General features: G+C 65.9%; 797 protein-coding genes, 13 tRNA genes, 6 rRNA genes, 1 other RNA gene, 5 pseudogenes and 3 riboswitches (2 of these 825 cut by a window edge). Of the genes and pseudogenes, 453 read left to right on the top strand and 369 right to left on the bottom strand.

Annotation, left to right across the window (positions count from 1 at the left end; genetic code table 11):
• The 7 genes from pip to N0B71_RS05895 form a co-directional block, all read left to right on the top strand.
• On the top strand, positions 1-701 hold the 3' portion of the coding sequence (gene pip, locus N0B71_RS05925; protein ID WP_259757809.1) for a prolyl aminopeptidase. Its footprint begins 271 nt before the window's first position; 701 of the gene's 972 nt are visible here — the last part of the coding sequence; the start codon falls outside the window, past its left edge; its stop codon occupies positions 699-701.
• Positions 698-1135 carry a D-aminoacyl-tRNA deacylase gene (gene dtd, locus N0B71_RS05920; RefSeq protein WP_259757808.1) on the top strand — a complete coding sequence of 146 codons (438 nt, stop codon included), beginning with the start codon at positions 698-700 and terminating at the stop codon, positions 1133-1135. The genes pip and dtd overlap by 4 nt, the downstream gene beginning before the upstream one ends.
• A 200-nt stretch (positions 1136-1335) precedes the next feature.
• The gene (locus N0B71_RS05915; protein ID WP_416784898.1) at positions 1336-2904 is read left to right on the top strand and encodes a glucan biosynthesis protein G; all 1569 of its coding nucleotides are present in this window, start codon (positions 1336-1338) and stop codon (positions 2902-2904) included.
• Positions 2897-5470, top strand: coding sequence for a glucans biosynthesis glucosyltransferase MdoH (gene mdoH, locus N0B71_RS05910; RefSeq protein ID WP_259757807.1), 2574 nt, complete (start codon positions 2897-2899; stop codon positions 5468-5470). The genes N0B71_RS05915 and mdoH overlap by 8 nt, the downstream gene beginning before the upstream one ends.
• A gap of 224 nt (positions 5471-5694) precedes the next feature.
• Positions 5695-6492: a transporter substrate-binding domain-containing protein gene (locus N0B71_RS05905; protein ID WP_259757806.1), complete on the top strand. Its 798-nt coding sequence runs from the start codon at positions 5695-5697 to the stop codon at positions 6490-6492.
• A gap of 73 nt (positions 6493-6565) precedes the next feature.
• Positions 6566-7528: an amino acid ABC transporter permease gene (locus N0B71_RS05900; protein WP_259757805.1), complete on the top strand. Its 963-nt coding sequence runs from the start codon at positions 6566-6568 to the stop codon at positions 7526-7528.
• Entirely contained in the window at positions 7521-8255 is a 735-nt protein-coding gene (locus N0B71_RS05895) for an amino acid ABC transporter ATP-binding protein (protein WP_259757804.1), read from the top strand. Before N0B71_RS05900 ends, N0B71_RS05895 begins: the two co-directional genes overlap by 8 nt.
• A 288-nt stretch (positions 8256-8543) precedes the next feature.
• Here the strand turns inward: N0B71_RS05895 and N0B71_RS05890 are convergent, their stop codons facing one another.
• The 6 genes from N0B71_RS05890 to N0B71_RS05865 form a co-directional block, all read right to left on the bottom strand.
• Positions 8544-10577, bottom strand: coding sequence for a DEAD/DEAH box helicase (locus tag N0B71_RS05890; RefSeq protein WP_259757803.1), 2034 nt, complete (start codon positions 10575-10577; stop codon positions 8544-8546).
• A 154-nt stretch (positions 10578-10731) separates the two neighbouring features.
• Positions 10732-11580 (bottom strand): methylenetetrahydrofolate reductase [NAD(P)H], encoded by an 849-nt coding sequence (metF, locus tag N0B71_RS05885; protein ID WP_259757802.1) that lies wholly within the window; start codon positions 11578-11580, stop codon positions 10732-10734.
• 54 nt (positions 11581-11634) lie between these two features.
• Complete coding sequence (locus N0B71_RS05880; protein WP_259757801.1) at positions 11635-12165, bottom strand: HD domain-containing protein; 531 nt, start codon at positions 12163-12165, stop codon at positions 11635-11637.
• A gap of 58 nt (positions 12166-12223) precedes the next feature.
• On the bottom strand, positions 12224-13633 hold the full coding sequence (ahcY, locus tag N0B71_RS05875; RefSeq protein WP_259757800.1) for an adenosylhomocysteinase: 1410 nt from the start codon (positions 13631-13633) through the stop codon (positions 12224-12226).
• Positions 13634-13656: 23 nt separating this feature from the next.
• Positions 13657-13768, bottom strand: a riboswitch (S-adenosyl-L-homocysteine riboswitch).
• A 328-nt stretch (positions 13769-14096) separates the two neighbouring features.
• Positions 14097-15320, bottom strand: a complete 1224-nt coding sequence (locus tag N0B71_RS05870; RefSeq protein ID WP_259757798.1) for a CaiB/BaiF CoA transferase family protein — start codon at positions 15318-15320, stop codon at positions 14097-14099.
• A 134-nt stretch (positions 15321-15454) separates the two neighbouring features.
• On the bottom strand, positions 15455-16636 hold the full coding sequence (locus N0B71_RS05865) for an acyl-CoA dehydrogenase (RefSeq protein ID WP_259757795.1): 1182 nt from the start codon (positions 16634-16636) through the stop codon (positions 15455-15457).
• 223 nt (positions 16637-16859) lie between these two features.
• Here N0B71_RS05865 and N0B71_RS05860 point away from each other — a divergent pair, with 223 nt between their 5' ends.
• The 5 genes from N0B71_RS05860 (at position 16860) to N0B71_RS05840 (ending at position 21176) form a co-directional block, all read left to right on the top strand.
• Positions 16860-17768, top strand: coding sequence for a LysR family transcriptional regulator (locus N0B71_RS05860; protein WP_259757793.1), 909 nt, complete (start codon positions 16860-16862; stop codon positions 17766-17768).
• Positions 17769-17918: 150 nt separating this feature from the next.
• Positions 17919-18326 (top strand): acyl-CoA thioesterase, encoded by a 408-nt coding sequence (locus tag N0B71_RS05855; protein ID WP_311197209.1) that lies wholly within the window; start codon positions 17919-17921, stop codon positions 18324-18326.
• Between the two features lie 193 nt (positions 18327-18519).
• Positions 18520-19527, top strand: a complete 1008-nt coding sequence (locus tag N0B71_RS05850) for an ABC transporter substrate-binding protein (RefSeq protein WP_259757792.1) — start codon at positions 18520-18522, stop codon at positions 19525-19527.
• 66 nt (positions 19528-19593) lie between these two features.
• The gene (locus N0B71_RS05845) at positions 19594-20400 is read left to right on the top strand and encodes an ABC transporter permease (RefSeq protein ID WP_259757791.1); all 807 of its coding nucleotides are present in this window, start codon (positions 19594-19596) and stop codon (positions 20398-20400) included.
• Entirely contained in the window at positions 20400-21176 is a 777-nt protein-coding gene (locus tag N0B71_RS05840; protein ID WP_259757790.1) for an ABC transporter ATP-binding protein, read from the top strand. The genes N0B71_RS05845 and N0B71_RS05840 overlap by 1 nt, the downstream gene beginning before the upstream one ends.
• A 6-nt stretch (positions 21177-21182) precedes the next feature.
• On the opposite strand, the gene N0B71_RS05835 is transcribed toward N0B71_RS05840, so the two are convergent.
• Both N0B71_RS05835 and N0B71_RS05830 read right to left on the bottom strand, forming a co-directional pair.
• A complete protein-coding gene (locus N0B71_RS05835; protein ID WP_259757789.1) occupies positions 21183-22172 on the bottom strand; it encodes a TPM domain-containing protein in 990 nt (329 codons plus the stop codon).
• Positions 22169-22783 carry a LemA family protein gene (locus N0B71_RS05830; protein WP_259757788.1) on the bottom strand — a complete coding sequence of 205 codons (615 nt, stop codon included), beginning with the start codon at positions 22781-22783 and terminating at the stop codon, positions 22169-22171. The genes N0B71_RS05835 and N0B71_RS05830 overlap by 4 nt, the downstream gene beginning before the upstream one ends.
• Before the next feature lie 146 nt (positions 22784-22929).
• Between N0B71_RS05830 and N0B71_RS05825 the strand changes: the two genes are divergently transcribed.
• The 3 genes from N0B71_RS05825 to N0B71_RS05815 all read left to right on the top strand — a co-directional run bounded on the left by N0B71_RS05825 (position 22930) and on the right by N0B71_RS05815 (position 24861).
• On the top strand, positions 22930-23760 hold the full coding sequence (locus N0B71_RS05825) for an EamA family transporter (RefSeq protein ID WP_259757787.1): 831 nt from the start codon (positions 22930-22932) through the stop codon (positions 23758-23760).
• A 100-nt stretch (positions 23761-23860) separates the two neighbouring features.
• Positions 23861-24247: an MAPEG family protein gene (locus tag N0B71_RS05820; protein WP_259757786.1), complete on the top strand. Its 387-nt coding sequence runs from the start codon at positions 23861-23863 to the stop codon at positions 24245-24247.
• Between the two features lie 146 nt (positions 24248-24393).
• Positions 24394-24861: a c-type cytochrome gene (locus N0B71_RS05815; protein WP_259757785.1), complete on the top strand. Its 468-nt coding sequence runs from the start codon at positions 24394-24396 to the stop codon at positions 24859-24861.
• Positions 24862-25038: 177 nt separating this feature from the next.
• On the opposite strand, the gene N0B71_RS05810 is transcribed toward N0B71_RS05815, so the two are convergent.
• Positions 25039-25437 (bottom strand): DUF1090 domain-containing protein, encoded by a 399-nt coding sequence (locus tag N0B71_RS05810; protein ID WP_259757784.1) that lies wholly within the window; start codon positions 25435-25437, stop codon positions 25039-25041.
• Positions 25438-25586: 149 nt separating this feature from the next.
• Here N0B71_RS05810 and N0B71_RS05805 point away from each other — a divergent pair, with 149 nt between their 5' ends.
• Entirely contained in the window at positions 25587-26600 is a 1014-nt protein-coding gene (locus N0B71_RS05805) for an alpha/beta hydrolase family esterase (RefSeq protein WP_259757783.1), read from the top strand.
• Here the strand turns inward: N0B71_RS05805 and N0B71_RS05800 are convergent.
• Complete coding sequence (locus tag N0B71_RS05800) at positions 26597-27343, bottom strand: metallophosphoesterase (protein ID WP_259757781.1); 747 nt, start codon at positions 27341-27343, stop codon at positions 26597-26599. The genes N0B71_RS05805 and N0B71_RS05800 overlap by 4 nt on opposite strands.
• Before the next feature lie 171 nt (positions 27344-27514).
• On the opposite strand from N0B71_RS05800, the gene N0B71_RS05795 reads away from it, so the two are divergent.
• On the top strand, positions 27515-28819 hold the full coding sequence (locus N0B71_RS05795; RefSeq protein WP_259757780.1) for a ferredoxin reductase family protein: 1305 nt from the start codon (positions 27515-27517) through the stop codon (positions 28817-28819).
• 5 nt (positions 28820-28824) lie between these two features.
• Here N0B71_RS05795 and ligB read toward each other — a convergent pair whose 3' ends face one another.
• From ligB to N0B71_RS05780, 3 genes are all read right to left on the bottom strand, one after another.
• Positions 28825-30492, bottom strand: coding sequence for an NAD-dependent DNA ligase LigB (gene ligB / locus N0B71_RS05790; protein WP_259757779.1), 1668 nt, complete (start codon positions 30490-30492; stop codon positions 28825-28827).
• Between the two features lie 257 nt (positions 30493-30749).
• A complete protein-coding gene (gene metK / locus N0B71_RS05785; RefSeq protein WP_259757778.1) occupies positions 30750-31940 on the bottom strand; it encodes a methionine adenosyltransferase in 1191 nt (396 codons plus the stop codon).
• Between the two features lie 18 nt (positions 31941-31958).
• Positions 31959-32960 carry an ArsR/SmtB family transcription factor gene (locus N0B71_RS05780; RefSeq protein ID WP_259757777.1) on the bottom strand — a complete coding sequence of 334 codons (1002 nt, stop codon included), beginning with the start codon at positions 32958-32960 and terminating at the stop codon, positions 31959-31961.
• Between the two features lie 225 nt (positions 32961-33185).
• Between N0B71_RS05780 and tkt the strand changes: the two genes are divergently transcribed.
• From tkt to N0B71_RS05735, 9 genes are all read left to right on the top strand, one after another.
• Positions 33186-35183, top strand: coding sequence for a transketolase (gene tkt, locus N0B71_RS05775; RefSeq protein WP_259757776.1), 1998 nt, complete (start codon positions 33186-33188; stop codon positions 35181-35183).
• Between the two features lie 90 nt (positions 35184-35273).
• Positions 35274-36320, top strand: a complete 1047-nt coding sequence (epd, locus tag N0B71_RS05770; protein ID WP_259757775.1) for an erythrose-4-phosphate dehydrogenase — start codon at positions 35274-35276, stop codon at positions 36318-36320.
• Between the two features lie 28 nt (positions 36321-36348).
• The gene (locus N0B71_RS05765; protein ID WP_259757774.1) at positions 36349-37512 is read left to right on the top strand and encodes a phosphoglycerate kinase; all 1164 of its coding nucleotides are present in this window, start codon (positions 36349-36351) and stop codon (positions 37510-37512) included.
• Positions 37513-37600: 88 nt separating this feature from the next.
• Positions 37601-37795, top strand: coding sequence for a hypothetical protein (locus N0B71_RS05760; protein ID WP_259757772.1), 195 nt, complete (start codon positions 37601-37603; stop codon positions 37793-37795).
• A gap of 141 nt (positions 37796-37936) precedes the next feature.
• Entirely contained in the window at positions 37937-38272 is a 336-nt protein-coding gene (locus N0B71_RS05755) for an MliC family protein (RefSeq protein ID WP_259757771.1), read from the top strand.
• 118 nt (positions 38273-38390) lie between these two features.
• Complete coding sequence (gene fba / locus N0B71_RS05750; protein ID WP_152226796.1) at positions 38391-39455, top strand: class II fructose-bisphosphate aldolase; 1065 nt, start codon at positions 38391-38393, stop codon at positions 39453-39455.
• 86 nt (positions 39456-39541) lie between these two features.
• Positions 39542-39967 (top strand): hypothetical protein, encoded by a 426-nt coding sequence (locus N0B71_RS05745; protein WP_259757769.1) that lies wholly within the window; start codon positions 39542-39544, stop codon positions 39965-39967.
• Positions 39968-40002: 35 nt separating this feature from the next.
• Complete coding sequence (locus N0B71_RS05740; protein WP_259757768.1) at positions 40003-40773, top strand: class I SAM-dependent methyltransferase; 771 nt, start codon at positions 40003-40005, stop codon at positions 40771-40773.
• Positions 40774-40822: 49 nt separating this feature from the next.
• Entirely contained in the window at positions 40823-41317 is a 495-nt protein-coding gene (locus tag N0B71_RS05735; protein WP_259757767.1) for a YgjP-like metallopeptidase domain-containing protein, read from the top strand.
• On the opposite strand, the gene N0B71_RS05730 is transcribed toward N0B71_RS05735, so the two are convergent.
• The gene (locus tag N0B71_RS05730) at positions 41311-41778 is read right to left on the bottom strand and encodes a hypothetical protein (protein ID WP_259757766.1); all 468 of its coding nucleotides are present in this window, start codon (positions 41776-41778) and stop codon (positions 41311-41313) included. The genes N0B71_RS05735 and N0B71_RS05730 overlap by 7 nt on opposite strands.
• Positions 41779-41954: 176 nt before the next feature.
• Positions 41955-44384 carry a penicillin-binding protein 1A gene (locus N0B71_RS05725; RefSeq protein WP_259757765.1) on the bottom strand — a complete coding sequence of 810 codons (2430 nt, stop codon included), beginning with the start codon at positions 44382-44384 and terminating at the stop codon, positions 41955-41957.
• Between the two features lie 186 nt (positions 44385-44570).
• On the opposite strand from N0B71_RS05725, the gene N0B71_RS05720 reads away from it, so the two are divergent.
• The 11 genes from N0B71_RS05720 (at position 44571) to hemE (ending at position 60657) form a co-directional block, all read left to right on the top strand.
• Positions 44571-45635, top strand: coding sequence for a pilus assembly protein PilM (locus tag N0B71_RS05720; RefSeq protein WP_017520515.1), 1065 nt, complete (start codon positions 44571-44573; stop codon positions 45633-45635).
• A complete protein-coding gene (gene pilN / locus N0B71_RS05715) occupies positions 45635-46225 on the top strand; it encodes a type 4a pilus biogenesis protein PilN (RefSeq protein WP_259757764.1) in 591 nt (196 codons plus the stop codon). The genes N0B71_RS05720 and pilN overlap by 1 nt, the downstream gene beginning before the upstream one ends.
• Positions 46222-46884 carry a type 4a pilus biogenesis protein PilO gene (pilO, locus tag N0B71_RS05710; protein WP_259757763.1) on the top strand — a complete coding sequence of 221 codons (663 nt, stop codon included), beginning with the start codon at positions 46222-46224 and terminating at the stop codon, positions 46882-46884. The genes pilN and pilO overlap by 4 nt, the downstream gene beginning before the upstream one ends.
• Complete coding sequence (pilP, locus tag N0B71_RS05705) at positions 46881-47405, top strand: type 4a pilus biogenesis lipoprotein PilP (RefSeq protein ID WP_259757761.1); 525 nt, start codon at positions 46881-46883, stop codon at positions 47403-47405. Before pilO ends, pilP begins: the two co-directional genes overlap by 4 nt.
• A 53-nt stretch (positions 47406-47458) precedes the next feature.
• The gene (gene pilQ, locus N0B71_RS05700; protein WP_259757760.1) at positions 47459-49537 is read left to right on the top strand and encodes a type IV pilus secretin PilQ; all 2079 of its coding nucleotides are present in this window, start codon (positions 47459-47461) and stop codon (positions 49535-49537) included.
• 35 nt (positions 49538-49572) lie between these two features.
• Entirely contained in the window at positions 49573-50064 is a 492-nt protein-coding gene (aroK, locus tag N0B71_RS05695; protein ID WP_442964665.1) for a shikimate kinase AroK, read from the top strand.
• A gap of 49 nt (positions 50065-50113) precedes the next feature.
• The gene (gene aroB, locus N0B71_RS05690; RefSeq protein WP_259757758.1) at positions 50114-51220 is read left to right on the top strand and encodes a 3-dehydroquinate synthase; all 1107 of its coding nucleotides are present in this window, start codon (positions 50114-50116) and stop codon (positions 51218-51220) included.
• Between the two features lie 6 nt (positions 51221-51226).
• A complete protein-coding gene (locus N0B71_RS05685) occupies positions 51227-52927 on the top strand; it encodes an AAA family ATPase (RefSeq protein ID WP_259757757.1) in 1701 nt (566 codons plus the stop codon).
• A 460-nt stretch (positions 52928-53387) separates the two neighbouring features.
• Entirely contained in the window at positions 53388-57833 is a 4446-nt protein-coding gene (gene gltB, locus N0B71_RS05680) for a glutamate synthase large subunit (protein WP_259757756.1), read from the top strand.
• 29 nt (positions 57834-57862) lie between these two features.
• Positions 57863-59296, top strand: a complete 1434-nt coding sequence (locus N0B71_RS05675) for an FAD-dependent oxidoreductase (RefSeq protein ID WP_259757755.1) — start codon at positions 57863-57865, stop codon at positions 59294-59296.
• 296 nt (positions 59297-59592) lie between these two features.
• Complete coding sequence (hemE, locus tag N0B71_RS05670) at positions 59593-60657, top strand: uroporphyrinogen decarboxylase (protein WP_259757753.1); 1065 nt, start codon at positions 59593-59595, stop codon at positions 60655-60657.
• 804 nt (positions 60658-61461) lie between these two features.
• Here the strand turns inward: hemE and gabP are convergent.
• Both gabP and N0B71_RS05660 read right to left on the bottom strand, forming a co-directional pair.
• Positions 61462-62853, bottom strand: a complete 1392-nt coding sequence (gabP, locus tag N0B71_RS05665) for a GABA permease (RefSeq protein ID WP_259757751.1) — start codon at positions 62851-62853, stop codon at positions 61462-61464.
• A gap of 243 nt (positions 62854-63096) precedes the next feature.
• Positions 63097-64440: an MFS transporter gene (locus N0B71_RS05660; protein ID WP_259759482.1), complete on the bottom strand. Its 1344-nt coding sequence runs from the start codon at positions 64438-64440 to the stop codon at positions 63097-63099.
• 404 nt (positions 64441-64844) lie between these two features.
• On the opposite strand from N0B71_RS05660, the gene N0B71_RS05655 reads away from it, so the two are divergent.
• Both N0B71_RS05655 and N0B71_RS05650 read left to right on the top strand, forming a co-directional pair.
• The gene (locus N0B71_RS05655; protein ID WP_259757749.1) at positions 64845-65774 is read left to right on the top strand and encodes a LysR family transcriptional regulator; all 930 of its coding nucleotides are present in this window, start codon (positions 64845-64847) and stop codon (positions 65772-65774) included.
• A gap of 224 nt (positions 65775-65998) precedes the next feature.
• On the top strand, positions 65999-66766 hold the full coding sequence (locus N0B71_RS05650) for a ParA family protein (RefSeq protein WP_259757748.1): 768 nt from the start codon (positions 65999-66001) through the stop codon (positions 66764-66766).
• A 4-nt stretch (positions 66767-66770) separates the two neighbouring features.
• Here the strand turns inward: N0B71_RS05650 and N0B71_RS05645 are convergent, their stop codons facing one another.
• The 10 genes from N0B71_RS05645 to N0B71_RS05600 form a co-directional block, all read right to left on the bottom strand.
• Positions 66771-67580, bottom strand: a complete 810-nt coding sequence (locus tag N0B71_RS05645) for a universal stress protein (RefSeq protein WP_259757747.1) — start codon at positions 67578-67580, stop codon at positions 66771-66773.
• 77 nt (positions 67581-67657) lie between these two features.
• The gene (locus N0B71_RS05640; RefSeq protein ID WP_259757746.1) at positions 67658-68101 is read right to left on the bottom strand and encodes a DUF4442 domain-containing protein; all 444 of its coding nucleotides are present in this window, start codon (positions 68099-68101) and stop codon (positions 67658-67660) included.
• A gap of 84 nt (positions 68102-68185) precedes the next feature.
• Positions 68186-68620, bottom strand: a complete 435-nt coding sequence (gene trxC / locus N0B71_RS05635; protein ID WP_259757745.1) for a thioredoxin TrxC — start codon at positions 68618-68620, stop codon at positions 68186-68188.
• Positions 68621-68814: 194 nt separating this feature from the next.
• Positions 68815-70599, bottom strand: a complete 1785-nt coding sequence (locus N0B71_RS05630) for a methyl-accepting chemotaxis protein (protein ID WP_442964664.1) — start codon at positions 70597-70599, stop codon at positions 68815-68817.
• Positions 70600-71119: 520 nt separating this feature from the next.
• Entirely contained in the window at positions 71120-72397 is a 1278-nt protein-coding gene (locus tag N0B71_RS05625) for a bifunctional O-acetylhomoserine aminocarboxypropyltransferase/cysteine synthase (RefSeq protein WP_259757743.1), read from the bottom strand.
• A gap of 122 nt (positions 72398-72519) precedes the next feature.
• Positions 72520-73980, bottom strand: coding sequence for a protein adenylyltransferase SelO (selO, locus tag N0B71_RS05620; protein ID WP_259757742.1), 1461 nt, complete (start codon positions 73978-73980; stop codon positions 72520-72522).
• A gap of 58 nt (positions 73981-74038) precedes the next feature.
• On the bottom strand, positions 74039-77401 hold the full coding sequence (gene mscK / locus N0B71_RS05615) for a mechanosensitive channel MscK (protein WP_259757741.1): 3363 nt from the start codon (positions 77399-77401) through the stop codon (positions 74039-74041).
• A gap of 84 nt (positions 77402-77485) precedes the next feature.
• Complete coding sequence (locus N0B71_RS05610; RefSeq protein WP_259757740.1) at positions 77486-79228, bottom strand: potassium/proton antiporter; 1743 nt, start codon at positions 79226-79228, stop codon at positions 77486-77488.
• A 100-nt stretch (positions 79229-79328) separates the two neighbouring features.
• A complete protein-coding gene (locus tag N0B71_RS05605; RefSeq protein WP_259757739.1) occupies positions 79329-79961 on the bottom strand; it encodes a hypothetical protein in 633 nt (210 codons plus the stop codon).
• 228 nt (positions 79962-80189) lie between these two features.
• Complete coding sequence (locus N0B71_RS05600; protein WP_259757738.1) at positions 80190-81992, bottom strand: acyl-CoA dehydrogenase; 1803 nt, start codon at positions 81990-81992, stop codon at positions 80190-80192.
• A 178-nt stretch (positions 81993-82170) separates the two neighbouring features.
• On the opposite strand from N0B71_RS05600, the gene N0B71_RS05595 reads away from it, so the two are divergent.
• A complete protein-coding gene (locus tag N0B71_RS05595) occupies positions 82171-83007 on the top strand; it encodes a 23S rRNA (adenine(2030)-N(6))-methyltransferase RlmJ (protein WP_259757737.1) in 837 nt (278 codons plus the stop codon).
• Positions 83008-83235: 228 nt separating this feature from the next.
• Here N0B71_RS05595 and msrA read toward each other — a convergent pair whose 3' ends face one another.
• The 4 genes from msrA to aceE form a co-directional block, all read right to left on the bottom strand.
• The gene (msrA, locus tag N0B71_RS05590) at positions 83236-83883 is read right to left on the bottom strand and encodes a peptide-methionine (S)-S-oxide reductase MsrA (protein WP_259757735.1); all 648 of its coding nucleotides are present in this window, start codon (positions 83881-83883) and stop codon (positions 83236-83238) included.
• 132 nt (positions 83884-84015) lie between these two features.
• The gene (locus N0B71_RS05585; protein ID WP_259757734.1) at positions 84016-86715 is read right to left on the bottom strand and encodes a putative bifunctional diguanylate cyclase/phosphodiesterase; all 2700 of its coding nucleotides are present in this window, start codon (positions 86713-86715) and stop codon (positions 84016-84018) included.
• 320 nt (positions 86716-87035) lie between these two features.
• Positions 87036-88682, bottom strand: a complete 1647-nt coding sequence (aceF, locus tag N0B71_RS05580; RefSeq protein WP_259757733.1) for a dihydrolipoyllysine-residue acetyltransferase — start codon at positions 88680-88682, stop codon at positions 87036-87038.
• An 11-nt stretch (positions 88683-88693) separates the two neighbouring features.
• Complete coding sequence (gene aceE, locus N0B71_RS05575; protein ID WP_259757731.1) at positions 88694-91342, bottom strand: pyruvate dehydrogenase (acetyl-transferring), homodimeric type; 2649 nt, start codon at positions 91340-91342, stop codon at positions 88694-88696.
• 244 nt (positions 91343-91586) lie between these two features.
• Here aceE and glnE point away from each other — a divergent pair, with 244 nt between their 5' ends.
• From glnE to N0B71_RS05505, 14 genes are all read left to right on the top strand, one after another.
• Positions 91587-94532 (top strand): bifunctional [glutamate--ammonia ligase]-adenylyl-L-tyrosine phosphorylase/[glutamate--ammonia-ligase] adenylyltransferase, encoded by a 2946-nt coding sequence (gene glnE / locus N0B71_RS05570; RefSeq protein ID WP_259757729.1) that lies wholly within the window; start codon positions 91587-91589, stop codon positions 94530-94532.
• Positions 94533-94820: 288 nt separating this feature from the next.
• A complete protein-coding gene (gene waaF, locus N0B71_RS05565; protein ID WP_259757728.1) occupies positions 94821-95855 on the top strand; it encodes a lipopolysaccharide heptosyltransferase II in 1035 nt (344 codons plus the stop codon).
• A complete protein-coding gene (gene waaC / locus N0B71_RS05560) occupies positions 95852-96922 on the top strand; it encodes a lipopolysaccharide heptosyltransferase I (RefSeq protein WP_259757727.1) in 1071 nt (356 codons plus the stop codon). Before waaF ends, waaC begins: the two co-directional genes overlap by 4 nt.
• The gene (locus N0B71_RS05555; protein ID WP_259757726.1) at positions 96919-98040 is read left to right on the top strand and encodes a glycosyltransferase family 4 protein; all 1122 of its coding nucleotides are present in this window, start codon (positions 96919-96921) and stop codon (positions 98038-98040) included. Before waaC ends, N0B71_RS05555 begins: the two co-directional genes overlap by 4 nt.
• Before the next feature lie 118 nt (positions 98041-98158).
• Entirely contained in the window at positions 98159-98965 is an 807-nt protein-coding gene (gene rfaP / locus N0B71_RS05550; protein ID WP_259757725.1) for a lipopolysaccharide core heptose(I) kinase RfaP, read from the top strand.
• A complete protein-coding gene (locus N0B71_RS05545) occupies positions 98965-99699 on the top strand; it encodes a lipopolysaccharide kinase InaA family protein (protein WP_259757724.1) in 735 nt (244 codons plus the stop codon). Before rfaP ends, N0B71_RS05545 begins: the two co-directional genes overlap by 1 nt.
• A complete protein-coding gene (locus tag N0B71_RS05540) occupies positions 99696-100451 on the top strand; it encodes a lipopolysaccharide kinase InaA family protein (RefSeq protein ID WP_259757723.1) in 756 nt (251 codons plus the stop codon). The genes N0B71_RS05545 and N0B71_RS05540 overlap by 4 nt, the downstream gene beginning before the upstream one ends.
• Positions 100448-101935: a lipopolysaccharide kinase InaA family protein gene (locus tag N0B71_RS05535; protein ID WP_259757722.1), complete on the top strand. Its 1488-nt coding sequence runs from the start codon at positions 100448-100450 to the stop codon at positions 101933-101935. Before N0B71_RS05540 ends, N0B71_RS05535 begins: the two co-directional genes overlap by 4 nt.
• A 5-nt stretch (positions 101936-101940) precedes the next feature.
• On the top strand, positions 101941-103680 hold the full coding sequence (locus tag N0B71_RS05530) for a carbamoyltransferase family protein (protein ID WP_259757720.1): 1740 nt from the start codon (positions 101941-101943) through the stop codon (positions 103678-103680).
• Positions 103681-103696: 16 nt separating this feature from the next.
• Complete coding sequence (locus N0B71_RS05525) at positions 103697-104665, top strand: glycosyltransferase (RefSeq protein ID WP_259757719.1); 969 nt, start codon at positions 103697-103699, stop codon at positions 104663-104665.
• A gap of 37 nt (positions 104666-104702) precedes the next feature.
• On the top strand, positions 104703-106046 hold the full coding sequence (locus N0B71_RS05520; protein WP_259757718.1) for a UDP-glucose dehydrogenase family protein: 1344 nt from the start codon (positions 104703-104705) through the stop codon (positions 106044-106046).
• Positions 106046-106915 (top strand): hypothetical protein, encoded by an 870-nt coding sequence (locus N0B71_RS05515; protein ID WP_259757716.1) that lies wholly within the window; start codon positions 106046-106048, stop codon positions 106913-106915. Before N0B71_RS05520 ends, N0B71_RS05515 begins: the two co-directional genes overlap by 1 nt.
• A 6-nt stretch (positions 106916-106921) precedes the next feature.
• Entirely contained in the window at positions 106922-107536 is a 615-nt protein-coding gene (locus N0B71_RS05510) for a hypothetical protein (protein WP_259757715.1), read from the top strand.
• Between the two features lie 47 nt (positions 107537-107583).
• Positions 107584-108789 (top strand): O-antigen ligase family protein, encoded by a 1206-nt coding sequence (locus N0B71_RS05505; RefSeq protein ID WP_259757714.1) that lies wholly within the window; start codon positions 107584-107586, stop codon positions 108787-108789.
• 42 nt (positions 108790-108831) lie between these two features.
• On the opposite strand, the gene N0B71_RS05500 is transcribed toward N0B71_RS05505, so the two are convergent.
• Positions 108832-109695, bottom strand: coding sequence for a glycosyltransferase (locus tag N0B71_RS05500; protein ID WP_259757713.1), 864 nt, complete (start codon positions 109693-109695; stop codon positions 108832-108834).
• 46 nt (positions 109696-109741) lie between these two features.
• On the bottom strand, positions 109742-110401 hold the full coding sequence (locus N0B71_RS05495; RefSeq protein WP_259757712.1) for a phosphotransferase: 660 nt from the start codon (positions 110399-110401) through the stop codon (positions 109742-109744).
• Between the two features lie 90 nt (positions 110402-110491).
• On the opposite strand from N0B71_RS05495, the gene msbA reads away from it, so the two are divergent.
• The 6 genes from msbA (at position 110492) to N0B71_RS05465 (ending at position 119131) form a co-directional block, all read left to right on the top strand.
• A complete protein-coding gene (gene msbA, locus N0B71_RS05490; RefSeq protein ID WP_259757711.1) occupies positions 110492-112330 on the top strand; it encodes a lipid A export permease/ATP-binding protein MsbA in 1839 nt (612 codons plus the stop codon).
• 13 nt (positions 112331-112343) lie between these two features.
• Entirely contained in the window at positions 112344-113240 is an 897-nt protein-coding gene (locus N0B71_RS05485; RefSeq protein WP_259757710.1) for an antimicrobial resistance protein Mig-14, read from the top strand.
• Between the two features lie 165 nt (positions 113241-113405).
• The gene (locus N0B71_RS05480) at positions 113406-114818 is read left to right on the top strand and encodes a PIG-L deacetylase family protein (RefSeq protein WP_259757709.1); all 1413 of its coding nucleotides are present in this window, start codon (positions 113406-113408) and stop codon (positions 114816-114818) included.
• Between the two features lie 100 nt (positions 114819-114918).
• Positions 114919-116343 (top strand): bifunctional D-glycero-beta-D-manno-heptose-7-phosphate kinase/D-glycero-beta-D-manno-heptose 1-phosphate adenylyltransferase HldE, encoded by a 1425-nt coding sequence (gene hldE, locus N0B71_RS05475; RefSeq protein ID WP_259757708.1) that lies wholly within the window; start codon positions 114919-114921, stop codon positions 116341-116343.
• A 276-nt stretch (positions 116344-116619) separates the two neighbouring features.
• Positions 116620-117903 (top strand): acyl-CoA dehydrogenase family protein, encoded by a 1284-nt coding sequence (locus tag N0B71_RS05470; protein WP_259757707.1) that lies wholly within the window; start codon positions 116620-116622, stop codon positions 117901-117903.
• A gap of 10 nt (positions 117904-117913) precedes the next feature.
• Positions 117914-119131 (top strand): acyl-CoA dehydrogenase family protein, encoded by a 1218-nt coding sequence (locus N0B71_RS05465; protein WP_259757706.1) that lies wholly within the window; start codon positions 117914-117916, stop codon positions 119129-119131.
• A 137-nt stretch (positions 119132-119268) separates the two neighbouring features.
• Here the strand turns inward: N0B71_RS05465 and N0B71_RS05460 are convergent, their stop codons facing one another.
• From N0B71_RS05460 to N0B71_RS05445, 4 genes are all read right to left on the bottom strand, one after another.
• Positions 119269-120180 carry a metal ABC transporter ATPase gene (locus N0B71_RS05460; RefSeq protein ID WP_259757705.1) on the bottom strand — a complete coding sequence of 304 codons (912 nt, stop codon included), beginning with the start codon at positions 120178-120180 and terminating at the stop codon, positions 119269-119271.
• A 316-nt stretch (positions 120181-120496) separates the two neighbouring features.
• Positions 120497-121300 carry an aldo/keto reductase gene (locus tag N0B71_RS05455; protein WP_259757704.1) on the bottom strand — a complete coding sequence of 268 codons (804 nt, stop codon included), beginning with the start codon at positions 121298-121300 and terminating at the stop codon, positions 120497-120499.
• Entirely contained in the window at positions 121297-122472 is a 1176-nt protein-coding gene (locus N0B71_RS05450; RefSeq protein ID WP_259757702.1) for an NAD(P)/FAD-dependent oxidoreductase, read from the bottom strand. The genes N0B71_RS05455 and N0B71_RS05450 overlap by 4 nt, the downstream gene beginning before the upstream one ends.
• A 156-nt stretch (positions 122473-122628) precedes the next feature.
• On the bottom strand, positions 122629-122961 hold the full coding sequence (locus tag N0B71_RS05445; RefSeq protein WP_259757699.1) for a DMT family transporter: 333 nt from the start codon (positions 122959-122961) through the stop codon (positions 122629-122631).
• Between the two features lie 135 nt (positions 122962-123096).
• Here N0B71_RS05445 and N0B71_RS05440 point away from each other — a divergent pair, with 135 nt between their 5' ends.
• Together N0B71_RS05440 and waaA are read left to right on the top strand one after the other, a co-directional pair.
• Positions 123097-123981, top strand: a complete 885-nt coding sequence (locus N0B71_RS05440; protein ID WP_259757698.1) for a LysR family transcriptional regulator — start codon at positions 123097-123099, stop codon at positions 123979-123981.
• Between the two features lie 233 nt (positions 123982-124214).
• Positions 124215-125486 (top strand): lipid IV(A) 3-deoxy-D-manno-octulosonic acid transferase, encoded by a 1272-nt coding sequence (waaA, locus tag N0B71_RS05435; protein ID WP_259757697.1) that lies wholly within the window; start codon positions 124215-124217, stop codon positions 125484-125486.
• 308 nt (positions 125487-125794) lie between these two features.
• Here waaA and N0B71_RS05430 read toward each other — a convergent pair whose 3' ends face one another.
• The 4 genes from N0B71_RS05430 to N0B71_RS05415 form a co-directional block, all read right to left on the bottom strand.
• The gene (locus N0B71_RS05430) at positions 125795-126388 is read right to left on the bottom strand and encodes a helix-turn-helix domain-containing protein (protein ID WP_259757696.1); all 594 of its coding nucleotides are present in this window, start codon (positions 126386-126388) and stop codon (positions 125795-125797) included.
• Between the two features lie 54 nt (positions 126389-126442).
• Entirely contained in the window at positions 126443-126865 is a 423-nt protein-coding gene (locus tag N0B71_RS05425; RefSeq protein WP_259757695.1) for a DUF6896 domain-containing protein, read from the bottom strand.
• A gap of 99 nt (positions 126866-126964) precedes the next feature.
• Positions 126965-128914, bottom strand: coding sequence for an oxidoreductase (locus N0B71_RS05420; RefSeq protein ID WP_259757694.1), 1950 nt, complete (start codon positions 128912-128914; stop codon positions 126965-126967).
• A gap of 72 nt (positions 128915-128986) precedes the next feature.
• A complete protein-coding gene (locus N0B71_RS05415) occupies positions 128987-129337 on the bottom strand; it encodes an AraC family ligand binding domain-containing protein (protein ID WP_259757692.1) in 351 nt (116 codons plus the stop codon).
• 334 nt (positions 129338-129671) lie between these two features.
• Here N0B71_RS05415 and N0B71_RS05410 point away from each other — a divergent pair, with 334 nt between their 5' ends.
• On the top strand, positions 129672-130745 hold the full coding sequence (locus N0B71_RS05410) for an ABC transporter substrate-binding protein (protein WP_259757690.1): 1074 nt from the start codon (positions 129672-129674) through the stop codon (positions 130743-130745).
• A 57-nt stretch (positions 130746-130802) separates the two neighbouring features.
• On the top strand, positions 130803-131591 hold the full coding sequence (locus N0B71_RS05405; RefSeq protein ID WP_259757688.1) for a class II aldolase/adducin family protein: 789 nt from the start codon (positions 130803-130805) through the stop codon (positions 131589-131591).
• Between the two features lie 737 nt (positions 131592-132328).
• On the opposite strand, the gene N0B71_RS05400 is transcribed toward N0B71_RS05405, so the two are convergent.
• Entirely contained in the window at positions 132329-133783 is a 1455-nt protein-coding gene (locus N0B71_RS05400; protein ID WP_259757687.1) for a TolC family outer membrane protein, read from the bottom strand.
• Positions 133784-133956: 173 nt separating this feature from the next.
• Positions 133957-134064, top strand: a riboswitch (TPP riboswitch).
• Positions 134065-134175: 111 nt separating this feature from the next.
• Between N0B71_RS05400 and thiC the strand changes: the two genes are divergently transcribed.
• A complete protein-coding gene (thiC, locus tag N0B71_RS05395) occupies positions 134176-136056 on the top strand; it encodes a phosphomethylpyrimidine synthase ThiC (protein WP_259757686.1) in 1881 nt (626 codons plus the stop codon).
• A 155-nt stretch (positions 136057-136211) separates the two neighbouring features.
• Positions 136212-137495: a putative hydroxymethylpyrimidine transporter CytX gene (cytX, locus tag N0B71_RS05390; RefSeq protein WP_442964663.1), complete on the top strand. Its 1284-nt coding sequence runs from the start codon at positions 136212-136214 to the stop codon at positions 137493-137495.
• Positions 137496-137646: 151 nt separating this feature from the next.
• On the opposite strand, the gene N0B71_RS05385 is transcribed toward cytX, so the two are convergent.
• Positions 137647-138399 (bottom strand): RsiV family protein, encoded by a 753-nt coding sequence (locus tag N0B71_RS05385; RefSeq protein ID WP_259757684.1) that lies wholly within the window; start codon positions 138397-138399, stop codon positions 137647-137649.
• Between the two features lie 215 nt (positions 138400-138614).
• Here N0B71_RS05385 and N0B71_RS05380 point away from each other — a divergent pair, with 215 nt between their 5' ends.
• The 11 genes from N0B71_RS05380 to N0B71_RS05330 all read left to right on the top strand — a co-directional run bounded on the left by N0B71_RS05380 (position 138615) and on the right by N0B71_RS05330 (position 151019).
• Positions 138615-139232, top strand: coding sequence for an NUDIX domain-containing protein (locus N0B71_RS05380; RefSeq protein WP_259757683.1), 618 nt, complete (start codon positions 138615-138617; stop codon positions 139230-139232).
• Positions 139223-139681, top strand: coding sequence for a DUF1249 domain-containing protein (locus N0B71_RS05375; RefSeq protein ID WP_259757681.1), 459 nt, complete (start codon positions 139223-139225; stop codon positions 139679-139681). Before N0B71_RS05380 ends, N0B71_RS05375 begins: the two co-directional genes overlap by 10 nt.
• Positions 139682-139851: 170 nt before the next feature.
• Positions 139852-140661, top strand: a complete 810-nt coding sequence (cpdA, locus tag N0B71_RS05370) for a 3',5'-cyclic-AMP phosphodiesterase (protein ID WP_259757680.1) — start codon at positions 139852-139854, stop codon at positions 140659-140661.
• Positions 140662-140736: 75 nt separating this feature from the next.
• A complete protein-coding gene (locus tag N0B71_RS05365) occupies positions 140737-141366 on the top strand; it encodes a YqiA/YcfP family alpha/beta fold hydrolase (RefSeq protein WP_259757679.1) in 630 nt (209 codons plus the stop codon).
• A gap of 11 nt (positions 141367-141377) precedes the next feature.
• Positions 141378-143273, top strand: a complete 1896-nt coding sequence (gene parE, locus N0B71_RS05360; protein WP_259757678.1) for a DNA topoisomerase IV subunit B — start codon at positions 141378-141380, stop codon at positions 143271-143273.
• Entirely contained in the window at positions 143273-144313 is a 1041-nt protein-coding gene (locus N0B71_RS05355; RefSeq protein ID WP_259757677.1) for an esterase-like activity of phytase family protein, read from the top strand. Before parE ends, N0B71_RS05355 begins: the two co-directional genes overlap by 1 nt.
• On the top strand, positions 144310-144834 hold the full coding sequence (locus tag N0B71_RS05350) for a retropepsin-like aspartic protease family protein (RefSeq protein ID WP_259757676.1): 525 nt from the start codon (positions 144310-144312) through the stop codon (positions 144832-144834). Before N0B71_RS05355 ends, N0B71_RS05350 begins: the two co-directional genes overlap by 4 nt.
• A gap of 7 nt (positions 144835-144841) precedes the next feature.
• On the top strand, positions 144842-147106 hold the full coding sequence (gene parC, locus N0B71_RS05345) for a DNA topoisomerase IV subunit A (RefSeq protein WP_259757675.1): 2265 nt from the start codon (positions 144842-144844) through the stop codon (positions 147104-147106).
• 150 nt (positions 147107-147256) lie between these two features.
• Positions 147257-147982, top strand: coding sequence for a PqiC family protein (locus tag N0B71_RS05340; protein ID WP_259757674.1), 726 nt, complete (start codon positions 147257-147259; stop codon positions 147980-147982).
• A 245-nt stretch (positions 147983-148227) separates the two neighbouring features.
• Positions 148228-149781 (top strand): ArnT family glycosyltransferase, encoded by a 1554-nt coding sequence (locus N0B71_RS05335; protein ID WP_259759481.1) that lies wholly within the window; start codon positions 148228-148230, stop codon positions 149779-149781.
• Positions 149781-151019 carry a calcineurin gene (locus tag N0B71_RS05330; RefSeq protein WP_259757673.1) on the top strand — a complete coding sequence of 413 codons (1239 nt, stop codon included), beginning with the start codon at positions 149781-149783 and terminating at the stop codon, positions 151017-151019. The genes N0B71_RS05335 and N0B71_RS05330 overlap by 1 nt, the downstream gene beginning before the upstream one ends.
• Before the next feature lie 6 nt (positions 151020-151025).
• Here the strand turns inward: N0B71_RS05330 and N0B71_RS05325 are convergent, their stop codons facing one another.
• Positions 151026-151562: a metal-dependent hydrolase gene (locus N0B71_RS05325; protein WP_259757672.1), complete on the bottom strand. Its 537-nt coding sequence runs from the start codon at positions 151560-151562 to the stop codon at positions 151026-151028.
• A 49-nt stretch (positions 151563-151611) separates the two neighbouring features.
• Positions 151612-153177, bottom strand: coding sequence for an AhpA/YtjB family protein (locus tag N0B71_RS05320; protein WP_259757671.1), 1566 nt, complete (start codon positions 153175-153177; stop codon positions 151612-151614).
• A 224-nt stretch (positions 153178-153401) separates the two neighbouring features.
• Between N0B71_RS05320 and serB the strand changes: the two genes are divergently transcribed.
• A complete protein-coding gene (serB, locus tag N0B71_RS05315) occupies positions 153402-154613 on the top strand; it encodes a phosphoserine phosphatase SerB (protein WP_259757670.1) in 1212 nt (403 codons plus the stop codon).
• Between the two features lie 331 nt (positions 154614-154944).
• On the opposite strand, the gene N0B71_RS05310 is transcribed toward serB, so the two are convergent.
• The 6 genes from N0B71_RS05310 to N0B71_RS05285 all read right to left on the bottom strand — a co-directional run bounded on the left by N0B71_RS05310 (position 154945) and on the right by N0B71_RS05285 (position 163397).
• On the bottom strand, positions 154945-157017 hold the full coding sequence (locus tag N0B71_RS05310) for an EAL domain-containing response regulator (protein ID WP_259757669.1): 2073 nt from the start codon (positions 157015-157017) through the stop codon (positions 154945-154947).
• Positions 157018-157082: 65 nt separating this feature from the next.
• Positions 157083-158891, bottom strand: coding sequence for a molecular chaperone (locus tag N0B71_RS05305; RefSeq protein ID WP_259757667.1), 1809 nt, complete (start codon positions 158889-158891; stop codon positions 157083-157085).
• A 128-nt stretch (positions 158892-159019) separates the two neighbouring features.
• A complete protein-coding gene (locus tag N0B71_RS05300; protein ID WP_259757665.1) occupies positions 159020-159997 on the bottom strand; it encodes an HPP family protein in 978 nt (325 codons plus the stop codon).
• A gap of 74 nt (positions 159998-160071) precedes the next feature.
• Entirely contained in the window at positions 160072-160941 is an 870-nt protein-coding gene (asd, locus tag N0B71_RS05295; protein ID WP_259757664.1) for an archaetidylserine decarboxylase, read from the bottom strand.
• Positions 160942-160944: 3 nt separating this feature from the next.
• A complete protein-coding gene (gene rhdA, locus N0B71_RS05290) occupies positions 160945-161760 on the bottom strand; it encodes a thiosulfate sulfurtransferase (protein WP_259757663.1) in 816 nt (271 codons plus the stop codon).
• A gap of 113 nt (positions 161761-161873) precedes the next feature.
• Entirely contained in the window at positions 161874-163397 is a 1524-nt protein-coding gene (locus N0B71_RS05285; protein ID WP_259757662.1) for an HDOD domain-containing protein, read from the bottom strand.
• A 121-nt stretch (positions 163398-163518) separates the two neighbouring features.
• Between N0B71_RS05285 and motA the strand changes: the two genes are divergently transcribed.
• The gene (gene motA, locus N0B71_RS05280; RefSeq protein WP_259757661.1) at positions 163519-164370 is read left to right on the top strand and encodes a flagellar motor stator protein MotA; all 852 of its coding nucleotides are present in this window, start codon (positions 163519-163521) and stop codon (positions 164368-164370) included.
• 15 nt (positions 164371-164385) lie between these two features.
• Entirely contained in the window at positions 164386-165444 is a 1059-nt protein-coding gene (motB, locus tag N0B71_RS05275) for a flagellar motor protein MotB (protein ID WP_259757660.1), read from the top strand.
• Positions 165445-165607: 163 nt separating this feature from the next.
• Here the strand turns inward: motB and rsgA are convergent, their stop codons facing one another.
• Positions 165608-166639 carry a small ribosomal subunit biogenesis GTPase RsgA gene (gene rsgA / locus N0B71_RS05270; RefSeq protein WP_259757659.1) on the bottom strand — a complete coding sequence of 344 codons (1032 nt, stop codon included), beginning with the start codon at positions 166637-166639 and terminating at the stop codon, positions 165608-165610.
• An 89-nt stretch (positions 166640-166728) separates the two neighbouring features.
• Here rsgA and orn point away from each other — a divergent pair, with 89 nt between their 5' ends.
• Entirely contained in the window at positions 166729-167271 is a 543-nt protein-coding gene (orn, locus tag N0B71_RS05265) for an oligoribonuclease (protein ID WP_259757658.1), read from the top strand.
• A gap of 102 nt (positions 167272-167373) precedes the next feature.
• Here the strand turns inward: orn and queG are convergent, their stop codons facing one another.
• Positions 167374-168435 (bottom strand): tRNA epoxyqueuosine(34) reductase QueG, encoded by a 1062-nt coding sequence (gene queG / locus N0B71_RS05260; protein WP_259757657.1) that lies wholly within the window; start codon positions 168433-168435, stop codon positions 167374-167376.
• A 151-nt stretch (positions 168436-168586) separates the two neighbouring features.
• Here queG and N0B71_RS05255 point away from each other — a divergent pair, with 151 nt between their 5' ends.
• From N0B71_RS05255 to N0B71_RS28225, 14 genes and pseudogenes are all read left to right on the top strand, one after another.
• The gene (locus N0B71_RS05255) at positions 168587-170083 is read left to right on the top strand and encodes an NAD(P)H-hydrate dehydratase (RefSeq protein ID WP_259757656.1); all 1497 of its coding nucleotides are present in this window, start codon (positions 168587-168589) and stop codon (positions 170081-170083) included.
• Positions 170071-170538, top strand: coding sequence for a tRNA (adenosine(37)-N6)-threonylcarbamoyltransferase complex ATPase subunit type 1 TsaE (gene tsaE, locus N0B71_RS05250; protein ID WP_259757655.1), 468 nt, complete (start codon positions 170071-170073; stop codon positions 170536-170538). Before N0B71_RS05255 ends, tsaE begins: the two co-directional genes overlap by 13 nt.
• Positions 170539-170545: 7 nt before the next feature.
• Positions 170546-171976 carry an N-acetylmuramoyl-L-alanine amidase AmiB gene (amiB, locus tag N0B71_RS05245; protein WP_259757654.1) on the top strand — a complete coding sequence of 477 codons (1431 nt, stop codon included), beginning with the start codon at positions 170546-170548 and terminating at the stop codon, positions 171974-171976.
• A complete protein-coding gene (mutL, locus tag N0B71_RS05240) occupies positions 171973-173877 on the top strand; it encodes a DNA mismatch repair endonuclease MutL (protein WP_259757653.1) in 1905 nt (634 codons plus the stop codon). The genes amiB and mutL overlap by 4 nt, the downstream gene beginning before the upstream one ends.
• 78 nt (positions 173878-173955) lie before the next feature.
• A complete protein-coding gene (gene miaA, locus N0B71_RS05235) occupies positions 173956-174918 on the top strand; it encodes a tRNA (adenosine(37)-N6)-dimethylallyltransferase MiaA (RefSeq protein WP_259757652.1) in 963 nt (320 codons plus the stop codon).
• Between the two features lie 106 nt (positions 174919-175024).
• Entirely contained in the window at positions 175025-175273 is a 249-nt protein-coding gene (gene hfq / locus N0B71_RS05230; RefSeq protein WP_017520393.1) for an RNA chaperone Hfq, read from the top strand.
• A 12-nt stretch (positions 175274-175285) separates the two neighbouring features.
• A complete protein-coding gene (gene hflX / locus N0B71_RS05225) occupies positions 175286-176587 on the top strand; it encodes a ribosome rescue GTPase HflX (protein WP_259757651.1) in 1302 nt (433 codons plus the stop codon).
• A 95-nt stretch (positions 176588-176682) separates the two neighbouring features.
• Positions 176683-177855 (top strand): FtsH protease activity modulator HflK, encoded by a 1173-nt coding sequence (gene hflK / locus N0B71_RS05220; protein ID WP_259757650.1) that lies wholly within the window; start codon positions 176683-176685, stop codon positions 177853-177855.
• Positions 177855-178724: a protease modulator HflC gene (gene hflC / locus N0B71_RS05215; protein ID WP_259757649.1), complete on the top strand. Its 870-nt coding sequence runs from the start codon at positions 177855-177857 to the stop codon at positions 178722-178724. The genes hflK and hflC overlap by 1 nt, the downstream gene beginning before the upstream one ends.
• A 340-nt stretch (positions 178725-179064) precedes the next feature.
• On the top strand, positions 179065-179250 hold the full coding sequence (locus tag N0B71_RS05210) for a DUF2065 domain-containing protein (RefSeq protein ID WP_037012084.1): 186 nt from the start codon (positions 179065-179067) through the stop codon (positions 179248-179250).
• A gap of 34 nt (positions 179251-179284) precedes the next feature.
• Positions 179285-180463, top strand: coding sequence for an ATP phosphoribosyltransferase regulatory subunit (locus tag N0B71_RS05205; RefSeq protein WP_259757648.1), 1179 nt, complete (start codon positions 179285-179287; stop codon positions 180461-180463).
• Between the two features lie 66 nt (positions 180464-180529).
• Positions 180530-181825, top strand: coding sequence for an adenylosuccinate synthase (locus N0B71_RS05200; protein ID WP_259757647.1), 1296 nt, complete (start codon positions 180530-180532; stop codon positions 181823-181825).
• A gap of 518 nt (positions 181826-182343) precedes the next feature.
• Positions 182344-183000 (top strand): annotated as a pseudogene (locus N0B71_RS28230) (methyl-accepting chemotaxis protein); the annotation flags it as partial.
• A 21-nt stretch (positions 183001-183021) separates the two neighbouring features.
• A complete protein-coding gene (locus N0B71_RS28225; protein WP_416785438.1) occupies positions 183022-183906 on the top strand; it encodes a methyl-accepting chemotaxis protein in 885 nt (294 codons plus the stop codon).
• 160 nt (positions 183907-184066) lie between these two features.
• Here the strand turns inward: N0B71_RS28225 and N0B71_RS05190 are convergent.
• Positions 184067-184153 (bottom strand) — tRNA-Leu (locus N0B71_RS05190).
• Between the two features lie 146 nt (positions 184154-184299).
• Positions 184300-184386: transfer RNA gene (locus tag N0B71_RS05185), tRNA-Leu, on the bottom strand.
• A gap of 205 nt (positions 184387-184591) precedes the next feature.
• Between N0B71_RS05185 and rnr the strand changes: the two genes are divergently transcribed.
• The 8 genes from rnr (at position 184592) to alr (ending at position 193057) form a co-directional block, all read left to right on the top strand.
• On the top strand, positions 184592-187321 hold the full coding sequence (gene rnr, locus N0B71_RS05180) for a ribonuclease R (RefSeq protein ID WP_259757645.1): 2730 nt from the start codon (positions 184592-184594) through the stop codon (positions 187319-187321).
• Positions 187318-188070, top strand: a complete 753-nt coding sequence (gene rlmB / locus N0B71_RS05175; RefSeq protein WP_205337752.1) for a 23S rRNA (guanosine(2251)-2'-O)-methyltransferase RlmB — start codon at positions 187318-187320, stop codon at positions 188068-188070. Before rnr ends, rlmB begins: the two co-directional genes overlap by 4 nt.
• Before the next feature lie 271 nt (positions 188071-188341).
• Positions 188342-188758: a 30S ribosomal protein S6 gene (gene rpsF / locus N0B71_RS05170; RefSeq protein ID WP_054906367.1), complete on the top strand. Its 417-nt coding sequence runs from the start codon at positions 188342-188344 to the stop codon at positions 188756-188758.
• Between the two features lie 29 nt (positions 188759-188787).
• Complete coding sequence (rpsR, locus tag N0B71_RS05165) at positions 188788-189018, top strand: 30S ribosomal protein S18 (RefSeq protein WP_003095634.1); 231 nt, start codon at positions 188788-188790, stop codon at positions 189016-189018.
• Between the two features lie 34 nt (positions 189019-189052).
• Positions 189053-189922 (top strand): hypothetical protein, encoded by an 870-nt coding sequence (locus tag N0B71_RS05160; protein WP_259757644.1) that lies wholly within the window; start codon positions 189053-189055, stop codon positions 189920-189922.
• A gap of 21 nt (positions 189923-189943) precedes the next feature.
• Positions 189944-190390, top strand: a complete 447-nt coding sequence (rplI, locus tag N0B71_RS05155) for a 50S ribosomal protein L9 (RefSeq protein WP_017518273.1) — start codon at positions 189944-189946, stop codon at positions 190388-190390.
• Between the two features lie 127 nt (positions 190391-190517).
• Positions 190518-191912: a replicative DNA helicase gene (dnaB, locus tag N0B71_RS05150; protein WP_259757643.1), complete on the top strand. Its 1395-nt coding sequence runs from the start codon at positions 190518-190520 to the stop codon at positions 191910-191912.
• 68 nt (positions 191913-191980) lie between these two features.
• A complete protein-coding gene (gene alr, locus N0B71_RS05145; RefSeq protein ID WP_259757642.1) occupies positions 191981-193057 on the top strand; it encodes an alanine racemase in 1077 nt (358 codons plus the stop codon).
• Here alr and N0B71_RS05140 read toward each other — a convergent pair whose 3' ends face one another.
• Entirely contained in the window at positions 193058-194950 is a 1893-nt protein-coding gene (locus N0B71_RS05140; protein ID WP_259757641.1) for a GGDEF domain-containing protein, read from the bottom strand.
• A gap of 216 nt (positions 194951-195166) precedes the next feature.
• On the opposite strand from N0B71_RS05140, the gene N0B71_RS05135 reads away from it, so the two are divergent.
• Complete coding sequence (locus N0B71_RS05135) at positions 195167-197416, top strand: YgiQ family radical SAM protein (RefSeq protein ID WP_259757640.1); 2250 nt, start codon at positions 195167-195169, stop codon at positions 197414-197416.
• Positions 197417-197452: 36 nt separating this feature from the next.
• Here N0B71_RS05135 and N0B71_RS05130 read toward each other — a convergent pair whose 3' ends face one another.
• On the bottom strand, positions 197453-197863 hold the full coding sequence (locus N0B71_RS05130; protein WP_259757639.1) for a bacteriohemerythrin: 411 nt from the start codon (positions 197861-197863) through the stop codon (positions 197453-197455).
• Between the two features lie 179 nt (positions 197864-198042).
• Between N0B71_RS05130 and N0B71_RS05125 the strand changes: the two genes are divergently transcribed.
• From N0B71_RS05125 to N0B71_RS05090, 8 genes are all read left to right on the top strand, one after another.
• Positions 198043-199290, top strand: coding sequence for a parallel beta-helix domain-containing protein (locus N0B71_RS05125; RefSeq protein WP_259757637.1), 1248 nt, complete (start codon positions 198043-198045; stop codon positions 199288-199290).
• Positions 199290-200411, top strand: a complete 1122-nt coding sequence (locus N0B71_RS05120) for an SO2930 family diheme c-type cytochrome (protein ID WP_259759480.1) — start codon at positions 199290-199292, stop codon at positions 200409-200411. Before N0B71_RS05125 ends, N0B71_RS05120 begins: the two co-directional genes overlap by 1 nt.
• Before the next feature lie 109 nt (positions 200412-200520).
• Positions 200521-201372, top strand: coding sequence for a mechanosensitive ion channel family protein (locus N0B71_RS05115; RefSeq protein WP_259757636.1), 852 nt, complete (start codon positions 200521-200523; stop codon positions 201370-201372).
• A 240-nt stretch (positions 201373-201612) separates the two neighbouring features.
• Positions 201613-202086, top strand: coding sequence for a type IV pilus modification protein PilV (gene pilV / locus N0B71_RS05110; RefSeq protein ID WP_259757635.1), 474 nt, complete (start codon positions 201613-201615; stop codon positions 202084-202086).
• 1 nt (position 202087) lies between these two features.
• Positions 202088-203023 (top strand): PilW family protein, encoded by a 936-nt coding sequence (locus N0B71_RS05105; protein ID WP_259757634.1) that lies wholly within the window; start codon positions 202088-202090, stop codon positions 203021-203023.
• A gap of 14 nt (positions 203024-203037) precedes the next feature.
• Positions 203038-203493, top strand: a complete 456-nt coding sequence (locus tag N0B71_RS05100) for a pilus assembly PilX family protein (protein ID WP_259757633.1) — start codon at positions 203038-203040, stop codon at positions 203491-203493.
• Positions 203494-203512: 19 nt separating this feature from the next.
• Positions 203513-206740 carry a pilus assembly protein gene (locus tag N0B71_RS05095; protein ID WP_259757632.1) on the top strand — a complete coding sequence of 1076 codons (3228 nt, stop codon included), beginning with the start codon at positions 203513-203515 and terminating at the stop codon, positions 206738-206740.
• Positions 206737-207126 (top strand): type IV pilin protein, encoded by a 390-nt coding sequence (locus tag N0B71_RS05090; protein ID WP_259757631.1) that lies wholly within the window; start codon positions 206737-206739, stop codon positions 207124-207126. The genes N0B71_RS05095 and N0B71_RS05090 overlap by 4 nt, the downstream gene beginning before the upstream one ends.
• A gap of 4 nt (positions 207127-207130) precedes the next feature.
• On the opposite strand, the gene N0B71_RS05085 is transcribed toward N0B71_RS05090, so the two are convergent.
• The gene (locus N0B71_RS05085) at positions 207131-207718 is read right to left on the bottom strand and encodes a TIGR00730 family Rossman fold protein (RefSeq protein ID WP_259757629.1); all 588 of its coding nucleotides are present in this window, start codon (positions 207716-207718) and stop codon (positions 207131-207133) included.
• A gap of 365 nt (positions 207719-208083) precedes the next feature.
• Between N0B71_RS05085 and azu the strand changes: the two genes are divergently transcribed.
• Positions 208084-208530: an azurin gene (azu, locus tag N0B71_RS05080; RefSeq protein WP_259757627.1), complete on the top strand. Its 447-nt coding sequence runs from the start codon at positions 208084-208086 to the stop codon at positions 208528-208530.
• Positions 208531-208655: 125 nt separating this feature from the next.
• A complete protein-coding gene (trhA, locus tag N0B71_RS05075) occupies positions 208656-209282 on the top strand; it encodes a PAQR family membrane homeostasis protein TrhA (protein ID WP_259757625.1) in 627 nt (208 codons plus the stop codon).
• Positions 209283-209328: 46 nt separating this feature from the next.
• Here trhA and nadE read toward each other — a convergent pair whose 3' ends face one another.
• Genes nadE through N0B71_RS05060 form a run of 3 tightly spaced genes read right to left on the bottom strand, consistent with a single transcriptional unit; the run spans position 209329 to position 212036 of the window.
• On the bottom strand, positions 209329-210156 hold the full coding sequence (gene nadE, locus N0B71_RS05070; RefSeq protein ID WP_259757623.1) for an ammonia-dependent NAD(+) synthetase: 828 nt from the start codon (positions 210154-210156) through the stop codon (positions 209329-209331).
• 33 nt (positions 210157-210189) lie between these two features.
• The gene (pncB, locus tag N0B71_RS05065; protein ID WP_259757621.1) at positions 210190-211386 is read right to left on the bottom strand and encodes a nicotinate phosphoribosyltransferase; all 1197 of its coding nucleotides are present in this window, start codon (positions 211384-211386) and stop codon (positions 210190-210192) included.
• A gap of 2 nt (positions 211387-211388) precedes the next feature.
• Complete coding sequence (locus tag N0B71_RS05060) at positions 211389-212036, bottom strand: nicotinamidase (RefSeq protein WP_259757620.1); 648 nt, start codon at positions 212034-212036, stop codon at positions 211389-211391.
• A 168-nt stretch (positions 212037-212204) separates the two neighbouring features.
• Here N0B71_RS05060 and N0B71_RS05055 point away from each other — a divergent pair, with 168 nt between their 5' ends.
• Entirely contained in the window at positions 212205-212897 is a 693-nt protein-coding gene (locus tag N0B71_RS05055) for an NUDIX hydrolase (RefSeq protein ID WP_259757619.1), read from the top strand.
• 169 nt (positions 212898-213066) lie between these two features.
• Here the strand turns inward: N0B71_RS05055 and N0B71_RS05050 are convergent, their stop codons facing one another.
• On the bottom strand, positions 213067-213960 hold the full coding sequence (locus N0B71_RS05050; RefSeq protein WP_259757617.1) for a LysR family transcriptional regulator: 894 nt from the start codon (positions 213958-213960) through the stop codon (positions 213067-213069).
• A gap of 120 nt (positions 213961-214080) precedes the next feature.
• On the opposite strand from N0B71_RS05050, the gene amaB reads away from it, so the two are divergent.
• The 9 genes from amaB (at position 214081) to N0B71_RS05005 (ending at position 224820) form a co-directional block, all read left to right on the top strand.
• Positions 214081-215571, top strand: coding sequence for an L-piperidine-6-carboxylate dehydrogenase (gene amaB, locus N0B71_RS05045; RefSeq protein WP_311197207.1), 1491 nt, complete (start codon positions 214081-214083; stop codon positions 215569-215571).
• 142 nt (positions 215572-215713) lie between these two features.
• The gene (gene amaA, locus N0B71_RS05040) at positions 215714-216997 is read left to right on the top strand and encodes an L-pipecolate oxidase (protein ID WP_259757615.1); all 1284 of its coding nucleotides are present in this window, start codon (positions 215714-215716) and stop codon (positions 216995-216997) included.
• Between the two features lie 412 nt (positions 216998-217409).
• Entirely contained in the window at positions 217410-218546 is a 1137-nt protein-coding gene (locus tag N0B71_RS05035; protein WP_259757614.1) for a branched-chain amino acid ABC transporter substrate-binding protein, read from the top strand.
• Positions 218547-218678: 132 nt separating this feature from the next.
• Positions 218679-219593: an ABC transporter permease subunit gene (locus N0B71_RS05030; RefSeq protein WP_259757613.1), complete on the top strand. Its 915-nt coding sequence runs from the start codon at positions 218679-218681 to the stop codon at positions 219591-219593.
• A gap of 2 nt (positions 219594-219595) precedes the next feature.
• A complete protein-coding gene (livM, locus tag N0B71_RS05025; RefSeq protein ID WP_416785125.1) occupies positions 219596-220900 on the top strand; it encodes a high-affinity branched-chain amino acid ABC transporter permease LivM in 1305 nt (434 codons plus the stop codon).
• Positions 220897-221772, top strand: coding sequence for an ABC transporter ATP-binding protein (locus N0B71_RS05020; protein ID WP_259757611.1), 876 nt, complete (start codon positions 220897-220899; stop codon positions 221770-221772). Before livM ends, N0B71_RS05020 begins: the two co-directional genes overlap by 4 nt.
• On the top strand, positions 221769-222485 hold the full coding sequence (locus N0B71_RS05015) for an ABC transporter ATP-binding protein (RefSeq protein WP_259757610.1): 717 nt from the start codon (positions 221769-221771) through the stop codon (positions 222483-222485). Before N0B71_RS05020 ends, N0B71_RS05015 begins: the two co-directional genes overlap by 4 nt.
• A gap of 126 nt (positions 222486-222611) precedes the next feature.
• On the top strand, positions 222612-223535 hold the full coding sequence (locus N0B71_RS05010) for an ornithine cyclodeaminase family protein (RefSeq protein WP_259757609.1): 924 nt from the start codon (positions 222612-222614) through the stop codon (positions 223533-223535).
• A gap of 520 nt (positions 223536-224055) precedes the next feature.
• Positions 224056-224820 (top strand): SDR family oxidoreductase, encoded by a 765-nt coding sequence (locus N0B71_RS05005; protein ID WP_259757607.1) that lies wholly within the window; start codon positions 224056-224058, stop codon positions 224818-224820.
• Positions 224821-225266: 446 nt separating this feature from the next.
• Here the strand turns inward: N0B71_RS05005 and N0B71_RS05000 are convergent, their stop codons facing one another.
• The 5 genes from N0B71_RS05000 to N0B71_RS04980 form a co-directional block, all read right to left on the bottom strand.
• The gene (locus N0B71_RS05000) at positions 225267-225839 is read right to left on the bottom strand and encodes a HupE/UreJ family protein (RefSeq protein ID WP_259757606.1); all 573 of its coding nucleotides are present in this window, start codon (positions 225837-225839) and stop codon (positions 225267-225269) included.
• A gap of 58 nt (positions 225840-225897) precedes the next feature.
• The gene (gene ureG, locus N0B71_RS04995) at positions 225898-226512 is read right to left on the bottom strand and encodes an urease accessory protein UreG (protein ID WP_017518232.1); all 615 of its coding nucleotides are present in this window, start codon (positions 226510-226512) and stop codon (positions 225898-225900) included.
• 10 nt (positions 226513-226522) lie between these two features.
• Positions 226523-227200, bottom strand: coding sequence for an urease accessory protein UreF (locus tag N0B71_RS04990; protein WP_259757604.1), 678 nt, complete (start codon positions 227198-227200; stop codon positions 226523-226525).
• A gap of 100 nt (positions 227201-227300) precedes the next feature.
• Positions 227301-227801: an urease accessory protein UreE gene (gene ureE, locus N0B71_RS04985; protein WP_259757603.1), complete on the bottom strand. Its 501-nt coding sequence runs from the start codon at positions 227799-227801 to the stop codon at positions 227301-227303.
• A 509-nt stretch (positions 227802-228310) separates the two neighbouring features.
• The gene (locus N0B71_RS04980) at positions 228311-228946 is read right to left on the bottom strand and encodes a TetR family transcriptional regulator (protein WP_259757601.1); all 636 of its coding nucleotides are present in this window, start codon (positions 228944-228946) and stop codon (positions 228311-228313) included.
• Positions 228947-229101: 155 nt separating this feature from the next.
• Between N0B71_RS04980 and N0B71_RS04975 the strand changes: the two genes are divergently transcribed.
• Together N0B71_RS04975 and N0B71_RS04970 are read left to right on the top strand one after the other, a co-directional pair.
• Positions 229102-230202, top strand: a complete 1101-nt coding sequence (locus tag N0B71_RS04975) for a ferredoxin reductase (RefSeq protein ID WP_259757600.1) — start codon at positions 229102-229104, stop codon at positions 230200-230202.
• A gap of 14 nt (positions 230203-230216) precedes the next feature.
• Positions 230217-231293 carry a fatty acid desaturase family protein gene (locus tag N0B71_RS04970; protein ID WP_259757599.1) on the top strand — a complete coding sequence of 359 codons (1077 nt, stop codon included), beginning with the start codon at positions 230217-230219 and terminating at the stop codon, positions 231291-231293.
• Positions 231294-231300: 7 nt separating this feature from the next.
• On the opposite strand, the gene N0B71_RS04965 is transcribed toward N0B71_RS04970, so the two are convergent.
• Complete coding sequence (locus N0B71_RS04965) at positions 231301-231516, bottom strand: hypothetical protein (protein WP_259757598.1); 216 nt, start codon at positions 231514-231516, stop codon at positions 231301-231303.
• A gap of 111 nt (positions 231517-231627) precedes the next feature.
• On the bottom strand, positions 231628-231870 hold the full coding sequence (locus tag N0B71_RS04960; RefSeq protein WP_259757596.1) for a DUF6868 family protein: 243 nt from the start codon (positions 231868-231870) through the stop codon (positions 231628-231630).
• 215 nt (positions 231871-232085) lie between these two features.
• Between N0B71_RS04960 and N0B71_RS04955 the strand changes: the two genes are divergently transcribed.
• Entirely contained in the window at positions 232086-233396 is a 1311-nt protein-coding gene (locus N0B71_RS04955; protein ID WP_259757595.1) for an MFS transporter, read from the top strand.
• 81 nt (positions 233397-233477) lie between these two features.
• On the opposite strand, the gene N0B71_RS04950 is transcribed toward N0B71_RS04955, so the two are convergent.
• The 3 genes from N0B71_RS04950 to N0B71_RS04940 all read right to left on the bottom strand — a co-directional run bounded on the left by N0B71_RS04950 (position 233478) and on the right by N0B71_RS04940 (position 235830).
• Positions 233478-233972, bottom strand: a complete 495-nt coding sequence (locus tag N0B71_RS04950) for a phage infection protein (RefSeq protein ID WP_259757594.1) — start codon at positions 233970-233972, stop codon at positions 233478-233480.
• Positions 233973-234303: 331 nt separating this feature from the next.
• Entirely contained in the window at positions 234304-234963 is a 660-nt protein-coding gene (locus N0B71_RS28220) for a hypothetical protein (RefSeq protein WP_442964648.1), read from the bottom strand.
• 333 nt (positions 234964-235296) lie between these two features.
• On the bottom strand, positions 235297-235830 hold the full coding sequence (locus tag N0B71_RS04940) for a ferritin-like domain-containing protein (RefSeq protein ID WP_259757593.1): 534 nt from the start codon (positions 235828-235830) through the stop codon (positions 235297-235299).
• A gap of 306 nt (positions 235831-236136) precedes the next feature.
• On the opposite strand from N0B71_RS04940, the gene N0B71_RS04935 reads away from it, so the two are divergent.
• Positions 236137-238227 carry an AsmA family protein gene (locus N0B71_RS04935; protein WP_259757592.1) on the top strand — a complete coding sequence of 697 codons (2091 nt, stop codon included), beginning with the start codon at positions 236137-236139 and terminating at the stop codon, positions 238225-238227.
• Positions 238228-238857: 630 nt separating this feature from the next.
• Here N0B71_RS04935 and N0B71_RS04930 read toward each other — a convergent pair.
• The 4 genes from N0B71_RS04930 to N0B71_RS04915 all read right to left on the bottom strand — a co-directional run bounded on the left by N0B71_RS04930 (position 238858) and on the right by N0B71_RS04915 (position 241442).
• Complete coding sequence (locus N0B71_RS04930; RefSeq protein WP_311197206.1) at positions 238858-239313, bottom strand: GyrI-like domain-containing protein; 456 nt, start codon at positions 239311-239313, stop codon at positions 238858-238860.
• A gap of 141 nt (positions 239314-239454) precedes the next feature.
• Complete coding sequence (osmE, locus tag N0B71_RS04925) at positions 239455-239799, bottom strand: osmotically-inducible lipoprotein OsmE (protein WP_259757591.1); 345 nt, start codon at positions 239797-239799, stop codon at positions 239455-239457.
• A gap of 86 nt (positions 239800-239885) precedes the next feature.
• Complete coding sequence (locus N0B71_RS04920) at positions 239886-240104, bottom strand: hypothetical protein (RefSeq protein WP_259757590.1); 219 nt, start codon at positions 240102-240104, stop codon at positions 239886-239888.
• A gap of 72 nt (positions 240105-240176) precedes the next feature.
• Positions 240177-241442 (bottom strand): Hsp70 family protein, encoded by a 1266-nt coding sequence (locus tag N0B71_RS04915; protein WP_259757589.1) that lies wholly within the window; start codon positions 241440-241442, stop codon positions 240177-240179.
• A 287-nt stretch (positions 241443-241729) separates the two neighbouring features.
• Here N0B71_RS04915 and N0B71_RS04910 point away from each other — a divergent pair, with 287 nt between their 5' ends.
• Positions 241730-242593 carry an isocitrate lyase/PEP mutase family protein gene (locus N0B71_RS04910; protein WP_259757587.1) on the top strand — a complete coding sequence of 288 codons (864 nt, stop codon included), beginning with the start codon at positions 241730-241732 and terminating at the stop codon, positions 242591-242593.
• A 26-nt stretch (positions 242594-242619) separates the two neighbouring features.
• Here the strand turns inward: N0B71_RS04910 and N0B71_RS04905 are convergent, their stop codons facing one another.
• Positions 242620-243282 carry a hypothetical protein gene (locus N0B71_RS04905; RefSeq protein ID WP_259757586.1) on the bottom strand — a complete coding sequence of 221 codons (663 nt, stop codon included), beginning with the start codon at positions 243280-243282 and terminating at the stop codon, positions 242620-242622.
• A gap of 182 nt (positions 243283-243464) precedes the next feature.
• On the opposite strand from N0B71_RS04905, the gene N0B71_RS04900 reads away from it, so the two are divergent.
• Positions 243465-243731 carry a DksA/TraR family C4-type zinc finger protein gene (locus tag N0B71_RS04900; protein WP_259757584.1) on the top strand — a complete coding sequence of 89 codons (267 nt, stop codon included), beginning with the start codon at positions 243465-243467 and terminating at the stop codon, positions 243729-243731.
• Positions 243732-243883: 152 nt separating this feature from the next.
• Here the strand turns inward: N0B71_RS04900 and N0B71_RS04895 are convergent, their stop codons facing one another.
• From N0B71_RS04895 to N0B71_RS04760, 28 genes are all read right to left on the bottom strand, one after another.
• The gene (locus tag N0B71_RS04895; protein ID WP_259757582.1) at positions 243884-246046 is read right to left on the bottom strand and encodes a GAF domain-containing protein; all 2163 of its coding nucleotides are present in this window, start codon (positions 246044-246046) and stop codon (positions 243884-243886) included.
• A complete protein-coding gene (locus N0B71_RS04890; protein WP_259759476.1) occupies positions 246043-246642 on the bottom strand; it encodes a biliverdin-producing heme oxygenase in 600 nt (199 codons plus the stop codon). Before N0B71_RS04890 ends, N0B71_RS04895 begins: the two co-directional genes overlap by 4 nt.
• A gap of 674 nt (positions 246643-247316) precedes the next feature.
• Complete coding sequence (locus N0B71_RS04885; protein ID WP_259757581.1) at positions 247317-250058, bottom strand: autotransporter outer membrane beta-barrel domain-containing protein; 2742 nt, start codon at positions 250056-250058, stop codon at positions 247317-247319.
• A gap of 453 nt (positions 250059-250511) precedes the next feature.
• A complete protein-coding gene (ureC, locus tag N0B71_RS04880; protein WP_259757580.1) occupies positions 250512-252212 on the bottom strand; it encodes an urease subunit alpha in 1701 nt (566 codons plus the stop codon).
• A gap of 151 nt (positions 252213-252363) precedes the next feature.
• Positions 252364-252669: an urease subunit beta gene (locus tag N0B71_RS04875; RefSeq protein WP_259757579.1), complete on the bottom strand. Its 306-nt coding sequence runs from the start codon at positions 252667-252669 to the stop codon at positions 252364-252366.
• Positions 252666-253172, bottom strand: a complete 507-nt coding sequence (locus tag N0B71_RS04870; RefSeq protein ID WP_259757578.1) for a GNAT family N-acetyltransferase — start codon at positions 253170-253172, stop codon at positions 252666-252668. Before N0B71_RS04870 ends, N0B71_RS04875 begins: the two co-directional genes overlap by 4 nt.
• Positions 253173-253231: 59 nt before the next feature.
• Positions 253232-253534, bottom strand: a complete 303-nt coding sequence (gene ureA, locus N0B71_RS04865) for an urease subunit gamma (RefSeq protein ID WP_259757577.1) — start codon at positions 253532-253534, stop codon at positions 253232-253234.
• 1 nt (position 253535) lies between these two features.
• Positions 253536-254369: an urease accessory protein UreD gene (locus N0B71_RS04860; RefSeq protein WP_259757576.1), complete on the bottom strand. Its 834-nt coding sequence runs from the start codon at positions 254367-254369 to the stop codon at positions 253536-253538.
• Positions 254370-254647: 278 nt separating this feature from the next.
• Positions 254648-255100 (bottom strand): GNAT family N-acetyltransferase, encoded by a 453-nt coding sequence (locus N0B71_RS04855; protein ID WP_259757575.1) that lies wholly within the window; start codon positions 255098-255100, stop codon positions 254648-254650.
• 177 nt (positions 255101-255277) lie between these two features.
• On the bottom strand, positions 255278-255976 hold the full coding sequence (urtE, locus tag N0B71_RS04850; RefSeq protein ID WP_259757574.1) for an urea ABC transporter ATP-binding subunit UrtE: 699 nt from the start codon (positions 255974-255976) through the stop codon (positions 255278-255280).
• Between the two features lie 163 nt (positions 255977-256139).
• Entirely contained in the window at positions 256140-256994 is an 855-nt protein-coding gene (gene urtD, locus N0B71_RS04845; RefSeq protein ID WP_259757573.1) for an urea ABC transporter ATP-binding protein UrtD, read from the bottom strand.
• Positions 256991-258070, bottom strand: coding sequence for an urea ABC transporter permease subunit UrtC (gene urtC / locus N0B71_RS04840; protein ID WP_259757572.1), 1080 nt, complete (start codon positions 258068-258070; stop codon positions 256991-256993). The genes urtD and urtC overlap by 4 nt, the downstream gene beginning before the upstream one ends.
• A gap of 124 nt (positions 258071-258194) precedes the next feature.
• Positions 258195-259781 (bottom strand): urea ABC transporter permease subunit UrtB, encoded by a 1587-nt coding sequence (urtB, locus tag N0B71_RS04835; RefSeq protein ID WP_259757571.1) that lies wholly within the window; start codon positions 259779-259781, stop codon positions 258195-258197.
• Between the two features lie 185 nt (positions 259782-259966).
• Positions 259967-261235 carry an urea ABC transporter substrate-binding protein gene (gene urtA, locus N0B71_RS04830; protein ID WP_259757570.1) on the bottom strand — a complete coding sequence of 423 codons (1269 nt, stop codon included), beginning with the start codon at positions 261233-261235 and terminating at the stop codon, positions 259967-259969.
• Positions 261236-261475: 240 nt separating this feature from the next.
• Positions 261476-262066: a MarC family protein gene (locus N0B71_RS04825; protein ID WP_259757569.1), complete on the bottom strand. Its 591-nt coding sequence runs from the start codon at positions 262064-262066 to the stop codon at positions 261476-261478.
• 573 nt (positions 262067-262639) lie between these two features.
• Positions 262640-265495, bottom strand: coding sequence for a hybrid sensor histidine kinase/response regulator (locus tag N0B71_RS04820; protein WP_259757568.1), 2856 nt, complete (start codon positions 265493-265495; stop codon positions 262640-262642).
• Between the two features lie 142 nt (positions 265496-265637).
• Positions 265638-266366 (bottom strand): glycosyltransferase family 2 protein, encoded by a 729-nt coding sequence (locus tag N0B71_RS04815; protein WP_259757567.1) that lies wholly within the window; start codon positions 266364-266366, stop codon positions 265638-265640.
• Positions 266367-266654: 288 nt separating this feature from the next.
• Positions 266655-267944, bottom strand: coding sequence for a phosphoribosylamine--glycine ligase (gene purD, locus N0B71_RS04810; RefSeq protein WP_259757566.1), 1290 nt, complete (start codon positions 267942-267944; stop codon positions 266655-266657).
• Between the two features lie 235 nt (positions 267945-268179).
• On the bottom strand, positions 268180-269787 hold the full coding sequence (purH, locus tag N0B71_RS04805) for a bifunctional phosphoribosylaminoimidazolecarboxamide formyltransferase/IMP cyclohydrolase (RefSeq protein WP_259757565.1): 1608 nt from the start codon (positions 269785-269787) through the stop codon (positions 268180-268182).
• Positions 269788-269874: 87 nt separating this feature from the next.
• Positions 269875-270195: a DNA-binding transcriptional regulator Fis gene (gene fis, locus N0B71_RS04800; protein ID WP_026078947.1), complete on the bottom strand. Its 321-nt coding sequence runs from the start codon at positions 270193-270195 to the stop codon at positions 269875-269877.
• Positions 270192-271199 (bottom strand): tRNA dihydrouridine synthase DusB, encoded by a 1008-nt coding sequence (gene dusB, locus N0B71_RS04795; RefSeq protein ID WP_259757563.1) that lies wholly within the window; start codon positions 271197-271199, stop codon positions 270192-270194. The genes fis and dusB overlap by 4 nt, the downstream gene beginning before the upstream one ends.
• Positions 271200-271420: 221 nt before the next feature.
• The gene (locus N0B71_RS04790; RefSeq protein WP_259757562.1) at positions 271421-272980 is read right to left on the bottom strand and encodes a DUF3426 domain-containing protein; all 1560 of its coding nucleotides are present in this window, start codon (positions 272978-272980) and stop codon (positions 271421-271423) included.
• Between the two features lie 60 nt (positions 272981-273040).
• Positions 273041-273919 carry a 50S ribosomal protein L11 methyltransferase gene (gene prmA / locus N0B71_RS04785; protein ID WP_259757561.1) on the bottom strand — a complete coding sequence of 293 codons (879 nt, stop codon included), beginning with the start codon at positions 273917-273919 and terminating at the stop codon, positions 273041-273043.
• 177 nt (positions 273920-274096) lie between these two features.
• Entirely contained in the window at positions 274097-275446 is a 1350-nt protein-coding gene (accC, locus tag N0B71_RS04780; protein WP_259757560.1) for an acetyl-CoA carboxylase biotin carboxylase subunit, read from the bottom strand.
• A 17-nt stretch (positions 275447-275463) separates the two neighbouring features.
• A complete protein-coding gene (gene accB / locus N0B71_RS04775) occupies positions 275464-275931 on the bottom strand; it encodes an acetyl-CoA carboxylase biotin carboxyl carrier protein (RefSeq protein ID WP_259757559.1) in 468 nt (155 codons plus the stop codon).
• 24 nt (positions 275932-275955) lie between these two features.
• Entirely contained in the window at positions 275956-276399 is a 444-nt protein-coding gene (gene aroQ, locus N0B71_RS04770; protein WP_192434396.1) for a type II 3-dehydroquinate dehydratase, read from the bottom strand.
• Positions 276400-276548: 149 nt separating this feature from the next.
• A complete protein-coding gene (locus tag N0B71_RS04765) occupies positions 276549-278402 on the bottom strand; it encodes a protein-disulfide reductase DsbD (protein ID WP_259759474.1) in 1854 nt (617 codons plus the stop codon).
• A gap of 161 nt (positions 278403-278563) precedes the next feature.
• On the bottom strand, positions 278564-279472 hold the full coding sequence (locus N0B71_RS04760) for a LysR family transcriptional regulator (protein WP_259757558.1): 909 nt from the start codon (positions 279470-279472) through the stop codon (positions 278564-278566).
• Positions 279473-279587: 115 nt separating this feature from the next.
• Here N0B71_RS04760 and N0B71_RS04755 point away from each other — a divergent pair, with 115 nt between their 5' ends.
• Both N0B71_RS04755 and speB read left to right on the top strand, forming a co-directional pair.
• The gene (locus N0B71_RS04755; RefSeq protein WP_259757557.1) at positions 279588-280679 is read left to right on the top strand and encodes a polyamine ABC transporter substrate-binding protein; all 1092 of its coding nucleotides are present in this window, start codon (positions 279588-279590) and stop codon (positions 280677-280679) included.
• A 96-nt stretch (positions 280680-280775) separates the two neighbouring features.
• The gene (speB, locus tag N0B71_RS04750) at positions 280776-281738 is read left to right on the top strand and encodes an agmatinase (RefSeq protein ID WP_259757556.1); all 963 of its coding nucleotides are present in this window, start codon (positions 280776-280778) and stop codon (positions 281736-281738) included.
• 236 nt (positions 281739-281974) lie between these two features.
• Here speB and N0B71_RS28215 read toward each other — a convergent pair.
• A pseudogene (locus tag N0B71_RS28215) lies at positions 281975-282490 on the bottom strand (methyl-accepting chemotaxis protein); the annotation flags it as partial.
• A gap of 1570 nt (positions 282491-284060) precedes the next feature.
• Positions 284061-285671 carry a response regulator gene (locus N0B71_RS04740; RefSeq protein WP_259757554.1) on the bottom strand — a complete coding sequence of 537 codons (1611 nt, stop codon included), beginning with the start codon at positions 285669-285671 and terminating at the stop codon, positions 284061-284063.
• A 288-nt stretch (positions 285672-285959) separates the two neighbouring features.
• On the opposite strand from N0B71_RS04740, the gene N0B71_RS04735 reads away from it, so the two are divergent.
• The 4 genes from N0B71_RS04735 to speA all read left to right on the top strand — a co-directional run bounded on the left by N0B71_RS04735 (position 285960) and on the right by speA (position 290459).
• A complete protein-coding gene (locus tag N0B71_RS04735; protein ID WP_259757553.1) occupies positions 285960-287024 on the top strand; it encodes a DUF2333 family protein in 1065 nt (354 codons plus the stop codon).
• A gap of 3 nt (positions 287025-287027) precedes the next feature.
• On the top strand, positions 287028-287567 hold the full coding sequence (locus N0B71_RS04730; protein WP_259757552.1) for an NUDIX hydrolase: 540 nt from the start codon (positions 287028-287030) through the stop codon (positions 287565-287567).
• Positions 287568-287889: 322 nt separating this feature from the next.
• Complete coding sequence (locus N0B71_RS04725; protein ID WP_259757551.1) at positions 287890-288261, top strand: translation initiation factor Sui1; 372 nt, start codon at positions 287890-287892, stop codon at positions 288259-288261.
• A 284-nt stretch (positions 288262-288545) separates the two neighbouring features.
• Entirely contained in the window at positions 288546-290459 is a 1914-nt protein-coding gene (gene speA, locus N0B71_RS04720) for an arginine decarboxylase (RefSeq protein ID WP_259757550.1), read from the top strand.
• Between the two features lie 503 nt (positions 290460-290962).
• On the opposite strand, the gene pdxR is transcribed toward speA, so the two are convergent.
• Positions 290963-292393, bottom strand: a complete 1431-nt coding sequence (gene pdxR / locus N0B71_RS04715; RefSeq protein WP_259757549.1) for a MocR-like pyridoxine biosynthesis transcription factor PdxR — start codon at positions 292391-292393, stop codon at positions 290963-290965.
• Positions 292394-292648: 255 nt separating this feature from the next.
• Here pdxR and cbpA point away from each other — a divergent pair, with 255 nt between their 5' ends.
• Together cbpA and N0B71_RS04705 are read left to right on the top strand one after the other, a co-directional pair.
• A complete protein-coding gene (gene cbpA, locus N0B71_RS04710; protein ID WP_259757548.1) occupies positions 292649-293617 on the top strand; it encodes a curved DNA-binding protein in 969 nt (322 codons plus the stop codon).
• Positions 293614-293913: a chaperone modulator CbpM gene (locus N0B71_RS04705; RefSeq protein WP_259757547.1), complete on the top strand. Its 300-nt coding sequence runs from the start codon at positions 293614-293616 to the stop codon at positions 293911-293913. The genes cbpA and N0B71_RS04705 overlap by 4 nt, the downstream gene beginning before the upstream one ends.
• Here the strand turns inward: N0B71_RS04705 and N0B71_RS04700 are convergent, their stop codons facing one another.
• Complete coding sequence (locus tag N0B71_RS04700; protein WP_259757546.1) at positions 293914-294669, bottom strand: hypothetical protein; 756 nt, start codon at positions 294667-294669, stop codon at positions 293914-293916.
• Between the two features lie 150 nt (positions 294670-294819).
• Positions 294820-295380, bottom strand: a complete 561-nt coding sequence (locus N0B71_RS04695; RefSeq protein WP_259757545.1) for an NADPH-dependent FMN reductase — start codon at positions 295378-295380, stop codon at positions 294820-294822.
• A 181-nt stretch (positions 295381-295561) separates the two neighbouring features.
• On the opposite strand from N0B71_RS04695, the gene N0B71_RS04690 reads away from it, so the two are divergent.
• Genes N0B71_RS04690 through N0B71_RS04680 form a run of 3 tightly spaced genes read left to right on the top strand, consistent with a single transcriptional unit; the run spans position 295562 to position 297676 of the window.
• Positions 295562-296302, top strand: coding sequence for an NAD-dependent epimerase/dehydratase family protein (locus N0B71_RS04690; protein ID WP_259757543.1), 741 nt, complete (start codon positions 295562-295564; stop codon positions 296300-296302).
• Entirely contained in the window at positions 296299-296799 is a 501-nt protein-coding gene (locus tag N0B71_RS04685; protein WP_259757542.1) for a cupin domain-containing protein, read from the top strand. The genes N0B71_RS04690 and N0B71_RS04685 overlap by 4 nt, the downstream gene beginning before the upstream one ends.
• Before the next feature lie 22 nt (positions 296800-296821).
• Positions 296822-297676, top strand: a complete 855-nt coding sequence (locus tag N0B71_RS04680; protein WP_259757541.1) for an arylamine N-acetyltransferase family protein — start codon at positions 296822-296824, stop codon at positions 297674-297676.
• On the opposite strand, the gene N0B71_RS04675 is transcribed toward N0B71_RS04680, so the two are convergent.
• From N0B71_RS04675 to N0B71_RS04645, 7 genes are all read right to left on the bottom strand, one after another.
• Complete coding sequence (locus N0B71_RS04675) at positions 297643-298314, bottom strand: hypothetical protein (RefSeq protein ID WP_259757540.1); 672 nt, start codon at positions 298312-298314, stop codon at positions 297643-297645. The two genes, N0B71_RS04680 and N0B71_RS04675, sit on opposite strands and share 34 nt — an antisense overlap.
• 121 nt (positions 298315-298435) lie before the next feature.
• On the bottom strand, positions 298436-298891 hold the full coding sequence (locus N0B71_RS04670) for a DUF2214 family protein (RefSeq protein WP_259757539.1): 456 nt from the start codon (positions 298889-298891) through the stop codon (positions 298436-298438).
• Between the two features lie 30 nt (positions 298892-298921).
• Positions 298922-299965 carry a sensor domain-containing diguanylate cyclase gene (locus N0B71_RS04665; RefSeq protein WP_259757538.1) on the bottom strand — a complete coding sequence of 348 codons (1044 nt, stop codon included), beginning with the start codon at positions 299963-299965 and terminating at the stop codon, positions 298922-298924.
• A 17-nt stretch (positions 299966-299982) separates the two neighbouring features.
• Entirely contained in the window at positions 299983-301332 is a 1350-nt protein-coding gene (locus N0B71_RS04660; protein WP_259757537.1) for an MATE family efflux transporter, read from the bottom strand.
• A gap of 196 nt (positions 301333-301528) precedes the next feature.
• Positions 301529-301930: a YkgJ family cysteine cluster protein gene (locus tag N0B71_RS04655; protein WP_259757536.1), complete on the bottom strand. Its 402-nt coding sequence runs from the start codon at positions 301928-301930 to the stop codon at positions 301529-301531.
• Positions 301931-302017: 87 nt separating this feature from the next.
• Positions 302018-302557, bottom strand: a complete 540-nt coding sequence (gene idi / locus N0B71_RS04650) for an isopentenyl-diphosphate Delta-isomerase (protein ID WP_259757535.1) — start codon at positions 302555-302557, stop codon at positions 302018-302020.
• A 50-nt stretch (positions 302558-302607) separates the two neighbouring features.
• Positions 302608-303057 (bottom strand): DMT family transporter, encoded by a 450-nt coding sequence (locus tag N0B71_RS04645; protein ID WP_259757534.1) that lies wholly within the window; start codon positions 303055-303057, stop codon positions 302608-302610.
• Positions 303058-303184: 127 nt separating this feature from the next.
• Between N0B71_RS04645 and N0B71_RS04640 the strand changes: the two genes are divergently transcribed.
• Positions 303185-303586, top strand: coding sequence for a hypothetical protein (locus N0B71_RS04640; RefSeq protein ID WP_017520597.1), 402 nt, complete (start codon positions 303185-303187; stop codon positions 303584-303586).
• 169 nt (positions 303587-303755) lie between these two features.
• Here N0B71_RS04640 and N0B71_RS04635 read toward each other — a convergent pair whose 3' ends face one another.
• Positions 303756-305780: an NADPH-dependent 2,4-dienoyl-CoA reductase gene (locus N0B71_RS04635; RefSeq protein ID WP_259757533.1), complete on the bottom strand. Its 2025-nt coding sequence runs from the start codon at positions 305778-305780 to the stop codon at positions 303756-303758.
• Positions 305781-305972: 192 nt separating this feature from the next.
• On the opposite strand from N0B71_RS04635, the gene N0B71_RS04630 reads away from it, so the two are divergent.
• The 10 genes from N0B71_RS04630 (at position 305973) to N0B71_RS04585 (ending at position 316495) form a co-directional block, all read left to right on the top strand.
• Complete coding sequence (locus N0B71_RS04630; protein ID WP_259757532.1) at positions 305973-306161, top strand: hypothetical protein; 189 nt, start codon at positions 305973-305975, stop codon at positions 306159-306161.
• Between the two features lie 152 nt (positions 306162-306313).
• Complete coding sequence (gene fdnG, locus N0B71_RS04625; protein ID WP_259757531.1) at positions 306314-309391, top strand: formate dehydrogenase-N subunit alpha; 3078 nt, start codon at positions 306314-306316, stop codon at positions 309389-309391.
• 8 nt (positions 309392-309399) lie between these two features.
• The gene (fdxH, locus tag N0B71_RS04620) at positions 309400-310332 is read left to right on the top strand and encodes a formate dehydrogenase subunit beta (RefSeq protein ID WP_259757530.1); all 933 of its coding nucleotides are present in this window, start codon (positions 309400-309402) and stop codon (positions 310330-310332) included.
• Positions 310333-310413: 81 nt separating this feature from the next.
• Positions 310414-311040 carry a formate dehydrogenase subunit gamma gene (locus tag N0B71_RS04615; RefSeq protein ID WP_259757529.1) on the top strand — a complete coding sequence of 209 codons (627 nt, stop codon included), beginning with the start codon at positions 310414-310416 and terminating at the stop codon, positions 311038-311040.
• Between the two features lie 126 nt (positions 311041-311166).
• The gene (gene fdhE / locus N0B71_RS04610; RefSeq protein WP_259757528.1) at positions 311167-312099 is read left to right on the top strand and encodes a formate dehydrogenase accessory protein FdhE; all 933 of its coding nucleotides are present in this window, start codon (positions 311167-311169) and stop codon (positions 312097-312099) included.
• A gap of 213 nt (positions 312100-312312) precedes the next feature.
• Positions 312313-313719, top strand: a complete 1407-nt coding sequence (gene selA / locus N0B71_RS04605) for an L-seryl-tRNA(Sec) selenium transferase (RefSeq protein ID WP_259757527.1) — start codon at positions 312313-312315, stop codon at positions 313717-313719.
• Complete coding sequence (selB, locus tag N0B71_RS04600) at positions 313716-315638, top strand: selenocysteine-specific translation elongation factor (protein WP_259757526.1); 1923 nt, start codon at positions 313716-313718, stop codon at positions 315636-315638. The genes selA and selB overlap by 4 nt, the downstream gene beginning before the upstream one ends.
• 97 nt (positions 315639-315735) lie before the next feature.
• Positions 315736-316014, top strand: a complete 279-nt coding sequence (locus N0B71_RS04595; RefSeq protein ID WP_259757525.1) for an antitoxin of toxin-antitoxin stability system — start codon at positions 315736-315738, stop codon at positions 316012-316014.
• Positions 316011-316298: a type II toxin-antitoxin system RelE/ParE family toxin gene (locus N0B71_RS04590; protein ID WP_259757523.1), complete on the top strand. Its 288-nt coding sequence runs from the start codon at positions 316011-316013 to the stop codon at positions 316296-316298. Before N0B71_RS04595 ends, N0B71_RS04590 begins: the two co-directional genes overlap by 4 nt.
• Positions 316274-316495 carry a hypothetical protein gene (locus N0B71_RS04585; protein WP_259757522.1) on the top strand — a complete coding sequence of 74 codons (222 nt, stop codon included), beginning with the start codon at positions 316274-316276 and terminating at the stop codon, positions 316493-316495. Before N0B71_RS04590 ends, N0B71_RS04585 begins: the two co-directional genes overlap by 25 nt.
• Here the strand turns inward: N0B71_RS04585 and N0B71_RS04580 are convergent.
• Entirely contained in the window at positions 316492-317946 is a 1455-nt protein-coding gene (locus tag N0B71_RS04580; RefSeq protein ID WP_259757521.1) for an alpha/beta hydrolase, read from the bottom strand. The genes N0B71_RS04585 and N0B71_RS04580 overlap by 4 nt on opposite strands.
• 64 nt (positions 317947-318010) lie before the next feature.
• A complete protein-coding gene (locus tag N0B71_RS04575) occupies positions 318011-318481 on the bottom strand; it encodes a hypothetical protein (protein WP_259757520.1) in 471 nt (156 codons plus the stop codon).
• Positions 318482-318694: 213 nt separating this feature from the next.
• Between N0B71_RS04575 and N0B71_RS04570 the strand changes: the two genes are divergently transcribed.
• Both N0B71_RS04570 and N0B71_RS04565 read left to right on the top strand, forming a co-directional pair.
• Positions 318695-318790 (top strand) — tRNA-Sec (locus N0B71_RS04570).
• An 87-nt stretch (positions 318791-318877) separates the two neighbouring features.
• Positions 318878-319294 carry a hypothetical protein gene (locus N0B71_RS04565; RefSeq protein WP_259757519.1) on the top strand — a complete coding sequence of 139 codons (417 nt, stop codon included), beginning with the start codon at positions 318878-318880 and terminating at the stop codon, positions 319292-319294.
• Between the two features lie 249 nt (positions 319295-319543).
• Here N0B71_RS04565 and N0B71_RS04560 read toward each other — a convergent pair whose 3' ends face one another.
• The 3 genes from N0B71_RS04560 to N0B71_RS04550 all read right to left on the bottom strand — a co-directional run bounded on the left by N0B71_RS04560 (position 319544) and on the right by N0B71_RS04550 (position 321018).
• Entirely contained in the window at positions 319544-319747 is a 204-nt protein-coding gene (locus N0B71_RS04560) for a hypothetical protein (RefSeq protein ID WP_259757518.1), read from the bottom strand.
• Positions 319748-319818: 71 nt separating this feature from the next.
• The gene (locus tag N0B71_RS04555) at positions 319819-320445 is read right to left on the bottom strand and encodes a GrpB family protein (RefSeq protein WP_259757517.1); all 627 of its coding nucleotides are present in this window, start codon (positions 320443-320445) and stop codon (positions 319819-319821) included.
• A gap of 132 nt (positions 320446-320577) precedes the next feature.
• Positions 320578-321018, bottom strand: a complete 441-nt coding sequence (locus N0B71_RS04550) for an RcnB family protein (protein WP_259757516.1) — start codon at positions 321016-321018, stop codon at positions 320578-320580.
• Positions 321019-321193: 175 nt separating this feature from the next.
• Between N0B71_RS04550 and N0B71_RS04545 the strand changes: the two genes are divergently transcribed.
• On the top strand, positions 321194-321676 hold the full coding sequence (locus N0B71_RS04545; RefSeq protein ID WP_259757515.1) for a hypothetical protein: 483 nt from the start codon (positions 321194-321196) through the stop codon (positions 321674-321676).
• Between the two features lie 29 nt (positions 321677-321705).
• On the opposite strand, the gene N0B71_RS04540 is transcribed toward N0B71_RS04545, so the two are convergent.
• The 9 genes from N0B71_RS04540 to N0B71_RS04500 all read right to left on the bottom strand — a co-directional run bounded on the left by N0B71_RS04540 (position 321706) and on the right by N0B71_RS04500 (position 327033).
• The gene (locus tag N0B71_RS04540; RefSeq protein ID WP_259757514.1) at positions 321706-322389 is read right to left on the bottom strand and encodes a M15 family metallopeptidase; all 684 of its coding nucleotides are present in this window, start codon (positions 322387-322389) and stop codon (positions 321706-321708) included.
• Positions 322386-322868, bottom strand: coding sequence for a glycine cleavage system protein H (locus N0B71_RS04535; RefSeq protein ID WP_442964662.1), 483 nt, complete (start codon positions 322866-322868; stop codon positions 322386-322388). The genes N0B71_RS04540 and N0B71_RS04535 overlap by 4 nt, the downstream gene beginning before the upstream one ends.
• Positions 322844-323218, bottom strand: a complete 375-nt coding sequence (locus N0B71_RS04530; RefSeq protein ID WP_259757511.1) for a DsrE family protein — start codon at positions 323216-323218, stop codon at positions 322844-322846. The genes N0B71_RS04535 and N0B71_RS04530 overlap by 25 nt, the downstream gene beginning before the upstream one ends.
• The gene (locus N0B71_RS04525; RefSeq protein ID WP_259757510.1) at positions 323205-323699 is read right to left on the bottom strand and encodes a GNAT family N-acetyltransferase; all 495 of its coding nucleotides are present in this window, start codon (positions 323697-323699) and stop codon (positions 323205-323207) included. Before N0B71_RS04525 ends, N0B71_RS04530 begins: the two co-directional genes overlap by 14 nt.
• Positions 323700-323726: 27 nt before the next feature.
• Positions 323727-324287, bottom strand: a complete 561-nt coding sequence (locus tag N0B71_RS04520; protein WP_259757509.1) for a DUF4136 domain-containing protein — start codon at positions 324285-324287, stop codon at positions 323727-323729.
• 122 nt (positions 324288-324409) lie between these two features.
• A complete protein-coding gene (locus tag N0B71_RS04515) occupies positions 324410-324991 on the bottom strand; it encodes a DUF4136 domain-containing protein (RefSeq protein ID WP_259757508.1) in 582 nt (193 codons plus the stop codon).
• A gap of 53 nt (positions 324992-325044) precedes the next feature.
• Complete coding sequence (locus tag N0B71_RS04510) at positions 325045-325815, bottom strand: methyltransferase domain-containing protein (RefSeq protein ID WP_259757507.1); 771 nt, start codon at positions 325813-325815, stop codon at positions 325045-325047.
• Positions 325812-326129 (bottom strand): nucleotide pyrophosphohydrolase, encoded by a 318-nt coding sequence (locus N0B71_RS04505; RefSeq protein WP_259757506.1) that lies wholly within the window; start codon positions 326127-326129, stop codon positions 325812-325814. The genes N0B71_RS04510 and N0B71_RS04505 overlap by 4 nt, the downstream gene beginning before the upstream one ends.
• Before the next feature lie 46 nt (positions 326130-326175).
• Positions 326176-327033: a MaoC family dehydratase gene (locus tag N0B71_RS04500; protein ID WP_259757505.1), complete on the bottom strand. Its 858-nt coding sequence runs from the start codon at positions 327031-327033 to the stop codon at positions 326176-326178.
• Positions 327034-327237: 204 nt separating this feature from the next.
• Here N0B71_RS04500 and N0B71_RS04495 point away from each other — a divergent pair, with 204 nt between their 5' ends.
• The 3 genes from N0B71_RS04495 (at position 327238) to N0B71_RS04485 (ending at position 329341) form a co-directional block, all read left to right on the top strand.
• Positions 327238-328245, top strand: a complete 1008-nt coding sequence (locus tag N0B71_RS04495; RefSeq protein WP_259757504.1) for an AraC family transcriptional regulator — start codon at positions 327238-327240, stop codon at positions 328243-328245.
• A 177-nt stretch (positions 328246-328422) separates the two neighbouring features.
• Positions 328423-328839 (top strand): STM0539 family protein, encoded by a 417-nt coding sequence (locus N0B71_RS04490; RefSeq protein WP_259757503.1) that lies wholly within the window; start codon positions 328423-328425, stop codon positions 328837-328839.
• 100 nt (positions 328840-328939) lie between these two features.
• Entirely contained in the window at positions 328940-329341 is a 402-nt protein-coding gene (locus tag N0B71_RS04485) for an EF-hand domain-containing protein (RefSeq protein ID WP_259757502.1), read from the top strand.
• Between the two features lie 378 nt (positions 329342-329719).
• Here N0B71_RS04485 and N0B71_RS04480 read toward each other — a convergent pair whose 3' ends face one another.
• Positions 329720-331075, bottom strand: coding sequence for a 3-oxoacyl-ACP reductase (locus N0B71_RS04480; protein ID WP_259757501.1), 1356 nt, complete (start codon positions 331073-331075; stop codon positions 329720-329722).
• Between the two features lie 168 nt (positions 331076-331243).
• Here N0B71_RS04480 and N0B71_RS04475 point away from each other — a divergent pair, with 168 nt between their 5' ends.
• Positions 331244-332521 (top strand): acetyl-CoA C-acetyltransferase, encoded by a 1278-nt coding sequence (locus tag N0B71_RS04475; protein ID WP_259757499.1) that lies wholly within the window; start codon positions 331244-331246, stop codon positions 332519-332521.
• A 466-nt stretch (positions 332522-332987) separates the two neighbouring features.
• On the opposite strand, the gene N0B71_RS04470 is transcribed toward N0B71_RS04475, so the two are convergent.
• The gene (locus N0B71_RS04470) at positions 332988-333434 is read right to left on the bottom strand and encodes an Lrp/AsnC family transcriptional regulator (protein WP_259757498.1); all 447 of its coding nucleotides are present in this window, start codon (positions 333432-333434) and stop codon (positions 332988-332990) included.
• A 167-nt stretch (positions 333435-333601) separates the two neighbouring features.
• Between N0B71_RS04470 and yedA the strand changes: the two genes are divergently transcribed.
• From yedA to N0B71_RS04435, 7 genes are all read left to right on the top strand, one after another.
• Positions 333602-334489, top strand: a complete 888-nt coding sequence (yedA, locus tag N0B71_RS04465; RefSeq protein ID WP_259759472.1) for a drug/metabolite exporter YedA — start codon at positions 333602-333604, stop codon at positions 334487-334489.
• Positions 334490-334648: 159 nt separating this feature from the next.
• Entirely contained in the window at positions 334649-335551 is a 903-nt protein-coding gene (locus N0B71_RS04460; protein ID WP_259757497.1) for an acyl-CoA dehydrogenase family protein, read from the top strand.
• A gap of 206 nt (positions 335552-335757) precedes the next feature.
• Positions 335758-336777, top strand: coding sequence for a taurine ABC transporter substrate-binding protein (tauA, locus tag N0B71_RS04455; protein WP_259757496.1), 1020 nt, complete (start codon positions 335758-335760; stop codon positions 336775-336777).
• 130 nt (positions 336778-336907) lie between these two features.
• Positions 336908-337699, top strand: coding sequence for a taurine ABC transporter ATP-binding protein (locus N0B71_RS04450; protein ID WP_259757495.1), 792 nt, complete (start codon positions 336908-336910; stop codon positions 337697-337699).
• Positions 337689-338507 carry an ABC transporter permease subunit gene (locus N0B71_RS04445; RefSeq protein ID WP_259757494.1) on the top strand — a complete coding sequence of 273 codons (819 nt, stop codon included), beginning with the start codon at positions 337689-337691 and terminating at the stop codon, positions 338505-338507. The genes N0B71_RS04450 and N0B71_RS04445 overlap by 11 nt, the downstream gene beginning before the upstream one ends.
• Positions 338508-338737: 230 nt before the next feature.
• Positions 338738-339574, top strand: coding sequence for a taurine dioxygenase (tauD, locus tag N0B71_RS04440; RefSeq protein ID WP_259757493.1), 837 nt, complete (start codon positions 338738-338740; stop codon positions 339572-339574).
• A gap of 300 nt (positions 339575-339874) precedes the next feature.
• On the top strand, positions 339875-341914 hold the full coding sequence (locus N0B71_RS04435; RefSeq protein ID WP_259757492.1) for an OPT family oligopeptide transporter: 2040 nt from the start codon (positions 339875-339877) through the stop codon (positions 341912-341914).
• A 238-nt stretch (positions 341915-342152) separates the two neighbouring features.
• Here the strand turns inward: N0B71_RS04435 and betT are convergent, their stop codons facing one another.
• Positions 342153-344111 carry a choline BCCT transporter BetT gene (betT, locus tag N0B71_RS04430; RefSeq protein ID WP_259757491.1) on the bottom strand — a complete coding sequence of 653 codons (1959 nt, stop codon included), beginning with the start codon at positions 344109-344111 and terminating at the stop codon, positions 342153-342155.
• A 774-nt stretch (positions 344112-344885) separates the two neighbouring features.
• On the opposite strand from betT, the gene N0B71_RS04425 reads away from it, so the two are divergent.
• On the top strand, positions 344886-345221 hold the full coding sequence (locus tag N0B71_RS04425; RefSeq protein WP_259757490.1) for a hypothetical protein: 336 nt from the start codon (positions 344886-344888) through the stop codon (positions 345219-345221).
• Positions 345222-345279: 58 nt separating this feature from the next.
• On the opposite strand, the gene N0B71_RS04420 is transcribed toward N0B71_RS04425, so the two are convergent.
• The 3 genes from N0B71_RS04420 to N0B71_RS04410 form a co-directional block, all read right to left on the bottom strand.
• Positions 345280-346221: a sigma 54-interacting transcriptional regulator gene (locus N0B71_RS04420; protein WP_259757489.1), complete on the bottom strand. Its 942-nt coding sequence runs from the start codon at positions 346219-346221 to the stop codon at positions 345280-345282.
• 18 nt (positions 346222-346239) lie between these two features.
• A complete protein-coding gene (locus N0B71_RS04415) occupies positions 346240-347430 on the bottom strand; it encodes a trans-sulfuration enzyme family protein (protein WP_259757488.1) in 1191 nt (396 codons plus the stop codon).
• Between the two features lie 118 nt (positions 347431-347548).
• The gene (locus N0B71_RS04410; protein ID WP_259757487.1) at positions 347549-348328 is read right to left on the bottom strand and encodes a MetQ/NlpA family ABC transporter substrate-binding protein; all 780 of its coding nucleotides are present in this window, start codon (positions 348326-348328) and stop codon (positions 347549-347551) included.
• A gap of 457 nt (positions 348329-348785) precedes the next feature.
• Here N0B71_RS04410 and N0B71_RS04405 point away from each other — a divergent pair, with 457 nt between their 5' ends.
• Genes N0B71_RS04405 through N0B71_RS04395 form a run of 3 tightly spaced genes read left to right on the top strand, consistent with a single transcriptional unit; the run spans position 348786 to position 351397 of the window.
• Entirely contained in the window at positions 348786-350225 is a 1440-nt protein-coding gene (locus N0B71_RS04405; protein WP_259757485.1) for a cytochrome ubiquinol oxidase subunit I, read from the top strand.
• Between the two features lie 3 nt (positions 350226-350228).
• Positions 350229-351236, top strand: coding sequence for a cytochrome d ubiquinol oxidase subunit II (gene cydB / locus N0B71_RS04400; RefSeq protein WP_259757484.1), 1008 nt, complete (start codon positions 350229-350231; stop codon positions 351234-351236).
• An 11-nt stretch (positions 351237-351247) separates the two neighbouring features.
• The gene (locus N0B71_RS04395) at positions 351248-351397 is read left to right on the top strand and encodes a DUF2474 domain-containing protein (RefSeq protein WP_259757482.1); all 150 of its coding nucleotides are present in this window, start codon (positions 351248-351250) and stop codon (positions 351395-351397) included.
• Between the two features lie 612 nt (positions 351398-352009).
• Here the strand turns inward: N0B71_RS04395 and N0B71_RS04390 are convergent.
• Positions 352010-353221 carry an MFS transporter gene (locus N0B71_RS04390; RefSeq protein ID WP_259757481.1) on the bottom strand — a complete coding sequence of 404 codons (1212 nt, stop codon included), beginning with the start codon at positions 353219-353221 and terminating at the stop codon, positions 352010-352012.
• A 331-nt stretch (positions 353222-353552) separates the two neighbouring features.
• On the opposite strand from N0B71_RS04390, the gene N0B71_RS04385 reads away from it, so the two are divergent.
• The 5 genes from N0B71_RS04385 to N0B71_RS04365 are packed head-to-tail and all read left to right on the top strand — an operon-like array spanning position 353553 to position 359668.
• Complete coding sequence (locus N0B71_RS04385; RefSeq protein ID WP_259757480.1) at positions 353553-356384, top strand: xanthine dehydrogenase family protein molybdopterin-binding subunit; 2832 nt, start codon at positions 353553-353555, stop codon at positions 356382-356384.
• The gene (locus tag N0B71_RS04380) at positions 356377-356916 is read left to right on the top strand and encodes a (2Fe-2S)-binding protein (RefSeq protein WP_259757479.1); all 540 of its coding nucleotides are present in this window, start codon (positions 356377-356379) and stop codon (positions 356914-356916) included. The genes N0B71_RS04385 and N0B71_RS04380 overlap by 8 nt, the downstream gene beginning before the upstream one ends.
• Positions 356917-356918: 2 nt before the next feature.
• Positions 356919-358130: a cytochrome c gene (locus tag N0B71_RS04375; protein ID WP_259757478.1), complete on the top strand. Its 1212-nt coding sequence runs from the start codon at positions 356919-356921 to the stop codon at positions 358128-358130.
• A 3-nt stretch (positions 358131-358133) separates the two neighbouring features.
• Positions 358134-359105 carry an XdhC family protein gene (locus N0B71_RS04370; protein ID WP_259757477.1) on the top strand — a complete coding sequence of 324 codons (972 nt, stop codon included), beginning with the start codon at positions 358134-358136 and terminating at the stop codon, positions 359103-359105.
• Entirely contained in the window at positions 359102-359668 is a 567-nt protein-coding gene (locus N0B71_RS04365; protein ID WP_259757476.1) for a nucleotidyltransferase family protein, read from the top strand. The genes N0B71_RS04370 and N0B71_RS04365 overlap by 4 nt, the downstream gene beginning before the upstream one ends.
• An 89-nt stretch (positions 359669-359757) precedes the next feature.
• Here N0B71_RS04365 and N0B71_RS04360 read toward each other — a convergent pair whose 3' ends face one another.
• The 4 genes from N0B71_RS04360 to N0B71_RS04345 form a co-directional block, all read right to left on the bottom strand.
• Complete coding sequence (locus N0B71_RS04360) at positions 359758-360615, bottom strand: alpha/beta hydrolase (RefSeq protein WP_259757475.1); 858 nt, start codon at positions 360613-360615, stop codon at positions 359758-359760.
• Between the two features lie 69 nt (positions 360616-360684).
• Positions 360685-361092 (bottom strand): type II toxin-antitoxin system VapC family toxin, encoded by a 408-nt coding sequence (locus N0B71_RS04355; protein WP_259757474.1) that lies wholly within the window; start codon positions 361090-361092, stop codon positions 360685-360687.
• Positions 361089-361349, bottom strand: coding sequence for an antitoxin (locus N0B71_RS04350; protein WP_259757473.1), 261 nt, complete (start codon positions 361347-361349; stop codon positions 361089-361091). The genes N0B71_RS04355 and N0B71_RS04350 overlap by 4 nt, the downstream gene beginning before the upstream one ends.
• A gap of 76 nt (positions 361350-361425) precedes the next feature.
• Positions 361426-362550, bottom strand: a complete 1125-nt coding sequence (locus tag N0B71_RS04345; RefSeq protein ID WP_259757472.1) for a methyltransferase — start codon at positions 362548-362550, stop codon at positions 361426-361428.
• A 336-nt stretch (positions 362551-362886) separates the two neighbouring features.
• Between N0B71_RS04345 and N0B71_RS04340 the strand changes: the two genes are divergently transcribed.
• The 3 genes from N0B71_RS04340 to N0B71_RS04330 all read left to right on the top strand — a co-directional run bounded on the left by N0B71_RS04340 (position 362887) and on the right by N0B71_RS04330 (position 366542).
• Positions 362887-363879: a TRAP transporter substrate-binding protein gene (locus tag N0B71_RS04340; protein WP_259757471.1), complete on the top strand. Its 993-nt coding sequence runs from the start codon at positions 362887-362889 to the stop codon at positions 363877-363879.
• A gap of 106 nt (positions 363880-363985) precedes the next feature.
• Positions 363986-364762 carry a ferredoxin--NADP reductase gene (locus N0B71_RS04335; protein ID WP_259757469.1) on the top strand — a complete coding sequence of 259 codons (777 nt, stop codon included), beginning with the start codon at positions 363986-363988 and terminating at the stop codon, positions 364760-364762.
• A gap of 229 nt (positions 364763-364991) precedes the next feature.
• Entirely contained in the window at positions 364992-366542 is a 1551-nt protein-coding gene (locus tag N0B71_RS04330; protein ID WP_259757468.1) for a TerC family protein, read from the top strand.
• A 39-nt stretch (positions 366543-366581) separates the two neighbouring features.
• Here the strand turns inward: N0B71_RS04330 and mscL are convergent, their stop codons facing one another.
• Positions 366582-366998 carry a large-conductance mechanosensitive channel protein MscL gene (mscL, locus tag N0B71_RS04325; RefSeq protein WP_259757467.1) on the bottom strand — a complete coding sequence of 139 codons (417 nt, stop codon included), beginning with the start codon at positions 366996-366998 and terminating at the stop codon, positions 366582-366584.
• 169 nt (positions 366999-367167) lie between these two features.
• Between mscL and N0B71_RS04320 the strand changes: the two genes are divergently transcribed.
• The 3 genes from N0B71_RS04320 to radA all read left to right on the top strand — a co-directional run bounded on the left by N0B71_RS04320 (position 367168) and on the right by radA (position 369215).
• Complete coding sequence (locus N0B71_RS04320; RefSeq protein ID WP_259757466.1) at positions 367168-367410, top strand: YdcH family protein; 243 nt, start codon at positions 367168-367170, stop codon at positions 367408-367410.
• Positions 367411-367486: 76 nt separating this feature from the next.
• On the top strand, positions 367487-367729 hold the full coding sequence (locus N0B71_RS04315; protein WP_259757465.1) for a hypothetical protein: 243 nt from the start codon (positions 367487-367489) through the stop codon (positions 367727-367729).
• 106 nt (positions 367730-367835) lie between these two features.
• Positions 367836-369215, top strand: coding sequence for a DNA repair protein RadA (radA, locus tag N0B71_RS04310; protein ID WP_259757464.1), 1380 nt, complete (start codon positions 367836-367838; stop codon positions 369213-369215).
• 115 nt (positions 369216-369330) lie between these two features.
• On the opposite strand, the gene N0B71_RS04305 is transcribed toward radA, so the two are convergent.
• Complete coding sequence (locus N0B71_RS04305) at positions 369331-369699, bottom strand: PilZ domain-containing protein (protein WP_045216617.1); 369 nt, start codon at positions 369697-369699, stop codon at positions 369331-369333.
• A gap of 180 nt (positions 369700-369879) precedes the next feature.
• Between N0B71_RS04305 and N0B71_RS04300 the strand changes: the two genes are divergently transcribed.
• The 4 genes from N0B71_RS04300 (at position 369880) to yjiA (ending at position 374048) form a co-directional block, all read left to right on the top strand.
• The gene (locus N0B71_RS04300) at positions 369880-370389 is read left to right on the top strand and encodes a DUF3015 domain-containing protein (protein WP_259757463.1); all 510 of its coding nucleotides are present in this window, start codon (positions 369880-369882) and stop codon (positions 370387-370389) included.
• A gap of 186 nt (positions 370390-370575) precedes the next feature.
• On the top strand, positions 370576-372642 hold the full coding sequence (locus tag N0B71_RS04295) for a carbon starvation CstA family protein (protein ID WP_259757462.1): 2067 nt from the start codon (positions 370576-370578) through the stop codon (positions 372640-372642).
• A gap of 12 nt (positions 372643-372654) precedes the next feature.
• Entirely contained in the window at positions 372655-372858 is a 204-nt protein-coding gene (locus N0B71_RS04290) for a YbdD/YjiX family protein (protein WP_015478970.1), read from the top strand.
• 191 nt (positions 372859-373049) lie between these two features.
• The gene (gene yjiA / locus N0B71_RS04285) at positions 373050-374048 is read left to right on the top strand and encodes a GTPase (RefSeq protein WP_259757461.1); all 999 of its coding nucleotides are present in this window, start codon (positions 373050-373052) and stop codon (positions 374046-374048) included.
• A gap of 222 nt (positions 374049-374270) precedes the next feature.
• Here the strand turns inward: yjiA and N0B71_RS04280 are convergent, their stop codons facing one another.
• Complete coding sequence (locus N0B71_RS04280) at positions 374271-374957, bottom strand: GntR family transcriptional regulator (RefSeq protein ID WP_259757460.1); 687 nt, start codon at positions 374955-374957, stop codon at positions 374271-374273.
• 140 nt (positions 374958-375097) lie between these two features.
• On the opposite strand from N0B71_RS04280, the gene N0B71_RS04275 reads away from it, so the two are divergent.
• The 6 genes from N0B71_RS04275 to N0B71_RS04250 all read left to right on the top strand — a co-directional run bounded on the left by N0B71_RS04275 (position 375098) and on the right by N0B71_RS04250 (position 381862).
• A complete protein-coding gene (locus tag N0B71_RS04275) occupies positions 375098-376168 on the top strand; it encodes an ABC transporter ATP-binding protein (RefSeq protein ID WP_259757459.1) in 1071 nt (356 codons plus the stop codon).
• 1 nt (position 376169) lies between these two features.
• Complete coding sequence (locus N0B71_RS04270) at positions 376170-377081, top strand: ABC transporter permease (protein WP_259757458.1); 912 nt, start codon at positions 376170-376172, stop codon at positions 377079-377081.
• Complete coding sequence (locus N0B71_RS04265) at positions 377078-377869, top strand: ABC transporter permease (RefSeq protein ID WP_259757456.1); 792 nt, start codon at positions 377078-377080, stop codon at positions 377867-377869. Before N0B71_RS04270 ends, N0B71_RS04265 begins: the two co-directional genes overlap by 4 nt.
• 49 nt (positions 377870-377918) lie before the next feature.
• On the top strand, positions 377919-378971 hold the full coding sequence (locus N0B71_RS04260; protein ID WP_259757455.1) for an extracellular solute-binding protein: 1053 nt from the start codon (positions 377919-377921) through the stop codon (positions 378969-378971).
• A gap of 195 nt (positions 378972-379166) precedes the next feature.
• On the top strand, positions 379167-380366 hold the full coding sequence (locus tag N0B71_RS04255; protein ID WP_259757454.1) for an amidohydrolase family protein: 1200 nt from the start codon (positions 379167-379169) through the stop codon (positions 380364-380366).
• Positions 380363-381862: an amidohydrolase family protein gene (locus tag N0B71_RS04250; protein ID WP_259757453.1), complete on the top strand. Its 1500-nt coding sequence runs from the start codon at positions 380363-380365 to the stop codon at positions 381860-381862. Before N0B71_RS04255 ends, N0B71_RS04250 begins: the two co-directional genes overlap by 4 nt.
• 125 nt (positions 381863-381987) lie before the next feature.
• On the opposite strand, the gene N0B71_RS04245 is transcribed toward N0B71_RS04250, so the two are convergent.
• A complete protein-coding gene (locus N0B71_RS04245) occupies positions 381988-383463 on the bottom strand; it encodes an APC family permease (RefSeq protein WP_259757452.1) in 1476 nt (491 codons plus the stop codon).
• Between the two features lie 137 nt (positions 383464-383600).
• Positions 383601-385094: an aldehyde dehydrogenase gene (locus N0B71_RS04240; protein WP_259757451.1), complete on the bottom strand. Its 1494-nt coding sequence runs from the start codon at positions 385092-385094 to the stop codon at positions 383601-383603.
• Positions 385095-385401: 307 nt separating this feature from the next.
• Here N0B71_RS04240 and N0B71_RS04235 point away from each other — a divergent pair, with 307 nt between their 5' ends.
• The 12 genes from N0B71_RS04235 (at position 385402) to N0B71_RS04180 (ending at position 395102) form a co-directional block, all read left to right on the top strand.
• Positions 385402-386148: a FadR/GntR family transcriptional regulator gene (locus tag N0B71_RS04235; protein ID WP_259757450.1), complete on the top strand. Its 747-nt coding sequence runs from the start codon at positions 385402-385404 to the stop codon at positions 386146-386148.
• A gap of 117 nt (positions 386149-386265) precedes the next feature.
• Positions 386266-387021, top strand: a complete 756-nt coding sequence (locus N0B71_RS04230; protein WP_259757449.1) for a cache domain-containing protein — start codon at positions 386266-386268, stop codon at positions 387019-387021.
• A 61-nt stretch (positions 387022-387082) separates the two neighbouring features.
• Positions 387083-387754 (top strand): YceH family protein, encoded by a 672-nt coding sequence (locus tag N0B71_RS04225; RefSeq protein ID WP_259757448.1) that lies wholly within the window; start codon positions 387083-387085, stop codon positions 387752-387754.
• Between the two features lie 112 nt (positions 387755-387866).
• Positions 387867-388169, top strand: a complete 303-nt coding sequence (locus N0B71_RS04220; protein WP_259757447.1) for a hypothetical protein — start codon at positions 387867-387869, stop codon at positions 388167-388169.
• A 562-nt stretch (positions 388170-388731) separates the two neighbouring features.
• Entirely contained in the window at positions 388732-389580 is an 849-nt protein-coding gene (locus tag N0B71_RS04215; RefSeq protein WP_259757446.1) for a TIGR04255 family protein, read from the top strand.
• Positions 389581-389582: 2 nt separating this feature from the next.
• A complete protein-coding gene (locus N0B71_RS04210) occupies positions 389583-390203 on the top strand; it encodes a hypothetical protein (protein ID WP_259757445.1) in 621 nt (206 codons plus the stop codon).
• A gap of 16 nt (positions 390204-390219) precedes the next feature.
• Positions 390220-390663 (top strand): hypothetical protein, encoded by a 444-nt coding sequence (locus N0B71_RS04205; protein ID WP_259757444.1) that lies wholly within the window; start codon positions 390220-390222, stop codon positions 390661-390663.
• A gap of 695 nt (positions 390664-391358) precedes the next feature.
• A complete protein-coding gene (locus N0B71_RS04200; RefSeq protein WP_084358531.1) occupies positions 391359-391583 on the top strand; it encodes a hypothetical protein in 225 nt (74 codons plus the stop codon).
• Positions 391580-391795, top strand: coding sequence for a hypothetical protein (locus N0B71_RS04195; RefSeq protein ID WP_259757443.1), 216 nt, complete (start codon positions 391580-391582; stop codon positions 391793-391795). The genes N0B71_RS04200 and N0B71_RS04195 overlap by 4 nt, the downstream gene beginning before the upstream one ends.
• Positions 391788-392177: a hypothetical protein gene (locus N0B71_RS04190; RefSeq protein WP_259757442.1), complete on the top strand. Its 390-nt coding sequence runs from the start codon at positions 391788-391790 to the stop codon at positions 392175-392177. The genes N0B71_RS04195 and N0B71_RS04190 overlap by 8 nt, the downstream gene beginning before the upstream one ends.
• A gap of 637 nt (positions 392178-392814) precedes the next feature.
• The gene (locus N0B71_RS04185; protein ID WP_259757440.1) at positions 392815-394107 is read left to right on the top strand and encodes a hypothetical protein; all 1293 of its coding nucleotides are present in this window, start codon (positions 392815-392817) and stop codon (positions 394105-394107) included.
• Positions 394107-395102, top strand: a complete 996-nt coding sequence (locus tag N0B71_RS04180) for a phage integrase (protein ID WP_259757439.1) — start codon at positions 394107-394109, stop codon at positions 395100-395102. Before N0B71_RS04185 ends, N0B71_RS04180 begins: the two co-directional genes overlap by 1 nt.
• Here N0B71_RS04180 and N0B71_RS04175 read toward each other — a convergent pair.
• The 11 genes from N0B71_RS04175 to N0B71_RS04125 form a co-directional block, all read right to left on the bottom strand.
• Positions 395079-395642, bottom strand: a complete 564-nt coding sequence (locus N0B71_RS04175) for a hypothetical protein (RefSeq protein ID WP_259757437.1) — start codon at positions 395640-395642, stop codon at positions 395079-395081. The genes N0B71_RS04180 and N0B71_RS04175 overlap by 24 nt on opposite strands.
• Before the next feature lie 108 nt (positions 395643-395750).
• Positions 395751-396108: a transfer-messenger RNA gene (ssrA, locus tag N0B71_RS04170) on the bottom strand.
• 74 nt (positions 396109-396182) lie between these two features.
• Positions 396183-396860: a type 1 glutamine amidotransferase domain-containing protein gene (locus N0B71_RS04165; RefSeq protein ID WP_259757436.1), complete on the bottom strand. Its 678-nt coding sequence runs from the start codon at positions 396858-396860 to the stop codon at positions 396183-396185.
• An 86-nt stretch (positions 396861-396946) separates the two neighbouring features.
• The gene (locus N0B71_RS04160; RefSeq protein ID WP_259757435.1) at positions 396947-397960 is read right to left on the bottom strand and encodes a sodium:calcium antiporter; all 1014 of its coding nucleotides are present in this window, start codon (positions 397958-397960) and stop codon (positions 396947-396949) included.
• 399 nt (positions 397961-398359) lie between these two features.
• Positions 398360-401644 (bottom strand): acetyl-CoA carboxylase family protein, encoded by a 3285-nt coding sequence (locus N0B71_RS04155; RefSeq protein ID WP_259757434.1) that lies wholly within the window; start codon positions 401642-401644, stop codon positions 398360-398362.
• A 151-nt stretch (positions 401645-401795) separates the two neighbouring features.
• Complete coding sequence (locus N0B71_RS04150; RefSeq protein ID WP_259757433.1) at positions 401796-402062, bottom strand: hypothetical protein; 267 nt, start codon at positions 402060-402062, stop codon at positions 401796-401798.
• Positions 402063-402145: 83 nt separating this feature from the next.
• Complete coding sequence (locus tag N0B71_RS04145) at positions 402146-403537, bottom strand: sensor histidine kinase (protein ID WP_259757432.1); 1392 nt, start codon at positions 403535-403537, stop codon at positions 402146-402148.
• An 8-nt stretch (positions 403538-403545) separates the two neighbouring features.
• Positions 403546-404223 (bottom strand): response regulator, encoded by a 678-nt coding sequence (locus tag N0B71_RS04140; protein WP_259757431.1) that lies wholly within the window; start codon positions 404221-404223, stop codon positions 403546-403548.
• A gap of 245 nt (positions 404224-404468) precedes the next feature.
• Positions 404469-407285: an FAD-binding and (Fe-S)-binding domain-containing protein gene (locus tag N0B71_RS04135; RefSeq protein WP_259757429.1), complete on the bottom strand. Its 2817-nt coding sequence runs from the start codon at positions 407283-407285 to the stop codon at positions 404469-404471.
• A gap of 168 nt (positions 407286-407453) precedes the next feature.
• The gene (gene lldD, locus N0B71_RS04130; RefSeq protein ID WP_259757428.1) at positions 407454-408599 is read right to left on the bottom strand and encodes an FMN-dependent L-lactate dehydrogenase LldD; all 1146 of its coding nucleotides are present in this window, start codon (positions 408597-408599) and stop codon (positions 407454-407456) included.
• A gap of 155 nt (positions 408600-408754) precedes the next feature.
• Positions 408755-410431, bottom strand: a complete 1677-nt coding sequence (locus tag N0B71_RS04125) for a lactate permease LctP family transporter (protein WP_259757426.1) — start codon at positions 410429-410431, stop codon at positions 408755-408757.
• 355 nt (positions 410432-410786) lie between these two features.
• On the opposite strand from N0B71_RS04125, the gene N0B71_RS04120 reads away from it, so the two are divergent.
• Positions 410787-411563 carry an FCD domain-containing protein gene (locus N0B71_RS04120; protein WP_259757424.1) on the top strand — a complete coding sequence of 259 codons (777 nt, stop codon included), beginning with the start codon at positions 410787-410789 and terminating at the stop codon, positions 411561-411563.
• A 44-nt stretch (positions 411564-411607) separates the two neighbouring features.
• On the opposite strand, the gene smpB is transcribed toward N0B71_RS04120, so the two are convergent.
• Positions 411608-412087 (bottom strand): SsrA-binding protein SmpB, encoded by a 480-nt coding sequence (smpB, locus tag N0B71_RS04115; RefSeq protein ID WP_017518965.1) that lies wholly within the window; start codon positions 412085-412087, stop codon positions 411608-411610.
• A gap of 164 nt (positions 412088-412251) precedes the next feature.
• On the opposite strand from smpB, the gene N0B71_RS04110 reads away from it, so the two are divergent.
• Both N0B71_RS04110 and N0B71_RS04105 read left to right on the top strand, forming a co-directional pair.
• Positions 412252-412686, top strand: coding sequence for a type II toxin-antitoxin system RatA family toxin (locus tag N0B71_RS04110; RefSeq protein ID WP_259757423.1), 435 nt, complete (start codon positions 412252-412254; stop codon positions 412684-412686).
• Positions 412679-412987, top strand: coding sequence for an RnfH family protein (locus N0B71_RS04105; protein ID WP_259757422.1), 309 nt, complete (start codon positions 412679-412681; stop codon positions 412985-412987). The genes N0B71_RS04110 and N0B71_RS04105 overlap by 8 nt, the downstream gene beginning before the upstream one ends.
• A gap of 71 nt (positions 412988-413058) precedes the next feature.
• On the opposite strand, the gene N0B71_RS04100 is transcribed toward N0B71_RS04105, so the two are convergent.
• Positions 413059-413595: an outer membrane protein assembly factor BamE gene (locus N0B71_RS04100; RefSeq protein ID WP_259757420.1), complete on the bottom strand. Its 537-nt coding sequence runs from the start codon at positions 413593-413595 to the stop codon at positions 413059-413061.
• A 96-nt stretch (positions 413596-413691) separates the two neighbouring features.
• On the opposite strand from N0B71_RS04100, the gene fur reads away from it, so the two are divergent.
• Positions 413692-414096, top strand: coding sequence for a ferric iron uptake transcriptional regulator (gene fur, locus N0B71_RS04095; RefSeq protein ID WP_009613072.1), 405 nt, complete (start codon positions 413692-413694; stop codon positions 414094-414096).
• A gap of 150 nt (positions 414097-414246) precedes the next feature.
• Here the strand turns inward: fur and recN are convergent, their stop codons facing one another.
• Entirely contained in the window at positions 414247-415923 is a 1677-nt protein-coding gene (gene recN / locus N0B71_RS04090) for a DNA repair protein RecN (RefSeq protein ID WP_259757419.1), read from the bottom strand.
• Positions 415924-416120: 197 nt separating this feature from the next.
• Between recN and grpE the strand changes: the two genes are divergently transcribed.
• The 9 genes from grpE (at position 416121) to N0B71_RS04045 (ending at position 426959) form a co-directional block, all read left to right on the top strand.
• The gene (gene grpE, locus N0B71_RS04085; RefSeq protein WP_259757418.1) at positions 416121-416684 is read left to right on the top strand and encodes a nucleotide exchange factor GrpE; all 564 of its coding nucleotides are present in this window, start codon (positions 416121-416123) and stop codon (positions 416682-416684) included.
• Between the two features lie 90 nt (positions 416685-416774).
• Complete coding sequence (gene dnaK / locus N0B71_RS04080) at positions 416775-418691, top strand: molecular chaperone DnaK (protein WP_259757417.1); 1917 nt, start codon at positions 416775-416777, stop codon at positions 418689-418691.
• A 122-nt stretch (positions 418692-418813) separates the two neighbouring features.
• Entirely contained in the window at positions 418814-419944 is a 1131-nt protein-coding gene (gene dnaJ, locus N0B71_RS04075) for a molecular chaperone DnaJ (protein ID WP_259757416.1), read from the top strand.
• A gap of 58 nt (positions 419945-420002) precedes the next feature.
• Positions 420003-420809, top strand: coding sequence for a 4-hydroxy-tetrahydrodipicolinate reductase (gene dapB, locus N0B71_RS04070; RefSeq protein ID WP_259757415.1), 807 nt, complete (start codon positions 420003-420005; stop codon positions 420807-420809).
• A gap of 187 nt (positions 420810-420996) precedes the next feature.
• Positions 420997-422133, top strand: a complete 1137-nt coding sequence (carA, locus tag N0B71_RS04065) for a glutamine-hydrolyzing carbamoyl-phosphate synthase small subunit (RefSeq protein ID WP_207882704.1) — start codon at positions 420997-420999, stop codon at positions 422131-422133.
• Positions 422134-422176: 43 nt separating this feature from the next.
• The gene (gene leuE, locus N0B71_RS04060; protein ID WP_259757414.1) at positions 422177-422830 is read left to right on the top strand and encodes a leucine efflux protein LeuE; all 654 of its coding nucleotides are present in this window, start codon (positions 422177-422179) and stop codon (positions 422828-422830) included.
• A gap of 19 nt (positions 422831-422849) precedes the next feature.
• Positions 422850-426071 (top strand): carbamoyl-phosphate synthase large subunit, encoded by a 3222-nt coding sequence (carB, locus tag N0B71_RS04055; RefSeq protein WP_259757413.1) that lies wholly within the window; start codon positions 422850-422852, stop codon positions 426069-426071.
• On the top strand, positions 426068-426544 hold the full coding sequence (gene greA / locus N0B71_RS04050; protein ID WP_259757412.1) for a transcription elongation factor GreA: 477 nt from the start codon (positions 426068-426070) through the stop codon (positions 426542-426544). The genes carB and greA overlap by 4 nt, the downstream gene beginning before the upstream one ends.
• Positions 426525-426959, top strand: a complete 435-nt coding sequence (locus N0B71_RS04045; RefSeq protein ID WP_259757411.1) for a DUF4149 domain-containing protein — start codon at positions 426525-426527, stop codon at positions 426957-426959. Before greA ends, N0B71_RS04045 begins: the two co-directional genes overlap by 20 nt.
• A 42-nt stretch (positions 426960-427001) precedes the next feature.
• Here the strand turns inward: N0B71_RS04045 and N0B71_RS04040 are convergent, their stop codons facing one another.
• Positions 427002-427316, bottom strand: a complete 315-nt coding sequence (locus tag N0B71_RS04040; RefSeq protein ID WP_259757410.1) for a YhbY family RNA-binding protein — start codon at positions 427314-427316, stop codon at positions 427002-427004.
• A 79-nt stretch (positions 427317-427395) separates the two neighbouring features.
• Here N0B71_RS04040 and rlmE point away from each other — a divergent pair, with 79 nt between their 5' ends.
• From rlmE to N0B71_RS03950, 18 genes are all read left to right on the top strand, one after another.
• Positions 427396-428019 (top strand): 23S rRNA (uridine(2552)-2'-O)-methyltransferase RlmE, encoded by a 624-nt coding sequence (rlmE, locus tag N0B71_RS04035; protein ID WP_259757409.1) that lies wholly within the window; start codon positions 427396-427398, stop codon positions 428017-428019.
• Between the two features lie 201 nt (positions 428020-428220).
• On the top strand, positions 428221-430137 hold the full coding sequence (gene ftsH, locus N0B71_RS04030; RefSeq protein WP_259759471.1) for an ATP-dependent zinc metalloprotease FtsH: 1917 nt from the start codon (positions 428221-428223) through the stop codon (positions 430135-430137).
• A 9-nt stretch (positions 430138-430146) separates the two neighbouring features.
• Positions 430147-431016, top strand: coding sequence for a dihydropteroate synthase (gene folP / locus N0B71_RS04025; RefSeq protein WP_259757408.1), 870 nt, complete (start codon positions 430147-430149; stop codon positions 431014-431016).
• Complete coding sequence (gene glmM / locus N0B71_RS04020; protein ID WP_259757407.1) at positions 431013-432353, top strand: phosphoglucosamine mutase; 1341 nt, start codon at positions 431013-431015, stop codon at positions 432351-432353. The genes folP and glmM overlap by 4 nt, the downstream gene beginning before the upstream one ends.
• A gap of 65 nt (positions 432354-432418) precedes the next feature.
• Positions 432419-433174: a triose-phosphate isomerase gene (gene tpiA / locus N0B71_RS04015; protein ID WP_259757406.1), complete on the top strand. Its 756-nt coding sequence runs from the start codon at positions 432419-432421 to the stop codon at positions 433172-433174.
• 2 nt (positions 433175-433176) lie between these two features.
• Entirely contained in the window at positions 433177-433569 is a 393-nt protein-coding gene (secG, locus tag N0B71_RS04010; RefSeq protein WP_024765320.1) for a preprotein translocase subunit SecG, read from the top strand.
• A 16-nt stretch (positions 433570-433585) separates the two neighbouring features.
• A tRNA-Leu gene (locus tag N0B71_RS04005) sits at positions 433586-433671 on the top strand.
• Between the two features lie 92 nt (positions 433672-433763).
• Positions 433764-433840 (top strand) — tRNA-Met (locus tag N0B71_RS04000).
• 127 nt (positions 433841-433967) lie between these two features.
• Entirely contained in the window at positions 433968-434426 is a 459-nt protein-coding gene (gene rimP / locus N0B71_RS03995) for a ribosome maturation factor RimP (protein ID WP_259757405.1), read from the top strand.
• A gap of 45 nt (positions 434427-434471) precedes the next feature.
• Complete coding sequence (gene nusA, locus N0B71_RS03990) at positions 434472-435953, top strand: transcription termination factor NusA (protein WP_259757404.1); 1482 nt, start codon at positions 434472-434474, stop codon at positions 435951-435953.
• Between the two features lie 27 nt (positions 435954-435980).
• Positions 435981-438512, top strand: a complete 2532-nt coding sequence (gene infB, locus N0B71_RS03985; RefSeq protein WP_259757403.1) for a translation initiation factor IF-2 — start codon at positions 435981-435983, stop codon at positions 438510-438512.
• Between the two features lie 106 nt (positions 438513-438618).
• A complete protein-coding gene (rbfA, locus tag N0B71_RS03980; protein WP_259757402.1) occupies positions 438619-439008 on the top strand; it encodes a 30S ribosome-binding factor RbfA in 390 nt (129 codons plus the stop codon).
• 3 nt (positions 439009-439011) lie between these two features.
• A complete protein-coding gene (gene truB / locus N0B71_RS03975) occupies positions 439012-439926 on the top strand; it encodes a tRNA pseudouridine(55) synthase TruB (RefSeq protein WP_259757401.1) in 915 nt (304 codons plus the stop codon).
• Positions 439927-440024: 98 nt separating this feature from the next.
• Positions 440025-440294: a 30S ribosomal protein S15 gene (rpsO, locus tag N0B71_RS03970; RefSeq protein ID WP_017518939.1), complete on the top strand. Its 270-nt coding sequence runs from the start codon at positions 440025-440027 to the stop codon at positions 440292-440294.
• Between the two features lie 169 nt (positions 440295-440463).
• Positions 440464-442569: a polyribonucleotide nucleotidyltransferase gene (gene pnp / locus N0B71_RS03965; RefSeq protein WP_259757400.1), complete on the top strand. Its 2106-nt coding sequence runs from the start codon at positions 440464-440466 to the stop codon at positions 442567-442569.
• A 93-nt stretch (positions 442570-442662) separates the two neighbouring features.
• Positions 442663-444084, top strand: coding sequence for a DUF4013 domain-containing protein (locus N0B71_RS03960; protein ID WP_259757399.1), 1422 nt, complete (start codon positions 442663-442665; stop codon positions 444082-444084).
• Between the two features lie 195 nt (positions 444085-444279).
• Positions 444280-444627, top strand: a complete 348-nt coding sequence (locus tag N0B71_RS03955) for a BON domain-containing protein (RefSeq protein WP_017518936.1) — start codon at positions 444280-444282, stop codon at positions 444625-444627.
• A gap of 41 nt (positions 444628-444668) precedes the next feature.
• Positions 444669-444866, top strand: coding sequence for a CsbD family protein (locus N0B71_RS03950; protein WP_081520707.1), 198 nt, complete (start codon positions 444669-444671; stop codon positions 444864-444866).
• Positions 444867-444926: 60 nt separating this feature from the next.
• Here the strand turns inward: N0B71_RS03950 and N0B71_RS03945 are convergent, their stop codons facing one another.
• The 9 genes from N0B71_RS03945 to N0B71_RS03905 all read right to left on the bottom strand — a co-directional run bounded on the left by N0B71_RS03945 (position 444927) and on the right by N0B71_RS03905 (position 456426).
• Complete coding sequence (locus tag N0B71_RS03945; RefSeq protein WP_259757397.1) at positions 444927-446381, bottom strand: rhomboid family intramembrane serine protease; 1455 nt, start codon at positions 446379-446381, stop codon at positions 444927-444929.
• A gap of 74 nt (positions 446382-446455) precedes the next feature.
• Entirely contained in the window at positions 446456-446779 is a 324-nt protein-coding gene (locus N0B71_RS03940) for a DUF2845 domain-containing protein (protein ID WP_259757396.1), read from the bottom strand.
• Positions 446776-447066: a DUF2845 domain-containing protein gene (locus N0B71_RS03935; protein ID WP_259757395.1), complete on the bottom strand. Its 291-nt coding sequence runs from the start codon at positions 447064-447066 to the stop codon at positions 446776-446778. Before N0B71_RS03935 ends, N0B71_RS03940 begins: the two co-directional genes overlap by 4 nt.
• 11 nt (positions 447067-447077) lie before the next feature.
• Complete coding sequence (locus tag N0B71_RS03930; protein WP_259757394.1) at positions 447078-450188, bottom strand: DUF748 domain-containing protein; 3111 nt, start codon at positions 450186-450188, stop codon at positions 447078-447080.
• Between the two features lie 100 nt (positions 450189-450288).
• Positions 450289-450903 carry a response regulator transcription factor gene (locus tag N0B71_RS03925; RefSeq protein ID WP_259757393.1) on the bottom strand — a complete coding sequence of 205 codons (615 nt, stop codon included), beginning with the start codon at positions 450901-450903 and terminating at the stop codon, positions 450289-450291.
• Positions 450904-451094: 191 nt separating this feature from the next.
• The gene (locus N0B71_RS03920; RefSeq protein WP_259757392.1) at positions 451095-452273 is read right to left on the bottom strand and encodes an acetyl-CoA C-acetyltransferase; all 1179 of its coding nucleotides are present in this window, start codon (positions 452271-452273) and stop codon (positions 451095-451097) included.
• Positions 452274-452373: 100 nt separating this feature from the next.
• Complete coding sequence (locus N0B71_RS03915) at positions 452374-453252, bottom strand: oxygenase MpaB family protein (protein ID WP_259757391.1); 879 nt, start codon at positions 453250-453252, stop codon at positions 452374-452376.
• Between the two features lie 82 nt (positions 453253-453334).
• Positions 453335-455272 carry an acetate--CoA ligase gene (acs, locus tag N0B71_RS03910; protein ID WP_259757390.1) on the bottom strand — a complete coding sequence of 646 codons (1938 nt, stop codon included), beginning with the start codon at positions 455270-455272 and terminating at the stop codon, positions 453335-453337.
• A gap of 62 nt (positions 455273-455334) precedes the next feature.
• Positions 455335-456426 carry a DJ-1/PfpI family protein gene (locus N0B71_RS03905; RefSeq protein WP_259757389.1) on the bottom strand — a complete coding sequence of 364 codons (1092 nt, stop codon included), beginning with the start codon at positions 456424-456426 and terminating at the stop codon, positions 455335-455337.
• A gap of 102 nt (positions 456427-456528) precedes the next feature.
• On the opposite strand from N0B71_RS03905, the gene N0B71_RS03900 reads away from it, so the two are divergent.
• Positions 456529-457503, top strand: coding sequence for a GlxA family transcriptional regulator (locus N0B71_RS03900; RefSeq protein ID WP_259757388.1), 975 nt, complete (start codon positions 456529-456531; stop codon positions 457501-457503).
• A gap of 43 nt (positions 457504-457546) precedes the next feature.
• On the opposite strand, the gene pgi is transcribed toward N0B71_RS03900, so the two are convergent.
• From pgi to dksA, 11 genes are all read right to left on the bottom strand, one after another.
• Positions 457547-459211 carry a glucose-6-phosphate isomerase gene (gene pgi, locus N0B71_RS03895; RefSeq protein ID WP_259757387.1) on the bottom strand — a complete coding sequence of 555 codons (1665 nt, stop codon included), beginning with the start codon at positions 459209-459211 and terminating at the stop codon, positions 457547-457549.
• A gap of 85 nt (positions 459212-459296) precedes the next feature.
• Positions 459297-459677 carry an aspartate 1-decarboxylase gene (gene panD, locus N0B71_RS03890; protein WP_259757386.1) on the bottom strand — a complete coding sequence of 127 codons (381 nt, stop codon included), beginning with the start codon at positions 459675-459677 and terminating at the stop codon, positions 459297-459299.
• Between the two features lie 122 nt (positions 459678-459799).
• Positions 459800-460651 carry a pantoate--beta-alanine ligase gene (gene panC / locus N0B71_RS03885; RefSeq protein ID WP_259757385.1) on the bottom strand — a complete coding sequence of 284 codons (852 nt, stop codon included), beginning with the start codon at positions 460649-460651 and terminating at the stop codon, positions 459800-459802.
• Positions 460651-461448 carry a 3-methyl-2-oxobutanoate hydroxymethyltransferase gene (panB, locus tag N0B71_RS03880; protein ID WP_259757384.1) on the bottom strand — a complete coding sequence of 266 codons (798 nt, stop codon included), beginning with the start codon at positions 461446-461448 and terminating at the stop codon, positions 460651-460653. The genes panC and panB overlap by 1 nt, the downstream gene beginning before the upstream one ends.
• A 141-nt stretch (positions 461449-461589) precedes the next feature.
• On the bottom strand, positions 461590-462075 hold the full coding sequence (gene folK, locus N0B71_RS03875) for a 2-amino-4-hydroxy-6-hydroxymethyldihydropteridine diphosphokinase (RefSeq protein WP_259757382.1): 486 nt from the start codon (positions 462073-462075) through the stop codon (positions 461590-461592).
• On the bottom strand, positions 462072-463478 hold the full coding sequence (locus tag N0B71_RS03870) for a polynucleotide adenylyltransferase PcnB (RefSeq protein ID WP_259757381.1): 1407 nt from the start codon (positions 463476-463478) through the stop codon (positions 462072-462074). The genes folK and N0B71_RS03870 overlap by 4 nt, the downstream gene beginning before the upstream one ends.
• Before the next feature lie 762 nt (positions 463479-464240).
• Positions 464241-465677 carry a sigma-54-dependent transcriptional regulator gene (locus N0B71_RS03865; RefSeq protein ID WP_259757380.1) on the bottom strand — a complete coding sequence of 479 codons (1437 nt, stop codon included), beginning with the start codon at positions 465675-465677 and terminating at the stop codon, positions 464241-464243.
• A gap of 26 nt (positions 465678-465703) precedes the next feature.
• Positions 465704-468655, bottom strand: a complete 2952-nt coding sequence (locus N0B71_RS03860) for a sensor histidine kinase (RefSeq protein ID WP_259757379.1) — start codon at positions 468653-468655, stop codon at positions 465704-465706.
• On the bottom strand, positions 468639-468815 hold the full coding sequence (locus N0B71_RS03855; RefSeq protein WP_015478907.1) for a hypothetical protein: 177 nt from the start codon (positions 468813-468815) through the stop codon (positions 468639-468641). The genes N0B71_RS03860 and N0B71_RS03855 overlap by 17 nt, the downstream gene beginning before the upstream one ends.
• A gap of 204 nt (positions 468816-469019) precedes the next feature.
• Positions 469020-469907: a tRNA glutamyl-Q(34) synthetase GluQRS gene (gluQRS, locus tag N0B71_RS03850; protein WP_259757378.1), complete on the bottom strand. Its 888-nt coding sequence runs from the start codon at positions 469905-469907 to the stop codon at positions 469020-469022.
• An 82-nt stretch (positions 469908-469989) separates the two neighbouring features.
• Positions 469990-470433: an RNA polymerase-binding protein DksA gene (gene dksA / locus N0B71_RS03845; RefSeq protein WP_015478905.1), complete on the bottom strand. Its 444-nt coding sequence runs from the start codon at positions 470431-470433 to the stop codon at positions 469990-469992.
• 334 nt (positions 470434-470767) lie between these two features.
• Here dksA and N0B71_RS03840 point away from each other — a divergent pair, with 334 nt between their 5' ends.
• Both N0B71_RS03840 and sfsA read left to right on the top strand, forming a co-directional pair.
• Positions 470768-471940: a pyridoxal phosphate-dependent aminotransferase gene (locus N0B71_RS03840; protein ID WP_259757377.1), complete on the top strand. Its 1173-nt coding sequence runs from the start codon at positions 470768-470770 to the stop codon at positions 471938-471940.
• Positions 471940-472647: a DNA/RNA nuclease SfsA gene (sfsA, locus tag N0B71_RS03835; RefSeq protein ID WP_259757376.1), complete on the top strand. Its 708-nt coding sequence runs from the start codon at positions 471940-471942 to the stop codon at positions 472645-472647. The genes N0B71_RS03840 and sfsA overlap by 1 nt, the downstream gene beginning before the upstream one ends.
• Positions 472648-472746: 99 nt before the next feature.
• On the opposite strand, the gene N0B71_RS03830 is transcribed toward sfsA, so the two are convergent.
• On the bottom strand, positions 472747-473082 hold the full coding sequence (locus tag N0B71_RS03830) for a Rieske (2Fe-2S) protein (RefSeq protein ID WP_259757375.1): 336 nt from the start codon (positions 473080-473082) through the stop codon (positions 472747-472749).
• 254 nt (positions 473083-473336) lie between these two features.
• Here N0B71_RS03830 and N0B71_RS03825 point away from each other — a divergent pair, with 254 nt between their 5' ends.
• The 4 genes from N0B71_RS03825 to N0B71_RS03810 are packed head-to-tail and all read left to right on the top strand — an operon-like array spanning position 473337 to position 476936.
• Entirely contained in the window at positions 473337-474227 is an 891-nt protein-coding gene (locus N0B71_RS03825; protein WP_259757374.1) for a heme/hemin ABC transporter substrate-binding protein, read from the top strand.
• A gap of 50 nt (positions 474228-474277) precedes the next feature.
• The gene (locus tag N0B71_RS03820) at positions 474278-475261 is read left to right on the top strand and encodes a FecCD family ABC transporter permease (RefSeq protein WP_259759470.1); all 984 of its coding nucleotides are present in this window, start codon (positions 474278-474280) and stop codon (positions 475259-475261) included.
• Positions 475261-476028, top strand: coding sequence for a heme ABC transporter ATP-binding protein (locus N0B71_RS03815; RefSeq protein WP_259757373.1), 768 nt, complete (start codon positions 475261-475263; stop codon positions 476026-476028). Before N0B71_RS03820 ends, N0B71_RS03815 begins: the two co-directional genes overlap by 1 nt.
• 11 nt (positions 476029-476039) lie before the next feature.
• The gene (locus N0B71_RS03810; protein WP_259757371.1) at positions 476040-476936 is read left to right on the top strand and encodes a ChaN family lipoprotein; all 897 of its coding nucleotides are present in this window, start codon (positions 476040-476042) and stop codon (positions 476934-476936) included.
• A 521-nt stretch (positions 476937-477457) separates the two neighbouring features.
• On the opposite strand, the gene N0B71_RS03805 is transcribed toward N0B71_RS03810, so the two are convergent.
• The 3 genes from N0B71_RS03805 to N0B71_RS03795 form a co-directional block, all read right to left on the bottom strand.
• Positions 477458-478258, bottom strand: coding sequence for a cyclic nucleotide-binding domain-containing protein (locus tag N0B71_RS03805; RefSeq protein WP_259757370.1), 801 nt, complete (start codon positions 478256-478258; stop codon positions 477458-477460).
• A 104-nt stretch (positions 478259-478362) separates the two neighbouring features.
• The gene (locus N0B71_RS03800; RefSeq protein ID WP_138214260.1) at positions 478363-478635 is read right to left on the bottom strand and encodes a TfoX/Sxy family protein; all 273 of its coding nucleotides are present in this window, start codon (positions 478633-478635) and stop codon (positions 478363-478365) included.
• Positions 478636-478865: 230 nt separating this feature from the next.
• Positions 478866-480428 (bottom strand): bifunctional aminoglycoside phosphotransferase/ATP-binding protein, encoded by a 1563-nt coding sequence (locus N0B71_RS03795; protein ID WP_259757368.1) that lies wholly within the window; start codon positions 480426-480428, stop codon positions 478866-478868.
• Between the two features lie 217 nt (positions 480429-480645).
• Between N0B71_RS03795 and mrcB the strand changes: the two genes are divergently transcribed.
• The 3 genes from mrcB to N0B71_RS03780 are packed head-to-tail and all read left to right on the top strand — an operon-like array spanning position 480646 to position 484137.
• Positions 480646-482970, top strand: a complete 2325-nt coding sequence (mrcB, locus tag N0B71_RS03790) for a penicillin-binding protein 1B (RefSeq protein WP_259757367.1) — start codon at positions 480646-480648, stop codon at positions 482968-482970.
• A gap of 16 nt (positions 482971-482986) precedes the next feature.
• Complete coding sequence (locus tag N0B71_RS03785) at positions 482987-483808, top strand: tetratricopeptide repeat protein (RefSeq protein WP_259757366.1); 822 nt, start codon at positions 482987-482989, stop codon at positions 483806-483808.
• Positions 483808-484137 (top strand): YqcC family protein, encoded by a 330-nt coding sequence (locus N0B71_RS03780; protein WP_259757365.1) that lies wholly within the window; start codon positions 483808-483810, stop codon positions 484135-484137. Before N0B71_RS03785 ends, N0B71_RS03780 begins: the two co-directional genes overlap by 1 nt.
• Before the next feature lie 7 nt (positions 484138-484144).
• Here N0B71_RS03780 and N0B71_RS03775 read toward each other — a convergent pair whose 3' ends face one another.
• Positions 484145-484597, bottom strand: coding sequence for a DUF4124 domain-containing protein (locus N0B71_RS03775; protein WP_259757364.1), 453 nt, complete (start codon positions 484595-484597; stop codon positions 484145-484147).
• Positions 484598-485000: 403 nt separating this feature from the next.
• Between N0B71_RS03775 and N0B71_RS03770 the strand changes: the two genes are divergently transcribed.
• The 20 genes from N0B71_RS03770 to N0B71_RS03675 all read left to right on the top strand — a co-directional run bounded on the left by N0B71_RS03770 (position 485001) and on the right by N0B71_RS03675 (position 506048).
• Positions 485001-486731, top strand: coding sequence for an acetolactate synthase 3 large subunit (locus N0B71_RS03770; protein WP_259757363.1), 1731 nt, complete (start codon positions 485001-485003; stop codon positions 486729-486731).
• 2 nt (positions 486732-486733) lie between these two features.
• Entirely contained in the window at positions 486734-487225 is a 492-nt protein-coding gene (ilvN, locus tag N0B71_RS03765) for an acetolactate synthase small subunit (RefSeq protein WP_017516326.1), read from the top strand.
• A 44-nt stretch (positions 487226-487269) separates the two neighbouring features.
• The gene (gene ilvC / locus N0B71_RS03760; protein ID WP_017516327.1) at positions 487270-488286 is read left to right on the top strand and encodes a ketol-acid reductoisomerase; all 1017 of its coding nucleotides are present in this window, start codon (positions 487270-487272) and stop codon (positions 488284-488286) included.
• 149 nt (positions 488287-488435) lie between these two features.
• Positions 488436-489260, top strand: coding sequence for a CDP-diacylglycerol--serine O-phosphatidyltransferase (gene pssA, locus N0B71_RS03755; RefSeq protein ID WP_259757362.1), 825 nt, complete (start codon positions 488436-488438; stop codon positions 489258-489260).
• A gap of 57 nt (positions 489261-489317) precedes the next feature.
• Positions 489318-490328 (top strand): protein-methionine-sulfoxide reductase catalytic subunit MsrP, encoded by a 1011-nt coding sequence (gene msrP / locus N0B71_RS03750; protein ID WP_259757361.1) that lies wholly within the window; start codon positions 489318-489320, stop codon positions 490326-490328.
• The gene (gene msrQ, locus N0B71_RS03745; protein ID WP_259757360.1) at positions 490328-490936 is read left to right on the top strand and encodes a protein-methionine-sulfoxide reductase heme-binding subunit MsrQ; all 609 of its coding nucleotides are present in this window, start codon (positions 490328-490330) and stop codon (positions 490934-490936) included. Before msrP ends, msrQ begins: the two co-directional genes overlap by 1 nt.
• A gap of 82 nt (positions 490937-491018) precedes the next feature.
• The gene (locus N0B71_RS03740) at positions 491019-491246 is read left to right on the top strand and encodes a hypothetical protein (protein WP_259757359.1); all 228 of its coding nucleotides are present in this window, start codon (positions 491019-491021) and stop codon (positions 491244-491246) included.
• Between the two features lie 234 nt (positions 491247-491480).
• Positions 491481-493016 (top strand): 16S ribosomal RNA (locus N0B71_RS03735).
• A gap of 151 nt (positions 493017-493167) precedes the next feature.
• Positions 493168-493244: transfer RNA gene (locus N0B71_RS03730), tRNA-Ile, on the top strand.
• Between the two features lie 29 nt (positions 493245-493273).
• A tRNA-Ala gene (locus N0B71_RS03725) sits at positions 493274-493349 on the top strand.
• A 229-nt stretch (positions 493350-493578) separates the two neighbouring features.
• A 23S ribosomal RNA gene (locus tag N0B71_RS03720) occupies positions 493579-496470 on the top strand.
• Between the two features lie 134 nt (positions 496471-496604).
• A 5S ribosomal RNA gene (gene rrf / locus N0B71_RS03715) occupies positions 496605-496720 on the top strand.
• A 381-nt stretch (positions 496721-497101) separates the two neighbouring features.
• Positions 497102-498637 (top strand): 16S ribosomal RNA (locus N0B71_RS03710).
• A 64-nt stretch (positions 498638-498701) separates the two neighbouring features.
• A tRNA-Ile gene (locus tag N0B71_RS03705) sits at positions 498702-498778 on the top strand.
• A gap of 29 nt (positions 498779-498807) precedes the next feature.
• Positions 498808-498883: transfer RNA gene (locus tag N0B71_RS03700), tRNA-Ala, on the top strand.
• A 229-nt stretch (positions 498884-499112) separates the two neighbouring features.
• A 23S ribosomal RNA gene (locus N0B71_RS03695) occupies positions 499113-502004 on the top strand.
• A gap of 134 nt (positions 502005-502138) precedes the next feature.
• A 5S ribosomal RNA gene (gene rrf, locus N0B71_RS03690) occupies positions 502139-502254 on the top strand.
• Together the 16S, 23S and 5S rRNA genes with 4 tRNA genes alongside form the textbook arrangement of a ribosomal RNA operon.
• 237 nt (positions 502255-502491) lie before the next feature.
• Entirely contained in the window at positions 502492-503148 is a 657-nt protein-coding gene (locus tag N0B71_RS03685; RefSeq protein ID WP_259757358.1) for a paraquat-inducible protein A, read from the top strand.
• Entirely contained in the window at positions 503135-503755 is a 621-nt protein-coding gene (locus N0B71_RS03680; RefSeq protein ID WP_259757357.1) for a paraquat-inducible protein A, read from the top strand. The genes N0B71_RS03685 and N0B71_RS03680 overlap by 14 nt, the downstream gene beginning before the upstream one ends.
• Entirely contained in the window at positions 503748-506048 is a 2301-nt protein-coding gene (locus N0B71_RS03675; protein WP_259757356.1) for a PqiB family protein, read from the top strand. The genes N0B71_RS03680 and N0B71_RS03675 overlap by 8 nt, the downstream gene beginning before the upstream one ends.
• Before the next feature lie 192 nt (positions 506049-506240).
• On the opposite strand, the gene mksF is transcribed toward N0B71_RS03675, so the two are convergent.
• Genes mksF through mksB form a run of 3 tightly spaced genes read right to left on the bottom strand, consistent with a single transcriptional unit; the run spans position 506241 to position 511094 of the window.
• Positions 506241-509075, bottom strand: coding sequence for an Mks condensin complex protein MksF (mksF, locus tag N0B71_RS03670; RefSeq protein ID WP_259757355.1), 2835 nt, complete (start codon positions 509073-509075; stop codon positions 506241-506243).
• Positions 509072-509827, bottom strand: a complete 756-nt coding sequence (gene mksE / locus N0B71_RS03665; protein ID WP_259757354.1) for an Mks condensin complex protein MksE — start codon at positions 509825-509827, stop codon at positions 509072-509074. Before mksE ends, mksF begins: the two co-directional genes overlap by 4 nt.
• Entirely contained in the window at positions 509817-511094 is a 1278-nt protein-coding gene (mksB, locus tag N0B71_RS03660) for an Mks condensin complex protein MksB (RefSeq protein WP_259757352.1), read from the bottom strand. The genes mksE and mksB overlap by 11 nt, the downstream gene beginning before the upstream one ends.
• A 217-nt stretch (positions 511095-511311) precedes the next feature.
• Between mksB and N0B71_RS03655 the strand changes: the two genes are divergently transcribed.
• The 14 genes and pseudogenes from N0B71_RS03655 to N0B71_RS03590 form a co-directional block, all read left to right on the top strand.
• Positions 511312-511917, top strand: a complete 606-nt coding sequence (locus tag N0B71_RS03655; protein WP_259759469.1) for a hypothetical protein — start codon at positions 511312-511314, stop codon at positions 511915-511917.
• Positions 511918-512151: 234 nt separating this feature from the next.
• Entirely contained in the window at positions 512152-513234 is a 1083-nt protein-coding gene (locus N0B71_RS03650) for a hypothetical protein (protein ID WP_259757351.1), read from the top strand.
• A 1-nt stretch (position 513235) separates the two neighbouring features.
• Positions 513236-514810, top strand: a complete 1575-nt coding sequence (locus N0B71_RS03645; protein ID WP_259757350.1) for a hypothetical protein — start codon at positions 513236-513238, stop codon at positions 514808-514810.
• 18 nt (positions 514811-514828) lie between these two features.
• Positions 514829-515344 (top strand): DUF6160 family protein, encoded by a 516-nt coding sequence (locus N0B71_RS03640; protein ID WP_259757349.1) that lies wholly within the window; start codon positions 514829-514831, stop codon positions 515342-515344.
• Between the two features lie 115 nt (positions 515345-515459).
• Positions 515460-516299 carry an energy transducer TonB gene (locus N0B71_RS03635; RefSeq protein WP_259757348.1) on the top strand — a complete coding sequence of 280 codons (840 nt, stop codon included), beginning with the start codon at positions 515460-515462 and terminating at the stop codon, positions 516297-516299.
• Positions 516296-516748 (top strand): ribosomal protein S18-alanine N-acetyltransferase, encoded by a 453-nt coding sequence (rimI, locus tag N0B71_RS03630; protein WP_259757347.1) that lies wholly within the window; start codon positions 516296-516298, stop codon positions 516746-516748. Before N0B71_RS03635 ends, rimI begins: the two co-directional genes overlap by 4 nt.
• Positions 516749-517344: 596 nt before the next feature.
• Entirely contained in the window at positions 517345-518733 is a 1389-nt protein-coding gene (locus N0B71_RS03625) for a flavin monoamine oxidase family protein (protein WP_259757346.1), read from the top strand.
• A complete protein-coding gene (locus N0B71_RS03620; RefSeq protein ID WP_259757343.1) occupies positions 518708-519952 on the top strand; it encodes a C69 family dipeptidase in 1245 nt (414 codons plus the stop codon). Before N0B71_RS03625 ends, N0B71_RS03620 begins: the two co-directional genes overlap by 26 nt.
• Positions 519953-520016: 64 nt before the next feature.
• On the top strand, positions 520017-520661 hold the full coding sequence (gene can, locus N0B71_RS03615; protein ID WP_259757342.1) for a carbonate dehydratase: 645 nt from the start codon (positions 520017-520019) through the stop codon (positions 520659-520661).
• Entirely contained in the window at positions 520658-521659 is a 1002-nt protein-coding gene (locus tag N0B71_RS03610; RefSeq protein WP_259757341.1) for an isocitrate/isopropylmalate dehydrogenase family protein, read from the top strand. The genes can and N0B71_RS03610 overlap by 4 nt, the downstream gene beginning before the upstream one ends.
• A gap of 69 nt (positions 521660-521728) precedes the next feature.
• A complete protein-coding gene (locus N0B71_RS03605; protein ID WP_259757340.1) occupies positions 521729-522112 on the top strand; it encodes a hypothetical protein in 384 nt (127 codons plus the stop codon).
• A complete protein-coding gene (locus N0B71_RS03600; RefSeq protein WP_259757339.1) occupies positions 522109-522453 on the top strand; it encodes a hypothetical protein in 345 nt (114 codons plus the stop codon). Before N0B71_RS03605 ends, N0B71_RS03600 begins: the two co-directional genes overlap by 4 nt.
• Before the next feature lie 58 nt (positions 522454-522511).
• On the top strand, positions 522512-523204 hold the full coding sequence (locus N0B71_RS03595) for an SOS response-associated peptidase (RefSeq protein WP_259757338.1): 693 nt from the start codon (positions 522512-522514) through the stop codon (positions 523202-523204).
• 30 nt (positions 523205-523234) lie between these two features.
• Positions 523235-523657 (top strand): annotated as a pseudogene (locus N0B71_RS03590) (tyrosine-type recombinase/integrase); the annotation flags it as partial.
• On the opposite strand, the gene N0B71_RS03585 reads toward N0B71_RS03590, so the two are convergent.
• The 5 genes and pseudogenes from N0B71_RS03585 to N0B71_RS03565 all read right to left on the bottom strand — a co-directional run bounded on the left by N0B71_RS03585 (position 523654) and on the right by N0B71_RS03565 (position 530402).
• The gene (locus N0B71_RS03585; protein ID WP_259757337.1) at positions 523654-524130 is read right to left on the bottom strand and encodes a tetratricopeptide repeat protein; all 477 of its coding nucleotides are present in this window, start codon (positions 524128-524130) and stop codon (positions 523654-523656) included. The pseudogene N0B71_RS03590 and the gene N0B71_RS03585 overlap by 4 nt on opposite strands.
• Positions 524131-524140: 10 nt before the next feature.
• Complete coding sequence (locus N0B71_RS03580; RefSeq protein ID WP_259757336.1) at positions 524141-526777, bottom strand: RHS repeat-associated core domain-containing protein; 2637 nt, start codon at positions 526775-526777, stop codon at positions 524141-524143.
• 17 nt (positions 526778-526794) lie between these two features.
• Entirely contained in the window at positions 526795-528477 is a 1683-nt protein-coding gene (locus tag N0B71_RS03575; protein ID WP_259757335.1) for a DUF6531 domain-containing protein, read from the bottom strand.
• A 96-nt stretch (positions 528478-528573) separates the two neighbouring features.
• Positions 528574-528837: pseudogene (locus N0B71_RS03570) on the bottom strand (hypothetical protein); the annotation flags it as partial.
• Positions 528838-528854: 17 nt separating this feature from the next.
• On the bottom strand, positions 528855-530402 hold the full coding sequence (locus N0B71_RS03565) for a DUF6531 domain-containing protein (protein WP_259757333.1): 1548 nt from the start codon (positions 530400-530402) through the stop codon (positions 528855-528857).
• A 675-nt stretch (positions 530403-531077) separates the two neighbouring features.
• Here N0B71_RS03565 and N0B71_RS03560 point away from each other — a divergent pair.
• Complete coding sequence (locus tag N0B71_RS03560; protein WP_259757332.1) at positions 531078-531653, top strand: hypothetical protein; 576 nt, start codon at positions 531078-531080, stop codon at positions 531651-531653.
• Between the two features lie 87 nt (positions 531654-531740).
• On the opposite strand, the gene N0B71_RS03555 is transcribed toward N0B71_RS03560, so the two are convergent.
• From N0B71_RS03555 to N0B71_RS03510, 10 genes are all read right to left on the bottom strand, one after another.
• A tRNA-Met gene (locus tag N0B71_RS03555) sits at positions 531741-531817 on the bottom strand.
• 177 nt (positions 531818-531994) lie between these two features.
• Complete coding sequence (gene ychF, locus N0B71_RS03550; RefSeq protein WP_259757331.1) at positions 531995-533095, bottom strand: redox-regulated ATPase YchF; 1101 nt, start codon at positions 533093-533095, stop codon at positions 531995-531997.
• A 38-nt stretch (positions 533096-533133) separates the two neighbouring features.
• Positions 533134-533718 (bottom strand): aminoacyl-tRNA hydrolase, encoded by a 585-nt coding sequence (gene pth, locus N0B71_RS03545; RefSeq protein ID WP_193452056.1) that lies wholly within the window; start codon positions 533716-533718, stop codon positions 533134-533136.
• A 38-nt stretch (positions 533719-533756) separates the two neighbouring features.
• Complete coding sequence (locus N0B71_RS03540; RefSeq protein ID WP_259757330.1) at positions 533757-534371, bottom strand: 50S ribosomal protein L25/general stress protein Ctc; 615 nt, start codon at positions 534369-534371, stop codon at positions 533757-533759.
• A 112-nt stretch (positions 534372-534483) separates the two neighbouring features.
• Positions 534484-535425, bottom strand: a complete 942-nt coding sequence (locus N0B71_RS03535) for a ribose-phosphate pyrophosphokinase (protein ID WP_015478849.1) — start codon at positions 535423-535425, stop codon at positions 534484-534486.
• A gap of 52 nt (positions 535426-535477) precedes the next feature.
• Positions 535478-535552: transfer RNA gene (locus tag N0B71_RS03530), tRNA-Gln, on the bottom strand.
• A 62-nt stretch (positions 535553-535614) separates the two neighbouring features.
• A tRNA-Gln gene (locus N0B71_RS03525) sits at positions 535615-535689 on the bottom strand.
• A gap of 31 nt (positions 535690-535720) precedes the next feature.
• Positions 535721-536569 (bottom strand): 4-(cytidine 5'-diphospho)-2-C-methyl-D-erythritol kinase, encoded by an 849-nt coding sequence (gene ispE, locus N0B71_RS03520; RefSeq protein ID WP_259757329.1) that lies wholly within the window; start codon positions 536567-536569, stop codon positions 535721-535723.
• Position 536570: 1 nt separating this feature from the next.
• Positions 536571-537206, bottom strand: coding sequence for a lipoprotein insertase outer membrane protein LolB (gene lolB / locus N0B71_RS03515; RefSeq protein ID WP_259757328.1), 636 nt, complete (start codon positions 537204-537206; stop codon positions 536571-536573).
• Between the two features lie 3 nt (positions 537207-537209).
• Positions 537210-538976, bottom strand: coding sequence for a tetratricopeptide repeat protein (locus N0B71_RS03510; protein ID WP_259757327.1), 1767 nt, complete (start codon positions 538974-538976; stop codon positions 537210-537212).
• A gap of 145 nt (positions 538977-539121) precedes the next feature.
• Here N0B71_RS03510 and hemA point away from each other — a divergent pair, with 145 nt between their 5' ends.
• The 6 genes from hemA (at position 539122) to N0B71_RS03480 (ending at position 544501) form a co-directional block, all read left to right on the top strand.
• Positions 539122-540390 (top strand): glutamyl-tRNA reductase, encoded by a 1269-nt coding sequence (gene hemA, locus N0B71_RS03505; RefSeq protein WP_259757326.1) that lies wholly within the window; start codon positions 539122-539124, stop codon positions 540388-540390.
• Positions 540387-541469: a peptide chain release factor 1 gene (gene prfA, locus N0B71_RS03500; RefSeq protein ID WP_259757325.1), complete on the top strand. Its 1083-nt coding sequence runs from the start codon at positions 540387-540389 to the stop codon at positions 541467-541469. Before hemA ends, prfA begins: the two co-directional genes overlap by 4 nt.
• 28 nt (positions 541470-541497) lie before the next feature.
• Positions 541498-542328, top strand: a complete 831-nt coding sequence (prmC, locus tag N0B71_RS03495) for a peptide chain release factor N(5)-glutamine methyltransferase (RefSeq protein ID WP_259757324.1) — start codon at positions 541498-541500, stop codon at positions 542326-542328.
• On the top strand, positions 542322-543077 hold the full coding sequence (locus N0B71_RS03490; RefSeq protein WP_259757323.1) for a molybdopterin-synthase adenylyltransferase MoeB: 756 nt from the start codon (positions 542322-542324) through the stop codon (positions 543075-543077). The genes prmC and N0B71_RS03490 overlap by 7 nt, the downstream gene beginning before the upstream one ends.
• Positions 543070-543864, top strand: coding sequence for a glutamate racemase (gene murI / locus N0B71_RS03485; RefSeq protein ID WP_259757322.1), 795 nt, complete (start codon positions 543070-543072; stop codon positions 543862-543864). The genes N0B71_RS03490 and murI overlap by 8 nt, the downstream gene beginning before the upstream one ends.
• Positions 543865-543979: 115 nt before the next feature.
• The gene (locus N0B71_RS03480; protein WP_259757321.1) at positions 543980-544501 is read left to right on the top strand and encodes an acyloxyacyl hydrolase; all 522 of its coding nucleotides are present in this window, start codon (positions 543980-543982) and stop codon (positions 544499-544501) included.
• A 169-nt stretch (positions 544502-544670) separates the two neighbouring features.
• Here N0B71_RS03480 and phrB read toward each other — a convergent pair whose 3' ends face one another.
• The 4 genes from phrB to N0B71_RS03460 all read right to left on the bottom strand — a co-directional run bounded on the left by phrB (position 544671) and on the right by N0B71_RS03460 (position 549168).
• Entirely contained in the window at positions 544671-546098 is a 1428-nt protein-coding gene (gene phrB, locus N0B71_RS03475; RefSeq protein ID WP_259757320.1) for a deoxyribodipyrimidine photo-lyase, read from the bottom strand.
• Positions 546095-547045: a MerR family transcriptional regulator gene (locus N0B71_RS03470; protein ID WP_259757319.1), complete on the bottom strand. Its 951-nt coding sequence runs from the start codon at positions 547043-547045 to the stop codon at positions 546095-546097. The genes phrB and N0B71_RS03470 overlap by 4 nt, the downstream gene beginning before the upstream one ends.
• 31 nt (positions 547046-547076) lie before the next feature.
• Complete coding sequence (locus N0B71_RS03465; RefSeq protein WP_259757318.1) at positions 547077-548036, bottom strand: YbgA family protein; 960 nt, start codon at positions 548034-548036, stop codon at positions 547077-547079.
• A gap of 148 nt (positions 548037-548184) precedes the next feature.
• Entirely contained in the window at positions 548185-549168 is a 984-nt protein-coding gene (locus tag N0B71_RS03460; RefSeq protein WP_259757317.1) for an NAD(P)/FAD-dependent oxidoreductase, read from the bottom strand.
• Between the two features lie 273 nt (positions 549169-549441).
• Between N0B71_RS03460 and N0B71_RS03455 the strand changes: the two genes are divergently transcribed.
• From N0B71_RS03455 to N0B71_RS03440, 4 genes are all read left to right on the top strand, one after another.
• Complete coding sequence (locus N0B71_RS03455) at positions 549442-550347, top strand: TIGR01777 family oxidoreductase (protein WP_259757316.1); 906 nt, start codon at positions 549442-549444, stop codon at positions 550345-550347.
• Positions 550348-550461: 114 nt separating this feature from the next.
• Positions 550462-551484, top strand: coding sequence for a ferrochelatase (gene hemH, locus N0B71_RS03450; RefSeq protein WP_259757315.1), 1023 nt, complete (start codon positions 550462-550464; stop codon positions 551482-551484).
• Positions 551485-552288: 804 nt separating this feature from the next.
• On the top strand, positions 552289-553653 hold the full coding sequence (locus tag N0B71_RS03445) for a spinster family MFS transporter (RefSeq protein WP_259757313.1): 1365 nt from the start codon (positions 552289-552291) through the stop codon (positions 553651-553653).
• A gap of 100 nt (positions 553654-553753) precedes the next feature.
• Entirely contained in the window at positions 553754-554869 is a 1116-nt protein-coding gene (locus N0B71_RS03440) for a hypothetical protein (RefSeq protein WP_259757312.1), read from the top strand.
• 244 nt (positions 554870-555113) lie between these two features.
• Here N0B71_RS03440 and N0B71_RS03435 read toward each other — a convergent pair whose 3' ends face one another.
• From N0B71_RS03435 to N0B71_RS03385, 12 genes and pseudogenes are all read right to left on the bottom strand, one after another.
• A complete protein-coding gene (locus tag N0B71_RS03435; RefSeq protein WP_259757310.1) occupies positions 555114-558170 on the bottom strand; it encodes a multidrug efflux RND transporter permease subunit in 3057 nt (1018 codons plus the stop codon).
• Between the two features lie 194 nt (positions 558171-558364).
• Positions 558365-559480, bottom strand: coding sequence for an efflux RND transporter periplasmic adaptor subunit (locus N0B71_RS03430; RefSeq protein ID WP_259757309.1), 1116 nt, complete (start codon positions 559478-559480; stop codon positions 558365-558367).
• A 289-nt stretch (positions 559481-559769) separates the two neighbouring features.
• Positions 559770-560474, bottom strand: a complete 705-nt coding sequence (locus tag N0B71_RS28210) for a methyl-accepting chemotaxis protein (protein WP_442964661.1) — start codon at positions 560472-560474, stop codon at positions 559770-559772.
• Between the two features lie 228 nt (positions 560475-560702).
• A pseudogene (locus N0B71_RS28205) lies at positions 560703-560912 on the bottom strand (methyl-accepting chemotaxis protein); the annotation flags it as partial.
• A 909-nt stretch (positions 560913-561821) separates the two neighbouring features.
• The gene (locus tag N0B71_RS03420; RefSeq protein ID WP_259757307.1) at positions 561822-562916 is read right to left on the bottom strand and encodes a DUF1513 domain-containing protein; all 1095 of its coding nucleotides are present in this window, start codon (positions 562914-562916) and stop codon (positions 561822-561824) included.
• Positions 562917-563072: 156 nt separating this feature from the next.
• On the bottom strand, positions 563073-564134 hold the full coding sequence (locus N0B71_RS03415) for an imelysin family protein (protein WP_259757306.1): 1062 nt from the start codon (positions 564132-564134) through the stop codon (positions 563073-563075).
• Positions 564135-564149: 15 nt separating this feature from the next.
• Positions 564150-565568 (bottom strand): di-heme oxidoreductase family protein, encoded by a 1419-nt coding sequence (locus N0B71_RS03410; protein ID WP_259757305.1) that lies wholly within the window; start codon positions 565566-565568, stop codon positions 564150-564152.
• Between the two features lie 198 nt (positions 565569-565766).
• A complete protein-coding gene (locus N0B71_RS03405; RefSeq protein ID WP_259757304.1) occupies positions 565767-567098 on the bottom strand; it encodes an imelysin family protein in 1332 nt (443 codons plus the stop codon).
• Between the two features lie 289 nt (positions 567099-567387).
• Positions 567388-569469: a putative bifunctional diguanylate cyclase/phosphodiesterase gene (locus tag N0B71_RS03400; protein WP_259757303.1), complete on the bottom strand. Its 2082-nt coding sequence runs from the start codon at positions 569467-569469 to the stop codon at positions 567388-567390.
• A 190-nt stretch (positions 569470-569659) separates the two neighbouring features.
• The gene (gene sodB / locus N0B71_RS03395) at positions 569660-570241 is read right to left on the bottom strand and encodes a superoxide dismutase [Fe] (protein WP_024762591.1); all 582 of its coding nucleotides are present in this window, start codon (positions 570239-570241) and stop codon (positions 569660-569662) included.
• A gap of 322 nt (positions 570242-570563) precedes the next feature.
• Positions 570564-571166 carry a LysE/ArgO family amino acid transporter gene (locus N0B71_RS03390; RefSeq protein WP_259757301.1) on the bottom strand — a complete coding sequence of 201 codons (603 nt, stop codon included), beginning with the start codon at positions 571164-571166 and terminating at the stop codon, positions 570564-570566.
• A 3-nt stretch (positions 571167-571169) separates the two neighbouring features.
• The gene (locus N0B71_RS03385) at positions 571170-571574 is read right to left on the bottom strand and encodes an ACT domain-containing protein (protein WP_259757300.1); all 405 of its coding nucleotides are present in this window, start codon (positions 571572-571574) and stop codon (positions 571170-571172) included.
• Between the two features lie 92 nt (positions 571575-571666).
• Between N0B71_RS03385 and N0B71_RS03380 the strand changes: the two genes are divergently transcribed.
• Entirely contained in the window at positions 571667-572572 is a 906-nt protein-coding gene (locus N0B71_RS03380) for a LysR family transcriptional regulator ArgP (protein WP_259759468.1), read from the top strand.
• Here N0B71_RS03380 and N0B71_RS03375 read toward each other — a convergent pair.
• A complete protein-coding gene (locus tag N0B71_RS03375) occupies positions 572559-573620 on the bottom strand; it encodes a saccharopine dehydrogenase family protein (RefSeq protein ID WP_259757299.1) in 1062 nt (353 codons plus the stop codon). The genes N0B71_RS03380 and N0B71_RS03375 overlap by 14 nt on opposite strands.
• 194 nt (positions 573621-573814) lie before the next feature.
• On the opposite strand from N0B71_RS03375, the gene N0B71_RS03370 reads away from it, so the two are divergent.
• Complete coding sequence (locus N0B71_RS03370) at positions 573815-574804, top strand: NAD-dependent epimerase/dehydratase family protein (RefSeq protein WP_259757298.1); 990 nt, start codon at positions 573815-573817, stop codon at positions 574802-574804.
• 113 nt (positions 574805-574917) lie between these two features.
• Here the strand turns inward: N0B71_RS03370 and N0B71_RS03365 are convergent, their stop codons facing one another.
• Positions 574918-575208 (bottom strand): hypothetical protein, encoded by a 291-nt coding sequence (locus N0B71_RS03365; RefSeq protein ID WP_259759467.1) that lies wholly within the window; start codon positions 575206-575208, stop codon positions 574918-574920.
• A gap of 266 nt (positions 575209-575474) precedes the next feature.
• Here N0B71_RS03365 and N0B71_RS03360 point away from each other — a divergent pair, with 266 nt between their 5' ends.
• The 4 genes from N0B71_RS03360 (at position 575475) to N0B71_RS03345 (ending at position 579293) form a co-directional block, all read left to right on the top strand.
• A complete protein-coding gene (locus N0B71_RS03360) occupies positions 575475-576314 on the top strand; it encodes an ATPase (protein WP_259757297.1) in 840 nt (279 codons plus the stop codon).
• Positions 576315-576495: 181 nt separating this feature from the next.
• Positions 576496-576723 carry a ferrous iron transporter A gene (gene feoA / locus N0B71_RS03355; protein ID WP_259757296.1) on the top strand — a complete coding sequence of 76 codons (228 nt, stop codon included), beginning with the start codon at positions 576496-576498 and terminating at the stop codon, positions 576721-576723.
• Between the two features lie 6 nt (positions 576724-576729).
• Positions 576730-579024 carry a Fe(2+) transporter permease subunit FeoB gene (gene feoB / locus N0B71_RS03350; protein ID WP_259757295.1) on the top strand — a complete coding sequence of 765 codons (2295 nt, stop codon included), beginning with the start codon at positions 576730-576732 and terminating at the stop codon, positions 579022-579024.
• Complete coding sequence (locus tag N0B71_RS03345) at positions 579024-579293, top strand: FeoC-like transcriptional regulator (RefSeq protein ID WP_259757294.1); 270 nt, start codon at positions 579024-579026, stop codon at positions 579291-579293. Before feoB ends, N0B71_RS03345 begins: the two co-directional genes overlap by 1 nt.
• Before the next feature lie 565 nt (positions 579294-579858).
• On the opposite strand, the gene N0B71_RS03340 is transcribed toward N0B71_RS03345, so the two are convergent.
• Genes N0B71_RS03340 through N0B71_RS03330 form a run of 3 tightly spaced genes read right to left on the bottom strand, consistent with a single transcriptional unit; the run spans position 579859 to position 582463 of the window.
• Positions 579859-580908: an alkene reductase gene (locus tag N0B71_RS03340; RefSeq protein WP_259757293.1), complete on the bottom strand. Its 1050-nt coding sequence runs from the start codon at positions 580906-580908 to the stop codon at positions 579859-579861.
• Between the two features lie 30 nt (positions 580909-580938).
• Complete coding sequence (locus N0B71_RS03335) at positions 580939-582102, bottom strand: MFS transporter (protein WP_259757292.1); 1164 nt, start codon at positions 582100-582102, stop codon at positions 580939-580941.
• Between the two features lie 46 nt (positions 582103-582148).
• Entirely contained in the window at positions 582149-582463 is a 315-nt protein-coding gene (locus N0B71_RS03330) for an ArsR/SmtB family transcription factor (protein ID WP_259759466.1), read from the bottom strand.
• Positions 582464-582714: 251 nt separating this feature from the next.
• Between N0B71_RS03330 and N0B71_RS03325 the strand changes: the two genes are divergently transcribed.
• Both N0B71_RS03325 and N0B71_RS03320 read left to right on the top strand, forming a co-directional pair.
• On the top strand, positions 582715-583308 hold the full coding sequence (locus N0B71_RS03325) for an acyl carrier protein phosphodiesterase (protein WP_259757291.1): 594 nt from the start codon (positions 582715-582717) through the stop codon (positions 583306-583308).
• A 78-nt stretch (positions 583309-583386) separates the two neighbouring features.
• A complete protein-coding gene (locus tag N0B71_RS03320; RefSeq protein ID WP_259757290.1) occupies positions 583387-584244 on the top strand; it encodes a universal stress protein in 858 nt (285 codons plus the stop codon).
• 144 nt (positions 584245-584388) lie between these two features.
• Here the strand turns inward: N0B71_RS03320 and N0B71_RS03315 are convergent, their stop codons facing one another.
• Positions 584389-585156: a lysophospholipid acyltransferase family protein gene (locus N0B71_RS03315; protein WP_259757289.1), complete on the bottom strand. Its 768-nt coding sequence runs from the start codon at positions 585154-585156 to the stop codon at positions 584389-584391.
• A complete protein-coding gene (gene olsB / locus N0B71_RS03310) occupies positions 585156-585911 on the bottom strand; it encodes an L-ornithine N(alpha)-acyltransferase (protein WP_259757288.1) in 756 nt (251 codons plus the stop codon). The genes N0B71_RS03315 and olsB overlap by 1 nt, the downstream gene beginning before the upstream one ends.
• Positions 585912-586059: 148 nt before the next feature.
• Here olsB and N0B71_RS03305 point away from each other — a divergent pair, with 148 nt between their 5' ends.
• From N0B71_RS03305 to N0B71_RS03285, 5 genes are all read left to right on the top strand, one after another.
• Positions 586060-586956, top strand: coding sequence for an acyl-CoA/acyl-ACP dehydrogenase (locus N0B71_RS03305; RefSeq protein ID WP_259757287.1), 897 nt, complete (start codon positions 586060-586062; stop codon positions 586954-586956).
• A 107-nt stretch (positions 586957-587063) separates the two neighbouring features.
• A complete protein-coding gene (locus tag N0B71_RS03300; RefSeq protein WP_259757286.1) occupies positions 587064-587849 on the top strand; it encodes an FprA family A-type flavoprotein in 786 nt (261 codons plus the stop codon).
• Positions 587850-587949: 100 nt separating this feature from the next.
• Positions 587950-589077, top strand: a complete 1128-nt coding sequence (locus tag N0B71_RS03295; protein WP_259757285.1) for a serine hydrolase domain-containing protein — start codon at positions 587950-587952, stop codon at positions 589075-589077.
• Entirely contained in the window at positions 589074-589421 is a 348-nt protein-coding gene (locus N0B71_RS03290) for an amidase (protein WP_259757284.1), read from the top strand. The genes N0B71_RS03295 and N0B71_RS03290 overlap by 4 nt, the downstream gene beginning before the upstream one ends.
• A gap of 43 nt (positions 589422-589464) precedes the next feature.
• Positions 589465-590052, top strand: coding sequence for a YceI family protein (locus N0B71_RS03285; RefSeq protein WP_259757283.1), 588 nt, complete (start codon positions 589465-589467; stop codon positions 590050-590052).
• 1027 nt (positions 590053-591079) lie between these two features.
• Here the strand turns inward: N0B71_RS03285 and N0B71_RS03280 are convergent.
• Positions 591080-592579: an MFS transporter gene (locus N0B71_RS03280; protein ID WP_259757282.1), complete on the bottom strand. Its 1500-nt coding sequence runs from the start codon at positions 592577-592579 to the stop codon at positions 591080-591082.
• Positions 592580-592688: 109 nt separating this feature from the next.
• Between N0B71_RS03280 and N0B71_RS03275 the strand changes: the two genes are divergently transcribed.
• The 8 genes from N0B71_RS03275 (at position 592689) to N0B71_RS03240 (ending at position 599327) form a co-directional block, all read left to right on the top strand.
• Entirely contained in the window at positions 592689-593594 is a 906-nt protein-coding gene (locus N0B71_RS03275) for a LysR family transcriptional regulator (RefSeq protein WP_259757281.1), read from the top strand.
• A 112-nt stretch (positions 593595-593706) separates the two neighbouring features.
• Positions 593707-594282: a YceI family protein gene (locus N0B71_RS03270; RefSeq protein ID WP_259757280.1), complete on the top strand. Its 576-nt coding sequence runs from the start codon at positions 593707-593709 to the stop codon at positions 594280-594282.
• Positions 594279-595436, top strand: a complete 1158-nt coding sequence (locus tag N0B71_RS03265; protein WP_259757279.1) for a phospholipase D-like domain-containing protein — start codon at positions 594279-594281, stop codon at positions 595434-595436. Before N0B71_RS03270 ends, N0B71_RS03265 begins: the two co-directional genes overlap by 4 nt.
• Positions 595437-595541: 105 nt before the next feature.
• Positions 595542-596771 carry an acyltransferase family protein gene (locus N0B71_RS03260; protein WP_259759465.1) on the top strand — a complete coding sequence of 410 codons (1230 nt, stop codon included), beginning with the start codon at positions 595542-595544 and terminating at the stop codon, positions 596769-596771.
• Positions 596772-597047: 276 nt separating this feature from the next.
• Positions 597048-597644 (top strand): GNAT family acetyltransferase, encoded by a 597-nt coding sequence (locus N0B71_RS03255; RefSeq protein ID WP_259757278.1) that lies wholly within the window; start codon positions 597048-597050, stop codon positions 597642-597644.
• A gap of 96 nt (positions 597645-597740) precedes the next feature.
• Complete coding sequence (locus N0B71_RS03250; RefSeq protein WP_259757277.1) at positions 597741-598319, top strand: DUF2846 domain-containing protein; 579 nt, start codon at positions 597741-597743, stop codon at positions 598317-598319.
• Positions 598320-598408: 89 nt separating this feature from the next.
• Entirely contained in the window at positions 598409-598993 is a 585-nt protein-coding gene (locus N0B71_RS03245; RefSeq protein ID WP_259757276.1) for a DJ-1/PfpI family protein, read from the top strand.
• Between the two features lie 31 nt (positions 598994-599024).
• Positions 599025-599327: a ribbon-helix-helix domain-containing protein gene (locus tag N0B71_RS03240; RefSeq protein WP_259757275.1), complete on the top strand. Its 303-nt coding sequence runs from the start codon at positions 599025-599027 to the stop codon at positions 599325-599327.
• A gap of 306 nt (positions 599328-599633) precedes the next feature.
• Here the strand turns inward: N0B71_RS03240 and N0B71_RS03235 are convergent, their stop codons facing one another.
• Positions 599634-601157 (bottom strand): fumarate hydratase, encoded by a 1524-nt coding sequence (locus N0B71_RS03235; protein ID WP_259757273.1) that lies wholly within the window; start codon positions 601155-601157, stop codon positions 599634-599636.
• 262 nt (positions 601158-601419) lie between these two features.
• Here N0B71_RS03235 and N0B71_RS03230 point away from each other — a divergent pair, with 262 nt between their 5' ends.
• The 3 genes from N0B71_RS03230 to N0B71_RS03220 all read left to right on the top strand — a co-directional run bounded on the left by N0B71_RS03230 (position 601420) and on the right by N0B71_RS03220 (position 604341).
• Positions 601420-602547, top strand: a complete 1128-nt coding sequence (locus N0B71_RS03230) for a GGDEF domain-containing protein (protein ID WP_259757272.1) — start codon at positions 601420-601422, stop codon at positions 602545-602547.
• Positions 602540-603478 carry an iron-sulfur-binding ferredoxin reductase gene (locus tag N0B71_RS03225; RefSeq protein ID WP_259757271.1) on the top strand — a complete coding sequence of 313 codons (939 nt, stop codon included), beginning with the start codon at positions 602540-602542 and terminating at the stop codon, positions 603476-603478. Before N0B71_RS03230 ends, N0B71_RS03225 begins: the two co-directional genes overlap by 8 nt.
• Positions 603479-603567: 89 nt before the next feature.
• Positions 603568-604341 (top strand): enoyl-CoA hydratase-related protein, encoded by a 774-nt coding sequence (locus N0B71_RS03220; RefSeq protein ID WP_259757270.1) that lies wholly within the window; start codon positions 603568-603570, stop codon positions 604339-604341.
• 554 nt (positions 604342-604895) lie between these two features.
• Here N0B71_RS03220 and pyk read toward each other — a convergent pair.
• The 3 genes from pyk to N0B71_RS03205 all read right to left on the bottom strand — a co-directional run bounded on the left by pyk (position 604896) and on the right by N0B71_RS03205 (position 608265).
• Positions 604896-606347 (bottom strand): pyruvate kinase, encoded by a 1452-nt coding sequence (gene pyk, locus N0B71_RS03215; RefSeq protein ID WP_259757269.1) that lies wholly within the window; start codon positions 606345-606347, stop codon positions 604896-604898.
• 93 nt (positions 606348-606440) lie between these two features.
• Positions 606441-607349 carry a universal stress protein gene (locus N0B71_RS03210; RefSeq protein WP_259757268.1) on the bottom strand — a complete coding sequence of 303 codons (909 nt, stop codon included), beginning with the start codon at positions 607347-607349 and terminating at the stop codon, positions 606441-606443.
• A 91-nt stretch (positions 607350-607440) separates the two neighbouring features.
• Positions 607441-608265 carry an outer membrane assembly lipoprotein YfiO gene (locus N0B71_RS03205; RefSeq protein ID WP_259757267.1) on the bottom strand — a complete coding sequence of 275 codons (825 nt, stop codon included), beginning with the start codon at positions 608263-608265 and terminating at the stop codon, positions 607441-607443.
• Between the two features lie 99 nt (positions 608266-608364).
• Here N0B71_RS03205 and N0B71_RS03200 point away from each other — a divergent pair, with 99 nt between their 5' ends.
• From N0B71_RS03200 to N0B71_RS03190, 3 genes are all read left to right on the top strand, one after another.
• Complete coding sequence (locus N0B71_RS03200) at positions 608365-608733, top strand: hypothetical protein (protein ID WP_259757266.1); 369 nt, start codon at positions 608365-608367, stop codon at positions 608731-608733.
• A 98-nt stretch (positions 608734-608831) separates the two neighbouring features.
• Positions 608832-609254: a DUF4124 domain-containing protein gene (locus tag N0B71_RS03195; protein ID WP_259757265.1), complete on the top strand. Its 423-nt coding sequence runs from the start codon at positions 608832-608834 to the stop codon at positions 609252-609254.
• A 60-nt stretch (positions 609255-609314) separates the two neighbouring features.
• Positions 609315-609674, top strand: a complete 360-nt coding sequence (locus N0B71_RS03190; RefSeq protein ID WP_259757264.1) for a PilZ domain-containing protein — start codon at positions 609315-609317, stop codon at positions 609672-609674.
• A 116-nt stretch (positions 609675-609790) separates the two neighbouring features.
• On the opposite strand, the gene N0B71_RS03185 is transcribed toward N0B71_RS03190, so the two are convergent.
• The 8 genes from N0B71_RS03185 to N0B71_RS03150 form a co-directional block, all read right to left on the bottom strand.
• Entirely contained in the window at positions 609791-611119 is a 1329-nt protein-coding gene (locus tag N0B71_RS03185) for a DUF58 domain-containing protein (protein WP_259757263.1), read from the bottom strand.
• Positions 611116-612126: an AAA family ATPase gene (locus N0B71_RS03180; protein ID WP_259757262.1), complete on the bottom strand. Its 1011-nt coding sequence runs from the start codon at positions 612124-612126 to the stop codon at positions 611116-611118. Before N0B71_RS03180 ends, N0B71_RS03185 begins: the two co-directional genes overlap by 4 nt.
• On the bottom strand, positions 612123-613409 hold the full coding sequence (locus N0B71_RS03175) for a DUF4350 domain-containing protein (RefSeq protein WP_259757261.1): 1287 nt from the start codon (positions 613407-613409) through the stop codon (positions 612123-612125). The genes N0B71_RS03180 and N0B71_RS03175 overlap by 4 nt, the downstream gene beginning before the upstream one ends.
• Positions 613406-615001 carry a DUF4129 domain-containing protein gene (locus N0B71_RS03170; protein ID WP_259757259.1) on the bottom strand — a complete coding sequence of 532 codons (1596 nt, stop codon included), beginning with the start codon at positions 614999-615001 and terminating at the stop codon, positions 613406-613408. Before N0B71_RS03170 ends, N0B71_RS03175 begins: the two co-directional genes overlap by 4 nt.
• Positions 614988-615974: a stage II sporulation protein M gene (locus N0B71_RS03165; RefSeq protein WP_259757258.1), complete on the bottom strand. Its 987-nt coding sequence runs from the start codon at positions 615972-615974 to the stop codon at positions 614988-614990. The genes N0B71_RS03170 and N0B71_RS03165 overlap by 14 nt, the downstream gene beginning before the upstream one ends.
• Complete coding sequence (locus N0B71_RS03160; RefSeq protein ID WP_259759464.1) at positions 615971-616729, bottom strand: RDD family protein; 759 nt, start codon at positions 616727-616729, stop codon at positions 615971-615973. The genes N0B71_RS03165 and N0B71_RS03160 overlap by 4 nt, the downstream gene beginning before the upstream one ends.
• A gap of 55 nt (positions 616730-616784) precedes the next feature.
• Positions 616785-617552 (bottom strand): hypothetical protein, encoded by a 768-nt coding sequence (locus N0B71_RS03155; RefSeq protein WP_259757257.1) that lies wholly within the window; start codon positions 617550-617552, stop codon positions 616785-616787.
• A 141-nt stretch (positions 617553-617693) separates the two neighbouring features.
• Positions 617694-618509: a DUF975 family protein gene (locus tag N0B71_RS03150; protein ID WP_259757256.1), complete on the bottom strand. Its 816-nt coding sequence runs from the start codon at positions 618507-618509 to the stop codon at positions 617694-617696.
• Positions 618510-618651: 142 nt separating this feature from the next.
• On the opposite strand from N0B71_RS03150, the gene sbcB reads away from it, so the two are divergent.
• Positions 618652-620082, top strand: coding sequence for an exodeoxyribonuclease I (sbcB, locus tag N0B71_RS03145; RefSeq protein WP_259757255.1), 1431 nt, complete (start codon positions 618652-618654; stop codon positions 620080-620082).
• Between the two features lie 70 nt (positions 620083-620152).
• Here the strand turns inward: sbcB and mvaT are convergent, their stop codons facing one another.
• On the bottom strand, positions 620153-620527 hold the full coding sequence (mvaT, locus tag N0B71_RS03140; protein WP_259757254.1) for a histone-like nucleoid-structuring protein MvaT: 375 nt from the start codon (positions 620525-620527) through the stop codon (positions 620153-620155).
• Between the two features lie 258 nt (positions 620528-620785).
• Here mvaT and purU point away from each other — a divergent pair, with 258 nt between their 5' ends.
• Both purU and N0B71_RS03130 read left to right on the top strand, forming a co-directional pair.
• Complete coding sequence (purU, locus tag N0B71_RS03135; protein ID WP_017519713.1) at positions 620786-621637, top strand: formyltetrahydrofolate deformylase; 852 nt, start codon at positions 620786-620788, stop codon at positions 621635-621637.
• 87 nt (positions 621638-621724) lie between these two features.
• Positions 621725-621910, top strand: coding sequence for a hypothetical protein (locus N0B71_RS03130; protein ID WP_259757253.1), 186 nt, complete (start codon positions 621725-621727; stop codon positions 621908-621910).
• Between the two features lie 3 nt (positions 621911-621913).
• Here the strand turns inward: N0B71_RS03130 and N0B71_RS03125 are convergent, their stop codons facing one another.
• The 3 genes from N0B71_RS03125 to upp form a co-directional block, all read right to left on the bottom strand.
• Entirely contained in the window at positions 621914-622912 is a 999-nt protein-coding gene (locus tag N0B71_RS03125) for a lysylphosphatidylglycerol synthase transmembrane domain-containing protein (protein WP_259757252.1), read from the bottom strand.
• Between the two features lie 159 nt (positions 622913-623071).
• Entirely contained in the window at positions 623072-624373 is a 1302-nt protein-coding gene (locus N0B71_RS03120) for a uracil-xanthine permease family protein (protein WP_259757251.1), read from the bottom strand.
• A gap of 3 nt (positions 624374-624376) precedes the next feature.
• A complete protein-coding gene (gene upp / locus N0B71_RS03115) occupies positions 624377-625015 on the bottom strand; it encodes a uracil phosphoribosyltransferase (RefSeq protein ID WP_259757250.1) in 639 nt (212 codons plus the stop codon).
• 155 nt (positions 625016-625170) lie between these two features.
• On the opposite strand from upp, the gene N0B71_RS03110 reads away from it, so the two are divergent.
• From N0B71_RS03110 to N0B71_RS03100, 3 genes are all read left to right on the top strand, one after another.
• Positions 625171-625728, top strand: coding sequence for a hypoxanthine-guanine phosphoribosyltransferase (locus N0B71_RS03110; RefSeq protein ID WP_259757249.1), 558 nt, complete (start codon positions 625171-625173; stop codon positions 625726-625728).
• A 2-nt stretch (positions 625729-625730) separates the two neighbouring features.
• On the top strand, positions 625731-626204 hold the full coding sequence (locus tag N0B71_RS03105) for a WbuC family cupin fold metalloprotein (RefSeq protein ID WP_259757248.1): 474 nt from the start codon (positions 625731-625733) through the stop codon (positions 626202-626204).
• Positions 626205-626419: 215 nt separating this feature from the next.
• Positions 626420-627844, top strand: a complete 1425-nt coding sequence (locus tag N0B71_RS03100) for an aldehyde dehydrogenase family protein (protein WP_259757247.1) — start codon at positions 626420-626422, stop codon at positions 627842-627844.
• On the opposite strand, the gene N0B71_RS03095 is transcribed toward N0B71_RS03100, so the two are convergent.
• Entirely contained in the window at positions 627828-628745 is a 918-nt protein-coding gene (locus tag N0B71_RS03095; protein ID WP_259757246.1) for a LysR family transcriptional regulator, read from the bottom strand. The two genes, N0B71_RS03100 and N0B71_RS03095, sit on opposite strands and share 17 nt — an antisense overlap.
• A gap of 139 nt (positions 628746-628884) precedes the next feature.
• Between N0B71_RS03095 and N0B71_RS03090 the strand changes: the two genes are divergently transcribed.
• From N0B71_RS03090 to N0B71_RS03080, 3 genes are all read left to right on the top strand, one after another.
• Positions 628885-629367 carry a hypothetical protein gene (locus tag N0B71_RS03090; RefSeq protein ID WP_416786115.1) on the top strand — a complete coding sequence of 161 codons (483 nt, stop codon included), beginning with the start codon at positions 628885-628887 and terminating at the stop codon, positions 629365-629367.
• 98 nt (positions 629368-629465) lie between these two features.
• The gene (locus tag N0B71_RS03085; protein WP_017519723.1) at positions 629466-629753 is read left to right on the top strand and encodes a PA4642 family protein; all 288 of its coding nucleotides are present in this window, start codon (positions 629466-629468) and stop codon (positions 629751-629753) included.
• 180 nt (positions 629754-629933) lie between these two features.
• Positions 629934-630335 (top strand): VOC family protein, encoded by a 402-nt coding sequence (locus tag N0B71_RS03080; protein ID WP_259757244.1) that lies wholly within the window; start codon positions 629934-629936, stop codon positions 630333-630335.
• 55 nt (positions 630336-630390) lie between these two features.
• On the opposite strand, the gene mqo is transcribed toward N0B71_RS03080, so the two are convergent.
• On the bottom strand, positions 630391-631884 hold the full coding sequence (mqo, locus tag N0B71_RS03075; protein ID WP_259757243.1) for a malate dehydrogenase (quinone): 1494 nt from the start codon (positions 631882-631884) through the stop codon (positions 630391-630393).
• 804 nt (positions 631885-632688) lie between these two features.
• Here mqo and N0B71_RS03070 point away from each other — a divergent pair.
• Entirely contained in the window at positions 632689-633276 is a 588-nt protein-coding gene (locus N0B71_RS03070; protein WP_259757242.1) for a YajG family lipoprotein, read from the top strand.
• A 61-nt stretch (positions 633277-633337) separates the two neighbouring features.
• Here the strand turns inward: N0B71_RS03070 and N0B71_RS03065 are convergent, their stop codons facing one another.
• Complete coding sequence (locus N0B71_RS03065; protein WP_259757240.1) at positions 633338-633544, bottom strand: hypothetical protein; 207 nt, start codon at positions 633542-633544, stop codon at positions 633338-633340.
• A gap of 264 nt (positions 633545-633808) precedes the next feature.
• On the opposite strand from N0B71_RS03065, the gene N0B71_RS03060 reads away from it, so the two are divergent.
• Entirely contained in the window at positions 633809-634087 is a 279-nt protein-coding gene (locus N0B71_RS03060) for a hypothetical protein (RefSeq protein ID WP_259757239.1), read from the top strand.
• Positions 634088-634124: 37 nt separating this feature from the next.
• On the opposite strand, the gene N0B71_RS03055 is transcribed toward N0B71_RS03060, so the two are convergent.
• Positions 634125-635285, bottom strand: a complete 1161-nt coding sequence (locus N0B71_RS03055) for a 1-acyl-sn-glycerol-3-phosphate acyltransferase (RefSeq protein WP_259757238.1) — start codon at positions 635283-635285, stop codon at positions 634125-634127.
• A 138-nt stretch (positions 635286-635423) separates the two neighbouring features.
• Here N0B71_RS03055 and N0B71_RS03050 point away from each other — a divergent pair, with 138 nt between their 5' ends.
• Genes N0B71_RS03050 through N0B71_RS03040 form a run of 3 tightly spaced genes read left to right on the top strand, consistent with a single transcriptional unit; the run spans position 635424 to position 636516 of the window.
• Positions 635424-635606: a CPXCG motif-containing cysteine-rich protein gene (locus tag N0B71_RS03050; protein WP_192430807.1), complete on the top strand. Its 183-nt coding sequence runs from the start codon at positions 635424-635426 to the stop codon at positions 635604-635606.
• Positions 635606-635872: a putative signal transducing protein gene (locus N0B71_RS03045; RefSeq protein WP_259757237.1), complete on the top strand. Its 267-nt coding sequence runs from the start codon at positions 635606-635608 to the stop codon at positions 635870-635872. Before N0B71_RS03050 ends, N0B71_RS03045 begins: the two co-directional genes overlap by 1 nt.
• 32 nt (positions 635873-635904) lie before the next feature.
• On the top strand, positions 635905-636516 hold the full coding sequence (locus N0B71_RS03040) for an SOS response-associated peptidase (RefSeq protein WP_259757236.1): 612 nt from the start codon (positions 635905-635907) through the stop codon (positions 636514-636516).
• A 520-nt stretch (positions 636517-637036) separates the two neighbouring features.
• Here the strand turns inward: N0B71_RS03040 and N0B71_RS03035 are convergent.
• Positions 637037-639169, bottom strand: coding sequence for a methyl-accepting chemotaxis protein (locus N0B71_RS03035; RefSeq protein ID WP_259757234.1), 2133 nt, complete (start codon positions 639167-639169; stop codon positions 637037-637039).
• Between the two features lie 428 nt (positions 639170-639597).
• On the opposite strand from N0B71_RS03035, the gene N0B71_RS03030 reads away from it, so the two are divergent.
• Together N0B71_RS03030 and N0B71_RS03025 are read left to right on the top strand one after the other, a co-directional pair.
• The gene (locus tag N0B71_RS03030; RefSeq protein ID WP_259757233.1) at positions 639598-640419 is read left to right on the top strand and encodes a M48 family metallopeptidase; all 822 of its coding nucleotides are present in this window, start codon (positions 639598-639600) and stop codon (positions 640417-640419) included.
• Between the two features lie 92 nt (positions 640420-640511).
• Complete coding sequence (locus N0B71_RS03025; RefSeq protein WP_259757232.1) at positions 640512-641495, top strand: NAD-dependent epimerase/dehydratase family protein; 984 nt, start codon at positions 640512-640514, stop codon at positions 641493-641495.
• A 578-nt stretch (positions 641496-642073) separates the two neighbouring features.
• Here N0B71_RS03025 and N0B71_RS03020 read toward each other — a convergent pair.
• From N0B71_RS03020 to N0B71_RS02990, 7 genes are all read right to left on the bottom strand, one after another.
• Positions 642074-642205, bottom strand: coding sequence for a hypothetical protein (locus N0B71_RS03020; RefSeq protein WP_259757231.1), 132 nt, complete (start codon positions 642203-642205; stop codon positions 642074-642076).
• 19 nt (positions 642206-642224) lie between these two features.
• Positions 642225-642668 (bottom strand): ketosteroid isomerase-related protein, encoded by a 444-nt coding sequence (locus N0B71_RS03015; RefSeq protein WP_259757230.1) that lies wholly within the window; start codon positions 642666-642668, stop codon positions 642225-642227.
• 99 nt (positions 642669-642767) lie between these two features.
• The gene (locus N0B71_RS03010; protein ID WP_259757229.1) at positions 642768-643349 is read right to left on the bottom strand and encodes a TMEM165/GDT1 family protein; all 582 of its coding nucleotides are present in this window, start codon (positions 643347-643349) and stop codon (positions 642768-642770) included.
• 89 nt (positions 643350-643438) lie between these two features.
• Positions 643439-643558: riboswitch (yybP-ykoY riboswitch) on the bottom strand.
• A 43-nt stretch (positions 643559-643601) separates the two neighbouring features.
• Positions 643602-645059: an amino acid permease gene (locus N0B71_RS03005; protein ID WP_259759727.1), complete on the bottom strand. Its 1458-nt coding sequence runs from the start codon at positions 645057-645059 to the stop codon at positions 643602-643604.
• 120 nt (positions 645060-645179) lie between these two features.
• A complete protein-coding gene (locus N0B71_RS03000) occupies positions 645180-646181 on the bottom strand; it encodes a class I SAM-dependent methyltransferase (protein WP_259757228.1) in 1002 nt (333 codons plus the stop codon).
• Positions 646182-646232: 51 nt separating this feature from the next.
• A complete protein-coding gene (locus N0B71_RS02995) occupies positions 646233-646997 on the bottom strand; it encodes a DUF1835 domain-containing protein (protein ID WP_259757227.1) in 765 nt (254 codons plus the stop codon).
• Positions 646994-647959 carry a 2-hydroxyacid dehydrogenase gene (locus N0B71_RS02990; protein WP_259757226.1) on the bottom strand — a complete coding sequence of 322 codons (966 nt, stop codon included), beginning with the start codon at positions 647957-647959 and terminating at the stop codon, positions 646994-646996. The genes N0B71_RS02995 and N0B71_RS02990 overlap by 4 nt, the downstream gene beginning before the upstream one ends.
• 346 nt (positions 647960-648305) lie before the next feature.
• Here N0B71_RS02990 and N0B71_RS02985 point away from each other — a divergent pair, with 346 nt between their 5' ends.
• On the top strand, positions 648306-649628 hold the full coding sequence (locus N0B71_RS02985) for a DUF1266 domain-containing protein (RefSeq protein ID WP_259757225.1): 1323 nt from the start codon (positions 648306-648308) through the stop codon (positions 649626-649628).
• An 81-nt stretch (positions 649629-649709) separates the two neighbouring features.
• A complete protein-coding gene (locus N0B71_RS02980; protein WP_259757224.1) occupies positions 649710-650339 on the top strand; it encodes a LysE family translocator in 630 nt (209 codons plus the stop codon).
• Between the two features lie 131 nt (positions 650340-650470).
• On the opposite strand, the gene N0B71_RS02975 is transcribed toward N0B71_RS02980, so the two are convergent.
• Positions 650471-651646 (bottom strand): thiolase family protein, encoded by a 1176-nt coding sequence (locus N0B71_RS02975; RefSeq protein WP_259757223.1) that lies wholly within the window; start codon positions 651644-651646, stop codon positions 650471-650473.
• Between the two features lie 258 nt (positions 651647-651904).
• Here N0B71_RS02975 and N0B71_RS02970 point away from each other — a divergent pair, with 258 nt between their 5' ends.
• The 4 genes from N0B71_RS02970 to N0B71_RS02955 all read left to right on the top strand — a co-directional run bounded on the left by N0B71_RS02970 (position 651905) and on the right by N0B71_RS02955 (position 660209).
• Positions 651905-653587 carry a fatty acid--CoA ligase gene (locus N0B71_RS02970; protein WP_259757222.1) on the top strand — a complete coding sequence of 561 codons (1683 nt, stop codon included), beginning with the start codon at positions 651905-651907 and terminating at the stop codon, positions 653585-653587.
• A gap of 207 nt (positions 653588-653794) precedes the next feature.
• Positions 653795-655717: a DUF1302 domain-containing protein gene (locus tag N0B71_RS02965; protein WP_259757221.1), complete on the top strand. Its 1923-nt coding sequence runs from the start codon at positions 653795-653797 to the stop codon at positions 655715-655717.
• 166 nt (positions 655718-655883) lie between these two features.
• Entirely contained in the window at positions 655884-657251 is a 1368-nt protein-coding gene (locus N0B71_RS02960; RefSeq protein ID WP_259757220.1) for a DUF1329 domain-containing protein, read from the top strand.
• 231 nt (positions 657252-657482) lie between these two features.
• Positions 657483-660209 (top strand): LuxR C-terminal-related transcriptional regulator, encoded by a 2727-nt coding sequence (locus N0B71_RS02955; RefSeq protein WP_259757218.1) that lies wholly within the window; start codon positions 657483-657485, stop codon positions 660207-660209.
• 382 nt (positions 660210-660591) lie between these two features.
• On the opposite strand, the gene N0B71_RS02950 is transcribed toward N0B71_RS02955, so the two are convergent.
• Positions 660592-661464: a hypothetical protein gene (locus N0B71_RS02950; protein ID WP_259757217.1), complete on the bottom strand. Its 873-nt coding sequence runs from the start codon at positions 661462-661464 to the stop codon at positions 660592-660594.
• 162 nt (positions 661465-661626) lie between these two features.
• On the opposite strand from N0B71_RS02950, the gene N0B71_RS02945 reads away from it, so the two are divergent.
• Complete coding sequence (locus N0B71_RS02945) at positions 661627-662565, top strand: alpha/beta fold hydrolase (RefSeq protein ID WP_259757216.1); 939 nt, start codon at positions 661627-661629, stop codon at positions 662563-662565.
• A 468-nt stretch (positions 662566-663033) separates the two neighbouring features.
• Here the strand turns inward: N0B71_RS02945 and N0B71_RS02940 are convergent, their stop codons facing one another.
• Positions 663034-663873, bottom strand: a complete 840-nt coding sequence (locus N0B71_RS02940; RefSeq protein ID WP_259757215.1) for a metal-dependent hydrolase — start codon at positions 663871-663873, stop codon at positions 663034-663036.
• A 122-nt stretch (positions 663874-663995) separates the two neighbouring features.
• Between N0B71_RS02940 and N0B71_RS02935 the strand changes: the two genes are divergently transcribed.
• The 3 genes from N0B71_RS02935 (at position 663996) to N0B71_RS02925 (ending at position 666536) form a co-directional block, all read left to right on the top strand.
• On the top strand, positions 663996-665015 hold the full coding sequence (locus N0B71_RS02935) for an AraC family transcriptional regulator (RefSeq protein ID WP_259757214.1): 1020 nt from the start codon (positions 663996-663998) through the stop codon (positions 665013-665015).
• Between the two features lie 80 nt (positions 665016-665095).
• Complete coding sequence (locus N0B71_RS02930) at positions 665096-665737, top strand: MBL fold metallo-hydrolase (protein ID WP_259757213.1); 642 nt, start codon at positions 665096-665098, stop codon at positions 665735-665737.
• A gap of 85 nt (positions 665738-665822) precedes the next feature.
• Positions 665823-666536: an OmpA family protein gene (locus tag N0B71_RS02925; RefSeq protein ID WP_259757212.1), complete on the top strand. Its 714-nt coding sequence runs from the start codon at positions 665823-665825 to the stop codon at positions 666534-666536.
• Between the two features lie 146 nt (positions 666537-666682).
• Here the strand turns inward: N0B71_RS02925 and N0B71_RS02920 are convergent, their stop codons facing one another.
• The 4 genes from N0B71_RS02920 to N0B71_RS02905 all read right to left on the bottom strand — a co-directional run bounded on the left by N0B71_RS02920 (position 666683) and on the right by N0B71_RS02905 (position 671398).
• Positions 666683-667591, bottom strand: coding sequence for an acyltransferase (locus N0B71_RS02920; RefSeq protein ID WP_259757211.1), 909 nt, complete (start codon positions 667589-667591; stop codon positions 666683-666685).
• Positions 667592-667672: 81 nt separating this feature from the next.
• Positions 667673-669799: a phosphate acetyltransferase gene (gene pta, locus N0B71_RS02915; RefSeq protein ID WP_259757210.1), complete on the bottom strand. Its 2127-nt coding sequence runs from the start codon at positions 669797-669799 to the stop codon at positions 667673-667675.
• 73 nt (positions 669800-669872) lie between these two features.
• Positions 669873-671063 (bottom strand): acetate kinase, encoded by a 1191-nt coding sequence (locus N0B71_RS02910; protein WP_259757209.1) that lies wholly within the window; start codon positions 671061-671063, stop codon positions 669873-669875.
• A 2-nt stretch (positions 671064-671065) separates the two neighbouring features.
• A complete protein-coding gene (locus N0B71_RS02905) occupies positions 671066-671398 on the bottom strand; it encodes a DUF3565 domain-containing protein (protein WP_259757208.1) in 333 nt (110 codons plus the stop codon).
• Here N0B71_RS02905 and N0B71_RS02900 point away from each other — a divergent pair.
• The 3 genes from N0B71_RS02900 (at position 671367) to N0B71_RS02890 (ending at position 673412) form a co-directional block, all read left to right on the top strand.
• Positions 671367-671852, top strand: a complete 486-nt coding sequence (locus tag N0B71_RS02900; protein ID WP_259757207.1) for an FKBP-type peptidyl-prolyl cis-trans isomerase — start codon at positions 671367-671369, stop codon at positions 671850-671852. The genes N0B71_RS02905 and N0B71_RS02900 overlap by 32 nt on opposite strands.
• Positions 671853-672070: 218 nt before the next feature.
• On the top strand, positions 672071-672559 hold the full coding sequence (locus N0B71_RS02895; protein ID WP_259757206.1) for a glutathione peroxidase: 489 nt from the start codon (positions 672071-672073) through the stop codon (positions 672557-672559).
• Positions 672560-672671: 112 nt separating this feature from the next.
• A complete protein-coding gene (locus N0B71_RS02890; RefSeq protein ID WP_259757205.1) occupies positions 672672-673412 on the top strand; it encodes a nitroreductase family protein in 741 nt (246 codons plus the stop codon).
• On the opposite strand, the gene N0B71_RS02885 is transcribed toward N0B71_RS02890, so the two are convergent.
• A complete protein-coding gene (locus N0B71_RS02885; protein ID WP_259757204.1) occupies positions 673399-673806 on the bottom strand; it encodes a tautomerase family protein in 408 nt (135 codons plus the stop codon). The genes N0B71_RS02890 and N0B71_RS02885 overlap by 14 nt on opposite strands.
• Positions 673807-673810: 4 nt before the next feature.
• Positions 673811-674116, bottom strand: coding sequence for a carboxymuconolactone decarboxylase family protein (locus N0B71_RS02880; protein WP_259757203.1), 306 nt, complete (start codon positions 674114-674116; stop codon positions 673811-673813).
• 107 nt (positions 674117-674223) lie between these two features.
• Between N0B71_RS02880 and N0B71_RS02875 the strand changes: the two genes are divergently transcribed.
• The 4 genes from N0B71_RS02875 to N0B71_RS02860 all read left to right on the top strand — a co-directional run bounded on the left by N0B71_RS02875 (position 674224) and on the right by N0B71_RS02860 (position 678255).
• Entirely contained in the window at positions 674224-675111 is an 888-nt protein-coding gene (locus N0B71_RS02875; protein ID WP_259757202.1) for a LysR substrate-binding domain-containing protein, read from the top strand.
• 90 nt (positions 675112-675201) lie between these two features.
• Positions 675202-675792: a TetR/AcrR family transcriptional regulator gene (locus tag N0B71_RS02870; RefSeq protein WP_259757201.1), complete on the top strand. Its 591-nt coding sequence runs from the start codon at positions 675202-675204 to the stop codon at positions 675790-675792.
• Positions 675793-675874: 82 nt separating this feature from the next.
• Positions 675875-676987 (top strand): NADH:flavin oxidoreductase, encoded by a 1113-nt coding sequence (locus tag N0B71_RS02865; RefSeq protein WP_259757200.1) that lies wholly within the window; start codon positions 675875-675877, stop codon positions 676985-676987.
• Between the two features lie 308 nt (positions 676988-677295).
• The gene (locus N0B71_RS02860) at positions 677296-678255 is read left to right on the top strand and encodes a DegV family protein (RefSeq protein WP_259757199.1); all 960 of its coding nucleotides are present in this window, start codon (positions 677296-677298) and stop codon (positions 678253-678255) included.
• A 3-nt stretch (positions 678256-678258) separates the two neighbouring features.
• Here the strand turns inward: N0B71_RS02860 and N0B71_RS02855 are convergent, their stop codons facing one another.
• From N0B71_RS02855 to N0B71_RS02845, 3 genes are all read right to left on the bottom strand, one after another.
• Positions 678259-679455, bottom strand: a complete 1197-nt coding sequence (locus N0B71_RS02855) for a glycosyltransferase family 4 protein (protein WP_259757198.1) — start codon at positions 679453-679455, stop codon at positions 678259-678261.
• A gap of 83 nt (positions 679456-679538) precedes the next feature.
• On the bottom strand, positions 679539-680279 hold the full coding sequence (cysZ, locus tag N0B71_RS02850) for a sulfate transporter CysZ (protein ID WP_259757197.1): 741 nt from the start codon (positions 680277-680279) through the stop codon (positions 679539-679541).
• 97 nt (positions 680280-680376) lie between these two features.
• Positions 680377-682308: a sensor domain-containing diguanylate cyclase gene (locus N0B71_RS02845; protein ID WP_259757196.1), complete on the bottom strand. Its 1932-nt coding sequence runs from the start codon at positions 682306-682308 to the stop codon at positions 680377-680379.
• Positions 682309-682727: 419 nt separating this feature from the next.
• Between N0B71_RS02845 and trxB the strand changes: the two genes are divergently transcribed.
• On the top strand, positions 682728-683672 hold the full coding sequence (gene trxB / locus N0B71_RS02840; protein WP_259757195.1) for a thioredoxin-disulfide reductase: 945 nt from the start codon (positions 682728-682730) through the stop codon (positions 683670-683672).
• Positions 683673-683996: 324 nt separating this feature from the next.
• On the opposite strand, the gene N0B71_RS02835 is transcribed toward trxB, so the two are convergent.
• The 5 genes from N0B71_RS02835 to folM all read right to left on the bottom strand — a co-directional run bounded on the left by N0B71_RS02835 (position 683997) and on the right by folM (position 686476).
• Complete coding sequence (locus tag N0B71_RS02835; RefSeq protein ID WP_259757194.1) at positions 683997-684335, bottom strand: HopJ type III effector protein; 339 nt, start codon at positions 684333-684335, stop codon at positions 683997-683999.
• Positions 684336-684347: 12 nt separating this feature from the next.
• Positions 684348-684659, bottom strand: a complete 312-nt coding sequence (locus N0B71_RS02830; RefSeq protein WP_259757193.1) for a DUF1244 domain-containing protein — start codon at positions 684657-684659, stop codon at positions 684348-684350.
• Positions 684660-684784: 125 nt separating this feature from the next.
• Entirely contained in the window at positions 684785-685156 is a 372-nt protein-coding gene (gene folX, locus N0B71_RS02825) for a dihydroneopterin triphosphate 2'-epimerase (RefSeq protein WP_259757192.1), read from the bottom strand.
• 1 nt (position 685157) lies between these two features.
• Positions 685158-685718 (bottom strand): GTP cyclohydrolase I FolE, encoded by a 561-nt coding sequence (folE, locus tag N0B71_RS02820; RefSeq protein WP_416785719.1) that lies wholly within the window; start codon positions 685716-685718, stop codon positions 685158-685160.
• A 32-nt stretch (positions 685719-685750) separates the two neighbouring features.
• Positions 685751-686476, bottom strand: coding sequence for a dihydromonapterin reductase (gene folM / locus N0B71_RS02815; RefSeq protein ID WP_259757191.1), 726 nt, complete (start codon positions 686474-686476; stop codon positions 685751-685753).
• A 143-nt stretch (positions 686477-686619) separates the two neighbouring features.
• On the opposite strand from folM, the gene N0B71_RS02810 reads away from it, so the two are divergent.
• The 3 genes from N0B71_RS02810 to N0B71_RS02800 are packed head-to-tail and all read left to right on the top strand — an operon-like array spanning position 686620 to position 688607.
• Positions 686620-687075: a flavodoxin gene (locus tag N0B71_RS02810; RefSeq protein ID WP_259757190.1), complete on the top strand. Its 456-nt coding sequence runs from the start codon at positions 686620-686622 to the stop codon at positions 687073-687075.
• Positions 687075-687542, top strand: a complete 468-nt coding sequence (locus N0B71_RS02805) for a cupin domain-containing protein (RefSeq protein WP_259757189.1) — start codon at positions 687075-687077, stop codon at positions 687540-687542. The genes N0B71_RS02810 and N0B71_RS02805 overlap by 1 nt, the downstream gene beginning before the upstream one ends.
• Before the next feature lie 9 nt (positions 687543-687551).
• Positions 687552-688607, top strand: a complete 1056-nt coding sequence (locus N0B71_RS02800) for a hypothetical protein (protein ID WP_259757188.1) — start codon at positions 687552-687554, stop codon at positions 688605-688607.
• A gap of 373 nt (positions 688608-688980) precedes the next feature.
• On the opposite strand, the gene N0B71_RS02795 is transcribed toward N0B71_RS02800, so the two are convergent.
• Positions 688981-689877, bottom strand: a complete 897-nt coding sequence (locus N0B71_RS02795) for a LysR family transcriptional regulator (RefSeq protein ID WP_259757187.1) — start codon at positions 689875-689877, stop codon at positions 688981-688983.
• Between the two features lie 114 nt (positions 689878-689991).
• Between N0B71_RS02795 and N0B71_RS02790 the strand changes: the two genes are divergently transcribed.
• Together N0B71_RS02790 and N0B71_RS02785 are read left to right on the top strand one after the other, a co-directional pair.
• The gene (locus N0B71_RS02790; protein WP_259757186.1) at positions 689992-690369 is read left to right on the top strand and encodes a CidA/LrgA family protein; all 378 of its coding nucleotides are present in this window, start codon (positions 689992-689994) and stop codon (positions 690367-690369) included.
• On the top strand, positions 690356-691042 hold the full coding sequence (locus N0B71_RS02785) for an LrgB family protein (RefSeq protein ID WP_259757184.1): 687 nt from the start codon (positions 690356-690358) through the stop codon (positions 691040-691042). The genes N0B71_RS02790 and N0B71_RS02785 overlap by 14 nt, the downstream gene beginning before the upstream one ends.
• A gap of 7 nt (positions 691043-691049) precedes the next feature.
• On the opposite strand, the gene N0B71_RS02780 is transcribed toward N0B71_RS02785, so the two are convergent.
• Positions 691050-691763, bottom strand: coding sequence for a WbqC family protein (locus N0B71_RS02780; RefSeq protein WP_259757183.1), 714 nt, complete (start codon positions 691761-691763; stop codon positions 691050-691052).
• Between the two features lie 439 nt (positions 691764-692202).
• Between N0B71_RS02780 and N0B71_RS02775 the strand changes: the two genes are divergently transcribed.
• From N0B71_RS02775 to N0B71_RS02755, 5 genes are all read left to right on the top strand, one after another.
• A complete protein-coding gene (locus tag N0B71_RS02775; protein ID WP_259757181.1) occupies positions 692203-692985 on the top strand; it encodes a class II aldolase/adducin family protein in 783 nt (260 codons plus the stop codon).
• Positions 692985-693863, top strand: coding sequence for an alpha/beta fold hydrolase (locus N0B71_RS02770; protein ID WP_259757180.1), 879 nt, complete (start codon positions 692985-692987; stop codon positions 693861-693863). Before N0B71_RS02775 ends, N0B71_RS02770 begins: the two co-directional genes overlap by 1 nt.
• 99 nt (positions 693864-693962) lie before the next feature.
• The gene (locus N0B71_RS02765) at positions 693963-694256 is read left to right on the top strand and encodes a hypothetical protein (protein WP_259757178.1); all 294 of its coding nucleotides are present in this window, start codon (positions 693963-693965) and stop codon (positions 694254-694256) included.
• A gap of 112 nt (positions 694257-694368) precedes the next feature.
• Positions 694369-695280: an SDR family oxidoreductase gene (locus tag N0B71_RS02760; RefSeq protein ID WP_259757177.1), complete on the top strand. Its 912-nt coding sequence runs from the start codon at positions 694369-694371 to the stop codon at positions 695278-695280.
• Positions 695281-695403: 123 nt separating this feature from the next.
• Positions 695404-696171, top strand: coding sequence for a crotonase/enoyl-CoA hydratase family protein (locus N0B71_RS02755; protein ID WP_259757176.1), 768 nt, complete (start codon positions 695404-695406; stop codon positions 696169-696171).
• 286 nt (positions 696172-696457) lie between these two features.
• On the opposite strand, the gene N0B71_RS02750 is transcribed toward N0B71_RS02755, so the two are convergent.
• The 3 genes from N0B71_RS02750 to N0B71_RS02740 form a co-directional block, all read right to left on the bottom strand.
• On the bottom strand, positions 696458-696805 hold the full coding sequence (locus N0B71_RS02750; protein WP_259757174.1) for a cupin domain-containing protein: 348 nt from the start codon (positions 696803-696805) through the stop codon (positions 696458-696460).
• 42 nt (positions 696806-696847) lie between these two features.
• Positions 696848-698269 (bottom strand): NAD(P)/FAD-dependent oxidoreductase, encoded by a 1422-nt coding sequence (locus N0B71_RS02745; RefSeq protein ID WP_259757172.1) that lies wholly within the window; start codon positions 698267-698269, stop codon positions 696848-696850.
• Positions 698270-698381: 112 nt separating this feature from the next.
• Positions 698382-699134 (bottom strand): AraC family transcriptional regulator, encoded by a 753-nt coding sequence (locus N0B71_RS02740; protein WP_416786118.1) that lies wholly within the window; start codon positions 699132-699134, stop codon positions 698382-698384.
• Positions 699135-699438: 304 nt separating this feature from the next.
• Here N0B71_RS02740 and N0B71_RS02735 point away from each other — a divergent pair, with 304 nt between their 5' ends.
• From N0B71_RS02735 to N0B71_RS02725, 3 genes are all read left to right on the top strand, one after another.
• Positions 699439-701232: a DUF1302 domain-containing protein gene (locus tag N0B71_RS02735; protein ID WP_259757169.1), complete on the top strand. Its 1794-nt coding sequence runs from the start codon at positions 699439-699441 to the stop codon at positions 701230-701232.
• Between the two features lie 22 nt (positions 701233-701254).
• On the top strand, positions 701255-702625 hold the full coding sequence (locus tag N0B71_RS02730; protein ID WP_259757167.1) for a DUF1329 domain-containing protein: 1371 nt from the start codon (positions 701255-701257) through the stop codon (positions 702623-702625).
• Between the two features lie 194 nt (positions 702626-702819).
• A complete protein-coding gene (locus N0B71_RS02725) occupies positions 702820-705363 on the top strand; it encodes a LuxR C-terminal-related transcriptional regulator (protein ID WP_259757165.1) in 2544 nt (847 codons plus the stop codon).
• Positions 705364-705373: 10 nt separating this feature from the next.
• Here N0B71_RS02725 and N0B71_RS02720 read toward each other — a convergent pair whose 3' ends face one another.
• A complete protein-coding gene (locus N0B71_RS02720) occupies positions 705374-706183 on the bottom strand; it encodes a SirB1 family protein (protein WP_259757161.1) in 810 nt (269 codons plus the stop codon).
• Between the two features lie 154 nt (positions 706184-706337).
• On the opposite strand from N0B71_RS02720, the gene N0B71_RS02715 reads away from it, so the two are divergent.
• Positions 706338-707372 (top strand): Glu/Leu/Phe/Val dehydrogenase family protein, encoded by a 1035-nt coding sequence (locus tag N0B71_RS02715; protein ID WP_259757160.1) that lies wholly within the window; start codon positions 706338-706340, stop codon positions 707370-707372.
• A gap of 719 nt (positions 707373-708091) precedes the next feature.
• Here N0B71_RS02715 and N0B71_RS02710 read toward each other — a convergent pair.
• Together N0B71_RS02710 and N0B71_RS02705 are read right to left on the bottom strand one after the other, a co-directional pair.
• Positions 708092-708358, bottom strand: a complete 267-nt coding sequence (locus tag N0B71_RS02710; RefSeq protein WP_259757158.1) for a YebG family protein — start codon at positions 708356-708358, stop codon at positions 708092-708094.
• 270 nt (positions 708359-708628) lie between these two features.
• A complete protein-coding gene (locus N0B71_RS02705) occupies positions 708629-708910 on the bottom strand; it encodes a DUF3509 domain-containing protein (protein WP_259757155.1) in 282 nt (93 codons plus the stop codon).
• Between the two features lie 181 nt (positions 708911-709091).
• On the opposite strand from N0B71_RS02705, the gene N0B71_RS02700 reads away from it, so the two are divergent.
• The 7 genes from N0B71_RS02700 to N0B71_RS02670 all read left to right on the top strand — a co-directional run bounded on the left by N0B71_RS02700 (position 709092) and on the right by N0B71_RS02670 (position 714521).
• Positions 709092-709571: a phosphate-starvation-inducible protein PsiE gene (locus tag N0B71_RS02700; RefSeq protein ID WP_259757153.1), complete on the top strand. Its 480-nt coding sequence runs from the start codon at positions 709092-709094 to the stop codon at positions 709569-709571.
• Positions 709572-709656: 85 nt separating this feature from the next.
• Complete coding sequence (locus tag N0B71_RS02695; protein WP_259757151.1) at positions 709657-710628, top strand: HlyD family secretion protein; 972 nt, start codon at positions 709657-709659, stop codon at positions 710626-710628.
• Positions 710610-711782 carry an ABC transporter permease gene (locus N0B71_RS02690; RefSeq protein ID WP_259757150.1) on the top strand — a complete coding sequence of 391 codons (1173 nt, stop codon included), beginning with the start codon at positions 710610-710612 and terminating at the stop codon, positions 711780-711782. Before N0B71_RS02695 ends, N0B71_RS02690 begins: the two co-directional genes overlap by 19 nt.
• Positions 711783-711791: 9 nt before the next feature.
• Positions 711792-712925, top strand: coding sequence for an ABC transporter permease (locus tag N0B71_RS02685; RefSeq protein WP_259757148.1), 1134 nt, complete (start codon positions 711792-711794; stop codon positions 712923-712925).
• A 31-nt stretch (positions 712926-712956) separates the two neighbouring features.
• A complete protein-coding gene (locus tag N0B71_RS02680) occupies positions 712957-713316 on the top strand; it encodes a YceK/YidQ family lipoprotein (protein ID WP_259757146.1) in 360 nt (119 codons plus the stop codon).
• A 28-nt stretch (positions 713317-713344) separates the two neighbouring features.
• Positions 713345-713692, top strand: coding sequence for a YceK/YidQ family lipoprotein (locus tag N0B71_RS02675; protein ID WP_259757144.1), 348 nt, complete (start codon positions 713345-713347; stop codon positions 713690-713692).
• A gap of 43 nt (positions 713693-713735) precedes the next feature.
• Positions 713736-714521: a 3-hydroxybutyrate dehydrogenase gene (locus N0B71_RS02670; RefSeq protein WP_259757142.1), complete on the top strand. Its 786-nt coding sequence runs from the start codon at positions 713736-713738 to the stop codon at positions 714519-714521.
• A 433-nt stretch (positions 714522-714954) separates the two neighbouring features.
• Here the strand turns inward: N0B71_RS02670 and N0B71_RS02665 are convergent, their stop codons facing one another.
• Together N0B71_RS02665 and N0B71_RS02660 are read right to left on the bottom strand one after the other, a co-directional pair.
• Positions 714955-716985 carry a DEAD/DEAH box helicase gene (locus N0B71_RS02665; protein ID WP_259759724.1) on the bottom strand — a complete coding sequence of 677 codons (2031 nt, stop codon included), beginning with the start codon at positions 716983-716985 and terminating at the stop codon, positions 714955-714957.
• A gap of 441 nt (positions 716986-717426) precedes the next feature.
• Entirely contained in the window at positions 717427-718323 is an 897-nt protein-coding gene (locus N0B71_RS02660) for a DMT family transporter (protein ID WP_442964647.1), read from the bottom strand.
• Between the two features lie 127 nt (positions 718324-718450).
• On the opposite strand from N0B71_RS02660, the gene N0B71_RS02655 reads away from it, so the two are divergent.
• The 5 genes from N0B71_RS02655 to N0B71_RS02635 all read left to right on the top strand — a co-directional run bounded on the left by N0B71_RS02655 (position 718451) and on the right by N0B71_RS02635 (position 722895).
• Positions 718451-719860, top strand: coding sequence for an aminotransferase-like domain-containing protein (locus N0B71_RS02655; RefSeq protein WP_259757138.1), 1410 nt, complete (start codon positions 718451-718453; stop codon positions 719858-719860).
• A gap of 185 nt (positions 719861-720045) precedes the next feature.
• Positions 720046-720633 carry a hypothetical protein gene (locus N0B71_RS02650; RefSeq protein WP_259757137.1) on the top strand — a complete coding sequence of 196 codons (588 nt, stop codon included), beginning with the start codon at positions 720046-720048 and terminating at the stop codon, positions 720631-720633.
• Between the two features lie 131 nt (positions 720634-720764).
• Positions 720765-721052, top strand: coding sequence for a DUF3649 domain-containing protein (locus N0B71_RS02645; RefSeq protein ID WP_259757135.1), 288 nt, complete (start codon positions 720765-720767; stop codon positions 721050-721052).
• Positions 721049-722572, top strand: coding sequence for a PepSY-associated TM helix domain-containing protein (locus tag N0B71_RS02640; RefSeq protein WP_259757134.1), 1524 nt, complete (start codon positions 721049-721051; stop codon positions 722570-722572). The genes N0B71_RS02645 and N0B71_RS02640 overlap by 4 nt, the downstream gene beginning before the upstream one ends.
• Positions 722572-722895 carry a DUF3325 domain-containing protein gene (locus N0B71_RS02635; RefSeq protein ID WP_259757133.1) on the top strand — a complete coding sequence of 108 codons (324 nt, stop codon included), beginning with the start codon at positions 722572-722574 and terminating at the stop codon, positions 722893-722895. The genes N0B71_RS02640 and N0B71_RS02635 overlap by 1 nt, the downstream gene beginning before the upstream one ends.
• Before the next feature lie 490 nt (positions 722896-723385).
• On the opposite strand, the gene N0B71_RS02630 is transcribed toward N0B71_RS02635, so the two are convergent.
• Positions 723386-724261, bottom strand: a complete 876-nt coding sequence (locus N0B71_RS02630; RefSeq protein ID WP_259757131.1) for a helix-turn-helix domain-containing protein — start codon at positions 724259-724261, stop codon at positions 723386-723388.
• A 139-nt stretch (positions 724262-724400) separates the two neighbouring features.
• On the opposite strand from N0B71_RS02630, the gene N0B71_RS02625 reads away from it, so the two are divergent.
• Positions 724401-725294, top strand: a complete 894-nt coding sequence (locus tag N0B71_RS02625; protein ID WP_259757130.1) for a DMT family transporter — start codon at positions 724401-724403, stop codon at positions 725292-725294.
• A gap of 220 nt (positions 725295-725514) precedes the next feature.
• Here the strand turns inward: N0B71_RS02625 and N0B71_RS02620 are convergent, their stop codons facing one another.
• Entirely contained in the window at positions 725515-726489 is a 975-nt protein-coding gene (locus N0B71_RS02620) for a 2-hydroxyacid dehydrogenase (protein WP_259757129.1), read from the bottom strand.
• A gap of 302 nt (positions 726490-726791) precedes the next feature.
• A complete protein-coding gene (locus tag N0B71_RS02615) occupies positions 726792-727727 on the bottom strand; it encodes a LysR family transcriptional regulator (protein ID WP_259757128.1) in 936 nt (311 codons plus the stop codon).
• A gap of 295 nt (positions 727728-728022) precedes the next feature.
• Between N0B71_RS02615 and N0B71_RS02610 the strand changes: the two genes are divergently transcribed.
• From N0B71_RS02610 to N0B71_RS02595, 4 genes are read left to right on the top strand one after another with little or no spacing between them, the layout of a single operon-like run.
• Entirely contained in the window at positions 728023-729516 is a 1494-nt protein-coding gene (locus N0B71_RS02610; RefSeq protein WP_259757127.1) for an efflux transporter outer membrane subunit, read from the top strand.
• A gap of 1 nt (position 729517) precedes the next feature.
• Positions 729518-731710 carry an FUSC family protein gene (locus N0B71_RS02605; RefSeq protein WP_259757124.1) on the top strand — a complete coding sequence of 731 codons (2193 nt, stop codon included), beginning with the start codon at positions 729518-729520 and terminating at the stop codon, positions 731708-731710.
• Position 731711: 1 nt separating this feature from the next.
• The gene (locus N0B71_RS02600) at positions 731712-731912 is read left to right on the top strand and encodes a DUF1656 domain-containing protein (RefSeq protein ID WP_259759723.1); all 201 of its coding nucleotides are present in this window, start codon (positions 731712-731714) and stop codon (positions 731910-731912) included.
• Positions 731913-731925: 13 nt separating this feature from the next.
• A complete protein-coding gene (locus tag N0B71_RS02595) occupies positions 731926-732831 on the top strand; it encodes an efflux RND transporter periplasmic adaptor subunit (RefSeq protein WP_259757123.1) in 906 nt (301 codons plus the stop codon).
• A gap of 181 nt (positions 732832-733012) precedes the next feature.
• On the opposite strand, the gene N0B71_RS02590 is transcribed toward N0B71_RS02595, so the two are convergent.
• The 20 genes from N0B71_RS02590 to yaaA all read right to left on the bottom strand — a co-directional run bounded on the left by N0B71_RS02590 (position 733013) and on the right by yaaA (position 757667).
• On the bottom strand, positions 733013-733264 hold the full coding sequence (locus tag N0B71_RS02590) for a hypothetical protein (protein WP_259757122.1): 252 nt from the start codon (positions 733262-733264) through the stop codon (positions 733013-733015).
• Between the two features lie 30 nt (positions 733265-733294).
• Positions 733295-734182, bottom strand: a complete 888-nt coding sequence (locus tag N0B71_RS02585) for a TIGR01459 family HAD-type hydrolase (protein WP_259757121.1) — start codon at positions 734180-734182, stop codon at positions 733295-733297.
• A gap of 74 nt (positions 734183-734256) precedes the next feature.
• Positions 734257-734913 (bottom strand): dual specificity protein phosphatase family protein, encoded by a 657-nt coding sequence (locus N0B71_RS02580; RefSeq protein WP_259757119.1) that lies wholly within the window; start codon positions 734911-734913, stop codon positions 734257-734259.
• Between the two features lie 85 nt (positions 734914-734998).
• A complete protein-coding gene (locus N0B71_RS02575; RefSeq protein ID WP_259757118.1) occupies positions 734999-735385 on the bottom strand; it encodes a hypothetical protein in 387 nt (128 codons plus the stop codon).
• The gene (locus tag N0B71_RS02570) at positions 735385-736215 is read right to left on the bottom strand and encodes an SDR family oxidoreductase (RefSeq protein WP_259757116.1); all 831 of its coding nucleotides are present in this window, start codon (positions 736213-736215) and stop codon (positions 735385-735387) included. Before N0B71_RS02570 ends, N0B71_RS02575 begins: the two co-directional genes overlap by 1 nt.
• A 63-nt stretch (positions 736216-736278) precedes the next feature.
• On the bottom strand, positions 736279-736743 hold the full coding sequence (locus N0B71_RS02565) for a multidrug transporter (RefSeq protein WP_259757115.1): 465 nt from the start codon (positions 736741-736743) through the stop codon (positions 736279-736281).
• A gap of 206 nt (positions 736744-736949) precedes the next feature.
• Complete coding sequence (locus tag N0B71_RS02560; RefSeq protein WP_259757113.1) at positions 736950-738269, bottom strand: Ig-like domain-containing protein; 1320 nt, start codon at positions 738267-738269, stop codon at positions 736950-736952.
• Between the two features lie 215 nt (positions 738270-738484).
• Positions 738485-739927, bottom strand: a complete 1443-nt coding sequence (locus N0B71_RS02555; RefSeq protein WP_259757112.1) for a mannose-1-phosphate guanylyltransferase/mannose-6-phosphate isomerase — start codon at positions 739925-739927, stop codon at positions 738485-738487.
• A gap of 348 nt (positions 739928-740275) precedes the next feature.
• Complete coding sequence (locus N0B71_RS02550; RefSeq protein ID WP_259757111.1) at positions 740276-740926, bottom strand: alginate O-acetyltransferase AlgF; 651 nt, start codon at positions 740924-740926, stop codon at positions 740276-740278.
• Positions 740927-741006: 80 nt separating this feature from the next.
• Positions 741007-742191 carry an alginate O-acetyltransferase gene (locus N0B71_RS02545; protein WP_259757110.1) on the bottom strand — a complete coding sequence of 395 codons (1185 nt, stop codon included), beginning with the start codon at positions 742189-742191 and terminating at the stop codon, positions 741007-741009.
• 11 nt (positions 742192-742202) lie between these two features.
• Entirely contained in the window at positions 742203-743765 is a 1563-nt protein-coding gene (locus N0B71_RS02540; RefSeq protein WP_259757107.1) for an MBOAT family O-acyltransferase, read from the bottom strand.
• Between the two features lie 354 nt (positions 743766-744119).
• Positions 744120-745235: a mannuronate-specific alginate lyase gene (locus N0B71_RS02535; protein WP_259759722.1), complete on the bottom strand. Its 1116-nt coding sequence runs from the start codon at positions 745233-745235 to the stop codon at positions 744120-744122.
• Positions 745236-745327: 92 nt separating this feature from the next.
• Complete coding sequence (locus N0B71_RS02530; RefSeq protein WP_259757106.1) at positions 745328-746740, bottom strand: alginate O-acetyltransferase; 1413 nt, start codon at positions 746738-746740, stop codon at positions 745328-745330.
• Positions 746741-746753: 13 nt separating this feature from the next.
• Positions 746754-748469, bottom strand: a complete 1716-nt coding sequence (algG, locus tag N0B71_RS02525; RefSeq protein ID WP_442964646.1) for a mannuronan 5-epimerase AlgG — start codon at positions 748467-748469, stop codon at positions 746754-746756.
• A gap of 104 nt (positions 748470-748573) precedes the next feature.
• Positions 748574-750007 carry an alginate export family protein gene (locus tag N0B71_RS02520; protein WP_259759720.1) on the bottom strand — a complete coding sequence of 478 codons (1434 nt, stop codon included), beginning with the start codon at positions 750005-750007 and terminating at the stop codon, positions 748574-748576.
• 101 nt (positions 750008-750108) lie between these two features.
• Positions 750109-751506 (bottom strand): alginate biosynthesis TPR repeat lipoprotein AlgK, encoded by a 1398-nt coding sequence (gene algK, locus N0B71_RS02515; protein WP_259757098.1) that lies wholly within the window; start codon positions 751504-751506, stop codon positions 750109-750111.
• A gap of 13 nt (positions 751507-751519) precedes the next feature.
• Positions 751520-752692: an alginate biosynthesis protein Alg44 gene (locus N0B71_RS02510; protein WP_259757096.1), complete on the bottom strand. Its 1173-nt coding sequence runs from the start codon at positions 752690-752692 to the stop codon at positions 751520-751522.
• Between the two features lie 33 nt (positions 752693-752725).
• Entirely contained in the window at positions 752726-754207 is a 1482-nt protein-coding gene (gene alg8, locus N0B71_RS02505) for a mannuronan synthase (RefSeq protein WP_259757095.1), read from the bottom strand.
• 132 nt (positions 754208-754339) lie between these two features.
• A complete protein-coding gene (gene algD, locus N0B71_RS02500; RefSeq protein WP_259757093.1) occupies positions 754340-755650 on the bottom strand; it encodes a GDP-mannose 6-dehydrogenase in 1311 nt (436 codons plus the stop codon).
• A 1237-nt stretch (positions 755651-756887) separates the two neighbouring features.
• Positions 756888-757667 (bottom strand): peroxide stress protein YaaA, encoded by a 780-nt coding sequence (yaaA, locus tag N0B71_RS02495; protein WP_259757092.1) that lies wholly within the window; start codon positions 757665-757667, stop codon positions 756888-756890.
• A gap of 513 nt (positions 757668-758180) precedes the next feature.
• Between yaaA and N0B71_RS02490 the strand changes: the two genes are divergently transcribed.
• The 5 genes from N0B71_RS02490 to N0B71_RS02470 all read left to right on the top strand — a co-directional run bounded on the left by N0B71_RS02490 (position 758181) and on the right by N0B71_RS02470 (position 762868).
• Positions 758181-759572, top strand: a complete 1392-nt coding sequence (locus N0B71_RS02490; RefSeq protein ID WP_259757090.1) for a PhoH family protein — start codon at positions 758181-758183, stop codon at positions 759570-759572.
• A 427-nt stretch (positions 759573-759999) separates the two neighbouring features.
• The gene (gene moaC / locus N0B71_RS02485; RefSeq protein WP_259757089.1) at positions 760000-760491 is read left to right on the top strand and encodes a cyclic pyranopterin monophosphate synthase MoaC; all 492 of its coding nucleotides are present in this window, start codon (positions 760000-760002) and stop codon (positions 760489-760491) included.
• On the top strand, positions 760488-760736 hold the full coding sequence (locus N0B71_RS02480; protein WP_259757088.1) for a MoaD/ThiS family protein: 249 nt from the start codon (positions 760488-760490) through the stop codon (positions 760734-760736). Before moaC ends, N0B71_RS02480 begins: the two co-directional genes overlap by 4 nt.
• Before the next feature lie 4 nt (positions 760737-760740).
• Entirely contained in the window at positions 760741-761193 is a 453-nt protein-coding gene (gene moaE / locus N0B71_RS02475) for a molybdopterin synthase catalytic subunit MoaE (RefSeq protein WP_259757087.1), read from the top strand.
• A gap of 160 nt (positions 761194-761353) precedes the next feature.
• Positions 761354-762868, top strand: coding sequence for a C69 family dipeptidase (locus N0B71_RS02470; RefSeq protein ID WP_259757086.1), 1515 nt, complete (start codon positions 761354-761356; stop codon positions 762866-762868).
• 245 nt (positions 762869-763113) lie between these two features.
• Here the strand turns inward: N0B71_RS02470 and N0B71_RS02465 are convergent, their stop codons facing one another.
• The gene (locus N0B71_RS02465; RefSeq protein WP_259757084.1) at positions 763114-763482 is read right to left on the bottom strand and encodes a putative zinc-binding protein; all 369 of its coding nucleotides are present in this window, start codon (positions 763480-763482) and stop codon (positions 763114-763116) included.
• Between the two features lie 368 nt (positions 763483-763850).
• Here N0B71_RS02465 and N0B71_RS02460 point away from each other — a divergent pair, with 368 nt between their 5' ends.
• The gene (locus N0B71_RS02460) at positions 763851-764627 is read left to right on the top strand and encodes an ABC transporter substrate-binding protein (RefSeq protein ID WP_259757083.1); all 777 of its coding nucleotides are present in this window, start codon (positions 763851-763853) and stop codon (positions 764625-764627) included.
• A gap of 683 nt (positions 764628-765310) precedes the next feature.
• On the opposite strand, the gene N0B71_RS02455 is transcribed toward N0B71_RS02460, so the two are convergent.
• The 8 genes from N0B71_RS02455 to N0B71_RS02420 form a co-directional block, all read right to left on the bottom strand.
• Positions 765311-765934 carry a helix-turn-helix transcriptional regulator gene (locus N0B71_RS02455; RefSeq protein ID WP_259757081.1) on the bottom strand — a complete coding sequence of 208 codons (624 nt, stop codon included), beginning with the start codon at positions 765932-765934 and terminating at the stop codon, positions 765311-765313.
• 78 nt (positions 765935-766012) lie between these two features.
• Positions 766013-767143 carry an NAD(P)/FAD-dependent oxidoreductase gene (locus N0B71_RS02450; protein ID WP_259757080.1) on the bottom strand — a complete coding sequence of 377 codons (1131 nt, stop codon included), beginning with the start codon at positions 767141-767143 and terminating at the stop codon, positions 766013-766015.
• A gap of 13 nt (positions 767144-767156) precedes the next feature.
• Positions 767157-768104: an ornithine cyclodeaminase family protein gene (locus tag N0B71_RS02445; RefSeq protein ID WP_259757070.1), complete on the bottom strand. Its 948-nt coding sequence runs from the start codon at positions 768102-768104 to the stop codon at positions 767157-767159.
• 558 nt (positions 768105-768662) lie between these two features.
• The gene (locus N0B71_RS02440) at positions 768663-770621 is read right to left on the bottom strand and encodes a methyl-accepting chemotaxis protein (RefSeq protein ID WP_259757066.1); all 1959 of its coding nucleotides are present in this window, start codon (positions 770619-770621) and stop codon (positions 768663-768665) included.
• 288 nt (positions 770622-770909) lie between these two features.
• A complete protein-coding gene (gene rhlB, locus N0B71_RS02435) occupies positions 770910-772460 on the bottom strand; it encodes an ATP-dependent RNA helicase RhlB (RefSeq protein WP_259757065.1) in 1551 nt (516 codons plus the stop codon).
• A 181-nt stretch (positions 772461-772641) separates the two neighbouring features.
• Positions 772642-773580, bottom strand: coding sequence for a GGDEF domain-containing protein (locus N0B71_RS02430; RefSeq protein WP_259757053.1), 939 nt, complete (start codon positions 773578-773580; stop codon positions 772642-772644).
• Between the two features lie 151 nt (positions 773581-773731).
• Complete coding sequence (locus tag N0B71_RS02425; protein WP_259757052.1) at positions 773732-775624, bottom strand: acyl-CoA synthetase; 1893 nt, start codon at positions 775622-775624, stop codon at positions 773732-773734.
• Positions 775625-775655: 31 nt separating this feature from the next.
• The gene (locus N0B71_RS02420; protein WP_259757051.1) at positions 775656-776309 is read right to left on the bottom strand and encodes an alpha/beta hydrolase; all 654 of its coding nucleotides are present in this window, start codon (positions 776307-776309) and stop codon (positions 775656-775658) included.
• Positions 776310-776821: 512 nt separating this feature from the next.
• On the opposite strand from N0B71_RS02420, the gene N0B71_RS02415 reads away from it, so the two are divergent.
• From N0B71_RS02415 to pcsA, 5 genes are all read left to right on the top strand, one after another.
• On the top strand, positions 776822-777850 hold the full coding sequence (locus tag N0B71_RS02415) for an amino acid ABC transporter substrate-binding protein (RefSeq protein WP_259757050.1): 1029 nt from the start codon (positions 776822-776824) through the stop codon (positions 777848-777850).
• 118 nt (positions 777851-777968) lie between these two features.
• The gene (locus N0B71_RS02410; RefSeq protein ID WP_259757048.1) at positions 777969-779153 is read left to right on the top strand and encodes an amino acid ABC transporter permease; all 1185 of its coding nucleotides are present in this window, start codon (positions 777969-777971) and stop codon (positions 779151-779153) included.
• A gap of 10 nt (positions 779154-779163) precedes the next feature.
• Entirely contained in the window at positions 779164-780261 is a 1098-nt protein-coding gene (locus N0B71_RS02405) for an amino acid ABC transporter permease (RefSeq protein WP_259757043.1), read from the top strand.
• Between the two features lie 12 nt (positions 780262-780273).
• Positions 780274-781050, top strand: a complete 777-nt coding sequence (locus tag N0B71_RS02400) for an amino acid ABC transporter ATP-binding protein (protein ID WP_259757041.1) — start codon at positions 780274-780276, stop codon at positions 781048-781050.
• 345 nt (positions 781051-781395) lie between these two features.
• Positions 781396-782091 carry a phosphatidylcholine synthase gene (gene pcsA, locus N0B71_RS02395; protein ID WP_259759719.1) on the top strand — a complete coding sequence of 232 codons (696 nt, stop codon included), beginning with the start codon at positions 781396-781398 and terminating at the stop codon, positions 782089-782091.
• 201 nt (positions 782092-782292) lie between these two features.
• Here pcsA and N0B71_RS02390 read toward each other — a convergent pair whose 3' ends face one another.
• Complete coding sequence (locus tag N0B71_RS02390; protein WP_259757039.1) at positions 782293-783249, bottom strand: GlxA family transcriptional regulator; 957 nt, start codon at positions 783247-783249, stop codon at positions 782293-782295.
• 123 nt (positions 783250-783372) lie between these two features.
• Between N0B71_RS02390 and N0B71_RS02385 the strand changes: the two genes are divergently transcribed.
• From N0B71_RS02385 to N0B71_RS02370, 4 genes are all read left to right on the top strand, one after another.
• Positions 783373-783858 (top strand): nuclear transport factor 2 family protein, encoded by a 486-nt coding sequence (locus tag N0B71_RS02385; protein WP_259757031.1) that lies wholly within the window; start codon positions 783373-783375, stop codon positions 783856-783858.
• 70 nt (positions 783859-783928) lie between these two features.
• A complete protein-coding gene (locus N0B71_RS02380; RefSeq protein WP_259757029.1) occupies positions 783929-784630 on the top strand; it encodes a glutathione S-transferase C-terminal domain-containing protein in 702 nt (233 codons plus the stop codon).
• A complete protein-coding gene (locus N0B71_RS02375; protein ID WP_259757028.1) occupies positions 784627-784932 on the top strand; it encodes a GIY-YIG nuclease family protein in 306 nt (101 codons plus the stop codon). The genes N0B71_RS02380 and N0B71_RS02375 overlap by 4 nt, the downstream gene beginning before the upstream one ends.
• Before the next feature lie 63 nt (positions 784933-784995).
• The gene (locus tag N0B71_RS02370; RefSeq protein WP_259757027.1) at positions 784996-785931 is read left to right on the top strand and encodes a glutathione S-transferase family protein; all 936 of its coding nucleotides are present in this window, start codon (positions 784996-784998) and stop codon (positions 785929-785931) included.
• On the opposite strand, the gene N0B71_RS02365 is transcribed toward N0B71_RS02370, so the two are convergent.
• The 3 genes from N0B71_RS02365 to N0B71_RS02355 all read right to left on the bottom strand — a co-directional run bounded on the left by N0B71_RS02365 (position 785912) and on the right by N0B71_RS02355 (position 789649).
• The gene (locus tag N0B71_RS02365; protein WP_259757022.1) at positions 785912-786838 is read right to left on the bottom strand and encodes a DUF4344 domain-containing metallopeptidase; all 927 of its coding nucleotides are present in this window, start codon (positions 786836-786838) and stop codon (positions 785912-785914) included. The two genes, N0B71_RS02370 and N0B71_RS02365, sit on opposite strands and share 20 nt — an antisense overlap.
• A gap of 323 nt (positions 786839-787161) precedes the next feature.
• Positions 787162-788169 (bottom strand): nucleoid-associated protein YejK, encoded by a 1008-nt coding sequence (gene yejK / locus N0B71_RS02360; protein WP_259757020.1) that lies wholly within the window; start codon positions 788167-788169, stop codon positions 787162-787164.
• A 115-nt stretch (positions 788170-788284) separates the two neighbouring features.
• A complete protein-coding gene (locus N0B71_RS02355; RefSeq protein ID WP_259757019.1) occupies positions 788285-789649 on the bottom strand; it encodes a TAXI family TRAP transporter solute-binding subunit in 1365 nt (454 codons plus the stop codon).
• Positions 789650-789908: 259 nt separating this feature from the next.
• On the opposite strand from N0B71_RS02355, the gene sbcD reads away from it, so the two are divergent.
• From sbcD to N0B71_RS02335, 4 genes are all read left to right on the top strand, one after another.
• The gene (gene sbcD, locus N0B71_RS02350) at positions 789909-791129 is read left to right on the top strand and encodes an exonuclease subunit SbcD (protein WP_259757017.1); all 1221 of its coding nucleotides are present in this window, start codon (positions 789909-789911) and stop codon (positions 791127-791129) included.
• Positions 791126-794575: an SbcC/MukB-like Walker B domain-containing protein gene (locus N0B71_RS02345; protein WP_259757014.1), complete on the top strand. Its 3450-nt coding sequence runs from the start codon at positions 791126-791128 to the stop codon at positions 794573-794575. Before sbcD ends, N0B71_RS02345 begins: the two co-directional genes overlap by 4 nt.
• Positions 794575-795030, top strand: coding sequence for an aminoglycoside 6'-N-acetyltransferase (aac(6'), locus tag N0B71_RS02340; protein WP_259757012.1), 456 nt, complete (start codon positions 794575-794577; stop codon positions 795028-795030). Before N0B71_RS02345 ends, aac(6') begins: the two co-directional genes overlap by 1 nt.
• A gap of 145 nt (positions 795031-795175) precedes the next feature.
• On the top strand, positions 795176-795871 hold the full coding sequence (locus N0B71_RS02335; RefSeq protein WP_442964645.1) for a Dps family protein: 696 nt from the start codon (positions 795176-795178) through the stop codon (positions 795869-795871).
• Between the two features lie 129 nt (positions 795872-796000).
• Here the strand turns inward: N0B71_RS02335 and N0B71_RS02330 are convergent, their stop codons facing one another.
• Entirely contained in the window at positions 796001-796810 is an 810-nt protein-coding gene (locus tag N0B71_RS02330) for a hypothetical protein (RefSeq protein ID WP_259757010.1), read from the bottom strand.
• A gap of 294 nt (positions 796811-797104) precedes the next feature.
• Here N0B71_RS02330 and N0B71_RS02325 point away from each other — a divergent pair, with 294 nt between their 5' ends.
• The gene (locus N0B71_RS02325; RefSeq protein ID WP_259757009.1) at positions 797105-797647 is read left to right on the top strand and encodes a hydrolase; all 543 of its coding nucleotides are present in this window, start codon (positions 797105-797107) and stop codon (positions 797645-797647) included.
• A 12-nt stretch (positions 797648-797659) separates the two neighbouring features.
• Here N0B71_RS02325 and N0B71_RS02320 read toward each other — a convergent pair whose 3' ends face one another.
• Positions 797660-798550, bottom strand: coding sequence for a LysR family transcriptional regulator (locus tag N0B71_RS02320; protein WP_259757007.1), 891 nt, complete (start codon positions 798548-798550; stop codon positions 797660-797662).
• A gap of 158 nt (positions 798551-798708) precedes the next feature.
• Between N0B71_RS02320 and N0B71_RS02315 the strand changes: the two genes are divergently transcribed.
• The gene (locus N0B71_RS02315) at positions 798709-800232 is read left to right on the top strand and encodes an MFS transporter (protein ID WP_259757006.1); all 1524 of its coding nucleotides are present in this window, start codon (positions 798709-798711) and stop codon (positions 800230-800232) included.
• A 32-nt stretch (positions 800233-800264) separates the two neighbouring features.
• Here the strand turns inward: N0B71_RS02315 and rlmF are convergent, their stop codons facing one another.
• The 5 genes from rlmF to N0B71_RS02290 form a co-directional block, all read right to left on the bottom strand.
• Positions 800265-801272, bottom strand: coding sequence for a 23S rRNA (adenine(1618)-N(6))-methyltransferase RlmF (gene rlmF / locus N0B71_RS02310; protein ID WP_259757003.1), 1008 nt, complete (start codon positions 801270-801272; stop codon positions 800265-800267).
• A gap of 53 nt (positions 801273-801325) precedes the next feature.
• Positions 801326-801904: a VTT domain-containing protein gene (locus N0B71_RS02305; RefSeq protein ID WP_259757002.1), complete on the bottom strand. Its 579-nt coding sequence runs from the start codon at positions 801902-801904 to the stop codon at positions 801326-801328.
• A 10-nt stretch (positions 801905-801914) separates the two neighbouring features.
• On the bottom strand, positions 801915-802211 hold the full coding sequence (locus N0B71_RS02300) for a winged helix-turn-helix domain-containing protein (RefSeq protein WP_259757001.1): 297 nt from the start codon (positions 802209-802211) through the stop codon (positions 801915-801917).
• Between the two features lie 22 nt (positions 802212-802233).
• The gene (locus tag N0B71_RS02295; protein ID WP_259757000.1) at positions 802234-804063 is read right to left on the bottom strand and encodes an SLC13 family permease; all 1830 of its coding nucleotides are present in this window, start codon (positions 804061-804063) and stop codon (positions 802234-802236) included.
• A 111-nt stretch (positions 804064-804174) separates the two neighbouring features.
• On the bottom strand, positions 804175-805830 hold the full coding sequence (locus tag N0B71_RS02290) for a thiamine pyrophosphate-binding protein (protein WP_259756999.1): 1656 nt from the start codon (positions 805828-805830) through the stop codon (positions 804175-804177).
• A gap of 231 nt (positions 805831-806061) precedes the next feature.
• Between N0B71_RS02290 and N0B71_RS02285 the strand changes: the two genes are divergently transcribed.
• The gene (locus N0B71_RS02285) at positions 806062-807966 is read left to right on the top strand and encodes a M14 family metallopeptidase (RefSeq protein ID WP_259756998.1); all 1905 of its coding nucleotides are present in this window, start codon (positions 806062-806064) and stop codon (positions 807964-807966) included.
• 239 nt (positions 807967-808205) lie between these two features.
• On the opposite strand, the gene N0B71_RS02280 is transcribed toward N0B71_RS02285, so the two are convergent.
• From N0B71_RS02280 to N0B71_RS02265, 4 genes are all read right to left on the bottom strand, one after another.
• Complete coding sequence (locus N0B71_RS02280; protein ID WP_259756997.1) at positions 808206-811055, bottom strand: valine--tRNA ligase; 2850 nt, start codon at positions 811053-811055, stop codon at positions 808206-808208.
• Between the two features lie 757 nt (positions 811056-811812).
• Positions 811813-812184 (bottom strand): DNA polymerase III subunit chi, encoded by a 372-nt coding sequence (locus N0B71_RS02275; RefSeq protein WP_259756996.1) that lies wholly within the window; start codon positions 812182-812184, stop codon positions 811813-811815.
• 19 nt (positions 812185-812203) lie between these two features.
• On the bottom strand, positions 812204-812632 hold the full coding sequence (locus N0B71_RS02270; RefSeq protein ID WP_259756994.1) for a DNA polymerase III subunit chi: 429 nt from the start codon (positions 812630-812632) through the stop codon (positions 812204-812206).
• Positions 812633-812792: 160 nt separating this feature from the next.
• Positions 812793-814283, bottom strand: a complete 1491-nt coding sequence (locus N0B71_RS02265) for a leucyl aminopeptidase (RefSeq protein ID WP_259756992.1) — start codon at positions 814281-814283, stop codon at positions 812793-812795.
• A gap of 191 nt (positions 814284-814474) precedes the next feature.
• Between N0B71_RS02265 and lptF the strand changes: the two genes are divergently transcribed.
• Together lptF and lptG are read left to right on the top strand one after the other, a co-directional pair.
• The gene (gene lptF / locus N0B71_RS02260; protein ID WP_259756991.1) at positions 814475-815599 is read left to right on the top strand and encodes an LPS export ABC transporter permease LptF; all 1125 of its coding nucleotides are present in this window, start codon (positions 814475-814477) and stop codon (positions 815597-815599) included.
• Entirely contained in the window at positions 815592-816659 is a 1068-nt protein-coding gene (gene lptG / locus N0B71_RS02255; protein WP_259756990.1) for an LPS export ABC transporter permease LptG, read from the top strand. The genes lptF and lptG overlap by 8 nt, the downstream gene beginning before the upstream one ends.
• Positions 816660-816788: 129 nt before the next feature.
• Here lptG and N0B71_RS02250 read toward each other — a convergent pair whose 3' ends face one another.
• Complete coding sequence (locus tag N0B71_RS02250; RefSeq protein ID WP_259756988.1) at positions 816789-817304, bottom strand: RDD family protein; 516 nt, start codon at positions 817302-817304, stop codon at positions 816789-816791.
• Positions 817305-817460: 156 nt separating this feature from the next.
• Here N0B71_RS02250 and N0B71_RS02245 point away from each other — a divergent pair, with 156 nt between their 5' ends.
• The 7 genes from N0B71_RS02245 to N0B71_RS02215 all read left to right on the top strand — a co-directional run bounded on the left by N0B71_RS02245 (position 817461) and on the right by N0B71_RS02215 (position 825680).
• Positions 817461-819008: a cyclic diguanylate phosphodiesterase gene (locus N0B71_RS02245; RefSeq protein ID WP_259756986.1), complete on the top strand. Its 1548-nt coding sequence runs from the start codon at positions 817461-817463 to the stop codon at positions 819006-819008.
• Between the two features lie 562 nt (positions 819009-819570).
• The gene (locus tag N0B71_RS02240; protein WP_259756984.1) at positions 819571-819960 is read left to right on the top strand and encodes a type IV pilin protein; all 390 of its coding nucleotides are present in this window, start codon (positions 819571-819573) and stop codon (positions 819958-819960) included.
• A gap of 5 nt (positions 819961-819965) precedes the next feature.
• The gene (gene pilV, locus N0B71_RS02235; RefSeq protein ID WP_259756982.1) at positions 819966-820517 is read left to right on the top strand and encodes a type IV pilus modification protein PilV; all 552 of its coding nucleotides are present in this window, start codon (positions 819966-819968) and stop codon (positions 820515-820517) included.
• 41 nt (positions 820518-820558) lie between these two features.
• Positions 820559-821632, top strand: a complete 1074-nt coding sequence (locus N0B71_RS02230) for a PilW family protein (protein ID WP_259756980.1) — start codon at positions 820559-820561, stop codon at positions 821630-821632.
• The gene (locus tag N0B71_RS02225) at positions 821629-822117 is read left to right on the top strand and encodes a PilX N-terminal domain-containing pilus assembly protein (RefSeq protein WP_259756979.1); all 489 of its coding nucleotides are present in this window, start codon (positions 821629-821631) and stop codon (positions 822115-822117) included. Before N0B71_RS02230 ends, N0B71_RS02225 begins: the two co-directional genes overlap by 4 nt.
• Positions 822118-822119: 2 nt before the next feature.
• Positions 822120-825170 (top strand): pilus assembly protein, encoded by a 3051-nt coding sequence (locus N0B71_RS02220; protein ID WP_259756978.1) that lies wholly within the window; start codon positions 822120-822122, stop codon positions 825168-825170.
• Positions 825171-825179: 9 nt separating this feature from the next.
• Positions 825180-825680, top strand: coding sequence for a GspH/FimT family pseudopilin (locus N0B71_RS02215; RefSeq protein ID WP_259756977.1), 501 nt, complete (start codon positions 825180-825182; stop codon positions 825678-825680).
• A 348-nt stretch (positions 825681-826028) separates the two neighbouring features.
• On the opposite strand, the gene N0B71_RS02210 is transcribed toward N0B71_RS02215, so the two are convergent.
• From N0B71_RS02210 to N0B71_RS02190, 5 genes are all read right to left on the bottom strand, one after another.
• Positions 826029-827219, bottom strand: a complete 1191-nt coding sequence (locus N0B71_RS02210) for an HNH endonuclease (protein ID WP_259756975.1) — start codon at positions 827217-827219, stop codon at positions 826029-826031.
• A gap of 295 nt (positions 827220-827514) precedes the next feature.
• Entirely contained in the window at positions 827515-828957 is a 1443-nt protein-coding gene (locus N0B71_RS02205) for an RES family NAD+ phosphorylase (protein ID WP_259756974.1), read from the bottom strand.
• 639 nt (positions 828958-829596) lie between these two features.
• The gene (locus N0B71_RS02200; RefSeq protein WP_259756972.1) at positions 829597-833568 is read right to left on the bottom strand and encodes a hypothetical protein; all 3972 of its coding nucleotides are present in this window, start codon (positions 833566-833568) and stop codon (positions 829597-829599) included.
• Positions 833569-833779: 211 nt separating this feature from the next.
• Positions 833780-834586, bottom strand: coding sequence for a DUF4145 domain-containing protein (locus N0B71_RS02195; protein WP_259756970.1), 807 nt, complete (start codon positions 834584-834586; stop codon positions 833780-833782).
• A gap of 22 nt (positions 834587-834608) precedes the next feature.
• Entirely contained in the window at positions 834609-835517 is a 909-nt protein-coding gene (locus N0B71_RS02190) for a hypothetical protein (RefSeq protein ID WP_259756969.1), read from the bottom strand.
• A gap of 344 nt (positions 835518-835861) precedes the next feature.
• On the opposite strand from N0B71_RS02190, the gene N0B71_RS02185 reads away from it, so the two are divergent.
• Entirely contained in the window at positions 835862-836314 is a 453-nt protein-coding gene (locus tag N0B71_RS02185) for a hypothetical protein (RefSeq protein WP_259756968.1), read from the top strand.
• 69 nt (positions 836315-836383) lie between these two features.
• Here N0B71_RS02185 and N0B71_RS02180 read toward each other — a convergent pair whose 3' ends face one another.
• From N0B71_RS02180 to N0B71_RS02120, 13 genes are all read right to left on the bottom strand, one after another.
• Entirely contained in the window at positions 836384-837280 is an 897-nt protein-coding gene (locus tag N0B71_RS02180; RefSeq protein WP_259756967.1) for a hypothetical protein, read from the bottom strand.
• A gap of 55 nt (positions 837281-837335) precedes the next feature.
• A complete protein-coding gene (locus N0B71_RS02175) occupies positions 837336-837629 on the bottom strand; it encodes a hypothetical protein (protein WP_259756966.1) in 294 nt (97 codons plus the stop codon).
• Entirely contained in the window at positions 837629-839173 is a 1545-nt protein-coding gene (locus N0B71_RS02170; RefSeq protein WP_259756965.1) for a DUF3631 domain-containing protein, read from the bottom strand. Before N0B71_RS02170 ends, N0B71_RS02175 begins: the two co-directional genes overlap by 1 nt.
• The gene (locus N0B71_RS02165; protein WP_259756963.1) at positions 839170-840093 is read right to left on the bottom strand and encodes a toprim domain-containing protein; all 924 of its coding nucleotides are present in this window, start codon (positions 840091-840093) and stop codon (positions 839170-839172) included. Before N0B71_RS02165 ends, N0B71_RS02170 begins: the two co-directional genes overlap by 4 nt.
• 4 nt (positions 840094-840097) lie before the next feature.
• Positions 840098-840409 carry a hypothetical protein gene (locus N0B71_RS02160; RefSeq protein WP_259756961.1) on the bottom strand — a complete coding sequence of 104 codons (312 nt, stop codon included), beginning with the start codon at positions 840407-840409 and terminating at the stop codon, positions 840098-840100.
• Positions 840406-840720: a hypothetical protein gene (locus tag N0B71_RS02155; protein ID WP_259756960.1), complete on the bottom strand. Its 315-nt coding sequence runs from the start codon at positions 840718-840720 to the stop codon at positions 840406-840408. Before N0B71_RS02155 ends, N0B71_RS02160 begins: the two co-directional genes overlap by 4 nt.
• A gap of 436 nt (positions 840721-841156) precedes the next feature.
• Positions 841157-841897: a KilA-N domain-containing protein gene (locus N0B71_RS02150; RefSeq protein WP_259756958.1), complete on the bottom strand. Its 741-nt coding sequence runs from the start codon at positions 841895-841897 to the stop codon at positions 841157-841159.
• Complete coding sequence (locus N0B71_RS02145; RefSeq protein ID WP_259756956.1) at positions 841894-842157, bottom strand: helix-turn-helix domain-containing protein; 264 nt, start codon at positions 842155-842157, stop codon at positions 841894-841896. Before N0B71_RS02145 ends, N0B71_RS02150 begins: the two co-directional genes overlap by 4 nt.
• Positions 842157-842402: a helix-turn-helix transcriptional regulator gene (locus tag N0B71_RS02140; protein WP_084359499.1), complete on the bottom strand. Its 246-nt coding sequence runs from the start codon at positions 842400-842402 to the stop codon at positions 842157-842159. The genes N0B71_RS02145 and N0B71_RS02140 overlap by 1 nt, the downstream gene beginning before the upstream one ends.
• A gap of 142 nt (positions 842403-842544) precedes the next feature.
• Positions 842545-843399, bottom strand: coding sequence for a nucleoside 2-deoxyribosyltransferase (locus N0B71_RS02135; protein ID WP_259756954.1), 855 nt, complete (start codon positions 843397-843399; stop codon positions 842545-842547).
• A gap of 15 nt (positions 843400-843414) precedes the next feature.
• A complete protein-coding gene (locus tag N0B71_RS02130; RefSeq protein WP_259756953.1) occupies positions 843415-844587 on the bottom strand; it encodes a tyrosine-type recombinase/integrase in 1173 nt (390 codons plus the stop codon).
• Positions 844574-845023 carry an Arm DNA-binding domain-containing protein gene (locus tag N0B71_RS02125; RefSeq protein WP_259756952.1) on the bottom strand — a complete coding sequence of 150 codons (450 nt, stop codon included), beginning with the start codon at positions 845021-845023 and terminating at the stop codon, positions 844574-844576. The genes N0B71_RS02130 and N0B71_RS02125 overlap by 14 nt, the downstream gene beginning before the upstream one ends.
• A 163-nt stretch (positions 845024-845186) precedes the next feature.
• Positions 845187-845272: transfer RNA gene (locus N0B71_RS02120), tRNA-Leu, on the bottom strand.
• Between the two features lie 106 nt (positions 845273-845378).
• Between N0B71_RS02120 and queA the strand changes: the two genes are divergently transcribed.
• From queA to N0B71_RS02090, 6 genes are all read left to right on the top strand, one after another.
• Complete coding sequence (gene queA, locus N0B71_RS02115) at positions 845379-846422, top strand: tRNA preQ1(34) S-adenosylmethionine ribosyltransferase-isomerase QueA (protein WP_259756950.1); 1044 nt, start codon at positions 845379-845381, stop codon at positions 846420-846422.
• A gap of 12 nt (positions 846423-846434) precedes the next feature.
• Positions 846435-847553, top strand: a complete 1119-nt coding sequence (tgt, locus tag N0B71_RS02110; RefSeq protein WP_259759715.1) for a tRNA guanosine(34) transglycosylase Tgt — start codon at positions 846435-846437, stop codon at positions 847551-847553.
• A gap of 30 nt (positions 847554-847583) precedes the next feature.
• Positions 847584-847925 (top strand): preprotein translocase subunit YajC, encoded by a 342-nt coding sequence (gene yajC, locus N0B71_RS02105; protein WP_259756948.1) that lies wholly within the window; start codon positions 847584-847586, stop codon positions 847923-847925.
• Positions 847926-847989: 64 nt separating this feature from the next.
• Positions 847990-849852, top strand: a complete 1863-nt coding sequence (secD, locus tag N0B71_RS02100; RefSeq protein ID WP_259756946.1) for a protein translocase subunit SecD — start codon at positions 847990-847992, stop codon at positions 849850-849852.
• 10 nt (positions 849853-849862) lie between these two features.
• A complete protein-coding gene (secF, locus tag N0B71_RS02095) occupies positions 849863-850780 on the top strand; it encodes a protein translocase subunit SecF (protein WP_259756945.1) in 918 nt (305 codons plus the stop codon).
• Between the two features lie 158 nt (positions 850781-850938).
• Positions 850939-851475, top strand: coding sequence for a glycine zipper 2TM domain-containing protein (locus tag N0B71_RS02090; protein ID WP_017522298.1), 537 nt, complete (start codon positions 850939-850941; stop codon positions 851473-851475).
• Between the two features lie 394 nt (positions 851476-851869).
• On the opposite strand, the gene suhB is transcribed toward N0B71_RS02090, so the two are convergent.
• On the bottom strand, positions 851870-852685 hold the full coding sequence (gene suhB, locus N0B71_RS02085; protein ID WP_024762950.1) for a type III secretion system regulator SuhB: 816 nt from the start codon (positions 852683-852685) through the stop codon (positions 851870-851872).
• 146 nt (positions 852686-852831) lie between these two features.
• Here suhB and trmJ point away from each other — a divergent pair, with 146 nt between their 5' ends.
• From trmJ to N0B71_RS01980, 21 genes are all read left to right on the top strand, one after another.
• On the top strand, positions 852832-853611 hold the full coding sequence (gene trmJ, locus N0B71_RS02080) for a tRNA (cytosine(32)/uridine(32)-2'-O)-methyltransferase TrmJ (RefSeq protein ID WP_259756941.1): 780 nt from the start codon (positions 852832-852834) through the stop codon (positions 853609-853611).
• Entirely contained in the window at positions 853604-854383 is a 780-nt protein-coding gene (gene cysE / locus N0B71_RS02075; RefSeq protein WP_259756939.1) for a serine O-acetyltransferase, read from the top strand. The genes trmJ and cysE overlap by 8 nt, the downstream gene beginning before the upstream one ends.
• A gap of 139 nt (positions 854384-854522) precedes the next feature.
• Complete coding sequence (gene iscR, locus N0B71_RS02070; RefSeq protein ID WP_259756938.1) at positions 854523-855017, top strand: Fe-S cluster assembly transcriptional regulator IscR; 495 nt, start codon at positions 854523-854525, stop codon at positions 855015-855017.
• A gap of 28 nt (positions 855018-855045) precedes the next feature.
• On the top strand, positions 855046-856260 hold the full coding sequence (locus tag N0B71_RS02065) for an IscS subfamily cysteine desulfurase (RefSeq protein ID WP_259756937.1): 1215 nt from the start codon (positions 855046-855048) through the stop codon (positions 856258-856260).
• Positions 856261-856287: 27 nt separating this feature from the next.
• Positions 856288-856674, top strand: coding sequence for a Fe-S cluster assembly scaffold IscU (gene iscU, locus N0B71_RS02060; RefSeq protein ID WP_015478505.1), 387 nt, complete (start codon positions 856288-856290; stop codon positions 856672-856674).
• Between the two features lie 26 nt (positions 856675-856700).
• On the top strand, positions 856701-857024 hold the full coding sequence (gene iscA, locus N0B71_RS02055) for an iron-sulfur cluster assembly protein IscA (protein WP_207887490.1): 324 nt from the start codon (positions 856701-856703) through the stop codon (positions 857022-857024).
• A gap of 8 nt (positions 857025-857032) precedes the next feature.
• Complete coding sequence (gene hscB / locus N0B71_RS02050) at positions 857033-857554, top strand: co-chaperone HscB (RefSeq protein WP_259756935.1); 522 nt, start codon at positions 857033-857035, stop codon at positions 857552-857554.
• A 44-nt stretch (positions 857555-857598) separates the two neighbouring features.
• Positions 857599-859458: a Fe-S protein assembly chaperone HscA gene (gene hscA / locus N0B71_RS02045; RefSeq protein ID WP_259756934.1), complete on the top strand. Its 1860-nt coding sequence runs from the start codon at positions 857599-857601 to the stop codon at positions 859456-859458.
• A gap of 6 nt (positions 859459-859464) precedes the next feature.
• The gene (gene fdx / locus N0B71_RS02040) at positions 859465-859803 is read left to right on the top strand and encodes an ISC system 2Fe-2S type ferredoxin (RefSeq protein ID WP_017522289.1); all 339 of its coding nucleotides are present in this window, start codon (positions 859465-859467) and stop codon (positions 859801-859803) included.
• 15 nt (positions 859804-859818) lie between these two features.
• Positions 859819-860019 (top strand): Fe-S cluster assembly protein IscX, encoded by a 201-nt coding sequence (gene iscX, locus N0B71_RS02035; protein WP_017522288.1) that lies wholly within the window; start codon positions 859819-859821, stop codon positions 860017-860019.
• A gap of 250 nt (positions 860020-860269) precedes the next feature.
• Positions 860270-860701, top strand: a complete 432-nt coding sequence (ndk, locus tag N0B71_RS02030; RefSeq protein ID WP_017522287.1) for a nucleoside-diphosphate kinase — start codon at positions 860270-860272, stop codon at positions 860699-860701.
• A 27-nt stretch (positions 860702-860728) separates the two neighbouring features.
• Positions 860729-861877, top strand: a complete 1149-nt coding sequence (gene rlmN / locus N0B71_RS02025) for a 23S rRNA (adenine(2503)-C(2))-methyltransferase RlmN (protein ID WP_259756933.1) — start codon at positions 860729-860731, stop codon at positions 861875-861877.
• A 16-nt stretch (positions 861878-861893) separates the two neighbouring features.
• On the top strand, positions 861894-862652 hold the full coding sequence (gene pilW / locus N0B71_RS02020; protein WP_259756931.1) for a type IV pilus biogenesis/stability protein PilW: 759 nt from the start codon (positions 861894-861896) through the stop codon (positions 862650-862652).
• Entirely contained in the window at positions 862649-863665 is a 1017-nt protein-coding gene (locus tag N0B71_RS02015) for a helix-turn-helix domain-containing protein (protein ID WP_259756929.1), read from the top strand. The genes pilW and N0B71_RS02015 overlap by 4 nt, the downstream gene beginning before the upstream one ends.
• Position 863666: 1 nt before the next feature.
• Positions 863667-864779, top strand: coding sequence for a flavodoxin-dependent (E)-4-hydroxy-3-methylbut-2-enyl-diphosphate synthase (ispG, locus tag N0B71_RS02010; RefSeq protein ID WP_259756928.1), 1113 nt, complete (start codon positions 863667-863669; stop codon positions 864777-864779).
• Between the two features lie 18 nt (positions 864780-864797).
• A complete protein-coding gene (hisS, locus tag N0B71_RS02005) occupies positions 864798-866087 on the top strand; it encodes a histidine--tRNA ligase (protein WP_259756927.1) in 1290 nt (429 codons plus the stop codon).
• Positions 866088-866110: 23 nt separating this feature from the next.
• A complete protein-coding gene (locus tag N0B71_RS02000) occupies positions 866111-866755 on the top strand; it encodes a YfgM family protein (RefSeq protein WP_259756926.1) in 645 nt (214 codons plus the stop codon).
• Position 866756: 1 nt separating this feature from the next.
• Positions 866757-867899 (top strand): outer membrane protein assembly factor BamB, encoded by a 1143-nt coding sequence (gene bamB / locus N0B71_RS01995; RefSeq protein WP_259756925.1) that lies wholly within the window; start codon positions 866757-866759, stop codon positions 867897-867899.
• Positions 867900-867984: 85 nt separating this feature from the next.
• The gene (der, locus tag N0B71_RS01990) at positions 867985-869472 is read left to right on the top strand and encodes a ribosome biogenesis GTPase Der (RefSeq protein ID WP_017522279.1); all 1488 of its coding nucleotides are present in this window, start codon (positions 867985-867987) and stop codon (positions 869470-869472) included.
• Positions 869473-869554: 82 nt separating this feature from the next.
• Positions 869555-870703: a pyridoxal phosphate-dependent aminotransferase gene (locus tag N0B71_RS01985; RefSeq protein ID WP_259756924.1), complete on the top strand. Its 1149-nt coding sequence runs from the start codon at positions 869555-869557 to the stop codon at positions 870701-870703.
• Positions 870691-871485 carry an amidohydrolase gene (locus N0B71_RS01980; RefSeq protein ID WP_259756922.1) on the top strand — a complete coding sequence of 265 codons (795 nt, stop codon included), beginning with the start codon at positions 870691-870693 and terminating at the stop codon, positions 871483-871485. The genes N0B71_RS01985 and N0B71_RS01980 overlap by 13 nt, the downstream gene beginning before the upstream one ends.
• 49 nt (positions 871486-871534) lie before the next feature.
• Here the strand turns inward: N0B71_RS01980 and N0B71_RS01975 are convergent, their stop codons facing one another.
• Positions 871535-872488, bottom strand: coding sequence for an aldo/keto reductase (locus N0B71_RS01975; protein WP_259756920.1), 954 nt, complete (start codon positions 872486-872488; stop codon positions 871535-871537).
• Between the two features lie 130 nt (positions 872489-872618).
• On the opposite strand from N0B71_RS01975, the gene N0B71_RS01970 reads away from it, so the two are divergent.
• A complete protein-coding gene (locus N0B71_RS01970) occupies positions 872619-872951 on the top strand; it encodes a DUF5629 family protein (protein WP_259756918.1) in 333 nt (110 codons plus the stop codon).
• A 35-nt stretch (positions 872952-872986) separates the two neighbouring features.
• On the opposite strand, the gene N0B71_RS01965 is transcribed toward N0B71_RS01970, so the two are convergent.
• The 4 genes from N0B71_RS01965 to leuA all read right to left on the bottom strand — a co-directional run bounded on the left by N0B71_RS01965 (position 872987) and on the right by leuA (position 878183).
• The gene (locus N0B71_RS01965) at positions 872987-874225 is read right to left on the bottom strand and encodes an OprD family porin (protein WP_259756916.1); all 1239 of its coding nucleotides are present in this window, start codon (positions 874223-874225) and stop codon (positions 872987-872989) included.
• 80 nt (positions 874226-874305) lie between these two features.
• Positions 874306-875676 (bottom strand): spinster family MFS transporter, encoded by a 1371-nt coding sequence (locus N0B71_RS01960; protein ID WP_259756914.1) that lies wholly within the window; start codon positions 875674-875676, stop codon positions 874306-874308.
• A 281-nt stretch (positions 875677-875957) separates the two neighbouring features.
• Positions 875958-876431 carry a hypothetical protein gene (locus tag N0B71_RS01955; RefSeq protein ID WP_259756912.1) on the bottom strand — a complete coding sequence of 158 codons (474 nt, stop codon included), beginning with the start codon at positions 876429-876431 and terminating at the stop codon, positions 875958-875960.
• Between the two features lie 81 nt (positions 876432-876512).
• Positions 876513-878183, bottom strand: a complete 1671-nt coding sequence (gene leuA, locus N0B71_RS01950; protein WP_259756911.1) for a 2-isopropylmalate synthase — start codon at positions 878181-878183, stop codon at positions 876513-876515.
• Between the two features lie 397 nt (positions 878184-878580).
• Between leuA and N0B71_RS01945 the strand changes: the two genes are divergently transcribed.
• From N0B71_RS01945 to N0B71_RS01925, 5 genes are all read left to right on the top strand, one after another.
• Positions 878581-879051 carry a DUF2946 domain-containing protein gene (locus tag N0B71_RS01945; RefSeq protein ID WP_259756910.1) on the top strand — a complete coding sequence of 157 codons (471 nt, stop codon included), beginning with the start codon at positions 878581-878583 and terminating at the stop codon, positions 879049-879051.
• A gap of 105 nt (positions 879052-879156) precedes the next feature.
• On the top strand, positions 879157-881265 hold the full coding sequence (locus tag N0B71_RS01940) for a TonB-dependent copper receptor (RefSeq protein ID WP_259756908.1): 2109 nt from the start codon (positions 879157-879159) through the stop codon (positions 881263-881265).
• A 320-nt stretch (positions 881266-881585) separates the two neighbouring features.
• Entirely contained in the window at positions 881586-882956 is a 1371-nt protein-coding gene (locus N0B71_RS01935) for a PepSY-associated TM helix domain-containing protein (protein WP_259756906.1), read from the top strand.
• Between the two features lie 129 nt (positions 882957-883085).
• Positions 883086-883592 carry a copper chaperone PCu(A)C gene (locus N0B71_RS01930; protein WP_259756905.1) on the top strand — a complete coding sequence of 169 codons (507 nt, stop codon included), beginning with the start codon at positions 883086-883088 and terminating at the stop codon, positions 883590-883592.
• A complete protein-coding gene (locus N0B71_RS01925; RefSeq protein WP_259756903.1) occupies positions 883592-884134 on the top strand; it encodes a GNAT family N-acetyltransferase in 543 nt (180 codons plus the stop codon). Before N0B71_RS01930 ends, N0B71_RS01925 begins: the two co-directional genes overlap by 1 nt.
• 104 nt (positions 884135-884238) lie before the next feature.
• Here the strand turns inward: N0B71_RS01925 and N0B71_RS01920 are convergent, their stop codons facing one another.
• The 4 genes from N0B71_RS01920 to xseA form a co-directional block, all read right to left on the bottom strand.
• Complete coding sequence (locus N0B71_RS01920; RefSeq protein ID WP_259756902.1) at positions 884239-884637, bottom strand: ribosomal maturation YjgA family protein; 399 nt, start codon at positions 884635-884637, stop codon at positions 884239-884241.
• Entirely contained in the window at positions 884637-885473 is an 837-nt protein-coding gene (locus N0B71_RS01915; protein ID WP_259756901.1) for a M23 family metallopeptidase, read from the bottom strand. The genes N0B71_RS01920 and N0B71_RS01915 overlap by 1 nt, the downstream gene beginning before the upstream one ends.
• Positions 885474-885991: 518 nt before the next feature.
• Positions 885992-886747, bottom strand: coding sequence for a M15 family metallopeptidase (locus N0B71_RS01910; RefSeq protein ID WP_259756900.1), 756 nt, complete (start codon positions 886745-886747; stop codon positions 885992-885994).
• Between the two features lie 6 nt (positions 886748-886753).
• Entirely contained in the window at positions 886754-888133 is a 1380-nt protein-coding gene (xseA, locus tag N0B71_RS01905; protein WP_259756899.1) for an exodeoxyribonuclease VII large subunit, read from the bottom strand.
• Between the two features lie 148 nt (positions 888134-888281).
• Here xseA and guaB point away from each other — a divergent pair, with 148 nt between their 5' ends.
• The 4 genes from guaB to tadA all read left to right on the top strand — a co-directional run bounded on the left by guaB (position 888282) and on the right by tadA (position 893560).
• Positions 888282-889751: an IMP dehydrogenase gene (gene guaB, locus N0B71_RS01900; protein WP_259756898.1), complete on the top strand. Its 1470-nt coding sequence runs from the start codon at positions 888282-888284 to the stop codon at positions 889749-889751.
• An 82-nt stretch (positions 889752-889833) separates the two neighbouring features.
• Positions 889834-891411 (top strand): glutamine-hydrolyzing GMP synthase, encoded by a 1578-nt coding sequence (gene guaA / locus N0B71_RS01895; protein ID WP_259756897.1) that lies wholly within the window; start codon positions 889834-889836, stop codon positions 891409-891411.
• 239 nt (positions 891412-891650) lie between these two features.
• A complete protein-coding gene (locus tag N0B71_RS01890; protein ID WP_259756895.1) occupies positions 891651-893054 on the top strand; it encodes a multicopper oxidase family protein in 1404 nt (467 codons plus the stop codon).
• Entirely contained in the window at positions 893042-893560 is a 519-nt protein-coding gene (gene tadA, locus N0B71_RS01885; RefSeq protein WP_442964644.1) for a tRNA adenosine(34) deaminase TadA, read from the top strand. Before N0B71_RS01890 ends, tadA begins: the two co-directional genes overlap by 13 nt.
• Before the next feature lie 463 nt (positions 893561-894023).
• On the opposite strand, the gene mltF is transcribed toward tadA, so the two are convergent.
• Positions 894024-895499: a membrane-bound lytic murein transglycosylase MltF gene (mltF, locus tag N0B71_RS01880; RefSeq protein ID WP_259756893.1), complete on the bottom strand. Its 1476-nt coding sequence runs from the start codon at positions 895497-895499 to the stop codon at positions 894024-894026.
• A 290-nt stretch (positions 895500-895789) separates the two neighbouring features.
• Here mltF and purL point away from each other — a divergent pair, with 290 nt between their 5' ends.
• The 3 genes from purL (at position 895790) to N0B71_RS01865 (ending at position 900528) form a co-directional block, all read left to right on the top strand.
• Entirely contained in the window at positions 895790-899686 is a 3897-nt protein-coding gene (gene purL, locus N0B71_RS01875; protein WP_259756891.1) for a phosphoribosylformylglycinamidine synthase, read from the top strand.
• A 98-nt stretch (positions 899687-899784) separates the two neighbouring features.
• Positions 899785-900027 (top strand): CDGSH iron-sulfur domain-containing protein, encoded by a 243-nt coding sequence (locus tag N0B71_RS01870; RefSeq protein ID WP_259756889.1) that lies wholly within the window; start codon positions 899785-899787, stop codon positions 900025-900027.
• Positions 900028-900210: 183 nt separating this feature from the next.
• The gene (locus N0B71_RS01865) at positions 900211-900528 is read left to right on the top strand and encodes a Nif3-like dinuclear metal center hexameric protein (protein WP_259756887.1); all 318 of its coding nucleotides are present in this window, start codon (positions 900211-900213) and stop codon (positions 900526-900528) included.
• 48 nt (positions 900529-900576) lie between these two features.
• Here the strand turns inward: N0B71_RS01865 and nagE are convergent, their stop codons facing one another.
• The 7 genes from nagE to N0B71_RS01830 all read right to left on the bottom strand — a co-directional run.
• Positions 900577-902235, bottom strand: coding sequence for an N-acetylglucosamine-specific PTS transporter subunit IIBC (gene nagE, locus N0B71_RS01860; RefSeq protein WP_259759713.1), 1659 nt, complete (start codon positions 902233-902235; stop codon positions 900577-900579).
• Between the two features lie 131 nt (positions 902236-902366).
• Positions 902367-904880 carry a phosphoenolpyruvate--protein phosphotransferase gene (ptsP, locus tag N0B71_RS01855; RefSeq protein WP_259756886.1) on the bottom strand — a complete coding sequence of 838 codons (2514 nt, stop codon included), beginning with the start codon at positions 904878-904880 and terminating at the stop codon, positions 902367-902369.
• Between the two features lie 11 nt (positions 904881-904891).
• Complete coding sequence (locus N0B71_RS01850) at positions 904892-905914, bottom strand: SIS domain-containing protein (protein WP_259756885.1); 1023 nt, start codon at positions 905912-905914, stop codon at positions 904892-904894.
• A complete protein-coding gene (nagA, locus tag N0B71_RS01845) occupies positions 905895-907001 on the bottom strand; it encodes an N-acetylglucosamine-6-phosphate deacetylase (protein WP_259756883.1) in 1107 nt (368 codons plus the stop codon). The genes N0B71_RS01850 and nagA overlap by 20 nt, the downstream gene beginning before the upstream one ends.
• Before the next feature lie 15 nt (positions 907002-907016).
• Positions 907017-907778 carry a GntR family transcriptional regulator gene (locus N0B71_RS01840; protein ID WP_259756881.1) on the bottom strand — a complete coding sequence of 254 codons (762 nt, stop codon included), beginning with the start codon at positions 907776-907778 and terminating at the stop codon, positions 907017-907019.
• A gap of 250 nt (positions 907779-908028) precedes the next feature.
• The gene (locus tag N0B71_RS01835; RefSeq protein WP_259756879.1) at positions 908029-908529 is read right to left on the bottom strand and encodes a L,D-transpeptidase family protein; all 501 of its coding nucleotides are present in this window, start codon (positions 908527-908529) and stop codon (positions 908029-908031) included.
• Between the two features lie 51 nt (positions 908530-908580).
• Positions 908581-908656, bottom strand: partial view of an NUDIX hydrolase gene (locus N0B71_RS01830; RefSeq protein ID WP_259756877.1) — the 3' end only. It continues 479 nt past the right edge of the window; the window shows 76 of its 555 coding nt (coding positions 480-555); its start codon lies beyond the right edge, outside the window; the stop codon is at positions 908581-908583.

Genomic DNA, 908656 nt, shown 5'->3' with positions numbered 1-908656 from the left:
ATATCGAGCGCATCCGCGAGCACCTGGGCATCGACAAGTGGGTGCTGTTCGGCGGCTCCTGGGGCTCGACGCTGTCGCTGGCCTACGCCCAGACCCACCCCGAGCGCGTGCTGGCGCTGATCGTGCGCGGCATCTTCCTCTGCCGCCCGCAGGAAATCCGCTGGTTCTACCAGGAAGGCGCGAGCCGCCTGTTCCCCGATTACTGGGAGGACTACCTGGCGCCGATCCCTGCCGATGAACACGATGACCTGCTGCACGCCTTCCACCGCCGCCTGACCGGCCCTGACCAGATCGCCCAGATGCACGCCGCGCGCGCCTGGTCCACCTGGGAAGGCCGCACTGCCACGCTGCGGCCGAACCCGGCGGTAGTGGAGCGCTTCGCCGACCCGCACCGTTCGCTGTCGATCGCGCGCATCGAGAACCACTACTTCGTCAACAACGGCTTCCTCGAACCGGACCAGCTGCTGCGCGACATGCACAAGATCGCCCACTTGCCGGGGGTGATCGTGCATGGCCGCTACGATGTGGTCTGTCCGCTGGACAACGCCTGGGCGCTGCACAAGGCCTGGCCCAACAGCGAGCTGCAGATCGTCCGCGACGCCGGCCACGTGGCGGGCGAGCCGGGCATCACCGATGCGCTGGTGCGGGCCACCAACGAGATCGGCCGGCGCCTGCTGAACCTGCCGCCGGAGGCTGAATGAAGGGGCTGATCCAGCGGGTGCGCGGCGCCCGCGTCGAGGTCGAGGGCGAAATCGTCGGTGCCATCGACCACGGTTTGCTGGTTCTCGTGGGCGTCGAACCCCAGGATGACGAGGCCTGCGTGAACCGTTTGTTGCACAAGCTGCTTAACTATCGAGTGTTTGGCGACGATGAAGGTAAAATGAACCTTTCATTGAGCGATGTCGGCGGCGGCCTGCTGCTGGTCTCGCAGTTCACCCTGGCCGCGGATACCCGAAAGGGGCTGCGTCCAAGCTTTTCCAGCGCGGCGCCACCTGAAAAGGGCGCCGCGTTGTTCGATCTACTCGTGGAGCAGGCGCGGGAGCGTCATCCGCTGGTCGCCACCGGCCGTTTTGGCGCCAACATGCAGGTCCACCTGGTCAATGACGGCCCGGTGACCTTTCTACTGGAGGCTTGAACGCGCGGCAGCTTGTCATATCGCCGTGGGATGATGGTTAGGGCTATGTACTTAGAACAATGCGTCTCCGGGAGCCCGAAGTACCCGTGTAAAAAAGCGGGGAATCATTCAGGCTCACTGGGGTCGGAATTCAATCGCCAGCAGATTGGCATCGCCTTTGCTGGCTTTAATCGTTTTGTGTTCACGGACGAGGGGGACTCGTGATTTTCCGTTCCGTTCAACAACCGCTTTCGCGCCACATCCTTCGCGGACTGGTCGGCTCCGCCCTGTTGGCGTTGAGCGCTACCCACGCCTGGGCCTTCGATCTCGACGACGTTGGCGAAAAGGCCAAGTCGCTGGCTGCAGAGAAGTACAGCGCACCGACGAGCAACCTGCCATCGGAATTCAGCGAAATGAAGTTCGCGGATTACCAGCAGATCCGCTTCCGTAACGAGAAGGCTTACTGGGCCGGCGACAAGACCCCCTTCAAGATCAGCTTCTATCACCAGGGCATGCACTTCGATACCCCGGTGAAGATCAACGAGGTGACGGCGACCGACGTCAAGGAGATCAAGTACGATCCCTCTCGTTTCGACTTCGGTTCGCTGAAGTTCGACGCCAATGCCACCAAGGATCTGGGCTATGCCGGCTTCCGCCTGCTGTACCCGATCAACTCCCCCGACAAGCAGGACGAAATCGCTACCTTCCTGGGCGCGAGCTACTTCCGCATCATCGGCAAGGACCAGTGGTGGGGCCTCTCCGCCCGTGGCCTGGCGCTGGATACCGCGCTGCCCTCGGGTGAGGAATTCCCGCGCTTCCGCGAGTTCTGGATCGAGAAGCCCAAGCCCAAGGATAAGCACCTGGTGATCTTCGCGCTGCTGGATTCGCCCCGTGCGACCGGCGCGTACCGCTTCACCATCCGTCCGGGCAACGACACCGTGGTCGACGTGAAGGCCCGCGTGTTCCTGCGCGACAAGGTGAGCAAGCTGGGCCTGGCGCCTTTGACCAGCATGTTCCTGTTCGGCTCCAACCAGCCCTCCGCGGAGCACAACTTCCGTCCGGAACTGCATGACTCCACCGGCCTGCAGATCCATGCTGGCAACGACGAGTGGATCTGGCGCCCGCTGAACAACCCCAAACACCTGTCCGTCAGCGCCTACAGCGTCGAGAACCCGAAAGGTTTCGGTCTGCTGCAGCGCGGCCGCGAGTTCTCCCGCTACGAAGACCTGGACGATCGCTACGACCTGCGTCCGTCCGCCTGGGTCGAGCCGCAGGGCGACTGGGGCAAGGGCACCATCGAGCTGGTGGAGATCCCGACGCCGGACGAGACCAACGACAACATCGTGGCCTTCTGGAACCCCGAGAAGCGTCCGGAAGCCGGCGAGCCGCTGGACTTCGCCTACCGCATGCGCTGGACCAAGGACGAGCAGGCCCTGCACGATCCGAAGAACGCCTGGGTCATGCAGACCCTGCGCTCGGTCGGTGACGTGAAGCAGAAGAACCTGATCCGCCAGCCCGATGGCAGCGTGGCCCTGGTCGTCGATTTCGTCGGCCCGACGCTCAAGGCCCTGGCTGGCGATGCGCCGGTGAGCACCCAGGTGAGCACCGACGACAACGCCGAGGTGAAGGAAAACAGCCTGCGCTACAACGCAGTGACCCAGGGATGGCGCCTGACGCTGCGGATCAAGGTCAAGGATCCGAAGAAGCCGACGGAAATGCGCGCTGCCCTGGTGAACGGCGGCCAGACCATTTCCGAAACCTGGAGCTACCAGCTGCCTGCCGATGAATAACTCTTCCGCTACCACCGCGCCGGTGGCCGACTACCTCGCGCACCTGCCGCTTTCGGCGCAGGAGCGTGAGGCGCTGGCCCAGGCCGGTTCCTTCAGCGAGCTGCACGAGCGGCTCGCTGGCGATGTTCAGGGTGAGGACGCGGCGCTGGCTTCGGTCGGCGCGCGCCTGCGCCATGGCTACGGCCAGGACCTGGACGACGCCCAGATGCTGGGCATGGACGACAATGGCCGCACCTACCTCAAGGCCGCGCCGCCGATCCAGCGCACCAAGGTGATCCCCGAACCCTGGCGCACCAACCCGCTCATGCGCGGCTGGCGCCGCCTGACCGGCCGCAGCAACCCGTCCAAGCCGGTCCGTGACCTGCCCAAGGCGCGCTGGCAGCGGGTCGGCTCGCTGCGCCGGTTCATCCTGGTCCTGCTCATGCTGGGCCAGACCAGCGTCGCCACCTACTACATGAAAGGCATCCTGCCCTACCAGGGCTGGGCCTTCGTCGATCTCGAAGAGATCAACCGCCAGACCTTCCTGCAGACCCTGGAACAGGTGCTGCCCTACGTCATCCAGTTCGGCGTGCTGGCGCTCTTCGCCATCCTCTTCTGCTGGGTGTCGGCCGGCTTCTGGACGGCCCTGATGGGCTTCTGGGAGCTGCTCACCGGCCGCGACCGCTACCGCATCTCCGGCAGCAGCGCGGGCAGCGAGCCGATTGCCGCCGATGCGCGCACCGCCATCGTCATGCCGATCTGCAACGAGGACGTCCCGCGCGTCTTCGCCGGCCTGCGGGCGACCTACGAGTCCGTGGCGGCCAGCGGCGAGCTGGATCGCTTCGACTTCTTCGTGCTCAGCGACACCAACCAGCCCGACATCGCCATGGCCGAAGAAAAGGCCTGGATCGAGCTGTGCAAGGAAGCCCTGGGCTTCGGTCGCATCTTCTACCGCCGCCGCCGGCGCCGGGTGAAGCGCAAGAGCGGCAACATCGACGACTTCTGCCGTCGCTGGGGCGGCCAGTACAAGTACATGGTCGTCATGGACGCCGACAGCGTCATGAGCGGCGACTGCCTGACCAAGCTGGTGCGCCTGATGGAGGCCAACCCCGAGGCCGGCATCATCCAGACCGCCCCGAAGGCGTCGGGCATGGACACCCTCTACGCGCGCATGCAGCAGTTCGCCACCCGCGTGTACGGCCCGCTGTTCACCGCCGGCCTGCACTTCTGGCAACTGGGCGAATCCCACTACTGGGGCCACAACGCGATCATCCGGGTAAAACCCTTCATCGAGCACTGCGCCCTGGCGCCGCTGCCGGGCAAGGGCTCCTTCGCCGGTGCGATCCTCTCCCACGACTTCGTCGAAGCCGCGCTGATGCGCCGTGCCGGCTGGGGCGTGTGGATCGCCTACGACCTGGAAGGCAGCTACGAGGAATTGCCGCCCAACCTGCTGGACGAGCTCAAGCGCGACCGCCGCTGGTGCCACGGCAACCTGATGAACTTCCGCCTGTTCCTGGTCAAGGGCATGCACCCGGTGCACCGCGCGGTGTTCCTCACCGGCGTGATGTCCTACCTGTCGGCGCCGCTGTGGTTCTTCTTCCTGGTGCTGTCCACCGCGCTGCTGGCGGTGCACCAGCTGATGGAGCCGCAGTACTTCCTGGAGCCGCGCCAGCTGTTCCCGATCTGGCCGCAGTGGCACCCGGAAAAGGCCATCGCGCTGTTCTCCACCACCCTGACCCTGCTGTTCCTGCCCAAGCTGCTCAGCGTCATGCTGATCTGGGCCAAGGGCGCCAAGGCCTATGGCGGTGTGATCAAGGTGACCCTGAGCATGCTCCTGGAGATGTTCTTCTCCGTGCTGCTGGCGCCGGTGCGCATGCTCTTCCACACCCGCTTCGTGCTGGCCGCGTTCCTCGGCTGGGAAGCCCAGTGGAAGTCGCCGCAACGCGATGACGACGACACCCCGTGGAGCGAGGCGATCCGTCGCCATGGCCTGCAGACCCTGCTGGGCCTGTGCTGGGCGCTGCTGGTGGCGTGGCTGAACCCGCGCTTCCTGTGGTGGCTGTCGCCCATCGTCGGCGCGCTGATGCTGTCCATCCCGGTGTCGGTGATCAGCAGCCGGGTCAAGCTGGGCCTGGCCTCGCGTGACGAGAAGCTGTTCCTCATTCCCGAGGAATACGACACCCCGCGCGAGCTGCGTGCCACCGACGAATACACCTACCAGAACCGCTGGCAGGCCCTGAAGGACGGCTTCGTCCGTTCCGCCGTGGACCCGGTGCTGAACGCCCTGGCCTGCGCCATGGGCACCGCCCGTCATGGCCACTCCGCTGCCATCGAGGCGACCCGCGCCGCGCTGGTCGAGAAGGCCCTGGAGGCCGGTCCCGAGCAGCTCGACGGCAACCGCCGCCTGGCGCTGCTGAGCGACCCGGTGGCGCTGTCGCGCCTGCACCTGGCGCTCTGGCAGGGCGACAAGGAGCAGTGGATCGGCCCGTGGCGCCATTCGCTGAAGACGGACGCCCACGCGCCCGCCGTGCCCCTGGCGCCGGTCGCGGACCAGGGCGCCATGGCCCTGCCCGCCGCGCAATCCTGATCGCCCGCCGCCCCCATCCTGCGCGGGTGGGGGCGGCGCGGCGGTTTAGCCTGTTTTCCCCTCGCTCCGCTGCTGGTACCCTGCGCCAGCTATCCAGAAAAGATTGAGATATCCGCCGCATCGGGTACGCTTCGCTCCCTTTGCGCGCTCGGCAGGCCCTTGCCGCGCCCGGTTCGATCGCTGGACAAAACAATACGTTCTTTCACTTGCTTGGGAGTATGGGGATGAAAAAGTACCTGGCATCGCTGGTGATTGGCGTCTGCGCCCTGGTCAGCGTGAGCGCGGCTCAGGCCGGCGCCATCGATGAAGCGGCCAAGCGCGGCACCCTGCGCGTGGGCATGGACCCGACCTACATGCCGTTCGAGATGACCAACAAGCGCGGCCAGATCGTCGGCTTCGAAGTGGACCTGCTCAAGGCCATGGCCAAGTCGATGAACGTCAAGCTGGAGCTGGTTTCCACCGCCTATGACGGCATCATCCCGGCCCTGCTCACCGACAAGTTCGACATGATCGGCTCGGGCATGACCCTGACCCAGGAGCGCAACCTGCGCGTCAACTTCAGCGATCCCTTCATCGTGGTCGGCCAGACCCTGCTGATCCGCAAGGAGCTGCAAGGCGAGATCAAGTCCTACAAGGACCTGAACGACGCGAAGTACCGCATCACCTCGAAGATCGGCACCACCGGCGAATTCGTCGCCAAGAAGCAGCTCTCCAAGGCCCAGTACCACGGCTTCGACAACGAGCCCGAAGCGGTCATGGACGTGGTCAACGGCAAGGCCGATGCCTTCATCTACGACTCGCCCTACAACGTCGTCGGCGTGAGCAAGTTCGGCGCCGGCAAGCTGGTGCATCTGGACCAGCCGTTCACCTACGAGCCGCTGGCCTTCGGCCTGAAGAAGGGCGACTACGACTCGATCAACTTCATCAACAACTTCCTCAAGCAGATCCGTGAGGACGGCACCTACGATCGTCTGCACGACAAGTGGTTCAAGAACACCGACTGGCTCAAGGACATGGAATAATCCACGTCTGACGCAGGTCGACCCGACGCGCAGGCCCCGAGCCTGCGCGTTCGCATTTTCACGGTAGAGATTCGTGGCTAGAACGAAACGCGCAACCTGGCCCTGGCACGGGCTGACCGGACTGATCCTCCTGCTGATCGGTCTGGCCCTCTGGTACTCCACATCGCTGATTTCCTACGAGTGGCGCTGGAACCGCGTCCCGCAGTACTTCGCCTACCAGGCTGAAGAGCCGCAGCGCGCGGAAGGCATTTCGCGGGTGGAGAAGATCGAGGAGCAGGGCGGCAACGCCCGCGTCACGCTGGTGGAGGAAGACGGCAAGCAGCAGGTGCTAACCGTGGCCGCCGACAGCCTGCAGTTCTCCGAGAACGATGACGTCGCCGAGGGCGATGTGGTCGGCTCGACCCGCCATTGGGCCGCCGGCCCGCTGGCCTGGGGCCTGTGGACCACGCTGTGGATCTCCTTCGTTTCCGGCGCGCTGGGCCTGGTCATCGGCCTGTTCACCGGTCTCTGCCGACTGTCGAAGAACCCGACCCTGCACGACCTGTCGACCCTCTACGTCGAACTGGTGCGCGGCACGCCGCTGCTGGTGCAGATCTTCATCTTCTACTTCTTCATCGGCACCGTGCTGAACCTCTCCCGCGAATTCGCCGGGGTGGCGGCGCTGGCGCTGTTCACCGGCGCCTACGTGGCCGAGATCGTCCGCGCCGGCGTGCAGTCCATCGCCCGTGGCCAGGACGAAGCCGCGCGCTCCCTGGGCCTGAACGCCGCACAGTCGATGCGCCACGTGATCCTCCCGCAGGCATTCAAGCGCGTGCTGCCGCCGCTGGCCGGGCAGTTCATCAGCCTGGTCAAGGATACGTCCCTGGTCTCGGTGATCGCCATTACCGAACTGACCAAGAGTGGCCGCGAAGCGATCACCACCTCGTTCTCCACCTTCGAGATCTGGTTCTGCGTCGCCGCGCTCTACCTCGTGATCAACCTGCCGCTGTCGCATCTGGCGGGGCGCCTGGAGCGGAGGCTCGGCCAAAGTGATTGAAGTGCGTAACCTGACCAAGGTCTTCGACACCCGCGGGCACGTCGTGCGCGCGGTGGATGACGTCACCACCGGCGTGGCCAAGGGCGAAGTGGTGGTGGTGATCGGGCCGTCCGGCTCGGGCAAGTCCACCTTCCTGCGCTGCCTCAACGGGCTGGAGGAGTTCGACTCCGGCTCGGTGAGCATCGACGGCGTCGACCTCGCCAACCCGAAGACCGACATCAACGCCTACCGCCGCGAAGTCGGCATGGTGTTCCAGCATTTCAACCTGTTCCCGCACATGACGGTGCTGGAGAACCTGTGCCTGGCGCAGAAGGTCGTGCGCAAGCGCGGCAAGGCCGAGCGAGAAGCCAAGGCCCGTGCGCTGCTGGAGAAGGTCGGTATCGGCCAGAAGGCCAACGAATACCCGTCGCGTCTCTCCGGCGGGCAGCAGCAGCGTGTGGCGATTGCCCGTGCGCTGTGCATGGACCCGAAGGTGATGCTGTTCGACGAACCCACCTCAGCGCTTGACCCGGAGATGGTCGGCGAGGTGCTGGACGTGATGAAGACCCTGGCGCTGGAAGGCATGACCATGGTCTGCGTGACCCACGAGATGGGCTTCGCCCGTGAAGTGGCGGACCGTGTGCTGTTCTTCGATCATGGCAAGCTGCTGGAAGACGCCGCCCCGGCGGCATTCTTCGCCCAGCCCAAGGACGCGCGTGCGCAGGCCTTCCTACGGCAGGTGCTGTGAGGCGTGTGCCACGCTGAAAGAGCCGCCTTCGGGCGGCTTTTTTGTGCCTGATCGGCGGGGCTGGATTGGCTCTCGTAGGAGCGGACTTCGTCCGCGATGATCCCTCGCGCGGAACTGATCGCGGACGGAGTCCGCTCCTACACACAGGGGGCACGCCGGAGCCGGCCGGTGACTGTAGGAGCGGGCCATGCCCGCGATTAGCGCCCATGGGGCGCTCTTGCAGGATTGGGCATTGCCGGAATCGCGCGCAAAAAGAAACCGCCCCGGAGGGCGGTTTCTTCTGCAGCATCAGTCGCGGTTGCGGGTCAGCAGCGCGGGACGCTCGGTCTTGCGGCGCGGTTCCAGCTCTTCCAACTGCTCCGGCGTGGGGAAGCGGTCGGAGCGGACCAGGTCGCGCTTGTTGATCACCACCGGCTGGCGGGTCGGCTTGGCGGCGCCGTACTCGCTCGGCTCGCGCAGCGGAGCGTCATTCATGCGCGAGGCCGGGGCCTTGCCGCCACGCTTGCGCTGACCGGGCTTGCCCTGGCCGTTGCCGCCCTGGCCCTGGCTGCGACCGGTGCCGTTAGGCTTGCGTGCGGCCTTGCCCTGACCTTGGCCTTGACCCTGGCCACGGCCTTGACCGCTGCCCTGGCCACCGCCCTGGCCGCCCTGGCCGCGGGGACGCTGCTGGCCCTGGCCCTGACTCTGGCCTTGACCCTGACCGCCACGGCGGCGCTGGCCGCGTTGCTGGTCCTTGTCCGGGAAGGGGCTGACGTAGTCGGCGCGGTTGCCGAAGTTGTCGAAATCGTCGTCGAGGAATTCTTCCGGGTCGCGGTTGCCATCGACTTTCGGCGCGCGGGCCGGCTTGGCCTGTTGCTCCTGACGGGGCTGGCGCGGCTCACGGGGCTGACGCGGTTGGGCATTGGCGTTGGAGTTGGGCTGGGCATCACCGCCCTGGCCGTCGCCTTTCTTCTTGCCGCGACCGCCACGACGGCGGCGCTTGCCGGCGGGCTTGTCGCCCTCGGTGCCTTCGGCGGCGTCGGAAGCGGCAGGGTGCTGCTGCGCTTCGGCCTGGGCCTGCTGCGGCTTGTCCTTGTTGCGGTCCTTGCGCTCGCCGCGCTTGGCCTTGTCCTTGCGCGGCTGGCGCTGGGGGGCTTCCTTCGGCTCGGGCTGCTGGACTTCCGGCAGCACCGCATCGGGGTCGAAGCCTTGCATGTCGCCATCGGGGATGCGCTGCTTGGTCAGGCGCTCGATGGCCTTGAGCAGCTTGTCCTCGTCCGGCGCCACCAGCGAGATGGCTTCACCGGTACGGCCGGCGCGGCCGGTACGGCCGATACGGTGGACGTAGTCTTCCTCGACGTTGGGCAGCTCGTAGTTCACCACATGGGGCAACTGGTCGATGTCCAGGCCGCGGGCGGCGATGTCGGTGGCGACCAGGATGCGGACGTCGTTGGCCTTGAAGTCGGCCAGGGCCTTGGTGCGCGCGTTCTGGCTCTTGTTGCCGTGGATCGCGGCGGCCGGCAGGCCGTGCTTGGTCAGGTATTCGGCGAGGCGGTTGGCGCCGTGCTTGGTGCGGGTGAACACCAGCACCTGCTCCCAGGCGCCCATGGTCACCAGGTGAGCCAGCAGGGCGCGCTTCTGCACGGCAGGGATGCGGAACACGCGTTGCTCGATGCGCTCGACGGTGGTGTTCGGCGGGGTGACCTCGATGCGCTCCGGGTTGTGCAGGAGCTTGTTGGCGAGGTCGACGATGTCCTTGGAGAAGGTCGCCGAGAACAGCAGGTTCTGACGCTTGGGCGGCAGCTTGGCGAGGACCTTCTTCACGTCGTGGATGAAGCCCATGTCGAGCATGCGGTCGGCTTCGTCGAGGACGAGGATTTCCACGTGGGACAGATCGATGCTGCCCTGGCCGACCAGGTCGAGCAGGCGACCGGGGCAGGCGACGAGTACGTCGACGCCCTTGGAGACGGCCTGGACCTGCGGATTCATGCCGACGCCGCCGAAGATGCAGGCGCTTTTCAGGGGCAGGTCGCGGGCGTAGACCTTGAAGCTGTCGTGCACCTGGGCAGCCAGCTCGCGGGTCGGCGTCAGGACCAGGACGCGGGCCTGGCGCGGGCCGTGGCGGTGTTCGCGGTCCGGGTGGCCTTCGGGGAACAGGCGTTCGAGCACCGGGAGGGCGAAGCCGCCGGTCTTGCCGGTGCCGGTCTGGGCGGCAACCATGAGGTCGCGGCCTTGCAGTACGGCGGGGATGGCGCGTTCCTGAACGGGAGTGGGGCGCGCGTAGCCGGCGGCTTCAACGGCGCCAGCCAGGGCCTCGGAGAGACCGAGGGAAGAAAAGGACATGCGGGGTTCCTGTAGGCCGGCGACCTGCCGGCTCGAGGGCGCGTGATTTCAAGCTCGGGGCGAGCGCTCAGCCGCTGGCTGGAAGCACTCCGTCCACGATGCGCCGGCGTTGCGCTGGCCGGGATCGCGGACGGTAAGCCCGGAGCAATGATCCTCAGCGGGGGAGCTTGAGGTTGTTCCAGAGCGCCAGGCTGGGTTCAGCCTGGTTCAGGGTGTAGAAATGCAGACCGGGTGCGCCGCCTTCGAGGAGACGTTCGCACATGTCGGTGATGACCTGCTCACCAAAGGCCTGGATGCTGGCGATGTCGTCGCCGTAGGCTTCCAGCTGCTTGCGAATCCAACGGGGGATTTCCGCGCCACAGGCGTCGGAGAAGCGGGCCAGTTTGGTGTAGTTGGTGATCGGCATGATACCCGGTACGACCGGAATGCTGACACCGAGTTTCTCCGCTCGCTCGACAAAATGGAAGTAGCTGTCGGCGTTGAAGAAGTATTGTGTGATGGCGGAGTCGGCGCCGGCTTTGACCTTGCGCACGAAATTCGCCAGATCATCCTCGAAATTGCGTGCCTGCGGGTGAACTTCCGGATAGGCGGCAACTTCGATGTGGAAGTGGTCGCCGGTTTCGGCGCGGATGAATTCCACCAGTTCGTTGGCGTAGCGCAGCTCGCCGCTGGCCATGCCCATGCCCGAGGGCAGGTCGCCGCGCAGGGCGACGATACGACGAATGCCGGCGTCCTTGTAGTGGGCCAGCAGCGCGCGCAGTTCGCCCTTGGTGTCGCCGACACAGGACAGGTGCGGCGCGGTCGGCACCTGCACTTCGCCGTCCAGTTGCAGCACGGTGGTCAGGGTGCGGTCGCGGGTGGAGCCACCGGCACCGTAGGTGCAGGAGAAGAAGTCGGGTTTTTTCGCGGCCAGCTGGCGCGCGGTGGCCAGCAGTTTTTCATGGCCGGCTTCGGTCTTGGCGGGGAAGAACTCGAAGCTGAAACGGCGTTCTTTCTGACTCATGGTCGTTCCTTCGGCGCCCCGTCATGGCGTGGCTGCCGGCATGTGCCGTCGACTTCAGAAGTAACGGCGGTAGTTGTCTATCTTCGCACGCAGTCGCTCGGCGCTGGGCCCGTGGACATGGCCGAGGGCATCCAGAATGCGCTGCGACTCCACGTGGTAGTCGGCGATCTTGCTCCGCGCCCAGGTCGAGGGTGGCGGCTGCAGGTTGGTGATCCGGTCGCACAGCTTGACGATCGCATACTGCGGCGCGCCGGTCGCCAGCCTTTGGAGGTAGGTGTCCAACGGCAGCTTCTGGCCATTCAGCACCTTGCTCAGGTGCCGGGCGCCATCGGCGACGAACTCGCCGAAACGCGTCTGCAGTTCCTCGAAGGGCACCGCGGTGTCTTCGAGCACGTCGTGCAGCAGGGCGATCTGGACGGTCTCCGCCAGGCGCTCGACAGGCGCTTCGCGGTCGGCCGCCATGACTTCGTTGGCGACCATCGCCAGGTGCACGGCATAGGGCAGCGTCGAGGCGGTCAGCGTCTGCCCGGCGTGAGCGCCGGCGGCGAAGAGCCAGGCCTGGTTGTAGCTGTCCTGCAGGTTCATGCGCTCGTGTTCCAGATGGCAAAGAGGGCAGACGATTGCTCGTCTGCCCTCCGGCGCATCAGTAGCGGTAGGTGTCCGGCTTGAACGGGCCTTCCACGGTCACGCCGATGTACTCGGCCTGTTTCGGGGTCAGGCGGGTGACGACGCCACCGAAGCCCTTGACCATCTCCAGGGCCACTTCTTCGTCCAGCTTCTTGGGCAGTACTTCGACGGTCAGACGTTCGGCTTTCTTCTCGGCGGAGAGGTCGGCGTACTTCTGCTCGAACAGGAAGATCTGCGCCAGCACCTGGTTGGCGAAGGAGCCGTCCATGATGCGGCTCGGGTGGCCGGTGGCATTGCCCAGGTTCACCAGGCGACCTTCGGCCAGCAGGATCAGGTAGTCGTCGTTGGCCGGGTCGAAGGCGCCAGCGCCGGTGCGGTGGATCTTGTGCACCTGCGGCTTGACCTCTTCCCAGGCCCAGTTCTTGCGCATGAAGGCGGTGTCGATCTCGTTGTCGAAGTGACCGATGTTGCACACCACGGCGCGCTTCTTCAGCGCTTTCAGCATGCCGGCGTCGCAGACGTTGACGTTGCCGGTGGTGGTGACGATCAGGTCGATCTTGCCCAGCAGAGCGGCGTCAACGCAGGCTTCGGTGCCGTCGTTCAGGCCGTTCTTGTACGGGGAGACCAGCTCGAAGCCGTCCATGCAGGCCTGCATGGCGCAGATCGGGTCGATCTCGGAAACCTTCACGATCATGCCTTCCTGGCGCAGGGACTGAGCGGAGCCCTTGCCCACGTCGCCGTAGCCGATCACCAAGGCCTGCTTGCCCGACAGCAGGTGGTCGGTGCCGCGCTTGATGGCGTCGTTCAGGCTGTGGCGGCAGCCGTACTTGTTGTCGTTCTTGCTCTTGGTGACCGCGTCGTTGACGTTGATCGCCGGGACTTTCAGGGTGCCGGCCTTGAGCATGTCGAGCAGGCGGTGCACACCGGTGGTGGTCTCTTCGGTGATGCCGTGGATGCGCTCGAGCATCTGCGGGTATTTCTTGTGCAGGATCTCGGTCAGGTCACCGCCGTCGTCCAGCACCATGTTGGCGTCCCACGGCTTGCCGTCCTTGAGGATGGTCTGCTCGATGCACCACTCGTATTCCTGCTCGGTTTCGCCCTTCCAGGCGAATACCGGGATGCCGGCGGCGGCGATGGCAGCGGCGGCCTGGTCCTGGGTGGAGAAGATGTTGCAAGACGACCAGCGGACTTCCGCGCCCAGCGCGGTCAGCGTCTCGATGAGGACGCCGGTCTGGATGGTCATGTGGATGCAGCCAAGGATCTTCGCGCCTTTCAGCGGCTGGCTGGCGGCGTACTTGCGGCGCAGGCCCATCAGTGCCGGCATTTCGGACTCGGCGATGATCAGCTCGCGGCGGCCCCAGGCGGCCAGGGAAATGTCGGCGACTTTGTAGTCGGTGAAACCGGCAGGCGTCATGACAGCGCTCATGCTGTAACTCTCCATTCGTTGTCTGCGAATGGGCGCCGTTGATGCGTTTGGCGATCGGCGATGCCGACCGTGACGCGCCCCATCCGAGCCTGACAAGCCGAAGCGAATCGACCTGCTGCAGCGCCCCTCGGACGGGTGGCGGGAACGACCGGGCTGTGCCGGTCGTTAGTGAAGCCTGCGGATTATAGCCATGGCGCCGGACAAGCCAAAGGCTTTTGGTCGCGTTCGCGCAATCGGTCGCGCCCAGGCTCCCCGTCGCGCCCGCGCCAGGGGCCGTGAAAACCCTGGCGCGGGCGTCGTGCGGGGATCGTTGGGCGCCCGCACGGGCGGGCGCCGAATATCGGTCGTAGGGAGCATGAAGCGGCACGCGTCATCCGCCGTTCCGGGCTTCGGAGTCGACGGGCGGCGGATAACACCTGTGGCGTTATTCGCCCTACGGGAGTGTTGCCGTGGAGCGGGAAAGTCAGATCACGCCGCTCTCGCGCAGCTTGCCGATCGCCGCCTCGTCCAGGCCGAGCACGCCTTCGAGGATCTCGTGGGTGTGCTGGCCGAGCGTTGGCGGTGCGTTGCGGTATTGCACCGGGGTCTCGGACAGGCGGATCGGGCTGGCGACCTGCGGCACGCTGCCGGCCAGCGGGTGCGGCAGGTCCACGCGCAGGCCGCGGGCTATCACCTGCGGGTCGGCGAATACCTGCGCCAGGTCGTTGATCGGCCCGCACGGCACGCTGGCCTGTTCGAGCACGGCGATCCACTCGGCGGTGGTGCGCATCACGGTGGCCTGGCGGATCAGCGGGATCAGCACCTCGCGGTGCGCCACTCGCGCCTGGTTGGTGGCGAAGCGCTCGTCGGTGGCCCATTCCGGGTGGCCCGCCACCTCGGCGAACTTGCGGAACTGGCCGTCGTTGCCGACGGTGAGGATGAAGTCGCCATCGGCGGTGGGGAAGTCCTGGTACGGCACGATGTTCGGGTGCGCGTTACCCAGGCGGCGCGGGGGCTTGCCGGTGGTCAGGTAGTTCAGGGTCTGGTTGGCCAGGCAGGCGACCTGCACGTCCAGCAGCGCCATGTCGATGTGCTGGCCGATGCCGCTGACGTCGCGGTGGGCGAGGGCGGCGAGGATCGCGGTGGACGAGTACAGGCCGGTGAGGATGTCGGTCAGCGCCACGCCGACCTTCACCGGGCCGGCACCTTCCTCGGCGTCGGAGCGGCCGGTCAGGCTCATCAGGCCGCCCAGGCCCTGGATCATGAAGTCGTAGCCGGCGCGCTTGGCGTAGGGGCCGAACTGGCCGAAGCCGGTGATCGAGCAGTAGATCAGCTTCGGGTTGAGCGCCTTGAGCGACTCGTAGTCCAGGCCATAGGCCTTGAGCCCGCCGACCTTGAAGTTCTCCAGCACGATGTCGGACTGGGCGGCGAGTTCGCGCACCAGGTGCTGGCCTTCGGGCTGGGTGAAGTCGATGGTTAGGGATTTCTTGTTGCGGTTCGCCGACAGGTAATACGCCGCTTCGCTGGTGTCGCGGCCTTCGGCGTCCTTGAGGAACGGCGGGCCCCAGGCGCGGGTGTCGTCGCCGCTGCCGGGACGCTCGATCTTGATCACTTCCGCACCGAGGTCGGCAAGGATCTGCCCGGCCCAGGGGCCGGCGAGAACGCGGGAGAGGTCGAGGACACGGATGTGCGAAAGGGCGCCGGACATGGAATCACCTGCAACGGGAATAGGGGCGGGGAGGGCGCAGTGCGGGGACGCCACGGTCCTCCCCGGGGCCTCTCGGGCGAGAGGTAGAACGGGCGCCGGCCCGGCTCCCGAGGAAGCCGGCCGGCGCGGGGCGCTTAGAAGAACGCCTGGATGCCGGTCTGGGCGCGGCCGAGGATCAGCGCGTGGACGTCGTGGGTACCTTCATAGGTGTTCACCACTTCCAGGTTGACCAGGTGACGGGCCACGCCGAACTCGTCGGAGATGCCGTTGCCGCCGAGCATGTCGCGGGCCATGCGGGCGATGTCCAGGGCCTTGCCGCAGCTGTTGCGCTTCATGATCGAGGTGATTTCCACCGCGGCGGTGCCTTCGTCCTTCATCCGGCCCAGGCGCAGGCAGCCCTGCAGGGCGAGGGTGATCTCGGTCTGCATGTCGGCCAGCTTCTTCTGGATCAGCTGGTTGGCGGCCAGCGGGCGGCCGAACTGCTTGCGGTCCAGGGTGTACTGGCGGGCGGTGTGCCAGCAGGCTTCGGCGGCGCCCAGGGCACCCCAGGAGATGCCGTAGCGGGCGGAGTTCAGGCAGGTGAACGGGCCGCGCAGGCCGCGCACGTCGGGGAAGGCGTTCTCTTCGGGGACGAACACGTTGTTCATCACGATCTCGCCGGTGATCGAGGCGCGCAGGCCGACCTTGCCGTGGATCGCCGGGGCGGACAGGCCTTCCCAGCCTTTCTCCAGGACGAAGCCACGGATCTGGCCTTCGTCATCCTTGGCCCAGACCACGAAGACGTCGGCGATCGGGCTGTTGGTGATCCACATCTTGGCGCCGGTCAGGCGGTAGCCGCCGTCGACTTTCTTCGCGCGGGTGATCATCGAGCCCGGGTCGGAGCCGTGGTCCGGCTCGGTCAGGCCGAAGCAGCCGATGTATTCGCCGCTGGCCAGTTTCGGCAGGTATTTCTGCTTGGTGGCTTCGTTGCCGAATTCGTTGATCGGCACCATCACCAGGGAGGACTGCACGCTCATCATCGAGCGGTAGCCGGAGTCGATGCGCTCGACTTCACGGGCAATCAGGCCGTAGCACACGTAGTTCAGGCCGCTGCCGCCGTACTGTTCGGGAATGGTCGCGCCGAGCAGGCCGGTTTCGCCCATCTCGCGGAAGATCGCAGGGTCGGTCTGCTCGTGGCGGAAGGCTTCCAGCACGCGCGGGGCCAGCTTGTCCTGGGCGAACTGGTGGGCGCTGTCGCGCACCATGCGCTCTTCTTCGGTGAGTTGCTGATCCAGCAGCAGCGGATCTTCCCAGTTGAAGCTTGCTTTGGCGGCCATGGAAACCTCGAACAGACAATGTAAGGACCCGACAAGTCTAGGCGGGCCAGGTGTGGGCCATCCTAGTCAGCCGTCGGGAAGCCGGGCAACCGACTAATTCGCACGCTGTTGTGCTATTTTCTCACTCCGTAATTGCCTGATTTCCGCTGTGAGCGCCAGTAAGCCTTTAATCAAGGCGTTCTTGGCGACTCCGGTGCATCACGATATTCCGAAGAGGCATTCGATGCGACGCAAGATACCGACCACCGCGGCGCTGGTAGCCTTCGAATCCGCCGCCCGCCACGAGAGCTTCACCAAGGCCGCCGATGAGCTGTCGCTGACCCAGAGCGCCATCTGCCGGCAGATCGCCACGCTGGAGGAGTTCCTTGGCGTCGAGCTGTTTCGTCGCTCGCGACGCGGGGTGAAACTGACCGAGGCGGGGCTCAACTACAGCCGCCGCGTCGCCCAGCGCCTGGACGCCGTGGAGCGCGACACCCTGGCGGTGATGGGCCAGCAGGGTGGCGGTACGCTGGAGCTGGCGGTGGTGCCGACCTTCGCCACCCAGTGGCTGCTGCCCCGGCTCAAGGACTTCAAACGCCTGCACCCGGAAGTCACGGTCAACCTGACCAACCGCACCCGGCCCTTCCTCTTCGCCGACACCGAGTTCGATGCCGCGCTGTATTTCGGCGACGGGGTGTGGTCCGGTACGGTGGCCAACTTCCTCATGCACGAGAACCCGGTGCCGGTGTGCAGCCCGGAGCTGCTGGGCGGGCGCAGGGAACTGTCCGCGGCGCAGATCGCCGAACTGCCGCTGATGCAGCAGACCACCCGGCCCTACGCCTGGCGCCAGTGGTTCGGCTCGCTGGGCATGAGCGTGGCCCACGACATGAGCGGCACCCGCTACGAGCTGTTCTCCATGCTTGCCCAGGCGGCCATGCACGGCATGGGCGTGGCGCTGATTCCGCCGATGCTGATCCAGCAGGAACTGGCCGATGGCCGGCTGATCGTGCCGATGCAACATGCCTATTTGAGCGAAAATGCCTATTACCTGATGATTCCCGAACGCAAGGTGGAGTCGGCCGCCCTGGGCGCGTTCCGCGACTGGCTGGTCGACGAGGCGGCGCGTTACCGCGCCGAAGCCGGCCTCGGCTGAACATCGGCAGCGCGCCGGCATGACTGCGTTGGAACAGGCACTGAGCTACGGCAAGCTGCCGGTCGCCAACCAGGGCCAGACTTGCATAGCCGGCGGGGCTTTCCCCGTCATCGCGCTCACGAGGCGCACCCCTCCCAAGAAGGAGCTTCCATGAATTTCCATACCCGCAAATGGGTCAAGCCTGAAGACCTCAACCCGAACGGCACCCTGTTCGGCGGCAGCCTTCTGAAATGGATCGACGAAGAAGCGGCGATCTACGCCATCGTCCAGCTGGGCAACCAGCGCGTGGTCACCAAGTTCATTTCCGAGATCAACTTCGTCAGCTCCGCGCGCCAGGGCGACATCATCGAGCTGGGCATCACCGCCACCGAGTTCGGCCGCACCTCGATCACCCTGACCTGCGAAGTGCGCAACAAGATCACCCGCAAGAGCATCCTCACGGTCGACAAGATGGTCTTCGTCAACATCGGCCCGGACGGCCAGCCGGCGCCCCACGGCCGCACCGAGATCCTCTACATCAAGGACCAGTTCAAGGACGACGCCATTCCCCAGCCGTGATGGCTGACGCCCACCGGTGATTGCCAGCGTGCCCGGAGCCAAGCCGAACCGCGGCGAAAACCTTTGCATTTGCGTCGATTGAATGTGAGCCTTTGCCCGCCCACGGCGGGCATGGGCCGACGCGAGCTCCCCGCCGCTCCAGCAGCACTCGTTTCCTAGAATGTGTCTGCACAACAACGACCGGGGAGAGACCATGCACACCACCTTCGCCTCCGCACTGCGCCAACTGGCCGTGGCCACCTGCGCCAGCCTGCTGCTGGCCGGCGCCGCGCACGCCGCCGCGATCAAGGCCGACACCAAGCCCGAAGCCGGCACCTTCAAGATGGGCATGCAGCCCTGGCTGGGCTATGGCCAGTGGTACGTCGCCGAACAGGCCGGCGCCTTCAAGGCCAACGGCCTGGAGCAGGTCGAACTGGTCAACTTCACCGAAGACAAGGACATGAACGCCGCCCTGGCCAGTGGCCAGATCGACGGCGGCAACCTCGCCACCCACACCGCCATGGCCATGGTCGCCGCCGGCCTGCCGGTGAAGATCGTCCTGCTGCTGGACCAGAGCACCAGCGCCGACGCGCTGATCGTCGATCCGTCGATCAAGACCCTGACCGATCTCAAGGGCAAGCAGGTCGCCTACGAGGAAGGCACCACCAGCGACATCCTCCTGCACAGCGCCCTGCGCAAGGCCGGCCTGACCCTCGCCGACGTGCAGCCGGTGCCGATGCCCGCCGCCAACGCCGGCAGCGCGCTGATCGCAGGGCAAGTGCCCGCCGCCGTGACCTACGAGCCGTACCTGTCCGCCGCCAAGCAGCAGAACCCCAAGGTCAACCTGCTGTACAAGGGCTCGGATGACCCGGGCATCATCAGCGACGTGTTCGTGGTCCGCGACGAAGTCTTGAAGGAGCGTCCCGGCCAGGTGCTGGCGCTGATCAAGAGCTGGGAAGCCGGCCTGAAACACTTCAACGAGCAGAAGGCCGAAGGCCGCGCCGCCATCGCCAAGGGCGTGGGCGCCGACGAGGCCGAGCTGACCAGCGCCTTTGACGGCGTGCACTTCTACTCGGTGAAGGAGAACCAGGCCGAGCTGAAGGGCGCCTTCCAGAAAGGCTCCTTCGAGCACATCCAGAAGGCCGCCAGCGAAGCCGGCATCCTGCAGCAGCCGGTCACTCCGGCACAGGCCATCGACGCGCGTTTCGTCGAGGCGCTCTGATCCTCTGAAGCACTCCGCGCGCCAGCTCCGAGCCGGCGCGCGTTTTCTCCGTTCGACGAGCCGCACATGAAAGCCCGTAAATCCCACCCGCTGTTCACGATTGGCAAGCCGATCGCACAGCGTCATTTCCTGCTCATCGGCGGCGCCGTGTTCGTCCTGCTGGCGCTGCTCTGGTGGCTGGCTGGCGCCAGCGGCGCGGTGCCGAAGATCTTCCTGCCGGCGCCCGGCGACGTCTGGGCGCGCATGCTCAAGCTGGCCGCCGACGGCACCCTGTGGGCGGACCTGAAGGTCAGCGTGTACCGCATTGCCGTGGCCTTCGTGGTGTCCTCGGCGATGTCCATCGTGATCGGCGTGTTCGCCGGCTGCTATGGCTTCTGGAAGGCCGCCAGCGAACCGCTGGTGGACTTCGTGCGCTACATGCCGGTGGTCGCCTTCGTCCCGCTGACCATCCTCTGGGCCGGTACCAGTGACTTCCAGAAATTCCTCATCATCTGGATCGGCACCTTTTTCCAGCAGGTGCTGATGGTGATGGATGCCATCAAGCGCGTGCCGGCGGACTTCGTCGGCCTCGGCCGCACCCTGGGCATGCCGGATCGCCGCATCCTCCTGAAGATCGTCCTGCCCAGCGCGTTGCCGGGCATCTGGGATGCCCTGCGGATCAGCCTCGGCTGGGCCTGGACCTGGCTGGTGCTGGCCGAACTGGTGGCCGCCACCTCCGGCCTGGGCTACCGCATCACGGTGTCCCAGCGCTTCTTCCAGACCGACACCATCATCGGCTACATCCTCCTGCTGGGCTTCCTCGGGCTGGTCACCGACCAGGCCATGCGCGCCGGCGAGAAGGTCCTGTTCCGCTACAACCGGAGGCGCAACTAATGGCGACCCTGGAAATCTCCGGCCTGAACAAGAGCTTCACGGTTGGCAAGGCGCGCCGCGAGGTCCTGCGCCATATCGACCTGACCCTGGCGGACAACGAGTTCGTCTCCATCGTCGGCACTTCGGGCTGCGGCAAGAGCACGCTGCTGTCCATCGCCGCGGGCCTCGAGGAATTCGACAGCGGCAGCGTGAAGGTGGATGGCGTGCCCATCAATGGGCCTGGGCTGGACCGTGGCGTGGTGTTCCAGTCCTACACCCTGCTGCCCTGGCTCACCGCGCGGCAGAACGTCGAGTTCGCCCTCAAGGCGGCCGGCCTGCCCCGCGCGCAGTGCCGCGAGATCGCCGACGAGCACCTGGCCCTGGTGAAGCTGACGAAGTTCGCCGAGGCCTATCCGAACGAGCTGTCCGGCGGCATGAAGCAGCGCGTGGCGATTGCCCGTGCGCTGTCCTACCGGCCAAAGATCCTGCTGATGGACGAGCCCTTCGGCGCGCTGGATGCCATGACCCGCCACCAGATGCAGGAGTTGCTCACGCGCATCTGGGAAACCCACCGGCTGACGGTGATGTTCGTCACCCACGACGTGGAAGAGGCGGTGTACCTGTCCGACCGCATCGTGGTGATGGGCCTGGGGCCGGGGCGGATCAAGACCACCTTCGACGTGAAGCTCGGTCGCCCGCGCCACGAGGACATGGCCGCCAGCGCCGAGTTCATCGACCTGCAGCGCCAGGTGCTGCGTTCGATCCGCGAGGAAGAACAGGGCGTTTCCGCCCTGTAGGGCAGGTTACCAGCGGCCGGAGGCACCGCCACCGCCGCTGGAGCCGCCGCCGCCCCGGAAGCCTCCGCCACCGCCTCCACCGCCGCCACCCCGGCCGCCTCGGCCGATCGAGCTGAGGATCATCCACAGCAGCTGCAGCACGCCCGAGGTCAGCCACATCGGTGGCAGGAAGAAGATGTACAGCACCAGCGGGATCGAGAAGGAACCGATCATCTGCTGCTGCAAGGCGGCCGGATTGGCTTCGCTGAACAGCAGCACGGCCGAGGCCGCGCTGCCGACCAGTGCACTGCACAGCAGGTAGCGGCCCATGCTGCGCTGGCGCAGCCACTGCACCGGGAACAGCAGGCACAGCAGGGGCACCCCCACCAGCAGGGCGAGCAGGCCGAGCAGGCGCGCCGGCGGGATGTCCGCGGCGGCGCTGGCGTTGTGGTTGGAATAGGCGTCGCTGTAATGCTCGCTCGGGCCGGTCCGTGGAAGCTCGTCGTCGGCACTGTCCGGGGCGGGCGCTACGGCGGGCGGTTCGATCAGCGCGATCAGGCTGTCCACGCCGGCCTGGATGCCGCCGGCGAAGTCGCCGCTCTTGAAGTGCGGGACGATCTGTTCACGGATGATCTGCCCGGCCTGCACGTCGGTGATGGTGCCTTCCAGGCCGTAGCCGACCTCGATGCGCAGCGTGCGGTCGTTCTTGGCGACCACCAGCAGCACGCCATCATCCACGCCCTTGCGGCCCAGCTTCCACTGCTCGAAGGCGCGCAGCGCGTAGGCCTCGATGCTGTCCTCGCCGGTGGTGGGAACCAGCAGCACGGCCAGTTGCGCGCCCTTGCGCTGTTCGAGGGCGGCGAGCTGGTTTTCCAGCTGCGCGCGCTGGGCGGCGTCGAGGGTCTGGGTCAGGTCGGTGACGCGGGCGCTGAGCGGCGGAACCGCGACCGGCGCCGCCTGCAGCAAGGCCGCCCAGCACAGCAGCAGGGCGGCCAGCAGCCAGCGCGGCAAGGTCATTGCGCGGGTTGCGCCGGCGGGTTGCCGAAGTCCACCTTCGGCGCGGTGGAGATGGCCGCTTCGTTTTCCACGCTGAAGTTGGCCTTGGGCTTGTAGCCGAAGATCTTCGCGGTGATCACCTGCGGGAACTGGCGAATCATCACGTTGTATTCCTGCACGGCCTTCACGTAGCGGCCACGGGCAACGGTGATGCGGTTCTCGGTGCCTTCAAGCTGGGTCTGCAGGTTCTGGAACAGCGCGTCGGCCTTGAGTTGCGGGTAGTTCTCCGACACCACCATCAGGCGCGACAGCGCCGAACTGAGCTGGCCCTGGGCCTGCTGGAAGCGCTTGACCGCTTCCGGGTCGTCCAGTTGGTCGGCATTGATCGTGGTGCTGCCGACCTTGGCGCGCGCCTCGGTCACCTGGGTCAGGACGCTGGCCTCATGGGCGGCGTAGCCCTTCACGGCACCCACCAGGTTGGGAATCAGGTCCGCGCGGCGCTGGTACTGGTTGAGGACTTCCGACCAGGCGGCCTTCACCTGCTCGTCGCCGGCCTGCATGGCGTTGTAGCCGCAGCCGGAGAGCAGGGTGACGAGGATGTAACCGGTGAGGAACTTGATCAAGCGGGGCATGGCAGGTGCTCGTGCTGGCGAAAATGCCCAGTCTAGGCCAGTTACCGCTGAGGAGTCAGATGGAAATGTCCGAAATACCCCGTGCTTGCCGGCGACAGGGTGGCTCGGGGTAGAATCAGTCTGGTCTATACCAGGAGTTCGTCTTCGTGCTCGCCACCACCTTGGTGCTGCTCGCCGCCCTGCTGCACGCCACCTGGAACACCCTCGTCAAGTTCAGCAACGACCGCCTGCTGGTGGTGGCCTGCATGGACGTGGTCGGCCTGGCCGCCGCGCTGCTCCTGCTGCCGTGGATCGAGCTGCCGCCGGCCGCGGTCTGGCCCTGGCTGCTGACCGCCGTCGCCCTGCAACTGGTCTACCGGGTGCTGCTGATCCAGGCGTACAAGGTCGGCGACCTGGGGTTGGTCTACCCGCTGATGCGCGGGCTGTCGCCGCTGGTGGTGCTGGCGCTGACCCTGACCTTCGGCGGCGAGCACCTCAGCGACAAGCAGATCCTCGGCATCCTGCTGATCCCCCTCGGCATGCTGTTCCTGCTCAAGGGGGGCGGCGGCTCGACGCTGCCGTGGATCGCCTATCCCACCGTGCTGCTGATGGGCCTGTGCATCGGCAGCTACACCTGGACCGACGGCAACGCGCTGAAGCTCTGGCCTCGGCCAGTGGACTACCTGGTCTGGCTGTCGCTGCTGTCCGGCCTGCCGTTCCCGCTGGTCGCCCTGGTGGGGCGCACCCGGGCCTTTGCCAAGTTCTGGATCAACGACTGGAAGCTCGGCCTGAGCGTGGGCTTCTGCGTGCTGCTCAGCTATGGGTTGGTGCTCTGGGCCATGCAGCTGGGTTCCATCGCCGAGGCCGCCGCCCTGCGCGAGACCAGCGTGCTGCTGGTGGTGCTGCTGGGCATGCGCTTCCTCAAGGAGCCGTTCGGCCTGCCGCGCCTGGCGGCGTGCAGCCTGGTGCTGGCGGGCATGCTGGTGATGAAGCTCTGAGAATTGGCCCGCGCTACGTGCCGGGGTGCCAGGCCGGTCAAGGACCCAGCCTGCATCAATGGCCTAAGCTGCGCGCTTTCCCCTCGACGAGAGTATCGCCATGCCCATTGCCTTCTGGTGCGTCCTGATCGCGATCTTCCTGCCCTACGTGGGCACCAGCATCGCCAAGTTCACCGGCGGCGGCTTCGGCCCGCGGCAGAACCATGACCCGCGCACCTTCCTCGCCACCCTGGAGGGCTACCGCAAGCGCGCCAATGCCTTCCAGATGAATAGCTTCGAGGTGACGCCAGCCTTCGCTGCCGCGGTAATCATCGCCTACGTGGTCAACAACGCCGAACCCGCCACCATCGACCGCCTGGCGATCGCCTGGGTCACCAGCCGCCTGCTCTACCTGATCTTCTACATCGCCGACCTGGCGCTGCTGCGCTCGCTGGTCTGGTTCCTCGGCATGGGCCTGATCATCGCGATCTTCGTGGTGTCGGCCTGACGGTATACGGGCCTGAACGCCGGCTGAACGAAACGTGCGCGGCTGCGGCGGATAGCCGCAGCTTCTGGAGGGTGATCTGGAACATTCGGAAATCGGGGCGGATAATCCGGCGCTTCCGTGTCCGCCTGTCCTACATGAGTTTCCCTATGAAGTTGAAGACCCTGCTCGTTCTGCTGCTTGCCGGCACGGCGCTCGCCGGCTGCCATCGCCAGGACCCCAACTCGCCGGAGTACAAGCGCCAGGCGGTGTTCAAGGAGATGCTCAAGACCAGCGAGGACATGGGCGGCATGCTGCGTGGCCGTATCCCCTTCGATGGGGAGAAGTTCCGCGCCGGCTCCAGCAAGCTCGGTGAGCTGGCCGACAAGCCCTGGCAGTACTTCCCCAGCACCCAGCCGCCGGCCGAGCAGGTGGAAAGCGACGACACCCGCGCCAAGGCGGAAATCTGGCAACGCCAGCTGGAGTTCCAGGCCGATGCCAAGACCTTCGAACAGGCCGTCCGCGCGCTGGGCGAGAACACCCGCAACGCCACGCCGACGCCCGAGGGCGTGCGCAAGGACTTCGCCGCGGTGGAAGACGCCTGCGAAGCGTGCCACAAGAAATTCCGCGCGCTCTGACGCCAGACCTTCTGCGCCGCTGCTTTTCGTAGAAGCGAGCTTGCTCGCGATCAGGCCGCCGGATTAAGCGCGCTGGCGGCCTGTGCTGTCCTGTAGAGGTGCGCCGCGACGCGCTTCGCGAGCAAGCTCGCTCCTACAGACAGCGCGGCCCCTCAGAGGCGGCTCCCGGGCGCGGCCTTACTCCTCTAGATCGCGCTTGGCCTGCTCCAGCTCGGCGCGGGCCTCGGCCAGCTTGTCCTTGCGCTTCTCGATCTTCGCGGCGTCGCCCTTGTTCATCGCCTTGCGCAGGTCCTGCTCGCGCTGGGCGACTTCCTTCTCGGCATCCAGCACGTTCTGCTTGCGTTCCTGCGCCAGACCGGCGTCGGTGCAATAGGTCTTCACCTTTTCCAGTGCGGTCTGCAGCCCGGCGACGCGGTTGCCGTTGCCCTGGGCCTTGGCGTGCTCCAGCTGGGTTTCGAGCGCCGCACGCTTGGCGGCGCAGCCGGTCAGCGGTGGCTTGGCGGCCTCGGCGGCGAGCAATGGGCTTGCGCAGCCGAGGGCGAGAACGGCGGCCATCAGGGCAGAGCTTCGGAACATTTTCAGAATCCTTGGTTACCAAACACTATGACGTTGGAGTCAGCGGCTAGAGTGTGCCATGGAAGGGCAAGGCAGAGGCTGCCCTGGGACAAATGCCTCGGGATCAGGCCGGACTCGCAAGGCCCGCCGGGCGGGCAAGGAGTGGCGGTATGCGGCTGACGATGCGGATCGTGCAGACACTCATCGCGCTGTTGGTGCTGGCGCTGATGGCGGGCGCCTGGTGGTACGTGCCCGGTGAGTTGACGCAGCGGCCTCAACTGAGCGGCAGCAGCGAGGATGCCTCGGTGCGCCAGGGCGAGCGGCGACGCAGCTATGTGCTCTACGTGCCGCGGAAACTGGCCGAGCATCCGGCGCTGCTGGTGGTCCTGCACAGTTCGCAGAGCAACGGCGAGCGCATGCGCCGCGACAGCGGCTACCGATTCGATGCCCTGGCCGACCGCGACGGGTTCCTGGTGCTGTACCCCGATGGTTTCGAGGGACACTGGAACGATTGCCGGCGGGTGGCCGCCTACAGCGCACGGCGGCTGAACATCGACGACGTCGGCTTCCTCTCGCAGATGATCGAACGCCTGCAGCGCGAGCGCGGCGTCGACCCTGCGCGGGTCTTCGCCACGGGCTACTCCAATGGCGGGCAGATGGCCCTGCGCCTGGCCGCCGAAGCGCCGGACAAGGTCAATGGCATTGCCGCGGTGGCTGCCAACCTGCCCGCCGCCGACAACGACGCCTGCCTTCCTGCCGACCGCCCCATGGCCGCGCTGTTGATGAACGGCACCCGCGACCCGATCAATCCTTACGCCGGCGGCCGGGTCACCCTGTTCGGCCTGGGGGATCGCGGCAATGTCCTGGCGGCCGAGGAATCCGCCCTCGCCCTGGCTCGGCGCAATGGCCAGGGCGGCGAGCCGCAGGTGGACAAGCTGACCCAGCCCGGCCCGGTGTGGACGCAGCGGCAGCGCTGGACTGCCGAGGGCCGGCCGCCAGTGGAGCTGGTAACGGTGTTCGGGGGCGGGCATCTGCTGCCGCAGCCGCTGTACCGGCCGCCGCGGCTGCTGGGGCGGGTCGACCCGGAGCTGGATGGGCCCGCGGAAATCTGGCGTTTCTTCAGTGAGCTGTCGCCGAACGAACTGACGCATAACCCACCATCGTCCGGTGAGCTGGCACGCTAGAGATCGATGACCCGGCAAGGGTCGAAGCCGTTGTCCTCGCCGGGATAGCCCCCGGGGTTGGCGACGATGCGTGCGGCGCCGATGCGGTAGTCGAGGCACGTGTGCACATGTCCGTGGATCCACAGGTCGCAGCGTTCAGCCAGGTCGTCGAGGTTCGACGCGAAGGCGGGCGACAGGGCGTCGCCGACGTAATCCGCGGGAATCGAGCGGGGGCTGGGCGCGTGGTGGGTCACCACCACCGTGGGGCCGGCGAAGGGTTGGGCCAGTTCGGCTGCCAGCCATTCGCAGCTGGCATGGCACAGTTCACGGCTCTTGGCCGGCGTGAAGGGTTGGCCGAAGTAATCCACCGAGCTGAATTCCGGCATCAGCAGGTCTGCCTGCTCGTAGGCGAGCGCTGATGCGCGGTCGCCGTAGAGCTGGAAATCCGTCCATAACGTCGCGCCGAGGAAGCGAACGCCCCCCACGACCACCGCATCCTGTTCGAGGAAGTGGATGTTCAGCGCCCGGGCCAGGTTGCGCATGGCCTGGACCAGTTCGGGCAGGTCGGAGTGATAGAACTCATGGTTGCCGGCGACGTAGATGATTTCACTGTCGGGGAATTCCTCACGCGCCCAGTGCAGCCCCTGCAGGTGCTCATGGATGTCTCCCGCCAGTACCACGACGTCCGCTTCGGCAGTAGGAAGCACGCGGTGGCCATTGGGGAAATGTTCGTGGTGAAGATCGGACAGGACTCGCAGACGCATGGCAAACAACTGGTATCTAGGAATGTGCCGAGCATAGCGAAGGACGCGGCCGTTGACATGAGTCATGGCATCGCGGCTCTGCGTCTAAAGACCCTTCTAAATTAAGGGATAATTCAGAAGAACCCGCCAGCTTCCACCTGGGCCGCCGTGTTGGCGCCCTTGGGAGGACTCATGAAAATCATCTGGATCGTATTGTTGGCCATGGCCGCCAGCTTTGGCCTGGCCCTGTGGATCGACCCACCGGCCGCGCTGGACATCTGGGTCGTGCGCAAGCAGGCCATTCTCTTCACCGGCGTTGCGTCCTTTGCGCTGATGTCGCTGATCATGCTGCTGGCGGTGCGCCCGGTGTGGCTGGAAAAGCCCCTCGACGGCCTCGATCGCATGTACCGCGCGCACAAGTGGGCCGGCATCCTGGCCATCGTGCTGGGGCTGCTGCACTACCTGCTGGAATTGGGCGGGCCGCTGCTCGCCAGATTCATCGGCAGACCCGTCAAGGGGCCGCGGGTGGAGACATTCCTCGACGTATTCCGTGGCTCGGCCAAGGAACTGGGCGAGTGGTCGGCCTGGTTGCTGGGGGCGATGCTGGTCATTACCCTCTGGCAGCGTTTCCCGTACCACCTGTGGCGCTACGTTCACAAAACCCTCGCTGTGGTCTATCTGGTGCTCGCCTTCCACGCCGTGGTGCTGGCGCCGGCAGGCTACTGGACGCAGCCCATCGGCTGGCTGGTCGCCTTCTGTGCGCTGGTGGGCAGCCTGTGCGCGCTCTGGTCGTTGACCGGGCAGATCGGCCGCCGGCGCACCCATGAAGGTATCGTGGTGGCGGTCGAGCGCCCCGGCGAGCGCATGCTGGAAGTCACCTGCAAACTCCAGGGCCGCTGGCAGCACCGCGCCGGACAGTTCGCCTTCCTCACCTGCAATCGCCTGGAGGGCCAGCATCCCTTCACCATCTCCAGTGGCGACCAGGGCAACGGCGAGGTGCGCTTCAGCATCAAGGCGCTGGGGGACTACACCCAACGCCTGCAGGACAGCCTGAAGGTCGGTGATCCGGTGAAGGTGGAAGGGCCGTACGGCCGCTTCGACTTCCGCCGCGACAAGGGCGAGCGCCAGGTGTGGATCGCCGGCGGCATCGGCATCACGCCGTTCCTGGCCTGGCTGGAGTCACTGCAGGGGCGGCCCCAGGACTGCCCGGAAGTCACGCTGCTGTACTGCGTGCGCTCCCCGTCCGACGCCATCTACGCCGGTCGCCTGCGCGAGCTGTGTACTGACCTGCCGCGCATCGATCTGCGCGTTCATTACAGCGAGAGCGAAGGCTACCTGCAGGCCGCCGACCTGGGGTTGCAGCCCGGTGGGCAGGGGCGTTGGCCGAGTGTCTGGTTCTGTGGCCCGCAGGCGCTGGCCGAGCTGCTGCGCCGTGACCTGCGCCGCCAGGGCATGCCGAGCGGGCGCTTCCACCAGGAAGCCTTCCAGATGCGCTGAGGCGCTCAGAAACCGCTGATGCCGAGGTCGTGCAACTGCTCACGCAGGTGCGCGACCTCCGGCGCGTTGAAGAAGGCTTGCAGCTGCGCGGCGCGTACCGTGCCGATGCCGGGCAGCTCCTGCCATTGCGCGGTGCTGCGAGCGGCGAGGGCCGACCAGTCTTCACCCGCCGGGTGGGCGGCGGGGAAGGGCGCTCCCAGGGCGCGCAGCCAGGTTGCGAACGAGCGTTGGCGGGCCAGCAGGAATTGTTGGTTCAGCATGGCGGCGCTGCGCTCGCCAAGGCCTGGAACCTGCGCCAGCCGCTCGGGTGTCAGGGTCATCCAATCGAGCAGGCCCTGAAGCAGCCCGGCGTCGTGCAGGCGGCGCCAGGTGCCCGGGCCGACGCCGGACAGCCCCAACCCGTTCTTGCCACCCAGCCACTCCAGGCGCGCGAGAAATTGCTCCTCGCAGCCCGCGGTGGGGCGCCAGCAGGAGAGGGCGTCGTATTGGCCGTCAAGCGGCGCCGATACCTCCGCACGCGTCGGCGAGCGCCAGACCACACCGTCCAGCCGTGGGATGGTCAGCCCGGCGAGGGCGATGGCGACCTGGTCGCCGGGGCGAACGTCGAGGCTGCGCCAACGCTTGAGCGAACCGGCGCCGACGCGCTGGATGGTGCGCCCATCCAGCTCCGCGGGTGCGAGATGCAGCACGGGCGTCACCCGGCCGCTGCGCCCGACCTTGAACTCCACGCGTCGGACCTCGGCCAATGCCTGCTGGTGCGGGTATTTCCAGGCCACCGCCCAGCCTGGCGCCTGGGCACTCCAGGCCTTGCCCGGCGGCCGACGACCCTGGCGAATGACGATGCCGTCGCTGGCGAAGGGCAGGGGGTGGTGAAACCATCGCTCGCGCCAGGCCTCGATGTCCGCCTGGCTGGCGACCGCTTCGGTCAACTCGGCGCTGTCGGCAAAGCCGAGCTGGCGCAGGCGGGCGAGGCGCTGCGGCATTTCCAGCGGGCCATCTGGCAGTTCCCAGACGAACAGGCCGATCTGGGCACCTTCGTCGCCCAGCGTCTTGCGTGCCATCAGCCCGGCGACCTTGCCGCGCGCGCCCGCACCGCCTTGGCGGGCCTGCACGTGCTGCGGCAGGCGCCAGTACAGCTCGCCCTGCAGTACCAGGCGGCCGCGCTCGCCAGGCAGCTGCTTTGGAATGGCGGCAATCCGTTGCGCGTTGGCGGTCCAGTCCTGCCCGGCGGTACCGTCGCCGCGGCTGATGGCCTGGGTAAAGCGTCCATCGCGGTAGACCAGCGTGACTGCCACGCCGTCGACCTTGGGTTGCACCCAGAGATCGCGACGATGCGCCAGCCAGTCGCTCACTGCCTTGGCATCGGCCAGCTTGTCGAGGCCGGTGTGCGCCACCGGGTGGCGGACGTCGCCCGCGCTGCTGGCCAGCGGCGTCTCGGGCACGGCAGCGACGAGGGGGAAGCACGCCTGCCACTGCCGCAGTCGCTCGCGCGCCTGGTCGTAGAGTTCGTCGGTGACGGGGGAGTGGCCGTCCCGATGGTAGGCGTCATCCCATTCCTGCAGTTGCCCGCGCAGGGCGTCGATCTGTCGGGTCGCTTGTTCCGCTGGCCAGTCGGGACAGGCCTGGGCGGCGAAGGCCAGGCAAAGCAGCAGGACGAGAATGAGAGGGGGCATGGCGGGCCTCGGCGCGGTGATGTGCGGGGCAGCCTAGAAGTGCGGCACGGAGGTCGATGCCGAGGGACAGGAAGGAGGCTTCGTTGTGTGGTGTCGGACGCCGGTGATTGTAGGAGCGAGCTTGCTCGCGAACCGCCCAATGCCGTCGCCCGGGCTGTTCGCGGGCAAGAGCTCGGCGTCCCCCTCGCTCCTACGCATGCGTTGGCAGCCGAAACGAAAAAGCCCCGCCGAGGCGGGGCTTTTTCTCGCTGGCGGTCTTACAGGCCGGCGGCGTCACGCAGGGCGGCAGCCTTGTCGGTGCGCTCCCAGGTGAAGGCGGTGAAGGTGTCGCCGTCGTAGGTCATTTCGAACGGGTTGCGACCGAAGTGGCCGTAGGCCGCGGTCGGCTGGTACATCGGGTGCAGCAGGTCGAGCATCTTGGTGATCGCGTACGGGCGCAGGTCGAAGTGCTCGCGGACCAGCTGGACGATCTTGTCGTCGCCGATCTTGCCGGTGCCGAAGGTGTTGATCGAGATGGAGGTCGGCTGGGCCACGCCGATGGCGTAGGACACCTGGATCTCGCAACGCTCGGCCAGGCCGGCAGCGACGATGTTCTTGGCCACGTAGCGGCCGGCGTAGGCGGCGGAACGGTCGACCTTGGACGGGTCCTTGCCGGAGAACGCGCCGCCGCCGTGGCGGGCCATGCCGCCGTAGGAGTCGACGATGATCTTGCGGCCGGTCAGACCGCAGTCGCCCACCGGGCCGCCGATCACGAAGTTACCGGTCGGGTTGATGTGGAACTGGGTGTCCTTGTGCAGCAGTTCGGCCGGCAGCACCTGCTTGATGATCAGCTCCATCACGCCTTCGCGCAGGTCCTTGTAGCTGACTTCCGGGTTGTGCTGGGTCGACAGGACGATGGCGTCGATGCCGACCACCTTGCCGTTTTCGTAGCGGCAGGTGACCTGGGACTTGGCGTCCGGGCGCAGCCACGGCAGCAGGCCGGATTTGCGCGCTTCGGCCTGGCGCTCCACCAGGCGGTGGGAGAAGCAGATCGGCGCCGGCATCAGCACGTCGGTTTCGTTGCTGGCGTAGCCGAACATCAGGCCCTGGTCGCCGGCGCCCTGGTCTTCCGGCTTGGCGCGGTCGACGCCCTGGTTGATGTCCACCGACTGCTTGCCGATGATGTTCAGCACGCCGCAGGTGGCGCCGTCGAAGCCGACGTCGGAGCTGTTGTAGCCGATGTCGATGATGACCTTGCGCACCAGCTCTTCCAGGTCGACCCAGGCGGAGGTGGTGACTTCACCAGCGATGATCGCGACACCGGTCTTCACCAGGGTCTCGCAGGCCACGCGGGCGTATTTGTCCTTGGCGATGATGGCGTCGAGCACCGCATCGGAAATCTGGTCCGCGATCTTGTCCGGATGGCCTTCGGAGACGGATTCGGAGGTGAAAACAGAGTATTCGCTCATCTAACGGTTCCTATTCAATTACCGGTGGGTGAGGACGCTTCGCGAATCCGGCTTGGCGAAGTGCCGTACCTGGATCTGAAAGCCATTACGTAAACCGATGTACACACTTTCGCCGGACGCGAGCCCGGCGGCGTCGGCCCAATGGGCCAGGTCTTCCTGTTCGAACCCAAGCCACAGATCCCCGCAGGCCTCGCGGGCCCAGCTCTGGTCGTGGCTGCAGAGTTCGGTCACCAGCAGGCTGCCACCGGGTTTCACCAGGTGCGCCAGCTGCTTCACGGCCTCGGCCGGTGCGGCGAAGTGGTGCAGGACCATGTTCAGCACCACGCAATCCGCCGCGTCGTCGACATCCCGCAGGGCGTCGGCCAGCCGCAGCCGGACGTTGTTCAAACCTTCACTGGCGCAGCGTTGCCGCGCCATTTCGAGCATGGTCTCGCTGTTGTCCAGCGCGGTGACCTGATCGAAACGCCGGGCCAGCTCCGGGAGGAATCCACCGTCGCCGGGGCCGACTTCCAGCGCCGTGGCGCCGGGGGCGAAGCTCAGTGCATCGAGCAGCGCCAGCACGCTTTCGCGGTATTGCGGCAGTCCTGCGATCAGGTCCTGGGTCGCCTGGAATTTCTCCGCGCTGCGGGCGAAGAAGTCGCGGCTGACGGCCGCACGCTGGGCGTGCACGCCATCGATGCGGGCGCTGACGTCATCGGCCAGGGCCAGTTCGTCGACTTCCTCGAGCAGTGCGCCGTGCAGCGTGCCGCCCAGGCTCTCGGCCTGCGGCAGGGCGCGGCGATAGAAGATCGCGTTGCCTTCGCGGCGGGTGGCTACCAGACCGGCCTGGGCCAGCACCTTCAAGTGGTGGCTCATGCCCGACTGGCGCACGCCGAAAATATGCGCCAGTTCCAGCACGCCGAACGAATCGTTGGCCAGTACCCGCAGCACGTTCAGCCGCAGCGGATCGCCGCCGGCCTTGCACAGGGCAGCCAGCTGGTCGCAATCGTCGTGGCGGATTTCGGGCAGGCGCAGACTCATAGGTGGCGCAGTCTAGTCGCGGGTTCCGGGGCGGGCAATAGCTGTATCAAAAAGTTTTGATATTGGCGGATGAGTGGTTTTTGACCAGTGGGGCGGCGCAGGAGCGTGCCTTGCATCAGGCATCTGCCGATCTGTCATTGCCCCGCAGGGCCCGGCTGGGCGAAAATACCGGCCTTTTTTCATTCCCTTCGATCTTTCGAAGCAGCCCCCGCAGGAGATTCAGCGATGCCCAGCCGTCGTGAGCGAGCCAACGCCATCCGCGCACTGAGCATGGATGCCGTGCAGAAAGCCAACAGCGGCCATCCTGGCGCCCCCATGGGCATGGCGGATATCGCCGAAGTGCTCTGGCGCGATTACCTCAAGCACAACCCGAGCAACCCGCAATGGGCCGACCGCGACCGCTTCGTGCTGTCCAACGGCCACGGCTCGATGCTGATCTATTCGCTGCTGCACCTCACCGGCTACGACGTCACCGTCGATGACCTGAAGAATTTCCGCCAGATGCACTCGCGCACCCCGGGCCACCCGGAGTACGGCTACACCGCCGGCGTTGAGACCACCACCGGCCCGCTGGGCCAGGGCATCGCCAACGCCGTGGGCATGGCGCTGGCCGAGAAGGTGCTGGCCGCGCAGTTCAACCGCGACGGCCACCGCATCGTCGATCACTACACCTACGCCTTCCTGGGCGACGGCTGCATGATGGAGGGCATCTCCCATGAAGTCGCCTCGCTGGCCGGCACCCTGCGCCTGAACAAGCTGATCGCCTTCTACGACGACAACGGCATCTCCATCGACGGCGAAGTCCACGGCTGGTTCACCGACGACACCCCCAAGCGCTTCGAGGCCTACGGCTGGCAGGTGATCCGCAACGTCGACGGGCATGATGCCGACGAGATCAAGACCGCCATCGAGACCGCCCGCAAGAGCGACGCGCCGACCCTGATCTGCTGCAAGACCATCATCGGCTTCGGCTCGCCCAACAAGCAGGGCAAGGAAGAAAGCCACGGCGCCGCCCTGGGCGTCGACGAAGTGGCCGCCACCCGCGCCGCGCTGGGCTGGAACCACGCGCCGTTCGAGATCCCGGCGGACATCTACGCCGAGTGGAGCGCCAAGGACACTGGCGCCACCGCCGAGGCCGAGTGGAACAAGCGCTTCGCCGCCTACCAGGCCGCGCACCCGGAACTGGCCGCCGAGTTCCAGCGCCGCGTTGCCGGTGAGCTGCCGGCCGACTTCGCCGAGAAGGCCGCGGCTTACGTCGCCGACGTCGCCGTCAAGGGCGAAACCATCGCCAGCCGCAAGGCCAGCCAGAACGCGCTGAACGCCTTCGGCCCGCTGCTGCCGGAGTTCCTCGGCGGCTCCGCCGACCTCGCCGGTTCCAACCTGACCCTGTGGAAAGGCTGCAAGGGCGTGAGTGCGGACGATGCCAATGGCAACTACGTGTTCTACGGCGTTCGCGAGTTCGGCATGAGCGCCATCATGAACGGCGTGGCCCTGCATGGCGGCTTCATCCCCTATGGCGCGACCTTCCTGATCTTCATGGAATACGCCCGCAATGCGGTGCGCATGTCCGCCCTGATGAAGCAGCGCGTGCTCTACGTGTTCACCCATGACTCCATCGGCCTGGGCGAAGACGGCCCGACCCACCAGCCGATCGAGCAACTGGCCAGCCTGCGCCTGACCCCGAACCTGGACACCTGGCGCCCGGCCGATGCCGTGGAGTCCGCGGTGGCCTGGAAATACGCCATCGAGCGTGCCGACGGCCCGTCCGCGCTGATCTTCAGCCGCCAGAACCTGCCGCACCAGCCGCGCGACGCCGCTCAGCTGGCCGACGTGGCCCGTGGCGCCTACGTACTCAAGGACTGCGACGGCGAGCCGGAACTGATCCTGATCGCCACCGGCTCCGAAGTCGGCCTGGCGGTGCAGGCGTTCGACAAGCTCAGCGCCGAAGGCCGCAAGGTGCGCGTGGTGTCCATGCCGTCCACCAGCGTCTTCGACCAGCAGGACGCCGGCTACAAGCAGGCCGTTCTGCCGGTCCAGGTGGGTGCGCGCATCGCCATCGAAGCCGCCCACGCCGACTACTGGTACAAGTACGTGGGCCTGGAAGGCCGCGTGATCGGCATGACCACCTTCGGTGAGTCGGCCCCGGCCCCGGCGCTGTTCGAGCACTTCGGCTTCACCGTCGAGAACGTGCTGGAAGTCGCTGCCGAGCTGCTCGACGCCTGATCCGGCTCTTGCAGGAGCGAGCTTGCTCGCGAACCGCTTCGCTCGATTCACGGGCAAGCCCGCTCCTGCGACGATCACCAAGGGATAACAATGTCCAAGCGCCCTTACCGAGTTGCCCTCAATGGCTATGGCCGCATCGGTCGCTGCGTGTTCCGTGCCCTGCACGAGCGCGGCGCCAAGGCCGAGTTCGCCATCGTCGCGTTGAACGACCTGGCGGACCTGGCCAGCCTGGAATACCTGACCCGCTTCGACTCCACCCACGGCCGCTTCCCCGGCGAGGTGAGCGTGGCCGATGGCTGCCTGCATGTCGGCAGCGACTGCGTGAAGGTGTTCCGCGAAGCCGAACCCGAGGCCATCGACTGGCGCGCCCTGGACATCGACCTGGTGCTCGAATGCTCCGGCGTCTACCACACCCGTGCCGACGGCGAGCGCTTCCTTGGCGCCGGTGCGCCACGGGTGCTGTTCTCCCAACCGATGGCCAGCGAGGCGGACATCGACGCCACCGTGGTTTTCGGCATCAACCAGCAGGGCCTATCCGGCTCCGAGACGCTGGTGTCCAACGCCTCCTGCACCACCAACTGCAGCGTGCCGCTGCTCAAGCTGCTGAACGAGGCCGTGGGCATCGAGTACGTCTCGATCACCACCATCCACTCGGCGATGAACGACCAGCCGGTGATCGACGCCTACCACCACGAAGACCTGCGCCGCACGCGCTCGGCCTTCCAGTCGGTGATCCCGGTGTCCACGGGGCTGGCGCGCGGCATCGAACGCCTGTTGCCGGAACTCGCCGGGCGAATCCAGGCCAAAGCCATTCGGGTGCCGACGGTGAACGTCTCGGCCCTGGACATCACGCTGCAGGTCTCCCGCGATACGTCGGCCGACGAGATCAACCGCGTGCTGCGCCAGGCCGCCACCGACGGTCCGTTGAAAGGCCTGCTGGCGTACACCGAGCTGCCCCACGCCAGCTGCGATTTCAACCATGACCCGCACTCGGCCATCGTCGATGGCAGCCAGACCCGCGTTTCCGGCCCCCGGCTGGTGAACGTGCTGGCCTGGTTCGACAACGAGTGGGGGTTCGCCAACCGCATGCTCGACACTGCAGGGCATTTCCTGCGTGTCGCCGCTACCGAACGTTAATCAAACAGCCCCTACAGGACTGACTGTCATGACCGTGTTGAAGATGACCGACCTCGACCTCCAAGGTAAGCGCGTACTGATCCGCGAAGACCTCAACGTTCCGGTGAAGGACGGTGTGGTCAAGAGCGACGCGCGTATCCTGGCCTCGCTGCCGACCATCAAGCTGGCCCTGGAGAAGGGCGCGGCGGTGATGGTCTGCTCGCACCTGGGCCGCCCGACCGAAGGCGAATTCTCCGAGGAGAACAGCCTGCAGCCGGTCGCCGACTACCTGGCCAAGGCCCTGGGTCGCGCCGTGCCGCTGGTCAAGGACTACCTGGGCGGCGTCGAGGTGAAGCCGGGTGAAGTCGTGCTGTTCGAGAACGTGCGCTTCAACAAGGGCGAGAAGAAGAACGCCGACGAACTGGCCCAGCAATACGCCGCCCTGTGCGACGTGTTCGTCATGGACGCCTTCGGCACCGCCCACCGCGCCGAGGGCTCGACCCACGGCGTGGCCAAGTTCGCCAAGGTCGCCGCGGCCGGCCCGCTGCTGGCCGCCGAGCTGGAAGCCCTGGGCAAGGCCCTGGGCAACCCGGCCCGCCCGATGGCGGCCATCGTCGCCGGCTCCAAGGTGTCGACCAAGCTCGACGTACTCAACAGCCTGGCGCAGATCTGCGACCAACTGATCGTCGGCGGCGGCATCGCCAACACCTTCCTCGCCGCGGCTGGCCACAAGGTCGGCAAGTCGCTGTACGAGGCCGACCTGGTCGACACCGCCAAGGCCATTGCCGCCAAGGTCAGCGTACCGCTGCCGGTGGATGTCGTGGTCGCCAAGGAGTTCGCCGAGAGCGCCGTCGCCACCGTCAAGGACATCGCCGACGTGGCCGACGACGACATGATCCTGGACATCGGCCCGAAGACCGCCGCCCAGTTCGCCGAGCTGCTGAAGACCTCCAAGACCATTCTGTGGAACGGCCCGGTGGGCGTGTTCGAATTCGACCAGTTCGGCGAGGGCACCAAGACCCTGGCCAAGGCGATTGCCGAAGGCTCCGCGTTCAGCATCGCCGGTGGCGGCGACACCCTGGCGGCCATCGACAAGTACGGCATCGGCGAGCAGATTTCCTACATTTCCACCGGCGGTGGCGCCTTTCTCGAGTTCGTCGAGGGCAAGGTCCTGCCGGCCGTCGAAGTGCTGGAGCAGCGCGCCAAAGCCTGACGCTCCGGGCGCCGCCGGGCGACAGTAAAGCAAACCTCTGCGGCATCCCCGGGTCACAAGCCTTGTACGGATGCCAAGGAGAACGGTCATGCGAGCTGTCACCCCCGTGCTGTCGTTATGCCTGGTGCTGGTGGGGTGCGCCGGAGGCGGCGCAGCCCCCAGTACCTGTGAAGTGATGAGCCCGCCCGCGGTCATGGTGCCCTCGGACCAGAACCGCGAACGGGTGGAAAGCCAGAGCAGCGGCGATCCGACCCCTGGCCAGAAGCCGGTGAACTGCCCCTGAGGCAGCGCCCGGCGGTCGGGTTCACGATCTGACGGTGCCGCCCGCGCTCACGCGCGGGCGGCACTGGCGTTCCTGCGGCGGGACGGGCAATCTGGCGCATTGGATATCCGGCGGCACGTCCGCCCGAAGGAGAATCGCCCGATGCTGCGTTATTTCGTCCCGGTGCTGGCCCTTGCGCTGCTGGCCGGCTGTTCCAGCCATTCGTCCGGCGGCAAGGCCGGCACGGGCACCGGCTGGAACCATTGGGTCTGCGACAGCGGGGCCGAGGTGCGCTGGCATTACGTGGACCCCAGCAGGTCGGTGGTCGACCTGCAACTGGGGGACGATGACGTAGTGCATCATCTGGAAGAGGAACCCGGCGGCTCCGGCGCTTTCTATAGCGACGGGCTGATCGGCTTGAGCATCAAAGGCGACCAGGGCGTGGTCTACTGGGTCGAGAGCAACGACCTGATCGGCCGTGGTTGCAAGGCGCGCTGAGCGCCGATTGTCCGGCGTGTGCTGGACTACTTGAACACCGCCTGCCCCTGCGGCAGGCTTGCACACCTATCTTTACGGGTTCATGTGAATGAGCCCGCCTTCTGGGAGAAGCGAGACCATGGCACTCATCAGCATGCGCCAAATGCTGGACCACGCCGCCGAGTTCGGCTACGGCGTTCCGGCTTTCAACGTCAACAACCTCGAGCAGATGCGCGCCATCATGGAAGCGGCCGACAAGACCGATTCCCCGGTGATCGTCCAGGCATCCGCCGGCGCCCGCAAATACGCCGGTGCGCCCTTCCTGCGCCACCTGATCCTCGCCGCCATCGAAGAATTCCCGCATATCCCGGTGTGCATGCACCAGGACCACGGCACCAGCCCTGACGTCTGCCAGCGCTCCATCCAGCTGGGCTTCTCCTCGGTCATGATGGACGGCTCGCTGAAGGAAGACGGCAAGACCCCGGCCGACTACGAATACAACGTCCGCGTCACCCAGCAGACCGTTGCCTTCGCCCACGCCTGTGGCGTGTCGGTGGAAGGTGAGCTGGGCTGCCTGGGCTCCCTGGAAACCGGCATGGCCGGCGAGGAAGACGGCGTGGGCGCCGAAGGCGTGCTGGACCACAGCCAGCTGCTGACCGACCCGGAAGAAGCCGCTGACTTCGTGAAGAAGACCCAGGTCGACGCCCTGGCCATTGCCATCGGCACCAGCCACGGCGCCTACAAGTTCACCAAGCCGCCGACCGGCGACATCCTCGCCATCGACCGCATCAAGGCGATCCACGCGCGCATTCCGGGTACCCACCTGGTGATGCACGGTTCCTCCTCCGTCCCGCAGGACTGGCTGGCGATCATCAACGAGTTCGGCGGCGAAATCCCGGAAACCTACGGCGTGCCGGTCGAGGAAATCGTCGAAGGCATCAAGTACGGCGTGCGCAAGGTCAACATCGATACCGACCTGCGCCTGGCCTCCACCGGTGCCATCCGTCGCTTCCTGGCGAAGAACCCCAGCGAGTTCGACCCGCGCAAATACTTCGCCAAGACCGTCGAAGCCATGCGCGATGTCTGCATCGCCCGCTACGAAGCCTTCGGCACCGCCGGCCACGCCTCGAAGATCAAGCCGATCTCCCTGGAAGGCATGTTCCAGCGTTACGCCAAGGGCGAGCTGGAAGCGAAGGTCAACTGATCCCGCTCCCGCTGCTGCTCTGTTTCTAGAGAGCTGAAGAGCCCCGCCCTGCGGGGCTCTTTCGTATCCGCCAGAAGGAAGTCCCGATGTTGCGTGCCTGGTTTTCCCTGCTGCTACTGGTCCTGCTCGCCGGCTGTTCGCTGCGCCCGACGGCGCCGGCGACCCCGCCGCCCAGGCCGCCGGTGGACCTGCCGGTGGACCTGCCGGTGGACGCGCAGAACTGCCTTACTCACCAGGAGTGCACGCTGAAGACCTCGCGCACCTTGTTGTTCGTCTTCGACTACGCGGAAGCCGGCGCGGCCCTGGTGGAGAACGAGAATCGCGTGCTCAGTACGCCGGCGAAAGCGCCGAAGAACGGCTGGCCGGCGATCCGCATCCAGTTGGCCGACCCGGAGGGTGGACGCTTCGAGTTTTCCAGCGTCTGCCGGCAGAAGCGCTGCCGCATCAAGGAAGCGCGACTGCTCAACTGCTACCGTAGTTACCTGGACGGCAAGGCCTGCCGATTCCGCTGAGCGCTGGTGCTCGCCGGGCAGGCTCTGGAGGCACGATGACGGATGTACATGGCAGTGCGCAGGAAGGTTTCACCCGCGAGGCAAAGGCCTATGCCCACGGTCGCCCGGACTACCCCGAGGAGTTGCTGGGCTGGCTGGGCGAGGCGTTGGACATCGGGGCCGGCAAGGAGGTGGTCGACCTCGGTGCCGGGACCGGCAAGTTCACTTCGCTGTTATTGCGCAGCGGCGCGCAGGTCACCGCGATCGAGCCGGTGGCGGCGATGCGCGAGCAGCTCAGTGCGTCGCTGCCCGCCGTGAAGGTACTCAACGGCACGGCCCAGGCGATGCCGCTGGCGGCGGAGAGCGTCGATGCGCTGACCTGCGCCCAGGCCTTCCACTGGTTCGCCGACGAGCGCGCCCTGGCGGAAATCCATCGCGTGCTGCGTCCGGGTGGCCACCTGGGGCTGGTCTGGAACGTGCGCGACGAGCGCGTCGATTGGGTCGCCCAGGTCACGCGCATCCTCGAGCGCTACGAAGGCAGCACGCCGCGTTTCCACACCGGGCAATGGCGCCGGGCCTTTGCCGGATCGCGCTTCGAGGATCTGCGCCTGCGCGAGTTCAGCTACCAGCATGTCGGCCCGCCGGAGCAGGTCATCGTCGCGCGGACTCTGTCGGTGAGCTTCATCGCCGCGCTGCCCGACGAGCAGAAGCAGCGGGTCGCCGAGCAACTGCACGAACTGATCGCTACGCACCCGGCGCTGAAGGGGCGCAGCGAAATTGCCTTCCCCTATCGCACCGAGGCCTATAGCACCCGCGCGCGGGCCTGAGTGGGAAATGCGCTAGACTGGCGGCTGTTCTGACCGCCAGTCGTTTCCCATGCAGCCGCTTCGCTATCTCCAGGCCTATCCGCCACAGCTCCAGGACCAGGTGCGCCAGCTCATCGAGCAGGACCGCCTCGGCGACTACCTGGAGCGCCGCTACCCCGGTCGCCACGACGTGCAGAGCGACAAGGCGCTGTACGGCTATGCCATGGACCTCAAGCAGCAATACATGCGCACCGCCCCGGCGGTGGACAAGGTGCTCTACGACAACAAGCTGGATGTGGTGCAGCGCGCGTTGGGCCTGAACACCGCGATATCCCGCGTGCAGGGCGGCAAGCTCAAGGCGAAGAAGGAAATCCGCGTTGCCTCACTGTTCAAGGACGCCGCCCCGGAGTTCCTGCAGATGATCGTCGTGCATGAGCTGGCGCACCTGAAGGAGCGCGATCACAGCAAGGCGTTCTACCAGCTCTGCGAGCACATGCTGCCCGGCTATCACCAGTTGGAGTTCGACCTGCGTGTCTACCTGACCTGGCGTGACCTGGCTCAGTAGTAGAGCCGCCCCAGGTAGAACAGCCCGACACACCACGGCAGCAACAGGGCGAAGCCCAGGTAGCGCAGCGCCCGACGCGGCCCGTGCGCGCCCCGGTTCAGCCAGTTGATACCCACCAGCAGCAGCGCATACACCGCCAAACCAGCCAACAGCAGCTGGTATTGCTCAACCGTGGGCGACACCGGGCCGAGGTGGGTATGGGTGAGGTGCCAGGCGCACAGGCCAATGGCCGGCACCAGCAGGATCAGCGCAACCAGCGTTCGGCCGGCCAGGCGCAGCAGGAAGGCGATCAGCAGTCCGCTCAGGCCGGCGCTGGCAATCAGCACCGCGAACAACTGGTCGAGGTAGACGAGATCAGGGGCAGGTTCGAGCGGGCGGGGTTGCGCGAGCAGGCGCAGCAAAGGCGCGCCCAGCAGCAGGGCGATCAGGCAGAACAGCCAGCCTGGCAGGGAGCGGGGCATCCAGACCTCCTGACGAAGTTGCCGCGGGAAGCCCCTGACGTACCGGATGGGGTCAGCCGCCTGGGGTTGTTCACCGCCGCAAACGCCAGAGTAATCAATGCGTTAGCGAAACGCCATGACTTTGTCGGAAGCGCTTCCCGAAAATGAGAAGGCCCCTGCACAGAGGGGCCTTCGTGTCAGAACAGGTCGATGGGCGCTTCTTCGTCCGCCGGCATGCCGCCGCCCGGAGCGCTGCCGCGAGGCAGCTCGCTCATCGTTGGAGGCGTGTCCTCCTTCTTGAACAGTTCGAAGTACGCGCCCGGCGTGCCGGGGCCTGCCGCGCGACCGGTCACCGGGTCGATGCGCAGGCTGATCAGGCCGGGCGGCTCGGGCAGCAGGTGCGACGGCTTGTCCTTGAGCGCCGCGCCCATGTAGCGCATCCAGATCGGCAGGGCGACGTTGCCGCCGTATTCCGCGCGACCGAGGCTTTCCGGCTGGTCGAAACCGACCCAGACGGTGGTCATGTAGTCGGCGTTGTAGCCGGAGAACCACGCGTCCTTGGACTCGTTGGTGGTGCCAGTCTTGCCCGCCAGGTCATCACGCTTGAGCGCCAGGGCCCGGCGGCCGGTGCCGCGCTTGATCACGTCCTGCAGCATGCTGGTCATGATGTAGGCGGTGCGGGCGTCGATGACGCGCTCGGCGGCGGCCGGCTCGACGGTAGTCTTGGCCTGGGTCGGGTCGTCATTGCCGAAGGCGTCGGTGCTGGCTGCTTCCGGTTGCGCCGGCACCTGTTCCTCGTCGTGGGGAATGCTGGGCGGGTTGGCCTGGTACAGCAGTTGCCCGTCGCGGCTTTCGATGCGCTGGACGATGTAGGGGGAGACCTTGAAGCCGCCGTTGGCGAAGACGGTCCACGCGCCGGCGATTTCCATCGGCGTCAGGGTCGCGGTGCCCAGGGCCATGGACAGGTTCGGCGGCAGGTCGTCCTTGTTCAGGCCGAACTTGCTGATGCAGTCCCGTGCGCGATTGACGCCCAGTGCCTGGAGGATGCGGATCGACACCATGTTGCGCGACTTGTACAGCGCCTCGCGCATGGGGATCGGGCCGAGGAAGGTGTTGGTGTCGTTCTTCGGCCGCCAGACCTTGTCCAGGTACTCGTCGTAGAACACCACCGGGGCGTCGTTGATCAGCGAGGCGGCGGTGAAGCCGTTGTCCAGCGCGCAGCTGTAGATGAACGGCTTGAAGCTGGAACCGGGCTGGCGACGGGCCTGGGTGGCGCGGTTGTAGTTGCTCTGCTCGAAGGAGAAGCCGCCGACCAGCGCCATGATCGCGCCGTCCTGCGGATGCAGGGACACCAGCGCGCTCTGCGCGGCCGGCACCTGGGTCAGGCGCAGCGAGCCATCGCTCTTGCGTTGCACGCGGATCACGTCACCGGCCTGCACCACGTCGCTGGGCTGGCTGGGCATGCGGCCCATGCTGTTGTTGCTCAGGTACGGGCGGGCCCATTTCATGCCGTCCCAGCTCAGGGCTTCTTCCTTGCCGTCGCGGGTCATGACCATGGCGCCGCTCTTCTCGACCTGGGTGACGATGGCCGGCTCCAGGCCGCCCAGCGGGCGCTGCTCGGCAATCGCCTGGCGCCAGGCGTCACGGGTCTTGCCCGGCAGGCGGGTTTCCGGCCCGCGGTAGCCATGGCGCTGGTCGTAGTCCTGCAGGCCTTCGCGCAGGGCGGTGTTGGCGTCCTCCTGCAGGTCACTGCGCACGGTGGTGTAGACGCGATAGCCCTCGGTATAGGCATCGCCACCGAAGCGGCCGACCAGTTCGGCGCGGGCCATCTCGGCGATGTAGGGGGCGGCCAGCTCCGGCGTCTGTACATGGTACGAGGCGCCCACCGGCTCCTGGATGGCGGCCTGGTAGCGCGCCTGGTCGATGAAGCCCAGCTTGAGCATGCGCTCGAGGATCCAGTTGCGACGCTCCAGGCTGCGCGCGGCGTTGGCCAGCGGGTTGTAGCGCGACGGCGCCTTGGGCAGACCGGCGATCATCGCCATCTGCGCCAGGCTCAGGTCCTTGATGGACTTGCCGTAATACACCTGGGCGGCGGCTTCGACGCCGTAGGCGCGGTTGCCCAGGTAGATCTTGTTGACGTAGAGCTCGAGGATCTCGTCCTTGGTGAGCGAGCGCTCGATCTGCAGGGCGAGCAATATCTCGTTGATCTTGCGGGAGAAACTGCGTTCGTTGGTGAGGAAGTAGTTCTTCGCCACCTGCATGGTGATGGTACTGCCGCCGGTCTGGATGTGGCCGGTCTTCAATAATTGCGCGGCAGCACGCATCAGGCTTTTGACGTCCACGCCATAATGGTTGGCGAAATTGTCATCTTCAGCCGATAACAGTGCGTGGGTGAAATCCGGGGGGATTTCAGCAAATCGAATCGGCGTTCGGCGCATCTCGCCAAACTCTGCTATCAATTTGTTATCAGCACTGTACACGCGCAGCGGCATCTGCAAGCGCACGTTGCGCAAGGCCTCCACGGACGGGAGGTTCGGGCTGAGGTACAGATAGGCGCCGCTGAAACTGAGCAGCACTCCACAAATAATGGTGACACAGGTCCACCACAGAAACTTCAGCAGGCGCATCGGGAAGGTCTTGGATTTCCAGAGAAAAGAAAGAGTTAAGCGGATGGCGCGGTAAAAAGAGAAAAGCTGATCACATTATAAGCAGTTTTTTTGCTGGCGAGCCATTTGCGCAGGTGTCAAGTCTGGTATCTAATGTGGAAAAACATAAATCGTCCGTAAGTCTCGGATGCTGATAGGAAATCAGTCGTGCTAGGGCTCTTCAATAAGAAAGCGAACACGCTGCTGGGGATAGACATCAGTTCGACTTCGGTCAAACTTCTCGAATTGAGCCGCTCTGGAGGCCGCTACAAGGTAGAGGCCTATGCTGTGGAGCCGCTCCCGCCCAATGCAGTGGTAGAAAAGAACATCGCTGAGCTGGAGGGTGTCGGCCAGGCGTTGTCACGCGTGGTCGCCAAGGCGCGGACCGCGGTGAAGACGTCTGCGGTCGCCGTTGCCGGCTCGGCGGTCATCACTAAAACCATCGAGATGGACGGCGGACTCTCGGACGATGAGTTGGAAAACCAGCTCAAGATCGAGGCCGATCAGTACATCCCCTATCCCCTCGAAGAGGTTGCGATCGACTTCGAGGTGCAGGGCACGTCCGCGCGCAACGCGGATCGCGTCGATGTTCTGCTTGCCGCTTGCCGGAAGGAGAACGTCGAGGTGCGCGAAGCTGCGCTGGCGCTCGCGGGCCTGACGGCCAAGGTCGTCGATGTTGAAGCCTATGCGCTGGAGCGAGCGTTCAGTCTGCTGGGAGACCAGTTGGGCGGCAATGCCGACGAGCTCACAGTTGCGGTGGTGGACATCGGCGCCACCATGACCACGCTCAGCGTCCTGCACCATGGTCGCACCATCTATACCCGCGAACAGCTCTTTGGTGGGCGCCAGCTGACCGAGGAAATCCAGCGTCGCTACGGCCTGTCGGTCGAGGAAGCCGGTCTTGCGAAGAAGCAGGGCGGTCTTCCGGATGACTACGACAGCGAAGTGCTGCAACCGTTCAAGGACGCCGTGGTACAGCAGGTGTCCCGTTCGCTGCAGTTCTTCTTCGCGGCCGGCCAGTTCAACGACGTGGATTACATCCTGCTCGCCGGTGGCACGGCGTCCATCCCCGACCTGGATCGCCTGATCCAGCAGAAGATCGGCACTCCGACCCTGGTAGCCAACCCGTTCGCCGACATGGTGCTGAGCGGCAAGGTCAACGCCGGTGCGCTGGCCAGTGATGCGCCGGCGCTGATGATTGCCTGCGGTCTGGCGATGAGGAGTTTCGACTGATGGCACGCATCAACCTATTGCCGTGGCGGGAGCAGCTGCGCGAGGAGCGCAAGCAGCGCTTCCTGGTGATTCTCGGGGCGGTGCTGGTCGCGTCGGGGGCAGTGGTGTTCCTCGGCGACCAGTATTTCAACTCGGCCATCGAGAACCAGGGCGCGCGCAACGACTTCCTGCGCAAGGAAATCGCCGTGCTGGATGCGCGCATCAAGGAAATCAGCGAGCTGAAGACGCGCCGCCAGCAGTTGCTGGAACGGATGAAGATCATTCAGGACCTGCAGGGTAACCGTCCGATCATCGGCCGGGTGTTCGACCAACTGGTGCGCACCCTGCCCGATGGCGTGTTCTTCACTGAGCTGAAGATGTCCGGCAAGTCCATCGCGATTGCTGGAGCGGCTGAATCCAACAACCGCGTCTCCAATCTCATGCGCAACCTGGATGCCTCGGAGTGGCTGACCTCTCCGAACCTGACCGAGGTGAAAGCGGTCACCCAGGGCGCTCTGGACCAGGCCAACGTCTTCCAGTTGACCGTGCAGCAGACCCAGCCTGGCGATGAGCAGGACAAGAAGAGTACCGCGCAAGGAGCCAAGAAATGAGTCTGGCCAGTTCTCTGGAGAGCTTGCGCAAGATCGACATCAACGATCTTGACCTGAATAACCTCGGTTCCTGGCCGGCGGCGGTCAAGGTCATCGCCTGCATTCTGCTGATGGCCGTGGTGCTGGCGCTGGGCTACAACTTCCACCTGAAGGATCTGCAGGACCAGCTCGACCGCAATCGCGAGGAAGAGCAGACCCTCAAGCAGCAGTTCTCGTCCAAGGCCTTCCAGGCGGCGAACCTGGAGGCCTACAAGGTGCAGATGAAGGAGATGGAAGAGTCCTTCGGCGCCCTGTTGCGTCAGCTGCCCAGCGACACCGAAGTGCCTGGCCTGCTGGAGGACATTACCCGCACCGGCCTGGGCAGTGGCCTGGAGTTCGAAGAGATCAAGCTGCTGCCGGAAGTGGCGCAGCAGTTCTATATCGAGCTGCCGATCCAGATCAGCGTGGTGGGTGGTTATCACGACCTGGCGACCTTCGTCAGTGGCGTATCCAGCCTGCCGCGGATCGTCACGCTGCATGATTTCGACATCAAGCCGGCCAGCTCGGACAGCACGTCCAAGCTGCGCATGAGCATCCTGGCGAAAACCTACCGGTACAACGACAAGGGCGTGAAGGCTACTGCCCCGGCGGCTGCTGCGAAGACAGGAGCGAAAAAATGAGGGGGCGCCTGATCGTTTGCAGTTTCCTGCTCCTGACGCTCAATGGTTGCGGCTCGGGAAGCGACTTCGCCGATCTGCAGGCCTACATGGACGAGGTACGGGCCCGGCCGAAGGGCACCATCGAGCCGTTGCCCAAGTTCCAGGCGTACGAGGCCTTCACCTACAGTGCAGCGTCCCTGCGCAGCCCGTTCCAGCCGCCGGTGAAGATCGACCTGGCGGTCAAGCAGAAGGGCAACAAGGTCATCAAGCCCGATGAAACGCGGGTCAAGCAGTTCCTCGAAGGCTTCAACATCGAAACCTTCGAAATGGTCGGCACCCTGGCCAAGGACAGTCAGGTATTCGCTCTCGTGAAAGGTGCAGGAGGGGTGCACCGGGTGCGAGTGGGGGATTACCTCGGTCGCAACGACGGCAAGATCGTTGCGATCAGCGAAGCCAAGATCGACGTGATTGAAATCGTTCCTGATGGTGAGGGTGGCTGGCTGGAGCGTCCGCGCAGCCTGACTCTCAAGGAACGCTCCTAAGGGCGGGGATGAACATGGATAACAAACAGCAGTCTGCACGACGGATTCAGACGATGAATAAAACGCTTTCCCGCCTGGGCATTTCCGTGCTCGCGGCCGTATTCGCACCGACCCTGCTGGCTGCAAACCTGCAGAGCGTCGACGTGGCGGCCCTGCCGGGCGACCGCGTGGAACTCAAGCTCGGCTTCGATGAGCCAGTGGCGGCGCCACGTGGCTACACCATCGAGCAGCCCGCGCGCATTGCGCTGGACCTGCCGGGTGTGCAGAACAAGCTGGGCAGCAAGAACCGCGAACTGGGGGTGGGCAACGCCCGCAGCCTGACCGTGGTCGAGGCGAAGGACCGTACCCGCCTCATCGTCAACCTGGCGACGCTGGTGCCGTACACCACCCGTGCCGAGGGTTCCAACCTGTACGTCGTGGTCGGCGCCGGCGGCGCGCCAGCGGCCTCCTACGCTTCCGCGGCGCCGTCTCCGGCTCCGGCGGCCAAGCCGGCGCAGCCCAAGCCGTATATCCCGGCCGGCAAGGCGATCCGCAATATCGATTTCCAGCGTGGCGAGCAGGGTGAAGGCAACGTCGTCATCGACCTGTCCGATCCGACCGTCAGTCCCGACATCCAGGAGCAGGGCGGCAAGATCCGCCTGGACTTCCCGCGCACCCAGCTGCCGGACAACCTGCGCGTGCGCCTGGACGTGAAGGACTTCGCGACCCCGGTGCAACTGGTCAACGCCTCCGCCGTTGGCGACAAGGCCAGCATCACCATCGAGCCGACCGGCCTGTACGACTACCTCGTCTATCAGACCGACAATCGCATGACCGTCAGCATCAAGCCGCTGACCCAGGACGATGCCGAGAAGCGCAAGAAGGACAGCTTCGCCTATACCGGCGAAAAACTGTCCCTGAACTTCCAGGACATCGACGTGCGTTCGGTTCTGCAGCTGATCGCCGACTTCACCGACCTGAACCTCGTCGCCTCGGACACCGTGCAGGGCAACATCACTCTGCGCCTGCAGAACGTGCCGTGGGACCAGGCGCTGGATCTGGTGCTCAAGACCAAGGGCCTGGACAAGCGCAAGGTCGGCAACGTCCTGCTGGTCGCGCCGGCTGACGAGATCGCCGCCCGCGAACGCCAGGAGCTGGAAGCGCAGAAGCAGATTTCCGAACTGGCGCCCCTGCGCCGTGAACTGATCCAGGTGAACTACGCCAAGGCGGCGGACATCGCCAAGCTGTTCAGCTCCGTCACCGGCACCGGTGGTGGCGCGCCCGGCGTTGCTGCGGCAGCCCAGGGCGACAACCGCGGTTCGATCACCGTGGACGATCGCACCAACAGCATCATCGCCTACCAGACCCAGGATCGCCTGGACGAGCTGCGCCGCATCGTCGCCCAGCTGGACATCCCGGTGCGCCAGGTGATGATCGAGGCGCGCATCGTCGAAGCCAACGTCGACTACACCAAGGAGCTGGGCGTGAACTGGAGCGGTTCGCTGTCCGGTCACGGCAACTTCGATGTGTCCGGCGGCACCAACAGCACGGGCAATACCTTCGTCGACCTCGGCGCGTCGAACACCACGCCGACCTCGGGCATCAGCATCGGCTTCACCACCAGCAACACCATCCTGGACCTGCAGCTCAATGCCATGGAGAAGACCGGTAACGGTGAAGTGGTTTCCCAGCCGAAGGTCGTCACCTCCGACAAGGAAACCGCGAAGATCCTCAAGGGCTCGGAGATTCCGTACCAGGAAGCCAGCTCCAGCGGTGCGACCTCGGTGTCCTTCAAGGAAGCGGCGCTGTCCCTGGAAGTGACCCCGCAGATCACGCCGGACAACCGCATCATCATGGAAGTGAAGGTCAACAAGGACGAGCCGGACTACGCCAACGCCCTGAACGGCGTACCGCCGATCAAGAAGAACGAGGTGAACGCGAAGGTGCTGGTCAACGATGGCGAAACCATCGTGATCGGTGGCGTGTTCTCCAACACCCAGACCAAATCGACGGCGAAGGTGCCGTTCCTGGGCGACGTGCCGATGATCGGCCGCCTGTTCAAGAACGACTACGTGACCGACAGCAAGAACGAGCTGCTGGTTTTCCTTACCCCGCGGATCATGAATAATCAGGCCATTGCCATCGGCCGTTGATCAATGTCGTGTCCAATTTGATTCTGGTAGGCCCGATGGGTGCTGGTAAAAGCACCATCGGGCGTCTTCTCGCCAAAGAGCTTCACCTCGTCTTCAAGGATTCGGATAAAGAAATCGAGCAGCGCTGCGGAGCCAACATCCCCTGGATATTCGATGTCGAGGGCGAGGCTGGCTTCCGTGAGCGTGAGCAGTCGATGCTGGCCGAGTTGTGCGATGAAGGGGGCATGGTCATTGCCACCGGTGGCGGCGCAGTGATGCGCGAGGCCAATCGCCTGATCCTCAAATCCGGCGGCAAGGTGATCTACCTGCATGCCTCGGTCGAGCAGCAGATTTCCCGCACCGCGCGCGACAAGAATCGTCCGTTGCTGCAGAAGCCCAATCCGGAGCAGATCCTGCGTGACCTCATGCAACTGCGTGATCCGCTCTATCGCGAAATCGCCGATGTGATCATCGAGACCGACGAGCGGCCACCGCGTCTCGTCGTCCTGGAGATCATCGAACGTCTACGTGAGCTGGAGCGCCATTAACGGCGTTGCAATCTGCGGTATCCTATCCCCTTTCTTGCCCGGGGGTTTCATGCGCACACTCAATGTCGATCTGGCCGATCGCAGCTACCCGATCTACATCGGAGAGGGGCTGCTGGATGATCCGCGCTACTTCGAGCCGCACATCCGCGGCCGCCAGGTAGCCATCGTCACCAACGAAACCATCGCGCCGCTGTATTTGGATCGACTGCAGAAGACCCTGGCCGGCTATCAGGTCACCACGGTCGTGCTGCCCGACGGCGAGGCCTACAAGCAGTGGGAAACCCTGCAGCTGATCTTCGATGGGCTGCTGACCGCGCGCCATGACCGCAAGACCACCCTCATCGCGCTGGGCGGCGGCGTCATCGGCGACATGACCGGGTTTGCCGCCGCCTGCTACCAGCGCGGCGTCGACTTCATCCAGGTGCCGACCACCCTGTTGTCCCAGGTGGACTCCTCGGTCGGCGGCAAGACCGGCATCAACCACCCGCTGGGCAAGAACATGGTCGGGGCCTTCTACCAGCCCCAGGCCGTGGTGATCGACACCGCGACCCTCAAGACCCTGCCGCCCCGCGAGCTGTCCGCGGGCCTGGCGGAAGTGATCAAGTACGGCTTCATCTGCGACGAGCCGTTCCTCGCCTGGCTGGAAGCGCGCATGGGCGACCTGCTGGCGCTGGAGCCAACCGCGCTGACCGAAGCCATCGAGCGCTCCTGCGCGGCCAAGGCCCGTGTGGTCGGCGCCGACGAGAAGGAAACCGGCGTGCGCGCCACCCTCAACCTGGGTCACACCTTCGGCCACGCCATCGAAACCCACATGGGTTATGGCGTCTGGCTGCACGGCGAAGCCGTGGGTGCGGGAACCGTGATGGCGCTGGAGATGTCGCATCGGCTGGGATGGCTGACAAAGGCCGAACTCGACCGTGGCATTCGCCTGCTTGCCGCGGCGAAACTGCCGGTGGTCCCGCCGCAGGAAATGAACGCCGAGCATTTTCTCGAGCACATGGCCGTCGACAAGAAAGTGCTCGATGGCCGTTTGCGTCTGGTACTGCTCCAAGGGCTGGGGGGCGCGGTCGTGACCGCCGAATTCCCCCGTGAGATTCTGGAAGAAACACTGCGCGCTGACTACCAGGCACTGGTCGGTCAGGCAGGAGAACACTGAGGTCCCATGTCCAGCTTGCATGCCGATGAGGCCTTCCTGGCCCACTACCAGTTCAGCCACGATCCGTTCGCACCGCGGGTTCCGGGCTTCAAGTTCTTCCCGGCGCAGCGCAAGCCCGTGCTGGGCCAACTGCACCACCTGGCGCGCTACAGCCACCTGCTGCTGGCCGTCACCGGCCCGCTGGGCAGCGGCAAGACGCTGCTGCGCCAGGCCCTGGTGGCCAGCACCAACAAGGACGCCGTCTCCAGCGTGGTGATTTCCGGTCGCTCGGTGACCGACGAAGCCACCCTGCTGCGTCAACTGGCACAAGGCCTGGGCATCACCCAGACCAGCATCGAGGCGATTCTCGCCAAGGTCGCCCAACTGGCGATCACCGGCCAGGACGTGTACCTGCTGGTGGATGACGCCGAGCAGCTGCGTGACGACGCGCTGGAAGTCCTCCTGCTGCTGGCTGCCGGCAACTCCGAAGCGCGCCTGCACGTCTTCCTGTTCGGGGAGCCGGAGCTGCTGTCGCGCCTGGAAGCGCTCTCCGAAGGCGAGGAGCGATTCCACGCCATCGAGCTGCAGCCCTACAGCGAGGAAGAAACCCGCGAGTACCTGGCTCAGCGCCTGGAGGGCGCGGGGCAGGGCATCGAGCTGATCTCCGCCGACCTGCTGAGCGACATACATGAACAGTCCGGCGGCTGGCCGGGCGCGATCAACCAGACCGCCCGCGACGCGATGATCGAAGCGATGCTGGCCGACCGCGGCGGCGAGCGCAAAGCCGCCGGTGCCGGCTTCAAGCTGCCGAAGAAGCACCTGGCGATCCTCGGCGTGGTCGCCATCGGCGTCATCGCCGCCTGGTTCATGCAGGGCAAGACCAGCAAGCCGGACACGGCGAGCAACACCGCCGCGCAGACGTCCTCCCAGCTGCCGCTGGGCGGCGCCGCGCCGCAGCCGAGTGCGCAGCCGCAGCCGGACGCCCAGGGCAGCGGCCCTTCGGTGGAATTCGCCGGCTCCAACCAACCGCTGCCGTTGCCGCTGGTGGGCGAGAGCCAGCCGGTGATCCGCGAGCCCATGGCCCAGGCCGGCGGCCAGGACGATGCCGACGACGGCGCGATGCCCTCCGCGGCCATCCCGCCGACCGTGACCACCAGCGCACCGCCGGTTACCCCGTTGGCCAACAACGGTCCGAAACCGCTGAACCCGGTGCCGCCGGCTCCCGTTCAGCAGCAGGCGGCCATTCAGCCCGCCCCGGCTCCGACCCCGGTGCCCACGCCGCGTCCTGAACCGGTCAAGCCCGCCGCCACCGCGCCGGCCAAGCCCGTCCAGGCCGCCAAGCCGGTTGCTGCGACCAAGCCTGCGACCACCGTGGCCAGCGCCAAGCCGGCGAGCGCCGCCAGCAAGCCGGCCGCAGCCGCCGCCGGTGGTGCCGGCGGTAGCAGCTGGTACCAGTCCCAGGCGGGTTCGCGCTATGCCGTGCAGTTGCTCGGGACCAGCTCGGAAGCCAGCGCCAAGGCCTTCGTCAGCCAGCAGGGCGGCGGTGAGTACCGTTACTTCCGCAAGAACCTGCAGGGCAAGCCCTTCTACGTCGTGACCTATGGCAGCTTCGCCGACCGCGCCTCCGCTCAGGCGGCCATCAAGAAGCTGCCGGCGAAGGTCCAGGCGTCCAAGCCCTGGGCGCGACCCTTCTCCAGCATCCAGCAGGACATCGCCGGGGCGCGCTGAAAGGTCGCACCGTCGCAATGCTGTAAAAGCCGAGCCCCATCGCCTGGGCTCGGCTTTTTTATTGGCTTGTGTCTTTTGCTGCATTCTTATAAAAATGCGACATCGGGTGTCAGCAGTGCGTCAAAAAAAACAGTGACGTCGCTTTCCCCATGTGTACAATGACCTCCCTTTGCCTATCGGAAACTTGCCGCTTGAGCGAGTAGACAGGCGAAGTGCTTGAAGAGGGTCTGCTGACGTTTCGTCATGGCCAGGACCGGAACCGCCGTCACGTTGGGTAAGACGTGGCACCACGCGCGGAGCGGTCATTCCAGGTGAACCAGGGGCTACCACGGCGCTGCTCGATAGAAGCGGCCCGAGCCTTTGCGGTGCGCGGGAAACGAGCCGGCACGGCGAAACAGGGCGATGGCGAAACGTCAGCAGACCCTGGAATTTATAAAAGTTTTGCCGGTGAGAGTTCCCTATGAAAGCAGGTCTGTACCATCCTGAGACGTTCAAGGATAACTGCGGATTCGGTCTGATCGCCCACATGACGGGCGAGGCAAGCCACGAACTTCTGCAAACCGCCATCGAAGCACTGACCTGCATGACCCACCGAGGTGGGATCAACGCGGACGGGAAAACCGGGGACGGCTGTGGGCTGCTGATCCAGAAGCCCGACCAGTTCCTGCGCGCCGTGGCCCAGGAATCCTTTGGCGTCGAGCTGCCCGCCCAATACGCCGTGGGCATGGTCTTCTTCAACCAGGACCCGGTGAAAGCCGAGGCCGCTCGCGCGAACATGAACCGCGAGATCGAGCGCGCCGGCCTGAAACTGGTCGGCTGGCGCAAGGTGCCGATCGACACCAGCGTCCTGGGTCGCCTGGCGCTGGAGCGCCTGCCGCAGATCGAGCAGGTGTTCATTGGCGGTGAAGGCCTCTCCGACCAGGAATTCGCGGTCAAGCTGTTCAGCTCCCGTCGCCGCTCCTCCGTGGCCAACGCCGAGGACGCCGATCACTACGTCTGCAGCTTCTCGCACAAGACCGTCATCTATAAGGGCCTGATGATGCCGGCGGACCTCGCCGCCTTCTATCCGGACCTCTCCGACGAGCGCCTGAAGACCGCCATCTGCGTCTTCCACCAGCGCTTCTCGACCAACACCCTGCCGAAATGGCCGCTGGCCCAGCCGTTCCGCCTGCTGGCGCACAACGGCGAGATCAACACCATCACCGGCAACCGCAACTGGGCCCAGGCCCGTCGCGCCAAGTTCGCCAACGAGTGGATGCCCGACCTGGACGAGCTCGGCCCGCTGGTCAACCGCGTCGGTTCGGACTCCTCCAGCATGGACAACATGCTCGAGCTGATGGTCACCGGCGGCATGGACATGTTCCGCGGCCTGCGCATGATCATTCCGCCGGCCTGGCAGAACGTCGAGACCATGGACGCCGACCTGCGTGCGTTCTACGAATTCAACTCGCTGCACATGGAGCCGTGGGACGGCCCCGCCGGCGTCGTGCTGACCGACGGCCGCTACGCCGTCTGCCTGCTCGACCGCAACGGCCTGCGCCCCTCGCGCTGGGTCACCACCAAGAACGGTTACATCACCCTCGCCTCGGAAATCGGCGTGTGGGACTACAAGCCCGAGGACGTCATCGCCAAGGGCCGCGTCGGCCCGGGCCAGATCCTCGCGGTGGACACCGAGACCGGCCAGCTGCTGCAGACCGAGGACATCGACAACCGCCTCAAGTCGCGCCACCCGTACAAGCAGTGGCTGCGCCAGAGCGCGCTGCGCATCCAGGCGACCCTGGACGATGACCAGGGCGTGGCCAGCTACGACGGCGACCAGCTCAAGCAGTACATGAAGATGTTCCAGGTCACCTTCGAGGAGCGTGACCAGGTGCTGCGCCCGCTCGCCGAGCAGGGCCAGGAAGCAGTCGGCTCGATGGGCGACGACACCCCGATGGCGGTGCTGTCCAAGCGCATCCGCTCGCCGTACGACTACTTCCGCCAGGTCTTCGCGCAGGTGACCAACCCGCCAATCGACCCGCTGCGCGAAGCGATTGTGATGTCCCTGGAAACCTGTCTGGGCATCGAGCAGAACATCTTCGAAGAGTCCCCGCACCACGCCAACCAGGCCATCCTGACCACCCCGGTGATCTCCCCGGCGAAGTGGCGGACCCTGATGAACCTGGATCGTCCGGGCTTCGACCTGCACCACATCGACCTGAACTACGACGAGGCCGTGGGCCTCGAAGCGGCCGTGCGCAACATAGCCGACCAAGCTGAGGAAGCCGTGCGCGCCGGCAAGGTGCTGCTGGTGCTCTCCGACCGCAACATCGCCCCCGGCAAGCTGCCGGTGCACGCGGCCCTGGCCGTCGGCGCGGTGCACCACCGCCTGGTGCAGACCGGCCTGCGCTGCGACTCCAACATCCTGGTGGAAACCGCCACCGCCCGCGACCCGCATCATTTCGCAGTGCTGGTGGGCTTCGGTGCGTCCGCGGTCTACCCGTACCTCGCCTACGAGGTGCTGGCCGACCTGATCCGCACCGGCGAAGTGCTGGGCGACCTCTACGAGGTCTTCAAGTACTACCGCAAGGGCATCTCCAAGGGGATGCTGAAGATCCTCTCGAAGATGGGCATCTCCACCATCGCCTCCTACCGTGGCGCCCAGCTGTTCGAAGCCATCGGCCTGTCCGACGAGGTCACCGGCCTGTGCTTCCCGGGCACCCCGAGCCGCATCCAGGGCGCGCGTTTCCTCGACATCGAGAACGAGCAGAAGCTGCTGGCCAACGAAGCCTGGAACAGCCGCAAGGCGATCCAGCAGGGCGGTCTGCTGAAGTTCGTCTACGGCGGCGAGTACCACGCCTACAACCCGGACGTGGTGAACACCCTGCAGGCCGCCGTGCAGCAGGGCGACTACGCCAAGTTCAAGGAATACACCGCGCTGGTCGACCAGCGCCCGGTGTCCATGCTGCGTGACCTGCTCAAGGTGAAAACCAGCGAGCAACCGCTGAGCCTGGACGAGATCGAGCCGCTGGAGTCCATCTTCAAGCGCTTCGACGCCGCCGGCATTTCCCTGGGCGCGCTGTCGCCGGAGGCCCACGAAGCCCTGGCTGAGGCCATGAACCGCCTGGGCGGCCGCTCCAACTCCGGCGAGGGCGGTGAAGACCCGGCGCGCTACGGCACGCTGAAAAGCTCGAAGATCAAGCAGGTGGCCACCGGCCGCTTCGGTGTGACCCCGGAATACCTGGTCAACGCCGAAGTCCTGCAGATCAAGGTGGCCCAGGGCGCCAAGCCCGGCGAGGGCGGCCAGCTGCCCGGCGGCAAGGTCAACGGCCTGATCGCCCGCCTGCGCTATGCCGTGCCCGGCGTGACCCTGATCTCGCCGCCGCCGCACCACGACATCTACTCCATCGAAGACCTCGCCCAGCTGATCTTCGACCTCAAGCAGGTCAACCCGCAGGCGCTGGTCTCGGTGAAGCTGGTGTCCGAGCCGGGCGTGGGCACCATCGCCGCCGGCGTGGCCAAGGCCTACGCCGACCTGATCACCATCTCCGGCTACGACGGCGGTACCGGCGCATCGCCGATCACCTCCATCAAGTACGCCGGCTCCCCGTGGGAGCTGGGCCTCGCCGAGGCGCACCAGACCCTGCGCGGCAACGACCTGCGCGGCAAGGTGCGGGTGCAGACCGACGGCGGCCTGAAGACCGGCCTGGACGTCATCAAGGCCGCCATCCTCGGCGCCGAGAGCTTCGGCTTCGGCACCGCGCCGATGATCGCCCTGGGCTGCAAATACCTGCGCATCTGCCACCTGAACAACTGCGCCACCGGCGTCGCCACCCAGAACGACAAGCTGCGCAAGGACCATTTCATCGGCACCGTGGACATGGTGGTGAACTTCTTCACCTTCATCGCCAGCGAAACCCGTGAGTGGCTCGCCAAGCTCGGCGTGCGCAGCCTGGAAGAACTGATCGGCCGCACCGATCTGCTGGAGATCCTCCCGGGCGAGACGCCCAAGCAGGGCAACCTCGACCTCACCCCGCTGCTGGGCAGCGACCTGATCCCGGCCGAGAAGCCGCAGTTCTGCGAAGTCGAGAAAAACCCGCCGTTCGACCAGGGCCTGCTGGCCGAGAAGATGGTCGAGCTGGCCCGTTCCGCCATCGAAGGCGCCAAGGGCGGCGAGTACGAACTGGACATCTGCAACTGCGACCGCTCCATCGGCGCGCGGATTTCCGGCGAGATCGCCAAGGTCCACGGCAACCAGGGCATGGCCAAGGCGCCGATCACCTTCCGCTTCAAGGGCACCGCGGGCCAGAGCTTCGGCGTGTGGAACGCCGGCGGCCTGCACCTGTACCTGGAAGGCGACGCCAACGACTACGTCGGCAAGGGCATGACCGGCGGCAAGCTGGTCGTCACCCCGCCCAAGGGCAGCCCGTTCAAGTCGCAGGAGTCGGCCATCGTCGGCAACACCTGCCTGTACGGCGCCACCGGCGGCAAGCTGTTCGCCGCCGGCACCGCGGGCGAGCGTTTCGGCGTGCGCAACTCCGGCGCCCATGCCGTGGTGGAAGGCACCGGTGACCACTGCTGCGAATACATGACCGGCGGCTTCATCTGCGTACTGGGCAAGACCGGCTACAACTTCGGCTCCGGCATGACCGGCGGCTTCGCCTATGTCCTGGACATGGACAACACCTTCGTCGACCGCGTGAACCACGAGCTGGTGGAAATCCAGCGCATCAGTGGCGAAGCGATGGAGGCCTATCGCAGCCACCTGCGCAAGGTCCTGGTCGAATACGTAGAAGAAACGGCGAGCGAGTGGGGCGCGAACGTCCTGGAAAACCTGGACGACTACCTGCGTCGGTTCTGGCTGGTGAAACCCAAGGCCGCCAGCCTGGGTTCGCTGCTGTCCAGCACCCGTGCCAACCCGCAATAAGCGCCTGAAGTTGTTGATGAGGTCAAGAAATGTCTGAACGTCTGAATTCTGATCGCCTGAACAATGACTTCCAGTTCATCGAAGTCGGGCGCAAGGATCCGAAGAAAAAACTGCTGCGCCAGCGCAAGCGCGAGTTCGTGGAAATCTACGACCTGTTCAAGCCGGCCCAGGCCGCTGACCAGGCGCATCGCTGCCTGGGCTGCGGCAACCCGTACTGCGAGTGGAAGTGCCCGGTACACAACTTCATCCCCAACTGGTTGAAGCTGGTTTCCGAAGGCAACATCCTCGCCGCCGCCGAGCTGTCCCACCAGACCAACACCCTGCCGGAAGTCTGCGGCCGGGTGTGCCCGCAGGACCGCCTGTGCGAAGGCGCCTGCACCCTGAACGACGGCTTCGGCGCGGTCACCATCGGCTCGGTGGAGAAGTACATCACCGACACCGCCTTCGCCATGGGCTGGCGCCCGGACATGTCCAAGGTCAAGCCCACCGGCAAGCGTGTCGCCGTGATCGGCGCGGGCCCGGCGGGCCTGGGCTGCGCCGACGTGCTGGTGCGCAACGGCGTGACCCCGGTGGTGTTCGACAAGAACCCGGAAATCGGCGGCCTGCTGACCTTCGGCATCCCCGAGTTCAAGCTGGAGAAGCAGGTGATGTCGCGTCGCCGCGAGGTATTCACCGGCATGGGCATCGAGTTCCGCCTGAACACCGAGATCGGCAAGGATGTGACCCTGCAGCAACTGCTCGATGAATACGATGCCGTGTTCATGGGCATGGGCACCTATACCTACATGAAAGGCGGCTTCCCCGGCGAGGACCTGCCCGGCGTGCACGACGCGCTGGACTTCCTGATTGCCAACGTGAACCGCAACCTGGGCTTCGAGAAGTCGCCGGAAGACTTCATCGACATGAAGGGCAAGCGCGTCGTGGTGCTGGGCGGTGGCGACACCGCGATGGACTGCAACCGCACCTCCATCCGTCAGGGCGCCAAGGGCGTGACCTGCGCCTATCGCCGCGACGAGGAGAACATGCCCGGCTCGCGCAAAGAGGTGAAGAACGCCAAGGAAGAAGGCGTGAAATTCCTCTTCAACCGCCAGCCCATCGCCATCGTCGGCGAGGACAAGGTGGAAGGCGTGAAGGTGGTCGAGACCCGTCTCGGCGAACCTGACGCCCGCGGCCGTCGCAGCCCCGAGCCGATCCCGGGCTCCGAGGAAATCATCCCGGCGGAAGCCGTGCTGATCGCCTTCGGCTTCCGCCCGAGCCCGGCGCCGTGGTTCGACCAGCACCAGGTGGAAATCGACAGCCAGGGCCGCGTCATCGCCCCGGCCGCCGCGCAGTTCAAGCACCAGACCAGCAACCCGAAGATCTTCGCCGGTGGCGACATGGTCCGCGGGTCCGACCTGGTGGTGACGGCGATCTTCGAAGGCCGTACGGCCGCCGAAGGCATCCTGGATTACCTGGGCGTCTGAGCCGGCCTGTCGGGCCCTCTCCTTAACCCTGGCTGCGCGCCCCGCTCCGAAGGGAGAGGGGACAGTAGGGTGCAGGATGAAACCTCAGCATCAGCCGGCACGGAAAGCTCCCTCTCCCTAACCCTCTCCCTTCAGGGAGAGGGCGGGGAGAGGGAATTCAGTGGCACGGATTTCCACGAGATGAGTTGCACCTACCAGTGCGGCAGAATGCCGCTTAAGACAAAAGGCACGGCACCCGCCGTGCCTTTTCGTTTGGGCTTTGCGAAAATGCCCGCACTTTTTTTCCGGATGCCGTTATGACTGCCCTGAAGAACGATCGCTTCCTCCGCGCCCTGCTCAAGCAGCCCGTCGATGTCACCCCCGTCTGGATGATGCGCCAGGCCGGCCGCTACCTGCCGGAATACCGCGCCACCCGCGCCAAGGCCGGTGACTTCATGAGCCTGTGCATGAACCCGCAGATGGCCTGCGAAGTGACCCTGCAGCCGCTGGACCGCTACCCGCAGCTGGACGCGGCGATCCTCTTCTCCGACATCCTCACCATCCCCGATGCCATGGGGCAGGGCCTGTACTTCGAAACCGGCGAAGGTCCGCGTTTCAAAAAGGTCGTCAGTACCCAGGCGGACATCGACGCGCTGCCGGTCCCCGATCCGGAGAAGGACCTGGGCTACGTGATGGACGCCGTGCGCACCATCCGCCGCGAGCTGAACGGCCGCGTGCCGCTGATCGGCTTCTCCGGCAGCCCCTGGACCCTGGCCACCTACATGGTGGAGGGTGGCTCCAGCCGTGACTTCCGCAAGTCCAAGGCGATGCTCTACGACAACCCGCAGGCCATGCACGCGCTGCTGGACAAGCTGGCGCAGTCGGTCACCAGCTACCTGAACGGGCAGATCCTGGCAGGCGCGCAGGCGGTGCAGATTTTCGATTCGTGGGGCGGCAGCCTGTCGGCGGCGGCGTACCAGGAGTTCTCCCTGGCCTACATGCAGAAGATCGTCGACGGCCTGATCCGTGAGCACGACGGGCGTCGCGTGCCGGTGATTCTCTTCACCAAGGGCGGCGGCCTGTGGCTGGAATCCATGGCCAACACCGGCGCCGAGGCCCTCGGCCTGGACTGGACCTGCGACATCGGCAGCGCCCGCGCCCGCGTCGGCGACAAGGTCGCCCTGCAGGGCAACATGGACCCGGCGGTGCTCCACGCCAAGCCGGCCGCCATCCGTGCTGAAGTGGCTCGCATCCTCGCTGCATTCGGCAGTGGCAATGGCCATGTGTTCAACCTTGGCCATGGCATCACCCCGGAAGTCGACCCGGCGCACGCCGGCGCCTTCTTCGAGGCGGTGCACGAGTTGTCGGCGCAGTACCACTGAGCCTGACGCTTCATCAAAAAGCCCCGCAGACGCGGGGCTTTTTTGTGGCTCCCTGTAGGAGCGGGCCATGCCCGCGATCCGCCGGCAGAGCCGGCGCTTTCTTTGCTCTGGTGTTGCAGGTTTGCTGCGTTGGCTTGGGTGTTTCTGCGCCGCTTCGGCGTGCGGGTGGACTCTGGTTTTCGCCCCCTCGGGCGACCTACTTTGCCAAACGACGCAAAGTAGGCAAAGGTCTTGCCCCGGACATCCGGTTTTTCGCTTAGGCGAAAAATTCCCTCGTTGAGCCGAAGTTTCAGGGGCACGCGCTGACGGGCCCTCCCTGGCCCGACAGCGCTCTCGCGACATCCATGTCGCTCAACCCCTGAAACTCCGGCTCAACGAGGCCTCCTGAACGGGGCATTCGGAGTGGCTGACGTTGCTCTGGAAGTCTTCAGGGTCAAAGCCAGAGCCTAAGCCGGATCGGCGTGGCTGGCTCTTCGTAGGAGCGAGGGGGACGCCATTGTTATTGCTCGCGAACCGCCGGGCGCAGATGTTCTCCTGTAGGAGCGGGCCATGCCCGCGACCGCGCGCATGGCGCGCTCCTACAGATGGGCGCTGCAGATCGGCGTTTCTCGGTAACGGCGGATTCCGCCGCGAGCGCTTTCGCGAACAAGGTTCGCTCCTGCGAAAGCGGAACCGAGCGTAGGAGCGGACTTCGTCCGCGATCGGCCTGAACGGCGCGCTACGACATGCCGCAATGAAAAAAGCCCCGCTCGGAAGCGGGGCTTTTTCGTTCCCTCATGGAGCCTCATGCCCCATCAGGGCGCATCACGCCGCGTCAGCAACCGGGCCGGCGGCACGCTGTGCCTTGCGGCGGTTCGACACCAGCAGGCCGGAGCAGACGACCACCACGGTCAGCAGGGTGGTGGCGACCACTTCCATGCGGTGGTCCGGGCGGATCAGCATGATCACCAGGGCGCCGACGATGAACAGGATCACCGCCCAGGTCAGCCAGGGGAACAGCCACATCTTCAGCTTCAGCTGGTGGCCCTGGGCGAGCAGCTTCTTGCGCATGCGCAGCTGCGACAGGGCGATCACCAGGTACACCAGCAGGGCGATGGCGCCGGAGCTGGCCAGCAGGAAGTTGAACACTTCGGCCGGGGCCAGGTAGTTGGCGAAGGTGCACAGGAAGGCCATGGCGGTGGACAGCAGCACGGCATAGACCGGGGTGCGGCTGGCGCTGGTCACCTGGGCGATCTTCGGCGCGTCGCCGCGCTTGCTCAGCGAGTACATCATGCGCGAGGCGGTGTAGAGCGCCGAGTTCAGGCAACTGGTCACCGAGACCAGCACGATGATGTCGACGATCAGCTTGGCGTACGGGATGTGCAGGTGTTCCAGCACGGTCTGGTAGGAACCCATGCTCACCAGGCGCGGGTCGTTCCACGGCACCAGGCAGACCACGATCAGGATCGACAGCAGGTAGAACAGCGCGATACGCCAGATCACCGAGTTGGTGGCGCGGGTGATCTGCTGTTCCGGGTCCTTGGACTCGGTGGCGGCGATGGTGACGATTTCCGACCCCATGAAGGAGAACATGGTGGTCAGCAGCGCGGCGAGCACGGCGCCCCACCCCTTGGGCAGGAAGCCTTCGCTGGTCAGGTGGCTGATCCCGGAGACTTCACTGTTGGGCGAGAAGCCGAAGATGGCCGCGCAGCCCAGCACCAGGAAGGCGATGATCGAGCAGACCTTGATCAGCGCCAGCCAGAATTCGAACTCACCGTAGTTCTTCACGCTGAACAGGTTGGTCACCGTCAGCGCCGAGGTGATCAGGAAGGCCAGCACCCAGATCGGCGCACCGGGGAACCAGGCGTGGATGATCGCCGCGGCGGCGTTGGCTTCCAGCGGGATCACCAGGACCCAGAACCACCAGTACAGCCAGCCGATGGTGAAGCCGGCCCAGTGACCGATGGCGCGGTCGGCATAGGTGGAGAAGGAGCCGCTGTCCGGTTGCGCGACGGCCATTTCGGCCAGCATGCGCATCACCAGGACTACCAGCAGGCCGGCGACCAGATAGGAAATCATGACCGCAGGGCCGGCTTCGGCGATGGCGTGGCCGGAGCCGACGAACAGGCCCGCGCCGATGGCGCCGGCAATCGAAAGCATCGTGACGTGACGATTTTGCAGGCCCTGGGAGAGCCCGGAAGAAGGGGTACTACTCATGCTTTACCTACAACTACGGAGGGAATTGCGTACTGCGGGAGTCGAGGTCCGTTTCAGGATTCCAACAAGTCGTTCAAGAAAGTGAACGCAAGGATCGCGCCATATTCTGTTACGACCTAAGTCGTAGGATGGGGATTTTCTCTACATGCCCCGTCTGAAAGGCATTGCTGAAAGCGACATCCATGTCTTTGTACGACCGTTCCATGTCGTTTTTGAGTAAGTGTGATGCGTGTTGTGTAGAAACTACCCAGCCTTGACCAGTGCGGGGAGGTCGCGCGGTAACACTGGCAGGCGTGCCAGGTGAAGCGCTACGAGCACGGCGATTCCCAGCAGGCTGGCGATGAACAGACCGACGCCGTTCCAGCCATAGTGGTGCCAGAACACCCCACCGGCGGTGCCGGCCACGCTGGAGCCGACGTAGTAGCTGAACAGATACAGCGACGAGGCCTGGCCCTTGGCTTTCAGGGCGCGGCGGCCGATCCAGCTGCTGGCCACCGAATGCGCACCGAAGAAGCCGAAGGTGAACACCAGCATGCCGGCCAGCACCAGGGCCAGCGGTTGCAGCAGGGTGATCAGCACGCCGCCGAGCATCAGCGCGATCATCGCCCAGAGCACCTTGCGCCGACCCAGGCGGTCGGCCAGCGAGCCGACCCAGGCGGAGCTGTAGATGCCCGACAGGTAGACCACCGAGAGCACCCCCACCACGGCCTGGCTCAGGTGGTAAGGATCGGCCAGCAGGCGATAGCCGATGTAGTTGAACAGGGTGACGAAGGCGCCCATCAGCAGGAACGCTTCGAGGAACAGCCAGGGCAGGCCGGCGTCACGGAAGTGACCGCGGAAACCTTCGGCCAGCTGGCGCGGCTTCAACGGCGCCGGGCGGAAGTTCTTCGACTCGGGCAGGATGCGCCAGAACAGCAGCGCCGCGGCCAGGGCGAGCACGCCCAGGGTAGCCAGCGCCACGTGCCAGTTCACGTAGTCCACCAGCACGCCGCTGATCAGCCGGCCGCTCATGCCGCCGATGGCATTGCCGCCGATGTACAGCCCCATGGACAGCCCGATGTGCTGCGGGTGGATTTCTTCGGACAGGTAGGTCATGCCCACCGCCGCCAGGCCACTGAGCGACAAGCCGAGCAACGCGCGCATGACCAGCACGCCGTGCCAGGTCGGCATCAGCGAACTGCCGATGGTGAACAGCGCGGCGAGGATCAGCGAGGCCACCATGATCGACTTGCGGCCGATGGCGTCCGAGATCGGCCCGGTGATCAGCAGGCCCAGGGCCAGGGTGATGGTGGAGATGGACAGCACCAGGCTGCTTTGCGCGGCGGTCAGGCTGAAGGCCTTCGACAGCACCGGCATCATCGGTTGCACGCAGTAGAGCAGCGCGAAGGTGGCGAAGCCGCCGGAGAACAGCGCCAGCGACGTGCGCATGAAGGCCGGGGTGCCTTTCTCGATGTAGCTTTCGACTTCTTCGACGACGCGAACCACGTCGGCGTTGGCTTCGCGCGCGCTTTCGCGCCAATCAGGCCGCGGCTCGGCCGGATCGTTGGCGGCTGCCGGTTCTGGCACGACAGACGGCTCGGCCGCCAGGGGATGTTCTTCCCGCAAAGCCCGCAGGGCAGGTTGACTCACGACACACCTCGAATGGGATACGGCAGGGGGGCTTGGCATGGCGACAACAGGCCGCGCGGCCAGGCAGGGAGCAGGTTGGTAGTCGTTATTGGGCTTGTGTGGAAAGGATAAAGAGCGAGGTTTATTATTTCCAATATATTAATCGACACGTTTGATTCGTTTTACGAATCACCCAATGGGATGCCGATCTCGTCGTTGTGACAGCTTCTTCTCCTATGGCGCTTTTTGCGTTGGGGCACCCTCTCCCCAGCCTTCTCCCCGAAGGGAGAGGGGTAGGAAGAGGGAGAGCTGGAGGCGGAGTCCCTGGGGAAGACAGCTGCTCCTACCCACCCGCGAGAGCGGCGCTATAGCGGGAGAACAAGATGGAACTGCGACACCTGCGTTACTTCATCGCCGTGGCGGAAGAGCTGCATTTCGGCCGGGCGGCCGAGCAACTGGGTATTTCCCAGCCGCCGTTGAGCCAGCAGATCCAGGCGCTGGAGGAAGAGATTGGCGCGCGCCTGCTGGAACGGACCAACCGGCGGGTGGCGCTGACCGAGGCGGGCAAGCTGTTCCTCGACGAGGCGCGGCAGGTACTGCAGCAGGTGGACCGTGCCGTGCTGCTGGCGCGTCGGGCGCACCAGGGTGAGATCGGCGAACTGAAGGTCGGTTTCACCGCTTCGGCGCCGTTCACGTCGAGTATTCCCCGCGCCATTCTCGCCTTCCGCCAGGCCTACCCGGACGTGCATCTCGACTTGCAGGAGCTCAGCAGCGGCCAGGCCGTGCAGGCGCTGCTGGAAGAGCGTGTGCAGGTCGGCCTGATCCGTCCTATCCCACTGCCGGAGACGCTGGAAGCGGTCGAGCTGTTCAGCGAGCCATTGGTCGCGGTGCTGCGCGCCGATCACCCGCTGGCCCAGGCCAGCCAGGAGGGGTTGGAGTTCGCCGCGCTGGCCGAGGAGCCCTTCGTATTCTTCCCGCGCAGCTACGGCACCGGCCTCTATAGCCAGCTCATGGCCCTGTCGCGCCAGGCCGGGTTCAGCCCCCGTATCGCCCAGGAGGCGGGGGAAGCAATGACCATCATCGGCCTAGTGGCGGCGGGGCTGGGCGTATCGATGCTGCCGGCGTCGTTTCGCCGGACGCGGGTGGACGGCGTGGTTTATCGCACCCTGATCGACCCAGGCGCCACCAGCTCGGTGTGGCTGGTGCGCCGGCGCAACGAATCGTCGCGCCTGGCGCAGTCGTTCTTCGATCTGGTGGCGGCGGAAGTGGCGGTCCTGCACAGCGGTGCGGAAGCCGGCCAACCCAAGCGCTGAGGTCGCCCCGGCGTATCGCCCGCTTCGTCCCCCGGTTAGCTCGACAGTGATACTGCCGGCTGGCCGATCGGAAGGCTTTCACCCTCACGATCATGTCACCTGGCTTGAACAGGGCGTGAACAGGAACCGGGTCGGTGGCAATCCCGGGGACAAGTCTGCTCGCCCTTGTCATGGGCTTTGCATAGAATCCATGGGCACTCGATTGGTTCCTGGAGGGACGGCTCATGCGGCGTGTGGTGTTCAATCAGAAGGGCGGGGTAGGCAAGTCCAGCATCGCCTGTAACCTGGCAGCGGTGAGCGCAGCGGAGGGCTACCGCACCTTGCTGGTGGACCTGGATGCCCAGGGCAACTCCACCCATTACCTCACCGGTCTGACCGGCGAGGATGTGCCGGTGGGGATCGCCGACTTCTTCAAGCAGACGCTGGCCTCCGGGCCGTTCAGCCGCAAGGGCAAGGTCGACATCTACGAGACGCCCTTCGATAACCTGCACATCGTCACCGCCGGTCCGGAACTGGCCGACCTGCAGCCCAAGCTCGAGCAGAAGCACAAGATCAACAAGCTGCGCAAATTGCTGGACGAGCTGGCCGAGGATTACGACCGCATCTACCTCGATACGCCGCCAGCGCTGAACTTCTATACGGTTTCCGCGTTGATCGCCGCCGATCGCTGCCTGATTCCCTTTGACTGCGACAGCTTTTCCCGCCAGGCGCTCTACGGCCTGCTGCAGGAGATCGAAGAGCTGAAGGAAGACCACAACGAAGATCTGGAAGTGGAAGGCATCGTGGTCAACCAGTTCCAGCCGCGCGCCACGCTGCCGCAGCAACTGCTGGACGAACTGGTGGAGGAAGAATTGCCGGTCCTGCCGGTGTACCTGATGAGCTCGGTGAAGATGCGCGAGTCGCACCAGGCCTGCACCCCGCTGATCTTCCTCGAACCGCGGCACAAGCTGACCCAGCAGTTCGTCGAACTGCACAACCTGCTGGAAGCCTGAGCGGCTACTGGCTGATCAGCACATCGCAGGGCGGCCGGCGCAGGAAGTGACGCGTCGCGCTGCCCAGCATGGCCTGTTCGATGGCGCCGCGGCTGCGGCTGCCGAGGACCAGCAGGCTTGGCGTCCATTCCCGTAGTGCCGACTCCAGCGCCTGCTGGACCGCGCCCGACTGTACCGCGCAGAGCAGTTGCGGTCCGTTGGCGGGCACCTGCATGCGCTCATCCTGCAGCGCCTGGCGCAACAGTTCGCGCTGGGTTTCCAGATGGCTGTCGGCACGGCCGGCGTTCTTGCCCGGCTGGTAGGCGTTGAGCGCCAGCAGCTCGGCGTCGGCCCCCAGCAGCCGGTAACCGGCGCGCCAGGCCTGGCGGGAGCAGTGCGACAGGTCCAGCCCGGCCAGGGCCTTGTCATAAGGCGCGGCGGATTCCTCGACGGCCAGCAGGATTGGTACGCGGCAATGCCGGGCGATGCGCTCCAGGGTGGTGCCCTCGAAGCGTTCCAGCAGCTGTTGATGGTGCGCGCCGATCACCAGCAGGTCGGCGTGCAGCTCCTGCACCGCCTCGGTGATGCTGTTCGCCGCGCGACCCTGGCGGATGGCCAGTTGGTAGTCGGCCAGGTCGCTGGCGCGGGCCGCATCGCGCAGGGCCACTTCGGCGGCTTCGCGCACCGTGGTCATCATGCGTTCGGGGAAGAATTCCTCGATGACGTGCAGCAGCGTGACGCTGGCGCCGTGCTGGCGCGCCAACTGGGCGGCGCGACGCACGGCGATGTCCGCCTCGACACTGAGGTCGTGGGCGACGAGCAGGTTCCTGTACATGGTGGGCTCCCTCTGTGGCGCGTCCACTGTCGCGCCACGTAGGAAATTTCACCTTGATTCAGGGCAACGGCACCGGTTCAGCGGCTGCGCAGCTGATAGATGGCGTGGCTTTCGGCGACGACGTTGCCTTCGTCGTCCTTGAGTTGCAGGTCCAGCACGAATTCCGACTTGCCCTGGTGCGTGGCTTCCTCGCCGATGCGCTGGATTTCCTCCTCGCTCAGTCGCGCGTCCACCGTCACGTCGCTGGCGGCAGGCCGCAGGAAGCGCAGGCCGGCTTCCTTGACGATGGGATAGAAACGCCGGGCGTCGAAGCTGGTCAGCATCAACACGCCGCCGGGCAGTTCGGCCACGGTGAACAGGGCGCCGGCGTACATGTTGTGGATGTGGTTCTCGTTGCCCTTGAGCGGCATGCGCAGGCGCACGTGGCCCGGTTCTAGCACCTCGGCCTTGAGGCCGGTGCGCTTGACGAAGGCGATGTGCTCTTCGGTGAGCTGGCGGATGAACTCTTCGGGGTAGGGCATGGGCACGCTCCGTGTTTTTTGCCCAAGCCTAGCCCGCGTTCGCGCCCTGGCAATGACCGCCGCGATTGACCGAAACGCTCGCCCTCAGATGCCCTGGCGGGACAGCCAGTCGAGCAACTGCGGCAACGGCATCGCGCCGCTTTGACGCGCCACTTCCTGGCCGTTGCGCAGCAGGATCAGGCTGGGGATCGAACGAATCCCCAGGCGTGTGGAGAGGTTCGGGTTGGCGTCGCTGTCCAGCTTGGCCAACCGCACCTTGCCCGAGAGCCGCGCGGCAGCCTGCTCGAACACCGGCGCAAAGCCCTTGCACGGCCCGCACCAGTCGGCCCAGACGTCCACCAGCAACGGCAGATCGCCCTTGGCCTGGGCGGCGAAGCTGGCTTCGTCAAGGTTGAAGGGCGCATCCAGTACGATCGGCGACTGGCAGCGCCCGCAACTGGGCGAGTCCCCCAGGCGCGCGGCGGGCACGCGGTTCAGGCCGTTGCAGTGGGGGCAGGGGATGATCAGGGAATCGGACATGACGGGGCTCCAGAGGCTATGGCAGCTAAGTGGAGGCTCGGTCGGCGATTATCAACGGGCCGGGATCAGGCGGAGGCTCAGCAGGCATCGTTGGCCGCCCCACGCTGAGGAGTCACGAGCACGCCCGCTCCTGCAGTGGCCGCCGTTGTGGGCTTGCCTGGCAGGAGCGGGCAGGCCCGCCATCCAGCGACGCGTTACACGCGGAAGTGACTGACCAGCGTCTGCAATTGCCCGCCCAGGCGGGCGAGTTCGACGCTGGAGGCGGCGACTTCCTCGTTGGCCGACGCGGTCTGTTCGGAGACGTCGCGCACGTTCACCACGCTGCGGCTGATCTCCTCGGCCACGGCGCTCTGCTCCTCGGCGGCGGTGGCGATCTGCTGGTTCATTGCCTGGATGTTGGAGACGGTGCGGGTGATCTCGCCGAGGGATTCGCCGGCCTGGCGGCTGAGGGCGACGCTGCTGGCGGTGAGTTCGCGGCTGCCGAGCATGACGCTGGAGACCTGGCGGGTGCCGCTCTGCAGGCCGGCGACCAGGGCTTCGATCTCTTCGGTGGACTGCTGGGTGCGCTGGGCCAGGCCGCGTACTTCGTCGGCGACCACGGCGAAACCGCGGCCTGCCTCGCCCGCGCGGGCGGCTTCGATGGCGGCGTTGAGGGCCAGCAGGTTGGTCTGCTCGGCCACCGACTTGATCACGTCCATGACCTTGCCGATCTTCTCGCTCTCCTGCTCCAGACGCTGCATGGCCTCGGCGGAGCGTTCCACTTCCGCGGCCAGGTGCTCGATCTGCTCCACGGCCTTGTTCACCACGCGGTCGCCGTCCTGGGCCTGGTGGTCGGCGGCGGAGGCGGCCTGGGAGGCCTGCTCGGCGTTGCGCGCGACTTCCTGCACGGTGGCGGACATCTCGTGCATGGCGGTGGCGACCTGGTCGGTCTCGACCTTCTGGGTGTTGGCGCCGGCGCTGGTCTGTTCGGTGACGGCGGAGAGCTCCTCGGCGGCGCTGGCGATCTGGGTGACGCCGTCGCGGATGCCCCCGATCAGCTCGCGCAGGCTCTGGCTCATGCGCTGCATGCTGAGTTGCAGGCGGCCCAGTTCGTCGCGGCGGCTGACCTGGATGGTCTGCGACAGGTCGCCGGCGGCGATGCGGTCGACCACCGCCATGGTGTCGTGCAGCGGGCGGGTGATCTGGCGGGTGATGATCAGCGCGGCGATGCCGCCCAGCACCAGCGCCAGCAGGGTCACCAGGGTTTGCAGGGAGCGGGCGCGGGCGCTTTCGACGTCGCGGCGATCGAGCTGCAGTTGGTAGAGATTTTCGCTGATCTTGACGATGTCCTGGCCCTGGGCGGTCATTTCCTTGCGCGCCTGGACGATGCTGGCCATGTTCTGCCGCAGGGTCTGTACGGCGTCGCGGTAACTGCGCAGGGCGTTGCCCAGTTGCTGGACGTACTGGGCTTCACCGACGCCGAGCACGCTTTCCAGCGCTGGCAGGCCGGCGATGCTTTCGTCAAGGCCACGGGTGACGCCGTCGCCATTGCTGGTGAGCGCGGTGGCAAGGTAGTCGCGCACCTCGTAGCGGGCCTGCAGCAGGTCCTCGCGGGTGCCGGTGATGGCCTGGAAACGCGTGGCGCGCTCCTCGTCGGCCGGCGCCTTGAGGATGTCCTGCTGGATCTGCGCGGTCAGCTCGCTGGCGCGCGCGGCGTTGTCCTGCAGGGTGCGGCGGGTAATGGTGGCGCTCTGATAGCCGGCGCGCATGGCGGCCAGGGATTTCTCATAGTCGCCGATGATGCCGCCGAGCTGGTCGAGCAGGCGCACGTTCTCGGGGCTGACGAAGGACGCGCGCAGTTTCTGCTGCTGCGCCTTGAAATCGGCCAGCGTGCTCATGACGTTGGCGGCTTCCTGTTCGGCGCCATCGGCGATCATGTATTGCAGGCGGGTGATGCGCAGCTTGGTGAGGCGCGAGTTCAGCTCGGTGATGTCGCTCATCCAGTTGCTGCGGTCGATCAGCGAGCCCAGCCCGACCCAGCTGACGATGGCGAGGATGGCGGTAAAGGCGAGGACCAGGCCGAAGCCCAGGGCCAACTTGAGATTCACGCTCAGGTTGGAAATCCAGCTGTTCATTGACGATCTCCAGGAAAGGTTGTGTGAAGTCAGGCCGTTCGGAGATTGTTCTTGTTGGGGGCCAGGGTGGCGAACCACGTCCCTGCACTATCGGCAGGCTCGGACAGAACCCGATGGTGGCGAGCGAAAAAAGTTATCCACCGGCCGGCGCCGGAGGCGGGTCGGAAGCGGAAGACGGGGAGGGAAGCGGTGGACGGGCCGCGCAAGTCCCTTTTCGCTGGCGTATCAGGTGGCGCGGACGCCAGGGTGCCTGGGGTCAGGCGAGGGCGGCATTGTACGGAAGGACGAGGTCATCGTCTGCACGATGATGGCATCTGGATATGACGGCGAGGCGCGTGGGGGAAGATCGCGAGGCACCGCGTGGTGCCTCGCGAGGAGCTGTGGCTCAGGCTCCGGCGGCGTCCAGCGCCTGGGCGAGGTCGGCGAGGATGTCGTCGATGTGCTCGATGCCGATGGACAGGCGCACCATGTCGCGCGGTACGCCGGCCTTCTCCAGCTCCTCGTCGTTGAGCTGGCGGTGGGTGGTGGACGCCGGGTGGCAGGCGAGGGACTTGGCGTCGCCGATGTTCACCAGGCGGACTACCAGCTTGAGTGCGTCGATGAAGCGCGCGCCGGCTTCCTGGCCGCCCTTGATGCCGAACGAGAGGATCGCCGCCGGCTTGCCGCCGAAGTAGCGCAGCGCCAGTTCCTGTTCGGGGTGGTCGGCCAGGCCGGCATATTTCACCCAGTTCACCTGCGGGTGTTCCTGCAGGTATTGCGCGACCTTCAGGGCATTCTCGCAGTGGCGCTCCATGCGCAGCGCCAGGGTTTCCAGGCCCTGCAGGATGAGGAAGGCGTTGAACGGCGACAGCGCGGCGCCGGTGTTGCGCAACGGCACGACGCGGCAGCGGCCGATGAAGGCGGCGGGGCCGAAGGCTTCGGTGTAGGTGACGCCGTGGTAGGACGCATCCGGCGTGTTGAGCAGCGGGAAGCGCGCCTTGTTCTCGCTCCAGGGGAATTTGCCGGAGTCGACGACGATGCCGCCGATGCTGGTGCCATGGCCGCCAATGTACTTGGTCAGCGAGTGCACGACGATGTCTGCGCCGTGCTCGAACGGACGGCAGAGGATCGGCGTGGCGACCGTGTTGTCGACGATTAGCGGCACGCCGTGGCGGTGCGCGGCATCGGCCAGGGCCTGAAGGTCGACGATGTTGCCCGCCGGGTTGCCGATGGATTCGCAGAACACTGCCTTGGTGCGTTCGTCGATCAGTGCTTCGAGAGCGGCGATGTCGTCGTGGGCGGCGAAGCGTGTCTGGATGCCGAAGCGCGGCAGGGTATGGGCGAACAGGTTGTAGGTGCCGCCATAGAGCTTGGCCACCGAGACGATGTTGTCGCCGGCTTCGGCGACGGTCTGGATGGCGTAGGTGATGGCAGCCATGCCGGAGGCCACGGCCAGCGCGGCGACGCCGCCTTCCAGGGCGGCCACGCGCTCCTCCAGCACCGCGTTGGTGGGGTTCATGATGCGCGTGTAGATGTTGCCGGCGACCTTCAGGTCGAACAGGTCGGCGCCGTGCTGGGTGTCGTCGAAGGCGTAGGAACTGGTCTGGTAGATCGGCACGGCCACTGCCTTGGTGGTCGGGTCGGGGCTGTAGCCGGCGTGGATGGCCAGGGTTTCCGGTTTCATTGTTCGAGCGTCCTTGTGGCAGAAAGCCCGGAGAATGCGAGCGGCGCCCCGCCCCGGTCAATGACCGGGAGCAACGCCGGCAGGGCCGCCGCTAGATCGCTTTTTGCTGAGCTTATAACTGCTCAGGACGAGCAGCTGATTTCCAGGTGGCGGCCCCAGTCCGGAGGGCGGCGGGTGAAGGCTTCGGCGTCGGGCTGTTCGCCGAAGGGCGTGCTGAGCACGGCGTGCAGGCGGCGTACCACGCTGAAGTCGCCCTGTTCGGCGGCGCTGATGGCCTCCTGGGCGAGGTAGTTGCGCAGGACGTAGAGCGGGTTGACCGCGTGCATGCGGGTGCGGCGCGCGTCCTGGCTACCGCCTTCGCGTTCGACGCGGGCCTGGTAGTCGGCGGCCCAGGCATCGAAGCCGGCGAGATCGACGAAGTCCTCGCGGACCACCACCAGGGCCTGCTCCGGCGCCTGCTCGCCAAGGCGGCGGAAGAACAGCGAATAATCCACCGCGCCCTTCTGCAGGGTCTGCAGCAGGCGTTGCACCAGCTCCAGGTCACCGTCTTCAGCGGTGCTGAGGCCGAGGCGGCGGCGCATCCGGTCCAGGTAGTGGGCCTGGTACAGCGGCAGGAACAGCTCCAGCGTGGCGCGCAGGTCATCCACATCGACGAAGGGCGTCAGCGCCTGGGCCAGCGCGGCAAGGTTCCAGTGGGCGATGGGCACCTGGTTGCTGAAGGAGTAGCGGCCGGTGTCGTCGGAGTGGTTGCAGATGTGGTTGGCGTCGAAGTCGTCGAGGAAGGCGTAGGGGCCGTAGTCGAAGGTGATGCCCAGGATCGACATGTTGTCGGTGTTCATCACGCCGTGGCAGAAGCCGTAGGCTTGCCAGAGGGCGATCATCTCGGCGTTGCGTTCGACCACCTCGCGGAAGAAGGCAAGGTAAGGCTTTTCGTCGTCCAGGCACTGCGGGTAGTAGGACTGGAGGACGAACTCGGCCAGGGTGCGCAGGTGCTCTTCCTGCTTGGTGTAGTAGAAGTATTCGAAGTGGCCGAAGCGCACGTGGCTGGGGGCCAGGCGCAACAGCATGGCGCCGGTTTCCTTCGACTCGCGCCACACCGTGGTGCTGGAGCCGGTGACGCACAGCGCGCGGCTGCTGGGGATGCCCAGGGCGGCGAGGTACTCGCTGGCGAGGAATTCGCGGATGGACGAGCGCAGCACGGCGCGGCCATCCCCCATGCGCGAGTAAGGCGTCTGCCCGGCGCCTTTCAGGTGCAGGTCCCAGTGCTCGCCGGCCTCGTTCACCACCTCGCCCAGCAGCAGGCCGCGGCCATCGCCCAGGCGGGGGTTGTAGGAGCCGAACTGGTGCCCGGAGTAGACCATCGCGCGCGGGTCGGCTTCTTCCCAGAGCTTGTGGCCGGCGAAGATTTCCGCGAACAGCGGGCTATCCGCCTCGCTCGGGTCGAGGTCGAGCAGGGCCATGGCGGCGGGGCTGGCGACCACCAGGCGCGGGTCGGCGATGGGATCGGGCAGGACCTGGGTGGAAAACACGTCGCCCAGGCGGGCGAAGCGGTTATCGAAGGTCAGTTCGTCGAGCTTTTTCACAATCTAACTCCGGACAAGTCCGAGCATTGTGCTCGGACTTGTCCGCGGGCGTCCACCCTCAGGCCTTGTCGCCGCTGGGCTTGTCGTCCTTCGCTGCGGAGAGTTTCACCGGCGTGGCGGCGCTTTGCGGCTGGCCGACGATGACCTGGGTTTCATGCCCCTGGAAGTTCTTCAGGAACACGTCGACCTGGTTGAAGGCCATGTCGATGCCGGCGTCGCGGAAGGCCAGGGCGATGCGCGTGAGGGTTTCGTCCACGGCCGGGTTGCGGTCGCCCAGCTCGCGTACGTGGAAGCGCAGCTCGTAGTCGAAGGTGCTGGCGCTGATCGTGGTGAAGTACACCACCGGCTCCGGGTCGCGCAGGATGCGGGTGTTGGCGTGGGCGGCGTCGAGCATGATCTTGCGCGCCAGCGGCAGGTCGCTCTCGTAGGCCAGGCCGATCTTGATGGTGACCCGGGTGACGGTGTCGCTCAGCGACCAGTTCACCAGCTGGCCGGTGATGAAGGTCTGGTTGGGGACAATGATTTCCTTGCGGTCGAAATCGGTGATGGTGGTGGCGCGGATGCGGATCCGGCTGACGGTGCCGGACAGCGTGCCGATGGTCACCACGTCGCCGATCCGCACCGGGCGCTCGAAGAGGATGATCAGGCCGGACACGAAGTTGGAGAAGATCGCCTGCAGGCCGAAGCCCAGGCCGACCGACAGCGCGGCCACCAGCCATTGCAGCTTGTCCCAGCTCACCCCGAGGGTGGACAGCGCGCTGACGATGCCGATGCCGCTGATGGCGTAGGACAGCAGGGTAGTGATGGCGTAGGCGCTGCCCTGGGCCAGGGTCAGGCGTTGCAGCACCAGTACTTCCAGCAGGCCGGGCAGGTTGCGCGCGAGGGCGACGGTGACGGCGGCGATCACCAGGGCCATGAGGAAGTCGCTCAGGCTGATCGGGGTGGTGGACGCGGCGTCGCCGGTGCCGCTGGTGTACTGGTAGAGGGTCACGTTGTCGAGGTAGGAGACCACGCTGATCAGGTCGGCCCAGACCCAGTACAGGGTGACCACGAAGCCGATCAGCAGGCCCAGGCGGATCAGGCGCATGGACTGGTCGTTGATCTGTTCGATGCCCAGGGTGGGCTCTTCGATCACCTCGGTGCCCTCGATGCCTTCCTTGGGTGCGTTCTGCCGCTTGCTCAGTGCGCGCTGGTAGGCCAGGCGGCGGGCCGCGACGCCCATGCCGCGGATGAAGGTGGCTTCCACCACCATCCAGAACATCAGCAGGAACAGGCTGTCGATCAGCCGGTCGGTGAGCTTGAGCGCGGTGTAGTAGTAGCCGAAGCCCACGGCGAGGAACAGGGCCACCGGCAGGGCGGTGAAGCCCAGGCCGACGATCATCTTGATCATCGACGGCCGCTCGCTGGACGGGCTGTTGAACAGCAGCTGGGCGAGCAGCCAGGTCATCGCGCCATAGCCGAACAGCACCACGGCGATGCCGATCACGTCATCGGCCAGCGAGGCCGGCGAGTGCTCGGCAACGGTGACCACGGCCACCAGCGCCATCACCACCAGGCCCAGTCGGCGCATGAGCTTGCCGAGGAACTGCACCTGCGCCTGGCTCCAGTGGAAGTGCCGCTCGGCGATGCCGCCCGGACGCAGGATGCGGTGCGCGGTGTAGAACACCAGCCAGACCTGCGCCATTTCCAGCAGCGCGCTGCCCAGGGTGGCGTTCTGCCCGCGGGCGTCGAGCACCAGGGCGAGGCCGGCAATCGCCAGCGCCAGGGTGCCCGGTAGCGCCAGCAGCACGGCGAGCAGCAGGGCCAGCGGGGTGTGGGCCTGGCTGTCGCGCTTGAAGTGGCCGATGTCGTCGTTCAGCGATTCCAGCTTGTCGTAGAGGAACTTGCGCTTCCACAGCAGCGCGGCGACCAGCAGGAGCAGCGGCAGGAACAGGAACGGCCGGTCGATCAGGCCCTCGCCCAGCTCCTTCACGCCCGAGCCCCAGGGCACCTCGGCCAACTGGTGGTGCAGCAGGGTCGGGGTCATCTTGAACCAGGACAGGTCCAGCGGGCGGTTGCTGGGAATCCAGAACATCTGCTCGTCGAGGGTCGCGCGCAGGCTGCTGCTGGTTTCCTTGAGCTGCTTCTGGTTCAGTTGCAGGGTGATGGCTTCGTTGAGCAGCGCGTTCAGCTCGTGGTTGAGGCGCTCCATCAGCTCCAGGCGGGTGTCCACCAGCTCGGAGAGGTCCTTGCGCAGCTGCGGGGTCAAGCTTTCCTGGGATTGCTGGGCCAGCAGGTTGTCGATGTAGACCTGGGTGTTGTTGATCTCGTCGCGCTTCTGGTTCAGCTCGAACTGGTACAGGCGCAGGTCGGCGATCTCGTCGGCCAGGTCCTGGTCGGTCTTGATCACCGGCAGCGACTGCTTCTGCTGGTAGAGGATCTTCGACAGCAGCAGGCTGCCGCGCAGCACGTTGATCTGCTCGTCCAGCGCCTGCTCGCCCTGGGTCAGGGTATCGAGCTGCTGCTTGGCTTCGAGGTTGCGCCGGGTCAGGGTGTTGAGGCGGTCGGTGGTGCGCAGCAGGTAGTCCGACAGCTTCAGGTTGGCGGCGCTCTGCTGGCTGAGCAGGCTGTCGGTACCGGCGGCCTGGTCGGCGTCCTTGGACAGCTCGGCGACGGTCTTTTCCGACTGCTCGCGGCGCTTGTCGCTGATCATCGCCTGCAGTTCGAGCGTCTCGCGCTCCTCGCGGCCGATGCGTTCGGCCAGCAGGTCACGCTGGCTGGAGGCGAGGTCGAGCAGCAGGTTGTTGCCGGCCAGTTGCTGGCGCAGCAGCAGGTTCTGCGCGGTCAGCGCGGCCTGCTCGGCCAGCAGTTCGTTGCGGTGCTCCTCGCCCAGCGGCTTGTTGCCTTCCTTGCCGGCCTTGAGCGCGGTGTTGATGTCGAGCAGGCGCGTCTGGTTCCTGCTCAGGTCGGCCTGGGCGCGCTCGGGGCGGGTCTGCGCGGTGAGGATCTCGCTCTTGGCGTCGATCATCTCCTTCTGCCAGGCGGCCAGCTGGGTGGATTGCTCGTTGAGCAGCATTTCCAGCTGGGTGGCGTTGTAGCCGCCATAGCGCTGGTTGGCGGGCTTCTCGCTGCTGGCCTTGAGGCGATTGAGCGCCTTCTGGTTCTCGCTGATCAGTTTGGGCGCATCGGCCAGGCGACCCTTCAGCTCGCTGAGCTGCTTCTCGCTGTCGGCCTTGGCGGCGAGCAGCTTGAGGGTATTCTCCAGGCTCGCCTTGATCGGCTTGGCGTCGATGTCGGAGAGCTTGCGATCGGCCAGGCCGTCGAGGCTCTGCTGCACCTGCTCGGCGCTGGGCGGGGTGGTGTCGGCGGCCAGCGCGGGCAGGCCGGTGAGCGAGCCGCCCAGGAGGACAGCGGTCAGAAGGGTACGCAGCAGGAATGACATGGTCGCGATCAGCGGCTCGTGCAAAAAAGTCGAGTGAGGGTAGTGCTGGCGGGCCGGCACCCGCAAGCGGGCACCGGTGGGCGGTCAGAGGAACAGCCCCGGGCCGGGGCGTCCTTCGGGGAATTTGACCCCGACCTTGCGAATCTTGTTCCCGTCCAGGGCGGCTACGGTCCAGGTCAGGCCGTTCCATTCCACCTGGTCGCCAATGATCGCCTGGCCGCCGATTTCGTGGGCGATGAAGCGGCCCAGGTTCTGTTCGCCGTCGACGCCTTCCAGCTTCAGCCCGTAGAGCGAGGCCACGGCGGACAGCTGGGCGTCGCCTTCGAGGACGAAGTCGCCGAAGAAGCGCGCGCTCAGGCCGCGATCCGGCGCCTGGCTGAACAGCTTGCCCAGCGCGGAGAGGTCATGCTCGTGGCCGATCACGCAGAGGATGTCGTCCGCCTCGAGGATGGTACTGCCGGAGGGGTGCAGCAGCTGGGTGCCGCGGAACAGCGCGGCGATACGGGTGCCCTCGGGCATCTTCAGCTCGCGCAGGGCGGCGCCGATGCACCACTTTTCCTTGCTCAGGTGGTAGACGAACAGCTCCCACTCGCTGGTCGGGTGGACCTCCAGGCCCGCGCGGGAAATCGGCGCCGGGTCCGGCGGCACCACCACGCGCAGCAGCTTGGCAGCCCAGGGCAGGCTGGTGCCCTGCACCAGCAGCGAGACCAGCACGATGAAGAAGGCCACGTTGAAGAACAGCTGGGCATTGGGCAGCCCGGCCATCAGCGGGAACACCGCGAGGATGATCGGCACCGCGCCACGCAGGCCGACCCAGGCGATGAAGGCCTTCTCGCGGCCATGGAAGGCGCGGAACGGGAACAGCCCGACCAGCACCGACAGCGGGCGGGCGAAGAGAATCATCCACAGCGCCAGGCCCAGGGCAGGCAGGGCGATGGGCCACAGGTCGTGGGGCGTGACCAGCAGGCCCAGCACCAGGAACATGCCGATCTGCGCCAGCCAGGCCATGCCGTCGAGCATGTGCATGATGCCGTGGCGCGAGCGGATCGGCTGGTTGCCCAGCACCAGGCCGCACAGGTAGATGGCGAGGATGCCGCTGCCGTGCGCGGCGTTGGCCAGGGCGAAGATCAGCAGGCCGCCGCTGATCGCCAGCAGCGGGTAGAGCCCGTTGGCCAGGTGGATGCGGTTGATCACCTGCAGCAGCAGCCAGCCGCCGCCCAGGCCGAGCACCGAGCCGATGCCGAACTCGCGCAGGAAGTGCCAGAGGAAGCTCCAGGACAGGCCGCTCTCGCCATGGGCGAGCATGTCGATCAACGTCACGGTGAGGAACACCGCCATCGGGTCATTGCTGCCCGATTCGATTTCCAGCGTGGCCGTGACCCGCTCGTTCAGGCCTTTGCCGCCCAGCAGCGAGAACACCGCCGCGGCGTCGGTGGAGCCGACGATGGCGCCGATCAGCAGGCCTTCCATCCAGCTCAGCTTGAACAGCCAGGCCGCGGCGATGCCGGTCAGCCCGGCGGTGATCAGCACCCCCGCGGTGGCCAGCGACAGCGCCGGCCACAGGGCCACGCGGAAGCTCGACACACGGGTGCGCAAGCCGCCGTCCAGCAGGATTACCGCCAGCGCCAGGTTGCCCACCAGGTAGGCCATGGGGTAGTTGGAGAAGCCGATGCCGCCGGGGCCGTCGGTGCCCGCCACCATGCCGACGGCGAGGAAGATGACCAGGATCGGGATGCCCAGCCGCGAGGACAGCGAGCTGACCAGGATGCTCATGCCGATGAGCACCGCAGCGATCAGGAAATAGCTGTTGATGGCCACGGCATCCAAGGTGTCGACCTCCTGGGGAATGGGGGAGTGGCGACGCTACTCAAGGATCAGGATGCAGGCCGCATGCCAATCGATTCTAACCTGCGGATTTACAAGGCTGTCAAAGGTTTGTTGAGGACCGCTCGGTAGCGCTTTCCGGCCACTGCCCGATGCTGGCCCAGGTCGGTACCAGGCTCGGCGACGCCAGCTCGTCGGGCGCCCAGGCGGTCGCCTCGTCCAGGGGCAGGTGCACCGCCTCCAGGCAGGCCTGTCGGTCGCGCTGCAGGGCGGCGCGGGCGCGGGCCACTTCGCCGTTGATGTTGGCTTCCCCCTGCACGGCGCGAACCTGCGTGTGCCACAGGTGGCGGGCCGAACTGCCGGCCACGCCGCAACTGCCCAGCGGGTCGTAGTAGGACGAGCCGAACTGCGCGTAGCCGGCATTGACCAGTGCGTTGAAGTAGCGGCTTTGCGAGGCGACCGACTTGCTGTCGCCGCCACGCAGGAGGGCGACGCCGTCGGCAATCGCCTTGTCGATGTCCTTCAGGTAGTCGTCGGCGTGCTGGAAGGCCTCGCTGTTGCGCTCGCTGAAGATGGGCGCGGTACGCGGGGAAAGCGCCGCGTCGCGTTGCTTGCCGTCGTCGGTGGAGCCGGTGTTGAACAGCACCAGCGTGCAGCCGAGGGCGACGATGATGGCAAGTAGCGGGAAGAAGAGCTGGAAGCGGCGCAGGAGGGTGGTGCGGGAGAAGGTCGGCATGGCGTAGGTCGTGATGGGATTTTTCGCAGCCGCTATTCAACGGCATCCCTCCAGGGCCACACATTCGGCGGGGTCAGAGATATGAGTGGGAATTTTCCTGCGTTTGCTGTGGTTATCGTCTGCCGTCTTGTGAGTCGGTTCGGACGGAACCCAGCCCCGGCCGCATGGTCATCCGCCGCGCATAAAAAAGCCCCGGACGTGACCGGGGCGCAAAGGGCATGCGGGGGCCTAGAACCAGGCGTCCTGCATGGTGGAACAGGTGTCGTCGCGGGCTTCGAGCAGGGCCAGGTCGTGGTGGCAGGACGGCACTTCCCAGGTCAAGAAGTAGCGTGCGGCCTGCAACTTGCCGCGGTAGAAATCGACGTCGGCGGCGTTGCCGCGCGCCAGACCTTCCTCGGCGCGAATCGCCTGTTCCAGCCAGCGCCAGCCGATCACGGCGTGGCCGAAGACCTTCAGGTACAGCGCCGAGTTGGCCAGGCCCTGGGCGACGCGGCCCTGCATCAGGTCGCCGAGCAGGCTCAGGGTGGTCGCCGACAGGCGCGCCATCAGTTGTTCCAGCGGCTCGCGCAGCTTGTCCAGTGACGGGTGCGCGCTGGCGCGCTCGCAGCACTGGCTGATCAGGCGGGTCAGCTGCTTGAGGCCGGCGCCGTTGTTCTGCGCCAGCTTGCGGCCCAGCAGGTCCAGCGACTGGATGCCGTGGGTGCCCTCGTGGATGGGGTTCAGGCGGTTGTCGCGGTAGTACTGCTCCACCGGGTATTCGCGGGTGTAGCCGTGGCCGCCGAGGATCTGGATCGCCAGTTCGTTGGCTTTCAGGCAGAACTCCGAGGGCCAGGACTTGACGATCGGGGTGAGCAGGTCGAGCAACTCGTGTGCCTGCCTGCGCTCCTCCTCGGTGGCCAGCGTTTCGCTGTCGTCCACCAGGCGCGCGGCGTACAGGCCGAGGTCGAAGGCGCCTTCGACATAGGCCTTCTGGGTCAGCAGCATGCGCCGCACGTCGGTGTGCTGGATGATTGCCACGGGCGCCGAGGTCGGGTCCTTGGCGTCCACCGGGCGGCCCTGCGGGCGTTCGCGGGCGTATTCCAGGGAGTACAGGTAGCCGGCGTAGCCGAGCATGATGGCGCCCATGCCGACCCCGATGCGCGCCTCGTTCATCATCTGGAACATGTAGGCCAGGCCGTGGTGCGGCTTGCCGACCAGGTAGCCGACGCAGTCGCCTTTGTCGCCGAAGTTCAGTGCGGTGGAGGTGGTGCCGCGCCAGCCCATCTTGTGGAACAGGCCAGCCAGGGTCACGTCGTTGCGTGCGCCCAGGGAGCCGTCGGCGTTGACCAGGAACTTGGGCACGATGAACAGGCTGATGCCCTTCACGCCGGGCGGTGCGTCCGGCAGCTTGGCCAGCACCATGTGCACGATGTTGTCCGACAGCGGGTGGTCGCCGCCGGAGATGAAGATCTTGTTGCCGCGGATCCGGTAGCTGCCGTCGGCGGCCGGCTCCGCGCGGGTGCGGATGTCGGCCAGGGACGAGCCGGCGTGGGGCTCGGTCAGGGCCATGGTGCCGAACCAGCGGCCTTCGATCATCGGCTGGAGGAACAGGCGTTTCTGTTCGTCGCTGCCGAAGGTCTCGATCAGGTGGCTGGCGCCCATGCTGAGCATCGGGTAGGACGAGGTGGCGATGTTGGCCGACTGGAAGTGCGCGAAGCAGGCGCGCGAGAGCAGGTGCGGCAGCTGCATGCCGCCCTGTTCGAAGCTGCGCGAGGCGTTCTGGAAGCCGGCCTCGTTGAAGGCGTCCACCGCCGGCTTCACGTCCGGGATGAGCACCGCGCCGCCGTCGACGTACTGCGGTTCGTTCTCGTCGTTCTTGCGGTTGTGCGGGGCGAACAGCTCCTCGGCGATGCCGCGGGCGGTGCCCAGGGCGGCGTCGAAGGTCTCGCGGTTGTGGTCGGCGAAGCGTTCGCGCTGGGTCAGGGCCTCGGCGTCGAGCACTTCGTAGAGTTCGAAGGCGAGGTTGCGGGAGCTGAGCAGGGTCTCGGACATGGATCGGCCTCCATAGGGATCGGCGCAGTCTAGTCTGGTGAATGAAGCGTGCACAGAATCATCCATCAGCGTGATAAAGGGCCAAAAGGCCCGGCCTTCCGGCAGTCCCTGGCGACGGCGGACTCGCCCCGCACCCGCCCCAGGACCTAAACTGCGCGCCTTGAGGAGCCCGCTATCGATGAACTACCGCCACGCCTACCACGCCGGCAACCACGCCGACGTGCTGAAACACATCGTCCTTGCCCGCCTCTTCGCGCTGATGGCGCGCAAGGACACGCCCTTCGCCTACCTCGACAGCCATTCCGGCATCGGTCTGTACGACCTGCTGGGCGATGAAGCCAGCCGCACCGGCGAGTGGGAATCGGGCATCGGCCGCCTGGTCGGCCGCGATGACCTGCCCGAGCTGCTGCAGGACTACCTGGGCGTGGTGAGCGCACTGAACCCCGACGGCGGCCTGGAGTTCTACCCCGGATCGCCGGAGCTGGCGCGGCGCCTGACCCGCCCGCAGGACCGCGTGCTGCTCAACGAGCTGCACCCCGAGGACGGCCGCTTGCTCAAGGCCAACATGGCCGGTGAGCGGCGCATCTCGGTGCACCAGGGCGACGGCTGGCTGCTGCCCCGTGCTTTCCTGCCGGTGGCGGAGAAGCGCGGCGTGTTGCTGATCGACCCGCCGTTCGAACAGCCGGACGACCTGGAACGCTGCGTCACCGCGCTGGACGAGGCCATCGGCCGCATGCGCCAGACCGTGGTCGCCATCTGGTACCCGATCAAGGACCGGCGCCAGCTCAAGCGCTTCTACCAGCGCCTGGAGAAGAGCAGCGCGCCCAAGCTGCTGCGGGTGGAGCTGTGCGTGCATCCGGCCGACACCGCTGACCGCCTGAACGGCTCCGGGCTGGTCATTGCCAACCCGCCGTGGCCGCTGGACGAGGAACTGCGCGGGTTGTTGCCCTGGCTGGCGCAGACGCTGGCGCAGAGCGAAGGCAGCGGCCAGGTGGATTGGCTGATCGCCGAATGAAAAAAGCCCCGGCATGTGCCGGGGCTATTCCTGTGGCTTTCGTAGGGGCGGATTTATCCGCGATAGGCTTGGCGCGGGGCTCGGCCAATCGCGGACGGAGTCCGCTCCTACGCAGCCGGTAGGCACGGTGTTCCCTGTAGGAGCGGGCCATGCCCGCGATCGCGCCCGCAGGGCGCCAGCCTCGCAGCGGGGCTGTTCGCGAGCAAGCTCGCTCCTACAAGAGCCCACTTACGCCGGCAGGCAGACGCCCGTGCCGCCCAGGCCGCAGTAGCCGTTGGGGTTCTTCGCCAGGTACTGCTGGTGGTAGGCCTCGGCGTAGTAGAACGGCGGCACCTCGCGGATTTCCGTGGTGATCTCGCCGTAGCCCTTGGCGCTGAGTTCCTTCTGGAACGCCTCGCGGCTGGCGTCGATGGCGGCTTTCTGCGCCTGGTCGAACCAGTAGAGCACCGAGCGGTACTGGGTGCCGGTGTCGTTGCCCTGGCGCATGCCCTGGGTCGGGTCGTGGGATTCCCAGAACACCTTCAACAGGGCTTCGATGCTGGTCTCCCGCGGGTCATACGCCACCAGCACCACTTCGCTGTGGCCGGTCAGGCCGGAGCACACTTCGTCGTAGGTCGGGTTCGGCGTGTAGCCGCCGGCATAGCCCACCGCGGTGACCCACACGCCCGGCTGTTGCCAGAAACGCCGCTCGGCGCCCCAGAAGCAACCCAGGCCGACCACGATCTGCTGCACGCCGGCGGGGAAGGGCGCGGTCAGCGGGCGGCCATTGACGTAATGCGCTTCAGGCACCGGCATCGGGCTTTCGCGCCCCGGCAGGGCCTGGGCGGAGCTGGGCAGTTCCAGCTTGTGGGCAAGTATTTGCGAGCGCAGGGTCATGGCATTCGTCTCCTCACGAAAGGGGCGGCAATAGACTCGGGTACTCGCTGAAGATTACAGCGTTTGTTTTGCTTTGCGGGATGTTTGATCGCGCCGGTGCAATTGGCTGCGGGCACGCCGCGCCAGGGCGCCTCAGTGCGGGCGGCAGGGGTAGCGCTGCAGGCTGGAGGAAAGGTCGTGGCTGGGGATGGGCTTGTCGAACAGGTAGCCCTGGCCGATGTCGCAGCGGTTGCGCCGCAGGAAGGCCAGCTGGGCGGCGGTCTCGACGCCTTCGGCGACCACCTGCAGCTTGAGGTTGTGGGCCATGGCGATCACCGCGGAAGTGATCTCCATGTCGTCCTGGTTGTCCGGGATGTCCTTGATGAAGCTGCGATCGATCTTGATCACGTCGATGGGGAATTTCTTCAGGTAGCTCAGCGACGAGTAGCCGGTGCCGAAGTCGTCCATGGCCAGGGTCAGGCCGAGGTTCTTCAGGCGCTCCAGCTGCTGGCGGGTATCGTCGGTGGCGTCCAGCAGCAGGCTTTCGGTCAGCTCCAGTTCCAGCTGCGAGGCGGGGATGCTTTCCTCGTGGAGGATGGCGGCGATGGAGCCGACCAGGTCCGGGTCGCTGAACTGCTTGGGCGACAGGTTGATCGCCATGTGCAGCTCGCCCAGGCCCTTGGCGGCCAGCTCGCGCACCTGACGGCAGGCCTGGCGGATCACCCATTTGCCGATGGGGATGATCAGCCCGGTTTCCTCGGCGACGCTGATGAACTGGTCCGGGCGGATCATGCCCTTCTCCGGGTGCTGCCAGCGCAGCAGGGCTTCCAGGCCGAGCAGTGCGCCGCTGCGCAGGCACAGCTTGGGCTGGTAGTGCACCGCCAGTTCGTCCTGCACCAGGGCGCGGCGCAGGTTGCTTTCGACGAACAGCTTGTAGCTCGCCTCGGCGGTCATCGCCTCGGTGAAGGTCTGCACCTGGTGCTTGCCGTTGGCCTTGGCCTTGTGCAGCGCCAGGCCCGCGTGCTTCATCAGGGTCTGCGGGTCCTGCCCGTGTTGCGGCGCGTAGGCGATGCCCACCGAGCCGGTGATGCTGATCAGCTGGTTGTCGACGAACAGCGGCTTGTCGAGCACGTCGAGGATCTGCGCGGCGACCTTCTCGCCACGGCCGGCCACGGATTCCTCCAGCAGCACGGCGAATTCGTTGCTGGCGAAGCGCGCCAGGGTGGCACTGTCGCTCAGGCTGCTGCGCAGGCGCCGGGCGAGGTTGGCCAGCAGCTTGTCGCCGGTCTGGTGGCCGAGGCTGTCGTTGATCCGCTTGAAGTTGTCGATGTCCACCAGCAGCAGGCTCAGCGAGTGTTCGCTGCCCACCTGCAGGCGTTCTTCCAGGGCGTTGATGAAGAAGTGCCGATTGGCCAGCCCCGTGAGGTTGTCGCGGTAGGCGAGCTTCTCGATGTGCTGCTGGGCCAGCTTGCTCTGGGTGATGTCTTCGTAGATGCCGATGTAGTGGGTCAGCTCGCCCTTGTCGTCGTAGACCTTGGACAGCGACAGCTGGCCCCAGTAGGGCTCGAGGTTCTTGCGCCGGCTGCGGAACTCGCCCTGCCAGCTGTTCTGCGTGACCAGGGTGGAGCGCGCGTCGAACAGCAGCTCGCTGAGGTTGGCCAGCGCCGGCAGCTCCGGCAGGCGGCGGCCGCGCACTTCGTCGGCGCCGTACTGGGTGATGGCGGTGAAGCTGGGGTTGACGTATTCCACCAGGCCGTCGCGGTCGATCAGCAGGAAGGCGCTGGCGCTCTGCTCGACGGCGCGCTGGAACAGGTGCAGGGCGCTGGAAACGTTGCGCCGCTCGTGGTTCATCAGCACCTGGGCGTACTGGTCGGCCAGCTCGCCGGCGAAGGCGATTTCGTCGCTCTGCCACATGCGCACCTCGCCAACGTGTTCCAGGCAGAGCACCCCGACCACTTCGCCGCCGACGCGGATGGTGGCGTCGAGCATGGCGCTGATGCCCTGCGGGCGCAGGTAACGCTTGGCCAGCTCCTGGGTGCGCGGGTCCTGCTGCGCGTTGTGGGCATCGATGGCGCGGCCGCTGTGCACCGCGTCGAGGTAGTTGGGGAAGTGGCTGGCGTCGATGTCCTGGGGCTTTTCGTACTGGTCGATGTCGCGGCGGTAGATGGTCACCGCCTCCAGGCGATGGTCCGGGTGCAGCCGCCAGATGCCGGCGCGGGCCACGTCGTAGGCCTCGCAGGCGGCCTGGGCGATCAGCTGCGCGGCTTCGAGCAGCGGGTCGCTGGACAGGTAGCGGTGCCGCGCCAGGCGCACGATCAGGTTCTGCTGGGTGCGCGAGCGCACCAGGTGCTGCAGGTGTTCGTCCTGGGAGCGCTGGTACATCTCCAGGGACATCTTCAGGCGGATGTTCTGCGCTTCCAGGTCCAGCAGGCGCGGGTCCAGCTCGGTGTCCTGCTCGTCGCCCTCGGTCTGCAGCAGGTAGCCGTGAAGCAGCTGGCGGCCGTGCTGCTGGAAGCTCTCGCCGACCTCCAGCACGTTGAGCGTGCCGCGTGGCGAGTGGAGCAGGTAGCGCACCCGGTAACGGCCGTCCTTGAGGAGTTGCTGCTGCACCTGCTCATGCAGGCGATGGCGCGCTTCGGGCTCCATCAGGCTGGCATAGGGGGCGTCGAGGATGCCGCAGAGGTCCTGGGCCGGCACGCCGATCTGGCGTTCGCAGCCGGGGTCGAGGAACAGCAGGGTCCAGCTGGGCTCGTTCAGGCGCTCGAAGCGCAGCATCCCGAGCCTCGAAGGGACGGGAAGCTGCGTGACAACCTCGGCCGCCTGACGGCTGGCGGCATCGGGATGACTCTTCATGCGCGGTGGATTTCCAGGGTGCTGGACGAGGTACATGGCCTCGCCCGACTTCTATGGGCGTTGGCAAGATTTGCATGAGGCACGGGGCCATGACAAGCCAAGACTGTATCGGCCGTCACGGTGCGAAGTTGAGCCAGGGGCGGGAGCGCGGCGTAACCGCCGGTCCGGCAAAAAAGAAGCCCCGCCATCCGGCAGGGCTGGAGAGAACGAGCGTGGCGTGCTCGTCGAGAGGAAGGGTAGGCGGACCTACCCCTTACAACACGTGAAAAGGGCCTGCGGTGTGCTGCGCGTGCGCGTAGCAGGACCGTAGGCCATTTCCCTTACAGCAGCAGCGTGCGGATATCGCCCAGCAGGTCGGACAGGCGCTTGGTGTAGCGCGCGGCGGCCGCCCCGTTGATCACGCGGTGATCGTAGGACAGCGACAGCGGCAGCATCAGGCGCGGCTGGAAGGCCTTGCCGTCCCACACCGGCTGCATGGTGGCCTTGCTGACACCCAGGATCGCCACTTCCGGCGCGTTGACGATCGGCGTGAAGCCGGTGCCGCCAATGTGGCCGAGGCTGGAGATGGTGAAGCAGGCGCCCTGCATGGCGTCGGCGGAGAGCTTCTTGGTGCGCGCTTTCTCGGCCAGTTCGGCGGCTTCGGCGGCGAGCTGCAGGAGGCTCTTCTGGTCGACGTTCTTGATCACCGGCACCAGCAGGCCGTCCGGCGTATCCACGGCGAAGCCGATGTGCACGTACTTCTTGCGGATCAGCGCCTTGCCACTGGGGGCCAGGGAGCTGTTGAAGTCCGGCATTTCCTTGAGCAGGTGGGCGCAGGCCTTGAGCAGGATCGGCAGCACGGTCAGCTTGACGCCGGCCTTCTCCGCAACGGCTTTCTGGGCCACCCGGAAGGCTTCCATCTCGGTGATGTCGGCCGAGTCGAACTGGGTCACGTGCGGCACGTTCAGCCAGCTGCGATGCAGGTTGGCGGCGCCGACCTGCATCAGGCGGGTCATGGCCACTTCTTCCACGTCGCCGAACTTGCTGAAGTCGACTTCCGGGATCGGCGGGATGCCCGCGCCACCGGTAGCGCCAGCCGGCGCGCCGGACTTAGCGCGTTGCAGTTGTTCTTTCACGAACGCCTGCACGTCTTCCTTGAGGATACGGCCCTTCGGACCGGTGCCTTTCACCTCGGACAGCTCGACGCCGAACTCGCGGGCGACCATGCGCACCGCGGGGCCTGCGTGAACCTTGGCGCCGTCGCGGCTCGGCGCACCCACCGGGGCGGCTTCCGCAGCCTTGGCCGGGGCCGCGGCAGCCGGGGCCGGCGCGGCGGCAGGAGCGGCAGCGGCCGGAGCCGGTGCAGCAGCCGGTGCCTCAGCCGCGGCCGGGGCGGCGGCGCCCGCGACTTTGAGCTTGAGGATCAGGTCGCCGGTGCCGACTTCGTCACCGACCTTGATCGACACGCTTTCCACCACGCCGGAGGCCGGCGAGGGGATTTCCATGCTCGCCTTGTCCGATTCCAGGGTGATCAGCGACTGGTCGGCTTCGACCGTGTCGCCGGCTTTCACCATGACTTCGATGACGTTCGCCTTGCCGGCCGAGCCGATGTCCGGGACATGGATGTCCTGGACGCTGGCGCCAGCGGCGGGTGCGGCAGCCGGCGCCGGGGCAGCGGCCGGAGCCTCCGCCTTCGGTGCTTCGGCGGCCGGAGCCGGGGCTTCGGCCTTGGGCGCTTCGGCGGCGGCCGAACCACCCTCGACTTCCAGCTCGAGGATCTCGTCGCCTTCCTTCAGCGTGTCGCCCACCTTGACCTTCAGGCTCTTCACCACGCCGGCCTTGGGCGAGGGGATCTCCATGCTGGCCTTGTCGGATTCCAGCGTCAGCAGGCTCTGGTCGGCCTCGACGGTGTCGCCAACCTTGACCAGCAGTTCGATGACTTCACCCTGACCATTGCCGATGTCGGGTACACGAATCAGTTCGCTCATCGTGCCTCTCCTCAGCAGTCCAGCGGATTACGTTTTTCGGGATCGATGCCGAACTTGGCAATGGCCTCGGCCACCACCTTGGGTTCGATATCGCCACGATCGGCCAGGGCTTCCAGCGCGGCCAGCACGACCCAGTGACGGTCCACTTCGAAGAAGTCGCGCAGCTTGCGGCGGCTGTCGCTGCGGCCGAAGCCGTCGGTGCCCAGCACCTTGTACTCCTTGCTCGGCACCCACTGGCGGATCTGCTCGGCGTAGAGCTTCATGTAGTCGGTGGAGGCGATCACCGGGCCCTTGCGGCCGGAGAGGCACTCTTCGACGTAGCTCTGCTTGGGCTTCTGGCCCGGGTGCAGGCGGTTCCAGCGCTCCACGGCCAGGCCGTCGCGGCGCAGTTCGTTGAAGCTGGGTACCGACCAGACGTCGGCGCCGATGCCGAAGTCTTCGCGCAGGATCTTCGCGGCGGCTTCGACTTCACGCAGGATGGTGCCCGAGCCCAGCAGCTGCACGTGATGCGCGGCGTCCTTCTTGTCCTCATCGAGCAGGTACATGCCCTTGATGATGCCTTCCTCTGCGCCCTTGGGCATGGCCGGCTGGACGTAGTTCTCGTTCATCACGGTGATGTAGTAGAAGATGTCCTGCTGCTCTTCGATCATCTGGCGCGAGCCTTCGCGGATGATCACCGCCAGCTCGTAGGCGTAGGTCGGATCGTAGGTGCGGCAGTTCGGGATGGTCGCCGCCAGCAGGTGGCTGTGACCGTCTTCGTGCTGCAGGCCTTCACCGTTCAAGGTGGTACGGCCGGCGGTGCCGCCGATCAGGAAGCCGTGCGCGCGGCTGTCGCCGGCGGCCCAGGCCAGGTCGCCGATACGCTGGAAGCCGAACATCGAGTAGAAGATGTAGAACGGCAGCATCGGCTGGTTGTGCGTGGAGTACGAGGTACCCGCGGCGATCCAGCTGGACATGGCGCCGGCTTCGTTGATGCCTTCCTCGAGGATCTGACCTTTCTTGTCCTCGCGGTAGAACATCACCTGGTCTTTATCCACCGGCTCGTACAGCTGGCCGACGGAGGAGTAGATACCCAACTGGCGGAACATGCCTTCCATACCGAAGGTACGGGCTTCGTCCGGCACGATCGGGACGATGCGCGGGCCGAGTTCCTTGTCCTTGACCAGCTGCGAGATGATCCGCACGAAGGCCATGGTGGTGGAGATTTCACGGTCGCCCGAGCCGTCGAGCATGGCCTTGAGGGTATCCAGCGGCGGAACCGGGACCTTGAAGCTCTTCTCGCGGCGAACCGGCATCACGCCGCCCAGCGCGGCACGGCGCGAGGCCAGGTACTTGGCTTCGGCGCTGCCTTCCTCGGGGCGGTAGAACGGCAGGTTTTCCAGGTCGGCATCCTTGATCGGGATGTCGAACTTGTCGCGGAACGACTTCAGGGACTCGACGTCGACCTTCTTGACGTTGTGCGCGATGTTCTTCGCTTCGCCCGAGCCGGTGCCGTAGCCCTTGATGGTCTTGGCCAGGATGACGGTCGGCTGGCCCTTGTGGTTGACCGCCTGGTGGTAGGCCGCATAGACCTTGTAGGGGTCGTGGCCGCCACGGTTGAGCTTCCAGATCTCTTCGTCGGAGAGGTCCTTGACCATCTCCAGCAGCTCGGGACGTGCGCCGAAGAAGTGCTCGCGCACGTAGGCGCCGTCCTTGGCCTTGTAGTTCTGGTACTCGCCGTCGATGACCTCGTCCATGCGCTGCTGCAGCAGGCCGGCGGTGTCCTTGGCGAACAGCGGGTCCCAGAAGCGACCCCAGACCACCTTGTTGACGTTCCACTCGGCGCCACGGAACACGCCTTCGAGTTCCTGGATGATCTTGCCGTTGCCGCGAACCGGGCCGTCGAGGCGCTGCAGGTTGCAGTTGATGACGAAGATCAGGTTGTCCAGCTTCTCGCGGCCGGCCAGGGAGATCGCGCCCAGGGATTCGGGCTCGTCGCACTCGCCGTCACCCATGAAGCACCAGACCTTCTGCTTGCCGGCGGGGATGAAGCCGCGGCTTTCCAGGTACTTCATGAAGCGCGCCTGGTAGATCGCCTGGATCGGGCCCAGACCCATCGACACGGTCGGGAACTGCCAGAAGTCCGGCATCAGCCAGGGGTGCGGGTAGGAAGACAGGCCGTTGCCGTCCACTTCCTGGCGGAAGTTGTTCAGCTGGTCTTCGGTGATGCGGCCTTCGAGGAAGGCGCGGGCGTAGACGCCGGGGGAGGCGTGGCCCTGGAAGAACACCAGGTCGCCGCCGTGTTCGTCGGTCGGGGCCTGGAAGAAGTAGTTGAAGCCAACGTCGTACAGGGTCGCCGAGGAGGCGAAGGAGGAGATGTGGCCACCCAGATCCGGGTCGTTCTTGTTGGCCTTCATCACCATCGCCAGGGCGTTCCAGCGCACCAGGGAGCGGATGCGGCGTTCCATGAACAGGTCGCCGGGCATGCGCGCTTCGTGGGTGACGGGGATGGTGTTGCGATAGGGCGTGGTGATGGCGTAGGGCAGTTGGGTGCCGGACCGGCTGGCCAGCTCGCCCATGCGGGTCATCAGGTAATGGGCGCGGTCTTCACCTTCACGGTCCAGGACCGATTCCAGGGCGTCCAGCCATTCCTGGGTTTCGACGGGATCGAGGTCTTGCATGGCTTGCTCCAGGGCGGAAAGGCTTCCAGAATCGGAAGCCAGTAGATCGTTGCCGATAGCTGCGCCAACCTCGTGGGCGACGCGGCGAATTCTTGGAAGTGCTCCGGGGGTATGCCCGGCGGGTTGTAGTTTTACTACAAATCGCCAACGGATACACCCCTCCGCCAGAAAAAGTTAGTAGTAAAACTACAGGGGCGCGAAAAGACAGGAATGCCGGCGCCTCGCCGACCACTCAGGATAGACCATGAGCCTGCCGTCCCTGGCCGCATTGCCGGCCACGCTCAAGCCGCTCGCCGAGCGCGCTGAGCAGAATTTCCGCACCGCCATCGCCGCCCTTTCCGCCGAGCAGATCGCCAGTTTCGACAGTTGGCCCGACGAGCGGCACGCCGATTTCGCCCGTGTCACTGCCGGCAGCGACTTCGTCGCCGAGCAGGTGCAGCGCGATCCTGCCTTTCTATTGGCGCTGGCCGCGACCGGCGAACTGGAGCGGAGCCTGCAGCCCGGCGAGATGGGCGCGCAGCTCGAAGCGCTGCTGACCGACTGCGCCGATGAGGACGAGCTGGGCCGCCGCCTGCGTCGCTTCCGCCGGCGCCAGCAGGTGCGCATCATCTGGCGCGACCTGACCCGCCGCAGCGATCTGGCCGGAACCTGCCGCGACCTCTCGGACCTCGCCGACGCCTGCATCGACCAGTCCCTGGCCTGGCTCTACCAGCGCCACTGCCAGCAGTTCGGCGTGCCCATCGGCAATCGCTCGGGCCTGCCGCAGAAGATGGTGGTGCTGGGCATGGGCAAGCTGGGGGCGGGCGAGCTGAACCTGTCCTCGGACATCGACCTGATCTTCGGCTACCCCGAGGGCGGCGAGACCCAGGGCGCCAAGCGCGCGCTGGACAACCAGGAGTTCTTCACCCGCCTGGGGCAGAAGCTGATCAAGTCGCTGGACGCCATCACCGTCGAGGGCTTCGCCTTTCGCGTCGACATGCGCCTGCGCCCGTATGGCTCCAGCGGCCCGCTGGTGCACAGCTTCGCCGCGCTGGAGCAGTACTACCAGGACCAGGGCCGCGACTGGGAGCGCTACGCGATGATCAAGGCCCGCGTGGTGGGCGGCGACCAGGAAGCCGGCCAGCGCCTGCTGGAGCTGCTGCGCCCGTTCGTCTACCGGCGCTACCTGGATTTCTCCGCCATCGAAGCGCTGCGCACCATGAAGCAGCTGATCCAGCAGGAAGTCCGGCGCAAGGGCATGAGCGAGAACATCAAGCTGGGCGCCGGCGGCATCCGCGAGGTGGAATTCATCGCCCAGGCCTTCCAGCTGATCCACGGCGGCCGCGACCTGAGCCTGCAGCAGCGGCCGCTGCTGCGGGTGCTGGCGATCCTCGAAGGGCAGGGCTACCTACCGCCGCAGGTGGTCGCCGAGCTGCGCGAGGGCTACGAATTCCTGCGCTACGCCGAGCACGCCCTACAGGCCATCGCCGACCGGCAGACGCAGATGCTGCCGGAGGACGAGTTCGAGCGGATCCGCGTGGCCTTCATCATGGGCTTCGCCAACTGGTCGGCGTTCCACCAGGCGACCAACCAGTGGCGCGAGCGCATCGACTGGCACTTCCGTCAGGTCATCGCCGACCCGGACGAAGATGAAGAAGGCCAGGTCGACACCACCATCGGCGGCGAATGGATTCCGCTGTGGGAAGAGGCGGTGGACGAGGAGTCCGCCTGCCGGCAGTTCGCCGATGCCGGGTTCGCGGAGCCGGCCGCGGCCTGGAAACGACTCACCGACCTGCGCAACGGCCCGCAGGTGCGCGCCATGCAGCGCCTGGGCCGCGAGCGGCTGGACGCCTTCATGCCGCGCCTGCTGAACATGATCGCCGAGCGCGGCCCGGCGGACGTGCTGCTCGAGCGCACCCTGCCGCTGATCGAGGCGGTGGCGCGGCGCTCGGCCTATCTGGTGCTGCTGACGGAGAACCCTGGGGCGCTGGAGCGCCTGCTGACGCTGTGCGCGGCCAGCCCGATGGTGGCCGAGCAGATCGCCCGCTTCCCCATCCTGCTCGACGAGCTCCTGAACGAGGGGCGGCTGTTCCGTCCGCCGCAGGCCGCCGAGCTGGGCGCCGAGCTGCGCGAGCGGCTGATGCGCATTCCCGAGGATGACCTCGAACAGCAGATGGAAACCCTGCGCCACTTCAAGCTGGCCCATGCCCTGCGCGTGGTCGCCTCGGAGATCGCCGGCACCCTGCCGCTGATGAAGGTCAGCGACTACCTGACCTGGCTGGCCGAGGCGATCCTCGAGCAGGTGCTGAGCCTGGCCTGGGACCAGTTGGTGCAGCGCCACGGCCGGCCGACCCGTGCCGATGGCACGCCGTGCGATCCGGATTTCATCATCATCGGCTACGGCAAGTCCGGCGGCCTGGAGCTGGGCCATGGCTCGGACCTGGACCTGGTGTTCATCCACGACGGCGACCCGCAGTGCGAGACCGATGGCGAGAAGTCCATCGACGGCGCGCAGTTCTATACACGCCTGGGGCAGAAGATCATCCACTTCCTCACCGCGCAGACGCCCTCGGGCATGCTCTACGAGGTGGACATGCGCCTGCGCCCGAGCGGCGCGTCGGGCCTGCTGGTCAGTTCGTTGCGCGCCTTCGAGGCCTACCAGCTGGGCGAGGCGTGGACCTGGGAGCACCAGGCGCTGGTGCGCGCCCGCGTGCTCGCCGGTTGCCCGCGCGTGGGCAAGGCCTTCGAGGCGATCCGCGCCAAGGTCCTGGGCCAGCCGCGCGACCTGGCGGAGCTGCGCAGGGAAGTCAGCGAAATGCGCGCCAAGATGCGCGACAACCTCGGCACCCCGAGCACCGCCGCCGGCACCGCGCCGAATGCCTTCGAGGCCGCGGCCCCGTTCGATCTCAAGCAGGATGCCGGTGGTATCGTCGATATCGAATTTATGGTGCAATACGCGGCCCTGGCGTGGTCCTGGCAGCACCCGGAACTGGTGGAGTTCACCGATAACATCCGCATCCTGGAAGCCCTGGAGCGGGTCGGGTTGATGTCCGGCGAGGATGTCCTGAAGCTGCAGGACGCCTACAAGGCCTACCGGGCGGCGGCGCACCGATTGTCCCTGCAGAAGCAGCCGGGCGTGGTGAGCGGCGACCACTTCCATGCAGAACGGCGCATGGTGATGCAGATGTGGAAGGCCTTCGAGCTGACCTGATTCGCTGCGTTTTCCCCACGAAGTCACTGGCATCCGGCGCAATGACCCTCGCCGGAGCGAGCCGCGCTGTCGGGTGGCCTGCGCGGGCCAGGGTGGGATCAGGAGCCGGCGCGTGATGCCATTGCGCCAGGTCACAGGGAGTGACGAAATCCGCCCGGCCGGCATGAAGGCTGGGCTAGACTGCCGGCATTCGTTGCTCGGCACCCAACCGTGAGGGCACCTGCCGCACGGCTGGATGAATGGAATACGGGGAGGCGAGAGCCTCCCCGGTCGTTTTTCGGAAAAGGCATGAGAATTCTGATCGTAGGCCCCTCCTGGGTGGGCGACATGGTGATGGCGCAGACACTCTTCCAGTGTCTGAAGCAGCAGCATCCGGACTGCGTGATCGACGTGCTGGCGCCCGACTGGAGCCGGCCGATCCTCGAGCGCATGCCGCAGGTGCGCCAGGCCCTGAGCTTCCCCCTCGGCCATGGCGTGCTGGACATCGCCTCGCGCCGGCGCATCGGCAAGTCCCTCAAGGGGCAGTACGACCAGGCGATCCTCCTGCCCAACTCGCTGAAGTCGGCGCTGGTGCCGTATTTCGCCGGCATCCCCACGCGCACCGGCTGGAAGGGCGAGATGCGCTACGGCCTGCTCAACGACATCCGCACGCTGGATAAAGAGCGCTATCCGCTGATGATCGAGCGCTTCATGGCCCTGGCCTATGAGCCGGGCGCCGCGCTGCCGCAACCTTATCCACAGCCACGCCTGTCCATCGACCCGCTAAGCCGCGACGCGGCGCTGGCCAAGTTCGGCCTGAGCCTGGATCGCCCGGTGCTGGCGCTGTGCCCCGGCGCGGAGTTCGGCGAGGCCAAGCGCTGGCCGGCGGAGTACTACGCCAAGGTCGCCGAAACGAAGATCCGCGCTGGCTGGCAGGTCTGGATCTTCGGGTCGAAGAACGACCATCCCGGCGGCGAAGACATCCGCATGCGGCTGATCCCCGGTCTGCGCGAAGAGGCGGTGAACCTGGCCGGCGAGACCGCCCTGGCCGAGGCCATCGACCTCATGTCCTGCGCCGGCGCCGTGGTCACCAACGACTCCGGCCTGATGCACGTGGCCGCCGCGCTGAACCGCCCGCTGGTGGCGGTCTACGGCTCCACCTCGCCGCAGTTCACCCCGCCGCTGGCCGATGCGGTGGAAATCGTCCGCCTGGGCCTGGAATGCAGCCCCTGCTTCGATCGCGTGTGCCGCTTCGGCCATTACAACTGCCTGCGCGAGCTCAAGCCGCGTCCGGTGATCGAAGCGCTGGACCGCCTGGTTGCCGATCCGGTTGATGTGGAATGAGGGTCCTGCTGATCAAGACGTCGTCCCTGGGCGATGTCATCCATACCCTGCCGGCGTTGACCGACGCCGCCCGCGCCATTCCCGGCATCCAGTTCGACTGGGTGGTGGAAGAAGGCTTCGCCGAGATCCCGGCCTGGCATCCGGCGGTCGCCCAGGTGATCCCGGTGGCGATCCGCCGCTGGCGCAAGAACCTCTGGCAAACGATCAAGAGCGGTGAATGGGGGCGCTTCAAGCGTCGCCTCAAGGAAGTGGATTACGACCTGGTGATCGATGCCCAGGGCCTGCTCAAGAGCGCCTGGCTGACCCGCTATGCACGCCGTCGCACGCCTGTCGCCGGGCTGGACAAGGCGTCGGCCCGCGAGCCGGCCGCCAGCCGCTTCTATCGCCGCACCTACCCGGTTGCCTGGGGGCAGCACGCCGTCGAGCGCGTGCGCCAGTTGTTCGCCCAGGCGCTGGACTACCCGCTGCCCGCCGGCACCGGCGACTACGGCCTGGACCGCAATCGCCTGCTGGATGCCGTGGATGGCGACCCGTACCTGGTGTTCCTCCACGGTACCACCTGGGTGACCAAGCACTGGCCCGAGGTCTATTGGCGCGAGTTGGCCCAGCGCATGGGGGAACGCGGTTGGTCGGTGCGCCTGCCGTGGGGCAACGACGCCGAGCGGCAGCGCGCCGAGCGGCTGGCCGACGGCTTGGAAAATGCCTCCGTGCTCCCCAGATTAAGTCTGGCGGGCATGGCCAAGGTGCTGGCCGGCGCTTCCGCCTGCGTGGCGGTGGACACCGGGCTGGGCCACCTGGCCGCTGCCCTGGACGTGCCGACCCTGTCACTGTTCGGCCCGACCAATCCCGGTCTGACCGGCGCCTACGGGCGCTCGCAGGTGCACCTGGCCAGCGACTGGCCGTGCGCACCCTGCCTGCAGAAGACCTGCACCTACCAGCCGACGGCCGACGACAAGCGTCAGTTCGACCTGCGGCATGAACAGCCTCTGTGCTTCACGCGCCTGAATCCCCAGCGCGTGGCCACCCAGCTGGAGGCACTGCTGCTGGCCCCGGAGACGCTTCGATGACCCTGGCTTTCGTCCTCTACAAATACTTCCCCTTTGGCGGGCTGCAACGCGATTTCATGCGCATCGCGCTGGAGTGCCAGCAGCGCGGCCACGCCATCCGCGTCTACACCCCGATCTGGGAAGGCGACATACCGCCCGGCTTCGACGTGCGCGTGGCGCCGGTGAAATCGCTGTTCAACCACCGCCGCAACGAGAAGTTCAGCGCCTGGCTGGCCGCCGACCTCGCGCGCTCGCCGGTGGACCGGGTGATCGGTTTCAACAAGATGCCCGGCCTGGATGTCTATTACGCCGCCGACGGCTGCTTCGAGGACAAGGCGCAGACCCTGCGCCATTCGTTCTATCGCCGCTGGGGTCGTTACAAACACTTCGCCGACTACGAGCGCGCGGTGTTCGCGCCGGAGTCCAAAACCGAGATCCTGATGATCTCCGAAGTCCAGCAGCCGCTGTTCATCAAGCACTACCGCACGCCTGAATCCCGTTTCCACCTGTTGCCGCCGGGCATCGCCCAGGACCGCCGCGCGCCGGCCAACGCCGCCGAAATCCGCGCCGAGTTCCGCCGCGAGTTCAAGCTGGCGGACGACGACCTGTTGCTGGTGCAGATCGGCTCCGGCTTCAAGACCAAGGGCCTGGACCGCAGCCTCAAGGCACTGGCGGCGCTGCCGCGCTCCCTGCGCAAGCGCACCCGCCTGATCGCCATCGGCCAGGACGATCCCAAGCCCTTCCTGCTGCAGGTGAAGGCGCTGGGGTTGTCGGACAACGTGCAGATCCTCAAGGGGCGCAGCGATATTCCGCGCTTCCTGCTCGGCGCCGACCTGCTGATCCACCCGGCCTACAACGAGAACACCGGCACCGTGCTGCTCGAAGCGCTGGTGGCGGGCCTGCCGGTGCTGGTCACCGACGTGTGCGGCTACGCCCACTACATCGACGAGGCGAACGCCGGCCGCGTGGTGCCGTCGCCCTTCGAGCAGGAACGCCTGAACGGCATGCTCCAGCAGATGCTGGAAGATGACGCGGCGCGGGCGGTGTGGGGGCGCAACGGCCTGGCCTTCGCCGACACCGCGGACCTGTACAGCATGCCGCAGCACGCCGCCGACCTGATCCTGCAGGAGCGCAAATGAACGCTTTGGCTCTGGTAGGAGCGAGCTTGCTCGCGAACAGCCCAACGCTCTGTGCCAACCCGTTCGCGAGCAATGACGATGGCGTCCCCCTCGCTCCATACAAAAGAGGGTGCGCACGGTGAAACTTGAATTGCAGGAGCCCTTCAATCGCCTGTGGGCCGGCAAGGACCCCTTCGTCGAGGTCGAGCGCCTGCAGGGCAAGGTCTACCGCGAGCTGGAAGGCCGTCGCACACTGCGTACCGAGGTCGATGGGCGCGGTTATTTCGTCAAGATCCACCGCGGCATCGGCTGGGGCGAGATCGTCAAGAACCTGTTCAGCGCCAAGCTCCCGGTGCTGGGCGCGGGCCAGGAGCAGCGCGCCCTGGAGCGCCTGCACCAGGCCGGCGTGGCGACCATGACCTCGGTGGCCTACGGCGAGCGCGGCGGCAACCCGGCCGCGCAGCACTCCTTCATCATCACCGAGGAGCTGGCGCCCACCACCGACCTGGAAGTCCTGTCGCTGGACTGGCTGCAGACGCCACCCGAGCCGCGCCTGAAGCGCGCGCTGATCGCCGAAGTGGCGACGATGGTCGGCACCATGCACCGCGCCGGGGTCAACCACCGCGACTGCTACATCTGCCACTTCCTGCTGCATACCGATCGGCCGATCAGCGCGGACGACCTGCGCCTGTCGGTGATCGACCTGCACCGCGCCCAGACCCGCGCCGCGACGCCGCGCCGCTGGCGCAACAAGGACCTGGCGGCGCTGTACTTCTCCGCGCTGGACATCGGCCTCACGCGCCGTGACAAATTGCGCTTCCTGCGCGGTTACTTCCAGCGCCCGCTGCGTGACATCCTCCGCGAGGAAGCCGCGCTGCTGGCATGGATGGAGCGCAAGGCAGCCAAGCTCTACGACCGCAAACAACGATACGGAGACCTGCTCTGATGGCCGGCTGGGTACTCGAAGCCGACTACCAGCATCTCGCCGCCGATTTCGGCAGCCTGGATGCCGTGTTCGCCCTGCAAGGCGAGCGCATTACCAAGGATGCGATGTCCGACGTGGTGCGCATCGAGCGCGATGGTGTGCGCTATTACGTCAAGCGCTACCGCAAGCCGGGCAAGGGATTTCGCCGCTTCCTGCCGCGCCCGCGGGTGAAGGCCGAGTGGCAGAACCTCAAGCAGTTCGCCAAGTGGGGTATCCCCACGGCGCAGGTGGTGGCCTACGGTCTGGAGCGAGAGCACGGCGGTTTCTCCCGCGGTGCGATCATCACCCGCGAGCTGGTTGGCACCGAAGACCTGCAGGCCCTGGCCAAGCAAAAGGATCCTCGGCTGAAGGACCGTGCCTGGGTCGATCACGTCATGCAGCAGTTGGCGCGCTATACGCGGACGATGCACGACCACCATTTCACCCATAACGATCTGAAGTGGCGCAACATCCTGGTCGATGGCGAGGGCACGGTGTATTTCATCGATTGCCCGATCGGCGACTTCTGGATCGGCTTCATGCTGCGCTACCGCATTACCAAGGACCTGGCCACGCTGGACAAGGTCGCCAAGCGTCAGCTGTCTGCCACGCAGCGCCTGCGCTTTTACCTGCTGTACCGCCGGCGTGAGCGCCTGAATGCGTCGGACAAGAAGCGCGTCCGCCACATCGTTCATTTCTTCGAGGGACGCGAGTGAAGGATTTCATTGCCGAAGGCGATCAGGCCCTGCTGGAAAGCCATGCCCTGGCCGATTTCGATGCCCTGTGGGCCCTGGAGTTGGTGGCCGTGGACGAGCCCAACACCGAGCGCGGCGGCTGGAGCAGCGTGTACCGCCTGGAGCTGGACGGCACCGCCTACTACCTCAAGCGCCAGAGCAACCACCTGACCCGCAGCCTGAAGCGCCCGCTGGGCGAGCCAACCTTCAGCCGCGAGTTCCGCAACATCCAGCGCTACCACCAGCTCGGCATCCCCTCCATGCAGGCAGCCTTCTTCGGCGCGCGGCAGGTCGGCGGCGAACGCCGGGCAATCCTCATGACCCGCGCCCTGGATGGCTGGCGTGATCTGGACAGCCTGCTGCAGGGCTGGTCGAACCTGCCCGCCGAGCGTCGCCAGGCGATCTTGCGCGCCTGCGGCATGCTTGCCCGTCGCCTGCACGAGGCCGGGCAGATGCACGGCTGCTTCTACCCCAAGCACATCTTCCTGCGCGAAACCGACGATGCCTTCGAGGCGACCCTGATCGACCTGGAGAAGACCCGCCCGCTGTGGTTCGGCCAGCGCGACCGCGTGCGCGACCTCGAACCGCTGCTGCGCCGCGCGCCGGACTGGAACGAGACCGACGTGCGCAATCTGCTGGCGGCGTACCTGGGCACCGCGTCCGGTGGCCCGGAAGTCGATGACTGGTACCGCCGCCTGGGCGCGCGCCGCAAGAAGAAGGAAAACCGCGCATGAGGCTCTCCGCCCTGCGCGACGCCGGCCGCACGCCGGCGCTACCCCTGCGCATCGAGCTGGAAGACGGCGCCGGCCCGGCCGAACTGCGTCTGGACAGCCTGTTGCGCGTACTGCCCGGCCAGCGCTACGTCGGTGCGGCCAATTGGCGCGGGCGCGCGGTACTGGCCAAGTTGCTGGTCGGCGGCAAGGCCGCGCGGCACTTCCAGCGCGAACGCGATGGTGTGCGCCTGCTCGCCGAGCAGGGCCTGAGTACACCCCAGTTGCTGGCCGACGGCCTGAAGGACGGCGAGGGCGGCTGGCTGCTCTTCGAGTTCCTCGATAACGCCCAGAGCCTCTGGGACGCCTGGCGCGCCGTGGAAGCCGAGCCGCTGCTGTCCGACGCGCAAACCGCGGTCATCGCCGAGGCGCTTACCGCCATCGCCCAACTGCACGCCAAGGGCCTGTGGCAGGAAGACCTGCACCTGGACAACCTGCTGCGCCAGGGCGGCACGCTGTACCTGATCGACGGCGCCGGCATTCGTGCGGAATCCCCCGGCCAGCCGCTGTCGCGCAAGCGCGTGCTGGAAAACCTCGGTGTGTTCTTCGCCCAGCTGCCGGCGAGCCTGGATCCTTACCTGGAAGAGTTGCTGATCCACTACCTGCTGGCCAATGGCGAGCACGCCCTGCCGCTGGAGGCCCTGCAGAAGGAAATCGCCAGGGTCCGCCGTTGGCGCGTCGGCGACCTGATGAAGAAGATCGCTCGCGACTGCAGCCTGTTCAGCGTGCTCAAGGGCCCGTTCGGCCTGCGCGCGGTGCGCCGCGAGCAGGAGGAGGGGCTGCAGCCGCTGCTGGCCGATCCCGATGCCTTCATTGCCAGGGGGCATATCTACAAGACCGGCGGTGCCGCGACCGTCGCCCGCGTGGAACTCGACGGCCGGCCACTGGTGGTCAAGCGCTACAACATCAAGAACCTGCTGCACTGGCTCAAGCGCTTCTGGCGCCCCAGCCGCGCCTGGGCCTCGTGGCGCGAGGGCAACCGCCTGGACTTCCTCGGCATCGCCACGCCCAAGCCGCTGGCGGTGATCGAGCGGCGCTGGCTGTGGCTACGCGGCCCCGCCTTCCTGATTACCGATTACCTGGCCGGTCAGGATATAATCGCCCGTTTCAAACCCTACCTGGAGCAACAGGCAGGGAGCGGCCTGCCGCCGGAAACAGACCTTGCAGCCCTGGACAGACTGTTCGCGGCGCTGGTGCGCGAGCGCATCAGCCATGGCGACCTGAAGGGGCACAACCTGTTCTGGCAGGAGCAGGGCGAAGGCGGGCAGTGGTCGCTGATCGACCTCGATGCCATGCAGCGTCACTCGCGCGAAGCGAGCTTCGCCCGCGCCTATGCCCGCGACCGTGCGCGCTTCCTGCGCAACTGGCCAGAGGGCAGCGCACTGCACCGGCTGCTCGACGAACGTTTACCGCGGGTGCCTGGCACCCGCCCAGATGAAAGAGGCTAGACCCTGTGGCATTGACCATCCTCGGCCTGTCCGGCGCCGTAAGCCATGACCCTTCCGCCGCCCTGTACATCGACGGCAAGCTGGTCGCGGCCGTCGAAGAAGAGCGCTTCGTCCGCGACAAGCACGCGAAGAACCGCATGCCCTACGAGTCGGCCAAGTTCTGCCTGGAACAGGCCGGGATCAAGCCGTCCGACGTTGACGTGGTGGCCATTCCGTTCGCCCCCATCAGCATCTTCGACAAGGCCCGCTGGCACTACGCCAAGCGCTACGCCTACGCGCCCGACCGCGCGCTGGACGCCATCCTGCTCGGCAACCGCCGCTACCACCGCTACTACAAGCGCATCCAGTGGTGCCTGCAGCAGCTGGGCTTCGACCTGAAGAAGACCAAGATCCAGCCGGTCGAGCACCACCTGGCCCACGCCTCCAGCGCCTACCACTGCTCGGGCTTCAAGGAGAAGACGGCGATCCTCGGGATCGACGGCAAGGGCGAGTACGCCACCACCTTCTTCGGCTATGGCGAGAACGGCAAGATCCACAAGATCAAGGAGTTCTACGATCCGGACTCCCTGGGCGGCCTCTACGGCGCGCTGACCGAATACCTCGGCTTCGACATGCTCGACGGCGAGTTCAAGGTCATGGGCATGGCGCCCTATGGCGACGCCAGCAAGTACGATTTCTCCCGTCTCGCCAAGTTCGAGAACGGCGAGCTGATCATCAACACCGACTACGCCAACGTCATCGGCTTCCGTCGCTACAAGGAAAAGGGCAAGGGCTACTACTTCTCGCCCAAGCTGATCGAGTGGCTCGGCCCGAAACGTGAAGGCGACATCGCCGACGATCCCTACATCCACTACGCCGCCAGCATCCAGGCCCTGTTCGAGAAGCTGGCGCTGGAGATGATGGATTACTACCTGGGCGACATCATCCGCGAGACCGGCAAGATCGCCTTCGCCGGCGGCTGCGCGCTGAACGTCAAGCTCAACCAGAAGATCATCGCCCGTCCGGAGGTCAAGGAGCTGTACGTGCAGCCCGCGGCCAGCGACGCCGGCACCGCCGTTGGCGCCGCCGCGTACGTGTCCTGGGAGCGCGGCGTGCCGGTCGAGAAGATGGAGCACGTCTACCTCGGCCCGGAATACAGCAACGAAGACGTCATCGCCGCCTGCGCCCGTCACGAGGCCAAGCCGCAGTGGCGCAAGATCGACAACGTGCCCGAGTACATCGCCAAGGTGCTGGTCGAGGGCAACCCAGTGGCCTGGTTCCAGGGCCGCATGGAGTTCGGCCCGCGCGCCTTAGGCGGCCGCTCGATCATCGGCTGCCCGAGCGTGGCCGGCGTGGCCGACCGCATCAACGCGCAGATCAAGTTCCGCGAGCGCTGGAGACCTTTCTGCCCGTCGATGCTCGATACCGTCGGCCCGCAGATGTTCAAGATCGACCACCCGGCGCCCTTCATGACCTTCACCTTCGAAGTCAACGAAGAGTGGAAGACCCGCGTGCCGGAAGTCGTCCATGAAGACGGCACCTCCCGCGCCCAGGTCTTGAAGCGCGAGTTCAACCCGCGCTACTACGACATGATGAAGGAACTGGAGAAGCTCACCGGCAACGGCGTGGCGCTCAACACCTCGCTCAACCGCCGCGGCGAACCGATGATCTGCTCGCCGACCGACGCCCTGAACATGTTCTACGGCTCGGACCTGCAATACCTGATCATGCAGGACATCCTGGTGGTCAAGGACGGCGTGCAGTGACCGGCGGAGCGCCAGCATGCGTGTCCTGATCATCAATCGCCAGGAGCGCGCCCGCTCGCTGGATACCCTCTATGAAGGCCTGATCGCGCTGAACCCCGGTTCGCGCATGATCAAGCTGAGCAAGGAGGAAATCCGCGACCTGCCGCGCACCTTGTCCAATCTGGACACCTCCGGTTACGAGCGGGTGCTCTTCGACATCCCCCTGCGCCGTGCCGCGCACGCCTTCGACAGCGTGCGCGCCCTGCCGGGGCTGGTGTACTACGAGGAGGACGCGTACCAGGAGTTCATGGGCGAGAGCAAGTTCTACGGCAAGTTCCTGCGTTTCTTCCATTCGCTCAAGGGTGCGCCGGTGATCTACACCAGCGAGTCCGTGCGCGGCTACTTCGCCAAGCAGGGCGTCAATGCCCACTTCGTGCCCAAGGCCTTCGACGACCGCCAGCTCAAGGACCTCGGGCTGTCGCGCGACATCGACCTGGCCTTCGTCGGCCGAGTGAAGAGCAAGGTCTACGGGCGGCGCAAGGAGTTGCTCGACCGTGTGGCCGAGCAGACGCCATTGCAGTTGCTGCGCACCGAGAATCCCGACGAATACCTGACGGTGCTCAACCGCATCCGCTTCTTCCTGAGTGCGGACATCGGTTTCAACGAGTACATGGCGAAGAACTTCGAGGCCATGGCCTGCGGCTGCGTGCTGGTCGCCAAGCGCCAGCCGACCGAGGATGACCGGCTCGGCCTGATCGACATGCGCAACGTGGTGCACTACGACACGCTCGAAGAGCTGATGGAGAAGTACCGCCAGCTGCTGGCCGATCCGCAGCAGGCTGCGGCCATCGCCCGCGCCGGGCACGATCTGGTGTTCGAGCGGCATCGCCTGAGCCAGCGCGCCGAGGCTTTCTCGAAGGTGCTCGCGCTGCCTCATCCGAATCCCCAAGGAATCAGCCGGCCGAGTCTCCTCCGCCGGCTCGGGTCGCTGTTCTCCCGCGCTTGATGCACGGGCGGCGACCCCGCAACAGCAGGGTCTGAGCATGAAAATCACGATCTTCGGAAGCGGTTATGTCGGTCTGGTGACTGGTGCCTGCCTGGCTGACGCCGGGCACCAGGTGATCTGCGTCGATACCAACAGCGAACGCACACAGATGCTGTGCAAGGGCCAGATACCGATCTATGAACCGGGTCTGGACGTCATGGTGCGCAACAACCTGGCCGCCGGGCGCATCCGCTTTACCGAGGATGCCGCCGAGGCCATCTCCTTCGGCACGCTGCTGTTCATCGCGGTGGGCACGCCGCCGGACGAGAACGGCTCGGCTGACCTGACCTACGTGCTCAATGTGGCGCGCACCATTGGCCAGCACATCGACGGCTACAAGGTGGTGGTGAACAAATCCACCGTGCCGGTCGGCACCGCCGACAAGGTCCAGGCCGCGGTGCTCGAGGAGCAGCGCAAGCGGGGCACCGAGTTCCGCTTCGATGTCTGCTCGAACCCCGAATTCCTCAAGGAAGGTGCGGCGATCGAGGACTTCACCCGCGGCGCGCGCATCGTCGTGGGCACGGACTCGGAAGAAGTGCGCACGCTGATGCGTGAATGCTACGCCCCCTACAATCGCAACCATGACAAGCTGTTCTTCATGGGCGTGCGGGCATCGGAACTGACCAAGTACGCGGCCAACGCCATGCTCGCGACCAAGATCAGCTTCATGAACGAGATCGCCAACATCGCCGAGCGCGTCGGCGCGGACGTCGAGCAGGTGCGTCTGGGCATTGGCTCCGATCCACGCATCGGCTACCACTTCATCTACCCCGGCTGCGGTTACGGCGGCTCCTGTTTCCCCAAGGACGTGCAGGCGCTGGAGCGCACCGCCAGTGAAATCGGCTACGAGGCCGAGTTGCTGCGCGCCGTGGAGCGCGTCAACGACCGACAGAAGCACGTGCTCCTGCGCAAGCTGCTGCAGGCCTTTGATGGTGAGCTGTCTGGCCTCACCGTGGGCATCTGGGGGCTGGCCTTCAAACCCAATACCGATGACATTCGCGAGGCGCCCAGCCGTGTACTGATGGAAGCGCTGTGGGAGCGCGGCGCGCGGGTCCGCGCCTACGATCCAGTGGCCTCCCATGAAATCGGGCGTGTCTATGGTGAGCGCCCCGACCTGGAGTTGGTCGACAGCCGCGAGGCAGTGGTCGAAGGCGCAGACGTGCTGGTGATCTGCACCGAGTGGAAGGAGTTCCGCGCGGTGGACTTCGCCTGGCTGGCGTCGGCCCTGCGCCGCCCGGTCATCATCGATGGCCGCAATCTGTACAACCCGGACGAGGTTCGCGCGGCCGGCCTGTTCTACTATGCAGTCGGTCGCGGCGATTCGCTGGAGCGCGGCCACTGATGGGGCGCAGCTCCCAGGGTTCGAAACTCACCCGCAAGGTTCGCAAGTACCGCACCCGCCTGCTGCGCAAATGCCTGCTGCTGCGTTATGCCCTGGTGAATCGTTTTGGCTCGCGCAAGGTAGTGGCCGAGGGCGGCCCGGTCGTCTCGCTGACCAGCTATTCGACACGGCTGAGCAAGGTGCACATCACCCTCGAGTCGATTGCCGCCGGCAGATTGCTGCCCTCGCGATTGATCCTGTGGGTCGACGAGGAAAAGACCCTGGCGAACCTCCCCGCGCCGCTGCGGCGTTTGCAGGCGCGCGGGCTGGAAGTAAAGCGCTGCAATAATTACGGGCCGCACAAGAAATACTTTCCCTACGTTCAGGGTGAGAGAATCGGTGCGCCGCTGGTGACGGCGGACGATGACGTGCTCTACCCAGATACCTGGCTTGCCGGCCTGCAGGCGGCCCATGAGCAGACCCCGAACCAGGTGGTGTGCTACATGGCCAAGCAGGTGGGCATCGAGGAGGGCGTGATCCAGCCGTACCACGGTTGGGTCACTCAACTGGACAAGACACCCAGCGTGCGCAACTTCGCCATTGGCGTCTCCGGGGTGCTTTACCCGGCAGTGCTGCAGGACGTGCTCAAGCGGGCGGGCGAAGCCTTCGTCGAGGTGACGCCGAAGGCCGATGACATCTGGCTGCACTGGCATGCCCTGCGTTCGGGGGTGCGAGTGCGGCAGATTTCCGACAGCGATGAGCATTTCCTCAGCGTGCCCGGCACGCAGGATATTGCCCTGTACAGCTCGAATCTCAAGCAGGGCGGCAACGATCTGGTCATTGCAAGGCTCTACACGACGGACGATATCGCCACGATGTTGAAGGACTGACTCTCGATGCTGGCTGCGGCACACCCATCCCTGGAGCGAATCTCGCCGGAACTGCTCGCGCGCATCGTCGCGTCGCGCCGGGTGATTCTGCTGGCGAATAACCCGGCGATCACCCGCGACCATGTCGATGCGCTCGCGCTCGGGCCTGAGGATCTGGTGGTGAGTTTCAACAAGTGCCGCAACCGCACGCTGCTGCGCCGCAAATTGCACAACGTGTTCATTCATCGGCACAACTACCGCAAGAGCGGGTACTTCGGCTTCCCCTACAAGGGATGGCTGCGGCTGTTCCCCTGGTTCAATGCACGCTTCCACAGTGTTCTGCTGGGAGGCGAGGTGGAGGCCTTGCCCGCTTCGCATCGCAAAGCCTCGTTCCTGCCGCTCAAGCAGCCGTTTCCTGCGCTGGAAGATTATCCCTACGAGCGCCTGCCGAGCCGCGGCGGCCCTTCCACGGGGTTCTACGCTCTGGCCTTCTTCGATTACGTGAAGCGTCTCAAGCAGGCTGACTACGAGATTGTCCTGGTTGGATTTTCCGATGAGGGCGGCTCGTTCTGGGATGGCCATGCCTGGGACTTCGAACGGGAATGGACCCGCGAAAGCGGCGTTACCGTCATCAAACTCTGATTCCCGGCGGCGATCGCCGTCGATCACTGACTTGCCAGCGTGGTGTTATGCAACTCGAAAGACGGTCGGATTGGTTGAAACTGGTGGGGCTGGCCTTCGCCGTCCTTACGCTGAGCATGCTGGTGGTGGGGCGCTTCTGGTGGCCGACGGAAAACGGCGACTGGCTCAAGAGCATTCGCCTTGGGGCGTTTCTCGCGGTGATCTTCCTGTCGCTGGAGCTGTTCCGTGAGCGTGCGCGGCTGGCCAGCGTACCCTTCCTGCTCTATCTGGTGTTCTGGGTGGGGCTGTTACTCAATTCGATCCTGACCGACTCCCCCAGCTCGGTGAAACAGCTGCTGGTCATCCTGTTCTTCACCTGGGTCGTGATGATCATGGGAGGCCGCGAGAGCCGGCCGTGGCTGTTCGTGCTCGGCCTGGATGCGCTGGCGGGCGCGGGTTTCGCCGGGTTCTCCCTGGTCAACAAGGCGCTCCAGGGGCAGTTCGATCTCGGCTACCGGATGATGAACATCAAGGACTCCGGCGTGCTCGGCATCGCCGACTTCGGCATCACCATCGAAGCGGGCATGCACTACGCCTTCTGCTTCATCGTGGCGGTATGGCTGCTGATGCGCGCGCGCAACGTGACGATGCGCACGGTCTGGCTGGCCTGCAGCCTGGTGTTGTTCGCCTACCTGTACTTCACCTTTGCGCGTTCCGCCTGGGTCGCCGGTCTGATGGGCGCTGGTCTGCTGGTGCTGTGCATGACCGAAGGGCGCCAGCGTCTCATTGCGGTCGGCTTGGCCGTGCTGGTCGGGCTGGCCGTGCTGGTCTTCGGCTTCGAGCAGGTCATGTACGAGTTCGGCTCCCGCGGGTTGACCCACCGCGACCAGATCTGGCGCGTGGTGTTCGAGCGCATTGGCGAGGCCTGGTGGTTCGGTCATGGCTCGCACACCGAGCTGGGCAAGGTCACCCTGTCCACTGGGCAGGTGGTGCGCAACCCTCACAGTCTCTACCTGGAAGTGCTCTACCAGTTCGGCCTGGTCGGCTTGTTCACCATGGTCTTGGCGATGGTCGCCTGCATCCGTGGGGCGTGGAAGGCACGTACCGAGTTCGCCAAGCTGTGGTTCGCAGTGATGGTATCCGCCGCGGTGGTAATGACCGTCGAGCTGCACTTCTTCGTCGCTGCGCCGAACCTGGTGTGGATGTGGTTCTGGCTGCCGATGGCGGGTTGCCTGGCGGTGGCGACCCAGCACAGGGTCGAGCGAGAGGCCTGACGGAAAGGGCCATCACGCCATGCGGCGTGATGGCTGCCATGCTCAGCGGCCGAACAGGCGAGCGAGCAAGCCGCTGCTTTTCTTGCCGCGGGTGACGTCGTTGCCCTTGTAGTTCTTCTGGGATGCCTTGGTGATGGTCCCGAAGCGCTGCTTCACCTTGTAGCTGTCCAGCGAGTAACCCGCTTGCAGTGCGTCGGCCAGGTAGCGGTCGAACAGCTCGATCAGATCCTTGCGCGGATGATCGAAGACCGCGCCGTCGAACCAGTGTTTCTCGCCCTGGCTTGCCAGGCGCTTGAACGAGTGCTTGTGCGACAGCTGCGTGCCGATGTCCGAATAGTGCAGGATCTTGATTGCTTCGATCGGGTGGCCTTCACCGTCGATGTTGTTGAACTGGGTGTCGAACGCCTGGATCAGTTGTGTATGGTCACGGAAGTAGTCGCGCAGCTTGTGGTGCGCCTTGCGGTCGCTACGGATCTGCTCCAGTGGCGGAAGGTGTTCCCTGGCCGCGGCGCAGTCCCACATCGACACGCAGAAGCGCCAGGACTCCTCGCCGCCCTTGGCCATGACGATCTTGCCCGGCTCGAAGGGGGTGTTCCACAGCTCCGCGATGTCGCTGAGGATGACCACGTCGGCGTCCATGTAGATCGCCCGGCCCTCGAACTGGCAGAACGCAGGAATGGCCCAGCGGAAGCCTGAGAACGGAGTGGTCCAGTCATCGCTGCGCCAGCCCTGCTGTTGTTCGGGATTGGAATACCAGAAGCTCTGCGGGTCGTGGGAGAGCTGCATCCAGTGGATCTCGAGGGGCTGGCTGGCGTGCTTGCGCAGGCTGTATTCCAGCACCATCATCTGTTCGAGATCGCAGTCGTTCGGATCACATCCGACGAAGATCTTCATCGTTTCGCTCATTTCCGGCATTCCCTGATCTGGCTGGAGGCTGGCTCCTGTTATGGGGTTACGCCCTGGAAGGTTCGTATTCGGCGATGAGGTCGCGACTGTCCAGGGGCGTCTTGGCGTTCTTGTTATAAAGCTCGAAGAAGGTGGCCAGGCCCAATTTGCGGATCAGTGCGAGGTCCTTCTTGTAGCGCAGCAAGTGCTTGAAATTACGTTTTCGCAGGGCACGGGACAAGGCTGTCGGGCGGGTGCGCAGGTCCGACAGGTCGATCAGCCCGTACTCGCCGGAGGGCGTCAGGATCACGTTGCCCAGGTGCAGCGAGCGGAAATAGATACCCAGGTCATGCACGCGTGCGATGAACGCGGCGAGCTCGCGCAGCAGCTCAAGCTGACGCTCGGGCGCCTGGAGGGGGATGTAGCTGCGCAGGGTCTCGCCGGGGAGCGGCTGGTAGCGCACGGCGGTGCGCTCGATGTCCGGGAAGCTGTAGGTCTGCAGCGTGCGCGGGCACGGGATGCCCCGGGTCGCCAGCGCCTGGCAGTTGGTCTGGAAGCGCTTCTCCGGCGGCGAGAGCAGCGCGGTGGAGAGCAGGCGCTTGCGCCGGAACAGCTTGAGGAAACTACCGTCGCGCAGGATCAGGACCTTGTCGCCATGGGGATCGCGTTCGATGACCTGGGCGCCGTCGACGAGTGAAAGGTAGGAGGAATCGTCGAGGGCGTTCATCGGGACAGACTGTCAGACCTGGGGGCAACATGGAGTGGGACAGCGGTGGTATTATCCGCAGTCTTCTTACGACAAGGCAGCTTGCACTTCATGAGTGATTCTCCCCGGAGCGCCCAGCCGGTGTCCAGCATCAAGATCTACTTCCGCCTGCTCTCCTACGTGCGCCCGTACGCTGGCCTGTTCGCACTGAGCATCGTCGGTTTCCTGATCTTCGCTGCCACCCAGCCGATGCTTGCCGGCATCCTCAAGTATTTCGTCGATGGCCTGACCAATCCGGACGCCGCCCTCTTCCCCGACGCTCCCTGGCTCTGGCTGCGTGACCTGGAGTTGCTCTACGCCGTGCCGCTGCTGGTGGTGCTGATCGCCGTCTGGCAAGGCGTCGGCTCCTTCCTGGGCAACTATTTCCTGGCCAAGGTCTCGCTCGGCCTGGTCCACGACCTGCGTGTCGAACTGTTCAACAACCTGCTGACCCTGCCCAATCGCTATTTCGACCGGCACAACTCCGGCCACCTGATCTCGCGCATCACCTTCAACGTGACCATGGTCACCGGTGCCGCGACAGACGCCATCAAGGTGGTGATCCGCGAAGGCATGACCGTGGTGTTCCTATTCGCCTCGCTGCTGTACATGAACTGGAAGCTGACCCTGGTGATGCTGGCCATCCTGCCGGTCATCGCCGTCATGGTGACCAGCGCCAGCCGAAAATTCCGCAAGCAGAGCAAGAAGATCCAGGTGGCCATGGGCGACGTGACGCATGTCGCCTCGGAAACCATCCATGGCTATCGCGTGGTCCGCAGCTTCGGCGGCGAGCCATACGAGAGCCAGCGCTTCCTCAAGGTGAGCAACGACAACACCAAGCGGAACCTGCGCATGAACAAGACCTCGGCGGTCTACACGCCGATGCTGCAGCTGGTGATCTACAGCGCCATGGCCGTGCTGCTGTATCTGGTGCTGCTGCTGCGGGGCGATGCCACGGCGGGTGAACTGGTCGCCTACATCTCCATGGCCGGCCTGCTGCCCAAGCCGATCCGCCAGCTGTCGGAAGTCAGCTCCACCATTCAGAAGGGCGTCGCCGGTGCGGAGAGCATCTTCGACCAGCTCGACCAGCCGCAGGAAGTCGACAACGGCACCGCCGAGCGCGACCGCGTCAGCGGCCGCCTGGAGGTGAAGAACCTCAGCTTCACCTACCCGGGTACCGAGAAGCGGGTCCTCAACGATCTGAACTTCACCGTCGAGCCGGGCCAGATGGTGGCGCTGGTGGGGCGTTCGGGCAGCGGCAAATCGACGCTGGCCAACCTGATCCCGCGTTTCTATTCGCACAACGACGGGCAGATCCTGCTCGACGGCCTGGACGTCGAGGACTACAAGCTGCGCAACCTGCGCAAGCACATTGCCCTGGTCACCCAGCAGGTCAACCTGTTCAACGACAGCGTGCTCAACAACATCGCCTATGGCGACCTCGCCAGCAAGCCGCGCGAAGCGGTGGAGAAGGCTGCCGAAGACGCCTTCGCCCGCGAGTTCATCGACCGTCTGCCCGAAGGCTTCGAGACCGAGGTCGGCGAGAACGGCGTGATGCTTTCCGGGGGCCAGCGCCAGCGCCTGGCGATTGCCCGCGCGCTGCTCAAGGATGCGCCGGTGCTGATCCTCGACGAGGCCACCTCGGCGCTGGACACCGAGTCCGAGCGCCACATCCAGGCGGCCCTGGAGAAGGTCATGGAGGGCCGCACCACCCTGGTCATCGCCCACCGCCTGAGCACCATCGAGGCGGCGGATCTGATCCTGGTGATGGACCAAGGGCACATCGTCGAGCGCGGCACTCACGACGAACTGATCGCACAGAACGGCTACTACGCCCGCCTGCATGCCCGGCAGTTCGCCGACGACCCGGTCGAGGGCGGCGAAGAAGTGCCCGTCGAGCAGCCGGTATGACGCAGTCCCCGGCATGCTGAACCGCCTGCGAGTCTTCCGCGAGCGTGGCTGGACGCCCATCGCGGCGGCGGACTATGCCGCCGCCTGGCAGCGCTTCGGCGGCAGCGTCGCCACCCACCCGGAGGTAGTCGAGCGCCTCGCCGGCCTGGCCGGTATCCCGGTGCGCTACCTCGGCTGGTTCGAGAGCGGTGAGCTGCGCGCCGCCGTGCCGACCTGGGGCCGCCACCTGGCGCTGTCCAAGGACGTGCTCAAGCGCGCGGGCAAGAAGGCCCTGTTCGACCTGGGCAACGCCGAGATCATCCTGCCGATCGCCGACGGTGCGCGCATCGACCTGCGCCACCGGGTGCGCTACCTCTCCGAGTTGAATCGCGAGCAGGTCAGCGATGCCCGCGAACAGCCTGAACAACTGGCGATGAACCGCGCGCCGGCCGATTTCTCGAAGAAGTTCCGCTACAACCAGCGCCGCGAGCAGCGCCTGCTGGAAGAGGCGGGCGGCGTACTGCAACCGATGAGCGAGCTGAGCCCCGAGGAACAGGCGCGCATCTATGCCGACCTGTTCCAGCGCCGCTGGGAGTTCGAGGTGCCGGGCAAGGCGCGGCTGGCCGAGGTGTTCGGCCTGATGCGCGAATTCATGCGCGGCTCGCTGGTGCGCCTGGACGGCGAGCCGGTGGCGATCCAGATTCTCTACCGGGTCGAGGCGCCCAAATGGGTCAGCGTCGAATACATCAACGGCGGTGTAGCGCCGGAGAACCGCGAGTTCAGCCCCGGCAGCGTGCTCAGCTTCGTCAACACGCAAGAGGCCTGGGCCGAGGCCGAGGCGCTGGGCAAGCCGCTGCGCTATTCCTTCGGCCGTGCCGACCGTGAATACAAGGACCGCTGGTGCCACCGCGTGCCGGTGTTCCAGGTCTGAAGCGCCCTCTCCCTAACCCTCTCCCTGAAGGGAGAGGGGACTGGATCGGCGCAGGCTGAAAGCTTGGCGTCAGCCGGCACAGAATGGTGGGGGAGAGGGAAATCCGAGCGTCGATCTTTCCCGTAAGCGGATTCCATCCGCGATTGGCCTTGAGGGAGAACCACCATGTCCGGGCGTAAACAGCAACTGCTCAAACAGCACCGCCGCAAGAAACGTGTGGTGCTGCTCGTCGCCCTGCTGGCGCTGATCCTGCTGGGCATCGTCGCGCCCTGGTGGAGCGTGCCGCTGGCCGTGCTGCTCGGCTGGATCGCCCATGAGGCCTGGTTCGCCGACCACCTCTTCTATTCCCCGCGCGACGATTACCGCTACGACTTCCCCGAGGGCTCCATCGCCCTGCCGGTTTCCCTCGGCGCCCACGGCCTGCACGTCGCCACCGGCGCGCTGCCGGAGAACGAGGAAACGCTGGTGCTGGAAATCCAGGTCAAGGCCTCGCTGCTCGGCCGCTGGCTCGACCCGCAGGTGCTGATCGAGGGTGTCGAGTCTGATCGGCAGGACTTCGAGCGCGGCGTCAGCGGCACCCGCTACATCAATCTCTCCGGCCAGGGCGAAGCGCTACGCGCCGGCAAGCTGATCATCCGCAGCCGCCATTGCCGACTGGCGCAACAGGGTGTCCTGCATGCCTTCGACAATCCCGACTACGCCCGGCAGCGCCTGCTGATCGTCGCGCCCCACGCCGACGACGCCGAACTGGCCGCCTTCGGCCAGTACAGCCGCTGCCCGGAGGCCTGGATCGTCACCCTGACCCAGGGCGAGATCGAGGCCGAGCACTACCAGCGTCTTGGCCTGGACAAGGCCGAAGCCGCCCGGCTCAAGGGCCGCCTGCGCACCTGGGACAGCATTGCCGCGCCGCTCTGGGGCGGGGTGCCGGCCGAGCGCTGCGTGCAGTTGGGCTATTACTGCCTGCAATTGCCGGCGATGGCCGCCGAACCGAGCCAGGCGTTCGGCTCCAGGGAGTCCGGCGAGAGCGACATCCGCAGCGTGCGCGGCTTCAACCCGTTCGCCCTGCCGGCCGACAGCGACGGCGCGCCGACCTGGCTGAACCTGGTGGCCGACCTCACCGCGCTGATCGAACATATTCGTCCGGAGGTGATCCTCACCGCCCACCCGGAGCTGGACCCCCACGCCGACCACGTGCAGGCCACCCGCGCGACCCTGGAGGCGATCCAGCGCAGCAGCTGGAAACCGCAGACCCTGCTGCTCTACGCCAACCACCTGCACGACAACGACCGCTGGCCCATGGGCCCGGCCGACGGCGGCATCGCCCTGCCGCCGTGCATCGAGCCGTTGCCGGCCGACCCGCTGTGGAGCCCGGTGCTGGATGCCGCGACCCGCATCGACAAGGCCCAGGCGCTGGCCCTGCAGCATGATCTGCAGACCCCGCTCACCGGCAAGAAGCGCCTGCGCCGGCTGATCCAGCGCGTGCTCGCCGGGCGCGAGTGGCCGGCCACCGGCGACGACGAGTTCTTCCGCAAGGCGGTGCGTCGCCACGAGCTGTTCTGGGTGCGCAAACTGCCGTAACCCATCGGCGCCGCCCTGGCGCCGACCGCCCGGTGTTCGGCGCAAGTCGCACTGGGCGGCTATGGTATTATCCGCGGCGATTTCGACCTGCGGAGTTCCCATGAAATTGACCATGCCCCGATTCGATCAGGCCCCCGTGCTGGTGGTAGGCGACGTGATGCTCGACCGCTACTGGCACGGCGCGACCTCGCGCATCTCGCCCGAGGCGCCGGTGCCCGTGGTGCGGGTCGAGCAGCATGAGGACCGCCCCGGTGGCGCCGCCAACGTCGCGCTGAACCTCGCCGCCCTCGGCGCTCCGGCCTTCCTGGTCGGCGTCACCGGCGTCGACGAAGCGGCCGACAGCCTGAGCGACAGCCTGCGGGCGGTGGGCGTGACCACCCGCTTCCAGCGCATCGCCGGCCAGCCGACCATCGTCAAGCTGCGGGTCATGAGCCGCCACCAGCAACTGCTGCGCGTGGACTTCGAGGAAGCCTTCCGCACCGACGCCGTGGCCCTGTCCGCCGACGTCGAGGCGCTGCTGGACCAGGTCCGCGTGCTGGTGCTCTCCGATTACGGCAAGGGCGCGCTGAAGAACCACCAGCAACTGATCCAGGCCGCCCGCCAGCGCGGCATCCCGGTGCTGGCCGACCCCAAGGGCAAGGACTTCGCCATCTACCGCGGCGCCAGCCTGATCACCCCGAACCTCTCCGAATTCGAAGCCATCGTCGGTCGCTGCACCGACGAAGCCGACCTGGTCGCCAAGGGCCTGCAACTGATGACCGAGCTGGAGCTCGGCGCGCTGCTGGTCACCCGCGGCGAACACGGCATGACCCTGCTGCGCCCCGGCCACAGTGCCCTGCACCTGCCGGCCCGCGCCCGCGAAGTGTTTGATGTCACTGGCGCCGGCGACACGGTGATCTCCACCCTGGCCGGCGCCATCGCCGCCGGCGAGGACCTGCCGCAGGCCGTGGCCCTGGCCAACCTGGCGGCGGGCATCGTCGTCGGCAAGCTCGGCACCGCCGCCATCAGCGCCCCGGAACTGCGCCGCGCCGTGCAGCGCGAGCAGGGCTCCGAGCGTGGCGTGCTGAGCCTGGAACAACTGCTGCTGGCCATCGAAGACGCCCGCGCCCACGGCGAGAAGATCGTCTTCACCAACGGCTGCTTCGACATCCTCCACGCCGGCCACGTGACCTACCTGGAACAGGCCCGCGCCCAGGGTGACCGCCTGATCGTCGCCACCAACGACGACGCCTCGGTGACCCGCCTCAAGGGCCCGGGCCGCCCGATCAACAGCGTCGACCGCCGCATGGCCGTGCTCGCCGGTCTCGGCGCGGTGGACTGGGTCGTCAGCTTTGCCGAAGACACCCCCGAGCGCCTGCTCACCGAGGTCCGCCCCGACGTGCTGGTGAAGGGTGGCGACTACGGCGTCGAGCAGGTGGTTGGCGCCGATATCGTTCGCGCCTACGGCGGCGAAGTGCGCGTGCTGGGCCTGGTGGAAAACAGCTCCACCACCGCCATCGTCGAGAAGATTCGCCACCAGGGCTGAATCTTCGTTCCTGCGGATTCCCCTCACCCTCACCCTCTCCCAGGGGGAGAGGGGACCGTTCGGTGCAGGATGAAACCATGACGCCAGTCGGCACAATCTGCCCCCTCTCCCTGAGGGAGAGGGCTGGGTGAGGGGGAAGCCCAGGCACATTCTCTCCGGTTGCCCCCGCTCCCCCCACTGACCGCTCTGCCAGTGACCGGCGGCAAAGCGGTCATGGTTCCTCCGCCGATTCCCGGCGCATGATCACGGCATCCCCCCTCCGCGGAGCGAGATACCATGACCACCGACGTGCAGGGCCGCGCCCTGGCCGTGCTGAACCGTGTCGCCCAGGCCGACTGGCCGGACCGACTCAAGCTGCGCAAGCCCTTCGAACGACTGCTCTACAGCGGCAGCCGCACCGGCTTCCGGATGGCCAGCGAGCGTGCCGCCAAGCAACCCAAGACACCGCGCAAGGTTGACCCGGATGGGTTGTTCGACCTGTCCCTGTCCGACGAGCAGCAGATGCTGGCGGAGATGCTCGAAGGCTTCGCCGCCGAGGTACTGCGCCCCGCCGCCCATGAGGCCGACGCCAAGGCCCACCTAAGCCTGGAATTGCTGGCCCAGGCGCAGGAGCTGGGCTTGACCCACTACGGCGTCAGCGAGGTGCTGGGCGGCATGGCCGGCGAGCGCACCGTGGTGACCAATGCGCTCATCGCCGAATCCCTTGCCCGGGGCGACCTCAGCCTGGCGGCCGCGCTGCTGGTGCCGCTGTCGGCGGCCAACTGCATTCGCCGCTGGGCGTCGCCTGCCCAGCAGGCACGCTGGCTGCCGGCCTTCGTCGGTGAAGAGACGGCGCCGCTGATCGCCATCGCGGTGAGCGAGCCGCAGCTGCTGGCCGACCCGCAGCGCCTGTCCACCAAGGCGCGCAAGCGCGGTTCCAGCTACACGCTCTCCGGGGAAAAGTGCCTGGTCGTGCGCGGCGTCGATGCGCAGAAGCTGATCGTCGCGGCGGATGCCGGCGATGGCCCGGCGCTGTTCCTCGTCGACACCCGCGCCAAGGGGGTCGAGGTGCGCGCCGAACCGGCCATGGGCCTGAAGGCCGCCGGCACCGCACGGGTTCGCTTCAAGGGCGTCAAGGTCCCCGCCGAGCAGCGGCTGGCGGCGGAGCGCTTCGACTACCAGGCCTTCCTCGACTACACCGCCCTGGCCTGGTGTGCCCTGGCCGTGGGCACCGGGCAGGCCGCGCTGGACTACGTGATCACCTACTGCAACGAGCGCGAGGCCTTCGGCGAGCCGATCAGCCATCGCCAGGGCGTGGCCTTCATGGTGGCGGACATCGCCATCGAGCTGGATGCCATGCGCCTGATGGTCTGGCGCGCCTGCGCCCTGGCCGAGCGCGGCCAGGCGTTCCATCGCGAGGCCTATCTCGCGAAGCTGCTGTGCGCCGAGAAGGCGATGAAGATCGGCACCGACGCGGTGCAACTGCTCGGCGGCCACGGCTTCACCCAGGAACACCCGGCCGAGCGCTGGTACCGCGACCTGCGCGCCGTCAGCCTGATGGCTGGCGGGCTGCATCTCTAAGGAGCTTTGCATGTACCTTGAGACGCCGAAGAAATTCCGCACCCTGCAGAACCAGGCCCGCCAGGTGGCGGAGAACTACCTGCGGCCGATTTCGCGCAAGTACGACAAGGCCGAGCACGCCTACCCCAAGGAGCTGGACCTGCTGGCCGCGCTGCTGGACGGCATGAATGCCGGCTCGCCGGATGCCGTGGGCGCCACCTCGGCCAGCAAGCGCAAGGCTGGCGCAGAACAGGGCGCAGAGCAGGGCGTGAAGAACGGCGGCAACCTCTCCGCCTGCCTGGGCGTGATGGAAATGTGCTGGGGCGACACCGGCCTGTTGCTGGCCATGCCGCGCCAGGGGTTGGGCAACGCCGCCATCGCCGCGGTGGCCAACGAGGAGCAGCTCAAGCGCTTCGCCGGCACCTGGGCGGCCATGGCCATCACCGAACCGGGCTGCGGTTCGGACTCGGCGGCGATCCGCACCACCGCCACCCGCGATGGCGATCACTATGTGCTCAACGGCGAGAAGATCTTCGTCACCTCCGGCGCCCGCGCCGATGCGGTGGTGGTCTGGGCGACCCTGGACAAGAGCCTGGGCCGCGCGGCGATCAAGTCCTTCGTGGTGGAGAAGGGCACGCCGGGCATGACCGTCACCCGCCTGGAGAAGAAACTCGGCATCAAGGCCTCGGACACCGCCTCCATCAGCTTCAGCGACTGCCGCGTGCCGGCCGCCAACCTGCTGGGCAATGCCGAGATCGACGTGCAGAAGGGCTTTGCCGGGGTGATGGAAACCTTCGACAACACCCGCCCGCTGGTGGCTGCCATGGCGATCGGCGTGGCCAAGGCCTCGCTGGATCGCACCCGCGAACTGCTGAAGAGGGCCGGCTGCCGCTTCGACTATCGCCAGCCGCTGCTGAGCGCCAGCCACGCCGAAGCCACGTTGTACCGGCTGGAAGCCGAATGGGAGGCCGCGCGCCTGCTGACGCTGAAGGCGGCGTGGATGGCCGACAACCGCCTGCCCAACTCCAAGGAGGCGTCCATCGCCAAGGCCAAGGCCGGGCGGGTGGCCAATGAGGTGACGCTGAAATGCATCGAGCTGGCCGGCGCACTGGGTTATGGGGAGGAGGAACTGCTGGAGAAGTGGGCGCGGGATTCGAAGATCCTCGACATCTTCGAAGGTACCCAGCAGATCCAGTTGTTGATTGTGGCGCGGCGGCTGCTGGGCAAGAGTTCCAGTCAGTTGAAGTGACGGCGGTGCTTTTCGTAGGAGCGAGCTTGCTCGCGAACCGCCCAATGTTGGCATTGGCCGGTCGATCTGGTTCGCGAGCAAGCTCGCTCCTACAGGGTCGCTCCGACCATCAACGTGGCCGGTTCAAATCGGCGGAGTCACGCCGTGCGCCGCCCGCTGCCGGCATTGCCGGCGGCGGGCGGCCACTGCTCCATCCATTCGCGGAAGCGGATGCGTTCCTCGCGCACGAGCCAGCCGTCCTGGCTGGCGAAGCTCTCCGACAGCCACAGGCCGCGGGTGCTCGCCTTGCACAGTTCGCCCTTGCTCAGGGTGAACAGCTCGCCGGTCGGTTGCCCGTGCTCCAGCGGCAGCAGGTAGATGTCCGGGCGGCGACGGTCCAGCCGCGCCACCAGCGGGCCGCTTTCGAGTTTCTCGTCGACGTGGAACAGGCTCACCTCGCGGGCGTCCTTGGGCAGCTCCATGCGCAGGTCGTAGACCAGCTGCAGCGACGCCGTCGGCAGGTGCACGTACGCCTGGGGGCGCTCCAGCAGGCGCAGCGCGCCGGCCTGCACCGGGCGCGAGGCGCCGGACAGCGGGGTGAGGGAGAAGTGGCTGCTCTCGCGGTAGCGCAGGATGCCCTCGTAGGGCGTCGGCAGCCAGGTGTCGCCGAAGCGTCCGCCGAGCCAGCCGTCGGCGGTTTCCACCAGGCATTCCTCGGCCACTTCCTGGATCGCCGTGAGCAGCGGCAGGTTCAGTTCGTGGGCCGGCACGTAGCCGGAGATCAGCTTGAGCACCGTGTCGCCACGGTCTTCGCGCCGCTGGCGCACCAGGATCCAGTGGTCGCGGCCCTGGTAGCTCAGGGTCAGTCGCACCGACACGCCGAGGTTGGCCAGTTCGGCGGTGAAGCGCTCGGTCTCGTCGATCTCGATGGGGCGACGCTTTTCCAGGACCTGGGCGAAGTTCAGGGGCTTGCCGAGGGTCTGGTAGGCGAGCCCTTCCGGGCTGGCGTCCACCAGCAGCGGCAGGGTCTTGAAGGCGGTCGGGTCCTTGCGGGCGAGCGTACGGGGCATAGGGACTCCTTCTCGTACAGGGCGCCGGGTTGCGCTGGCACGTCCTGCCGTGGCAGGCGGCGCCGACGCGAACGCTGACCGTCCTGGGGACGGTCCGGCCGATCGTTCATAACGGGGTCGCTACAACCTGGACAGCCTGGCACCGATCCTGGTGCCATCGAAAATCAAAAGGATTTCCGGATTTTTCCCTGAAAGGCTTGGCGATTCCGAGGCTTTTGCGGGGGAATCGCCGGTTGGCGACAGTTTCTGTGCCCCGCGCATTTCATCGGGGGAGTTGGAGCATGGCACAGGAATGCGTAATCCACATGACCGCCGATCAGCGGTCGAGCACCTGGGCGGCGATCTCCACGTTGTGCGCCAGGTGCAGCGGATTGATGGTGCCGACGATGGCGCTGGCGACGCCCGGGTGCCCCAGCACCAGCTCGAAACTGGCGCGTACCGGGTCCACGCCCGGCGCGAGGGCGGCGTGTCCGCTGGCCAGGGCCTTCTTGATCAGGATGCCGCGGCCGACGGCCTGGGCATGGTCGATCACCGGTTTTTCCGCCTGCTCGTTGAGGTTGTAGGTGACCATCGCGCAATCGCCGCGCTCCAGCGCCAGCAGGCCGCCATCCGCCGTCTTGCCGGAGAATCCGAAACCGCGGATCAGCCCTTCCTGCTTCAGGGCCTCCAGGGTCGCGTAGACCTCGGTGCCGCGCAGGATGCCCAGGTCATTGCCGTCCGAATGCACCAGCACCAGGTCGATGTAGTCGGTCTCCAGGCGCCGCAGGCTGCGCTCCACCGAGCGACGGGTGTGGGCGGCGCTGAAGTCGAACAGCGACTGGCCGCCGACGAACTCCTCGCCGGTCTTGCTGACGATCACCCACGCCTCGCGCTGGCCGCGCAGCAGCGGGCCAAGGCGTTCTTCGCTGCGCCCGTAGGCCGGGGCGGTGTCGATGAGGTTGATGCCCAGCTCGCGCGCCAGCGCGATCAGGTCGGCGGCCTCGCGGTCATCGGGGATGCGGAAGCCCTCGGGGTACTTCACGCCCTGGTCGCGGCCGAGCTTCACGGTGCCCAGGCCCAGGGGCGAAACGCTGAGGCCGGTGCTGCCCAGTGGGCGGTGCAGGTGATGCAGGGTCTTCATCCGAACAGTTCCTCCCACACCGGCTGGGCCATGGCCGGGCGCGGCAGGCTCGGCAGGGCGGCGTGCGCCTGCGGGCGGATGCCGCTCTTGTCCAGGGATTCGACGACGCGGTCGGCGAAGTTGGGCGCCAGGGCCAGCTTGGTCGGCCAGCCGACCAGCAGCGCGCCGTCCTCGGCGAGGAAGGCGCTGTCCGGGCGCAGCAGGTTGTTCTGCGAAGGCTCGGCGCGGTCCACGCGCAGGGTGGCCCAGCGGGCGGCGGAAAGGTCGATCCACGGCACCAGCTTGTGCAGCTCGCGCTGCGCCTCGGCGATCTGCTCGGCCTCGCTGCGCGCCACGCCGCCGGCTTCGGCGATGTCGCCGCCCAGGTACCAGACCCAGTCGCCATTGCTCAGTGGGTGGGTGGTGACGGTGACGCGGGGTTTCGGCCCGCCGCCCAGGCAGTGGGCGTACAGCGGTTTCAGCGTCGGCGCGGTGACCAGCACCATGTGCAGCGGGCGACGCTGCATCTCCGGGCGTTCCAGGCCCAGCTCGCGCAGCAGCGCCTCGTTGCCGGCGCCGGCGCTGAGCACCACGCGCTGGGCGCGGATGTCACGGCCGTCCACGCGCAGGCCGGCCAGGCTGTCGCCGTCGCGCAGGGCTTCGATGCGCTCGCCGGCCAGCAGGCTATCGCCGGCCAGCTCGGCCAGGCGGGCGATCAGGCTGGGCACGTCCAGCACCAGTTCGGTCAGGCGGTAGGCCTTGCCCTTGAAGGCCTTGTCCTGCAGCGCTGGCGGCAGGTCCGCACCTTTCACCTGGGCGACGCGGCTGCGCACCGCCTTGCTGGCGAAGAAGCTGGTGAGGTTGCCGGCCAGGCCGCCGGGCGACCACAGGTAATGGGCATCGGAAAGCACGCGCACGCCGCGCAGGTCCACCTCGCCGGTGCCGGCCAGGCAATCGCGCCACAGCGCCGGCATGTCGGCGATGGCTTCCGAGGCGCCGGTCAGCGCGCCGTGCAGCGCGTACTTGGTGCCGCCATGGATGATCCCCTGCGAGCGCAGGCTCTGCACGCCGCCCAGCGCGGTGCTCTCCACCAGCACGGTGGAAAAGCCGGCGCGCCGCAGGCGGGCATTGAGCCACAGGCCGGCGATGCCGCCGCCGACGATGAGGATGTCGGTGCTCAGGGATTCGGACATGAAAGCGCCTCGAGGGAAAACGAAGCGCGCAGTATAACGCCTGTCAGTCGCGGCAAACGTCTGCCGGCAGCTGTAGGAGCGAGCTTGCTCGCGAACACCGTCCGCTGCGGGGGCTGGTTCGCGAGCAAGCTCGCTCCTGCAGGGAGAGGGCGCTGGTCAGTGGCCGGCGTTGCCGGAGAACAGCTGGATCACCACGACCCCGCTGACGATCAGGCCCATGCCGAGCAGGGCGGCGGTATCGAGCTTCTGCTGGTAGAGCACCAGCGCCGCCACGCTGACCAGCACGATGCCCAGCCCTGCCCAGATGGCGTAGGCGATCCCCACCGGGATGCTGCGCACCACCAGGGTCAGCATCCAGAAGGAAATGCCGTAGCCGACGATCACCAGCGCCAGCGGCAGGGGCGTGGACAGGCCTTTCACCGACTTCAGCGAGGCGGTGGCGATGACTTCGGCAACGATGGCGATGGCGAGGTAGAGATAGCCGGGCATGGTAGGTCCTCCCCGTAAACGACGCGCCGCGCGGCGGCGAGTGGGTTGCGTTCGACTCTGCCGGCATTCTAGTCTCCTGGCTGATGGGATAAAGTCATTACCTATCTGTGATTGAGATAGGTTGTGGAGACGGCCATGCAGTGGAACCTGGACCAGTTGCGACTCTTCGTCAGCGTCGCCGATCAATCTTCCTTCTCGGCGGCCGCGCGGCAGTTGCAGCGCGTGCAATCGGCGGTGAGCTCGTCCATCGCGCTACTGGAGAGCGACCTGGGCGTGACCCTGTTCGAGCGCAGCAGCGGTCGCCAGCCGGTGCTGACCGCCGAGGGTAGGGCGCTGCTGGACGAGGCGCGCGAGGTGCTGCGCCAGTGCGAGCGCCTGGAAAGCCGAGCGCTGGCGCTGGTGCGCGGCACCGAACCGTTGCTGCGCCTGGCCCAGGACGAGGCGATGCCCTACCAGCCGGTGCTCTCCGGCCTGCAGGCGCTGGCGCGGGAATTCCCCACCCTGGAAGTGCAACTGGCCAGCGGCGCCCAGGGCGACGTGGCGCGCAAGCTGCTGGAGCGGCGCGCCGACCTCGGTCTGCTGTTCCACCACGAGGGCATGCCGGAGGCGCTGGAGCGCCAGCGCCTGGGCACCATCGAGATGGTGACCGTGTGCGGCGCCGGGCACGAGCTGGCGAAGCTGGACTATGCCGACCGTCGCGAATTGGCGCGGCATCGCCAGCTGCTCATGGCCCCGCAGGACAGCCACTACCCCGGCGGCGAGCAGATCAGCCCGCTGGTGTGGCGCGCCGACAGCTTCTACGCCATGGCCGAACTGCTGATGCGCGACCTCGGCTGGGCCTGGCTGCCGACCCACGTGGCGCAGTACCCGGCCTATCAACCGCTGCTGGTGGAACTGGCCAGCGACTGGACGCCGCCGCCACTGGTGGTGGAACTGGTCTGGCGCCGCGATGAGCCGCTGGGGCCGGCGGCGCAGTGGTTGGGTGAGTGTTTTGCCGAACACCTTGCATCGCCGGTGTGACGTCGTGCCAATCTGCTCTTCGTAGGAGCGAGCTTGCTCGCGAACCGGATTGCCCCGCCATCCCGGCGCAGTGCCACGGCCATCGCGGATGAGATCCGCTCCTACACGATCAGAAAGTGCCAATGGCCGCGCCGGCAGCAATCGGTTCGCGAGCAAGCCCGCTCCTACCGACACGCGGCTGCACTCAGGATTGTGCGGCGACCCGGCCCGCTAATTTGCTACTCTCCGCCGCCATGAACCGGACCCTCTATACCCTGCTGTTCCACCTGGGCCTGCCGCTGGTCGCGCTGCGCCTGTTCCTGCGCTCGCGCAAGGCGCCCGCCTATGCCCAGCGCGTCGGCGAGCGCTTCGCCCTCGGGCTGCCGGCGCTCAAGCCCGGCGGCATCTGGGTGCATGCGGTGTCGGTGGGCGAGAGCATCGCCGCCGCGCCGATGATCCGCGCGCTGATGCAGCGCCACCCCGATCTGCCGATCACCGTCACCTGCATGACGCCGACCGGCTCCGAGCGCATCCGCGCGCTGTTCGGCGACCAGGTCCAGCACTGCTACCTGCCCTACGACCTGCCCTGGGCGGCGGCCCGCTTCCTCGACCGCGCGCGGCCGGTGCTGGGCGTGATCATGGAAACCGAGCTGTGGCCGAACCACATCCACCAGTGCGCCAGGCGCGGCATTGCGGTGGCGCTGGCCAACGCGCGGCTGTCCGAGCGTTCGGCGCGCGGCTATGCGCGCTTCGCCGGGCTGACCCGGCCGATGCTGGAGGAGATGAGCTGGATCGCCGTGCAGACCGAAGCCGAGGCCGAGCGCTTCCGCCAGCTCGGCGCGCGTCCGGAGCGGGTGAGCGTGACCGGCTCGATCAAGTTCGACCTGACCATCGACCCCGAACTGCTGGCGCGCGCCGCTGACCTGCGCGACCAGTGGCAGGCCCGTCAACGGCCGATCTGGATCGCCGCCAGCACCCACGCCGGCGAAGACGAAATCATCCTCGCCGCGCATCGCCAGTTGCTGGAGAAGCACCCGGGCGCGCTGCTGATTCTGGTGCCGCGTCATCCGGAACGTTTCAACCCGATGGCCGAGCTGTGTACCCGCGAAGGCTTGCGCACCCTGCGCCGTTCCACCGGCGAACTGGTAACCGCCGACACTCAGGTATTGCTGGGCGACACCATGGGCGAGTTGCTGTTCCTCTATGCGCTGGCCGATGTCGCCTTCGTTGGCGGCAGCCTGGTGCCCAACGGCGGGCACAACCTGCTAGAGCCGGCGGCGCTGGGCAAGCCGGTGCTGTCTGGCCCGCACCTGTTCAACTTCCTGGAGATCGCCGCGCAATTGCGCGAGGTCGGCGCGCTGCGCGAAGTGGCGGACGCGCCGTCGCTGGCGGTGGCCGTGGCGGCGCTGTGGGATGAGCCGGCTTCGGCTGCGCGCATGGCCGAGGCGGGATTGGGTGTGATGAAGGCCAACCAGGGGGCGCTGGAGCGGTTGCTGGATGGGTTAGGGCGGCTGATCAAGGGTTGATCGGGCTTCGGCGCGGCGGTTCGCCCTCACCCTAACCCTCTCCCGGAGGGAGAGGGGACCGTTCGGTGTGAGCGGTGGCTCCGAGTCAGTTGGATACTGCATCTTTTAAAAGCTGCAGACGGGTGGTGGTGCTAAGCGCAGGCGCCGATCTGCTCCCTCTCCCTCCGGGAGAGGGCGGGGGTGAGGGTAGAGCGAGGCTCTGGAGTCTCCCGGTACCCCGACTGTAGGCGCGAGCTTGCTCGCGAACCCGCTTGGCGCCGAAACCACCGAAGAGCGTTCGCGAGCAAGCTCGCTCCTACAACTGCGCCTCAGAACGTCGGTGGCGTGATCACCCAGAGCACCACGGCATCCACATCGCCGGGATTGCCGTAACGGTGCGGCTCCTGGCTGGAGTAGCTGAAGCTGTCGCCTTCGTTGAGCACGAAATGGCGCTCGCCCACCCACAACTCGAACGTGCCGCTGAGCAGGTAGCCGGCTTCCTCGCCGTCGTGGCTGTAGCTCTGCTGGCTGTAGGCGCCCGGCGGGAAGCGCGAGTGGAGGATTTCCAGCTGGCGGCTGGGCTGCGGGCTGAGCAGTTCGTCGACGATGCCGTCCTCGTAATGCACGCTGGTGCGGGCGTTGCGCCGCACCACGTAGCCGGCGTCGGCCGGGTCGACCTGCACTTCGCTGGCGAAGAACCACTGGATGGTCACGCCCAGGCTGCGGGCGATGTTGAACAGCGCCGGGATCGACGGGTAGGCCAGGTTGCGTTCCAGCTGGCTGATGTAGCCGGCGGTCAGCCCGCTCTGCTCGGCCAGCTCCGCCAGGGTCATGCCGCGCCGCTTGCGCAGGCCGCGGATGCGGGTGCCAAGGAACTGCGCTTCGGCGTTGGCGGGGGCTTCCTGCGGGGCTTTGCGGCTCATGCGGCGAGGGTCCTGGCGAATGTCGTCTTCGGGCATTCTAAACAATGCGCCGATTCATGGCTGCGTGTGGTTCGGCTCGAAAGGCGCCAGGTAGTAGAGGATGTAGCCGGAATAATGCAGCGATCCTGCTTCGACTTCCCGGTTGAAACACTCCTTGAGGGCGTCTTCGTCGGCAAATCCATAGCTGGGTAGCTTTGCCTCCGCGAAACCGGCTAGGCGCCAGAAGTCGAATCCGTCGATTTCACCCTTTGCGCCAAAGTCGAAATCCACGGTTCCGTCAGGCAGGTGCACGGCGCAGCCGTAACCATGCTTGAAGTAGTGCACGCCGTCTTTGAGTACTCCCCGGTGTGGGATATCGAGAAATGCCCATTCTTGATTGCTGGCGGGGCGAGCGATGGCCGATTGTTCAAGAAGCGCCACTGCGTGGCGTACGGCGCGCTGGTAGTTGGCGACGAGTCTGGCGAAACCTGGATTCATGGCTTGAACGGTTGGCTAAAAAAGCGGCCATTCTAGACCCCAATTCTGATTGATGGGCACTGGGAGTAGATTGATCCGCCCCCCAGAATTCAACCTGGCTCAGATCGCCCAGCCCGCCTTGAGCCCCTCGTAGATCGCTTCCTCCGCCGTGCGCGGCGCCAGGCAGTCGCCGATGCGGCGCACCTCGGCGAGGTCGGCGATCTCGTCGGCCAGGTCGTCCACCGGCTGGTGGCCCTGGCAGAGCACCAGGGTGTCGATGCCTTCCACCAGCATCGGCTCGCCGCTGGCGGTGTGCTGCAGGTAGACGGTGCTGTCGTCGACGCCGTACAGGCGGGCGTAGGGGGTGATGCCGATGCCCAGGCGGTGCAGCTCGCCAGCCAGGTGGTCGCGCACGTAGAGCGGCAGGTTTTCGCCGACATGGGTGCCGTTCACCGCCAGCTGTACCTGGTGCCCCTCGCGCACCAGACGCTCGGCGATGCCGGGGGCGATCCAGTCGGCGCGCCAGTCGGTGACCAGCACCGAGCGCCCGATCTTTACCTCGCCGCGCAGCACCTGCCAGGCGTCCACCACCTGCAGGTCGCCGGCCTCTTCATAGGGCGGGCGATAGGGCGTGGCGCCGGTGGCGACGATGACCACATCGGGGCGCTCCTGCTCGACCAGCGCGCGGTCGACGCGGGTGTTGCGGCGCACGTCGACGCCGGCCAGCAGCATCTCGCGCTGCAGGTTGGTGGAGGCGCCGCCGAACTCCGCGCGGCGCGGCAGCAACTGGGCAAGGTTGACCTGCCCACCAAGCTGGCCGGTGGCTTCGCAGAGGGTGACCTCATGGCCGCGCTGGGCCGCCACGGCGGCGGCCTTCATGCCGGCCGGCCCGCCGCCGACCACCAGCACGCGCTTGCGCAGGGCGGCCATCTGGCGTTCGGCGTAGATCAGCTCGCGGCCGGTTTCCGGGTGCTGGATGCAGGAGATCGGGTAGCCCCGGTGGAAGTGGCCGATGCACGCCTGGTTGCAGGCGATGCAGGCGCGCACGTCCTCGACGTGGCCGCTTTCGGTCTTGCTCGGCATCTGCGGATCGCAGATCAGCGCGCGGGTCATGCCGCAGACGTCGGCCTGGCCACGGGCGACGATCAACTCCGCCTCCTGCGGCTGGTTGATGCGCCCGGTGACGAACAGCGGGATCTCCAGGCTGCGCTTGAAGGTGCCGGCTTCGCTGGCCAGGTAGGCCGCCTCGATGGCCATGGGCGGGACGATGTGAATGGCGCCGCCCAGCGATGCCGAGGTGCCGGCGACGATGTGCACGTAGTCCAGCTGGTTCTGCAGGGACTTCACCGCCTGCAGCGATTCGTCCTCGGTGAGGCCTTCTGGGTCGCGCTCGTCGGCGGAGATGCGCAGGCCGATGATGAAGTCGTCGTCGGTGGCCGCGCGCACCGCGGCGATCACTTCGCGGGTGAAGCGCAGGCGCGCGTCGAGGTCGCCGTTGTAGCCGTCGCCGCGGCGGTTCACCCGCGGGTTGAGGAACTGCGCCGGCAGGTAGCCGTGGCTGGCGACCACTTCCACGCCGTCGATGCCGGCGCGGTGCAGGCGGCGCGCGGCGTCGGCGTAGCCCTGGACGATCTCGTCGATCATCGCCTGGCTCAGCTCGCGGGGCATCACCCGGAAGCGTTCGTTGGGCGAAGCGGATGGCGCATAGGCCACGGCCAGCAGGCCGTCACTGGATTCCATGATCTCCCGGCCGGGGTGGAAGACCTGGGACAGCACCACGGTGCCTTCGGCATGGCACGCCTCGGCGATGCGCCGGTAGCCGGGAATGCATGCGTCATCGGTGGCCATCAGCACGTGGGAGGTGTAGCGGGCGCTGTCGTGCACGCCGGCGACCTGCAGCACGATCAGCCCGACGCCTCCCTTGGCGCGGGCAGTGTGGTAGGCCACCAACTGGTCGTTGACCAGGTTGTCGGTGGGCATCGAGGTGTCGTGCCCGGTGGACATGATGCGGTTCTTCAGCACCTTGCCGCGGATGCGCAGCGGGCTGAACAGGTGGGGAAACTGGGTCATCGGGCAACTCCGGATTCTTGTTGTGGTGCAGCGGGTGGTGCGGTGTCGAGGCGTAGGCAGCCGATCGAAAATTCAGGCGTTGCGCGCCTGCCAATCCACCGGATAGAGCGCGTAGAAAACGGTGGCTCGCTCGCCTTCGTAGGCCAGCGGCGTGCGTTCGGGCACCCAGATCACGTCGCCCGGCCTGGCGTCGATCACCCGGTCGGCCAGGCGCAGCCGGAAGTGGCCGTCCAGCACCACGATCAGCTCGTCGTAGAGCACCGTCCACTCGATGGACACGCCGTCGAAGCGTGCCAGGCCCGCGCCCATGGTCTGGCTGTCCGCCGGGCCGATCAGCCGGCAGATGGCGGCGCGCTCGATGTCTTGCCCGCCGTAGGACTGGAACTGCAAGGCGGCCTGCTGGAAGTGACGGACCTGGGACACGGGGACTTCTCCTGATGCGGAAAATGTTGTTTAAGTTGTAGCTATAGAAATTTACCGTTAGTAAAAAATCAACTTGTTTTTTTAAAGGTGACTGGGTAGTTTCAATCCCGCCCCGGGACCCTCCGGGGTCACCGCGACGAGCTCCACAACAACTACAAGAGGAGAGGCGCATGAACCGTTTCGCACGGTCCCCCCTCGCCGGGCGGGTTCACCCGCTGGCAATCGATCCATCTCTGCCCTGTCTGTCTTGCTCCGTGGTTCCGGCGCGCCCGTCCTGCGTGTGTGCGGCCATTGCGGCCGCGCCCGCTGCCACCTACGACCGGGGGTATGCCCGATGACTGTCCACCGCAACACCTGCCGCACGCGTTCCTTCCTCAAGACCACCCTCTCGCCGCTGCTGCTCGCCCTCGGGCTGTGCGGCGGCGTCGTCCAGGCCGCCGAGAACATGGTGGTGGTCGGCTATGGCGGCGCCGGCCAGAAGGCCCAGGACGCGGCGTTCTTCCAGCCCTTCAGCCGGCAGTCCGGCGTTGGCGTGACGCAGACCGAGTACAACGGCGAAATGGCCCGCATCAAGGTGATGGCCGACACCGGCCATGCCGACTGGGACGTGGTGCAGATCGAGGGCCCGGACCTGGCGCGGGGCTGCGATGAGGGATTGTTCGTGCCGCTGGACTGGCAGCAGATCGGCGGCAAGGACCAGCTCATCCCCAATGCTGCCAAGGACTGCGGCTCGGCGGCCCTGGTGTGGGGCGTGGCGATCGCCTACGACGCCGATAAGCTCAAGCCGGCGCCGCAATCCTGGGCGGATTTCTGGGACGTGCAGAAATTCCCCGGCAAGCGCGGCCTGCGCAAGCGCGCCATCTACAACCTGGAGTTCGCCCTGATGGCCGACGGCGTCAAGCCGGCGGACGTGTACAAGGAACTGGGCACCAAGGCCGGCGTGGACCGCGCCTTCGCCAAGCTGAACCAGATCAAGCCCTACGTGCAGTGGTGGGAGGCCGGCGCGCAACCGGCGCAGTGGCTGGCCGCCGGTGACGTGGTGATGACCACCACCTACACCGGGCGCATCGCCGACGCCTACAAGAGCGGGCGCAATCTGCAGCTGGTCTGGCCGGGCAGCCTGTACGGCATGGACTACTGGGCGATCATCAAGGGCTCGCAGCACGTCGACGCGGCGAAGCGCTTCATCGCCTTCGCCAACCAGCCCGACGCCCAGGTCGACTACGTGAAGCACATTGCGTATGGTCCGACCAACAAGCAGGCCGCCGAACGCCTGCCGTCCGACATCGCCGGCTGGGTGCCGACCTCCACGCAGAACCTGCCCCAGGGCCTGGCGATGGACGACGAGTTCTGGGTCGACCACGGCGAGGAGCTGGAAGAGCGCTTCAACGCCTGGGCCGCGCAATGACGATGACGCCGGGGCCTGCGCGCCCCGGCGTCTCTTTGCCTTGAGGAGACGTGCACCATGACATCGCTGCAGGCGCCCAGCCGCGCTACCTGTTCACCCGAGGAATGGACGCTGCGCGAGGAGCTGGCGGCCTGCTACCGGCTGATCGCCCACTTCCGCATGACCGACCTGATCTTCACCCACATCTCGGTGCGCATCCCCGGTCCCGAACACCATTTCCTGATCAACCCCTATGGCCTGATGTTCGATGAGATCACCGCGTCGAGTCTGGTGAAGATCGACCTCCACGGCCACGCGGTGGAGCCGACGCCGTACAAGGTCAACCCGGCCGGTTTCGTCATCCACAGCGCCATTCATGCCGCCCGCGAGGACGCGCAGTGCGTGCTGCACACCCATACCCGCGCCGGCTGCGCGGTGGCGGCGCAGGCCTGTGGGCTGCTGCCGCTGAACCAGATCTCCCTGGAGTTCTACGGGCGCCTGGGCTACCACGACTACGAAGGCATCGCGCTGTCGCTGGATGAGCAGCAGCGCCTGGTGCGTGACCTGGGCGACCACTTCGGGCTGATGCTGCGCAACCACGGCCTACTGACGGTGGGGCGGACGGTGCAGCAGGCATTCCTGCGCATGTATTACCTGGAGAAGGCGTGCGACATCCAGCTGGCGGCCCAGGCGGGCGGCGAACTGGTGATCCCCTCGGAGGAGGTGTGCCGCCACACCGAGCAGCAGTTCAATGCCCCGGCGCGACCGCTGGCGGAAGGGGAGCTGAGCGACCCGGATGCTTACGAGCTGGCCTGGGCGGCGCTGCTGCGGATGCTGGATCGGGTGGCGCCGGGGTATCGGGAGTGATCGCCGCCTTCGGGCCACGTTGCGGCGGAGCGGGCCATGCCCGCGATGGCGCGCGTGGCGCGCTGCTGCAGGTCGATGCCGTTGCTTGGGCAGGCGTAGGAGCAACTGTCTTCCTCTGAAACCCCGTACTGGCTATCTCCCCTCTCCCTAACCCTCTCCCTGAAGGGAGAGGGTGGGCCGGCACGATATCCCATGTAGGAGCGGACCTTGTCCGCGAAATCCCGCGCGGCGTGAACCGGGCTTCGCATGGAAACCCACCTCTTCGCCGAAAATGTAGGGGCGCACTGTTCGCGGTTGTATGCGGATGCGTTGGGACGTCAGCGTGCATTTCTGTCGGGCGTTTCGGCGCCGCTTCGGTGTGCGCTGGAGGATTGGGTTTCGCCTCTCGGCGAGTCCCTTTTGGCAAACGACCCAAAAGGAACCAAAAGGTCTTGCCCCTCCATCCGGTTTTTCGCCCAGGCGAAAAATGCCCTCGCTGCAGCGCAGTTTCAGGGGCACGCCGTGAAGGGCCATCCCTGGCCCATCGCGGCTCTCGCGACATCCATGTCGCTCAACCCCTGAAACTTCGCTTCCACTCGGCCTCCTGAAAGGGGCGGTTCGGCGTGTGAGGGTGTTTTTCTGGAAGTCTCTGACGAGCCAGAGCAGAGCCAGAGCAAAAACGAGTCGCACGTTGTCGTTGGCGTGGCGCGGCTCCAAAGAAAAAGCCCCGCATCGCGGGGCTTTTTCTTGGGGCTGGCTCAGTACTTCGAGCCGGCTTTGAGCTGGGCCTCGGCGGCCTTGGCCAGGTCGGGCGGCAGGAAGTCCTTGTCCGGGTTGTAGTCCGGCTTCAGGTAGCTGCCCAGCGCTTCCAGGTCGCTCGGCGCGAGGGTGCCGGCGGTCTGCTTCAGGCGCAGGTTGTCGAGGATGTAGTCGTAGCGGGTGTTGTTGTAGTCGCGCACCGAGTTGTACAGCGAACGCTGGGCGTCCAGTACGTCGACGATGTTGCGGGTACCGACCTGGTAGCCGATCTCGGTGGCTTCCAGCGAGCTCTGGTTGGAGATGATCGCCTGGCGACGCGCCTTCACCTGCTCGACGTCGGTGTTCACCGCGCGGTGCTGGTTGCGCGCGTCCTGCACCACCTGGCGGCGCTGGCTTTCGCGCAGCTGTTCGCTCTGGTTCAGGCGCTGGTAGGCCTCGCGTACCTGGGAGCTGGTCAGGCCGCCGCTGTAGATCGGCACGTTGAGCTGCAGGCCGATGCTGGTCTGGTCGACGTACTTGCCGTAGTGCGGGTCGCCCGGCGCGCCGGTGTTGGTGAAGCCCAGGGCGTCGTTGTCGCCCTTCTGGTACTGGGCCACGGCGTCGACGGTCGGCAGGTGGCCGGCCTTGCGCTGGCGCAGGGTTTCTTCGGCGGCGTCCACCGCGTAGTTGCTGGCTTGCAGGCGCAGGTTCTGCTGCACCGAGGTGTCCACCCAGGCCTTGGCGTCGTTGGGCATCGGCGCCACCACCGGCAGCGAGTGGAGGATGCCCTCGATGGCGCTGTACTCGCGGTTGGTCAGGGTCACCAGGGCCTGGAAGGCGTCATCCACCTGCTGCTCGGCCACCAGGCGGTTGGCCCGCGCGGTGTCGTAGCTGGCCTGGGATTCGAGCACGTCGGTCTTGTCGGACAGGCCGACGTCGAAGCGTTCGTTGGACTGGTCGAGCTGGCGCTTGAACGCCGCTTCCTCGGCCTTGCTGGCCGCCAGGTTGTCCTGGGCGCGCAGCACGCCGAAATAGGTCTCGGCGGTCTGCAGGATCAGTTGCTGCTGGGTCGCGGAGAATTCCAGCTGGGCCTGTTCGGTGGTGTTTTCCGCGGCCTTGAGCTGGAACCAGCGGTCCGCGCGGAACAACGGCTGGCTCAGGCTCGCCTGCACCAGCTGGGTGTTGCGGTTCAGCGTGGCGCTGGGGGTGTCCAGGGCGGTGCGGGTCGTCCCGGTGCTGGCGCCTGCGTTGATCTGCGGCAGCAGGCCGGAGCGTGCCTGGGGGACGGCTTCCTTGCGCGCCAGGTAATCGGCCTGGGCGGCGGCGAGGTCGGCGTTGTTGTCGACGGCGTCCTTGTAGACGCTGATCAGGTCCGTCTTGGTGGGCAGCGAGGGGGCGGCCGGGGTGGGCTGTGCAGCCCAGGCAAAGCCTGTCGTTGCGGCTACAGCGACAGCCAGAGAGAGTCTGCGCAGCATTCGTTCATCCTGGAAAGTGATGCGAGGTGGGGCAAGGCTACGGTTGCCGCCGGGTGGCGGTCAAGGCACGTTCGTACGAGCCTTCCGAGGCAGCAGTGTAGCTGGCTGCAGGCAAGTGCGTGATTTCGGCCGAGCGGCGTTGGCTTATCCGGGCGCACTTGATTAGACTGCGGACGTTCTTGTCGGGGTGCCCCATTGCGAGGGGCTGAGATCGGATAGTTCCGGATCCCGTTGAACCTGATCGGGTTAAGACCCGCGTAGGGAACAAGAAGTACGCATCCCGCGGCGCATTCCGCCCCGGCCCCAGCCCTTCCCGGGGTGCGTCCCTTCGCTGCGGCAGGCAGCTCCTCTCGTCCCAGGTTCTCCCCGGCAATCACCCCAGGAGAGCCAGGATGAGCACCCAGAAAAACAACGTCACCCGCCTTGAACAGCTCGACCGCCAGTCGACCCAGCCCTTTCCGAATTCGAAGAAGGTCTACCTGACCGGCTCGCGCCCGGACATCCGCGTCCCCGTGCGGGAAATCTCCCTCGCCGACACTCCCACCGCCTTCGGCGGCGAGAAGAACGCCCCGGTGGTGGTCTACGACACCTCCGGCCCCTACACCGACCCTGACGTGCGCATCGACCTGCGCAAGGGCCTGCCGGACGTGCGCTCGCGCTGGATCGACGAGCGCGGCGACACCGAGATCCTCCCCGGCCTGACCTCCGAGTTCGGCCAGTCGCGCCTGGCCGACCCCAGCCTCGATGCCCTGCGCTTCGCCCATGTGCGCACCCCGCGCCGGGCCAAGGCCGGGAAGAACGTCACGCAGATGCACTACGCGCGCCAGGGCATCATCACGCCCGAGATGGAATACATCGCCATCCGCGAAAACATGAAGCTGCAGGAGGCCCGCGCCGCCGGCCTGCTGGACGCCCAGCACGCGGGGCAGAGCTTCGGCGCCAGCATCCCCAGGGAGATCACCCCCGAGTTCGTCCGCCAGGAAGTCGCCCGCGGCCGCGCGATCATCCCGGCGAACATCAACCACACCGAACTGGAACCGATGATCATCGGCCGCAACTTCCTGGTGAAGATCAACGGCAACATCGGCAACAGCGCGCTGGGCTCCTCCATCGAGGAAGAAGTGGAGAAGCTCACCTGGGGCATCCGCTGGGGCGCCGACACGGTGATGGACCTGTCCACCGGCAAGCACATCCACGAGACCCGCGAGTGGATCCTGCGCAACAGCCCGGTGCCCATCGGCACCGTGCCGATCTACCAGGCGCTGGAGAAGGTGGGCGGCATCGCCGAGGACCTGACCTGGGAAATCTTCCGCGACACCCTGATCGAACAGGCCGAGCAGGGCGTGGACTACTTCACCATCCACGCCGGCGTGCTGCTGCGCTACGTGCCGCTGACCGCCAAGCGCGTCACCGGCATCGTTTCGCGCGGCGGCTCGATCATGGCCAAGTGGTGCCTGGCGCATCACCAGGAGAACTTCCTCTACACCCACTTCGAGGAAATCTGCGAAATCATGAAGGCCTACGACGTCAGCTTCTCGCTGGGCGACGGCCTGCGTCCGGGCTCGGTGGCCGACGCCAACGACGCCGCGCAGTTCGGCGAACTGGAGACCCTGGGCGAGCTGACCCGCATCGCCTGGAAGCACGACGTCCAGGTGCTGATCGAAGGCCCCGGCCACGTGCCGATGCACCTGATCAAGGAAAACATGGACAAGCAGCTGGAGTGCTGCGACGAGGCGCCGTTCTACACCCTCGGCCCGCTGACCACCGACATCGCGCCCGGCTACGACCACATCACCTCCGGCATCGGCGCGGCGATGATCGGCTGGTACGGCTGCGCCATGCTCTGCTACGTCACGCCCAAGGAGCACCTGGGGCTGCCGAACAAGGATGACGTGAAGACCGGCATCATCACCTACAAGATCGCCGCCCACGCCGCCGACCTCGCCAAGGGCCACCCCGGCGCGCAGATCCGCGACAACGCGCTGTCCAAGGCGCGCTTCGAGTTCCGCTGGGAAGACCAGTTCAACCTCGGCCTGGACCCGGACACCGCCCGCGCCTTCCACGACGAGACGCTGCCGAAAGACTCGGCCAAGGTGGCGCACTTCTGCTCCATGTGCGGGCCGAAGTTCTGCTCCATGAAGATCACCCAGGAAGTCCGCGACTACGCCAAGGAAAACGGCCTGACCGACGAGCAGAAGGCCATCGAGGCCGGCTTCCAGGAACAGGCCGCGCGCTTCAAGGACGAAGGCTCGGTGATCTACAAGCAGGTGTGACCGGTATCCCCCATCCTCACCCTCGAGGGTGGGTTACCTGTAGGAGCGAGCTTGCTCGCGAACCGTGCCACCCGGCGGTTCCGCTGCCGGGCTGTTCGCGAGGAAGCTCGCTCCTACGAAAGACAAACAAAAACCAACCACTGAGTCCTGCACCCATCGTGACCACCATCGACTATTCACCGACCACCGCCGTGGGCAGCGCCCAGCGTGTGCTCGGCCTGCGCGACCTGTTCTCCCTCTGGTTCTCCCTGGGCATCGGCCTGATGGTGCTGCAGACCGGCGCCCTGCTGGCGCCGGGCCTGGGCCTGGCCGGCGCGCTCGGCGCGATCCTGCTCGGTACCCTGGTGGGCGTCCTGCTGCTGGCCAGCGCCGGGGTGATCGGTACCGACACCGGCCTGTCCGCCATGGCCTCGCTCAAGCTCAGCCTGGGCAGCCACGGCGCCGCGCTGCCGGCGCTGCTCAACCTGTTGCAGCTGATCGGCTGGGGCGCCTTCGAGATCATCGTCATGCGCGACGCCGCCAGCCTGCTGGCAGGCCGCGCCTTCGGCGAAGGCAGCGCCTGGACCAGCCCGGCTGCGTGGACCCTGGTGTTCGGCGCGCTGGCAACCCTGCTGGCGGTCGCCGGCCCGCTCGCCTTCGTGCGCCGGGTGCTGCGCCGCTGGGGCATCTGGCTGCTGCTTGCCGCGTGCGTCTGGCTGACCTTCGACCTGTTCAGGCGTGCCGACCTGGCCGCGCTCTGGGCCAGGGCCGGCGACGGTTCGATGCCGTTCGCCGTGGGCTTCGACATCGCCATTGCCATGCCGCTGTCCTGGCTGCCGCTGATCGCCGACTACTCGCGCTTCGGCAAGCGCGCCGGGCAGACCTTCGCCGGCGCGGCACTGGGCTTCTTCATCGGCTGCTTCTGGCTGATGGGCCTGGGCGTGGCCTACACCCTGGCGTTCGCCCAGGGCAGCGACGCCAACGCCCTGCTGCTGGCGCTGGCCGGCGCCGGCATGGGCATCCCGCTGCTGCTGATCCTGCTGGACGAGTCGGAGAAGGCCTTCGCCGACATCCACTCGGCGGCGGTCTCCAGCGGCATCCTGCTGCCGCTCAAGGTCGAACAGCTGGCCCTGGCCATCGGCGTGATCTGCACCCTGATCGCCTGGTTCGCGCCGCTGGCTGAGTACCAGAACTTCCTGCTGCTGATCGGCTCGGTGTTCGCGCCGCTGTTCGGCGTGGTGCTGGTCGACCACTTCGTGCTGCGCCGCCGCGCGCCGGCTGCCATTCCGCACGGCCTGCGCTGGGGCTCGCTGCTGGCCTGGGCGGGCGGCGTGGTGGTGTATCACCTGCTGGCGAACTTCCAGCCGGACCTGGGCGCGACCCTGCCGGCGCTGGTGGTGGCGGCTGTGCTGCAACTGCTGCTGGGGCGTGTGGGTGCCAAGGTGCCGGCTTCGGCGTGAGGCTGTTCGCGGGCATGGCCCGCTCCTACAGAAGCTGCATCCGCGCTCCAGACTCCCTGTAGGAGCGGGCCATGCCCGCGACCGGGAACGCTCCTGAGCAGCCGGTGAATCACGGACGAACCGCGATGGCTCTGGCTGTTCTGATCGATACTTACTGCGCCCCGCGCCCCGGGAAGTAATAGGTCTTCACGATGCCGTTCAGCCGCGGGTAGGGAATCTTCAGCTCCGGGTGGCCGACCGAGTGCGGGGCGATGCGGTCGATGTCGTACTTGAGCGTCAGCGCGCCGAAGGTCAGGGCGAAGTGCTCGGTCGGCTGGAACGGCCAGTCCCTGGAGAAGTTCGGGTCCTGCTCGTCCAGCTTGTTCTGCAGAATCCACGCCTGGTGCGCCATGCGCGCCACCTTCCAGAAGTTGTCCTCCTGGCCGGGCAGGAGAATGTCCTGCAGGGTGAGCACCTTGTGGATACGTCGATCATAATTGATGAACGCGCGGCCAGGCTGGCCGTACTCGCCGCCGGTGAAGCGATAGCTGGACAGCTCGATGATCACCAGACCGTCATGCTGTTCGCGGATCTTGGCTTGCAGGTAGGAACTCCAGCCGGGCTGGGCCGAATCGAGGAAGCGTTTCTCGTAGACGTCCAGGCTCGCCGGTGCCGCGCCATCGCCCTCGCGGGCCAGTCGCAGCAGTTGCGTGGTGATCGCTTCGTTGAGCGCCGGCTCGTCGTCGAAGCTGACGGTATCGAGGTTGAACAGCGGGCATTGCTCGCCCTGGCAACCCGGCTTGGGGTGCTCGAACGCGGTGTGGCGCGCGCTCAGCGGTTCGTCGAGCGAGGGCTTGAACAGACCCTGGCACGCCCCCAGTAACAGGCAGATGCTGCCCAGGGCGGCAAGTTTCAGAAGTCGCATGGGAATCCTTGTCGTTGACGTTCGCCGGCAATGGAGTGGTTCGACCGCCGTCGGCGCTGCCGGTTCGGCGGCAGATTATGAACCACTTTGCGAACCACGGCTGCGTGCGGCGGTCACAGCCAGCCTGGCTGTCCGCCTGCGGGCGAAAGAGGCTGCGTCGCCCTCGGCGGCGCGATAGGATGGCGCGAAGTTCAACGCACAGTGAGTAGGACGGGATGTCGGAAACGTTCAAACCAGGTCCCCAGGACATCGAGATCCAGGAGCGCGAACAGTGCTTCAAGGGTTTCTACAAGGTCGACCGCCTGCGCCTGCGGCACCGCCAGTTCGCCGGCGGCATGGGCCCGCTGCTGACCCGCGAGCTGTTCGTGCGCCACGACGCGGTGTGCGTGCTGCCCTACGATCCGCAGCGCGATGAGGTGGTGCTGATCGAGCAGTTCCGCGTCGGCGCCATGGATGCCGGGGTTAACCCCTGGCTGATGGAGCTGGTCGCCGGGCTGATCGACAAGGACGAGGAGCCCGAGGAAGTCGCCCGCCGCGAAGCGGTGGAAGAAGCCGGCCTGACCCTCGGCGCGCTGTGGCCGATCGCCCAGTACCTGCCGTCGCCGGGCGGCAGCAACGAACTGGTACACCTGTTCGTCGGTCGCTGCGACAGCAGCGGCGCGTCGGGCGTCCACGGGCTGGAGGAGGAGGGCGAGGACATCCGTGTCCACGTCATGCCGTTCGAGGAAGCCCTGCAGGCCGTGCGTGACGGTCGCATCAACAACGCGGCGAGCATGATCGCGCTGCAATGGCTGGCGCTCAACCGCGCCGAGGTAAGGGGGTTATGGGTGTGAATCTGCTGCGCGAGCGCTATCGCGTCGACCTGGCGGGGTTGCAGGCGACCTGCGAGGCGAACTACTTGCGCCTGATGCGCCTGTTGCCCGAGATGCGCGACACCCAGGTCTCGCGCCGCGTGGCGCTCAGCGAAGGCGAGCGGCTGCTCGGCGTGCTGGCGCTGGACGTGGTCGAAGCCTGTCCCTACACCACCGTGCTGCAGGTGCGCCAGGAGCTGGGCCTGCCCTGGCTGCCGGCGCCCAAGCTGGAAGTGCGGGTGTACCACGACGCGCGCATGGCCGAAGTGGTCGGCGCCGAGCAGGCGCGCCGCCTGCTGGCGATCTACCCCTACCCGAACCAGGCGATGCACCAGCCCGACGAGAAGAACCAGCTCAACCAGTTCCTCGGCGAATGGCTGAGCCACTGCCTGGCCTGCGGTCACGAACTGGAGCCGGTGCTGCAGCGCTGAAATCGCCATGAGCGCGCTGCGTCATGGTGGCACCATGCTATCCTGCCCGCCCATCGCAGACTCGTGTCCCTAACTGTGATCTGTGACGCTTTCCCGGTTTGCCCAGCGGGGCGCCTGTCACCATACTCCGTCACGACTTCCCGCACGCCCGCCTCACAGGAGAAGGCGCATTGCCCACCCAGCCCACCGCTTCCGATTCCGTCCTGGTCGTCCAGCTTTCCGACAGCCACCTGTTTGCCGAAGAGAACGGCCGGCTGCTGGGCATGGACACCGCCGACAGCCTGAGCCAGGTGGTGCGCCTGGTCGGCGAGGAGCAGCCGGCGATCGACCTGGTGCTGGCCACGGGCGACCTCTCCCAGGATGGCTCGGTCGAGTCGTATGAGCGCTTCCGCGCCCTGACCGCACCGATCGCCGCGCCAACGCGCTGGTTCCCCGGCAACCACGACGAAATGGGGCCGATGCGCGAAGCCGCCGCCGGCAGCGACCTGCTCGACCCGGTGATCGACCTGGGGCCCTGGCGGGTGATCCTGCTGGATTCCACCATTCCCGGTGCGGTGCCGGGGCAGGTGAGCGACGAACAGGTCGAGCTGCTGGAAAACGCCATCCAGGCCGCGCCGGACAAGCATCTGCTGATCAGCTTCCATCATCATCCGGTGCCCATCGGCAGCCGGTGGATGGACCGCATCGGCATCCACAATCCGGAAAAACTCTTCGCCGTGCTGGACCGCTACCCCAACGTGCGCTGCCTGCTCTGGGGCCACGTCCACCAGGAGATCGACCGCCTGCGCGGTGACGTGCGCCTGCTGGCGTCGCCGTCCACCTGCGTGCAGTTCACCCCCGGCAGCGAGGACTTCTGCGTCGACAGCCCGGCACCGGGTTACCGCTGGCTGCGGCTGATGCCCGATGGCAGCGTGCAGACGGGTGTATCGCGAGTGACCGACATTGCCTTCGAAGTCGACTACAGCATCAAGGGCTATTGATCGGTCACGCTTGGAACGCCTTGCGACGCTGACCCACTTGCGGCATGCCACTTGCAGCTTGTAGCCTCCCGGCCCATGACCGCATTCCTCTATATCCACGGATTCAACAGCTCGCCCGGCTCGCAGAAGGCCCGCCAGTTCACGGCGGCCCTGCAGCGCCTGGGCCTGGCCGACCAACTGCGCCTGCCCGCATTGCACCATCACCCGCGCAAGGCCATGGCGCAGCTGGAATCCGCTGTTGCCGAACTGGGCCAGCCGCTGCTGATTGGCAGCTCCCTAGGCGGCTACTACGCGACCTACCTGGCCGAGCGTCATGGCCTGAAGGCCGTGCTGATCAACCCGGCCGTGGCGCCGCACCGGCTGTTCGACGGCCAGCTCGGCGCGCAGACCAACTATTACAGCGGCGAGACCTGGGAGTTGACCCTGGACCACGTTGCCGCGCTGGCGGAACTGGAAGTGCCGCCGCCCACCGACGGCTCGCGCTACCAGGTGTGGCTGCAGACCGCCGACGAAACCCTCGACTACCGCGCCGCCGAGCGCTACTACCGGGCCGCGGCGCTGCGCATCGAGTCCGGTGGCGACCACGGCTTCCAGCGCTTCGTCAGCCATGTGCCGGCGCTGCTGGCCTTTGCCGGCGTGCCGTCCAGCCAATGGCGCGACATCGACTTCTCCGAATTTGAAGCCATCACCTCTTCGACTGATTAAGCAGGAACTCCATGGCCCAGCAGAACGCCTATAACGCAGACGCCATCGAGGTTCTCTCCGGCCTCGATCCGGTGCGCAAGCGCCCGGGCATGTACACCGACACCACCCGCCCCAACCACCTGGCCCAGGAAGTCATCGACAACAGCGTCGACGAAGCCCTCGCCGGCCACGCCAAGAGCGTGCAGGTGATCCTCCACGAGGACAACTCGCTGGAAGTGATCGACGACGGCCGCGGCATGCCGGTGGACATCCACCCCGAAGAGGGCGTGCCCGGCGTCGAACTGATCCTCACCAAGCTGCACGCCGGCGGCAAGTTCTCCAACAAGAACTACCAGTTCTCCGGCGGCCTGCACGGCGTCGGCATCTCGGTGGTGAACGCGCTGTCGACCACGGTCGAGGTGCGGGTCAAGCGCGACGGCAACGAATACCGCATGACCTTCGCCGACGGCTTCAAGTCCAGCGACCTGGAAGTGATCGGCACCGTCGGCAAGCGCAACACCGGCACCAGCGTGCACTTCTGGCCGGACGCCAAGTACTTCGACTCGCACAAGTTCTCCGTCAGCCGCCTCAAGCACGTGCTCAAGGCCAAGGCCGTGCTGTGCCCCGGCCTGCTGGTGACCTTCGAGGACAAGTCCAGCGGCGAGCGCATCGAATGGCACTACGAGGACGGCCTGCGTTCCTACCTGGTCGACTCCGTCTCCGAGAATATCCGCCTGCCCGACGAGCCGTTCTGCGGCGCGCTGGCCGGCAACAAGGAAGCGGTGGACTGGGCCCTGCTGTGGCTGCCCGAGGGCGGCGAATCGCTGCAGGAAAGCTACGTCAACCTGATTCCCACTGCCCAGGGCGGCACCCACGTCAACGGCCTGCGCCAGGGCCTGCTGGATGCGATGCGCGAGTTCTGCGAATTCCGCAACCTGCTGCCGCGCGGCGTGAAGCTGGCGCCGGAAGACGTCTGGGAGCGCATCGCCTTCGTCCTCTCGATGAAGATGCAGGAGCCGCAGTTCTCCGGCCAGACCAAGGAACGCCTGTCCTCCCGCGAGGCCGCCGCGTTCGTCTCCGGCGTGGTCAAGGACGCCTTCAGCCTGTGGCTCAACGCGCACCCCGAACTGGGCCTGCAACTGGCCGAGCTGGCCATCAGCAACGCCGGCCGCCGCCTCAAGGCGGGCAAGAAGGTCGAGCGCAAGAAGATCACCCAGGGTCCGGCGCTGCCCGGCAAGCTGGCCGACTGCGCGGGGCAGGACCCGATGCGCGCCGAACTGTTCCTGGTGGAGGGCGACTCCGCCGGTGGCTCGGCCAAGCAGGCGCGGGACAAGGAATTCCAGGCGATCATGCCGCTGCGCGGGAAGATCCTGAACACCTGGGAAGTGGACGGCGGCGAAGTGCTCGCCAGCCAGGAAGTCCATGACATCGCCGTGGCCATCGGCGTCGACCCAGGCGCGGCCGACCTGACCCAGCTGCGCTACGGCAAGATCTGCATCCTCGCCGACGCCGACTCCGACGGCCTGCACATCGCCACGCTGCTGTGCGCGCTGTTCGTCCGCCACTTCCGCCCCCTGGTGGAAGCGGGCCACGTCTACGTCGCCATGCCGCCGCTGTTCCGTATCGATCTGGGCAAGGAAGTCTTCTACGCCCTGGACGAGGCCGAGCGCGACGGCATCCTCGACCGCCTGGCCGCCGAGAAGCGCCGGGGCAAACCGCAGGTCACCCGATTCAAGGGCCTGGGCGAGATGAACCCGCCGCAGCTGCGCGAAACCACCATGGACCCGAATACCCGCCGCCTGGTCCAGCTGACCCTGGAAGACGCCGACGGCACCGTGGAAATCATGGACATGCTGCTGGCCAAGAAGCGCGCAGGCGACCGCAAGTCCTGGCTGGAAACCAAGGGCAACCTGGCGGACATCGCCTGATGCGCTGGTTGCTGGCCTGCTCTGGCCTGATCGCGGGCCTGGCGCTTGCCGCCCAGGCGCCGGAGCCAGCGCCCAAGGCTTCTGCCGCGGTCGCGCCGACGACGGCGCCAGCCTCGCTGCAGTTCGTCACCGAGCACCCGGTGGAGGGCATGCCCAACGGCAACCTCTCGGGCCTCGCGCTGTGCGGCAACGAGATGTGGACGGTGTCCGACCGCGACGACGACCGCATCTATCGCCTGCTGATCGACGAGACGCCGGGCAAGGCCTGGCAGGCCACCGCCGAGCCCTTCGTCGTCCCCGGCACGCCGGAAAGCGGCCTGTCCTGGGGCGCCAAGGCGCGGGTCAGCGTCGGCGGCCTGCTGCGCGGCGGGGCGATGGACTTCGAAGGCATCACCTGCGACCAGGCGGGCAACCGCTATGTGGTCAGCGAAGGCTATGCCGCCGTCCTGCTGCTGCCCGCGGTCGGCGAGCCGAGCTGGCTGCCGCTGCCGCAGAACCTGCTGCGCCAGGCACGCGCCAATGGCCTGCTGATGGAGTTCAATGCGCTCTACGAAGGCATTGCCATCAGCGCCGACGGCAAGCAGCTCTGGCTGGCGGCCGAGCGTCAGCGCCGCGGGCTGCTCAAGGTGCGCAACGACAATGGCACCTGGAAGTGCGAGGGCAACTGCGTGATGCTCAGCGAAGGTGGCACCGCGCTGCCGCCGCCGGAGCTGGGCGCCGAGCGTGCGCTGCCGATCGATTTCTCCGACCTGGCGCTGTACAAGGACAAGCTGTTCACCCTGGAGCGCCTGGCGCACCAGATCTGTCGCCGCGACGTGAAGACCGGTGCGCAGGAGCTGTGCTGGTCCTTCGCCGCCGGGGCGCTGGCGCCCGAACGCCGCTACGACCTGCCCTATGGTGTGGCCGAAGCCCTGATCCTCGACGATGCGGGGGCCTGGATCGGTCTGGACAACGGCGAGCACGCCCGCGCCGACGGTGACGCGCGGCCTTACGTGCTGCGCTTCGCGGCGCCGGCCGGCGGTTGGCTGGGTGGCAAATGAACGACGCGGTGCCGGGCAGGCGGATCGGCAAGATCATGATGTTCCTCGCCTGGGGCGCGGGCATCCTGCTGGCCACCCGCTACTTTGGCGCCTGGGAAACCCGTCAGCACAACCCCAATCCGCAGCCGCAATCGACCCGCGGCGACGGTTACGTGGAAGTGCGACTGATCGGCAATCGCGCCGGCCACTACGTGGTGGACGGCAAGATCGGCGGCGAGACGGTGACCTTCATGCTCGACACCGGCGCCACCCAGGTGGCCCTGCCGCAGCGCCTGGCCGACCGCCTCGGCCTGCCGCGCGGCTTGCCGGTGACCCTGGACACCGCCAACGGCCGCAGCCAGGGCTGGCGCACGCGCCTGCCCAGTCTGCAGCTTGGCGACATCCGCCTGACCGATGTGCCGGCGCTGATCGCGCCGGGCATGGAAGGCGACGAGGTGCTGCTCGGCATGAGCGCACTCAGACAACTGGATTTCACCCAGCAGGACGGCACCCTGGTGCTGCGCCAGCGATCTACACCGTGAGGCACGCATGAGCGAAACCCTCGATCTGAGTCTGGAGGGCGTGGAGCGCCGGTCACTGGCCGACTTCACCGAACAGGCTTACCTGAACTATTCCATGTACGTGATCATGGACCGCGCCCTGCCGCACATCGGCGACGGCCTCAAGCCCGTACAGCGGCGCATCGTCTACGCCATGAGCGAACTGGGCCTGGACGCCGACGCCAAGCACAAGAAGTCGGCGCGGACCGTCGGTGACGTGCTGGGTAAATACCACCCCCACGGCGACTCGGCGTGCTACGAAGCCATGGTGCTGATGGCCCAGCCGTTCTCCTACCGCTACCCGCTGGTGGACGGCCAGGGCAACTGGGGTGCGCCGGACGATCCCAAGTCCTTCGCCGCCATGCGTTACACCGAGGCGCGCCTGTCGCGCTATGCCGAGACCCTGCTCTCCGAGTTGGGCCAGGGCACCGCGGACTGGGTGCCGAACTTCGACGGCACCCTCGACGAGCCGGCTGTGCTGCCGGCGCGCCTGCCCAACCTGCTGCTCAATGGCACCACCGGCATCGCCGTGGGCATGGCCACCGACATTCCGCCGCACAACCTGCGCGAAGTGGCCGCCGCGTGCATCCGCCTGCTGGACGAGCCGCAGGCCACCGTCGCCGACCTGATCGAGCACGTGCCGGGCCCGGATTTCCCCACCGAGGCGGAAATCATCACCCCGCGCGCCGACCTGCAGAAGATCTACGAAACCGGCCGTGGCTCGGTGCGCATGCGCGCCGTGTACCGCGTCGAGGACGGCGACATCGTGGTCACCGCGCTGCCGCACCAGGTCTCCGGGGCCAAGGTGCTGGAGCAGATCGCCGGACAGATGCAGGCCAAGAAGCTGCCGATGGTGGCCGACCTGCGTGACGAGTCCGACCACGAGAACCCGACCCGCATCGTCATCATCCCGCGCTCCAACCGCGTGGATGCCGAAGAGCTGATGACTCACCTGTTCGCCACCACCGACCTGGAAAGCTCGTACCGGGTGAACATGAACGTCATCGGCCTGGACGGCAAACCCCAGGTCAAGGACCTGCGCCAGGTGCTCAGCGAATGGCTGACCTACCGCACCGACACCGTGCGCCGTCGCCTGCAGTTCCGCCTGGACAAGGTCGAGAAGCGCCTGCACCTGTTGGAAGGCCTGTTGGTGGCCTTCCTCAACCTCGACGAAGTCATCCACATCATCCGTACCGAGGACCAGCCCAAGCCGGTCCTGATGCAGCGCTTCGAGCTTTCCGAGCTTCAGGCCGACTACATCCTCGACACCCGCCTGCGCCAATTGGCGCGCCTGGAAGAGATGAAGATCCGCGGCGAGCAGGACGAGCTGGCCAAGGAGCGCGCCAAGCTGCTGGCGATCCTGGGTTCCAACGCCAAGCTGCGCAAGCTGGTGCGCGACGAGCTGCTGGCCGACGCCGAGACCTACGGCGACGACCGCCGCTCGCCCATCGTCGAGCGCGCCGAGGCCCGTGCCCTGTCGGAAACCGAGCTGATGCCGACCGAGCCGGTGACCGTGGTGCTGTCCGAGAAGGGCTGGGTGCGCTGCGCCAAGGGCCACGATATCGACGCCACCGGCCTGTCGTACAAGGCCGGCGACGGCTTCAAGGCGTCCGCGCCGGGCCGTTCGAACCAGTACGCGGTATTCATCGACTCCACCGGGCGCAGCTACTCGCTGGCCGCCCACAGCCTGCCGTCCGCCCGTGGCCAGGGCGAGCCGCTCACCGGCCGCCTGACGCCGCCGCCGGGCGCCAGCTTCGACCGCGTGCTGCTGCCGGAGGATAATGCCCTGTATGTGCTGGCCTCCGACGCCGGCTACGGCTTCGTCGCCAAGGGCGAGGACATGCAGGCCAAGAACAAGGCCGGCAAGGCGCTGCTCAGCCTGCCCAGCGGTGCGCAGGTGATGGCACCGCGTCCGGTAAATGATTTGGAACAGGATTGGATTGCCGCAGTCACTACCGAGGGCCGACTGCTGTTGTTCAAGGTGTCCGACCTGCCGCAACTGGCCAAGGGCAAGGGCAACAAGATCATCAGCGTGCCGGGCGACCGCGTGGCGAGCCGCGAGGAGTACCTCACCGACCTCGCCGTTCTCCCGACGGGCGCGACCCTGGTACTGCAGGCGGGCAAGCGGACGCTCTCGCTCAAGGGTGACGACCTGGAGCACTACAAAGGCGAAAGGGGCCGTCGGGGCAATAAACTGCCGCGCGGATTCCAGCGGGTGGATGCCTTGCTGGTAGAATCGCTGTCTCAGGATTGAAACGCGGTTCGATACATCCTGCCTCTGGAGCTGAGGCGCCGGTTGAGGGATGATACGTCCCTTTGGCTACCGGCGCCTTTCGCGCGTTGCCTGAATTTTTTTGGTTTTGTTGGAAGTAGCGCCGAACTTCGGCGAATGACGGTGATCCAGATGAGCGCATTGCGCGCCTTGGCCTTTCTTTCCCTCGTCAGCCTTCTCGGGCTGGCGGGTTGTACGGTGAATCGACCGACCCAGCTGTACCAGCTGGACGCCGGCGCGGTTCCCGTTCCGACCCGTGACAACGGTGTCGCCGTATTGCTCGGCCCGGTTTCCCTGGCCGATTATCTGAAGCGCGAGACCATGGTCCAGCGCCAGGCCGACGGTATCCTCAATCTGTCGACCGAAGCCCGCTGGGCCGGCAGCCTGGAGACCAACGTCAGCCAGCAGCTGATGCGCCTGCTCTCCGGCGAGCTGGACAGCACCCGGCTGGCGCTCTTCCCGGAGAAGCCCGGCTTTACGCCGCAGGTGCAGGTCATGCTGACCATCAGCCGCCTGGACTCCGGCCCCAAGGAGCCGGCGGTGCTGGAGGCGCGCTGGCGCCTGCTCGACCCGAAGGGTGAGTTGCGCGACAGCCGCGTGTTCCGTGAGGAAGAAGCGCATTCGGGCAGCGTGCAGGATCAGGTGCGCGCCCAGGGTGACCTGCTGCGCAAGCTGTCCGTGCAACTGGCCCGCGATGTGCGTCCGGTCGCTGCCGCCGTGGCGGAGCAGCAGGCGGCGCCGCCGCGCAAGCCGGCAGCGGTGGCCAACACCGGCCAGGCTGCCAAGCCTAAGGAAGAGGGGCCGAAGATTCCGCTGGTGGTGCCGATCCGCACCGATGTCGAGGTCTATCGCTTCTAAGTCGGACGCTGCGCACCGGCTCGATCGCGGCCCGCAAGCCATGGCTTTGCGGGCCGTTCTGTTTCTGCGCTGGCCGTTTTTGACATCTTCTTGACGGCCTTCGTGATATCTACAGGCGCTTGTGCAGGCTATTGGCGCCCGGACGTTTCCGCGCGGAGCCTGCGAGAGACTCGCGCGTGTCGTCATTCCCCCCAACCTCCAGTGTTCAGGCGGATTCCGCCCTGGGTCGTCAGACGCTTTGCGTCATGCTGGCGGCGCTGGTGCTGTTCCTGCTCGGCGTGCAGGGCGATGCCTTCGTCGGCTTCGACTCGCGTTTTGTGCTGTTCGCCCGCGAAATGCTGCGCCACGGGCCGGGCTGGTTCCCCACCACTTACGGCGTGCCCTATCCGGACTACCCGGCGACCTCGACCTTCCTGACCTACCTGCTGTCCCTGCCGCTGGGGCGTGTTACAGAATTTACCGCCTGGCTGCCCACCGCCCTGGCGGCGGCGATCTGCACGGGCGTGGTGTATCGCCTGGTGGCGCCGTTCTCCCGCTCCTGGGCGCTGATCAGCGTGGCCATGCTGCTGCTGACCGCCACCTTCGTCAGCGAAACGCGGGCGGTGTCCCTCGATCTGATGGTCGCGGCCGTCGGGCTGCTCGCCTTCTACGTCGCTTTCCATGCCGCGCGCCATTCCCTGGCGGGCCTGCTGCTGCGCCTGTTGCCGCTGCTGCTGGCCGGTTTCGCCCTGCGCGGGCCGCTCGGGCTGGTGGTGCCGGCGGGCATGGTGTGCAGCCAGCTGCTACTGGATCGGCGCTGGAAGCCGCTGTTCGCCTTCTCGGCCAGTGCGCTGGCGCTGCTGATCGCCTGTGTATTCCTGCTGATCGGCCTGGCGCGCGCCGCCGGTGGCGAGACATTCGTCCAGGACGTCCTGCGGATGCAGGTGATCGGTCGACTGGACGGCTCCGCCGGCTCCAGTGATGCGCTGTATTACTTCCGCAGCTCCCTGGGCAACTACGCGCTGGCCTTCCCGCTGGCGTTGCCGGCACTGGCGCTGCTCTGGCAGCGGCGCCGCGAGCCGGCGTTCCGCCTGGTGGCGGGCTGTGCCCTGGCCGCCTTGGTGGTGATGGCGGGGCTGTCGGTGCCGCAGGCCAAGAAGGCCCGCTACATCATCGCCCTGGCGCCCCTGGCGGCCGTGGTCGCGGGGTATCCGTTCATGGTCGCCGGCAGCCGACTGGCACAGGTCCTGCGCGGTGTGTTGCGGGTGCTCTGGCTGGCCTTGCCGGCACTGCTGCTGGCCGGCTTGTGGCTGGCCTGGAAACGTTATCCGCAGGAGCTCGCCGCGCTGGGCTGGCGCCTGCCGGCCTGCATCGTCGCGCTCGCCGGGCTGCTCGCATTCGGCGCGCTGCGTTGGCGGCGGCCGGCGGCGCTGGCCCTGGGGGCCGCGCTGGCGCTGTGGGCAAGCTACATCCTGGTGTTCGAACCGGTGGAACACCGCCTGTATGACAGCCAGGCATTTTCTGCCGAGCTGCTTCGCCACCTCGATGCGCAGCCCGCGCCCCTGGCGCTGTACGGCATGGCGCCGGACGCGCGGGCGATCAAGCTGATGGTCAACCTCGACCGCGACCTGCAGCCGCTGTTCCTCGACCGCCCGGAGCAGCTCGCAGCGCAACGCGGGCCGTTCTACCTGGTGATCCAGGCGCGCGATGCGCAGCGCCTCGCCGCCGTCCTGCCCATGGCCTCGCCGCTGTTCGAAGGCCGTTTCGACAACGACACCTACCGCCTGCTGCGGCTCCCGGGAGCGGGCACCACGCCGTGATGAAAGCACTGACTTCCCTGCTCGCCTGCTGCCTGCTCCTCGGCGGTTGCGGCGATGCCGACACCCAGGACGTGGTCGAGCGCGACCAGGCGTTCTTCCGCCAGCACCCGCTGCCGCCGCTGGAGCTCGTTTCCGGCGGCGGCAGTTTCGTCCTGCCGCTGTTGCCCGATACCCAGTTCTACGCGGAGAACAATCACCGCAAACGCCACCTGTTCCGCAGCGAACAGCGCTTCCCCAACCTGCCGTACCAGCCGGCGCTGGCGTTCTTCGCCCAGACCTTCTGGCTGGCCAAACACGCCGAGGTGCTGCAGGTCCCGCTGGTGGTGCACCTGGGCGACGTGGTGGAAAACGCCGGTGTCGCCAGTCAGTGGCAGACCGCCAGCGGCGCCATGCGCACCCTGGAAGAGCGCGGCGTGCCGTACAGCATCGCCACCGGCGAGCGCGACGTGCACGAGGAAGCCAGTTCGGATGACCGGCGGTCCTTCCTCGACCGTTTCGCCGATCACTTCGGTCCGGAGCGCGCCGCCTGGCAGAGCACCTACGTCGGCAGCGACCCCAAGGGACTGAGCCAGGTGCACCTGTTCCAGCGCTACGGCCAGTCCTTCCTGTTGCTGGCGCTGGACTGGAACCCGTCCGAGGCGACCCTGGCGTGGGCGCAGGGCGTGATCGACGAGCATCCCCACGTGCCGGTGATCCTCGCTTCCCACAGCATCCTGCAGCGCAATGCGGAGGGCGTGGCGGAGCTTTCCCACGACGATAATGGCAGTGGCGCGCGGTTGTGGGAGCGCCTGATTCGCCGCAACGACCAGATATTCCTCACCCTCAACGCCCATGCCGACGGCGCCGTGCACACGCGGATGCTCAACGACCAGGGGCACAGCGTGGACATGGTGATGGTCGACTACCAGCACCAGTACCTGGGCGGCAACGGCCTGTTGCAGCTACTGGAGCTGGACCTGCGGCGCAACAGCCTGGCCGGCTTGTCGCTGTCGCCCTGGGTGCTGTGGAAGCGTCAGGTCTACCCGCAGGCCTACAAGCCCTGCGAGTCGCCGCAGGCGATGGGGGATTGCGACCAGTTGATGCCGGAGGACTCACCCGGCTGGGACCACCGTTTCCGGATCGAGCTGAATTACCAGGCGCGCTTCAGCAGCTTCCAGGGCTACAGCGCCCAGTTGCCCGTGCAGGGCTCGCCGGCGTCGCTGCTGGACCAGCTGCAGGCGCAGCTCGGCAAGCGCTGAGCGGCGTCAGTCGTTGCGCGGCAGCAGACGGCGCACGCCGATCCCCGCCAGGGCCACCCCCAGGCACGGCAGCCAGACCCAGCGCGCCTCGGAGATCACCACCTCCAGGCCGCGCGGGCTGAAAAAGCGCGATAGGCCGATGGGCGAGACCTCGATGGGGTGCCAGGGCAGGAAGTAGCGCTGCTGGCTCCAGGGCCAGAACCAGGCGACCCCCAGGCCGCCATCGGTCATGGCGTCCAGCACGCTGTGGGAGGCGGTCGCCAGGCCGATCCACAGGCCGGCCTTCAGCGGGCCGCCGCCCAGCAGCCGGCAACCGGCAGCCCCGAGCACGCCCAGGCAGGCCGCGAACAGCAGCGAATGGCTGAAGCCGCGATGGCCGAAGGCGTCGTGATAGGCAATGCCGAGCTTGAAGGCGACCACGTCGAGGTCGGGCAGGCACGCGGCTAGCAGGCCGGCCAGCAGCAGGCGCGGCGGGATCACGCCTGAGCCGAGCGCAAGGCCCACGGCCAGCACGGGCAGGGGATGGGTGATCAGGGTGGTCATGGAATCCGTTCCACGAGGGGCCGGGCGGCCCCTCTCTTTCTATGGCGGGTCAGCTGGTGCGCAGCGCCCGCATGCGCGACAGCTGGCGTTCGAGCATGGAGGGGTAGGGTTCCTTCAGCCATTCCACGCAGCAGGCGTTTTCCGGGCTGGCGATGGGACGGATGCGCGCGCGTTCACGGACTTTTTCATCGTCGCCGATGGATTTTTCCACCAGCAGCAGGTTGCGGCTGTGCTGGCTCAGGGCCAGGGCGTCCTGGGCGGCGGAGTTCTCCAGCAGCTCGGGCTGTTCCAGCTCGGCGATGTCTTCGCCCAGCACCAGGCCCAGCTGTAGCTGGAGGGTGATGCCGCTGTCGGCCACTTCGATCTGCAGGGCGTGGCCCAGGGCGCGCATCAGCTCGCCGCAGCACAGGGCGTTGGTGAGGAATTCCTCGTCCTGGTCGCGGCTGTGGAAGAGGATCAGGCTGCCACCGTCGTTGAGGGTGTAGAGCGTGCCCTTGTACAGGCGCGCGGCCTGCTCCAGGCAATCGCGGTAGCGCTGCAGCAGGTCGACCAGGCGCGGGCGCGGCAGTCGGCGCAGTTGTTCCTGGGCGCCCAGCTGCACCGCGAGCACGGCGCTGGTGCCGGTGGAAAGCGGTTCCGGCTCGGCCTCGGGCTCCTCTTCCTCGACACCGATCTCGTCGTCAGCCTCTTCTTCGACCACGGGCTCGAAGTCGTCCTCGGGGAAGTCGTCGTCGGTGTCGGCAGCGGCCTTGCGGCGTGCGGCGGGGGCGAGCAGTTCGTCGTCGGAGAAGATGTTCTCGTCGAATTCGTGTTCGTCGGCGGCGTCGGCGCCTTCCAGCAGCGGTTCCTTCGCAGCCGCCTTGGCGGACGCTTTCGCACGCGGCGCCGGGGCGCTGACCACCGGCTCGGGCGCTGGCGGTTTCTCCGGCACCAGGCGTGCCTGCAACTGGCGGGCGAGGTCGCCGATCTCGTTCTGCAGGCCGGCGCCCGGCGCGGGGTCGTCCGGGTCGCGCAGCCAGACACGCAGTTGCAGCAGCGGCGTGGAAATCTGCCGGCCCAGGCGCAGGCCGAAGGTCAGGGTGAGCAGCAGCAGGATCAGGCTGATCAGCCCCATGCTCTGCAGGCTGACGGTCATCGGCTGCTCGAACTGGTGCATGTCGAGGCTGATGCGCAGGTGGCCGGCGATCACTTCCTGGAAGGTGATCGGTGTGGAATACAGGCCTTCGGCGTCGCCCAGCAGGCCCTGCTTGGGTCGCGTGCCGGACTCGGCGAGGATGCGGTTGTCCACGCTGTAGATCGCCGCGTGGGCCACCAGCGGGTTCTTGGTCAGGTTGTTGAGCAGCACGTTGAGGCTGAGGATGTCGTTGGACACCAGCAGCTCGGTCGCCGATTGCGCGGTCTGCGTGGTCAGGCTCTGGCCGAGGGCGTCGGCCTGCTGCTGCATGGCCTGCTTGAACTGCATGCCCATCACCCAGGCGTAGATCACCAGGGCGGCGGCCACCAGCAACAGGCCGTGGATGGCGATGCGCAAGGCGATCGGCACGCGGCGCTGGCGCAGGGCGTGGAACAGCAGCAGGAAGAAATTGTCGGGCTTGACGGACGTGGGCCGGGTCACAGCGGGCTCGGTCTTCTTTAAGGGCAGATGCGGGGCAGTATAACGAGGCCCTACCGGGGGGCAAAGCGTCGCAGGCACTGTCAAGGCGGCGAAAGTCGGCGTGGCGCGCCGATCTGTCGTGCATTCCGATCGGCGGCGGCGCCATCCGGGCGGGCGAGCGGAGCATCCGCCGACGGTGAAAGCAGGTAGAATGTCGGCCTTTTTTCCATGGCGGAGACAGCGCCTTGCGCGAGATCGTCCTGATCAACATCACCGGGGAAGACCGCCCCGGCCTCACCGCGGCCATTACCGGCGTCCTGGCGCAGGGTGGCGTGAACATCCTCGACATCGGCCAGGCGGTGATCCACGACACCCTGTCCTTCGGCATCCTGGTGGAAATCCCGGATAACGAGCGGGCCTCGTCGGTGCTCAAGGACGTGCTGTTCACGGCCTACAAGCTGGACCAGCAGGTGCGTTTCACCCCGGTGTCCGAAGACGACTACCGGCAGTGGGTCGGTGGCCAGGGCAAGCCGCGCCATATCGTCACGTTGCTGACGCGCCGGGTCACCGCCGAGCAACTGCAGCGGGTCAGCTCGATCACGGCCAAGTACGGCCTGAACATCGACCAGATCGATCGCCTGTCCGGGCGCATGCCGCTGGATATGCCGGCCGACGAGGGCAAGGGCTGCATCGAGTTCTCCGTGCGCGGCGAGCCGGCCGACCCGGCCGCCCTGCGCGCCGAGTTCCTCAGCGTGGCGCAGGAGCTGAACGTCGACATCGCCTTCCAGCAGGACTCGGTGTTCCGCCGCAACCGCCGCCTGGCAGTGTTCGACATGGACTCGACGCTGATCGAGGCCGAGGTCATCGATGAGTTGGCCAAGGCGGCCGGTGTCGGCGATAAGGTGTCGGAAATCACCGAACGCGCCATGCGTGGTGAACTGGATTTCCGCGCGAGCTTCAAGGAACGTCTGGCATTGCTTCAGGGCCTTTCCGAGGACGTTCTGGAAGAAATCGGTGCGTCGCTGCGCCTGACCGAAGGCGCGGAGACCCTGTTCGCCGAACTCAAGCGCCTGGGCTACAAGACGGCCATCCTCTCCGGCGGCTTCAGCTACTTCGCCAAGCAGTTGCAGGCGAAGCTGGGCATCGACTACGTGTTCGCCAACGAACTGCAGATCGTCGACGGCAAGCTGACCGGCGTGGCCATCGAGCCCATCGTCGATGCCCAGCGCAAGGCTGACCTGCTGCGCGAGCTGGCGGCGAAGGAAGGCCTGCAGCTGGAGCAGACGATTGCCGTGGGCGACGGCGCCAACGACCTGCCGATGCTCGGCCTGGCCGGCCTGGGCGTGGCCTTCCGCGCCAAGCCGCTGGTCAAGCAGTCGGCCAAGCAGGCGATCTCCACCCTGGGGCTGGACGGCATCCTGTACCTGCTCGGCTTCCGTGATCGCGAAGGCGCCTGATCCGCACGGGTCGACGCCGGAATGAAAAAGCCGCCCCTCGGGGCGGCTTTTTTGTTTTGCGCAGGCGCTGGTGGCCTCGGCATGAAGCGAACCCGATCGCGGACGGAGTCCGCTCCTACGTTCCGGTTGGGTGTGGGAGCAACTGTCTCTCTGAAAGCTCGTGCCTGGGATTTCCCTCTCCCTAACCCCCTCCCTGAAGGGAGAGGGGACCGGCCGGGTAGGAGCGGACTCTGTCCGCGATTGATCACGCCCAGCGCCGAACTGCCCCGTGACCGAGTGGTTCGCGAGCAATGACGATGGCGTCTCCCTCGCTCCTACAGGTTCGTTCGGGTTATTCGTCCGAGGCGAAGTCGTAGTCCATCGCCTGGCTTGGCCCCTGCAGGTAGCGGCCCTGGATGTAGTTGGCGCCGGCCTGCCACAGGGTGGCCAGGGCGCTGGCGCTTTCCACCATGGGCACGATGGTCAGCTTGGCCTGGGCGTGCAGGCTGGCCATCAGGGTCTTGAGGTTTTCCTGGTTGTCCGCGCTGTTCAGGTCCTGCACGTAGGAGCCGTCCACCTTCACGAAGTCGACGTTCATGTGCTTGAGCGTGTTGAACGGGTTGAGTGCGCAACCGAACTGGCACAGCGCGATCTGGCAATGCAGCTCGGCCAGACCCTGGCTGAGGAGCTTGGCCTGGCGCAGGTAGGCGATGGCGTCCGGCTCGCTGATCTGCACGATCAGCGCATCGGCCGGCAGGCGCGAGGCCTTCAGCGCCACGCTCAGCCACGGCAGCAGCTCCGGGTCTTGCAGGCTGGGGCCGGAGAGGTGCACGAAGAGCTTGGTCTCGTGGCCCTTGGCGCGGTGTTCGGACAGCAGCTTGATGGAATTGAGCAGCACCCAGCGGTCGATCTTCTCGGCCAGGCCGCTGGCCTTGGCGGCATTGAGGAAGTCTGCCGGCGGCACTTCCTCGCCCTGCGGGTTGAGCAGGCGCAGCAGCACTTCGTAGTGCTCGTGGGTGTCGCCGCGCAGGCTGATGATCGGCTGGAACAGCAGGCGGAAGCTGTTCTGCTCCAGCGCCTGGCGGATGATCGCGACGATGTCGCCACGGTAGGCGGCAGCGGCGAGTTCATCGGCCGGGTTGTAGACCTTCAGGCCGTTGCCATCCTTCTGCGCCACGTCGTCGGCGCCGCGGTGGGCGCGCTCGATCACGTCCTGGGCGCGGGTGGTCTTCTCGTCCAGCCCGGCGGTGCCGATGGACAGGGTGACCTGGGCGGTGCGGCCATGGATGTCGAACAGGTGGCCCTCGACCTTCTTCAGCAGCGCGCTGAAGCGCGGCGCCGATTGCTCCGGGGTTTCCCCCGGCAGCAGCACGGCGAACACGTCGTCGCTCAGGCGCGCCAGTTGGGCCGGCTCGGGGAACTGGCCGCGCAGCAGGTTGCCCAGGTCCGCCAGGAGCAGGTCGATGCTGGCGACGCCGAGGTCGAGCTGCAGTGCCTGGGCGCGGTCGAGCAGCATGTAGGCGAAGGTCGCGGGCTGGCCGGCGGTCACGGCGCGTTCCACGGCGCTATCCATCAGGTTGAGGAAGTGGGCGCGGTTGAACAGGCCGGTGACCAGGTCCTGGCTGCTGACCTCGCGGAGTTTTTCCTCGAGCTGGGCGTTGCCGGTTTCGGCGCGGATCACCACCTGGATGCACGGCTCGCCGTCATAGGTGGCCGGCGAGAAGGTCATGCGCGCGGCGAAGGTCTGGCCGTCGCTGCGGACGCCGCTGCAGGCCAGTTCGGCGTTGTCTTCGGTGGTCTGGTAACCCTTGAGGAAATCCTTGAAGGTGGCCTGGTCGCAGCCGGCGATCAGGTCGATCATCGGCATGCCTTCGAGTTCCTCGGCGTCTTCGTAGCCGAACAGGCCGACGTAGGCGCGGTTGGCGTAGATGTGCATGCCGTCGTGGACGTAGGTGATGGCGTCCACCGAGCTGTCCAGCAGCAGTTGGCAGCGTTTCTCCGCCTCGCGCAGGGCAACTTCGGCAGAGCGCCGCGCACGGCGTTCCTCGAGGTTGGCCAGCTCGCGGTTGGCCACCAGGATCAGGCGCTCGTCCTCGCCTTGCGGCAGGGCATCCTGGGCGCCGAGGGCCAGGGCCTCGGTCACGGCGTCGGAGTCGTTGCCGCTGACCAGCTGGATGAAGGGGATGTCCTTGGCCTGGCGGCGGATCGCGCCCAGCGCTTCGCTGGGGTCCAGCGCCTCGGCCTCGGGGGCGGCGATCAGCAGGTCCCAGCCCTGGGGCAGGATCTCCGTCAGGTCTTCGCTGGACGTAATGCGATGGACGCGGGTCGCGCGACCGGCGTTGCGGAACAGGCTGACCAGGCGCTCGGCTTCATTTTGCGAGTCTTCCAGGATCAGCAGGCGGATGGTTTTCTTTTCATTGGCCATGGGGAAGGCTGCTTATACCGCGCTGGGCGGCAGCAAAAAGGCGACGAAAGGGGAGCCTTCGGAATCTACAGAGACTTCCACAGCGAGTCAAAGTCTTCCTCCCCGCCTGGGCTGCGAGCGTTCGTCCCTGTGATGGGCTTATCGCTCGGGACGCCGGCCGCGTCCTGCGCCTGGTATTCGAACTGGGTGAAGCTGGCGGTGGCGGTGACCTTGCGGGTCAGCGTGGCGCGGCGCTCGTCGCCGTGCAGGTTGAGCTGCACGCGGTTGCCTTCCTGGAAGGGCAGGCGCGGGGTGATGACGGTGGCCGGCCGGGAGATCGCGGCGATCTCCGGCAGCAGCAGGGCGCGCAGGTACTGGCTGCCCTGTTCGGTCTTGCGCAGCAGTTGCAGGCCGCAGGGCTGGGCGAGCGGGGCGATCAGTTCGATGCCCATCTGCGTGCCGCCGCCGCGGACCTGGCGGATCCAGCGCACCACGGCGACGCTCCAGCCATGCTCCGGGGTGTCCTGGATGCCGAGCAGCTCGCCTGCCTGCAACTGGCTGGGGATGTCCTTCGGCCAGGTCAGGCAGTAGCCGCCGGGGCTGTGGTTGACGATGGCCAGGGTGTACACCGGGTAGTCGTCGCGCGGGGTTTGCGCCGCGACGCCCAGGCCGGAGTCGTCGCCGGCGCGCGGGGCGGTGTATTCGATCTCTTCCAGCGGCATGCCGGGTTGCCAGTCGTTGACCTTCTGGGCGTCGAAGGCGCCGGCCCAGGCGTCCTTCACTTCGGTCTTGAAGGTGGGAGCCTGGAGTTCGACCTGCAGCTTGAGCAGGTCGGCGAAGTTCTTCCGCCCGGCGAGGAAGTAGTGCAGGGCGCTCATGCCGATGCACAGGGTCAGTTGGCCCTGGCCGGGGGTGCGGTGGAAGGTGCGTTCGGCTATGTCACCCCAGGCCGCCGCGAGGTGTTGCAGCAGGTCGATGCTGACGCCTTCGGGCACCTTCAGGCGTGCCTGGGCGCGGTTTTCCGGCGGCAGCAGGAGGTATTCGCGGATCACGTCCACCAGCGGCTGCGGGTCGATGCCCAGGGCGCCGGTGAGATCGCTGTCCTTGAACAGGGTGCGGTAGCGCGGCGGGCCATCCACCTGCGGCACCACCACGAACAGGGTGGAGGGCGCATCGGCCGCCTGCACCTTCACCTGCGCGGCCCAGCCTTCGAGGGCTTCGGCGACGCGGGCGATGTTGTTCTGGCGCATCTGGTTGCAGCGCGCGGAGCCGAGCATCAGCGCCACCAGGTAGGCGTGCTCGATGGACAGGCCCTGCGCCTGGCGCGCCAGCGCATCGCGTACCGGGGTGTGCTGCAGGCCGTGCTGGCGGGCCAGTTGGTAGAGCTGGTGGAGTTCCAGCCACAGGTGCTCGGGCACCGGGCAGTACAGTTGCGAGGCGCGCACCAGCGGGCCGCTGAGGCTGCGGATGGCGCGCTGGATGGCGGCGGTCATCACCTGCGCGCGCTCGCGGGTGAAGCGCGAGGCCTCGCGCACGACGATCAGCTTGTAGCCGATGGCCAGGTGGTTCTGCAGGGCCTGGCAGAGGTTGGCGACCTTGCGCGGACGCTCGTCCAGGACGATGGACTGGTTGAGGAAGTGCCGCTCCAGGTTATGGCAGACGAAGTGGACTTCCGGGCGGAACAGTTCCAGCAATTGCAGGCGCGCCTCTACCGGCAGCTTGAGCTGGTTGAGCTCGATCAGTCCCTGGTAGAGCTGGCGGGCGGTCTCCCCGAGGTTGGCCTTGGGCAGGTGATCCAGCCAGTATTTCAGCTCGCGCGTGTTGGCGTTGCAGAAGCTCAGGCTCTCGTGCGACGGGGTGGGTACACGTAGAAACTGCTGGGGACTGTTGTCCATGGCGGAAATGGTTTCTCCACAATCCGGCCCGTTGTACGAACCGGTTGGTCATTACTGTCGGCTTTTTCCGAACTCTAGCAGCATCCGTCGCCCGCCGCAGCCCATCGCCCGGATGGTGCGCGGACAGGTCACGCTCGCGGCGTTTCGCCCTTGAGCTGGCGTTGCAGGGCGTCCTGCGCCGAGTCCTGGGCGCTGCTGCGCACCCAGCCGTCGCCCTGGGGGATCACCGGGTGGGCGGCCCAGTCGAGCAGGTCCTGGCGCCGGCAGACGCCGGTGTTGCCCTTGCCGGCGCCGGCAACCACCTTGTAGACCACCTGGTCCTGGCGGCCGCGCTTGTCCGGGTGGTCGTCGATCACCTGGCGCACGGCCCAGGCGTCGCCGATCAGGGCATTGCTGTAGCGGGCGCCGAGCAGGATGTCGTCGGGCGTCAGGCGCTGCGCCTGGGCATGCTCCTGGGCCAGTTGGAGGATCTTCAGCAGGTCGTCGAACTGCACGTCGATGTAGGAATCCATCTTGCGCAGCGCGTGGTAGAGGTCTTCCGGCGCCGGGCCGGCCGGCAGCGTCGGCGTGGCCGGCAGGCGCGCCAGCGGCGCGGGGTAGCGGCGCCAGGCGAACAGCCCGTTGAACAGCACGGCGACGGCGAGGATCAGCGCCACATTGAGCAGCACCGGGCTGAGCACGTAGTGCAGGCCGAGGGCGGTGATGGCCGGGCCGCCGGAGACCGCCGCCAGCGCGGTGGCGCCGCCGGGGGGATGGATGCAGCGCGCGTAGTGCATGACCAGGATCGCCGCCGCGACCGCGAGGGCCGGGGTGAAGGGCTGGTCAGGGAAGAGTGCCTGGCAGAGCACCCCGACGATGGCCGAGAGCACCTGGCCGCCCAGCACGGCCCAGGGCTGCGACAGCGCGCCGTGGGGCACGGCGAACAGCAGCACGGCGCTGGCGCCCATGGAAGCGACGACCCAGATGGCCGCTTCACTGGGCAATACCCAGTGGGTGACGGCATAGATGGCGGCGATGCCGCACAGCGCTCCGATCGCGGAGAGCCATTTTTCCAGATGGCTGGTGGCGTTGGCGCGCCAGCCCATCAGGTGCAGGAAGCGTTTCATGGCAGGAGCAGACACGATGAGGCGAGAAGCAGTGGCGGGCGGCTCGTCGGCCGCCCGCCTTATGGAGGCGGGCGTCAGCCCTGGCGAGCGCCACCCAGGCGCTCACCCATGCGCACGGCGCTGGTGGCGGCGAGGTTTTCCGCCCAGCTGACCTGCTCGGGGCCGAACAGCACGATGGCAGTGGAACCCAGCTTGAAGCGGCCCAGCTCGGCGCCCTTCTCCAGGTGGATCGGCGCACGGGAGGCTTCGTCGTAGGCGAACGATTTCAGCTCGCGCTTGGGCGGCGTGACCAGGCCGGCCCAGACGGTTTCGATGGAGGCGACGATCATCGCGCCCACCAGCACCACCGCCATCGGCCCGCGCTCGGTGTCGAAGATGCACACCACGCGCTCGTTGCGAGCGAACAGCTCCGGCACCTGCTCGGCGGTGAGCTGGTTCACCGAGAACAGCCGGCCCGGCACGTAGACCATTTCGCGCAGGGTGCCGGCCAGCGGCATGTGCACGCGGTGGTAGTCCTTGGGCGACAGGTAGACGGTGGCGAAGTCGCCGCCCATGAACGGCGCGGCGCGCTCGGCGTCGCCGCCCAGCAGCTCCATCAGGCTGTAGCTGTGGCCCTTGGCCTGGAACACGCGGCCGTGCTCGATGGGGCCGAGCTGGCTGATGGCGCCGTCGGCGGGGCTGAGCACCGCGCCGGGGGTTTCGTCCAGCGGGCGGGCGCCGTCTTTCAGGGCGCGGGTGAAGAAGGCATTGAAGTGCTCATAGGCGCGCAGGTCCTCGACCTGGGCTTCGCGCATGTCCACCTGGTAGCGGCGGGCGAACCAGGGAATCAGGCGGTCCTTGAACCAGGGCGCGCGGCACTCGGCGGCGCAGCCGATCAGGCGCGACAGCAGGTGGTGCGGCAGCAGGTACTGGGCGAGGATGAACAGACGATCTTTGAACGACATTCCTTAAACCTCTACGGGGGTGTCGGGATGGTTGCCCCATTCCGACCAGGAACCGGCATAGCCCTTGACCCGCGGATAGCCGAGGGCCTTGGCCACCAGGTAGGTGAAGCCGGAACGATGGTGGGTCTGGCAGTGGGTGATCACTTCCTTGTCCTTGGTGATGCCCAGGTCCTGGAGGATCTGCGGCATATCGGTACGGATGCGCAGGGCGCGGGCCGGGTCCATGCCGGCGGTCCATTCGAAATTCACGGCGCCGGGCACGTGCCCGCCCTTGGCGGCGAGCACTTTCTGGCCGCTGTACTCGCTGGGGTTGCGCGCATCCCAGACGGCCAGGTCGGCGGCGCCCAGGCGGCTTTGCAGGTATTCGCGGGTAGCGGTGGGTTCGTCGTGCAGGGTCAGCGGCAGCGGGCCGCCGGCGGGCGCGGGGACGTCTTCGCTCAGCGGCAGGCCGTCGGCGAGCCAGGCGTGCAGGCCGCCGTCGACGTAGTGGTACTTGTCGTGGCCGATCACGTCCAGCAGCCAGATGAAGCGGCCGGCCCAGCCGCCGCCTTCGTCGTCGTAGACCACGTAGACGGCATCGGGGTTGTGGCCCAGTTCGCCGAACAGCGCTTCCAGGTCGGGCTTGGCCGGCAGCAGGCCCGGGGCCGGCGTGCCGCCCAGCTGGGTGCGCGCGGGGGCGACGAAACGGGCGCCGGGGATGTGGCCCTGGGCGTAGCGCGCGGCGCTGGTCAGGTCGACCAGGATCAGTTCGGGGGCATCGAGGCGGCTGGCGAGGTCAGCCGGTTCGATCACCAGGGGCAGGGCGGAAAAGGCGGACATGTCGGAGTCTCCCGGCGAGAGCAGTGGGGGAGGCAACGTGAGCTCGCGCCCTGGGCTACCCCTTGAGGGCGGTTAGTTTAAAGGGGACGCGGCGGGGCGCAAACCTTTCCGGATCAGGCGCCCCGCGCCATCTGCTTCACCGCGTGCTCGATGCACTGCACGGTGCGGCCGAAGGCCTGGGCGTGCAGGTCCGCCAGGGGCTGACCGTGGCGGTCGCAGACCACCAGCATGACCACGCGCACGCCGTTGCCCAGCGAGCGCAGCAGCAGGTGTTCGCTGGGAAGCAGCGCCTTCAGCGTGCCCGGAATCAGCGCCGAGAATTCCGCCATGTTCGCCGGGCTCAGGCGCAACTGCCCGGGTTGTTGCAGGAGTTTGCGCAGCACCGGGCTGGCGGCGACCTCCAGCTTGAAGTCGCCGATCTCGCCGTCCAGGCCGAAGTGCCGGCGCGCCTGCAACCAGCCGCCGCCCTTGTCGGCCAGCAGGATCATCCCGCGTTGCAGCCCGCAGGCCTGCAAGGCGGCGCTGGCGCAATCGAGCAACTGCACGGCGTTGCCGAACGGGCTGGGCGTCTGCATCAGCCGGGCGCACTGGCGGCGCCAGTCGTCGAGGGTGTCCGGGGCCTTGGCCGGTTCCTCGGCCTTCGGGCCATTGAGCCAGCGGCGCGCATCCCAGGGCCAGAGGAGCGCCTCGGCCGGGTGCCAGAGCAGCGGGCGGGCGTGGCGGCGCGCGCTTTGCGCGGCCAGGCCGTGGACGGTCTGCTGCAGCTCCTCCAGGGGCATCTGCAAGTACAGGCTGGTCAGGCGCTGCCAGCGCAGCATGTGCACGCCGCCCCAGGACTGGTGCGCCGCCATGGCGAGGCTGTTGGCCAGCAGGATGGTGTTGGCCGGGCGGGTCAGCCAGCGTTGCAGTTCCGGATCGGCGTCCAGGCGTTGTTGCTGGCCCAGCGGTTCGAGTTCGGTGTGGGCGACGTGCAGGGCGCGCACCAGCAGGCGCTTGTCGTCGCTGAGCAGGGCATAGCCCTGGCCGACCCAGTCCGGCAATCGCCAGCTGTCGGCCAGCGCGCGGCACAGCGGCAGCAGAGGGGTGCCGAGCAGCTCCTCCTCGACTTCGCTGCTGCAGCGGCCCAGGCCGTAGACCTGGCGTTGCCAGTTCTCCACCAGTTCCGGCCTGGCGGTGGCCAGTGCCCACAGTGGCGCGAGGGTGAACAGGCTGCCCCAGTGGATTTCTTGCCAGAGCCGCGCCAGGCGGTTGGCGAACAGGCCGCTGGCCTGCTGCATGGCGTGGCGGCTGATCAGCAGCAACTGGTTCAGGGCGCGCGGCATCTGTGCTTCCGGCACCGCCGGCAGGCGCTCCAGCAACTGGCTGGCGCGGGACAGGCCCAGGCGGTTGAGGGCGACCTCCAGGCTTTCCGCCGGATTGTCCCGGGCGCTGGGCGCGCGGTTGGCCTCGCGCAGGATGGCGAAGGCCAGCGTCGGCGCGTCCTGCAGCAGCTCGGCGATGTCGCGGATCGAGCGGCGACTGTCGTTCAGCGCCCGGCGAATGTCATCGCGCTGCTCCAGCGGAACCGGCAGCGGCAGATCTTCCAGCTGGGTAAGCCAGGCCTTGAGACGCTCGGGATGAAGCATTTGCTTGGGCATGCGTGAGGCGCCGAACTGGTTTTTAGTGTTTTCGGCCTATAGTCTTGCCCGAAATCTCCGATAACAACAGGGAGGCGGGAATCATGCCTCTCTTTCTGTTCACCGTTTCAGTCCGGTCCCCATGGCAAAAATCATCGGCATCATCGTCATTCTGGGCAGCGTCCTCGGCGGCTACATGCTCTCCGGCGGCAAGATCGCGGCCATCATCCAGCCGTTCGAAGTGCTGATCATCGGCGGCGCGGCGCTGGGTGCCTTCCTCCAGGCCAACCCCGGCAGCACCTTCATGACCGTGCTGAAGAAGGCGCCGAAGATGTTCGGCAACCGCTTCACCCACACCTTCTACCTGGAAGTGCTGGGGATGCTCTACGAGGTGCTCAACAAGAGCCGCCGCGAAGGCATGATGGCCATCGAGGCCGACGTCGAGGACCCGGCCGCCAGCCCGATCTTCAGCAAGTACCCGGCCGTGCTCAAGGATGAACGCATGACGGCGTACGTCTGCGACTACCTGCGCATCATGTCCTCCGGCAACATGGCGCCCCACGAGCTGGAAGGCCTGTTCGACATGGAGCTGGGCAGCCTCAAGGAGGACCTGGAGCACCCGGCCCACGCCGTGACCCGTGTCGCCGACGCCCTGCCGGGCTTCGGTATCGTCGCCGCGGTACTGGGCATCGTGATCACCATGGCCCTGCTCGGCCAGGGCAGCCAGGCCGAGATCGGCCACCACGTCGCCGCGGCGCTGGTAGGCACCTTCCTCGGTATTCTCGCCGCCTATGGCTTCGTCGGCCCGCTGGCCAACGCCCTGGAGCACGACGCCAAGGAAGAACTGAACCTCTACGAAGCGATCAAGGCCTGCCTGGTGGCGTCCGCCTCCGGCATGCCACCGTCGCTGGCCGTGGAGTTCGGCCGCAAGGTGCTGCTGCCGGCGCACCGCCCGAGCTTCAGCGAACTGGAGCAGGCCGTTCGCGGTCGCTGATGGGTCGTCTGACGCATGGATAATAACCAGCCGATCATCGTCAAGCGCATCAAGCGCTATGCCGCCGGCCACCATGGCGGTGGCTGGAAGATCGCCTTCGCCGACTTCGCCACCGCCATGATGGCGTTCTTCCTCGTGCTCTGGCTGCTGTCGTCGGCCACGCCGGAGCAGAAGAAGGCCATCTCCGGCTATTTCCAGGATCCCATCGGCTTCACCGAGAGCGCCAGCCCCTACGTCATCGACCTGGGCGGCACGCCGACGCCGGCGCCGGACAAGACCCTGAACCCGCAGATCCAGGCCCAGCCGGATGCCGACGAGACGCGGGTCAACCCGGACGAGAACGCCAAGATCAACGAGCAGCAGGCCCAGGATGTCGCCGAGCAGGTGGAGAAGGAGCGTCTGGAGCTGTTGCTGCAGGAACTGCAGAACAAGGTCGACGAGAACCCGACGCTGAAGCGCTTCAAGGACCAGATTCTCTTCGAGATCACCCAGGACGGCCTGCGCATCCAGATCGTCGATTCGGACAACCGGCCGATGTTCGACCTGGGCAGCGCGCGCCTGCAGCCGTACTTCGAGGACATCCTGCTGGCGCTGGCCGAGACCATCAAGCAGGTACCGAACAAGATCAGCATCAGCGGCCACACCGACGCCAAGCCCTACGCCGGCAACGGCGAGTTCGGCAACTGGGAGCTGTCCGCCAACCGCGCCAACGCCGCGCGGCGGGCGCTGGAAGCCGGCGGCTACCCGGAAGACCAGATCGCCCGGGTGGTCGGCTACGCCTCGTCCGCGCTGTTCGACCGCGACAAGCCGCTCAACCCGGTGAACCGCCGCATCGACATCATCGTCCTGACCAAGAAGGCCCAGCGTGCCATCGAGGGGCAGGATGGCGGCGCTGACAAGGCCGGTGCTGCCCCGGCAGCCCCAGGCGTTGCACCGGAGGCGCCCAACGCCGCGCCGGGCAAGCCGGCGGCCGGCCAGGGCGACCCGCTGCCGCCGGACCAGCTCAAGCAGAAGCTCAACCTGTTCGACGACGGTGGCACGCTCAAGCTCGACGAGCTGAACAAGCAGCAGTGATGAACGAAGAATGCCAGCTGAAACGCTGGCCTTCTTCGTTATGGCCAGATCACGGAGATGCTGGCTCTTCGTAGGAACGAGCTTGCTCGCGAACCGCATCGCAGTGGAGCTTGTTCGCGAGCAAGCTCGCTCCTACAGATCAGGGCAAGTCGTCATCTGCCGATCAATATTCGTCTTCGGGCAGGCTCGCGAGGATGTGCCGATAGCTCGCCATCCGCTGCGGCGAGATGCGTCCGTCTTCCAGCGCCTTGAGCAGTGCACAGCCCGGTTCGCGGTCGTGCTTGCAGTCGCGGAAGCGGCAGTGGCCGAGCAGGTCGTGGAATTCGATGAAGCCCGCTTCCACGTCGTCGCGGCTGACATGGCCGAGGCCGAATTCGCGGATGCCGGGGGAGTCGATCAGGTCGCCGCCGGCGGGGAAGTGGAACAGCCGCGCGGTGGTGGTGGTGTGGGTGCCCTTGCCGGTGACTTCCGACAGGTCGCCGACGCGGGTATCGACGCCCGGCAGCAGCGCATTCACCAGCGACGACTTGCCCACGCCCGACTGGCCGACGAACACGCTGACGTGCTCGTTCAGCGCCGCGCGCAGGGCGTCCAGCGCCAGGCCGTTGAAGGCCGACACCTCCAGCAGCGGGTAGCCCAGCTCGCGGTAGGTACCCAGCAGCGAATCGAGGAAGGGCGCGTTCTGCTCGTCGATCAGGTCGGCCTTGTTCAACAGCAGCAGCGGCTTTATGCCGGCGTGCTCGGCGGCCACCAGGTAGCGGTCGATCAGGTTGGCGTGGGGCTCCGGGCGCGGCGCGAAGACGATGACGATGCGGTCGACGTTGGCCGCCACCGGCTTGAGCACGCCGCGCATGTCCGGGCGGCGCAGCTCGGAGGTGCGCGGCAGCTGCGCGACGATCACGCCGATGCCCTGGTTGCCCGGGCGCCAGACCACCTGGTCGCCGGTCACCAGCGGCGGCAGGTTGGCGCGCAGGTGGCAACGGAACACTTCGCCGGCGTGGTCGCCTTCCTGGGCCTCGACCTCCACCTGCACCCCGAAGTGGGCGATCACCTGGCCGGTCTGTTCCGGGCCGAGGTCGCCGCCTTCCAGTTCTTCCAGGGCGCGCGACTCGCGCTTCGCCGCGCGCGCGGCGCGTTCTTCCTGGACTTTTTCGATCCGCCAGCTCTGCCGGCGGGTGAGGTGACGCTTGGCCATAGGGTATCCACAGGGAAAATCGCGGCGGAGTTTAGCATGCGGCGGTGTGCTTCCCGCTAAACTAGAGGGCTGAGCTGAGGAGCCCCATCATGCAGAACCCACAGAACCTGATCTGGATCGACCTGGAAATGACCGGTCTGGACCCGGACAAGGACGTCATCATCGAGATGGCGACCATCGTCACGGATAGCGACCTGAACATTCTCGAAGAAGGCCCGGTGATCGCCGTGCACCAGAGCGAGGAACTGCTCGCCGGCATGGACGAGTGGAACACCCGCCAGCACGGCCAGTCCGGCCTGACCCAGCGCGTGCGCGAGAGCAACATTTCCGCCGCCGAGGCCGAAGCGATGACCATCGCCTTCCTGGAGAAGTGGGTGCCCAAGCGCAGCTCGCCGATCTGTGGCAACAGCATCTGCCAGGATCGCCGCTTCCTCTACCGCCACATGCCCAAGCTGGAAGGCTACTTCCACTACCGCAACCTGGACGTCTCCACCCTCAAGGAACTGGCCGCGCGCTGGGCGCCGGCGGTGCGTGACGGCTTCAAGAAGGGCAACACCCACCTGGCGCTGGACGACATCCGCGAGTCCATCGCCGAGCTGCGCTACTACCGCGAGCATTTCATCAAGGTGTAAGCGGGGCGATTCTGCTCTTGTAGGAGCGAGCTTACTCGCGAACATGAATCCCGCTGCGGGGCTGGTTCGCGAGCAAGCTCGCTCCTACGAAAAGCCATCGCGTCAAACGTTGTGGCGTGCCAGTGCCCACTCCACATGCTCGCGCACCAGTTCCGAGGGAAATGCCCGGCGCGCGCGCAGGGCCTCGATCACCGGGATGGTCGAGGGCGCATTGCCCAGCCCCACGGCCAGATTGCGCAGCCAGCGCTCGTAACCGGCGCGCCGCAACGGCGAACCTTCGGTGCGGCTGAGGAATTCTTCCTCCGTCCACAGGAACAGCGCCGCCAGCGCGGCGTTGTCCAGGCTGTGGCGCGGCTGGAAGTCGCCCTGGTCGGTGGCGCGGGCGAAGCGGTTCCACGGGCAGACCATCTGGCAATCGTCGCAGCCGAACACGCGGTTGCCGATCAGTGGGCGCAGTTCTTCGGGGATCGAGCCCTTCAGCTCGATGGTCAGGTAGGAAATGCAGCGCCGCGCGTCCAGCACATACGGCGCCACGAACGCAGCGGTGGGGCAGATGTCCAGGCAGGCCGAGCAGCGCCCGCAGTGCTCCGTGCCGTGGGGCGGGTCCACCGGCAGCGGCAGGTCGGTGAACAGCTCGCCGAGGAAGAAGTAACTGCCGGCCTTGCGGTTGAGCACCAGGGTGTTCTTGCCGATCCAGCCCAGCCCCGATTGCTCGGCGATGGCCTTCTCCAGCACCGGCGCACTGTCGACGAAGGCGCGAAAGCCAAATGGCCCGATCTGCTGCTGGATGCGCTCGGCCAGTTGCTGCAGGCGCTTGCGGATCAGCTTGTGGTAGTCGCGGCCCAGGGCGTAGCGCGACACGTAGGCTTTCTCCGGGTCGCCCAGCACCTGTGCCATGCGTGTGTCGCCGGGCAGGTAATCCATGCGCAGCGACACCACGCGCAGGGTGCCGGGCACCAGTTCGTCCGGCCGCCAGCGCTTGCTGCCATGGGCGCCCATGTAGTCCATCTCGCCGTGGTAGCCCGCCTCCAGCCAGCGTTGCAGGTGCTCGCCGTGCGCCTCCAGGTCCAGCCCGCTGATGCCGACCTGCTGGAAGCCGAGTTCGCGCCCCCAGTCCTTGATGGAGAGGGCGAGGTCGTCATAGTCGAGCGTCGAATCGTGCATGGAAGGCGGGAAAGCGAAGTCGGGGGTGCGTATAATTCTGCCAGACCCAGCCGGCGTCGGCCCGTCCGTACGCCAGGAGAGGTTCAAAATACGCCGCGCGCCGGCGTTTGATCCGTCTCCAAGGCGACACATCCTGCCGCCCGGAACCGCGATGATTGCCCACGACGATCTGCCCCTGAATCTCTACAGTGCCCAGCAGGTGCGCGACCTCGACGCGCGCCTGATCGCCGCCGGCACGCCCGGCTTCGAACTGATGCGCCGCGCCGCCCATGCCGCCTGGCGCGCCCTGCGCCGCCAGTGGCCGGATGCCGGCGAGGTCACCGTGCTGGCCGGCCACGGCAACAACGCCGGCGACGGTTATCTCATCGCCGCCCTGGCCATGCGCGCCGGCTGGCGCGTGCGCGTGCTGGCGGTGGGGGATGTCTCCCGCCTGTCGGGCGACGCCGCCGCGGCCCATGGCGAGGCGCGCTCGGCCGGGGTGGATGTTGCCTCCTGGAGCGACGGCGCCGAGCTGCGCGGCGTGCTGGTGGACGCCCTGCTCGGCACCGGCCTGGGTGGCCCGGTGCGGGAGCCCTACGCGTCGGCCATCGCCGCGATCAATGCCAGCGGGTTGCCGGTGCTGGCGGTGGACATTCCCTCTGGCCTGAGCGCCGACACCGGGCAGGTGCTCGGCGGCGCGGTGACGGCTGACCTGACCGTGACCTTCATCGGCCTCAAGCTCGGCCTGTTCACGGCCAGCGGCCCTGATTGCTGCGGCGAGCTGGTCTTCGACGGGCTCGACGCCGACCCTGCGCTGATTCCCTCTGCGGGCGCCGCCGTTCGCCTCGCGGCGGATTCGCTGCCGCGCCTGGCCGCGCGCACGAAGGCCGCGCACAAGGGCCTGTTCGGCCATGCGCTGGTGATCGGTGGCGATACCGGCATGGGCGGCGCCGTTCTGCTGGCCGCCGAGAGCGCGCTGCGCTGCGGCGCCGGGCTGGTGTCCCTAGCGACCCGGGTCGCCCACGTACCCGCTGCATTGGCTCGCCGGCCCGAGCTGATGGCGCGCGGCGTCTCCTCTTCCGCCGAGTTGCTGCGCCTGGCCGAGCGCGCCGATGTGCTGGTGGTCGGCCCTGGCGTCGGTCGTGAAGCCTGGGGGCGGGTGCTGGTCAGCGCCGCGGCGAGCCTCGCGCGCCGACAGGTGTGGGATGCCGACGCGCTCAACCTGCTGGCCGAAGGCCTGGTCGCGCGTCCGTCCGGCGACTGGGTCATCACCCCGCACCCGGCCGAAGCGGCGCGGCTGCTGGGTATGTCCACCGCCGAGGTCCAGGCGGACCGGCCCAAAGCCGCCCACGCGCTGGCGCAGCGCTATCAGGCGGTGGTGGTGCTCAAGGGCGTCGGCAGCCTGGTCGCATCCCCCGACGGCCGCCTGGCGCTGTGCAATCACGGTCATCCCGCGATGGCCGGTGCCGGGCTGGGGGACGTGCTCTCCGGCATCCTCGGTGCGCTGCTGGCGCAGGGGTTGCCGGTGTTCGACGCCGCTTGCCTGGCCGTCTGGTTGCATGCGTGCGCCGGCGAGTCGCTCGGCGCGCAAGGTCGCGGGCTGGCGGCCGCCGATCTGATTCCTGCCGTTCGTCAGTTGCTCGAGGAGCTGTCCCCATGCCTGAACTGAATCTGTTTGCCGATGGCGAAGAGGCCATGGTCGACCTGGGCCGGCGCCTTGCCGAGGCAACCGCCGGGCGCGGGGTTATCTACCTGCACGGCGACCTGGGGGCGGGCAAGACCACGCTGTCGCGCGGCATCCTGCGGGGATTGGGCCATGGCGGAGCGGTGAAAAGTCCGACATTCACCCTGGTCGAGCCCTACGAAATCGGCGAGGTTCGCGCCTTCCACTTCGACCTCTACCGACTGGCCGACCCGGAGGAACTGGAGTTCCTCGGCATCCGCGACTATTTCGAGGGCGACGCGCTGTGCCTGATCGAGTGGGCGGAGCGCGGCAAAGGCATTTTGCCAAAGGCCGACATGGACATTACCATTGTTCCGCATGCGGGCGGACGCATGCTGCGCCTCGACCCGCACGGAACACGGGGCGAAGCCTGGTGTGCCGCCCTGGCCACGGGAGCATAGAAAAAAGATGGGTTGGGGGTTGCGCCTTCGGGCGTTGTTTATCGGGGTGTCCGTTCTGCTGGCATTCTTTGCCGGCGAAGTTTCTGCCGCCACGCAAATCAAGAGCGTGCGCATCTGGCGCGCGCCGGACAACACACGCCTGGTGTTCGATCTGTCCGGGCCCGTGCAGCACAGTCTGTTCACCCTGAGCGCGCCCAACCGCATCGTCGTCGACATCAACGGTGCGCAGATGTCCGCCGCCCTCGACAAGCTCAAGCTCGGCAATACCCCGATCACCGCGATGCGCTCCGCCCAGCGCACGCCCACCGACCTGCGTCTGGTGCTGGACCTGAAGAACCAGGTCACGCCCAAGAGCTTCGTGCTGCCGCCGAACCAGCAGTACGGCAACCGCCTGGTCGTCGATCTGTATGACCAGGGCGCCGACATCGCCCCGGACGTCCCGGCGACGCCGACCCCCAGCGTGCCCGCCACGCCGGTCAGCCCGGCGCAGTCGGTCACCAAGATTCCCGCCCCCAGCACCGGCGGCAAGCGCGACATCGTGATCGCCATCGACGCCGGCCACGGCGGCGAAGACCCCGGCGCCCTGGGCCCGAACGGCCTGCACGAGAAAAACATCACCCTGTCGATCGCCCGCGAACTGCAGCGGCAGATCAACCAGATGAAGGGCTTCCGCGCCGAACTGACGCGCACCGGTGACTACTTCATCCCGCTGCGCAACCGCACGGTGATCGCCCGCAAGAAGGGCGCGGACCTGTTCGTCTCCATCCACGCCGACGCCGCTCCCAGCCGCAGCGCCTTCGGGGCCTCGGTGTTCGCCCTGTCCGACCGCGGCGCCACGTCCGAGACCGCGCGCTGGCTGGCCGACACGGAAAACCGTTCCGACCTCATCGGCGGCGACGGCGGCGTGAACCTCGACGACAAGGACAAGATGCTCGCCGGCGTGCTGCTCGACCTGTCGATGACCGCGACCATGTCCTCCAGCCTGGACGTCGGCCACAAGGTGCTGACCAGCGTCGGTCGCGTCACTCCGCTGCACAAGCGCCGCGTGGAACAGGCCGGCTTCATGGTGCTGAAGTCCCCGGATATCCCGTCGATCCTCGTGGAAACCGGCTTCATCTCCAACCCCAACGAATCCGCCAAGCTGGCCAGCGGCTCGCACCAGCAGGCGCTGGCGCGTTCCATCGCCAGCGGCGTGCGCCAGTACTTCGTACAGACCCCGCCGCCGGGCACCTACATCGCTTCGCTGCGCGATGGCGGCCAGTTGCCCGCCGGCCCGCGCGAGCACGTGGTGCGCGCCGGCGAGAGCCTGGGCATGATCGCCAGCCGCTATGACGTCAGCGCCGCCTCGATCCGCAGTGCCAACAGCCTGAAGACCGATACGCTGAAGGCAGGCCAGGTGCTGAGCATTCCCGGCACCTCCCTGGCGTCGCAGCAATGAGCGAGGTCCGCCGTATCCAGCTGCTGACCCCGCGGCTGGCGAACCAGATCGCTGCCGGCGAAGTGGTCGAGCGCCCCGCCTCGGTCATCAAGGAACTGCTGGAAAACTGCCTGGACGCCGGCGCCAAACGCATCGACGTCGAAGTCGAGCAGGGCGGCATCAAGCTGCTGCGCGTGCGCGACGATGGCAGCGGGATCCCCGCCGACGACCTGCCGCTGGCCCTGGCGCGCCACGCGACCAGCAAGATCCGCGAACTGGAAGACCTCGAACGGGTAATGAGCCTGGGCTTCCGTGGCGAAGCGCTGGCCTCGATCAGTTCCGTCTCGCGCCTGACCCTGACCTCGCGCACCGCCGATGCCGACCAGGCCTGGCAGGTGGAGGTCGAGGGCCGCGACATGGAGTCCACGGTGAAGCCGGCGGCCCACCCGGTGGGCACCAGCATCGAAGTGCGCGACCTGTTCTTCAATACCCCGGCGCGGCGCAAGTTCCTGCGCGCCGAGAAGACCGAATTCGATCACCTGCAGGAAGTCATCAAGCGCCTGGCGCTGGCGCGCTTCGACGTGGCGTTCCACCTGCGCCACAACGGCAAGACCATCCTCTCGCTGCATGAAGCCAAGGACGAAGCCTCCCGCGCCCGCCGCGTCGGCGCGGTGTGCAGCGCCGGCTTCCTCGAGCAGGCGCTGCCCATCGAGGTCGAGCGCAACGGCCTGCACCTGTGGGGCTGGGTTGGCCTGCCGACCTTCTCCCGCAGCCAGCCGGACCTGCAGTATTTCTACGTGAACGGCCGCATGGTGCGCGACAAGCTGGTCGCCCACGCGGTGCGCCAGGCCTACCGCGACGTGCTGTACAACGGCCGGCATCCGACCTTCGTGCTGTTCTTCGAGGTCGACCCGGCAGTGGTGGACGTCAACGTCCACCCGACCAAGCACGAAGTGCGTTTCCGCGACAGCCGCATGGTCCACGACTTCCTCTACGGCACCCTGCACCGGGCGCTGGCCGAAGTGCGGCCGGACGACCAGTTGGCCCCGCCGGGCGCGACGACCCTGACCGTGCCGCGCCCCACCGGCGCGGAAGCCGGCGAGTTCGGGCCGCAGGGCGAGATGCGCCTGTCCGAAACGGTGCTGGAAGCGCCGGCCGCCGCGCGTGCCTGGCAGCCGAGCGCGGCTTCCGGCGGCTCGGGCGGTGGCGGTGGCTACAGCTATCAGCCGACACGCCCGGACATTCCGCCGATCCAGGAAGCCCAGGGTGCGTACAAGGCCTATTTCGCGCCGCTGCCCGACCAGGTGCCGCAGGCCCTGCCGGAGAGCAGCCAGGACGTGCCGCCGCTGGGTTACGCCCTGGCGCAGCTCAAGGGTATCTACATCCTCTCGGAGAACGCCCACGGCCTGGTGCTGGTGGACATGCACGCGGCCCACGAACGCATCATGTACGAGCGCCTGAAGACCGCCATGGCCAGCGAAGGGCTGCGCGGCCAGCCGCTGCTGGTGCCCGAGTCCATCGCCGTCAGCGAGCGCGAGGCGGATTGCGCCGAGGAGCATGGCAGCTGGTTCTCCAGGCTGGGCTTCGAGCTGCAGCGTCTTGGCCCGGAGACCCTGGCGATCCGCCAGATTCCCGCGCTGCTCAAGCAGGCCGAGGCCACCCAGCTGGTGCGCGATGTGCTCGCCGACCTGCTGGAATACGGCACCAGCGACCGCATCCAGGCGCACCTCAACGAGTTGCTCGGCACCATGGCCTGCCACGGCGCCGTGCGCGCCAATCGCCGCCTGACCCTGCCGGAGATGAACGGCCTGCTGCGCGACATGGAAGTGACCGAGCGCAGCGGCCAGTGCAACCACGGCCGGCCGACCTGGACGCAGCTGGGGCTCGACGAACTGGACAAGCTATTCCTGCGCGGACGTTGATTTTCGTAAGCCTGCGTTCAGAAAAGTGCAGTAAACTGCGCGCCAAACGATTCAGCTGCGCGCAATAACGAGCCACCGATGTCCCTACCTCCCGCGATTTTCCTCATGGGCCCCACCGCCGCCGGCAAGACCGACCTGGCGCTGGAGCTGGCGCGCCTGCTGCCGGTGGAGCTGATCAGCGTCGATTCGGCACTGATCTATCGCGGCATGGACATCGGCACCGCCAAGCCGTCCCGCGAGGTGCTGGAGGCGTTCCCCCATCGCCTGATCGATATCCGCGACCCCAGCGAAGCCTATTCGGCGGCGGAATTCCGCGCCGACGCCCTGGCGGCGATGGCCGAGATCACCGCGGCCGGGAAGATCCCGTTGCTGGTCGGCGGGACCATGTTGTATTTCAAGGCGTTGCTGGAAGGCCTGGCCGACATGCCCAGTGCCGACCCCGCCGTGCGCGCCGAGCTGGAAGCCTGGGCTGCCGCCGACGGTTGGGGCGCCCTTCACGAGGAGTTGGCCCGCGTCGATCCGGAATCGGCTGCGCGCATCCACCCCAACGACCCTCAGCGGCTGGTCCGGGCTCTCGAAGTCTTTCGCGTCAGCGGTATATCCATGACTGCACACCGCCTTCGCCAAGCGAGCGAAAATGCGGGTTTCGGCGCGCAAGGCGGTGGACAATTACCGTATACTGTGGCTCATCTGGCGATCGCGCCTCTGCAGCGCCAGGTGTTGCACGCGCGTATCGCGCAACGTTTTGACCAGATGCTGGAACAGGGCTTCATCGCCGAGGTCGAACGCCTCCGCGCAAGGAACGACTTGCACGTGGGGCTGCCGTCCATAAGAGCGGTGGGCTACCGACAGGTATGGGATTACCTTGAGGGCAAACTGTCCTACGCTGACATGGTGGAGCGCGGCGTCATCGCCACGCGGCAGCTGGCCAAGCGCCAGTTCACCTGGCTCCGCAGCTGGAGCGATCTACACTGGTTGGACAGCCAGGCAAGCGACAATTTGCCGCGTGCCTTGAAATACTTTGAGGCGGTCTCCATATAGGCTCGAGACCTTAATTCCGGCCGTCTATCCTTGGGGTTCAGGACGGCGTTAAGCCAAATTCGACTACTACTAAATCAGTTTTTTACCCTTACAAGGAGTGCGGCATATGTCAAAAGGGCATTCGCTACAAGACCCTTACCTCAATACCCTGCGCAAAGAACGCGTTCCGGTTTCCATCTACCTGGTTAACGGCATCAAGCTGCAGGGTCAGATCGAATCCTTCGACCAGTTCGTCATCCTGCTGAAGAACACTGTCAGCCAGATGGTCTACAAGCACGCCATTTCCACCGTGGTGCCCAGCCGCCCCGTGCGCCTGCCCACCGGTGATCAACCGGCCGAGCCGGGCAACGTTTGACGGGAGTCCGCCTTGTTCTTTGAGCGCCCGGGTGGTGGGGAACGGGCCATTCTGGTCCATCTGGAAGGTCAGGACCCCGAGGCGCGCGAAGACCCGCAGGAATTCCAGGAGCTTGCCCGTTCGGCAGGCGCGGAATCGGTTGCTTTCGTCAGCATTTCGCGCCATCAGCCCTCAGCCAAGTACCTGATCGGCACCGGCAAGGTCGACGAGTTGCACGACCTCGTCCACGCCGAGAAGGTCGAGCTGATCATCTTCAATCACACCCTCACGCCGAGCCAGGAGCGCAACCTCGAGCGAGCGCTCGAATGCCGCGTGCTCGACCGTACGGGTCTGATCCTCGACATCTTCGCCCAGCGCGCCCGCACCCATGAGGGCAAGCTGCAGGTGGAGCTCGCCCAGTTGGAGCACATGAGCACGCGCCTGGTGCGCGGCTGGACTCACCTTGAGCGCCAGAAAGGCGGTATCGGCCTGCGCGGCCCGGGTGAAACCCAGCTGGAAACCGACCGCCGCCTGTTGCGTGGGCGCATCCGCCAGATCAAGTCGCGCCTGGAGAAGGTCCGCAGCCAGCGCGAGCAGGCCCGTCGCGGCCGTCGCCGTGCGGAGATTCCGGCGGTGTCCCTGGTGGGCTATACCAACGCCGGCAAGTCCACGCTGTTCAATGCGCTGACCACGTCCGAGGTCTACGCGGCCGACCAGTTGTTCGCCACCCTCGACCCCACCCTGCGCCGCCTGGAGCTGGATGACGTCGGGCCGATCGTGCTGGCCGATACCGTGGGCTTCATCCGTCACCTGCCGCACAAGCTGGTGGAGGCGTTTCGAGCTACCTTGGAAGAGTCCAGCAACTCCGATCTGCTGCTGCACGTGATCGACTCCCACGAGCCCGATCGCGACGCGCAGATCGAACAGGTGCTGGCGGTGCTGAAGGAAATCGGCGCGAACGAATTGCCGATGCTCGAGGTGTACAACAAGATCGACCTGCTGCCGGACATGCAGCCGATGATCCAGCGCGACGAGCTGGGCAAGCCGGTCCGCGTCTGGCTGTCGGCGCGGGAATCGCGCGGGCTGGAGTTGCTGGAGCAGGCGATCGCCGAGTTGCTGGGGGAGGACATGTTCGTTGGAACGCTGTGCCTGCCGCAGCGCCTGGGACGGCTGCGCGCTCAGTTCTTCGAGCTGGGTGCGGTACAGTCGGAGAACCACGACGAACAGGGACGCGCCGTTTTGCAGGTTCGCCTGCCGCGTGTCGAGTTGAACCGCATGGTGAGCCGCGAAGGCTGGCAGCCGGCGGAGTTCATTGCGCAACACACTTTGCAATAAAGCCCGGCACGCTGCTTTTGGCAGGGTAAGGGGCATTCGGTAGCATAGGTGGGCGCGCCGTAGGCGCGTTTTCGCGTTATCAGATGGAGAGCGCTATGGCTTGGAATGAGCCGGGTGACAACTCGAACAAGAACGACCAGGACCCCTGGGGCGGACGCCGTGGTGGTGGTCGCCAGGGCCCGCCTGATCTGGATGAGGCGTTCCGCAAGCTGCAGGACAGCCTGAACGGAATTTTCGGTAAACCCAAGCGCGGCAGTGGTTCGGGCGGTGGTGGCGGTGGTCGGGGCGGCAGCCTCGGTCTGTTCGGTATCGGCCTGGCGATCCTCGCCGTGCTGTGGCTGTACAACGCCATCTACGTGGTGGACGAACAGGAGCAGGCGGTGATCCTGCGCTTTGGCCAATACCACGACACCGTGGGCCCCGGCCTGAATATCTATTTCCCGCCGATCGACAAGAAGTTCCAGGAGAACGTCACCCGCGAGCGTGCTTACAGCAAGCAGGGGCAGATGCTCACCGAGGACGAGAACATCGTCGAGGTTCCGCTGACCGTGCAGTACAAGGTCAGCAACCTGAAGGACTTCGTGCTCAACGTCGACCAGCCGGAAGTGAGCCTGCAGCACGCCACCGAAAGCGCCCTGCGCCACGTGGCCGGCTCCACCACCATGGACAAGATCCTCACCGAGGGCCGCGAACAGATGGCCACCGAGGTGCGCGATCGTCTGCAGCGTTTCCTGGATACCTACAAGACCGGTATCACGGTCACCCAGGTGAACATCCAGAGCGCCGCCGCGCCGCGTGAAGTACAGGAAGCGTTCGATGACGTGATCCGTGCCCGCGAGGACGAGCAGCGCGAGAAGAACCAGGCCGAAGCCTACGCCAACGGCGTGGTGCCTGAAGCCCGCGGCCAGGCGCAACGCATCATCGAGGAAGCCAACGGCTACCGCGATGAGGTGGTCTCCCGCGCCCAGGGTGAGGCGGATCGCTTCGCCAAGCTGGCCGCCGAGTACCACAAGGCCCCGGAAGTCACCCGTCAGCGTCTGTACCTGGACACCATGCAGGATGTCCTGAGCCAGACCAGCAAGGTGCTGGTCACCGGCCAGCAGGGTCAGAACAACCTGATCTACCTGCCGCTGGACAAGATGATGGATGGCCGTGGTTCGGCAGCTCCGAGCGCCGCGCCCAGCGCGAGCAGCAGCACGCCGGATATCGGTTCGCGGGTCGCCAGCGACCTGCAGCAGCGTGACACGCGTACCCGGGAGAGCCGCTGATGAGTAACAAGTCCCTGATCGCCCTCATCGCGGGTGTGGTGGTTGCTGTTGCCCTCTGGAGCAGCGTCTACGTGGTGCAGCAGACCGAACGCGCCGTCCTGCTGCGCTTCGGTCGCGTGGTCGAGCCGGACGTGAAGCCCGGCCTGCACTTCAAGATTCCGTACGTCAACACGGTGCGCAAGTTCGATGGCCGTCTGCTGACCCTGGATTCGCCGACCCAGCGCTTCCTGACGCTGGAGAAGAAAGCGGTGATGGTCGACGCCTACGCCAAGTGGCGCGTCTCCGATGCCGAGCGCTTCTACACCGCGACCTCCGGCATGAAGCAGATCGCCGACGAGCGTCTGTCCCGTCGTCTGGAAGCCGGCCTGCGCGACCAGTTTGGCAAGCGCACCCTGCACGAAGTGGTGTCGGGTGAGCGTGATGCGCTGATGGGCGATATCACCGCGTCTCTGAACCGCATGGCGCAGAAGGAGCTGGGTATCGAGGTGGTCGACGTTCGCGTCAAGGCCATCGACCTGCCCAAGGAAGTGAACCGCAGCGTGTTCGAGCGCATGAGCACCGAGCGTGAGCGGGAAGCCCGCGAGCACCGCGCCAAGGGTCGTGAGCTGGCCGAAGGTATCCGCGCCGATGCCGACCGTCAGCGCCGCGTGCTGCTGGCCGAGGCGTATCGCGAGTCGGAAGAAACCCGTGGTGACGGTGATGCCAAGGCGGCAGCGATCTACGCCAAGGCCTATGCCGCCGACCCGGAGTTCTACGCCTTCACCCGTAGCCTCAAGGCCTATCGCGAGAGCTTCGCGGACAAGAAGGACGTGCTGGTGCTCGATCCGAGCAACGACTTCTTCCGCTATCTGGAAAAAGCCAAACCCTGAGGATCCGTCGACGCCTCGTCGTGATCGCGCCGAGCCCCGTGTAGCGAGTGTCCCGATGCCGAGTTGAGGATCGGGCGCCGCGCTACACGGGGTTCGTCCCTTCGGGTTGCGCGGCACTTCACGCCATGCGTCGTTGCGGGACTAGGCAAGGGACGGCCATTACCGTCGTCCCGCGTCTAGCCTGGCGTGATGTGACGCAGCAACGCGATTCACGCCGAAACATCAACGGACCCTCGCATCTCTCCGGCGGGCGGCAGCGCCCGCCGGAGAAATCGTGTTATCATGGGTCAGCCGGGAAATCCCGGCTTTTTTGCGTCCGCGAGAATGATGTACGAGAACCATGTGGCAGGAATTCGGCAAGGCGTTCTGTCTGTTGCTGGTGCTGGAAGGCATCCTTCCATTCCTGTATCCGCGTGGCTGGCGCGACGCCGTGAGCGGGCTCGGGCGCCTTGGCGACCGCAGTCTGAGACTCATCGGGCTGGGCAGCATGCTGCTCGGCACCGTCCTTCTTTACTGCATTCATTGAAGTGCCGCCCGGCCTAAAAAAGGAGAGAGGCGACATGGCAACGGTAGACCGCTGGCTGCTGCCAGATGGGATCGAAGAAGTGCTGCCACCGGAGGCGGCGCGCGTTGAAGCAGCCCGCCGTCAGGTGCTGGACCTGTTCCAGCGCTGGGGCTACGAATTCGTCGTCACCCCGCATATCGAATACTTGGAATCCCTGCTGACCGGTGCCGGCCAGGATCTGGATCTGCGTACCTTCAAGGTCACCGATCCGGCGTCCGGCCGCCTGATGGGCTTCCGTGCGGACATCACGCCGCAAGTGGCGCGCATGGACGCCCACAGCCTGCGCCGCGAGGGCCCGAACCGCCTGTGCTACGCCGGCAGCGTGCTGCATGCTCGCCCGCGTGCGCTGGCGACCTCGCGCAGCCCGATCCAGCTGGGCGCCGAACTGTATGGCGACACCGGCTCGGCCGGCGACGTCGAAGTGATCAGCCTGCTGCTCGACATGCTCGAGATGGCCCAGGTGCCGGACGTGCACATGGATCTCGGCCACGTCGGCATCTACCGTGGCCTGGCCCAGGCCGCCGGCCTGTCCGGCGAGGTCGAGCAACTGCTGTTCGACGCCCTGCAGCGCAAGGCCGTGGACGAAGTCGCGGCGCTGACCGAAGGCCTGCCCGCCGAGCTGGCCGGCATGCTCCGTGCGCTGGCCGAGCTGTGCGGTAGCCGCGAAGTGCTGGACCAGGCGCGCGAAGTGCTCGCCGGTGCTCCGGCCAATGTGCAGGCGGCGCTGGCCGACCTGACCGCCATCGCCGACTCGCTGGCCGCGCGCTTCCCGCAGCTGCCGCTGTATTTCGACCTCGGCGAACTGCGTGGCTACCACTACCACACCGGCGTGGTGTTCGCCGCGTTCGTGCCCGGCGTTGGCGAGTCCATCGCCCAGGGCGGCCGTTACGACGACATCGGCGCCGACTTCGGCCGTGCGCGTCCGGCCACCGGTTTCTCGACCGACCTCAAGACCCTGGTCACTCTCGGCCGCGCCCAGCTCGACGAGCCGCGCACCGGAGTCTGGGCGCCGGCCGAAGGGGCTGGCTTGTGGCAGGCGGTGCAGCAGTTGCGCCGTCAGGGCGTGCGCGTGGTACAGGCGCTGCCCGGGCAGGATGCGGCTTCGGCTTCCGAAGCGGGCTGCGACCAGCAGTTGCTGGTTCGCGATGGCAATTGGCAGGTGGCTGCGCTCTGAGGCGCGCCACTTCGAGTTTCTGCCGGCCGCGGCCGGCACCGAACATCCACGATGGGGACAAGTGTTATGGGTAAGAATGTCGTAGTCCTGGGCACCCAGTGGGGTGATGAGGGCAAAGGCAAGATCGTCGACCTGCTGACCGACCAGGCTGCTGCCGTGGTGCGTTACCAGGGCGGCCACAACGCCGGTCACACCCTGGTAGTCGCTGGTGAGAAGACCGTTCTGCACCTGATTCCGTCGGGCATCCTGCGCGAAGGCGTGCAGTGCCTGATCGGCAACGGCGTGGTACTGGCGCCCGACGCGCTGATGCGCGAGATCGCCAAGCTGGAAGAGAAAGGCGTACCGGTGCGCGAGCGCCTGCGCATCAGCCCGTCCTGCCCGCTGATCCTGTCCTTCCACGTGGCCCTGGACCAGGCGCGCGAGAAGGCCCGCGGCGACGCGAAGATCGGCACCACCGGTCGCGGCATCGGCCCGGCCTACGAAGACAAGGTGGCCCGTCGCGGCCTGCGCGTTGGCGACCTGTTCCACCGCGAGCGCTTCGCCGCCAAGCTCGGTGAGCTGCTGGACTATCACAACTTCGTCCTGCAGAACTACTACAAGGAGCCGGCAGTCGACTTCCAGAAGACCCTGGACGAGTGCATGGCCTACGCCGAAGAGCTCAAGCCGCTGCTGGCCGACGTGACCTCGACCCTGCACGACCTGCGTCGTGGCGGCGAGAACATCATGTTCGAAGGCGCCCAGGGCTCGCTGCTGGACATCGACCACGGCACCTACCCGTTCGTCACCAGCTCCAACACCACCGCCGGCGGCACCGCCACCGGTTCGGGCTTTGGCCCGCTGTACCTGGACTACATCCTGGGTATCACCAAGGCCTACACCACTCGCGTGGGTTCCGGCCCGTTCCCGACCGAGCTGTTCGATGACGTCGGCGCACACCTGGCGAAGGTCGGTCACGAGTTCGGCGCCACCACTGGCCGTGCCCGTCGTTGCGGCTGGTTCGACGCCGTCATCCTGCGTCGCGCCATTGAGATCAACAGCCTGTCCGGCCTGTGCCTGACCAAGCTGGACGTCCTCGACGGTCTGGAAACCGTGCGCATCTGCACCGGCTACAAGAACGCCGCCGGCGAACTGCTGACCGACGCGCCGACCGACGCCGACAGCTACATCGGCCTGCAGCCGATCTATGAAGACCTGCCGGGCTGGAGCGAATCCACCGTGGGTGTTCAGACCCTGGAAGGCCTGCCGGCCAATGCGCGCGCGTATATCAAGCGCGTCGAGGAGCTGGTCGGTGCGCCCATCGACATCATCTCCACCGGCCCGGACCGCGCTGAGACCATCGTCCTGCGCCATCCGTTCGCCTGATCCATCGCTGTACACCGCAACGGGCCGCTCATGCGGCCCGTTGTCGTTTCCGGCGGTTCGATTCTGCGCGTCGGCACGCGCTTTGCTGGTGAAACGGATTGGCGCCTGTCGCGCCAGACATCCGTTACGTCCGGAGGAAGCCCGCCGTGTCCGCCGTCCTGTCGCTTCTGCGCAGCCGCTTGCTGCGCCCCGCTTTCATTGCCCTGGGAATCGCGCTGCTGGTGCAGTTGGTGATCGCCCTGTGGCTCACCCGTAGCACCGTCGATGGCCTGGTCAGCGACCTGGGAACCCGCCTGGGTAACGAATCGCAACGCCTGGCCGGCGAGTTGGAGCAGGCGGGCAGGGAGGTCACCTCCGGGTTGAACGACCTCTCCGCGCGAACCCGCGAGCGCCTGGGTTCTGCGCTTTCGGCGCGCCTGGAGGAAGAACAGGGCCAGCTCCGCGAGGGGCTGGAGCAGAGCTTGCGGCAGTCCGCCACGGAATTGGCGCAGCTGCTGGCGGCTGTGGCGCCCAAGGCCATGTGGGATAACGACGTGCCGCTGCTCTCCGACTATGCGCGGCGCGCCCAGGCCAACCCCAACGTGCTCTTCGTGGTCTACGACGATCCGCAGGGGCAGCACCTGACCCGTTACCTCAATCGCGAGGATGCGCGGGTCAAGGCGCTGCTGGAGAAGGGCAAGGGCGAACGCGCGCTGGACAAGGTGCTCGAAGCGGCGAGTCACGACGCCTCGGTGTTTCTGGTCGAGGCGCCGATCAGTCCCAACGGTGTGGTCATCGGTACGGTGCGCCTGGGCGTTTCCACCGATGCCATCGAGAAGCAGATTGCCGCCCTGGACCAGCGCTTCTCCGCCCTGGTCGCCAGTGGGGATCAGTTGGTGGGCGACAGCCTGGCCGGTGCGGCGGCCGACAGCACTAAGGCGCTGACCGCCCGCCTGCAATCGGCGAAGCAGGCGGCCGACGGCATGAGTCAGGGCGCCAGGGCTTCCATCGAGGAAGCGGCGGGAACGCTGCGCTGGCGTATCGGCATGGGGCTGCTGCTGGTGGGGCTGGGGGTGTTGCTGTGCCTGGCCGTCGTGCTCGGCCGCCGCGTGGTGAATCGCCTGCGCCTGCTGATCGAGGCCTTGAACGACCTGGCGGCCGGGGAGGGCGACCTCACGCGCCGTGTGCGGCTGGACAGTCGTGATGAGTTGGGGGAAATGGCGACCGCGGTGAACCGCTTCGTCGACAAGTTGCAGCCCATCGTGCGCGAGGCGGGGCAAGTGGCGCAGCAGACCGGCAGCGAAATCGCCGCGCTGGCCAGCCGCAGCGCCAGTGCCGAAGCGGCGGCGGACCGGCAGCGCAATGAGGTGGCCGGTAGCCTGGAGGCGCTCTCCGGCATGGCGGCCGAGGCCGAGATGGAGAGCCGTTCCATGCAGGCGGCCCTGGCGCGGGTCGGTGAGATCCGCAAGGCCGCGCAGGACAATGCAGCCATCGCTCGCAAGGTCGGTGGCCTGATCGAAACCCTGGAGTCCCGCGTACAGAACGGCGCCGGGGTGATCGAACGCCTGGCGCGACAGAGCGAGCAGATCGAGGTGGTGCTGTCGGTGATCCATGGAATCGCCGAGCAGACCAACCTGCTGGCGCTCAACGCCGCCATCGAGGCCGCGCGTGCCGGCGAGAGTGGTCGCGGGTTTGCCGTGGTGGCGGATGAGGTGCGCGCCCTGGCGAGCAAGACCCAGCAGTCCACCGGCGATATCCAGTCGCACATCGGCGCCCTGCAGGAAGGTGCCCGTGAGGCGGTGTCGGCCATTGGGCAGGCTCGCGAGCAGGCGGTGCAGGGATTGGCGGCGCTGCAGGACAGTGAGCGGCTGCAGCGCGAAGTGCAGAGTGCCGTCGAAGAAGTGCATGGCGCCATCGAGGCCGCGACCCATTCGGCGCAGCAGCAGGCGGCCGGCGCTGCGGCGGTGCGTGGGCGGGTCGAGGTGATCCATGCCGAGGCGAGCCGCGCGGCCGAAGCGGTGAGCGCAACCGCCAGCAGTGGGCGCGTGCTCGATGGCCTGGCCGGTCAGTTGCGCGCGAGCCTGGGGCAGTTCAAGGCTTGAAGGAGTGCTGGAAATTTTTCGTAGGAGCGGACTTCGTCCGCGATAGGCCCGCATCGCGCCGGATACCATCGCGGACGAAGTCCGCTCCTACGCCAGGTTTGAATTTTCAGGAATGCAAAAACGAAAAAGCCGAGCAGTGCTCGGCTTTTTCGTTTGAAGATGGTGCCCAGGAGAAGACTCGAACTTCCACGGTGTTGCCACCGCTAGGACCTGAACCTAGTGCGTCTACCAATTCCGCCACCTGGGCATGCTTTTCAGCATGGGGTGCGATGATCGCTCATCGTCTTGCGGTGATGCAACCCTTGGTTGCATCGGGCGGTCTATTGTTCGGTTATCAGGGTTCCGAACCCGCCTGATAAAGCCTGTCAGCGACTGACTTTATCCTTGAATAAGTGGTGCCCAGGAGAAGACTCGAACTTCCACGGTGTTGCCACCGCTAGGACCTGAACCTAGTGCGTCTACCAATTCCGCCACCTGGGCACTGGAGTCGATGATTGCTCATCGTTTCCGTGTTACAACGTCTGTGTGACGCTGTGGGCGCGAACTATACGGAGAGCGTTTTCGCTTGTAAACCCCTGATGCGATAAAAAATTTATTCTCGCCCAAAGCTGACCGACGAGCGGATTTCGCGCTTCAATAAGCACATGGCGATCCATACCCCTATATATAAGGTGACCGCACTTTAATGGCCGATTGGCAAAACCTCGATCCCGAGGCCGCCCGCGAGGCGGAAAAATACGACAACCCCATCCCCAGCCGTGAACTCATCCTGGCGCATCTCGCCGAGCGGGGCGCCCCCGCGACGCGCTCCCAGTTGATGGACGAGCTCGGCCTCTCCGGCGAAGAGCAGGAGGAAGCGCTGCGCCGCCGACTGCGCGCCATGGAGCGCGACGGCCAGCTCATCTATACCCGCCGTGGCGCCTATGCGCCGGTGGACAAGCTCGACCTGATCCTGGGCCGCATCGCCGGCCACCGCGACGGCTTCGGCTTCCTCATCCCCGATGACGGCAGCGACGACCTGTTCCTCAGCCCGACGCAGATGCGCCTGGTGTTCGACGGCGACCGCGCCCTGGCGCGCGTGTCCGGCTTCGACCGCCGGGGTCGCCGCGAAGGCGCGATCGTGGAAGTGGTCGAGCGCGCCCACGAGACCATCGTCGGCCGCTATTTCGACGAGAGCGGCATCGGCACCGTCGTCGCCGACAACCCGAAGATCCAGCAGGAAGTGCTGATCCCGCCGGGCAAGGCCGGCAAGGCCAAGCACAACCAGTTCGTCCAGGTGCGCATCGACGTCTGGCCGAGCGTGCATCGCCAGGCCCAGGGCGAGGTGGTGGAAGTGCTCGGCGACTACATGGCGCCGGGCATGGAAATCGAAGTCGCGCTGCGCAGCTACGACATTCCCCACACCTGGCCCGAGGCCGTGGAAAAGGAAGCGGCCAAGCTCAAGCCCGAGGTGCTGGAAAAGGACAAGGAGAAACGCGTCGACCTGCGTGCCCTGCCTTTCGTCACCATCGACGGCGAGGACGCCCGCGACTTCGACGATGCGGTCTACGCCGAGAAGCGCAAGGGCGGCGGCTGGAAGCTCTTCGTCGCCATCGCCGACGTCTCTCATTATGTGAAGGTCGGCTCGGCCCTGGATGAAGAGGCGGCCAAGCGCGGCAACTCGGTGTACTTCCCCGAGCGGGTGATCCCGATGCTGCCGGAGATTCTCTCCAACGGCCTGTGCTCCCTGAATCCGCTGGTCGATCGCCTGGCCATGGTCTGCGAGATGAATCTCTCCAAGGCCGGCAAGATGACCGACTACCAGTTCTACGAGGCGGTCATCCATTCCCATGCGCGCCTGACCTACACCAAGGTCAGCCAGTACCTGGAAACCCCGGACAGCCCCGAAGGCCAGCGCCTGAAGGAACAGCTGCCGGCGGTGGTGCCGCATCTCAATACGCTCTATGACCTGTACAAGGTCCTGGTGGGTGCGCGCCACGTGCGCGGAGCCATCGACTTCGAGACCCAGGAAACCCGCATCGTCTTCGGCGCCGACCGCAAGATTGCGGAGATCCGCCCGACCCAGCGCAACGATGCGCACAAGCTGATCGAGGAATGCATGCTGGCGGCCAACGTCGCCACCGCCAAGTTCCTCGAGAAGCATTCCATTCCGGCGCTGTACCGCGTCCACGACGGCCCGCCCCAGGAAAAACTGAACAACCTGCGGCAGTTCCTCGGTGAACTGGGCCTGACCCTGTACCGCGGCAAGGGCGACCCGACCCCGGCCGACTACCAGAAGCTGCTGGAGTCCATCCAAGGCCGCCCGGACCTGCAACTGATCCAGACCGTGATGCTGCGCTCTCTGAGCCAGGCGGTGTACAGCCCCGAGAATGCCGGCCACTTCGGCCTGAACTACGAGGCGTACACCCACTTCACCTCGCCGATCCGTCGCTACCCGGACCTGCTGACCCACCGCGCCATCCGCAGCCTGATCCGCTCCAAGGCGGCCTCCGAGCATGTGCAGCGCGTCGGCGCCGCCAGCATGCCCAAGGCGCGCATCTATCCGTACGACGAAGCCCGCCTGGCGCAGCTCGGCGAGCAGTGCTCGATGACCGAGCGGCGCGCCGACGAGGCGACCCGCGACGTCACCAACTGGCTGAAGTGCGAGTTCATGCGCGAGCGCGTGGGCGAGACCTTCCCGGGGGTGATTACGGCCGTTACCGGCTTCGGCATCTTCGTCGAACTGACCGACATCTATGTGGAAGGCCTGGTGCACGTCACTGCGCTGCCCGGCGACTACTACCATTTCGATGCCGTGCATCACCGCCTCGCCGGTGAGCGCACCGGCCGCAGCTTCCGCCTCGGCGATACCGTCGAAGTGGTCGTGGCGCGTGTCGACCTGGACGAGCGCAAGATCGATTTCGAGCTTTCCGACAACGTGCTCAGCGCGCCCATCGGCCGCAAGAAACGTGGTGAGAAGGCCGAGCCGGTCGCCAAGGGCAAGGCGGCCAAGGGCAAGGCGCCCAAGGCTGTGGCAGCGAAAGACAAGCCGGCCCGTGCGCCTCGTGCGGTGGCGGATGACCCGTACCTGTCACCCGATGTGGCCGTGCAGCCGCGCAAGCGCAAGGTCGGCGTCGTCCAGGCGCTGCCGTCGGTGGCCCCGGAGATGCTCGCCAAGGCCGAGGAATTGCTCGGCAATACCGACGTGCGCAAGAGCCGCGAAGTGAAGAAGGCGCTGCTCGAGGAAGCCAAGGTTGGCGGCAACAAGCCGGCGGCCGGCAAGGGCAAGGGCGCGCCTGCCGCGGGCAAGCCGCGCAACCCGTCCAAACAGAAGGCCCGGTCCGCCAAGCCGACCAAGCACCGCAAGGGCTCCGCTGCGCCCAAGGCCGGTGCCACGGGTGGCGCGCCGGCCAGCAAGCGTAAGGCGAAGAAATGAGTCAGTGGGAAAAGGTCTACGGGGTCCATGCCGTAGAAGCGTTGCTGCGCCATCACCCCAAGCGGGTCAAGCAGCTGTGGCTGGCCGAGGGGCGGCATGATCCGCGCGTCCAGGCGCTGGTCGAGCTGGCGGGGCAAGTGCGCGTGCCGGTGGGCACGCGCGACCGCAAGGAGCTGGACGAGTGGGCCGAAGGCGTGCACCAGGGCGTGGTCGCCGAGGTCAGCCCGAGCCAGGTGTGGGGCGAGAACATGCTGGAGGAGCTGCTGGAGCGCTCCACTGGCCCGGCACTATTGCTGGCGTTGGACGGCGTGACCGACCCGCACAACCTCGGCGCCTGCCTGCGCACCGCCGACGCGGCGGGCGCGCTGGCGGTCATCGTGCCGAAGGACAAGTCCGCCACCCTCAACGCCACCGTGCGCAAGGTGGCCTGCGGTGCCGCCGAGGTGATCCCGCTGGTGGCGGTGACCAACCTGGCGCGTACCCTGGAAAAACTCCAGCAGCGCGGCCTGTGGATCGTCGGCACCGCCGGCGAGGCGACGCAGATGCTCTATGAACTGGACCTCACCGGGCCGACCGTGCTGGTGATGGGCGCCGAGGGCAAGGGCATGCGCCGCCTGACCCGCGAGCACTGCGACTACCTGGCCAAGCTGCCGATGCAGGGCAGCGTCAGCAGCCTGAACGTCTCGGTGGCCACCGGCGTCTGCCTGTTCGAGATCGTTCGCCAGCGCCAGTTGAAGGCCGGCGCGTAACCCTTCTTTCGTAGGAGCGAGCTTGCTCGCGAACGGTGCCGGCTCCGAGCGTGCCCGGTTCGCGAGCAGGCTCGCTCCTACGAAAAGACTCCAGTGGCGACGGTTGTACAAATAATCGTCAATTTCCTTGCGCCACCTTCCCCCCTTCTCTAGAATGTCGGCCCTTGCCGTCCGGGCAGGCGTTCGCGCGTCTTCTCAGGTGGCAAGGAAAAAATCATTCACTCCTTGTCTGACCGCTTTGTCGGCAGGCTGCAATCCGTAAGGAGCATTTATGCGTCATTACGAAATCGTGTTCCTGGTTCACCCGGACCAGAGCGAACAAGTCGGTGGCATGGTCGAGCGTTACACCAAGGCCATCGAAGAAGACGGCGGCAAAGTCCACCGTCTGGAAGACTGGGGCCGTCGTCAGCTGGCTTACGCCATCAACAACGTGCACAAGGCTCACTACGTTCTGATGAACGTCGAGTGCACCGCCAAGGCCCTGGCCGAGCTGGAAGACAACTTCCGCTACAACGACGCCGTGATCCGTAACATGGTCATCCGTCGCGACGAAGCCGTCACCGGCCAGTCCGAAATGCTGAAGGCCGAAGAGAGCCGCAACGAGCGCCGCGAGCGCCGTGAGCGTCCCGAATCGAACGAGGGCGAGTCCGCTGACGGCGAAGATAGCCGCGACAGCGCTGACGAGTAATCCCGGACCAGTATTGAGGAGCCACACACATGGCACGTTTCTTCCGTCGTCGTAAGTTCTGCCGTTTCACCGCTGAAGGCGTGAAAGAGATCGATTACAAAGATCTGAACACCCTGAAAGCCTACGTTTCCGAAACCGGCAAGATCGTTCCGAGCCGTATCACCGGCACCAAGGCCAAGTACCAGCGTCAGCTGGCGACCGCTATCAAGCGCGCCCGCTACCTGGCCCTGCTTCCCTACACCGACAGCCACGGCCGTTGATCGGGCAGTCGACCGGAATTGATGGATAGATCGCATGCGCGCATTGGCTGAATTTGTCATGCGAGGCCGCATGCAGGCGACCCTGGTGGTCGTCGCAGCCGCGGTACTGCAGCCGTTGTTCTGGCTCGGTGCCGCAGCAGGCAGTCTGGTGCTGTTGCGCCGTGGCGCCGGCGATGCCTTTGGCATCCTGGCCTGGGCGCTGCTTCCGGCACTGGCCTGGTGGTACCTGGGTGACCCCAGCGTGAGTCTGGTTCTGGTGGGTAGCGCGGTGCTGGCGCAGGTTCTGCGCAGCAAGGTGTCCTGGAACCAGGTGATGCTGGCGAGCGTTGTGCTCGGTGCGGTGTTCGTGCTGCTGCTCAGCACGGTGTCGGCCGGGTTGGTCGCGGGTCTTGCCGATGCATTCGGCAAGGCACTGCCGCAGGTTCTGGCCGAAGCCAAGCTTTCGCCGGAACAGATGGCCGCCCTGCAGGCGGAGATGGTTCCGACCATCACCGGCCTGATGGCAGCCTCGCTGCAGACGATCAGCCTGTTGTGCCTGATGCTGGCGCGTTATTGGCAAGCAGTACTGTTCAACCCGGAAGGGTTTGGCCGCGAGTTCCGCGCACTGCGCCTGTCGCCGGGCACGGCTGTAGCGCTGCTGGTCGGCGTTGTGGCACTGCCCTTCGCAGGGCCCGCGGCCACCATGCTGGCGCCGCTGTGCATGATCCCGCTGCTGTTCGCCGGGATCGCACTGGGGCACGGCCTGGCCGCGCTGAAGAGGCTTCCGGGCTTCTGGCTGGCACCGCTGTACCTGCTGGTATTCGTACTGGGCAATGTGATCTGTCTCGTCGCCGTGGTCGACAGTCTGTTTGATTTTCGCGGTCGCCTGGCCAAGCGCCAGAACGCTGCGAACGGTGAAGGTTAAAAGTTAAGAGGTAAGACTCAAATGGAAGTCATCCTGCTGGAAAAGATCGCCAAACTGGGCAACCTGGGCGACAAGCTGAACGTAAAGGGCGGTTACGCCCGTAACTACCTGCTGCCGCAGGGCAAAGCCACCGCTGCCACCGCTGCCAACGTCGCTGCTTTCGAAGAGCGCCGCGCAGAGCTGGAAAAAGCCGCTGCTGAGAAAAAAGCCGCTGCCGAAGCTCGTGCTGCCCAGCTGTCCGAACTGATCGTGACCATCGGCGCCCACGCTGGCGACGAAGGCAAACTGTTCGGTTCGATCGGCACCCGCGACATCGCCGACGCCGTTTCGGCTGCCGGTTACCCGCTGGAAAAGAGCGAAGTTCGCCTGCCCGACGGCGCCCTGCGCGCTGTAGGCGAATACAACATCGAAGTGCAACTGCACATGGATGTTGATGCAACCCTGCACGTGGTTGTAGTCGCCGAGTAAGCGATCCGTCGCTAGGACGATTCACACGGCTTGCCTGGGTGAATCAGTCCAATAACAATGGGCACGGTGCCGATCCTCGGTCCGTGCCCTTTGTTTTTTCCGCCGTTTCATTCAACACGTAGAGCCCATGAACGACATCACCATCCCCGAGCAATACGACCTGCAGACTGCTTCCCTCAAGGTGCCGCCGCACTCGATCGAAGCCGAACAGGCGGTGCTGGGTGGTCTGATGCTCGACAACAACGCCTGGGAACGCGTCTCCGACGCCGTGTCCGATGGCGACTTCTATCGTCATGACCATCGCCTGATCTTCCGCGCCGTCTACAAGCTCGCCGAAGCCAACCAGCCGATCGACGTGGTGACCCTTTCCGAACAGCTCGAGCGCGAAGGGCAACTGTCCCAGGTGGGCGGTCTTGCGTATCTCGCGGAGCTGGCGAAGAACACGCCCTCGGTGGCGAACATCAAGGCCTATGCGGGCATCATCCGCGAGCGCGCCACGCTGCGGCAGCTGATCGGCATCAGCAGCGACATCGCCGACAGCGCCTTCAACCCCGAGGGACGCAGCGCCAACGAAGTGCTCGACGAAGCCGAGCGCAAGATCTTCGAGATCGCCGAAGCGCGGCCCAAGACCGGCGGTCCGGTGGGCATCGGCGATATCCTGGTCAAGACCATCGACCGCATCGACCACCTGTTCAACACCTCCGATGCGCTGACCGGTGTCACCACCGGCTTCACCGATCTCGACGAGAAGACCAGCGGCCTGCAGCCGTCGGACCTGATCATCGTCGCCGGCCGACCGTCCATGGGTAAGACCACCTTCGCCATGAACCTGGTGGAGAACGCCCTGATGCGCAGCGACAAGGCGATCCTGGTGTACTCCCTGGAAATGCCCTCCGACTCCATCGTGATGCGTATGCTCGCCTCGCTCGGTCGCATCGACCAGACCAAGGTGCGGACCGGCAAGCTGGACGACGAGGATTGGCCGCGCCTGACCTCGGCGGTGAACCTGCTCAGCGACCGCAAGCTGTTCATCGACGATACCGCGGGCATCTCCCCGTCGGAAATGCGCGCGCGCACGCGCCGCCTGGCCCGCGAGCACGGCGAGATCGGCATGATCATGGTCGACTACCTGCAGTTGATGCAGATCCCCGGTTCCGCCGGCGACAACCGCACCAACGAGATTTCCGAGATCTCCCGCTCGCTCAAGGCGCTGGCGAAGGAGTTCAACTGCCCGGTGGTGGCGCTTTCCCAGCTCAACCGCTCGCTGGAACAGCGCCCCAACAAACGCCCGGTGAACTCTGACCTGCGCGAATCCGGCGCGATCGAGCAGGACGCCGACGTGATCATGTTCGTCTACCGCGACGAGGTGTATCACCCGGAAACCGAGTTCAAGGGCGTGGCCGAGATCATCATCGGCAAGCAGCGTAACGGCCCCATCGGCACCGTGCGCGTCGCCTTCCTCGGTCGCTACAGCCGCTTCGAGAACCTCGCGCCCGGCATGTACAACTTCGAAGACGAGTAACGATGCCGCATTCCGCGTGACCGACGGGCGCCTTAAGATAGGCGCCCGTTTTCATTGCAGAGGCCGCCATGCGCCCGCTCGTCGCCCACGTCGATCTTGCCGCCATTCGCCACAATTACGCCCTCGCCAAGCGCTGTGCGCCCGGACGCGAAGCCTTCGCGGTGGTCAAGGCGAATGCCTACGGGCATGGCGCGCGGGAGGTGGTGAGCTGCCTGCACGACGAGGCCGATGGTTTTGCCGTGGCCTGCCTGGAGGAAGCCGCCGAGGTGCGCGCCCTGCACGCCGGCGCGCGCATCCTGCTGCTGGAGGGCTGCTTCGAGCCGGCGGAGTACCTGATCGCCGCACAACTGCGCCTGGACGTCGCGGTGCAAGGCCCCGAGCAGGCCCAGGCGCTGCTCGCCGCGCAGTTGCCCAGCGCGCTCAACGTGTGGATGAAGCTGGATTCGGGCATGCACCGCCTGGGCTTCTCGCCCGCAGCGCTGCGTGACTGGCATCCGCGTCTGCGCCAGGCGCCCCAGGTGGCCGAGCTGAACCTGATGAGCCACTTCGCCAATGCCGACCTGCGCGGCGACGAGCTGACCGAGGACCAGGTGGCCTGCTTCCTCAGCGTGCTGGACCTGGACTTCGACCTGCGCTCGCTGGCCAATTCCGCCGCCGTGCTGACCATTCCCGCCGCGCACATGGACTGGGTGCGGCCCGGCATCATGCTCTATGGCGCCACGCCCTTTGCCGACATCGGCGCCGCCGAACTGGGCCTGCGCCCGGCCATGAGCCTGGAGGCGCAGCTCATCGCGGTGCGCGAGGTCGCGGTGGGGGAGAGCGTCGGCTATGGCGCTACCTGGGTGGCCGAGCGGCCGTCGCGCATCGGCACCGTGAGTTGCGGCTACGCCGACGGGTACCCGCGGCACGCGCCCAGCGGCACGCCGCTGCTGGTGGATGGCCAGCGCGCGCCGCTGGCCGGGCGCGTGTCCATGGACATGCTGGCGGTGGACCTGACCGACCTTCCCGGCGCCGCCGTGGGCGATCGCGTCGAGCTGTGGGGCGCCAACCTGCCGGTGGATGAGGTCGCAGCCCACGCCGGGACCATCGGCTACGAGTTGCTGACCAAGGTCACCGCCCGCGTGCCACGCCGCTACCGCAGCTGATCAGGCGCGGTCTTCGCTTTCCAGCCGTTCGTTCTCCAGCCATTCTTTTTCCGGCCAGAGCTCGCTGGTTTCGCCGCCGGCCTCGCTGGCCATGGCGTAGGCCGCCCGGCCGTTGCCCTTCACGTCGTAGAGCGCCTGGTCGGCGGCCTTGTACAGCTTGCTGAACTGCATCGCGTGGCTGGGGTAGATGGCCACGCCGATGCTCGGCGTGACGCGCAGTTCCAGGTTGTCGAACTGCACCGGGCGCGACAGCTCGTTGAGGATGCGGCAGGCGATCTCCTTGGCGTGGCCCTCGGCATCCGGGCCTGCGATCAACGCCGCGAACTCGTCGCCGCCCAGGCGCGCCACGCAATCGCTGCCGCGCACGCACTGGCGCAGGCGATTGCCTACGTTCTGCAGCATGAAGTCGCCAGCATCGTGGCCGTGGCTGTCGTTGATCGGCTTGAAGTGGTCGAGGTCGATCAGCATCAGCGCCAGGGTTTCGCCATTCTGCTGGGCATTGGCCAGGGCGTGCTCGGCGTGCTCCACCAGGTAGCGCCGGTTCGGCAGGCCGGTCAGCGGGTCGTAATGCGCGGCGTGCTGCAGCTGGACTTCGCGCTCGCGCAGCAGCTGGTTGCTCTGGGTCAGTTCGGCGGTGCGCTCGGCCACGGCCTTGGCCAGGTCGTGCTGGGCGCTCTGCATCAGCGTCAGGCGCGCGCTCTTCTCCCGGTCCGCCTGTTCCAGCGCCTGCGCGCGCTCGCGTTTCAGGCCCTGGATGCGCGAGGTGAGGGCGAAGGAGAACAGGACCGACTCCATGGCCACGGCGATGGGGAAGACGTACGAGGTCAGCGGCGAGGGCTGCACCAGGCCGGTGGCGCGCAGCACGGAGACACTCACGCTGGTCAGCACCAGGCCGAAGCCGAGCAGGTAGAGGAAGGCCGGGAACGATCCCTGGCGCCAGCGCACCAGGGCGCCGCCCAGGGCCGCCGGCACGCCGATCAGGGTGATCACCACCAGCATCCAGCTGGCCACGCCGCGCAGGTGCAGGGCGCCGAGGACGATGGTCAGCAGGTACAGCGCGCAGTTCAGGTTCAGCAGCCAGTGCGACCAGCGCACGTGGCGGCGGGTCTGCAGCAGGGTGATGGTGAAGCGGTGCACGCACAGGCCCCAGAGCGAGGGCAGGGTGATGCGGTCCAGCCACCAGGGCACCGGATGGTCGGGCCAGAAGTACTCGAAGCCGTGGCCGCTCATCCCCAGGCTGAAGAGCAGGGCGCTGGCGGTCGTCAGCACGTACCAGAAGTACGCCGGGTCGCGCAGGGTCAGCAGGATGAACAGGTTGTACACCAGCAGGGCGGCGATCAGGCCGTAGATGAAGCCCAGGAACAGGCTGGTGTCGGCGCGGTGGTCCTGCAGGTCATCCAGCGACCAGATGCGCAGCGGGAAGGAGTTGCCCCCCGGATCGTAGACGCGGGCATACAGGCGAACCGGTCCGGTGCCCTCGGGCAGGTGGAAGACCGGGCGGCGGTAGTCGCGGTCGCGGCCCTGGGCGAAGGGCACGGCTTCGCCTGAACGGACTTCCCGGTAGGCGCCCGCGTCGTCGGGCAGGTACAGGCGCAGGTCCTGCAGGTTGACCGCGTCCACCTCCAGCCACCAGCCCCCCGGCGGCGACGTGCGGCGATCGAGATCCAGGCGCAGCCACCAGCCGCTGGGGCTTTGGCCGACGCTGGTGCGGCCGTTGGCGGGGACGAAGTCGCGGCTGCCACGCACGGCGTCCAGCGACAGCGGCCCCGCCTGTTCCTGGAGCAGTTCGAGGTGATCGTTGAGCCAGGCGCCGCTGGCCTTGTCGTCCAGTTCGAAGGCGAGCGCCGTGTGGCAGAACAGCAGGGTAAGCAACAGCACGAAAGCACGACGCACGACAGGCACTCCCTGGCCTTGGCCGGCTGGCCAGGCGTACTGCGGATAGTGGCTGAAGTATAGCCAGATGATGGCATTGGCAATCTACCGTCCGGTTGAATCGCCGGCCAATCCCCGTTAAATCTGAGCACGCTGGTCGAATTTGTACACTTTTTGTGCTATATTCCGCGCCCGCGTTTTTCCGCGATACCTACTTAGAGATACCCGGTGCCCGTGATGCAAGCCGCCAAACCGCTGTTCGACTATCCCAAGTTCTGGGCCGAGTGTTTCGGCCCGGCGCCGTTCCTGCCCATGAGCAAGGAAGAGATGGATCAGTTGGGTTGGGATTCCTGCGACATCATCATCGTCACCGGGGATGCCTACGTCGACCATCCGTCGTTCGGCATGGCCATCATCGGCCGCCTGCTGGAGGCCCAGGGCTTCCGCGTGGGCATCATCGCCCAGCCGGATTGGCGCTCGAAGGACGACTTCATGAAGCTCGGCCAGCCGAACCTGTTCTTCGGCGTGGCGGCGGGCAACATGGACTCGATGATCAACCGCTACACCGCGGACAAGAAGATCCGCAGCGACGACGCCTACACGCCGGGCGGCCTGGCCGGCAAGCGCCCGGACCGTGCCAGCCTGGTCTACAGCCAGCGCTGCAAGGAGGCCTACAGCGACACGCCGGTGGTGCTCGGTGGCATCGAGGCGTCGCTGCGCCGCATCGCCCACTACGACTACTGGCAGGACAAGGTGCGCCGTTCCATCCTGATGGACGCCACCGCCGACATCCTGCTGTACGGCAACGCCGAGCGCGCCGTGGTGGAGATTGCCCAGCGCCTGGCCGCCGGTGAGCGGGTCGAGCAGATCACCGACGTGCGCGGCACTGCCTTCGTGCGCCGCGACACCCCCGACGGCTGGTTCGAGGTGGACTCCACCCGCATCGACCGTCCGGGCAAGGTCGACAAGATCATCAACCCCTACGTGAACACCCAGGACACCGCCGCCTGCGCCATCGAGCAGGACAAGGGCCCGCAGGACGACCCCAACGAAGCCAAGGTGGTGCAGCTGCTGCCCAGCCCGAAGCTGACCCGCGAGCGCACGGTGATCCGCCTGCCGTCCTTCGAGAAGGTGCGCAACGACCCGGTGCTCTATGCCCACGCCAACCGCGTGCTGCACCTGGAGACCAACCCGGGCAACGCCCGCGCGCTGGTGCAGAAGCATGGCGAGGTGGACGTGTGGTTCAACCCGCCGCCCATCCCGATGAGCACCGAGGAAATGGACTACGTGTTCGGCATGCCGTACGCGCGCGTGCCGCACCCCGCGTACGGCAAGGAGAAGATCCCGGCCTACGAGATGATCCGTTTCTCGGTGAACATCATGCGCGGCTGCTTCGGTGGCTGCACCTTCTGCTCGATCACCGAGCACGAGGGGCGGATCATCCAGAACCGCTCCCACGAGTCGATCCTCGCCGAAATCGAGGAGATGAAGAAGGTGCCGGGCTTCACCGGCGTCGTCTCCGACCTGGGCGGCCCGACCGCCAATATGTACCGCATCGCCTGCAAGGACCCGGAGATCGAGCGTCACTGCCGCAAGCCGTCGTGCGTCTGGCCGGGCATCTGCGAGAACCTCAATACCGACCATTCCTCGCTTATCGAGCTGTACCGCAAGGCCCGCGCCCTGCCGGGCGTGAAGAAGATCCTGATCGCCTCCGGCCTGCGCTACGACCTCGCCGTGGAGTCGCCCGAGTACGTCAAGGAACTGGTGACGCACCACGTCGGCGGCTACCTGAAGATCGCCCCGGAGCACACCGAGGAAGGCCCGCTGTCGAAGATGATGAAGCCCGGCATCGGCACCTACGATGCCTTCAAGCGCATGTTCGAGAAGTTCTCCAAGGAGGCGGGCAAGGAGCAGTACCTGATCCCGTACTTCATCGCGGCGCACCCGGGCACCACCGACGAGGACATGATGAACCTCGCCCTGTGGCTCAAGCGCAACGGCTTCCGCGCGGACCAGGTGCAGGCGTTCTATCCCTCGCCCATGGCCAGCGCCACCGCCATGTATCACTCGGGCAAGAACCCGCTGCGCAAGGTCACCTACAAGAGCGACGGCGTGACCATCGTCAAGAGCGACCAGCAGCGCCGCCTGCACAAGGCCTTCCTGCGCTACCACGACCCCAAGGGCTGGCCGATGCTGCGCGAAGCACTGGAGCGCATGGGCCGCGCCGACCTGATCGGCAACGGCAAGCACCACCTGATCCCGACCTACCAGCCGCAGACCGACGAGTACCAGAGCGCGCGCCGCAAGAACTCCACCCCGGTCGGCAGCAAGAAGGCCGGCAAGCCGCTGCTGACCCAGCACACCGGCCTGCCGCCGCGCGCCAGCAATGGTTCCAAGCCGTGGAACAAGGCCGAGGAAGGCAAGGCCACCGGCTACGCCAAGGGCAAGAAGCGCACCACCAAGCGGCAGCCGAACATCCCGCGCTGAGTCGCGGTCAGCTGGGGGCGAGAAAAGGCGTGGCCGCTAGGCGGTCACGCCTTTTTGCTGGAAGAAGCCGACGTAGGCCTTGTCCACCTTGAGGATGTGGTGCGTCAGCCAGGCCTTGAGCAGTTCCAGCGCCTGCAGCGAGACCGCCTCGCCATCCTCGTGGCGGTACAGCAGGTCGATGATCTGCCGGTTGAAGCGATCATGCTCGGCCCGGTGCGCCTCCTCCTCCGGGTAGCCCAGGCGCTGGAACAGCACCTCCTCGACGATGAAATGGTTCATCGTGTATTCCACCAGTTGCTCCAGCAGTTCGCCGATGGGCGGGCCCTGGTCGTCCCTGCCTTGCAGCCGGTCATGCAGCGCATTGGTGAGGTCGACCAGCCAGCGGTGCTGTGCATCGATCCGCTCGATTCCGATGACGAACTCGTCGTTCCAGGGCATGAAGCTCATCCGTGCACTCCTTCGGGGGTGGAAGCGCAGATCATCCCGATCCGCCACCGCGAAACCGTGACGCCAATCAATCAAAGTGCGAAGTGTCTGAAGGGCTGGCGTGGCGCGGGATGTAGGAGTATTCTCGGGCTTAGTTGGTACGATAGTTCCATATCATAAGAACAAGACCGGAGCCCGCCATGCGTCTCGCCACCCTGTCCCTTCTCGCATTCTCCGTTGCCCTGGCCGCCTGCGGCGAAGGCGACAAGCCCACCGCCGCCGTCAGCGCCGATTTCCAGAAGGATCTGCAGGCCCGCCTGATCAAGGCCAAGGCGGGCGACGTGATCGACATTCCCGCCGGCACCTACCACCTGGATCGCAGCCTGAGCCTGAAGGTCGATGGGGTGACCATCCGCGGCGCTGGCATGGACAAGACCATCCTGAGCTTCAAGAACCAGAAGGCCGGCGCCGAAGGGCTGTTCGTCGACGCCTCCGACTTCACCCTGGAGAACCTCGCCATCGAAGACACCAAGGGCGACGGCCTGAAGGTCATCGGCGGCAAGAACATCGTCATCCGCAACATCCGCACCGAGTGGACCAATGGCGCCTCCACCGAGAATGGCGGCTACGGCATCTACCCGGTACAGACCGAGAACACCCTGCTCGAAGGCAACGTCGCCATCGGCGCCTCGGACTCGGGCATCTACGTCGGCCAGTCGCGCAACGTGATCGTTCGCAACAACCGCGCCGAGCGCAACGTCGCCGGCATCGAGATCGAGAACACCATTGGCGCCGACGTCTACAACAACGTCGCCACCGACAACACCGGCGGCATCCTCGTCTTCAACATGCCCAACCTGCAGCAGCCGGGGCGCGGCACCCGCGTCTTCGACAACGACGTGCAGGGCAACAACCACGAGAACTTCGGCCACAAGGGCACGCCGGTGGCCAGCGTGCCGGCCGGCTCCGGCGTGGTGGTGAACTCCAACGACGACGTGGAGATCTTCAACAACAAGATCGGCAACCACAAAACCGCCAACGTCATCATCAGCAGCTACTTCAGCACCAACTACTCGGACAAGGCCACGCAGCCGAACTTCGACCCCTATCCCGAAGGCATCTTCATCCACGGCAACACCTTCGGCCCGGGCGGCGACAGCCCCGATCACCTGGAGCTGAAAGCCCTCAAGGTCGCCCAGTTCGGCCTGACCGGGCGCCTGCCGGACATCCTCTGGGACGGCTACTTCAACGACAAGAAACTGGTCGACGGCAAGCTGCCCGAGGCCCTGGCCATCTGCATCGACAACGGCAACGCCGGCATCGTCAACGTCGATGGCCCCAACGGCTACAAGAACATCAGCACCGACATGAGCAGCCACCGCTGCAAGCTCAAGCCGCTGCCGAAGATCGAACAGGCCGGCCTGGGTGAGAAGGGCAACAAGGCATGATGAAACCCGCTTCGTTCCTGGTGTCGCTCGCCCTGGCCGTTGCCCTGGCCGGGTGCGGGCAGCAGAGCAAGCCGCGTTACCAGCCCGAAGGCGACGACTACCCGGAAACGCTCAGCGGCTGGGGCATGCTGCACCTGGCCGACGGCCACCTGACGCCCGCCGTCGAGGTGCTGCCCTACGATCTCAACACCCCGCTGTTCACCGACTACGCGCACAAGCTGCGCACCGTGTGGATGCCCGAAGGCCAGGCTGCGCAGTACGCCGAGGAGCGCTTCGACTACCCCGTCGGCACCGTGCTGACCAAGACCTTCTATTACCCGAAGGACGCCCAGGGCAACCTGCTGCAGAACAGCCAGGACGACCGCGACCCCAAGGCCGGGCTCGACCTGGCCCGGGTGCACCTGGTGGAAACCCGTGTACTGGTGCGGCAGAAGGGCGGTTGGACGGCGTTGCCCTACGTGTGGAATGCCGACCAGAGCGAAGCGACCCTGGAACTGGCCGGCGACAGCCCGGCGCTGGAGTTGACCGCCGCGGATGGCAGGAAGACCGCCTTCACCTACATGGTCCCAGACGCCAACCAGTGCTCCGAATGTCACGCCGAACAGAAGGGCGGCGGCATCGCCCCGCTCGGGCCCAAGGCCCGGCACCTGAACAAGGACTTCGCCTACGCCGAAGGCAGCGACAACCAGCTGCAGCACTGGCAGGCGCGCGGCTTCCTCAAGGACCTGCCGGCGCTGACGCAGGTGCCGCAGAACGCGCTGTGGGGCCATCCGCGCGAGGGTGAAACGCTGGAGAAACAGGCGCGCAGCTACCTCGATGCCAACTGCTCGCACTGCCACAACCCCAGGGGCGCCGCGCGAACCTCCGGCCTCTACCTCGACCCGCACACGCCGGTCTCCATTGCCTACGGCGTCTGCAAACCGCCGGTGGCCGCGGGCGGTGGCACGGGCGGGCGGCTGGAGGACATCCACCCCGGCAGCCCGCAGAAGTCCGTGCTCAGCTACCGCGTCGGCAGCGACAAGCCGGGCGACATGATGCCCGAGCTGGGTCGTGCCCTGGTGCACCACGAAGGGCTGGAAATGCTCGACCGCTGGATCGCCTCGCTGCCCGGCGACTGCTGATGGAAACGGCCCGGAGCCCGCCAGGGCTCTGGGCTGCGTGCTGCACCGAGCAAACGGCCAGGGGCGTGCTAGCGTTCATCTGGTCCCTTTCTCTCGCAGGTGCGCTTCCATGGACGATACGAACATCATCAATGTGGGTACGGAGAAGATCAACGCACTGTGGGCGACGGTTTCGCAGTACGCGCTCGCCTTCGGTGTGAAGATCATTGTCGCCATCCTCTTCTGGGTGCTCGGCCGCTGGCTGATCAGCTTCGCCGTCAACATGGTCGAAAAGGCCCTGGCCCGACAGAGCGTCGACCCCACCGTTCTGCGCTACGTCGGCTCTTTCATCACCGTCACCCTGAACATCCTCCTGGTCGTCGGCATCCTCGGCTACTTCGGCGTGCAGACCACCAGCCTCGCCGCGCTGATCGCCGCCATCGGCCTGGCCATCGGCATGGCCTGGTCCGGCCTGCTGGCCAACCTCGCCGCCGGCGGCTTCATCATCGTCCTGCGGCCGTTCAAGGTCGGCGACTTCGTCTCCGCCGGCGGTGTCACCGGCACCGTGAAGGAAATCGGCCTGTTCGCCACCGCCATCAACACCCCGGACAACGTCCTGACGCTGGTGGGCAACAACAAGATCTTCGGCGACACCATCCAGAACTTCAGCCACAACACCTTCCGCCGCGTAGACCTCAAGGCGCAGCTCTCCGGCGCCGCTGACTACCAGGCCGCCGCGGCAGTACTCAAGCAGCGCATCGCGGCGATCCCCAATGTGCTGAGCGACCCGCCGGTGGACGTGGAAATCCTCGAATTCAACCTGGTCGGCCCGGTACTCGCGGTGCGCCCGTACTGCCACAACGACAACTACTGGCAGGTCTACTTCGACACCAACCGCACCATCAAGGAAGCCCTGGGCACCGACTTCCCGGCACCAATGCCGGCACAGACGGTGATCGTGCAGCAGTCGGGGAATGGTTGAGGCTTACGCGCCCATGCAAAAGGCCACCGGTAGGTGGCCTTTTCTTTTTCCGGCGTGGCCCGCTGGGGCGGATGGCGGGCTGAACGCATGAGGCGCGTCGTACTTCGGACGCCGTCCTAGTTGCACGCTCGATCCCGGTCGGCTGGCGGATTTTTCCCTAACTTCTCCCAGCCATCGTCTGGCTGACTGCTCCGCTACACGGCTTGCACTCTGAGTGTCTACCCCCGGCGAGGCACGAGCATGGATGGCGGCAAGCGCAGTGAAGGATTCACCCTGGTGGAGGTGCTGGTTTCGGTGCTGATCCTCGGCATCGGTTTGCTGGGGATGGCGGGGCTGCAGAATGCTGGGATTGCCGCTGGCTACAGCGCGCTGCATCGCTCCCAGGCCTCCTGGCTGGCCGGCGAGATGGCCGATCTGCTGCGCGCCAATCCGGACGCCGCCCGCGCGGGGGCCTATGACACGGGCTTCGCCGAGGTAGCAGGCGGATGCCCGAAAGCAGCCGGCTCGACGCGGGCGCAACTCGACCTCGGCCAGTGGTTGGCCGCGGTCTGCGAGACGCTCGGCGGGACGGGCAGCGGCTCGGTGCAAGTGAGCCGCAGCGGGGAGTTGTTCAGCGCGCTGATCTCCGTCCGCTGGAACGATCGCCGCGCCCGTGACCGCTTGGAAGCGCCGGGCGATGGTCGGGAGACGTTCGTCTATCGGGCAGGGCTGTGACATGCGCCAGCGCGGGCTGTCGCTGGTGGAGCTGCTGGTCGCCACGGCGCTCGGCCTGCTGCTCCTGGCGGGTGTCATTCAGGTCGTCCTGAGCAGCAAGCGCAGCTATCAGGCCAGCGTGGCCCTGGCCGAACTGCAGGAGACCGGGCGCTTCGCGCTGGAAGCCATGGCGCAGGACCTGCGCAGCGCCGGCTTCACGGGGGCCTGCCCAGGCGGGCTGGTCAACGCCTGTGGAGCAGAAGGTGCGCTGTTCGCACTGGAGCAATCCGGCATCGAGGGGTATGCCCCCGGCATGTCGGCTGCCGCCTGGGTGCCGGCCGGGCGCTTGGCCAATACCGACGCGTTGCTGCTGCGCCTCGCCTCCGCTTCGACCGTCGAGACGAAATCGATTGCTGGCAATCGCCTGACACTCGCCGCAGGCAGTGTGGTGGCTGGGGCTGTCTACCTGCTCAGCGACCAACAGTCCTGCCTGCTGATGCGCAATGCCGGCAACGCATCGAGCCTGCTTGCGGATCGTTCGCTGGAGCACTTCCTGGCCCCTGCCACGCGGGTCTACCCCTACCGCTACGCCATCTACTGGGTGCGTCGCAACGACGATGGAACGACAGGGCTGTTCGTCACTGAAAACAGCGACAACCTCGACAAGCAGACCAGTGAACTGGTGACCGGCGTCGCCGGCATGAGCCTGCGCTACGGCGTAGCGGGGGCGAACAGTGAGGTGGTGTCGACCTACAAGGCAGCCAGGGAAATGGCGGCCGGGGATTGGCCGCGGGTGCGCACGGTGCGCGTCAGCCTGCTGTTGCAGAGCCAGGCCCGTGACGTTGACGAGGCGCCTGCATCGTTAGCGTTCGACGGCCGGACCCTGGCACCTAACGCGGAGCGCAGGCTGCGCCTGGTGATGGGCAGCACCATCGCGCTGCGGAACCTCCCGCCATGACGAGGCGCCGTTCGATGTCCCGAGGATCAGCGCGCGGCGCGGTGTTGCTGGTGTCGCTGGTCATGCTGGTGCTGCTCACCCTCGTCGGTCTGGCGGGCATGCGCATGGTGCAGTTGGAGGAGCGCATGGCCGGCAATCTGCGTGATCGGCAGGGCGCACTGCAGGCGGCGGAAGTGGCGCTGCGCGCGGGCGAGGCGGCGGCCCGCGATATCCGCCGGCGTGGCGGCGTCGAGGCGTCCGCTTACGACACCGATGGCGTCGTCGTTGGCTTTGCCGAAGGCGCGGCGGCGCCGGTGTACCGGCTGCGCTTCCTGCGCTGGCTGCCCAGCGACGGTCTGGAGGTCGGCAAGGGCGCGGCGGCCAACGGCGTGGCCATCGAGGTGCGCGCGACCGGCTTCGGCGCACGCCGACAGCCGTCGGGTGCGCCGATCTCCAGCGTTCGCGTGAACAGCATCTACTTCATCCGGTGACGGCAAACAGGAGGTGGTGGTGAAATTCGCAAGTCTGTGCGCCGTATTACTCGGGGCCATCCTGGCGTGCCCGCTCCGCGCGGCGCCGGTCAGCCAGGTTCCGCTGCAGGTCGCCAGCGGTGCGCCGGGCAATCTGTTGCTGTTGCCGTCCTCGGCTGAGGCGGCGCAGGCGGCGGCCGCGAATCCGAGCGCCACGTATTCTGCCGGGGAGCGCTACATCGGTTACTTCGACCCGGACAAGTGCTACGTCTACCGCCGGGGCGAGGCCGAGGCGGAACGCTACTTTCAACCCCTCGGCCCGGCCCTGGCCCATGTCTGCCGGCAGGCGTGGAGCGGCAACTTCCTCAACTGGGCAACGGCGCAGACGATCGATGTCTACCGTGCGGTCCTGACCGGCGGCGACCGCTTCCTCGACAGCGCTGGGCTGACGGTGCTGCAGAAGGGACGGAGCCCGCCAACGTCGGTGGCATTCCCGGATCGCAGCCTGCCGCTGGACGCGGTGGCTGGAGCCACGCCGTTTTCCGGCAGTAGTCTGCACCTGCGCATCGCCGGGCAGGAGCGCAGCCTGCTGCTCAGCCGCAGCGCTGATTTTCCCGCTGAGCCGCAGGAGTTGCTGCCCGGCGAGCCGTTGCAGCCGGCGATGACCTACCGGCTGCCGGTACGCGTGCAGGTGTGCCTTGCCGGTCAGCTGGAGCGCAACTGCCAGCGCTACGGCGAGCACTACAAGCCCGAAGGGCTGCTGCAACAGTACGCGGAGCGCCTGCGTTTCAGTGTCTTCGGCCGGGACGGGCAGGCGGCGGGCGATCTGCTGCGCGCCCCGCAACGGTTCGTCGGCCCCTGGTTGGCGGATGGGCAAGACAATCCGCAGAAAGAGTGGTCGGCGCAGACCGGGGTATTCCTGGCGCGGCAGACAGGGGGCATCACGCAGCTCAACCGCTTCGACGAATCCGGGCTGCGGCCGTTCGATGAGTTGGGCGATTTGCTGCAGGCCGCGGCGCGCTACCTGCGTCATGTGGATGGTCATGCCGATCCGCTCACCTTCGCCTGCCAGCGCAACGCCATTCTCGGGGTGGGCGGCGCGGGGGCGGGTGAGCCTGGCACGAGCCTGCTCGGCTCGGCTGATCCGGAAACGGCCCAGGCGGCGCAGCGGGTCGCACGGATGCACGGCAGTGCGGGCTCTGCTGCCGCACTGGCCCTGGCGGGGCTGGCCTATGACGCCCATGTGCGCGATCTGCGCCCGGACCTGCCGGGCCGGCAAAGTGCTTCGACCTATTGGCTGGCGGCTTCGCATGAGGTCGCCGGGCAGGGGAGCGGCCTCTGGCTGGCGACCCAGTACGGCGGGTTTGCCATGCCGCGCGGCTACACCCTCGAACGCACGTCACCGCTGCCGGAAACCTGGTGGAAGGCGGCGAATGGTTTGCCTGCCCATCTGCTGACGCTCGCCGACCCCGAGCGGCTGCGCGATGAGTTGAAACAGGCCTTCGCCGAAACGGCAGACGATCAGCCCAGGAGCATCGGCCGGTTCACTGCAGGCCTCCAGCCCGGCGAGTACTTCAGCGCACTGTTGGAGGGGCGGCACTGGAGCGGCGACCTGCAGCTCTGGCGTGAGGGCGAGCGGCAGCCGCAGTGGTCGGCGGCGCAGCAGCTGGACGCGTTGAGCGAAGCGCAGCTGGCGGGGCGCAACCTGCTTACGGCGCGGCCCGCCACGGCCGGGGCGGATGGCGCGCTGATCGCCCGTGAGGGCATGCCCTTCGACTGGAGCGCCTTGAACGATGAGCAACGCCGCAGGCTCGGCGCCGTGCAGGGCGAATCGCTGCTGGCGTACCTGCGCGGGTCGCGCCTGCAGGAGCGCCGTGAATCCGGCAGCCCATCGCCATTCCGCCTGCGGGCCAGCCGGTTGGGGGATATCGTTGGATCGCAGCCGGTGCACGCCTGGCACGATCCGCAGCCCTACGCCGAGTTGCCCGAGCCGCAGGGCAGCAGCTACCGCGCCTTTCTTGCCAGTGCGCTCTTCCAGCAACGCGCGCCGCTGGTGGCGGTGGGCGCCAACGACGGCATGCTGCACGGCTTCGACGCGCGGGACGGGCGCGAATTGTTTGGCTACGTGCCGGTGGCGGTGCTGGGGCATCTGCGTGAGCTGGCCGAGCCCGGCTACGCACACCGTTATTACGTCGATGGCTCGCCGGCCGTGGGCAATGCCTGGATCGGCGGGCAATGGCGAACCTTGCTGGTGGGCGCCACTGGTGCCGGTGGCCACAGCGTGTTCGCCCTGGACGTGACCGACCCGGAGCGGGTAGGCGCCGGCAGCGTGCTCTGGGAGTTCAGTCATGCAGACCTCGGCTACACGCTGGGGCGGCCGGTTCTGGTGGCCCTGGCGTCGGGCAAGTTCGTGGTGGCGGTGTCGTCGGGCGCCAAGGACCCGCCAACGCGCGGCGGGGATATCTGGCTGCTCGATGCGGCGGACGGCCATGTGCTCAAGCGCATTTCTCTACCCGATGCCGGCGACCTCGGGCCGGTGACGGCGATCAGCAGCCTGGGTGGCGTAACCGCCAATCGACTGTACGTCGGCGACAGCCTGGGCAATCTCTGGCGGGTCGACCTGGCGGGCGAGGAGGGCGGCGAGTCGGCGATCACGCCGTCGCTGGCCGGCAAGCCGCTGTTCCGCGCGCTGGCGCCGGATGGCAGCCCGCAGGCGATCAGTGCGCCGGTGACGGCGGCGCTGGACCGCAGTGGCCAGGTGCGGGTGCTGTTGGGCAGCGGGCGTTTCTATCGCGTGGGGGATGACGAAGCCTCCGCAAACACCGAGACCTTGTATGGCGTGCTCGATGATGGCCGGCCCATCGCCGGACGGGCCAGTCTTCGTTCCGTGCCGGTTGTTGCGGACGAGCGCGCGGTGCGGGGCTGGTACCTGGATCTGCCGGCGGATGGCTCGCGCCTGGTGGAGCAGCCGCAGGCCCGCGACGGGAGGTGGGTACTGTTCAACCTGATGGCGCCAGGAGCCGACCCCTGCGCCGACCCGCTCGTGCATGCGTGGATGATCCTCGACCTTGGCTCCGGAGAACGGCTGGCGGCGCGTTTGCCGTCGCCCAACGACGACCTGGCGCAGCCGGCGGGTGCCGTGCTGCTCCAGGCTGACCCGGGCGGCACTTGGCGCATCCTCGGGGTGGATCGCGACGGCCGGCCGCATAGCGAGGCCGTCGACCTGCCCAAGGGCGGCGGGCGCAAGGCCTGGTGGGAGTCGCGATGAGGCGGATGGGCGGTTTTACCCTGGTGGAGCTGCTGGTTGGCCTGTGCCTGATGGGTATCCTGCTGGGCATCGCCGTGCCGACCTATCAGGAGCACATCCAGCGCGTGCGCCGGGTGGATGCGCAGAAGTCGCTGGTGGAGCTGGCGCAAGCGCTGGAGCGCTTCTACACCAGCCGCGGGACCTATGTGGGCGCCACGCTGGCGTTCGACCAGTCGCCCCGGGAGGCGGCGAAAGCGTTCTACCGCCTGGGCTTCGCCAGTGGCCCTGACGAGTCGGGCTATGTGCTGCAGGCGGTGCCGGTCGGCGCGATGGCGCAGGATGCCTGCGGGATGCTGACGCTGGCCAGCAGCGGGCTCCGTGGCGCGGCCATGGAGCGCTGCTGGTAACGGATCAGGTGGGCGTGCGGTCCACCCATTTCGGCGCGGCCAGGGGCTTCCAGGCGGCCAGGGCACTGACCAGTTCGGCCGGCGAGGCGGCGCGTTGCAGCATGTCGCGGTGCGGCTGGCGCACGAAGCGCTCCTGCACCAGGTGGTCGAGGAAGGTCAGCAGCGGGTCGAAGAAACCGTTCACTTCCAGCAGGCCCAGCGGCTTGGCGTGGTAGCCCAGCTGGCCCCAGGTCCACACCTCGAACAGCTCTTCGAGGGTACCCAGGCCGCCCGGCAGGGCGATGAAGGCGTCGCTCAGCTCGGCCATGCGCGCCTTGCGCGCGTGCATGCCGTCCACCACTTCCAGGCGCGTGAGGCCGTTATGCCCGACTTCGGCGTCCTTCAGGCTCTGCGGGATGATGCCGATGACCTCGCCGCCGGCGGCCAAAGCGGCATTGGCGACCATGCCCATCAGCCCCACGGCGCCGCCGCCGTAGACCAGCTGGATGCCATTCTCGGCGAGGTGGCGGCCCAGGGCTTCGGCAGCTTCCTGGTAGATCGGGGTGGCGCCGGGGCTGGCGCCGCAGAATACGCAGATGGAACGCAAGGTCATGGCTGTCCTCGTGGTGCAGGCCGGGTTGTGCAGGCCGACAGGTTACCGGTTGCGAGGAGGGCGACCAAGCCGAAATCAGTCGCGCTGGCAGCCACCGCCGGAGGCGCCCAAGGCGTAGCAGGCGAGGAGACTTTGTAACAGAGCAAGACGGTGCATGGCGCGAACTCCTGTTGGGCCGGGGGATGGGGTCTATGCTAGGCGGGGTGCGCTGTTCTGCCTCGTTGATTGCGCTGATCGGCCTGATAGACAGTTCAAGGCTTCGCACGTGGCGGAACGCCACTTGATGCAGATCAGGGGAACCCCGATCGCGTTCGGGCAGTCTTCCCCTTCAGGATTCTCCGCCCAACCTGCCTAGGAGGCATGTCATGTTCCGTAAACTCGCCGCTGTATCCCTGCTTGGCCTGTTCAGTGCCCCGCTGCTGGCCGCCGAATGCTCCGTGGACATCCAGGGCAACGACCAGATGCAGTTCAGCACCAACGCCATCACCGTGGACAAGAGCTGCAAGACCTTCACCGTGAACCTCTCCCACCCGGGCAGCCTGCCGAAGAACGTCATGGGCCATAACTGGGTGCTGACCACCGCCGCCGACATGCAGGGCGTGGTGACCGATGGCATGGCCGCCGGTCTGGACAAGAACTACATCAAGGATGGCGACACCCGCGTGATCGCCCACACCAAGATCATCGGCTCCGGCGAGAAGGACTCGGTGACCTTCGATGTGTCCAAGCTCAAGGCTGGCGACGAATACGCCTTCTTCTGCTCCTTCCCGGGCCACTCGGCCATGATGAAGGGCACGCTGGCCGTGAAGTGATCCGGCTTTCTTCGGAAGTTGGCTGATCGAGAAAGCCCGACCCTTGGTCGGGCTTTTTCTTTCACGGTTTTTATTTCATAAATGGGAGTCGAGTGTTGCGTGGTTGAAATCGAAACGGGGGACCCATGTACCACGGTGAACGCTTCAACGCCTGGACCCACCTGATCGGCGCCGTGCTGGCGCTGGTGGGCGGCATCTGGCTGCTGGTGTCGACCAGCCTGGTGGGCGAGCCGCTGCGCATCGTCAGCGTGGCGGTGTACGGCACGACACTGACCCTGCTCTACAGCATCTCGACGCTCTACCACAGCGTGCGCGGGCGGGCGAAGGTGATCCTGCGCAAGCTCGATCACCTCTCGATCTACCTGCTGATCGCCGGCAGCTACACGCCCTTTTGCCTGGTGACGCTGCGGGGGCCCTGGGGCTGGACGCTGTTCGGCATCGTCTGGACGATGGCGGTGATCGGCATGCTGCAGGAGATCAAGCCGCGCTCCGAGGCGCGGGTGCTGTCGATCATCATTTATGCGGTGATGGGCTGGATCGTGCTGATCGCGGTCGGGCCGCTGTACCGCGCGCTGGGCGGCGCGGGCTTCGCCTGGCTGGTGGGCGGCGGCGCCTGCTACACCATCGGCATTATCTTCTTCGCCTATGACAGCCGCTTCCGCCACTGGCACGGCATCTGGCACCTGTTCGTGATCGCCGGCAGCCTGCTGCACTTCATCGCCATCTGGCGCTACGTCATTCCCCAGCACTGAACCCAGGCGGCGCGGGATCGCTCCCGCGCCGCCGGTCGCCGCGTGCTTACGGCGCGATGGGCAGGGCGCGCTTGTGGCGGGTCTTCTCGAAGGTGCGGACGATGATGTCGAAGGCTTCCTGGCCGACGTCCTGGCCGTGCAGGAAGGCGTCGATTTCCTTGTAGGTCACGCCGTGGGCGTGCTCGTCCGGCTTGCCGGGGGCGAGGTCTTCGAGGTCGGCGGTCGGCACTTTCTCCACCAGGTGCTCCGGTGCGCCCAGGCTGCGGGCGATGCTGCGCACCTGGTTCTTCACCAGGCCGGTGAGGGGGGCGAGATCGCAGGCGCCGTCGCCGAACTTGGTGAAGAAGCCCATCACCGCCTCGGCGGCGTGGTCGGTGCCGACGACCAGGCCGGCACGGGCGTTGGCAATGGTGTACTGGGCGACCATGCGCACGCGCGCCTTGGTGTTGCCCAGGGCGAAGTCGCGGGTGGCCGGGGCGAGGCCTTCCAGGGCCTGGGTCTGGGCAGCCAGCGCCTGCACAGCCGGGCCGATGTTCACGGTGTGGCGCTCGTCGGGGGCGATGACGTCCACGGAATCCTGGGCGTCCTGCTCGTCGCCCTGCACGTTGTACGGCAGGCGCACGGCGAGAAAGCGGTAGTCCTGGTTGCCGGTCTCGGCGCGCAGGCCCTCCACGGCGCGTTGGCAGAGCAGGCCGGCGGTGAGCGAGTCGACACCGCCGCTGATGCCCAGCACCAGGGTCTTCATGCCCGAACCCTTCAGGCAATCCTGGATGAAGCGAATGCGGCGCTGGACCTCGGCCTGCAACTCGGCGTCGGACTGGAAGGGCGGCTGCACATTGAGTTCTCTGGCGATGGCGGCCTGTCTGTCTTTCATCGGAGGGGCTCCTGTCGGGGACGGATGGGGTTGCTACGCCACCTTGAACACGTGGCGCAGGTAGGCGACGAAGTTCTCGTCGCGGCATTGGGTCTTGCCCGGCGTGTCGGAGATCTTCGCCACCGGGTGGCCATTGCAGGCCGTCATCTTGAGCACGATGTTCATCGGTTCGACGCCGGGAATGTCGCAGGTCAGGTTGGTGCCGATGCCGAAACTGACGTTGATCTTGCCACGCAATGCGCGGAAGAGCTGCAACGCCTTGGGCATGTCGAGGCCGTCGGAGAACACCAGGGTCTTGGTCATCGGGTCGATTCCCAGGCGGCGGTAGTGGGCGATGGCCTTCTCGGCCCAGACCAGCGGGTCGCCCGAATCGTGGCGCAGGCCATCGAAGAGCTTGGCGAAGTACAGGTCGAAGTCGCTCAGGAAGGCGTCCATGGTAATGCAGTCGGTCAGCGCGATGCCCAGCTGTCCGCGGTACTCGCGCACCCAGCAGTCCAGCGCGGCGATCTGGCTGTCGATCAGCCGCGGGCCGAGCTGCTGGTGCGCCATCAGCCATTCGTGGGCCATGGTGCCGATGGGTTTCACGTCGAACTCGCGGGCCAGGTGCACGTTGCTGGTGCCGACGAAGCGGCCGGGGAAGTCGCGCTTGAGGATGTGCACGACCTCTTCCTGGGTGCGGTAGGAGAAGCGCCGGCGGGTGCCGAAATCGGCGACCTGGAATTCCTTCAGCTCCTCCGCGCTGGCGTTGCCGGCCAGCCAGTCGAGCTTGCGGTAGAGCTGCTCGCCGACCTGCTCCAGCACCACCTCGCGGTAGCGATAGCGGTTGCGCACCTCGCTGACGATCGCCAGCAGCGGCACCTCGAAGAGGATCACATGCAGCCAGGGCCCGCGCAGGCGGATGGCCAGCTGGCCGTCCTCGATGCTGGTGTGCACGTAGCGCAGGTTGAAGCGGAACAGGCTGAGGAAGCGGATGAAGTCCGGCTTGATGAACGGGATGCGTTCGAGGAAGGCCAGCTGGTCGGGCGTGGTTTCCAGTTCGGCCAGGCGCTCGATCTGGTAGCGGATTTCCGCGAGGTAGGGGCGCAGGTCCTCGGCGTTGCGGCAGCGGAATTCCCACTCCACTTCTGCGTTGGGGTAGTTGTGCAGCACCGCCTGCATCATCGTCAGCTTGTAGAAGTCGGTGTCCAGCAGGTTCTGCACGATGCTGTCGGCAAACACGCTCTCGGCCATGTTCAGTTCTCCCTGATGCCCATGAGGGCTCCATCCAATTCGTTCTCGTCCGCGCAGAGGACCACCCCGGCGCCGCGCATCTCGTTGCAGGCGGCCTGCGCGGTGTCCTCCGCGATGGCGCGGCAGGCCGGCAGGTACAGCAGCACCTGGAAGCCGGCGCGGCGCAGTTGCAGCGCGGTGGTCTTGACGCAGTAGTCCAGCGCCAGGCCGCCGACCAGCACGTGGCTGACCGCATTCTGCCGCAGGTATTCGATCACCCCGGTGCTGCGGCGTTCCGCCAGATCGTGGTAGCAGGCACCGTAGGGGTGCAGGTCCGGCTCGACGCCCTTCCAGACGAAGAAGTCGTAGTCCATCGGCCGGGGCAGCTCATCCAGCAGCTCGAAGCCCGGCGTGCCCGGCACGCAGTGGCTGACCCAGGTGAGGTCGGCGTTGGGCAGGGCCAGTGGCTGCAGCATCTGTGCCGGCTCGCTCACCACCCAGGGGGCCTGCGGGCTGTGGGCATCCTTGCTGCCCACGCGCAGCTGGGCGCGCTCGGCCATCCGGTTCAGTTCGCCGCCGACGGCGTCACCGCCGGGCACCGGCAGTTCGTCGGGGCAGAGCGGGGTGAAGCTCTTCTGGGCATCTACGTCGAAGCTGGCGATCAGGTTCATGGAAGCCTCCGCTTGACCGTTGTGGTCTGTCGTGGCTACATAATTCACGACGTGAAATAAGTCGTCAAGCAGAAAGATCGAAAATCTCAGGAAGTGGAAGATGCTTTCTGTACATGGTGAAATAAGTCACAGGGTGTCGCTGAGCGACCCGGCATTCGAGGAGCATCGATGAGTACCGCTGAAGTGCTGGCCACCGTGGATATCGTGGCGCTGCGCCTGAACCCCGAGCATGGCCTGGAGCTGCTGCTGATCCGTCGCGCCCAGGCGCCGTTCGAAGGCCAGTGGGCGCTGCCCGGGGTGTTGATCAACGGCCGCTGCGCCGACCACGGGCTGGACGATGCGGCCCTGCGTGCGCTGCGTGAAAAGGCGCGGGTGCAGCCGGCGTACATGGAGCAGGTGGCCACGGTGGGCAACGCGGTGCGCGACCCGCGGGGCTGGTCGCTGAGCGTGTTCTACCTGGTGCTGGTGGCGCCGGATACCGAGCTGGCCGCCGAAGACCTGGACTTCGTGCCGCTGGAGTCGGTGCGCGGTGAGCGCTTTGCCTTGCCCTTCGACCACACCCAGCTGGTGCAGCAGGCCTGTGAGCGGTTGGCGGGCAAGTCGGTGTACAGCGCGTTGCCGCTGCACCTGTTGCCGGAGCGCTTCACCGTGGCCGAGGCACTGAAGGCCTTCGAGTTGTCCATTGGCGAGGAGATCCAGCATTCCAGCCTGCGTGGAAGACTGGAGCGGATGAAGACGGCGGGCTGGGTGGAAGATACCGGCGAGCGCCACCAGCCGCCGATGGGGCGGCCGCAGCATGTGTTGCGCTTTACGCCGCAGGGGGAGGGGGCGTTCGTGTTTGATCGGAGTTTGTTGGTCTGAACCTCCGGCGCTCGCGCTTCCCCTCACCCTAACCCTCTCCCGGAGGGAGAGGGGACTGATCGGTGCAGGATCACTCCACGTCATCAGCCGGCACGGGTAGCTCCCTCTCCCTTCGGAGCGGGGCGCGCAGCCAGGGCTGGGGAGAGGGCGCTCCCGGCCGCGCGGTAACTCACCCCTCCACCCGCTCCCCGATCCACTCCACGAACGCCCGCACCTTCGGCACCGCCGCCGCATGCTCGGGGTACGCCAGGTAGTAGCCGCTGCGGCTCTGCAGCCCGTGCTCCCAGGCGATCACCAGCTTGCCCTCGTTCAATTCCTCCTCCACCAGGAAGCGCGGCAGCAGCGCCACGCCGCAGCCGGCCTGTGCCGCGCGGATGCACATGTAGAAGGTGTCGAAGCGTGGCCCGTGGTAGCTGTGCTCGCTGTGCCGGCCCAGGCTCAGGAACCACTCGTGCCAGGCCTCCTGGCGCGTGGCGTTCTGCAGCAGCACCAGGTCCGCCAGTTGGGTCGGGTCGCTCAGCGGCTGCGCCGGCAGGATCGCCGGCGAGCACACCGGCACCATCTCCTCGCCGAACAACGCCACGCACTCCGCGCCGGGCAGGGTGCCGGCGCCGAAGAAGAACGCGATGTCGCAGCGCGATTGCAGCAGGTCGCCCGGCTCCAGTTCCTGGCGCAGGTCCAGGTGGATGTTCGGGTGGCGATGGCGCCAGCCGTTCAGCCGCGGGATCAGCCAGCGCGCGCCGAAGGTCGGTGGCGTCGCCACGCGCAGCACTTCGGTTTCGCCGCCGTAGGACAGCAGGTAGTGGGTGGACATCTCCACCTGGGTGAGGATCTTGCGCACCTCCACCAGGTACAGGTCCCCCGCCGGGGTCAGTTGCAGGCGGCGGCGTACGCGCCGGAACAGCAGGTGCTGGAGCATTTCCTCCAGCTGCGCGACCTGCTTGCTGACCGCGCTCTGGGTCAGGTTCAGCTCTTCGGAGGCGCGGGTGAAGCTCAGGTGCCGCGCCACCGCTTCGAAGCATTGCAGGGCGGTCATGGACGGCAGGTGGCGTTTGCTCAGCATGGCGGGCGGTTCATGAATTTACGGAATGATGTGCATAGGAAACGTCGTTTGTTGTGCCTCGGCAAGCCGTTTATTACTGCTGGCATTCCAATGAGTTATCGCAACGACACAGGAGTCCGCATGATTTCCGCACTGCTCGAATCCCTCGGCGTCGACGCCCGCCTCACCACCGGCGGCGATCAGGTCATCCACTCTCCCATCGACGGCAGCCGCCTGGGCGCGGTGCGCCTGGAAAGCGCAGCCGAAGTGGAGCAGAAGATCGGCCGCGCCGCCCACGCCTTCGACGCCTGGCGCAAGGTGCCGGCGCCGCGCCGTGGCGAACTGGTGCGGCTGTTCGGCGAGGAGCTGCGGGCGAGCAAGGCGGCCCTCGGCGAGCTGGTGTCCTGGGAGGCCGGCAAGATCACCCAGGAAGGGCTGGGCGAGGTGCAGGAAATGATCGACATCTGCGACTTCGCCGTCGGCCTGTCGCGCCAGCTCTACGGCCTGACCATCGCCTCCGAGCGCCCGGGCCACCACATGCGCGAGACCTGGCACCCGCTGGGCGTGGTCGGGGTGATCAGCGCGTTCAACTTCCCGGTCGCCGTGTGGTCGTGGAACACCGCGCTGGCGCTGGTCTGCGGCAACTCGGTGGTCTGGAAGCCATCGGAGAAGACGCCGCTCACCGCGCTGGCCTGCCAGGCGCTGTTCGAGCGAGCGCTGAAGCGATTCGGCGATGCGCCTGACTACCTCAGCCAGGTGGTGATCGGTGATCGCAGCGCCGGCGAAGCGCTGGTGGACGACGTGCGCGTCGCCCTGGTCAGCGCCACCGGCAGCACCCGCATGGGCCGTGAAGTCGGCCCGCGGGTGGCGGCCCGCTTCGGCCGCAGCATTCTCGAACTGGGCGGCAACAACGCCATGATCCTGGCGCCCAGCGCCGACCTCGACATGGCCGTGCGCGCCGTGCTGTTCAGCGCCGTCGGCACCGCCGGGCAGCGCTGCACCACCCTGCGCCGGCTGATCGCCCACGCGTCGGTGAAGGACGAGTTCGTCAGCCGCCTGAAGACCGCCTACGCCAAGGTGCGCATCGGCCATCCGCTGGAAGGCAACCTGATCGGCCCGCTGATCGACGAGCGCAGCTTCCTCGCCATGCAGGGCGCGCTGGAGCAGGCGCGCGGCGAAGGCGGCGTGGTGTTCGGCGGCGAACGCCAGCTGGCCGACCAGTTCCCCGAGGCCTACTACGTGTCGCCGGCCATCGTCGAGATGCCCGAGCAGAGCGACGTGGTGCGCAGCGAGACCTTCGCACCGATCCTCTACGTGGTGCCCTACCAGGACTTCGAGGAGGCACTGGCGCTGAACAACGGCGTGCCTCAGGGCTTGTCGTCGTGCATCTTCACCACCGATCTGCGCGAGGCGGAAGCCTTCATCTCGGCGGTGGGCAGCGACTGCGGTATCGCCAACGTCAACATCGGCCCCAGCGGCGCGGAGATCGGCGGCGCCTTCGGTGGCGAGAAGGAAACCGGCGGCGGCCGCGAGTCCGGCTCCGACGCCTGGAAGGCCTACATGCGCCGGCAGACCAACACCGTGAACTACTCGCGGGAACTGCCGCTGGCGCAGGGCATAGTCTTCGACTGAGCGCGCAGGAATTGCACTTCCTGTAGGAGCGAGCTTGCTCGCGAACAAGCCCCGCTGCGGACCCGTTCGCGAGCAAGCTCGCTCCTACGAAAAGCACGCTGTACAGAGTCATTCGCAAAGGTTCGCGTAGAAGGATCGCTGGATGTCGCTTCGCCAAGAATGTCTGTGGGAACACCTGACTCCCGACCGCCCGGAAGCTCCGGCGCTGCGTGGGGATCGCAAGGTCGACGTGTGTGTCATCGGTGCGGGCTTTACCGGGTTGTCCGCCGCGCTGCACCTGCTGCAGCGGGGGCAGAAGGTCTGCGTGCTGGAAGCCCACACCACCGGGCACGGTGGCTCGGGGCGCAACGTCGGGCTGGTCAACGCCGGTCTGTGGATTCCCCCGGACGAGATCGAAGCCGGCATGGGCGCGGAGGTGGGGCAACGGGTCAACCGCATGCTCGGCAACGCCCCGTCGCTGGTATTCTCGCTGATCGACCAGTACGGCATCGATTGCCAGGCGCGCCGCGAAGGTACCCTGCACATGGCGCACAACGCCCGTGGCCTGGCTGACCTGCGCAGCCGCTGCGAGCAATGGAGCCGCCGCGGCGCCCCGGTGGAGCTGCTCACCGGCGCCGAGTGCGAGCAGGCCTGCGGCACCGACAAGATCGCCGGCGCGTTGCTCGACCGTCGCGCCGGCACGCTCAACCCCATGGCCTACGTCAGCGGCCTCGCCCGTGCGGTGCTCGGCCTGGGTGGCGAGCTGTACCACCATTCCCCGGTGGTCGGCCTGGTGCGCGTGGGCAGTACGTGGAACGTCATCACCGCCGGTGGCGTGGTCACCGCCGACAAGGTGGTGATCGCCTCCAGCGCCTACACCGAAGGCGAGTGGACGCAGCTGCGCCGCACCTTCTTCCCCGGCTACTACTACCAGGTTGCCTCGCGTCCGCTGGAGGGCGCAGAAGCCGCGCGCATCCTGCCGGGCGGGCAGGGCTCCTGGGATACCCGCCAGGTGCTCAGCAGCATTCGCCGCGACGCCGATGGCCGCCTGCTGCTCGGCAGCCTGGGCAAGGGCACCGGCAAGCCGGCGTGGTTTCTGAAAAGCTGGGCGGATCGCATCCAGCAGCATTACTTCCCGAAGCTGGGCAAGGTGGACTGGGAGTTCACCTGGACCGGCTGCATCGACTTCACCCCCGACCACCTCATGCGCCTGTTCGAGCCGGCGCCGGGGCTGGTCGCCATGAGCGGCTACAACGGGCGTGGCGTCACCACCGGCACGGTGGTGGGCAAGGCCTTCGCCGACTTCCTGCTGGACGGCGACGCCAGCGCCCTGCCGATGCCGCTCAGGCCCATGGAGGAAATCTCCGCGGTGGGCCTGCGCAGCTGTCTGTACGAAGCCGGCTTCTCCCTCTACCACGCCGGGCAGTGCCTGCGGGTGGTCATCTGAGGTCGTTCAGAACGGGGCGTGCGCCGCCCCGGTTTGACCCGCCACCGCTCGCCGCACTTTGGTCTAGCCTCTTATGGTGCGTTACCCCGACGGGTCTGCACCGCGGATGTGCAGTTCGGTGACAGCGATGGTTACGGTTGGGGTTGCGCCTGTGGTGGCAGGAAAAAGCCAGTCCACGGGAGGGAAGGTTGCACCCTGCTGCCTATCCGGTTGCACCTTCTGCTTTCAATGGGTTGCACGTGTCTAGCACTTGATGTCTGCCAGCTCGGGCTGTTTTCGCTGTAGGACTTGGTTAATAACAAAAACGAATGGCACGCCGCTTGCTGTCGATTAATCGCTGAATCGCTTAAACGAGAAATCGCCAACAAGACATACACCGCGCCATTACAAAAACCCTCAGGAGCAAAACTCCATGTCGCAGAAGATTTTCAGAAAAGGCTTTCTGGCTCTGGCGGTCACCGCCGCCCTAGGCGTGTCTTCCGTAGTACAGGCCGATGTCGTTATCGGGGTCGCAGGTCCGCATACCGGGGCGAACGCCTCGTTCGGTGAGCAGTACTGGCGTGGGGCGAGCCAGGCCGCAGACGATATCAACGCCGCCGGCGGTATCAATGGCGAGAAGATCAAGCTGGTGAAGGCCGACGACGCCTGCGAGCCGAAGCAGGCCGTGGCCGTGGCCAACCGCCTGGTGGACCAGGACAAGGCCGTCGCCGTGGTCGGCCACTTCTGCTCCTCTTCCACCATCCCCGCCTCGGAGGTCTACGACGAGGCCGGCGTCATCGCCATCACCCCCGGTTCCACCAACCCGCAGGTCACCGAGCGCGGCCTCTCCGGCATGTTCCGCATGTGCGGCCGTGACGACCAGCAGGGCATCGTCGCCGGCGACTACATCGTCGACGTGCTCAAGGCCAAGAAGGTGGCGGTGATCCACGACAAGGACACCTACGGCCAGGGCCTGGCGGACGCCACCAAGGCGCAACTGAACAAGCGCGGCGTGAAGGAAGTGCTGTACGAAGGCCTGACCCGTGGCGAGAAGGACTTCAACGCCCTGGTCACCAAGATCCGCGCCTCGGGCGCAGAAGTCGTCTACTTCGGCGGCCTGCACCCGGAAGCCGGCCCGCTGGTCCGGCAGATGCGCGAGCAGGGCCTGACCGCCAAGTTCATGTCCGACGACGGCATCGTCACCGACGAACTGGTCACCACCGCCGGCGGCCCGCAGTACGTCAAGGGCGTGCTGATGACCTTCGGTGCCGACCCGCGCCTGATCCCGGACGGCAAGGCCGTGGTGGAGAAATTCCGCGCCAACGGTTTCGAGCCCGAGGGCTACACCCTCTACGCCTACTCCTCGGTACAGGCTCTGGCCGCTGCCTTCAACGGCGCCGGCAAGACCGACCCGGCCAAGGCCAGCGCCTGGCTGAAGGCCAATCCGGTGCAGACCGTGATGGGCAAGAAGGAGTGGGACAAGAAGGGCGACCTGAAAGTCTCCGACTACGTGGTCTACGAGTGGGACGACAAGGGCAAGTACCACCAGCTCGACGCGTTCAAGAAGTAACCGCCTGACCTGCCGGCGCCGCTACCCGCGGCGCCGGCTTCCCCGCAGGTCGACGAAACGCGCAGCTGGTCACGAGCCGGTGATCGCGCGAGCCGTCAGCCTTTCCTGCCCAGCTTGCGCGAGTACCCAATCGTGGACGGTATCTTCCTCCAGCAAATGATCAACGGGCTGACCCTCGGGTCGGTCTACGGCCTGATCGCCATCGGCTACACGATGGTCTACGGCATCATCGGCATGATCAACTTCGCCCATGGCGAGGTGTACATGATCTCCGCCTACCTCTCGGCCGTGGCCCTGGCGCTGCTGGCCTTCTTCGGCCTGCAGTCGTTCCCGCTGCTGATCCTCGGCACCCTGGTCTTCACCATCGTCGTCACCGGTGTCTACGGCTGGGTGATCGAGCGCATCGCCTACAAGCCGCTGCGCAACTCCACGCGCCTGGCGCCGCTGATCTCTGCCATCGGCATGTCGCTGATCCTGCAGAACTACGTGCAGCTGGCCCAGGGCCCGCGCCAGCAGGGCGTGCCCACGCTGCTCGACGGCGCCTTCAAGTTCCACATCGGCGAGGGCTTCGTGCAGCTGACCTACACCAAGGTGTTCATCCTCATTGCCGCCTTCGTCGGCATGGCGGTGCTGACCTACGTGATCCAGTACACCAAGCTCGGGCGCATGTGCCGCGCCACCCAGCAGGACCGCAAGATGGCCTCGATCCTGGGGATCAACACCAACCGGGTGATCTCCTACGTGTTCGTCATCGGCGCCGCCATGGCCGCGCTGGCCGGCGTGCTGATCACCATGAACTACGGCACCTTCGACTTCTACGCCGGCTTCATCATCGGCATCAAGGCGTTCACCGCCGCGGTGCTCGGCGGCATCGGCTCGCTGCCCGGCGCCATGCTCGGCGGGCTCATCCTCGGCGTGGCCGAGGCGCAGTTCTCGGGCGTGGTGAACACCGACTTCAAGGACGTGTTCGCCTTCGGCCTGCTGGTGACCATCCTGATCTTCCGGCCGCAAGGGCTCCTGGGGCGTCCCCAGGTGTCGAAGGTGTAAGCATGATGTCCGCGACCCCGACTTCCGGCGCGCCGAAACCGGCACGCATCGATATCAAGAAGAGCCTCGTCGACACCGTCCTGGCCGGCCTGATCGCCCTGATCGTCTTCGGCCCCATCGTCGGCGTGGTGCTCGATGGCTACAGCTTCAAGCTCGAACCGGTTCGCCTCGCCTGGATGATCGGCGCGGTGATGCTCGGCCGCCTGCTGCTCAGCCTGTACCTGCAGACCCCGGCCGGCCTGCGCGTCATGGAACGCTTCGAGACCTCCGACTCGGGCATCAGCGTGCTGCCGCCGGGCTACAAGACGCGCCTGCGCTGGATCGTCCCGCTGGTGATCGTCGCCGCGGTGATCTTCCCGTTCTTCGCCAGCAAGTACCTGCTCACGGTGATCATCCTCGGGCTGATCTACGTGCTGCTGGGCCTGGGGCTGAACATCGTGGTCGGCCTCGCCGGCCTGCTCGACCTCGGCTACGTGGCCTTCTACGCCATCGGCGCCTACGGCCTGGCGCTGGGCTACCAGTACCTGGGCCTGGGCTTCTGGACGGTGCTGCCGCTGGCGGCCCTCACCGCCGCGCTGGCCGGAGCGCTACTGGGCTTCCCGGTGCTGCGCATGCACGGTGACTACCTGGCCATCGTGACCCTGGGCTTCGGCGAGATCATCCGCCTGATCCTCAACAACTGGCTGTCCTTCACCGGCGGCCCGAATGGCATGCCGGTGCCGTCGCCGACCTTCTTCGGCCTCGAGTTCGGTCGCCGGGCGAAGGAGGGCGGTACGCCGATCCACGAGTTCCTCGGCATCGAGTACAACCAGAACTTCAAGTTCCTGTTCATCTACGTGGTGCTGTTCCTGGTGGTGCTGCTGGTGCTCTACATCAAGCACCGGCTGACCCGCATGCCGGTGGGCCGCGCCTGGGAAGCGCTGCGCGAGGACGAGATCGCCTGCCGTGCCATGGGCCTGAACCACGTGCTGGTGAAGCTCTCGGCGTTCATGCTCGGCGCCTCCACCGCGGGCCTGGCCGGGGTGTTCTTCGCCAGCTACCAGGGCTTCGTCAACCCGTCGTCCTTCACCTTCTTCGAGTCGGCGCTGATCCTCGCCATCGTGGTGCTGGGCGGCATGGGCTCGACGGTGGGCGTGGTGATCGCCGCCTTCGTCCTCACCGTCGCGCCGGAGTTGCTGCGCAGCTTCGCCGATTACCGCGTGCTGCTGTTCGGCATCCTCATGGTGCTGATGATGATCTGGCGACCGCGCGGGCTGATCCGCATCAGCCGCTCGGGCTTCGCCGTACGCAAGGGGGTGGCGCCATGAGCGGTGACAAGATCCTCAGCGTCGAGCACCTGATGATGCACTTCGGCGGCATCAAGGCGCTCAACGACGTCAACCTCGACGTGGAGCGCGGCTCCATCACCGCGCTGATCGGCCCCAACGGCGCCGGCAAGACCACGGTGTTCAACTGCCTGACCGGTTTCTACAAGGCCACCGGCGGCAACATCCTGCTCAACACGAAAGGCGGCACCACCGACGTCATCAAGGTGCTCGGCCAGCCGTTCCAGGGCGGTGACTTCGTCAACCCGGCGCAGTTCGCCAACCGCCTCTACTACAAGATGTTCGGCGGCACCCACCTGGTGAACCGCGCGGGGCTGGCGCGCACCTTCCAGAACATCCGGCTGTTCCGCGAGATGTCGGTGGTGGAGAACCTGCTGGTGGCCCAGCACATGTTCGTCAACCGCAACCTCATCGCCGGCGTGCTCAACACCCCCGGCTACCGCCGCGCGGAAAGCGAGGCGCTGGACCACGCCTTCTACTGGCTGGAGGTGGTGGACCTGGTGGACTGCGCCAACCGCCTGGCCGGCGAGATGTCCTACGGGCAGCAGCGCCGCCTGGAGATCGCCCGCGCCATGTGCACCCGGCCCGAGCTGATCTGCCTCGACGAACCCGCCGCCGGCCTCAACCCGGCGGAAACCCAGGCCCTGGCGCGCATCGTGCGCTACCTGCGCGACCACCACGGCATCACCGTGCTGCTGATCGAGCACGACATGGGCATGGTGATGAACATCTCCGACCACATCATCGTGCTCGACCACGGCGTGGTCATCGCCCGTGGCGCGCCGGACGAGATACGCCACAACGACAAGGTAATCGCCGCCTATCTCGGCGCGGACGAAGAGGAACTGGCATGACGGCGCCGATGTTGGAATTCCGTGAGGTCGATGTGTTCTACGGGCCGATCCAGGCGCTGAAGAAAGTCTCGCTGACCGTGGGCGAGGGGGAGACCGTGGCGCTGATCGGCGCCAACGGCGCGGGCAAGTCCACGCTGCTGATGTCGATCTTCGGCCAGCCGCGCGCGACCAGCGGCGCGATCCTCTACAAGGGCCAGGACATCCGCAACAAATCCGCGCACTACGTGGCCTCCAACGGCATCGCGCAGTCGCCGGAAGGGCGTCGGGTGTTCCCCGACATGACGGTGGAGGAGAACCTGCTGATGGGCACCATTCCTGTCGGCATGGACCACGCCCAGGAAGACATGCAGCGCATGTTCGACCTCTTCCCGCGGCTGAAGGAGCGGCGCAACCAGCGCGCCATGACCATGTCCGGCGGCGAGCAGCAGATGCTCGCCATCGCCCGCGCGCTGATGAGCCGGCCCAAGCTGCTGCTGCTCGACGAACCCTCGCTGGGCCTGGCACCCATCGTGGTCAAGCAGATCTTCCAGACCCTGCGCGAGCTGGCGCAGAGCGGGATGACCCTGTTCCTCGTGGAGCAGAACGCCAACCACGCACTGAAGCTGTCCGACCGTGGTTACGTGATGGTCAACGGCGAGATCCGCCTGAGCGGCACCGGCGCGGAGCTGCTGGGTAACCAGGAGGTTCGCAACGCGTACCTGGGCGGGCACTGATGCTGTAGCTCTTCGTAGGACCGAGGGGGACGCCTAGTCCTTGCTCGCGAACAGTTCCGCAGCGGGGTTTGTTCGCGAGCAAGCTCGCTCCTACAGGTTATCCCTGCTTCCTGAAGAGGCGCTTTCATGCACGACCTCCGCTTCCTCACCAATACCGACGTCGCCGAACGCCTGGGCTATCCCCAACTGATCGAAGCCCTGCGCGTTGGCCTGGCCGGCGAGTGCCAGGCGCCCGTGCGCGGCTGCCATGAGCTGCCCGACAACGCCTCGCTGCTGACCATGCCGGTATGGCGGCCGGGGCAGGATATCGGCGTCAAGCTGGTCACCGTGTTCCCCGGCAACGGCGCGAAGAACCTGCCGGCGGTGGCCGCGCTGTTCTGCCTGTTCGACGGCGAGACCGGCCGCCCGCTGGCCATGCTCGAAGCCTCGGAAATGACCGCGCGGCGCACCGCCTGCACCTCCGCCCTGGCCGCCGATTACCTGGTGCGCCGGGATGCACGGCGGTTGCTGATCGTCGGCAGCGGCACCCTGGCACCGCACATGGTCCGCGCCCACTGCTCGGTGCGCGAATACGAAGACATCGCCCTCTGGGGCCGCCAGGACGACAAGGTGAACGCGCTGGCCAGGCAACTGCAGGAGGAAGGCTATCCCGTCCATGCCTGCGCGGACCTGCGCGGCGCCGTCGCGGCGGCGGATTGCATCAGCTGCGTCACCACCTCCCGCGAGCCCATCGTTCACGGCGCCTGGCTGCGCTCGGGGTGCCACCTCGATCTGGTCGGCGCCTTCCTGCCATCCATGCGCGAGACCGACAGCGACGCCGTGCGCCGCGCGCGCATTGTCGTGGATACCCGCGACGGCGCGCTGGAAGAGGCGGGCGACTTGCTGATCCCGCTGGGCGAGGGCGTGATCGACGAGAGCGCTATTGATTGCCAGCTCAGCGACCTGCTGCGCGGTCGCGGCACACGCGCGGATGACTCTGAGATCACCCTGTTCAAGTCCGTCGGTTACGCACTGGAAGACCTGATCGCGGCGCGCCTGCTGCTGCAGTGAGGCGCCGCCGAAAGCGTCCAGAAAATCTGTGGGTTCGCCTGTGGATAACCTCTGGGAGCCCGGGCCCCGGAGGATCAGGGGTGCAGCAGGGCGGTCGATTTCTGCTCGACAGGGCTGCAACCCCTGTATGGATGGACAGTTACGCCTGGGCAGGAAAGTTCCGCTGTCCCGATAGTTGTCCCCGGCAGCCGTTGAAAGACCTGTGGATAACCTTGGGAAGAACTTCTCCAGCGCAGCGGCGGCGCGGCCCGTAGCGGGGCGCTCGAAAATCGTCCAGGCAGAATCCGGCGTTGCGCTTGCCCACAGAAAACAGGGAACAGCCTGTGGACAAGGTGGGCGCAAGTCGCGGCGCGCCAGCAGCCATGCGGCTTTCGCGCGGCTGTGCGGGTTTTATCCAGCCTGGCTGTTACGCAACGCAGCGGATGCAGGCTGTTATGCTCGACCGACCGACAAGAACGCGCACCGCACGATTCCCCGGCAAGCATCGGCGACGGCAGTGCCCAGCATGAGGATTTCAGTGATGACCACTCCCACTCTCTTCATTACCGGCGCCACTTCCGGTTTCGGCGAAGCCTGCGCGCGGCGTTTCGCCCGTGACGGCTGGTCGCTGGTGATCACCGGCCGCCGCGAGGAGCGCCTGAAGGCGCTGGCCGAGGAGCTGTCCTCAGAGACCGATGTACTGCCGCTGGTGCTCGACGTGCGCGACCGCGCGGCGATGACGGCCGCGGTGGACGGCCTGCCGGAGAAATTCGCCAAGCTGCGCGGCCTGATCAACAACGCCGGCCTCGCCCTGGGCGCGGACCCGGCGCAGGAGTGCGAGCTGGACGACTGGGACACCATGGTGGACACCAACATCAAGGGCCTGATGTACGCCACCCGCCTGCTGCTGCCGCGCCTGATCGCCCACGGCCCGGGCGCGAGCATCCTCAACCTGGGGTCGGTGGCCGGCCACTGGCCCTATCCGGGCGGCCACGTGTACGGCGCGACCAAGGCCTTCGTCCAGCAGTTCTCGCTGAACCTGCGCTGCGACCTGCAGGGCACCGGCGTGCGCGTCACCAACCTCGAGCCGGGCATGTGCGAGAGCGAGTTCTCCCTGGTGCGCTTCGGCGGCGACCAGGCGAAGTACGACAAGACTTACGCCGGCGCCGAGCCGATCCAGTCCGCGGACATTGCCGAGACCATCCACTGGATCCTCAACCAGCCGCCGCACATCAACATCAACACCCTGGAGCTCATGCCGGTGAGCCAGGCGTGGGCGGGGTTTGCGGTGCATCGCAAGGGGTGATGTCCGCCGGGTTGTCTGCTCTCGTAGGAGCGAGCTTGCTCGCGAACGGCCCCGCAGCGGGGGTTGTCGCGGGCATGGCCCGCTCCTACAGGGGGGCGGCTTTTGTGACTGTGGCGTAGGAGCGGACTCCGTCCGCGATAGGCCCGGATCGCGCCGGAAGCCATCGCGGACGAAGTCCGCTCCTACGTTTGTTCAGCCGGCCAGTAGCCGCGCAGGCCGCCGGCGGTCCGGGCTTGGTGTGCTGGCGGCGCTGATTCCGTGCCGGGTTGTCTGCTCTCGTAGGAGCGAGCTTGCTCGCGAACGGCCTCGCAGCGGGGGTTGTCGCGGGCATGGCCCGCTCCTACAGGGGGCGGCTTTTGTGACTGTGGCGTAGGAGCGGACTTTGTCCGCGATAGGCCCGCATCGCGCCGGAAGCCATCGCGGACGGAGTCCGCTCCTACGTTCGTTCAGCCGGCCAGCAGCCAGGCGCCGGCGCCCGCCGACGCCAGGCCGGCGAAGCGCACCAGCGGTGCAGCGGCCTGCGGCAGCAGACGAACGATTCCATAACCGGCGGCATGCAGGGCGGCGGTGGCGGCGACGAAGCCGGCGGCGTACAGCCACGGGCTGCTCAGGTCCGGCAGTTCCAGGCCGTGAGCTACGCCATGGGCGAAGGCGAACAGCGCCGTCGCGCCCATCGCCAGGGCCAGCGGCGGGCGCACCGCCAGTGCGACGCACAGGCCCAGCGCCAGGACGGAGGCGGCGATGCCGGTCTCCATAAACGGTACCTCCAACCCCTCGAAGCCCAGCAGGCCGCCGACCAGCATGGTCGCGACAAAGGTGCAGGGCAGCGCCAGGCGTGCCGCGCCTTTCTGCTGCGCGGCCCAGAGCCCGACGGCGAACATTGCCAGCAGGTGGTCGAGGCCGGTGATGGGGTGGGCGATGCCGGCGATCAGGCCGTGGTCGCCGTGGCCGGGATGGGCGAAGGCCACCGCCGGGGTGAGGAACAGCGCGATGCTGTAGAGGGCTTTGCGCAGTTGCATGGAAGACTCCCTGGTTCTTGTGATGGGGCGGCCGGCATCCGCGGCCGCGGAGAAGGCATCAGGCCGCGGTCAGCAGGCCCTGGCGTTCGATGAAGGCGATGATCTCGGCCAGGCCCTGGCCAGTCTTCTGGTTGCTGAACACGAACGGTTTGTCGCCGCGCATGCGCGTGGCGTCCTGGTCCATCACTTCCAGCGAGGCGCCCACCAGCGGGGCGAGGTCGATCTTGTTGATCACTAGCAGGTCGGACTTGCAGATGCCCGGCCCGCCCTTGCGCGGGATCTTGTCGCCGGCGGACACGTCGATCACGTAGAGGGTCAGGTCCGACAGCTCGGGGCTGAAGGTGGCCGAGAGGTTGTCGCCGCCGGATTCCACCAGGATCAGGTCGAGGCCGGGGAAGCGGCGGTTGAGCTGGTCCACGGCTTCGAGGTTGATCGAGGCGTCCTCGCGGATCGCCGTGTGCGGGCAGCCGCCGGTTTCCACGCCGATGATCCGCTCCGGCTCCAGCGCCTCGTTGCGCACCAGGAACTGCGCGTCCTCCTGGGTGTAGATGTCGTTGGTAACCACCGCGATGTTGTAGCGCTGGCGCAGGGCGCGGCACAGCGCCAGGGTCAGGGCGGTCTTGCCGGAGCCCACCGGGCCGCCGATGCCGACGCGAAGGGGTTGAGAGTTCATGGCAGTTCTCCTAGGAGCGGAACAGACGGCTGTATTGGGTTTCATGGTTCATGCAGGCGAGCGCGAGACCGAAGGGCGCGCCGCCGTGGGCGTCATTGCGCAGCGCAGCGCGGCAGGCGGCGTCGAGCTCGGGGAGCAGTTGCGAGGTGAGCTTCTGCGCGGCCAGTTGGCCCAGCGGCAGGGTCTTCATCAGCACCGCCAGCTGGTTCTCCAGCCAGCTCCACAGCCAGGCGCCCAGGGCCTGCTCCGGGGTCAACCGCCAGGCGCGGGCAGCCAGCGCCCAGGCGGCGGCGAACGACGGTTCGGCCTGTGCGGCGAGCCACTGGCGCGCGGGGGCGTCCAGCTCGGGCAAGGCGTCGAGCAACTGGCCGAGGGAGAAGCCCATCTGCCGGTTCTCCAGGCCCAGCTCGCGGGTCTCGCGGCTGGCGCGATGGCGTTCGGCGGCGTCGCCCAGGGCGCCCCAGTCGGCGGCGTCGGCTGCGCGCAGCAGTTCGGCCAGCAACGGGCCTTCGAAGCGCGCAAGGTTCAGCTGCAGCTGATCGACGAGCCAGGTGCGGGCGCTCTCGGCGTCCTTCACCTGGCCCAGGTCGATGGCGCTCTCCAGCCCTTGGGAGTAGCTGTAGCCGCCGATGGGCAACTGCGGGCTGGCCAGGCGCAGCAGCGACCAGAGACTCAAGACTTCGCTCATGACTACGGTCTTCCCCGGCGACTCGGAGCAGCCCCCTCTCCCTTCGGAGCGGGGCGCGCAGCCAGGGTGGGGGACAGGGTGTCGATCCCGCGCACGGTGTTCACAGACGCACCCCGAACTGGTGCAGCTTCGGCGCGTAATTGAACTGCTCTTCGCCGTGGTGCGAGTGGTGATGGCCGCCGCCGTAGGCGCCGTGCTCCGGCTGGAAGGGCGCTTCGATGGCCTCCACCGTGGCGCCGAGCTGGTCGAGCATCGCCTTGAGCACATAGTCGTCGAGCAGGCGCAGCCACCCCTCGCCGACCTGCAGGGCCACATGGCGATTGCCCAGGTGATAGGCCGCGCGGTTCAGCTCGCGGGCGTTGGCGCAGGTGACATGAAGAAGTTGTTCCGGCGCCGCGCAGACGCGCACCACGCGGCCGTCGTTGGCCAGCAGGCACTCGCCATCGACCAACGGCGACTGCCCGCGTTCGAGGAACAGGCCGACGTCTTCACCGCTGCGGGTGAAGCAGCGCAGGCGGCTCTTGCTGCGCGCCTCGTAATTCAGGTGCAGCTCGGCGTCCCAGTGTTCGCGGGGTTCGATTCGTTGGTGGATGACCAGCATGGCAGCGTCCGGCAGTAGCAATGGCACAGCTACAGCAAGGGGCTTGCCAGTGCGGGCCTTCGCCAGCGCTGGCGGGGGCTGGCGGGGTTGTCCAGGTGATCAGGAATGGTGCGGGCGCTCGACGATGGTGCGCACGAAAACGGTGCGCACCAAGGCGGGGCGCGTTTGAAGCGTAGGAGCGGACTTTGTCCGCGATTGGGTGGCTTGGCGCTGAGGGGGCGGTCTGAGCGGGGATCGGTCGCGGGCATGGCCCGCTCCTACAGGGATGCTCCAACGCTTCGTTCAAAGAAGGATGACACTACGGCATCAGCCGGCACGATCTGCCCCCTCTCCCCTTGGGAGAGGGCTGGGGTGAGGGAAGGCAAGGGCACAGACTCTCCTGAGACAGCGTAGGGCGCATAACGCCTGGGGCGTTATGCGCCCTACGTTGCCAGCTCCTGAACTTGCCCGCTGGGGGTGGTTCGCGAGCAAGCTCGCTCCTACAGGGAGTTGGCAGGGCGTGCGGCGCTTCAGGGGCGCGAGCCGATGCCGGTCCAGTGTTTGGCGCCGATCATGATGAAGCGCAGCTGCTGGGTGATCTTGGCCTGGGGCGAGAGGTGCGTCGGCAGGCTGTCGGCCGGCGGGTCGATCAGCTCGGGCAGGGTGGCGAACACCGTTTTCACCACCAGGTCGGCAATCACGTCGATGTCCTGGGCGGTGAGGTGCGGCAGCTTGTTGAGCAGCGCAAGGTCCGCGGCGAGGTCGTCGGTGATGCGCTGGCGCAGCGCGCCCACGGCCTGGCGGATGGGATGGGAGCCGCCGTACTGCTCGCGGGCGAGGAAGAGGAACTGGGTGCGGTTGGCGGTCACCGCGTCGAGGAAGATGCGCACCGAAGCCTCGATCACGCCGCCCAGCTCGAACTCGTTGTGACGCACCACGCGCAGGGTTTCGCGGAAGGTCTCGTCGACATCGGCGACCAGCGCCAGGCCCAGCGCGTCCATGTCGGCGAAGTGCCGGTAGAAGCCCGCCGGCACGATGCCCGCCGCTTTCGCCACCTCGCGCAGGCTCAGGCTGCCGAAGCCGCGGCCACTGTCCATCAGGCTGCGCGCGGCGTCCATGAGGGCCAGGCGGGTCTGTTGTTTCTGTTCGGCGCGGGGAGTGGACATACGGCAGGGGCTATCCAAGGCGAAGGCGCAGGCACTCTAGCAAATGCCGCCCGGCGCGGGGGAAGTTCCTGAGCTTTCCAGTGAACAGGTGTTGACTGAAAAGTCCTGCCCATGCGATTTTAAGTGAACACATGTTTACTGGTTGGTGTTAATCCATGTCCCTGCTGCCCTTCGCCGGCCTGCGCTTCGTCTCGCCGTTGCTGACCCCGTTGCGTGCCCTGGTGCGCAGCCAGTGGCTGCGCGAGGCGGACGTGGACGCCGTGCTGCGGGCCTGCAACCCAGGCTGGGCATTGCGGCGGGTGTTCGCTCGGGTCGAGGCGCGGCAGTGGGTGGCCGACGACATGCTCGAACTGCGCCTGCGCCCCAATGCGCACTGGCGCGGCGCCCGCCCGGGGCAGCACGTGCAGCTGTTCGTCGAGCGCGACGGGGTACGCCACAGCCGCAGCTACAGCCTGACCCGTATCGCCGACGATGGCTGCCTGGAGTTCGCCGTGAAGCGGCAGCCGGGCGGGCGGATCTCGTCCTTCCTGGCGCACCGGCTGTGTGTCGGCGATGTGCTGGAGCTGGGCGCGCCGGACGGCGAGCTGAGCTGGCCGGCGGACGACCAGGGCGTGTTGCTGCTGGCCGCCGGCAGCGGCCTGACGCCCTTGCTCGGCCTGCTGCGCGAGGCACTGGCGCGCGGCTACGGCGGCCCGGTGACGCTGCTGCATTACGTCCGCGAGCGTGGCCAGAAGGCCTTCGTCGACGGGCTTCAGGCGCTGGCGCGGCAGTATCCGAACCTCGAACTGCGCTGGGCGCTGAGCGGCGATGCTGCGCAGGACGGGGAGCTCGCCGGGCGCTTTTGCCCCGAGCATGTCGCCGACCTGGGCGGCCGCCACGTGCTGGCCTGCGGGCCCGGTGGTTTCGTCGCCAGCGTGCGCCAGGCGCTGGATGCAAGCTGCCGCAGCTTGCAGGTGGAAAGCTTCAGCCCGCCGGCCTGGGATGACAGCGAGCCGGCACGCTCCGTGAACCTGCGCTTCGCCCGCAGCGCATTGCAGGTGCAAGGGGACAGCCGCCGCAGCCTGCTGGAGCAGGCCGAAGCCCAGGGCCTGCGCCCGCTGCATGGCTGCCGACAGGGCGTCTGCACCCGCTGCACCTGCACGCTGGTCAGCGGTTGCGTGCGCGATCTGCGCAGCGGCGAGCTGTTCAGCGAACCCGGCCAACCGATCCGTCTGTGCGTCAGTGCGCCCCAGGGCGACCTGACCGTCGATCTCTGAATCAGGACCTCGTCATGCGCGAAGACCGCGACCTCAGCGCCGCCGAACTGGTGGCCTTCGGTGCCGAGCTGGATGCCCTGCGCCAGCGCACCCTGCACGACCTGGGCGAGCAGGACGCCCGCTACATACGGCGCATCCGCGCGGCGGTGCGCTGGTGCTGCTGGAGCGGCCGCGCGCTGCTGATGGCCGGCTGGTTCCCGCCGACCTGGCTGCTGGGCACCGTGCTGCTGGGGCTGGGCAAGATCCTGGAGAACATGGAGCTGGGCCATAACGTCATGCATGGCCAGTACGACTGGATGAACGATCCGGAATTCGCCGGCCGCAGCTACGAGTGGGACATCGTCGGTCCCTCGGACTTCTGGCGGCACACGCACAACCACGTGCACCACACCTACACCAATGTGCTGGGCATGGATGACGACGTCGGTTATGGCGTGGTGCGGCTGTTCCCCGAGCAGAAATGGAAGCCCTTCTACCGCTGGCAGCCGCTCTGGGTGACGATCCAGGCGCTGCTGTTCCAGTACGCGGTGGCGGTGCAGCACCTGCGCCTGGACCAGTACCTGAAGGGGCGGATGAGCAAGCAAGAGCTGCGCCCGCTGCTGCGCCAGTTCAACGCCAAGGTCGGGCGGCAGTGGGTGAAGGACTACCTGGCGTTCCCGCTGCTGGGCCTGTTCACCGGCGCGTTTGGGGCGGTGCTGCTGGGCAACGTCGTGGCCAACCTGATGCGCAACCTGTGGACCTTCACGGTGATCTTCTGCGGCCATTTCACCGAGAAGGCGGCGGTGTTCCCGCGCGAAGTGGTGCAGGGCGAGACGCGCGGCCACTGGTACCTGCGCCAGTTGCGCGGCTCGAGCAACCTGGAGGGCGGGCCGCTGTTCCACATCCTCACCGGCAACCTCAGCCACCAGATCGAGCACCACCTCTATCCGGACCTGCCGGCGCGCCGCTATGCGCAGCTCTCTAAAGAGGTGCGGGCCATCGCCGTGCGCTACGGCCAGACCTACAACAGCGGCCGGCTGTCGGTGCAGTTCGCCACGGTGCTCAAGCGCATCTGGGTATATCGCCGGCCGACGGTGCCCGCCGCCGTGTGAGGCTGGTTCAGGCGCGGCGGGTCATCGGCGAGGCGATCTCTTCGCGCAGGGCGCGCAACTCGGCGGCGTCCTGGTTGAGGTGGTGGATGGCCTTGAGCAGCTTCTGTCGGAGCAGGTCGTCCTGGACCTGTTCGACCGCCCGCATGACCTCCAGCGCCGTGGCTTCGTTGTTGGCGGCGACGGCGTCGAGGGTTTTTCGCAGGCTGCGGGTTGCGTGATTCACGGTGTGTTCTCCTGAAAACTGCACGCACCCTACGACCTGAGTATTTCCAATAAATTTCAACAAGTTGCTTTCCGATCGACGGTCATGGTGTCGCACCGGTGGCACCGCGATTCAGGAAAGCATGCACAGCGCCAGCAGCGGCACCAGGTTGAGCAGGAGGACGCCGATCTTGTAGACCGCCATGCCGCCGTAATGGATGGCGTCGAAGGTCGCCACCGGCACGGCGAACCAGCGCGCGTGGAGGCGGTAGAGCGCGTCGTGGGCGACGCTGAAGGCGGCGAACCAGATCACCAGGATGGCGTAGTTGACCAGGGTGCAGTAGAGCAGGAAGGGTTTGAGTTCGACGAAGGGCATGATGTTTCTCCGGCCACCGGCTGTTGGGGGTGACGTCATTGAGCGTTGCACCACTTTTGCCGGCGGGCGCGCGTCCGATGGTCGCGACGCTGGCGGACGGCCATAATGCCAAGTGGGTCAAGGCATTGTGATCTTTGCCCCGCCGACGCTGTCCGATGTGCGGGCGGCCTCCGCTGCCGCCACACTCCCATCCCTTCTTACCTGCCGGACTCGCCATGTTCAGCCCGCTCGTCACGTTCCCCGCGCTCTATACCGCCACGCTGCTGATGCTCGCCGGCTCCGGCCTGTTCACCACCTACATGGGCCTGCGCCTGACCCAGGAAGGCGTCAGCGACCTCTGGGTCGGCGGCCTGATGGCGGCGTATTACTTCGGCCTGGTCTGCGGCGGCAAAGTCGGCCACAAGCTGATCGCCGGCTTCGGCCACATCCGTTCCTACGTGGCCTGCGCCGGCATGGCGACGGTGATCGTGCTGATCCATGCGCTGGTGTCGCAGCTGGAGGTGTGGATCGTGCTGCGCTTCGTCATGGGCGCGGTGATGATGAACCAGTACATGGTCATCGAGAGCTGGCTCAACGAGCAGGCCGAAGGTCACCAGCGCGGCAAGGTGTTCGCCGGTTACATGGTGGCGGTCGACGCCGGCCTGGTGGTCGGCCAGGGCCTGCTGGCGCTGAGCCCGGCGCTGGACTACAAGCCGCTGCTGCTGGTCGCCATCTGCTTCTCCTCGTGCCTGATCCCGCTGGCGCTGACCCGCCGCGTGCACCCGGCCAAGCTGGTGGCGGCGCCGCTGGAGATCGGCTTCTTCTGGAAGCGCGTGCCGCAGTCGCTGGGCACCATCTTCGTCGCCGGCCTGATGGTCGGCGCCTTCTATGGCCTGGCGCCGGTATACGCCGCGCGCAATGGCCTGGACACGGCGCAGTCGAGCTTCTTCGTCGGCATGTGCATCGTCGCCGGCTTCTGCGCCCAGTGGCCGCTGGGCTGGCTGTCGGACCGGGTGAACCGCAGCTGGCTGATCCGCGCCAACGCCTTGCTGCTGTGCCTGGCCGCCGTGCCGATGTGGGGATTGATCGAGCTGCCCTACACCCTGCTGCTGGTGAACGGGTTCGTCACCGGCATGCTGCTGTTCACCCTCTATCCGCTGGCCGTGGCGCTGGGCAACGACCACGTCGAGCAGTCCCGCCGCGTGGCGCTGTCGGCCATGCTGCTGACCACCTATGGCGTCGGTGCCTGCATCGGCCCGCTGTTCGCCGGTGCGATGATGCGCCACTTCGGGCCGGGCATGTTCTACATGCTGGTCTCGGCCTATGCGCTGGTGCTGATCTTCTGGGTGCAGCCCAAGCGCGTCACCGGCGCGCACCGCGTGGACGAGGCGCCGCTGCATCACGTGGCCATGCCCGACACCGTCAGCCCGATGGCCGCCGCACTGGACCCGCGCGTCGACGAAGTCCCGGAGGAACTGGTGGTGGACGCGCCGCCGAGCATCGGTCGTTCCGATGGCGCGCCCGATGCCGGGGAGCCCAAGGGCTGAGCCCATTCCCGTCGCGCAGAAATGAGAAAGCCCGGCAGATGCCGGGCTTTTCTTTCGCCGTTCAGGCGTATTTCGTCAGGATCAGGAAACACGCTTGAGGTGGGCGTCGTACACGGTGTCACCACCGGACTCGGCGACCATGTTGCTGTGCAGGCGGTCGATGGTGCGCTCGGAGCCGTTCTCGGCGACGCGGACGTCATCCATTTGCTGATGCAGACGGTCGATGGTGCGCTCGGAACCGTTGTCGGCGACTCGGGCGCCTTCCATTTGCTGGTGCAGGCGGTCGATGGTGCGCTCGGAGCCGTTGTCGGCAACGCGGGCTTCGTCCATTTGCTTGTGCAGGCGATCGATGGTGCGTTCGGAGCCGTTGTCGGCCACGCGGCCTTCGCTCATTTGCTGGTGCAGGCGATCGATGGTGCGCTCGGTGCCGTTGGCAGCGACGCGGGCCTGGGCGCTCTGCTGCTGCAGTTGCTCGCTGCTGCGCGGGCCGTTGTTGAGGATGGCCGGAGCGGCGAACACGGCGCTGGCGGTCATCAGGGAAGTCAGTGCAAGGCTGAGGGCGATCTTGGTTTTCATGTTCAGTGGCTCCGAAAGGGGGGCGGTATGTTTTGGCTACGGGGTTATTTTCCCTTCGGATAAATCGATTTAAAAACGATACCGCGTGATACAGAGCATCAGTGATGTCGATTATTTAGCCGGCTAATTTCAACTATCGCCGTGAATGATGGAACGACGAAAACCGCTCTAGGGCGGCGTATTCACGGGGGTTTTGGGAAGTTTCAGGCAAGACGCCGTTACAAAGCTCGGCTGGCCTGTCGACGAGAGTGGGGCTACGCGGAAATCCAGGGATAAGAAAGCCCGGCGGGGCCGGGCTTTTCTCTCACCTTGCGGTGTACTGCCGGGAGCGTTACGCCTTCAGGTGGGCATCGAAGACGGTATCGCCACCCGATTCGGCGACCATGTTGCTGTGCAGTTGATCGACAGTGTGCTCGGAGCCGTTTTCGGCAACGCTCATTTCGCTGTGCAGGCGGTCGACAGTCTGGCTGGAGCCATTCTCGGCCACGCCCAGTTGCTTGTGCAGGCGGTCAACCGACTGGCTGGAGCCGTTTTCGGCAACGCTCATTTCGCGGTGCAGGCGGTCGATGGATTGGCTGGAACCGTTCTCGGCCACGCCCAGTTGCTTGTGCAGGCGGTCAACTGACTGGCTGGAGCCGTTTTCGGCAACGCTCATTTCGCGGTGCAGGCGGTCGATGGATTGGCTGGAACCGTTCTCGGCGACGCCCAGTTGGTGGTGCAGGCGGTCGACGGTCTGGCTGGAGCCATTCTCGGCCACGTTCATTTTCTGAATCAGGCGATCGACCGATTGGCTGGAACCGTTTTCGGCGACACGGGCCTTGGCGGCGTCCAGTTGTTTCTGGCGTTGATCCAGGGTGCGTTCGGCGCCGTCCTGAACCAGGACCTGGGTCTGGCTGGCGTTGATGACCGGGGATTCCTGCTGGGAGCCGGCGAAAGCGGCATTGGCAGCAAGTACGGAAAGGGCAAAGCCAAGTACGAGGGTGCGTTTCATGATGCGGCTCCAGAAAGAGTGGGGAGTTCGTTGGACACGGGCTCAGTATCTGTTCTGGATTATCGATTGGAAAACGACTCCGCAAGATAGTCGCTATCGACGCCGATGATTGTTGAATTATCCTTTTAAAATCAAATACTTGATTTTAAAAATTGACTTCTATCAACGTCCTCGATGGGCGTTATCGGCGTAATTGCTAGTATCAGAAAAATAGATATATTTGCAGGTCGGCCTGGCCGCGCAGGCTCTGCGACGAGGGTTCTGGCGAGGGCGGGGGTAAAAAAGACGACGCCCGACCGGAGGCCCGGGCGTCGTTGAGGGAAGTCAGGTGGGTTACTTCAGGTCTTGCAGCAGGTCGGCCATGTCGTCGGCGTGCTCTTCTTCCTGGGCGAGGATCTCCTCGAACAGGCGGCGCGTGGTCGGGTCGTCATCGCCCAGGTAGACCACGATCTCGCGGTAGCTGTCGATGGCGATGCGTTCGGCGACCAGGTTTTCGGTGATCATCTCGCGTAGGTTGGCGCCAGCCACGTATTCGGCGTGGGAGCGCTCGGTCAGCCCGTTGGGGTTGAAGTCCGGCTCGCCGCCCAGCTGCATGATGCGCTCGGCCAACTGGTCGGCGTGCTGCAGTTCCTGGCCGGCGTGCTCGAGGAATTCGGCGGCGGCCACGCTGGCCTTCAGGCCGGTGGCCATGAAGTAGTGGCGCTTGTAGCGCAGGTAGCACACCAGTTCGGTGGCCAGCGACTCGTTGAGCAGGCGCAGCACGGTTTCGCGGTCGGCATGGTAGCCCTCGGTCACCGCGCCTTCCTCGATGTTCTGGCGCGCCCGCTGGCGCAGGGTCTGGACGTCGGTCAGTTGTGCCTGGTTCATCAGATATCTCCTTATCGGCGGCCTTGTGCCGGGCCGGCGCTACGGTGGCGCGCGGCACGGTTCGGTTCACAAGGGTGTGAGTGGCGAGGCGGCGGAAAAGTTTGGTTTTTTTGTGCGGCCGGTGCTTGTGCGAAACGTCCTGAAAGCAGGCGAGGCGGATTGCGGGAGCCAATGCCTCGCTATGCTGGTCCAAGACGACAGGCCAAGGGAGAATGCCGGCCCGGCATGCTCAGGCGGCCGACGCTTACCGGCAGCCGCGTGGGGACGTGGCTGCTTCCACCGACGCGGCCAGCAGGGAGTTCAGGTATGACGCGCGGGAAAAGAATCTGCCTCTGGAGCTTCATCGGTTTCCTCGCGGTGATCGCCGCGCTAGTGGTGTTCATCGCCACGTTCGACTGGAACCGGCTGAAGCCCACCATCAACGACAAAGTCTCGGCCGAGCTGGGGCGGCCCTTCGCCATTAACGGCGACCTGCAGGTGTTCTGGCGCACGGAGCCCGAAGAGGGCGGCTGGCGCGGCTACGTGCCGTGGCCGCACTTCAGCGCCGCCGATATCACCCTGGCCAACCCGGCCTGGGCCGCCGGCAAGACGCGCTCGGCGAACTTTGCCAGCCTGGAGAAAGTCGAGTTCCGCCTCGCCCCGCTACCGCTGCTGTGGCAGACGGTGAAGATCCCGCAGATCGTCCTGACCCGCCCCAGTGCGGACCTGCTGCGCCTGGCCGATGGTCGCGCAACCTGGACCTTCGAGCTGCCGAAGAAGGATGAAGACCCCAACGCGCCGGCCGAGCAGTCCTCCTGGACGCTCGACATCGGCGAGATCGGCTTCGACAAGGGCAGCGTGACCCTCGATGACCAGCACCTGAAGACCCGCCTCGAACTGCTGGTGGATCCGCTGGGCAAGCCGGTGCCGTTCGGTCAACTGGCGGGCAAGGCACTGGCGGGCGGCGACAAGGCCGCGACCCAGGACTACGTGTTCGGCTGGAAACTCAAGGGCCAGTACAAGGGCCTGCCGCTTGCCGGCGCGGGCAAGGTCGGTGGCATGCTGGCCCTGCAGGACGCCACCAAGCCCTTCCCGGTACAGGCTGACGTGTCCGCCGGCAGCACCCGCGCCAGCATCGTCGGTACGCTGACCGACCCGCTGAACCTGGGCGCGCTGGACCTGCGCCTGAAACTGGCTGGCAGCAGCATGGCCAACCTCTTCCCGCTCACCGGCGTCACCCTGCCCGACACGCCGGCCTACGAAACCGACGGGCGCCTCAAGGCCGAGCTGCACGACTCCGCCGGCGCACGCTTCCACTATGAAAACTTCAACGGCAAGGTCGGCGACAGCGACCTGCATGGCGATCTCGTCTTCGTCAACCGCCAGCCGCGGCCCAAGCTCTCCGGCAAGCTGCGCTCGGAGCAACTGCGCATGGCTGACCTGGGCCCGCTGATTGGCGCCGATTCCAACCAGGAAAAACAGGCGCGCGGCCAGAGCACCCGCCAGCCGGCGGACAAGGTGCTGCCTGTGGAGGAATTCCGCACCGACCGCTGGCGCGCCATGGATGCCGACGTCGAGTTCACCGGCAAGCGCATCGTGCACAGCGACAAGCTGCCGATCAGCGACCTCTATACCCACCTGGTGCTCAACGACGGCCTGCTGACCCTGGAACCACTGCGCTTCGGCGTGGCGGGCGGCTCGCTGGATTCGCACATCCGCCTGGACGGCGGCAAGACCCCGCTGCAGAGCAGGGTCCAGCTGCAGGCGCGCAACTTCAAGCTCAAGGAGCTGTTCCCCAGCTTCGCGCCGATGCAGTCCAGCTTCGGCGAGCTGAATGGCGACGCGGCGCTGAGCGGCACCGGCAACTCGGTGGCGACCCTCCTCGCCGGCGCCAACGGCGAGATGAAGCTGCTGATCAACGATGGGCGCATCAGCCGCAGCCTGATGGAGATCGCCGGGCTCAACGTCGGCAACTACGTGGTGAACAAGCTGTTCGGCGATGACGAGGTGAAGATCAACTGCGCCGCCGCCGATGTCGGCATCACCAATGGCCTGGCCACGCCGCGGGTGTTCGCCTTCGATACCGAGAACGCGATCATCACCGTGGACGGCACGGCCAATTTCGCCACCGAGCAGCTGGACCTGGACATCACCCCGCAGAGCAAGGGGGTGCGCATCTTCTCCCTGCGTTCGCCGCTGTACGTGCAGGGCACCTTCAAGAATCCCAAGGCCGGTGTGCAGGTGGTACCGCTGGCGGCGCGTGGCGCGGGGATGGTCGCCCTGGGCGTGGCGGTGGCCCCGGCGGCGGCGCTGCTGGCGCTGATCGCGCCCAGCAAGCAGGACGACAACCAGTGCGCCGCGCTGCTGCAACAGATGAAGCAGCCGCCCAAGGCGCCGGCACCGGCGAAGCGGAAATAGGCCTTTCCTGTAGGAGCGGACTCCGTCCGCGATGCTTTTGATTTCGGTGTTCTGCGCCGCTTCGGCGTGCTCTGGGACTTCTTGTTTCGCCCCCTCGGGCGACCTTCTTTGGCAAACGCCCCAAAGAAGGCAAAGGTCTTGCCCCGGACATCCGGTTTTTCGCTTAGGCGAAAAGTTCCCTCGTTGAAGCGAAGTTTCAGGGGCACGCTGCGAAGGGCCATCCATGGCCCATCGCAGCTCTCGCGACATCCATGTCGCTTAACCCCTGAAACTTCGCTTCAACAAGGCCTGCTGAACGGGGCATTCGGCGCATGCGGACATTTCTCTGGAAGTCTCCAGAAGCCAAAGCCAAATCCGGACCTGTGGAGTGAGCTCTTCTTAGAGCGAGCTTGTTCGCGAACGGCATGGCACCGTTCCTACCTGAAATATCGTGCCGGGCCTGCCCTCTCCCCAGTCCTATACGGTCCCTCTCCCTTCGGAGCGGGGCGCGCAGCAGCGAGAGCGAGATCGCTCGCACGGGGTATCCGAAAAGACAGTTGCTCCTACGCCACCGGCAAACTCCGTGCTGGGTGTAGGAGCGGGCCATGCCCGCGATCGCGCGCGTGGCGCGCTCCTACAGGCAGCGACGACTTAATAGATGGGGACGTAGAGATCGGTCTCCGACGCCGGGTCCTGTGGGCCCAGGAAGCGCTCGGTGTAGCGCTCCAGGTCCACGCCTTTCTTCGGCTCCAGGCCATGGCGGGCGAGCAGGCTGGAATAGATGGCCTGGAAGCTGTCGGCGATGGCATCGACCGGGCCGATGTGGGTGAACACCGCATACTTCTGCGCTGGCACCGTGAAGCGCACCATGCCCTCGGGTACGGCCGCGCCGGCGTCCACCGGTAGGCCGGCGATGTAATGGAACTCGCCGCCCGGCAACTGGGTGCAGACGCCATAGGCGGTCTTGTCCGTGGCGCTGGCCACGACGTCCTCCTCCCGTGGCAGGAAGCGCTGCCACAGCTGGCCGATGCTGTCGCCCGGCGCGCTGCCGCGGTATTCCATGCCCACCACCTCGAAGGCGGGTAGTTCGATGATGCGGTATTTCATGCTCGGCTCCTGTCGTGGCTGCACCGATGATAGACGGCCGCCGCGTGGCGCGACCATCCCGCACGCCGGAGGGCGCCGCAGCGCCCAATGAAAAGGCCCCCGCCACAGGGCGAGGGCCTTGTCGTACCGCCCGCAGGGCCGTCAGGGCTGGTAGTCGCGCTCGTGCCGGTCCAGTTCGGAACAGGTCAGAAAGCCCGAGCCATCGACCCGGCCGCTGCCGTCGAAGCTCACGTAGAACGGCTGTTGCTGGCCGTCCTTGCTGAGGATGTAGCTGTTGCAGCTGCCCGGCTTCATCAGGCGCTTCTGCGTCGAGGACGGCGTGCCGCCAATCTTCAGGACTTCTTCCTGGCTCATCCCCTTCTCGACATTGCGCACCAGCGGCTGGTCGCGGAAGGTGATGTAGTTGACCGGGTTCTGCACCTTGGTGGACGCGCAGCCCGCCACCGAGGCCAGTACCATCAGCGCCAGCAGTGATCGCTTGTACATGGTGTTCTCCTTGGTTGAGCAACTCACTCGCTCAACTTGGAGCCTAGGTCATGTTCGGGCGTTCAAGAAATCTGCGCGGCCAGGGTTTACTGGGATTGCTTCAGGGCATCGTCCAGGCGCTGCTGGTTCTGCACGTTGGCCGCATCGACCTGCTGCTTGAGCTGCTGCATCTGCTGCTGGGCCTGTTGCGCCTGCTGGGCCTGCAGGTTGGCGGTGGTGGCCGCGGTGGCGGCGGTTTCGCCCAGGCCGCAGGCGGACAGGGCGGCGGACAGGAGCAGCAGGCTGGTGAACTGGACGAGGCGCATGGCGGACTCCGGGCGCGAGGGGCATTACCGCCACACTAGCCCATGGCGGCATCGCCGTCAGTGCGCGACCGCTCAGCCGTAGCGCTTCATCGCCTCGATGGCCAGGCCGTTGCCGATCCCGCCAAAGCGGTCCCCATCGATGTGGCGTGCGTTGGGCAGCATCGCCGCCACGCTCTGGCGCAGCGCCGGCACGCCGGAGGAGCCGCCGGTGAAGAACACCGTGTCGACCCGCGCCGGGTCCACGTCGGCGCAATTGAGCAGCTCGCTGATGCTGCCGCGCACGCGCTCCAGCAGCGGGGCGATGGCGGCCTCGAACAGCTCGCGGCTCAGCTCGGCGACCAGACCGGCTTCGATGCGCGCCAGGTCGATGTCGCGCCGCTGGGCGTCGGACAGTTCGATCTTGCTCGCTTCCACCTGCATGGCCAGCCAGTGGCCGGCGCGCTGCTCGATGAGCTTGAACAGGCGGTCGATGCCGGTGGCGTCGACGATGTCATAGCGCATGTTCTGCAGCGCCAGCTGGGACTTCTGGGCGTACACCGCGTTGATGGTGTGCCAGGTGGCGAGGTTGAGGTGGTAGCTGGTGGGCATGAAGGCATCGCTCTTCATCCGGCTGCCGTAGCCGAACAGCGGCATCACGCCCTGGATGCTCAGTTGCTTGTCGAAGTCGGTGCCGCCGATGTGCACGCCGCCGGTGGCGAGGATGTCGCCCTGGCGGTCGGCGACGTCGCGGCGCTCCGGCGACAGGCGCACCAGCGAGAAGTCCGAGGTACCGCCGCCGATGTCGACGATCAGCACGAGTTCTTCGCGCTCGATGCTGCGCTCGTAGTCGAAGGCCGCCGCCAGCGGTTCGTACTGGAAGGAGACGTCCTTGAAACCGAGCTTGTGCGCCACCGCCACCAGCGTGTCCTGGGCGTCCTGGTCGGCCTTGGGATCGTCGTCGACGAAGAACACCGGCCGGCCCAGCACCACGGACTCGAACTCGCGCCCGGCGACGTTTTCCGCACGCTTCTTCAGCTCACCGATGAACAGCCCCAGCAGGTCCTTGAACGGCATGGCGCTGCCCAGCACGGTGGTCTCGCTTTTCAGCAGCGAGGAGCCCAGCAGGCTTTTCAGCGAGCGCATCAGGCGGCCTTCGTAGCCTTCCAGGTATTCGTGCAGGGCCAGGCGGCCATAGACCGGACGGCGTTCCTCGACGTTGAAGAAGATCACCGAGGGCAGGGTGATCTTGTCGTCTTCCAGGGCGATCAGCGGCTCGCTGTCCGGACGCCACCAGCCGACGGTGGAGTTGGAGGTGCCGAAGTCGATACCCAGGGCGCGGGAAGCGGTGGTCGGGAACATGGTGCGCGGTGTCCGGAGAAAAAACGGCCGCGCAGTGTACGCCAGCGCCGTAGGAAATGCAGGGGCGCTCGAGCTTTCCTGACGAGCCGCGTGACATTGCCGCGGGGACGCACCGGCGTGCGGAAACCTCGACCGACCCTGGTTATCCGTCGGGAAGCGATGGTGGCAAAGAGGGCTTGGGGAGTAGCTTGTAGTTTTGCTACATTGTGTTCCTGTAGTTTTCCTACAAGAGTTTTCCACTATCTGATTTCCGTTCTCCCACCCCGTATTCGCAGTTGGATCCCACCATGCACAGAGCCTCCTTTCACGAATTGCGCAAGGATTTCCGCGCCTTACTGAATTCTTCCACCTGCTACCACACCGCTTCGGTGTTCGATCCGATGTCGGCGCGCATCGCCGCGGATCTGGGGTTCGAGGTGGGCATCCTGGGCGGTTCTGTAGCTTCACTACAAGTTCTGGCGGCGCCTGACTTCGCCCTGATCACCCTCAGCGAATTCGTCGAGCAGGCCACCCGCATCGGCCGCGTCGCCCGCCTGCCGGTCATCGCCGATGCCGACCACGGCTACGGCAATGCGCTCAACACCATGCGCACCATCGTCGAGCTGGAACGCGCCGGCGTCGCCGCGCTGACCATCGAGGACACCCTGCTGCCGGCGCAGTTCGGCCGCAAGTCCACCGACCTGATCCCGGTCGAGGAAGGCGTCGGCAAGATCCGCGCGGCGCTGGAAGCGCGCATCGACCCGGAAATGGCGATCATTGCCCGCACCAACGCCGAAGTGCTGGAAGTGGACGACGTGATCCGCCGCACCCTGGCTTACCAGGCTGCCGGCGCCGATGGCATCTGCATGGTCGGCATCCGCGATTTCGACCATCTGGAAGTCATCTCCCGCCACCTGTCCGTGCCGCTGATGCTGGTGTCCTACGGCAACCCCGAGCTGCGCGACGATGCGCGCCTGGCGGAGCTTGGCGTGCGCATCGTGGTCGATGGCCATGCGGCCTACTTCGCCGCCATCAAGGCGACCTACGATTGCCTGCGCGAGCAGCGCGGCGTGCACGCCTCCGACCTGACCGCCTCTGAACTGGCGAAGAAGTACACGCTGCCCGAGGAGTACCAGATCTGGGCGCGCGAATACATGGAAGTGAAGGAGTAACGCAGCGTTTTCTTCGCCCCCAGGCATCAGCCCTGGGGCAGGTGGGCAGTGAGGTACTCGATCTGCGCGTTGAACGGGTAGAGCAAGGTGCCATCCGCTGTCTGCGCCTTGCGCAGGTAGCGCCAGTGCAGTTGCAGCTTGTCCCGCTCGGGGCTGTCCGGCAGGGCCTCCAGGCGCGCCTGGACCTCCTCCTGCAGTTCGGCGATGCGCCGGCCATCGGCCGCGGTCAGCTCGCCCAGCAGCTTGCGGTTGGCGCCGCGGGCTTCCAGCAGGGCCAGTTCGCGTACCTCGTCCAGCAACGTCGGCGCCTGCGTCGCACCGGGAGCCGGTTGCAGGAAGCTGTCGAACAGTTCGGCCACCTGCCGGGTCTGCTGCAGGGCCTGGCGCAGGTCGACGCCGCGCTTGGTGTACGCGTCGTGCACCTTCTCCAGCGTCTGCTGGTGCAGTTGCCAGATGTCCTTCAGGGTGGCGGCCTGCTTCTGCCCGTCCAGTTTCTTCTCGAACACCGCGCCGAGGCTGTTCAGCCGCGTGAGGAAGCGTTCATCCCCGGTGGCGGCGTACAACAGCAGGTAGCGTTCGATGTCCTGGAGCAGTGGGTCGGTGCGGAGGTTGGTCGGGCCCTTGGCGGGGGCGGCCGCCAGCGTGCCGGACAGCAGCAGGCCGGCGAGCAGCGCGGGGACGAGTCGCATCGGAAAATCCTTAAGAAGACGATCTGGCCGCCATTTTCGTGATCCGCTTCAGGATTGAATGTCAGATAAGTCCGATAGTCCTGGCGTCGAATGCCGCTTTTGTCTCATGACGACCGCCCCTTGCAATTGCGCCCGGCGCCCTTCATATCTGTATAAATACTGATCAATCATCGGAGGTCGCCATGGCCAGTGGCTGGGCAAACGACGGCGCGGTTCAGGAGCAGATCGACAGCACCATCGAGGACGCCATCGCACGGGCGCGCAACCAATTACCCAAGGGCGAGAGCCTGACCCATTGCGAAGAGTGCGACGCGCCGATTCCCGAGGCGCGGCGCAAGGCCATTCCGGGCGTGCGTCTGTGCGTGAACTGCCAGGCCGAACACGACAAGGAGCAGGCGAACTACGCCGGCTACAACCGGCGCGGCAGCAAGGACAGCCAGCTGCGCTGAGGTTTGCTGCGTGACAGGAAGGCGGCGCCGTGGGGCGCCGTTTTTGCGTCTGCCTTTTGTAGGAGCGAGCTTGCTCGCGAACCGACTGAGTCCGAATGCCTGTCAGGGTTCGCGAGCAAGCTCGCTCCTACAGGGATAGGGGCGCGCTGCGGCTAGGCCGGCAGCAGCGGCACCAGCACGCTGAAGGTGATGATGCCGTCGGCCTGCTCCACGTCGATGCGTCCGCCGTGCGCGCTGACGATGGCCTGGGAAATGTACAGGCCGATGCCCAGCCCGCTCTTGTTGCGGCCATGGCCGCCGGCGTCCTGCTTGAAGGGCTCGAACAGGTTGGCCAGGCGCGCGTCGTCCAGCGCTTCGGCCTCGTTGAGAATGCTCAGCCGCGCCAGATCACCCTGCCGGCACAGCTCCACCAGGACCGGCCGGCCCGGGCGGCCGTGGTGACGGGCGTTGCTCAGCAGGTTGGCGACCACCTGCAGGTAGCGATCCGGATCGACCTGGGCTTGCACGCCGCCCTCGATGGCGGTCTCGATGGATAGCCCCGGATAGGCCACGTCGGTTTCCTGGACGATGTCGCGCACCAGCCGCGAGAGGTCGGCGGCCACCGGTTTCACCGTCATTCCCGCGCCACTTTGCAGACGGCTCATCTCCAGGATCTGGCTGATCAGCCGTTCCATGCGACTGCTGGAGTAGGTGATGTGCTGGCGCAGCTCGGCGTTGCGCACGTCGCTGGAGGAGAGCATCGCCGCCGCCATGGAGATCGATTGCAGCGGGTTGCGCAGGTCGTGGCCGAGCACCGCGATCAGGCGCTGGCGCATGCGGTCGATCTCCCCGGCGCGGTTGAGGCACAGCTCCACCAGCTCGGTCCGCAGCTTCTCGGCAATGCTCTGGTCGATGGCCGTCCAGGGCATGGAGCGTCCGCGCACCACTTCCTCCCAGGCCTCGAACGAGCCGCGCGGTGTCAGGCGCGGGCCGGAAGGGCCGGTCTGGACGATCTTCTCCGGCTTGCCACCCCAGCGGATGCGGTGCACCTGCTCCAGGCGCAGCCAGACGATCCAGCCGGACTCCTGGCGATGGAAGCGGATCGCCATGACCCCGCAGTAGCGCGGGTCCAGGTGGTCGTCGCTCAGCGCCAGCCGGTGGTCGCTGTGGAACAGGTCCAGCTGATCGTCCTGTTGCAGCTGGGCGACGATGGACACGGCCAGGTCGTCGAAGTCGCCGCCGATGCTGCTGGCGCGCCCGCCGAGCATCACCACCGCGCCGTCACACGGCAGCAGGTCGGCGACGCTGGCGTCGGCGCGGGAGAGGGCGCTGAGCAGGTCGTCGGAGTCGCGGGCGCGGCGCAGCAACGCCTGCTGGCGCTCGGAGGCCTGGCGCAGCAGTTCGCTGATGCGGCTCTGCTCCAGGCGCTCGACCAGCGCGCTGCACACCTGGGAGAACACCTGGAAGGACATGCGGATCGGGTAGGGCACCACCTTCGGGCTCATGTGGTGGCAGGAGAACAGCCCCCAGAGACGCCCGCCGACCACGATGGAAATGCTCATGGAGGCGCGCACGCCCATGTTGGCCAGGTACTCGCAGTGGATCGGCGACACGCTGCGCAGGGTGCTGAAGCTGAGGTCGAACGGCCGGCCGCTGCGCGGGTTCAGCGTGGGGTGCACGGCCACCGGCTGGTAGGCCGCATCGCCGATCAGCCGCACCGGGTTCTGCAGGTACAGGCGGCGCGCCTGGGCGGGAATGTCCGAGGCCGGGTAGCGTTGGCCGAGGTAGCTTTCCAGGTCTTCGCGGCGCGACTCGGCCACCACCTCGCCGGAATCGTCCTCGTTGAAGCGGTAGGCCATCACCCGGTCGTAGCCGGTCATGCGCCGCACTTCCTCGGTGACGCTGACCAGCAGGCTCTCCACGTCGTTGCGCAGTTGCAACTGGCCGACCAGGCGCTGGGCATTGAGGGCGAAGGTGGTGAAGGAGGCGCTGCCGGCGGCGCGCCGCTCGAACTCCAGGTAGCGCACGCCGTCGTGGCTATGGCCGATCACGTCGAAGAAGCGCCGGTTGATCCGTGCCTCCACGCTGTTGACCCAGGGGCCGTCTTCGCGCAGGCCTTCGGCGAGCATCGCCAGCACGCCGGGGCCGACGTCGGCTTCGGCCAGCGGCTCGCCCAGCGCGGGAGCGATGCCCAGCAGGGTGCCGAGGTTGTCGCTGCAGCCGAGCACGCGGCCCTGGTCGTCCACGGCGATCAGCGCGCCGTGGGGCTGGATGGCGCCCGGCAGGTGGATGGGTTCGTCCTCGCAGTTGGCGAGGGTGACCGGCTGTTCGCTCATGCCGGCTCCGCCGGCGCGGCGTCCAGCACCCAGTCGCGGAAGGAGGCAAAGGCGCGCACCGCGGCCGCCTGGGCGAGCGCGATGTCCGCATCCGAGGTGACGTGTTCGGCCAGCAGGCGCTGGAAGGCGCTCCAGCGCTCCCCGGTGTGTTCGCCGTAGCCCTGCAGCCAGCGCAACGGCAACGGTTCGAGCGAGGCCTTGAGGCGCTTGTAGAGCACGCGCCCGCCGAGGGTGGCGCCCTCGGCGACGTAGGCGATGCCGAAGGCTTCGGCGAGGCTGTTCGCGGCGGGCGCTGCGGGGCAGTCCGGCAGCGCGTTGGTGGCCCGGGACCCGGCGTGCAGGTCCTCCAGCAGCCACTGGCACTTGCCGCGGCGCGAGCGGGCATCGTCGACGTCCGGCCAGAGCGGCCAGAGGGACTGCTCCAGCGGACGCATCCAGCCCAGCACGCGTTCGGCGTGGTCGAGGTAGTCGGCGTGGGTCAGCGCCCTGCTCAGAGGGGAGCGGCGGTCGAGGTCGGCATGCAGGGCCTGGGTGGCGGCACGCAGTGCGGCCAGCGCGGGCGAGAGGCCCGGGCGTTCGTTCGGTTGCGAAGTCATCGCCGTCATTGCGGGTCCACCTTTCGTCGAGGTGCAGAGCATAGCAGCAAGGCTTGTACGACCGTGCGATATCGGGAAAAGTTGATCGAATTGTCAGGCTTTCGGGGCGTCGGGCGGGGGTTCCTTGTATAGCGGGCCATGTCCGCTATCTGTCGGTAGGGCCGGCGTTTCTGGCGTTGCAGATAGGTTGCGTTGGCCTGGGCGTTCCAGCGTGGCTTCGGCGCGCGCGCGGGCTCAGTGTTTCGCCCCCTCGGGCGAGTCACTTCTTCCAAACGCCGAAGAAGTAACCAAGAAGGCTTGCCCCGGACATCCGGTTTTTCGCCTAGGCGAAAAATTCCCTCGTTGAATGGAAGTTTCAGGGGCACGCCACGACGGGCCATCCCTGGCCCATCGTGGCTTTCGCGACATCCATGTCGCTCAACCCCTGAAAATCCCATTCAACGCGGCCTCCTGAACGGGGCGTTCGGCGCGTGCGGATGTTTCCCTGGAAGCCTCGTCAAAGCCAAAGGCGGGGATGGGGTCTTTGTAGGAGCGAGCTTGCTCGCGAACCGCCCAACGCCAGCGTCTCCTTGTGGTACGGGCGGGGCCGTCTGGCCCATGGCGCGCTCGCACGGGAATCGTCCGCAGAAAAAAGCCGCCGCAGTTGCCTGCGGCGGCCCGGGTTCACGGCAGGGTCAGAAGTTGACCTTCAGCCCCAGCGTTACCGCCTGGTCGCGGTAGCCGTTGTCGCCGTACTGCTTGCCCACTTCACCCCAGACATTGACCCGGCTGTTCACCTTGCTGGTGGCACCGAGCTTCACTTCGAAGATGTCGCTCGCGCCGTCCATTTCGAACGAGGTGCTGCCCATCTTCGCGCCGAAGTCCTTGGAGTTGTGGATCCAGTTGGTCTCCAGGTAGGGCTCGACCCCATAGGTGTTGGCGAAGCCGCCTTCCTGGTTGCTGCGCACGGCGGCGCGGGCGCCCAGGCGGGTCATGAGGTTGCCGTCGCCCTTGCCGGTGACCTTGGTGCCGTTGGCCTCGCGGTGGCTGTCGGCCTTCACGCCCATGTACACCACCTGCGCCTGCGGCTGCACGTAGTAGCTGGCGCTGTCGGTCCTGGCCACTTCGAAGGTCTTGCCGGCTTCGATGGAGGCGGTGATGCCCTTGGCGTCGTATTTTTCCTTGGCCAGCTGCTCGCCGCGTACCTCGGCGTCGAAGTCGTTCCACAACACCCAGCTGTCGACGTAGGCGCCGTTCTCGTCGTCCTTGTTCTCGTACCAGGTGCCATAGACGCCCAGGCTGTAGCCATCGATCTCGCCGCGCGAGCGGTAGCCGGTGATGCGCGACTTCGTGGTCGAGTTGCCGTTGGCGTAGCCGGCCATCACGCCGACGACCCAGTCGCCGTTGTCGGTCTGCTTGCGGTACAGGTCGCTGCCCAGTTGCAGCACGTAGCGGTTGGACTCGGTCTTCAACTGCCCGGTGCTGTCTTCCCAGCGGCTGGAGCCGTCGACGTTGCGCATCCAGAGCATCGAGGTGACCTGCTTGCCGGTGTCCGGATCGACATAGGTCAGGTTGCCGGTGCGGTCATGCAGGCGATGCAGGAACATCGTGTTGGCCGCCGCGAGGTTGGCGGTGTAGCTGCCGCCTTCGGGCTGGCGCACACGGTCCTTGTCGCTGGGGGTCGGCTTCTCCGGGACCGGGTCGGTGGGGCCTGGATCGACCGGGCCGGGCTCTTCGGGGCCGGGGTCGACAGGGCCGGGATCCTCCGGACCCGGATCGACAGGGCCCGGGTCTTCGGGGCCTGGGTCGACAGGGCCGGGATCTTCGGGACCCGGATCGACAGGACCCGGATCTTCGGGGCCTGGATCGACCGGGCCCGGATCTTCAGGACCCGGATCTACCGGATCGGGGTCTTCCGGCTCCGGTTCGGTGGGCTTGTACGAGGTCAGGTACCAGTTGCTGTCCGCGCCGGTTGAGCCGACGAAGCTGCCGCCACGGCGGAGCATGTACTCGTAACCACCTTCGGTCACCCGGCTGGAGGTGAACTCACCGGCGGAGGTGCCGCCGACGGTGATCATCTCGATGCCTTCCAGGGTCAGTGCGCCGGGCCCGCCGGTGTTGTTGACGGTGACCAGCGTCTCGCCCGAGGTGCTGCCGGTGACGGCCAGCTTGTCGGTCTCGGAGTTGTCGTCGCCCAGGTAGGTGTTCATCACCAGATGGCCGCCGCCAGTGAAGTCGCCATCCACTGTCAGGGTCTTGTAGACGTAGTCGCCGTGTTCGTCGTGGCGGTCGTAGATCAGTCGCGCGCCATCGGTGAGCGAGAGGTTGGAGAGGTTGGAGTTGCCGGTCATCACCCATTGGCTGGTGGCCCCGTCCATGGCCAGGTCGATCACCCCGTCGGTGGCGGTGCTGGTGGTGCCGTTGAGGTAGGAGCCGGCGGCCATTTTCAGGTCGATGACGCCAGTCTTGTCGGCATACAGCGCCATGCCCTTGCGATTCTGCGCGTCCTGCCCGGCGCTGCTGTCCAGGTAGTACACGGAGGCGGCTTCTGAGCGTACCAGCGAGTCTGCGCCGGAGGCATAGATCGCCCGAGTGCCGTCGGCCACTGTGATGCGGGTGTCGCCGCCCAGATAGACCTGACCGCCGCGATCGCCATTCTTGTCGGCTGCCGTCTGCGCATAGATGCCGTAAGCGTTGGTCTTTTCGGTAGTAATGCTGGTATCGCCGAGACGGATGACCCCGCCACGGTTGGCGTACACGGCGTGAGCCGCGTTGCCTTTGGAGACGATCATGCTGCCGTCGCCAAGGATAACTTCGGCATCTCCCGAATAGGTATTGGCGTAAAGCGAGCGGTTGCCTGCATAGACCGCGTATCCCGTGCCATCCAGCGAATTGCCGCCGGCGCCGTTGGTGGTGATCTGCGCGCCTGCGCCGAGTTCGATGAGGTTCTTGCCGCCGTGTTTCGACGTATTGGCACGCACGCCCATGCCCGATCCCTCGGCGGTAATGCTGGCGCCGTCGCCGACGCGGACCTCGGAGTTGAGCGAGTTCTCGGTCACGTTGATGCCATCGGCTGAACTGCCCTTGGTGACAATGTGCAGCTTCTCGATGATGATCTTGCTGCCACCATTGTTTGCCTGGATGGCGTCCGACTTGCTGGAGGCCGTGGTGATCGAAACGTCCTTGAGCGTGTACTTCGAACTGTTGCCGTAGATGCCGAAGCCGGTCGGGGTGAAAGACTGATCTTCGCCCGTGGTATCGATCACCACCTTCTCGAATGCCGACGGATCACTGGGGGCCCAGTAGAGGCTGGTCGTGCAGTTGAGAGTCGTGCCGTCGACTGAGCAACTGCCCATTGCCTGGGCGCTGCCAGCATGGGCGAGCATGGCGCTGGCCAAAGCGATATGAGCTGCCAGCAGAGTCTTCTTGAAGCGCATTGCAAACCTCCTTGCACCCGTCGCCGGTGGGCGAAGCGGGGCGGATGTCCAGCGCCTGTGTGAGCCTGTCCTGGCGGGAGATCGGAGCGTTTCCGGATCGGGGTCCTGCTGTCGCTGGAGGTTTTTGGGGAGGCGTGGCCGCGAGCGTTTGCGCCACGCCGGACCCGCGGCCGGTAAGGGCTCTGGCGGATCAGTGGGCACATTGTTCAGCGCTCGTTCAGGTTGCCGAATAAGACGAATCTCAATCGGCCGGCGGCGGGGCGGGGGATGGGGAAAAGCTTGATTTATGACAAGGGCAAACCCCGGACCGGGCATTGCGCACCGATCCGGCCAAGTGGGTCTGGCCTCAGGTATGGGACATGATCACGTCAGCGGAAACGGTCGCCGCTGCGAACCCCGTTTTCCGCTGCCTGGCCGGCCGCACGCGAAGCCGGCCAGCCAGCGCGCGGCGAGTCAGAAGAGGAAGTACCGCTGCGCCATCGGCAGCACGTTCGCCGGCTCGCACCAGAGCAACTGGCCGTCCGCGCGCACCTGGTAGTTCTGCGCATCGACCTCGATGTGCGGCAGGTAGGCGTTGTGGATCAGGTCGGTCTTCTGCACGCTGCGGCAGCCCTTCACCACGCCGATGGCCTTGCGCAGGCCCAGCTCGTGGTGCACGCCTGCGTCGAACGCGGCCTGGCTGAGGAAGGTCAGGCTGGTGGCGTGGCGGCTGCCGGCAAAGCTTGCGAACATCGGCCGGTAGTGCACCGGTTGCGGTGTCGGGATCGAGGCGTTGGCGTCGCCCATCAGGCTTGCGGCAATGGCGCCGCCCTTGAGTATCAGGCTCGGCTTCACGCCGAAGAAGGCCGGGCGCCACAGCACCAGGTCGGCCAGTTTGCCCACTTCGATGCTGCCCACTTCATGGGCCACGCCGTGGGTGATCGCCGGGTTGATGGTGTACTTGGCGATGTAGCGCTTGGCGCGGAAGTTGTCGTTGCGCGGGCCGTCGCCGTCCAGTGCGCCGCGCTGCTGCTTCATCTTGTCGGCAGTCTGCCAGGTGCGTGTGATGACTTCGCCGACGCGGCCCATGGCCTGGCTGTCGGAGCTGATCATGCTGAAGGCGCCGAGGTCGTGGAGGATGTCCTCGGCGGCAATGGTCTCGCGGCGAATGCGCGATTCGGCGAAGGCCACGTCCTCGGCGATGCTCGGGTCCAGGTGGTGGCAGACCATGAGCATGTCCAGGTGTTCGTCGATGGTGTTGCGGGTGAAGGGACGGGTCGGGTTGGTCGAGCTGGGCAGCACGTTGGCGAAGCCGCAGGCCTTGATGATGTCCGGTGCGTGGCCGCCGCCGGCGCCTTCGGTGTGGTAGGTGTGGATGGTGCGGCCCTTGAATGCGGCCAGGGTGGTTTCGACGAAGCCGGACTCGTTCAGCGTGTCGGTGTGGATCGCCACCTGCACGTCGAGGCGGTCGGCCACCGAGAGGCAGTTGTCGATGGCCGCCGGGGTGGTGCCCCAGTCCTCGTGCAGCTTCAGGCCGATGGCGCCGGCGCGCACCTGTTCTTCCAGCGGCAGCGGCAGGCTGGCGTTGCCCTTGCCGGTGAAGCCGATGTTCATCGGGAAGGCGTCGGCGGCCTGGAGCATGCGCGCCATGTGCCACGGGCCGGAGGTGCAGGTGGTGGCCTTGGTCCCGGTGGCCGGCCCGGTACCGCCGCCGATCATGGTGGTGACCCCGCTCATCAGTGCTTCTTCGATCTGCTGCGGGCAGATGAAGTGGATGTGCGTGTCGATGCCGCCGGCGGTGAGGATCATGCCTTCGCCGGCGATCACTTCGGTGCTGGCACCCAGGGCGATGGTCACCCCGGGCTGGATGTCCGGGTTGCCGGCCTTGCCGATGGCGGTGATGCGGCCGTGCTTGAGGCCGACGTCGGCCTTGACGATGCCCCAGTGATCGAGGATCAGCGCGTTGGTGATCACCGTGTCGACGACCTGCGCGGCGCACAGCTGGCCCTGGCCCATGCCGTCGCGGATGACCTTGCCGCCGCCGAACTTCACTTCCTCGCCGTAGACGGTGAAGTCCTGCTCCACTTCGATCCACAGGCCGGTATCGGCCAGGCGCACGCGGTCGCCGACGGTGGGGCCGAACATGTCGGCGTAGGCTTGTCTGCTGATTTTCATGGCGCCTCCTGGGCTGTCCGTGCGCTGGTTCCTGCCCTCACCCCAACCCTCTCCCGGAGGGAGAGGGGGCTGATCGGCGCGCTGATTCGTCCCGCTGCAACGGGCTGCTTTTCTCCCTCTCCCCATGGGAGAGGGCTGGGGTGAGGGGCTCCTAGAGCTCGCCCATCACCCGTCCTGCAAATCCATACACCTTGCGCTCGCCGGCCAGCTCGACCAGCTCGACCTCGCGGCTCTGCCCGGGCTCGAAGCGCACCGCAGTGCCCGCCGGGATGTTCAGGCGCATGCCGCGCGCCGCGTCGCGGTCGAACAGCAGCGCGTCGTTGGTTTCGAAGAAGTGGTAGTGCGAGCCGACCTGGATGGGGCGGTCGCCACTGTTGGCCACCGTCAGGGCGAGGGTGCGGCGGCCGGCGTTGAGTTCGATGTCGCCGGGCTGGATGTCGTATTCGCCAGGGATCATGGGACGCTCCGTGGGTCGAGGATCAGTTGCATGAAGGTCAGGTCCAGCCAGCGGCCGAACTTCTGGCCCACCTGTGGCATCTGCCCGGTGGTGACGAAACCCAGGCGGTCGTGCAGGCGGATCGACGCCGTATTGCTGCTTTCGATGGCGGCGACCATCACGTGCAGGCCCTGGGCGCGGGCGCGCTCGATCAGCGCCTGCATCAGCAGCGGGCCGAGGCCCTTGCCGCGCTGGTCGGCGCGTACGTAGACCGAGTGCTCCACCGTCTCGCGGAAGCCGTCGAAGGCGCGCCACGGGCCATAGCTGGCGTAGCCCACGACCTCGCCGGCCTCTTCGGCCACCAGCACCGGGAAGCCCTGCTGCGCGCGCAGCGCAAGCCACGCGCGGCGGTTCTCCAGGTCGATGGCGACCTCGTTCCAGATCGCCGTGGTGTTGACCACGGCGTCGTTGTAGATGTCGCGCAGACTGCCGAGGTCGGCTTGGCTGGCGTCGCGGATGAGCATGTCGGGTCCTTCTTTCGGAGGGCGAATACAGCGGAGCGCGTTATTCGCCGATTGGTGCGTCAAGCGATGGGCTGGTGCACGGTGACCAGTTTGGTACCGTCCGGGAAGGTGGCTTCCACCTGAATCTCCGGGATCATTTCCGGTACGCCTTCCATCACCTGTTCGCGGCTCAGCAGCGTGGTGCCGTAGTGCATCAGCTCGGCGACCGTCTGGCCGTCGCGCGCCCCTTCCAGCAGTGCGGCGGAGATCAGCGCCACGGCTTCGGGGTAGTTGAGCTTCACCCCGCGGGCGAGGCGGCGCTCGGCGACCAGGCCGGCGGTGAAGATCAGCAGCTTGTCTTTTTCACGGGGCGTCAGGTCCATCTCAGGTGCTCCAGATTCGGGGAGGAACGGCCTCGCGGCCGAGCAGCGCGGGCCGCAGCCGGCGCCAGAGTTCGATGAGCCAGGCGCGGGCGTGCAGCGCCTCATGGGCCAGGCAGCGGGCGATGACCAGGCCGGGCAGTTGCGTGAGGTTGCCGCGGCCCTGGCAGGGAATGGCGCGGCAGGCGTCGAGCAGCGCCGCCTCGATCTGCCCGCTGGCAATCAGCGTCGCCATTACCGGGTGACTGGCCAGGCCGATGGGAGAGTCGAGCAGGCGGTCGTTGCCGGCCACGCGCTGGCGTTCGTGCCACAGGCGCTGGCCGTCGCGGCGGATATCCAGGGCGGCGGCGAAGTAACCGTCGTCGAAACGCTCGCCACTGGCCGGTCGCCCAAGGGCGACCACGTCCCAGTAGAACAGCCGGGCATCCGCTTCCAGGTCGATGCGGGTGGTCAGTTCGGTCTGCGCGCCAGAGTAGACGATGGTTTCCTGCGGCAGCCATTCCAGCGTGGCGCCGGGGGCGACGCGGATGTCCAGGTGCTGCGTCGCCGCGCAACTGGCGCGGTACCACTTGGCTGCACCCGGGCTGGTGAGTTGCGCCCAGCTTTCATCGCCGGCGTGGATGTCCAGCTTCAGGGTGTCGCCGCCGGCAATGCCGCCGGGCGGGTGCACCACGATGTGCTGGCAGACCTGCGGCCCTTCTGCGTAGAGGTGCTTCTGCACCCGCAGCGGCCCGAGATGGCGCCGGGTAACCGGCCGCGTGGTGTCGCCGAGGCGGGCGTAAGCCAGCTCCAGCTCGGCGTGCCAGGCGGGGTGGAAGAGAGTGGCCGGTGCGTTCATGGGCAGCTGCGAATCCAGGGATGCTCGTGACAGAGCAATCCGCGTGCCGGGTGCGCCAGGATAGTGCGCGATGCCTTGCGTTCGCGCTGAAGGCCGCGCGGGCCGGCGTTTCGAACCGATGCAAGGGTTTGTCCAATCGGTCAGGTATGGGCGCGGTTGCGGTGCATCATCGCATTTGGCGCACCGCATTGGTGCGGCGTTTGCCTGTAGGAGCGGGCCATGCCCGCGATCGCGCGCATGGCGCGCTCCTACAAGGGGCCGCCAGGCCGCGCAATCAATCAGCCCAGCTGCTTGCGCATGTACACGCGGCGGAAGCCGTTCTCCAGCCGGCGCGCGTATTCCTGGTAGCCATTCCTGGCGTACAGCTCGATGTTCTCCACCATGCGCTCGTTGGTGTAGAGGTACAGCGACGGGTAGCCCAGCTGCGCGGCGGCTGTCTCGGCGTGCACCAGCAACTCGCGGCCGATGCCTTGCCCTGCGCATTCGGGGAGCACGGCGATGTTGTCGAGCAGGAAGCCCTCGTCGGTCTCGCGCATCACCAGCAGGCCGACCGGCGCGCCGTCCTGTTCGGCGATCAGCACACGGTCTTCGGCGATCACCGCGTGGTAGTCATCCAACATCGGCCCCGGCTTGCGGCCAAGCTTGGGAATCCACTGGGCATAGGCCGCCGCCACGCAGACCGCGGCGAATCCGGCGTCGTCGTTGACGGCGGGGCGCAGGGTGATCGGCATGGCAGGCTCCAGAAAAAACAGGTCGGGGCCTGGCAGCTTGCCATCCACTGCCTTCCTTCGCCAGTGACAGGTCGTCTCACGATAGGGCCGTGGTTCGCGAGCAAGCTCGCTCCTACACATAGCACGCAGGCCGACCTGTAGGAGCGAGCTTGCTCGCGAACCCGCCGACAGGTGGGCTCAGATGGTCACCAAACCGCGCACGCCGTCGCTTTCCATATCCGCGCCACGCCCCTGCTGGACGATCTCCCCCCGGGACATCACCAGGTACTGGTCGGCCAGTTCCGCGGCGAAATCGTAGAACTGCTCCACCAGCAGGATGGCCATGTCGCCGCGCTCGGCGAGCGTGCGGATGACCGCGCCGATCTCCTTGATCACCGAGGGCTGGATGCCTTCGGTGGGCTCGTCGAGGATCAGCAGGCGCGGCCGGCTGGCCAGCGCGCGGCCGATGGCGAGCTGTTGCTGCTGGCCACCGGACAGGTCGCCGCCGCGGCGCTGCTTCATCTCGCGCAGCACCGGGAACAACTCGTAGATGAATTCGGGGACGACCTTGGCTTCGCCAGCGCCGAAGCGCGACAGGCCCATCAGCAGGTTTTCCTCCACCGTCAGGCGCGGGAAGATTTCCCGCCCCTGGGGCACGTAGGCGATGCCGGCATGCACGCGCTGATGCGGCTTGAAGCCGGTGATCGGCTTGCCCTCCCAGCTGACCTTGCCTTCCTTGGCCGGCACCAGGCCCATCAGGCAGCGCAGCAGGGTGGTCTTGCCCACGCCGTTGCGCCCGAGCAGGCAGGTGACCTCGCCGATCTTCGCGTCGAACGACAAGCCACGCAGGATGTGGCTGCCGCCGTAGTACTGGTGCAGTTTGTCTACTTGCAGCATGGGAGTTGCCCTTGTGGAGAGTCTTGATGATTCGTGTATGGCTGCCCTGCATCGAGAGCTGTTGGGTATCGCTTCGCTCCACACCAACCTACGCTGTGCCACCCGGCGAGATGCGTGCGTAGGATGGGTGGAGCGCAGCGATACCCATGCTGTGGAGTGAACGTCAGCGCCCCAGGTAAACCTCGATCACCTGCTCGTTCGCCTGTACGTCTTCCAGCGAACCCTCGGCCAGTACGTGGCCCTGGTGCAGCACGCTGACGTGGTCGGCGATGCTGCCGACGAAGCCCATGTCGTGCTCCACCACCATCAGCGAATGCTGGCCGGCGAGGGACTTGAACAACTCGGCGGTGAACTCGGTCTCGGCGTCGGTCATGCCCGCCACCGGCTCGTCCAGCAGCAACAGTTGCGGCTCCTGCACCAGCAGCATGCCGATCTCCAGGAACTGCTTCTGTCCGTGGGAGAGCAGCCCTGCGGGGCGGTTGCGTGACTCGCGCAGGCGGATGGTGCCGAGCACGTCCTCGATGCGGTCCTTCTGCTCGCCGGAGAGCTTCGCCCGCAGGCTCACCCACACCGACTTGTTGGTCTTCTGCGCAAGCTCCAGGTTCTCGAACACCGATAGCGCCTCGAACACCGTGGGCTTCTGGAACTTGCGGCCGATGCCGGCCTGGGCGATCTCCACCTCGCTCATGCGGGTGAGGTCGAGGGTCTCGCCGAAGAAGGCCTTGCCGCTGTCGGGGCGGGTCTTTCCGGTGATCACGTCCATCAGCGTGGTCTTGCCCGCGCCGTTGGGGCCGATGATGCAGCGCAGCTCGCCGACGCCGATGTACAGCGTGAGGTCGCGCAGGGCGCGGAAGCCGTCGAAGCTGACGTTGATGTCTTCCAGGGTGAGGATGGTGCCGTGGCGCACGTCCAGTTGGCCTCGGCTGCTTGCACCGATGCCGATGGCATCGCGGCTGGCGCCGGGGTCGCGGTTGGGATCGTAGGCCGGTTCCAGCATCAGGTGGGGGACCGCTCTCATTGTTCTTTCTCCCGCTTGATAAGGCCCAAGATGCCGCGCGGCAGATACAGGGTGACGACGATGAACAGCGCGCCGAGGAAGAACAGCCAGTACTCGGGGAAGGCCACGGTGAACCAGCTCTTCGCGCCGTTCACCACGCCCGCGCCCAGCAGCGGGCCGATCAGCGTGCCGCGCCCGCCGAGGGCAACCCAGACGGCGGCCTCGATGGAGTTGGTCGGCGACATCTCGCTGGGGTTGATGATGCCCACCAGCGGCACGAACAGCGCGCCGGCCAGGCCGCAGAGCACCGCGCTCAGGGTCCAGACGAAGAGCTTGTAGCCGCGCGGGTCGTAGCCGCAGAACATCAGGCGGTTCTCCGCGTCGCGCAGGGCGGTGAGCACGCGGCCGAACTTGCTGCGCGCCAGGGCGAAGCCGATGGCCAGGCTCGCCGCCAGCAGCAGGACGATGGCGATGAACAGCGCTGCGCGGGTGCCCGGTGCGGTGATGGAAAAGCCCAGGATGCTGCGGAAGTTGGTGAAGCCGTTGTTGCCGCCGAAGCCCGTCTCGTTGCGGAAGAACAGCAGCATGCCGGCGAAGGTCAGCGCCTGGGTCATGATCGAGAAGTACACGCCCTTGATCCGCGAGCGGAAGGCGAAGAAGCCGAACACCAGCGCCAGCAGGCCGGGCGCCAGCACCACCAGGCACAGGGCCCAGAGGAAGTGCTGGGTGCCGGCCCAGTACCAGGGCAGCTCCGTCCAGGACAGGAAGGTCATGAACGCGGGCAACTGGTCGCCGGCCGCTTCGCGCATCAGGTACATGCCCATGGCGTAGCCGCCCAGGGCGAAGAACAGCCCGTGGCCCAGCGACAGCAGGCCGGCGTAGCCCCAGACCAGGTCCAGCGCCAGCGCGACGATGGCGTAGCAGAGGATCTTGCCGGTGAGCGTCAGCCCGTAGGCGGAGAGGTGCAGCGCGTGGCCCTCTGGCAACAGGTGCAGCAGCGGCAGGATCAGCAGCGCGATGAGCGCGGCGCCGACGATGCCGGCGGTGAGTTTCGGGCCGGCCTTCTGCGCGGCCGTCACGGTGAGTGGCTGGTTCATCGTTGGGCACCCTGTAGGAGCGAGCTTGCTCGCGAACAGATTTTCCGGCGGCGCCGGAGCTGGGCGGGTTCGCGAGCAAGCTCGCTCCTACCAGAGGCAGTCGGATCGAAGCGGGGCGTTTTCATCAATCGATGACCCTCCCTTTCAGAGCGAAGAGCCCCTGCGGACGTTTCTGGATGAACAGGATGATCAGCGCGAGGATCAGGATCTTGCCCAGCACCGCGCCGATCTGTGGTTCGAGGATCTTGTTCGCCACGCCCAGGCCGAACGCGGCGAAGACGCTGCCGGCGAGCTGGCCGACGCCGCCCAGCACCACCACCAGGAAGGAGTCGATGATGTAGCTCTGGCCCAGGTCCGGGCCGACGTTGCCGACCTGCGACAGCGCCACGCCGCCCAGGCCGGCGATGCCCGATCCGAGGCCGAAGGCGAGCATGTCCACGCGGCCGGTGGGCACGCCGCAGCAGGCGGCCATGTTGCGGTTCTGGGTGACGGCGCGGACGTTCAGCCCCAGCCGCGTGCGGTTGAGCAGCAGCCAGGTGAGCGCCAGCACGAACAGCGCGAAGCCGATGATGACGATGCGGTTCCACGGCAGCACGAGGTTGGGCAGCACCTGGATGCCGCCGGACAGCCACGCCGGGTTGGCCACCTCGACGTTCTGCGCGCCGAACAGCACGCGCACCAGTTGGATCAGCACCAGGCTGATGCCCCAGGTGGCGAGCAGGGTTTCCAGCGGGCGGCCGTAGAGGTGGCGAATCACCGTACGCTCCAGCGCCATGCCGATGCACGCGGTGACGAGGAAGGCCACCGGCAGGGCGAGCAGCGGGTATAACTCCAGCACTCCAGGCGCGTAACGCTGGCAGAGCAACTGCACCACGTAGGTGGAATAGGCGCCGAGCATCAGCATCTCGCCGTGGGCCATGTTGATCACCCCGAGCAGGCCATAGGTGATCGCCAGGCCCAGGGCGGCGAGCAGCAGGATCGAGCCCAGCGACAGGCCACTGAAGGCCTGGCCGAACAGGTCGCCCATCAGCAGCCGGCGCTTGACCTGGCCGAGGCTGGTGGCGGCGGCGGTGCGCACCGAGTCGTCGGGTTCGACGGCGGGGTCGAGCAGGTTTTCCAGGCGGGTGCGCGCCTGCGGATCGCCGGACTCGCCCAGCAGGCGCACGGCGGAGAGGCGCACCGCCGGCGCGGGATCGGCCAGCTGCAGGTTGGCCAGGGCCAGTTGCAGCGCGGCCCTGACGGCGTCGTCGGACTCTTCGTTGAGGCGGTATTCGAGCAGCGTGCGTTGCGCCGGACGGGCGCTCTTCTGCAGCTGCCGCGCGGCGTCCAGGCGCACGCCTGCGCTGTCGGCGACGAGCTGGTGGCTGGCCATGGCGGTGTTCACCAGGCCGCGCAGGCGGTTGTTCAGGCGCAGCTTGTCGGGCTCGCCGACTGCCGGAGCGCCGCCCTCGGCGGGGTGGTATTGGCCGTCGTCACCCATGAGAAAGGCGCGGTTCTGCGCATCGACGGCCAGCCGCCCGGACTGGATGGCTTCCAGCAGCGGCAGGCGGTCGGCATCGGGGGCGGCGGCCCATTGTTCGAGCAGTTGGGCGCGGGCGTCGTTGTCCGCGCTGGCGAAGTCCTGCGCGGCGCTGGCGAAGGCGAGCTGCGGCAGCAGCGCGGCCAGCGTCAGGGCGCAGAAGCGGAGCAGGTGGAGCAGGGCAGTGGGCATCTTCGGAGTTCCCTGGGCAGCCGTGTGGGGCGGTTTGCCCTCTCCCTGTCCCTCTCCCTGAAGGGAGAGGGGACGTTCAGCCGACCTCGGGAGTGGTCGATTGCGCCGTGCCATCGGTTACGCGCCGAACGGCTCCCTCTCCCTTCAGGGAGAGGGCTGGGGAGAGGGGCTTTACAGACGGGTACTCAGTTGCTGCGCACCGCGTAATCCGGCTTCTTGTCGTTGCCCGGAATGAACGGGCTCCACGGCTGGGCGCGGATCGGTTCTGGGGTCTTCCAGACCACGTTGAACTGACCGTTGTCCTCGATCTCGCCGATCATCACCGGCTTGTGCAGGTGGTGGTTGGTCTTGTCCATGGTCAGGGTGAAGCCCGACGGCGCCTTGAAGGTCTGCCCGCCCATGGCCTCGCGCACCTTGTCGACATCGGTGCTGCCGGCTTTCTGCACGGCCTGCGCCCACATGTGGATGCCGACGTAGGTGGCCTCCATCGGGTCGTTGGTCACGGCGGTGCTGTAGTTGGGCAGGTTCTTGGCCTTGGCGTAGGCCTTCCAGTCGGCGACGAATTTGGTGTTTTCCGGGTTCTTCACCGACTCGAAGTAGTTCCACGCGGCCAGGTTGCCCACCAGCGGCTTGGTGTCGATGCCGCGCAGTTCTTCCTCGCCGACGGAGAAGGCCACCACCGGCACTTCGGTGGCTTCCAGGCCCTGGTTGGCCAGCTCCTTGTAGAACGGTACGTTGGAGTCGCCGTTGACGGTGGAGATCACCGCGGTCTTGCCGCCGGCGGAGAACTTCTTGATGTCGGCGACGATGGTCTGGTAGTCGCTATGGCCGAACGGCGTGTAGACCTCCTGGATGTCCTTGTCGGCCACGCCCTTGCTGTGCAGGAAGGCGCGCAGGATCTTGTTGGTGGTGCGCGGGTAGACGTAGTCGGTGCCCAGCAGGAAGAAGCGCTTGGCCGCACCGCCGTCCTCGCTCATCAGGTATTCCACCGCCGGGATGGCCTGCTGGTTCGGCGCCGCGCCGGTGTAGAAGACGTTGGGCGACATCTCTTCGCCCTCGTACTGCACCGGATAGAACAGCAGGCCGTTGAGCTCCTCGAACACCGGCAGCACCGATTTGCGCGACACGCTGGTCCAGCAACCGAAGACCACCGCGACCTTGTCCTGGGTCAGCAGCTGGCGCGCCTTCTCGGCGAACAGCGGCCAGTTGGAGGCCGGGTCCACTACCACCGCTTCGAGCTTCTTGCCGTTGACGCCGCCCTTGGCATTGATCTCGTCGATGGTCATCAGCGCCATGTCCTTGAGCGAGGTCTCGGAGATCGCCATGGTGCCGGACAGCGAATGCAGGATGCCGACCTTGATGGTCTCGGCGGCCTGGGAGCTGAACGGGAACAGACCGGTGAGCAGCAGGGCGCTCATGGCCAGCGTACTTTTCAACAGCGGACGACGTTTCATCGCGGCAGCCTCCTTGGCTATCGGGGGGGCGGGGCGTTGCCGGTGCGGCAGCGTCCCCGGAAATGGGGCGACCCTCGGTCGGGTCGCAGCTGCCATCGCAGCATCCGTGCCAAACAGGCAAAAGCCTTGGCGCAGATGGGCTGCACGCGATTTTCTGTCGTGATGGTGAGGTTTTTCAGTGCGCAGCTTTGGTGCGTCGAACGCCCTTTGCTGCGCGATGCTCCCCAAAGGTGCGCGTGGCTACGGAATGAAGTAGCCGCGCACGCCGGTCATGATGATTTGCGCGGCGAGGGCGCAGACGAACAGCCCCATCAGGCGGCTGACGATCATCAGGCCCTGCTCGCCGAGGACTTTCTCGATCTTGTCGGACAGGTACAGCGTGCCGCCCACCGTCAGGCAGGCGAGGAAGATCGCCGCCAGGGCCGACAGCTTGTGCTCCCAGTCCTGGTTCACGCCCATCACCAGCAGTGCACCGATGGTGCCGGGGCCGACGGTGATGGGGATGGTCAGCGGGACGATGGTGACGTCCTGCTGCACGTTGTCCGCCTGCACTGCCGAGCGCCCCTGGGCCATGCCCAGGGCGGAGATGAACAGGACCGAACCCGCACCGATGCGGAAGGCGTCGGCGGTGATGCCGAACAGGGTGAAGATGTAGCGCCCGAACAGGTACAGCAGCACGCTGGCGATCAGCGCCGCCAGGGCCACGCGCCAAGCCATGCGCTTGCGATCGCGCGGCGCGAAGCCGCGGTTCAGGCTGATGAAGCAGGAGAGCACGAAGAAGGGGCTGTAGAGCACCAGCATCTTCAGGTAAACGCTGAACATCACTTGCATGGGTACGACTCGTCCGGGTTGAGAGGGCGCGGCAGGGCACAGCATAGCGGTTGGGGCGGCGGGTGGCATTGCGGCGGGGCAAATGCCGCTCGGTCTATCACATAGCTTCCCTGCGCAGGGCGGTGCCTGTAGGAGCGAGCTTGCTCGCGAACGATCCCCGCTGTAGAGGTGGGTTCGCGAGCAAGCTCGCTCCTACGAAAGCAGGCCTGCAGCCTGTTAAGTCCGCGATCGATTTCGCAGCGCGCCGGAGCTGACCTGTAGGAGCAACTGCCTTTCTCAGAAAGTTTGTGCGTGGGATTTTCCCTCTCCCTAACCCTCTCCCTGAAGGGAGAGGGGACCGGTCGGCGCAGGATGTATCCATGGCGTCAGCCGGCACGAGCAGCTCCCTCTCCCTTCGGAGCGGGGCGCGCAGCCAGGGCGGGGGAGAGGGTAGGCTCTGGCACGATATTTCGGGTAGGAGCGGGCCATGCCCGCGATGGCGCCCACGGGGCGCTCCTACAGATTATCCGTGATGTCGCGGCATGGCTGACGACCTATCGCGGACGAAGTCGGCTCCTACGCTCGCCGGCGAGATCAGGAGGGAAGGGCGTCGCTCTGCTGGCGCAGGCGGCGGTCGCGCTCGCCGACCCAGTAGGCCACCAGCTCGCGCAGTTGCGACAGCTCCACCGGCTTGGCCATGTGGCCATCCATGCCGACCAGCCGCGCGCGCTCCTTGTGTTCGCTGAGGATGTGCGCAGTGAGCGCCACCACCGGGGTGTGCGGGCGCTGCTCGCTGGCTTCCCAGGCGCGCAGGCGCTCGGTGGCGGAGAAGCCGTCGAGCACCGGCATCTCGCAGTCCATCAGCACCAGGTCGTACTGCGTGGTTTTCATCGCGGCCAGGGCTTCCTCGCCGTTGCTCGCCGTATCGGGCTGCAGGTTGAGCTTGCTGAGCATGCCGCGGATGACCTTGGTGGAGATGCTGTTGTCCTCGGCGACGAGGATGCGGAAGTCGGTCGGCGGCACGTTGGACACCGGCTCGCTGGCCGGCGCGAGGTAGTTGCTCACGCCGCTCGGGCCGCGCTGCGAGAGCTCCTCGGCGAGGGTCGCCTTGAGCGTGTAGCCGGCCACCGGCTTGGCGAGAATGCGCTTGATGCCGGCGTTGCGCGCGATGATCTTGCTCGGCGCGTTGCTGATGCCGGTGAGCATGATCAGCAGGATGTCGTGGTTGAGGTTGGGGTCTTCCTGGATCTTGGTCGCCAGTTGCATGCCGGTCATGCCGGGCATGTCCTGGTCCAGCAGGACCACGTCGAAGTACTCGCGCAGGTGCGCCTTGGTGCGCAGCTGGGCCAGCGCTTCCTTGCCCGAGGATACCGCGCTGACGTTCATGCCCCAGGCGCTGCACTGCTGCACCACCACCTTGCGGCAGGTCTGGTTGTCGTCCACCACCAGCAGGCGTGCGCCCTGCAGCGGGCCGTCGAGGTCGGCGCCGCCCTGGTCGATCTGTTGAGGGTCCAGCGGCAGGCTGAGCCACAGCAGGTTGCCAGCGCCTTCGGCGCTGTGGCCGCTCTCGATGCCGCTCTCTATTCCAAACTCCCCGGACATCAGGCGGACCAGCTGGCGCGCGATGATCAGGCCGAGGCGGCTGCTCATGCGCGTGGCGGAGAGGAAGTCGCGGCTGTGCAGCTCGGCGGTCAGCAGCGCCTGGCGGTCGGCACTGTCCAGCGGGCGGCCGCTGTCCTGCACGGCGATGCGCAGGCGCGGGCGGTCCGGTGGGCCATCGAGGGCGACGACGAGCAGGATCTCGCCCTCGTCGGTCTGCTTGAAGGCGTTGTCCAGCAGGCTCAGCACGGCCTGGCGCAGGCGCGTCGGGTCGCCGCTGATGATGCGCGGCACTTGCGGCTGGGTGAAGCTGATCAGCTCGACCTTCTGCTGCTCGGCCTTGGCGCGGAAGATCGCCAGGCAGTCCTCGATCAGCGCGCCGAGGTCGAATTGCACCTCGTCCAGCTCGATCTGCCCGGACTCCAGCTTGGAGATGTCGAGAATCTCGTTGATCAGCGCGAGCAGCTCGTTGCCCGCGCTGTGGATGGTCTGCACGTAGTCGCGCTGCTTGGCCGACAGCGGCGTGCCGAGCAGCAGCTCGGTCATGCCCAGCACGCCGTTCATGGGCGTGCGGATCTCGTGGCTGATCTTTGCCAGGAAGTCGCCCTTGGCCTGCAGCTCCGCTGCGTGAGCCGCCTCGCTGGTGCGCTGCTGCAGGTTGAGCTGCTGCAACAGTCGCTGGCGCTCGGTGAGCGACACGCTGAGGATGAAGCCGGCGAGGGTGGCGAAGCTGAACACGCCCAGTACCAGCCAGCCCGGTTCCAGTTGATGGGTGCCGAACAGCACGGGCAGGAACACCAGGAAGCCACCGTTGAACACCAGCATGCCCAGGGTGACCAGGCGCGCCGGGCGGTACCCGTGGTACCAGTGCCAGGCGGCCACCAGCGGCACGCTGAGCGAGCAGAGGATCACCAGCAGATAGACTAGCCAGCTGAACCAGAACACCTGGGTGAAGGCGATGAGCATGCCGATCAGCAGGATCACCAGCCCTTCGGCCTGCAGCAGGCGATTGAGCGGGCTGTCCACGGTGCCGCGGAAGAAGCTGGCGGCAAACCCCAGCAGGCAGACGGCGGCGCCGAGTGCGCCCAGGTCGGCCACCAGCGACTGGTTGAACGTCAGCCAGGGCAGCGCGAAGGCCACCAGCCCCAGGTTGGCCGCGGCGCATAGCGCCAGCGATCCATGCATCGCCGCCAGCCACAGGCTGCTGGTGCCGCGCATGTAGGCGAAGCGGGTGAGGTTGTAGAGCATCAGCAGGAGCATGGCGCCCAGGAGCATGCCGAAGATGTACGCCGGGCGCTCCAGCGCCACCAGGCCGGCGTCGTCGATCTGCTCGAACCAGGCCATCAGCGGGTGGTTGGAGGTCATCCGCACGTACAGCGTCATCGGCTGGCCGTCGGTGGGCAGCGCGAAGAGGTACGAGCGCGAGGGCAGCGGGCGTTCCTGGAACGGCCGCAGTTCGCCGGTGTGCACCTGCTTTTGCAGCTGGCCGTCCTGCACCAGGTAGTAATCGAGGTACTGCACCCGCGGGGCGAAGATCCACAGCCAGCTGGGGCGTTGCTGCGCCGGCAGGCGCACCTGAAGCCAGACGGCCTGGGCGCTGGCGGGGTAGATGAAGGAGTGTCGGTCGAGCGGGAAGAATTGCTGTTTGCGTTGCAGGACGTCGGCGATCTGCAGTTGCGCGCTCTCGTCGCGCAAAACGTTCCATTGCGCGGTCGGCGGGGGCGTCGAGGTAGTACGCGGGACAATGGACTGCGCCGCCTGGGTTGCATCGCCATTACTCGACGCGGCCAGCGCAGGCAACAGCAGCACAAGGCTGACGAGGAGTCCTATGGCAATCCAGAGCCGACGCACGGCGAAGTCCCTTCGGTAGTGAGTGGGCAGATTATAGCCAACTGTGCTGACGGCCGTAATCCACCCGCACCCGCTGGGACCAGCCACAACGCGGCGTCCGACGGGGAACGCCGCCACCCGTCGGATTCGCGGGTTGGCCGCGCTATGCCAGGCTGCGGTAGAACTGCCGATCCGCTTCCTGCATGGGGAAGTCGTCCAGGCTCAGGTCGGTCCGGCAGCGTGGGTCGCGCAGGTAATTGCGCTTGCTGACGGTGTTCTGCTCGAAGGCGAGCGCCAGGTGGATGCGTCGCACGTCCGGGTGTTGCAGGACCTTGTCGCGGCGGATGAAGGCGGGCTCTTCCGCGGACGCTGCCCCACTGTCGTAGGCGCGCTCGCCGAGCACGAAGCTCTTGTAGCAGAGCACGCCGTTGCAGCTCATGTGGTCGCGAACGGCGTTGATGAACAGCACGCGCTGGCCGCGCGCGTCGAAGTAGTAGTCGTCGCCCGAGCCTGCGAAGCAGGCGTCGCTGCTTCGCAGCAGGTCGGTCATGTCCTGCACGTAGCGGGGGCCGTACCAGTCGTCATCATCCATGCTGCAGATGATGTCGGCGCCCCAGGCCTGGGCCAGGCGGTTGAGCCTGTTGCGCTTCTCGCCCAGCGGCGTGCGCGTGGCGAGCCAGTGGTACTCCAGGTCCGGTGCGTCGTTGAAGAACGCATGCTGGCTGCGCGTGGCGCTGTCGTCGAGAACGAACCAGCGCAGCGCGGCGCAGCTGTGCTGCTGGGCGCGGAAATAGCGCAGGCTCTGGCCGAGGAAGCGATCACGCTCATAGGTGGGAGTGACCACGGCGACCTTGAGTTCGGCCAGGGGTTTGTTCAGGCGGTGCAGCAGCATGGAGTTTCCTCGGCGATCGGTCGGTACGCCCGACCAACTCGGTATAGCGCCAAGGGCCGCGGCTGCCAATCTCTGCGGCCACACAGCAGCGTGCCTGGCGGCAACGGCGGGAGGCAGCGAATCGGCGAGGCGGCCGGCAGCCCGAAGGTATCCGTGGCGGGAAGCGGCGCAGGATGGCGAACGAGGGGCGGAGGATAACCGAGGGTTCCGGTGGCTGGGCGCCAACCCGGAAGATGCTGACTGGCAGATGGGAGGTGTCCGACCCGGACACCTCCGCTGCCTGGCGGATCAGCCTTCGCCGCGCTCGCGGGCGATGGCGCGGTAGCCGATGTCCGTGCGGTAGAAGCTGCCGTTCCAGCGAATCTTCTCGGCCAGGCGGTACGCCTGTTGCTGCGCCGAGGAGACGGTCGGGCCGATGGCGGTGGCGCACAGCACGCGGCCGCCGGCGGTGACGATCTGGCCGTCCTTCAGCGCGGTGCCGGCGTGGAACACCTTGCCGTCGAGCTGGGCGGCGTCGTCCAGGCCCTCAATGACGTCACCCTTGGCGTAGTCGCCCGGGTAGCCGCCAGCGGCGATCACCACGCCCACGGTGGGGCGCGGGTCCCAGGTGGCTTCGACCTTGTCCAGCGCCTTGGCCAGGGCGGCCTCGACCAGCAGGACCAGGGACGACTCCAGGCGGACCATGATCGGCTGGGTTTCCGGGTCGCCGAAGCGGCAGTTGAACTCGATGACCTTCGGCGCGCCGCTCTTGTCGATCATCAGGCCGGCGTAGAGGAAGCCGGTGTAGACGTTGCCTTCCTCGGCCATGCCGCGCACGGTCGGGTAAATCACTTCGTCCATCACGCGCTGGTGCACGGCCGGGGTGACCACCGGCGCCGGGGAGTACGCGCCCATGCCGCCGGTGTTCGGGCCGCTGTCGCCGTCGCCGACGCGCTTGTGGTCCTGGCTGGTGGCCATGGGCAGCACGTTCTGGCCGTCGACCATGACGATGAAGCTGGCTTCCTCGCCGTCGAGAAACTCCTCGATCACCACGCGGGAACCCGCGTCACCGAAGGCGTTGCCGGCGAGCATGTCGCGCACGGCGTCCTCGGCTTCGGCCAGGGTCATGGCGACGATCACGCCCTTGCCCGCGGCCAGGCCGTCGGCCTTGATCACGATGGGCGCACCCTTCTCGCGCAGGTAGGCCAGGGCCGGCTCGACCTCGGTGAAGTTCTGGTAATCCGCGGTGGGGATCTTGTGGCGCGCCAGGAAGTCCTTGGTGAAGGCCTTGGAGCCCTCCAGCTGCGCGGCGCCGGCGGTGGGGCCGAAGATGTCCAGGCCACGGGCGCGGAACAGGTCGACCACGCCTTTGACCAGCGGCGCCTCGGGGCCGACGATGGTCAGCTGCACGCTCTTCGCGGCGAAATCGGCCAGCTCTTCCAGGGCCAGTACGTCAATGGCGACGTTCTCGCACTTGGCTTCGGTGGCGGTGCCGGCGTTGCCCGGCGCGACGAAGACCTTCTGCACGCGCGAATCCTGCGCGACCTTCCAGGCCAGCGCGTGCTCGCGACCGCCGCTGCCGATGATGAGTACGTTCATTGGAGTTCTCCTGAACTGTTCCGGCTTGGCCGGATTGTCGGGTATCGCTTCGCTCCACCCAACCTACGAATTCTCACGACCAGTCCGCTCTTCACGACCGATCTCAAGGGGCGCGATGAAGCGGGTAGATGCAAGGCGCCCGAGCGTTCACCAAGCGGAGTTGCCTACTGGCAATGAGCATTGGGGAACGTTCGGGCAACGCAGCAGATGCCTGCTTCAGTGCGTCCGATCCACCTTAATGGCGGAAGTGGCGCATACCGGTGAACACCATCGCAATGCCGGCTTCGTCCGCTGCGGCAATCACCTCGTTGTCGCGCATCGAGCCGCCCGGCTGGATCACCGCGGTGATACCGGCCTTGGCAGCGTTGTCGATGCCGTCGCGGAACGGGAAGAAGGCGTCGGACGCCATGACCGCGCCTTTGACTTCCAGGCCGGCGTGCTCGGCCTTGATGGCGGCGATGCGGGCGGAGTTCACGCGGCTCATCTGGCCGGCGCCGACACCGACGGTCTGGCGGTTCTTGGCGTAGACGATGGCGTTGGACTTGACGAACTTGGCGACTTTCCAGGCGAAGATCAGGTCATGGATTTCCTGTTCGCTCGGGGCGCGCTGGGTGACGATCTTCAGGTCGTCGGCGGTGATCATGCCGATGTCGCGGCTCTGCACCAGCAGTCCGCCGTTGACGCGCTTGAAGTCCCAGCCCGGCGCACGCTCGGCCGGCCACTCGCCGCACTCCAGCAGGCGCACGTTGGCCTTGGCAGCGACCACGGCGCGGGCGGCTTCGGAGACTTTCGGGGCGATGATGACTTCGACAAACTGGCGCTCGACGATGGCCTGGGCGGTGTCGCCGTCCAGTTCGCGGTTGAAGGCGATGATGCCGCCGAAGGCGGATTCGGTGTCGGTGGCGTAGGCCAGGTCATAGGCCTTGCGGATGCCGCCTTCGTTTTCCGGCACCACGGCCACGCCGCACGGGTTGGCGTGCTTGACGATGACGCAGGCCGGCTTGACGAAGCTCTTCACGCACTCCAGCGCGGCGTCGGTGTCGGCCACGTTGTTGAACGACAGTTCCTTGCCTTGCAGCTGGATGGCGGTGGAGACGCTGGCCTCGCCCTTCTTCGCCTCGACATAGAAGGCCGCGCTCTGGTGCGGGTTCTCGCCGTAGCGCATTTCCTGCGCCTTGATGAACTGGCTGTTGAAGGTGCGCGGGAAGGCGCCGCGGTCTTCGGTGGAGAGGGTGTCGCGCGCCTGGTCGATGGTGCCCAGGTAGTTGGCGATCATGCCGTCGTAGGCCGAGGTGTGCTCGAAGGCTTTCAGGGCCAGGTCGAAGCGCTGGGCGTAGGTCAGGCCGCCGGCCTTCAGCGCGCCGACGATGCCGGCGTAGTCGCTGGCGTTGACCACGATGGCGACGTCCTTGTGGTTCTTCGCCGCGCTGCGGACCATGGTCGGGCCGCCGATGTCGATGTTTTCGATGGCGGTCGGCAGGTCGCAGTCGGGCTTGGCCACGGTCGCTTCGAACGGGTACAGGTTGACCGCCACCAGGTCGATCGGCTTGATGCCGTGCTGCTCCATCACCGCGCCGTCGAGGTCGCGACGGCCGAGGATGCCACCGTGGATCTTCGGGTGCAGGGTCTTCACGCGGCCGTCCATCATTTCCGGGAAGCCGGTGTAGTCGGCCACTTCCACGGCGGCGATGGCGTTGTCCTTGAGCAGCTTGTAGGTGCCGCCGGTGGACAGGATCTCCACGCCAAGGGCAGCCAGCTCACGGGCGAAATCGACGACGCCGGTCTTGTCGGAAACGCTGATCAGCGCACGGCGGACGGGCAGGCGGGTGGTTTGGTCGGTCATAACGGCTTCCACAAAGGCTTCGGGCTTTTCGCGTGTCAGGCGTGGGCCCGGCTGACCTTGCGGTCGCGGGCCCACGCCTGCCACCAGTCAGAGAAGATCGTACTGCTTGAGTTTCTTGCGCAGGGTCCCGCGGTTCAGCCCCAGCAGTTCGGAGGCTTTGGTCTGGTTACCCTTCACGTAGTTCATGACGGTTTCCAGCAGCGGCGCTTCGACTTCGCAAAGCACCATGTTGTACACGTCCGTGACCGGCTGCCCTTCGAGATGGGCGAAATAGTTGTGCAGTGCCTTTTCCACGCTGTCGCGGAGGGTCTGACCCTCCTGCGTCGGAGTGGTCAGGTGCTGTTTAAGGTTGGCGTTGTCGCTCACGGGTGTCATTCCACTCACTAATGTCTCGGTCATCGTTGTCATGCGGCCACCCCTTCTCCGTTATTGTGGCGCTCGGCGAAGAACTGCCTGACGCTGGCGCTTTGTGCATCCGTGTCCTGCAAACGATTGAACTGGGTGCGGAACTCCGCCGCGCCCGGTAGGGTTGCGAGGTACCAGCCCACATGCTTGCGGGCAATTCGCACACCCATTTCCTCCCCATAAAACGCATGCAATGCAGCGAGGTGTTCGAGCAGGATGCTCTCCACTTCGTGCAGACTCGGCGCCGGCAAGGTCTCACCGGTGCTCAGGTAATGATCGATCTCGCGGAAGATCCAGGGCCTGCCCTGGGCGGCGCGGCCGATCAGCAGGGCATCGACGCCCGTCTGCTCGAACACCTGCCGTGCCTTGCGCGGCGAATCGATATCACCGTTGGCGAAGACCGGAATCGAAACCGCCTGCTTGATCGCCGCGATGGTTTCGTACTCCGCCTCGCCGGTGTAGAGGTCGGCACGGGTCCTGCCATGGACCGCCAGCGCCTGGATGCCCGACTGCTCGGCGATCCGCGCCACCGTCACACCGTTCTTGTTCGACCGGTCCCAACCGGTGCGAATCTTCAGGGTGACGGGAACCTCTACCGCCGCGACCACCGCCTCGAGGATGTCGGCCACCAGCCGTTCATCTTTCATCAGCGCGGAACCCGCGGCCTTGTTGCACACCTTCTTTGCCGGGCAGCCCATGTTGATGTCGATGATCTGCGCGCCCAGCTCCACATTGCAGCGCGCGGCCTCCGCGAGCATCTGCGGGTCGCCGCCGGCGATCTGCACCGAACGCGGCTGGTCCTCGTGGTCGTGCTGCAGGCGCAGGCGCGACTTGCGGCTGTTCCACAGGCGAACGTCGCTGGTGACCATTTCCGAGACCACCATGCCGGCGCCGAGGCGGCGGCACAGCTGGCGGAACGGACGATCAGTGACGCCGGCCATCGGGGCCAGGATCAGTCTGTTGGGCAATGTGTAGGAGCCGATGCGTACCACCGACTGGTTTTCCATGGTCAATGGGGCACAAACACCGAGGCGCCGCGCGTTACGGACTCGCGGGTGCGTTTCGGGGCGTGCCACCGGTGCTAGCAAAAAAGGGAGGGCATGATACCCGCTCTCGATGACCGGATAAAGGCGATTTTGGATAAATTCTGAACAGCTGCGGGCTTAGCACCCAAGGTAGGAAGACGAGCGGAACTGGCGCGCTCAGGCGCTTTGAGCTACCCGCCGGGTCATTCCGGCGAGTGGAAGCTCAGGCTGTAGTTCACCGCCTTCGGGCCCGGGTCGAGGATGTCCAGGGAGATGTGGATCGGCGTCTGCGGCGGCATCTCGCTCTGCCCGGCCAGTTCGCCGGAGAGGTACTCGCTGGGCTTGAAGCGGCGGCTGGCGATCAACTGGCCGTTGAGGTCGGCGAAACGCATCTCCAGCAGCGGGAAGGGCTGGGAGAAGTTGGCGCGGTTGTAGATGATCGCGTCCACCACCAGGGCGCCGCTGAAGTCCGGGTGGCTGCGCACCACCAGGTTGCTGCTGCGGATCTGTTCCACGTCGACCTTGGAGGGCAGGGTGCAACCCAGCTCCGGGCAGACCTGGGCGAACCAGGGGCGGTACTGGTCCTGTCGGGCCAGTTCCTCGAAGTGATAGGCGATGTACTGGCCGGCGAGACCGCCCAGGGCCAGCAGCACCAGCAGCAGCCAGAACAGGCGGCGGCCCCAGCGGCGCTTGGGTTTCTGCCAGTCCAGTTGCAGGGGTTCGTCGCTCAGGTCGTGCAGGCCGTCGGTACCCAGGCCCGGCTCGGCACGGCGGCTGTCGCCGCGCGCGTCGGCCAGCGGCGGCTCGTCGTCCGGCTCGTCGACAGCGTCGGGCTCGTCGTCATCGCGGCGGGCGCTGAAGGCGGGCAGCGGTTCGTCGTCGGTCTCGGCGCGCAGGGGCGCCGGGTCGATGCGGGGTTCGTCATCGGGCTCGTGCGCGTCCGGCTCGGGCTCCTTGTCGGCCACCAGGCGTGCGCTGGCGGGCGGCTCGTCCGGCTCCTCGACGGGTAGCCGGCCGAAGCTGGGCTCCTGGCGGGTCGCGCGGCTGGCGCCATTCTGCTCTTCTTCCAGCAGGGCTTCGGCCCAGCGCTCGTCGTGCGGGTCGCGCTTCTCTTCCTGGCGGCTCTGCAGGGCCTCGCTGGGGCGCGGCGCCTTGTCGATGCTGAGAAATTCCTGGGTCAGCTCGAATTCATCGAGCTTGGCCAGTTCCTCGTCGAGGTTGAGGCTGTCCAGGTCGAGATCGTCGTGGATCCACAGCGTCTCGTCTTTTTTTGCCGGCGCGGCGACAGGCTTGGCCGGCTCGCTGCTGACGGTGGCCGCCGGGGCGATCACCGCGCTCGCCGCAACGCTGGCCGCGGGGGCGGCCGGCGGCGTGGGTTGCGCTTCGACCCTGGGCTCGGCCACAGCGGGCTTTTCCGCCACATCGCTGGAGTGCCGCGCGGCATGGGGCGCCAGCGGCCAGCCGAGGGTGGCGGTGCCGGGAGCGCTGGGGGCTGCGGGCTTTTCCGGGGTGAAGGGCGTGAAGGCCGGCGGCGGGACCGGCGCCGGGGCTTTCGCCGCGGGCGCTGCTGCCGGCGGTTGCGCCGCCGGTGCTGGCGTCGATGCCGGCGCCAGGGGCGGTTCGCCCACCAGGTTCTGCGGCGCGTTGAAGACCTTCAGGCAGGTTCCGCAGCGCACAGCACCGCTGGCCGCACCCAGTTGCGTCGCGTTGACGCGGAAACGGGTCTGGCAATGGGGGCACTGTGTGATGAAGCTGTCGCTCATGCGGCGGTCCGGCGGAAAAAACAGGCGGTTAGTCTAACTCAAGCCCTTTGCGGCGGGCACTCAGCGGCGGCGGCCGGTGATGCGGATCCAGCCTTCACGCTCGGCGGTCGGGTCGAGGTCGAAAGCGCTCGCATAGGCGGCGCGCACTTCCTCGGCCTGCTCGGCGAGAATGCCCGAGAGGGCCAGCAGGCCACCGGGTTTCACCAGGCCGGTGAGCTGCTCTGCCAATGTGACCAGCGGACCGGCCAGAATGTTCGCCACCAGGACGTCCGCTGGCGCTTTGGGCAGATCAGCGGGCAGGTAGACGGGGAATTTCGCCGGGTCGATGCCGTTGCGCGAGGCGTTGTCGCGCGAGGCTTCCAGCGCCTGCGGGTCGATATCGGTGCCCACCGCCTGCTCGGCGCCCAGCAGCAGCGCGGCGATGGCGAGGATGCCCGAGCCACAGCCGAAATCGAGGACGTTCTGGCCGGCCAGTTCCTGGCCGTCGAGCCATTCCAGGCACAGTGCGGTGGTCGGGTGGGTGCCGGTGCCGAAGGCGAGGCCAGGGTCGAGCAGCAGGTTGACCGCTTGCGGCTCCGGGGCGTCGTGCCAGCTGGGGACGATCCACAGGCGGCGGCCGAAGCGCATCGGCTTGAAGTTGTCCATCCAGCTGCGCTCCCAGTCCTGGTCCTCGATGCGCTCGATCTCGTGCTGCGGCAACTCGCCGCCGGTGAGCAGGGACAGGTGGGCGACCAGGGCCGTCTCGTCGGTATCGGCCTCGAACAGCGCCAGCAGGTGGGTGTGGCTCCACAGCGGGGTGGTGCCCAGGTCCGGCTCGAAGATCGGCTGGTCCTCGGCGTCCATGAAGGTCACCGAGACGGCGCCGACTTCCAGCAGCGCATCTTCGTAGGTTTCCGCCTGATCCGGGGTGATGGCGAGTCGGACTTGGAGCCAGGGCATGGGGCGGGACCTCGATAGTGCGGCAGTGCGGCTGGAAAAGACCACGGCCCGCCTGGGCGGCCCGTCGATAAAGGCGGCAAGCTTACTGCACGGCACCGCGCCGCACCAGCGGGCCACAAAGCACAAGGGCCGCCCGGAGGCAGCCCTTGTGGAGGGAGCGAGAAAGGCGCGACAGGCTTAGTGCTTGTCCATGCCCAGCTTCTTCTCCAGGTAGTGGATGTTCACGCCACCCTTGCAGAACTCCTTGTCGCGGACCAGCTCCTTGTGCAGCTCGGTGTTGGTCTTAATGCCATCGACGATCAGTTCGTCCAGGGCGTTGCGCATGCGCGCCATGGCTTCATCGCGGTCCTTGCCGTAGGTGATGATCTTGCCCACCAGCGAGTCGTAGTTCGGCGGTACGGCGTAGCCGCTGTACAGGTGCGAATCCACGCGCACGCCGTTGCCGCCGGGTGCGTGGAAGTGCTTCACCTTGCCGGGGCTGGGCATGAAGGTCTTCGGGTCTTCGGCGTTGATCCGGCATTCCAGCGCATGGCCACGGATGACCACGTCTTCCTGCTTGATCGACAGCTTGTTGCCCGAGGCGATGCTGAGCATCTCCTTGACGATGTCGATACCGGTGACCATCTCCGACACCGGATGCTCCACCTGCACGCGGGTGTTCATCTCGATGAAGTAGAAGCGGCCGTTCTCGTAGAGGAACTCGAAGGTGCCGGCGCCACGGTAGCCGATTTCCACGCAGGCCTGGACGCAGCGGGCCAGCACTTCGGCGCGGGCCTTCTCGTCGATGCCCGGGGCGGGGGCTTCTTCCAGCACCTTCTGGTGACGACGCTGCAGGGAGCAGTCGCGGTCGCCCAGGTGGATGGCGTTGCCCTGGCCGTCGGAGAGCACCTGGACTTCCACGTGGCGCGGGTTGGTCAGGAACTTCTCCAGGTAGACCATCGAGTTGCCGAAGGCTGCGCCCGCTTCGGTGCGGGTCAGCTTGGCGGACTTGATCAGGTCTTCCTCGTGGTGCACGACGCGCATGCCACGACCACCGCCGCCACCGGCGGCCTTGATGATCACTGGGTAGCCTACCTCGCGGGCGATGGCCAGCGCGGTCTCTTCGTCCTCGGGCAGCGGGCCGTCGGAGCCCGGTACGGTCGGCACGCCGGCTTTCTTCATGGCGTCCTTGGCGGACACCTTGTCACCCATCAGGCGGATGACCTCGGCGCTCGGGCCGATGAAGGTGAAGCCCGAGCGCTCGACCTGCTCGGCGAAGTCGGCGTTCTCGGCCAGGAAGCCGTAGCCGGGGTGGATACCCACGGCGCCGGTGACCTCGGCCGCGGCGATGATCGCCGGGATGTGCAGGTAGGACTGCGCGGCCGGGGCCGGACCGATGCAGACCGCTTCGTCGGCCAGCGACAGGTGCATCAGCTCGCGGTCGGCGGTCGAGTGCACGGCCACCGTCTTGATGCCCAGCTCCTTGCACGCGCGCAGGATTCGCAGCGCGATTTCGCCGCGGTTGGCGATCAGTACTTTTTCCAACATCGCAGGTTCCCCGCGGTTTAAACGATGGTGAACAGGGGCTGGTCGAACTCGACCGGCTGGCCGTTCTCCACGAGGATCTGACCGATCACGCCGCTGGTCTCGGCCTCGATGTGGTTCATCATCTTCATGGCTTCGACGATGCAGAGGATGTCGCCTTTCTTCACGCTCTGGCCGACTTCGACGAAGTTGGCGGAGGTCGGCGAAGCAGCGCGGTAGAAGGTGCCGACCATCGGCGAGCGCACGGCGCCGGCCAGGTTCTGCGCAGCCGGGGCGGCTTCGGCGGCCGGAGCGGCAGCCGCTGCGGCGGGGGCGGCGACCGGAGCCGGCGCCGGTGCGTAGGCCGGGGCGGCGGCATAGACCGGCTGGGCGGCGGTCTTGCTGTGGCGGCTGATGCGTACGGACTCTTCGCCCTCTTTGATTTCCAGTTCGTCGATGCCGGATTCTTCGAGCAGTTCGATCAGTTTCTTGACTTTACGGATGTCCATCAGTGTTCGCTCTCCCAGGTGAGGTCACGGGCGTTCAAGTTGTTCGAGGGCGGATTCCAGGGCCAGGCGGTAGCCTGTGGCGCCCAGACCGCAGATCACCCCTACCGCCACGTCGGAAAAGTAGGAGTGATGCCGGAAAGGTTCACGTTTGTGCACGTTGGAGAGGTGCACTTCGATGAATGGGATGCTCACTGCGAGCAATGCGTCACGTAGTGCGACACTTGTATGCGTGAAAGCGGCCGGATTGATGAGGATGAAGTCCACGCCTTCGTTGCGCGCGGCGTGAATCCGGTCGATCAGTTCGTACTCGGCGTTGCTCTGCAGGTGCAGCAGGTGGTGGCCGGCTTCGCGGGCGCGGCGCTCCAGGTCCTGGTTGATCTGCTCGAGGGTGACGGAGCCGTACTTGTCGGGCTCGCGGGTGCCCAGCAGGTTGAGATTCGGCCCGTGCAGTACCAGTAAGGTCGCCATCTGGATGCGGTAGTCCTTGTTATTGGCGGGAAAAGATAGGGCGGGACTATGCCGGAAAGCCGGCGTGACTGTCCAGTCATGCCGGTTTTGCCGTAGATGTCAGCATGTTGCCAGCCGATTACGGCAGAACCGTTGCAATCAAACTGTGATCAGGAGCGCGTTCCAGCCTGTTTCAGGCGGTCGGCGAGGGTGGCCGCATCGGTTTCGCCGATGATGCGCAGATCGCTCCATTCGTCGCCCTTGGGCGAGAAGAACAGCAGCGCAGGCGGGCCGAACAGGTTGTAGCGGTCGAGCAGGGCGCGCTGCTCTTCGGTGCTGGCGGTCATGTCGAAGCGCAAGAGCACGAAGCCGGGCAGCTGCGACTGGACTTCCGGCGCGGGCAGCACCTGGCGCTCGATGATCTTGCAGCTGATGCACCAGTCCGCGTACCAGTCCAGCAGCACCGGCCGACCGGCGGCCTGGGCGCTGGCCAGGGCAGCGTTGAGCTGCGCCGGGGTGGTGATGTTCTGCCAGTCGCCGGGCGTGGAACTGGGCGGGCCCGCATGCTGGCCAGGGCCGCTACGGCCCAGCGGGTGCAGCGGGTCGGACTCGCCGCGCAGGGCGCCGGTCCAGGCGGCCACGGCGTAGACCAGCAGCATCAGGCCGAACAGCTGGCCGAGGCGTTGCAGCGGCTTCTTCGGCCCCAGTTCCAGCGTGCCGATGGCCAGGGCGACGCCGCCGGCCAGGGTGCCCCAGAGGGTCAGCGCCACCGGCCCGGACACCAGGCGTTCGAGCATCCAGATGGCCACCGCCAGCAGCATGACGCCGAAGACGTTGCGCACGCCGTTCATCCAGGCGCCACTCTTGGGCAGCAGAGCACCGCCGCCGACGGCGAAGATCACCAGCGGGGTGCCCATGCCCAGACCGAGGGAGAACAGCAGCAGCCCGCCGCCCACCGCGTCGCCGGTGCTGCTGATGTACAGCAGCAGGCCGGCCAGCGGGGCGGTGACGCAGGGCGACACCAGCAGGCTGGAGAGCACGCCCAGGGTGGCCGCGCCGGCGATGGAGCCGCCGCGGGTGTTGTTCGCCATGGCGTCCAGGCGCTCGCGGACGAAGCCCGGCAGGCGCAGCTCGAACGCGCCGAACATGGCGATGGCGAAGACCACGAAGAAGGCCGCGAAGGGGATCAGTACCCAGGGCGACTGCAACATCGCCTGCAGGTTGAGCTTGGCGCCGAACAGGCCCATCAGGGTGCCGAGCACCGCGTAGCACGCCGCCATCGGCAGCACGTAGGCCAGCGACAGCGTCAGCCCGCGCATGCCGCCCGGACGGCCGCGCAGCACGACGCCGGAGAGAATCGGCAGCATCGGCAGCACGCAGGGGGTGAAGGTCAGCGCCAGGCCCAGGAGGAAGAAGATCACCAGCGCGCGGCCGAGTTTCTTGATCTTGCCCGGCTCGTGGTCGCCCAGCAGGCTGGCCAGCGGATTGCTCGAAGCGGCGGCGGACTTGGCGGCGGCGGAGGGCGCGGGGCCGCTCACCACGCTGGCCGCCTGACCATCGGCGATCTGCAGGCGGGTGGTCTCCGGCGCGTAGCACAGGCCCTTGTCGGCGCAGCCCTGGTAGCTGACCACCAGGGTGAAGGGCCTGTGCTGCGGATTGACCAGCGGCACGTCGATGTCGGTGATGGCGTAGTAGACGACGGTGTCGCCGAAATAGTCGTCGTGGTGCTGCTTGCCCGGCGGCAGCTTCACCTCGCCCACGCTCACGCCGCTGTCGGCAGGCTCGACCTTGAAGCTGAAACGGTGCTGGTAGAGGTAGTAGCCGTCGGCGTTAATGAAGCGCAGCTTCACCTGCTGGCTGTCGCTGTCCTCGACGCTGACGCGGAAGGCCTCGGCTACCGGCAGGAAGTCGCCCTTGGCCGGTTGCCCGACGGCGAAGCCGCCCTTGTCGGCGGGTTTGTCGAACAGGCCGGCGGCAGCGGGCAGGGCGACCAGGAGCAGGAGCAGGGTAAGCAGGCGGCGCATGGACATCTCGCGGACTACGTGGTGGGCGGGCATATCGGTGGCGGGCATGATAGCGGAAAGCTCCCGGCCCGGCCCGAGGCGTTGCCGCAAGAGCTGTCACAAGACGTGATCGACGCTGTGGGACTGCGCCTACGTGGATCGGTTCCCGCCGCGCCGCTGCGTCAATCGGCCGCGTGCTGTCCGAAGGCGGCCAGCAGGTCGCTGACGAAGGCCTGCTCGGCGTCGCCGGGGTGGCGGCCGCGGTGACGGGTGAGGCTGAAGGCCACGTCGAAGCCCAGCTCGCCGGGCAGCAGTTCGCGCAATTGGCCGCGCTCGATCCACGGCTGGGCGACGTGCCGGGGCAGGTAGCCGACGTGCGCGCCTGAGAGAATGAACGCCAGGCTGCCGTCCACCTGCTCGCAGCGGGCGCTGCTGCGGCTGGTCTGCAGCGGTTCGTCGGCGGCGATGAAGCGATAGGGATGCAGCACCTGGTCGGCGTCCGCCAGGGATTCGCGGGTCGGCTGCGGCTCGCTGAAGGCCGGATGTCCGGCGCCGCAGTAGAGCCCCTGCGCCTCGATGAACAGGGTGCGGTGCTCCAGCGCCGCCTGGGTGCCGGCGAAGTAGCCGACCGCCAGGTGCAGCCGGTCCTGCAGGAGCAGGCGCTCCAGCTCGGCGGGGGCGGCGGTGATCAGCTCCAGGTTCACGGCCTCGTTGCGCTGGCGGAAGCGGCGGATCGCCCCGGAGAGCTGCGCCAGGACTGCCACGTCCAGCCCCTCGGACAACCCGATGCGCACCTCGCCCAGCAGCTTGTCCGCCACGCCGCGCGCCTCGTCGCGGAAGCCCTCGATGGCGACGAACAGCCGCCGCGTCGATTGCAGCAGGTGTTCGCCCTTGGGCGTCAGGCGGAAGCCGCCCTTGCCGCGCTCGCACAGGCGGTAGCCCAGGCGCGTCTCCAGCTTGGCCATCTGGATGCTGATGCTGGGCTGGCTCAGGCCCAGTTCGCCCTGCGCGGCGCTGAAGCCGCCGCACTCCACCACGGTGACGAACAGCCGCAGCAGTTGCAGGTCGAGGTCGCGCAATTGGCTGAGCATGGCCGTCTCCAAACATTGCTTCGATGAAATGCCAAAGTAATTAACTTTGTATTTTTGCAAAGTAAAGCCCGCCCCATGCTCGCCCCCATAACCACAACAACCCGAGGCGATGATCATGCGTGGGTTCTTCCGGGCTTCTCTCGCGGCGCTGGCCGCGGCCCTGGCCATGCCCCTGCCGGCGCAGGAGCGGGTGCTCAACCTGTACAACTGGGCGGATTACGTCGGCGCCGATGCCTTGCAGCGCTTCCAGACGGAAACCGGCATCCGCGTCAAATACGACACCTTCGACAGCGCCGAGGTGCTCGATAGCAAGCTGATGACCGGCCGCAGCGGCTATGACGTGGTTTTCCCCGCCAGCAGCGGCCTGGCCCGCGCCATCCAGGCCAAGGCGGTGCAGCCGGTGGACGGTGCGCAGCTGAAGAACCTCGCCAACCTCGACCCGGAACTGCTGGCCAAGCTCGCCGCCATCGATCCCGGCAATCGCTTCGGCGTGCCCTACACCTGGGGCACCGTGGGCCTGGCGATCAACAAGGACGCGGTGCTCAAGCGCATTCCCGACGCGCCGCTGGATAGCCTCGACCTGCTGTTCAAGCCCGAGTACGCCAGCCGCCTGGCCGATTGCGGCCTGTCGCTGATCGACTCGCCCCAGGAGGTCATCAGCGTGGCGCTCAACTACCTGGGCAAGCCCCCGTACAGCACCGACCCGGCGGACCTGGCCGAGGTCCGCCAGTTGCTGGAAAAACTGCAGCCCCACGTGCGTTACATCGCCAGCGGCAAGCACATCAACGACCTGGCCAACGGCACCCTGTGCGTCGCCCTGACCTATACCGGCGATGCCCTGATGGGCGCCGCGCAGGCCAAACAGGCGAACAAGCCGTTCGAGGTGATCTACCGGATTCCCCGCGAAGGCACGCTGCTCTGGTTCGACACCATGGCCATCCCCGTGGACGCCCCGCACCCGCAGGAGGCGCGCGCCTTCATCGATTTCATGCTGCGCCCGGAGTCCATCGCCGAGCTGACCAACACCCTGTACTTCGCCAACGCCAACCTCAAGGCCACGCCGCTGCTCAATGCCGATGTCGCCGGCGACCCGGACATCTACCCGCCTGCGGCCATGCGCCAGAAGCTGTTCGGCGAGCAGTTGCTGACCTTGAAACAGCAGCGCGAGCGGACGCGGCTGTGGTCGGCGTTTCGGACGCGGGGCTGAGCCCGACCACTGCCTGTAGGAGCGGGCCATGCCCGCGATCGCGCCCCTGGGGCGCTCCCCTATCCGACACCGTGACCCACTGAAAACGAGGACACCATGGACCACGCCCACGACAACGACCAGGCCATCACCCGCGACAGCCTGTATGGCACCGCCGCCGAATCCACCTACGCTGGCATCACCAGCTTCATGCGCCGCCGCTACAGCCGGGACCTGCGCGGCGTCGATCTGGTGGTGAGCGGCGTGCCCTTCGACACCGCCACCACCAACCGCCCCGGCAGCCGCTTCGGGCCGCGGGCGATCCGCGCCGCCTCGGTGCAGATGGCCTGGGCCAGACACTTCCCCTGGGAATTCGACCCCTTCGATCACCTGGCGGTGATCGACTACGGCGACTGCTCCTTCGACCACGGCGTACCGCAGGAAACCCCGGACGTCATCGAAGCCCACGCCGCGCACATCCTCGATGCCGGTTGCGCACTGCTGACCCTGGGCGGCGACCACTTCATCAGCTATCCGCTGCTCAAGGCCCACGCGAAGAAGCACGGAGCGCTGTCGCTGGTCCACTTCGACGCCCACAGCGACACTTGGCCGGACGAGGACGGTCAGCGCATCGACCATGGCACCATGTTCTACCACGCCGCCCGCGAGGGGCTGGTCGACCCGGCGCGCTCGGTGCAGGTCGGCCTGCGCACCACCAACGACGACGTGATGGGCTTCCAGGTGCTGGACGCGCGCGAAGTCCACCGCACGTCGCCGCAGGCCATTGCCGAACGCATCCGCGCGCGGGTGGGCGAGCACCCGGTGTACCTGACCTTCGATATCGACTGCCTCGACCCGGCCTTCGCCCCGGGCACCGGTACGCCGGTCTGCGGCGGGCTGAGTTCGCACCAGGCGCTGGAAATCCTCCGTGCGCTGCGCGGTATCAACCTGGTGGGGATGGACGTGGTGGAAGTCGCGCCGCCGTACGACAGCGCCGAGATCACCGCCCTGGCCGGCGCGACCCTGGCGATGGAGATGGTTTGCCTGTACGCGGCGCGGCACAAGCTCGGCGAGCGTTGAGCGCGGCCTGAACGGCGTTCGCGAGCAAGCTCGCTCCTACAGGGTGCGCTCTTCGTAGGAGCGAGCTTGCTCGCGAACCGCCCCAGCGCCTGCGGTGACAGGAAGTCGCGGACGTAGGATGGCGTGGAGCGCAGCGATACCCATCAATCGCCGCGTGCAGACAGCATGGGTATCGCTGCGCTCCACCCATCCTACAAAATGCCCGACCCCAGGCATTCAAGACGGTACGGTTGGGGTCACACCCGAAACGCCCGCACAGCGGTATGCAACGCGCCGCCCAGCTCCTGCAACTGCTCGCCCTGGCTGCGGCCCTGGCCGATCAGGCGCAGGTTCTCGCTGCCCAGTGCGTGGATGCGTTCGCTGTGGGAGCGGATGTCGCTGACCGCGCCGCTCTGCTGGGCGGAGCTCTCGGCGATGCGCTCGGCCATGCTGGCGATGGTGCGGATGGCGCCGACCACCTCGTCCAGCGCGCCCTCGGCGGCACCGGCCTGGCTGGCGGTGACTTCCGCATGCTGCACCTGGCTGCGCATCGCCTCCACCGACTGCCGCGCGGCCTGCTGCAGGCGCGCGGTGAGCTGCTGGATTTCCTCGGTGGCGCCGGCAGTGCGCAGGGCCAGCGAGCGCACTTCCTCGGCCACCACGGCGAACCCCCGGCCCTGCTCGCCGGCGCGCGCGGCCTCGATGGCGGCGTTGAGCGCCAGCAGGTTGGTCTGTTCGGCGATGGAGCGGATCACCCCCAGCACGTTGGCGATGGTGGCCGACTCCTCCGCCAGGTTCTCGATGGCCTGGGCGTTGCTCTGCACTTCGTCCACCAGCGCGCGCATGCCGCTGAGGCTGTTGCCGATCACCTGCTGGCCCTGCTCGACGGCCAGGCCGGCGGCGTGGCTGGCCGAGGCGGCCTGGCTGGCGTCGCCGGCCACCTGCTGGATCGCCGCTTCCATGTTGCCCAAGGCATCGCGGATTTCCCCGGTGTCGCTGGCCTGGCGCTCCGCGCCGGCATGCAGGCCGCCGGACAGTTCGGCCAGGGCGCGGCTACTGCCGGCCACTTCCTCGGCGCGCTGGTGAATGGTGCCGACCAGGGTGCCGAGGAAGTCGCGCAGGCGGTTCAGCGATTCCTGCAACTCCAGCAGGTCGCGGGTGCGGGTGGCCAGCGCGATAGGGTGGGCGAAGTCGCCGCGCGCCCAGGTCGACAGCGCCGGCACCAGTTGGCCGAGCACCCGTGCCAGGCGCCGTTGCAGGGTATCGATGAGCAGGGCGGTGGCGAGGATCAGGGCGATCAGCGCGCCCTGGATCACCCGCACCTGCGCCTGGATCTTCGCGCGCTCCCCGCGCACCTGCGGCTCCAGGGTCGCCAGGGCCTGCTGTACGGCGCCCAGGCGCTGGGCGGTGGCAGTGGCCAGCGCCTGGCGCTGGGCGATCAGCAGGCGGGTGCGGTTCAGCTCGTCCGGGTAGCGGCGCAGCACGCCGGCGAGGTCACGCTTGAGCGTCACGCCACGGTCTTCGCTGTGCGCCTGCGCGGCCGGCTGGGACTCCAGGCCCATCATCGCGGCGAAGTCGTCGGAAGCCGAGGCCTGCTGCTCCAGCACGCCTAGCAGCGGCAGGGCATCGATGCGCTCGGCCAGCTGGCGCAGGGTGTCCAGCTCGCGCTGGATGTCCTCGGCCAGCGCCGGGTTGCCGCTGTCCACCAGCTTGGCGCGGGCGTGGGCCAGGCGTGTCAGGTGCAGGCCGGCCTGCAGCAGCGGCGTGCGGTACTCGGCGGCCGCGGGGTTCTGGCTGGCATCGGCATAGGCGCCGAGCTGGTCCAGCGCCGCCAGCAGGTCACGTTCGGCCTGCAGCAGCAGGCCCTGGGGATCACCCGCCAGCTTGCCGGCGGCGAGCAACTGGTTGCCGCTGAACTGCTGCAGCTCGTCGAGACTCTGGCCCAGCCGCTGGCGGAGGCTGTCCGGCAGTTGCGGCAGTTCGTTCGCCAGTTCGTCCAGGCCCTGCTGGGCGGCCTTCTGCTTGAGTGCGTCGCCGCTGGCCAGGTACGCCTGGATGTTCTGCGCCACCTGCCGCTCGAAGCCCTGGGAGAGTTCCAGGTAACGGTCCATCAGGCTGAAGGGGCGCTCCAGGGCGCGTTGCGACCACCACAGGGTGGCGCCCAGGGCGAGGCAGACGAGCAGGAGCAGGACGGTGTTGAGGTTGGTGAGCAGCTTGAGGCGCATGGCAGGTCTCGACCGACGGCGAAAAAACGGCGAGCCCTGAAGCTATTGCAGTTTGGTTACTGGCTGATGACACGGTGCCAGCATTCGGTCGGGAAGCGCCGCGGCAGAGCGGCGGGGGTCAGGTGTAGACCTCGACGCGGTTTCGGCCGCCGTGCTTGGCGCGGTACAGGGCCTCGTCGGCCTGCTTGGCCAGGGTCTTGATGTCCATGTCCTCGCCCAGTTCGGCAATGCCGCAGCTGAAGGTGCAGGACAGGTCGTGGGGTTGCGCGGGGTAGTGGATCTCGGCGAAGCGCTGGCGGATTTCCTCCAGCACCTTGCGCGCCGCGTCGGCGTCGGTATCGGGCAGCACCACGGCGAACTCCTCGCCGCCATAGCGGCCGATGTGATCGGTCTTGCGCAGGCGTTGTTTGAGGAACAGCGCCAGGCTCTTGATCACGCGGTCGCCCATGGGATGACCGTAGGTGTCGTTGACCCGCTTGAAGTGGTCGATATCGAGCATCGCGAAGGTCAGCGGGCGCTCTTCGCGGCGTGCGCGGAAGCGGGCGTCGTCGAGCAACTGCAGGGTGTGGGTGTGGTTGTACAGGCCGGTGAGGCTGTCGCGCACCATCCGCGCCTTCAGGCTGCGCGCGCGGGCGGCGCGGTTGCGCACGGTGGCGATCAGATGGCGCGGCTTGATCGGTTTGGTGAGGAAATCGTCGCCGCCTTCGCTCATGGCGTCGAGCTGCTTGTCCAGGTCATCCTCGGCAGACAGGTAGATGATTGGCACGCTCACGTGGCGCTCGTGCTGACGGATCACCTTGGCCAGCTCGGTGCCCAGGCACTCGGGCATATACATGTCGAGGATGATCAGGTCCGGCTGGAACTCGGCCAGCTCGGCCATCACCGACAGCGGCGCGGTGAGCGCGCGGGTGACGATGCCGGCGCTGTTGAGGACCATCTCGGTGTGCGCGGCCTGGGCGCGGGAATCGTCGACGATCAGCACGCGGAACGGCTCGTAGTGCGCCACGCGGGTCAGGGTCTCGATCTTCTCCAGCAGGCCGGAGGCGTCCAGCGCGCCGCTGAAGAAGTCCTGGCCACCGGCGCGGGCAGCGGCCAGGCGGGTCGGGGTGTCGGTTTCCTCGTGGCTGAAGAACAGCACCGGCAGCTTCTGCTTCAGGCCCGCCTGGGCCTCGTCGGCCAGCGCCAGGCCCTGGCCGCCGGCGAAATCGATTTCCATGACGATGGCCGCCGGGTGGCGGTCGGCCATGGCGGCGCGGAAGGCGCTGGCGTGCTCGCAGGCCTGCGCGGCCATGCCGAAGAATTCCAGCTGCTGGGCCAGCCGCTCGGCGCGCTCCTGGTCCTGCAGGGCGAGGTAGACGGGTTTGCGCAGCGGCGGCAGGTGGGTCTGCTCGAACTGGTCGCCATGCCGCAGGCCGGTGCGCGACAGGCGCTGCATCAACCGGTTGAGTTCGGTGATCAGTTCGCTGGACAGGCGCCCGCGGTTGTCCTGCACGGCGCGCAGGCACTGGTCGATGCCCTTGGCCAGGTCGGCGTGTTCGGCCTGCTCGAAGCGTTCGGCGTAGCGCTGCAGGCGTAGGCAGGCCTCGGCCAGCTCGGCCATCCCGGCACTGTTCCACTCCGAGCGCGACAGGCGCTGCCAGACTTCCAGCAGGTGACGGGCCTGGTGGATCACCCGCTGGGCGAAGTGATGCTTGAGGCGGTCCAGGGAGGGATCATCGAGCTCGGTCATCGCGCGCTTCTTTATTGAGCCGTACCGGCGGCCTGCGGGGCGAAGATGTTTCCGCCGTGATACACAGTGATGGCCCTATGCTACCAATCCTGGATGGCAATAACAGTGCCTTCGGTCAAACATCCGAAGCTTTGTAATTCGCACCATTACCGAGCACCATGCGCAGGGTAGGCTGCGCTGACCTGCCGCCGTGCGGCATGCTGGCGCCGGTGGGCCTAAAATCCCGGCACCCTGGGGCCGGTTGCAGGTCCAAGCTATCTTCGAATTCGGGACATCAAGGAACTTGCCATGTGGAACTGGAAGAAACGCGGCTCCGTGCGTGATCGCGTGAATGACTCGGTGGACGACGCGCGCGCCTACTTCGGCGGGCCCTGGCTGGGCCGCGTGCTGGGTGGTCTGCTGGGCGTCTACCTGGTGATCTGCGGGGCCATCGGCTGGTACTGGAGCCAGGAGCCGGACCTCTTCCCCGTGCAGCAGAACGCCCAGGCCGCCGCCGAACGCGCGGGCCGGCAGATGGTGGTGGGCTACACCACCGTCGAAACCCTCAAGGAAGTGGTCGCCACGCTGCTCAACAAGCCCGGCGGCTACCTGTCCAACGACATCTTCCCGCCGGGCGTCTGGCTGGACAACATGCCCAGCTGGGAATACGGCGCGCTGGTCCAGGTGCGCGATCTGTCGCGCGCGCTGCGCAAGGACTTCGCCCGCTCCCAGTCGCAGTCCACCGAGGACGCGGACCTGGCGCGCGCCGAGCCGCGCTTCAACTTCGACAACAAGAGCTGGGCGCTGCCGTCCTCCGAGTCGGAGTACGCCGAGGGCATCAAGTCGCTGGACCGTTACCTCGCCCGCCTGTCCGCCGACCCCGCCGGCGCGCAGTTCTACGCCCGCGCCGACAGCCTGAACAACTGGCTGGGCGACGTCTCCACCCGCCTGGGCTCGCTGTCCCAGCGCCTCTCGGCCAGCGTCGGCCGGGTCAAGCTGAACACCAACATCACCCCGCTCAAGCCGGTCACCCCGGGCCAGGCGCCGGAAGTCGAGGAAGTGATCCAGGAAACCCCCTGGATGCAGATCGACAACGTGTTCTACGAAGCCCGTGGGCAGGCTTGGGCGCTGTCGCACATCCTGCGCGCCATTGAGGTGGACTTCGCCGACGTGCTGGCGAAGAAGAACGCCACCGTCAGCGTGCGCCAGATCATCCGCGAGCTGGAGGCCGCCGAGGCGCCGCTGTGGAGCCCGATGGTCCTCAACGGCAGCGGCTTCGGCGTGCTGGCCAACCACTCGCTGGTCATGGCCAACTACATCTCCCGCGCCAACGCCGCGATCATCGACCTGCGCCAGCTGCTGGCCCAGGGCTGATCCATGGCGGCCATCAGCGACAGGGAAGCCGCCCACCGGGCGGCCTCCGACGCGGAGAAGATCGCCTGGGTCGACGATGACGACCAGCTGCTCGGCAGCCTGCCGCGCGCCGAGCTGCGCGCGCGCGGGCTGATCGGCCGGGGCACCTTCATCCTGCTGTTCAACTCCGCTGGCGAGCTGTGCGTGCACCGCCGCACCCTGAGCAAGGCGATCTACCCCGGCTACTGGGACCCGGCCGCCGGCGGCATGGTGCAGGCGGACGAGAGCTACGCCGAATCCGCCGCCCGCGAGCTGGAAGAGGAGCTGGGCATTGCCGGCGTCGAACTCCGCGCGCATGGCACCTTCTTCTTCGACCAGCCGGACAACCGCCTGTGGTGCGCGGTGTTCTCCGCCGTGTCCGATGCGCCGCTGAAGCTGCAGCCCGAGGAAGTGCTGGAAGCGCGCTTTATCGACCCGCACCAGGTGCTGGCCGAGGCGAAGGCGGGCACGCCGTATTGCCCCGATTCGCTGGCGGCGTTGCGCAAGTATCTGGTGAGTTTCTGACGCATCAATCCCCTGCGGACTGCTCTTCGTAGGAGCGAGCTTGCTCGCGAACCGGACTCCGCAGCGGGGTTCGTTCGCGAGCAGGCTCGCTCCTACTGCCCCCCTTCCAGGCGCCGGTGTGGCCGGTATGTCGCCAAACCGCCGATCAATGACGCATTTTCGCTCTTAGCATTTGCCTCCAATGCTGCTAAATTGCGCGACCTTTCCGGCAGGGTCCTCCACCGGGAATTGCGCAGCCCCTGCCTGAGTGGGGCGTCGCGGTCGGCGCCAGCCGGCCATTCGTTGACCTGGCCCGAAGAGGCCAATCCTGGGGAAACGCCCGGTGGTCAAGAAAGCATCCTCCCTGTCCGCCCTCGGCGGGCTCGTCTATTCCACTGATGCCGGCCGGCACTGCCCGGACTGCAATCAGCCCATTGGCGCGTGCACCTGCAAGCAGGCCGAGATTCCGGCCGGCGACGGCATCGCTCGCGTGCGTCGGGAAACCAAGGGCCGCGGCGGCAAGACCGTGACCACGGTGACCGGCGTGCCGCTGGCGGCCGATGCGCTCAAGGACCTGGCCACCGCGCTGAAGAAGCGTTGCGGCACCGGTGGCGCGTTGAAGGACGGCATCATCGAGATCCAGGGCGACCACGTCGACCTGCTGCTCGAAGAGCTGGCCAAGCGCGGCCTCAAGGCGAAGAAATCCGGCGGCTGATCCGTCCCCCTGCCTGAACGGGCAAGCGACTCTCCCCTGTCGAGAACGGGTTCCAGGCGATGCGCAGACTGCGCGGCGCCGGCAAGCCCTTTCCCTAGATGGGAGATTTACCGGCGCGCCCTGGGCGCGTCGTCGGATTTTCCTAAACTTACCGCCAAGCCCGGCGGTCAACACGGCATCGTCACGAGTCCCGGCTAGGGTTACACCAGCAGGCCTCGAACGACTCACCCGCACGCCGGGCGGGCGCCTGCACACATTCGCGCTATTTGAGGAGACCACCACGCATGGCCGCTAGACGGACCCGCAAAGACGACGGCAGCAACTGGACCGTGGCTGACAGCCGCAGCATCTACGGAATTCGCCACTGGGGCGCGGGCTACTACGCCATCAACGACGCCGGTAACGTGGAAGTTCGCCCGCAGGGCGCCGATGCCCAGCCGATCGATCTGCATGCGCTGGTCGAGCAGCTGCGCGAGGCGGGCCTGTCGCTGCCGTTGCTGGTGCGCTTCCCGGACATCCTCCAGGACCGCGTGCGCAAGCTCACCGGCGCCTTCGACGCCAACATCGCGCGCCTGGAGTACGGCAGCCGCTACACCGCGCTGTACCCGATCAAGGTGAACCAGCAGGAAGCGGTGGTGGAGAGCATCATCGCCACCCAGAACGTCTCCATCGGCCTGGAAGCCGGCTCCAAGCCCGAGCTAATGGCCGTGCTGGCGCTGGCGCCCAAGGGCGGCACCATCGTCTGCAACGGCTACAAGGACCGCGAGTTCATCAAGCTGGCGCTGATGGGGCAGAAGCTCGGCCACAACGTGTTCATCGTGATCGAGAAGGAGTCCGAGGTTCAGCTGGTGATCGAGGAAGCCGCCGTCATCGGCGTGCTGCCCCAGGTCGGCCTGCGCGTGCGCCTGTCCTCGCTGGCCTCCTCCAAGTGGGCCGACACCGGTGGCGAGAAGGCCAAGTTCGGCCTGTCCGCCGCGCAGCTGCTGTCGGTGGTCGAGCGCTTCCGCGCCGCCGGTCTGGACCAGGGCGTGCGCCTGCTGCACTTCCACATGGGCTCGCAGATCGCCAACCTGGCCGACTACCAGCACGGCTTCAAGGAAGCCATCCGCTACTACGGCGAACTGCGCGCCCTCGGCCTGCCGGTGGACCACGTGGACGTCGGCGGCGGCCTGGGCGTGGACTACGACGGCACCCATTCGCGCAACGCCAGCTCGATCAACTACGACATCGACGATTACGCCGGTGTGGTGGTGGGCATGCTCAAGGAATTCTGCGACGCCCAGGGCCTGCCGCACCCGCACATCTTCTCCGAGAGCGGCCGCGCGCTGACCGCGCACCACGCGGTGCTGATCACCCAGGTCACCGACGTCGAGCGGCACAACGACGAGCTACCGACCATCACCGACCTGGCCGAACAGCCGGAAATCGTCCAGTGGCTGGCCGACCTGCTTGGCCCGACCGACGCCGAGATGGTCACCGAGACCTACTGGCGCGCCACCCACTACATGAGCGACGCCGCCGCGCAGTACGCCGAGGGCAAGATCAGCCTTGCGCAGAAGGCCCTGGCCGAGCAGTGCTACTTCGCCATCTGCCGCCGCCTGCACAACCAGCTCAAGGCTCACCAGCGCTCGCATCGCCAGGTGCTCGACGAGCTCAATGACAAGCTGGCGGACAAGTACATCTGCAACTTCTCGGTGTTCCAGAGCCTGCCCGACACCTGGGCCATCGGCCAGGTACTGCCGATCCTGCCGATCCACCGCCTGGGCGAGGAACCGACCCGCCGCGCGGTGCTGCAGGACCTGACCTGCGACTCCGACGGCAAGATCACCCAGTACGTCGACGAGCAGAGCATCGAGACCAGCATGCCGGTGCACGACGTGAAGGAAGGCGAGGACTACCTGATCGGCACCTTCCTGGTCGGCGCCTACCAGGAAATCCTCGGCGACATGCACAACCTGTTCGGCGACACCGACTCGGTGAACGTCTACCAGAACGCCGACGGCAGCTACTACCACGCCGGCATCGAGACCCACGACACCATCGAGGACATGCTGCGCTACGTGCACCTGTCGCCCGAGGAGCTGATGACCCACTACCGCGACAAGGTCGCCGGGGCCAAGCTCACCGCGCGCGAGCGCACGCAGTTCCTCGACGCGCTGCGCCTGGGCCTGACCCGTTCGGCCTACCTGTCGTCCTGATCGGTCGGCGGTCGGCGTGATGAAAGCCCCGCTTCGGCGGGGCTTTTTGCTCTTCGTAGGAGCGAGCTTGCTCGCGAACGGTGGTGTTCCATCGCCAAGGCTGTTCGCGAGCAAGCTCGCTCCTACAGGGGGACGGGGGCGGCCTGGGGTGAAGAAGCGGGCCTTGTCCGCGAAAGCTGGCGGGGCGGATCCTTTCCCGCCCGAGATCGTAGGGCGCATAACGCGCCAGCGTTATCCGCCACGGGTAATCGGCGCATAACCCGTTCCGGGTCATGCGCCCCACGGTCTGCCTGATTCCCCCGCCCTGGCTGCGCCCCTGCTCCCAAGGGAGAGGAACCGGTCGGTGCAGGAGGAATCCGTGGCGTCAGCCGGCACGGACAGCTCCCTCTCCCTTCAGGGAGAGGGCGGGGGAGAGGGCAGGCCGCGCCACGATGTTCCAGGTAGCAAACCCGGTCGCGAAGCCCGTCGCAGCGGAACCTTCTCCGCCCGCCCAGCCTCCTGCCTCACTCCAGCAGCGCCGCCAGGCGCTCTGCCAGGCGCCCGGCCAGCGGCTCATCGCTGACATTGGTGAAGCTCATCATCAGCGCCGGCGCGCGCTTGGCCTCCACGCACCAGGCGTTCAGCGCCTGCAGGCCCAGCCCCTCGGCGTGGGCGCGGCGGGCGACGGCCAGGTCGTCCTGCTCCAGCGCGCCGATCAGATGCAGGCCCCCCGGCGTGTCGGCAAAGCGCAGGCGCTCGCCGAGGCGTGCTTCCAGCGCGCTGCGCAGCCACTGCCGGCGCTGGGCGTACAGCGTGCGGGTGCGCTTGAGGTGGCGGGCGAAATGGCCCTCCTGCATGAAGTCGCACAGGGTCGCCTGCAGCAGCTCCGCGCAGCCGGAAGAAAACACCTGCTGGGCGCGCACGAAGTCATCCACCAACGCCGCCGGTACCACGAGATAGCCCAGGCGCAGCGCGGGGTAGAGCACCTTGCTGAAGGTGCCGGTGTAGAGCACGCGCCCGGCGCGGTCGAGGCTTTTCAGCGCCGGCAGCGGGAAGCCGGCATAGCGGTACTCGCTGTCGTAGTCGTCCTCGACCACCCAGGCGCCGCTGCCGGCGGCCCAGTCCAGCAGGGCGAGGCGGCGCGACAGGCTCAGGGCGACGCCGGTGGGGCTCTGCTGCGACGGCGTGACCAGGGCGAAGCGCGCATCCGCCGCGCGGGCGATGCCGTCCTCCACGCGCAGACCATCGCCGTCCACCGCAACCGGCACCGGCACCCCGCCGGCCCGGCGTAGCAGCTCGCGGCCGCGCGGATAGCCCGGGTCTTCGTGCCAGAAACGCTGGCCGGGTTCGAGCAGGGTGCGGCTGATCAGGTCCAGCGCGCCCTGGTAGCCGGCGCAGATGAACACCTGCGCCGGGTCGCAGATGATCCCTCGGGAAATGCCCAGGTAACCGGAGACCGCCTCGCGCAAGGGTCCGTAGCCACAGGGCTCCGGGTAGGCCAGCATGGCTGCGCTCTGCTGGCGCAGGCGGCGCGCGCACAGGCGCGCCCAGAGCGCGCGGGGGAAGGCATCCAGCGCCGGCACGCCGAGCTGGAACGGGCGCAACGCCGGGCCGTGGGCGATCAGGCCGGGCAGGGTGCGCTCGACGGTTGCCGGCGAGGCCGCCACCGCCGACGCGGCGGCGCTGCGCCCCGCCAGCTGCGGCGACACCACCGTGCCCGCCGGCCCGCGCGCCTGCAGATAGCCTTCGCTGGTCAGCAACTGGTAGGCCAGCTCCACCGTGCCGCGCGCCACACCCAGTTCGCCGGCCAGCCCGCGCACGGGCGGCACGCGCTCGCCAGGGCGCAGGGCGCCGCGGGTGATGGCGTCGCGGATGCGTCCGTACAACTGGCGGTAGATGGGCAGCTCGTGGCTCGGGTCCAGCGGCTGGCGGAACGAATCGAGGGGAGCGGTCATGGCCTGGGTCGATTGCCGGGAAAGCGGAAAGCCGACTATGCCATGACCGGCATCAACACGTCCCGGCAGCCGCCCTGCAGGATCAGCGTCTAGGCTTGCAGGCAGTGTTGAAAAGCAGGCGCCGCGACTCCATCTGTTGTCGCAGAAACCCGTTTTTTCCACCTGTTCGCCCCGCAGTGCGCGCAGCGGCTTCGGCTGCCCGCGCGAATCCCCGTGTCCCAGGCGCCGACAGGTCCAACGCATGTGAGGAGATCGATGGAATTCAAGGATTACTACGCGGCGCTCGGGGTTGAACCCGACGCCGACGAGAAGGCGATCAAGACCGCCTACCGCAAGCTCGCGCGCAAATACCACCCGGACGTCAGCAAGGAGGCGGACGCCGAGGCGAAGTTCAAGGACGTCTCCGAAGCCTACGAGGTGCTGAAAAGCCCGGAGAAGCGCGCCGAGTACGACGAGCTGCGTCGCTACGGCGCGCAGGGCCCGCAGTTCGAGGCGCCGCCCGGCTGGCAGCCGCGCGGAGGCTTCGATGACCCGTCGCCGGGGCATGAGCAGGACTTTTCCGACTTCTTCGAGCAGATCTTCGGCGCCCGCGCCGGCGGCTCCCGTGGTGGCTTCGGCGGCGCTCGCCAGCCGCAGCCGCATCGTGGCCAGGATGTGGAGATGGAGGTCCCGCTGTTCCTCGAGGAAACCCTTTCCGGCGAGAGCCGGCCGATCAGCTTCAGCCTGCCCAGCTACGACGAGTACGGCCGCAAGCTGCCGCCGCAGAGCAAGACGCTGAACGTGAAGATCCCCGTGGGCACTGCCGACGGCGAGCGCATCCGCCTCAAGGGGCAGGGCGCGCCGGGCGTCAACGGCGGCCCGGCTGGCGACCTGTACCTGGCGATCCGCCTGGTGCCGCACCCGCTGTTCGATGTCGAGGGTCGCGACCTGGTCGTCACCGTGCCAGTGGCGCCGTGGGAGGCCGCGCTCGGCGCCAAGGTGGAAGTGCCCACCCTGGGCGGGCGCATCAACCTCGGCATCCCGGCCAACAGCCAGGCCGGCCAGCGCCTGCGCATCAAGGGCAAGGGCCTGCCGAACAAGGGCGACGCCGCCGCCGGCGATCTCTACGCCGTGCTCAAGGTGGTGATGCCGAAGGCGGCGGACGAAGCGACCCGCAAACTCTGGGAAGAACTGGCCGCCAAGGCGGCCTTCGACCCCCGTGCCGATTGGGGTAAACGCGCATGACGACGACAGTGATGGTGGTGGACCTCGACGAGCTCTGCCAGTCGGTGAACCTGCCCCGCGACGTACTCGTCGAGATCGTCGAGGTGGGCATCGTGGAGCCCCGCGAACAACGCGGCGGGCATTGGGTGTTCGATTACCAGGCGGTCAGCGTGGTGCGCCGTGCCGTGCGCCTGCGCCGCGAGTTCGAGCTGGACTGGCCGGGCATCGCCCTGGCGCTGCGCCTGCTGGACGAGGTGGAGGAGCTGCGCGCGGAAAACCGCTACCTGCGCCAGCGCCTGGCGCGTCTGCTGGAGTAGCTACTGGGTGGCCGCTGCCGAGGCGGCATCCAGCGGGATGAACTGCACCAGCCCGATGATCGGCGCGGCGAGCAGGCCCTGCACGTAGTTGATGCCGCTGCGCCGCAGGCTTTCGTCGCTGGTCTGGGCGAGCAGTTCCAGGCGCCCGATCATGCGGCCGAATTCACGCTCGAAGGACAGGTTGCGCCCGGCGCTGCTGATCTCGTTGGACAGCAGCAGCGGCTGGCCCGCCGCGTCGGTGCGGCTGGCCAGCAGCCAGGCGGCGACCTCGATGTTCCACGCCGCGTTGGCGGTCTTCTGTGCGTTCAGGCCGCTGAGCAGGTGCTGGGTGGTGGTGCCGCCGTAAAGCTCCACCAGCATGCTGCCCAGGCCGTAGATCAGCGCGCCGGCGCGGTCGCCCTCGAAGTCGGCATCGAAGGCCAGCGGCAGTGCGGCCACCGAGCGCTTGTCGCCCAGGCCGGGCAACGGCTGCTGGTCGACGATGGCATCCATTACCACCTTGTGCGCCGCGTCGCGGGAGGCGGCGCCGGTCTTCTTCCACTGCCGCGGGTTGCGCTTGTAGAGCTTGTCGAGCAGCAGCGAGAGGCTTTGCAGGTTATCGCGCATGGCCAGGTTGGCGGCGCGGTTGGCGTCGTTCTGCAGCATCTGCCCGGCGGCGAAGCCTTCGCCGTCGATGTCCTTGTGGACCGGGGGCGAACTGCACGCGGCCAGCAGTGCAAGGGCGGGCAGGCAGAGACGGAGCGGGCGCGGGTGCATGGTCGGTCCGGCGGATAAGGCGGGCCTGAACCATGGCGCGGCGCGGGAGGGGCGACCAGTCGGATCGCGGCGGAATCGGACTTTGTCCGGTAGCCTGCGACCCGCTGCACAGAACGGCGAGCGCCGGCCGGGGCCGGCGCCCGGGGGCGATCAGCGCGGCTGGTTCTGTTCGATCCAGGCGGAGAAGGCGTCGATGATGCTCTTGAGGAAGGGCTGGGTCTTCTCGGACAGCTTGCCGGCGTCGTCGAAGAAGCTGCCCGCGCCGCCCAGGTAGGCTTCGGGCTGTTGCAGCACCGGCATGTTGAGGAACACCAGCGACTGGCGCAGGTGATGGTTGGCACCGAAGCCGCCGATGGCGCCCGGCGAGGCGCTGACCACGGCGCAGGGCTTGGCGTTCCAGGCGCTCTTGCCATAGGGACGCGAGCCGACGTCGATGGCGTTCTTCAGCACGCCGGGCACCGAGCGGTTGTATTCCGGGGTGACGAAGAGCACCGCGTCGGCACGGGCGATGCGCTCGCGGAAGGCGGTGTAGCTGGCGGGCGGGGTGCCCACGTCAAGCTCCTCGTTGTACAGCGGCAGGTCACCGATCTCCACGATCGACAGCTTCAGGTTGGCCGGCGCCAGGTCAGCGAATGCCTTGGCGATCTTGCGGTTCAGGGATTCCTTGCGCAGGCTGCCGACGACCACGGCAACATCGAAGACTTGGCTCATGACGACTCCTCAGGATCGGGGTATTGAGCCGTTTGTTATAGACGATGCGGGTGACATTGCGTGGACATGAATCAAGCTTCGGGAAGCATGTCCCAGTCGTTCGAGGTGATCTTGGCACTGTGGGGTGGGGCATGGCCTGGCTAGAGTGGCGACGAGTCCCCACTGCCCCTTCGAGGTCCCCATGTGCATGAAAGTGTTCTTTGCCGGCGCCACGGGCGCCATCGGCCAGCGCTTGCTGCCGATGCTGCTGGAGCGCGGCTACCAGGTGCTGGCGATCAGCCGCAGCGCGCAGCGCGCCGCCGCACTCGAAGCTGCCGGCGCCCAGGCGATGGTGCTGGACGTGTATGACGCGCGCGCCCTTCACGATGCCGTGCTGGCCTTCCAGCCGCGCTGGGTGATTCATCAGCTCACGGACTTGCCGGCCGGCCTCGACCCCGCCCTGATGCCCGCCGCGCAGCCGCGCAACGCACGCCTGCGCCGGGAGGGCACGGCCAACCTGGTGGCCGCCGCCCGCGCCGCGGGGGTGGAGCGCATGGTGGCGCAGAGCATCGCCTGGGCCTATGCGCCGGGCGAATTGCCGCTGCACGAGGAACATCCGCTGGACCTGGCCGCCGAAGGCCCGCGCGCCATCAGCGTCGGCGGCGTGGCGGCGCTGGAGGAGGCCGTGCTCGGCGCATACCCCCTGGAGGGCATCGTGCTGCGCTACGGGCGCCTCTACGGCCCGGGAACCGGCGCCGAGCGGGCCGATCCGCGCTTGTCCGTGCACGTCGACGATGCCGCCCGCGCCGCCTTGCTGGCGCTGCAGTGGGGCGCGCACGGGGCCTACAACATCGCCGAGCAGGACATCGAGGTCAGCTCGGCCAAGGCGCGCCATCGCCTGGGCTGGCAACCAGGCGTACGCCTGGCGGGGGTGCCGGCATGAACCTCGCGCTCGGACGCGAGGCGCGCGGCGGCCTGGTGCTGGTGGCGGCTCTCGCGGCGCTCGCGGCGGGGGCGTTGAGCTGGCAGGGTTGGTCGCGGCCATTGGCGAGCCTGGCCGACAGCCAGGCCGGGCACGCGACCGGCGCGCGGCCGACGACGCAGGTGACGCGCCTGTCCTGCGAGCCGCTGGCGGATCTGCCGGGCAAGGTGGTGACCACCCTGCAGGTGGATTTCCCGCCCGATGCCCATACCCCCGCGCACCGCCACCCCGGCGCGCTGACCGCCATCGTGCTCAGCGGCCAGGTGCGCTCGCAGATGCAGGGCCAGCCGGCGCAGACTTACAGCGCGGGCCAGACCTGGTTCGAGCCCAGCCGCGCGCTGCACCTGTTCGCCGAGAACGCCAGCGCCAGCGAACCCGCGCGGCTGCTGGCAGTGATCGTCAGCGATGATAATTGCGGCCCGCTGGTGATTCCGGAACCCGCCGCCCCGCACCATTGATGCTTCGCGAAAGGAGACTCGCATGACCCCGCTCACCCCCTTCACCGCCGCCCAGCTCGACGCGACCCTGGCGCGCCTCGGCCTGCCGCCCGAGCGCCCAGCGCCGACGCTGGAGAACCTCGACCGGCTGATCGTCGCGGCCTTGCATCACCTGCCGTTCGAGAACCTCGACGTGCTGCTGGACAAGCCCATCCTGATCGAGCCCGACGCAGTGTTCGCCAAGGTCGTCGAAGGGCACCGCGGCGGCTACTGCTTCGAACTGAACAGCCTGTTCGCCCGCCTGCTGAGCAGCCTGGATTACCGCGTGACGCTGCTGGTGGCGCGGGTGCGCTGGGGCTTGCCGGCGGAGGCGCCGTTGACCCCGCAGACCCACTTGCTGCTGCGCGTCGACCTGGCCGAGGGCCCGCACCTGGTGGACATCGGCTTCGGCGGCCCGGCGTCGCCCCGCGCGTTGCCGCTGCGGCTGAACGAAACCCTGCCCGGCAACTGGCGCATCAGTGGCGCGCTCGATGGCGAACTGGAAATGGCCACGCGCTCGGCGTCCGGCTGGCAGACGCTGTACCGCTTCACCCTGGAACCACAGCACTGGGCCGACTACGGCATGCGCAACTGGTACACCTCGACCTTCCCGCAGAGTGTGTTCCGCACCTCCCTGCGGGTGGCGCTCAGCGAAGGCGGTGCGCGGCTGTCGCTGCTCAACGGCCAGTTCAACCGGCGCAGTGCCGATGGCAGCGTCGAGCAGCGCAACATCACGCAGGCCGACGAACTGCTCATGCTGCTGTGCGAGCGCTTCGGCCTGCAAGCGGCCGAAGGTGAAGTGCCGGCCTTGCGGCGCCGGCTGGCTCAGTTGCTGGAGTCGGCTGCCGAAAGGGTCTGAGCCCCCGGCTGCTCGGCGCTGGCGGGGATATCCGGCGCCACGCCGATGGCCAGTCGCACGATGCGACCGGGCAACTGGTCGCGCTGCAGCTCGCCGCCGGGCTTGGCGTCGAACCATTGGCCGTTGATGTCGGAGGCGTTGCACTGCAGTTGCCGTTCGCCGCTGGGCGAGTCGGGCAGCAACCAGCGGCAGCGCCCGTCGAAGATGCGCACGCCGTGCTTGGGCATGCCCGCACTGCCGGGCGCGAGCTGGCTGCGGATGGCGAGGTTGGCGTAACTGACGTCCGGCGCGAAGGCTTCCAGGGGATGGCTGGCCGATTCGCCGTCCATTGCCAGGCGGATGTGGCTGAGCTCGCGACGGCAGCCATCGCTGCTCAGGCTCAGCGGTACCTGATAGCTGACCCGGTGCGGCCGCTGGGCATGGCCGTCGGTGGTGAATAGGCGTTGGGTGATGCTGTCGGCTGCCGCGCCGCAATGGCTGCCCGCAGGCAGGGAATAGCGCGCGTCGCCGGCCAGGGCGAAATCCCCCGGCAGGTCGGCTTCCAGGGTGAATTCATTGCTGGCGCAGCCGCCCAGGGCCAGCGCGGCGAGCAGCGAAAGGCCCCGCCAGGGCGCGCGGCGCGGGAAGCGGGAAGGCATGCAGAGGTCCTGCGGCAGTCGAAACTGCGCAGGAGCATCCGCCGATCAAGGCGTCGCCTGAATCGGATTGCTCGGCTCTGTCTGTAGGAAAGTGGCTGGGCGGATGAGCGAAGCCACCTGCTCAGCCGATCATCCCGAAGCCGCGCGCCATCAGCGTCGCCAGCAGCGGCAGGACCAGCAGGGCCAGCAGCTCCAGGCGAATGACCATGATCACCCGCTTCGCCTGGCGTTCGCCGGGCACCGGCACGCGCCCGGCCCGCAGCTCGTTGCGCCAGTTGAGGAAGGTCATGGTCGGCAGGATCGACAGCAGCCCCACCAGCACGAACAGGCCGACCTTGGCGTGGAACAGGCTGTTGTGCAGGTAGTAGTCCGCGCCCTTGGCGAACCAGACGACCCGCGCCGCGCCGGTCAGCAGCACCAGGCCCGCGCAGGCGCCGTAGGCCAGGTCGACGATTACCAGGCTGCGCGCCCGCGACAGGTCCAGCGGCAGGCGGAACAGCTGGTGCTCCAGCACCAGCAGGGCGAACAGCAGGAAGATCGACAGGTAGTGCAGGTACGCGGCAATGGCTTGGGCCATGGGTGGGTCCTCTACGGGGGCCTTTTTCGGTCAGGCGGATGCCGGCGGCGGGCTGAAACTGACCCGGTTGCGCCCGGCCTGCTTGGCACTGTAAAGCGCAACGTCGGCGCGCTCCAGCGCCTGGTCGATGGGTTCCTCCCCGGCGCGCAGGGTGCAGCCGATGCTCAGGGTCACCGGCAGCGGGCCGCCGGCCAGCGGCACGGGGGCGTGGTTGATCTGCTCGCGCACGCGCTCGGCGACGCGCTGCAGTTCCTCGCCGTCCTTCACCTTGAGCAGCGCGACGAATTCCTCGCCGCCCTGGCGCACCAGCAGGTCGTCCGGCCGCAGCGCGGCGCGCAGGCGCTGGGCGCATTCGCGGAGCACCTGGTCGCCGCCGGCATGACCGTGCCGGTCGTTGATCGACTTGAAGTGGTCGAGGTCGGCATAGAGCACGCCCAGCTGCGCGTGGCTTTCCCGCGCCAGGCGGCACTCGCGCTCCTGGAAGGCGTGCAGGGCGCCGCGATTCCACAGTTGGGTGAGCGGATCGAGCAGGGCCTTGCGCTGTTCGCGGTCCATCTCGACGCGCAGGTCGCGGGTGCTCTGGATGAGGCTGCGCAGTTGCAGGTAGCCCTCGGCAAGGGTGGCGAGGTCGCGGAAGTTGGCCTGTTGCGCCGCCGTCATGCCACGCGGGCGCGGGTCGATCATGCACAGGGTGCCGATGGCCTGGCCGTTGCCGGCGCGCAGCGGGCGCCCGGCGTAGAAGCGGATATAGGGCGGGCCGAGCACCAGCGGGTTGTCGGCGAAGCGCTCGTCGAGCGTGGCGTCGGGCACCAGCAGGGTGTCCTCGCCGAGGATCGCGTAGCCGCAGAACGACACGTCGCGCTTGGTCTCGGTGGCGTCCAGGCCGATGCGGGCCTTGAACCACTGGCGGTCCTGGTCGATCAGGCTGATCAGCACGGTATCGACCTTCACCAGGTCCTGCGTCAGGCGGACCAGGGTATCCAGATAATGCTCGGCCGGGGTGTCGAGCAGGTTCATCTCATCCAGGGTCTGCTGACGCAGGGATTCGTCAACGGGAATGGGACAAGCCGGCATGGCGTCTCCTTAACAGGTCAGGGACTGGCAGGCGCCTGCCAGGCGTCTTGGCGCGTGAGTTTCCAGGCGTAACCCGCCAGGACCAGCGCGCGCAACAACATGAAGCATAAAAAGGTTAGCCACAATCCGTGATTTCCCCAGCCTTGCAGGGCCAGGCCCAGCGGCAGGCTGGCGGCGCAGGCCAGCAGCATGGCGTTGCGCATCTCGCGGGCGCGGGTGGCGCCGATGAACAGACCGTCGAGCAGGTAGCTCCACATGCCGATCAGCGGCAAGCAGGCCAGATAGGGCAGGTACTGGTCGGCGGTGGAGCGCACGTCCGGGATATCGCTCTGCAGGGCGATGAACAGGTGCCCGAAGAGGCTGAAGAAGGCCACGAACAGCAGGCTGGCGATCAGCGACCAGCCGCAGGCGACCACCAGCGAGCGGCGCAGGGCGGTGCGGTCGCGGCCGCCGATGGCGTGCCCGCACAGCGCCTCCACGGCATGGGCCAGGCCGTCGAGGGCGTAGGCGGTCACCATCAGCCCGTTGAGCAGCAGGGCGTTGGCCGCCACCGTGGCATCGCCCAGGCGCGTACCCTGCACGGTGAGCAGGAAGAACACGCCCTGCAGCGCCAGGCTACGGATGAAGATGTCGCGGTTGACCATCAGCAGCGGTCGCCAGTTGGCCCAGGCGCGCAGCCGCGACCAGTCTGGCAGGCCGGGGTAACGCCTGAGCGCACCACGGGTCAGCGCCAGGCCCAGCAGGGCGCCGCCCCATTCGGCCGTCACCGCGGCCTTCGCCGCGCCGGCCACGCCCCAGCCCAGGCCCATGACGAACCACAGGCTGAGCACGATGTTGATGAGGTTGGTGGTCAGCAGGATCGCCAGCGGCGCGCGGGCGTTCTGCGTGCCGAGGAACCAGCCGACCAGCGCGTAGGTGGCGAGCGCCGCCGGCAGGCCGAACAGGCGGATATGGAAGAACTCGCGGGCCAGCGCATCCAGCTCGGCGGACGGGCGCATCAGTGCCAGTGCCGGGCCGGTCAGCGGTATCGCCAGCAGGCCGAGCAGCAGCGCCAGGCCCAGCGCCAGCAGCAGGCCCTGGCCCAGGATGCGCCGTAGCGTGCCGCCATCGCTACGCCCGGCGGCCTGGGCGGCGAAACCGGTGGTGCCCATGCGCAGGAAGCCCAGCACTCCCACGAGTAGGGTATAGAGACCCCCGCCGACCGCCACGGCGCCAAGCTGATGGGCGTGCGGCAGGTGACCGATCACCGCGCTGTCCACCAGGGTGACCAGCGGCACGGAAACGTTGGAGAGGATCATCGGCGCGGCGAGCGCCCAGACGCGGCGGTGGGTCGGCGAGTGCCGCCAGGCTTCGAGCAGGGAATTCATGCGGGGCTCCTGAACAGGCCCGCAGTATAGCGAGCCAGGTCAGACGCGGGCGCCACCTGCAGGAGCGAGGGTGGCCATCGTTAGCGCTCGCGAGCCTGCCAGGCGGGGTGCCATTGGATTCGCGAGCAAGGGTTAGGCGCCCCTCGGTCCTGACCAGAGCCACCCATAACGGCGCTTTCCCCCGACGGATCGGCGCTCAGACGGTCTTCTTGCGGTACGCGCAGTAGCCGGGGCGCGGGCCGACCTGCGGGTGGTTGCGGCAGGTGTCCGGGCGCTTGGCGTAGATGGTGCAGAGGCGGGTCCTGGCGTCGAGGAAGTAGCAGTCGCCGTTGCTGCTGCGGGTCAGGGTGAAGATGCCGCTCTTCTGGTTGAAGCGCTCGACGATGCCTTCCTTGAGCAAACGCTTGGCGATGTTCTTCGCCGGCTCGTCGCGCTCGAACTCGTCGACGACGCCGATACGGATCAGGTCGTTGACCTTCACTTCCGCCGGCATGGTGCAGCAGGTGGCGTTGCAGTCCTTGCACAGGCCCGAGGTGTACTTGGCCCAGGTTTCCAGGCGGTCCAGCTCGGCGTTGGCGATCAGCGGTGGTTTTCTCATGGCGGCAAGTCGGGGCGGTAGCGCGAAGGCGCGCATCATAGTGGGCGGCGCGTAGATTTGCGCGGCCTTTCGATGAACTGCAGGGGCTTACAGGGCGGCGATGCCGCCGTGGTTGCGCAGGTACTCCTTGAATGTCGGGTAGCAGAGCACGAACCAGGGCGTGAAACGCTCCGGGTGAGCCGCCATTTCGGCTTCCAGATCGGGCAGGGTGATGTAACGGAAGTCGTCGGCTTCCTCGGGGTCGGGGCGCGGCGGCTGGTCGTCGACGGCGCCGAACAGATGGCCGTACTCGTGCTCGGTCATGCCGTTGGCCAGTTCCAGGCGGTAGCTGAACTCGAACAGCTTGTGCAGTTCGACCTGTACGCCCATCTCCTCGCGCAGCCGGCGTTCGGCGGCGTGGCGCGCGGATTCGTCCGGGTATGGGTGGCCGCAGCAGGTATTGCTCCACAGTCCGCCGCAGTGGTACTTGGCCGCCGCGCGGCGCTGCAGCAGCAGTTCGCCGGCGCGGTTGAACACGTACACGGAAATCGCGCGATGACGCAGGCCGAGATGGTGGGCCTGGTGTTTCTCCATCGTGCCGGTCGGGTTGTCGTGTTCGTCGACCAGGATCACCTGGATATCGGTCATGGATTTCTCCTGCGAGCGAGCTGCCCCTGCTCAGCGTAGACGGAGGGCCGTCAGCCCTTGCGGATCATCCAGATGCCGACGGCGATGGCGGCCATGCCGGCGACCTTCAGGGTGCTCACCGGTGCTTCCTTGAAGCCGGCCCAGCCGAAGTGGTCCAGCGCCAGGGCCATGCCGAGCTGGCCGGCGAGCACCAGCACCATGAACATCAGCGCGCCGACGCGCGGGGCGGCAAAGGCGGCGATGAAGATGAAGAACATCCCCAGGAAGCCCCCGCACCACTGCCACCAGGGCATCCCGCGCATCGCCGCGAGGCTGGGAAACTCGCGGTTGGCCAGGGTCAGCGCGAGCAAACCGAGCACGCCGACGAAGAAGGAAATCAGCGCGGCGGCGAGCACGCTCGACACCTGCTTGGCCAACTGGCCGTTGATGCCGGCCTGCAACGGCAGGCAGGCGCCGGCGATCAGCGGCAGGACGAACATCCACCAGGGCGGCGTAGGCATGGGAAACTCCGAAAAAAGGTCTGAAGGCCGAGCCGCGATGTGCTGGCCGGCGGTCGATCGAGAATAGTCAGCCGCGTAGTATGCACCAGACCGGCGCATCGCTCCCGCCCCGATGGAGGTCCCGACCATGGCCACCCGCGCGTCCCGTACCCTGAGTGTCCGTATCGAGCGGCCTCGGGACATCGCCTACGACTTCCTCGCCGACCCGAAGAACTTCCCTTACTGGGCCTCCGGCCTGTGCAGCGCCATAGAGCCGCTGGAAGGCCAGCTCTGGCTCGCGCAGACACCCCAGGGGCCGATGCGGGTGCGCTTCTCGCCGCGCAACACCTTCGGTGTGCTCGACCACGACGTCCTGCCCGAGCAGGCGCCCGCCATCCACATTCCGCTGCGGCTGATCGCCAACGGCGACGGCTGCGAACTGCAACTCACCCTCCTGCGCCAGCCACAGATGGACGACGCCACCTTCGAGCGCGATGCGCAATGGGTGGAGCGCGATCTGCAGGCGATCAAGGTGTTGCTGGAGTCGTGATATCGCGCCTTGCCTGTAGTAACGGGCCATGCCCGTGATCGCGGGCATGGCCCGCTCCTACAGGTTTACAGAGGAATCGACCCTGTAGGAGCGAGCTTGCTCGCGAACAGTTTCCCTGGACGCTGCGGCGCTGGGCGGTTCGCGAGCAAGCTCGCTCCTACAAAAAGCCTTACAACCGGGCGGCGAGTTCGGCGCCCTCGCGGATCGCCCGCTTGGCGTCCAGCTCGCGTGCCACGCTGGCGCCGCCGATGACGTGGTAGCGCAGGTTCTGCGCCGCCAGGGTCGGCTGCAGTTCCAGCAGCGGCTCCTGGCCGGCGCAGATCACCACGTTGTCCACCGCCAGGCACTGCACCTGGCCGTCGATGCGCAGGTGCAGGCCGTCGTCGTCGATGCGCAGGTATTCCACGCCGCCGATCATCCGCACACCGTGGTGCTTGAGGTGCGCGCGGTGCACCCAGCCGCTGGTCTTGCCCAACCCGGCGCCCGGTTGCCCGGCCTTGCGTTGCAGCAGCCAGAGTTGCCGGCGCGGTGCGGCGACCACGGGCGGGATCAGCCCGCCAGGCGTGGCATTGTCCAGGTCGATGCCCCATTGGCCGAGCCACTCGCCCAGCGGTTGTGGCCCTTCGCGGTCGGCGAGCAGGAAACTGGCGACGTCGAAACCGATGCCGCCGGCGCCGATCAGCGCGACCTTCTCGCCCACCGGCGCGCCCTGCAGCACGTCGAGGTAGCTGAGCACCCTGGCGTGGCCGATCCCCGGGATCGACGGCGTACGCGGCTGGATACCGGTGGCGACTATCACCTCGTCGTACTCGCCGCTCAGTTCGCCGCGCCGGATACGCCGGCCCAGTTGCACCTCGACACCCAGTTCGGCCAGGCGCACGGCGAAGTAGCGCAGCGTCTCGTGGAATTCTTCCTTGCCCGGCACGCGCTTGGCCAGGTTGAACTGGCCACCGATCTCCAAGGCGGCCTCGAACAGCGTCACCCGGTGGCCGCGCTCGGCGGCGACGCAGGCGGCGGACAACCCGGCCGGCCCGGCGCCGATCACCGCGATGCGCTTGTGCACGCGTGCCTTGCGGTAGCGCAGCTCGGTCTCAAAGGCCGCGCGCGGGTTGACCAGGCAGCTGGCGCGGCGGTTGGCGAAGGCGTGGTCCAGGCAGGCCTGGTTGCAGGCGATGCAGGTGTTGATCGACGCGGCGCGGCCGGCGGCGGCCTTCTCCACGAACTGCGGGTCGGCCAGCAGCGGCCGGGCCATGGAAACGAGGTCGGCATGACCCTCGGCGAGCACGTGTTCGGCAACCTCCGGCGTATTGATGCGGTTGCTGGCGATCACCGGTACCCGCAGCTCGCGGCGCAGGCGCGCGCTGACCTCGGCGAAGGCGGCGCGCGGCACCGAGGTGACGATGGTCGGCACCCGTGATTCATGCCAGCCGACGCCGGTGTTGAGCAGGTCGATGCCGGCGCCTTCCAGGGCCCGCGCAACGGTGCGGACTTCGTCCCAGCTGTTGCCGCCGTCCACCAAGTCCAGCAGCGACAGGCGATAACTGATGACGAAGCGCTCGCCCAGCGCGCGACGGGTGCGGCGGACGATCTCCAGCGGCAGGCGCATGCGGTTGCCCAGGTCGCCGCCCCAGCGGTCGTCGCGCTGGTTGGTGCGCGGGCAGAGGAACTGGTTCAGCAGGTAGCCTTCGCTGCCCATGATTTCCACGCCATCGTAGCCGGCGGCGTGGGCGAGCTTCGCGCAGCGCACGAAGGCGGCGATGGTGCGCAGGATGCCGCGCTCGGACAGCTCGCGGGGGGCGAACCAACTGATCGGCGATTTCACCGCCGAGGCCGACACCACCAATGGGTGATAGCCGTAGCGCCCGGCGTGGAGGATCTGCAGCAGGATGCGCCCGCCTTCGCGGTGCACCGCCTGGGTCAGGCGCCGGTGCGCGGGCACCTGCAGGCCGCTGGTCAGGCTGCTGCCCAGCGGCAGCAGCCAGCCCTCGCGGTTGGGCGCAAAGCCGCCGGTGATGATCAGCCCGACGCCGCCGCGCGCGCGCTCGCGGTAGTAGGCGGCGAGTTTGCCGAAGTCCCACAGGCGGTCTTCCAGCCCGGTGTGCATCGACCCCATCACCACGCGATTGCGCAGCTGGAAGTGGCCCAGGTCGAGCGGGGCGAGCAGGTGAGGGTAGGGCGAGGCGGCGGACGACATGGAGGCGCTCTTGGGCAATCAGGTCCTGCCACCCTAATCGGCCGGCGGTGGGTCGGTTAACGGCCCGGCTGCCGGGCCGTTCGGGCATTTCGGTCAAGCGCTCCACGTTGACAGCCGCGCCACAGGTTCCAGACTCAAGGTTATGCCGGGGCTGCCACGCCCGGATCGCAGGCTGAAGTGACGGAGGACGTCATGAAAGCGACCAGAAGAAGACACGCGCGCCATTACCTGCTCGCTGCCCTCATCGGCCTGGCCCTGCTCGGGCTGCACGAAACCCTGCACCCGGATCGGCAGCACGCCTCCTGCCAGCCCGACGGCGACCGACTCTCCTGCAGCTACCCGCCAACCGCCCATTTGGGGGTACTCGGCAGCACGTTCTAGTGGCGTACTGACGCGCGTCAATGCGCCGCAAATCCCCCGCGGGCATGGTCTGCCCCGCTCAAAGCTGGCGCATTGCGCCCGCTTGGCTATCTTTTAAGCAGCAAGGGTCCGGCCATGTCCCGGACGTACGCTGCCTGATCAGGAGACGCACGATGGATATGAACCGTCGGCAATTTTTCAAGGTCTGCGCCGTGGGCCTTGGAGGATCGAGCCTGGCGGCACTCGGGATGGCACCCCCGGATGCATTCGCCGACCAGATCCGCCACTTCAAGCTTGCGCGCACCGTCGAGACCCGCAACACCTGCCCCTACTGCTCGGTGGGTTGCGGCATCCTCATGTACAGCCAGGGTGATGCGGCGAAGAACGTCGCCCAGAACATCATCCACATCGAGGGCGATTCCGATCACCCGGTCAACCGCGGCACCCTCTGCCCCAAAGGCGCAGGCCTGTTGGACTTCGTCCACAGCCCCAACCGCCTGAAGTATCCGCAGGTTCGCGAAGCCGGCTCCTCGGAGTGGAAACGCATCGGCTGGGACGAGGCGCTGGACCGCATCGCCAAGCTGGTGAAGGAAGACCGCGACGCCAACTTCATCGAGAAGAACGACCAGGGCCAGACGGTGAACCGCTGGCTGACCACCGGCTTCCTCGCCGCGTCGGCGTCTTCCAACGAAGCGGGCTACATCACCCACAAGGTGGTTCGTTCCCTCGGCCTGCTGGCGTTCGATAACCAAGCGCGTGTCTGACACGGCCCGACGGTGGCAAGTCTTGCCCCGACGTTTGGCCGTGGAGCCATGACCAACCATTGGACCGACATCAAGAATGCCGATCTGATTCTGATCATGGGCGGAAACGCCGCCGAAGCGCACCCGTGCGGCTTCAAGTGGGTGACCGAAGCCAAGGCGCACAACAAGGCGCGCCTGCTGGTGGTCGACCCGCGATTCACCCGTTCCGCGTCGGTGGCCGACTACTACGCGCCCATCCGCACCGGCACGGATATCGCCTTCCTCGGCGGTCTGATCAACTACCTGCTGGAAAACGACAAGTACCAGAAGGAGTACGTGCACAACTACACCGACGTCTCCTTCATCGTGAAGGAAGGCTTCGGCTTCGAGGACGGTCTGTTCAACGGCTACGACGCCGAGAAGCGCACCTACCCGGACAAGTCTTCCTGGCAGTACGAGCTGGGCGAGGACGGCTTCGCCAAGGTCGACCCGACCCTGACGCACCCGCGCTGCGTGTTCAACCTGATGAAGCAGCACTACAGCCGCTATACGCCGGATGTGGTGAGCAACATCTGCGGCACGCCCAAGGACATGATGCTCAAGGTGTGGGAGGAGATTTCCACCACGGCGGCGCCGACCAAGGTCATGACCATCATGTACGCCCTGGGCTGGACCCAGCACTCGGTGGGCGCGCAGATGATCCGCACCGGCGCGATGGTCCAGTTGCTGCTGGGCAACATCGGCATGCCCGGCGGCGGCATGAACGCCCTGCGCGGCCACTCCAACATCCAGGGCCTCACCGACCTGGGGCTGCTGTCCAACTCGCTGCCCGGCTACCTGACCCTGGGCATGGACGCGGAGCAGGACTACAACGCCTACATCACCAAGCGCACCAGCAAGCCGCTGCGGCCGGGGCAACTGTCCTACTGGCAGAACTACCCGAAATTCCACGTCAGCCTGATGAAATCCTGGTTCGGCAAATCCGCCACCAAGGACAACAACTGGTGCTACGACTGGCTGCCCAAGCTGGACATGCCCGGCGCCGGCTACGACGTGCTGCGCTACTTCGACATGATGTACCAGGGCAAGGTCAACGGTTACTTCTGCCAGGGCTTCAACCCCATCGCCTCCTTCCCCAACAAGGCCAAGGTCAGCGCCGCGCTGGCCAAGCTTAAGTGGATGGTGGTGATGGACCCGCTGGCCACCGAGACCAGCGAGTTCTGGCGCAACGCCGGCGAGCACAACGACGTCGACACCCAGGCCATCCAGACCACGGTGTTCCGCCTGCCCACCAGTTGCTTCGCCGAGGAGGACGGCTCCATCGTCAACTCCGGGCGCTGGCTGCAATGGCACTGGAAGGGCGCCGAGCCGCCGGGCGAGGCGCGTACCGACATCGCCATCATGAGCGGCCTGCTGCACCGCCTGCGCGAGGCCTATCGCAAGGACGGCGGCAAGTTCCCCGACCCGATCCTGGGGCTCGACTGGCCGTACCTGACGCCCGATGAGCCGACGCCTGAGGAGATCGCCAAGGAGTACAACGGCAAGGCGCTGGCCGACCTGGTCGACCCGAACAACGGCATGGTCCTGGCGAAGGCCGGCGAGCAGTTGCCCGGCTTCGCGTTGTTGCGCGACGACGGCAGCACCGCCAGCGGCTGCTGGATCTTCGCCGGCTCGTGGACGCAACTGGGCAACCAGATGGCCCGCCGCGACAACAGCGACCCCTACGCCATGGGCCAGACCCTCGGCTGGGCCTGGGCATGGCCGGCCAACCGGCGCATCCTCTACAACCGCGCCTCGGCCGACCCCAGCGGCAAGCCCTGGGACCCGGTGAAGAAGCGCCTGGTGTGGTGGAACGGCAAGGCCTGGGGCGGCACCGACGTGCCCGACTACAAGGCCGACGTCCCGCCGGAAGCGGGGATGAACCCGTTCATCATGAACCCCGAAGGCGTGGCGCGTTTCTTCGCCGTCGACAAGATGGCCGAGGGGCCGTTCCCCGAGCACTACGAGCCGTTCGAGACGCCGATTGGCGTCAACCCGCTGCACAAGAACCCGCAGGCGATCAGCAGCCCGGCGGCGCGGGTGTTCAAGAACGACATGGAGCTGTTCGGCAAGGCCGACGAGTTCCCCTACGCCGCGACCACCTACCGGCTCACCGAGCACTTCCACTTCTGGACCAAGCATTGCCGTCTGAATGCCATCGTCCAGCCGGAGCAGTTCGTCGAGATCGGCGAGGCGCTGGCCAAGGAGATCGGCATCAAGGCCGGCGACCGCGTGAAGGTCTCGTCCAACCGTGGCTACATCAAGGCGGTGGCGGTGGTGACCAAGCGCATCCGTCCGCTGCAGGTCAACGGCAAGACCGTGCATCACGTCGGCATCCCCCTGCACTGGGGCTTCTCCGGCGTGGCGCGCAACGGCTACCTGACCAACACCCTGACGCCCTTCGTGGGCGACGGGAATACGCAGACGCCGGAGTTCAAGTCCTTCCTCGTCAACGTGGAAAAGGCGTGAGGTGACGCATGAGTAGTCAAGACATCTACGCCCGCTCCGCCACGACCCTGCCGTCACCCTCGGTGCGGCACGAGCAGGAAGTGGCCAAGCTGATCGACGTGTCCAAGTGCATCGGCTGCAAGGCCTGCCAGGTCGCCTGCTCGGAATGGAACGAGCTGCGCGACGAGGTGGGCCACAACCATGGGGTCTACGACAACCCCATCGACCTCACGGACCAGTCCTGGACGGTCATGCGCTTCACCGAGCACGAGAACCCGGCCGGCAACCTGGAGTGGCTGATCCGCAAGGACGGCTGCATGCACTGCGAGGAACCGGGCTGCCTGAAGGCCTGCCCGAGCCCCGGCGCCATCGTGAAGTACGCCAACGGTATCGTCGACTTCAACCAGGACCACTGCATCGGCTGCGGCTACTGCATCACCGGCTGCCCGTTCAACATCCCGCGCATCTCGCAGAAGGACCACAAGGCGTACAAGTGCACCCTGTGTTCCGATCGCGTGGCGGTGGGCATGGAGCCGGCCTGCGTGAAGACCTGCCCGACCGGCGCCATCGTCTTCGGCACCAAGGAGGACATGAAGGAGCACGCCGCCGAGCGCATCGAGGACCTGAAATCCCGCGGCTTCGAGCACGCCGGCCTGTATGACCCCGAAGGCGTGGGCGGCACCCACGTCATGTACGTGCTGCACCACAACGACCAGCCCTCGCTGTACGCCGGCCTGCCCGACAAGCCGGCCATCAGCCCCATGGTCAGCCTGTGGAAAGGCCTCACCAAACCCCTGGGCCTGCTGGCCATGGCGGGCGTGGTGCTGGCCGGGTTCTTCCACTACACCCGCGTCGGCCCCAACCGGGTGGAGGAGGACGAGGAAGACCGGCCCGATCCGCAGGCGCCGGTGCACAAGGTCGACCCGGCGGTGCATGACTATGATCCGCGCAATCCACGCTGATCGCCCTCGCCATACTGCCCCCTCTTCCCTCAGGGAGAGGGCTGGGGAGAGGGTGCTTGCAAGCTCTCCCAGGAGCCGAGCATGAAAAAAGATATCCAACGCTACAACGCCAACGAACGGAGCAACCACTGGATGGTGGCCATTCTGTTCTTCCTCGCCGGCCTCTCGGGGCTGGCGCTGTTCCACCCGGCCATGTTCTGGTTGACCAACCTGTTTGGCGGCGGCCCTTGGACGCGCGTCCTGCACCCTTTCCTCGGGGTGGCGATGTTCCTGTTCTTCATGGGGCTGGTGATCCGCTTCGCCCACCACAACCTGGTGGAGAAGCGCGACGTGCAATGGCTCAGGCAATGGCGCGACGTGGTGACCAACCGCGAGGAAAACCTCCCGGAAGTCGGCCGCTACAACGCCGGGCAGAAGCTGCTGTTCTGGACCCTGCTGCTGTGCATGCTGGTGCTGCTGGTGACCGGTTTCGTGATGTGGCGTGCCTACTTCAGCCACCTCTTCGGCATCGACCTGATCCGCCTCGCCACGTTGCTGCATGCCTTCGCCGCCTTCGTGCTCATCTGCAGCATCCTGGTGCACATCTATGCCGGCCTCTGGGTGAAGGGCTCGATGGGCGCCATGCTCTATGGCTGGGTCAGCCGCGGTTGGGCGCGCAAGCACCACGCGGCGTGGCTGAAGGACGTGGACAAGGGCAAGGGGCACTGACGCACGACGTAATCGCCGGCTGACGCCAGTGCTACAGCCAGCACGAACCATCCCCTCTCCCTTCAGGGAGAGGGCCAGGGAGAGGGGCTCTCCAGGCCCCGCTTCACACCCAACAAGGAGTCCTGCGTGTCAGGCCGAATTCTCGAACCCGGGCAGATCGAAGCTGCCGCCAACATCCCCCCACTGTTCAACCTGCCGTCCCCCGACCTGTTCTCCCGCCGCGCCGCGCGCCTGCGTGACCTGGCGCCGGGCAATCCGCTGCAGGGCTACCTCGAACTGATCGCCGGCGTCTGCGATACCCAGCAGGCGCTGCTCGACCGCAAGTTGTTCCTGCCCACGCCGGACGCCGCGGCCCTGGCCCGCAGCCGCGAACACCGCATGCCGCCGCTGGCCTATGAGGTACTGGTGCGCGAAGGCGCTTGGCTGCCGCTGCTGGACGCCTTCCTCGATGCTTACGAAGCCGTCGCCAACCCGGCCGTGGCCGAGGCGCTGAACACCCTGCGCAACGCCGACTCCGGACAGCGCAAGGGCTGGGCGCTGGGACTGCTCAACGGCCAGTTCGACCTGTTGCCGCCGGCGCTGGTGCCTTTCCTCGGCGCCGTGCTGCAGGTCGCCTTCAGCCAGTGGCTGCTGCAACTGCCCGACGACACCCTGGCGGAAACCGACAGCCAGACCCTCTGCCCGGCCTGCGGCGCGCCGCCGGTGGCGGGGATGATCCGCAGCCAGGGCAAGCATGCCGGGCTGCGTTACCTGTCCTGCTCGCTGTGCTCCTGCGAATGGCACTACGTGCGGGTGAAATGCAGCCACTGTGCGGAGAGCAAGGGCCTGGCCTATTACTCGCTGCAGCGCGACGGCGTTGCCAGCGACCAGGCGCCACTCAAGGCCGAGACCTGCCCCGGCTGCCAGTCCTACCTCAAGCAGTTCTACCTGCAGCACGACAAGCACGCCGAGGCCCAGGCGGACGACCTCGCCAGCCTCGCGCTGGACATCCGCCTCGCCGAGGACGGCTACCTGCGCAGCGCGCCGAACCTCCTGCTGGCCCCAGGCGGCTCTTCGTAGGATGTGGTGGAGCGAAGCGATACCCATGCTGTCGCGACACTGGGCTTGATGGGTATCGCTGCGCTCCACCCATCCTACAAAGGCCTAACCACGTAGGGCGCATAACGCGGAACGCGTTATCCGCCGCCTTCACGTCGAGGCAGCTGCGGATAACCGCGCGCGGTGATTCGCCCTACACTGACTCCAGCCAACGTCCCAGCACAAGGTTCGTCCATGACCTCGGTACGCCTGCCCTCCATCGACCGCCTGCTGCGCAGCCCGGCCTGCCAGCCGCTGCAGCAACGCTATGGCCGCGAGGCCCTGCTCAAGACCCTGCGCGACCTGCTCGACGAATTGCGCGAACCCGCGCGCCGTGGCCAGCTGGCCGCCGTCGAACTGGAAGAATCGGTACTCGCCGGCCGCGCCGGCGAACGCCTCGCCGCACACCACGCCAGCCGGGTGCGCCGGGTGTTCAACCTCACCGGTACCGTGCTGCACACCAACCTCGGCCGCGCCCTGCTGCCCGAGGAAGCGATCGAAGCCATTACCCTGGCTGCACGCTACCCGCTCAACCTCGAATTCGACCTGGCCACCGGCAAGCGCGGCGACCGCGATGACCTCATCACCGGGCTGATCCGCGAACTGACCGGCGCCGAAGCCGTCACCGTGGTCAACAACAATGCCGCCGCCGTGCTGCTGGCGCTCAACAGCCTGGGCGCGCGCAAGGAAGGGATCATTTCCCGTGGCGAGCTGATCGAGATCGGCGGCGCCTTCCGCATCCCCGACATCATGTCCCGCGCGGGCGTGAAGCTGGTCGAGGTCGGCACCACCAACCGCACCCACGCCAAGGACTACGAGGCCGCCATCGGCCCGCGCGCCGGCCTGTTGATGCGCGTGCACACCAGCAATTACAGCGTGCAGGGCTTCACCGCCAGCGTCGCCACCCCGCAGCTGGCACAGATCGCCCACGCCCATGGCCTGCCGCTGCTGGAGGACCTGGGCAGCGGCACCCTGGTCGACCTCACCCGCTGGGGTCTGCCCAAGGAGCCGACGGTGCAGGAAGCCCTACGCGACGGCGCCGACATCGTCACCTTCAGCGGCGACAAGCTGCTCGGTGGTCCGCAGGCCGGGCTGATCCTCGGCAGCCGGGAGCTGATCGGGCGGATCAAGAAGAACCCGCTCAAGCGCGCCCTGCGCGTGGACAAGCTGACCCTCGCCGCGCTGGAGGCCGTGCTCAACCTCTACCGCGACCCGGACCGCTTGGCCGAGCGCCTCACCAGCCTGCGCCTGCTCAGTCGCCCGCAGGCCGACATCCGCGTCCAGGCCCAGCGACTGGCTCCCGCCCTCGCAACGCTGCTGGGTGGGCGCTGGAGCGTCAGCGCCGTGGATGCCTTAGGGATGATCGGCAGCGGCGCCCAGCCGGTCGCGCGGCTGCCCAGCGCCGCGCTGTGCCTGCGCCCGAACCAGCCCAAGCGCCAGCGCGGCCGCGCGCTGCTGGACCTGGAAGAGCGTCTGCGCTGCCTGCCGATCCCGGTGCTCGGCCGCATCGATGACGACGCGCTGTGGCTCGACCTGCGCCAGCTCGACGACGAACCCGGCTTCGTCGCGCAACTGCCGCTGCTGGCCGAGGACGACGCGTGATCGTTGGCACCGCCGGGCACATCGACCACGGCAAGACATCCCTGCTGCGCGCACTCACCGGCATCGCCGGCGACCGCCGCCCGGCCGAGCGCGAGCGCGGCATCACCATCGACCTCGGTTACGTCTATGCCGACCTCGGCGATGGCGCGCTCACCGGATTCATCGACGTGCCCGGGCACGAGCGCTTCGTCCACAACATGCTCGCCGGCGCCAGCGGTATCGACCTGGTGCTGCTGGTCGTGGCTGCCGACGACGGCGTGATGCCGCAAACCCGCGAACACCTCGCCATCGTCCAGTTGCTCGGCATCCGTCGCGCCATCGTTGCGCTGACCAAGGCCGACCGTGTGCCGGGCGAACGGGTGGAGCACACTGCGGCGCAGGTGCGCGAACTGTTGGCGCAAGGGCCCTTCGCCGACGCGCCGATCTTCCCGGTGTCCAGCGTCAGCGGCGAGGGAGTCGAGGCGTTGCGTACAGCCCTCGCCGATGCCGCCCGCCAGATCCAGGAGCGCGCCGCAACCGGTGGATTCCGCCTGGCCGTGGACCGCGCCTTCAGTGTCAGCGGCGCTGGCGTCGTCGTCACCGGGACGGCCTTCGCCGGCACCGTGAACGTCGGCGATGAATTGCTGCTGGGTAATGCCGGCCGCCGTGTTCGCGTGCGCGGCCTGCACGCGCAGAACCGCGAAGCGCAGCAGGCCCACGCCGGCCAGCGCGTGGCGGTGAACATCGCTGGCGAGCGCCTGAACCTCGAACAGATTCACCGCGGCGACTGGCTGATCGCTGGCGAACTGCATGCGCCCACCACGCGCCTCGATATCGACCTGTGCCTGCTGCCCGGCGAAACCCGCGCCTTCGTCCACTGGACGCCGGTGCATGTCCACCTCGGCGCGCAGGACGTCACCGGGCGCGTGGCGTTGCTCGAAGGCGAACGCCTGCAACCCGGCGAGCGCGCCTTCGCCCAACTGGTGCTGAATGCACCCAGCCACGCCGTGCAGGGCGACCATCTCGTGCTGCGCGACCAGTCCGCGCAACGCACCCTGGGCGGCGGTCGTGTGCTCGACCCCTTCGCACCCGCGCGCAATCGGCGTAGTCCGGAACGTCTGGAACAGTTGCGTGCCCTGCAAGGCGACAGCCTGGAAAGCGCCTTGCCGACGCTGCTGGCCCACGCCAGCAACGGCCTCGATCCGGCGCTGCTGGCGCGGCAGTTCAACCGCCCCCGCGGGGGCTGGCAACTGCTCGATGAGCTGGTTGAAATCGACACCCGGCTCGGTGCGCGGCTGTTCGCCGCCGAGCGCTGGTCCTCGCTGCAACGGCAACTGCTCGACGCCTTGCAGCGCTTCCACGGCGAAGCTCCCGACGAACTCGGCCCCGACCGCGATCGCCTGCGCCGCTACGCCTTCTCGGCGCTGGAGCGCCCGGTCTTCATCGCCCTGCTGGAAAGCCTGCTGGCTGCCGGCAAGGTGCACAGCAGTGGCCCCTGGCTGCACCTGCCGGACCACCGCGTCCAACTGGTCGACGCGGACAAACGATTGCGCGAACGCCTCTGGCCGCTACTGCTGGCCGGCGCCTTCGACCCGCCCTGGGTACGCGACCTCGCCCGCGAGCTGGGCGCGGAGGAGGGCGACGTGCGCCTGCTGCTGCGCAAGCTCGCCCGCCTCGGCCAACTGCACCAGGTGGTGAAGGACCTGTTCTACCCGGAATCCACCCTGCGCCAACTCGCCGACCACGCCCTGCGTCTGCACGCCGAAGCCGGCCTGATCCGCGCCGCCGCCTTCCGCGACCGCATCGGCATCGGCCGCAAGCGCTGCATCCAGCTGCTGGAATACTTCGACCGTATCGGCTTCACCCGCCGCTTCGGCAACGAGCGGCGCATCAGGGAGGATTCGGCGCTGGCGCAACCCACAACGGAAGAAGCTTCCTGACATCTGGTCGGAAGCGGATTTCGTGGCAAAGGGGGAATCGCCTACAGTAGGCCGGGTATAGACGAGGTATATACCTTTTCACTACTAGGTGACCCCCATGAGCAAAGAAGCCGTATTCACCATGAAGCTCGAACCCGAGTTGCGCGCCGAGTTCATGGCCGCGGCCGAGGCGGCTCACCGCCCTGCATCCCAGGTGATGCGCGAGCTGATGCGCGACTTCATTCGCCAACAGCGCCAGGCCCAGGACTACGACGAGTACCTGCAGGCGAAGGTCGACGCTGGACGCGCTTCGATGGTCGCAGGAGATGGGCACTCCGACGATGAAGTCGAGAGCGCCTTCGCGGCGTTAAGAGCCAGGGCGACTGCGCGTAAATGAAGGCGTTCTGGACGCGGGACGCCCAGCAGGATCGCTTCGATATCTGGGATTACCTCGCTTCCGAAAACCCCGACGCTGCCGCACGGATGGACATCCTGTTCAGCGCAACCGTCGCCAAGCTCAAGCGCTTCCCGATGATGGGCAAACCCGGCCGAATTGCCGGCACGCGGGAAGTGTTCCCTCACGAAAGTTACCGGCTCGTCTATCAGATCGAGGCGGACGCAGTGTGGATCCTCGCCCTGGTTCACACGGCCAGAGCATGGCCGCCCCTTCGGGTTGGATGACCGCCGCGGTCAATGCCGCCGTCGCGCTGATCGATGTGCGCAACCGACCACTGACGAAATTTTCTGAACTCCGGTGCCGCGCACCCTTCGATAGTCCTGTTCACTATCAGGGAGTGGGTCCAATGAGTTCGTGGCTGATTCTGCTGTTCATCGCCGTCACCCTGATCGCCGTGGTGCTGGACCTGGGCCGGCGCTAGCGTTGCGGCAATACCCGGTCGACCCGTTGCACGAGGTAGTCGTAGAACGGGTTGGATGTCACCCGCTGGAACAGGTCCAGCCCGACGATCAGCACCCCGCGCTCGCCGCGGGGCGTCAGCGTGCCCAGGTGGATGCCGAAGTCTTCGTGGGTATCCGGGTGCTGGCCATAGAGCGCGTCGTCGGGCGGGAAGGGCAGCGCGACGTGGGAGAGGGAAAACAGGTCCGGGGGGTAGTCCGCCGCCAGCGCCTGGCTGGCCTGCTGCTGGCTGTGGGCGGGGGTGTGCAGGGCCAGGGCCTGGCTGCTCTGCGGGCTGTTGGAGATCACCGTCAGGTCATAGTTGCGCTGCCCTTCGGGCAGCAGGCGCTCGCCGAGGGTGGCCATTTCCGGGCGCAGCAGCGGGCCGTAGTTCAGCGAGCGGTTGAGGTCGAACAGCACCAGTTCGCTGCCGTTGTCCGGCAGGCGGTCGTACAGGTTGCCGATCACCGCCGGGGTACTCACGGTGCTGTCGGCCAGGGACTGGAAAGTCAGGATCGGTGGCAGGCGCGCCAGGCTGCCATTGCGGCTGGCGCTCTCCAGACTTGCCTGCACGGCATCGGTCAGCTCCACGGTCTGCCGCGCCGCGGCGATGGGGAAGGAGTTGTACTTGAACGGGTTGAACTCCGGCAGCACGTTCAGCCACGCCGCCTTGGCGAAGGCCGGCAGTAGCGCCGGCAAGCCGGCCAGCCCGGCGAACTGCGCGTAGCGGGTGACGCCGATCATCGGCGAGATGAGCACCAGTTGCCTGGGCATCGCCAGGCGCGGGTCATCCAGCGCATCCAGGCTGTACTTCATCGCCAGCGCGCCGCCGTTGGAGAAGCCCACCATCAGCAGCGGTGCTCCCTCGGGCAATTGCGCCGTGGCTTCGCGCACGGCCAGCCGGGTGGCGGCCATCCAGTCTTCCCAGTCCGCGTCGGTGAGCCCGGCCGGCACCGTGCCGTGACCGGGCATGCGGATGGCGATCACCACGAAGCCCTGTTGCCGCAGGTGCTCCCCCAGGTGGCGCAGGCTATAGGGCGAGTCGGTCAGCCCATGCAGCAGCACCGCTGCGCCGCGCACCTCGCCGGCGGGGCGCAGTTCATAGGAGCGGTTCCAGTCGGTGGCGAAATGGCCGGGGTAGACGGCGCTCTGGTCGAAGTAGCGGTTGTAGGCGACGCGTTCGAACGGCTGCAGGCTCGCTGCCATTTCCGTGCGCATGGCACGCATCAGCTGTTCTTCGGCGGCCAGGTAGCCGGCCCAGTCGGTGCGGTCGATCGCGTCGCTGTGCAGGTCGTCCGGGACCCAGGTGTGCCAGGGCTCCAGTGGCGGGATGTTGCGCAGCGCGGCGACCCGCAGGCCCAGCGCCAGTACGGCAATGGCGAGGAGGATGATGGCCAGCCAGAGCAGCGCCCTGGTGAGTTTTGCGTTCAGCATGGGGGTCCCTTGTCAGCGTGCGGGACAAGCATAGAGCCCTTGCGCCGCGACGTCCGCTCGGCGATCAAAGCGCCGCGACGGCCTCGACATAGGCGGGATTGCCGACTCCCACCTGAGCCCAGACGGGACGCGTTTCATTGCCCTGGCGGTCGTACTGCTCGTCCGCGTCCCACAGGGTGATGATCTGCCCCGGGAACAGGTATTCGCTGGCGGTGAAGGCGTGCGCGCCGGAGTCGTCGGCCGAGGCGATCCGCGCGAACAGGTCGCCGGCCTCCAGCGCGAACACATCCACGCCCTGATAGCGGGCCAGGTAGCGCTCGCTTTGCGACAGGCCGATGAACCAGATGCGCCCGTGCTCGTCGCACTCGGTCTGGATCGCCGCCTGGCAGAAGTAATCCGTGGGCCCGTTGGACGATTCCAGCGGGAAGCCGATGGCCGCCAGCGCATCCTGCGCGACCGCACGCGCGTCGCCGAGACAGACCGGGCCGATGCCCTGGTGGGGAGAAATATCGAGGATGGGTAGAGTGGGCTTCATGCCATGGCGCTCCCTGGCTTACTGTTAGCGAGGTTAGAGTATGGATCGCCAGTTTGCCGGCATTTTCTCGCGCATCGATGCCTGTTGCTGCGCTCGGGTAGCGGGCGCGATGGCGCGCTGCGGCATCGCTGCGCTGGCATCCGCCATGGCAATAGTGGCAACATCCGGACTCCCGTTTTTGCCGCTGCGCTCTGCCAGCTGGCGTCTGACCAGGGAAGGCAATCACGCCCGGTGGCGTGGCCGGGCTTCAAACCCGGTGGGGGACGGCAGCCGTTCCTGGGTGAGTTCGACTCTCACTGCCTTCCGCCAAACCCTCTCCCGTCGACATTTTCCTGTACATACGCTCGCACCACCTGGCCGTCTAAGCTGAGCGGGACGAACCGGCAGGAGGTGCGCATGGTCAGGCTGGATTTGTTCACCGAAGAACACCTGGAAGTGAGCGACCTGTGGCGCTGGCAGGAAGATGCGCGCGAGGATGCCTTCCTGGTGCCCTTGGAAGCGGCGGCCGCGCCTGAGAGCGCGACACTGCTGGTGAGGGCGCTGTTGCGGCTGCCGGTGGGGAGGACGCTGCAGGGGCTGCTGGCGTATGACCCATGCGGGCAGGACGTCCACGCCGTGCAGGTGCTGATCGGTCGGCAGTGTTTTACCTTCAACAAGTACCTCCCGGAGGCGTCCTTCGAGGAGGTGCTGGCGCTGGCCGATCACCTGGGGGTTGGTACCGGCGGGGTACTGCCGCTGCGTTACAGCGTGGTGCGGGACGCGCTGGCGCTTCAGGACGGGCAGTTCACGTTGTGGCTGAGCGGTGGGTCCTAGCGTCGCTTCTGTTTCCATCGGCGGGCAGTGGCGTGTGCGGCCAACGGCTGTAATCGTCTGCTGCCGGGCCTGCGTTTTGCCGGTCCGCACCGCAGCTCCCGCGGTTCGCGAGCAAGCTCGCTCCTACAGGGAGCTTGGCGTATACCGGCACGATCAAGTGGAAAGGCGGGGAGCGTTTCTCAAGCAGGCTCCCCATCCTGGATGACGGCTGCGCCTTGAAGAACTGGCGGTGTCCGCGATCACGCGGTGTCACTGCCCCCACATCATCCGCTGTTGCTGCGCCGAATAATCGTCGCTTTGCAGGCGCACGCGGGTGGGCTGGCGTTCGAGATTGTCTTCGCCGAAGGACTCGCGCACCGGCGATTCGATGGCGCTGAAGTGATTGAAGTGCGGGGAGTCGGCGCAGCCGACCAGGGTGAAGCAGGCGAAGGTGACCACGGAAAGTTTGAGCATGGGACTTCCTCCTGAGGGGAGCCCCGAGCTTCGGCCGGGTGGATTAACGGCGGATTAACGCGCGGCGTTCCTCAGCTGTCCGGGCCCTGGATTTCGCCGCCGTGGGGCGCATCGCCTTCCGTGTCGCGGTGGTGCTCGGGCGGGTTGAGTGCGCGGCCGAGTATCTGCGCGACGACCTCATCCTTGCCTTCGGTGTAGGCGTCGCGGTCGGTGGGAAAGCGCTGCGCCAGTTCGTGCTTCACCTGGGCATAGAGCCGGGCGTCTTCCGGGTGGCTGCGCAGCCAGTCGCGGAACAGCAGGCGGCGGGAAGCTTCGCCCAGGTCCATGACGTGGACGTGATGGGTGCGACCGTTGCCAAGCGGCGGCATGCCTTTGACGAAGAACAGCCGCGAGGTGTCCGGGTTCTCTGCCCAGTACTGGTAGCCCAGCCGTTGCAGCGGCTCGATCAGCTGGTGCGGGTCGCTGCCCGGTGGCGGCAGCAGGAGAATGTCGATAATCGGCTTGGCGTCCAGCCCGGGCACGGCGGTGCTGCCAATGTGCTCGATGCCCAGGCCGGGAAGGTCGGCTGCCTGGGCGATGGCAGCGGCTTCTTCGGCGAAGCGCTGGGGCCAGGCGGGATCGGCCGCAACGACTTCGATGCGGTCTTCCTCGGCGTTGCTCCAGCGTTGGCCGTCGAGTTCGGGGGCTTGCGGGGACATGCGGACACTCCGGCGTAAAGGCGGGCAGGGCGAGCGTTGGAGAAAGGCCGGGCCGGCGGAGTTCCGGAAAAATCCTGCAGGAGCGGCCTATGGGCGCGATCGCGGGCATGGCCCGCTCCTACAGGGGCAACGTCAATCCAGCACGTTGTGCAGTACTTCGTAGATGACCCCGGTGGCGATGGTTACCAGCAGCAGGTCGGTGCCGGCCTGCTGCCATTCGTAGCCATCGTAGTGGGGCAGGCGGCCGACCAGGCGGCCGTCGAGTTTCTTGGCAATGCCCGGGGGCAACGGCTTGCCGCGGGCGAGGTTCTTCTGGATGCCGGGCGGTAGCGCAGCGCCCGGATTCCAGTAGTTGCGGTTGTCGTCGAGGATGACCTGTACGCCGCCGACGTCGATGCGCGGGCCGCCGCCCTGCCAGTTGTTGCTGCCGCCTTGGCCCTGGTTGCCCTGATTGCCGTGCTGGCCACTGTTGCCATGCCCCTTGTTCTTGCCCGGATCGGCCAGCAGCAAGGGGCTGCTGCCCAGCAGGGTGACGCCGAGGATGGCTGCCAGCAGGGGAGTGAATCTGGACATCGCCGTGTTGCCTCCATGTTGAGAATCCCGTTTCGTCAGCGTAGCCGTTATGGCGCGCTGGGGCTGCGGCGAAGTTGGCACCGGCGTGCTGGCATTTCGTCGGCAGGCCGCGAACCACGGGGGCTGTAGCGAGTCATAGTGATATCTCAACCCCGCCCATGGAGGCGATAACAAGATGAAAAAGTCCCTGGTTGTTGCAGTAGCCTGTGCATTCGCACTCGGCACGACAGCCTTGCTGCCTGCCGATCTCTCGCCGATCGGTTCGGTGTATGCCAAAGGTAACGGCGGCGGTGGCGGTGGTGGTAATGGCGGCGGTAACGGCGGCGGTCATGGTGGTGGCAATGCCGGCGGCAACGGCGGTAGCCATGGTGGCGGCAAGGGCGACGCGGGCGGTAACCACGGCAGCAACAGCAATGGCAACGATGGCGGCGAGCACGCCGGCAAGGCCACTCGCGACCACGGCCTGAGCGGCAACCACTACGGCAGCCAGAAGAACGACAGCAAGGGCCACGGTCAGACCACGTCCTCGGTGGCGCACTCCAAGGACACCCGCGGCCTGTCCAAGGCGACGGCGATCTCCGCTACCACACCGGGCACCCACAACACCAAGGGCCTGGACAACGCTGGCGACAACTCCAGCAAGCACGACGACGACTGATCCATCGCGGCCAGGGACGGCCACTGCTCTCACTGCACCGGGAAGTCGAAGTAGGTCGTGGGAAACGGCTCGGCTTTCAGGGTGTAGTGCCACCATTCCGCGCTGTACGGTTCGAAGCCGTGGCGCAGCATCGCCTGGCGCAGGGTTTCGCGGTTGCGTGTCTGCTGCACCGTGACCAGCGCCGTGCCGTGATGGGAAATCGGCCCGAAGAAGTCGAACGGGCTGCCCATGTCCAACTCCTCTCCTGACTGTGCCTTCACCAGCGTGAGGTCGACCGTGCTGCCGCGCGAATGCCCGGAGTGCTGGGCGATGTAGCCGTCGCGGAACAGCGCGGGCTTGTCCAGATCGGGGTAATAGCGGGCCTTCTGCCGCAGGTCCTGCGGGTCGGCAGCCCAGCGGCGGAAGTCGTCCACCGCGCGCTGCGGGCGATAGCCATCGAAGATCTTCAACGCCAGCCCACTGAGGGCGAGGTCCTTTTCCACGGCGGCCAAGGCGGTGGCAGCCTGGCGGGTGAGGATGATCCGCGCCTTCCGGTAGCCGTCGATGGGCTCGCCGACGAAGTTGTCGCTGCCGGCGTAGCGCACGTCATAGCGCGCTGATTTCAGCACCTGGTCGAGATAGACGAAGCCGTCCTGCGCCGGCTGATCGGCGCGTAACGCCGGGCTGACGAGCAGGCAGAGCAGCAGCGTGAACCGCGCGCCTGCCCGATTCATGGGCGCAGGGCCTGGACCCCGTCGTCGTCGGGGTCGAAGTTATCCAGCCGCATGCGCCGGGCGAACGCATCCAGCGCGGCTTCGCCCTGCAGGAGGCGGCCCCGGGCGGCGGCCCAGTCATCGGGCTTCAGGCGGACCATCCAGCCGTCGCCGTAGCAGTCCTGGTTGATCAGGCCGGGGCGGCGCACCACGGCATCGTTGCTGGTGAGCACGGTGCCATCCAGCGGGCTGCGTGCCGAGGAGGCGGCCTTGGCGAATTCCACCACCCCGAAGCTGCGGTCACGGTCGATGTGCCAGCCATCGCGCTTGGGGGTGAAGGCGAAGATCTGCCCGTAGACCGCACAACCGTAGGCGGTGAGCCCGAGGGTGACCGCGCCGCCGGCTTCCTCGCGCAGCCAGAGGTTGTAATCCGGGGCATAGAGCAGGTCGTCGGGGAACTCCAGGCCGTGCAGCTTCACAGTGTCAGCACCCGGTCGTATTCCAGGATCATGCGCGCCAGCTCGCCGCCACTGGCGATCTCGTCGACCTCCTCGATCAGCCGGCTTTCGTCGATGGCCACCCCCGGTGCACGGCACATCAGCAGGCGCGCACCGGCTTCCTTGGCCTGCTGGATGAAGTGGCTGATGGGCTCGCCGCCTTCGGCGGCGTAGAGGTGGTCGGCGATGTCCTGGAAGGCCAGGCGGGTGCCCTCGCCGCTGAGGAACAGGGTGACCTTCGCATCCATGCACGCCAGCAGCGTGGCGGTGTAGAAGGGCGCGGCGCAGCGCGCCGGGGTGCTCGGGCCGCTGCTGACGATGATCAGTACGCGCTGGGGCTCAGGCGTGGACAAGGGCTTTCTCCAGTTGGATCAGGGCGATGCGCCGGCCTTGCGGGTCGTCGCGTTCGACGATGCCCTGCGGCCGGTAGCCCAGGCGTGCGTAAAGCAGCAGGCCGGCGGCGTTGGCGTTGAAGCAGGACACCTTCATGACCTGCGCCTTGTACTGGTCGCGGGCGAGGTTCTCCATGACTTCGATCAGGTACTGCGCCACCCCGTGCCGCCTCGCCCAGGGTGCGACCATCATGTTGCCCAGTGCGCAGAATTCGTGAGGTTGCCATTGGTAGAAGTTGGCGAAACCGGCAAGCCGGCCATCCAGCAGCGCCACCGTGCTGCCACGGCGTTCCGCGATGGCGGCGGCGAGCTGGCCGACCGTCAGCGGCCAGCTCGCCTTGGGATAGCAGTAGAAGAGTTCGTCGGCGTCCTGGGGGAAGCCCACCACCTCGCCGAGGTCGTCGGCGAGGGCGGGGCGATGCTGCAAAGTGGGCTGGTTCACGGTTTCTCCAGAATCAGAACGGGCCGGTCAGTGCGGCGGGTACTGCGCGATGACCTTCTGCACCGTCTCGCGGATCGCCGCTTCGCGCTCGGCGGGTGTCGGCGGGCTGCTGCGCATGATCTGCTCGCCGCTGCCGCGCCAGACCAGCTTGCCGTCCTTGCCGTCGAACATGTCGACCTGGATGGTGGCGACCTTGTAGGTCACGGTGCGGCTCTCGGCCATGGGCGGCGGGCCCCAATAGCCACCCCAGTAACCGCCCCAGTAGCCGCCGCTGTAGGTGGTGACCTGGTCCTGGCGCTGGTCGACGATGAGATAGGCGCGCAGCTTCACGTCGCCGGGGTTGCCGCCTTGCGCCTGGCGCAGGCCGCGCTGGTCGAACTGGTCGGCCACGGCGTCGCTGATGCGTTGTTCGGTGAGATCGCTCTTGATGCGCGGGTCGTCCGGGCGGTACTCGAACGCCGGCTGCGCCCAGCTCCAGGTCAGGTAGCGGGAAAAGTCGCGGGAGGTGTCGTAGTCACGGCTGACGCTGGTGGTTTCGCAGGCGGCGAGCCCCAGCATCAGGCCGAGTAGCAGTAAGCGGCGGATCATGGTTGGAATACTCCTGACAGAGCTTTCATCCAAGCGCAGAGTCCGCGCAAAGGCAAGCGGCAGACGGGCTGCGGGTGGTCGCAGGCGCGGTCTGCCCGGCAACTTTTCCGGCCAGTCGGCGATCAGCCCGGCGGGTAACCGTCCATGGCCTTGCGTGCGGCCTCGCGCAGGGCGCGGGCCTGGTCGCTCTGGCTGCTGCCGTTGTCGTACTCGGCGCTGCCGCTCCAGATTTCCTGCTGGCTGTGGGCGTCGAAGAGGGCGATGCGCACGACGCTGACGGTCACCACGTAGGTGCGGGTGACCGGGTAGGACGCGCCGCCGTACCACGGGTCGCCCCAGCCGCCGTAATAGCCGCCGCCGTAGTAGTCGGTGGTCTGCCGGGTGCGCTGCTCGCTGGACAGGTGGGCACTGGCGGTCAGGTCCGCCGGCGCATTCGCGCGCGCCGGACGCAGGCCGCGCTGGTCGAGGGCTTCACTGACCGCGTCCTGCAGCGGCCCGCCAAAGCCGGTGCCGTCCACCCACGCCCACGAGCGGTAGCGCCCGTAGTCCAGCGGCGCGGCGGGGTAGCTGCCGGGGTCGAGGCCGGGGTTGGCCGCCGCGGCGGGGGCGGGTGGCATCGGCAGCGCGGTGGCGGTGTAGGGGTTCTGGCTCTGGCAGGCGGCCAGGGCGGCGAACAGCGGCAGGATCAGCAGGTAACGCGGCATGACGGACTCCCGCACGCCAGTCTCATAGGGCGTGCGCAGTGGCAACTATGCACCTAATCCTGCGGCCGGCACAGCCAGTGCAGGTAGCGGCCGAGCCCGGCGAAGGCAGGATGTCGACGGTATTGCAGTTCCATCTCCACCAGGTCCAGCGGTTCGGCCTTGTGCTGGAACTCCACCGGCATGTAGTCGTGGAACACCCGCACGCCGCTGCGCGCCTCGATGCGCCAGTGGCCGGCCATGGCGGCTTCGAGCACGCGCGGGTCGAGTGGCTCCTGCGGGGTCAGGCTTTGTCTTTCACCGGCGAAGCGGTTCTTGCGCAGCTTGCGGAAGTGACCCTTGAGCAGGTTGCGGTAGATCAGCGCGTCGCGGTTGTAGAAGGCCAGCGACAGCCAGCCATCGGCGCGGGTCAGCTGGTGCAGCACGGGCAGGATCGCCAGCGGCTCGGCCAGCCACTCCAGCACGGCGTGGCAGATCACCAGGTCGTAGGGTTCGTTGAGCTGGCCGAGCAGGTCCTGCCAGGGCGCCTCGATGAAGGTGGCGTGCAGGCCGGCTTCCTCGAAGCGCTGGCGCGCGCCTTCGAGCATGGGTGTGGCGGGTTCGGCGAGGGTGACGTGGTGTCCGCGCCCGGCCAGCCACAGCGACATGTGCCCCAGCCCTGCGCCGATATCCAGCACGCGCAGCGGGCGCTCGGGCAGTGCCTCGGCGAGGTCGGCCTGCAGCACGGCAAGGCGGATGGCGCCCTTGGCGCCGCCGTAGATCTTCTCGGCGAAGCGCGTCGCCAGTTCGTCGAAATGGCGGTCGCCGGTCTTGGGGGATTCGCTCACTTGGCGCCTCCCTCGATGAAGCGCCGCTCGCTGTCGGCGAGCTTGGCGAGCACCGCCTGGTTCATGTCGATGCCCAGCTCCGCGCACATCAGCAGCAGGTAGAGGACGATGTCGCCGACTTCCTGCCCGGCGTGGGCGAGCGTTTCCGGCGGCAGCTGGCGCGATTCGTCCTCGCGCAGCCACTGGAAGATTTCCACCAGCTCGGCCATTTCCACGCTGGCGGCCATGGCCAGGTTCTTCGGGCTGTGGAAGCGACTCCAGTCGTTGTGGTCGCGGATGGCGTGCAGGCGCGCGGTGATGGCTTCGAGGTTCATGCAGATGGGGCTCCAACGTGAGCCCCATAGCTTCAAGCCTGGCGCATCAAACGTCCAGCGCGCTCCAGCTGCCGGCCATGTGCGGCAAGCCGTCCTTGCCGCGCAGGCTGAACTGCCCGGAGGGCGCCGGCTCGCTGGCCAGCAGGTTGACCTGGGCGGGCAGCAGCAACGGTTTCTGGAAGCGCACCTCGACCCGATAGCCGGCCATCGGCAGGCGCTCGCCCAGCGCGGCCAGGCTGCGCGCCTTGTTCCACAGGCCATGGGCGATGGCGCGGGGGAAGCCGAACAACTTGGCGCTGGCGGCGGACAGGTGGATCGGGTTGTAGTCGCCGGCCACGCGGGCGTAGCGCCGGCCGATGTCCGCCGGGCAGCTCCAGGCGTCGATCTGCTCCAGCGGCAGTTCGGCCACGTCTTCGCGCGCCGGCGGCGTCCCGTCCAGGCGCAGGCCACGGAACAGGATGCGGCTGTCGCCCTCCCAGAGCAGCCCGAGCTGGTCGTGCAGCTGGGTGATGATGCTGAAGGTCACGCCCTTCTCGTGGGGTTGCAGGTCGTCCACCCGCACGCTGACGTTGAACGGCCCCAGGCCGCCGAGCGGGCGCAACACGCTGATACGGTTTTCCAGGTGCACCAGGCCCAGCAGCGGGAAGGGGAAGCGCGCATCGGTGAGCAGGCCCATCTGCAGGCCGAAGGCGAGGATGTGCGGATAGGTGGGCGGCAGCAGGTGGTTGTCGGCGAAACCGCAGACCTTGCGGTAACGCTCCAGGTGCTTCGGATCGACGGTGACCGGGCAGCGCAGCCCGCGCGTCGGCAGGCTGCGGCCGCGCACGCCGCGGCGCACGGCGGCGCGGGCGAACAGGCCGGTGAGGGCGGGTGGGGCGGACAGGTCAAGCCAATCGCGGGGCATCGGGTATCTCCTTGCAGTATTCAATCAGCTTAGCCAGTGCTGGGGCGCGGGCATTGGCCGTGGCTACGCGGCGCGCGGCAGGCAAGTCAATGTGACTGCCAGATTGCTCGGATATTTCCCTCAACCTGCTTCCTGATTCTCTTGAGGGGCGATAGGAAAGCTGCCTAAGATGGGCCCGCCTCATGGATAACTAGAAAAAACACCATGCGTGATCTGACCGACGATGTGGCGCTGATGCGCCCGGTGATCGACGCCCTGCGCGCCAGCGGCAACGACCCCGACCGCGTGCTGGCTCGCGTCGGCCTGCCGCCTGGCAGCCTGCCTGCCGGACGATTCCCCCACAGCGCACAGAACCTGTTCTGGAAGGCTGCCGCCGACGAGTGCGGCGAAGAGCACGTCGGCCTCTACCTGGCCGGTCACCTGCCGGCCTTCCACGGCCTGCTGCTGGAATACCTGTTCCTCTCCAGCGCCACCTTCGGCGAAGGCCTGCGCCACGCCCTGCGCTACGTGCGCCTGCTCTCCGACACCCTCAACGCCCGCCTGGAAGTGGAGGGCGAGAAGGCCGTGCTGCTGCTCGGCCACACCGCCGGGACCAATCGACACTTCCCCGAGATGCTGGCCGGCGCGGTGGTCCGCCTGTTCCACGCGCTCACCGAAGGCGACTTCAAGCCCCACGAAGTGCAGCTGATGCACGAGGAGGGCGCGCCCGCCGAGCGTTACCGCGAAGTCTATGGCTGCCCCGCGGTGCTGGGCGCCGAGCGCTATGCCCTGGTGTTCGATGCCCGGGTGCTGGACAAGCCCTCGCGCCACGCCGCCCCTGAACTGCTGCGCATGCACGAGTCCCTGGCGCGCCGGCAACTGGCGGAAGTGGAGCGCCTGGACCTGGTGCGCAAGGTGCGCGAGCTGATCGGCGAGTTGCTGGTGGATGGCGGTGCGACGCTGGAGCAGGTCGCCGCCCGTCTCGACATGCCGGCGCGCCGCCTGCGCGAACGCCTGGCCATGGCCGGCGTGCGCTTCAACGACCTGGTCACCGACTACCGCTGCCGCCTGGCCAAGGAGTTGCTGCTCAAGACCGACGAGCGCATCGAGGTCATCGTCGAGCGCACCGGCTTCTCCGAGCCGAGCACCTTCTACCGCGCGTTCAAGCGCTGGGTCGGCGAGACCCCGGTGGAATTCCGCCGGCGCGGTCGCCCGCAGCAGCCTGCGGAGTGAGCGCCGCTGGCGCAGCGGCCTGACACACGCTGCGACAACTCATCGTTCAATGTATGAATTGCACCACACTCACGGGGCGTGGTGCGGTTTTGGCTGTGGCCTCGGTTGAGGCGTGGCGATGCCCTGATTGAAATACGGCGCCTGTATTCCCGTCAGAGAATTGTTGTGCGTACACCGATGTTATCCCTGCTGATCGCTGCTTTCTGTCTGCCTTGCCTGGCTTGGGCGCAACCGCTGGCGAGCGCGTATCAGACGGCCCCGGCGGTGAGCGCCGAGCGCGCGGAACGGGTGGTGGGCAGCTTGCTGACGCCGGTGTCATTGCCGGTGAGCGCCGTCGTCGCGTCCGTAAGAAGGATCACCGCACCGCTGGCCACCCAGATCACCGCAACGAACAATGCCGGGCAGCCCATCACACTGCAGGTGCCGGTGAAGGCGGCGACAAAGGCCAGGATACGACCCGGCGACAGGATCAGCATCGAGAAGACCCGGCACGGTAATGGCGCGCTGCTGTTCAAGAACGGAAAGCGCGTCACCTACGTCTCCCTGCCCGGCGAAACCGGCGTGTCGGCCCATAAACCCTTCCCGGCCCGCTGAGAGCTCGTCGGCTGCCGAGCTGGTGGCCCACCTCGATCGAACCCTTTCGAGCGCGTCTGTGGATAGGCTTTCGCGGTCTTCCCACTGCAAGGAATCCCCGATGCAAAGCCGACTCTGCCAAGCCCTGCTGCTCGCCGCGCTGACCCTGGGCGCTCGCTGCGCCGTGGCGGGAGAGATGAGCGAAAGCGCGTTTTCCCGCCTGGACCGCAATGGCGACGGCTACATCGAGGCCAGTGACATGGCGGCCATGCGCGACCGGATGTTCCACCGCCTGGATCGCAACCAGGATGGGCTGCTCAGCCGCGAGGAAGTGACCCCGCCGAACCCCAGCGTGAACGTCTCGCCCAACGCCATCGCCTGGCCGGACGCGGATGGCGACGGTGCGATCAACCTGGTGGAGTTCATGAGCCAGCAGCCGGCGCTGATCGTGCGCGGGGATCGCGATGGCGACCAGCGCCTGAGCGAGGAAGAGTTTCAGGCGCTGGTGGCGGCGCGGGGGTGATCCAGGGAAGTTTCGAGCGCCGGTGCCTTGGTGTTTTTCCGCGCATTGCTGCCTAGGGAGCGGCTCGTGCTGGCAGGCCTTCCGCCGGTGCACGGCGATGCCTCTCCCGACTGCGGGATAGAGTTGGGATGTTGGGGTTCCTGACCTTGTAGGAGCAGCGGCCTGCTGTTGGATGGCCGTGCCTGGTTCCCCCTCTCCCCCCGCCCTCTCCCTGAAGGGAGAGGGAGCTATCTGTGCCGGCTTACGCTGTGGTTTCAACCTGCATCATCCTGTCCCCCTCTCCCTTCGGAGCGGGGCGCGCCGCCAGGGTTGGGGAGAGGGCCGGCCTGGCGCGGCACTTCATGGCGCCGCGCCGCGCCGCGCAGCGCGGTCAACGACTCACGCGCCCAGCAGGCTCTGCCCGCATACCCGCAGCACTTGCCCGCTCACCGCGCCCGAACCCGGCTGGGCGAACCAGGCCACGGCTTCGGCGACGTCCTGCGGCAGGCCGCCCTGGCCCATGGAGTTCATGCGTCGGCCGGCCTCGCGGATGGTCAGCGGGATGGCGGCGGTCATCTGGGTTTCGATGAAGCCCGGCGCCACCGCGTTGATGCTGATGCCCTTCTTGCCCAGCGCCGGCGCCCAGGCCTGCGCCAGGCCGATCAGGCCGGCCTTGCTCACCGCGTAGTTGGTCTGGCCCATGTTGCCGGCGATGCCGCTGATGGAGGCGAGCAGCACCACGCGGCCGTCATCGTGCAGCTTGTTCGCGTCCAGCAGCGCCTGGGTCAGCACCTGCGGGGCCTTCAGGTTCACATCGATCACCGAGTTCCAGAACGCCTCGCTCATCTTCGCGACGGTCTTGTCGCGGGTGATGCCGGCGTTGTGCACCACGATGTCCACGCCGTCGGGCAATGCCGCCACCAATTGCGCGCCGGCATCGGCGGCGCAGATGTCCAGCGCCACGCCACGACCGCCCAGGCGCGCGGCGAGGGCGTCGAGGGCCTCCTTGGCCGGCGGCACGTCCAGCAGCACCACCTCGGCACCGTCACGGGCGAGGGTCTCGGCAATCGCCGCGCCGATGCCGCGGGCGGCGCCGGTCACCAGTGCGCGCTTGCCCACCAGGGGGCGGCTCCAGTCCTGCACCTGCTTGTCGTAGGCGGCGAGGCGCACCACCTGCCCGGAGACGTAGGCACTCTTGGGCGAGAGGAAGAAGCGCAGCGCGCCTTCGAGCTGGTCCTCGGCGCCCTTGCCGACATAGACCAGTTGCACGTTGCCGCCCCGGCGGATTTCCTTGCCCAGGGAGCGGCTGAAGCCTTCCAGGCTGCGCTGCACGCTGGCGGCGATGGGGTCTTTGAGCGATTCCGGGGCCCGGCCGAGGATCACCACATGGGGGCATTTATCCAGGCCCTTGAGGACGCCCTGGAAGAAAGTGCGCAGCTCGAGGGTCTGTTCGAAACGGTTGAGGCCGCTGGCATCGAAGACGATGGCCTTGAGCCGGGGGCCGTGTTCGGCGGTCCAGCGTGGCAGGCCGTACTGGCCTTCGCTGAAGGAAAACACCGCATCGGTCAGGCGCTCGGCGAAGGGCAGTACCGCCTCGTTCAGGTTGCCCTCGCCGCCCAGCAGCAGCGCCCCGTCCACCGGCCGCGTGCGCCCGGCGCTCCAGCGCTCCAGGCGGGCCGGCGCAGGCAGGCCGAGGGCTCCGACCAGGCGGCGGCCGACGTTGGAGTTGGCGAAGGCAATGTAGCGATCGGTCATGGAACGGGCTCCTGCACGGGTTCTCTAAAGTGCTGACCACTCTACGCAGCGGCGGGTTCGGCGCAATTGACCGCGCTGACCTGCGCAACGGCGGGGCGGCCAATGCGACACAAGCGGCTAAGGTTAGCCTTGACCGCACTTCAACGCTCACCCTTGTAGGAGCTCTGCATGACCCAATTGCGCCGGGTCGCCATCGTCGGCGGCAACCGAATTCCCTTCGCCCGCTCCAACACCGTGTATGCCACGGCGAGCAACCAGGAGATGCTGACCAGCGCGCTGGATGGCCTGATCGAGCGCTACAAGCTGCACGGCGAGCGCCTGGGCGAGGTGGTCGCCGGCGCGGTGCTCAAGCATTCGCGCGATTTCAACCTGACCCGCGAGTGCGTGCTGGGCACCCGGCTGGCGCCGGAAACACCGGCCTACGACATTCAGCAGGCGTGCGGCACGGGCCTTGAGGCGGCGATCCTGGTGGCCAACAAGATCGCCCTCGGGCAGATCGACTGCGGCATCGCCGGCGGCGTGGACACCACCTCCGACGCCCCCATCGGCGTCAACGAAGGCCTGCGCAAGATTCTCCTGGAGGCCAACCGCGGCAAGTCCAACGGCGAGAAGATCAAGAGCCTGCTGAAGATCCGCCCGCGCCACCTGATGCCGCACATCCCGAAGAACGGCGAGCCGCGCACCGGGTTGTCCATGGGCGAGCACTGCGAGCTGATGGCGCAGACCTGGGCCATCCCCCGCGACGAGCAGGACAAGCTGGCCTTCGAAAGCCACCACAAGCTGGCCGCCGCCTACGACGAAGGCTGGCAGAACGACCTGATGACGCCGTTCCGCGGCCTGGTGCGCGACCAGAACCTGCGCCCGGACATCAACCTGGAGAAGATCGGCACCCTCAAGCCGGTGTTCGAACGCGGCCCGCGAGGCACCCTGACGGCGGCCAACTCCACCCCGCTGACTGACGGCGCCTCGGTGGTGCTTTTGGCCAGCGAGGAATGGGCGAAGGCGCGCGGCTTGCCAATCCTGGCCTACTTCAAGGACGGCGAGGCGGCGGCGGTGGACTTCGTCGGCGGCCACGAGGGCCTGCTGATGGCGCCGGTGTACGCGGTGCCGCGCCTGCTGGCACGCAACGGCCTGACCCTGCAGGACTTCGATTTCTACGAAATCCACGAAGCCTTCGCCGCCCAGGTGCTGTGCACCCTCAAGGCCTGGGAAGACGCGGACTACTGCAAGACCCGCCTGGGCCTCGACGCCCCGCTGGGCTCCATCGACCGCAGCAAGCTCAACGTGAAGGGCAGTTCGCTGGCCGCCGGCCACCCGTTCGCCGCCACCGGCGGGCGCATCGTCGCCAACCTGGCCAAGCTGCTGGACGGCGCCGGCAAGGGGCGCGGACTGATCTCGATTTGTGCCGCAGGCGGCCAGGGTGTGACCGCGATCGTCGAACGGTAATCCAATACAGCGGGACGGATTCTTTCCTCCCCGATGTAAGCAACTCCGTGACTTCAGGCGGCACCGCGCGAGCGGCGCCGCCTTTTTTTGTCCGCAAGACCTGTAGGAGCGAGCTTGCTCGCGAACGGGCCCGGCGTTCGTGCCGCCCAGTGTTCGCGAATACCAGCGAACGCCGAGCCCCTTGTGGGAGCGCGCCATGCGCGCGATCGCGGGCATGGCCCGCTCCTACAGGATGAATCGGTGGTTCAAGCCTGGGTGGCATTTTCTTTTAGGGCGCAGGGATAACGCTGGCGTGTTAGGCGCGCTACCGAATTGGCTTCGGCACCGGCCGATGTTCGCGAGCAAGCTCGCTCCTACGACAACCGGCTGACGCTGAGCTCCTTGTAGGAGCGTGCCATGCCCGCGATCGCGGACAAAGTCCGCCCCTACGAAGGCGCCGTGCGCAATTTTCTTCTAGAAGGGCAGCTCAGCCACCCTGCAACATTCCCGGATGTACCCGCTGAGCAAAGGGTGTGGAGAGCACCAGCGAGGTCTTGCTGGTGCCGAACTGGGCGAGGCGGTCGATCAGCTCTTCCAGTTCCTGGGTGCAGCTCACCGCCACCTTGAGCATCACGCATGCTTCGCCGGTGATGCGGTAGCAGTCGATGATCTGCGGGATCTCCAGCAGCGGGTCGAGCATCGTCTTGCTGCGGTGGTCGTTCAGGCGCAACTCGATCAGGCACTGGATGGAGCGGCCCAGCTTCGACAGGTCTACGCTGGCGTGGTAGCCGGTGATCACCCCGTCGGCCTCCAGGCGCGCCACGCGGTCGGCGACCGCCGGTGGCGACAGGTTGATGCGCCGGGCCAGTTCGGCGAAGGACAGGCGGCCGTCTTCCAGCAGGGCGGCGAGCAGGGCGCGGTCGTATTTGTCCATGGTCCGTCTCCGGTTTTCTGATTCAACGGAAAGGCGGCTGAAAATCCGTCGAATGAAAAGTGTTATGCCCGTATTGGCGTTGTCTGTGCCTTATCCGGGGCGATTGACCTACATAAAATGAAGCGCTCTGACTGCCTTGTCGAGCCCCTCCCATGACTACCCTGCCCATGCCCAGAGCCCGCATTTCACTGACCCTGATCGCCGCCTTCTTCGCCCTCTACTTCATCTGGGGTTCGACCTACCTGGTGATCCGCATCGGCGTCGAGTCCTGGCCGCCGATGCTGATGGCCGGCTGCCGCTTCATCATCGCCGGGGCCATCCTGTTCGGCTGGATGCTCTGGCGCGGGGCGCCGCTGCCGACGTTCCGGCAATGCCTGTCGGCGGGCGCCATCGGCATCCTCCTGCTCAGCTGCGGCAACGGTGGGGTCACGGTGGCCGAGCACTGGGGCGTGGCGTCGGGCGTGGCGGCACTGGCGGTGGCGACGGTGCCGCTGTTCACCCTGGTGTTCGGGCGCTTCTTCGGCAACCGCACCAATGCGCTGGAGTGGGCCGGCATCGCCCTGGGCCTGTTCGGCATCGTGCTGCTCAACCTCGGCTCGAACCTGCAGGGCAGCCCGGCGGGCGCGGCGCTGATTCTCTTCGCCGCGGCCACCTGGGCCTTCGGTTCGGTGTGGAGCCGGCGCCTGGACCTGCCCGGCGGCGCCATGGCCAGCGCGGTGGAAATGCTGGTGGGCGGCGGCGTCCTGCTGCTGGGCAGCCTGCTCAGCGGCGAGCGCCTGGAGCAGATGCCCACGGCCGCCGGCTGGGGCGCGCTGGCCTACCTGGTGGTGTTCGGCTCGATCATCGCCTTCAGTGCCTACATGTACCTGCTGGCCAACGTGCGCCCGGCGGCGGCCACCAGCTATGCCTACGTCAACCCGGCAGTGGCGGTGATGCTCGGCGTGGTGTTCGCCGGCGAGCACATCGGCCTGGCGGAATCCCTCGCGATGGCGGTGATCATCAGCGCCGTGGTGCTGATCGGTCTGCCGCAGTGGCAGCGCAAGGAAGGTCTCTAAGTCGCGGCATGAGCTAAGCCCGAAAGGTTATTTCGCGCCCCTCGCGCGATTCGCTAGGGTATGAAACGGCCTCCATTCGGAGGCCGTTCTTCTTTCCTTTCAGTACACCCGCGCGCCATACGCCCAGGCCACTGATCCACCCTTCGAGCCGAGGTGTGCATGAGCCTGGTGGTACCGCTTTCCTCTCTGTCCCAACTCTCACCCACCCAGCGCTGGAGCGATGCCCTGCGCGCGTCCAGCCTGCTGGACCTGTCGGTGCCGCGCGAATATGGCGGGCGCGGTGCCGGCTGGGGCGAGGTGTTGCAGACCCTGCGCGATCTCTCCGAGCGCGACGGCACCCTGGCGCGGCTGTTCGCCCTGCATCACCTGCAACTGGCCAGCGTGTTGCTGCTGGGCAGCTCCGAGCAGCGCGAGCGCCTGCTGCCGCTCAGCGTGGAGCGCGAATGGCTGTGGGGCGAGGCGGTGGATCACCAGGAAAGCCGTCTGCTGGCGCGTGAGCATCGGCGCGGTGGTTTCCTGCTGCAGGGCGGGCGCCACGACTGCTTCGGGGCGGAGGCGGTGGACTGGCTGCTGATCTCGGCGCGCCATGCGCCCAGCGAAGGCCTGCTGATCGCTGCGCTGCCGGCGGACCGTGACGGGCTGGATCGCTTCGAACCCAACGGCGGGGGGCTGCTGCGCTGCCATGAGGTGCGCCTGCATCCAGAAGATATCCTGCAGCCGCCCGGCCTGCCGTGGACGCCCCGTGCGCAACTGCGCGGCAGCCTCGCCGGGCTGCTGCAGGCGAACATCGCCCTGGGCCTGGCCGTGCAGGCCTTCGAGAACCTGCCGGCGCGGGCGGCGGCGGGGGAGTTGCAGCGGCTGTTGGGGCTGGGGCTGCGGCTGTCGGAACAGTCGGCGGTGGCCTTCGAATCGGCCCAGGCGGCGGGCAACGCCCTGAGCTTCAGCCGCAGCGCGGCGCTGGCGACCCTGGTGGCGGAAACCGCTGCCGTGGCGCAACACGCGGTGCAGGTTGGCTTGCGCCAGGAAGGCACCCGCGCCCGGTTGCTCGCCGGTGCCACCTGAGGCGCCGAACCACGGGGCCTGTAGCCGAATCGAGACAAGCGCTGGCGCTCATAAGTTAAGAACTAAAAAGTATTTATTCGAAGTTTTTTATATCGGTAATCTAGCTCTACCGGACCGCCGGACACCTGTTTCAACCCATCGAATCCCGTCCCGTGGTCCGTCCCCTCTGTGAGGCCGGCACCGCCGTCATCTTCAGAGGAACCACCATGAACAAACCTCGTTTCGTACGCCGTGCGCTGGCCGGCGTCGCTGTTGCGGCTGCCCTGTCCTTCCAGGGCGCTGCGTTCGCCGACATCGTCCTCGGCTACCAGACCGGCATCGACCCGACCAAGGTTCCGCAAGCCGATGGCACCTATGAGAAGGTCATCGGCGAGAAGCTCGACTGGCGCCGCTTCAACAGCGGCCCGGAAGTGGTTGCTGCCATCGCCTCCGGCGACGTGCAACTGGGCAACCTCGGCTCCAGCCCGCTGGCCGCCGCCACCTCGCGCGGCCTGCCGATCGTGGCCTTCATCGTCTCCGCGCAGATCAACTCGGCCGAGGCCCTGGTGGTGCGCAACGGCAGCAAGATCGAGAAGCCCGAAGACCTGGTCGGCAAGACCATCGCCACGCCGTTCGTTTCCACCTCGCACTACAGCCTGCTGGGCGCGCTCAAGCACTGGAAGATCGACCCGGCCAAGGTGAAGATCGTCAACCTCAACCCCACCGAGATCGCCGCCGCCTGGCGCCGTGGCGACATCGATGGTGCCTTCGTCTGGTCGCCTGCCCTGGGCGAGATCAAGAAGTCCGGCAAGGTGCTGACCGACGCCGCCGAAGTCGGCCAATGGGGCGCACCGACCTTCGAGGTCTGGGTAGCCCGCAAGGACTTCGCCGAGAAGCATCCGGAAATCATCGCCAAGTTCGCCAAGGTGAGCCTGGATTCCTTCGCCGACTACAACGCCCACAAGGCCCAGTGGACCGCCGATTCCGAGCAGGTGAAGAAGATCGCCAAGCTGACCGGCGCCGATCCGCAGGACGTGCCTGAACTGCTGGCCGGCTCCGCCTTCCCCGAAGCCCAGGCCCAGCTGTCGTCGGCCCTGCTGGGCGGCGGCACCGCCAAGGACATCGCCGGTACCGCCGCCTTCCTCAAGGAGCAGAAGCGCGTGCCGTCGGTGCTCAAGGACTACTCGCCCTACGTCAGCGCCGACTACGTGCGCCAGGCGGAGAGCGTGCAGGTGGGGCAGCGTTAAGGCGTTGCTTTTTGTAGGAGCGAGCTTGCTCGCGAACACCGGCTGGATCTGAAGCTCTGGTCGGTTCGCGAGCAAGCTCGCTCCTGCGGAGGGCATTACGCATTTCTTCTCACCCTACGGAGGGCAGAACATGAGCCGTTTGACGGCCGAGGCGGTCAGCCTCACCTTCCAGCAGCGCGGACGCGAGCGCGTCGTGCTGCAGGACCTCACTCTCAGCCTGGCCAAGGGCGAATCCCTGGTGGTGCTCGGCCCGTCCGGCTGCGGCAAGTCCAGCCTGCTCAACGTGCTGGCGGGCTTCCAGGCGCCGGACAGCGGTCGCGTGCAGATCGACGGCCGTACCCTCAGCGGCCCCGGCGGCGAGCGTGGCGTGGTGTTCCAGGACGACGCGCTGATGCCCTGGCTGAGCGCGCTGGACAACGTCGCCCTCGGCCTGCGCATCCGCGGCGTTGGCGCCGCCGAGCGCAACGCCCGCGCCCATGACGTGCTCAAGCTGGTGGGCCTGGGCGAACACGCGGACTACCGCATCTCGCAGCTTTCCGGTGGCCAGCGGCAACGCCTGGGCCTGGCCCGCGCGCTGGCGGTGGAGCCGGATTTCCTGCTGCTCGACGAACCTTTCGGCGCCCTCGACGCGCTGACCCGCGAGCGCATGCAGGTGCTGACCCTCGACCTGTGGCGCAAGACCGGCAAGGGCCTGTTCCTGATCACCCACAGCGTCGATGAAGCGCTGTTCCTCGCCACCGACCTGGTGGTGATGGACGGCCCGCCGGCGCGCATCGTCAAGCGCCTGCCGGTGGAATTCGCACGACGCTACGCCGCGGGCGAGCCGGTGCGTTCGATCAAGTCCGACCCGGAATTCGCGCGTCTGCGCCAACTGCTGCTTGATGAGTTCCTCGAAGAACCGGAGGCCGAGCATGCCCACTGATACCCTCGCCGCCAAACTCCCGGCCGCCGCGCCGACTGGCCGCAGCGTGCCGCGCGACTACCGCCGTTGGGCCGCCGCCGGCAGTGTCGGCGGCATCTTCGTCCTGTGGTGGCTGGCCACGCACCTGGGCTGGGTCGATACGCTGTTCCTGCCCGCGCCGGAGCAACTGGTGGAGGCCTTCCAGCGCCTGCTCGCCGAAGGCTACGTCGATGCCTCGCTCTGGCAGCACGTCGGCACCAGCCTGCTGCGCGTGCTGCTGGCGCTGGGCGCGGCGGTGCTGACGGCGATCCCCCTGGGCATCCTGATGGGCCTGAACCCGCTCGTGGGGGCGGCTTTCGACCCGCTGGTGGAGTTCTACCGCCCGGTGCCGCCGCTGGCCTACCTGCCGCTGATCGTCATCTGGTTCGGTATCGGCGAGCTGTCCAAGGTGCTGCTGATCTACCTCGCCCTGTTCGCGCCGCTGCTGATCGCCACCGCCGCCGGCGTGCGCCGCGTGGACAAGTCGCGCATCCAGGCCGTGCGCTGCCTGGGCGCCAATCGCCTGCAGGTGGTGCGCCATGTGATCCTGCCCAGCGCCCTGCCGGAGGTCCTCACCGGCCTGCGCATCGCCCTGGGCGTGGGCTGGTCGACCCTCGTGGCCGCCGAGCTGATCGCCGCCAACCGCGGCCTGGGCTTCATGGTGCAGTCCGCCGCACAGTTCCTCGCCACCGATGTGGTGGTGCTGGGCATCCTGCTGATCGCCGCCATCGCGCTGAGCTTCGAGCTGGGGTTGCGCTGGTTGCAGCGGCGGTTTGCTTCCTGGGAGTGACGAGGCCGAGAGTTAAAAGCCCCTCTCCCTAACCCTGGCTGCGCGCCCCGCTCCTCAAGCGGGAGAGGGGACTGGCCTTGAGCGGATGCAAGCACCTCTGTCACCCGGAAAGAAACTGCGGATGCAGGACAGCACCGGAATATCCGAACACGCCGAACAACCCCCTCTCCCTTCAGGGAGAGGGCTGGGGAGAGGGGCTCTCCCCGTGAACCTCACGAGAGAACACGAACATGACCACCCTGACCATCGAACCCATCAGCCCGGCCCTGGGCGCTGTTGTATCCGGCGTACGCCTGGCCGATCCGCTGGACGACGCGGCGCAGCGCCAGATCGAGCAGGCCCTGCTGGATCACCACGTGCTGTTCTTCCGCAACCAGCCGCTGACCCCGACCCAGCAGGCGAACTTCGCCGCGCGCTTCGGCGACCTGCACATCCACCCGATCTACCCCAGCTCCCCCGAGCAGCGCGAAGTCATCGTCCTCGATACCACCGTCACCGATGTGCGCGACAACGCCATCTGGCACACCGACGTGACCTTCCTGGAAACCCCGGCGCTGGGCGCCGTGCTGGCTGCCAAGCAGCTGCCGCCCTACGGCGGCGACACCCTGTGGGCCAGCGGCATCGCCGCGTTCGAGGCGCTGTCCAAACCGCTGCAGCAGTTGCTCGACGGCCTGACGGCCACCCACGACATCAGCAAATCCTTCCCCCAGGAGCGCTTCGGCGCCACCGACGCCGACCTTGCCCGCCTGGAGGAAGCCCGCCGGAAGAACCCGCCGCGCAGCCATCCGGTGATCCGCACGCACCCGGTCACCGGACGCAAGGCGCTGTTCGTCAGCGACGGCTTCACCACCCGCATCAACGAGCTGGAACCGGCGGAAAGCCGCGCCATCCTCGACCTGCTGTTCGCCCACTTCGCCCGCCCGGAATTCACCGTGCGCTGGCGCTGGAAGGAGAACGACGTGGCCTTCTGGGACAACCGCGTGACCCAGCACTACGCGGTGGACGACTACCGCCCGCAACGCCGGGTGATGCACCGCGCGACCATCCTGGGCGACAAGCCGTTCTGACAGGCTGTCACTCCGCCAATGCGGCGGATAACGCCCCAGGCGTTATTCGCCCTACGCTCTGACGGCTTTTCGTAGGAGCGAGCTTGCTCGCGAACCGCATGACGCCGAACGCATCAGGGAGTGTCCGTTCGCGAGCAAGCTCGCTCCTGCAAGGCGGCAACAGCTGGGAATTCCCCGCCATCCCCGTGACGTGCGGCAACAAAGCCGCACCGCAGACCGCATTCGTCGCCATTCTGGGTCGCGGTGGAAGGCGCACTGTCCTACGCTTTGGCAGTTTCGCTTGATAAAGAGATTGCCTACATGCAAGAAAGGATTCCCGACGAGTCCAACCTCGCCGAGCTGACGGTTCGCGGCCTGATCCTGGGCGCGCTGATCACCGTGGTGTTCACTGCCTCCAACGTCTACCTCGGCCTCAAGGTCGGCCTGACCTTCGCCTCGTCGATTCCCGCGGCGGTCATCTCCATGGCCGTGCTGCGCTACTTCTCCGGCTCCAACATCCTCGAGAACAACATGGTGCAGACCCAGGCCTCGGCGGCCGGCACCCTGTCCTCGATCATCTTCATCCTCCCTGGCCTGCTGATGATCGGCTACTGGAGCGGCTTCCCGTTCTGGCAGACCGCCGCGATCTGCTCCATCGGCGGCATCCTCGGCGTGCTCTACACCATTCCGCTGCGCCGGGTGATGGTGGTGCAAAGCAACCTGCCGTACCCCGAAGGCGTGGCGGCGGCGGAGATCCTGCGCGTCGGCAGCCAGGATGAAGAGGAGGAAAAGGCCGGCAAGCCGGCGAAAACCGGCGGCCCGGGCCTGCGCGACATCCTCGCCGGTGGCGTGGTGGCCGCCGCGTTCAGCCTGCTCAGCAGCGGTTTCAAGGTGCTCGCCGAAGGCTTCAGCTTCTGGCTCACAGCAGGGCAGGCGGCGTTCCGCCTGTCCACCGGTTTCTCCCTGGCGCTGGTTGGCGCCGGTTACCTGATGGGCATCACCGCCGGCATCGCCATCCTGGTCGGCGTGGTCATCGCCTGGGGCGTGGCCGTGCCGCTGCTGTCGGTGAACAGCGTGCTGGCCGCCGGGCAGAGCCTGCCGGAGCTGGCCAACAAACTGTGGAGCAGCCAGGTGCGCTTCCTCGGCGCCGGCACCATCGGCATTGCCGCGCTGTGGACCCTGGCCACCCTGTTCAAGCCCATGGTGCAGGGCGTCTGGGCCTCGCTCAGCGCGGTCAGCGGTCGTGGCGAAAGCAGCGACCTGCGCACCGAGCGGGACCTGTCCGCAAAGTGGATCGTCGCCATTGCCGGCGTCCTGCTGCTGGCGCTGTTCGTGGTGTTCTCGCACTTCCTGGGCGAGGCCGCGCCGGACCTGCACGGTTTCGGCTTCTGGGGCCTGGTGGCGGTCTGCGTGATCTTCGCCTTCTTCTTCGGCTTCCTGATCGCCGCCGCGTGCGGCTATATGGCCGGCCTGGTGGGCTCGTCGAGCAGCCCGATCTCCGGCATCGGCATCATCGCGGTGATCCTCGTGTCGCTGCTGATCCTCGGCGTCGGCTCGCTGGAGGCCGGCTTCCTCGACCAGCAGGGCGGCAAGCTGGCCATCGCCCTGGCGCTGTTCACCACCTCGGTGGTGATCGCCATCGCGGCGATTTCCAACGACAACCTGCAGGACCTGAAGACCGGTTACCTGGTCGGCGCGACCCCGTGGCGCCAACAGGTGGCGCTGATCGTCGGTTGCCTGGTGGGCGCCCTGGTCATACCGCCGGTGCTGGAACTGCTGTTCAACGCCTACGGCTTCACCGGCGCACTGCCGCGTGAGGGCATGGACCCGAACGCCGCGCTGGCCGCGCCGCAGGCGACGCTGATGACGGCCATTGCCAGCGGGATTTTCCACAACGCGCTGAACTGGAACATGATCCTCATCGGCGTCGCGCTGGGTATCGCGCTGATCCTGGTGGACGTGCTGCTGCGCCGCACCGGCAAGGCCAGCCTGCCGGTGCTCGCCGTCGGCCTGGGCATCTACCTGCCACCGACCATCGGCATGACCCTGGTGGTCGGCGCGGTGATCGCCTGGCTGCTGGAAACCGCCCTGGCCAAGCGCGCACAGGCCGCCGGCAAGGACGTGGAGAAATACGCCGACGAGCCCAAGCGCCGTGGCGTGCTGCTGGCTTCGGGGCTGATCGTCGGTGAAAGCCTGATGGGCATCCTGCTGGCAGCGGTGATCGGCACCACCGGCAAGGACGCACCGCTGGCGCTGGTCGGCGGCGGCTTCGAGGACACCGCGCAATGGCTCGGCCTGGTGGTGTTCGTGGCGATCTGCGTGCTGTTCTACCGCAAGGTCCTGAGCGGCACCCGCGGCTGATCCTCCGCGATACTGTGAAAAAGGCGCCTGCGGGCGCCTTTTTCATTCCGGCTTTTCGTAGGAGCGAGCTTGCTCGCGAACCGCTAGGCATCGGAGCAGCTGGTGAGGCCGTTCGCGAGCCAGCTCGCTCCTACAGGGAGGCGCCGTGCCCAGCGTAGGAGCGAACCCTGTCCGCGAAGTCCAGCAGGGCCACGCCGATTTCGCGGACAAGGTCCGCTTCTACCAGAGCATGTCGCCCTCAGCGCACCAGATGCAGGAACTGCAGGTGCCGCTCGTACTGGTCGAGCATGTCGTTGATGATCTGCTCCTTGCTGTAGCCCATCAGGTCGTAGTCCTGGCTGCCTTCGGAGAGGTGCACCTCGGCGCGGAAGTAGCGGCGGTTCTTCAGGTGCAGGCCGCCCATGCCGGCGCGGGCGAAGGATGGCGTGAAGTAGCCGCGCATCGAGACCTGGTAGAGGAACGGATGCTGCGCGCCGTGGCCGATCTCCAGGCCGATTTCCAGGTTGCTCAGGTCCAGGTCCGAATCCACCTGCAGGCCCTTTTCGCGGAACACCTCGGACACCTCGGCGATCGCCGGGCTGACCACGTCGACCATGAAGCGGTACACCTCGTCACGGGTGGGGAAGTGCACCGCCTGGGAAATGCGCCGCTTCCAGCCGCCCGGCTTGGCCGACGGCGGCGGCGCCAGGGAATGGGTGCGCGCCCGCTGGCGCTGGGATTCCAGGTAGAACGCCTTGTGCAGGCCCCACATCATCAGCAGCAGGATCAGCGAAAAGGGCAGCGAGGTCAGCACCACCGCGGACTTGAGCGCATCGATGCTGCCGGCGAACAGCAGGCCGCCGGTGACCAGTGCGGTGGCCACGCCCCAGAACACCCGCAGCCATTTCGGGCCGTCGTCGTCGGCGCTGCCGCCGTGGGCGGAGAGGGTGGACAGCACCACGGTGCCCGAGTCCGCCGAGGTGACGAAGAACACGAAGCTGACCAGCACCGTCACCGCGATCACCACGCGGCTGGCCGGGTAGTTCTGCAGCATCTGGTACAGCGCCATGGACGGTTCGCTGATGGCCACCCGGCCCAGTTCGCTGAAGCCGTGGTTGAGCACCTGGTCCAGGGCGCTGTTGCCGAAGATCGACATCCACGCCAGGGTGAAGCCCAGCGGGATGAACAGCACGCCGAAGACGAATTCGCGAATCGTCCGGCCGCGGGAGATGCGTGCGATGAACAGGCCGACGAAGGGCGCCCAGGCAATCCACCAGGCCCAGTAGAACACCGTCCAGCCGCCGAGCCATTCGCTGCCGCCGTGGCCGTAGGCGTAGAGGTCGAAGCTCTTGGTCGGCAGGCTGCCCAGGTAGTCGCCGATGTTCTGCACCAGGGTGTTGAGCAGGTGCTGGGTGGGGCCGGCGAACAGCACGAAGAGCAGCAGCGCGCAGGCCAGCAGCATGTTGATGTCCGACAGCAGGCGGATGCCCTTGTCCACGCCGGACACGGCCACCAGGATGGCGGCGCCCATCATCAGCGCAATGAGCGTCATCTGCACCGGGTGGCTGTGGGCGATGCCGAACAGGAAGTCCAGCCCGGCGTTGAGTTGCAGCACGCCAAAACCCATGTCCGCGCCCAGGCCGAACACCGTGGCGATGATGCCGAAGCAGTCCACGGTGTAGCCGATGGGGCCGTTGATGCGCTTGCCGATCAGCGGGTAGAGCGCCGAGCGCAGCGCCAGCGGCAGGTTGTGGCGGTAGGCGAAGTAGGCCAGCGCCATCGCCACCAGGGCGAACACGCCCCAGCCATGCAGGCCCCAGTGCAGGAACAGCAACTGCATGGCCTGGCGCGCCGCTTCCTGGGTGCCGGCCTCGCCTTGCGGCGGCTGGGCGAAGTGGGTCAGTGGCTCGGAGACGCAGAAGAAGAACAGGGTGATGCTGATGCCGGCGGCGAACAGCATGCCGGCCCAGGACAGGTAGCTGAATTCCGGCTCGTCGTGGTCGGCACCGAGCTTGATCTTTCCATAGCCGGAAAGCGCGGTGACCACCACGAAGATCAGGTACAGCGTCATCGCCAGCAGGTAGTACCAGCCAACGGTATCGGCGGCCCAGGACTGCGCGGCGAGCAGCCATTCACCGGCCTGTTGCGGCTGGGCGATGACGATCAGGGCGAAGAGCAGGATCAGCGCGGCCGCACCGTAGAAGACCGGCGGGTTCATGCGCATGGCGGGGGAGGGTGTTACGGACGGGGAGGATTGTGCAACGGACAAAACGGGCGGGGTCCCTCGAAATTTTCCTTGAACAAGCATTCAATGAAAACACGATTGAGCCCGAAAAGGCCAATCGGCGGGACCGATGGTCCCGCCGCCGGCCCTGTGCGAGGGCCGAGCGGAGCGGGTACTGCTTTACTTGCGACGGTTCTTTTTCGCCTCACGGATCTCACGGCGTTCCGGGTCGGCCTTCACGGGCGCGGTCAGGAAAGCGGTGGCGGCGAAGAAGTTAGCAAGAGCGGCAAAGCTGGTCACGATAGTCTCCAATGGCGCCGGGGAAATTGGGTCCCGACCGCCTGATAGCCATTTTCCCTGAAGATTGTGACGAAAAGAAGTAAATGGTCTTGATGGGAGGTATTGAGATGGTCGATGAGACTGCTTTAGAAGGAATTATCGGATAATAATCCTGTTTTTGACTGATGGCTCAGGATTCCCTCTCGCGCTCCTTGAGGTCGACGAAGCCTTTCACTGCGACCGTTCGTCGCGAAAGGTGAAACGGTTCAGCGCCGCTACTGGCCTTCGCGTGATTTACCGGCTGTCAGCGCGGTGATACAGCGCTTCGCTTAGCACAATTCCCGAAATAGAGCGGGGCAGCGCTGTAAAACCTGAACACGCGTGCAATATTTTGTGAAAAAGTTGTGAAACGAGTATGGCGATTGACTTGCCGGTTCCGTTAGTCTCCCACCCGTAGGACAAAAAACCACCAACAGGGAGCATCACGAGATGGATTTCAAACGCATCGCCCTTGCCGCTGCATTCTTCGCTTCGCTGGCTGGCTGCCAGACCATGACCACCAACCAGGCCATCGTTCCGCTGCAGGCCGCCACTGCCCAGATGATCGGTCTGGCGTCCTCGGACGAGCTGGTCGTCAGCGACGTCAAGGCTGGTCAGCCGGACGCCCTGGGCGGCCAGGAACTCTCCTACGTCGCCACCACCACCAAAGGCCGCGTGTTCAACTGCACCTCGCGCATGATGCCGGGCCTGCTGACCGATCCGGCCAAGCTGACCAACCCGTCGTGCACGCCGGTGGTCGCTCACTCCAACACCGCCACCAAGTAAGCCTGCCCCGTCGCCCGTGCGCGGCCCTTCGGGTCGCGCTGGCGACTACAGCGCGGCGTCAGCCGCGCTCGTGCTCCAGGCGCTGCAGCAGTGCCCGCAGCTGTGCTTCGACGCCGGGCTGGCGCACCAGGCGCTCCAGCGCCTCCTCGCTCACCTGGGCGACGCCTCCGGTTCCGGCCGCGCCGCCGGAAAAGTTCAGGTGCTCCGGTCGAATCTCGTCGCCCGGGCTGACCAGCAGGGCGAAGTGGATGACGTTCTCCAGCTCGCGGATGTTGCCCGGCCACGCATAGCCTTCCAGCGCGCGCTGGGTGTCGCTGGCGATCTGCGGTACCGGCAGTTCCAGGCGTTGCGCATGCACGCCGAGGAAGTATTCGGCCAGCGGCTGGATATCGCCGATGCGTTCGCGCAGCGGCGGCAGCGTGAGGTTGCCGTCGTGCAGGTACTGCTGCAGCCCTTCGAGGAATTTCCCCGCCTTCACCGCCTGGCTCAGGTCGATGCTGGTGGCGGCGACCAGGCGCACGTCCACTGGCACCGGCTCGCGTGCGCCGACGCGCAGCACTTCGCGTTCCTGCAGCACACGCAGCAGCTTCTGTTGCAGCGTCAGCGGCAGGTCGGCGATCTCGTCAAGGTACAGGGTGCCGCCGTTGGCCGAGCCGAACCAGCCGGCGCGGCTGCCGACCGGGCCGTTGTGCGCGCCCGGTGCGTAACCGAACAGCTCGGCCTCGGCGTAGTTGCGGCTGAGCGCGCTGCAGCTCACCGCGACGAACAGGCCGGGGCGCTCGCTGGCGCGATGGATGTGGCGGGCCAGCAGCTCCTTGCCGGTTCCGGTCTCGCCGTGGATCAGCACCGGTTGCGGCAACGGCGCCAGGCGCTCCACCTCGTCGCGCACTTCATGGGAGCGCGGGTCGAAGAACACCAGCGCCTTGGCGCGGATGCTCAGCGGGCTCTTGTCGGCGTCGGGGAAGGTCAGCAGCGGTTGCGGCGTGTGGGGTGCGTTCATGGTGAATCTCCTTCTGCTCTACAGCGCGTCCAGCGCCTGCAGGAAGTCGCGGACGATGTCCTCGCTGTCCTCGATGCCCACCGACACGCGGATGGTGCCGTCGTGGATGTCCAGCGCGGTGAGTGCCTCGGCGGACAGCGCGCGGTGCGAGGTCTTGCCGGGGTGGGTGATGCTGCTGGCGACGCCGGCCAGCGAGGGCGCGAAGGCGGCCAGTTGCAGCTCGCCGATCAAGGTATCGACCTGGTCCAGGCCGCCCTTCAGGGTGAAGCTCAACATGCCTGAGTGGCCCTTGCGGAACAGGCGTTTCGCCAGCTCGTGGTCCGGGTGCGAGGGCAGGCCGGGGTAGAACACGCGCGCCACCTGCGGGTGTGCTTCGAGGGCTTCGGCCAGTGCCTGGGCATTCTGCGAATGGGCTTTCATGCGCAGGGCCAGGGTCTTGGCGCCGCGGAAGTTGAGCCAGCTCTCGAAGGGGCTGGCGCTGCCGCCGGCGTTGATCTGGAAGCGCCGCGCGGCAGCGATCCACTGCGCGTCGCCCACCAGCGCGCCGCCCATGGCGTCGCTGTGGCCGTTGAGGTACTTGGTGGTGCTGTGGATCACCAGGTCGGCGCCATCGCGCAGCGGCTGGTAGAGCACCGGCGAGAGGAAGGTGTTGTCCACCAGCAGCTTGAGGCCGTGGCGGTGGGCAAGCTCGGCCAGCGCCGGGATGTTGCTCACGCGCACCAGCGGGTTCGACGCGGTCTCGGTGTAGATCAGCCGGGTGGTCGGGGTGATCGCCGCTTCCACCGCGGCCAGGTCGTTGAGGTCGAGCAGGCTGGAGGTGATGCCGAAGCGCGCCAGTTCCTTCTCGATCAGGCTCTGGGTGGTGCCGTACAGCTCGCGGCTGGCGATCAGGTGGTCGCCGGCGCCCAGCACGCCCAGCAGCGCGGCGGAAATCGCCGCCATGCCGGAGGCGGAGAACAGCGCGTCTTCGCCGCCCTCCAGCTCGCGCAGCAGTTCTTCCACGGCGCTGTGGTTGGGGTTGCCGATGCGCGTGTACATGTAGTTGTCGGGGTTGCCGGTGAGGAAGTCGTCCACCTGCTCCAGGGAGTCGTAGACGAACACCGAGCTCTGGTAGATCGGCTGGCTCTTGGCGCGGGTCACCATGCGCCGGTCGGCGTCGTGGCCGGCATGTACGGCCTGGGTGGAGGGGCCTTTGGCGTGGTCGCTCATGGCAATACCTTCGTAAAGAAAAACGCCGGTGGAACCTGCCCACCGGCGTTGAAGCGGGTGCACTCGAGGTGCGCCCAGCGTGGGAGTCGTTGCGCCCGGCGCTCAGCCGGGCGGCGGATCAGAAGGCCGGCACCACGGCGCCGTTGTACTTCTTCTCGATGAAGGCTTTGACTTCCGGGCTGGTCAGGGCGGCGGAGAGTTTCTTCAGCGCGTCGCTGTCCTTGTTGTCCGGGCGCGCCACCAGGTAGTTCACGTAGGGCGAGTTGCGGTCTTCGAGGATCAGCGCGTCCTTCAGCGGGTTGAGCTTGGCTTCCAGCGCGTAGTTGGTATTGATCAGGTCCAGGTCGACCTGGTCCAGCACGCGCGGCAGCAGGGCCGATTCCAGTTCCTTGAACTTCAGGTGCTTGGGGTTCTCGGCAATGTCTTTGGGGGTGGCCAGGGCGTTGCTCGGGTCCTTCAGCTTGATCACGCCGGCCTTCTGCAGCAGGAGCAGGGCACGGCCGCTGTTGCTGCCCTCGTTGGGCAGGGCGACGGTGGCGCCGTCAGGCAGTTCGTCGATGGACTTGTACTTCTTCGAGTAGCCGCCGAAGGGCTCGACGTGCACGCCGGTCACGGTGACCAGGTTGGTGCCCTTGCCCTTGTTGAAGTTGTCCAGGTACGGCTTGGTCTGGAAGTAGTTGGCGTCCAGGCGCTTCTCGGCAACCTGCACGTTGGGCTGCACGTAGTCGGTGAAGACCTTGATCTCCAGGTCCACGCCTTCCTTGGCCAGGGTCGGCTTGATCAGCTCGAGGATCTCGGCGTGGGGAATCGGGGTGGCGGCGACCACCAGCTTTTCAGTGGCGAAGGCCGAGGTGGTGAAGGCAGCGGCGAGGGCGGTCAGAAGCAGCAGCTTTTTCATTGCGATGTCCTTGTGGGGCAGGTGACCGCTGGCGTCCGGGCCGGCCGGGATGGGGCCTTCGTACGGGCGGTGGATTCTGTTTCCGCGGCTCACTCGGCAGCGGTTGCAACGAAAGTTAGCGGGATTTGTTATTCCAATAAAATATTAATTTTTCATTTTCATATTCGATTTTGTTCATAGGGAGGGTGGTGGCCCTGCCTGAGACAACCTGTCGCGCGACACCCCGTCGCGCGGCAACCCACCACGGCGGTTTGCGCGGGGTGCAGGCGTAATATCTCTTTGCTTCATTGAGCGGCGTCAATGCGCAACGCAGGCCATTCTGTCTGTAGCGAAATGAAGTCGAACCGGCAGCAGACCGGCAGGCTCGAAAACACGTCACGCAAGAACGCCCTGCGCATGCGCAAGGCAAGGTGCCCGGCCAACCCTGTGGCGGGCGTCAGCCTGAAGAGGAATTGTCATGTTCGGATTAGAGGCGCTCGACCTGGCCCGTATCCAGTTCGCCTTTACCGTGTCCTTCCACATCATCTTCCCCGCCATCACCATCGGTCTCGCCAGCTACCTGGCGGTGCTCGAAGGCCTGTGGCTGAAGACGCACGAGGAGGTCTACCGCGACCTCTATCACTTCTGGTCGAAGATCTTCGCCGTCAACTTCGGCATGGGCGTGGTCTCCGGCCTCGTCATGGCCTACCAGTTCGGCACCAACTGGAGCGCCTTCTCGGCGTTTGCCGGGAGCGTCACCGGCCCATTGCTGACCTACGAAGTGCTCACGGCGTTCTTCCTCGAGGCCGGCTTCCTCGGCGTCATGCTGTTCGGCTGGCACCGCGTCGGCCCGGGCCTGCACTTCTTCGCCACGGTGATGGTGGCCATCGGCACGCTGATCTCCACCTTCTGGATCCTCGCCTCCAACAGCTGGATGCAGACCCCGCAGGGCCACGAGATCGTCAACGGCATCGTGGTGCCGGTGGACTGGCTGGCGATCATCTTCAACCCGTCCTTCCCCTATCGCCTGCTGCACATGGCGATCGCCTCGTTCGTCGCCACCGCCTTCTTCGTCGGCGCCTCGGCGGCCTGGCACCTGCTGCGCGGCCGCGACAACCCGGCGATCCGCAAGATGCTCTCCATGGCGATGTGGATGGCGCTGATCGTGGCGCCGATCCAGGCGATGGTGGGCGACGCCCACGGCCTGAACACCCTCAAGCACCAGCCGGCGAAGATCGCCGCCATCGAAGGCCATTGGGACAACAGCGAAGGCGGCCCGACGCCGCTGATCCTGGTCGGCTGGCCGGACATGGAGCGCGAGGAAACCCGCTTCAAGATCGAGATTCCCGTGCTCGGCAGCCTGATCCTGAACCACAGCCTGACCGAGCCGATCCCGGCGCTGAAGGACTTCCCGAAGGCCGACCGGCCCAACTCCACCATCATCTTCTGGTCGTTCCGCATCATGGTCGGCCTGGGGCTGCTGATGATCCTGGTGGGCCTGTGGAGCGTCTGGCTGCGCTGGCGCAAGCGGCTGTTCGAGAACCGCGCCTTCCTGCACCTGGTGCTGTGGATGGGGCCGTCCGGGCTGATCGCGATCCTGGCCGGCTGGTTCACCACCGAGATCGGCCGCCAGCCCTGGGTGGTCTACGGGCTGATGCGCACCGCGGATGCGGTGTCCAATCACAGCGTCACGCAGATGAGCCTGACCCTGGTGATGTTCGTGCTGGTCTATTTCACCCTGTTCGGCGTGGGAATCGGCTACATGATGCGCCTGGTCCGCAAGGGCCCGGTCACCCATGAAGGCCGCGAAACCAGCCACGGCGGCGCCGGGCAGAAACGCACACCGGCACGGCCGCTGTCGGCGGCCGACGAGGGCCTGGAAGACGGCGACAGCGACAGCCTGGAAGGGAGGAACTGAGTCATGGGCATCGATCTTCCGCTGATCTGGGCGATCATCATCATCTTCGGGATCATGATGTACGTGGTCATGGACGGGTTCGATCTGGGCATCGGCATGCTCTACCCGTTCTTCAAGGACGAAGGTGACCGCGACGTGATGATGAACACCGTGGCGCCGGTCTGGGACGGCAACGAGACCTGGCTGGTGCTGGGCGGGGCGGCGCTGTTCGGCGCCTTCCCGGTGGCCTATTCGGCCGTGCTCTCGGCGCTTTACCTGCCGCTGATCCTGATGCTGGTGGGGCTGATCTTCCGCGGCGTGGCCTTCGAGTTCCGCTTCAAGGCGCGGGCCAACAAGCGGCACCTGTGGGACAAGTCGTTCATCGCCGGCTCCTTGGTGGCGACCTTCTTCCAGGGCGTGGCCCTGGGCGCCTTCATCGAGGGCATCCCGGTGGAGAATCGCGCCTTCGCCGGCGGCGCGCTGGACTGGCTGGCGCCGTTCCCGCTGTTCTGCGGCCTCGGTCTGGTGGTTGCCTATACGCTGCTGGGCTGCACCTGGCTGATCATGAAGACCGAAGGCCAGCTGCAGGAGCGCATGCACGACCTGGCGCGCCCGCTGGCGCTGGTGCTGCTGGCGGTGATCGGCATCGTCAGCCTGTGGACCCCGCTGGCCCACGGCGAAATCGCCCAGCGCTGGTTCAGCCTGCCGAACCTGTTCTGGTTCCTGCCGGTGCCGCTGCTGGTGCTGCTGACCTTCTACAGCCTGCTGCGCTCGGTGGCGCGCAATGACCACGTCAAGCCGTTCGTGCTGACCCTGGTGCTGATCTTCCTGGGCTACAGCGGCCTGGGCATCAGCCTGTGGCCGAACATCGTGCCGCCGTCGCTGTCGATCTGGGCCGCCGCCGCGCCGCCGCAGAGCCAGGGCTTCATGCTGGTGGGCGCGCTGTTCATCATCCCCTTCATCCTGGGCTACACCGCGTGGAGCTACTACGTGTTCCGCGGCAAGGTGAAGCACGGCGATGGCTACCACTAGAGGTGCGCGCGATGTCCCCTGAACACGAGCAGAAGGCGCCGCTGCGCAAGCGACTGGGCTGGCTGGTGCTGATCTGGGTGTTGAGCGTTTCCGCCCTGGGCGTGGCGGCGTGGCTGATGCGCCTGTTCATGAGCGCGGCGGGGCTGGGTACGCCGCACTAGTCCGCGTCATCGATCCCATCCGGGCGCCGTCCCCCGGCGTCCGTTCCCACATCCCTCGCCGGTGCTTCCGGCGGGGGATTTTTTTGTCCGGATTCGGGATTGTTTTTTGTAGGAGCGAGCTTGCTCGCGAACAGGAATTGCCGGCTAACGCCGTCTTGCAGCCCTGCACCGAACGGTCCCCTCTCCCTTCAGGGGGAGGGCTAGGGAGGGGGCAGTCGCCCTAACATCGGGACATCGCTGTATTTCCCTCTCCCCAACCCTCTCCCTGAAGGGAGAGGGGCGTCCGTGCCGGCTGATGCCGTCGTTCCATCCTGCGCCGATCGGTCCCCTCTCCCCTGGGAGAGGGCTAGGGTGAGGGCAATGCCTCGCGCCAATGTTCGCGAGCAAGCTCGCTCCTACATAGGTGGCGCGCCGGGGCGATCAGTGCTGTATTTCCCTCTCCCCAACCCTCTCCCTGAAGGGAGAGGGGGGCGTCCGTGCCGGCTGATGCTGTCGTTCCATCCTGCGCCGATCGGTCCCCTCTCCCTTTGGGAGAGGGCTAGGGTGAGGGCAATGCCTCGCGCCAATGTTCGCGAGCGAGCTCGCTCCTACAGGGGCGGCGCTCGGGAGCGATCAGTGCAACGTGTCGCGCTTGGCCAGGCTCGGGAACAACTTCATCCACACGCCGGTGACCACCAGCGTGCCCACCCCGCCGAGCACCACCGCCGGGACGGTGCCGAGCCAGTGTGCGGTGAGGCCGGATTCGAACTCGCCCAGCTGGTTCGAAGCACCGATGAACAGCCCGTTCACCGCGCTGACCCGGCCGCGCATTTCGTCCGGGGTTTCCAGCTGCACAAAGGCGCCGCGGATGACCATGCTGATCATGTCCGCCGCGCCCAGCACCACCAGCACTGCCAACGAGAACCAGAACGAGGTCGACAGGCCGAAGGCGATGGTGGTGACGCCGAAGATGCCCACGGCGAGGAACATGATGCGCCCGACGTTGCGCTCGATGGGGAAGCGCGCCAGCCAGAACGACATCAGCAGCGCGCCGACCGCAGGGGCTGAACGCAACAGGCCCAGGCCCCAGGGGCCGGTGAGCAGGATGTCCTTGGCGAACACCGGCAGCAGCGCGGTGGCGCCGCCCAGCAGCACGGCGAACAGGTCCAGGGAAATGGCGCCGAAGATATCCGGGCGGCTGCGGATGAAGCGGATGCCGGCCAGCAGCGATTCCAGCGTGGCCTTGCCCTGGCTGGCCGGGACCTGGCGCGAGGGCAGGGTGAGCACCAGCGCGCAGGCGATGAAGTACAGCACGGCGGTGGGCGTGTAGACCCAGAACGCGCCGAAGGCATACAGGAAACCGCCAAAGGCCGGTGCCGCAATGGTCGCGGCCTGCATCGCCGAGGCGGACGCCGCCACCGCGCGGGGGAACAGCGCGGTGGGCACGATGTTGGGCAGCAGCGCCTGGGTGGTGGGCATCTCGAAGGCGCGCGCGGTACCGAGCAGGAAGGCCATCGCGAAGATCATCTCGCGGGTCACGTTGTCGGTGCTGGCGCCCACCACCAGCGCCACGGCGATCAGGCCCTGGCCGATCTGGCAGAGCGAGGCGATGCGGCGCCGGTCATAGCGGTCGGCGACGTGGCCGGTGTGCAGCATGAACAGCACGCGCGGGGTGAATTCCACCAGCCCCACCAGGCCCAGGTCGAGGACGTTGTGGGTCAGCTCGTAGATGTGCCAGCCGATGGCCACGGTGATCATCTGGAAGGCGCTGGCGGTGCAGACGCGGGCCAGCCAGAAGGCGAGGAAAGGGCGGTGACGCAGCAGGGAAGTGGCTTCGGCGGTCATGGTGGCGGCTTTGGCAGAGGATTCGTTAGCGGGCTAAGCAAGGCTGCGCAGCGTAGCACGGCGTAACACTTTTCCGCTTGTGGTGGCTGCGTTGCGCTATTGGCGATTAGTCGAAAGCCCTCGACTAAAATTTTCGTCACCGCGACAAGCTGCCCGATTGACTTTGCTTCGCACTATTGAGGTGCGTTAAAGTTGACAGAAGAGTCAGGTTTTTCTGCAGGATCTTTCCTTCGGCGCCATCCCCGAGACGCCCGCGATTCCGCGTCCTCCGAACTCTCTCCCGCACAGAAAAAACGACATGGGCGGACCTTCACCGCTCAGAGGATGAACCATGTCCAACCGTGATATTTCCCGGCGCGCCTTCCTGCAAGGCGGGCTGATCGCTGGTGTCAGCGTGACCATGGCGCCGCTCGGCAGCCGGGCCTTCGCTGCCCTGATGGAAAACTCCGTCACCGTCTCCCCCCAGCAGTGGATGGGCCACGACGGCAAGGCGCGCTTCCGTAACGACGCGCTGTCCAAGGTCTGCGGCAACAAGGTGTTCGCCCGTGACATCCGCGCCAAGGACATGCCCGGCTGGCCGCAGCAGCAGGGCCACGCCATGCTGCTCAAGACCATCAAGGCAGACCGCATCTTCGACGGCATCGACCTCGCCTGGCTGGGCGCGGACCTGCAGCCCGACCGCATCGTCACCGCCGAGGACCTGGACAAGGACGGCATCGTCTTCCCCGAAGCCCACGCGCCGGACCCGCTGCTGCCGCGCGGCAAGGTGCCGATGTTCATCGGCCACCCGGTGGCGATCCTGATCTGGAACGACTTCGAACGCTTCCGCCAGGCCAAGCTGAAGATGAAGTTCAACGACAAGGCGATCCGCTACGGGGCGCAGGCGCCGCTTTACCAGGGCGACCCCTACGGCAGCTTCCGCTACGTGCGCGTCGGCGGCGCGACGTCGGCCGACCCGGACGAGTTCTCCAGCCTCAAGGACTCGATCCTCTTCCCGATGATCCGCGAGCGCAAACCGGTGTGGAACCAGCAGCCCAACCAGCACGGCGACCTCACCGAGCAGGGCCTGTTCTACGCGCAGAAGATCAAGGAGCAGATCGACAACCCGCCGGAGAACTGGCTGGTCTTCGACGAGCGCTACAAGACCCCGTCCATCGAGCCGGCGGCGCTGGAACCGGACAACGGCAACGGCTGGTACGACCCGGCGAGCAAGACCCTGCACTTCGTGGTTGCCACCCAGTGCCCGTTCGAGGCCGCCTACGAGACCGCGCACATGATCGCGCCGTCGCGCTTCGGCCTGGCCAAGCTGAACATGCACCCCGGCTACACCGTGGGCTACGGCTCCAAGGACCACAACATCTTCGTCTACTACGCGGCCCTGGCGGCGCTGTATGGCAACGGTGTGCCGGTGCGCCTGGCCAACGACCGCTACGAGCAGTTCCAGAGCGGCATCAAGCGCCACCCCTTCGACATCCGCTACCAGCTGGCGGTGGACAAGAAGGACCTGACCTTCAAGATCTTCCGCACCGAGATGAGCGTGGACGGCGGCGGTCGCATCAACTACAGCCCGTCCGTGGCCGCCGTGGGCGCCACCGCCGCGCAGTCGATCTACTACATGCCGCAGAATGACCTGCAGGTGACCGCCTACCATTCCCGCGCCGTCGAGGCCGGTTCCATGCGCGGCTACGGCACCCTGCAGAGCATGGCCGCCACCGAGATGATGGTGGACGAGATCGCCGGCCGCCTGGGCGTCGACGCCATCGAGCTGCGCCGCGTCAACGCGCTCAAATCCGGCATGAAGAACACCCAGGGCGCGATCCCCGCCGGCGCCCTGCGCCTGCACGAGATCCTCGACAAGGCCGCCGCCCACGACTGGTGGAAGACCCGCGACGCGCGCAAGAAAGAGATGGACGCCAAGGACCCGGACCACTGGTACGGCGTCGGCTTCGCCATCTGCCAGAAGGACTTCGGCACCGGCTCCGAGGCGCCCATGGCGAGCATCGAGTTCGATGCCCAGGGCAAGGTGCACATGCGCCACATCGGCATCGAGATCGGCACCGGCATGTCCACCTCCCAGGCGCTGGTGGTGGCCGACTTCCTCGGCAAACCGGCGGACGAGATGAAGACCGCCGAGACCGAGTGGCCGGAGCTTCAGCTGCTCAGCGGCGAAGACCCCTACACCATGAGCCAGCCCACCCAGGACGAGAAGCTGCGCAACCCGCGCTGGGTCGGCAAGTACGCCTCGGCGTCGTCGGCGACCAACTCGGCCTACTACTTCAGCCACGCCACCCGTGAAGCGGCGCGCGTGCTGTTCAACCACGGCCTGTGGCCGGCGGCTCTGGAAATCTGGCGTCGCGGCCCGTTCAACGGCGCCGCCAACCCGCTGGTGGTGCGTCGGGAAGACGCCCACTGGGTCGACGGCAAGCTCACCGCCAACGGCCTTCAGCCGCTGTCGTTCGCCGAGCTGGCGCAGGTCGCCCACGAGAAGGGCCTGGTCACCGGCGCCACCGTCCACGGCTTCAACCGCTGGAGCTGGGCCGAGTGCGATTTCGTCATTGACGGCGTGCGTGACCGCCTGCCGCTCGACGCCCTGGCCGTGAAGTACGGCGACGGCGCACCGGGCGTGAAGAAGGCGCAGATGAACAGCGCCGGCTTCCACCTGCTGGACCGCCAGAACGTGGCCTACCCGCCGGTGCAACTGAACAACGCCGCGGTGACCTACTACAGCCCGGTGGCGACCATCGTCGAGCTGAAGGTGAACAAGGGCAGCGGCGAAGTCAGCGTGCTCAACCACCACAGCTGGATCGAATGCGGCCGCGTGCTGGTGCCGGAACTGGTGAAAGGCCAGATCGAGGGCGGCACCGCCATGGGCATCGGCCATGCGCTGCTCGAAGACATGCCGCTGTACGAGGGCGGCCCGGGCGAGGGCGACTGGAACTTCAACCGCTACCGCCTCCCGAAGGCGAAGGACGTGGCCGTCTGGCAGCAGAGCTCGGAAATCCTCCCGCCGCTCTCGCCCAGCGACCCGTCCAAGGGCATCGCCGAGGTGGTGATGATCCCGGTGGTCGGCGCCATCGGCAACGCCGTGGCCCACGCCATCGGCAAGCGCGTCCGCGACCTGCCCATCACCCCCGCTCGCATCAAGGAGGCCCTCCATGGCTAACCGTCCGCTCAACCTGACCTTGAATGGTCAAACCGTCGGTCCGGTCGAGGTTCCCGAGGACCTGCCGATGATCGACTACCTGCACGAATACCAGAACCTCACCGGCTCGCGCCTGGGCTGCGGCCAGGGCATCTGCCACGCCTGCGTGGTGATCGTCGACAACCCCGACGGCACCAGCGAGGAAGTGCGCACCTGCATCACCGGCGCGCACTACTTCGAGGGCAAGAAGGTGCGCACCATCGAGGGCCACGCCAAGCGCGAGGAAGACGGCTCGGTGAAGGAACTGAACCCGATCCAGCAGAAGTTCGTCGACCGCTTCGCCTTCCAGTGCAGCTACTGCGCACCGGGCTTCGTCAACGCCGCCACCGTGCTGGTGGAGAAGGCCCAGCGCCAGCCGCTGAAGAAGAGCGAACTGGAGGCCACCATCGAGGCCAGCCTTGGCCACCACATCTGTCGCTGCACCGGGTACGTGCGTTACTACGACGCCACCCGCGAAGTGCTGACCGATCTCGGCCTGGTCAAGGAGGGCTAAGCATGCAGCGCATTCTTTCCGGCCTCGCGCTGGCTGTCGGCCTCGGCCTGGCGGTGAGCGCCCAGGCGGCCGACCAGGGCCTGATTCAGCGCGGCGAGTACGTCTCCCGCGCCGCCGACTGCATGGCCTGCCACACCGCCGAGGGCGGCGCGCCGTTCGCCGGCGGCCTGCCAATCCACTCGCCGTTCGGCACCATCTACGGCAGCAACATCACCCCGGACAGGGACTTCGGCATCGGCAACTACAGCGCCGACGACTTCTTCGCTGCCCTCACCGAAGGCAAGCGCAAGGACGGCGCCAATCTGTACCCGGCGATGCCCTACACCTCCTACCACCTCATCAAGCGCGAGGACAGCGATGCCCTCTACGCCTACCTGATGAGCCAGACGCCGGTGCACCGCGCCGCGCCCGAAACCCGCCTGAGCTTCCCGTTCAACGTGCGCCTGGGCCTGTCGGGCTGGAACATGCTCTACGGCAAGAGCGTGCAGCTGGAGAGTGCCGAGGGCAAAAGCGCCGCGTACCAGCGCGGGCAATACCTGGTCGAAGTGCTCGGCCACTGCGGCGAGTGCCACACCCCGCGCAACCAGATCGGCGCCCTGCAGCAGGACAAGCGCCTCACCGGCGGCCTGCTCAACGGCTACAGCGCCCCGAGCCTGCTGGCCCAGGACCTGGCCGAGCGCGGCTGGACCCGCAGCGACCTCACCGGCTTCCTCAAGCACGGCATGAGTCCGCAGGGCAGCATGTTCAACGAGATGTTCCCGGTGATGCACCTGAGCACCCAGCACCTGGGCGACGAGGACCTGGCCGCCATGTCCACCTACCTGCTCGGCGAGCAACCGCCGCCGGCCAAGGTGGTCGAGGTGGTGCCCGCGGACCGGCTCAGCGACAGCGCCAAGCGCGGCCGCCAGCAGTACCTCAACGTCTGCGCCGGCTGTCACGGCAACGACGGCGAGGGCAAGCCGCACATCGCCGTGGCCATGCAGGGCAACACCACCCTGCGCCTGGCCGATTCGCGCAACCTGGCCAAGGTCATCGTCGAAGGCATCCGCGAGCAGCAGTTCACCGGTTTCGAGCGCATGCAGCCGATGCCGGGCTTCGCCGACAAGCTCAATGACCAGCAGCTCGCCGACCTGATCAACTACCTGCGCCAGGCCTGGGGTGGCTTGCCGGGCGATATGGGCGTACAACAGGTCGCTCAACTCAAAGCGGAGTGAGTCGTGCAGCATCTCGATCTGCAAGTGGTCCGGCAGGCGCTCCAGTGGTCCACGGCCGGGCAGCGCGTATGGTTGTGCAGCGTGCTCTTCACCTACGGCTCGGCGCCCCGCGCGCCGGGCTCGCTGCTGGCGGTGAACGCCAGCGGCCAGTGGGTGGGCTCGCTGTCCGGTGGCTGCGTCGAGGATGATTTCCTCGAACGCGTCGCCGAGGGTGAATTCAACGAGCCGGTGATCGTGGTGCGCTACGGCGACGGCACCGATACCCGCACGAACATCCGCCTGCCCTGCGGCGGCATCCTCGACGTGCTGGTGGAAAATCTCGCCCCCGATTGCGACGTCCAGGCACACCTGCGCGAGCTGGAATCGGCGCTGCTCGGCCAACGCCGCCTGCTGCGCGAAGTGAACCTGCAGGACGGCAGCCGCCGCCTGAGCGACGACCACGAGCACGGCCCGCGCGTCGAGCGTGACGAAGCCCGCGTGCGCCTGCGTGTCGGCGCAGCGCAGCGCCTGTTGCTGGCCGGCTACTCCAGCGTCGCGCACTTCTGTGCCGAGTTCGGCAAGGGCCTGGGCTTCGAGGTCATCCTTTGCGACCCGCGCGACGAAGCGCTGGACGGCGTGGTGCTGGACGGCATCGAGATCCGTCGCGAACTGCCGTCGATCTTCATCGCCAACGGCGGGTGCCACGCGGACACCGCCGTGGTCGCCCTGACCCACGACCCGAAGATCGACGACCTGGCGATGCTCGAAGCCGTGCGCACCGAGGCCTTCTACATCGGCGTCATGGGCTCGCGCACCACCTCGGAAAAACGCCGCGAACGCCTGCACCGCATCGGCGGCCTGAACGAGGCCGAGCTGGCGCGTATCCACGCACCGATCGGCCTCAACCTGGGCAGCAAGACCCCGGCGGAAATCGCCCTGGCCGTGCTGGCCGACATCCTGCGCACCCGCAGCGGGATTGCCCGCGAGGCACTGTGACGGTCGTCGCGCTGGTCCTGGCCGCCGGCCAGGCTTCGCGCTTCGGCGCCGACAAACGCAGCGCGAGCCTGCCCGACGGCCGCAGCCTGCTGGCCCACAGCGTCGAGCGTGCGCTGGCGGTATTCGATGAAGTGCGGGTGGTGCTGCGGGATGGCGAGCGAGCGGAAGTCTTTGGTCTCCCGGCTGGCTGCCGGGTCATCCACAGCCCGCAGGCGGCGTTGGGCATGGGCCACAGCCTGGCGGCCGGCGTGGCGTCGCTGGTCGATTCCCCGGCTCAGGCGGTTGCCATCCTGCTCGGCGACATGCCATGGATCGCCCCTGAGACCCTGCGTGCGCTGAGCGATGCGGCCAGCGCTTCGAGCATTCTGTTTCCGATTTTCGACGGCCAGCGCGGGCACCCCGTGTTGTTCGGGCGCCAATTCTGGCCGGCGCTGACACAGCTCACCGGCGACGAAGGCGCGCGCGCCGTGGTGCAGGCGAATCGGGATCGTTGCATCACCCTGGATGTAAACGACGCTGGCGTGTTGTGGGATGTCGACACGCCGGACGCCTTGCGCTCCTGACCGGATTCGCGAGCAAGCTCGCTCCTACAATGAGGGCGCCAGTGCCGAACCTGTAGGAGCGAGCTTGCTCGCGAACCGCCCCACGATGATCAATGTTGCGCCAGCCACCGCCCGATGCGCGGCCAGACTTCCAGGCTGGCATTGCGCGACAGCAGCAAGCGGTTGTGGCTGTAATCCTCCCGCGCCCCCGTCGCCAGCCCGAACAGTTCGAGCTTCGCCTGCGTCCCGCCAAACGCCTTCACCAGCGCCTCGCAACCCGCGAGCGGCGCGATGAAGGTGTCCCCCCTGCCCGCCACCCCGAGCACGGGCAGTTCAACGCTGGCCAGTCCTTGCAGGTAGTCGAAGCCCTCCAGCGAATCGAAGCGCCGGCGGAAATTCCATTGGCACCACTGGCGCATCAGCCGCGCGCTCTCCGCCTCGGGGCCGACACTCTTGGCCCGGCTGGGCGCGATGCGCCGCCAGCGCAGCATCCAGTGGAACCCCTGGAGCATTAGCCAATGCCGCAGGCTGGCGCCCGCCGCCGTGGCCTGGGAGCCGATCAGCACCAGTGAACGCAGCCGCCGCTGCGCCAGCTCGGGATGACGCGCCGCCCACATCGCGACGATCAGCCCGCCGCCGGAATGGCCGACCCAGTGCAGCGCCGCGTGGCCGCTGCGCTGGCTGACCGCGTCGAGGATCGCCGGCACGTCCTGCTCGGCCACGTCATCGAAACTATGCAGGAAGTCGTTGCGCCCGCTGTCGCCGTGCCCGCGCCAGTCGAACAGCCAGCAGGCGAAGCCCTGGCTGCCCAGGTAATTGGCCAGTCCGAGGCAACTGCGGTGGTTGGAGAAGGTGCCGTGGGTCAGCACCACCGGCACGCCATCCACCGGGCCGACGCGGCGCAGGGCAAGGTCGACGCCGTCGGCGGTGCGGATCAGTTCAGGCAGGGCGGCTTCTTGTGCGGTCATGGCGCGCATCCAGGTGGGGGCGATCCATGCTGCTACCGCCGCGGGCGCAAGGCAATCGGCTTCGGCAGATCAGCTTGCCCAGTCTTCCAGCATCAGGCCGTCGATACGCTCGAACTCGCGGGTGTTGTGCGTGACCAGCGTGGCGTCGAGCGCGAGAGCGTGGCAGGCGATCCACAGATCATTGGCCCCGATGGGCGTGCCGGCCTGCTTCAGCCGGGTGAAGTGCACGGCGTAGTGTTCGCACAGGCGGGCGGTGCCGTCGTAGATTACCGGCACCTGACGCGTCAGGCGGTCCAGCTGGCGCAGGACTTCGGCCTTGCGCGAGCTGCGTTCGGCACCTTTTAGCAGCTCGGCATAGGTGAAGAACGACATGTTCAGCGAGGCGTCGGCGGGCAGGGCATTAACCCGTTGCGCGACGGATTCCGGCCGGTTCTTCAGCAGGTAGATGAGGATATTGGTGTCGAGCAGGTACTTCACAGCTCGTCCCGGTCCTGGGCCGGTGGCTGGTCGCGCTGTTCGTCGTCCAGGGCCTCGAGGAAGTCTTCGTCGAAGCCCTGCAGCGCTTCCATCAGCGCGGCGCCACGGTCCTGCGGGATGGGATGGATCACCAGGTCGCCGTTGTCCTTGCGGGTGATCTCCACGCTGCCAACATCCAGGCGGAACTCCTGGGGAATCCGCACGGCTTGGCTGTTGCCGTTCATGAACACGCGGGTAGTCAAGGTGGAAGTCGGCATAGGTACGCGCCTCCGTCGTGTGTACGTCTACGTGTGTATTGTGCGGGTCGGTCAGGTGTTGAGCAATCCCTTCGCCTTACTTGGTCGCCTTCAACACCACGAACTTCGGATTGGCCGCCACCTGCTCGACGCCGCGGAACAGGCGTTTGAGCTTGGCGTGGTAGCCCAGGTGGCGGTTGCCGACGATCCACAATTCGCCGCCGGTGACCAGCGCGGCGCGGGCTTGCTGGAACATGCGCCAGGCGAGGAAGTCGCCGACCACCTGCTGCTGGTGGAAGGGTGGGTTGCACAGGACCAGGTCCAGCGAGTCGGCCGGTTGTGCGGCGAGGCCGTCGTCGGGGTGGATATCCACCGGGCGCACGCCCAGCGCCGCCCGCCAGTTCTCCTGCGCGGACTGCACCGCCATGTACGATTCGTCCACCAGCGTCAGCTCGGCCTGCGGGTTGAGCAGGGCGAAGGCGATGCCCAGCACGCCGTTGCCGCAACCCAGGTCCGCCGCGCGAACGGCGTGGTGCACCTGCGGCAGGTGCGGGAGAAAGGCGCGGGTGCCGATGTCCAGGCCTTCGCGGCAGAACACGTTGGCGTGGTTGAGCAGGGTCAGCGCGGGCTGCTCCAGGCGGTAGCGGCTGGGGTAGGGCGAGGCAGGGGCGGGACGCTCCTCGGCGGTGGCGATCAGCAGGCGGGCCTTTTTCACCGCCAGCGACGCCTGCATCGGGCCGATGTACTGTTCCAGCAGATCGCCAGCGGCGCGGGGCAGGTGCTTGATCATGCCGGCGGCGGTCACCTTCGCTCCGGGTGCGAGCTGGCCATGCAGCCGGATCAGTTGTTCCTCCAGCAGCGCCAGGGTCTTGGGGACGCGCACCAGCACGTAGTCGAAGGGACCTTGCGCGGTGTCGCTGGCGGGGACGAAGGTCAGCGGCACGTCATTCAGGCCGTTGCGTTCGAGGTTGCGTTGCAGGGCGATGAAGCCCAGGTGCGAGTCGCCGCTGCTGGTCAGGCGCACGTGCGGCGCGAGACTGGCGGCGAGGGCGCCGAAGCTGTCGTTGAGCACCAGCACGCGGCTGTCCGCGCTGACGCCCTGCTCATGCAGATGATTGAGCAGGTATTCGTCGGCCGCGTCGAAGGCTTGCAGCGGGTCTTCGCGCTGTTCGGGGTGGCGGACCAGGTCGAGCTGGGCGAAGGGGCTGGCGAGGACGGGCATGGGGCTCTCGAAACGACGGAAATGGCTGAGATAGAGGTACTGTCTCGTTGGCAATGATGTGAGGATTATTGCAACGAGTTTGTCATCAAATTGAGACGTGGTTGACTCGCGACAGCTTGTGCGGGCCAGCGATATACCGAAAAATTATGACCTATCCGCCCCGCCTTCGTCTGCGCGGCGGCATCCCAATAATAACCGGGCGGTCCATGCGACCCGGTAGGGCCCGATCCCGGAGTGCGCTCCGCCGACCGACGGCCACCCTTCCAAGTCTTCACGAATCCTCGACACGCGACGCCCGTTCGCGCGCCGGGCTATTGCCATTGCATAAGGATATCGATGTACCAGTCGTTGCTCGGGTTGGCCTTGTCCGCCCTTTTCCTCGTGGCTCAACCGGCCTTCGCCGACGCGCCCATCGTCATCAAGTTCTCCCACGTCGTCGCCGACGACACGCCCAAGGGCCGTGGCGCGCTGCTGTTCAAGAAGCTGGTGGAAGAACGCCTCGCCGGCCAGGTGAAGGTCGAGGTGTTCCCCAATTCCACGCTGTTCGGCGATGCCGACGAATTGCAGGCGCTGCAGGACGGCAAGGTGCAGATGCTGGCGCCGTCGCTGTCGAAATTCGAGGGCTACACCAAGCAGCTGGAAGTCTTCGACCTGCCCTTCCTGTTCGACGACCTGGAGGCGGTGAAGCGTTTCCAGAAGCGCGACAAGAGCCGCGAGCTGCTGCATTCCATGGCGCGCTCGGGCATCTACGGCCTGGCCTACTGGAACAACGGCATGAAGCAGCTGTCGGCCAACCGCGAGCTGCGCGCGCCGGGCGATGCCAAGGGCCTGGCGTTCCGCATCCAGCCGTCCTCGGTGATTACCGCGCAGTTCGGCCTGCTGAACGCGACGGCGGTGAAGATGCCCTTCGCCGAGACGCTCAAGGCGTTGCAGGACGGCAAGGTGCAGGGCACCGAGAACACCTGGTCGAACATCGGCAGCCAGAAGCTCGACAGCGCCCAGCCGTTCATTACCGAGACCAACCACGGTGTGCTCAGCTACATGGTGATCAGCAACCAGAAGTTCTGGAACAGCATGCCGTACCCGGTGCGCACCCAGCTGGAAAGCATCATCGAAGAGGTCACCGTCGAGGTGAACAAGGACGCCGAGGCGTTGAACCAGAAGGAGCGTGAGCACGTGGTTGGCAACGGCAAGGCGCGCATCCTCGCGCTGACGCCGGCCGAGCGCGAGGCCTGGCGCACCGCGATGCAGCCGCTGTGGAAGCAGTTCGAGGGCGAGATCGGCACTGACGTGCTGCGCGCCGCCCAGGTGGTCAACCGCAAGCACTGACCCAGCGCAGGCTTGTGGCGGTCCTGGCGATAGCCACAAGCCTTGCGGGTGTTCCTCGCGCCGCTAATACGGGAAAATGGGCCCGTTGCCTGTGAAGGAGCGGACGATGACCGCCAGCGAAGAGAAGTTCACCCGCCAGACCCTGCTGGAAGTGCAGACGCTCACCCCGAGCCTGTTCACCCTGCGCACCACCCGTGACAGCGGCTACCGCTTCCGCGCCGGGCAGTTCGCCCGCCTGGGCGTGTACAAGCCCAGCGGCAGCATCGTCTGGCGCGCCTACTCGATGGTTTCGGCGCCCCACGACGAGTTCCTCGAGTTCTTCTCCATCGTCGTCCCCGGTGGTGAGTTCACCAGCGAACTCAGCCGCCTGCGCGTCGGCGACCAGCTGCTGGTGGACCGCCAGGCCTTCGGCTTCCTCACCCTCGACCGCTTCCCCGACGGCCGCGACCTCTGGCTGCTGGCCACCGGCACCGGGCTGGCGCCGTTCCTGTCGATCCTGCAGGACTTCGAGGTGTGGGAACGCTTCGAGACCATCAAGCTGGTCTACAGCGCCCGCGAGGAAAAGGAACTGGCCTACCGCGAGCTGATCGCCAGTTTCGGCGCCATGGAGCACCTGGCCGAACATATCCACAAGCTCCAGTTCATCCCGGTGGTCACCCGCGAGTCGGTGCCGGGCTGCCTGAACGCGCGCATCACCACGCTGATCGAGAATGGCGAGCTGGAGCGCGCCGCCGGTCTGGAACTCACCCCCGAACATTCGCGCGTGATGCTCTGCGGCAACCCGCAGATGATCGAGGACACCCGCGCGGTGCTGAAGGCCCGTGGCATGAGCTTGGCGCTGACGCGCAAGCCCGGCCAGATCGCTGTGGAAAACTATTGGTAAGGCTGGCTCGATAGATTTTGAAAAGATTGTCCCCTTAGGGGGAAAGCCCTTTGCCCTTAGGATGAGCGTCCGTTTCCCTTTTTTCGGACCTTATGGACAGTCACAGTACGACGCCGAACCCGGTCGCTACCTTCGTAGAGCCAGCGTTCGGCGAACCTCCCCCGGCATCCGCGTTCGCGGATGATCCTGCCCGGCCAACCATGGCGCACACCCAGCGAGGTGAGTCGACATGGAATGGCTGATGGACCCCACGGCCTGGCTCGGCCTGCTCACCCTGATCCTGCTCGAGCTGGTGCTCGGCATCGATAACCTGGTCTTCATCGCGATTCTCGCGGACAAGCTGCCGCCGCACCTGCGCGACCGCGCGCGGCTGATCGGCCTGTCGCTGGCACTGCTGATGCGCCTGGGCCTGCTGGCGAGCATTTCCTGGCTGGTCACGCTCACCGAGCCGCTGATCGAGGTGCTGGGCAAGAGCTTCTCCGGCCGCGACCTGATCATGCTGTTCGGTGGTCTGTTCCTGCTGTTCAAGGCCACCCTGGAGCTGCATGAACGCCTGGAGGGCCGGGTGCACACGTCCAACGGCAAGCGCGTGTATGCCGCCTTCTGGCCGGTGGTCGCGCAGATCGTGGTGCTGGATGCGGTGTTTTCCCTCGACGCGGTCATCACCGCGGTGGGCATGGTCGAGCAGTTGGAAGTGATGATGATCGCGGTCATCTTCTCCATCGGCCTGATGATGGTGGCCAGCAAGCCGCTGACCCGCTTCGTCAACGAACACCCGACGGTGATCATGCTGTGCCTGGGCTTCCTGCTGATGATCGGTTTCAGCCTGACCGCCGAGGGCCTGGGCTTCCACATCCCGAAGGGCTATCTGTACGCCGCCATCGGCTTCAGCCTGCTGATCGAGATGGCCAACCAGCTGGTGCGCTGGAAGCGCCAGAAGAGCCAGCGCGGTCAGCGCGGCCTGCGCCAGCGCACCGCCCACGCGGTGCTGCGCCTGATGGGCGGCAAGGTGGACGCCGACGAGGTGGGCGAGGAGATCGCCGACCTGGTCGGGCCGGACGAGGGCGCCGACGCGCCGTTCGACCGCCGCGAGCGGGTGATGATCAGCGGCGTGCTAGGCCTGGCCGAGCGCCCGGTGAAAGCGGTGATGATCGACCGCCAGCGCGTGCACCGCGTGGATGTCGCCGACAGCCCGCAGGACATTCGCCGTGCGCTGCTGGAGTCGCCGTACTCGCGGCTGCTGGTGATCCGCGAAGGCAACATCGACGAGCCCCTGGGCTACGTGCACAAGAAGGAACTGTTCGCCGCCCTGCTGCAGGGGCGCGAACTCGACATCCTGCCGCTGCTGCGCGAGCCGCTGAGCCTGCCGGACAGCAGCACGGTGCTGGGCGCCCTGGAACAGATGCGCGCAGCCTCGACCCACCTGGCCTTCGTGGTCAACGAGTTCGGTGGCTTCGAGGGCATGCTGAGCATGACCGACGTGCTGGAGGCGATTGCCGGTGAGCTGCCCGATGCCAGCGAGGTGTCCGGTACCGACATCGAGGCCCAGGCCGGCGGCTACCGCGTGGACGGCGCCGTGACCCTCTCGGCGCTGGCCGAGCGGGTCGGCTTCCACGCCCGGCCGACGGCGGAATACCAGACCCTTGGCGGGCTGGCGCTCAAGCACCTTGGCCGCTTGCCGGCCAAGGGTGACACGCTGGAGCTGGGCGGCTGGCGCCTGGAAGTGACGGATGTCAGCGAGCGGCGCATCGGCCGGGTACTGCTGACGCCGCCGGGCTGATGCCGGCCGCGGCGGTGCCCGGCCGGGTCAGCGATCTGCTCAGGGAGCGCGGTTGTTCTGCTGCTTGAGCAGGTCGCGGATCTCGGTCAGCAGGGTTTCTTCCGGGGTCGGAGTCGGCGGGGCGCTGGGGGCCACGGCTTCCTCACGCTTGAGCTTGTTGATCGCCTTCACGCCCATGAAGATGGCGAAGGCAACGATGATGAAGTCCAGGCAGGTCTGAATGAATTTGCCGTAGGCCAGCACCACGGCCGGCGTCTGGCCCTCGGCGGCCTTGAGGGTGATCGCGAGGTCGGAGAAGTCCATGCCGCCGATCAGCAGGCCAATGGGCGGCATGATCACGTCGCCGACGAAGGACGAGACGATCTTGCCGAACGCGGCGCCGATGATGATACCGACGGCCATGTCGACCACGTTGCCCTTCACGGCGAAGGCCTTGAATTCGTTAAGCAGACTCATGCACTGACTCCTTGTTACGCAAGATAGAGGGGACAGGCGCAGTTTAGCGGCCTGTCGCCGTCTGAACACCCCGGATGCGGTCAATTCCCACGGCAAGACCGGCGGCTGTGGGCACTATCACGCCGTGGTCTAGGCTTATCGGGCAACCCATTCACAAAGGAGGCCCGCCATGCCGCTCGAGCATCATCCCCTGTCCCGCGAATTCCCCGACCAGAAAGCCCTCATGACCCGGTTGCACGGCAAGGACGCCAACTTCACCCGCATGGCCGCGACCTACGAGGAGCTGGACAAAAAGATCTACGACATCGAGGACGGCCGCGAAGCGATGGACGACCTCGCCCTCAACTCCCTGAAACTGCAGCGCGTGACCCTGAAGGACGAGATCGCCGACCTCCTCAAGCGATCCGGTTGAGCTTGACCAGAGTCAAGGGTGTGGAACGGAGCGAGGCGTAGGCTCCCGTCATCTCTTTCCTACTGGTGCCACCGCCATGCGTAAAGCCATTTCGTCCTCTGGCAAGTCCGTCACCAAGCTCCCGCAACGCAATGCCGACACCCTGCGCGCCCAGGAGCGCCTGGTCCGCCTGAAGCTGCAATACGAGCTGCTGGACCAGCGCATCGGCCGCGTGGAGGAGGGCATCGAGCGCCCCGACTGCACCCTGGCCTCGCTGCTGATGCGCCGCGAGAGCCTCAAGCACGACATGGAAAGCCAGTACCGTCGCCTGGCGAGCTGACGATCTTTGGCGATCTGTCGCCCCGGTTCGCCAGCGCGTAAATAGGTTCTGAAGCGCCGGGCGCGATTGGCTATGATGCGGGCTTTGTTTCAGACGGAGTCCGCCCATGGCCAAGGCCAAGCGCATGTACGGCTGCACCGAGTGCGGCGCCACCTACCCGAAATGGGCCGGCCAGTGTCCGGATTGCGGCGCCTGGAACACGCTGGTCGAAACCGTCATCGACACCACGCCCACGGGCGGCTCGGGCAGCAGTGCCTCCGGCCGTGGCGGCTGGGCCGGCCAGCAGGCCAACATCAAGACCCTCGCCGAAGTCAGCGTCGAGGAAATGCCGCGCTTCTCCACCGCCTCGGCGGAACTGGACCGCGCCCTCGGCGGCGGCCTGGTCGACGGTTCTGTCGTGCTGATCGGCGGCGACCCCGGCATCGGCAAGTCCACCATCCTCCTGCAGACCCTCTGCAACATCGCCGCGCGCCTGCCGGCGCTCTACGTCACCGGCGAGGAATCCCAGCAACAGGTCGCCATGCGCGCGCGCCGCCTGGGCTTGCCCGAGGACAAGCTCAAGGTCATGACCGAGACCTGCATCGAGACCATCATCGCCACGGCGCGCCAGGAGCAGCCCAAGGTGATGGTGATCGACTCGATCCAGACCATCTTCACCGAACAGCTGCAATCGGCCCCCGGCGGTGTCGCCCAGGTGCGCGAGAGTGCGGCGCTGCTGGTGCGCTTCGCCAAGCAGAGCGGCACGGCGATCTTCCTGGTCGGCCACGTCACCAAGGAAGGCGCGCTGGCCGGCCCGCGGGTGCTGGAGCACATGGTCGACACCGTGCTGTATTTCGAAGGCGAATCCGACGGCCGCCTGCGCCTGCTGCGCGCGGTGAAGAACCGCTTCGGCGCGGTGAACGAACTGGGCGTGTTCGCCATGACCGACCGTGGCCTGAAGGAAGTCTCCAACCCTTCGGCGATCTTCCTCACCCGCGCCCAGGAATCGGTGCCGGGCAGCGTGGTGATGGCCACCTGGGAAGGCTCGCGGCCGATGCTGGTGGAGGTGCAGGCGCTGGTGGACACCAGCCACCTGGCCAACCCGCGCCGAGTGACCCTGGGCCTGGACCAGAACCGCCTGGCCATGCTGCTGGCGGTGCTGCACCGTCACGGCGGCATCCCGACCTATGACCAGGACGTGTTCCTCAACGTGGTGGGCGGTGTGAAGGTGCTGGAAACGGCGTCAGACCTGGCGCTGATGGCGGCAGTGATGTCCAGCCTGCGCAACCGGCCGCTGGATCACCAGTTGCTGGTGTTTGGCGAGGTCGGTCTGTCCGGCGAGGTGCGCCCGGTGCCCAGCGGCCAGGAGCGCCTGAAGGAAGCGGCCAAGCACGGCTTCAAGCGCGCCATCGTACCCAAGGGCAACGCCCCGAAGGAGTCGCCCCCCGGCCTGCAGGTCATCGCGGTGACGCGCCTGGAGCAGGCGCTGGATGCGTTGTTCGAGTAAAGCTGCATCGGCGTTGCGGATAAGCGATCGCGGGCTGAGTCCGCTCCTACGCCCTGGCTGGCATTAGCGTAGGAGCGGACTTCGTCCGCGATCGGGTTCAGGGTGGCGCGCGATCTCAATGTTCGCTGAGCAGCGTCAGCTCCCGCTCCAGCAGCGATTCGTCGCCCAGGTTCAGCTCCACCAGGCGGCGCAGGTGGCTGATCGAGTCCAGGTCGATGTGCCGGCAGTTGAAGCCCAGCAGGCCTTCACGCTCCCAGGCGAGGTCTGCCTCCATATAGACGTTGACGTCGAAGCCCAGATAGATGCGCACCTGCACCGGTTCCTGGGCGACGATGCTCCAGTGCTCCGGCCGTTGCACCAGCAGGCCCTGCAGGGACAGATCGAGCAGCGTCACCTTCCAGCGCAGGTCACCCTGGCTGATCTCGGTGCCGGCGTCGAAGGCAATGCGCTGGAAGCGCCGGCGCTCGTCGTGATCGTCAGTCATGTCGTGGCTCTCCGGCCGTTTCTGCTTCGCCTCACTATAGACGCAAGGTGCTGCTGGCGCGTCGCGCGCCGGTCGCCCGCTGCATCGTCCGTCAGGCGCGTCCCGTACCGGTTTGACAGCCCGCGTACCCTCGCCAAAGCTCCATGTGCGATAAACCACCACCACTGCGGAGAGCAGAGCATGGACAATAAACTCATCAAGGGTCTGATTTTTGGGGTTATCAGCGTTGCCAGCCTGGCGGCGCACGCCGATGAAGCCGGCCAGAGCGGCAAGGGCTGCGGCTGGGGCAACATGGTCTTCGACGGTCAGCGCGGCCTGTTCCCGCACCTGCTGGCCACCACCACCAACGGCACCTCGGGCAACGCCACCTTCGGCCTGACCTCCGGTACCAACGGTTGCGACGCCAGCCAGCGCATTTCCTACGGCGGTCGCTCGATCTTCGCCATGAACGGCATGCTCGACAATATCGCCGAGAACATGGCCCAGGGTCATGGCGAGGCACTGGACGCCTACGCCGTACTGCTCGGCATTCCGACCCAGGACCGCGCGCACTTCGCCCAGGTCACCCAGCAGCACTTCGGTGAGATCTTCACGTCGCAGAACGCCACCGGCGAGCAGGTGCTGAACAACACCCTGGCGGTGATGAGCCGTGACCAGGTGCTGGCGCAGTACGCCAAGCAACCGGTCTGAGTCCACACGACGCCGCCAAAGGCCCGCCCCAGGCGGGCCTTTGCATTTCCTGACTCCGCGGTCCAGCGGTTTGACCTCCGGCAATAAGCGCGTAACCGCTCTAGACTAAGGTCGTATGAATGGGTCGCTGGAAAAGACTAGAATTTTTCTGCGAATTCTCGCCTTCAAACTGTCGGAAGCCTCGCTATGAACAATAACAACAACCTGCTACGTCACCTCGCATGGCTGGTGGTGGCGATAGTCGGTGCATTTGCCTTGGGAGTCGTGGCGCTACGCCGCGGCGAAGCCATCAACGCACTGTGGATCGTCGTCGCGGCGGTTGCCATCTACCTGGTCGCCTACCGCTACTACAGCCTGTTCATCGCCACCAGGGTGATGCAACTGGACGCCAATCGAGCGACCCCCGCGGTCCTCAACAACGACGGCCTGGACTACGTCCCGACCAACAAGCACATCCTCTTCGGTCACCACTTCGCTGCCATCGCCGGCGCCGGCCCGCTGGTCGGTCCCGTACTGGCTGCGCAGATGGGTTACCTGCCCGGCACGCTCTGGCTGATCGCCGGCGTGGTGCTGGCCGGCGCCGTGCAGGATTTCATGGTGCTGTTCATCTCCAGCCGCCGCAACGGGCGTTCGCTGGGTGAACTGGTCCGCGAGGAAATGGGGCAGGTGGCGGGGACCATCGCTCTGTTCGGCGCGTTCCTGATCATGATCATCATCCTCGCGGTGCTCGCGCTGATCGTGGTGAAGGCCCTGGCCGAAAGCCCGTGGGGCATGTTCACCGTGCTGGCGACCATCCCGATCGCGCTGTTCATGGGCGTGTACATGCGCTACATCCGCCCGGGCCGCATCGGCGAGATTTCCGTCGTGGGCATCCTGCTGCTGCTGGGTTCCATCTGGCTCGGCGGGCAGATCGCCGCCAGCCCCGAGTGGGCCCCGGTGTTCACCTTCCACGGCGTGCAGATCGTCTGGATGCTGATCGCCTACGGCGCCATCGCCTCGGTGCTGCCGGTGTGGCTGCTGCTGGCCCCGCGTGACTACCTGTCGACCTTCCTCAAGATCGGCACCATCATCGCCCTGGCCATCGGCATCGTGATCGTCTCGCCGGAGCTGAAGATGCCGGCCCTGACCCAGTTCACCGACGGCACCGGCCCGGTGTGGAAGGGCGGCCTGTTCCCGTTCCTGTTCATCACCATCGCCTGTGGCGCCGTCTCCGGCTTCCACGCGCTGATCTCCTCGGGCACCACGCCCAAGCTGCTCAACCGCGAGCCCGACGCCCGCTACATCGGCTACGGCGGCATGCTGATGGAGTCCTTCGTGGCGATCATGGCGATGGTCGCTGCCTCGGTCATCGAACCGGGCATCTACTTCGCCATGAACAGCCCGCCGGCCGTGGTCGGCGCCGACGTCAACGCCGTGGCCGCGACCGTCAGCAGCTGGGGCTTCGCCATCACCCCGGACGTGCTGACCCAGACCGCCAAGGACATCGGCGAGACGACCATCCTGGCCCGTGCCGGTGGTGCGCCGACCCTCGCCGTGGGCATCGCGCACATCCTTCACCAGGTGCTGCCGGGTGAGAACACCATGGCCTTCTGGTACCACTTCGCGATCCTCTTCGAGGCGCTGTTCATCCTCACCGCGGTGGACGCCGGCACCCGTGCCGGGCGCTTCATGCTGCAGGACCTGCTGGGCAACTTCGTCCCGGCGCTGAAGAAGACCGAATCCTGGACCGCCAACATCATCGGCACCGGCGGCTGCGTCGCGCTGTGGGGCTGGCTGCTGTACCAGGGCGTGGTCGATCCGCTGGGTGGCATCAACACGCTGTGGCCGCTGTTCGGCATCTCCAACCAGATGCTCGCCGGTATCGCGCTGATGCTCTCCACCGTCGTGCTGATCAAGATGAAGCGCCAGCAGTACGTCTGGGTGACCGCCCTGCCGGCCGCCTGGCTGCTGATCTGCACCACCACCGCGGGGCTGATCAAGCTGTTCGACAGCAACCCGGCCGTGGGCTTCATCGCCCTGGGCAAGAAGTACTCCGCCGGCCTGGACGCCGGGCAGATCATCGCCCCGGCCAAGGACATCGGCCAGATGCAGCACGTGATGATGAACGCCTACATCAACGCCGGCCTCACCGTGCTGTTCCTGCTGGTGGTGTTCAGCGTGCTGGTGTACGCGATCAAGGTGGGCGCCAGTGCCTGGACCAAGAAGGAGCGCACCGACAAGGAAGCTCCGTTCCAGCCCATCCCGGACGCCTGACGGAGCAGCATCATGTTCAACGACCTCAGCCGCATGGGTAAGTATCTCGGGCAGGCCGCACGCATGCTGGTCGGCATGCCCGACTACGACACCTACGTTCAGCACATGCAGAACAAGCACCCGGACAAGACTCCGATGACCTACGAGGAGTTCTTCCGCGAGCGCCAGGAGGCGCGCTACGGTGGCGGCAAGGGGAGGCCGATCCGCTGCTGCTGACGCGATGAAACTGGCTGCGTGGCCGATGCTGCGTTGCCAGCGGCCGGAAAAATGCTCATCTACGGAAGTAGACTCCGCTTTTTCCGGCCACTGGCGCCTTGCCTCGCCTGCCTGGCCGACGTTTCATAAGCAGAGATGCGGGCCGCGAGCGATCGCGGCCCGTTTTCCTTTCTGATTGCCTGGATGTCCCCATGACCGATTCCGCAAGCGCGCCGCAGATTCCGGTGACCGTCCTCACCGGCTTCCTCGGGGCCGGCAAGACCACCCTGCTCAAGCACATCCTCAAGGCCGAGCACGGCCTGAAGATCGCCGTGATCGAGAACGAATTCAGCGATACGCCCATCGACGGCCAGTTGCTGGGCGACGACGCGGTTCAGGTGACGACGCTGTCCAACGGCTGCGTCTGCTGCACCATCAATAGCGACCTGGAGCGTGCGCTCTACGTCCTGCTCGAGCGCCGCGACAACGGCGAGCTGGACTTCGACCGCGTGGTGATCGAGTGCACCGGCCTGGCCGACCCGGCCCCGGTCGCACAGACCTTCTTCGTCGACGAGACGCTGCGCGAGCGCTACCTGCTCGACGGCATCATCACCCTGGTGGACGCCGCCAATGCCGAGCGCCACCTGCAGGAAGCCATCGCCCAGGCCCAGGTCGGTTTCGGCGACCGCATCCTGGTGAGCAAGCGCGATCTGGTGTCGCCGGCGCAGTACGAGGCGCTGGTGGAGCGCCTGCAGCGCATCAACCGCCGCGCCGAGATCCATGCCGTCGAGCACGGCGCCATCGAGCTGGAACGCCTGCTCGACGTACGCGGCTTCAACCTCAACGCCGACGTCGGCCTGCGCCCGCTGCTGCGCCCCGTGCGCCCGGCGACCGGCGCCACCGATCGCATCACCACCCTGGTGCTGCGCAGCGACAACCCGCTGGATATCGAACGCCTCAGCGAATTCATGGACGACCTGCTGCAATGGCACGGCAACTCCCTGCTGCGCTACAAGGGCGTGCTGAACATCGCCGGGGAGGAGCGCCGTCTGGTGTTCCAGGGCGTGCTGCGGCTCTATGGCTTCGACTGGGATACGCCGTGGAAGGGCAACGAGCAGCGCGAGAGCGTGATCGTCTTCATCGGCGACAACCTGCCCGAAGACGAAATCCGCCGCGGCTTCGACCGCATCACCGGCGGGCCCACCGCCTGAAGGAGAACGCCCGGCCAGTGCCGGGCGTTTTCTTTGGCGCTCTTCGTAGGAGCGAGCTTGCTCGCGAACCGCAGCTTGTCGGCTGATGCCTAGCTCCGACACCCCGCCGGACAGCCCCCTCTCCCTTCAGGGAGAGGGGACCGTTCGGTGCGAGCGTTTAAAGTGGCGTCAACCGGCTCCTGTTCGCGAGCAAGCTCGCTTCTACCAAAGCCTCGTTGCGGCTCAGCTGCCAATCAGATGCTTGAGCGGGTGGTAATCCGCTTTCAAATTCCCCGCTGCCTTGATGATCGCCTGCTCGATGGCATTCAGGTGCATGCAGGTCAACTCGATGGCCGCCGCCTGGTTGCCCGACTCGATGTACTCGATCAGCCGCTGGTGCTCGTTGCCGCGGCAGGTCTCGTGCTGGTCGTCGTCCAGGGTGGTGGCGTAGAGCGAGGCGCGCTCGATCAGCTTGCGGAAGAAGTCCAGCAGCACCGGATTATTCAGCGCCGCCGCCAGCTTCAGGTGGAACTCGCCCAGCAGGTGCACGAACCGCGCGTGGTCCTGATCGTGGGTCGCCTCTTCCAGGGCCACGTGATCGCGCAGGTCCTGGATGATCGCGCTGTCCGCGCGGCGGCAGAGCTCGCTGACGATGCCAATCTCGATCAGCCGCCGGGTTTCGAACAGCGAGCGGATCTCTTCGTCGCTGGGTAGCGCCACCCATGCACCCTTGTTGAGCGCACTCGACACCAGCCCGTCTGCTTCCAGATGTTTCAGCGCCGCGCGCACTGACGTGCGGCTGACCTTAAACAATTCCGCCAACGCGGCCTCGCCCAGCTTCATGCCAGGCCGCAGGCTGCGCTTGCTGATCGCCTCATAAACCCCTTGGTAGACGCGTTCCACCGTGGACTCGGGGTGTTTCTCCGTCATGACCGACTCCGCCTCATGCTTGACCCTGGGAAGGATGCCGCAAAACCGCCCGTGCAAAACCAGTTGCAGAAGAAAAATACATCCGCTATTTGTAGATTGCATTCAAATATTGCATACAAAAATAAGAGGAATGCACCAAAATGAATCATTCGTCGTCCGTCGAGGTGCGTCGGGTCAGCAAGCGCTATACCGACGATCCCAACGTCGCTCCTGCTCTCAACGAAGTCTCGGTGGACATTGCCCATAACGAGTTCTTCACCTTGCTGGGGCCGTCCGGCTGCGGCAAGACCACGCTGCTGCGCAGCATCGCCGGCTTCGAGAACGTCACCTGCGGCGACATCCTCGTCGGCGGCGAGCGGGTCAACGACCTGCCGCCGTACCGCCGCCGCATCAACACCGTGTTCCAGAGCTACGCCCTGTTCCCGCACATGTCGGTGAGCGAGAACATCGCCTTCGGCCTGGAGATGCAGGGCCTGGCGCGCAGCGAGATTCCCGGCCGGGTGAAGGAGATGCTGGCGCTGGTGCAGATGGAGCACCTGGCGCGACGCAAGCCGGCCGAGCTCTCCGGTGGCCAGCAGCAACGCGTGGCCCTGGCCCGCGCGCTGGCGCCCAAGCCCTCGGTGCTGCTGCTTGACGAGCCGTTGTCCGCGCTGGACCTGAAGCTGCGCAAGGAGATGCAGGTCGAGCTCAAGCGCGTGCAGGAAGAGGCGGGCATCACCTTCATCTTCGTCACCCACGACCAGGAAGAAGCGCTCACCCTGTCCGACCGGATTGCCGTGATGTCCCACGGCAACATCATGCAGATCGGCACGCCCAACGAGATCTACGAACGCCCGACGCACCGCTTCGTCGCGCAGTTCATCGGCGACATCAATTTCCTTCCCGGGCAGATGCGCCAGGGCGGCTTCCATCCCAACGCCATGGCGGCGGAAATCCCCTGCGAGCTGCCGGTGGGCCTGGGCAGTGCCACTGTGCAACTGGCTTTCCGCCCGGAGCGCTCGAAGCTGGTGGACCCGTCCCAGCCGCATCACCTGCGCGCGGTGATCGAGACGGTGATGTACGTCGGTACGGCGACGCTGTATCGCTGCCGCCTGCCCGATGCCTCGCAGATCACCCTGCGCGAGAGCAACGAGGGTGGTCGCGCCCGCAACGTCGGCGAGGCCGTGGCGGTGCACCTGCCGCCCCAGGCCTGCCTGCTGATGGAGGCGTGAAATGAAGGAATCGCCCACCACCCGCCGCCTGTTGTTGCTCAGCCCCGTGGCGCTGACGCTGCTGGGGCTGATCGCCATCCCGCTGGCGATCATGGGGTACATCAGCCTGCTGCCGCGCAATCTCTACGGCGGCGTCGACTGGCACGCCGACTGGCAGATCCAGAGTTACGTGCAGCTGTTCTTCCAGGAAGACTTCGACGGCAACCTGGAGCTCAACTGGGTTTACGCACAGGCGCTGCTGCGTTCGCTGTTCCAGGCCGGCGGCACCACGCTGCTGTGCTTCCTCTTCGGCTTCCCGGTGGCGCTGTGGATGACCAGCCTCAGCGAACGCTCGCGCAACCTGATGGTGCTGCTGATCACCATCCCGTTCTGGACCAACCTGCTGATCCGCAACTACGCCTGGCTGATCATCCTGCGCGAGCACGGCTGGATCGCCCAGTCCCTCAACGCGCTGTTCCCCCAGGCGGGCGGCATCACCCTGCTGTACAACGACTTCGCGGTCTGCGTCGGCCTGGTCTACAGCTTCCTGCCGTTCATGATCCTGCCGATCTACTCGACCCTGGAGAAGCTCGACTGGCGCCTGGTGGAGGCCGCCTATGACCTCGGCGCGAACCGCTGGAAGGCGTTGCAGCGGGTGATCCTGCCGCTGTCCATGCCCGGTATGATCGCAGGCTCCTTGCTGGTGTTCGTGCCGAGCCTGGGCGCCTTCATCACCCCGGCGATCCTCGGCGGCGGCAAGACGCTGATGATCGGCAACCTGATCCAGCAACAGTTCGGCACTGCGCGCAACTGGCCCCTGGGTGGTTCGCTGTCGTTCCTGCTGCTGGCGATCATGCTGCTCGCGCTGATCGCGTTCGCCCTGTATAGCCGCCGCGCCGCCAAGGCCGTTCATCTGGGAGGAGCCAACGCATGATCGCCCAGCACCTGAAGAAACTGCCCGGCACCCGCGAAACCAGCCTGCTGGTGCTGGCCTACCTGTACCTGCCGATCCTCGTGCTGATCGGTTACAGCTTCAACGCCAACCGTTCGGCCACGGTGTGGACCGAATTCTCCTTCGCCTGGTACGGCAAGATCGTCGCCAATCCCTCGATCCAGGCGGCGGCGTTCAACTCGCTGGTGGTCGCCGGGTTCGCCACCGTGCTGTCCACGGCGATCGCCCTGGCCGCGGCGCTGGCGACCTCGCGGCCGTTCTACGGGCGGCGGCTGGTGGAGGGCGGCATCAACCTGCCGCTGATCCTGCCGGAGATCGTCATCGCGGTGGCCACGCTGCTGCTGTTCATGTCGCTGGGCATCAAGCTCGGCCTGATGACGGTGATCGTCGCCCACGTCGGCTTCTGCATTCCCTTCGCCTACCTGCCGATCCGGGCGCGCCTGAACGACCTGGACAAGAGCCTGCTGGAAGCCGCCGGCGACCTCTACGCCAGCCCCTGGCAGGTGTTCCGCCGAGTGACGCTGCCGCTGCTGTGGCCGGCAGTGCTGTCCGGCGCGGTGCTGGCGTTCGTGGTCAGCCTCGACGACTTCATCATGACCTTCTTCGTCGCGGGCCCCGGCTCGACCACGCTGCCGGTCTATATCTTTTCGGCCATCAAGGCCGGAGTCACGCCCGAGATCAACGCCATCTCGACCCTCATGCTGGTGATTTCCATCGTCCTCGTGGTGCTGTCGTACTGGCTCGGCCAGCGCGGCAAACCGGACGCCTGATCAAGACTGCCAACCTTTCGTTTTCTGACCCTTCGATTCGGAGAGCAACATGAAGTTGAACGCCCTGCGCCACGGCCTCGCCGGTTTGTCCCTCGCTCTGCTGGCCGCGGGCGTCGCCCAGGCCGAGGAGCCCAAGCAGTTGTTCTTCTACAACTGGACGGACTATTACCCGGTGGAACTGCTGGCCAAGTTCGAGAAGGAGACCGGCATCAAGGTCACCATGGACGGCTACGACAGCAACGAAACCCTGCTGGCCAAGCTGCAGGCCGGCGGCGCCGCGTACGACGTGATCGTGCCGTCGCACTCGATCATGCAGACGCTGATCAAGCAGGACCTGCTGCTGGAAATCGACACGCCTGCGCTGGCCAACTTCCAGTACGTGAAGCCGGCCTTCCGCGACCCGGCCTTCGACCCCGGCCGCAAGTACTCGGCGCCTTACCTGTGGGGCTCCACCGGCTTCTCCTACGACAGTGCGCGGGTGCCGGGCGGCAAGCTGGATGACTCGTGGAAGGAATTCTTCGAGCCGCGTCCGGAATTGCAGGGCCAGGTTGCCGCGCTGGATACCCCGAGCAGCCTGATCAACGCCGCCGCGCATTACCTCAACGTCGACGAGTGCACCGAGAGTCCGCAGGACGCCAAGAAGATCCTCGAACTGCTGCAGAAGCAGAAGCCCTTCCTGAAGATGTACAGCTCCGACAACACCGTGGATCGCATGGCCTCTGGCGAAGTGGTGCTGATGCAGAACTGGAACGGCTCCACCGCCCGCGCCACCCTGCAGAAGAGCACCATCAAGTATGTCTACCCGCGCGAAGGCGTGGCCTCCTTCCAGGACAACTTCGCCGTGCCGAAAAGCGCCCCGCACCCGGAGAACGCCAAGGTCTTCATCAACTGGATGATGAAGCCGGAGAACGCCGCCGCGGTGACCAACGCCATCGCCTATTCCAACGGTATCCAGACTGACCATCTGCTGGACGCCAAGTGGAAGGTGATGGACGCCATCAACATGCCGCCCGAATACGCGCAGCGCCTGCGCCTGGAAAAGGAATGCAGCAACGCCTCCCGCGAGCTGCAGGACCGCATCTGGTCCAAGCTCAAGGGCTGATGACCCGCTTTAGCTTTTCGTAGGAGCGAGCTTGCTCGCGAACAGACTCGGCCTGACTTCGGCGTCATACGGTTCGCGAGCAAGCTCGCTCCTACATTTGTCTTCCTGATCCATCCGCCGTCGAGCTCATCGGCGGATAACCACGAGCGGTTATTCGCCCTATGTCTTTTATCCAATTCCTTGTTCGAGGTCCCCATGACCGACCGCTACTGGCTGCGCAACATCCGTCCGCTGGGCAATGCCGCGGAAGACTTTCTCATCCGTGACGGCCGCCTCGTCGAACGCCGCCCGGCAAGCAACGCCGCGCCGCAGGCCGGCGACATCGACGGCGCCGGCCAACTCCTGCTGCCGCCGCTGGTGGAAAGCCACTGCCACCTGGACAAGACCCTCTGGGGCCAACCCTGGCGTGCCAACAGCGCCGGCCCCACGCTCAAGGACTACATCGCCAACGAACGCCGTGTGCTGCGCGAGATCGACGCGCCCATCGCCGCGCGTGCCGGCGCGCTGCTGGAGCAGTGCATCGCCCGCGGTTCGCTGACCTTCCGCTGTCACGTCGATATCGATCCCGAACTGGGCCTGCGCCACGTGGTCGCCATGCAGGCATTGCGTGAACACTACGCCGACCTGATCGACATGCAGTTCGTGGTCTTCCCGCAGACCGGCCTGGTCAGCCGCCCGGGCACTGCCGAGCTGATGCGCGAGGCGCTGGTGCTGGGCGTGGAAAACGTCGGTGGCCTCGATCCCTGCGGTATCGACGACGACCCCATCGCCCAACTGGATATCGTCTTTGGCCTGGCCGTGGAGTTCGGGCGTGGCGTGGATATTCACCTGCACGACAAGGGCGAGCTCGGCCTCTGGCAGATCGCCCGCATCGCTGACTACACCGAGCGCCACGGCCTGCAGGGCAAGGTGATGATCAGCCACGCCTACTGCCTGGGCATGGCGCCCTGGGCGCAGGTCGAGCCATTGGCCGAGCGACTCTCCGAACTGGGCATTTCCTTGATGAGTTCCGCGCCCGCCGATACCCCTGTTCCGCCATTCCTCACGCTGCGCGACGCCGGCGTCAACCTGTGCCTGGGCAGCGACGGCATACGCGATGCCTGGTCGCCGATGGGCAATGGCGACATGCTCGAACGCGCGATGCTGCTCGCGTTCCGCTTCGACCTGTGCAAGGACGACGATCTCGCCGCCGCCTTCGCCGCCGCCACCAGTAACGGCGCCCGCGCGTTGGGGCGCGAGCCGGCGCGTATCGAGGTCGGTGCGCCGGCGGACTTCCTCCTGCTGCCAGTCGAGACCCTCGGAGAAGCCGTGGTCGCGCGCCCGGTGCAGCGCCAGGTATTCAAGGCCGGCAAGCTGATTGCTGAGCACGGAGAACTGCTGGAGTCGCGTCTGTGAGCACGCCCCGCATCGGCCTGAAGGCCAGCTTCGTGGTGGGGTTCGACGGCACGCAACACGTGCTCTGGCGTCACGGTGAAGTGGTATTCGAGGGCGGCAGGATTGTCTTCGTTGGCCGTGGTTTTCCCGGTGAAGTCAGCCAGTGGATCGACTACGGCCACGCGCTGATCGGGCCTGGCTTCATCGATCTGGATGCCCTCGGCGACCTCGACTCCACCGTGCTGACCCTGGACAACGACGCCGAGTGGAGCATGGGCCGCGTCTGGTCCGAAGACTACCTGCGTGCCGGGCCACGCGAGTGCTACAGCCCGGACGAGGAACTGTTCAAGTACCGCTATGCCTTCACCCAACTGATCCGCAACGGCATCACCACTGCCATGCCGATCACCTCCATGTACTACCGGCGCTGGGCCGAGCACTACGACGAATTCGCCGGGGTCGCGGCGCTGTCCGGCGAGCTTGGTTTGCGCACCTACCTCGGCCCCTGCTACATGAGCGGCATGACCTACGCCCGCGCGGACGGCAGCCCCGCGCAGCACTGGGACGAAGCCGCCGGCCTTGCTGGACTGACGGAGGCCGAGCGCTTCTTCCGCGATTTCGACGGCGCCCATGGCGGCCTGGTGCGCGGCGCGTTGCTGCCGGACCGCATCGAAACCTGCACGCCTGCGCTGCTGGAACGCACCGCCGCTGTACAGCGCGAACTGAACGCGCCGCTGCGCCTGCACTGCTGCCAGTCGCGCTACGAGGTGGACCTGGTGCGTCGCCTGCGCGACACCTCCTCGCTGCAATGGCTCGATAGCCACGGCCTGCTCAACCCGCGCAGCGTGCTGCCCCATGGCATCCTGCATAGCGGCGAGCACGAGTTGCAGCGCCTGGCCGATACCGGCACGAGCCTGGTGCATTGCCCGGTGGTGTTCGCCCGCGAGGGCGATGCGCTCGTCTCCTTCGGCGCCTACCGCGCGCGGGGTATCAACCTCGCCATGGGCACCGACACCTTCCCGGCGGACATGCTCGACAACCTGCGCCAGGGCCTGAATATCGCGCGGGTGAAGGAGGGCGATGCCGAACACACGCGCATGCTCGATCTCTACAACGCCGCTACCCTCGGCGGCGCCCGGGCTCTGGGCCGCGACGACCTCGGCCGTCTCGCCGTCGGTGCCCGTGCGGACATCACCGTGTTCCGCCTGGGAAGCTTCCACCAGGGGCCGTTCTTCGACCCGCTGAAGAACCTGTTCACCGCCGGCCGCGGCGATGACTGCATCGCCAGTTTCATCGACGGGCGCTGTGTGATGCAGGGCGGCCAAGTGATCGGCGTCGACTACGCCGACCTGCAGCACCGTGCCGACGCGCTGTTCCAGAAACAGATGCAACACCACGCCGACCGCGCTTTCGGCAACCCGCCGTGGCGCACGCTGTTCCGTTCCGCGATTCCCTTTGCCGACTCGTACAGCGCCGCCGCACCGCTGCTTGATGACCGCGTGCGCAATACCCTGTAGGAGCGAGCTTGCTCGCGAACCGCCCTGCGCCAGGGCCGCCAGCGAGTCCGTTCGCGAGCAAGCCCAGCATCCAAAAGCAAAAACGCCCGGCATCCTTGCCGGGCGTTTTCGTGTCGCCTTACCGCTTATTGCTGATGCAGCTTCCACGCATCCCCGTGGGGAGCGGTGCCCTTGTCGTACGGGCGGAACAGGGTCATGTAGGCCAGGCCCAGCGCGATCACAATGCCGCCCACCAGCACGATGCCGTAGTTCAGGTACCAGGGCGCGTCCGGCGTGCGTGGCCAGGACATGTTGATGATCGCCAGCACGCCGTAGGTCAGTGCCAGGATGTTCACGATCCAGCCCCAGTGGCCCAGGGTGAAGGCGCCGCTCGGTTGCCAGCCGCGAATCCGCGCGAACAGGGCGCCGGCGACGATCATCTGGAACGACAGGTAGATGCCGATGGCGGCGAAGCTGACCACCATGGCGATGGCGTTCTGCAGGTAGAAGCCGGCGCAGACGATCACCGACGGGATCACCCCACAGGCGATCAGCGCGGCCACCGGCACGTGGGTGTTGGGCGACAGGCGCTTGAGCAGGCCGCTGCCCATCACCATCTCGTCGCGCGCATAGGAGTACAGCAGGCGGCTGGCGGCGGCCTGCAGGCTGAGCACGCAGGAGACGAACGAGACGATGATCACCGCCATCACCAGGCGCGCGCCGGTCACGCCGAAGGCGTTGTCGAGGATGGTGGTCATCGGGTCCTTGTCCGCGCCGGAGATCACCGCGGCCATGTCCGGTACCGCGAGGATCAGCGCCAGGGCCGCGAAGATGGCCGCGCCGCCGCCGATCCAGATGGTCATGCGCATGGCCTTGGGAATTCGCCGGCTGGGGTTCGGGGTTTCCTCGGCGACGTCACCGCAGGCCTCGAAGCCGTAGTAGAGGAACATGCCGGCCAGCGAGGCGGTGAGGAACGCCGGCCAGTAGCTGCCGTCGATGCGGATGTCGAAGGTGTTGAACAGCACCGAGAACGGCTGGTGACGCTCGAAGATCAGCAGGTAGGTGCCGATCACCAGCGCGCCCAGCAACTCGCAGATGAAGCCGAACATCGCCACGCGGGCCAGCAGCTTGGTGCCCGAGAGGTTCAGCAGGGTGGCGATCACCGTCAGCGCCAGGGCGACGAGGGTGTTGGTCACCGGGGTGGATTCGAAGCCGAGCAGGGTGGCGATGTATGGCCCGGCGCCCAGGGCCACGGCGGCGATGGTCACGCACAGCGAGACGGAGTAGATCCAGCCGACCATCCACGCCCAGCGCTTGCCCACCAGGCGCCGCGCCCAGGGGTAGACGCCCCCGGAAATGGGGAACTGCGAGACGACTTCGCAGAAGATCAGGCACACCAGCATCTGCCCGATGCCCACCAGCAGGTAGGACCAGAACATCGGCGGGCCGCCGGCGGCCAGGCACAGGCCGAACAGGGTGTACACGCCGACCACCGGCGAGAGGTAGGTGAAGCCCAGGGCGAAGTTCTGCCATAGGGTCATGCTGCGTTCGAAATTGGAGGTGTAGCCCAGCGCGCGGAGTTGTTCCGCGTCGCGGTCCAGGGGCTGGATCGAGCTGTTCATCGTGGGTGTCCTGTCTGAGGTTTTCGCGTCGGCAGCCAAACGGGTGCAACGGAAAGCGTTGTTGTTATTGTTCGGCGCGCGGGTTCAGCCGCGCGCCGTCTTGCTCCAAACCTCTCGTGTCGCTGGTTCGCGCCGGATTACAGCTTGATCCAGGTCGCCTTCAGCTCGGTGTACTTGTCGAAGGCATGCAGCGACTTGTCGCGACCATTGCCCGACTGCTTGAAGCCGCCGAAGGGCGCGGTCATGTCGCCGCCGTCGTACATGTTCACCCACACGCTGCCGGCGCGCAGGGCGCGGGCGGTGAGGTGGGCCTTGGAGATGTCGCGGGTCCACACCGCTGCCGCCAGCCCGTAGGGCGTGTCGTTGGCGATGCGGATGGCTTCCTCGGCGTTCTCGAATTCGATGACCGAGAGCACCGGGCCGAAGATTTCCTCGCGGGCGATCTTCATCGCGTTGCTCACGCCGTCGAACAGCGTCGGCTCGACATAGGTGCCGCCGGTTTCTTCCAGCACGCGCTTGCCGCCGGTGAGGATCGTCGCGCCTTCGTCCTGGCCGGCCTGGATGTAGCCCAGCACCTGCTCCAGCTGACGGCCATCGACCAGCGCGCCGACATTGGTGTCCGGGTCCAGCGGGTGGCCGGCTTTCCAGCCGTTGAGCGCCTCGACCACCAGCGGCAGGAACTTCGCCTTGATCGACTTCTGCACCAGCAGACGCGAGCCGGCGGTGCACACTTCGCCCTGGTTGAAGGCGATGGCGGCGGCCGCGGCTTCGGCGGCGGCCTGCAGGTCCGGCGCGTCTTCGAAGACGATGTTCGGGCTCTTGCCGCCGGCTTCCAGCCAGACGCGCTTCATGTTCGATTCGCCGGCGTAGACCATCAGTTGCTTGGCGATCCTGGTGGAGCCGGTGAACACCGCGGTGTCCACGTCCATGTGCAGCGCCAGGGCCTTGCCGACGGTGTGGCCGTAGCCGGGCAGCACGTTCAGCACGCCAGCGGGAAGGCCTGCGTCGATGGCCAACTGGGCGATGCGGATGGCGGTCAGCGGCGAGCGCTCGGACGGCTTGAGGATCACCGAGTTGCCGGTGGCCAGCGCCGGGCCGAGTTTCCAGGCAGCCATCATCAGCGGGAAGTTCCACGGCACGATGGCGGCGACCACGCCCACCGGCTCGCGGGTGACCAGGCCGAGCTGGTCGTGGGAGGTGGCCGCGACTTCGTCATACACCTTGTCGATGGCCTCGCCGCTCCAGCGGAGGGAATCGGCGGCGCCCGGCAGGTCGACGTTCAGCGAGTCGCCGATGGGCTTGCCCATGTCCAGCGTCTCCAGCAGCGCCAGCTCCTCGGCGTGCTCTTCCAGCAGGGTGGCGAAGCGGATCATCACGGCCTTGCGGATGGCTGGCGCTTCACGCGACCAGACGCCGGAATCGAAGGTGGCGCGGGCGCTCTGCACGGCGCGCTCGGCATCGGCGGCGTCGCAGCTGGCCACCTTGGCCAGCAGGCGCCCGTCCACCGGGCTGATGCAATCGAAGGTCTCGCCAGAGGCGGAGGCCAGGTATTCGCCCTGGATGAAGGCGCGGCCCTCGATCTTCAGGGCCTTGGCGCGGGCTTCCCATTCGGCGCGGGTTGGCTGGCTCATGCGTATCGCTCCTCGTTGTTGCTGTTGTTGGCGGAGACGGCCTGCGGACCGTCGCTGGCAAATACATTTAAAACCATATCTTATGTTTCTGCGGTTGCCAATACAGGTCGAAAAATGCGCGGTTATGCGGTGTTTTCGCGGCGAAAGACCTTGCTGAACGTCCGTGAAACGATTTAAAAGTATGGAGGTATAGTTTTGTGAGAGGCCGCCGCTAGGCTTGTCGGTAGGCTTCGACCGCGCCCCGAATCGCACGCCAGAACAGGAACATTCCGCGCAGAAAGCGTCCGCGCTCCGCGCATTGCTGCCTATGAACGAATTCAGGAAAGTCCGCCCCGCCAGCTTCATGCGCCTGCGCCAGGAAGGGCGCACCGAGGAAGTCGCGCGCCGACTGGTGGAGATGGTCGACCTCGGCCTCTACGCCGAAGGCGAGCAACTGCCCAGCGAAAGCGAGCTGGCCATGCAGTTCGGCGTCGCCACCGTGACCCTGCGCGATGCCTTGGCCGAGCTGCGCGAACGCGGCGTGATCGAGACCCGGCGAGGGCGCAATGGCGGGAGTTTCGTCTGCTCGCCGCAGCACACCTCCGAAGACGCCCTGCTGGGGCAGCTGCGCCAGATGAGTGCGTTGGAACTGCGCGACCTGGGCGACGAACACGTGGCCATCGCCGGCGCCGCCGCACGCCTCGCCGCACAGCGCTCCACGTCCGACGAGCAGGCGCGCATCGCCCAGTACCTCGATGCCCTCGCCAGCGCGTCCACCCGGCAGGAGCAGCGCCGGGCCGATGCGCGCTTCCATATCGAGATCGCCGTCGCTGCGCAGTCCGTGCGCCTCACCCACGCGGAGACGCGCCTGCAGGCGGAAATCGGCGAGTGGCTGTGGCTGCCGGTGGAGGGCTTTCCCGGTGCGGCCGCCATCGAGCAGGAACACCGCGCGATCCTCGAAGCGATCAGCGCTGGCGACTCGAACCTCGCCGGCGCTCTGGCCGAGGCCCACGTCACCCGCGGCATCAAGCGGCTGATCAACCTGCGCCTGAGCCTGCTGGCCGATGACGGCTGACTGGCACAGCGCTTGCTGCTTTGCCGATGCGCTCGCCAGGGCGCGGGAACGACACACCGTACCGACTCCGCAGACCCCTCTGGGCTGCGCGATAACAAGAACAGCGAGGCCCCGGTCATGTCCAGCGAACAACCCACGGATGAACTCCAGTGCTGCGCCCAGCGCATCGACGCTTCCATCCGTAACGTTTTCCAGCGTCTCGACGAGCTGGCCGGCGAGGTCGTGGCGATCTGGCGCACGCTGGCGGAGGAGGGCAAGCGTCCGTCGTCGAAGGATCTCGGCGCGCTGCGCCCGCGCATCCAGCACGATCTCACCGATGACGGCACGCGCCTGCACGGCACCGGGGTGGTGATCGAGCCGGGCGAGCTGGCCGACCAGGACATGTACCTGGAGTGGTGGTACCACGGCCGCGGCGACAAGGTCGTGCCCATGAGCCTGAACTTCAACCGGCGCAGCGAGAACTTCTACAACTACCTCAACATGCCCTGGTTCTCCCGCCCCCGCGCCAGCGGCCAGCCCTCGGTGGTCGGGCCCTTCGTCGACCTCTACGGCACCGACCTGTACATCCTCGCCTTCTCCGTACCGATCCAGGTGGACGGCCGCTTCATCGGCGTCGCCGCCGCCGACATCGCGCTGCACGAGTTCGAAGGCGTGCTGCTGGGCAGCCTGATGCGAATGGGGCACGAAGCCCTGGTAGTGAATGGCGAAGGCCGCGTGGTCGCCGCCAACACCGCCAACTGGTTCACCGGCGACCTCGCCCGGCGCACTCTGGGGCGCGACGCCCAGGGGCGCGAACAGGAACTGGCGGCGTCGTTCTCGCACTGGTCGGTCATCGAGCGACCGCTCAACCGGCGCCTGGCCGGTGCCGCCTGAGGCTGCCAAACGCCGCGTAAACGGCTAGGCTAGGGCGGTTCCCTCATCGACGGATACCGCCATGAGCCAGTCGCTCGACACCCTTTCCGATTTCGAACCCCTGAGCGCAGTGGATACCCGCGTGCTCGGATGCCTGATCGAAAAGCAGCTCACCACCCCCGAAGCCTACCCGCTGACCCTCAATGCCCTGGTCACCGCGTGCAACCAGAAGACTAGCCGCGACCCGGTGATGAACCTCACCCCCGGCCAGGTCGGCCAATCCCTGCGCCATCTGGAAGGCCGCGACATGACCCGCCTGGTCATGGGCAGCCGCGCCGACCGCTGGGAACAGCGGCTGGACAAGGCTCTGGAGTTGGTCAAGCCGCAGGTCATCCTGCTCGGCCTGCTGTTCCTGCGCGGCCCGCAGACGCTCAACGAGCTGCTCACCCGCAGCCAGCGCATGCACGACTTCGACGACACCGAGGAAGTCCGCCACCAGCTGGAACGCCTCGCCAGCCGTGGCATGGCCGTGCAGCTGGAACGCCTGAGCGGCCAGCGCGAAGACCGCTACATGCACCTGCTGGGCACCGAGGAAGACCGCGAGGCCGCTATCGCCGCCAGCGGCAGCCGCGCCTCCAGCGAGCGCAGTGACGGCGGCGGCCACGACGAAGGCCGCCTGGTGGAACTGGAAGCCCGTATCGCCGCCCTCGAAGAGCGCCTCGCCCTGCTGGAGCTGGGCGTCTCCCGCGACTGATTCGGAAGATTCCCGGCGCAGGCCGACCAAGGTCGGCCTGCGCTTTCGCTAATCCAGCGTTAATATTTGCCCCCGATAGTCAGGCTTGCCCCCGCTTCACCCGGAGTACCCCATGAGTCGCAAACCCTCCCAGGCCCAGCTGACCGCCGTGCTCAGCCAGCTCACGGAAACCGACTTCAAATCCATCGCCGACCTCACCGGCCCCCGTGAAGCCAACCTCTTCGCCATCCGCGAACTGTTCCGCCAGGGACTGATCAAGGGCGTACTGATCGACGACCCCCTCGGCGCCGAAGACGACGACGGCCCCCTGCTGTGCAATGCCGAACGCTTGCGCCTGCGCAAACCCTGCGTGGAAGTGGTGGTGCAAGAGCAGAGCGAACCGCTCATGCCGCGGCTGGGTTTTCTGACGCTCTAGGCAAATCGCGGGCAAGAAAAAAGGCGCTGGGCTTGAGGCTCAGCGCCTTTTTCGTTGGATTTGGTGGAGCCGGGGGGATTTGAACCCGTTTTTGGACGTGGCCATTGATGGTCATTATTGGCTAACGCCGCAGAAATAGCGGCCTCTAGCAGGGCATAGAGGCCTTTGTTAGCAAGTGGCGGCAAGTGATTTCGACACTTTTTCGACACATTGCTCTTCTGGTTGGGGGCGGTTATGAAGTAGGTACTTTTCAGTTTGTAATGGTTTTTTATCTGTGTATTGAAGCTGATTATGGTGTCGCTATTCGAATTAACGAAATATCGAACTAAAATCTGCAATATGGAAGTTAGATTAAAGAGCTTTGAGTTTTTTGGTTTTTCTTGCAAGGGATGGAGAAATAATGTATATTTTTTAGGTTTATGCTCAGTGAGGCGCTGATTGTGTTTGTTGTAAGTGCCTCTGAGATGTACTAGCTTGGGCGTATAGAGATGTTATGGCACATGGGTGTGCCAATCTCGTGAAAGGCTCAACCAGAGAAATTCGGCTTGGAGTCGAAAAGGATATGAGCGTATCGGAGCTCTTTGAGCCCATCAAGAAATCGCATGCGATTGCGGAGACTATTTTTTTCTTTGAGTTTGCGAACAGACTCATTGCCAATCAGAAGAAAATGGAGTCTCTAAAGTCCAATCTTGCGGATTTGTTTTCTGAATTCGACGAAACTAAAAGCGTCCAGATTACTCTGGAGAACTCAGAGACGCCAAGTATTCAACAGAACTCTGATGCAATTCAGATGGTTCGTCGCAATGCTACGTCGAACGCTCTTGAGTGGATTGTACGTATCGCTGGGCCATCTATTAGTATTCACTGCCTTGAGTACTACCGCTGGGCGCCCGCCAAGCAGTTTTTCTTGGATGTTCTGAAAAGAGTATTAGAGGCGCTAGATACCCAAGAGCCACTGCTTGGAGGAGGGTTGAGGGTATTGGATCGCTTCCGATTCATGCCCAGCGCGGGGAAATATAATATATCCGAGCTTTTAGATCCGGAGTCAGTATACGTCTCTGATCACGTATTCTCGTCTGGCGAGCGGTGGCATGTTTATACAGGCTGGTTTGAGCCTGGGAAGTTGGAGAGTACCGAGGTTCTTAGTCAGCTAAATCTCGACTCGTCATATACAACCTCATCCGATGGCGAGCTTCAGAGCTTTGTGACGCTTGATCACACTTTGTCGTTGCGTGATTCTGAAAACAAGGTTTCAAAATCACCGTTAGGTGCGCTTTCTGACGGGAAAAAGGTTTTAGATTCAGCTTCGGAGCTATTTGAAGCATTTCATTTGTGCAATAAAAGCGTTATATTTAATGTGCTTAATAAGAAAATTGCAGAGCAAATGAATCTACGGCAGGGAGGGGCTTGATTATGGATGCAGCATTTGCAAAGCCTATCAGTCTTGAAAGGGATGTGAAGACCACAGCTGCTCATATTGGCGCGTACTCGATGTTTCCTTCGACTGCCCGCGCCCCTGGGCCGGCGCCAATATTGAAGGCGCGAATTGATGCCGGTAAATATGAAAGCGTTGAAGCTATCGCGAATAGCGCGGTTGCTTATGTGGAGCATATTGTCCATGGAATTCAAAGCAATACCCGGCTAAAAACCCCAGGCGCTGTTACACTTCCCGCTGCAAACTCTCCTAATGCATTGGATCTGGTTATTGGGCGAGTTCGACAGTTCTCTGGCTTAGAAGAGAACTGGGATGGCTATGGCGGAGTGCGTATAGGCCAAGACTCTCGAAACGACGCTGAATTATTTTCTGCATATCACGCCGCAGAGATCGAGAAGTGTCTTCCGAAGATTTCCTGCGCGGGCGACGGCGAGATTAATTTTAGTTGGAAGACAGCCTTTGGCGTAATTGACTTGGGGCTTTATGGCGACGGTAAATACTCTTACTACGCTAAAAGCACTGATGGCCGCGTATATATTTCTGACGAAGAAGATTTGGCGACGCCACTTCCTGATGAAGTTATAAGAATTATTTCTTGATGTTGGCGTATTTGAAATGGAATTCGATCCTGCAATCGATGACGCTGAACGCCTGATACGTTCTACTTTCTCACCAGAACATTATGATGGGAAGGAGTTCGCCGTGACGGCTATAAGCCTCACAGACCTGGACAGTAGTGGCGTGAGTGTCGATCGAGAGCGATTTACGCTTTTAACAGCCGTAAATAATAGGCTGGAGGAACAAGCTGCGAGAAATCCCGACAAGCGACAGGCAGCTGTGTACTCTGCGCTTATTGCGGGAGAGGTTCGGAGTGTAAAAGGAAATGACGGCTCCGCTGCATTCCTTGTGAAGTCCGATCCGATTGATGGAAATGAAGGCCATGCACTGATTTTGAGTGCCACAAAGTTGGGCAAGGGAGGTTTGCGAGAGCTGAGAGGAAAATTGCTTGAGCTTATGCAGAGGGGTATTTGTGCTCAGGAGCATTTAGATTTCAAGTAGTTTTTCAGCCTCTTGCCACCAATTCATTCTGTTAGGATTGTGATTTAAATCCGGCGGCAATTAAGTCGCCGGAGCTTAATGCATTTCACGACGCCTGCTTTATATAGCTTTGCCCCGCGCTTGAAAGCGAAGTGAACTGGCACCCTATATCTCGAGTTGTTCTGCGCTGACGCTCTTAACTGTTGGCTCAGCTTTTGCTATATGGGTTAGCTCCTTCTAATCAGCAGTTATCAAATAATACTAAAACTATTTCGAACTAAAGGTTTCGGGCGTACCAGCGCATAGCTACTTTCAAGGTAATTGCTATCCCGCGCTTTGTCCGGTCAAGTTTCTGTCGGCCTCATCGTAGTCCGGACTAGTTTGTCCGATCTCCGGCATAACTTCTCCAGTGGAAAGCCACCAGCGATACTCCGGGTATACCTTACCCAGAATTTCTATTTCTTCCGCGCCTACGCGCGCGCGACCTCTCTTGATACTGACCCAGCGGTTGTAGTCTGTGTCGCCGGCTCTGGTAAGAGCACTCAGATTGCTGCGCCCTATCAATAGAAGGGCTCTCTCGGTTATTTTCATTCGATAGATAAAATTTATAAATGGACTATGTACAGAACTTAGTCCATGGGTCTATATTTGGACTATGGCCAAGACATAGTGCAAGGTCATGATCCTCTATTGTCCAGCATAGTGCAGCAAAGGCCATGAATGTAGAAGGACTCAACCTGTCTCAAAAAGACCTTTCTAGCCCGCCTCCAGTGATGCCCTGGAGAGAGTTCGCTGATTGGATTCGCATGGGCGACCGCCATGACGTTGTCTGGGGTTGGATTCGCAACGGCTACATCCCTCACGAGAAGGTCGGCAAGCACGTGCTGGTCAACGTCGCGTTGTTCACCAGCCAGCTTATGGAAAAGGAGTTGCCCCTATGAGCGAATACCAATCGAGCCCCGATATTTGCACCATCCCGGCCTTCGCCGAGATGTGCGGCGTGAGTGTTGAAGAGGCTGAGGAATGGGTGCGTAACGGCACTATCCCCAGTACCACCATGGGGGAAATGCAGGTGGTGAACATGGTCCGCCTCCGCGTTGAGCTGCTCAGTGGCAGAGAGAATTTCGAAGCGGGGGACTACAGCAATGACTAGCAACCGTGTCTCTCTGGATACCGAAAGCGCCCTGACCTATCTGGGACAAACCGTTCTCTTCGAACTGGTGTGGGAACAAGACCCCGAACCGCTCTGGTGTCTCCTTCATGTTGTTGGCGTCGTCCTGGCACTCGAAGGCGTTCACAGCGATCCCTACTTCCTCGTCGTCGCGGCAAACGGCGAGGGGCACTACCCGAACGAGTTGTTCTGGTCCGACATTCGCACGATCCGGGTGATGCGGCACCGCGACCGGCATGGTTCCGGCAACGTACTGGACCGCATCGCCCACCCTAACGATCCGCGCTCAAGGGCCGCGCTCCCGGCTCGTCGGAACAGCCCCACCGTTCCGGCGAACGGAAGCACGGGCGGAGCGAACCCTTGAACGCATGCCCGCCACCAGCCTCGGCCGGTGAGCGTGGGGCAGCTTTTCCGCCCCGCGCTCCCGAGCCCTCGGCGGCAAGAGCGGGATGACAAGGGCAGAGCCCTTGGTGTTGGGCGATGCCGGTCGTGCATACCAGGGCGGAGTGAATGGGCATAATTGGATAGTGTTGGACTACCTTTCCGACCCGATTCCCCTTCGGCATAGCCCCGTTCCAGCATCTGATTTTGTGGTGAGATAACCACAGCGGCGTGCCTCAGAGCCCCGTTCTAAAGCCTCCCAATTCCACCATTTCCGAACGCTGAATCATCGGCGCGAGCGCCTGCATTCCAGCGACAGGCACGCTCATGCCCAGGAAATGCAAACGAGGAAAACGCGATGAGCCTAGAGGGACTGATTAACGTCGTTGCTCTCGTGCTGATGACTTACCTCCTCGACGTCGGCGCCTAGCTCGATCAACCCACGATCCCTTCCTGTTGGTTCACTCCGGCTCAGATGGAGTGCTGGACGTCGCCGCGCCCACCGGCAGGTAGCGTAAGGCACGAGCGCCCCGCCGGCTGGGCGCGGCTGACGTCCCTGTAACACGTCTAACAACACACGTAGCGAATTGGACATTAATGGATAACGTTGGAGAATTCAGATGGCAAAGTTTGGTGATCAGCGTCGACTGCTAGTTCAACCTGACGGTCAAATCATCGAGTCACCGCGTGGCCGCCTCTTCATCGACGGCTATACGGCGAAAATGACCGACCTTTCCGGGGTGCGCGTTTTGCGCTGCGGCGTGGATACCGTCCGCCAGTTGTACAACGGACTGATTCGCCCGGAAGTCATCGCGCTATTCGACTCCCAGGAACCTTTCGTCGAGTTCGCCGGCTACGAGTGGTCCAAGGGGCGTATCGGGCGCGACTCCGGGTATCAGTTCCGTCTGCAGAATGCAGACCTCGGCCTGATCCTGCTGATCAAGAATCACAACATGAAGCTGGAGAGCATCGGCTCTCACCTCAAGATTGAGGTTTCGCCACATGCGATTGATGGCGTAGCTCCGAAGGCGCTCCAGGGACTTATGGATTCCCTCGCGGCAGCGGTGATGACTCACTGCGAACCAAACCAATGTGCCGTCCACATCGCCCTGGACGTGCAAGGTTGGACCCCGAAAGAAAATATCGTGGATCGCATGCACTGCCGATCCAATCGGGTACGCCAGATCAGCGGCATCGACCGCATCGAGTTCAACGGCAACGCCTCGGTCTACGGACGTGGTGAAACCTACATGTTCGGCTCGCCGACAGGGATTCAGTTGGCGGTCTACAACAAGTCGCTACAGGCCCGCGCTACCGACAAGCTCGATTACTGGAACGCAGTCTGGTCCACCCACAACGGTAATCCGTTTGGTGACAGCGACGCAGCCTACAACCCCAAGGAACCGGTCTGGCGCATCGAGTTTCGCTACCACCACACCATCATCAATCAGTTCGCTCAGGGCTCCATAAAGGCCTCTGGTGGCGTGATCGGCACCCGGACCTATGAAGGTATCTCCCAGCACCTCGATCACCTCTGGGTGTACGGCTGCGAGGCGTATCGGCTGCTAGGTCTGCGTACTCAGCATGACCCGTTCTGGACGCTGATCATGCAAGACGTGAAGGTCCAGGTAGAGGCCGATCCGCTCATCGAGCGTGTCGAGTATCGACGCTATCGCAAGACGGCCATGGGCTTCTCCGGCAAGAACTGTGAGATGTTCCTGGGCCAGTTCATCAGCCTCATTGCACGCGAGCGTATCCCCGCAAAAAAGGCGATTGAGTCCGCCTACAGCCTCGAATTCTGGCATGTGATCGAGGACCACTACTTAGCGAAGGGTTGGACTCGGCGGGACCTCGAAAAGCACATTAAGAACCTGATCTCAGACCGCTATTTACGAAGGGGATATGCCGTCTGATGGCAATTACGAAGCTGGAGGACGGACGCTGGCTGGCTGATATCGAACCCATCAAGGGCAAACGCTTCCGAAAGCGATTTAAGACCAAGGGCGAGGCTCAGCGCTTCGAAGCCACGGTTCGGCAGAAGTGCATCGAGAACCCTGCGTGGAGTATCAAGCCCAAGGATCGCCGCAGACTTTCGGAGCTGGTGCACCTCTGGTACGACCTGCATGGCCATTCACTGCGTGATGCACCTCGGAGGCTGTCCAAGATGCTGCAATTGGCTGCTCGATTGGGCGACCCGGTAGCGATGGCCCTGGACGCGTCTTCGTATGCGAACTTGCGGCGGAAGCGGCTGGAGGAGGGGATATCCGGGAAGACCCTGAACAACGAACTGGGCTACCTCCGCGCGGTGTTCAATGAGCTGAAGGATCTGGGTCAGATCGACTACGGCAACCCGCTGGCCGGGGTAAAGCTGCTCAAGTTGCAAGAGCGGGAACTGTCGTGGCTGACAACCGAGCAGATCGGCGAGCTTCTCGACTCTATCCGCAACCGTTGCGACAACCCGCACACCGAGCTGGTGACTCTGCTCTGCCTGGCTACGGGTGCTCGATGGTCCGAGGCTGAAAAGCTCCCCGCACATCGGCTACAAGGCAACGTTGTGACCTATGCCGGAACCAAGTCAGGGAAGGTTCGCCACGTACCGATTCCACCGGAACTGGCTGACCGGGTGAGGAAACACTGGCGGATGCATGGTCCGTTTTCGTCCTGCATCACATCCTTCCGCCGTGCCTTGGAGCGAACCACGATTCAACTGCCGCAAGGCCAAGCCAGCCACGCTCTCCGGCACACCTTTGCCAGCCACTTCATGATGAATGGAGGCAACATCCTCACGCTTCAGAAAATCCTAGGGCACTCGACGCTCACGATGACCATGCGATACGCGCATCTGTCGCCTGATCATCTCCAGGACGCGATTCGATTCGGCCCACTAGTGGGGACTGTTTGCTTTTAGCTCCAAGTACTCATCGACTGTCTCAATCCCAAGCGTGGAGAAATGCTCGCTTGTTTTTGCTTCGAAAGCTGCCTCGCGTTGAGGGTCGCTGTACACGTATTCGAGGTAGTCAGCCATTGCGTTTCGAAACGTCTGAATCAAATCGCTGAGATGAATAGAGACAATGGTTTCTTGGCTCCGTGTCGCGTCTATCAGCTGCTCTAGCTTGCTGTTGTCTCCGGCTCCCCAAGAATAGCCAATCTTTCTTACGCCTTTTGCGTTCAGGGTCGAAGTAGGAGTGAAGGTATGAAGAATTCCACAGCGAGCTGCGTAGAGTTCGTCAGCACTGCATTCAAGAGATCTGGACTTCAACATCCATTCGCTGACCCACTTTTTGAATGCCTTTCCGCTGTCCTTGCTGCTGTCTGCCGCTAGCCAGCTCACACTGTCGATAGCGGAGTAGGTCATGATCAATGCAGGTAGGAGGAGGTTTTGCCGCTCGCAGAGCTCAATCGCTACTAGTACTTGAAGGTAGTTGTCGTAGAAATTTTTCGACGGCATGGCCATTTCCCTAGCGCTAAAGGCTTCGACCCTTTTTCGACATATGCACCCTGCAAAGAAAAAGCCCCTGAAATTCGCTAGGAAAATCAGGGGCTTATCGTTTGCGTTTGGTGGAGCCGGGGGGATTTGAACCCCCGTCCGCCAGTTCTCCGCTGTCGGTTCTACATGCTTAGCCATCTCTATTAGGTTAACTCCTTGCGGCCCGAGTGGCAGGGCGCTTGGAGCGAGCTGTATGAGTTTTAGCCGTTACGTCTACAGCGAACTTGGCGGCGATCCTGTTCTATATGACAGACCTAATCGTCGGGTTTACAGGCATCCCCTAGGGTCTGCTAGCGGCACTTAGGCTGCTAGGGCGTAGTTGTCGTCGTTGGCAACTATAAAGTTGTGGCAGCTGATTTACGAGAACTGTCACCTACTCGGCATGCCCCTCGAGTTTTGTTACCGGCGTCGAATCCTAATCGGCCCCAAAACCTTGAAAGGTCGTGGGCGATTGTACGGCAAAGCCGCCCCGATAGCCACCCGGGGCGGCGCAAGCCATTGTCAGCTGAGGAATTTCAGCACGGCTTCGGCCACGGCCTCGGAGGACGCGGGGTTCTGCCCGGTGATCAGGCCGCGGTCGACCTCGACGTGGCTCTGCCAGTCCGGGCCCTTGCTGTAGCGGGCGCCGTTGGCCTTGAGCATGTCCTGGACGAGGAACGGCACCACGTCGGTGAGGCCGACGGCGTCCTCTTCGCTGTTGGAGAAGCCGGTGACGTGCCGGCCCTGCACCAAGGGCTGGCCGTCCTGCCCGCGGGGGTGGCGGAACACGGCGGGGGCGTGGCAGACGGCGGAGACGGTTTTGCCGCTGGAGTGGAAGGCTTCGATCAGCGCGACCGAGGTGCGGTCCTCGGCCAGGTCCCACAGCGGGCCGTGGCCGCCGGGGTAGAACACCGCGTCGTAGTCGTCGGCCTTCACCTCGCTGAGCTTCACGGTGTTGGCCAGCGCGGCCTGGGCTTCGCTGTCCTGGCGGAAGCGCCGGGTGGCCGGGGTCTGCGCATCTTCCTCGTCGCTCTTGGGGTCCAGCGGCGGCTGGCCGCCCTTGGGCGAGGCGAGGGTCAGGCTGGCGCCGGCATCCTTGAAGACATAGTAGGGCGCGGCGAACTCCTCGAGCCAGAAGCCGGTTTTCTTGCCGGTGCTGCCGAGCTGGTCGTGGGAGGTCAGGACTACCAGGATTTTCATGCTCACTCCTTCGGCGTATTGCGGGTCGAGCGGCTGCCGCCGAAACGGCAGCCCGGACTGTCAGTGTAGGCAATGAGCCGTCTGCGTCAGCGTGACAGGGTGATGCCCAGATAGGCGGCGTACAGCAGGCCGTTGAACAGCAGTACCCAGACCGGCAGGCCGCCGCTGCGCTGGGCGTTGATCCGTAGCCAGAGCGCTGCGCCGAGGGTGATCAGCACGCCGGTGAGCACTTCGATGCGCGGCTGCCAAGGCGTGAGGAGGATGCCGATGGCGGGCAGCAGGGTGCCCTGGAAGACCATGGCGCCGCTGATGTTGCCGAAGGCCAGGGTGTCCTTGCCGCGGCGCACCCAGAGGATGCTGTTGATCTTCTCCGGCAGTTCGGTGGCGATGGGGATGATCAGCAGCGACAGCAACAGGGCGGAGATGCCCAGGATGTGCGAGAGGCCTTCCACACCGTGGATGAAGCCCTTGGCGCCCAGCACCAGCAGCGCGAGGCCCAGCAGCAGTTGCAGCACGATGGTGGCGAGGTTGGTCGGCAGGCCGATGCGCGACAGGTACATGTGGTGGTCGGCCTCGGTGCCGTGGCCGTCCTCCACCAGGCTCTGCGAGGCACGCAGGGTCAGGGTGATGTAGCCGACATAGGTGAGCACCAGCAGCACGCTCAGGGCGATGCGCACGGAGCGCAATTCGGCGGGCACGAACATGGCGATGGTGGCGAAGCAGAAGGCGACCAGGAAGAAGTTCAGGTCGCGCTGCAGGCCGGTGCGCTCCGGGCGGATGCGCCCGAGCAGGCCGCGGGCGCGCCAGGCGACGCAGGCCATCAGGCAGGTGGACAGGGTGGAGAGCATCAGCGGCGCGCCGAGAATGGCGCCGACGCCGACTTCCTCGTTGAGGTTGACGTTGCTGGTGCCGGCGAACAACGCCAGCAGCGGGATCAGGGTTTCCGGCAGGGCCGTGCCGACGGCGGCGAACAGCGAGCCGGTGACGCCTTCGGAAATCCCCAGGCGTTCGCCGAAGTGTTCCAGGGCGTTGGTGAAGAGTTCGGCGGCGATCAGGATCACCAGCAGCATGCCGAGCAGTTCGAGGAGGAAGGTCAGCATGCGCGCGGCTCCAGGCGGGTGGAGCGAAGAGTGGGGTGGTGCATCACGGTGAAGCTCCCGGCCGGTGTAATACCCATGACCACGCATCTCCCCGGCCGTTGCGGAGATCACGTGGTCAAAGGTCTTGCCAGGCTAAGTTGCTGGCGACGCCATGGCCAGAAATCCCTCTACGATCTGCTGCGCGTCGGCAGAACGTCGTTGAGAGCGACTGATAACTGCTCATTTACATTCGTAAACTCCGCTTTCTCAGTCTCTCTCGCCTAGTTCTGCTCTAGCTCGCACGATCGCCAATGGATTTGGGCCAAGTGTGTTGACGTCGCCCCCGTTCACGGAACGGTCGGCTACTCCCCAATGACGCCGCGCATTCTAGCGGATTGGCCGGGCAGCTCAACCCGGGTGTCACCAGGTATCGATCAGTGGGCGCTTTTTTCCCTGGCGCGGGGCAGGCCTGGGCGTCGATGCCAGCCCGCGCAGCACCCAGCGGCGGGTATCGGCGGGGTCGATGACGTCGTCGATCTCCAGGTAGCTCGCCATGTTCAGGCCCTTGCCGTTGCGGTAGGCGGCGGCGACCAGCTTGTCGAACAGCTTCTGCCGCTCCTGCGGGTCTTCGATGGCGGCCAGTTCCTTGGCGTAGCCCAGGCGAATCGCGCCTTCCAGCCCCATGGCGCCGAACTCGCCGCTGGGCCAGGCGACGGTGAACAGCGCGGCGTGGAAGCTGCCGGCGGCCATGGCCTGTGCGCCGAGGCCGTAGCCCTTGCGCAGGACGACGGTGAAGAAGGGAACCGTGAGGCTGGCGGCGGTGACGAACATGCGCGAGACGTGGCGCACAGTGGCGGTCTTTTCCGCCTCCGGGCCGACCATGAAGCCGGGGGTGTCGCACAGCGAGATGATCGGCAGGTCGAAGGCGTCGCACAGCTGCATGAAGCGCGCGGCCTTGTCACCGGCCTCGGCGTCGATGGCGCCGCCCAGGTGCATGGGGTTGTTGGCGATTAGGCCGAAGGGTTTGCCTTCGATACGCACCAGCGCGGTGACCATCCCGGCGGCGAAGTGCCGGCGCAGTTCGAGCACCGAGCCGCTGTCGGCCAGTTGCTCGATGACCTGGCGAATGTCGTAGACGCGCAGGCGGTTCTCCGGCACCGCATGGCGCAGCAGGCGCTGGTCGGCGCACTGCCAGTCGGCGCTGTCGCCCTGGAAATAGGCCAGGTACTGGCGGGCGATGCGGGTGGCTTCGGCCTCGTCTTCCACCAGCACGTCGATCACGCCGTTGGCGCTCTGCACGTCGCTGGGGCCGACTTCCTCGGGGGCGAACTTGCCCAGGCCGCCGCCCTCGATCATCGCGGGCCCTGCCATCCCCAGGCTGGTGTCACGGGTGGCGATGATCACGTCGCAGCAGCCGAGCAGTGCGGCATTGCCGGCGAAGCAGCGGCCGGAGACCACGCCCACCAGCGGCACCAGCCCGGAGAGCCGCGCCAGGCCGACGAAGCTCATGTTGTCCAGTCCGGCCACGCCAACGAAGTCGGTATCGCCGGGGCGCCCGCCGCCGCCTTCGGCGTAGAGCACCAGCGGGATGCGCCATTGCTCGGCGAGGTGCAGCATGCGGTCGGTCTTCTTGTGGTTCATCACGCCCTGGGTGCCGGCAAACACCGTGTAGTCGTAGGCCAGCACCAGGCAACGGGCCTTCTCGTCGCCGAACTGCGCGGCGTTGATGCTGCCCAGGCCGCTGACCAGGCCGTCTGCGGGGCTGCTGGCGATCAATTCCTCGACGCTACGGCGGCGACGCTGGGCGGCGATGGCCAGGGCGCCGTACTCGATGAAGCTGCCCTCATCCAGCAGGTCGGCGAGGTTTTCGCGGGTGGTGCGCTTGCCGATCCGGTGGCGCTTGGCGACGGCGTCCGGGCGGCGTTCGTCGAGGCCGATGGCGTGGCGTTCGAGGACTTCCGCGAGGTCGGCACGAATGGCGTCGAGGTCCACAGCGGTGGCACCCTCGGCCTCCCGGGCTTCGATCTGCGCCGGCTCGACGAACAGCAGTGCGTCGCCCTCGCCGAGACTGTCGCCGGGCGTGGCGGCGAGGCTGTGGACGATGCCGCTGGCGCTGGCCTTTACCTCGAACTCCATCTTCATCGCCTCGACGATGGCGATGGTCTGGCCCAGGGCGACGGCATCGCCGGTGGCGACGTTCAGGCTCACCAGCACGCCGGCACTGGGCGTTGCCAGCGGGATGCTGCCGGCCGGCGCTTCGCGGTGGCGCGGGGCTTGCGCGGTGGCGCTGGCATGGCTGAAGAAACGGTGCGGGTGGGCGTGGTCCTGGGCGCCCAGCAGCGTGGGCAGGTGCTCTTCGAGGTAGCGGGTGGTGACCTGGTTGTCGGCGACCGCCGGCTGGCGCAGCAGGTTGAGCAGCAGCGGAATGTTGCTCGCCACGCCTTCGAGACGGAACTCGCAGAGGGCGCGGTAGGCGCGCTGCACCAGCTGTGGATAACCGCTGTTGCCGTGGACGATCAGCTTGGCCAGCAGCGAGTCGTAGCCGGCGCTGTTGCGGTAGCCCGCATAGCCGTAGCCGTCCACGCGCAGGCCGGGGCCGCTGGGCGGTTCGTAGGCGCTGAGCGTGCCGCAGGCCAGATGCGGTGTGCCGTCGCTGGCGAGGCTTTCCAGGTTGATGCGCAATTGCAGGGCGTGGCCGCGCGGCGAGGGAATCTCGGCCTGGGTCAGGTTCAGCTCGGCGAGGCTGGCGCCGGCGGCGATGCGCAGTTGTGCCTGCACCAGGTCGATGCCGGTCACCGCTTCGGTGATGGTGTGCTCCACCTGCAGGCGCGGGTTGGCCTCCATGAACACGAAGTCGCCGCTGTCCTCGTCCAGCAGGAACTCGAAGGTGCCCAGGCCGCGGTAGTTCACCGCATCGGCCAGGCGCACGGCGGCGCTGAGCAGGGCGCCGCGCAGGCGCGGATGCAGGGTGGGGCTGGGGGCGATTTCGAGCAGCTTCTGGTGGCGCCGCTGCAGGGTGCAGTCGCGCTCCCACACATGGCTGACGCTGCGACCGTCGCCGATCACCTGCACTTCGATGTGGCGGGCGTGCTGGATCAGCCGCTCCACGTAGAGGCGATCATCGCCAAAGGCGGCGCGGGCTTCGGCCTGGCAGCGGGCGTAGGCCTCGGCGATTTCCTCGACGCTGCGTACCGCGCGCATGCCGCGCCCGCCGCCACCGGCGAGGGCCTTGATCATCATGCCGGCGCCGGACGGCAGTTCGCGGAAGAAACGCTCGGCCTCCTCCTGGGAGGTGGCGCGGTTGCTGCCGGCAGCCAGCGCCACACCGTGGTCGCGGGCCAGGTCGCGGGCACGGGCCTTATCACCGAAGACCTCGAGCACCTCCGGCGACGGGCCGACGAAGGTCAGGCCGGCCGCTTCGCAGCGGCGGGCGAATTCAGCGTTCTCCGACAGGAAGCCGTAACCCGGGTGGACCGCATCGCAGCCGTGGGCGAGGGCGATCTCGAGGATCCGTTGCTGGTCCAGGTAGGCGCTGGCGCCACGCCCGATGAGGGCTGCCGCCTGATCGGCCTGGCGCGTGTGCAGCGAGGTGGCGTCGTCCTCGGCGAAGATCGCCAGCGTCGGGATACCCAGCTCGGCAGCGGCGCGGGCAATGCGGATGGCGATCTCGCCACGGTTGGCGATGAGCAGGCGGGTGACGGGCATGGCGATTCCGGTTGTGGTTCTTGTGGTAGGGAATCACTGCATCTTAGGGAGCGGGCGGGGCGGGGGAACGAACTGCGGTCTTGCGAATGGCAGAGGCTTCGCGGGCGTTATGAGCGGCGACCGACCAGGCGGCCGGCCGCCGCGCAGGGGATCACCCGTTGGCTCCGCCGTCACCGGCGTTCTTCTTCAGCAGCTGCAGGGCTTTTTCGGTTTGCGCGATGCAGGCCTTGGTGTCGCCGGCGGCCTGGGCCTGGGCGGCTTTTTCTTGCAGGCGCATGGCCTGTTCCTGGGCCTGGGTGTTGTTGGTGACGGTTTTCACTGCGTCATCGACTTTCTGCAGATTGTCACTGCACAGGTCGGCGGCGAATGCCGGCGACGCCAGCAGGGCGGCGGTAATGATCAGGGCGGCACGTTTCATGGCAGTACTCCTGTCAACTTGACCGTTGTCGTGGGCCGAACAAGCGGGCCGTACAGGGTGGACTGCGGGGTTTTGGCGGGAGTTCAGAGTATGTGCCCAGCGGTAGCCGGGAGTTCGACACACACGCCCAGGCCTGCGCCCTCCAGCCCTTCGTGCAGGGAAATGCGCCCGTGGTGGATTTCCACGATGCGCTTGACGATCGGCAGGCCCAATCCGCTGCCGTGGCTGTTGGCCACGCTGGGGCTGCGGTAGAAGCGGGTGAAGATGGCCGCCTGCTCGGCCGCGGCGACGCCGGGGCCGTTGTCGCGCACCCAGAGGGTCACGCGGTCGACGCCCTGTTCCAGGCTGACCGCCACGCGGCCGCCTTCGGGGGTGTAGCGCAGGGCGTTGCCGACCAGGTTGGTGAGCAGCAGCCCGAGCCAGGCGGCGACGCCGGGCAGGGTGGCGTCCTGGCTGTCGAGGGTGAGTTCGATGTGTTTGTCGATGGCTTGCGGCGCGAGGTCGGCGATGGCGTCTTCGGCGAGCAGGCGCAGGTTCACCGGGGCGAAGATTTCGTGCAGCTCTTCGGCGTCCAGCCGTGCCAGCAGGAGGATCTGCTCCATCAGCGCGCCGATGCGTTCGACACTGCGGCTCACCTGCTGCAGGCCGTGGGCGTGGGCGGCCGGGTCCGAGGAGCGCAGCGCCACCTGGGCGTGGGTGCGCAGGCTCGCCAATGGCGTGCGGATTTCGTGGGCGGCGTCGCTGGTCAGCCGGCGCTCGGCCTCCATGGCCGAGTTCAGGCGCTCCAGCAGCAGGTTCAGCTCGTTGACCAGGCTGTGCACCTCCACCGGCGCGCGGCTCAGGGCCAGTGGGTGCAGGCTGTGGGCGCCGCGCTGGTGCACCTGTTCGATCAGGCTGCGCAGCGGCGCGAGGCCCTGGCGTACGCCGAACCACACCAGCACGGCGAACAGCGGCAACGCCAGCAGCAGCGGGAACAGCGCGCTGAACAGCAGCAGGTGCAGGGTCTTGTGGCGGAAGTGCAGGTCCTCGAACACCCAGATGCGTACTTCGTCGGGCCCCGACGTGGCCATCTGCAGCACACGCCAGTTGACCCCGCCGGCAAGCAGGTCGGAGAAGCCCGGTGGCTGTGCTTCGATGCCCTTGGGCGGCTTGTGGGTGGCCAGCAGGGGCTGGCCGCGGTACCAGATGGCATAGCCGAGCGTGGCTTCGCGGCGGATCAGCGGCAGCCCTTCGATCGCCTTGCGGCTGCGCGCGAGGATCTCCATGGCGTCGCTGGACTGCGGGTCGATGGCGTCGGCGACGTCGACCAGGCTCAGCGCGGCCTGGCCGAAGTCGATCATGTCCTGGTCGTAGAGGCGGTTCACCTGTTCGCGGGTCAGGTGGTAGGTGAACAGGCCGGCCACCAGCCACAGCACGGTGACGCCGCCGATCAGCGTCAGCAGCAGGCGGCGGCTGATGGAACCGGCGCGGCGCACGCTGCCGCTCAAGACTGGGGCGCGCCGTCGGGGCGGTCGATGCCGTAGCCGATGCCGCGTACGGTGCGGATCAGGCCGTTGCCCAGCTTGCGTCGCAGGTGGTGGATGTGGACTTCGATGGCGTTGCTTTCCAGGTCGCCGTCCCAGCCGTACAGCGCTTCCACCAGGCGGGTGCGCGAGAGCACCTTGCCGCGCTGCTCCAGCAGCAGGCGCAGCAGCGCATATTCGCGGGGCGCCAGGTCCACCGGTACGCCGGCCAGGCTGACCTGGTGGGTGGCCGGGTCCAGCGCCAGATCGCCGTGCTGCAGCAGCGGCGCAGCGCGGCCGGTGTGGCGGCGGGTGAGGGCGCGGACGCGGGCGAGCAGTTCGTCGAGGTCGAAGGGTTTGGTCAGGTAGTCGTCGGCGCCGGCGTCGAGGCCGGCCACGCGGTCGGCCACCTTGTCGCGCGCGGTGAGGATCAGCACCGGGGTCAGGTCGCCGCGGCGGCGCAGGCTGCGCAGCACTTCCAGGCCGTCCTTGCGCGGCAGGCCGAGGTCGAGCACCAAGAGGTCGAACTCGTCGGTGGCCAGGGCCTGTTCGGCGGCCACGCCATCGTTCACCCAGTCCACGGTGTCGCCTTCCAGACCGAGCCCGGCGCGAATGCCGTCGCCCAGCAACTGGTCGTCTTCTGCCAATAGAATTCTCATCGTGGTCCCCTCACCGGCCTGTGCAGCAGGATAGCTGGCGCCATCCGGTTCGGGCAGAGGGTGCCAGCGCTCGCTTAACGAGGGGTTAAGAAAAGTGGCCGGGTTGGCGCCGCCTGCGGCCAATCGCGGACGGAGTCCGCTCCTACGCGGGCCGGGACCTGTAGGAGCGAGCTTGCTCGCGAACATCGCGGCTTCGCCTCGTCTCGTACAATCGGGCGAGCCTCGGTTCGCGAGCAAGCTCGCTCCTACGAAGAGCGTTGCGTGGCGCGGGTGACGCGATCCACCAGGTAGACCACCCCGCGATAGTCGATGCCGCCGTGGGCGGACAGGCCGATCTCGCAGGTGCGGCTGGTGGAGACGCCTTCCTCGCAGTATTGCACCGCGTCCTTGAGCGTGCGCAGCGAGTGCGCGTTCAGCTCGGGGGTGGTGAAGCCCTTGTCGCCAGCGAAGCCACAGCAGTGGATGCCCTCGGGAATCACCACCTCGCGGGTGCAGCGCTTGACCAGGTCGATCAGCGCCTGGCTCTCGCCCAGGTGCTGGGTGCTGCAGGTGACGTGCACGGCCACCGGTTTGTCCTGTGGCTGAAAGTCCAGGCGCTCGACCAGGTGGGTGCGGATGAACTTCACCGGGTCGTAGATCTTCAGCCGGTCGTCCGCCAGGTCCTGCACCAGGCGCAGGGTGCAGGGGCTGGTGTCGCAGTAGATCGGATCGAGGCCGCCACGGCTGGCGCGCAGGAGTTCGGCGAGCAGTTCGTCGCGCTTGGCGTCGGCCTGCTGCCGGTAGCCCTTGGAGGCGAACGGCTGGCCGCAGCAGAGGTTGTCGGCGTTGTCCGGGAAGACCACCTGGTAGCCGGCCTTCTCCAGCAGTTGGCGGGTCTTGTCGATCAGCGGCATCTGCTCCTCGTCCGCCGCCGCCGGCCCCATCGCGCGGGACATGCAGGCGGTGAGGTAGACGACGCGCGGCTTGCCGTTATCCACAGGTTGCGGTGGGGCGGCCAGGCGCACCGGCTGCGGCATGGCGGGCGTCCATTGCGGCACGCGGCCCTTGCTGGCATGGCTGATCGACGCGCTGAGACGCGCCAGGCGTGGCGCGCCCAGCAGCAGGCGTGCACCATTGGCGGCATGCAGCATGAGCTTCGCGCCCTTGAGCGCCGTGGCGAAATGGCGTGCGAGCCAGGTGGCGGTGCCGGCGTGGTGCGCTTGTTCGCCGCGCAGCTTGCGGATCAGCTCGCCGGTGTTGATGTTCACCGGGCAGCGCTGGGCGCACAGGCCGGTGGCGGCGCAGGTGTCGATGCCCTGGTACTGGTAGTCGCGTTCCAGCGCCGTGGTGTCGAGCCCGGCGCGGCGCCTGGCCTGGATGTCGCGCCACATGACGATGCGCTGGCGCGGGCTCAAGGTCAGCCCTCTGGATGGGCACACCGGTTCGCAGAAGCCGCACTCGATGCACTTGTCGACGATGGCGTCGGCGGCCGGCAGCGGCTTGAGGTTCTTCAGGTGCAGTTGCGCATCGTCGGTCAGCACCACGCCGGGGTTGAGGATGCCGGTGGGGTCGAGCAGGCGCTTCAACTGCCACATCAGCTGGTAGGCGTCGTGGCCCCATTCCAGCTCGACGAAGGGTGCCATGTTGCGCCCGGTGCCGTGCTCGGCCTTGAGCGAGCCGCCGTATTCCACCGCGACCAGGTGCGCGACGTCGTCCATGAAGGCCGAGTAGCGCGCGATCTGCTCGGGCGACTCGAAGCCCTGGGTGAAGACGAAGTGCAGGTTTCCTTCCAGCGCATGGCCGAACAGGATGGCCTCGTCATAGCCGTGCTTGTCGAACAGTGCGATCAGGCGGTGGACGCCTTCGGCCAGTTGTTCGACGGGGAAGGTGACGTCCTCGATGATCACGGTGGTGCCGGTCTCGCGCACCGCGCCGACGGCCGGGAAGGTGTCCTTGCGGATGCGCCAGAGCTGGTTGTAGACCACCGGGTCTTCGCTGAAGTCGACCTGCTTCTCCACCGGGAACTCGGCGATGGAGGCGCTGATCTGCGCGAGTTGTTCGTGCAGCAGCGACTGCGTGGCCGCGCGGGATTCGATGAGCAGCGCACAGGCGCCGTCGGACAGGCTCTTCACCCATACCGGCATGCCCTGCATGTCCTGCACCGATCGCAGGCTGCGGCGGTCCAGCAATTCCACGGCGGATACCGGCTGTTGCTTGAGCACGGGCACCGCCTTGCAGCAGGTCTCCACGTCGGGGAAGACCACCAGCGCGCTGGCCTTGTGCGGGTGGTCCGGCACGGTGTCGTAGGTCACTGCGCTGATGAAGCCCAGGGTGCCCTCGGAGCCGACCATCAGGTGGGTGAGAATATCCAGCGGATCGTCGTAATCGACCAGCGCGTTCAGCGACAGGCCGGTGGTGTTCTTCAGCCGGTACTTGTGGCGGATCTTCGCGGCCAGTTCAGTATTGGCTCGGGTTTGCCGGCCCAGTTCGGCGAGCTGGTCGAGCAGGGCGCCATGGCTGTCGCGGAAGGCGGCGATGCTGTCGGGCAGCTCGCTGTCCAGCAGCGTGCCGTCGGCCAGCAGCAGGCGCATGCCGGCCAGGGTGTGGTAGCTGTTCTGCGCCGTGCCGCAGCACATGCCGCTGGCGTTGTTGGCGACGATGCCGCCGATCTTGCAGGCGTTGATCGAGGCCGGGTCGGGGCCGATCTTGCGGCCGAAGGGTGCCAGCCAGGCGTTGGCCTGGGCGCCGATGACGCCGGGCTGCAGGCGGATCTGCGTGCCGCCGTCGCGAATGTCGCGGCCGTTCCAGTTGTCCCCCAGCACCAGCAGCACCGAGTCGCTCACGGCCTGGCCGGAGAGGCTGGTACCGGCGGCGCGGAAGGTCACCGCCACCTGGTGGGCGTGGGCGGACTTGAGCAGGCTGGCGACTTCGTCTTCGCTTTCGACGCGGATCACCAGCTTGGGGATGAGCCGGTAGAAGCTGGCGTCGGTGCCGAAGGCCAGGGTCGAGAGCGGATCGTCGAAGCGGCGCTCGCGGGGGATCAGGTGTTCTACCGTGTCGAGGAAAGCGGCAGGGAGGCTCATGGCGGCTCCAGTCATCATCGGTGAGCGTGGACCGCTGGGCGGCCCATCGGTGTTCTTGTGGGTAGAACGCGCGTTTGGCGTCCCTTGTAGGAGCGAGCTTGCTCGCGAACCGGGCCGGCACGAAGGTGGGCGGGTTCGCGAGCAAGCTCGCTCCTACAAGCGCAGCGCTTACTGTCCGAGTTCGCGCACCAGCGAGTCACGGGTGATCTCGCCGATGGTCTTGGCGCCGGTCAGCACCATGGCCACGCGCATTTCCTTCTCGAACAGGTCCAGCAGGTTCTTCACGCCCGCTTCGCCGTGGGTCGCCAGGGCGTAGAGGAAGGCGCGGCCGATCAGCACGGTGTCGGCGCCCAGGGCGACCATGCGCACCACGTCGAGGCCGTTGCGGATGCCGGAGTCGGCGAGGATCTTCAGGTCGCCCTTCACTGCGTCGGCAATCGCCGGCAGCGCGCGGGCGCTGGAGAGCACGCCGTCGAGCTGGCGGCCGCCGTGGTTGGACACGACGATGCCGTCGGCGCCGAATTTCACCGCGTCCCGGGCGTCTTCCGGGTCGAGGATGCCCTTGATGATCATGGGGCCGTCCCAGAATTCACGGATCCACTCCAGGTCCTTCCAGGATATCGACGGGTCAAAGTTGGCGCCCAGCCAGCCGATGTAGTCGGCCAGCCCCGTGGGGTTGCCGCGGTACTTGGAGATATTGCCCAGGTCATGGGGCTTGCCCAGCAGGCCGACGTCGAAGGCCCAGGACGGGTGGGTCATGGCTTGCCAGACGCGGCGCAGCGGCGCGTTCGGCCCGCTCATGCCCGAATGCGCGTCACGGTAGCGGGCGCCGGGCACGGGCATGTCCACGGTGAACACCAGGGTCTTCACGCCCGCGGCCTTGGCGCGCTCCAGGGCGTTGCGCATGAAGCCGCGGTCTTTCAACACGTAGAGCTGGAACCACATGGGCCGCTCGATGGCCGGGGCGACTTCCTCGATGGGGCACACCGACACCGTCGACATCGTGAAGGGGATGCCCTTCGCGGCCGCCGCGCGGGCTGCCTGTACTTCGCCGCGCCGGGCGTACATGCCGGTCAGGCCGACCGGTGCCAGGGCGATGGGCATGCTCAACGTCTCGTCGAACAGCTTCGTCTCAAGGCTCAGCTCGGACATGTTCTTCAGCACGCGCTGGCGCAGGGCGATGCCGGCCAGGTCGTCGACGTTGTTACGCAGGGTGCGCTCGGCGTAGGCGCCGCCGTCGGCGTAGTGGAAGAGGAACGGCGGCAGCTTGCGTTGGGCTGCGGCGCGGTAGTCGGTAGAGGCAGAAATGATCATTGGGCTCTTCCGTTTTGAGAGAAAAGTTTTGGATCGAGCGAGCTAGAGCGAGACAAGGCGGAAATGGCCGAGGGAGCGGAGCCTACAACTGTAGGTGAGCACCCCAAGGCCATTTCCAACGCAGTATCGCCGACGCGCAGCCGATCAGCGCTCGGTCAGTGAACCAGCATGCCGGTGAAGATATAGGCCTGGGCCAGGGTGATCAGACCCACCAGGGCGGCGAACATCAGGCTGTGCTTGAGGGTGAAGCGGAACAGGTCGGATTCCTTGCCGACCATCCCGGTGGCGGCGCAGGCCACGGCGATGGATTGCGGCGAGATCATCTTGCCGGTCACGCCGCCGCTGGTGTTGGCGGCCACCAGCAGGGTGTCGTTGACCCCGATCTGGTGCGCGGTGGTGGATTGCAGCGAGCTGAACAGGGCGTTGGACGAGGTATCCGAACCGGTCAGGAACACGCCCAGCCAGCCGAGGAACGGCGAGAAGAACGGGAACGCCGCGCCGGTGCCGGCCAGCACCAGCGCCAGGGTGGTGGACATGCCCGAGTAGTTGGTGACGAAGGCGAAGGCCAGCACCATGCCGATGGAGAGGATCGGCCATTTCAGCTCGATCAGGGTCTCCTTGAAGGTGGTCAGACCAGTTTTCGCGCCAATACGCAGGATGAACATCGAGAGCACCGCGGAGAGGAAGATCGCGGTGCCGGTGGCCGAGACGGGGTCGAGCTTGAACACGGCGGCGATCGGCGTCGGGTTGGCGACGATGGGCGCAGTCTTCACCACCAGTTGGTCCAGGTGCGGGATGGCGAAGTTGAACACCAGGCTGTACAGCGCGCCGCCCGGCGCGAAGAGCGCCTTGAACGGCTTCAGGGTCCAAATGGTGACCAGCACGGTCAGCACCAGGAAGGGCGACCAGGCCTTGAGGATTTCGCCAAAGCTGTAGGGCGTCGGTTCGGCGCCGCGCGGGCCGTTGCCGCCCAGCACAGCAGCGCCGCCCGCGGTGGCGATCACTTCACGCTCGCCGGCCGGCTGCCAGACTTTCAGGAACAGGGTCAGGGAAATCAGGCTGACCAGCGCGGAGGTGATGTCCGGCAGTTCCGGGCCGATGAAGTTGGAGGTGAAGTACTGGGTAATGGCGAAGCTGCCACCGGCGACCAGCGCGGCCGGCCAGGTTTCCTTCACGCCCTTGAAGCCGTCCATCATGAACACCAGCCAGAACGGCACGAGGATCGACAGGAACGGCAGTTGGCGGCCGGTCATGGCGCCGATCTTGAAGGCGTCGATACCGGTGACCTGGCCGGCCACGATGATCGGGATGCCCAGGGCGCCGAAGGCCACCGGCGCGGTGTTGGCGATCAGGCACAGGCCCGCGGCGTACAGCGGGTTGAAGCCCAGGCCGACGAGCAGGGCGGCGGTAATCGCCACCGGCGCGCCAAAGCCCGCCGCCCCTTCGAGGAAGGCACCGAAGGAGAAGCCGATCAGCAGCACCTGCAGGCGCTGGTCGCTGGTGATCGACAGCACCGAGCTGCGGATCACTTCGAACTGGCCGCTCTTGACCGTGAGTTTGTACAGGAACACCGCGGCGACGATGATCCAGGCGATCGGCCACAGGCCGTAGGCAAAGCCATAGCCGGCGGCGGCGATGGCCATGTCGGCGGGCATGCCGAAGGCGGCGATGGCGATGATGATGGAGAGGGCGAGGGTAATGCTGCCGGCGACGTGGCCCTTGAGGCGGAACACGGCGAGGGCGAGGAAGAAGAACACGATCGGAATGACGGCGACCAGCGCGGACAGGCCGAGGCTGCCGAGCGGGGTGTAGATCTGCTGCCAGGTTTGCATCTGGTTGGCTCCCTAATTGTTTTTGGGTGGAGGGCCTGGTTGCCGGTCGGGCGATTCCGATGCGCTTGTGGCGCCTGGGCAGGTCGGTCGACTGATCGCGGCTGATTTTTCGTGAACTGTTGTCGTTCGATTCGGTTTCCGGTAAATTGGTATGACCAATTTACAAGGCCGAGCGCTCAGGGTAAAAGCCCTGCTGGCGGCATGTCAATTTGCTGCCCTGCGACTTTTGTCGAGAGCGTGAGGTGGGACGGTGCGAAGGTGGGGTCGGCGGCGGTACGGGGCTGGCTGCTCCGTACCGTACACGCCGCGCTCTAGAATGCGGCTCGGAGCACGATAGCCAGGGGAGTTCACCCGCATGAGTTTTGGTCAGGTCAAGCAACGCCGTCTGTCGGACGACATCGTCGAGCGGCTGGAGGCGATGATCCTCGAAGGCACCCTCAAGGCCGGGGAGCGGCTGCCCGCCGAGCGCGTGTTGGCCGAGCAGTTCGGTGTGTCGCGGCCGTCATTGCGCGAGGCAATCCAGAAGCTCGGCGCCAAGGGGCTCCTGGTCAGCCGCCAGGGTGGCGGCAACTACGTCAGCGAAGGGTTGGGCTCGATGTTCAGCGATCCGCTGCTGCACCTGCTGGAGAGCAATCCGGAAGCGCAGCGCGACCTGCTGGAGTTTCGCCACACCCTGGAAGGTTCCTGCGCGTTCTATGCGGCGCAACGTGCCACCGAGGTGGATCACCAGCGCCTGACGCAGGCGTTCGACACCCTGCAGGACTGTTACCAGCGCCACGGCAAGGTCAGTCGGGCGGAGGAAGGCGCGGCCGATGCCGCCTTCCATCTGGCCATCGCCGAAGCCAGCCACAATGCGGTGTTGCTGCACACCATCCGCGGCCTGTTCGACCTGCTCAAGCGCAACGTGGTGACCAACATCGGCGGGATGTACGCGCAGCGCGACGAAACCCGCGAGCAGCTGATGCGTCAGCACCGCGAGTTGTACGAGGCAATTGTGGGCGGGCACGCGGAAGCGGCGCGGGAAATTTCCCAGCGGCACATCGACTACGTGCAGGAAGTGCTGGCCGAGGTGCAGGCGAAGGAATTGCGCCTGCAGCGGGCACAGCGACGCCAGGGCGCGGCGGACGCCTGATCGGCCACGCCCTCGCAGGAGGGCGCGGGAAGGCGCAGAAGGGCTTAGTCGTCCTTGCCGTGACGAATGGCGCGCTGGATTTCCCGGTCGGAGTCACGCTCCTTCTCGGTGCCGCGCTTGTCGTACTCTTTCTTGCCCTTGGCCAGTGCGATCTCGCACTTGATCAGGTGCTTTTTCCAGTACATCGACAGGGCGACGCAGGCATAGCCTTTCTGTTGTACGGCACCGAACAGCTTGCCCAGCTCGCGCTTGTGCAGCAGCAGCTTGCGCGTGCGCACCGGGTCGGCGATGACGTGGGTGCTGGCAGTGGTCAGCGGCGTGATGTGGCTGCCCAGCAGCCAGGCTTCGCCATCCTTGAGCAGCACGTAGCTGTCCACCAGCTGCGCCTTGCCGGCGCGCAGGCTTTTCACTTCCCAGCCGGCCAGGGCGACGCCCGCCTCGAAGCGCTGCTCGATGAAGTAGTCGTGCAGAGCCTTCTTGTTCTGCGCGATGGTCCCCGAAGGGTGCTTTTTCTGTTTAGCCATAGGCCGCGCATTATAGGGAGTCGCTCGCCGCGCCGCTATCAGGACAGCGTGCGACGGCATGCAAGCTTGAGGGTGTGTGGCTAATCTCGGACAATGCGCGCTGTTTTTTTGATCGGCGGGCATCGATCGCGGTCAGATGCCCCACAACACAAAGCGAGAAATCTATGAGCACGCATATCCAGCGTTCGGCGCTGCTGCCCTATCCGGCGAAGGCGCTGTACGACCTGGTCAACGATGTGGCGCGCTATCCGGAGTTCCTGCCCTGGTGTTCCGCCTCCACCGTGCTGGAGGAAAGCGAGACCGCCATGCGCGCCGAGCTGACCGTGGCCAAGGGCAGCCTCACCCAGCGCTTCACCACCCGCAACGTGCTGGTGCCGGGGCAGAGCATCGAGATGAATCTCGAGGAAGGCCCGTTCACCCAGCTCCACGGCGTCTGGACCTTCAAGGCCCTGGGTGACAAGGCCTGCAAGATTTCCCTCGACCTGACCTTCGACTACGCCGGCGCCCTGGTGAAGGCCACCTTGGGCCCGCTGTTCACCCAGGCGGCGAACACCATGGTCGACGCCTTCTGCCAACGCGCCAAGCAGCTGCATGGCTGAATCCGCCAGTATCGCCATCGAGGTCGTCTACGCCCTGCCGCACAAGCAGGTCCTGCTGCGCCTCAGCGTTCCGCGCGGCACGCGGGTGCGCGAGGCGGTGCTGTTGTCCGGCATTGCCGGGCAGTTTCCCGATCTGGATGTGCAGGGCTGCCCGTTGGGCATCTTCGGCAAGGTGGTAGCCAGGCCCGAGGAGCGGGTGCTGGAAGCGGGCGAGCGGGTGGAAATCTACCGTCCGCTGGTCGCCGATCCCAAGGAAGTGCGCAAGCAGCGCGCGGCCCGAGCCAGAGCAGCGCGCGGCTAGTCCGCCTGCGCTGAAATCGCAGGCAACAAAAAGCCCGGCATTGGCCGGGCTTTTTCGTGGGCGTGAACCCGTTACTGCGGGTTCTTGTCCAGCGGTTCCGGAGTCGGGATCGGCACGGTTTCCACCTGGTCGACTTCCTTCTGGATCTGCTCTTCCACGGAGCCGGGCTTGGCCGGTTCTTCCTTGGGCTGTTCGGGCTGCTGCTGGGTCGGCTGCGCCGGCGTAGTGGTGGCGCCGCCTTCCTTGCCGAGGATCGACTCGTCGCGGCTGACGCCGGGCATGAAGTCGCCGTTGAGGCCGATCAGCTGGTCGTTTTCGCCGAAGTACAGGCTCATGCGCTCCTGCTGGCGCTGACCGCCACCGGGCTGGATGCTGTAGAGGTAGTCCCAGCGATTGGGGTGGAAGGTGTCCACCATCAGGGGGTTGCCCATGATAAACCGCACTTGGCGCCGGGTCATTCCGGGCTTCAACTGGTCTATCATGTCCTGCGTTACAACGTTGCCCTGCTGGATGTCGATCTTGTAGACCCCCGGGAACGAGCAACCGGCGAGTGCGGCGAGTCCCAGCCCGAAAGCGAGACTGGTCAGCATGAGCTTGGCGTTTTGCATCAAGGGGTGACTTCCACTATCTTGGCTGAGCGACGAAATCCCGATCATACCTGTATTGAGAGATGCTGCGAAGCATTCCGCGCCGAGAAAGCACACATGGTTGAAAATAGCGAACTGCGCAAAGCCGGACTCAAGGTCACGCTGCCGCGCGTCAAGATCCTCCAGATGCTCGATTCCGCCGAGCAGCGCCACATGAGCGCAGAGGATGTATATAAAGCGCTGATGGAGGCAGGTGAAGACGTCGGTCTGGCGACTGTCTACCGCGTCCTGACCCAGTTCGAAGCCGCCGGCCTGGTGGTGCGCCACAACTTCGATGGCGGTCATGCCGTCTTCGAGCTGGCCGACAGCGGTCACCATGACCACATGGTTTGCGTCGATACCGGCGAAGTCATCGAGTTCATGGACTCGGAAATCGAGAAACGCCAGAAGGAGATCGTCAAGGAGCGCGGCTTCGAGCTCGTCGATCACAACCTGGTGCTCTACGTGCGCAAGAAGAAGTAAGCGCACGCAGATGCAAAAACGGCGACCCTCGGGTCGCCGTTTTCGTTTGTGCGGCTTTTACGTAGGAGCGAGCTTGCTCGCGAACGGAGCTTTCCGGCAGAACCGGAGTTGCACGGTTCGCGAGCAAGCTCGCTCCTACAGGTTTATTTCTCAGCTCTGGACGGCCGAATCGACCATCTTGCGGGCGTGGGCCAGGGATTCCTTGGTCAGATCGACGCCGCCGAGCATGCGGGCAATTTCCTCGATGCGTTCGGCCTTTTTCAGATTGGCCACGGCGGTGCGGGTCTCGCTGGTGTCGCGGTCCTTGTGCACGAACAGGTGCTGGTGGCCCTGGGCCGCGACTTGCGGCAGGTGGGTGACGGTCAGCACCTGCCCGCGATCGCCGAGGCGGCGCAGCAACTGGCCGACCACTTCGGCGGTGGGGCCGCCGATGCCCACGTCCACTTCGTCGAAGACCAGTGTGGGGATGCGCGAGGTCTGCGCGGTGATTACCTGGATAGCCAGGCTGATACGCGACAGCTCACCACCCGAGGCAACCTTTGCCAGGCCCTTCAGCGGTTGGCCGGGGTTGGCGCTGACCAGGAATTCCAACTGCTCGAGGCCATTGACCTGCGGCTCGTCCGCCGTGGACTCGCGCAGCTCGATGGCGAAGCGTCCGCCCGGCATGCCCAGCCGCTGCATTTCCACTTCCACGGCCTTGGCCAGCTTCGGTGCGGCGTCCTGGCGGAGACGGCTGAGTTCCGCGGCCTTTTCCTGGTAGTGGCGGGCGTAGGCGGCCAATTCGTCGCCCAGGCGCTCCACGGCTTCGTCGTCGGCGTTCAGTGCCTCCAGTTCGTCCAGCAGGCGCTGTTGCAGGTCCTGCAGTTCATGGGGCTGCACCCGGTGCTTGCGCGCCAGGCTGTAGATGGCGTCCATGCGCTCTTCCAGCTGTTGCAGGCGCATCGGGTCGGCGTCGAAATGATCGACGAAGCGGTTCAGCTCGCCGATGGCCTCTTCGACCTGGATTTGTGCGCTGGACAACAGATTCACCGCTTCACCCAGTGCGGCCGGCTGGCTCTGAAAGGCGGTGAGGCGGTTGAGGCTGGATGTCAGCGCGGACAGCACGTTGCCGGCGTCGCTTTCGCTGCACAGCTCGACCACCTGGCGACAGGCGGCGATCAGGCTGCCGGCGTTGCTCTGGGTCTTGTGTTCGGCTTCCAGCGACTCCAGTTCGTTGTCACCCAGGCCGAGGTTTTCCAGCTCCTCCAGCTGATAGCTGAGCAGTTGGTGGCGGGCTCGCTGTTCTTCGCCGTTGCGCGACAGGCGGTCCAGCTCCTGGCGGGTCTGCTTCCAGCGCTGCGCGGCGAGGTGAACCTGGCGCGCCAGGTCCTGGCTGCCGGCGTATTCATCCAGCAGGCGGCGGTGGGTGTCGGCCTTGAGCAGCGACTGGTGCTCGTGCTGGCTGTGGATATCGATCAGCAGCTCGCCCAGGTGCTTGAGGTCGCCCAGCGGGCAGGGCGAGCCATTGATGTAGGCGCGCGAGCGGCCCTCGGCGGTGATCACCCGGCGCAGGATGCATGGGCCGTCATGCTCCAGGTCACGCTCGGCGAGCCAGTCGCGGGCCTCGGCAATCGCGCTGACATCGAAGCTGGCGAGAATGTCGGCCTTGTCGGCGCCGGGGCGCACCACGCCGCTGTCGGCGCGGTCGCCCAGGGCGAGCCCGAGGGCGTCGAGCATGATCGACTTGCCGGCGCCGGTTTCGCCGGTGATCACGGTCATGCCGGCGGCGAGCTCGAGATCGAGGTGCTCGACGATGGCGTAGTTGTGCACAGACAGGTGAACCAGCATGGGCGGCGGCTCCGTAGAAATGTCTGGTTATTTATACAGTATTTTTTGCGGCTGGCAATTCTCCCTCGTCGCCTGCCGGCCTGCCTTGAGGCGACAGCCCTTGAAGTGGCGCAAAGGCGCCCCATATACACGGCAGAGCCGCGGACCATTGGGTTCGCCTTGTTTTCAAAGGCTTATTTTCTTTTTAGGAGAGTGGCATGTCTGACGAACAACAGACTCAGGATTCCCAGTTCAACGAGCAGCCGGACACCGGCGCTACCGGGGACCTGAACGCCCGCGTGCTGGAACTGGAAGAACAGGTAGCCGCGGCGAAGGACCAGAGCCTGCGCGCCGTCGCCGAGCTGCAGAACGTCCGCCGCCGTGCCGAGCAGGACGTGGAAAAGGCACACAAGTTCGCCCTGGAGAAATTCGCCGGCGACCTGCTGCCGATCGTCGATACCCTCGAGCGCGCGCTGGAGATGTCGAACCCGGAAGACGAGGCGATCAAGCCGATGCGTGAAGGCATCGAACTGACGCTGAAGATGTTCCACGACACCCTCAAGCGCTACAGCCTCGAGCCGGTCGACCCGCACGGCGAGCCGTTCAATCCCGAACACCACCAGGCCATGGCCATGGAAGAGAGCGTGCGTCTCGAGCCGGGCAGCGTGGTCAAGGTGTTCCAGAAGGGCTACCTGCTCAACGGTCGTCTGCTGCGCCCGGCCATGGTCGTGGTCAGCAAGGCGCCGGAACAAACTCCGCCTTCGATCGACGAGAAGGCTTGAAATCCACCACCCGGTCCCCATCTGGGTAATCAACCGAGCCAAAGACCCGCAACAGGGTCAGCGCGGAATCTAATTTCTGGAGAGTGAAATATGGGCAAAATCATTGGTATCGACCTGGGGACCACCAACTCCTGTGTGTCCATCCTGGAGAACGGTAACGTCAAGGTCATCGAGAACGCCGAAGGCGCTCGTACCACCCCGTCGATCATCGGCTACGCCAACGACGGCGAAATCCTGGTTGGCCAGCCGGCGAAGCGCCAGGCCGTGACCAACCCGAAGAACACCCTGTACGCGGTGAAGCGCCTGATCGGTCGTCGCTTCGAAGAAGACGTCGTACAGAAAGACATCAAGATGGTGCCGTACAACATCGTCAAGGCTGACAACGGCGACGCGTGGGTCGAGGCCAAGGGCCAGAAGATGGCTCCGCCGCAGGTCTCCGCCGAAGTCCTGAAGAAGATGAAGAAGACCGCCGAGGACTACCTGGGCGAGCCGGTCACCGAAGCGGTCATCACCGTTCCGGCCTACTTCAACGACAGCCAGCGCCAGGCCACCAAGGACGCCGGCCGTATCGCCGGCCTGGACGTCAAGCGCATCATCAACGAGCCGACCGCGGCTGCGCTGGCCTACGGCCTGGACAAGGCCAAGGGCGACCACACCATCATCGTCTATGACCTGGGCGGCGGCACCTTCGACGTTTCCGTGATCGAGATCGCCGAAGTCGATGGCGAGCACCAGTTCGAGGTACTGGCCACCAACGGCGACACCTTCCTGGGTGGTGAAGACTTCGACCTGCGTCTGATCGACTACCTCGTCGAGGAATTCAAGAAAGAATCCGGCATGGATCTCAAGGGCGACCCGCTGGCCATGCAGCGCCTGAAGGAAGCTGCCGAGAAGGCCAAGATCGAGCTGTCCTCGACCCAGCAGACCGACGTCAACCTGCCGTACGTCACCGCTGACGCCAGCGGCCCGAAACACCTGAACGTCAAGGTTTCCCGCGCCAAGCTGGAATCCCTGGTGGAAGACCTGGTCAGCCGCACCATCGAGCCGTGCCGCGTTGCGCTGAAAGACGCAGGTCTGGACGTGTCGAAGATCGACGAAGTGATCCTGGTCGGCGGCCAGACCCGCATGCCGCTGGTGCAGAAGACCGTTGCCGAGTTCTTCGGCAAGGAAGCGCGCAAGGACGTCAACCCGGACGAAGCCGTCGCCATGGGTGCTGCCATCCAGGGCGCCGTGCTGGCCGGCGACGTGAAGGACGTGCTGCTGCTCGACGTCACCCCGCTGACCCTGGGTATCGAAACCCTCGGTGGCGTGATGACCGCGCTGATCGACAAGAACACCACCATCCCGACCAAGAAGTCCCAGGTGTTCTCCACCGCCGATGACAACCAGGGCGCCGTGACCATCCACGTGCTGCAGGGCGAGCGCAAGCAGGCCGCGCAGAACAAGTCGCTGGGCAAGTTCGACCTGGCCGACATCCCGCCGGCTCCGCGCGGCGTGCCGCAGATCGAAGTGACCTTCGACATCGACGCCAACGGCATCCTGCACGTGGGTGCGAAAGACAAGGCCACCGGCAAGCAGCAGTCCATCGTGATCAAGGCGTCCTCCGGCCTGTCCGAAGACGAGATCCAGCAGATGGTCCGCGACGCCGAGGCGAATGCCGAGGAAGACCGCAAGTTCGAGGAACTGGCCGCTGCCCGCAACCAGGGTGACGCGCTGGTCCACGCGACTCGCAAGATGGTTACCGAGGCGGGCGACAAGGCTACCGCCGAGGAGAAAGCCGCCATCGAGAAAGCGCTCGGCGAGCTGGAAGTTGCCGTGAAAGGCGACGACAAGGCCGAGATCGAGGCGAAGATGAACGCGCTGTCCCAGGCATCCACTCCGCTGGCGCAGAAGATGTACGCCGAACAGCCGCAGCCGGGCGCTGCCGCTCAGGGCGAGGCCGCTGACGACAAGGCGGGCGACGATGTCGTCGATGCCGAGTTCGAAGAGGTCAAGGAGAACAAGTAAGCCGCGTGCAAGCTTGCGCTCCAGCGCACCGATCAGCGGGTCGGTGCGCGTGAAACGTCACGCGGGGGCTTGCTCCCGCGTTGGCGTGTCTGGGGGAGAGGTTTTCAAGGTGCAAAGAATTTATGGCCAAACGTGATTTTTACGAGGTACTGGGTGTCGAGCGCGGCGCCAGCGAAGCGGACCTGAAGAAGGCCTATCGCCGGCTTGCCATGAAGTTCCACCCGGACCGCAACCCCGGCGACAAGGCCGCCGAGGACAAATTCAAGGAGGCCAACGAAGCGTACGAGGTCCTGTCCGACGCCAGTAAGCGCGCGGCCTACGACCAGTACGGCCATGCCGGCGTCGACCCTCAGATGGGTGGCGGCGGTGCGGGCTTCGGCGGCGCGAGCTTCTCGGACATCTTCGGCGATGTCTTCAGCGACTTCTTCGGTGGTGGCGGCGGCCGCGGCGGCTCCCGTGGCGGCCCGGCGCGCGGCGCCGACCTGCGCTACACCCTGGACCTGGATCTGGAAGACGCAGTCCGCGGCACCACCGTGACCATTCGCGTGCCCACCCTGGTGGGCTGCAAAACCTGCAACGGCAGCGGCGCCAAGCCCGGCACCACGCCGGTCACCTGTACCACCTGCGGTGGTATCGGTCAGGTGCGCATGCAGCAGGGCTTCTTCTCGGTGCAGCAGACCTGCCCGCGTTGCCACGGCAGCGGCAAGATGATCACCGACCCCTGTGGTTCCTGCCACGGCCAGGGTCGTGTGGAAGAGCACAAGACCCTGTCGGTGAAAGTCCCGGCGGGTGTCGATACCGGTGATCGCATCCGCCTGACCGGCGAAGGCGAGGCGGGCGCCCACGGCGGCCCGGCGGGCGACCTGTACGTGGTGGTGAACGTGCGCGAGCACGACATCTTCCAGCGTGACGGCAAGCACCTGTACTGCGAAGTGCCGATCAGCTTCGCCGACGCCGCCTTGGGTGGCGAGCTGGAAGTGCCGACCCTGGATGGCCGCGTGAAGCTGAAGATCCCCGAGGGCACCCAGACCGGCAAGCTGTTCCGCCTGCGCGGCAAGGGCGTGGCCCCGGTGCGCGGCGGCGGTGCTGGCGACCTGATGTGCCGTGTCGTCGTGGAAACCCCGGTCAACCTGGACAAGCGTCAGCGCGAGCTGCTCGAAGAGTTCCGCAATACCCTGCAGGGCAACTCTTCCCACTCGCCCAAGGCCAGTGGCTGGTTCGAAGGCATGAAGCGCTTCTTCGACGATCTATGATGCGAGGCCCCGGCGGTGCGAATCGTCCGGGGCTTTTTTAGCTTTGGAGCTGTTTTATATGCGACGTATAGCCGTAATGGGCGCCGCCGGGCGCATGGGCAAGACCCTGATCGAGGCGGTGCAGCAGACCAATGGCAGCGCCGGCCTGACCGCGGCGGTGTACCGTCCGGACAGCACCCTGGTGGGTGCCGATGCCGGCGAGCTGGCGGGCCTGGGGCGTATCGGCGTGCCGCTGTCGGGCGACCTGGCCAAGGTGGTCGACGAGTTCGACGTGCTGATCGATTTCACCCATCCGACCGTGACCCTGAAGAACCTGGAGGTCTGCCGCAAGGCGGGCAAGGCCATGGTCATCGGCACCACCGGTTTCTCCAGCGCGGAGAAGGAGCTGCTGAGCGAAGCGGCGAAGGACATCCCGATCGTCTTCGCGGCCAACTACAGCGTCGGCGTGAACCTGTGCCTGAAGCTGCTCGATACCGCCGCCCGCGTACTGGGTGACGACGTGGATATCGAGATCCTCGAAGCGCACCACCGTCACAAGGTCGATGCGCCGTCCGGCACCGCGCTGCGCATGGGTGAAGTGGTCGCCAATGCGCTGGGGCGTGATCTGGAGAAGGTGGCTGTCTACGGTCGTGAAGGCCAGACCGGTGCGCGTCCGCGCGAGACCATCGGCTTCGCCACCGTGCGGGCCGGTGACGTGGTGGGCGATCACACCGTGCTGTTCGCCGCTGACGGCGAGCGCGTGGAGATTACCCACAAGGCCTCGAGTCGCATGACCTTCGCTCGTGGCGCCGTGCGTGCCGCGCAGTGGCTGGAAGGGCAGGCCAACGGCCTGTACGACATGCAGGACGTCCTCGGTCTTCGCTGAGAGGCATAGCCGTACGTCGTGCAAAAGGTGGACCATGATGTCGCTTTTCTGTAAACTACAGCTTTAGTGTGTCCACTAAAAGCAGCGCAGCATGATCACATAAAAAGCGGGATGACTTCTTCTGATGTCATCCCGCTTTTTTACAATCTGCGCACGCCCAGCCAGGCTTGAACTACGGGAGGTCTTCTTGACTAAGCCAGCCATACTTGCACTTGCCGACGGCAGCGTTTTTCGCGGTGAAGCCATCGGCGCCGACGGGCAGACCGTCGGAGAGGTGGTGTTCAACACCGCCATGACCGGCTACCAGGAAATCCTCACCGATCCTTCCTACGCCCAACAGATCGTCACCCTGACCTACCCGCATATCGGTAACACCGGCACCACGCCCGAAGACGCCGAATCGAACAAGGTCTGGGCCGCCGGCCTGATCATTCGTGACCTGCCGCTGCTCTCCAGCAGCTGGCGCGACAAGCAGTCCCTGCCGGACTACCTGAAAGCCAACGGTACCGTTGCCATCGCCGGCATCGACACCCGCCGCCTGACCCGCATCCTGCGCGAGAAGGGTTCGCAGAACGGCTGCATCCTGGCTGGCGATGATGCCACCGAGGAAAAAGCCCTCGAACTGGCGCGCGGCTTCCCGGGCCTGAAAGGCATGGACCTGGCCAAAGTCGTTTCCTCCACCGAACGCTACGAATGGCGTTCCAGCGTGTGGAACCTGGAAACCGACAGCCACCCGGAAATCGCCGCCGCCGACCTGCCGTACCACGTGGTCGCCTACGATTTCGGCGTGAAGCTGAACATTCTGCGCATGCTGGTGGCACGCGGCTGCCGCCTGACCGTGGTGCCGGCACAGACCCCGGCCAGCGAAGTGCTTGCCCTGAACCCGGACGGCATCTTCCTCTCCAACGGCCCCGGCGACCCCGAGCCTTGCGACTACGCCATCCAGGCCATCCGCGAGTTCCTCGATACCGAGATCCCGGTCTTCGGCATCTGCCTCGGTCACCAGCTGCTGGCCCTGGCGTCCGGCGCCAAGACCCTGAAGATGGGCCACGGCCACCACGGTGCCAACCACCCGGTGCAGGACCTGGATTCGGGCGTGGTGATGATCACCAGCCAGAACCACGGTTTCGCCGTGGACGAGGCGAGCATGCCGGCCAACCTGCGCGCGACCCACAAGTCGCTGTTCGATGGCACCCTGCAGGGCATCGAGCGCACCGACAAGGTGGCCTTCAGCTTCCAGGGCCACCCGGAAGCCAGCCCCGGCCCGCACGACGTGGCTCCGCTGTTCGACCGCTTCATCGCGGCGATGGCGGAGCGCCGCTGAGTTCGGCCTGGTGCGAACTGGACGCAAGAGGTAGAAGAAGATGATGCCGACCCTGGGAATCACCGACCTGTGGACCTACGTCCTGGGTACGTTGTTCATCGTCCTGCTGCCGGGGCCGAACTCGCTGTTCGTCCTCGCCACCGCCGCCCAGCGCGGCGTGGCCTCGGGCTATCGGGCGGCGAGCGCGGTGTTCCTGGGCGATGCGATCCTGATGCTCCTCTCGGCGCTGGGTATCGCCTCGGTCCTCAAGGCCGAGCCGATGCTGTTCCTGGGCCTGAAATACGTTGGCGCCGCGTACCTGTTCTACCTGGGTATCGGCATGCTCCGCGGTGGTTGGCAGAAACTGCGCCACCCGCTGGAGGCGGCCGCCGCGCCGGCCAAGGAAGTGGACGTCAACCAGCCGTTCCGCAAGGCGCTGCTGCTGAGCCTGTCCAACCCCAAGGCGATCCTCTTCTTCATTTCCTTCTTCATCCAGTTCGTCGACCCGGGTTACGCCTACCCCGGCCTGTCGTTCCTGGTGCTGGGTACGATCCTCGAGATCATCAGCGCCCTGTACCTGAGTTTCCTGATTTTCTCCGGTGTGCGTCTGGCGGCCTGGTTCCGTCGGCGGCAACGGTTGGCTGCCGGCGCCTCGAGTGGCGTCGGCGCCCTGTTCGTCGGCTTTGGCGTGAAGCTGGCCAGCGCAACCCTTTCCTGAATATTGCAACGAGAGTCCCATGCCCAAGCGTACAGACATCAAGAGCATCCTGATCCTCGGCGCCGGCCCGATCGTCATCGGCCAGGCCTGCGAGTTCGACTACTCCGGCGCACAGGCCTGCAAGGCCCTGAAGGAAGAAGGCTTCCGTGTCATCCTGGTGAACTCCAACCCGGCCACCATCATGACCGACCCGGCCATGGCCGACGCCACCTACATCGAGCCGATCAAGTGGCAGACCGTCGCCAAGATCATCGAAAAGGAGCGCCCTGACGCGCTGCTGCCGACCATGGGTGGCCAGACCGCCCTGAACTGCGCCCTGGACCTGGAGCGCCACGGCGTGCTCGAGCAGTTCGGCGTGGAAATGATCGGCGCCAACGCCGACACCATCGACAAGGCCGAAGACCGTTCGCGCTTCGACAAGGCCATGCGCGACATCGGCCTGGCCTGCCCGCGCTCGGGTATCGCCCACACCATGGAAGAAGCCTACGGTGTGCTGGAGAAGGTCGGCTTCCCGTGCATCATCCGTCCGTCCTTCACCATGGGCGGCACCGGCGGCGGCATCGCCTACAACCGCGAAGAATTCGAAGAAATCTGCGCCCGTGGCCTGGACCTGTCGCCGACCAACGAGCTGCTGATCGACGAATCGCTGATCGGCTGGAAGGAATACGAGATGGAGGTGGTCCGCGACAAGAAGGACAACTGCATCATCGTCTGCTCCATCGAGAACTTCGATCCGATGGGCGTGCACACCGGTGACTCGATCACCGTCGCTCCGGCACAGACCCTGACCGACAAGGAATACCAGATCATGCGCAACGCCTCGCTGGCGGTGCTGCGTGAGATCGGCGTGGAAACCGGCGGCTCCAACGTGCAGTTCGGCATCTGCCCGAACACCGGCCGCATGGTCGTGATCGAGATGAACCCGCGCGTTTCGCGTTCCTCGGCGCTGGCCTCCAAGGCCACCGGCTTCCCGATCGCCAAGATCGCCGCCAAGCTGGCCGTCGGCTACACCCTCGATGAGCTACAGAACGACATCACCGGCGGTCGCACCCCGGCCTCCTTCGAGCCGGCGATCGACTACGTCGTCACCAAGATCCCGCGTTTCGCCTTCGAGAAATTCCCGAAAGCCGACGCCCGCCTGACCACCCAGATGAAGTCCGTGGGTGAAGTCATGGCCATCGGCCGCACCTTCCAGGAGTCCGTGCAGAAAGCCCTGCGCGGCCTGGAAGTGGGCGCCACCGGTTTCGATCCGAAGCTAGACCTGAACGATCCGGAAGCCGAGGGCATCCTCAAGCGCGAGCTGACCGTGCCCAATGCCGACCGCATCTGGTACGTCGCCGATGCCTTCCGTGCCGGCAAGAGCATCGCCGAAGTCTTCGACCTGACCCGCATCGACGAGTGGTTCCTGGTGCAGATCGAGGACCTGGTCAAGGACGAGGAGCGCGTCAAGACCCTGGGTCTGTCCGCCATCGACCGCGACCTGATGTACAAGCTCAAGCGCAAGGGCTTCTCCGACGCCCGCCTGGCCAAGCTGCTCGGCGTGACCGAGAAGAACCTGCGCAGCCATCGCCAGAAGCTCAAGGTGCTGCCGGTGTACAAGCGCGTGGACACCTGCGCCGCCGAGTTCGCCACCGACACCGCCTACATGTACTCGACCTACGAGGAGGAGTGCGAGGCCAACCCGTCGACCCGCGACAAGATCATGATCCTGGGCGGCGGTCCGAACCGCATCGGCCAGGGCATCGAGTTCGACTACTGCTGCGTACACGCCGCACTGGCCATGCGTGAAGACGGTTACGAGACCATCATGGTCAACTGCAACCCGGAAACCGTCTCCACCGACTACGACACCTCCGATCGCCTGTACTTCGAGCCGGTGACCCTGGAAGACGTGCTGGAGATCGTCCGCGTCGAGCAGCCCAAGGGCGTGATCGTCCAGTACGGCGGCCAGACCCCGCTGAAACTCTGCCGCGCCCTGGAAGAGGCCGGCGTGCCGATCATCGGCACCAGCCCCGACGCCATCGACCGCGCCGAAGACCGCGAGCGCTTCCAGCAGATGGTCCAGCGCCTGAACCTGCGCCAGCCGGCCAACGCCACCGCGCGCAGCGAAGACCAGGCCCTGGAGCTGTCGAAGAACATCGGCTACCCGATGGTGGTGCGCCCGTCCTACGTACTGGGCGGCCGCGCGATGGAAATCGTCTACCAGGAAGAAGAGCTCAAGCGCTACATGCGCGAGGCCGTGAAGGTTTCCAACGACAGCCCGGTGCTGCTGGACCGCTTCCTCAACTGCGCCATCGAAGTCGACATCGATGCGGTGTGCGACGGCGAGACCGTGGTGATCGGCGCGATCATGCAGCACATCGAACAGGCCGGCGTGCACTCCGGTGACTCCGCCTGCTCGCTGCCGCCGTACTCGCTGCCGCAGCACATCCAGGACGAGATCCGCGAACAGGTCAAGAAGATGGCCCTGGAGCTCGGCGTGGTCGGCCTGATGAACGTGCAGATGGCCGTGCAGGGTGAAGACATCTACGTGATCGAGGTCAACCCGCGCGCCTCGCGTACCGTGCCCTTCGTTTCCAAGTGCATCGGCGAATCCCTGGCCAAGGTTGCGGCCCGCGTCATGGCTGGCAAATCCCTGGCCGAAGTCGGCTTCACCCAGGAGGTGATCCCGCCGTACTATAGCGTCAAGGAAGCGGTGTTCCCGTTCGCCAAGTTCCCCGGCGTCGACCCGATCCTCGGCCCAGAGATGAAATCCACCGGCGAGGTAATGGGGGTCGGCGACAGCTTCGGTGAGGCATTCGCCAAGGCCCAGCTGGGCGCCAGCGAAATCCTGCCGAACGCCGGTTGCGCCTTCATCAGCGTCCGCGAGGACGACAAGCCGCAAGCCGTCCAGGTCGCCCGCGATCTGGTCGCGCTGGGCTTCGAGGTGGTTGCCACCGCCGGTACCGCCAAGGTGATCGAAGCGGCCGGCCTGCCGGTGCGTCGCGTGAACAAGGTGACCGAGGGCCGTCCTCACGTGGTCGACATGATCAAGAATGACGAAGTCACCCTGATCATCAACACCACCGAAGGCCGCCAGTCCATCGCTGACTCGTACTCCATCCGTCGTAACGCCCTGCAGCACAAGATCTACTGCACCACCACCATCGCGGCGGGGCAGGCGATCTGTGAGGCGCTCAAGTTCGGTCCCGAGAAGACCGTTCGCCGTCTGCAGGATCTCCATGCAGGAATCAACGCATGAGCAAATTCCCAATGACCGTCCAGGGCGCTCGCGCCCTGGAAGAAGAACTGAAATACCTGAAGACCGTTCTGCGCCCGCAGATCACCCAGGCCATCGCGGAAGCGCGTGAGCTGGGCGACCTCAAGGAAAACGCCGAGTACCATGCGGCCCGCGAACAGCAGGGCATGTCCGAAGCGCGTATCCGCGACATCGAGGCCAAGCTGTCCAACGCGCAGATCATCGACGTGACCACCATTCCGCACACCGGCAAGGTGATCTTCGGCACCACCGTGGATATCGCCAACGTCGAGACCGACGAGACGGTGACCTACCAGATCGTCGGCGACGACGAGGCGGACATCAAGAACAGCAAGATCTCGGTCAACTCGCCGATCGCCCGCGCGCTGATCGGCAAGACCGAAGGCGATGCCGTGCTGGTGAAGACCCCGGGCGGCGACGTCGAGTACGAGATCGTTGAAGTCCGCCACGCCTGATCGGCAACCCCTCAACGCAGGCACCGTCAGTTGGCTGCTGGCCCAGACATTCTGGGTCGGCGGCCTCTGGCTGCTTCAGTTCGTGGTTCTGCCAGCGCTGGACAAGATCGGCCTGGCGCCGCTGCTGGTGGAATCCGTGGCCGACGCGCTGAAACCGTTGCTGCTGGCTTTCGCGGCGTTCTGCGTGCTGCTCCAGGCCCTGGTGCTCTGGCAGGCGCGCGGCGTCGCTGCTTTCCTCCGGGAAACGCGAGGGCAGTTGCTGCTCACCGTGCTGGTGATGGCGGCGGCCTATTTCGTGGTGCGCCAGGTCGCGCCGGACGCTCAGCGCTGGCTGCTGTTCAACTACCTGGTGGTGGCGCTGTGCGGTCTGCTGCTGGTGCTGCAACCGGTGCCGGGACGGGGCGAGCGGAATTGACGCGGCGGAGCCTTGCCGGCTCCGCGCTGCCGGGCTTGACTGTCAGAGGCCGCTGTAGCGGCTGATGTTCGACAGGTTCTTGTTCGGCTTGGGATTGCGGCGATAGATCAGCGCCATCTTGCCGATGACCTGGATCAGTTCGCAGCTGCCGCTCTGGCAGAGTTCGTCGATCAGCGCACGACGGTCGTCGCGTTCGGCGATGCGGAACTGCACCTTGATCAGTTCGTGATCGTTCAGAGCACGCTCAAGCTCGGCCATCACGCCTTCCGACAGACCGTTTTCAGCAACGGTCAATACGGGTTTCAGGTGATGCCCGATAGATTTGAACTGCTTTTTCTGCTCCTGAGAGAGCGCCATAATCTGACCCCTGGGAAAAAAGGCGGATATTCTACCCGAGTTTCGGTTATACCGGGATGCCGCTCAGACGAGGTAATACGTGGCCCGTTCCAAGACTAGCCATCGCTGGCTGAAAGAACATTTCGACGATCCGTACGTGAAGATGGCACAGCGCGACGGCTATCGCTCGCGCGCCAGCTACAAGCTGCTGGAAATCCAGGAGAAGGATCGCATCCTGCGCCCCGGCATGACCGTGGTCGACCTCGGCGCAGCGCCAGGCGGCTGGTCGCAGGTCACCAGTCGGGTGATTGGCGACAAGGGTACGCTGATCGCCTCGGACATCCTGCCGATGGACAGCATCCCGGACGTCACCTTCATCCAGGGCGACTTCACCGAGGACGAGGTCTTCGAGCAGTTGCTCGCGGCCATCGGAGAAAATCCGGTAGACCTTGTGATTTCCGATATGGCCCCCAATATGAGTGGATTGCCCGCTGTGGACATGCCCCGCGCAATGTTCCTCTGCGAGCTGGCCCTGGACCTGTGCACCCGTGTGCTGCGTCCGGGCGGTGATTTCCTGATCAAGATTTTCCAGGGTGAGGGTTTCGACGCTTACCACAAGCAGGTTCGCGAGAACTTCGAGAAGGTGCAGATGCGCAAGCCGCTGTCCTCCCGCGACCGTTCGCGCGAGCAGTATCTGCTCGCACGCGGGTTTCGCGGCGCCTAGACTGGAATGAATGGGCAGGCTGTTGGTCTACGCCTTGCAGGTTTTGCTTGTACCGGTGAAGGCCGGGGTTCATAAAGGGTTACAGACGGCGCCTGCCGGGCGGCGGGCGTTGTGTAGTAATTTTGGCCGGAAGGAGTCTGGCCGTCGTGAGAAGCGGTTTCCAGGGCGGAGCCGGCTTCAGAGGGTAGTCAATTGAACGACATGGCAAAGAACCTGATTCTGTGGCTGATCATCGCGGCGGTACTCGTCACCGTGATGAACAACTTCTCCAGCCCGAGCGAGCCGCAGACGCTCAATTATTCCGACTTCATCCAGCAGGTGAAGGACGGCAAGGTCGAGCGCGTAACCGTCGACGGCTATGTCATCACCGGCAAGCGCCAGGATGGTGACACCTTCAAGACCATCCGCCCGGCGATCCAAGACAACGGCCTGATCGGCGACCTGGTCAACAACAACGTGGTCGTCGAAGGCAAGCAGCCCGAGCAGCAGAGCATCTGGACTCAGCTGCTGGTTGCGAGCTTCCCGATCCTGGTGATCATCGCGGTGTTCATGTTCTTCATGCGCCAGATGCAGGGCGGCGGCGGTGGCCGCGGCGGTCCGATGAGCTTCGGCAAGAGCAAGGCGCGCCTGTTGTCGGAAGACCAGGTGAAGACCACCTTCGCCGACGTCGCCGGTTGCGACGAGGCCAAGGAAGAAGTCAGCGAACTGGTGGAATTCCTCCGCGATCCGGGCAAGTTCCAGCGCCTGGGCGGCCGTATTCCGCGCGGCGTGCTGATGGTTGGCCCGCCCGGTACCGGCAAGACCCTGCTCGCCAAGGCGATCGCCGGCGAAGCCAAGGTGCCGTTCTTCACCATTTCCGGTTCGGACTTCGTGGAAATGTTCGTCGGCGTGGGCGCTTCGCGCGTTCGCGACATGTTCGACCAGGCCAAGAAGCACGCACCGTGCATCATCTTCATCGACGAGATCGACGCCGTCGGCCGCCATCGTGGCGCCGGCCTGGGCGGCGGTCACGACGAGCGTGAACAGACCCTCAACCAGTTGCTGGTGGAAATGGACGGCTTCGAGATGAATGACGGCATCATCGTCATCGCCGCGACCAACCGTCCGGACGTGCTCGACCCTGCGCTGCTGCGTCCGGGGCGCTTCGACCGCCAGGTGGTGGTCGGCCTGCCGGATATCCGCGGCCGCGAGCAGATCCTGAAAGTGCACATGCGCAAGGTGCCGCTGGGCGACAACGTCGATCCGGCCGTCATCGCGCGCGGTACTCCGGGTTTCTCCGGTGCCGACCTGGCCAACCTGGTCAACGAGGCCTCGCTGTTCGCCGCCCGCGCCAACAAGCGCATCGTCGACATGCGTGAGTTCGAGCTGGCCAAGGACAAGATCATGATGGGCGCCGAGCGCAAGACCATGGTCATGTCCGAGAAAGAGAAGAAGAACACCGCGTTCCACGAAGCCGGCCACGCCATCGTTGGCCGTCTGGTGCCGGAACACGACCCGGTCTACAAGGTTTCGATCATTCCGCGCGGCCGCGCCCTGGGCGTGACCATGTTCCTGCCGGAAGAGGATCGCTACAGCCTGTCCAAGCGCGCCCTGGAAAGCCAGATCTGCTCCCTCTTCGGTGGCCGTATCGCCGAGGAAATGACCCTGGGCTTCGAAGGCGTGACCACCGGTGCCTCCAACGACATCATGCGGGCCACTCAGCTGGCGCGGAACATGGTGACCAAGTGGGGCCTGTCGGAGAAGCTCGGTCCGCTGATGTATGCGGAGGAGGAGGGTGAGGTGTTCCTCGGTCGCAGCGCCGGCAGCCAGCACGCCAATGTGTCGGGCGAGACCGCGAAGCTGATCGACCAGGAAGTGCGCCGCATCATCGACGACTGCTACGGCACCGCCAAGCGCCTGCTGGAAGAGAACCGCGACAAGCTCGATATGATGGCCGACGCGCTGATGAAGTACGAAACCATCGATGCCGATCAGATCGACGACATCATGGCCGGCCGTACGCCGCGTGAGCCGCGCGACTGGCAGGGCGGCAACTCGGGTTCTTCCGGCAATGCCGCCGCGCCGCGCGACGAAGGCCGCCAGGAAAATCCGATTGGCGGACCTGCCGGCGAACACTGAGAGCACTGAATGAGTTCGTCGTACCACCCGACCCGGTTGCCTTGCGGCAACCGGGTTCTTGATTTGAGCCGCCCGCATGTCATGGGCATCCTCAATGTCACCCCTGACTCCTTCTCCGACGGCGGGCGCTTCAATCAGCGCGATGCCGCATTGCGTCATGCGGCACAGATGGTCGCTGCAGGCGCCACGCTGATCGATATCGGCGGCGAGTCGACGCGGCCCGGCGCGCGTGTGGTTTCGCCCACCGAGGAGCTCGAGCGGGTGGCGCCGGTCGTCGAGGCAATTGCCCGCGAGCTGGATGTGGTGATCTCCGTGGATACCTCCACCCCGGCCGTCATGCGCGAAACCGCGCGTCTGGGCGCCGGACTGATCAATGATGTGCGCGCACTGCAGCGCGATGGCGCCCTGGATGCGGCAGTCGATACCGGTCTGCCCGTATGCCTGATGCACATGCGTGGCGAGCCGGGGAACATGCAGGACGACCCGCGCTATGCCGATATTCATCAGGAGGTCCGTGGCTTCCTCGAGGAACGCATCGCCGCGTGCGAAGCCGTGGGCATTGCCCGCGAACGCATCGTCATCGATCCTGGCTTCGGTTTTGCCAAGACGCAGAGCCACAACCTCAATCTGTTCCGGCAGATGGATCGGTTGCTGGAAATGGGCTGCCCGTTACTGGTCGGCGTCTCGCGCAAGAGCATGATTGGCCGGGCGCTCGGCCGTGAAGTGGGCGAGCGCCTGTATGGCAGTCTGGCCCTGGCTGCGCTGGCGGTCGCCAAGGGAGCCAGCATTATCCGCGTCCACGATGTCGCCGAGACCTTGGATGTGGTTCGAATGATTTACGCAGTGGAAAGTGCAAAGGAAGAGGGGATGCCCGCATGAGCAGGAAGTATTTCGGTACCGATGGAATCCGCGGTCGTGTCGGCACGCCGCCGATCACGCCCGACTTCGTGCTCAAGCTGGGCTGGGCGGTGGGGATGGCCTTCCGTCAGCAGGGCAAGTGCCGCGTCCTGGTGGGCAAGGACACGCGGATTTCCGGCTACATGTTCGAATCCGCGCTGGAGGCGGGCCTCTCGGCCGCAGGCGCCGACGTGATGCTGCTCGGCCCCATGCCGACTCCCGGTATCGCCTACCTCACCCGTACCTTCCATGCCGAAGCGGGCATCGTCATCAGTGCGTCGCACAACCCGCATGACGACAACGGCATCAAGTTCTTCTCCGGCCAGGGCACCAAGCTGCCCGACGAGGTCGAGTTGATCATCGAGGAGCTGCTCGACGCGCCGATGACCGTGGTCGAGTCCGCTCGCCTGGGCAAGGTCTCGCGCATCAACGACGCCGCCGGCCGCTACATCGAGTTCTGCAAGAGCAGTGTGCCGTCCAACACCAGCTTCGCCGGCCTGCGCATTGCGCTGGATTGCGCCCACGGCGCGACCTACAAGATCGCCCCCAACGTCTTCCGTGAGCTGGGCGCCGAGGTCTTCGTCATCGGTGCCGAGCCCAATGGCCTGAACATCAACGACAAGTGCGGTTCCACCCACATGGGTGCGCTGCAGGAGGCCGTGCTGGCCCAGCACGCGGACATCGGCATTGCTTTCGACGGTGACGGCGACCGGGTGATGATGGTCGATCACACCGGGACCATCGTCGATGGCGACGAGATCCTCTACCTCATTGCGCGCGACATGCTGGATCGCGGCAAGTTACATGGCGGCGTGGTGGGAACGCTGATGAGCAACCTGGGCCTGGAGCTGGCGCTGCAGGAGCTCAACATTCCGTTCGTGCGCGCCAAGGTGGGCGACCGCTACGTGATGTCCGAATTGCAGTCGCGCAACTGGCAGCTGGGTGGTGAGAACTCCGGCCACGTGGTCTGCTGCCAGCACACCACCACCGGTGATGCGATCATTGCCGCACTGCAGGTGCTGATGGCGCTCAAGACCCGCGGCCAGAACCTGGCCGAGGCTCGCATGGGGGTTCGCAAGTGCCCGCAGGTGCTGATCAACGTGCGCTTTGCCGGCGGCGGGGTCGACCCGCTGGAGCACCCGGCGGTGAAGGACGCCTGTGCCAAGGTGACCGAGGAAATGGGCGGCCGCGGCCGCGTCCTGCTGCGCAAGTCCGGTACCGAGCCGCTGGTACGGGTGATGGTCGAAGGGGATGAGGAAGCCCGCGTGCGTGCCTATGCCGAACAATTGGCAAAGGTCGTTACCGAGGTATGTGCTTGATTTCTCTTGTCAGTTCCAAAAGCGTCGAGTAATATCTGCGCCCACTTTGCTCAGCGAGGTACAGCATGCGTCGACCCTTGGTGGCCGGTAATTGGAAAATGCACGGTACCCGCTCCAGCGTAACGGAGCTGATCAAAGGCCTGCGTCAACTGGCTCTTCCCACGGGTGTCGATGTGGCGGTGTTCCCGCCCTGTCTGTACATCAATCAGGTCGTACAAGGTCTGGATGGAAAAGCGGTTGCCGTCGGTGCGCAGAATTGCGCGGTTGAGCCGATGCAGGGAGCCCTCACGGGCGAGGTCGCAGCCAGCCAGTTGGCAGATGCGAGCTGTTCCCTGGTGCTGGTCGGTCACTCCGAGCGTCGCCTGATCCTGGGTGAAAACGATGGAGTGATCAGTCGCAAGTTTGCAGCGGCTCAGTCGTGTGGCCTGGTTCCGATCCTGTGCGTGGGTGAGACTCGCGAACAGCGTGAGGCGGGCAAGACGCTTGAAGTCGTCGGGCGCCAGTTGGGCTCGGTGATCGAAGATATGGGTGTCGGGGCTTTCTCCCGCGCCGTTGTGGCTTACGAGCCGGTGTGGGCGATTGGGACGGGGCTGACCGCTTCTCCCGAGCAGGCCCAGGAAGTACATGCGGCGATTCGCGCGCAGATCTCGGCGGAAAACGCAGAGGTGGCCCGCGGTCTTCGTCTCCTGTATGGCGGCAGTGTCAAGGCCGCCAACGCTGTCGAACTTTTCGGCATGCCGGATATCGATGGGGGGCTCATTGGTGGAGCTTCCCTGAATGCAGATGAGTTCGGTGCGATCTGTCGCGCCGCAGGAAACTGAAGATGCTGGAAACAGTTGTAATCGTGATTCACCTGCTGATGGCGCTGGGTCTGGTTGTGCTGGTCCTGCTTCAGCAAGGCAAGGGTGCCGACGCCGGTGCGTCGTTCGGTGCAGGTGCTTCGGCCACCGTTTTCGGTAGCCAAGGTTCTGCTACCTTCCTGAGCCGCTTTACTGCTATACTCGCTGCAGTTTTTTTCATTACCAGCTTGGGTTTAGCGTATTTTGCTAAAGAAAAAGCTGATATGATTCGTCACGCTGGGCTTCCTGATCCGGCAGTGATGGAGCAGAAGCAGGAACAGGCTCCGGCAGCTAGCGACGTGCCGGGCGCGCAAGGGCAACCTCAAGCCCCTGCAGGCGGTAACGGCGACGTTCCGGCGGCTCCTGAGCAGAAGTAAGCAGGCAAGAGTTTTTGCCGAGGTGGTGGAATTGGTAGACACGCTACCTTGAGGTGGTAGTGGCCATAGGCTGTAGGGGTTCGAGTCCCCTCCTCGGTACCATATACGAAAAGGCCCGCAGTGCGGGCCTTGTCGTTTCGGAGTTTCGGTTGACCTTGAAGGGGCTCAACCGTATAATTTCGCACCAGCTTTGACGCGGGATGGAGCAGTCTGGTAGCTCGTCGGGCTCATAACCCGAAGGTCGTAGGTTCAAATCCTGCTCCCGCAACCAGTTTGGCAGAGCCCCTTTTCAGGGGCTTTTTGCTAGCTGGACAGTCCGCGCCGCCATGTCAGGGCGGTCCTTAAGGGATGGGCGTTTCGCCCATTTTTTGTTTCTACAGCATACGCGAGGCGATCAGGTGTCGAGCAAGCTAGAACAGTTGCAGGCCTTGTTGGCCCCTGTAGTAGAAGCGCTCGGCTATGAGTGCTGGGGCCTGGAGTTCATTTCCCAAGGTCGCCATTCCCTGCTCCGGGTATATATCGATCGTCCGGAAGGCATCCTGATCGATGACTGCGAAGTTGTCAGTCGTCAGGTCAGCGGCATCCTGGACGTGGAAGACCCGATCAGTGGCGAGTACACCCTGGAGGTGTCGTCGCCCGGTATGGATCGGCCGCTCTTCACGCTCGAGCAGTTCGCCCGCTATGTCGGCGAGCAGGTGAAGATCAAGCTGCGTACGCCCTTCGAACGGCGTCGCAATTTCCAGGGCATTCTCCGTGGTGTGGAGGAGCAGGATGTGGTGGTCCTGGTGGACGACCATGAATACCTGCTGCCGGTCGACTCGATCGACAAGGCCAACATCATTCCCCGATTTGAGTGAGCCGCCAGAGCGCGGATTCCAATGGATTGAAAGGCGAGGCGTACGATGAGCAAAGAAGTACTGCTGGTTGTTGAGTCGGTATCCAACGAAAAGGGTGTACCGCCTGGCGTGATTTTCGAAGCGCTGGAGCTGGCCCTGGCGACCGCGACCAAAAAGCGTTTCGAGGACGAGGTTGACCTGCGCGTGGAAATCAACCGCGCTAACGGCAACTACGAAACTTTCCGTCGCTGGACCATCGTCGAGGACGAGGACTATTCCAACCCGGCGTCGGAACTGACCGTCGAAGACGTGCAGGAAGAGCACCCCGGCATGAAGGCCGGCGAGGTCATCGAAGAGAAGATCGAGTCCATCGAGTTCGGCCGCATCGCCGCACAGACCGCCAAGCAGGTCATCGTGCAGAAAGTCCGCGAAGCCGAGCGCGCTCAGGTGGTCGACGCCTACCGCGAGAAGGTCAACGAGATCATCTCCGGCACCGTCAAGAAGGTCACCCGTGACAACGTGATCGTCGACCTGGGCAACAACGCCGAAGCGCTGCTGGCCCGCGACCAGATCATCCCGCGTGAAACCTTCCGCGTCGGCACCCGCGTGCGTGCCCTGCTGAAGGAAATCCGCAGCGAGAACCGTGGCCCTCAACTGATCCTGTCGCGCACCGCGCCGGAAATGCTGATCGAGCTGTTCCGCATCGAAGTACCGGAAATCGCCGAGCAACTGATCGACGTGATGGCCGCTGCCCGTGACCCGGGTTCGCGCGCCAAGATCGCCGTTCGCTCCAAGGACAAGCGTATCGACCCGCAGGGCGCCTGCATCGGTATGCGTGGTTCCCGCGTCCAGGCCGTCTCCGGCGAACTGGGCGGCGAGCGTGTGGATATCGTCCTGTGGGACGACAACCCCGCGCAGTTCGTGATCAACGCCATGGCTCCGGCCGAAGTGGCGGCGATCATCGTCGACGAAGATACCCACACCATGGATATCGCCGTTGCCGAGGACAACCTGGCCCAGGCCATTGGCCGCAGTGGCCAGAACGTCCGTCTGGCCAGCCAGCTCACCGGCTGGACCCTGAACGTGATGACCGAGGCCGATATCCAGGCCAAACAGCAGGCTGAAACTGGCGACATCCTGCAGCGCTTCGTCGACGAGCTGGATGTCGATGAAGAACTCGCCCAGGTCCTGGTGGAAGAAGGTTTCACCACCCTGGAAGAGATCGCCTACGTACCGATGGAAGAGATGCTCAGCATCGACGGCTTCGACGAGGAAATCGTCAACGAGCTGCGCTCGCGTGCCAAGGACCGCCTGCTGACCAAAGCCATCGCCACTGAAGAGAAACTCGCCGACGCACAACCTGCCGAAGACCTGCTCAGCCTCGATGGCATGACCAAAGAGCTGGCCGTGGACCTGGCGCTGCGTGGCGTAACCACCCGTGAAGATCTTGCCGAGCAATCCATTGACGATCTGCTCGACATCGACGGCATGGACGAAGAGCGTGCCGGCAAGTTGATCATGGCCGCCCGGGCCCATTGGTTCGAGTAAGCATTCGCGGCCTGAGGAGAGAAGTGCATGACGCAAGTCACGGTGAAAGAACTGGCCAAGACGGTCGATACGCCGGTAGAGCGCCTGCTGCAGCAGATGCGCGAAGCAGGTCTGCCGCATAACAACGCCGAGCAGGTAGTGACCGACAGCGAGAAACAAGCGCTGCTGGCCCACCTCAAGGGCAGCCACGGTGATCGCGCGGAAGAGCCGCGCAAGATCACCCTGCAACGCAAGACGACGTCGACCTTGAAAGTCGCTGGCAGCAAGACCGTCAGCGTCGAGGTCCGCAAGAAGAAGACCTACGTCAAACGCGATCCCGAGGAGCTCGAGGCCGAGCGCCAGCGCGAGCTGGAAGAGCAGCGCGCCGCTGAAGAAGCTGCGCGTCTGAAGGCCGAGGAAGAGGCTCGTCAGCGCGCCGCCGCCGAAGAGGCTCGCCGTCAGGCGGACGCCGCTCGCCAGGCCGCCGAAGCTGCGCCTGCCGCCGCTGCCGCTCCGGCTGCTGCCGAAGCACCGCGTGCCGCCGCTGCAGCGCCCGCTGCCCCGGCCGCTGCCGCTCCTGCTGCGGATGACCGCAAGAAGGAAGAAGTGCGCCGCGCGCCCAAGCGCGACGACGAGGACGAGCGCCGCGATCGCAAGCATGCCCAGCATCGCCCGTCGATCAAGGAAAAGGAAAAGACCACCGCACCGCGCGTCGTGCGCAGTGGTGTCGACGACGACGACAGCTTCGGCCGTCGTGGCGGCGGCCGTGGCAAGGCCAAGCTGAAGAAGCGTAACCAGCACGGGTTCCAGAGCCCGACAGGACCGATTGTGCGTGAAGTGAGTATCGGCGAGACCATCACCGTGGGCGAACTGGCTGCCCAGATGTCGGTGAAAGGGGCCGAGGTCGTCAAGTTCATGTTCAAGATGGGCACCCCGGTGACCATCAACCAGGTACTCGACCAGGAGACCGCCCAACTGATCGCCGAGGAACTCGGCCACAAGGTCAAGCTGGTCAGCGAGAACGCCCTGGAAGAGCAGCTGGCTGAATCCCTGAAGTTCGAAGGTGAGGCGGTTTCCCGCGCGCCGGTCGTGACCGTGATGGGCCACGTCGACCACGGCAAGACCTCGCTGCTCGACTACATCCGTCGTGCCAAGGTGGCAGCAGGCGAAGCCGGCGGCATCACCCAGCACATCGGCGCCTACCACGTGGAAACCGACCGCGGCATGGTCACCTTCCTCGACACCCCCGGCCACGCCGCGTTCACCGCGATGCGTGCCCGTGGTGCCCAGGCGACCGACATCGTCATCCTCGTGGTGGCAGCGGACGACGGCGTGATGCCGCAGACCCAGGAAGCCGTGCAGCACGCGAAAGCGGCTGGCGTGCCGATCGTGGTCGCGGTGAACAAGATCGACAAGCCGGACGCCAACCCGGACAACATCAAGAACGGCCTGGCCGCTCTGGACGTGATCCCGGAAGAGTGGGGCGGCGATGCTCCCTTCGTCCACGTATCGGCCAAGGTCGGTACCGGCGTCGACGAGCTGCTCGAAGCCGTGCTGCTGCAGGCTGAAGTACTCGAACTCAAAGCCACTCCGTCGGCCCCGGGCCGTGGCGTGGTGGTCGAGTCCCGCCTGGACAAGGGTCGTGGCCCGGTCGCTACCGTGCTGGTCCAGGATGGCACCCTGCGTCAGGGCGACATGGTCCTGGTCGGCGTCAACTACGGCCGCGTCCGTGCGATGCTCGACGAGAACGGCAAGCCGATCAAGGAAGCCGGTCCGTCCATTCCGGTCGAGATCCTCGGCCTGGACGGCACCCCGGACGCCGGTGACGAGATGACCGTGGTTGCCGACGAGAAGAAGGCCCGCGAAGTCGCTCTGTTCCGTCAAGGTAAGTTCCGCGAAGTGAAACTGGCTCGTGCCCACGCCGGCAAGCTGGAAAACATCTTCGAGAACATGGGCCAGGAAGAGAAGAAGACCCTCAACATCGTGCTCAAGTCCGATGTCCGTGGTTCGCTGGAAGCCCTGCAGGGCTCGCTCAGCGGCCTGGGCAACGACGAGGTGCAGGTTCGCGTGGTCGGTGGCGGCGTCGGTGGTATCACCGAGTCCGATGCCAACCTGGCGCTGGCCTCCAACGCGGTGCTGTTCGGCTTCAACGTCCGTGCTGACGCTGGTGCGCGCAAGATCGTCGAGACCGAAGGCCTCGACATGCGTTACTACAACGTGATCTACGACATCATCGAAGACGTCAAGAAAGCCCTGACCGGCATGCTCGGCAGCGATGTTCGCGAGAACATCCTGGGTATCGCCGAAGTGCGTGACGTGTTCCGTTCGCCGAAGTTCGGCGCGATCGCCGGCTGCATGGTCACCGAGGGTCTGGTGCACCGCAACCGTCCGATCCGTGTACTGCGCGACGACGTGGTGATCTTCGAAGGCGAGCTGGAATCCCTGCGTCGCTTCAAGGACGACGTCGCCGAAGTGCGTGCCGGCATGGAGTGCGGTATCGGCGTGAAGAGCTACAACGACGTGCGCGTCGGCGACAAGATCGAAGTGTTCGAGAAGGTCGAAGTCGCTCGTACTCTGTAAGGGTATTCGAGCGTGAACGCAGCGCCCGGGCCGGCTTTCCAGTCGTCCCGGGCGTTTGCCGCTTTCAGGCCCGCAGCCTTCAGGCTCGGGTAAGCAGGTTAGAAAAATGGCCAAAGAGTACAGCCGTACCCAGCGTATCGGCGACCAGATGCAGCGCGAACTGGCGCTGCTGATCCAGCGTGAAATCAAGGACCCCCGTCTGGGCCTGGTGACCATCACCGGCGTCGACGTGGCCCGTGACCTGTCCCATGCCAAGGTGTACGTCACCGTGATGGGCCAGGACGACAACGCTGCGGTGGTAAAGCAGAACACCGACATCCTCAACGATGCCGCAGGCTTCCTGCGCATGCAGCTGGGCAAGGCGATGAAGCTGCGCACCGTGCCACAACTGCACTTCAGCTACGACGCCAGCATTCGCCGTGGTGCCGAGCTGTCGGCGCTGATCGAGCGTGCGGTCGCTGCCGATCGCCGCCATGGCGGCGATTCCGAGGAGTAACGCGTGGCCCAGGTGAAACGCATTCGCCGTGCGGTCAACGGTGTGCTGATTCTCGACAAGCCGCGTGGCATGAGCTCCAACCAGGCCCTGCAGAAGGTGCGCTGGCTGCTCAACGCCGAGAAGGCCGGCCACACTGGCAGCCTCGACCCGCTGGCCACCGGCGTGCTGCCGCTGTGCTTCGGCGAGGCGACCAAGTTCTCCCAGTACCTGCTCGATGCCGACAAGGCCTACGAGACCGTCGCCCAGCTCGGCGTCACCACCACCACCGGCGATGCCGAGGGCGAGGTGGTCGAGCAATGTGAAGTGACCGCTGGTCGGGAGGCCATCGAAGCCCTGCTGCCGCGTTTCCGTGGCGACATAGAGCAGGTGCCGCCGATGTACTCGGCCCTGAAGAAGGATGGCCAGCCTTTGTACAAGCTGGCCCGTGCAGGAGAGGTAGTGGAGCGCGAGGCGCGTTCTGTTACTATTGCGCGCCTGGATTTGCTCGCGTTCGAGTCGCCCTGTGCGACGCTGGCCGTTTCCTGCAGCAAGGGCACCTACATTCGCACCCTGGTCGAAGACCTCGGTCGCGAGTTGGGATGTGGCGCTCACGTCGCCGCCCTGCGCCGGACCCAGGCCGGTCCCTTCCAGCTGCACCAGTCGGTGACGCTGGAGGAGCTCGAGAAAGCCCATGCCGAGGGTGGCAACGAAGCCCTCGACCGCTTCCTGCTGCCGGTAGATGCCGGCCTGGAACACTGGCCGCTGCTGCAGTTGTCCGAGCACAGCGCCTATTACTGGCTGCACGGTCAGCCGGTGCGCGCTCCCGAGGTGCCGAAGTTCGGCATGCTGCGGGTGCAGGATCACGAAGGTCGTTTCATCGGTATCGGTGAAGTGACCGATGACGGGCGCCTGGCGCCGCGTCGACTGATTCGGTCGTAAGACCGAAACCGAGGGTGGCTGTCAGCAGGCACGGTCACTCCTCTTACTATGAACACAGGGAGCAGTCCCTGGCCTGTTACCTCAGAGGAAGCCCCATCATGGCACTGAGCGTCCAAGAAAAAGCCCAGATCGTTAACGAGTACAAGCAAGCTGAAGGCGACACCGGTTCCCCGGAAGTGCAGGTTGCACTGCTGTCCGCCAACATCAACAAGCTGCAGGACCACTTCAAGGCCAACGGCAAAGACCACCACTCCCGTCGTGGCCTGATCCGTATGGTTAACCAGCGTCGTAAGCTGCTGGACTACCTGAAGAGCAAGGACACCTCTCGTTACAGCGCCCTGATCGGTCGCCTGGGCCTGCGTCGCTAAGACGGCAAGCCTGAAGTGGGAAGCTGGGAGTCCGGGGTTGATGAACGGTGCAAACCGTTCATCGGCCTTGGGCTCCCGGCTTTCTCGCTTTTATAGGGAATGATTTCGGGTCCGACTCCCGGCATTTCCACGATTTCCCCCAAGGCAACTAAAGAAAGGTAGAGAAACCGTGAACCCGGTAATCAAGAAATTCCAATTCGGTCAGTCGACCGTCACCCTCGAGACTGGCCGCATTGCCCGCCAGGCCACTGGCGCCGTCCTGGTCACCATGGACGATGTCACCGTACTCTGCACCGTCGTCGGCGCCAAGCAGGCCGACCCGGGCAAGGGCTTCTTCCCGCTTTCCGTGCACTACCAGGAAAAGACCTACGCAGCCGGCCGCATCCCCGGTGGCTTCTTCAAGCGTGAAGGCCGTCCTTCCGAGAAGGAAACCCTGACCTCGCGCCTGATCGACCGTCCGATCCGTCCGCTGTTCCCGGAAGGCTTCATGAACGAAGTGCAGGTTGTCTGCACCGTCGTTTCCACCAACAAGAAGTCCGATCCGGACATCGCCGCCATGATCGGCACCTCCGCCGCCCTGGCGATCTCCGGCATTCCGTTCGCCGGTCCGATCGGCGCTGCCCGCGTTGGTTTCCACCCGGAAATCGGCTACATCCTCAACCCGACCTACGAGCAGCAGCAGAGCTCCAGCCTCGACATGGTCGTGGCCGGTACTTCCGACGCCGTGCTGATGGTTGAATCCGAAGCCGACGAGCTGACCGAAGACCAGATGCTGGGCGCTGTGCTGTACGCCCACGAAGAATTCCAGGCCGTTATCCGCGCCGTTGCCGAGCTGGCCACCGAAGCGGGCAAGCCGAGCTGGAACTGGACCGCGCCGGTCGAGAACACTGCCCTGGTCAACACCATCAAGGCCGAGTTCGGTGCTGCCATCTCCGAGGCCTACACCATCACCGTCAAGCAGGACCGTTACGCGGCCCTGGACGCCCTGCGCGAGCAGATCGTCGCCAAGTTCGCCGGTGAAGGCGAAGGTCAGTTCTCCGCCGCTGAAGTCAAAGAAGTCTTCGGTCTGCTGGAATACCGCACCGTTCGCGAAAACATCGTCAACGGCAAACCGCGTATCGACGGCCGTGACACCCGCACCGTTCGCCCGCTGAAGATCGAAGTCGGCGTACTGGGCAAGACCCACGGCTCGGCACTGTTCACCCGTGGCGAAACCCAGGCCCTGGTCGTCGCCACCCTCGGCACCGCCCGCGATGCCCAGCTGCTGGACACCCTCGAAGGCGAGCGCAAAGACCCCTTCATGCTGCACTACAACTTCCCGCCGTTCTCCGTCGGCGAGTGTGGTCGCATGGGCAGCGCTGGCCGTCGTGAGATCGGCCACGGCCGTCTGGCCCGTCGCAGCGTCGCCGCGATGCTGCCGACCCAGGACGAGTTCCCCTACACCATCCGTGTCGTTTCCGAGATCACCGAGTCCAACGGTTCCAGCTCCATGGCTTCGGTCTGCGGCGCTTCCCTGGCCCTGATGGACGCCGGTGTTCCGGTCAAGGCGCCGGTTGCCGGTATCGCCATGGGCCTGGTGAAGGAAGGTGACAAGTTCGCCATCCTGACCGACATCCTGGGTGACGAAGACCACCTGGGCGACATGGACTTCAAGGTTGCCGGTACCGACAAGGGCGTTACCGCCCTGCAGATGGACATCAAGATCAACGGCATCACCGAAGAGATCATGGAGATCGCCCTGGGCCAGGCCCTGGAAGCTCGCCTGAACATCCTCGGCCAGATGAACCAGGTCATTGCTGCTCCGCGTGCCGAGCTGTCGGAAAACGCGCCGACCATGATCCAGATGAAGATCGACACCGACAAGATCCGCGACGTCATCGGCAAGGGCGGCGCCACCATTCGCAGCATCTGCGAAGAGACCAAGGCCTCGATCGACATCGAGGACGATGGCAGCGTGAAGATCTACGGCGAAACCAAGGAAGCTGCCGAGGCCGCCAAGCAGCGCGTCCTGGGTATCACCGCGGAAGCCGAGATCGGCAAGATCTACGTCGGCAAGGTCGAGCGCATCGTCGACTTCGGCGCCTTCGTCAACATCCTGCCGGGCAAGGACGGTCTGGTGCACATCTCGCAGATCAGCGACAAGCGCATCGACAAGGTCACCGACGTTCTGCAGGAAGGCCAGGAAGTCAAAGTCCTGGTTCTCGACGTGGACAACCGCGGCCGCATCAAGCTGTCCATCAAGGACGTCGCCGCTGCCGAAGCCTCTGGCGTGTAAGCTGACGGTGAAATGAAAGAGGGCCCTTGCGGGCCCTCTTTTTTTGCCTTGAGAATGCGCCATTCGCCGATCTCGCACCAAGGATGCCCCGAGATGGACAAGCGTTACTGTCACTACCACAGTGCCCAGCCCGCGACCTGGCATTGCCAGCCCTGCGAGCGTCATTACGGCGACTGCTGCATTCCGCTCAATGCCGACGCCCCCGAGTACGCCCCGGCGTGCCCGCTGTGTCGCGGCCATCTGCGCTACCTTGGCGCGGCCAATACCGCGCAGCCCTTCTGGGAGCGCCTGCCGAAGTTCTTCGCCTATGGTTTCCAGGCCGGCCCGCTGGCGTTCTGTGCCCTGCTCGCCCTCGCCTGTGTGTTCATGCCCGCCTCCTTCGTGCTGTGGATCGCATTGCTCAGCGTGGCGACCAAATACCTGCACAGCGTGATCGAAGCGGCCAGCTTCGGTGGCCAGGATGCCCCGGGCCTGCTGGAAGCGTTCAGCGCCGACAGCCTGCGCACCTTCTTCCAGCAACTGGTGGTGTTCCTCATCGCCCTGGTGCTGCTCTGGCTGGCTGCCGACTTCCACAGTGAGGCGATCTACTGGGCCGCCAACATCGGCATCATGCTGGTACTGCCGGCGAGCATCATCCGTCTGTCCCTGGACAAGAGCCTGGGCGCTGCGCTCAGCCCTGGCGAAGTCGGGCAAGTGATTGCGGCCATGGGGTGGCGTTACCTGATTCTGTGCGTGTTCCTGTTCATCCTCTGGCAGTCGCCCAATTATGTCGCCTGGTTGCTCTCCAACGGCCTGCCGCGGGTGGTGATGGTGCCGGTGGTGGCCGGGCTGACCGGGTATTTTGCCGTGGTCATGTGCGCCATGATGGGCTATGCCGTCTTCCAGTATCAGGGCGAGTTGGGCTACGCCACCGCGGGCGAGGATGCCCCGGCCGGTTTCGCCGCGCCGGAGTGGCACCGCCGCAAGGCGCTGGCGGAAGCCGAGGTGCGGGTCAAGGAAGGGCAGACTGGCGCCGCCCTGGAGATCCTGGTGGCTGCCCTGCGCGAGGGGCGCCAGGACCTGAAGCTGAACGAGCGCTATCACCAGCTGCTGTTCGCCCTGAATGACCGTGCGGAGTGCCTCAATCACTTGCCGCACTACCTTGGCCTGGCCAGTCGGCTCAACCCGCAGCTGGCCGCCAACGCCTTCCTCAATGCCCGTCAGCTGCAGGCGGATTACCTGCCGGAAGACCCGACCGTCTGCGAGCGCATCGCCGAAGTGCTGATCGAGCGGCACAAGGCCCGCGAGGGCTTGAGCCTGCTGCGCAACCTGCACAAGCGCTTCCCGCAGTACCCCGGCATTCCCCGCGCCTACCTGATGGCGGCACGGGGCTTTTCCGAGGGGCTGGGCCAGGTCGAGCCGGCCCAGCAACTGCTCGCGTTCATTCGCCAGCGCTACCCGGCCTTCGAGCAGATGGGCGAGGTGGTGCAGCTCGAAGCGGTGCTGGCCAAGCTGGGTAAAAACTCCGGTAGCTGATTCGTGCAACCTGCATGAAGCGCAGCGGCGAGTTTTGCAAACTGCACGTGGCGGCCGTTCTGCTTGTTTTTATAACTTGCTGATTTTATTGATTATTTCTGGATTAGAAAAACTGGCACAGCGCTTGCGATAGTCCTTATGTAACTGCTGCCAGGCACGGGCCGCAGTTTTTCAAATCATTCAGGAGTAACCGCCATGAAACGTTTCAACAAACTGGCTCTCGCCGCTGCCACTGCAACCGCCCTGAGCTTCTCGTTCGCCAATTCGGTGTTCGCCCAGCCGACGACTCTGGCCGCCAACGACACAGTCCAGAAGACCGAAGAGGCGGTTTCCGACACCTGGATCACCAGCAAGGTGAAATCCAGCCTGATCGCCGACAAGGACATCAGCGGCACCAACATCAAGGTCGAGACCAACAAAGGCGTGGTCTCCCTGTCCGGCAACGTCAAATCCGATGCCGAGAAAGAGCTCGCGATCAAGACCGCCAAAGGCATCAAGGGCGTGACCGCCGTGTCCGCCGATGGCCTGAAGTCGGTCGAGTAAGGTCAACGCCTTATCCCACCATCCTGTAGAGGAGGATCGCCATGAACACTGATGTCATCAAAGGCAAGTGGAAGCAGCTGTCCGGCACCATGAAAGAGAAGTGGGGCAAGCTCACCGACGACGACGTACAAGCGGCCGATGGACACGCCGAGTACCTGGTCGGGAAACTGCAGGAGCGTTACGGCTGGACCAAGGAGAAAGCGGAAGAGGAAGTCCGCGATTTCAGCAGCCGCCTGTAACGTCCTGTCCAGGGATGCGCTAAGCCCCGCCGGTAAGCCGGCGGGGCTTTTTCATGGGCGTCAGGGGGCGAGGTGCTGCTGATAGATCGTCAACTGGCGGGTGGGATCGGCTTCCGGGTAATGCTGGCGGAGGAAGCGCGACAGCTCGCGCACCGCCTGCAGGTCGCCTTTCTGGCCCATCTGCTTGGCCAGTTGCAGGGTCAGCCCGGGCAGGGGCTCGGGGCGCTGGCCGGAGCGAGCCAGGCGACGCCAGCAGTTCAGCGCCAGGGGCGCTTCGTTGCGTTGCAGCAGGGCGCGCACCAGGTGCAGCTGAATGGCCGGGTGGCCCAGCAGCCCCGCATCGCTCGCGGCACTCTCTTCGGCAAGGCGACGCAACAGGGCATCGGCGCCGGGGGAGGGCGGCAGGGCAAACAACTGCTTGAGGGTTTCGCTCATCAGGGCGCGGTCCTGGCGGCCCTTGGCAACGCCGTAGAGGCGCTCGACCAGCACCGGCTGCCCCGGGAACTGCCGCAGCAACTCCGCGCCGCGCGCGGCGGCCTGGTCCAGGGCAAAGCGGCCGATCTGCTCGTCCAGCGACGCCAGGGCCCGTTTGAACGGGGCCTGCGGGTCTTCCTTGGCGAGGTACGCCTCGTCCACCGGCATGCGCCCCAGCTTGCGCGGCAGCCAGACGGCCAGGAAGCCGGAGACCAGCCCGCCGATGTGCGCATAGTAGTTCACATGGTCGGCGGCGCGGATCAGACCGAAGAGTTCCTTGCCCAGCCACAGCGGCAGGATCCACAGCGCCGGCGCCTTGAGGTAGCCCATCAGCGGCCCGAGCCAGTAGAAGAAGCGGATGCGCCGCAGGCCGTAGACGCCGATGTACATGCCCATCAGGCCGGAGATGGCGCCCGAGGCGCCGATGCCCGGCACCCAGGAGGGATCCAGCGCCCACCACAGCAGCCCGGAGCACAGGCCGCTGAACAGGTACAGCCCCAGGTACATCGCGCGGCCCAGCGCCGCTTCCAGGGCGAAACCGAAGATGAACAGGAACACCATGTTGCCGGCCAGGTGCCAGAAGCTGCCGTGGAGGAACATCGAGCCGAACAGGCCCTGCACGGTGAAGCGCTGGGGGACGAAACCGAAGCGCAGGCTGCTGGTCATGTCGCGGGCCGCCTCGGCCCTCAGGCGCGCGGCCTGCCAGGCAGCGTCCTGCTGGAAGGCCGGCAGGGCGCGCAGTTCATGGCCGAACTCGAGGTCCGACAGCACCAGCCAGGCCAACTGCTGGCGCGGCAGGGCTTCCAGCGCGCGTTGCTGGTTCGCCTCCAGCCGATCGCGGCGCTCCAGCGAGGCGCTGAAGAGCGGGCGCTCATGGCCAAGCAGGTCCTGGTCGAGGTAGACGCGCACCGCCTCTTCGCGGCGGGTGCTGTCGCCGCCCTGGTAGCCGAAGTAGATGAGGACGTTGAGGACGATCAGCAGCAGCGTGATGACCGGAGGCTTCTTCCAGTCCAGCGGATGCTCGGCGGGGACGATGACCATGGCGACCGATCCTTGGCCCTGATGGCGGTGAGTGCGGGAATGGCGGCGAGACTAGCACCTCGCCACCATGGCTGTCAGTTGCCGCTGCGCTTGCTCTGGATGTCGCTCAGGCGGTTGCCCTCGAAGCGGACGAAATACAGCATGCCGCTCCAGGGGCCGTAGATCCATTCCTCCACGGCCACCTCCATGGATTCGCCATAGCGCGGGCCGGGCACCTGCTTGTAGCCCAGGAAGGAGCGGCTGACCGGCTCGCCGCAGCGGCTGAGCACGTCGCTGGTGACATCGCCGGTGCTGATCAGCTTGCTGTTGCAGCGCAGGCTGGCGGCGTGCGCATCGAGACTGGGCAGGGTGAGCGGCAACAGGAGCGCGGCCAGGCGCAGGAGAGACGTCGTCTTCAATTGCGTTTGAACTCGATGCTTTTGAGCTTGTTGGCTTCGAAGGTGAGGATGTAGCTGGTGCCGTTGCGCGGGCCGTAGACCCATTCCTCTACCCGGTACTCGCGGTGGTCGTAGCCGCTGAGGGTATAACCGACCTCATCGCGGTGATCCGGCGCGCCGCACTTCTGCTCGACTTCCCAGGCGCGGTCGCCGGCGTTGATCAGGGAACTGCCGCAGCGCATGCTTTCCGCCTGGGCGCCCGCCGCGCAAAGCAGCAGGGCGCAGGACGTCCAGGTCAGGGCTTTCATCGAACGACTCCTCATTCGCTATCAAGGTGAAGCTGGGTGGCCACACGGCCTCCATTCTCCGCTTCGCCGAAGCTGACGTCGATGAGGTAGATACGGTCGTCACCCAGGCCGCCCTTGGTGACCAGGTAATCCTTGATCTGGGTGGCGCGCTCCTGGCCGAGCTTGCGCAGCAGCAACTGGCTGTCGCTCCAGGAGTCGAGCACGGCCTGGCGCATCTTCGCCGAACGCTCGTCCTTGCTGAGCTGCTGCCACTCTGCCGGCGGCTGTTTCTTCAGGCGGGCGCGGTAGACGCCTTCGAGCAGAATCGGCTGCAGGTCCTCCGGAACCTCCAGTTGGCTGGCGTCGCTGGGCACCTTGTCGCCGCGGCGCTGCAACATGCTGTAGTAGTTCTTCTGGTATTCCTGCTTCAGGCGCCGGTCGGCCAGCAACGGGCCGTCGCTGGCAGCCGCGGCGACGCCTTCGACTTCCAGCTTCAGTGCCGGGCGCTGCTTGAGCGCGTCGGCGAGCTTGTCCAGGTTGGCCTGGGCGCTGGCGTCCAGCTCGCTGGCCCCGGCGGCGAAGGTCACGTTGCTCAGGTCCGGTCCGCCGCCGCCGCTGGCAAGGCCGGCGATGAAGTTGAACGGCGCCTGCACGGCGCGCACCACCAGGTTGCGCAAGGTCTGCCAGACGATGGGCATGACGCTGAATTGCGGGTTGTTCAGGTCGCCCTCGACGGGCAGCTGGATGTCGATGTTGCCGTTGGCGTCCTTGAGCAGGGCGATCGCCAGCTTCACCGGCAGGTCCACCGCATCCGGGCTGTCGACCTTCTCACCCAGTTGCAGGTGTTCCACCAGCACCTTGTTCTCGGCTTTGAGCTTGCCCTGGGTGATCTGGTAGTGCAGGTCCAGGTTCAGCCGGCCCTTGCGGATGCGGTAACCGGCGAACTTGCCGGAGTAGGGCGTCAGGGTGGTCAGCTCGACGCGTTTGAAGCTGGTGGCGATATCCAGCTTCTCCAGCGGCGAGAAGGGGTTGAGGCTGCCCTTGATGGTCACCGGGGCGTACTTGTCGACCTTGCCCTTGACGTCCACCGAGGCGGGCGCCGGATTGCGGTTGTCGATGGTGCCGATCTCGCCGCCCAGTTGCTGGATGGCGGTGGCGAAGTCCGGGCGCAGTGTGAGGTCGGCGAAGTTGGCCGAGCCATTGTTGATCTTCACCCCGCCGATGCGGATGCCCAGTTCCTTGCCGCCGCCGGAGCTGCTGTTCTTGCTGGCGGGTGCGGACGAGGATTCCGGCTGCTTGATGATCAGCTCGCTGACGTTGGTGCTGCGGTCCTCGTTGATGATGAAGCGCGCGTAGGGCTCTTCCAGCGACACGGTCTGGATCACCAGGCTGTCGCCGTGCTGGTAGGCCAGGCCGTTGAGGGTCAGCTTGGTCCACTTGACGAAGTCGCGGCTCTTGAGGGTGTCCAGGGTATGCAACTGGGTCACCTGGGCGCTGCCCTTGACGCTGAAGGCCAGCGGGTCGGTGCCCTTGAGGTCGACGTCGAGATCGCTGGCGAGCAGGCCGCTGCGCAGTTCCAGGCGGATGAACGGGTCGATGTAGGCCTGGGCGACACGCAGGTCGATATCCCGCGTCGAGACTTTCAACTTCGCGCTGACCGGGTTGGGGATGACCTGGCCGCTGGCTTCGATCTGCCCGCGGGGGCCGAGGCCGGTCTTGAGCTTGAGCTGCAGGGGCGAGGTCAGGCCGCTGTCGAGGTTCTGCAGGTCCAGGTCCAGCGGGCCGACTTCGAGGTTGACCGGCTTGCCCGGTGCGCGATCCGCCAGGTGCGCCTTGTAGCCGCGCAGTTGGGTATCGCGCAGCACGACGTGCCACGGCTTCGCTGGCTCGGCGGGTTGTGCCGCCTCGGCGGTCTGCGCGGCTTTGCCGGCGTCGGCGGGCTTGGCCGCGGGCTGGGCCGGGGTTGCCGGTTTGGCCTGTGCCGTTTCAATCGGGGCTGCGGGCGTGGCGTCCGGTTTGCCGGCGGGTTGCGCTGCCGTGGCTGGCTCCGACGCGACCACTGCCGGAGGCTCGCCGGCTGTCTGCTCGGGCGCAGCCTGCGCCTGTGGCGTGGGCTCCTCCGGGCGTTTGTAGGGTTTGAAGGTGGCGAAGAGTTTCTGCCAGTCCAGCTGGCCGTCTTTCTCGCGCGCTGCCCAGGCTTCCAGGCCCTGGCTGCGAATCTGGCCGACCACCACTTCCTGCTTGACCAGGTCCAGGGTGGTGTCGGCGACGTCCAGGCTGGCCAGCTTGGCCAGCGGCTTGCCTTCCGGGGAGCTGAGGTCGAGGTCGCGCAGTGTGACGGCGGCCTTGTCCAGCAGCAGTTGGGTGCCTTTCGACAGATCGAGGTGGTAGTCCGACGCGAGGCTCAGGACGCCGTTGTTCAGGTTCAGCGGTGCGTTGTCGCGCACGTAGGGCCACCACGCCTTGAGCGGCACGCCCTCGAGCGTGAAGCTGCCCTTGGAGGTGAACGGGACGATGCTCAGGTCGCCCTTCCAGTCGAGCTTGCCGCCGTGGGGGCCGGTAGCGACCAGGGTCATGTTGCCGCCGTCCTCGGGCAGGGTGCTGAGGTTGTGCAGCTCGAAGCCCATCGGGTCGAAGACGAACTCCACCGGCTCGCTGGGGCGACGGTCGAGGAAGTGCAGGCTGCCTTCGGCCAGGCGGATGCGGTCGATACGCAGCGGGAAGGGATCGCTCGGCTCTTGCGCGGCGGGAGTCGGTTCGCTGGGGGGCAGCTTGAACAGCCTGGACAGGTTCAGCGTGCCGTTCTCGGCGAACAGCAGCTCGGTGTGTGGCGCGTCCAGCTCGACGTCGGCGAGGTGCAGCCTGCGTTTCCACAGGCTGTCGAGCTCCAGGTTGGCGTAGAGGCGGCGGAAGCGCACCTGCTCCTGCCCGTCGTCACCCAGGTGCAGGCCCCAGAGGGTGAGCTCCAGGCTGAAGGGGTTGAACTCGATGCGCTCCAGGCGTGCCGGAACGGTCGAGTAATGAGCCAGTTGTTGGTTGGCGACACGCAAGCCAATGCCTGGAAGGATCAGGAAGCCCAACAGGCAGTAAAGGGAGACCAGCAGCACTACCGCGCCGATGGCGCGCTTCAATCCTTTGGGCATGGTGAGATTCGTTTCCGTCGTGACATGCTGGATCAGTATGGCACGGCTTGGATTCTTCGAATCGAAAGTCGCCTTCGGACGCGGTTTTCAGTGATGTCTGTCAGTCATTCAGGCGATGGGTGCGGGCAAATTCCACGAGATCCACCAGGCTTTCCAGGTTGAGCTTCTCGAGAATCCGCGTCTTGTAGGTGCTGACGGTCTTCTGGCTGAGGAACAGCTCCTCGGCGATATCCTTGTTGCTCATGCCCCTCACCAGGCTGCGCAGTACCACCAGTTCGCGTGGTGTCAGGCTGGCCACCGGGTCGGCGTTCTTGTCGACGCTCAGGGCCTTTTCCGGGAAGCAGCGATAGCCGGAAACCAGCATGCGCGCTGCGTTGAGAATGGCGCTGGTGTCCTTGTTCTTGCTGACGAAGCCATGCGCTCCCGCCGCCTCGACCTTGCTCGAGTAGAGACGCTCATCCTGCGAGCTGAGCACCAGCAGGCGAATGTTCTCATCGAAGATATGGATGCGCGCGAGCAAATCGAGCCCATCCATGCCAGGCAGGTTGAGGTCCAGGATCACGAGGTCCGGACGTTCCTTGCGGACAGCGTCAAGGCCACCATGGCCGTCGGCTGCTTCGCGGGCCACTTCGAACTGCGGATCCTGCTCGAGCAGCGAGCGGATGGCCAAACGCATCGCGGGGTGGTCCTCGATCAACACGACACGCTTTTTCATAGTTAGCTCCCTAGAGTCTGAATTACAGCGCGCATTGATGTTGAAGATAGACCAGCGTTTCAAGCCTCTTAGGAATATTCCTAGGACGAGAAGGCAAAGCATGCGTGAGGTCAATTAAGTGCGAAAAGCTCCTCCCAGCGCGCGCGGAGACTTGCTGCACGGCCCATTCTGTGCAGCAAGCCCCCTGCTCATCAGCGCTGCAAGGCGAGGGCGACGCCTTGCCCACCCCCGATGCAGAGCGTCGCGAGGCCTTTGCGGGCATCACGGCGAATCATTTCGTGCAGCAGGGTAACGAGCACCCGGCAGCCCGACGCGCCGATCGGATGACCGAGGGCGATGGCGCCGCCGTTCACATTGACCTTGGACGCATCCCATCCCAGCTCCTTGCCCACCGACAGCGCCTGGGCGGCAAATGCTTCGTTGGCTTCGATCAGGTCCAGGTCGGCGAGCTGCCAGCCGGCCTTCTCCAGGCAGCGGCGCGTGGCTGATACCGGGCCGATGCCCATGATCGCCGGGTCGACGCCGGCGTTGGCGTAGGCGGCAATCCGTGCCAGCACCGGCAGGCCCAGCTCGGCAGCCTTGGCGGCGCTCATCAGCAGCACGGCGGCGGCGCCGTCGTTGAGGGTGGAGGCGTTGCCGGCGGTAACACTGCCGTCTTTCTTGAACGCCGGCTTGAGTTTGGCCAGGGACTCGGCGGTGGTGCCGGCGCGGGGCTGCTCGTCGGTGTCGAAGCGCAGCGGCTCGCCCTTGCGCTGGGGAATCTCGATGGCGGTGATCTCGGCCTTGAAACGGCCCGCTGCGATGGCGTCGGCCGCCTTGCGCTGGGACTCGGCGGCGAAGGCGTCCTGTTCCTCGCGGCTGATGCCGTACTTGTCCACCAGGTTCTCGGCGGTGATGCCCATGTGGTAGTCGTTGAAGGCGTCCCACAGGCCGTCCTGGATCATGCTGTCGATCAGCTTGGCGTGGCCCATGCGCAGGCCGGTGCGGGCGCCGGGCATGACGTAGGGCGCCAGGCTCATGCTCTCCTGGCCGCCGGCGATGACGATGTCGGCATCGCCGCAGCGGATCGCCTGGGTGGCCAGGTGCAGCGCCTTGAGGCCGGAGCCGCAGACCTTGTTCACCGTCATGGCGGGCACGGTGTTGGGCAGGCCGGCGGCGATGGAGGCCTGGCGCGCCGGGTTCTGGCCGGCGCCGGCGGTGAGGGTCTGGCCCAGGATGACTTCGTTGACCTGGGCCGGGTCGAGTCCGGTCTGTTGCAGCAGGCTGCGAATCACCGCGGCGCCCAGTTCATGGGCCGGCAGCGCGGACAGCGAACCCTGGAAGCTGCCGATGGCGGTACGGGTGGCAGCGACGATGACGACTTCTTGCATGACGCGAATCCTCTGGCTGGAGCGGCGACGGCCGCAGCGAAAGGCCATGGTTGCACAGGCCGCTGCGGTCCCACCACACCCCGAACCGGGTGGTCACGCTCTAGCGCAGCGGTGGCAACCCCATGCGTCGCCGGGCGCGATGCAGTGAGCCATTGCGCACTGCCCAGCGCAGCAGCGGCACGCTGCGCTTGACGCTGGAGCGGATCAGCTGCCGCTGCAGGCTGCCCAGGTTCAGGCCGAGCAGGTCCGTGGCCCAGTCCGGCAGCAGGTCGACGCCGGCGCGCATCATCAGCAGCCCGAAGGGCTTGGCGAGGAAGCTGGGAGCCGGCGCGTTGAACAGCACGCTGACGACTTCGCGGGTGCGCTCGTCGTAGCGCAGGTGCGGGCGCATGCGCTGCAGGTAGGCGGCCACCTCGGCTCGGGAGCGGGGCACGTTGCGCGCGCCGAGGCGCTCCGCGATGAGCGCGATTTCGGCGTAGTAGCGGTCCTGTTCCTCGCCGGAAAGCTCCGGGTTGAGGTAGCGCAGGTGGGAGGCGAGGAAGCAGCTGACCTCGGCGACGTGCACCCAGGTCAGCAGGTCCGGATCGCTCGCGGCGTAGGTGCTGCCATCGGGTAGCGTGCCGTGGACGGCGTCGTGGATGCGCCGCACACGCTCGATCAGCTTCTCGGCGTCGCCGCGCGAGCCATAGGTGGTGGCGGAGATGAACTGCCCGGTGCGGCGCAGGCGGCCGAGCATGTCGGCGCGGAAATTGGAGTGATCCCAGACACCGCCCAGGGCGGCGGGGTGGAGCATTTGCAGGAGCAGGGCGCTGATGCCGCCGATGAGCATCGAGCTGAAGTCGCCGTGGACTTTCCAGCACACGGAATCCGGCCCGAACAGGCCGGGGTCGCCCTTGGGCGATTCGAAGTCGACCCCGCCCAGGGCGAGGCCGGTCAGGCTGAGTACCTGGCTTTCGATATGACGGCGAACGGTTTCCATTGCGGCGAACAGGCCTCGGGGCAAGACGACAGGTCTGTACTGCTAAACCTAGCATCTTTGCGGCCGAGGCCTGTAGCGCGCGTCAACGGTTGAGGCGGTTGTCGATCAGCCCCTGGACCACGCTGGGGTCGGCCAGGGTCGAGGTGTCGCCGAGGTTTTCCAGCTCGTTGCAGGCGATCTTGCGCAGGATGCGCCGCATGATCTTGCCCGAACGGGTCTTGGGCAGGCCGGGCGCCCACTGCAGCATTTCCGGCTTGGCGAAGCTGCCGATCTCCTTGCTCACCAGGGCCAGCAGTTCCCGCTTGAGCGCATCGCTAGGCTCGATGCCGTTCATGGTGGTGACGAAGGCGTAGATGCCCTGGCCCTTGAGGTCGTGCGGGTAGCCCACCACCGCGGCCTCGGCGACCGAGTCGTGCAGCACCAGCGCGTTTTCCACCTCGGCCGTGCCGATGCGGTGCCCGGAAACGTTGATCACGTCGTCCACACGGCCGGTGATCCAGTAGTAACCGTCCTCGTCGCGGCGGGCGCCGTCACCGGTGAAGTAGTAGCCGGGGTAGGGCTTGAAGTAGGTATCGATCATCCGCTGGTGATCGCCGTAGACGCTGCGGATCTGGCTCGGCCAGCTGGCTTTCACGGCCAGTACGCCGGCGCCCGGGCCGTCGATTTCCTTGCCCTGCTCGTCCAGCAGCACCGGCTGCACGCCGAAGAACGGGCGGGTCGCCGAGCCCGGCTTGAGGTCGGTGGCGCCGGGCAGCGGGGTGATGAGGATGCTGCCGGTCTCGGTCTGCCACCAGGTATCGACGATGGGGCAGCGCTTCTCGCCAACCACCTCGTAGTACCACTCCCAGGCTTCCGGGTTGATCGGCTCGCCCACCGAGCCGAGCAGGCGCAGGCTGCTGCGCTCGGCCTTGCGCACCGGTGCGTCGCCTTCGCGCATCAGCGCGCGGATGGCGGTGGGGGCGGTGTAGAAGATGTTCACCTGGTGCTTGTCGATCACCTGCCAGAAGCGCGAGGCGTCCGGGTAGTTCGGCACGCCCTCGAACATCAGGGTGGTGGCGCCGTTGGCCAGCGGGCCGTAGACGATGTAGCTGTGGCCGGTGACCCAGCCGACGTCCGCGGTGCACCAGTAGACGTCGCCGTCGTGGTAGTCGAACACGTACTTGTGGGTCATCGCGGCGCCCAGCAGGTAGCCGCCGGTGGTGTGCAGCACGCCCTTGGGTTTGCCGGTGGAGCCGGAGGTGTAGAGGATGAACAGCGGGTCCTCGGCGTCCATCGGCTCCGGCGCGCAGTCCTCGCTGGCCTCGCGCAGCGCCTCGTGGTACCAGATGTCGCGGCCTTCGACCCAGGGGATTTCGCCCAGGGTGCGCTCGACCACCACGACGGTGGAGACGTTCGGGCAGTCGGCCAGGGCCTTCTCGACGTTCTTCTTCAGTGGGATGTACTTGCCGCCGCGCACGCCTTCGTCGGCGGTGATCACGGTGCGGCAGTCGGCGTCGTTGATGCGATCGCGCAGGGCATCCGGAGAGAAGCCGCCGAACACCACCGAGTGGATCGCGCCGATGCGCGCACAGGCGAGCATGGCGTAGGCCGCCTCGGGAATCATCGGCATGTAGATGCACACCCGGTCGCCTTTCTCCACGCCCCGGCTCTTGAGCACATTGGCCAGGCGGCAGACGTGGCTGTGCAGCTTGCGGTAGGTGATGTTGGCGGATTCGCTCGGGTTGTCGCCTTCCCAGATGATCGCCACCTGCTCGCCGCGCTGCTCCAGGTGGCGGTCGATGCAGTTGTAGGTGACGTTGAGCTGGCCGCCCTTGAACCAGGTGGCCTGGCCTTTCGCCAGATCACCGTGGTGCACCGAGTGCCAGGGCTTGAACCAGTCGAGGAAGGCCTTGGCCTGTTCGCCCCAGAAGGTGTCCGGGTCGTCTACCGACTGCCGGTAGAGGCGCTGGTAGGCGTCGTTGTCGAGGTAGGCACGCTGGCGCACGGCCTCCGGCACGGGGTGAAGGCTGATCTCATGCATGGGGAATCCTTGTTGTTGTTTAGCCGAGATGCCCACAAGGGTGCATCCAAGACCAGGCGGGTTCAAGGGTTGTCCATGGTGTTTCGACGCGCCAGCGGGGTGGAGCGTTCAGGGGCGGCATATTCCAGCTGGGCGGCGACCAGTTGCCGGGTCGCCTCCCCATAGCGCCGGGCGATGGCGTCGAGGCTGCCGTCCAGCGTCTGCATCGCGGTGGCGCCCAGGCCAGGCAGGGCCGGATGGCCGCCCGCCGGTTCCGGCAGGAACAGCAGGCCGGTGGCGCTGGTAACCGGATGTGCGGCGCTGCCCTGCACGTCGCTGCGGAAGGTGCGGGCCCAGGCATCCGCCGCCAACGCCAGGCTGACTTCGTCGAAGCCCGGCTCCAGGGGAGCGCTGAAGACCTCGTGATTCCAGCGGGCAAGCGTGTTGCCGGCGGCGGTCAGGTAGCCGCTGGCGCCCAGGCCGAAGCGCTGGCTGTCGTGCCGGGCGGACCAGCCCTGCACGCCGAATTCGCCCGCGAGCGCGGCCGCCCTGGGTTGACCGGCGATGGCCTGGACCAGTGCCAGCGATACCGGGAGCGCGGCGGTCACACCGGCGGTGGTGATCAACTTGCCGTCGACGACGTAGCGGCGATTCTCCTGCCAGTGGGTGTCCGGATAGTCCGCCAGGCGCTGACGTCGCGAGTACCAGTGGCCGGTGGCGCGCCGTCCGTGCAGCAGGCCGGCGTTGCCCAGCACCAGCACGCCGTCGCAGACGCCGATGACGGTCGCGCCCTGCGCCGCCTGCGCGCGGACGAAATCCAGCAGGGCGGGGTCCTGGCTGTCGTGCACGGCGGGCACGATCAGGTAGTCCACGCCTTGCGGGTAGCGCCGCGTGAATGCCTCTACCGTGGCCTGCGGCTGGAGGCGCAAGGCCGGCATCAACTCGACCGCTCCCGGGCCGGTCGCCAGGGCGAACACCTCCGCCACGGCGGCGCGCCGCAGCACGCCAAGCGGGACGACGTAGTCCACCAGTTCGGTCATGTGGTTCTGGGCGACGACCGCGATCACCGGGCGCTCCCGGCCGAAACGCGGCTGATACGGCGCCAGCTCCTCGTCGTCGGCCCGAGCGGCGTGCAGCGGCAGTAACAGGATGAGAAGCAGCAGGGCGATGCGCATGGTGGTCTCCGGCGTGGGAGTTGCCAGCGTGCCGTGAAGAGCGTTGTCACTTCTGACGCTAATGGATGAATATCTGCCAATGTCTTCCAGGGAGTTGCCCTGATGCGTGCTCCTCACACGGTGCTGTTGCTGGTCTTCCCGGATTTCCAGCTGCTCGATGCCACCGGCCCGGCCGACGTGTTCGCGGCCGTGGACGAACATCTGCCGCCAGCGAAGCGGCCGGCCTATCGCCTTGAGGCGCTGTCGCCCGCGGGTGGTCTCGTGCGCTCCAGCACCGGGCTGGAGCTGGCGACCAGGGCCCTGCCGGAACCCGAGCAGGCGGCGGGCTGTACCGTGCTGGTCGCCGGGGGCTTCGGTGTGCAGGCGGCCCTGCAGCAGGGCGATCTGGCGCGCTGGCTGGCGCGGGCCGCGCCCCATGCCACGCGCTGCGCCTCGGTGTGCACCGGTGCCTTCCTGCTGGCCCAGGCCGGGCTGCTGGACGGACGTCCGGTGGTGACCCACTGGCGCTACGCCCAGTGGTTGCAGCGGCTGTTTCCTCGCGTGCGGGTGATGCCGGACGCCCTGTTCGTGCGCGACGCGCAGTTCTACAGCTCGGCCGGCGTTACCGCCGGCATGGACCTGTGCCTGAGCCTGGTGGAGGAGGACCACGGCCGCGAGGTGTCGTTGCAGGTCGCTCGCGGCCTGGTGATGTACCTGCGTCGCCCCGGAGGCCAGCGTCAGTTCAGCGCCGAGTTGCTGGCCCAGCAGGCGCCGCCCGGTGGACAGATGGAGCGCCTGGTGGCGTGGTTGCGGGAGCGGCTGGGGCAGACGGTGGACGTCGAGGAGATGGCCGCGCAGATGGCCATGTCCTCACGCACCCTGCATCGGCATTGCCAGGCGGAAATGGGCATGACCCCGGCGAAGCTGCTGTTGCAGTTGCGTCTGGAGCGGGCGAGTCAACTGCTGGAAGGGGGAGAGCCGGCGCTCAAGCGTGTGGCGCAGCAGGCGGGCTTTGGCAGCGAGTACAACTTGCGGCGCGCCTTCGTCCAGGCACTGGGCGTGACGCCGGGAGAGTATCGGCAGCGCTTCTGCCGTTAGGCGCGGGACGGATGCGCAGGGCGCGCCCCCGTCCGCTTCGCCGTCAGCCGCGGTGACGACCGCGGAAGAAGTCGATCAGGCCCTGGGTGGAGCCGTCTTCGGCGGCGCTTTCCTCGCTGCCGACCAGGCGGCCATAGACGGCCTTGCCCAGCTCCTTGCCCAGCTCCACGCCCCACTGGTCGAAGGCATTGATGCCCCAGAGGATGCTCTGCACGTAGACCTTGTGCTCGTACATGGCGATCAGCGCGCCCAGGCGGCGGGCGCTGATGCGCTCCAGCACCAGGGTGTTGCTCGGGCGGTTGCCCGGGATCACCTTGTGCGGCGCCAGGCGTTGCACTTCAGCGTCGTCCAAGCCCTTGGCACGCAGTTCGGCCTCCGCCTCGGCGCGGCTCTTGCCGACCATCAGCGCCTGGCTCTGCGACAGGCAGTTGGCGTACAGCCACTGGTGGTGATCGGCCACCGGGTTGTAGCTGGACACCGGGACGATGAAGTCCGCCGGGATCAGGTGGGTGCCCTGGTGCAGCAACTGGTGGTAGGCATGCTGGCCGTTACAGCCCACGCCGCCCCAGATCACCGGGCCGGTGCCGGCGGAAACCGGGCTGCCGTCCTGGCGCACGCTCTTGCCGTTGGACTCCATGTCCAGCTGCTGCAGGTGGTCGGTGATGTTCCGCAGGTAGTAGTCGTACGGCAGGATCGCGTGGCTGCGCGCGCCCCAGAAGTCGCCGTACCAGACGCCGAGCAGGCCCAGCAGCACCGGAATGTTCTTCTCGAACGGCGCGGTCAGGAAGTGCTGATCCATGCTGTAGGCGCCGGACAGCAGCTCCTTGAAGTTGTTGATACCCACCGACATGGCGATCGGCAGGCCGATGGCCGACCACAGCGAGTAACGGCCGCCCACCCAGTCCCACATGGGGAAGATGTTCTCGGCGCGGATGCCGAAGGCGGTCGCGGCTTCCTTGTTGCTGGAAACGGCGATGAAGTGACGGTACAGCTCGGCCTCGCTGCCACCCTGGGCCAGGTACCAGGCGCGGGCGGCCTGAGCGTTCTTCAGGGTTTCCAGGGTGCCGAAGGATTTCGACGAGACGATGAACAGCGTGGTCTCGGCGTTGAGCTTGGCGGTCATCTCCCGGAATTCGCTGCCGTCGATGTTCGCCAGGTAGTGGCAACGCACGCCTTTCTGAGCGAACGGCAGCAGCGCCTCGGAGACCAGTTGCGGGCCAAGGAACGAGCCGCCGATGCCGATGTTCACCACGTCGGTGATCGGCTTCTCGGTATACCCGCGCCACAGGCCGTTGTGCACGGCGGCGACCAGTTCGGTCATCTGGTGCAGCACGCGGTGCACCTCGGGCATCACGTCGACGCCATCGACCATCACCTTGTCGCCGATCGGTCGGCGCAGCGCGGTGTGCAGCACCGGGCGGCGCTCGGAGGCGTTGATCACCTCGCCGCGGAACATCGACTGGATGGCTTCACCCAGTTTCGCTTCCTCGGCGAGTTTCACCAGCAGGTCGAGGGTGTCCTGGCGAATCAGGTTCTTCGAGAAGTCGAGGAACAGGCCACAGGCGCTGAGGGAAAAACGCTTGAAGCGCTCCGGGTCCTCGGCGAATGCCTCGCGCATGGTGAAGTTCTGCAGATCCTGGCGGTGGGCGGCCAATGCCTGCCAGCTCGCCAGTTGGGTGGCATCCAGCGGGGTGAGGTGGTGTTCCATGACATACCTTCGGGTAAGACGTGCGTGTTTGAACGTGCTTTCGAGCTGGAAAAAAGCCCGGCGGTTCCGGGCTTTTCTCGTCGGTTCAGGCGAGCTGGACCGGGATGGCGTTGCTGGTGTGGCTCAGTTCGTTGCCAGGGGCCATATACAGCATGCGCGGCTTGAAGTCCTCAAGTTCGGCGTCGCTGAACTGAGCGTACGCGCAGATGATCACCCGGTCACCCACTTTGGCCTTGTGGGCGGCGGCGCCGTTCACGGAAATCATCCGCGAACCGTCCTCGCCACGGATGGCGTAGGTGGTGAAGCGTTCGCCGTTGTCGACGTTGTAGATCTGGATCTGTTCGTACTCGCGGATGCCCGCGAGATCGAGCCATTCGCCGTCGATGGCGCAGGAGCCTTCGTAGTCGAGCACGGCGTGGGTGACTTCGGCGCGGTGCAGTTTGGCTTTGAGCATGATGCTCTGCATGGCGTGGCTCCTGTTTTTCTTCTGGTCGAGGAGAGCGGGGCGAGTATGCCCGAGCACCCGGAGTCGCTCAAGGCTGCGGCTGGCGCGGCTTCGAGGCGAAAATTCGGGTGTCGGGCAAGGAATCAGTCGATGTGAAAGGCGAGGTTGTCGATCAGCCGGGTAGTGCCCAGGAAGGCGGCCACCAGGATGACCAACTGATGGTCTTGCGCCGTCGCCGGGCGCAGGCCGACGGGCTCGCGGACTTCGAGGTAGTCGATGCGCAGGCCGGCGTCTTCGATCTGCTGGCGGCCCTGGGCGAGCAGCGCTGCGTAGTCGCGTTCGCCCTGGCGGATGCGTTCGGCCACTTGCTGCAGGGTGCGTTGCAGGATCGGTGCGATGCCGCGCTGCGCCTCGGTGAGGTAGCCGTTGCGCGAGGACAGCGCCAGGCCGTCTTCGGCGCGCACGGTGGGCTCGCCGAAGATCTGGATCGGCAGGTTCAGGTCACGCACCAGCTTGCGGATCACCGCCAGCTGCTGGAAGTCCTTCTCGCCGAACAGCGCCATGTCGGGCTGGACCATGTTGAACAGCTTGCAGACGACGGTGGCGACGCCATCGAAATGACCCGGGCGGCTACCGCCGCACAGTCCTTCGGACACACCGGTCACGTGCAGGCGGGTCTGGCCGTCCATGCCGTCGGGGTACATCTCCTCGACGGTGGGGGCGAACAGCAGGTGGCAGCCGGCGTCGAGCAGCTTCTCCTGGTCGGCGGCGAGGGTGCGCGGGTATTTATCGAGGTCTTCGCTGGGGCCGAACTGCAGCGGGTTGACGAAGATGCTCGCCACCACGAAGTCGGCGCGCTGGCTGGCCTTGGTCACCAGCGCGGCGTGGCCGGCGTGCAGGTTGCCCATGGTCGGCACCAGCGCGATGCGCTTGCCCTCGCTGCGCGCGCGCGCCACGGCGGCGCGCAGCTCGCGGACTGTCTTGACTGTATTCATCAGGCGAAACCGTGCTCCGGGCCGGGGAAGGTGCCGTCCTTCACTGCCTTCACATAGGCGGCGAAGGCGGACTGGATGTCCGGCTGGCCGTCGAGGAAGTTCTTCACGAACTTCGGCGAACGGCCGGACAGCGACAGGCCCAGCATGTCATGCATCACCAGTACCTGGCCGTCGGTGCCGGCACCGGCGCCGATGCCGATGACCGGAATCTTCACCGCTTCGGTGATTTCCTGGGCCAGCGCGGACGGTACGCACTCCAGCAGCAGCATGGCGGCGCCGGCCTGCTCCAGGGCGATGGCGTCGGCGCGCAGCTGGCGCGCCTGGGCTTCCTGGCGCCCCTGGACCTTGAAGCCGCCGAACAGGTTGACCGCCTGCGGGGTGAGGCCCAGGTGCGCGCACACCGGGATGCCCATCTGGGCCAGGCGGGTGATCGGCTCGGCGAGCCAGGCGCCGCCTTCGAGCTTGACCATGTGGGCGCCGGCCTGCATGACCTTTACCGAGTCGCGCAGGAGCTGGTCCAGCGAGGTGCCGGATTCGAACGGCAGGTCGGTGACGATCAGCGCGCCCTTGTTGCCGCGCTTCACGGCGGCGGTGTGGTAGGCCATGTCCTCAACGGTCACCGGCAGTGTGCTGTCGTGACCTTGCAGCACCATACCCAGGGAGTCACCGATCAGCAGCATTTCGGCACCGGCCAGGCTGGCCGTGTGGGCGAAAGTGGCATCGTAGGCGGTCAGCATCGCGATCTTTTCGCCGCTTTGCTTGAGACCTTGCAGGGTGGTCAGGGTGACATCAGGCATGAAAGTGTCCTCGGTTCTGCGCCGGGCAGGGGCAAACGGGGCCCTATAGTCCGGATCGAAAAAGGCTAAGTCAATTGCAGGTGTTACCGGACTGTTACGGCGTTACTGCCAGTGCGCCCCACGCCTGGGGCGCAGCATGCCTCAGGACAGGCGTTCGAGGCCGCTGAACGGACAGGCGGCGAGCAGCTCGGGCAGGGTGCGCCCGTCGGGCAGGCGCAGTTGCGGGGCGAGGTCCGCCAGCGGGTAGAGGACGAAGGCGCGGGCGTGCATATGGTAGTGCGGCACGGTCAGGCGCGGATCGTCGATCTGGCGCTCGCCGAATAGCAGGATATCCAGGTCCAGGGTGCGCGGACCCCAGCGTTCGTCCTTGCGCACGCGGCCCTGCTCCTGCTCGATGGCCTGCAGGGCGTCCAGCAGGGCCAGCGGCTCCAGGTCGGTATCCAGGGCGGCCACGGCATTCACGTAGCGCGGCTGGTCCGGCGGGCCCAGCGGGTCGCTGGCATACAGCGGGGAGACCACCGCCACCTTGGCGGCGGGAATCTGCGACAGCGCCTTCAGCGCGGCTTCCAGCTGCTGGCGCGGCTCGGCGAGGTTGCTGCCGAGCCCGATGTACACGCGTTCGCTCATTCGCTGCTGGCGCCTTCGGTGCGCGGGCCGCGACGACGGCGGTTGCTGCCACCGCGGCGGCGTTTGCGTGGGGCGGCGGTTCCGGCCTCTTCCTGCTGGCTGGCAAGGTTGCGGATCATGCCGCGGCGTTCGCCGTCGCTGGCGTCCTGGTAGTCGGTCCACCAGTCGCCCAGGCCACCGGTTTCCTCGCCGGCGCTTTCGCGCAGCAGGAGGAAGTCGTAGCCGGCGCGGAAGCGCGGGTTTTCCAGCAGCAGGTCGGCCTTCTTGCCCTGGCGGCGCGGCAGGCGCTCCTGCATGTCCCAGATCTCACGGATCGGGATGGTGAAGCGCTTGGGCACCGCGGTGCGGCGGCATTGTTCGAGGATCAGTTCGTGGGCGGCTTCCTGCATCGCCGGGATCGGCGGCATGCCGCGGTCCTGCAGCTTCAGCACGCGGGCGGGCAGGGCCGGCCAGAGCAGTGCGGCAAAGAGGAACGCCGGGGTGACCGGCTTGCCCATGCGGATGCGTTCGTCGGTGTTGGCCAGGGCTTGGCGCATCAGCTTGCCGGCGTACTCGGGGTCATCCTTCAGGGCCTTGGCGCTCGCCGGGAACAGCGGGGCGAACAGGTCGTACTCGTTGAGCAGTTCGAAGGTGCGCTCGGCCTTGCCGCTGAGGAACAGCTTGAGCACTTCGTCGAACAGGCGCGCCGAGGGAATCTCGTTGAGCAGCGGCGCCAGGCGGCGAATCGGCGCGGCGCTGTGCTTCTCGATCTCGAAGTCCAGTTTGGCGGCGAAGCGCACCGCGCGCAGCATGCGCACCGGGTCTTCGAGGTAACGCTGCTCCGGGTCGCCGATCAGGCGGATCAGGCGATTGCGGATGTCGCGCACGCCGTGGGCGTAGTCGAGGATGCGCTCGCCGGTGACGTCGAAGTACAGCGCGTTGATGGTGAAGTCGCGGCGCTGGGCGTCGTCTTCCAAAGTGCCGTAGACGTTGTCGCGCAGGATGCGGCCGGCTTCGTTACGCGAAGCGTGGGCGTTGTTCTCGTCGTCTTCGCTGACCGGGTGGTTGGCGCGGAAGGTGGCGACCTCGATGATCTCGCGGCCGAAATGCACGTGGACCAGCTTGAAGCGGCGGCCAATCACCCGCGCGTTACGGAATTCGGCGCGCACCTGCTCGGGGGTGGCGCTGGTGGCCACGTCGAAGTCCTTGGGGGCAATACCCAGCAGCGGGTCGCGAACGCCACCGCCGACGATGTACGCCTGGTAGCCGGCCTTGGTCAGGCGCTCCACGACGTTCACCGCATTCCTGCTGAACTGTTCCCGCCGCAGCGAGTGCTGATGATTGCCAACGACTTCCGGAGTAGTGCGGACGGCGCGCGGACGGCGCAGTGGGGATCGGATGGACTGGATCAGCTTTTTCAGCATGTGTGCACTGTCGGGAATGGGTCTATGGATGGCATACGCAAGTCTCGGCAAGCCGCGTGTTCACGGCGCTTCCTGGAGGATAGCGGGTGTCTGCCGCCGCCTGGAAACAATTGGCAGCAAATCGGGGGCCGATTGCGCCGCGGCGATTCTAGCATCGTGGGGTGGGATGATGAAGAAAACTGAAGAAAGGGACTTGCGGGGAGAAGGGGAGAGGGTGTAGCGAAAGCTACTGGGGGAGCCGAGGCTCCCCCCCAAATAGGTGCGTGCTTTGTTTTTATTATGTTTACCGGGCTTGTTGTTTTTGTTTGTAGACCCGTCCCTCGAAGCTACCTGCTTCGGGGAGCCTTCCACACATGGAAGGTTTCAATAGCAAACGGATTGCTTTGGTCGCTGAGTGAGCAATGATCTTTCGATCCAACCAGTTTTGCGTGCTGCCTCAGGGCAGTTTTATTCTTCTTGACTGGTTGCGGGACTGGTCCCGACGGCTACCCTTCTCCAAAAGAATCAGTTAGCTGCGCCTCCGCGATCTTGTTTTTGTTGTGCTGGAGTCGTTTCGTCTTGTTCTTATTGTGAGTGGTCGTGCTTGTTATTGTTGTTGTGCCAATAACAAAGCAGATGCCGTGCCAACTTTTGCGAATCCTTATTTTTCAAGGGTTTGCGAGGTTTCGCTCTCCCGCGGCGGGCACAAAAAAGCCGGGTTTTCGTTACCGATGAACCCGGCTTGTTACGGAGCATGTCCCCCCGGTAACAGTGTGGGGGCTGTTACGAGTCCGCCGCGGCCCCCGATTTGCGGCGCGGAATGCCCAGGCGCTGGCGACGTTCCCACAGGCACTTGCGGCTGATACCCAGCTTGCGGGCCAGTTCGGTCTCGGTCATGTGGTCCTGGTGCTCGAGGACGAAGTGCTGGAAGTAATCCTCCAGTGACAGGTCCTCGGTGGGCTCGTGGTTGCTGGCGCTGCCGTTGGTGGGACGCAGGTCGCCGTCGTCGCCGAAGTCGTCGTCCAGGTCGTCCAGTTCGATGTCGATACCCAGCAGGTCGGCCGGGATTTCCTGGCCCTCGCTGAGGATCACCGCGCGCTCGATGGCGTTTTCCAGCTCACGCACGTTACCCGGCCATGGGTAGTGACGGATGGCCTGTTCGGCTTCGTGGGAGAAGGTCAGGGCCGGGCGCCCCATCTGCGAGCACTGGCGCGCCAGGAAGGAGCGCGCGATTTCCATCACGTCCGCGCCACGCTCGCGCAGCGGCGGCAGTTTCAGCGAGATGACGTGCAGGCGGTAATAGAGGTCTTCGCGGAACTGGCCGGTCTTGGCCAGCATTTTCAGGTCGCGGTGGGTCGCGGCGATCAGGCGCACGTCGACCTTCTGCGACTGCACCGAGCCGACGCGGCGGATCTCGCCTTCCTGCAGCACGCGCAGCAGGCGCGCCTGCGCTTCGAGCGGCAGTTCGCCGATCTCGTCGAGGAACAGCGTGCCGCCATCGGCGGCTTCGACCAGGCCCGCACGGCCCGCGCTGGCGCCGGTGAAGGCGCCTTTCTCGTGGCCGAACAGTTCGGATTCGATCAGGGTTTCCGGGATCGCCGCGCAGTTCACCGAGATCAGCGGCGCCTTGGTGCGCTTGGACAGGTTGTGCAGGGCGCGGGCGACCAGTTCCTTGCCGGTGCCGGACTCACCCTGGATCAGCACGTTGGAATCGGTGGGCGCGACCTTGCGGATCTTGGTGTACAGCTCCTGCATCGGTGGGCAGGAACCGATGATGCCGATCTCGCCGTCCGCGGCGGCGGTGTTACCGCTGCTGCGCTCCGCGGCCTTGGCGTTACCGCGGGCTTCGGCGGGGGCGTTACGGTTCTCCTGGCGGTCCTTGAGGATGCGCGCCACGGCCTGGAGCATCTCGTCGTGGTCGAACGGCTTGGCGATGTAGTCCACCGCGCCCATCTTCATCGAGTCCACCGCCGAGCGCAGGCTGGCGTAGCTGGTCATGATCAGCACCGGGGTGCCCTGGGCCAGCTTGATCAGTTCGGTACCGGGGGCGCCGGGCAGGCGCAGGTCGCTGACGATCATGTCGAACGACGGAATGCTGTAGCGCTCCTGGGCCTCCTGCACCGAGCCAGCTTCGCTGACCTGGTACTGGTTGCGCTCGAGCAATCGTCGCAGGGCGGAACGGATGATGGTTTCGTCTTCGACGATGAGGATATGTGCCATGTATTCAGCTCTCTCGACGTGCTCGTTTACTGCTCGGCCGTCGGGCCAGGATGCCGCGGCAAGGTGACGCTGATGCGGGTTCCGCATTCGCGTTCGGGGTCAGCCGGGCTGTCTATGGTGATTTGCCCATAATGCTCTTCCACGATCGAATAGACCAGAGCGAGCCCCAGGCCGGTTCCCTTGCCCGGGTCCTTGGTGGTGAAGAAGGGCTCGAACAGGCGGTCGATGATCGACTTGGGAATGCCGCTGCCTTCGTCCTCGACGATCAGGTCGATGGCCTGCTCGGACGCTTCGGTGCGCACGCGGATCGCGCCGTTGGGCGGTGAGGCGTCGCGGGCGTTGGACAGCAGGTTGATCAGCACCTGCGCCAGGCGCTGCGAGTCGCCTTCCACCCAGTGTTCCGGGTTGCACAGGTTGAAGAACTGCACGTCGACGCTTCGCTTGTTCAGCGACAGCAGGCCGATGGCCTCCTGGGCGACGTCCGCCAGGCACACCGGCTCGGCCGCCACCTGCTTGCCGCCGGCGTGGGCGAAGCTCATCAGCGACTGCACGATGCGCGAGACGCGCTTGGTCTGTTCGAGGATCTGCCCGCTGATCTCGGTCAGCTCGCCATCGCCCTCGCGTTCTTCCCGCAGGTTCTGCGCCAGGCAGGCGATGCCGGTGATGGGGTTGCCGATCTCGTGGGCGACGCCGGCGGCCAGGCGGCCGATGGAGGCCAGGCGCTCGGAGTGGATCAGCTTGTCTTCCAGGGACTGGGTTTCGGTGAGGTCTTCCACCAGCAGCACCAGGCCGCTGTTACCGGGGGCAAGTGGTTCCTCGATCGCCGCCTTGTGCAGGTTGAGCCAGCGGGTCTGCCCCTCGATGGACAGGCGCTGCTTGTGCAGGTGCTCGTCCGGCGCGTCGATGAAGCCTTCCAGCAGCCCGCGCCAGGGTTCGGGCAGGGCGGCCAGGCGCGAGCCGACCACGCGCTGCGCGCTGACGCCGGTGAGTTCCTCGATGGCGCGGTTCCACATGAGGATTTCCTGGTCCTTGGCCAGCGAGCAGACGCCCATGGGCAGGTCCTGCAGGGTCTGGCGGTGGTAGCGGCGCAGGGTGTCCAGCTCGGCGGCGAGGCCGGTGAGCCGGGAGTGGTAGTCCTCCAGGCGGCTTTCGATGAAGTGGATGTCCTCGGTGACGTAGCTTTCACTGCTGGCCTTATAGGGCAGGAAGGTTTCCACCATGTCCTGCGCCACGCTCGGGCCCATCAGCCCGGAGAGGTTCGCTTCGATGCGGTCGCGCAGGCGGCGCAGGGCGTAGGGGCGGCGTTCGTCGAAGGGCAGGTGCAGGTCGCGCAGGGCCTGTTCCACCTCGCGCTGGGCGGTTTTCGCGCCCAGCGGCTTGGCCAGTTGGCTGGCGAATTCCTGTGGCGACACGGCGATCAGCTCGCGGCGCTGCGGGCGGCGGACGTTGTCCACGGCGCAGGCTTCGGCGGCGCCTTTCTCTTCGTCGCTGGCTTCGGTGAACAGCGAAACCAGGGTGAACACCAGCACGTTGGCCGCCAGCGAGGCGAGCGCGGCGAGGTGCCAGGTGGTGTCGTCGAGCACGTAGAGCGAGTTGAACAGCGGCAGGTAGATGCTCTGCAGGTTCGCCACCAGCGGGGTGAGCATGGTCGCGCCCCACACCAGCATGCCGGCCACCAGGCCTGCGATGAAGCCGCGGCGGTTGGCGGTCGGCCAGTAGAGCACGGCCAACGCGCCGGGGAGGAACTGCAGGGTGGCGACGAAGGAGACGATGCCGAGGTTCGACAGGTCCTGCTCGGCGCCCAGCAGCAGGTAGAAGGCATAGCCGGCCATGATGATCGCGGCGATCAGCGCGCGGCGGGTCCACTTCAGCCAGCGGTAGATGTTGCCTTCGGCCGGCGGCTGGTAGAGCGGCAGCACCAGGTGGTTGAGCACCATGCCCGAGAGGGCCAGGGTCATCACGATGATCAGGCCGCTGGCGGCGGAGATGCCGCCGATGAAGGCGGTCAGCGCCAGGGCGGGGCTGTCCACGGAGATGCCCAGGCCGAGGGTGAAGTATTCCGGGTTGGTCGAGGCGCCCAGGTGCAGGCCGGCCCAGAGGATCGGCGGCACCGCCAGGCTCATCGGCAGCAGGAACAGCGGCAAACCCCAGCTGGCGCTGAGCAGCGAGCGTGGGTTGAGGTTCTCGGTGAAGGTCATGTGGAACATGTGCGGCATGACGATGGCGGCGGCGAAGAACACCAGCAGCAGCGTGCGCCACGGCCCTTCGGCCAGCGGCGTGTGCAGGGTGCTCAGGGCTTCCTGGTTCTGCAGCAGCCAGACTTCCAGGCCGTCCGGCCCGCCGAACACGCCATAGAGGGCGAACAGGCCGATGGAGCAGAGCGCCACCAGCTTCACCAGCGACTCGAAGGCGATCGCCATCACCAGGCCTTCGTGGCGCTCGCGGGTGGCGATGTGGCGCGCACCGAAGAGGATCGCGAACAGCGTGATCAGCGCGCAGAACGCCAGCGCCGCGCGGTTGGGCTCCGATTCGCGGGTGAGGATGCTGATCGAGTCGGTCACCGCCTGGATCTGCAACGCCAGCATCGGCAGCACGCCGATCAGCATGAACAGGGTGGTCAGCGCGCCGGCCCAGGTGCTGCGGAAGCGGAAGGCGAAGAGGTCGGCCAGCGACGACAGCTGGTAGGCCCGGGTGATGCGCAGGATCGGGTAGAGCAGCACTGGCGCCAGCAGGAAGGCGCCGGAAACGCCCAGGTAGATCGCCAGGAAGCCGTAGCCGTACTGGTAGGCCAGCCCGACCGTGCCATAGAAGGCCCAGGCGCTGGCGTACACGCCCAGCGAGAGGGTGTAGATGAGTGGGTGGCGCACCAGCCGGCGCGGAACGAAGCCGCGCTCGGTGATCCAGGCGACGCCGAACAGAACCATCAGGTAGGAGGCGCTGATCAGGATCAGCTGGGTGAGGCTAAAGCTCGTCAGCATCGCGCTGGCTCTGCAGGATGAAGGTGACGACGATCAGGATCAGCCACAGCAGATACGGGCGGTACCAGGCGCCGTGGGGATCGATCCACCAGTCCATGATGGCCGGCGAGAACAGATAGATGCCCACGACCAGGAGCAGCACCAGTCGGTAGATGTACATGTCGTCTCTCTCTGGGTTCGGCGGGCAGGCTACCTGTGCGCACAGTCGCCGGCAAGCCGGCCGCCGGCCCGCCTTGCGCCGAATGCTCGGCAGGTCCTGTAGGAGCGAGCTTGCGCGCGATCCCGAACCCCGCTGTGGGGCTTGTTTGCGCAAGCTCGCTCCTGCAGCAAGGCAGTCCGCGCGCAGCAGCCTTGCTTCAACAGTCTAGAGCCGTGCGTCTTCCAGTGTCAGGCAATGGGGGATGGCGTCGGCATTCCAGTGCTCGATGCCCCAGGCCAGCACGTCATGCGGCGTGGCCTGCCGCAGCTCGGCGGGCGGCTGCTGGCCCAGCGCCCTGAGGGCGCGCTCCAGCAGCGGCGCGGCCTGGTCGGCTTCGAGCGGCGGCGAGCGGTAGGACTTGCCGAGCTTGTGCCCGTCGGGCTGGATGATCAGCGGCACGTGCAGGTAACGCGGGGCGGCGATGCCCAGCAGTTCCTGCAGGTAAAGCTGGCGCGGCGTGTTGTCCAGCAGGTCGGCGCCACGGACGATGTCGGTAACACCCTGCCAGGCGTCATCCAGCACCACCGCCAGCTGATAGGCGAACAGCCCGTCGCGGCGGCGGATGATGAAGTCGCCGACGTCGCGGCCCAGGTGCTGGCGGAACTCGCCCTGCAGGCGGTCGGTGAAGCGGTACTCCAGCTCCGGCACGCGGATGCGGATGGCGACGTCACCGTGCCAGTCGTGCTGGGCGTCGCGGCAGGTGCCGGGGTAGATGCCGTGGCTGCCTTCGAGCTGCTTGCGCGAGCAGGTGCAGGCGTAGGCCAGGCCGCTGCGCAGCCATTGCTCGACCTGGGCGGCGTAGGCCTCGCCGCGCTCGCTCTGGCGCTCGACCGGGCCGTCCCATTCGAAGCCGTATCGTTCGAGGGTGTCCAGGATGGCGGTCTGGGCGCCGGGCATTTCGCGCGGCGGGTCGAGGTCTTCCATGCGCACCCGCCAGGTGCCGCCGACGGCGCGCGCATCCAGGTAGGACGCGACCGCCGCCACCAGCGAGCCGAAGTGCAGGTAGCCGCTGGGCGTGGGGGCGAAGCGGCCGACGTAGCGGGAGGCGGGCATGGCGTCTCCTGGGCTTTCTATTAAGGGTGGGGCGCACAAACGAAACGGGGCGCCGCAGCGCCCCGTTCGGGATCAACTAGGCTCAGGAGCCCAGCTGCTTTTCCTTGATTTCCGCCAGGGTCTTGCAGTCGATGCACAGGGTGGCGGTGGGGCGGGCTTCCAGACGGCGAATGCCGATCTCGACGCCGCAGGAATCGCACCAACCGTAGTCGTTGTCTTCGATCAGCTGCAGGGTTTCGTCGATCTTCTTGATCAGCTTGCGCTCGCGGTCGCGGGCGCGCAGTTCGAGGCTGAACTCTTCTTCCTGGCTGGCACGGTCGGCCGGGTCCGGGAAGTTGGCCGCTTCGTCCTGCATGTGGTGCACGGTGCGGTCCACTTCTTCCATCAGCTCAACTTTCCACTTGTTGAGGATGGAGGTGAAGTGCGCGCGCATGCGATCGCTCATGTACTCCTCGCCCTTGGTTTCCTGGTAGGGCTCGAAGCCACGAATCAGTTGGCTGCTCTGTTGTTTTGCTTTGGTGGGCATGGATGACCGCCTCTCACTCTCGCTAATCCTCTCGCGGATGGTCCCTCTCCGGCACCGCCGGCCCCGCGCTCGCAAGCGGGCGAACTTACCAGAACGATTCCCGGGACGCTACTCCCGGTTGTCGAGCCTGACAGTGCCCGCACATACCTGATCGCCAGTTGGTCGACCCGTTGGTCACAGCCAGCGGGTTTGTCGACAAACCGTTGCAGGATCGTTGGCGTTTGCCGGACGAAGCCTGCACGTTCCCAGGTGCCGCGCCTTGACCGCGCAGCGCCCCAGTATTCATCAGTGGCCTGTTAGAATCCCGGCTCTGTCGCAAAGTTCGGAATATTCCATGGCCACCACCTTCAGTGCGCGCAGCCGCGCCATCGAACCCTTCCACGTCATGGCGCTGCTGGCGCGGGCCAATGAGCTGCAGGCCGCGGGCCACGACGTCATCCACCTCGAAATCGGCGAGCCGGACTTCACCACCGCCGCGCCCATCGTCGAAGCCGGGCAGAAGGCCCTGGCAAACGGTCACACGCGGTATACCGCCGCACGTGGCCTGCCGGCGCTGCGTGAAGCCATCGCTGGCTTCTATGCCCAGCGCTATGGCCTGTCGATCGATCCGCAGCGCATTCTCGTTACGCCCGGCGGTTCCGGCGCCCTGCTGCTGGCCAGCAGCCTGCTGGTGGACCCGGGCAAGCACTGGCTGCTGGCCGATCCGGGCTACCCGTGCAACCGCCACTTCCTGCGCCTGGTGGAAGGCGCCGCACAGCTGGTGCCGGTGGGCCCGGAGAGCCGTTACCAGCTCACCCCGGAGCTCGTCGAACGGCACTGGGATCAGGACAGTGTAGGCGCTCTGGCCGCATCGCCGGCGAATCCTACGGGCACCCTGTTGCACAAGGATGAACTCGCGGCGCTGTCGTCCACCCTCAAGGCGCGGGGCGGCCATCTGGTGGTGGACGAGATCTACCACGGCCTGACCTACGGCCTGGACGCACCCAGCGTGCTGGAAGTGGATGACGAGGCCTTCGTCCTCAACAGCTTCTCCAAGTATTTCGGCATGACCGGCTGGCGCCTGGGCTGGCTGGTGGCGCCGCAGGAGGCGGTGGGCGAGCTGGAGAAGCTGGCGCAGAACCTCTACATCAGCGCGCCGAGCATGGCGCAGCACGCCGCGCTGGCCTGCTTCGAGCCGGCGACCCTGGCGATTCTCGAAGAGCGCCGCGAGGAGTTCCGCCGCCGCCGCGACTACCTGCTGCCCGCGCTGCGCGAGCTGGGCTTCGGCATCGCCGTGGAGCCGGAGGGAGCCTTTTATCTGTACGCGGACATCAGCGCCTTCGGCGGCGACGCCTTCGCCTTCTGCCAGCACTTCATCGAGACCGAGCACGTGGCCTTCACCCCCGGCATCGACTTCGGGCGTTACCAGGCCTCGCACCACGTGCGGTTCGCCTATACCCAGAGCGTCGAGCGCCTGCAGCAGGCGGTGGATCGCATCGCCCGTGGCCTGAAGACCTGGCGTCCCTGATGCGCTTCGAACCGGCGCTGATCGAGGCGCGCCTGATCAAACGCTACAAGCGCTTCCTGGCGGACATCGAGACCGCCAGCGGCGAGCGGCTCACCATCCACTGCCCGAACACCGGCTCGATGCTCAACTGCATGAGCGAAGGCTGCCGCGTCTGGTTCAGCCGCTCCGACGACCCCAAGCGCAAGCTGCCGGGCACCTGGGAGCTGGTGGAAACCCCGCAGGGGCGGCTGGCGTGCGTGAATACCGGGCGGGCCAACCGCCTGGTGGAAGAAGCGCTGCTGGCCGGCACCGTGACCGAATTGGCGGGCTTCGACGAGTTGCGCCGCGAGGTGGCCTACGGGGTGGAGAACAGCCGCGCGGACTTCCGCCTGATGTATGCCGGCAAGCCGGTGTACGTGGAAGTGAAGAGTGTGACGCTGGGGTTCGATGGCACCAGCGTCGCAGCCTTTCCCGATGCCGTTACCCTGCGCGGTGCCAAGCACCTGCGGGAGCTGGCAGCGCTGGCGCGCGACGGCATGCGCGCGGTGCTGCTGTATGCGGTGAACCTGACGGACATCGAAGCGGTGCGCCCGGCGATGGAGATCGACCCGGCCTACAACTCCGCCTTGGCGGAGGCGCACACCGCCGGGGTGGAGGTGCTCGCCTACGGGGCGCGGATCGATACACAGGAAATCTGCCTGGATCGGCCGCTGAAGGTGCTGCTGTAGTTCTGGGCAGGGCGGTTCGCGAGCAAGCTCGCTCCTACAGGCACACCGAGCGGCTCTTCGTAGGAGCGAGCTTGCTCGCGAACCGATCCGAAAACCGTGTTACCCCTGGGCATCGTCCGGCGGCGTCAGCCAGATGCCCTGCTCATCCTCTCTGCATGCCAGCGCCTCCAGCCCATCCCCCAGGCACGGCCCCTGGATGCACTCGCCGGTTTCGATCAAGAACAGCGCGCCGTGATGGGCGCACTGCAGCAGGCGGCCGCTGGCATCCAGGTAGTGCTCGGCGTCGTAGCCCAGCGGGATCTCCCGGTGCGGGCAGCGATTACGGTAGGCGTAGACGCGACCCTGGCGGCGCACGAGGAAGAGGTTCAGGCCAGCGGCCTTGAAGCCCCGGCTCTGGCCTTCGGCCAGGTCATGCGGGGTGCAGAGCAGGATCATGCGGGGTTCCATTCAGCGTAAGGCGTCACGAGGCGGGCATTATCCGCGCCGCCAGGGCCCGACCGGAAGAGGGTGCACTTCCGTGTGCTGAAGCAGGGCTGCGTTGGCGCCTGGCCAACGAAAGGCGGCAGACCTTAAGTCCCTTTGTCATTTAATGCAAATAATTATCAAATAGATTTCATGGCTTCCCTGTGGCAAGGTTCGTCCGTGCCGCCGCGCCGCGGCTCACTCCCTTTCACGCGAGGACGACGGCGATGACCACCCTGACTGCACGCGCGCTATTGGCCGCGCTCTGCCTGACTGCCACCAGCGCGCTGGCCGAGGCGCTGCCGCAGCGCTGGGTGAGTGCCGGTGGTTCGCTGAGCGAATGGGTCGTCGCGTTGGGCGGCGAAAGCAAACTCGTCGGCGTCGACACCACCAGCCTGCACCCGGCCTCTCTCCAGGCGCTGCCGAAGATCGGCTACCAGCGGCAACTGGCCGCCGAGGGCATCCTCGCGCTGAAGCCGGACATCCTCCTGGGCAGCGAGGAAATGGGCCCGCCTCCGGTACTGCAACAACTGCGTGCCGCTGGCGTGCGAATCGAGACGCTGTCGGCCAAGGCCGATCAGCAGACCGTCCACGACACGCTCCAGCGGCTGGGCGCATTGCTCGGTGCGCCGGACAGGGCGAGGCAGCTTGCGGCGGAGTTCGATGCGCGCCTGGCCGCGCACGCGGGCTGGGTGAAGAAGGCCCGGTCCGTGCAGGCTGCGCCCGGTGTCGTCCTGCTGGTCGGACACGCCGGCGGCAACCTGCTGGTGGCCGGGCGCGGCACGCCCGGCGACTGGTTGATCCAGCACGCCGGCGGCCAGAATCTGGCGACCCACGTGGGCTACAAGACGCTGTCGAGCGAAGCCCTGGCTGCGCTGGATCCCCAGGTGCTGGTGCTCAGCGACCGCACCCTGGTGGGCAACGCGGCCCGCGCCGCCCTGACCCGGCAGAACCCGGGCCTGGCGGCGACCGCCGCGCTGCGCGACGGCCGCGTGCTGGTGCTCGACCCGACGCTGCTGGTGGGCGGTCTGGGCCCGCGCATCCCGGACGGGCTGGCTAGCCTGTCGCGGGCCTTTTATCCTTCCGCGCAGGCCCTGAACACGGAAAGTCGTCCTTGACCCGGATCGTTACCGCTCGACCGCTGTTCCTGCTCCTCGGTTGTCTCCTGCTGCTGGTCGTCTGGCTTTCCCTGGCCCTCGGGCCGGTGAGCCTGCCGCTGGGCGATACCCTGCGAGCGCTGGGGCACCTGCTCGGGCTGCCGGTGGCCGACGCCGGCCTGGGCCAGGCCGAACTGATCGTCGGGCAGATCCGCCTGCCGCGCACCTTGCTGGGCATCGCCACCGGTGGCGTACTGGCGCTGGCGGGCGTGGCGATGCAAGGGCTGTTCCGCAATCCGCTGGCCGACCCCGGCCTGATCGGCGTTTCCAGCGGCGCCGCGCTGGGCGCGGCCATCGCCATCGTCTTCGGGGCGTCCGTGGGCGGGCTGCCCGAAGCGTTCGCGCCGTACCTGCTCTCAGCCAGCGCCTTTGCCGGTGGCCTGCTGGTGACAGCGCTGGTCTACCGCCTGGGGCGCCACAACGGCCAGACCAGTGTGGCGACCATGCTGCTGGCCGGCGTCGCACTGACGGCGCTGGCGGGCGCTCTGATCGGCCTGTTTACCTACCTCGCTGACGACGCCACGCTGCGCACCCTGACCTTCTGGAACCTCGGCAGCCTCAATGGCGCGAGCTACCCGCGCCTGTGGCCGCTACTGCTGATCGCGCTGCTGGTGGCCTGCTGGCTGCCGCGCCGGGTGAATGCCCTGAATGCATTGCTGCTCGGGGAATCCGAAGCCCGCCACCTGGGCTTCGACGTCGAGCGACTGAAGGTCGAACTGATCCTCTGTACCGCACTGGGTGTCGGCGCCGCCGTGGCCGCCGCCGGGATGATCGGCTTCATCGGCCTGGTGGTGCCGCACCTGCTGCGCCTGATCGTCGGCCCGGATCACCGCGTGCTGCTGCCGGCCTCGATGCTCGGCGGTGCGATCCTCCTGCTACTCGCCGACCTGGTCGCCCGGCTGGCGCTGGCGCCGGCGGAGTTGCCGATCGGCATTGTCACCGCGCTGATCGGCGCGCCGTTCTTCCTCTACCTGCTGATCCGGGGGCGTTCCTGATGCTGTGCGCAGACAAGCTGCTGGTGAAGCGCGGCGCGCAGGCTGTCCTGCGGGAGGTGAGCGTGACCTTGCAGCCCGGCGAGGTGCTCGGTGTGCTGGGCCCCAACGGTGCGGGCAAAAGCACCCTGCTGGGCGCCCTGAATGGCGAGTTGCCGCTCGCCGGAGGGGCTGTCAGCCTCGATGGCCGGCCGCTGGCGTCCTGGCAGGGCACCGAGCGTGCGCGCCGACTGGCGGTGCTACCGCAATCGTCCTCGCTGAACTTCGCGTTCTCCGTCGAGGCGGTGGTGGGCTTCGGCCGGCTGCCCCACGACAGTGGCCGCCAGCGCGACGCGGAAATCGTCCGCGACGCCATGGCCGCTGCCGACGCCTCGCACCTGGCCGGGCGCAGCTACCTGGCGCTGTCCGGCGGCGAGCGTCAGCGGGTGCATCTGGCCCGGGTGCTGGCGCAACTCTGGCCGGGCGGGGCGGAACAGGTGTTGCTGCTGGACGAGCCGACCTCGGCACTCGACCCGCTGCACCAGCACACCACGTTGCAGGCCGTGCGCGACTTCGCCGGACGTGGCGCCGCCGTGCTGGTGATCCTGCACGACCTGAACCTCGCGGCGCGTTACTGTGATCGCCTGATGCTGCTGCACGAGTCGCGCGTGCACCTGCTCGGCACCCCGCACGAGGTGCTGCAGGTGGAACCGCTGCGCAGCGTCTTCGGCCTCGATGTGCTGGTGCAGGCGCACCCGGAACGCGGCCATCCGCTGATCATCGCGCGCTGAGAGGAACCGCCATGAACAAGGCCCTGCTTGTCCCGCTGCTGGCGCTGCTCGCTGCCTGCCAGGGCCAGTTGGCCGCGCCGCCGTTGCCGGCCTGGCAGAGTCCGGAAGGTCGCGACAATGCCGAACTGGGGGTGATTCGCGACCTGCGCAGCGGCGACATGCTGTCGCCGGCGCGACTGCTGGATCGTCTCGCCGCGGCACCGCGGGTGCTCATCGGCGAGCAGCACGACAATCCCGACCACCATGCCCTCGAACTCTGGCTGGTGCGTGCCCTGGCCGAGCGGCGCCCGGGCGGCAGCGTACTGCTGGAAATGCTCAACCCCGATCAGCAACGTGCGGTGTCTGCCAGCCAGGCTGCGGCGGCGAAGGGCGAAACGCCGACCGATCTGATCGGCGCGTTGCACTGGCAGCCGGGCTGGGACTGGTCACAGTACGGCCCGCTGGTGACCTGGCTGGTGAAGCAGCCGGCGCCGCTGCTGGCGGCCAACCTGGATCGCGGCGAGATCATTGGCATCTACCGCAGCGCCCCCGCATTGCAGGGGCCCGCTTCCACGGCCGCCCCGGTGCGCGATGCATTGCTGCAGGACATCCGTGATTCCCACTGTGGGCTGCTGCCGGACAGCCAGCTCCCGCCGATGCTGGCGGTGCAGCAGCAGCGCGACCGGCGCATGGCCGAGCGCTTCAAGGCCGCGCCCGCACCGGCCGTGCTGATTGCCGGCGGCTTCCATGCGCGACGCGACCTGGGCGTTCCGCTGCATCTGCAGGACCTGGACGCCGCCCAGGGGCTGAAGGTGGTGATGCTGGCGGAAGTGGGTAAACCCGTGGCGCCGGAGCAGGCCGACTACGCCTGGTACACACCGGCCCAACCGCCAACCGATTACTGCGCGCAGATGCGTAGCATGAAGTGAAGGGGCCGCGAGGCCCTTTTTCACGCGTGCATGAATGGCGGTGCGGCAGGAATCGCGGGCAAAAAAAAGACCCGGCAAATTGCCGGGTCCAAACCGTGATTAGCCTGATGAGGAGATAATCTGAAGAGTCCGACTGTGGTCTCTTAAGCTTATCCGGCTGGCCTCGCGACCAGTTGAGGTAATAATAACCATTATCATTTGAGAGTCAACACCTTTCTTCTCCGTGCTGGCGCTTTTGCGGTTGCCCGGCAGGTGCTGCGAAAAAATCAAGGCAAAAAAAAGACCCGGCAAAGTGCCGGGTCGAAACCGTGATTAGCCTGATGAGGAGATAATCTGAAGAGTCCGACTGCGTGGTCTCTTGAGGTTATCGATCTGGCCTCGCGACCAGATGACTCAATAATAATCATTATCATTTGAGAGTCAACCTCCTTTCGTAACCTTTTTTCTCGCTCCTGCGAATTTCCGACCGCCACCCACGAAAAAGCCCGGCACAGGGCCGGGCTTTTCACGTAGGAAGAACGTCAGTCTGCCTGGCGTTGCAGGCGCAGCTGGGTGACTTCCTTGTTCAGCAGGTCGATGCGCCGCGCCATGCCTTCGATCAGGCTGTGGGCGATGCGCGGGTTGCTCTGCATCAGGCTGAGGAACTGGTCCTTGGGGATCACCATCACCGTGCACGGCTCGCTGGCGATCACCGAGGCGCTGCGTTTCTCGCGGGTGAACACGGCCATGGCGCCGAAGATCTCGTCCTTCTGCACGTCGCCGACCTTCTGCCCGTCGACGAAGGCCTCGGCGTGGCCCTCGATGATGATGAACACGTGCTCGGCGTCGTCCCCCTGCTGGATCAGCTGGGCGCCGGCGGCGAAGTGCTGGAAGCCGGTGGCCGGACGGATCTCCGGCTGCTTGAGGTGCGCCAGGGCATCGGACAGCAGCGCGGTATGGCCGATCAGGTAGTGCAGGAACTGCTCCTGGCGCTGCTCGTGGTTGTGGATGTGGCGGAATACTTCGCTGCGCAGATACGGCACCAGGCACAGCGGCTCTTCGCTGACGTAGCGGCAGGGCGGCAGTTCGATACCTTGGCGCAGGCCAACCAGGTCGCCTTCCTGCAGATAGAACAGCGGGCGTTCGTCCACCAGCGCATGGACCAGTCCATTCTCGATGAGGAACAGATGCTTGCCGGGCAACTCGCCTTCCAGGTCGTCGGAGCGTTCCAGGCGGATGGCTTCGCCGGCGGGCTCCAGGCCGGCGAGCAATTGCGCTGGGATGCCCTGCAGGCGATTGATCAGTCGATCGGCGTAAGCAGGTTGTTCACCGAGTAGGTACATGGCCGTAATTCCTTGATATGGCGACGGTCGAGGGCGCACGAAGGGCCCTGAGACCATAAGCGGAGAGGCTCCTTGCGTAAACATTTTCCCACAGAGCTTGTGAGCTAGCTCTTGTTACGTGTGGGAAATGTCTCAAGCTCGCCAAGAAGTGCAGCCTTGTGGGCGGGAGGCAGGTCGTTCCAGTGCACATCCAGCAGCGCGCCCTCGATGGCGTAGAGCAGCACCTTGGACGCGCGAAAGCCGCGCGCACGTACGGCCCGGTAGGCGCCGACCGCCCCCAGGCGGCGCAGGTCGCTGGCGCTATGGATGCCAACGGCATGCAGCCATTGCGCGGAGGTCTTGCCGAGGTTTTTCAGGTGCAGCAGTTCGTCGTTCATCGTCGGTCCTTGCGATGGGCACGATGGGTGTCAGGTCTTGAAGGGGCCGAGAACTGCTCGTAGCGGCCGGACACGCAAAGAGAAGTGTAGCGGTGGCTGGGAAAAACGTGGCTTTGTGATATCGCCGAGAAAGCGGGGCAGGGCGATGTCGTCGTGGACGGTGCGTCGGGCGGCGCGGCCGCCGGCCGGAAGTCGCCGCAACAGGGCGACTCCGGCCGACAAGCGGTGGCTCAGAGGCCCGGCAGGCGCTGGCGGATGCTGGCGACCAGGGCGTCCAGGCTGGCGGCGTCCGGGGTATCGACGCGCTTGCTGTGCTGCTGCTCTTCGGCGCTGAGTGCGTCGCGGCTGGCCTGCTGCGCCTGGATCACGTCCAGGGTGGCGTCGGAGGGGTCGTTGCCCTCGCTCTGGCGCTGGCTCAGCCAGCCGGCGATCACCGCTTCCGGCGCCTGGCAGTCGAGGATCAGGAAGGGCACGCCGGTTTCCTCGGCGATTTCCCAGGCCGCGGCGCGTTGCTCGCGCTTGAGGAAGGTGGCATCGAGCACGACGGGGTACCCGGCGCGCAGGATGTCCACGGCCAGCTCGTTCAGGCGCTGGTAGGTTGCCATAGTGGCGTCGGCGTCATAGATGCCGCCCTTGAGCTGGCCTTGCTGCTCGGCCTTCTGTTCGCCGAACAGGCGCTTGCGCTCCACGTCCGAACGCAGGCGCACGGCGCCCAGTGCCTCGACGAGACGCAGTGCGACTTGGCTCTTGCCGACGGCGGACACGCCGACGGTCACCGCCAGGAAGCGCGACGGAATGGCGCTGTAGCTCTCCGCGAGGTTGGCGTAGTTGCGGTACTGGCGCAGCGTTGCGGCTTTCTGCACGGCATCGTTCTGGTGCGCCAGGCTGAACAGCGCGATCTTGGCGCGGACCAGGGCGCGGTAGGCCTTGTAGAAGTTCAGCAGGGCCAGGGACTGGTAGTCGCCGGTGTATTCCAGGTACTGGCTGACGAAGCGCCGCGACAGGCACTTCAGGCCGCGGTCTTCGAGGTCCATGGCCAGGAAGGCATAGTCGGCGGTGACGTCGGTGAAGCGGAACGGCTCGTTGAACTCGATGCAGTCGAACAGCACGACCTTGCCGTCGATGATCGCGGCATTGCCCAGGTGGATATCGCCGTGGCATTCGCGGATGAAACCGTTCGCCTTGCGTTGCTCGAAGACGCCGTGCAGGCGTTCGTAGCTGGATTCGGCCCAGGCTTCGAGCGCGTCGAGTTGCAGCAGGTCGGCCTTGTCGGAGAGCATCGGGCGGATCTGTTCGAAGTTCTGCCGCACCGGTGCCATGCAGGCTTCGGGAGTGCCCAGCGGGTGCTCGGTGGGAACGACCGGGGTGCGCAGGTGGAAATCGGCGATCTGCCTGGCCAGTCCGTCGATGTGCTGGGCGCCGAGTTCGCCGCGCGCCTGCACTTCGCTGAGCAGCTGGGACTGCGGGAATTCGCGGCACTGGATCATGTATTCGATGGCCGGGCCTTCGCCGTTCAGCTGCGGCGCGGCCTCGCTGCCGGTGATGGCGATGACGTCGAGGTACAGGCCGTCGGTCAGGCGCTGGTTCAGGCGCAGCTCTTCCTCGCAGAAGTGCTTGCGCTGAGCGAGGTCGGTGAAGTCGAGGAAGCCGAAGTTCACCGGCTTCTTGATCTTGTAGACGTAGGAGCCAGTGAGCAGCACCCAGGAGATGTGGGTTTCGATGACCCGGAAACCCTCGACCGGATGGGGGAAGAGGGCGGGGTTCTGCAGGGCTGCGAGGAGAGTCTGGCTCACGTGATGTCCTTTCCGATCGAATTTCTGAAGGCAGGCATTATGGCGGCTGGGTCGGCAGGTGCAAACTCTGCGGCCGGCCGGCAACCAAATGGCCATCGTGGGGTCATAGCTCGGCCACTGACCGTCGTCGCGAGATGCGCGGCAGTTCGCATCAAGCCCGGACGCCCGCGGGAGCGGCGTCTGTCCCCTGTGGATAAAGTACGTATAATGCGCCGCCATGACGCGTCCCCGATCTTCCAAACCTCGTAAAAAGAGCGGCAAATCGTCGCCTGCCATGCGCAAGTGGCTGGGCTGGGCACTCAAGCTCGGTCTGGTTGGCGTGGTGGTGCTGGCCGGTTTTGCCGTGTACCTCGATGCGGTTGTGCAGGAGAAGTTCTCCGGCAAGCGCTGGACCATTCCCGCCAAGGTGTACGCCCGGCCGCTGGAACTGTTCGTCGGCCTGAAACTGGGCAAGGACGACTTCCTGCGCGAGCTGGATGCCCTGGGCTACCGCCGCGAAACCACCGTGGCCGGGCCCGGCGCCGTCTCGGTGTCGGGCAATGCCGTCGACCTGAACACCCGTGGCTTCCAGTTCTATGAAGGCGCAGAGCCCGCGCAGCGTATTCGCGTGCGCTTCTCCGGCGACTACGTGGCCGGGCTGAGCCGCGCCAATGGCGGCGACCTCGCCGTGGCGCGCATGGAGCCGCTGCTGATCGGCGGCCTGTACCCGGCGCACAACGAAGACCGCATCCTGATCAAGCTCGACCAGGTGCCGCCGTACCTGATCGATACCCTGGTGGCGGTGGAAGACCGCGACTTCTGGACTCACCACGGCGTTTCGCTGAAGTCCATCGCCCGTGCCGTCTGGGTCAACGCCAGCGCCGGACAGCTGCGCCAGGGCGGCAGTACGCTGACCCAGCAGCTGGTGAAGAACTTCTTCCTGACCAACGAGCGCAGCCTGTCGCGCAAGCTCACCGAAGCCATGATGGCGGTGCTGCTGGAGCTGCATTACGACAAGCGGGAAATCCTCGAGGGCTACCTCAACGAGGTGTTCCTCGGCCAGGACGGTCAGCGTTCGGTGAATGGTTTCGGCCTCGCCAGCCAGTACTTCTTCAGCCAGCCGCTGTCGGAGCTGAAGCTGCCCCAGGTGGCGCTGCTGGTCGGTATGGTGAAGGGCCCCTCCTATTACAACCCGCGGCGTAACCCCGAGCGTGCGCTGGAGCGCCGCAACGTGGTGCTCGACGTGCTCGCCGAGCAGGGCGTGATCACCGCCGACGAAGCTGCCGCCGCCAAGCAGGCGCCCCTGGGCGTGACCCGTCAGGGCAGCATGGCCAACAGTTCCTATCCGGCGTTCCTCGACCTGGTGAAGCGCCAGTTGCGCGAAGACTACCGCGACGAGGACCTGACCGAGGAAGGCCTGCGCATCTTCACCAGCTTCGACCCCATCCTGCAGATGAAGGCGGAGTCTGCCGTCAGCGAAACCTTCAAGCGCCTGGAAGGCCGCAAGGGCGTGGCCGAGACCGAGACCGCGATGGTCGTGACCAACCCGGAAACTGGCGAGATCCAGGCACTGCTGGGCAGCCGCGACCCGCGTTTCGCCGGCTTCAACCGCGCCGTCGATGCCGTGCGGCCCATCGGCTCGCTGGTCAAGCCGGCGGTCTACCTGACGGCGCTGGAACGACCGAGCCAGTACACCCTGACCAGCTACATCCAGGACGAACCGTTCCAGGTGAAAGGCAAGGATGGCCAGGTGTGGACGCCGAAGAACTACGAAGGCACCGCCAACGGCACCATCTTCCTCTACCAGGGGCTGGCCCGTTCGCTGAACCTGTCCACGGCACGGCTGGGCCTCGACCTGGGGGTGCCGAATGTGCTGAAGACCCTGGAGCGCCTGGGCGTGTCGCCGAACTGGCCGGCCTATCCATCGATGCTGCTGGGCGCCGGCGCGCTCAGCCCGATGCAGGTCGCGACCATGTACCAAACCATCGCCAGTGGCGGCTTCAATACGCCGCTGCGCAGTATCCGCAGCGTGCTGGCGGCCGACGGGCAGCCGCTCAAGCGCTATCCGTTCCAGGTCCAGCAGCGCTTCGACCCGGGCGCCATCTACCTGCTGCAGAGCGCCATGCAGCGCGTGATGCGCGAGGGTACCGGGCGCTCGGTCTACAACCAGCTGCCGGCGTCGCTGACCCTGGCGGGCAAGACCGGCACCACCAACGATTCCCGTGATAGCTGGTTCTCCGGTTTCGGCCAGGACCTGCTGGCCGTGGTGTGGATCGGTCGCGACGACAATGGCAAGACGCCGCTCACCGGTGCGACCGGCGCGTTGCAAATCTGGACCAGCTTCATGCGCAAGGCCAATCCCGCCCCGCTGGACATGCCGATGCCGGATAATGTCGTGCAGGCCTGGGTCGATCCGCACACCGGGCAGGGCACTGAGGCCAACTGCCCCGGTGCGGTGCAGATGCCTTATATTCGAGGAAGCGAACCTGCGCAGGGCGCGGGTTGCGGAAACCAGACGCCGGCCGGCGAAGTCATGGACTGGGTGCGCGGCTGGTTGAACTGATGCAAGAGGGTTGGAAGTGAGAAAAGCTTGGTTTGCAGCGTCGGCGACTCTGGCGCTTCTGTCCGGTTGTGCGTCCCCGCAGCACGGTGCCATTCCCGTGCAGGACTCCGGCACCTCGGTGTCCAATTCGGAGCGTGTCGGCCGTAGCGGCGGTAACACCCAGGCGCCGGTGCGCGCCAGTGCCGGCCAGAGCATCCCGCAGGGGGATTCCGGCGTCACCGTGATGGTGCCGCAGGATGCCGGCATGGCGCCGATCCAGACTTTCCCGGCGCAGACCGGCGCCGCGCCGATCAGCACCTCGCCCATGACCACGGCGCCGGGTACCACCGGCTCGACCTATTCGCAGCAACCGATCTCCACCAGTGGCGGCATCACCTCCAATGGCGGTTTCCAGTCGCAGACCTACCAGCAGCCTGCTTATCAGACCCAGCAGGCGGCACCGTCCACCGCGAAAACCTACCAGGGGCCGTCGGGCATTCCGTCGAGCAACACGGGGCTGGCCGCGGATGAGCAGTTGGACGGCCCGGTGCTGGCGCTGCTGACGTCCGCCTCGCAGCAGCAGGGTGGTGGTGACCTGAACGGCGCGGCCGCCAGCCTGGAACGTGCCCAGCGTATCGCTCCGCGCGAGCCGCAGGTGCTCTACAAACTCGCCCAGGTTCGTCTGGCCCAGGGCGATGCCGCGCAGGCCGAACAGGTAGCGCTGCGTGGCCTGTCGCTGGCCAACGGTCGCCCGACCATGCAGGCCAGCCTCTGGGACCTGATCGCCAAGTGCCGTGACCAGCAGGGCAACGCCGCCGGCGCCGCCGAGGCGCGTCAGAAAGCCAAGGTGACCCTGTAATGGATGCGCGCGTGCTGGCCGTCGCCGATCAACTGCTGTTGATCGAACGCGAGTTGCGTGCGGTCGGCATGTGGGGAAGTGAAAGCCCGTCGACGGACAGGCTATCCAGCGTCGAACCCTTCTGCGTGGATACGCTGGCGCTGGAGGAGTGGCTGCAGTGGATCTTCCTGCCGCGGATGAAGCTGATCATCGAGAGCGGCGCGGATCTGCCCAATGCTTCGGGCATCCGCGCCATCGCGGAAATGGCCTACGCCAATGAGGGAGCCCGGGTTGCTGCCCTGTTGGAAGCATTGGGCGCCTTCGATCAACTGATCAGTCCGACGCCCTGAGCGGAGGTCAGTTGCAGTTCTCGCGGATGCTCTTCTCGCTGGCTGCGATGCGCTCCTGACGCTCTTCTTCGCTGATGCGACGCAGGTCGCCATTGCCGTCATCCACGCGAATGCGCGGGTTGTTCTTCAGCTGCGCCACGTCGGTGCGCAACTGCTGGCATTGCTTGGCGCGCTCGGCTTCCTGTTGCGCCACTTCCTGGCGGACCTTCTCGTCGGCAGCCTTCTGCTTCTCGTCGGCACTGGGCGGAAGAGTCGGCACGGCGGCGGCAGGCGGCGGGAAATTGCTGCTGGGCTTGGGCGGCGCCGTGTTGGTGTTCACGGTCGCGGCGTCGGTGCCTTCGGGCGGCTGCGCGCCGAAATGGGTAATGCCCTGGGCGTCGACCCATTTGTAGACCTGCGCGGCCATCACGGTCGGGGCCAGCGCGAGCAGCAGGCTGCCCAGGAAAATCGTCCGTCGCATGCGTTGTCGATCCTTGGAAGGCGGAGTCTGGCGGTAACTATAACCAAAACGTGTACTTATTCACTCTGAGAAAGTTCACATCCCCGCTTCATTCGATGCCACATATGGCTTGACTTGACCGCCTCGTTTCAGAAGAATCCAAGGTTCGCTGCAGTGGGCCGGCCGCAAGCTGGTTTTACTCGGCAGACAAGAGGTGCTACCCGCGCCGCAAAGTTTCACCCTGTTTCGCGTTACCTCGCGCTGGGTGGAGGCTCTCCGTAACACAAACAGGAGCGTCTCCAGGTTCTGCTCAATCGGCAGTCGACGTAGCCGGCGATTACATTCGCCCATGTCTGCCGGGCAGCCATCCAAGTCGGTCCCCCACGTTGGGGGTTTCCGTATATAGCGTTCTAGAGGTGACAACGTGGAACTTTTATCCGGCGCTGAAATGGTCGTCCGCTCCCTGCGTGACGAAGGCGTTAAGTACATCTACGGGTACCCGGGCGGTGCCCTCCTGCATATCTACGACGCTCTCTTCAAAGAGAACGAAGTAACCCACATCCTGGTTCGCCACGAGCAGGCCGCCACCCACATGGCCGACGGCTATGCGCGCGCCACCGGCAAGCCGGGCGTGGTGCTGGTGACCTCCGGTCCCGGCGCGACCAACGCCATCACCGGCATCGCTACCGCCTACATGGACTCCATCCCGATGGTGGTGATCTCCGGCCAGGTGGCGAGCAACATGGTCGGCACCGATGCCTTCCAGGAAACCGACATGGTCGGTATCTCCCGCCCGATCGTGAAGCACAGCTTCATCATCAAGCACCCGGCGGAAATCCCAGAGGTTATCAAGAAGGCCTTCTATATCGCCCAGTCCGGCCGTCCCGGCCCGGTGGTGATCGATATTCCGAAGGACATGGGCGATCCGACCCAGAAGTTCGAATACAACTACCCGAAGAAGGTCAAGCTGCGCTCCTACAGCCCGGCGGTCCGTGGCCATTCCGGTCAGATCCGCAAGGCCGCCGAGATGATGCTGGCCGCCAAGCGCCCGATCATCTACGCCGGTGGTGGCGTGATCATGGGCAATGCCGCCGAGCCGCTGACCGAAGTCGCTCGCATGCTCAACGTGCCGGTCACCAACACCCTGATGGGGCTGGGTGGCTACCCGGGTACCGATCGCCAGTTCGTCGGCATGCTCGGCATGCACGGCAGCTACACCGCCAACCTGGCCATGCACCACGCTGACGTGATCTTTGCCGTCGGCGCGCGTTTCGACGACCGCGTGATCAATGGCGAGACCGCAGCCAAGTTCTGCCCGAATGCCAAGATCATCCACGTCGACATCGACCCGGCGTCGATCTCCAAGACCGTGAAGGCCGACATCCCGATCGTGGGCCCGGTGGACAGCGTCCTGACCGAAATGGTCGCCATCCTCAAGGAAATCGGCGAGACCCCGAACAAGGAAGCCCAGGCTGCCTGGTGGAAGCAGATCGACGAATGGCGCGGCACCCGCGGCCTGTTCCCGTACAACATGGGCGACGGCAGCATCATCAAGCCGCAGACCGTGATCGAGACCCTCTGCGAAGTCACCCACGGTGATGCCTTCGTTGCTTCGGACGTGGGCCAGCACCAGATGTTCGCGGCGCAGTACTACCGCTTCAACAAGCCCAATCGCTGGATCAACTCCGGCGGCCTGGGCACCATGGGCTTCGGCTTCCCCGCCGCCATGGGCGTGAAGCTGAACTTCCCGGACGCCGACGTCGCCTGCGTGACCGGTGAAGGCAGCATCCAGATGAACATCCAGGAGCTGTCCACCTGCCTGCAGTACGACCTGCCGGTGAAGATCGTCAACCTGAACAACGGTGCGCTGGGCATGGTCCGCCAATGGCAGGACATGCAGTACAACAGCCGTTATTCGCACTCCTACATGGAATCGCTGCCGGACTTCGTCAAGCTGGCTGAAGCGTATGGCCACGTTGGCATGCGCATCACCGACCTGAAGGACCTGAAGCCGATGATGGAAGAGGCCTTCGCGATGAAGAATCGCCTGGTCTTCCTCGACATCCAGGTCGATACCAGCGAGCACGTCTACCCGATGCAGATCCGCGGTGGTGCGATGCGCGACATGTGGCTGAGCAAGACGGAGCGTACCTGATCATGCGACACATCATTTCCCTGCTGCTGGAAAACGAACCCGGCGCGCTGTCCCGCGTCGTCGGCCTGTTCTCTCAGCGCAACTACAACATCGAAAGCCTGACCGTCGCCCCGACCGAGGACCCGACGCTGTCGCGCCTGACCCTGACCACCGCCGGTCAGGATGAAGTCATCGAGCAGATCACCAAGAACCTCAACAAGCTCATCGAGGTGGTAAAACTGGTGAACCTCTCGGAGAGCGCGCACATCGAGCGCGAGCTGATGCTGGTGAAAGTGAAGGCCACCGGCGCCCAGCGCGCCGAGGTCAAGCGCACCACCGACATCTTCCGCGGCCAGATCGTCGACGTCACCAGCAGCGTCTACACCGTGCAGCTGGCCGGTACCAGCGACAAGCTGGACAGCTTCATCCAGGCCATCGGCACCGCGTCGATCCTCGAAGTCGTCCGCAGCGGCGTCACCGGCATTGCCCGTGGCGACAAGACTCTCAGCATCTGATTTGAAATACGGCCCACGAGGCCAACTGACAGGGGATTACCCAAATGCGCGTTTTCTACGATAAAGACTGTGACCTCTCCATCGTTCAAGGCAAGAAAGTTGCCATCATCGGTTACGGTTCCCAGGGCCACGCCCATGCCTGCAACCTGAAAGACTCCGGCGTCGACGTTACCGTCGGCCTGCGTGCGGGTTCTTCTTCCGTTGCCAAGGCTCAGAACCACGGTCTGAAAGTGGCTGAAGTGGCCGAAGCCGTTGCCGCTGCCGACCTGGTCATGATCCTCACCCCGGACGAGTTCCAGGGCCGCCTGTACAAGGACGAGATCGAGCCGAACCTGAAGAAGGGCGCCACCCTGGCCTTCGCTCACGGCTTCTCCATCCACTACAACCAGGTCGTACCGCGCGCTGACCTCGACGTGATCATGATCGCGCCGAAGGCTCCGGGTCACACCGTGCGTTCCGAGTTCGTCAAGGGCGGCGGTATCCCTGACCTGATCGCCATCTACCAGGACGCGTCGGGCAATGCCAAGAACGTCGCTCTGTCCTACGCCTGCGGCGTGGGCGGCGGCCGTACCGGCATCATCGAAACCACCTTCAAGGACGAGACCGAAACCGACCTGTTCGGCGAGCAGGCCGTTCTGTGCGGCGGTTGCGTCGAGCTGGTGAAAGCCGGCTTCGAAACCCTGGTCGAAGCCGGTTACGCGCCGGAAATGGCCTACTTCGAGTGCCTGCACGAGCTGAAGCTGATCGTTGACCTCATGTACGAAGGCGGCATCGCCAACATGAACTACTCGATCTCCAACAACGCCGAATACGGCGAGTACGTGACCGGCCCGGAAGTCATCAACGCCGAATCCCGTCAGGCCATGCGCAACGCTCTGAAGCGCATCCAGGACGGCGAATACGCCAAGATGTTCATCTCCGAAGGCGCCACCAACTACCCGTCGATGACCGCCAAGCGCCGCAACAACGCCGCTCACGGCATCGAAGTCATCGGCGAGCAGCTGCGCGCCATGATGCCGTGGATCGCTGCCAACAAGATCGTCGACAAGACCAAGAACTAAGGTCTTCGCGACAAACGAAGAAACGCGGCGCTTGCCGCGTTTTTTCGTTTAGGGGCGGTGTTCTGGTATAAAGCGGGGGCGTCGGGTGAGTCTGCGCAGTAGCGTGCCCCGGCGAATCTCAGCCTCAACGAGTTCTCAAGGAATCGTCCATGAGTGAAGGTCACGAGGAGCCCAACAAGGCTTCCGACACCGAAGAAAGTCTGCTGCCCATCGATGAGCACATCGAAGAGGGCCACGACGCCGAAGGTCGCAAGGTTCGTCATCGCGGCATTTACCTGCTGCCCAACCTGTTCACCACCGCGGCGCTGTTCACCGGCCTGTACGCCATCATCAATGCCATGAGCGGCGATTTCTCCAATGCCGCCATCGCCATCTTCGTCGCCATGGTCCTCGACGGTCTCGACGGCCGCGTGGCCCGTCTGACCAATACCCAGAGTGCTTTCGGCGCGGAGTACGACTCGCTGTCCGACATGGTCGCCTTCGGTGTTGCGCCGGCGCTGGTGGCCTTCGAGTGGGCGCTGAGCAGCCTGGGCAAGGTCGGCTGGATGGTCGCCTTCATCTATGTGGCGGGCGCTGCACTGCGCCTGGCGCGTTTCAATACTCAGGTGGGCAAGGCCGACAAGCGCTACTTCATCGGTCTGGCCAGTCCGGCTGCCGCGGCGCTGGTAGCCGGTACGGTGTGGGCGTTCGCCGACTTCGACGTGCAGGGTGCCAAGGTTTCCCTGCTGGTGGCTCTGATGGTCGCAGCGGCCGGCATGCTGATGGTCAGCAACATCAAGTACTACAGCTTCAAGGACCTCGACCTGCGTGGCCGCGTGCCGTTCATGGCGATCCTGGTGGTGGTGCTGGCGTTCGCGGTGGTCTTCACCGATCCGCCACGCATCCTGCTGCTGCTGTTCCTTGCTTACGCCGCCTCCGGCCCGGTGCAATACTTGTTGCAATTGCGCCGTCGCAAGCAGCCGCCTGTCGTGTAATTTCCAGCGGGCTCCGCAGTCTACTGGCGCATACAGCCAGTCGTTGCGGAGCCCGTCATGCTGATCAAGTCGTCCCGCCTGTCCGATTGCCACGAATCGGACGTCACGCCCGAATCCCTCTATCTCTCCCGTCGCCACTTTCTCGGTGGTGCGCTGGCGGCTGCCGCCATGTCCGGGCTGCCCCGGCTGGGTCTTGCCGACGGCGGACGCTACGCGGACGTTGCGGAAGCTGCCACGCCGGCCTGGCTGACGGAGAAGCTCTCTGCGACTCGCTGGGATGCCGTGACGGTGAAAGATGAAGCCATCACGCCGTTCAAGGATGCCACCCACTACAACAACTTCTACGAGTTCGGTCCGGACAAAGGCGACCCGGCAGCCAATGCCGGCGCGCTGAAAACCGAACCCTGGTCTGTCGTGATCGATGGGGAAGTGGGCAAGCCCGGCAACTATGCGCTGGAGGACTTCATCAAGCCCTACCAGCTGGAAGAGCGGATCTACCGATTGCGGTGCGTCGAAGCCTGGTCGATGGTGATTCCGTGGATCGGCTTTCCTATCTCCGACCTGATCAAGCGCGTGGAGCCGACCAGCAAGGCCAGGTACCTACGCTTCGAAACGCTGGTGGATCGCAAGGACATGCCGGGAGTGCAATCCAACTTCGCGTTGATCGACTGGCCCTACGTGGAAGGTCTGCGTATGGATGAGGCGATGCATCCCTTGGCGATCCTGGCGGTGGGTATGTATGGCCGGGTATTGGCGAATCAGAATGGCGCGCCGCTGCGGCTGGTGGTGCCGTGGAAGTATGGCTTCAAGGGTGCCAAGTCCATCGTGCGGATCAGCTTCGTCGAAGAGCAGCCGAAGACCACCTGGCAAAGCCTGGCGTCGGACGAGTACGGCTTCTATGCCAACGTCAACCCGACCGTGGATCATCCGCGCTGGAGCCAGGCGCACGAGCGTCGCCTGCCCAGCGGACTATTCAGTCCCAATGTTCGTCCCACCCTCATGTTCAACGGCTATGCCGATGAGGTCGCTTCGCTCTATGCGGGCATGGATCTGAGGAAAGATTACTGATGCGCTATCCGTACTGGCGCGCCGGGGTGTTCCTGGCGGCGCTGTTGCCACCGCTCTATTGGCTGTACCAGGCGTGGATATTCGATCTGGGGCCGGACCCGGGAAAGGCCCTGGTCGATCGACTGGGGCAGGGCGGCTTGGTCCTGCTGCTCATTACCCTGGCCATGACGCCCCTGCAGAAAATTACCCGGTGGGGTGGCTGGGTCCAGGTGCGTCGTCAACTGGGCCTGTGGTGCTTTACCTATATAGTGCTGCACCTGAGCGCCTATGCCGTCTTTATCCTTGGCTTGGATTGGGCGCAGTTGGGCGTCGAACTGCGCAAGCGCCCCTATATCATCGTCGGTGTCGTCGGCTTCCTAGGGCTGCTCTGCCTGGCCGTTACCTCCAATCGCTACAGCATGCGCAGGCTGGGCACCGGCTGGAAGAAACTGCATCGCCTGATATATGTCATCCTCGGTCTGGGGTTGCTGCATATGCTATGGGTCGTGCGCTCGGATCTCGAACGCTGGGCCGTCTACGCAGCCATAGGCCTGCTGTTGATGCTGCTCCGGGTGCCGCCTGTGGCGCGGCGTCTGCCTTTGCTGCGCGGCCGCCTGACGGCTGGCTGAAGATTCTTTCAGAAATGTGTTGACGGACTTTTTTCAGTCCCTATAATGCGCACCACTCCCAGCGACGAAGCGCTGAAAGAACTTGAAAATCAAGTACTTACAGAGATTCGAAGTTGAGGGTGGTGATCAGGCAGGTGATTCATTTGCCGCTCTTCACTGGCTGCTCCGGCAGCGAGCTGAAAAGAAGGTCGCCGAGGTGGTTGACAGCGAAATTGATCGCTGTAGAATGCGCCTCCCGCTGATGAGAAGGTTTCCTTCGCTGAAGCACAAGCGATTGAGTAGAAAAGAAATTTTCGAAAATAAAGCTTGACGGAAAGAGAGGTTAGCGTAGAATGCGCGCCTCGGTTGAGACGAAAGCCTCAGCCAAACGCTCTTTAACAAGTTGAATCAAGCAATTCGTGTGGGTGCTTGTGATGTAAGACTGATGATCGACTGATTATCAGCAACGCAAGTAACACTCGTGAATTCGAGAGTTTTAGCTCATTAAATTGAGCATGCGATTGCTGAGCCAAGTTTAGGGTTTTCTCAAAACCCAAGCAGTATTGAACTGAAGAGTTTGATCATGGCTCAGATTGAACGCTGGCGGCAGGCCTAACACATGCAAGTCGAGCGGATGATGGGAGCTTGCTCCTGGATTCAGCGGCGGACGGGTGAGTAATGCCTAGGAATCTGCCTGGTAGTGGGGGACAACGTTTCGAAAGGAACGCTAATACCGCATACGTCCTACGGGAGAAAGCAGGGGACCTTCGGGCCTTGCGCTATCAGATGAGCCTAGGTCGGATTAGCTAGTTGGTGGGGTAAAGGCCTACCAAGGCGACGATCCGTAACTGGTCTGAGAGGATGATCAGTCACACTGGAACTGAGACACGGTCCAGACTCCTACGGGAGGCAGCAGTGGGGAATATTGGACAATGGGCGAAAGCCTGATCCAGCCATGCCGCGTGTGTGAAGAAGGTCTTCGGATTGTAAAGCACTTTAAGTTGGGAGGAAGGGCAGTAAGTTAATACCTTGCTGTTTTGACGTTACCAACAGAATAAGCACCGGCTAACTTCGTGCCAGCAGCCGCGGTAATACGAAGGGTGCAAGCGTTAATCGGAATTACTGGGCGTAAAGCGCGCGTAGGTGGTTTGGTAAGATGGATGTGAAATCCCCGGGCTCAACCTGGGAACTGCATCCATAACTGCCTGACTAGAGTACGGTAGAGGGTGGTGGAATTTCCTGTGTAGCGGTGAAATGCGTAGATATAGGAAGGAACACCAGTGGCGAAGGCGACCACCTGGACTGATACTGACACTGAGGTGCGAAAGCGTGGGGAGCAAACAGGATTAGATACCCTGGTAGTCCACGCCGTAAACGATGTCGACTAGCCGTTGGGATCCTTGAGATCTTAGTGGCGCAGCTAACGCGATAAGTCGACCGCCTGGGGAGTACGGCCGCAAGGTTAAAACTCAAATGAATTGACGGGGGCCCGCACAAGCGGTGGAGCATGTGGTTTAATTCGAAGCAACGCGAAGAACCTTACCTGGCCTTGACATGTCCGGAACCTTGCAGAGATGCGAGGGTGCCTTCGGGAATCGGAACACAGGTGCTGCATGGCTGTCGTCAGCTCGTGTCGTGAGATGTTGGGTTAAGTCCCGTAACGAGCGCAACCCTTGTCCTTAGTTACCAGCACCTCGGGTGGGCACTCTAAGGAGACTGCCGGTGACAAACCGGAGGAAGGTGGGGATGACGTCAAGTCATCATGGCCCTTACGGCCAGGGCTACACACGTGCTACAATGGTCGGTACAGAGGGTTGCCAAGCCGCGAGGTGGAGCTAATCCCATAAAACCGATCGTAGTCCGGATCGCAGTCTGCAACTCGACTGCGTGAAGTCGGAATCGCTAGTAATCGTGAATCAGAATGTCACGGTGAATACGTTCCCGGGCCTTGTACACACCGCCCGTCACACCATGGGAGTGGGTTGCTCCAGAAGTAGCTAGTCTAACCGCAAGGGGGACGGTTACCACGGAGTGATTCATGACTGGGGTGAAGTCGTAACAAGGTAGCCGTAGGGGAACCTGCGGCTGGATCACCTCCTTAATCGAAGATCTCAGCTTCTTCATAAGCTCCCACACGAATTGCTTGATTCACTGGTTAGACGATAGGTTTGCTGCTCGGTTGGTTTGAGCGCGCCCCCGGCTCTTGGATAGAGAGCGGGTGAGGTCGACAAGCTGCCAAAGCCCGAACGATTGGGTCTGTAGCTCAGTTGGTTAGAGCGCACCCCTGATAAGGGTGAGGTCGGCAGTTCGAATCTGCCCAGACCCACCAATTGTTGTGGTGTGCTGCTGATCCGATAAGGGGCCATAGCTCAGCTGGGAGAGCGCCTGCTTTGCACGCAGGAGGTCAGGAGTTCGATCCTCCTTGGCTCCACCATTAATCGTCGAAAGCTCAGACATGAATGTTCAGGTTGAACGAACATTGATGTCTGGTCTTTGTGCCAGAACCGTTCTTTAAAAATTTGGGTATGTGATAGAAGTAGACTGAATAATCTCTTTCACTGGTGATTATTCAAGTCAAGGTAAAATTTGCGAGTTCAAGCGCGAATTTTCGGCGAATGTCGTCTTCACGTTCGAGACAATAACCAGATTGCTTGGGGTTATATGGTCAAGTGAAGAAGCGCATACGGTGGATGCCTTGGCAGTCAGAGGCGATGAAAGACGTGGTAGCCTGCGATAAGCTTCGGGGAGTCGGCAAACAGACTTTGATCCGGAGATCTCTGAATGGGGAAACCCACCCGAGATAACTCGGGTATCTTGCACTGAATACATAGGTGTAAGAGGCGAACCAGGGGAACTGAAACATCTAAGTACCCTGAGGAAAAGAAATCAACCGAGATTCCCTTAGTAGTGGCGAGCGAACGGGGACTAGCCCTTAAGCTTCTTTGAATCTAACAGAACGCTCTGGAAAGTGCGGCCATAGTGGGTGATAGCCCCGTATGTGAAAGGTTCTTTGAAGTGAAATCGAGTAGGACGGAGCACGAGAAACTTTGTCTGAATATGGGGGGACCATCCTCCAAGGCTAAATACTACTGACTGACCGATAGTGAACCAGTACCGTGAGGGAAAGGCGAAAAGAACCCCGGAGAGGGGAGTGAAATAGAACCTGAAACCGTATGCGTACAAGCAGTGGGAGCCTACTTTGTTAGGTGACTGCGTACCTTTTGTATAATGGGTCAGCGACTTATATTCAGTGGCGAGCTTAACCGTATAGGGAAGGCGTAGCGAAAGCGAGTCTTAATAGGGCGATTTAGTCGCTGGGTATAGACCCGAAACCGGGCGATCTATCCATGAGCAGGTTGAAGGTTAGGTAACACTGACTGGAGGACCGAACCCACTCCCGTTGAAAAGGTAGGGGATGACTTGTGGATCGGAGTGAAAGGCTAATCAAGCTCGGAGATAGCTGGTTCTCCTCGAAAGCTATTTAGGTAGCGCCTCACGTATCACTCCAGGGGGTAGAGCACTGTTTCGGCTAGGGGGTCATCCCGACTTACCAAACCGATGCAAACTCCGAATACCTGGAAGTGTCAGCGTGGGAGACACACGGCGGGTGCTAACGTCCGTCGTGAAAAGGGAAACAACCCAGACCGTCAGCTAAGGTCCCAAAGTTGTGGTTAAGTGGTAAACGATGTGGGAAGGCTTAGACAGCTAGGAGGTTGGCTTAGAAGCAGCCACCCTTTAAAGAAAGCGTAATAGCTCACTAGTCGAGTCGGCCTGCGCGGAAGATGTAACGGGGCTCAAACCACACACCGAAGCTACGGGTGCATCGCAAGATGCGCGGTAGAGGAGCGTTCTGTAAGCCTGTGAAGGTGAGTTGAGAAGCTTGCTGGAGGTATCAGAAGTGCGAATGCTGACATGAGTAACGACAATGGGAGTGAAAAACTCCCACGCCGAAAGACCAAGGGTTCCTGCGCAACGTTAATCGACGCAGGGTTAGTCGGTCCCTAAGGCGAGGCTGAAGAGCGTAGTCGATGGGAAACAGGTTAATATTCCTGTACTTCTAGTTACTGCGATGGAGGGACGGAGAAGGCTAGGCCAGCTTGGCGTTGGTTGTCCAAGTTTAAGGTGGTAGGCAGAGATCTTAGGTAAATCCGGGGTCTTAATGCCGAGAGCTGATGACGAGTCGTCTTTTAGATGATGAAGTGGTTGATGCCATGCTTCCAGGAAAAGCTTCTAAGCTTCAGGTAACTAGGAACCGTACCCCAAACCGACACAGGTGGTTGGGTAGAGAATACCAAGGCGCTTGAGAGAACTCGGGTGAAGGAACTAGGCAAAATGGCACCGTAACTTCGGGAGAAGGTGCGCCGGCGAGGGTGAAGTATTTACTACGTAAGCCCATGCCGGTCGAAGATACCAGGCCGCTGCGACTGTTTATTAAAAACACAGCACTCTGCAAACACGAAAGTGGACGTATAGGGTGTGACGCCTGCCCGGTGCCGGAAGGTTAATTGATGGGGTTAGCGAAAGCGAAGCTCTTGATCGAAGCCCCGGTAAACGGCGGCCGTAACTATAACGGTCCTAAGGTAGCGAAATTCCTTGTCGGGTAAGTTCCGACCTGCACGAATGGCGTAACGATGGCGGCGCTGTCTCCACCCGAGACTCAGTGAAATTGAAATCGCTGTGAAGATGCAGTGTATCCGCGGCTAGACGGAAAGACCCCGTGAACCTTTACTGTAGCTTTGCACTGGACTTTGAGCCTGCTTGTGTAGGATAGGTGGGAGGCTTTGAAGCGTGGACGCCAGTCTGCGTGGAGCCATCCTTGAAATACCACCCTGGCATGCTTGAGGTTCTAACTCTGGTCCGTTATCCGGATCGAGGACAGTGTATGGTGGGCAGTTTGACTGGGGCGGTCTCCTCCTAAAGAGTAACGGAGGAGTACGAAGGTGCGCTCAGACCGGTCGGAAATCGGTCGTAGAGTATAAAGGCAAAAGCGCGCTTGACTGCGAGACAGACACGTCGAGCAGGTACGAAAGTAGGTCTTAGTGATCCGGTGGTTCTGTATGGAAGGGCCATCGCTCAACGGATAAAAGGTACTCCGGGGATAACAGGCTGATACCGCCCAAGAGTTCATATCGACGGCGGTGTTTGGCACCTCGATGTCGGCTCATCACATCCTGGGGCTGAAGCCGGTCCCAAGGGTATGGCTGTTCGCCATTTAAAGTGGTACGCGAGCTGGGTTTAGAACGTCGTGAGACAGTTCGGTCCCTATCTGCCGTGGACGTTTGAGATTTGAGAGGGGCTGCTCCTAGTACGAGAGGACCGGAGTGGACGAACCTCTGGTGTTCCGGTTGTCACGCCAGTGGCATTGCCGGGTAGCTATGTTCGGAATAGATAACCGCTGAAAGCATCTAAGCGGGAAACTAGCCTCAAGATGAGATCTCACTGGGAACTTGATTCCCCTGAAGGGCCGTCGAAGACTACGACGTTGATAGGTCGGGTGTGTAAGCGCTGTGAGGCGTTGAGCTAACCGATACTAATTGCCCGTGAGGCTTGACCATATAACACCCAAACAATTTGCGTGTTGTACGGTGAAGACGTAACGAACCGAAAGTTCGTGTGAACCGCAAATTACCTGTCACATACCCGAATTCGGATGAGCGTGTGCAACTGCCACGAGCGTCCTAAAGAATTGCTTGACGACCATAGAGCGTTGGAACCACCTGATCCCATCCCGAACTCAGTAGTGAAACGACGCATCGCCGATGGTAGTGTGGAGTTTCTCCATGTGAGAGTAGGTCATCGTCAAGCTCCTATCCCAAAGCCCCGGTCAGCTTCGCTGTCCGGGGCTTTGCCTATTAGTGTAAGCACACAGTTTGTGCTTGCTGCCGACGAGGGTTACGGCTCTCCGAAGCCAGGCGATTGAGTAGAAAAGAAATTTTCGAAAATAAAGCTTGACGAAAGATGAGGTTAGCGTAGAATGCGCGCCTCGGTTGAGACGAAAGCCTCGGCCAAACGCTCTTTAACAAGTTGAATCAAGTAATTCGTGTGGGTGCTTGTGATGTAAGACTGATGATCGACTGATTATCAGCAACGCAAGTAACACTCGTGAATTCGAGAGTTTTAGCTCATTAAATTGAGCATGCGATTGCTGAGCCAAGTTTAGGGTTTTCTCAAAACCCAAGCAGTGTTGAACTGAAGAGTTTGATCATGGCTCAGATTGAACGCTGGCGGCAGGCCTAACACATGCAAGTCGAGCGGATGATGGGAGCTTGCTCCCGGATTCAGCGGCGGACGGGTGAGTAATGCCTAGGAATCTGCCTGGTAGTGGGGGACAACGTTTCGAAAGGAACGCTAATACCGCATACGTCCTACGGGAGAAAGCAGGGGACCTTCGGGCCTTGCGCTATCAGATGAGCCTAGGTCGGATTAGCTAGTTGGTGGGGTAAAGGCCTACCAAGGCGACGATCCGTAACTGGTCTGAGAGGATGATCAGTCACACTGGAACTGAGACACGGTCCAGACTCCTACGGGAGGCAGCAGTGGGGAATATTGGACAATGGGCGAAAGCCTGATCCAGCCATGCCGCGTGTGTGAAGAAGGTCTTCGGATTGTAAAGCACTTTAAGTTGGGAGGAAGGGCAGTAAGTTAATACCTTGCTGTTTTGACGTTACCAACAGAATAAGCACCGGCTAACTTCGTGCCAGCAGCCGCGGTAATACGAAGGGTGCAAGCGTTAATCGGAATTACTGGGCGTAAAGCGCGCGTAGGTGGTTTGGTAAGATGGATGTGAAATCCCCGGGCTCAACCTGGGAACTGCATCCATAACTGCCTGACTAGAGTACGGTAGAGGGTGGTGGAATTTCCTGTGTAGCGGTGAAATGCGTAGATATAGGAAGGAACACCAGTGGCGAAGGCGACCACCTGGACTGATACTGACACTGAGGTGCGAAAGCGTGGGGAGCAAACAGGATTAGATACCCTGGTAGTCCACGCCGTAAACGATGTCGACTAGCCGTTGGGATCCTTGAGATCTTAGTGGCGCAGCTAACGCGATAAGTCGACCGCCTGGGGAGTACGGCCGCAAGGTTAAAACTCAAATGAATTGACGGGGGCCCGCACAAGCGGTGGAGCATGTGGTTTAATTCGAAGCAACGCGAAGAACCTTACCTGGCCTTGACATGTCCGGAACCTTGCAGAGATGCGAGGGTGCCTTCGGGAATCGGAACACAGGTGCTGCATGGCTGTCGTCAGCTCGTGTCGTGAGATGTTGGGTTAAGTCCCGTAACGAGCGCAACCCTTGTCCTTAGTTACCAGCACCTCGGGTGGGCACTCTAAGGAGACTGCCGGTGACAAACCGGAGGAAGGTGGGGATGACGTCAAGTCATCATGGCCCTTACGGCCAGGGCTACACACGTGCTACAATGGTCGGTACAGAGGGTTGCCAAGCCGCGAGGTGGAGCTAATCCCATAAAACCGATCGTAGTCCGGATCGCAGTCTGCAACTCGACTGCGTGAAGTCGGAATCGCTAGTAATCGTGAATCAGAATGTCACGGTGAATACGTTCCCGGGCCTTGTACACACCGCCCGTCACACCATGGGAGTGGGTTGCTCCAGAAGTAGCTAGTCTAACCGCAAGGGGGACGGTTACCACGGAGTGATTCATGACTGGGGTGAAGTCGTAACAAGGTAGCCGTAGGGGAACCTGCGGCTGGATCACCTCCTTAATCGAAGATCTCAGCTTCTTCATAAGCTCCCACACGAATTGCTTGATTCACTGGTTAGACGATTGGGTCTGTAGCTCAGTTGGTTAGAGCGCACCCCTGATAAGGGTGAGGTCGGCAGTTCGAATCTGCCCAGACCCACCAATTGTTGTGGTGTGCTGCTGATCCGATAAGGGGCCATAGCTCAGCTGGGAGAGCGCCTGCTTTGCACGCAGGAGGTCAGGAGTTCGATCCTCCTTGGCTCCACCATTAATCGTCGAAAGCTCAGACATGAATGTTCAGGTTGAACGAACATTGATGTCTGGTCTTTGTGCCAGAACCGTTCTTTAAAAATTTGGGTATGTGATAGAAGTAGACTGAATAATCTCTTTCACTGGTGATTATTCAAGTCAAGGTAAAATTTGCGAGTTCAAGCGCGAATTTTCGGCGAATGTCGTCTTCACGTTCGAGACAATAACCAGATTGCTTGGGGTTATATGGTCAAGTGAAGAAGCGCATACGGTGGATGCCTTGGCAGTCAGAGGCGATGAAAGACGTGGTAGCCTGCGATAAGCTTCGGGGAGTCGGCAAACAGACTTTGATCCGGAGATCTCTGAATGGGGAAACCCACCCGAGATAACTCGGGTATCTTGCACTGAATACATAGGTGTAAGAGGCGAACCAGGGGAACTGAAACATCTAAGTACCCTGAGGAAAAGAAATCAACCGAGATTCCCTTAGTAGTGGCGAGCGAACGGGGACTAGCCCTTAAGCTTCTTTGAATCTAACAGAACGCTCTGGAAAGTGCGGCCATAGTGGGTGATAGCCCCGTATGTGAAAGGTTCTTTGAAGTGAAATCGAGTAGGACGGAGCACGAGAAACTTTGTCTGAATATGGGGGGACCATCCTCCAAGGCTAAATACTACTGACTGACCGATAGTGAACCAGTACCGTGAGGGAAAGGCGAAAAGAACCCCGGAGAGGGGAGTGAAATAGAACCTGAAACCGTATGCGTACAAGCAGTGGGAGCCTACTTTGTTAGGTGACTGCGTACCTTTTGTATAATGGGTCAGCGACTTATATTCAGTGGCGAGCTTAACCGTATAGGGAAGGCGTAGCGAAAGCGAGTCTTAATAGGGCGATTTAGTCGCTGGGTATAGACCCGAAACCGGGCGATCTATCCATGAGCAGGTTGAAGGTTAGGTAACACTGACTGGAGGACCGAACCCACTCCCGTTGAAAAGGTAGGGGATGACTTGTGGATCGGAGTGAAAGGCTAATCAAGCTCGGAGATAGCTGGTTCTCCTCGAAAGCTATTTAGGTAGCGCCTCACGTATCACTCCAGGGGGTAGAGCACTGTTTCGGCTAGGGGGTCATCCCGACTTACCAAACCGATGCAAACTCCGAATACCTGGAAGTGTCAGCGTGGGAGACACACGGCGGGTGCTAACGTCCGTCGTGAAAAGGGAAACAACCCAGACCGTCAGCTAAGGTCCCAAAGTTGTGGTTAAGTGGTAAACGATGTGGGAAGGCTTAGACAGCTAGGAGGTTGGCTTAGAAGCAGCCACCCTTTAAAGAAAGCGTAATAGCTCACTAGTCGAGTCGGCCTGCGCGGAAGATGTAACGGGGCTCAAACCACACACCGAAGCTACGGGTGCATCGCAAGATGCGCGGTAGAGGAGCGTTCTGTAAGCCTGTGAAGGTGAGTTGAGAAGCTTGCTGGAGGTATCAGAAGTGCGAATGCTGACATGAGTAACGACAATGGGAGTGAAAAACTCCCACGCCGAAAGACCAAGGGTTCCTGCGCAACGTTAATCGACGCAGGGTTAGTCGGTCCCTAAGGCGAGGCTGAAGAGCGTAGTCGATGGGAAACAGGTTAATATTCCTGTACTTCTAGTTACTGCGATGGAGGGACGGAGAAGGCTAGGCCAGCTTGGCGTTGGTTGTCCAAGTTTAAGGTGGTAGGCAGAGATCTTAGGTAAATCCGGGGTCTTAATGCCGAGAGCTGATGACGAGTCGTCTTTTAGATGATGAAGTGGTTGATGCCATGCTTCCAGGAAAAGCTTCTAAGCTTCAGGTAACTAGGAACCGTACCCCAAACCGACACAGGTGGTTGGGTAGAGAATACCAAGGCGCTTGAGAGAACTCGGGTGAAGGAACTAGGCAAAATGGCACCGTAACTTCGGGAGAAGGTGCGCCGGCGAGGGTGAAGTATTTACTACGTAAGCCCATGCCGGTCGAAGATACCAGGCCGCTGCGACTGTTTATTAAAAACACAGCACTCTGCAAACACGAAAGTGGACGTATAGGGTGTGACGCCTGCCCGGTGCCGGAAGGTTAATTGATGGGGTTAGCGAAAGCGAAGCTCTTGATCGAAGCCCCGGTAAACGGCGGCCGTAACTATAACGGTCCTAAGGTAGCGAAATTCCTTGTCGGGTAAGTTCCGACCTGCACGAATGGCGTAACGATGGCGGCGCTGTCTCCACCCGAGACTCAGTGAAATTGAAATCGCTGTGAAGATGCAGTGTATCCGCGGCTAGACGGAAAGACCCCGTGAACCTTTACTGTAGCTTTGCACTGGACTTTGAGCCTGCTTGTGTAGGATAGGTGGGAGGCTTTGAAGCGTGGACGCCAGTCTGCGTGGAGCCATCCTTGAAATACCACCCTGGCATGCTTGAGGTTCTAACTCTGGTCCGTTATCCGGATCGAGGACAGTGTATGGTGGGCAGTTTGACTGGGGCGGTCTCCTCCTAAAGAGTAACGGAGGAGTACGAAGGTGCGCTCAGACCGGTCGGAAATCGGTCGTAGAGTATAAAGGCAAAAGCGCGCTTGACTGCGAGACAGACACGTCGAGCAGGTACGAAAGTAGGTCTTAGTGATCCGGTGGTTCTGTATGGAAGGGCCATCGCTCAACGGATAAAAGGTACTCCGGGGATAACAGGCTGATACCGCCCAAGAGTTCATATCGACGGCGGTGTTTGGCACCTCGATGTCGGCTCATCACATCCTGGGGCTGAAGCCGGTCCCAAGGGTATGGCTGTTCGCCATTTAAAGTGGTACGCGAGCTGGGTTTAGAACGTCGTGAGACAGTTCGGTCCCTATCTGCCGTGGACGTTTGAGATTTGAGAGGGGCTGCTCCTAGTACGAGAGGACCGGAGTGGACGAACCTCTGGTGTTCCGGTTGTCACGCCAGTGGCATTGCCGGGTAGCTATGTTCGGAATAGATAACCGCTGAAAGCATCTAAGCGGGAAACTAGCCTCAAGATGAGATCTCACTGGGAACTTGATTCCCCTGAAGGGCCGTCGAAGACTACGACGTTGATAGGTCGGGTGTGTAAGCGCTGTGAGGCGTTGAGCTAACCGATACTAATTGCCCGTGAGGCTTGACCATATAACACCCAAACAATTTGTGTGTTGTACGGTGAAGACGTAACGAACCGAAAGTTCGTGTGAACCGCAAATTACCTGTCACATACCCGAATTCGGATGAGCGTGTGCAACTGCCACGAGCGTCCTAAAGAATTGCTTGACGACCATAGAGCGTTGGAACCACCTGATCCCATCCCGAACTCAGTAGTGAAACGACGCATCGCCGATGGTAGTGTGGAGTTTCTCCATGTGAGAGTAGGTCATCGTCAAGCTCCTATCCCAAGACCCCTGGTCAGCATCGCTGGCCGGGGGTTTTGCTTTTGCGCGTGGGAAATTTCACACCATGCCTCTGTTCTCGTGGACTCGGGACAGGCATGCTCCCAACTACCGGAACGCCGCGCAAACCGGCACTCCTGGCGGGTTTCTCCAGAATGTTCGAGGGCCGTTGGGGGCAACGGAAATGGGTTTTCGTCGTCTACAATAGCTTCAAATTTTCCCTGAGTTCCTACATGCCCGATATCGAAGGACAAGCCTTGCGGGATCTGCCTCTGGAAGAGCTGATGGCTTGCCACGAGTGCGACCTGCTGATGCGCCGCGAGCCCGTTCCCCTCGGGCACCGCTCGGTTTGCCCGCGTTGCGGATACGAGCTGGAAATCCACCGTCCTCACATGGTCCGCCGTGCGCTGGCGTTGGTGCTGACGGCCTTGATTCTGTATATCCCGGCGAACTTCCTGCCGATCATGCACATCACCATCCTCGGCCAGACCAGCATGGATACCGTGTGGAGCGGTGTGGTCGGCCTCTACCATTCGAACATGGCCGGTGTCGCGTTCCTGGTGTTCCTGTGCAGCATGGTGATCCCCCTGGCGAAGCTGCTCTGCCAGCTGTTCGTGCTGCTATCCATTCGCTACAAGTCGCTGCGCGAGCACGGCATGCTGCTGCTGCGCGGCTATCAGCACCTGCGTGAATGGGGAATGCTCGAGGTCTATCTGATGGGCATCCTCGTTTCGATCGTCAAACTGATCGGGATGGCGGAGTTGCACGTCAGTGTTGGCCTGGCCTGTTTCGTGGGCCTGCTGTTCACCCAGGTCTGGCTGGAGGTCACCATGTCCCACCATCAGGTCTGGGGCGAACTGTCCGGGGAGTTCGACGATGCGGGCCATTGACGCCGGGATCGTGGTCTGTGGCGAATGCCACCAGCTCAACCGTCGTGAAGACGATGGGGAGACCCACTGCAGCCGCTGCGGCGCGGTGGTTCATGAGCGTCGTCCCAACAGCATCATCCGCACCTGGGCGCTGCTGATCACTGCGGCGATCCTGTATATCCCCGCCAACCTGCTGCCGATCATGACGGTGAATTTCCTCGGCAACGGCATGCCGGCGACGATCATGGAGGGTGTGGTCGAACTGATCAATGCCGACATGGTGCCCATCGCTGCGGTGGTGTTCGTGGCCAGTATTCTGGTGCCGACCTTCAAGCTCGTCGGCATTGCGCTGCTACTGTATTCAGTGCAGCGGCGCCAGCCGCTTTCCGCCCTGCAACGGAATGTGATGTACCGCTTCATCGAGTGGATCGGCCGCTGGTCGATGCTCGACATCTTCGTCATCGCGATCCTGGTGACGCTGGTGAACTTCGGCAACCTGGCCAGCATCGAGGCGAACCTCGGTGCGGCCGCCTTCGCCAGCGTGGTGGTGCTCACCATGCTGGCTGCAGTGACTTTCGATCCCCGGCTGATCTGGGATAACACGGACGCGGAAGACAACGATGAGTGACCTCCCAACACCCAAGATGCGCAAGACCACCAACTGGTCGGCTATCTGGATCCTTCCGCTGATCGCACTGGCGATCGGTGCCTGGCTGGCCTGGCGCGCCTACGACCAGGCGGGGATCATGATCCAGATCCAGTTCGAGAGTGGCGAGGGTATCCAGGCCAACAAGACCGAGGTGGTGTTCAAGGGCATTGGCGTGGGCAAGGTGGTCGACCTGCATGTGAACAAGCCCAACATGGGCGTCACGGCGGTGGTCGAGATGCGCAAGGAGGCGGCGGAGTACCTGAGCAAGAGCACCCGCTTCTGGCTGGTCAAGCCGCGCGTGTCGATTGCCGGGGTGACCGGCCTGGAGACCTTGGTCTCGGGTAACTACATCGCCGTCGACCCGGTGAAGGGCGAGCAGCAGCACGAGTTCATCGCGCTGAAGGAGCCGCCGCCGCTGTCGGACAGCCTGCCCGGCTTGCACCTGATCCTCAAAGCCGATCGCCTGGGTTCCCTGGAGCAGGGTAGCCCGATCTATTACCGGCAGATCCAGGTCGGCCAGGTGAAGAGCTACCAGTTGGCCGAGGACCAGAAGACCATCGAGGTAAAGGTCCACATCGAGCCGGCCTACGCCAACCTGGTGCGCAAGCACACGCGCTTCTGGAACGCCAGCGGCATTACCTTGTCCGGCAGCCTCAGCGGCCTGAAGCTGCGCACCGAGTCCCTGGCGAGCATCGCGGCGGGCGGCATCGCCTTCGCCACGCCGGAGAACTATGCGGACAGCCCGCCCACCGACCCGACCAAGCCGTTCCGCCTCTATGAGGACTTCGACGCCGCCCAGGCCGGGCTTGCGGTCAAGGTGAAGGTGAGTGACGTCAGCGGCCTCACCCCTGGCAGCACGCCCGTGATGTACAACGGCGTGGAAGTCGGCACGGTGAAAAGCATCGACATGGACAAGGACTTCAACGGCGCCACCGCTACCCTGTCCATGGACCCGCGCACCGAGGAATTCCTCAACAGCAAGACCGAGTTCTGGATGGTCAAGCCGAGCATCTCGCTCGCGGGCATCACCGGGCTCGAGGCTCTGGTGAAGGGCAACTACCTCAACGTGCGCTTCGCCAGCGATGGCGAGCCGACCCGTGATTTCGTCATTCGGCCCAAAGCCCCACCGCTGAATCTCGACGCCCCCGGCCTGCACCTGGTGCTGACCACCGATCAACTCGGGTCGCTGGAGGTCGGTACGCCGATCCTCTACCGGCAGATGAAGGTCGGCAGCGTGCAGAGCTACCAGTTGTCCCGGCGTGATCCGTCGCGCCTGGTCATCGGTGTGCACATCGAGCCGGAGTACGCCAACCTGGTGAATACCTCGTCGCGCTTCTGGAACATCAGCGGCATCACGGTCAGCGGCGGGCTCGACGGCATCAAGCTGAAGAGCGAGTCGTTGCAGACCTTGCTTGCTGGCGGCATCGCTTTCGATACGCCCGATCCCAAGGCGGCGCCGATCACCAAGGTGCGTCGCTTCGCCTTGTTCGATAACGAGGAGGATGCGCATCTCAAGGGGCAGATGATCGAGTTGCGCGCCGATACCGCCGACGGGCTGAAGGAAGGCACCGTCCTGCGCTACAAGGGCCTGGAGGTTGGCCGCGTGGAGCAGGTTGAGCTGAGCAAGGACCTGCAGAGCGTGCTGCTGAAGGCGCGCCTGACCCGCAGCGCCGATCGCATCGCCCGCCAGGGCACGCGTTTCTGGGTAGTGGGGCCGCAGGTCGGGCTGTCCGGCGTGAGCAACCTGGGCACCATCGTCAGCGGCCAGTACATCGAGGTCCTGCCGGGCGCCAAGGCGGGGCAGGAGCAGACCAGCTTCAGCCTGCTGGCAGGTGAGCCCAACCGTTTGCTGGATGAGGACGGCCTGCGCCTGACGCTCAGCGCGCCTCGTCGTGGCTCGCTGAAGACCGGTGTGCCGGTGACGTACCGTGAAGTTCAGGTGGGCAAGGTAACGTCCTTCGAACTGGGCGAAACGGCGGATCGCGTGCTGATCCATATCCTCATCGAGCCGCGCTACGCGCCGCTGGTGCGCACCGGTAGCCGCTTCTGGAATACCAGCGGTGTTGGCGTGGATGCCGGGCTGTTCAAGGGCGTGAAGGTGCGCACCGAGTCGATGGAGACGATCCTCGCCGGCGGCGTGGCCTTCGCCACCCCGAACAATGACACGATGGGCGCGCCGGCGAAGCCCGGGCAGACCTTCGCGCTGTTCGACGAGGCCAACGACGAGTGGCTGGACTGGGCACCGAAGATCCCGCTGGGCAAGGCGAACTGAGTTTCAGCCGAACAGGAAAAGGGCCGCGATTGCGGCCCTTTTTCATTGCTGAACTTCGCGACTTGCCCCCTGTAGGAGCGAACTTGCTCGCGAACAGGCCCTGCATGAACCCGTTCGCGAGCAAGCTCGCTCCTACGAAGAGCCCACAAGAAAAAGCCCCGCAGGGCGGGGCTTTTCGTCAACGCAGGGGCATCACGCCGGTTCGGTGCTCGCCTCCACGTCGTTGTGCGCGGCCTTCTCGGTGTCACGACGACGGATGTACTTCCAGTCCGCCTCGTCGATGTAGATGCCGTTGGGGCCGCTGCCGCCTTCCAGGTCGATGGCCACCTGGGCCGAGACCTGCGGCTTCACGCTCGCCAGGATCGGCACGAAGCCCAGTTGCAGGCTGGTCTCCAGCAGCGCCGACTGGTTGCGCTCGTCGATGTCCGCTGCCTCGTCGAGGTAGTAGGGCAGGCGGATGCGGCCGGCCTGTTCGCGGTCCATCAGGTGCAACAACAGGTACATGTTGGTCAGCGCCTTGATGGTCATGGTGGTGCCGTTGGAGGCCGCACCGTCGATGTCGGTGTGCATGATCGGCTGCCCACCCATCTTGGTGATCTCGAACGCCAGCTCGAACAGGTCCTTCAGGCCCAACTGGTTGTTGTTGGCCGCCACCAGGCGCGACAGGTAGTCCTTGGCTTCCTCATTCTTCGCATCCTGCTCGGCGCTCTGGGTCAGGTCGAACACCGAGAGGTTCTCGCCTTCTTCGTACTGGCCGGCGCTGTGGATGATCTGGTCGATGTGCTTGAGCGCGTCCTTGTTCGGCGCGAGCACGATGCGGAAGCTCTGCAGGTTCGATACCTGGCGCTTGTTGATCTCGCGGTTGAACAGCGCCAGCTGGTGTTCCAGGTTGTCGTAGTCGCTGCGGATGTTGCGCAGGGTACGGGCGATGTCGGTGACCGCCGCGCGACGCGCCTTGGCCAGGGTGAGCGCCTCGTCGGTACGGTGCGCGTAGGCGTTGATCAGCAGTTGCAGGCGACGTTCCGGATCATCCTCGCTGTCGAACTTGGCCACGCCCTTGAGGCGCACCTGGGCGTACAGCGCCTCGATCTGGCCGTCCACGCGCTGCAGCGATTGCCAGGTGTCCTGGTAGTCGTTGAGCAGCGGCAGCAGGTTGTCCATGGAGTCGTCGACCGGGTCCATGAACGGAATGCCGAAGGGTAGGTCGGCCGGCAGCAACTGACGGCGGCGCAGGGCGTCGTCCAGGGTGCGCTGCTTGGCCTCCATGTCGGCCAGTTGGCGGCCGATCAGCTGCAGCTTGGCGGAGAGCTGCTGGACGCGCTCGGTGAAGGCGTCGGCGGAGCGCTTGAGTTCGTCCTGGGTGGCTTCGAGCTGGGCAAGCTGCTCCAGCTTGCCCGGTTCCTCGGCGCTCAGGGTCTGGCTGCGGCGGAAGTCTTCCAGCGCCTTCTGGGCATCGAGCACGTCCTGGTACAGCCTGTCCGCCTGCGCCTTGCTGGCGTTGCGGTCGGCGGCCACGGCCTGCTGGGTCTTGAGCTGCTTGAGTTCCTTCTCCAGGCGCTCCTTCTGGTCGCGCAGGGCGGCGCGGTCGGCCAGGGCCTGCAGCGCCGGCGGCTCGATGGTGGAGAGGTCGATGGAAAGGCCGGGCACTTCGAAGCGCTCGCCCTTGAAGGCATCGAGGATCTTCTCAACGCTGCCGACCCACTGGCCGGCCTCGTCCAGGTCCACGCCCTTCTCGCCCAGCGGCAGGCTGAACAGCGCGCCGTTGAACAGGCGCATCAGGCGTTCCACGTCCTGCTGGGAGAACTCTTCGCGCAGGCGGGCGTAGCTGTTGTTGTCGGCGTGTTCGAGCTGCTGGCGTACGCCTTTGAGGCGCTTCTCCAGGTCGCGCAGACGCTCGTCCAGGTCTTCGCTGGAGAACTGCCGGGAGTGCGCCAGGGCACCGGCCAGTTCGTCGTGGGCGTCCTTGGCGGCGAGCAGTTGCTGCTCCAGTACCTTGGCGTCGTCGACCAGCGCGAAGCGGTTCTTCAGCACGGCCAGTTCGCCCATCCAGCGCTGGATCTCGCTGATCTCGCGCTCCAGGCGCATCAGCTCGGCGGTGCTGCCGCGCTGTTCGTTCTGCAGGCCGTCCTGCTCGCGCTTGTAGTGCTCGGCCTGGATGACCAGCTCTTCCTTGCGCGCGCCGGAATAGTCTTCCCAGGTGCCCAGCAGGTTATCCAGCAGGGGTGAGAGGCGGTGCATCTTGCCGCGCAGGATTTCGCGCTGTTGCACGCCATTGGCCAGCGCTTCGACCAGCGGGCCGGCAGCGACCAGCGCCTGGTAGTCGCCCTCCATGCGGCGCACGTCGCGGAAGGCTTCCTCGCAGGCGGCGATGTAGTCGACGCTGCCCGAGCGCAGGCTGTGCTCGAAGGCATCGAGGAACAGCTGCTTGAGCTTGGCGGCGGTGATCTCGCGCATGTGCAGCAGGTTGATGAATAGCGAGCGGAAGGTCTTCAGGCTCTGTTCGCTGGTGGAGCGCAGCGGGATCAGCGTCAGGTCCAGCGGGATCGAGGTGTGGCCGCCGACCAGCAGGCGACGCAGCTCGTCGGGCTTGAGTTCATAGGACTTGATGCCCTCGCGCTCAAGGTTCGCGTACAGCTCGCGCAGGCGCAGGCAGGTGCCGTTCTTCTGGTAGTGCTCCAGATCCAGCTCGCCCTGGTAGGCGAAGAACTGGTGGCCGAAGCCGCCGCCCGGGCCGCGGCCGCCGACGCCGATCACGTGGCGGCCGTTGGGCAGGTCAAGCTCGATGAGGATGTAGCTGGTGTCGGTGGCGAAGTAGAACTTGCGCGAGGCTTCCAGGCTGTACTTGCCGAAGCTCATGTCCGACATGCGCGCGAGGATCGGGAACTGCAGCGCGTTGATCGACGCCGACTTGCCGAGGTTGTTCGCGCCGTACACCGACAGCGGCTGTTCCAGCGGGAAGATGCCGAGGCTGTAGCCGGCGGTGTTGAGCAGGGCGAAGCGGCGGATGCCGTAGCGTTCCTGGGTCATGCCTGGGCCTCCATGTCGGCTTGTTCTTCGGCGATGGCGCGGGCGAGAGCGTCTTCTTCGCTCTCTTCTTCAACGGCCACGGCGGCGGGTTGTTCCAGGGGGACGATGGCGTCTTCGTCGGCCGGCTCGTCGGCATACGACTCCAGGATCACCACCGGCTCGTCGTCTTCCTCCATCACCACCGGGGCGCTGAACTGCATTTCGCTGGCGTGCAGGTTGGCGGCCAGGTCGCGGTCCTGCTGGACTGACAGGCAGACGTCGAGGAAGCGGTGGATCGGCGGCAGGAAGCGGTACACGCCGTTGTCCTCGGCGGCGAAGCCGAGCTGGGTGAGGCGGCGCATGACCTTCTCTTCCAGCTCCTCCTGGGTGGTCACCTCGGCCTGCAGGAACAGGTCGCGGTACTTCTCCAGCAGCGGCGGCAGCTCGTCGCGGCCGATGCTGCCGCCATCGAGGACGGCCAGCGGGTCGCGGCCCTGGTCGGCCAGGTGCTCGACGAGGATGAAGGTGAACAGCGCCAGGCGCTGGGCGGTCTTGTTCACCTGGGCGCCCACCTGCTCGGGGACGAAGTAGTAGAAGCCGCGGGTATCGCAGACCAGCTCGTAGCCCAGGCTGCGGAACAGCGCGCGGTAGGCGTCCTGCTGGTTGGACAGCTGGCTGTACAGCTCCGGGTCGCGGCGGCTGATGTGGAAGCCCTTGAACAGCTCGCGGAAGATCGGCGCGAGCTGGGTCATTTCGGTGAGATTAATCTGCATGCGATTCGCTCTTGCTGTCCTTGCCAGCGGCGGGGCCGGCGATCAGGGCGAAGGAGCACAGGCTGACGCTGTGCTGGAGAGTGTCGTATTGGCGGCGCTCGAGGCGGTCGCGCTGGAAGCGGGCATCGCGCGACAGGCGCGAGAACCAGTAGAGCAGTTCGTCGGTCGCGCCTTCGGGCTCCTGCTCCAGCAGCCACTGCATGAGGTCCGGCAGCGGCAGCGCGGCCTGGCAGCGGTCGAGCATTTCCCGCGCGGTGCGCGGCGAGCGTTGCGGGCCGTCGCTCTTGCGATTGCCGCTGGCCTTGGGGAAGTGCGCCGGCTTGGGCTGGAAGTTGGCAAGGGCGAAGACGTAACTCTCCACCTGCGAGGCGGTGCCGAGGAAGTTGCTCTGCGGCCGGGTGAACATCGGCATGGCGGCCTGGGGCACGGCATCGATGCCCTTGCGGCGAATGACCGACAGCGCCAGGGCGGCGCCGCGGGTGATCGCGTTGTGCCGGCGGGCTTCCTCGCGCAGGGGCAGCAGCAGTTCGCGGGCGCGGCGCAGGGTGAGCTGGGCGGTGGTCTGCATTTCCAGGATGCGCGCATGGGTGCGCAGCAACTGGTCGTCGTCCACCAGCTGGCCCAGGCGCGCCTGCTCGCCGAGCAGGCGCAGCAGCACCTGCTCCACACGGCGTACGCCTTGTTCGAAGGCGCCGTCGGCGGAGACCAGCTGGATCATCGGCTCGACGTATTCGTCCCAGGTCGCGAGGACTTCGGCATAGCGCTGGCGCAGCGGAATCTGCCGGTCGCTGGTCTTGGCCCGCTCGGCCACGGCGACCAGCGCCTGTTCGTCGTTGGCGAGCTTCTTCAGCACGTCGCGCACGCGCATGTCGAGCAGGCGCAGTTGGCGGGCCAGGTCGTTGCCGTCGCGCACTTCGAAGGCATCGCGAATGTAGCCGGCGAGGCGTTCCAGGTGGCGCAGGTAGGCTTCGATCTCCAGGCACAGGCCCAGGCGGTGCTCCTGGCGCAGGTAGGCGAGGAAGTCGTGGATCTGCGCGTTCAGCTCGAAGCGGTTGGGGCTCTTGGCCACCGGGACGAGGATGTCCAGGCGTACCCACTGGTCGAGCAGGGCGGTGATGTCCACCGGGGTGCTGTCGGGCAACTGGCTGGTGAGCTGGATGCGCAGCTCCACCAGGCTCAGGGTGCCGGCGTCGAAGCGCTCGCACAGCGGCTCGAGCAGCACCCAGTGTTCGGCGAGGGCGCGTAGTACGCGTCGTGGGTCGATCATCGGCTTGGTTGGGCCCGGAATGAACAAAGGGGGCGATTGTACTGCAAAGGCCTACCCCTGGCCGACAGGGTGACGAAACGCGTCAGTTTGCGACCGCACCATCAGCGTCCGTGTGACGCATCTCACGGAAAATCCGACCTAACTGGCTGAATTTTCTGGCAAGTTTTTTGCCCAAGTCTTTCTCAGAGACCTAGCTTTCAGAGTCTGATTGACGCAGATGACCTACGACGCCGCACTCGCCAAAGCCCGTTGGGCCGAACTGGAACGCCAGAACGACCTCGATTGGGACCTGGATGCGATCACTGATCGCAACGAAGCCATCGCCTTCCTGCAGCGTTTCGAAAATCGCTTGTGCATCTATTCGTCGTATGTCGAGAAGCTCTACAGCAACTACAGCTTCGTGATCCCGGAGAACCAGGAGGGCGGTATCACCATCCTGCCGGACGAGCAGGCCTGGTTCGACACCTTCCACGACATTCCCGGCGACGCGGTGGAGCCCACCGGCATCCATATCCTGCCTGGCGAGACCATGGGCTACAGCGGCCTGTACCTGAAGATTCCCGCCGAACACCGGCTGGTGGCTTCGCGCGAGTTGCCGTTCCAGGACGGCCTGAAGCTGCTGATCAACCGTTACCGCATGCGCGGGGACATCTTCCTGCCGGTACTGGTGAAGGGCGACCTGCGCGAGTACGAGGCGCGCATGCCCTCGCTGCACCTGCACCGCCTTAACATCGCCAGACTACAGGCCCATTCGCGGCTGAACCTCGACGCCATCAAGGGCGCCATCGCCGAGCACCTGATCGGCCTGTTCCGCCATCAGTGAGCCATCGCCGGCGCGGCCCTGTCACCCGGGTGTGACGATGGGTAACAACCTTTGCCGGACGTTCCGTTCGTCGTCTATCGTTCCTGGCGATTTACTCGACTATGGGTCGGGCCGCCGTGGCGGCTGAATTCCTATAGTGGCATCACGGCGCCGAGTCTCGACCTCGTTCCTGACCCGATACGCCCGATGAATAACAACAGGCCCCGCGAACAGGGGCCAGGAAAGGAGAGTGCCATGCGTCAGTCCTCCGGTCCGCTCATGCGTGCCCTTGCCTTGTTCTGCGGCGGCCTGCTGGCTTTTTCCGCCCAGGCGCGCATGCAGTCAATGGATGACGATGAGCTGTCGAGCATCTCCGGGCAGGGCGCGATGCTCACCGTCGACGCGTCCACCTACCAGAACTACCAGTACACCCGGCTCAACTTCGGCGCCGACATCAGCCTGCTGACCAACATCGACCAGTTGAGCCTGGGCAACTACACCCGCACCGGCTCCACCACCGTGTCCGGCCAGCCGGCGGATATCCTGATCAATAACTTCGCCCTGGGCCGCGTGGACAACGCCAATACGCCCGACGCCAAGGTGGTGCCGTTCCAGATCCAGGATCCGTACGTAGAATTCGCCTTCCAGACCAACAATGGCGTGCGCCAGCTGGTGGGCGCGCGGGTCGGCTTCGGCAAGGCACAGGGCGACCTGTCCGGCGACATCCTGTCGATCACCGGCAACCTGCAGGGGCAGATCTACGGCCCGGCCTCCATCGCCTACGACTACTACACCCGCAACGGCTGCCCGAACCTCATCAACTGCCTGGCGCTGGCCGTGGCCGGCGATACCCCGGTCTACGCCGACGTGGTGCTGCTCAAGGCCGGCACCGGCGAGGCCACCATCAACGGCCAGCCGATCAACCGCGCCGAGCAGATCGGCATCGCCAAGGGCGATTCGCTGCACTCGGACGCGGGCGGCCTGATCGCCGCGCTGATCCCGACCCTGTCGACCACCAACAACTGCCAGGCGCTGGGCCTGACCACCTGCTTCGACCTGACCAACTACAAGACCATCTACATCGGCAAGCCCGGTTCCACCGACATCAACACCGGCGCCCAGGGTATCTTCTTCTCCCTGCAGAACCAGAACGTGCCCTGGCAGGACCTGGCCAACGCCGGCAAGTTCGTCAACACCCAGTCCGGCGCCTTCGCCAACTTCCCCAAGGTGGGCAGCGGCGCGGACGCGGTCTACCCGATCCTGATCAACCTCTACGACGCCCTGCGCGGCCTGCCCCGGCAGCCGACCTGCATGGGCTCGCAAGCGGCGGGCTGCTGACATGAGCTGGCGCACAGCAGTACTCGCCTGCCTCGCCGGTTGCCTGGTCAGCCTGCCGGCACTGGGCATGAAGGCCCTGGATGACGACCAGCTGGAAGAAGTCAGCGGCGCCGGCCTGGGCTTCTTCATCGATGGCTTCAGCTACGACCAGGCCACGGCCACCTCGAAGATCACCGGGGTGAAGAACAGCGCCAACCAGGACGTGCAGGTCGACATCACCGGCGCCTACATCAAGGGTGCCGGCAGCCAGCGCGGCACGCTGGACACCAAGGCCTACCTCGGCACGCCGCTGCACCCCTTCACCCTCGGCCCGGTGAAGTACAAGGCGGGGCTGAACATCCCGGCCAACCAGGAAGCGCTGCAGCTGATGACGCCGACCTGGACCGACCCGATCAACGACACCCACAAGTTCGGCCTCTGGTCCTATTACCAGGGCTGCCTGTATGGCGACGCCGGCTGCACCAACCCGAACCAGGCGACCACCAGGATCAATACCGAGCTGAGCGCACTGAAAACCCAGCGCGACACGCTGCTCAGCACCTATTCGAACAACATGATCGGCCTCAAGAGCGGCATCGATGCCGACATGGTCGTGGTCAACCAGCGCAAGGCGGAGGTGGACGCCGCCCAGGCCGTGCAGAAGAACAACTACAACGCCATGACCACCAGCTACAACAACGCTCCCGCGCAGGTGTGCGGCCTGATCTTCTGCGCCGATCGCCCGACCACCATTGGCGAGAAGTACGACTGCGGCGCCATCCTCGCGTGCAGCAACAACACGGCGGTGAAGAACTACAACGCCTCGGTGGATACCTACGACGCCAGCACCAAGGACCTCACCACCGCCCAGCAGAACCTCAGCGCCTCCTGGAACGTCAGCCGCAACGGCGTCACCCTCAGCCAGCGCGCCAGCGACTACGACAAGTTCGTCCAGCTCTGCGGCGCGCAAGGCGGCAGCGCCACCACCTGCGTCAGCGGCACCATCACCCGCACCGAGAAGAACGTCGCCACCGTGCAACTGGTGGCTGGCGCCATGCAGAACGCCTCCGGCACCCGCATCCAGGGCCTGGATATCGGCATCGCCACCAAATTCACCCTGCCCAGCACCGCCTACAACAGCGACGGCAGCGCTGGCGCCACCAGCACCCGCACCGACTTCTTCTCCATCGCCCTGGAGAACTTCACCCTCAACGGGTCCTACCTCAACCTGTGGGGCGACGCCGCCGGGCTGAAGGCCTCCATGAGCCTGCAGATGTATGCCGACAAACTGATCATCGCCGGCTGCGAGAACTGCGCCGACAGCAACAAGGTGGTGGCCAAGAACGTCTACTTCGACCTCAACCTGGGCGACGCCAACTACCAGCCGGCGACGCTCTCGGTGGCCAGCAACGGCGACCTGATGCTCAGCGCGCCAGGCGTCACCTGGGCCAACCACGAGGCCTTCTACCAGAACGTGCAGAAGAGCAATATCAGCATCGGCAACCTGAACATCAGCGGTACCGACCTCGGTTCCCAGGCCGTTCGTGGCCTGCGCATCGACTACCTGAACGTCCGCACCGTCAACCTGCCGCGCTAGCGCATGAGGAGACTCGCCGTGAATACCGCACGTTTTTCGAGCCGACTCCTGGCCCCCCTGGTGCTGCTGGCCGCCGCCACCGCCCACGGCGAGATGCGCGGCCTGGACGACAGTGAGATGGCCGACGTCAGCGGGCAGGACGGCGTCAGCCTGAGCGTCAACTTCAACCTCGCCGCCAACACCGCCGACACCCGCTGCAGCGGCGGTTGCGGTGCGCGCCTGGCGATCCAGCCGCTCAACAGCACCGGCTACATCGTGCTGGACAACATCAAGGGCAGCTTCAGCTTCGACGGCATGTCCATCGACATGGTGACCATCAACAACGGCTTCAACGGCGACGGTGCACTGTTCAACCGGCAGGCCATGAAGATCGGCCTGACCAACGCCAGCGCCAGCAACCTGCAGTTCACCCTGGGCGGCTCCAACCAGGGCAAGGTCTCCGGCGGCGGTCTGCAACAGACCAACCTGCTCACCTACCAGGCCACCGGCGCGGTCAAGCTCACCGGCAACGTCTACGTCTTCGGCACGCCGTAAGCGAAACGCACAGGCCGTCCGCCCGCCGGCCTTTCCCCCCGACGCGTTTCACGCGACAATCCCGCCTCGTCGAGTTGGCCTGCCCATGCAGGCACCACCCACAGGTAAACGCTCCTTGATCGAAGAAGCCCGTCGCCGCGCCTACCTTGGCGCCATGCAGGTCGCCAGTTGGCTGCCGCGCGTGGTGCTGCCGTTCGCCGCCCCGTCGCGCCCGGAACTGCTGGAGACGTCCGCGCCGGTCGTCGCCGAGCCGGCGGCCCCTGCGCCGGCGGCTGTGGCCGTGGCCGTGGCACGCGAGGCTGCCGTGCCGGTCAGCGCCCCTGCGCCGATGCCCGCCGGCGAACCCGGCTCGATCGCCGCGCGCCTTCTGCCCAAGGTGGCGGCGCCGACCAAGCCGGTCGCTGCGGTCAAGGCCGAAGCGCCGAACGACGCGGAAGCCGAGCCGGTCGTCCGCACGCCGGTCGCCCCGCCGCCGCGCTTCGCCCTGCAATTGCTGCGCGCCGGCGAATGCACCCTGCTGGTCGAACTGCCCACCGGCGAGCCGCTGGCCAGCCGCGACCCGGCCTACCTGCTGCTCAAGGACCTGCTGCGCGCCGCCGGCCTGCCGGACAGCCCGCAACTGCTCGGCGAGCCGGTGCGCTGGCCGCTGTTCTCCCGCGGCAACATGGACCAGGGCCCGCAAGCCGCCCGCGAATTCGTCCAGGGCTTCGTCGCCGCGCGGCTGGAGGAGGGCACCCCGTGCGCCTGCCTGTGGCTGGTCGGCATGCCTGCCGTGCGCTTCGCCGGCGAAGGCGATGAAGAATCCCTGCTGCGCGAGCTGCAGGTCGAGGGCCTGGGCGTCGCCTGGGCACTGCCGGGCCTGGAACGCCTCGCCGAAGAACCCACCTTGAAAGCCGACCTCTGGCGCGCCATGCGCCGCGTGCGGCAACGCTGGATGAGTCAGACCCCTGCATGAGCGACGCTGTTTCCTTCCGCCTGATGACCGAGGCGGACCTCGATGCCGTACTCAAGATCGAATACGCCGCCTTCAGCCACCCCTGGACGCGCGGCACCTTCGCCGACGGCCTGAAGAGCTACGAATGCTGGGTGATGTTCGAAGGCACCCAGCAGGTCGGCCACGGCGTCATCCAACTGATCCTCGATGAAGCGCACCTGCTCAACATCACCGTCAAGCCGGAAAGCCAGGGCCGCGGCCTGGGCCTGGCGCTGCTGGAACACCTGATGAAGCGCGCCCGTGAAAGGGGCGGAGTGGAATGCTTCCTCGAGGTCCGCGCCTCCAACGGCCCTGCCTATCGCCTCTACGAGCGCTACGGCTTCAACGAAATCGGCCGCCGCCGCGACTACTACCCGGCCGTCGGTGGCCGTGAAGACGCGCTGGTGATGGCCTGCACGCTGGTGGATTGACCCCGCTGCGCCGGCACGAACATGTAGGAGCGGGCCATGCCCGCGATCGCGCATGGCGCGCTCTGCGCCGCCATTCCCCGTCGCGTAGGAGCGGACCTTGTCCGCGAAGTCCTGAACCCCTGCGCCGCGCCTGAAGGCTCTCGCGGATAAGATCCGCTCCTACAGGCCGACTCCCCTCGCGGGCGTAACGGTCTTCTTCTGAGACTCCGTGCCGAGAACTTCCCTCTCCCTAACCTTGGCTGCGCGCCCCGGCGCGATTTTTCAGGTAGGAGCGCGCCATTTCCCGTCGCGTAGGAGCGGACCTTGTCCGCGAAGTCCTGAACCCCTGCGCCGCGCCTGAAGGCTCTCGCGGATAAGATCCGCTCCTACAGGCCGACTCCCCGCGCGTAGGAGCGGACTCTGTCCGCGATGATCTCCGGTGCGATGCGGGCCCATCGCGGACGAAGTCCGCTCCTACCGGTCGTTCACCCCGCGCTACGATCCCCCGCTTCGACTCCCACCTCTATTGAGAAATTTCCCGCCGATCGGGTTTTTCCGAGGGCTATTCCTGGCTTACCCTTAAGGCCAATAACAACAAGAACAATAAGGTCGCAAACATGAATCGCAGCGATGTGATCGTGGTGGGCGCCGGTATTTCGGGGCTGACCGCGGCCTGGCGTCTGGCGCAAGCCGGGCAACGGGTGAAAGTGATCGAGGCCAACAAGCGCGTCGGTGGGCGTACCCTCAACCATCGCTTTGCCAGCGGTGAAGTGGTCGAGGTGGGCGGCCAGTGGGTCGGCCCGACCCAGGAGCGCATTCTTTCCCTGCTGGCGGAACTGGGTCTGTCGACCTATCCGCAATGGAACCAGGGCGACAATCTCACCCTGTTCGGAGGCCGGCTCAGGCCCTATCGCGGCACTATTCCGAAGTTTCCTCCGCACGTCCTGCTCGATGTCCTTCAGGCGCACGTCCGCCTGGACCGCATGGCGCGGGAAATCCCCCTGGGCGACCCCAGCCTGCACCCCAAGGCACCGCAGTGGGACAGCCTCACCTTCGCCGAATGGCTGCGGCGTAACGTGCGCACCGCCACCGGGCGCAAGGTCTTCGAGCTGATGTGCGGCGCCGTGTTCGCTGCCAGCCCCCATGACCTCTCGTTCCTCCACGTCCTCTTCTACATCCATGGCGGCACCAACCTCGACACCGTGCTCGGCGTCGACGGTGGCGCCCAGCAGGACCGCATCCTCGGTGGCTCGCAGCGGATCAGCGAAGTGCTGGCCGAACGCATCGGCGAAGTCCACACCGGCGAACCGGTGCGCGCCGTGCGCCAGGACGGCAGCCGCGTCGAACTGGTGACCGACCGCGGCACGCATCGGGCCAGCCACGTCATCTTCGCCATCCCGCCCACCCAGCTGCTGCGCATCACCCAGGAACCGCTGCTGCCCAGCTGGCGCGACCAGCTTCTGCAACGCCTGCCGCAAGGCGCGGTGATCAAGTGCATGGCGCTCTACGACACCCCCTTCTGGCGCGACAAGGGCCTGTCCGGCCAGGCCTCCAGCGAGGCCGGCCCGGTGCGCCTGACTTTCGACAACAGCGTCCCCGGTTCCGCGCGCGGCGTGCTGCTGGGCTTCATCGAAGGCGACGAAGCGCGGCAGTGGAACGCCCGGCCCGCCGGCGACCGCCGTGGCCAGGTGCTGGAGTGCTTCGCCCGTTACTTCGGTGAACAGGCGCTGCAGCCGGTGGACTACGTGGACAAATCCTGGGCCGAGGAGCCATTCGCCCGGGGCTGCTATGCCGCGCTGTTCCCGCCGGGACTGTGGAGCAGCGGCGCGGCGCGCCTGCGCGAACCCTACGGGCGCTTGCACTTCGCCGGCACCGAGACGGCGACGCGCTGGATGGGCTATTTCGACGGGGCCGTTGAGGCCGGGGAGCGCGCCGCGCGGGAAGTGCTCGGCGCGCGGGAAGATCACGGGGAGGAAGATTATGTGCGACACCTTGGTATTGCGTAGCGGCGGGGCCACCTGGTTCGCCAAGAACAGCGACCGCGAGCCCGCCGAAGCGCAACGCCTGATCCGCCTGGAGCCCGTGCACGGCGACAGCGCGGCCACGGTGCGCACCAGCTACCTGGAGATCCCCCAGACCGCCAATCGCCACGGCGTCATCCTCAGCCAGCCGGCCTGGCTGTGGGGCGCGGAAATGGGCGTCAACGACAAGGGCGTGGCCATCGGCAACGAAGCCGTGTTCACCAGACTGACCGAGCGCGACGGCGAAGCCCTGCTGGGCATGGACCTGCTGCGCCTGGGCCTGGAGCGCGGCGGCAGCGCCCGCGAAGCCCTGGCGGTGATCACCGAACTGCTGGAACGCCATGGCCAGGGCGGCCCGGCCGGCTACCGCAATAAACGCCTGCGCTACGACAACAGCTACCTGATCGCCGACCGCGACGAAGCCTGGGTGCTGGAGACCGCCGGGCGCCTGTGGGCGGCGAAGAAGGTCGAACGCTGGGCCATCTCCAACGCCCTGAGCCTTGGCCACGACTACGACCTCGCCAGCCCCAACCTGGAAACCCAGGCGCGCCGCTTCGGCTGCTGGAACGGCCGCGGCGACTTCCACTTCGCCCGCGCGTTCGATGGCCGCGTGCTGCCGTGGATCGCCGGTGCGCACCAGCGCCGCCAGCTCAACGAAGACTTTCTCGCCCACTGCCCGGCCCAGGTCGACTGGCTGGCGCTGGTGGTCGCACTGCGCAGCCATGGCCACCGCGGGCACCGCTTCCACTTGCACGACAACCGGCAGATCTGCCTGCACGCCGGCAGCTTCTGGCGCCCTTCGCAGACCACCGCCAGCCTCATCGCCCGGCTCGACGGCGACGCCCCGCGCCTGGCCGCCACCGGCACCTCCGCGCCGTGCCTGTCGATCTTCCAGCCGCTGGGCTTCGAGGAGCGCGCCGGCGAAGGGCTGCTCAGCCGCGAAAGCGACGCTGTGGAAGATTCCCTGTGGTGGCGCTTCGAGACGGTGCACCAGCGCGCCCTGGTCGACCCCGGTTTCGCCGATGCGCTGCGCGCCGGTCACGGCTGGCTGGAAACCGAGTTGCTCAGCGCCCTGGATCGGCGCACGCTGGATTGGCCGCGTCTGGCCGCCGAAGGCCAGGCCTGGCACGACGCCTGGCACCAGCTGGCGCTGCAGCAGGCGCCGCGTCCGTCGCGCTGGTGGCGGCTGAACGCTGTGCGCTGATGCGGCTTGTCAGTCACGCCCGCGCTGCGTAAGGTGCCGCCAGCCAAATGATGAGGAGCCGGACATGAGCGAGCTGCAGGAACTGTTCGACAACAACGCCCGCTGGGCCGAAGCGATCAAGCAGGAAGACCCCGACTTCTTCGCCAAACTGGCCCGCCAGCAAACGCCCGAATACCTGTGGATCGGCTGCTCCGATGCGCGCGTGCCGTCCAACCAGATCGTCGGCCTGCTGCCCGGCGAGCTGTTCGTCCACCGCAACGTCGCCAACGTCGTGCTGCACACCGACCTCAACTGCCTGTCGGTCATCCAGTTCGCCGTCGACGTGCTCAAAGTCAAGCACATCCTCGTCACCGGCCACTACGGCTGCGGCGGCGTGCGCGCCGCGCTGCACCACACCCAGCTCGGCCTGATCGACGGCTGGCTGCGCACCATCCGCGACCTCGCCTACGAATACCGCGACCACCTCGGCCAGTTCGAGAAGGAAGAGGAGCGCGTCGACCGCCTCTGCGAGCTCAACGTCATCCAGCAGGTCGCCAACGTCAGCCACACCAGCATCGTCCAGAACGCCTGGCACCGCGGGCAGAAGCTCTCCGTGCATGGCTGCATCTACGGCATCAAGGACGGCATCTGGAAGGACCTCAACGTCACCGTCAGCGGCCTCGACCAACTGCCGCCGCAATACCGCCTGCGCCCGCTCGGCCAGCCTTGAGCCGGCGCCTGTGCGTCATCCCCGGTGACGGCATCGGCCGCGAGGTCGTGCCGGTTGCCGTGGAGGTGCTGCAACGTCTGCTCCCCGACCTGCAGGTGGAAGAAGCCGACGCCGGCTGGGACTGCTTCCAGCGCCTCGGCACCTCCGTTCCCCAATCCACCTACGACCGCCTGCGCGCCTGCGGTGCCGGCCTGTTCGGCGCTGTTTCATCGCCCAGTCACAAGGTCGAAGGCTACCGCAGCGCCATCCTCAGCCTGCGCCAGACGCTGGCGCTGAACCTCAACCTGCGCCCCGTCCGCTCGCGCCCGGTGGTTTCGCCGCGCGCCGGGGTCGACCTGCTGGTCCTGAGGGAAAACAGCGAAGGCCTCTACAGTGGCCGCGAACACTGGGAAGCCGACGGCGTCGCCATCGCCGAACGGGTGATCAGCCGCGCCGCCTGTGAGCGCCTCGCCGCTGGCGCCGCCGAACTCGCCCGCCTGCGCCGCGCCCGGCGCATCACGCTGGTGCACAAGGCCAACGTCCTGCCGCTCACCTGCGGCCTGTTCCGCGACACCTGCCGCGATCTGCTCACCGAGGACGGCTGGAGCGACGTGCTCGACGAACGCCTGGTGGACGTCGCTGCCCTGCAACTGGTCGAGCGCCCGGAAGCCTTCGACCTCATCGTCACCACCAACCTCTTCGGCGACATCCTCTCCGACCTTGCCAGCCACTGGGGCGGCGGCCTGGGCCTGGCGCCCTCGCTCAACCTCGGCAACGGCATCGCCCTGGCCGAACCCGTCCACGGCAGCGCCCCTGACATCGCCGGCACCGGCCGCGCCAACCCACTCGCCGCCATCCTCAGCGCCGGCATGCTGCTGCGGCATCACTGGCAATTGCCTGAGCTGGCGCAGCGGATCGATGGGGCGGTGGATGCCTTCTTGCAGGAGGAGGGCAGGGTGGACTTCGGGAGCGAGACCACGCGGGTGATCGGGCGGAGTGTGGTGGAGCGGTTGGACTGAGCAGCAGAGCGTGAAGCGCTGCCAGCCTGTGTGTTAGCGTGCGCCAACCCTCAATGCATGGAGACAAGGATGATCCTGCGTTTCTTCAAGCCTTCTTGGCGGAAGCTTCTCATTGCCGTTGGCCTTTATTACATGACGGCCTTCTTGACGGGAGTAAACAGCGCTATTCGCGACCACATGCGGGACGACTTCGCCGAGACTGTGGTGGGGCAGAAGTATGCGACCGAGATTAAGCGCATCTACAAGGAATACCGCTGCGAGGCTCAGGAAAAGATCTATGAGTTGACCCGCAGTATGGTGGATGAGCCCCGCAGCCAGGGGCTGAATGACCAGTTGGATAGAAAAATGGCTGTCTTTGCCTGGGCAAAGAGTCTACTGATTGCCCTGCTGAGCTATTTCGCAGCGTGTATTGCCTGCACCGTTGGTGCGCATCGCGGAACCGCACGGGCATGAAGCTGCTGATACTGGCCTTGGCGCTCTTCGTGCCTCCGGCCCTCCTGTTCTGGCGTGCATCGCAATTGGCTTGGCCGGTGCGCTACCTTCTCGCTGTCCTGCCAGCAGCCTATACCGGCATCGGCTGGCAATTGGGTTCCTGGGGATACGCTTACGCCAGCTGCCAGGGTGGAGCGAAAAACCTGCATGACTGCCTGGCCGGCGGCGCGGACGTTACCGCCTGGGTTGGCCATGGCCTGTTCCTGATGATCCCTTTCCTGTTCATCGGCGCGCCGTTGTCGCTCTGGTTCCTTATCGATACCGCCGCCAAGCACATCGGCCAGTCCCGCCTGCCGCACTGACATTCGCCAGGCATGCCGGCGAACTAAGCTCAAAGCACCTTCTCCCAAGGTGCCCAACATGTGCGGACGCTACGTCAGCCCCGAAGAGGCAGCCATCGAACGCTACTGGCACATCGGCGCGCGCACCCCGCCACGCTGGCTGGAGCCCTGCTTCAACGTCGCGCCGAGCATGACCGTGCCCATCCTGCGCTACGACGAATGCGGCCAACTCGAACTACTGCCCGCCCGCTGGGGCCTGATCCCCACCTGGTGGAAGGAGCCCACCCCGCCACGCTTCTCCTTCAACGCCCGCAGCGAAGAGGCTGCCGGCAAACCCCTCTGGCGCCAGGCCCTGCGCAGCACTCGCTGCCTCATGCCAGCGCTGGGCTGGTACGAATGGAACGAGCAGGAAACCGTACGCAACCTCGCCGGCCGCCAGGTCCACCCGCCGTACTTCATCCACAGCCCCACCGACCCTATCATCGCCATCGCCTGCCTCTGGTCCCTGTGGATGAACCCCAACGGCGACCCCCTCCTCACCTGCGCCCTGCTGACCAAGGTCGCTGCGCCCAGCATCGAGCACATCCACTCCCGCATGCCCGTGGTGCTGGCGTCGGAGAACTTCGAGGAGTGGCTATCCGGCGCCACCCGCGGCGAAGCGCTGGGCGACCTGATTCATCACGCGCGGGAAGACTTTGCCGGGTACCGGGTGTCGTTGCGGGTGAATGACGCGAGGAATGATTCACCCGAGTTGATCGACGCAGCTGAGTAAGTCGATTTTTGCAGGCAAAAGAAAAAGGGGGGGGCCGTGCATGGGGGAAAGGTCCACTACCACCGGACCAAAAACCGTCAGAGTCGGTCAGTACCGATCCCGGCCGAGTTGGAGCAACTGATGTTCAAGGTGGGCATGCCTGGAACCGGCCGCCTGTTCATGTCCTGCCGTGCCGCCTTCCGTTGCGCGTATGAGCGCTGTGGATTCGATACGCCGGGGCAGTTGACCCACATCCTCCGCCACACCTTCGCGAGCCATTACATGATGGGAGGAGGGGACATCCTCACGCTGCAGCGGATCCTGGGGCACTCGTCGATCACGATGACCATGCGGTATGCGCACTTGTCGCCGGAGCATTTGGAGTCAGCTATGCGCTTATCTCCAATTGCTCAGATAAATTCTTTCAGGCAGTTGGGAAAAGGGGCGTTGGTGAAGCGCCCCGATCCGCTTTAGGAGGCTAGATCTTTTGACGTTTTTATATTCTTTTGGGCAAGAGTGTAAATCTCGCCTTGATCCTGGGGCACCTTCTCGTAAGCTTTTATGGCCTGTTTGTAGTCCCCAATATCAAAGAGCGCATTCCCTAAGTTGTAATTAAGAGCTGGATCATTTGGTGCGAATTGAAGCGCTATTTTGAGCTGGTCGCATGACTTCTCGGGTGCTCCGATTGCGGAATAGCTATTGGCTAGGGCCCGGTAGGCTTCAATATCATCAATCCGGCTTTCTAATGCCTTCTTGAACGAGTGTATCGCCATCTCGTGGTTTGATGATTTAAAGAAGATATCTCCAACTATGTACCACGCGTGGTTCTCGTCATTCTTGAACTCTTCGCTTATGGAGTGCGTGTTTTTATTGTATATCCTGTTTAGCGCTGCATCATAATTCTTGCTGCGCAAAAGCTCATGGATTTCTACGAACGGATCAGTCATATTTTACCTGCTAACAGTTCTGGTTATCGCCATATGGCCAATTAGGGTTGCAGAGAGTCGGGATGACTAGACACGGGTTAAGCATGAACGGGATTGGCATTCGCATCCTAATTCCGCCTTTGGGGCGCCGGGAGTGCTCTTCGCCTTCAGGGTGGCCGACATTTCGCTCACGCTCCCCAGATTTTTGTCTTTCATCTGCACCTTTTCTTTTGTTTGGATTCTCAGGCTTTTGATATTTGTCTCGTGCAAGCCCGTCAATGTCGTAAAAATTGATGGGGTTGTTTTCTGTATAGTGATAAAGCTTGTTCATGTACTCAGCTTGCGATGAGTGATTTACCAATCCAAGCTCTTCGGCTAGCTCAATTCCTGGATCAAGCGGTTTGTACTCCAAACCAAGCGGGTCACTTTCGACATAGCGCCCTGTCTGCGGGTCATAATTTCGAAGGTAGTTATAGTGCAATCCGCTCTCCAAGTCGAAATATTGTCCCGGAAAACGTAGATTGAGCACTGTCTGCTGCCCAGTTCCTTGCGGATCCTGATTTGGTGCTCCATTGCCGAAGGCATCCGACTGCCACTGCCACACCAGATCCCGAGTCCCTGAGGTTGCCAGCCGCGGTGTGTTCAGGTGGTCGCTGTGCAGGTAGATCACGCGTGGTGTGCCATTGCCCTGCTTTTCCACACTTGCCAGTGGCATGTTATCCAGCCACAGGTAAGCCTGGTTGCGCTGCTGAGCGCCCGCGCTGCTGTAGTCAGTCTCTGCCAGCAGTTGGCCGTCCGGTCCGTACAGGTATGTGGTGAAGCCCTGTCCGGTGAGCTTGGCCACGCGCTGGCCGAGGCTGTTGTAGCGATACTCTGCCACCTGCTGGCCGTTAAGCTTCACTGTTGCCAAGCGGTTCTGGGCATCGTAGCCGAGCAGTCGGCTGGAACGGTCCTGAGTCAGATTGCCCGCGGCATCGGTGCTGACGGTCTGACCATCGATGGCGGTCAAACGGTTGCTATCGCTGGCGTACTGATAGGTGGTGGCCGCTGTTGCGCCGTTCTCGGTGATCTGGCGCTGCGTGCGGTTGCCTACCCCATCGTAGCTGTAGCTACCTTGCTTGCTGGCAGCGTTCTCACTGGTCAGGCGGTCTAGCGCGTCATAGCCGAAGCTCAGCGTGCCCCAGATGTTGGTGGCCATTTCAGTGATGTTGCCATTGGCGTCACGCTGGTAGTCGTTACGCCAAATGCCGACGTCCTGGCGAGTGAGTTGGTAGTCCTGGTCATATTGGCGGTTGAGCTGGATGCCATTGGCCCACGTCAGTTGTTGTAGTGGTCCGAAGGGCAGGTAGCTGATGCCGCTGGCCACATTGGTGGCACTGCCGCCATCGAGGGCAAGGGTCACGCTGGCGACTTGTCCGCCCGCGTTGCGTGGATAACCTACTTGCACGGCGCCCGGGTATCCGATGCCCATCAGTTGGTCAGCGGCGTCGTACTGGAAGGTCACGGTGTCTGCCAGCGTCTGGCCGTTGATGCTCAGGTTGCGAGCTTGCTCGATCAGGTTGCCGCGAGCGTCGTAGCGGTAGGCGAGGGTGCCGCTACCGTCCTGGATAGCGGTCAAGCGGCCGATGCCGACGTTGCCACCCGCCGTGGCGTCATAGCTGTAGCTGGCGTCCAGTGCCGGTGTGGCCGGATAGTGACGGGCAGTCAGTCGGTTTAGCGCGTCATAGCTGAAAGTGACGACTACTCCACGGGCATCTGTCTGCTGGGTGACGTTGCCGGCGGAATCGTACTCGAAGGTGCTGGTACCGCTGTCCGGGCTGATCAGCTTGGTCAGGTTGCCCAGGCCGTCATATTCGTAGCGCGTGGTGACGCCGCGCGGATCCTGCACCTTGGTCAGGTTGTCCTGAGCGTCATAGCCCAGTTGGGTGACGCCATTCAGGGCATCGGTCTGGCTAACCAGTCGATCCAGGGCGTCGAAGCTGCTGGAGTTGCTGAACTGGCGTGGGTTGGTATGGCCAGTGGGGTTGTCGTTCAGGTCGTACTGGTAGTGATCGGTTTGCGCGCCTGCGCCGACCGAACGCAGCAGGCGGCCCAGTTCGTCGTAGACCCAGCTTTGTTGCTGCTTCAGCGTGCCAGTGGCGTCTTTCAGGCGCTGCGCAGTGCGCTTGCCGGCCACGTCGACTTCGTACTCCACACGCTCGCCAAGGTTGTTAGTGATCGCGGTCAGTCGACGCGCCGGGTCGTAGGTGTATTGCAGCCAGCTACCGTCAGCTCGGGTGATCTTGGTCAGTTGCCCCACCGCGTCGTGCTCGAAGCTGGTGGTGCTGCCGGCGGTGGTGATGCTCGCCAGCTTGGGATCGACGCCGCTGTAGGTGAGGGTGCTGACCACACCGTTGGCATCGGTAATGGTGCCGGGGTTGCCACGATCATCGTAATTGCCCAGCAGGGTTTCCTGACCCAGAGCGTTGGTGACCTTGGTGAGGTTGCCCTTGGCGTCGTAGGTGTAATGGGTGACGTCCTGCACGTCGGTGCGTGGGCCGTCGGCAGTTTCGATCAGTCCCTGGGCGGTGTAGGTGTAGTTCCAGCTACGTTCTGCCGCTGTCGCGGACATAGCGATGCCGCAGGCAAGGGCGAGCGCGCCCAGCCTGTACATGGGATGTACCTGCATGATGACTTCCTTGGTATTTAGCGGGGGGTGACGATCTGGCCGGTCTGTCGGCCTTGGGCGTCGCACTGGTAGGTGGTGATGCGATCGGGTTCGGTGACTTTGGTTTTCAGGAACAGCGTTGGGTGCCACTCGGTGGTGACGGTGCGAGCCTGAGGGGTGCCGGAGGCTTCGGTGCGACTGGTTTCTAGGCCGCGGTCGTTATAGTCGTATGTAGTGAGGTTTCCCTTGGCGTCGGTTCTCGTCTTTAGCAGGCCTCGGGCATCGTACGTAAATGTGGAATTGCTATTGGGGCAGTTGGGCGTGGGCTCGCCGTCGATAGAGGAGATGAGCCTCACTCCCCTGATGGTCTGAATGCTGTACTTCGTGACCCTGCCAAATTCATTGGTCACCGCCACAGAGCCATCGTTGTCATACTTTATCGTCACCCGGTCAGCGCCGTTTGTATGCTCGCTGGAAGTCGGGCGCCCCTGGTCATCGTAGCCCCAGGTCGAAAACCTCACGCCACGCTCATCTGTGATACCACTCAGCAATGCATTGTTGTTGGTGTACTCGTAGTGATATATGCGCTGGCTGCTTTTTCCCGACGCGCTTCGGGTAACAGATAGCAAGCGCTTTTCAGAATCATATGTGTAGGTGAACATTACGCCAGAAGCGGTGAGCGTCAGAGGCTGATGTGCCGCATCCTCCGTGAACGAAAGGGTGTTCCCGAGGTTGTCGGTAACTGTGACTTTCGTTCCCGAATAAGCCAATTGCTGGATGGCCCCTTGAGGTGTAGACCATTTGGTCAGCCGGCCGGTGCTGTTGAAGGTAAAACGTTCATTGCTGGTTGAGAGAAACTCCCAGCCTGTTCCGCTCTTCGTCAATACACCAAGATCCTTTGAAGCAGAAGTAACTATGCTGCCACTGACGGAAAAGAACAGTTCGCGCCCGTCTGCCATCGTAAGACGTACATCGTTCTGGGCAAAGCTAAGGTAGGTGGAGTGATTATGCCTCCATAGCCCATCCAAGCTGTTGTATGTGCGCGCAAACTGGAGAGATCCATGGGGGAATGTGTAGTCCACTTCTCTTTGGGATTTGTTACCGATGGAGAAGTTAACCGGGTTCCCTGCATAGGATTCGGGCTCCAATTGACCCGGTGTAGAGCAGGAATTGGAAGGCGGACCTTTCTGCTCCATACCTGTTCTGGGTATGGCCACAACTGCGTCGATGTCCGCGCCGGCATAGGGTGCTCCGCTTTGTACTGGTGGCAGATCGATAAGCTTCACATACTTGTAGTAAGTCTCGGTGTTGGCATTGGTGGGCTTGTCGATATCGAGGCTGTTGGTGGAAATGGTCGACCCCACGAGAATCCAATCAGCACCGTTCTGGCTGATGTAAACGTCGACGGGTTCTCCCTGCTCGCCGATCTCAACGACCCTAATGTCTGGAAAAGCCTCCCCAGATGCTGCAATACCAGGTTCAGCCAGCTTCAGGATAAGCGTCCCGCCATTGCCGAGTGACACGTATTCAGGTGCGCCGCCAACCTTGTAATCAGGAGCTCCCAGTGCGTTGGCGGGGTTTGCGTATTCACCAGTGGTATTTGGACCTGGAGAAAAGCTGACGATGGATGTTGCATATATCCAACCAGGAGTCTGAGCTGCCGGTACGGAGAGGGAGTAGAGCACGGCAAGTGCTACTACTGCATAGGATGCTTTGCGCATTGAACGTCCCTGTTTCTAGTGAAGGTCATAAGGCATCGATGTATACGCGGTTTCAATCTGAATGCTGTCCCGGCCAAACATGGCACCCAAACTAATGGCGTTGGTGAGGAAGCCGGGTGTGCTGTGATCGTCGAAACTGCCCAGCCGGGGCAGGGCATTGGTGATCTGGGTGAGATTGCCCTTGGCGTCGTAGCTGTAATGGGTGACGTCCTGCACGTCGGTACGAGGGCCGTCGGCGATTTCAATCAGTCGCTGGGCGGTGTACGCATAGTTCCAGCTGCGCTCTGCCACTGTCGCGGACATAGCGATGCCGCTGGCAATGGCGAGCGCGCCCTGCCAGCACATGGGATGTACCTGCATGATGACTTCCTTGGTATTTAGCGAGGAGTGACGATCTGGCCGGTCTGACGGCCTTGGGCGTCGTACTGGTAGGTAGTGATTCGGTCGGGTTCAGTGACCTTGGTTTTTAAGAACAGCGTTGGGTGCCACTCGGTGAGTACGGAGCGCGCCTGGGGAGTGCCGGAGGCTTCGGTGCGGCTGGTTTCGAGGCCACGGTCGTTGTAGTCGTAGGTGCTGAGGTGACCTTTGGCATCGGTGAGCGTTTTTAACAAGCCTTTGCTGTCGTAGGTGAAGCTGGAATTGCTATATGGGCAGTTTGCAGATGGCTGGCCTTGTACCGAGGTAATACGCCTGCTCCCAGTCGCACCTTGAAATGTGTAGGTGGTTTTCTTTCCATAGGCGTTGGTTACTACTGCGGATCCATCAGCGTTATAGACAATGCTGGTTTTCTCTGTGCCATCAGCATGTTCGCTAGCGATGGGTTTGCCGTAGACATCGTAAGTCCAGCTGGCGAATCTGGCTCCGTTTTCATCAACTAGTCCCGTAAGCAAACGCAGTCGCGATGTGTGCTCATAGAGATAGCTGTGGCTAGTAGTAAGGCCGCTTCGCGTTGAGGTGACAGTTTTGAGTCTTTGGTTTCCATCGTATATGTAGCTGAATGTGGTGCCATTGGCTGTCATTGCCAGTGGCTGCCCCAAGGGATCGTCGGAGAACTCAAGTTGATCACCGTTCGCGCTGGTTGCTGTTGTTAGCTTTCCGATTCTGGCAAAGCTTACGGTGTAGTTGGAGGCGTCAGAGATAGAAGTGATTTGCCCCAAGTCGTTGAATTCAAATTTATTTCCGTTGTTATTGGTAACCATCCACCCATCTTGGGTTTTTGTCAGCCTCCCAGTCTCAGTGGCAGAAAGTGGGCTGTATGGAGTACTGAGTTGAAAGAATGAGCCTCTGCCATCACTATGTACTACAGAGATATGATCGGAGTAGAACTCGAGTCGTGTTGCAAAGTTGTGGCGCCAAACTCCATCGGTGCTGTTGTATGTTCTATAGAACTCTAATCCGTTTGATGCTCTCTTCCTAAGATCGAACTCCTGCTCAACCTTGTTAGTGCTTAGCAGGTTTATAGGGTTTCCTACCGTTGGTCCTGGGCAGATATCAATTTCTGGTTTTCCATTCTGGGTGGCATAGACACATTGATGCGCGAAAGGATCATATGTAGTTGCACCGGCGCAATCATAGGACTTCTCCCAGAGCCAAGTTGAAATGGATCCTCTTCCACTCGCGGCGGAGATAGTGCAACTCCAATTGGCACGTTCAGGTAACGAAGGAGGCGTTAGTGTTTTTATGTCACCTTCAGGGTAGTTGATAGCTTCATCCAAAGCATCGCAAGCACTTTGTTGTGATTCGAAGATCCTACCCCCGATAGCGGATCTTGGGGCTTCCCAATATATTGGTTGGCCAATAACTACTGGGGATGTGAATAGCACTCCTGCTAATGTCAGGGTTTTTAGAGGTTTAGAGCTTTGGCTTTGTATTTTCTTTTGAGCGATTCTTGATTTTTCAGAGCTTGTTTTTTTGGTTGTTTTCATGGGGTTCCCTCGATAAATTTGAGCCAATGCTAACTCTCGAAGTTCGGAAATATGAATCTTTGGTGCTAATAGGGAATGGGCCGGGGACGAAATAAAAAAGCCCAGCGGTGCTGGGCTTTGGTTTTGTGTAAGGGCGTTACTTTTCGAATTTGAGTGATTTATAAATGTAATTTCCTAACAAGGCAATTCGATAGTGCCAATGAAGATCTATGTGTGGGTAATGGACGGAAATATCCGCCTATTACACGGTAATATCGCCGTGGCTGCAGAAGCTAGGACGGTTTTTGCCACGCTTTTTTTACCTGCCTAAGGGCAGGAAGTCGCGGGGGAAGCCCAAGCGGGAAACAAATTGAAAAGCGACCGTAGGTCAGTAAACGAAGAGCTCGCTGCTCGTTTTCGCTCATGAGTGCCATAAGCATATCAGGAGTGTCGGCACAGCAGCGCTGTGCAGCTATCGCTAGTTCCACAGCTAGTAGAGTTTCTAAGACAGAGGGGCAGCTACACTAGAGTGTCTAAAGCTCGTAGAGGCCCCTTCCTAACTAGAGACGCATCACAGCTTGCTCCGAACCGATAGGCGACAGTGGGGGCGAGCTTCCCTATCATTTCCCAGTCACGTGTCTCTAAACCGTCACTGGTGGCCATCCTCACTTTCCTGATGTTCGGCATAGAATAATTATGTCAGACGACAATAGCGAAACCGTAGTAGAAGAGCTTTCTGAGAGCGGAAAGCAGCCCGGTCTGGGCAGCCGTATTCATACCCGTTTTAAATCTGCAGGTGGGGTTAGTTTGCAAGATACTGAGGAGCCGTTAGAGGATGCGGCGGCGTTGATCATAGGCAAGATGGTTCTTATGTTCTCGTGCTTTGAGATGAACCTTGGTCTATGCCTTCGCAATCTGTCTCCCCAAGACGCTCCTCGAGTCGATGGGATGCGTCTTCAGGACAGATTAGATGCCTTATCGAAAGCAGTAGCGAAAAAATTCGTGGAGAAACCGCAAAGTAAGTGGAAGCAACCCTTTGATCAGTGGTTACGTCGATTCAAGTCCGTTCGGATCAAGCGAAATCGTTTTATCCACGGTCGTTGGGCTGTGATTCATTCGATAAACAAAGTCGTGAATGTTAGTGGGCCACTCCCAGGTGAACGTCCCGGAAAAGAAGTGTTTTACTCAATCGAGGAGCTTATGGGCGAGCTACAGGAAATCGAGAGCGCTATCGCGGAGTTCTACAGCTGGCGTAAGAAAGCGGGTGTCTGATCAGAGAGGTAGACAGGGTGTAGTCACTTCGTAGTCACTACCCCAGAAAGCACAAAGGGCTAGCTTTCGCTAACCCTTTGTTTTGTATGGTGGCTACACCGGGACTTGAACCTGGGACATCAGCATTATGAATGCTGCGCTCTAACCGACTGAGCTATGTAGCCGAGTGGCGCGCATTTTCCGCAGATCGAGGGGGGGTGTCAACCCCTTTTCTTGAATATTTTTCTGATCTATCAATCGTTTAGCCGGTCGGGCGGGATTTTCGCGATGAGCGGCGGGGTAGGGCGCCCCTATAAAAAAGCCCCGGCGGGTGGCCGGGGCTTTTCGGGTATCGCTGGCGCTTAGACGTTGAAGCGGAAGTGCATCACGTCGCCGTCCTTGACGATGTAGTCCTTGCCTTCCAGGCGCCATTTGCCGGCTTCTTTCGCGCCCTGTTCGCCCTTGAACTGGATGAAGTCGTCGTAGGCGACGACTTCGGCGCGGATGAAGCCTTTTTCGAAGTCGGTGTGGATCACGGCGGCGGCCTGCGGGGCGGTGGCGCCGACGCGGACGGTCCAGGCGCGGACTTCCTTCACGCCGGCGGTGAAGTAGGTCTGCAGGTGCAGCAGTTCGTAGCCGGCGCGGATCACGCGGTTGAGGCCGGGCTCTTCGAGGCCGAGGGATTCGAGGAACATGTCCTTCTCTTCGCCATCGTCCAGTTCGGCGATCTCGGCTTCGATCTTGTTGCACACCGGTACGACCATGGCGCCTTCTTCTTCGGCGATGGCGCGGACGACGTCCAGGTGCGGGTTGTTCTCGAAGCCGTCTTCGGCGACGTTGGCGATGTACATGACCGGCTTGCTGGTGAGCAGGTGGAAGCCGCGGATAACGCGCTTCTCGTCATCGCCCATGTTCTTCATCAGCGAGCGGGCGGGCCTGCCCTCGGTGAAGTGGGGGATGAGCTTTTCCAGCAGGGCTTTCTGCACCAGGGCGTCCTTGTCGCCGCCCTTGGCGTTGCGCGCGACCTTCTGCAGTTGCTTCTCGCAGCTGTCGAGGTCGGCGAAGATCAGTTCGAGGTCGATGATCTCGATGTCGCGCTTGGGGTCGACGCTGTTGGAGACGTGGATGACGTTCTCGTCTTCGAAGCAGCGCACGACGTGGGCGATGGCGTCGGTCTCGCGGATGTTGGCGAGGAACTTGTTGCCCAGGCCTTCACCCTTGGAGGCGCCGGCTACCAGGCCGGCGATGTCGACGAATTCCATCGTGGTCGGGATCACGCGCTCGGGCTTGACGATCTCGGCCAGCGCATCGAGGCGGGCGTCGGGCATCGGGACGATGCCGCTGTTCGGCTCGATGGTGCAGAAGGGGAAGTTTTCCGCCGCGATGCCGGATTTGGTCAGGGCGTTGAACAGGGTGGACTTGCCGACGTTGGGCAGGCCGACGATGCCGCAGTTGAATCCCATGCTAGGTCCCTCGCGCCAGTGGCGGAAAAGAGGTGTGATCAGGCCTTCTGGCTGTGCAGCTTCTGCATCGCGCGGGTCCAGTCCCCGTCGAGCATTTCCGGCAGCACGCCGAGGGCGGAGTCGATGCTGGTGTCGAGCAGTTCCTGTTCGGCGCGCGGGGCGCGGCCGAGAACGAAACCGGAGACCAGGCTGCTGTGCCCCGGATGGCCGATGCCAAGCCGCAGGCGATGGAAACCGTTCTGGTTGCCGAGCTGGGCGATGATATCGCGTAGCCCGTTGTGCCCGCCGTGCCCGCCGCCTTTCTTGAGCTTGGCGACGCCGGGGGGCATGTCGAGTTCGTCGTGGGCCACCAGGATGGCTTCGACCGGAATGCGGAAGAATCCGGCGAGCGCCGCCACGGCCTGGCCGCTGCGGTTCATGTAGGTGGTAGGGATGAGCAGACGAACATCGCGGCCCTTGTGGCTGAACTTGCCGACCAGGCCGAAGTATTTCTTGTCCAGCGACAGGTTCGCGCGTTGCGCGTCCGCCAGTCGCTCAACGAAAAGGGCCCCCGCGTTATGCCGGGTCTGGTCGTATTCAGGGCCTGGATTTCCCAGGCCAACGATCAGTTGTACGGCAGTCACGACGGGGGCCCCTTCCTTAAAGGCAATGGTGCGCGCGATTACTCGGCAGCAGCTTCGCCTTCACCTTCTTCTTTCACTACGCGGGAAGCGTGGATGTTGGCGACGGCCAGGTCGTTACCGTGGGCCAGTTGCACCAGCTCTACGCCTTTGGGCAGTTTCAGGTCGGACAGGTGAACGATCTGGCCCAGTTCCACTTTGGCCAGGTCGACTTCGATGAATTCCGGCAGGTCTTTCGGCAGGCAGGAAACTTCGACTTCGGAGATCACGTGGGAGATCTCGCCGCCACCAACCTTGACGCCAACAGCGGTGGCTTCGTTGATGAAGTGCAGCGGTACGTGGGCGGTCAGTTTCTGGCCGGCAACGACGCGCTGGAAGTCAGCGTGCATGACGAAACCCTTGGACGGGTGACGCTGCAGGGCCTTGATCAGAACGGTTTCCTTGGCGGAACCGACGTTCAGGGTGATCACGTGGCTGAAGGCAGCCTCGTTTTCCAGCAGCTTGGAAATCTCACGCAGTTCCAGGGTCAGGGATTGCGGGGCTTTCTCGCCACCGTAGACCACAGCCGGGATCAGGCCGGCGTTACGACGCAGGCGGCGGCTCGCACCTTTCCCCAGGTCGGAACGCTCTTGAGCATTCAGTACAAAATCAACCATTTCACACTCTCCAAAATGACAAGATCGCCCGGACGCTTGCGACCAGCGTTCGGGCGATTTTGCTAATGCCCCATCGACATGACGGGGCGCTTTACGTCAGCGCTGTTCCGCCTTAGCGGAACATGGCGCTGATCGATTCTTCATTGCTGATGCGGCGCATGGCTTCCGCGACAACCGGCGCGATGTCCAGCTGGCGGATACGGCCACAGGCTTGTGCAGCAGCGGACAGCGGGATGGTGTTGGTCACCACCAGCTCGTCCAGTACGGAATTCTCGATGTTCTCGATGGCGCGGCCCGACAGCACCGGGTGGGTGCAGTAGGCGATGACCTTGGCGGCGCCGTGCTCTTTCAGAGCCTTGGCGGCGTGGCCGAGGGTGCCGGCGGTATCGACCATGTCGTCGACCAGTACGCAGGTACGGCCTTCGACATCACCGATGATGTGCATGACTTCGGACTGGTTGGCCTTCGGACGACGTTTGTCGATGATGGCGAGGTCCACGCCCAGGGACTTGGCGACGGCGCGAGCGCGCACCACGCCACCGATGTCCGGGGAGACGATCATCAGGTTCTCGAAGCGCTGGTCTTCGATGTCGTCGACCAGTACGGGGGAGCCGTAGATGTTGTCGACGGGGATATCGAAGAAGCCCTGGATCTGGTCGGCGTGCAGGTCAACGGTAAGAACGCGGTTGACGCCTACGACGGTCAGCATGTCGGCAACGACTTTGGCGCTGATGGCCACGCGGGCGGAACGCGGGCGGCGATCCTGGCGGGCATAACCGAAGTAGGGGATGACGGCCGTGATACGAGTCGCCGAGGAGCGGCGGAAGGCATCGGCCATTACCACCAGTTCCATCAGGTTGTCGTTGGTCGGTGCGCAGGTCGGTTGGATCAGGAAGACGTCCTTACCACGAACGTTTTCGTTGATCTCAACGCTGATTTCGCCGTCGGAGAATTTACCGACAGAAACGTCACCGAGGGGGATGTGCAGCTGCCGTACGACACGGCGTGCCAGATCGGGGTTGGCGTTCCCCGTGAAAACCATCATTTTGGACACGCTGCGGTACCTGTGTCGGCTTGAGGGTAGGCCCGGTTGAGCCAGAAGAAAATGGCAGGGGCGGCTGGATTCGAACCAACGCATGGCAGGATCAAAACCTGCTGCCTTACCGCTTGGCGACGCCCCTGTAGCTTACAACTTGCGGAGCAATGTGTTCGTTGACGCTGTACGTATAACCCGGTGGGTTAATGGCAGGGGCGGCTGGATTCGAACCAACGCATGGCAGGATCAAAACCTGCTGCCTTACCGCTTGGCGACGCCCCTGTATCGTACAACCGATTACATTGCTTTCTTCTCAGGCCAGGCTTTGCAGCTTTCGGTGCAACATCGAGATGTTACGGCCCTGGGCAACAAAACTCGGCAGAGTGGCCGGAAGTTGGCGGCGAACTTTATCAGCATCGCCCTTGTTTGGGAAGCTCCCAAACACACAAGCTCCGGTGCCGGTCAATCTCGCTTGGGTAAATTTACCTAGCTGGATCAGTGCGTTACGTACATCCGGGTAACGCTTCTCGACGACCGGCTGGCAGTCGTTATGACCGTCCACCCCGAGAAGGCTGCGAACTTTAATGGGCGGAGTATCGCGTGTCAACTCGGGATCGGAGAAAACTTCTGCTGTGCTGACAAAGACTTGCGGCACAACGACGAGGAACCAGGGCTCCTCCAGCTCCACCGGCGTGAGCTGCTCGCCGACGCCCTCGGCAAACGCCGCACGGCCGCGCACGAACACCGGTACGTCGGCGCCGAGGGTCAGGCCCAGCGCGGCGAGGCGGTCTTCGTCCCAGTTCAGCTGCCACAGGTGATTGAGCGCGAGCAGGGTGGTGGCCGCATCGGAGCTGCCGCCGCCGATGCCACCGCCCATGGGCAGGCGCTTGTCCAGCCAGATGTCGGCGCCGAGTCGGCAGCCGGATTGCTCCTGCAGGCGGCGGGCGGCCTTGACGATCAGGTTGCTGTCGTGGGGAACGCCATCGATCTCGGTGTTCAGGCGGATATCGCCGTCCTCGCGCACGGCGAATTGCAGCTCGTCGCCGTGGTCGAGGAATTGGAAGAGGGTCTGCAGTTCGTGGTAGCCGTCGGCGCGGCGGCCGGTGATGTGCAGGAACAGGTTGAGCTTGGCCGGTGCCGGCAGGGTCAGGCGGTCTTGCATGTCACTGCTGGCTCGCCTGGCCTGCGCCCAATTGCCGCGGCTGCCAGGATTTCACCACCAGGGTGACGTCCAGGTCCTGGCCGTGCAGCTTCAGGCGCTCGGGCAGCCAGTAGCCGTCCTGCTCGCTGTAGCGGGTGTACTCCACGTCCCAGCCGTCCTGTTGCAGCTTGGCCAGGCGGCTGTCGCTGTCCAGGGTCAGGCGGCTCTTGCTGTCGGGCGCTGGCAGGCCGCGAATCCACCAGAGCAGGTGGGATACCGGCAGGCGCCAGCCCATCTGTTGCTCCAGCAGTTCTTCGGGGGAGGCGGCTTCATAGCGGCCTTGCCCTGCCACTTCCAGGGTCACCGCGCCTTCACGCCCGGTCAGGCGCGCGGCGCCGCGGCCCAGCGGGCCGGACAGGCGGATATCGTAGTAGTCCTGGCGTTGCAGCCAGAACAGGGTGCCGCTGCCCGAATCCTTGGGCGCGCGGATGCCGACCTTGCCGTCGATCTGCCAGCCGTCGAGGGTGGCGATGCGCGCCTTGTGGGCATTCCAGGCGCTGGCGTTGCCCTGGCCTTCCAGGGCTTCGTGGGTGCCGAAGCTGGAGCAGCCGGCGAGCAGGGCAAGCGCGGCGGCGCCGATCAGGTGACGTAAACGCATAAATCAGAGGGTTCCGGAGCCGGTCAGGCGCAGCATGGTGTCGCGCAGGACGGCGCTGTCGGGCTGGCTTTGCAGGGCGGTGGCCCAGACCTTGCGGGCTTCGCTCTGCTTGCCCTGGGCCCAGAGCACTTCGCCCAGGTGCGCGGCCACTTCGTGATCGGGGAAGCGCTCTAGCGCCTTGCGCAGGTAGGTTTCCGCTTCGCTGAGGTTGCCCAGGCGGTAATTCACCCAGCCGAGGCTGTCGAGGATGGCCGGGTCGTCCGGGTTCAGCGAGTGGGCTTTCTGGATCAGGTCGCGGGCTTCGCTGTAGCGCGTGGTGCGGTCGGCGAGGGTGTAGCCCAGCGCATTGAGCGCCATGGCATTATCCGGCTCGCGCTGGATGATCAGCCGCAGGTCCTGCTCCATCTGCGCCAGGTCGTTGCGCTTCTCGGCGAGCATGGAGCGGGTGTAGAGCAGGTTGAGGTCATCCGGGAACTGCTTGAGGCCCTGCTGGATCACGTTCCAGGCGCGGTCCACCTGGTCGCGGTTGGACAGGCCTTCGGCTTCGATCAGGTACAACTGGATGGCGTAGTCGGGCTGGCGCTCGCGGGTTTCGGCGAGGCGGCGTGAGGTGTCGTCGTAGCGCTTCTGGTCCAGCAGGATCTCGGTGGCGCGCAGCTGGGCCGGGAGGAAATCGTTGCCCGGGCCGACCAGGGCGTATTCCTTGAGGGCGGTTTCCGGGTCCTTCTGCTCCTCGGCCAGGCGCCCCAGGTTGAAGTGGGCGGAGTCGACGTGGCTGTCGCGCTCGACCAGCTCCTGCAGGTAGACCTTGGCTTCGTCCCAGGCCTGGGCTTCGAGGCAGACCAGCGCCAGGGAGAAGCGCAGGTCGTCGTCATCGGGGAATTGCTCGACCAGCGCGGAGAACTCGGCCTTGGCATCGTCCAGGCGGTTCTGCTCCACCAGCAGGCGGGCGTAGGCGAGGTGGACGCGCTTGTCGTCCGGGTGTTCCTTGATGCCGGTCTTGAGCAGCGGCAGCGCTTCGTCGCTGCGCTTCATGCTCTGCAGCAGGCGCGCGCGCAGCAGCAGCGGGGCGACGTCGTGCTTGCTGGCGGCATTGTCTTCGAGCAGGTGCAGGGCTTCCTGCGGGCGGCCGTCCTGTTGCAGCAGCAGGGCCTTGCCGAACAGCAGCTGGCCGTTGTCCGGGTATTTCTTCAGCAGGCGGTCGAAGCTCTGCAAGAGGCCCGCGCGGGTGTCCGGGTCGGTTTCGGCGGCGGACAGGGCGAGGAAGTCGAAGTGGGTGTCGCCCTGGCCGTTGAGGACTTTCTCCATGTACACCATGGATTCGTCGTACTGCCCGGTGCGCGCCAGCTGGATGGCGGCGGCGCGCTGGGCGTCGAGGTTGTCCGGCGCGGCCTTGGCCCAGATCAGCGAGGTATCCAGGGCTTCCTGGTCGGCGCCCAGGTACTCGGCGATGCGGAAGGCGCGCTCGGCGACGCCCGGATCGCGGGTTTCCTTGGCCTGCTCGACGTAGTTGGCAAGGGCGATGTCGAACCGGTTGCGCTGGCCGGCGAGTTCGGCCGTCAGCAGCGAGAACATCGTGTCTTCGCTGAAGGAGCCGTACTTCTGGTTCTTCTGTGCAGCCGCGGCCTTGTCCTTCTCCGCGGAAGCACTGTCGGAATTTTTCTGTGTAAGAGACTGGCAGCCGCCGAGCAGCAGCAGAGCAGTCAGCAGCGCAAGAGACTTGTTCATAGAGGAAGGACGAGGGCCTGACCTGCGAAATGGGACCATCATGACATAAGGAAAGTGCCAATCCCATGGGCAAGCGCCGCTTGCGGGCGTGTATACGATTTGCAGTGTGCGATCCGTCGCGGGTGGTTGTCCTTCACAAGGCTAAGTAGGACAATTGCGGGCTTTCCGATCAGCTCAGCGATTCTGCATGGCCTTCATTGCCCTCGGCATCAACCACAAGACCGCGTCCGTGGCCGTCCGCGAGCGCGTGGCCTTTACTCCCGAGCAGATGGTCGAGGCCCTGCAGCTGCTGTGCAGGCTGACTTCCAGCCGTGAAGCCGCGATCCTCTCCACCTGCAACCGCAGCGAACTCTACCTGGAGATCGAGCATCCGGACGCCGGCGACGTGCTGGCCTGGCTGGCCGATTACCACAACCTGGGGATCGACGACCTGCGCGCCTGTGCCTACGTGCACCAGGACGAAGACGCCGTGCGCCACATGATGCGCGTCGCCGCGGGGCTGGACTCCATGGTGCTGGGCGAGCCGCAGATCCTCGGGCAGATGAAGTCCGCCTACGCCGTGGCCCGCGAGGCCGGCACCGTCGGGCCGATGCTGGGGCGCCTGTTCCAAGCCACCTTCAGCACCGCCAAGACCGTGCGTACCGACACCGCCATCGGCGAGAACCCGGTGTCGGTCGCCTTCGCCGCGGTGAGCCTGGCCCGGCAGATCTTCAGCGACCTGAGCCGCAGCCAGGCCCTGCTGATCGGCGCCGGCGAGACCATCACCCTGGTCGCCCGCCACCTGCACGAGCAGGGCGTGAAGCGCATCGTGGTGGCCAACCGCACCCTGGAGCGCGCCAGCCAGCTGGCCGAGCAGTTCGGCGCCCGCGCCATCCTGCTGGCGGACATGCCCGACGAACTGGTCAACAGCGACATCGTCATCAGTTCCACCGCCAGCCAGTTGCCGATCCTCGGCAAGGGCGCGGTGGAGCGCGCGCTGAAGCAGCGCCGGCACAAGCCGATGTTCATGGTGGACATCGCCGTGCCGCGCGACATCGAGCCGGAAGTGGGCGAGCTAGAAGACGTCTACCTCTACAGCGTGGACGACCTCCACGAAGTGGTCGCCGAGAACCTCAAGAGCCGCCAGGGCGCCGCCCAGGCCGCCGAGGAGCTGGTCGGCGACGGCGTTCACGAATTCATGCTGCGCCTGCGCGAGCTGGCGGCCGTCGATGTATTGCGCGCCTATCGCCAGCAAGCTGAGCGCCTGCGCGACGAAGAGACCCAGAAGGCCCAGCGCCTGCTGGCCAACGGCGCCGACCCGATGGAGGTCATCGCCCAGCTCAGCCGCGGCCTGACCAACAAATTGCTGCATGCGCCCAGCGTGCAGATGAAGAAACTCTCCGCCGAGGGCCGCATCGATGCGCTGGCCGTCGCGCAGGAACTGTTCGCCCTCGAGGAGGGCACTGACAAGCGATGAAAGCGTCCCTCCTGAAAAAGCTGGATATCCTCAGCGACCGCTATGAAGAGCTGACCGCTCTGTTGGGCGACGCCGAGGTGATCAGCGACCAGACCAAGTTCCGCGCCTACTCCCGCGAATACGCGGAAGTGGAGCCGGTCATCCTCGCCTTCCGCGAATTCCGCAAGGTGCAGTCCGACCTCGAAGGCGCCCAGGCGCTGCTCAAGGACAGCGACCCGGACCTGCGCGAGATGGCCGAGGAGGAGGTCGAGCAGGCCAAGACCGCGCTGGTCGGCCTGGAGGATCGCCTGCAGCGCATGCTGCTGCCCAAGGACCCCAACGACGGCCGCAACGTCTTTCTGGAAATCCGCGCGGGCACCGGCGGCGACGAGGCCGCGATCTTCTCCGGCGACCTGTTCCGCATGTATTCGCGCTACGCCGAGAAGCAGGGCTGGCGCGTCGAGATCATGTCCGAGAACGAAGGCGAGCACGGCGGCTATAAAGAGGTGATCGCCCGCGTCGAGGGCGAGAACGTCTACGCCAAGCTCAAGTTCGAGTCCGGCGCGCACCGCGTGCAGCGCGTGCCGGCCACCGAGTCCCAGGGCCGCATCCACACCTCCGCGTGCACCGTGGCGGTGTTGCCCGAGCCGGACGAACAGGCGGCCATCGAGATCAACCCGGCCGACCTGCGCGTGGACACCTACCGCTCCTCCGGCGCCGGCGGCCAGCACGTGAACAAGACCGACTCGGCCGTGCGCATCACCCACATCCCGTCGGGCATCGTGGTGGAGTGCCAGGAAGAGCGCTCGCAGCACAAGAACCGCGCCAAGGCCATGGCCTGGCTGGCGGCCAAGCTCAACGACCAGCAGCAGGCCGCCGCCCAGCAGGCGATCGCCAGCACGCGCAAGCTGCTGGTCGGCTCGGGCGACCGCTCCGAGCGCATCCGCACCTACAATTTCCCCCAGGGCCGGGTGACCGACCACCGCATCAACCTCACCCTGTATTCCCTGGGTGAAGTGATGGAAGGCGCGGTGGAGCAGGTCATCGAGCCGCTCCTGCAGGAATTCCAGGCCGACCAGTTGGCCGCACTGGGCGATTGAGCGCGGGCGACTGAGAGAGCGACAGACCATGGCAACCATCATGACCCTGCTCAACGAGGCGCAACTGCCGGACTCGCCCAGCGCGCGCCTGGATGCCGAGCTGTTGCTCGCCGCCGCCCTGGGCAAACACCGCAGCTTCCTGCGTACCTGGCCCGAGCGCGTGGTCAGCCGCGAGGCCCACGACCTCTACGACCGCTACCTGGCCCGCCGCGTGGCCGGCGAGCCGGTGGCCTACATCCTCGGCCGCCAGGGCTTCTGGAGCCTGGACCTGGAAGTCGCCCCGCACACCCTGATCCCGCGCCCGGACACCGAACTGCTGGTGGAAACCGCCCTGGCGCTGCTGCCCGCGTCGCCCGCCCGCGTGCTCGACCTCGGCACCGGCACCGGCGCCATCGCCCTTGCCCTGGCGTGCGAACGCCTGAGCTGGCAGGTGCGGGGTGTCGATCGCATCCCCGAGGCCGTGGCCCTGGCCGAGCGCAACCGCGAACGCCTGCGTCTGGGCAACGTGGCCTTCCAGGCCAGCCACTGGTTCTCCGCGCTCGGCGGCGAGCGCTTCTCGCTGATCGTCAGCAACCCGCCGTACATTCCCAGCACCGACCCGCACCTCAGGCAAGGCGATGTGCGCTTCGAACCCTCGAGCGCGCTGGTCTCCGGGCAGGACGGGCTGGACGACATCCGCCTGATCATCGAGCAGGCGCCCAGCCATCTCGAAAACGGCGGCTGGCTGATGCTCGAACACGGTTTCGACCAGCCTGACGCCGTGCGCGACCTGCTGCTCACCCGTGGTTTCAGCGCCGTGGAAAGCCGCCGTGACCTGGGCGGCCACGAGCGCATCAGCCTGGGGCGCTGGACATGCTGAGCGACAACGAACTGCTGCGTTACAGCCGGCAGATCCTCCTGCCGCAGATCGACGTGGAGGGCCAGCTGCGCCTGAAGGACAGCCGCGTGCTGATCGTCGGTCTCGGCGGCCTTGGCGCGCCGGTGGCGCTGTACCTGGCCGCGGCCGGGGTCGGCGAGTTGCACCTGGCGGACTTCGACACGGTGGACCTGACCAACCTGCAACGGCAGATCATCCACGGCACCGACAGCGTCGGCACGGGCAAGGTGGATTCCGCCATCGCCCGCCTGGCCGCGCTGAACCCGGAGGTGAAGCTGGTCGCCCACCGCCAGGCGCTGGACGCCGACTCCCTCGGCGCCGCCGTGGCGGGCGTTGACCTGGTGCTGGATTGCTGCGACAACTTCGGCACCCGCGAGGCGGTGAACGCGGCCTGCGTCGCGGCGAAGAAGCCCCTGGTGAGTGGCGCGGCGATCCGCCTGGAAGGGCAGCTCTCGGTGTTCGACCCGCGCCGTGCGGAAAGCCCCTGCTACCACTGCCTCTACGGCCATGGCAGCGAAGCCGAGCTGACCTGCAGCGAGGCCGGCGTGGTCGGCCCGCTAGTGGGCCTGGTGGGCAGCCTGCAGGCGCTGGAGGCGCTGAAGTTGCTGGCCGGTTTCGGCGAGCCGCTGGTGGGCCGCCTGCTGCTGATCGACGCCCTCGGCACGCGCTTCCGTGAGCTGCGGGTCAAGCGCGATCCGCAGTGTGCCGTGTGCGGAGCCTCGCATGGCTGATGCCGCACCGATCGGGGTGTTCGACTCCGGTGTGGGCGGCCTCAGCGTCCTCCACGAAATCCGCGCGCGGCTTCCCCACGAATCCCTGATCTACCTCGCCGATTGCGGCCACGTGCCCTACGGTGAGAAGACCCCCGAGTACATCCGCGCGCGCTGCCGCGCCATCGCCGAGTTCCTCCTGGCCCGTGGCGCCAAGGCGCTGGTGCTGGCCTGCAACACGGCCACCGCGGCGGCGGCGGCGGATTTGCGCGAGCAGTATCCGCAGGTGCCCATCGTCGCCATGGAGCCAGCGGTGAAGCCAGCCGCCGAGGCCACCCGCAGCGGCGTGGTCGGTGTGCTCGCCACCACCGGCACCTTGAAAAGCGCGCGTTTTGCCGCGTTGCTGGATCGGTTCGCCAGCGACGTGCGGGTCATCACCCAGCCGTGCCCGGGGCTGGTGGAGCGCATCGAACAGGGCGATCTGAACGGCCCGCAGACCCGCGAGCTGCTGCAGGGTTATGTCGAGCCGCTGCTGGCTGAAGGGTGCGACACACTCATCCTGGGCTGCACCCATTACCCGTTCCTGCGCCCGCTGCTGCGGGAACTGGTGCCTGCGGACGTGTCGCTGATCGATACCGGCGCCGCCGTCGCCCGCCAACTGGAGCGCCTGTTACAGGCGCGGGGGCTGCTGGCGCAAGGGGACGCAAAAAAAACTGAGCTATGGACCAGCGGCGCAGTCGAAGGTCTTGAACGGGTACTGCCGGTGCTTTGGGGCGCGGACGATACCGTCAGTTTCTTCCCTGGCTGAGAAAAGAATAGCGGGCTACCGACCTTGGTCTGTCAGCAAATGCTGACAAATGGCCTTATAATTGCCAGCTATTCGCGGGGATTTTTCATTCAGCTTTCTAATAAAGGATGTTTCGATGAAGAAACTACTCTCGCTGGCCGCCGTGGCAGCCTTGACCCTTGGACATCTGGTCTCCGCACAGGCCGCAAGCCTGACTGGCGCCGTGGGCGTTACCGGGCAGAACACCATGACCTACCGCCTGGGCCTGGGTTTCGACTGGGACAAGAGCTGGTGGGAAAGCTCCACCGGCCGCCTGACCGGCTACTGGGACGCCGGCTACACCTACTGGGAAGGGGGCGATGAGGCCAGCGGCCGGCACTCGCTGTCTTTCAGCCCGGTGTTCGTCTACGAGTTCTCCGGCGCGACGGTCAAACCCTTCGTCGAGGCCGGCATCGGCGTGGCCGTGTTCAGCGGCTCTCGCGTGGGCGACCAGAACCTGGGCGGCGCCTTCAACTTCGAGGATCGCATCGGCGCCGGCCTGCGCTTCGGTGAAGGCCAGGCCCTGGGCGTGCGTGCCACGCACTATTCCAATGCCGGCATCAGCCAGCCGAACGACGGCATCGAATCCTACAGCCTGTATTACACGCATCCGCTGTAATCGAGCGTCGACCGAAGAAGCCGGGCCTGGGCCCGGCTTTTTTGTGCCCGACGGTTTTTCCAACCAGCGGGGCAAAATCGGCACAGCCCTGTAGGAGCGGGCCATGCTCGCGATCGCGCGCAGGGCGCGCACCTACCGGTACGCATCGTCCGATGCCTTCGCGCCCGTATCAGCGGCTGGCCGAAAGACTCTTGAACGCCTCCAGCGCCCGGTCCCGCGTTGCCGACAGGTCACACATCGGCTGTGGATAACCCTCTACGCCGAACAGCCCGAGCTTCGACGGATCATGCACCGCCTTGTCCTGCAGCCTGGCCAGTTCCGGCACCCAGCGGCGGATGAAGCGGCCATCCGGATCGAAGCGCTCGGACTGCGAGATCGGGTTGAAGATGCGGAAGTACGGCGCGGCGTCGGTGCCGGTGGAGGCGCTCCACTGCCAGCCTCCGTTGTTGGCCGCGAGGTCGCCGTCGATCAGGTGGCGCATGAACCAGCGTTCGCCCTCGCGCCAGTCGATCAGCAGATTCTTGCTGAGGAACATCGCCACCACCATGCGCAGCCGGTTGTGCATCCAGCCGGTGGCCAGCAGCTGGCGCATGGCGGCGTCGATGATGGGGAAGCCGGTGCGGCCCTGTTGCCAGTTTTCCAGGTCCGCCGTGTCCTGGCGCCACCTGAGCTGCTCGGTGTCCTCGCGGAAGGCGCGATGCCGGCTTACGCGGGGGAAGCCGACCAGGATGTGCTTGTAGAACTCGCGCCAGAGCAGCTCGTTGATCCAGCTGACCGCGCCGCTGTTACCCGTTTCGAACTCGCCGTGGTTGTTCGCCAGCGCCGCGTGCAGGCACTGCCGGGGCGACACCACGCCGGCGGCCAGGTACGGCGAGAGGCGACTGGTGCCGTCGCGGGCGGGGAAGTCGCGGGTGTCCTGGTAATTGCCGAGAATCTCATCGGTGAACAGGGCGATGCGCTCATGGGCCGCGTCCTCGCCAGCGGGCCATTCGTTGCGCAGCGCGGCGGGCGGTATGGCGAATCCTTCCACCTGCCGGGGCACCTCGTCGCTGACGAGGTTCAGCTCCTGCTGCGCGCGGGGTGCCGGGACCAGGCTGGGGACGCCCAGGTTCAGGCGTTCGTAGCAGACCTTGCGGAACTGGCTGTAGACCTGGAAGTAGGTGCCGCCCTTGGTGAGGATCGTGCCGGGAGTGAAGAACAGCTGGTCCAGGTGGCTGCGCAGGTGGATGCCATCGCTGGCCAGGGCCTTCTGCACGGCGGCATCGCGGGCGGCTTCGTTGATTCCGTATTCCTCGTTGACGTGCACGGTCTCGATGCCCAGTTCCTGGCACAGCTGGCTGATGAGGTTCGGCGCGTCGTCCCAGCGCGGCGCGGTGCGGATCAGCAACGGAATATGCAGCGTGTCGAGGCCCGCCTTCAGCTCGCGCAGGTTGCGCAGCCAGAAGTCGACCTTGCAGGGGGCATCGTCGTGCTCGAGCCACTGGCCAGGGCTGAGCAGGTACAGAGCGATCACCGGGCCGCGCTCGGCGGCGGCGTGCAGGGCGCTGTTGTCGCGCAGGCGCAGGTCGGTGCGCAGCCAGACGAGTTGGCGTTTCATGGGGCTTCCCCGTTGATCAGGTGCAGTTCACGCAGCAGGCCGAAGGCGGCGACCGGATCGCTCGCCAGGTGCAGTGGCTCGTCGGTGCTGACCTGTTCCTGCAAGGCCTCGGGGTGAATGGCGGTGGCAGGGCCGACCAGCAGCCGCGGGCAATCGACGCCGGCCAGCAGCCGGGACAGCTGGGGCAGGTTCAGCGTGCAGCTGGCGTACAGCAGCACGGCGCGTGGTTGCAGGCGTTCCACCGCCAGCGCCAACTCGCCGGGTGGCAGGGGCCAGTCGAAGATCTCCAGCGGGAAACCGGCGCTGCTGGCCAGCCACGCGGTGAGCCACACCCCCGGCTCCAGCGGAAGGTCGGACTGGTTCACCAGCAGCAGCGGGGCGCCGCGCTGCTGCCGGTTGTGGTGGTAGAGACGGGTGCCGAACTTGGTGCGCAGCCAGGTGTGGAAGAACACCCGCTCCAGCTGCGCACCGAACTGGCCCTGCCAGCGCCGCTCCAGCTCGTCGAGCAGCGGCAGCATCAGTTGCTCGCAGAGCGTCAGCGCGGGGTAGATCGCCAGCGCGCCGTTGAACAGGTCGTCCAGCTGCCGCTCGTTGATCCGGCCGACGGCGGCGATGCACTGCTGGCGCAGGTCGTCCCAGGGCGAGCTGCCGGCTTCGGCCGGCGGCGGCATGTCTTCGTCGAGCAGCGCGCGGATCTTGCTCACCGCCACCCCCCGGCCCAGCCAGGTGAGGATCTCCTGGATGCGCGCGATCTGCGCCTCGGAGTAGAGACGGTGGCCCTTGGGCGTGCGCTGCGGCACGACCAGGCCGTAGCGGCGCTCCCAGGCGCGCAGCGTGACCGGGTTGACGCCAGTGCGCCGGGAGACGTCGCGGATCGGCAGCCAGCCTTCGGCCAGGGCCTGGCGATAGTCGTCGTCCGAGTCGCGGTGTGGGTGGTCGGGGTTCATGGGCATCCTTTGAGTGCGTCTGATGGCGGCCTCAGATGGCATTGCGCAGGCTCAGGCCTTCGGGGTGCGGTTGCAGGTAGGCCTGGGCATCGATGTAGGGGTGCGGGTGCAGGCGGAAGTAGTGCTTGAGCAGCGTCAGCGGCACCACCAGCGGGATCACGCCTTCGCGGTACTGGTCGATCAGGCGCTGCATCTCGGCTTTCTCGCTGGAAGGCAGTTCGTGCTTGAGATAGCCGGCCAGGTGCTGCAGCACGTTGCTGTGGGTGCCGCGGGTGGCGCAACTGCCGAGCGCCTGCATGAAGTCGCGGAAGTAGTCCGGGGCGAACGCCTCCAGCGGCTGTTCGCCGATCTTCGCCAGGCGGCGGCCCAGTTCGCTGTACTGCCGCGGGTTATGCGCCATCAGCTGGTACTTGTAGCGCGAGTGGAAGCCGATCACCGCGTGGCGGGTCAGGCCCTTTTCGACGAGGTGCTGCCAGGCGGCGTAGGCGAACACGCGGGTGAGGAAGTTCTCGCGGATCACCGGGTCATTGAGCCGGCCTTCCTCTTCCACCGGCAACGCCGGGCGCGCCGCGCAGAAGGTTTCCGCATACAGCCCGCGCACGCCCGGCGGGCGTGGCTGGCCGTCGATGCGGTAGAGCTTCACCCGGTGCAGGCCGCAGGAGGGCGACTGCTGCATGAAGATGTAGCCGCAGATGTCCTGCATCGCTCCGGCCTGCTGGCGGCCATAGTCGCGCAGGGCGTCGCTGACGTCGCGGCCGCCTTCGCGCAGGATCAGCGCGCGCGGATCGTCGTGCTCGCCGACCAGGCGCAGGGTCGGGCGCGGGGTCCCCAGGCCGATGGCGACTTCCGGGCACACCGGCACGAAATCGAAGTAGCGGCTGAGCACCTCCAGGCACAGGCGCGAGGCCTTGTGCCCGCCGTTGTAGCGCACCGGCTCGCCCAGCAGGCAGGCGCTGATGCCGAGCTTGGGTCGTGACGGAGAGTGAGACATGGCAGTGTCCGAACTTGTACAGGATTAGTTGTTTGTACAACTATCGCACAGGATAGACGCAGCCTTGTACAAGTGCAAAGACTTGTACAAGGCGGAGGACGGAGGCGGGGAGAGGCGGCCTTCTCCACGGCGGGAAGGCCGGGGGGGATCAGAGGTGTTCGAGCAACCGGCGGGCGGCTTCCTGGCCACTCAGCCACGCGCCTTCGACGCGGCCGGAGAGACACCAGTCGCCGCAGGCGTAGATCCCCAGGTCGGCATCGGCGAGGGCGCCGAACTGGTGCGCTTCCATCGGCCGTGCGTACAGCCAGCGGTGGGCGAGGGCGAAGTCGGGGGCGTGCACGGCGCAGCCGATCAGCTCGGCGAAAGCACCGCGCAGGTGCTCGATCACGCTTTCCTTGGGCAGGTCGATGTGCTGTTTGCTCCAGCCGCTGGCGGCGTGCAGCACCCAGGTGTCCAACTGCTCGTCGCGGCCCGGCTTGGAGTGGTTGCTGGCCAGCCAGGACAGCGGGCCCTCGTGCACGAAGCAGCCTTGCACGGGGGTATCCAGCGGCTCGCGGAAGGCCAGGGCGACGGCCCAGGTCGGTTCCATGGCAATGCTCGCGGCAGCCGCGGCGAGCTTCGGCGCGCTGGCCAGCAGGGCCGCGGCCTGGGGCGCCGGGGTGGCCACCAGCACGCGGCTGAACGGGCCGTGGGTCTGGCCCTCGGAGTCCTGCAGGTGCCAGTGTTCCTCGCCGCGGTACACCTCGGTGATACGGCAGGTGAAGGTGACGACGACGTCCTGCAGCAAGGCGCGGGTGATCGCGCTCATGCGCGGGGTACCGACCCAGCGGGGCTGTTCGTCGGGGGAGGGGCTCAGTTCTCCGTCGCGGTACTGGTACAGGGCCGGGTCCCATTCGGCGACCCAGCCGTGCTCGCGCCACTGCTGCACGGCGTCGAGAAAGCGCCGGTCGCGGGCGGTGAAGTACTGCGCACCGAGATCCAGGGCGCCGGCTTCGCTGCGCTTGCTGGCCATCCGGCCGCCGCTGCCGTGGCCCTTGTCGAAGAGCTGGACGTCCTGTCCGGCGGCTTGCAGGGCGTGGGCGGCCGAGAGTCCGGCGATACCGGTGCCAATGATGGCAATGGGGGCGCTCATGACATGCCTCGTAGTCTGTGTGCTTCAGCGTAACGAGCGGATTATTCTTGTACAAACAAAATTATCTGTACAATTGAGTGACAGCGGTTCGCGCTCGTCAACGATAGGAGTCCGATCATCGGAACCTTCGGCGCCGCGTCGGTTCATCAAAGATGAGCCCGGTCCGGGTCCCGGCCCTTACAGCGTAGACCTCGCCGTAGAGGGAGTGTCAATGCAATCGCCTGCCTCTCGTCCAGACTGATGAAGGTGGAACAACCCAGCAAGGAGTTCGCCATGCATATTCTCCTGACCGGCGGCACCGGCCTGATCGGCCGCCGCCTCTGCCGCCAGTGGAGCGCCGAGGGCCATCAGCTCACGGTGCTGAGCCGCCAGCCGCAGCGGGTCGCCTCGCTGTGCGGCGAGTCGGTGCGGGGCATTGCCGACTTCGAGGCCTATGGCGACGGGCCGCTGGACGCGGTGGTCAACCTGGCGGGCGAGCCAATCGCGGACAAGCCGTGGAGCGCCCGGCGCAAGGCCCTGCTGTGGGACAGCCGGGTGCGCCTGACCGAGCGCCTGGTGGGCTGGCTGCAGAGCCGCAGCCAGCGCCCGGCGGTCCTGATCAATGGCTCGGCGGTCGGCTGGTATGGTGACGCCGGCGAGCGTCCGCTGGAGGAAAACAGCGCGGCGGCCGGCGAGGATTTCGCCAGTGAGCTGTGCCTGGCCTGGGAGCAGATTGCCCGCGAGGCCGAGGCCCTGGGCGTTCGCGTGGTGCTGGTGCGTACCGGGCTGGTGCTGGCGCCCGAAGGCGGTTTCCTCAAGCGTCTGCTGCCGCCATTCCGCCTGGGCGCCGGCGGGCGGCTCGGGGATGGCCGGCAGTGGATGTCCTGGATTCATATCGACGATCAAATCGCCCTGATCGATTTTCTTTTGCGCAAGGCGGATGCCAGCGGTCCCTATAATGCGTGCGCGCCGCAGCCGGTGCGCAACCGCGACTTCACCCAGGAACTGGGCCAGGCGCTGCACCGGCCGACGCTGATGCACGTGCCGGGCTTTGCCTTGCGCCTGTTGCTGGGCGAGATGTCGACGCTGCTGCTGGGCGGCCAGCGCATCGTGCCGCGCCGCCTGCTGGACGCCGGCTTCGCGTTCCGCTTCCCGGAGCTCAAGGAAGCGCTGGCCGACGTACTGCGCGACGCTCGCTGAGACCCTTCGCGCCCGGTGCCTGCGGCATTGGCGACCGAGCTGTAAGAAACGGGCTGCGTGTACACTGCGCGGCCCGCACGACGACCTCCTACCGTACCGGTTTAAGGACACTGCATGACCCAAAACGCCCTCCTGCTGGTCAACCTGGGATCGCCGGCCTCCACCCAGGTCGAGGACGTGCGCCGCTACCTCGATCAGTTCCTCATGGACCCCTACGTGATCGACCTGCCGTGGCCGATCCGCCGGCTGCTGGTGTCGCTGGTGCTGCGCAAGCGCCCGGAAGAGTCCGCCCACGCCTACGCCTCGATCTGGTGGGACGAAGGCTCGCCGCTGATCGTGCTCAGCCGCCGTTTGCAGGAAGCCGTGCGGCCATTCTGGCCCCACGGTCCGGTGGAACTGGCCATGCGCTATGGCGAGCCGTCCATCGAGAAGGCGCTGCTGCGCCTGAGCCAGCAGGGCATCACCCAGGTGACCTTCGCGCCGCTCTACCCGCAGTTCGCCGACAGCACCACCACCACCGCCATCGAAGAGGCGCGCCGGGTGATGCGCGAGCACAAGCTGACGCTGGAGCTGAAGGTGCTGCCGCCGTTCTACGCCGAGCCCGAATATCGCCAGGCGCTGGTGGACAGTGTGAAGCCGTACCTTTCGCAACCCTACGACCACCTGCTGCTGAGCTTCCACGGCCTGCCCGAGTCGCACATCCGCAAGCTGGTGAAGGACAAGGGCCACGACCTTACCGCCCGTTCCAGCAAAGGCGTGCACGAGGACATCATGGCGGTCTGTTACCGTAGCCAGTGCCTGCGCACGGCCGAGGACTTCGCTGCTGGCGCCGGGCTCGAGGATGGGCGCTGGTCGGTGTCCTTCCAGTCGCGCCTGGGCCGCAACAAGTGGATCGAACCCTACACCGAGGCGCAGCTCGACAAGCTTGGCGCGCAGGGTGTGAAACGCCTGCTGGTGGTGTGCCCGGCCTTCGTCGCCGACTGCATCGAGACGCTGGAGGAAATCGGCCAGCGCGGCAACGAACAGTTCCGCGCGGGGGGTGGCGAGGAACTGGTGCTGGTGCCCTGCCTGAACGACCAGGAGCTGTGGGCGCGGGCCCTGGCGAAACTGTGCGAGCGGACGCCGCAGGCGATCTGATTCTTCGTCGGCGCGGGGCATTGCCCTCTCCCTAACCCTGGCTGCGCGCCCCGAAGGGAGAGGGGACATTCGTGCCGGTCATGCTGCAGTGCTACCCGGCGAGCCCGAATAGCTCCCTGTCCCTTCAGGGAGAGGGCGGGGGGAGAGGGTTATGTGACACCCCCATCCCCGCCACGCCGGGCCATCCCGAAACATGGCTGTTCGTAGGAACGAGGGGGACGCCCAGTTCTTGCTCGCGAACAAGCCCAGCGTCGGCGCCGCCGGTGAACTCGTTCGCGAGCAAGCTCGCTCCTACAAGGTGAAGCCCCTTCCTCGCCATGGCGGATAAAGCGTTCCGCTTTATGCGCCCTACGAACCTGCCGAGCCGTCCGGCGAGCTCGAACAGCTCCCTCTCCCTTCAGGGAGAGGGCGGGGAGAGGGATACGTGGCACCGCAATCCCCGCCACGAACGGCCATCCCGGGAATGCGCTCGCCATGGCGGATAAAGCGTTCCGCTTTATGCGCCCTACGAACCTGCCGAGCCTTCCGGCGAGCTCGAACAGCTCCCTCTCCCTTCAGGGAGAGGGCGGGGGAGAGGGATATGTGGCAGCGCCATACTCGCCACGCAGGGTCATCCCGGACATTCCTGATGCTCGCTCCTACACATCAAAACCCGCCGTCCAATCCCTGACCACCCATCCATCAGCCAATGGCCGACGCGCGCATTCAGAGACCTGATAGTGCGCGCGCGAATCGTTCGCACTGCCTACTCTGCGGGTTCTCCCTTCGCCTTCGCCGCGATTGGCGGCGTTTCAGGAGCCCGGCATGAACAACAACAATAACGGCTACCCCTCCAGTGCCGTGGCCTGGTCCACGGTTGCGATCCTCATGGTCGCCTATGTGCTTTCCTTCATCGACCGGCAGATTCTCAACCTGCTGGTCGGCCCCATCCGTCGCGATCTGGAGATCAGCGACACGCAGATGAGCCTGCTGATGGGCCTCTCCTTCGCGCTGTTCTACACGCTGTGCGGCATCCCCCTCGGGCGCATGGCCGACAGCCGCAGCCGCCGCGGGCTGATCACCGTCGGCGTGCTGATCTGGAGCGCGATGACGGCCGCCTGCGGCCTGGCGCGGCAGTACTGGCACTTCCTGCTGTTCCGCGTCGGTGTCGGCGTGGGCGAGGCGGCCCTGTCGCCGGCGGCCTATTCGCTGATCGCCGACAGCTTCCCGGCGCAGCGCCGCGCCACCGCCATCAGCGTCTACTCCATGGGCATCTACCTGGGCTCGGGGCTGGCCTTCCTGCTCGGCGGGCTGGTGATCAAGTTCGCCTCCGCCCAGGGCGACGTGCATCTGCCGGTCCTCGGTGAGGTGCGCCCGTGGCAGTTGATCTTCCTGATCCTCGGCGCCGCCGGTGTGCTCTTCACCCTGCTGATGCTCGCGGTGAAGGAACCGACCCGCCGCGGCGTCGGCGCCGGCGTGGTGGTGCCGATGAGCGAAGTGGGCGCCTACCTGCGCGCCAACCGCAAGACCGTGCTGTGCCACAACTTCGGCTTCGCCTGCATCTCCTTCGCCAGCTACGGCAGCGGCGCCTGGGTGCCGACCTTCTTCGTCCGCACCTACGGTTGGGACGCCGGCCACGTCGGGGTGGTCTACGGCAGCATCGTCGCGGTGTTCGGCTGCCTGGGCATCGTCTGCGGCGGTCGCCTGGCGGACTACTGGGCCAAGCGCGGGCGCACCGATGCGAACATGCGTGTCGGCCTGCTGGCGGCCATCCTGGCCATTCCGCTGAGCCTGGTCTATCCGCTGCTGGACAGCGGCAACGCGGCGGCGGCGATGATGGCGCCCATCGTGTTCTTCCTCAGCATGCCCTTCGGCGTCGCCCCGGCGGCGATCCAGGAAATCATGCCCAACTCCATGCGCGGCCAGGCCTCGGCCATCTACCTCTTCGTCGTCACCCTGCTGGGCCTGGGCATCGGCCCGACCGCCATCGCCCTGGTGACCGACTACGTGTTCGCCGACGACATGGCGCTGCGCTACTCGCTGCTGATCGTCAGCGTGGTGGCCCTGTTGGCCGGTGCGCTGCTGCTGGCCAGCGGTCTGAAGCCCTACCGCGCCAGCCTGGAACACCTCAAGAGCTGGAGCCTGAAAGGCGAGCGCGAGAGTGGTGCGATGCAGCGCCAGCCGGCCTGATCGTTCCTCCGCAAGATCGAGCCCCCGCGCAGCGATGCGCGGGGGCTTTTCGTTGGCCGTGGCACAATGCGCCGGGAGATGGATCTAAAGGGAGGTTTCCATGCAGGGGAAGAGCAGGCGCCGAGGGTTGCTGGCCCTGGCGGCGCTGGCGCTGAGCGGTTCGGCGGCAGCGGATGAGCCGTGGGTGGCGTTCACCCAGAACGAACTGATCGGATTCAAGGATGCGCAGGGCGCGGTGAAGATTGCGCCGACACTCAGCCCGATGTTCACCATGGCCCGGCGCTTCGAGCACATCATCGCCACCGGCGAGGAAACCGCCGATGGCTACCGGACGTTTTACCTGCTGCGTGACGGCCGCCAGGTGGCGCCGGATGCGCTCTACGTCTTCGACAACGCGCCGATCTGCGAGAGCGAGAACAGCATCCGTTTCCGCGACCGTCAGCACGACAAGGTCGGCGTCCTCGACGGCCACGGCCAGGTGCTCATCCCCGCGGAGCTGAGCGACGCCACGGCCATGCGCAACGGCATGCTGGTGGCACTCAAGGGCGCTACGCGCCACTGCGCCGATGCGGGCGTGACGCTGCAGCAGTGCGAGCACAAGGGCTGGAGCGGCGGCACGGAAGTGCTGCTCGACCGCCACGGCAGGACGCTGGTGGAGCGCTTCGACAGCAGCCGCGCCGCCGCGCTGGACTGGTTCTCGATGCAGGCAAGCGACCAGCCTGCGAGCGACCCGCGCCGGGTGTCGTTCAAGGGCGTCGATGGGCGCTACCTCAGCTTCGTCGACATCGAGAAGGACTTTGCTGTCTGGTTCAAGGACGAGTTCCTGGCACACCTCGATGACGCCTCGCTCAAGGCGAACAGTTATCCACAGCTGTGGAGCGGGCAGGGCGGCGAGCCGCTGGAGGACTGGCAGGCCGCCCCGGTGGATGCAGCGCTGCGCGAACACGGGGCGCAGCTGCGTGCGCGACTGCAAGCCCTGCGGACATCGATGAACTACGGTGTGCGCCAGGACGACATGGGCTGGCCCTTCGACCCCGAGCGTGACCCGCAGTATTTCGACGGTTGCGGCGAGTTCGCCCAGTGGAAGACGCCCAAGGTCTCGGCCATGGAGCACTGGCAGCAGGGCTCGTTCGAGCCGGGCAAGCACGCCAGCTTCGACTTCATCCGCACTGCCCAGGGGTATCGGCTGGTGGCGTTTTCCCTCCCCCCACCGTAATGGCTTTGCCGGAGATTTCCTGTAGGGGGAGCGGTCTTCTTCCGGAACATTGGCGCCGGAACGTCCCCTCACCCCAACCCTCTCCCGGAGGGAGAGGGGGCTGGCCGTGCCGGCTGACGCCTCGGTTTCATCCTGTGCCAAACGGTCCCCTCTCCCTCTGGGAGAGGGCTAGGGTGAGGGCTTGTCCGAGCGTAGATCTAACTGACGCGCCAGAAAAAAGCCCCGCTGATGCGGGGCTTTTCATTCAATGCGCCGTGGCCGGCGCGGGGGCTTCGGCGGGCCTCTTGTCCGGCTTGGCCAGCAGCGTGTACACGCAGGGCAGCACGAACAGGGTGAACAGCGTGCCCACGCTCATGCCGGTGGCGATGACGATGCCGATGTCGAAGCGGCTCACCGCGCCGGCGCCGGTGGCGAGCAGCAGGGGAATCACCCCGAGCACCATGGCGGCGGTGGTCATCAGCACCGGGCGCAGGCGGATCGCCGCGGCTTCTTCCACCGCCTCGCGCACCGACAATCCGCGCTCGTGGCGCAGCTGGTTGGCGAACTCGACGATGAGGATGCCGTGCTTGCTGATCAAGCCGATCAGCGTCACCAGCCCCACCTGGGTATAGATGTTCAGGCTCGACAGACCGAGGAACAGCGGGATCAGCGCGCCGCAGATCGACAGCGGCACGGTGACCATGATCACCAGCGGATCGCGGAAGCTCTCGAACTGCGCCGCCAGCACCAGGAAGATCACCGCCAGCGCCAGGGCGAAGGTGATCATCAGCGCGCTGCCTTCCTGCACGAACTGCCGCGACGCGCCGGCGTAGTCGAAGGAGAAGCCGCGCGGCGACTCCTGCTCGGCGATGCCGCGCACCGTGTCGATGGCCTCGCCCATGCTGACCATCGGCACGCCGGAGATGATCGCCGAGTTGAGCTGCTGGAACTGGTTGAGCTGGCGCGGGCGGGCGCGCTCGTGGAAGGTCACCAGGGTGGACAGCGAGATCAGCTGGCCGCTCTGGCTCTTCACGTAGTAGTTGTTCAGCCAGCCCGGGTTGTCGCGGTAGGCGCGCTCGACCTGGGCGATCACCTTGTAGCTGCGCCCGTCGATGGTGAAGCGGTTGATCTCGCCTTCCCCCAGCAGCGCCCCCAGGGCAACGCCCAGGTCCTGCATCGACACGCCCATCTGCGCGGCCTTGGCGCGGTCGATGTCGACCACCAGCTCCGGCTTGTCGAAGGCCAGGTCGAGGTCGAGGAAGGCGAACTTGCCCGACTCCTCCGCGCGCTTCTTCACCCGCTCGGCCACCTGCAGCAGTGACTGATAGTCGCTGGCGGTGTTGATCACGAACTGGAACGGCAGGCCCTCGCCGGTGCCCGGCAGCGACGGCAGGTTGAAGCCGAAGATCTGCAGCCCGGGGATCTTGTCCAGCTCGCCCTGCACCGCCTGCAGCAGCTCCATCTGGCTGCGCTCGCGCTCGTCCCAGGGCTTGAGCAGCATGCCGCCAATACCCGTCTGCACGCCGTTGTAGCCGTTGATCTGGAACGCCGAATAGTACTCGGGGAACTGGCGGAAGATGCCCTCGAACTCGGCGGTGTACTTCGACAGGTAGTCGAGGTTCGCCGTCTGCGGCGCGTTGGCCATGAGGAAGACGATGCCCTGGTCTTCCTCCGGCGCCAGTTCCTTGTGGGTGAACATCATCAGCAGCGGGATGATCGCCAGCACCAGCACGGCGAACACGACGACCACCGGACGGCTGTTCAGCGTGCCGTGCAACAGGCGCTGGTAGCGCACCTTCAGGCCTTCGAAGATGAGGTCCAGGCGATGGGCCAGGCCGCTGGGATTCTCGTCGTGGCGCAGCAGGCGCGAGCACATCATCGGCGACAGGGTCAGGGCGACGATGCCGGAGATGATCACCGCGCCGGCGAGGGTGAAGGCAAATTCCTTGAACAGCGCGCCGGTCAGGCCGCTCAAGAAGCCGATGGGCGCGTACACGGCGGCCAGGGTGATGGTCATGGTCACCACCGGCACGGCGATCTCCCGCGCGCCCTCGATGGCGCCCTGGAACGGCGACTTGCCCTCCTCGATGTGGCGGTGGATGTTCTCCACCACCACGATGGCGTCGTCCACCACCAGGCCGATGGCGAGCACCATCGCCAGCAGCGTCAGCAGGTTGATCGAGTAGCCCATCATCTGCATGAAGAACAGCACGCCGATCATCGACAGCGGGATGGTCACCACCGGGATGATCACCGAGCGCAGCGCGCCGAGGAACAGGAAGACCACGACGATGACGATCAGGATCGCCTCGCCCAGGGTCTTCACCACTTCGTCGATGGACGCCTGGATGAAGCGCGTGGCGTCGTAGGCGATGGACACCTGCAGACCCGGCGGCAGCTGCTCTTCCAGTTCCGGCATCTTGGCGCGGACTTCCTTGATCACGTCCAGCGGGTTGGAGCTGGGCGTGCCCTTGATGCCGATGTACACCGAGGGGATGCCGTTGAACGAGCTGACCGCGTCGTAGCTGGCGGCGCCCAGTTCGATGCGCGCCACGTCGCCCATCAGCACGCGGCGATCGCCCGCGGTCTTCAGCGGAATGGCGGCGAAGGCTTCCGGGGATTTCAGGTCGGTGGAGGCGTTCACCGAGGTGACCACCAGCTCACCCTTCACCTCGCCGGCGGCGGAGAGGAAGTTGTACTGGCGCACCGCATCGGCCACATCGCCGGCGGTGACGCCGTAGGCGGCCATCTTCACCGGGTCCAGCCACAGGCGCATGGCGAACACCTGGTTGCCGAGGATCTCCGCCTCGGCGATGCCCGGCAGCGTGGCGAGCTTGGGCTGGATCACCCGCGAGAGGTAGTCGGTGATCTGCGGGTTGTTCATCTGCTCGCTGAAGAAGCTGATGTACATCAGCGCCGAGGCGTCGGCGGCTTCCTTGTCCAGCACCGGGTCCTCGGCGTCGGGCGGCAGCTGGGTCTTCACCTCGCCGATCTTCGACAGTAGCTCGGTGACCAGGCGATCGGTGTTGGCGCCGATGTGCGCATAGATCGAGATCACCGAGTAGTTCTGCCGGCTCACCGAGGTCATGTAGTCGATGCCTTCGGCGCTGGCGAGGCTCTGCTGCAGCGGCTGGGTGATGTAGCCCTGGATGGTTTCGGCGTTGGCGCCGGCATAGAAGGTGGTGACGGTGATCAGCGCGTTTTCCATCTGCGGATATTCGCGGATCACCAGCTTGCTGAAGGCCTGCATGCCGAGCAGGACGATCAGCAGGCTGACCACGGTCGCCAGCACGGGGCGACGAATAAAGGGATCGGTAAACATGCTCTCAATCCTTCCTGGTTGGATTTGCTGCGCGTCGGCCATGCGGCGTTGGAGCGGTGTGGAGAAATGCTCATTGGCTGCAGCCAACTCCGCTTTCGCCACACCGCTCCGCCTTGCCTGGCTCTAGCTCGCGAAATCCGGGCAGAGCGGTTGTCTCTGGCTGCCCTCGCCGGGGGCGAGGACAGTGCTGTGCGTTACTGCGGGTCCTTGACGATGGCCACGGCGGTGCCGTTGTCCAGCTTCAGCTGGCCGGAGGTCACCACTTCTTCGCCGGGCTTCAGGCCCTCGAGGATCACCACGCTGCCTTCGCGGCGTTCGCCGGTCTTGACGAAGCGACGTTCGACTTCCAGCTTCGGCGCGTCGGCCTTGGCCTCGTCGGCCTTCTCGCCGTCCTTGGGCTTGTGCGGCACCACCACGTACACCGAGTTGCCGTACAGGGTGAAGGCCACGGCGGTCTCGGGGACCACCACGCGCGGCGCGCTGTCCGGCAGCTGGACTTCCAGGTTGGCGAACATCCCCGGCAGCAGCTTGCCGTCGGGGTTGGCCATGCTGGCGCGGACCAGCAGGTTGCGCGTCTGGTTGTCCACCCGCGGGCTGATGGCGTCGATCTGCGCATCGAAGCTCTGGCCCGGATAGGCCGCCACGCGCACCACCACCTTCTGCCCGCGCTTGAGCAGCGGGAAGTCCTGCTCGGGCAGGAAGAAATCCACCTGCAGGGTGGAAAGGTCCTGCAGGGTGACGATCTCGGTGCCGGGGGATACGTAGTCGCCGACGTCCACCTGACGGATGCCGATGGTGCCGGAGAAGGGCGCGAGGATGCGCTTCTTCGCCAGCGCCGCGCGCAGTTGCGCGACGGTGGCGGTGGAGCGGTTCAGCTGGGCGGCGAGGCGGTCGTACTCGCTCTTGGAAATGGCCTGGCGGCCCACCAGGCTCTTGCCGCGCTCGTACTCCACCTGGGCCAGGCCGAGGTCTGCCTCGGCGGTGCGCAGGGTCGCCTGTTCGACGTCGGATTCCAGCTGCACCACCGGCTGGCCGACCTTGACCTTGTCGCCGGAGACGAACTGCACCGCGCTGACCGTCCCGGACACCTCGGCAGTCAGGGTCACGCCCTGGATCGCGCGCAGGGTGCCGATGGCCTGCAGGCGGCTCTGCCAGTCGCGTTCCTCGGCCGGGGCGGCGTTCACGCTCACCGGCGGGCGCGGCGCCGAGAACATGGCGATCTGTTTCTTGATGGAGAGGTATTTCGAGCCGGCGAGCACCGCAACGATGACGGCAACCACGCCCAGCATGATCAGCATGCGGCGCAACATCTTCCTGTTCCTTGGTACGTGCCTGGCAGCAATCGGGCGCGATCGCTCGTCCGGGTTTTGCCGGGCGGCCTTCCGTTCGCGCAGATGTCGATCAGGCTATGAAGCCGATACGGGGGACGCCCCATTGCGGGGCGGAATTGCGCACCTTATGCCTGAAACGATGGATAGTCAAAGGGCTGCGATTACAAGAGGTTTCGCGCGAAAAGTCAGGTCGTTTACGGCAGATGTGCGCTGGAACGGTGCGGCGGGTGGAGCGGGGAAGGGAGCCACATCCCTGTGGCGAAGCGGATCAGGCGCTGAGCTTGCGGGTGACGTCCGCCAGTTCGCCGGAGAGGCCATGCAGGTGGCGGCTGGCGCCCTGGGTGCGCACCACGTTTTCCTCGTTGGTGGCGCCGATGGCGGTGATCTCGGTGAGGTTGCGCGAGATGTCCTCGGCGACCGAGGTCTGCTCTTCGGCGGCGGTGGCGATCTGCCGGTTCATGTCGCGGATCGCTTCCACGGCCTGGGTGATGCTGCGCAGCACTTCGCCGGCCTGGGTCACGCGTTCCACGCCTTGTTCACTGCGGGTCTGGCCGCTCTCGATGGCGCGCAGGGCGTTCATCGAGCCGGTCTGCACGGTGTCGATGATCTGGTGGATCTCGGCGGTGGACTCGGCGGTGCGCTGGGCGAGGGTTCGCACTTCGTCGGCGACCACGGCGAAACCACGCCCGGCTTCGCCCGCACGGGCGGCCTCGATGGCGGCGTTGAGCGCCAGCAGGTTGGTCTGGTCGGCGATGCCGCGGATCACTTCGAGCACCTTGCCGATGCGCCCGCTGTCGCTTTCCAGGCGGCGGATGACGTCGGCGGTGTTGGCGATCTCGTTGCTCATCTCGGTGATGGTGACGATGGTGGTCTTCATCACTTCGCCGCCTTGCTGGGCGTGCTGGTCGGCGTCGTCCGCGGCGCGCGCGGCATCGGAGGCGTGGCGCGCGACTTCCTGGGCGGTGGCGGACATCTCGTGCATCGCCGTGGCCACCTGGTCGGTGCGCGAGAACTGCTCGCGGGTGCCTTCGGCCATCAGGGTGGCGATGGCGTTCAGCTCGCCGCTGGCGGTGTCCAGCTCGGTGGTGCTGTGCTTGAGGCGGGTGAAGGTCTCGGCGAGGAAGTCGCGCAGGGTGTTGGCGGCGCGGGCCAGGCGGCCCAGCTCGTCGCGGCGGCTGGCATCGACGCGCTCGCCGAAGTTGCCTTCGCTGAGCTGGGCGATGTGCTCGATCAGGCGGGCGATCGGGCCGACCAGGTTGCGGTTGACCAGCCACAGGCTGAGCAGGCCCAGCGCGATGCCCGAAAGCAACAGGACCAGGGTGCCGCTGACGACGGTGCTGTCGGCGCTGGCGGAGATGCTCCTGGCCTGCTCGACGGCATCGTGGTGCAGGCTCTCCACCAGGGCGGCCATCTGCTCGCTGGCGGCGCGGTCGATGCCCTTCACCGCGGCATCCCCGGCGCGCGGGTCGCTGCCGGCGGCGACATAGGCGTCGCGGCCCTTGCGGTAGGCCTGGCCGAGCTGGCGGTGCTCGTCGCGCAGGCGGGTGACCTGGGCCTTGAGCTGCGCATCGTCGGCGGCGTTCTGCTCCAGTCGGCCGAGCACGTCCTGCACGGCGCGTTCCTGTTCCTCGAACTGGCTCCAGTATTTGTTCAGGTCGGCAGACTGCTGGCCGCGCAGCAGGACGTTCTTCCATTCCTGCACCTGGGCCTTGAAGGCCAGGTTGGCCTGGTCGACCAGTTGCGAGGATTGCAGCGGGCCGTCCAGCAGGCGCTGGTAGGCGCTGACGCTGCCGGAAAGGAAGTGGAAGCAGGCAAGGGCGATCAGCAGCACGAGCAGCAGGCTACCGCCCAGCAGCGACAGGATCTGGGTACGCAGGGAAGTGTTGGGGGACATCGTGTTTACGCCTCTAAGACGCAGGGTGGGAATCGGTCAGCCTTTGCATCGGCCGGGTGGCTGTCTTCCTGAGTCCAGGGAGACGAGTGGTAGGGGGCGGGGCGGTCTGGGACGGGCGTTCTGGCTTGTTGCCATGAGTTGTCGACGGCGTAGGAGCGGATTCATCCATGATCGCTTCCCGGCGGCTCCGAGCTTGACGGTTGCACATCGCGGACGGAGTCCGCTCCTACGGGAAACGTCTGTACACGGGCCGGCCCTCACCCTGGCCCTCTCCCGGAGGGAGAGGGGACCCAATGGTGCAGGATGAAAGCACAGCGTCAGCCGGCACGGCCTGCCCCCTCTCCCTGAGGGAGAGGGTTGGGGTGAGGGGGAAATGCAGGCGCCGAATTATCTGGGAGAAGACAGTTGCTCCTACGCTCGCCGGAGTCAGGCCAGGTGCAGGTGGTTGTCCCAGAAGGCCGGAGGCAGCTCCAGCGGGGTGCCGGCGATGCGTTCGCCGCGGCAGTCGTAGAAGCGGCAGCGGCCCTGGCCGGAGGTGACGACGAAGCCGTCCTTCACCGCGCCGACGCCGGCGCAATCGGGCAGCGGCGCGTCCAGGCGCACGGCGCCGGAGTCCAGGTCCCAGATGAAGAAGCGGTTGCCGCGCGGGGCGGTGAGCGCGACCAGGCGCAGGTCGTTGTGTACCGCGACGCTGGCGGTGTACTGGGCCATGGCCAGGCGTTGTTCATCGGCCAGCGGGAAGGCCTGGAAGGCTTCGCCGGGGCGCTTGATGGCAAGCAGGTCGGCGCGGTCGTGGGCGTCGCCCATGTACTGCTGCCCGGCGACGATGGTGCCGTCCGCGGCGATGGCCAGGTGGCGCACGCTGTTCATCTGCTGCGGCAGGGTTTCCTTGGAGATCAGCGCGCCGTCGCGCCGCATCAGCACCAGGCTCGGCTCCATGGCGTCGAGGTTCATCTCCACGCGGCTCTCGGCTTCGGTGCGGATACCGCCGTTGGCCACCACCAGGGTCTCGCCGTCGGGCATCCAGGACACCTGGTGCGGGCCGAGGCCGTGGGTGGAGACCTCGCCGGTGTGGCTCAGGCGCTCACCGTCGAAGCGGTACACGCCGAGCAGGCCGCGCCCAGGGTCGGTGGTGTCGTTCTCGGTGGCGTAGAGCCACTCGCCGTCCTTGTGCCACACGCCGTGGCCATAGAAATGGCGGTCGGCCTGCGAGTCCAGGGTCTGCAGCAGGCGGCCGTCGTTCAGGTCGATCAGGTAGCTCTGCCGGCCCGGGCGGCGGGCGACGAACAGCGCCAGCGGCAGGCTGGGGTGCTGCACCACGTCGTGGCAGCGCAGGCCGACCTCGGTGGCGAAGGCGCAGCTGCCGTCCAGGCGATAGCCCACGGCGTAGTGCTTGCCGTCCGCGTCATCACGGGCGGACAGCACTAGGGGCTCCTTGCCCTTGCGTGACAGCGTCCAGCCGCCGAAGGTCAGGGCGCCGAGCAGCAGGCTGCCCAGGCCGATCACGTGACGTCGCAACATGGCTTGCACCTCTATCACTTCTTTCATCCCATCGATCGTGCGAGCTGGAGCCAGGCGGGAAGGTATGGCGGATGCGGCGTTGGCTCCAACGGAGCTATCCGACGCACCTCTTCAACCTCTCACGGCAGACGCATGGCCGACGCGCAGCCGATCGAATCAATCCCCGTCGTTGGCGTTGAAGCCCAACTGCACGCCCAGCGCCTTGGCGAGATCACTTTCGTGCAGGCGGTGGACGACGTTGAGGCTGTCGTACAGCTCGTTCAGCTGTTTGATGCCGGCGTCGTCCTTGAGCAGTTCGCTCAGCGGCTGGTTGATCGCCTTCAGCTTGCCGTGGACGTCGGCGTAGGCCGCGTCGATCTTGCCGGCCAGCTCTTTCTGCTCGGCCGGCAGCAGGGCGCGCAGCCCCTTGTTGTCGGTGCCGTTCCACAGCGCCTGGGCGCCGGTCAGGCTGGCGTCCAGGCTCGCCAGCGACATGTCGCTGCGCCAGCCCTCGGCCTGGAACGGCTGCGGGATGCCCTTGCTCTGGCGGCCCAGCGGGGTGCCGAGTTTCTTCTTCAGCATGTCCAGCGCGGTGACCTGCACGCGCAGCAGCTCGGCGATGGCCTCGTGGGCATCGGCGTAGCGCTCGTTGGGGAACTTGGAGAGCTGGGCGAGCATGCCGCCGTCCTGCTTCCACTGCGCCAGGATGCTTTCGGCGAGGGATTGCTGGTGCGTGGCGATGGCTTCCAGCAGCGGGCAATAGCGCGCCTTGGTCTCGGCGTTGGCGAGGTCGATCCTGGCGTCGAAGAGGATGTATTCGTAGGCGGTCAGGCCCTGCACCACGACGCTGGACTTATCCAGGGTCGCCGGGGAAATCGCGTTGCCGCTGCCCAGCAATTGCTCGACCTGGCGCGCCACGAGGTTCTTCTTGTCGGGCCAGAACTGCACCTGCCAGGCGCGGTTTCCCTCGGCCAGCGGGCCGACCAGCAGCGGTTGCAGCTCGGCCCAGGCCTTCTGCGCAGCCATGAAGTCAGCGCGGGCCTTGGCGAGGTCTTCCTTGCCCTGGCAGTACGCCAGGGCACTGGCGGCCAGCGCGCGGTCGGCATCGACCCAGCGGCTGTAGGTCGGCAGGATCACCTGCTGGGCCAGCGTGGCGCTGGTGGTCGCCTGCGGGTCGATGGGCGAACAGGCGCCCAGGGCGATGGCGAGGCTGGTGATCAGAAGACGGGGGCGGAACATGGTGGGCTCGGCTCCTTAGAGTGAGTTCAGGAACGCCAGCAGGGCATCGCGCTGCCCGGCGTCGAAATTCAGTACGCGTTGCTTTGCCGCTTCGGCTTCGCCGCCGTGCCAGAGCACGGCTTCGAGCGGGTTGCGGGCGCGGCCGTCATGCAGGAACTGGGTGTGGCCGTTGACCGTCTCGGTCAGGCCGATGCCCCACAGCGGCGCCGTGCGCCAGTCGCGGCCGCTGGCGAGAAATTCCGGGCGATTGTCCGCCAGTCCCTCGCCCATGTCATGCAGCAGCAGGTCGCTGTAAGGGCGGATGACCTGGTTGGCCAACTCGGGTTCGGCGGCGTTGGCGCCGGTGGTGAACGTGGGCGTGTGACAGCTGGCGCAGCCGCTGTCGAAGAACAGTCCCTTGCCGGTGAGCACCTGCGGGTCGTCCACCTTGCGCCGCGCCGGCACCGCGAGGTTGCGCGCGTAGAAGGCGACCTGGTCGAAGATGTGCTGGCTGACTTCCGGCTTGCCGCCGTCGATGGCCTTCCGGCAGTCGACCTGGGCGGGCGTGCAGTCGTCGCTGGGCAGCAGGTCGGTGGTCAGGCCCATGTCGCCGGAGAAGGCGTGGGCGTTCTGCTGGGCGACGTTGGGTTGCCCGGCCTTCCAGCCGAAGCGGCCGAGGACGGTTTCCTGCCGGGCGTCGTCCCACACCCGGTTGGGCCGGCCGCGCACGCCGTCGCTGCCCTTGGCCTGTTGCTCGGCGTTGGCGAGGATGTCCGCCTCGCTGATGGATTCCAGCAGGCCCAGGCCGATCATCGGCGGGGCGATGCGCGCGGAAAACATCGTGTCCTGGTGCATCGGCCCGTAGCCCAGGTCGCTGATGCGCAGCCTGGGTTTGCGCAGCTCGACCACGGTGCCGTCCTTGAAGGTCACCGGCACCGGGTCGTAGTCCACCCGCACCTTGCCCTCGGGCGCCACGCCGGGGATGGCGGAGTCCTGGAACTGGCCGCCGTACACCGGCTCGGGCACCACGCCCAGGCGCTTGATGGTCTCGACGTCGGCGGAACCGGCGGGAATCGACAGGCGCACCAGCATCGACACCGCGTTGACGTCGTTCGGCTCCGGCGGATGCCCGCGGCCGTCCTTGATGTGGCAGTTCTGGCAGGCGTTGGTGTTGAACAGCGGGCCGAGGCCGTCGCGCGCGGTGGTGGTGCTCGGCGCGATGACCCAGGGGTTGCGGAAGAAGCTGTTGCCCACGCTGAAGTCCAGGCGGCGGCTCGGCGTGAGGTTGGCCGAGGGCATGGAGTAGGCGTTGCGGTCGCTCTGCTTCACCGTGGCGGCGCCGCCGGACAGGGATTCGCCGGGCTCGGCCACGGCGTGCTGGGAGGTCTCCGGCTTGCACGCGGCAAGGCTTAGGGCAGACAGCACGAGGCACAGGGCGGTACGGCGGTGGAGCATCGACAGGATCCGAAAGCGGCAGGTGGCAGCGCGCCATGGTAGCAGGGGTGTCAAATGCAAATATGAAAAATTTGTATTCGCGAACGACAACTTGTGCCGTCCGTGAACGACGAAGCCCCGCAGGGCGGGGCTTCGTAGGAGGCTGGCCGGTCGCTGCGGCGTGGAGCCGCAGCGCGTCAAGCCATCAGGATGCGCGGATCAGAACTGGTGATCGGCGTTGTCCGGCTTGAGGTCCTGCACGCCGACCGCGGTGGCGGCCTTCTCGATGGCGCCGGTCTGCTTGACCAGCGAGGCGATGGCGTCGCGGATCTTCTGCTGATCGTCCTTGTCTTCCGGGGCGATCATCTGGTCGAAGTGCACACCGTCCTTCTCGGCACGGTCGACGATGACCTGCATCTTGGCTTCGGTGTTGGCCAGGTCCGCCTTCAGGTCGGCATCGGCCTGGGCATCGACCTTGGCCACCAGGTCGGACAGGCTCGGGCCCTTCACGACGCTGCCGTCGGTGCGCTTGTATTCGCCGGTGTAGATGTTGCGGATGCTCTTGGCGTTGAAGAACAGGGTGTTGTGGGTGTTGTCGCTGAAGCAGTCGTGCTCGTCTTCGGTGGAGTTGGCTTCCAGCGCGACCTTCATGCGCTCGCCCGCCAGCTCGCCCAGGGACAGCGAACCCATGCCGAAGAACATCTTGCGCAGGTTGTTCTCGGCACTGTCGGCCTCGACCTTGGCGCGGTAGTTGTCGGCGACGCCGGCCTTGAAGTTGCCGTGCATTTCCTCGAGGTCGGAGACCAGCAGGTCGGTGACGGCCTTCAGGTAGGCGGCGCGGCGGTCGCAATGACCGTTGGTGCAGTCCTTGCCCTGGGCGTAGTCGGTGTACTTGCGGTCGCCCGCGCCCGGCTTGGTGCCGTTCAGGTCCTGGCCCCAGAGCAGGAATTCGATGGCGTGGTAGCCGGTGGCGACGTTGGCTTCGGAGCCGCCCAGCTCGTTCAGGCCCTTGAGCTTCTCGCCGGTGATTTCCTTGACGTCGATCTTGTCTTCGCCGACCTGGATCTCGGTGTTGGCGATGATGTTGGCGCTCGCGCCTGCGTTGCCTTCGGCGTGCTGGTAGTCCTTGGCGACGTAGTCGATCAGGCCTTCGTCCAGCGGCCAGGCGTTCACCGCGCCTTCCCAGTCATCGATGATCGAGTTGCCGAAGCGGAAGGCTTCGCTCTGCGAGTAGGACGGGCGCGAAGCGATCCAGGCGGCGCGGGCGGCCTTCAGGGTTTCCTCGCTGGGCTTGGCGATTAGCGCGTCGACGGCGCTCTGCAGGGCCTTGGCGGTGGTCAGGGCGTCGCCGTAGGTGGCTTCGGCGATGTCCAGGTAGTTTTTCACCACGGCCTTGACCGCGGCCTCGTCGACCTTGGCGGCCGCCGGTGCAGTGCTCTGGGTGCTGGCAGCCGGCGCGGCGGGGGCTTCGGCTTTCTTGTCATCGCCGCAGCCGGCGAGGGAAATGGCAATGGCGAGCAGGCTGGCAGTGGCCCAGGGCATACGAGTCATGACGGGTTCCTTTGCATGGAAAAGAGGCGCACGAAAAAGGACTGCGCAAGAAAATCTGCAACATAATGCGAAAGATTTGCATTTTTGAAAAGAGAGATCGGTGGCACCGCTCGATCACGGGGCCTGCAGGTTGCTATCAGCGACGCGAAATGGGCTCTTCGTAGGAGCGAGCTTGCTCGCGAACAGCCCCAGCGCCGGTGCCATGCGGTTCGCGAGCAATAACGATGGCGTCCCCCTCGCTCCTACAGGGGATTCGGCGCAGGGGGAGGGCGTTATTTGCCCAAGGAGCTCAATGCCGCTCGACCGACCCGTTGGGATTGCCGCCGGCCGCTTCGGCCAGGCGCCGCGCCTGCTTGAGGTAGAGGGTCAGCTCGCGGGCCGGCAGCGGCTTGCTGTAGAGGTAGCCCTGACCTTCGTGGCAGCCCTGGGCGATGATGTACGCCTCCTGCTCGACCGTCTCCACGCCCTCAGCGATCACCTGCATGCCGAGGCTCTTGCCCAGCTGGATGATGGCCCGAACGATGGTGGCGTCGTCGTCGTCCAGCAGCAGGTCCTGGACGAAACTCTTGTCGATCTTGATCTTGTCCAGCGGCAGGCTCTTCAGGTAGCTCAGCGACGAGTAGCCGGTGCCGAAGTCGTCGATGGCGATCAAGGCGCCGGCGCGGCGCAGGCTGAGCAGGTGCTGGGCGGCGGTGGAGATGTCCTCCATCAGGCCGGTCTCGGTGACTTCCAGCTCCAGCGAGCGCGGCGGCAGGCGGTGCATCTGCAACAGGTTGCTGACCACCCGCGGCAGGGCGTTGTGGCGCAGTTGCACGGTGGACAGGTTGACCGCCAGGCGCAGGTCGTCGAAGCCCTGGTCGTGCCATTCGCGTAACTGGCGGCAGGACTGGTCGAGCACCCATTCGCCGATGCTGAAGATGCTGCCGTTCTGCTCCGCCAGCGGAATGAACAGGTCCGGCGCGACCCAGCCCTGGGTCGGGTGCTGCCAGCGCAGCAGCGCCTCGACGCCGACCACGCGGTGATCGCGGTAGTCCACCTGCGGCTGGTAGACCAGGTGCAGCTCGCTGCGCGCCAGGGCTTCGCGCAGGTCCTTCTCCAGTTCGCGGCGACGGCGCATCTCGCTGTCGACGCTGGCGATGTAGAACTGGTAGCGGTTGCGCGAGCGGCTCTTGGCCAGGGTCATGGTCTGCTCGGCTTTCTGCAGCAGCTTCTCGGTGGTTTCGCCGTCCTCGGGGAACAGGGTGATGCCGATGGTGGCGCGCAGGTGCACCAGGTGCTGGTCGAGTTCGAAGGGCGCTTCCAGGTCGTCGAGTATCTGCTGGGCCAGCTCCGCCGCTTCGTAGGGTTGCTCGATGTCGGCCTGGACCAGGGCGAACTGGTCGCCACCCAGCCGCGCCAGGGCGCCGAGGTGGGCGCTGCGGGTGCGCAGGCGGTCGGCGAGGGCGATCAGCAACTGGTCGCCGAACTGGTAGCTGTATTGCTCGTTGATGCCCTTGAAGTCATCCAGGCCCAGGCACAGCACGGCGACCCGGCGTTGCAGGCGCGAGGCGCCCTCCAGGATCTGGTCCAGGCGCTGTTGCAGCAGCTTGCGGTTGGGCAGGCCGGTGAGGAAGTCGTACTGCGAGATGCGCAGCAGGCTGTCCTCGGCTTCGCGGCGCAGGTGGCCGTTGCGCTCGATGGAGGCCAGCAACTGGTTGGCGGTGGTGACCCACAGGCCCAGTTCGTCCTTCTCGTGGCCGTCGGGCATCGGCAGCTTGTGCTGGCTGGGGCGGTCCGGGTTGATCGAAGCCAGGTGCTCGATGATCTTCGACAGCGGCTTGGTCAGCAGCCAGTGGTAGACCATGAACAGCACCAGGCTCAGGGCCATGGCGCGGAGGATGCCGGAGATGAAGATGATCACCGAGGTGGCGACGAAGTCGTCGCCATAGGGCGCGGTGTCGAGGGTGATCTTCAGGTCGCCGTAGTATTCGTTGGAGCCGCCACGGCCGGCGAGGCGGATCGAGTAGTTCTGCTCGGCGCCGAGAATCGGGTCGGTCAGCCAGCGGGTGGTGGAATCCAGCAGCGGGCGGGATTTCTCCGCGAGCATGGGTTCGTCAGGGTGGCCGATGGCGGCATAGCGCACGGCTTCATGCTGGAACAGCCCTTCGAGGACCTGCATCGCCATGTCGCGGTCGAGGCTGTAGACGGCCTGGGTGGACGGGTCGCGGACCATCGCCAGGATGCGCTGGGCATCGTTGTGCACGGCCTGGCGCGCCTTGTGGGCGTCATAGATGATCTGGGCACAGCTCAGGACTACCCCGACCACGAGGGCCGCGAGCAATACCATACGCAGCAGCTTGAAGGAGAGGCTGTGCCGGGGATCCAGTTTCAAGGGCGTTCCTTGTTTCCGCCAGGGGCGAACGACTGGGGGTGAGTATTGGCAATTGGCGCAGTGACGTCAAAGGGCCATCGTCGTGTTTCTTGACTGTACGGCCTTTCAGGTTAGCTGACACGAAAGTGTTACGCGCCCTTTACGAAAAAACCCGGCGCGGGCCGGGTTTTTCGTATCAAGCGGGGTACGTTCAGGCAGCGAACTGCTCAGCCACGAAGTCCCAGTTGACCAGGTTCCAGAACGCCTCGACGTACTTCGGACGCAGGTTGCGGTAGTCGATGTAGTAGGCGTGTTCCCAGACGTCGCAGGTCAGCAGCGGGGTGTCGCCGCTGGTCAGCGGGCAGCCGGCGCCGATGGTGCTGGCCAGGGCCAGGGAGCCGTCTGCTTTCTTCACCAGCCAGCCCCAGCCGGAGCCGAAGGTGCCGATGGAGGTCTTGCTGAACTCTTCCTTGAACTTGTCGAAGGAACCGAAGGCCGCGTTGATGGCGTCTGCCAGGGCGCCGGTGGGCTGGCCACCGCCGTTGGGGCTCAGGCAGTTCCAGTAGAAGGTGTGGTTCCACACCTGGGCGGCGTTGTTGAAGATGCCGCCGGAAGAGGTCTTGACGATGTCTTCCAGGCTCTTGCCTTCGAACTCGGTACCCGGAACCAGGTTGTTCAGGTTCACGACGTAGGTGTTGTGGTGCTTGTCGTGGTGGTATTCCAGGGTTTCCGCGGAAATGTGCGGCTCAAGGGCGTTCTTCGCGTAAGGCAGCGGCGGCAATTCGAAAGCCATGGTCTCTCTCCTATCTCACTCAGTCTGGGCTAGCGCGACGAGCGCGCGACCGGTACACGGGGCCGGTTCGATGTTTGTCGCGGCATCCGGGCGTAGCTGCAATGCGCCCCTCAGGGGGCCGGCAGCGCGCCAGTTGCGTCCGGCAGGCTCAGAGCCCGCTGGCGCCACGAAGGTCCGATCATAGCACCCGACCTGTGGCATATCCACGCAGCAACTGTAGGGGCAAAGGCCCTGCGCAGCGGTCTGCGTCGGAGCGCGGCATTCACTATGCACTGACCCGGATGACGGATCGTCGTTCGCATTGCTTCGCCGGCTGCCGTTGTCAGCCGGCGAAGACCAGTTGCGCGGCCATGCCCAGCATCATCACCGCGACCATCAGGTCCACCAGGCGCCAGGTCGCCGGCCGCGCGAGCCACGGCGCCAGCCAGGCGGCGCCCAGGGCGAGGGTGAAGAACCACAGCAGCGACGCGCTGGCCGCGCCCATGGCGTAGGCGCCAGGGGCTGCCTGCTGGGCGCCGAGGGAGCCGATCAGCAGCACGGTGTCGAGGTAGACGTGGGGGTTGAGCAGGGTCACCGCCAGGGCCGCCATCAGCACGGTGCGGCGCGAGCGCGGGCCGGTTTCCCGGGCATCGGCCATGGCTTCGGGTGCGACTGCACGACGCAGCGCCTTGAGGCCGTACCAGACCAGGAAGGTGACGCCGCCCCAACGGGCGATGGCCAGCAGCGTCGGGTTCTCGGCCAGCACCTTGGCCAGGCCGAACACGCCGGCGCTGACCAGGATGGCGTCGCACAGCACGCACAGCGCGGCGACCGACAGGTGATGCTCGCGGCGCAGGCTCTGGGCGAGGACGAAGGCATTCTGCGCGCCGATGGCGATGATCAGGCCGGCGGCGACCAGCACGCCGTTGAAGTAGCTCTGCCACATGGTTCAGGCCTCCGGGTTCAGTGCGAGTGCGCGCAGGGCTTCGAGCGCGCGTGGGCCGTCGGCGTGGGCGACGAACAGGTGGTCGTGGTACCAGGCGGCAATCACGTTGCAACTGATCCCGGCCTTCGCCAGGACGCCGGCCACCGCGGCGGTGAGGCCCACCGCCTGCAGCGCCGAATGCACCTCCAGGGTCAGCCAGGCGGCGACGTAGTCGAACGCCAGCCCGGCCCGTTCGGCCTCGGCGCGCGGCAGGATCAGCGTCAGCCCTTCGCGTTCGCGGAAGCTGCCCAGCGCTTGCAGGCCGGCCGGCAGCTGGCCGTCGGGCAGGGTGCAGAACACGTACTCACCGTCGTTGAGTACCGGAGTCATGTCGCGCAGCAGCGCGGCCAGGGAGGTTTCGCCAGCCATGTGGAATCCATCGGCAGAGGAGGAATGCTGGCGATTGTCCGGTGTTGGCCTGTATAAGAAAAACCAATACTGCTGATATCTCATTAGGGAAACTGATCATGTTCGACTACAAGCTGCTCGCCGCCCTGGCCGCCGTGGTGGAGCAGGGCGGTTTCGAGCGCGGTGCCCAGGTGCTGGGGCTGTCGCAATCCGCCATCTCCCAGCGCATCAAGCTGCTCGAGGCGCGGGTGGGGCAGCCGGTGCTGGTGCGCGCGGCGCGGCCGCAGCCCACCGACCTGGGCCAGCGCCTGCTCAACCATGTGCAGCAGGTGCGCCTGCTGGAGGGCGACCTGCAGCAGTGGGTACCCGCGCTGGATGACGGCGCCGCGCCCGAACGCCTGCGCCTGGCGCTGAACGCCGACAGCCTGGCGACCTGGTGGGCCGAGGCGGTCGGTGACTTCTGCGGCGAGCGCCAGGTGTTGCTGGACCTGGTGGTGGAGGACCAGGAAGTCGGCCTCAAGCGCATGCGCGCCGGCGAGGTGGCCGGCTGCGTCTGCGCCAGTCCCCGCCCCGTGGCCGGCGGCCGGTGCGAGCCGCTGGGCGCGATGCGGTACCGCGGGCTGGCCAGCCCGGCGTTCGTCGCCCGGCACTTCCCCCAGGGCGTGACGCCGGCCGGGCTGGTGCGCGCCCCGGCGATCGTCTATGGCCCGGACGATCAACTGCAGCACCGCTACCTGAAGAACCTGGGCGTCGATGGTCACTTCAGCTACCACCTGTGCCCGTCGTCGGAAGGCTTCGTGCGCATGACCAGCGGCGGCCTCGGCTGGGGCCTGGTGCCCGAGCAGCAGGTGCACGGCGAGCTGCAACGCGGCGAACTGGTGGACATGCTGCCGGGGCAGGCGATCGACGTGCCCTTGTACTGGCACCACTGGCGCAACGGCGGCGAGTTGCTCGCCGCGCTGACCCGGCACCTGCTGGCGAAGGCGCCGGGGCTGCTGGTGCCGATCAGCCGCGAATGACGATGCTGCCGCTACCGGGCAACTGCTCGATGCAGCGGGCGCCGAAGAGCGTGGAGGGGGTGAAGTAGCCGACCGTGTTCGGGTTGGCCTGCAGGTGGCGCACCGCGAAGAGCACACCGTGGAGGGTCACGTCGTAGCCGTTGGCGGTTTCCAGCCGTGCGGTGCGACGCTCGCCCCGGGCGTTGCGCACTTCGCCCCAGACCCAGGTGCGCAGCTTGCTGCGGGCCAGTTCGTCGGGGCCGTGGACGCGCTTGTCCACCTGCTGCTTGAGCCAGTCCTGCACCCGGTCGCGGCCCAGCAGCGGGCGCAGGCCGTCCATGAGGCGCATGCCGAGGGCGGCGGCGGGCGGCACCGGCAGGTAGACCTCGATGTCGCCGATGCCGGTGGTGTAGTAGGCCGTCGCCACGTCACCCCAGGGGATGGTCACCGCGTGCTTGAGGCCGCGGCCGAAGTCGATGTCGCGGCGCTTGTAGCCCAGCGGCACGTCACGCAGGCGCCCGGCCTCGCGCACCTTGCCGCCCAGCTTGAGGCCTTCCACGGTGGTCTTGGCGGTGCCCGGCGACAGGCCGCTGCCGCTGTCGAAGCCCAGCGCCAGGTGGGTGGCATCGGGCAGGGCCTGCTTCAGGCAGGCGGCGACGCAGTCGGTAGGAATCACGTCGAAGCCGACGCCGGGGCAGACCGCCACGCCCGCCGCGCGCGCCACGTCGTCTAGGTCGTGGGCGTACTCGAAGACGGAAATCTCGCCGGTGATGTCCACGTAGTGCGCGCCGCTGGCAATGCACGCCTCGATCATCGGTGCGGCGGTGGCGGAGAAGGGCCCGGCGCAGTTGGCGACCACGCCGACGCCGTCCAGCGCGGCCAGGGCGGCGGCGCTGTCGTTGAGGTCGAACACCCGGCATTCCAGGCCCAGGGAACTGCCCAGCGCATGCAGGCTGGCCGGGGTGCGGCCGCCGAGGATCGGCTTCAGGCCTTCGCGCTGCGCCTGCTCGGCCACCAGCCGGCCGGTGTAGCCGTTGGCGCCGTAGATCATCCAGTGGGGCTTGCTCATCATGCGGCCTCGATAGAAAGCGAAGAGTGCTTCAAGGGTAGCCGCAACCGCCCGGCGCATGTGGCCGATCATAGGTCGTGCAACCCTGGCGCAGCGGCGCGGTCTGCAAGGATTCGTTTCTGGCGTGCAAGGCCAGAGTGGTAAGGTGCGGCGCCTGCTAGAGTCGCCGGACTATAAGAACGGGAGTGGCGTGCATGAAGATTCTGGTCACCGGAGCCAGCGGGTTCATTGGCGGACGTTTTGCCCGTTTCGCCCTGGAGCAGGGGCTGGCGGTCCGGGTGAACGGACGCCGCGAGGAGGCGCTGCAACCCCTGGTGGCGCGCGGGGCGGAGTTCATCGCCGGCGACCTGTCGGACCCGGCGCTGGTACGGGCGCTGTGCAGCGACGTCGACGCCGTGGTGCATTGCGCCGGCGCGGTCGGCGTGTGGGGCAGTCGGGAGTACTTCCACCAGGCCAACGTCACCATGACCGAATCGGTGGTCGAGGCCTGCCTGAAGCAGAAGGTGCGCCGGCTGGTGCACCTGTCGTCGCCGTCGATCTATTTCGATGGCCAGGCCCACGTCGGCATCACCGAGCAGCAGGTGCCCAAGCGCTTCGCCAACCACTATGGCTCGACCAAGTACCAGTCCGAACGGGTCGCCCTTGGCGCCCAGGAGTTCGGCCTGGAAGTGCTGGCGCTGCGCCCGCGCTTCGTCACCGGCGCCGGCGACACCAGCATCTTCCCGCGGATGATCGCCGCGCACCGCAAGGGCCGCCTGCGCATCATCGGCCAGGGTCTGAACAAGGTGGACTTCACCAGCATCCAGAACCTCAACGACGCCCTGTTCGCCAGCCTGATGGCGGGGGACGAGGCGCTCGGCCAGGCCTACAACATCAGCAACGGCCAGCCGTTGCCACTGTGGGACGTGGTCAACTACGTGCTGCGCCGGCTGGACATGCCGCCGGTGGAACGGCACATGCCCTATGGGTTGGCGTACAGCCTGGCGCTGCTCAACGAGGGCGTGTGCAAGGTCCTGCCCGGCCGCCCGGAACCGACCCTGCATCGCCTGGGGATGGCGGTGATGGCCAAGGACTTCTCCCTGGACATCTCCCGCGCCCGCCAGTACCTCGACTACGACCCGCAGAACAGCCTGTGGGATGCGCTGGACGAGTTCTGCGACTGGTGGCGGCTGCGCGGTGCGTAGCGGCTGGCGCCCCCTGTAGGAGCGGGCCATGCCCGCGATGGCGCGCTCCTACAAGTCAATGCCGCAGCTGGACGGGTTCGCGAGCAAGCTCGCTCCTACAAGAAATGTCGGCGTCAGCGTGAGGGGCGGGCACCGCCGCGCAGCGGGCCGGAGTACTGCTGCTCGCCGCCGCCCTGCATCGGCAGGAAGCTTGGCTCCTGCACCACGCGGGGCAGTTGCACGCCGCTCAGCTCGCTCAGGCGCTCGCCCAGCTGGCGGGTTTCCTCCCGCGCGGAATCGGCGCAGGCGCGCAGCATGCGTTCGATGGCGTCGCTTTGCTGGTACTGGATTTCCAGTGCCTGTTCTTCACGCAGACGGCGGCGCAGTTCGCGCATGCAATCCAGGATGGCCTTGTTGAGTTCGATCACCCGACTTCCTCCCCCGCGAAGGGCGCCAACGCGGCGCCACGTACGAAGAACGGGAGCAAGGGACGTGCCACGATGTCGCAAAGCCACTATTGGCGGGTCGCCTGGGGAACTGCGCCGTCCGTCACGGGTCTTCTGTGCGCCGACGAGGTGCGCGACGCCCTGTGATGGCACGCTGCCCCCAGGCTGCTCTCTAAGAGTCATGCGAACGGATATACTGCGCCCTGCGCAGGCAACACGCCGCTTTATCCCCACAGGTTCATTCCATGCGTAACGACACGTTCGACGAATTCGATGATGTGCCCCACCTGTCCACCGATGCCGCCGACCGCGACGAGTTCGGCCATCACCCGCGCCGCGTGGTCGAGCCCAGCGGCCGCCCGCTGCCGCAGCCGGTGAAACGCGGCGGCGGTACCGGAGCGCTGTGGGCATTGGTCGCGGCCATGGCCATCGCCCTGGGCGGCGTGGGCTGGTGGAGCCACCAGCAGTTGATGCTCATGGAGCAGCAACTGATCGCCACCCAGGAAAGCTTCGCCAAGATCAGCGAGGAAGCCGCCGGTCGCCTGGATGATATTCGCGGCAAGTTCGTCGCCAACGAATCCAACGTCATGACCGACCGCGAAGCGCTGAAGTTGCAGGTCAAGCAGCTACAGGGCCGTCTCGCCGAGCAGGCCAAGGCCCAGCAGGCCTCGCTGTCGGAATTCGACGGCGCCCAGGGCAAGCGCCTGGCGCAGGTCAGCGCCGAGCTCAAGGAGCAGCAGGAAAGCGCCGCGCTGCTGATGCAGCAACTGGACGTGAAGCTCAAGGCCATCGCCGACGAGCAGGCCAAGTACAAGAACGTGCAGGCGGACCTGACCGCCGCCAACCAGCAGATCCAGGCGCTGAACACCGAGATCGCCAACCTGAAGAAGCAGGGCAACCAGAGCCAGGCGATCAAGAGTCTTCAGGACGACCTGATGCTGCTGCGCGCCGAGGTCGACGGCCGTCAGGGCCAGGCCAGCAACGACACCAAGGAGTTCGACGTGTTCCGCATCCAGGTGATGCGCAACATCAATACCCTCCAGCAACAGATGCAGAACCTCCAGCAGCAGATCAGCACCCGCTGATCCGCCCGCGGACAGGGAAAGCCCCCGCACCGAAAGGTCCGGGGGCTTTTTGATGGTCGTCCCTCTTTTGGGGTAGCGGCGGTAAAACTTGTCCTGAGTCAGTTTCCGGGGCCGCGGCGAAGCGAATAATCGCCAGCAAATGAGAGTCGTTCCGATTCTCCCTCTGCCCCGGAGACTTCCCATGCACGATCTTCAAGCGCAGCGCCGCTACCGCATCGCCGGTTACCGGCCCGGGATCGGCGCCGCGTTCCGCCAGCGCCTGTTCTCCATGGGGCTGCTGCCGGGAGCCGAACTGAAGGTGCGTCGCGTGGCGCCGCTGGGCGATCCGATACAGGTGGATACCCGCCAGTGCAGCCTGGTGCTGCGCCGCCGCGACCTGGCCTTCCTTCAGCTCGAAGCGCAGGACTGACCGGCCATGGAGGAGCTGCGCATCGGCCTCATCGGCAACCCCAACGCGGGCAAGACCACCCTGTTCAACCAGCTCACCGGCGCGCGCCAGCGCGTCGGCAACTGGGCCGGCGTCACCGTCGAACGCAAGGAAGGGAGCTTCCGCACGCCGCGCCACCACGTGCGCCTGGTGGATTTGCCCGGCACCTACTCGCTGACCACGCTGTCCGCCCAGGCCTCGCTGGACGAGCAGATCGCCCGCCGCTGCATCGTCGATGGCGAGGTGGATGTGCTGGTCAACGTGGTGGACGCCACCAACCTGGAGCGCAACCTCTACCTCACCGTGCAGTTGCGCGAGCTGGGCCTGCCCTGCGTGGTGGCGCTGAACATGCTGGACATCGCCCGCAGCCAGGGCCTGGCCATCGACCGCGAGGCGCTGGCGCGGGAACTGGGTTGCCCGGTGGTGCCGCTGGTGTCGACCCGTGGCGAAGGCATCGACGCGCTGAAGCAGGCCATCGACGAGGTCAGCGCCCAGCCGCCGCTGCAGGTGCCGTATCCCGCCGCCCTGCGCAACGCCGTCAGCCAACTGCTGCCGGCCGATGCGCCGCCGGCCCTGGCGTGGCTGGGCCTGCTGGCGCTGGAGGGCGATTTGCACAGTGCCCGGCAGCTCAAGCTGGACCCGGCGAGCCTGCTGGCCGCGCGCGACGCCATCCGCTGCGCCTGCGGCGAAGACCCCGAACTGCTCCTGGTGGACGCGCGCTACCGGCTGATCGGCGACCTCTGCGAGCGCGCCAGCAACCACCGCGAGGCGGCGCCGCATCGCCTGACCCAGGTGCTCGACAGCATCGCGCTGAACCGCTGGCTGGGCATCCCGGTGTTTCTCCTGGTGATGTACCTGATGTTCTTCTTCGCCATCACCCTGGGCGGCGCGTTGCAGCCGATCTTCGACCAGGGCTCCTCGGCGCTCTTCATCGATGGCATCCAGTGGCTGGGCGTCCGCACCGGCGCGCCGGACTGGCTCACCGCGCTGCTGGCCCAGGGCCTGGGCGGCGGCATCAATGCGGTGCTGCCGCTGATCCCGCAGATCGGCCTGATGTACCTGTTCCTCGCCGTGCTCGAAGACTCCGGCTACATGGCTCGCGCCGCCTTCGTCATGGACCGCCTGATGCAGGCCCTCGGCCTGCCGGGCAAATCCTTCGTGCCGCTGATCGTCGGCTTCGGCTGCAACGTGCCGTCGATCATGGGCACCCGCACCCTGGACAACCCGCGCGAACGACTGATGACGTCGATGATGGCGCCGTTCATGTCCTGCGGCGCGCGGCTGGCGATCTTCGCCGTGTTCGCCGCGGCATTCTTCGGCCAGCACGGCGCGCTGGCGATCTTCTCGCTGTACCTGCTGGGCATCGTCGTGGCGGTGCTCACCGGCCTGCTGCTCAAGCACACGCTGATGCGCGGCGAGGCGTCGCCGTTCGTCATGGAGCTGCCGCTGTACCACGTGCCGCACCTGCGCAGCCTGCTGCTGCAGACCTGGATGCGCCTGCGCGCCTTCGTGGTCCGCGCCGGGACGGTGATCATCCTGGTCAGCCTGGTGATCGGCGGCCTCAACAGCATCACCCTCGAGGGCCGTCCGGTACGAGGCGACATCGCCGACTCGGCGCTGGCCAGCCTCAGCCACCAGGTCACCCCACTGCTGGCACCCATGGGCGTGCACCCGGACAACTGGCAGGCCACGGTCGGCCTGGTCACCGGCGCGCTGGCCAAGGAAGTGGTGGTCGGCACGTTGAACACCCTGTACACCGCCGAGCACATCCAGGGCGAGCCCTTCGATGCCGACGCCTACGACCCCTGGAGCCAGTTGAAGCAGGCCGGCGCGGACACGCTGGAAGGGCTGCGCCATGCCTTCAGTCTCAGCGTGCTGGCCAACCCGGTGGCCGCGAGCATGGCCGACGGCGAGATGCAGGAAGGCTCCATGGGCACCTTCGCCGCCAAGTTCGGCAGCGCCCTGGCCGCCTACAGCTACCTGGTGTTCGTGCTGCTCTACGTGCCCTGCGTGGCGACGCTTGGCGCGCTGACCCGCGAGAGCGGCCGCGGCTGGATGACCTTCGCGGTGTTCTGGGGCCTGAACGTGGCGTACTCGCTGGCGACCCTCTGCTATCAGGTGTTCAGCTTCGCCGAGCATCCCCGGTACAGCGCCGTGGCCATCGGCCTGGTGCTGGCGTTCAACCTGGTGCTGTTCCTGATTTTGCGCCGGGTCGGCCGGCATGGCCTGGCGCTGGACGGCGAGCGCGACCTGCGCCCGGCGCCGGCGGGGAGCTGCCACTGATGGCCACGGCCATCGCGCTGCGCGACCTGCTCGGCGAACTGGGCGAGGCGGACGTGCCGACCCTGGCCCGACGCCTCGGCGCCTCCCAGGCCCTGCTCGACGCGCTGCTGGAGCGGCTGCTGGCAATGGGCGTGGTGGAAAGGATCGCGCCCGCGCCGGCAGCCTGCGGGAGCTGCAAGGGCTGCGGGGAAACGACGCGGTGCGCGCCGGCGGGGTATCGCTTGGCCGGACGCAACGGTGCCATGCCACTGCGCTGGATCACGACCTGACAGAGGACTGCCTTTCGTAGGAGCGAGCTTGCTCGCGAACGCGCCCAGCTCCGAAGCCGAGAGGTTCGCGAGCAAGCTCGCTCCTACAGCAACCGAACCGGCAACACCGAACTTCCTTGTAGGAGCGGGCCATGCCCGCGATCGCGCGCACGGCGCGCTCCTACAGGTCGGCTGCGAATTTGCAGAAACTCAGGATGGGTGGATCTCAAGCGATACCCCTACGGCCGGTACCACATGAGTGATGGGTATCGCTGCGCTCCACGCCATCCTACGTCCAGCAATCCGGCCGGAGCGGGCCGTCCGGCCAGCACCTGTCAACATCCAACCCGGCGGCTTTTCGTAGGAGCGAGCTTGCTCGCGAACGCGCCCAGCTCCGAAGCCGAGAGGTTCGCGAGCAAGCTCGCTCCTACAGCAACCGGCAACACCGAACTTCCCTTGTAGGCGCAGGCCATGCCCGCGATCGCGCGCACGGCGCGCTCCCACAGGTCGGCTGCGGTTCTTCAGGGCAATAAAAAAGGGCGCCTCCAAGGAAGGCGCCCTTTTCATCGCGGCAGGAAACCGCCCCTTACAGGCGCGGATAGTCCAGGTAGCCGACCGGGCCCTTGCCGTAGAAGGTTTCCGGGTGCGGTTCGTTCCAGGGAGCGTCCTTCTGCAGGCGGGTCACCAGGTCCGGGTTGGCGATGAACGGGATGCCGAAGGCAACCGCATCAGCCTTGCCGCTTTCCAGCCACTGGGTGGCGGATTCCTTGGTGAAGCGCTCGTTGGCGATGTACACGCCGCCGAAGATTTCCTTCAGTTTCGGGCCGATGCTGTCGTCAGCGGCCTTTTCGCGGGTGCAGATGAACGCCACGCCGCGCTTGCCCAGCTCGCGGGCCACGTAGCCGAAGGTGGCCAGCGGATCGGCATCGCCCATGTCGTGGGAGTCCATGCGCGGTGCCAGGTGCACGCCCACGCGGCCGGCGCCCCACACGCCGATGGCGGCGTCGGTGACTTCCAGCAGCAGGCGCGCACGGTTCTCGATGGAGCCGCCGTACTGGTCGGTGCGCTGGTTGGTGCTGCTCTGCAGGAACTGGTCGAGCAGATAGCCGTTGGCGCCGTGGATTTCCACGCCGTCGAAACCGGCGGCCTTGGCGTTCTCGGCGCCCTGGCGGTAGGCCTCGACGATGTCGGCGATCTCTTCGGTTTCCAGCGCGCGCGGGGTGACGAACTCCTTGATCGGGCGCACCAGGCTGACGTGGCCGGCCGGCTTGATGGCGCTCGGCGCCACCGGCAGCTCACCGTTCAGGTACAGCGGGTCGGAAATGCGGCCCACGTGCCACAGCTGCAGGAAGATGCGGCCACCGTTGGCGTGCACGGCCTTGGTGACGTTGGTCCAGCCGCGTACCTGGTCGTCGGACCAGATGCCGGGGGTGTCCGGGTAGCCGACGCCCATCGGGGTCACCGAGGTGGCTTCGCTGAGGATCAGGCCGGCGTCGGCGCGCTGGGTGTAGTACTCGGCCATCAGCGCGTTGGGCACACGGCCTTCGTCGGCGCGGCAACGGGTCAGCGGGGCCATGACGATGCGGTTGGGCAGTTCCAGGTCACCGATGACGATGGGGTCGAAAAGCGTGGTCATTGCGTTACTCCGGGGCGTGAGGGTAGAGGATCAATCGAGGACAGGTTGGGGCTGGTTGGGTTTGCCGCTGAAGGCGATCATCACCGCGATCAGCGCGAGGACGGAGAGCACGGCGCCGGCCAGGGGCACGCGGGTCAGGCCCAGGCTGTGGTCGATGACGCTGCCGCCGACCCAGGCGCCGATGGCATTGCCGACGTTGAAGGCGCCGATGTTCAGGGTGGCGACCAGGTTCGGCGCGGCGCCGCCGACGCGCACCACGTTCACCTGCAAAGCCGGCACGGCGGCGAAGGCGGCGGCAGCCCAGATGAACAGGGTGATCTCGGCCGGCACCAGCGCGGCGCTGGTCCAGCTCAGCGCGGTGGACACCACCGCCATGACGGCGAACACGCCGGCCAGGGTGGTGCCCAGGCGCCAGTCGGCGAGGCGGCCGCCGATGATGTTGCCCAGGGTCAGGCCCAGGCCGATCAGCACCAGGCTCCAGGTGATGCCGCGCGGCGAGACCCGCGTGACTTCGCCCAGCAGCGGCGCGACGTAGGTGAACAAGGCGAAGACGGCCGCCGAGAACAGTACGGTGGTGCCCAGTGCGAGCCACAGCGGGCCGTTGCGCAGCGCGGCGACTTCCTTGCGCATGTCCACCGCTTCTTCATCGTTGTTGCGGGGCAGCACGCGCCACAGGCCGATCAGAGCCGCCACGCCAATCAGCGTCACCACCCAGAACGGCGAGCGCCAGCCGGCGATCTGGCCCAGCGCGGTGCCGGCCGGCACGCCCAGCACGTTGGCCAGGGTCAGGCCGGTGAACATCAGGGCCACGGCAGAAGCCTTGCGGTTGGCCGGCACCAGGCTGGCTGCGACCACCGAGCCGATGCCGAAGAAGGCGCCATGGCAGAGCGCGGTGATGATCCGCGCCAGCATCAGCAGGCCGTAGTTGGCGGCTACCGCGCAGAGCAGGTTGCCGAGGATGAAGATGCCCATGAGCATCAGCAGGGCGGTCTTGCGCGGCAGGCGGGCGGTGAGCAGGGCCATGATCGGCGCGCCGATGGCGACGCTGAAGGCATAGCCGCTGACCAGCCAGCCGGCGGCCGGGATGGTGACGGACAGGTCGCCCGCGACCTCGGGCAGCAGGCCCATGATCACGAATTCCGTGGTGCCGATGGCAAACGCGGACAAAGCGAGGACGAGAAGCGAAGTGGGCATGCGCCTGCTCCTGGAAGTGGAAGTTGTCTTGGCTGGCAGTAGCCGGTTACAGCGCTTCGCTCAGGTGGCGAACAAAGGCCCGGATGGTTTCTTCATTGCGTTTGAAGAAGTTCCACTGGCCGACTTTTCGACTGGTCACCAGGCCCGCGCGCTGGAGGGTGGCCAGATGCGCGGAGACGGTGGATTGCGACAGGCCGGTGCGCTGGTCGAACTTGCCGGCGCAGACGCCGATCTCGAAGGACTGGTGTTCCTGCTCGACGAAGAACTGCTCCGGATCCTTGAGCCAGTGCAGCATGTCGCGCCGCACCGGGTGGGCCAGGGCCTTGAAGATTTCGTCGAGGTCGATGCCAGGATCGAGCATGGGTTGTTCAGTCATGGGGCACTTCGGTATATCGCGTTGGGACGAACTATATATCGGTCAAAAACGATATGAATTCGTTTGGGGCGATAGTAATGATCACCAGCGATGATATTACCCGGCTGCGTAGGAGCGGGCTCCGTCCGCGATCGGCGCCGGGCGCGATGCGGACCTATCGCGGATGAATCCGCTCCTACGCCATGGTCACGGCACGGCGATTCAGATCGGCACCGGTTCCGCGCTAAGCTCTCCCCATGAACTACCTCGCGCACCTCCACCTGGGCGGCGACCGGCCCGCCCAACTGCTCGGCAGCCTCTATGGCGACTTCGTCAAAGGCCCGCTGGCCGGCCAGTGGCCCGCCGAGATCGAGGCGGGCATCCGCCTGCACCGGCGCATCGACGCCTTCACCGACAGTCACGCCTTGATACACAGTGCCAAGACGCGCTTCCCCAGCGAGCGCCGGCGCATGGCCGGCGTGCTTCTCGACGTGTTCTTCGACCACTGCCTGGCCCGCGACTGGGGGCGCTTCTCTGGCGAGCCGCTGGAGCACTTCACCCAACGGGTCTACGGTGTACTGGGCCGCACGCCCGGCCTGCCGGAGCGTCTGGCACGCATTGCACCGCGCATGGCAGCGCAGGACTGGCTCGGCAGTTACCGGGAGTTCGAGGTGCTGCAGGATGTGGTCAGCGGGATGTCCCGGCGCCTGTCCCGGCCGTCCCTGCTGGACGGCGCCTGGGAGGAGCTGGACCGCCTGTACGAACCCTTGAGCGGCGATTTCCGCGAGTTCTATCCCGAGTTGCAGGCCTTCGTCAGAAATCTGCCGAATTCGATGGACGGTCCGGCCTGACTTGATATGCGTCAACCGCCCGCCGGCCCATCGCGTGTGCAATAGACACATCTGAAGGACGACGAGAGGAGCAGCATCATGAAGTCGTTAATGGTCGCAACGGATCTGTCCGGCCGTTCCGAAAAGGCTTTGCACCGTGCCGCAGCGCTGGCCAAGCGCTACGCCTGCCCGTGGAGCGTGGTCTACGTGGTCGACGAGGACCAGCCTTCGGCGCTGGTCGAGCAGGAAGTCACCCAGGTGCGCCTGATGCTCGAAGCGCGACTGGTGGAACTCACCGAACTGGGCGGCACCTGCCCGAAACTGCTGGTGGAGCGCGGCGATCCGAATCAACAGATTCTTGCCGCGGCGAAGAAGCAGAACTGCGAGCTGCTGGTGATGGGCGCGCACCGCAAGAGCGTGCTGCGCGACATCTTCGTCGGCACCACCGTCGAGCGTGTGCTGCGCGCCGGGCAACTGCCGGTGCTGGTGGTCAACCAGCCGGCCGGCGGGGAATACCGCGACCTGCTGATCGCCCTCGACACCTCGCCGGCGTCGGCCCATGCGGTGGAAGTGGCCGATCAACTGGGCCTGCTCGAAGGTGCCGTGCGCCGCGGCGTCTATGCCTTCAGCCCGCTGGCCAAGGGGATGATGCAGTACTCCGGGGTGAGCGAGGAGCGCATCGACGAATTCGTCGGCACCGAATCGCGCCAGGCGGTGGATGACCTGAAGAAATTCCTCCACGAGCAGCACCTGGAAGGCCGCATCGATGAACAACTGGTGGCCGTCGGGCTGCCGGGCAACGTGCTGCAGCGGATGGTCGACAAGCATCGGCCCGATCTGCTGGTCATGGGTACTCGGGGTATGGGCGGGATCAAGCGTGCCCTGATCGGCAGTGTTGCCGACTACGCTCTGCGCGAACTGGATTGTGACATCCTGGTCGTGCCGCCGGAGGCCTGAGCCTGCGGCGTCTGGAGACTGTTTTCAGGCTTCACCGGGCGGCTCGAGGGTGTCGCCCGGCGCAGTTTGAAAGCCGTTTCGTCAGAGTGGGAACCCGTCGGCCGTAGGTTACGGCGGGCTCCAATTCCTCTTTGCTCTCTCGTCTCAGGCCGCGATGGCCGATTCTTCCTGAACCTCGCACACCACCGCCTGAATGGCGGCATGCGCCTGCCTGGCCAGCAGGTTGCGGTCCTGGTGGGTACTCGGCAGCGCCGACAGCAGGTGGATCTCCACCACGCCCCGATCATGGGCGAACAGGCGCATCAGGTGGCTGACCAGGTCGTCGTCACCGATGAAGGGCGCCAACCCGCAGGCCTGGCCGTTGCGCCGGTAGCGCAGCGCCACCGGCTGCACCGGTACGCCGGCTTCGATGGCGCTGGCCATCAACCGGCCGTGGAAGGTGCGCAGGCCGGTGCCGTCGGTGGTGGTGCCTTCGGGAAACACCAGCAGCGAACGTCCGTGCGACAGGTGCGTGGCCAGTTGCGCGTTGATCATTCGCGAATCCCCCGATCCCCGGCGGATGAACAGCGTGCCGGCCTTTTCCGCCAGCCAGCCGGCCACCGGCCACTGGCGCACTTCTGCCTTGGACAGGAAGGTCAGCGGCAGCAGGCCGCCGAGCAGCGGAATATCGACCCACGATACATGGTTGCAGACCCACAGCATCGGCCGCGCGGGCACCTCGCCGTGCACCTGCAGTTCGAAGGGCAGGGCGGCGGACAGCCGCGCCAGGAACCAGCGCGTCAGGCGCTGGCGCAGCGCCATGCGATCGCCGGGCAGGCGCTCCAGCAGGCTGACGAAGCTGGCCAGCGCGAGGCCCACCAGCAACAGGGCCAGCAGGCGGGCGACGCGCAACCCGGCGCGCAGGCGGCGCATCAGACGGCGGCCTTGAAGTGACGGGCGTAGCGCGGGCAGAGCTCGTCGCGCTTGAGCAGGATGAACACGTCGGCGACGCCGAAGTCCGGGTCCCAGCAGGGCTCGCCGCAGATTTTCGCCCCCAGGCGCATATAGGCCTTGAGCAGCGGCGGCAGCTCGGCGGTGAGGTTCTCCGGCACGTCCATCGGCGGCAGCGGCGTCTTCGGCTCGGCGCGCAGGTTCTGCTGGCACAGGTAGCGCTCGCGCAGGCGTTGCATCACCGCGCGGGCCTGGATGCCGCCGTCGCGCATGGGGATGCTGGCGCAGCCCATCAGGTAGCGGTAGCCGCCTTCGTTGAGCACTTCGGCCAGTTCGCTCCACAGCACGGCGATGGTGCCGCCGTTGCGGTAGTCCGGGTCGACGCAGGTGCGGCCGATCTCCAGCACCGGGCCTTGCAGGTCGCCCAGGCCGTCGAGGGCGAATTCCTCTTCGCTGTAGAAGCGGCCCAGGCGCTGTGCGGCGCGGTGGTCGAGCAGGCGGGTGGTGGCGACCAGCGCACCGCTGTTGAGGTCGCGCACGCCGATGTGGGCGCAGTGGCGGTCGTAGTCGTCCATGTCCAGTTCCTGCTCGGCTCCCTTGAGGCGGGCGTCGAATTCGCTGCTGAACACGCGGTAGCGCAGGGCCTGGGCTTCGCGCAGGGCGCGGGCGCCGCGCAGACGCACGGCCTTGAGTCGGCGCTGCGCCGGGGTGTCACAGGAGAGGGCGATCTGACTCATGCGAGTGCCTCCGTGAACCGGCCATGCGGGTTGCGGCCGGTCGGCTTTGTTGTGCAAGCTCAGGCTAGGAATGACCGGTGTCACGCCCGTGACGGTGCGGTGATGCTTGTATGACAAGAACCACGATCTCGAAGGAAGGAGCGCCGCGATGCCCTGGAAATGCCTGCTCGGCCCGCAGGACCGCTTACCGCCCGGCCTCGCCCTGGACGACTGGTACGCCGAATTGCTCACGCGCGCCGGGTGCGCCGGCAGCTTCGAACTGGCGGTGCTCGGCGGCCGCCTGGCGACTTCGCCGGGGCTGGCCTTTCTCGCCGGCTACCAGGCCGCCCTGCGTGCCCTCTGGCCGGCCGCGCCGCGCAGCCTCGGCGCGTTGTGCGTGACCGAGAAGAAGAGCGTGCGCCCCGCCGACCTGCAGACCCGCCTCGATGGCCTGGTGCTGCACGGCCGCAAGGACTTCGCCACCGCCGCCGACAGTGCCGCCTGGTGGCTGGTGGCCGCGCGCGACGAGGAGGAGGGCGAGCCCCCACGCATCGCCATGACCGTGGTGCAGGCCGGCGCTCCGGGGGCGACGCTCGAAGCGTTGCCCGCCCTGCCGCTGATGCCGGATATCCCCCACGCCCGCCTGCTGCTCGACGGCGCCCATTGCGAGCGCCTGCCTGGCGATGGCTGGGAGGCCTACAGCAAGCCCTTCCGCACCCTGGAGGACACCCACGTGCTGGCGGCGATCTGCGCGTGGCTGTACGGATTGGCCACGGAGCACCAGTGGCCGGCGCAGCTGAGCCTGCGCCTGGCGGGCGTGCTCGCCGGCTGCGCGGAGGTCAGCCGGCAGCCGGCTTCGCAGGCGCCGACGCACCTGCTGCTGGCCGGTGTGTTCAGCCAGTTCGAAAGTCTCGCCTCGGCACTGGACGCTGCATTCGCCGCTGGCGATGCGGCACTCGCGGCGGTGTGGAAGCGTGACAAGGGCGTGCTCGCCATCGCTGGCGCCGCGCGGGCCAAGCGCCTGGAGAAGGCGAGGGTGGCATTGGGCCTTGACGCAGGTCAGTGAGGCCCCGGTGAGGGGTGGTTAGCCTTGCAGCCGTTTCTGCCGCTGTATTCAGAAATTTCCGCAGGGCTACCCACTGTTTTCCCTCCCACTGCTTTAGGAAATCCCTCATGCGACGCGAACCCATCGTCCTGTTCGACGACGGAAAACACCAATGCCTGTGTTTCGACGACCTGGTCAGCGGTGACGGTGTGCAATCCAACCAGTTCCTCATCGTCGACCACGACAAGCGGCTGTTGCTCGACCCGGGCGGCGACCTGACCTACACCCCGTTGTCCCTGGAACTCTCCAAGCTGTTCCCGCTGCAGGACCTGGACTACATCTTCGCCTCGCACCAGGACCCGGACATCATCGCCGCGCTGGACAAGTGGCTGCTGCACACCCGCGCCAAGGTCATCTGCTCCAAGCTCTGGGCGCGCTTCCTGCCGCACCTCACGGCCAACTACCTGGCCGTCAGCCACGGCATCTCCACCTATGACCGGGTGATTCCACTGCCCGACCGCGGCGAGTCGGTGCCGTTGGGCCGCTGCCAGCTGAAGATGATCCCCGCGCACTTCCTCCACTCGGTGGGCAATTTCCAGATCTACGATCCCGTCAGCAAGATCCTCTTCTCCGGCGACATGGGCGCCTCCCTGGTGGACGACGCCAGCCCCGTGCAGGACTTCGCCGCCCACGTGCCGCACATGGAGGGCTTCCACCGCCGTTACATGGCGTCGAACAAGGTCGGCCGGCTGTGGGCCAACATGGTTCGCGGGCTGGACATCGAGATGATCGTTCCGCAGCACGGCCGGCCATTCGTGGGCAAGGCGATGATCGGCGCCTTCCTTGACTGGATCAGCGACCTGCAGTGCGGCATGGACCTCATGGGGCCGGACGATTACCAGGTTCCCCGATGATCGATTGCGCCAATGGTCATCGATAACGGCACGATCGGCGCTTAATCCGTCATCTTCGCCGTGCTAGGGTGCGGGCCACCTGATAACAAGAGGCCCGCCGATGCCCATTGCCCCCTTCCGCCCAGCGCTGCGCGCGCTGGCCCTGGCGACCTGCCTGCTGAGCAGCCACGCCCACGGCGCCGAAACCTGGCCCGAGGCCGACTGGCCCCACGGCGCCACGCCCAGCGGCGCCGCCGTGCAGGCGTTCGAACGCTACGCCTTCCCCAGCCGCGATGACGACAGCCGAAAAGGCGTGCGCACCGACGCCGTGGTGGTCATCCGCGACGGCCAACTGATCTACGAACGCTACGCCGGCCCGACCCGCGCCGAGACGCCGCACCTGGCCTGGTCGATGAGCAAGAGCGTGATGGCCAGCGTCCTCGGCGTGGCCTATGGCGAGGGTAAATTCCAGCTGGACGACCCCGTCGCCGCGCATTACCCGGCCTTCGCCGAGCATCCCGACATCAGGATGCGCGACCTGCTGCACTGGGCCTCCGGCCTGGCCTGGCAGGAAGAATACGAGTACGCACCGGTGCGCTCCTCGGTGGTGGCAATGCTCTACACCCGCGGCCGCGACGACATGGCGAAATTCACCGCCGGCTTCCCGGCCGATGCCGCGCCGGGCAAGCGCTTCCGTTATTCGAGCGGCGACAGCAACGTGCTGTCCGCCACGCTCAAGCAGATGGTCGGCAAGGACTACCCGAACTACCCCTGGACCGCACTGTTCGAGCCGCTGGGTATCCGATCCGCCGTCTGGGAGCGGGATGCCAGCGGTACCTTCGTCGGCTCCTCCTACGCCTACATGACCGCCCGCGACCTGGCGCGCATCGGCCTGCTGATGGAGCGCGGCGGGCGCTGGAAGGAGCGCCAGCTGTTGCCGCAGGACTGGCTGAAGTTCGTCCTCGCGCCGTTCCCCGAGTACCAGCCCGACCCGCAGAAGCCCAATGAGGCGGTGCCCGGCGGCCAGTGGTGGCTCAACCGCCCGGTGGCCGGTGCGCCCGCGCCCTGGCCGGATGCACCGCCGGACACCTTCGCCGCCCTCGGCCACTGGGGCCAGGCGCTGTACGTGATCCCCGAACAGAAGCTGGTGATCGTCCGCTACGCCGACGACCGCGACGGCAGCTACCAGCACGACACCTTCCTCACGCTTGCCCAGGCGGCCTTCGCCCACGGGGAGGTGCAGCCATGATCCGCCGTCACCCGATCCTCACCGCCCTGGTCCTGCTGTTGCTCGCGCTGGTCACCACGGCCTGGCAGAACCGCGTCCACCTGGCCGCCTTCCCCGGCATCATCGGCGCCTACACCGCCAAGGAGTACTGCTCCTGCCGCTACGTCATGGGGAACTCGGCGGACTATTGCCGGGCCTATACCAAGCAGTACGTGCCGACCAGCGCCTTTCTCGACGACGAAGCGCGCAAGCGGGTGACCGCCCGTGGCCTTGGCAGTACGCAGACAGCCGCCTGGCTCGGTGCGCGCGAGGGATGCCAACTGATGCCCCAGGCGGATACATTGCCCGAACCGGGCAGCCACTGACGGGCGCGTTCCACGGAGCGGGGCGACCCGCTTCGGAGGATGAATGCGTTACCTGATGTGTATGCTGCTCGTGCTGACGAGCCCCTTCGCACTGGCCGAATGGCAACTGGACGGCGACACCTCGCGGATCAGCTTCGTCTCGGTCAAGCGCGGCAAGATGGCCGAGGTGCAGCGCTTCGACCGCCTCTCCGGGCAGATCGACGACCAGGGCGCGGTGCGCGTGGTGGTGCCGCTGGAGTCCATCGACAGCGGCCTGGCGTTGCGCGACGAACGGATGCGCAATGCCTTCTTCGAGATCGAGCGCTTCCCCGAGGCGATCATCAGCAGCCAGCTGGACCTGAGCCGTTACGACGACCTGCAAGTCGGCCAGTCGCGCCAGGAAACCGTGGACTTCAACCTCGACCTGCACGGCCAGCAGCGCCGGCTGAAATCCGAGGTGCTGGTCAGCCGGCCCAGCGAGACCCGCATCGAAGTGACCACCCTGGAGCCGTTGGTGCTCAAGCTGATCGACTTCGACCTGGAGGAGAAGCTGGAGCCGCTCAAGGAAGTCGCCAATGTGCCTTCCATCACCCCCGAGGTACCGGTGTTCGCGGTGCTGGGGTTCAGCCAGGTGATCAAGCAGGCGCCGTGAGGGTGCGTGTTACGGGGGCGCTCTCCTGTTGGTGCGTCTGTGCTCTGGTGAAGCATTGTGCCGGCTTTGCCCTCACCCCAACCCTCTCCCAGGGGGAGAGGGGGCAGATCGGCGCCGGTTGACGCTTGGGTTTTATCCTGCACCGAACGGTTCCCTCTCCCGTTTGAGGAGCGGGGCGCGCAGCCAGGGTTAGGGTGAGGGGCCTTTGATCGTGGAGCCCGCAAGGCGCGGCGCTCGGACGGGTTCGCGAGCAAGGGCTAGGCCCCCTCGGTGCGACAAAGAGCGTACCAGGGCTGACCTGTAGGAGCGGGCCATGCCCGCGATCCGCCGGCAGGGCCGGCGTCGGGGAGGCTTTGCGAGCAAAAGCTAGTCGCCCCCTCGGTCCTACGAAGAGCCATGCATCTCGGCACGGCCCTGGCTCTTGAAGACTTCCAGATAAATTCCAGCGCACTCCGAACGGCCCCGTTCAGGAGGCCGAGTGGAAGCGGAGTTTCAGGGGTTGAGCGGCATGGATGCCGCGAGAGCTGCGATGGGCCAGGGATGGCCCTTCGCAGCGGGCCCCTGAAACTTCGCTGGAGCGAGGGTATTTTTCGCCCCAAGCGAAAAACCGGATGTCCGGGGCAAGACCTTTGCCTTCTTTGGGGCGTTTGCCAAAGAAGGTCGCCCGAGGGGGCGAAACAAGAAGTCCGTGCGCACACCGGAGCGGCGCAGGAACACCCAAACCGAGGCAGCAAACCTGCACGATCGCATCAGGACAGACGCCGGCCCTGCCGGCGGATCGCGGGCATGGCCCGCTCCTACAGGTCAGCTCTGGTGCGCTCTGTGTCGGACCTAGGGGGGCGCCTGGCCCTTGCTCGCGAACCGCACGGTACTGAGCCCATCGCGGACGGAGTCCGCTCCTACGCCCGCACCGCAATGCCCGGCAGCTCCGGCTGAAAGCGAAAGCCGGAGCCCACGCTGCAACTGGAAGCGCTGATGACCAAGAAGGTGAGCAGCAGGATGGTTTTCATGGCGACTCTCCTGTCATTCAGGATCGGACAGCCTCCAGTCTAGGCCGCGCCGCGCGATGTGCGCCGAAGGTCAGGAAGCTGCCCGCCGCGAACAGCCAGGCGCTGACGCCGCCGTAGCCGAGCACCCAGCCGAACCCCTGCACCAGCGCCGCGCGGGCAATGTCCGGTTCGTCCGTGCCCAACCGGCCGCTGGCGATGCTCGCCGCCAATTGCAGCTTCTCGCCACCCTCTACGCCGTTCAGCGCGGCGGCGACGCCGGAAAGCAGGATCAGCCCCATCACCGCGATATTGATCGCCAGGGAGATCATCCGTGCACTCATGTCGATGCCCGACGCCATGCCGGCGCGGGTGGCGGGCACGGCGGCGGTGGATGTGTTGGTCACCGTGGTGTTGGTCAGCCCCAGGCCGATGCCGGCGAGCACGCAGCCCGGCAGCAGCGTCAGCCAGCTCGCGTGGTCCACCGCGCTGCCCCAGAGCATCAGGAAGAAGCCGGCGCCGATGACGAACAGGCCGCCCGGGATCACCCAGCCCGGCTGGAAGCGATGCGCCAGGCGCTCGGCGATCGGCGGCACCACCAGCGTCGGCAGGGTGTAGGCGAGCAGCGACCAGCCGGCCGTCACGTCGTCGTAGCCGAGCACACCGTGGTAGTACACCGGCAGGTAGATCATCAGGGGCCAGAAGCTCACGTTCATCCCCGCCGAACCGAACAGGGCGCCGGCGAAGGCGCGGATGCGCAGCACCGAGAAGTCGAACATCGGGTGCGCGACGCGGCGTTCGATCAGCACGAAGGCCGCCAGACAGGCGATGCTCAGCAGCAGGACCGCCAGCGCGGCCGGGCTGGCGAAGCCCAGGTCCGCCCCCTGGGTGATGTAGAACACCGTGCCGAGCACTGCCAGCGACAGCGTCAGCATGCCACCGACGTCCAGCCGCTCGGCGTCCGGATCGCGTGACTCCACCGCGCCATACTGCGCCAGCACCAGGGTGAGCAGGGCGAGCGGGCCATGGACCAGGAACACCCAGTGCCAGCTCGCCAGGGCGACGATGGCGCTGCCGATGATCGGTCCGAAGCCCAGGCCGACGCCGAACACCACGCCCCAGGCGGCGAAGGCGCGCACGCGCTCGGCCGGGTCGCTGAACTGGCTGGTGAGCACCGCCACCTGGCAGATCAGCATGACCCCGCCGGCGGCGCCCTGCAGGAAGCGCCCGGCGATCATGGTCGGCATGTCGCCCGCCAGCCCGCAGAGCAGCGAGGTGATGCCGAACAGCGCCAGGCTGATGACGAACAGGCGCTTACGGCCGTAGCGGTCGGCCAGGGTGCCGGCGGCCATCAGCACGCTGGTGACGGCGATGGTGTAGGCGTTCATCACCCATTGCAGGTCCTGGAAGTCGCCGTGCAGCACGCGCTCCAGCGCCGGCAGGCTGGCCGGCACGCTGGAGATCTCCAGGCCGAACATCATCGAGGACAGGCACACCGCCGCCAGGGCGATGAGGTTTCTGGGGTTGTGGTGGGCAGTCATGGGAGTGGGCTCCGTTTGGCGAGCGACCATTGTCGAAAAGAACGGGGTTCCCCATTGGCTCCATTTCGTCCCATCATTAGGTCTTCTCAGGATGCAAAAGGGCAGGGCGATGGATGACCGACTCGATGGCATCGCCACCTTCGTCCAGGTGGTGGATGCCGGCAGCTTCGCCGTGGCGGCGGAGCGGCTGAATCTCACGCGCTCCGCGGTGGGCAAGGCCATCGCCCGGCTGGAGGCGCGCCTGGGCGTGCGCCTGCTGCAACGCACCACGCGCCGCCAGAACCTCACCGACGACGGCCAGGTGTTCTACGACAGCTGCGTACGCGCGCTCGCGGAGCTGGACGCCGCGCACACGGCGCTGGAAGGCGGACGCAGGGAGCCGCGCGGGCGCTTGCGGGTCAGTGTGCCGATCTCCTTCGGCCACCTCTGCGTGGCGCCGCTGATGCTGGAGCTGGCGCGCCAGTATCCATCGCTGAAGATCGACCTGTCGTTCACCGACCGCCGCGTCGACCTGGTGGAAGAGGGCATCGACCTGGCCGTGCGCATCGGCCCGCTGAGCGACAGTGCCACACTTGCCGCACGCAAGCTGGGCGTGCAGTACACGGGCATTGGCGCCGCGCCGTCGTACATCGCCGAGCATGGCATGCCCGACCACCTGGACGATCTCGTCGGCCACGCGTCCATCAGCTACTCCGTCGCGGGCGTCACCTCGCCCTGGGACATGCGTGATGACGACGGCTATGCCAGGCGCATCGAGATGGACCCGCAACTGAGCATGGACGACCTGCAGGCGATCACTGCCGCCGCCGTGGCCGGCTTTGGCCTGGCACGCCTGCCGACCTGGTTGCTGGCGCGGCACGTGAAGCGTGGCGAGCTGGTAGTGGTGAAGGGGCGCTGCCGGCTGCCGCCGCTGGACATCCATGCGGTGTGGCCCAAGACCCGCTACATGCCGTCGAAGATCCGCTGCGCCATCGATGCGCTGGTCGCGGGGATTCCCGCGCTGCTGGCCGACTGAACCATTGGCGCCGCAGCCTGCCCAATGGGCTCGCCGCTTGGCTGGTTTGCAAGCCGCCGCCCGGCCGCTATCGTTGGCCGTTGATCCGTCCGTTTCTCTTGTAAGGGATTTCATGCGCTCGCTGTTCGCCTTCCTCGTCGCGGCCTGCTTCGCCGCGTCTGCCCAGGCTGCCTGGTACCTCGACTACGAGTCCTCGCGGCTGACCTTCGTCACCACCAAGAACGCCGATATCGCCGAGGTGAACCGCTTCCTGGTGATGCACGGCAAGGTGGAGGAGCCGGGCCAGGTGGAGCTGCGCATCGAGATGGATTCGGTCAGCACCGGCATCCCGCTGCGCGATGAGCGCCTGCGCGACACGCTGTTCGACACCGGGACCTTCCCCGAGGCACGCATCACCTCGCGCATCGACCTGCGCCCGATCACCGATCTGGCCAACGGCGTGCAACTGGAGATGCGCCTGCCGCTGCGCCTGGAACTGAACGGCCAGGCGAAGGACTACCGTACCGATGTGCTGATCACCCGCCTGGACGAACACCGCTTCCAGGTGGTGACCCTCTCGCCGCTGGTGATCAACGCCGCTGACTTCGGCCTGGCGCCGGGCGTGGCGCAGCTGCGCAAACTGGCCGGGCTGAAAAGCATCGGCCTGTCGGTGCCGGTGGGCGCCGTGCTGATCTTCGCCTCGCGGTGAGCGGCCCGATCTTCCCCTGGCGGACGGGCAACCGTTTCGCCCTGCTATGCGACGGCGAGCGCTTCTTCCCGCGCATGTTCGACGCCATCGACAGCGCCCAGCGGCAGATCGAGCTGGAGCTCTACCTGGTGGAAAGCGGCAGCTGCGCCGAGGCGCTGCTGGACCGCCTGCTGGCCGCCCGCGCGCGCGGTGTGAAGGTGCGTTGCCTGTTCGACGCCTTCGGCAGCCTGAAACTCTCCAGCGCCTGGACGCGGCAGCTGCTGGAGGCGGGCGGCGAGCTGCGCCACTACAACCCGCTGAGCTGGAAGGCCGGCCTGCGCAACCTGTACCGCGACCATCGCAAGCTGCTGCTGGTGGACGAGCGCATCGCCTATGTCGGCGGTACCGGCGCCACCGACGAATTCTGGTCGGCGCGGGACAACCGCAGCGACTGGCACGAAGTGATGGTGGAGATGACCGGGCACATCGTCGCCGACTGGCAGCGCCTGTTCGAGCGGCAGTGGAATGCCTGCCTCGGGGTGCGCGCCTGGAAGCCCCGCGAGGAAGTCCTGCTGACCCGCCTGCCGCCTATCCCCAACGGTGGCGAAGGCCTGGCGCGGGTGGCCTATGCCGACGCCGGGCAGCACCGCGACATTCTCCAGGCGCTGGTGCGTTCGCTGCGCGGCGCGCACCAGCGCGTGTGGCTGGCGACGCCGTATTTCCTGCCGACCTGGAAGGTCCGCCGCGCGCTGCGCAAGGCGGCCCAGCGGGGTGTCGACGTGCGCCTACTGCTCACCGGTCGCCTCACCGACCACGCGCCGGTGCGCTACGCGGGGCAGCGCTACTACCCGAGCCTGCTGCGCGCCGGGGTGAAGATCTTCGAGTACCAGCCGCGTTTCCTTCATCTGAAGATGGTACTGGTCGATGACTGGGTCAGTGTCGGCTCGTGCAATTTCGATCATTGGAACCTTCGGTTCAATCTGGAGGCCAATGTAGAAGCGTTCGATCCGCAGTTCACCGCGGCGGTGGCTGACTGCCTGGCCGCTGACTTCGCGCAGAGCCGCGCGATCGACCTGGAGTTCTGGCGTGCGCGCCCCTGGTGGAAACGCCTGCGCGAGCGCCTGTGGGGCTCGCTGGACCGACTGGTGGTGAACTTCCTCGACCGCCGCCGATAAGGTCGTTGTTCGTCCAGCTGGCCTTCGTCTTGTCGGGAGGAGAGAAGCGTGGACGGGTTGCAGAAGAAGGAACGTTTCATTGGGCTGGAATGGCTGCGCTTCCTGATGGGTCTTTACGTGGTGGTCTACCATACCCTGCACAGCTACCCGGCCGAGCAGAAGTTCCCCGGCCTCGATGACCTCACCGCCCTGGGCTTCTTCGCCACCAGCACCTTTTTCGTGCTCTCCGGCTTCCTGCTCTGCCACGTCTACGTCACCGACGGGCAGTTGCGCGAGAGCCCACGCAGCTTCCTGACCAAGCGCCTGTCCAATCTCTACCCGCTGCACATCGTCTCGATCCTCCTGACCATCGCCGTGCTGCTGGTGGTGAGCGGCCTGGGCATCGGCCCGGACCTGGACCAGGCGACCCCGCGTTTCGTCATCTACGACACCAACGAGGCCATCGGCCGGCTCCGGCCGGAGCTGTTCCACCACTGGATGAGCGACCGCGAGCTGCTGTTCAACAGCATCCTCCAGCTCACCATGCTGCAGGCCTGGAACCCGTATTACCTGACGTTCAATGCGCCGCTCTGGTCGCTGTCTACGCTGTTCTTCTTCTACCTCTGCTTCCCCTACGTCGCGCCGCGGCTGGCGCGCCTGCGGCACAAGTGGCGCTGGTTGCTGGCGCTGTGGGGGCTCTACCTGATCCCGCCGGTCCTGGTGGTGGCCAGCGAGCAGTACGGCATGCCCTGGACCGGGCTGCTGCACCGCAACCCGCTGCTGCGCCTGCCGGAGTTCCTCAGCGGCATCCTCGCCTACGGGCTGTTCCGCGAGTACAAGGACGCCGGGCGCCTGCCGGGACGAGGGATGCTGATGGCGATGGGCGCGTTCGTGCTGGCGAATTTCCTCGTCGCCGATTACCTCTACACCCACGGCGCGAAGTTCTGGTACTTCCTGCTGCACAACGGCCTGCTGCTGCCGGCGCAGCTCATGCTGGTGGTGATGTGCGCGATGCCCAAGGACCCGCGCAGCAGCCTGATCCGCCACTGGTCGCCCCGGCTGGGAGCGGCGTCGCTGTCGCTGTTCGCCCTGCATGTGCCGTTGTTCACGCTGTTCTCGCGCAGCGAAAAACTCATCCGCGCGCCGGGGGACTGCCTGGCGGACTGGGCCTTCTGCGTCGAATCGGCGACCCACCAGCAGCTTTCGCTGTGGCTGTATCCGCTGTTCCTGCTGTTCATGGTTACCAGCTGCGTGCTGGTGCAGGAGCGCTGCGTGGTGCCGGTGCGCCAATGGCTGGTGCGCCACTTGTTGCCGGCGCCGGCGGCGGCTCGGCGGCGGGTGATGACCGGGTCATAGTTTCGGGCCGTTCGCGAGCAAGCTCGCTCCTACGAAAAGCCTGACCTGATCCTGTAGGAGCGAGCTTGCTCGCGAACCGCTGCCATGGAGCATGAGATCGTGGGGCGGATAACGCGCCAGCGCTCTCCGCCGCGAGGCAACCGGCGGATAACCCGTTCCGGGTTATGCGCCCTACGCGCCCGCCATGCCGTGCTTCGCCCGCGCAGCCAACCTGAGCCGCCCGTGCTAGGTTTTCTTGAGTGCCGCCGCTGCGGCCCTTCGCGGACGAACACCACCATGCCCCTCGAGTTCCGCCTGCTCCGCGGCGACGCCATCCGCCCCTTCATCGATGACCTTGCGCGCCTGCGTGTCACCGTGTTTCGCGAATTCCCCCACCTCAACGACGGCAGCGCGGAGTACGAGGCCGGCTACCTGGACACCCACGTGCGCTCGGCCTGGAGCCTGTGCGTGCTGGTGCTCGACCAGGGCCGTCTGGTCGGCGCCGCGACGGCGCTGCCGCTGCAGGAAGAGAGCGAGGCGCTGCAGCGGCCCTTCCTGCTGCTGGGCTGGAACCCGGACCGGGTGTTCTATTTCGGCGAATCCGTGCTCCTGCCGGAGTATCGCAACGGCGAGCTGGAACAGCGTCTGTTCGAGGAGCGCGAGGATTACGCGCGCAGCCTGCAGCGCTTCGACTGGTGCGCCTTCTGCGCCGTGCAGCGCCCGCAGGACCACCCCGCGCGACCGGCCGGGTATCGCACGCCGGATGCCTTCTGGCTGCAGCGCGGCTTCACCCCGCAACCCGGGTTGCAGGCCGAATACCGCTGGCGGGATATCGGCGAGCAATGGGAGACGAGCAAGTCGGTGATGTTCTGGCTCAAGGAGCTAAGCGGATGAGTGGAACGCCGTGATGCCATCGACCCGGACTTTCGACGGGTGGCAAGGCGCGGCGCGCTGGTTATGCTCGGTGGATAACCATAAGAGGGACTTTCCATGCTCCGAGCGGCCCTGTGCGCCTTTTTCCTGCTGCTGGCCGGCTGCAGTTCGCCCGGCGCGTTCTTCGGCGCGGTGGATGGCCCGCCCTTCGGCGCGCTGCCGGCGGATGCGCAGCAGGCCACGGTGTACCTCTACCGGCCGCAGAACCAGTGGTCCGACGAGGAGCTGGAAGCGCCCGGGCTGTTCATCAACAACGAGCTGATCGGCAGCCTGCCGAGCAACGGTTACCTGGCCCTGAGCTTCGCCCCTGGCAGCTATCCGCTGCAGATGCGCCGTCCGTTGCTGGGCAGCTTCTGGACCTTCTTCGCTGGTGGCAGCCTGGACTTCACCCTGATCGCCGGCTTCACCCTCGAAGCCCGCGCCGGCGAGGTCTACTACCTGCGCTACGACGAGACCCACACGCCGCCCAAGTACGAGCACACCGCTGGCCAGGGCGCCGGCCCGCTGCAACTGGTGGGCAAGGAACTGGGCTCGCGGGAAATCCCCGCCACCCGGCAGGCGCAGGAGCCGGTGCGCATCGCTGCGAGCGGCGAGGAGGTCCAGCCGCCCGGTTTCTGGCAGCGCCTGGGCATGTAGTAACGGCCTATTACCCGCGCGTCGCCCATCTGGCTAACCTCTTCCTGTCGCCCGCTTCCTGCCCGCGGGCCTATGCCAGAAGGAGCCCCATGATGGCCGCGAAGAAGATCCTGATGCTGGTCGGCGACTACGCCGAAGACTACGAAACCATGGTGCCGTTCCAGGCTCTGCTGATGGTCGGGCATACCGTCCATGCCGTCTGCCCGGACAAGAAGGCCGGCCAGAGCATCCGCACCGCCATCCACGATTTCGAAGGCGACCAGACCTACAGCGAGAAGCCCGGTCACAACTTCGCCCTCAACGCCGACTTCGCCGGTGTGCGCGCCGAGGATTACGACGCGCTGCTGATCCCCGGCGGCCGCGCACCGGAATACCTGCGCCTGAACGCCAAGGTCATCGAACTGGTGAAGGCCTTCGACGCCGCGAAGAAACCCATCGCCGCCGTTTGCCACGGCGCCCAGCTGCTGGCCGCCGCCGGCGTGCTCAAGGGCCGCGCGTGCAGCGCCTACCCGGCCTGCGGCCCGGAAGTGGCGCTGGCTGGAGGTAATTACGTGGACATCCCGGTGGACGCCGCCCATGTCGACGGCAACCTGATCACTGCACCGGCCTGGCCGGCGCACCCCGCGTGGCTGGCGAAGTTCCTCGAGGTGCTGGGTACGAAGATCAGCCTGTAGACTGGCCGACATCCAAGCGGGAGAACCGTCCATGTGCGAACTCTATGTAAAGGCCGACCCGATTCTTTATGAATCGCGCTCCCGATCCCTGCGCATCCGTGGTGTGGTCACCACGTTGCGCCTGGAGAACCAGTTCTGGGACATCCTGCGCGAGATCGCCGAGGTGGACGGCATGACCACCAACCAGTTGATCGCCAAGCTCTACGACGAGGTGATGGACTACCGCGGGGAGGTGGTGAACTTCGCCTCCTTCCTGCGGGTGAGCTGCACGCGCTTCCTCGCCCAGCGCCGTGACAATATCGTCGAGCTGAACCGGGTGCCGCGCAGCGCGTGACCTTGCTCCGGACTTCACGTGTAGGAGCGCGCCATGCGCGCGATCGCGGGCATGGCCCGCTCCTACAATGAAGCACCGCTGTCGCCGGCTTTTGTAGGAGCGGATTCTTCCGCGACTGGCCGGCCCATACACCGAAGCTCACCCTGGGGCACTTAGTGCCCTTCGTAGGAGCGAGCTTGCTCGCGAACCGCCCAGCTTCTGAGCCTCCGGCGAACGCTGGTTCGCGAGCAAGCTCGCTCCTACAGATGCAAATGAAAAAGCCCGGCACATGGCCGGGCTTTTTCATGCAGCGAACAAGGCTGGGCCTTACTGCACTTCCACCGCCAGGTTCTCGGCGATCTTCTTCTGCCAGATGGCCGGGCCGGTGATGTGCACCGACTCGCCCTGAGTGTCGACCGCGACGGTCACCGGCATGTCCTTGACCTCGAACTCGTAGATCGCTTCCATGCCCAGTTCGGCGAAGGCCAGGACCTTGGACTTCTTGATCGCCTGGGCCACCAGGTAGGCGGCGCCGCCGACGGCCATCAGGTAGACGGCCTTGTTGTCCTTGATCGCCTCGATGGCAATCGGGCCGCGCTCGGACTTGCCGATCATGCCCAAGAGACCGGTCTGCACGAGGATCTGGCGGGTGAACTTGTCCATGCGGGTCGCGGTGGTCGGGCCAGCCGGGCCAACCACTTCGTCACCGACCGGATCGACCGGGCCGACGTAGTAGATGAAGCGGCCCTTGAGGTCCACCGGCAGCTCTTCGCCCTTGTTCAGCATGTCGACCATGCGCTTGTGCGCGGCGTCGCGGCCGGTGAGCATCTTGCCGTTGAGCAGGATGGTCTCGCCCGGTTTCCAGCTCTGCACTTCTTCGGGGGTGATGCTGTCCAGGTTGACGCGGCGCGCGGACGGGCCGGCTTCCCAGACGATTTCCGGATAGGCGTCCAGGGGCGGCGCTTCCAGTGCGGCCGGGCCCGAGCCGTCGAGCACGAAGTGCGCGTGGCGGGTGGCGGCGCAGTTGGGGATCATGCACACCGGCAGGGAGGCGGCGTGGGTCGGGTAGTCCATGATCTTCACGTCGAGCACGGTGGTCAGGCCGCCCAGGCCCTGGGCGCCGATGCCCAGCTGGTTGACCTTCTCGAACAGCTCGAGGCGCATTTCCTCGATCTTGTTCTGCGGGCCGCGGGCCTTGAGTTCGTGAATGTCGATCGGGTCCATCAGGACCTCCTTCGCCATCACCGCGGCCTTCTCGGCGGTACCGCCGATGCCGATGCCGAGCATGCCCGGCGGGCACCAGCCAGCGCCCATGGTCGGAACGGTCTTGAGCACCCAGTCGACGATGGAGTCGGACGGGTTGAGCATGGCCATCTTCGACTTGTTCTCGGAGCCGCCGCCCTTGGCCGCCACGTCCACTTCCACGGTGTTGCCCGGGACGATGGAGTAGTGGATCACCGCGGGGGTGTTGTCCTTGGTGTTCTTACGGCTGCCTGCCGGGTCGGCCAGGATGGAGGCGCGCAGGACGTTCTCCGGCAGGTTGTAGGCGCGACGCACGCCTTCGTTGATCATGTCGTCGACGCTCATGGTGGCGCCGGCCCAGCTCACATCCATGCCGACGCGAACGAATACGGTGACGATACCGGTGTCCTGGCAGATCGGGCGGTGGCCGGTGGCGCACATGCGCGAGTTGATCAGGATCTGCGCCATCGAGTCCCGGGCGGCCGGCGATTCTTCGCGCAGGTAGGCCTCATGCATGGCCTGGATGAAATCAACCGGGTGGTAGTAGGAGATGAACTGCAGGGCATCGGCGACGCTCTGGATCAGGTCGTCTTGCTTGATCACGGCCATGGAGCACGGTCCTCTTCAGGCGGGTAGTACAGGCGTACAGCCTGTTACATCGGGAATTCGCCGACACGGCTGCGGCGAAAAAAGGCGCCGTAGTATACCGCTGCGGCCGCTCGCCGCGCACCCGCCAGCGATCCGACCTTGGTCCCAGGCGATCCGCGCTTTCTTTCTTGCGTTGCGCGCTGCGCCCACATTCCGGTCGGCTAGGCACTGGGGCACTTTGAGAGTACAGTGAAGGCCAGGTGCCATTACGGGACGGAGCCCCATGAGCACGCTGAAACCACCTCTGAAGCAGCACGCCTTACAAAAACTACTCATCAGGCGATTCGGCATGGCCCTTGGGACCTATGCCCTGGCGCTTCTGCTGTTGTGGTTAGCCGTGTTCGGCGAGTTCTACCGCGCCCCCGTCAGCTTCGCGCTGGCCTGCACCCTCCTGGTTGCCGGCAGCCAGCTGGTGTTCGCCTGGCTGTTCCTCAGCGGGCGCAACCAGCGCTTCGCCGACCCCAGCATGACCGAGCCGCAGGTACTGGTGGCGGTGGTCTGGCACACCCTGTTCCTGGCCAACGTCGACACCGCGCGCGGCACGCTGATGGTGCTCTACGTGCTCATCCTGCTGTTTGGCGTGTTCCAGTTGCAGCCGCGGGTGTTCGCCCGCTGCGCGGCGCTGGCCTTCATCGCCTTCGCTGGCCTCAACCTCCACGAAGCCTTCCAGCAACGCCTGCAACTGCCGGCCCAGGCCGTGCTGCAACTGCTGGTGCTGTTCATCGTGCTGACCTGGCTGAGCCTGTTCGCCAGCTACGTGCAGTCGCTGCGCCAGCGCATGCGTCAGCGCCGTTATGCGCTGCAGGCGCACCAGGACACCCTGCGCGGCATGATGCGCCAGCTCGAGGACCTGGTGGCCACCGACGAACTCACCGGCCTGTTCAACCGCCGGCACTTCCTGCGCCTGGCCGGTCGCGCGCTGGAAGAAATGCGCCCCGGCCAGCGCCATGGCCTGGCGCTGATCGACCTCGACCATTTCAAGCGCATCAACGACGTTCACGGCCACGCGGCCGGCGACCGCGTGCTGCAGACCTTCGCCGCCGTGGCGCGGGCCTGCCTGCGCGAGGGCGACGTGCTGGCGCGCTACGGCGGCGAGGAGTTCGTCCTGCTGTTGCCCGACGCTGACGCCGACCGCCTGACCTCCTGCTGCGAACGCCTGCGCGTGGCCTATGCGGCGGCGGAGCCGGTGGGGGTGAACATCGAAACCCTGAGCCTGTCGGCGGGCATGACCCTGCTCGGGGCCAACGATGATCTCGACGAGGCCTTGCAACGGGCCGACCAGGCGCTCTACCGTGCGAAACGCAGCGGACGTGACCGCTGCGATGCCGCATGGGAGTGGACGCGTGCCTGAGATACGGGCCGGATCGCAACGCTTTTCGGTCAGCCCCGGAGTCAACCTGCTCGATGCCCTGCGCGGGGCCGGCATTGCCGTGCCCTACAGTTGCCGCGCCGGTAGTTGCCACGCCTGCCTGGTGCGCTGTGCGCAAGGCGAGGTCGAGGATGCCATGCCCGCTGCGCTGGACCCGGCGCGCCGCGCTGAGGGCTGGCGCCTGTCGTGCCAGTGCCGGGTGATCGGCGACGTTGCGGTGGAGACCTTCGACCCGCAGCGCGATGGCCTGCCGGCCACGGTCGCCGAACTGGACTGGCCCTCCGCGGACGTGCTGCGCCTGCGCCTCACCCCGCAACGCCCGCTACGCTACAGCGCCGGGCAGCACTTGATCCTGTGGAGCGCCGAGGGGGTCGCGCGGCCGTATTCGCTGGCCAGCGTGCCGGGCCTCGATCCCTGGCTGGAATTCCATATCGACTGCCGCGAGCGCGGCGCCTTCGCCGATTTCGCCCGTGGCCTGAAGGTCGGCGACGGCCTGCGCCTGGGCGAACTGCGCGGCGGCGCGCTGCATTACGATGCGGAATGGCACGAACGGCCGCTGTTGCTGATGGCGTCCGGCACGGGCCTGGCGCCGCTCTGGGGCGTGCTGCGCGAAGCGCTGCGGCAGCATCACAGCGGGCCGATCCGGGTCATTCACCAGGCCCATGACGGCAACGCCCATTACCTCGCCGAACCCCTGCAATCCCTCGCCGCCAGCCACCCGGAGCTGGAGGTGACGCTGATGACCACGGCCGAGTCGGCCGCGGTTTTGGCGCAACTCCGGCTTGTTTCCCGGCGAACCCTCGCCTTACTCTGCGGCCATCCCGCCAGCGTCGATGCCTTCGCACGCCGCCTCTACCTCTGCGGCGTGCCCCGTGGCCAGACGCTGGCTGACGTGTTCCTGCCCCACGCCTGAGAGCTCGTTCGACACCTGCTGCGCATCGGGCAAGGTGTTGAAAAGAAACCCAAGCGGTCGCCCCATCTGAATAAGAACAAGGAATTGCCATGAGCGAACAGATTCTCGTCGAGCGCGAAGACGGCTTGTTGACCCTGCGCCTGAACCGCCCGGACAAGATGAACGCGCTGACCCGCACGATGTATGCCGGTCTCGCCGATGCCCTGGAGGCGGCGCAGGAGGATCGCTCCGTGCGCGTGGTGCTGATCACCGGCAACGCCGAGTGCTTCACCAGCGGCAACGACATCGTCGACTTCCTCCAGGAGCCACCGAGCGGCCCGGACAGCGCGGTGTTCCGCTTCATGCGCGCGCTGATGGAGTTCACCAAGCCGGTGGTCGCCGCCGTCGCCGGCCCGGCCGTGGGCATCGGCACCACCTTGCTGCTGCACTGCGACCAGGTGTTCATCGCCAAGGGCGCCAAGCTGAAGATGCCGTTCGTGAACCTCGGCCTGTGCCCGGAGTTCGGCTCCAGCTTCCTCGTGCCGCGCCTGGTCGGCACAGTGAAGGCCTCCAGCCTGCTGCTGCGCGGCGAGGGCTTTACCGGCGAGCAGGCGGTGGCCTACGGCATCGCCAACGAAGCGCTGGCGGACGGCGCGGCTGCGCTGGAGCGTGCCCGCGAGGTTTGCCAGGCCTTCCAGCAGCTGCCGCCAGCGGCGGTGGCGCTGAGCAAGCGCCTGCTCAAGGCGCCGTTCATCGAGGAGCTGCGCCGCGTGGTGGCGGAGGAGGGCCAGCACTTCGTGCAGCGCCTGCACTCGCCCGAAGCCCACGAAGCGCTGAGCGCCTTCACCCAGCGCCGCCAGCCGGATTTCTCCAGGTTCCTTTGAGCGGCGCTGCTGTGCAGGAGCGCGCCTTGCGCGCGAATCGCGGGCATGGCCCGCTCCTACAGGGGAATTCGATTTCAACGATGACGTAGGAGCGGACTTCGTCCGCGATAGGTTCACATCGCGTCGGAAGCCAGCGCGGACGGAGTCCGCACCTCTGCAAAGGTTTCCCACACAATCTGTGGAACGCGCTGTGGATAAGCTCTGGGGCAACCCGTCGAACCCACGCCCGGCGTGGCCTGTGGGGGATTGTGCGGTATTTGAGCGATGCCCTGCCGGTTGCCCACAGTCGATGTGGAAGGCCCTGTGGATAACCTCTGGTGCAACCGCTGCAGGCCAGGCACCACGCGCCTTGAAGCAGATTGAGCAAGAAGTGAACTGCCAGCGGAATCTGGCGAGCGGCTCTTCGTAGGAGCGAGCTTGCTCGCGAACAGCCCAGCCGTAGAATTGCCGGCGAGCCCGGTTCGCGAGCAAGCTCGCTCCTACAGGTACAGCGCTGCATCAGAAACGAAAAGGCCGCCCGAAGGCGGCCTTTTCATTTTTCACTCACGGCAGGGTCAGACCAGCAGGTCGCCCACGTGCAGCACCTTCATGGTGTTGGTGCCGCCCTGGGCGGTGTAACTGTCACCCTTGGTCAGGATCACCCAGTCACCGGTGGTCACCACGCCACGCTGCAGCAGCGCGTCGACGGCCTCCTGGCTGACACGCTCCGGCGGCAGGGCGGCCGGGTCGAACGGGATGGTCTCCACGCCACGGAACAGCGCCACGCGGGCCTGGGTTTCGCGGTGCGGGGAGTAGGCGAAGATCGGTACCGAGGAGCGGATGCGCGACATGATCAGCGGGGTGTAGCCGCTTTCGGTCAGGCAGATGATCGCCTTGATGCCCGGGAAATGGTTGGCGGTGTACATGGCCGCCAGGGCGATGCTCTCGTCGCAGCGCTCGAAGGTCTGGCCCAGGCGGTGGCTGGACTTCTTGGTGGTCGGGTGCTTCTCGGCGCCGGCGCAGATGCGCGCCATGGCCTTGACCGCTTCCACCGGGTATTCGCCGGCGGCGGATTCGGCGGAGAGCATCACGGCGTCGGTGTAGTCGAGCACGGCGTTGGCCACGTCGGAGACTTCCGCGCGGGTCGGCATGGGGTTGTGGATCATCGACTCCATCATCTGGGTCGCAGTGATCACGGCCTTGTTGTAGCGGCGCGCGTGCAGAATGATCTTCTTCTGGATGCCCACCAGCTCGGCATCGCCGATTTCCACGCCGAGGTCGCCACGGGCCACCATCACCGCGTCACTGGCGCGGATCAGGCCGTCCAGCGCTTCATCGTCGGCCACGGCTTCGGCGCGCTCGATCTTGGCCACCAGCCAGGCGGTGCCACCGGCCTCGGTGAGCAGGCGGCGAGCGTATTCCATGTCCTTGGCGTCACGCGGGAAGGACACGGCGACGTAGTCCAGGTCCATGCTCGCGGCCAGCTTGATGTCGGCCTTGTCCTTCTCGGTCAGGGCCGGCGCGGTGAGGCCGCCGCCACGGCGGTTGATGCCCTTGTGGTCGGACAGCGGGCCGCCGATCAGCACTTCGCAGACCAGTTCGTCCGCCTTCACTTCCTTCACCGCCATGACCACGCGGCCATCGTCCAGCAGCAGTTCGTCGCCCACGCCGCAGTCCTTCACCAGGTCCGGGTAGTCGATGCCGACCACCTGCTGGTTGCCGTCGGTGCGCGGGTGGCTGGTGGAGAAGCGGAAGGTGTCGCCGACTGCCAGTTCGATGCGCTTGTTGGTGAACTTGGCGATGCGGATCTTCGGTCCCTGCAGGTCGCCCAGCAGTGCCACGAAGCGGCCGTGCTTGGCGGCGAGGTCGCGCACCAGCTGGGCGCGGGCGCGGTGTTCGTCGGGCGTGCCGTGGGAGAAGTTCAGGCGGGCGACGTCGATCCCGGCGAGGATCAGCTGCTCCAGGACTTCGGGGGAATTGCTGGCTGGGCCGAGGGTGGCGACGATCTTGGTGCGGCGAAGGGACATGCGGGACTCCTAGGGGAAAGCAGCGGTCAGGCCGCTCCCGGAGTGGGTCCGGAACGGCCAGGGCGCCATCTTACTCTCTTTCAGGTGACTCTTTCAGGTGAGCGGTCTGATCACCAGCAGATCACATTCGACTTCTTCGAAGACCCGCTCGGCGGTCTGGCCGATCAGTGCGTTGTCGAGCTGCCCGCGGGCGACGGCGCCCATCAGCAGCAGGTCGATGGCCTGCTCCTTCACATAGGTGGGGATCACTTCCTCGGCGAAGCCCTGGGCCAACCGCGTGCGCTGCCGGTCGATCTCGGGGTAGTACGCCAGCAGGGCGTCGAAGGCGTCGCGGTGGTGGGCCTCGGTGCGCAGCACGTAGTTATCGTAGTCGGCCAGCAGTTCGGCATTGAACGCCAGGGTGTGCGGCAGGGCCATGTAGGCATGCAGGTAATGGTCGTCGAGCTGCAGACGCTGCCCCAGTTCGCGGGCTACCTGGATCAGGCGGTGATCCAGCGCGGCCGGGGCGTCGCCGGCGTGCACGGGATCCACCGCGGCGCACAGGTTGTTGCCGGCCCATTCGCCGTGCTGCACCAGCCACAGCGGCTGCGGGCAGTGACGGATCAGCTGCCAGTCGTTGTTGGTGAGGAACAGGCGCTTGAGCAGGTTGTGGTGGCGCGCGGACTTGAGGACCAGGTCGGGGGTGGTCTGCTCGCAGTGGAGCACGACCTGCTGGTGCAGGGACTTGCCCCAGCGCACCTGGCACTGCACGTCCTGCCCGCTGGCGCGCAGCGGTTCGGCCAGGTGCTGCAACCAGGCCAGGCGTTCGTCCAGCAGGTTGCGCTGGGCGGCGTCGAGATCGCCGCGATCCAGCAGCAGGGCGTTGTCCAGCGCCGGGTTGTACTCGCAGACCAGCAGCTCCAGGCGCGCGCCGCAGCGCAGGGCGATCCAGCGCGCGCGGGTGAGGGCAGGCTGGTCGACGCGGGTCGGGTCGATGATGACGAGCAGGTGCTGCAGCTTCATGGCGGTGTCCTCGCGCTCAATGCAGAGCAAGCGTAGACACTGGCGCCGGCCGCGCGCCTTGACCTGGCTCAGCGGTGCGCGGCGTGTGCCGTCAGCGGCGCGGCGAGGTCTGGTTCAGCGCGCGGTCCAGGTGGCGGGCGCCTTTCTCGGCCAGTTCGCCCCGGGGGAATTCGGCGAGCTGGCGGCGCAGGTAGGCGATGGCCTTCTCGCGGTCCGGGTGCGGGTTGTCCGGCGCCATGTACATCAGTCCCAGCTGGTACAGGGCCTTCTCGCGGATGTCCGGCGGAATGGCCGGGTCGTTGGCGCCCAGCAGGTAGAGCTGCGCTGCCTCGTCGACGCGGTCCTTGAGTACGGCGCGGCGCGACAGCAGCGTCATGTCCGGGTCGAGGGTCGGCTTGTTCAGGTCCAGGTTGTACTGCGGCTGCCAGTCGGCCAGCAGCTGTTTGGCGGTCTTGTGCACCGGCTCCTTGGCCCGCTGGCGGATGATCAGCTGGCGGGCATCGGCGTGTTCGGCGGCCTTGGTGCCGGGGAATTCGCGGTCGATGCGCTGGAAGTAGTCCAGCGCCTTCTGATCGTCGCGCTGGTCGTTGTAGCGGCTCATGTAGATCAGGCCGATCTGGTACAGCGCGATGGCGCGCACTTCCGGGCTGTAGCGGGTGTTGTCGTAGCCGGTGAGGTAGAGCTTTTCGGCGTCGCTGCTCTTGCCGTCGCGGATGGCCTGGGCGCTGTAGGTCAGCAGGTCACCTTCCTCTTCCACGGCGGCGGTCATGCGCTTGTTCTTGAGTTGCTTGTACTCGGCCACTTCGCCCGTGGTGACCTGGGCGACGAACAGCGGCGTGGTCGGCGCGCAGGCGGCGAGCCAGGGCAGCAGCACGGCGAGCGGCAGGGCGGTCGAGAGGGCGTGAGCGAAACGCATGGCAGCTCCTTTGCGCCAGGGCGAGGTCCACGTGAGTCTAGTGGCGGGCTACAGTACGGCCAAGACGGGCCGATACACTTCCCAACGGAGGATATGCCCATGCGAACCCTTTTCCTCGCGCTGCTGGCGCTGAGTGTTACCGGCTGCACCAGCTGGTCGATGAACTATCACCTGAACAATGCCTACCGCGCCTACAAGAACGGCGACTGCCAGCGTGTGCAACTGGAACTCTCGGAAACCGAGCGCAAGGCCCGCGCGCGGCCCTGGATGCAGCCGGAGATCTCGATGCTGCGCGGCCAGTGCCTGGAGCGCGAGAAGTTCTACGTCGATGCGGCGCAGACCTACCAGTTCATCATCGCCCGCTACCCCACCAGCGAGTACGCTTACCGGGCCAAGGCGCGGCTGGAAACGCTGCGCCTCAACGGCCGCCTGCCCAACGACCTGCGCCTCGATCCGCCCGTGCGGTGACGGTCGCCGTGACCGCCGCCGGACCGACGGTCACGAGTCGACTTGAGCGCCGCCCATAGCTGGCTAATCTCTTCAGTGCTCCTTGCAAGGAGGTTCGAATGCGCGCCCTGTGGCTCTGCGCCTGGTGTTTCCCCCTGCTGGCTTCGGCGGATATCTACCGCTGGACCGACGCTCAGGGAAAGGTGCACTTCAGCGAAACACCGCCGCCCGGGGCGCAACGTGTCGAGGTCAAGCCGCAGGTGGTCGAGCGTGATGCGGCGACCCGCGAGCGGGAAGAACGCACCCGCCGTTTCTACGACGCGCGTCGAGACGAAAGCACTGCCGCCCAGACCCAGGCGGCGGAGCAGCAGGCCAAGCTGGACCAGCAGTGCGCGAACTGGCGCCATGACCTGGAGTCGCTCAGTCATGGCGGGCGGTACTTCACGCAGGACGGCAGTGGTGAACGGACTTACTACAGCGATGCACAGCTCGACGCCGCTCGTCAGGCGCTCAGCGCACGACTGGCGGAAGGTTGTCGTTAGGACTGGCCCTGCCGGGGCGGCATCGTCATACTGGACGATATTTCATAGCGAAACGCCATTATGCGTCATCAACGACATATCGAGCGCCATCAGCTGCCCTACTACCTGAAGGTGTTCAACAGCATCACCGACAAACCGATGGGCTACCTGGGCAACGTGTCGCTGGACGGGCTGTTGCTGATCAGCCAGCTGCCGATGCTGGTGGGTGGCCGCTTCGAGATGCGCCTGAAGATCCCGGGGCACGACGGCAAGCTGCAACTGATCGAGTTCGCCGCCACCTGCCAGTGGTGCCGCGAAGACGTCAATCCGGGCCACTACGACTCCGGCTTCAGCCTGGCCGCGCCGCCGATGGAATACGTCGAGCTGGTGGATGCGCTACGCCGTTATTTCAGTTTTCGCCGGCAGGTGGAGTCGGTCTGAAGCGCAGGATGCGCTGACCGATCTGCACGGTGTGGGACGCCAGGAAGGGCGTCGGGTTGTGGCGCCAGACCCTTTCTCCTCTTGCCGCCTGGCGCGGGCCGAGGAGGCGCGGGCTTTTACAGCGCGCCCGCTTTCTTCCAGCCCAGATAGCGGCTGATCAGTTCCGGCCCCAGCTGGCTCGGCCGCGTGTCGAGCACTGGCACCCCATGGGCTGCCAGCGTCTCGTGGAGCCCGGCGCGGGCGTTCAGGTAATCCACCGCGCCGCAGTACGCCAGTGCGTCCTCGAAACCCTCTACCGGGGCCTGGCGCAGGCGGTCCAGCACTTCCTCGCGCAGGCTCGCTACCAGCACGCGGTGCTGGCGGCCGAGGCGCTTCACCGCCGCCACCAGTTCCTCGTCGTCCTCGTCGCGCAGGTTGGTCACGATCACCACCAGCGCGCGGCGGCGCTGGCGCGTCAGCACGGCCTGCACGGCGGCGGGGAAGTCCGCCGGGCGCTGGCTGCTGCGCAGGTCATAGACGCTGTTGAGCAGGGCGGTGAGCTGGGCGCTGCCCTTGGCCGGCGGCAGGTGACGCGGCTGGTCGCCGGCAAAGGTCATCAGGCCCACCGCATCGCCCTGGCGCAGGGCGACGTAGGCCAGCAGCAGGCTGGCGTTGAGCGAATGGTCGAAGTGCGAGAGGTCGCCATCGTGGCTGCGCATGCGCCGGCCGCAGTCGAGCAGGAAGAGGATCTGCTGGTCGCGCTCGTCCTGGTATTCGCGGGCGATGGGCGTGCGCTTGCGCGCGGTGGCCTTCCAGTCGATCTGCCGCAAAGTGTCGCCGTCGCGGAATTCGCGCAACTGGTGGAAATCCAGACCCAGGCCGCGGCGCTGCCCGGCGCGCACGCCGATGCGGTTGAGCCAGTGATCGACGGCCATCAGTTCGGCGCCGTAGAGCCTGGCGAAGTCGGGGTAGACGCGGGTTTCGTCGCGTTGTTCGAGGTAGCGCCGGCCCTTCCACAGACGTAACGGGCTGGACAGCTCGATCTCGCAGCGCGGGAAGACGAAATGCCCGCGCGACAGCGGGCGCACGCGATAGCCCAGCTCGGTCTGCTCGCCGGGGTGCAGCTCGACGGTCTGCGGCAGGTACTCGAACGCCATGCCGGCGGGCAGGTGGTCGAACACCGTGATGCGCTGGGGCTGGGCGTAGCGATGCTGGAAGTGCAGGCGCACCTCGCTCCAGCGACCCAGCGGCAGGTTGCCGCTCAGTTGACGGCGCACCGTCGGCGAGGGCGTGCGGCGCAGCCACAGGGCATCGGCCAGCGCCAGCAGCGCCAGCGCGCAGAGCGCGCCCCACCAGACACGGCCGAGCAGCGCCGAGCCTGAATCCAGCGCCTGCGCCGCACCCAGGGCGATGGCCAGCGCCAGCAGGACACCGAGCAGCGCGAGCAGCGCGCGCGAGGGCTTCATACGCGCGGCGCCGGTACCTGGTCGAGCAACTGTTGCAGCACCTGATCCACCGACAGGCCTTCGATCTCCAGTTCCGGCGACAGCCGCACGCGATGGCGCAGCACCGCCAGGGCACTGCCTTTCACGTCGTCGGGGACCACGAAATCGCCACCGCGCAGCAGGGCGCGGGCCCTGGCGCAGCGCACCAGGGCGATGGACGCACGCGGCCCGGCGCCCAGCGCCAGACCCGGCCAGTTGCGGGTGGTGCGGGCGATGCGCACGGCGTAGTCGAGCACCTGGTCATCGATGGGTAGGTCGGCGGCGATCTTCTGCAGCGCCAGCACGTCCTTGTCCTTGAGCAGGGCGCGCATCGGCGCCACGTCGAGCATGTCGCTGCGCGCGGAGCGGGTGACCTGGCGCACCAGGGTCTGCTCCTCGGCCTCCAGCGGATAGTCGATGCGCAGCTTGAGCATGAAGCGGTCGAGCTCGGCCTCGGGCAGCGGGTAGGTGCCTTCCTGCTCGATGGGGTTCTGCGTCGCCAGCACCATGAACGGCTGCGGCACCGGCAGGGCGCGGCCTTCGAGGGTGACCTGGCGTTCCTGCATCACTTCCAGCAGGGCGGCCTGGGTCTTGGCCGGGGCGCGGTTGATCTCGTCGGCCAGCAGCAGGTGGGTGAACACCGGGCCCTTGCGCAGCTTGAACTGCTCGGTGGCGAGGTCGTACACCGCGTGGCCGGTGACGTCGCTGGGCATCAGGTCGGGGGTGAACTGGATGCGCGCGAAGCCGCCGTCGAAGCAGCGGGCGAGGGCGCGCACCAGCAGGGTCTTGCCCAGGCCGGGAACCCCTTCGATGAGGACGTGGCCGCCGGCGAGCAGGGCGGTGAGCACGTCGTCGATCACCACCTGCTGGCCGATCAGGGCCTTCTGCAGTTCGTGGCGCAGCGCCTGGGCCAACTGGCTGGCGCGCTGGCGCTGGGCGGCGGCGTTGGATGCGGTGGGGCTGGACGGTTCAGGCGTCTGTTCGCTCATAGGGCATTCCTGAGGCTTTGCAGGTGCGCGACCTGGCGGGTGAATTCGGCGACGGCCATGCGCTGTTGCGGGCAGGGGCGCATGGCCTGGCTGATGGCGCTGACCGACATGCGCGTCATGCGGCCTAGAGCTTGCCATTGTTCGGCGACCGGCAGGCGGTCGAAGCCGGGCTGGCGTTGCCGCGCCCGGCGCATCACGTCACGTTGCAGGCCCTGCAGCAGGGCGAGCTGGCCGCGCTGGCGGAGGTTGAAGTCGGCGCTGGCGCGCAGGTGTTCTTCCAGTTGCCGACGGCTGCGATCGGGGTTGGGTTGCAGCGGCCCCTGGCGCAGGCCGTTGCGCCAGAGCAGCAGCACCAGCAGCAGGGCGGCGGCCAGCATCGCCTGCGGGAAGTAGCGCAGCAGCAGGGTCAACAGGCTGGTGCCGTCGGCCCGGTAGACCAGGGTGACGGCGCTGTCCTGGGTCAGGTACCAGAGCAGCCAGGCGTTGTCGTAGGCGTCGAGTTCGCCGTTCTGCCAGATCCAGTTGTCGGTGAGCACGGTGATCAGCCCCTGGCCCTGCTGCAGTTGCAGCAGGTGGGTGGAGTCGCCGCTGTTGGCCCAGGCATAGGCCAGGTTCTTCGAGTCGAACAGGTGGTAGTCGGTGTCGAAGTCGATGTAGGCCGGCGCCTTTTCGTTTTCCAGGTAGAGCTTGGTCAGGTTCGGGTAGGGATCGGCCTCCGTCGCCTCGCTGTCGGGAGCGCTGGAGGCCTGGTCCGGATGCTCGTCTTCCACTTCCGGTTTGGCATCGTGCTGTGGAGAGGCGTCCGCCGCATCGGTCGATGGCTCGTCGGACGGCGCCGTTTTTTCGTCGTCCTTGTCCTTCAGGTCAGCCGTGAGGAATTGCTGCACGCCCAGTTGGTCCAGCAGCAGGTCGCCGCTCTTGCCTTCCTCCTCGTCCCACAGGCTTTCGGCGGTGACGATGAGATGGCCGCCGCGCTTGACCCAGTCGAGCAGACGGGCGTTCTGCGTGGGTGTGACGTTCTCGCGGGTGCCCAGCAGGATCAGGGTCTGGCCCTGGCTCGGCAGATGGTCCAGCACTTCCATGCCGCGGGCGGTGGTCACGTGGATGCCCCGGCCGCGCAGGTACATCTCGGCGGCGAGATAGGGGTTGGCGCGGGCCTCGGGCGAGGCGCCGTGCTCAAGGGTCTCGGTGTAGGGCTCGAGGTTGCGATACAGGTAGTAGCCGATGCCGCCGAGCACCAGCAGCGCGAGCAGTACCAGCAGGGCGAGATTGCCGCGCTTCATGCCGGCACCTCGCGGCCGAACAGGTGGCGCCATTCGCCGCACAGCTGTTCCTTGAGGCCGGCCTGGGGCGCGCGGTGGCCATAGGCGAGCGCCTGCCATTGCTGGGTCAGGCTGTGTGCGAAGTTGTCCAGCGGCGGGTCGTTGAGTTCGGCCACGCGCTGCAGCACTTCCCCTTCGGTGGTGGATTCACGCAGCGGCACGCGGAAGTCGTGCAGCAGGCGGCTGAGCAGGGCGCGGTAGAGCAGGCCGAGGGCGGCGCGGGGCTGCTCGTCCCACAGGCGCTCGGCTTCGCTGGCGACGTCGCTGGGCAGGGTTTCCGGCGCCAGGTCCAGCCCGAACAGCACGCTGGGCGCTTCGCGGTGCGGTTTCTGCGGCAGGCCGATGCGGCCGACGAACAGCCGCAGCCATTCGCGGTAGCGCCAGATGACCAGGGCGACCAGGGCGAACAGCAGGCCCCAGAGCAGCACTTCGATACCCTGGGCGGCGAACTTGAAGGCCTTCCAGTTTTCCAGCGCCTCGAAGAAGTGCTTCAGGCGCTTGGCTTCGTCCGGGTCGGCCGGCTTCTTCTGTTGCTCCTCTTCATGCAGACGCCAGCGGGTGACCGTTTCACTGTTCTTGAAGGGCGGTGCGGCGAGGATCTTTTGCGCCGCACTGCGCGAATCTTCGCTGTTGAGCTTCTGTTGGGTCAGCCGCGCACCCTGCGGGCCATCGGGGTTCTGGTCGGGCAGCGGGCAGCTATGGCTGGCCTGGCTGCCGGTTTGCGTGCCGGCGGCCAGGGCGTCAGGGGCCGGCAGCAGGGCGAGGACGCCGGCGACCACCAGCAGCAGGGCGTAGGCGCTGCCGACCAGGCGCTGGCGCAGGCGACGGAACACCAGTTCGATGTCCCAGGCTTCCAGCTCGGTGCGGCGGTTCAGGTAGAGGGTGAAGCCGCAGGCCACGTACACCGGCTCCCAGACGACCAGCAGCAGCGCGTAGATCAGGTTGCTGACGTGCTCGAGCCACGCCCAGTCGCCCTGTGCCACGCTGATCAGCGACTGCCATTTCCAGTCGTCCACCCATTGCTGCGGCAGCATCAGGTACATCAGCGCGGAAAGGCCCAGCCACAGCGCCAGCTCGAAATGCATGCCGACGATGGTCAGCCAGGTGGCGCCGCCGGCATTGCGCTGGCCGAGCACCACCAGGCGCTGGCTGCGCGCCTGGCCCGTGAGGCCTTCGAGCTGCAGTACCGGCAGGTCGAAGCTGCGGGTCGGGCTCAGCCGCCGCCAGAGCAGGCTGGGCAGCAGTTGCGTCTTGAGCAGGCCGGGGAAGGCTCTGAGCGCTTCCTTCACGGTCGGTGTATCGCCGAACAGCGAGCGCGACAGGATGTACAGCGGCAGGCGCTCGAAGGCGGGCTTGAGCCACCAGAAGATCAGGATCGCCCAGCTGGAGTAGTTCCACAGCAGCACCGAGAGCAGCACGAACACCGGCAAGGTGACGGCTGCCCAGCTGGCCATCAGCACGCCGGCGTGACGCCGCGCGAGGAGGATGCCGAGGTCCAGCGCTTCCCAGGCGCTGCGCGGGCGGATGGCGACGCTGGCGTCAGTCAGGCGCATGTCGGCTCCGTCCGGCGAGGAGGAAGTAGCTGCCCACCAGCAGCCACAGGCCGGCGCCGACGAGGTATTTCACGGTGGCCGAGAACTGCGTCATGGACGACCAGTAGCCCTCGACGAAGGCGGCGATCAACAGCATCAGGATCACCCCGCCGATCAATTGCACGGCGCGGGCGGCGGCCTGGCGCAGCGCTTCCAGGCGGCTCAGGCGGCCGGGGGCGAGCAGCGCCCAGCCGAGCTTGAGGCCGGCGGCGCCGGAGAAGGTGATGGCGGTCAGCTCGAAGGCGCCGTGGCCGATGACGAAGGACCAGAAGGTCTCGATGTAGCCGACCTGGGTCAGGTGGCCGGCAACCGTGCCGATCATCAGGCCGTTGAACAGCAGGAAGAACAGGCTGCCGACGCAGAACAGCAGGCCGCTGGCGAAGGTCTGAAAGGCGATGCCGATGTTGTTCATGATGTAGTAGCCGAACATCTGCCAGTCATCGCCGGCGTCGCGCGTGCTCATCGGGCCCAGTCGCGTGGATTCGGGCGAGTACATCGACTCCATCTCGGAAACCCGCTCCGGTGCCATGACGCTGTAGACCAGGTCGGGGAAGTGATAGACCAGCACGCCCATCAGCAGCAGGCTGCCGTAGAACAGCAGGCTGGCGATGGCGATGCTGCGCCATTCCTCGCGCACCAGGCGCGGAAAGCCGGCGATCAGGAAGGCCAGGATGCGCGCGCCCAGGTGGCTGCGGTGGCGGTAGAACTGCTGGTGCCCGCGCATGGCGAGTTGCTGCAGTTGGTCGATCAGGTGGCTGCTGTAGCCGCGCTCCTGGGCCAGGGCGAGTTGCTGGCAGATGCGTCGGTAGTCGGCGGCGAACGTGTCGGTTTTTTCACCGGTCTGCTGGCGCTTGCCGCTTTCCAGTTGCTCCAGGCATTTGCCGAAGCGCTTCCAGCTGTCCTGGTGGCGTTGTTCGAAAAAGGCCTGCTTCATGGGTGGCCCGTCCCGTTGCCGAGCAAGCCGCTGGCGATGCGGTTCAGGCGAGCCTCGGCCTGGTCGGCGGCGACGCCCAGCGGTTGCGCGAGAATGCCGGCCAGCTCCTCACGGCGCGCGGCGGAGAGTTGCGTGCCGCGCTCGGCGAAACTCATCAGCGCGCGCTGTTCTTCAAGGCTCAGCGGCCAGGGCGCGAGTTCGGGCGGGGAGTCCGGCACGTGGGGGCGGCTGGGCGGCGGGTCGCGGTAGATCACCAGGGTGCCGGCGGCGAGATCCCCCAGGCGTTTGAAGGCGGCATTGGACAGGCAACTGAGCAGGCCGAGCGTGTAGGCGAACGGCAGGATATCGGCGAAGCGCAGCAGGTTGCGCAGCAGCGAGGCGGACCAGCCGATCGGCGTGCCGTCGTCGTGCACCACGCGCAGGCCCATCATCTGTTTGCCGGGCGAGCGGCCCTGGTTGAGCACTTCGAACAGGACCATGTACCACCAGGTCATGATGAAGGTGAGGATCAGCCCCAGGCCGGTGCCCAGTTCGCCGAGAAAGGCCAGCAGCATGAACAGCGCGACCATCAGCAGGACGCGGATGCCCAGGTCGATGAGGTAGGCCAGGGCACGGGGGACGACGCCAGCGGGACGCAGCAGCAGGTCGATGCCTTCCGGAGTCTCCACGTGGTAGCGGGTATCCAGGACGGGCGCGGTGGATGAAAAGTCTGCTGGGCTCAAGGGAAACCGCTGTCGATGACGTAAGAGCCAGATGCTAGCCAGCGCGGTGCGGCGAGGCAACCGCGCGGGCAGGGTCAGGCCGATTTGATCAGTTGGCCGGCGGCAGTACGCCGAAAATGGTGCGGTACAGCACACCGATGGAGATGACGGCCAGCGGCAGGGTCCAGACCAGGCCGATGCCGAGCGGAATGGCGCTCACCATCATGATCACGCCCAGCACCAGGAACAGGCCGAAGACCTTGAACCAGTGCTGGGTGATGGCCTTGCGCGACGCTTCCAGCGCTTGCCAGGGGCTGAGCTTGCGCTCGACCACCAGCGGGATCGCCAGGATGTAGGCGATGCTCAGGTAGAGGCCCGGCAGGATCAGCAGCAACAGGCCCACGTAGATCAGCACGGTCATCACAAGGCCGGTGATCAGCAGCGGCACGAACTGGCCGAAGTGGCTGAACATCTCGTTGAAGGAGATGGGCTGGTCGGCCGCGCGGCGGATGCCGATCAGGTTGATGCCCGCCATGATCGGGTAGCCCACGGTGCCGGCGAGGATGCCGACGATGGTCTGCAGGACCAGCGCTGTGGCGCTGGGCTCGGCGCCGGAGGCCGCGTAGCCCACGCCGAGGATCATGCCCAGCACGAAGCTGAACACCTGGACCAGCACGGCGTAGACGATGACGCCGGCGATGATCAGGCCCTTGGTGCCGCTGACGCGTTGCCAGGCTTCCTTGATCAGGCCGTCGATGGAGAAGTCATAGCCGCGGGCCAGGGCTTCGTCGATGCTCGGGACCGTGCCGCTGGCAATCGGGTCCTGCAGGGCGCTGGTAGGGGTTGCAAAGGGGTTGGGAGAGGTATCGGTGCTCATTGGGATGCTCCAGGGGCGCTGACTGGGCGCCGGAGTTTGACGGGGCAGGCTAATGCCGGTCGTAGGAACGCTTCTCGAATAATCCGTGGAAACTTCCGCTGTGCCTGCAGGCGGCCGGCCCGGCCGCCTGCGGGGACTGGGTCACGGCTTGCTGGGCAGTACGCCGAAGATGGTGCGGTACAGCACACCGATGGCGACGATCAGCCACGGCACCAGCCAGATCAGCGCGATGCCCAGGGTCAGGCCGCTGAGGCTGAACAGCAGGCCGAACACCAGCAGCAGGCCGAAGACCTTGAACCAGTGTTGGCTGATGGCCTTGCGCGAAGCCTCAAGGGCCGCCCACGGCGACAGGCCGCGCTCGACCACCAGCGGCACGGCGAGCAGGTAGGCGATGCTCAGGTAGATGCCCGGCAGCACGAAGAGCAGGTAGCCGATGAAGATCATCAGCGTGCTCAGCAGCACGCAGGCGACGACCTGGAAGGTGCGGCCGAAGTGGCTGAAGATCTCGTTGAAGCGCAGCGGCTGGTCTGCCGCGCGGCGGATGCCGAGCATGTTCACGCCCGCCAGCAGCGGGTAGCACAAGGCGGTGGCGGCGAGGCTGACGATGATGGTGCCGAGAACGAAGGCGAGGATCGCGCCGACCGCCAGGCCACCGGCGGCGTCGCTGTCCCCGAGCAGCCCCAGGCCTGCGATGCCGGCCGCGCCGGCGACGGTGAGGAACAGGCTGAGCACGTTGATCAGGACGAAGATCGCCGCGTAGAAGACCACGAAGCCGCCGAGGATCAGGCCCTTGGTGCCCTTGGTGCGGCGCCAGGATTCGCCCAGCAGGTCGCCGATGCGGAAGTCATAGCCGCGGCTCAGGGCCTGGGCGATGGAGGGCACGCTGCCGTGCGCCGCGCCGGGCTCGAGGTTGCTCAGCGGAACGCTGTAGGGATTGGGTGTCGCGATGTCTTGCATGAGGAAAGTCCTTTCCAGTGGGGTGTCCTTGCGACGCCCATCATAAAGGCGGGGGCTGGCTGGGAGCCAGCGAGGCGTTTTGGAAGTGTGGCCAGCCGCACTGTTAGACTGCGACGCACTCGCTTGCAGGCAAGGAAAAATCATGAGCGCCAGCATCTTCTGGTACGACTACGAAACCACCGGTATCGACCCGCGCCGCGACCGCCCGTTGCAGGTGGCGGGCATTCGGACGGACGAGGACCTCAACGAGATCGGCGAGTCGCTGAACCTCTATTGCCGTCCCAGCGACGACATCCTGCCGCACCCGGCCGCCTGCCTGGTCACCGGCATCACCCCCGCGCGCCTGGAAGAGCGCGGCCTGGGCGAGGCCGAATTCATGACCCGGCTGTACGCCGAACTGGCGCAGCCGGGCACCTGCGTGGCGGGCTACAACACCCTGCGCTTCGACGACGAGGTGACGCGCTACAGCCTCTACCGCAACTTCTTCGACCCCTACGCCCGCGAGTGGCAGGGCGGCAACAGCCGCTGGGATCTGATCGACATGGTGCGCACCGCCTACGCGCTGCGTCCCGAAGGCATCGTCTGGCCCGAGCAGGAGGGCGTCGTCAGCCTCAAGCTGGAGCGCCTCACCGCGGCCAACGGCATCGACCATGGGCAGGCGCACGATGCGCTCTCCGACGTGCGCGCCACCATCGCCCTGGCGCGGCTGGTGCGCGACCGCCAGCCCAAGCTCTACGACTATCTCTACCGCCTGCGCGGCAAGCAGGGGGTACTCGACCAGGTCCGCGTGCTGCAGCCGATGGTGCACATCTCCGGCATGTTCTCCGCGGCGCGGCACTACCTGTCGGTGGTACTGCCGCTGGGCTGGCATCCGCGCAACCGCAACGCGCTGATCGTCTGCGATCTGGGCGCCGACGTGTCGCCGTTGCTGGAGCTGGACGCGGACACCCTGCGCAAGCGCCTCTACACCCGTCGCGACGCGTTGGCCGAGGGCGAACTGCCGGTGCCGCTGAAGCTGCTGCATATCAACAAGTGCCCGGTGGTGGCGCCATTGTCCGTCTTGCGCCCGCAGGACCGGGAACGTATCGGCTTGAACCTTGCGGCCTGCCTCGCGGCGGCGCAGACGCTGACCGATGGCAAGGCGATCTGGCAGGACAAACTTGCGCCGTTGTATGCCGAGGAAAGTTTCGCCGGCAGTGACGATCCCGAACAGCAGTTGTATGACGGTTTTATCGGCGACCGTGATCGTCGATTGTGCGAACAGGTACGCCAGGCTGATCCCGCGCGCCTGGCCAAAGAACAATGGCCATTCGACGATGCGCGACTTCCCGAACTGCTCTTCCGTTATCGCGCGCGCAATTTCCCGGAAACTTTGACGGCCGAGCAGCAGCAACAATGGCAGGACTTCTGCCGCGCCCGCCTGAGTCAGCCGGAGTACGGCGCGCCCAATACGCTGGATAACTTCGCGGCGGCCATGGACGAACAACTGGTCAATGCAACGCCGGCCGGCCGTTTGGTCCTGCAAGAGTGGGAGAAGTATGCCCAGGTGTTGCGCGCTCGCTATAACCTGTAGAGCGTCGCAGTTTTTCTGCGGGTAATAAAAAACGCCAGCGCGAGGCTGGCGTTTTTCATCAGTGCAAGGCTTAGCCCAGCAGCGTGGCCCAGCCTTCTACGGCCTCGGCGCCCCACTTGGCTTTCCATTCCTTCAGGGTCTTGTGATTGCCGCCCTTGGTTTCGATGACTTCACCGGTGTGCGGGTTCTTGTATTGCTTGACCTTGCGAGCACGCTTGGTCGCAGTGGTCTTGGCGGCGCGCGGCGATTTGCTCAGCTTCGCGTCCGGATCGAGCAGGGCGATGACATCACGCAGGGACTTGCCGTAGCTGGCCATCAGCGCGCGAAGTTTCTCTTCGAACTCAAGCTCTTTCTTCAGCTTGTCGTCCTGCTCCAGGGATTTCAGGCGCTCCTGAAGTTCCTTGATGGCTTCTTCGGTAGCGCGGTACTCGTTGATCAGCGACATGTTGGGTACCTTGTTCTGGGTCCAGCGGTGGCGGATAGTTTGTAGCAGTCATAATAGTCAGCGAAGTTGTTCAAGTAAATACGCGGGCAAAGTTTTGTGAATAAATGCAAAAGTATTTAACTAATTCATTCCCGGGTAATTAACCGCAGCACTCGCAATGCCGTGAACCGACTCTCGTCGGCGCACCACGGCAATGGCTGATCTTTTCCCTCGCAGCCGCTAGAATGGCGGCCTTCGCGATGTATCTGGAGTACACCCATGCGCACTTTCCGACTGGTGATCGCCTGCCCCGACGGGGTCGGCATCGTCGCCAAGGTGAGTAATTTCCTGGCCACTTACAACGGCTGGATCACCGAGGCCAGTCACCATTCCGACAATGACAACGGCTGGTTCTTCATGCGGCATGAGATTCGTGCCGATTCCTTGCCGTTCGATATCGATGGTTTCCGCCAGGCGTTCGCGCCCATCGCCCGTGAGTTCTCCATGGAGTGGCGGATCACCGACTCCTCGGTGAAGAAGCGCGTCGTGCTGATGGCCAGCCGCGAGTCGCATTGCCTGGCCGACCTGCTGCACCGCTGGCACAGCGGCGAGCTGGACTGCGAGATTCCCTGCGTGATCGCCAACCACGATGACCTGCGCAGCATGGTGGAATGGCACGGCATTCCGTACTTCCACGTTCCGGTGGACCCGAAGAACAAGCAGCCGGCCTTCGAGCAGGTGTCGCGCCTGATCGACGAGCACCAGGCCGACAACGTGGTGCTGGCGCGCTACATGCAGATCCTGCCGCCGGACCTGTGCCAGAAGTACCGCCACCAGGTGATCAACATCCACCACAGCTTCCTGCCGTCCTTCGTCGGCGCCAAGCCGTACCACCAGGCCTCGCTGCGCGGCGTGAAGCTGATCGGCGCCACCTGCCACTACGTGACCGAGGAACTGGACGCCGGCCCGATCATCGAGCAGGACGTGGTGCGCATCAGCCACCGCGACAACATCGAGGACCTGGTGCGCCTGGGCAAGGACGTGGAGAAGCTGGTGCTGGCCCGCGGCCTGCGCTACCACCTGGAAGACCGCGTGCTGGTGCACGACAACAAGACCGTGGTTTTCGACTGATCCACCCGGCCTGGTTCTACACTGGGTACTTCGCAGGCACCCGCCGTCGTCCGGCGGCGGGCGCTGCGCTCAACGGAGATGGCCAGCATGCGTGACCCGAAGAACCCCGGCACCGCCACCCCGCCGCCCACCCTGGGCGAAGGCTGTACCAGCCGCTACGATCCCGACGCGCTGAGCGACGAGGATGGCACCGAGTTCCCCGGCGCCGCCGAACTCTGGGATTCGCTCAACCCCGACGCGCCTTCCGCCGACGACGAGCCCTCCGGCGACTGAGCCTCAGGCGCGCTCGCGCAGGCCGATCAGCTTGCGCAGCAGTGGCCGGCCCGCCATCACGGCGAACACCGGCGCGCCCATCACCAGGTAGAAGTAGTAGGTCACCACGCGCCAGATCAGGATGGCCGCGGCTGCCGTGGACTTGCCCACCAGCGGGGCGAGCAGCGCTGCCGAGGTCAGCTCGGTGCCGCCAGCACCGCCCGGTAGCAGCGTGGCGAGGCCTGCGGCCAGCGACAGCAGCTGGATCAGGAAGGCCCAGGCCCAGTGCAGGTCCACGCCCAGTGCCTTGAGGGTGATGTAGAGCACCGAGAAGCGCAGCGTCCAGTGGCAGCAGGTGAAGAAGAAGATCAGCAGCAGCCGGCGCTTGGGCTGGCGCAGGCAGCTCACCAGCGTGTCGCGAAAATGCAGGCATTTGCGCGCCCAGTGCAGGCGTCGGCGCGGCTTCATGCCCAGTCGCTTGAGCAGCCGGCCGTTGGCCGTGATCACCCGGCGCTGGAAGCGCGCCAGCAGGACCACGCCGAAGAAGATTCCGCCCAGCAGCACGCCGCTGGTGATCAGCGAGGTTTCCAGGTTCGGGCTGACGCTGTGCGAAAGCGCCCAGACCAGCACGGCCGCCAGCGCGCAGAGGAAGAACAGCAGGTCGCTCAACTGGTCCACGGCGAAGATCGCACTGCTGTGCGCCGGGCGCATGCCGTGGCGGGCGAGCAGGGCCATCAGCGTCAGCGGGCCGCCGGTGCCGCCCGGGGTGGCGTAGAAGGCGAATTCGGAGGCCATGATGATGCCCACCGAGCGCGCCTTGCCGATCTCGCCGGCGCGACCGTTGAGCAGCACCCGCAGCTTCTGCGCGTTGATCAGCCAGCACAGGCAGATCATGCCGAACATGAGCAGCAACTGGTCGCGGGGGAAGGCCAGCACGTGCTCGAGCATCTCCCGGCCGCCGAGGGCCAGGGGGATCAGCGACGCGCCGATCAGGCCGAGCAACAGCCAGGCGGCGCGGCTCATGGGCGCACCTGCGAGGGGGCAAACGGGACGGGCGAGGCGAAGCGGATGGGCGGTGCCTCCGGTCGGAATCGAACTGTCATGCTGAGTGGACCGTGATCGGCAGGTGGCGTTCGCCCAACTTTACGTGGGGTGGCGCCGCCCGGCGGCGGCGCCACGGCCTCATTCGGCGGGCTTCTCGGCGGAGGCGTCGCCGGCGCCTTGCTCCAGCGCCTTGTTCTGCCAGCCCTCTTCGCCCGGCAGGATCAGGTTGAGCAGGATGGCGACGATGGCGCACAGGGCGATGCCCTTCAGGCCGAAATCGTCCGGGCCGGTGCCGGTGCCGATCAGCACGCCGCCGATGCCGAACACCAGGGTGACCGAGACGATGCACAGGTTGCGCGCCTGGGACAGGTCGACCTTGTGGCGGATCAGGGTGTTCATGCCCACCGAGGCGATGGTGCCGAACAGCAGGCAGAGGATGCCGCCCATCACCGGCACCGGGATACTCTGCAGGATGGCGCCGAACTTGCCGATGAAGGCCAGGCCGATGGCGAATACCGCCGCCCAGGTCATGATCTTCGGGTTGTAGTTCTTGGTCAGCATCACCGCGCCGGTGACTTCGGCGTAGGTGGTGTTCGGCGGGCCGCCGAACAGGCCGGCAGCCGAGGTGGCGATGCCGTCGCCCAGCAGGGTGCGGTGCAGGCCCGGGGTCTTCAGGTAGTTCTTGCCGGTCACGCCGCCCACGGCGATCACCCCGCCGATGTGCTCGATGGCCGGCGCCAGCGCCACCGGAACGATGAACAGGATGGCCTGCCAGTTGAATTCCGGCGCGGTGAATTTCGGCAGCTCCAGCCAGGGCGCGGCGACGATCTTCGCCACGTCGACCACGCCGAAGGCGAAGGACAGGCCGTAGCCCACCAGCACGCCGGCGATGATCGGCACCAGGCGCAGCATGCCCTTGCCGAACACCGCGACGATCAGGGTGGTCAGCAGCGCCGGCATGGAGATGAACATGGCGGTCTTGTAGGCGATCAGCTCGGTGCCGTCGCCGGCCTTGCCCATCGCCATGTTGGCGGCGATCGGCGCCATGGCCAGGCCGATGGAGATGATCACCGGGCCGATGACCACCGGCGGCAGCAGACGGTCGATGAAACCGGTGCCCTTGATCTTCACGGCCAGGCCCAGGAAGGTGTAGACGAAGCCTGCCGCCACCACGCCGCCCATGGTCGCCGCCAGGCCGAACTGGCCCTTGGCGAGGATGATCGGGGTGATGAAGGCGAAGCTCGACGCTAGGAACACCGGGACCTGGCGGCCGGTGACGAGCTGGAACATCAGGGTGCCGAAGCCGGCGGTGAACAGCGCGACGTTCGGGTCGAGGCCAGTGATCAGCGGCATCAGCACCAGCGCGCCGAAGGCCACGAAGAGCATCTGCGCGCCAGAGATCACCTGGCGCCACAGCGGGTCGTTGTATTCATCGGCCATCGATCAGGTGTCCTTCTGCTTGGTGCCGAAGATCTTGTCGCCGGCATCGCCCAGGCCCGGCATGATGTAACCGTGCTCGTTCAGGCACTGGTCGATGGACGCGGTGAGGATGAGCACGTCCGGATGCGCATCGTTGACCGCCTTGATCCCTTCCGGCGCCGCCACCAGCACCATGGCGCGGATGTCCTTGCTGCCGGCTTTCTTCAGCAGGTTGATGGTGGCGACCATGGAACCGCCGGTGGCCAGCATCGGGTCGATGATCAGCGAGCGGCGCTCGGCGATGTCCGGCGCCAGCTTTTCCAGGTAGGTATGCGCTTCGAGGGTTTCCTCGTTGCGCGCCACGCCCACCGCGCTGACCTTGGCCCCCGGAATCAGGCTGAGCACGCCGTCGAGCATGCCGATGCCGGCGCGCAGGATCGGCACCACGGTGATCTTCTTGCCGGCGATCTTCTCGACCTGCACGGGGCCCGCCCAGCCTTCGATCTCGTAGTTCTCCAGCGGCAGGTCCTTGGTCGCCTCGTAGGTCAGCAGGGCGCCCACTTCCTGGGCCAGCTCGCGGAAGTTCTTGGTACTGATATCGTGACGGCGCATCAGTCCGATCTTGTGGCGGATCAGGGGATGGCGAATCTCGAGGACGGGCATGGATGGGTTCTCCGGACGGGCTGGCAAAAAAATTGCGGTAGCGTAATGCATCCTAGCTATCTTGGGCCACGATTGTCGGCGACATTCGTCCGCTGACCCTTGCTCCACGGCACGCCGATAGGTACCTTTGCGCACTTTTTCACCGGAGAACCCCCATGTCCGTCGATCTCGCGCACATCCGCCACGTCATGGCCGAAGCCGACTGCCTGTACACCAACGCCGAGGTCGAGGCCGCCATCGCCCGTGTTGCCGAGGCCATCAATGGCTCGCTGGCCGACACCAACCCGGTGGTGTTCTGCGTGATGAACGGTGGTCTGATCTTCTCCGGCAAGCTGCTGCCGCTGCTGAACTTCCCGCTGGAAGCGTCTTACCTGCATGCGACCCGTTACCGCAACGAGACCACCGGCGGCGAGCTGTTCTGGAAGGCAAAACCGGAAATTTCCTTCATCGACCGCGACGTGCTGATCATCGATGACATCCTCGACGAAGGGCACACCCTCTCGGCGATCATCGACTTCTGCAAGCACGCCGGCGCCAGGCGCGTGCACACCGCCGTGCTGATCGACAAGGATCACGACCGCAAGGCCCGCCCGGACCTGAAGGCCGACTACGTGGGTCTGTCCTGCGTCGACCGCTACATCTTCGGCTACGGCATGGACTACAAGGGCTACTGGCGCAACGCCGCCGGCATCTTCGCGGTCAAGGGCCTCTGAGGATGAGCGGGCCGCGTTTCCTCGACAGCGCGCTGTTCGACGAGGTGGCGGCCCGTGCCGCCGCCAGCCCCCGGCGCCGGCAGAACCACAACTTCCACGAGCAGAGCGAGCCGTGTCATCGCCTGCTCAATGCGCTGCAGCCCGACAGCTATATCCCGCCGCATTGCCACCGACACCCGGACAAGGCCGAAAGCCTGCTGGTGGTGAAGGGTGCGCTGGGCCTGCTGATCTTCTCCGACAGCGGTGAGCTGCTGACCACCCGCGTGCTGCGCGCAGGCGGCGAGTGCGTCGGCGCGGACCTGCCGCCGGGCACCTTCCACGCCATCGTGGCGCTGGAGCCGGACAGCATCATGTTCGAAGCCAAGGCCGGCCCCTTCGTCCCGCTGGGTGAAGACGAACGTGGGCAGTGGGCGCCACGCGAAGGCGAGGCGGGCGCGGCCGACTATCTGGCGTGGATGCGCGCGCAGTTCGCCTGAAGCATCTGCGCTTTTGTAGGAGCGAGCTTGCTCGCGAACCGCTTCGCGCCGGGTTTCACATCGAAGTGGGGCCCAATGTTCGCGAGCAAGCTCACTCCTACAGTTCCGTCTGATACATCTGTCCGCATCGATGCATGCATGGGCTGACTCGCATTTTTGCCGATGCATGCCCCGCCTATCCTGCGACCCTCCCACGACAACCGTCCGAGGTTCGCATGTCCCGTCTCCTGTATATCGATGGCCAGTGGCAAGCCGCCGCCAGCGGCGCCGTCCTGCGCCCGATCGCTCCCGCCACCCGTGAAGCGCTGCCGGAAGTCGCCTGCGCCGGGGCATCCGATGTGGAGCGCGCCGTCGCTGCCGCCCAGCGCGCCTTCGCCGACTGGCGACTGACCACCGCCGCCCAGCGCGCGGGTTACCTGCGCGCCTTCGCCGAGCAGCTCGAGGCGCGCCGCGAAGCCCTGACTACCTTGCAGATGCAGGCCAGTGGCAAGCCGCGCCTGGAGGCGGAAATCGATATCGGCGACGCCATCGCCACCTTCGCCTATTACGCCGAGCTGGCCGACCAGTTGGACGCCCGGCAGAACGCCGAGGTCGCCCTGCCGGACGCCGGCTACCGCTCGCAGACACGTTTCGAGCCCATCGGCGTGGTCGGCCTGATCGTGCCGTGGAACTTCCCGCTGGTGACCAGTGCCTGGAAGGTCGCGCCGGCCCTGGCGGCGGGCTGCACCGTGGTGCTCAAGCCCTCGGAAATCACTCCGCTGATCGAGCTGGTGCTGGGCGAAGTCGCCGACGCCATCGGCCTGCCAGCCGGCGTGCTGAACCTGGTGCCGGGCCTGGCCGATGCCGGTGCGGCGCTGTGCAGCCATCCGGGCATCGCCAAGCTGTCCTTCACCGGCAGCAACGTCGTCGGCCGCAAGGTCATGGAAGCCGCTGCCGCGCGCACCCTGCCGGTGGGCCTGGAGCTGGGCGGCAAGTCGCCGATCCTGGTGTTCGAGGATTGCGACCTGGACGAAGCCGTGCAGTGGATCATCGCCGGCGTCTACTGGAACGCCGGGCAGATGTGCTCCGCCACCTCGCGCCTGCTGGTGCAGGCATCCATCGCTGCGCCGCTGTTGGCGAAGCTGAAGGAGGCGGTGGAAGGCCTGCGGGTCGGCGATTCTCTGCAGGGCGAGACCGACATGGGCCCGATGACCAGCGAAGCGCAGTACCGCAAGGTGCTCGACTACTTCGCCGTGGCCCGCGACGAAGGCCTGGCCTGCCTGACCGGTGGCGAAGCGGGTGAGGGCTGGTTCATCCAGCCGACCGTGTACACCGACGTGCCGGCGGACAGCCGCCTGTGGCGCGAAGAGATCTTCGGTCCGGTGCTGTGCGTGCGCACCTTCAGCGACGAAGCGGACGCGCTGCGTCAGGCCAACGACAGTGACTTCGCCCTCGCCGCCACGGTGTGCAGCGCGGACGTGGAGCGCGCCCAGCGCGTCGCCGAGAACCTGGAGGCCGGCAACGTCTGGCTGAACTCGCCGCAGGTCGTCTTCCCGCAGACTTCCTGGGGCGGCGGCAAGCGCAGCGGCATCGGCCGCGAGCTGGGCCCGTGGGGGCTGTCGGCGTTCTTCGACATCAAGCACATCACCGCGCCGCGCTAATCGGCGCCGCACCGTGCTCCAGGCACAGGTCCTCGACCAGCGCCTGGAGCGCTTCGTTGTGCCCCGGCTCGTCGCGCACCACCAGGCTGTGGGTGATGCCGTAGCCCAGGCGGTCCGGCAGCAGGGCGCGCATCTCGCCCTGTTCCACCCAGCGTTCGGCGTAGTGGGTGGGCAGGTAGCCCAGATGGGTGCCGGCGCGCACGGCGTGCAGCACGGCCTCCATGTGCTGGGCGAACGCGGTGCTGCGCTGTGGGTCCGCCGGCAGCTGCACGTCGGCCACCGCGTAGCCGTGCTGAATCCAGTCGCAGCGTTCCAGCTCGCTGGCGTCGTTCACGGTCTGGTCGAACAACGGGTGCGCACGCCCGCAGAAGACGGCCACACGTTCGTGGTACAGCGGCTGGTAGCGCAGGTTCGGCAGGCGTCGGCTGAAACAGGCGATGGCCAGGTGCAGCCGGCCGCTGAGGACCAGGCGCTCCAGTTCGCTGGAGGACTCGATGAGAAAATGCAGGCGCACGTCCTGATCGCGGCGGTGGAAGCGGGCCAGGGTCTGGGGGATGCGCGCGTCGGGCAGGGTGGCGATGTTGTCGGCCAGGCCCAGGTGCAGTTCGCCCACCAGCCGGCCGGCAAGGGATTGCACCTGGTCGCGGAAGTCGCCCAGCGCGGCGAACAGGCTCTGCGCGTAGGCCAGTACCCGCTCGCCTTTCTCGGTCAGGCGGAAGCCGCTCTTGCCGCGCTCGCACAGCCGGTAGCCCAGACGCGTCTCCAGGCTGGCGATGTGCGTGCTGATGGTCGACTGGCCCATGCCCAGTACGCCTTGCGCGGCGGAGAAGCCACCGCAGCGCACCACGCAGGCGAAGATGCGCAGCAGGCGCAGGTCGAGGTCGGAGACGTTGTGCAGCATGCTCTGGTCGATGTGTGATGGCTTTTGCTTCGAAGCCTATCAATGTATCGGCGAGCATGCCATGTGTGCCTGTCGTGTCGCTTGGCGCGCGTGCTAGAGTGCCCGGCCCTGTCCCGCGGAGGTGATGATGTCCGTTCGCATGCCGGGCGCCGTGCTGGCGCTGTTGTTCTGCCTTCCGCTGTCGATAGCCGGGATGGCCGTTGCCGCACCGATGCACAGCCAATTCCTGCCGCCGGATGATGCCGGCCTGCGGCAGGGCGAGCCGGAGCAGCAGCAACTGCTGCAGGTCACCGAATACAGCGTGGTGCTGGGCAACCAGCGCCAATCCAACCAGCAGCCGATTCCGATCACCACGCCGGCGCTGCTGCGTCTCAAGGGCAAGCCGCTGAACAAGGGCGCGCAGATCAGCCAGGTGGTGATCAGCTTCGACGCCGAGGGCAAGAGCCTGAAAAAGCCGGTCTACGACGAGAAGACCCGCGTGCTCAGCCTGTACTACCCGCAGGCGGCTTATCCACAGCTGCTCGACCTGCTGCGCAACGGCACTGTTTACGTGCAGTTCCTCACCTACGGCAACGGCCATATCTGGGCCGACCTGCACACCGGCGCGGTGCGTGCGCGTTGAGCCGCGCCCGGCGCAGGGTTAAACTGCCCGACCCGTGGTGCCCGGCCTGAGCCGCTGCCGGCCGCGATTCCCGAGACAGCCGTAGAGAGAAGCGAGCGATGCGTAAAGACAAGAAGCAGGTGATTGGCGAAGAGATCAACGACGACGCCATCAAGCTGTTCCTCGACGTGGAACCGGCCGATGACACTCCGGCGTCCCTGCACAAGCTGGTCAAGGCCTACCGCGGCCTGCGCATCGACGACTTCGAGCGCTTCGTCGGCTTCTTCGTCGAGGCCGGCTACGACCTGTCCGCCAAGGATGCCCAGGGCCAGGATTTCATCGCCCTGATCCAGGACCAGCGCCAGGCCGAGCCGTACATCGAGGTGATCAAGGCCGCTCGCGGCTGATCGCAGCGAGCCGCTGAAACGCCCGCCATGTGCGGGCTTTTTCGTTCAGGGCGGTTCGCGAGCAAGCTCGCTCCTACAGGATGGGGTCGCTTTTCGTAGGAGCGAGCTTGCTCGCGAACGAACGCCAAATCCCCGCCTAGACTTCCCTCAGAACGATAACGACAAGGCGAGGATGAAGCCGTGCACGTACAGCCCTATCTGTTTTTCCATGGTCGCGCCGATGAGGCCATTGCCTTCTACCAGCGCGCGGTGGGCGCGCAACTGGGGGCGCTGATGCGCTTCGAAGAGGCACCGGGCCCGTCGCCGGTGCCCGATGGCTGGCTGGACAAGGTGATGCACGCCAGCCTGCAGATCGGCGAGACGGAAGTCTTCTTGTCCGATGGCCGCGGCGAGCACAACGCCGCCTTCAATGGCTTCTCCCTGCACCTCACGCTGCGCAGCGTGGTCGCCGCGGAAAAGGCATTCGCCGCCCTGGCGGAGGAAGGGCGCGTGGAGACGCCGCTGGAGAAGACCTTCTGGGCGCAACGCTTCGGCATGCTCACCGACCGGTTCGGCGTCGGCTGGATGGTCAGTTGCCAGTGAGCCCACGGAAACGAAAAAACCCGCCGGATGGCGGGCTTTTTCATGAGCGCACGGCTCAGGACGCGGCGACGATCTGCAGGCGGTCGGCGGTCATCTGGTTGACTTCGCGGTAGGCCGCGGCGTCGGTCTCCAGCTGCTTCTCGCGGGCCGGGAAGATCTCCTTGAGCTTCGCGGTCCACTCGGCCGACTTGTAGCGCTCGGGGAAGCAGCGCTCCAGCAGGCCCAGCATGATCGACACGGTGACCGAGGCGCCCGGCGAGGCACCGAGCAGGGCGGCGATGCTGCCGTCCTGGGCCGCCACCAGTTCGGTACCGAACTGCAGGATGCCGCCTTTCTTCGGGTCCTTCTTGATGATCTGCACGCGCTGGCCGGCGGTTTCCAGACGCCAGTCGGCCGGATTCAGCTGCGGGTAGAACTTGCGCAGGGCTTCGATACGCTGGTCCATGGACTGCATGACTTCCTTCACCAGGTAGCGGGTGAGGTCCATGTTGTCGCGGGCCACGGCGAGCATCGGCAGCAGGTTGCTGGTGCGCACCGAGAGCGGCAGGTCGAGGAACGAACCGTGGCGCAGGAACTTGGTGGAGAATCCGGCGTAGGGGCCGAACAGCAGGGAGGTCTTGCCCTCTACCACACGGGTGTCCAGGTGCGGCACGGACATCGGCGGGGCGCCCACTTCGGCCTGGCTGTAGACCTTGGCCTGGTGCTGCTTGACCACCTCGGGGTTGTCGCAGCGCAGCCACTGGCCGCTCACCGGGAAGCCGCCGAAGCCCTTGCTTTCCGGGATGCCGGACATCTGCAGCAGCGGCAGCGCGCCGCCGCCGGCGCCGAGGAAGACGAACTTCGCCTTGACCTTGCGGGCGTCGCCGGTCTGGGTGTTCTTGATGTCCACCAGCCAGCCGTCACCGTTGCGCTGCAGGCCCACGACCTTCTGGAAGTAGCGGACTTCGCTGCCTTCGCGGCTGGCGAGATAGCCCAGCAGTTGGTTGGTCAGGGCGCCGAAGTTGACATCGGTGCCGCTTTCCACGCGGGTCATCGCCACCTGCTCGTCGGCCGGGCGGCCGGGCATGGTCAGCGGGGCCCAGTCGGCGATCTTCGCGCGGTCCTCGGTGTATTCCATCGAGGCGAAGGCGTGGTGCTGGCTGAGCAGCTCGAAGCGCTTCTTCAGGAACGGAATGTCCTTGCCGCGCACGAAGCTCATGTGCGGAACGGGATTGATGAAGTTGCGCGGCGCGCCGAAGGCGTCCTTCCCGGTCAGGTAGGCCCAGAACTGCTTGGACACCTCGAACTGGGCGTTGATGTTCACCGCCTTCTTGATGTCGATCGAGCCGTCGGCCGCCTGCGGCGTGTAGTTCAGCTCGCAGAGGCCGGCGTGACCGGTGCCGGCGTTGTTCCACGGGTTGGAACTCTCGACGGCCCCGGACTCCTGCAGTTCGACGATCTCGAGCTTGACGCCCGGATCGACTTCCTTGAGCAGGACAGCCAGGGTTGCGCTCATGATGCCGGCGCCGACCAGCAGCACGTCCATCGATTCGATTTCGTTCTGCGCCATTAACGCGTCTCCAAAACTATCAGCAGCCAGTTGTGACAGGGGACTTTCGCTCAGGTGCGTAAAAGTTGCCTGTCCGAATTCTTCTCAGGTCACGAAGGACCTTTCGCGAATGTGTCGGGCCGGGATCGGAGGAGGGGAAATGCGCACCTTCTCGGCAGTCCACGGCGGACATGTGCATCCGCTAGTGCATCCGAAAGTGGCGCTCAGGCGCGGCTTCCGGTGCCGAAAAAGCGATTCAGTGCTGCGGGGTCAGACGTCAATGGTGCTACCAACGCAAAACTCTTCATTGCTCGCCACACTCTCGTGAAGTAGTGAAAAACCTTCGATCACGCTCTTTTGGAGGCGTGAAGCTCAAAGGGGATCGTCGTCGCGGGCCGGTCCGGTCTCCGTACGGAGGGGAGCGGCTGCATCCTTGCCAAGTTCTGCGCAACGAACGTACAAAGCGCGACGGCCAGTGACCGAGGCGAGTGGCGACTCTCTTTGAGGGGTGGCAGCGGCGAGACACGGCGTGTCGGCATCGTGCGGGGCCCGACCAGGAGGCGTCCTTATAATCGGGGGGCGATTATAACGGCGAAACAGAAAAAAAAGCTCTGCACCTTAGACTTTTTTCCTAGTGTGTGCCCCTTGATTTGCCATTTGTGCCCCCTCCCGGTGCGTGTCGCCTGCGGGTGGGTCAAGGCGGCGTATCGACGCGTGGCCAGGGAACCCTGAGAACGGGTTCCGCGTCCAATGGCCAAGCGCTATCTGACCGCGCTGCCCGCCGGTATACTGCCGGCCATCGCTTAACCCCATGGAGAGATGAGCATGCTGCCTCGCCTGTTGCTCGGCTTTATCGCTGCCGCCAGCCTGACCTTGACCGGCTGCGCCCTCAGCCCGCAACAACTCAACCCGACGCCCGAATTCAAGGGGCCGGTCGCCGCCGTTGGCCAGGGCCAGCCGGTGGTGGTGCGTGTCGTCGACGGTCGCCCGAGCACCGCGCTGGGCACCCGGGGCGGCCTGTATTCGGAAACCAGTCAGCTGACCGTGCGCAGCGAAGACGTGATTCCCAAGCTGCAGCTGCAGGCCGAGACCGCCGTGCGCCTGCTGGGCTTCACCCCGTCGGCCAACGCCTACAACGCGCCGCAGCTGACCCTGACCCTGTCCGAGCTGAAGTACCAGTCGCCGAAAGAAGGCGTGTACGTCACCGAGGCCGATATCGGCGCCACCTTCCGCGCCGACGTGCAGAGCGGCACCCGTCGCTACAGTGGCCGTTACGGCGCTTCCACCAACCAGCGCTTCGGCATGGCGCCCAACCAGGCGACCAACACCAAGCTGGTGAGCGACGTGCTCAGCGATGCGCTGACCCGCGTGTTCAAAGACCCGACCATCGGCCAGACGCTGAACCAGCGCTGAGCGAACCGGTCATGAAAAAGCCCGCCAGTTGGCGGGCTTTTTCATGGGCCGCTGATAGCGGTCAGGCGGCCTGGCGATAGGGGTCGACTTCGAACGATCGCATGCGCTCGTCGGTTTCCGGCAGGTCCAGGTGCTCGTGGCCGCAGGCCTGGGTATAGACCAGCCAGTGGTCGTCCTGGACGTTGAACGAGAGTTCCACGACCACGGCTTCGATTTCATCGAGGTGGTCGATCAGGTAGGCGTTTTCGTGGGGGATGATGTCGAGCATGGCGAATCTCCTTGGCGAAAGACCGGATAGGCACCAGTCGTTGAAGCCAGCAACGTGCCAGGGCGCAGGAAAGGTCTTAGACCATTTCTCGATAATTCTTACGCTCGTCGTAAATAAGCGTTGTGCGCTGGCTGCAAGGGCGGCCCAGCGGATAAAATGCGCGTCGATTGTTTCTCATCCATGACGGGCCATGCCCGTTCGTCCAGACTGACCCCCCGCTTTGCTTCGAAGTCGATGGCGTGCAGTTCTGAAGCGGAGGTTGTGATGTCGCTGCAGGCGCTCTGGAGTCTGTTCCAGGCCCATCCCGGTCGTATCGTGAACGACCTGGCCCTGTTCTTCGCCCTGGCCGGAGGCTGGCTGTTGCTGGCGACCCGCCGCCGTGAACGCCTTGCCCTGGCGCGCCTGGCCGCCGAAAGCGAGGTTGCGCCGGTGCCGCTGGACAGCGTCGAGCCGACCGCGCGGATGAACCGCTTCTTCTACCGCTTCGGCTTCGCCTGCATGGCCCTGGCCGTGGCGGTGAGCTGGTACAGCACCCAGCTCTGAGCCGAGAAACGAAAAAGGCGCCCGAGGGCGCCTTTTTTCATGCCTGCTGCTTGAGCCGGTACTGGTTCAGCACCGGGTTGGCGTACTGCAGGATGAGATGGCCGCGCTGCTCCGCGGGGCATTCGCCCAGGCGACGCTCCCATTCGGTGCGCGCGCGCTGCAGTTCCTCGGCCTTGAACAGGGTCTCGGCGCGGGGCACGTCGAGGGCCGCGTCGCGCAGGTCGGACGCTTCGTAGGCCAGGTAGTGCACCGGGAACAGCCGATAGTTGCCGAGGATCTGCCGGTCCAGTTCGGCGGCGAGCTGCTTGGCGTCGGCGAAGTTGCCGGTGATCTCCTCGCCGAAGTTGATGTGCACCCGTCCCTTGTAGCCGGTGATGCCCTGCACGATGCTGCGATCGTCCTCGCCCGGCGCCTTCTTGTACTCGCCGGTGGTAGCGCGGGTGAACAGCTCGCGGGCCTTGGCGGCATCGCACGGGTCGTACTCGTAGCTGATCGACACCGGGATCAGGTGCAGCTCGCGGATGACGTCGGCGAACGGCTCGTCCTTGCGGCTCATGTGGAACATCTTGAGGATCGCCGAATCGGTGCGGTCGTCACCGTCCTTGGCGCGGCCCTCGGCCTGGGCGATCCAGATCGACTGGCCGTCGTTCCTGATCGAGTGGTTGATGTAGGCCGACAGGTTCTGGTACGCCGCCAGCTTCTCGCGGCGGCCGCTGATGGAGCGGTGCACGATGAAGCTCTTGTTCAGGCGCATCAGGTCGCTGACGAAGGGCTTCTGCAGCAGGTTGTCGCCGATGGCGATGCGCGGCGTCGGCAGCTTGGCGTGGAAGATCGCGTAATTGCAGAAGGCCGGGTCCATCACGATGTCGCGGTGGTTGGCGATGAACAGGTACGCGCGGCCGGATTTCAGGCGCTCGACGCCGGAGTAGGTGACGCCGTCGGTGGCGTGCTCGATGGTCCGGTCGACGTAGGGCTCGAATTTGTCCTGCAGCGCGACGACGCTGCGGATGCCGGTGACCTCGCGGGCCAGCCGATGGGCTATAAGTGGTCTGAGCAGCCAGCCGAACGGTCCGGACAGACGCGGGAAACGGTAACGCGCCAGCGCGCCGAGAAAGGCGTCATCGCTCAGCAGGCGTTGCAGGACAGCCGGGACTTCGGCGTCGTTGTACGGTCGGATGGCTTCGAACTCGCCCATCATGCTCTCTAATGAATTTTTCGGGGTGTCACGGCCGGGCCGCGACGTAGACGGCTCGGAAGGGGCCCACTGACCGGACGGTCCGGCTGGGCACCCAAAAAGACCGCGCGATTATAAACGGAAGTCACGGGGGAACCAGCGATGCTCGAAAGTCAGGCGTATTCCTGCCCCTATTGCGGCGAGCCGGCCGAGGCCGTGCTCGATCTCTCCGGGGGCGACCAGAGCTACTATGAAGATTGCCCGGTGTGTTGCCGGCCGATCCTGTTCCAGCTTCACACCGATGGTGTGGAGTGGACCCTGGAAGTCCAGCGCGAGGACGACTGATGCAGCGAATCTACGAACCCGCCGACCTGATCGAAGCCGAACTGCTGGGCGGCATGCTGGCCAACGAGGGCATTTCGTCGCACCTGGGCGGCCGCCACCTGGTCGGCGGCATCGGCGAGCTGCCGGGGCTGGGGCTGCTGCACCTGTGGGTGGAGGATGAGGTGGCCGAGCGGGCGCGGGAGCTGATCGCCGCGTACAATGCCGCGCAACCCTTGCCGGGTGCCTTCGATGATCACGAGGGAGGCCCTGGCGTCCTGCTGTGCTGACCGCCGCCCACGTCCTGCGATGACCCCCGCCCATGACCAGCCGTTATGCCCTATTCCGCTGGAACCGCGAGCTTGCCGACAGCGCCGGCTTCCCGGCTGACCTGCAGCCGCAATGGAGCGTTGCGCCCGGCGCGCGGGTGCTGATGCTGCGCGAGGAGGAAGGCCGTCGCCAGGCCGACCTGGCGCGCTGGGGCCTGACCCCGGCCTGGCTGAAGGACCTGTCGCGCACCCCGGCCCATGCCCGCGCGGAAACCATCGCCGAACAGCCGATGTTCCGCGACGCCTTCGCCCAGCGCCGCTGCCTGCTGCCGGCCAACGGCTTCTACGAATGGCGCGGGGTGCGCAAGCGCCCGCACTGGATATCCGGCGGCGGCCTGATCTGTTTTGCCGGGGTGTGGGAGGCTTATCCGGTGGAAGGCCACATCTATTACAGCGTGGCGATGCTGACCCAGGCGGCGGGCGAGATGCGCCGGCCGCTGATCCTCGATGTGCAGGAGCAGGCGCAGTGGCTGTCGAACCAGACGCCCATGGCGCGGCTGCTGGAACTGCTGCAACTGCCCCAGGCACGGCTGCGCGAGCAGGCGCTGGCGAACTTCGTCAACGACCCGGCCTGCAACGGGCCGGAGTGCCTGACGCCCGCCTGAAATCCCAGGGCGACACCTTTCTCGTAGGAGCGGACTCCGTCCGCGATGACCCCACGCTCGCGCGGAAACATCGCGGACGGAGTCCGCTCCTACGAAACGATTCGAGTCACGGGGCCGATTGCCCCGCGGCGGATAACGTGTGAACCGTACTCCCCGTAGGAGCGGACCTTGTCCGCGAAGGCTTCTTCCCGCCGGGCCAGGTGCGTGGGTGGTTCGCGAACAAGGACTAGGGCGTCCCCCTCGGTCCTACGAAAAGCGGCGCCGCTTCTGCTCGTTAGATTCGCAGGACCGTAGGGCGGATAACCCGGGGCGGGTGATCCGCCAATCGCCCCGCGCGGATAACGCTGGCGCGTTATGCGCCCTGCGACCTGATCGGGGGAGGATGAACTCGTGGCGTCAGCCGGCACGGACGGCTCCCTCTCCCTGAGGGAGAGGGTGGGGTGAGGGGGCTTCGCCGTGGGGCGGGTTCGCGAGCAAGCTCGCTCCTACAGGGGCGAGCGCCCGGCCAGGCCGAACAACCTCACACCTTGAACTGATTCACCAGCCGGCGCTGCTGCTCGGCCAGCTTGGTCAGCTCGGCGCTGGCCTGGGAGGCTTCGTCGGCGCCGCCGGCCACCTGGTTGGCGACCATGCCGATGTTGCTGACGTTGCGGTTGATGTCCTCGGCCACCGCGCTCTGCTCCTCGGCGGCGCTGGCGATCTGGGTGTTCATGTCGTTGATCACCGACACCGCCTGGGTGATCGACTCCAGCGCCTGGGCCGCTTCGCCGGCGTGGCGCACGCTGTCCTCGGTCTTGTCCTGGCTCTGCTGCATCACCTGCACCACTTCGCGGGTGCCGTTCTGCAGCTGCTGGATCATCGACTGGATTTCCTCGGTGGCCTGCTGGGTCTTCTGCGCCAGGTTGCGCACCTCGTCGGCGACCACCGCGAAGCCGCGGCCCTGCTCGCCAGCACGGGCCGCCTCGATGGCGGCGTTGAGCGCCAGCAGGTTGGTCTGCTCGGCGATGCCGCGGATGGCCACCAGGATTGCGTTGATGTTCTCGCTGTCGCGGGCCAGCGACTGGACCACGCCCACGGCGCGGCCGATCTCGCTGGCCAGCGCCTGGATCGCCTCGGAGCTGCTCTCGACGATGCGCTTGCCGTGGTGCGCAGCCTGGTCGGCGTGGTTGGCCGCTTCGGCCGCGTGGGTGGCGTTGCGCGCGACGTCCTGGGCGGTGGCGGTCATCTCGTGGACGGCGGTGGCCACCAGCTCGATTTCCGCCAGTTGCTTCTGCACGCCCTGGTTGGTGCGGATGGCGATGTCGGCGGTGTGCTCGGAGGAATCGCTGACGTGCTGCACCGAGGTCACCACCTGGCCGATCATGCCCTGCAGCTTGCCGAGGAAGGTGTTGAAACCTTTGGCGATGGAGCCCAGTTCGTCGGCGCGGTCGCTGCTCAGGCGGCGGGTGAGGTCGCCTTCGCCCTGGGCGATGTCGTCGAGCATGCCCACCAGTTGGCGCAGCGGACGGGCGATGCCGTGGCCGACCAGCCAGATGACGGCCAGGCCGATGGCGGCGATGATCAGGCCGACCAGGGTCATGCCCAGGGTGTCGCTGTCGCGCTGGGCCTTGAGGTCGCTCTGCAACCGGTTCAGGTCGCCCAGCACGGCGCCTTGGGGCAGTTGCAGCATCAGCGTCCAGCGCGCGCCGGAGTCGGCGATGGTGAAGGGCAGGAACAGCTCGATGTGGCCGTGTTCCTTGTCCACCGAGGTCAGCGGCTGGTCGAGGGTGAGCTTGGTCAGGTTGGCCACTTCGTTGGCGTCCAGCACACTGCTGGCCGGCTCGCCGAGCTTGGCCGGGTCCTTGGTGTAGGCGACCAGGCGGCCGTTGGTGGAGATCAGCGCCATCTCGCCGGCGCCGTCATACAGCTGGCTGTCGGCGGCCTTGAGCAGGTCCTGGATGAAATCCAGCGACAGGTCCACGCCGACGGTGCCCTTGAACTGGCCCTTGACCATGATCGGCGCGTTGAACGAGGACATCAGCACCATCTTGCCGCCCATCTCGTAGGGCGCCGGGTCGATGATGCAGGGCTGGTGCTTCTCTTTCGGGCACAGGTAGTACTCGCCCTCGCGCACGCCGGTGGGCTGCATCTTCTGGCTTTCCAGGGTGTCGCCCATGGCTTCCACGGTCAGGCTGCCGTCCTTGCGGTACCACCAGGGCATGAAGCGGCCGCTGGCGTCATAGCCGGGCAGGCCGGCGTACTGGCTGTCGTTGCCGGCGAAGGCGTTGGGTTCCCAGCCGGCGAAGGCGTCGAGCAGCTTGGGGTTCTGCGCCACGGTCTGGCGCAGCAGGTTGGACATGCCGGCGCGGCCTATGCCCAGCAGCGGCTGGCCGTTGGCGTCGGTTTCATCCAGCAGGGCGTTGGTGCTGGCCAGCTCGCGGGCGATGGTGAGGGGGTATTCCAGCTCCCGCTGGATCTGGCTGACCTGGCCGCGTGCCAGCGCCACCAGGCGCTCATTGATCACCTGCTCGAGCAGCGCCTGGGTGCGTTCCTGCACCAGCGCCTGGGTCCGCGAGCCGGCGAACAGCGCATACAGCACCAGCGCCGCGACCACTGCCAGAACGCTGGCACCGGCCAGCGCCACCACGGAAAACTGGATCGACTTGAATTTCATACGCGTACCCGGAATGTGCCAGAGACCTGCTTGTCTATCTGTATCGGCAGGCCCCGGGATTTTCCTTAGGCGGCCGTTGTAATGGGTTGTAACGCCACTGTTGGCTGCCTGTTGCAGGATTGTCGGCGCTGACCGGGAGGTCTAGCATGTGATGTCAAAATGAAATTATCGGGTCGCGCACAGCGCTCAAGGCTCGCCGTTTTGCCGGCGGGCGAACGCCTGTGGCGACTCTCGCGCGGCTGTGCACCGAGGGTTTTCCCAGGCGCAGCGCGAACACCACGACCGGTGGCGCAGGGCGTCATCCGGTGAGCCGGTCCGCTTTCCTAAGTCACTGCTGCACCGGCTGTTTCCTGCCAGTTGCCGGGCATCGGGGGTGGGCCTACCATGCGCGCTGTTCGTGGGAGATTGCATTGTTTCGGGAGAGCAACATGCCCAGAGTATTTCGTGTCGCAGGCCTGGCCGCAGCCCTGCTCCTCACCGCTTGCCAGCAGGTGAACACCACCAGCGGCGGGGTCGTCGGCGTCGATCGCAAGCAGAACATGTTCAGCATGCTGTCCAGTGCGCAGGTCGACCAGATGTATGCGCAGTCCTACCAGCAGACGCTCGGCGAGGCCTCCAAGGCCGGCAAGCTGGATGCCAGCAGCAGCGACGCCAAGCGCGTGAAGGCCATCGCCGCGCGGTTGATTCCGCAGACCGGCGCCTTCCGCTCCGACGCGCCGTCCTGGCAGTGGGAAGTCAACGTGATCAAGAGCGACGAGCTCAACGCCAACTGCGGTCCGGGCGGCAAGATCATCGTCTACACCGGGCTGATCGATCAGCTCAAACTCACCGACGACGAGCTGGCCGCCGTGATGGGCCACGAGATCGCCCACGCCTTGCGTGAGCACGGCCGCGAGGCCATGTCCCGCGCCTATGCGGAGCAGATGGGCCTGGGCATCGGTGGCGCCTTGCTGGGGCTGGGGCAGAACAGCGTGGACCTCGCCCACCAGGTGGTCGAGTACAGCCTGACGTTGCCCAACAGCCGGCAGAACGAGAACGAAGCCGACCTGATCGGCCTGGAATTGGCGGCGCGAGCCGGCTATAACCCCAACGCCGCGATGACCCTCTGGCAGAAGATGGGCCAGGCATCGAACGGCGAGGCGCCGCCGGAAATCCTCAGCACGCACCCGGCGGACAGCACGCGGATGGCCAACCTGCAGGCCGCCATCCCGAAGGTCATGCCGCTCTACGAGCAGGCCAAGGCCCGCTGAGCATTGGTTTTGCAGCAGTGGTTCGTGATTCTCTCGAACGGCCAAGGGCGGCGTAAGGTTGCGCCGCCCGATCCAGTGAACAGGGAGCACCCGTGAAAATCGCTGTACTCGGAGCCACCGGGCTCCTGGGCCACCATGCCGCCCGCGCGATCAAGGCGGCCGGCCACCAGTTGGTGCTGATCCATCGACCCTCGTCGCAGATCCAGCGCCTGGCCTATCTCGAGCCGGAGTGCCGGGTTGCCGAACTCTTCGATCACCAGGGGATGGCCCGCGCGCTGAGCGGGTTGGACGCGGTGATCTTCAGCGCCGGGTATTACCCGGTGCGCCCCCGTCGCTGGCAGGAGGAGGTCGCCAGCGCGCTGGACCTGACCAATCACTTCTACGCCGCCTGCCTGCAGGCGAAGGTGCCGCGCATCCTCTATGTCGGCTCCGCCTTCGCCATGCCCTTGCACCCGCAGGGGCTGCCCGGGCACGAGGGGCTGTTCTACGAAGGGCTGCCCACCGGCAAGAGCGCCTACGTGATGTGCAAGTGGGCGCTGGATGAACAGGCCCGCGAGCAGGCTCGCGGCGGATTGCCGGTGGTCATCGGGATTCCCGGCATGGTGCTGGGCGAGCTGGACATCGGCCCGACCACCGGCCGCCTGATCACCGCCATCGGCCGCGACGAGATGCTTCATTACGTGCCGGGCCGGCGCAACGTCATCGACGCCTCCGAGGCCGGGCGGGGTCTGCTCATGGCGCTTGAGCGCGGACGGGTGGGCGAGCGCTACCTGCTCACCGGGCACAACATCGAGATGGCCGCGCTGACCGCCACCATCGCCAAGTTGCTGGGCAAGCCGGCGCCGACCCCGATGCCGCTGCACCGTGCCCGTGCGCTGGCCACGCTTGGTCGCTGGCGCTACCGCCTGACCGGCAAGATGCCGCTGCTGGACGACACGGCGATCGAAGTCATGGCCGGCGGGCAGTTCCTCGATGGCCGCAAGGCGCGCGAGGAACTGGGCTTCGAATCCCATGTGCCGCTGGAGGACACGCTGGAGCGGGCGATTTCCTGGTTCCAGGCCAACGATTACCTCTGAAGCGGGCTCAACTCCTCTGTGTAGGAGCGGAGCTTCTCCGCGATCACCTTGCGGGGGTGCCTTGCCCGAGCCCCGGCCTGCCGGCCGGATTCGCGGATAAGATCCGCTCTTGCAAGAGCCCCTCACCCTAACCCTCTCCGCAAGCGGGAGAGGAGACCGTTCGGCGCAGGAGGAACCCACGGTGTCAGCCGGCACGGTGTAGGAGCGAGCTTGCTCGCGAACCGCACGGCACCGAGTGGCGCCTTGTTCGCGAGCAAGGGCTGGTCGTCCCCCTCGGTCCTACGAAAAGCCGCTGCCGGGCTGGCTCGGGTTCCCCTTGTAGGAGCGGAGCTTCTCCGCGACCACCTTGCGGCGGTGCCTTGCCTGAGCCCCGGCCTGCCGGCCGGATTCGCGGATAAGATCCGCTCTTGCAAGAGCCCCTCACCCTAACCCTCTCCCGCAAGCGGGAGAGGGGACCGTTCGGCGCAGGAGGAACCCACGGTGCCAGCCGGCACGGTGTAGGAGCGAGCTTGCTCGCGAACCGCACGGCACCGAGTGGCGCCTTGTTCGCGAGCAAGGACTGGGCGTCCCCCTCGGTCCTACGAAAAGCCGCTGCCGGGCTGGCTCGGGTTCTCCTTGTAGGAGCGGGCCATGCCCGCGATCGCGCGCATGGCGCGCTCCGGCAGGTCGTGGACGTGGGTGACAGGCGCACAGAAAAAAGCCCGGCTCATGGCCGGGCTTTTTCGGGGTTCAGGGCAGCGCCTTTTCGGCGAACGAGCGGTTGGGCAAACCCATCTGTGCGCGGAAGCTTTCCATGTCGAACAGCGTGCACAGCTCCTGTACCTGGTTCTGGCTGTTGAACACCCAGAAGCCCATGGCCGAGATGCTGACGATACGGTCGCTGACCGGATACCCCAGCACCGGGCGGGCGATGCTGCCCATCAGGGTGCTCCAGGTGAAGACCTTCTGGCCCTCGCGGATGCATTCCTCCACCGCCACCTCCAGGTCTTCCATGCCACTGCGGATCTCCTCCACCAGCGCGCGGTAGCCGGCGTTGTCCAGCGGCTGGGCGGTGAAGGCGCTCTTGTAGATGAAGTCCGGGCTGTGCAACTGCTCCACCAGCGCCAGGTGTCCCTTGTTCCAGGCCAGGTCGATGTGCTGGCGGGCAATCTTCTTCAGGTCTTTTTCCGGCATGGCGACATCCTTTGTCGGGGAGGCTCAGGCGCCACTGTGTATCGCGGGCGATACACAGGCATTGGCCGGCGCGCCAGCCCCCCGACGAAAAGCGGCCGCTCAGAGCACCCCGGAGAGCTTCAGCGCGTGGTAGACGGCGGCCAGGCCGAGGACGGCGAAGGCAGCGGCGGCCAGGCGGCGGATCAGGTTCAGCGGCAGGCGTTCGGCGGCGAAGTTGCCGGCCAGTACCACCGGTACGTTGGCGATCAGCATGCCCAGGGTGGTGCCGATCACCACCAGCCAGAAGTGCGGGTACTGCGCCGCCAGCATCACCGTGGCGACCTGGGTCTTGTCGCCCATTTCGGCGAGGAAGAAGGCGATCAGGGTGGTGAGGAACGGGCCGAATTTCTTCAGCGAACCTTCTTCGTCGTCATCGAGCTTGTCCGGAATCAGGGTCCAGCCGGCCACGGCGAGGAACGACACGGCCAGTACCCAGCTCAGGGTGCTTTCCGAGAAGAACGAGGCGACCCAGCTGCCAACGGCGCCGGCGGCGAAGTGGTTGGCCAGGGTGGCGGCGATGATCCCGGCGATGATCGGCCAGGGCTTGCGGAACCGCGCGGCGAGGACGAGCGCGAGCAATTGCGTCTTGTCGCCAATTTCCGCCAGGGCAACGATCAGGGTAGGGACGAAGAGGGATTCCATCAGGCTTCCTAAGGGGCGGGTCGACGAATCACCATGACACGCGCCACCTGCCCGCCCCGGGTCAGGTTGCTCGTGTCATAGGTCTTGTCAAACCCCGGCCTGAACGCTGCAGGCCTGGATCGTACGCGCCATGGTCTGCGGACCAAGTGTGTTGACGCGTACCGGGCGAGCTGGGCGCTCGCGGGAGACTACTCCCCTAGGACGGGGCGCATTCTGCCCAAGTCGTAGGACTTGGGCAAGCCGCTTGTAGGATCAATCGTGCTTCGGACGGATGTCCATTTCCTCGTAGCGCACGAAGCGGGTGCCGTTCTTGAACCGGTAGCCCAGCCAGATCGCCAGGAACAGCGGGATGGTGATGTAGGTGGCGACCAGCCCCGCCCAGTCCACGTGCTCGCCGACGAAGGCCTGGTAGTTCTGCCCCAGGGTGATGATCAGGCACAGGGTGAAGGCGAACAGCGGGCCGAGGGGGAACCACTTGGCGCGGTAGGGCAGGTCATCGAGGTTGCCGCCCTGGACGACGAAGCCCTTGCGGAAGCGATAGTGCGACACCGCGATGCCCAGCCAGACGATGAACCCGCACATGCCCGAGGCGTTGAGCAGCCAGGTGTAGACGGTCTTGTCGCCGATGAAGCTGGTGAGGAAGCACAGCGCGCCGATCAGCGTGGTGGCATAGAGCGCATAGCGCGGCACGCCGCTCTCGGACACCTGGGTGAATAGGCGCGGCGCCTTGCCCTGGGTGGCCATGGTGTAGAGCATCCGGGTCGAGGCGTACATCCCCGAGTTACCCGCCGAGAGGATCGCCGAGAGGATCACCGCGTTCATCACGCCGGCCGCGGCGGCAAGGCCCGCGCGCTCGAACAGCAGGGTGAAGGGCGAGGTGCTGATGTCGGTGCTGTCGGTCTTGAGCAGGTTCGGATCGGTGTAGGGGATCAGCATGCCGATGACGAAGATCGACAGGATATAGAACATCAGGATTCGCCAGAACACCTGGCGGATGGCAATCGGAATGGACTTGCGCGGGTTCTCCGACTCGCCCGCGGCGACGCCGATCAGCTCGGTGCCCTGGAAGGAGAAGCCGGCGATCATCGCCACCCCGATCATTGCCTGGAGGCCGCCGACGAAGGGCGCATCCCCCGTGGTGAAGTTGCTGAAACCGGGGCTGTCGATGCCGTGCATGATGCCGATGATGCTGGCCAGGCCAATGCCGATGAAGATCACCACGGCCACCACCTTGATCAGCGCGAACCAGAACTCGCTCTCGCCGAACCCCTTCACCGAGAAGAAGTTGAGCATGAACATGATGGCCAGGAAGCCGGCGCTCCAGTACATGCCGGCGACCTCCGGGAACCAGAACTTCATCACCAACTGCGCGGCCACCAGCTCGGCGGCGATGGTCACCGCCCAGTTGTACCAGTAGTTCCAGCCCATGGCGAAGCCGAAGCCATCGTCGATGAAACGGCTGCCGTAGGTGCAGAACGAGCCGGAGTCGGGGATGTACGCCGCCAGCTCGCCGAGGCTGGTCATGAGGAAGAACACCATCAGGCCGATCAGCGCATAGGCCAGCAGCGCGCCGCCGGGGCCGGCGGTGGCGATGGTGCTGCCGGAGGCGACGAACAGGCCGGTGCCGATGGAGCCGCCGATGGCGATCATGTTCAGGTGGCGCGGCTTGAGGGAGCGCTTGAGATGATGCGGCTTCTCCTTCGGCCCCATGGCGAATGTCAGTTCGACGTCATCTTTGATTCTGCGATTCACGGGTGTCCTCGATAGTTCAGGGCGAGCGGCGATGCGCCGATCCGGGCGGGCTCGGTGGAGTGTAGTGCGAGCCGTGGATCAGCGCCGGGCGCTGTAGATTCGGAAGCCGTCAGCCTCGGCCAGGGTGCGGCAGGGGCCCAGGTGCTGTTCGATCAGCGGCGGGTATTTCAGGAAGCTGTTGGCCACCAGACGCAGCTCACCGCGGGGCGCCAGGTGGCGGGCCGACTGGCGCAGCAGTTGTTCGGTGGCGGCGTAGCTGGTGTGCACGCCCTGGTGGAAGGGCGGATTGCTGACGATGGCGGCGAGATCCTGCGGCGCGGCGTCGATGCCGTCGCCGGCGATCACCTCGCCCTCCAGGCCATTGGCGGCCAGGGTCAGGCGGCTGCTTTCGACCGCGAAGGCATCGACGTCCAGCAGGGTCAGCCGGCTCTGTGGATAACGTCGCTTGAGCGTGGCGCCGAGTACCCCGGCGCCACAGCCGAAGTCCAGCAGGTGGCCGCTCGGCAAGTCGGCCAGGTGTTCCAGCAGCAGCGCGCTGCCGCGATCCAGGCGGCCATGGCTGAACACGCCGGGCAGGGTGATGACCTGCAGCGGGCCGTCGGCCAGCGGCAGTTCGTAGCGTTGCGCCAGGCCATGCAGGTCGGGTGCGGCCGGCGCGCCGTCGATGTGGGTGTGCCACAGCTGGCAGTGACGGGCGCTGTCCAGCTTGCTGGCGCGGCCGAATTCGCCCAGCTGCTTGCTGGCGCGTTCGACGCCGGCGCGTTTCTCGCCAACCAGGTACAGCTCGCCATCGGGCACGGCGCTGGCCAGGGCGGCCAGCAGGTAGTCGGTCAGCTCGCGGGACTTGGGCAGGAACAGCACGGCGGCGTCGAACTGGCCCGCCGGCGGCGTGGCGCCGAAGTGGCAGCGGCCGGTATGGCGGTTTTCAAGCTGTCGGGCATCGCCGGCGTGCCAGCTCCAGCCCTGGGCATGGGGTAGCTCGCCGAGCAGGCCGTCGGCGGGTAGGCCGGCGAGCAGGACGCGGCCCTGGAAGCGCTCGATCTGGCGCAGCAGCACTTCACTGGTGGGGGCGTTGGACATGCGGCCTCCTCGAAAAAGGGCGCGAGTTTAGCAGGGCTGCCGCGGCCGGGCCTAGGCGAGCCGCACCTCGGCGTTCTTCCAGAAGTCGTCGCCGCGCAGTTGCAATACGCCTGCCGCGACCTGTTCGCGCAGGCGCCAGGCGGCCAGCAGGTCGCTGACGAACAGGCCGTCGACATAGGCCATGGTCGGGCCGATCAGCGATTGCACCGGGCGCCAGGATTCGCTGGCGCTGTCCAGCAGGATGCGGTCGATGTGCGTATAGCCGGTGCCGCTCAGTTGGCCGTCCAGCCACAGGCGCAGCTCGGCGTTCTGGGCCAGCGCCTGCTGCCAGTCGGCGCCCAGGCGCTGGCGCTCGGCGGCGTCCAGTTCGTGGCTGGCGGCCAGGGCGTTGGCCAGCTCCACGGGTTTGAGCATGGCGATGGCGTGACGGTCCTCGCTGCGGCATTGGCCGCTGCCGGCGCCGACGCTGCGCACGCTCACGTGGGCTGGCAGCAGCGCGCAGACGCGGCGCAGCAGCAGTTGCTCGCTGGCGCTGTCGCCGTGCCAGAGGGTGATGCTGGCGGCGTCCGGGTTGCGCAACCAGGTGGCGTCGCTGGCCAGTTCGCTGGCGATGGCCCGCTCCTGCAGGGCCTCGCCGCCCAGGGCATGCCAGAACGTGGCGCGCTGCTGGCAGGGCGGCTGATCCACATCGCCCAGCGGGCCGACGGCCAGGTCGTCCGGCATCACGCGGATTTTCTTCTCGGTCAGCACGCCGTCGGCCACCGCCCGGCGCAGGGCCTCGGCGGCGCCATCGCCGCACACCAGGTGCAGGCTCATGCTGCCACCACCCGGCGCGGCTCGCCGGCGAGGAAACCGGCGGCGTTCTCGCTCAACTGGCCGACGATGCGCTGCCGGGCTTCTCGGCTGCCCCAGGCGCTGTGCGGGGTGAGGATAAAGCGCGGGATATCGCCGGCCAGCAGCGGGTTGCCGTCGCGCGGCGGCTCGACGCTGAGCACGTCGAACGCCGCGCCGCCCAGGTGGCCGCGGCGCAGGGTGTCGGCCAGCGCCTGCTCGTTCACCAATCCGCCGCGGGCGGTGTTGATCAGGAAGGCGCCGGGTTTCATCAGGTCCAGTTCGCGCTGGCCGATCAGGTTGCGCGTGGCGTCGGTCAGCGGGCAGTGCAGGGTCAGGGCGTCGACCTGCGGCAACAGCTCGTCCAGCGCCAGCCGGTCGGCGCGCACAGGGCGGCCCGGTAGCGCGCCCAGCAGCACGCGCATGCCGAAGGCCCCGGCCAGTTTCGCCACCGCGCCGCCCAGTTCGCCATGGCCGAGCAGGCCGAGGGTCTTGCCTTCCAGCTCGACGATGGGGAAGTCCAGCAGGCAGAACTGCGGGGCCTTCTGCCAGCGGCCCTCGCGGATCGCCGCCTGGTAGTCCGGCAGGCGGCTGGCCAGGGCGAGCAGCAGCATCAGGGTGTGCTGCGCCACCGACGGGGTGCCGTAGCCCTGGCAATTGCTCACGGTCACGCCGTGGCGGCGCGCGGCGTCGAGATCGACGTTGTTGGTACCGGTGGCCGCCACCAGGATCAGCTTGAGTTGCGGGCACTGTGCGAAGACATCGGCGTCGATCCGCGCCTTGTTGGTGATCGCTACCTGCGCGCCCTGCAGCCGCTCCGCCACCTGGTCCGCCGTGCTGCCCGCGTGCAGCAGCAGTTCGCTGAACACCGCGCGCAGCGGTGCCAGGTCGAGGTCACCGAGGTCGAGGGAGGCATGGTCGAGGAAGACGGCGCGAGCAGGATTCATGAGCGATGACACCTTGATCGGAAGGGCGTGATGAAGGGGATTCTCGGCACAACCGGTGGCGAGGACAACCCGGTCTGCCCGCAGACGGAGGCCCGGAATGGCGATTCAGTGATGGTAGTTGTTTGAGTGAAAAGTCTGACAGGCGTTTCGGGTTTCCCTCATCTGCGCGGTGGCGGCGACTTCGTAGAGTCCCCTCATCGACGATTCGAGGTGACTCACGATGATGGGGTGGATCCTTTCCGGCCTCGGTGCCGCCGGCCTAACCGCGCTGGGCTTCATGGGCGCATGGGCCTGGTCCCGGGCGGGGTCGCCCGTCGCTCACGCCAGCGCTCAGCGGAACGAGCGGGTGCGTTCGCCAGGTACCGAACCCCTGTTGTGCTTCGGCGCGCTGATGGCGGCGTGCTGCGTCGAGGACGGCAGCGCGCCGCCGCACGAGCAGTTGCAGCGCTGGGGCATCCGCGATGCCGGGTCGGCGCGCAGCATCCTGCAGGACCTGTTCATGCAGGCGCAGAGCCGCACGCTGGACGATGACTTCCTGCGCTTGCAGCGCAAGGAGCCGAGCGCCTTCGACGACGAACAGCGGTTGCGCTGGAAACAGGCCCGACGCGCGTGGAGCCGGGCGGGGCTGCGTGTTCCGCAGGACCTGTCGATGTCCGCCTATGAACTGGAGCGCATCGCCTGGCTGGCCCGACGCAGTCATGCCTGCGCGTATCTGGACGAGTCGGCGTTCTGGCTGACCCTGGCCTGGGTGGCGGAGGCCGCGCGCCGCACCTTCACCGACTGGCAGGCCTACGCCGCCTCGTTCGTGCTCGGGCGCGCCGTGCTGCTGCGGGAGGAATGCTCTGCCGGCGAAGCCATCAGGGCGTTCAAATCCCTGCTGGATGACCCGCGTGGCGCGCCGGCGGGCCTCTGGCGCAGCCATCCGTTGGCGGACATGGCGGTGCGCGATGCGGTGTTGCAGGCGCAACGCTACGACGCCGCGCCGCAGCGCCCGTCGCGCGACGCCTTGCTCGCCTTCGGCGCGCTGATCGCCACCTGTGGCGGCGCGCGCATCGACCAGTTGGCCATTGCGCCGCACCAGCACGAGCAGCACCGGCAGTGGCTGGCCCGGCACTGGCAGGCCGCCGATTCGGCGCAGGTGCGCAAGCGTATGGCGTGGCTGCTGGAGACCGGCAGCCGCAGCCGTCTCGACCCGATGCTGCGGCTGGCTTCCAACGCTGAAGGGGCTTCGCCGCCCGCGGGCGGGCAAGGCGGCCCCGCCACCCGTTACGAGCAGGGGCGGCGCGCCTTGCTCAAGGCGGGGCACGACCCCAAGTGCATCGATCATTGTCGCAGCGTGCTGGGCTACGACCTGGAGCGCGCGGCGTTCGGCGCCCGGCTGGCCTTCAGCGCGGGGCTGCTGGATGAACAGCGCCTGTGGAATGCCCTGCGGCATATCGCCCGCCTGGCGCGCGACGCCTTCGAGAGCTGGGAGGATTACCTGGTGTCGGTGGTGCTGGGGCATGCCCTGGCGAACGAGAACCGACAGGCGAGCCAGCAACTGATCCGCAGCGCAACGACGCTGCTCGACAGCATCTGTCCGTTCCCCGAATACCGCTCGCCCTGGCAGGCCTGCAGCCTGGCGCGCCTGCCATTGCTGCACAGCGTGCCTCAAGCCGTCGCGCAGTGAGCAGTCGTGCGCCGTTGCCCTTGTCGCGCCCCCGGCGATTCGTATAGAACCTGAGCTTTTCCACGGGTATTCGGAGGCGCGATGTACTGGGCGGAATTTCTCACGGTGGCGTTCATTCACCTGCTGGCGGTGGCCAGCCCCGGCCCGGATTTCGCCGTGGTCGTGCGCGAGAGCGTGACCCACGGCCGGCGCGCCGGCACCTGGACGGCTCTGGGCGTGGGCAGCGCGATCTTCCTCCACGTCACCTATTCGCTACTGGGCATCGGGCTGATCGTGTCGCAGTCCATCGTGCTGTTCAATGCGCTGAAATGGCTGGCGGCGGCCTACCTGCTGTACATCGGCTTCAAGGCGCTGCGCGCGCGCCCGGCGGGCCCGGCGGCCGCCGAAACGCTCGCCGCGCCGGTGGCCCGCAGCGCGCGCGGCGCCTATGTCGCCGGCTTCGTCACCAACGGCCTGAACCCCAAGGCCACGCTGTTCTTCCTCTCGCTGTTCACCGTGGTGATCAACCCACACACACCGCTGGCGGTGCAGGCCGGTTACGGCGTTTACCTGGCGTGCGCGACCGCCGCCTGGTTCTGCCTGGTGGCGCTGCTGTTCAGCCAGCAGCGCGTGCGCGCCGCCTTCGCCCGCCTGGGCCACTGGTTCGACCGGCTGATGGGCGTGGTGCTGATCGGCCTGGGGATCAAGCTGGCGTTCACCGAACTGCGCTGAGGATCGCTTTTCGCAGGAGCGAGCTTCTCGAGAACAGCTTCGCGGCGGGGCGGGTTCGCGAGCAAGCTCGCCCCTGCAATGCACCATGAAAAAGGGGCGCCTCGGCGCCCCTTTTTCATGTGCGGCCGGGATCAGACCAGCTCGATCGCCACTGCGGTGGCTTCGCCGCCGCCGATGCACAGCGAGGCCACGCCGCGCTTGCCGCCCTTCTTCTGCAGGGCGTTGATCAGGGTGACGATGATCCGCGAGCCGGTGGAGCCGACCGGGTGGCCCTGGGCGCAGGCGCCGCCGTAGACGTTGACCTTGGCGTGGTCCAGGCCGTGTTCGCGCATGGCGAGCATGGTGACCATGGCGAAGGCTTCGTTGATCTCGAACAGGTCCACGTCGTCCTTGCTCCAGCCAGCCTTCTTGAACAGGTTGGTCATGGCGCCGATGGGGGCCAGGGTGAACTCGGCTGGGTCCTGGCTCTGGGTGGCATGGGCGACGATCTTCGCCAGCGGCTTCAGGCCGCGGCGGGCGGCTTCCTCGGCGGTCATCAGGACCAGTGCGGAGGCGCCGTCGGAGATGGAGCTGGCGTTGGCGGCGGTGATGGTGCCGTCCTTGCGGAACGCCGGGCGCAGACCGGGAATCTTCTCCAGATTGGCGGTCAGCGGCTGCTCGTCGTCCTTCACCACGGTCTCGCCCTTGCGGGTGGTGACGGTGACCGGGACGATTTCCGATGCCAGCGAGCCGTCGGCGATGGCGGCCTGGGCGCGCTTGAGCGATTCGATGGCGTAGGCGTCCATCTCTTCGCGGGTGACGTTGTATTGGTCGGCGGTTTCCTGGGCGAAGGAACCCATCAGGCGGCCGGTGCGGGCGTCTTCCAGGCCGTCGAGGAACATGTGGTCCTTGATCTCGCCGTGGCCCATGCGCAGGCCGGTGCGGGCCTTCTCGATGACGTAGGGGGCATTGGACATGCTCTCCATGCCGCCGGCGACCATCACGCTGTTGGTGCCGGCCTTGAGCAGGTCGTGGGCCAGCATCACGGCCTTCATGCCCGAGCCGCAGAGCTTGTTGATGGTGGTGCAGCCGGTGGCGGCGGGCAGGCCGGCGTTCAGCGCCGCCTGGCGGGCCGGGCCCTGTTTCAGGCCGGCGGGCAGTACGTTGCCCATGATCACTTCCTGCACGTCCGCGGGCTGGATGCCGGCACGGGAAATGGCTTCACGGATGGCGATGGCGCCCAGGTCGACGGCGGAAACGCCGGACAGGCTGCCCTGGAAGCCGCCCATGGGAGTACGGGCGCCGCTGACGATGACGATCTCGGACATGAAACTAACCTCTTCGCTCTTGTTGTAGGAGTCCGCACGGGGCCGCGTGCTCGGCGGCCGCAGGCCCATGCGTGCTCCGGGTAAAAGGTACCGGTCGTGAACGACCGGGCGCGGGGATTCTACCGCGTGACCGGATGTGGCCAAAGAGTCATCGGCAAATCACTCTTTTGACTGATGAATGGACACCCGCGGCGCTCTAGAGTCGGTCTCATCCTCATAAGACTCAACTCGACGTCCAGCCTTGAGAGTGCGCACGCCATGCTGAAAACCCGTGTTATCCCTGCTGCACAGAACGCCTATCAGTACCCGCTGTTGATCAAGAGCCTGCTGCTGTCGGGCAGCCGTTACGAAAAGGGCAGGGAGATCGTCTACCGCGACACCGTGCGTTACAGCTATGCCACCTTCAACGAGCGCGTCGCCCGGCTGGCCAACGTGCTCAGCGAGGCCGGCGTGAAGGCCGGTGACACCGTGGCGGTGATGGACTGGGACAGCCACCGTTACCTCGAATGTATGTTCGCCATCCCGATGATCGGTGCGGTGCTGCACACCATCAACATCCGCCTCTCGCCGGAGCAGATCCTCTACACCATGAACCACGCCGACGACCGCTTCGTGCTGGTCAACAGCGAGTTCGTGCCGCTCTACCAGGGCATCGCCGGGCAACTGACCACGGTGGAAAAGACCCTGCTGCTCACCGACGGCGCCGACAAGAGCTGCGCACTGCCCAATTGCGTGGGCGAGTACGAGACCCTGCTGGCCGCCGCCGCCCCGCGCTACGCCTTCCCCGACTTCGACGAGAACTCGGTGGCGACCACCTTCTACACCACCGGCACCACCGGCAACCCCAAGGGCGTGTACTTCACCCACCGCCAACTGGTGCTGCACACCCTGGCCATGGCCTCGACCATCGGCAGCCTGGACAGCATCCGCCTGATGGGCACCAACGATGTGTACATGCCGATCACCCCGATGTTCCACGTGCATGCCTGGGGCGTGCCTTACGTGGCGACCATGCTGGGGGTGAAGCAGGTGTATCCGGGGCGCTACGAGCCGGAACTGCTGTGCAAGCTGATCCGCGAGGAGAAGGTGACCTTCTCCCACTGCGTGCCGACCATCCTGCAGATGATGCTCAATGCCGCCAGCGCCAAGGACCACGACTTCGGCGGGCTGAAGATCATCATCGGCGGCAGCGCGCTCAACCATGCGCTGTACGACGCCGCCAAGGCGCGCGGCATCCAGCTCACGGCCGCCTACGGGATGTCCGAGACCTGCCCGCTGATTTCCTGTGGTTATCTCAACCAGGAACTGTGCGCCGGCAGCGAGGACGAGCGCACCACCTACCGCATCAAGGCCGGGGTGCCGGTGCCGCTGGTGGAAGCGGCGATCATGGACGAGCACGGCGAGTTCCTCCCGGCCGACGGTGAATCCCAGGGCGAACTGGTGCTGCGCGCGCCGTGGCTGACCCAGGGCTATTTCCGCGAGCCGCAGAAGGGCGAGGAACTCTGGGCCGGCGGCTGGATGCACACCGGCGACGTGGCGACCCTGGACGGCATGGGCTTCATCGACATCCGCGACCGCATCAAGGATGTGATCAAGACCGGCGGCGAGTGGCTGTCCTCCCTGGAGCTGGAAGACCTCATCAGCCGTCATCCGGCGGTGCGCGAGGTGGCCGTGGTCGGCGTACCCGACCCGCAATGGGGCGAGCGCCCGTTCGCCCTGCTGGTGCTGCGTGAGGGCCAGGCGCTAGACGCCAAGGCGCTGCGCGAGCATCTCAAGCCTTTCGTCGAGCAGGGCCACATCAACAAGTGGGCGATTCCCTCGCAGATCGCCGTTGTTACTGAAGTTCCCAAGACCAGCGTCGGCAAGCTCGACAAGAAGCGTATCCGGGTAGACATCGCCCAATGGCAGGAGGCCGGCAGCGCTTTCCTCTCCACGGTGTGACCGACGACCGGCAAGTCACGGTTTTCGCGCGCCGTGCCAAGCAAGCGCTTGGCACGGCGCAGCCCAGTGGCGACGCCGCCTCAGCGCCTGCGCAAGCGTCTAGTCAGGGGCTTTGTAAGCGAAATCACACTTTCGAGCGATCAAGGCGGTCAGGTCGCTGGATATAGTCGGTGTTACTCATAACAAAAAACACATGGAGTAGCGTCGATGAAAACCATGAAACATATCTGGCGCCTCGCGCGGCTGCCGCTGGCAGTCAGCCTGGCGTCCTCGCTGGCGGCTCCGGCTTCCGCCGTCAGTTTCAACATCGGGGAAATCGAAGGTTCGTTCGACTCGACGCTGTCCGTGGGGGCCAGCTGGTCGACGCAGAATCCGAACAAGAACCTCATCGGCGTCAACAACGGCGGCAAGGGCCTGTCCCAGACCTCCGACGACGGCCACCTGAACTACAAGGCCGGCGAAACCTTCTCCAAGATCTTCAAGGGCATCCACGACCTCGAGCTGAAGTACGAGGACACCGGCGTGTTCCTGCGCGGCAAGTACTGGTACGACTTCGAGCAGAAGGACGAGAGCACCGAGTTCAAGCCGCTGTCGGACCACAACCGCAAGGAAGCCGCCCAGGCCTCCGGCGCGGAGCTGCTCGACGCCTTCATCTACCATAACTACACCATCGGCGAGCTGCCGGGCACCGTGCGCCTGGGCAAGCAGGTGGTGAACTGGGGCGAGAGCACCTTCATCCAGAACGGCATCAGCGTGATCAACCCGTTCGACGTCACCGCCTTCCGCCGTCCGGGCTCCGAGATCAAGGAAGCCCTGGTGCCGGTGAACATGTTCTACCTGTCGCAGAACCTCACCGACAACCTCTCCGCCGAAGGCTTCTACCAGCTGGAGTGGGACCAGACGGTGGTCGACAACTGCGGCACCTTCTTCTCCCAGCCCGACGTGGTGGCTGACGGCTGCACCCAGAACCTCGCGGTGCTGACCAACAACGCGGCGTCGATCCGCACCCTGAACGGCCTGCTCGGCCCGAACCTGGCGGTCACTCCGTCGCCGTGGAACGAAGGCCTGGTGGTCAAGCGCGGCCCGGACCGCGATGCGCGCGACAGCGGCCAGTACGGCTTCTCCCTGAAGTACTTCGCCGACAGCCTGAACACCGAGTTCGGCGGCTACTACATGAACTACCACAGCCGCCTGCCGATCTTCTCCGGCCGTGGCGCCGACACCTCCAAGGTGGCGCAGATCAACCAGCTGATCACCAACATCGCGGCGATCAGCCCGTCCCTGGCGGCCCAGGCCGGCGCGGCGGCGATGGCGGGCAACTCCAGCTACTTCATCGAGTACCCCGAAGACATCCGCCTGTACGGCCTGAGCTTCTCCACCACGCTGCCCACCGGCACCGCCTGGCAGGGCGAGATCAGCTACCGGCCGAACGCCCCGGTTCAGCTGAACACCACCGACATCCTGTATTCCGGCCTGGACCCGGTGTCCATCGGCGGCAACCACGTCTACGACAATGCTTCCGTGCTGACCGGCAACGCCGGCCAGGACCTGCACGGCTACCGCCGCAAGGAAGTCACCCAGCTGCAGACCACCTTCACCCACTTCTTCGACCAGGTCATGGGCGCCGAGCGTCTGACCCTGGTGGGCGAAGTCGGCTGGACCCACGTCGGCGGCCTGGAAAGCCAGAACAAGGCACGCTACGGCCGCGACCCGGTCTTCGGCCCCGGCCCGCTGAACGGCAGCCTCAACGGCCGCCCGACCTGTGAAGCCCTCAACGTCTCCACGCTGGGCACCGCCAACGCCAACAACGTCAGCCGCAACTGCGAAAGCGAAGGCTTCACCACTGCCGACTCCTGGGGCTACCGCGCCCGTGCCATCTGGGACTACAACGACGTCTTCGCCGGTGTGAACCTCAAGCCCAACGTGGCCTGGTCCCACGACGTCGACGGTTACTCCCCCGGCCCGGGCGGCAACTTCGAGGAAGGCCGCAAGGCCGTCAGCCTGGGGATCGACGCTGACTACCTGAACACCTACACCGCCAGCCTGGCGTACACCAACTACTTCGATGGCAAGTACTCCACGGTCGACGATCGCGACTTCGTCAGCCTCAGCTTCGGTGTGACCTTCTAAGCCGGCCGTTCAACCGGCAAGCGGCCCGCCCTTGCGGCGGGCCACCCGCGCGGCCGGGTGACCTGGCCACGCGAGCAGCAGACAAGACCCGCGACCCGCCCTGGCAGCAGCATCCGGCCAGGGCGGCCATCGCGGCGGGCAAAGACTCAACGAGGACGACAAACGCATGAGAACAACAAAGATCCTGCTGCACACGGGCGCCCTGGCGCTCAGCCTCATCGCCTCCCAGGTGATGGCGGCCGTCTCTGCCGATGAAGCGGCCAAGCTTGGCACCACCCTGACCCCGATGGGCGCGGAAAAAGCCGGCAACGCCGACGGCAGCATCCCGGCCTGGACCGGCGGCCTGCCCAAGAATGCCGGCACCGCCGACAGCAAGGGCTTCCTCAGCGACCCGTTCGCCAACGAGAAGCCGCTGTTCACCATCACCGCGCAGAACATGGACCAGTACAAGGACAAGCTGACCCCCGGCCAGCAAGCCATGTTCAAGCGCTACCCCGACACCTACAAGATGCCGGTGTACCCGACCCACCGCACCGCGACCGTGCCGGCCAACGTGCTGGAGGCGACCAAGAAGAACGCCACCTCCACCAAGCTGCTGCAGGGCGGCAACGGTCTGGAGAACTTCCAGGTGGCCAACCCCTTCCCGATTCCGAAGGACGGCCTGGAAGTCATCTGGAACCACATCACCCGCTACCGTGGCGGCCATGTTCGCCGTCTGGTGACCCAGGCCACCCCGCAGGTCAACGGCTCCTACTCGCTGGTGTATTTCCAGGACGAATTCGTCTTCCGCACCGACCTGAAGGACTACGACGCCAGCAAGCCGAGCAACGTCCTGTTCTACTTCAAGCAACGCGTCACCGCCCCGGCGCGCCTGGCCGGTAACGTGCTGCTGGTGCACGAGACCCTCGACCAGGTGAAGGAACCGCGCCTGGCCTGGCTCTACAACGCCGGTCAGCGCCGCGTGCGCCGCGCCCCGCAAGTGTCCTACGACGGCCCGGGTACCGCCGCCGATGGCCTGCGGACCTCCGACAACCTGGACATGTACAACGGTGCGCCGGACCGCTACGACTGGAAACTGGTGGGCAAGCAGGAGCTGTACATCCCGTACAACAACTACAAGATGGACGATCCGAAGCTGAAGTATTCGGACATCATCAAGCCTGGCCACCTCAACCAGGACCTGACCCGCTACGAGCTGCACCGCGTATGGCACGTGACCGCCACCCTGAAGCCGGGCGAGCGCCACATCTACGCCAAGCGTGACTTCTTCATCGACGAGGACACCTGGCAGGCCGTGGAGATCGACCACTACGACGGTCGCGGCACCCTGTGGCGCGTGGCTGAGGCCTTCAACCAGTACTACTACAACTACCAGGTACCGTGGTACACCGCGGAAACCCTGTATGACCTGCTGTCCGGTCGTTACCTGGTGCTGGGTCTGAAGAACGAGGAGAAATCCGCCTACGACTTCAACTACAGCGCTTCGGAAAGCGACTTCACCCCGGCAGCGCTTCGCCAGGAAGGCGTGCGCTGATCCCCCGATCCCCACGGGTGGTTCTGCGGTGAGAGAAACCGGCCTTCGGGCCGGTTTTTTTATGGCGGATCATCCACCGGATGAATGAAGGGCTGAATCCAGAGAGCCTTCTGGTCACATTGTGGGCAAAGGTAACAAAATCGGCTTCTAATCCCGCCCGCGAGCGGCTAGGCTCGGTCAACAGTGTGCCTTTCGTTGACCGCTATAAGAGCTAGAGCAAGAGCCAGGCCGATGACCGACTTCTCGACTCTGCCCAGTCTGACCGATGTCCCCCCCAGCACGGCCGGCAGCCGCTTCTTCCGACCGCCGCTGCCGCATGGCCATGTCGCCCGTTCGCGCCTGTGCCAGCGCATGGCGGCCGGGCTCGAAGGACGGTTGATCCTGGTGTCCGCGCCCGCGGGCTTCGGCAAGAGCTCGCTGGCCATCGAATTCTGTCAGACCCTGGAAAGCCAGTGGCGCAGCCTGTGGCTGGGCCTCAGTGCCCGCGACAGCGACCCGGGGCGTTTCCTCGAACGCCTGCTCGAAGGACTGCGCCTGCATTTCCCCACCCTGGGCGAAGAGGCCCTGGCCCTGCTGAAAATGCGCCAGCGCCACCAGCCCTTCGCCTTCGAAGCCTGGCTCGACGACCTGCTCGATGAACTGGTGGACAGCCTGTCTGTCGACCGCCCGCTGCTGCTGGTGCTGGATGACTACCACCTGGCCCAGGGCGCGGTGCTCGACCGCTGTTTGCAGTTCCTCCTCAACCACCAGCCCGCCGGCCTGGTGGTGCTGGTCACCAGCCGCCAGCGGCCGGACTGGCACCTGGCGCGCCTGCGCCTGTCGCGGCAGTTGCTGGAGTTCAGCGAACAGGACCTGCGCCTGACCGTCGAGGAAACCGCGCAACTCGTTTCGGCCAACGGCGCGCAACTGGACGACAACGCCCTGGACAACCTGGTCGAGCGCAGCGAAGGCTGGATCGCCGGGCTGCGCCTGTGGCTGCTGGCCCATGGCGACGAACTGGCGGCGAACGTGCCGGATCTGTCCGTGCATGGGGCCGAGGAGCTGATCCGCGACTATCTGCTGGAAGAGGTGATCGACAAGCAGTCGCCGGAGGTCCAGGTGTTCCTGGCCCAGACCGCGCGCTTCGAACGCTTCTCCGCCGAACTCTGCGATGCGCTGCGCGATGCCCACGACAGCGCGGCCATTCTGCGCCACCTGCAGCAGCACCAGGTGTTCCTGGTGCCACTGGACGAGCAGGGCCAGTGGTTCCGTTATCACCATCTGTTCTCCGACCTGCTGCTGGCGCGGCCGCTGCCCGGCTCCGGCCCCTCCGCGGCGGCGCTGCACCTGCGCGCGTGCCGCTGGTTCAGCGCCCAGGGGCTGTTCGACGATGCGGTGGAGCAAGCCCTGCGCGCGGGCCACCCGGAAGTGGCGGCGAGCCTGGTGCAGAGCCTTTCCGAGGAGCAACTGCTGGCCGAGCAGAACGTCGCCACGCTGCTGCGCTGGAAGATGGACCTGCCCGACAGCCTGCTGGCCAGCACGCCGCGCCTGATCGTGCTGTACAGCTGGGCGCTGGCACTGGCCTGCCAGCTGGACGCCGCCGAAGAGCTGGGGGCGCAGTTGTCGCGCTTCCTGCCCGCCGCCGACATCGCCACCCAGCGCGACCTGCTGGCACAATGGCAAGCGCTGGCGGGGGTGATTGCCCGCGGTCGTGGCGAGATCGAGGCGGCCGAGCGGCACTGCGAAGAAGCCATGCATGGCCTTGGCCCGGAGCGCTTCGGCCCCCGCCTGCTATGCCTGTCGACCCTGAGCAACCTGGCCATCGTGCGCGATGACCTGTGGCGTGCGCGCGGGCTGAATCGCGAGGCCCTGGAACTGGCGCAGCGCTTTGGCAATCCGCTGTTCGAAGCCATGGTGCATTACGACCGTGCCCGTGTGCTGCAGGCGCGCGGCGAGGTGCTGCGCGCCGAGGAAGAGGTGCGCCAGGGCCTGGCGCGGCTGTCCGGTCTGTCGTCACAGCGCCGCTACGCGGTGCGCGGTCGGCTGATGCTTTACCAGGGCTACCTGCGCAGCCTGGCCCTGCAGCCGGATGAGGCGCGCAAGTGCCTGAAGGCGGGCATCGAGGAAGCCCGCGCCTGCCGCGATATCAGCCTGGTAATCGGTTTTTGCGTGCTGGCCAGCCTGGAAGGGCGGCTGGGCAACTACACCCGCGCCTTCGCCCACCTCGCCGAGGTGGAGCGGATGATGCACGTCTGGGACGTGCCGCCGGTCTACTACCTGTCGGCGATCACCCTGATCAAATGCGAACTCTGGCTGGGCCAGGGCCAGGTCGAACTGGCCACCGCCTGGCTGGAGCGTCTGCGCGACACCTACACCGGCGACCAGCCGGCAACCCCGCCGGAATGTTCGCCGCAGCTGCCGCGCAACGTGGAAATGCTCCAGGCCCAGCTGGAGCGCCATGAAGGCCGCCTGCAGGATGCCGAAGCGCGCCTGCGCGCCGTGGCCAGCGGTGCCCTGCAGGGCGGCGCGCAATTGCAGGCGCGCTTCGCCCAAGGCCAGCTGGTGGCTTTGCTGCTGCAGGATGGCCGCGAGCGCGAAGCGTCCTTCGAACTGGGTGAGTGCCTCAATGGACTGGCCGTCGGCCTGCTCGTCCCCTTGCAGGAAGTGTTGCAGCAACATCCGGATTGGCTGCGCGAGCAACTGGCGGTGCGGGCTCCCTCACCGGCCATCGAGGCGCTGCGCGAACGCTTGCCCGCCCTGCCGGAGCGCGGCGCGGTGCTCACCGACTGCCTGAGCGGGCGCGAACTGGCGGTGCTGGAACTGATCGCCCAGGGCTGCTCCAACCAGGAGATCAGCGAGCGCCTGTTCATCTCCCTGCACACCGTGAAGAGTCACGCCCGCCACATCAACGACAAGCTCGGCGTCGAACGCCGCACCCAGGCGGTGGCGCGGGCGAAGGAGATGGGGCTGTTGCGGTAGGGGCGGCTGTCTTCTGAAAGTCCGTGCCTGTGTTTCCCTCTCCCTAACCCTCTCCCTGAAGGGAGAGGGGACTGGATCGGTGCCGGTTGAAGCTGCGGCGTCAGCCGACTCGGATCGCTCCCTCTCCGTTCGGAGCGGGGCGCGTAGCCAGGGCTGGGGCGGAGTGGCGGTGCCAACTGTAGGAGCGGGCCATACCCGCGACAGCGCCCGGAGGGCGCTCCTGCGAATGGGCGCTATACATCAGCATCTACCGATAACGGCCAAATCCGCCGCGCAGGATTTCGCGGGCATGGCCCGCTCCTACAAACCCGGAGCGGAGCACACAGGCACGGACTGTCAGAAGAGGACGGTTGCTCCGACAGATGACGGGTACCGCTCCGGCTCACATTCCCTTCTTCTTCTCCGCCTCCGGCGGCGCACTCAGGTCCAGCCCCTTGGGCACCGGCTGCCCCTTGGCCGGAGCGGCCAACTGCTTTTGCACATCCGCCTGGATCGCCTGCAGCACTGGCAGCAGGTCGCGCATGTTCTCGCGCACTTCCGGGTAGGCGTGCTTCTGCGCCAGCTCATCCACGCGCATCAGCAGTTGCACGCGCACCTCGGGCGGCAGGTGGATGAAGAGTTCCGGCAACTGCTTGGCCAGTTCCGCGCTGTACAGCACCAGGTCCTGACGGTCGAACTGCGCGGTCAGGCCGAGGTAGTCCAGCGCGCTGCTGGTCAGCATCGACGCGGCGGCCTTGGCTTCCTGCATGCCCTGCAGGCGCACCGGATTGCGCTGTTCGCTCTGCGCCAGGGTCATCCAGAACTCCACCGTCAGGTTGAACAGGATCGCCTGTTCGCGCAGCGAGTAGCTCATCAGCCCCAGCGCCTCGGCGCCATAGGGCTGCTTGGCGGCGCGGAAGTTGAAGTACAGGCGCATCAGCTCCTTGAGCTTGAACAGCACCTCGCGCGCCTCGTTCTGCCGCAGCTCCAGCGGCGCGTAGATGTTCAGCTGCGGGCGGAAGTTCTCCTCGCTGACCATGCGCTGGTAGATCGGCCCGGTGAACTCGCCGCTGCGCCGGGGCAGGCCGTTGGCCTGGGTTTCGTCGATCTTCTTCAGCGCGTCGATCAGCACCTGGTAGTCGGCGCTGGTCCAGGGGCGCTGGATATCGGGAATCTTCTGGCCCAGGTAATACAGGTCGGCGGACAGGGCAGGGCGGCACAGGAGCAGCAACAGCACGGCCAGTGGCCACAGCGAACGGCGAGTGAGGATCGGCACGAACGGGCTTTCCTTGCGCGGGGGCGGGTCGGGCTAGGTTAGCGGGGCACGCGGCCTGCGTCATCCCGTTGCGGGCCTCGACACTACCTAGGTTGGGCGCGGTGCCGCAGGCGCTGTGGTGTGATGGCGCTTCAGAACAACAAGCACGGGAGTCACTCGTCCATGACCGCCACATTGTCTGTGCAACCGCCGCTGGCCGAGGGCCTGGCCCGCTATGGCTTCGGCGCCCTGCCGCTGGCCGCGCTGAAGGCCCGCTACGCCTCGCCCGAGTCCGGTTCGAAGTTCATCACCGTCGACGGTTTCGACATCCACTACCGCGACGAAGGCAGCCCGGACAAGCCGGTGCTGGTGATGGTCCACGGCGTCATGGCCTCGCTGCACACCTGGGACGGCTGGGTCGCCGAGTTGTCCTCGCACTTCCGCATCATCCGCCTCGACGTGCCGGGCTTCGGCCTCACCGGCGGCGGCCAGGACCGCGAGTACGACGGCGAGCGCCTGGTGAAGGTGTTCGGCCTGTTCCTCGACCGCCTGGACCTCAAGCAGGTATCCATCGCCGGCAATTCCCTGGGCGGCTACATCGCCTGGAACTATGCGCTGGCCAACGCCCACCGCGTCGAACGGCTGATCCTCATCGACCCGGCCGGCTACTACATGCAGAAGGTCCCGCTGATGATCGCCAGCGCGGTGCTGCCCGGCGCCGGCATCATGATGCCGATGTGGATGCCACGCGCGCTGGTGGCCCAGGGCATCAAGGAAGTCTACGGCGATGCGCGCAAGATCAAGCCGGGGGTGATCGACCGCTATTACGACATCAGCCGCCGTCCGGGCAACCGCCGCGCGATGATCGATATCTTCCGCGTGCTGGTGAAGGCCAACCGCGAGGAACTGCCCACCACGCCCAACCGCGTGGCCGGCCTGAAGGTGCCGACCCTGCTGATGTGGGGCGAGCGCGACCGCTGGATCTCGCCGCGCCACGTGCCGATGTGGCAGCGCGACGTGCCGGGCATCGAGGTGAAGGTCTACCCCGGCGTCGGGCATATCCCGATGGAGGAAATCCCCGAGGAATCGGCGGCGGATGCGCTGCGCTTCCTGCATGCCTGAGTGTTGATCGCGATGAAACAGCCCGGCCATGTGCCGGGCTTTTCGTTGCGCCGAGCTGCTTCGGTAGGAGCGAGCTTGCTCGCGAACCGCCGGGGGGCAACCGGAGAGCTTCGCGAGCAAGCTCGCTCCTACAAAAGCCGTGCAGCGCCGGGGCATCCCTGCCTGGGAGACACCGATCGCGGATGAATCCGCTCCTATGCTGGGCCAGGCGACGGGGCCAACCTGTAGGAGCGGGCCATGCCCGCGATCGCGCGCATAGCGCGCTCCTGCACGGTCGCCCGAGAAGCCGCGATGCCCGATGCGTAGGAGCGGACCTTGTCCGCTAATCCCGCCGGCAGCTCGATGCACCGATTGGGCGCGGTTATCGCGCAGAAGCTCCGCTCCTACGCAAACCCAAACGCCTCCACGCACCAGCAGAAACGACACCGCCCCGACAGAGCGGGGCGGTGTTCGCAAAGCGCTGAGGGATCAGCCCGCGTGGGCCAGCGGCTGCGGGTCGTATTCCTTGCGCACTTCGTAGAGCACGTCGAGGTTGTTGTGCTGCCACGGATGGAAGTCGGAGCGGAAGAAGTCCAGGTACTCCCGCAGCAGCGGGCGGAATATGCCGTGCTTGCCCCAGGTCCATTTGATGCCGTCGCGCCAGACGCGCCAGTTCCACAGCAGGCCGTCCACCTTGAGCATGTGCACCAGGCCGCGGAAGGTATCCAGCACGAAGAAGAAGGTCGCCATGCGCATCGCCCGACGCAGCAGCGTGCGGCTGCCGCAGACCTGGTTGTAGACGTCGAACGCCACCGCCTTGTGCTCGGTCTCTTCCAGCGCGTGCCAGCGCCACAGGCGTTGCATCACCGGGTCGGCGCCTTCCATGGTGCGCGGGTCGGTCAGCAGCCCGTTGGCCATGATCGCGGTGATGTGCTCCAGCGCGGCGGTCGCCGCCAGTTGGCGCTTGGCCGGGAACTTCTTCTGGGTGAAACGGATGCGCGCCTGGGCACGCTTCTCGATGGCGGTGACGTCGTAGCCCAGGTCGCGCAGGCGCTGGCTGTAGGTCAGGTGCTCGCGGCTGTGGTGGCCTTCCTGGCCGATGAAGCCGCGGATCTGCTCCTTGAGCACCGGGTCGCTGATCTGGTCGCGGAACTGCCGCACCGAGTCGATGAAGAAACGCTCGCCGTCGGGGAACAGCACCGACATGGCGTCGAACAGATGGGACTTGAAGGCGTCTCCACTATGCCAGTGACGCGGCAGCGGATCGGGCAGATCGAAGTCCATGTGCCGGGGCTTGATCTCCAGTCCTGCGGGGGTAGTGCTGGCCATGGCGGCTCCAGTGTTGTGGTTGTCCATGGTCAGTACTCTGGGCTTGTAGGGAAAGCGTCACAAGGTTATTGTCTGCCAACTTTCCGGTCATATCCGGCCAGCGGTCAACCATAAGAAGAACGATGAAACAACCGCTCAATTTCACCGCCGAACTGGTGCCCGTCGCCTACGCGCAGGCGCTTCTGGACCTCGCCGAGGAACTGGGCGTGCCGCGCGCGCGCCTGTTCGAGCTGGCCCGCGTGCGCCCCGAGGTGCTGCAGAGCCCCAACGGGCGCCTGTCCTTCATCGACTTCAACCTGCTCGCCGGCGCCGCCCTGGCGCACTGCAACGAGCCGGCCTTCGGCCTGTTGCTGGGGCAGCGGCTGAACGTCTCCACCCACGGCATCCTCGGCTACGCAGTGCTGTCGAGCGCCAACCTCGAACGCGCCATCGCCTTTGCCCTGAAGTACTACCGCGTGCTTGGCCTGGCCTACGACCTGGAGATGGTGGAGGACGGCGGCGTGTCCTACCTGCGCGCCAGCGAGTCGATCCCCCTCGGGCCCATGGGCCGCTTCGCCGCCGAGGGCCTGATGACCAGCCTGCACACCATCGCCCGCTTCCTGGTGGGCGAGCCGCTGCAGGGCGTCAGCGTCGGCTTCGCCCATGCCCGGCCCGCCTATGTCGAGCGTTACGTCGAGGTGTTCGGCGCCGAGGTGTCGTTCGACCAGCCGTTCCACTTCATTGGCCTGCCCAGCGAGTATCTGGCGCGGCCCATGGCGCTGGCCAACCCGGCCACGGTGCAGATGTGCGAGCAGCAGTGCGAGGCGCTGCTGGCCACGCTGGACGTCCAGGAAGGCCTGCTGACCCGCATCCGCCGCCTGCTGCTGGCGCGCCCCGGCGAGTTCCCGGACCTGGAGAGCGTCGCCGCCGACCTGCACACCAGCGGCCGCAGCCTGCGTCGACATCTTTCGAACCTGGGCACCACCTACCAGGAGGTGCTCGACGACGTGCGCAAGCGCCTGGCCCTGCAGTACCTCACCACGACGCACCTGCCGCTCTACGAAATCGCCCTGCTGCTGGGCTTCAACGACCCGTCGAACTTCCGCCGGGCGTTCCGCAAGTGGACCGGCAAGCTGCCCATGGACTATCGCCAGGGCGATTGAGCCGACGGCCCATCGACTCGCCAGGGCAGGGGGAATCGGCGAAAATGCCGGCCGCGTATTCCCAACCGAGCGAGTCCTCGATGAGCGAACAGCCTGCCCTGATCCGCGAAACCTTCCCCGTCGGCCCGTTGCAGTGCAACTGCACGATCATCGGCGATCCGCTGACGAAGAAGGCCATCGTCGTCGACCCGGGCGGCGACCCCGAACTGATCCTGCAGCGCCTCGACGCGCTGGGGCTCAAGGTGGTCAGCATCATCCACACCCATGCGCACCTGGATCACTTCCTCGCCTCCGGGCAGATGAAGGAGAAGACCGGTGCCACCCTGCACCTGCACAAGGACGACCAGTTCCTCTGGGACAACCTGGAAATGCAGTGCCGCATGTTCGGCGTGCCCTACACGCCGGTGCCGTCGCCGGACCAGTGGCTGGCCGATGACGAGGAACTGGCCTGCGGCTGCGGCGTGGCGCTGCACACGCCGGGGCATACGCCCGGCTCGATGAGCTTCTGGTTCCCCCAGGAGAAACTGCTGATCGCCGGTGACACCCTGTTCCGCCGCAGCATCGGCCGCACGGACCTGTGGGGTGGCGATTACGCCACGATCGAGCGCTCGATTCGCCATCGCCTCTATTCGCTGGACGAAGAGGCGACCGTGGTCACGGGTCACGGCCCGGATACCAACCTGGGCGATGAGATGCGCGAGAATCCCTTCATCCGTGCTTAAGGTTGCTACGGAATTATTTGCACGACCTAAGCTCTAATCAGCCGCCCACTAATGGGTGTTGCGCTATTTCGAGGAGTCATCCGACATGTTCACCGCACGTAGTCTGTCCATGGTTGCGGCTGCGACCGCCCTTGCCCTCATGGCCGGTTGCGCTTCCCAGAACCCCTATGACCCCAACACCCAGGCCCCGCCGGCCGAAGGCGGCATGAGCAAGACCGCCAAGTACGGTGCACTGGGTGCGCTGGCCGGCGCCGTCGCCGGTGCCGCGATCAACCACGACAACCGTGGCAAGGGCGCGATGATCGGCGCCGCCGCTATCGGTGCCGCCGCCGCCGGCTACGGCTACTACGCCGACAAGCAGGAAGCCAAGCTGCGCCAGCAGATGCAGGGCACCGGTGTGCAGGTCGAACGCCAGGGCGATGACATCAAGCTGATCATGCCGGGCAACATCACCTTCGCCACCGATTCGGCGAACATCGCGCCGTCCTTCTACACCCCGCTGAACAACCTGGCCAACTCCTTCAAGGAGTTCAACCAGAACAGCATCGAGATCGTCGGCTACACCGACAGCACCGGCAGCCGCCAGCACAACATGGACCTGTCCCAGCGTCGTGCGCAGTCGGTGGCCGGCTACCTGACCTCCCAGGGTGTCGATCCGTCCCGCGTCAGCACCCGCGGCATGGGCCCGGACCAGCCGATCGCCTCCAACGCCGACGCCAACGGCCGCGCGCAGAACCGCCGCGTGGAAGTGAACCTGAAGGCCCTGCCGAACGCGCAGACCCAGCAGTACCAGCAGTAAGCGCCGCCCATGAAAAAGCCCGCCGATTGGCGGGTTTTTTTTGTTGCTGGGCTGCGGGGCCGAACCTGTAGGAGCGAGCTTGCTCGCGAACTGCATCGAACCGAGCGGTTCCGGTTCGCGAGCAAGCTCGCTCCTACAAAAAACGGTCAGCCCCTGGCGGGGAATTCGTGGTGCAACTGCGCCAGCAACTGGTCCTTGCGCTCCCACAGCTGGTTCACCCACAGCTGGAACTCGGCGCGGTAGCCCTCGTCCTGGTCGTAGCTCTTGCCGACGAACTGGCGGGGGATTTCCATTTCCTCGAAACGCACCACCACCGAGCGCAGGCGGCCGGACAGCAGGCACCAGAAGGTCGGGCGGCCATCGGGGTAGTGGATGGTCACGTTCACCAGGGTGCGCAGTTGTTCGCCCATGGCGTCGAGGACGAAGGCGATGCCGCCGGCCTTGGGCTTGAGCAGGTGGCGGAACGGCGAGTTCTGCTCGTCATGCTTGGCCTGGGTGAAGCGGGTGCCTTCGAGGAAGTTGAAGATTGCCACCGGAATGCGGCTGAACTTGGCGCACGCCTTGCGGGTGGTTTCCAGGTCCTTGCCTTTCTTTTCCGGGTGCTTGGCCAGGTACGCCTTGGTGTAGCGCTTCATGAACGGGAAATCGAGCGCCCACCAGCACAGGCCGATCACCGGAACCCAGATCAGCTCCTGCTTGAGGAAGAAGCGCAGCAGCGGAATGCGGCGGTTGAGCTGGTACTGCAGGACGAGAATGTCCACCCAGCTCTGGTGGTTGCTGGTCACCAGGTACGAATGGTCGTACTCCAGGCCTTGCAGGCCCTGCACGTCCCAGCCGGTACGGCGGACCAGGTTCATCCAGCCCTTGTTGCAGGCGATCCAGCCTTCGGCGATCAGGCTCATGATCTTGCTGCACACCTGTTGCGCGGCGGCGAAGGGCAGCAGCAGTTTGACGATCGACATGGACAGCAGCGGAATGCACCAGCACAGCGTGCTCACCACCAGAAGCAGGGTCGCGAGGATGCCGCGCAGGGTGTGCGGAAGGAAACTCAACATCGAGGAATGGTCCTTGTACGTAGGCGCCCGGCCAGCCGGGCGCGTGATGCGTTCGTGGGCACATCCCTCGTGCCGCGGTTGTCAGCCGTCCTTGCCGCTGTCCGCCTGGATCGCGGTGAGTGCGATGGTGTAGACGATGTCGTCCACCAGCGCCCCGCGGGACAGGTCGTTCACCGGTTTGCGCAGGCCCTGCAGCATCGGCCCGATGCTGACGCAGTCGGCGCTGCGCTGGACCGCCTTGTAGGTGGTGTTCCCGGTGTTCAGGTCGGGGAACACGAACACGTTGGCACGTCCGGCCACCGGGCTGTCGGGCGCCTTCTGACGGCCCACGCTGGCGATGGCGGCGGCATCATACTGCAAGGGGCCGTCGATCAACAGATCGGGGCGTTTTTCCCGCGCGATGCGCGTAGCTTCGCGGACTTTCTCGACATCTGCGCCGGTTCCCGAGTCGCCGGTGGAGTAGCTGATCATCGCCACCCGCGGGGTGATGCCGAAGGCCTGCGCCGAGGCCGCACTCTGCAGCGCGATCTCCGCCAGGTCACTGGCCGAAGGATCGGGATTCACCGCGCAGTCGCCATACACCACCACCTGGTCGGGCAGCAGCATGAAGAACACCGAGGACACCAGGTTGTAGCCCGGCGCCGTCTTGATCAGCTGCAGGGCGGGGCGGATGGTGTTGGCGGTGGTGTGGATGGCGCCGGACACCAGGCCGTCCACTTCGTCCAGGGCGAGCATCATGGTGCCCAGCACCACGTTGTCTTCCAGTTGCTGTTCGGCCATCGGCGCGTTCAGGCTCTTGCCCTTGCGCAGCTCGACCATGGGTTCGACGTAGCGGCTGCGCACCAGGTCCGGGTCGACCACTTCCAGGTCCTCGGGCAGCACGATGCCCAGCATCTGCGCCACCGCCTGCACGTCGTCGGGCTTGGCCAGCAATACGCAGCGGGCGATTCCGCGGGCGTGGCAGATGGCGGCGGCCTGCACGGTGCGCGGCTCGCTGCCTTCGGGCAGGACGATGCGCTTGCCGGCGCGGTTGGCGCGCTGGGTCAGCTGGTAGCGGAACACCGGGGGCGACAGGCGCAGTTCGTGGGGCGCGCCGCAGCGGTCCTTGAGCCATTCGAAGTCGATGTGCTCGGCGACGAACTCGGTCACGCGCTCGGCGCGTTCGCGGTCGTCCACCGGGATTTCCTTGTTCATCCGCGACAGGTCGCCGGCGGTGTCGAACGAGCCGGTCTTCACCGTCAGCACCGGCAGGCCGCTCTGCAGCGCGCTGCGGCACAGTTCGAGAATCCGCGCGTCCGGCGTCAGGCCCGAGCACAGCAGCAGGCCGGCCAGCGGCACGCCATTCATGGCGGCCAGGCAGGCGGCGAGGATGATGTCGTCGCGGTCGCCCGGCACCACCACCAGCACGCCCGGCTTGAGCAGGTGCACGGTGTTGGGCGCCGAGGGCGCGCAGAGGATGATCTTCTGCACGCGGCGTTGTTCGTAGTCGCCGGCGTTGAGCACGCTGGCGTCCAGCAGGTCGGCCACGTCGCGGGTACGCGGGGCGTTCATCTCGTCCTGCCAGGGAATGCAGCCGAGCAGGCGCACGTCGCCGTCGCGCAGCAGCGGCGAGTGTTCCTTCAGGCGCTCGCCGAACAACCGCGCGGCTTCCTCGGCGTCGCGCGGCATGTCCTCGCGCTCGCCGCCGCGCACCTTGTTCACGATCAGGCCGGCCAGGTGCGGGTCGCGCGGGCCGCCGAACAGCTGGGCGAGGATCTCGATGCGGTCGGACAGCTCGCCCACCGTCTCGTTGTCCGGCGCGGAGACGAGGATCACCTCGGCGTCCACGCTGCGCGCCAGGTGCGCGTTGATGCGCGCGGCATAGCTGGCGTGCTTGGTCGGCACCATGCCCTCGACGATCATCACGTCCTTGTCCACGGCGGCGCGGTTGTACATGCCGACGATGTCTTCGAGCAGTTCGTCGAGCAGGCCGTCGCCGAGCATGCGCTCGACCTTGGCCAGTGACAGCGGGGTGGGCGCGTTGAGTCCGTGGGTGCGCGCGACCAGTTCGCTGGAGCGCTCCGGGCCATCGTCGCCGGCATGCGGCTGGGCGATGGGCTTGAAGAAGCCGACCTTCAGGCCGGCGCGTTGCAGGGCGCGGATCAGGCCCAGGCTGGTGGACGTCAGGCCGACACCGAAACCGGTCGGCGCGAGGAAGAAGGTGTGCATCCGGGCTCCTTAAGCCGTGCGGGAGGGGCGCTGCCCTTGTGGGGTCGCGCCCTTGATCAGGTTCGATGAATCTTCAGTCGAGCACGGCCAGGGTGTCGAGTGCGATCTGCTTTTCCTCGTTGGTGGGGATCACCAGCACGCGGGGGTGGCCCGCCAGGTGGATCGGCCCACCGACGCCGCGCACGCAGCGGGCGTTGGCTTCGCCATCGAGTTCGAGGTTGAGCACATGCAGGTGCTTGACCGTGAGGTTGCGCACCAGCGCCGAGTTCTCGCCGATGCCGCCGGTGAAGATGATGCCGTCCAGCCGTGGCAGTGCACAGGTCAGCGAGGCCAGGGACTTGGCCAGTCGGTAACAGAATACTTCGATGGCCAGCGCAGCATTGGCGTGGCCCTGTTCGCGGGCGTTCTCCAGGGTGCGCATGTCGTTGGACAGGCCGGACAGGCCGAGCAGGCCGCTGTCGTGGTTGAGCATGTGGTCGATCTTTTCCAGGCTCCAGCCCAGGGTGCGCGCCAGGTGGCTGTGCAGGTTCGGGTCGACGTCGCCGGAGCGGGTACCCATCATCAGGCCTTCCAGTGGGGTCAGGCCCATGCTGGTGTCGCGGCTCTGGCCGTTGGCGATGGCGCAGGTGGAACTGCCGTTGCCCAGGTGCGCGGACAGCCAGTAGCTGTCGCCCACCGCCAGCCCGCTCATCTCGGCTGCCTTGTGGCTGACGTAGCGGTGGCTGGTGCCGTGGAAGCCGTAGCGGCGCACGTGTTGCTCGCGGTACAGCGGCTCGGGGATGGCGTAGCGGTAGGCGCGCTCGGGCAGGCTCTGGTGGAAGGCGGTGTCGAATACGGCGATGTGCGGCAGGTCCGGGTAGAGCGCCATGGCGGCGTCGATGCCCACCAGGTTGGCCGGGTTGTGCAGCGGCGCCAGGGGCGAGGTCTCGCGGATGGCGTTGAGCACTTCGTCGGTCAGGCGCGAGGCCTGGGTGAAGCGCTCGCCGCCGTGCACCACGCGGTGGCCGATGGCGTGCAGCTCGCCCTGGGCGGCCTGGGCCACCAGCGGCAGCAGGCGGGCGAGGGCGGCCTTGTGGTCGGCGCCGGGCAGCTCCAGGGTCTGCGGCTGTTCGTCGGTCTCGCCCTGCCAGCGCAGGCTGGCACCGTTGGCGCCGAGGCGTTCGGCCAGGCCGTGGAGAATGAAATCGTCGCGTCCTTCTCGAACCAGAGCGAACTTGATCGACGAACTGCCGCAGTTGATCACCAGGATGTTGCGAGCCGGCATGCCTACTCCTTGTTGCTGTCGGAATCCTTGGCGCACCAGCCGCAGGGGAACTCGCGGCCGATCTGCGCCATGCGCTGCTGCGGGTCCAGCACCCAGGGCCGCGACTGCCAGGGCGGCTGGTGGCGCAGGTGCTGGGTGTGGCCGCAGGACAAGACTGCCACCCAGTGGCCGTCCTCGTCCTGATGAAAGTCAAGCAGGCGCGGCGGGCCCCCGTTATCCCGTCCGTCCGTCTTCGGGTCGCATTCGGGGGCGTCGCCGCGTAAACTTAGGCGCTCAACTTCTATATCGGATAGGTTTCGAACCATGCAGATCGCGGCCAACAAGGCGGTTTCCATCGACTATACCCTGACCAACGACGCAGGTGAGGTCATCGACAGCTCCGCCGGCGGCGCTCCGCTGGTCTACCTGCACGGTGCCCACAACATCATCGGCGGCCTGGAAAAGGCCCTGGAAGGCAAGCAGGTCGGCGACCAGCTGGACGTGACCGTCGAGCCGGCCGACGCCTATGGCGAATACAGCGCCGAGCTGGTCGCCACCCTGACCCGCGAGATGTTCGAAGGCGTGGACGAGCTGGAAGTCGGCATGCAGTTCCACGCCTCCGCTCCGGACGGCGGCATGCAGATCGTCACCATCCGTGACATCGACGGCGACGACGTGACCGTCGACGGCAACCACCCGCTGGCCGGCCAGCGCCTGAACTTCAAGGTGAAAGTGGTCGACATCCGCGACGCTTCCGCCGAAGAAGTCGCCCATGGCCACATCCATGGCGAAGGTGGTCATCACCACTGATCGCTGTCACCGGTCGCCCATCGACCGGGTGAAGCCATCAGGGAGCTGCTAAGCTCAATCGGGAAAGGCGCCTTCGGGCGCCTTTCTCTTGCAAGTCGCTGTTATTGCAATGAATGCCAGGGCATTTTTCCCGCATCGACTGGGATTGCGCAGCACGACGGACGCGTTGTCCGCTCCCTGCGCGGGCACGGTGTGCCTACTTCTTCAAGGAGCAAGCAATGAGCGCTTTTCACGATCTGACGCTGCATGGTCTCGACGGCCAGGATCTGCCGCTGGCCCCGCTCAAGGGCAAGGTCGTGCTGGTGGTCAACGTCGCCTCGAAATGCGGCCTGACCCCGCAGTACGCCGGTCTGGAGAAGCTCTACCAGCAGTACAAGGATCAGGGGTTCGTGGTACTGGGCCTGCCGTGCAACCAGTTCGCCGGGCAGGAGCCGGGCAGCGAAGCCGAGATCCAGTCGTTCTGCGCGCTGAACTACGGGGTCAGCTTCCCGATGTCGGCCAAGCTCGAGGTCAACGGCTCCGAGCGTCATCCGTTGTACCGCCTGCTGGCGGGCGAGGGCGCCGAGTTCCCCGGCGACATCACCTGGAACTTCGAGAAGTTCCTCCTCGGCCCGGACGGCCGCGTGCTGGCGCGCTTCAGCCCGCGCACCACGCCGGATGATCCGGCGCTGGTGCACGCCATCGAGAAGGCGCTGGGCGCCGCCTGACCTCGCCGGCGGGAGAGGGCGCTTGCGCCAATCCCGCCGGCATTTCTACCCTGCGTCTTGTTCCTCGCCCGTCGGGGCGGCTTAATCGGGCGACCTGCTTCCGGAGCCTGCCATGAGCCGTTTCGCTGCCGAATCCGCTTGCCTGCCCGCCACGCCCGACGCCTTGCGCGCCCTGATCGAGCAGCGCCGCGCGGTGCGCCGCTTCCTCGCCGAGCCGGTGCCCGACGCGGTCCTGCGCGACTGCCTGGAGCAGGCGGTGCTGGCACCCAATGCCTGCAACCTGCAGCCGTGGAGTTTCCAGGTGATCCGCGATGCCGAGCTGCGACGGCAGCTGGTGCCGGTGTGCCTGGGACAGAACGCGGCGCGCACGGCGCCGGTGCTGATCGCCGTGCTGGCGCGCCCGGACACCTGGCGCGAGTCCTGTGCGGCGATCCTCGACCAGTGGCCGGAGCCGCAGGTCCCGGACAAGGTGCGCGACTTCTACCAGCGCACCGCGCCGTTCCAGTACAACCAGGGCGCATTTGGCCTGCGCGGCTTGTTCAAGCGCGCTCTCTACGCGGTGGTCGGCCTGCGCCGCGCCCTGATGCGCCAGCCCAACAGCCACGCCCAGATGCGCCTGTGGGCGGTGAAGTCCACCGCGCTGGCGGCGCAGAACCTGATGCTCGCCCTGCAGAGCCACGGCTACGCCACCTGCCCGATGGAAGGCTTCGACGAAGTGCGGCTGCGCAAGGTGCTGCAGATTCCCCCGCGCGCGGTGCCGATCATGCTGCTGGCCGCCGGGCGGGCCGCCGACAATGGCGTCTACAACCCGCGCCTGCGTTTCCCGCTGGAGCAGCGCGTCAGCTGGCACTGAGCGCATCGGGGCGCGTCAGTACGCCCATGCGCCCGCCGCCGAAGGACCAGTCGTCCGCCTCGCTGGTGGTGATCTGCACCATCACGTCCTCGCTGGCGATGCCCAGCCGCTCGCCCAGCAGTGCGTTCAACCGGCGGTAGAACGCCTGCTTGGTCTGCGAGTCCCGCGGGCGGCCGATGGTGATGGCGATCAGCACGAAATCGTCGCTGCGCGGGCCGCCCAGGTAGTGGCGGTTGAAGACGAATTCCTCCGCCTCGTGCTGGTGGATCATCACGAACTGGTCGCCCTCGGGCACGTTGAAGGCGTCGTGCATGGCGTCGTAGACGGTGTCGGCGAGCTGGCGCAGGTACTCGGCTTGCTTGCCCTTGCGCAGGGAGATGCGGACGGTCGGCATGGTGTCATTCCTCTTCGAGACGGTTGAGAGCGGAAGCGGCCGTCGGCCAGCCGCTGTAGAACGCCAGGTGGGTGATCAGCTCGACCAGTTCCTCGTGGGTCAGGCCGTTGTCGCGGGCCAACTGCAGGTGAAACGGCAACTGCTCCAGGCGCCCCATCGCCACCAGGGCGGCGACGGTGGCCAGGCTGCGCTCCCGGGGCTTGAGCTGGGGGCGTTGCCAGAGATCGCCGAACAACACCTCGTCGGTGAGCTGCGCCAGCTTCGGCGCCCGGCGATGCAGGTCGGGGGACGCCTGGGGTGGAAATGCCATGGTGCCGTTCCTCTTCTGTGGCTTGACGAGTTCAGGCTAGCTCGGCAAGTTGATTCGGAAAATCGGGAAATATTTGATCGATAGTTCGAATAATTGGGATGGTTGCCATGGCGCGCGTGAACTTCGACCTGGATGTACTGCGGACTTTCGTCACCGGCATCGAGCTGGGCAGTTTCGCTCGCGCGGCGGATCGCCTGGGACGTTCCACGTCTGCGGTCAGTGCCCAGTTGAAGAAGCTCGAGGAGCAGGCCGGCACCCCGGTGCTACGCCGCGAAGGGCGGGGCATGGCGCTGACCGAAGCGGGCGAGACGCTGCTGGCCTACGCCCGCCGCCTGCTGGAGTTGAACGACGAAGCGGCCGGCGCCTTGCGCGGCGGCGCACTGGAAGGCCGGGTGCGCCTCGGCCTGCAGGAAGACTTCGGTGAAACCCTGCTGCCCGCCGTGCTGGCGCGCTTCGCCCGCGCCCACCCAAAGGTGCGTATCGAAGTCCGCACGGCGCGCAATCAGCAGCTCATCGACGGCGTGCGTGATGGCGCGCTCGACCTGGCGCTAGCCTGGGAGACCGGCGAGCGCACGGCGCACATGGAACGCATCGGCGCGGTGGCGCAGTGCTGGATCGGCGCGCCCGATGCGCTGCCGGTCCCTGGCGCGCAGCCGTTGCCGCTGGTGATGCTGGAGGCGCCGTGCCTGTTGCGCAGTGCGGCCACCGCCGCGCTGGATCGGGCCGGCATCGCCTGGCGCGTGGCGTTCACCAGCGCCGGCTTGTCCGGTATCTGGGCGGCGGTCGGGGCGGGGCTGGGCATCGGCCTGCGCACCCCCATCGGCTTGCCGGCCAGCGTCGCGCGGCTGGATGCTGAACGCGCCGGCCTGCCGGCGATGGCGCCGCTGGGCCTGTGCCTGCATCGTGGCGACGCCGAGCCGGACCCGGTGGTCGAGCGTTTGCGCGAGCTGCTCCAGGAAGGTGTCGCTGAACTGCTGGACAGAACGCCTGCATAGCCGGGCAATGCGCCGAACCATTTCTGATGGAAAATCACTGCGATCAATGGTGCTGGCAAAAGCGAGACGACCGGTCATATTCTTGCGCCCATGAACAGCATCCGACTCGACAAGCGCGACCTGATCCTCGCCAAGGGCTCCCTGGCGATGACCCGCAGCGGCTACCACGGTACCGGCGTGCAGGACATCGTCCAGGCCGCCGGCATCCCCAAGGGCTCCTTCTATCACTACTTCCAGAGCAAGGAAGATTTCGCCCTGCAGGCGCTGGAGCACCTGTATGCGCCGCGCCTGGCCCGCTACGCCGAGGCGCTCGGCAACCCGGCGCTGGGGCCGCGCGCGCGCATCCTCACCTATTACCGCGAACTGCTGGCGCACTTCGCCCGCCAGGAGAAGCTCGAGTACCACTGCTTCATCGGCAGCCTGAGCTTCGAAATGGCCGAACTGTCACCGGCTATCGCCGAGCGTGTGGACGGCATCCTGCAGCAGTCCATCGACACCCTGCGCGCCTGCCTGGCCGACGCCCAGCGCGCCGGTGAGCTGCCGGCGACGGAGAACGTCGAGTCCCTCGCCGAGTTCATCGGCAACGCCTGGCAGGGCGTTCTGGCGCGGATGAAAGTCAGCGCCTCGCTACGCCCTGTGGAACGTTTTATCGAGCGCCTGGAGCACCTGCTTCAGGCCTGAACTGCCTGAGTCATCCCAACCTTCATCGGCCTTTTTATCCAAGAATGAGACGACCGGTCGCCTGGTCGTCATGGAGACTGCAATGACTGCATCCGTCGATACCCTGTTCTCGCCCTTCCGCCTGGGCGGCCTGGAACTGCCTACCCGCGTCGTGATGGCGCCGATGACCCGCAACTTCTCCCCGGGCGGCGTTCCCCACGCCCAGGTGGTGGAGTACTACCGCCGCCGCGCCGCCGCTGGCGTCGGCCTGATCGTCACCGAAGGCACCACGGTCAACCACAAGGCCGCCAACGGCTACCCGAACGTGCCGCGCTTCCATGGTGAAGACGCCCTGGCCGGCTGGAAGCAGGTGGTCGACGCCGTGCACGCCGAAGGCGGCAAGATTGTCCCGCAGCTGTGGCACGTCGGCGCTGTGCGCCGCCTGGGCACCGAGCCGGACGCCAGCGTTCCGGGCTACGGCCCCAGCGGCAAGGAAAAGGACGGCACCGTGCTGGTCCATGAGATGACCAAGGACGATATCCAGGAAGTCATCGCCGCCTTCGCCCAGGCCGCCCGCGACGCCAAGGCCATCGGCATGGATGGCGTGGAAATCCACGGCGCCCACGGCTACCTGATCGACCAGTTCTTCTGGGACGGCAGCAACAAGCGCACCGACGAGTACGGCGGCAGCCTGGCCAACCGTTCGCGCTTCGCCATCGAGCTGATCCAGGCCGTGCGCGCGGCCGTGGGCCCGGACTACCCGATCATCTTCCGCTTCTCCCAGTGGAAGCAGCAGGACTACAGCGCCCGCCTGGTGCAGACCGCCGAGGAGCTGGAAGCCTTCCTCAAGCCGCTGTCGGATGCCGGCGTGGACATCTTCCACTGCTCCACCCGCCGCTTCTGGATTCCGGAATTCGAAGGCTCCGACCTCAACCTGGCCGGCTGGACCCGCCAGCTCACCGGCAAGCCGACCATCACCGTGGGCAACGTCGGCCTGGATGGCAGCGAGTTCCTGGCCTTCTTCGGCAACACCGAGGAAGTCGCCCAGCCGTCGGGCATCGATGGCCTGCTGGAGCGCCTGAACAAGGAAGAGTTCGACCTGGTCGCCGTCGGCCGCGCCTTGCTGGTCGACCCGGACTGGGCGGTGAAAGTGCGTGACGGCCGCCTGGCCGACATCAAGCCGTTCAGCCGCGAGGCGCTGACGTCGCTGGCCTGATTCGCGCAGTGAAATGAAAAGCCCCTGGCGCCGACGGTGCCAGGGGCTTTTTTGCTTTTCGTAGGAGCGAGCTTGCTCGCGAACCGACCCTGCTGCTGGCCATGTTCGCGAGCAAGCTCGTTCCTACAGATAGCGTCTCGTTTATGGCGGATTATTGATTGCTTGAATGGTCTGAAAGCACCGTCCTAGGCGTTTACAAATCTTTTCCGAGACCCACCTTTCCGCATGCTGACTTCCCAGTCCGAAACGGGCAGAGTATGACCGCGTTCACACAACAATAGGCCGGGAGACGGCCATAGGAGTAAGACATGCGGATCGGCTTGGTGGTCGATGCAACCTGCGACCTTCCCCCGGAATTTCTTGCTGCCAACAACATTCGCGTGCTGCCCATCGGTATCCGCGTGGGCGAGCGTCGCATCATCGATGACCGCGATCCCGACACCACCCTCCGCTTCTATTCCCAGGACCTGCCCAAGGTCGGCCCCGAAGACGGCAGCGAACCGCTGACGCCGGCGCAGACCCATGACTGGTTCCTCGAGCAACTGGTCACCGACTTCGACTACGTGATCTGCCTGACCGTGACCCGCCAGCGCAGCCCGATCTTCGAGAACGCCACCCAGGCCTCCTTCAGCCTGCTGCAGAGCTACAAGGAACGCCGCGCCGCTGCCGGCATCGCCGGGCCGTTCGCGCTGCGGGTGATCGACAGCCAGACGGTGTTCGCCGGCCTTGCCGTGCTGGCCGCCGAAGGCGTGCGCCTGCTCGGCGAGGACCAGCATCCCAACGCCGTGCGCACCCGCCTGGAACAGCTCAGCCAGCAGATGAACACCTTCCTGGTCGCCAGCGACCTGGGGCACATCCGTCGCCGCGGCTTCCAGAAGGGCGACCGCAGCAGCATCGGTGACCGTCTGCGTGGCGCCTTCCTCGGCATCGGTTCGATGCTCGACATGAAACCGGTGCTCAGCCTGGTGCAGGGCGAGGACAAGCCGGTGTCGGTGTCGCCGAACTACGAGAAATCCGCCGAGCGACTGCTCAACTTCGCCCGTGCGCGGGTCGAGGCGGGCGAGTTGCTGGCTCCGCAGATGTGCCTGAGCTATGCCGGCGACCCGTCCGCCCTGCGCGATCTGCCCGGTTTCGCGGCGCTGGAGGATGCCTGCGAGGCGAAGGGCATCCAGGTGCACCTGGCGATGCTCAGCCCCACTGGCGGCATCAACCTCGGCGCTGGCGCCATGAGCCTGTCGTTCGCCGCCGAGCCCAAGCCGTTCGCCTGATCGCTACTTGTGCGCTTCAGGATGGCCCAGGCCGCCAGGGTTCCTCCCCGGCAACGCGGTGCGGCAGGCTTCCTGCAGATACCCTTCGAAGCGCTCGATGACCGTGTCCCACGCCTGGTGAATGGCGTGGTGACGCGCGTTCAGGCGCACCCGGCGCAGGCGCTCGGGGTCCTCCAGCAGCCAGCTCGCCGCCTCGAAGAAACTCTGGTCCTCGCCTGGCACGCCGAGCACGCCGTTGTGCCCATGGCGGATGTGCTGGCCGGCCGCGGCCTGGTCGAAGGCCACCACGGCCAGGCCTGAGGCGAGCGCTTCGAGCACCACGTTGCCGAAGGTTTCCGACTGGCTGGGAAAGAGGAACAGGTCGCCGCTGGCGTAGTGCCGGGCCAGTTCCTCGCCGCGCTGCAGACCGCAGAACAGCGCATCCGGCAACTCCTTGCGCAGCGCGTTGCGTTGCGGGCCGTCGCCGACGATCACCAGGCGCAGCCTGAGTTGCGGGTGCGCCGCGCACAGCGCGCGAAAGCTGCTGCCCAGCAGCGACAGGTTCTTCTCCGCCGCCAGCCGGCCGACGTGCAGCACGGCGATGTCGCGCTCGCCCAGCCCCCATTCGCGGCGCAGCGCTTCATCGCGCCGGGCGGGGTTGAACAATTGGCTGTCGACGCCGCGCGAGAGCTGCGCCAGGCGCTCGAAGCCACGCCGCTGCAGTTCCAGGGACTGGCTCGCACTGGGCACCAGGGTCTGCTGGGTGCGGTTGTGGAACCAGCGCAGGTACAGGGTCACCAGGCGCATCAGCGGGCCGAAGCCGTAGTGCGCGCTGTACTGCTGGAAATTGGTGTGGAAGCCGCTGATCACCGGGATGTGCAAACGCCGCGCGGCGCGCAGGGCGGCCAGCCCGAGCGGGCCTTCGGTGGCGATGTAGAGCACGTCCGGGGGCAGGTTCTTCCAGTGGCGCAACAGCTTGTGCAGGCACGACTGGCCCCATTGCAGGCCAGGGTAGCCGGGCAGCGGCCAGCCGCGGGTCAGCACCAGTTCGCTGTCGCTGTGGCGGCCTTCGTCGCCCTGCTGGCGCGGGCGCACGACCTGGATCTGGTGGCCGAGACGCAACAGCCCTGACGCCAGGCGGCCGAGGGTGTTGGCCACACCGTTGATTTCCGGTGGAAAGGTTTCGCTGATCAGCGCAATGCGCAGGGGAGTCGTGGTCATGCTCGCAGTGTCATGGCGCGCGGTGGCGCGCCGATGACAGTGCGATGATCGATCGGTGACAGCCGCTCAGCTGCGGCGCCCGGTCATTTCACCAGGGCGTTTTCGCCACCTTCGCGCACCCAGAACAGCACCGCGCCGGCCACGGCGGCGGGCATGGCGACCAGGTTGACCACCGGGATCAGCAGCGCCAGGTAGGTGATGCCACCGAAGCCCATGCACGCCCAGCGCCGCTCGCGCAGCCAGGCGAGCATCTCGTTCCAGCCCAGCTTGTGGTTGTCCGCCGGGTAGTCGATGTACTGCACGGCCATCATCCACACGCCGAACAGCAGCCACAGCGGGGTGGCGATCAGGTTCAGGCCGGGGATCAGGCTGAGGATGAACAGGCCGATGGCGCGCGGCAGGAAGTAGCCGAGCTTGCGCAGTTCGCGGCCGATGGTGCGCGGCACCATGGCCATCAGCTCGGCCCAGCTGAAGGCGGGAAAATCGTCCTTGCCGCGCACCACCACTTCGACCTTTTCCGCGAGGAAGCCGTTGAACGGCGCGGCTATCAGGTTGGCCAGCAGGGTGAAGGTGAAGAACACGATCAGCAGCACCAGCACGACGAACAACGGCCAGAGGATGAACTGCAGGAAGCTCAGCCACTCGGGCAGGGTCGGCATCAGGGCGTTGACCCAATGGCTGAACTGGTTGACGGCGAAGCCGATCAGCCCGACGAACAGCAGGATGTTGATGCTCAGGGGCAGCAGGACGAACAGCCGCAGGCCGGGGCGCATCATCAGTTTCAGGCCTTCGCTGAGGTATTGCGGGCCGCTCAGGGTGGACATCGGCATCTCCAGGGTTGAACCGTAGGCGACCTTAGCAGACCCGGCGGACGGCCGGCGAGCCGTCTGTTTTGCCGGGTATGTGTTCTCGCGGCGGTGCTCAGGCCGCCGTGTAACGGTGGCAGCGGTTGCGTTCCTGCTTGGCCTGGTACATGGCGATGTCGGCGGCGCGGGTGAGGGCGTCGGCGTCGCCGGCGTCCTGCGGGTAGAGAGCGATGCCGATACTGGGGGTGACGAAGTCGATCACCTGGCCGCCCAGGTGGTAGGGCGTGCCGAGCACGGCCAGCAGGCGCAGGCCCAGGGCGTCGGCCTGGTCCGGTTCGGCGTTCTCCAGCAGCACGGCGAACTCGTCGCCACCCAGGCGGAAGGCCTGGTCCGGCTGGCGCAGGCTGCCGCGCATGCGTTCGCCGACGGTACTGAGCAGGGCGTCGCCGATGGCGTGGCCGAAGCGGTCGTTGACCTGCTTGAAGCGGTCCAGGTCGATGTACAGCAAGGCCACCCGGTTGCTGTTGGCGATCGCCCGTGGCAGTTGCTCGTTGAAGGCCTTGCGGTTGCCCAGTTGGGTGAGGGTGTCGCGAAAGGCCAAGTCCAGGAGCTGCTTCTGGTACGCCACCTGGTCGCTGATGTCGCGCAGGATGCCGCGGAAGCCCTGGAATTCGCCCTGGGCGTCGCGGATCGCCGAGAGTCGCGTCTCGCAGTTGACCAGCCGGCCGTCGCGGCGCTTGAAGGGCGCGGAGAAGGTGGTTTCCTGTTCGTCGTCGCGGGCCTGCTCGTAGAGGCTGCGGGCGCGCAGCAGGTCCGCCTCCTGCAGCAGGATGCCGAAATGCTGGCCGCCCAGTTGCTCGGCGCTGTAGCCGAGCATGCGGCACAGCGCCGGGTTGAGGGTGCGGATGATGCCGCGGGTGTCCATCTCGAAGAAGCCGTCGCGGATCGCATCGAGGATCGCCCGGTCGCGCGCCTCGCTCTGTTCCAGGCGGTCGAGCATGTCGTTCATTTCGTGGGCGAGCTGGCCCAGTTCATCCGCGCCCTGCGGGCTCAGGCGCGAGGGCGTGTCGTCCTGGCCGATGACCGCGACCTCGCGGTTCATGGTGGTGACGCGGCGGATGATGCGGAACTCCAGGGCCACGTAGGCGAGCAGGATGGCGCCGCCGAGCAGGGCGAGGGTCAGGTAGAGGAACAGGCGCACGGCCTGCTGCCCCTGCTGGTACAAGGGGCGCGGGCTGGTGAGTTCCAGGCGCAGCTGCGGCCGGCCGAGGGAATCGAGGTAGAGCAGCGACATCTGCTGGCTGTTCTCGTCCAGCAGGCGCCGCGGACTGATCAAGGTGGCGCCGCGCCCGGTGGGGATGTTGAGGGTGCGCCAGTCGTTGCCTTTCACCTCGTCCTGCACCAGGCGCAGGCTCGCGCCCATCTGCGTCTGCAGGTTGGACATGCGCTCCTGGTCGAGCAGCACGCCAACGATCACCGCACCGGCGGGCTCGGCGGTGCCGGCGGTGTTGCTGATGGGGTAGCTGAGCAGCAGCTGCGGGATGCCGTCGATCTGCAGCAACTGGTCGAGACTGTGGCGCGGGTCGCCATCGATCTTCAGCGCGCCCAGTTCCAGGGCCGTGCGCAGGATGTTCCGGCGCAGCTGGTCAGGCGTGGGCACCGGTTGTTGGGGGAAGCGTTTGCCCAGTTCGTCGAGCTTCCACTGCTGGGCGAGGATCTGCCCGCTGCGGTCGACGTAGAGGACGTAGTCGAAGCCGAGGATGCCCAGCAGGTCCTGGTCCAGGTTGTCCTCGACGAAGCGCGACTGCGGCTGGTGCATGAACTGGTAACTGGCGTCCCACCAGGCGTAGCTGTGGACGATGTCGAGGTTGCGCTGTTTCTCGTAGGCGACGCGGTTATGCACGATGCGCACCTCGTCGGCCAGGCGCTGGCGGTCGCCGCGGTCGAAGCGGTCGAGCAGGATCATGTCCGACAGCAGCCAGACCCCGCCGAGGCTCGCGACGAACAGGGGCAGGCACAGCCACAGCAGGCGGGCGCGAAGGTTCATGGTGGTTCGGGTGACCTTTTTTCTTGAGTCTAGCCATCCAGGCACGTGGGTGCCCGCTGCATAGGGGCAGCCTATGGAGGGCATTGAGATTGGGCATTTCAGCAGGACGCGGTGGCGGCGGTAAGCTGCGCGCCATCTGCTATCGAACGAGTTCGAGGGTCGATCCGCCGCACCCTGACCTATCTCAAGGAGCGACGGGCGACTGCGGAAATCCCTGACTTATCTCAAGGGATTTCCAGCGTTCTGCAGGACAATGCGAACTGTGACTTGGGTCACACCGCATTGCCCACGGTCTCCGGGCCATGCGGACCGCGCAAGAAACCTTTACGTGGAGCTGCCGCCCTCCCAACCTTCCCCCTGGTGCTTTGGCAGCTCCCTTTTCTTTGCCCGACTCATCCACCTCAGCACTGGAGACTGTCATGTCCGATCGTCACGCGCGCGTCATCATTCTGGGTTCCGGGCCCGCCGGCTACAGCGCCGCGGTCTATGCCGCCCGCGCCAACCTCAAGCCGTTGCTGATCACCGGGATGCAGGCGGGCGGCCAGCTGACCACCACCACCGAGGTCGACAACTGGCCGGGCGACCCCCACGGCCTGACCGGCCCGGCGCTGATGCAGCGCATGCAGGAGCATGCCGAACGCTTCGAGACCGAGATAGTCTTCGACCACATTCACGCCGTGGATCTGGCTGGCAAGCCCTTCGTGCTCAAGGGCGACAGCGGCACCTACAGCGCGGACGCGCTGATCATCGCCACCGGCGCCAGCGCGCGTTACCTGGGGTTGCCCTCGGAAGAGGCGTTCATGGGCAAGGGCGTATCCGCCTGCGCCACCTGCGACGGCTTCTTCTACCGCAACCGCGAGGTGGCCGTGGTGGGCGGCGGCAACACCGCCGTGGAGGAGGCGCTGTACCTGGCCAACATCGCCAGCAAGGTCACCCTGGTGCACCGCCGCGAGAGCTTCCGCGCCGAGAAGATCCTGCAGGACAAACTGCGGGCGCGCATCGCCGAAGGCAAGATCGAGCTGCGCCTGAATGCCCAGGTGGAGCAGGTGCTGGGCGACGACATGGGCGTTACCGGCGTGCGCCTGCGCCACAACGATGGCGAGACCTCGCAGCTGACTGTCGATGGCCTGTTCGTCGCCATCGGCCACACGCCCAATACCTCGCTGTTCGAAGGCCAACTGGCGCTGAAGGACGGCTACCTGGTGGTCAACGGCGGCCGTGACGGCAATGCCACCTCGACCAGCATTCCCGGTGTCTTTGCCGCCGGCGACGTGGCCGACCACGTCTACCGCCAGGCGATCACCTCCGCCGGCGCCGGCTGCATGGCCGCGCTGGATGTGGAGCGTTACCTGGATTCCCTGTAACGGCCCGAAGAGCCGGCGTGCAGGAAGGGGCCCCGCTTGCGGGGCCTTTTTCTTGCCCACTCGGAGACTTCGTAGGAGCGAGCTTGCTCGCGAACCTGCCAGGCACGGAGTTGTGCGGTTCGCGAGCAAGCTCGCTCCTACCATATTTGGCGCCATGCGTACTGCCGAACCGACGCCCATTCAGCTCCCGGCACCGATGCCCGTTGTAGGAGCGGGCCATGCCCGCGATCGCGCTCGTGGCGCGCTCCCACAGGGGAGCTCCGGTCCGATGTTCCAAGAAAAAAGCCCCGCTGATGCGGGGCTTTTTCATGGAGCGGAAGAACCTCAGCCGCGACGCGACAGCGGTTGGCGTTCGAAGTTGACGCCGGCCAGGCCGGTGACCTGCAAGGCACGGATGTTGGCGTGGTCGGTGCCTTCGGGATTGTCGCGCACGGCGCGGTAGTGCTCGCCGAAGGCCAGCAGCGACTCTTCTTCGCTCAGCCCCTCGAGAATGGCAAAACCCAGGGTCTTGCAGGAACCTTCGTTCTGCCCGGCGGGGTTTTCCACGCTGCCGTTGGTGAAGGCGCTGGGGGTGTAGCTGTAGTGCTCGGCGATGTACGCCAGGGTATCGGTGAACAGGTGCTGCTCGCTGCGCAGGCGCGAGCGGAAATCGTTGAGGGTCATCAAGGCAAACTCTTAGTGTTTCTTCGCGTTATCGAAGGCCGCCTGTTGTTCGGGCGAGGCGTCCGTCTGGTACTTGGCCTTCCATTCGGCGTAAGGCATGCCGTAGATCTCTTCGCGGGCCTGGTCGGGGCTGACCGGCAGGCCCATGTCGTCCGCCGCGGCCTTGTACCACTTGGACAGGCAGTTGCGGCAGAACCCGGCAAGATTCATCAGATCGATGTTCTGCACGTCCTTGCGGGTCCGCAGGTGCTGCACCAGGGTGCGGAACGCGGCGGCTTCCAGTTCGGTGCGCTGCTCGTCGGTCAGGTTCATCGGCTCGGTCATGGCAGGTTTCTCACTGTGGCGCATCGCAGGCGCATGGCGGGGCTGGCGAGATTCTAAGAGGCGGGCGATCTGCCAGCAACGCCCGTTGGCCGACTGGCACGGGCGTGCAGGGTGGCAGGCGTGGCTCAGCGCTGGGCGGCCAGGGCGATGGATACCGACTCGGCGAAGCGCAGGGCGTGGGGCTTGTCCACTTCCACTTCGGCGTAGCGCACGGCCGGGTTGGCCATGACCAGGTCGAGCAGTTCCTGGGTCAGCCGCTCGAGCAGGGCGAAGCGGTTTTCCTCGACGTGGGCGATGATCGCCTTGGTGATGGTGCGGTAATTCAGCGCATGCTCGATGTCGTTGACCTGCACCGCGTCGGCCGCCGGGTAGAGGATGGTCAGGTTGATCAGCACATCCTGCTTGTTGAGGATTTCCTCTTCCTTGATGCCGATATAGGTGCGTACGCGCAGGTCCTTGACCCGAATTCGCGCCATGCCCGGCTGCAATTGCGTCATGTCACTTGCTCCGTCCGATCAGTTGCAGGAATTCCTGGCGGGTGGTGTTGGAGGCGCGGAAGGCGCCGAGCATCACCGAGGTGTTCATCACCGAGTTCTGCTTCTCCACCCCGCGCATCATCATGCACATGTGCTGCGCCTCGATCACCACCGCCACGCCGGCGGCGCTGGTGACCTGCTGGACCGCCTCGGCGATCTGCCGGGTCAGGCTTTCCTGGATCTGCAGGCGGCGCGCGAACATGTCGACGATGCGCGCCACCTTCGACAGGCCCAGCACCTTGCCGGTGGGAATGTACGCCACGTGGGCCTTGCCGATGAAGGGCAGCAGGTGGTGTTCGCACAGCGAGTACAGCTCGATGTCCTTGACGATGACCATTTCGTCATTGTCCGAGGCGAACAACGCGCCGTTGACGATTTCCTCCAGCGTCTGGCCGTAGCCGTGGCAGAGGTACTGCATGGCCTTGGCCGCCCGCTTGGGCGTGTCCAGCAGGCCTTCGCGGGTCGGGTCTTCGCCGAGTCCCTTGAGAATCTCACGGTACTGGTGAGACATGTCGTCGATCATGGTGGGAGTTCCTCGCGCCCGCGCCGGGCGGGTCATTTGAGATGCCGGCCGCCGTTGACGGTGAGGGTAGTGCCGGTCACGTAGGGGCTGTCGAGCAGGTAGCGCACGCTCTGGTAGATCACGTCCGGGCCGGGCTCGATGCCCATGGCGGATTTCGCCAGGGTACGGGCGCGGTAGGCGTCGTCGTCGCCTTCGTTGAACAGGATCAGTGCCGGCGCGATGCCGTTGACCTTGATGCGCGGCGCAAGGCTGGCGGCGAAGGACAGGGTGAGGTTGTCCAGGCCGGCCTTGCTCGCGCAGTAGGCGATGCGGTTGGCGCTGCCCTTGCGGGCGACGTCGTCGGAAAGGTGGATGATGTCCGCCGGGGCGCCGCGTGCGGCGGCGTCGCGTTCGAGCAGCGGCGCGCAGCGCAGGTTGATCAGGTAGGGCGCGAGCATGTGCAGGCGGAACAGCGACTCGAAGACCTGGGCTTCTTCGCCGGGCGTGTCGCCGATCCACGCCGAGGCGTTGTGGATGATCGCGCGCAGGCGCTCGGTGCGGGCGCTCAGCTCGTCGATGAAGGCGAGGATGCCGGCCTCGTCGGCCAGTTCGGCGTGCAGGCAGGTGGCGCCCAGTTCGCGCAGTTCGGCGATGCCGGGCTTGTCCTGGCGATAGGTCACGATCACCGGCTGACCCTCCTGCAGCAGGCGCCTGGCGCAGTGCAGGCCGATACGCTGGCTGGCGCCGGTGATCAGGATGGGGGCTGGGGTCTGGCCCATGCGCGCCTCGCGAAAATCCACTGGGGGGCGCCGCGGCGGACAATGTCCTAGCGGCCGGGTAGGGCAAAACTATACCAGCCCCGGCGCGGTGCGGCACGGATGGGGCATAATGGGCGGCCTTGTCTTGCCTTGTGGGAGTGAACATGAAAGTCGCCATTGTGTCCGGCTCGGTCTACGGCACCGCCGAAGAAGTCGCGCGCCACGCCAAGCGCCTGCTCGAAGCCGCCGGTTTCGAGGCCTGGTACGACCCGCGCGCCACCCTGGACGCCATGCTCGCCTTCGCCCCCGAGGCCTTCCTGGTGGTGACCGCCACCACCGGCATGGGCGATTTGCCCGACAGCTTCCAGCCGCTGTTCCACAGCATCCGCGACCGCCTGCCGGCCGACTGGCGCGGCCGCCCCGGCGCCGTGCTGGCGCTGGGCGATTCCAGCTACGGCGATACCTACTGCGGGGGCGGCGAGCAGGTGCGCGAGCTGTTCGCCGAATTGGGCGTGCGGGAAGTGGTGCCCATGCTGCGCCTGGATGGCAGCGAGACGGTGGACCAGGAAACCGACTCCGAGCCCTGGCTGGCCGAGTTCATCGCCGCGCTGAAGGCCTGATGCATCCCCGCGCCCGTTACCTGATCGACACCCTGCAGCTCGCCCCGCACCCCGAGGGCGGCTTCTACCGGCGGGTGTTCGAATCGCGGCTGGCGGATGCCGGCGGACGGCCGCAATCATCGGCGATTCTCTTCCTGCTGCCGGCGGGCACCGTCAGCCGCTGGCACCGGGTGGACGCCGACGAGCTCTGGCACTTCCACGAAGGCAGCGCGCTGGAGTTGTTGATCGCCGAGCAGCCGGACGCCGCCGTGCGCCGCGAGACCCTCGGCCCGGTGGGCGAGGGCAGCCTGCCGCAACGCGCCGTGCCCGCCCATGCCTGGCAGGCCGCGCGCTGCCAGGGCGATTACGTGCTGGTGGGCTGCACCGTGTCGCCAGCTTTCGAGTTCGCCGGCTTCAGGTTGCTCGCCGACGATAGCCAGGCGCAGCGTGAATGGCCGCGCCTGATGGAGTTCACCGATCTGCTCTGAGGGACAAGGATGATCCCGGTACCGCTGTTTTCCCCGGCCCTGCTGGTCACGCTCGGTGTGTCCGCCCTGGCCGTTCTGGCCCTGCTGCTGTGGCTGCTGGTGCTGTGTCTGTTTCGCTCCGCGCGCCAGTGGTGGGCGCGCCATCGTGCCGTCAGCTGGAGCCTGCTGGTCGTGCTGCTGGTGCTCTGCCTGCCCCAGGCCTACATGGCGTATGTCTGGCAGGTGGTCAGTAGGGAGAGCCGGCAGGAGCAGGCGGCCCGCCACCCGACGCTCAGCGAGCCGGCGCGCATCCGCGGTCTCGACGTGCCGGCCGGCACGCGCCTGTCGTTGCCCGGCTCCCATGACTGGCAGGCCGCTGATGAGGTCGAGTTCCCGGCGCCGACACCGGTTCACGGGATTGCCGCGCTCGCCGTGCGCTTCAGCTCCACCTGGGACGACCAGGCACCGGCGGTGGAGTTGCCCGTCCACGAGTTGCGCCTTGCCGCGCCCGTCACGTTCGATGGCTGGCACTGCGGGCCGGAGGCGCCGCTGCGCCTGGCGGTGCGCGCGGAGTCGGACATCCTGCTAATGGGCTGCCAGCTGGCGGCGGGCAATCGCGTGGCCGGCCTGGATATCCCGCCGGGCAGCGAGCTGATGCGCTACACCACCACCTACGGCGATGGCCTGCGCGACCCGGATGTCTGGCGCATCGACGTGCACGCGCCACTGCAACTGGCACAGCTACCGCTGTCGGGCGTCACGTTGCTGCTGGGCGGCAAGCGCACACTGTTCGGCTTCGAGAGCGCCAACCTCGCGCGGGAATTCACTCTGGGCGGGATGAGCTATCCCGCCGGCACCCAGGTGCGGTCGGTCAACCGCACCCTGCGCGACCGCGCGCCGGGCGCCTGGCTGTTCACCCCGGTGAATGGCCAGGTGGCGCGCCGTGGGGACGGCGGAACGGTTGCGGAAGGCATGACGGTGATCCAGCAGCCCGACGGACGCATCGAGGGCGAGTTGCCCAACGATCAGGCCGGCGTGATCGTTTTCGACACCTTCGATTTCTCGTCGGAGGATTCGGGTTCGTAAGCCCCGCCTGCGCCGCTGAGGCATTGCCTTCGGGGCAATCGACAGGCAGCGAGGCGGATAACGCTGGCGCGTTATGCGCCCTACGGAGGGGCGCAGGCCTCGCGCCCACCGTAGGGCCGAGGGGCGCCTGGCTCTTGCTCGCGAATCCGCCTCAACGCCGGCCCTGCCGGCGGATCGCGGGCGTGGCCCGCTCCTACAGGTCAGCGAGGGCGCGATTTTCGTAGGACCGAGGGGGGCGCCTGGCCCTTGCTCGCGAATCCGCCCCAACGCCGGCCCTGCCGGCGGATCGCGGGCGTGGCCCGCTCCTACAGGTCAGCGCTGGTGCGCTTTTCGTAGGGGCGGGGGGCGCCTGGCCCTTGCTCGCGAGCCATCGTCACACCGAACTTTCGGGATGCAGCGGCATTTCCACCATCAGCGCCAGCCAGGCTTTGGCGGCATTCGACAGGTACGCGTCGCGGCGCCAGATGAAGCTGATGTCCCAGCGCAGGTCCGGCTGGCTCAGCAGCACGCGCACCAGCCCCGGTCGCTCCAGGTCCTTCGCCACCACCCGCGGCAACAGCACCGCGCCTTGCCCGGCGGCGACCAGCGCGCCGAGGAAATCCGCCTGCCCGCTGCGGCCGCCTTCCTTGGGTTCGAAGCCGGCGTCGCGGCAGGCGCGCAGCAGGCGGTCGTTGAGGGTGAAGCTCTGCTGGTAGAGCAGGAAGGGCGTGTCGGAGAGTTCCGCCAACTCCAGGCTCTCGCGGGCGGCCAGTGCGTGGCCCGACGGCAGCAACACGTCCAGCGGTTCGTTGCAGAAGGGTTGCCAGTCGAAGCCTGCGTCGTCCGGGGTGAGGCCGCCGCCCAGTTCCAGTTCGCCGCTTCTGACCATCTCCTCCATGGTCTTGCTGCCGCCCTCGATCAGGTGCACGTCGATGTTCGGGTAGCGCCGCCGGTATTCGGCGAAGCGCCCGGCGAACAGCGCGTCGGCGCCCAGCAGCGGCAGGCCCAGGCGCAGTTCGCCGCGGTGCAGGTGGGTGAGGTCGTCCAGTTCGGTGCGCAATTCACGGCGCAGGCGCAGCATGTCTTCGGCGCGGCGCAGCACCACGTCGCCGGCGGCGGTCAGGCGGATGTGCGGGCCGCTGCGCTCCAGCAATTGCACACGCAGGCTCTGCTCCAGTTGCGCGACCTGCTTGCTCACCGCCGACTGGCTGGCGTTCAGGTGCACCGCCGCCTGGGTGAAACTGCCGTGGCGCACGACTTCGGCGAAGGTGCGCAGTTGCTTGAATTCCATTCTGGAATGGCTCCGATTCGATCTATTCGCTTTGGGGATGATAGGCGCGGGAGTAGGCTTTGCACCATTCCCAACCGATTTTCTTCATCCGCTCAACGCACCGAGATCGCCGCCATGTTCCGCCGTGCCGCCCGCCTGATCTTCGAACTCGCCGTCCTCGCCGCCTTCTGGTGGATCGGCGGCTGGATCGCCGCCCTGACCGGGCTGCCGGTGCCGGGAAGCGTCATCGGGCTGGCGCTGCTGCTGGTGCTGTTCGCCTGCGGGGCGATCCGCCCGGCCCTGCTGCAGGGCGGCGCCGGCCTGTTGCTGGCGGAGATGCTGCTGTTCTTCATCCCCGCGTTGATGAGCCTGCTCGACTACGGCCCGCTGCTGCGCAGCGAGGGCTGGAAGATTCTGCTGGTGATCACCGCCAGCACCGTGATGGTGATGCTTTCCACCGCCCTGGCGGTGGAGTGGATGTGCCGCTGGAGATCGCGCCATGAGCCTCGATAAGCAAGCCCTGTTCTGGTTGGCCGTCACCCTCGGCGGTTACCTGCTCAGCCGTACCCTCTACCGCCGTTTCCAGCAGTACTGGCTGTCGCCCATCGTCTTCGTGCCGGTGTTGCTGTTCGCTCTGGCGATTCCGCTGCAGGTCCGCTACGCCGACTATGCCCGCGACACCAGTTGGCTGGTGGCGCTGCTCGGCCCGGCCACCGTGGCCTTCGCCATCCCCATCTGGCAGCAGCGCGCCTTGCTCGCCCGCCATTGGCCGGCGCTGCTGACCGGCATGCTGGCCGGCTCGAGCATGGCCATCGGCAGTTCCTGGGCACTGGCCCACGCGCTGGCGCTGGACGGCCAGGTGACGCTGTCGCTGATCCCGCGCTCGATCACCACGCCGTTCGCCATGGAGATGTCCCACGACTTGGGCGGTGTGCCGGCGCTGACCGCGGCCTTCGTGATGATCACCGGGGTGTTCGGCGCGATGATCGGCGGCGTGCTGATGAAAATGCTGCCGCTGCGCTCCGCCCTGGCCCGCGGCGCGCTGTTGGGCGTGGGCGCCCACGGTGCGGGCACCAGCCGGGCTTACGAGTTCGGCGGTGAGGAAGGCTCGGCGGCCGGCCTGCTGATGGTCCTGACCGGGCTGTTCAACCTGCTGCTGGCGCCGCTCCTGGCCTGGTGCCTGTAAGCGACGCTCAGCTCAGCTCGTAGGCGTCGAGCATGCGCGAGGTCTCGGCGGGGGAGTTGAACATCATCACGTCGATGATCGACAGGCCCGCCTCGAAGGTCGGGCGCTTCTGGTCATAGGGGCGCAGCTTGGGCTCCTGGAAGCGCAGGGTCAGCCCGGCATCGCGGTACTTGCTGCGGTCGAAGAAGCTCTGGCCGCCCGGCGGGTTCCAGTACTCCTCCACGCCACCCAGCGCCTTGCAGATGTTCAGCGCCCATTCGTCCGGCGCGGTCGGCCGCTCCATCGACAGCTCCATCTGCGACAGCACCGGCATCCGGCGCGCAAAGCCCAGGTAGGCGCAGGTCGCCTCCAGGGTGGTCTTGTTCACCGAGACGATGTCCTCGAAGGGGTGGTCCAGCGCGGCGGCGATCATTTCCCGCACGTCGCGGTAGTAGGGCGCGACCTTGCGGTACACATCCAGTTGCGAGAACAGGGTGCGGCGCCAGTCCTGGCGGTTGTCCAGGCGCACGTCCCTGATCAGCGCGTGGCGGTGGTGCTTGATCCGCGGCACGCGGATGTAGGACCAGCCGGCCTGGTGCTTGAGGATGCGGTTGCGTTCGATCCAGCCGTGGTGGATGTACTGCACGGTGTCGAACAGGACGAACAGGTCGGTGTGCTTGATCAGGCTGAAGTAGCCCAGGTAGGGAAAGAAATAGGGCTGCATGATGGCGGTTCGTTTCACGTCGGCTGCCTCGTTGGCCGAACTGGAGTCTCCTCCCGACTCCCGGGTACTGCTTGAGCGCGGTGCAAAAGTCGAACGCGTTGCAAAAGATATTGCGAAATGTTTCCAGCTGGGGCGAAGACGCCGGAGACGGCGCCGGGGCAGGCATGAAGATCAGGCACGCTTCCGCCAGTCCTGACCTGCGAGCGGGCTGCCGCAGCGTCTGGATAGCGCTGTTGGAGGGAGTCACCGGGCGCTGCGCAATGCGGGCGCGGCTGAAACCGGCTTTGCCCACTATAGGTGGGGAAATTGCCCGCGCAAGGCGAATCATCGCCCTGTGCTTATGGCAGAACATTCGCCGGACGTTGTCAGGGGCAACTGTCAGTTCCGTGACAGTCGATTCGCCGCCACGCTGACTAGACTGCGCCATCGAACAACAACAACGAAGAGGCTACCGATCATGCACGCCGCTCACCCGCTGCCCACCGTGAACGTCAGGGACCAGGTGTCCGCCGCCGAATGGCAGACCCGCGTCGACCTCGCCGCCTGCTACCGGCTGATCGCCCTGCAGGGCTGGGACGACCTGATCTTCACCCACATCTCCGCCAAGGTCCCCGGCACCGAGGACTTCCTGATCAACCCCTACGGCATGATGTTCCATGAGATCACCGCGTCGAGCCTGGTGAAGGTGGACCTGTCGGGCAAGAAGCTGATGGACAGCCCCTACGACATCAACCCGGCGGGCTACACCATCCACAGCGCCATCCACGAAGTGCGCCACGACGTCGAGTGCGTGCTGCACACCCACACCGCCGCCGGCATCGCCGTCTCCGCGCAGAAGCAGGGCCTGCTGCCGATTTCCCAGCAATCGCTGTTCGTCCTGTCCAGCCTTGCCTACCACGGCTACGAGGGCGTGGCGCTCAATCACGACGAGAAGGCGCGGCTGCAGGCGGACCTGGGCGAAGCCAACTTCATGATTCTTCCCAACCACGGCCTGCTGACCTGCTCGGGCACCATCGCCGATACCTTCCTGATGATGTTCACCCTGCAGCGCGCCTGCGAGATCCAGGTGCTGGCTCAGGGTGGCGGCGCGGAGCTGATCCTGATTCCGCAGCCGATCCTCGATGGCGCCCGCGCCATGGCCGCGGCGGTGACCAAGAGCAAGCAGGGCATGGGCGGCGCGCTGGCGTGGCCGGCGCTGCTGCGCAAGCTGGACCTGCAGAACCCCGGCTACCGCGACTGATGGCGCTGGCCGGCATCGCCCTGCGCGACTGGCGCGCGCAGGGCAGCGACTTCACCTTTCGCGGCCACGGCATTCGCTACTGGAGCGCCGGCACCGGCGCTCCGCTGCTGCTGGTGCACGGTTTCCCCACGGCGTCCTGGGACTGGAACCTCCTCTGGCAGCCACTGGCCGAGCGCTACCGGGTGATCGCCTGCGACATGCTCGGCTTCGGCGACTCGGCCAAGCCCAGGGGCCACGACTACCGCATCCTCGAACAGGCCGACCTGCAGCAGGCGCTGCTGGAGCACCTGGGCGTGCGCGAACCGGTGCACCTGCTGGTGCACGACTACGGCAACAGCGTCGGCCAGGAACTGCTGGCGCGACACGAGGAGGGCGGCTTCGCCCTGGCGTCGCTGGCCTTCCTCAACGGCGGACTGTTCCCGGAGACCCACCGCGCGGTGCGCTCGCAGAAGCTGCTGCTCAGCCCCCTCGGTGCGCTGTTCGGCCGACTGTTCGACCGCCGCCGCCTGGCGCAGAACTTCGCCAAGGTGTTCGGGCCGCAGACCCAGCCGACGGAGGCGGAGCTGGATGCCTTCTGGGAACTGATCCGCCACAACGACGGGCCGCGCGTCATGCACCGGCTGATCCACTACATCCTCGATCGCCGCCAGCACCGCGAGCGCTGGGTGGGGGCGATGCAGCGCACGGCGGTGCCGCTGCGCCTGATCGACGGGCCGCAAGACCCGATCTCCGGCGCGCACATGGTGGCGCGCTACCGCGAGCTGATACCGCAGCCGGACACCGTCGAGCTGCCCGGCATCGGCCACTACCCGCAGGTGGAGGCGCCGGAACAGGTGCTACAGCACTATCTGGCGTTCCGACAGGAAAGGGCGCCGTAGGTACGGACCGATCCGCCCGCAGTTTCGGAACTGGCTGATGGAGCGGCCAGCAGTGGCAGCGGTAGTTTCCCCGGTTTTTGCCAGCCGGAGGTCGCTGCCATGCCACTCAGAGCCGTCATTCCCGTCCGCCAGCCGCAGGGTTCGCTGCTGTACCGGGCGCTGCTGCACCTGCGCCGGGACTTCGCCTTCGTCGCGGTGCCCCTGCTGCTCGCGCTGCTGGGCGTGTGTGCCGCCGGCTGCTATTACGCCTGGATCACGCAGAACTGGGTGCCCGCCGCCCTGGGCCTGCTGGCGCTGCTGCCGGCCTTCGGCCTGCTGCTGTTCTGGAGCGAGTACGACTGGTGGCTGTTCAAGCTCGGCCCGCGTGACGACCTGAACATGCCCATGCGCTGACCGATCATCCCCAGGCCTTATCGCGCACCATTCAGCCACGGTCGTCTTGGTTGTGACCGCATCGTGACTGCCGGACACTCGGGAAAAAACCATCCTGCCTGGAGCCCCAATCATGAGTGATGCCCTGCATTTCGACGGAAAAGTCGTGATCGTTACCGGCGCCGGTGGCGGCATCGGCCGCGCCCATGCGCTGCTGTTCGCCAAGTACGGTGCCAAGGTAGTGGTGAACGACCTGGGCGGTAGCACCCATGGCGAAGGCGCCAATGCCTCGGCGGCGGATCGCGTGGTCGCGGAAATCCGCGAAGCCGGCGGCACCGCCATCGCCAACCATGACTCGGTGACCGATGGCGAGAAGATCGTCCGCCAGGCCATCGAGGCCTTCGGCCGCATCGACGTGGTGGTGAACAACGCCGGCATCCTGCGCGACAAGACCTTCCACAAGATGGAAGACGCCGACTGGGACCTGGTCTACAAGGTCCACGTCGAAGGCGCCTACAAGGTGACCCGCGCCGCCTGGCCGTTCATGCGCGAGCAGGGCTATGGCCGGGTGATCTTCACCTCGTCCACCTCCGGCATCTACGGCAACTTCGGCCAGAGCAACTACGGCATGGCCAAGCTGGGCCTCTACGGCCTGACCCGCAACCTGGCTATCGAGGGCCGCAAGAACAACATCTTCGTCAATGCCATCGCCCCCACTGGCGGCACCCGCATGACCGAAGGCCTGATCCCGCCGCAGGTGTTCGAGGCGCTCAAGCCCGAACTGGTCAGCCCGCTGGTGGTGTACCTGGGCAGCGAAGCCTGCCAGGAGACGTCCGGCCTGTTCGAAGTGGGCGGCGGCTGGATCGGCAAGGTGCGCTGGGAGCGCAGCCTGGGCGTGGGCTTCGACCCGCGCGAGGGCTACAGCGTCGAGGACGTGGCGGCCAACTTCGCGCAGATCTGCAACTTCGACAACGCCGTGCACCCCAAGGACAACGTTGAGGCGCTGCGCGAGATGATGGCGAACCTGCAGAAATACGCCGGCTGATCCGGCCAGCCTGACCGGCGGAACGGCCAGCGGGGCTGTTCCACGGCGGCGAACGCAGTAAGGTTGAAAGGGCCGGCGCATGCCGGCCCTTCGCGTTTCTGCTTCCGGCCCGAGGAGTTCGCCATGAGCGTGATAATCCAGAAGAACGGCCCGGTGACCACCCTGGTCATCGCCCGCCCTGCGGTGCGTAACGCCGTGGACCTGCCCACCGCCCAGGCGCTGGCCGATGCCCTGCGCGAGTTCGAACAGGACGACCAGGCCCGCGTCGCCGTGCTCACCGGCGCTGGCGGGACCTTCTGCGCGGGCGCCGACCTGGCGGCGGTGGCCGAGGGCGGCGAGCGGCGCAATCGTCTGGAAACGGAAGGCGACGGGCCCATGGGGCCGAGCCGCATGCAATTGTCCAAACCGCTGATCGCCGCCATCGAGGGCTATGCCGTGGCCGGCGGCCTGGAGCTGGCGCTGCTGGCGGACCTGCGGGTGATGGCCGAAGACGCCGTGTGCGGCGTGTTCTGCCGGCGCTTCGGCGTGCCGCTGATCGACGGCGGCACGGTGCGCTTGCCGCGCATCGTCGGCCAGGGCCGCGCGCTGGACCTGATCCTCACCGGCCGCCCGGTGGGCGCCCAGGAGGCGCTCGCCATGGGCCTGGCCAACCGTGTGGTGCCCAGCGGGCAGGCGCTGGAGTCAGCCGAGGAACTGGCGCGGGAGATCGCCGAGTTCCCGCAGCGTTGCATGCTGGCCGACCGGGCGAGCGTGTTCGCGCAATGGGAGCTGTCCTTCGACGTGGCGCTGGCCAACGAATTCCAGGGTGGGATGGCGGTGATCGACAGCGGCGAGACGGTGGATGGGGCGAGGCGCTTCGCCGGCGGGGCAGGGCGGCATGGGGAGTTCTGAACGCCGTGACCGTAGGAGCGAGCTTGCTCGCGAACCGAATCCACCGGCCACACAGATGCTGGGCGGGTTCGCGAGCAAGCTCGCTCCTACAGGTTAAACACTTCCCATCCAACCAGCACGACCCGATCGCTCTCCTTCGGGGGAGACGGCGCTCAGAATAGCCGGCGGGCTCGGTGTTTCGCTTGACGCCATACGGCCCCCTCTCCCTTCGGAGCGGGGCGCGTAGCCAGGGCTGGGGAGAGGGAAAGCCCGGGCGCCGGGCCAACCCACTACACCGGCAGCCGGATCAATCGCGCTCGATGATCACATAGGTCTTGCGCACGGTTTCCTGGATATCCCACACGCCCAGGCTGTTCTGCGGCAGCAGGAAGGCGTCGCCGGCCTGGAAGGCGATCGGCTCGCCGCCGTCCGGGGTGAAGGTGCCGCGGCCGGCGATGAAGTGGCAGAACTCCTGCTCGACGATCTGGCGGCGCCAGCGGCCGGGGGTGCATTCCCAGATGCCGGTTTCCACGCGGTCGGTGCGCTCGATGGATTCCACGCGGGTCTCGGAGATCGGCTCGCCCAGGGGCACGGCCACCGGGTTGGCTTCGCCGAGCTCGGCATGCAGGGTGTTCTTCAGGTGGGTCAGTTTCATACGGGGCTCCAGTGGGGCGTTGTTCTTAGAATGGGCGGCGTTTCAGCCGACCTTCCAGGTCATCAGGTTTTCCATGCTGGCGGCGACTTTCTCCGCCAGGCGGCGGCGCCAGGGCGCGCTGTGGGGGTTGGCCAGCACCTCGTCCTCGTGCACGAAGCTGCGGATGATGGCGTTGTAGCCCAGCCAGCGGCAGGGTTCCGGCTCCCAGCCGCTCAGGCCGTCCTGCACGCTGCGGTCGTGGATGACCCAGGGCTGGCGGGTGAGGGCGCTGTCCTGGCCGAGGATCAGATCGGCCAGCGTGCGGCCGCCCAGGTTGGTGGCGCCGACGCCTTCGCCGCCGTAGCCGCCGGAGAGGGCGATGCCGTTGCGGCGGTCGATCAGCATGTGCGGGTGGAAGCGCCGCGACATGCCCAGGTTGCCGCCCCAGGTGTGGGTGATGCGCACATCCTTCAATTGCGGGAACAGTTCGCTGAACAGGTAGCGGCGCAGGCCGACCTCATCGTCGGTCAGGCTGAAGTCGTTGCGCAGCTTGCCGCCGAAGCGGTAGCCGCCGCGGGCGCCGAAGGCCAAGCGGTTGTCCGGGGTGCGCTGGCCGTAGGTGACCTGGCGGCTGAACTCGCTGAAGGCCTGGCCCTTGTCGAGGCCGATTTCCGCCCACACCGAGTCGGGCAGCGGCTCGGTGGCCACCAGCAGGCTCTGCACCGGCAGTTGGTAATTACCCAGCGGTGGCAGGGCGGCGGCGTAGCCTTCGATGGCGGGCACGATCCAGTGCGCCTTCAACTCGCCCTGGTCGGTGCGCAGTTGGCCGGGCGCCCAGTGGGTGACGCGGCTCTTCTCGAAGATCGGCGTGCCCTGGCGTTCCACCGCGCGGGCCAGGCCACGGACCAGCTTGGCCGGGTCGATGGTGGCGCAGTGCGGGGTGTGGATGGCGCCGAGCGCGCTGGGGATGCGCAGTTGTTCGGCCAGCTCGCTCTTGCTCAGCCAGCGGTAGTCGTCTTCGGTCAGGCCTTCGGCGTGCAGGTGGGTGAGGTACTCGCGCAGGCGGGTTTCCTGCTCCGGGTAGCGCGCGGCGGTATAGAGCACGCCGCCCTTGCGGTAGTCGCAGTCGATGCCTTCGCGGTCGAGTACGCGGGCCACTTCGTCGGGGATGTCATGCAGCAGGTCGTAGGACGCGCGGCGTTGCTCGGGCGACAGGCCGGCGAGCAGGCGGTCCTCGCCGAGCAGGTTGCCCATCAGCCAGCCGCCGTTACGGCCCGAGGCGCCGAAGCCGGCGATCTCGGCCTCGACGATGGCGATCTTCAGCTGCGGTGCGCGCAGCTTCAGGTAGTAGGCAGTCCACAGGCCGGTGTAACCGGCGCCAGCGATGGCCACATCGACGTCCAGGGTGCCCTGCAGGGACGGCCGCGGGACGAGATCGTCGTCCAACTGGTTCATCCACAGACTGATATGACGCCATGCCGACATAGACGACTCCGAAAGGAAGAAGGGGAATGTCGGCAAGCCTAGATTTGGCGCGGGGTTCTGTCGTGCGCGCGGGTACGCGAGGATTGCTCGCGTACCCGCCGGCAGGGGCGCATCAGGCCTCCTGCTGTTCCTCGCGCAGGCGCTTCAGGTACTCGCGAGGGGACTGCCCGGTCTGCTGGCGGAAGCAGCGATAGAAAGCCGAGAGCGAGTTGAAGCCGGCGGAGAAAGCCAGCTCGTCGATGCGCGAGGGCAGCGGTGGGCGCAACTGGCTGAGCAGGTGGGTCAGGCGCGTCTGGTTGACGTACTGGTAGAAGCTCAGCCCCATCACCTGGTTGAGCAGGTAGGAGATCTGGTTGCGCGTGTAGCCGGTGGCGGTGGCCACCTGCGTGAGGTCCAGGTCCGGCGCCAGGTAGGGCTGGCTCTTCCCGAAGTAGTCCTCCAGGTCGCTGGCCAGCTGGCTGAGCTGGCGCGGCGAGAGGCCCAGGCGGCTGGTGGCCGGGCGCGGGTCGACGGACTGCGGACGGCTCTCGCTGCCTTCGCGCACCACCGAGGCGTATTCGTTGATGCGCCAGATCAGGCCGTCGCGCACGGTGATCGCTTCGCTGGAATGGAAGGTCGCCAGGCGCCCGCTCAGCGTCACCGCGATGCGGTACTGGATGAAGGCGGTGTCGCCGTCCACGCGGATGCGGTCGATGTGGTCGAGGAACTCTTCCGGGCGGCTGGGCATGGTGCTCTGCACGTAGTCGCGCAGGTCGGCGTAGCCCAGGGTGCGGTTCTGGAAGAAGTCGTTGTACTGCACCTGCGGGTGATACAGCGCGAGCACCGCTTCGAGGTCGCGATGCTTCCAGCACTGGTGGTAGCGCAGCACCACCTCGCGGGTCTGCTCGGTCAGGTGACTGTCGGTCGGGCGTTGGTCGATGGCATGCATAGGGACCTAAGAATGCCCCAGACCGCGCCGCTGCGGTAGTGGTAATCGTTCTCTGGATGCCGGTGCACTATCCATCGTCTCGATGATTCGTCATCGCTTGCACCAATATCGCCCGCCAGAGCCCATGGCAGAGGGGGGATTCACTCTTTCGGGCGACACGCCAAATACCACCTTGGAGCGCTTACTCCCCGTCGGGTCGCTCAGTAGGGTAAGGCCACCTAGACACCGTCAGGAGAGCCGCATGACAACAAAAACAAGGCGCGGATTCTTCCAACCGCAACTTCTCGCCACTGCTGTCGCCCTGGGATGCGCCACCCAGGCTCAGGCAATCAACTTCAACATCGGGGAGATCGAAGGACAGTTCGATTCCAGCCTGTCCGTGGGGGCCAGCTGGAGTACCCAGAGTCCGAAGCAGGATCTGATCGGCGCCGCCAATGGCGGCCACGGCATGACCCAGACCAACGACGATGGCCGGCTGAACTTCCGCAAGGGGGACACCTTCTCCAAGATCTTCAAGGGCATCCACGACCTGGAGCTGAAGTACGGGGACTTCGGCGTGTTCACCCGCGGCAAGTACTGGTACGACTTCCGCCTGAAGGACGAGAGCACCGACTGGAAACAGATTTCCGACGACGGCCGCAAGGAAGGCGCCAAGTCTTCCGGCGCCCAGCTGCTGGATGCCTTCGGGTACTACAACTATTCCATCGCCGAGCTGCCGGGCACCGTCCGTGTAGGCAAGCAGGTGGTGAGCTGGGGTGAAAGCACCTTCATCGGCAACAGCATCAACACCATCAACCCCATCGACGTCTCCGCCTTCCGCCGTCCCGGTTCGGAAATCAAGGAAGGCCTGATCCCGGTGAACATGGTCTACCTGTCGCAGAGCGTGACCGACGCGCTGTCCGTGGAGGGCTTCTACCAGCTGGAATGGGACCAGACGGTGCTCGACAACTGCGGCACCTTCTTCTCCACCACCGACGTCGCTGCTGACGGTTGCAAGACCAACTACAACATCCTCGATCCGGCGACGCTCAATACGCTGAACTCGCCGGGTATCCACTCGCTGCTCAACTCTATGGGCGTGACCGTCAACCAGGAAGGCCTGATGGTGCCGCGCGGCGCCGACCGCGATGCGCGCGACTCCGGCCAGTGGGGCCTGGCCCTGCGCTGGCTGGGCGACGATGTGGAGTACGGCGCCTACGCCATGAACTACCACAGCCGCACGCCCATCGTGAGCATGCAGAACGCCGGGCGAGCCGACATCATCAATGCCCTGCGCGTGTCGGCGCTGGCCCAGCCGATCCTGCTGGGGCGCGGCAGCTACTTCCTCGAATACCCCGAGGACATCCGCCTGTACGGCCTGAGCTTCTCCACCACCCTGCCCACCGGCACCGCGTGGAACGGCGAGATCAGCTACCGGCCGAACATGCCGCTGCAGCTCAACACCACCGACCTGACCCCGCTGCTGGCCACCACCGTGGCCGGCGGGTTCGCCAGTGGCGGCGTGGGCGGTGCGCTGGCCCAGGCCAACGCCGTCAACCACGGCTACATCCGCAAGGAAGTGACCCAGGCGCAGACCACCTTCACCCACTTCTTCGACCAGACCATGGGCGCTGACCGCCTCACCCTGGTGGGCGAAGTCGGCGTGACCTACGTCGGCGGCATGACCAACGAAGTCGGCGAGCGCTACGGCCGCGACTCGGTGTACGGCGTGCCGGAGAACGCCACCGCCCGTAACGAATACGGCAGCGGCGGGTTCTACACCTCGTCCTCCTGGGGTTACCGCGCCCGCGCCATCTGGGACTACAACAACGTCTTCGCCGGGGTGAACCTCAAGCCGAACCTCGCCTGGTCCCATGACGTGCACGGCTACGGCCCGGTCTTCAACGAAGGCAGCAAGGCCGCCAGCGTCGGCATCGATGCGGACTACCAGAACACCTACACCGCGAGCCTGAACTACACGAACTTCTTCGGCGGCGATTACAACACCATCGTCGACCGCGACTTCGTCTCGCTCAGCTTCGGTGTGAACTTCTGACCTGCCTGCTCAAGGAATCGACATGAGAACGACAAGAATCCTCCAATGCGGCGCGCTGGCCCTGAGCCTGCTGTCCTGCGGCGTGATGGCGGCGGTGTCCGCCGACGAAGTGGCCAAGCTGGGCACCAGCCTGACGCCCATGGGCTCGCAGAAGGAAGGCAACGCCGACGGCAGCATCCCGGCGTGGACCGGTGGCATCTCGCGCACCGCCGGCAAGCTCGACGCCAAGGGCTTCCTCTCCGACCCGTTCGCCGACGAGAAGCCGCTGTTCACCATCACCGCGCAGAACGCCGACCAGTACAAGGACAAGCTGTCCGCCGGCCAGCTGGCGATGTTCAAGCGCTACCCGGACAGCTACAAGATCCCGGTGTACAAGACCCACCGTACCTTCGCGCTGCCCGACGACATCTACGCCGCCATCAAGCGCAGCGCCGAATTCGTCCAGCCGATCAACGACGGCAATGGCCTGGAGAACTTCGAGAAGAGCCGCTACTACGCCTTCCCGCTGCCCAAGAACGGCGTGCAGGCGCTGTGGAACCACCTGACCCGCTACCACGGCGGCAACATCTCGCGCACGGTGGTGCAGGTCGTCCCGCAGACCAACGGCAGCTACACGCCGATCCGCTTCGAGGAATCGATCGCGGTGCCGCAGAGCATGGCTGACCAGGATGCCAGCAAGACCAGCAACATCCTCACCTACTTCAAGCAGCAGGTAACTGCGCCGGCGCGCCTGGCCGGCAACGTCCTGCTGGTCCACGAAACCCTGGACCAGGTGAAGGAGCCGCGCCTGGCGTGGATCTACAACGCCGGCCAGCGCCGCGTGCGCCGTGCCCCGCAGGTCGCCTATGACGGTCCGGGCACCGCCTCGGACGGCATGCGCACCTCGGACAACTACGACATGTTCTCCGGCGCGCCGGACCGTTACGACTGGAAACTGGTGGGCAAGCGCGAGATGTACATCCCGTACAACAGCTATCGCCTGAACTCGCCGCAGCTCAAGTACGACGACATCGTCAAACCGGGCCACATCAACCAGGACCTGACCCGTTACGAACTGCACCGTGTGTGGGAAGTGGTGGGCACCCTGAAGTCCGGCGAGCGCAACATCTATGGCCAGCGCCACTTCTACCTCGACGAGGACAGCTGGCAGATCGCGGTGTCCGAGCTGTACGACGGTCGCGGCCAGCTGTGGCGCGTCGGCGAAGGCCATTCGATGACCTTCTACAGCGAACTGGCCACCGGCTACGCCGCCGAATCGCTGTACGACATCCTCGCCGGCCGCTACGTGACCTTCGGCCTGAACAACGAGGAGAAGCGCGGCTACCAGTTCGGCCAGAAGGCCAGCATGGCCGACTTCACCCCGGCTGCGCTGCGTAACACCGGCGTTCGTTAAGTAACACCCGCTCCTTGGCCCCGGCATCCCGCGTGGATGCCGGGTTTCTTTTTTCTGCCGCCGGCAGGGCCGGGCAGCCTCTATCGCGGGTCAGAGCGCCGCCTGCGCTATACCCGTCCATGAATCTGGCTGATGGTCCTTTGCCCGCTCCGCCCAGCGGCATAGTCTGGCCTGCAAATGGCCGGAAGACGCCCATGTCGACAATCGCCCTGCACAGTCTTGCCCAGCACGGTGCGGCGCTGCCTCGCCTGCCACGCCAGCACCTGCCCCGCGAACGGCTGCATGCCAGCCTGAGCGCCACCGAATGCCGCCTGCGCCTGCTGGTGGCACCGCCCGGTTGTGGCAAGACAGTGCTGATGAGCGAGTGCGCGCGCCTGGCGCCCGCCGGCACCCGGGTGGTGTGGCTCGGCCTGGGCGGCCGGTCGCTGGCACCCGAGCAATTCTGCGAGCGGCTGGGCGAAGCACTGGGCGTGCCCTGGGCCGGCGAAGCCGCCCTGGCCGCCTGGCTGGAAAGTGCCAGCGAGCCGGTCTGGCTGATGCTCGACGACTACCCCCGCGCCCCCGATCCCGCCCTTGACGATTGCTTTGACCGCCTGCTCGCCGTGGCCTCGCCGCAGATCGGCTGGTGGCTCGCCAGCCGCCGTCGCCCGGCCTGCAACCTCACCCGCCTGCTGCTCGAAGGCGAGCTGCTGGAGCTGGGGGCCGGCAGCCTCGCGCTGACCCAGTGCGAAATGAACGCCTACCTGCAGACCGCCGGCCTGGAATGGCCCCAGGCCCAGCGCGAGACGCTGCAGGAGGCCACCCATGGCTGGTTCGCCGGTGTGCGTCTGCGCCTGCTCAGCCTGGGCAGCGAATCCGTCGCGCCCTGCGCCACGCAGATCGCCGAGAGCGGCAACGGCCTGCTGCAGGATTATCTCCAGCGCGAAGTGCTCGCCAGCCTGCCGGCGGAGCTGGCGGAGACCCTCTGCGGCCTCGCGCAGATCGCCCGTTTCAATCGCGAACTCTGCGACTACCTGTTCGACGAACCGGGCCTGGGGCTGGATGGCCTGCAGGCCTGGGGCGTGCTGATCGAACCGGTGGACAACACCCAGCACTGGTTCCAGGTCGCGCCCATGCTCGCGGCGGCGCTGGCCAGCCTGTCGCGCTGGCCGGCGGCGACGCTGCACCGGCGTGCCTGCCAGTGGTTCACCCAATGCGGGGAAATCCACTCGGCGTTCGAGCATTCCCTCTACGCCGAGCAGCCGGACGTGTCCGCCAGCCTGCTGCAACGCCTGACCGAGGAGCAGCTGCTGCACGGCCGCAACGTCGAGCGCGTGCTGCAACTGCGCGAAGCGCTGCCCGAAGAATTGCTGTGCAGCACGCCGCGGCTGCTGATCCTCAACGCCTGGACCTTGCTCTTCGTCGGCCGCCTGGACGATGTGGAAGCCTTGCTGGCCGGCTTCGACCGCTTCCTGCCGATGCCCGGCGAGCACCGCCAGCGCGCGCTGATCGCCCAGTGGCAGGGACTCAACGGCATGCTCACCCATGCCCGCGGCCTGCCCGGTTCGCGCGAGCAACTGCGCGAGGCGCTGGCGCACCTGCCCGAGGATGCCTGGGCACAGACCCTGATCTGCCTGTCCGCCCTGACCCAGCAGGCCCAGGCCGACGGGCGACTCGCCGAGGCGCGGCTGATCAACCGCGAAGCCCTGCGTCGCGCGCGCCTGCAAGGCAGCACCACCTTCGAGGCATTGCTGGAACTGGACCGCGCCCAGTGGCTGGAGCAGCGCGGCGAACTGCAACGCGCCGACGCGCTGCTGGCGCGGGTGCAGGACTACCTCGACGAGATGCGCATCACCTGCAACGCCATGGCCGGCCGCGTCGCCCTGCGGCGTGGCTGGCTGTGCCTGCGCCAGGGCCGTGACGACGAGGCGCGCGAACTGTTCATCGCCGGGCTCAACGAAACCCGCCGCAGCCACGACCCGAGCCTGATCTACGGCTTCACCGGCCTGGCCTGGCTGGACGCCCTGGACGGCGACACCGACGGCGCCTTCAGCCGCCTGCTGGAAGTCGAACGGCTGATGCAACTGCAGCACGTGCCGGAGCCGATCTACCGGGGGCCGCTGCTGCTCGCCAGCGCGGCGCTACACCTGCGGCAGCAGCGCGCGGCGCCGGCGCGGGAAATCCTCCAGCGCGTGGCCTCGCGCTACCGCACCGACCGCCTCAGCCCGCCGGCGGCGGCGCCGGACCAGATCCTGCGGGTCGAACACCACCTGGCACTGGCCGAGCTCTACGACGGCGACGTGGAGGCGGCCCTGCAACGCCTCCTGGCGATGCTCCCGGACCTGCTGCGCCAGGGCCGCAACACCCTGGCCTGCGACGTCTGGCTGGCGCTGGCCGAGGCCCACTTCATCGGCGGCAGCCTGGACGAAGCGCGCAGTGCGCTGGACGAAGGCGTCATGCTCGCCCAGCGCTTCGGGCTGCTGTCCACCCTGCGCGACACCCAGCGCCGCCAGCCCGGCCTGTTCGGCCTGCGCCCCAGCGCGGGCGAGATGGCCCCGCATAACCTGCTGAGCCTGCGCGAACTGTCGGTGCTGGAATTGATCGCCCGCGGCTGCTCGAACCTGGAGATCGGCGAGCGGCTCTACATCTCCCTGCACACGGTGAAGACCCACGCGCGCCGGATCAACGGCAAGCTCGGCGTGGAGCGGCGCACCCAGGCCGTGGCCCGGGCGAAGGAACTGGGCCTGCTGAAGGTCTGACGCGCAAGCCTCAGTGCAGCGCCTTGGACAGCACGCTGATGTTGCCCAGGCGCTGGGCCAGGCGCAGTTGCTCGGCGGCGTCGTTACTGAGCAGCAAGGCGCGCTCCAGGTCGTAGCGTTCGGCCTGCGGGCAATCCAGGGTGTGGTACAGCTCGGCGCGGGCCAGGTGATCGCTGGCGCTGGGCGGCCCCAGCTCCAGCACACGCTGGGCATCCTTGAGCGCCGCCAGCGGCTCCCCGGCGGCCAGGTGCAGCTCCCGCAGGTTGCGTGACAGGCGCTGGAGCATGTCGGCGGCGCTGGCCGTGGCGAGGTGCGCCGCCGTCAGCTCGGCGTTGGGCCCCAGGCTGCGGGCCAGCAGGTCACGGCAATCGCGGGTGTACAGGCGGCGGCCGGTGGCGGGGTCTAGCAGGTGGTTGGCGCTGGGCACACGCAGCAGGAAACGACCCGGGAAGTTCACCCCGACCAGGGTGATGTCGTTGCGCCGTGCCAGCTCCAGGGCGATCAGCGCCAGCGACAGCGGTTGCCCATGGCGCCACTGCAGCACCTGCGGCAGGAGCGCGGCGCGCGGACGCGAGGGGTACTGGTCATCTTCGGCAAAACCCAACTCGCTCATGCGGCGCAGCAGGACCTGGGCGCGCTCGGCGTCGCCTGTGCCCGAGGGCAGGGCGACCGCCACCTGGTGCGCCAGCGAGTCGAACAGCCGCTGCGCCTGTTCCGGCGGCAGCTGCGGTTCGTGCTCGGCGGCGATCCACAGGGCCGCCTCGAACAGGGCGGGCGGGTCCTGGGCAAGACAGGCAAGGCAGGCTTGACGCGGGTCCATGGTGTTCTCCGGCTGACCCTGCGGTTGTAACCGCTGCGCTGGCTCCGCGTCCAGTGACGCGGTCGTCGCCTGTGAACATGGCATGACAGGCGCTGCCTATACTGTGGAGGTCGGTTCGCCGACCGACGACCCATCCCAGCAAGGGAGCGCCGCCATGTTCGACATGATGGAAGCCACCCGGCTCGAGTCGCTGCATCTCGCCCAGGACCCGGCCACGGGACTCAAGGCCATCATCGCCATCCACAATTCCCGGCTCGGGCCGGCACTGGGGGGCTGCCGCTATCTGCCGTATCCCAGCCACGACGCGGCCCTGCGCGACGCCGCGCGCCTGGCCCAGGGCATGAGCTACAAGGCCGCGCTGGCCGGCCTGCGCCAGGGCGGCGGCAAGGCGGTGATCCTGCGCGCGCCCCATGTCAACAACCGGGGCGAGCTGTTCGAAGCCTTCGGCCGCATGATCGACTCGCTGGGCGGCGCCTACATCACCGCGGTGGACAGCGGCACGTCCAGCGCCGACATGGACTGCATCGCCCAGTTCACCCGGCATGTCACCAGCACCAGCGCGGGCGGCGATCCGTCGCCCCACACCGCGCTGGGCGTATTCGCCGGCATTCGTGCCAGCGCCCAGGCGCGCCTGGGCAGCGACGACCTCGACGGCCTGCGCGTGGCGATCCAGGGCCTGGGTCATGTGGGCTATGCGCTGGCCGAGCACCTGTCGGCCGCCGGGGCGGAGTTGCTGGTGAGCGATATCGATGCCGGCAAGGTACAACTGGCCGTGGAACAACTGGGCGCCCGCCCGGTGCCCAACGAGGCGCTGCTCACCACCCCGTGCGACATCCTCGCGCCGTGTGGGCTGGGCGGCGTGCTGACCTCGCAGGTGGTGGGCCACCTGCGCTGCGCGGCCGTGGCGGGCGCGGCCAACAACCAGCTCGCCCACGCGGACGTGGCCGATGAACTGGAGGCCAGGGGCATCCTCTATGCGCCGGATTATGTGATCAACTCCGGCGGGTTGATCTACGTCGCCCTGCAACACCAGGGCGAGCCATTGCCGACCATTACCGCCCACCTCTCGCGCATCGCCGAGCGGCTGACCGAGGTCTATGCCCACGCCCAGGCCGATCACCTGTCGCCGGCACGCGTCGCCGACAAGTTGGCCGAGCGGATTCTCTATGGGGAATATTCGGGGCATTGAGGCTGTCGCACCGTGTAGGAGCGGGCCACGCCCGCGATCACGCGCATGGCGCGTTCCTGCAGATGGGCAGTGCAGATTGGTGTCACCTGGTGATCGCCCATTCCGCCGCGCGGGATTTCGCGGACAAGGTCCGCTCCTACGAGGGACACGTCGGCTCCCCGTGTAGGAGCGAGCTTGCTCGCGAACCGCCCAGCGCCGCACTTCCTTGTAGGAGCGGGCCATGCCCGCGTTCACGCGCATGGCGCGTTCCTACAGATGGGCAGTGCAGGTCGGTGTCACCTGCTGATCGCCCATTCCGCCGTGTGGGACTTCGCGGACAAGGTCCGCTCCTACGAAAAGCACGCCGCATCGCTTTTAGCTTCGGCATTGGCTTTTGAGGGTTCCAGTGAAATGGCAATGCACTCCAAATGCCCCGTGCAGGAGGCCGAGTGGAATCGGAGTTTCAGGGGGTGAGCGACATGGATGTCGCGAGAGCTGCGATGGGCCAGGGATGGCCCTTCGCAGCGTGCCCCTGAAACTTCGATGGAGCGAGGGAATTTTTCGCCTGAGCGAAAAACCGGATGTCGGGGCAAGACCTTTGCCTTCTTTGGGGCGTTTGCCAAAGAAGGTCGCCCGAGGGGGCGAAACAAGAAGCTCGAGCGCACGCAGACGCGGCGCTTGGATGCCAAACAGGAAGCCGCTACCCGCTCTTGCTTGAAATCATCGACGCCGCCGCGGCTTTATCCCTCAGCCGCCGCCTCGCTGAAAAGCTCACTCAACGCATCGGGCTGGTTCTTGAAGGCCCGCGCGAAGGCATCGCGGTTCCTGGCCATGAAGATGCCGATCTCCTCGACCTGGTCCTCCTTGAGCGAAGGCACCGCCTTCTGCAGCACGTCGGCCAGCGTTTCCGCCAGCTCCAGCATCTTGTCGTGCCGGTCGGCTTCTGCCTTATCCATGAACAGGCGCTCCGGATCGCGGCTGCTGCGGTACACCACTTCGACGGCCATTCATCACCTCTGTGCCTTCTCTTGATAGGGGGGAGTTCGAAATTACTGGTTATTTATACAGTAAAGTGATCGCGCAATGCTACTGCTGCTGTGCGGTTCGTTGCCAGCAGCGTAGACGCTGGAGAAGGCGGTGCCTGTAGATCGCCACTATGGGCGGCGGGCCAAAGCAGTGCGCGCGCCCTGTTGGCGCGCGCGGCAGGGCCGCGTGACTGGCGCAAGGAATCGTCAGTCAGATGGCTCTGAAGGAAGGAAAACTTGCAGCCTACGGCGTCAGGACGCGATCGGCAGGCCGCTTTCACCCCGGGTCATGGCAGCCAGCAGCTGCGGCGCGGTGCCGCCTTGCTCGATGGCGATGCCGAAGCGGATGCTCTGGATGAAGCGCTGCAGCTGTTCCGGATCCTGCAGCTGGGTGTTGCGGATCAGGCGGCGCGCGGCCACGCCGGCGTCGGTGGAGAGGGTAAGGACGATACTGCCGTCAGGCCGTTCAAGGCTGAAGTTGACGCGGTACTGTTCCTGGAAGGCGTCGGTCAGTTTTTGAAAGGGGCTTTCCATCACTCGTTCCTGCCTGTTCTGTGGCGTGCCTCTGGATGGACTCGGGGGCCGCGGAAAAAGTTGCAGTCATCTTGTCGCAGCCTGTCTGTGGGATGACTGCGCAAGATCAATGGCGTAGCACTTGCAGGCTTCACGCCAACCAAGCCTTGTGATGCTGATTTGTGATGGGGAGAACCGACGAATGAAACAGAACTGGGCCGAGCGCCTGAGCGAGCGGATGCACGGCTGTGCCGAATCCCTGGGCAACCTGCTGGTGGAGGGCTTCCATTATCTGGCCCTGTTCGCCATCGGCGGCACGGTGTTCTGGTCGGCGGCGGTGGCGTTCGGCGAGATGGTCGGCAAGGGCCATGCGAGCATCGACGACATCCTGCTGCTGTTCATCTACCTCGAGCTGGGAGCGATGGTCGGCATCTACTTCAAGACCAACCACATGCCGGTGCGCTTCCTGATCTACGTGGCGATGACCGCGCTGACCCGCCTGATGATCGCCGACATCCAGCACAACCACGTGCCCGACGACGGCATCATCCTGGTCTCGGTGGCGCTGTTGCTGCTGGCGCTGGCGATCCTGGTGGTGCGCTATGCCTCCTCGCGCTTCCCCTCGCCGAGTTCGCCGCAACGCAGCGGCGAACGCGAGCTGATCAGCGATGACGAGCGCTGATCGCCCATCCTCATTGATCCGCGACCGCCGCTCCGGTGGCGGATGCACTACCATCGGTGCATCCGCCAGCTGAGAAGAGCGCTCCATGAAGGGATGGAAACTGTTTGCCCCCCTGCTGATTCTGGTGATCATCGCCATTACCCTCTATCTGCGCCTGCACACCCAGCCGCTGCTGCTCCAGGGTGAAGCGGACGCCACCAACGTCATCGTCGCGTCCAAGGCCAAGGGCCGGGTCGAACTGCTGCACGTGCGGCGTGGCGACGATGTGAAGCAGGGGCAGCTGCTGATTTCCCTCAGCAGCCCGGAACTGCAAGCCCAGCTGGATTCCCTGCGCGCCGCGCGCAACCAGGTGCAGGCCAACCTCGACGAGTCCCTGCACGGCACCCGCGAGGAAACCCTGCGAGCCCTGCAGGCCAGCCTGTCCCAGGCCCAGGCCGAACTGCGCAACGCCGAGCTGGAGTACCAGCGCAACGAGGAGCTGGCCGGCCGCGGCTTCGTCTCCCAGGCTCAGCTGGACCTCTCCCGCCGGGGCCGCGACGTGGCGCGCAACCGTGTCGCCGAAGCCCAGGCCAATCTCGACGAAGGCACCCAGGGCGACCGCGAGGAGCGTCGCCGCGCCCTGGAAGCGGCGGTGCGCCGGGCCGATGCGCAGATCCTCGAACTGCAGGCGCAGACCGACGACCTCAACGTGGTGGCGCCGGTGGATGGCGAGGTCGGGCCGATCCCGGCGGAGCAGGGCGAGCTGGTCAACGCCTACAGTCCCTTGCTGACGCTGGTGCGGCTGTCCGACGCCTACTTCGTGTTCAACCTGCGGGAGGACATCCTCGCCGACGTGAAGAAGGGCGATGAAGTGGCCATCCAGGTGCCCGCGCTCAAGGGCATCGAGGTGAAGGCCAAGGTCAGCTACATCGCACCGCTCGGTGATTTCGCCACCAAGCGCGCCACCCGCGCCACCGGTGATTTCGACCTGAAGACCTTTGAGGTGCGCCTGTATCCGGACCAGCCGGTAGCGGGCCTGCGCCCCGGCATGAGTGCGCTGTGGCAGTGGAAGCAGTAAGGCGCAACCTGCTGCGTTTCGCCCAGGCCTTCGGCAGCGAAACGCGGGTCGCCCTGCGCAGCTGGACCATTCACTGGCTCGGCTGGCTCTGGCCGTTGCTGCTGTTCGTGGTGATCAGCGGCGTGTACCAGGCGGGCACCTTGCTGGACATGCCGGTGGCGGTGGTCGACGCGGATCACAGTAGCCTGTCGCGGCGCATCGTGCGCGAACTGGACGCCGGCTCCCACGCCAAGGTCGAGGTGCTGGGCGGCGGCCTGCAGGAAGGCCTGCGCCGCCTGCGCATGGCCGACGACTACGCGCTGCTCTACATCCCCCGCGACTTCGAGGCGGACGCGCTGTCCGGACGCCAGCCGGTCGCCGAGCTGTACTACAACTCGCTGTTCTATTCCGCCGGCTTCTACTCGACCCAGGACTTCAGTGGCCTGATGAGTTCGGTCAATGCCGACCTGCGCCCGCACCTGGCCGCCGGCATGGACCGCCCCATGCCGGCGCTCGCCAGCATCAGCGTGTCCTACGAAAGCCTGTTCAACGCCAGCGGCAACTACATCTACTTCCAGCAGTTCGCCGCCATCGTCCATTTGCTGCAATTGTTCGTCATCGTCGCCACGGTGCACGTGCTGGCGCGCGAGGCGCCCGAGCTGCGCGCCTCCTCGCCGCACATCCTGCGCGCCCAGGCGCTCGGCGCGCGCCTTTTGGGCAAGCTGGCGCCCTACACGCTGCTGTTCAGCGCCTTGCTGATGGTGGAGTTGTTCCTGCTGGTCGAGCTCAACGGTGCGCGGATCAACGGCAACCCGTGGTGGATGCTGGCGATCACCGTCTGCTATGTGGCCGCGGCGCAGAGCGTCGGGCTGATGCTGTTCATCTTCACCGCCAACCGCTTCAGCGCCTATTCGCTGATCGGCCTGCTGATCGGCGTGGCGCAGACCTACTCGGGGGTGCTGCTGCCGGAACTGGCGATGCCGCCGATCGCCCGCTTCATCTCCCTGGCCGAGCCGCTGACCCACACGCTGCACGGCCTGTTCGACCAGTTCCTGCGCAAGGCCCCGGCCGAATCCGGCCTGTACACCTGCTGCAAACTGCTGCTCTACCCGCTGATCGCCTACATGATCGCCAAGATGCGCCTGCGCCGGCGCCTTGACCTGAGCCCGGCGTAAGGAACTGCCATGGAGAACTTCTACAAGGTCTTTCGCGAATCCCTGAGCGGCATGCTCGGCAAGCCGCTGTGGCTGCTGATGGTGCTGTCCGTGTCGCTGACCACCTTGCCCTACGCCCACCGCACCATGGACGACCTGCCGGTGGCGGTGATCGACATGGACCACAGCGGCGTGTCCCGCGAGCTGGTGCGCCTGCTGGACGCCACACCGAAGATCGCCACCCTGGGCTACGACCAGTTGCCCGAGGCCCAGCATGACCTGGCCTGGCGCAAGCTGTTCGCCATCGTGGTGATTCCGTTGGACTTCGAGAAGCGCGTGCTGCGCGGCGAGGCGGTGACCGTGCCGATCTTCGGCGACGCCACCAACCGCATGGCCAACGGGCAGATCCAGCAGGACATCAGCGCCACCTACAGCGAGCTGTCGCTGCGCTACAACCGCGAGAAGCTCATGCGCGGCGGCTTCTCCGAGGTGCAGGCGGACGTCCTGCTGCAACCGGCCGTCGGCCAGCTCACCGACCTGTTCAACCCCGGCACCAGCTTCGCCGCCATCGTCCTGCCCGGCCTGGTAACGCTGATCCTGCAGCACAGCCTGCTGCTCTCCTGCACGCGGGTGAACCTCAACCTGCGCGGCGGCACCCCCCGCTCGCTGCGCCAGCCCACCTCCACGCGCTTCGGTCGCTACGCCGCGCAGCTGTTGATCTGGACGGTGCTGGCGATGCTCTTCTACGTCATCTGGCCGTGGATGATGGGGTACCGGCAGACGGCCTCGTTCTTCATGCTGATGGGCCTGGTGCTGCCGTTCCTGCTGGCGGTGATCGCCATGAGCGAGTTCATCGCCGAGCTGCTGCCCTCCGAGGAAGCGGTCTACCTGACCATGACCTTCATCACCCTGCCGCTGTTCTACATGGCCGGCTTCACCTGGCCGCCCCAGGCCATGCCGCACTGGGTGCAATTGCTGGCGGACGCGATCCCGTCCACCTGGGCGATCCGCGCGGTGGTGGAGATGAACCAGATGAACCTGCCGCTTTCAGCCGTGGCTGACCGCATCCTCATCCTCTTCGCCATGGCGGCGGCCTACGGCTTGCTGGGTACACTGATCTACCAGTACCGCAACTGGCGCTGGGACCAGCTCAAGGGTTGGTAAGCCGCTTGGGCTATGAAGAAGGAGTTTCGACATGCCGATGATCCGTCCCTGGCTGCTGCTCGCCGCCGCGTTGCTCGGCGGTTGCGGGTCCTTTCACACGCTGCGTAGCGATGCGGTGGTGAACGCGAGCGACTTGCGCCTCAAGGGCACCTACTGTGGCGCCATCCCGCGGGTGTATGGCGGGGTCGTGTGGGATGCCTGCCAGCTTTACGGCGAGCCGCCGCAGGATGCCAACCAGACGCCGCCCGCCACACCGGCCAACCAGGTATTCGGCCCGCCGGTCCTGGCGGTGCTGGACATGGCGTTGTCGGGCGTCGTCGATACCCTGGCCTTGCCCTACACCGTCTATCGGCAGCAGCGCGACGGCAGTATCGAGCTGCGGCGTGATTGAGCCGCTCTCGGCTCAGGGAGAAATGACAATGCTGATCCGCTTGGCGATGGCGTTGATGATTGCCGGAAGTTTGGCCGGTTGCGGATCGTCCCGAACGCTTTCCACCGACAACGTTGCTCGCGTCGATGATTTGCAGCTCAGGGGAACGGGCTGCGGTAACACGCTCCCGCGAGTATACGGTGGAGTGGTCTACAACCTATGCGTGATGAGCGGTGACGCCCATCCTCGTGGCGGTCCCTTGTACAGCGTCGCCCCGATGAACGTACCGGTAGCGTTTCTCGACATGGGGCTTTCCGCAGTGGCCGATACCCTGACGCTGCCCTACACGTTGTACCGTCAGCACCGAGACGGCGATATCCAGCTGCTGCGCGATTAGAGCCGTCTAGAGTGAGAGTTCCACCTTCCCCCGGAGCTCTCTGATGAATGCATTGAACGGCAAGGTCGCGGTGGTCACCGGCGCGGCCAGTGGCATCGGCAAGCAGATCGCCCTGACCCTGGCGCAGGCCGGCGCGGCGGTGGCCATCGCCGACCTGCAGCAGGACGCCGCCCAGCGCGTGGCGGTCGAGATCGAAGCCGCCGGCGGCAAGGCCCTGGCGGTGGCCATGGACGTGACCGACGAGCAGGCCGTGGACCGTGGCATCGATGAGGTCGTTGCGGCGTTTGGCAGCCTCGACATTCTGGTCTCCAACGCTGGCATCCAGATCGTCAATCCGCTGCAGGACTTCGCCTTCGCCGACTGGAAGAAGATGCTCGCCATCCACCTCGACGGCGCCTTCCTCACCACCCGCGCGGCGCTGCGCCATATGTACCCGGCGGGGCGCGGCGGCGTGGTGATCTACATGGGCTCGGTGCACTCCCACGAAGCGTCGCCGCTCAAGTCCGCCTATGTCACCGCCAAGCACGGCCTGCTGGGGCTGGCGCGCACCCTGGCGAAGGAAGGCGGCCCGCACGGCGTGCGCTCCCACGTGGTGTGTCCCGGCTTTGTGCGCACGCCGCTGGTGGAGAAGCAGATTCCCGAACAGGCGAAGGAGCTGGGCATCAGCGAGGAGGCGGTGGTGAAGCAGGTGATGCTGGGCGGCACGGTGGACGGCGAATTCACCACGGTGGAGGACGTGGCGCAGACGGTGCTGTTTCTCGCCAGCTTCCCCTCGGCAGCGCTCACCGGGCAGTCGGTGCTGGTCAGCCACGGCTGGGGGATGCGCTGAGAAAAAAGCCCCGGCGCAGGAGGAAGGCTGGCCAGGGCTACAGGGGAAATCATGGCGCCGGCAGGAGTCCTGGTTTGCCCGGGGCGTCTGCCTCTGCCGGGTCCGGCTCGTTGTGTCGGCGCAGGTGTAGGTTCCTACAGGCGCGTGGTGGGCGATGTAGTGGATTTCCACTGGTGATGTAGGAAGGTTCTTTCATGTAAGCGGGCGAGGGGGACGGTTGCAGGAGTGTTCGCCGGGTTGAGCGGATGGGCGGGTGGGATTTCGCGGACAAGGTCCGCTCCTACAAAAAGCGGCGCCTGTGCCCGGACGTTCACCATGCCGGATGTTCTGTAGGAGCGGGCCATGCCCGCGACCGCGCGCAGGGTGCGCTCCAGGGAAATACCATCGCCGGGCGGGTTCGCGAGCACGCTCGCCCCACAAGGGGCGAGGCGATTCAGACGGCCTTGGGCAGCGGTGCGAACAGGGCGTCGATATCCGCGTCGTCCAATTGCCAGTCGGTGCCGGAGCCTTCGAGGATGCCGGCGGCCAGCGCGGCCTTGTCGCGTTGCAGCAACTGGATCTTCTCTTCCACCGTGCCCCGGGCGATCAGCTTGTAGACGAACACCGGCTTGTCCTGGCCGATCCGGTAGGCGCGGTCGCTGGCCTGGTTCTCGGCGGCCGGGTTCCACCACGGGTCGTAGTGGATCACGGTGTCGGCAGCAGTCAGGTTCAGGCCCACGCCGCCGGCCTTCAGGCTGATCAGGAACAGCGGTACGCGGCCTTCCTGGAAATCCTTCACCGGCGCGCGGCGGTCGCGGGTGTCGCCGGTCAGCAGGGCATACTCCAGGTTGCGCTCGGCCAGGGCCTCGCCGATCAGCGCGAGCATCGAGGTGAACTGCGAGAACACCAGCACGCGGCGGCCTTCGGCGAGCAGTTCCTCGAGCATGTCCAGCAGGTACACCAGCTTGCCCGAGGTGACCGCGCGCGCCGACTTGCCGGTAGGCGGCGGCGCTTCCTTGTTCACCAGGCGGATGTCGCAGCAGACCTGGCGCAGCTTGAGCAGCGCCTCGAGGATGATGATGCGGCTGCGCGCCAGGCCGCGGCGGGCGATCTCGTCGCGCACCTTGCGATCGAGCGCCAGGCGCACGGTTTCGTAGAGGTCGCGCTGCGCCTCGCTGAGTTCGATGTGCTGGATGAACTCGCTCTTGGGCGGCAATTCCGAGGCCACCTGCTCCTTGGTGCGGCGCAGCAGGAACGGGCGGATGCGCGCGGCGAGGTGCGCCAGGCGGCCCTGGTCGCCGTGGCGCTCGATGGGCGTGCGGTAGTCCACGGCGAACTGCCGCGCATCGCCCAGCCAGCCCGGCAGCAGGAAGTGGAACAGCGACCACAGCTCGCCCAGGTGATTCTCCAGCGGCGTGCCGGTCAGGCACAGCCGGTGGCGCGCCCGCAGGTGGCGTGCGGCCTGGGCAGCCTTGGTGGTGGCGTTCTTGATGTTCTGCGCCTCGTCGAGGATCAGCAGGTGGTACTCGTGCTGGGCGAGCTTCTCGGCGTCGCGCGGCAGCAGGGCGTAGGTGGTGAGGATCAGGTCGTGCTCGGCGATCTTCGCGAACGCCTTGCGCCGTCCGGCGCCATGCAGGGCGAGCACGCGCAGGTCGGGGGTGAAGCGCTCGGCCTCGTCCAGCCAGTTGGGGATCAGGCTGGTGGGCATGATCACCAGCGCCGGGCTGCTCAGGCGCCCGGCCTGTTTTTCCAGCAGCACGTGGGCGAGCGATTGCAGCGTCTTGCCCAGGCCCATGTCGTCGGCGAGGATGCCGCTGGCGCCGACTTCACGCAGGGTTTGCATCCAGCTCAGGCCTTCGTGCTGATAGGCGCGCAGCTCGGCGTTGAGGCCGGCGGGAATCTGTGCCGGCTGGGCCCGGTAGTCGCGCAGGCGATGGGCGATCTCGCGCAGCTGCTCGCCGCCCTGCCAGGTCAGCGGCAACTCTTCCAGTTCGGTCAGGCGCGCGGCGTCCGGCGCGCCCATGCGCAGGCGGCGCACCGGGGGCTGTTCGCCGAGGTAGAACTCCGACAGCGTGCCGAGCAGCGGCTTGAGCCTGCCGAACGGCAGCGACACGCGCAGCGGGCGGTCGGAGGCGGTCTGCCAGGTATGGATCGGGTTGCGCCCGGCATCCAGGCGCAGCACCAGTTGCTCATCGTCGGCATGGCGGGCGAGGGCGACCGGGTCGAGCAGCGCGGGCATGCGCCGGATCAGTTCGATCAGGGCCGGCAGCAGGCTGATGCGCCGGCCTTCCACCTCGATGCCCAGCTCCAGGTCGAACCACTGGCGGTCGTCGGTCTCCTCGATCTCGGCGTACCAGTTCTTCACCGGCGTGAGGTCGAAGACGAACTCGGGGCGGATATCGATTTCCCAGCCCTGCTCGCGCAGGCGCGGCAGGCCTTCGCGCATGAATTCCTGCCAGGCGCTGTCGTCGGGCAGCTCGAACATCTCCCCGGCGCTGTCTTCCAGGGCATCGCTGCGGCGCATCGCCGGCTTGAAGCCCAGCTCGCGCAGGTCCAGGCGCCAGGCGTGCTCCAGCTCCAGCGCGCGGCTGACGCGGACGATCTGGTCATCGCGGAATACCCGGATCTCGCGCCCCGAGCGCGGCGTGACGCTGCCCGACACCGGCATGTCGCCATACAGGAAGGCCAGCGCGGCGCGATGCCGCGAGATGTTCTGCATGCGCCCGCTGCGCAGGTCGAAGCCGCTGTGCACGTGGCTGCCCAGGGTCAGCCGTGGCCGCGGCGCGAGTTCGTCGCGCTCCACGGCAGGCAGTGGAGAGTCGGCGGGTGGCTTCATCCGAGTGTCCTTCCGGCAGTCCAGCCGAGTACGCAAACGCCCGATGATACCGCGATTTTCCCCGGGCGGGACTGTGAAGGACGCCGGCGGTCAGCGGGCGAAGCGTTTCGCCCCCGCCACGCACAGCACCACGGCGACGGTGGCGCCGGCCATCAGCGGGCTGATCTGCTCGTGCAGCAGCAGGCCCGCCAGCGCCAGGCCGAAGAACGGCTGCAGCAGTTGCAGCTGGCCCACCGCGGCGATGCCGCCGGTGGCCAGGCCGTGGTACCAGAAGAAGAAGCCGATCAGCATGCTGAACAGCGAGACGTAGGCCAGGCTGATCCAGGCCGGCCAGCTGGCGCCGCTGAAGGTTTCCGGTTGGGTGTACCAGGCCAGCGGCAGCATCAGCGGCAGGGACAGCACCAGCACCCAGCAGATCACCTGCCAGCTGCCCAGGTGCCGGGCAATGCGTCCGCCTTCGGCATAGCCCAGGCCGCAGACGGCGACGGCGGCCAGCATCAGCAGGTCGCCGGTGACGTTGCCCGCGCCGCTCTGCGACAGGGCGAAGCCCGCCACCACCGCGCTGCCCAGCCCCGAGCAGATCCAGAACGCCGGGCGCGGCTGCTCGCCGGCGCGCAGCACGCCGAACAGCGCAGTGGCCAGCGGCAGCAGGCCGACGAAGACGATGGCGTGGGCCGAGTTGACGTGCTGCAGCGCCAGCGCGGTGAGCAGTGGGAAGCCCACCACCACGCCGCCGGCGACCACCAGCAGCGGGACCAGGTCCTGGCGCGCCGGCAGCTTCTGCCGCAGCAGGACCAGGATCGCCGCTGCCAGCAGGCCGGCGATGCTGGCGCGGGCGAGGGTGAGGAAGGTCGGGTCGAAGTCGGCCACCGCCACCCGGGTGGCCGGCAGCGAGCCGCTGAAGATGAGCACGCCGAGGAAGCCACTGAGCCAGCCGCCGAGGTTGCTGTTCGTGGTCAGGGTGTGGGTGTTGTTCATGGTGGGCATCCGGCAGGAGAGCGAGCTTGCAGCGTGCGCGCGAAGCCGCCGGGCGGCCAGTGACAGAAAGGTACAATTTGCGCAAACTGTCCGTAAATTATCTCGGTACACCTTATCCGGGGCAGGCGAGGGCAGCATGGGCAGACCAAAGAGCACGCGGGTCGATTCGGTGATGCAGCACGTGCGCGAGCGCCTGGCCGCCCGGGCCTTGGTGCCGGGGGAGCGCTTGCCGTCGATTCGCCAGTTGGCCGAGCAGCTGGACGTGTCCAAGACGACGGTGGTGGAAGCCTACGATCGGCTGGCCGCCGACGGCGTGATCGCCGCGCGCCGCGGCTCCGGCTTCTACGTGGCCGGCCATGCGCCGCCGCTGTCCCTGGCGGATGTCGGCCCGAGCCTGGACCGCAGCATCGATCCGCTGTGGATTTCGAGGCAGTCCCTGGAGGCCGCGGACACTTCGCTCAAACCCGGCTGCGGCTGGCTGCCGCCGTCCTGGCTGCCGGAGGAGGAACTGCGCCGCGCCTTGCGACAGATTGCCCGCGCGCCGCAATCGAGCCTGCTGGAGTACGGCCGCCCCTACGGCCACGCCGGCCTGCGCGAGCAGCTCGCGCGACGGCTGGCGGACTACGGGGTGCCGGTCGGCCCGCAGCAGGTGGTGCTCACCGACAACGGCACCCAGGCCATCGACCTGATCTGCCGCTTCCTGCTGGAGCCGGGCGACTGCGTGCTGGTGGACGACCCCGGCTACTTCAACTTCCAGGCCCTGCTGCGTGCCCACCGCGTGCAGGTGATCGGCGTGCCCTATACGCCCACCGGGCCGGATGTGGCCGCCATGGCGAGCCTGCTGGAACAGCACCGCCCGCGCCTGTACATCACCAACTCGGCCTTCCACAACCCCACGGGCGCAGTGCTCTCGCCGCTGGTTGCCCATCGCCTGCTGAAACTCGCCGAGGCCCATGACCTGCTGATCGTCGAGGACGATATCTTCGGCGACTTCGAGCACGAGAGCGCGCCGCGGCTGTCCGCCTTCGACGGCCTGGAGCGGGTGATCCAGGTCGGCAGCTTTTCCAAGACGCTGTCGGCCTCGGTGCGCTGCGGCTACATCGCCACCAAGCCCGAATGGTGCGAGCGCCTGGTGGACCTGAAACTGGCCACCAGCTTCGGCAGCAGCCCATTCAGCGCCGAGATGCTCTTCGAACTGTTGCGCAAGGGCAGTTACCGGCGCCACCTGGACAACCTGCGCGGGCGCCTGGCCGACGCCATGGGCGAGACGCTGCTGCGCCTGCACGGGCTGGATATCCAGCCGTGGATCGAGCCGCGCGGCGGGCTCTTCGTCTGGGCCAGCCTGCCCGGCGGGCTGGACGCGGCCGACGTCTCGCGCGCGGCGCTGGCAGACAACCTGGTGCTGGCGCCCGGCAATGTCTTCAGCCTGAGCCAGAGCGCCACCGGCTTCCTGCGCTTCAATGTCGCCCAGTGCCTGTCGCCGCGGGTGTTCGAGGGGCTGCAACGGGCGATGGAACAGGCGGCGAAGGGCCACGGAAGACGATGACACGGGGCTGGCGCAAATGCCCGAGGAAAGTTGAACGGTTGTACAAGAGAATCTGAAAAATACCACTTCATGGTCGAACCGCTGGGCGCTCCGCCGCTGGGGCGAACCTCTAGGATTATCGATTCAGCCGCCGGGGCGCACCCGCGTCCCCTGGCAAATCCTTGGATCAGAAAAGAGGGCGCCCCATGGCCGAGCCATGTCAGCTGTATCTGAAGGTTTCCATCAGTCGTTCCCGGCTCGAGGACTTCCTCCGCCAGGAAGCGGGTTCCGCGGCCTGTTTCGCCGACCTCGAGCAGTGGCTGGATGGCAATCACCTGCGACGAGGCGGCCTCACCTGGAGCGAGCTGTGCGAACTCGGGCAGGGCACCACGGCAGCGGCCTGGGTGGCCGGGTGGAGCCAACACCAGCGCTCGCCGGCCTGGAACCACTACGACGAGGCGAGCCAGACCTGGAGCCTGGGCGTGCTGGAGTTCACCGAAAGCCGCGACTGGATACTCGGCTCGATCAACGTGCTGCGGCGTATCGCCGAGTTCAAGGACCTACCCGGCACGGACTACCTGCTGATCTACGAATACCTGTTCGGCAAGGGCTCGGTGGTGGCCGCCGTCGAGCTGACGCCCGGCGCCTCGCGGCTCCTGCAGGAGCCGCCACCGGCGCGCGTCACGGCCGAGGCGGACCTGATGATGAACAGCCTGTTGCGCGCCATGGACGTGACCGCCACCTATGCCGTTCAGCGACTTTCCGACACAGATGCTCACAAATGGCGGTGTTGAGTTGTTTTAATTGAGAAGCAATATCATATAATTACGCTTTTCAATCGCGCGCCCGGGCCTGGTCCGGGCCGCCCCGCAGGATTCCGTCCGATGTGTGATGCCCCGCGCCCGATTCCTCCGAGAGCCCACGCATGAGCGCTGCCCACGCCGGTGCCCTGGCGGCCCGTATTCTCAGCGCGGTGGTCGCGGGCTACGCCCTGGCGTACAGCGCCACGGCATTCCTCAGCGTTTACCTGCCGATGTCACGGCCGGACCGTGTGTCGCTGGCCAGTCTGGCGTGCTTCATCGTCTGGGTCGCGGCGATTCTTTATGCATTCGGCGCCAGGAGCCCCTGGCGCGCGGTCTGGCTGCCGGTGCTGCTGAGCGCCGTGCTGGGCGCGGCGGCCTTCCTGCCAGCTGCCTATGGGGTGCGCCCATGAGCCTGCGCCAATCGATGTCCGGGCTGCATACCTGGGCGGGGCTGCTGGTCAGCTGGATTCTCTTCGTCGTGCTGTTCTCCGGCACCGTCGCGGTATTCGACAAGGAACTCACCCGCTGGATGACACCACAGCTGCACAGGCTGGAGCAGGTGAGCGTCGGCGCCGACCAGGTGCGCGAGCTGATCGTCGAACGCGCGCCGAAGGCCCACGGCTACTGGATGCACCCGCCTACCGAGCGCATGCCCTACTGGACGGCCGGTTGGGAGCCGGCGGACTTCAGCGAGTTCCAGTCCTTCCGGGTGGACGCGCAGAGCGGCGAGGTATTGCCGGCGACCGTCGGCGGCAACTTCTTCCTCGAACTGCACTACGAGCTGCACGGCGGCCTGCTCGGCCTCTACGTGGTCGGCGTGGCCGGCGTGTTCATGCTGGTGGCGCTGGTCAGCGGGGTGATCGTCCACCGACGCCTCTTCAAGGACTTCTTCACCCTGCGGCCGAAAGCGGCGAAGCAGCGCGCCTGGCTCGACGCGCACAACGTGCTGGGCGTGCTCGGCCTGCCGTTCCACCTGCTGATGGCCTACACGGGCCTGGCGATCTTCATCACCTTCTACATGACCGCGGGCATCAAGGTGGCCTACAAGGACGACCTGGAGCATTTCTTCCATGACGTGCAGGGCGCCTTCGACCGCGAGGAACTGGGCAAGCCGGCCAAGCCGCCGAAGTCCATCGACACCATGATCCTCAAGGCACGCACGGCCTGGGGCGATGACAGCCAGGTCGGCTGGATCAACATCGAACACCCCAACGATGCGTCGGCGATGGTGCAGATCCGCAAGGCGGTGGACAAGAGCATGGTCAACGACCAGCGCACCGTGTCCTTCGATTCCGGCACCGGCGCGCTGCTGCACGTGCAGAAGCCCTACCAGCCGGGCTACAAGACCTACGCCTGGCTGACCGGGCTGCACATGGCGCAGTTCGGCAACGACCTGCTGCGGGTGATGTATTTCGTCCTCGGACTGGTGGGCTGCGTGATGGTGTTCGGCGGCCTGCAGGTGTGGGTGAGTAAGCGCGAAACCCGCGGCCACCGTGGCGTGGCGCTGGTGCGCACGCTCAATGGCGCGGTCTGCGGCGGCCTGCCGCTGGCGTCGCTCGGCCTGTTGGCGGCCTCGCGCCTGCTGCCGGTCGACCTGCCGCAGCGCACGCGCTGGGAAGCCACCGCGTTCGTGGTGGTCTGGCTGTTGGCGCTGGCCCACGCACTCCTGCGCCGGGGCAGCCGCGCCATGGCCCGCGAGCAGTTCGCCGCCCTGGCGGCGCTGGCCCTGCTGCTGCCGGTGCTGAGCCTGTGCGGCCCCGAGCCGGGGCGCTTGACGACGCACGTCGCCCAGGGCGACTGGCTGATGGCCGGCATCGACCTCGGCCTGCTGTTGATCGGCGTGTTGTGCGCCTTCCTCGGTTGGCGCCTGGGGCAGGCGCGTGCCGAGCCTGCTCGTCCGCGTCGTGCCCGTCACGAGGAGTACGCCTGATGCTGCTGGTGTTCGGTCTCAACCTGCTGGCGCTGGCGGCGGCGTGCCTGTCGCTGTCGCGCCATCACCGCGATCTGTTGGGCAGCGCTCCGTCCCAGTCCCGGGTGCGCCTGCTGCGTCTCGCCGCGGGGGTGGATGGCGCGCTGGCGCTGGCCTATGCGGTTCACCGCCTGGGGGTGGAGCTGGGCATCGTCTACTGGGCGTGCCTGCTGATGATTGCCGGCGCGGTGCTGGTCCTGCTGCTGGCCTGGCGGCCGCGCTGGGCCTTGCCGACGGCGGCGGCCATGCCGGTGTTTGGCGGCGTGCTGGCGGTGCTTGGCTGACGCATCCCCGCTAGCGCCTCCCTTGTAGGAGCGGGCCATGCCCGCGATCCGCCGGCAGGGCCGGCGTCTGTACTGGCTCCAATGTTTAGGAGGTGCTGCCTCAGCTTGGGTATTTCAGCGCCGCTCCGGTGTGCGCACAGGCTTCTTGTTTCGCCCCCTCGGGCGACCTTCTTTGGCAAACGCCCCAAAGAAGGCAAAGGTCTTGCCCCGGACATCCGGTTTTTCGCTTAGGCGAAAAATTCCCTCGCTCCAGCGAAGTTTCAGGGGCCCGCCGCGGTGGGCCATCCCTGGCCCATCGCGGCTCTCGCGGCATCCATGCCGCTCAACCCCTGAAACTCCGCTTCCACTCGGCCTCCTGAACGGGGCACTCGGAGCGCGCGGGTGTTTCTCTGGAAGCCTTCAGAGCCAGAGCCAGAGCCGAGAGGGAGGTGCTCTTCGTAGGAGCGAGCTTGCTCGCGAACCGCGCACCGGCAGGTACACGGTCGAAACGCTACTCCTCGAACGCCTGTCGGTACTCCCCAGGCGTTCCCCCCACCACCGATTTGAATCGATTGGCGAAGTGGCTGGCGCTGGAGAATCCGCAGGCCAGCGCCACCTGGCTGAGCGGCTGGCGGGTGTCGCGCAGCAGGCGTTGGGCGAGGGCCACGCGGCGGGCCAGGACGTACTGGTGCGGCGGCATGCCGAAGCTTTCGCGGAACATCCGCGCGAAGTGGTATTCCGACAGCGCCGTCTGCATCGCCAGTTCGCCCAGGGACAGCGGCTGGTCCAGGCGCTGCTCGATGTAGTCGGCCACGCGCCGGCGCATGGTCGGCGCCAGGCCGCCCTTCAGGCGAAGCCCTTCACGCAGGCCCACCTGGTTCAGCAGCAGGTGGTCGATCAGGTCGTGGGCCAGTGTGCTGGTGCGGATGCGTTCGCCCGGCTCGTGCCAGTCGAGTTTCACCAGCTGGCGGAAGCGCGCGGCCTGCTGCGGGTCGTCGAGGAAGGTGCGTTCGTGCAATTGCAGCTCGCGCGGTTCGCGGTCGAGCAGGCGGATGCAACCGAGGGCGAACTGCTCCTGGCCGATGTAGAGGTGCGCCAGGCGGATGTCGCCGTTGACGATCCACGCCGACTCGGCGCCGGCCGGCATGACGCAGAGCTTGTCCGGCGCGCCCTTGCTGCCTGGTGCGCCACGGCGAAAGGTGCCGGTGCCGTCGTTCAGGTAACACGACAGCGTGTGGTGGCTCGGCGCGTGGTAGTCGCGGGCGTCGTGGCTGTTGCTCCAGATCGCCGCGGACAGCCCGTCGCCCAGCTCCGCGCAACGCTCCAGGCGGGCGTTGGGCGAGGCGTTCATCGACTGGAAGACTTCGAGCTGGGAAATGGCTGACATGCGGGTTCCTCTGTTGTCGTCACTCTACCCGCGCGGGCGCGCCTTGCCAGCCCGGTTGTCGCAATAAGCGCAAGAATCTGCAAGCCCGCGCCGGGGGCCGGCGGGAGACTGGCGGCGCTGGATTTTTGGAGACCGCCCCATGAACCTCTCGCTCTACCTGCTCACCGTGCTCATCTGGGGCACCACCTGGATCGCCATCAAGTTGCAGGTCGGCGTGGTCGCCATCCCCTTGTCCATCGCCTACCGCTTCAGCCTGGCGGCGCTGGTGCTGTTCGCCGTGCTGCTGCTCTCCAGGAAGCTGCAACCGCTGGGGCGGCGCGGCCAGGCGATCTGCTTCGCCCAGGGGGTGTGCCTGTTCTGCGTGAACTTCCTGTGCTTCTACACCGCCAGCCAGTGGATCCCCAGCGGGCTGGTGGCCGTGGTGTTTTCCACCGCGACGCTGTGGAACGCCCTGAATGCGCGACTGTTCTTCGGCCAGCGCATCGCGCCCAACGTGCTGGGCGGCGGCGCGTTCGGCCTGGCGGGGCTGGCGCTGCTGTTCTGGCCGGAGCTGTCCGGGCACGAGGCCTCGCGGGAAACCTTCTATGGCCTGGGCCTGGCGCTGCTCGGCACCCTGTGTTTCTCGGCGGGCAATCTGTTGTCGAGCCTGCAACAGAAGGCCGGGCTGCGGCCGCTGTCCACCAACGCCTGGGGCATGTTCTATGGCTCGCTCATCCTGTTGGCGATCTGCCTGGTGCAGGGCGTGCCGCTGACGTTCGATGCCAGCGCGCAGTACGTGGGGTCGCTGCTGTACCTGGCGATTCCCGGTTCGGTGATCGGCTTCACCGCCTACCTCACGCTGGTGGGGCGCATGGGGCCGGAGCGCGCGGCCTACTGCACGGTGCTGTTCCCGGTGGTGGCGCTCAACGTCTCGGCCTTCGCCGAGGGCTACCAGTGGAGCCTGCCGGCGTTGGCCGGGCTGGGGCTGGTGATGGCGGGCAACGTGCTGGTGTTCCGCAAGCCCAGGCCGGTGATGCAGCCGGCGCGGGCGTGATGATCCTCATGGCGTCGTAGGGCGAATAACGCGTCAGCGTTATCCGCCGCAGAGGTTCCGGCGGATAACCTGTTCCAGGTTATGCGTCCTACAAGGCTGCAGCCTGCGCTGGCTAAATGCTTCTTGTAGGAGCGAGCTTGCTCGCGAACCAGCCCCGCTGCGGAGCGGTTCGCGAGCAAGGGCTAGGCGCCCCCTCGGTCCTACGAAAAGCGGCGCGCGATCAGCCTTTCCAGACCTGCGGATTGACCAGGTTCTTCGGCCGCTCGCCGCGCAGCGCGGCTTCGAAGTTATCCAGCGCGCATTCGGCCATGGCCCGGCGGGTTTCGTGGGTGGCTGAACCGATGTGCGGCAGCGTCACCGCGTTGGGCAGGGCGAACAGCGGCGACTCGGCCAGCGGCTCCTTCTCGTAGACGTCCAGGCCGGCGGCGAGGATGCGCTTGTCCTGCAACGCTTCCACCAGCGCCGCTTCGTCGATCACCTGGCCGCGGGCAATGTTCACCAGGATGCCGGTGGGCTTCATCAGCTCCAGCTCGCGCTTGCCGATCAGTTGGCGGGTCTTGTCCGACAGCGGTACCACCACGCAGACGAAGTCCGCCTCGCCCAGCAGTTCGTCGAAGCCGCAGAAGCGTGCGCCGAACTCCGCCTCCAGCTCCGGCTTGCGGTGGTTGCCGTGGTAGAGGATGTCCATGTTGAAGCCGAAGCGGCCGCGACGGGCGATGGCCGCGCCGATGCGGCCGAGGCCGAGGATGCCGAGCTTCTTGCCGTGCACGTCGACGCCGAACTGCTGGGCATCCACGGTGCGTTTCCACTGCCCGGCCTTGGTCCAGGCGTCCAGCTCGGCGGTACGCCGGGCGGCGGCCATGATCAGCGCGAAGCCGAGGTCCGCGGTGGTCTCGGTGAGCACGTCCGGGGTATTGGTCAGCGGGATGCTGCGCTGGTTCAGGTAGTTCAGGTCGTAGTTGTCGTAACCGACCGAGACGCTGGAAATGACTTCCAGCTGCGTAGCCTGGGCCAGCTGTTTTTCGCCCAGCGGGCGGCCGACGCCGATCATGCCGTGGGTGGTCGGCAGGGCGGCGGCCAACTGGGCATCGACGTCGCCCTGCTTGGGGTCGAGCACGGTCACGTTGAACTGGCTGCGCAGACGGTCGAGGTGTTCCGGGGCAAGGCGGCTGAAGACGAAGACGTTCTTTTTCATGGCGCTCGGACGGCTGGGAAACGGGAGGGCATTACCCTACCACCAGCGGGCCAGAGCGGCGCAAGGCCGACAGGCGCGGCGGGCGATTATCGACCGCTGTGGTGTGGGCCGGAGCGAGGGGGCCCAGCGCTTGCTGGCCAATGGATGTGCTGGCGGCTTCGGTGCCAAGCGGTTCGCGAGCAAGCTCGCTCCTACAGGGTGTCGGGGGTAGGGCGGAGGGGAGGTTCGCGGGCAAGCTCACTGAACACCGGGGTAAGGAGTTACACAGTGAGCTTGCCCGCGAAACACGACGAACAGGTCGGTCAGGGTCCCACATCCGCGAGCCCGGCGCCATCGGCCTGGAGCACACCGGGAAGATTTTCCCGCAGGTAGGCCACCCAGGTCTTGATCTTCGCGTCCAGGTACTGTCGCGACGGATACAGCGCATACACGTTGAGGATCTGCAGCTTGTAGTGCGGCAGCACGCGCACCAGCGAACCGTCGCGCAGGCCGTCGATGGCCGAATACACGGGCAGGGCGCTGATGCCCATGCCCGAGCCGATGGCCTCGGTCATGGCGTCGCCGACGTTCACCTGGAACGGCGAGGGGCCGAGGGTGATCATCTCCTGGCCGTTGGGGCCGTCGAACAGCCACTTGTCCAGCGGCAGCACCGGGCTAATCAGGCGCAGGCAGTCGTGCTCCATCAGCTCGGACGGCGTCTTCGGCGTGCCGCGGCGGGCCAGGTAGTCCGGCGAGGCGCAGAGGATGCTGTAGGTCTCGCCGATGCGCTGGGACACCAGGCCCGAGTCGGGCAGTTCCGAGGCCACCACGATGGCCACGTCGAAGCCTTCGTCGAGCAGGTCCGGCACGCGGTTGGCCATGGTCAGCTCGAAGGTCACGTCCGGGTGCAGCTGGCGGTAGTTGGCGATCGCACGGATGACGTAATGCTGGCCGATGCCGGTCATCGAGTGCACGCGCAGGCGGCCGGCGGGGCGGGCGTGGGCGTCGCTGGCCTCGGCTTCGGCCTCCTCGACGTAGGCGAGGATCTGTTCGCAGCGCAGCAGGTAGCGCTGGCCGGCCTCGGTGAGGGCGATACGTCGGGTGGTGCGGTTGAGCAGCCGAGTGCGCAGGTGCGATTCCAGGTTGGCAACGGCACGGGATACGTAGGCGGTGGTGGTGTTCAGCTGTTGCGCGGCGGCGGTGAAACTGCCGGTTTCCGCGACACAGGCGAACGCACGCATGGTCTGCAGTGTGTCCATTGAGGCCTCGTCAGTGGGGCATCTGTTCCGGGTGGCGACGTGATTGCATCAGTGCGTGGCCGGCGGCGGCATGTCCTTGAACGGTGGCAATGCGCGGAACAGAGCGGGGGCGGCCTATTGTCACACGGATGGGGACACATATTGTTTCATTATCGGTAACAAACAATCGCAATTCAGCCGGCTTATCCGTTCCTGTCGGCCTATCTAGAATTCAATCGCCGCAATTGGCTCTCGCTCTCCTACTAAGCTGAACGCACTCCTACCTTCCAGGACTCTCATTGTGTCGCGTCGCCTCATGAAAGGACTGACGTTCGTCGGCTCCTTTGTCATTTTTTCAACAATCGCCGGATGTATCAGCACCAACGGCATCGCCCCGCAGGAACAGCGCCTGGGCGACACCGAGCTGGCCACCGACGCCGCCATCGCGCACGCCAACCAGGAAGCTGGCTGGCCGGCCGAGCAGTGGTGGCGCGCCTATGGTGATCCGCAGTTGAATGCCTGGGTGCAGGCCGCGCTGGAAGGCAGCCCGACCCTGGCCCAGGCCGAGGCGCGGGTGCGCATGGCCATGGCCATGGCCGGCGTCGCCGAGTCCGCCGAGTCGCCGCAGATCGGCGTGGACGCCTCGCTGACCCGCCACCGCTGGCCGACCGACTACTTCTACGGCCCGGGCGACCTGGCCGACAGCACCACCTTCAACAACAACGCCGCCCTGGGCTTCAACTATTCCCTGGACCTCTGGGGCCGCGAGCGCAGCAACACCGAGCGCTACCTGGACATCGCCAAGATGACCGCCGCCGAAGCGCGCATGGCCCAGCTGGAGCTGGAGGGCAACATCGTCCGCGCCTACATCCAGCTGTCGCTGCAATACGCCAAGCTCGACATCGGCAAGGCCATGCTGGCGCAGCAGCAGGGCATCCTGGCCCTGGCCCAGCGCCGCCTGGCCGGGGGCATCGGCACGCACTTCGAAGTCAGCCAGGCGGAAGTCCCGCTGCCGGAAACCGAGCGCAAGATCGAGGCGGTGGATGAGGAAATCCAGCTCACTCGCAACCAGATCGCCGCCCTGGCCGGCAAAGGCCCCGGCGCTGGCGCCTCGATCCAGCGGCCGAGCCTGAAGCTCGCCGAAGGGCCGGGCCTGCCCAGCAAGTTGCCGATGGAGCTGCTCGGCCACCGTCCCGACGTGGTCGCCAGCCGCTGGAAGGTTGCCGCGCAGGCCAAGGGCGTGGATGTCGCCCGCGCCGAGTTCTACCCCAACGTCGACCTGGTCGCGAGCCTTGGCTACAGCGCGGTGGGCGGCGGGGTGCTGGAATTCCTCAACGCCGAGAAGTTCACCTACGGCGTCGGCCCGGCGATCTCCCTGCCGATCTTCGACGGCGGTCGCCGCCGCTCGCAGCTGAGCCAGGAATCCGCCGGCTACGACGCCGCCGTGGCGCAGTACAACCAGACGCTGGTCAATGCCCTCAAGGGCATCTCCGACCAACTGATCCGCATGCACTCCATGGAGCTGCAGGAAGGCTTCGCCGCCAAGTCGGTGGCGTCGGCGCAGCGCACCTACGACATCGCCACCAAGGCGTACCGTGGCGGCCTGACCGACTACCTCAACGTGCTCAACGCGCAGTCCCGCCTGTTCCAGCAGCAGTTGGTGGAGCAGCAGGTGCGCGCCGCGCGCCTGGCCGTGCACGCCGGGTTGGTCGTGGCCCTCGGCGGCGGCCTGATGGACAAGCAGGAAGGCCCCAGAGAGGCGAAGATGGTCCCCGAGACCGTTGACGTCCGCGCGGCGGGCGAGCGCTGAGATGGCCGGCGAAAGCTACGTCGCCACCCGCCAGCTGGCACCGCTGGACGCCCTGCGTCGCGCGCTGCTGGAGTGGGGGCGCAGCGACGGCATCACCTGGGTCTACATCGCCAAGGTGCTGCTCGCCGCGCTGCTGACCCTGTGGCTGGCGATGCGCCTTGAGCTGCCGCAGCCGAGCACGGCGACCATCACCGTGTTCATCGTCATGCAGCCGCAGAGCGGCCAGGTATTCGCCAAGAGCTTCTACCGGATTCTCGGCAGCCTGGTCGGGCTGTCGGTGATGGTCGCGCTGATCGCCATCTTCGCCCAGCAGCGCGAGCTGTTCCTGCTGGTCTCGGCGTTGTGGATCGGCCTGTGCACCGTGGGCGCCGCGCGCTACCGCGACTTCCGCTCCTACGCCTGCGTGCTCGCCGGCTACACCGCCACGCTGATCGGCCTGCCCGCCACGCTGCACCCGGAGGCGGCGTTCATGTCGGCGATCTGGCGCGTGCTGGAAATCAGCCTCGGCATTCTCTGTTCCATGGTGGTCAGCGCCACGCTGTTCCCGCAGACCTCCAGCACCGCCATGCGCAGCGCGCTGTACCAGCGCTTCGGCACCTTCGCCGGCTTCGTCCTGGACAACCTCGGCGGCGGCGAGCGGCCCCGCTTCGAGGCGGCCAACGTGGCCTTCGCCTCCCAGGCCGTGGGCCTTGAGGCGCTGCGCAGCGCCACCAGCTTCGAAGACCCCCACATGCGCCTGCGTTCCGGGCGCCTGTCGCGCCTGAACAACGAGTTCATGGTGCTCACCACCCGCTACCACGCGCTGCACCAACTGCTCTCGCGTCTGCGGGCGCACGAGGCGCAGGCGGTGCTGCGGGCGCTACAACCCTGCCTGGACGAACTGGCCCAGGTGCTCGCCCCGTGGCGTGGTCAGTCGGTCACCGACCGCGACGCCGAGCGCCTCGCCACGCAACTGGAAAGCCATCGCACGCGGATGATGCAATGCATCCGCTCCGGCCGCGCGCAGCTGCTGGCCGAGCAGGACGAGCCGTCCGCGCTGCTGGACTACAACACCGCCGGCGAGCTGCTCTATCGACTGGCCGATGACCTCTACAACTACGCCCTGACCCACGCCTCCCTGGCCGCGCACAAGCACGAGCGGGAGAACTGGAAGCACGGCTTCTCGCCCAAGGCCAACCTGGTCGCCTCGCTGGTGGCCGGCGGGCGCACCGCGCTGATGGTGCTGGTGTTCGGCATCTTCTGGATCGAGACCGCCTGGCCCAGCGGCAGCACCTTCGTGCTCAACGCCGCCGCCGTCGCCGCGCTGGTCTCGGCAGCTCCCGACCCGGCGAAGATGGCCATGCAGATGGCCGTGGGTACCTTCTTCGCGGCGATCCTCGGCTTCTCCGAAACCTTCTTCGTGTTCCCGCACCTGGACGGCTTCCCCCTGCTGGCCTTCGCCCTGGCGCCGGTGTTCGCGGTGGGCGCGTTCTTCTCGATCAAGCCCAAGTACGCCGGCTACGGCCTGGGCCTGCTGGTGTTCTTCAGTTTCGGCGCGATCCCGGCGAACCTCACCGTGTACGATCCGGGGCGCATGCTAAACGAGTACATCTCCCTGGTGCTGTCGCAAAGTCTCGCCGCGGTGGTTGCGGCGGTGATCATGCCGCCCACCAGCGCCTGGCTCTGGCGTCGCCTGGAGAAGGACCTGCGCCAGCGCGTGGTGCAGGCCATCAGCGGTAAGCTCGACGGCCTGGTGTCGTCCTTCGAGAGCGGCACCCGCGACCTGCTCAACCAGGCCTATGGCGTGGCCGCGCGCAGCCCGCAGATGCAGCGCCGGCTGCTGCGCTGGACCTTCGTGGTGCTGGAAGTCGGCCACGCCATCATCGAATTGCGCGTGGAGCAGGAGAACCTGCCCAGCGAGCCCTGCTACGCCGAATCGACGCCGTGGCGGCAGTCGATCCGCGCCATGGGCCGTGCGCTGATCCGCCTGTTCGTCAAACCCGGGCAGGCCAACCGCGAGCGCGCCCTGGCCGCGGTGGAGCAGGCCATCGACTGCGTGAAGCACACCGACGAACCGCGCGCCCCGGACTTCGAAAGCTCGCCGCTGCGCCGCGTGCTCAGCTACCTGCACTTCATCCGCAGCAGCCTGCTCGACCCACAGTCGCCGCTGCGCGATGGCGAACCCACTTCTGGAAGATCGACCCATGCTGCCTGACCTGCCTCGCGAGATCGCCTTCCACGGGGTCTACATGCCGACCCTGACCCTGATGTTCCTGGTCGCCGCGCTGATCTGCTGGGGCATCGACCGCGTCTTCGCCTCCATCGGCCTGTACCGCTACACCTGGCACCCGGCGCTGTTCCGCGTGTGCCTGTTCGCCTGCCTGTTCGGCGGCCTGTCTCTCACCGTCTATAAGTAACGAGCGTGCACCCATGACTCTCAAATCCATCATCAGCCTGCTGGCGACCCTGATCATCCTGGCGGTCGCCGCGTTGATCGGCCGTGCCCTCTGGGTGAACTACATGGATACGCCCTGGACCCGCGACGGCCGGGTGCGCGCCGACATCATCAACGTCGCCGCCGACGTCTCCGGCGTGGTGGTCGACGTGCCGGTGCGCGACAACCAGCGGGTGAAGAAGGGCGACTTGCTGATGCAGATCGACCCTGACCATTACCAGATCGCCGTGAAGCAGGCCGAGGCGGCAGTCGCCTCGCGCAAGGCCACCCTGCAGATGCGCCAGCTCAACGCCAAGCGCCGCCGCGCCATGGACGAGGAGGTGGTCTCCCGCGAGAGCCTGGACGACGCCAGCAACACCGCCGCCGCCTCCGAGGCCGACTACCAGCAGGCCCTCGCCGCGCTGGACGCCGCCAAGCTGAACCTGGAGCGCACCCAGGTGCGCGCCGCGGTGGACGGCTACGTGACCAACCTCAACGTGCACCGTGGCGACTATGCCCGCGTGGGCGAGGCGAAGATGGCCGTGGTGGACGAGAGCTCCTACTGGATCTACGGCTACTTCGAAGAGACCAAGCTGCCGCACATCCGCGTCGGCGACCCGGCCGAGCTGCAACTGATGAGCGGCGAGCGCCTGAAGGGCCACGTCGAGAGCATCGCCCGCGCCATCTACGACCGCGACAACCCGGAAAGCCGCGAACTGGTGGCGGACGTGAACCCGACCTTCAACTGGGTACGCCTGGCCCAGCGCGTGCCGGTGCGCATCCACATCGACGAGGTGCCGGAGGGCGTGCTGCTGGCGGCGGGGATCACCGCCACCGTGATCGTCAACCCGGAAAGCCGCAACGCGGAGCATTCCGACGGCGCGCCTGCCGCGGCGCAGTGATCGGATCGGATGAATGAAAACGGGAGCTTCGGCTCCCGTTTTCGTTTTCAGCCCGGATCGCGCGGAGACGGCGGATACCCCCCTTGCGCGGACGGGTGCTTTCGTAGGAGCGAGCTTGCTCGCGAACAGCCCAGCTCCGGTGCCTTGCGGATCGCGAGCAAGCTCGCTCCTACAGAAATGGTCAGGCGTCGCTCTGTTCGCGTCGGCGGTTCTTGTAGCTGCCGCGGATGTTCATCGCCGCCAGGCACAGCTGCAGCACCACCAGCGCGTAGGCCTTGGCCGGCAGGCCCCAGGCGATCCACAGGGCGTTGCTGGCGATGAATACCCAGAAGCCCACCTTGCGCCGCTTGCGGTCACGGGAACCGACCAGCCAGGCGGCGAGGACGGTCACCAGCATGGCGGGCCATTGCAGCAGATCGATCAGTTCGTTCATGGCAGTCGAGCTCAGGCGGTTGTCCTGAACTCAGACCAGCCCCGGCGCGGCAAAGTGCGGACGAACTGGGTAGCCATCGAGCAGCGCGTTGGTCTTCTGCGCGTCCAGCGCGCCGTTGAACGGCACGCCCAGCGCCTGGCGGTGGATGCCGGTGGCAGCCAGCCAGAGGGTGTCGATGCGCGCGGCGAGGGCGCCGGGCACGTCGGTCACCAGCGAGTCGCCGACGAACAGGATGTGCCTGGCGCCGCGCGCCTCCAGTTGCCGCTGGGCGATGCGGAAGGCCGACGGGTCGGGCTTGCCGTACCAGTGCACGCTGCCGCCTTCCTCGGCGAAGGCCTCGGCCAGGCGGCCGGCGCCGAACACCGTCTGGCCGCCGGACACCACCACGCGGTCCGGATTGGCGCACAGGAACGGTTTGTCGGTGGCGCCGCGCAGCGGGGCGAAGCGCTCTTCCAGCTCATCCTGCGGGAAGCTGCCGACGCCCAGGATCAGCGACGCGGCGTGGATGTCATCGCAGAAGCGCTCGCGGATTTCCGCGGGCCAGGTGGTCAGCGCATCGCCCACGCCGACGGTGTAGATACCGCCGCGCTGGAACTCGCGCTCCTGGGTCAGGGCGTCGATGGCCAATTGGCCGGAGGTGGTGATGCCGGCGAACAGCTCGCGGGCGACGCCCAGGCGCACCAGGGTATCGGCCATCTCCGGGACGCTGCGCGAGGCGTTGCTGAGGAACCACACCGGCTTGCCTTCGGCGGCGCGGCGGGCGAGCCAGTCGAGAGCGCCGGGGAACACGTCCACGCCGTCGATCAGCACGCCCCAGAGGTCGAGCAGGAAGCCGTCGTAGTCGGCGCAGAAGGCATCGAGGCCGGCGTGGTCGATGTAGCGGGTGTGGGTGACGGCGCTGAAGCGGGAGGAGGTCATGGCGAGCCTGGGAAGCGGTGGGAGTGCGCCCACGTTAGCGCACTCTCGCCATGCCGGTGTACCTGTCGCGCGGATCAGTGCGCCGGGTGCAGCGGCCGCTGCTCGCCGAAGGTGTCCGCCAGCCAGCCCTTGAGCTGGCAGCCGGCGAAGGCCGAGGTGCTGCATTCGCCGCTGGCCAGGGCCTGCTGCAGTTTGCCGATGTCGGCTTTCTTGACGTAGGCGATGGCATCGTCCATGTCATCGGCGCTGCCGAAACCGGCTTCGGTCATTTCCTTGAGCGCGTCTTCCTTGCTCCAGCCCTGGATGACGGTGCGGTACATCGCCGAGAACAGGCCGGTGCGGTCGCTGCCGTGCTTGCAGTGCATCAGCACCGGGCCGTCCTGTTCGGCCTTCTGCAGGATGCGCAGCACCTTGAGCACGTCGGCGTCGTCGACGCGGTCGGCGTGGGTGGGGAAGCTCACCGTCTCGATGCCTTGCTGGCCGATCCAGGCGCGGTCGTCGTCCTTGATGAAGCTCACCACGGTCTTCACCTGCAGGCGCTGCAGCACGGGCAGGTCGGCGCTGTCGGGCAGGGCGCTGCGGTACAGGGTGGGCGACATCTGGTAGAGGTTGAACGACTTATCCACAGGCTTGGCCCAGTCGGCCGGCGTCTCGCCAGCGGCCAGGGCGAGCGGGCCGAATGTCAGCAGGGCGGCGGCGATGGCGCCACGGAGAATCGGGGGCAGGGACATGGGTGCTCCTCTAAGGTTGGCGGTACCTTAGGCGGGGCACGGTTGTGTCCGGATGAAAAGCAGGTGAAGAAAGCGTGAAGTCCGCTCAGCGCCGCTCGCCAGGGAGGAAGCGCGCGAGCACCGCGGGGCGGAAGAACCACCAGACGCACAGCGGGTAGCACAGGTAGTTGAGCGCGTAGATCAGCAGTCCTGCCGGGCTCGGGGTGTTCTTCCACGCCGCCATGCCCACCAGCAGCGCGTAGAGCACGGCCAGCCCGCCGCCGTACAGCGCGGTGAGCCGCCAGCGCTCGGCGGTTTCCGCCAGGCGTTTGTGCCGCCGGGCGAACCAGACGGCCATGGCAGCGGCGATGACGGCCGCCACCAGCAGCGTCGCCGGCACCCCGCCAACCCGCAGCAGCCCACGCGCCACGACGTTGAGGAAGAAGGCGGCGAGGATGCCGGCGAGGGCGAGGTAGCGGACCTGGACTGTCATCAGAGCTGCCCGTCCAGGCCGAAGCGCTTCTTCAGCACCCTGTCCAGCAGGCCGGTGGGCAACCAGCGCGACAGCAATGGCAGGGCGCGGCTGCCGTTGCCGATGCGCACCAGGCGCGGGCGCGGCGATCGTTGTGCGGCGGCCAGCAGCGCGCGGGCGAAGTCGCTGGCGGGGGTGGGCTTGTCCTGGGAGGCGGCGGCACGCGCCTGGATGAACGAGCGCAGCGGCCACCAGGGCGACTGCTCGCTGACCACCGCGGCCATCTCGCGGCTGGCGTTGGCGCCGAAGCTGGAGGCGATGGCCCCGGGCTGTACTTCCATCACCTCGATGCCGAAGGGCGCCAGTTCCAGGCGCAGTGCGTCGTTCAGCGCATGCACGGCGGCCTTCGACGCACAGTAGGCGCCGGCGAACGGGGTGACCAGTACGCCGGACACGCTGCCGATGTTCACCACCAGGCCGCGGCGCGCGCGCAGCGCCGGGAACAGCGCGCGGGTGACGCCGACCACGGCGAACACGTTGGTTTCGAACTGCCGGCGGATCGCCTGGCTGCCCCCATCGAGCAGCGGGCCCATGGCGCCGTAGCCGGCGTTGTTGATCAGTACATCCAGGCCACCGGCTTCGCGTTGCAGCAGCTCGGCGAGGCGCTCGACGGCGGGTTCGTCGTTGACGTCCAGCAGCACGCCACGGAACCCCGCCTGGCCGAGGACGGCGACGTCTTCGTCGCGGCGGGCGGTGGCCCAGACCTGGTAGCCGGCGGCCTGGAAGGCATCGGCAAGGGCGCGGCCGATACCGCTGGAGCAACCGGTGATGAGGGCGACGGGTTGGGGCATGGTCGGGCTGTCCTTTGGGCGATGAGCGCGGACTACCGTACCGGATTGTGCCGGGCAGGTGAATCAGTTGCCGAAGCGGCCGCTGACGCGCTCGGCGCGGAATTCCAGGGTGCTGGGGCGGTAGCCGGGGCGCAGCGGCGGCAGCGGCAGGCAATCGCTCCAGCTATCGCCGGCCAGCAGGGCGCCGGGGCCGCGGTAGCGCGGGGCCTCGTAGAGGTTTTCTGCGAGGTCGGTGGTGTCGCCAGGGCGGTAGGCGGCGACCTTCCAGCGCAGCTCCAGCAGCGGACGCGAGGAGCCGTTCTTCAGGCTGACCGCCAGCGGGCGGCCGGGCTGGCACTGGTCGGGCTGGTAGGCGATGCGCAGTTCCAGGTGCTGCAGTTGGCGGGCGTCGCTGTTGTCCTGCCAGATGGCGACGGCGATCACCGAGGCCAGCCCGACCAACCCGGCGCCGGAGATCGGCAGGGCGCGGGACGGGTAGCGAATCAACAGGATGATCCAGGTGACGATCAGCAGGATGCCGTACAGCATGGAGCGCTCCGCGGGGGATATCGAGCTTTACCTTAGCAGGTGGCGGGGTGGCGCGGGTTGATGTGGCGCGGGCGCCGATGCGTGCAGTAGGAGCGAGCTTGCTCGCGAACCAGCCCGGCGCCGGTGCTTCCCTGTAGGAGCGGGCCACGCCCGCGATCGCGCGCATCGCGCGCTCCTACAGAGGGTCAGGTCGCTTCGGCGGATGGTCAGCCCTGGCTCAATCGAACCTCGGTCTCGAGGCTGGTCGACGGCAGGAGTGAACTGGCCGCCCAGTTCACCAGGGCCGCGCTGGTGGCCGGGTGCTCTGCGCTGCTCGTCTGGGCGTCGGCATCGACGGCGTGGGTATCGCCGCCAAACAGCTCGTTCGAACCGTCGTAGAGCAGATCGCCGAGGCCGTGGCTGGCGTCGTCTGCCTCGCTGGTACCGCCGTCGGGCAGGGTGATCTGCAGATGATAGGGCTGCATCGTGCTGTGATCGTGGTCGCTCGAGTCGATGGTGAAGGCGTGCGCGCCCGGCGCCAGGGGCGAGTCCGGCGTGAAGCTCCAGCGTCCATCGGCATCGGCGGTGGTGCTGCCCAGCAGCGCGTCATTGTCGTAGATGGTCACGCCCGAACCGGGCTGCGCATGCCCGCTCAGGACGGGCGAGGCATCGTCGGAGCTGCCGCCATCCGCCACGGGGCCTTCAATGGTTGGCACCTGGGGTTCCGGCTCCGGCTCCGGATCGAGATTATCGGCGCTGACGGTGAACACCAGGGGAGCGGTCGGCGGGCTGGTGTGGCCCGCGGCGTCCGTGGCGGTGGCGGTGAGGCTGTGGCTATCCGCCGACAGGTCCTGCTCCGGGGTGAAGCGCCAGGTGCCGTCGGCCTTGACCGTGGTAGTGCCCAGCAGGTCTTTGCCGTCGTAGAGGCTGATGGTCGCGTTCGCGGTACCGCTGCCGAGGATTTCCGGTCGGGGCGTGTGCGAGGTGTCGTCGCTCAGCCCGCTGATGGCCACCTGCGGTGGCTCGACGTGGCCGCTGGACGCTTGGTGCGACCCGGAGCCGCCGGAGGAATGCCGGCTTGCAGCCAGCACGCCGACGCCGCCCGCGACGGCCGCCAGGGTCCAGGGCACGAAGCTGGGGCTGTAGTCATGCGCCTGGCTGATCACCGGGATCTCGCTGGTGGTTTCGCCGGCCAGGGCCAGCGGCACCTGCTCGCCATCGCCCAACTGCAGCGCGCCGCCGGCGCCATCGTCCCGGGCGGAGGCGTAGGCGGCGAGCTGTCCATCGTCGGCGATGCCGTAGAGCTGCGCGTCCATGCCGGGGCTGAAGTAGTTGGCCAGCGTCAGGTCGGGGTGTTTCTCGTCATCGACGAACAGCTGCAGGTTCTGGCCTTCGCGCTTGACCGAAATGGCTTCCTTGAGGGGGCTGCCATCCACCGACTTGAGGATGTATTTCATGTGTGGCTCGGCCAGGACCTCGCCGCCTCCCTCCACGGTCAACCGGGTGGCGGTGTCGGTGGCGGCGGTGATGAGGGTGATCCGTCCCATGGGTGAGTCTCCGGTGCTGTGATGGCGGGAAAATCACCGAGTATCCGGAGCGGTCGAGGGGGCGGAAATCCGAAGGCGCTGGGCTTTCGCGCGCAAGGGCTGGATACCGCGTAGGAAAGTGGTGCGACGGCAGTGCGGCGCCCAGAAAAAAGCCCCCGCACCCAGAGGGGGCGGGGGCATTGGCGCCGATGGGGGAAAGCGCCGGGGCCTGGGGCTTAGCGCACCACGGCCTGGATTTCCACGTTTTCCGTGGTACGGCCGTAGACGTCTTCCAGACGCTCGATGTCGTCCTCGCCCAGGTAGCTGCCCGATTGCACCTCGATGATCTCCAGCGGGATCTTGCCAGGGTTGGCCAGGCGGTGGACCGAGGCGATCGGGATGTAGGTGGACTGGTTCTCGGTGAGCAGGAAGGTCTTGTCGTCACAGGTCACCTGGGCGGTGCCGGAAACGACGATCCAGTGCTCGGCGCGGTGGTGGTGCATCTGCAGCGAGAGGCGTGCGCCGGGCTTGACGGTGATGTGCTTGACCTGGAAGCGGCCGCCCATGTCCACCGAGTCGTAGGAGCCCCACGGACGGTAGACCTGGCAGTGGTTCTGGGTTTCGGTGCGGCCGGCGGCGTCGAGCTGGTTGACCACCTTCTTGACGTCCTGCACGCGGTCCTTGTGGGCGATCATCATGGCGTCCTTGGTCTCGACCACCACGATGTCTTCCAGGCCGACCACCGACACCAGCTTGCCGTTGCCGTGCACCAGGCAGTTGTGGCTGTCGTGGACGACCACGTCGCCCATGGTGACGTTGCCGTCGGCGTCCTTGTCGTGCACTTCCCAGATCGACGACCAGCTGCCGACATCGTTCCAGCCGGCGGCGAGCGGGACCACGCAGGCGCGGCGGGTCTTTTCCATCACGGCGTAGTCGATGGAGTTGTCCGGGCAGCACTCGAAGGTGGCGGCGTCGATGCTGATCAGGTCGCCGTCGTGCTGGCTGCGCTCCAGGGCGAGCAGGCAGGTGTCGTAGATGTCGGCGTCGTGCTTCTTCAGCTCTTCCAGGAAGCGGCTGGCGCGGAACAGGAACATGCCGCTGTTCCAGAAGTAGCCGCCGTCTTCGACGAACTGCTTGGCGCGGGCTTCGTCGGGCTTCTCGATGAAGCGTTCGACGCGGATGACGCCGTCGGGCAGGCCGCGCTCGTCACCGGACTTGATGTAGCCGTAGCCGGTTTCCGGGCGGTCGGCCGGTACGCCGAAGAGCACCATCTCGCCTTTTTCGGCGGCGTTGGTGGCCAGGGCCAGGGCGCGCTGGAAGGCACGCTGGTCGTCGATCACATGGTCGGCCGGGAGGATCAGCAGCAGTTCGTCACGGCCTTCGGACAAGAGCTTCATGGCGGCGATGGCGACTGCCGGGGCGGTGTTGCGGCCGAAGGGTTCGAGGAGAATCGACTGGGTTTTCAGGTTCAGCGCTTCGAGCTGCTCCTGGACGATGAAACGGTGTTCCTGGTTGCTCACCACCACCGGCGGTTCCATGCCTTCGAACACCAGGCGCTCGAGGGTCTGCTGGAACAGGGTGTGTTCGCCGGTCAGGGCCAGGAACTGCTTGGGATACTGTTTGCGCGAAAGAGGCCAGAGTCGCGAGCCGCTGCCACCGGAAAGAATTACTGGGATCATCGGGTTTCTCCTAAAGCGTTTGCGTACTGTGGGCCGGACCGCGTCATGCGGGCCGACGTGCCGTTTGGGTGACCTCTCCTGTGCAGACCGTGGTTGCGGCGCACGGGTCTTGCTGCCGGTGTGGGGCCGGTCTTGTTGTTTGGCTTGGGAGTGGTTGCACAGCGCCCTCTCCCTGGCCCTCTCCCTGAAGGGAGAGGGCACTGTTCGGAGCGAAGCGGGGCATCCCCGCTCGCCGGGTAGTACTGAGCTTTTCGTTCGCACGGATGGCTCCCTCTCCGTTCAGGGAGAGGGTGGGGGAGAGGGGCGGGATTCGCCCCCAGTGCGAAGCGCGCCATCCGCATCAAGTCTTCAGTCCGCCTTCACCGGGCGCTTGACCCACACCGGGTTCAGCTTGGCGCCGTCGCCGGTGACGTAGAGGCAGACCACTTCGCCGCGTTCGAGGGTGACCGGCTTGAGGTCGCTGACCTTCTTCGCGCCGTCGAACAGCGCCAGGTTCACCTTCACCGGGTTGATTTCGCGGTCGCCGTGGCTCTGCGGGGCGACGTTGCTGACCACTTCGGTCTTGCCGTCGGCGGTCTTCAGGGTGAGGGCCTTGCCGCTGAGGTTCTGCACGCGGACCAGGGCCTTCTGCTTGTTCTTGAACGGCGGCTCGGGCACCAGGCGCGGCTGGCCGCCGGGCTGGCTGACGAGGGTGTAGTAGGAGTCCGGGTCGAGTTTCACCGGCAGGCTCTGGGAGCCGACCTTGGCGGTGTAGTTGCCCGGCGGGAGGAACTTGAAGTCGCTGGAGCCCAGCGGCGAGATGTCGTTCAGGGTGGCGTTGCCGACCGCGACGGACAGCTCGCCGCTGCCGGCGTTGTAGGCCCGAACGAAGGAAGAGCCCTTGGGAGCCTGCGGGCCGTAGAGCGCGCCTTCACCGCCAGCGAAGGCGCCGAGGGATGCAGCGCCCAGGGCCAGTGCCAGGGCGGACGACGTCAGGGTGCGAATGCTCAGTCGGTTCATGGGGTGTACCTCCGTCTTCTCTTTCATGTGGGCACGGGGGGTGCCCTGTTCAGCGCGCGGTGCGCCGTGGGTTCGTGGGATCAATGTTCGGCGGCCTGGTTGGATGCCAGGCGTTCGTCGCGGCCACCCGCTGCCCGCAGTTGCGCCACCCAGTCCGGGTTGAACTGGCTCAGGTCGCTGTGCATCGGCAGGTAGCGTTCGGGGAATTCCCAGACCAGCAGTTGCGCCGGCTTCTGCTTGAAGCCTTCGTCCTGCAGGAGTTCGAGCATGGGTTCCAGGGGGCCCTTGCCCTCCTTGGCGTAGTTGATGACATCCGCCGAGAGCGCCTGCTTGAGGGCGCCGGCGAAGTTCCAGCGCGGGTTGGCGCTGTAGCTGGTGCCGACCAGCGCTACCTGGGGCTGGGCGCTGTCGCCGAAGAGGTCGCCGCCACCGTTGTCGGCGGACGCGGCGTCCTCGGCCGGATGGGTCTCGCGCTGTTCCAGCTGGTCCTCGGGGGGCAGCAGGTTGGTGAACAACGGGTCCAGCGGCAGGAAGGTCAGCAGGTCGCCCTTGTGCGCGCCGCTCTTGCCCGCCTCGGTGACGAAGCTCTGGGTCGGCAGGTCGGAGCCGACGCTGGCGCGGATGCTTTCGCCCAGGCGCTGGGCCACGGCTTCGGCGCCCAGCGGGGTCCAGTGGGTGTCGGTGCGCAGGAACACCTGGCCGTTGTCCTTGGCCTTCTCCAGCGTGCCGAGCAGCTCCGGCGCGGCCATGCCGGCCTGGCGGGCGCGCTGCAGGAAGTCGTTGTACAGCGACGCGTGCAGGGCGGCCGGTTGCTCCTTGCCGACGTACTCGGGGTAGAGGCGGGTCTTGGCCGGGATGATCGCCAGCACCAGCTTCACGCCGCGGCGTTCCAGCTCCTGCTGTACGCCACGCACCAGCGCCCAGTTGTCCTCGAGCTGCTGCTGGGTGGGGGCGGGCTTGAACTCTTCATCGGTGAACAGCCAGCCGTCCTTGCCGATCACCACGCCCGGGCGGCCTTCGTCGAAGACGGTGTAGTCCAGCGCGGCCCAGAGGTTGGTGCCCAGGCGCTTGATGGGGAATTCGTCGTCGTAGTGGCCTTCGAAGGCGTGGGCCAGCTTGCCGTTGAGCACGGTGGTGCCTTCGGCGGCGGAGAAGCTGGGGAACGACTTCAGCGACCAGCCGGCCAGGCCCAGCAACATCCCGCCGAACGCGGCGATGTAGGCGTACTGGAGGGGTTTGGCGATGCTCTTGGTTTCTACTGTCATGATGGCCTCGCTCAGAACTGGAAGTAGAGGAACGGCGAGTAGCTCTGCGCCGAGAGCTTGAGCACCGAGGCGGCGAACAGCAGGAGCAGGGCGACGCGGGTGGCCAGCACCGGCAGCTGGGTCATCCAGTGCGGCTGGTAGACGGCGGCGCCGCTGGGCGAATAGGCGATGGCCGCCGGGTCCTGCTGGGCCATGGCCGGGGTGCGCGGCTGGGCGCTGGCCGGGCCGTCGGCGTCAACCGCTTCGGCCTTCGCCGCGGCTTTGGGCGCCTTGCTCTGCATTGGTTGGTTGTAGAACTGGCGCAGGCCGAAGAAGGCGAGCACGAGGTAGGCGATGACCAGGGTGCCGACCTGCAGGCCGGTGAGGCTGGCGCGGTTTAGCTCGGAGAGTTTCCAGTCGCCGAAGCTGAACATGGCTTCGTACATGCGCCCCGCCACGTGCAGGTTCTCGGCGCGGAAGATCACCCAGCCGATGATCACCAGCAGGAAGGTGAAGGCCCACTTCAGCGGGTTGAGCACCCGCGGCGCGGCGTTCACGCCCAGGGCGCGCTCGATGGCCAGCCACACGCCGTGCCAGGCGCCCCAGATGATGTAGGTGACGTTGGCGCCGTGCCACAGGCCGCCCAGCAGCATGGTGAGGATCAGGTTGCGGTAGGTCTGGAAGGTGGTGCCGCGGTTGCCGCCCAGGCTGATGTACAGGTAGTCGCGCAGCCAGGTGGACAGGCTGATGTGCCAGCGCCGCCAGAACTCGGTGATGGACTGGCTGATGTAGGGCTGGTTGAAGTTCTCCATGAAGCGGAAGCCCATCATCAGGCCCAGGCCGATGGCCATGTCGCTGTAGCCGGAGAAGTCGAAGTACAGCTGCGCGGTGTAGGCCAGCGCGCCCAGCCAGGCGTCGCCGGTGGTGGGGTTCTGCAGGGCGAAGCAGTGGTCGGCCACCGCCGCCAGGGTGTCGGCGATGAACACCTTCTTGACGAAGCCCTGCATGAAGCGGGTGCAGCCTTCGGCGAACTTGTCGACGGTGTGGGTGCGGTGGTTGAACTGGTCGACCAGGTCCTTGAAGCGCAGCACTGGGCCGGCGATCAGGTGCGGGAAGATCGCCACGAACGCCGCGAAGTCGATCAGGTTGTGCGTGGCCGGGGTGTCGCCGCGGTACACGTCGATGATGTAGCTGATCGATTCGAAGGTGTAGAAGCTGATGCCGATCGGCAGCAGGATGTGGGTCAGCACGAAGGGCTGCATGCCGAACGAGGTGATGATCTCGTTGAGGCTCTCCACGCCGAAGTTGGCGTACTTGAAGTAGCCCAGCACGCAGAGGTCGACCACCACGCCGAGGATCAGCCAGCGCTGCGCGGCCTTGGTGCGCACGCCGGCGGCGCCGATGCGCAGGCCGATCCAGTAGTTGAATACGGTGACGCCGGCGAACAGCAGGAGGAAGTCCACCCGCCACCAGGCGTAGAAGATGTAGCTGGCGACCAGCAACAGGAGGTTCCGGTAGCGGTTCCCGCTCAGGTAGTACAGGCCGAGGAAGACCGGCAGGAACAGGAACAGGAACACGTTGGAAGAAAAGACCATTCCGCGTCTCTCTCTGGAGCTTCAAACCTTGAGTGGCTCCGGACCTTCCGGCGTCTTCGCGACGCCTTGAGGAAAGGCCGGGGCAACCCGCCAATTCCTCCCCATGTGGTGCTCAATCTGCTGCGCCCGCCCGCGTCTTTATTGCGCGGGTCGGGGGTGTTGCTTGCCGGGGCTCCGGCGTTAGGGGTTCCCTCTCCCCAGCCCTCTCCCTGAAGGGAGAGGGGGCATCCGTGCCGGCGGCTGTTTCGTGCCAGCCGGCCGCCTCAGTGCTGCCCAATCGCTCGGACAGTCCCCTCTCCCTTCGGAGCGGGGCGCGTAGCCAGGGTTAGGGAGAGGGGCTCTTGCCGTGTGGCTTCAGCTCCCCGCCCCCTGACGGTTGAAAACCTTGGTCACCTCACCCCCCAGGCGGAAGCTGTTGAACGGCTCCATCTTCTTCTTCCAGTCCTGGGTCTTGGGCGCGCAGCTGTAGAGCGCGCAGTAGGGTTCCAGCCAGGCGAACTTGCTGTTCTCCTTCAGGTCGCCCATGTCCTGGTCGTTGCCAGTCTTCTCGTCGAACGCTTCCTGGTCGTCCACGCCTTGCATCACGCGGTTGGCCAGGCGCTGCAGGGCGCCGTTGTTTTCCTGGCGCAGGTCGACGCCGTTCACCTGGGCGAAGGCGGCGATCATGGTCAGCGGCGGCAGCGAGTAGTTGTGGTACGACAGCGCGCGCTGGCGGCGCTTGAGTTCGTTGGGCAGGTAGCCGTCGGCGTCCACCTGGTTGGCGGCGACCTTGAACTCCTGCACCGACCAGTCGAACAGGTCGCGGCGGTTGGTCACCACGGCGGTGGACATCACCGACCAGGCGGCCCAGTAGGAGTGGTTGTTGATCTTCTTCAGCGGCAGATCGCTCCAGTCGCGCACCACCTGGCTGCCCAGGGTGCTGAACCAGTTCTCGATCTCCTTCGACTGCTCGGTGTAGGAGGCCAGCGGGCGGCTGCTGGAGAACTTCAGGCGCATGTAGGACGACGACAGGCTGCCCAGCGCCCATTTGCGCATGGACTTGCCGGTGTGGTTGTAGTCGCTGCTCTCCAGCGCGCCGGCCTTCGCCCAGCTGTCCAGCCAGGTCATCGCGCAGTCCAGGTCACCCTTGTTGCCGCTGCGCATGTACTGGGTGATGAGCTTGGTGGCGCCGCGCTCCATGTCGGTGATGTCCTTGATCTGGCTGCGGAATTCTTTCTCCGCATCCGCGTTCAGGGTGGCACGCGCCGAGTCCGAGCCCTTGTACTTGCTGGTGAACTGCAGGCTGCCGGTATAGGGCGTCGGCGGGGTGGGGCAACGGTCGGAATCCTTCTTGCTGCCCTTGTCGCCAACGGCGGAGAAATAGCCCGGCGGCGGCACCAGATCGGCGGCGTAGGTGGTCGCCTCGCCACCGAACAGGGCGCCGAGCACCGCGACGCTCAGGCCGATGCGGGCGACCACGGGGGTCTTGATCTTGCGTAGGCTTGGCATGGAATTCACTCCCTCACGTCTGAGCCTGTTCGATGTCTGCCTGCGCGGCGCTCGGCGAGACCCTGAACAGGCTCCTAGTTGGCGGCCACGTCGGCCGACTTGGCTTTGGGCGTCTGACAGAGCTTGGCCTCGACTTCCAGGCCCGCCGGCATGTCTTCCGGCGCCTCGATCTCCAGGGAGAGGAACTGCTGGTTCGACCAGTCCTCGTCGTTGCGCAGCTCGAAGACGTAGCGTCCGCCGGTATCCACCGCCTTGGACTGCTCGATCTTCAGCTGCTCGCGGCGGCCGTTCATGTACCAGATGGTGTTCTTGAGCTCGTGGATGCCGGGGTCGGAATAGGTGACGTCGGCGGTGTAGCTGCCCGAGCGGATCGGCAGGGCGCCGCTGTTGAGCAGCACCTCGTTGCTGCCCGCGTGCAGCTTGACCTTGCGGCTGATGGCCGGCTTGCCGTCGGCGCAGCCGTTGTCCACCAGCGGCATGGCCTGGCGATAGAAGCTCTTCTGCGCCATGTCGTAGTGGGTGGCGAATTCCCAGATGAGGATCTTCGGCGGCTTGTCGTGGAATTCCTTGCTGGTCATGTAGGCCAGCAGGGAGCTGTCGAAGCCGCCGCCGGACACGGCGTTGTTGAGGATGTCGACCTTGCCGTACTGCTCCAGGAAGCCGGCGAAGTTGTACGCCGGGCCGCTGTTGGAGGTGCCCACCAGCGCGACCTGGGCATCGCCGCCTTCACCGAACAGGTCGCCGCCGCCCGAATCGCCCACCGGCTCGGTCTCGAAGCGGTCGACGTACTGCGGTGCGTAGCTGCTGCCGCACAGCTGCGCGGCAGCCTTGTGGAAGGTGCCCAGCTTGGACAGCAGGCCCACGCGCTTGCTCTCGAATTCCTTCTTGGGAATGTCGTTGTAGGCGGGGATTTCCTTCAGCGTCTCGGCCACGATCTTCGCGCTGCGCATGGCGCCGTACGGGGTCCAGTGGTGGTCGCCCTTGAAGTAGTAGGGGTGCTCTTCCTTCTCGTCGAACAGCGGCGAGAAGTCCGGGGTGTAGATGCCGGCCTTGCGGAACTGCGCGATGGTCGCCTGGTAGTTCTTCTTCGCCAGCTCGTAGTTGAAGCTGGCCTTTTCCTGCGGGTTGAGCTTCTCGCGGTTCACCAGGCCACGGGTGGGCTGGTAGACCACGACGAGGTCGATGCCCTTGCGCTTGAGTTCGTCGCGCAGCTGCTTGAGCTCGCGCCAGCCTTCGGGCGTGGTGCCGAAGTCGGTGCGCAGGTCGTAGGTGGTGCGGAAAAGCCAGTCTTCCTGGGCCGGCACCAGGTGGGTGAAGAAGCCCAGGTACTTGGTGTTGTACGCCGTATCGTTGGCGGCGGTCGGGCACAGCCCGGCGGCCGGCTGAGCGGTATAGCTCGGCGCGTCGGCGGCGGTCGCCTGGTGGGCCAGCAGCAGGGCCGCGGAAAGGCCCGACAGGCGCAGCAGGTTGATGGTGATGTTCTTCATGACAGTCGGGTCCTCAGTTCTGCAGTTCGGCCTGGCTTTCGACGGGGTCGATCAGCACCGCGCGTTGCTGGCGCACCAGCAGGTCCAGGATCTGGTCCTGCTTCTCGCCGAGCACGCCGTTGAAGGAGATGCCGGAAGATTTGGTCGGGCCGAGCATGGCCACCTTGTAGAGCTCCAGCGACAGCGGCGAATCCACCGACAGCGGGCCGGAGCCGTTGCCGGCCAGCTTGCCGCCGACCACGATCAGCGAGACCTTGGTATCGAAGGGGTCGAGGTCGATGTTGCGGTCGGTGTCGGAGAGGTCCTTGATGTGGCCGTAGACGCCGATCAGCTTGTTGCCGGCCGCGAGGTTCTCGTACAGCCGGATGTTCACGCTGTTGCGCACGCGGATGCCGTGGCGCTGGTTGGCCAGCACCTGGTTGCCGTAGATGAGGTTGTCGCCCGACTCGTAGAGCGTGATGCCGTCGGAGTGGTTGCGGTACACCTCGTTGTAGGCCACCAGGTTGCGCTCGGAATTACGGTCGAGGACGATTCCGGAGAGGTGGTTGTCGTAGGTCTTGTTGTGGATGATCCAGCTGTCGTTGACCTCACGGGAGACGATGATGCCGTGCTTCTTCTTGGTCCCGTAGACGGTGTTCTCGGCGATGATCAGGCGGTGCGAACGGTCGTGCGGGTCGATGCCGTAGATCACGTTGTTCTTGTAGGTGTTGCCGCGCACCACCAGGTCGTCCGCTTCATAGCAGTAGAAGCCGTACCAGGCGTCCTCGAAGGTGGAGTTGAGCACCCAGCCCTGGGGCCGCGGGCGCTTCATGGTCTTGTCCATGCCCGGGCTGTACTGCGAGATGGAGATGCCGTAGGCCTTGGACGCGTTGTAGCCGAAGCTCGTGAAGTGGCTGTTGACCAGGTAGGCCTCGGCGCCGCCCCAGGAGATCAGGAAGGGGCGGAACTCGTTGGGCTCCTTGAACCAGGCCGGTTCGTTCTTCGCCTCGTTCCAGGCGGTGACCTTGGTGTCGCGCACGAACAGCTTGCCGTCGTTGACCAGGAACGATCCGCGATCCTGAGACAGGCGCAGCTCCTTGACCTTGCCGTCGATCTCCAGGGTCGCGCCCTGGCTGACCACGATAGGCAGGCGGGCGACGTAGACGCCCGGCTCGGTCTGCTCCAGAGCGTTCTTGGGCAGCTTGCCGACCAGCTCGGTGAGGTTGACGTAGCCGCCCTCGATGAAGATCGCCTTGGGCATCTGGCGCTGGCGCTTCACCCATTCGCCGAGACGGTTCTTGCCGCCGGTGAACTCCTTCAGCGGCTGCTGCTGCACCATGCGCTGGATCTGCGCCTTGCCGCGATTGTTGCGCACGATCTTCTTCTCCACCGCCTCGGGGGTGTAGCCGGAGAGGTCGGGCAGCTTGGGCGGCTCCAGGTGCAGCGGCTCGCTCGGAGCCGCGGTCACCGTGTAGTTGCCCGATTGCTTCAGCGTCTGGGTATGGCCCGGTTCTTCGGCCGGGGCGCTCTCGTCCTCGGCGGCCTTATCGGCTTTCGCGGCGTCGGCCTTCTTGGCCTGGGCGGCGCTGGCTTCGGCCTTGGCCGCGGGCTGCGCCGCCCAGGCCGGAGTGGTGGCCAGCAGTACGCTGCCCAGCAGCAGGCCGGCCCAGGGCGTGGCGGTCGATTTGCGCAGGCCTTGCGGCTCCCTCACCCCAGCCCTCTCCCGGAGGGAGAGGGAGCACCCCGGCATTGGGCGGAGCGCCGTGCAAGCCGGCGACTCCGAACAGCCCCCTCTCCCTCTGGGAGAGGGTTGGGGTGAGGGTAATAGAGTGAGAATGTTCATCGCCATACTCCTCAGAAGTGCCAGATCACGTCGACGAAGGCGTGGTGCATGGTCGAGTCGACGTGGCTGCCGTAGGCGTCACCGGGCTTGAACACACCGCCACGGAAGCGGATCAGCGCCGACGGCTCGTCGATCGCCTGGCTCATCGAAGCCGGCAGCAGGCCCTGCTTGAAGTACTTGGTGACGACCAGGTCGACTTCCTGGCCGATGTCCTTGGAGTCGTTGACCAGCGGAGCGGTGATGCCGCTGTTGCCGATGTCCGAGTCGCTGTCCACGCGGCGGAACTTGTTGTAGATGACGCTGGCGTCGTAGTCGTCGCGCAGCTGCCAGGAGCCGAACAGGGTGGCGGCTTCGAGGTTCGACAGTTCGCCACGGAACGCCTCGCCGAAGCGGTGCGCGCGGGCGCGGGTGCCGGTGAAGTTGGAGCGGTTGCTTTCAAGGCCGGTCTGTTCGAACTGGTCTTCGCCATTCTTGCCGCCGCCACTGCCACGGGCGTAGGCACCGCCGACGCGCCACTGCTCGTCGATGTTCCAGCGCAGGCCAAGGTCGGCGCCGTAGGCGTCCACGTCGCCGCTCTGCTTGCCGGTGGCGATGCGCTCGCCATTCACCGGGGCGGTGGTCAGGCGGTCGCGGTTGCCGGTCAGCCAGGTGGCGCTGGCCCAGTAGTTGATGGGCATCTGCGAGCGCCAGTTGTAGCCGTCGCCGTTGGCCTCGATGCCGACCCAGGTGAGGTCGCCGGTGGAGCGCTTGTCCAGCGAGTCGACGGTGTCGCCCGGGTCCGGGAGGCTGCCGCTGTCATCGGAATGGTGCACGCGCAGGCCGACCCAGTGCTGCGGCATCCACTGCGTGGAGATGTCGCCGAAGACGTGGGTGCGGTCCTTGTCTTCCGGCGCCAGGTCGGTGATGTCGGTGCGGTAGTCGGAGAAGCGCTGGGCGGCGCCGAGGTGGGCGCGCAGCAGGGTGGTGTCGAAGGTCCAGTTCAGGGCCTCGATGTTGGTGTCCTGCCACATGCCGCTGTCTTCGCGCAGGCGCTGGCGACCGAAGCGCAGGTGCTCGCCGGGGTACTGAGTGAGGCCGGCATAGTCCACCCAGAACTCGCGCAGAGCGAGGTAGGCGTCGTCGGGCTCGCGCTTGTTGTCGCTGCTGCCGCGGCTGGTGTTGTTGACGTCGTCGTTCTGCAGGGTGTCGGTCTGGATGGTGTCGGTGGCGGCGACCGCCTGGCCCATCACGTAAGCGCTCCAGTCGCCCCACTGGCCGAACGCCCAGGGGCGCAGGTCGAGGCCTATGCCGTTGAGGTCGCCGCCGCGGGCGGTGCCCAGGTCGCGGTCATCCTCGGATTCGGCGGTCACCTTGATGTCGAGGCCGAAATTCTTCGGCGGCTCTTCGGCGGCGTGGGCGAGGCTGCCGAACAGCGTGCCGGCCAGGCTCAGGCCAACGCCGAACATGGCGGGGAACAGGCGGGCGCGGCGGACAGCGGAGGCCAGGGCACGCGGCTGAACTCCATCGACGAGAGCAAACAGCGGGGTGGTCATCGGGTCGGTGCGCTTCATAGATTTTCTTGTTCCTGGTTGTTCTGCAGAAGGCTGACGGTGGCTTGCCAGTTGGCGCCGCGAGCCTGTTCTTCACGCTTGAGCAACTGCTGGGCGGCACTGCGGTCGGCCGGCTGGATCTGCGGTTCGATCTGCGCCATCAGGTCACTGGCGGTGGGCACCTGCTGGCGCTGCGCGAGCTCACCGAAGACGTAGGCGTTGACCAGGTTCGGGCGGATGCCGCGACCCTGGGAGTAGAGCTGGGCGAGGGCCATGTCGGCGCTGGCCTGGCCGGCGCGCGCGGCGATCAGCAGGTGGTCCACGGCCTTCTGCGGGTAGACCTGGCCGAGGAAGCCACGGCGGTAGATCTGGCCCAGGTAGTAGTGCGCCTGGGGCTCGGTGGCGGCGGCCTTGAGCAGGTGCTGCTCGGCCTTCTGCGGTTCCTGCGGGGCCCACTTGCCGTCGTAGTAGAGGCGCCCGAGCAGCAGTTCCGCGCGGGGCTGGGCGGCGTCCTGGGCCTTCTTCAGGTACTCCAGCATCTGGTCCAGGTCGCCCAGGTCGGGGTTGTCGTACTGCAGCTTGGCGAGGCTGACCCAGGCGGCCGGGTAGGTCGGCGCGATCTCGTTGAGCAACGCCTGGGCGGCCTGCGGGTCGGCGGTGCCGATGTTCGGGTCGGCCAGCACGCCGGCCACCGACTCGACGCGCTCGGACGGCACGCGGCCTGCCTTCCAGCCGGCCTTGAGCGCCTCGAGGTGGGCCTTCTGCTTATCCGCGTTGCCCTGCTTCTGGTATACGGTGGCCAGTTCCATCCAGCACACGTCCATGCGGTTCAGCCAGCGCTGGCAGACCTGCTCGACCTCGCCCAGGTGCTGGTCGTAGGTGCCCTGGGTGCGGTACAGGATGATCTGCGCCAGGTCTGCCTGGGGCAGGCCCTGGGCGCGCCACTGGTCGATGCGCTGCTGCGGGTTCACGTTCGGCCACGCCTGCGGGTATTGCAGGTAGAGGACGATCAGCGGGACCAGCGCGCTGTCCTCGCCTTCGTTGAAGGCGCGGGTCAGCAGTTGCTCGGCTTCGCGGTGCTCGGCGTCGGTGCCGCCGGGCTTGGCCGCCAGCCACTTGCCCAGGCGAGCGCGGGCGCGCGGCGAACTCTCGGCGGCTTCGCGGTAGAGCTTCTCGGCGCGGGCCTGCTCGTCGGGGTCGCCGGTGGCGGCCTGCATGTCGGCCAGTCCAACCTGTGCGTCGGCGTAACCCATGGTGGCCAGGGCCTGGAAGTTGGCCTGGGCCGTGGCCATGTCGCCACGCTCCAGGGCCTCCTGGGCCAGGCGCTGGTCGGGCAGGCCAGCGCATCCGGCGGCTGCGCCGATGGCCAGCGCCAAGGCTAGGTGAGGGGCAAGTCGTGAGACAGGTCGATTCATGCGGGCGGTCCTCTTAGCGGGCGGTGGCCAGGGCCATCGCCTTGTTCAGCAGGGTGCGGCCCGGCAGGCCGCCGATGCTGACTTCAGTCGGGCGACCGGCCATCTGGCTGTCGAGCGGCTGGTCGGGGGCGATCTGCACGCGGATTTCCGAGGACAGGTCGCCGTCCACCGGCGCGGTGCGCTGGATGCGGCCGCCGCGTACTTCGCTGTCGCCGGCCACCTGGAAGTTCACGTGGGTGCCGGGGGACAGTTCGGCGGCGTTGCGGTACGGGAAGCGCGCTTCGATGGTGGCGGTGCTGTCGCGCGGGGTCAGGGTGAAGATCACGTCGCCCTTGTTGGCGAACTGGCCGTTGGCGACGCGCTGCTCGACCACGCGGCAGTCGCAGGGGCTGGTGAGGGTGCCCTTCATCTGGTGGCCGAAGAGCTTCTCGATGTTGCTCGGGTTGAGCTGTTCTTCGGTCAGGTTGCCCTTGAGCAGGTCCAGCAGGTTGGCGGAGAAGGAGGCGATCGGCGCGCCCTTGGCGACTTCCGCGCCCGGCTCCACCAGGCTCTCCACGGTGCCTTCGCGGGGCATGGTGATCTGCTGGTTGGCCACGCTGACCACGCCCGAATCGGCATGGGTGACGAAGTACAGGTTGTAGATCTGGTTGAGGATCACCGCGAAGGCGCCGACGCCGACGACGAAGATCGCGGTGCTCACGGTGACCGCGCGGAAGCGGCCGAAGAAGCCCATGCCGCCGGAGCCGGCGCCGTGCTTGCGGGCCTTGGTGAAGTTCTCGCGCTGCAGGGTGTTGAGCATGTCGCCGACGCTGACCACTTCGCCGGCCAGGTAGGAGGTGATCAGGTAGCGCAGGGCGGCGATCTCGCGCGGCTTCAGGTGCTGGAATTCGCAGCCCACGCGCGCGCTTTCGCGGTCATAGGAACGCACCTGGAATTCCACCTCCAGGGAGAAGCTGATGCTGTCGATCTGGAACAGCAGCTTGCCCTTGTGCAGGTCGCCGACCTGCACCGGAGTGTTGTTCGCGGCAGCGAACGCGAAGCCACCGGCGGACAGGTCCAGCAGGCGGGCGTCGACGCCCTCGCGGTGGGAACCGATGAAGCGGATACGGGCGGGCAGCTTGACCCGGGCGTGCTGGCGCTGGGCTTCGGATTCGTGCACGACATTGACGTTGACGGCGGTATTCATGAGGTCGAGTCCTGTTCGTAGCTAAAAAGGAGGTCAGACGATGGTCAGCAGTACGGCGACGAAAATACTGGCCGCGGAGAAGGTCATGGCTCGCGAGGACCAGGTGTTGAACCAGCGCTGGAAGCTGGCCAGTCCGCGGTCGAGCTTGGTGTTCTGGCGGGTCCACGACTGCTGGTCGAGGCGGAAGAACACGTAGATCTTCACCAGGGCACCGACGATCTGGTTGTAATAAAGAATGGCGGGGTAGGCCGGCCCGATGTGGTGGCCCGACAGCGACAGCAGCAGGGTCAGCACGAAGCGGGTGATGCCGATCCACAGCAGGTAGATGAGCAGGAAGGCGATGCTGTACTTGATGCTGGCGATGATCGCGGCCACCAGGCCCAGCAGGCAGGTCCACATCGACAGGCGCTGGTCGAACAGCACCACGCTGGTGAACCAGCCCAGGCGTTGCGGGCCCAGGGCCAGGGCGCGGGAGTTCTGCCGCAGGTTGTTGCCGTACCAGCGGAACATCAGCTTGCGGCTGGCCTTGATGAAGCTCTTCTCCGGCGGGTGCTCGACCGTGTTGATCGCCGCGTCCGGCACGTAGAAGGTGTCGTAGCCCAGGCGCATCAGGCTGTACCAGCTGGACTTGTCGTCCCCGGTGAGGAACTGGAAGCGGCCCAGGCGCCAGTGGTCCAGGTGGTCGCTTTCCACGTCGGTGATGAAGTCCGGGTCGGTGACCACCGCGGCGCGGAACACCGACATGCGCCCGGTCATGGTCAGCACGCGCTTGGACAGGGCCATGGAGCACATGTTGATGTGGCGCTGGGCGAAGCGCAGCTTGTGCCACTCGCTCATCACGTAGCTACCCTGCACTTCGCAGAACTCGTTGGTGGTCAGGCCGCCGACGTTGGGGAAGAGCTTGAACCACGGCACGGTCTTCTTCACAACGCCCGGTTCCAGCACGGTGTCGCCGTCGATCACCGCCACCACCGCGTCTTCGTCCGGCAGGTGACGGGAGATGGCACGGAAGCCGTGGGCCAGGCCGTCGCGCTTGCCGGTGCCGGGGATGCGCACGAAGTCGAGCGTCACGTGGTCCGGCGGGTTGAGCTTCTGCCACTGCTGCTTGATCAGCACCTCGTCGGACATCTCGACGATGGAGCACACCACGGTGGTGGGATAGCCGCAGGCAATGGCTTCTTCGATGACCGAGCGATACACCATGGAGGTGGTCAGCGCGTCGATGCGGAAACTGGTGACCATCAGGAACACGTGCGACGGGTCGGCCGCCTCGCCCAGCTTGCGAACCTTGCGGCGGTAGTGCGGGTAGACCACGTAGAGGAACAGCATGCCGCGCAGGAAGTGCAGGCCGCCCATGGAATAGCGCCAGATGCCGACTGCGCCGATCAGCAGCAGGAAGTCCTTGGATTCGGCGTCGAATACGGTCGGCGGCACGAGCAGCGCCAGCAGCATCAGCAGGCTGAGGAAGACCAGCCAGCCGGTGGCTTCACCGATCACTCGTTTGTAGGTTTCCATCGTCGAAATCCGTCTGTCGCTTCTGGGGAAGTGGAGCCCTTGTAGGAGCGAGCTTGCTCGCGAACCCGCTTGGCACGGTGGTGCGGCGGGAGAGCGTTCGCGAGCAAGCTCGCTCCTACGAAGAGCGGCGCGTTACCAGCAGATGCCTTCGGCGCGGTCATCCGTAACGCTGGGCATGAAGCCGATCAGGTCGACGACCTTCTTGCCCTCGGGCGCCTGCTTCACCACGTCGACGAACAGCTCGTCGCCGTTGCCCAGCACCAGGACGTCGGAGGACTTCACGACGGCGTCCAGGTCCGAGACCAGCAGCGAGGAGACGTGCGGGATCTTCGATTCGATGTACTCCTTGTTCGCGCCATGGACGCGGGCGTACTCGACGTTGCGGTCGAAGATCTGCAACTCGTAGCCCTTGCCGATGAGCATCTCGGCCAGTTCCACCAGAGGGCTTTCACGCAGGTCGTCGGTGCCGGACTTGAACGACAGGCCGAGCAGGCCGACTTTGCGGCTGCCGTGGGCGGCGATGATGTCGAAGGCCTTCTGCACCTGGTGCTGGTTGCTGCGCATGATCGAGCCGAGCATCGGGTGCTCGATGTCCAGCTGGCTGGCGCGGTAGGTGAGGGCGCGCACGTCCTTGGGCAGGCAGGAGCCGCCGAAGGCGAAGCCGGGCTTCATGTAGTAGCGCGACAGGTTCAGCTTGCGGTCCTGGCAGATCACGTCCATCACCTCGCGACCATCGACGCCGACGGCCTTGGCGATGTTGCCGATCTCGTTGGCGAAGGTGACCTTGGCGGCGTGCCAGACGTTGCAGGTGTACTTGATCATCTCGGCGACTTCGATCGACTTGCGGATGATCGGCGCGTCCAGTTCGCGGTAGATCTCTTCCAGCAGGTCGCCGGTCTGGGCGTCCAGCTCGCCGATGACGGTCATGGGCGGGAAGTCGTAGTCCTTGATCGCGGTGGATTCGCGCAGGAACTCCGGGTTGGTGCCCACGCCGAAGTCGGCGCCGGCCTTCTTGCCCGAGCAGTCCTCGATGATCGGGATCACCACGTTGTTCACGGTGCCCGGCAGCACGGTGCTGCGCACGACCACGGTGTGGCGTTCCTTTTTCTCGCGGATGGCGTAGCCGATTTCGCGGCAGACCGACTCGATGTAGCCCAGGTCGAGATCGCCGTTCTTCTTGCTCGGGGTGCCGACGCAGATGAACGACACGTCGGTGTCCAGTACGGCCTTCTTGAAGTCGGTGGTGCCCGACAGGCGACCGGTACGGATGCCCTGTTCCAGCAGCGGCTCCAGACCCGGCTCGACGATAGGCGACTTCCCGTTGTTGATCAGATCGATCTTGGTGGTGGACACGTCCACCCCAACGACTTCATGGCCTCGTGCGGACAGGCAGCCGGCACATACTGCGCCAACATACCCAAGACCAAAGATGCTGATACGCATCGCATTCACCTCTTCAATGGTCGAACTGTTTAAAGTTGCCCTATCGGGCGCTTTTTAAAGGTTGCAAGAACCCCCGGAGTTCACTGTTGAAGTGAATTCCGTACTTCCTTCCAGGCAGGCATGGGAATCGAGTGCTAAACTTTCGAGCACAGTCTTGGAGCAAACTAAGAATGTTTGCCCTGTTATGTTTCAAGCGGATTGCAAAGTTGGTGCATTCTCCGCCTGGCGTGCTCCAGTCTGGTTAGATGATTGCCTCGTCATCTGAAAAGTTCAGTTATTTCATGGGGTTGTAGTTCTGGTTAAGGAATGGCAAGAGCCAATCGGAATAACCTTGGAACTAAAACTCCCACCTTCCATCGTGGCACTGTTGCGTGACCATCGATGGTCGTTGCGCAAATAGGATTTATCCGAAAGTCGGTTAGTTCCTTCCGCCCATCTCGTCTCTGAAATTATTTGAAATATCCATTTGATATCACTTGATGCTGCACTGGTGGCAAAACCTCGGGCGTTTTTCGTAATGCAAAGTGCAAGGTCAGGGAAAGTTCCATTGAATTTTTCGTTAAAAACGACCGGCTATCGTCGTCAATACATTCGTTCAGCTCCCGTTCAGCTTTCCCTCTTGCAAAGTGCAATCGTGAAATGCATGTCATGGCCAAATGCTGGTAATGGCGAATGGATTACAAGGCAGGTAGCGAATCAGGACGATTTCCATCCTTAGGACTGGTCCGGACCCCCGAAAAAATTTTTCACGATTAATCCTGAAGCAGACGAACGGTCATTTTGCCCCTTTTCTCCATAGGGTTTTTAAGGGGTGTTTTGGACATAAAACGTACAATTTCGCCCCCTCTCGATGTGCGCTGATATGGTCAATGGCTTACAGGCCAGTTGGAATCAGCGGCCTTTCCCGGACGAATCAGAAGCGAATCGGGTGCCCCTTTTAGACGCAATGGGCTTTCTCTGAGTCTGTGCGGGGGAGAGGGCATGCCCCAGCGCGATACTTCAGGCAGGAGCGGGCCATGCCCGCGATCCGCCGGCAACGCCGGCGCATGCCTCAGCGCGGTGTGGCAAGGTAGTGCGGCTTTCGTAGGAGCGAGCTTGCTCGCGAACCGCAGGGCACGGCATTCACGGTGCGGACGGACCACTTCTCGGGAACGCACCGGGCATTCCTGCCGTTTTTCAGCCGAAGAAACGAAAACGGGAGCCTCGAGGCTCCCGTTTGGTGCAGCGGGTGGGGCGATCAGTCGTCGGCGTGGTCGCGCAGGAACACCAGTTGGTCGGCCTTGGAGTGCTCGGCGCTGTAGGCGTAGCCGGCGTAGTTGAAGTCCTTCAGCCCCTCGGGGTTGGTCAGGCGCTCCTTGATCACATAGCGGGCCATCATCCCGCGGGCCTTCTTGGCGTAGAAGCTGATGATCTTGTACTGGCCGTTCTTCAGGTCCTTGAACTCGGTATCGATCACCCGCGCGTTGAGGGCCTTGCGCTTCACCGCGCCGAAGTATTCGTTGGAGGCCAGGTTCAGCAGCACGTCATCGCCCTGTTCGGCCAGGGACTCGTTCAGCCAGCCGCTGATGCGCTCGCCCCAGAAGGCGTAGAGGTCCTTGCCGCGGGCGTTGGCCAGCTTGGTGCCCATTTCCAGGCGGTACGGCTGCATCAGATCCAGCGGGCGCAGCAGGCCATAGAGGCCGGAGAGCATGCGCAGGTGGCGCTGGGCGAAGTCGAAGTCGTCCTCGCTGAAATCCTCGGCCTGCATGCCGGTGTAGACGTCACCCTTGAAGGCCAGCAGCGCCTGCTTGGCGTTGGCGGGAGTGAACTGCGGGTGCCAGCTGCCGAAGCGCGCCGCGTTGAGCCCGGCTAGCTTGTCCGATAGGTGCATCAGCTCGGCGATCTGCGCCGGAGTCAGTTCACGCAGGATGCCGATCAATTCCTGGGCATCGTCCAGGTGCTCGGGCAGGGTGAAGCGCTGCGTCACCGGCGCGGTGTCGTAGTCCAGGGTCTTGGCGGGGGAAATCACCATCAGCATCGTGCGGTCTCCTACAAGCGCGCTCCTGCAATCGAGGCGCGATTGTAAGGAGTTGCGGGCGCAGGCTCCACCTATGGGGGCGATTAGCCTTGGCGAAGCCGCGCGACTCGCAGCGCTCCGGCTGCTTATGGAGGCGGCAAGAAGGCTGCGCTGCGCAGGCTTTGCTGGCAGTGGCACGGGGGAGGGCAAAAGGCTGATCCGCCGGGAAAGTGGCGAGGTTTTGCGACAGGTGGGACCCCTAAAACTAGCGCTGTCCGAGGCCCTCGCCAAGGTATTTCGTCGTACGAAGAAAAAAACATCCTTGAGAAGGAAAAAGACTTTTTATCGTCATGTTTTTTCCTGTATTTGTTGAGTCGTAGACCGCCGAACCCTGCAGACAGGTGGCGGCCCCGGCCCGGCCCGTCCCCTTCTTGCAGTGCTCTTGAGCCCATGTCTTGAGAGCCGGTGGCTCACCGCACGGCGGAGCGCTGTAAAGGCATTCCGTCGAACGCTCCCACAAGAGGTGACCCGCGTATGGATGACCACGGACGCTCCCGCCCCACCCAGCCCACCCTGTACGTCCTCGACACCAACGTCCTGATCCACGATCCCAACGCCTTGCTGAACTTCCAGGAGCACCACGTCGCGATCCCGATGACGGTGCTGGAGGAACTGGACAAGCTCAAGACCGGAAAGCACACCGTGGCCGCGGAATGCCGCCAGGCGATTCGCCTCATCGATTCGGTACTGGGCGAGGCCTCGCCCGAGCAGGTGGAGGATGGCGTGCCCATCCAGCGCGGCAAGAGCGGGCCGTGCGGCAGCCTGTCGATCCTCATGAGCAAGCGCGCCGAGCCGATCACCTGGCTGCCCGAACACCTCAACGACAACAAGATCATCAACCAGCTGGTGGAGCTGAAGAGTCGCCATAGCAGCAAGCGCGTGGTACTGGTCACCAAGGACATCAACATGCGCCTGAAGGCGCGTGCCTGTGGGGTATTCGCCGAGGACTACCACACCGACCAGCTGGTCGATGACATCGCCCTCCTGTCGCGGGGCTACCACTCGCTCAACGGATCGTTCTGGGACCGCGTCAGCAAGGTGGAAACCCGCCAGGACCGCGGGCGCACCTGGCATCGCGTGCAACTCACCGACAACCTGCCGGCCGTGCACATCAACGAGTTCATCGTCGACGAGCAGGGCTTCGTCGGCTGGATCAAGGGCATCGACCAGGACGAGCTGACCATCCTCGACCTGCACCAGGAACCGCTGCTGCACCAGGAAGCCTGGGGCTTGCGCCCGCGCGACGTGTACCAGTCGCTGGCGCTGTATGCGCTGCTCGATCCGGATATCCACCTGGTCAACCTGTCCGGCGCGGCGGGCTCGGGCAAGACCATCCTGGCCCTGGCTGCCGCCATCGAGCAGACCATGGTCACCAAGCGCTACAAGCGCATCATCGCCACCCGCAGCGTGCAGGGCCTGGACGAGGACATCGGCTTCCTGCCCGGCACCGAGGCGGAGAAGATGGAGCCCTGGCTCGGCGCCATCACCGACAACCTCGAAGCGCTGCATTCGGACGATGAGTGCACCCATGGCAGCGTCGACTACATCCTCAGCAAGGTACCGCTGCAGTTCAAATCGCTGAACTACATCCGCGGGCGCAGCTTCCAGCAGAGCCTGATCCTGATCGACGAATGCCAGAACCTCACCCCGCACCAGATGAAGACCATCATCACCCGCGCGGGCAATGGTTCGAAGGTGGTCTGCCTGGGCAACCTGGCACAGATCGATACCCCCTACCTGTCGGCCACCAGCTCCGGCCTTACCTACCTCACCGAACGCTTCAAGGACTTCCCCCACGGCGTGCACGTGACCCTGCAAGGGGTACCGCGCTCGGTGCTGGCGGAGTTCGCCGAAGCGCACATGTAAGCAGAACCGGGCGACCGGCTTCTTCCAATCCCACCTCCACCCCCTCTCCCTTCAGGGAGAGGGCTGGGGAGAGGGCGGCGGGCTTCGGTTGTATCCCGGTTTTCGAGCAAGCTCCGATCCCCCTCCCTAACCCTCCCCCTGAAGGGAGAGGGGACCGTTGGGCAGAACGGCCAAGCGAACCGTTAGCCGGATGCACCGGATTCGCGAGCAAGCTCGCTCCTACGAAAAGCCAGCCAGCAGCACCGATGTCCACCGCGGACACAGAACCTGTAGGAGCGAGCTTGCTCGCGAACCCGCCCAGACGCCTGGGCCCCCGCTTCTACCTCTTCTTGTATACAATCCTCCCCCCAACGCGTCGCTTGCCGGTCCGCCGGCCGCGCCCCCGGGGAGTACACTGTTCCCCTGATCCACCGGAGAATTCCCAGCCGTGCTGACCCATCTCGATTCCCAGGGCCGCGCCAACATGGTCGATGTCACCGAGAAAGCCGTGACGTCCCGTGAGGCCGTGGCCGAAGCCCGGGTGCGCATGCTCCCGGCCACCCTGCAGCTGATCCAGGACGGCGGCCACCCCAAGGGCGACGTGTTCGCCGTGGCGCGCATCGCCGGCATCCAGGCGGCGAAGAAGACCCATGAGCTGATCCCGCTGTGCCACCCGCTGCTGCTCACCAGCGTCAAGGTCGAGCTGGCCGCCGAGGGTGAGGACAGCGTCCGTATCGTCGCCCGCTGCAAGCTGGCCGGGCAGACCGGGGTGGAGATGGAAGCGCTGACCGCCGCCAGCGTCGCCGCGCTGACCATCTACGACATGTGCAAGGCCGTGGACCGCGGCATGACCATCGAAGGCGTGCGCCTGCTGGAGAAGCTCGGCGGCAAGAGCGGCCACTACGTTGCGACAGAGAGCGTCGCAGGAGACACCCCATGATCCGCGTGCAGTACTTCGCGCGCTACCGCGAAGCCCTCGGCCTGGACGGCGAACAGCTGAACTGGAGCGAGTCCCTGGCCAGCCTCGACGACCTGCGGCGCCTGTTGCTGCAGCGCGGCGGTGTGTGGGACGTGCTGGCCGAGCAGAACCTGATGTGCGCGCGTAACCAGGAGCTGTGTGCCCTGGACGAGCCCCTCGCCGACGGCGACGAGGTGGCGTTCTTCCCCACCGTGACCGGAGGCTGAGGCCATGGCGATCCGCGTCCAGCCGGCGCCGTTCGATCCGGGTGCCGAGCTCAATGCGATGCACGCCGCCAATGTCGGCGTCGGCGCCGTGGTCGGCTTCGTCGGCTACGTGCGGGATTTCAACGAGGGCCGCGAAGTGGGCGGCATGTTCCTCGAGCACTACGCCGGCATGACTGAAAAGGCGCTGCAGAAGATCGAGGCCGAGGCCCACCAGCGCTGGCCCTTGCTGCGCCTGGAAATCCTCCACCGCATCGGCCGCCTGGAGCCGGGCGAGCCCATCGTCTTCGTCGGCGCCGCCAGCGCGCACCGCCAGGCGGCGTTCGACGCCTGCAACTTCGTCATGGACTACCTGAAGACCCGCGCGCCGTTCTGGAAGAAGGAAGACACCTGCGACGGCCCGCGCTGGGTCGAGGGCCGCTGCAGCGACCAGGCCGCCGCCGAGCGCTGGAAGCGCTGAGCCAGGCGCAATCTCGACGCTTGTCTATGCTCAGGGGCGATGCCAGGGAGGTGTCGTTGCTCTGCGCCAAGGACGCGTTCCTCGCCACGTTGTACATCTCCCGGCTCCGCCGCCGTGCCTGCCTTGGCCGCGCGGCGAATCGCAAGCCGAGGAGATTTCCATGACCAAGCCCAACTTTGCGCTCAAGACCCTCGCTGCCGCCCTGCTGGCCGGCGGCTTCTGCCAGGGCGCGCTGGCCTGCACCACCATCATCGCCGGGCGCAACGCCACCGCCGACGGCTCCGTGCTGGTCGCGCGGCTGGAGGACTACACCTACAACAACCACGCCAAGCGCTTCGTCGTGGTGCCGGCGCAGACCTACAAGGACGGCGACACGCTCAGCTTCGACAACGGCGTCAGCGTCCCCGCGCCCAAGGCCGGGATGCGCTACACCGCCATGCGTGACTGGAACGGCGACCAGCGCGGCGCGCTCGGCCCGTGGAGCGAGTTCGGCGCCAACGAGGCCGGGGTGATCCTCTCCGCCACCAACAGCACCGAGCCCAATGACAAGGCGGCCAAGGCCGACCCGCTGGTGGCCGACGAGGGCGGGGTGATCGAGGCCATCCTGCCGGACCTCATCCTGCCCCAGGCGAAGACCGCCCGCGAAGGCGTGGAACTGCTGGGCAAGTACGTGGAGACCCTCGGCGCCGGGGAAACCAACGGCATCCAGATCGCCGACGACAAGGAGGCCTGGCTGTTCGAGATCGGCTCCGGGCACCACTGGATCGCCGTGCGCGTGCCGGACGACGGCTATGTGGTGATGGCCAACGGCATGCGCGTGCACGACGCCGACCTCAACGACAAGGCCAACGTGTTGAGCAGCGCCGGCATTGCCGAATTCGCCGAGAAGCACCAGTTGCTCGACAAGGTCGACCCGGCGAAATTCAACTTCGCCAAGGCCTTCGGCATCGTCGGCGACGCCTACAACGTCGACCGCGAATGGCTGGTGCAGAGCAAGCTGGAGCCGGGCCGCAAACAGGACATCCGCCAGCAGCAGTATCCCTTCTATACCAAGCCGGAGAAGCCCATCAGCGTCGAGCAGGTAGCGGCCATCCTGCGCATCGACAACTACGCCGGCACTCCGCTGGACGGCAAGAAGCCCGCCGGTGACCAGAAGCAGCGGCCGATCGCCATGGAGCGCAACGTCGAGGCGCACATCCTGCAGGTCCGCCCTCAGATGCCCAAGGGCTTGCAGGTGCTGTCCTGGCAGTCCCTGGGCAACGTGCGCGACGGCCTGCTGCTGCCGTACTACCTGGAAAGCCTGCGCAGCACGCCGCGGGTGTTCCAGCAGGGCAGCGACGACTTCGACGAGCACTCCGCCTGGTGGACCTTCCGCAGCCTCACGTCCCTGGCCCACGCCAACGACAAGCAGTACATGCCGCTGCTGCACGGCTGGCGCGACCGCCTGGAAGGCAGCCTGCGCGCCGCGCAGCCAGCCCAGGACGAGATGCTCAAGGCCCTGGCGCAGAAGGATGGTGAAGTGGCCCGCGCCGCCGCCGAACGTTTCAGCAACGGCACCGCGCTCTGGGCTCTGGACCAGGCTGGCGTGCTGCGTGCCAACATCCTCACCGACCTGACCAAGTCCACGGAGCAGAACTACAGCGCCGAGGAACTGGAGAAGATCAAGCACTTGTAGGGCGCTGACGGGCGGTACTGCCCCGCACGCGCCGGGGCAGTACTTCCGCGGCGCGGGCGAGCGCTCGATCTTCCTGCCGTTCAGCGAAGTCGCCGCCTGACGCCGACACTGGCAGGCCGTGTCCGCTCCCTGACGAAGGGGGCGGAGCGAAGCATCGTTTGTCGTGTCAGGCCAGCATGGTCTGGCACGTTTCACCTAGCTTCCGTCAGCCCCCGTCGCCTTGCCTTCTGCCGTGGGGCACGGGCTCAACCCTGGGTTCGGAGGAGGAAGCGCAATTCCTCGTAAAGCATCTCGAAATCCTCTGCGCGCGTGTTCTGGCCGCGGTGTTCCTCCAGGCCATAGTCGCTCAGGGTGATTTCGCGCCCGGCCTTTACTCCCTGGTGCGCCAGCCAGTGCTGCACGCAGTGCCGGCGGCAGCCATCCACGGCAACGACTATCCGCCCCGAGGGGGCCCTCTCCGCCGACGACGGCACATCGACGCCTGCGGCGTCGATGCAGGACATTTTCGCCAAGCCGTCGCGGTCCAGGCGCAAGGCGAGATCGTTGGCCAGCCGCGCAAGATAGGAACAACCGGAACAGGGGTAAACGAGGGGCAGGGGCGGCGAGGATGGCATGGGGCCTCCGGGGTGAGTCCTGCAGTGTCCTGCCGGCTCGTGGGGGCGCGACATGATCTGCATCAAACGCTTGGCAGGGCACCACCGCTTGCCGGCTGACCTAAGCGGAACGCTCCATCCGCCCTACGATTGAAGGGCGTATCGGGAACGATTGACGTTGTGTACTTTTTAGTCCAGATTGGATTTTAAGTTTACGCGCGCGTGCGCGTGGACGGACCAGAACAAGAAGTCGTTCGCCTGGGTGAGGGCAAGGCAATGCCGCTGCGAGCTGATGCATCGCGCCCCTGGACGAACCCCGACATGCCGTACTCACTGCCAGACGTAACGGCCGGCGCTCGACCCCGGCGACCACACAACGGAGTTCATCGATGAATCGCAAAGCCCTGCTGGGCGGCCTGATGCTGGCCGCTTTCGCCACCTTCTCCCATGCTGACGACAAGCCGCTGCGCATCGGCATCGAGGCGGCCTATCCACCCTTCGCCTACAAGACCCCGGAAGGCGGTATCGCCGGTTTCGACTACGACATCGGCAACGCGCTGTGCGAAGAGATGAAGCGCAAGTGCCAGTGGGTCGAGCAGGAATACGACGGCCTGATCCCCTCGCTGAAGGTGCGCAAGATCGACGCCGCGCTGTCCTCCATCACCATCACCGAAGAGCGCAAGCACTCGGTGGACTTCACCCACAAGTACTACTTCACCCCGGGCCGCCTGGTGATGAAGGAAGGCGCGCAGCTGGACGAGCAGTTCAGCCAGCTCAAGGGCAAGAACATCGGTGTGCAGCGTGGCTCCACCGCCGACCGTTTCGCCACCGAGGTACTGGGCAAGGCCGGCGCCAACGTGGTGCGCTACACCAGCCAGGACGAGATCTACCTGGACCTGCTGGCGGGCCGCCTGGACGGCACCTTCGCCGACTCCATCCCGCTGCAGATCGGCTTCCTGGACACCCCGCGCGGCAAGGGCTTCGCCTTCATCGGGCCGGAGTTCAAGGACCCGAAATACTTCGGCGAGGGTGCCGGTATCGCGGTGCGCAAGGGCAATACCGAGCTGGTCGGCCAGCTCAACGCCGCCATCGACGCGCTGCGGGCCAATGGCAAGTACAAGGAAATCGAAGGCAAGTACTTCAAGAGCGATATCTACGGGGACTGATCCCTCCGTCGAGCTGTAGCAAAGGCCGCCTTCGGGCGGCCTCCTGCTGTTCGTAGAACCGAGGGGGACGTCGCGCCAATGGCGCCCTGTAGGAGCGGGCCATGCCCGCGATCCGTCGGCAGGGCCGACGCTTTGTGATGGTCGGTTGCGTTGGCGCGTGAGCTATAGCGCCGCCTCGGTGTACGCGCGGACTCTGTGTTTCGCCCCCTCGGGCGAGTCACTTTTCCAGACGCCGAAAAGTAACCAAAAGGCTTGCCCCGGCATCCGGGTCCCGCTTCGCGGGACTTCCCTCGCTCCATCGAAGTTTCAGGGGCACGCCACGACGGGCCGTCCCTGGCCCATCGTGGCTCTCGCGACATCCCTGTCGCTCAACCCCTGAAACTCCGATTCCGCTCGGCCTCCTGAACGGGGCATTCGGCGTGCGCGGATGTTTCTCTGGAAGCTTTCAAAGCAGGAGCGAAGAATATCCGGCTCTTCGTAGGAGCGAGCTTGCTCGCGAATCGGCCAACACCGGTCCTGCCTTGTAGGAGCGGGCCATGCCCGCGACCCGTCGGCAGGGCCGACGATTCCAGCGGGTTCACGACATCGCGGGGAATAGTGACATCAACCGGCAGGCGCGCCCCGTGGGCGCCATCGCGGGCATGGCCCGCTCCTACAGGTGGAGGAGGGTGAGGGAGCAGGACTCAAACCTCCTCCTTCAACTCCTTCAGGTGCTTGTACACCGTCGCCCGGCCCATGTTCAGCACGTTGGCCACGTAGTTCGCCGCGCTCTTGCCCTTGAACGCGCCCTCGGCATGCAGCGCCAGGACCAGCTCGCGTTTGTGGTCGCGGCTGAGGGTGGAGAGGCTCAGCTGGCGCTGCTGCAGCCAGCCGTGCAGGAAGGTGTTGATGCGTTCCTGCCAGTCGTCGCGGAATAGCGCGTCCGGCTGCGGGATGACCTTGCTGGACGAGAGGAACAGGTCCAGCGCCGCCTTGGCGGTCTCGAACAGGGTGATGTTGAGGTTGATGCACAGCACCGCCAGCGGCTCGCCCTTGGCGTCGCGCAGCACGGTGCTGATGGAGCGGATCTTCTGGCCGTCCCAGTTGAGCTTCTCGTAGGGGCCGATGTTGCGCTCGTCGTGGCTGCCTTCGAGCATGTCCTCCAGCGCCGAGTCGTCGCCGATCTCGCGCTTGGAGATGTTGTTCGCCAGATACGCCACGCGCTGGTTGCGCAGGTCGTGGATGACCACTTCGGCATGGGGGAAGAACAGCGCGGCGATGGCGTCGGCGATGGCCTTGTAGTTGTCCAGTGGGTCGGCGGCTGTCATGGGCAAGGCTCTCAAGGCGGTGGGAACGGGCGCTGGCGAGTGTGCCGCAAGCGCCCGCGGGCTGTCACGGCTTGCGGCTCACAGGGCCAGCAGGCGCGCGGGGGAGAGCATCTCGGCGCTCAGGCCGTGGCGGGTCAGGTGCTCGGGCAGGGCCTCGCGGCGGATCAGCGCGGCGCTGGCCTCGCCCATCGCCGCCGAGGTCTGGATGCCGTAGCCGCCCTGGCCCGCGACCCAGTACAGGCCGGGCGTGGCCGGGTCGTAGCCGGAGACCAGGTCGCCATCGGCGAAGAACGAGCGCAGGCCCGCCCAGGTGTGGCTCGGGCGGCGGATGCTGAGGGTGGTGTGCTCCTCGATCTGGTAGATGCCCAGGGCGATGTCCAGCTCTTCGGGCTGCACGTCGTGGGGTTCCACCGGGTCGGCGTTGGCCGGCGAGCCCAGCAGCATGCCGGCGTCGGGCTTGAAGTAGAAGGATTCGTCCAGGCTCACCAGCACCGGCCAGGCGTGGCTGTCGACACCCTCCGGCGGGCTGAACAGGAAGGCCGCGCGGCGCTTGGGCACCAGGCCCAGGGGAGCGGCGCCGGCCAGTTCGGCGATCTTGTCGGACCAGCCGCCAGCGGCATTGACCAGCACCGGCGCACGGTAGGTCTGCTGCGCGCAGCGCACCTTCCAGGCACCGTCGATGCGGCGGATTTCCAGGGCTTCGCTGTCCAGTTGCAGGCTGCCGCCGTTGCGCCGGATGCCACGCAGGTAGCCTTGCAGCAGGCCGTCGGTGTCGATGTCGGCGGCGCTGGGGTCGAGCATCGCGCCGTGGACCTTGTCGCGACGCAGCACCGGCACGATGGCGCAGGCTTCGTCGGCGCTCAGCAGGCGCATCTCCGGCACGCTGGCCAGGGCGCTTTCGTATTGGCGCTGCAGCTCCTCGGGGTTGCCCTCGAAGTCCACGGTCATCTCGCCGCGCGGGGTGAGGATCGGATGTTCGACGAAGCCTTCGGGCGGGTTGTCGAAGAAGTCGCGGCTGGCGGCGGTCAGCGCGCGCACCTGCGGCGTGCCGTAGGCGACGGTGTAGAGCGCCGCCGAGCGGCCGGTGGAGTGGTAGCCGGCATGGGACTCGCGCTCCAGCACGGCGACCTTGCCGTGGCGGGAGAGGAAGTAGCCGGTGGAGGCGCCGGCGATGCCGCCGCCGATGATGAGGTAGTCGACTTCGATCATGTTCGTCTCCGGCTCAGGCGGTCTTGCGTTGCAGATGGTAGAGCGCATTGGCCAGGGCGACATCTTCCAGGCCCAGGCCGATGGAGCGGAAGAAGGCGTGACGCTGGTACGCCGGCTTGGCCGCCCGGCCGCTGACCAGTTCCGGCAGGTCGCCGCGGATGGCGCCGTCCCAGCCGTGCTCCTCGCGGGCCAGGCGCATCTCGCCGGCGGCGGCCGGGGTGGTGGCGCGGTAGTCGCAGTAGACGTCCATCTGCGCCAGCGACGCTGGCGGTACTTCGTGGGCGCGGGCGACGTTGGTGCTGATGGAGCTGATCAGCGCCGGTTTGGTCAGGATCGCCGGGTCGAGCACCGGGGTGCCGGAAGAGGTGCACAGCAGCACCACGTCGGCGTCGGCCACGGCGGCTTCGACGCTGGCGGCCGGTTCCGCGCGCGAGTCGATGGCGCCGAACTGGGCCAGGACGCCGGCGTTCAGGTTCGGCGAGTACACGCGGATGCTCTGCCAGTCGCGCAGGCCGGCGGCGTAGCGCAGGTGCGCGCGGGCCACCGGGCCGCTGCCGACGATGGCCAGGCGCTTGGCGTCCGCAGGGGCCAGTTCGTCCACGGCCAGCGCGGTGGTCGCGGCGGTGCGGGCGGTGGTCAGGCTGCCGGCGTCGCACAGCAGCAGCGGCTGGCCGCTCTCCATGGACATCAGCAGGCTCCACGCGGTGACCAGCGACTTGGGCTGGCGCACGATGTACGGCGAGGTCTTCACCCCGTAGACCTTCTGCGACGCCAGCACGCCCAGGTAATTGATGAAGTCGCCGCCGCCATTGGGGAACTCCACCAGCTGTTGCGCAGGCTGCACGGCACTGCCGCCGGCGAGCTCGGCGAACATGTCGCGCATCGCCTGGAGTACGTCGACCTGTTCGAGCAGGCGTTCGGCGTCGGCCTGGTTGAGGGTGAAAGGCGTGGCGGCGGACATGGCGAGACTCCGGATGTGGATTTATTTTTCCATTCTGGACTCGTTTGTCTTGATCGGCAAGAGCAGGTGGACGGGTGGAGAGGCTCTTGTAGGAGCGAGCTTGCTCGCGAACCCCGCGGCAGCGGAACGACCGGCGGAATGCGTTCGCGAGCAAGCTCGCTCCTACGAAAAGCCGGACTACAGGATCGTAGGGCGCATAACGCCTCAGCGTTATCCGCCGCGGGGCCATCGGTGGATAAGCTGTTCCGGTCCATGTGGCTACGGTCTTGTAGGAGAAACTGTCTTCATCTGAAACCCCGTACTGGCTATCTCCCCTCTCCCTAACCCTCTCCCTGAAGGGAGAGGGGACTGGGCCGGTGCCGGCTGAAACTGTGGCGTCAGCCGGCTCGGATGGCTCCCTCTCCCTTCAGGGAGAGGGCGGGGGAGAGGGCGGGCCGGCACGATATCCCATGTAGGAGCGGACCTTGTCCGCGATCACCGCGACAGCGGTGCATTGCGATGAGCGCCAGCCTGTCGGCCGGATCGCGGGCATGGCCCGCTCCTACAGGGGGCTGCGCCCTACAGCTTGAACTGCGCCACCAGTTCTTCCTGGCTACCGGCCACGCGGCGCAGGTGCTCGCCGCAATCGCGGGTGTGCGCGGCGGTCTTGCGGTTCTCCACGGTCATGTCGCTCAGGCGGTGCATGTGCTGGTTCACTTCCTGGGTGGTGGCGGCCTGCTGTTCGGCGGCGGCGGCGATCTGGAAGGCCATGGCGTGCACGCCCTGCAGCGAGTCGTCCAGCGCGCCGAGGGCCTCCAGCACGGCCTGGGTGTCCTGCTCCAGGGTGTGGGCCTGTTCGCTGGCGCCGCTCATGCTCGACTGCGCCTGGATGGAGGAATCGCCCAGGCTGCCGACGATGGCGACGATCTCGTCGGTGGCGCTGCGGGTGCGCTGGGCGAGGCTGCGCACCTCGTCGGCGACCACGGCGAAACCACGGCCCGCTTCACCGGCGCGGGCGGCCTCGATGGCGGCGTTGAGGGCAAGCAGGTTGGTCTGTTCGGCGATGGAGCGGATCACGTCCAGCACCGAGCCGATCTGCTGGCTTTCGCCGGCCAGGGTCTGCACGACGCCGTCGGCCTGGCGCAGGCCGCTGAGCAGTTCGTCCTGGCGGCCGATCATGTGCTGCAGGGTGTTCTGCATGGCGGTGAAGGCCTCGCGAGCGGCAGCGCTGCCGTCCGCGCTGCGGCTGGCGCTGCCGGCGATTTCCTGCACGGTGGCGGCCATCTGGTCGACGGCGCTGACCACCATTTCCAGGGCTTCCTGCTGCTGGTCCAGGTGATGGCTGGTGCGCCCGGCGGCGTCGAGGATGTCGCCGCTGGCGTCACCCACGGCCTCGCTGGCCTGGCGCAGGCGTTCGACCACCTGGCGCCACGCGGCGGTCATCTCGCGCAGGGCCTGCATCAGGCCGCTGCTGGCGTTGGCGTCGTCGCCCAGGCGCAGTTCGCCGTTGGCCAGGCGCTGGGCCAGCGCGGCCATGCTGGCCGGCTCACCGCCCAGCGGACGCATTACGCTGCGGCTGACCAGCCAGGTGCCGACGGCGACGCCCGCCAGGGTGAGCAGGCCGAGCACGAGGATCTGCCACATCAGCTTGCGCACCGGGGCGAAGGCCTGGGCCTGGTCCATTTCCGCCACCAGTGCCCAGTGCAGGCCGTCCAGGTTCAGCGGGACGAAGGATTTCAGCGCCGGCTCGTTGCTCAGGCCCGCCTCGGCGAGCCGGCCCTGTTCGCCGGCCAGGGCTTTTGCGATGGCCTGGCCGGGAAGTGCGGCGGGGCTTTCCTGGTCGCGGCGCACGTGGTGATCGGCGAAGCGCACCGAATCCGAGCGCAGGCTGCCGTCACCGCCCACCAGGTAGGTTTCGCCGGCGTCGCCCAGCCCCTGGCGGTTCTGCATCACCTCGTTGATCGCCGCCAACGGCAACTCGAGCACCAGCAGCAGTTGCAGCTTGCCGTTGTCCTTGATCGGCGCAGCCAGCCATTGCACCGGCTGCTTGTCGTTGGGGGCCTGCTGGATGTCGCTGATGCTGGCCTTGCCGCTGTCCAGGGCGGCACGGACGAACCGGCCGAAGGCGGTGTCGCGCCACTCCGGCGCGCCGATGTTCTGCTGGTAATCCACGCCGCGGCCGAGACTGAACACCACCTTGCCGTCGCCGCCCACCAGGCGCAGCTCGCGGTAACCGAAGGTCTTGATGAAGTTCTCGAACACCGGGCGGTCGTAGTTGGCGGTGGTCACCAGGGACTCGCTGTCCAGCCCGGCGTAGTTGCTGCCCAGGTTGGTGGCGAGGCTGCTGAGCTGGTCGTTGCGGGCCTTCCAGGCATCCATCAGCTGCCGCTGCTTGATGCTGGCGACCGCCTCCAGGGCATTCAGGCTTTGTTCTTCGAGAGCACGGCTGGCCTGGAGATAGACCACGATGGCCATCACCAGCACGGGGATCAGGCCGACCGAGAGGAAACTCAGAGCAAGTTTGGCGCGCAAGGGCATGGGAGGATTCCGACGAGTCTTGGAATTGTTCTCGCGTGCTTTGCAAGAAGCGTGCGAATTTTTTTACGTCTGTAAATAAATCTGATCATGACGGGCCGGGGGCGGGCCTGTTGCGCGGGTAATGGCGCGTTGCCATTGTTTGCGGGGGAATGGCGTACGGTCGTCCCAGCGGGTCCGGCGGGAGAAACGGGAGGCTCTAGGAAGGGTGATGCGTCACCGGCAGTAACGCCGCTGGAAACAAAAAAGGCGAAGCCGGGTGGCTTCGCCTTTTTCTGGTGCAAGCAGCGATCAGTGCTTGCGCGGGACCGGCTTGAGCAGTTCGGTGGGCGGCATCTCGCAGGTGATCTTGCGGCCCAGCAGTTCCTCGATCGGCGGCAGGGCGAAGGCATCGTCCTCGCCGGCGAAGCTGATGGAGGTGCCGGTGCTGCCGGCGCGGCCGGTACGGCCGATGCGGTGCACGTAGTCGTCCGGATCTTCGGGCAGGGTGAAGTTGATCACGTGGCTGATGCCGTCGACGTGGATGCCGCGGCCGGCGACGTCGGTGGCGACCAGCACGCGGATCTTGCCTTCACGGAAGCCTTCCAGAACCTTGATGCGCTTGTGCTGCGGCACGTCGCCGGACATCTGGGCGGCGCTGATGCCGTCCTTGGTCAGGCGTTCCTCGATGCGGCGCACTTCGTCCTTGCGGTTGGCGAAGACCATGACGCGGGTCCAGTCGTTCTGCGCGATCAGGTTGTACAGCAGCTTGTACTTGTCGCTGCCGGCGACGGCGTAGACGTGTTGCTCCACGGTATCGCTGGCGACATTCTCCGGCTCGATCTCGACGATGGCCGGGTCGACCGTCCACTGCTTGGCCAGGTTCATCACGTCGTCGGTGAAGGTGGCGGAGAACAGCAGCGTCTGGCGCTCGCCCTTGTACGGGGTCTGGCGGATGATCTGGCGGACCTGCGGGATGAAGCCCATGTCGAGCATGCGGTCGGCTTCGTCCAGCACCATCACCTCGACCATGTCCAGGTGCACCTCGCCGCGCTGGTTGAAGTCCAGCAGGCGGCCCGGGGTGGCGACCAGGATGTCGCAGAAGCGCGATTCCAGGGTGCGCAGCTGCTTGTCGAAGTCCATGCCGCCGACGAAGCTCATGACGTTCAGGCCGGTGTACTTGGCCAGGCCGATGGCGTCGTTGGCGATCTGCACCACCAGCTCGCGGGTCGGCGCGATGATCAGCGCACGCGGCTCGCCCATGTAGCGCTCTTTGGGCGGCGGGGTCTGCAGCAGCTGGGTGATGATCGAGATGAGGAACGCGGCGGTCTTGCCGGTGCCGGTCTGGGCGCGGCCGATGGCGTCCTGGCCACGCAGGGTGAAGCCCAGCACCTGCGCCTGGATCGGCGTGCAGTACGGGAAGCCCAGGTCATGGATGGCGTGCATCAGGCGCGGGTCGAGGTTGAAGTCGTGGAAGCGCGTCTTGCCTTCGGCCGGCTCGACCACGAAGTCTTCCAGCTTCCAGTTGTCCACCACCGGCGGGCGCGGCTTGCGCTCGCGGCGCGGTTTCGGCTCGCGGGGCTTGTCGGCGCCTTCGGCCTTGGCAGGCTCGTGCCGGGGAGCCTGTTCGCGTTTTTCGCCGCGTTCGCCTTTCTCGGAACGCTCGGCGCGGGGTTTGTCGCTCTTCGGACCGCGGGCCGGCTTCTCCGCGGCTTCGCCGTCGGGGCGCGGATTGCGCGGTTTGCGCGGACGCTTCTCGCCGCTCGGGGCGGGCTGGGAGGCAGCGGGAGCGGGGGCTGCCGGCGTGGCGACGGGCTGTTCGCCATCGCCCTTGCTGAAGATTTTCTTGAGTGCTTTGAGCACGGTGGTCTCGTACTGGTTAAGGAATGAACGGCCGCCAGTGTAATGCAAGATGCCCGCAGGGCGAAATGCCACGGGTAATCCGCGCGTGGCGCGGGGCGCACGCGCATTGCGGATGTCGGCGCGGCGGGCAGGTTGCAGGGGCGGCAGCGACGGCGGATGGGCGCAGCAAAGACCCGCGGCGTCAGCCGCAGAGGCAGTTGCGGCCCTTCTGCTTGGCCTGGTAGAGGGCGCTGTCGGCGCGCAAGATCAGGCTCGGCAGGTTTTCCTGGATGTCCATCTCGGCCAGCCCCAGGGACACGGTGACACCGGGCAGCACGCCCACCGGCGAATAGAAGGAGGCGATCTGTTCCAGGCTCTGGCGCAGGCGGTTGCCGATGCGCCGGGCTTCGTCGATGGCGATTTCCGGCAGGAGGATGACGAACTCCTCGCCGCCGTAGCGCGCCATGCTGTCCTTGGGCCGCAGCTGGCTGCGCAGGGTATGGGCGACCAGGCACAGGGCGTAGTCGCCGGCCAGGTGGCCGTGCTCGTCGTTGTAGTTCTTGAAGTGGTCGACATCGAGCATGAGCATGCACATCGGCTGTTCGTTGAAGGCGCAGCGCGTGCTCTCGCGGTCGTAGATATGCTCCAGCCAGCGCCGGTTGAACAGGCCGGTGAGGGTGTCGATGTTGGCGTTCTGCTCGGTGTCGAGGATGATCCGGTTGCCCTGGCGCACCCGCTCGCAGAGCACCGCGAGCAGGTTCTGCATGACCTGCGGGGAATGCTCGAACAGGCCGATCAGCGCTTCGCGGTGCAGGCGCAGCACGGTGGTCGGTTCGCTGGCGACGACGTAGGCGGAAGGGTGGTCGCTGTCGATGAAGCTGATTTCGCCGGCGCAATCGCCCGGATGCAAGGTGCTGACCGGCTGGTTGTCCAGCGAGCCCAGGTACACCGTCAGGTGCCCGGAGAGGACCATATAAAGGAAGTGGTTGCGGTTGAACGGTGACAGCAGGATTTCCCCGCGCTCGAGTTCACAGGCGCGAAAGTCCTTGAGCAACTGCTGCAGGTTGGCCGCGGCCACGTTCTGGAACAGACGCAGGTGCTGGAGCTGGCGGATGTCCTCGTTCCACTGCGCGGCTTTCATGGCGCAGCGGAATTCGGGGGGCGGCTGATGATGTGCACGACTGACTCTCCCTGTAGTCCTCTTCGCACATTGAGCCATCAGTATTAGTCAGATTTGAGTACTGGCAATTCGCGTACAGGCCCGGCCGACCGGCGGTCGGCCGGGTGTTTCATCAGTGTTCCAACAGTTCCAGGTGCACCGCGTAACCGCCCAAGCGCTCGGCCAATGCGGCGCGCGAGTCTAGGTCGAGGCCGCCGACGAAGAGGCGGACTTTCTGCCCATGGCGGTCATCGGCCACCACCTCCACGCGCGGTGGCGGGGACAGGTGGCGGGTCTCGTCCTCGAACACACGACGAATGGCATCCAGGCGCAGCGCCGGCTTGAAGGTCTTGCCCACGGCGGTGACCGGGATGGCGTCCAGCAGCCAGACGTCCTTGGGCACCGCCGCGCGTTCGGGCACGTGGCGGGCGGCGTGCTCCAGCAGCTCCGCCTCGCTGACCTGCATGCCCGGCTTGAGCTGGATGTAGGCCACCGGCAACTCGCCGGCCTTCAGGCACGGCTTGCCGACGGCGGCCGCCAGGGCCACGGCGGGGTGGCGATGCAGGGCTTCCTCGATCATCTGCGGGTCGATGTTGTGGCCGCCGCGGATGATCAGGTCCTTGCTGCGCCCGGTGAGCCAGATGTAGCCATCGGCATCGATGCGGCCCAGATCGCCGGTGTTGAACCAGTCGCCGTCGATCCAGATGTCCTTGTTCTTGCTGGCCTGCAGGTAGCCCTTGAACACGGTGGGACCGCGCAGGCAGAGGGTGCCGATCTCGTCCACGGCGGCGTCGCGCAGGTACTGGCCGTTGCCGTCGAGGATCACCGACTTCACCTCGCAGTAGGGCAGACGCAGGCCGATGGAACCGGGCCGGCGTTCGCCGCCGCGCGGGTTGCAGCTGGTGCCGCAGGTGCCTTCGGTCATGCCGTAGCCTTCGATGACCGCCAGACCCGTCTTCGCCTCGAACTGGCGGATCAGCTCCACCGGCATGGGCGCCGCGCCGCACAGCGCGAAGCGCAGGCTGGAGAGGTCGCGGCCCTCGCTGGGCACCTGCAGCAGGGCGGCGTAGATGGTCGGTACGCCGCTGAAACTGGTGACCTTGTAGCGTTCCACCAGCTTCCAGAAATCCTGGATCAAGGCGGGGTTGCGATAGCCCTGTGGGCCGGCCAGCAGCACCTCGCCGCCGCGCATGAAGGGCGCAAGGCCAGTCACCATGACGCCGTTGACGTGGAACAGCGGCAGACCGCAGAGCAGCACGTCGTGGCCGTCGTAGTCGGCATTCAGGCCCATGATCTCGGCCATCGCCACTTCGTTGAAGTGGCTGTGCGGTGCGAGCTTGGGCGTGCCGGTGGTGCCGCCGGTGTGGAAGTAGGAGGCGACTTCGTCCGGGCCGATCACCCGGCCGCTTTCCAGGTGGTCGTCCGGGCACTGGGCGAGCAGGGCGTCGAAGTCCAGCACGCCCTCGGGCAGCGCGCCGCGGGCGGCCTTCAGCGCCGCGCGTTGCGGCTCGGGCAGCAGGTTGGCGATATCGACGGTGACGATGGCGTTCAGCTCCGGCAACTGCCCGCGCAGGCCGGCGACCTTGTCCCAGAGATCGGTGCCGGGGAAGGGCGCCAGGGTCACCAGCACGCGGGAGTCGGCGGCGCGCACCAACTCGGCGATGTGCTCGGGGTCGAGCAGCGGGTTGATCGCATTGACGATCCCCGCCGCCTCGCCGCCCCAGATCACGTAGTGGGTCTGCGGCAGGTTGGGAAGCAGGAACGACACCGCGGTGCCCGGCCGCACGCCCAGGCGGTGGAAGGCATTGGCGGCCTGGGTGACGCGGGCGAACAGCTCCGCGTAGCTGACCTTGAGCGGCTCCTCCGCCGCCGAGCCCTGCAGCAGGAAGCTCAGGGCGGTGGATGGGCCGTACTGCTGAGCCGAGCGGCGCAGCAGTTCATAGGTGTTGGGCGGCAGGTCGCGGTCCTGCAGCGGGACCTGTTCCAGGGCTTCGACGTCACGCAGGCTGCTAATCGGGGCGTTCATGCTTCTTCTTGTTCTCCGCAGGGTCAGGGGATCACAGGCGCTCCCGCAGCCAGGCGCCGATATCGCCGAGTTCCTCGTTGCTCACTTCATGGCTCATCGGGTAGGTGCGCCACTGGGCGGGCACCTCGTTGGCCTGCAGGAAGTCGTACGCGGCGCGGCCCATGGGCAGCGTCACGACGTCGTCGAAAGTGCCATGCAGGCAGAGCGCGGACAGTTGTCTTTTTGTAGCCGGCAACGTTATGTCGTCACTGAATGTCGGGCCATAGGTGGACAGGGCCATGACCCCGCCCAGCTCGCCGTCCCAGCGCAGGTAGCCGGTGTGCAGCACCACCGCGCCGCCCTGGGAGAAGCCGGCGAGGACGATGCGACGCGCCTCGATGCCCTGGTCGATCTGCGCCTGGATCAGGGCGATCACGCTGTCGGCCGAGGCGTTGAGCTGGTCTTCGTCGATGGCGCGCGCCGGGGACATGGCGCGGATGTCGTACCAGCTGGGGGCGGGCATGCCGTTGAACACGGTGACCGGACGGGTCGGCGCCTGGGGCAGGATGAAGCGTGTCGAGGTGAAGCTGCGTTGCAGCATCTGTGCTACCGGCTCGAAGTCGTAACGGTCGGCGCCCAGGCCGTGCAACCAAATGACGCAGGAATCGACGCGCTGGCTGGGTTCGAGGATCAGGGGCTGGGTCATGGAGGCTCCAGGATGGGGCGGGCGCTCTAGGAAGGGGCGCCGCGCGCGGGATCGGGTAGGTGGGGCATGCAAGAAGATGTCGCATGGCCATAACTTGTGGGACTTGACTGCACGAAATTGTGAGAGCGTTCCTGAGCTGGTACGCCCCTTGCTATCGCAACCGTAGGCTGTGCGGCCCCGTTTTCCGGTAACACTCTACCGACCCCATCCGGAAAGCTGTACTGGAAGTGGCGCCGCGAAAGTCTTGGGCTGTTTCAGGGCCCGCCGTGCTGGCTGCGGTCAACAGCCGGCGCGGCGGGCCTTCGCCTTCACGCAATGATCCCTTGATGACCCGTTCCGGCGCGCATGACCTGCGCGCTCGAAGGTGTGTTCGCGGCGTCCGTAGGATTTTTCACAGGCCGTCTAGACTCACCTTCAGGTCTCCATCCCGTTTGTTGTCTTGCTGGTGCCTCACGAGGGTACGGCGGTGGAACCGGGACTCCAAAACACTAAAAAAGCAACGGAGAAGATCGATGAAGATGGTGAAATCCACCCTGGCAGTGCTGACCACCGCCGCCGTGTTCGGCATCAGCGGGCTCGCCCATGCCGGTGCCACCCTGGATGCAGTGAAGAAGAAAGGCTACGTGCAGTGCGGTATCAGTGACGGTCTTCCCGGCTTCTCGTATGCCGATGCCAAGGGCCAGTACAAGGGCATCGACGTGGACGTCTGCCGCGCCGTGGCGGCGGCCGTGTTCGGCGACGCGACCAAGGTCAAGTACAGCCCGCTCACCGCCAAGGAGCGTTTCACCGCGCTGCAGTCCGGCGAGATCGACATCCTCTCGCGCAACACCACCTGGACCAGCTCGCGTGACAGCGCGATGGGTCTGAACTTCGTCGGCGTGACCTACTACGACGGCCAGGGCTTCCTGGTGAACAAGAAGCTCGGCGTCTCCAGCGCCAAGGAACTCGACGGCGCCACCGTGTGCATCCAGGCCGGCACCACCACCGAGCTCAACCTGTCCGACTACTTCCGCTCCAACAACCTCAAGTACACCCCCATCACCTACGACACCTCCGACGAGAGCGCCAAGTCGCTGGAGTCCGGCCGTTGCGACGTGCTGACCTCCGACCAGTCGCAGCTCTACGCCCAACGCATCAAGCTGGCGGCGCCGGATGACTACGTGGTGCTGCCGGAGGTGATCTCCAAGGAACCCCTCGGCCCGGCCGTGCGCCAGGGTGACGAGGAGTGGTTCGACATCGCCCGCTGGACGCTTTACGCGATGGTCAACGCCGAGGAACTGGGCATCAACTCGAAGAACGTCGAGGAACAGGCCAAGAGCACCAAGAACCCGGACGTCGCGCGCCTGCTCGGCGCCGAGGGCGACTACGGCAAGGACCTCAAGCTGCCCAAGGACTGGGCGGTGCAGGTCGTCAAGCAAGTGGGTAACTACGGCGAGATCTTCGACCGCAACGTCGGCGACGGCAGCGAGCTGAAGATCAAGCGTGGCCTCAACGCCCAGTGGAACAAGGGTGGTCTGCAGTACGCACCGCCGGTGCGCTGACCTGACCCGTTCCGGCGCCCGGAGTGTGGGCGCCGGAGTGTTTCGAACGACGTGAAGCCTGTCGGGCGGTCGCGGGCGTAGCCCGTGCCCGCCCGGCGCGGCTTGCGAGAGGGCTTACATGCAGAATTCCATCAAGGCCCAGCGCCCGCGGGGGGTATCGCTCAACGATCCCGTCGTGCGCGGCTGGGCATTCCAGATCATCGCCGTCATCGCCGTCGTGGCGGTCGGCTGGTTCCTCTTCGACAACACCCAGACCAATCTCGCCCACCGCGGCATCCAGTCCGGTTTCGGTTTCCTCGACCACAGCGCCGGCTTCGGCATCTCCCAGCACCTGATCGACTACAGCGAAAGCGACACCTACGGACGGGTGTTCCTGGTCGGCCTGCTGAACACGCTGCTGGTCACGGTGGTGGGGATCTTCTTCGCCACCGTGCTGGGCTTCATCCTCGGTGTGGCGCGGCTGTCGCCCAACTGGCTGATCCGCAAGCTGGCGACGCTGTACATCGAGACCTTCCGCAATATCCCGCCGCTGCTGCAGATCTTCTTCTGGTACTTCGCCGTGCTCGGCCCGCTGCCGAACCCGCGGCAGAGCATCAGCTTCGGCGACCTGTTCTTCGTCAACAACCGCGGCCTGCAGATGCCCGCGCCGATAGCCGCCGACGGCCTCGGCCCGTTCATCGTCGCGGTGATCCTGGCCCTCGTCGGCTGGACGGTGATCTGGAAGTGGGCCAAGGCCCGCCGTCATGCCACCGGCAAGGCGTTCCCGGTCTTCCTCAGCGGCCTGGCGCTCTTGATCGTGCTGCCGGGCCTGGTGTCGCTGGTGGCCGGTGCGCCGTTCCACTGGGACGTGCCGGTGCTGCAGGGCTTCAACTTCCGCGGCGGCTGGGTGGTGATCCCGGAGCTGGTGTCGATCATCCTCGCGCTGTCGGTCTACACCGCCGCCTTCATCGGCGAGACGGTGCGCGCGGGCATCCAGGCGGTCAGCCACGGCCAGACCGAGGCCGCCGGCTCCCTGGGCCTGCGCCCCGGGCAGACGCTGCGCCTGGTGATCATTCCGCAGGCGCTGCGGGTAATCATTCCGCCGCTGACCAGCCAGTACCTGAACCTGGCGAAGAACTCCTCGCTGGCCGCCGCCATCGGCTACCCGGACATGGTCTCGCTGTTCGCCGGCACGGTGCTCAACCAGACCGGCCAGGCCATCGAAACCATGGCCATCACCATGAGCGTGTACCTGGCCATCAGCATCAGCATTTCGCTGCTGATGAACTGGTACAACAAGCACATCGCGCTGGTCGAGCGGTAGGGGATATTCCATGACGACGCATACCTTCAAGCCCGACCTGCCGCCGCCCGCGATGAGCGTGGGCGTGCTCGCCTGGCTGCGCGCCAACCTGTTCTCCAGCTGGTTCAATACCCTGCTGACGCTGGTCGGCCTCTACCTGGTCTACCTGATCCTGCCGCCGCTGCTGGAGTGGGCGATCATCAAGGCCGACTGGACCGGCAGCACCCGCGCCGACTGTTCCCGCGAGGGCGCCTGCTGGGTGTTCATCGGCTCGCGTTTCGGCCAGTTCATGTACGGCTTCTACCCCGAGGAGCTGCGCTGGCGCGTAGACCTCACCGTGCTGTTCGTGGTGTTCGGCGCGGCGCCGCTGTTCCTCAAGCGCTTCGCCTACAAGGTGAAGTACGGCCTGGGCTTCCTGGTGGCGCTGCCGATCATCGCCTACTGGCTGCTGCACGGTGGCTTCCTCGGCCTGGAAACCGTGCCGACCAGCGCCTGGGGCGGCCTGATGCTCACCGTGGTGATCGCTGCGGTCGGCATCTGCGGGGCGATGCCGCTGGGCATCCTGCTGGCGCTCGGGCGGCGTTCGAAGATGCCGGCGATCAAGGTCATCTGCGTCACCACCATCGAGTTCTGGCGCGGCGTGCCGCTGATCACGGTGCTGTTCATGTCCTCGGTGATGCTGCCGCTGTTCCTGCCCGAGGGGATGAACCTGGACAAGCTGCTGCGGGCCATGGTGATGGTGGTGCTGTTCGAGGCCGCCTATATCGCCGAGGTGGTGCGCGGCGGCATGCAGGCCATCCCCAAGGGGCAGTACGAGGCCGCGGCCGCCATGGGCCTGGGCTACTGGCGGACCATGGGCCTGGTGATCCTGCCGCAGGCGCTCAAGCTGGTCATCCCCGGCATCGTCAACACCTTCATTGCGCTGTTCAAGGACACGAGCCTGGTGATCATCATCGGCCTGTTCGACTTCCTCAACAGCATCAAGCGCGCCACCGCGGACCCGGCCTGGCTGGGCATGGCCACCGAAGGCTATGTGTTCGCCGCGGTCGTCTACTGGATTTTCTGTTTCGGCATGTCCCGCTACTCCATGCACTTGGAGCACAAGCTGGACACGGGCCACAAGCGTTAGGAGCGATTCATCATGTCTGAAGCCACCAACAAGACCGCACAGCCGGCCATCGGCGATCACGTGATGATCACCATGAAGGGCGTGAACAAGTGGTACGGCCAGTTCCACGTGCTCAAGGACATCAACCTGGAGGTCAAGCAGGGCGAGCGCATCGTGCTCTGCGGGCCGTCCGGCTCGGGCAAGTCCACCACCATCCGCTGCATCAACCGCCTGGAGGAACACCAGCAGGGCAGCATCGTGGTGGACGGCACCGAGCTGACCAACGACCTCAAGCAGATCGAGGCGATCCGCAGCGAAGTCGGCATGGTGTTCCAGCACTTCAACCTGTTCCCGCACCTGACCGTGCTGCAGAACTGCATCCTGGCGCCCATGTGGGTGCGCAAGATGCCCAAGCGCCAGGCCGAGGAAATCGCCATGCATTACCTGGAGCGCGTGCGCATCCCGGAGCAGGCCAACAAGTTCCCGGGCCAGCTCTCCGGCGGCCAGCAGCAGCGCGTGGCGATCGCCCGCGCGCTGTGCATGAAGCCGAAGATCATGCTGTTCGACGAACCCACCTCGGCGCTCGACCCGGAAATGGTCAAGGAAGTGCTCGACACCATGATCGGCCTGGCGCAGAGCGGCATGACCATGCTCTGCGTGACCCACGAGATGGGCTTTGCGCGCACCGTGGCGAACCGGGTGATCTTCATGGACAAGGGTGAGATCGTCGAACAGGCGCCGCCGGATCAGTTCTTCGACAACCCGCGGTCGGACCGCACCAAGCTGTTCCTCAGTCAGATCCTGCACTGACGCAGGGCTCTTCGTAGGAGCGAGCGTGCTCGCGAACCGCCCGGCGCCTGTGTGCCCGGGAACCGCGTTGGCGAGCAAGCTCGCTCCTACAGGAGATGGCGCTCTTCTTCCTCCGACGAGTCCCGCTTCACGCTCGTCTCCCCCGATGGCACGTCCAGCCCTTGACGGCGTATGCTGCCGACTCCACCGCCGCAGGGCGCGCTGCGGGAAAACCCGGCTGAACTCGGCCGCCTTCCCGGTGTTCCCATGTGCTGTGGTCTGTCAGGGATGAGCTACCGTTTCAGGGAGCTCCCCTGCATCGCCGTCCAAAGGAAGAGAGCCGACGTGAACCTGATCCTATCGCCAATGAACCTCAGCAAAGCCAAGGCCTGGGGCGCCCACGCGGTGACCTCCAGTGGTGTCATCCTCGCGCTGCTGGCGCTGCTCGCGCTGGTCGACAACAGGCCGCAGGCCTGCCTGCTGTGGCTGGGCGTGGCGCTGCTGGTGGACGGCCTGGACGGCACCCTGGCGCGCAAGTTCGACGTCAAGGCGGTGCTGCCGCACTTCGATGGCTCGACCCTGGACCTGGTGATCGACTACCTGACCTACGTGTTCATCCCGGCGATCTTCATCTACCGCTACATCCCGCTGCCGGTGCACACCGAGCTGCTGGCGGTGGGGGTGATCCTGGTGTCCTCGCTGTTCTGCTTCTGCAACGTCAACATGAAGAGCAAGGACAACTACTTCGTCGGCTTCCCGGCGGCGTGGAATGTGGTGGCGGTGTACTTCTTCGTGCTCGACCTGCACCCCTGGGTGAGCTTCGTCACCGTGCTGGCGCTGGCCGCGCTGACCCTGACCCGCATGAAGTTCCTGCACCCCTTCCGGGTGCGCCAGTTCATGCCGCTGAACATCGCCGTGACCTTCATCTGGATGCTCAGCAGTGCGCTGCTGATCCTCCAGCACCCCGTGGACCAACCCTGGCTGCTCGGCCTGTGGTTCGCCGCCTCCGCCTACTTCGTCGGCGTCTGCGTGTGGCGCACCGCAATGGAGTGGTTCCACTGACCGACCGCGGTATCGCGGTTTGCTTCCACGTAGGATGGTGTGGAGCGAAGCGATACCCATCGATACCCGTTTCCACTCAGCCGTCGGTCGACGGCTCTTCGTAGGAGCGAGCTTGCTCGCGAGCGGATTTCCCGGCGGCGTTGGCGTTGGGCGGTTCGCGAGCAAGCTCGCTCCTACAGCCACCCCATCATCCAGCGGGTTTCAAGCCTGCCGCCCCAGCAGCCGCTGCCGGAAGGCCCCCGGCGTCTCCCCGCATACCTGCTTGAACAGCCGCGCGAAGCTGGCCCGGTCGGCATAGCCGACGTCGCTGGCGATGCGCTCCAGCGACCGCCCCGGATCACCCAGCGCCTCCTGCGCCGACGCGATGCGCAGGCGCTGCACATAGTCGTTCGGCGACATGCCCACCTGCTCGCGGAAGCGCCGCAACAGCGTGCGCGTGGAGCAATGCACGCGCTGCGCAAGCGAGGCGAGGTCGAAGGGCTGCGCGTAGTTGTCGTCCAGCCAGGCCAGCAGCGGCTGCAGCGGTGAGCCTGCCGGCAGCGGGTCGGGCAGAAGGGGCGTGAAGCGCCGCTGGCGGCCGCGCCCGTGCTCGAACACCAGGGTCGCCGCCGCGCGCCGCGCCAGTGCCGCGCCGGCGTGGCGCTCGATCAGGTACAGGCACAGGTCCAGCCCGGCCTGGGCGCCGCCGGAGCAGAGCCGGCCCTGGTCGTCGGTGCACAGGGCGTCGATGTCCAGCCGCACCTGGGGATAACGTTCGCGGAAGGCCGCTTCCAGTGCCCAGTGCGTGGTGGCGCGGCGCTCGTCCAGCACGCCGGCTTCGGCCAGCAGGAAGGCGCTGCTGCACAGGCTGCCCAGCTCCACGCTGGCAGGCGCATGTCGCAGCCAGGCGAGCAGCGCCTGGTTGGCGGCGAGGGTGGCGGCAACGTCCGCGCCGGTGGCAGGAATCAGCAGCAGGTCGCAGCGCCCGGCGAGGTCGAGGCCGCCTTCCACTTCCACGCGGCCGAACGGCAATGCCACCGGCGCGCCATCGGCGCTGACCCGCAGCACCTCGAAACGCCGCGCGCCGGCCAGGCGGTTGGCGAGGTGGAAACTGTCCATGGCCAGGCCGAGGCTGGAACACAGGGTTTGCGGGCAGACGAACAGGGCTATCCTGAACATGGCGTCTCGCTTTGCTCGGGCGATGAGGTGGCGGTATCGATCATAATGTTGTCGATATTGCCAATCGTGTCCAGTCGATCTCGCCGCGATACTGCCCGTATTCCTTCCGACACGAGCGCCACCATGGCCCATGCCAACGCCCAGTTGATCGAACGTTTCTACCAGGCCTTCCAGCGCCGCGATGGCGACGCCATGGCCGCCTGCTACAGCGCCGACGTGCACTTCAGCGACCCCGTCTTCACCGACCTGCGCGGCGCCGAGGCCGGCGACATGTGGCGCCTGCTCACCGCCCGTGCCCAGGACTTCTCGCTGACCTACGAGGGTGTCACGGCGGATGACACGCGCGGCTCGGCGCGCTGGGTGGCGTCCTACACCTTCACCCAGACCGGTCGGAAAGTGATCAATCACATCCAGGCACATTTCCACTTTCGCGACGGATTGATCTGTCAGCACGTGGACAGCTTCGACCTGTGGGCATGGTCGCGCCAGGCGCTGGGCGCCAAGGGAGCCCTGCTGGGCTGGGCGCCACCGGTGCAGCGGGCGATTCGCGCGCAGGCCGCCAAGGGGCTCGCGGCGTACCGCGCACAACGCGGGGCGAATGCCCGATAGCGGGCATTGGTGCTCGCCCGTGGCGGCTGGATAGGCTTAAATGACAGGCGACTGAAAGCCGGACGCCGCCATGATCACACTTTTCCAGTTCCCGCCCGCCTTCAACGTACCCAACGTCAGCCCCTTCTGCCTGAAGCTGGAGACCTTCCTCCGCCTCGCCGGGCTGGAGTACCAGGTCAAGCCGGTCATGGACCCGCGCAAGGGGCCCAAGGGCAAGCTGCCGTTCATCACGCTGGACGGCAAGCCCATCGCCGACACGGCGATCATCATGCGCACCCTGCAGCAGTACTACGAATTCGACCTCGACGCCGGCCTCGATGCCCGGGGCCGTGGCTGGGCGGTGTCGATCACCCGCCTGTGCGACGAGCACCTGGTCCCGCTGCTGGTGTACTTCCGCTGGCTCGACGAGCAGGGCTTCCGCCAGGTGAAGGACGTGATGCTGCGCGGCATCCCGGCCCCCCTGCGGCCGCTGGTGGGGGTGATGCTGCAGCGCAAGATCCGTGGCGACCTCAAGGGCCGCGGCCTGCTGCGCCACACCCGCGAGGAACTGCTGAGCTTCGCCCGCGACGACCTCGAGGCCCTCGACGGCATGCTCGGCGACCTACCGTACTTTGGTGGCGCCCAGCCTTGCAGCGCCGATGCCGCCACCTACGGCGTGCTGGCCAACCTCGTCCTCAGCACCCTGGAAACGCCGCTCAACGACATGGCGCGCAGCTACGAGCGCCTGGTCGCCTACTGCGACCGCATGCAGGCGCGGGTCTGGTCGTCGTGACGGCCGCCGCGGCCAAGCCCTGGTTCGTCTACCTGGTGCGCGCCGAAAACGGCGCGCTCTACTGCGGTATCAGTGACGACGCGCAGCGCCGCTTCGAGGCCCATCGCAGCGGCAAGGGCGCGCGCTTTTTCCATTCCAGTCCTGCGCAAGCCCTGGTCTATGTCGAGGCCTGCCCCGGCAAGGGCGACGCCCTGCGCCGCGAACGGGCGATCAAGGCGCTGAGCAAGAAGGCCAAGGAGCGCCTGGTGCTGGCCAATCCCTTCACCATCAGCGCCGTGGATGTCGTCCCATCCGAGGGATGAGGTAGGAGTCGTCCTACGTACGGGTTAAGCTGCCGGACCACCAACCGGCCGCTGGAGCCACCCATGTCCGAGCTGATCCTGCACCACTACCCGACTTCGCCCTTCGCCGAAAAGGCGCGTCTGATGCTGGGCTTCAAGCAGCTGTCCTGGCGCTCGGTGACCATCCCGCCGCTGATGCCCAAGCCGGACCTGACGGCGCTCACCGGTGGCTACCGCAAGACCCCCGTGCTGCAGGTCGGCGCCGATATCTACTGCGACACCGCGCTCATCGCCCGCCGCCTGGAGCAGGAAAAGGCCGTGCCGGCGCTGTACCCCGAGGGCCACGAATTCACGGCGGCCAGCTTTGCCCTGTGGGCCGACTCGGTGATCTTCCAGCACGCCGTCAGCCTGGTGTTCCAGCCCGAATCCATCGCCCTGCGCTTCGGCAAACTGCCGCCGCAGTTCCTCCAGGCCTTCGTCGCCGACCGCAGCCAGCTGTTCAGCGGCGGCACCGCCAGCAAGCTGCCGATCGAGCAGGCCAAGCACCAGTGGCCGGCCTTCATGGCGCGCGTCGAGCAGCAGCTCGCCCGCGAGGAGGGCGACTTCCTCTTCGGCGAGCCCTCCATCGCCGATTTCGCCCTGGCCCACAGCCTGTGGTTCCTCAAGGGCACGCCGATCACCGCGCCGCTGGTGGACGACTATCCTTCCGTCGCCGCCTGGCTCGGCCGCGTGCTGGGCTTCGGCCACGGTGCGCCGAGCGAGATGAGCGCCGAGGAGGCCATCGCCGTGGCCCGCGACAGCCAACCAGCCGCGTTGCCCGAAGAGGAGTTCGCCGACCCCAATGGCCACCAGGCCGGCCAGCGCGTGGTGATCGCCGCCACCGACTACGGCTGTGATCCGGTGGAAGGCGAGTTGCTCCACGCTGGCGTGGAGAGCCTGATCCTGCGCCGCGACGACGAGCGCGCCGGCACCGTCCACGTACACTTCCCGCGCATCGGCTTCAGCATCCGCCCGGCCTGAGCCCGACCGGGCCGGGACACTGCCGCGTCACCGGGGTACGCAGGCGCGGCAGGTTCTCGGCCATCTCGCGGAAGTGCTGCAAGCGCTCGTAGCAGAGCGCCATTTCCCCGCTGTTGCGGTTGTACCAGGCATCCGGCGCGCCGCAGCTGACCAGCCGCAGGCTCAGCGGGCGCGGCGGGCGGAACAGGCGCAAGACCTCGCTGACCATCTGTTGCAGGCGATCGCCATCGCGCAGCAGCGCAATCAGTGGCTCGGCCTCCTCGCGGTTCACCGATGGCGTATCCCAACTCAGCTGCCACGCCGCGTGGCGCTGGATCGACGCCGTGCGCCGGGTGTGGCGTATCCATTCCAGGGCCTTGCTTGCCTGGTGGAACTCCTGGTCGCAATAGACCGCGCGCTCATAGGGCAGCCCGGTGAGCGGCGGTAGCCAGTCCAGCCGCGCCATGTCGCTGCCGTAGAGCAGGCAGGCGATGTTGTAGTAGCGCTGCTCGTCCAGCGGATGGCTGTCCCAGGCCAGCACCTGGTCCGGCGGCGGCTTGGGCGTCTGCCACTCCAGCCGCCAGTAGTCGGCGATATCCAGCAGGCGTGCGTCCACCTCGTCGCGCGGCAGCCTGGCATAGAGGCGGAACAACAGGATGAAGCCGAGCTGGTCCGCCGCATCCTCCTCGCGGCCGAGCACCGGCAGGTCGTACTCGGCGATCAGCATGTGCCCCATCTCATGCATCACGCTGAACTCGGCATTGGCCAGCACGAAGCGCGCGACGTTGGGTGGCAGCGGCTGCGGCGGCGGGGCGGCGAACAGGAGGTGGCTGCCGAGCAACAACAGCAGTGCCCAGTACGAGCCGTGCAACCGGGGATGCCCGGAGAGCGGGGACGCAGCGACAGTGACAGCGTGCGAAGCGGGCATGGCGACCACCGCGAGCGAGAGGCGCCTGATTTGACTCTAGCACCCGCACCACGCGGGCTGCGCGGCGCTTGTCGGAAGTCCGTGCGCTGCGTCCCTGTAGGAGCGGGCCACGCCCGCGATCCGCCGGCAGGGCCGGCGCCCGCGTCTCCACAACCGCCAGTTGGCCAACACCGCCGCCAGGACCTTCGCTGCCGCTCACTCCCAGCAGAGCAGCGGACCTTGTCCGCGATCGCGGGCATGGCCCGCTCCTACAGGGAGAGCGCTTTCCCGCGGGCACAAAAAAGCCCACCGGGAGGTGGGCGTTTCTTGTCAGCGCGCGGGGCTCAGTCCTTGCGGCGCTTGAGCTGGTCCTGCAACTGGGTCGGCAGGCCGCGGATGATCAGCATGTCGCGTTCCTCGTCGTACTCCACCTTGCTGCCCAGCAGGTGCGCCTCGAAGCTGATCGACAGCCCCTCGGCACGGCCGGTGAAGCGGCGGAACTGGTTGAGGGTGCGCTTGTCCGCCGGGATTTCCGGCGACAGGCCGTAGTCCTTGTTGCGGATGTAGTCGTAGAAGGCGCGCGGCGCCTGGTCGTCCATCAGCTCGGAGAGCGCGTCCAGGGCCATCGGTTCGCCGATCTTGGCCTGGCTGGTGGCGTAGTCCACCAGCACGTCGGTCTTCTCGCGGGCCTGCTCTTCGGGCAGGTCCTCGCTCTCCACGAAGTCGCTGAAGGCCTTGAGCAGGGTGCGGGTCTCGCTCGGGCCGTCGACGCCCTCGGTGCAGCCGATGAAGTCGCGGAAGTAGTCCGAGACCTTCTTGCCGCCCTTGCCCTTGATGAACGAAATGTACTGCTTGGAGGCCTTGTTGTTGCGCCATTCGGAGATGTTGATCCGCGCCGCCATGTGCAGCTGGCCCAGGTCCAGGTGGCGCGACGGGGTCACTTCCAGCGCGTCGGTCACCGCCACGCCTTCGCTGTGGTGCAGCAGGGCGATGGACAGGTAGTCGGTCATGCCCTGCTGGTAATGGCAGAACAGCACGTGGCCGCCGGTGGAGAGGTTGGACTCTTCCATCAGCGTCTTCAGGTGCTCCACCGCCTGCTTGGAAAAGCCGACGAAATCCTTGCCGCCGTCCAGGTACTCGCCCAGCCAGCCGCTGAACGGGTAGGCGCCGGACTCGCCCTGGAACAGGCCCCAGGCCTTGTTGGGCTTGGCGTTGTAGCTCTCGTTGAGGTCGGCCATCAGGTTCTCGATGGCCTGGGAGTCGCCCAGCTCGGCGTCGCGCGCGTGCAGCGTCGCGGGGTTGCCGTCGGGCTTCTTGTCGATCAGGTGGACGATGGCGTGACGAATCGGCATGGCGGACCCGGATGTTCAGTGCCCGCGCCGGCGCGCGCATCGGTGCGGCGGCAAGGCGGGCGGATTGGAAAACGCCAGAGTTTACCCGACCCGGCGGCCGGATGCGCGACGCCGATCACTCCGTCGCCGGCACCAGCCCCGCGTCGCGCTCGCGGCGGTTGCGGCGCAGCTGGCGCAGGCGGCGGATCACGTAGTTCAGGTGCAGGTGCAGCTCGTACAGCTCGTTGTAGTACGACAGCGGCACCTCGACCTTGGCCAGCTCGGCCTCCAGTTGCTCCAGGCGCTCGATCTCGCTGCTCAGTTCGGCGCTGCCGGTGCGTTCGTCCAGGCGCCGGTCGATCTCGCGCAGGTAACGGTACCAGCGGTAGATGCGCGCGCGGATGCGCCAGCGGTACAGCGGGCCGATGGACTTGAGCAACGGGATGAGGATGGCGATGAAGGGGATCAACAGGATGATGTAGCGGTCCGCCAGGGACGCGATGCGGAACGGCAGGAAACGCTGCAGCAGCGGCGGGCCGCTCTTGTAGTAGCGCCCGGCGTCTTCCTGCAGGGCCAGGGTGCGTGGTTCGGCGCTGGGGAAGGCGCCGGCCGCATCCAGCAGGCTGCCGCTCTTCATGACGCTTCGCGCGGCCTCGAGGATCAGTGGCGTGAGCGCCGGATGGAAGTCGCCGTTGACCACCAGGGTGGCGACCGGGGAGAGGGTGGCCAGGTCCTGGTCCGGCACGTTCTGCGCCAGGTTCAGCAGGCCTTCGCTGACCTCCACGCGCTTGAGGAAGGGAATCCGCGCCTCGTAGGCATGGGCGCGGCGAAAGCCGGTGAGTTTCAGCTCGGGGCTGGCGGCCAGGCGCTGGATCAGCGGGTTCTCCGCCGGGCCGACGAAGAAGGCAGCGTCCAGCTGGCCGGCCAGCAGTTCGTTGGCCACGGCGTTGCCGCCGCGCGCCTGCCAGCCGGCCGGAAGCGGCTCTGTGGATATCTCGTTGGCCTTCAGGATGGCTCCGGTGACCGCCTCGGTACCGCTGCCGGTGCCGCCGATGGCCACACGCAGGGCGAGCAGGTCGGCCAGGCGGTCGATCTTCGCTTCGCGGCGCTGGAACAGCCACAGCGGTTCCTGGAACATCGCCCCGAGGGTTTGCAGGTGGGCGCGCTGCGCAGGTTCCAGTTGCAACTCCTGGCCGCTCTGCACCAGCGCCAGGTCGACGCCGCTCGCGTCGTCCAGCAGTTTACCGAGGTTCTCCCGCGAGCCCGCGGTACGCACCAGCTTCAGGTCGAAGCCCTGCTTGGCCAGCTCCTCCTTCAGCCGCTGGCCGAACACCGCGTAGCCACCGCCCGGCGCGCCGGTCGCCAGGGTGGCGCTCATCGGCGGCGGCGGGGCGACGAAGTAGAAGACCGCCGCGACCAGCGCGGCCAGCACCGGCACCAGCCAGAGGTTGGCGCGCACCAGGATGGCGAGGTCCTTGAGCATGTTCAGAAGGCGTTGCATGGGGAGTTCCTGTGACGACGTGCCGTTCTGAAAAGATAGCCAGCCTGGATGCTGGTGAATGACGGGCGACGAATCAGGTGTTTCCGAACTGCCTGCACGGCGGCGCAATGGCGCGGGATTTCCTTCTCCCCGTTGCAGGAGTTTCCCTGTAGGAGCGGGCCATGCCCGCGATCCGCCGGCAAGGCCGGCGAATCCGCCATCGGCAGGGCGCAAACCGTTATCATCGCAAGCCTCGCAACACGGCGGCGGATTTCACGGCATGCGCATTCTCCACACCTCCGACTGGCACCTCGGCCAGCACTTCATGGGCAAGAGCCGCGAGGCCGAGCACCAGGCGTTCTGTGCCTGGCTGATCGAACAGGTGCGCGAGCAGGCGGTGGATGCCGTGATCGTCGCTGGCGATGTGTTCGACACCGGCGCGCCGCCCAGCTACGCCCGCGAGCAGTACAACCGCTTCATCGTGGCATTGCGCGACACCGGCGCGCGCCTGGTGGTGCTGGGTGGCAACCACGACTCGGTGGCGATGCTGGAGGAGTCCCGCGATCTGCTCGCCTGCCTCGACACCCAGGTGATCGCCGCCGTCGGCACCGACCTCGACCGCCAGTTGCTGGTGCTGCCCGAGCGTGGCGGCCAGCCCGGCGCCATCCTCTGCGCGATCCCCTTCATCCGTCCGCGCGACGTGCTCACCAGCCAGGCCGGGCAGAGCGCGCAGGACAAGCAACTGGCGCTGCAGCAGGCGATCCAGGCGCATTACCGCGCATTGTTCGAGCGCGCCCAGGCGCAGCGCGAAGCCCTCGGCCGGCACCTGCCGATCATCGCCACCGGCCACCTCACCACCGTCGGCGCCAGCGCCAGCGAGTCAGTGCGGGAAATCTACGTCGGCACGCTGGAGGCCTTCCCCACCAGCGCCTTCCCGGCGGCCGACTACATCGCCCTCGGCCACATCCACCGGCCGCAGAAGGTCGGCGGCCTGGAGCACATCCGCTACAGCGGCTCGCCGATTGCGCTGAGCTTCGACGAGGCGACCCAGGGCAAGGAAGTGCTGCTGGTGGACCTGGATGACAGCGGCTTGCGCAGCGTCACCGCGCTGCCGGTGCCGCGCTTCCAGCCCCTGAAATCGGTGTCCGGCAGCCTCGCCGAACTGCCCGCCGAGCTGGCCCGCGTCGCCCGCGAGGGGAGCGCAGAGCAGCCGGTGTGGCTGGAAGTCATGGTGCACACCGACGACTACCTGACCGACATCCAGTTGCGCGTCGAGAAACTCTGCGAGGAATTGCCGGTGATCGTCCTGCGCACCCGCCGCGAGCGCGGCACCGCGCAGGCGGCGCTGTTCAGCGAAGCCAGGGAAACCCTCGACGAACTCAGCCCCGAGGACGTGTTCCGCCAGCGCCTGGACGCCGAGGACCTGGACGCGCCGCTGCGCGAACGCCTGACCGGCCTGTACCGCCAGGTCGTCGCCGAGCTGCAGGAGGAGCGCCCGTGAGAATCCTCAGCCTGCGCCTGAAGAACCTCAACTCGCTCAAGGGCGAATGGAAGATCGACTTCACCGCCGAGCCCTTCGCCGGCAACGGCCTGTTCGCCATCACCGGGCCGACCGGGGCGGGCAAGACCACCTTGCTCGACGCCATCTGCCTGGCGCTGTACCACCGCACACCGCGCATGAGCGTGCTGTCGCAGAGCGGCAACGAACTGATGACCCGGCACACCGCCGACTGCCTCGCCGAGGTGGAGTTCGAGGTGAAGGGCCAGCCGTACCGTGCCTTCTGGAGCCAGCGCCGCGCCCGCGACAAGGCCGAAGGCGCGTTGCAGGCGCCGAAGGTGGAGCTGGTGCGAATCGACCGCGACAGCGGCGAGGGGCAGATCCTCACCGACAAGATCAACGACAAGCTCAAGCAGACCGAGACGCTCACCGGCCTGGACTTCGAGCGCTTCACCAAGTCCATGCTGCTGGCCCAGGGCGGCTTTGCCGCGTTCCTCGAAGCCAACGCCAACCAGCGCGCAGAGCTGCTGGAAGAGCTCACCGGCACGGAAATCTACGGGTTGATTTCCCAGCGCGTGTTCGAGCGCACCCGTGAAGTACGGGGCGCGCTGGACCAACTGCGCGCCCGCGCCGAAGGCTTCGAGCTGCTCAGCGCCGAGCAGCGCGGCGATCTGGAACAGCAGGGCCGCGATGCCGCCGCGCAGGAAACCGCCGTGCAGGCACAGCACGCGGCCATCCAGGCCCAGCGCCGCTGGCGCGAGGACCTGGGCCGCGCGCAGCAGCAACTCGAACAGGCTGGCGTGAAGGAGACCGCCGCGCGCGAGGCTCTCCAGCAGGCTCAGGCCGACTTGCAACGCCTCGCCGACAGCGAGCCCGCTACCCGCCTCCAGCCGCTGCACCAGGCCTGGCGCAGCACTGACGAGAGCGTCGAGCAGGGCCGCAGTGCGCTGCAGGACAATCGCACGCAGCAGCTGTCCTGCCGCGAAGCGATCGCCCAGGCGCTCTGGGAGGCCAGCCACTACGCGCAGCAGATACACGCCGCGCGTGAGGGCGATTACCAGGCGCTCAGCCAGCAACGCCAGGCGCTACAGGCGCGGCTGGCCGAGCATCCGCAGCACGCGAAGCTGGGCGAACTGCTCGGCGGCTGGCGCGCGCAGTTCGCCCAGCGTGCACGGCTGGCCCAGGCCATCGCCGATCTGCTGCGGCAGGCCCAGGCAGCCGACCAGGCCTTGCAGGCCGCGACGGGCCAGCGGCAGAGCCTGCAGGGCAATGTCGTCTTCTTGCAGCAGCAGCTCGATACGGCCGCCGCGCAGGAGCGCCAGCATCAGCAGTTGCTCGATGGCTTGCTGGGCGGCGCCACCGAGGGGGAATTGCGCGAGCGTCTGCAGCAGGCCCAACAGCAGAGCCGCGGGCTGGATCGCCTGGAACAACTGGCCCAGGCCCGCGCCCAGGCCGCCGCGCAACTGGCGCGCTGGCAGCCGGAACTGGACGCGCTGCGCCAGCGCAAGGCCGCGCGCGACACGGCCATCGTCGCGCTGCGCGAGCGCTACCAGGCGACCAAGCAACAGGTCGCCGACAAGGAAAAACTCCTCCAGCAGGAACAGCGCATTCACCAGCTCGAACACCTGCGCGCGCAGTTGCAGCCGGGTGAGGCCTGCCCGCTGTGCGGCTCGCCGGAGCACCCGGCTATCGCGGCTTACCAGGCGCTGGATATGTCCGCCACCCAGCAGGCGCTGGAGCAGGCGCGCCAGCAACTGGCCGAGCTGGAAAGCCAGGGCATCGCCCTGCGCGGCGAGCTGGCGGAACTGGACGCGCAACTGCAGCAGGGGCAGCGTCAGCTGGACGACGCCCAGGCCGCATTGGCGCAGCATCAGCAGGCGTGGCAGCAGCAGTGCGATGCCCAGGGCGTCGCCCTCGACGACGACCTGCAACTCGGCGCCGAACGCGCGCGCCACGAGGCCGCGCTGGCCGCCTTGCAACAGCAACTGAGTGCGCTCGACGAACACCGCGCCCAGCTCCAGCAGGCGCAGCAGCAGCGCCAGCGCGCCGAGCGCGATCACGCCGAGGCGGCGCAGCGGCTGGCGCTGTTCGACCAGCAGCAGACCCACGAACGCCAGCGCCAGGAAGAACGCGCCCAGCAGCTCGCGACCCAGCGCGCCGAGCTGCAACAACAGGAACAGGCCCTGGCCGCCGCGCTGGGCGAGCTGGGCTATGCCGTGCCCGACGACGGCGAGCAATGGCTGGCCGAGCGAACGGCGCAGTGGCAGCAGTGGCAGCAGGACCAGCAGCGCGGTCAGGAACTCGCCGCCGCCGAGCGCGATGCCGAACAGGCTGCCCGTGCGGCGCAACAGGTGGCCGAGCAGTGGCAGCAGCGTTGGCGAGCCGCCGGCTTCGAGCCGCGCCAGCCGCTGGCGAATCATCCGGCTGCGCCACAGGCGCTGCTCCAGGCGGAGGAACACCTGGCGGCGGCCCAGCGACAGGCCGATGCCTTGCAGGGGCGCGAGCAGTCGCTGGTGGAGCGCGTGGAGCAGGAACAGGCGCGCCTCGCGGAGCGCCTGGCGAGCTGGCAGCACGCGCTGGCGGCCAGCCCTTTCGCCGACGAATCCGCCTACCTTGCCGCGCTGCTGGACGATGTCCAGCGCAGCGAACTGACCCAGCTGCGCCAGCGCCTGGAAACCGCGATCACCGAGGCGGTGACCCTGCGCGACGCCGCGATCCGGGACGTCGAGCGTGTGCAGGGCGAACCCCACGGCGAATTGCCGTTGGAGGAACTCGACCGGCAGTTGCAGGCACTCGCCACGCAACTGCGGGAACTCGGCCAGCGCCAGGGCGAGATTCGCGCCCAGTTGCAGGGCGACGACAACCGCCGCGCCAGCCAGCAGAGCCTGTTCGCCGACATCGCCCGGCAGGAGCAGGAGCACGACCTGTGGCAGCGCCTGAACAGCCTGATCGGCGCCTCCGACGGCGCGCGCTACCGGCGCTTTGCCCAGGGCCTGACCCTCGATCATCTCGTGCATCTGGCCAACCGCCAGTTGCAGCGCCTGCATGGGCGCTACCAGTTGGCGCGGCGAAGCGACGGCGAGCTGGAACTGGAGGTGCTGGATACCTGGCAGGGCGACACGACGCGCGACTGCAAGACGCTGTCCGGCGGCGAAAGCTTCCTGGTCAGCCTGGCGCTGGCGCTGGCGTTGTCCGACCTGGTCAGCCACAAGACCAGCATCGATTCGCTGTTCCTCGACGAAGGCTTCGGCACCCTCGACGGAGAGACGCTGGAGGTCGCGCTCGATGCGCTCGACAGCCTCAACGCCACCGGCAAGACCATCGGCGTCATCAGCCACGTCGAGGCACTGAAGGAGCGCATCCCGGTGCAGCTCAAGGTGCACAAGGGCGTCGGCATGGGCTACAGCCAGCTCGATGTGCAGTTCCGTTTCGAGCCGGAGAAAGCGTGATGAACCGGCCGGCGCGTCACTGCGATGAGCACGATCTGGCCGACTGGGTCGAACTGCGTCTGCAACTCTGGCCGGGCGATCACGCGGATGCCTTCCACGAAGAGGCGCGTGACATTCTCGCGCAGCCGCATCGCTATGGCGCGTGGTTGCTGCGCGATGAACAGGGCAGGGCGCTCGGGCTGGCGGAGGCCTCGGTGCGCAGCGATTACGTGAACGGTACCGATGGCTCGCCGGTGCTGTTTCTCGAAGGCATCTTCGTCCGCGAGGAGGCCCGCCGGCAGGGCGTGGCGCGGGCCCTGGTGCGCGCGGTGCAGGCCTGGGGCATTGCCCGTGGCTGCGTGGATTTCGCCTCCGATGCGGCGCTCGACAACTCCGCCAGCCATGCCTTGCACCGGGCGTTGGGCTTCGTCGAGACCGAGCGCGTCGTGTACTTCAGGAAGCCGCTCCACGATTGATCCACATCAGGCGGAACGCGAGTGCGGCAGTGCTGTCAACTTGCAATCGACGCCAGGCGAGATAGGCTCAAGACCGCGTCACTCAGCCAATCGCGCCCGAGTCGGCACCCACAGGTATCGTGATCTTTCGTAGAGGTGATTTGAGATGAAGCAATCCGCATCGGCTCCGAAGAAACCCGCAGCGGCCAAGCCCGCCGCGAAGCCGGCTGCGAAAGCGGCCAGCAAACCTGCCGCAAAACCTGCCGCCGCCAAAGCCGCGGCCGCCAAACCCGCCGCCAAGACGGCTGCTGCCAAGCCAGCCGCAGCCAAGGCGGCCGCCGCAAAAGCCGCTCCGCGTCGCGCCCCCGCGCTGGCCACCCCGTCGGACCTGAGCAAGAACGCCACCCGCGACCTGTCGGCTGCGCTCAACCGCCTGCTGGCGGATGTCTTCGCGCTGTACCTGAAGACCAAGAATTTCCATTGGCACGTCAGCGGCCCGCACTTCCGCGATTACCACCTGCTGCTGGACGACCACGCCACCGAAATCTTCGCGATGACCGACGCCATCGCCGAACGCACCCGCAAGATCGGCGGCAACAGCATTCGCTCCATCGGTCACATCGCCAAGCTCAAGCGCATCCTCGACAACGACGCCGAGTTCGTCCAGCCGCTGGACATGCTCGCCGAGCTGCAGGAGGACAACAAAGCGCTGACCTCCTACATGCGCGAAGTGCATGACCTGTGCGACGAGTACCACGACATCGCCACCGCCAGCCTGATCGAGAACTGGATCGACGAGACCGAGCAGCGCACCTGGTTCCTCTTCGAAACCAGTCGCCGCGGGGACAGTACCGGGCACTGATTCCGGTACCGGCCACGAAAAAGGCCCCGCGAGGGGCCTTTTTCGTGGCTGCTTTTCGTAGGAGCGAGCTTGCTCGCGAACGGAGTCCCGCAGAGGCCCCAATCAGGCGGCTCGCGAGCAAGCTCGCAGCTATGGCTGTGGCTGGCTCTGCCAGAACGTGGAGAACTCCTCGAACGGATAGCGCGTGCCGTCGTAGCGGACGGTGGTGCTCACGGTCTTCGGCGCGCCGACGGCGTCGCCTTCGTGCTCGCTTTGCACCTTCGCGCTGACGATCAGGTCGGCATAGCCGTGGTGGCTTTCCTTGCCCATGGCGAGGGTGAGCTGCGAGCGTTCGATGACCAGCTTGTCGCTGCCGCCGCAGACCGAGCCTTCCAGCGTCGACCACTGCCGCAGGTAGGTGCGGAACACTTCCTTGAGCGCGTCGCCTTCTGGTGCGTAGAGGCTGAAGTCGTCATAGGACCAGGCGTCCGGGCAGCTCGCGCCGCGCGCCACGCTGCCGATGACCAGGCCGAAGCCACGCACGTTGGGCGCCAGGCGATAGCGCGCGGTGTCCAGCCAGAGGCTGGAGCTGTCGATTTCCACCATGGCGTCTTCGCCGATGCTGTCGTCGACGCGCGTCACCAGCTTGCCGCTGCGGGTGTCGAGCTGGCCGACCAGCAGGTTCAGGTTGCGCTCGCCCGGCTCGGCCTGATCGCCTGCGGCGCGGTAGGCGACGGCTACCACCTGCAACAGCGGATCGTCCGGCCAGGGCTTGCAGGCGGCGGCGACCACGGGCCCTTCCGCTGCGGCCTCCGGCGCCTGCCAGCCCTGCTGGCCGAGCAGCCCGGCCAGGGTCTGCAAGGTGGCGTCAGCGCACGGCTGCGCGGTGCGCTCCGCCGCGCCGGCGCTGCCGGCAACGGCCAGCAGCACGGCGCAGGTCCATTTCCCTATGGGGTACATCGGGTGCTCCTTGGGTCTTCGGGAAGGCTCAGCGGCTGTCGCTGTCCTTCCTGTTGTTGATGTCGGGCGCCAGGCGTTCGTCGCTGGCGGGGCGGCCAGCGGCGGCGCGCAGCCACGTAGCGGTGTTAGGGGCACCGTGCTGTGGCGAGTGCCTGGTCGATGGTCGCGTCGCTCTGGCGCCGCATAGGGTGCGTGCTGGCGCGCCGCCTGCCAAGTGGCCGATGGTGTGGTGGCGGTTGACAGTATGGCGCCACGGGACGACAACACGGTTTCCAAACCAAGGAGGAAATCCCGATGCTGCTGCGCGCCCAGGCCTCGACCCTGCTGATCATCGACATCCAGGAGCGCCTGTTCCCGGCCATCCATGACAACGAGGCGGTGCTCGAGCACAGCGCCTGGCTGCTGGCCATTGCGCGTCGGCTGGGTGTGCCGGTGCTGGCCACGGAGCAGTATCCGAAAGGCCTCGGTCCGACCGTGCCGGCGCTGCGCGACGCGCTGGCGGAGGCCGAGGTGCGGGAGAAGATCGCCTTTTCCGCCGTTGCCGATCCGGGGTTGTTGCACCTGCCCGGCGGCGAGCGCCGGCAGTTCGTGGTGTGCGGCACCGAGGCGCACGTCTGCGTGCTGCAGACGGTAATGGGCCTGTTGGCCGAGGACCGCGAGGTGTTCGTGGTGGACGAGGCCGTCGGCTCGCGCCGCCCGCAGGACAAGGCGCTGGCGTTGGCCAGGTTGCGCCAGGCCGGCGCGGTGATCGTCTCGCGGGAGATGGTCGCCTTCGAGTGGATGGAACGCGCGGGGACGGAGGTCTTCCGCGAGATCAGCAAGCAGTTCATCCGCTGACCCGCTCGTCCCTCAACGGGTGACGAACAGCCGGTCGCTGAGGAAGTCGAGGAACACCCGCAGCTTGAGCGACATGCGCCGGCCCGCCGGCCACAACGCGTGGAAGCTGCCCAGGTGCGCGGTGTGTTCGCTGAGCACCTGGACCAGCCGGCCCTCATTGAGCGCGCTGCGCACCGCGAAGTCGGGCAGGCAGGCAATGCCCATGCCCTGGCTGGCAACGCTGATCAGCATGTCGGCGGTGTTGCAGATCAGCCCGCCGTCCAGGCGGGGTTCCGCATCTCCCGCCTCCAGTTTCAACGGCCAGCGCTGCACCAGGCCGCTGCTCGGGTAGCGGTAATGCAGGCACAGGTGCTGGCTGAGATCCGCTGGGCGCCGCGGTGTGCCGTACTGCCGAAGGTAGGCCGGCGCGGCCACCAGCAGCAGGCTGAAGTCGCCCAGCTTGCGCGCCTTGAGCCGCGAATCGCGCAACTCGCCGCCGCGCACGACGAGGTCGAACCCCTCTTCGATGACGTCCACCAGGCGGTCGGTGAAGTCGATGTCCAACTGGATGCGCGGGTAGCAGCGGAGGAATTCGGGGAGCACCTGCGGCAGCAGCCCCGCCACCAGCGGCATGCTGATCTTCAGGCGCCCGCGAGCCTGCTGGGTGGACAGCGCCAGTTCCTGCTCCGCCGCTTCGAGTTCGTCGAGAATGCGCCGGCAGCGCTCGAGGAACAGCTGGCCTTCGTTGGAGAGGCTCAAGCTGCGGGTGCTGCGGTGGAACAGACGCACGCCGAGGCGCTCCTCCAGCCGGGCGATGCTCTTGCCCACCGCCGAGGCGGAGAGCCCGAGCAGACGCGCAGCCTGGGCAAAGCTCAGGGTGTCGGCGACCTGGAGGAAGACGCGCAGACCGTTGAGGCTGTCCATGGGCGGGTATCCGTGCGGGTGGGCAGCTATTGTGCCGCGCGAGGGGGAGACGATTACGGACATTGGCGTCCGTTATGTTCGGAATCCTAGCCTGTTTTTCCGCAATGGCGGGTTGTTTAGCGTGGGCTGGGTCTTCTTCGACACATGACGGACCCACCATGAACCCTTCCCACGACTTCCCCGAGAGCAGCCCCGAGACCTCGCGCTGGCTGCTGTTGCTGGCCGCCAGCCTGACGGCGGTGCTGATCCCGCTGTGCTTCACCGGCCCCGCCGTGGTGCTGCCGGCCATTGCCCATGAACTGGGCGGCTCGGCAGTGGCGCTGAACTGGATCGTCAACGGCTACGTGCTGGCCTACGGCGCAGCGATGATGGCGGCCGGCAGCCTGGCGGACGTGTACGGGCGCAAGCGCATCTGGCTGGTCGGCCTGGCGCTGTTCTGCCTGACCACGCTGGCGATCCCTCTGGCCGATTCGGTGGCGCTCATCGACCTGCTGCGGGTGCTGCAGGGGGCTGGCGGCTCGGCGGCCTTTGCCGCGGCGATGGCGGCGCTGGCGCAGGAATTCGACGGGCCTATCCGCACTCGGGTGTTCAGCTTGCTGGGCACCACGTTCGGCGTTGGCCTGGCGTTCGGCCCGCTGCTGGCCGGCTGGCTTACCGACGGTCCCGGCTGGCGCTGGGTGTTCCTGGTGCCGGCGGCCTGTGCGCTGGCCTCGGTGCCGCTGGTCGTGCGCTTCTGCCGCGAGACGCGGGACCCGCATGCGCGCGGCCTGGATTGGCGTGGCGCGCTGAGCTTCACCGCCGCCCTCAGTCTGTTCACCTACGGCCTGCTGCTGGCGCCGGAGCAGGGCTGGGCAAGCCTGGCCGTGGCCGGCACGCTGGCGCTCAGCGCGGTGTTGCTGGCCGTGTTCGTGGCGGTCGAGCGCCGCATCGAGCGTCCCTTGCTGGAACTATCACTGTTCAGCCAATGGCGCTTCGTGGGCGTGCAACTGCTCGGCGCGTCGCCGGCGTTCGCCTACGTGGTGCTGATCGTGCTGCTGCCGGGGCGCTTCATCGGTATCGAGGGCCAGGGCGCGCTGCAGGCCGGCTGGACCATGCTGGCGCTGTCGGCGCCGCTGCTGGTGGTGCCCTTCCTCGCGGCGATGCTGGCCAAGCACGTGGGTGCCGGCAGCCTCTCGGCGCTCGGCCTGGTCATCGTCGCGGGCGGCCTGTTCTGGCTGGCCCGCAACCTGACGCAGGGCATCGCGCCCGATGCGCCGCTGCTGGTGATCGGCATCGGTATCGGCCTGCCGTGGGGGCTGATGGATGGCCTGGCGGTGAGCGTGGTCGAGCGTGAGCGTGCCGGCATGGCGACGGGCATCTTCAACACGGTGCGGGTATCGGCCGATGCGGTGGCCATCGCGGTGGTCGGCGCCCTGCTGGCAACCCTGATCGCGGCGCAGCTGGAGCCCCTGGGCCTGGCCAATGCAGAGCGCCTGATGAGCGCCAACCAACTGGCCATCGGCAACCTGGCGGCGGTGGTCGAGCAGTTCCCGCAACTGCCGCCCGAGCAACTGCGCAGCGACTACGTGGCCGTGTTCAGCCGGGTTCTCGAGTGGCTGGGGGGCGTGACGCTCGTCGTCGCCGGGTTGGTGTTCGTGCTGCTGGGGCGGGAAAGGGCGCCGGGACTTGTCGCCGAGGCGTGAACGCGGGCTGACGGCGGATAACGCGTGCCGCGCTAGGCGCCCTGCGGGCGGACGCGACGGTGCTCCGGCTCGAGGAAGGTCCAGGCGACGAAGCGGCTCTGCTTCTGCCCCTGGGCCATGTCCACGGTGCGGATGCTGACGGCGCCGGCCTTCTTCAGGGCGCGGCGGAAGTCGTCGAGGTTGCCGGCCTTGGACACCAGCGAGCTGAACCAGCGCACCTGCCGGCCGACTTCTGCGCTTTCCGCCGCGAGCTTGCGCAGGAAGGCGATCTCGCCGCCCTCGCACCACAGCTCGTTGTTCTGCCCGCCAAAGTTCAGCTTGGGCAATTGGCGCGACGGGTCGAGCTTGCCGAGGTTCTTCCATTTTCGCCGGCTGCCGCTGCTGGCTTCCTCTGGCGATGCGTGGAAGGGCGGGTTGCACAGGGTGGCGTCGAAGCGCTCGTCCGCGCCCAGCAGGCCGCGGAAGATGTGCGTCGGCTCGTGCTGCTGGCGCAACTCGATGGCCGCGGCCAGGCCCGGGTTGCCGTTGACGATGGCGTGGGCGGAGGCCAGTGCGGCCGGTTCAATGTCCGAGCCGAGGAAGCGCCAGCCGTAGTCGCGGTGGCCGATCAGCGGGTAGATGCAGTTGGCGCCGACGCCGATGTCCAGCACGCGCACGTCCGGCCCGCGCGGCACGCTGCCGCCGTTGTCCTCGGCGAGCAGGTCGGCGAGGTAGTGCACGTAGTCCGCGCGGCCGGGGATCGGCGGGCACAGGAAGCCGGCGGGGATGTCCCACTGGGCGATGCCGTACTGCGTCTTGAGCAGCGCCCGGTTGAACACGCGCACCGCCTCGGGGCTGGCGAAGTCGATGCTGGGCTTGCCGTAGGGGTTGGTGATGACGAAGCGGCCCAGCTCCGGGCAGCCTTCGATCAGCGCCGGAAAGTCATAGTAACCCTGGTGCCGGTTGCGCGGGTGCAGCAGGTTCGGCCGCTTGGCGGCGGGGTCGCGCAGGGCCTGGGCGGGTTTCGCGGGGGAGGCGGGGCGTTTCGGCGGTTTCGACATGGGAGCGCCCGGGGGCTGGGAAGCGGAGGGGGATTTTCCCACAGATGGGCGCGTCAGCCGAGCAGCACGTTGCTCAGGCGGTCGAACAGCAGGCAGCAGAGCAGCAGCGGAATCGGCAGGCCGAGCAGGGTGCCGAGCATGTAGGGCCAGAAGCCGATGCCCGACAGCGCCAGGCTGTAATTCAGCGTCGGCGAGGTGATGAAGGCGTGGCGCAGGAGGAACACGCTGCTGGCCGGGCGCTGGTCGAGGTGGCTGAACACCGCGCGCGTCAGCCTGTTGTTCAGCAGGCGCAGGCCGTTGCCGCCGACGGCGCGGATGACGACGAAGGTGAAGCCGCAGGAAAACACCGCCGCGCAATAGGTGATGAGCCCGCCCCACAGCTTGCCCATGGCCAGCACGGCGGCGGCGAGGAACAGCAGGCCGGGGAAATGCAGCAGGTTGCCCAGGGCGAACAGACCGATGAACAGCAGCAGGCCGCGCAGGCGATGGTCGCTCAGCTCGGTGCGCAGGTAGTCGAGGCTGAAGTCCTCGTGCAGGCCGCTGGCGCGGTAGAGCAGGACCAGCAGCGCGGCGAAGGCGAGCAGCAGGATCAGTCGGCGAAAGCGCCAGAGGACGGGCGGCACGGCAAGCATGGGGATGGGCTCAGGGGTACTGCAGGATGTCCTTGATCGTTGGCAGGTGCGCGGCGATCCAGCGCGGATCGATGGCGCCCCAGTCGCGGATGCGGTAGTGGCCGGCATTGTTGCGCTTGCCGTCGTGCTGCTCGAAGGTGCAGTCGATGTCCAGGTCGGCCAGTGCGGCCAGGGTGTCCTGGGCGGTGCGCCGGGGCATGCCGGTGGCCTCCATCAGTGCCGGGACGCTGGTGGCGGTGCCGCTGTCGATCAGCCAGGCGACGTAGAGACGGCGGTAGAAACTGCTTTTGGTCTTGCTCACTTCCATCGAGGCGCTTCCTTTTCGGCGGCTACAGCGGCAGCAGCCAGGGTACCAGCACAACGCTGACGATCATCACCAGAATCGTGAAGGGTACGCCAACCTTGACGAAATCGCCGAAGCGATAACGCCCCGGTCCCAGCACCAGGGTGTTCACCGGTGAGGAAATGGGCGTCATGAAGGCGGCCGAGGCGGCCAGCGCGACGATCATCGCGAAGGCGTCGGGCGAGGCGCCCAGGGCCTTGGCCGTGGCCACGGCCACCGGCGCCATGAGCACTGCGGTGGCGGTGTTGGAGATGAACAGGCCGATCAGCGCCGTCAGCGCGAACAGGCTGGCGAGAATGGCGTAGGGCCCGGCGCCGCCGAGGACGCCGACCAGGCCGTTGACCGCCAGGGTGATGCCGCCGGTCTTCTGCAGGGCCAGGGCGAAGGGCAGCATGCCGACGATCAGCAGCAGGCTCTGCCAGTGGATGGCGCGGTAGGCGCTGTCCATGTCGATGCAGCGGAATGCGCCCATCAGCAGGCAGGCGATCAGCGCGGCCATGACGTTGGGCACCAGGCCGCTGACCATCAGGATCACCATCACCGCCAGGCTGAACAGCGCGTGGGGCGCCTGGCTGGCGGCGGGGGCGGCCTCGTCCACTTCCATCGGCAGGCCGAGCACGAGGAAGTCGCGGCCGCGGCTCTGCAACTGGCGGATGTCCTTCCAGGGCCCGACCACCAGCAGGGTGTCGCCAACCTTGAGCTTGGCTTCCAGGAGCCCGTCCACCACGGCTTCGCGGTTGCGTCGCAGGCCCACCACGTTGAGGCCGAACTGGCTGCGGAACTCCAGGTCCAGCACGCTCTTGCCCAGCAGGGCGGACTCCGGCGGCAGCGTGACCTCGGCCATGCCGACCTCATGGGAGCGCTCGGTGAAGTAGTCGCCCTGCAGGCTCAGCGGCTCCAGGCCGTACTCGTGGTAGAGACCCAGCAGATCGGTGCGCTCGCCGAAGATATCCACCAGCAGCACGTCCCCGGCCTGCAGCTGGATGTTGGCGTTGGGGCTGAGGATCTTCATGCGGAAGTGCGCGGTGCGTTCGATGGCCACCACGTTGGTGCCGGCGCGGGCGCGCAGCTCCACCTCGCTCAGGCTCATGCCCACCAGCCGCGAATCGTGGCGGATGCGCAGGCGGCGCTCGCGGCCGGCGAGCTGGTAGTCGCGGATCAGGTCGCCCAGGGTGCGCCGCTTGACGCTCTGCCCGGCGTCGCCGTCGTCCTCGCCCAGCCAGCGCCGCGCCACCAGCATGTAGCCGACGCCGAGCACCAGCACCACCAGGCCGAACGGGGTAAAGCTGAAGAAGCCGAAGCCCTGGCCGCCCTCGCGCACCAGTTCGCTGTGCACCACCACGTTGGGCGCGGTGGCGACCAGGGTGAGCATGCCGCTGATCAGCCCGGCGAAGCTCAGCGGCATCATCAGCCGGCGCGGCGAGACGTGCAGGCGCGCGGCGATGCTCAGCACCACCGGAATGAAGATGGCGACCACGCCGGTGGAACTCATCACCGAGCCAAGCCCGGCCACCGCGAGCATCAGCAGCACCAGCAGGCGCGTCTCGCTGGCGCCGGCACGGCGGGTCAGCCATTCGCCGATGCGGTAGGCCACGCCGGTACGCACCAGGCCCTCGCCGATGACGAACAGCGCGGCGATCAGGATGACGTTGGGATCGGCAAAGCCGGCCAGCGCCTCCTCCGCGCTGAGGATGCCCGACAGGGGCAGGGCGACCATCACCAGCAGGGCGACCACGTCCATGCGCGGACGGTTGATGACGAACAGCCCCACCGCGGTGGCGAGCAGGGCGAGTACCCAGATCAGTTGCAGACTCATGCGCTTCCCTAGCGAATTACCGGCGCCATTGTGCCCGCTGCGGCGAGCGCAATGCCTTGACCCGGTGCAGCTTAGCGAAGCCTGAGCCGCTGCGTATTGCGCAAGGCCGCGTCAGGGCAGCCGCGCGGCCGGGGTGATCTGCTGCGGATCGGTGCGCAGTTCGATCAGCGCCGGCCGGCCGCTGGCCTGGGCGCGTTCGAAGGCGGCGGCGAAATCCTCGCTGCGCTCGACCCGCTCGCCATGGGCACCAAAGGCCTGGGCGAGGGCGACGAAGTCGGGGTTGCGCAGCTCGGTCGCGCTGATGCGGCCGGGGTATTCGCGCTCCTGGTGCATGCGGATGGTGCCGAGCATGCCGTTGTTGACCACGATGACGGTCAGCGCCGCGCCATACTGCACGGCGGTGGCCAGCTCCTGGGGATACATCATGAAGCAGCCGTCGCCGGCGAAGCACACCACGCTGCGCTGCGGGTCGCGCAGCTTGGCGGCGATGGCGGCAGGGAAGCCGTAGCCCATGGCGCCATTGGTGGGGGCCAGCTGGCTGCGTGGCGCGCGGTAGCGGTAGAAGCGGTGCACCCAGACGGCGTAGTTGCCGGCGCCGTTGCTGACGACGGCGTCGTCCGGCAGGGTTTCGTTCAGGTACTGGACCACCTGCGCGAGGTCCACTCCCCGCGGTGGCTCGGCATAGTGCGGCGGGGTGATGTAGTTCAGGTGGTCCGCGCGGGCGGCGGGGGTCCATTCGGCCCAGGGCGTTTCGCTGAGCGGGTCGAGGCCGGCGAGGGCGGCGGCGATCTCCGGCATGCCGGCCTGGATGCTCTGGTCAGCCTGGTAGACACGGCCCAGCTCGCTGGCATCGGCGTAGACGTGGATCATGTCCTGCAGCGGGCGCGGGCTCTGGATCAGGGTGTAGCCGGCGGTGGGCGTTTCGCTCAGGCGCGAGCCGAGCACGATCAGCAGGTCGGCCTCCTGCACCCGCGCGGTGAGCGCGGGCGAGGCGCCGAAACCGAGCTGGCCGACATACTGCTCGTCGCGGTTGTCGATCAGGTCCTGGCGACGGAACGAGGCCACCAGTGGTAGCCGGTTGGCGCGGGCGAAGGCGCGCACCTGCTGGCAGGCCTCCGGCGTCCAGCCGGTACCGCCGACGATCAGCAGCGGGCGCCGCGCCTGGCTCAGGCGCTCGCGCAGCTCGGCCATGGCGGCGGCAGCGGGCGCGGGGCGAGTGATCGGCGTCGGCGCCACGTCGGCGACCTGCGCGCAGCCGAACAGCACTTCCTCCGGCAGCCCGATCACCACCGGCCCAGGGCGCCCGGACTGGGCGACGCGGAAGGCGCGGGCGACGATCTCCGGAATGCGGCGGATGTCGTCGATCTCGGTGGCCCACTTGGCCAGGCCACCGAACATCTGCCGGTAGTCCACTTCCTGGAAGGCTTCGCGGCCCTTGAAGGCGCTTTCCACCTGGCCGATGAAAAGGATCATCGGTGTCGAGTCCTGCATCGCCGTGTGCACGCCGTTGGCCGCATGGGTCGCGCCCGGCCCGCGGGTGACGAAGCAGATGCCGGGGCGGCCGGTGAGCTTGCCGTAGGCATCGGCCATGTTCGAGGCGGCGCCTTCGTGGCGGGTGACGATGGTCTGGATATCGGCGGCATCGTGCAGGGCATCGAGCACCGGCAGGTAGCTTTCGCCGGGGATGCAGTAGACGGTGTCCACCGCGTGCTGCTGCAGGGCATCGACGAGGATCTGGCCGCCGTTGCGGGCCGGGAGGTCGGACATGGACATGCAGTTCCTGGAAGGTGAGCTGGGCTGCGCCGATCTTCGAACAACCGCCAGGGCGAACCAAGCGATCATTCTTCGCAAGGTCATTCCGCCGTGGAATGCATCCGGCGCCTTCTGCGAACGGGCGCGACGACGAACCGCGCTGGCGTTTTTCGCAGGTTGTCTATGGTTCATGCACGGGCGCAGACGCGTCCGCAGGACGATTTTGCTGCAAAAGGAGAATCTTTCATGGACCACCTCTCGTCCCGAGTGCTACTCGCCGGCCTCTTTGCCACCTCCAGCCTGCCCCTGTATGCCGCCCTGCCTTCGGCGCCGGGGTACATCGATGACAGCGGCTACAGCGCCGCCGCCAGGACGCGCATCCTCCCGGCGATGTTCGAGCAGAAGCTCACCAGTACGAAGTACATCGCCAAGGCCGACAACCCGCTGATCACCCTGGCCGAATCCACCGGCTTCCAGCAGACCTCCGACTACCACCAGACCCGCGCCTGGCTGCAGAAGCTGGCCGATGCCTCCAGTGGCACCATCGCCCTGAGCGACCTGCCGGAGAACAGCGCCACCGGCGAGCCGATGCTGCTGGTGACCGCCAGCCGCGAGGCGGACAAGTCACCGGCCGGGCTGAACAAGTCCGGCAAGCCGACGATCTTCGTCGAAGCTGAAATCCACCCGGGCGAGGCCAACGGCAAGGACGCCATGTTCATGCTGCTGCGCGACATGACCACCGGCGACAAGCCGCTGGCCGGCGTGCTGGACAAGGTCAACATCCTCTTCATCCCCACCGTGAACATCGACGGCGACCTGCGCCGCAGCCCCTACGGGCGGATCAACCAGAACGGCCCGGAGGTCACCGGCTGGCGGGTCAACGGCCTGAACTACAACCTCAACCGCGACTTCACCAAGCTCGACAGCGCGGAGATCCGCAACGTCGCCTGGGTGTTCAACCAGTACGACCTGAGTTTCTTCGCCGACACCCATTCCACCGATGGCGCCATGTATCCCTACGACAGCTCGTACTGCCACAACGGCAACGGCTGGTCGCCGGCCTCCAGCCAGTGGATGGACAAGGTCATGCGCGGCCCGGTGTACAAGGCGCTGGAGGGCGACGGGCATGTGGTGCACGAGTGCATCAGCTTCAACGACAACCAGGACCCGACCCAGGGCTACTACCCGTACCGCACGGACCTGGCGCGTTTCTCCAACCAGTACGGCGATATCCGCAACGTGCCCTCGATCCTTATCGAGCAGCACGCGCTGCACCCCTACGAAACCCAGGTGCTGGGCAACTACGTGATGCTCAAGGCGATGTTCCAGGTGATCGGCGATAACGCCGACTCGCTGAAGCAGGCGATCACCAAGGATCGCGAACGGCTGGCGGCGCAGCAGCAGGTGACGCTCACCTGGAAGCCGGGCGAGGCGCAGCGCACGCCGTTCACCGTGGGCGACTACCGCTACGAGGAATCGCCCATCACCGGCAAGAAGACCATTGTCTGGAGCAACAAGCCCAAGCAGCTGAACGTGCCGATCACCGACAACTCGGTGCCGGACCTGGTGGTGAAGCGGCCGAAGCAATACGTGGTGCCGGTGCAGTGGAGCGAGGTGATCGCGCGCCTGAAGTCCCACGGCATCCAGATGGAGACCCTGGACAAGGCCACACCCATCGAGGTGACGCTGTACCGCATGGACGACATCAAGCTGGCCGGCGGATTCGAGCCGGATCGCGCTGCCACCAACGAGATTCCCGGCTACGAGGGGCATCTGCTGGTCAGTGGCGTCGGCAAGCCGTTCCAGCGCCTGCAGACCTACCCGGCGGGCTCGGTGGTGATCGACACCGACCAGCCGCTGGGCGTGCTGGCGGTCAACCTGCTGACGGCGGAAAGCCCTGACTCGTTCTGGTCCTGGGGCTTCTTCAATTCGACCCTTGTGTCCGCCGAGGAGCCGGAGGAATACGTGATGGAGCCGATGGCGCGCAAGATGCTCGCCGAGGACCCGAAGCTGAAAGCCGAGTTCGAGCAGAAGCTCAAGGACGACAAGGCCTTCGCCAAGGACGCCCAGGCACGCCTGCAGTGGTTCTACCAGCGCACGCCGTTCTATGACGTGAATGCCTACGTGTACCCGGTGGGGGCGGTGTACTGACGAGCGCCGGGGGATGACGCGCTCTAAGGAGGAGGCTGCCTCTCTGGGGCGTCTGTGTCCGCGCGTCCCCCTCACCCCAGCCCTCTCCCTCAGGGAGAGGGACAGTCCGTGCCGGCTGATACTGTGGTTTCAACCTTCACCGAACGGTCCCCTCTCCCGCTTGCGGGAGAGGGTTAGGGAGAGGGGATCTTGATCTGCAAAAAGCACAAGGCCCGCATTGGCGGGCCTTGTGGTGGGGCTTACAGGCTGGCGATCTTCTCGCGCTGCTGGATCAGGTTGGTCACGGCCTGCTCGGCTTCGGCGAGCTTGGCGCGTTCCTTCTCGATCACTTCCGGCGGGGCCTTGGCGACGAAGCCTTCGTTGGACAGCTTGCCGCCCACGCGTTTGACTTCGCCTTCCAGGCGCTGGATTTCCTTGTCCAGGCGCGCCATCTCGGCAGCCTTGTCGATCAGGCCGGCCATCGGCACCAGCACCTGCAGGTCGCCCACCAGTGCGGTGGCGGACATCGGCGGCTCTTCGCCTTCGTCCAGCACGCGGATGGTTTCCAGCTTCGCCAGCTTCATCAGCAGCGGCTCGTTGTCGGCCAGGCGGCGGTGGTCCTCGGGCGATGCATTGTTGAGCACCAGGTCGATGCGCTTGGCCATGGAGATGTTCATCTCGCCACGGATCTGGCGAATGCCCAGCATCAGCGCCTTGACCCACTCGATATCGCCTTCGGCGGCGGCGTCGATCTTCGCCTCGTCGGCGATCGGCCAGGGTTGCAGCATCAGGGTGTCACCGCTCTTGCCGGCGGACGCCTTGATGCGCTGCCAGATTTCCTCGGTGATGAACGGCATGAACGGGTGCGCCAGGCGCAGTGCGGTTTCCAGCACGCGCGCCAGGGTGCGGCGGGTGCCGCGCTGGCGTTCGATGGGCGCGTTCTCGTCCCACAGCACCGGCTTGACCAGTTCCAGGTACCAGGCGCAGTACTCGTCCCAGATGAACTCGTAGAGGGCCTGCGTGGCCAGGTCGAAGCGGAAGGCGTCCAGCTGGCGGGCGACTTCGATCTCGGTGCGCTGCAGGGCAGAGATGATCCAGCGGTCCACCGAGGACAGTTCGACCGGCTCGCCATTGACGCCGGTGTCCTTGCCATCGGTGTTCTCGATGACGAAGTTGGCAGCGTTCCACAACTTGTTGCAGAAGTTGCGGTAGCCCTCGACGCGGCCCATGTCGAACTTGATGTCGCGGCCGGTGGAGGCCAGCGAACAGAAGGTGAAGCGCAGGGCGTCGGTGCCGTAGCTGGCGATGCCTTCGGGGAACTCGGCCTTGGTCTGCTTGGCGATTTTCTCGGCGAGCTTGGGCTGCATCATGCCGCTGGTGCGTTTTTCCAGCAGTTCGTCGAGGGTGATGCCGTCGACGATGTCCAGCGGGTCGAGCACGTTGCCCTTGGACTTGGACATCTTCTGGCCCTGGCCGTCGCGCACCAGACCATGCACGTAGACGGTCTTGAACGGGATCTGCGCGGTGCCATCGCCATTCTTGATCAGGTGCATGGTCAGCATGATCATGCGCGCCACCCAGAAGAAGATGATGTCGAAGCCGGTCACCAGCACGTCGGTGGGGTGGAAGGTCTTCAGGTACTCGGTCTGTTCCGGCCAGCCGAGGGTGGAGAAGGTCCACAGGCCCGAGCTGAACCAGGTGTCGAGGACGTCTTCGTCCTGGCGCAGGTTGGCGTCGCCCAGGTTGTGCTTGGCGCGCACTTCGGCCTCGTTGCGGCCGACGTAGACGTTGCCGGCGTCGTCGTACCAGGCCGGGATGCGGTGGCCCCACCACAGCTGACGGCTGATGCACCAGTCCTGGATGTCGCGCATCCAGCTGAAGTACATGTTCTCGTACTGCTTGGGCACGAACTGGATGCGGCCGTCTTCCACGGCGGCGATGGCGGGCTCGGCCAGCGGCTTGGTGGAGACGTACCACTGGTCGGTCAGCCAGGGCTCGATGACGGTGCCGGAGCGGTCGCCCTTGGGCACTTTCAGCGCGTGGTCGTCGATCTTCTCCAGCAGGCCGGCGGCCTCGAAGTCGGCGACGATCTGCTTGCGCGCGACGAAGCGGTCAAGGCCGGCGTAGGCGGCCGGCAGGCTGGCGTCCAGCTCGGTGTTGACGCTGCCGTCGAGCTTGAACACCTGGGCGGTGGCGAGGATCGCGGCGTCCTTGTCGAAGATGTTGATCAGCGGCAGGTCGTGGCGCTTGCCGACTTCGTAGTCGTTGAAGTCGTGGGCGGGGGTGATCTTCACGCAGCCGGTGCCGAACTCGCGGTCGACATAGTCGTCGGCGATGATCGGGATGCGCCGGCCCACCAGCGGCAGGTCGATGAAGGTGCCGATCAGCGCGGCGTAGCGCTCGTCTTCCGGGTGCACGGCGACGGCGCTGTCACCCAGCATGGTTTCTGGACGGGTGGTGGCGACGATCAGGTGGTCCTTGCCGTCGGCGGTCTTGTTGCCGTCGGCCAGCGGGTAGCGCAGGTGCCAGAGGTGGCCCTTCTCGTCGTGGTTCTCCACTTCCAGGTCGGAAATGGCGGTGTGGAACTTGGTGTCCCAGTTGACCAGGCGCTTGCCACGGTAGATCAGGCCGTCCTCGTGCAGGCGCACGAAGGCTTCCTTCACGGCGTTGGACAGGCCTTCGTCCATGGTGAAGCGCTCGCGCGACCAGTCCACGGAGGAGCCCAGGCGGCGAATCTGGCGGGTGATGGTGCCGCCGGACTGGTCCTTCCACTCCCAGACCTTCTCCAGGAACTTCTCGCGGCCCAGGTCATGACGGGCGATGCCCTGTGCGGCCAGCTGGCGCTCCACCACCATCTGGGTGGCGATGCCGGCGTGGTCGGTGCCCGGCTGCCACAGGGTGTTGCGGCCCTGCATGCGGCGGTAGCGGATCAGCGCGTCCATGATGGCGTTGTTGAAGCCGTGACCCATGTGCAGGCTGCCGGTGACGTTCGGCGGCGGGATCATGATGGTGTACGGCTCGCCGGAACCTTGCGGGGCGAAGTAGTTCTCTTTCTCCCACAGGGGGTACCAGTGGGATTCGATGGCGTGGGGCTGGTAGGTCTTGTCCATGAGCGCGGCGGGACCCTGATAAGGCTAGACGGAAAACCGCTGAGTATAACGGGAGGCGGGGCTCACAGGCCACCAGTGTGGGGTGAGCGGGCCTGCTTTTACAGGCGTTGCTGTGGGCGTAGGAGCGGACTCCGTCCGCGTTTGGCCTCCGGCCGCTCAGCTGGGGCCTTGTAGGAGCGGGCCATGCCCGCGATCCGCCGGCAGGGCCGGCGCGTGCCCCTGTGATATTGCAGGGGCAGCACCTGTCAGGATGCGGCGGGCGTCGGCTTGGGCATTCCTGCGCCGCTTCGGTGTGCGCGCGGACTTCCCGTTTCGCCACCTCGGGCGACCTTCTTTGGCAAACGCCCCAAAGAAGGCAAAGGTCTTGCCCCGGACATCCGGTTTTTCGCTTAGGCGAAAAATACCCTCGCTCCAGCGAAGTTTCAGGGGCACGCCGCGAAGGGCCATCCCTGGCCCATCGCAGCTCTCGCGGCATCCATGCCGCTCAACCCCTGAAACTCCGCTTCCACTCGGCCTCCTGGACGGGGCCGTTCGGAGCGCGCGGGTGTTTCTCTGGAAGCCTTTAAAAGCCAGAGCCAGGGCCAGATACGGAGGTCGGATGGGGATATGGCTCTTCGTAGGAGCGAGCTTGCTCGCGAACACCCCCCGCTGCGAAGCCCGGTTCGCGAGCAAGCTCGCTCCTACAGGTAAAGGGGGGCGCAGGAGCGACCGTGTCCGCGATTGGCGCGAGGCCGCGCGGCGTTGCGGTAGGGAACCGTCAGGGCTTGCGCTGCGCCAACAGCCGTTGCATCCGTGCCTCCAGGCGACGCTGCAGCTCGGCTTCGATCTGCGGGGCGAAGTCGTCGAGGACGTCCTGCAGGATGAGCTGGGCCGCGGCGCGCAGTTCCAGGTCGAGGCGGTTCAGCTCGCTGGCCGTGGACGATGCGGTTGGCGCTGCCGGCGACACGGCTGCCGGGGTGGGCGGCTGGGGGGCGGGCGCGACCACGTCGGAGAGCAGCGGGATGTTGTCCGGCTCGAAGGATTCGGTGAGCAGGGGCGGCTCGGCGCCCGATTCGTCCAGCAAGTCCTGGATCTTCTTCAGGTCTTCCAGCAGGTGGTCGGGGTCGTGCGGGGGCTTGCGGTTGTCCATGGTCGTGGCGAAAACGCTCTCAAGGGCGCGGCAGGCGATGGTCCTGCAAAGGATAGCCCTGCTCGCGGTAGCGACGGAAATTCTCCCGCGCGGCCTGACGAATCGCCGGTTCCTCGATCACCAGTTCGGCGACCCGGTTGAACCGGTCGACGAAGGTGGGAATGGCCAGGGTCAGGTTGATCAGCAGGTCCCGGTGGCTCTCCGGCGGCTCGCCGAGGGCGAGCACGATCGGCGAGTCGGCATCTTCTTCCACCGCATTGTGTGGGATGAAGGTTTCGCCCCGGAAGTTCCACAGCCGGGCGTCCAGCGCCTCGCGCTGGGCCTCGTCGCTGCACAGCACGAAGATGCGCATGCCTTGCCGCCAGGCCTTTTCGGCCAGGCGGCAGGCGATGGTCAGGCGTGCGTCGGGATCGGCGCTGGGAATAACGTAGAAATCCACGCGCGTCATTTTTTGGCCCCAAAGCTGCTGCGTTTGCTCATGCTGCGTTGAAAACCTGCGCAAATTGCTCATTTACAAAACGGAAGCTGCGCATTTGCACAGGCTTTCGCCTTGCCCGAGCGGCACTCGCGACGCGTTGGGTTCCAAAAAACATGGCTGTCTTACTCCGTTACTTCACACGGTCCAGCAGGTACTGGGTCAGCAGCGGAACCGGGCGGCCGGTGGCGCCCTTGTCCTTGCCGCCGCTGATCCACGCGGTGCCGGCGATGTCCAGGTGCGCCCAGTGGAACTTCTTGGCGAAGCGCGACAGGAAGCAACCGGCGGTGATGGTGCCGGCCTTCGGCCCGCCGATGTTGGCGATGTCGGCGAAGGGGCTGTCGAGCTGCTCCTGGTACTCGTCGAACAGCGGCAGCTGCCAGGCGCGGTCGTCGGCGACTTCACCGGCCTTGAGCAGTTGCTTGATCAGCGCGTCGTTGTTGCCCATCAGGCCCGAGGTGTTGGAGCCCAGGGCGACGATGCAGGCGCCGGTGAGGGTGGCGATGTCCACCACGGACTGCGGCTTGAAGCGCTCGACGTAGGTCAGCGCGTCGCACAGCACCAGGCGGCCTTCGGCGTCGGTGTTGAGGATTTCGACGGTCTGGCCGCTCATGGTGGTGACGATGTCGCCCGGGCGGGTGGCGCCGCCGCTGGGCATGTTCTCGGCACAGGCCATCACGCCCACCAGGTTGATCGGCAGCTGCAACTCCAGTACGGCGCGGAAGGTGCCGAACACGGAGGCCGCGCCGCACATGTCGAATTTCATCTCGTCCATGCCCAGGCCGGGCTTGAGGCTGATGCCGCCGGTGTCGAAGGTGATGCCCTTGCCGACCAGAACGTGCGGGGCCTCGTCCTTCTTCTTCGCGCCGTTGTACTGCAGCACGATCAGGCGCGGCGGCTGGTCGCTGCCCTGGGCGACGGCGAGGAAGGAACCCATGCCCAGCTCGCGCAGTTTCTTCTCGTCGAGGACTTCGACCTTCAGGCCCTTGTATTCCTTGCCCAGCGCCTTGGCCTGCTCGCCGAGGAAGGTCGGGTGGCAGAGGTTCGGCGGCAGGTTGCCCAGGTCGCGGGTCAGGGCCATGCCGTTGGCGATGGCCTGGGCTTGCTTGGCGCCTTGTTCGACGGCCGCGGCGTCGGCCTTGTCGACCAGCAGGGTGACCTTCTTCAGCTTCGGCGCTTCGGCCTTCTGGCTCTTGAAGCGGTCGAAGACGTAGGTGCCGTCGGCCAGGGTTTCCACCTGCAGGCGGGCCTTGCCATGGGCGTTGCGGCCTTTCACCGCCAGGTCGCCCAGGGCCAGGACGGCGTCGGCGCCACCCAGGTTCTTCAGATTGTTCAGGACGGCGGAAACCAGTTTGCGGTAGGCGCGGTCGGAGAGTTCGCGCTCTTTGCCGGCGCCAACCAGCAGCACGCGCTCGGCCTTAATGTTGGGTAAATCCTGCAGCAGTAGAGTCTGGCCGACCTTGCCCGCCAGATCGCCACGCTTGAGCAGGGTGGCGATGGCACCGCCGGTGGCTTCGTCGACGGCCTTGGCGGTGGCGCCCAGCTTGCGGCCTTCGCCCACGGCGATGACCAGGGTGGCGGTCTTGAGAGTTTCCGGACGTACGCTTTTTACAAGGAATTCCATGGCTGAGTGTCCCCGGGACAAAGAGCTTGAATGGTCTGCGAAGGAAGATGGCCTGCGCAGTGACAGGCCCGGCGAATCGCAGGATAATGCCGGCTATTTGCGCTGGGTCGCGTCCGCGCGCACCCGGCAATGCTTCACGGCGGCTAGTTTGAGCGTAGCCGCCTGAGCGTGACAACCCTGGAGTGTCCGGTTTGATTGTCTTCCGTTACCTGTCCCGTGAAGTGCTGATCACCATGAGCGCGGTGAGCGCCGTGCTGCTGGTCATCATCATGAGCGGCCGTTTCATCAAGTACCTGGCGCAGGCCGCCCAAGGCCTGCTCGATCCGGGTTCGCTGTTCATGATCATGGGCGTGCGTCTGCCGGGCTTCCTGCAGCTGATCCTGCCGCTGGGCCTGTTCCTCGGCATCCTGCTGGCCTATGGCCGCCTGTACCTGGACAGCGAGATGACCGTGCTGACCGCCACCGGCATGAGCCAGCAGCGCCTGCTGGCCATCACCCTGGCGCCGGCGCTGTTCATCGCCCTGCTGGTGGCCTGGCTGAGCCTGTGGCTGGCGCCGCAGGGCATCACCCAGATGCAGCTGCTGCTGAACAAGCAGGACGCGATGACCGAATTCGACACCCTGGCGCCGGGGCGCTTCCAGTCGATGCGCGACGGCACGCGGGTGACCTACACCGAAACCCTGGCCAACGAGCGCACGGAGCTGGGCGGGGTGTTCATTTCCGACAAGAACCGCCCGCGCAACGGCAAGGACGGCGGCACCTCGGTGCTGGTCGGCACCACCGGTGTGCAGGAAATCCACGCGGACGGCAGCCGCTACCTGATCCTCAAGGATGGCTACCGCTACGATGGCACGCCGGGCCAGGCCGACTACCGCGAAATTAAGTACGACACCTACGCGGCGCTCCTGCCCAAGCCGGAAGTGAGCAGCGAAATCGACGACCGCGACGCCATTCCCACCGCCGACCTGCTCGGTAGCGACGACCCGCGGATGAAGTCCGAGCTGCAATGGCGCCTGTCCATCCCGCTGCTGGTGTTTGTGGTCACCGTGCTGGCGGTGCCGCTGTCGCGAGTTAACCCGCGCCAGGGCCGCTTCCTCAAGCTGCTGCCGGCGGTGCTGCTGTACATGGCCTACCTGGCGCTGCTGATCGCCGGGCGCGGCATGCTCGACAAGGGCAAGATCCCCATGGCCCTGGGCCTGTGGTGGATCCATGGGATATTCCTGGGCATCGGCCTGTTGTTGTTGTACTGGGAACCGCTGCGCCTGAAGCTGGCCGCCCAGCGAGCGAAGTCGGGCGGGGGTCTGAAGCATGCGTAAGCTGGATCGTTACATCGGCACGACGGTCTTCGTCTCCATTCTCGCGGTGCTGGGGGTGATCCTCGGCCTGGCCGAGTTGTTCGCCTTCGTCGACCAGCTGGGGCAGCTCGATGACAGCTACACGCTGACCGAGGCCCTGAAGTTCGTCCTGCTCACCGCGCCGAGCCGTGGCTACGACATGCTGCCGATGGCGGCGCTGATCGGCTGCCTGGTGGGCCTGGGCACCCTGGCCAGCAACAGCGAGCTGACCATCATGCGCGCCGCCGGCGTGTCGCTGCAGCGCATCGTCTGGGCGGTGATGAAGCCGATGCTGGTGCTGATGTTCGTCGGCATTCTGGTTGGCGAGTACGTGATTCCCTACACCGAAACCGCTGCCCAGAGCGGCCGCGCGCTGGCGCAGAGCGGCAATGGTTCGCAAAGCTCCAAGTCGGGCCTGTGGCACCGGCAGGGCCACGAGTTCATCCACATCAACGTGGTGCGCCCGGACGGCGTGCTGCTGGGTGTGACCCGCTACAACTTCGACGACAACCGCCGCCTGCAAACGGCGAGCTTCGCCCGCCAGGCTGTGTTCGAGAACAACCAGTGGCAGTTGCAGGACGTGACCACCACGGTGCTGCACGCCGCGGAAAAGCGCAGCGAAGTGGTGGCCGCGCCGAGCGAGACCTGGAACATCCAGCTCAGCCCGCAGCTGCTCAATACCGTGGTGATGGAGCCCGAGGCCCTGTCGATCACCGGCCTGTGGGGCTACATCCACTACCTGCAGGACCAGGGCCTGAGCTCCAACCGCTACTGGCTGGCGTTCTGGACCAAGATCCTGCAGCCGCTGGTGACGGCGGCCCTGGTGCTGATGGCGATTTCGTTCATCTTCGGCCCGCTGCGCAGCGTGACCCTCGGCCAGCGCGTGTTCACCGGTGTGCTGGTGGGCTTCACCTTCCGCATCGCCCAGGACCTGCTCGGGCCGTCCAGCCAGGTGTTCAACTTCCCGCCGCTGCTGGCGGTGCTGGTGCCGGCGGCGATCTGCGCCTTCCTCGGTGCGCTGTTGCTGAAGCGGGCAGGTTAAAAGAGGCTTGTAGGAGCGCGCTTGCTCGCGATCAATCCCTGTTCCGGGGCGAGAGGTTCGCGAGCAAGCTCGCTCCTACACAGAGCAAAAACAAAAGCCGGCAATCGCCGGCTTTTTTCTGCACAGGGGTCAGCCCCGGCCCTGGGTGGCCTTGCGTACCGCCTTGGGAATCTGGATCACCACGCTTTCCGAGTAGCGGTCGTGCCAGGTGCGCTTGTCCTTGTCCCAGAGCATCCAGAGGAAGCCCAGGCCGGCGCAGCCCCAGGAGGCAATGGCAATGACGAAGCGCAGCAGCGCCTGCATCAGGCTGATGCGCGTGCCATCGGCGTTCTGGACGCGCACACCCCACACCTGCATGCCGAGCGTCTGGCCGCTGTGGGTCCAGAACTTCGCGAAGAAGGCGAACACGCTGACGAACAGCAGGCTGGAAAGCAGCGGGTCGCCGGTCAGCGCGCCCTGGTCGGCCAACTGCCGGAGCTTCTCGCCGCCGTAGATCAGGCGCAGGAAGCCTTGCTGGTAGATCAGCGTCACCACCATCAGCAAGGCCACGCAGAGCAGGAAGTCGTAGAACATCGCGGCGAAGCGACGGAGGAGCGTGGCGGGCGGGAAGTTCCCCGCGGGCTGGAGCTGCTGCGGCTTGGGCATGGGCGTCTTCTGTGGCGATCAGGATGGGCGGGGATTATACGGATTCCGTTGCCAGGCGCCCGGCGCCGGAGGCTGTTCTAAGCTCAAGGCACGTCGCTGCCTTCGGGGGAGTGGCAATGCGTCGCAGGTCGCGGCGCCGTCGAGCAAGGAACAAGGATGCCGCTACGCAGTTATACCCGGCGCCGGCTGGTGCCCCGCCTGGTCTTCTCCCTTTCCATGGCGCTGCTGCCGCTGTTGCTGGGCAGCGTGATCATCTACTGGCAGGCGCTGAGCAGCCTGGGCGCCGAAGCGCGGACCGCCGCCAACGAAGCCGTGCGCCTCTTCGATGTCATGCTGGGCAATGCCAGGGGCGCGGCCCAGGTCGCCTTGCGCCACGTGGACGAAGGCTGCGCGGACGCCACCCTGGTACTTCGCGAGCAGGTGGCGGTGGTGCCGTTCGTCCGGTCGGTCAACCTCACCCGTGACGACACTATTTATTGCACCTCGCTGTTCGGCGATTACGAGGCGCCGCTGGACGCCGGACTGTATGTCGCCGGCGAGCTGCGGATGATGGCGGGCAACGAGGTCACGCCGCATTACGCCCTGCTGATCCTGCGTCGCGTCGAGGGGCGTTTCGCCGCGCTCTCCACCATTGACGGCCGCTACCTCAGCAACACCCTGCAATTGGTCGACCAGCGCAGCGACCTGCAGCTGCGGGTCGGCCAGCAGTGGATGGACGAAGAGGGCAGGGTGTTCGACGGTAACCCTGCGGCGTTGCCCCTTGGCCATGTCGAGCGAACGTCCCGACGGTTTCCCTACATGGTCATCGGTGGCTTCCCGGAGGGCGCGCAATGGCAGCACATCCGCAGGGACTCGTTGCCCCTGGTGGCATTGATGCTGATGCTCGGCGGTGTGTCCGGTATCGCCTGCTACTGGCTCTGGGGACGCTCGGCCACACCGAGCCTGGAGCTGGAGCGCGCCCTGCTGGCCGGCGAGTTCGTGCCCTACCTGCAGCCGCTGGTGAATGCCCGGGACGGCCGCTGGGTGGGGGCGGAGGTGCTGATGCGCTGGATTCACCCGCGCGAAGGCATGGTCGGCCCTGACCTGTTCATTCCGATGGCCGAACGCTCCGGGCTGATCGTTCCGATGACCCGCGAGCTGATGCACCAGGTTGCCGACGCGCTGGCGCCGCATGGGCACCTGCTGGGCCAAGGCTTCCACCTGGGATTCAACATCAGCGCCCGGCATTGCACGGAGCCGGGGCTGTTCGGCGATTGCCGGGACTTCCAGGCGCGCTTCCTGCCTCATCGCCTGGAACTCACGCTGGAGCTGACCGAACGGGAGCTGATCGTCTCCAGCGAGGTGACGGACGAACTCTTCGACAATCTCCACTCCCTGGGCGTCAAGCTGGCCATCGATGACTTCGGCACCGGTAACTCCAGCCTGGCCTATCTGCATCGCTTCAAGGTGGATGCGCTGAAGATCGACAAGAGCTTCGTGGCGATGATCGGTGTCGACGCGCTGTCCTCCCACATCCTGGACAGCATCGTCGAGCTGTGCGGCAAGCTGGACCTGATGATCATCGCCGAAGGGGTGGAAACCGAGCAGCAGCGGGCCTATCTCGCCTCGCGCGGCGTGGAGGTGTTGCAGGGGTATCTCTTCGATCGGCCCATGCCGCTGGCGGCATTCATCGAGGCGTTGCAACGACGTCAAGGTGGGCGCTGACACAGGCTGGCCGGTTCTTGCTCGGCGAGACGCAGGTCGGCGAAAAGAATCCTTCGACCGCTCCCCGGGCCTTGTTTGCCTTTCTGACTCGATAGTTAGCTCATTGATAGCGATGCATATAGAAGTTTGAAAGGTGGTGAGAAGTTGTTAGTTGTCGGCGGTTGGACGATTTTGAATTCGTTATCAGTGCGTATTTCAATCGACGAGATAGAAGTAATGGGGGTAGTGTTTAACTTTATTTTCACACTTTTTTTATGTGAATTTTATAAGTAGTACGAGTGTGCAGGAATTAACTCTGAAAGTTTTCTAAGTGTCTCTTTTTTGATACGGGGACGGCGGTGTATCGGCTCTTGATGCGGCTCGGGTGTTCAGCTCTAATGCCCGCAATCATTGGGTTGTGGCGTTTTTATGGAAAATGCCAGGCCATCTTTCTCGTTAACTACTTGTATATAGATCGGTGCGCCGGCGACGACTGGTACTAAATTGCCGAGTCGGCGGGGTGGCGATTCGCCATTTAACTAATAGAGTCTTTGAAAAAGGGCCCCGTAAAGAGAGTCTGATAATGCCTGTTAGTTCCCGTGGTTTTACCCTGATCGAATTGATGGTGGTGGCGGCGATAGTGGCGATCCTGGCTGCCATCGCTTATCCCAGCTACCAGCAGTACATCATTCGCGGAAAGCGGTCGGCGGCCCAGGCGCAAATGATGGACATCGCCAATCGCCAGCAGCAGTACCTGCTGGCCAACCGCTCCTATGCCAGCAAGACGCAGCTGGAGAGCGGCGGCTACGCCCTTCCCAGTGAGGTGTCGAGCAATTACGGCTACTCCATCACCGTCGGCAGCGGTACGCCGCCGACCTTCACCATCACCTTCACCCCGAGCGGCGCGCAGGCCAGCGACGGCAACCTGACCCTCAGCAGCGACGGCAGCAAGACGCCAGCGGCGAAGTGGTGACCGACATGCTGACCTCCCGGCAACGCGGTTTCACCCTGATCGAGCTGCTCGTCAGCATCCTCATCATCTCCCTGGGCCTTCTGGGCCTGGCCAAGCTGCAGATGCGCATGCAGCTGTCGGACATGGAGTCCTACCAGCGCGCCCAGGCGCTGCTGTTGCTCAACGACATGTCCAGCCGGATGAACGCCAACGCGAAGAACTCCTCCAGTTATGTCACCGGCACATCCACGCCGCTCGGCGTCGGCATGACCTGCCCGACCAGCAGCGGCACCCGCCAGCAGGCCGACCTCGCCGACTGGTGCAGCAACCTGCAGGGTGCGGCGGAGGTGGGCGGCGGCAACGTCAAGGCTGGCGCCATGCTGGGCGGTCGCGGCTGCATCGAGTCGCTGGGCAGCAATCAGTACCTGATCACCGTGGCCTGGCAGGGCATGACGCCGATCTCCGCGCCGCCGTCGAGCGTGGCCTGTGGCAGCGGCAGCTACAACGGTAGCTCGGGCTGCAGCAGTGATCTCTGCCGGCGGGTGGTGACCACCATCGTGCGGGTCGCTTCGCTATGAGCGGCGTATCCCGACAGCGGGGCTTCACCCTGGTGGAGATGATGATCGCCGTGACCATCAGCCTGCTGATCATGGTCGCGGTGCTGACGCTCTACTTGAACCTGCGCCGCACCAGCGACGACATGGCCCAGACCAACGCGCTGATCGAGAACGGGCGCTTTGCCGTGGGGTTGTTGCAGGAGGACTTGGCCCATGCGGGGTTCTGGAATGGTTTTGTCCCGCAGTTCGACGACCTGACCGCTACCACTGCGCCGACAGATTACCCGCTGGCGCTGCCGCCTGTGTGCTCCGCCTTCTCGACATGGACGCAGCAGGACAGGATCAATTCCGTGGGCATCGTGGTGCAGGCATATTCCGCCGTACCCCCCGGCTGTTCGGCGATCGTCACCAACCTGGCGAGCAACTCCGACGTGCTGGTGGTGCGACATGCCGATACCTGCTCGCCAGGGGTTGGCAATTGCGACGCGCTGACGACCGGCAAGGTGTACTTCCAGTCGTCCTTCTGCAAGGACGATGCATTGGGCGCCTTTGTACTGGATACCACGGGGTTCACGCTGAAGAACCTCAATTGCCTGACCGTTGCCGAGCGACGCAAGTTCGTCATCGATCTCTATTACGTGCGTGACTACGCCGTGACGGCAGGCGACGGTATCCCGACCTTGATGCGCTCCACCTTCGATCTTTCCGGCGGTGCCACCCCGGCCAACGCGTTGCAGTCGGCGGTGCCGCTGATCGAGGGGATCGAAGCGTTCCGCGTCGAGCTAGGCGTCGACAATGTCAGCAAGTCCGGAGCTTCAACCAATTACCACGCTGCACCGCAATGGGATGACCCCAACACCCGAGTCACCCTGAACAACCGTGGCGATGGTTCGCCCGATGGCGCATTCGTCCATTGCGGTGCCGGTTCCTGCTCGGTGGATCAACTGGTGGATGTGGTGGAGGCCCGGCTCTATGTGCTGGCTCGCGCCCGTACCCAGACGCCAGGCTACAGCTCAGACAAGACCTACGCCTTGGGCGGTTCCACCCTCGGCCCGTTCACCGATGGCTACAAGCGGCACTTGTTCACGTCCAGCGCCACGCTGGTGAACGTGTCCCGGCGGAGGCAGACGCCATGATTATCCTGTGTGATTCGAGAGCTCAGCGGGGGGCAACCCTGGTGGTCGCCCTGGTGATGTTGCTGATGCTGATGCTGATGGTCGGCAGCGCCTATACCCTCAGCGGCACCAACCTCAAGGCGGTCGGCAACATGCAGTTCCGCAACGAGGCCATCGCCGCGGCCGATGTCGGCATTCAGCGGGTCATCGGTTCGGCGTTCACCGCTGCGCCGACGGCCGAACAGCTCAATGTCGACATCAATAACGACGGCACCACCGATTATCAGGTGGCAATGGCATCGCCGGTGTGCATGAGCGCACGGCCCAGCCCTTCCAATCTCGCCTGTGGTGGCAGCATTGCGCCCATGTGTTCCTCGGGATGGGATACCGTCTGGGCGCTCAGCGCCAATGTTACCGATGCAGTGACCGGAACCTCGGTAAAAGTGCGGTCCGGGGTGCGCGTTCACCTGACCGATACGCAGAAGATCGCCGCGTGCGGAGCATAACCATGAACAAGAGCTGCAAGACCGGAATGCTCCAGCGAATAGTCGTCCTCTGCCTGCTGTGTATTGTCCAGTCCGCCGTCCGAGCCGAGGATATCGATCTGTTCGTGGGCACGCCCACTGGCGCCACGGATGCCCCTAACGTCCTGATCATCCTGGACAATACCGCCAACTGGAACACGCCGTTCAGCAACGAGATGACCGCGTTATCCTCGGTGGTCAATGGGTTGCAGGTGAACAAGTTCCGCGTCGGCCTGATGCTCTTCAGCGAGTCGGGCGGGGGCAACAAAGGCGACGACGGCGCCTATGTGCGGGCCGCCATGCGCCTGCTCGACAGCTCGACCAAGCCCAAGTACCAGACGTTGGTGACCAGCCTGGACGTGGGCGCCGACAAGTCCAACGGCGGCAAGATCAGCAAGGCGATGGAAGAAGCCTGGCTGTACTACTCGGCGGCTACTCCCAACTCAGGCAACCAGAAGGCCAAGACCGACTTCACCGGCAATGCCAGTGGTACTGCGGCGTCCAACGCTATCTACGCCCTGAGCGGTAACGCCCTGGCATCGAAGGACGCCACCACCTACAACAGCCCTATCGTTGCTGGCTGCGCGAAGAACTTCATCATCTATATCAGCAACGGCCCGGCGCAGGACAACACTGCCGATATCAAGCAGGCGACCGATGCGCTGACCGCCGCCGGCGGCAGCACCACGGCGATTCCCATTTCCCCCAGCGGTTCGCAGGACAACATGGCAGATGAATGGGCGCGCTTCATGAAGAAGAGCTCCAAGTCGATCACCACCTATACCGTGGATATCAACAAGGACACCCAGGGACAGGGGCCGGGTTGGACGGCGTTGCTCAAGAGCATGGCCAACGTCAGCAGCGGCAAATATTTCGATGTGACGGCCAGTGGCACGCAGATCTCCGATGCGCTGAATGCGATCTTCTCCGAAATCCAGGCGACCAACAGCGTGTTCGCCTCCGTCACCCTGCCCATCAGTGTCAGCTCCCAGAGCACCTACCTGAACCAGGTGTTCGTCGGCATGTTCCGCCCGGACCCCGACTCCTTCCCGCGCTGGCCCGGTAACCTCAAGCAATACAAGGTTGGCATGGTCAGCAGTCAGCTCACCACGGTGGATGCCGACGGCAATAGCGCGATCAATAGCGGCACCGGTTTCATCACCGAATGCGCCCGCAGCTTCTGGACGCCGACATCGTTGGACAATTACTGGGCGTTCAAGCCGCAGGGTAACTGCCTGACCGTGACGGGTTCCGACGTGTCCAACTACCCGGACGGCAATATCGTCGAGAAGGGCGCTCAGGCCTATGTGTTGCGCCAGGCCAGCTCGCGGACCGTGAAAACGTGCAGCCCGACGAGCTGCACCGCGTTGACCAACTTCAACACGGCCAATACCGCGATCACCCAGGCGCTGCTGGGGGCGGCGGATGCCACCGAACGGACCAACCTGATCGGCTGGGCCAGCGGCGCCGACAACCTGGACGAGAACCTCAACGCCAACTTCACCGAGATGCGCCCCTCGGTGCACGGAGATGTCGTGCATTCGCGCCCGGCGGCGGTCAACTACGGTACTTCGTCGTCGCCCCTGGTAGTGGTCTACTACGGCGCCAACGATGGGCTGTTGCACGCGATCAACGGCAACCGTACGGGCACCGTTGCCGGTGTTTCGGCGGGCAGTGAGATCTGGTCCTTCATGCCGCCGGAGTTCTATCCGCGGATCAAGCGCCTGCGCGACAACACCACCACTATCAGCTTCCCCGGTCATACCACCGGCACCCCGACTCCGCAGCCCAAGGACTACGGCATGGACGGCTCGGTCGCCGTGGTCCAGCAGGGCACCAGCACCTGGATTTATTCGGCGATGCGCCGCGGCGGACGCTCGATCTACGCCTTTGATGTCACCACCCCGGCCAGTCCCAGCCTGAAATGGAAGATCGGTTGCCCCAATCTGGGCAGCGACACTGGCTGCAGCACCGGTTTCACCGGATTGGGGCAGACCTGGGCCACGCCTGTACCCCTGCTGGCGCAAGGCTACGGGAGCGGTGCATCGACCATCCTGGCCATGGGCGGCGGTTACGACAACTGCGAGGACGCCGACCCCAATACCTGCAGCTCGACTTCAAAGGGCAATCACATCTACCTGATGGATGCCGACACGGGGGCCTTGCTCAAGACGTTCGATACCGATCGCGGGGTCGTCGGTAACGTGTCCCTCGTCACCAACAGCGCCGGGTTGATCACTTATGGCTATGCCTCGGACCTGGGGGGTAACGTCTACCGGATATCCGGCGTCGATGCCTATAGCGCCATCGGCAGCACCGCGCCAGCCAACTGGACCATCACCAAGATTGCCTCCCTGGGATGCGCCACGGCGACTACCTGCACGGCCAACCGCAAATTCCTTTATGGCCCGGAGGTCGCTTCGGTCAATGGCGAGTACGTGATCATTCTGGGCTCGGGTGACCGCGAGAAGCCGCTGCTCACCTACAGTTCCGCCGCCAGCGTGGCGAATCGCTTCTATGTCCTGCACGACAAGCCCAGCGACACCAACTGGCTGACCCTGGAAAACGGGACCTGCGCTGCCAATCTGATCTGCAACAGCTCTCTGCTGCCCATTACCAGCACGGCGACGCCGACCAATACCCAGCTCGCGGCATATCCCAAGGGCTGGTACCTGGGGCTGCAATCCACCGAGCAGGTGGTGACCTCCGCCCTGCTGCTGTACAACAACATCACCTTCAGCACGCACCAGCCTGCCGTGGCCAGTTCCACCAGTTGCTCCAGCCTGGGGACCGCGCGGGTCTACAACATCAGCTACCTGAATGCCGCAGGTAACGGCGATCAGCGCTTCGCCGTGATTGCCGGCGGTGGGCTGCCCCCGTCACCCGTAGCGGGGCGCGTGCAACTCGATGACGGCAGTCTCAAAGACTTCATCATCGGTGGAAATGGTGATTCGCCACTGAAAGTCTCGGAGCCCACCGCGCCCGGCACCAGTCCCCAGCCCAAGTCCTGGGTATTCTGGGACATCGAGCGATAGGGGCCGGCCATGAACGCGAAATCAAGGCGTACTGCGCGCGGCTTTACCCTGCTGGAGCTGATGGTGACCGTTGCCGTGCTGGCGATCCTGATCGGCATCGCCGTCCCCTCGCTCAGCGATGCCACACTTACTGGCAAGCTCGCCGCCAGCGCCAATGACCTCGTTGCCGGCGTGGCGATGGGCCGTAGTGAAGCGATCAAACGCAATGCGGTGACCAGCCTGTGCGTCTCCAGCGATGGCACCAGTTGTGGCTCGGGCGGCTGGGAACAGGGCTGGATCATCATTTCCGGCTCCACTGTGATCCAGAAGCACTCCGCCGCGCCGACGGGCTTCAAGGTGACTTCCAGTGTCGCCAAGGTCGACTTCCAGCCAACCGGCGTGGGCAACACCCAGGCGACCATCACCGTGTGCCGTTCGGCCCCCACCGCCGGTTACCAGGAGCGGGTGGTGAACATCAGTGCTACCGGGCGGGCCTATGTCAGCAAGACCACCACCGGGACCTGCTCCTGATCGGGTCGGCCGGGTAAATCGCAGACAACAAAAAACCGGCCAGAAGGCCGGTTTTTTGTGAGTTGTGGCGGTTCATCAGAACGGCCGCAACCATGTGGTGGTGCCCCGGGAGAGACTCTAACTTAAACCTGTATGTGCCGAGCCTAAAGGCTTCATGGTCGATGTTGTGGGTTTGATGCCCCCAAAGATGCCCCCAATTCAAAATGTACTTACTCTGTCGTTAGTTTCCGATCCGAAGCGTACGTTTAGCTAGACCAGACTACCGATGAGTCCGATGGAATTTGAGCAGTGAAATATGAGCAGTAGCTCTTGACTAACTGTCCAACAGTTCCGGTGTAGACCACATCTTCACGCCAGCCCAACACTTGCTCTAGCCATCTGCGCATGGAGCTCAAGCGCTTTCCCTGAAGGCTGGTCATAAGTTCTCAACGGCAAACGCAATCGCCTACCGCTGAGCTCTCCGTATTCGGTGCCGAGCAGGTGAGCGGCCAACTTGACGACGCCTAGTTCGATCCACAAAAAACCCAGGTCAAACAATGAATGAATGTCTGCCCGCAGCAACAAGCCATTGTCCACCCTGTTGGTATGCTCGCCTTTGTACGGAACGATATGTGCTGCCTCGAGTACGTCAACAGCAGTGCAGCCGGTTATCGCGCAAGTACCTCTGTAGGCCTCGATCAGAGCCTGCCTGAAGGCAGTTTGGCCGCGCCGTAGCACGATGGCGCGACTGATCCTGTCGCGTGCGTCCGGCTCATTGATAAAGTCAAAGTCGCCAGCCTGATCAGCGAGCTTTTCGACTCTGTCCAGTTCCCGCTGCAAAACACCGGTAGCGTACGCACGTGTGCGCATTTTGCTCTTTGTCAGAACGGTGTCGTCCCGGTACAGCTCCCAAACGCCATGCACGGCGGGATCGTAACGCTCAAACAGAATTGCCCCCCTCACCGGACAGTGTCGCTTGAACAATAGATCGTAGCGATGCTTCTGATCTGTTCTACGCGGCGGTTCATGCCCTTGGTGGTGTCCCCGTGCGAAGTCGTTGACGGTGATTAATCGTAGGTCCGCGTCCAGATTCGATTCCTTGAATTGCGGGTTGGACATAACGAGGGCTGCCAGAATCTCACGCCTTGATGAGGGGACACCCAACTGGCAATGGGTGTTAAAGACTTTCTGCCAGTTGGGACTCTTCGCAGGCGAAACCTTCGGCTCTTCTGCGGTGCTGATCTGATCATGCTCCACTGTTGTATGAGGTGAAGTGGTGTAATCAATCTGAACCGCCTCAAGTGAACGTAATGCGCGTTGCCCACCTTGAGCCACAAGGTTAATCAGGTAATCCCCTGTATGCAGGAGCTTTACTGCTTCTTCCAGACTCGTGACGTAAACCTTGTTGACTGCCAGGTTGGTGGACGTGTGGGACGTGGCGGCGCCTTTCTTGCGGTTGAGCACATAGCGGCCGGATCGATCAGGTCTGGCGACAAACAGCTTCCCTAGCGAATCTTTCCGCGATCCCACTGCACTGATCCTGGTAACGTTACGGCTCACAGCTTCATCCTTCTGTTTATTTCGGAGCCGGCGGCCACCGGTCAACGGCAAAGGTATCTAACCACACAAAAATGCCCGCTCAAGCGAGCTTTCCGGTCAGTTGTGCGACCTGTGATGCCTTACGAGCCGATGGGTGCCGACCCGTAGGCATCCGCTGGATTTCAGCCCGTCACTCGCGGCGACCGGCCCCTGGTATTACAGCAGCTCCTCACCTGGGATGGAGGTTTGGACAGTCTCTTCCCTTGGTGCAGCAGTTGGCTCGATGCTTCAGATTCTGGAGGGATCACTTTGACGGTCAGAATCTGTCGTCTTCTCTTGGCTGAGATGTACTGCGTGAGACTCGGAATCGCTTGCACTTAACCTCCACCCGTTCTACGTAATGGATTTCCAACGACTCAGGAATGACTTCAAGGGTGGGCTCTATCGCGGCTGGATCGGAGTGATCTTTGTCCATATCAAGGAACCACCGCATGCCGGTCTCTGATGTGGCCTCGTCGTTGAGGTCGTGATCGGGCGAAATGAGGGTATGTATGTGGAACTCCGTGTAAGGGCCCTCATCGTCAAAGCTTTCAGTAGTTGCAGAGAGCTTGGCGCCGTCTGGCAGGTCCATTTTTCGCACAAGAGACGCCTTGTGAAACAAGACGACGTTGCGTCCACCATCAGCTTGAGTGGATTCAAAAACGATCCCATCCAAAGCGGGACTGTTTTCCGTAGCCAGGAAGTCGGCGATCGCCTGCGTTGCTAAGTAGTCAAACTCCTGATCAGCGGGCATCACGGGACGGGTCATCTTTTTGCCCAGAGTCCGAAGGAACGCAACGTGGTTCATTCGCTGACTGAGTGTCGGATCGAAGACGCTACCTGTTATGTGGGTTTTCTCAAGTGCCGACAGGTCCAGCAACCGCAAGGGCCTGATAATTTTGAACGCCGCAACGGCCACGTCGCTCCCAACTGGAGGGCGAACCTCTGCGAGGGCTACGTCTTGCGATGTTGCGCCATAGAACACAGAAATCCCTCTAGCGTTCATGCGACCCGAGGCTGCAAAGCGGCCTGGCGGCGAGCCAAGCTCTATATCAGGGCGGCAAAGCGCAGGCTTGAGCGCTTCTCGGGACTGAAAAACTCTCGCTCGAAACAGTACTTCAATCTCGGCACCCGGACCCGCATCTACCACGAGCGGAGATCGTTCCCAGGTGCTGAGCTTATCGATCCCATCAAAGACTGAACGCAGGTGGGCTGCAGCATGCCTGCCGAAATAGCGAGACTCGGATTGCAGGCTTTTCTCAAACCTCTCCCATTTCGACTCCCATCCCCAGGTGCTAGAACCTGCGAGTTCGTAATGGGCGTCGCTGTCGAACTCAGTTTCCTCGCCGAGTTGAGCCATCTCGTGGTCGTAGTATCTGTTGCCCAGAATCTCGAGCACGTCAGACGCTGCTTGTTCGCAAATTCCTGCAGCCTCTTCAATGACATGCTGCACCGGATCGCCGTCACGCACCCACTCGTAGTCAGATTCTCTGTCGCGAAGCATAGCCTCCTGCCATTCATCAGGATTCGGGTTTGTCCGCGTGTAGTGCTCCTCGAAAGCGGTTTCGACGCGATCAGCGAGCGTTTGTAACGGCCAGCTTGGCCGGTGGTTTTCGCAGTAAGTGCACTCTGCACTGTTGGATTGCTCTATCTCGCCTGCCAGGAAGGGATCGCCGATGCACTCATGGCAGATATACGACTCGCCTAAGCCTGATTTCATGCTCTTCTCCTTTGCACGATGAAGCTCATCCTGCCTGTAGCTCCATGGCCCAAAGTGGACAATGGAGCAGATAATTTTGCTGTGTGACAGACATAGGGCAGCTGAGCCGGTGACTCGCTCGCTTTCAATTCAAGCCTGCATGCCAACAGCTCGTGTGAACGGTCCGGGGTGAAGCTTTGTTACTTCCCATGGCAGCGCTCGTACTTCTGCCCAGAACCGCACTAGTCGATTGCAGGGATAAGGTCTCCGAAAGCAGCGAAAATAGTGCCGAATGCCGCCGCGGCGAAGCAGACTCCATTGATGTGCTCACGTAAATTGGTTCCGTCGGCTAGCACACGAGAGAGCCGGTCTTCGTCCGCAGCCATGTAGCCTTGTAGTAGGACTGCTAGACCCACATAGATCGCCCCCAGACGCTGAGGCCAGCAAATGTTTCCCAAGAGAAGGGTCATGCCTACGCAGATAGCTGGCGTGCCTAGCGCGAAGAAGGCTGTGGTAAGCAATGTGTAGTGCCGGAGAATTTTGACATTGAGGATTTTTCGTCCTTGAAGAATCGCTGGTGAACGTGAGAACCATCAACCACGATCACTTCTATTGGCCGGGCTCCATAGGGTGATCCAGTTTCCGATCGCTAGAAAAAATTCATGAGCGGCTCACATCCAAGACCACGACTGCCACGCGGCCTTCTCGCGAAGCTTGGCTGCATTCCACAAGCATGCGCTGTAGTTCCTGAGGTGAGGACGGGCGAGGGCTGCCGGCTGGACACACAAGACGTTTGTTGGTCGGGACGGTCTCTCCGAACCATAAAACCAGGTAAATGCCATAGCCGCCGGCACGCCAATCAGGCGTGTACAACTGATCCAACTGGCTGTCCGCACCTTCCCACAGTTGCCGATGCCATTGCCCCTTGATCTCGATAGGCAAGCGCAAGGTGCCTACACAACAGGCAATGTCGACCTCTTTGTCGCTGGCGATATGGGTCTCAGGCTCATAGAACACTTCCGCCGAACCCTGTCGCAGCAAGCCAAGCAGGTGGTCACGACAGTGTTCTTCGGGATGAGGAAGCATTGCATCGCCATAGAATCCTCGCCAAGACTCTGCGTCATCGCTCCGAATTTTGGCCTGGACCACATTTAGTTCTTCCAGCATCCAGGTCTGCAGGTCCTGAGCGGTCGACGGGAGGTGGTTCGAAATAACGGCTGCAATGGACGCCATTGAGGGAGGCGCATAAGTGGCCTCCACACGATTGCGCGCTTGCTCGGCGCAGGCAATAAGTAGAGCGTTCGTATAGCCATCGAGCGATGCGTCACACAGCCGGGCCATAGCCTTGGATGCAAAAGGGCTGGGATCGTTGCCCAGGCGGTTAATGAGCTGCCGCAGGTAGTCGCTTGCATCCCAAACATTAGTATCACCCACCCAACCGCTTAGAGGCGGTGGGGTGTAGACCCAGATCCCGCGGAATGTGGTGATGATCCACTCCAGTTGCGCAGGAGAAAGAGTTGTGTTCTCGGCGCTAGTCGTGTGGCGACGCGAGTCGCTGCGATCGCGAATGGCCCACAGCAACTCAGGATCAATTGTTGACTCGGATAGCCTTGCTGCTGTTTCTTCGAAATCAACGATCAGGCCCACAGCGTCCCAATTTCGTTGCTGACTTTCACGAACGCATTTCCGAGCGGTACAGAGGAGGAGAAGCTCGTGATGCTTATGAGCATTTAACAATCGGTCGATTAGGAGATTTTCAACCTGGTCAGGCAGAGTGGTGTATCTCTGCAGCCAATCTAAAGCTAACTCGTTTGCTAGCGGCGCTTGTGAGCTGTCATGCATCAGGTCATGAAGCCCGGTCACATGTTCACGGGCTGCTCTAATCTGCGGTTCCATCAATGTGCGCATTGCAGAAGGCCAGCACCCTCGATTTTGCAGTTCGCTGGTCAGTAGCGGCTCGAGTCTTGCGGTGTCTGCATGTTGATCCACTCTGGTGGATTTCACTACAAACAGTGCTGCCATTAAGCGCTCTTCGTTTAGATCGTCGATACCTTTTTCGTTGCGAAGACGTTCGGCTAATGCTGCGATGATGATGTAGCCGGCTTTGTACTCTTTGTCCTTAGCATAGCTTTGGGCGATATCATCAGCAGTCGGAACTGGAGGCGATTGTTTCAAAAAGGCCTCGAACCCCAAGTGTGCAGCCTGTGCTAGCTCCTCACCCAGCCATTGGGCGATGCGTTCATGAGCTGGTACATCATTCCCTATGTCCGAATAAAGCTTTAGGTAGGCCATAGCGGGGCCAACAATGACACCATACCGGCCTTCGCTCATGAGTTTCTTCCGGGCGGAAAAGTGCTTCCGATGCTCTAAATGCCTCTCCTCTAGTTCTTGTCGCCTAGCAGTGCGCCATTCCTCCTGCTCGATCTGCCACTGATGTACAGAAGGGGTTGCCAACTTGTCGATCCATTCGAGAAGGTCGCTCTGCTTTCTCGCGAAGGGTTTTGCAGCGTGGCGGACTTCAGCGCCATGCGCTTGGTCGTGCGCTACTAGTTGAACGATGTCCCTCCAAGAGTCGTCATGGTGGTCCATGGGGTCTAGCACCGCTAGCAAGGCAAGTGCATCACTCTCGGTACAGAAGAAGCCGCTCGATTTTCTTTGAAGCTCCATATACCTGTGCCAGGCAGATTTCCCGTCGGCACGATCCAAAATCACCATGCGCTGTACGGCTTGGCGAAGGTCGGTGTTTGTCGTTAGGTAGTCCTGCAACTGTTGTCGTGGCTCTTTATCGAAGCCGTTGCTTGAGTCAAAAGGGCTTAGCCAGCGCCATAGCGACTGAGGATCAAGAGGGCCGCAATGAAGGCGGCGTGCGATCAGTCGGTAGGCAAAGTCCGAAAGCTCTGCCTTGTTCTCGTAGTCGGATGCCTCGAGTGACGCAGAGACACGGGTAGATGTGACCGCGAAATGGTCTAGGAAAGATTCCAGCCGGTTGTCAGGTAGGTTCATCTCGAGTAGATAGAACGGGCGTGCTGTCCTCCCGTCCTTGATGGCGTACTTCTGCACCAGTTCAGTTATCAGCTGATCATCAAACGGGGCATATCCCACCTGGTCCATTAGCTCCAGCGCCAGACGGAGCGACAGCTCATCGTCCCAATCACGCAGTACTTTGAAGATCTTCGCCCAGTCCTCGTCAGAAATATGGCCGATCAGAGCTTCAGCCGCTGCGCGCCGTAGGGCGAAGATGCCTTCTGGAGACTGGATCAACGCCAGTAGTTCGGACAGCAGCAATGGGACGATGGGTGTATGAGGTATTGACTCGAGGATCAGCAAACGCAGTCCGAAAGGCTCAGCGTCCGTTGTGACCAGATGTCGAATCTCATCAATCAAGTGCAGTGAAGCAAGGCCTCGGACGACCTGGGATCTCCAGGGTCGGAAGTCTGGATTGGTATCTGCTAGCCGTTTCAGTGCCTGCAGTAACGTACGCGCTTGGCTTGGCAGCAAATTGTCGGCATCGCCGTATTCGATCAGACCCATGGGGTCTGCGGAAATCACGGCTGGAGCGAGTGCGGGGTCCAGTGCGAGCCATGCATGCAAGCCACGCAAGCTAGCTGGAACCAAACCGTGACTTTGGAAGAGTGCCAACATGCGACGACGTTTGCGCGGAGTATTAGCCTGGCGAGCCAGATAGCGGGCCCCTAGGTATTCGGCTATACGGCGATGCCAGTAGCTGAAGCGATCAGTTCCAGCTGTGCAGAAAAGCCTTGATCCAAGCAATGCCGCAGCATTTTCACCACTTGGCATGCCACAAAGCTCCGGTAGCGAGAGTTCACCACCATCGAGGTTCTGCGATTGGCCCCTAGTGATTACCTCACTACCGCTCAGAAGCAATGCAGCAAATGCTGCGCCGGCTCCGTTTAGGGCTGCCTCTTGTGATAGTTGTGTGCCAGCCTTGCTGACATTGTGCTCCAGCAGCATTTGCGTAATGGCCAGTTCGAACAGCTCGCTGCGAGTCTGTGGCAACGCACCACCCGCGATGCTCGGAATGATTAACGCGAGCGTTTGAGGATTACCCAGCAACCCACCGAGCCCCAAATTCTCGAAGTGCGCCACGATAGCTGAAGACTTTTCTGAACCGAGTTCTTGCTCCAAAAATTTTGAGACTTCGGCCTCGCTAAAGGGATTCAGATTCAGTTCCAGTGGGCTTTGGTCGTACTGTTCGCGGATTGCTTCAACACCTGTCGCGCTGCGCCAATCGACCGCCCGGCAAGCCAGCACGAAACGGGGATAGTCCAGTTCACCGAGACGCCTGAGTACCAAGTTGACTGCATCGCCTTCCTTCGCAGCACTGACTTCGTCAAGTGCGTCTATAACGAGCACCTGAGACTCGCCCAGTAACGACTGTGGATTAGCGCGGTTGATGAGTTGTCGGGCTGTGCAGAGAGAACAGCCGGGCGTAGTTCCAATCCATTGGAGAAGGCGAGATTTGCCCATGCCTGCCTCGCCCAAGATTACTAGCGGTTGAGTGAGTAAAAGTAAAAACTCCTGCTTTATTTCGACAGCCTTGTCTAGATCTTTATACCAGAGTGTGCGAGGAATGTAGGTGTTTGCTAGAGCGTTTTCGGAGGATTCGCGCACACTGGTTGTCCTTGTGATTGATAATGCTCAACGCCTCGAGAATCAGTATTTATAATTCGCTAATTTCCATTTTTTAGATATCCAAATCTCTTCTGTTGGGCTTTGATTGGGCTCCAGTGTTTATGGGGCTTGTTCTTCAATGTTGACTTATTGATAAGTCGTGTATTTATGTTTTTAAAATTCAATTTTCATCCTGCGGGCGTAGCTACATCTATTTTTCATCTCTTTCCTTCGCATCTCTTCGCTCGATTCCTTCAAGCTTCCCGCTTGGGAGATTTCTGTAGATGCGCTGAACCTGCTTGGGGTGGGTGATCATCTGATCACAAATAAGATTTACAAGCTCGAATAATTTTAATGAGATCTCTCTGTTGTCATTCAAATTCAGCTCGCCTGGATGCACTGATTCATTTCCAATTACGCGTACAATATCAAGCGCCTGTTGTACGAGGGGGTTCAAGCCCTTTCGTACAAGATTTGCGATGTCGGAATCGATGTTTTTCCCACTTTCCCCAAGCTCCTTGCAAAGGTGTTGTATGCATAGGCGCAATAGTGCGGCAGCTCCTTTTGGAGATGACGCGACTATCTCTCGAGCTTCATCGAATAAACTGCGGATATGGGGAGGCATGTCACCGTTTGGGAGTATTTCTATTTTTGATGCTGGGTGAATTAATCGATTGTGAGCCCATATTGCCAGTTCGCCACAGTTGTAGCACTCGGAAATATAGCAGTTACTTATGGTGGTTCGGCAGTACGTGGCTTCGCTTGAGTTTTCTAAGAATAGCTTTCCGGAGTTGATTTTTTTTGCCCAAGTGACTAGTGAATCTATTGTTCCTTGGTCTAGTTTGGTGTCTTGCTTTAGGCTTTCAATTACCTCGGTGCTTGGGAATATAGGTGTCCTTTGGTCCTCCGGGTACTTATCCGACATGGCTTTATACCAAGTCTGTGTGGTATAGGCCCCGCAGTGCGGACAACTGAAAGCTGTTTTAGAGACGGAAGGGGTGGTGTCGAATTCAGCCATTTTAGCTCTCTCCGATAAAGGATCAGTCTATTGGGTCTGGCTGTATTGCTTGCAATAAGACCAAGCCCATCTGAATAGCTTCCTCTGCATGATTGTTCAGCACCTGCTGGCCGTGTATCGCTGCATTACAAACTTTCATTATGTAGTCGAAAGAATTTTTCATTCTTTCGAGTTCTGGGCGCTTCTTGGTTAATTCTGAAAACATTTGTCTGGCTGATGCATATCCGCTACGCATAGATGCTGGGTTGTTATTTGTTGTTTTTCGGCCCAGTGAAGTGCGCAAGGATTTTTCAATTTCCATTCTTAGCTTGGCTAGGGCGTAGTTGGTGTCATAGTCAGCGTTTTGAATAAAGCTCATTGTTTTGTTAGAGGCTTGTTCGCCGCTTGATGCGCTATCTATTTCCTCCTTAGCCTTAGTTCTTTCGCGTGGTTCTGGGTGGAAATGTACATTTATGTTTTGATTTATTGTGTTCGAGATGGCGGAGATCATATTGCTATAGGTTGATAGGCTTTGTTGGAGGTCTAGCTTTGCTTGTCGAACCTCTTCCTTTACTTGAGCAACCTCTCTTTCAAAGCTGATAACTTTTCCTAGCGTGATTTTTTTTGCAATCGGCAGGAGAAGAAAGAATGCGCTGATTATTAATAGTGATAATGGGGTTGTTGAAAGTTTTGCACTAGGCGGAAATCCCAGTCCTGAGATGGCCAAAAAAATCAACGTGCAGCCTACAAGCCTGCAGGTGAAGGGGAAAATATCTAGGAAAAGTATCTTTTTTAAATATCCCACAGTCTTCCATCCCAGTAGCTGTGTATTGTCTTTCGCATTTTGATGCCAGCGGTCACTGCTCGGCAGTCGTATCTTGATACTGAAGTGACACCATTTCAACGATAAGCTGAAAATCTGCTGCCAAGCCGACCTCCAGAATGTAGGCATGGTGAGCGCCTCCTGTTTTCACCATTGTCTTAAGCCATGTACAGCTCAGATGGAGTCAAGAAGACGCTGAATGCCCCGAGGCACTAGGTCTTCGGGGTTTTTAGACGGTACTGCGGCTTGTACATCGATTTTCGGAAAATGCTCACCCTGCGCACCCTCTGCAGAACGCTGCAGCCCACGAATGGCGGGGATTTCAGCGATTAGCGTAAAGGGCTGTGGTGGAGCATCCGAAAAATCGAAAATTTCTGTCTTACCGCGAGGCTCGACGCCTCCCCCGCGGTAGGGGGAGGTAGGCTAGGGTCCCCGCTATACTTGCCTCCCTCGTTGCCTGATAGGTGTCCCCCATGGCTGAAGCAAACATCGATCGCTTTGATCGCCTTACAGGTGCGATCTTCGGAAAGCTCTATGAGTCATTCCCAATCGGTGTCGATCTCGACGTCATGATGTTCTCCCAGGTTCTCTCTCCGGGAGAGGACTTCGAAGAAGTCCTAGCCCAAGCAATCGACGAAGGAGAATTCTTTCACTCGACAGTGACCTGGCTGCAGGACGCTGGCTTCATCACGATGGCCGGCACAACGCTTGATAACAGCATGGCGTACCAGTGCCGGCTCACAGCGCAGGCCTTGCAGGTATTGAAGGCGACTCCAGAGAGCCTTGGCGGAGATACGTTGGGAGGGACGCTGGGAGATGCGGTAAAGAAAGGGACGATGGGCGCATTAAAGACTGTCGCGAACGAGGCTTTGAATCGCGGCGTGGGCATCATGTTCACGGCTGCGGCTTCCGCTTTCGCCGGGTAGCTAATGCAGTGCGCTGCAATTGAGAGAGGCGCCATTGCGGCGCCTCTTTCCGTTAAGGGCTGAGTAAACTTAGGCCGTCCCTTTCACCAGATCATCCAGGGAAACGTCGTCGGAGGCATCCATCACTTCCGTGCGGGTGACGGTCTCGCGGTCCTGCGTGCCGAACAGAGGGATGTGCAGTTTCGTCAGGTGCGCGCCCCAGCCGCCGTTGATTCGATCCGCAGCGACCAGCTGAGCACCGATGCCGGCCAAGATCTTGGCTGCAGCGTTCCACTCCTCGGCGTATTTGGTCCACAGCGCTTCCGACAGTGCAGCCTTGGCCACCTGTTCGCGCTGTCTGGAGTCAGCAGCCTGCTGCTTCATGTTGGCCACCTCGGCTTCCATGGTCTCGATGGTGCGGCGCTTCACTCGGATCGTAGCCTCGGTCGCCAGCGCCAGCTCCACAGCTTTCTCCAATTGCGTGCGTGCGGCTTTCTCGGCCTTGGCATCCTCTGCCTGCGCGAGCGCCTGGCCGGCGGCCTGCTCAGCCGATTCCGCCGCGGACTTTGCTTTAGCAATTTCCTCTTCGATGCCCTGGCTTCGCGTTGCGGCCTGTTCGATTCGAGCTTGCAGCGAGGCCTGCAGGCGCTGCTCGGTGTTGATCTGTTCCATGGCCTGCGCAATGGCGGCCGCTGCCGATTCGGCTTTCTCGACCAACTCCAGGCTGCGCTCGGTCTCCCGCACGAGCCCGCGCAGGGTGTTGATGCGCGCCCTGGTGTTCGATAGCTCTTCCATCACCTCGTGGCTGCCGTTGTCGATGTGATGCATGGTCGTGCGCACGACCTTCTTTCGCAGTTCCGCCAGCTTGGTTTCCAGGCCGGGGACTCGTGCCTCCAGTTGCTCGATCTCTTCCAGGTAATCATCACGCTGTTGAAGCAGTTGTTCAGTGCGGTTGGGCAGCGGATGTTTACGGTTTGCACCTTTCATGTGACCTCCATAGGTCGAAGTAAGCGCCAGCCCTGCGGCCAGCGCAGGGTTGGTATTACTCAGTGATCTCGGCACCAGGCCAGCGCCAGTGCGCTTCGATCAGGGCCTCTTCGAATGTCAGGGGCGGCGTGATCATCGTGCAGAGCGGCTTGCCGCCCAGCGTGATCGCCCAGTGCATGCGGCGCGTTTTGCCGTCCATCGAGCCCAGTTCGGCGAGCAGCTCAAGGCGGTGCCGGCGGACGTACTGGCGGACCTCTTCTGTGAGCCGGCTACCAGGTGAAATGCTGACCTTGTTGCCGCTGATCCGGGCGGCGAAACCGCGTTCGGTGAGGAAGTCGAGAGCAGACATCAGAACTCCTCCCGGTCGGTTTCATCGTGGGATGTCGCCTTTGCCTTGCCTGCCCCTTTCCTAGCAGGGGGTGTTTTATCCGTGACAACGTGACAACCCGCGTGGTTACTGGGCTGTAGCGGTTTTTCATCCGTGACAACGACACCCTCCGTCGCGGAAGGAAAATCGCTGGAAGCCTTGTGGGAGTAGGCGTGTCGCGTTGTCGCGGATTGAGAGGGGGTGTCAGCCGAAAGGTAGCGGTCAAAGGCGTCGCGGAAGTCGCTCTTGTCGTACCCCTTTTTGTTGATCGAGCCGAGCCGAATGTCCTTCGACTTGATGCCAAAGTCGGCCAGCCTCGCGGACAGCTGACGGGCTGACATTGCCTTTCCACGGTTCCACGTCGCCCACGGTGCTTCGTCATCCGCGACCAGTTGTTCCAGCAGATCAGCACTGAACATCTTGGAGGCGTTGCGAGATTCGAACGCGGCCTTCACATCAGCCAGCAGCTCGACGCCGACACTGGGCGCATCACCTTCCAGACCGTGCAATGCGATTGCGGCAGTGCGTGCCGACTTCGGCCAGTGAGCGCCGACTTGATCCGCGATCGCCAGCAGTGGTTCCCAGGAGTCGTTGGCGCGATCGTTCAGGCCTTCAATGGGCTTTGGACGTGCCTTGCCGATTGCCTCAGAGTTGTCCTGTGCAAAGCGCGCCAGCCGCGAGCGCAGTTGCTCCCATAGGGCTGGGTCAGAGTGGCGCAGGTTCTCCACGCTCTCGCCGGGTGTGCGACGGCGCAGGCGCAGGGGCACGCTCCGATCGGCCAGCGTGTCAGCGATTCGGCCGATGCCACACAGAGCCTTCGCACCCCAAACGTTGAACGGGGTGGGAATGTGATCGTCGCCCACACAGCGGATGACCACTGCGCTATCCCGAGTGAATCCGGCATTGAGGATGCCGCGGGCGTCTTCGTGGGCCGCGAGGAAGGCGTCCACCTCATCGATCAGCAGAGTCGGCGACCACAGTTCGATGGAGCGGAACAGCGCTGCCGGCCCGATGTTCGACACCTGAAGCGGGCGGTTGACCAGCTTCCCCAGGGCGGTCAGTAGGACCGATTTACCGCAGCGCTTCTCCGGGGCGGTGATGTTGGCGATCGGCGCTATCTGCACCACGTCGACCAACCAGGTGAAGGTGGCCCACAGCGCGGCTGCTCGGAGCGTCTCCTTCTCCGCTATCACGTGCCGAGCGAGAGCGTGGGTTACATCGTCCAGCAACTCGGCACCATCCACCGGCTTCGACCATGGCTCCACATCGGCAAAGATGCTTTGCCCGGCAGCAGCTCCTGCTTCCGACTCGGCCGAGACGGTCAGGCGATCGAACTCCGCCATGCTCAGCATCTTGGTTTCCTTCACCTGGATGCGCAGGCGGGCGAAGGCTGCAGGGTCCTTGCTGCGCATCGAACGCAGCTCCTCGAGCACGGCCGGTGCGTACAAGGCGCCAGCGTCTTCGGACAGGTTGTGGATGGCTTCCTGTATCGGGCTCTTGGCCTTCAGGGTGATGGGGCTACTCATGCGCCAGCCCTCCACACGTGCAGATCGTTGAAGTCGGTGAGGGATGGCGGCGCATCGTCGGGCCACTCAGGGAAGGTCACCAGCGCGCCGGCGGCGAGTGCTGCAGCGGTGGCCGCAGTTCGTCCCGGGTTGCCGGGTGTATTGCGGTCGTCGTCCCCGGCAATCACCAACTGCACCTGGTCGCCATAGCGGGCCTTCAACGCCAGCGCCACGGGCATCAGGTTGCCGGCGTTCATCGCGCAGGCGACGGCCATGCCGGAGCTCGCGTGGATGGTCGCGCCAGTGGCCCAGCCTTCGCAGATGTACAGCGGCTTGCCGGGGCTGATATTGCCGAGGGGCGAATAGCAGCCGGTGACGCGCCCACCGTAGAGGAAGCGCTTACGGCCGGTGGTGCTGATGCGCTGCAGGTTGACCAGCTCGCCGGAGTGGTAGAGCGGCACGAGCAGTTCGCCGGCTCGTTGCCGCAGCGCGTAGGAGCGGATGTGCTTGCTGGCCAAGTAGGCGTGAGCCGGATCTGCGCGGCGGGCATTACTCCACCAGCGCTGGGCAAGTTCTGCTGCATCCTGCTGGCGTTGCTGCTGTTCGGCTTGCCGTTGCGCGCGGGCCTGCTCGATCCGCTGCCGGCTTTCCTCAAGCTCAGTGGCGGACAGTTCGCCGGCGCTGCTCCAGTGATGAACCTGGGCGCTCTTCCACGTCCCGAAGGCGCCAGCGGCTACCCCATCCACGAACAGCACGTACCAGCCATTGCGGCTACCGACACGATCACCTGGAACGTGGAAGCGGTGAATGCTCCCGTCCCCCTCAGGCAGCCAGTCCAACTGCCCGAAGACGCCCTGCAGGGCCTCGCGGAAAGCGTGTTCCACTTTCTGCAGGCAAGCCGATCCCGTCAGCGCTACGCGGCGCTGTTGAAAAGTCGTCATGGGTTTACTCCTTGGTCAGGCCGTTGAATGCCTGGGCAGTGGGAGTGGGCGCCTGCAGCATGGCGCTCAGTTCATCGCGCGCTCGCAGTCGGGCCTGGGTCATTGCCTCGCAGGTCTGCGCGACGCCGTACACCGTTCCGCCGTACACGTTCAGCACGCTCTCAGGGCGAACGCCCCGCAACTTGCTGGCGGCCTTCTTGGCTTCTCGGCGCTTGGCGAAGGGACCGCATACACCGAATGGCAGGACGGGGCGGCGCTCATCGAGAACGAAGAAGTAGCCAACGGCCTGGCTGCGCTTAGGAGTAAATGCCTTCATGCCACACCTCCCTGCGCCAGCGCCTTGGATGGACCAGTGCTGAGTACGTCGCGCGCATCGTGAGCAGCGCCCACATGGCGATGGCGCCAGCAGAAGTTGGAGGACAGCACCTGGACGTTTTCCAGGTGGGCGCCGAGCTCTTGGCTGAGCGGCGATTGCCAGCCACCCACAGCAGGGACGACGACAAGCCGGATCAGGTTGGCCAGATGTTCGAACTCCGTGCGAGCAGCGTTCATGTAGGCCATGTCCATGTCGCTGAGGCGAGCGTCGCCCAGCAGTTCGACGAAGCCGAGGTGGTTAACTTGCTGCATGGTCCACCCCCTGCGCTTCGAGCGCGCGGACTTTGGCCATGGCGGCGTTGTAGCGAGCGAGACGAACAGAGAGGGAGGAATCGGCACGGAGTGCAGCCAGGGCTATTGCCCGGAGAGCTGCGGCACGTGCAAACGGATTGCGGGTGCGCATGGGTGAAGCTCCTTGATAGTGGAGCTGCCACCGTTCGCGGCCAAGCGAAGGGAGGTGACAGCTGTACGCGGGTTGGCCGACCGGTATCAAGGAAACCGGCACACCCGAAGGTGTCCCACGCACAGCCGTCACCATAGAGCGACATTGCGAGCACAAAAAAAAGCGCCAGCAATGAGGTCTTGGGCGCTTGTGCGCCTTGATTGTTCGACCGGCCAAGGTCGGCCACGGGATTTACCGTGACGGGCAAACCATACCCCTGGCGGGAGGTGAGTGCAAGGGCGTCCATTACGCCGCTCCCCCGAGGCGAGCGCCCCGAATCGATGCGACGTACGCCAGCAGCCCGTCCTTGCGCTCCTGATAGGTCTTGCCTTGGCCCAGTAGCAGGACGTTGCGCACCTCCATCAGAGTGATCAGCGCCAGCTCACCTTCGCTCAGTTGGTCTCGATCACGCCCCGAGAACACGCCGGCCGCAACTTCGTTGATCAGTCGGGCCTCGTTCATGAAGTGGTGCGCCTTCGGTTGTCGGCCTGCTGCCTCCAGGGTTACCGCGAGAGCGGCGCACATGCCACGGTAGCTCGTGGCGGACTGCTGCCGTACCTGCTCCCATTTCGAGTTGTCGCTTCGCAGGAGAGCGTCCATCTGCATGTCGCACCAGACGGCGAAGTCAGGCGAGAGCCAGCGTGCGAAGGCGACGGCCAGTTTCGGATGGAGCCACGTTCCGCCGCCATTGTTGCTCGCCCCGCGCTTGGTAATTACCAACCCTGCGCAGTTGCTCAATTCGGGGCGGAAACCCGAATTGCCGCCGGAGACTTTCGAGCTGGATCGTCTCTTGATTAGCCGGGGCTCAAAAGGAATGTTCAGGCGTTTGGCGAGTGCCCGTGCATACGCTTCTGTCTCATGAAGGCGGAGCCAGTCTCTGGGTTCTTGGCCAAACAGCGAGGCCGCGGCAGTGGCGTTGATCCAGCCATCCGAGGTGAAGCTGACGGCCTGGCCTTCAAATTCCGCAGGGATGATTCGAGCGATCATGCGACGGCCCTCCCTGCGTTCTGAGGCAGCGCGCCGATGTAGTACAGCGCCACCCGCTGATGCTTACGACCGTGTTCATCGGTCTTGGTGATCAGATGGGTTTTGATCGGATAGCCGCGATCACGGAGTTCCTGAATGCGTGCGGCGGGGTGGAGGATGTTGAGCTCGGTTCGCGCGCTCAAGGTGTCGATGGGGTTTTCTTGGACCCGGGCCAAGAGGCGAGCGCGTTGCGCTTCGGTCGTGCTGTCGGAGGTCTGCATTAGACAGCCTCCCCGCGGCTTTCCGCGATTCGTGCCTCGCACCACTGGATGACTTCGCCCTCAATCCATACCGCGGACTTGGGGCCGAGCATGATCTGTTGGGGGAATTTTCCAGCACCGATTCGGCGGTAGATTTCGGAGGTGGAGAGAGTGGTCAGGGATTTGACGGACGCCAGCTTGATGAACCGACGCTGAGTCGCGGACTGCACTTGGGAAGTAGCGGGGAGCTTGCTTGCAGTAGCCATCGTTCGTGCCTCCTTGGGCGTGATTGGTAACGATGGCTACGGATTAAATACATCATGGCTGAGAGGTTCGATCCAAGTTTCGCCTATCAAAAAGTTCCGGAAGTTTGGGTGCTCCTTCATTTTCCGGAAATTTTCGGTGGCCTTATTTTTCCACTTCGTCGAATGCAGGGCTGCAGGATTCCGCCTCCAATGCGGCGAGGGACTGTAGCTCTGAAAGATCATCCATCAGCCCCAGTGCGGTTGGAGCTACAGTTTTGCGGAGATTGCCCTCACCGAAATCGAGACGGGGCATGATCGCCGCAGCCATAACTCGATCTGGGATGTGTGCTCCGACTTCCTGAGCCCAGGCCTTCAGGTCTAGGTATGGCAGAACGCCAGAGCGCGCCCATCGTTGGAAGTTCGGGCGGTAGTACCTTCGCTCAGTTGACTGTCCTCGAGTCTTTCGCGTCTCCAGAAGCCATCTAGAGAAGCTTTCAATGAGCACGCTGTCTGGGAGGTTGAGGTTGACACCTGCGACCCCCAAGTGAGGGGTGGGGTTGAGGAATGTGCCGAGGGTTAACGGAGTATTCAGATCCAGGTTTTTTTCACTGTCTTGGCTGTTTGCCAACTCATTGAGCCCGTCAAACCATTTGCCTGGATTATCAAAACAGTCCTCCTGATTGCGCGCGTGCTCTCTGAGGTGTCGGAAGGTGAGTGCGTGAACTCCTTGTCGGCTCTCCCTCAGGAATTCTGCGATGCTGCGATCCCCGAAAAAACCGTCAATCCTTGCGACTGCGACGTCAACGCCCCGGATCATTTTGACGTCGCGCTCAAATGTGGCTGCAGCGTCCTTGGCCCAGCGTTTGTCGGCCTCATCCCTCAAGCGCAGCAGAGTGAACAAGTACTGCCGGATAGCTAGCTGCTCATACCACTTCAACGGGCCGAACGATTCTGCAGCTTGGTAATTCTCCATGCTGAACCATTCCGGCAGATCCTCCACCCGATCTATCTTTTCCATGTTCTCTCCTTGGCGTTAGGCCTTTTGCTCCAGGCTGTCCGCCCAGTCCTGCATCATCTCGCGGCGCTGCTCGAGGTAGGTTGCGTGGTTGTAAGTGTCACGCATCTCGTCCTTATCACCGTGCGCCAGCTGCTTTTCGATCCAGTCCCGGTTGTAGCCACGGCTGTTCAGTTCGGTGCTGAGCAGGTGCCGGAAGCCGTGACCGGTTTGCCGATCCTTGTACCCGGCTTCGCTCAGCGCCTTGTTGATGGTGTTCTCGCTCATCGGGCGCTTAGTGTTGTTCCTGCCGGCGAAGACCAACTCATATTCGCCGGTGACTTCGTGGAGCTCCTTGAGGATGGCGACGGCCTGGCGGGGGAGGGGGACGATGTGGGGGCGGCGAGCCTTCATCCGTTCCTTAGGAATCGTCCAGGTCGCCTTCTTCAGATCGAACTCGCTCCAGGGCGCCATGCGGAGTTCACCAGGTCGAACTGCTGTGAGCACCAGTAAGTTGATTGCGTGCTTGGTCAGCACGTTGATTCGTGCCTCCTCAATTCGCTGCAGTAGCTGGGGAAGCTCCTGGAATGAAACGTGGGGGTGATGCCGGAGCGCGGGGGCATGAGCAGCGACCACGTCCAGGTCTGTGGCTGGGTTCAGCTCGATCACTCCTTTGGCCAGTCCGTAGCGGAAGATCTGGCTAAGCCACTGACGCGACTTCTTGGCGACGTTGAATGCGCCGCGCGCCTCGATGCTTCGAACCAGCGCCACCAGCTCCGGCCGGGTGATTGCCTTGAATGGTTTTTTGCCCAGCGCTGGAATCAGGTCAGACTCGAGATAAGCCATGGTTTTGTCGGCGGTGGATTTAGCCCACCGCGGGCGACGGTACTCATGCCACTCGCGAGCAATTACCTCAAAGGTGAGGCTGTCGATAATCGCCGCCTCTCTCTGCGCCTTACGCTCCAGGGAAGGGTCTTTGCCTTCGGCCAGTTGCTGACGTGCGTCGTCGCGCTTCTTGCGAGCCTGCAGCAGGGTGACCGTCGGATAGGTGCCGAGCGCCAGCCCTTTCTCTGTTCCTCGTACCCGGTACTTGAACCGCCACAGCTTCGAACCGTTGGGATTGATCAGCAGGTAGAGGCCCTGGGCGTCGCTGAGCTTGTACGGCTTTTCCTTCGGCTTGGCTGCCTTGATGGCGCTATCAGTCAGAGGCATCGGAGCCTCCCATTGGGACGGCATGAAGGAAGGCGCGGATGGCTGCCGTCTGGGCTGGATTGAGATTGAGGATTTGCGCCGGGGTTTCGATGGTGAGAGCGCCATCGAGTGACATGACCAAGCGGAAGGCCTTCGCCCTTGCCCGCTGATTCTGTTGCTCAGCTTTCGCCTCTTTCCGCACTGCGCTCGGATCGATGCCGGCTTTCAGCATCGCGTGAGCTTCATCTCGAGCTTGGCGTGCCTGCTCCAGAGAGACAGCAGAGAAGGCGCCCAGGGAGAGCTTGTTTTCCTTGCCGCCGAACCGGTACTTGAGGCGCCACAGTTTCGAGCCGTGGGGGTTCACCTCCAGGAAGAGGCCGGCGCCGGCACTTACCTTGTAGGGGCGGTCTTTGGGCTGCAGGGCTGAGAGGCCCGAGTCGTCTAGGGTTGCGCTCATTCTGGGGGAATCGTCCGTGACCGAACTCAGATTCCCCCATATATGCCCCCAAATCGATGGGCTTACAAGGGTTTGGTTGGGAATCGCAGGCAACAAAAAACCGGCCAGAGGGCCGGTTCTTCGTGGGTTTCGGGACTTCTTGGGAAGTCCTGAAACAATGAGGTGGTGCCCCGGGAGAGACTCGAACTCTCACTCTGTCGCCAGAAACGGATTTTGAATCCGCCGCGTCTACCATTCCGCCACCGAGGCAATGGCGCGGCAGTATAGGGAGGCGCTCTGCGCCGGTCAATCGGCTCGCATGGTCAGAAATGGGCAATTCCAGTAAGATGTGCGCCCCTTCGAGATAGCTCTCCCCATGCGCGTCGCTGACTTTCATTTCGACCTGCCCGAGGCGCTGATCGCCCGCCACCCGCTCCCTGAGCGCCGTTCCAGCCGCCTTCTGGTGCTGGACGGCCCGAGCGGCGAGCTCAGCCATCGGCAATTCGCTGACATCCTCGGCTTCCTCAAGCCGGGTGACCTGATGGTGTTCAACAACACCCGGGTGATTCCTGCCCGCCTGTTCGGCCAGAAGGCCTCCGGCGGCAAGCTGGAAATCCTCGTGGAGCGCGTGCTGGACAGCCACCGCGTGCTGGCCCACGTGCGCTCCAGCAAATCGCCCAAGCCGGGATCGAAGATCCTCATCGACGGCGGCGGCGAGGCCGAGATGCTGCAGCGCCACGACGCGCTGTTCGAGCTGGGCTTCAGCGAAGAGGTGCTGCCGTTGCTGGAACGCGTCGGCCACATGCCGCTGCCGCCCTATATCGACCGCCCGGACGACGCCGCCGACCGCGAGCGCTACCAGACCGTCTACGCCGAGCGCGCCGGTGCCGTGGCCGCCCCGACCGCCGGCCTGCATTTCGACGAGGCGCTGCTGGAGTCGATCCGCGCCAAGGGCGTGGAGACCGCCTTCGTCACCCTGCACGTCGGCGCCGGCACCTTCCAGCCGGTGCGCGTGGAGCGCATCGAAGACCACCACATGCACAACGAATGGCTGGAAGTCAGCCAGGATGTGGTCGACGCCGTGGCCGCCTGCAAGGCGCGCGGCGGCCGGGTGGTGGCCGTCGGCACCACCAGCGTGCGCTCGCTGGAAAGCGCCGCCCGCGATGGCGTGCTCAAGCCGTTCAGCGGCGACACCGACATCTTCATCTACCCCGGGCGGCCGTTCCATGTGGTCGACGCCCTGGTGACCAATTTCCACCTGCCGGAATCCACCCTGCTGATGCTGGTCTCGGCCTTCGCCGGCTACCCCGAGACTATGGCCGCCTACGCGTCGGCAGTGGAGCAGGGCTACCGCTTCTTCAGCTACGGCGATGCCATGTTCATCACCCGCAACCCGGCACCGCGCGGCCCCGAGGACTGATCCATGAGCTTCATGACATTCGAACTGCTGGCCACCGAGGGCAAGGCCCGCCGCGGCCGCCTGACCTTCCCCCGCGGCGTGGTGGAAACCCCGGCGTTCATGCCGGTGGGCACCTACGGCACCGTGAAGGGCATGCTCCCGCACGACATCGAGGGCATCGGCGCGCAGATCATCCTCGGCAATACCTTCCACCTGTGGCTGCGTCCGGGCACCGAGGTGATCCAGAAGCACGGCGACCTGCATGACTTCATGCAGTGGAAGGGGCCGATCCTCACCGACTCGGGCGGCTTCCAGGTGTTCAGCCTGGGCGCGCTGCGCAAGATCAAGGAAGAGGGCGTGTACTTCGCCTCGCCTGTGGACGGCGCCAAGGTCTTCATGGGGCCGGAAGAGTCCATGGCCGTGCAGCGCGCGCTGGGCTCGGACATCGTGATGATCTTCGATGAATGCACCCCGTACCCGGCCGAGTTCGACGTGGCCAAGCGCTCCATGGAGCTCTCGCTGCGCTGGGCCAAACGCTCGAAAGTCGCCCACGGCGACAGCCCCTCGGCGCTCTTCGGCATCGTCCAGGGCGGCATGCACGAGGAACTGCGCATGCGCTCGCTCGACGGCCTGCAGGAGATCGGCTTCGACGGCCTGGCCATCGGCGGGCTTTCGGTGGGCGAGCCCAAGGAGGAAATGATCCGCGTGCTGGACTTCCTGCCCCAGCACATGCCGGCGGACAAACCTCGTTACCTGATGGGTGTGGGCAAACCCGAAGACCTCGTGGAAGGTGTGCGCCGGGGCGTCGACATGTTCGACTGCGTCATGCCCACCCGCAACGCGCGCAATGGCCACCTTTTCGTTGACACCGGGGTGATCAAGATTCGCAACGCGGTGCACAAACACGACGAGTCTCCGCTGGACCCGACCTGCGATTGCTACACCTGCAAGCACTTCTCCCGCGCCTACCTCTACCACCTGGACAAGTGCGGCGAAATGCTCGGCAGCATGCTCAATACCATCCACAACTTGCGGCATTATCAGCGGCTTATGGCTGGTTTGCGCGAGGCAATCCAACAGGGTACATTGGCGAACTTTGTCGACGCCTTCTATGCCAAGCGCGGCCTACCCGTGCCGCCGCTGGCGGACTGACCTTTCCAGCTTTTGAGACAGGAGTTTCCAATGAGTTTTCTGATCCCCGCTGCCTACGCTGACGCCGCAGCCCCCGCCGCTGCTGCCGGCCCGGCCGGCACCGGCTTCGAGTGGGTCTTCCTGGTCGGTTTCCTGGTCATCTTCTACCTGATGATCTGGCGTCCCCAGGCCAAGCGCTCCAAGGAGCACAAGAACCTGCTGTCCGGCCTGCAGAAGGGCGATGAAGTCGTCACCTCCGCCGGTATCGCCGGCAAGGTCACCAAGGTCGCCGAGGACTTCGTCGTCGTCGAGGTTTCCGACAACGTCGAGCTGAAGTTCCAGAAGGCCGCGATCGCCGCGACCCTGCCGAAAGGCACCCTGAAGGCGATCTGATCCACCCCATAGAAACCCAACCGACGGGGCGCAAGATGCGCCCCGCGTCATAACGGGCGGTGTCATGCTCAACAAGTATCCCCTGTGGAAGTATCTGCTGATCCTGGCGGTCCTGGCCGTCGGTTTCATCTATTCCGCACCCAACCTCTATCCGGACGATCCGGCCGTGCAGATCAGCGGCGCGAGCACCGCGCTGCAGGTTACCCAGGCCGACGTCGACAAGGCCAGCAAGGCGCTCGCCGATGCCGGGATCGCCGTCAAGGCGGGCTCGCTGGGCAAGAACAGCGGCCTGATCCGCCTGGTCAAGCAGGAAGACCAGCTGCCGGCCAAGGACATCGTCCGCCGCGCGCTGGGTGACGACTACGTCGTGGCCCTGAACCTCGCCCAGACCACCCCGAACTGGCTGCGCAACATCGCCGCCCACCCGATGAAGCTGGGCCTGGACCTGTCTGGTGGTGTGCACTTCCTGCTGGAAGTGGACATGGACAAGGCCGTGGACGCACGCCTGAAGGTCTACGAGAACGAGGTCAAGAGTGCCCTGCGCAAAGAGCGCGTGCGCTACCGCAGCCTGCCCGTGCAGGATGGCGGCATCCAGCTGGGCTTCAGCGAAGACGCCGACCTGGACAAGGCCAAGGCGATCGTCGCCAAGGACTTCCGCGATTTCGAAGCCACCCAGAGCGAGCGCAATGGCCTGCAGGTCCTGCGCCTGACCATGACCGCCACCAAGCTGGCTGAAATCCGCGAATACTCCATCAAGCAGAACCTCACCACCGTCCGCAACCGCGTGAACGAGCTGGGCGTGTCCGAACCGCTGGTACAGCGTCAGGGCGCCAACCGCATCGTCGTCGAGCTGCCGGGCGTGCAGGACACCGCCGAAGCCAAGCGCATCCTCGGCAAGACCGCCAACCTGGAGTTCCGCCTGGCCGCCGAGCCGGATGCGATCAAGTCCTCCACCGAGACCTTCGAGTTCCGCGAGCCGCGTCGACCGCCGGCGACCCTGGAGCGTGGCGTAATCATCACCGGTGACCAGGTCACCGACGCCAGCGCCAGCTTCGACGAGAACGGCCGCCCGCAGGTGAACATCCGCCTGGATGGCCACGGCGGCGAGCTGATGAACCGCGCGACCCGCAACAACGTCGGCCGCAGCATGGCGGTGGTGTTCATCGAGCAGAAGCCGGTTACCCGCTACACCAAGCAGGTCGTCGATGGCGTCGAGCAGGACGTCGCGGTGCCGGCGTTCAAGGAAGAGAAGCAGATCATCAGCCTGGCGACCATCCAGTCGCCGCTGGGCAACCAGTTCCGCATCACCGGCCTGGACGCTCCGGGCGAGTCCTCGGAACTGGCCCTGCTGCTGCGTGCCGGTGGCCTGGCCGCGCCGATGTACTTCGCCGAAGAACGCACCATCGGCCCGAGCCTGGGTGCGGACAACATCGCCAAGGGCATCGACGCCTCCCTGTGGGGCATGGTCTTCGTGTCCCTGTTCATCATCGTCATCTACCGCTTCTTCGGTGTGATCGCCACGGTGGCCCTGGGCTTCAACATGGTCATGCTGGTGGCGCTGATGTCGATTCTCGGCGCGACCCTGACCCTGCCGGGCATCGCGGGTATCGTGCTGACCATGGGCATGGCGGTGGACGCCAACGTGCTGATCTTCTCGCGGATACGCGAGGAACTGGCGGCAGGCATGTCGACACAGCGGGCAATCCACGAGGGCTTCAACCGTGCCTTCACCGCGATCATCGACGCCAACCTGACCTCGCTGCTGGTCGGCGGCATCCTCTACGCCATGGGCACCGGCCCGGTGAAGGGCTTCGCCGTGACCATGTCCCTGGGTATCCTTACCTCGATGTTCACTGCCATTCTGGTCACCCGCGCAATGGTGAACCTGATCTACGGCGGCCGCGACGTGAAGAAGCTGTGGATCTAAGGGGCCAGAGATGAATATCAAGATCGGTACTATCAACTTCATGGGCGTGCGCAACATTGCGTTCGCCGCCACCCTGATCCTCACCCTGATCGCTCTTGGCAGCTGGGTCTTCAAAGGCATCAACTTCGGCCTGGACTTCACTGGCGGTACGTCGATCAAGCTGACCTACGAGCAGCCGGCGGACCTGTCCAAGGTGCGCGAAGAACTCGTCGCCGCCGGCTACAGCGAAGCCGTGGTGCAGAGCTTCGGTGATACCCGCGACGTGCTGGTGCGCATGCCCAGCGAAGACCCGGAGCTGGGCAAGAAGGTCGCTGCCGCGCTGCAGAAGGCCGACGCGTCCAACCCGGCCAAGGTCAACGGCGTCGAGTACGTCGGCCCGCAGGTGGGTGAAGAGCTGCGCGACCAGGGCGGCCTCGGCATGCTCCTGGCGCTGGGCGGCATCCTGCTGTACGTGGGCTTCCGCTTCCAGTGGAAGTTCGCCCTGGGCGCGATCCTCTCGCTGATCCACGACGCCATCATCGTGATGGGCGTGCTGTCGTTCTTCCAGATCACCTTCGACCTGACCGTGCTCGCGGCGGTGCTGGCGGTGGTGGGCTACTCGCTCAACGACACCATCGTGATCTTCGACCGGGTGCGGGAGAACTTCCGCGTGTTGCGCAAGGCCAACCTGATCGAGAACATCAACATCTCGACCAGCCAGACCTTGCTGCGGACCATCGCCACCTCGGTGTCGACCCTGCTGGCGATTGCTGCCCTGCTGTTCTTCGGCGGCGATAACCTGTTCGGCTTCTCCATCGCCCTGTTCGTCGGTGTGATGGCGGGTACCTACTCGTCGATCTACATCGCCAACGTGGTGCTGATCTGGCTGAACCTGTCCAGCGAGGACCTGATTCCTCCGCCGAGCAAGGAAGTCGACGAGCGCCCGTGATAGAGCGCTTGCTGGCTGCAGAGAAAACTCCCGCTTCGGCGGGAGTTTTCATTTGTAGGGGTTATGTCACGAAACAGCCGGAACTTTCTGACAAAAAAGTTGCTCCAAGGCAAGGTAAAGGGCTAGGCCCGAATGAGAAGAAAGACCAGGAGAACCCTATGAACAAGTCGTTGCTAATCGGTACCGTGCTGGGCGCTGTAGGCGTGACTGCCGGTGGCGCCGTGGCTACCTACAGTCTGGTGGACCGCGCGCCGCAATACGCCGAGGTGCTCGCCGTTCAACCGGTCAAGGAAACCATCAAGAATCCGCGCCAGGTCTGCAAGGACGTGGCAGTGACGCACCAGCGCCCGGTCAAGGACACCCACCAGATCGCCGGTACGGCGATTGGCGCCATCGCCGGCGGCCTGCTGGGCAACCAGATCGGCGGCGGCAACGGCAAGAAGATCGCCACCGTGGCGGGCGCCATTGGCGGCGGCTACGCGGGCAACAAGGTGCAGGAAGGCATGCAGGAGCGTGACACCTACACCACCACCGAAACCCGCTGCAGCACCGTCAACGACACCAGCGAGAAGGTTGTCGGCTATGATGTGAAGTACCTGCTCGATGGCAAGGCCGGCCAGGTTCGCATGGACCGTGACCCGGGCTCGCAGATTCCGGTCGACAAGAGCGGCCGATTGATCCTGGGTCAGCAATAAGCAGTCGCCAGGTGTGGAACGAAAAGGGCGCCCGATGGGCGCCTTTTTCTTTTCGGCGCGGGGGCGAGTGTAGGAGCGGGCCATGCCCGCGATCCGGCAGGCAGGCCGGTATTCAGGCCGTCGCGCAGGGCGGCGCGCTGCGTTGCTTCTGCCTAAGCATCGCACCGGCGGCTGCCCTCTCCCCCCGCCCTCTCCCTGAAGGGAGAGGGAGCTGCACGTGCCGGCTGGCGTCACGGATTCCTCCTGCACCGATCAGTCCCCTCTCCCTTCAGGGAGAGGGTTAGGGAGAGGGAAATACACGCACGGATTTTCAGATGAAGACAGTTGCTCCTGCAGGGGCATATCACAGGCACAAAAAAGCCCGGCATTGCCGGGCTTTTTCATCCGCTCGGGCTCAGCGCTTGAGCGACGCCGGCAGGTGCGGCTGGATGCTGGTCAGCAGTGCCTTGAAGCACTTGGTGTTGCCGGCCACGATCTGGCCTTTTTCGAGGAATTCGTGACCGCCGGTGAAGTCGCTCACCAGGCCGCCTGCTTCCTGGATCAGCAGGGCGCCGGCAGCCATGTCCCACTCGGACAGGCCGAACTCCCAGAAGGCGTCGTAACGGCCGGCGGCGACGTAGGCCAGGTCCAGGCTGGCGGCGCCGGCGCGGCGGATGCCGGCGGTCTGGCCGACCAGGCTGCGGAACATGCCCAGGTAGGCGTCCAGGTTGTCCATCTGGCTGTCGCGGAACGGGAAGCCGGTGCCCAGCAGGGCGCCTTCCAGGCTCTTGCGGTTGCTCACGCGCAGGCGGCGGCCGTTCAGGGCGGCGCCACGGCCACGGCTGGCGGTGAATTCTTCCTGGCGGACCGGGTCGAGGACTACGGCATGCTCCAGGCGGCCGCGGTATTTGCAGGCGATGCTGACGGCGTAGTGCGGAACGCCGTGGATGAAGTTGGTGGTGCCGTCCAGCGGATCGATGATCCACAGGTAGTCGGCGCCTTCGCCGCTGCCCTCGAGCATGCCGCCTTCTTCGCCCATGATCCCGTGGTTCGGGTAGGCCTTGCGCAGGGCGGTGACGATGGAGAGTTCGGCCGCGCGATCGACTTCGGTGACGTAGTCCTTGGCTTCTTTCTCGTTGACCGACAGGGTGTCCAGGCGTTCGATGGAGCGGAAGATCAGTTCACCGGCGCTGCGAGCGGCGCGCAGGGCGATATTCAGCATAGGCTGCATGGAGAGGTCACCTGGGTCGTTAAAGAAAGCCGGACATTCTAGCAGAAAGCGCCGGCGTTCATAGAGCGACCTGTCGCCTGCGTGGCGCAAGACCCACTGCTGCGGTAGGATTCCCTCCCTTTTTCGCTTTTGTGTGGAGTCGCGCGTTGCTCGACAAAATTCGCGTGGTGCTGGTCAACACCAGCCATCCCGGCAATATCGGCGGTACGGCCCGTGCGATGAAGAACATGGGCCTGTCGCGCCTGGTGCTGGTCGATCCGATGGATTTCCCCAGTGGCGAGGCTCGCGCCCGCGCCTCCGGCGCCGATGACATTCTCGATGCGGCCGTGGTCGTGCCCACCCTGGAAGATGCCCTGGCCGGTTGCAGCCTGGTGCTCGGCACCAGCGCGCGCGATCGCCGCATCCCCTGGCCGCTGCTCGACCCCCGCGAGTGCGCAACCACCAGCCTGGAGCATGTCCAGCAGGGTGGGGAGGTTGCGCTGGTGTTTGGTCGCGAATACGCCGGCCTGACCAACGAAGAGCTGCAGCGATGTCAGTTCCACGTGCACATCCCGGCCAATCCCGAGTTCAGCTCGCTGAACCTGGCGACCGCGGTGCAGGTGCTGGTCTACGAGGTGCGCATGGCCTGGCTGGCCGTTCAGGGGCAGCCGACCAAGCAGGAGAAGGTCGAGTCCACCGCGATGCTCAATAGTATCCCGGTAACGTCGGATGAGCTGGAGCGCTTCTATGCGCACCTGGAGTCGACCCTGGTGGATATCCAGTTCCTCGACCCGCAGAAGCCGCGCCACCTGATGTCGCGCCTGCGCCGTCTGTACGGTCGCGCCGGTGTCAGCAAGCTGGAGATGAATATCCTGCGGGGTATTCTCACCGAGACCCAGAAAGCTGCCCGCGGGGAGCTTTCCAAGCGGAGTGATGAAGATGTTTGAGCGTGTACGCGAAGATATCCAGAGCGTATTCCATCGAGACCCGGCGGCGCGCAACGCCTTCGAGGTGCTCACCTGCTACCCGGGCCTGCATGCCGTCTGGCTGCACCGCCTGGCTCATGGTCTGTGGCGTTCCGGCTGGAAGTGGCTGGCGCGCATGGTGTCGAACTTCGGTCGCTGGATGACCGGCATCGAGATTCATCCGGGCGCCAAGATCGGTCGCCGCTTCTTCATCGACCACGGCCTGGGCATCGTCATCGGCGAAACCGCCGAGATCGGCGACGACGTGACCCTTTATCAGGGCGTGACCCTGGGCGGCACCAGCTGGAACAAGGGCAAGCGCCACCCGACCCTGGCCGACGGCGTGGTGGTGGGGGCGGGCGCCAAGGTGCTCGGCCCGTTCACCGTCGGTGCTGGCGCCAAGGTCGGGTCCAATGCCGTGGTCACCAAGGAGGTGCCGCCGGGGGCCACCGTGGTGGGGATTCCGGGCCGCATCATCGTCAAGGATGACGCGGATCAGGCCGCCAAGCGCCAGGCCATGGCAGAAAAACTCGGGTTCGATGCCTATGGTGTCAGCCAGGACATGCCCGACCCGGTGGCTCGCGCCATCGGCCAGTTGCTCGATCACCTGCAGGCCGTCGATGGCCGCCTCGAGGGCATGTGCAAAGCGCTGACAGCCCTGGGTAGCGACTACTGTGCGAAAGATCTTCCGGCTTTGCGGGAAGAGGACTTCGCCGGTGTGAAGGGCGAAGAGACCAGTCAGTCGGCGCAGTGATGCGCCGACAACGGTGGCCTGCTACAATATGCCGCCGTTCGCTGGCTAATTCCGACTAAAGTAATAGGTCTTATAGTTGACTTAAATAGTCGGAAAAGAGCATACTCCCGCCATACCAGCGATTCTTCCGGATTTTCCCATGCGATTGACCACCAAAGGCCGCTATGCCGTCACCGCCATGCTCGACCTGGCGTTGCACGCCCAGCGTGGCCCGGTTTCTCTCGCCGATATCTCCGAGCGCCAGGGTATTTCCCTGTCCTACCTGGAACAGCTGTTCGCCAAGTTGCGCCGTGGCAACCTGGTGGTCAGCGTGCGCGGTCCGGGCGGCGGTTACCAGCTGTCCCGCGATATGACCGGCATCCACGTCGCTCAGGTGATCGATGCCGTCAACGAGTCGGTCGACGCCACCCGCTGTCAGGGTCAGGGCGACTGCCACTCCGGCGATACCTGCCTGACCCACCATCTGTGGTGCGACCTCAGCCAGCAGATTCATGAGTTCCTCAGCGGCATCAGCCTGGCCGACCTGGTCGAGCGCCGCGAAGTTCAAGAGGTCGCCCAGCGCCAGGACGAGCGTCGCTGCTCGGGCAGCAAGCCGCCGCGCCTCGACAAGATTGAAGCGTCCGCCATCGATTGAGCGAACGCCCGCCTGTAGGAGTTACCTGATGAAATTGCCGATTTACCTCGACTACTCCGCCACCACCCCGGTGGATCCGCGTGTCGCTCAGAAAATGGCCGACTGCCTGCTGGTTGACGGCAATTTCGGCAACCCGGCCTCGCGCTCCCACGTCTTCGGCTGGAAGGCCGAGGAAGCGGCTGAGAACGCCCGTCGCCAGGTCGCCGAACTGGTCAATGCCGACCCCCGCGAGATCGTCTGGACGTCCGGTGCCACCGAGTCCGACAACCTCGCCATCAAGGGTGTCGCGCACTTCTACGCGACCAAGGGCAAGCACATCGTCACCTCGAAGATCGAGCACAAGGCGGTCCTGGATACCTGCCGCCAGCTGGAGCGCGAAGGTTTCGAAGTGACCTACCTGGAACCGACCCCCGAGGGCATCATCACCCCGGCGATGGTCGAGGCCGTGCTGCGTGACGACACCATCCTGGTCTCGGTCATGCACGTGAACAACGAAGTCGGCAGCATCAACGATATCGCCGCCATCGGCGAGCTGACCCGCTCCCGCGGCATCCTGCTGCACGTCGACGCCGCCCAGTCCGCTGGCAAGGTGGACATCGACCTGGAGAAACTCAAGGTCGACCTGATGTCCTTCTCCGCGCACAAGGTCTACGGCCCCAAAGGCATGGGCGCGCTGTACGTGCGCCGCAAGCCGCGTGTGCGCCTGGAAGCCCAGATGCACGGTGGCGGCCACGAGCGCGGCATGCGGTCGGGCACCCTGGCGACCCACCAGATCGTCGGCATGGGCGAAGCTTTCCGCATCGCCAAGGAAGAAATGCACCAGGAAATGGCCCGCATCGAAGGCCTGCGCAAGCGCTTCTTCGATCAGGTGCAGGACCTGGAAGAGCTGTACCTCAACGGCAGCCCGACTTCCTACGCGCCGAACATCCTCAACGTCAGCTTCAACTACGTCGAGGGCGAGTCGCTGATGATGTCGCTCAAGGACCTGGCCGTTTCGTCCGGTTCCGCCTGCACCTCGGCCTCGCTGGAGCCGTCCTACGTGCTCCGCGCCCTGGGTCGCAACGACGAACTGGCGCACAGCTCCATCCGTTTCAGCTTCGGCCGCTTCACCACGGAAGAAGAGGTCGATTACGCCGCCAAGAAGGTGGTGGAAGCCGTTTCCAAGCTGCGTGAACTCTCGCCGCTGTGGGATATGTTCAAAGAGGGTGTCGACCTGTCCAAGGTCGAATGGCAGGCCCACTGACCCGCCCCATAGAAGTGAGGATTAGCCATGGCTTACAGTGACAAGGTCATCGACCACTACGAAAACCCGCGCAACGTCGGCAAGCTCAACGCCGAAGATCCGGACGTCGGCACCGGCATGGTCGGTGCGCCGGCCTGCGGCGACGTGATGCGCCTGCAGATCAAGGTCAACGAGCAGGGCGTCATCGAAGACGCCAAGTTCAAGACCTACGGCTGCGGTTCGGCCATCGCCTCCAGCTCCCTCGCCACCGAGTGGATGAAGGGCAAGACCCTGGACGAAGCCGAATCCATCAAGAACACCACCATCGCCGAAGAGCTGGCCCTGCCGCCGGTGAAGATCCACTGCTCGGTGCTCGCCGAGGACGCCATCAAGGCGGCCGTGCGCGACTACAAGCAGAAGAAAGGTCTGCTCTGAAGCGATTCGCAAGTTAAGGAGTTCCCATGGCCATCAGCATGACCGAAGCCGCCGCCAATCACGTTCGCCGCTCCCTTGAAGGGCGCGGCAAGGGCGAGGGCATTCGTCTTGGCGTGCGTACCACCGGGTGTTCCGGGCTGGCCTACGTGCTGGAGTTCGTCGACGAACTGGCAGCCGAGGACCAGGTCTTCGAGAGCCACGGCGTGAAGGTCATCATCGACCCGAAAAGCCTGGTCTACCTCGACGGCACCGAGTTGGACTTCACCAAGGAAGGCCTCAACGAGGGCTTCAAGTTCAACAACCCGAACGTACGCGGTGAGTGTGGCTGCGGCGAAAGCTTCAACGTCTGAGGCCGGGTGTGGGTAGTCCCTGTCACTTCGCGCTGTTCGACCTGCAGCCGGGCTTCCGGATCGACCTGGAAGCCCTGGGCAACCGCTACCGTGAGCTGGTGCGCAGCGTCCATCCGGACCGTTTCGCCGATGCTTCCGAGCGCGAGCAGCGACTGGCGCAGTCCAAGGCCGCCGAGCTCAACGATGCCTACCAGACGCTGAAGAGTGCTCCGCGTCGTGCCCTGTACCTGTTGGCCCTGCGCGGCGATGCGTTGCCGCTGGAAGCCACGGTGCAGGACCCGGAGTTCCTTCTGCAGCAGATGCAGCTGCGCGAGGATCTGGAAGACCTTCAGGACAGCGCCGATCTCGATGGCGTGGCGCAGTTCAAGCGTCAGCTGAAGTCCGCCCAGCAACAGCTGGAAGCGGACTTCGCCGATTGCTGGGATGACGCCGCCCGCCGCGACCTGGCTGAACGCCTGGTGCGGCGCATGCAGTTCCTCGACAAGCTGGCGCAGGAAGTGCGTCAACTCGAAGAGCGACTCGACGATTAATCCGCGCGGCTCGCGCCGCGCCCGATAGCCTGATTAGAAACCGCATGGCCCTACTGCAGATCGCCGAGCCCGGACAAAGCCCCCAGCCACACCAGCGTCGCCTGGCCGTGGGGATTGACCTGGGCACCACGAATTCCCTGGTCGCTGCCGTGCGCAGCGGCGTTGCAGCCCCGTTGCCGGATGATCGCGGCGCCGTGATCCTGCCCTCGGCGGTGCGCTATCTCGCCGACCGCATCGAAGTGGGCGAAAGCGTGCGCGCCAATGCGTCGCAAGACCCGCTGAACTCCATCATCTCGGTCAAGCGCTTCATGGGGCGCGGCCTGGAAGATGTGAAGCAGCTGGGCGGCCAATTGCCGTATCGCTTCACCCAGGGCGAATCGCACATGCCCTTCATCGAGACCGTCCAGGGCGCCAAGAGCCCGGTGGAAGTCTCGGCTGAAATCCTCCGTGTCCTCCGTCAGCGCGCCGAATCCACCCTGGGTGGCGAGCTGGTGGGCGCGGTCATTACCGTTCCTGCCTATTTCGACGACGCCCAGCGCCAGGCCACCAAGGACGCCGCGCGTCTGGCCGGCCTGCACGTGCTGCGCCTGCTCAACGAGCCGACTGCCGCGGCCGTCGCCTATGGCCTGGACAAGAATGCCGAAGGCCTGGTCGCCATCTATGACCTGGGCGGCGGTACCTTCGATATTTCGATCCTGCGCCTGACCCGTGGCGTCTTCGAAGTCCTCGCCACCGGTGGCGATACCGCCCTGGGCGGCGATGATTTCGACCATGCCATCGCTGGCTGGATCATCGAGCAGGCCGGCATTTCGCCCGACCTCGATCCGGGCGCCCAGCGTCGCCTGCTGCAGACCGCCTGCGCGGCCAAGGAAGCCCTGACCGACAGCGCCAGCGCAACCGTTGCCTACGAAGGCTGGTCCGGCGAGCTGACCCGCGCGCAACTGGAGTCGCTGATCGACCCGCTGATCCAGCGCAGCCTCAAGGCCTGTCGCCGGGCCGTGCGTGATTCGGGCGTCGAGCTGGAAGAAGTCAGCGCCGTGGTCATGGTCGGTGGTTCCACCCGCGTGCCGCGCGTGCGCGAGCTGGTGGGCGAGCTGTTCGGCCGCGAGCCGCTGACCGATATCGACCCGGACCAGGTCGTCGCCATTGGCGCCGCCATCCAGGCCGATGCCCTGGCTGGCAACAAGCGCGGCGAAGAGCTGCTGCTGCTGGACGTGATTCCCCTGTCGCTCGGCCTGGAAACCATGGGCGGGCTGATGGAGAAGGTGATTCCGCGCAACACCACCATCCCGGTGGCGCGTGCCCAGGAGTTCACCACCTACAAGGATGGCCAGACGGCCATGATGATCCACGTGCTGCAAGGCGAGCGTGAGCTGGTCAAGGACTGCCGGTCCCTGGCGCGCTTCGAGCTGCGCGGCATTCCGCCGATGGTTGCCGGTGCGGCGAAGATCCGCGTCAGCTTCCAGGTCGATGCCGACGGCCTGCTGGGCGTGTCCGCCCGCGAGTTGTCCTCCGGCGTCGAGGCGAGCATCCAGGTCAAGCCGTCTTACGGCCTGACCGATGGCGAAATCGCCCGCATGCTGCAGGATTCCTTCCAGTATGCCGGCGACGACATGGCCGCCCGCGCCCTGCGCGAGCAGCAGGTCGAGGCTCAGCGCCTGCTGGAGGCCGTGCAGTCCGCGCTGGACGCCGACGGCGAGCGCCTGCTCGACGCCGATGAGCGCCTGGTCATCGATGCCGGGATGGACTCGCTGCGCGAGCTGGCCACCGGCAGCGACGCCGCTGCCATCGAACACCAGATCAAGCGTCTGTCCCAGCTGACCGACGCCTTTGCCGCGCGCCGTATGGACGCTACCGTCAAAGCCGCATTGGCCGGTCGCCGGCTCAACGAAATCGAGGAATAAGCGAAGATGCCGCAGATTGTCTTTCTGCCCCACGCCGAACACTGCCCCGAAGGTGCGGTGATCGAAGCCCAGCCGGGCGAAACCATCATGAAGGCAGCGCTGCGCAATGGCATCGAGATCGAGCACGCCTGCGAGATGTCCTGTGCCTGCACCACCTGCCACGTGATCGTGCGCGAGGGCTTCAATTCGATGGAGGCCTCCGACGAGCTGGAAGATGACATGCTCGACAAGGCCTGGGGTCTGGAGCCGGATTCGCGCCTGTCCTGCCAGGCTGTGGTCGGCGAGACCGATCTGGTGGTGGAAATCCCGAAATACACCATCAACCAGGTGTCCGAAGGTCACTAAAGGCGGAGCGTCCACATGAGTCTGAAATGGGTTGATGTGCTCGAAATCGCCATCCAGCTGGCCGAGTCCAAGCCGGACGTCGATCCGCGCTACGTGAATTTCGTCGATCTGCACCGCTGGGTGCTGGCATTGCCGGAGTTCAGCGACGATCCTTCCCGCGGTGGGGAAAAGGTCCTGGAAGCCATCCAGGCCGCCTGGATCGAAGAAGCCGACTGAGGGTGCGGCTCGCCAGAGCCGCGTACCCATTTGTCATGAACCCGCGTATAATTCGCGGGTTTTATCTTTAGGTGAGCTGTCGAAAATTTCCCAGAGGGAATTTTCCAGCCGCCGGCCCTGTCGCAGTCGGGCCGGTTTCGCGGCTGCCGCCCCACGGGCGTGGCGCGCGACGAACCCTAGAATCGCAGGAGCTCCTGGCCACGCCAGGGGCTTCTTGGCATTACCAACCTTGCTTTTCGGAGTTATTTCCATGGCCCTGCAACGTACCTTCTCCATCATCAAGCCCGACGCCGTTTCCAAGAACGTCATCGGCGAAATCCTGACCCGCTTCGAGAAAGCCGGCCTGCGCGTTGTCGCTTCCAAGATGGTTCAGCTGTCCGAGCGCGAAGCTGGCGGCTTCTACGCCGAGCACAAAGAGCGTCCCTTCTTCAAGGACCTGGTTGCCTTCATGACCTCCGGCCCGGTCGTCGTTCAGGTTCTGGAAGGCGAAGACGCCATCCTGCGCAACCGTGAGCTGATGGGCGCCACCGATCCGAAGAAAGCCGACGCCGGCACCATCCGCGCCGACTTCGCCGTTTCCATCGACGAGAACGCCGTACACGGTTCCGACTCGGAAGCTTCCGCTGCTCGCGAAATCGCTTACTTCTTCTCCAGCACCGAGGTGTGCGAGCGCATTCGCTGATCCAGGCGAATGAGCGAGGGTGAATCCATGACTGATACCGCTGTAAAGGCCAACCTGCTGGGCATGACCAAGCCCCAGCTCGAGGAATTCTTCGAGTCCATCGGTGAAAAGCGCTTCCGCGCCGGCCAGGTGATGCAATGGATTCACCACTTTGGCGCCCTGGAATTCAGCGCCATGACGAACGTCGGCAAGGCCTTGCGCGAAAAGCTCGAGGCCGTTGCCGAAATTCGTCCCCCGGAGATCGTCAGCCAGGACATTTCCGCTGACGGTACCCGCAAGTGGGTGGTGCGCGTGGCCTCGGGCAGTTGCGTCGAGACCGTGTACATCCCGCAAGGCGGCCGCGGCACCCTGTGCGTGTCGTCCCAGGCCGGTTGCGCGCTGGACTGCAGCTTCTGCTCCACCGGCAAGCAAGGCTTCAACAGCGACCTGACTTCCGCCGAGATCATCGGCCAGGTCTGGATCGCCAACCAATCGTTCGGGACCATCCCGGGCAAGATCGACCGTGCCATCACCAACGTGGTGATGATGGGCATGGGCGAGCCGCTGCTGAACTTCGACAACGTCGTGAGCGCCATGAGCATCATGATGGAAGACCTCGGCTACGGTATTTCCAAGCGCAAGGTGACCCTGTCCACCTCCGGCGTGGTGCCGATGATCGACAAGCTCGCCGAGGTGACCGACGTGTCCCTGGCCCTGTCGCTGCACGCCCCCAACGACGAACTGCGCAACAAGCTGGTACCGATCAACAAGAAGTACCCGCTCGAAATGCTCCTCGACTCCTGCTACCGCTACATCACGCGCCTGGGCAAGGAGCGCGTGCTGACCGTGGAGTACACCCTGCTGGCCGGCGTCAACGACCAGCCCGAGCATGCTGAGCAGCTGATCGCACTGCTCAAGGATTTCCCTTGCAAGATCAACCTGATTCCGTTTAATCCGTTCCCGCATTCGGGCTACGAGCGGCCGAGCAACAACGCCATCCGCCGTTTCCAGGACATGCTGCACAAGAGCGGCTTCAACGTGACCGTTCGCACCACCCGCGGCGACGACATCGACGCCGCCTGTGGCCAGTTGGTGGGCCAGGTGATGGACCGCACCCGCCGCAGCGAACGCTATATCGCCGTACGACAGCTGGCCGCGGATGCCGAACAGGCTCCGACCAACGCCAATCGAAACTGAACGAGGGAGGATTCCGATGACCCTGCGCGCCGCGCTGTGCTTACTGTTGGCAACCGTGCTGACGGGTTGCGTGACGACTGGTAAACAGGATCCTCTGAAAACCGAGAAGGGCCGCGACGAGGCCCGGGACGCGTACATCCAGCTCGGTATCGGCTACCTGCAGATGGGCAATACCGAACAGGCCAAGGTGCCGCTGCGCCAGGCGCTGGACATCGATTCCTCCAGCGCCGACGCCCACGCCGCGCTGGCCGTGGTCTACCAGGTGGAGAAAGAGCCCAAGCTGGCCGAGAGCGAGTTCCGCAAGGCGCTGTCCTCGCGCTCGGGCGATGCGCGCATCCTCAACAACTACGCAGGTTTCCTGTTCGAGCAGAAGCGCTACCAGGAAGCCTACGACACCTACATGAAGGCCACCGAGGACGGGCTCTATTCCGAGCGCTCGCGCATCTTCGAGAACCTCGGCCTGGTCAGCCTGAAACTCAACAATCGCGCACAAGCCAAGGAATTCTTCGAAAAGGCCATCCGCCTGAATCGCAATTCCACGGGCGCTCTGCTCGAATTGGCCGACCTGAACTACCAGGACCGCGAGTACGTACCCGCTCGCGCGTTCTACGAGGAATACCTCAAGCGGGGCCCGCAGACCGCGCGCAGCCTGCTGCTGGGGATTCGACTGGCAAAGATCTACGACGACCGGGATACCGCTGCCAGCTACGGGCTGCAACTCAAGCGCCTGTATCCCGCTTCTCCTGAATACCAGGCATACCAGGCGGATAAATGATGAATACGTCGCAGGCCGATGTCATCGGCACGACCCGCGCCAACCCTGGCGAAGCACTGCGCCAGGCGCGCGAGAACAAGGGCTGGAGCACCGCGCAGGTCGCGGGCCAGCTGAACCTGACCGAGAGCGCCCTGCGCCAGCTCGAACAGGGCTCTTTCGACCAGTTGCCGGGTCACACCTTCGCGCGCGGCTACGTGCGCGCCTACGCCAAGCTGCTGGGCATGGACCAGGCCCAGATGGTCCAGGCCTTCGACCAGTACACCGGCACCGATGCCACCGGCAGCAGCGTGCACAGCCTCGGCCGCGTCGTCGAGCCGGTGCGCCTGTCGCGCAACCTGCTGCGCCTGTTCAGCCTGGCCCTGCTGGCCGTGCTGATCGCCTTCGGCTACTTCTGGTGGCAGGAACGCTCCGCGCGCCCGGCCGAAACCGGCGCCCTGAACATGGAGCACGTCGAGGTCGAGAGCGCCGACGGCACCACCGAGATCCATACCCTCGACGAGCCGGAAGACCAGGCTGTCGCCGAGGATCAGGCCAATACGCCAGCGGTTCCGAGCGAACCGGCCGGCGATAACGGCAGCAACGAGGCGCCGGCCGAGGCCGCGCCGTCGACTCCCGCTGCCCCGGGCGCTCCGGCTGTCGCCGATAGCGCTCCGGCCCAGGCCCCGGCCGTGCCGGCGCAGCAACCGGCTGTTCAGCCCGCCGCTCCGACCGCACCGGTGGCCCCGGCCGCCTCGACCGAGGCACCTGCTGCGCCCGTGGTCGCCGCTGCCGGCCAAGGCGTGGTGAAGGTTCAATTCAGCGCCGACTGCTGGACCCAGGTGACCGATGCCGATGGCAAGGTCGTCCTCGAGGGCCTCAAGCGCAAGGGTGATTCGCTGGAAGTCGCCGCCAAGGCGCCGGTTCAGCTGCGTCTGGGCTTCGCCCAGGGCGCCCAGGTCAGCTACAACGGCCAGCCGGTCGAAGTCACGCCGGCGCGCGGCGGCACCGCTCGCCTGAAGTTGGGTGGACAGTAAGATGCATTGCGAGTCTCCGATCAAACGTCGCCCGTCCCGCAAGATCTGGGTCGGTAACGTGCCGGTGGGTGGGGATGCCCCCATCGCCGTGCAGAGCATGACCAACACCGACACCCTGGATGTGGCGGCCACCGTGGCCCAGATCCGCCGTCTGGAAGACGCCGGCGCCGACATCGTCCGCGTCTCCGTGCCGGACATGGACGCTGCCGAGGCCTTCGGCAAGATCAAGCAGCAGGTCAAGGTACCGCTGGTTGCCGACATCCACTTCGACTACAAGATCGCCCTGCGCGTGGCCGAACTGGGCGTCGACTGCCTGCGCATCAACCCCGGCAACATCGGCCGCGAAGACCGCGTCAAAGCCGTGGTGGATGCCGCCCGCGAGCGCAACATCCCGATCCGCATCGGCGTCAACGCCGGTTCCCTGGAGAAGGACCTGCAGAAGAAGTACGGCGAGCCGACCCCCGAGGCGCTGCTGGAATCGGCCATGCGCCACGTCGATCACCTCGACCGCCTGGATTTCCAGAACTTCAAGGTCAGCGTGAAGGCCTCCGACGTGTTCATGGCGGTGGCCGCCTACCGCCTGCTGGCCAAGCAGATCGAACAACCCCTGCACCTGGGCATCACCGAGGCCGGTGGCCTGCGTTCGGGCACCGTGAAGTCCGCCGTCGGCCTGGGCATGCTGCTCGCCGAAGGCATCGGCGACACCATCCGCATCTCGCTGGCCGCCGACCCGGTGGAAGAGATCAAGGTCGGCTTCGACATCCTCAAGTCGCTGCGCCTGCGCTCCCGTGGCATCAACTTCATCGCCTGCCCGAGCTGCTCGCGGCAGAACTTCGATGTGGTCAAGACCATGAACGAGCTGGAAGGCCGCCTGGAAGACCTGCTGGTGCCGCTGGACGTCGCCGTGATCGGCTGCGTGGTCAATGGCCCGGGTGAAGCCAAGGAGGCGCACATCGGCCTCACCGGCGGCACCCCGAGCAACCTGATCTACATCGACGGCAAGCCGGCGCAGAAGCTGCAGAACGATAACCTGGTGGATGAGCTGGAACGGCTGATCCGCGAAAAAGCGGCCGAGAAGGCCGAGGCCGACGCCGCACTCATCGTGCGCGGCTGACCGCAACAAGGACCCTACGTGAGCAAGTCCCTGCAAGCCATCCGTGGCATGAACGACATCCTGCCGGACCAGACCCCGGCCTGGCGTTATCTGGAACGCACCTTCGCCGGCCTGCTGGACAGCTACGGCTACAGCGAGATCCGCCTGCCGATCCTCGAGTTCACCGAACTCTTCGCCCGCGGCATCGGCGAAGGCACCGACGTGGTCGACAAGGAGATGTACACCTTCCTCGACCGCAACGGCGAATCCCTGACCATGCGTCCGGAAGGCACCGCGGGTTGCGTGCGCGCTGTGCTCGAGCACGGCCTGTCCGGCGGTGGCCAGGTACAGAAGTTGTGGTACACCGGCCCGATGTTCCGCTACGAAAAGCCGCAGAAAGGCCGCTACCGCCAGTTCCACCAGATCGGCGTGGAAGTCTTCAACCTGCCCGGCCCGGACATCGACGCCGAGCTGATCATCCTCACCTGGCGCCTGTGGCAGAAGCTGGGCATGGCCGACGCCGTGACCCTGCAGCTGAACACCCTGGGTTCCAGCGAGGCTCGCGCACGTTACCGCGACGACCTGGTGGCCTACCTGCAGGAGCGCTTCGAGCAGCTGGACGAAGACAGTCAGCGCCGCATGACCACCAACCCGCTGCGCATCCTCGACAGCAAGGTGGAAAGCACCCAGGCCCTGCTGGTCGGTGCGCCGAGCCTGCACGACTACCTGGACGACGAGTCGATCGCCCACTTCGAGGGCCTGAAGGCCCGTCTGGATGCGGTCGGCCTGCGCTACGAGATCAACCAGAAGCTGGTGCGCGGCCTGGATTACTACTGCCGCACCGCCTTCGAATGGGTCACCGACAAGCTCGGCGCCCAGGGCACCGTCTGCGGCGGTGGCCGCTACGATGGCCTGGTCAGCCAGTTCGGCGGCAAGCCGACGCCGGGCGTGGGCTTTGCCATGGGCGTGGAGCGCCTGGTGCTGCTGCTGGAAACCCTGGGCGTGGTGCCTGCCGAGCTGAACCGCCCGGCGGATCTCTACGTCTGCGCCTTCGGCGAGCCGGCGGAGCTGGCAGCGCTGACCCTGGCCGAGAAGCTGCGTGATGCCATTCCCGGCTTGCGCCTGCTGGTCAACGCCGGCGCCGGCAGCTTCAAGAGCCAGTTCAAGAAGGCCGACAAGAGTGGCGCACAGTTCGCCATGATTCTGGGTGACGACGAACTGGCCAACCGCGTGGTAGGTTTCAAGCCCCTGCGTGGCGAGGGCGAACAACAGAATATCGCCTGGGATGCTCTGCCCGAGCACCTGGCTGCCTGCCTCCAGCAGGCCTGAATCGAGCGGATAGGAGTATTGGGGTGAGTAACCGTACCGAAGAAGAACAACTGGCTGACATCAAGGACTGGTGGCAGCGCAACGGCATGCCCCTGCTGACCGGCGCCGCGCTGGCGCTGATCGTGGTGTTCGGCTGGCAGGCCTGGAAAAAGTACCAGACCAGCCAGTCCCAGGGCGCTTCCATCATTTACCAGGCCCTGCTGGAAACCGCGCTGAACCCGAGCGGCAAGCCCGACACCGCCAAGGTCGCCGAACTGGCCGGCAAGCTGACCACCGACTTCCCCGGCACCCCGTACGCCCAGTACGGCCGCCTGTTCGTCGCCAAGGTCGCGGTGGACAACGGCAAGCTGGACGACGCCGCCCTTGAGCTCAAGGCCGTGGTCGACAAGCCGGTGGACGCCACCCTCGGCGAGCTGGCCCGCCAGCGCCTGGCCCGTGTCCTGGCTGCCCAGGGCAAGGCCGAGGAAGGGCTGAAGCTGCTCGACGGCACTGTCGACAAAGCCTACGTCGCCACCCGCGAAGAACTGCGCGGCGACCTGCTGCTGCAGCTCAAGCGCAATGACGACGCCCGCGTCGCCTACGAGAAGGCCAAGGCCGCGCTGCCTGAAGACGCCGCCGTTGGCGCCCTGCAGATGAAACTCGACGACCTGGCCAAGGGAGACGCCTGAGATGTTGCGTTGGAAACACGTTGCACTGCTGGCACTGACCCTGATGGCTGTGGGTTGCAGCAGCAATAGCAAGAAAGAACTGCCGCCGGCCGAACTGACCGATTTCAAGGAAGAGGTTCGCCTGGAGAAACAGTGGAGCCGCTCCGTCGGTGACGGCCAGGGCGACCTCTACAACCTGCTCGAACCCGCCGTGGATGGCCAGACCATCTACGCCGCGTCTGCCGAAGGCCGCGTCATGGCCATGCAGCGCGAGAGCGGCGAAGTGCTGTGGAAGAAAGATCTCGATCTGCCGATCTCCGGCGCCGTCGGCGTGGGCAACGGCATGGTCCTGCTGGGCACCCTGCGTGGTGACGTGATTGCTCTGGATTCCGGTTCGGGCGAGCAGAAGTGGCGCGCCAAGGTCACCAGCGAAGTGCTGGCAGCCCCGGCCACCAACGGTGACGTGGTGGTGGTGCAGACCCAGGACGACAAGCTGATCGGCTTCGACGCGTCCACCGGCAACCAGCGCTGGATCTACGAAGGCACCGTGCCGGTGCTGACCCTGCGCGGCACTGGCGCTCCGCTGATCGCCGGCCGTCTGGCCCTGGCGGGCCTGGCCAGCGGCAAGGTCGTCGCCGTGGATGTGGAGCGCGGCCTGCCGGTCTGGGAGCAGCGCATCGCCATCCCGCAAGGCCGTTCCGAACTGGACCGCGTCGTCGATATCGACGGTGGCCTGCTGCTGGTGGACAACGTTCTCTACGTCGCCAGCTACCAGGGCCGCGCCGCGGCGCTGGACGTCGGCACCGGCCGCGTTCTCTGGCAGCGTGAAGCGTCCAGCTACGTCGGCGTCGCCGAAGGTACCGGCAGCGTGTTCATCAGCCAGGCCAGCGGCACCGTGGAAAGCCTCGACTCCCGTGGCTCGTCCTCGCTGTGGAGCAACGACGCGCTGGCTCGCCGCCAGCTGTCCGCTCCGGCCGTGCTGTCGAGCAACGTGGTCGTCGGCGACCTGGAAGGTTACGTGCACCTGCTCAGCCAGGTGGACGGTCGTTTCGTCGGCCGCGAGAAGGTCGATGGTGACGGCGTGCGGGTTCGCCCGCTGGTAGTCGGCAGCTGGATGTACGTGTTCGGCAACAGCGGCAAGCTGGTCGCCTACACGATTCGCTAAGCTGAGTGTTACTGCCGGCCGCTGCCGTGAAAAACGGCAGCGGCCGTCGTGTTTTCTGAAAATCTGAAATTTCCTGGAGAGCCGCATGGTTCCCGTAATAGCCCTGGTGGGCCGCCCGAACGTCGGCAAGTCCACCCTGTTCAACCGCCTGACCCGCACCCGTGACGCCATCGTCGCCGAGTACGCAGGGCTGACCCGCGACCGCCAGTACGGCGAGGCCAAGTGGCAGGGCAAGAAATTCATCGTCATCGATACCGGTGGTATTTCCGGTGACGAAGAGGGTATCGATGCCAAGATGGCCGAGCAGTCGCTGCAGGCCATCGAAGAGGCCGACGCCGTCCTGTTCATGGTGGATTCCCGCGCCGGCCTCACCGCCGCCGACGAGATGATCGCCGACCACCTGCGCAAGAAGAACAAGCGCACCTACCTGGTGGCGAACAAGGTCGACACCGTCGACCCGGACATCGCCCGCGCCGAGTTCAGCCCCCTGGCCCTGGGCCACGCGATCCCGATCGCTGCCGCCCACGGCCGTGGCATCACCCAGATGCTCCAGGAAGCGCTGGGCGAAATGTTCGCTCCCGAGCCCGAGGCGCCGGAAGACAACGACCTGCCAGGCGAACTGGAAGAGGTTGCCGAGGGCGAGGAAGCCAAGCGCATCCCCGGCCCGAGCGAGAAGGATGGCATCAAGATCGCCATCATCGGTCGTCCCAACGTCGGCAAGTCCACGCTCGTGAACCGCATGCTCGGTGAAGAGCGGGTGATCGTCTACGACCAGGCGGGCACCACGCGCGACAGCATCTACATCCCCTTCGAGCGCAACGAAGAGAAGTACACCCTGATCGACACCGCCGGCGTGCGCCGTCGCGGCAAGATCTTCGAGGCGGTGGAAAAGTTCTCGGTGGTGAAGACGCTGCAGGCGATCCAGGACGCCAACGTGGTCATCTTCGTCATGGACGCCCGCGAAGGCGTGGTCGAACACGACCTCAACCTGCTCGGCTTCGTGCTGGAGACCGGCCGCGCGCTGGTCATCGCGCTGAACAAGTGGGACGGCATGGAGTCGGCCGAGCGCGAGTACGTGAAGACCGAGCTGGAGCGCCGGCTGATGTTCGCTGACTTCGCCGACATCCACTTCATCTCCGCCTTGCACGGCACCGGCGTTGGCCACCTGTACAAGTCGGTGCAGGACTCGTTCCGTTCCGCCGTGACCCGCTGGCCCACCAGCAAGCTCACGCAGATCCTCGAGGACGCCATCCAGGTCCACCAGCCGCCAATGGTCAACGGCCGACGCATCAAGCTGCGCTACGCTCACCTGGGCGGCGCCAACCCGCCGCTGATCGTGATCCACGGCAACCAGGTCGATGCGGTGCCCAAGGCGTACACGCGCTACCTGGAGAAGACCTTCCGCCGCGTGCTGAAGCTGGTCGGTACGCCGATCCGCATCGAGTACAAGGGCGGTGACAACCCGTTCGAGGGCAAGAAGACCCAGCTCACCGATCGCCAGGTCAACAAGAAGCGCCGCCTGATGTCGCACCACAAGAAGGCGGAGAAGAAGAAGAAAGACAAGCGTAAATAACGTCTGTCGGTCTTCAGGCGGCACGCCGCAGGCGATAGAGTAGGGGCCTCCCTCTCAATTGCCTGCGGCCTGTAGTCACGCCATGCTCACCAGCAAACTGCCGAATGTCGGCACCACCATCTTCACCCGCATGTCCCAGCTCGCCGCGCAAAGCGGAGCGCTGAACCTCTCCCAGGGTTTCCCGGACTTTCCCGCACCCGCACCGCTGCTCGAAGCGGTAGCCAGCCATGTGCTGGCCGGGCACAACCAGTACAGCCCGATGACCGGCCTGCCAGCGCTGCGCGAACAGGTGGCGGCCAAGGTGGCCGCGTTCTATGGCCGCCAGGTCAGTGCCGACGCCGAGGTCACCATCGTCCCCGGCGCCACCGAAGGCATCTTCTGTGCGGTACAGGCGCTGATCCGCGCCGGTGACGAAGCCATCGTCCTCGACCCTTGCTACGACAGCTACGAGCCTTCGGTAGAGCTGGCCGGCGGCCGCTGCGTGCACGTTGCGCTGAGCCAGCCGGATTTCCGCATCGACTGGCAGCGCCTGGCCGATGCCATCACCCCGCGCACGCGCCTGATCTTCCTCAACAGCCCGCACAACCCCAGCGGCGCGCTGATCGACCGCGCGGACCTGGATCGCCTCGCCGGGCTGATCCGCGACCGCGAGATCTACGTGATCAGCGATGAGGTCTACGAGCACCTGATCTACGACGGCGTGCAGCACGCCAGCGTGCTGGCCCATGACGAGCTGTACCCGCGCGCCTTTGTCGTCAGCTCCTTCGGCAAGACCTATCACGTCACCGGCTGGAAGACCGGCTACGTGGTGGCGCCGCCGGCGCTATCGGCGGAGATGCGCAAGATCCACCAGTACGTGAACTTCTGCGGCGTGACGCCGCTGCAGCACGCCCTGGCCGATTTCATGGCCGCGCACCCCGAGCACCTGCGCGAGCTGCCGGGCTTCTACCAGGCCAAGCGCGACCTGTTCTGCGACCTGCTGGAAGGCTCGCGCTTCCGCTTCCAGCGTGCTGCCGGCACCTACTTCCAGGTGGTGGATTACTCGGCGATCCGCCCGGACCTCGATGACGTCGCCATGTCCGAATGGCTGACCACCGAGCACGGCGTGGCCGCGATCCCGGTTTCCGTGTTCTACCAGCAGGCGCCGGCGAACATGCGCCTGGTGCGCTTCTGCTTCGCCAAGAAAGAGGAGACGCTGCGCCAGGCAGCGGAACGACTATGCGCGATCTAACTCAACTGCCCGACCTGAAACTGGCGCTGGTGCAGACGACCCTGGTCTGGCACGACGCCAAGGCCAATCGCGAACGCTTCGAGGCGCTGCTGGAGAGCGCCCGCGGCGCGGACGTGGTGATCCTGCCGGAGATGTTCACCACCGGTTTCTCCATGGACTCCGAGGCGCTGGCCGAAGCGGAGGAGGGCGCGACCTACGCCTGGCTGCGCGCGCAGGCGTCGAGGCTCGACGCCGTGGTCTGCGGTAGCGTGATCATCCGCGCTGCCGACGGCAGCCATCGCAACCGCCTGCTCTGGGCGCGCCCGGACGGCGAGGTGCAGCACTACGACAAGCGCCACCTGTTCCGCATGGCCGGCGAGCACCAGCACTACACGGCGGGCGAACAGCAGGTGCTGCTGGAATGGAAGGGGTGGCGAATTCGCCCGCTGGTCTGCTACGACCTGCGCTTCCCGGTGTGGAGCCGCGATGCGCAGGGCACCGACCTGTTGCTCTACACCGCCAACTGGCCGGCCGCGCGCCGCCAGCACTGGAACCGGCTGCTGCCGGCGCGGGCGATTGAAAACCTCTGCTATGTGGCGGCGGTCAATCGCGTCGGGGAGGACGGCAAGGGCCACGCCTATTCCGGCGACAGCCAGGTGCTCGACTTCCAGGGCGACAGCCTGCTGGCGGCCGGCAATGCCGACGGGGTGTTCCAGATCGCCCTGAGCGCGGCGGAGCTGGCGGCCTACCGCGAGCGCTTCCCCGCCTATCTCGATGCGGACGAGTTCGATATCCGACGTTGACCGGGTGGCAATCGCGGACGAAGTCCGCTCCTACAGGTCGCCCCGTCCTTCAATACGCGCTGGCGGTATTCAACCGCTGGATCGCCTCGTCACCGAGCTTCAGGTCGACCGCTGCGATCAGGTCCGGCAGTTGCTCCAAGCGGGACGCGCTGGCAATCGGCGCGGTGATGCTGGGACGGGCCATCAGCCAGGCCAGGGCGACCTGGGTCGGCGTGGCGTTCAGTTCACCGGCGACGTCCTCCAGCGCATCGATGATGGCGAAGCCGCGCTCGTTCATGAAATTCTTCACCTTGTAGCCGCGCACGCTGCTCTTGTTCAGGTCCGCCTCGCTGCGGTACTTGCCCGTGAGGAAGCCCGCCGCCAGCGAATAGAAGCTGATCACCCCCAGCCCCAGCTGCTGTACCGTGGGTTCGAGGTGGGTTTCGTAGTTGGCGCGGTCGTAGAGGTTGTAGTTGGGCTGCAGGCTCTGGTAATTCGGCAGCTTCAGACGCTCGCACACCTCGCGGGCCTCGCGCAGGCGCCTGGCCTCCAGGTTCGATGCGCCGATCACCCGCACCTTGCCGCTCTCCACCGCTTCGGCAAAGGCGCCCATGGTTTCCTCCATGGAGGTGTGCGGGTCGTCGCAGTGGGACTGGTAGAGATCGATGTGGTCGGTCTGCAGGCGCTTGAGCGAACGCCCCAGCGCCTGCTCGATGTACACCGCCGACAGACCCTTGTGGCCGTTGCCCATGTCCATGCCGACCTTGGTGGCGATCTGCACCTGGTTGCGCTTGCCGGTCTTCTTCAGCCATTTGCCGATCAGCGCCTCCGATTCGCCGCCTTCATGGCCAGGGACCCAGCGCGAGTAGACGTCGGCGGTGTCGATGCAGGTGAGCCCGGCGTCGACCAGCGCATCCAGCAAGCGAAACGAGGTCGCCTCGTCGGCGGACCAGCCGAACACGTTGCCGCCGAACACCAGCGCGGGAATCTTCAGGCCCGATTGGCCGAGTTCGCGTGTACGCATCTGCTTGGGCTCCTGAGGCTGTGCGGGAACCCTCAGTGTAGACGCGCCCGCGCGCCGCGGGGCGGATTGGCCGGCAGCGCCACGCCAGCTGGTCTATCATGGCGGCCTGCCCTATTGCCGAGTGCCCGCCATGACCACGACTCCCTACCTGCTGGACCAGCTGGAAACCGCCGACATGCTGTTGATCGACGGTCTGCATGCCTGGCAGTTCGAGCTCAACGAGGCATTGCTGGACCAGGCCGACGCCGCTGCCCATGCCGACCAGCCCTTCGCCAGCGAAGACGTGGTGCTGCAGATCGAGTCCATCGACGGCCGCGACCGCCGCGAATGGCGCTTCAGCTACAACCAGGTGATGGAGGCCAGTTACCAGGCCGAAGACGAATCCTGGCTGCTGCGCTCCGGTGACCAGCAGCACCGACTCTGCTGCCTCGGCGCAGTCGCCGCCAGCGGCGACGACGAGTAACTGCAAAAGGCCCCGCGAGGGGCCTTTTTCATGGGTCAGAACGCCAGCGGATAGCTGGTGATGAAGCGCACCTCGTCATAGTCGCTGGCGTAGCTGCTGCGCACCGTTGAGGTCCGCAGGAGGAACGACAGCGTCTTCAGCGGCCCGCTCTGGAGGGTGTAGCCGACATCGGTATCGCGCTCGTACTCGTGGCCGTCGCTCTTGCCTGGCCGCGCGATGTCCGTGCCCTTGGTGTAGCGCGTCATCAGCGTCAGGCCCGGCACGCCGAGGCTGGCGAAGTCGTAGTCGTAGCGCAGCTGGTAGGAGCGCTCCTGCACCCAGAAGAAGCCGCCATTGGTGACCCAGTTGACCAGGTACGGCTGCGGCGTGTTGCCCAGCAGCATGGGGAACATGTCCTCGCCGAGCATGCGCTGGTAGGTCGCCGAAAGCGTTTGGCCGCCGTGCTTCACGCCCAGCCTTGCACCATAGGCGCGGTTGTCGATGCGCCCGGACAGCGCCTGCCCGGATTCCTCGTTGTGGAAGTAGCTCAGGGTGCCGAGCAGCGCGGTGTTATCCCCCAGTGGTTGCTTGAAGTTGGCGCCGACATAGTGCTGGTCGTAGATGTCTTCGAGCTGGGCGAAGTAGTAGCTGGTGGACAAGCCGGGCGCCCACTGCGCATCGACGCCGCCCAGGTTCAGCTTGTTGCTGTCCTGGCTGGCAGGGCGGGTGGCGAGGTAGAACGACTCGCGGTCGGAGGAAGCGCGGGTGCTGGTGTTCCACAGCTGCGCGGCAGTGAATCTGAAACGATCCGACTCCTTCGATTCCAGCATCACGCCCTGGAACGTCTGCGGCAGCACGCGCACGTCGTCCTGGAAGATCACCGGCAGGCGCGGTTCCAGCAGGCCGACCTTCAGCGTGGTCTTCGAATAGCGCAGCTTGAGCGTGGCGCCGCCGCGGCTGAAGTCATCCACCGGCTCGCCGGTGCTGCGGTCGTAGGGCAGATTGCTGTCGTTGCTGGTACCGGCGCCGCCGTCGAGCTTGAGGGCATAGAAGCCGGTGAAGTCCACGCCGACGCCGATGGTGCCTTCGGTGAAGCCCGAGCTGAACCGGGCCAGCACGGCCTGGGACCAGCTGCCGGCCTGGGATTGCGGCGCATTGTCCTGGCGATAGTCGCGCAGCATGTAGAAGTTGCGCAGGGTGGTATCCAGGCGGCTGTCGTCGATCAGGTCGGCCTGGGCACAGAGGGGCATCAGCGCGCCGCACAGCAGCGCACCGGCAAAGCGATTACGGGACATCGTCATCTCCTGGAGCCGCTCGCCGGGGCGCAGGGCGCCACGCCGGCGAACGGGCGTACGTCGTGTCGAGGCGGGCGCGATCAGTTCGCGGTGGCGGTGCTGGCCAGCGGCATGGCGCCGGGCGGGGGCGTCTGTTCCTGGCCCAGGCTGCGGCGGAAGTGCTTGCGGCCGCTGCCCAGCAGCCACAGGCAGAGCAGCCCGGCGAGGGTGACGATGATGCCGATGGACGAGCCGACGGCCTTCGGGTCCTTGAAGTACTGGTCGGTGAGCAGCGCCACCAGGGTGGTGCCCACGCCCAGGCCGATCAGGTTGGACACCAGCAGGAACAGCGCCGACACCTGCGCCCGCAGGCGGTTGGGTGTGAGCACCTGCATGGCGGCCGCGGAGGTGGAGATGCAGAAGGCGCAGAAGAACATCGCCGGGCCCATCAGCAGCACGGAGAGCTGCAGGCTGCTGGCGGTCACCGAGCCGATGACGAAGGGGATGGTGCAGGCCGCGCCGAGCATGCCGCTGATCATCGCGGCGTCGCTGCGCCCGCGTTTCTGCAGCACGTCCACCAGCCAGCCGGCGCAGAACACCCCGGCGGTGTTGAGCACCAGCAGGATGCCGCCCAGGACGTAGCCCACCTCCAGTGGCGTCAGGCCGTACTGGCGGATGTACATGGCGGGCGCCCAGCCCATCAGCGCGTACTGGCACATGGCGAAGAAGGAGAAGCCCAGGTAGTGGCAGGTGAAGGTGGCGCGGTGGCGGCGCAGGAATCGCAGGCCGTCGCCGATGGTCGCCTTGTGCTCCGGGTTCGCCACCTTGCGCGCCGGATCGCGGATGGTCAGCGCGATCAGCAGCGCCACCAGCACGCCGGGCAGGCCGACGATGAAGAAGGCGATCTGCCAGGAGCGCACCTGGCCCAGCCAGCCCAGTTCGATGGCCGGCACATCACGCAGCGCCTCGATGACGTAGCCGCCCACGAGGAAGGCCAGCCCGCCGCCGAGGAAGGCGCCCATGGAGTACAGGCCCAGCGCGCGGCCGAGCTTCTCCTTGGGGAACAGGTCGCTGAGCATCGAGTAGGTCGCCGGCGTCAGGGCGGCCTCGCCGACGCCCACGCTCATGCGCGCGAGGAACATCTGCAGGAAGTTCTTCGACAGCCCGCACGCGGCGGTGGCGATGCTCCAGAAGGCCACGCCGATGGCGATGATCTTCACCCGCGAGGAGCGGTCGGCGAGGAACGCGATGGGCAGGCCCATGAAGGCGTAGAACAGCGAGAACGCCAGCCCGCTGAGCAGGCTGAACTGGGTATCGCTGATCTGCAGGTCGGCTTTGATCGGCTCGATCATCAGCGAGAGGATCTGCCGGTCAACGAAGGAAAAGATGTACGCCACCATGCACAGCACGACGACATACCAGGAATAGCGCGAAGTACGGACGGATTGCGGGTGTGGGGATTGCGGGTTCACGGTTACTGGCTCCTGAAGCGGGTGAAGGCAGATGGCCAAGCACGTCGAGCTCGTTGTTGTTGTAGGTAACCGGGCGCCACTGTACGCAAGGCAGGGGCGGCCGAAGGTGTCTGATTGCGTGACACGGTTTTTTGTTTGCCTGCCGCTTTCACGGCAGTGCACGCAAGACTAGGGAAGGGCCGGGGCGGCGGTAATCGGGGCGAGTACCAGCATTGCGGAGACTTCCCCCTAGGGGAATAGGGGGAATCTTTAGGCGGGAGGGACGCTAATAAACGTCTAGGTCAGAATCGGACCAGGGATAGCACGAATCCGATAACCAGCATTGCGCCGACAATAGTGACACGGAAAACCAGACCTGCACCCGCAGCAAGCCATGTGGCTTCGAATTGGCCGCCATCGATCAGGTGGCGTTCCAGTTCCTTTCCGATGGTGAGCCTGGCATAGGCATACATGCCAACGACTTGCGCAACAACCAGGAGAATGAAGAGCAGTTCGCTGGTAATGAAAAAATTGGCAGCGGTGACGGCGACAAACAGGCCAATGCCTAAAGCCCACGCCTTACTGGAATTCGCTTCCAAACGAAGACGTTCAAGGTTCCGTGAAATTACCCAAGCGCCTGCGATGGGGGTGCCGATCAAGGTGGCGATGCCGACGGCGATCAGTCGATAGAGTGGTTCAGTCGTCGAGCCGACAGCCGAATCCTCAAGGATGGCGGCGGGCGTTTGGAAGGGATTGTCTTGCGGGATGTCACTCATGTCTTCGCTCCTTCGAAAACAGCCCCGGACGCACAAGGCGTCCGGGGCAAAGGGACTTCCAGCTTACCGGGCGAACCGCAATTACGCGGCTTTCGCGTGGCCCAGCGTCACCGCGCGGTTCAAAGCGCTGAACAGCGCACGGAAGCTGGCGGTGGTGATGTTTTCATCGATGCCGATGCCGTGCAGCGAACGACCGCCCTCGACGCGCAGTTCGATGTAGGCGGCCGCGCGGGCGTTGGTGCCGGCGCCGATGGCGTGCTCGTTGTAGTCCATGATCTCGACGTCCACCGGCAGCGCGGCGACCAGGGCTTCCAGGGTGCCCTTGCCCTTGCCGTGCCAGCGGTGCTGCTCGCCCTTGTGGGTCACGTCGATGTCGATGGCGCAGATGCCGTTCTCTTCCTGCAGGCGGTAGTTCTTCAGGCCGAACGGGGACACGGCCTGCAGGTACTCGGTCTGCAGCAGGGTATAGATCTGCTCGGCGGTCATCTCCAGGCCGAGACGGTCGGTCTCGTTCTGTACCACCTGGCTGAACTCGATCTGCATGCGGCGCGGCAGGCTGATGCCGTATTCCTGTTCGAGCAGGAAGGTGATGCCGCCCTTGCCGGACTGGCTGTTCACACGGATCACCGCTTCGTAGCTGCGGCCGATGTCCGCCGGGTCGATCGGCAGGTACGGCACTTCCCACACGGTGTCGTCCTTCTGCTGGGCGAAGCCCTTGCGGATTGCGTCCTGGTGGGAGCCGGAGAAGGCAGTGTGGACCAGGTCGCCAACGTACGGGTGACGCGGGTGCACCGGAATCTGGTTGCACTCTTCCACCACCTTGCGCACGGCGTCGATGTCGGAGAAGTCCAGCTCAGGGTCGACGCCCTGGGTGTACATGTTCAGCGCCATGGTCACCAGGCAGAGGTTGCCGGTGCGCTCGCCGTTGCCGAACAGGCAGCCTTCGACGCGGTCGGCGCCGGCCATCAGGGCCAGTTCCGAGGCGGCTACGCCGGTGCCGCGGTCGTTGTGGGTGTGCAGGCTGATCAGCACGCTGTCGCGCTTGTTGATCTGGCGACCGAACCACTCGATCTGGTCGGCGTAGTTGTTCGGGGTGGCGCACTCGATGGTGGCAGGCAGGTTGAGGATCAGGCGGTTCGCCGGGGTGGGCTGGAACACGTCGATCACCGCGTTGCACACCTCGACGGCGAAGTCGGTCTCGGTGGAGCTGAACACTTCCGGCGAGTACTCGAAGCCCCACTGGGTTTCCGGTGCGGCGGCAGCCAGGCGCTTGATGGTCTGGCCGGCGGCCACGGCGATGGCTTTCACGCCGGCCTTGTCCTGGTTGAAGACGATCTTGCGGAAGCTCGGGGCGCAGGCGTTGTAGTAGTGGACGATGGCCTTCTTCGCGCCCTTGAGGGATTCGAAGGTGCGCTCGATGAGGTCGTCGCGGGCCTGGGTCAGCACCTGGATGGTGACGTCATCGGGAATGTGGCCGCCCTCGATCAGCTCGCGAACGAAGTCGAAGTCGGTCTGCGAGGCGGACGGGAAGCCCACTTCGATTTCCTTCAGGCCAACCTGAACCAGGCACTTGAAGAAGCGCATCTTCTTCTCGGCGTCCATCGGCTCGATCAGGGACTGGTTGCCGTCGCGCAGGTCGGTGGACAGCCAGATCGGCGCCTTGTCGATGATCTTGTCCGGCCAGGTGCGGTCGGGCAGGGTGATCGGGGTGAAGGCGCGGTATTTCTTCGACGGGTCTTTCAACATGCTCATGAGCGGAATCCTTGTTCTCTGCGGCCTGTCGGGCCTGCGCAAAAAATCTGAATGAGGCGAATCGGGAAGGGGGGCTCAGCCACGCAGTCGCGGGCTGACCAGGCGCAGGCAGGCGTGTTGGCGAAGCAGAATGAGGGTGTGTGCGGTTTTCATGAGGTCCACGCTAATGGCCTGGGAGACAGATGGCAAGCATTTGGAAAAATTTGGTAGGAAAAGTCGATCTTTCCAGTTGGGCGATAGAAAATTGTTGAAATACTGCATTTTCAGCAATTAATCCTGAAGCTTATCGCTGTGCTTAACTGATTCTGCGTCCACGTGCCGCAGCGGAGCGTGGTTACTCCGTGCGATCATGGCGCACCCGCCTCAGGCGGGGACCTTCCATCCCCAAGGACATTTCGTGATCCGTCGTACACGACAAGGTGTAGGCACCTGGCTGGCGTTGTTCGCCATGCTGATGATCTATGTCGGCCCGCTGGTCTCCCAGTCGCTGCCGATGGATCACGCCATGCCCATGGATCACCCCATGCCGATGGAGCATGGCGCCGCCATGCAGCACGGCAAGGCCATGTCCCACGACATGGCCGGCATGGACGAGATGGCCTGCTCCGACGGCCAGCGCGCCGGTGGGCACCACGCCGACCCGGTTTCCCACGGTGAGCAGCCGCTTACTGCCGATGCCTTCATGGAGAAGTGCGGCTACTGCAGCCTGCTGATCCACAGCCCGCCGCTGACACCGCCGCCGGTGGTGCTCGCCCACGGTCTGCCCGGCATTGGCGCGCCGCTCGCCCAGCTCGTCTCGTCGCGTATTCCCGCTTCGCCGGTCTTCCCCGGCGCCCGTTCCCGCGCACCCCCGTTCCTGATCGGCTGACCTGCAATCCCGACTCCCCGCCCCCGGCGCGCCTGCCTGCAATGGCTCGTGCGCCGTGCGAGTACGTGTGGAGCGGGCGTCATCATCGATCATGGAATTCATGGAATGTCCCGCATGCCCATGCGCCGTCGGCAACCTGCCGTCGGCCTGCGCGCCCTGTGCGCGCTGACCGCCCTTGGCGGTTTTACTGCCGTTCCCGTGCTGGCCGACGACGATCACTCGGCGCACCTCAGCGATGCCGCGGTAACCGAGCTGTCGCCCAGCATCATCACCGCCGTGGCGCAGAGTTCGCCGCTGACCGTGGTCACCGACCCGAAGCAGCCGCGCCAGCCGATCCCCGCCAGCGATGGCGCCGACTACCTCAAGACCATCCCGGGCTTTTCCGCCATTCGCAACGGCGGCACCAACGGTGACCCGGTGTTGCGCGGCATGTTCGGCTCGCGCCTGAACATCCTCACCAACGGCAGCACCATGCTTGGCGCCTGCCCGGCGCGGATGGACGCGCCCACCTCCTATATCTCCCCGGAAACCTACGACAAGCTCACCGTGGTCAAAGGCCCGGAGACGGTGATCTGGGGCCCCGGCGCCTCGGCCGGGACCATCCGCTTCGACCGCGAACCGGAGCGCTTCGGCGAACTGGGCATGCGCGTCAACGGCAGCCTCACCGCCGGCTCCAACGGCCGCTTCGACCGCGTGCTGGACGCCGCCGCCGGTGGCCCCGAGGGCTACCTGCGCTTCACCGGCAACCGGTCGCAGTCCGATGACTATGAGGACGGCGGCGGCAATACCGTGCCCTCGCGCTGGAACAAGTGGAACGGCGACGTGGCCGTGGGCTGGACGCCGGACGCCGACACCCTGGTCGAGCTCACCGCCGGCAAGGGCGATGGCGAGGCGCGCTACGCCGGGCGCGGCATGGACGGCTCGCAGTTCAAGCGCGAAAGCCTCGGCCTGCGCTTCGAGAAGTCCCACATCGGCGAGGTGCTCGACAAGCTGGAGGCGCAGGTCTACTACAACTACGCCGACCACGTGATGGACAACTACAGCCTGCGCACGCCCTTGGGCACCGGCATGATGGCCGGCCCCATGGCCTCCAACGTCGACCGTCGCACCCTCGGCGGACGCCTGGCCGCCACCTGGCGCTGGGACGACTTCAAGCTGATCACCGGGGTCGACGCGCAGACCAACGAACACCGCCAACGCAGCGGCATGGGCATCGGCACCTATGACGAAGTGCCCTGGGACAAGGATGCCGTGTTCCACAACTACGGCGCGTTCGGCGAGCTGACCTGGTACGCCGCCGACCGCGACCGGGTGATCAGCGGCGCCCGCCTGGACCGCGCCTCGGTCAAGGACTACCGGCAGAGCAGTGGCTCGGGAATGATGGCGATGCCCAACCCCACCGCCGACGATACCCGCGCCGACACCCTGCCCAGCGGCTTCGCCCGCTACGAGCACGACCTCGCCGACACGCCGACCACCCTCTATGTCGGCCTCGGCCACGTGCAGCGCTTCCCCGACTACTGGGAGCTGTTCTCCCCGGACAAGGGGCCGAGCGGCTCGGTCAACGCCTTCGACAGCATCAAGCCGGAGAAGACCACCCAGCTGGACTTCGGCGCGCAGTACGAAGACGAGAAGCTCAAGGCCTGGGCCTCGGGTTACGTCGGTGTGATCCGCGACTACATCCTGTTCGACTACCTGCCCGGCGGCATGATGGGCCGTACCTCCCAGGCGCGAAACGTCGACGCCCGCATCCTGGGTGGCGAACTGGGCGCGGCCTACGCGCTGACCAGCAACTGGACCGCCGACGGCACCCTGGCCTACGCCTGGGGCAAGAACACCACCGACGGCACTGCGCTGCCGCAGATGCCGCCGCTGGAAGCGCGTTTCGGCCTGACCTACGTGGAAGGCGACTGGAGCGCCGGCGGACTCTGGCGCGTGGTCGCGCACCAGGGGCGGATCGCCGAGAACCAGGGCAACGTGGTCGGTTACGACTTCGACGAAAGCCCCGGCTTCGCGGTGTTCTCGCTCAACGGCGCGTACAAGCTGAGCAAGCACCTCAAGGTCAGCTCCGGCGTCGACAACCTGTTCGACAAGGACTACGCCGAGCACCTGAACCTGGCGGGCAACGCCGGCTTCGGCTACCCGGCCAACGACCCCGAATCGATCCATGAGCCGGGACGTACGTTCTGGACCAAAGTGGACTTCGCGTTCTAAGCGCAGGGTCTGATGGTGCTTCGCCGTGGCCGCGACGGAGCCGAGTTTTGCGCAGGGCAAGGCGCGAGGAGAGTGGTTTGGTCATTCCAAATGAACGACGAGTAACGCAGCGCTGCGCAAAACTCGGCTCGTCCCTTCGGGTTGCGCGTCAAATCACGCCATGCGTCGTTACGGGACTTGAAAAGGGAATGACCATTTCCTGCGCCCCGTGCCTAGCCTGGCGTGATTTGACGCGGCAACGCGGCTCACGTCGAAGCACCATCAGACCCTGATACCGGCCCCCGCCGGACGGGGGCCTCCTTGCGTGAGGAGATCAACGAATGCAGAAGAAGACATTCGATTTCTACAACCTGGCCTGGCGCTGGCACTTCTATGCCGGGCTGTTCGTCGCGCCGTTCATGATCCTGCTGTCGATCACCGGGATCATCTACCTGTTCAAGCCGCAGCTCGACCCGCTGATGTACCGCGACCTGCTGCAGGTGACACCGGGCGAGGTGCGGCTGTCCGCCGACGAGCAACTGATGCACCTGCATCACCAGAAACCGCAATTGCAGGTCAGCCAGTACCTGCCGGCGCCGGCCGCCGACCGCAGTGCGCAATTCGTGGCGCAGCTGGAAGGGCGCGAGGTGAACGCCTTCGTCGATCCGTATAGCGGCAAGCTGCTCGGCGTGCAGGACGGCAAGTCCAACCTGCAGGCAATGGCCCGCGCGCTGCACGGCGAGCTGATGATCGGCACCGTCGGTGACCGGCTGATCGAGCTGGCCGCCGGCTGGGGTATCGTCCTGGTGGTGTCCGGCCTGTACCTGTGGTGGCCGCGCCAGCGTTCGCTGCGCGTGCTGCTGTGGCCGGACCTGTCGCGCCGGGGCCGCGCGCTGTGGCGCGAGGTGCACCTGGTGGTCGGCTTCTGGGGCTCGTTGCTGATGCTCTTCATGCTGCTCACCGGCATGACCTGGACCGGCTTCTGGGGCAAGACCTTCGCCGACGTGTGGAACCGCTTCCCGGCGCCCATGTGGAACGAGGTGCCCAAGTCCGACCTGGAAGCACGCACGCTCAACCAGGCGCACCGCCAGACCATCCCCTGGGCCATGGAAAACACACCGATGCCGATGTCCGGCGGCGACCACGCCGAGCACATGGCCCATGGTTCGGGCGGCATGGCGATGCCGCAGATCAGCCTGCAGCAGGTGGTCGATACCGCCGACCGGGCCGGCGTGACGCCGGGCTATGCCATTGCCCTGCCCAAGGGCGAGCAGGGTGTGTTCACCGTTTCGGTGTTCGCCGACGACTCGCGCAACGACGCCACCCTGCACATCGACCAGTACACCGGCAAGGTGCTCGCCGACGTGCGCTGGAAGGACTACGGGCTGGTGGCCAAGGGCGTTGAGTCCGGCGTGATGCTGCACGAAGGCAAAATGTTCGGCCTGTTCAACCAACTGCTGATGCTCGCCGTCTGCCTGATGATCCTGCTCAGCGCGGTCAGTGGCCTGTGGATCTGGTGGAAGCGCCGCCCGCAGGGGCGGCTGGGCGTGCCGCCGATGCCCCACGCGCTGCCGGTGTGGAAGGGTGGGGTGGCGATCATGGTCATCCTCGGCGTCGCCTTCCCGCTGGTGGGCGCGTCGCTGCTGCTGGTATGGGCGCTGGACTGGGCGGTGCTGTCGCGGATCAAGCCGCGCCGCCCGGCCCTGGGCTGATGCCTGTGGTGTTTCAACCTGACGCCTGCCGCGAGGCAGGCTATGCTGCGGCGCGATCGTTGCGCCCGCGGCCCGATGGATTCCCGCCATCCCGGCGGACCCGATCACAAGCCAACTGGAGTCTCGAACATGCGTAAATCCCTGCTCGCTTTCGCTGTGCTGCTGGGCTTCTCCGGCGCCGCCATGGCCCACGAATACGAGGCCGGCAACCTGCACATCGACCACCCGTGGTCGCTGCTGCTGCCGGCCAACTCGGTGAACGGCGCCGCCTACTTCATCGTGCAAAACCACGGCAAGGAGGCGGACCGCCTGCTCGGCGCCGACACCGAGCGCGCCGCCAGCGCCGAGGTGCACCAGCACGTGGAGAAGGACGGCATGATGAAGATGCAGAAGGTCGAGGGCGTGGATATTCCCGCTGGCGGCAAGATCGTCTTCGCGCCCGGCCAGTACCACCTGATGCTGTTCGGGCTGAAGAAGCCGCTGGCCGATGGCGAGCGCTTCCCGCTGACCCTGCACTTCCAGAAGGCCGGCGATGTGAAGGTCGAGGTCGCGGTGCAGAAAGACGCACCGCTCTCTAAAGGAACAGACGGGGGCACGGACATGGGCCACGACATGCACGGCATGAACCACAACTGATGAGCGACCGGCTCCTGCGCCCGCTGGTGTGGGCGCAAGACAGCGAGTGGCTGCTGGGGTTCGACGGCAGCTACTCCAGCGACTCGATGCTGCGCATCGAGAGCGCCGCCGATGGCTTCATCCTGCGCGAGGAACGCCTGGCAGAGACGCAGACCAAGCGCTATCCCTTCGCCGACCTCGAGGACGATGTGACGGCGGCGGACTGGACCGCCGTGGTCGTCGACGAGGAGGGCGAGCGCCTGGGGTTCGCCATCGCCCACTATGAAATCTGGAATCGCCGCGCGGTGCTGGACGACCTCTTCGTCCTCGCCGCCGCGCGCGGCCAGGGCGTCGGCGTGCAACTGCTGGAAGGCTGCCTGGCATGGGCGCGCGGCACCGAGGCGCGCCACCTGTGGCTGGAAACCCAGAACCTCAACGTGCCGGCGGTGGGCTTCTACCGCTCCCGTGGTTTTGCCTTGAGCGGGCTGTCCACCGACCTCTACGACCCGGCGCAGGTGCTGCCCGGGGAGATGGCGCTGTATTTCAGCTACCCGCTGGCCTGAGGGCCGTTTACACGCTGCTGCGCGTCGGCCGTAGGGCGTTGGATAGCGCCCTCGGATGCTCGATTACAGCGCGTAGATACCGCTCTTCGGGCACTCTCCGCCTACTACGGCTCTAGCTCACGAGCGTGTAAGCGGGCCCTGAGGGCCAGGCGCGCCGCGAGGATGAGCGCGAAGCCGATGCCGTAGGCCAGCACGTCCAGCCAGTCGGGCGTGGCGCCGAGCACGATGCGCAGCGCGCGGTTGCCGATCTGCCAGTGAAAGATCGCGGCGAGGTACTGGCCGAATTCGATGATCAATCCACAGCCCAGCGCCGCAGCGGCCAGCCAGTGGGCAGGAGCATCGATAGCTGCGCGCAGCAGGCAGTACAGCCAGATCACCGCCAGCACGTCGCCGCCGAAGCCGCGCAGCCAGCCAAGGTTCGCCCCGGCCGTGGCCAGAGTGATGAGCACGGCGAACCAGAGCAGCGCGAAGAGCGCACTGCGCCCATCGAAACGGATCCGCATCAGGGCTTGAACGCGCCGATGAAGATTGCCGGATCGACGCGGGTGTCGTTGAGGCTGACGTTCCAGTGCATGTGCGGCCCGGTCGCGCGGCCGGTGGCGCCGACCCGGCCGACCACGTCGCCACGGGCGAGCTGATCGCCGAGTTTCACGTCGATCTTCGACATGTGGCAGAACATGCTGATGAAGCCCTGGCCGTGATCGACGAACACGGTGTTGCCATTGAAGAAGTAGTTGCCGATCAGGATCACCTTGCCGGCGGCCGGCGTCTTGATCGGGGTGCCGGCGGGCACGGCGAAGTCCAGCCCGGAGTGCGGGTTGCGCTCCTCGCCGTTGAAGAAGCGGCGCAGGCCGAAGGGGCTGGAGAGCGGGCCGTTGACCGGCTTGTCCAGCACCAGGTTGCTCGGCGTGCCAGGGCTGAAGCTGCGGTAGGCCTCGGTCTGCTCGGCCAGTTCGCGGTTGATGCGCTTGAGGTCTTCGGGCAGCGGGTTTACCTGGCGGGTGTTCGAAAGTCGGATGCGCTGCTCTTTATAATGCTTGCTGCCCACGCTGAAGCCGAGGTTGCGGCTGGCGCCGGCCTGCTTCACGACGATCTGCTGGCTGCCGGCCTTGGCGGTCAGCGGGATGCCGACGATGGCGATCCAGTCGCGGCCCTCCTCGCGCACCACCAGCACCGGTTTGCCCTGGAAGGTGGCGGTGGGGACGGCGGCATCCTGGCCCAGCTGCACCACGGCGACGCCGCCGGGCACCGGCTTGTTCAGCGTGCGGCTGATGAAGCCCTCGGCGTGGGCGGAGAGGGTGACAAGGGAGGCGAGGAGCAGGCAGCAGAATCGGAACATGGCGCTATCCGTGGACATGGCGGCGGACGAAGCGGGCAGTCTACACGGGCCTTTCGGCTGGGCGGGGCGATTTCGTCGAAAGCGGAACGGCTTGGCGAGCTGCTATTGCTCTTCTTAGGAGCGAGCTCCCGGCGCGCTTTCGTCGGAGCAGTTGTCTTCTTCTGTGGAGTCCGTGCCGATGCATCCCTCTCACCCCAGCCCTCTCCCTCAGGGAGAGGGAGCAGTCCGAGCCGATTGACGCCAAGGTTTCATCCTGCGCCGAACGGTCCCCTCTCCCCTTGGGAGAGGGCTAGGGTGAGGGCCAAGCCGAGCGCAGATATATCCCGCAGGAGCGGACCTTGTCCGCGAAATCCATCCGGCGCGCCCGGAACGACCCGGCGTGGATGCAACCTTTTCGCGGACAAGGTCCGCTCCTACAGGCAGTCCTGCCCGCGGGCATTCCGCCAGCGTAGGAGCGGACTCCGTCCGCGATGGGCCCGCATCACGCAAGGAAGGTCCCGGACGGCGCCCGTTGCAAGCTACCGACGCAGCCCTTCGAGCTGCTGGCGCCATAGCTGTTCCAGCCCCAGCACCTGCGCCGGCCCATAGATGGCGTGCGGCTTGCCCAGGTGCGCGGCCCACAGCTGGTCGCCGTAGTCGTAGTGCCACCACTCGCTGGAAAGGTTGCTGAAACCCGCCGCCAGCATGGCGTTGAACAGCATCCGGCGGTTGTCCCGCACGCGCCGCTGGGCGCCGTCGGGCTGGGCGATCTCTTCGTAATGGCGGGTGTAGGAGCGCGGCGTCGCCTCGTCGAACAGGCTGCCCATGTCCAGCCAGCGGCCCTCGCTGTCGCACAGGGTCAGGTCGATGGCGCCGCCGGTCAGGTGCGGGCTGGGGGATTCGGCGCGGGTGCTGGGCGGCGCGACGAACTCGCGGGTGCGCCGGGTCAGCTCGCGCGGATCGGCGTCCGGCTCGTGCTGGCGGAGGATGTCGTAGAGCGTGTCATACAGGTGCTGCTGTACCGCGAACGGTCGCCAGGCATCGAGGATCACCAGGCGGATGCCGTCGGGCAGCAGGCTGGCGGCGTGCAGCAGGCGCTCGAAGACGTCCGTGCGGGCGTAGCATTCCGGCTGCGCGTTCGGCACGCCCAGGCGGTGATAGGCCGGCCACACCGCGAAGGCGGTGGCGATGCCCAGGGCCTGCAACGGCTGGTCGCACTCGACGATGGGCACGCGGAAGGCCTCGGCCCAGTCGGGATCGGGTTGCGGCAGGATCGGCGCGAGCAGGTCGGTCATCGGCGGTCAGTCCAGCAGGGAAAGGGTGACGGGCGCCTGGTGGTTGTCCTCCACGCGCACCTCCAGCTCGCCATCGCCCAGCCGGGCCTTGAGGCGCTGGCCGTTGCGGGTCTGCGCGGCGCTGCGGATGGCCTGGCCCTTGTCGTCGAGCAGGATGCTGTAGCCACGGCCGAGGGTCGCCAGCGGGCTGACGATGTGCAGGGTCTGCATCAGGCCGTCCAGGCGCTGGCGCTGCTCGCGCAGGATCGCGTGGGTGGCGCGGGGCAGGCGGGTGCTGAGGTTCTCCAGGCGCTGGCGCAGCAGGGCCAGGTTGCGGCCGGGGTGTTGCGCGGCGAGGCGGGTATCGAGCCGCGCGACGCGTTCCTGGCGGATGTGCAGCTGGCGCTCGAAGGCCCGGCGCAGGCGCATGTCCAGGTCGTCCAGGCGCTGGGACTGCTGGCGCAGGCGTTCGCCGGGGTGGCGCAGGCGCCGGGCGCAGCCTTCCAGGCGCAGCCGCTCGCGGGTCAGGCGGTCCTGGATGCGCAGGATCAGCCGGCGACGCAGGCCGTCCAGGCGTTGCTGCAGGTCGCCACTGTGGGGCGCCAGCAGCTCGGCGGCGGCCGAGGGCGTGGGCGCGCGCACGTCGGCGACGAAGTCGCTGATGGAAACGTCCGTCTCATGGCCCACGGCGCTGACGATGGGCGTCACGCAGGAGGCGATGGCGCGTGCCACCGGTTCCTCGTTGAAGCACCAGAGGTCTTCCAGCGAGCCGCCACCGCGAGCCAGGATCAGCGCGTCGAAGCCCTGGGCGTCGGCCAGCTTGAGCGCGCGGACGATCTGCCCGATGGCCTCGCGGCCTTGCACGGCGGTGGGGATGAGGGTCAGCTCGACCTGCGGCGCGCGGCGGCGGAACACGCTGATGATGTCGCGGATCACCGCGCCGGTGGGGGAGCTGACGATGCCGATGCGCCGGGGGTGGGCGGGCAGCTCGCGCTTGCGCTCGGCGGCGAACAGGCCTTCGGCGGCGAGCTTTTCCTTCAGGGCCTCGAACGCCAGGCGCAGCGCGCCGTCACCGGCCGGTTCGACGGCATCGGCGATCAACTGGTAGTCGCCGCGCCCCTCGAACAGCGAAACCTTGCCGCGCACCCGCACCGCGAGGCCGTCGCGCAGGGCCTGGCGCACGCGCAGGGCGTTCTGCCGGAACAGCGCGCAGCGCACCTGGGCGTTGCTGTCCTTCAAGGTGAAATACAGATGCCCGGATGCCGGGCGGGCGAGGTTGGAGATCTCGCCCTCGACCCAGACCTGCGGGAATACGTCCTCCAGCAGGTGGCGGGCGCGCTGGTTGAGCTGGCTGACGGTCAGAACCTCGCGATCGAGGCCCAGCCGTTGGAAGGGATCTTTCTGCATGGCGAAGGATGATAAGCGGGCCTGCGGACCGGGGCCAGCACACAAGGTTAACGAAGGTGTCGTTCAGATCGTCCGGTTACGTTGAGCCGCGCCCCCGAGCTGAGATATAATGCCGCGCTTCCATTTTTCCCGATCGGGAGCCCCCGCCATGCTGCGCATCAGCCAAGAAGCCCTCACTTTCGACGACGTCCTCCTGATTCCGGGTTATTCGGAAGTTCTACCCAAGGACGTGAGCCTGAAGACCCGCCTGACCCGAGGCATCGAGCTGAACATTCCGCTGGTGTCCGCCGCGATGGACACCGTCACCGAATCCCGCCTGGCGATCGCCATGGCGCAGGAAGGCGGCATCGGCATCATCCACAAGAACATGAGCATCGAGCAGCAGGCTGCCGAGGTTCGCAAGGTCAAGAAGCACGAGACCGCCATCGTTCGCGACCCGGTCACCGTGACCCCGTCGACCAAGATCATCGAGCTGCTGCAGATCGCCCGCGAGTACGGCTTCTCCGGCTTCCCGGTGGTGGAAGAGGGCGAGCTGGTCGGCATCGTCACCGGCCGCGACCTGCGCGTGAAGCCGAACGTCGGCGACAGCGTTTCCGCGATCATGACCCCCAAGGACAAGCTGGTCACCGCCCGCGAAGGCACCGCCCTGGAAGAGATCAAGGCCGCTCTGTACGAGAACCGCATCGAGAAGATGCTGATCGTCGACGAGAAGTTCCGCCTGACCGGCCTGGTGACCTTCCGTGACATCGAGAAGGCCAAGACCTACCCGCTGGCCTCCAAGGACGACGAAGGCCGCCTGCGCGTCGGCGCAGCCGTCGGCACCGGCGCCGATACCGGCGAGCGTGTGGCAGCCCTGGTCGCCGCAGGCGTCGACGTCGTGGTCGTCGATACCGCCCACGGTCACTCCAAGGGCGTGATCGACCGCGTGCGCTGGGTGAAGGAAACCTTCCCGCAGGTACAGGTCATCGGCGGCAACATCGCCACCGGCGAGGCCGCCAAGGCACTGGCTGACGCCGGCGCCGACGCCGTGAAGGTCGGCATCGGCCCGGGCTCCATCTGCACCACCCGTATCGTCGCGGGTGTCGGCGTGCCGCAGATCTCCGCCATCGCCAACGTCGCCGCTGCCCTGGAGGGCACCGGCGTTCCGCTGATCGCCGACGGCGGCATCCGTTTCTCCGGTGACCTGGCCAAGGCCATGGTGGCTGGCGCCTACTGCGTGATGATGGGTTCGATGTTCGCCGGTACCGAAGAAGCGCCGGGCGAGATCGAGCTGTTCCAGGGCCGTTCCTACAAGTCCTACCGTGGCATGGGCTCCCTGGGCGCCATGGCCGGTTCCACCGGTTCCTCCGACCGCTACTTCCAGGACGCCTCCGCCGGCGCCGAGAAGCTGGTACCCGAAGGCATCGAAGGCCGCGTGCCCTATAAAGGCCAACTGACCGCCATCGTCCACCAACTGATGGGTGGCCTGCGTGCCGCCATGGGCTACACCGGCAGCGCCGACATTCAGGACATGCGCACCAAGCCGCAGTTCGTTCGCATCACTGGCGCCGGCATGGCCGAATCCCACGTCCACGATGTGCAGATCACCAAGGAAGCGCCGAACTACCGCGTAGGTTGAGGGCTTCAAGGTAAATGAGTCGGACACGGGGCTGGTTGATACAGCCCCGTGTCGTTTGAGAATTTCGCTACGAGAGATGGCCATGGCCCAAGACATTCACGCTCACCGGATCCTGATCCTCGACTTCGGCTCCCAGTACACCCAGCTGATCGCCCGCCGCGTGCGCGAGATCGGCGTGTACTGCGAGATCCATCCGTTCGACATGAGCGACGACGAGGTTCGCGCCTTCGCCCCGCGCGGCATCATCCTGGCCGGCGGCCCGGAGTCGGTGCACGAAGCCAACAGCCCGCGTGCGCCGCAGGCGGTGTTCGACCTGAAGGTGCCGCTGTTCGGCATCTGCTACGGCATGCAGACCATGGCCGAGCAGATGGGCGGCAAGGTGCTGGGTTCGGACCTGCGCGAATTCGGCTACGCCCGTGTCGACGTGGTCGGCAAGGCGCGCCTGCTGGACGGCATCGAAGACCATGTGGACGGCGACGGCGTGTTCGGCCTCGACGTCTGGATGAGCCACGGCGACAAGGTCACCGAGATCCCGGCGGGCTTCCACATCCTCGCCAGCACCCCGAGCTGCCCGATCGCCGCCATGGCTGACGATGCCCGCGGTTACTACGGCGTGCAGTTCCACCCGGAAGTGACTCACACCAAGCAGGGCGGTCGCATCCTCTCCCGCTTCGTGCTGGACATCTGCGGCTGCGAAGCCCTGTGGACCCCGTCCAACATCGTCAACGACGCCATCGCCACCGTGCGCGCCCAGGTGGGCAACTCCAAGGTGCTGCTGGGCCTGTCCGGCGGCGTGGATTCCTCCGTGGTCGCGGCCCTGCTGCACAAGGCCATCGGCGACCAGCTGACCTGCGTCTTCGTCGACAACGGCCTGCTGCGCCTGCACGAGGGCGACCAGGTGATGGCCATGTTCGCCGAGAACATGGGCGTCAAGGTGATTCGCGCCAACGCCGAAGAGCTGTTCCTCGGCCGCCTGGCCGGCGTCAGCGACCCGGAGCAGAAGCGCAAGATCATCGGCAAGACCTTCATCGAGGTCTTCGACGACGAAGCCACCAAGCTGCAGGACGTGAAGTTCCTGGCCCAGGGCACCATCTACCCCGACGTGATCGAGTCGGCTGGCGCCAAGACCGGCAAGGCCCACGTGATCAAGTCGCACCACAACGTCGGCGGCCTGCCCGAAGACATGCAGTTCGAACTGGTCGAGCCGCTGCGCGAGCTGTTCAAGGACGAAGTCCGTAAGATCGGCCTGGAACTGGGCCTGCCCTACGACATGGTCTACCGCCACCCGTTCCCGGGCCCGGGCCTGGGCGTGCGCATCCTCGGCGAGGTGAAGAAGGAGTACGCCGACCTGCTGCGTCGCGCGGACCACATCTTCATCGAAGAGCTGCGCAACTTCGACTGGTACCACAAGACCAGCCAGGCCTTCGTGGTGTTCCAGCCGGTGAAATCCGTCGGTGTGGTCGGCGATGGCCGTCGCTACGCCTGGGTCGTGGCCCTGCGCGCCGTGGAAACCATCGACTTCATGACCGCTCGCTGGGCGCACCTGCCGTACGAGCTGCTGGAGAAGGTCTCGAACCGCATCATCAACGAGATCGAAGGCATCTCCCGCGTCACCTACGACGTGTCGAGCAAGCCGCCGGCCACCATCGAGTGGGAATGATCGAGGGGATTTAACATCCTCTTAACGAAGAAGGCGGCATGCTCGCCGCCTTCTTTGCAGGTAAGGGCGGGCGATGCCCGTCCTTGACCTGAGGCATGAGCGGCGCCGCCGTCCTCGTGCAGAGTCACCTCCGTGCAGCCGGCCGCCAGAGCCTGGCGCCGGGCGCGAAACGCGCCAACCTCCGTGAAAGCCGATGGGGTCGCAAGTCCCTTGAGTCCCTTGTTCGAGGATCTGGACCCATGTCGTTTACCCGTAGACAAGTACTCGGCGGCATCGCCGGCCTGGCCGTGCTCGGCCTGGGCACCGGTGGCGCGCGCCTCTGGCTGGCGCGCCCGGAAGTGGCCGCCGAACATGATTACGAGCTGATCGCCGCTCCCCTGGACCTGGAGCTGGTGCCTGGCCACAAGACTCCTGGCCTGGGCTATGGCGGCCAGGCTCCCGGCGTGGAAATCCGCGCGCGCCAGGGCGACTGGCTGCGGGTGCGCTTCACCAACAGGCTGGACGAGCCCACCACCATTCACTGGCACGGCATCCGCCTGCCCATCGAGATGGACGGCGTGCCCTACATCTCGCAACCGCCGGTGCAGCCGGGCGAGAGCTTCGTCTACCAATTCAAGACGCCGGATGCCGGCAGCTACTGGTACCACCCGCACCTGATGAGCAGCGAGCAGCTGGGCCGTGGCCTGGTCGGGCCGCTGATCATCGACGAGCGCGAGCCGAGCGAGTTCAGCAGCGAGAAGATCCTCTGCCTGAAGACCTGGCGCGTGGACGAGGAGGGCAATTTCACCGCCTTCAGCGTGCCCCGCGAGGCCGCGCGCGAAGGCACCCGCGGGCGGCTGTCGACCATCAACGGCGAACGCGCGCCGGTGATCGAGCTGCCCGCCGGCGAGATCGTCCGGGTGCGCCTGCTCAACGTCGACAACACCGTGACCTACCGCCTCAACCTGCCGGACGCCGAGGCGAAGATCTACGCCATCGATGGCCACCCGGTGGCGCCGCGCGACTTCGGCAAGGGCCCCAACGACCAGTACTGGATGGGCCCGGGGATGCGCCTGGAGCTGGGTATCCGTGGCCCGGCGGAAGGCACCGAGCTGTCGCTGCGCAATGGCCCGGTGCGCCTGGCGACCATTCGTGGCGTGGCCAACTCCAAGGCTCCGACCGCCCGGTGGCCGGCTGCGCTGCCGCATAACCCGGTGGCCGAGCCGGACCTGAAGAACGCCGAGACCATCAACTTCAAGTTCGAATGGGTCGGCGCCATGTCCGACTATTCCAAGGGCCAGTCGGCCCCCTCGCTGTGGCAGATCAATGGCGTGGCCTGGCAGGGTGGCGAGGAGCACAAGCACAACGCGCCGCCGCTGGCCAAACTCAAGGAAGGCAACAGCTACATCTTCGTGCTGCGCAACATGACGCAGTACCAGCACCCGATCCACCTGCACGGCATGACGTTCAAGGTGCTGGACTCAGATCGTCGGGAGATCATTCCGTATTTCACCGATACCTACCTGCTGGGCAAGAATGAGACGGCACGCGTGGCGCTGGTGGCGGATAACCCCGGCCTGTGGATGTTCCACTGCCACGTGATCGATCACATGGAGACCGGCTTGATGGGAACCATCGCAGTGGGTGAGGCATGGTGCGGCTGACCAACAGCAAAGGGCACCCGACGGTGAAGGGGCTGGTGCCGGTCATCGACCGCAGCCAGGACATCCCCTTCATGCGCGAGGCCCTGTCGCTGGCCGAGCAGGGCGCGGCGCTGGGCGAAGTGCCGGTGGGCGCCGTGCTGGTGCTGGACGGGCAGGTCATCGGCCGCGGTTTCAACCGGCCGATCACCTCCCACGATCCCAGTGCCCACGCGGAGATGGTCGCCATCCGCGAAGCCGCCGCCGCGGCGCAGAACTACCGCCTGCCTGGCAGCACCCTCTACGTCACCCTCGAACCCTGCAGCATGTGCGCCGGCCTGCTGGTGCACTCGCGCATCCAGCGCGTGGTGTTCGGCGCCACGGAGCCGAAATCCGGCGTGGTGGTCAGCCGGGGCAACTTCTTCGAGCAGGACTTCCTCAACCACCGGGTGCTGGTGGAGGGCGGGGTGTTGGGGGAGGAGTGCAGCGCGATGCTTTCTGCCTTCTTCAAGGCGCGGCGCAAGGGCTGAGCATTTTCCCGTTGTGATACTGGGCGTCTTGATGGGGGTACTGCGTCGCTTCGGTGTGCGCGCGGGCCTCTGGTTTCGCCCCCTCGGGCGAGTTACTTTTCCAAACGCCGAAAAGTAACCAAAAGGCTTGCCCCGGACATCCGGTTTTTCGCTTAGGCGAAAAATTCCCTCGTGGAAGCGAAGTTTCAGGGGCCCGCGCTGACGGGCCATCCCTGGCCCGACAGCGCTCTCGCGACATCCATGTCGCTCAACCCCTGAAACTCCGCTTCCACTCGGCCTCCTGAACGGGGCATTCGGAGCGCCTGGATATTTCTCTGGAAGTCTTTAAAAACCAAGGCTGGAAACGGTCGGGATTGGGGCCTTTCGTAGGAGCGAGCTTGCTCGCGAACGGCGCAGCGCCAGGCCTATCGCGGACGAAGTCCGCTCCTACAAGGGGATCACCGATTTCGATTTGCGCTGGGCCTCAGAGCTTCTGGTCGCGCTCGTCGTCCTCATCGGGCTTGGTCTTGTTCACGCCTGGCAGGTGCAGGCCGCTTTCGGCGAGCTGGCCGCCTTCCATCTGCGGCTGGGTCACCCAGGTGAGGATGTCGTAGTAGCGGCGCACGTTCTGCACGAAGTGCACGGTCTCGCCGCCGCGCGCGTAGCCGTAGCGCGTCTTGCGGTAGTACTGCTTCTGCGCCAGGCGCGGCAGCATCTTCTTTACGTCGAGCCACTTGTTCGGGTTCAGGCCTTCCTGCTCGGCCATCTTGCGCGCGTCGTCCAGGTGCGCGCCGCCGATGTTGTAGGCGGCCAGGGCGAACCACATGCGGTCGGGGTCCTTGATGCTGTCGGGCAACTCGTCCTTGATCTGCACGTAATACTTGCTGCCGCCCTGGATGCTCTGCTTCGGGTCCAGGCGGTTGGCCACGCCCATAGCCTGGGCGGTGCGGTTGGTCAGCATCATCAGGCCACGCACGCCGGTCTTGGAGGTCGCGTCGGGCTGCCACATGGATTCCTGGTAGCCGATGGCGGCCAGCAGGCGCCAGTCTGCCTCGAGCTTGGTGCCGCTCTGACGGAAATGCTGCTCGTACTTGGGCAGACGCTGCTGCAGGTGCTGGGCGAAGGTGTAGGCACCGACGTAGCCCAGTACATCCACGTGGCCGTAGTAACGATCCTTCAGGCGTTGCAGCAGGCCGTCCTGCTTGGCCTTGTCGAGGAAGGCGTTGACCTTCTCCAGCAGGCTGTTGTCATCCCCCGCCGGCAGCGCCCAGGCCAGGCCCTTGGCATCGCCCAGATCGAAGGCGACGCGCACGTTGGGGAAGTACACCTGGTTCATCGCCAGTTCGTTGGAATCGACCAGGGTCAGGTCGATTTCGCCCACGTCCACCATGCGCAGCAGGTCGACCATTTCGTCGGCGTCGGACTCGCGGTATTCCAGCGCGGGGAATTGCTTCTTCAGCTCAGCCAGTTGCGAGGCATGGCTGCTGCCTTTCAGCACGACGATGCGCTTGCCAACCAGGTCTTCGGGGCGGGTAGGGCGCTGGGCGCCGTTGCGGTAGACGACCTGCGGGGTGACGTCGAGGTAGGAGTGCGAGTAGCGCACCTGGGCATCGCGATCGCCGCCCGGCGTCAGGCCGGCAGCGGCCAGGTTCGGGCCGCCATCGCGGCCGATGCGATCGTAGAGGTCGTCGATGTTGTCGGCGGTTTCGATCTGCAGCTGTACGCCCAGGCTGTCAGCAAAGCGCTTGGCCAGCTCGTACTCGAAGCCGGTATCGCCGTTGCGGTCCTGGAAGTAGGTGGCCGGACTGTTGCGGGTGATCACGCGCAGCACGCCGTCCTTCTGCACGCGCTCGAGGGCCGTGGGGGCTTTCGCCTCGCTACAGCCACAAAGCAGCAGAAAGATACAGGTCGCCAAGATCCAGGCGGTGCAGCGCACACGGGACACAGTCAGGGCAAGCATCAGGGCAGTATACGCAAAGGCCGCTTGGCGCCATATCTCGACAGGTCGAAGCTTCTCTGCTAGTTGCCGTGCCGTTCGTCGGCATTTTTCGCGCTGAAGGCCGGCGGGCCGGGCTTTTTCCTAGGCCGCTCGAAGGCCTTCGAAGATGAATGGCGATTTCCGCCGCAGCAGCGGCAAGGAAGGCACTTGAAAGGTGCCGCCAGCCAGCGCTTTACGGTAGAATGCACGGCCTCTGTGGGCCGGCCCGTCCGGCCCCACACACTTCCCCGTCTCCAGAGGCTGTTCCGACAATGCTGATCCTGCGCGGTGCTCCCGCCCTTTCCGCTTTCCGCCACGGCAAACTGCTCGACCTGCTGACCCAGCATGTGCCCGCCGTCACCGGGCTGTATGCCGAGTTTGCGCACTTCGCCGAGGTCACCGGAGCCCTCAACGCCGAGGAAGAACAAGTCCTGGCGCGCCTGCTGAAATACGGCCCCAGCGTCCCGGTGCAGGAACCCGCCGGCCGCCTGTTCCTGGTGGTCCCGCGCTTCGGCACCATCTCGCCCTGGTCGAGCAAGGCCTCGGACATCGCCCGCAACTGCGGCCTGGCGAAGATCGAGCGCCTCGAGCGCGGCATCGCCTACTACGTCACCGGTGAACTGAGCGAGGCCGACGCGCAAGCCGTCGCCGCCCGCCTGCATGACCGCATGACCCAGCTGGTGCTGAACCAGCTCGAAGACGCTTCCGCGCTGTTCAGCCACGCCCAGCCCAAGCCGCTGACCGTGGTGGACATCCTCGCCGGCGGCCGCGCCGCACTGGAGAAGGCCAACCTCGAGCTGGGCCTGGCCCTGGCCGAAGACGAGATCGACTACCTGGTGAAGAGCTTCGTCGAGCTGGGCCGCAACCCGCACGACGTCGAGCTGATGATGTTCGCCCAGGCCAACTCCGAACACTGCCGCCACAAGATCTTCAACGCCAGTTGGGACATCGACGGCCAGGCTCAGGACAAGAGCCTGTTCGGCATGATCAAGAACACTTATGAAATGCACCGCGAGGGCGTGCTGTCCGCCTACAAGGACAACGCCGCGGTCATGAAAGGCTACGTCGCCGGCCGCTTCTACCCGAACGCCGAGACCCGCCAGTACGGCGCCAGCGAAGAGCCGGTGCACATCCTGATGAAGGTGGAGACGCACAACCACCCGACCGCCATCGCCCCGTTCCCCGGCGCCTCCACCGGCTCCGGCGGCGAGATCCGCGACGAAGGCGCGACCGGCCGTGGCGCCAAGCCCAAGGCCGGCCTGGTCGGCTTCACCGTGTCCAACCTGAACATCCCCGGTTTCGAGCAGCCCTGGGAAGTGCCCTACGGCAAGCCCGAACGCATCGTCACCCCGCTGGACATCATGATCGAAGGCCCGCTGGGCGGCGCCGCGTTCAACAATGAATTCGGCCGCCCGAACCTGGCCGGCTACTTCCGTACCTTCGAGCAGGCCATCGCCACCCCGCGTGGTGAGGAAGTCCGCGGTTACCACAAGCCGATCATGATCGCCGGCGGCATGGGCAACATCCGCGAAGACCACGTGCAGAAGGGCGAGATCTCGGTCGGCGCCAAGCTGATCGTGCTCGGCGGCCCGGCCATGCTGATCGGCCTGGGCGGCGGCGCCGCGTCCTCCATGGCCACCGGCGCGTCCGCCGCGGACCTGGACTTCGCCTCGGTGCAGCGCGAGAACCCGGAAATGGAGCGCCGTTGCCAGGAGGTCATCGACCGCTGCTGGCAGATGGGCGACAAGAACCCCATCAAGTTCATCCACGACGTGGGCGCGGGCGGGATTTCCAACGCCCTGCCGGAACTGATCAACGACGGTGGCCGTGGCGGCCGCTTCGAACTGCGCAACGTGCCCAACGACGAGCCGGGCATGAGCCCGCTGGAAATCTGGTGCAACGAGTCGCAGGAACGCTACGTGATGTCGGTCGACGCTGCCGACTTCGAAACCTTCAAGGCCATCTGCGAGCGCGAGCGCTGCCCGTTCGCCGTGGTCGGCGAAGCCACCGAAGAGAAGCAGCTCACCGTCGCCGACAGCCACTTCGGCAACAAGCCGGTGGACATGCCGCTCGAAGTGCTGCTGGGCAAGCCGCCGCGCATGCACCGCTCGGTCACCCGCGAAGCCGAACTGGGCGATGACTTCGCCGCGGCCGGCCTGGACCTGACCGAGTCCACCGAGCGCGTGCTGCGCCACCCGGCCGTCGCCAGCAAGAACTTCCTGATCACCATCGGCGACCGCACCATCACCGGCCTGGTGGCCCGCGACCAGCTGGTCGGCCCGTGGCAGGTACCGGTGGCCGACTGCGCCGTCACCGCCACCAGCTTCGACGTCTACACCGGTGAAGCCATGGCCATGGGCGAGCGCACCCCGCTGGCCCTGATTGACGCCCCGGCCTCCGGCCGCATGGCGATCGGCGAGACCATCACCAACCTGGCCGCCGCCAGCATCGACAAGATCTCCGAGATCAAGCTCTCCGCCAACTGGATGGCCGCCGCCGGCCACCCGGGCGAGGACGCGCGCCTGTACGACACCGTCAAGGCCGTCGGCATGGAGCTGTGCCCGGCGCTGGGCATCACCATCCCGGTGGGCAAGGACTCCATGTCCATGAAGACCCGCTGGCAGGATGGCGACGCCGAGAAGAGCGTCACCTCGCCGATGTCGCTGATCATCTCCGGCTTCGCCCCGGTCAACGACATCCGCAAGACCCTGACCCCGCAGCTGCGCCTGGACAAGGGCGAAACCGACCTGATCGTCATCGACCTGGGCCGTGGCAAGAACCGCATGGGCGGCTCCATTCTCGCCCAGGTCAACGGCCAGATCGGCCGCGCCGCGCCGGACGTCGACGATGCCGAGGACCTGAAAGCCTTCTTCGCCGTGATCCAGGGCCTGAACACCGACGGCCACCTGCTGGCCTACCACGACCGTTCCGACGGCGGCCTGATGGCCACCGTGGTGGAAATGGCCTTCGCCGGTCATTGCGGCCTGGACCTGAACCTCGACGCCCTGGCCGACAGCCGTGACGACCTGACCGCCGCCCTGTTCAACGAAGAACTCGGCGCGGTGATCCAGGTGCGCAGCGGCGCGACGCCGGAAGTGCTCGCCCAGTTCAGCGCTGCCGGCCTGGAAGACTGCGTCGCCGTCATCGGCCAGCCGGCCAATGGCGCCGATATCGAGCTGTCGTTCGGCGGCGAGCGCGTCTTCAGCGCCCAGCGCCGGAACCTGCAGCGCATCTGGAGCGAGACCAGCTACCGCATCCAGCGCATGCGCGACAACGCCGACTGTGCCGACCAGGAATTCGACGGCCTGCTGGCAGAAGACAACCCCGGCCTGTCGGTGAAACTGAGCTTCGACGTCAACGACAACATCGCTGCGCCCTACATCAAGAAAGGCGTGCGCCCGCAGATCGCCATCCTGCGCGAGCAAGGCGTCAACGGTCAGGTGGAAATGGCCGCGGCCTTCGACCGCGCCGGCTTCGCCGCCGTCGACGTGCACATGAGCGACATCCTCTCCGGTCGCATCAGCCTGGAGCAGTTCAAGGGCCTGGTGGCCTGCGGCGGCTTCTCCTACGGCGACGTACTGGGCGCCGGCGAGGGCTGGGCCAAGTCGATCCTGTTCAACGCCCGTGCCCGCGATGGCTTCCAGGCCTTCTTCGAGCGCAAGGACAGCTTCGCCCTGGGCGTGTGCAACGGTTGCCAGATGATGTCCAACCTGCACGAGCTGATCCCCGGCACTGAATTCTGGCCGCACTTCGTGCGCAACCGCTCCGAGCAGTTCGAAGCGCGCGTGGCGATGGTCCAGGTGCAGGAGTCGCAGTCGATCTTCCTGCAGGGCATGGCCGGTTCGCGCCTGCCGATCGCCATCGCCCACGGCGAAGGCCATGCGGAGTTCGAAAGCGAGGAAGCGCTGCTGGAAGCCGACCTGTCCGGCACCGTGGCCCTGCGCTTCGTCGACAACCTGGGCAAGGTCACCGAGAGCTACCCGGCCAACCCGAACGGCTCGCCGCGCGGCATCACCGGCCTTACCAGCCGCGACGGCCGCGTGACCATCATGATGCCGCACCCGGAACGCGTGTTCCGCGCCGTGCAGAACTCCTGGCGTCCGGACGAGTGGGAAGAGGACGGCGGCTGGATGCGCATGTTCCGCAACGCCCGCGTCTGGGTCGGCTGAGTCTGGCCTGAGGCGACACGAAAAGGGGAAAGCTTGGCTTTCCCCTTTTTCTTTACCTGGCTTAATGAACGGGAGGCACTTTGGCAGGTGAGAAGGTGATGCCGGAAGTTCGGGCGGTCCAGCCGGGTCAGGTGCTGCGCCTGTGCCGCTGCGGGCAGTGCGTGACGTTGCCGGATGCCGGCGTGGAGTGTGTCGATGCGCTGGAGCTGACGGTCAGTCGCGAGCGGCATCTGCTGTTATGCCGCTGCGGGCGTTCGGCAACGCTGCCGTATTGCGACGGTTCCCACGCACCTGCTGCGCCTGGTCTGAAGGAACGCTGGCGCCGCTTCACAGGACGGTGAGGTCGAAGTCCGTCACAGATTTCAGACAAAGTCGTTCACCGGCGAACAAGCCCGGCACCCGACGGTCGAACTTGCACGATGACCAGCAAGTCATAAGAGGCAAAGTGCCACTATTTGTGGCAGCATTTGTCACCCGTGGCGCTCTTTGTCACGGCTGTGTCCCTGTTTCGATCGGAGTCTCCGATGTACAAACTGTGTTTCTACGTTCCGGAAAGCCATCTGGAACCGGTCAAGAGGGCGGTGTTCGCCGCCGGTGCAGGACGCATCGGTGCCTACGACAGCTGTTGCTGGCAGGCGCTCGGACAGGGACAGTTTCGCCCGTTGCAGGGCAGCAATCCGTTCATCGGCCAGGCCGGCAGCGTCGAGCAGGTCGCCGAGTGGAAGGTGGAGATGGTGGTGGCCGACGAGTTGATCCATGACTCGGTGAAGGCCCTCAAGCAGGCGCATCCCTACGAAACGCCGGCCTTCGAGGTCTGGCGGCTCTCGGACATGGTGTTCTGATCGCTACGAAAAAGGCGCCCGCAGGCGCCTTTTTTCTTGCCCCGTCAATCAGCCGGGCAGCGCGCCGAGGGATTGCCCCAACGCGCCGGCGCGGGGCCCCACCAGCAGGTGATAGACGCCCTCGGCCACCTGGCTGACACCCTGGCAGCCCAGTTCGGTGAGTCGCTTCTGCTGCAACTGCTGGCCGTTCCTCAGCGCCACCCGCAGGCGCGTCATCGCCACGCTTTCCAGGCTGACCAGGTTGTCCCGGCCGCCCAGGGCCTGCAGCCACTGACCGGCTTCCTGTGAGGAGATGCGCTCGACCGGTTGCTCAGCCGGGGCCTCGCTGGCGGATTGGGCGGCATGCTCCTGGAGGATGCCGGCGGGCAGCGCGCGGCGGATTTCGTCAGCGATGCTGTCGGCTTCCGGACCGACCACGACCTGCAGGCTGCCCGCTTTGCCAGGGCGCACCACGGCCATTGCGCCCAGCGCCTTGAGCTGCGCGTCGGAGGCTTTGTTACGGTCCAGCAGTTTCAGGCGCAGGCGGGTGGTGCAGGCATCCACGACTTCCAGGTTGGCGGCGCCGCCGAGGGCCTTGATGAAGGCGGGCGCGCGCTGCTCGGAGGAAGGGGGAGCTGCTTCGGCGTCGGTGTTTTCGCTGCTTTCCTCCCGGCCAGGCGTTTTCAGGCGGAAACGGCGGATGCAGAAGTCGAACACGAAGTAGTAGGTGAGGGCGTAGCACAGCCCCAGTGGCCAGATCATCCAGCCGTTGGTGGACTTGCCCCAGCCCAGGGCCAGGTCGATGGCGCCGCCGGAGAAGGTAAAGCCCAGGCGGATGTTCAGCAGGTCGGTGATGGCCATCGACAGCCCCGTCAGCAGTGCGTGCAGCGCATAGAGCAGCGGGGCGAGGAACATGAAGGCGAACTCCACCGGTTCGGTGACGCCGGTGAGGAAGGCGGTGAGCGCCATCGACAGCAGCAGCCCGCCAACCAGCTTGCGGCGTTCCGGCAGAGCGTTGCGGTACATGGCCAGGCAGGCCGCGGGCAGGCCGAACATCATCACCGGGAACATGCCGGCCATGAACTGGCCGCCTTTCGGGTCGCCGGCAAAGTAGCGGGCGAGGTCGCCGGTGACCTGGCGGCCGGTTTCCGGATCGGGGAAGGCGCCGAAGACGAACCACATCAGGTTGTTAAGGATGTGATGCAGGCCGGTGACGATCAGCAGGCGGTTGAGCACGCCGAAGGCGAAGGCGCCGAAGCTGCCGCTGCCCACCAGCAGGTTGCCGAGGTCGTCGATGACCCCCTGCACCGGCGGCCACACCAGCCCGAACAGCACGCCCAGGCCCAGGGTGGCGAGGCCGGTGATGATGGGCACGAAGCGGCGGCCGCCGAAGAAGGCGAGGTACTGCGGCAGCGCGATGTCCTTGAAGCGGTTGTACAGCGTGCCGGCCACCAGGCCGCTGACGATGCCCGACAGCACGCCCATGTTGATGTGCGGGTCGATGGCGTTGAGCGTCGACATCATCACCAGGTAGCCCACGGCCCCGGCCAGGCCGGCGGTGCCATTGTTGTCGCGGGCGAAACCGACGGAAATGCCGATGGCGAAGATCAACGCCAGGTTGGCGAAGATGGCGTTGCCGGCATCGTGGATCAGCAGGATGTTCAGCAGGTCCTTGTCGCCCAGGCGAAGCAGCAGCCCGGCAATTGGCAGGATGGCGATCGGCAGCATCAGGGCGCGGCCCAGGCGCTGCAGCGTCTCGATGAAACCGCCGTAGAGATGCGCGAGCAACTGGCGCGGGCCTTGCGCGGTCTGGAGCAGGTCTGTGGTCATGGTGTCACTCCGATTCTTGTTGTCGGGCTTCAGGCGTGCGGCCAGAAGCGGGCGCAGGCGTCGCGCACGGCGCGGGCGCTGCCCAGGGCCAGCAATTCCTGGCTGCGTTGGCGGCAGTCTTCCGCGTTGAGTTCGCGGACTCTCGCCTTGATTTCGCCGACCAGGCCGGGGCTGACCGAGAGCTCCTGCACGCCCAGCCCGATCAGCACGGGCGTGGCCAGCGCTTCGGAGGCCAGCGCGCCACACACGCCCACCCAACGGCCATGGCGCGCGGCACCGGCGCAGGTCTGGGCGATCAGCCGCAGCAGCGCCGGGTGCAGTGCATCGATGCGCGCGGCGAGCCCGGCGTGGCAGCGGTCCATGGCCAGGGTGTACTGCGACAGGTCGTTGGTGCCGATGGACAGGAAGTCCGCATGCTCGGCCAACTGGTCGGCCAGCAGGGCGGCGGAGGGCACCTCGATCATCACGCCCAGTTCGGGGCGTTCCTCGATGCCCAGCTCGTGTGCCAACTGGTCCAGGCGCTGGCGGATGGCGATCAGTTCGTCCACCTCGCTGACCATGGGCAGCAGCACGCGGCAGCGGCGGATCGGCGCTACCCGCAGCAGGGCGCGCAACTGCTGGTCGAGCAGCTGCGGCAGCGCCTGGCCGAGGCGGATGCCGCGCAGGCCCAGGGCCGGGTTTTCTTCGGCAGGCAGTGGCAGGTAGGCGAGGTGCTTGTCGCCACCCACGTCGATGGTGCGGATGATCACCCGGCTCTCGCCCATGGCGTCCAGTACGCCCTGGTAGGCGTGCTGCTGCTCCTCTTCGTTCGGCGCCTGCTGGCGGTCGAGGAAGAGGAATTCGGTACGCAGCAGGCCCACGCCGTCGGCGCCGGCGGCGAAGGCTTCGGCGGCTTCCTCAGGGTTGGCGACGTTGGCGCCCACTTCGATGTGCCGCCCGTCGCGGGTCACGGCGGCTTGCCGGGCCCGGGCGCGCTGCTGCTGGCGCGCCTGCTCGCGTTGTTCGCGTTGCATGGCGACCTGGGCGATCCGTTCGGCGCTGGGGGCGTACTCCAGGCGGCCGTTGCTGGCGTCGAGCACCAGCACGCGGCCTTCGTCGAGTTCGAGCACTTGCGGGCCGAGGGCGACCAGGCACGGCAGGCCCTTGGCGCGGGCGAGGATGGCGACGTGGGAGGTGGCGCCGCCCTCGGCCATGCACAGGCCGGCAACGCCGGCGCGGACCAGCGGGCCAAGGTCGGACGGGGTGATTTCCTGGGCGGCGACCAGGCTGCCGGCGGCGATGGCCTGTTCGCCGTCATTGCCGAGCAGAACGCGCAGCACGCGCTTTTCCAGGTCGCGCAGATCATTGGCGCGCTCGGCCAGCAGCGGGTTGCCCAGCGACTGGAGAATGCCGCAGTGGGTCTGCACGGCGCGGTGCCAGGCATGGGCGGCGCTGACGCGCTGGTCGATCAGCAGGTCGGCGGCATCGAGCAGGCCCGGGTCCTCCAGCAGGGCGAGGTGCGCGGTGAAGATCGCTTCCTCGTCGGCATGGCCTTGCCTGGCGGCCTGTTGCAGGGTGGCGCGCACGTCGCCGCGAACCCGCTCCAGCGCTTGGTCCAGGGCGCGGTGCTGTTCGTCTGGCTGGGAATCGCCACGATCATCCGGCAGGTGGAGGGCGCCCAGGCGCACCAGCGGGCCGCTGGCCAGGCCGGGGGAAGCGCAGACGCCGGCCAGCACGCCGGGCTCTTCCGCGCCGCGCGGCGCCGCGACGGGGAGCGGCGTGACCGGCTGCGGCGTGGGTTCGGCGCCTGCGGTAGCCAGTGTCTCGAGCAGGGCGTGGAGCGCCGCTTCGCTGTCCGCGCCGCGGCAGATCACTTCCACCTCGTCCTGTTCGCCGACGCCCAGGCCCATGATGCCGACCAGGCTGTCGACGCTGGCGGAGCGGCCAGCGAAGCGCAATTCGGCGCGGCTGGAGAATGCCTGGGCGCTCTTGCGCAACAGTGCGGCCGGCCGGGCATGCAGGCCGCCGTGCAAGGCGACGCGGACGTGGCCACGGGATTCGCCGCCGCTGCCGGCTGGTTCGGCGGTTGCCGGCGCGCTGCCGGTTCGGCTGAGTTGCAGCAGCGGCGCGCCGACGTCCACGCAGGTGGTGGTCAGCGGGCGCAGTTGGAAGCCTTCGCCATTGGTGAGGATCAGCACCGTGATCAGGCTCTTGCTGCCGCGTGCCACCTTGTCCAGATCGAAGCGCAGCAGCGGCTGGCCCTCCGTGATCCGCGTCCCTTCCTGGACCAGGGCATCGAAGCCCTCGCCCTGCAGCTCGACGGTGTCCAGGCCCAGGTGCAACAGCAGCTCGGCGCCGTTGTCGGCCTTCAGGGTCACGGCATGGCGCGTCCGCGCGACGTGCATGACCACACCGGCGCAGGGCGCGTAGAGGCAGTCGTTCAGCGGGTCGATGGCGATGCCGTCGCCCATGGCGCCGCTGGAGAACACCGGGTCGGGGACGCGGCTGAGGGGCATCACGGGCCCGCTCAAGAAGGCTTTGAGGGCCAGGTTGTTGTTGTTCATGGTGGCTGCGCTCAGTGGGTGCGGGTGACCTTGCTCAGGTGCCGCGGCTGGTCCGGGTTCATGCCGCGCGCCTGGGAAAGGCCGGCGGCCATGACGTAGAAACTCTGAATGGCCAGGATCGGGTCGAGCGCCGGGTGGGCGGCGGTGGCCAGCGGCAGGTCGCGGCCGGCGACGTCGTCCGGGGCGGCGAGCAGCACGCGCGCGCCGCGCTGGCGCATGTCCTCGGCCAGGGCCAGCAGGCCGGCCTGCTCGGGGCCGCGGGGGGCCAGGACGAGCAGGGGGTAATGCTTGTCCACCAGGGCCATCGGGCCGTGGCGCACTTCGGCGCTGCTGAAGGCTTCGGCCTGGATCGCCGAGGTCTCCTTGAACTTCAGCGCGGCCTCCTGGGCCACGGCGAAGCCGGTGCCACGGCCGATCACCATCAGTCGCTCGCAGTCGCGCAGGGCATGAATGGCCGGTGTCCAGTCGAGGTCCGCGGCGCGCCTGAGGTCCGCGGCCAGTTCGCTGCCGGCGTCGAGCAAGGCCTGGTCGCCTTGCCAGTGCGCCAGCAGGCGGGTCGAGGCGCTGAGGGTGGCGATGAAGCTCTTGGTGGCGGCGACGCTGCGTTCGGGGCCCGCGCACAGCGGTACGGTGAACTCGGCGGCGGCTTCCAGCGGCGAGCCCTCGGCGTTGACCAGGGCAACGCTCACGGCGCCGCGCTCGCGCAGGCGGCTGAGGCTGTCGACCAGGTCGGGGCTCTGGCCGGATTGCGAGAAGGCGAAGGCGACCTGGCCCTCGACCTGCAGCGGCGCCTGGCGCAGGGTCACCACCGACATCGGCAGCGAGGCCACCGGCAGGCCGGCGTGCTGCATGGTCAGGTAGGCGAAGTAGCTGGCGGCGTGGTCCGAGCTGCCGCGGGCGACGGTCATTGCCAGCCTGGGCGCGGCGGCGCGCAGGCGCTCGCCCAGGTCGGGCAGGCGCGCGTCCAGGACGGGCAGCTGGCGCGCCACCACATCGGCGGCGGACAGTGCTTCTTCAAGCATCAGCGAGGTCAAGCGGATCTCCTTCGACCCAGACGGTCTCGAGGGTCAGGGAACGGTCCAGGCGCACGATGTCGGCCCAGGCTCCGGGGGTGAGGCGGCCGCGCTCGGCCAGCCCCAGGTAGTCGGCGGGGAATTGCGAGAGGCGCTGGGAGGCTTCGGCGATGGGCAGGCCGATCTTCACCAGGTTGCGCAGGGCCTGGTCCATGGTCAGCGTGCTGCCGGCCAGGGTGCCGTCGGGCAGGCGCACGCCGCCCAGGCACTTGGTGACGGTATGGCTGCCCAGCTTGTATTCGCCGTCAGGCATGCCGGCGGCGGCGGTGGAGTCGGTCACGCAGTACAGGCACGGGATCGAGCGCAGGGCGACCTTGATGGCGCCGGGATGCACGTGCAGCAGGTCGGGGATCAACTCGGCGAACTGTGCGTGGGCCAGGGCGGCGCCGACCATGCCGGGTTCGCGGTGGTGCAGGCCGGTCATGGCGTTGTACAGGTGGGTGAAGCTGGTGGCGCCGGCCTCCATGGCCGCGACGCCATCCTCGTAGCTGCCCAGCGTGTGGCCGATCTGCAGGCGCACGCCGCGATCGGCAAGGGCGCGGATCAACGGCAGGTGGCCAGCGATTTCCGGGGCGATGGTGATCACCCGGATCGGCGCCAGGCGCAGGAATGCATCCACTTCCTCCAGCACCGCGGCGTGGGCGAAGTTGGGTTGCGCACCGAGCTTGCCGGAGTTGATGAACGGGCCTTCCAGGTGCACGCCGAGTACGCGTGCGGCCTGGCCGCGCGGTGCCTGGCAATACTCGCCGAGCGCGCCGAGCACGCCGCTGATTTCCTCCCGTGGCGCCGTCATGGTGGTGGCGAGCAGCGAGGTGGTGCCGAAGCGCAGGTGGGTTCGGGCAATGGCGGCGAACGCGGCAGCGCCTTCCATGATGTCGTGGCCGCCGCCGCCATGGACGTGGAGGTCGATGAAGCCGGGCAGCAGGTAGGGCAGGTCGTTGTGCGAAGGATCGCCGAGCGAGCCTTCGATGCGCTGGATACGGCCGTCCTGCAGGTGCAGGCTGCCGACGATCCAGCCCATGGGGGTAAGGATGTTGCCTTCGAGCATGGAAATGGTCCCGCGTCAGCGCCGCAGTTCGGCGACGAAGTCGTAGTAGTCGTTGCGGCAGTAGGTGTCGGTCAGCTCGATTGCGGTGTTGTCTTCGAGGTAGCCGATACGGGTCATCAGCAGCATCGCGGTGCCGGGCTTGATGCCCACCAGCGCGGCCTCCTCGGCGGAGGCGTTGATCGCCTGCACGTGCTGCAGGGCGCGAACCACCGGGCGGCCAATGGCGTCCAGGTGGGCGTAGAGGGAATGGCCCACTGCCGTCGGGTCACCCAGCAGGCGCGCCGGCAGCGTGCTGTGCTCGATGGCCATGACCACGCCGTCCGCCTTGCGCAGGCGCTTCATGCGCACCACCTTCTCGGTGGGCGACAGGCCCAGGCGGATCACTTCTTCATGGGTGGGCAGGCTGATCTCCCGTTCCAGCCAGGTGGAGCTGGGGGTGAAACCCTTCAGGCGGAGCATTTCGCTGAAGCTGGACAGCCGTGACAGCGGTTGCTCCAGGCGCGGCGTGATGAAGGTGCCGGAGCCCTGGATGCGATGCACCAGACCTTGCTCGAGCAGGACTTCCAGGGCCTTGCGGGCGGTGACCCGCGACAGACCCAGGTGTTCGCTCAGGTGGCGTTCGGAGGGCAGCGCTTCCTCGGCGCGCCAGTGGCCGGCATGGATGGCGGCTTCCAGGCTGCGGGCCAACTGCAGGTAGAGCGGGGTGGACAGGGATTCGTCCGGGCGCAGGGCCTGCAGGCGTTGCTCGGCACTGATCAGGGTGGGCTGGCTGGTCATGGCGGGGCTCGGTGGCGAGGTCAGTGGAATTTACGCTAATACCACTTAGATACCACGTCAACGCCGCTCAGCCGGCCCGGGGCGACAGCCGACGAACTGCATTCTGCGTCACGGAACGTCGATAATCGGCGAGACACCGCGAGCAAAGCCTTGCCAGCGATCAGCGAATGCGAGAAGGGGACAACGAAAAACGCCGCCAGGGCTGGGCCGCGGCGGCGTTCGGGATGGAACTGGTATCAGTGTGGTCGCGTCAGGGACGGATCTCGATCAGCGTCCCGTCCTTGACCAGGCTCCAGACCTCGCGCATGTCGGCGTTGGTCATGGCGATGCAGCCATTGGTCCAGTCCAGGGTGGAGAAGTACCACTCGGGGTATTCGTCATCCACTGGCGTGCCGTGGATCATGATCATGCCGCCGGGCGACAGGCTTTTTTCCCGCGCCTTGGCCACGTCGCGCGCGTTGGGGTAGGAGATGTGCATGGACAGGTTGTACTTGTCGCTGGTCTTGCGCCAGTCGACCCAGTAGAAGCCTTCCGGCGTACGGTTGTCGCCCTCGGCCAGCTTCGGCCCTTGCGGGCGCTTGCCCAGGGACACGCGGTAACTCTTGAGAACCTTGCCGTTGCTCATGAGGTGCAGTTTGCGCTCGGACTTGAGCACGAGAATCTTGTCGATATGACCGTCGAGCGTGGGCGTCGCATTGGCATGCGAGAACGCTGCGAAGGTCAGACAAAGTACGGCAATCAACCAGCGCATCTGGTGGTGTTCCCCGGGTAGTTCCTAAAGGCTTAGAGTCGGTAAACGAGCTTATTGGTTCTTTTTCTGTGCAGGCATCGGGAGAATCCCTTCATTGCGTACCGGGAAGTTCTGAACCAGCCGATCC

Source organism: Pseudomonas sp. GCEP-101 (assembly GCF_025133575.1).
GTDB lineage: Bacteria > Pseudomonadota > Gammaproteobacteria > Pseudomonadales > Pseudomonadaceae > Pseudomonas > Pseudomonas nitroreducens_B.
This window is presented reverse-complemented; position numbering and strand designations above follow the sequence as displayed.

Excerpts from the sequence above, each read along its gene's own strand:
- dtd (WP_259757808.1), top strand. The coding sequence starts at position 698 with ATGAAGGGGCTGATCCAGCGGGTGCGCGGCGCCCGCGTCGAGGTCGAG.
- mdoH (WP_259757807.1), top strand. The coding sequence starts at position 2,897 with ATGAATAACTCTTCCGCTACCACCGCGCCGGTGGCCGACTACCTCGCG.
- N0B71_RS05905 (WP_259757806.1), top strand. The coding sequence starts at position 5,695 with ATGAAAAAGTACCTGGCATCGCTGGTGATTGGCGTCTGCGCCCTGGTC.
- N0B71_RS05890 (WP_259757803.1), bottom strand. The coding sequence starts at position 10,577 with ATGTCCTTTTCTTCCCTCGGTCTCTCCGAGGCCCTGGCTGGCGCCGTT.
- metF (WP_259757802.1), bottom strand. The coding sequence starts at position 11,580 with ATGAGTCAGAAAGAACGCCGTTTCAGCTTCGAGTTCTTCCCCGCCAAG.
- N0B71_RS05880 (WP_259757801.1), bottom strand. The coding sequence starts at position 12,165 with ATGAACCTGCAGGACAGCTACAACCAGGCCTGGCTCTTCGCCGCCGGC.
- ahcY (WP_259757800.1), bottom strand. The coding sequence starts at position 13,633 with ATGAGCGCTGTCATGACGCCTGCCGGTTTCACCGACTACAAAGTCGCC.
- N0B71_RS05870 (WP_259757798.1), bottom strand. The coding sequence starts at position 15,320 with ATGTCCGGCGCCCTTTCGCACATCCGTGTCCTCGACCTCTCCCGCGTT.
- N0B71_RS05865 (WP_259757795.1), bottom strand. The coding sequence starts at position 16,636 with ATGGCCGCCAAAGCAAGCTTCAACTGGGAAGATCCGCTGCTGCTGGAT.
- N0B71_RS05860 (WP_259757793.1), top strand. The coding sequence starts at position 16,860 with ATGCGACGCAAGATACCGACCACCGCGGCGCTGGTAGCCTTCGAATCC.
- N0B71_RS05855 (WP_311197209.1), top strand. The coding sequence starts at position 17,919 with ATGAATTTCCATACCCGCAAATGGGTCAAGCCTGAAGACCTCAACCCG.
- N0B71_RS05850 (WP_259757792.1), top strand. The coding sequence starts at position 18,520 with ATGCACACCACCTTCGCCTCCGCACTGCGCCAACTGGCCGTGGCCACC.
- N0B71_RS05845 (WP_259757791.1), top strand. The coding sequence starts at position 19,594 with ATGAAAGCCCGTAAATCCCACCCGCTGTTCACGATTGGCAAGCCGATC.
- N0B71_RS05840 (WP_259757790.1), top strand. The coding sequence starts at position 20,400 with ATGGCGACCCTGGAAATCTCCGGCCTGAACAAGAGCTTCACGGTTGGC.
- N0B71_RS05835 (WP_259757789.1), bottom strand. The coding sequence starts at position 22,172 with ATGACCTTGCCGCGCTGGCTGCTGGCCGCCCTGCTGCTGTGCTGGGCG.
- N0B71_RS05830 (WP_259757788.1), bottom strand. The coding sequence starts at position 22,783 with ATGCCCCGCTTGATCAAGTTCCTCACCGGTTACATCCTCGTCACCCTG.
- N0B71_RS05820 (WP_259757786.1), top strand. The coding sequence starts at position 23,861 with ATGCCCATTGCCTTCTGGTGCGTCCTGATCGCGATCTTCCTGCCCTAC.
- N0B71_RS05815 (WP_259757785.1), top strand. The coding sequence starts at position 24,394 with ATGAAGTTGAAGACCCTGCTCGTTCTGCTGCTTGCCGGCACGGCGCTC.
- N0B71_RS05810 (WP_259757784.1), bottom strand. The coding sequence starts at position 25,437 with ATGTTCCGAAGCTCTGCCCTGATGGCCGCCGTTCTCGCCCTCGGCTGC.
- N0B71_RS05805 (WP_259757783.1), top strand. The coding sequence starts at position 25,587 with ATGCGGCTGACGATGCGGATCGTGCAGACACTCATCGCGCTGTTGGTG.
- N0B71_RS05800 (WP_259757781.1), bottom strand. The coding sequence starts at position 27,343 with ATGCGTCTGCGAGTCCTGTCCGATCTTCACCACGAACATTTCCCCAAT.
- N0B71_RS05795 (WP_259757780.1), top strand. The coding sequence starts at position 27,515 with ATGAAAATCATCTGGATCGTATTGTTGGCCATGGCCGCCAGCTTTGGC.
- ligB (WP_259757779.1), bottom strand. The coding sequence starts at position 30,492 with ATGCCCCCTCTCATTCTCGTCCTGCTGCTTTGCCTGGCCTTCGCCGCC.
- metK (WP_259757778.1), bottom strand. The coding sequence starts at position 31,940 with ATGAGCGAATACTCTGTTTTCACCTCCGAATCCGTCTCCGAAGGCCAT.
- N0B71_RS05780 (WP_259757777.1), bottom strand. The coding sequence starts at position 32,960 with ATGAGTCTGCGCCTGCCCGAAATCCGCCACGACGATTGCGACCAGCTG.
- tkt (WP_259757776.1), top strand. The coding sequence starts at position 33,186 with ATGCCCAGCCGTCGTGAGCGAGCCAACGCCATCCGCGCACTGAGCATG.
- epd (WP_259757775.1), top strand. The coding sequence starts at position 35,274 with ATGTCCAAGCGCCCTTACCGAGTTGCCCTCAATGGCTATGGCCGCATC.
- N0B71_RS05765 (WP_259757774.1), top strand. The coding sequence starts at position 36,349 with ATGACCGTGTTGAAGATGACCGACCTCGACCTCCAAGGTAAGCGCGTA.
- N0B71_RS05760 (WP_259757772.1), top strand. The coding sequence starts at position 37,601 with ATGCGAGCTGTCACCCCCGTGCTGTCGTTATGCCTGGTGCTGGTGGGG.
- N0B71_RS05755 (WP_259757771.1), top strand. The coding sequence starts at position 37,937 with ATGCTGCGTTATTTCGTCCCGGTGCTGGCCCTTGCGCTGCTGGCCGGC.
- fba (WP_152226796.1), top strand. The coding sequence starts at position 38,391 with ATGGCACTCATCAGCATGCGCCAAATGCTGGACCACGCCGCCGAGTTC.
- N0B71_RS05745 (WP_259757769.1), top strand. The coding sequence starts at position 39,542 with ATGTTGCGTGCCTGGTTTTCCCTGCTGCTACTGGTCCTGCTCGCCGGC.
- N0B71_RS05740 (WP_259757768.1), top strand. The coding sequence starts at position 40,003 with ATGACGGATGTACATGGCAGTGCGCAGGAAGGTTTCACCCGCGAGGCA.
- N0B71_RS05735 (WP_259757767.1), top strand. The coding sequence starts at position 40,823 with ATGCAGCCGCTTCGCTATCTCCAGGCCTATCCGCCACAGCTCCAGGAC.
- N0B71_RS05730 (WP_259757766.1), bottom strand. The coding sequence starts at position 41,778 with ATGCCCCGCTCCCTGCCAGGCTGGCTGTTCTGCCTGATCGCCCTGCTG.
- N0B71_RS05725 (WP_259757765.1), bottom strand. The coding sequence starts at position 44,384 with ATGCGCCTGCTGAAGTTTCTGTGGTGGACCTGTGTCACCATTATTTGT.
- pilN (WP_259757764.1), top strand. The coding sequence starts at position 45,635 with ATGGCACGCATCAACCTATTGCCGTGGCGGGAGCAGCTGCGCGAGGAG.
- pilO (WP_259757763.1), top strand. The coding sequence starts at position 46,222 with ATGAGTCTGGCCAGTTCTCTGGAGAGCTTGCGCAAGATCGACATCAAC.
- pilP (WP_259757761.1), top strand. The coding sequence starts at position 46,881 with ATGAGGGGGCGCCTGATCGTTTGCAGTTTCCTGCTCCTGACGCTCAAT.
- pilQ (WP_259757760.1), top strand. The coding sequence starts at position 47,459 with ATGAATAAAACGCTTTCCCGCCTGGGCATTTCCGTGCTCGCGGCCGTA.
- aroK (WP_442964665.1), top strand. The coding sequence starts at position 49,573 with ATGGGTGCTGGTAAAAGCACCATCGGGCGTCTTCTCGCCAAAGAGCTT.
- aroB (WP_259757758.1), top strand. The coding sequence starts at position 50,114 with ATGCGCACACTCAATGTCGATCTGGCCGATCGCAGCTACCCGATCTAC.
- N0B71_RS05685 (WP_259757757.1), top strand. The coding sequence starts at position 51,227 with ATGTCCAGCTTGCATGCCGATGAGGCCTTCCTGGCCCACTACCAGTTC.
- gltB (WP_259757756.1), top strand. The coding sequence starts at position 53,388 with ATGAAAGCAGGTCTGTACCATCCTGAGACGTTCAAGGATAACTGCGGA.
- N0B71_RS05675 (WP_259757755.1), top strand. The coding sequence starts at position 57,863 with ATGTCTGAACGTCTGAATTCTGATCGCCTGAACAATGACTTCCAGTTC.
- hemE (WP_259757753.1), top strand. The coding sequence starts at position 59,593 with ATGACTGCCCTGAAGAACGATCGCTTCCTCCGCGCCCTGCTCAAGCAG.
- gabP (WP_259757751.1), bottom strand. The coding sequence starts at position 62,853 with ATGAGTAGTACCCCTTCTTCCGGGCTCTCCCAGGGCCTGCAAAATCGT.
- N0B71_RS05655 (WP_259757749.1), top strand. The coding sequence starts at position 64,845 with ATGGAACTGCGACACCTGCGTTACTTCATCGCCGTGGCGGAAGAGCTG.
- N0B71_RS05650 (WP_259757748.1), top strand. The coding sequence starts at position 65,999 with ATGCGGCGTGTGGTGTTCAATCAGAAGGGCGGGGTAGGCAAGTCCAGC.
- N0B71_RS05645 (WP_259757747.1), bottom strand. The coding sequence starts at position 67,580 with ATGTACAGGAACCTGCTCGTCGCCCACGACCTCAGTGTCGAGGCGGAC.
- N0B71_RS05640 (WP_259757746.1), bottom strand. The coding sequence starts at position 68,101 with ATGCCCTACCCCGAAGAGTTCATCCGCCAGCTCACCGAAGAGCACATC.
- trxC (WP_259757745.1), bottom strand. The coding sequence starts at position 68,620 with ATGTCCGATTCCCTGATCATCCCCTGCCCCCACTGCAACGGCCTGAAC.
- N0B71_RS05630 (WP_442964664.1), bottom strand. The coding sequence starts at position 70,599 with ATGAGCGACATCACCGAGCTGAACTCGCGCCTCACCAAGCTGCGCATC.
- N0B71_RS05625 (WP_259757743.1), bottom strand. The coding sequence starts at position 72,397 with ATGAAACCGGAAACCCTGGCCATCCACGCCGGCTACAGCCCCGACCCG.
- mscK (WP_259757741.1), bottom strand. The coding sequence starts at position 77,401 with ATGTCATTCCTGCTGCGTACCCTTCTGACCGCTGTCCTCCTGGGCGGC.
- N0B71_RS05605 (WP_259757739.1), bottom strand. The coding sequence starts at position 79,961 with ATGCCGACCTTCTCCCGCACCACCCTCCTGCGCCGCTTCCAGCTCTTC.
- N0B71_RS05600 (WP_259757738.1), bottom strand. The coding sequence starts at position 81,992 with ATGTCCGAGACCCTGCTCAGCTCCCGCAACCTCGCCTTCGAACTCTAC.
- N0B71_RS05595 (WP_259757737.1), top strand. The coding sequence starts at position 82,171 with ATGAACTACCGCCACGCCTACCACGCCGGCAACCACGCCGACGTGCTG.
- msrA (WP_259757735.1), bottom strand. The coding sequence starts at position 83,883 with ATGACCCTGCGCTCGCAAATACTTGCCCACAAGCTGGAACTGCCCAGC.
- N0B71_RS05585 (WP_259757734.1), bottom strand. The coding sequence starts at position 86,715 with ATGAAGAGTCATCCCGATGCCGCCAGCCGTCAGGCGGCCGAGGTTGTC.
- aceF (WP_259757733.1), bottom strand. The coding sequence starts at position 88,682 with ATGAGCGAACTGATTCGTGTACCCGACATCGGCAATGGTCAGGGTGAA.
- aceE (WP_259757731.1), bottom strand. The coding sequence starts at position 91,342 with ATGCAAGACCTCGATCCCGTCGAAACCCAGGAATGGCTGGACGCCCTG.
- glnE (WP_259757729.1), top strand. The coding sequence starts at position 91,587 with ATGAGCCTGCCGTCCCTGGCCGCATTGCCGGCCACGCTCAAGCCGCTC.
- waaF (WP_259757728.1), top strand. The coding sequence starts at position 94,821 with ATGAGAATTCTGATCGTAGGCCCCTCCTGGGTGGGCGACATGGTGATG.
- waaC (WP_259757727.1), top strand. The coding sequence starts at position 95,852 with ATGAGGGTCCTGCTGATCAAGACGTCGTCCCTGGGCGATGTCATCCAT.
- N0B71_RS05555 (WP_259757726.1), top strand. The coding sequence starts at position 96,919 with ATGACCCTGGCTTTCGTCCTCTACAAATACTTCCCCTTTGGCGGGCTG.
- N0B71_RS05545 (WP_259757724.1), top strand. The coding sequence starts at position 98,965 with ATGGCCGGCTGGGTACTCGAAGCCGACTACCAGCATCTCGCCGCCGAT.
- N0B71_RS05535 (WP_259757722.1), top strand. The coding sequence starts at position 100,448 with ATGAGGCTCTCCGCCCTGCGCGACGCCGGCCGCACGCCGGCGCTACCC.
- N0B71_RS05525 (WP_259757719.1), top strand. The coding sequence starts at position 103,697 with ATGCGTGTCCTGATCATCAATCGCCAGGAGCGCGCCCGCTCGCTGGAT.
- N0B71_RS05520 (WP_259757718.1), top strand. The coding sequence starts at position 104,703 with ATGAAAATCACGATCTTCGGAAGCGGTTATGTCGGTCTGGTGACTGGT.
- N0B71_RS05515 (WP_259757716.1), top strand. The coding sequence starts at position 106,046 with ATGGGGCGCAGCTCCCAGGGTTCGAAACTCACCCGCAAGGTTCGCAAG.
- N0B71_RS05510 (WP_259757715.1), top strand. The coding sequence starts at position 106,922 with ATGCTGGCTGCGGCACACCCATCCCTGGAGCGAATCTCGCCGGAACTG.
- N0B71_RS05505 (WP_259757714.1), top strand. The coding sequence starts at position 107,584 with ATGCAACTCGAAAGACGGTCGGATTGGTTGAAACTGGTGGGGCTGGCC.
- N0B71_RS05500 (WP_259757713.1), bottom strand. The coding sequence starts at position 109,695 with ATGAGCGAAACGATGAAGATCTTCGTCGGATGTGATCCGAACGACTGC.
- N0B71_RS05495 (WP_259757712.1), bottom strand. The coding sequence starts at position 110,401 with ATGAACGCCCTCGACGATTCCTCCTACCTTTCACTCGTCGACGGCGCC.
- msbA (WP_259757711.1), top strand. The coding sequence starts at position 110,492 with ATGAGTGATTCTCCCCGGAGCGCCCAGCCGGTGTCCAGCATCAAGATC.
- N0B71_RS05485 (WP_259757710.1), top strand. The coding sequence starts at position 112,344 with ATGCTGAACCGCCTGCGAGTCTTCCGCGAGCGTGGCTGGACGCCCATC.
- N0B71_RS05480 (WP_259757709.1), top strand. The coding sequence starts at position 113,406 with ATGTCCGGGCGTAAACAGCAACTGCTCAAACAGCACCGCCGCAAGAAA.
- hldE (WP_259757708.1), top strand. The coding sequence starts at position 114,919 with ATGAAATTGACCATGCCCCGATTCGATCAGGCCCCCGTGCTGGTGGTA.
- N0B71_RS05470 (WP_259757707.1), top strand. The coding sequence starts at position 116,620 with ATGACCACCGACGTGCAGGGCCGCGCCCTGGCCGTGCTGAACCGTGTC.
- N0B71_RS05465 (WP_259757706.1), top strand. The coding sequence starts at position 117,914 with ATGTACCTTGAGACGCCGAAGAAATTCCGCACCCTGCAGAACCAGGCC.
- N0B71_RS05460 (WP_259757705.1), bottom strand. The coding sequence starts at position 120,180 with ATGCCCCGTACGCTCGCCCGCAAGGACCCGACCGCCTTCAAGACCCTG.
- N0B71_RS05455 (WP_259757704.1), bottom strand. The coding sequence starts at position 121,300 with ATGAAGACCCTGCATCACCTGCACCGCCCACTGGGCAGCACCGGCCTC.
- N0B71_RS05450 (WP_259757702.1), bottom strand. The coding sequence starts at position 122,472 with ATGTCCGAATCCCTGAGCACCGACATCCTCATCGTCGGCGGCGGCATC.
- N0B71_RS05445 (WP_259757699.1), bottom strand. The coding sequence starts at position 122,961 with ATGCCCGGCTATCTCTACCTCGCCATCGCCATCGTTGCCGAAGTCATC.
- N0B71_RS05440 (WP_259757698.1), top strand. The coding sequence starts at position 123,097 with ATGCAGTGGAACCTGGACCAGTTGCGACTCTTCGTCAGCGTCGCCGAT.
- waaA (WP_259757697.1), top strand. The coding sequence starts at position 124,215 with ATGAACCGGACCCTCTATACCCTGCTGTTCCACCTGGGCCTGCCGCTG.
- N0B71_RS05430 (WP_259757696.1), bottom strand. The coding sequence starts at position 126,388 with ATGAGCCGCAAAGCCCCGCAGGAAGCCCCCGCCAACGCCGAAGCGCAG.
- N0B71_RS05425 (WP_259757695.1), bottom strand. The coding sequence starts at position 126,865 with ATGAATCCAGGTTTCGCCAGACTCGTCGCCAACTACCAGCGCGCCGTA.
- N0B71_RS05420 (WP_259757694.1), bottom strand. The coding sequence starts at position 128,914 with ATGACCCAGTTTCCCCACCTGTTCAGCCCGCTGCGCATCCGCGGCAAG.
- N0B71_RS05410 (WP_259757690.1), top strand. The coding sequence starts at position 129,672 with ATGACTGTCCACCGCAACACCTGCCGCACGCGTTCCTTCCTCAAGACC.
- N0B71_RS05405 (WP_259757688.1), top strand. The coding sequence starts at position 130,803 with ATGACATCGCTGCAGGCGCCCAGCCGCGCTACCTGTTCACCCGAGGAA.
- N0B71_RS05400 (WP_259757687.1), bottom strand. The coding sequence starts at position 133,783 with ATGCTGCGCAGACTCTCTCTGGCTGTCGCTGTAGCCGCAACGACAGGC.
- thiC (WP_259757686.1), top strand. The coding sequence starts at position 134,176 with ATGAGCACCCAGAAAAACAACGTCACCCGCCTTGAACAGCTCGACCGC.
- N0B71_RS05385 (WP_259757684.1), bottom strand. The coding sequence starts at position 138,399 with ATGCGACTTCTGAAACTTGCCGCCCTGGGCAGCATCTGCCTGTTACTG.
- N0B71_RS05380 (WP_259757683.1), top strand. The coding sequence starts at position 138,615 with ATGTCGGAAACGTTCAAACCAGGTCCCCAGGACATCGAGATCCAGGAG.
- N0B71_RS05375 (WP_259757681.1), top strand. The coding sequence starts at position 139,223 with ATGGGTGTGAATCTGCTGCGCGAGCGCTATCGCGTCGACCTGGCGGGG.
- N0B71_RS05365 (WP_259757679.1), top strand. The coding sequence starts at position 140,737 with ATGACCGCATTCCTCTATATCCACGGATTCAACAGCTCGCCCGGCTCG.
- parE (WP_259757678.1), top strand. The coding sequence starts at position 141,378 with ATGGCCCAGCAGAACGCCTATAACGCAGACGCCATCGAGGTTCTCTCC.
- N0B71_RS05355 (WP_259757677.1), top strand. The coding sequence starts at position 143,273 with ATGCGCTGGTTGCTGGCCTGCTCTGGCCTGATCGCGGGCCTGGCGCTT.
- N0B71_RS05350 (WP_259757676.1), top strand. The coding sequence starts at position 144,310 with ATGAACGACGCGGTGCCGGGCAGGCGGATCGGCAAGATCATGATGTTC.
- parC (WP_259757675.1), top strand. The coding sequence starts at position 144,842 with ATGAGCGAAACCCTCGATCTGAGTCTGGAGGGCGTGGAGCGCCGGTCA.
- N0B71_RS05340 (WP_259757674.1), top strand. The coding sequence starts at position 147,257 with ATGAGCGCATTGCGCGCCTTGGCCTTTCTTTCCCTCGTCAGCCTTCTC.
- N0B71_RS05335 (WP_259759481.1), top strand. The coding sequence starts at position 148,228 with ATGCTGGCGGCGCTGGTGCTGTTCCTGCTCGGCGTGCAGGGCGATGCC.
- N0B71_RS05330 (WP_259757673.1), top strand. The coding sequence starts at position 149,781 with ATGAAAGCACTGACTTCCCTGCTCGCCTGCTGCCTGCTCCTCGGCGGT.
- N0B71_RS05325 (WP_259757672.1), bottom strand. The coding sequence starts at position 151,562 with ATGACCACCCTGATCACCCATCCCCTGCCCGTGCTGGCCGTGGGCCTT.
- N0B71_RS05310 (WP_259757669.1), bottom strand. The coding sequence starts at position 157,017 with ATGGCCAATGAAAAGAAAACCATCCGCCTGCTGATCCTGGAAGACTCG.
- N0B71_RS05305 (WP_259757667.1), bottom strand. The coding sequence starts at position 158,891 with ATGGACAACAGTCCCCAGCAGTTTCTACGTGTACCCACCCCGTCGCAC.
- N0B71_RS05300 (WP_259757665.1), bottom strand. The coding sequence starts at position 159,997 with ATGAAACGCTTCCTGCACCTGATGGGCTGGCGCGCCAACGCCACCAGC.
- asd (WP_259757664.1), bottom strand. The coding sequence starts at position 160,941 with ATGTCGTTCAAAGATCGTCTGTTCATCCTCGCCCAGTACCTGCTGCCG.
- rhdA (WP_259757663.1), bottom strand. The coding sequence starts at position 161,760 with ATGTCCGCCTTTTCCGCCCTGCCCCTGGTGATCGAACCGGCTGACCTC.
- N0B71_RS05285 (WP_259757662.1), bottom strand. The coding sequence starts at position 163,397 with ATGCCCAAGCAAATGCTTCATCCCGAGCGTCTCAAGGCCTGGCTTACC.
- motA (WP_259757661.1), top strand. The coding sequence starts at position 163,519 with ATGGCAAAAATCATCGGCATCATCGTCATTCTGGGCAGCGTCCTCGGC.
- motB (WP_259757660.1), top strand. The coding sequence starts at position 164,386 with ATGGATAATAACCAGCCGATCATCGTCAAGCGCATCAAGCGCTATGCC.
- rsgA (WP_259757659.1), bottom strand. The coding sequence starts at position 166,639 with ATGGCCAAGCGTCACCTCACCCGCCGGCAGAGCTGGCGGATCGAAAAA.
- orn (WP_259757658.1), top strand. The coding sequence starts at position 166,729 with ATGCAGAACCCACAGAACCTGATCTGGATCGACCTGGAAATGACCGGT.
- queG (WP_259757657.1), bottom strand. The coding sequence starts at position 168,435 with ATGCACGATTCGACGCTCGACTATGACGACCTCGCCCTCTCCATCAAG.
- N0B71_RS05255 (WP_259757656.1), top strand. The coding sequence starts at position 168,587 with ATGATTGCCCACGACGATCTGCCCCTGAATCTCTACAGTGCCCAGCAG.
- tsaE (WP_259757655.1), top strand. The coding sequence starts at position 170,071 with ATGCCTGAACTGAATCTGTTTGCCGATGGCGAAGAGGCCATGGTCGAC.
- amiB (WP_259757654.1), top strand. The coding sequence starts at position 170,546 with ATGGGTTGGGGGTTGCGCCTTCGGGCGTTGTTTATCGGGGTGTCCGTT.
- mutL (WP_259757653.1), top strand. The coding sequence starts at position 171,973 with ATGAGCGAGGTCCGCCGTATCCAGCTGCTGACCCCGCGGCTGGCGAAC.
- miaA (WP_259757652.1), top strand. The coding sequence starts at position 173,956 with ATGTCCCTACCTCCCGCGATTTTCCTCATGGGCCCCACCGCCGCCGGC.
- hfq (WP_017520393.1), top strand. The coding sequence starts at position 175,025 with ATGTCAAAAGGGCATTCGCTACAAGACCCTTACCTCAATACCCTGCGC.
- hflK (WP_259757650.1), top strand. The coding sequence starts at position 176,683 with ATGGCTTGGAATGAGCCGGGTGACAACTCGAACAAGAACGACCAGGAC.
- hflC (WP_259757649.1), top strand. The coding sequence starts at position 177,855 with ATGAGTAACAAGTCCCTGATCGCCCTCATCGCGGGTGTGGTGGTTGCT.
- N0B71_RS05210 (WP_037012084.1), top strand. The coding sequence starts at position 179,065 with ATGTGGCAGGAATTCGGCAAGGCGTTCTGTCTGTTGCTGGTGCTGGAA.
- N0B71_RS05205 (WP_259757648.1), top strand. The coding sequence starts at position 179,285 with ATGGCAACGGTAGACCGCTGGCTGCTGCCAGATGGGATCGAAGAAGTG.
- N0B71_RS05200 (WP_259757647.1), top strand. The coding sequence starts at position 180,530 with ATGGGTAAGAATGTCGTAGTCCTGGGCACCCAGTGGGGTGATGAGGGC.
- N0B71_RS28225 (WP_416785438.1), top strand. The coding sequence starts at position 183,022 with ATGGCGACCGCGGTGAACCGCTTCGTCGACAAGTTGCAGCCCATCGTG.
- rnr (WP_259757645.1), top strand. The coding sequence starts at position 184,592 with ATGGCCGATTGGCAAAACCTCGATCCCGAGGCCGCCCGCGAGGCGGAA.
- rlmB (WP_205337752.1), top strand. The coding sequence starts at position 187,318 with ATGAGTCAGTGGGAAAAGGTCTACGGGGTCCATGCCGTAGAAGCGTTG.
- rpsF (WP_054906367.1), top strand. The coding sequence starts at position 188,342 with ATGCGTCATTACGAAATCGTGTTCCTGGTTCACCCGGACCAGAGCGAA.
- rpsR (WP_003095634.1), top strand. The coding sequence starts at position 188,788 with ATGGCACGTTTCTTCCGTCGTCGTAAGTTCTGCCGTTTCACCGCTGAA.
- N0B71_RS05160 (WP_259757644.1), top strand. The coding sequence starts at position 189,053 with ATGCGCGCATTGGCTGAATTTGTCATGCGAGGCCGCATGCAGGCGACC.
- rplI (WP_017518273.1), top strand. The coding sequence starts at position 189,944 with ATGGAAGTCATCCTGCTGGAAAAGATCGCCAAACTGGGCAACCTGGGC.
- dnaB (WP_259757643.1), top strand. The coding sequence starts at position 190,518 with ATGAACGACATCACCATCCCCGAGCAATACGACCTGCAGACTGCTTCC.
- alr (WP_259757642.1), top strand. The coding sequence starts at position 191,981 with ATGCGCCCGCTCGTCGCCCACGTCGATCTTGCCGCCATTCGCCACAAT.
- N0B71_RS05135 (WP_259757640.1), top strand. The coding sequence starts at position 195,167 with ATGCAAGCCGCCAAACCGCTGTTCGACTATCCCAAGTTCTGGGCCGAG.
- N0B71_RS05130 (WP_259757639.1), bottom strand. The coding sequence starts at position 197,863 with ATGAGCTTCATGCCCTGGAACGACGAGTTCGTCATCGGAATCGAGCGG.
- N0B71_RS05125 (WP_259757637.1), top strand. The coding sequence starts at position 198,043 with ATGCGTCTCGCCACCCTGTCCCTTCTCGCATTCTCCGTTGCCCTGGCC.
- N0B71_RS05120 (WP_259759480.1), top strand. The coding sequence starts at position 199,290 with ATGAAACCCGCTTCGTTCCTGGTGTCGCTCGCCCTGGCCGTTGCCCTG.
- N0B71_RS05115 (WP_259757636.1), top strand. The coding sequence starts at position 200,521 with ATGGACGATACGAACATCATCAATGTGGGTACGGAGAAGATCAACGCA.
- pilV (WP_259757635.1), top strand. The coding sequence starts at position 201,613 with ATGGATGGCGGCAAGCGCAGTGAAGGATTCACCCTGGTGGAGGTGCTG.
- N0B71_RS05105 (WP_259757634.1), top strand. The coding sequence starts at position 202,088 with ATGCGCCAGCGCGGGCTGTCGCTGGTGGAGCTGCTGGTCGCCACGGCG.
- N0B71_RS05100 (WP_259757633.1), top strand. The coding sequence starts at position 203,038 with ATGTCCCGAGGATCAGCGCGCGGCGCGGTGTTGCTGGTGTCGCTGGTC.
- N0B71_RS05090 (WP_259757631.1), top strand. The coding sequence starts at position 206,737 with ATGAGGCGGATGGGCGGTTTTACCCTGGTGGAGCTGCTGGTTGGCCTG.
- N0B71_RS05085 (WP_259757629.1), bottom strand. The coding sequence starts at position 207,718 with ATGACCTTGCGTTCCATCTGCGTATTCTGCGGCGCCAGCCCCGGCGCC.
- azu (WP_259757627.1), top strand. The coding sequence starts at position 208,084 with ATGTTCCGTAAACTCGCCGCTGTATCCCTGCTTGGCCTGTTCAGTGCC.
- trhA (WP_259757625.1), top strand. The coding sequence starts at position 208,656 with ATGTACCACGGTGAACGCTTCAACGCCTGGACCCACCTGATCGGCGCC.
- nadE (WP_259757623.1), bottom strand. The coding sequence starts at position 210,156 with ATGAAAGACAGACAGGCCGCCATCGCCAGAGAACTCAATGTGCAGCCG.
- pncB (WP_259757621.1), bottom strand. The coding sequence starts at position 211,386 with ATGGCCGAGAGCGTGTTTGCCGACAGCATCGTGCAGAACCTGCTGGAC.
- N0B71_RS05060 (WP_259757620.1), bottom strand. The coding sequence starts at position 212,036 with ATGAACCTGATCGCCAGCTTCGACGTAGATGCCCAGAAGAGCTTCACC.
- N0B71_RS05055 (WP_259757619.1), top strand. The coding sequence starts at position 212,205 with ATGAGTACCGCTGAAGTGCTGGCCACCGTGGATATCGTGGCGCTGCGC.
- N0B71_RS05050 (WP_259757617.1), bottom strand. The coding sequence starts at position 213,960 with ATGCTGAGCAAACGCCACCTGCCGTCCATGACCGCCCTGCAATGCTTC.
- amaB (WP_311197207.1), top strand. The coding sequence starts at position 214,081 with ATGATTTCCGCACTGCTCGAATCCCTCGGCGTCGACGCCCGCCTCACC.
- amaA (WP_259757615.1), top strand. The coding sequence starts at position 215,714 with ATGTCGCTTCGCCAAGAATGTCTGTGGGAACACCTGACTCCCGACCGC.
- N0B71_RS05035 (WP_259757614.1), top strand. The coding sequence starts at position 217,410 with ATGTCGCAGAAGATTTTCAGAAAAGGCTTTCTGGCTCTGGCGGTCACC.
- livM (WP_416785125.1), top strand. The coding sequence starts at position 219,596 with ATGATGTCCGCGACCCCGACTTCCGGCGCGCCGAAACCGGCACGCATC.
- N0B71_RS05020 (WP_259757611.1), top strand. The coding sequence starts at position 220,897 with ATGAGCGGTGACAAGATCCTCAGCGTCGAGCACCTGATGATGCACTTC.
- N0B71_RS05015 (WP_259757610.1), top strand. The coding sequence starts at position 221,769 with ATGACGGCGCCGATGTTGGAATTCCGTGAGGTCGATGTGTTCTACGGG.
- N0B71_RS05010 (WP_259757609.1), top strand. The coding sequence starts at position 222,612 with ATGCACGACCTCCGCTTCCTCACCAATACCGACGTCGCCGAACGCCTG.
- N0B71_RS05005 (WP_259757607.1), top strand. The coding sequence starts at position 224,056 with ATGACCACTCCCACTCTCTTCATTACCGGCGCCACTTCCGGTTTCGGC.
- N0B71_RS05000 (WP_259757606.1), bottom strand. The coding sequence starts at position 225,839 with ATGCAACTGCGCAAAGCCCTCTACAGCATCGCGCTGTTCCTCACCCCG.
- ureG (WP_017518232.1), bottom strand. The coding sequence starts at position 226,512 with ATGAACTCTCAACCCCTTCGCGTCGGCATCGGCGGCCCGGTGGGCTCC.
- N0B71_RS04990 (WP_259757604.1), bottom strand. The coding sequence starts at position 227,200 with ATGAGCGAAGTCTTGAGTCTCTGGTCGCTGCTGCGCCTGGCCAGCCCG.
- ureE (WP_259757603.1), bottom strand. The coding sequence starts at position 227,801 with ATGCTGGTCATCCACCAACGAATCGAACCCCGCGAACACTGGGACGCC.
- N0B71_RS04980 (WP_259757601.1), bottom strand. The coding sequence starts at position 228,946 with ATGTCCACTCCCCGCGCCGAACAGAAACAACAGACCCGCCTGGCCCTC.
- N0B71_RS04975 (WP_259757600.1), top strand. The coding sequence starts at position 229,102 with ATGTCCCTGCTGCCCTTCGCCGGCCTGCGCTTCGTCTCGCCGTTGCTG.
- N0B71_RS04970 (WP_259757599.1), top strand. The coding sequence starts at position 230,217 with ATGCGCGAAGACCGCGACCTCAGCGCCGCCGAACTGGTGGCCTTCGGT.
- N0B71_RS04960 (WP_259757596.1), bottom strand. The coding sequence starts at position 231,870 with ATGCCCTTCGTCGAACTCAAACCCTTCCTGCTCTACTGCACCCTGGTC.
- N0B71_RS04955 (WP_259757595.1), top strand. The coding sequence starts at position 232,086 with ATGTTCAGCCCGCTCGTCACGTTCCCCGCGCTCTATACCGCCACGCTG.
- N0B71_RS04950 (WP_259757594.1), bottom strand. The coding sequence starts at position 233,972 with ATGAAAACCAAGATCGCCCTCAGCCTTGCACTGACTTCCCTGATGACC.
- N0B71_RS28220 (WP_442964648.1), bottom strand. The coding sequence starts at position 234,963 with ATGAAACGCACCCTCGTACTTGGCTTTGCCCTTTCCGTACTTGCTGCC.
- N0B71_RS04940 (WP_259757593.1), bottom strand. The coding sequence starts at position 235,830 with ATGAACCAGGCACAACTGACCGACGTCCAGACCCTGCGCCAGCGGGCG.
- N0B71_RS04935 (WP_259757592.1), top strand. The coding sequence starts at position 236,137 with ATGACGCGCGGGAAAAGAATCTGCCTCTGGAGCTTCATCGGTTTCCTC.
- N0B71_RS04930 (WP_311197206.1), bottom strand. The coding sequence starts at position 239,313 with ATGAAATACCGCATCATCGAACTACCCGCCTTCGAGGTGGTGGGCATG.
- osmE (WP_259757591.1), bottom strand. The coding sequence starts at position 239,799 with ATGTACAAGCGATCACTGCTGGCGCTGATGGTACTGGCCTCGGTGGCG.
- N0B71_RS04920 (WP_259757590.1), bottom strand. The coding sequence starts at position 240,104 with ATGCGCCTCGTCCAGTTCACCAGCCTGCTGCTCCTGTCCGCCGCCCTG.
- N0B71_RS04915 (WP_259757589.1), bottom strand. The coding sequence starts at position 241,442 with ATGTTCCCGACCACCGCTTCCCGCGCCCTGGGTATCGACTTCGGCACC.
- N0B71_RS04910 (WP_259757587.1), top strand. The coding sequence starts at position 241,730 with ATGCACAGAGCCTCCTTTCACGAATTGCGCAAGGATTTCCGCGCCTTA.
- N0B71_RS04905 (WP_259757586.1), bottom strand. The coding sequence starts at position 243,282 with ATGCGACTCGTCCCCGCGCTGCTCGCCGGCCTGCTGCTGTCCGGCACG.
- N0B71_RS04900 (WP_259757584.1), top strand. The coding sequence starts at position 243,465 with ATGGCCAGTGGCTGGGCAAACGACGGCGCGGTTCAGGAGCAGATCGAC.
- N0B71_RS04895 (WP_259757582.1), bottom strand. The coding sequence starts at position 246,046 with ATGAGCGAACAGCCGGTCACCCTCGCCAACTGCGAGGACGAACCCATC.
- N0B71_RS04890 (WP_259759476.1), bottom strand. The coding sequence starts at position 246,642 with ATGACTTCGCAACCGAACGAACGCCCGGGCCTCTCGCCCGCGCTGGCC.
- N0B71_RS04885 (WP_259757581.1), bottom strand. The coding sequence starts at position 250,058 with ATGCGCTTCAAGAAGACTCTGCTGGCAGCTCATATCGCTTTGGCCAGC.
- ureC (WP_259757580.1), bottom strand. The coding sequence starts at position 252,212 with ATGAAAATCAGCAGACAAGCCTACGCCGACATGTTCGGCCCCACCGTC.
- N0B71_RS04875 (WP_259757579.1), bottom strand. The coding sequence starts at position 252,669 with ATGATCCCTGGCGAATACGACATCCAGCCCGGCGACATCGAACTCAAC.
- N0B71_RS04870 (WP_259757578.1), bottom strand. The coding sequence starts at position 253,172 with ATGCTCATCCGCGACGCCAGCCAAGCCGACCTCGGCAGTCTGCGCGAC.
- ureA (WP_259757577.1), bottom strand. The coding sequence starts at position 253,534 with ATGGACCTGACGCCCCGTGAAAAAGACAAGCTGCTGATCTTCACCGCC.
- N0B71_RS04860 (WP_259757576.1), bottom strand. The coding sequence starts at position 254,369 with ATGAACGCACCGGCCACTCTCTTCCACCCCGCCTGGCACGCCGAGCTG.
- N0B71_RS04855 (WP_259757575.1), bottom strand. The coding sequence starts at position 255,100 with ATGCCGATCACCCTGCGCCCCGCCGTCAACGACGACGCCGGATTCGCC.
- urtE (WP_259757574.1), bottom strand. The coding sequence starts at position 255,976 with ATGCTGCAAGTAGACAAACTGCACCAGTACTACGGCGGCAGCCACATC.
- urtD (WP_259757573.1), bottom strand. The coding sequence starts at position 256,994 with ATGAGAGCGGTCCCCCACCTGATGCTGGAACCGGCCTACGATCCCAAC.
- urtC (WP_259757572.1), bottom strand. The coding sequence starts at position 258,070 with ATGAACCAGCCACTCACCGTGACGGCCGCGCAGAAGGCCGGCCCGAAA.
- urtB (WP_259757571.1), bottom strand. The coding sequence starts at position 259,781 with ATGCCCACTGCCCTGCTCCACCTGCTCCGCTTCTGCGCCCTGACGCTG.
- urtA (WP_259757570.1), bottom strand. The coding sequence starts at position 261,235 with ATGAAACGTCGTCCGCTGTTGAAAAGTACGCTGGCCATGAGCGCCCTG.
- N0B71_RS04825 (WP_259757569.1), bottom strand. The coding sequence starts at position 262,066 with ATGCAAGTGATGTTCAGCGTTTACCTGAAGATGCTGGTGCTCTACAGC.
- N0B71_RS04815 (WP_259757567.1), bottom strand. The coding sequence starts at position 266,366 with ATGCTGCTGCACCGCCTGAACAAACCCCTGGCCGAACTCAAGGTCGCC.
- purD (WP_259757566.1), bottom strand. The coding sequence starts at position 267,944 with ATGAACGTACTCATCATCGGCAGCGGCGGTCGCGAGCACGCGCTGGCC.
- purH (WP_259757565.1), bottom strand. The coding sequence starts at position 269,787 with ATGACCGACCAAACCACCCGCCTGCCCGTCCGCCGTGCGCTGATCAGC.
- fis (WP_026078947.1), bottom strand. The coding sequence starts at position 270,195 with ATGACAACGATGACCGAGACATTAGTGAGTGGAATGACACCCGTGAGC.
- dusB (WP_259757563.1), bottom strand. The coding sequence starts at position 271,199 with ATGGAAAACCAGTCGGTGGTACGCATCGGCTCCTACACATTGCCCAAC.
- N0B71_RS04790 (WP_259757562.1), bottom strand. The coding sequence starts at position 272,980 with ATGAGCGACAGCTTCATCACACAGTGCCCCCATTGCCAGACCCGTTTC.
- prmA (WP_259757561.1), bottom strand. The coding sequence starts at position 273,919 with ATGCCCTGGCTCCAAGTCCGACTCGCCATCACCCCGGATCAGGCGGAA.
- accC (WP_259757560.1), bottom strand. The coding sequence starts at position 275,446 with ATGTTGGAAAAAGTACTGATCGCCAACCGCGGCGAAATCGCGCTGCGA.
- accB (WP_259757559.1), bottom strand. The coding sequence starts at position 275,931 with ATGGACATCCGTAAAGTCAAGAAACTGATCGAACTGCTCGAAGAATCC.
- aroQ (WP_192434396.1), bottom strand. The coding sequence starts at position 276,399 with ATGGCGACCTTACTGGTACTGCACGGGCCGAATCTCAACCTGCTGGGC.
- N0B71_RS04765 (WP_259759474.1), bottom strand. The coding sequence starts at position 278,402 with ATGCGCCGCCTGCTTACCCTGCTCCTGCTCCTGGTCGCCCTGCCCGCT.
- N0B71_RS04760 (WP_259757558.1), bottom strand. The coding sequence starts at position 279,472 with ATGCTCAGCCAATTGCGCGACCTCGACCTGCAACTGCTGCGGCTGTTC.
- N0B71_RS04755 (WP_259757557.1), top strand. The coding sequence starts at position 279,588 with ATGCGTGGGTTCTTCCGGGCTTCTCTCGCGGCGCTGGCCGCGGCCCTG.
- speB (WP_259757556.1), top strand. The coding sequence starts at position 280,776 with ATGGACCACGCCCACGACAACGACCAGGCCATCACCCGCGACAGCCTG.
- N0B71_RS04740 (WP_259757554.1), bottom strand. The coding sequence starts at position 285,671 with ATGACCGAGCTCGATGATCCCTCCCTGGACCGCCTCAAGCATCACTTC.
- N0B71_RS04735 (WP_259757553.1), top strand. The coding sequence starts at position 285,960 with ATGTGGAACTGGAAGAAACGCGGCTCCGTGCGTGATCGCGTGAATGAC.
- N0B71_RS04730 (WP_259757552.1), top strand. The coding sequence starts at position 287,028 with ATGGCGGCCATCAGCGACAGGGAAGCCGCCCACCGGGCGGCCTCCGAC.
- speA (WP_259757550.1), top strand. The coding sequence starts at position 288,546 with ATGGCCGCTAGACGGACCCGCAAAGACGACGGCAGCAACTGGACCGTG.
- pdxR (WP_259757549.1), bottom strand. The coding sequence starts at position 292,393 with ATGACCGCTCCCCTCGATTCGTTCCGCCAGCCGCTGGACCCGAGCCAC.
- cbpA (WP_259757548.1), top strand. The coding sequence starts at position 292,649 with ATGGAATTCAAGGATTACTACGCGGCGCTCGGGGTTGAACCCGACGCC.
- N0B71_RS04705 (WP_259757547.1), top strand. The coding sequence starts at position 293,614 with ATGACGACGACAGTGATGGTGGTGGACCTCGACGAGCTCTGCCAGTCG.
- N0B71_RS04700 (WP_259757546.1), bottom strand. The coding sequence starts at position 294,669 with ATGCACCCGCGCCCGCTCCGTCTCTGCCTGCCCGCCCTTGCACTGCTG.
- N0B71_RS04695 (WP_259757545.1), bottom strand. The coding sequence starts at position 295,380 with ATGAGCCAAGTCTTCGATGTTGCCGTGGTCGTCGGCAGCCTGCGCAAG.
- N0B71_RS04690 (WP_259757543.1), top strand. The coding sequence starts at position 295,562 with ATGTGCATGAAAGTGTTCTTTGCCGGCGCCACGGGCGCCATCGGCCAG.
- N0B71_RS04685 (WP_259757542.1), top strand. The coding sequence starts at position 296,299 with ATGAACCTCGCGCTCGGACGCGAGGCGCGCGGCGGCCTGGTGCTGGTG.
- N0B71_RS04680 (WP_259757541.1), top strand. The coding sequence starts at position 296,822 with ATGACCCCGCTCACCCCCTTCACCGCCGCCCAGCTCGACGCGACCCTG.
- N0B71_RS04675 (WP_259757540.1), bottom strand. The coding sequence starts at position 298,314 with ATGCCTTCCCGCTTCCCGCGCCGCGCGCCCTGGCGGGGCCTTTCGCTG.
- N0B71_RS04670 (WP_259757539.1), bottom strand. The coding sequence starts at position 298,891 with ATGGCCCAAGCCATTGCCGCGTACCTGCACTACCTGTCGATCTTCCTG.
- N0B71_RS04665 (WP_259757538.1), bottom strand. The coding sequence starts at position 299,965 with ATGCCGGCTTGTCCCATTCCCGTTGACGAATCCCTGCGTCAGCAGACC.
- N0B71_RS04660 (WP_259757537.1), bottom strand. The coding sequence starts at position 301,332 with ATGAATTCCCTGCTCGAAGCCTGGCGGCACTCGCCGACCCACCGCCGC.
- N0B71_RS04655 (WP_259757536.1), bottom strand. The coding sequence starts at position 301,930 with ATGAGAAAACCACCGCTGATCGCCAACGCCGAGCTGGACCGCCTGGAA.
- idi (WP_259757535.1), bottom strand. The coding sequence starts at position 302,557 with ATGACCGATATCCAGGTGATCCTGGTCGACGAACACGACAACCCGACC.
- N0B71_RS04645 (WP_259757534.1), bottom strand. The coding sequence starts at position 303,057 with ATGCCTACGCCGCCCTGGTGGATGTTCGTCCTGCCGCTGATCGCCGGC.
- N0B71_RS04640 (WP_017520597.1), top strand. The coding sequence starts at position 303,185 with ATGGCCACCCGCGCGTCCCGTACCCTGAGTGTCCGTATCGAGCGGCCT.
- N0B71_RS04635 (WP_259757533.1), bottom strand. The coding sequence starts at position 305,780 with ATGTCGTCCGCCGCCTCGCCCTACCCTCACCTGCTCGCCCCGCTCGAC.
- N0B71_RS04630 (WP_259757532.1), top strand. The coding sequence starts at position 305,973 with ATGAAAGCGACCAGAAGAAGACACGCGCGCCATTACCTGCTCGCTGCC.
- fdxH (WP_259757530.1), top strand. The coding sequence starts at position 309,400 with ATGAGTAGTCAAGACATCTACGCCCGCTCCGCCACGACCCTGCCGTCA.
- N0B71_RS04615 (WP_259757529.1), top strand. The coding sequence starts at position 310,414 with ATGAAAAAAGATATCCAACGCTACAACGCCAACGAACGGAGCAACCAC.
- selA (WP_259757527.1), top strand. The coding sequence starts at position 312,313 with ATGACCTCGGTACGCCTGCCCTCCATCGACCGCCTGCTGCGCAGCCCG.
- N0B71_RS04595 (WP_259757525.1), top strand. The coding sequence starts at position 315,736 with ATGAGCAAAGAAGCCGTATTCACCATGAAGCTCGAACCCGAGTTGCGC.
- N0B71_RS04590 (WP_259757523.1), top strand. The coding sequence starts at position 316,011 with ATGAAGGCGTTCTGGACGCGGGACGCCCAGCAGGATCGCTTCGATATC.
- N0B71_RS04585 (WP_259757522.1), top strand. The coding sequence starts at position 316,274 with ATGGCCGCCCCTTCGGGTTGGATGACCGCCGCGGTCAATGCCGCCGTC.
- N0B71_RS04580 (WP_259757521.1), bottom strand. The coding sequence starts at position 317,946 with ATGCTGAACGCAAAACTCACCAGGGCGCTGCTCTGGCTGGCCATCATC.
- N0B71_RS04575 (WP_259757520.1), bottom strand. The coding sequence starts at position 318,481 with ATGAAGCCCACTCTACCCATCCTCGATATTTCTCCCCACCAGGGCATC.
- N0B71_RS04565 (WP_259757519.1), top strand. The coding sequence starts at position 318,878 with ATGGTCAGGCTGGATTTGTTCACCGAAGAACACCTGGAAGTGAGCGAC.
- N0B71_RS04560 (WP_259757518.1), bottom strand. The coding sequence starts at position 319,747 with ATGCTCAAACTTTCCGTGGTCACCTTCGCCTGCTTCACCCTGGTCGGC.
- N0B71_RS04555 (WP_259757517.1), bottom strand. The coding sequence starts at position 320,445 with ATGTCCCCGCAAGCCCCCGAACTCGACGGCCAACGCTGGAGCAACGCC.
- N0B71_RS04550 (WP_259757516.1), bottom strand. The coding sequence starts at position 321,018 with ATGTCCAGATTCACTCCCCTGCTGGCAGCCATCCTCGGCGTCACCCTG.
- N0B71_RS04545 (WP_259757515.1), top strand. The coding sequence starts at position 321,194 with ATGAAAAAGTCCCTGGTTGTTGCAGTAGCCTGTGCATTCGCACTCGGC.
- N0B71_RS04540 (WP_259757514.1), bottom strand. The coding sequence starts at position 322,389 with ATGAATCGGGCAGGCGCGCGGTTCACGCTGCTGCTCTGCCTGCTCGTC.
- N0B71_RS04520 (WP_259757509.1), bottom strand. The coding sequence starts at position 324,287 with ATGATCCGCCGCTTACTGCTACTCGGCCTGATGCTGGGGCTCGCCGCC.
- N0B71_RS04515 (WP_259757508.1), bottom strand. The coding sequence starts at position 324,991 with ATGCCGCGTTACCTGCTGATCCTGCCGCTGTTCGCCGCCCTGGCCGCC.
- N0B71_RS04505 (WP_259757506.1), bottom strand. The coding sequence starts at position 326,129 with ATGAACCTCGAAGCCATCACCGCGCGCCTGCACGCCATCCGCGACCAC.
- N0B71_RS04500 (WP_259757505.1), bottom strand. The coding sequence starts at position 327,033 with ATGCCCCGCGATTGGCTTGACCTGTCCGCCCCACCCGCCCTCACCGGC.
- N0B71_RS04495 (WP_259757504.1), top strand. The coding sequence starts at position 327,238 with ATGCGTGATCTGACCGACGATGTGGCGCTGATGCGCCCGGTGATCGAC.
- N0B71_RS04490 (WP_259757503.1), top strand. The coding sequence starts at position 328,423 with ATGTTATCCCTGCTGATCGCTGCTTTCTGTCTGCCTTGCCTGGCTTGG.
- N0B71_RS04485 (WP_259757502.1), top strand. The coding sequence starts at position 328,940 with ATGCAAAGCCGACTCTGCCAAGCCCTGCTGCTCGCCGCGCTGACCCTG.
- N0B71_RS04480 (WP_259757501.1), bottom strand. The coding sequence starts at position 331,075 with ATGACCGATCGCTACATTGCCTTCGCCAACTCCAACGTCGGCCGCCGC.
- N0B71_RS04475 (WP_259757499.1), top strand. The coding sequence starts at position 331,244 with ATGACCCAATTGCGCCGGGTCGCCATCGTCGGCGGCAACCGAATTCCC.
- N0B71_RS04470 (WP_259757498.1), bottom strand. The coding sequence starts at position 333,434 with ATGGACAAATACGACCGCGCCCTGCTCGCCGCCCTGCTGGAAGACGGC.
- yedA (WP_259759472.1), top strand. The coding sequence starts at position 333,602 with ATGCCCAGAGCCCGCATTTCACTGACCCTGATCGCCGCCTTCTTCGCC.
- N0B71_RS04460 (WP_259757497.1), top strand. The coding sequence starts at position 334,649 with ATGAGCCTGGTGGTACCGCTTTCCTCTCTGTCCCAACTCTCACCCACC.
- tauA (WP_259757496.1), top strand. The coding sequence starts at position 335,758 with ATGAACAAACCTCGTTTCGTACGCCGTGCGCTGGCCGGCGTCGCTGTT.
- N0B71_RS04450 (WP_259757495.1), top strand. The coding sequence starts at position 336,908 with ATGAGCCGTTTGACGGCCGAGGCGGTCAGCCTCACCTTCCAGCAGCGC.
- N0B71_RS04445 (WP_259757494.1), top strand. The coding sequence starts at position 337,689 with ATGCCCACTGATACCCTCGCCGCCAAACTCCCGGCCGCCGCGCCGACT.
- tauD (WP_259757493.1), top strand. The coding sequence starts at position 338,738 with ATGACCACCCTGACCATCGAACCCATCAGCCCGGCCCTGGGCGCTGTT.
- N0B71_RS04435 (WP_259757492.1), top strand. The coding sequence starts at position 339,875 with ATGCAAGAAAGGATTCCCGACGAGTCCAACCTCGCCGAGCTGACGGTT.
- betT (WP_259757491.1), bottom strand. The coding sequence starts at position 344,111 with ATGAACCCGCCGGTCTTCTACGGTGCGGCCGCGCTGATCCTGCTCTTC.
- N0B71_RS04425 (WP_259757490.1), top strand. The coding sequence starts at position 344,886 with ATGGATTTCAAACGCATCGCCCTTGCCGCTGCATTCTTCGCTTCGCTG.
- N0B71_RS04420 (WP_259757489.1), bottom strand. The coding sequence starts at position 346,221 with ATGAACGCACCCCACACGCCGCAACCGCTGCTGACCTTCCCCGACGCC.
- N0B71_RS04415 (WP_259757488.1), bottom strand. The coding sequence starts at position 347,430 with ATGAGCGACCACGCCAAAGGCCCCTCCACCCAGGCCGTACATGCCGGC.
- N0B71_RS04410 (WP_259757487.1), bottom strand. The coding sequence starts at position 348,328 with ATGAAAAAGCTGCTGCTTCTGACCGCCCTCGCCGCTGCCTTCACCACC.
- N0B71_RS04405 (WP_259757485.1), top strand. The coding sequence starts at position 348,786 with ATGTTCGGATTAGAGGCGCTCGACCTGGCCCGTATCCAGTTCGCCTTT.
- cydB (WP_259757484.1), top strand. The coding sequence starts at position 350,229 with ATGGGCATCGATCTTCCGCTGATCTGGGCGATCATCATCATCTTCGGG.
- N0B71_RS04395 (WP_259757482.1), top strand. The coding sequence starts at position 351,248 with ATGTCCCCTGAACACGAGCAGAAGGCGCCGCTGCGCAAGCGACTGGGC.
- N0B71_RS04390 (WP_259757481.1), bottom strand. The coding sequence starts at position 353,221 with ATGACCGCCGAAGCCACTTCCCTGCTGCGTCACCGCCCTTTCCTCGCC.
- N0B71_RS04385 (WP_259757480.1), top strand. The coding sequence starts at position 353,553 with ATGTCCAACCGTGATATTTCCCGGCGCGCCTTCCTGCAAGGCGGGCTG.
- N0B71_RS04380 (WP_259757479.1), top strand. The coding sequence starts at position 356,377 with ATGGCTAACCGTCCGCTCAACCTGACCTTGAATGGTCAAACCGTCGGT.
- N0B71_RS04375 (WP_259757478.1), top strand. The coding sequence starts at position 356,919 with ATGCAGCGCATTCTTTCCGGCCTCGCGCTGGCTGTCGGCCTCGGCCTG.
- N0B71_RS04360 (WP_259757475.1), bottom strand. The coding sequence starts at position 360,615 with ATGACCGCACAAGAAGCCGCCCTGCCTGAACTGATCCGCACCGCCGAC.
- N0B71_RS04350 (WP_259757473.1), bottom strand. The coding sequence starts at position 361,349 with ATGCCGACTTCCACCTTGACTACCCGCGTGTTCATGAACGGCAACAGC.
- N0B71_RS04345 (WP_259757472.1), bottom strand. The coding sequence starts at position 362,550 with ATGCCCGTCCTCGCCAGCCCCTTCGCCCAGCTCGACCTGGTCCGCCAC.
- N0B71_RS04340 (WP_259757471.1), top strand. The coding sequence starts at position 362,887 with ATGTACCAGTCGTTGCTCGGGTTGGCCTTGTCCGCCCTTTTCCTCGTG.
- N0B71_RS04335 (WP_259757469.1), top strand. The coding sequence starts at position 363,986 with ATGACCGCCAGCGAAGAGAAGTTCACCCGCCAGACCCTGCTGGAAGTG.
- N0B71_RS04330 (WP_259757468.1), top strand. The coding sequence starts at position 364,992 with ATGGAATGGCTGATGGACCCCACGGCCTGGCTCGGCCTGCTCACCCTG.
- mscL (WP_259757467.1), bottom strand. The coding sequence starts at position 366,998 with ATGAGTCTGCTTAACGAATTCAAGGCCTTCGCCGTGAAGGGCAACGTG.
- N0B71_RS04320 (WP_259757466.1), top strand. The coding sequence starts at position 367,168 with ATGCCGCTCGAGCATCATCCCCTGTCCCGCGAATTCCCCGACCAGAAA.
- N0B71_RS04315 (WP_259757465.1), top strand. The coding sequence starts at position 367,487 with ATGCGTAAAGCCATTTCGTCCTCTGGCAAGTCCGTCACCAAGCTCCCG.
- radA (WP_259757464.1), top strand. The coding sequence starts at position 367,836 with ATGGCCAAGGCCAAGCGCATGTACGGCTGCACCGAGTGCGGCGCCACC.
- N0B71_RS04305 (WP_045216617.1), bottom strand. The coding sequence starts at position 369,699 with ATGACTGACGATCACGACGAGCGCCGGCGCTTCCAGCGCATTGCCTTC.
- N0B71_RS04300 (WP_259757463.1), top strand. The coding sequence starts at position 369,880 with ATGGACAATAAACTCATCAAGGGTCTGATTTTTGGGGTTATCAGCGTT.
- N0B71_RS04295 (WP_259757462.1), top strand. The coding sequence starts at position 370,576 with ATGAACAATAACAACAACCTGCTACGTCACCTCGCATGGCTGGTGGTG.
- N0B71_RS04290 (WP_015478970.1), top strand. The coding sequence starts at position 372,655 with ATGTTCAACGACCTCAGCCGCATGGGTAAGTATCTCGGGCAGGCCGCA.
- yjiA (WP_259757461.1), top strand. The coding sequence starts at position 373,050 with ATGACCGATTCCGCAAGCGCGCCGCAGATTCCGGTGACCGTCCTCACC.
- N0B71_RS04280 (WP_259757460.1), bottom strand. The coding sequence starts at position 374,957 with ATGACGGAGAAACACCCCGAGTCCACGGTGGAACGCGTCTACCAAGGG.
- N0B71_RS04275 (WP_259757459.1), top strand. The coding sequence starts at position 375,098 with ATGAATCATTCGTCGTCCGTCGAGGTGCGTCGGGTCAGCAAGCGCTAT.
- N0B71_RS04270 (WP_259757458.1), top strand. The coding sequence starts at position 376,170 with ATGAAGGAATCGCCCACCACCCGCCGCCTGTTGTTGCTCAGCCCCGTG.
- N0B71_RS04265 (WP_259757456.1), top strand. The coding sequence starts at position 377,078 with ATGATCGCCCAGCACCTGAAGAAACTGCCCGGCACCCGCGAAACCAGC.
- N0B71_RS04260 (WP_259757455.1), top strand. The coding sequence starts at position 377,919 with ATGAAGTTGAACGCCCTGCGCCACGGCCTCGCCGGTTTGTCCCTCGCT.
- N0B71_RS04255 (WP_259757454.1), top strand. The coding sequence starts at position 379,167 with ATGACCGACCGCTACTGGCTGCGCAACATCCGTCCGCTGGGCAATGCC.
- N0B71_RS04245 (WP_259757452.1), bottom strand. The coding sequence starts at position 383,463 with ATGAACAGCTCGATCCAGCCCCTGGACCGCGACGCGGAACAACTCCGC.
- N0B71_RS04240 (WP_259757451.1), bottom strand. The coding sequence starts at position 385,094 with ATGAGCCAGCCAACCCGCGCCGAATGGGAAGCCCGCGCCAAGGCCCTG.
- N0B71_RS04235 (WP_259757450.1), top strand. The coding sequence starts at position 385,402 with ATGAACGAATTCAGGAAAGTCCGCCCCGCCAGCTTCATGCGCCTGCGC.
- N0B71_RS04230 (WP_259757449.1), top strand. The coding sequence starts at position 386,266 with ATGTCCAGCGAACAACCCACGGATGAACTCCAGTGCTGCGCCCAGCGC.
- N0B71_RS04225 (WP_259757448.1), top strand. The coding sequence starts at position 387,083 with ATGAGCCAGTCGCTCGACACCCTTTCCGATTTCGAACCCCTGAGCGCA.
- N0B71_RS04220 (WP_259757447.1), top strand. The coding sequence starts at position 387,867 with ATGAGTCGCAAACCCTCCCAGGCCCAGCTGACCGCCGTGCTCAGCCAG.
- N0B71_RS04215 (WP_259757446.1), top strand. The coding sequence starts at position 388,732 with ATGAGCGTATCGGAGCTCTTTGAGCCCATCAAGAAATCGCATGCGATT.
- N0B71_RS04210 (WP_259757445.1), top strand. The coding sequence starts at position 389,583 with ATGGATGCAGCATTTGCAAAGCCTATCAGTCTTGAAAGGGATGTGAAG.
- N0B71_RS04205 (WP_259757444.1), top strand. The coding sequence starts at position 390,220 with ATGGAATTCGATCCTGCAATCGATGACGCTGAACGCCTGATACGTTCT.
- N0B71_RS04200 (WP_084358531.1), top strand. The coding sequence starts at position 391,359 with ATGAATGTAGAAGGACTCAACCTGTCTCAAAAAGACCTTTCTAGCCCG.
- N0B71_RS04195 (WP_259757443.1), top strand. The coding sequence starts at position 391,580 with ATGAGCGAATACCAATCGAGCCCCGATATTTGCACCATCCCGGCCTTC.
- N0B71_RS04190 (WP_259757442.1), top strand. The coding sequence starts at position 391,788 with ATGACTAGCAACCGTGTCTCTCTGGATACCGAAAGCGCCCTGACCTAT.
- N0B71_RS04185 (WP_259757440.1), top strand. The coding sequence starts at position 392,815 with ATGGCAAAGTTTGGTGATCAGCGTCGACTGCTAGTTCAACCTGACGGT.
- N0B71_RS04180 (WP_259757439.1), top strand. The coding sequence starts at position 394,107 with ATGGCAATTACGAAGCTGGAGGACGGACGCTGGCTGGCTGATATCGAA.
- N0B71_RS04175 (WP_259757437.1), bottom strand. The coding sequence starts at position 395,642 with ATGCCGTCGAAAAATTTCTACGACAACTACCTTCAAGTACTAGTAGCG.
- N0B71_RS04165 (WP_259757436.1), bottom strand. The coding sequence starts at position 396,860 with ATGAAAATCCTGGTAGTCCTGACCTCCCACGACCAGCTCGGCAGCACC.
- N0B71_RS04160 (WP_259757435.1), bottom strand. The coding sequence starts at position 397,960 with ATGCTGACCTTCCTCCTCGAACTGCTCGGCATGCTGCTGGTGATCCTG.
- N0B71_RS04155 (WP_259757434.1), bottom strand. The coding sequence starts at position 401,644 with ATGCCCGTCACCCGCCTGCTCATCGCCAACCGTGGCGAGATCGCCATC.
- N0B71_RS04150 (WP_259757433.1), bottom strand. The coding sequence starts at position 402,062 with ATGAAACGTGCCGCCCTGATCATTACCGCCGCCCTGCTGGCGTCGCCG.
- N0B71_RS04140 (WP_259757431.1), bottom strand. The coding sequence starts at position 404,223 with ATGAGAATTCTATTGGCAGAAGACGACCAGTTGCTGGGCGACGGCATT.
- N0B71_RS04135 (WP_259757429.1), bottom strand. The coding sequence starts at position 407,285 with ATGAGCCTCCCTGCCGCTTTCCTCGACACGGTAGAACACCTGATCCCC.
- lldD (WP_259757428.1), bottom strand. The coding sequence starts at position 408,599 with ATGATCATTTCTGCCTCTACCGACTACCGCGCCGCAGCCCAACGCAAG.
- N0B71_RS04125 (WP_259757426.1), bottom strand. The coding sequence starts at position 410,431 with ATGCAAACCTGGCAGCAGATCTACACCCCGCTCGGCAGCCTCGGCCTG.
- N0B71_RS04120 (WP_259757424.1), top strand. The coding sequence starts at position 410,787 with ATGAGTTTTGGTCAGGTCAAGCAACGCCGTCTGTCGGACGACATCGTC.
- smpB (WP_017518965.1), bottom strand. The coding sequence starts at position 412,087 with ATGGCTAAACAGAAAAAGCACCCTTCGGGGACCATCGCGCAGAACAAG.
- N0B71_RS04110 (WP_259757423.1), top strand. The coding sequence starts at position 412,252 with ATGAGCACGCATATCCAGCGTTCGGCGCTGCTGCCCTATCCGGCGAAG.
- N0B71_RS04105 (WP_259757422.1), top strand. The coding sequence starts at position 412,679 with ATGGCTGAATCCGCCAGTATCGCCATCGAGGTCGTCTACGCCCTGCCG.
- N0B71_RS04100 (WP_259757420.1), bottom strand. The coding sequence starts at position 413,595 with ATGCAAAACGCCAAGCTCATGCTGACCAGTCTCGCTTTCGGGCTGGGA.
- fur (WP_009613072.1), top strand. The coding sequence starts at position 413,692 with ATGGTTGAAAATAGCGAACTGCGCAAAGCCGGACTCAAGGTCACGCTG.
- recN (WP_259757419.1), bottom strand. The coding sequence starts at position 415,923 with ATGCTGGTTCACCTGTCTGTGCACAACTACGCCATCGTCGAGCACCTC.
- grpE (WP_259757418.1), top strand. The coding sequence starts at position 416,121 with ATGTCTGACGAACAACAGACTCAGGATTCCCAGTTCAACGAGCAGCCG.
- dnaK (WP_259757417.1), top strand. The coding sequence starts at position 416,775 with ATGGGCAAAATCATTGGTATCGACCTGGGGACCACCAACTCCTGTGTG.
- dnaJ (WP_259757416.1), top strand. The coding sequence starts at position 418,814 with ATGGCCAAACGTGATTTTTACGAGGTACTGGGTGTCGAGCGCGGCGCC.
- dapB (WP_259757415.1), top strand. The coding sequence starts at position 420,003 with ATGCGACGTATAGCCGTAATGGGCGCCGCCGGGCGCATGGGCAAGACC.
- leuE (WP_259757414.1), top strand. The coding sequence starts at position 422,177 with ATGCCGACCCTGGGAATCACCGACCTGTGGACCTACGTCCTGGGTACG.
- carB (WP_259757413.1), top strand. The coding sequence starts at position 422,850 with ATGCCCAAGCGTACAGACATCAAGAGCATCCTGATCCTCGGCGCCGGC.
- greA (WP_259757412.1), top strand. The coding sequence starts at position 426,068 with ATGAGCAAATTCCCAATGACCGTCCAGGGCGCTCGCGCCCTGGAAGAA.
- N0B71_RS04040 (WP_259757410.1), bottom strand. The coding sequence starts at position 427,316 with ATGGCGCTCTCTCAGGAGCAGAAAAAGCAGTTCAAATCTATCGGGCAT.
- ftsH (WP_259759471.1), top strand. The coding sequence starts at position 428,221 with ATGGCAAAGAACCTGATTCTGTGGCTGATCATCGCGGCGGTACTCGTC.
- folP (WP_259757408.1), top strand. The coding sequence starts at position 430,147 with ATGAGTTCGTCGTACCACCCGACCCGGTTGCCTTGCGGCAACCGGGTT.
- glmM (WP_259757407.1), top strand. The coding sequence starts at position 431,013 with ATGAGCAGGAAGTATTTCGGTACCGATGGAATCCGCGGTCGTGTCGGC.
- tpiA (WP_259757406.1), top strand. The coding sequence starts at position 432,419 with ATGCGTCGACCCTTGGTGGCCGGTAATTGGAAAATGCACGGTACCCGC.
- secG (WP_024765320.1), top strand. The coding sequence starts at position 433,177 with ATGCTGGAAACAGTTGTAATCGTGATTCACCTGCTGATGGCGCTGGGT.
- nusA (WP_259757404.1), top strand. The coding sequence starts at position 434,472 with ATGAGCAAAGAAGTACTGCTGGTTGTTGAGTCGGTATCCAACGAAAAG.
- infB (WP_259757403.1), top strand. The coding sequence starts at position 435,981 with ATGACGCAAGTCACGGTGAAAGAACTGGCCAAGACGGTCGATACGCCG.
- rbfA (WP_259757402.1), top strand. The coding sequence starts at position 438,619 with ATGGCCAAAGAGTACAGCCGTACCCAGCGTATCGGCGACCAGATGCAG.
- rpsO (WP_017518939.1), top strand. The coding sequence starts at position 440,025 with ATGGCACTGAGCGTCCAAGAAAAAGCCCAGATCGTTAACGAGTACAAG.
- N0B71_RS03960 (WP_259757399.1), top strand. The coding sequence starts at position 442,663 with ATGGACAAGCGTTACTGTCACTACCACAGTGCCCAGCCCGCGACCTGG.
- N0B71_RS03955 (WP_017518936.1), top strand. The coding sequence starts at position 444,280 with ATGAAACGTTTCAACAAACTGGCTCTCGCCGCTGCCACTGCAACCGCC.
- N0B71_RS03950 (WP_081520707.1), top strand. The coding sequence starts at position 444,669 with ATGAACACTGATGTCATCAAAGGCAAGTGGAAGCAGCTGTCCGGCACC.
- N0B71_RS03945 (WP_259757397.1), bottom strand. The coding sequence starts at position 446,381 with ATGGTCATCGTCCCCGCCGAGCATCCGCTGGACTGGAAGAAGCCTCCG.
- N0B71_RS03935 (WP_259757395.1), bottom strand. The coding sequence starts at position 447,066 with ATGAAAGCCCTGACCTGGACGTCCTGCGCCCTGCTGCTTTGCGCGGCG.
- N0B71_RS03930 (WP_259757394.1), bottom strand. The coding sequence starts at position 450,188 with ATGCCCAAAGGATTGAAGCGCGCCATCGGCGCGGTAGTGCTGCTGGTC.
- N0B71_RS03925 (WP_259757393.1), bottom strand. The coding sequence starts at position 450,903 with ATGAAAAAGCGTGTCGTGTTGATCGAGGACCACCCCGCGATGCGTTTG.
- N0B71_RS03920 (WP_259757392.1), bottom strand. The coding sequence starts at position 452,273 with ATGCAAGAAGTCGTCATCGTCGCTGCCACCCGTACCGCCATCGGCAGC.
- N0B71_RS03915 (WP_259757391.1), bottom strand. The coding sequence starts at position 453,252 with ATGGAAACCGTTCGCCGTCATATCGAAAGCCAGGTACTCAGCCTGACC.
- acs (WP_259757390.1), bottom strand. The coding sequence starts at position 455,272 with ATGCATGAGATCAGCCTTCACCCCGTGCCGGAGGCCGTGCGCCAGCGT.
- N0B71_RS03905 (WP_259757389.1), bottom strand. The coding sequence starts at position 456,426 with ATGCGCATCGCCCTGCTGCTTCTCATCCTGTTACTGCCGCTGCACGCC.
- N0B71_RS03900 (WP_259757388.1), top strand. The coding sequence starts at position 456,529 with ATGCGTGCTCCTCACACGGTGCTGTTGCTGGTCTTCCCGGATTTCCAG.
- pgi (WP_259757387.1), bottom strand. The coding sequence starts at position 459,211 with ATGGAACACCACCTCACCCCGCTGGATGCCACCCAACTGGCGAGCTGG.
- panD (WP_259757386.1), bottom strand. The coding sequence starts at position 459,677 with ATGCAGAGCATCATGCTCAAAGCCAAACTGCACCGCGCCGAAGTCACC.
- panC (WP_259757385.1), bottom strand. The coding sequence starts at position 460,651 with ATGAATACAGTCAAGACAGTCCGCGAGCTGCGCGCCGCCGTGGCGCGC.
- panB (WP_259757384.1), bottom strand. The coding sequence starts at position 461,448 with ATGCCTGATGTCACCCTGACCACCCTGCAAGGTCTCAAGCAAAGCGGC.
- folK (WP_259757382.1), bottom strand. The coding sequence starts at position 462,075 with ATGAGCGAACGCGTGTACATCGGGCTCGGCAGCAACCTCGCCGAGCCG.
- N0B71_RS03870 (WP_259757381.1), bottom strand. The coding sequence starts at position 463,478 with ATGCTGAAAAAGCTGATCCAGTCCATCCGATCCCCACTGCGCCGTCCG.
- N0B71_RS03865 (WP_259757380.1), bottom strand. The coding sequence starts at position 465,677 with ATGGCACATATCCTCATCGTCGAAGACGAAACCATCATCCGTTCCGCC.
- N0B71_RS03860 (WP_259757379.1), bottom strand. The coding sequence starts at position 468,655 with ATGCTGACGAGCTTTAGCCTCACCCAGCTGATCCTGATCAGCGCCTCC.
- N0B71_RS03855 (WP_015478907.1), bottom strand. The coding sequence starts at position 468,815 with ATGTACATCTACCGACTGGTGCTGCTCCTGGTCGTGGGCATCTATCTG.
- gluQRS (WP_259757378.1), bottom strand. The coding sequence starts at position 469,907 with ATGCCCGCCTCCCGCTACGTCGGCCGCTTCGCCCCCACGCCCAGCGGC.
- dksA (WP_015478905.1), bottom strand. The coding sequence starts at position 470,433 with ATGCCCACCAAAGCAAAACAACAGAGCAGCCAACTGATTCGTGGCTTC.
- N0B71_RS03840 (WP_259757377.1), top strand. The coding sequence starts at position 470,768 with ATGGCCACCACCTTCAGTGCGCGCAGCCGCGCCATCGAACCCTTCCAC.
- sfsA (WP_259757376.1), top strand. The coding sequence starts at position 471,940 with ATGCGCTTCGAACCGGCGCTGATCGAGGCGCGCCTGATCAAACGCTAC.
- N0B71_RS03830 (WP_259757375.1), bottom strand. The coding sequence starts at position 473,082 with ATGATCCTGCTCTGCACCCCGCATGACCTGGCCGAAGGCCAGAGCCGG.
- N0B71_RS03825 (WP_259757374.1), top strand. The coding sequence starts at position 473,337 with ATGACCACCCTGACTGCACGCGCGCTATTGGCCGCGCTCTGCCTGACT.
- N0B71_RS03815 (WP_259757373.1), top strand. The coding sequence starts at position 475,261 with ATGCTGTGCGCAGACAAGCTGCTGGTGAAGCGCGGCGCGCAGGCTGTC.
- N0B71_RS03810 (WP_259757371.1), top strand. The coding sequence starts at position 476,040 with ATGAACAAGGCCCTGCTTGTCCCGCTGCTGGCGCTGCTCGCTGCCTGC.
- N0B71_RS03805 (WP_259757370.1), bottom strand. The coding sequence starts at position 478,258 with ATGTACCTACTCGGTGAACAACCTGCTTACGCCGATCGACTGATCAAT.
- N0B71_RS03800 (WP_138214260.1), bottom strand. The coding sequence starts at position 478,635 with ATGAACGACGAACTGCTGCACCTGAAAAACCTCGGCAAGACCTCCGCG.
- mrcB (WP_259757367.1), top strand. The coding sequence starts at position 480,646 with ATGACGCGTCCCCGATCTTCCAAACCTCGTAAAAAGAGCGGCAAATCG.
- N0B71_RS03780 (WP_259757365.1), top strand. The coding sequence starts at position 483,808 with ATGGATGCGCGCGTGCTGGCCGTCGCCGATCAACTGCTGTTGATCGAA.
- N0B71_RS03775 (WP_259757364.1), bottom strand. The coding sequence starts at position 484,597 with ATGCGACGGACGATTTTCCTGGGCAGCCTGCTGCTCGCGCTGGCCCCG.
- ilvN (WP_017516326.1), top strand. The coding sequence starts at position 486,734 with ATGCGACACATCATTTCCCTGCTGCTGGAAAACGAACCCGGCGCGCTG.
- ilvC (WP_017516327.1), top strand. The coding sequence starts at position 487,270 with ATGCGCGTTTTCTACGATAAAGACTGTGACCTCTCCATCGTTCAAGGC.
- pssA (WP_259757362.1), top strand. The coding sequence starts at position 488,436 with ATGAGTGAAGGTCACGAGGAGCCCAACAAGGCTTCCGACACCGAAGAA.
- msrP (WP_259757361.1), top strand. The coding sequence starts at position 489,318 with ATGCTGATCAAGTCGTCCCGCCTGTCCGATTGCCACGAATCGGACGTC.
- msrQ (WP_259757360.1), top strand. The coding sequence starts at position 490,328 with ATGCGCTATCCGTACTGGCGCGCCGGGGTGTTCCTGGCGGCGCTGTTG.
- N0B71_RS03685 (WP_259757358.1), top strand. The coding sequence starts at position 502,492 with ATGCCCGATATCGAAGGACAAGCCTTGCGGGATCTGCCTCTGGAAGAG.
- N0B71_RS03680 (WP_259757357.1), top strand. The coding sequence starts at position 503,135 with ATGCGGGCCATTGACGCCGGGATCGTGGTCTGTGGCGAATGCCACCAG.
- N0B71_RS03675 (WP_259757356.1), top strand. The coding sequence starts at position 503,748 with ATGAGTGACCTCCCAACACCCAAGATGCGCAAGACCACCAACTGGTCG.
- mksF (WP_259757355.1), bottom strand. The coding sequence starts at position 509,075 with ATGACCCAGGAACGCTACGGCATCCGCCGCTTCGCCCTGCTCAACACC.
- mksE (WP_259757354.1), bottom strand. The coding sequence starts at position 509,827 with ATGCAGATTAATCTCACCGAAATGACCCAGCTCGCGCCGATCTTCCGC.
- mksB (WP_259757352.1), bottom strand. The coding sequence starts at position 511,094 with ATGATCGACCCACGACGCGTACTACGCGCCCTCGCCGAACACTGGGTG.
- N0B71_RS03655 (WP_259759469.1), top strand. The coding sequence starts at position 511,312 with ATGACCTACGACGCCGCACTCGCCAAAGCCCGTTGGGCCGAACTGGAA.
- N0B71_RS03650 (WP_259757351.1), top strand. The coding sequence starts at position 512,152 with ATGCGTCAGTCCTCCGGTCCGCTCATGCGTGCCCTTGCCTTGTTCTGC.
- N0B71_RS03645 (WP_259757350.1), top strand. The coding sequence starts at position 513,236 with ATGAGCTGGCGCACAGCAGTACTCGCCTGCCTCGCCGGTTGCCTGGTC.
- rimI (WP_259757347.1), top strand. The coding sequence starts at position 516,296 with ATGAGCGACGCTGTTTCCTTCCGCCTGATGACCGAGGCGGACCTCGAT.
- N0B71_RS03625 (WP_259757346.1), top strand. The coding sequence starts at position 517,345 with ATGAATCGCAGCGATGTGATCGTGGTGGGCGCCGGTATTTCGGGGCTG.
- N0B71_RS03620 (WP_259757343.1), top strand. The coding sequence starts at position 518,708 with ATGTGCGACACCTTGGTATTGCGTAGCGGCGGGGCCACCTGGTTCGCC.
- can (WP_259757342.1), top strand. The coding sequence starts at position 520,017 with ATGAGCGAGCTGCAGGAACTGTTCGACAACAACGCCCGCTGGGCCGAA.
- N0B71_RS03605 (WP_259757340.1), top strand. The coding sequence starts at position 521,729 with ATGATCCTGCGTTTCTTCAAGCCTTCTTGGCGGAAGCTTCTCATTGCC.
- N0B71_RS03600 (WP_259757339.1), top strand. The coding sequence starts at position 522,109 with ATGAAGCTGCTGATACTGGCCTTGGCGCTCTTCGTGCCTCCGGCCCTC.
- N0B71_RS03595 (WP_259757338.1), top strand. The coding sequence starts at position 522,512 with ATGTGCGGACGCTACGTCAGCCCCGAAGAGGCAGCCATCGAACGCTAC.
- N0B71_RS03585 (WP_259757337.1), bottom strand. The coding sequence starts at position 524,130 with ATGACTGATCCGTTCGTAGAAATCCATGAGCTTTTGCGCAGCAAGAAT.
- N0B71_RS03580 (WP_259757336.1), bottom strand. The coding sequence starts at position 526,777 with ATGCAGGTACATCCCATGTACAGGCTGGGCGCGCTCGCCCTTGCCTGC.
- N0B71_RS03575 (WP_259757335.1), bottom strand. The coding sequence starts at position 528,477 with ATGCGCAAAGCATCCTATGCAGTAGTAGCACTTGCCGTGCTCTACTCC.
- N0B71_RS03565 (WP_259757333.1), bottom strand. The coding sequence starts at position 530,402 with ATGAAAACAACCAAAAAAACAAGCTCTGAAAAATCAAGAATCGCTCAA.
- N0B71_RS03560 (WP_259757332.1), top strand. The coding sequence starts at position 531,078 with ATGTCAGACGACAATAGCGAAACCGTAGTAGAAGAGCTTTCTGAGAGC.
- ychF (WP_259757331.1), bottom strand. The coding sequence starts at position 533,095 with ATGGGATTCAACTGCGGCATCGTCGGCCTGCCCAACGTCGGCAAGTCC.
- N0B71_RS03540 (WP_259757330.1), bottom strand. The coding sequence starts at position 534,371 with ATGGTTGATTTTGTACTGAATGCTCAAGAGCGTTCCGACCTGGGGAAA.
- ispE (WP_259757329.1), bottom strand. The coding sequence starts at position 536,569 with ATGCAAGACCGCCTGACCCTGCCGGCACCGGCCAAGCTCAACCTGTTC.
- lolB (WP_259757328.1), bottom strand. The coding sequence starts at position 537,206 with ATGCGTTTACGTCACCTGATCGGCGCCGCCGCGCTTGCCCTGCTCGCC.
- N0B71_RS03510 (WP_259757327.1), bottom strand. The coding sequence starts at position 538,976 with ATGATGGTCCCATTTCGCAGGTCAGGCCCTCGTCCTTCCTCTATGAAC.
- hemA (WP_259757326.1), top strand. The coding sequence starts at position 539,122 with ATGGCCTTCATTGCCCTCGGCATCAACCACAAGACCGCGTCCGTGGCC.
- prfA (WP_259757325.1), top strand. The coding sequence starts at position 540,387 with ATGAAAGCGTCCCTCCTGAAAAAGCTGGATATCCTCAGCGACCGCTAT.
- prmC (WP_259757324.1), top strand. The coding sequence starts at position 541,498 with ATGGCAACCATCATGACCCTGCTCAACGAGGCGCAACTGCCGGACTCG.
- N0B71_RS03490 (WP_259757323.1), top strand. The coding sequence starts at position 542,322 with ATGCTGAGCGACAACGAACTGCTGCGTTACAGCCGGCAGATCCTCCTG.
- murI (WP_259757322.1), top strand. The coding sequence starts at position 543,070 with ATGGCTGATGCCGCACCGATCGGGGTGTTCGACTCCGGTGTGGGCGGC.
- N0B71_RS03480 (WP_259757321.1), top strand. The coding sequence starts at position 543,980 with ATGAAGAAACTACTCTCGCTGGCCGCCGTGGCAGCCTTGACCCTTGGA.
- phrB (WP_259757320.1), bottom strand. The coding sequence starts at position 546,098 with ATGAAACGCCAACTCGTCTGGCTGCGCACCGACCTGCGCCTGCGCGAC.
- N0B71_RS03470 (WP_259757319.1), bottom strand. The coding sequence starts at position 547,045 with ATGAACCCCGACCACCCACACCGCGACTCGGACGACGACTATCGCCAG.
- N0B71_RS03465 (WP_259757318.1), bottom strand. The coding sequence starts at position 548,036 with ATGTCTCACTCTCCGTCACGACCCAAGCTCGGCATCAGCGCCTGCCTG.
- N0B71_RS03460 (WP_259757317.1), bottom strand. The coding sequence starts at position 549,168 with ATGAGCGCCCCCATTGCCATCATTGGCACCGGTATCGCCGGACTCTCG.
- N0B71_RS03455 (WP_259757316.1), top strand. The coding sequence starts at position 549,442 with ATGCATATTCTCCTGACCGGCGGCACCGGCCTGATCGGCCGCCGCCTC.
- hemH (WP_259757315.1), top strand. The coding sequence starts at position 550,462 with ATGACCCAAAACGCCCTCCTGCTGGTCAACCTGGGATCGCCGGCCTCC.
- N0B71_RS03445 (WP_259757313.1), top strand. The coding sequence starts at position 552,289 with ATGAACAACAACAATAACGGCTACCCCTCCAGTGCCGTGGCCTGGTCC.
- N0B71_RS03440 (WP_259757312.1), top strand. The coding sequence starts at position 553,754 with ATGCAGGGGAAGAGCAGGCGCCGAGGGTTGCTGGCCCTGGCGGCGCTG.
- N0B71_RS03435 (WP_259757310.1), bottom strand. The coding sequence starts at position 558,170 with ATGTTTACCGATCCCTTTATTCGTCGCCCCGTGCTGGCGACCGTGGTC.
- N0B71_RS03430 (WP_259757309.1), bottom strand. The coding sequence starts at position 559,480 with ATGTTGCGCCGCATGCTGATCATGCTGGGCGTGGTTGCCGTCATCGTT.
- N0B71_RS28210 (WP_442964661.1), bottom strand. The coding sequence starts at position 560,474 with ATGTCCGCCACCGCCCAGGAAGTCGCGCGCCACGCCTCCGATGCCGCG.
- N0B71_RS03420 (WP_259757307.1), bottom strand. The coding sequence starts at position 562,916 with ATGTTGCGACGTCACGTGATCGGCCTGGGCAGCCTGCTGCTCGGCGCC.
- N0B71_RS03415 (WP_259757306.1), bottom strand. The coding sequence starts at position 564,134 with ATGTTCCGCCCCCGTCTTCTGATCACCAGCCTCGCCATCGCCCTGGGC.
- N0B71_RS03410 (WP_259757305.1), bottom strand. The coding sequence starts at position 565,568 with ATGCTCCACCGCCGTACCGCCCTGTGCCTCGTGCTGTCTGCCCTAAGC.
- N0B71_RS03405 (WP_259757304.1), bottom strand. The coding sequence starts at position 567,098 with ATGACTCGTATGCCCTGGGCCACTGCCAGCCTGCTCGCCATTGCCATT.
- sodB (WP_024762591.1), bottom strand. The coding sequence starts at position 570,241 with ATGGCTTTCGAATTGCCGCCGCTGCCTTACGCGAAGAACGCCCTTGAG.
- N0B71_RS03390 (WP_259757301.1), bottom strand. The coding sequence starts at position 571,166 with ATGTGGCAGAGCTACTTCAACGGCGTGCTGGTCGCCGCCGGCCTGATC.
- N0B71_RS03385 (WP_259757300.1), bottom strand. The coding sequence starts at position 571,574 with ATGGCTGGCGAAACCTCCCTGGCCGCGCTGCTGCGCGACATGACTCCG.
- N0B71_RS03375 (WP_259757299.1), bottom strand. The coding sequence starts at position 573,620 with ATGAGCAAGCCCCACTGGATGATCTACGGCGCCAACGGCTACACCGGC.
- N0B71_RS03370 (WP_259757298.1), top strand. The coding sequence starts at position 573,815 with ATGAAGATTCTGGTCACCGGAGCCAGCGGGTTCATTGGCGGACGTTTT.
- N0B71_RS03360 (WP_259757297.1), top strand. The coding sequence starts at position 575,475 with ATGCGTAACGACACGTTCGACGAATTCGATGATGTGCCCCACCTGTCC.
- feoA (WP_259757296.1), top strand. The coding sequence starts at position 576,496 with ATGCACGATCTTCAAGCGCAGCGCCGCTACCGCATCGCCGGTTACCGG.
- feoB (WP_259757295.1), top strand. The coding sequence starts at position 576,730 with ATGGAGGAGCTGCGCATCGGCCTCATCGGCAACCCCAACGCGGGCAAG.
- N0B71_RS03345 (WP_259757294.1), top strand. The coding sequence starts at position 579,024 with ATGGCCACGGCCATCGCGCTGCGCGACCTGCTCGGCGAACTGGGCGAG.
- N0B71_RS03340 (WP_259757293.1), bottom strand. The coding sequence starts at position 580,908 with ATGACCACGCTTTTCGACCCCATCGTCATCGGTGACCTGGAACTGCCC.
- N0B71_RS03335 (WP_259757292.1), bottom strand. The coding sequence starts at position 582,102 with ATGCCCACTTCGCTTCTCGTCCTCGCTTTGTCCGCGTTTGCCATCGGC.
- N0B71_RS03330 (WP_259759466.1), bottom strand. The coding sequence starts at position 582,463 with ATGCTCGATCCTGGCATCGACCTCGACGAAATCTTCAAGGCCCTGGCC.
- N0B71_RS03325 (WP_259757291.1), top strand. The coding sequence starts at position 582,715 with ATGAACTACCTCGCGCACCTCCACCTGGGCGGCGACCGGCCCGCCCAA.
- N0B71_RS03320 (WP_259757290.1), top strand. The coding sequence starts at position 583,387 with ATGAAGTCGTTAATGGTCGCAACGGATCTGTCCGGCCGTTCCGAAAAG.
- N0B71_RS03315 (WP_259757289.1), bottom strand. The coding sequence starts at position 585,156 with ATGCGCCGCCTGCGCGCCGGGTTGCGCGTCGCCCGCCTGCTGGCCCTG.
- olsB (WP_259757288.1), bottom strand. The coding sequence starts at position 585,911 with ATGAGTCAGATCGCCCTCTCCTGTGACACCCCGGCGCAGCGCCGACTC.
- N0B71_RS03305 (WP_259757287.1), top strand. The coding sequence starts at position 586,060 with ATGCCCTGGAAATGCCTGCTCGGCCCGCAGGACCGCTTACCGCCCGGC.
- N0B71_RS03300 (WP_259757286.1), top strand. The coding sequence starts at position 587,064 with ATGCGACGCGAACCCATCGTCCTGTTCGACGACGGAAAACACCAATGC.
- N0B71_RS03295 (WP_259757285.1), top strand. The coding sequence starts at position 587,950 with ATGCCCATTGCCCCCTTCCGCCCAGCGCTGCGCGCGCTGGCCCTGGCG.
- N0B71_RS03290 (WP_259757284.1), top strand. The coding sequence starts at position 589,074 with ATGATCCGCCGTCACCCGATCCTCACCGCCCTGGTCCTGCTGTTGCTC.
- N0B71_RS03285 (WP_259757283.1), top strand. The coding sequence starts at position 589,465 with ATGCGTTACCTGATGTGTATGCTGCTCGTGCTGACGAGCCCCTTCGCA.
- N0B71_RS03280 (WP_259757282.1), bottom strand. The coding sequence starts at position 592,579 with ATGACTGCCCACCACAACCCCAGAAACCTCATCGCCCTGGCGGCGGTG.
- N0B71_RS03275 (WP_259757281.1), top strand. The coding sequence starts at position 592,689 with ATGGATGACCGACTCGATGGCATCGCCACCTTCGTCCAGGTGGTGGAT.
- N0B71_RS03270 (WP_259757280.1), top strand. The coding sequence starts at position 593,707 with ATGCGCTCGCTGTTCGCCTTCCTCGTCGCGGCCTGCTTCGCCGCGTCT.
- N0B71_RS03260 (WP_259759465.1), top strand. The coding sequence starts at position 595,542 with ATGGGTCTTTACGTGGTGGTCTACCATACCCTGCACAGCTACCCGGCC.
- N0B71_RS03255 (WP_259757278.1), top strand. The coding sequence starts at position 597,048 with ATGCCCCTCGAGTTCCGCCTGCTCCGCGGCGACGCCATCCGCCCCTTC.
- N0B71_RS03250 (WP_259757277.1), top strand. The coding sequence starts at position 597,741 with ATGCTCCGAGCGGCCCTGTGCGCCTTTTTCCTGCTGCTGGCCGGCTGC.
- N0B71_RS03245 (WP_259757276.1), top strand. The coding sequence starts at position 598,409 with ATGATGGCCGCGAAGAAGATCCTGATGCTGGTCGGCGACTACGCCGAA.
- N0B71_RS03240 (WP_259757275.1), top strand. The coding sequence starts at position 599,025 with ATGTGCGAACTCTATGTAAAGGCCGACCCGATTCTTTATGAATCGCGC.
- N0B71_RS03235 (WP_259757273.1), bottom strand. The coding sequence starts at position 601,157 with ATGGCCGTGATCAAGCAAGACGACCTGATCCAGAGCGTCGCCGATGCC.
- N0B71_RS03230 (WP_259757272.1), top strand. The coding sequence starts at position 601,420 with ATGAGCACGCTGAAACCACCTCTGAAGCAGCACGCCTTACAAAAACTA.
- N0B71_RS03220 (WP_259757270.1), top strand. The coding sequence starts at position 603,568 with ATGAGCGAACAGATTCTCGTCGAGCGCGAAGACGGCTTGTTGACCCTG.
- pyk (WP_259757269.1), bottom strand. The coding sequence starts at position 606,347 with ATGTCCCTTCGCCGCACCAAGATCGTCGCCACCCTCGGCCCAGCCAGC.
- N0B71_RS03210 (WP_259757268.1), bottom strand. The coding sequence starts at position 607,349 with ATGAAGCTGCAGCACCTGCTCGTCATCATCGACCCGACCCGCGTCGAC.
- N0B71_RS03205 (WP_259757267.1), bottom strand. The coding sequence starts at position 608,265 with ATGCGTTTCGCTCACGCCCTCTCGACCGCCCTGCCGCTCGCCGTGCTG.
- N0B71_RS03200 (WP_259757266.1), top strand. The coding sequence starts at position 608,365 with ATGCGAACCCTTTTCCTCGCGCTGCTGGCGCTGAGTGTTACCGGCTGC.
- N0B71_RS03195 (WP_259757265.1), top strand. The coding sequence starts at position 608,832 with ATGCGCGCCCTGTGGCTCTGCGCCTGGTGTTTCCCCCTGCTGGCTTCG.
- N0B71_RS03190 (WP_259757264.1), top strand. The coding sequence starts at position 609,315 with ATGCGTCATCAACGACATATCGAGCGCCATCAGCTGCCCTACTACCTG.
- N0B71_RS03185 (WP_259757263.1), bottom strand. The coding sequence starts at position 611,119 with ATGAAGCCCTCGCGCGCGCTGCTCGCGCTGCTCGGTGTCCTGCTGGCG.
- N0B71_RS03180 (WP_259757262.1), bottom strand. The coding sequence starts at position 612,126 with ATGAGCGAACAGACGCCTGAACCGTCCAGCCCCACCGCATCCAACGCC.
- N0B71_RS03175 (WP_259757261.1), bottom strand. The coding sequence starts at position 613,409 with ATGAAGCGCGGCAATCTCGCCCTGCTGGTACTGCTCGCGCTGCTGGTG.
- N0B71_RS03170 (WP_259757259.1), bottom strand. The coding sequence starts at position 615,001 with ATGCGCCTGACTGACGCCAGCGTCGCCATCCGCCCGCGCAGCGCCTGG.
- N0B71_RS03165 (WP_259757258.1), bottom strand. The coding sequence starts at position 615,974 with ATGAAGCAGGCCTTTTTCGAACAACGCCACCAGGACAGCTGGAAGCGC.
- N0B71_RS03155 (WP_259757257.1), bottom strand. The coding sequence starts at position 617,552 with ATGAGCACCGATACCTCTCCCAACCCCTTTGCAACCCCTACCAGCGCC.
- N0B71_RS03150 (WP_259757256.1), bottom strand. The coding sequence starts at position 618,509 with ATGCAAGACATCGCGACACCCAATCCCTACAGCGTTCCGCTGAGCAAC.
- sbcB (WP_259757255.1), top strand. The coding sequence starts at position 618,652 with ATGAGCGCCAGCATCTTCTGGTACGACTACGAAACCACCGGTATCGAC.
- mvaT (WP_259757254.1), bottom strand. The coding sequence starts at position 620,527 with ATGTCGCTGATCAACGAGTACCGCGCTACCGAAGAAGCCATCAAGGAA.
- purU (WP_017519713.1), top strand. The coding sequence starts at position 620,786 with ATGCGCACTTTCCGACTGGTGATCGCCTGCCCCGACGGGGTCGGCATC.
- N0B71_RS03130 (WP_259757253.1), top strand. The coding sequence starts at position 621,725 with ATGCGTGACCCGAAGAACCCCGGCACCGCCACCCCGCCGCCCACCCTG.
- N0B71_RS03125 (WP_259757252.1), bottom strand. The coding sequence starts at position 622,912 with ATGAGCCGCGCCGCCTGGCTGTTGCTCGGCCTGATCGGCGCGTCGCTG.
- N0B71_RS03120 (WP_259757251.1), bottom strand. The coding sequence starts at position 624,373 with ATGGCCGATGAATACAACGACCCGCTGTGGCGCCAGGTGATCTCTGGC.
- upp (WP_259757250.1), bottom strand. The coding sequence starts at position 625,015 with ATGCCCGTCCTCGAGATTCGCCATCCCCTGATCCGCCACAAGATCGGA.
- N0B71_RS03110 (WP_259757249.1), top strand. The coding sequence starts at position 625,171 with ATGTCCGTCGATCTCGCGCACATCCGCCACGTCATGGCCGAAGCCGAC.
- N0B71_RS03105 (WP_259757248.1), top strand. The coding sequence starts at position 625,731 with ATGAGCGGGCCGCGTTTCCTCGACAGCGCGCTGTTCGACGAGGTGGCG.
- N0B71_RS03100 (WP_259757247.1), top strand. The coding sequence starts at position 626,420 with ATGTCCCGTCTCCTGTATATCGATGGCCAGTGGCAAGCCGCCGCCAGC.
- N0B71_RS03095 (WP_259757246.1), bottom strand. The coding sequence starts at position 628,745 with ATGCTGCACAACGTCTCCGACCTCGACCTGCGCCTGCTGCGCATCTTC.
- N0B71_RS03090 (WP_416786115.1), top strand. The coding sequence starts at position 628,885 with ATGCCGGGCGCCGTGCTGGCGCTGTTGTTCTGCCTTCCGCTGTCGATA.
- N0B71_RS03085 (WP_017519723.1), top strand. The coding sequence starts at position 629,466 with ATGCGTAAAGACAAGAAGCAGGTGATTGGCGAAGAGATCAACGACGAC.
- mqo (WP_259757243.1), bottom strand. The coding sequence starts at position 631,884 with ATGGCGCAGAACGAAATCGAATCGATGGACGTGCTGCTGGTCGGCGCC.
- N0B71_RS03070 (WP_259757242.1), top strand. The coding sequence starts at position 632,689 with ATGCTGCCTCGCCTGTTGCTCGGCTTTATCGCTGCCGCCAGCCTGACC.
- N0B71_RS03065 (WP_259757240.1), bottom strand. The coding sequence starts at position 633,544 with ATGCTCGACATCATCCCCCACGAAAACGCCTACCTGATCGACCACCTC.
- N0B71_RS03060 (WP_259757239.1), top strand. The coding sequence starts at position 633,809 with ATGTCGCTGCAGGCGCTCTGGAGTCTGTTCCAGGCCCATCCCGGTCGT.
- N0B71_RS03055 (WP_259757238.1), bottom strand. The coding sequence starts at position 635,285 with ATGATGGGCGAGTTCGAAGCCATCCGACCGTACAACGACGCCGAAGTC.
- N0B71_RS03050 (WP_192430807.1), top strand. The coding sequence starts at position 635,424 with ATGCTCGAAAGTCAGGCGTATTCCTGCCCCTATTGCGGCGAGCCGGCC.
- N0B71_RS03045 (WP_259757237.1), top strand. The coding sequence starts at position 635,606 with ATGCAGCGAATCTACGAACCCGCCGACCTGATCGAAGCCGAACTGCTG.
- N0B71_RS03040 (WP_259757236.1), top strand. The coding sequence starts at position 635,905 with ATGACCAGCCGTTATGCCCTATTCCGCTGGAACCGCGAGCTTGCCGAC.
- N0B71_RS03035 (WP_259757234.1), bottom strand. The coding sequence starts at position 639,169 with ATGAAATTCAAGTCGATCCAGTTTTCCGTGGTGGCGCTGGCCGGTGCC.
- N0B71_RS03030 (WP_259757233.1), top strand. The coding sequence starts at position 639,598 with ATGCCCAGAGTATTTCGTGTCGCAGGCCTGGCCGCAGCCCTGCTCCTC.
- N0B71_RS03020 (WP_259757231.1), bottom strand. The coding sequence starts at position 642,205 with ATGAGCCGGGCTTTTTTCTGTGCGCCTGTCACCCACGTCCACGACCTG.
- N0B71_RS03015 (WP_259757230.1), bottom strand. The coding sequence starts at position 642,668 with ATGCCGGAAAAAGACCTGAAGAAGATTGCCCGCCAGCACATCGACCTG.
- N0B71_RS03010 (WP_259757229.1), bottom strand. The coding sequence starts at position 643,349 with ATGGAATCCCTCTTCGTCCCTACCCTGATCGTTGCCCTGGCGGAAATT.
- N0B71_RS03005 (WP_259759727.1), bottom strand. The coding sequence starts at position 645,059 with ATGGGGCCGAAGGAGAAGCCGCATCATCTCAAGCGCTCCCTCAAGCCG.
- N0B71_RS03000 (WP_259757228.1), bottom strand. The coding sequence starts at position 646,181 with ATGTCCAACGCCCCCACCAGTGAAGTGCTGCTGCGCCAGATCGAGCGC.
- N0B71_RS02995 (WP_259757227.1), bottom strand. The coding sequence starts at position 646,997 with ATGAGCCTGCACCTGGTGTGCGGCGATGGCGCCGCCGAGGCCCTGCGC.
- N0B71_RS02990 (WP_259757226.1), bottom strand. The coding sequence starts at position 647,959 with ATGAATCCTGCTCGCGCCGTCTTCCTCGACCATGCCTCCCTCGACCTC.
- N0B71_RS02980 (WP_259757224.1), top strand. The coding sequence starts at position 649,710 with ATGTACTGGGCGGAATTTCTCACGGTGGCGTTCATTCACCTGCTGGCG.
- N0B71_RS02975 (WP_259757223.1), bottom strand. The coding sequence starts at position 651,646 with ATGTCCGAGATCGTCATCGTCAGCGGCGCCCGTACTCCCATGGGCGGC.
- N0B71_RS02970 (WP_259757222.1), top strand. The coding sequence starts at position 651,905 with ATGCTGAAAACCCGTGTTATCCCTGCTGCACAGAACGCCTATCAGTAC.
- N0B71_RS02965 (WP_259757221.1), top strand. The coding sequence starts at position 653,795 with ATGAAAACCATGAAACATATCTGGCGCCTCGCGCGGCTGCCGCTGGCA.
- N0B71_RS02960 (WP_259757220.1), top strand. The coding sequence starts at position 655,884 with ATGAGAACAACAAAGATCCTGCTGCACACGGGCGCCCTGGCGCTCAGC.
- N0B71_RS02955 (WP_259757218.1), top strand. The coding sequence starts at position 657,483 with ATGACCGACTTCTCGACTCTGCCCAGTCTGACCGATGTCCCCCCCAGC.
- N0B71_RS02945 (WP_259757216.1), top strand. The coding sequence starts at position 661,627 with ATGACCGCCACATTGTCTGTGCAACCGCCGCTGGCCGAGGGCCTGGCC.
- N0B71_RS02940 (WP_259757215.1), bottom strand. The coding sequence starts at position 663,873 with ATGGCCAGCACTACCCCCGCAGGACTGGAGATCAAGCCCCGGCACATG.
- N0B71_RS02935 (WP_259757214.1), top strand. The coding sequence starts at position 663,996 with ATGAAACAACCGCTCAATTTCACCGCCGAACTGGTGCCCGTCGCCTAC.
- N0B71_RS02930 (WP_259757213.1), top strand. The coding sequence starts at position 665,096 with ATGAGCGAACAGCCTGCCCTGATCCGCGAAACCTTCCCCGTCGGCCCG.
- N0B71_RS02925 (WP_259757212.1), top strand. The coding sequence starts at position 665,823 with ATGTTCACCGCACGTAGTCTGTCCATGGTTGCGGCTGCGACCGCCCTT.
- N0B71_RS02920 (WP_259757211.1), bottom strand. The coding sequence starts at position 667,591 with ATGTTGAGTTTCCTTCCGCACACCCTGCGCGGCATCCTCGCGACCCTG.
- pta (WP_259757210.1), bottom strand. The coding sequence starts at position 669,799 with ATGCACACCTTCTTCCTCGCGCCGACCGGTTTCGGTGTCGGCCTGACG.
- N0B71_RS02910 (WP_259757209.1), bottom strand. The coding sequence starts at position 671,063 with ATGCCGGCTCGCAACATCCTGGTGATCAACTGCGGCAGTTCGTCGATC.
- N0B71_RS02900 (WP_259757207.1), top strand. The coding sequence starts at position 671,367 with ATGCAGATCGCGGCCAACAAGGCGGTTTCCATCGACTATACCCTGACC.
- N0B71_RS02905 (WP_259757208.1), bottom strand. The coding sequence starts at position 671,398 with ATGGAAACCGCCTTGTTGGCCGCGATCTGCATGGTTCGAAACCTATCC.
- N0B71_RS02895 (WP_259757206.1), top strand. The coding sequence starts at position 672,071 with ATGAGCGCTTTTCACGATCTGACGCTGCATGGTCTCGACGGCCAGGAT.
- N0B71_RS02890 (WP_259757205.1), top strand. The coding sequence starts at position 672,672 with ATGAGCCGTTTCGCTGCCGAATCCGCTTGCCTGCCCGCCACGCCCGAC.
- N0B71_RS02885 (WP_259757204.1), bottom strand. The coding sequence starts at position 673,806 with ATGCCGACCGTCCGCATCTCCCTGCGCAAGGGCAAGCAAGCCGAGTAC.
- N0B71_RS02880 (WP_259757203.1), bottom strand. The coding sequence starts at position 674,116 with ATGGCATTTCCACCCCAGGCGTCCCCCGACCTGCATCGCCGGGCGCCG.
- N0B71_RS02875 (WP_259757202.1), top strand. The coding sequence starts at position 674,224 with ATGGCGCGCGTGAACTTCGACCTGGATGTACTGCGGACTTTCGTCACC.
- N0B71_RS02870 (WP_259757201.1), top strand. The coding sequence starts at position 675,202 with ATGAACAGCATCCGACTCGACAAGCGCGACCTGATCCTCGCCAAGGGC.
- N0B71_RS02865 (WP_259757200.1), top strand. The coding sequence starts at position 675,875 with ATGACTGCATCCGTCGATACCCTGTTCTCGCCCTTCCGCCTGGGCGGC.
- N0B71_RS02860 (WP_259757199.1), top strand. The coding sequence starts at position 677,296 with ATGCGGATCGGCTTGGTGGTCGATGCAACCTGCGACCTTCCCCCGGAA.
- N0B71_RS02855 (WP_259757198.1), bottom strand. The coding sequence starts at position 679,455 with ATGACCACGACTCCCCTGCGCATTGCGCTGATCAGCGAAACCTTTCCA.
- cysZ (WP_259757197.1), bottom strand. The coding sequence starts at position 680,279 with ATGTCCACCCTGAGCGGCCCGCAATACCTCAGCGAAGGCCTGAAACTG.
- N0B71_RS02845 (WP_259757196.1), bottom strand. The coding sequence starts at position 682,308 with ATGAACCTTCGCGCCCGCCTGCTGTGGCTGTGCCTGCCCCTGTTCGTC.
- trxB (WP_259757195.1), top strand. The coding sequence starts at position 682,728 with ATGTCCGATCGTCACGCGCGCGTCATCATTCTGGGTTCCGGGCCCGCC.
- N0B71_RS02835 (WP_259757194.1), bottom strand. The coding sequence starts at position 684,335 with ATGACCCTCAACGATTTCCGCTCGCGCCTGCGCAGCGAGCAGCACCTG.
- N0B71_RS02830 (WP_259757193.1), bottom strand. The coding sequence starts at position 684,659 with ATGACCGAGCCGATGAACCTGACCGACGAGCAGCGCACCGAACTGGAA.
- folX (WP_259757192.1), bottom strand. The coding sequence starts at position 685,156 with ATGACGCAATTGCAGCCGGGCATGGCGCGAATTCGGGTCAAGGACCTG.
- folE (WP_416785719.1), bottom strand. The coding sequence starts at position 685,718 with ATGATCGACGACATGTCTCACCAGTACCGTGAGATTCTCAAGGGACTC.
- folM (WP_259757191.1), bottom strand. The coding sequence starts at position 686,476 with ATGGGCCAGACCCCAGCCCCCATCCTGATCACCGGCGCCAGCCAGCGT.
- N0B71_RS02810 (WP_259757190.1), top strand. The coding sequence starts at position 686,620 with ATGAAAGTCGCCATTGTGTCCGGCTCGGTCTACGGCACCGCCGAAGAA.
- N0B71_RS02805 (WP_259757189.1), top strand. The coding sequence starts at position 687,075 with ATGCATCCCCGCGCCCGTTACCTGATCGACACCCTGCAGCTCGCCCCG.
- N0B71_RS02800 (WP_259757188.1), top strand. The coding sequence starts at position 687,552 with ATGATCCCGGTACCGCTGTTTTCCCCGGCCCTGCTGGTCACGCTCGGT.
- N0B71_RS02795 (WP_259757187.1), bottom strand. The coding sequence starts at position 689,877 with ATGGAATTCAAGCAACTGCGCACCTTCGCCGAAGTCGTGCGCCACGGC.
- N0B71_RS02790 (WP_259757186.1), top strand. The coding sequence starts at position 689,992 with ATGTTCCGCCGTGCCGCCCGCCTGATCTTCGAACTCGCCGTCCTCGCC.
- N0B71_RS02785 (WP_259757184.1), top strand. The coding sequence starts at position 690,356 with ATGAGCCTCGATAAGCAAGCCCTGTTCTGGTTGGCCGTCACCCTCGGC.
- N0B71_RS02775 (WP_259757181.1), top strand. The coding sequence starts at position 692,203 with ATGCACGCCGCTCACCCGCTGCCCACCGTGAACGTCAGGGACCAGGTG.
- N0B71_RS02770 (WP_259757180.1), top strand. The coding sequence starts at position 692,985 with ATGGCGCTGGCCGGCATCGCCCTGCGCGACTGGCGCGCGCAGGGCAGC.
- N0B71_RS02765 (WP_259757178.1), top strand. The coding sequence starts at position 693,963 with ATGCCACTCAGAGCCGTCATTCCCGTCCGCCAGCCGCAGGGTTCGCTG.
- N0B71_RS02760 (WP_259757177.1), top strand. The coding sequence starts at position 694,369 with ATGAGTGATGCCCTGCATTTCGACGGAAAAGTCGTGATCGTTACCGGC.
- N0B71_RS02755 (WP_259757176.1), top strand. The coding sequence starts at position 695,404 with ATGAGCGTGATAATCCAGAAGAACGGCCCGGTGACCACCCTGGTCATC.
- N0B71_RS02750 (WP_259757174.1), bottom strand. The coding sequence starts at position 696,805 with ATGAAACTGACCCACCTGAAGAACACCCTGCATGCCGAGCTCGGCGAA.
- N0B71_RS02745 (WP_259757172.1), bottom strand. The coding sequence starts at position 698,269 with ATGTCGGCATGGCGTCATATCAGTCTGTGGATGAACCAGTTGGACGAC.
- N0B71_RS02735 (WP_259757169.1), top strand. The coding sequence starts at position 699,439 with ATGACAACAAAAACAAGGCGCGGATTCTTCCAACCGCAACTTCTCGCC.
- N0B71_RS02730 (WP_259757167.1), top strand. The coding sequence starts at position 701,255 with ATGAGAACGACAAGAATCCTCCAATGCGGCGCGCTGGCCCTGAGCCTG.
- N0B71_RS02725 (WP_259757165.1), top strand. The coding sequence starts at position 702,820 with ATGTCGACAATCGCCCTGCACAGTCTTGCCCAGCACGGTGCGGCGCTG.
- N0B71_RS02720 (WP_259757161.1), bottom strand. The coding sequence starts at position 706,183 with ATGGACCCGCGTCAAGCCTGCCTTGCCTGTCTTGCCCAGGACCCGCCC.
- N0B71_RS02715 (WP_259757160.1), top strand. The coding sequence starts at position 706,338 with ATGTTCGACATGATGGAAGCCACCCGGCTCGAGTCGCTGCATCTCGCC.
- N0B71_RS02710 (WP_259757158.1), bottom strand. The coding sequence starts at position 708,358 with ATGGCCGTCGAAGTGGTGTACCGCAGCAGCCGCGATCCGGAGCGCCTG.
- N0B71_RS02705 (WP_259757155.1), bottom strand. The coding sequence starts at position 708,910 with ATGGAAAGCCCCTTTCAAAAACTGACCGACGCCTTCCAGGAACAGTAC.
- N0B71_RS02700 (WP_259757153.1), top strand. The coding sequence starts at position 709,092 with ATGAAACAGAACTGGGCCGAGCGCCTGAGCGAGCGGATGCACGGCTGT.
- N0B71_RS02695 (WP_259757151.1), top strand. The coding sequence starts at position 709,657 with ATGAAGGGATGGAAACTGTTTGCCCCCCTGCTGATTCTGGTGATCATC.
- N0B71_RS02685 (WP_259757148.1), top strand. The coding sequence starts at position 711,792 with ATGGAGAACTTCTACAAGGTCTTTCGCGAATCCCTGAGCGGCATGCTC.
- N0B71_RS02680 (WP_259757146.1), top strand. The coding sequence starts at position 712,957 with ATGCCGATGATCCGTCCCTGGCTGCTGCTCGCCGCCGCGTTGCTCGGC.
- N0B71_RS02675 (WP_259757144.1), top strand. The coding sequence starts at position 713,345 with ATGCTGATCCGCTTGGCGATGGCGTTGATGATTGCCGGAAGTTTGGCC.
- N0B71_RS02670 (WP_259757142.1), top strand. The coding sequence starts at position 713,736 with ATGAATGCATTGAACGGCAAGGTCGCGGTGGTCACCGGCGCGGCCAGT.
- N0B71_RS02665 (WP_259759724.1), bottom strand. The coding sequence starts at position 716,985 with ATGTTCGAGCTGCCCGACGACAGCGCCTGGCAGGAATTCATGCGCGAA.
- N0B71_RS02660 (WP_442964647.1), bottom strand. The coding sequence starts at position 718,323 with ATGCCCACCATGAACAACACCCACACCCTGACCACGAACAGCAACCTC.
- N0B71_RS02655 (WP_259757138.1), top strand. The coding sequence starts at position 718,451 with ATGGGCAGACCAAAGAGCACGCGGGTCGATTCGGTGATGCAGCACGTG.
- N0B71_RS02650 (WP_259757137.1), top strand. The coding sequence starts at position 720,046 with ATGGCCGAGCCATGTCAGCTGTATCTGAAGGTTTCCATCAGTCGTTCC.
- N0B71_RS02645 (WP_259757135.1), top strand. The coding sequence starts at position 720,765 with ATGAGCGCTGCCCACGCCGGTGCCCTGGCGGCCCGTATTCTCAGCGCG.
- N0B71_RS02640 (WP_259757134.1), top strand. The coding sequence starts at position 721,049 with ATGAGCCTGCGCCAATCGATGTCCGGGCTGCATACCTGGGCGGGGCTG.
- N0B71_RS02635 (WP_259757133.1), top strand. The coding sequence starts at position 722,572 with ATGCTGCTGGTGTTCGGTCTCAACCTGCTGGCGCTGGCGGCGGCGTGC.
- N0B71_RS02630 (WP_259757131.1), bottom strand. The coding sequence starts at position 724,261 with ATGTCAGCCATTTCCCAGCTCGAAGTCTTCCAGTCGATGAACGCCTCG.
- N0B71_RS02625 (WP_259757130.1), top strand. The coding sequence starts at position 724,401 with ATGAACCTCTCGCTCTACCTGCTCACCGTGCTCATCTGGGGCACCACC.
- N0B71_RS02620 (WP_259757129.1), bottom strand. The coding sequence starts at position 726,489 with ATGAAAAAGAACGTCTTCGTCTTCAGCCGCCTTGCCCCGGAACACCTC.
- N0B71_RS02615 (WP_259757128.1), bottom strand. The coding sequence starts at position 727,727 with ATGGACACACTGCAGACCATGCGTGCGTTCGCCTGTGTCGCGGAAACC.
- N0B71_RS02610 (WP_259757127.1), top strand. The coding sequence starts at position 728,023 with ATGAAAGGACTGACGTTCGTCGGCTCCTTTGTCATTTTTTCAACAATC.
- N0B71_RS02605 (WP_259757124.1), top strand. The coding sequence starts at position 729,518 with ATGGCCGGCGAAAGCTACGTCGCCACCCGCCAGCTGGCACCGCTGGAC.
- N0B71_RS02595 (WP_259757123.1), top strand. The coding sequence starts at position 731,926 with ATGACTCTCAAATCCATCATCAGCCTGCTGGCGACCCTGATCATCCTG.
- N0B71_RS02590 (WP_259757122.1), bottom strand. The coding sequence starts at position 733,264 with ATGAACGAACTGATCGATCTGCTGCAATGGCCCGCCATGCTGGTGACC.
- N0B71_RS02585 (WP_259757121.1), bottom strand. The coding sequence starts at position 734,182 with ATGACCTCCTCCCGCTTCAGCGCCGTCACCCACACCCGCTACATCGAC.
- N0B71_RS02580 (WP_259757119.1), bottom strand. The coding sequence starts at position 734,913 with ATGTCCCTGCCCCCGATTCTCCGTGGCGCCATCGCCGCCGCCCTGCTG.
- N0B71_RS02575 (WP_259757118.1), bottom strand. The coding sequence starts at position 735,385 with ATGACAGTCCAGGTCCGCTACCTCGCCCTCGCCGGCATCCTCGCCGCC.
- N0B71_RS02570 (WP_259757116.1), bottom strand. The coding sequence starts at position 736,215 with ATGCCCCAACCCGTCGCCCTCATCACCGGTTGCTCCAGCGGTATCGGC.
- N0B71_RS02565 (WP_259757115.1), bottom strand. The coding sequence starts at position 736,743 with ATGCTGTACGGCATCCTGCTGATCGTCACCTGGATCATCCTGTTGATT.
- N0B71_RS02560 (WP_259757113.1), bottom strand. The coding sequence starts at position 738,269 with ATGGGACGGATCACCCTCATCACCGCCGCCACCGACACCGCCACCCGG.
- N0B71_RS02555 (WP_259757112.1), bottom strand. The coding sequence starts at position 739,927 with ATGATCCCAGTAATTCTTTCCGGTGGCAGCGGCTCGCGACTCTGGCCT.
- N0B71_RS02550 (WP_259757111.1), bottom strand. The coding sequence starts at position 740,926 with ATGAACCGACTGAGCATTCGCACCCTGACGTCGTCCGCCCTGGCACTG.
- N0B71_RS02545 (WP_259757110.1), bottom strand. The coding sequence starts at position 742,191 with ATGACAGTAGAAACCAAGAGCATCGCCAAACCCCTCCAGTACGCCTAC.
- N0B71_RS02540 (WP_259757107.1), bottom strand. The coding sequence starts at position 743,765 with ATGGTCTTTTCTTCCAACGTGTTCCTGTTCCTGTTCCTGCCGGTCTTC.
- N0B71_RS02530 (WP_259757106.1), bottom strand. The coding sequence starts at position 746,740 with ATGAAGAACATCACCATCAACCTGCTGCGCCTGTCGGGCCTTTCCGCG.
- algG (WP_442964646.1), bottom strand. The coding sequence starts at position 748,469 with ATGCCGGGGTGCTCCCTCTCCCTCCGGGAGAGGGCTGGGGTGAGGGAG.
- N0B71_RS02520 (WP_259759720.1), bottom strand. The coding sequence starts at position 750,007 with ATGTTCGGCGTTGGCCTGAGCCTGGCCGGCACGCTGTTCGGCAGCCTC.
- algK (WP_259757098.1), bottom strand. The coding sequence starts at position 751,506 with ATGAATCGACCTGTCTCACGACTTGCCCCTCACCTAGCCTTGGCGCTG.
- N0B71_RS02510 (WP_259757096.1), bottom strand. The coding sequence starts at position 752,692 with ATGAATACCGCCGTCAACGTCAATGTCGTGCACGAATCCGAAGCCCAG.
- alg8 (WP_259757095.1), bottom strand. The coding sequence starts at position 754,207 with ATGGAAACCTACAAACGAGTGATCGGTGAAGCCACCGGCTGGCTGGTC.
- algD (WP_259757093.1), bottom strand. The coding sequence starts at position 755,650 with ATGCGTATCAGCATCTTTGGTCTTGGGTATGTTGGCGCAGTATGTGCC.
- yaaA (WP_259757092.1), bottom strand. The coding sequence starts at position 757,667 with ATGCTGATGGTGATTTCCCCCGCCAAGACCCTGGACTACGACACCGCG.
- N0B71_RS02490 (WP_259757090.1), top strand. The coding sequence starts at position 758,181 with ATGGATGACCACGGACGCTCCCGCCCCACCCAGCCCACCCTGTACGTC.
- N0B71_RS02480 (WP_259757088.1), top strand. The coding sequence starts at position 760,488 with ATGATCCGCGTGCAGTACTTCGCGCGCTACCGCGAAGCCCTCGGCCTG.
- moaE (WP_259757087.1), top strand. The coding sequence starts at position 760,741 with ATGGCGATCCGCGTCCAGCCGGCGCCGTTCGATCCGGGTGCCGAGCTC.
- N0B71_RS02470 (WP_259757086.1), top strand. The coding sequence starts at position 761,354 with ATGACCAAGCCCAACTTTGCGCTCAAGACCCTCGCTGCCGCCCTGCTG.
- N0B71_RS02465 (WP_259757084.1), bottom strand. The coding sequence starts at position 763,482 with ATGCCATCCTCGCCGCCCCTGCCCCTCGTTTACCCCTGTTCCGGTTGT.
- N0B71_RS02460 (WP_259757083.1), top strand. The coding sequence starts at position 763,851 with ATGAATCGCAAAGCCCTGCTGGGCGGCCTGATGCTGGCCGCTTTCGCC.
- N0B71_RS02455 (WP_259757081.1), bottom strand. The coding sequence starts at position 765,934 with ATGACAGCCGCCGACCCACTGGACAACTACAAGGCCATCGCCGACGCC.
- N0B71_RS02450 (WP_259757080.1), bottom strand. The coding sequence starts at position 767,143 with ATGATCGAAGTCGACTACCTCATCATCGGCGGCGGCATCGCCGGCGCC.
- N0B71_RS02445 (WP_259757070.1), bottom strand. The coding sequence starts at position 768,104 with ATGTCCGCCGCCACGCCTTTCACCCTCAACCAGGCCGACGCCGAACGC.
- N0B71_RS02440 (WP_259757066.1), bottom strand. The coding sequence starts at position 770,621 with ATGCCCTTGCGCGCCAAACTTGCTCTGAGTTTCCTCTCGGTCGGCCTG.
- N0B71_RS02430 (WP_259757053.1), bottom strand. The coding sequence starts at position 773,580 with ATGAAAGCCGCGCAGTGGAACGAGGACATCCGCCAGCTCCAGCACCTG.
- N0B71_RS02425 (WP_259757052.1), bottom strand. The coding sequence starts at position 775,624 with ATGAACGCCCCGATTAGCAGCCTGCGTGACGTCGAAGCCCTGGAACAG.
- N0B71_RS02420 (WP_259757051.1), bottom strand. The coding sequence starts at position 776,309 with ATGACCCAGCCCCTGATCCTCGAACCCAGCCAGCGCGTCGATTCCTGC.
- N0B71_RS02415 (WP_259757050.1), top strand. The coding sequence starts at position 776,822 with ATGAAGATGGTGAAATCCACCCTGGCAGTGCTGACCACCGCCGCCGTG.
- N0B71_RS02410 (WP_259757048.1), top strand. The coding sequence starts at position 777,969 with ATGCAGAATTCCATCAAGGCCCAGCGCCCGCGGGGGGTATCGCTCAAC.
- N0B71_RS02405 (WP_259757043.1), top strand. The coding sequence starts at position 779,164 with ATGACGACGCATACCTTCAAGCCCGACCTGCCGCCGCCCGCGATGAGC.
- N0B71_RS02400 (WP_259757041.1), top strand. The coding sequence starts at position 780,274 with ATGTCTGAAGCCACCAACAAGACCGCACAGCCGGCCATCGGCGATCAC.
- pcsA (WP_259759719.1), top strand. The coding sequence starts at position 781,396 with ATGAACCTCAGCAAAGCCAAGGCCTGGGGCGCCCACGCGGTGACCTCC.
- N0B71_RS02390 (WP_259757039.1), bottom strand. The coding sequence starts at position 783,249 with ATGTTCAGGATAGCCCTGTTCGTCTGCCCGCAAACCCTGTGTTCCAGC.
- N0B71_RS02385 (WP_259757031.1), top strand. The coding sequence starts at position 783,373 with ATGGCCCATGCCAACGCCCAGTTGATCGAACGTTTCTACCAGGCCTTC.
- N0B71_RS02380 (WP_259757029.1), top strand. The coding sequence starts at position 783,929 with ATGATCACACTTTTCCAGTTCCCGCCCGCCTTCAACGTACCCAACGTC.
- N0B71_RS02370 (WP_259757027.1), top strand. The coding sequence starts at position 784,996 with ATGTCCGAGCTGATCCTGCACCACTACCCGACTTCGCCCTTCGCCGAA.
- N0B71_RS02365 (WP_259757022.1), bottom strand. The coding sequence starts at position 786,838 with ATGCCCGCTTCGCACGCTGTCACTGTCGCTGCGTCCCCGCTCTCCGGG.
- yejK (WP_259757020.1), bottom strand. The coding sequence starts at position 788,169 with ATGCCGATTCGTCACGCCATCGTCCACCTGATCGACAAGAAGCCCGAC.
- N0B71_RS02355 (WP_259757019.1), bottom strand. The coding sequence starts at position 789,649 with ATGCAACGCCTTCTGAACATGCTCAAGGACCTCGCCATCCTGGTGCGC.
- sbcD (WP_259757017.1), top strand. The coding sequence starts at position 789,909 with ATGCGCATTCTCCACACCTCCGACTGGCACCTCGGCCAGCACTTCATG.
- N0B71_RS02335 (WP_442964645.1), top strand. The coding sequence starts at position 795,176 with ATGAAGCAATCCGCATCGGCTCCGAAGAAACCCGCAGCGGCCAAGCCC.
- N0B71_RS02330 (WP_259757010.1), bottom strand. The coding sequence starts at position 796,810 with ATGTACCCCATAGGGAAATGGACCTGCGCCGTGCTGCTGGCCGTTGCC.
- N0B71_RS02325 (WP_259757009.1), top strand. The coding sequence starts at position 797,105 with ATGCTGCTGCGCGCCCAGGCCTCGACCCTGCTGATCATCGACATCCAG.
- N0B71_RS02320 (WP_259757007.1), bottom strand. The coding sequence starts at position 798,550 with ATGGACAGCCTCAACGGTCTGCGCGTCTTCCTCCAGGTCGCCGACACC.
- N0B71_RS02315 (WP_259757006.1), top strand. The coding sequence starts at position 798,709 with ATGAACCCTTCCCACGACTTCCCCGAGAGCAGCCCCGAGACCTCGCGC.
- rlmF (WP_259757003.1), bottom strand. The coding sequence starts at position 801,272 with ATGTCGAAACCGCCGAAACGCCCCGCCTCCCCCGCGAAACCCGCCCAG.
- N0B71_RS02305 (WP_259757002.1), bottom strand. The coding sequence starts at position 801,904 with ATGCTTGCCGTGCCGCCCGTCCTCTGGCGCTTTCGCCGACTGATCCTG.
- N0B71_RS02300 (WP_259757001.1), bottom strand. The coding sequence starts at position 802,211 with ATGGAAGTGAGCAAGACCAAAAGCAGTTTCTACCGCCGTCTCTACGTC.
- N0B71_RS02295 (WP_259757000.1), bottom strand. The coding sequence starts at position 804,063 with ATGAGTCTGCAACTGATCTGGGTACTCGCCCTGCTCGCCACCGCGGTG.
- N0B71_RS02290 (WP_259756999.1), bottom strand. The coding sequence starts at position 805,830 with ATGTCCGACCTCCCGGCCCGCAACGGCGGCCAGATCCTCGTCGATGCC.
- N0B71_RS02285 (WP_259756998.1), top strand. The coding sequence starts at position 806,062 with ATGGACCACCTCTCGTCCCGAGTGCTACTCGCCGGCCTCTTTGCCACC.
- N0B71_RS02280 (WP_259756997.1), bottom strand. The coding sequence starts at position 811,055 with ATGGACAAGACCTACCAGCCCCACGCCATCGAATCCCACTGGTACCCC.
- N0B71_RS02275 (WP_259756996.1), bottom strand. The coding sequence starts at position 812,184 with ATGGACAACCGCAAGCCCCCGCACGACCCCGACCACCTGCTGGAAGAC.
- N0B71_RS02270 (WP_259756994.1), bottom strand. The coding sequence starts at position 812,632 with ATGACGCGCGTGGATTTCTACGTTATTCCCAGCGCCGATCCCGACGCA.
- N0B71_RS02265 (WP_259756992.1), bottom strand. The coding sequence starts at position 814,283 with ATGGAATTCCTTGTAAAAAGCGTACGTCCGGAAACTCTCAAGACCGCC.
- lptG (WP_259756990.1), top strand. The coding sequence starts at position 815,592 with ATGCGTAAGCTGGATCGTTACATCGGCACGACGGTCTTCGTCTCCATT.
- N0B71_RS02250 (WP_259756988.1), bottom strand. The coding sequence starts at position 817,304 with ATGCCCAAGCCGCAGCAGCTCCAGCCCGCGGGGAACTTCCCGCCCGCC.
- N0B71_RS02245 (WP_259756986.1), top strand. The coding sequence starts at position 817,461 with ATGCCGCTACGCAGTTATACCCGGCGCCGGCTGGTGCCCCGCCTGGTC.
- N0B71_RS02240 (WP_259756984.1), top strand. The coding sequence starts at position 819,571 with ATGCCTGTTAGTTCCCGTGGTTTTACCCTGATCGAATTGATGGTGGTG.
- pilV (WP_259756982.1), top strand. The coding sequence starts at position 819,966 with ATGCTGACCTCCCGGCAACGCGGTTTCACCCTGATCGAGCTGCTCGTC.
- N0B71_RS02230 (WP_259756980.1), top strand. The coding sequence starts at position 820,559 with ATGATCGCCGTGACCATCAGCCTGCTGATCATGGTCGCGGTGCTGACG.
- N0B71_RS02225 (WP_259756979.1), top strand. The coding sequence starts at position 821,629 with ATGATTATCCTGTGTGATTCGAGAGCTCAGCGGGGGGCAACCCTGGTG.
- N0B71_RS02220 (WP_259756978.1), top strand. The coding sequence starts at position 822,120 with ATGAACAAGAGCTGCAAGACCGGAATGCTCCAGCGAATAGTCGTCCTC.
- N0B71_RS02215 (WP_259756977.1), top strand. The coding sequence starts at position 825,180 with ATGAACGCGAAATCAAGGCGTACTGCGCGCGGCTTTACCCTGCTGGAG.
- N0B71_RS02205 (WP_259756974.1), bottom strand. The coding sequence starts at position 828,957 with ATGAAATCAGGCTTAGGCGAGTCGTATATCTGCCATGAGTGCATCGGC.
- N0B71_RS02195 (WP_259756970.1), bottom strand. The coding sequence starts at position 834,586 with ATGGCTGAATTCGACACCACCCCTTCCGTCTCTAAAACAGCTTTCAGT.
- N0B71_RS02190 (WP_259756969.1), bottom strand. The coding sequence starts at position 835,517 with ATGCCTACATTCTGGAGGTCGGCTTGGCAGCAGATTTTCAGCTTATCG.
- N0B71_RS02185 (WP_259756968.1), top strand. The coding sequence starts at position 835,862 with ATGGCTGAAGCAAACATCGATCGCTTTGATCGCCTTACAGGTGCGATC.
- N0B71_RS02180 (WP_259756967.1), bottom strand. The coding sequence starts at position 837,280 with ATGAAAGGTGCAAACCGTAAACATCCGCTGCCCAACCGCACTGAACAA.
- N0B71_RS02175 (WP_259756966.1), bottom strand. The coding sequence starts at position 837,629 with ATGTCTGCTCTCGACTTCCTCACCGAACGCGGTTTCGCCGCCCGGATC.
- N0B71_RS02170 (WP_259756965.1), bottom strand. The coding sequence starts at position 839,173 with ATGAGTAGCCCCATCACCCTGAAGGCCAAGAGCCCGATACAGGAAGCC.
- N0B71_RS02165 (WP_259756963.1), bottom strand. The coding sequence starts at position 840,093 with ATGACGACTTTTCAACAGCGCCGCGTAGCGCTGACGGGATCGGCTTGC.
- N0B71_RS02160 (WP_259756961.1), bottom strand. The coding sequence starts at position 840,409 with ATGAAGGCATTTACTCCTAAGCGCAGCCAGGCCGTTGGCTACTTCTTC.
- N0B71_RS02155 (WP_259756960.1), bottom strand. The coding sequence starts at position 840,720 with ATGCAGCAAGTTAACCACCTCGGCTTCGTCGAACTGCTGGGCGACGCT.
- N0B71_RS02150 (WP_259756958.1), bottom strand. The coding sequence starts at position 841,897 with ATGATCGCTCGAATCATCCCTGCGGAATTTGAAGGCCAGGCCGTCAGC.
- N0B71_RS02145 (WP_259756956.1), bottom strand. The coding sequence starts at position 842,157 with ATGCAGACCTCCGACAGCACGACCGAAGCGCAACGCGCTCGCCTCTTG.
- N0B71_RS02140 (WP_084359499.1), bottom strand. The coding sequence starts at position 842,402 with ATGGCTACTGCAAGCAAGCTCCCCGCTACTTCCCAAGTGCAGTCCGCG.
- N0B71_RS02135 (WP_259756954.1), bottom strand. The coding sequence starts at position 843,399 with ATGGAAAAGATAGATCGGGTGGAGGATCTGCCGGAATGGTTCAGCATG.
- N0B71_RS02130 (WP_259756953.1), bottom strand. The coding sequence starts at position 844,587 with ATGCCTCTGACTGATAGCGCCATCAAGGCAGCCAAGCCGAAGGAAAAG.
- N0B71_RS02125 (WP_259756952.1), bottom strand. The coding sequence starts at position 845,023 with ATGAGCGCAACCCTAGACGACTCGGGCCTCTCAGCCCTGCAGCCCAAA.
- queA (WP_259756950.1), top strand. The coding sequence starts at position 845,379 with ATGCGCGTCGCTGACTTTCATTTCGACCTGCCCGAGGCGCTGATCGCC.
- tgt (WP_259759715.1), top strand. The coding sequence starts at position 846,435 with ATGACATTCGAACTGCTGGCCACCGAGGGCAAGGCCCGCCGCGGCCGC.
- yajC (WP_259756948.1), top strand. The coding sequence starts at position 847,584 with ATGAGTTTTCTGATCCCCGCTGCCTACGCTGACGCCGCAGCCCCCGCC.
- secD (WP_259756946.1), top strand. The coding sequence starts at position 847,990 with ATGCTCAACAAGTATCCCCTGTGGAAGTATCTGCTGATCCTGGCGGTC.
- secF (WP_259756945.1), top strand. The coding sequence starts at position 849,863 with ATGAATATCAAGATCGGTACTATCAACTTCATGGGCGTGCGCAACATT.
- N0B71_RS02090 (WP_017522298.1), top strand. The coding sequence starts at position 850,939 with ATGAACAAGTCGTTGCTAATCGGTACCGTGCTGGGCGCTGTAGGCGTG.
- suhB (WP_024762950.1), bottom strand. The coding sequence starts at position 852,685 with ATGCAGCCTATGCTGAATATCGCCCTGCGCGCCGCTCGCAGCGCCGGT.
- cysE (WP_259756939.1), top strand. The coding sequence starts at position 853,604 with ATGTTTGAGCGTGTACGCGAAGATATCCAGAGCGTATTCCATCGAGAC.
- iscR (WP_259756938.1), top strand. The coding sequence starts at position 854,523 with ATGCGATTGACCACCAAAGGCCGCTATGCCGTCACCGCCATGCTCGAC.
- N0B71_RS02065 (WP_259756937.1), top strand. The coding sequence starts at position 855,046 with ATGAAATTGCCGATTTACCTCGACTACTCCGCCACCACCCCGGTGGAT.
- iscU (WP_015478505.1), top strand. The coding sequence starts at position 856,288 with ATGGCTTACAGTGACAAGGTCATCGACCACTACGAAAACCCGCGCAAC.
- iscA (WP_207887490.1), top strand. The coding sequence starts at position 856,701 with ATGGCCATCAGCATGACCGAAGCCGCCGCCAATCACGTTCGCCGCTCC.
- hscA (WP_259756934.1), top strand. The coding sequence starts at position 857,599 with ATGGCCCTACTGCAGATCGCCGAGCCCGGACAAAGCCCCCAGCCACAC.
- fdx (WP_017522289.1), top strand. The coding sequence starts at position 859,465 with ATGCCGCAGATTGTCTTTCTGCCCCACGCCGAACACTGCCCCGAAGGT.
- iscX (WP_017522288.1), top strand. The coding sequence starts at position 859,819 with ATGAGTCTGAAATGGGTTGATGTGCTCGAAATCGCCATCCAGCTGGCC.
- ndk (WP_017522287.1), top strand. The coding sequence starts at position 860,270 with ATGGCCCTGCAACGTACCTTCTCCATCATCAAGCCCGACGCCGTTTCC.
- rlmN (WP_259756933.1), top strand. The coding sequence starts at position 860,729 with ATGACTGATACCGCTGTAAAGGCCAACCTGCTGGGCATGACCAAGCCC.
- pilW (WP_259756931.1), top strand. The coding sequence starts at position 861,894 with ATGACCCTGCGCGCCGCGCTGTGCTTACTGTTGGCAACCGTGCTGACG.
- N0B71_RS02015 (WP_259756929.1), top strand. The coding sequence starts at position 862,649 with ATGATGAATACGTCGCAGGCCGATGTCATCGGCACGACCCGCGCCAAC.
- ispG (WP_259756928.1), top strand. The coding sequence starts at position 863,667 with ATGCATTGCGAGTCTCCGATCAAACGTCGCCCGTCCCGCAAGATCTGG.
- bamB (WP_259756925.1), top strand. The coding sequence starts at position 866,757 with ATGTTGCGTTGGAAACACGTTGCACTGCTGGCACTGACCCTGATGGCT.
- der (WP_017522279.1), top strand. The coding sequence starts at position 867,985 with ATGGTTCCCGTAATAGCCCTGGTGGGCCGCCCGAACGTCGGCAAGTCC.
- N0B71_RS01985 (WP_259756924.1), top strand. The coding sequence starts at position 869,555 with ATGCTCACCAGCAAACTGCCGAATGTCGGCACCACCATCTTCACCCGC.
- N0B71_RS01980 (WP_259756922.1), top strand. The coding sequence starts at position 870,691 with ATGCGCGATCTAACTCAACTGCCCGACCTGAAACTGGCGCTGGTGCAG.
- N0B71_RS01975 (WP_259756920.1), bottom strand. The coding sequence starts at position 872,488 with ATGCGTACACGCGAACTCGGCCAATCGGGCCTGAAGATTCCCGCGCTG.
- N0B71_RS01970 (WP_259756918.1), top strand. The coding sequence starts at position 872,619 with ATGACCACGACTCCCTACCTGCTGGACCAGCTGGAAACCGCCGACATG.
- N0B71_RS01965 (WP_259756916.1), bottom strand. The coding sequence starts at position 874,225 with ATGTCCCGTAATCGCTTTGCCGGTGCGCTGCTGTGCGGCGCGCTGATG.
- N0B71_RS01955 (WP_259756912.1), bottom strand. The coding sequence starts at position 876,431 with ATGAGTGACATCCCGCAAGACAATCCCTTCCAAACGCCCGCCGCCATC.
- leuA (WP_259756911.1), bottom strand. The coding sequence starts at position 878,183 with ATGAGCATGTTGAAAGACCCGTCGAAGAAATACCGCGCCTTCACCCCG.
- N0B71_RS01940 (WP_259756908.1), top strand. The coding sequence starts at position 879,157 with ATGTCCCGCATGCCCATGCGCCGTCGGCAACCTGCCGTCGGCCTGCGC.
- N0B71_RS01935 (WP_259756906.1), top strand. The coding sequence starts at position 881,586 with ATGCAGAAGAAGACATTCGATTTCTACAACCTGGCCTGGCGCTGGCAC.
- N0B71_RS01930 (WP_259756905.1), top strand. The coding sequence starts at position 883,086 with ATGCGTAAATCCCTGCTCGCTTTCGCTGTGCTGCTGGGCTTCTCCGGC.
- N0B71_RS01925 (WP_259756903.1), top strand. The coding sequence starts at position 883,592 with ATGAGCGACCGGCTCCTGCGCCCGCTGGTGTGGGCGCAAGACAGCGAG.
- N0B71_RS01920 (WP_259756902.1), bottom strand. The coding sequence starts at position 884,637 with ATGCGGATCCGTTTCGATGGGCGCAGTGCGCTCTTCGCGCTGCTCTGG.
- N0B71_RS01915 (WP_259756901.1), bottom strand. The coding sequence starts at position 885,473 with ATGTTCCGATTCTGCTGCCTGCTCCTCGCCTCCCTTGTCACCCTCTCC.
- N0B71_RS01910 (WP_259756900.1), bottom strand. The coding sequence starts at position 886,747 with ATGACCGACCTGCTCGCGCCGATCCTGCCGCAACCCGATCCCGACTGG.
- xseA (WP_259756899.1), bottom strand. The coding sequence starts at position 888,133 with ATGCAGAAAGATCCCTTCCAACGGCTGGGCCTCGATCGCGAGGTTCTG.
- guaB (WP_259756898.1), top strand. The coding sequence starts at position 888,282 with ATGCTGCGCATCAGCCAAGAAGCCCTCACTTTCGACGACGTCCTCCTG.
- guaA (WP_259756897.1), top strand. The coding sequence starts at position 889,834 with ATGGCCCAAGACATTCACGCTCACCGGATCCTGATCCTCGACTTCGGC.
- N0B71_RS01890 (WP_259756895.1), top strand. The coding sequence starts at position 891,651 with ATGTCGTTTACCCGTAGACAAGTACTCGGCGGCATCGCCGGCCTGGCC.
- tadA (WP_442964644.1), top strand. The coding sequence starts at position 893,042 with ATGGTGCGGCTGACCAACAGCAAAGGGCACCCGACGGTGAAGGGGCTG.
- mltF (WP_259756893.1), bottom strand. The coding sequence starts at position 895,499 with ATGCTTGCCCTGACTGTGTCCCGTGTGCGCTGCACCGCCTGGATCTTG.
- purL (WP_259756891.1), top strand. The coding sequence starts at position 895,790 with ATGCTGATCCTGCGCGGTGCTCCCGCCCTTTCCGCTTTCCGCCACGGC.
- N0B71_RS01870 (WP_259756889.1), top strand. The coding sequence starts at position 899,785 with ATGCCGGAAGTTCGGGCGGTCCAGCCGGGTCAGGTGCTGCGCCTGTGC.
- N0B71_RS01865 (WP_259756887.1), top strand. The coding sequence starts at position 900,211 with ATGTACAAACTGTGTTTCTACGTTCCGGAAAGCCATCTGGAACCGGTC.
- nagE (WP_259759713.1), bottom strand. The coding sequence starts at position 902,235 with ATGCTGCCGATCGCCATCCTGCCAATTGCCGGGCTGCTGCTTCGCCTG.
- ptsP (WP_259756886.1), bottom strand. The coding sequence starts at position 904,880 with ATGAACAACAACAACCTGGCCCTCAAAGCCTTCTTGAGCGGGCCCGTG.
- nagA (WP_259756883.1), bottom strand. The coding sequence starts at position 907,001 with ATGCTCGAAGGCAACATCCTTACCCCCATGGGCTGGATCGTCGGCAGC.
- N0B71_RS01840 (WP_259756881.1), bottom strand. The coding sequence starts at position 907,778 with ATGACCAGCCAGCCCACCCTGATCAGTGCCGAGCAACGCCTGCAGGCC.
- N0B71_RS01835 (WP_259756879.1), bottom strand. The coding sequence starts at position 908,529 with ATGCGCTGGTTGATTGCCGTACTTTGTCTGACCTTCGCAGCGTTCTCG.